The sequence below is a fragment of the Faecalibacterium sp. PGM34 genome, from assembly GCF_054456555.1.
This window is the reverse complement of sequence record NZ_CM136898.1, coordinates 1,599,407-2,510,801: the sequence shown is the minus strand read 5'-3', so window position 1 is coordinate 2,510,801 and position 911,395 is coordinate 1,599,407. Positions and strand designations below refer to the sequence as shown.

Sequence of the window (911,395 nt, the reverse complement as noted above, 5' to 3'; positions counted from 1 at the left end):
GAGGCCGGCTGTCATGTAGAGGAGCTGAACACCCTGCTCTTCGACACCAAGCCCCGTGCCCGCATGGAGGCCGAGCGCATCGCCCGCAACCATCTGGAGTACTATCTGGACGGCCGCTGCGCCCTGATCTACCTGACGAGGGACGAGATCCGGCAGAGCGGGGTAGATCCCGCAGATCTGGAGGAGCTGACCAGCCTGCCCATCAGCATCGAGGGGGTCAAGGTGGGTCTGACCCTGCGCCAGCAGCCCGGCGGCAGCTACCGCATCAGCGTGCGCACCGCAAAGGGCGTGGACGCCTGTGCCATCGCACGGCGGCTGGGCGGCGGCGGCCACACCCGCGCAGCGGGCTGTGAGCTGCTGGGCGACCTTGAAAACACCAAAAATGCGATCCTTGCAGAGGTGGAAGCCGAACTGGACGCACTGCAGGAGGAAGCATGATGCAGGGCATCCTGATCGTAGACAAGCCCATGGACTGGACCAGCTTTGACGTGGTGGCAAAGCTGCGCGGCGTGCTGGGTACCCGCAAGCTGGGGCACAGCGGTACGTTGGACCCCATGGCCACCGGCGTTCTGCCGGTGTTCTGCGGCGGTGCCAGCAAGGCGGTGGATCTGCAGCTGAACCACGACAAAGCTTACCGCGCCACCCTGCGCTTGGGTGCGCGCACGGATACCGGCGATAGCACCGGCACGGTGCTGGAAACAGCCCCCGTCACTGCCGGGGAAAAAGAGCTGCTGGCTGTGCTGCCGCAGTTCATCGGCCCGCAGATGCAGGTGCCGCCCATGTACTCGGCGGTCAAGATCAACGGCCAGCCGCTGTATAAGCTGGCGCGCGAGGGTGTGACCGTGGAGCGCAAGGCGCGCCCCATTGAAATCTACGGCATCGAGTACGGCGGCAGTCCGGCAGAGAACGAATATGTGCTTACGGTGCGCTGCTCTAAAGGCACCTATATCCGCACGCTGCTGGAGGATATCGCCGCCGCCATGGGGCAGAAGGGCACCATGAGCGCGCTGCGCCGCACTTCTGCCGGTCTGTACACCGAAGCGGACGCCCACACGCTGGAAGAGATCCTTGCCGCAAAGGAGCAGGGGAGCGCCGCGCTGGAAGCACTGATGCTGCCGGTGGAAAGCGTGTTCACCCCGCTGCCGCTGCTGGTGGTGGAGCCATGGGTGGAGCAGCACCTGTACAACGGCTGTCCCACCAGCCGCTACCCGGCGGCAGACGGACGCTACCGGGTGTGCAATGCCGCCGGGCAGTTCCTTGGCCTTGCCAACATCACCGGCGGGGTGCTCCGGGTGGAAAAACTGTTTGTGGAACGTAATTGAGCAATAAAGGAAACAAGACCCATGCAGATCATTTCTCAGTTTGCCCCGCTGCCGCTGGCACAGCCCGAAAAGGGCACCGCCGTGGCCATGGGCTACTTTGACGGCATCCATATCGGCCACCGGGCGGTGATCGAAGGGGCGGTGCAGTGGGCAAAGACCCATGATGCAGCTCCGGCGGTGTTCACCTTCCGCCTGCCGGTGGAAAATAAAATGAAGGGCAAGCGCCTGCTCTCCACCGAGGATAAGCACGCCTTGATCCACAGCCTTGGGGTGGAGTATTACCTCACCCCGGACTTTGAAGCGATCAAGGCACTGAGCCCGGAGGAGTTTGTGCGCGGCATCGTGGAAAACTGCCACGCCCGGGCGCTGTTCTGCGGCGAAAACTTCACCTTTGGCGCAAAGGCGGCCGGTACCCCGGAGCTGCTGCGCGCCCTCTGTGTCCCCCTTGGGGTAGAGGTAGTTGTGGTGCCCATGGCGCAGTTTGAGGAAAAGCCGGTGTCCTCTACCCGCATCCGCACTGCGCTGGAGGGCGGGGACATCCCGGCCGCCAACGCCATGCTGGGCATGCCCTACGCCATCCGCTTTGCGGTGCAGCACGGGGCAGGGCTGGGACACACCCTCGGGGTGCCCACCATCAACCAGCTGTACCCGCAGGGCTTCCAGATGCCCCGCAGCGGCATTTATATCACCCGCACCTGCATCAACGGGGGGTGGTATCCCTCGGCCACCGGTCTGGGCAGCCGCCCGACTGTGAACGATGACGCTACCAAGGTGACCTGCGAGACCTTTATCCCGGGCTTTTCCGGTGATCTGTACGGCACCGACCCGGTGGTGGAGTTCCACGCCTACCTGAGCCCCAGCAAAAAGTTTGATACACTGGATCAGCTGCGGGACTGCATCAACGATGCCGCCCGCCGCGCACAGGAATATTTTGCATAACGCATACGTACACCGGCCGCTGCACAGTATTTTGTGCGGCGGCCTTGTTTGATGCGGGACGATTTGAAATGCCCTCCGCTTGCCGGGTTGCGGCTCCCAGCATCCGCATCGTGCCTTGAGCGGCACGCGCGTCTTGCTGGCCGCTGCCCCAACAACTCCTCCCTGTTTCCGCCACTGGCGGCGGTCGTCGTCGTTGCACTCTGGGCATAATGCAAGGAATTATATTTTTGACTTGGGATTCGAAAACGTCTGCGGGTGTTTCCGAATCCCTTTTTCACAGGAAGGGGACGTGAGGATGCTACCCGTGTGAAATAACTCTTTTTTGACAGCAAACGCATTTTATACGGAAAATTTGCCTTTGAACGGCGGCATTTCCGGCGTCTGGGGGCAGAAAAAACCGAACTTCGGGCAAAATAGACACATTTCCGTGCAACAACGGCAAATGTTTGTTAAACAATTATCTATCTCTTATCCTTGCAATGCACACAGTTTTTGTTTATAATAGTAACTGTACGGGGCAACTCCCCGATTGTGAGCGAGACTCTGGTTCAGAATTATAATTTGAGAGGAGTTTTTACCATGGGTTTAGGTAAGAAGACGATCGACGATCAGAACTACTGCGGCAAGAAGGTGCTTGTCCGCTGCGATTTCAACGTCCCGATGAAGGACGGTGTCATCACCAACGAGAACCGCATCAATGCAGCACTGCCCACCATCCAGAAGCTGGTCAACGATGGCGCTAAGGTCATCCTGTGCAGCCATCTGGGCAAGCCCAAGAACGGCCCCGAGGCTAAGTTCAGCCTGGCTCCCGTTGCTGTGGCTCTGAGCGCAAAGCTGGGCAAGACCGTTGTGTTTGCCGACGACGACAACGTTGTGGGCGAGAACGCAAAGGCTGCTGTGGCTGCCATGAACAACGGCGACGTCGTTCTGCTGCAGAACACCCGTTTCCGCAAGGAAGAGACCAAGAATATGCCCGAGTTCAGCGAGGAGCTGGCTTCTCTGGCTGACGCTTATGTGGACGACGCCTTCGGCAGCTGCCACCGTGCACACTGCTCCACCGCAGGTGTCACCGACTACATCAAGGATACCGCTGTCGGTTACCTGATGGAGAAGGAGATCAAGTATCTGGGCAACGCCGTCAACGACCCCGTCCGTCCCTTCACCGCTATTCTGGGCGGCGCTAAGGTTGCTGATAAGCTGAACGTCATCTCCAACCTGCTGGAGAAGGTCGATACCCTGATCATCGGCGGCGGCATGGCTTACACCTTCGTCAAGGCTCAGGGCTACGAAGTGGGCAAGAGCCTGTGCGACGACACCAAGCTGGACTACTGCAAGGAAATGATGGCAAAGGCTCAGGAGAAGGGCGTCAAGCTGCTGCTGCCCGTGGATGCAGCCTGCATCAAGGACTTCCCCGATCCCATCGACGCTCCTGTGGACGTGACCGTGGTGCCTGTCACCGCAATCCCCGCTGACATGGAGGGCTGCGACATCGGCCCCGAGACCATGAAGCTGTTTGCTGACGCTGTCAAGGCTTCCAAGACTGTTGTCTGGAACGGCCCCATGGGCGTGTTCGAGAACCCCACTCTGGCAGCCGGTACCCTGGCTGTTGCCAAGGCTATGGCTGAGAGCGATGCTACCACCGTCATCGGCGGCGGCGACAGCGCAGCAGCTGTACAGCAGATGGGTCTGGGCGACAAGATGACCCACATCTCCACCGGCGGCGGCGCTTCTCTGGAGTATCTGGAGGGCAAGGAGCTGCCCGGCATCGCAGTCATCCAGAACGCATAATTTTTCCGGCATCACAATGGGTGCGGCGGCATTTACGCCGCCGCATCTTTTCTTTTTGTGCAGACAATTTGTAAATATTTACGAAGGTAAGGAGAAAATAACAATGGATAAGGCAAAGCGCAAGGCTATTATCGCTGGCAACTGGAAGATGAACAAGACCGCCTCCGAGGCTGCTGTTCTGGTGGACGAGCTGATCCCCGCCGTGAAGGACGCCACCTGCGAGGTCGTCATCTGCACCCCGTTTACCGATCTGGTCACTGCTGTGGCTAAGACCAAGGGCACCAACATCCATGTGGGCGCCGAGAACGTCCACTTTGAGAAGTCCGGTGCTTTCACCGGCGAGATCAGCGCCGATATGCTGGTGGATCTGGGCGTGGAGTACGTCATTGTTGGCCACTCTGAGCGCCGTCAGTACTTTGCAGAGACCGACCAGACCGTTAACAAGCGCACGCTGGCTGCCCTGAACGCCGGTCTGAAGGTCATCCTGTGCGTGGGCGAGAGCCTGCAGCAGCGCGAGGAGGGCGTTACCGAGGAGCTGGTCCGTATGCAGACCAAGATCGCCCTGCGTGACGTGACCGCCGAGCAGATGGCAAACGTTGTCATCGCCTACGAGCCTGTCTGGGCTATCGGCACCGGCAAGACCGCTACCTCTGATCAGGCACAGGAAGTCTGCGCTCAGATCCGCAAGGTGGTGGGCGAGCTGTACGGCGAGGCTGTGGCCGAGGCTACCACCGTGCAGTACGGCGGCAGCATGAACGCCAAGAACTGCGAGGAGCTGCTGAGCAAGAAGGACGTGGACGGCGGCCTGATCGGCGGCGCATCCCTGAAGGCTCCGGACTTTGCTGTCATCGTCAATGCAGCCACCAAGGGCTGAGCAACTGCCTTTTTCCCTAATTAGCTGTTTCAGCGCCCGGCTGCGCCGTTTTTTCAGCGCTGAGCCGGGCGCTGATCTGTTTTTACAGCAGCCGCTCGGATGTTATGCACCCGCAGGCTGCACCCGCAGGCAGGGCGCTTAGCCTTGCCTGCAACGCGTGATAAATTCAAAGGAGATTCAATTTTATGGCAAAGAAACCTGTTCTTCTGTGCATCATGGATGGCTTCGGCTGGGTGCCGAACGAGACCTTTGGCAACGCCGTGGTGGCTGCCAAGACCCCCCATCTGGATGCTCTGATGGCAAAGTACCCCATGACCACCATTGATGCTTCCGGCATGGCTGTCGGCCTGCCCGATGGCCAGATGGGCAACTCTGAGGTCGGCCACACCAACATGGGCGCAGGCCGCATCGTGTACCAGCAGCTGACCCTCATCACCAAGTCCATCCGTGACGGCGAGATGCTCAAGAACCCTGTGCTGGTCAAGAACATGAAGGCCGCCATCGAGGCCGGTAAGGCCATCCACCTGATGGGTCTGGTGGGCACCGGCGGTGTGCACAGCCATGCCGACCACTGGTTTGGCGTGCTGGAGATGGCAAAGCATCTGGGTGCAAAGGAAGTTTACCTGCACTGCATCACCGATGGCCGCGACACCGACCCCCACTCCGGCAAGGGCTTCCTGGCTGATCTGCAGGCCAAGCTGGACGAGCTGGGCGTGGGCAAGATCGCCAGCGTTTCCGGCCGTTACTACGCCATGGACCGCGATAACAACTGGGACCGCGAGGAGAAGGCTTACGCTGCCTTCGTCTACGGCGAGGGCGAGCACGCCGCCAACGCTGCCGAGGCCATCGAGGCTTCCTACGCCGCAGACAAGACCGATGAGTTCGTGCTGCCCTGTGTCACCTGCGAGGGTGGCCGCGTGCAGGACGGCGACACCGTTATCTTTATGAACTTCCGCCCCGACCGTGCCCGCCAGATGACCCGCATCTTCTGCGACGATGCCTTTACCGGCTTCGAGCGCCGCGGCGGCCGCAAGCAGGTGCACTACGTCTGCATGGCCGAGTACGATGCCACCATGCCCAACTGTGAAGTTGCTTATCCCCCGGTGGAGCTGAAGAACGTTCTGGGCGAGTATCTGTCTGCCCACGGCAAGACCCAGCTGCGCATCGCCGAGACCGAGAAGTACGCCCACGTCACCTTCTTCTTCAACGGCGGCGTGGAGGCACCCTACGAGGGCGAGGATCGCTGCGTCATCCCCAGCCCCAAGGTTGCCACCTACGACCTGCAGCCCGAGATGAGTGCCCCCGAAGTTGCTGCCGAGTGCGTCAAGCGCATTGAGAGCGGCAAGTATGATGTGGTGATCCTGAACTTCGCAAACTGCGATATGGTCGGCCACACCGGCGTGTTCGAGGCTGCTGTCAAGGCCGTTGAGGCTGTGGACACCTGCGTGGATCAGGTTGTCACCGCTGTGCTGAACGCCGGCGGCTGCGCCTTCATCACCGCCGACCACGGCAACGCTGAAAAGATGATGAACCCGGACGGCACCCCCTTCACCGCCCACACCACCAACGTTGTGCCCTTTGTGGCAGTTGGCTGCGGCGATGTGAAGCTGCGCGAGGGCGGCTGCCTGGCCGACATCGCACCCACCATGCTGCCCTATATCGGCCTGCCCGTCCCCGCCGAGATGACCGGCAAGAGCATCATCGTGGAGTGATGCCTGACGGGATAACCGGATAAACAAAAAAGGCTGCTGCACTTTTTGTGCGGCAGCCTTTTTGCGTAAGAAAAATTTCCGTGAAAAGGGAATAGCGGAGCGTCCGCAGACGATCCGCTATTCTGAAATTAAAAATAGTTCGCCTGCAAAAACGGCAGAACTTACTTTTTCAGGTGACTGTCCCAGCCGCTGGAGGTGGTGGCCTGCTTGTCAGGCGTGCACCACATGGCTTCTACGCCGTCCAGCGATTCCACCAGCTTCTGTCCCTCTTCCAGCGGCATACAGAACAGGGCAGTGGTCAGGCAGTCTGCCATGCCGGAGTCCGGGCACAGCACGGTGACGCCGTTGTAGTAGGCAGCGGGCCACAGGGTGTCCGGGTCGATGATGTGGTGGTAGCGCTTGCCGTCCACCACAAAGTAGCGCTGGTAGTCGCCGCTGGTCACCAGTGCAAGGTCGCTCATGTTGATGGGCGAGCCGAAAATGGAGTTGGTGTTGGTGTACACCTCCGAGGCGTTCCACGGGTTCTCCACGCCGCCCGTCCACTGGCTGCCGTCCGGCTTTGTGCCGATGGCGCGCAGGTTGCCGCCCACGCTTACCAGTGCGCTGGTCAGACCCCGGGCTTCGGCGGCGCGGCAGACCATCTCCACTGCGTAGCCCTTGCCCACGCTGCCCACGTCCAGCGACATCTCCGGGTCGGACAGATAGACCGTTTTGGCCTTCTCGTCGATGACAAGGTCGTTGATATCGCAGTGCCGGGCAGCGGCTTCCAGCTCCTCCTGTGTGGGCAGGGTGTTGTCGGTCTCGGAGGCGTTCTGTTCGGCAGCTTCGCGGTAATCGTGCCAGATGCCCAGCACGCTGCCCATGGCAATATTGATCTTGCCGCCGGTCAGGTCGTACATCTGCCGCGCCAGCTCCAGCATGGAGAGGATGCGGTCATCTACCTGCACCGGGGCTTTCCCGGCATTTTCGTTGATGGTCTTGACGTTCACAACGCCGTCATAGTCGTTGTAGATATCGTAGAGCTGGTTGTAGGCGACAAGATCCTGATGCAGCGCCTGCATTTGGGTGTTGAACTCTTCCTCGCTCTCGCAGTAGGCGATGACCTGCGTCACCGTGTCGAACACATCATAAAAGATGGTACTGTACCGGGTCAGCTCTTTTTTGGGCTTGCAGCCGACCAGCAGGCCAAGGCTCAGCACCGCCGCCAGCAGCGCAGCGGTCATGCGGGTGATGCGGTTCTTCATACGGTCTGGCTCTCCTTTGCGGCGGTAAAGGCGGTGTGCTCCTCCTGCAAATGTGCCAGCAGGTCTGCAAACATCCAGTTGCGGTTTGCGGGGGTGACCACCGCCTTGAGCGGGATAGTCACCTGTGCCTGCCGCATCAGGTCCAGCAGGGTGTCCACATCTTTATTGCGGAAGTTTGCAAGCACCAGCGCCGGGGGATAGGCACCCGGCTCCAGCACCAGCGTTCTGGGGGCTTTTACCTCCACCTCGCCCAGCAGCTGGGCAACGGTCTTGCCGGCATCGGCGGGGGAAACAAGCAGCAGCTTCATGCCAAAGGCGGGTGCCATGCCCTCCAGCTTGCCCCGGTCGGCGGGGGAAAGGTTCCAGCCCAGCGCCAGCGGCACCCCGGCGTTCTGATTGCGTGCAATGTGTGCTTTCATCTTTAAAACCTCTTTCGGCAGTGTTTTTTCAAAATACACTTTAGTATACCATAAAATCCGCAAAAAGAAAATGTGCTGCAACTTTGGTAAATAAAAAAAGGGCTGCCGTATAAAACGGCAGCCCCTTTTTGCATGAAAGAAATATTATTGACCAATCATCAGGCTATATGGAATGCATGGCTCCACACAGCGATGAAGATTACAGGCCGAAGAAGCCCAGAATCAGACCGCCCAGAATCAGCAGCCAGATGCCCAAGCCAATGGTAGTAGCCACAGGACCAACAGAAGAGCCGGGAGTGGGTTCCGGATCAGGAGTGGGTTCCGGATCGGGAGTGGGTTCCGGAGCGGGCTGTGTAGCGTCGCACTGCTGGCACTTGCCATCAACGTAGGTGCAGGGAACATTCTCGCTCACAACTGCATCGCAGTCAGCGCACAGAACATTGTGGGTGCCATTGTTGTTGGCAACAAACTTGAAGTGCTGACCCATGTGGTCGCAGGTAGCGTCGCACTGCTGGCACTTGCCATCAACGTAGGTGCAGGGAACATTCTCGCTCACAACTGTATCGCAGTCAGCGCACAGAACGTTGTGGGTGCCATTGTTGTTGGCAACAAACTTGAAGTGCTGACCCATGTGGTCGCAGGTAGCGCCGCACTGCTGGCACTTGCCATCAACGTAGGTGCAGGGAACATTCTCGCTCACAACTGTATCGCAGTCAGCGCACAGAACATGGTGGGTGCCATTGTTGTTGGCAACAAATTTGAAGTGCTGACCCATGTGGTCGCAGGTAGCGCCGCACTGCTGGCACTTGCCATCAACGTAGGTGCAGGGAACATTCTCGCTCACAACTGTATCGCAGTCAGCGCACAGAACATGGTGGGTGCCATTGTTGTTGGCAACAAACTTGAAGTGCTGACCCATGTGGTCGCAGGTAGCGCCGCACTGCTGGCACTTGCCATCAACGTAGGTGCAGGGAACATTCTCGCTCACAACTGTATCGCAGTCAGCGCACAGAACATGGTGGGTGCCATTGTTGTTGGCAACAAACTTGAAGTGCTGACCCATGTGGTCGCAGGTAGCGCCGCACTGCTGGCACTTGCCATCAACGTAGGTGCAGGGAACATTCTCGCTCACAACTGTATCGCAGTCAGCGCACAGAACATGGTGGGTGCCATTGTTGTTGGCAACAAACTTGAAGTGCTGACCCATGTGGTCGCAGGTAGCGCCGCACTGCTGGCACTTGCCATCAACGTAGGTGCAGGGAACATTCTCGCTCACAACTGCATCGCAGTCAGCGCACAGAACGTTGTGGGTGCCATTGTTGTTGGCATCAAACTTGAAGTGCTGACCCATGTGGTCGCAAGCAGGCTCCTCAGCGCCGCACTGCTGGCACTTGCCATCAACGTAGGTGCAGGGAACATTCTCGCTCACAACTGCATCGCAGTCAGCGCACAGAACGTTGTGGGTGCCATTGTTGTTGGCATCAAACTTGAAGTGCTGACCCATGTGGTTGCAGGTAGCACCACAAGCGCACTGGCCATTTTCGTTGTAGGAGTGCTTGGCAGTGTCCACAACTTTGTTGCAGGTGGGGCATACTACATTGTGAGTGCCGTCGCCATTATCAACAACATTCTGTGCGCCAACATGGCTGCAAGCGTTGCCGCAGATACATTTACCATCCTTGCCGAAAGAACAAGGGTGAATTCCGCAATCCTCGAATAAGCCATTGGGATTACGGAATATGACCTTATGGTGAGTAGAGTCAACCACATCATAGTCAAAATTGCCTACAGTGACCGCAAAGGCTGCAGGAGCCATAGCAAGCACCATAGCACCTGCTACAACAAGAGACAGCACACGGCTTACTTTTTTGAGTTTCATAAACCGAATCTCCTTTACAAAAACAATACAGTTTATTTTTCTATAAAACGTGGTGCTCTGCTGTGCCACCATGCATGGACGGCAGGGTACGTTGTTTCCAGAAACAGCGTAAACCCCTCTATTCCCTCAGGGGTGGAAAACACCACTTGCACACATATGCTTTACAGCATTCCATCCGCAAGCGACCGGTTCACGGAGTATTTCCTCCGGTGGAATACGACAGTGTGAACGGCGCTTGATACGCTGTAAAGAAACCTCCAACGGTGGGGAGATAGAAAGGCAATTCTTTTTACTGCAACGATCCATTTCCATAATACCTCCCAAAAATGTTGGTGTGGTGGTATGTTTTTTTGCTCAAATCTATTATAGTTATTCTGGAAACAACTGTCAAGGTTGAAAATTCTGTGTACGCTATTTTTTATAGACTTTACAAAATTGGTCAGCTCTTCTTTTTTGTTCCGGCACAGAGGTTGTACTATTAAAGGTGTAATAGGTCTCAGTTCATTTTTTTGCCGAAGAACTCCACCTCTTTGCCGATGAACTGCATCAGTTCATCGAACTGGTCGGGGGTCAGGCTCTGTGCGCCGTCGCACTTGGCCTTGGCGGGGTTGTTGTGCACCTCGATCATCAGACCGTCTGCACCGGCGGCGACCGCAGCTTTGGCCAGCTCCGGCACCATCCATGCGTGGCCGCAGGCATGGCTGGGGTCCACCACCACCGGCAGATGGGTCATCTTGTGCAGCATGACCACACCGGCAAGGTCCAGCGTGTTGCGCATACTGGTCTCAAAGGTGCGGATGCCGCGCTCGCACAGGATGACATTCTCGTTGCCCTCTGCCATGATGTACTCGGCGCTCATCACGAACTCTTCCAGCGTGTTGGCAAGGCCGCGCTTGAGCAGCACCGGCTTTTTCTGGCGGCCAACAGCCTTGAGCAGCTCAAAGTTCTGCATATTGCGGGCGCCTACCTGAATGAGGTCTACGTTTTCAAACAAGGGCAGGTGCTCGGTGTTCATGATCTCGGTCACAATGGGCGAACCGGTGGCGCGGCGCGCCAGCTTGAGCAGGTCCAGGCCCTCGCTGCGCATACCCTGAAAGGAGTAGGGGGAGGTGCGGGGCTTGAACGCACCGCCGCGCAGCAGGGAAGCGCCTGCCGCCTTTACCCGCTGCGCGCAGTAGGTGATCTGCTCCTCACTCTCAATGCTGCACGGCCCGGCGATGACTGCAAAGTTGCCGCCGCCGATCTTGACGCCCTCCACATCGATAACGCTGTCGTCCGGGTGGAACTTGCGGTTGGCCTTTTTGTAGGGCTCGGACACGCGGCGGCAGGTCTCTACCACCGGGTTTGCCAGCACCCAGCTTTCCGCAATGGCCTTGGTATCGCCGATCAGACCCAGAATATGGGTGTCGCTGCCCTTGGAATCGTTGATCTGCAAGCCCATATCTTCCAGCTCGTGGCAGAACTCGCGTACCTGTACGTCGGGTGCATCCTGTTTGAGTACGATGATCATAGTGTTTTGTCTCCTTTGCCTTTTCCTATCGTGTGAAACGGCGAGGGAGACCGGCTCCTTTGCCGCAGCTTGCAATGTCAAACTTCAGTACTCTGAAGTGCGTGACGCTATGATATCACTTCATGAAACTGAAGTCAAGAGAAATTTTGAATTTTTTCAGAAAAAGTGGTAGAATAGAAACAAAGCAAATGTAAAAGAGGGAATAACAATGGGAAAAGAAGCTAAAACCAACGCAATGCGCATTCTGGAACGGGAAAAGGTGGCCTACACCGCCCACGAGTACCCCCACGAGGAGGGGGTGGCGGTGGACGGTGTGACCGTAGCCGCCAGCATGGGCGAGGACCCCGCCTGCGTTTACAAGACGCTGGTAACGCAGGGCAGCAGCAAAAACTACTTTGTGTTCGTCATTCCGGTGGCGGCAGAGCTGGATTTAAAGGCCGCTGCCCGCAGCGTGGGCGAAAAGAGCGTGGCAATGATCCATGTGGCGGAGATCAACAAGGTGACCGGCTATGTGCGGGGCGGCTGCAGCCCGGTGGGCATGAAAAAGCAGTACCACACCGTCTTTGACGAAAGCGTGCTGACCCAGCAGAAGGTCTACGTTTCCGGTGGGCGCATCGGCACGCAGGTGTGCTGCGCCCCGGCAGATCTGATCCGCGCTGCCCGCGCTGCCACCGCAAAGATCATTTTTTAAAAATCCTGCTCCATATCTGGGATACATCAACACAGCCTTTACATAAAATATACTTGCTGCATAAGTCATACTTAAAAAGAAAAAGGATGGCGAAACTGCACAAAACTTTCAAAAGTTTTTTGACGGCATGGGAACACAAGGGAGAATTTACCCAAACGCTCTTTGCAAAGCGGTTTTTTTGCCGTAAACTGTATTTAGTACAGGGACGATGGCCCAAAAATCGGGCTTGCATCGCCGCCTGAAAAAACGCTTGCACAGGAAACTGCGGAGGGAAACTTCAATGATGCTGCTGGTGCCGGGTCGCATGGAATGGGGTCACATTCACTGCAATCAGGGGCATGGTGCAGCCTTGTGCAAAATGCGCGGACAGAAAAACCGGAAATAAAGGCCGTGGTACAGGTGTACCGCAGCCTTTTTTGTTTGTCGGTCTTGTTGGACAGTTGAGAAAGAGAGGCTTTGGAAAATGATTCGTAAAGTGGCAGTGATCATGGGTTCGGACAGCGATTGGCCGGTGGTCAAGGGTGCCTGCGCCCAGCTGAAGGCACTGGACATCCCCTTTGAGGCACACATCCTTTCGGCACACCGCACCCCCGCCGAGGCAGCAGCCTTTGCAAAAAGCGCAAAGGCCAACGGCTTTGGCGTCATCCTGTGCGCGGCAGGCATGGCAGCACATCTGGCAGGTGCTTTTGCCGCCAACACCACCCTGCCGGTCATCGGCATCCCCATGAAGGGCGGCGCGATGGATGGCTTGGACGCGCTGCTGGCTACCGTGCAGATGCCCAGCGGCATCCCGGTGGCGACTGTGGCGCTGAACGGTGCCAAGAACGCCGCATGGCTGGCTGCTGAGATCCTGGCACTGAGCGATGATGCACTGGCTGAAAAGCTGGAAGCCGAGCGCGTGGCCATGGCACAGCAGATCGCAGCCAAGGAAGAAAAGCTGCAGAACGAACTGAACGAGCTGTAAAGGAGAACCAATGTCTGATTTTGCATATCCGCTGCATGAGGAGTGCGGCGTTTTCGGCATCTACGACCGTGCCGGTACCGAGGATGTGGCCGCAGCGGCTTATTCGGCCCTGTATGCGCTGCAGCACCGCGGGCAGGAGAGCTGCGGCATCGCCGTCAACGATGACGGCGTGATCACCGGCCACCGGGATCTGGGCCTTGTGAACGAGGTGTTCACCCCGGAGGTGCTGGCAAGCCTGTCCACTACCACGGCACACATGGCCACCGGTCATGTGCGCTACGCCACTGCCGGCACCCGCGTCCGCGCCAACGCCCAGCCCATGATCGTCCGGCATGGCCGCGGCACCATGGCGCTGTGCCACAACGGCAACCTGACCAACGCCGTGGAGCTGCGCCGCCAGCTGGAAAACGAGGGCGCGATCTTCCACGGCTCCTCGGATACCGAGGTCATCTGCTACCTCATCACCCGCAACCGTCTGCGCATGGGCAGCATCGAGACTGCCATCAGCAAGACCATGGACGTGCTGGAGGGTGCATACAGCCTTGTGATCATGTCTGCCACCAAGCTCATCGCGGTGCGCGACCCCCGGGGCTACCGTCCCCTGTGCATCGGCACCCTGCCCGGCGGCGGCTACGTCTTTGCCAGCGAAAGCTGCGCACTGGATGCCACCGGCGCTTCTCTGCTGCGGGACGTGGAGCCCGGCGAGATCGTGGTAGTGGATACCAAGACCGGCGAGCTGCGCAGCATCAAGGATCACTGCGGCCGCCCGGACACCCAGATGTGCGTGTTCGAGTTCATCTACTTTGCCCGCCCGGACAGCGTCATCGAGGGCAGCTCGGTGCACGAGGCCCGCAAGCAGGCAGGCCGCTTCCTTGCACAGGAGCACCCGGTGGAGGCCGATGTGGTCATCGGCGTGCCGGATTCCGGTCTGGATGCCGCCCTGGGCTACTCGCAGGAGAGCGGCATCCCCTACGGCATCGGCTTCATCAAGAACAAATACATCGGCCGCACCTTTATTCAGGGCAGCCAGAAGCAGCGCGAGAACAGCGTGCGCATCAAGCTGAACGTGGTGTCCAGCACCGTCAAGGGTAAGCGCGTGGTGCTGGTGGATGACTCCATCGTACGCGGCACCACCTCTGCCCGCATCATCAAGCTGCTGCGGGATGCTGGTGCTGCCGAGGTGCACTTTATGGTCTCTGCACCTCCCTTTAAGTATCCGTGTTACTTCGGCACCGATATCCCGGATCAGAAGCTGCTGGTGGCCACCGGCCGCACGCTGGAGCAGATCAACGAGGTCATCGGCGCCGATACGCTGGGCTATTTGTCCAACGAGCACGTTGTCCAGCTTGCCAAAAACGCAAAATGCGGTTTCTGCACTGCCTGCTTTACCGGCGAGTATGCCGTAGAGCCGGAAAGTGTGCTTTCTACCGATATTCACGACCGTCACCTGAACGACCGTCCCAAGGACGCCAAAAAGTTAGGAGAGTAAGAACATGGAAAAGAGCTATTCTGAAAGCTACGCCGCAGCAGGCGTGGACATTACCGCCGGTTACCGCTCTGTGGAGCTGATGAAGCAGTATGTCGCCCGTACCATGAACGAGCACTGCATCGGCGGTCTGGGCGGCTTTGGCGGCCTGTTTGAGCTGGATTGCACCGGTTACAAGCACCCGGTGCTGATCTCCGGCACCGATGGTGTGGGCACCAAGCTGAAGGTGGCCATGATCATGGATAAGCACGACACCATCGGCATCGACTGCGTGGCCATGTGCGTCAACGATGTCATCTGCGCCGGTGCAAAGCCGCTGGTGTTCCTCGATTATATCGCCTGCGGCCGCAACGTGCCGGAAAAGATCGCCAACATCGTCAAGGGCGTGGCCGAGGGCTGCGTGCAGGCCGATTGTGCACTGGTAGGCGGCGAGACTGCCGAGCACCCGGGCATGATGCCGGAGGACGAGTACGATCTGGCCGGTTTCACCGTGGGCGTTGTGGACAAGGAAAAGATCCTGAACAACGAGACCATGGCGGCAGGTGACGTGATCATCGCTCTGCCCTCCACCGGTGTGCACTCCAACGGCTTCTCGCTGGTGCGCAAGGTGTTCAACATCGACGCCGACCCCGATGTGCTGCTCTCCACCCCCGCCGAGCTGGGCGGCAAGACCCTTGGCGAGGTGCTGCTGGCTCCCACCAAGATCTACGTCAAGCCTGTGCTGAAGGTGCTGGAAGAGGTGCAGGTCAAGGGCATCTCCCACATCACCGGCGGCGGCTTCTACGAGAATATCCCCCGCAGCCTGAAGAAGGGCTGCTGCGCCCGCATCAACAAGGCAGATGTGCGCACCCCCGCTCTGTTCCACCTGATGCAGAAGGTGGGCGGCATCTCCGAGCACGATATGTTCAACACCTTCAACATGGGCGTGGGCATGGTGCTCACTGTGCCCGCCGAGCAGGCCGACAAGGCACTGGAGATCCTGCACGCCAATGGCGAGCCGGAGGCCTACCGTCTGGGCGTCATCGCAGAAGGTGAGGGCGTGGAGCTGTGCTGAACATTGCCGTGTTAGTGTCCGGCGGCGGCACCAATCTGCAGGCGCTGCTGGACAGCGAGGCCCGGGGCGAGAACCCCAATGGTAAAATTACGCTGGTAGTGGCCTCCAAGCCCGGCGTCTTTGCGCTGGAACGCGCTGCAAAGGCCGGTGTGGAAGGCTGCGTGGTGCGCCGCAAGGACTACGCCACCAGCGAGGAATTTGACGCTGCGCTGCTGGAAACACTGCGGGCGCACAACATTGATCTGGTGGTGCTGGCGGGCTTTCTGTCCGTGCTGGGCCCCAGCGTCATCGCGGCCTATCCGCGCCGCATCCTGAACGTGCACCCCGCGCTGATCCCTTCCTTCTGCGGGCCGGGCATGTACGGCCTGCGTCCCCACGAGGCCGCACTGGCCCGGGGCTGCAAGGTGACCGGCGCTACCGTTCACTTTGTCAACGAGGAGTGCGACGGCGAGCCCATCCTGCTGCAGAAGGCCGTGGACATCCTGCCCGGCGATACCCCCGAGGTGCTGCAGAAGCGGGTGATGGAACAGGCTGAATGGAAGCTGCTGCCCAAGGCGGTGGCTATGGTGTGCAGCGGAGAGATCCGCTGAAAGCTTGCAGAGCGTTGTTCTTGCCTCTCCCTTTGGGAGAGGTGGCACGGCGTAAGCCGTGACGGAGAGGGCGGGGAAGTTGCCTCCGCAAAGAGGTTCGCCCTCTCAGGCGCTGACGCGCCAGCTCCCCCAAAGGGGGAGCCGAGAGTTGCTCTTTGAAAACAAAAATGCAAGGGAGAACAACAATGGAAAAGATCAACCTGAACGAGTATCTGGCCTCCAACGAGTACCCCGGCCGCGGCATTGCTGTGGCAATGGCACCGGACGGACGGCAGATGTTTATCGGCTACTTTATCATGGGCCGCAGCGAGAACAGCCGCAACCGCGTGTTTGACCCCGTGCCCGAGCGCGGCGGCATCTGCACCGTTGCAGCCGACCCCGCAAAGCTGGAGGACCCCAGCCTGATCATTTACAATCCGGTGCTGACCCTTGGCAAGACCCATATCGTGACCAACGGCGACCAGACCGATACCATCTACGACCTGATGAGTCAGGGCAAGAGCTTTGCCGATGCCCTGCGCACCCGCACCTTTGAGCCGGACGGCCCCAACTACACCCCCCGCATCTCCGCTGTGGTGTACGCCGACGGCAGCTACCAGATGAGCATCCTCAAGTCTGCCGACGGCAACGGCGACAGTGTGCAGCGCTATTTCTTTGATTATCCCCAGCCCGTTGCAGGCGAGGGTCACTTCATCAGCACCTACAAGCACAATGGCAACCCCATCCCCAGCTTTGAGGGCGAGCCGCTGCGCTTTGCCTGCCCCCGCACCATCGGCGATTTTGCCCACGATATGTGGAGCAGCCTGAATCTGGACAACAAGGTGAGCCTGTTTGCCCGCGTTATTGATCTGGACACCGGCGAGAGCGGCGATATGATCTTCAACAAGTACGACCCCGTTTGCAGCGACTTTGACGACCCCGAGGAGCCGGAGCTGCTGCCCGAGGAGCTGGAACTGCTCAAAAAGCTTGACGCCGAGGAAGAATAAGAGTAAACCTTAGGATATAAGGAGGATGCACCAATGAATGAACTCGCACTGAAGTACGGCTGCAACCCCAACCAGAAGCCCAGCCGCATTTATATGGAAAATGGCTCCGACCTGCCCGTTACCGTGCTGAACGGCAAGCCCGGCTACATCAACTTTCTGGATGCCCTCAACTCCATCCAGCTGGTCAAGGAACTGAAAAACGCCTGCGGTCTGCCCGCAGCGGCTTCCTTCAAGCATGTTTCCCCGGCGGGCGCAGCACTGGGTCTGCCCCTGACCGAGGTGGAGCGCCGGATGTACCACATTGCCCCGGAGACAGAGCTTTCTCCGCTGGCCTGTGCCTACGCCCGCGCCCGCGGCGCAGACCGCATGTCCTCCTTCGGCGATTGGATCGCCCTGTCTGACATCTGCGATGTGCCCACCGCAAAGCTGATCCAGCACGAAGTGTCCGACGGCATCATCGCCCCGGGCTACGAGCCGGAGGCACTGGCCATCCTGTCTGGCAAAAAGAAGGGCAACTACAACGTGGTCGCTATCGACCCCGCCTATCAGCCCGCTCCCATCGAGCACAAGCAGGTGTACGGCATCACCTTCGAGCAGGGCCGCAACGAGCTGGTCATCAACGCCGACACCATGCTGAACAACTGGGTCACCGAGAATAAGGACGTGACCGAGGAGCAGAAGCGTGACCTCATCATTGCCCTGATTACTTTGAAGTACACCCAGTCCAACAGCGTGTGCTACACCTACAACGGTCAGACCATCGGCGTGGGCGCAGGCCAGCAGAGCCGCATCCACTGCACCCGTCTGGCCGGTCAGAAGGCCGAAAACTGGCAGCTGCGCCACATGGACAAGGTGCTGAACCTGCCCTTCCGTGACGATGTGGCAAAGCCCAACCGCGACAACGCCATTGATGTTTACATCGGCGATACCCCGGAGGATGTCATTGGTGATGACGTCTGGGCCGAGACCTTCACCCGCCAGCCTGAGCCGTTGACCGCCGAGGAAAAGAAGGCTTACCTCAGCAAGGTGACCGGTGTGTGCCTTGGCTCGGACGCCTTCTTCCCCTTCGGTGACAACATCGAGCGCGCCCGCCGCTCCGGCGTGACTGCCATCGTGCAGCCCGGCGGCTCCATCCGCGACCAGCAGGTCATCGACACCTGCAACAAGTACGGCATCGCCATGGCCTTCTGCGGCCTGCGGCTGTTCCATCACTAAGGAAAAAGGAACGAACCCTCTCAGTCGCCTGACGGCGACAGCTCCCCCGAGGGGGGAGCTTTATGCGGGAAAACGGGCAGGAATGCTCCTTCCGCTGAACGCGGCACCTGCCGTCAGCGGAAAAAGCTCCCCCTTCGGGGGAGCTGGCATTGCGCAGCAATGACTGAGAGGGTCATTCAAAAACGGGAAGGTGAATGATATGGCTGAAAAAATTCTGGTAGTGGGCGGCGGCGGCCGCGAGCACGCCATCATCAAGGCACTGAAAAAGAGCCCTGACTGCGGCGAGATCTGGTGCGCACCGGGCAACGGCGGCATCAGCTATGACGCCAAGTGCAAAAACATCAAAGCTACCGATGTGGATACCATGGTAGGCTTTGCAGTGGAAGAAAAGTTCGATTACGTTGTGGTGGCGCAGGACGACCCCCTTGCACTGGGCATGGTGGACGCGCTGGCAAAGGTGGGCATCCCCGCCTTTGGCCCGGACAAGGCCGCTGCACGCATCGAGGCTTCCAAGGTGTTCTCCAAGGATCTGATGAAGAAATACGGCATCCCCACCGCAAAGTACGAGACCTTCGATGACCCCGCCAAGGTCATGGATTACATCCGCGCCGAGGGCAAGTACCCGGTGGTCATCAAGGCAGACGGCCTTGCACTGGGCAAGGGCGTGCTCATCTGCGAAAACGAGCAGCAGGCCGCTGAGGGTGTCAAGGAGATCATGCTGGACAAAAAGTTCGGCGCATCCGGCAATCATGTGGTGGTGGAAGAGTTCCTCACCGGGCCGGAGGTCAGCGTGCTGAGCTTTACGGACGGCAAGGTGGTCAAGCCCATGGTCTCCAGCATGAACCATAAGCGCGCCAACGACCACGATACCGGCCTGAACACCGGCGGCATGGGCACCATTGCCCCCAACCCCTACTACACCCCGGAAGTGGCTGCGGAGTGCATGGAAAAGATCTTCCTGCCCACCATCCGCGCTATGAACGCCGAGGGCTGCCCCTTCAAGGGCTGCCTGTACTTCGGCCTCATGCTCACCCCGGACGGTTCCAAGGTCATCGAGTATAACTGCCGCTTCGGCGACCCCGAAACGCAGGTGGTGCTGCCGCTGCTGGAAAGCGACCTGCTGCACATCATGCAGGCCTGTACCGACGGCACGCTGGCACAGCAGGAGGTCAAGTTCTCCGATGGCGCTGCGGCCTGCGTCATTCTGGCTTCCGGCGGTTACCCCGTGGCCTACGAGAAGGGCAAGCCCATCTCCGGCCTTGTGGACGGCCAGCTGCCCGGCGAGGAGAACGTGACGGTGTACCATTCCGGTACTGCCATCACCGAGGACGGACAGCTGGTGACCAACGGCGGCCGCGTGCTGGGCGTTACCGCCACCGGCCCGCGTCTGACCAACGCCCTGAGCCACGCCTACGAAGCAGCCGAAAAGATCAGCTTTGAAAAGCTGCATAAGCGCAGCGATATCGGACTGCGTGCCCTGAAAGCGCTGGCAGAGAAGCAGTAAGTAAGAGAACCCTCTCAGTCGCCTGACGGCGACAGCTCCCCCGAGGGGGGAGCTTTATGCGAGAAAATGGATAAGCCTATGCTTTCCATCGAACGCAGTCCTTTCCGTCAGCAGAAAAAGCTCCCCCTTTCGGGGGAGCTGGCACGGCGAAAGCCGTGACTGAGAGGGTCGGTTCAAAGAATACAAAGGGGGAACCTACCCAATGGTCTATCGTATTTATGTGGAAAAAAAGCCCGGCTTTGATGTCGAGGCAAACGGTCTGAAAAACGAGCTCACCAGCCTGCTGGGCATCAAGGACCTGACCGGTCTGCGCCTGCTGAACCGCTACGATGTGGAAGGCATCGACGAGGCACTGTTCAACCAGTGCGTCAGCACCGTGTTCAGCGAGCCGCCGGTAGATAACACCTACGCAGAGCTGCCCGCTGCCGAGGGCGTGTCCTTCGCGGTGGAGTATCTGCCCGGTCAGTTCGACCAGCGCGCAGCCTCTGCTGCCGAGTGCATCCAGCTCATCAGTCAGGGCGAGCGCCCGCTGGTGCGCTCTGCCCGCGTCTACCTGCTGGAGGGCGCTCTGACCCCCGAGCAGGTGGCCGAGATCAAGAAGTATGTCATCAACCCCGTGGAGGCTCGCGAGGCTTCTCTGGAGACCAAAGAGACCCTGAAGATGGATTACCCCGTGCCCGCTGCCGTGGCAGTGCTGGAGGGCTTCAACCAGCTGGATGAGGCTGGCCTTGCCAAGTTCATCGAGGAAAAGGGTCTGGCCATGGATCTGGGGGACATCAAGTTCTGTCAGGAGTACTTCCGCACCGAGCAGCGCGACCCCACCATCACCGAGATCAAGATGATCGACACCTACTGGTCCGATCACTGCCGCCACACCACCTTCGGCACCATTCTGGACGATGTGCAGATCGACGACGCCGTGGTGCAGGAAGCTTTTGACCGCTACATGGCCATGCGTACCGAGCTGGGTCGTGAGAACAAGCCCCGCTGCATGATGGACCTTGCCACCATTGGTGCCAAGGAGCTGAAGAAGCAGGGCATCCTGAAGAATCTGGACGAGTCTGAGGAGATCAACGCCTGCACCGTTAAGATCAAGTGCGATGTCAACGGCAAGGACGAGGACTGGCTGTTCCTGTTCAAGAACGAGACCCACAACCACCCCACCGAGATCGAGCCCTTCGGCGGCGCGGCTACCTGCATCGGCGGTGCCATCCGCGACCCGCTGTCCGGCCGCAGCTACGTCTATCAGGCTATGCGTGTCACCGGCGCAGGCGACCCGCTCAAGCCGGTCAGCGAGACCATGCCCGGCAAGCTGCCCCAGCGCAAGCTGGTCACCACCGCAGCCGCCGGTTACTCCTCCTACGGCAACCAGATCGGTCTGGCTACCGGTCAGGTGGACGAGATCTACCACCCCGGTTATGTGGCAAAGCGCATGGAGATCGGCGCTGTTGTGGGCGCTACCCCTGCTTCCCACGTCCGCCGCGAGTGCCCCGCTCCCGGCGATGTGATCGTGCTGCTGGGCGGCCGCACCGGCCGTGACGGCATCGGCGGCGCTACCGGCTCCTCCAAGGCACACAAGCTGGACAGCCTTGAGCACTGCGGTGCTGAGGTGCAGAAGGGCAATGCGCCCATCGAGCGCAAGCTGCAGCGCCTGTTCCGCCGCGAGGACGCCTGCAAGATGATCAAGCGCTGCAACGACTTTGGTGCCGGCGGCGTTTCCGTTGCCATCGGCGAGCTGGCCGATGGCCTGTACATCGACCTGAACAAAGTCACCAAGAAGTACGAGGGTCTGGACGGCACCGAGCTGGCCATCAGCGAGAGCCAGGAGCGCATGGCTGTGGCTCTTGCCCCGGAGGATGTGGACAAGTTCATCGCCATTGCCACCGAGGAGAACCTCGAGGCTACCCCTGTGGCGAAGGTTACCGAGGAAAAGCGCCTGAACATGGTGTGGAACGGCGTTTCCATCGTGAACATCAGCCGCGAGTTTTTGAACTCCAACGGTGCAGAGAAGCACCAGAACGTCCATGTGGAAAAGGGCAGCGTCTGGCAGCCCCAGTGGGCAGGCCTGACCTTCAGCCAGAAGATGAAGTCCATGGTGGGCGACCTGAACGTCTGCAGCAAGAAGGGCCTTTCCGAGCGGTTCGACTCCACCATCGGTGCAGCCACCGTGCTCATGCCCTTTGGCGGTGCATACCAGCTGACCCCCCAGAACGCCATGGTAGCAAAGCTGCCGGTGGACGGCGAGACCACCACCTGCTCCGGTATGGCATGGGGCTATAACCCCTACCTGATGAGCGCCAACCAGTATGTGGGCGCACGGCTGGCCGTTATTGAGAGCGTGACCAAGCTGGTCGCCACCGGCTTCCGCTACGAGGACGCTTACCTGACCTTCCAGGAGTACTTCGAGCGTCTGGGCAATAAGCCCGAGCGCTGGGGCAAGCCACTGGCTGCCCTGCTGGGCGCACTGGATGCGCAGATCGGTCTGGGCATTGCCTCCATCGGCGGCAAGGACAGTATGTCCGGCTCCTTTGAGCAGCTGGATGTGCCCCCCACGCTGGTGTCCTTTGCCACTGCCATCGGCAAGGCAAGCCGCGTAGTTTCTACCGAGTTCAAGAAGCCGGAGAGCACTGTGGTGCTCGTCCGTCCCATCATTGACCCGGAGACCGGCTGCCCCAACTTCTTCTCCCTGAAGGCCAACTACAAGATCGTGGAGAACATGATCGAAGAAGGCATGGTCGCTTCTGCCTGCTCCGTGGGCTACGGCGGCATTGCCGAGGCACTGTTCAAGATGGGTCTGGGCAACCGCATCGGCTTCAAGATGCGTGCCAACATGACCACCCACGAGATGTTTGAGCCTATGTACGGCTCCATCATTCTGGAAATGGTGTCCGATTCTCCCGCCGGTATGCTGCTGGGTGAGACCACCAAGGAGTACACCTTTGAGTCCTGCGGTGAAAAGCTGGATATGGCCGAGCTGCAGGAGATCTGGGAGAGCAAGCTGGAGCCTGTGTATCCCTACCGCAAGGCCGGTTCTGCCGTGGAGAAGATCAACGGCAGCCTGACCGCTCCCGCCGCACCCAAGATCGGTGTGGCAAAGCCCAAGGTCATCATCCCGGTGTTCCCCGGCACCAACTGCGAGTACGACACCGCCAAGGCCTTTGCCCGCGCCGGTGCCGACCCCGAGATTCTGGTGGTGCGCAACCTGACCCCCGCCGATGTTGCCGAGAGCTGCGAGGCACTGGTCAAGGCCATTGACGCAAGCCAGATCGTCATGCTGCCCGGCGGCTTCTCCGGCGGCGACGAGCCGGACGGCAGCGCCAAGTTCATCGCCTCCTTCTTCCGCAACCCTGCGGTCACCGAGGCTGTGCGCCGTCTGCTGCAGCAGCGCGACGGCTTGATGCTGGGCATCTGCAACGGCTTCCAGGCTTTGATCAAGCTGGGTCTGGTGCCCTACGGCGATATCCGTCCCATCACTGCCTGCGACCCCACCCTGACCTTCAACACCATCGGCCGTCACCAGAGCATGCTGGTGCACACCCGTGTGGCTTCCACTGGCAGCCCGTGGCTCAGCAAGTGTGAGGTGGGCGAGATGCACACCATTGCCATCAGCCACGGCGAGGGCCGCTTTGTGGCTCCGCAGGAGGTGCTGGACACCATGCTGCGCAACGGTCAGGTAGCTACCCAGTATGTGGATCTGACCGGTGTGCCCACCATGGATCAGCGCTTCAACCCCAACGGCTCTGTGCTGGCCATCGAGGGCATCACCAGCCCGGACGGCCGCGTGTTCGGCAAGATGGGTCACTCGGAGCGCAGCGGCGAGTACCTGTACAAGAACGTCACCGGCGATAAATACCAGCCGATCTTTGAGGGCGGCGTGGACTATTTCAAGGTTTGATGGTAGAATAGAGAAAAAGCTCCTTCCGTCATCGCTGGCGCGATGCCACCTCCCTCGGAGAGGGAGGCTGAAAGTCCCCCTCTTCGAGGGGGCTGTCGCCGGAAGGCGACTGGGGGAGTTACTTTCAGGAGGAAACAACCAATGTCACAGCATGATCGCTATATCAGCCCTTTTTCCACCCGCTACGCTTCCGATGAGATGCAGTACATCTTCTCGGACGACAACAAGTTCCGCACTTGGCGGCGGCTGTGGGTGGCGCTGGCTCGTGCCGAAATGAATCAGGGCCTGACCAACATCACCCCGGACATGGTAGCCGAGCTGGAAGCTCATGTGGACGATATCAACTACGAAGTGGCTATCGAGCGGGAAAAGCTGGTGCGCCACGACGTCATGAGCCACGTCTACGCCTACGGTCAGCAGTGCCCCAAGGCAGCAGGCATCATCCATCTGGGTGCCACCAGCTGCTATGTGGGCGATAACACCGACATCATCGTGATGCGGCAGGGCCTTGAGCTGGTGCGCAAAAAGCTGGTGGGTGTGCTGGCAAAGCTGGCACACTTTGCCAAGGAGTACAAGGATATGCCCTGCATGGCCTACACCCACTGCCAGCCTGCACAGCCCACCACCGTGGGCAAGCGTGCTACCCTGTGGGCCAACGAACTGGTGATGGATCTGGCCGAGATCGACCATCGTCTGGCTACCCTGCAGCTGCGCGGTGTCAAGGGCACCACCGGTACGCAGGCTTCCTTTATGGAGCTGTTCAAGGGCGATGCCGACAAGATCCGCGCTGTGGATGCTTCCATTGCAAAGGAGATGGGCTTTGACCCCAAGGCCGTTGTGCCGGTGTCCGGCCAGACCTACAGCCGCAAGGTGGATGCCTTTATCCTGAACGCGCTGGCCGGTATTGGCCAGAGCTGCATGAAGTTTGCCACCGACCTGCGCCTGCTGGCGAACTTCAAGGAGATGGAGGAACCCTTTGAGAAGAACCAGATCGGTTCCTCCGCTATGCCCTATAAGCGCAACCCCATGCGCTGCGAGCGCATCTGCGCCCTTGCCCGCTACCTGATGGTGGATGTGCTGAACCCCAGCTTTACCACCGGCAGCCAGTGGTTTGAGCGCACGCTGGACGACAGCGCCAACAAGCGCGTGGCTATGGCAGAGGGCTTCCTTGCCACTGACGCCATCCTGAACATCATGCTCAACGTCACGGATGGTCTGGTGGTGTACCCCAAGGTGGTGCGCAGCCGCCTGATGGCCGAGCTGCCCTTCATGGCCAGCGAGAACATCATGATGCAGGCTGTGGAAAAGGGCGGCAACCGTCAGGAGCTGCACGAGCGCCTGCGTCAGCACGCCATCGCCGCCGGTAAGCAGGTTAAGGAAGAGGGCCTGCCCAACGATATGGTGGACCGCATTGCCGCAGACCCGGCCTTTGGCCTGACCCGCGAGGAAATTGTGGCAAGGCTGGTGCCGGAGAACTTTGTGGGCCGTGCACCCCAGCAGGTGGAGGAGTTCATCGCCAACGTCCTGCAGCCCATCTTTGATGCTGACCCTGAGGATGTGGAGCAGCACGCCTCCCTGAGCGTCTGATAACAAGATCAATTGCAAAAAGGAGAAGCCCGCGGGCTTCTCCTTTTTGCGTTTGTGCCTTGCACGATCTTGTCTGTCATGTTACACTGAGGGCATCATTTACAAAGGAGAACCGCTTATGCGATTGGATAAATATCTGGCCGAAACTGCCCAGTGCACCCGCAGCGAGGCCAAAACTATGCTGGCAAAGGGGCGCGTGCAGGTAAACGGCACGGTGTGCAAAAAAGGGGACACCCAGCTGAAGGAGACCGACACCGTGGCAGTGGACGGCGCGCCGCTGCGCTATCAGAAATTCGTTTACCTCATGCTCAATAAGCCCGAGGGGGTGGTGAGCGCTTCTACCGATAAGCGGGACACCACTGTGGTGGACTTGATAGGGGACGCCTACCCCCGGCGGGAGCTGTTCCCGGCAGGCCGGCTGGATAAGACCAGCACCGGCTTTGTGCTGCTGACCGATGACGGCGGCTTTGCCCACGATATCCTGTCCCCCCGGCACCATGTTTCCAAGACCTACACTGTGACCATCGACACCCCGCTCACGCAGGAGATGCGCACCGGCTTTGCGGCGGGGGTCACGCTGGCGGACGGCACCGCCCTTTCGCCCGCCGAGGTGACCGCCCTTTCCCCGGATGGGTGCACCGTGCGGGTGGTGCTGCGGCAGGGGGTGTACCACCAGATCAAACGGATGTTCGGTGTGTACGGTGCTGGGGTGAATGCTTTGCACCGGGAGGCCATTGGCGGCCTTGCACTGGATGCGCAGCTTGCCCCGGGGCAGTGGCGGGAGCTTTCTGACGAAGAAGTGGCAAAAATTACCAGATAAAATGCTGCGCTTTTCACGCGGTTTTCAAAAATGTATCACAATTTATCGGTAAAATAACGGTAAGAACCACGCAAAAAGGCACTTTTTTGGCAAAAAATGGCCCCGAAAGATAATTTTAACAAGAAAGAATTATTTTTTTTGTTGAAATCTGTTGCAAAAGTAAATTCTTTTGTGTAAAATATAGATTGTAATGCGGCTAAATTGTTTAAAATCACAACCCATGCCGCCGCGGCTTGCACAAACGAGGAAAAGGGGTATCCATTTATGGCCAATAGAGTATTTCAAAGCGTGATCTACCAGATGAAGGACGCGATCAATCGGGTGGTCGGCGTTGTGGATGAGACCGGCGCTGTCATTTCCTGCTCGGAGCTGAACCTGATCGGCGAGGTGCGCGAGGGCTATATGGCCGAGCGCCTGAACGCAGGCGACCGCTTTGTGCGCGACGGCTATACTTATCAGCAGTTCTCCAACGCCAAGCATAACGATTATGCCGTGTTCGTGGAGGGTGCCGATGAGACTGCGGGGCAGTTTGCCGGTGTGCTGGCTATCAGCCTGCAGAGCATCAAGCAGTACCACGACGAAAAGTTCGATAAGTCCAACTTTATCAAGAACGTGGTGCTGGACAACATCCTGCCCGGCGATATCTACGCCAAGGCACGGGAGCTGCACTTTGCCACCGATGTCTCCCGCGTGGTGTTCATCGTGCGGGTGATCAGCGGCGGCGATATCTCTGCCTACGATGTGGTCAGCAGCCTGTTCCCCGATAAGCAGAAGGACTTTGTGTTCAATATCAGCGAGACCGACACCGTGCTGGTCAAGGAGATCCGCAAGGGCATCGACCGCACCGATATGGAAAAGCTGGCTGCCAGCATTGTGGATACCCTCTCCGGCGAGCACTACATCAAGGCCGTGGTCGGCATTGGCACCCCTATTGCCAATGTGAAGGATCTGGCTACCTCCTTTAAGGAAGCCCAGATCGCCATGGAAGTGAGCAAGGTGTTCGATACCGAAAAGCAGATCATCCGCTACGATAACCTGGGCATTGCTCGTCTGATCTACCAGCTGCCTACCACCGTGTGCGAGATGTTCCTGCGCGAGGTGTTCAAGCAGGGCAGCATTGAAAGCCTGGATCAGGAGACTTTGTTCACCATCCAGCGCTTCTTTGAGAACAACCTGAATGTGTCCGAGACCAGCCGCGGCCTGTTTGTGCACCGCAATACGCTGGTGTATCGTCTGGAAAAGATCAAAAAGCTGACCGGCCTGGATCTGCGTGAGTTCGACGATGCTATCGTCTTTAAGGTAGCGCTGATGGTCAAGAAGTACCTGTCCAACAACCCGGCCAAATACTGATATTCCGCTGTGCGGGCGTTGCCCCGCTGGCGCCGAACCGGCCGCTCGAAACCGATGCTGGCCGGTTCTTTTTGCAGTGTTGGCTGCGGACGGGTTGTCTTGACCGTCAAAAATCTTGATGTCAGGAGCTAATACGATTCCATGATCGATTTTGAACACGTTTCCAAAGAATATAAAAAGGGCGGACGCCTTGCACTGGAGGATATCAACCTCCATGTGGACGAAGGCGAGTTCGTCTTTCTGCTGGGGCACTCCGGCGCGGGCAAATCCACCCTGCTCAAGCTGATCCTGCGGGAGGCACTGCCTACCTCCGGCAAGGTGACCGTGCTGGGTAAGGATGTTGCCAAGCTGCGCCGCCATAAGATCCCTTACCTGCGCCGTCAGATGGGCATCATCTTTCAGGACTTCCGGCTGATCCCCAGCATGACCGTATACGAGAACGTGGCCTTTGCCATGCATGTGCTCAATGTGCCCCGCAAGGAGATCCGTCCCCGCGTGGAGTACATTCTGGAGCTGGTGCATCTGGAGGATAAGGCCAAGTGCTACCCGGATACCCTTTCCGGCGGCGAGCAGCAGCGTGTGGCTGTGGCGCGTGCGCTGGTACATAACCCCAAGCTGGTCATCGCGGACGAGCCCACCGGCAACATTGACCCGGAGCTGAGCCAGGAAATGATGCAGCTGCTGGAGCGGGTGAGCAAAATGGGCATTACGGTGCTGGTGGTCACCCATGAGCACGAGCTGGTGCACCGCTTCCATCAGCGTGTGGTCACCCTGAGTCATGGACGCATCATCTCGGACGTGCCCGCAGACCCTGTGGCTGCCGCCGAGGACGATCTTTCGCTGGATGTTGCCGCCTTTGATGCGGACGATGCGCCCGCTGCGAAAAAGGAGGTGGCTGTCGTATGATGCGTCCCTCTACCTTCTTCTTCCTCACCCGGCGCGGTGTGCGCAACCTGGGCAAGCACTGGGCCATGACCATTGCCTGCATCGCCTCTTTGAGCGTGTGTATGACCTTGAACATCTTTGCCAGCTTGGCCGAGGTGAACGTGGGCAGCATGGTAGCCTATCTGGGCAGCCAGAATGAGACTGTGGTCTATCTGGACCCCGCATGCGATGATGCCACCGCCGCGCAGGTAGGCGAGACCCTTTCGGCTATGCCGGGGGTCAGCGGGGTGCAGTACGTTTCCAAACAGGATGTGCTCGACACCTACCGCGGCTACATGCAGGATTATTCCTCCCTGTGGGATGAATTTGAGACCGACAACCCCTTTAAGGCCAACTACCGGGTCACCCTGAGCGACTTGACCCAAATGGAGAGCATGAGCGTGAAGATGCAGGCCATCCCGGGTGTTGTCAGCGTTACCGCCCCGGTGGAGATGACCAATATCTTTGTGGAGATCCAGAAAGCCGTCACCAAGGGCGGCCGCATGATCGTGCTGGTGCTGATGGTGGTCAGCATCATCACAGTGGGCAGTACCATCCGCCTGAGCGTTTTTGCCCGCCGCCGCGAGATCGAGATCATGAAGTATGTGGGTGCCACCAACCGCATGGTCACCCTGCCTTTCTTTGTGGAGGGTCTGACCATGGGTCTGATCTCCGGTATCCTGACCGCAGCGGTCAGCCTTGGCTGCTACACCTATGTGGTCAACGCCGCCGGTGGCTTGGGCGGCATCTGGCAGATGCTCATGGGTCGCGCACTGGTGCCGGTGGCAAACGTGCTGCCGACCATCGTGGTAACAAGCCTGCTCAGCGGTGCCATCGTAGGCGGCGTGGGCAGTATGTTCTCTATCCGCAAACATCTGAATGTGTGACCGAAAGGAGCCGCGTTTTATGAGTAAAGCAATGCACGCAAAGCCCTTCCGGCTCACAGGCCCTTATACCGGTCGGCATGCCCGGCCGGAAAGCCCCCGCAGCAAGCTGATCCGTGCGGTCAGCCTTGGGCTGGCCTGTGTCTGCCTGCTGCTGACAGCTACGGTGTACCCGGCCTCGGCAGCTACCAATAGCACCAGCATGGCCAGCTTGCAGAGCAAGCTGGATAAGCTTTCCCAGTCCATCAACCAGCACAAAAAGGAGCTGTCGGACGCCAAAAAGAAGGAATCTGCCGCAAAGGCGCTGGAAAGTGAGCTGAAGGAGCGGGTCACCGTTCTGCAGGATCAGATCAGTGTGCTCGGCGGTCAGATCGCCGCAGTGCAGAACAGCATCGGCGAAAAGGAACAGCAGATCGCTGTGATGCAGACCCAGATCACGGACAAGCAGACCCAGATCGAGCAAAAACAGACCGAGATCGACGACCAGTGGGACGATTTCAAAAAGCACATGGCTGCCATGCAGGAGCTGCGGGACGGCGGCAGCGTGGCCATGCTCAGCGCGGTGAACGACCTGTACGAGCTGCTTACCTTTAACGAGGTGATGCAGGATATCTCCATCAAGGACACCGAGATCATGAACAACATGAAGTCCGCCAAGCAGGGGCTGGAGGACGATAAGGCCGCGCTGGAAGAGCAGAAAGCCGGTCTGGAAGCCGAGAAGGCAGAGCTGCAAAGCCAGAAGAGCGAGCTGGACAGCCAGAACGCCCAGATGAAGGGTAAGCAGAGCGAGCTGAACAGCAGCATCTATGCGGCACAGCTTTCCGCTGCCGAGGCACAGGCGGCGCAGCAGAAGGCGCAGGCGGCCATCGAGTCCGACGAGATGAACTACGAGGCCGTGAAAAAGGAGATCCAAAAGCTGATCGCAGCAGCCTCTGCCAGCAAGCCGCAGCTGAGCTTTAGCGGCTTTGCCTGCCCGCTGAAGAGTTATAGCCGCATCTCCAGTGAGTACGGCTGGCGCAAGAACCCCGTTTCCGGCGTGAACAAACTCCATGCCGGCATCGACTTTGCGGCAGCCGGCGGCACGCCCATCTACGCAGCCGCCAGCGGCTATGTGCAGGTGGCAGGCTGGTTCACCGGCGGCTATGGCAACTACGTTATCATCTACCACGGCAAAATGTCCGATGGCAATACCTATACCACCCTGTACGCGCACATGCGCTCGGTGGCTACCAGTGCAGGCAAGTATGTGAAGCAGGGCGAATTGATCGGTTATGTGGGCAGCACCGGCAATTCTACCGGCAACCACCTGCATCTGGAGGTGTGGAAGGGCGGCTCCAAGGCCAACGCCGTGAACCCCCGCAGCTGCATCCCCATCCCGCACAACTAACAAGCAACGCAAGGAGTCTGGTTGATCTATGAACGAACAAAAACGCAAGCGCGTGCTGCGCATCGGCTGTCTGGTTCTGGCAGGGGTGTTTGTACTCTCGCTGCTGGGCAGCATCCTTATGATGCTGCTGCTCTGACCGGGAGGAAAAAACCATGAACCGTAAAATTTCTTTGGGTATGGCGGTCACTATCGTGATCCTTGCCATGACCGTGACCTTTTCCATCACGATGCTCATCGCCATGCGTCTGTTCGACAGCACGGTCAACAGCGTAAAAGAAAAGGAAAGTATGTACAACAAGATCGCTGAGGTGGACCGCTACGTCCGCAGCAACGATTACTACACCATCGACGAGACGATGCTGTACGACCGCCTGACCGCCGGTTATCTGCTGGGTACGGGCGACAAGTACGCCCGCTACTACACCGCCAACGCCTACACCGAGCTGATGAACATCCAGAGCGGCAAGATTTTGGGCATCGGTGTGGAGCTTGGCATCGACCAGACCGGCTACGCCAAGGTGACCCGTGTCTACGACGGCTCTCCCGCGCAGGAGGCGGGCATCGCCGTGGGTGACTATATCACCACTGTGGGCGATACCGATGTCAAGAGCCTGTCCGGCGCAGATGCCGTGTACAAGGCTCTGCAAGGCGAGGCTGGCACCACCGTTACCGTGACATGGCTGGATAGTTCTGCCGCCAGCAAAACGGCTGAGCTGACCCATTCTGGCTACACCAGCACTACCGTGGACTACCAGCTGCTGGACAATGTGGGCTACATCCGCATCCGTCAATTCGACGGCACCACCCCCAGCGAGCTGGACTACGCCCTGCGTACCCTGACCGCAAACGGCGCGGCCAGTCTGGTATTTGACCTGCGGGACAACGGCGGCGGCATTCTGGAAGATGCTGTAAATTGCATCGACCTGATCGCCCCGGAGGGTACGGTGGCCTACGCTGAGGATAAAAACGGCAATCGCACCGTCATCGGCAGCAGCGATGCCGAAAGCTCCATCAGCCTGCCGATGGTCTGTCTGGTCAACGGCAACACCGCCAGCGCAGCCGAGCTGTTCGCAGCCACCCTGCGCACCATGAATGGTGCCCGTCTGGTGGGTACCACCACCATGGGCAAGGGCACGATCCAGAGCAGCCCGCAGCGCCTGTCGGACGGCAGTGCCGTGGTCATCACCGTGGCAAAGCTGGTCTGCGGCGACGGCAGCTGCTTTGACGGCGCCGGTCTGACGGTGGACGTGGAGCGCGCCCTGAGCGCAGAGGAAGCTACGAACTTCTACGACTATACTCCCCAGACCGACCCGCAGGTGCAGCGCGCAGTCAGCGCTGCACAGCAGCTGAGCGGCACCACCACGCTGGCAGGCGCAAGCTCTGCCGCCGCAGCGGACAGTACCGCTGCGTCTGCGGCAGCAGACGATACCGCCCCCGCAGAGAATGCAGAAGGGGAGACTGCCGAAGCCGAGACTGCCGCGTCTGAGCCGGGAGCTGCTGCAAGCGCAGCGGAGTGAGCCCCAAGATTTGAACCATAACACCAAAAAGGCTGCTGCGTTCTGCAACAGCCTTTTTCTGAGAAAGGAATTGACCCTATGCCGGAGCTGACCGATCTTTCTGTGATCCGTGCCCTGTGCGAAAAATACGATTTTGCACTTTCCAAGGGCTTTGGGCAGAACTTTATCATCAACCCGGGCATCCCCACCAAGATCGTGGATGCCAGCGGGGTAGACAAGCGCTACGGTGTCATCGAGATCGGCCCCGGCATCGGTGTGCTGACCAAGGAGCTGGCAAAGCGCGCAGCCAAGGTGGTGTCCATCGAGGTGGACGAGCGTTTGCCGCCCTTGCTGGCCGAGACCATGGCCGGGGTGGACAACTTCAAGCTGGTGCTGCAGGACGTACTGAAGGTGGACCTGAAAGCCCTCATTGCCGAGGAGTTCCCGGGGATGCCGGTGGCAGTGTGCGCAAACCTGCCCTACTACATCACCAGCCCCATCGTGATGAAGCTGCTGGGCGACCGTCTGCCCATCGAGAGCCTGACCGTTATGGTGCAGAAGGAAGCCGCCGACCGTCTGGCCGCCGTGCCCGGCACCCGCGCTTCCAGCGCCATCAGCTGCGCGGTGAACTACTACGCCACCTCCAAGCTGATGTTCACCGCTGCACCGGGCAGCTTTTACCCCGCCCCCAAGGTGACCAGCGCCGTGGTGCGCATGGATATCCGGCCCACCCCCGCCGTGCAGGTGGAGGACGAGGCGGGCTACTTTGCGCTGGTGCGCGCCGCCTTTGGACAGCGCCGCAAGACTGCTGCCAACGCCATTGCAGGCGGGCTGAACCTGCCCAAGGAGAAGGTCATTGCAGCCATTGAGGCCGCAGGCTTTGATGCCCGCATTCGCCCGGAAGCCCTGACGCTGGAGGACTTTGCCAAGATCCAGCAGGCACTGGGCTGAGTAGAAAGCAGTATGGTCGGCGGGCAGTGGCTTACTGAAAAAATGACCGCAAAAAACCCGGAACCTTTTCGTAGCCGCAAGGGCTCAAAAGGTTCCGGGTTTTTGCGTTTAATGGCTATGTAGCAGCTTTTGCCTTACTCAGAAGGGGAAGATTGCAAATTGATATCTGTTCAACTCAACGTTGAGACTCCCTTCAACGCTTAGTATGTTCCAAATAAATTCTCTATTTGATATACTGAGGTCAAATATAGTGTAAAGGAGATTTGTTTTATGGATCAGAAAAAAATAGGTGCATTTATTGCACAGTGTAGAAAAGAAAAAAGTCTAACACAAATACAGCTTGCCGAACTATTAGATATTACCAATCAGGCGGTTTCTAAATGGGAAAATGGTAGAGGAATGCCCGATGTGTCGCTTTTACAACCTTTATGTGATGCTTTGGGCATCAGTTTGAACGAGCTTTTTTCTGGGGAACATATATCGGCAGAGGAATATAAAGGAAAGGCGGAAGAAAATATTTCCAAACTTTACAAAGAAAAGCAAATTGCCAATCTTAAACCAATAAAATACTTATTCTCTATATGTTCTAATGTAACATTGCTTGTAGCAGTGATTGAATTAGCTGTTGGTTTTATTGGGAATTTTTTTAATCCAACTATATTGAAGGACATGTTGCTCAATGCCGCTGTGTGGATAATGTTGTTTCTGATTTCAGTGGGTAAGCTGACATACGATAAGAGAAAATTGAAAAACCTGAAGCATTCAGGTACTTGCATAGACTCTGAAATCAAGGATATAATTCCAGTATCATGGATTGGGGTTAGAAATTACATCTGTTGCAGAATTGTATGTGGATTTATTTACGAGGGTAAGGAATACAAAGCAGTAAGTAATTACTATGTTTTGACACCATTTCACCGAAAGGAGGATTTATATGCGAATGTTTTTATCGAGCAAAACAATCCTACCAAATATAGTGTAGAACTTTTTCAAGAAAGTAGGTAATTCAGTCAAGAATTTCTCAAAAATCATATAAGCCTAGGCTGGCTGCTGCATGGCTCAGAGAGGGAATTGTTTTGTGAAATGCCGGGACGAATGTGCAGGCGTACCGGACTTTTTTTTGTGCCCTCGCGCGCCGGGCAAAAAAGAAATTTCTTTTCATAGCTCTGCGGTGGGTAGGACGAAACTTTGTCAAATGCGTGAAATATCGCAGAAAAAATTATGAAAAACAGCCAACGGATATCCCCTAAACGTGTTGATATTGAGAAAAAAGACGAAGGATTGTTTACAAAAGAATGACAGGCTGGTATACTTTGTAACGGTAGATCCCTATGAGATCCGCAAAGAAACAAGAAAGGAAATACCGAACCGTGAATACCACCGCACCGCACGCCCTGAAAAAACGATTGCTGACCCTGATCCTGAGCCTTGCTTTCCTGTTTACCTGTCTGCCCGCTGCACTGGCAGTGGACCTGAACGTGGACGCAGGTTTCTACTTCAAGCAGAGCCGGGGCGGCACCTGTACGCTGGCCTCTGCAGCAATGATGCTGCGCCGCCGTGCTTACTTTGACGGGCTGAGCGACTGGACGAACGTGACCGAGAACAGTGTGCGCTCCACGGCGTGGGCCAACGGCCTTGCACACAGCTTTACATATAAGGAGATGCAGGTGGGCTACGCCACCCTGCCCTCCGGGCTGCAAAGCAAAACGGCGGTGCTGATCTCCCTGTTGGAACAGCACCCGGAGGGCATCGTCCTCTACGACCGCACCCAGCCCCATGCGGTGCTGCTGACCGACTACACCAACGGTATTTTCTATTGCTCCGACCCGGCGGGGAACATCGGTTACGGACGCATCCCCATTACCAGCTCCAGCGTGTCCATCGCAAGATCTTCCTGTTACTGGTATGTCACCGCAGATCACAACAGTGTGGCGGCACAGGCCGACGGGCTGCGGCTAGAGGGCGTGCGCTACCCGGTGAATCTTCGCACCGGCAGCGGCATGGCACTGACCGGTACGGCCAACAGCGCCAGCGGCACCACCCTGACCAGTGTGCAGGTGGCTGTTCTGGATGCGGCAGACCAGACCGTGCAGAGCGCCGAGGCACAGGTGAATGCCGCCGCTTTCTCGCTGAACACGCTGGACAGCCAGATCCGTTTCGGAGAGCTGCCGGAGGGGAGCTACACCTATATGGTGCTGGTGACCGACTCTGCGGGCGAGAGCCTGTGCTTCGCTTCGGACTTCACGGTGTCCGGCAGTGCAAGCAGTACCCAAACGTATTGGTCGGTCAAGGATACTGAGGGCACTAAGCTGCAGCAGACGGTCCGGCAGATGGAGACCACGGTAGAGACTGCCGCCGAGACCACCGTAAGCTGGTTCGCACAGCTGTTCGGCTGATAAAAAGATATAATCTGGAGCCGCTGCACAAGGCAATGTGCAGCGGCCCTGTTTGCATTACAGCAACATCTGCTTTTGAACTCCATAAAATCAGAAAGTTACTGCTGCAGATGCCGCTTCTCGTTACGACCCCTTTCCGTGAAAAAGTGGTTCAGAACCGCCCGCAGGCGGTTCTGAACCACAAAATTAAAATATTTCTTACGCTGAATATGGTCAGAGCAGCGCGGAGACCATTCAAAATCGTCTTTGTTCTGCCGCTGTTACCCCCGCAGCTCCGTGCCGGGGTAATAGTGCGCCAGAATGGCACGGTAGTCTGCGCCCTGCTCGGCCAGTGCCTTTGCGCCCCACTGGCTCATACCTACGCCGTGTCCATAACCTTTTGTGGTAAAGGAAAAGGTTCCGCTCTGCCAGACCACCGTAAAGCAGGCGCTGCGCAGCCCCAGCGCCTTGCGCAGGGCGGTGCCCTGCACCATTTGTCCGCATACCGGCAGGCTGTCTACATAGCCGGAGGGGGTGAGCACCGGCGTGCCAAACCACTGCGCCTGTTGAGAGAGGTCGGCGGCAATGCCCAGCCGCTCCGCCAGCAGCTGCTGTAATTGGGCGGCGGAAAGGCTCAGGGTGTATTCGTAGTTGTCGGCGGCGGTGTCGGTGCTGCTGTCCACCGGTACAAGATAGGGCAGGGCAGTGCCCCACACCTTCTCGCTGGCTTCGGTGCGGCCATTGGACATGGCAAAGTAGCTTGTCCCGGCGGGGGCATCGCCATAATACAGCACCTGCGTCTGTACTGCGTCTATCAGCGCGGAAAGCCGGGCGTAGTTGGCTGCGTAGGCAGTGCCCCAGTAGCTGTGCAGCACTGCATCGGTCAGGCAGCCTTGCCGCCGGGCGGGGTCTGCGGTGAACCATGCGCCGTTTTCCTCGGTGCTGTGATCCCGGCGGTAGAGGGCATAGCTATGCGCCGCCACCGCCTGCGCCTTCAGCGCTTCGTCCGGCCAGCTGACCGGCATCTCGGCAGCAACTGCCCCGATCAGGTACTCCCGCAGCGGCAATTCTACCGCCTGCCCGGTGCACTGATCCGTAAAGCAGACGGTATCAGTCGTGTCAGCAGGGGAGGGGGACTGACTGCTGCTTTCCTCCGAGGCAGCAGAGGCCGCTTCTGCTGCGGACGGAGCAGCACCCTGCGCAAGGGTCGTGCGGGCAAGGCGGTAGGCAGCACACGGCAGTGCGCAGCCCAGCACCAGCAGAACGGCGCACAGCAGCAAAAAGGAACGTTTCATACGAGACCTCCTCCCGGAACGCAAGCTTTGGGAACATCATACGCCCGGCGGCGTGCAAACCGGCGGGAAATGCGCAGAGGAAAACCGGCATTTTTGCGCTTTGCGGTGAGAAGTGTACACTTAGCGCTTGAATTTACTGCACAAAAGCGATATTATAAAAGTATGTCCATCAGAGCGTAGGATGGATGGGATCGGAAAGTATAAAAAGTAAGAGACGGAAAGGAGCACTCCTATGAACTTTGCACACGCAGAAGTGGCAACGCTGGACTCAACGACCATGCGTACCCTGTGCGAGGAGTACATCGCAAACAACTACATTGACCCGGAGACCAGCGAGCGGCTGGGGGTCAAGCGCGGTCTGCGCAACCCGGATGGCACCGGCGTGCTGGCTGGTCTGACCAACGTCTGTGACGTTGTGGGCTACAAAAAGGATCAGGAGGGTCATGTGATCCCCACCCCCGGCAAGCTGATCTACCGGGGCGTCAACATCAACGAGATCGTGGACGAGGCTTACCGCAACGACCGCTTCGTGTTTGAGGAAGTGATCTGGCTGCTGTTGTTCGGCAGCCTGCCCACCCGGGAGCAGCTGGACGATTTCTGCGAGATCCTGGCAGAGTCCCGCGCCCTGCCGGACGGCTTCATGGACACCATGAATGCCCCCTCGCCCAATATCATGAACAAGATGCAGCGCTGTGTGCTGGGCCTGTACTCCTACGATGACCGAGCCGAGGATCTGAGCCTTGAGAACATCCTGAACCAGAGCATCAACCTGATCGCCAGTATGCCCACCATGATGGTGAACGCTTACCAGATGAAGCGCCGCTACTACGACAAGCAGAGCATGTTCTTCCACCTGCCCAAGCCCGGCCAGAGCACGGCAGAGCACATCCTCAGCACCTACCGCCCGGATCAGAAGTTCACCCACGAGGAGGCAAAGCTGCTGGATATGTGCCTGCTGGTGCACGCAGACCACGGCGGCGGCAACTGTTCCACCTTTACCACCCGTGTGCTGTCCTCCTCCGGCACGGACACCTACTCGGCTATCTCTGCGGCCATCGGTGCCCTGAAGGGCCCCAAGCACGGCGGCGCGAACCTGATGGTCAACCGCCAGCTGCAGGATATCCTCAAGCATGTTGAGAACCCGGAGGATGACGATGAGGTGCGCGAGTATCTTCGCCGCATCCTGCGCAAGCAGGCGGGCGACGGCTCCGGCCTGATCTACGGCATGGGTCATGCGGTTTACACCATCAGCGACCCCCGTGAGGTCATCCTGAAGCAGCGCGCAAAGCATCTGGCCTACGAAAAGGGCTTTGAGGAAGAGTACAACATGCTGTGCAGCATCGAGCGGCTGGCACCCGGCATCTTTGCCGAGGAAAAGGGCAGCTCCAAGCCGGTGTGTGCCAACGTGGACCTGTTCAGCGGCCTGATCTACAATATGCTGGGCATCTCGGAGGATCTGTACACCCCGCTGTTCGCCATCGCCCGTGTGCCGGGCTGGTGCGCACACCGGGTGGAAGAGGTGATCTTTGCCAACCGTATCATCCGCCCGGCCTACAAGTATCTGGGCGTGCGCCAGAAATATAAGCCCATCGAGGAACGTTAATGGAATCGTTAGAGTTCGTTGTTGTCCTACTCTGCGTGCTGCTTGGCATTGGCCGCGGCGCAGACCTTGCCTTTGCTACGGACGCCGCCACCGGTCTGTGCACCGCAGGTGCGGTGTGGTGGCGGTATCTTGCCTTGGGCGCTGTGGTGCTGGCCGCAGTGCTGGCCGGACGCAGCCGCCCGCTGCCTGAGACGCCGCTGCGCAGCCGCCGCCCGGCGGCAGGCGTACTGGCCTTTGCCGGGGCGGTGTGTATGCTGGCTGCCGGTGCAGCACAGTTCGTGCTTGCAGCCGGTACGGTAAGCACCTTTGTGCGCATTCTGCTGGAGGTAGCCTGTGCCGTGTGGCTGAGCAATCTCGGTCGCAGCTGGCTGCGCCGGGACGGCTGGAAAACGCCCGGCGGCGGTCTGCCGCTGGCCATAGCGGGCAGTGCACTGTTCTACTGGAACGTGCTGATGCGCTTTATGGAGAACAGCTCCAGCTGGCACCGGGTACAGCCTACGGCAGCGGTCTGGCAGGAGATGGCGGCGCTGCTGTTTCTGGCGGCGCTGGCGCGCACTCTATATCTGCCCCGGCCGGAAAACGGGCGCACCCTGCACGCAGCGGCGCTTGCAGCCTTTTGTCTGTGCCTGTGCTGGGAGCTGCCCCGGGTGCTCCTGCTGTTGGCAGCGGGTCTTAGCGGCGGTATGGCGGCAGCGCTGCCGGAGCTGCTTTCCGGTCTTGCGCTTTGCTGCATCGGCGGCATGGGGGCTGCCTGTACCGGGAAGGGAAAAGCTGGAAATAACTGACAAAAAACGGCAGTGCACCCTTGGTGCAATTGAACAAAAGCTTTGTGGCAGGGTGCATAAAATCGTACAAAAGCAAAAAAAGATAAAATTGTGTTGTTAATTTTTTAGCAGATACTTGAAAGTTTGCCAGTTTTGGTCTACAATAAAGATACCGTGATTTATCCGATTATGGGTAAAATAATTAGGAGGTACTATTACAATGGCTGTTAGAGTTGCTATCAATGGTTTCGGTCGTATTGGCCGTCTGGCTTTCCGTCAGATGTTTGATGCTGAGGGTTACGAGGTCGTTGCAATCAACGACCTGACCAGCCCCAAGATGCTGGCTCACCTGCTGAAGTACGATACTGCTCAGGGCTCTTTCTGCGGCAAGATCGGCGAGGGCAAGCACACTGTCGAGTCCACCGAGGATTCCATCATTGTTGACGGCAAGGAGATCAAGATCTACGCTGTTAAGGACGCAAAGGATGCTCCCTGGGGCGAGCTGAACGTTGACGTCGTTCTGGAGTGCACCGGCTTCTACACCAGCAAGGAGAAGAGCATGGCTCACATCCAGGCTGGCGCAAAGAAGGTTGTTATCTCTGCCCCCGCAGGCAACGACCTGAAGACCATCGTCTACTCCGTCAACGAGAAGACCCTGACCGCTGAGGATCAGGTCATCTCCGCTGCTTCCTGCACCACCAACTGCCTGGCTCCCATGGCTAACGCCCTGAACAAGACCTTCCCCATCGTTTCCGGTATCATGACCACCGTTCATGCTTACACCGGCGACCAGATGATCCTGGACGGTCCTCAGCGCAAGGGCGATCTGCGCCGTGCTCGTGCTGGCGCACAGAACATCGTTCCCAACTCCACCGGTGCTGCTAAGGCTATCGGTCTGGTCATCCCCGAGCTGAACGGCAAGCTGATCGGCTCTGCTCAGCGTGTGCCCGTTCCCACCGGCTCTACCACCCTGCTGGTTGCCGTTGTCAAGGGCAAGGATGTCACCAAGGAAGCTATCAACGCTGCCATGAAGGCTGCTTCTTCTGAGTCCTTCGGCTACAACGAGGATCAGATCGTTTCTTCCGACGTTATCGGCATGCGTTACGGCTCTCTGTTCGACGCTACCCAGACCATGGTCGCTAAGATCGACGACGACACCTATCAGGTTCAGGTCGTGTCTTGGTACGACAACGAGAACTCCTACACCTCTCAGATGGTCCGTACCATTAAGTACTTCGCTGAGAACTGCTAATCACAGCTCTACGCTCAAAAGTACTTGAGGTGCTATGCCGAATAACGGATGATACCGGCTTTGCCGGTACGAATATGCTGTGATCGGCACGACAACAGGATATTGAGTTCGACACCCTTCCTTTTGCGGGTTTCCGTGAGAGGAAGGGTGTTTTTATGTGATGGAAAGCTTACGATACGGGGCGGTTGTAAGATCAGATGCAGCCACCTTTTACCTATTTTCACGGGATCTTTTATCGATTTGGACTAAGCGATTTGTCTGACGAAACGAAGGAAAAGCTGATACGTTCGATAAATTGCAAAAAATAGGTTGCTACGCACAGAATGATAAGGTAATATCCGTTATGACTAATATTGACATTATTAAAAGACAGAAATATAACGACATTATAAGGCTGTGAAAAATTTAATCACGGAGGAATCAAGCAATGATGTCAGAATCGACGGTAAAAAGTTTTCACTGCAATAACTGCGGAGCGCCACTTGTTATACCTAAGGGATCGAAGGGAAAAGTTATTTGCCCTTCCTGCCGGACGGAATGCGTAATTGAGGGTCTGGTAAAAAATGCGGAAATTTAGGCAAAAGAAAACATTAACAGTGGTATGCCTCTTGTCGCAGATGTTGGGGCACTTCACGAACGAATCGTTAAAGTTTTAACAAACTCGCCCTGCATGCCGTTGGATTTGCTGGAACGCGTAGAGAATGTAAAAGAAGAGCATGTGTGTGTGCCTGCATATTTGTTTTATTGCGATGCCATGGGAAATTACACTTAAATGCCATGGGAAATTACACTTATGATGCGGGTAATATTCGTGAGCATAAGACTGCAATTGATCTGGGCGACAAGGTTCGTGTGGAAAAAGAACGCTATGTGGAATGGACACAAATGAGCGGTAGCGTGTCGTCTTCTGAAACGCTTGTTGCCAGTGGCAACAAGCAATTTGCGGATGTTGTAAAAAAGCTGTATATGAATTGCTCGCCTGACAGCTTGGTTGATATTGAAGAGCTGGAATATCCGGCTGATTTTAACACGTTTGATTACAATATACCTCAGGCATCGGCATTTAATCAATTGGTTCGTCCTGAAATTGAGAATCGCTTAAAGCAAAAGGCGTATGATCAGTTGGCGGGCAAGCGTGTAAGAGACCTCACGATTGGCAGTTCAAGTGTACAGAAAGATGAGATCGTGCGCATTTTTCTGGGCATTTATCATATTGTATACGTTTATGCAGACAAGGAGTATTCTCTCTATATTTCTTCGACTGGAAAGCGTAGTTTTTACACCGAGGTGCCTCTTGACCCCAAGAGAGTTCAGTTCTTGAGAGAAAAGACTGCTGCGATTAAAGCGTTGAAGAAACCTGAAATGAATGCTTTGAAAATTGCGGCAATTGTGGCGCTGATCTTGGCGGCACTTCAGTTTGTGGGAAACTCTAGGAGCTTCATTGTTGGAATTTTGTGCGCTGCCGGAGCGGGTGCAATCATTTATCTGCATAACAAGAAGTCTGCGGAATATAAGGCTGCTTATGGCGCTCTAAAGCATGAGCTGGATGCTTTCAACGCGCAGGCAGATGAGGCTGTGAAACACTTTGCTCAGAAGGATCGTGCCCTAAAGGGAATTTATTCTCCGTATGAGCAGATGGACGATTTGAGCGACAGTCAATATGCTACCGTTTAAAGCGCTTATCTTATAATAGCGCAATAGCATTATAAGATAAGGGACTTGAAGGCGGCTTTTCCGAACAGAAATAATTTGCTTGATTTGAAATGTGAATGTGGTTTCCATAAAACTGCATTCACATTTTTGGTATCCGATTTTTTCTGTGATTTTCAATGATTGATTTAATGGAAAACTATGGACAAAACAGAATTGATTCGCTTCAAAAGAATTGCAAGTGGCGAAATTGTTGGGGCAAAAGCAATTGAAATTGTGTCTGTGCCAGACTACTCTATTTTGGTGCCGCAATATTCAAATGAAATGGATGCCATGTAGAAGATAAGCGAACCCTGTCTACATACGAAGTGGTCGAAGATGGACTGGAAGTGGATCAGAGCGGCATTGCATATCAGCCGTGGCAGGACAAGACGGGCGATAATGGCAGCTTTCAGTATAATTTCCCTAAAATGGATGAATACGGGAAGCGCTTATACGGTGAGGATGGAAAGCCACTCTATATGAGCACAGAGGAATTGCTTGAAAGCGGAAAAATAAGAAAAGTGGAAAAGTAAAAAGTTGTCGGCTTGTTTTTCTCGTGCAAAACGATCGGTTCCGGTTTCTTGCAAGGTTTTTCTGAAGGTGTCTGTTTTTGAGCTGGTCTTAATAATCATTGCATTTGTGAAAATGATGCAGAGCTGATTTCAGCAGATAAAAGTAAAGGAGTATTGATATACCTATACAGCACAAGCCGCGGAACGGCATCAGGATGAAATGGTGTATATCCGTGGCTGCTCGATGAAATTGAAAGAACTGTTATCGGAAGTCAAAGGCAAAAATAATTATCGCAAAATTCAGAAGCTGTACGACTTGATCAGCACCAGTCCCGCAAGATCCTGTGCTACAACAAAGAGCCTTGAGAATCAGGTCGTGCGTGAGCTGGAATGTCTGGAAAATGCAGTCCGTAGCGAAAATGATGTTTTGATTGACGCAAGTGTGAATAAGATCGAGCGTCTGGCAAACGAGAGAAATCGAATCCTGCAAGTGAAAAATTAACATTTTGAAATGAGGCAGTTGCCCATACGCACCATTGCAATGTTGAAGATGCAAAGGCGAATCTTAAAAAATGAGCACAGAAAAAGCTGAGCATCTGCGTAAAGCAACCGCCCGGTGAATGCACAGTTCCACAAAGCAAAGAGGCACCCGATGTCAGAATCGGGTGCCTCTTTGCTTGTCTAAAGGGCGCTGTTTTGCGGTAACCCCGTGTTTATTTATCCACTTGCAGGGAGAAAATTTGCAGAATAGATGATTTGCTCCGAGAATTGTGCTATACTGAACTTACAGTGTCCCCGATTCGATGCACTTTACAGATGAAGTTATCTCTCTTTGCAGGGGCATCAGGCAACGGGGGAAAGCATATACACTACTAAAAGTTCGCTTTTGGGAACGAGGTAATCAAGAATGGGAAAATATTTTGGAACCGATGGCTTCCGTGGGGAAGCTGGCATTGATCTGACCGCTGACCACGCTTACAAGGTTGGCCGCTTCTTGGGATGGTACTACAACGCCTTGCGCGAGCGCAACGGCAACAACGAGCCCGCCCGCATCGTCATTGGCAAGGATACTCGCCGCAGCTCCTATATGTTCGAGTATAGCTTGGTTGCTGGTCTGACTGCCTCCGGCGCAGACGCCTATCTGCTGCACGTCACTACGACGCCCAGTGTGGCCTACATCGCCCGCGTGGACGACTTCGACTGTGGCATCATGATTTCTGCCAGCCACAACCCGTATTATGACAACGGCATCAAGCTGATTGACTGCTACGGTGAGAAAATGCCCGAGGAGACTCTGCTGCTGGTGGAGGACTACATCGACGGCAAGCTCTATGTGTTCGATAAGGACTGGCCGGAGCTGCCCTTTGCACACCGGGAGCACATCGGCTGCACCGTGGACTATGTGGCAGGCCGCAACCGCTACATGGGCTATCTGATCTCTCTGGGTATCTATTCCTTCAAGGGCATTAAGGTCGGTCTGGACTGCGCCAACGGTGCAAGCTGGAACATCGCTAAGAGTGTGTTTGACGCTCTCGGCGCAGATACCTACGTTATCAATAACAAGCCGAATGGTCTGAACATCAACAACAATGCCGGTTCTACCCATATCGAGGGTCTGCAGAAGTTTGTGGTGGAGAACGGTCTGGACGTTGGCTTTGCCTTCGATGGCGACGCCGACCGCTGCCTGTGTGTGGACGAGAAGGGCAACGTCATCACCGGTGACCACATCCTGTACATCTATGGCTGCTACATGAAGGAGCACGGCGAGCTGATGAACAACACGGTGGTCACCACGGTCATGTCCAACTTCGGTCTGTACAAGGCCTTTGACGAGCAGGGCATTGGCTACGCAAAGACCGCTGTGGGCGACAAGTACGTTTACGAATACATGTCTAAGAACAACTGCCGTATCGGCGGTGAGCAGAGCGGCCATATCATTTTCAGCAAGTACGCCAGCACCGGTGACGGCATCCTGACCAGCCTGAAGATGATGGAGGTCATGCTGGCAAAGAAGATGCCTATGAGCAAGCTGGCTGAGCCCCTGAAGATCTATCCGCAGGTACTGGAAAACGTCCGCGTGACCGATAAAAAGGCCGCGCAGAACGACCCGGCGGTGCAGGAGGCCGTCAAAGCTGTGGCAGAAGCACTGGGCGATACCGGCCGCATTCTGGTGCGCGAGTCCGGCACCGAGCCGCTTGTCCGCGTGATGGTGGAAGCCCCCGACCACGATACCTGCCAGAAGTACGTCTCTCAGGTCGTGGAAGTCATCAAGGATAAGGGCTACGCCGTCTGAGGTTGAACACGGCGGCAGATGTTGCCCGCGCACCAAAATGCGGGTAGCAGATGCGCTGCCCGGCGGGATTCTGCATCTTTTTGTTGACAAACCCGCACTTTTTGCGTATGATAGAAGCAACACTGAAAATTGTGTCAAATTGGCTGTGAAGAGAAGAGTACGCACCGTCTGCGCCTGACAGAAAGCCCGAAGGATGGAACCGGGCAGGCCGCGCGGTGCCGAAGATGGTCTTGGAGCCGCGCAGGTGAATAATGAGCCTGCGACGGGGTGCGCCCGTTACCGCGCAAAGGCCGGTTTTTGCCGGCTAAAGGCTGCGCCTGCAAGGGCGCGGCGAAGCAAGGTGGTACCACGAAGGTTCAGCGCTCTCGTCCTTGTCCGGTTATACCCGGCAGGGCGGGAGCGCTTTTTGCTTGCAGGAATAGCTGCAGAACTAAAAGAAAGGAAGATAGAACCCCATGAGCGAACACAAGACATTTTATATCACCACCCCCATCTACTACCCCAGCGATAAGCTGCACATCGGCCACAGCTACACCACCGTGGCCTGCGATGCGCTGGCCCGCTTCAAGCGGATGCAGGGTTACGACGTCATGTTCCTGACCGGTACCGATGAGCACGGTCAGAAGATCCAGGATAAGGCTGCCGATGCCGGCGTCACCCCCAAGGAGTATGTGGACAAGATCGTTGCCACCGTCAAGGATCTGTGGAAGCTGCTGGATGTCAGCTACGACCGCTTTATCCGCACCACCGATGACTACCACATGGAAAGCTGCCAGAAGATCTTCACCAAGCTGTACGAGCAGGGCGATATCTACAAGAGCGAGTACATCGGCCACTACTGCAAGCCCTGCGAGAGCTTCTGGACCGATAGCCAGCTGGTGGATGGTAAGTGCCCGGACTGCGGCCGCGAGGTCTACGATGCCCACGAGGAGGCCTACTTCTTCAAGACCAGCAAGTACGCCGACCGCCTGCTGAAGCTCTACGAGGAGAACCCCCAGTTCATCCAGCCCGAGAGCCGCAAGAACGAGATGATCGCCTTCATCAAGCAGGGCCTGCAGGATACCTGCGTGTCCCGTACCTCGGTCAAGTGGGGTATCCCCGTGCCCTTCGATCCCAAACACACCATGTATGTCTGGGTGGATGCCCTGAGCAACTATATCTCCGCACTGGGTTACGGCAACGAGACCTACCACGACTACGATAAGTTCTGGCCGGCAGACCTGCACATGGTGGGCAAGGAGATTTTGCGCTTCCACACCATCCTGTGGCCTGCCATGCTGATGGCACTGGATCTGCCCCTGCCCAAACGAGTGTTCGGCCACGGCTGGCTGCTGATGAACGGCGGCAAGATGTCTAAGTCTGTGGGCAACGTGGTGGACCCCGTCATCCTGTGCGACCGCTACGGCGTGGACGCCATCCGCTACTTCCTGCTGCGCGAGATCCCCTTCGGCAACGACGGTATGTTCACCAACGAGGCACTGATCAACCGCATCAACAGTGATCTGGCGAACGATCTGGGCAACCTGCTCAGCCGCACCGTGGCTATGTGCGAAAAGTATTTCGGCGGCACCGTGCATAATGTGGCCGGTACCGAGGCCATCGACACCGAGCTGGAGACCATGGTCAACGAGCTGACCGCCAAGGTCACCGCCGACATGGACGATCTGACCATCCCGCAGGCGCTGATGGAGATCTTTGCGGTCATCCAGCGCGCCAACAAGTATATCGACGAGACTGCACCTTGGGCACTGGCAAAGGACGAAGCCAACAAGCAGCGTCTGGAGAGCGTGCTGTACCACCTGTGCGAGGCACTGCGCGTGTGCGGCATCCTGCTGAACGCCTACCTGCCCACCACCGCCCCCAAGATGATGGAGCAGCTGGGTCTGGACGCTTCCGCACTGGATCTGACCAAGACCACCTACGGCGCACAGCAGACCTATACCGTGCACAAGGGCGAGGCATTGTTCCCCCGCATTGACGTGGCTAAGGAGATCGCCCACCTGAAGGAAGAGGACGAGAAGCGCAAAGCCGCTGCCGCTGCTGCCAACAAGGCCAAGGAGGAAGCCGAAAAGAAGGCTGCCGCCCCCGCAGAGGAGAGCACCGTGGACTTCACCCACGAGGAAGAGATCGACTTTGACACCTTCTGCAAGGTGGAGCTGCGCGTGGCCGAGGTGCGCGCCTGCGAGAACCTGAAGGAGAGCAAGAAGCTGCTGCACCTCACCGTTTTTGACGGCGAGCGGGAGCGCTGCATCCTGTCCGGCATTGCCAAGTGGTTCAAGCCCGAGGATCTCATCGGCAAAAAGCTGGGCATCGTGTGCAATCTGGCACCCCGTCCCATGCTCAAGGGTAAGTACGTCAGCGAGGGCATGATCTTCGCTGCCGACACCGCCGACGGCGGCTGCTCCATTGCTTTCTACGGCGACGATACCCCCGTGGGCAGCCGCATCCACTAAGTGAGGAGCATCATGTCTGATAATACAACCGTCCGTGCGGCAAAGCTGGATAAGATCTTCGGCACGCCGGTGTGCGCCGTGCTGCTGGCCATCTTCTGCAATGTCCTGTGGGGCTCTGCCTTTCCGTTCATCAAGCTGGGCTACCGCCTGTTCTCTATCGACTCCGGCAACACCGCCTCCATCTTCTGCTTTGCAGGGGTGCGGTTCATGCTGGGCAGCGTGCTGGTGCTGCTGGGCAGCATTCTGCTGCAGGGAAAAGCACCCCGCCTGCCCCGGGGCAGGGTAGCAGCCGAGTGCTGCGCGCTGGGCTTGTGGCAGACCACGGCACAGTATGCGTTCTACTACATCGCCGTGGCTATGCTCACCGGCGCGTTTGGCGGCATCCTGAACAGCACCCAGAGCTTTCTGGGCGTCATCTTTGCCCACTTTATCTACGGCAATGCGGATCGCATGACCCCGGCAAAAACGCTGGGCTGCGCTGTGGGCTTTGCGGGCGTGCTCATCGGCACTCTTGGCAACCACGGCAGCGGCAGCGGCTGGGGCGTGTTCTGTATGATGGCGGCGACCATTATCTTCACCCTGTCCGGCCCGTGGAACAAGTCGGTCACCAAAAAAGCTGACAGCTTTGCCGTCTGCTTCCTGAACCTGTTTGTGGGCGGGCTGGCACTGTTTGTGCTGGGTACCGTTATGGGCGGCCGTCTCCATGTGCAAAGTGCGCTGGCTGTGGTGGTCATGCTGTATCTGGCCTTCATCTGCGGCGCAGGCTATATCCTGTGGGCGCTGCTGATGAAAAACAATCCAGTCAGCCGCATCGCCATCTTTGGCTTTGTCAACCCGGTGGTCAACGTGCTGCTCAGCGCCGTGCTCAACGGCGAACCGCTGTTCCGCTGGCAGTATCTGGCGGCGCTGGTGTTCGTGTGTGTGGGCATCTGGCTGGTGAACAAAACCCCTGCCCAAAAGGAGAAGGTATGACCGGACCTATTTTTGATACCCATGCCCATTACAGTGCCCGCGCCTTTGACGCCGACCGCTTTGCGCTGCTGGACAGCCTGCCCGGCAAGGGTGTGGTAGGTGTGTGCGAGCAGGCCACCCACTCCGGGGATGCGCCCCGGGTGCTGGAGCTGGCGCACCGCTACCCATGGGTGGTGGCAGCTATTGGCATCCACCCGGAAAGCCTGCTGCCCGCCGCCGACTGCGGCGAGGAAGGCCCTGCGCCCACGGTGTCGGTGTACGGCGGCGATTGGGCCGCCGAGATGCAGGCCCTGATGCCCTACTACGACGACCCCAAGGTGGTGGCGGTAGGAGAGTGCGGGCTGGACTACCACTGGCCCGTGCCAAAGGACGCCCAGCTGGCGCTGTTTGAAGCCGAGATCCGGCTGGCGCTGGAGCTGGATAAACCCATCATCGTGCACGACCGGCAGGCGCACGCAAACGTCTACGCGCTGCTCAAAAAGTACCGTCCCAAGGGCATTGTGCACTGCTATTCCGGCAGCGCCGAGGATGCCGTACAGCTGGCGGCACAGGGGCTGTACATCGGCTTTGGCGGTGCCTGCACCTTCAATGGTGCCAAGCGCGCAGCCAAGGCTATTGACGCCCTGCCGCTGGACGCTATCGTGCTGGAGACCGACTGCCCCTACATGGCACCGGAGCCGGTACGCGGCACCCGCTGCGACAGTTCCCTTATCCGCTATGTGGGCGCGTACATCGCCCAGCGCAAAGCGCTTGCCCCGGAAGAGGTGTTTTGCGCCACCGCTGCAAACGCCCGCCGGGTGTTCGGGCTGTAACCGTTTTTCCGCAGGTCGCGGGGCAAAGCGCTCCGCTTCTGAATAAAAAGCTGATTTATTGAAAACGATAAGAATAAGGAGATCACTATTATGAAGGCACGCATTCCCAAACACCGCGAGTTCATCATCAACTTCCCCGACAGCATCGATCAGAACAAGGCCAACGAGGGCTGGGCAAAGCTGCAGCAGATCGTGGAGGACTACAAGAAGGCACACAATGGCGCTTCCGTTTACGCTCCCACCTTCATCGAGGACTGCGAGCCCGAGGTCAAGAAGCTGCAGGAAGAGTACGGCTTTGAGTACACCGTGGAGTTCGTTCAGTAAGTTCAGCATCGCCTGATAGCAAAAGGGTCATTGCACAAACCGTGCAATGACCCTTTTTTTGCGTAAGTCCATCTCGTAAAATAGCATCCCGGAGCGTCCGCAGATGTGCCGTATTATACCTCGTAGTCCAGACAGACGCGGTTTTTGTAGTAGGGGCGCACCTTGCTGTTTGCCACTGCCACATGCGCCGGGTGGGTGGAGTAGCCCTTGAGCGCCTCGGCGCTCTCAAAGGTGGTATCCAGCATCAGGTCGGCGTTAGAGGAGGGGAGCGCATCAATGTTGACATGGATGTCCACAAGCCCCGGAATCTTGCCGGAAAGGCTTTCCAGACCCTCTTTGATGCCAGCCTTGACGGCGGCCTTTTCCTCGGCGGACAGCTCGTCCTTCAGCTGCCAGAGAATAACATGCTTGACCATAACAAAAACCTCCTGCGTTTTTTCTCATTGTAACAGGACGAGAAAAAATCCGCAAGAGGGAAGCTGCAAAGTCTTATTTGGGTGCGAACAGCAGCACCACCAAAAGCACAGCACAGAGCACCGAAACTACGATGCCCTCCAGCCGGGTCAGCCGGATATACTCTTCCGTAGGCTCTGGCACCTGCGTGTACCGCCTGCGGGAACGCAGGGCAATGGCATCCTCCGGCTGCAGCGCCATAAAAATACCGAACCCGATGCCGAAAAGCGCGACTAAAATTGCGCAGATGACTTCCATAGCGTACCTCCTGGCGGCTCAATCCGCGCTGTGCTCCCAGATTTCATACAGGATCAGGTAGATCACATCAACGATGACTGTAATGGTGCGTACCCCGTTGCTCAGGGTAGGGAAGTTGCCCAGAAACTGCAGGGAAGCAAAAATAATGGCATTGCAGATCTCCCACACGCCGTTTTTCTTCTGCCACATGGCGCGGTATTCCGGGTCGCTGTCATATTTGTTGAAAAAGGTGTGGATCAGCGGGTCTTTGCCTTGCAGGTCGCGGATGCCCATCCACAGCGCCACAAGGCAGAACAAAAGCTCAAGGATATTATACCAGCCAAACGCCAGCTGCATAAAATGCACCTCCCATCTTTTACCATATTATAACATAGGGGGTGGAAAGACAAGGACGGCATTCAACCTTCCTGCGTAAATTCTACACAAATCGAGGGTGAGTTGATAGGGAAAACAGCACAAAAGAAAACCAGCCGGACGAGGCGGTTGCAAGCCCTCGTCCGGCTGGATACTTACTTCTTCGGAGTCATAAGCCTCTTCTCCTTGATGACCTCATTTTCGGAATACGGGTTTCATAGGGTGACTCTCCTTAGAAACGTTTCTTCAGAATTTAGGTGCTTTGCAAGGGGACGAAAATCAACTGTACATTGGACTGACCCTTTTCTCAACTGTTGGACTGCGGCAAACGGTTCATGAGGATGAATTTCATATTACCACATTCTTTCGAGTTAGATTTGCAAGGGAAGCGTCTTACTTAGTACATTGGTAGAACTCCTTTTCAGCTATTCAAATAAGGTTCTCCGGAACATTGATACTTTCATAAGAATCATCTCCAGCGGATCTATCTGAACGCTCTGGGGAAGAATTGAATCGACAGGTTGTCGTGTTATCGCATTATTGATGCTCAAGACCGGCTCTGTTTTTGTGTTTTTATACGGGGGAAACATCCCGTTTGTGGTGAGCCTCTATTTTGCTTCTCAGCGAACCCCGACAGCCTGTCCCTGCTGTGCGGGTTCCATATCAACCATCGGTCTTCGCTCCTTTCTTCTTAAAGTCAGCGGGAGTAACTCTCTTTTGAGCTTCTGCTGTACTTCTCTGGTTTCTGGCTTAATTATACAGGAAGATGCACGTTTTGTCTATTGGCAGACCGCACAAAGAATGAATTTTGTTTTTGTGCAATGTTGAAATCTGCGGCGGTGCGGAAAAATTGCCCAGAAGTTCCGGGTCGTTTGTGAAGGATTTTCCACAAAAGGGGAGAAAGTGCCCGCAAGGTATTATGCGCCGGTTCTATTTGTGCTAAAATAGCGCCAATGAATGGTAGTCGCTGCCGTCCCGCGAGATGAAAGTTTCGCGGGACGGCTTTTTTGCGGCGAAAATTTACATAAAAAGAAACGGAGAATCAATCAAAATGCCTAAAACTTTACCGGAACGTATTTTCTTTACCATCGTCATGGCCGCTATTATGGTCTATGGCATGATCGTTTACAATGTGGCGCTGAACACCGGCGGTGTGACCAACGCTACCTTTGTCATGGCTCTGCACGAAATGCCGATCATGGTGCCGGTGGCCTTTGTGCTGGAGTTTTTTGTGGTGGAAAAGCTGGCCACGAAGCTGGCATTCCTGTTTATGCGTCCCACAGACCGCCCGCAGTTCATCACCTACGCCATCTCGCTGATGATCGTGTGCATCATGTGCCCGGTGATGAGTCTGGTCGCAACGCTGCTGTTCAAAGAGCCGAGCTTTGGGATGTGGGTGCACACCTGGGGTTGCAATATGCCCATGGCGCTGTGCTGGCAGATGCTGTATTGCGGCCCGCTTGCCCGTGCCATCTTCCGGCTGGTGTTCCGCCGCGGCGCAAAACAGGCGGACTGACAGATTTTAGATATGCAGTTATAATAAATATGTATAGGAGCGGGTGTAATACCGGACAAGACGCCTATACGAATTTTATATATCGGGCATATAAAGTATGTACAATGGGGCATTTTTGATGGAAATATTTCCCGGAATGCCCTGAAAAAGCCATCGAAACCTAAGAATTAACTAAGAAATTTGTGGAAAAAGTACATGTGAAGGGTGCTTTATTAGACAAGATGCACAACTTTTTTTATATATCAATGCAGTAGAACCACCTAAAATGTAGAATGTGCACAAAGCCACTTGCCAATTTTCGTCAATCGTACTATCATACACAACGAAAAAAGACGAAGTGACCCGTTCAGGAGGGAGGGTGTGACCGGACAGAGCCGAACACCTTCCTTACTTTTTTCACAAAGCTGCGCCTTTCTTCGAGCGATAAGAAGGACGCTGTGCCGCACACCGGCATGGCACCTTGCCCCCAAAATCCCATTCTTCAGGAAGGAGGAAAAACAATTGAATAATCTGACCAAAGCATTGATGGAAGAGCTGACCGTCGAATACGTCAAGGTCGGCCCGCTGCAGATCCCGGAATCCGTGGTCATCAGCTGGGTGATCATGCTGATCGTCGTCATCGGCTCTATCCTGCTTACCCGGAACCTGAAGGTGGACCATATCAGCAAGCGTCAGGCTGTGCTGGAAATGGCCTACACCGCAGGCAACGATTTCTTTGTAGGTCTGCTGGGCGAAAAAAATAAGTGCTATGTGCCGTATCTGATGACTGTAGTCATCTACATCGCTTTCTCGAACCTGATCGGTGTGTTCGGTGTCAAGCCCCCCACGAAGGATTTGGACGTGACCGCAGCGCTGGCGCTGATGAGCATTGTGCTGATCGAGGGCGCCGGCATCCGTGCACGCGGCGGCGTTGGCTTCCTCAAGAGCCTTGCCGCTCCCACCCCGGTCATGACCCCCATGAACATCCTCGAGATCGCTATTCGCCCCACCAGTCTGTGTATGCGACTGTTCGGCAACGTGCTGGGCGCGTTCGTTATCATGGAACTGCTCAAGCTGGTGGTGCCGGTATTCGTCCCGGCGGTGTTCAGCCTGTATTTTGACCTGTTCGATGGTCTGATCCAGACCTACGTGTTCGTGTTCCTGACTTCGCTGTTCATGAAAGAGACCATCGGCGATGAAGAGGAATAAACCAAAACTTTTACTTATTTCAAATTAAAAAGGAGATTTAACTATGAGCGGATTGGTTGCTCTGGGCGCTGGCATTGCAGCGCTGACCGGCATTGGCGGTGGTATTGGTATTGGTATTGCAACTGGCAAGGCAGCTGAGGCTATCAGCCGTCAGCCGGAAGCTTCCAGCAAGATCCAGACGAACCTGCTGCTGGGCGCTGCTCTGGCAGAAGGTACTGCAATTTTCGGCTTCGTCGTTGCACTGCTGATCATCCTGTTCCTGGGTCAGTAACGGAGGCGCGTACGAATGCTGAAGTTGGATATGAACCTGCTGTGGACCGTTGTGAACGTCCTCATCATGTATGTGCTGCTGCGTAAGTTCCTGTTCAAGCCTGTTCAGGATGCGATCGCAAAGCGCCAGCAGATGGTGGATGCAAGCATGGCTGATGCGCAGGAAGCAAAGAACAAGGCACAGGCTGCCTTGAATGCAGCAGAAGACAAGCTGCACAATGTGGATGTGGAAGCTGCTGCCCGCCGCGAGGCAAGTGAGCAGCTGGCTGAGAAACAGAAAGAACAGCTGCTGGCCGATGCACAGCGTCAGGCCGATGCCATCGTGGCCGAGGGCAAGGCAGCTGCAGAGGCAGAGCGTGCCAGCAAGCTGCGTCAGGCCGATGCTCAGATCGCTGACCTGACCCGTACCGTGTGCGCCAAGGTGCTGGAACGCAACCTGACGCAGCAGGACGATGCCCGTTTGCTGGACGACCTGCTGCAGAAAGCGGGGGACAGCGATGGCAAGCGCAGCTGAGACCTTGAAAGCATATCTGCACTGCGCCCGCACTCCCTCTGAGGAGGCGCTGCAGCGCATCCGCACCCGGCTCAAAAAGCAGTACGGCGCTGAGGTGGTGATCACCGTCAGCGTGGAGCCGGAGCTGATCTCCGGCTATGTGCTGCAGGTGGGCGACCAGGTGATCGACAACTCCGCAAAGCATATGCTGGAGACCATCACCGCAGGCACCCCCGATCTTGCCACCATGCAGACCCGCGCAGAGGACTACAAGCCCGCTGCCGAGGCTTCTGAGGGCGGTACGGTCATTTCCGCCGCCGACGGCGTTGTGGATGTCAAGGGCATGGACAAGGCCGTTTACGGCGAGATCGTTACCTTTGACACCGGTGCAAAGGGCATGGTGGAAAGTGTGGAACCCGATCATCTGGGTGTCATGCTGTTCGACGATATCGAGAAGGTGGGCGTGGGTACTCTGGTGACCCGCAGCGGCAAGCGCGCCGGTATCCCGGTGGGCGATGCTTTTCTGGGTCGTGTCATCAGCCCGCTGGGCGAGCCCATTGACGGCAAAGGCCCTATCGAGGCCGAGGGCTACAACCCCATCGAGAAGCAGGCACCCAGTATTCTGGAGCGCCAGAGCGTGGACACCCCGCTGCACACCGGTATTCTGGCGATCGACTCCATGTTCCCCATAGGCCGCGGTCAGCGCGAGCTGATCATCGGCGACCGCCAGACCGGTAAAACCTCCATTGCTACCGATGCCATCCTGAACCAGAAGGACAAGGATGTGCTGTGCATCTATGTTGCCATCGGGCAGAAGGCTTCCTCCATCGCCCGCGTGGCCGAGGATCTGAAAAAGCACGGCGCTATGAGCTATACCACCATCGTGGCAGCTACCGCATCGGATTCTGCCCCGCTGCAGTACATCGCCCCCTATGCGGGCACTGCACTGGCCGAGTACTTCATGGCCAAGGGCAAGAGCGTGCTCATCGTCTATGATGACCTGTCCAAGCACGCAGTGGCCTACCGTGCCATCTCGCTGCTGCTGCGCCGCTCCCCGGGCCGTGAAGCTTACCCCGGCGATGTGTTCTACCTGCACTCCCGTCTGCTGGAGCGCTCCTGCCGTATGCGGGATGATCTGGGCGGCGGCTCTATCACCGCACTGCCTATCGTAGAGACGCAGGCCGGCGATGTTTCGGCCTATATCCCCACCAACGTCATCTCCATTACCGATGGTCAGATCTTCCTGGAGAGTGCCCTGTTCAACGCCGGCAACCGTCCGGCTGTCAACGTGGGTCTGTCGGTGTCCCGTGTGGGCGGCGCTGCCCAGACCAAGGCCATGAAAAAGGCCAACGCAAACCTGCGTATCGAGCTGGCACAGTATAAGGAGATGGAATCCTTTGCACAGTTCAGCTCCGATCTGGACGCCGAGACCCGCCGTCAGCTGGAGCACGGCAAGGCACTGATGGAAATGCTCAAGCAGCCGCTGTATCAGCCCAAGTCCGATGCCGAGCAGGTGGTCATTCTGGTGCTGGCCTCCCACGGCCTGCTGGACACCCTGCCCACCGCAGAGCAGCGAGAAAAGACCGCTGCCTTTGTGCGGCAGTTCCGTGCAGACGTCTCCGGCACCATGCAGAAGATCGATGCCGATGGCAAGCTGGAGCCCGACCGGGTGGATGCCATCCTGAACGCTTGGAAAGCTTATGCGGGAGGCAATGACCATGTCGTCCAGTAAGCTGCTGAAGGAGCGCATCGAGAGCATTCAGGATACCATGAAGATCACCAATGCCATGTACCTGATCTCTTCGTCCAAGCTGCGCAAGGCACGGCAGAACTACCAGAATGTGTCTCCCTACTTCAACCGTATGCGGGATACCATCTCCCGTGTTGTGCCGCATCTGCCGGAGGAGCCGGAGCACCCCTTCTTCCATGAGCGGAATCTGGAAAATCCCCGGCGGGCGTATTTGGTGCTTACTGCCGATAAGGGCATGGCAGGTGCTTATAACCAGAACCTGCTCAAGTTTCTGCGGGAGCACGCAGACCCCAACGACCGCTTTTATGTCATCGGTCAGGTGGGCTACCGCGCCCTGCGCCATCGGGACCCCCGCCTTGTGGAGGAGTTCCGTTATAGCGCAACCGCACCCACTTTGCAGCGTGCCCGCGACATCACGGTGGACGCCATTGACGATTTCAAGTCCGGCAAGCTGGATGAGATCTACATCGTCTACACCAAGATTCAGAACGCCCTTACCAGCGAGCCTGTCATGGAGCGTCTGCTGCCGCTGAACCGGCGGTTTTTGCAGCCTGCTCCCAAGGGTCTGGGTGACCCCAAGGGCGAGGTGGAACTGGTGCCGGACGCATGGACGGTGTTCGAGCAGATCGCACCCATCTATATGCACGGCATGATCTTTGGTGCCATGACCGAGAGCTTCTGCGCCGAGCAGAGCGCCCGCATGACCGCCATGGATTCCGCCACCAAGAGCGCCAATGATATGATCCGGGACCTGCAGCTGGAATACAACCGCACCCGTCAGGGCTCCATTACACAGGAGATCACCGAGATCATCGGCGGCGCGGCTGCTGTGCAGGACCGGACATAATAAAGGAAAATCCTCTCCGTCACGCCTGACGGCGTGCCACCTCCCCCGAAGGGGGGAGGTTTCAGGGCAACTGACGGTGACGCAGAATAAAAGCTCTCCCTTCGGGGGAGCTGGCATCACGCAGCGATGACGGAGAGGGTTCGTTGGACAAACAAGATTTGACAAGAGGCAATCCAAATGATACAGGGAACTATTATTCGCGTAGCAGGCCCCGTGGTGGATGTGCAGTTCACCGCCGGCAGGCTGCCTGCCCTGCAGGAGGCGCTTACCGTGACCGCAGAGGGCACCGAGCGCACCATGGAGGTGACGCAGCACGTCAACGAGACCACGGTACGCTGCATCATGCTTTCTGCCAGCGAGGGTCTGGGCAAGGGTATGCCGGTGGAAGCTACCGGCCACGGCCTGACCGCCCCTGTGGGCGAGGGCACACTGGGCCGCATGTTCGACCCGCTGGGCCGCCCCATTGACGGCAAGGGCGCTGTGGACGAGCTGCCGCACTGGCCCATCCACCGCAAGGCACCCGGCTTTGCAGAGCAGAAGCCCGCAACTGAGATCCTGGAGACCGGCATCAAGGTCATCGACCTGCTGGCTCCTTACGCCAAGGGCGGTAAGATCGGCCTGTTCGGCGGTGCCGGCGTGGGCAAGACCGTGCTGATCCAGGAGCTGATTCATAATGTGGCCACCGAGCACGGCGGCTACTCCATCTTTACCGGCGTGGGCGAGCGCTCCCGCGAGGGCTGCGACCTGTGGGGCGAGATGAACGCTTCCGGCGTGCTGGACAAGACCGCACTGGTCTTTGGTCAGATGAACGAGCCCCCGGGAGCCCGTATGCGTGTGGCCGAGACCGGCCTGACCATGGCAGAGTACTTCCGTGAGGAGACCCACAAGGACGTGCTGCTGTTCATTGATAACATCTTCCGCTTCGTGCAGGCCGGCAGTGAGGTCTCGGCTCTGATGGGCCGTATGCCCTCTGCCGTGGGCTACCAGCCCACGCTGGCTAACGAATTGGGCGCTCTGCAGGAGCGCATCACCTCCACCAAGGACGGCTCCATCACATCGGTGCAGGCTGTCTATGTGCCTGCCGACGACCTGACCGACCCCGCCCCCGCCACCACCTTTGCCCATCTGGACGCCACCACCGTGCTGTCCCGTAAGATCGTGGAGCAGGGCATCTACCCGGCTGTGGACCCGCTGGCTTCCACCTCCCGCATTCTGGAAGCGGACATCGTGGGCGAGGAGCACTACCGCGTAGCCCGCAAGGTGCAGTCCATTCTGCAGCGCTATCAGGAGCTGCAGGACATCATTGCCATTCTGGGTATGGACGAGCTGGACGAGAACGACAAGCTGACCGTCATGCGCGCCCGCAAGCTGCAAAAATTCCTGTCCCAGCCCTTTGCTGTGGCCGAGAACTTTACCGGCCTCAAGGGCAAGTATGTGCCCCTGAAGGACACCGTGCGCAGCTTTGCCGCCATTGTGGACGGCAAGGCCGATGATCTGCCGGAGTGGGCATTCTTCAACGTAGGTACGCTGGAGGAAGCACGCGAAAAGGCAGAAAAAAAGCTGGCTGAGGAAAAGGGCGGTGCCGTCTGATGAACAAGTTCATGCTGAGCATCACAGCGTCCAGCGGCGAGTTCTATCAGGGCGACTGCGAGGATCTCACCCTGCCCATCAGCGACGGCATTTACGGCGTGCAGGCCGGGCATAACCCGGTTCTGGTGGCGCTGCACATGGGCATCCTCCACTTTGTAGTGGACGGCAAGGCCCGGGATGTGCTGGTGGGCGATGGCATTGCCGAGGTGACCCCCGCCTATGTGATGGTGCTGGTGGACAGCGCCGAGAACCCGGAGGACATCGACAAGAACCGTGCCGAGGCCGCCCGCATCCGCGCCGAGGAACGCTTGCAGCATAAGCAGAGCATGCACGAATATTACCAGAGCAAGATCGCGCTGAATCGTGCCATGCAGCGTTTGCAGACCGCCGCAAAGTATAAGCGCTGAGGCAGCATCCCTATTCCCATATAACAAAACCTCCCCGTGCAGGGCAACTGCATGGGGAGGTTTTTCTGTCTGTCAACGATGCGAAAATTGTGTCACAGGGTCATTTTGGGGAATCGTCATGCGCGCTGCCGTGCCTTACGCCCGCACATCCTCCCGATGCAAAAGCAGCCATGCCAGAAGGAACATTGTCCCCAGCCAGAAGATGCAGCTGAAGGCAAACAGCCCGTAGCTGCCAGCCAGAGCATCCGCACTTTTGTTGGAGTTCATGCCCAGCTGCATCAGGGAATAGGGCCACAACAGCCCATGACCCTTGGAGCTGATAAAGATGCCGGTAATGCCGCCCAGCAGCCCCAGAAAAATGGGCACGGCAAAGCTGCGGATAATCATGGCCAGCACCAGCTGTGCGGCAATGACAGCCAACGCACCCAGCAGTCCCCGCAGTAAAAACAGCGGTAAGGTGACCGGCGGCAGCCCGGGCAGGTGGGCAAATACCTTGCCGCAGAACACGAACAGCGCAAACACAAAGCCGTGGGTCAGCAGCGCCAGCTTTGTTACTACCGCAAACTTTGCGGCAAACAGGTCCAGCGGCGGTACAGGGCTTGCCATGATAAGGTTCCAGTTGTGCCCCAGATGCTCCAGCCGCCACAAGTAGGCAGCATAGGTGGCTACCATGGCAGGGAAGAAGAGCATGGAATAAAACAGGGTGTGCTGGGTCCACAGACTATACCAGCCGTCGGTAAGGATCTCAAGATTTTGCAGATAATTGAAAGTGCCATAGGTGGCCGAAAGAATGGGCAGCACAAAGAACATTGCCCAGATGGGGGATGCGTGGAGTTTACGGTTCTCCGCAAGAATACAGCGTTTCAGCATGGTTTTATACCTCCTCGTCCTGTACCTTGCGCCACGCAAGGGCAAACAGCACAGCGCCCAGCGCAAGGGTGAAGGCCAGCAGTCCCCAGTTGAAGGAGCGGGTGCCGTAGGTGACGGTGTGGGTAGCCTTGTCCCAGTTCGCCACTTCGTAGGCGCTCAGAGGGATGTAGTACCCAAAGGGCACAAAGTAACTGGCAAGCGGCGGCATAAAAGCAGAAAACAGCCCCACCAGCGCCCCTACAATGCCCACGCAGAGCGCCGGCAGGGGGTTGCCCACCCACAGCATCAGCAGAAATTCACCAAAGAAGAGCATTGCGTCCACAGTCAGCGTGCAGACGAACAGATAGCATAGCTGCCCAGTGGGAAAGGCTTCGGTATAACCATGAACGCGCCCCAGCACCGGAACGCAGGCCAGCTCCAGCACCGTGACCAGCAGAACTTCCAGCACCCCAAAGACCGCTTTGCCTGCAAACAGGCTGCGGCGGCTCTGCAGGGTGTAGAGCAGCTTGGCGGTGTTGCCTTTGATCTCCATATCCCACAGCCGGGAGGCCAGCACTGCCATCATCACCGGCATCAGAATGGCCTCAATGACGGGCAGGCTGTAAAGCAGGGCGCTGTAACCGTTGGCAAGCTCCTCCGGGTCTGCCGGGGCAAGGCCGCCTACCCACAGCACGATAATGCCGGGGATAAGCAGGCAGAGGGCAAGGTCGTGCCGACGGTGGGCTTTTTGCAGTTCTGCATGGAAAGCTGCCATCTTACGCCACCTCCCCGCTGGTCTGAGTCAGACTGAGGAAGATGCCCTCAAGGCTCTTTGTCTGCGCAGTCAGTCCAACCACGCCCACGCCGCTTTCGGCAAGGGCACAGACCAGCGCCGCCAGCGCTTCGTCCGGCAGCGGGGGCAGCTGCAGGGTGTCCGGCTGGTCTGCCGGTGCAGCGGCTTTTACTCCCTGCTGCTGCAGGACGGCTGCGGCTTTGGGTGCGTCCAGCACCCGCAGCAGAATGCTGCCCCGGCTGTGCTTTTGCAGCTGCTGCAAGGAGCCCTCAAACAGCAGCCTGCCGTGGTTCAGGATACCCACCTGATCCACCATCTGCTCGATCTCGCCCAGCAGGTGGCTGGAGATCAGCACGGTGGCTCCAGTGGTCTGGGGCATGGAAGCGATCAGACTGCGCATCTCCTGAATGCCTGCCGGGTCCAGACCGTTGGTGGGTTCATCTAAAATCAGCAGTTTGGGGCTGCCCAGCAGCGCCATGGCAATGCCCAGCCGCTGCTTCATACCAAGGGAATACTGCCCCACCTTCCGGTCAGCGTCTTTTGTCAGGTGCACGATCTCCAGCACCCGGCTGATGTCCTTCCGGTTCACGTCCTTCAGGTCAGCCACGATGGAAAGGTTTTCCCGGGCAGTCAGGTGCAGGTAACCGGAGGGAGATTCGATCAGACTGCCGGTCTGCCGCAGCAGGGCAATGCGGTTTGCTTCGTTCAGGGTGTGCCCCAGCAGTTCCACGCTGCCACCGGTGGGGTGTACAAGCCCCAACAGCATCTTCATAGTGGTGGATTTGCCCGCACCGTTGGGGCCTAAAAAGCCGTAGACACAGCCCTCCGGGACAGTCAGATTCAAATGATCCACCACCGGACGGCCATGGTAGCTTTTGCAAAGGGCATGGGTCTCGATCACAGGTTTCATAAATGGTCTCCTTTCGCATTCATGGTTTTCGGAACGATGCCAGAATACACCCGCTGCCTTAAACTGACCGGAAACGCAGCTTAATTTACCCTTAAATTTGCAGGTGTTTTCTGCTGCGGCACAAAAAGTGTGGTATAGTAAAGGCGGGAAAGGAGAACTGCCCTTATGGATACCGTTTATGATGCAAAGCTCCTGCTTGTGGACGACAACGCCGAGCTGCTGGCACTGCTGTGTGAGCAGCTGCGGGGCGCAGGATATGGCCATATCAGAACCGCCCAAAGCTGCGCCGCTGCCCGCGCCTGCTTTGCGGCAGAACAGCCGGAGCTGATGATCCTGGATATCAATCTGCCGGATGGGGACGGCTTTTCGCTGTTCCGGGCGCTGCGGGCAAAAGCGGATGTTCCGGCGCTGTTCCTCTCCGCACGGGACGCGGATGCCGACCGTCTGTTCGGGCTGGGTCTTGGCGCAGACGACTACCTGACCAAGCCCTTTCTGATGCAGGAGCTGCTGCTGCGGGTGCAGCATATTTTGCGGCGGGCATACCGGGCAGAGCTGTCCCGTACAAAACCGGCACCTTTGCAGCTGGGGGAGCGGTGCGTAGACCTGAATGATGCCATTGTTACCCTGCCGGAGGGCAAAACACTGGCGCTGACCGCTACCGAGCTGGCGCTGCTGCGGAAATTGGCAGAAAATCGGGGACATATCGTTACCTACGATGCCCTTTGTGCGGCGGTCTGGGGCGCAGATTATTATGGCTACGAGAACAGTCTGGGTGTGCATATCCGGCATCTGCGGGAGAAGCTGGAAGCCGAACCCGGTGCGCCGCAGTTTCTGCGGACGGTGCGGGGCATCGGCTATAAGCTGACAAAGGGGGAAGAAGCATGAAAACCTTTGTGCGTCTGATCCGGCGGTATGTGCTGGCGGCGGTGGGCATTGTTCTGCTGCTGCTGTTTTCCGGTGTTGCGGTGCTGGGGTGGCTGGGCTGGCAGGAGAGCTGCCGCCGGCCGCAGCGGGAGTACTCCTCCAGCAAAATCGCAGATTCCATGGTGGAAACGGCAGAAGGGCTTGCCTTTGGGGCAGAGCGCACCCCGCAGGAGTGGATGAACGGCTACGAGTGGGCGATGGTGCTGGATGATGTGGGAAACATCCGCTGGAGCTACGGCCTGCCACAGGAACTGGATCACGCCTACACTCCCGGCGATATTGCCAAATTTGCCCGCTGGTATCTGGCAGATTACCCGGTGTTCTGCTGGACGGAACCCTACGGACTGTTCGTCATCGGGCTGCCAAAGGGGAGCCTGTGGAAGTACAGCATTTACAGCTCACCGGACTTTGCCCTGAGCATGGTGCGGGTGCTCCCGGCAGCAGCGCTGGGAATGCTGCTACTGGGTCTGGTTCTCTGCTTCTGGCTGAGCTGGCGGGGGGCAAAGCGGCTGGAGACCGTGGCAAACGGTCTGGAAGCACTGGCGCAGGGGCAGACCGTCCGGCTGCCTACCGATGGTTTTGCCGGGGAACTGGCAGAAAAGCTGAACCAGACCGGGGCGCAGCTGCAAGCCAAAAATGAGATGCTTTCCCGGCGGGACAACGCCCGCACCCAGTGGATCGCAGGGGTCAGCCATGACGTGCGCACCCCGCTGGCGCTGATTCTGGGCTGGGCGGAGCAGTTGGAACAGGATGCACTTTTGCCGGACAGCTCCCGGCAGAAAGCGACCGGCATCCGCGCCCAGTGCGAAAAGCTGCGCACCCTCATTGATGACCTGAACCTGACCAGTAAGCTGGAATACGGTGCCCAACCCCTGCGCCGGAAAGACCTCCGGGCAGGGCCGCTGTTCCGGCAGATGGTGGCGCAGTTTTGCGAAAGCCCGCTGGCAGAGCGCTGCGAGATCACGCTGGAACAGGAAGAACCGGCAGAGCAGACAGTGCTTTCGGTGGATGAGGCGCTGCTGGAACGGCTGCTGGAAAATCTGCTGAACAACAGCGTCCGGCATAACCCAAAGCCGGTGAACATTACCGTGCACACCCGGCAGGCAGGGGGGCGCTTCTGCCTGACCGTAGCGGATGACGGCATCGGCTATCCAGCTGCCGTTCTTGCGGCGCTGAACGCTGCGGAGCCTGCCGAAAATGCGCCTCATATCCTTGGCCTGTATGTAGTGCAGCAGATCGCCGCCGCCCATGGCGGCACGGCAGTGTTCGGGCAGAACACCCCCTGTGGAGCAAAAACAACGGTCTGGCTGCCCGGCCGGGCGTGAACAGGACAAAAAATGGCGCAAAAAACAGGCCGCTGCTTGCAGTTGTAGCAAACGGCGGTCTTATTGTTATGCTTCTTTGTTTTTGTCCAGCGCATCAAACTGCTGTAAGATCTGGGGGTCTTTCAGCTTGATGACCTTGCCGGAAAGGTAGTGCAGGGTGTTTTCCTCCGGCACATCCAGAAAGCTGATGCGCACAGCGCACAGCGCCTGTGTCTTGGTGCCGGTGCGCTCGTTCATCTTGCGGTTGCCGTATTTGATATCGCCCAGCACCGGCTTGCCCAGATAGGCCAGATGGGCGCGGATCTGATGGGTGCGCCCGGTGACAAGGCCGATCTTGCATAGGGCAAAGGGGCCTGCGGTGCGCAGCACGTCCACGTCCGTAATGATCTGCTTGCGGCGCTCGTCCTGCGATTGATGGGCGTGGATGCTGACCTTATTGTTCTTCTCGTCGTGCTCCCACCATGCGGTGAACCGCCCGGACTGGGGGATGCCCACCGTGATGGTGTAGTATTCCTTCTTCAACAGGTCGGTGCGGATGATCTCATTCATGTCCCGCAGGGCGGCGTAGTTCTTGGCAGCGATCACCAGCCCTTCGGTGCCGCGGTCCAGCCGGTTGCAGATGCCGGGCTTGAAGCGGTTCTCGCCGTGGGGGTCGTATTCGTCCTTCTGGGTCAGGTACTGGGTAAAGGCGTCCACCAGATTGGCATCGCCGGTGCGGTCGCTGTGGCACAGCAGGTGGGTAGGCTTGTACAGCACCGCAAGGTTTTCATCCTCGTAGATGACGGTCACCTTGGGCTGATTGGGCTGCTTTTTGGGGGCAGCCTTCTGTACCGGCTTTGCGCCCTCGGGCGGGAAAAACTCGTCGTTGATGTACAGCTCGATCAGGTCTCCCGCCTGCAAACGGTACTCCGGCGCGGCCTTTTTGCCGTTTACCTTCACCCGCTTGTTGCGGAAACTCTTGTACAGCAGGCTGGTGGGAAGATCGCGGGTCACACTCTGCACAAAGCGCGAAAGACGCACGCCGTCGTCGTTGGCGGTGGCAGTAAATTGTTTCATAAAGCTATCCTCATCGTTTTTGTCAGAATCATGCTTTTATAGTAATACAGTGCGGGCGGGAAGTCAACGCGCATTCCGGTGCAAAATCCGGGTTATTTTTGCAGAACGCTTGTGTTTGCGTCGCAAAATGGGTACTATAAGGAGAGAACATAGAAAAAAGGAGTACCGCCATGGCAGAGAATAAACGGCACAAGGGACATCGCCAGCGGATGCGGGAGCGGGTGCAGAGCTATGGGCTGGACAGTCTGGCCGAGCACGAGGCGCTGGAATATGTGCTTTACCTGACCAACGCCCAAAAGGACACCAACGGCATCGCCCATGACCTGATCGACCGGTTCGGGGATTTTGCGGCGGTGTTGGAAGCCAGCGAGGAAGAGCTGTGCACCGTAGAGGGCGTAGGCCCCTCTACCGCCCGGATGCTGCATCTGCTGCCGCAAATCAGCCGGTACTACGGCCGCAGCCGCACCAGCACCACCCGCTGCATCAAGACCACCGAGCAGATGGGCAGCTACCTGATGGCAAAGTTTGCGTGGTCGGACTACGAGCGCGCCATGCTGGTCAGTCTGGACAGCCGCAAGCGGGTGCGCGCCGCCGTCTGGCTGCGGGAGGGCACCTCCGACCGGGTAAATCTGGATATCAAGAACGTGGTGGCTGCCGCCATCAAGGGCGGCACGGATGCCGTGGTGCTCTGCCACAACCACCCCAACGGGGTGGCGCTGCCCTCGCTGGAGGACATGGACGCTACCGGCAGCATTGCCCGTGCGCTGGGGCTGGTAAATGTGCACCTGCTGGATCACTTCATCCTGACCGACACCGAGTATTTTTCCATGCGGGACGCCAACCGCCTGCCCATCTACGATTTCAAGACCGGTACGCTGTTCTGGCCGTAAAACAAAAAACTGTTTACATGATAAAATGTGCGTGCTATAATACAACTTGAAACAACAACAGATTGTGGTTATATGTACGGAAGGGAGAAAACGATGGCAGAGGAAAAATTTGAGCTGGTGTCGAACTATGCCCCCACTGGCGACCAGCCTCAGGCGATCGCGCAGCTGGTGGAGGGGGTGCAGCGGGGCGACCGCTGCCAGACTCTGCTGGGCGTGACCGGCAGCGGCAAGACCTTTACCATGGCCAACGTCATTGCCCAGTGCAACCGCCCCACGCTGGTGCTGGCGCACAACAAAACGCTGGCGGCGCAGCTGTGCACCGAGTTCCGCTCGTTTTTCCCCAACAACGCGGTGGAGTACTTCGTCAGCTACTACGACTACTACCAGCCGGAAGCCTACATCCCCAGCACCGATACCTATATTGAAAAGGACAGCGCCATCAACGATGAAATCGACCGTCTGCGCCACTCGGCTACGGCGGCGCTTTCCGAGCGGCGGGACGTTATTATTGTGGCCTCGGTGTCCTGCATCTACTCGCTGGGCGATCCCATCGACTACCGCAGCATGGTCATCAGTCTGCGCCCCGGAATGCAGATGGAGCGGGACAAGCTGTGCCAGAAGCTTGTGACGCTGCAATATGAACGCAATGATGTGAATTTTGTGCGCAATAAGTTCCGCGTCCACGGCGATATCGTGGACATCTACCTTGCCTATATGAGCGAGCTTGCCATCCGGGTGGAGTTTTTCGGAGATGAGATCGACCGCATCACCGAGTTCAATCCGCTTACCGGTGCCAAGCAGAATGTGGTCAAGCACGTGGCCATCTTCCCGGCCAGCCACTACATCGTCAGCGCCGAGAAGAAGGCCGCTGCGCTGGAAAAGATCCGCGCCGAGTGCGACGCGCAGGTCAAGCAGTTCACCGCCGAGGGCAAGCTCATCGAAGCACAGCGCATTGCCCAGCGCACCAACTACGATATCGAGATGCTGAACGAGGTGGGCATCTGCAAGGGCATCGAGAACTATTCGGCGGTGCTGTCCGGCCGCGCGCCGGGCAGTATGCCCACCACCTTGCTGGATTATTTCCCGGAGGACTTTCTGCTCTTCGTGGACGAGAGCCATGTCACCCTGCCGCAGGTGCGCGCCATGTACGGCGGCGACTACGCCCGCAAAAAAACGTTGGTGGAATACGGCTTCCGTCTGCCGTCCGCCTTTGATAACCGCCCCCTGAAATTTGAGGAGGTGGAGTCCAAGCTCAACCAGATGATCTTTGTCTCCGCCACCCCCGGCGAGTACGAGCGCCGGAACAGTTCGCAGGTGGCGCAGCAGGTCATCCGCCCCACCGGCCTTCTGGACCCGCTGATCTCGGTGCGCCCGGTGGAAGGGCAGGTGGTGGATCTGTTGGGCGAGATCAACACCCGCATCCAGCGGCAGGAGCGAGTACTGGTGACCACCTTGACCAAAAAGATGGCCGAGGATCTCACCGATTACCTTACCGAGCAGGGAATCAAGGTCAAGTATATGCACCACGAGGTGGATACCTTCGAGCGCATGGAGATCATCAAGGATCTGCGTCTGGGCAGCATCGACGTGGTGGTGGGCATCAACCTGCTGCGCGAGGGTCTGGATCTGCCGGAGGTGAGCCTTGTGGCCATTCTGGACGCCGACAAGGAGGGCTTTCTGCGCAGCGAGACCAGCCTGATCCAGACCATCGGTCGCGCCGCCCGCAACGCGGAGGGAATGGTCATCATGTACGCCGATGTGGTGACCGACAGCATGGAGCGTGCCATCACCGAAACCGAGCGCCGCCGCGCCATCCAGATGGCCTATAATGAGGAACACGGCATCGTGCCCAAGACCATCGTCAAGGCCATTGCAGACAGCATCGAGATCAGCGATAAGGCCGAAAACGCCAAGCGCAACACCCGCCGCATGGGCAAGATGGAGCGGGAAGCTGCCATCGAGCGCCTGACCCGGGAGATGAAGGAAGCTGCAAAGCTGCTGGAATTTGAGCACGCAGCCTTCCTGCGGGATCAGATCGACCGCCTGCGCCGGGGCGAGAACCCCACCGTGGATTCCGCCGCCGAGAACGAGCGCAAGCAGAACCATGCACAGACACAACGAAAAGGGAGAAAATACCTTGGCAAACGATAAGATCATCATCAAGGGTGCCCGTGAGCACAACCTGAAAAATATCAATCTGACCCTCCCGCGGGAAAAGCTGATCGTCATGACCGGCCTTTCCGGCTCGGGTAAGTCCAGTCTGGCCTTCGACACCATCTACGCGGACGGCCAGCGCCGCTATGTGGAAAGCCTTTCCAGCTACGCCCGGATGTTTCTGGGACGGATGGATAAGCCGGATGTGGACGAAATCACCGGCCTTTCACCGGCCATCTCTATCGACCAAAAGACCACCAGCCACAACCCCCGCTCCACCGTGGGCACCGTGACCGAGATCTACGATTATCTGCGCCTGCTGTACGCCCGCATCGGCGTGCCGCACTGTCCGGTTTGCGGGCGGGTCATCAGCCAGCAGACCGTGGACGAGATGGTGGACGCCGTCCTCAAGCTGGAGGAGGGCACAAAGTTCCAAATCTTAGCCCCGGTGGTGCGTCAGCGCAAGGGCACCCAGCAGAAGGAACTGGACGCTGCTCGCCGCGCCGGCTATGCCCGCGTGAAAATCGACGGAAATCTATATGATCTGGACGAGGAGATCAGTCTGGAAAAGAACATCAAGCATACGGTGGAGATCGTGGTGGACCGCCTTGCCCTGCGCAAGGGCATCCGCAGCCGTCTGGCGGATTCGCTGGAAACGGCGCTGGCGCTCACTGGCGGCGTAGCCGAGGTGGACGTCATCGGCGGCGAGTGCATGACCTTCAGCCAGAACTTTGCCTGCCCGGAGCACGGCATCTCCATCAGTGACCTGTCACCCCGGCTCTTCTCCTTCAATAACCCGCTGGGTGCCTGCGAAAAATGCACCGGCCTTGGCACCTTTATGCGGGTGGACGAGGATCGCATTCTGCCCAACCGCAGCCTTTCCATCCGGGAGGGAGCCATCAAGGCCAGCGGCTGGTACTACGCCGAGGGCTCTGTGAGCGAGATGTACTACCTTGGCCTTGGTAAAAAATACGGCTTTACGCTGGATACGCCCATCAAGGAGATGAGCACCGAGGCGGTGAACGCCCTGCTCTACGGCACCAACGGCGAAAAAATCGAGATGCACCGTACCAACGAGTTCGGCAGCGGAGTGTACTACAACAGCTTCGAGGGCATCGTAGAAAATCTGGAACGCCGCTTCCGCGAGACCAACAGCGAGTGGATGAAGGAAGAGATCGGCAGCTTTATGTCCGGCGTGGAATGCCCGGACTGCCACGGCCAGCGCCTGAAGCCGGTGGTGCTTGCCGTGACCATCGGGGACAAGAACATCAGCCAGTTCTGTGAGATGTCCATCCGGGACGAGCTGGAATTTATCAAACAAAACGAGCCAAACCTCACCGAAAAGCAGCAGCAGATCGGCGGTCAGATCATGAAGGAGATCAAGAACCGCCTGCAATTTTTGCAGAGCGTGGGTCTGGATTACCTTACACTTGCCCGGGCGGCAGGCACACTGTCCGGCGGCGAGAGCCAGCGCATCCGCCTGACCACCCAGATCGGCAGCGCCCTGTCCGGCGTGCTCTATGTGCTGGACGAGCCTTCCATCGGCCTGCATCAGCGGGACAACGATAAGCTCATCGCCACCCTGAAAAACCTGCGGGATCTGGGTAACACGGTCATCGTGGTCGAGCACGACGAGGACACCATGCGCAGCGCGGATTATATCGTGGACGTAGGCCCCGGTGCCGGTGTGCACGGCGGCGAGATCGTAGCCGCAGGCAGCGTAAAGGATATCTGCAAGGCCAAGCGCAGCATTACCGGCGACTACCTTTCCGGCCGCAAGCGCATTGCCGTGCCCCAGACCCGCCGCACCGGCAACGGCCACTGCCTGACTGTAAAGGGCGCGCGGGAAAATAACCTGCGCAACATCGACGTCAGCTTCCCGCTGGGGGAATTCATCTGTGTCACCGGTATTTCCGGCTCGGGTAAGTCCAGCCTCATCAACGAGATCCTGTACAAAACGCTGGCCAGCGAGCTGAACGGTGCCCGCTCCCGCGCCGGCAAGTGTGATGGGGTAGAGGGGCTGGAATTTGTGGATAAGGTCATCGGCATCGACCAGCAGCCCATCGGCCGCACCCCGCGCTCTAACCCCGCCACCTACACCGGCGTGTTCAACGATATCCGCACCGTGTTCTCCCAGACGCAGGACGCCAAGATGCGCGGCTACGGTCCGGGGCGGTTCAGCTTCAACGTTAAGGGCGGCCGCTGCGAAGCCTGCGAGGGCAACGGCATCTTGCAGATCGAAATGCACTTTTTGCCGGACGTCTATGTGCCCTGCGAGGTGTGCAAGGGCGCACGTTACAACCGCGAAACACTGGAAGTAAAGTATAAGGAAAAGACCATTGCGGACGTGCTGAACATGACCGTGGAGGAAGCGGTGGTGTTCTTTGCCAACCAGCCCAAGATCGCCCGCAAGCTGCAAACGCTGCTGGACGTGGGTCTTGGCTATGTCACCCTTGGGCAGAGCGCCACCACCCTGTCCGGCGGCGAGGCGCAGCGCGTAAAGCTGGCCAACGAGCTTGCCCGCCGCGGCACTGGCAAAACGGTGTATATTCTGGACGAGCCCACCACCGGCCTGCATATTGCAGACGTGCACCGCCTGATCGAGGTGCTGCAAAAGCTGGTGGACGTGGGCAATACGGTCATCGTCATCGAGCACAATCTGGATCTCATCAAGTGTGCCGACCATATCATCGACCTTGGCCCGGAGGGCGGCAGCGCCGGTGGCGAGATCGTGGCCGAGGGTACCCCGGAGCAGGTAGTCGCCGTGCCCGGCAGCTTTACCGGCCAGTACCTGCGCCCGCTGCTGGAACGCGACCGCGCGCAGTGCGCCGCAGAAGCGGAAAAGCACTGACAAAAACAGCAAAAACGAAAAAGCGCGTATCCGTGTAAAAATCAGACTTTTCTCAGAAAAAACCAAAAATAATTGAAAAATCTGTTGACAAAACGGCCTTGCCTGAGTATAATATCTCTTGTCGCCACGCTTCGGTAGGGAAGCGGCGGTCGATATCCGGGTGTAGCGCAGTTTTGGTAGCGCGCTTGAATGGGGTTCAAGAGGCCGTGAGTTCGATTCTCGCCACTCGGACCATTTGCTTCTCAGTCGAACAGCCTTCGGGCTGGCTCGACTGAGGAGCTTTTTTCATTTTTCCACAATCTTCTTCGGAAATGTTGAAATAGATGGTCAGTTCCGCGTTGCTCACCTCGATCTTGCTGACAAAGGTATCGATCAGGCGGCGGCGGTATGCCTTGGTTTTCTCGCTGGGGGCAATGAGAAACTGTTCCAACAGGTACAGAACTTCTTCCTTGGAGAAGACCGGGAACTTCGGTTCAGATTCCAGCGACGACAGCTGATAGGACAGCGTGTCTGCCTGCTGTTCCAGTTCGGCAAGGCGGTTGGTCAGCATAGCCCCGGCGGTGCCGTTCTCCAAAGCGGCCAGCAGATTCTTTGCCTTACGCTGCACATCGGCAAGCTCGTGCTGCAATGCTTCCTTCTCCGGGTTGGGCTGGTTCAGCTCGGCGGTCTGGGCTTCGATCACACTGTCTGCAATGCGATCCATCACGTCCGGCTGCAACACGTCGTTACAGACGGTGCGGATCACCAGACCTTCCAGCTCGTCCTTCGGAATGTTCCGGCGGTGGCAGTCCTTGCACGGACAGTTGTAGTAGAAGTACACCTCGCCGTTGCTGCTGTGGCCGGACACGCCCTTCATGGCAGTGCCGCACTCGCCGCAAAACAGCTTGCCGGACAGGATGTAGTCCGCGCGGTCATTGCGCGGGGAACGGCTCTGGCGGTTACGAATAAACATCTTCTGCGCCCTCTCCCATAGATCGTCGTCAATAATGGCCGGTACTGCGCCCTCAATGCGCACGTCAAACTTGGGGCTGACATACACGCCCCGATACACCTCGTTCTGGATGATGCGCACCACGCTGGATTTATTGAACGGGTTGCCCCGGCTGGTGCGCAAGCCCTGTTCATTCAGGTGTGCAACGATAGCAGAGGATGCAGCCCCGGCGGCGTACTGCTCAAAGATATACCGCACAGCGGCAGCCCCGGCGGGGTCGATGATATACTTCTTGTCCTTGTCCACGGTAAGGCCAAGGGGGCGGGAACTGCCAATAGCCTTGCCCTTCAAGGCGCTTTCCCGCATACCGCGCCGCACCTTCTCGGCCAGTTCGGCGGAGTAGTATTCCGCAAGGGCTTCCATCAAGCCCTCCACAATGATACCGCCGGAACCTTCAACGTTGGCTTCTGCGGCATAGAGCAGCTCCACGCCGTTGTCGCGGAGCTTCTTTTTATAGATGATGCTGTCATACCGGGAGCGGGCAATGCGGTCTGTTTTCCAGCAGATCACATAGTCGAACATCCCTTTCCCGGCATCGGCAATCATCTTCTGGAACTCCGGGCGGTCGTCCGTCTTGCCGGAGATATGCCGGTCAATGTATTCGTGCAGAATGACCATGCCGTGGATACGGGCGTAGGTCTCGCAGTCCCGGCGCTGGCCCTCAATGGACTGCTCCGTTTGATGACTGCCGCCGGAGTAGCGATAGTATGCCACCAGACGCCGACCGCCTACCTCTTGGGGTTTCTTTTTGTGAGGCATAAATACCACCTTTCAGAAAATTAGAATGTTTCCACAGCTGAAAAGTTGAATACCTGAGTATCGTCTAACAACCTGCGCTTTAGACGAAAGACGCAGGTTGTTAGACGAAAACAGAACGAAACGAAATATAAGCACTACTTACCAGAACGAAGTTTTTGTTTTTGGACGATCTCAATACAGGAAAAAACAGGAAGAATGCGAATGCCTGCATAAATCACTGCAAGCCAAAGGGGCTGTGCATAGAAAACAAGGTACAGAAAAACGAGAATGGGCAGAACGCCATAGCGAAGGCAGTAGCCAACAACACCAAACCATGTTTCAGGGACAAAATATTCAGGGTCGAACATTCTCTGAAAAAGGGTAGGCCCCGGATCAGGAGCAACAGAGAAACTATGATACGAAGAATAATCGGCGGAAGGTGAATCGACATCGTAATCTTCATAAGAATCATCGTAATCGTAATCCGTATACAAATAGTCAGATTTCTTCTTACTGGAACCGCCAATCTTACCGGTATAACTTAAACCGGTTCCAGGCGCAGAAACACGGTAGCTGGAACCGCGCTTGGAGTTGACCGTAACGCCGCCGTGTTTTCCGCCGAAGCTGATGCTTGTGCTTTTCTTGTTCAAGTTCAGTTTCACACCGGGAGCGATCTTAATACTTTTGCGAAAACGTAAACCCATAAAGACACCTCACATTCATTATATGCATACACGAAAAAGCCTACCGGGCCTGTCCCCCGGTGGGCTTTTTCTTTTTGCGCGGATTTACTGGTGATTCTTCAGCCACTCAGAAGCGGCACGTTGAAGAACTAACCGGCGGTAGTACACGATTCGCTCTCCGGCGGCTCGTTCTTTTCCCGAAGGGCTTTGAACTCGTCGCTCTCGGCAATGCGCCGGGCTTCCTTATCGGGTATTGCTGTGCTCTGGGATGCGGATTCTGCGGAACGGTCAAAAACGTTATGTACATACTTCAGGATCACGTCCCGTTCCTGCGGGTCCAGATCAAGGAACGCTTCAATTACGGAACGCTGCTCCCTGCTCAGATCGTATTCCGTGGACAGCCGATCCAGCACGCTTGCCTGGGTCTGCTCAAACATTTCGCCCTCACCAGTGCGGAGCCACTGTTCGTTTACACCGAACTCCCGGCAGATAAGAGTAATAGTCTGAACGGATGGATTGTTCTTACCGCTTTCCAAAAGACTAATGGACGCTTTGCCTATGCCAATGCGGGAACCAAACTTCTCCATACTAAGTCCAAAATGCTCTCGAACCTCCCGGATTCTATCTTTCATACTTTTGTTTCACCTCCTTTACCATAATAATAGCACGGTGCGTTAATTAAGTCAACGAAAAAAGAAGAAAAAGGGGTTGACAATGATAGTTTGATAAACTATAATGAACTCGTAAAGTTAACTTAACGAACACAAGAGCAACAGAAAGGGGGTGAACCGAATATGAAAGAACCGAAGACCAGACCGCAGCGCGACTTGGACGATGAAACCATGAAAGCCCTTGCCAATGACATTCTCGCAAAATGTCAGGAGCAAGAGCTTTCATACAATGAAATGCGGACGCTGATCTGTATGCTGTCCGGCAGGCTGGAAAGTGCCAGAATGGATTTGGAACAAGAAGCACTTTCAAAGCTGGTGGAGTTTACACCTTTTTAAGAGCGTCGAGAGCATCGTCAAGTTTACCGGAATCCATAGAGCTGTAAAGCCTGACATACCCGATAAAGGAATCCAGAAAACTTGCAGCGGGGTTTCCGGTGGATGGGAAGCCGTTCCTGAAATCCACCAAAGCACAATGCATGGACAGGTCGTAAACCAGTTTTTGACGGTCGGTCATATAGAACACCTCCTTCCTATTCTATATGAACCGATTATAGCACGGTGGGAAGGAGCGGACAACAAAGGAGCGTGAGAAAGAATGAGCGAGAAGGACAAGAGCCAGAGTAAGGAAATGGCCGAACTGCTGGCAGAGAACCCGGAAGCAGCAACCTATATCGCAGGCGTGGTTCAGGGCATGAAGCTGGCAAAGGCTGGTGCACAGGCACCGGAAGACAAGAAGGAGAGTGAACCGGCATGAGGAACTTTATTATGTGGTTATACGGCGTGGATGCCGCCCAGGCAGCCGCACGGGAACCGGTTGTATGGTTCGCACTGATCGTAACCATTGCCGCACTGCTGACATGGGGCTGGTGCAGCATCAGATACACCACGAAGCTGGAACAGAAGGTGAACCTGCTGGAAGAGCGTGTCCGGCGGTATCGCTGGGAGTGCGAACGCTTAGAGCTGGAAAAGCAGCTGAAGCGGGAGCGTGCAAGATGATGGGCGCGGCGGCGGTGGCGGTCGTGGTGGTGTGTGCGGCGATGTACACCATCTTTGAAGTGATAGAGCGCAGGAAGCGCAAAAAGTTTGCGGAGGATATCCGGCGCTACATCCAGAACCACAAGGGGGAATGGACTGGTGATAATCAAGACCTGCGTTGACTGCGGGGCGGTGATCCTTTCAAATAACGTCACCGCCCGGCGGTGCCCCGTTTGCGCAGAGCGATTTGCGGAACGGGTACGCAAGAAGTATAAGAACCCGCCCGCTGATCCACTGACCGCCGATGTGCGCAAGGCGGACGCGGCGGGCAAGTCATACGGGTACTGGCGATTGGATGAACTGCTGAAAGAGCAGAAGGCCCGGGAAGAGCTGGATAATCTGATCGAGAGGAACAGGGAGCGGAGGGAGCGGAAGGAACATGAACAACAGCAAGAAAAGGCATGACGGCGGGGCGTACCGCCGGTTCGACACGCTGACCACGCTGTACTGTCGCCCGTGCAAAGACCGCCGGAAGTCCCGGCAGACGCAGCAGCACAAGCAGAAGAAAGGGCGAAAAGCGAAATGAACCTGATTATTCTGGTGGCCGTTCTGGCGGGAACGCTGGTTCTGGCAGTCATCCTGACAGCACTGCTGTACTGGGTCAAAGTAATAACGGAGTTTGGCGTGGGTGTGGTGGCGTTGGTATGGCTGATCCTACTGCTGGGCGGCGTGCTGATCGGCGGCAGAGACCAACGAGATTAACCGCAAAGGTCTGGGCGCACCGGATCACGCCCACCATGCAGCCGGAAACGTGGGGACGCAGACGGCTGCCCCGGCTATTCCGACAGTCGGGGGTCCTACCTACTGAGGACTGAAAGAATACATAGGGCGGCCCGCATGGGTGGGCGGCAGCCTGTCAAGCCGCCCGTTTTATGGAGTATGCAGGCGCGTCCGGGGGTGTAGCCCCGGAACCGGTTCAACCCCGGAATGCTCCACCAGACCGAATAAAATATCAAAAAGGAGGTTAAAGACGTGAGAATTGACCGCGTGAAACTGATTGCCGAAATGGCAAAGCAGAACATCGGCGTTGCGGAATTGGCTGAAAAAGCAGGAGTTTCCCGTGTGACGGTGACTTCCCTGCGCGGTGGGAAAAGCTGTAGTGAAAATTCGGTTCGATGCATTGCGGCGGCGCTGGGCGTAACCGTGGAAGACCTGCAAGCGGGAGAAACACACGATGCGCCAAAAGCTGAATGCGGAAAGGAGCCGGAGGAACCGTGGGTTGAAGCGTGGTACACCGGCGAAAAGTGGGCTGATGGAACCGAAGTGGCGAGAGTAACAATACATGGAAACATCGCGCGGGTGATAAACTTGATCGCTACGCTTGCAACTGAGTTGATAGAAACGCACGCAAGCCAGAAAGCGGATAAGCAAGCCACAATTGACGACGATACGGAACGTTTAATAGCAGCAATCAGGAAAAATGCAAAAACCATTTCCGCAAAGTTCGCCACTGAAGGCAAAGATAAAACCAAAAGAATGGTTTCGTGAAAGGAGACTGTGTTATGAGCAAAGCAATTGCAAAACTGACCATCAAGATGATGTCTGCGGATGATGTTCACGTGACCCAGAGGGGCGAAGATGCAGAAGCACTTTTTATGGCGGCTACTGCGGTCGCAACCATCATCCTGAACTCTAGCAACGGTAGCCGCACAAAAGCGGATGTCTTTGCGAGGACGGCAAAGGTCGTAATTGACGGCTTAATCAATGATGCCTTTGAGCAGAATGATTTTGCCGCTGCACATTCTGATCCCGCCGCCCCGGCGGAAAAGCAGGACGACCCCGCCGCCGCCCGGACAGGTGACGTAGACAGCATGATGGAGAAAATTATTGCAGATGCAATGAAGCAGGCAAAGGAAAATCCGGGTCAGGCGCAGGGCGTGATGTTCAAGGTCCCGGCAGGTGATATGCCCATGGAAGAAGTGGTAAAGCACATCATCAGTGCGGTGGACAAGCAGGCACGGAAAGACAAGAACGGGGGCTGAACCTATGAGCGTGAAAGTAACCGGCGTTGTTGCTGTCCCTCTGCTGCATATCCTGCGGGAGTTTGCCGCAACGGCAGACCTGACCGGGAAGCCCACCAGATACCCGGAAGGCGCTGCACAGTTTGCGGCGCGGAAGGAACGGAAAGCCGATGACGACGATCGATCCTGAACACGGCACGCGGGAATGGTCAGAAGACCCGGTGGGCGACCTGATGAAAATGTATCAGACGATCAAAGATGCGTTTGAGAAAATCACAGAGGACGTCAAGCGATTCTATGAAAGACTGGACGACCTGACACATACGCTTTTACCGCCGGAAAAACCGGGATGGGCTGTTCACAACAAGCGACGTTACCGGACACGCAGGATTCAACCAAAGCTTCACTTGAACACAGTGCCGCTGGGTACTGATACTTATTTATATAAAGCAAAAGAAATGAAAAATCTTGCGAGGTCCACAAAGACCAATCCAGCCCCGAAGAAGGGCGAACAGAAGAGTGAACAGTGTCAACATACGTTCCGTATCACGTCGCAGCGGTGCGCGCCATGCGATGGGTACAACAAGGAATGCGAAGAATATAGTGTGACACACCAAAAAACAAACTGAATGCAACCGCCCGGCCAGAGTTTTCAGCAGATAAGAAGCAGTTGTCATGTGTGAAGACCGGGCGGTTTTTTATATGGCGCAGGGTGTGCCCGCAGCACGCTGGGAGCGGGGTCGAACCCCGCCTGCGCCGCTTTGCTCGCATATTCCATGGAAGCCGGTCAAGGTTTGTTCATCTTCCAAAACTGGCAGGGAAATACGGATGCCGAAAAAGCAACGCTAACCTTCCGTATAAGGCGGCGAAAATCCGACCTGTCCGTATTTCCTAAACCGTGCCCGCATGGCAGTCCAGCATAAGCTGAACGGCACGTCGCAGCGTGAGCGCAGAAACGCCCTGTCCAAATTGCCCAGGCAAAAGGCAGCAGACCCGACCGCAACGGGTCGCCCCACCGCGCCACCTCTCTTGCGCGGTGGGTTTTGATATGCGGGTGTAGAAAGGAAGTTGCCTGCCGTCCTGATCCCCAAGCGGCAGACAAGCCGGTTCGATTCCGGCCACCCGTGCAAGAGGATAAACACCGAATATAGAAAAGAGAAGAAATGAAAACCGTACAGGAGATTATGGCTGAAAATGGCTCTTTGGCAAACATAGAGCGTTTTCAGACGATGCAAAAGTGGGATTACAAGCGCAAGGTGGAGCACGCGCAGGAAATGGCCGAGGCATTCTACTACTGGGCAAAAGAGCACGACAAGGGCGTGCATCTGTCTGTTGGTGGTCTGGATTCCATCACGCTGCACTACTTTTTGGAGAGCATCGGACTTCCCGTTACATGCGTGTCCTGCTCATCTCTGGAAGGCAAGGGCGTGCAGCAGGTGCACAAGCAGATCGCGAAAGAGATGGAGACCGAATACAAAAACTGGATGGGCGAGGGCGAAGCGCCGTCCTTCGTGTTCCTGAAGCCGTTGAAAAGCAAGGTTCAGGTCTTGCAGGAATTTGGCTGGCCGGTCATCAGCAAAGAAAAGGCAGGCAAGATCATGCTGCTGCAAAACCCGACAGAGCAAAACGCAACCGTGCGGCATGCGATCATCACCGGGGAAACCGGCGAATACGGCGGATGGCAGAAAAACAGCCGGATGAAGCTGCCGCAAAAGTGGCTTGAGCTGTTCGGCGGTGCCGATGCAGAGGGAGCGGCGCTTGGGTATCAGGCGGCCCCGTTCAAAGTATCTGACCGCTGCTGCTACTACCTCAAGGAAAAGCCCTGCAACGACTGGGCGCGGGAACACAACAGCGTGCCTTACATGGGCCTTATGGCCAGCGAGGGCGGACGGCGCGAAAAGAGCCTGAAGATGCACGGCTGCAACTACTTCGGAAAGACCACCACCCGCAGCGCGCCCTTTGCCATCTTTGACCGACAAGACGTTTTGCAGCTTGCGCTGAACCTAGACGTGCCAATTCCAGCCGAATATGGTGAAATCGAGAAGGACAGAGACGGCAAGCTGTATACCACAAAGGCACAGCGCACCGGCTGCACCATGTGCGGCTTTGGAATCCACGTCGAGGGCAGGCCACATCGGTTTGACGTTCTTCGGGAGACAAATCCCAAAGAGTGGGAGTTCTGGATGAAGCACGTCTGCCGGGACGAAAACGGAAACTGGTACGGCTGGGGTCGTGTGCTGGACTACATCGGCATCGGATGGGAAGATACGCCGGAACAGGCTGTACAGATATGTATAGAAGATTTAATAGAAGGAACTAGAAATGAAAATGTCAACGGTCAATAAAGCAGTGCTTGCCGCACTTCTGACAGCAGCACTCATCGGCGGCGTAAGGGACGCGGCTTTGAGGAATCGGATCAACGATCTGGAAGGACAACGCATTATCTATGCCGCCCGTCTGGCAAACTGGCAGGATAGGGCGATTAAGGATGAAGAAGTTATCGACCAGTTACAGACTGCCGCCAATGAAAATGCCCTGCCGGATGGGCTGACAAAGGAATATGCCGGGAAATTTCTGTGCACGGCATACTGCACAGAAGAATACCAGCACATTTGCGGCACCGGCGACGGCATCACCGACAGCGGCGCACCGGTGACGGCGGGGCTGACTGTTGCAGCAGATGAAAGCCTGCCGTTTGGAACCGTTCTGTACATAGAAAACATTGGCGTGCGCGTTGTGCAGGATCGCGGTGTAGCCATTCAAGGCAATAAGCTGGACGTGGCTGTTTATGGCAGCCATGAGGATGCACTGAACTGGGAAGGATACGGCGAACACCGGGTGTGGATCATCCGCGAAGCAGAATGATTGGAGAAAAAGATGGAATTTCCGAGTAAAAAGTATTCCGTAATCTATGCTGACCCACCGTGGAGCTACCGCCAGCACGGAACTGGGCCAAAAAGCCGGGGAAATGCGGCGCAGCATTACCACACTATGACGACGGATGACATCTGTGCGTTACCTGTCCACCAGCTTGCGGGGGGGGGGCACGGCGTGCTTCATGTGGGCAACGTTCCCACAAATTGCCGATGCTCTGCGAGTTATGGAAGCGTGGGGATTTGAGTACAAGACCTGCGCCTTTGTCTGGATCAAGAAAAACCGCAAGAGCGACACGAACTTTTGGGGCATGGGAGCATACACAAGGGCGAATGCGGAAATTTGCCTGCTTGGCGTAACACCGGGATTCAAGGCCGCCGCTCAGATCAAGAGCCACGCTGTGCATCAAGTGATAGAATCACCGATACAGGAACACAGCGCAAAGCCGAATGAAGCAAGACGCAGAATCGTTGAACTGCTGGGAGATGTCCCTAGAATAGAACTTTTTGCACGTCAACGTGTACCAGGTTGGGATGCATGGGGCGACGAGATAGGAGAAATCGAATGAAAGAAGGCATAGAGTGCAAAGCCTGCCCTGTCTGTGGCGGACAAATTATCGTGTCGGATCATTGGATGTTTTCTTACGATCAGCTGCTTGGCAAGCGCGGAAAACTTCTAAAGAAAAGAACGAAAAGTCCAGCAGGCCCGGTTGAATGCCAGACGGCATATTGTCTGGATTGCAAAGAAGTGTGGAATGCCGACGAGTTTATGATAGACGAAGAAGATCGATTTGTAGACTTCAAAGATAGGGGAAATGGCTAAAAACATGGATCATAAAGTGAAAATTGGAAAGATAGAAGCGACCGGAATTTTCGCGGTACTGGTGATCGCGGCAGCAGTTCTCTGGTTGGTGGCGGATGTGCTTGTCCCGGCGGCGCTGGTAAAATTCTGCTGGATGTATTTGATGAGGTGAAAAATGAATTGCGATATTTGTAGAGCAAGGAAACGATGTGTACTGTATGTGCAGCCGGGATCGTTCATGTGCGCACTCTATCGGTTACAACAGAGTTTGGAGGGAAAAGAACCGGCTCTGCCGCAGCCGACATTCTGCCCATATTGTGGGAAACCGCTGAAAATCATTGAAACAGAACGATTTTGCACGAATATGGAGTGCGCAAATAGATATCAACCCATGGGAAGATAAGCATAGGTAAAGCGTGGAGCCGCCCGGCGCGGCGGCTTCTTTTTATATGAGCATGGGACAGGCCCCACCCGGTTCAAGCCCGGAAATGCCCACCGAAAGAAAAATAAACAGAAGGGAGCAGACGATGGCGAAGTTCAGCATCATGTTGTTTGGCATTGACAGCTATACGAAAGAAAATATGTATCTGCCGTATAAGCTGGAAGCAAAAAATGCGAATGCGGCAGTCCGCGAAGCGAGGAAACGCGCAAAGAGTGCCTATCCTGAGTTCATCGAAGACGGTGATCCTGACGTGGAGGTGGTGAGAAGATGAAACTTTCTGCACTGGCTGCCCAGATTAAGGGCTGCGGGCATTGTGAGGTAATCAACAACGGCGGCAGGATTTTCGTTGGCACGGGAAGTGCTTTTTACTGCATGGACGGCTATCCCAGAACACAGGACGCGGGAGAGCTGGGCGCTATGCTGGGAATTCCGCAGAAGAAGATGAAGAACATCTTATACCATGAAGAATACACCATCGACGGAAAACTGTACGGCGTGAGGTGGGATGACGAGCCGGAACATGAAGGAACCACCTCTGAAATCAAGACGCGGATCGTTATCAACGGAGAAGAACTTATCGCGTTGCGAAATCCTGACGGCAGCGTCGGGTTCATTCGGTCAGAACTGCTGAAACCGGTGGAAGGCGAGCTGAACAAGGAATTTGCGCAGATTTGTGTACGCCCCACCAATCAGGAGCAACGGTTCATCTATGCCGTGAAGGACGGCATGATCCTTCGGGCACTGATTGCGCCTATGAATATCAAGGACAACGTGGCGGATGATCTGGACGAAATCATAGCGGAGCTGATGTCCAGACGACAAAAACAAATCATCGAAAAGATGCACGATGACTTGCAGGGCTTGGCCGACCAGGAAGTGGCTGAGAAAACCGCACAAGTTGAAAATCGGGAGGAAAAATAATGGATGCTGTAGAAAAAGATGTCCGTTTGCTGGTCAAAAAGGAGCTGAGAGCCGCAAACCAGAATTTTCCGATGTTCCATAGCGCACATGAAGGGTGGGCAGTGGTCCGGGAGGAAATGAGCGAAGCGGAAACGGAACGCTATCTGCTGGACAGGTGGATTGAAGAACGCCTGTGGAACGAGGTCAAGGCAGACCTGCAAATCCCGAAAGAGGACCTGAAGGAAATGCAACACCGGGCTGTTCATATGGCGGTTGAAGCAATCCAGCTGGCAGCAATGATCTGCAAGCTGGAACGGAGCCAGCGCCGGTGGCCGAAAAAGATGGAACAACTTTTCTAAAGAAAGGAGGAAAACATCATGAATTTGACCAAAGAAACCATCGAAAAGGCAGTCAGCTGGTGGGCAGGAAAGCTGATTGACAGTCAGCCCCACAGCAACGGGGATGATAGCATCAATTCCGTTATGGCGTGTTTCATTGCAGACGCGAAACGGCAGGACGTTACGCTAGATCAGTTAAACGTGTTTAAAAAGGCTTTGAGCAAGCACATTAAAGAAGGCGCGACAGAGAGAATTTTTAATCTTTCCATCGTGTGCGACTATGGCCCGTGCAAGATGCTGGCGGATGCTGCGAATGAAGCAGGCATCAGCACAGCAAACTTCCCGTTCAAAACCATGATGTTTCTTTCCGAAAAAGAGGGTATTGTGGTGCGCGACGGATACGGCGCTCCACCCGTCAGGATTTGAGGTGACAGCATGGACAAGAAAAAAGATACCCCGGCGGAAGTTGAAACCGTCACGGTGACAATGAGCCGCCCGGTGGCGGAAGCTGTGCAGGCTGCTTGCGAGATGTATCTGCGCCTGCACATGGGGCAGTTTAATGATCTGGCAGAAGACCTCTGCATGGCGAAGCACTATGCCGATGTGGATGCAAAACGGTTCAGAGCGATAGAGGACGAAAACGACAGTCTTTTTCAAGCGCTGGACAGACGGAACGCGATGCAGGACGATATGGAAAGAACATATAAAATGTTTGCCTGCCACCCGCTCATCGAAGACGGTATGAGGGTTCCGTATCGCGCAGAAACGGTCTGGCTGGGCATTCGTCATGCGCTGGCGTGGCACGATAAGCCGGAGGGAGACCGGATGAACGTGTGCTTTGATAAGCCGCTGAACCGGTCGGATCAGCCGCAACCCACTGTGAAGCTGACAACCACCGAAGATCATGAGCCGAAGCATGATGAAAAGAAAGCAAAAGGCGGGAGAACAAAAAAGTGAGAAGAGATGTCGAGATAAGAATTTGCGATCGTTGCAAAAAAGAAATAATGCTGGATCGGTACAAAAGCGGCTATTCGGAAGCTCTCAGGGCGTGGAAAGAAGGGCCAATCAAAGACACTGACCTTTGCCCAGAGTGCTACAAGCTGTACTCCGAAACGATGACTAAATTTTGGAGGGCAGAAAACAATGGTTAAAGAAATCTGCGAAAGGTGCGGAAAGGTCTATGAAGCCGGTCCGCACACTCACTACTGCAAGGAATGCAGAAAAGAAATTCTCAGCGCAGCAGCAAAGAAAAGAAATCTTTCCACCTTGGGCAATAAAGCCAGAAAGGAAAAAGCAAATGAGCGAAAGAATGATAATTGATGCTCTGCCGGTCAGAAATAATATTCTGCTGGGAATCATGGAAACAAAAACGGGAAACGTGGTTGTGGATGCGATGATCCAGAGCGCATTTAGAGCTTGCATCGAAGAACTGGACGGCGCACCGGTAGTGGAAGTACCAGAATGGCGGCGGGCGAGTGATCCACCGCCCACCCACAATGAAACCTGGCATGATGGCGATGAAGTTTACTCCGGAGAAACCAGCATGAAGGTGTGGGCATACTGCGCAGATGGCACTCAGCACGATGCTCACTATGAAATACACGATGGCAACGGACAGTGGTTTGTTGAGGGGAAGGACGACAAGTTCAGTGAACACGGTAATGTGACACACTGGATGTACTACCCGGCGGCACCGAAAGACTAACTGCCAGAAAATGGCGAAAAGCATAACCTAAAGGGGCGAAAGTCCTCTTTGGGGAGCTTGTATACCCGTTATTTCTGTGACTGTGATGGTCCACAGAAGAAAAATAAACACAGGAAGTTGACCGGGGCAGGAGGTGATAGGGATGCGCAGAAACTATATCAGAGAAAAAAAGATTATCTGTGGTAATAGTTATATGGCTGTGTGTCTCTACGCCATTACCCCGCAGGAACGGAACACCAGAGGGAAGAAGCAGAAGAAGTCCGGCGAAAGACAGAAAGCCAGAAACAAAATGTCCTCTCTGAGGAAAAAGCAGAGGAAAGTTGTTACAAACTTCACAAAAGACGGGTTCTTCCTGTCTGGGACGTTTGAAGAAATCTTTCTGCCAGACGATTTTCTAGGATGCGTCCGGGAAGTAAAAAACTATAAGCGCCGTGTAATTGCTGCAATCTGCAAACGGTTCAAGATTGCCCGGGAGAAAATCAAAATGATGCTCTGGGCTGTGCGCAAGGGCAAAGATGGCCGTTTACATATGCACGGCTTTGTAGAGTGCATCGGGCTTGACCAGATCGACCGCCGCGAAGTGCGCGAAATGCTGGAAGACCTCTGGCGTCGCCGTATTCCCGGAACAAACGAGTATGAAAGTCTGGGAACCATGAATGCGGATCGCATTGACATGAAAAAAATTCTTGGAACAGACCAGACAACGCAAGGAAAGTACGGAACGGTCGGGTATATCTACAACCACACAGAGCGTGTATGCATCGAAACCAAAAACCTGATTTTGCCGGAAGAGCAGGCACCGAACGATACAAAGTGGAGCCGTCGTCAACTGAGGGACGCCTGCGGAGATATGCAGAACGATGAATACTGGTGGAGCCAGCGTTTCCCGGGATGGAAACTGGAAAAAAGCGTTGTTTACGATCCGGGAGAACTGCACAAGTCAGACCAAACCCGGGAAGATGGCTGGGAAGTGACGGAGCCACAGTGTTATGCAATTTTAAGCAGAAGGTGGTGAAAAGGTGAGCGCAAGACTAGAACTGGACGATCTGCCGCCGCGCTACCGGGCACAGGTAGAAGCCCAAATCGCCAGACGAACAAGGGAAAAGTGCATCCCGGTACAGCAGACGTTGGCGGATGCGGCAAAGTCTGCTGGGAAAATCGGGAGAACTTTCGAGAGCCGGGGAGAGTACGAGTATTACATATCCGTGGTGGTGCCGGGCATTGAATCCGGCAGGATCATCAAGGCAACGCCGCACGTTGCCTTTCCTCTGCTGCCTGCAAAGGAGTATGGCAATGTCAAACTGCCAGCGGCGCGATATACGGCAGACTATGTGTTGGTGTATGCTGATGGCGCGGTGGAAGTGGTAGAAATCAAGTCGAAATTCACCCGGCGGGCACAGCGGGACTACATTTACCGCCGCCGGTTGTTTATTGACCTGATCGCAGAGCCAAAAGGCTATAAGTTCACGGAAATCATCACGCCGGACAGCAAGGATGAAATCCGGGAGTGGAAACGCCTTGCAAAACAGGCAGGAAGGAGTGAAAAGCTGTGACAGATGAAGAAAAGGCAAGGTTTGAGACAAACGCGGTGTTTCTTTGCCGTGAAATCAGCAAAGAAACCGGTCAGATCGCGGTCTATGAGCTGGATGTGCCGGTAGATGGTCACATGATCTTCTGCCTGCGCATTCGGCAGCAGTTCAACCCGGAACTGCGGTATTTTGTGGTCGGAGAAAAATTCTACACGGCACACAAGCAAGAAATCATTGCCAGCTTGAAAAAGCGCCGGGTGCTGAAAGATAAAATTGAAATCATGGGGCCTATTGTCGAACTGGGAAGATAAACCGCAGAAAAGAGGTGCAGAACATGGGGAAGCCTAAGAAAAAGCCACTCCCGGCGTATTTCAAAAAGTCGCTGGGTTTACAGATCAGGCAAAAGCAGGCAGCCCGCCGAAAGGCGGAGTTGGAAGCCAAAAAGGCAGATACCACAAAAAAACAGTAACGGCAGAGCCGCAGGAGGGCGCAGAAGATGCGGATTGAAGATGCAAAAATGGTTTTGGACTACGCGGCGGATATCCAAAAGAAGCTGCGCACCATTGCGGCAGAAAAAGACCTGCTGGAAGGCGATCTGAACTGTCTGCGCGGCATTGAGTACGGCGGAATGCCGCACGGAAGCGGACACAGCGACAGCACGGCAGACATTGCCCAGAGAGCCGAAGAACTGGGGAGCATTGACCGTTTGCGGGAACTAGAAGTACAAGAAGTGGTGCTGCGTGGGGACTTTGCTGCGATCCGCGCACAAATCTGGTCACTAAAGACTGTGTACACAACAGTGATTTCGGAATTATGGCTGTGTGGCCACAGTTCGGAGGAAACGGCGCATAAAATCGGGTACAGCGTATCGCACACAAAGCGGATAAAAGCAGAAGCTTTGGTGCGGCTTGCTGAAAGCCTTGACGATATGCCGCAGGCGGAAGAAATCCGTGCGCGTGCGTATAATGCGCGTAAGTAAAGCGCACCAGCTTAGAGAATGCAAACGCTGCACCCTGGAAGGGTATACGAAAAACGTGAAAGCGTTTCACCTTCGCGCGTATGATATAAAGGCAAATTCGGCCGGAAACCATTACGCGTATGTGAAACATTTCAGCGAAACGCAAAAACGCCGCTGGGAAACAAACACGAATACCCGAAACAATGAAAAATGAGAAAAGAAATACCCGGCGGGCTGTATGGCCTACCGGGTATTTCTTTATTCGTCAATTTTCAAGAAGTGGATCGTGGGCGGATCTGGCGTGGTGCGATAATAACGTCCGTCCTCATAATTCAGGTCTGTCACATGATCCCACCACGAAATACAGCCGTGCTCGTGCTGGGCACTCTCCATTGCTGCTTTTGCCTGCTGTTCGGTCAAACCGTCGAATAACAAACGGCTGCCGTCTGCAAAGCTGGCAACAAGCCGCCAAGGGGCGAAGATTTCAGCGTTTTCCATGCGAACACCTCAAACGCGGTTAAGATAAATTTTTTTGTTAGTGAGCTGTTCTTCACGCTCAATGTTGATGGGGCAAATGGCTTGCAAGGTGGCACCGGGCGCAAGTTTCAGACCATCGAACAGAATGCGACCGGAGAAAAGACCGTTGACGGTATCAATCTGTTGATCGGTCGGGTGAAAGCGAAAATAGATGTCCTTGTCGGCGGTTTCGTCAGTGTGAAGGTAAGCATTACCGCGCTTTTCGCTCCAAGTCCAAGAACGGAAACCAATTCCGCCGCCCGGGTGGATAGCGATTTCAAGAAGCAATGGAATGCCGAAGAATGGACAGGTATAGCAGATGAGATCGCCAGGAACGTAGTTATCCATTTTGCGGTCGAAATCGACAACAAAATCATTCTTTCTGTACGGCGGATCAGCGTGAATTGTAATTTTCATTAATTCTTCTCCTTCTTCTTTGCTCTGCATTTGCGAATGCGGAGCGCGTTAATCGTGGGATGTTCGGCATTGCGCATACCAGAGGTGTACGGAATGTAGCTGTTGACTGCGGACTTGCTCAGCTTGAGCAGGTCGCAAATTTCATCCTGCGTCTTTCCATCCTTGTAAAGCTTGGAAATTTGCTGGAACCGTTCGCTGTCGTAGCCGCAAAGCGTGACAAGTATTTTTCGTACTTTCTGTTCACTGATACCAACGGAGCGGGCAATGCTTTTCAAAGAATACCCTTGTTCAGATAGCCGAAGAACGGCTGTAAATGTTGCGTCCATAGAAATCCTTTCAAATATTTCAATCCACGCGCTTGTGAGATAATAATAACGCAACGCGGATTGAAATGCAAGAAGATTATTCGTTTACTTGTTCAAAATGGGACATAGTGCGCCGGGAAAGCGCAAAAGCAATGGCGGGCACGTCGTCGTCCGTTTCGCTGACGGCCTTAATCGCTTCGGCGATGCGGGTCAGATCGTCAACCGTGATGCCGCCCGGTTTGCGGCTGGACGTGTCTGCGTCGGTCAGGATGCGGTCATATTCTTCACAGTCGCAGCGGGTGCAGTAGTCATTGGCGATGCAGGCGTAACGTGCGCCCTCAGCGTCAAGAATGCGGGTTTCCTTGAGTTTCATGTAAATACCTCCAAAGTGATGTGCATTTGCTCGTCCCGGTAGGGATTCGAGTTTTTAGATTTGCCGATCTGGGTATATAGATACCGGGGCCGGCGTCGGGTGCTGCCCTTGCGGGCTGGGATGGGGCTGCTTTACGGTGCAACCCCGTAAGAGTGTCCGTTTTACTGCTGACCGTCCAGAACCTCCATGACGCGGTGGGCGGCATACTTGCCATTGTCGTTAAGCTGGCGCTGCCAGACACCCAGAGACGGTGCCCACCTGAACCCGTTGCGCTTGAGAAGTGCCCTGGTTTCGTCGTCCGGCTTGCCGTCGAACTGGAATTGAACACGCATTGCTTCGGCGTTCTCTCGGTAGGTGTAGCCGTCGTGTTCATCTTCCACGGGCTGTGCGGCCTTGGCTGCTTCCAGCTTTGCGATACGGTCCTTTGCCCGCTTGATGCTGGCGTTGCTGTTTTGCAGTGCATAGGCGGGATAAGGGCAACCGTAGAGAGCCAGCGGAGAACCGCCGTTGAAAACGTGGTCATTTTCAAGCCATGCACGTTCCTTGGCGGTAACGCCGGGGCAGCCGTCAAGCGTTTTGTGCTTGCGATAGTAGGCGTTCGCGTCTTTCATGGTCTGGTGCGCGGTTTGGAGCTGGTCGAGTTTTGCGCGGAGATAGTCCAGCGCTTCGGGATCGTCGGACTTGACAGACAGCGTGTGCGCCCGCTTGAGCATCTGCAAATAGTGGTCAGCCTTGCGGAAGTTCTCGCGGTTCGCGTCCCACGCTGCTACCTGCTTCTCTTTCTTGCGAACAGGAAAGTTTGCGGGGCCGCAGATGAGCACAGACGGGCAGCGGCCCCGATCTCGTTTTCACGGTTGATCGCTTCGGCCAGAACGGCGCAATAGCGATTGTACAGCCATTCGGCCCGATCCCTCTGATCTGCGGTGGCGCACTTGGGCTTGACCTGATCAAGGATCGCGGCGGCTTCGGCGCACTGGGCGTTGTAGCTGGCCGTTGCGCTGCCCTCTACATAGTCAGAGAAAGAAGACAGCTGTTTTGCAATGCGGGCGTTCTCTTCGTTGATGATAGCCATTGTATAGACCTCCAAATATTCAGTTTTCAAAGTGTCCGGCGGGGTGCCGGATGGGATCAGGGCGCTTTGATCGGTGCGCCCTGTCAAGGTGTCCGGGTCAAGGGTGTTTCTTTTTCATGCGTTCAACTGCGGCGGATGCTTCCCGGCGGGTGTCGCAGTGGCAGCTTTCGTAAACGATGAAAGCGGGCATTGTTACGCCGGGGCCGCCGGTCGGGTTTAACTCGCCGCCCTTGTGGGTGTATCCGGCACGAACCGTGAAACCGCCGCGGCTGGATGGTGTGATTTTATATTCCATGCGTGACCTCCGATATTTGATTTTCAAAGCGTTCAGCTCGCCCTGGTAGGGCTTGCGGTTTTCGTGTGGCCCTTGCGGGCTGGGGCGGGTTCGCTTTACGGTGCGGCCCTGCTGAGGTGTCCGGCGCGGTGTCAGATGATCCATTCGGCGGCGGCATAGTCGGCGGAGTTGTGAACGATGAAGGCATACAAGGCGCGGGAAATAGCGGAAAGTGCTGCTAAAACTTCGCTGTCCCGGTTCACGTCTTCGCTACACTGGTAAATGAAACTGTCCAGAAGCTTGGTGAATGCGTAAAAATCGCGGTCAATAGTGAAGTGCTTGCTGTCCCAGGGGAGAAGGTGAAGCAGATGCGGGAAGTTCTGCGGCATTGCGGGAACGCCGTCGAGTTCGTCGGACGGGACTTGGTAGCGGTCTTGATAAGCGGTTTCGTTCAGCTTGTAAAGAACGGCATAGATTTTGCGGTCATCAAACAGGGAATCGTGCGGGTACATACAGGACTTGAACGACCGGCAGACCTGAGAGGTGATCGCGAAGCATGAAAGCTGATCCATACCACCGGCCCCGTTGAGGATGAACGCCAGACCGTGAGCAACGGCGGCGGTGTGTTGAGTGGAAAGATGAATGCAAGACATAGAAAAACTCCTTTCGTGGGTTATAACCCATGAGCGCCCGCCCCGGAGGGGCGGCTGAGCTTGCACCAGCGGCGGCGGTATGCCGTCGGCCTTGCGGGTCAGATTGTGCCGGTGAACGTTGTAACGTCCAGGATAGGACCGGAACGGAAATTTTTGATGTTCGTGAACGGGATGAAGATGCACGAACCGCTTTCAAGCCAGAAGTTCCACCCGGTAAAGGCTTCGTTATGTTCGTAGGATAAAACCGGCCCGGCGGGCTGGTCGTTGATAAAAAGAACGGGGCTATTGTCAATGCTGACGTGCAGCTTCTTGGCGGCGGAGTAAACGACGGATTCAAAGTTTTCGCCGTCGGCGGCGTTCCATTCGTCGATCATGTCGGCAGCTTCGCACAGCTCCGCGCAAAGTTCCGGGTTCCACCGGTCCGCGCTGCGGATGTCTGCGGCAATTTCTTTCGGGCTTCTCATGGTAAAACCTCCTGTTATTCTGTTATCGCCCGCCCCGGTAGGGGGTTAGGGCTTTCATTATGGCCTTTCGGCTGGGGCTGGGCCGCTTTGAATCGGGTGCGGCCCTGCTGGGGTGTCCCGGGGTTCAGAACATCGAAATTTGTTCGCAGGCGGCAGCGGGTGCGGGCAAGGCTTGCTTTGCATCTTCGCAGGCTTTGCGGGATTCGCGCCACTTTGCCAGCGCGGCAGCCTGGGCGGGGCGGTCGTCTTCGGAAACGGCCATAAATTCCCGCTTTGCCTTGTCTGCTGCCTTGCTCAGATCGGCGGCGCTGGGGGTGATGGTCTGCTGGGGCTTGTCCTGCTGGGCGGCGGCTGCCTTTGCGGCTTTGCGCTGGTCTGCAAGCATTTTGTTATAAGACCGGATATCGTCAAGGGACTTAAAGCGCTTTTCTGCGGGCTTCTTCGGGTCGCGCTTCTCGACCTGCCAGCGGCCGAACAGATAAGCCGTTGTCATGTAGTAGTCGCCGCCGCCATGCTCAGCGGACGCCCGGGTCAGCGGATCAGCATCGGCGGGCAGGTCTTCGGGCTTGGGGCTGTCCTTGTATTTCCAGAGCTTGCAGCGGATCGCAGCCTTTTCGCCGCGCTTAACGCTCAAGCCGCCGCGCTTCCAGCCGTCGAAGGTGTGGAAAAGAGCGGCACACAAGTCGCCTTCTGCAATCTCCACCGGATCGGGTGCGGTGCCGTCCTCGCCCGGCTCCACGATGATCTTCGCGGCAGCGTCGGCGATTTCGGCGGCGGTGTAGTAGTGAACGGCCAGCTTGTGCAGCTGTTCGGGGGTGTACTGGGCACACACGGCGGCTGCAATAAGATCATTATTTTTCATGGTGTAAAACCTCCTGTTATTTTGCTCTCATCATTCCCCGGCGGGGTGCCGGGTGTTGGGACCGGGTCGCTTTACGGTGCGGCCCGTCAAGGTGTCCGGCTGGGATCAAAGGTCGGTTTTCCGCGATCCGTTGGCGGTGTGCTGCCACACGTCCACGGAATAACCGGCGCGGCGGAGTTGGTCGGCCAACTGGCGAGCCCGGTCGGCGGTGTTGGCCCATGTGGTGAGCGGGAAACCATGCTTGCAATAAACGATCTGGTAACGCATTGTAAAATCCTCCTGCAATCGTTGGTTTTGTTAGGCTTGCGTTCGGCTGTCTGACGTGGCGCTTGCTGTGGAATTATCTTAGCATGACGGAATGCAATTGTCAAGCATGACGGAATGCAATCTACTTTTTGCACAAAAACATGACGGAATGCTTGTGCATTTTTGCATGGCGGAATGCAGGCCGATTTGCTATAATATAATAAACGCGCGCGAAAGGGATGATATAATGCCAATTTCAGAGAAAAAGAAAATCACAAATAGCCGATATATTGCAAAATGCGATTCAATCCAGATTCGCCCGACAAAAGATCGCGGCGGAGAAATCCGCGCCGCAGCTGCTGCCGCTGGGCAAAGCGTACAGGCCTATATTTTGCAGGCTTGCGCCGAAAGAATGGCCCGCGATGGATTCGCACCGGCGGAATCTGGGGAAGAAGGGGGACTATAGGGGGTTACTGGGGAGGCTATAGCTCACTAAGTTCTAGCCCTACACATAAAGCACTACCCGGTAAAGTGGAGAATCTGACCCCTCTGGCGCGGCACAAAGTACCGCCCCGGGAAAGCGTGAAAAGCACCCCGGCGGCATTCCGTGGAGCGGTGCCGGGGCGGGAAGATCGCAGCAGCACACAGCACAGCAGGCAGGAACACGCCACACACGGCGCGCCCTGCCTGCTTCTTTTTTTCCGATCCACGCCCGCCGCCCTGCCTGATCCGTAGCACATCGGGCACCAGCACGCCGCCCTGATCCGCCGCGCTGGCTGCTGATCTGCTGCACAGACTGCACCGGATCACGCCGTCCGCCTGCCTGATCCATAGCACAGCAGACCACGCCGCCCTGATCCACACCGGCAGAAGGTACCCGCCCGCCCTGCCTGCTCTCCTGCCCTGGCACACAGCACAGCGGCCAGCGCCGCCACCAGCCGACCGCCCTGACCAGCCCGCCAGCCGACCGCCCGACGAGGCCGCCACGCGCGGGCGCGAGGTACTGCGCGCGCGCCCGCGCTAATTAGCGGGTCCAACAGCGCAAAAGTTCGCTAGATTTTAATGCAAATTTTCCATTTCCGGCAGACCCCCGGAAAAAAGTTCCCCGGGGGTCAAAAAAGGCGGGAAGGCAAAAGATGATACTCTATGATACTGATTTTCTGCTATAATTGGTACAGTGGATTTTTGACAAAGCCCGGCGGCAGCGATGCCGTGGGGATTTTGTTATACAGAGCTGCTTACAATTCGTAAGCGACCCGCAAAATATAATGCTCTGCCGGGTGCGCCCGGTGGGGCATTTTTTATTGGAGGATGCACAATGCCCAGGCGGAGCGACAAGAAAGATGCCGCCCGCGAAGAATACCTACGCCGTATGCGAGAAGACGGCGCGGTGAATCTTGCGGCGTTGGCAGAAGATATCGGCGTGAACTATGACACGGTGCGCCGGTGGAAGTCCAAGGAAAAGTGGGACGAACTGGAAGTGCCGCCAAAAAAGAAACGTGGAGGCCAGCCTGGGAACCAGAACGCAGAGGGGAACCCAGGCGGCGGTGCCCCGCCCAGAAATAAGAACGCACAGAAACACGGCGGCTATGCAGCGGTGTTCTTCGATCAGCTGACGGATGATGAAAAGTTCATCATGGACAAAACGCCGAAGACCGCTGTTAAAGCCCTTCGGGAAGAACTGGGCATTCTGAAAGTTCAGGAAAAAAGAATTCTCAGCCAAATCACCGCGCTGGAAAACGCGGATCAAGATGAACTGTACATCAGCACGCTGCTTGATATGCGAGTGCCGGGAAAGGTAAACGGCGCGAAACAAGACGGTGCAAACCAGAACATGGGTATGTACTCGAAGGAGAGCGCATTCACCAGAAAGATGCATTTGCAGGAAGCCTTGAACAAGGTGGAGGGCAGAATCGCAACGATCATCGGAAAGCTACAGCAGGCAGAAGAAACCGAAGTCCGCATGAAGCTGGAACGTGAGCGGATAGAATTTGCAAAGGCCCGCGCAATTGGCGCGTTCGATGTGCCGGATGAAACGGAAGAGGATGCAGACAATGACCCTTTACACAAGTAAGGTTGTGGCGCAACACCTGAACCTCACGGAACGCCGTGTGCGGCAGTTGAGGGATGAAGGCGTGATCAGGGAAAAAAGACCGGGGCTGTATGACCTGGTGGACACCATGACACGCTACATCAAGTACATTGGCGCAGGGAGCAAAGCTGACCTGAACGATGAAAGAGCCAAGCTGACCAAAGAAAAAAGAATTGCGGCAGAAACGGAAAACCGGGTAAGGAAGGCTGAACTTCTGGAAGTGGGCGATGTGGAAAAAGCATACTCCGCTATGATGATGAACTTTCGTTCCCGCATTCTGGCGCTGCCGCAAAAACTGGCACCCGCAGTTGTGGCGCTGGAAGGCGACGAACAGCAGGTGCAAGACCTGATCCAAGCGGAGCTGGAAGAAGCTCTGGAAACTCTGAGCCACGCCGAAGAAGCATTGGCAGAACCGGAGGACGGGGCAAATGAAGAAGCGGAAGAAAAAGACACGGGATAAAAACCCGTGCGCTGGCTGTGAATGGGGGTACGAACTGAATGAGCAGCAGGTGTATTGCCCGCTGCCAAGGTGCGTGAACCATGACAAAGAAAAGGAAGACTGTAGAGGTAGCCCCGGAAGTGAAGGAACTGTTTGCCCGGGTGCTGCTGAAACTGAAACCGCCGCCGAAGCTGACGGTCAGCGAGTGGGCGGATAAATACAGGAGAATGTCCCCAGAAGCTAGCGCAGGAACGGGGCGGTGGCACACGGACAATGCGCCGTATCAGCGCGCCGTGATGGATGCCATTGGTGATCCACATATCCGCATGGTGGTGGTCAAGACATCATCCCAGATCGGGAAGACGGAAATCATCCTGAACACGCTGGGATATGCGATTGACTACACTCCGGCACCGACGCTGGTAATGCAGCCAACGGTAGAAATGGGACAAACATTTTCCAAAGACCGTCTGGCACCCATGATCCGCGACACACCAGAACTGCGAAAAAAGGTCGATGCCAAGAGCCGCTTCTCCGGGAATACGATTATGCAGAAAGCATTTCCGGGTGGACACGTCACCATCGTTGGAGCAAACAGCCCGGCGGGGCTTGCATCCCGACCGATCAAGTTTGTTCTGGCAGACGAGGTGGACCGATATCCGGCATCGGCTGGCACCGAGGGTGACCCGCTGACACTGGCAAGAACCCGCCAGACAACATACTGGGACAAGAAAACGGTGCTTGTCTCCACGCCAACCATCAAGGGCACCAGCAGGATTGAAAAAGCCTGGCTGGAAAGCACGATGGAAGAGTGGACGGTGCCGTGCCCGGAATGTGGCGAGTATCAACCGCTGGTCTGGGCAAATGTGGTTTTTGATCGGGAGAACTGGCCGCACGGTGGCGTGCAGTACCGGTGCGAATACTGCGGCTGCATTGCTGGTGAATATCGCTGGAAAGCACAGGGCAGGAAGGGAAGGTACGTTGCACTACACCCGGAACGGGAGGTGCGCGGCTTTCACCTGAATGTCCTTGCATCGTCGTTCTGTGCATGGTCCGGCATCGTTACGGAATTTCTTTCCGCAAAAGAAGCACTCGACCATGGCAACCCCGAGTTGATGAAGGCATGGGTCAACACCAAGTTGGGGGAAACGTGGGAAGAACGCGGCGAGAGTGCGGACGATATGGCACTGTACAGCCGCCGCGAAATGTACCCGGCGACTGTACCGGCTGGCGTGCTGGTGCTGACCTGCGGCATCGACGTTCAGGATGATCGCTTCGAGCTGGAACTTGTGGGCTGGGGAGTTGGCAAGGAAAGCTGGGGCATCCGATATCAGAAGATATACGGCGACCCACTTAAACCTCAGATTTGGGAAGACCTTGATAATTTCCTACAAAAACGATGGCGCAGAGAAGATGGAGCGGTGATGAATATTCTTGCGGCGGCAATGGACACCGGCGGACACCATACGGATGCGGTTTACCGCTTCTGTCTGGAACGCTGGCAGCGTCACCTATACGCTATCAAGGGACGCGGCGGCGTGGAAACGGTGTTCGTGTCGAAGCCGTCAACCGGCAACCGTGTGGGCGTACCGCTGTACACCATCGGCGTTGATAACGGCAAGACCATGGTATACCAACGTTTGAACGTTCAGACACCGGTTCCGAACTATTGTCACTTCCCATTGGATGAAGCAGCGGGATATGACGAAACCTACTTCAAGGGTTTAACAGCAGAAAAGCAGGTTGTGCGCTGGAAGAAGGGCAGACCCACGACGGCGTGGGAGTTGAAAGACCCGAACTACCACCGCAACGAGCCATTGGACTGCCGAGACTACGCGCTGGCCGCACTGGAAATTGCAAACCCGGTGCTGGAAAACCCGGACGCGGAAACGGAAATGCCGGTGGTTCAGCATCCGGCAGGACGAAGAATTGTATCGGGAGGTATTGGATAAATGGCAGGAATCACGCTGGAACAGGCAGAAGCGAAACTTCAAACCTGGATGGAAGCGGAAGAAAAGATTGCCAGTGGACAGGGTTACTCCATCGGCGACCGCCGCCTGACCCGTGCCGACCTTTACACGGTCCGTGGCGAGATCGAATACTGGAACAACAAAGTGAAAGAACTGGAAGCGGCGGCAACAGCAGGAAGAAACAAGATGTACCGGTTTGTGCCGCGTGATATTTGACGGAGGGCAGCATGGGAAAAATGAATCTCATGGATCGTGCGATTGCCGCTGTTGCCCCGGAACGCGCCTTACGCCGGGCGGCGGCGCGGGAAAGCCTGCGCTTCATCAACTCCGGCTATGGGAACTACGGCGCGAGTACGACCAAGAAATCCATGCGCGGCTGGCTGTTTGCTGGAGGAAGTGCGAAAGAGGATATCGAAGATAACCTCAAAACGCTGCGCGAAAGAAGCCGCGACGCTTACATGGGTGTGCCAATCGCAACCGGCGCACTGAAAACGATGCGCACGAATGTTGTTGCAAGCGGCCTGACACCATCACCGCAGATTGACGCGGACTTTCTGAACATGACACCGGAGCAGGCGAATGACCTGCAAACGCAGATCGTCCGGGAATTTTCACTGTGGGCAGACAGCCCGCTTTGCGATGCTGACCGGGTGGATAATTTCTACAAGCTGCAACAGCTGGCCTTCCTTGCCTACATGATGAACGGTGATGCTTTTGCTGTGCTGCCGATGCGGCACAGTGTTGGACAGCCGTATGACCTGCGTGTGCAGCTGATCGAAGCTGACCGGGTGTGCAGCCCGGATCAGGACGACAGACTGGCACCGTGCGTAGTGGATAATGTGGCCGTGCAAAGCATTGTGCAGGGTGTGGAAACGGACGGCAACGGAATGGTTGTCGCTTACTGGATTTGCAACCAGCACCCATTGGCGAGTTTGTACGCTCTGCCAGAACCGATGAAATGGCAGCGCGTGGAAGCCTACGGTGAAACCACCGGGCGCAGAAACATCCTGCACATCATGAACCGAGAGCGTTCCGGGCAGCGGCGCGGCGTGCCACTGCTTGCACCGGTGCTGGAAGCCCTGAAACAACTGGGCAGGTACACGGACGCTGAAATTACAGCAGCAGTCATTTCGGCGATGTTTACGGTGTTCATCACAAAAGACAACCCGTCCATTGGCCGTCCACTGGGCGAGGTGATCCCGCCGAACCAGCAGATCGATGCGGCAGACCGTGGCACAATTGAGCTGGGGTCTGGTGCAATCATCGACCTGAACCAAGGCGAGAAGGTGGAGTTTGCAGACCCGAAGCACCCGAACACGGGCTTTGATGCATTCTCTGCCGCTATCATCAAGCAAATTGCGGCGGCGATGGAAATCCCCAGTGAAGTGCTGATGAAGCAGTTCACGACAAGTTACAGCGCGGCGCGTGGTGCACTGAACGAATTTTGGCGCACCTGCGATATGCAAAGAAGCTGGTTTGTGGACGACTTCTGCCAGCCAATCTATGAAGAATGGCTAACGGAAGCTGTTGCGACCGGACGAGTAAAAGCACCGGGTTTCTTTGATGATCCGGCAATCCGAAAAGCGTATACGTCCTGCACTTGGAACGGACCGGCGCGAACCAATCTGAACCCGGTGCAGGAAGTGGACGCCGCTGTGAAGCGCGTTGCAGCGGGCTTCTCAACAGCGGATCAGGAAACTGCAACGATGAACGGCGGCAGCTATGCAGCGAATATCCGCCAGCGTGTCATTGAAGCAAGAATGAAAAAGGAGGTGGACGACATTGCGAATAAGGGAGACGTCCCGAAAGGGAACGAACCGAATAGTGAATCAGGCGGGAAACCCGCAGACACCCAAAACGAATAACTGTTTCTGGAAGTTCCGCAATCTGGCAGACGGTCAGAAAGCGGAACTTCTGCTTTACGGCAATATTTCCGAAAGTAGCTGGTGGGGCGATGAAGTTACGCCGAAGCAGTTTGCGGACGATCTTGCCGCGCTGGGCGATGTGCAGGAAATAACGGTGTACATCAACAGCGGTGGCGGCGACGTGTTCGCTGCGCAGGCCATCGGAAACCAGCTGGAACGGTCGAGCGCGACGGTGACGGTTCACATCGACGGCCTGTGCGCCAGCGCGGCCACGATCATTGCCTGCCATGCAGACAAGGTAATTGCGGCAGCGGATAGCTGCTACATGATCCATCCTGCCAGCATGGGCGTCTGCGACTACCTGACAGCAGAAGATATGCGCGACTGCCTGAAAGCGCTGGACACCATCCGCGAAAACATCGTTGCACTGTACGCCAAGAAGACCGGCAAGAGCACGGACCAGTGCGGCAAGTGGATGGATGAAACGAACTGGTGGACAGCCGCCGAAGCCAAGGAGAACGGTTTCATCGACGAAGTAGACAATGAAGAATCGGATGCAGTTGTCGAAAACAGAAACGGTGTGCTGTTCGTAAACAGCATCGGGATGGGACTGCCGTTTGATAAGGCCCCTGATTTCGTAAAAAGCCGCATGGGCAAACAGCCCGGCGGCTTTTCTAATTCCGCAAATAATCCGGGAAAGACCGGAACACAGGAGGAAAAAACAATGGCTATCGAAAACAAGAACGACCTGGTGAAGGCGTACCCGGATATGGTCAACGAGATCAAGAAGGACGCCGCCGTGGATGCCATCAACCGTGAGCGTGCCCGCATCAAGGACATTCAGGACATGACCATGCCTGGCATGGAAAAGATCATGCAGGATGCCCTGTACGGTGAGCATCCCATGGATGCCACCCAGTACGCCAAGGAAGTTGCCAAGTTTGCCCGCAAGCAGGCAGAGGACAAGACCAAAGGCCTGCATGACGACGCACAGATCGGTGGCGCAAACAGCGTGAACAGCGTTGACCCCGGCAACCAGCAGACAGACATCTACCTGGATGCCCTGCGTGCGGTCAGCAAGAAGCAGTAAGGAGGAAGAACCATGAGCATGGATTTGGAGGTCAAAAAGTTTTCCTACTCGCCGGAATACCTGCTGGCGGGCACCGACATCCGCGTTACCACGGCGGTGAAGAAGGCTGGCGCTGATCTGAAAGTGGGCGCACCGGTCAAGCTGGAAAGCAGCACTGGCAAGGTGTCGCCCGTCGGCAAGAGCGACGGTGTGTCCGCCCTGTACGGTATTGCCACCGAGGACTTCAAGGCTGACGAAGAAGCTGTGATCTATCTGACGGGTGAGTTCTTTGCTGACCGCCTGGCGCTGGAAACTGGCGTCACCGCCGCTTCTCTGGAAGTGGCATTCCGCAACATCGGCATTTTCCTGAAGTAAAGGAAGGAGGAAGAGAATATGCCTAATACGGTAAGCATTTATGATCCGCGCTATCTGGCAGAGGTTGTGAGACTGGCACCTCCGATCCACACTTTTATGCGCGACAGCTTCTTTACCAACAAGAAGACTTCTCCGACAGATCGAATCGACTTTGACCTGGTGAAGGGCGATCGTCGCATGGCTGCCTTCGTGCACCCCCGCAAGGGCGGCAAGGTTCTGTCCGCCAACGGATATGAAACCCTGAGCTACAAGCCGCCGATGATTAACCCCTACGACATCACAACGGCAGACCAGCTTATGAGCCGCCTGCCCGGTGAGGAGTTGTACAGCGGAATGACCCCTGCCCAGCGCGCCGCGCAGAAGCAGATCGAAGAGTACAACCGCCTGAATGACGCAGTTGTACGCCGTGAAGAGTGGATGTGCGCACAGGCCATCATGACCGGCCAGATTCCCATTGTCGGCGAAGGCGTGAACGAGATCATCGACTTCGGCTTTACCAACACGAAGAAGCTGACCGGTACCGCGATGTGGGGCGCTGACAAGGCGGAGATCGTGAAGAACCTGCGTGAGTGGAAACGCGAGGTTTCCAAGAACGGTTTCTCCAACGTGGATATGTGCATCATGGGCAGCAAGGCTCTGGACCTGTTCCTGGATGATCTGGACATCCGTAGCCGTCTGGACACCAAGAACTACGGCTTCGGCGTTATCAACGTGAAGGAGCTGCCCAATGGCCTGACCTACTACGGCCACCTGAACGACCCGTCCCTGGATATCTACTGCTACAATGAGTATTATCTGGACGACTGGACTGACCCGGAACACCCGGCCACGAAGCCTCTGGTGAACCACAACAAGATCATCCTCATTAACCATGCGCCCAATTTCCTGATGGGCTATGGTCTGTGTACTTACCTGGACGATGCATCCAAACAGTGGGTCAGCGCTCAGACCGACCGCCTGCTGCGCTCCTATGTTGAGCATCACCCTGACCGCCGCATGATGGAAGTTCAGGCACACCCGCTGCCCATCCCTGATAAGGTGGACAGCTGGATGGTTGTTGAGGTCTGCGCCGCAGACTAAAAGCGAAAATTCCCCGCCGCGCTGAACGGCGGGGAATGGCTTTTTTGAGGAAAGAAAATGTCCGACTTCAAGAAACTGCTGGAAGTGGATATTGATGCCGTATTTCTGGATGATGATATTTTCGCAGATGAACATACCATCAACGGACAGAAGATGAAGGCTGTAATCTCAAATGACACGCTGAAAGAATCCAGCGGACATTGGGAAGGCGGCGTGCGTCAAAGCTACGGAACATCCATCTACTCTACAAGCAAAAAGCTGTACGTCAAGGTACAGGACTTTGGCAAGAAACCAAAAATCGGAAACCCGATACAGGTTGACGGGATGGACTTGTTCATCAAGGACTTTGATGAACAGCAGGGTATGTATGTGATAACCATAGATCGGAAACGGCAATGAGCTATACGCGATACAACGCAAGTGACCTTTCAATTGAACTGATCGGCGAGAAGGATGTAGCAAGAGCGCTGGGGAATTGTGGGAAGAAAGCGCCGCTTGTGATCCGCAATGCGGTGAACGAAACGGCGAAGGATGCCCGCAAGGTCATGATCCGGGAAGCGAAGAAGCGGTACGCCGTCAACGGCGCTGGCCGACGTCATTTGAATGATTTGAAAATCAGAAAAAGAGCGAAGGTGTCAGACTTGGGCGCGGAACTGCATATCGGCGGACCGGGCCAGAAAGATGCCATGAAAAATGATCTGGGATATTTCAAAACCGTCCCGTCAAGACCTTACATCGGACAGGATGTTGCGAATGCGCCTGATCTTTTCAAGGCAAAGGTTCTGAAAAACAGCGGAATGAAACCGCTGCCCGGTCAAGGAAATCTGAGCAAAGGATTTTTGGTAGAGTTCGCAAGCGGACACGTTGGCATGGTTCAGCGTGTCATTGGCTCCAGCGGCCATAACACCGTCACAAAAAAGTCTGGCGTACCGCGCTGGCGGAACAAAGATGGCAACGTGGAAAAACTGCAAACAATGGGAAGCCCTTCGGCGGCAGCAATGCACCATGTGATCTGGGAACAGGTTGAGCCGGACGTGCAGGAAACGCTTGAGAGAAAACTTGAAGCATCCATCCAGAAAACGCTTGCCAGAGAAGCAGCGAGGAAGGGAAAACGGTAATGGCTGAGATGCTTGCAATGACCCCATACATGATGCAGATTGCATTGAACAAAGAGTTGAAGGAACGCTTTGCAGGGAAAACGTATTGTGGCCCCGGCGGAGATAAGGAGCTGAAATTCTTTGAACAGAATCTGCCGATTGATACGGAACGGGATGAAGCTGTTGATACCCCAGCAGCATTTGCGCCCTACATCATCACGGAAATTGGTGATATGGATTCGCCGGAAGGCGATAAGCCGATGGAAGTTAACGTGACGCTGTATATTTGTGCATATGACATGGGATTGAAACGGCAGGGATACCGCGATGTTCTGAACATCGTAACGGACATCATGAAAGGTTTCCGGGCGGTCCCGAGGTTCGGCAGGGCATGTACCGTGAAAGGAAACATCAAGGGGAAAATGTCGGAAGACGACTATCACCCGTATTACTTCGGTGCTGTGCAAATGACCTGCACTGTCGCGAATGCTGATCCGGCGACTGATCCAGAAATAGAGGAAATGGTATGACCAAGAAAGAAACGAGAACCCGCGTGTACTGCGGCCCATCCGTCCGTGGCGTGGCACGGCAGTACACATGCTTTACCGGTGAGCTGCCGGAGCAGATGAAAAAGTTTGTTGAGCAGCACCCGATGGCGGAAGGCCTTATCGTACCTTACGACAAGGTAGCACAGACCCGTGCCAACATGGAACAGCCTGCATTGCCGGGCAAGCCCAAAACGGCAGAGCGGATCATTTTTGAACAGCTCAGAGCAGAGCTGTAAGGAGGAAGAACAATGGCATATCGTCATGGCGTATATGTAAGCGAAGTCCCATCCAGCGTAAAGGCACCGCTGGAAAGCGATGCTGGCGTTCAGGTGGTTGTGGGTGTGGCTCCGGTCAATTTGGCGGATGATCCTTACAATGCATCCAACGTGCCGCTGCTGTGCCACACGATGGCAGAAGCTAAAAGCCTTGTTGGCTACAGCAGTGACTTCAAAAGCTACACGATCTGCGGCGCTCTGTCTGCATCCTTCCAGATCGTGAATGTGTCCCCTGTGATCGTAATCAACGTTCTGGACCCCACAAAAACGGAGCACACCGCTGATGTTGTGGAGCGCTCTTTTCAGGTGAACAGTGGTTCCGTTCAGCTTGATACCATCGGCCTGCTGCTGGATGAGCTGGTGGTCAAGGCTGATGATGTGGCGCTGAAAAGCGGCACCGACTACACCGCAGCATTCAACGATGATGGCACGGTTACACTGGTGATCCTGCCTTCCGGCAAGGGTTCCGGCAAATCGCAGGTCACGGTTTCCGGTAAGCGCATTGCCCCGGAAAAGGTGACGGGCGCAGACATCATTGGTGGCGTGAATGCGGCAGGCAAGGAAACTGGCATGGAAGTCCTGCGCCAGATTTTCCCGAAGCTGGGCATGGTGCCGGGCAATCTGCTGGCGCCCTGGTTCAGCAAGGACCCGACCGTGGCTGCTATTATGCAGGCGAAGACCACGATGCTCAACGGCATTTGGCGTATGTTCTGCTGGGTGGATATGGACACGACCTCCACCGGCGCACCGAAGTATTCTGACGTGCGCGCCCAGAAGACGAAACAGTCTCTTACCTCTCCAAACTGCGCAGCCGTGTGGGGCTGCCCGAAGGTGGGCGAGGTAATCTACAGCCCCAGCGCCTTTGCTGCTGCATATATCGCCCGGAAGGATGCGGAGAACGATGGTATTCCCATGCCACCGCAGTCCAACATTGCAGTTGCCGCAACGTCGATCTGCACCGAGGATGGAGAGGAAATTCTGCTGGACCTGGATCAGGCAAATGAGGTGAACGGAAACGGTGTCGTTACCTTCCTGAATTTCAACGGATTCCGTCTCTGGGGCAACAATACGGTTGCATATCCGTCCAACGCCGATCCGAAGGATCGTTTCATTTCCGCCCGCCGATTCCTGAGTTATGACGACAACAACTTCATCCTCACGAACTTTGGCAACGTGGATATGCGGGCGAATCCCCGCCTGCGCGAAGCGGTGATCGACCAGCAGAACACCATCGGCGCAAGCTACATTTCCGCCGAAATCTGCGCACGGTACGAAATGGAATTTCTGAGCAGCGAGAACACCAGCGAAACGCTGGCGGACGGTAAGATGTATTTCCACAAGCACGTTGCAATGTATCTCCCGGCGGAAGATATTGAGGAAATCGTGGAGTTCGACATCGACGCAATCACCGCCGCGATGAGCAAGTGAGGAAGGAGGATAGTACATGAGTAGCCTTTATATTCCCGACAAGGTTGCGAAGTTCAATGCATACTCCAACGGCATCAAGCTGGGTATTACCGGCAAGGTTGATACGCCGGAATTCAAGATGAAGACCAGCACCATGTCCGGCGCTGGCGTTGGCGGCGAGATCGACAGCCCGACGCCGGGTCAGTGGGAATCGACGGAGCATGAAATCCCGTTCGCGCTTTTCGACAATGACGTTGCATACCTGTTGCAGCAGGGGATGAATGTGAACATCACCTATCGCGGTGCAATGCAGGTGGCGCTTCGTTCTGGTGGCTATGCCATGCGCCAGCTGCGCATTGTGGAAGGCGGCATGGTCAAAGGCTTCAAGGGTGGTTCCCTGGAAGCAGGCAGCCAGATGGAAGCAAGCGTGACCATTGAGGTTGTGCGCTACAAGATGGAGTGTGGTGCCGAAGAGCTGATCGCTGTGGACAAGCTCAACGACGTTTACCGCGTGAACGGAAACGATATGCTGGCCGCAATTAACCTTATGACCTGATGAACAGCCACCCCGGAATGGTTCGGGGTGGCTGATTTTTTGAAAAGAAAGGGAATCCAAAATGGAAAAGATGATCGAACTGAAAAAGCCCTACGTCTTCGACAACGAGGAATACAAGAGTATCGACCTGTCCGGTCTGGAAAATCTGACCATGCAGGATGCAATCGACGCCCAGAAAGAAATCATCGGCACCGGTGACGACAAGATCATTCTGTACGCCCCGGAAGCATCGCAGGCGTTTATCGACGCTGTGGCTGCCCGGGCGACTGGCAAGCCTGTGGAGTTCTTCAACGGTATGCCGATCGCGCTCAGTGCAAAGGTTCGCGCTATGGTACAGACCGCGTTTGTGGCGGACGGAGAAGCGAAGAACGGCATCGTTGCCCTGGATAAACCTTACAACTATGATGGCGAAGCCGTCAGCAAGATCGATCTGTCCGGCGTGGAAGAGCTGACCAGCATTGACATTTCCAAAGCGGAAAACGAAGTGCTGAAGACCGGCATCTACTCCGTGGACATGAAGAACTTCTTCGCCTACTCCTGCGCACTGGCTGCCCGGGCGACCGGCAAGCCGATGAACTTCTTCACGGGTCTGCCCCTGCATGAAGCGGTGAAGGTGCGCGGCGCGGTGAACGCTGCAAGTTTTTTCGAGTAAACGCGGGCGCAAAGGAACTTCGCAAGCTGGCCATTGCAGCAGCCGGGGCAACACACACTGGGATGGATTTCTTCCTGGAAATGCCGGTGACAGAATTTCTTGAAACCTGCAAGGATATACAGGAGATGCAAGAGCAATGGCGAAAAGCAACGCACTAGAACTTAGCATCCGCATTGCCGGTAAAGTCGATAACTCGCTGACGGCGGCAATCAAGTCCGCACAGAAGCAGACATCCGACCTGGCGCGGGGAATCAGCACGTTTGCGAAAACGTCCGCCGCCGCACTGGTCGGAGTCACAACTGCCGTTGCGGGCGTGGCTGTCGCCTGCGGAAAGCAGGCAGCTGATCTGGAACAGGCAATGGCACAGACCAGAACCCTGTTGACCGGAACGGTGGACGAAACCAAAGCCCGCACGGCGGAGCTGACGCAGGATGTGATGCGCATTTCCCGTGAAACTGGTCGTGCATCTACGGAGATTGCAGCTGGCTCTTATCAGGTTATTTCGGCATTCCAGGATACGGCCGACACGGCAAGCATCCTGGAAACCGCAACGAAGGCGGCAATTGCAGGCCAGGCGGAAACCGTAGACGCGGTGAATGCGCTGGCCGCTGTCACGAAGGCATACGGAGACACCTCTGCGCAGGCTGTCACCCACGTTTCCGACCTGTCCTTTGAAACAATCCGCCTTGGACAAACGACCATGCCGGAACTGGCAAACGGCATCCAGAAAGCGTCTGGTTCTGCCGCCGCCCTGCACATTTCACAGGAAGAACTGTATGCTGGATTTGCAACGCTGACCGGCGTTATCGGCAATACCGATACCGCGGGCACCGCACTGAATACCCTGTACACAAAGATGCTGAAACCATCCAAAGCGCTGTCAGCAGCGGTTGAAAAACTAGGCTACAAGTCAGCATACGCGATGGTACAGCAGGAAGGCTTGGGAGGAACGATCAAGAAGTTGGGCCAGTATGCAGGCGGCGATGCGACGAAGTTCGCGGCGCTGTTCTCCATGCGCGACCTGAAAGCAGCACAAGGCATTCTGAACACCATGGATGTGTATGAGCAGAAACTTTCCGAGTTGCAGAACGTGGACGGAGCGACAGACCGGGCATTCGTGGCTAGCATTGACAACTGGAATGATATGTTCGGCATTGCTTCCAACAAGGTATCTGTCTTTGCACAGCAGGTCGGCATGAAACTGTTGCCCTACGCGAAAGATTTTTTATCGGACGCCATGCCAAAAATCGACAGCCTGATGGACACGGTGCTGTCAGGCATCGACAAAATCATGCCGAAAATTGAAGCACTGTTCAAGTACCTGTCCCAAAATGGGCCGCAGGTGGCGGGTGTCGCTTCGGCGGTGGCTGCCGCATGGGGCGGCATGATCGCTGCTCCAAAAATTGAAACAGGTATGAAGGGACTGGCTGGAATCTTGCCGTCTATCATTGGAAAGACAAAAGGCGGCGGATCAAAGCTGCTTGGAAAGGCAACGAGCTTTGGCGGGTCTGTTCTGGATAGCGTGAAGGATATTCGTGCAAATCCTGGGCTTATAAAGTCGCTGCCACTCTTTGGATGGGCGCATAATGTTAAAAACATTCCCGGAAATGCAAAAAAATCCATGTGGAATGAAATTAACAATTCGGGCAGTCTGCTGAAAGTTGCGGGCGCAGGGCTAAGTTCGGTTTTCGGAAAAGGCGGTCTCAATTCACTTGGGATGCTAAACGTGGCAACAAAACCGCTTCAACTGGCAGGGAAGATTTTTCTAAGTCCAATGGGCCAGTTTACAACAGCAATCGGCACCGTTATCGCGCTGGTAAGTATTCTGGGCGACCATCTGGGCGATATCCGGGGGCTGGTGCAGAGCGCCTTCGGCGAACAGGGCGTGGCTGTATTTGATGGCTTCGTTGGCGCAATCCAGAATGTTGGCACTACGATCCAGCAGGCTTTCTCGCCGGAAGGACTGGCTGGAATCAAGGATCTTATCACACAGACCTTCGGCGAAGGCGCGGGGAATGCTTTCGGCGTTTTCATCCCGCTGATCCAGTCGGTGGCTGGCATTGTAGGTCAGCTGGTAGACTTGGGCGTAAACTGCCTGAAACCGCTGATTCTGGAAGTCTTTAACTTCATGACGACGCAGGCACTTCCTGCACTGATTCCGCTGCTGGCATCGGTGGTGTCGTTGGTCGGCACAACACTGGTGAATGCGGTGAAAGTCGTGGTCGGCATCGTGCAAACGCTGCTGCCCATCGTGGAACCGGTCATCATGGGAATTATCAGTCTGATCCAGAGCATTGTTTCCGTGACGATCAAGGTCGTCAATGGAATCATCGGCGCACTAAACATGATAAGTTTTACGGTGCCGGATTGGTCGCCGGTGTTCGCGGGAAAAACTTTCGGCTTTAACTTGTCCGAAGTTGCCATGCCGCAGTTTGCACAGGGCGGCTTTACCAACGGACCGTCTATTGCGGGTGAAGCTGGAACCGAAGCAGTTATTTCCTTCCAGCGCGGTGTACGGCAGCAGAACATTGATATCTGGCGCATGGCAGGACAAATGCTGGGCGTGCAGGACAATGACGGCAGTATGCCGCAGATCGTGTTCTCGCCGAACATCACGTTCTCTAGTGATGTATCGCAGGAAGAAGCAGCCCGCAAGACGAAGGAACTGTTTGCCCTGTTCGAGCAATTCATGGATCAGTATTTCCAGAAACACCGCAGGACAGCGTATAAACCGGCGTGAGGTGATGAAGCGTGGCATACACAACTGTAAGCGGCGATACGTTTGACAAGATCGCCAAAAAAGTTTACGGCGATGAATACTGTGCTGATATCCTGATGCAGGCAAACCCGGAACAAATCATGACGTTTTGTTTTGATTCTGGGGTTGTCCTGAAGGTGCCGGAGCTGACCGAGGAGCAGAGCGGAAGCCTGCCGCCCTGGAAGGAGAACGAATGAAACCGAGAAGGGCAAGCGTCAAACTGATTTACAAAGAGAAAGACATCACGTCTGATATCAAAGCTGATATTGAAAGTATCTCCCACGAGGGGAACGCGGCAGACAGCAGCGACAGCCTGAACATCACTATCAATGCAATGGCAGACAAATGGCTGAACGAGTGGATGCCCACAAAAGGTACCACGCTTGACGGCACAATCTTTACCCATGACTGGCCTGAGGAGGGACAGGAAGGGCAGATGAACGGCGGCGTTATGACTGTGGACAATATCAACTACAGCGATGCACCCTGCACAATGACCATAAGTGCCACATCAAAGCCGAATGACACAAGCTTTTCAGAAGAAGACCGGGAATTTATCTGGAAGAACACCAGCATTCAGAAAATCGCCCAGACGATTGCCGGGCGGTACTCGCTTGAACTGGGGTTTGACGGAAAGGACGCAGAAATCGTAAAGCGAGAACAGAAGGCAACAGACAGTTCCTTCCTTGATGATCTATGCAAAGACTATGGCCTGATTCTGAAAGCGTACTCAAAGAAGCTGTGGATTTATGACCGCGAAGCCTACAAGAAAAAGAAGGTGGCAGCGACCATAGATCGGACGGACATTGTGCCGGGGTCATTCAATTTTAACGATGGGTTTGACGGAACCTATACGCACGGTATATGGGAGTATTCAAACCAGAAAAAGAAAATAAAAATCCGAGCGGAGATCGGAAAGAGTGGAAGGACGAAACGCATATCCAAGTATGCGTCCAGTCAGGCCGACGCAGAGCGTCGCCTGCAAGCAGCACTGGACAATGCGAACCATGGTTCAACCAAGATCAAGTTCAAGCTGGCGCTGGCCCAGATCGAGCTGTGCGAGAGCCAGAATGTCAACGTTACGGGCTATGGTAAACTGTCCGGCAAATACTTCATCGACAAGGTGACGTTGGAGTATAGCCGAAGCGGGCTTGAACAGACGCTTGAATGCAGCTGGGTTTCTGCTCTGGAAGAAAGTGAAAGTAACGGTAAAGCGGTGACGTTGCAAAACGCACCACTTTACTACACCAGCGTTGACAAAAAGCCGGTACGGACGGTAAGCGGAAAGTATTACCTCTACGACGGCGTGGCTGTGGCGGGAAGGTATAGGATCACGAACCTTGCTTCCCGTTGCGGCAAGACGCCTGTTGGAAAGAACGTGACCGGCTGGGTCGATGCGAAAGACGTTAGGAGCGTCACATGATGGCAGATTCAATACGGTTTGGCAAAGTATCAAACATTAACTACAAAACAGGCTGTATGGAAGTTACATACGAAGACCGGGAAGACAGTGTGACGGACATGATCCCGATGCTGGCGAATGCTGGGTACAAAATGCCGAAAGTCGGAGACACCGTTGTGGTGGCGCATAACTCCAACGGAGAAGAAGAAGGCGTAGTTTTGGGCACCACCTGGGGCGAAAATGAAAATCCCCCGGAGGGTGCCCAAAACCTTTACAGACAGGACTTCGATGACAAACCCGGGAAGTGCTATTTCCGCTATGACGGAAAGAAAGCCACCTTCCACAATGAGGGCGACACGAAGTCGGAAACCAAGAAGAACAAAACGGAAACCGTTGAAGGAAATGCTGAACTGGAAGTGAAAGGAAAGCTGACCGTGAAAGTGGGAAGCTGCACCGTCACGATCCAGGGCGGCACCGTTCAGATCGTGGGCGGTTCTCAAATCAGTATGAATGCACCCACCATCACCATTGACGGCGGAACAGTCAACATCAAAGGCGGCGGTGGCGATGCGGTAATCAGCGGAATCAGTATGGTAAACCACACGCACAAGTATACGCTGCCGCTCCATACCGCAGGCACGGGCGATACAGTAAAGCCGACGTAAATCGTAGGAGGGCACAGTATGCAGGTTGGATGTTTTGGAGGCCTTGTGTTTTCGGTAGACAGCAACAAGGTATTCACGATGCAGGATATCCAAGGCAGTACGGGCAGCGATTGGGCGAACCACAACACAATCAACGGAAAACCGAAAAGCGAGCTGACCGGCCAGAAGTTGAAGGCGTACAAGTTTACGGTCACGCTGGACGCACAGTACGGTGTGAAGCCGCGTGAAATGCTGGCGAACATCCAGCGGATGGCGGAGGAAGGCACGGTGGACTATCTAATTATCGGCAGCGACCCTGTGGGAATGTGCCTGTTTAAGCTGACGGATGCGTCCGACGCATGGGACTGCGTTGCTTCAGGTGGACGGCTTGTCCGCTGCAAAATCGATTTATCATTTGAGGAATACGCATGACTTTAGGAGAAGCAAAAATTCAGCTTGCATCCTCCGGCATGGAAGATGCAGAGGATATCTGCGAATGCCTGAAAGTACTGTACTCCGCACGAGCCGGGGAACAGGGTCTTGACCGGGACTTCGGCATTTCGCTGGATGCCGTGGACAAGCCGACCAGCGTTGCAAAAGCGCTACTGGCGGCAGAAATCGTCCGAAAAACAAAGAAGTACGAACCCCGCGTTGAAGTGGTCCGCATTGAGTGGGACACGTCGAAGGTGGGGCAGGGGGTATTGATTCCAAAGGTGGTGCTGCGAAGTGTCTGAAATTGCCCAGCTTAAAGACCTGCCGGATATCAGTTTTATCGACAACCTGACCATGAAGGAGGTTGAAGAACTGACAAAGAACGGATTCAGCCAATCCATGCAGGGCGCGACCGGGCAGACACCGGTTATTTATCCCGCGAGTGTCCCGGCACTGGTGCTGAAAGCTATGACGCTGCTTGGATATCAAATCCTGCAATACGTTGACGCTGGCCCGAAACGAATGCTGCTGAAATACTCCGCCCACGACGATCTAGACGACCTGGCTGGAAACTATGGCCTGACCCGTCGCCCTGCTGAAAAGGCGAAGGTGACGATCCGGTTTACTCTGGCTGATGCAAAACAGCCCGGCGCCGTAGGCATTCCGGCGCAGACCCGCGTTAGAACACAGGACGGCATTTATTTTGCCACGATGGACTACGCGGAAATCACGCCAGGTTCGCAGTATGTGGACGTAGAAGCAGAAGCGGCAGAAGAAGGCGCGGCGTCGTCCGGCATTGAGGAAGGGCAAATCAATCAGCTGGTGGACCCCATCCCCTATGTTGCATCGGCGGTAAACGTTACGTCCAGCAGCGGTGGTACGGATATTGAAAGCGACGATTCGCTGACGGAGAGAACCTACCTGGTGCCCTCTACATATTCCTGTGCTGGTCCACCGGACGCTTATGAGTATTTCGCTAAGGCATGGCGAAACGACGTGAAGGACGTTTCCGTACAAAGCCCGTCGCCCTGCGTGGTGGACATTTATTTTACGTTGCAGGATGGAACGCTGCCGAGCAAAAGTGATTGCGACAGCATGGAAGAAAATCTGCGCAATGATGCACGCAGACCCATGACGGACTATGTGAACTGCAAAGCCCCGACCGAGGTTGAGTACAGCATTGACGTGACCTATACCATTGCCCGCAGTAAATCCAAGATCGCCGTTACTGTGCAGAACGCAGTGAACGAAGCGGTTGAAGTCTACAAGGTGTGGCAGCGCACCATGGGCAGGGACATTGACCCGGCGGAACTGATTGCACAAATCAAGAATGCCGGGGCAAAGAAGGTGAAGATCACCGCGCCAACTGACGTTGTGGTGGGCAGCGCTGAGATTCCGAAGCTGACAACCTGCAATGTGGTGTACGGAGGACTGGAAGATGACTGATCTTCGCAATGCAAAGCTGACCGACCTGTTGCCGAAAAGCGTTGCAGACCAGCAATGGGTAAAGTCGATATCGGATGCATGGCATGAGCTGGCAATTCTGATTTTGGATTTTACCGACAATGCGAAAATCTACACGGGCATTGAACATGCATCGGATGAACTGATGGACATTCTGGCAGTTCAATTCCGTGCGCCGCGCTACCGGCAAGACTACGACATCGAAACAAAACGACGGCTTGTGAAAGCGTCCCTACCTTATTATATGACGGTGGGAACAAAAGCAGCTGTGGAAGATATGATGCGTGACCTGTACGGTGACGCGACTGTGCGAGAATGGTTCGAGTATGACGGAACGCCGGGCTGCTTCCGAATCAAGATTAAGGCAGAAGGCCCCATCGATATTGAGGAAATGCTGGACATCCTCAGCCATGTAAAGAGGGCCAGCGCCCACCTAGATATGTTGCAGCTTTCCACGGAGGAAATGCACAAGCTGTTCTTCGGCTTTGCGTCGGTCACTGTGGGCAAGTGGTCTGGCGTGACGGCAGACGGAGAGAGCGTATTCAGCTGGCTTGTAGATGCAGACGAAAACGCCCTTCTGGATGCAGACGGGAACATCCTGACAGATTAAAAGGGGGAAACGATGTTTTTTCCAAGTTTGATCCTGACCAATGCGGGCAGAGCTTTGATCGTGAAAGCTCTGAATGGCACCGCAATCAATTTCACGAAATTTGCGCTGGGCGATGGTGTTGCGCCGGAAAAACCGCGTGACCTGAAAAATCTTGTGCATCTGGTAGCCAATATGCAGATCAACAGCATTGAGCTGTCCGCAAACTGCGCCGTGCTGGAATCCACCTACACGAACAGCGGTCTGAAATCAAAGCTGATTGCCCGGGAAATTGGTATCTTCGCCAACGACCCGAACGATGGAGAAATCCTGTATGCGTATGCCAATGCAGGAAACGAAGCCGCCGTTGTGCCGCCGGAGAGTGGCGACATGACGGTACAGGAAACCTTCCACATGGTAGTTGCGGTTGGTGATGCAGAGCAGGTGACGGCAACGCTGGGCGAGTATTCCGGCTATGCCAGTAAGCAAGACCTGAAAAACCACATCGATGACCACAACAATCCGCACCATGTTACGGCAGAGCAGGTTGGTTTGGGCAATGTGCCCAATGTCACCCCGACGAACCAACAGCCGGTGTTCTCAAATGACTACATTACGAAGACGGATGGCTCCTACGATGTGCAGAATATCGCTTCCGGCGAAAAGCTGGGAAACATCCTGCGGAAAATCCGCACGGCAATCGCTGCCTTCATCGCACACCTTTCGGCAAAGAACCCGCACAACATTTCCGCTGCGGATATTTCAGCCGCAGCAAAGGACCACAAGCACAACGCGGATGATGTGACCAGCGGAACGTTCCCTATTTCTCGCGGAGGAACCGGCGCACAGACTGCAACACAGGCGCTGGTGAATCTGGGCGCAATGCCAACGTCTGGCGGCACCTTTACGGGTGCGGTGCGGTTCCAGCAGTCTACATACTTTGGCACCGACAACAGTTATTACGTCGGCAGCGATGGCACGGCGAACTTCCGCAAAGTGTATGGCGCGGTTTACAACGACTACGCCGAATGGTTTCCCCGCGGGTGCGATACCAAGCCGGGCGACATCATTGCGCTGGATGTGAGCAGTCAGACAGAACGGTATATCAAGGCGGTTGGAAAGATGGATCGCGTTGTGGGCGTGCACACGGACGAATATGCATATCTGATCGGCGGCGATACGCCGGACGAGAAAGACGACAACTTCAAAGCTAACATAGAAAAGTATATCCCCGTTTCCCTTGCAGGGCGCGTTAGAGTGCGCGTGACCGGCAGAGTGAAGACCGGGGATTTAATTTTGCCTTCGGGTACGCCGGGCATTGGCCGGGCGGCTTGCGCAGGGGAGTTTGCTCCGGCAGAATGCATTGTCGGCTATGCGGTGGAAGGCGACGACCGGACGGATGAACGCCGCATTCGTGTCCGGGTGAGGGGGTGAGAGAATGCCGGAGAGAGGACAGTTTATTTCCGACGAAGATTTTCTCGCCCTGAAAAGCCTGATAGACGCAGAGATCGGTCGGCGCGGCAAGACAGAAGGCACCGCACAGGGACAGTCCGTTGGCAGCATGGCGGCATATAGGGGAGCGGCGTACCAGTACAATGTGACCCCGGCGGATGGCGTGAGCGTGGACGCAGAACACATCCAGAAAATCACCCGTCTGGTGGATGCCGTTCAGGGCGGTGCAACGACACCGGCGCGGGGAGACAAAGTTGCAGCATCGGGGCTTGCGCAAGCGGCGGCAACGGTAAGCACACTGAGCAATATCCCGGAAACTGCAACGGCGACCGGGTGCAGCGGGAAATGCACGGGGCTTTGCTCCAATGGCTGCAACACGTCCTGTACCAGCTGCACCGGCAGCTGTGGCGGAGGGTGTGCAGGAACTTGCAGGGCAAATTGTGCGAATGACTGCACGGCTACTTGCAGGGGAACTTGTCAGGGGTCGTGCAGCAACACCTGTTTGGGAAACTGCACAAATACCTGCAACACGACCTGCACGGCAAGCTGTGCAAATGACTGCACCAATGGCTGCAAGACGGGCTGCAAGGGAGGATGCAAAGGCGGCTGTGACGGCTGCTCTGGCGGCTGTTCCGGTAGCTGTGATGCTACCTGCGCGGATGATTGTACGGGACGGTGCAACGATAGGTGCGATTCCTACTGTGCGTCCAGCTGCCAGGACAGTTGCAGAGGAAATGGCTGCTTTGCAAACTGTAAAAGCGGCTGTTCTGACAGCTGCGAAGGCGACTGCAATTCACATTGCGGAGCAACCTGCACAAGCAACTGTGATAGTAGTTGCGATGGATGCTCTGGAAGCTGTTCTGGCGGCTGTACATCTTGCTCTGGATTCCTGTGGTAACGAGAAAGGGAGAACAAAATGGACGTGGCATTTGAACCGAACAACGACGCAAGAAGCGAAAAGGCGTATACCAAAAATCTTCCGATGCTGAAAATCCAGACCCACGAAACGGTCAACCCGGAGGACTGGCAGGGACTTCTTGCTGATACTCCGCCCGGCATGGAGAAAGTTTTCTGGTGCATCGGATGTGCCGGTATGTTCATGGTGAACACGGAAGATAAGTTCGATGTGTGGTGCGCATACTGCATCACAGTTGCACAGTCTGTAGTGACAGCCTGCGGCGAAGACGCGGACGAAGACCGGGTTTACCTGATGGGCTTTGGTCTGGCAGCCCGGACGTTCAACTTTGCGGCACACCCTGTCCGAAGAGGTGAGTGTGATCCTGCACCGTTCATCAAGGCGGCTCAGTATGAATGCAAAGACGATGTGGAGTTTTTCTCTATGTGGCACCTGCTTGTTGTGTTGATCGAACTGCTGCGGTTGAGCGAAACAGAAGATATGCACGATATGGTTTCGGCCATGGTCAAGATGAATCGGGTCCGTGCAAGATACCGTCAGGCGGCGGACAAGCTGCCGAAACGGGATGCACAGTAAGGAGTACGGCATGAATAATATCAAGATCACCACACAGGAAAGTGAAGCAGTGGAACGTGCATACTACGAAGCGCAGTCCTACGAAGCGCTGATGGAGATTCTATCCCGCCAGCTGAACGCTGGCGCAAATACGATGATCGCTGATATGCTGCACTACTACGCAGGACTGTGCCGGAAAGCGCAGATGAAGCTGAAGATGGTGCAGGACAAGGTGTTGGAGCGGTACATCGACCCGGAAGAAAACACGAACCTGATCGTGCACTTCGACTTTGAGCGGGAGGAGGTACACCCCGTTGAGAACGAAAAAGTATGAGGACTACGGGAATACCGTCCAGCGCTTATATGGCAGAGACAGACAGGAGTGTGGAAGCATCTGCCGAAACATCACGTTCCAGATCACAAACGCCTGCAATCTGCGGTGTTCATACTGCTATGAGCACCACAAGTCTACCGAGAAAATGACGCTGGAAACCGGAAAGAAAATCGTGGACTACATCCTGAATCTGTACGAGGATAGCACATCCGATTTTGTGAACCGGGGCACCAAAGCCCTGATCCTGGACTTCATCGGCGGGGAACCGCTGCTGGAAGCTGAACTGATCGAGCATATCTGCGACTACTGGTTTTCGGAGTGCTACCGGAGGGAAATCCCGCTGGGACCGTTCACGCGCATTTCTTTTGCCACGAATGGCCGACTGTGGTTCTCCCCGGCGGCGCAACACCTGCTGGAAAAGTATCACGATCTCATGTCCGTTACGGTGTCCATTGATGGCGTGCAAGAGCTGCACGACAGATACCGCATCGATGAAGACGGAAACGGCAGCTTTTCTACTGCGTGGTCAGCATTCCAGGACGGCAAGCGGAAGTATGGCTGGCTCAACAGCAAAATGACCTTCGTGCCCGGCTCCATCCAGTACATTGCATCCAGTATGAAAATGATGCTGGATGCCGGGTGCAGGCACATTGCCGGGAACTGCGCCTACGAACCGATGTACACGGACGAGGACGGCAAGGCACTGTATAAACAGCTGAAAGAGGTTTCGCAGTACGTTATCAAGAACGGCTGGGACGTGGCGATTGCCATGCTGGATGAACAGATCGGCGATGCAGAACAGAACGACCGAAACTTCTGCGGCGGAACCGGCTCAATGCTGAGTTTTGCCCCGGACGGGTCCGCATATCCCTGCATCAGGTATGCGCCTATCTCTATTGGCAAAGAGAAGGCGGATCGGGTATGTCTGGGCAATGTGCAGGAGGGCGGTCTGTATGCCACGGATCAGCAGCGGCAGGTAAAGGAAGAACTGGATGCAATCACCATGAAATCACAGTCCACGGAAGAGTGCATCCAGTGCCCGGTATCTTCCGGGTGCGGCTGGTGCAGTGGTTTGAACTATGAAATGTTCGGAACTGCAAACCGTAGGTATACCGGAATCTGCAAAGTTCACAAGGCGCGTGTACTGGCTGTGTGCTGGTACTGCAATATGCGCAGCATAGCTCTAGGTGATACCGCACCGAAGAAGGTAAATCTTCCCTACGAGGAAGTGGCGCGTCTGATCGGTGAGGATGAAGCCGCAGAGCTGAAAGCCATTGAGAAGGAGGCGGCAGAGAAATGGGCATGGTAAGTCTGGCAGACAAAGCCCTGGCAGAAACGTTTGCAAGTGCAGATTATGTGATCGTGGTTCGGAAACGAGCAGACGGAAAGAATGATCTCTACCGCGCCACCCCGGCACAGATCGCAAAAGTGGTGGGCGAAACCTTGCAGGTGCCGGGCATCAAAGCGAACCTGAACGCCTTGAAGCTGACCGCTTCGGACGATGGGCGCGGTGTGGTGACGCTCTCTCTGGGAGGTAAGACGGAATGGCAAACGTAAAAATCGTAAGAGCGACCTACCTTGTCATTGACGGCACCACCTATAAGCTGATCGACGAAGACGTGCCGAACTGGGCAAAGGAACTACTGCCGGATAAGACACTGAAAAAGGAAGGCTCTGCCGCCGATGCGGCAGCCACCGGAAAAAGACTGGAAAAACTGGAAGGGCTTCCGTACTTCTTTTATGACGAAGCCGGTCGCTTGACCTTTGATGATGGACAGGAGGACTAAACATGGCAAGAACTCACATGGCATCCGATGAATCCTTGCAGCAGATTTTTGCTGCGGTGTCCGGTACCACCATGGCGGCGGCGGGCGATGGCCGTACCGCCGTTCTGGCAACCGGCAATGAAGATACCATCGACCGGTACTATAACGCGCTGGCTCAGAAAGTGACCACGGCACGGGAAATGAACGTGCTGTTCGTAGACTGGTGGACGGCGAACTGGAATCCGAACACCAGCACCTATAACCGGATGCTGGAACGTTGGTTCGGCAATGTGCTGGACGACAGCCGCGTGCATGGCGTAAAGTTCCCGCTATTCAGAACATCCAACACCGCAATCGGTGAGCTGACCGACGACAGCGTGGGCCTGTCCTGCACCCCGTCCACCGCCGCAGAATCCGGCAAGGATGATTTTGCCGGTCTGCCGCAGTTCTGGTGCGTGGAAGTGGCGGCAGAAAAGAACGAGGACGGCAGCCACACGATCTACGCTTGTCAGTACATCGACGATGACGACTTTGTGCGCAGCACCAATCATCTGGTCTGGGTGTTGCAGAAGAATACCTATGTGCGTGAGCGCAACGAGGGCGGCTACCGCATCCTGCGTATGCGCTGCCACCCGTCCGGCGGTTACGAGCAGTGGCCGCAGGGAACCGACCGCACCGGAAAGACATATCCGTACATTGCAAACCCGAAGTATTTCGCCGGTATGCAGGATGATGGTCGGATCGGCGGTCACACGGGTTTGGCACCGGTGAACTACAAGAGCCACACCCAGCTGGTGCAGCTGTGGCGTGCTCGCGGAAGCCAGTACGCCGGTGCATCCGGCAACCTGCTGAAATGGCAGGAGCGCATGATCCAGCTGAAGTATGCACGCAAGGGCAACAGCGGCACCATTGAGGGCTGCACTTCCTACAACTACCAGTACACTGCCGCCATTGATGCAGAGGGAGTGAACTACTTCCCGGTGACGACCGAGCAGGCCGCAAACCTGCTTATTGATTCCTACGTTGCCATTGGCACCCACACGAAGAGCACGACCGACCGTAACGATGCCACCCTGCATGACATCCAGACCGAAGCCCGCATTACCCGCATTGAAGACATCAACGTGGACGGAACGGGCTACAAAGCAGTCTACGTTGATACCGGCGATACCTGGAATGTGGTCAAGGGGCAGACGATGCTGTCCACTATGCCTTATGGCAGCGGTTATAACGACAGCGTACGCGGCAACGATGGCTCCCGCACCAACTACACCAACGGCAAGGAACCTGGCTTGATCCAGAAGACGGAGTTCCAGAACGGCGCATACCTGATCGTGGCGGACGAACTGTGGCAGTGGGGAAAGGATGACGACGGCAATTACACCTTTGACATCTACACCTGTCACGATCAGACGAAGGTGACGGCCGATGGTTCTATCTCTGCTGACTACACGAAGCAGGAAGACCTGACGCTGACCTTCCCGGAAGGCACAGCCAACGCATGGCAGTATATCGAAGATACGGCAATCAGCAATGACCCGGCGGTGCTGTGGCCTGCTGCCGTGTCTACCCGTGCGGGCAGCGGCACCGGCGTTAAGGCTGGCTTCTACGTCATTCCGGCAGCGTCCGGTGTCCGCGCGGCTTGGCGGTGCTGCGACTTGGACCTCGGCGGCAATGCGTCTTTGGCGGCGGCGATCTCGCTCTCCTGGGTCGGTAACGCGTCCTGGTACGGCGGCGCTGGCGTGCCTGGCCTTGCTGGGTAAAGCGGGGTGAATTGCCCGGCATCGTCCGGGCAAGAGGGGCAGCCAGCCCCTTTTGACGATAACGGGATTTGGGATGCATGGTGTCCACAGGCTGGCTTCTACGTCAATCCGGCAGCGTCCGGTGTCCGCGCGGCTTGGCGGTGCTGCAACTTGAACAACGGCGGCAATGCGTCTTTGGCGGCGGCGAACTCGAACAACTGGGTCGGTAACGCGAACTGGAACGGCGGCGCTGGCGTGCAACTGGTTCACCAAAAATCATCAATCATTGCATCATGCATTCCGCGCTTATGTGCGAAAATTTCTTGAAACCAGCATCACGGCGCTGCGTCCGCAGGAAAGGGCGGGTCCATCCGTGGCGGCAGGACAAGGAACCTGCTGGCGGCTAGTAGCATAGGGCAAAAGCCTGAACCCGAAAGTCGTTGAAGAACCAGATGATTTTTATATGAAAACATTTTGTAAACCAAAAGACGTTGACATTGAGGATGTCGATTTCAACCTGTCAGCGGTACATTGTGCGTTTGGAAACGGAAAACTCCGGCGCAGGGATTTTAGAACGGTTCTAACAAAGACCGGAAAAATCTCTGAACCGGAGCTGTTTCATGAACGAAAGAACCACGAGTGCAGAAAGATCGTTGATGCCATTGACGCAGTGGCCGAACAGGAAACACAGAAGATCAGGGACGAATGCCTTGACCTGAAACCTGTCCGGCAGTTCAAGCGGATCGATGGCATCAAGATGAAGGAACGGGACCTTTGCCAGGAATCACCGGAACAGCAGGTACATGAGTACATCCTTGTTCATGCGCTGCAACCGCTGCTCCATGCAAAGCTGCTGCCGATGCAGTTCGGGAGCATCCCGGGCAAAGGACAGGTGGCGGGAACGCGGCAGATTGAGCGGATCGTCCGAAAGAAAATCCTTGGCAAATTGGATGCAGTCAAGGGCGATGTGCACAAAGCATATCCGTCTACAACGATAGTCTGCGTGATAACGCTTTTGAAACGGGACATCAGAAAGAACAAAAAGCTGATCTGGTATGCCGGTGCCGTGACCGAAAACTACCCGGACGGCGTGCTGTTAATCGGCGGGTATTTCTCAACGTGGGCTTTCAACTACGTTATGAGCTATGTTCTCCGATACCTGCTATCCCTAAAGCAGGTCCGGCGCGGCACGGGGACACGGCTTGTCCGTGAGATCGTCTGCTATGCGGATGATTTTGTAATCATCGGGCACGCATCACAGCTGATGAAAGCGATGAAGAAGGCGACCCGCTGGGTAAAGTCTACGCTGGGCTTAGAGTTAAAGCGGGCATGGCAGCAGGTGCGCTTTGCATCCTTCGAGGAAGAAAAGCGCGTGAAAGCCGCCAGAGTGCAGGGCAGCAAACATCGCACACCGGCGCTGGACATGATGGGATTTGCGGTGCGCCGCACATATACCATCGTCCGCAAAGGCGTGTTCCGCCGCATCAGGCGGCAGCTGATCCGAGCAGGGCGTAACCTTGCAATGCTAGGCTATGTTCCGCATTGGCGTGCATCAAAGCTGACCGCATACAACGGATGGTTTACAAACAGCGATAGCGCAAACCTTGAAGAAAAATATCAGGTCGAAACGATCATGAAGGCGGCGCGGTGGAGCGTTGCCCGATGGTCGATGATCCAGAACAACAGGAGGAAAGCAGCATGAGTGAGATTTATCCCTTCCTGCCGGCCACCGTTGAGGTGTTCCGCGTTGGCAGCAAAACGGACATGATCCTGCGGAAGGATATCAAAAAGCAGGAACAGACCGATGACGAAGGCAAGAAGTATACCGTCTACGCCTGCGACGAACGACAGCAGCGTGTGGATGGCGTGCTGACCGCCGAGGAAGTTCAGGCGGACTTTGACAAATGGTGGGACTATGCGCCGCCTACACCCGTCCCGGTGCCGGAAGAAAAGAAGCTGGAAGACCGGGTGAAGGAGCTGGAAAACCAGAACGCCACCATGACAGACCAGCTCACTAGCACCCAGATGGCGCTTTGCGATGTGTACGAACAGGTGCTGAGTGTGACCAGCACCGCCACGGAATGAGCAGGGGGTGTGAACTATGAGCACTGACTACATGGCAACGGTCTACGCAGACCTGATTCGCAAAGGCAAGAAAACTTTGGCACAGGTGCCCAAGAGCTTGCAGAAAAAGGTGAAAGCCCTGCTGGCGGAGGACAACAAGTGAGTGTCCTTCGTGAGCTGATGCTTAAAATTTTGCTGAAAAAGGAGGTGGACGTAATGGCAGTTGTCTATGCTACCCTTATCATCAAGGGCAGGAAGACCATTGATCAGGTTCCTGCAATCCTGCGGGATGAGGTCAAGCAGATTCTGAAAGACCTGGAAATTGAGGTCTGAGGAAACGGCGGGGTGCGGCGGGAGCCGCGCCCCATTTTATTTGAAAGGGCGTGATCGTATGGCACTGAACGTGTATTCCCTTGAACGGGACGGCGAAAAAAGCCTGTCCAAGAATTTTAAGGTGAAGGAGTTTCGCTGCAAGGATGGGTCTGATCCTATCTTTATCGACAGCGAACTGGTGGAGATTTTGCAGAAGGTCCGTGACCACTTCGGCAAGCCGGTAATCATCAACTCGGCATACCGAACTGCCGCCTACAATCTGAGCAAGAAGGTGGGCGGTGCAAAATTCAGTCAGCACCAGTACGGAAAGGCAGCCGACATCTACATCCAAGGCATTCTTATCACGAAACTGGCTGAGTATGTGGAAACGCTGATGCCGAACAAGGGTGGCATTGGTATCTATCCCATCAAGACCGGCGTGCGAAACTGTGCCTTTGTTCATGTGGATGTTCGCGCCACGAAGGGCCGCTGGAAGGGCTGATCCAGCGGCAGAGTAGGAGGAAAACAATATGATGGATATTCTGAAATCGTTTCTTATGATCTTCCCGGAATGGCTGGCGGCTATTCTTGTGGCGGTCGGCGCAGTAGTTGCTGCGCTGGGGCTGGTCCGTCTGGGCTATGGCCTGTTCGTGGCAAGGACGGTTTATAAGTGGATCGTCAACGCAGAGGAGAAGTTCGGCAGCGGCATGGGTGCGGAAAAGAAAGCCCACGTTATTGCAGTGCTGCGCGGCTACACCCCGGACTGGCTGGACTGGGCAATCAATGAGAAGACGCTGGACTGGATCGTGCAGATGGTGTTCAATGTCACCAAAAACAAGCTGGAAGACTACATGGAAAAGAAATCCGCAGAAACCACCCAGACGGTGGCCCACTTCGGTAACGTGGGGGAGGGCAAGAACAGCCGCAAGGAGTAAACAATGCTGGAATTTATCATCAAGTATTGGATGGAATGGGTTTTCGGCATTGTTGCTGGAGGCCTGACGCTGGCGTACCGGAGACTTTCAAAGAAAGTCAAGGAACAGAAGAATGAAAACAAGGCCATGAAGGAAGGCTTGAAAGCAATCCTTCATGATCGCCTGTACCAATCGTGCAATTACTACATCGCAAGAGGTTGGATTGACACGGTGGGTCTGACGAATATTGGCTATCTTTACGACAGCTACCATGCGCTGGGAGGGAACGGAACGGGTACGGAATTGTATAACCGAGCCAAAGCACTGCCCATCAAGAACAGCTACACAGAAGAATAACAGACAAAATCCCCCGCTGGCAATCCGAAAGGAAAGCTGGCGGGGGATTTTTTGTTGCTGCAAATATTACAAATTGGTTACAGATTCAACAGAAATGCTCTTTCTCGCCTGAAAAACGGGAATTGCGATGTAAAAATAGGTCGGAAGGATAAAAATAGAAAAGTTCGACTGGGGAAGCAAAAGGTGGACCATTTGCTTCTCAGTCGAACAGTCTTTGGACTGGCTCGACTGGGGAGCTTTTTTCATTTTTCCATAATCTTCTTCGGAGATGTTGAAATAGATGGTCAGTTCCGTGTTGCTCACCTCGATCTTGCCACGAAGGTGTCGATGAGACGGCGACGGTATGCCTTGGTCTCCTCGGAGGGGGCAATGAGGAACTATTCCAGCAGGTCAGAACTTCTTCCTTGGAGAAGACCGGGAACTTCGGTTCAGATTCCAGCGACGACAGCTGATAGGACAGCATGTCTGCCTGCTGTTCCAGTTCGGCAAGGCGGTTGGTCAGCATAGCCCCGGCGGTGCCGTTCTCCAAAGCGGCCAGCAGATTCTTTGCCTTGCGCTGCACGTCGGCAAGCTCGTGCTGCAATGCTTCCTTCTCCGGGTTGGGCTGGTTCAGTTCGGCGGTCTGGGCTTCGATCACACTGTCTGCAATGCGATCCATTACGTCCGGCTGCAACACGTCGTTACAGACGGTGCGGATCACCAGACCTTCCAGCTCGTCCTTCGGGATGTTCCGGCGGTGGCAGTCCTTGCACGGGCAGCTGTAGTAGAAGTACACCTCACCGTTGCTGCTGTGACCAGACACGCCCTTCATGGCGGTGCCGCACTCGCCGCAAAACAGCTTGCCGGACAGGATGTAGTCCGCGCGGTCATTGCGCGGGGAACGGCTCTGGCGGTTACGAATAAACATCTTCTGCGCCCTCTCCCATAGATCGTCGTCAATAATGGCCGGTACTGCGCCCTCAATGCGCACGTCAAACTTGGGGCTGACATACACGCCCCGATACACCTCGTTTTGGATGATGCGCACCACGCTGGATTTATTGAACGGGTTGCCCCGGCTGGTGCACAAGCCCTGTTCATTCAGGTGTGCAACGATAGCAGAGGACGCAGCCCCGGCGGCGTACTGCTCAAAGATATACCGCACAGCGGCAGCCCCGGCAGGGTCGATGATATACTTCTTGTCCTTGTCCACGGTAAGGCCAAGGGGGCGGGAACTGCCAATAGCCTTGCCCTTCAAGGCGCTTTCCCGCATACCGCGCCGCACCTTCTCGGCCAGTTCGGCGGAGTAGTATTCGGCAAGGGCTTCCATCAAGCCCTCCACGATGATACCGCCGGAACCTTCAACGTTGGCTTCTGCAGCATAGAGCAGCTCCACGCCGTTGTCGCGGAGCTTCTTTTTATAGATGATGCTGTCATACCGGGAGCGGGCAATGCGGTCTGTTTTCCAGCAGATCACATAGTCGAACATCCCTTTCCCGGCATCGGCAATCATCTGCTGGAACTCCGGGCGGTCGTCCGTCTTGCCGGAGATATGCCGGTCAATATATTCATGCAGAATGACCATGCCGTGGATACGGGCGTAGGTCTCGCAGTCCCGGCGCTGGCCCTCAATAGACTGCTCCGTTTGATGGCTGCCGCCGGAGTAGCGATAGTATGCCATAAGACGCAGACCGCCTACCTCTTGCGGTTTCTTTTTGTGAGGCATAGAAGTTCGCCCTTAGTGACTTTGATGCGGTGGGCTAACCGGAAGCTATGGAAGGGAAAACTCTTTTGAGAAAGTTCTTGACTTTTACTCTTTAATGATATATTATATCAATAAAGAATTAATATAAATTAGGTGAGAGCTATGGCAAGACGGAATACTATCCAGCGTTCTTTAGTCTTGGAGGCAGTGAATAAATTGCATTGCCACGCCACAGCAGATGAGGTTTATGAAGAAATCATCAAGGAGCATCCGACGATCAGCAAAGCAACCGTCTATCGAAATCTGAATCTGTTATCTGAAATGGGCGAAATCCGCCGGCTTCAAATTCCAGGGAGCGCCGACCGTTACGACCATATCAGTCGCAACCACTGTCATGTAAAATGTAAAGTATGCGGGCGCGTCTTCGATGTGGACATGGATTTTGTCGGCGGCCTCGAAAGCGGGATCCGGGATACCCATGGATTTGACTTCACCGGTTATGACATCATTTTTCATGGTGTCTGCCCGGAATGCAAAAAGAAAAAGGATCACACTGAGGAATAGCCAATTTCGGAAAAGACGCGGGAATGAGCGTTTTTTATAAATCATTTTTCAAGGAGGAGTATCATGAGAAGCATTACAAAGTTAGACCTGCAGTACGCACACCGTTTTTATGGTTTCAAAGGAGAGGCCCAGTATCTGCATGGACATACCGGCGTTCTGACCATCGAAGTCGAGGACACTGTTGAACCGGGCGTGAATATGGTCTTCCCCTGCAACGAAATTCAGAAGACAGCATGGGAGGTACTGAAGAATTTTGACCATGCCCTGGTTCTGCGGGAAGATGATCCGCTGCTGCCTGCAATCCTGAAGGTCTACGAAGAGCAGGGTATCAAGGATGGCGCCCCCACCAACAAGATGAAGGGCCCCGCGTTCCAGACCGAGCTTGCCACCGCTTACCCTGAGTGCCGTCTGGTCGTAACGAAAGAGACCATGACCGTCGAGGGCATGATTAAGATCGTCTATGAACTCCTGAAGGACAAGCTGAATATCGCCAAGCTGACTTTCACCAGCGGCGTGAATGCTGCATCCCAGGAATACAAGCCGGAAGGCATGAAGGATCGCTGCCCCCTGTGCGGTATCGCTCTGAACGAAAAAGGCATATGCCCGAAGTGCGGGTACAAGAAGCAGTAACCTCTATAAGCAAAGGCAGAACGCCCGAAGAATCTGTGAATTCTTCGGGCGTTCTGCTTGTATTCAACCAGCAGCTTTGGAACCAAAATTCTGCAAAAATTACCCTTTATTCTCCATAATATTCAAGAAGCAAGCCTTATTTTGGGAGAGATGCAAAGTAAGGCTTGCTTTTTTGCTGGAAGTGATGGATATGGAACTGGACAAATCTGTACAGGTGGAGCTTCCGAAGCATGGGATCGCTTACAAAAAGGTATCAGGATAGACTTATGTGTATTATGTGACGGTGGCCTATCGGAACGAGCGGGGCAAGCCGACCTGTGACCGTATTTCGATAGGGCGTTTGGACGAGGAAACAGAAAAGCTAATGCCCAACCGAAATTATTATGAAGTGTACTTGAAAAAGCCCATGCCTGAGTGTATAGGATAATTTTGAGTAGAGTTTAGGTTGGAAGAACATATCCCAAACTGTTTTATACGCACCCGCATAATTTGCGGGGGTTTTTCTGTCAGGAAAACAATTCGCAGAAACAGTTACTTTTAAAGTGACTGACACATCTGTAGAAATCCAGAATCGGCGCGAAATAATCTGCCGGATGGGACATCATTTAATTTGCCGGACAACACTGAGGCAAGGCAGACGAGGAATATCTGTTGACCACCAAGCTGTTCTGCGGCAAATGCGGTGCGCTGATGTTTGGCGAAAGCGGAACTAGCGCCACCGGACGCACCTACTATTATTATAAATGCGCCAACGTCAAATGGCGCAAGGGCTGCAACAAAAAGACCGTGCAGAAGGACTGGCTGGAAGATCTGGTCGTCCGGGAGACCATGAAGCTGATTCAGGACGATGCGGTAATCGACAAGATCGTTCAATTGGTCATGGATGTCCAGAATCAGGAGAACACCACGATTCCGCTGCTGGAAAAGCAACTGCGAGAGGTCAACAAAAAGCTGGACAACCTGATGAAGGCTATCGAGGACGGCTTGTACACCCGGACAACAAAAGAGCGTCTGAAAGCGCTGGAAGCCCAAAAAGATGAACTGACTGCAAAAATCGCAGATGAAAAACTGAAGAAGCCCAGCTTCAATGAGGATTTCATCCGGTTCTGGCTGATGAAATTTAGAAAGTTCGATATTTCGCAGAAAAAGCAGCGGAAAGCGTTGATTGAAATTTTTGTCAATGCCATTTTCCTGTACGATGACCGGATGCTGATCACATTTAACTATAAGGATGGCACCCAAACTGTCCGATTTGAGGACACTTTGACCGCCGACTGCGGAGAAAATGCTTTATTTGTCCTGAAATCTGAAAGCCGCGTTACAGAATATACTCCATCTGCCGCTCCTTGGTTTTCATGCCCATTTTTTCATAAAAGTGCTCTGCCGAAGTGTTCCCCGCCCAGACGTTCAGGGTCACCTCGTAGCAGCCCAGCGCTTTTGCCTGCTGCTTTACATAGTCAAACAGGCTTTCCCCGATGTGCTGCCCGCGCGCCTGCTTATCAATGCACAGGTCGTCAATGAACAGCGACTTGAAGGGTACCATATTGGTGGAAAAAGGCTGCTCCTTCAATTGACAGAAGACATAGCCCATGCACACATCATCCTCGTCTGCGGCAACGTAGATGGGCTTGTCCTCCTGCTTCAAAAGTTCTGCCAGCTCACAGACGGTGTATTTTGTGGTGCCGGGAATAAAAATATCCGGGCGGATCTCTGCATGGATCTGCAATACCTGCCCCAGCAGCGCAAGCAGTCTGGGAATGTCTTTTTCCTCGGCTTTACGAATGTTCATTTTTTTGCTCCTTCCATTTTCTGGTTTTTGCATTTTCAGTATACCACACCGGGCGGCACCGGAAAAGAGAAAATGCAAACTGTCGATAGCAAACAAAAACGCGAGCGACCATTTTGGCTGCTCGCGTTTTTATATGTTGGACGGGCTGCTTACACAAGATACGGGTCCAGCAGAGCATCTACCTCTTTTTTGCGCTTGGGGGAGGGCTTTTTCACGGCACGGCCGCGGCAGACCACCAGCTCCAGATGCTGCAAGGCCCGCAGATCCTCCAGCGGGTTTTCGCGGGTCACGATAAAATCTGCGCTCTTGCCAGGCGCGATAGAGCCGGTCACATCGCCGATGCCCGCCAGCTGCGCGTTGCGCAGGGTGGCTGTGTAAAGGGCAAAACGGTTGCTCACACTGCAGTATTTGTGGAAGTAGCACAGCTCCCGCCAGAAATCGTACTGGGTGATGTAGGGGCAGCCCACATCGTTGCCCAAGCCCACCGGGATGCCGTTTGCCAGCGCGGTTTTTGCGCTTTCGATCACGCCGTCAAAGACGATCTTGCCGTTGTACTGGTCTTTTTCCGATGCGCCCGAAACGGCGGTGTCAAACAGGGCGTAGGGCAGTGCGGGGGAGATGGTCGTGCACAGGAAAGCGCCCCGCTCCTTGTACAGACGCACTGTCTCCTCGTCCATTTTTGCGCCGTGCTCAATGGAGTCTACGCCGTTCTCCAGCGCAGCCTTCACGCCCGCAGGGGATTCGGTATGGGCGGCAACGGTGTAGCCTTGCTTGTGGGCTGCATCGCAGACGGCCTTGATCATCTCCGGCGGCATCTTCATCTCGCCGGGGGTTCCCTTTTCGGTGGCGTCCAGCACGCCGCCGGTAATCATCAGCTTGACAAGGTCTACCTTCTGCACGCTGGCTTTTTTCAGCTGCGCCAGCGCTTCGGCGTTGTTGTGCGCCGCCACTGCTACCGAGCCTGCCATGTGCCCGCCCGGCACCGAGATACCCTCGTTGGCGGCCAGAATGCGGGGTGCCAGAACCTTCCCAGCGGCGCTGTCGTCCCGGCAGCGGGTGTCAAAGTCCGCAATGCCGCCCACGGTGCGCACGGTGGTCACGCCGCCCAGCAGTTCCAGCTTGGCATAGCTGCATACCAGCCGGTAGGCGATGGCACGGGTCAGCCCGTTGCTCAGGATCTTGCGTACCAGCGCTGCATTGTCCCGGGGCTTTGCGCTGGGCTTGCCGTTACCCGCCAGATGGACGTGCAGGTTGATGAGCCCCGGGCAGAGATACCCGCCGTGCAGGTCGATGACCTCGTAGCCGTCAAGGCTTGCGCCCGCATCCACGATGGCGGTGATCTTGTCGTTCTCGGTCAGCAGCGCTTTGCCCCGTACCGGCTCCATCTGCTCGGTGCCGTCCAGAAGAATGCAGTTTGTGTATGCGCGCTTCATGTGTTCCGTCCTCTTTCCGTTTTATTTTGAATTACCCGTCCAATTTTTCCTGTGCCCGGTATTGCAGCGCTTCCAGCAGGGAATCCTCGTCCAGCAGGGGCTTGCCCGCAAGGTCGGCTACGGTGCGGGCTACCCGCAAAATGCGGTCGTGCGCCCGGGCAGAAAGTCCCAGTGCATCGTAGGAGCTGCGCAGCAGCTGCTCGGCACCGGGGGTCATGCGGCAGATGCGCCGCACCTGCCCGGCGTCCAGCTGGGCGTTGCAGTGCACCCCTTTAAAGCCCGGCGCAGCGTAGCGCTTGGCCTGAATAGCGCGGGCGGCCAGCACCTGTTTGCGCAGCTCCGCGCTGCTCTCGGAGGGCGCGGCGGTGTGCAGCTCGTCAAAGGCGATGGGGTCCATCTCCACGCACAGGTCGATGCGGTCCAGAAACGGGCCGGACACCCGGCTGCGGTACTGCCGCACCGCACTGGGGGAGCAGGTGCAGGCGCGGGTGGGGTGGCCGTAGTAGCCGCATTTGCAGGGGTTCATAGCGGCTACCAGCTGGAAGTGGCTGGGGTAGGTGGCGCTTCCGGCGGCGCGGCTCACGGTGATCTGGCCGTCCTCCAGCGGCTGGCGCAGTACCTCTAAGCTTTCGCGGGAAAACTCCGGCAGCTCGTCTAAGAACAGCACCCCGCAGTTGGCAAGACTGCACTCGCCCGGGCGGAACTGCGCCCCGCCTCCGGCAAGGGCGGCAGAGCTTGCCGAGTGGTGCGGGCTGCGGAAGGGACGGGCAGAGATCAGCCCGCGCCCCTGCGGCAGCTGCCCGGCGATGGAGTAAATTTTGGTCGTTTCCACCGCTTCCTCCCGGGTCAGGGGCGGCAGAATGCCCGGCAGACGCTTTGCCAGCATGGATTTGCCGGTGCCGGGTGCGCCCGTTAAAAGCACGTTGTGCCCGCCTGCGGCTGCAATGACCATGGCGCGCCGCGCCAGCGACTGCCCCATCACGTCCGCAAAATCCGGCACCTGCTGCCATGCGTCCTCCGGGTCAAAGGGGATGGCGGCGGCAGGGGAGAGGGGACGGATGCCCTTCAGCGCCTCCACCACCTCCCGGGCGGTGTGGGCAGGGTAGACAGTCATGGTGTCGGCACAGGCTTCAGCTGCCTCGGCAGCGTTCTCTGCCGGGACGTACAGCGCCCGGATACCGTGCTCGGCGGCAGCCAGCGCCATGGGCAGCACGCCGGACACCGGGCGCAGGCTGCCGTCCAGTGCAAGCTCGCCCAGAAAGGCAGTGTCGGCGGGGATATCCTCCAGCTGCCCGCTGGCAGTCAGCAGTGCCAAAAGCAGCGGCAGATCGTACACCGGGCCGGTCTTGCGCACATCGGCGGGGGCAAGGTTGATGGTAATGCGCCGGTCCGGGAAGCGGAAGCCAAGGTTTTTGATGGCGGCGCGCACCCGGTCGGCGCTTTCCCGCACGGCAGAGTCCGGCAGGCCTACGATGGAAAACGCGGGCAGCCCGCCGGAAACATCGGCTTCCACCGCAACGGCAAAGCCGCGCAGTCCGTTCAGGCCAAAGCTGTTGGTCACAGAATACATGGTGTCCCTCCCTGCATGGCGCATGGTTTGTCAAAAATGCCAAAAGTGGAAAATAATGGATATATCTACTATGCTTCGACAATTTTTTCTGCTTGAAATCATTATAGTAAAGCACAGGAAAGTTGTCAATGCAGCAGAAAGGAGAACGAGAGAACATGACAAATGGGGAATGCTGCCGTTATATCCGAACCTACTCAGAGCTGGAGGGCTTGCAGCACGCCTGTACGCTGGTGTACTGCGCCGCTGCCACCCCGCAGGGGGTACTGGCACAGCTGCGCCGGGAGCAGGGCGGCAAGGTGCGCAGCAGCACAGTGCTTGCCCCGGCCGATAGCTTTAGCCGGGTGATGGTGCTGCTGCGCTACCTGTGCGAAAACGGCGTGGGGCCGGAGCAGTGGCTGGAGGTGCTGGAGGATGTACGCCAGCCCTACCAGCTGCTGGATACATCAAAAACGCAATGAATATGGCAGAAGAACCGTTTTTTTGTGGCATTTGTCGGTTTTAAGGGCACAAACTTCGGCCATTTTACGCAATTGACATAAGCGGAGCAAGAGTTTATAGTATAAGTAGGTTTATACAAACCATTTCGATCCGGGGAAAAAGATTTTAAACAAAGGTAAGGTGTACAAGATGTATCTGGATGAATACAAGCGCTGGATGGCAGCAGATCTGGAAGATGCAGACCTGAAGCCGGAGCTGGCTAAGGTCGAAGGCAATGACGATGAGATCAAGGATCGCTTTGCTGTGGCGCTGAAGTTTGGTACCGCAGGCCTGCGCGGCGTGCTGGGTGCCGGTACCAACCGCATGAACATCTACGTTGTCCGTCAGGCAACGCAGGGTCTGGCAAACTGGGTGCTGACCCAGGGCGGTACCCAGACCGTGGCCATCAGCTACGACAGCCGTCTGAAGAGTGATGTCTTTGCCAAGACCGCCGCAGGCGTTCTTGCAGCCAACGGCATCAAAGTGCGCATTTATGATGCCCTGATGCCCGTGCCTGCTTTGAGCTTTGCTACCCGCTACTATAACTGCAACGCCGGTATCATGGTTACTGCTTCCCACAACCCGGCCAAGTACAACGGCTACAAGGCCTACGGCCCGGACGGCTGCCAGATGACCGATGACGCCGCCGCCATCGTTTACGACGAGATCCAAAAGACCGATGTGCTCACCGGTGCAAAGTACGTCTCCTTTGCCGAGGGCGTGGAGAACGGCATGATCCGCTTTGTGGGCGATGACTGCAAAAAGGCCCTGTACGATGCCATTGAGGCACGTCAGGTGCGCCCGGGTCTGTGCAAGACTGCCGGTCTGAAGCTGGTGTACAGCCCGCTGAACGGCTCTGGCCTTGTGCCCGTGACCCATGTGCTCAACGATATGGGCATCACCGATATCACCATCGTGCCCGAGCAGGAGTACCCCAACGGCTACTTCACCACCTGCTCCTACCCTAACCCCGAGATCTTCGAGGCCCTGAAGCTGGGTCTGGAGCTGGCCACCAAGACCGGTGCCGACCTGATGCTGGCTACCGACCCCGACGCCGACCGCGTGGGCATTGCCATGAAGTGCCCGGACGGCAGCTATGAGCTGGTGTCCGGCAACGAGATGGGTGTTCTGCTGCTGGATTACATCTGCGCAGGCCGCATCGAGAAGGGCACCATGCCCAAGAACCCCGTGGCAGTCAAGTCCATCGTGTCCACCCCGCTGGCAGACGCTGTGGCAAAGCACTATGGCGTGGAGATGCGCAATGTGCTGACCGGCTTCAAGTGGATCGGCGACCAGATTGCAAATCTCGAAGCTGCCGGTGAAGTGGATCGCTTCATCTTCGGCTTTGAGGAGAGCTACGGCTATCTGGCTGGCCCCTACGTCCGCGATAAGGATGCCGTCATCGGTTCCATGCTCATCTGCGAGATGGCCGCTTACTACCGCAGCATCGGTTCCTCCATCAAGCAGCGTCTGGAAGAGATCTACGCTCAGTACGGCCGCTACCTGAATAAGGTGGACAGCTTCGAGTTCCCCGGCCTGACCGGCATGGAGAAGATGGCTTCCATCATGCAGAAGCTGCGTGACCAGCCCCCTGTGGAGCTGGCTGGCCATAAGGTGGTCAAGGTGACCGATTACAAGAAGCCGGAGGAGACCGGCCTGCCCGCTGCCAACGTGCTGATCTACACGCTGGAAAACGGCGCTACCGTGGTGGTGCGTCCCTCCGGCACCGAGCCGAAGATCAAGACCTACTTCACCACGCTGGGCAAGGATCTGGCCGAAGCACAGGCACAGAAGGACGCTCTGGCTGCTGCCATTGAGCCCATCCTGAAGTAAAACTATCCCAAAGCATTTGCAGGGCTGCTGCACGTTTTTGTGCAGCAGCCCTTTTTGCGTTCAGCAGACAGTTGACCGGAGCAAAAGCCTTATGGAGGTGCCACAAAGTTTACCGCCACCGCGAAAAGCCGTCCCCTTGGGGAAGGTGGCTGCGAACGTAGTAAGCAGACGGAAGGGGTCAGCGCCTGAGAGGGCGAAAGCGCACACTCTGGGTGACTGCTCTTTCAGGACAGACCGCAGGGCTTTATGCAGCACAGATGTACTTTTGCTGTGTAAAATCGGTTGAAGTTTGCGCTGTGATACGCTATAATAAAACATGGTTTATTATAGGCAGCTGTGGGTGCGCAGCGCGGCACAGCGGCAGGGTAGGTGGAAGAGATGGAAAAAACTGTATCGGCGGTATTGGTGGCGGCGGGCTCCTCGACCCGCATGGGTTTTGATAAGCTCAGCTTTGATCTGGGGGACGAAACGGTGCTGCACCGCAGCATCCGCGCCTTTGCCCAGTGCCCGCAGGTCACCGAGCTTGTGCTGGTGGCAGGCAAAAACCGGGATTTCGTGGCGCAGCAGGTGGCGGATTGCCCAAAGCCTGTGCAGATCATAGCGGGTGGAGCTACCCGTGCCGAGAGCGCAAAAAACGGTGTGCTGGCAGCACACGGAGAGCTGGTGGCAGTGCACGATGCCGCCCGCCCCTTTGTGAGCGCGGCGGTCATTACGGCAGCGCTGGCAGCCGCTGCCCGCTGCGGTGCGGCTGCCCCGGCGGTGCCGGTGAAGGATACCATCAAGGCCGCTGCCCGGGGCGATGGCAAGACCGTGCCCCCGGACTGCGCGGTGCACACCACCCCGGACCGCAGCACCCTGTATGCGGTGCAGACTCCCCAGTGCTTTGACCGTGCAGCGTACCTTGCGGCGCTGGAAGAACTGGATGAGACCCGCGCCCGCCTTGTTACCGATGATTGCAGCCTGTTTGAGCTGACCGGACGCCCGGTGCAGCTGACGCAGGGCGACTATGCAAACCTGAAGATCACCACCCGGGAGGATCTGCCCCGCCCGGCACAGAGGAAGGAAACCGAAATGCGTATTGGACACGGCTATGACGTACATCGTTTGGTAGAGCAGCGCAAGCTGATCCTTGGCGGGGTGGAGATCCCCTTTGAAAAAGGCCTGCTGGGGCACTCGGATGCAGATGTGCTGACCCATGCGGTGATGGATGCCGTGCTGGGCGCAGCGGCGCTGGGGGATATCGGCCAGCATTTCCCGGACAATGACCCGGAGTACGCCGGTGCCGACAGCTTGAAGCTGGCCTGCCGCGTGGCGCAGATCCTCAAAGAGCACGGCTGGCGCATCGAGAACATCGACGCCACCCTGCTGTGTCAGCGCCCCAAGCTTGCACCCCATATCCCGGCCATGCGTGCCAATCTGGCGGCGGCTTTCGGCCTGCCGGTAGAGGCGGTAAGCGTAAAGGCCACCACGGAGGAGCATCTGGGCTTTACCGGCGAGGGGCTGGGCATTGCCGCCCATGCAGTCGCCCTAATCGAAGCTGTGTAAGGGGGGCACACACGCATGACATTGAATGCGATCATCGCAAATTTTCAGACCTTTAAAATTGTCGATCTGCTGGATATCATCATCATCGCGTTCCTGATCTACCAGCTGCTGGGCATCATCAACCGCACCCGCGCCGGGCAGCTGGCCAAGGGCGCGCTGCTGGTCATGGTCGTGTATCTGGTAGCCAACACCCTGAATATGCGCACCGTTACATGGCTGCTCAACTCGCTGCTGCAAGTCGGTCTGCTCACCCTTGTGGTGCTGTTCCAGCCGGAGATCCGCCGTGCGCTGGAGCGCATGGGGCAGACCGACCAGTGGGCCTCCAAGCTGTTCAACGTAAAAGGGCGCTACAACGACCCCAGCCTCAAGGGCGCGTGGCGCAGCGCCATCATTGCCATCTGCGATGCAGCCGAGCGCTTTTCCGAGACCAAGACCGGTGCGCTCATCGTGCTGGAGCGCCACACCAACCTTTCCGAGATCGTGCGCACCGGCACCCCGGTGAACAGCGCGGTCAATCTGGAAGTGCTGGGCACCATCTTCTACGAGGGCACCCCCCTGCATGACGGCGCTGCCATCATCGAGAACGGCCGCATCAAGGCGGCGGGCTGCGTGCTGCCCCTTTCCAACAATCTGGATCTGGGCAAAGATATGGGCACCCGCCACCGCGCCTGCCTTGGCATTGCGGAAAACTCCGACGCCATTGCCATCGTGGTCAGCGAGGAGACCGGTATCATCTCTATGGCAAAAAATGGTGTGCTGATCCGTCATTTTGACCGCCAGAGCCTGTATACCCGCCTGATCGACGAAATGATCCCCAAGGAGTCTACGGTGGAAAAGAACACCGCAGACAGCTGGGTGGAACAGGCAAAGAAGCTGTGGAACTGGATCAGCCAGAAGGGGGAGGACGAGCAGCAATGAGCAACCAGCCGAATAAGCCGAACGACGTAAAGTCTGCCGTCCGCAAAAAAAAGAATCTTCTGGATGACCGCCGCATCCGGCTGGCACTGTCCGTGCTGGGTGCCATCGTTGCATGGATGGTGGTCACCATCATCGTCCAGCCCGGCACCACCAACACCATTTATAATGTGCCGGTGGATTACACCTACGACTCCGCTGCCTACACCTCCCGGGGCCTGAGCATCGTCAGTGCCGAGGATAAGACCGTGAACCTGAAGCTCTCCGGCGATGGCTACACCATCGGCGGGCTGAGGGCCTCGGATTTTGTGGTCTACCCGGACTGGTCCAGCGTGCGCGACAGCGGCGAAAAGACCCTGCGGCTGCTGGTGCGCGGCGCAAACGGTCTGCTCAACGGTGTGACCGTGACCATGGAGGGCAGCAACAACACGGTGGACGTGGTGTTTGACGTGGTGGAGGAAAAGACCCTGCCCGTTACCGTTACCACCAACTATCTGCGCGTTGCAGACGGCTATATCCTTTACAGCACTGAGGTCTCCAAGGAGAACGTCACCCTGTCCGGCCCCAGCAGCGAGCTGAGCAAGGTGGCTACCTGCACCGCTGAAGCGTCTTACAACAGCGAGCTGACCGAGTCGGTCACGCTGGACACCCCCCTGCGCTTCTACACCAGCGGCGGCAAGGAGGTCAAGTTCCAGTACACCACGCTGGAAGAGAGCAACGTGGACGTGACGCTGCAAGTGTACAAGATGGCGACCCTGCCGGTGAAGGTGAACTTTATCAACGCACCGCGCGGGTTCGATAACTCGGTGCTGAGCTATGCCCTCAGCTGCAAGCAGCTCAAGGTGGCGGGCCAGGCAGAAAAGATCGACGCCTTGTCCACCTTGTCCATCGGCACCATCGACCTTTCCACCTTCAGCCTGAACAAGGTGTACGAGATGCCCATTGAGCTGCCGACAGATATCTATCTGCTGGACAATATCTCCACCATTACAGTCAGCTTTGACTGCTCCGGGCTGGAGACCAAGACCATGAACCTGCCCGCCAGCTGCGTGCAGGTGGTCAACCTGCCCTCTACCTATCAGCTGACGGTGGAGACCGAGCGTCTGATGAACGTCATCCTCTGCGGTCCCAAGGGCGCTATGGAGACCCTGACCCCCGAGCAGGTGGTCATTGAGATCGACGCCGAGGACTTTGCCGTGGCCACCGGCCAGCAGAACATTGCCTGCCGGCTGTATGTGCCCTCCAACGGCAAGATCTTTGCGCTGGGCAGCTATGTGCTGCAATGCCGCATTGAAAGCAACTAAATTTAAAGGAAAACACAACAAATGATTCTGGTTCGCAACATCCGTCTGCCCCTCTCCGCAGGGGAGCCGCAGGCATTTGAAAAGGCGCTGCACACCCTGCGGGTGCCCCGCAGCAAGGTAGAGCACACCGGCGTGGCAAAGCTATCGGTGGATGCCCGCCACGGCCAGCCCAAGCTGGTGTATACCGTGGCGGTCACCCTCAGGCAGCCCGGGGAGGAAACCGCCCTTGCGGCGCGCTGCCCGGACGCCGCCCTGCACCGCCGGGCAGACTTTACCCTGCAACCCGGCACCCAGCCGCTTGCGCACCGCCCTGTGGTGTGCGGACTGGGCCCGGCGGGGCTGTTTGCCGCCCTACTGCTGGCACGGCAGGGGTACCGCCCCATCGTGCTGGAGCGCGGCCCTGCGCTGGATGCCCGTGTGCAGGCGGTGGAGCACTTTTCCGCCACCGGTCAGCTGGACCCCAACGCCAACATCCAGTTCGGCGAGGGCGGCGCGGGCACTTTCTCGGACGGCAAGCTGACTACCCGCATCGGGGATGAACTGTGTGATTTTGTCACCGAGGTGTTTTTGCAGCACGGTGCCCCGGCAGAGATCGCGTGGAAGCAAAAGCCCCATGTGGGCACCGACCTGCTGCGCGGCGTCATTACCTCCATCCGCAAGGAGATCGAGTCTCTGGGCGGCGAGGTGCACTTCAACACCGCCCTTACCGGGCTGGAACGCAAAAACGGTCAGCTGGTGGGCATCACTACTACAAATGGCAGCTTTGCCTGCGAGACACTGGTGTTTGCAGTGGGGCACTCGGCACGGGATACCTTCAGCATGCTGATGGACAGCGGCCTTGTGCTGGAATGTAAGCCCTTCAGCGTGGGTTTCCGCGCCGAGCACCTGCAAAGTGAGATCGAAAAAAGCCTGTACCACGAAGCCGCCGGGCATCCGGCGCTGCCCCGGGGCGAGTACCAGCTCTCCCAGCACGTCGGCGACCGGTGCGTGTACACCTTCTGTATGTGCCCCGGCGGTCAGGTGGTGGCTTCTGCCAGTGAGGAAGAGCGCGTTGTGACCAACGGCATGAGCTACCACGCCCGCAGCGGCAAAAACGCCAATGCGGCGGTGGTGGTCAGCGTAGGCGGGGCGGATTTTGCCAACGACCCCCGCCGCGCCATTGCCTTTCAGCGGGAGCTGGAGGCAAAGGCCTATGCAGCAGGCCGGGCAGCCGGGGCTTACGCCGCCCCGGCAGAAAACGTACAAAGCTTTCTGGAAGGGCGCGGGCAGCTGCGCATCGGCAGCGTACAGCCCACCTACGACCGCGGCGTGACCGCCGCAGACCTCGGCGCACTGCTGCCCGGAGAACTGGCGGACACCCTGCGGGCGGGTCTGCGCGCTTACGAGCGCAAGATCGCGGGCTACACTGCGCCGGACGCCATCCTGACCGGCCTCGAGACCCGCACCAGCAGCCCGGTGCGGCTCAAGCGGGAAGAGGACTTTGTGTGCACCCAGCTGGCAGGGCTTTACCCCTGCGGAGAGGGTGCGGGATATGCGGGCGGCATTATGAGCGCCGCCGTGGATGGTCTGCGGGTGGCCCGCGCCATCATCAGCCGGTATGCACCGGCAGAAGGGTGAGAAAATTTTGATGTACGATCGTGAAAACGATAACCGAAATAACGAAGGCCGACAGGTACAGCAGGAGCTGGAGGATCAGCTGCGCGCCTTTGGCGACACCATAACCGATGCTTTTGCCCACGGCTTTGAGGGCAGGGGCATGGACATCGGCGACCGGGCGTGGGATGTGGGCAAAGCCGCTGTCCATGCAGCCAACTACGGTATCGGAGAGGCCGCAAAGGCCTTCCGGCAGGGGCGCAGAGGCTATCCCTACGGGGATGCAAAGCAGACCTCCAACGAAGGTGCTGCGGATGCCGATGCCGCCGGGATGCCCGGCTGGTTCCGGCAGATCTTCGCGAAGCCGGAGCCGACCCCGGTGGAAAACATCCGCATCAGCGCAAAAAAGCGGCACAGCGCAGGCTGTACTTTGCTGGCTGTGGGCATCACCTTTGCGGCCACCTTTGGCATCGCTGGAATCAGCTGCCTTGGCGTGGCAGCAGCGGCTACCCCCATCTGGGTGCAGGACGTTGCCCAGTACGTTGTGGGCGGCGAGCTGCTTACCGAAGCGGCTATGACAGCCCTGGAATTCTGCGGCGGCATCTTTACCTTGCTGGCATGTGGCTTTGGTGCCATGATCGCCGCCGGTGTCTCCCGGCTGTCGGCCTCCAAAAAACTGGGGGCGTTGGCAGATGCAGCGGAAAAGCTGAACGCGCAGAAGGGGTTGGCGGTGGAGATGCTGGCAGACCTGACCCACCAGACGAAGAAAAAGGTGTTGAAAAAGCTGCGCAGCTACATCCATAAGGGCTGGCTGAACGCATGGCTGGACGATGATACCGAGACGCTCTACCTGACGGCAGAGGACTACCGCGCCGCCAAGGAAGCTGCCGCTGCCGCCGCGCAGCCGCAGCCGGAAAAGGAAGAAACCGGCGATGCTCCGCTCAGTCTCGATACCGCCCGCCGCTTTGCTGCCGTGCTGGAAAAAGAGCAGCAGCTTATGCAGGACGCGCAGGCGCGGGAAGAACTGGCCGCCATGCACAAGACCACTACCGCCATCTGCGACTGGCTGGAAGCACACCCGGAAAGCCAGCCCAAGACCCGCCGCTTTGCGGAATATTATATCCCCACCACCCTCAAGCTGCTGCACACCTATAACGATGTGCAGGGGCAGCAGGGCGAAAACGCCGAGACCATCCGCCGGGATATCGCGGGCATCCTGCATACCTTGAATCAGGCGTATGAGAACCTGTACAACAATCTGCTTTCGGACGTAGCCATGGATATTTCTTCCGAGATCGCCGCTTTGCAGGGAATGCTGGCCAACGATGGCCTGACCGGGAGGGAATTTGAATGACCTACCGTGCTTGGGAACAAAAACCGCTGGACCGCACCGCTGTGCGGGAGCTGACCGCCGCCATTGCCGAGCAGGCAGCGGCACAGCTGGAAGAGCAGGCCATGGACGAAGCGCCGTGGTCAGACGAAAAATATAAGGCTGTGCTGGCGGCGCAGCAGAAGGAAAACGCTCTGCTAGCGGGCATCCTTGCCGCCCGGGGCATCACCGACCCCGCCGAAGCGCTGACCTTACTGGCAGGGGAGGAGGAGCTTTCCGACCCCGCCCTGCTGACCGATATGGACGCCGCCTGTCAGCGCATCTGGCAGGCCATTGATAACGGCGAGACCATCGCGGTGTTCGGCGATTACGACGTGGACGGTGTGACTGCCACTGCCCTGCTGTATCAGCACCTCAAGGGCATGGGCGCAACCGTCAAGTGTATGCTGCCCAGCCGCGAGGGGGACGGTTACGGCCTGTCCAAAAACGCTATCCAGTCCATGCACAACAAGGGCTGCACCCTCATCGTGACGGTGGACAACGGCATCTCTGCCGTGGAGGAAGCCGAGTTTGCGGCTTCGCTGGGCATGGATTTGATCATTACCGACCACCATCTGCCGCCGGAGACTTTGCCCAAGGCGGTGGCCGTGGTGGACCCCCGCCGGAAGGACGACCACAGCCCCTTCAAGGGTCTGTGCGGCGCGGGCGTAGCGTTCAAGCTCTGCGCCGCGCTGGACGGCTGTCCGCCGGAGGAGATGCTGGATTACTGCGGCGACCTTGCCGCAGTGGGCACTGTGGCGGACGTGATGCCGCTGGTGGGGGAGAACCGCACCCTTGTCAAGGCCGGGCTGCGGCAGCTGCAACAGACCGACCGCCCTGGCTTTGGGGCACTTTTAGAGGAAGTCGGCCTTGCGGGCAAGCCTATCACTGCCGAGAATATCAGCTACGCCATCGCGCCCCGCATCAATGCGGCAGGCCGCATGGATAACGCCGTTACCGCTTTGCAGCTGGTGCTCTGCGAGGACCCGGACAGGGCTGAGGAGCTGGCGCACAAGCTTGGCGAGATCAACGCCCACCGGCAGGAGACCGAGCAGCAGATCTTCAAAGCCGCCGAGGAATTGCTGGAGCAGCAGCCCGAGCGGCTGGACGACCGCATCATGCTGCTGTGGGGACGGGACTGGCATCCCGGTGTCATTGGCATCGTGGCGTCCCGGCTGGTGGAGCGCACCGGCCGCCCGGTCATCGTGGTCACCATTGATGAGCACGGCGAGGGCAAGGGCAGCGGACGCAGCGTGCAGGGCTTTAACCTGCACGCCTGCATCGGCTCCTGTGCCGACCTTCTGGTGCGCTACGGCGGCCACGCCATGGCGGCGGGACTTTCCGTCCGGGAAGAAAACCTGCCCGAGCTACGCCGCCGCCTGAACGACTGGGCGGCCCGGGAGTGCCCGGTGCTGCACACCCCGCCGCTTACCTGTGACGTGACCATCCATCTGGACCGTATCACGGTGGAAAGCGTGCGGCACTTGGATCAGCTGGCACCCTACGGAGCCGAGAACCCCACCCCGGTTTTCCTGCTGCAAAGTGCCGTGGTGGACGGCGTATACCCGGTATCGGAGGGGCGGCACAGCCGCCTGCGGCTGCGGCAGGGCAATAGCTGCCTGTACGCCGTCTGGTTCGGGATGCCCGCCGAGCAGCTGCCCTATGCGCTGGGCGATGTGGTGGATGCGGCACTGAACCTTTCGGTGTACGAGTCTGCCCGGGGCGCGCAGCTCTCCGGCCGCATCATCGACCTGCACCCGGCAGGGCTGGGCGCAGAGCTGGCGCGGCAGGCTGCACTGGTGCAGGCGCTGCGCCGGGGCACCCCCCTGACCGAAGAACAAAAGAAACAGATCGCCCCTGCCCGCACGGATATCATTGCCGTGTACCGGGAACTGCAGTCCCGCCGCTGGCACGCCGAGGACTTGCAGCCCCTGTGCGCAAAGCTGGGCGAGGAGCAGACCGGCAAAACGCTGGTGGCAGTTACCGCCTTGGAACAGGTGGGGCTGATCACCGCAGCGGAAAAAGGCGGGGCAAAATTCTGGGAGCTGGTGCCGACAGCAGGTAAAAAGAACCTTGCCGATGCCCCCATCCTGAAATGTCTGGAGGAACTATAAATGCCTGAGGGAAAGAAAAATACTGCCCCGGTCCCGTCTCCGGTACGGGACGAGGACGGCTACTCTGCCAAGACCCATCTGCACCAGCCGGTGCAGGAGACCGCCACCGTAGCCGCTACGGCACTGCTGGCAGACGCACCGGAGGGGGCGCTGCCCTCTGAGGTACGCCCGGAGATCGTAACGTGGGAAAAGCTGTGCGAGGCCATTCAGGCCAGCGGCAAGGCCTACAATATGGAGATGATCCAAAAAGCCTACGAGCTGGCCAACAACGCCCACAACGGCGTGTGCCGCCGCAGCGGCGAGCCCTATATCTGCCACCCGCTGGCAGTCGCCCGGCTGGTGCTGGATCTGGGCATGGACTCCGAGAGCATCGCCGCCGCCCTGCTGCATGACGTAGTGGAGGATACCCCCACCACGCTGGACGACCTGAAGTCCTCCTTTGGCGAGGAAGTGGCGCTGCTGGTGGACGGCGTGACCAAGCTGACCAAGATCCAGTTCTCCAATATTGAAGAATTGCAGGCCGAGAACCTGCGCAAGATGCTGCTGGCTATGAGCCGCGATGTGCGTGTAATGATCATCAAGCTGTGCGACCGGCTGCACAATATGCGCACCGGCGACGCCTGGCCGGAGCAGAAACGCCGCGACAAGGCCCGCGAGACCATGGAGGTGTACGCTCCCATCGCCAACCGCCTTGGCATCCTGAACGTCAAGGAGGAGCTGGAGGATCGCAGCCTGCATTATCTGGACCCTGTGGGCTACTCCGAGATCAGCCGGATGCTCAGCGAGCGCTCCGGCGAGGAGTTCCTTATCAAAGTGTCCGGCGTCATCGAGCGCCGTCTGGTGGAAAGTGGCATCGAGGGTGCCACCATCAAACGCCGGGTCAAGAGCATCTACGGCATCTACCGCAAGACCATCATGCAGAACAAGTCCTTTGACGAGATCTACGATATCTACGCGGTCCGTGTCATTCTGGATTCTCTGGCCGAGTGTTACAGCACCCTTGGCCTCATCCACGATATGTACCATCCGCTGCCCAACCGCTTTAAGGACTATATCTCCACCCCCAAGCCCAATGGCTACCAGAGCCTGCATACCACCGTCATCGGGCACGAGGGCATCCCCTTTGAGGTACAGATCCGCACCCGCAAAATGGACGAGCAGGCCGAGTACGGCGTTGCCGCCCACTGGAAGTACAAGGAAGGCCGCGAAGGCCATGATAAGCTGGATGACCGTCTGGCGTGGGTCAGCCAGCTGCTGGAAAACCAGCGCCTGAGCGAGGATTCCGGCAACCTGCTCCACGATCTGAAGAGCGACCTGCTGCCGGAAGAAGTGTTCGCCTTTACCCCCAAGGGCGATGTCATCAACCTGCCCACCGGTGCTACCTGCATCGACTTTGCCTACGCCATCCATTCGGCGGTGGGCAACCGCATGGTGGGCTGTAAGGTGAACAACCGCATGGTGCCCATCGACCATGTAGTGTCTACCGGCGAGATCATTGAGGTGCTGCTGGGCCGGACAGATAAGAGCCCCAGCCGCGACTGGCTCAAGATCGTGCGCACCAGCGAGGCCAAGAGCAAGATCCGCAACTGGTTCAAGAAGATGCGCCGGGAAGAGAATATCCAGCAGGGACGGGACGCCTTGGCCAAGGAGCTGCGCCGCGAGATGATCCTCATCCCGGACGACCAGCTGGATGACTTTATCGACAGCTGCTCCCGCCGGATGCGCCAGAACAGCGCCGAGGAACTGTACGCCGCCATCGGTTACGGCGGCATGACCATTGCCAACTGCCTGCCCAAGCTCAAGGAAGAGTGGCAGAAACTCAAGGCTGCCGAGGCCGAAGAGAATAAGTCGGTGGAGGATCTGCCCAAGGTAGACCTGAGCCGCGTGCACGCCACCGACGGCGTGGTGGTGGAGGGCTTCGATAACACCCCCATCAAGTTTGCCAAGTGCTGCAGCCCGTTGCCCGGCGACCCTATCGTGGGCTTTATCACCCGCGGCTTCGGTGTTTCCATCCACAAGCAGACCTGCGCCAACGCCGTTGCCAGCATGAAGGACCCCTCCAACGCCCCCCGCTGGGTCAAGGCCTACTGGGCAGACAGCGTCAAGGACAGCTACAAGGCCGGGCTGGAAATCATTGCCCTGAACCGCAACGAGCTGCTGCAGGACGTGCTCAGCGCACTGGCGGATATCCGGGTGCCCATCTATGCCATGAACGCCCGTCAGGTAGAAAACAACTGCGCCGTGGTCAGCCTGACCATCGGCATCAACAATACCGAGCACCTCAACCGTGTGGTGGCGCGCCTTTCCAAGGTGCGGGACGTGCTCAAGGTGACAAGGAGTTAAAGCAATGCGAGCAGTCATTCAGGCCGTATCCTCCGCCAGTGTGCGGGTGGAAGGCGGCGAGCCCCGCGCCATCGGGCCGGGCATCATGATCCTGCTGGGGGTCAGGGACACCGACACACTGGACATCGTGCCAAAACTTGCCGATAAATGCGCGGGTCTGCGCATTTTCCCGGATGCGGAGGGCAAGCTGAACCTGAGCGCCCGGGATCTGGGCTATTCTGCGCTGGTGGTCAGCCAGTTCACCCTTTACGGCGACACCAAAAAAGGCTACCGTCCCAGCTTTATCAAGGCTGCAAAGCCGCCCCTCTCGGTGGATGCCTACGAGCTGTTCCTTGCCGAGATGGCTAAGCACGGCCTCAAGGACGTGCAGCACGGCGAGTTCGGCGCGCACATGCAGGTGTCGCTGGTGAACGAAGGCCCCTGCACCATCATCATTGATACCGACGAGTGGAAAAAGAAGGAGTAACGATGCAAGGCTTTCACATTCCTGCGGCACCGCCGCTGTATACCAACACCTTTCTGCTCATCTCCGATGCAGGCCATGCCGTGGTCATCGACCCGGCGGCAGAGGTGCACAGCTACGACGAAATTTTAAAGCAGCACAACGCCACCCTTACCACCATCCTGTGCACCCACGGCCACTACGACCATGTGGGCAGTGCGGCTGCGCTGAAAGCAGAGTGGAACGCCACCCTCTACTGTGAAAAGGCAGACCTTGCCGGCGACCGGATGTACCCGCTTTCCGCTGCGGACTGCGGCTACACGGAAGGCGAGCAGATCGCAGTGGACGAGCTGCGCTTTACCGCGTGGCACACCCCCGGCCACACCCCCGGCAGCGTGGTGCTGCTGTGCGGTGAACATCTGTTCTGCGGTGATACGCTGTTTGCCGGCAGCATCGGCCGCACCGACCTTGAGGGCGGCAGCAGCGCACAGATGGCAGACAGCTTGCGCAAGCTGGCACAGCTGCCCATCCCCCGCGAAACACAGGTGCTGCCCGGCCATGGCGAATTTTCCATCTTTGGTGCGGAGCTGGACAACAACTACTATATCCGCAGCGCCCTGCGCGGCGGCAACGACATTTTTTAAAGAGAGAACGACATGAAGATCTATATCACTGGGCTGCCCTCCGGGTACGAGGTGGAGCACCTTGCCCGCCTGTTTTACCCCATGGCACCCTTGACCCTGACCCCGCCGGAGCCTGCTGAGGACTGCCTGTGGGCAGAAAAGACCGATACCGGTCTGCGGGTGCTGGTGCGGCAGGGGGAAAAGAGCAAAACGCTGGAAGCCCCGCTGCCGCTGCCGGTGGAGCAGGGCGGCGAAACCCCGGAGTTTGCCCTTGCCAGCTTGACCTACGATTTGCTGCGCCAGTGGACGGGCATCCGCCCGCCCTGGGGCAAGATGACCGGTGTGCGCCCTGTGCGGCTTATCCATGATAAGCGCGCCGCCGGGTGGAGCGCAGAGCAGATCGACCGTTTCTTTTTGCAGCGGTTCGACTGCTCAGAGCAAAAATACGCAATGGCGAAGGAAATTGCCGACCTGCAGGAGCCGATCTTGCAGCTGGGCAGTGCGCCCAAGACGTACAGTCTGTATATCGGCATCCCGTTCTGCCCCTCCCGGTGCAGCTATTGCAGCTTTGTCAGCTGCAATCTGGACCGTGACCGCAAGCTGGTGCAGCCCTATGTGGACTGCCTGTGCAAGGAGGTAGAAGAAATCCGGGTGCAGGCCGAGCGTGCCGGGCTGACCTTGTGCAGCATCTACATCGGCGGCGGTACACCCACCAGCCTTTCCGCTGCCCAGCTGCGGCAGCTCATGGGCACTGTGCGGGAGAATTTTGACCTGAGCAAGGTCGTAGAATATACCGTGGAGGCGGGCCGCCCGGACTGCACCGACGCCGAAAAGCTGGCAGTCATCAAGGAATACGGCGCTACCCGCATCTCCATCAACCCCCAGACCTTCTCGGACGAGGTGCTGGCAAACATCGGCCGCAAGCACTCGGCGCAGGATATTCTGGCCTGCTACGCCGATGCCCGCCGCGCCGGACACGAGGACATCAACATGGACCTCATTGCCGGTCTGCCCGGAGATACGGTGGAGGGCTTTGAGCACAGCCTGCGGCAGGCCATTGCCTTGCAGCCGGAGAATATCACTGTCCACACCCTTACCCTCAAGCGGGCGTCCCGCATCGTCATCGAGGATCAGAAGGAGAACGACTACGCGGACGTAGCCGCCATGCTGGAAAAATGCCATCTGCTGGCCGAAGCGGGCTACCGTCCCTATTACCTCTACCGGCAGAAGAATACGCTGCAGAATCTGGAAAACGTGGGCTGGTGCAAGCCGGGTCACGAGGGCTACTATAATATTTATATCATGGAGGAAGTCCAGACCATCCTCTCGGCAGGTGCGGGCGGCAGCACCAAACTGGTGGCCGATGGGGGCAAACGGATGCAGCGCATTTTCAATTTTAAGTATCCGAACGAGTATATCCAGCGCTTTGCGGAGGTACTGGACCGGAAAAAAGGAGTGGCTGAGTTTTATGATCACGATCTGGGTACCGAAACGACTGGTTGAAGTAGACCTCTATAATATAGCAGCCCGCAGCCCGCAGGCGCTGGCCGAGCTGAGCGAGAACAGCTATGCCCGGCGGGTGCAGTATGCCGCCCAGAAGGTGCGCGGCTCCGGGGCAAAGATCGTTATGCTGACCGAACCTTCCGCCAGCGGCAAGACCACCAGCGCCCACTGTCTGGCAAAGGCTCTGGTGCAGCAGGGCACTCCGGCACAGGTAGTCAGTCTGGACAACTTTTTTAAAGGCGCTGCCTACTACCCCAAAATGCCGGACGGCACGCTGGACTACGAAAACCTTGAAACGCTGGATCTGCCTCTGATCAAGCAGTGCCTGCACCAGCTCAGCGAGACCGGCAGGACAGAGCTGCCCATCTACGATTTTGCCACCGAGCAGCGCTCTGCCGAGGTAGAGCACATTGATTTGCAGGGCGGTGTGTGCATCGTTGAGGGCATCCACGCCCTCAACCCGGAGCTGACCGGCCTTGTGCCGGACGACCAGATCTACCGCATCTACGCCGGTCTGCGGGAGGAATACTGCATTGACGGCCGCCGGGTCATCAATACGCAGGATATCCGCCTGTGCCGCCGCACTCTGCGGGATGCCGCAGCCCGCGGCCGCAGCCCCGCCAAGACCCTTTCCATGTGGGACAGGGTGCTGGATGGTGAGACCCGGTATATCAAGGGCTTCAAGACCACCGCAGACTTCCTGCTGGACACCTCCTTTACCTACGAGCTGGGACTGATCTCCCGGCTGCTGGGCGAGGTGCGCCGTCAGTTCACGCTGGAGGGCCATAACGCCGAGCTGTGGGACGAGACTGCCCGCCGGTTTGAGCAGGTGAATCCGCTGCCGCTGGAACTGCTGCCCGCCGACAGTATGCTGCGCGAGTTCTACGGCAGCCGCGCCTAACCGGTGAAAAATGCGTAAAATTTGTTTCCAAACCAGCACCAAACTGTAAAAATTGCGGGGCATTCGTTGCAATTGCCATAACGCTGCGCTATAATGGGAATACGACCCCGGTATGGCGCAGGACGCGCCGCTATCTGCAGAGAATATACTGCCAGAATAAGAGAGGTGTCTTTTATGGATTTTAATAAGATCAAAGCAATGGGTCTGGAATATGCCGAAAAGGGCAAGAACGCCGCCATGGATCTGGCCGAAAAGGGCAAGACACAGGCGCTGCTGGTCAACGAGCAGGGTAAGCTGCTCAAGGCACAGCGTCAGCTGGGTGCACTGGTGTACAGCCTTGCCAAGGGCAAGGAGGAAAACCAGCCGCTGGTGGATAAATACATCGAGATGATCGATACCATCGAGCAGGAGATCACCCGCCTGAAGGCTACCCTGACCCCGACCGAGGCTGCTGAGGTGGACTACGAAGCCCCCGTGGAGGAGGCAGAAGAAGCCGCCCCGGAGCAGCCTGCTCAGCCTGCCCGCAAGACCTGCCCGCAGTGCGGTGCGCCCGTCTCGGACGATGCACTGTTCTGCAATAAGTGCGGCGCACAGCTGTAAGCCGATAACCGGAAAACTTTGCAACAGGGCGGTATCCCCCACAGGATGCCGCCTGTTTTTGTGAAAAGCGCAGAAAACCATGAACAAAGCGGGAAAATTGCGGCTTTTTGCTTGAAAAACCGCAAGCATTGCGGTAGAATCTACAATATCTTTTTGAAAAGGAGATGGAACGTGTGCTGGACTGGAGCCCACAGCCGCCCTATACGGCGGAGCAGCTGCTGCAGGTGATCCGCATCCTGCGGGACCCGGAAAACGGCTGCCCGTGGGATAAGGTGCAGACCCATGCGTCCATCCGCAAAAATTTTCTGGAAGAAACCTGCGAAGCGCTGGAAGCCATTGACGCAGACGATGCCGTTCTGCTCCGGGAGGAGCTGGGAGACGTGCTGATGCAGGTGGTGTTCCACGCCGCCATGGAGGAAGAGCGGGGACGCTTTACCTTTGAGGATGTGTGCCGCAACGTCTGCGAAAAGCTGGTGTTCCGGCACCCCAACATCTTTGCATCCTCCGCAGCGGAAAACGCCGGTATAAATGGCTGGGATGCGCTCAAAAATAAGGAAAAGGGACGCACCACCCTTGCCGATGAGCTGGCCACCGTGCCCGCTACGCTGCCCGCGCTCATGCGGGCGCAAAAGCTGCAAAAGCGTGCCGCCGGGCGTGGCCTTGGGCAGCAGGATGCAGCCGCAGCGCAGCATCAGCTGGAAGCTGCCGTGCAGGACTTTGGCAAGGCAGACGCCGCCGCAAAGCAGGAAGCCGCAGGCCAGCTGCTGTTTGCAGCGGTGAACGCCGCCCGGCTTGCGGGGGTGGATGCAGAAGAAGCACTGACCTTTGCGTCCAAGCGCTTTGCACAGCAGTGTCTGGAACAGGAACAACGCGGTACTCAGGTCGAATGACCTGCTCCGATAGAATGAGAGAATTCAAGACAAACATCAGATGGAGGCAAATAATATGACCAAGACTGACTTGATCGCACAGGTTGCGGCAAACACCGAAATGAGCAAGAAGAGCGCAGAGCAGGCTGTCAACGCCGTTTTTGAGGCACTGGGCAAGGCCATGACCGAGGGCGAAAAGATCAGCATCTCAGGCTTTGGCACCTTTGAAGTGCGCGAGCGCGCCGAGCGTCAGGGCATCAACCCCCGCACCCGCGAGCCCATCACCATCGCTGCTTCCCGCAGCATCGTGTTCAAGCCCGGCAAGTCCCTGAAGGACACCCTGTAATCGGTTCTGTCACGCCGCCGCTGCCTGCACAAGGTGCGGCGGCTTTTTTGCTGAAAGGAAAGGAATAACACCAATGCGTCTGGATAAATATCTCAAGGTCTCCCGTCTCATCAAGCGCCGCACCGTGGCAAACGAGGTGGCGGATGCAGGCCGCATCCTCATCAACGGCAAGGTGGCAAAGGCTAGTCAGGCTGTCAACGCCGGGGACATCATCGAGGTCACCTTCGGCAACCGTCCCATCAAGGTGCGGGTACTCTCGGATGTGGAGCCCCGCACGAAAGACGTTGCCCGCGAGATGTACGAGGTGATCGCGGAATAACCGCCCTGCCTGCCCGCATACAATGCTGGCAGAGGGGGACTGCCTATGGAAAAAGCTGCCGCAAAGCCGCCGCTGCCCCATGATCTGATCTTGGAAAGCCGCAGCAGGCTGACCGTCACAGGAGTGCAAAAGGTGCTGCATTGCAGCGCCGAAAGCGCCGCGCTGGAGACCGGCAAGGGCATTCTGCATCTGTCCGGCGCGCAGATCAGTATGCAGACGCTGGACTTGGAAGCAGGGGAAGCGAAGCTGACCGGGCGGTTCGATGGGCTGGAATACACCGCCGCCCGCGCAGCCGGGGGCTTCTGGCACCGGCTGTTGCGCTGATGGTGCAGGTGCTGCTGCCCGCCCGGCTCTTGCAGGAAGCTGCCGCCTGTGCTGCGCTGGGCGCTGCCCTTGGCGTGGTACGGTCATTTTTGCCGGTGCGGGGCAGGGCGGTATTTGTGCCGGATGTGCTGCTTTCCGGCGCGGTACTGCTGGCGTGCCAGAGCTACGCCGCCGGGTACAGCACCGCCGGGGTGCTGCGGTGGTACATGGTGGCGGCAGCCTTTGCCGCCGCCCTTTGCGCTGCCGGGGTGCTGGGCGTCCCGCTGCGGGCGCTGGGGCAGGGGATAGGCGCTGTTTTGCGCCTGCCCGGCCATATTTTGCACCGTCTTGCGTTGCAGCCCTTGCGCCGCCGCCGCGCTGCGGCCAAAACTGCCCGCAAATTACGCCGGAACGCGGAAAGCACCGCAAAAAAATCCAAAAAGAACTTGCCAAACCAGCGGGCATTGTTGTATAATTCAAACGTATCAAAGTAAGAGAACAGACGCAGAAGGTCTGCTGTTCAGACAGGAGCGTAAGGCAATGACGAATACGGGACGCAAAAAGCGCAGAAAGAATGCAGTGGTCACCATGGCGTTCCGCCTGTTTTTCGTGCTGCTTTTGCTGAGTATGCTGGCGGCTTATATCTCCAATCAGGTCACCATCAGCTCCAAGCGGGCAGAACTGGAAACACTGAACGAACAGGTGGCGCAGCAACAGACGGAAAATCAGGAACTGCAGCGCGTACTGAGCGGCGATGCCGACCAGATCACCGAATGGGTCGCACGCGACTCTTACAACTACGCCGCACCCAACGAGCGCATCTTTGTGGATGTGACCGGTAACTGACCACGCGGCAGGTCGAGAGTATTTGGAAAGCAAGGAGTATTGAGTTTTGGCAATTGAGGTAGGGAACGTATTCGAAGGCCGCGTGACCGGTGTAAAGCCCTTTGGCGCATTTGTTGCGCTGCCGGAGGGGCGTGTCGGCATGGTCCACATTTCCGAGGTATCTAACGAGTTCGTGCAGGATATCAACACCGTGCTGCACGATGGCGACGAGGTTAAGGTGCAGGTCATCAACATTGCACCGGACGGCAAGATCGCGCTGTCCATCAAGCGGCTGCTGCCCCCGGCTCCGCGTCAGCCACGGGAAGGCCGCCCCGCAGGCCCCCGTCTGGGCGGTTTCCGCAATGGGCAGGAGGGTGGACGCTCCGGCGGTCGCGGCGCAGGCCGTGCCCCCCGTGAGGGCGGCAGAGGCTCTGCCCGGGAGGCTGCACCCCGCGTGTGGCAGCCCAAGGCACCTGCCCGCTCCGACAACCTGAGCTTTGAGGACATGATGAGCCGCTTCAAGAGCCAGAGCGAGGAGAAGATGGCGGATCTCGATCACGAGACCAACAACCGCCGGGGCGGTGGCTACGCGCCCCGCAGCCGCCGTGGCCGCTGAGCCATTGCATCAGCTGGGATCATAAGGAACACAGGCAGGCCTGTCCCCGGTCGGACAGGTCTGTTTTTTCGGTACAGAACAGAAAGGAACTACCATGCCCGCAAAATTTGAACTGATCGCGCCCTGCTTTTTCGGGTGCGAATCCACCGCTAAATTTGAGCTGACCCGCATCGGCGCAGAGAACATCCGGGTGGAGGATGGCCGTCTGAGCTTCTGCGGCGGGGCAGAGATGATCGCCGCCGCAAACCTCAACCTGCGCACCGTGGAGCGCGTGATGCTGCTGCTGGCACGTTACAAGGCCACCACCTTCGACGAGCTGTTCGACGGCGTGTATTCCATCCCGTGGGAGGAGTTCCTGCCCGCGGACGCTGCTTTCCCGGTCACCGGCTCTTCCCTGAGCAGCCAGTTGACCAGCATCCCCGCCTGCCAGAGCGTCATCAAAAAGGCAGTGGTCAAGCGCCTGATGAAAGGGCACCGCACCACCGTGCTGCCCGAGAGCGGCGTGGAGTACAAGGTGCGCTTTATGCTGCGCAAAAATGTGTGCGAGATCATGCTGGACACCACCGGCGAGGGTCTGCACAAGCGCGGCTACCGCCGCAATGCCATGGAAGCCCCCCTGCGTGAGACGCTGGCGGCTACCATCGCCGACCTTGGCCGCGTGCGCCGCGACAGCCTGGTGGAGGATCCTTTCTGCGGCAGCGGCACATTGCTGATCGAAGCCGCACAGAAGGCCATGAACATCGCCCCGGGTCTGAAGCGCCGCTTTGCCGCCGAGCGTTACAGCTTTGTGCCCGCTGCCCTGTGGGCAGAGCAGCGCCAGAAGGCACTGGCGGAGTCCAAGCTGGACGTGGGCTTTGAGGCCTTTGGCTACGATATCGACCCCGCCGCCGTGGCACAGGCCAACGTCAACGCCAAGCTGGCCGGTGTGGAAAATCGCTGCCACTTTGAGGTGGCCGATGTTGCCACCTTTGCCGCAAAGCCGGAAGCCATCGTGCTGACGAACCCTCCCTATGGCGAGCGTCTGGGCACCATTGAGGGCGCTGCCAAGCTGGCGCGCACGCTGGGACAGCAGATGGAAGCAAACCCCTGCGCCGGCCTGTACGCCATTACCGCCGATATGGACTTTGAACTGCACTACGGCAAGCGCGCCAACAAGCGCCGCAAGATGTACAATGGCATGATCCCCTGCCAGCTGTATATGTACTATAACGCCCCCAAGACCGAAAAGATGGCAAAGCCCATGCCCAAATCCGGCTTTGACGGCAAGCGCACCCATTTTGAAAAGAAGTAAGGGCATTTGATCGCCTGCCCCGGCAGATGTTACACCGGAAAAGTGTGTCTTTTACCGGGAAAATCCGACACAAACACCCACAGCCTGCCTTTTGCACAAAAGAGACGGTCTGCGGGTGTTTTTTTGTTGGAGAAAACGATTTCACAAAATTCGGCATAATGACAAATTACAGCAGTTTTTGCATCCGGTAGTTGCGTTGCCGAACAAAAAGGATTATACTAACCTTATTGACCGCAGGATACAAAAACTGTACAGAAAGGATGGCTGGCTCTTATGAAGGGACGGATGCGGCCCTATCTGCCGGAACTGACGATCCGGGACTACAACACCTATATGCGTTACCTCCGCGGGGTGCGGCGGCAGATGTATAAGTCTTACGGCTTCTACGCCTGCCATCTGCTGCGCACCAACGGGGTGCTGTTTGCCATCCTGTCCGACAGTCTGGCGGGGCGTATGCCTACCTGCAAACGGCAGCGGGTGCCCGGCACGCCGTTCCGGCGCAGCATGATGTGCCAGACGCTGGGCATCCGGCAGGCGGCGCAGACGGAGATCCTGATGGGCTGGCATAATTTGCAGGACCGCAGGTACAGCGAGCTGCGCCCGGTAAAGCGCGTGCGCCGCGCAGTGGACAAGCTGCTTCTGCGCCGCGCCTACGAGAAAGCGCGGCAGGAGAACCCGGCGCTGGAGCGGCTGTTTGTGCAGGAGCGGGAGCAGGCGGTGGTGCAGATGAACCTGAGCGCCAAAAACTATGCCCTTGCCGCTGAGCCCATGAGCAACATCTACGGCGCTTTGTACTCCACGCTGGCTACGGACGACCACAACCAGCGCAAGAGCATGCGGTACATCGGCAGCTGCATCGGCCGCATCTTCTATCTGCTGGATAAGGCCGAACGCTTTGAAGCAGACCGCCGCAACGGTCAGTACAACGTGTTTGTGGTCAATGAGCTCAACGGGCAGGCTGCCGCCATGGAGAACGCCCGGCGGCAGGCGCTGGCTGCGGTCAACGACCTGATGCGGGCTTACAAGATGCTGGATCTCAAGCTGAACGACACCCTGCTGAACAATATCATGATCCTGGGCCTGCAGCACGCGGTCTACCCGCTGGAACAGGATGCCGACACCGAAAAATGGGAGATCCCATGAAAAAACGAAAAAGCAAAAGCTGGGCCATGGCCTACTGCGGCATGGCGGCGGCACTGTGCGTGGCACTGATGCTGCTGGGCACCATCATCCCCATAGCCATGTTCATTGCACCGTCGGTGGCCAGCTTTCTCATCGCAACGGTATGCATGGAGTGCGGCATCACCATGGCATGGACGGCCTACGCCGCCGTCAGCCTGCTGGGGCTGCTCTTTGTGCCGGATAAGGAGATCGCTTTGATCTTCACGGTGCTGCTGGGCTATTACCCACTGATAAAGCCCAAGTTTGACCGCATCCGTCCCCGGGCTTTGCAGCTGGTGTGCAAGCTGCTGCTGTGCAACGCGGCGGTGCTGGCGATGTACAGTCTGCTGCTGGTGGTAGTACCGGCGGGCAGCGTCTCGCAGGAGCTGCGCACCACTGCGCTGGCAATGACCCTGCTCACGCTGGCTATGGGAAATGTAGCCTTTGCCCTGTACGACCGCGCACTGTGCAATCTGCTGCTGCTATATAAATTGAAGTGGCAGCCCAAGCTGCATAAAATGCTGGGGATGCACTGAATCCCCAAAAACCATTGAAAGAAGGAATGTGTACTACAAGCTGACGCAAAGCGCCGGGCCACACGGGTGACAGCCATGAGGGTGACGAGGAGAGGAATCATCGAAAGATTCGGCGGGTGTTTCTCCGGCTGAAGGCTATACCAGCCGCAGAACAGGGCAAAAACCGGCAGCAATACCGAAACAGAACCCTGCAAAGAAAGCCATACAAGAACATAGACTTTGATAGAGGAAACTGACTGTGCAGCAGCGCATTTCGGCGCGCCGCAGTCGGTCTGGAGGTATTTTGTATGTGTGGCATTGTAGGTTATGTTGGCACGCGCAGCGCCCAGCAGGTGCTGCTGGACGGCTTGGAAAAGCTGGAGTACCGCGGGTACGATTCTGCCGGTGTGGCGCTCACCCAGCGGGACGGCATCCGCGTGGTCAAAAGCAAGGGGAGGCTCGCCACCCTGCGCAGCAAGCTGGAAGAGCTGTCGCTGCCCCAGAGCGGCTGCGGCATCGGCCATACCCGCTGGGCGACTCACGGCGAGCCCAGCGATGTGAACAGCCACCCGCACTCCACGCCCCGGGTCAGCATCGTGCACAACGGCATTATTGAGAATTACGGCGCTTTAAAGGAGCGCCTGATTGCTAAAGGCTACACCTTTGCCAGCGAGACCGACACCGAGGTGCTTGTAAAACTCATCGACAGCTGCTATCATGGTGAGCCGTTGCAGGCATTGCAAGCTGCGCTTGCCAAGGTGCGGGGCAGCTACGCGCTGGCAGTGCTGTTCAAGGACTACCCGGACACCATCTTTGCGGTCAAGCGGGAAAGCCCGCTCATCGTGGGCTGGGGTGAGGACGAAAACTTTGTGGCGTCCGATATCCCGGCGCTGCTCAAGTATACCCGCCGGTACAGCGTGCTGGAAGAAGGGGACATGGCCGTGTGCACGGCACAGGGCATCCGCTTCTATAACGAGTTCGGCGAGGCGGTGGAGCGCGAAAAGCTGACCGCAGATTGGGACATGGAGGCCGCCGAAAAGGGCGGCTACCCCCACTTTATGCTCAAGGAGATCAACGAGGAGCCCGCCGCCATCACGGCTACGGTCAGCCCCCGGGTGGAGAACGGCCTGCCGGAGCTGCGCGTCCCGGAACTGACGGACGAAAAGCTGCGCAGCATCGGCACGGTGCATCTGGTGGGCTGCGGCACGGCAATGCACGCCGGTATGGTGGGCAAGACCGCCATTGAGACGCTGGCACGGGTGCCTGCAGAGGTGGATATCGCCAGCGAGTTCCGCTACCGCGACCCCATTCTGAAGCCGGAGGATCTGGTCATCATTATCAGCCAGTCCGGCGAGACCAGCGATACGCTGGCGGCTCTCAAGCTGGCTAAGAGCCGGGGCGTGCCGGTGCTTGCCATCGTGAACGTGGTGGGCAGCAGCATTGCCCGGGCAGCGGACTACGTCATGTACACCTACGCCGGGCCGGAGATCGCGGTAGCGTCCACCAAGGCCTATATGGTGCAGCTGTGCGTGCTGTACCTGTTTGCCCTGCGCTTGGCCTACGCGCGCGGGCAGCTGACCGAAGAAAAGACCAAGTACTACACCGCCCAGCTGCTCCACGCATCCGAAGTCATCAAGCCCCGCCTTGCCGATTGCGAGCAGATCAAGTACCTTGCCAGCCGCTATGTGAACACCCAGAGCTGCTTTTTCATCGGGCGCGGGTTCGACTACGCCCTCTCGCTGGAGGGCAGCCTGAAGCTGAAGGAAATCAGCTATGTGCATTCGGATGCTTACGCGGCAGGGGAGCTGAAGCACGGCACTATCAGTCTGGTCACGGACGGTGTGCCGGTCATTGCGCTGGCTACCCAGAAAAACGTCTACGAAAAGACCATCTCCAACGCCAAGGAGACCCGCAGCCGCGGCGCGCGGGTGCTGCTGTTCACCACCAAGGATGCGGAGGTGCCGGAGGGCGTTGCCACCGAGGTCATCCGCTTGGACGAGTACGACGACATCCTGATGCCGTTACAGCTTATTGTACCGCTGCAATTGTTTGCCTATTACATGGCTGTACTGCGCGGCTGCGACGTGGATAAGCCCCGCAACCTTGCCAAGAGCGTAACGGTGGAGTGACAGGCGAGAGGACGATTTGAAATGGCCGCTGCGCTGCTTTGGCCATATTCAGCGGAAAGATGATTAGAACTGTGGTTCAGAAACGCCTGCGGGCGTTTCTGAACCACTTTTTCACAAGAAGAGAGGCTCTTTAGGGGATGGCTTTTCCCGTGAAAAGTCAAGTCTGGAAAAATCTGCGGAGTCTCCAGACTTGTTTATAACTTATAACAAAAAACCGCCCGCTGCACAAAATGCTGTGCAGCGGGCGGTCGATTATGCAGGGGAGGGGGCGCTTACCAGAACCAGTAGCGCTTCTTGAGCACGATGTAGGCCACGGCGATGATGATAATCACCACGCCGCCTGCGATGAAGAAGGTCCAGTTGATATCACCGAACCGCAGGTTCTGGTTGGTCAGCAGGTAGCGTCCGGCAGTGTCGGCGGTGATCACACCGTCCTTGTAGCTGTTCAGGTACTGCCACTTGTTGCTGATGGTGTTGTACAGGTACAGGCGGGAGTAAGCGCTCACGTCCAGCTCCAGCTGCACCGCACAGGGAAGGGTGCGGCCGTTGTCCAGCTCAAACTCCAGCCCCTCTTCACTCTCGGTGAAGGTGATGGCGGTGTCGATCTCGCTGGTGGTGCTCTTCACGTCCTTACCGGAAACGTTCAGGGTGTAGCCGTCGCCCACCACGCACAGGGTCTTGCCGGTGGTGCGCAGGGCGTTCAGGATCTCGCCAGTCACGGTGGGCACCTCAGACTGGGCGAACACCACCTGATCCTCCGTGCTGTCCTGAATGGTCTGCACCACAGGATCCAGCGGGATGGAAGTACTGTCGTCCGGGGTGTCAGTGCTGTCATTGCCGCTGTCGCTGCCAGAGGAAGCAGCGGCCGAGCGGTTCACGATGACCGTGACCATGGCAGTGGCCTTGCCGTTGGAGATGGTAATGGAGGTAGAGCCAGTGCCTACCGCCGTGACCACGCCCGTGGGGCTGACCGTGGCAATGCTGCTGTTGCCGGACTTGAAGGTGAAGGACTGGGATGCACTGGCGGGGGTAGCCTTAGCTGTGATGGTGCGGGTGGCACCGGGCTTGAGCACGATGTAGTTGGTGCTGGGAGTGATCACCTGTCCGCTGTTGCTGGATGTAGTGCCGCTTGTGCCAGCGGAGGAATCTGTGGGCAGCGCAAGCACTGTAACGGTGGTGGTGGCTACCACCGAGCCGCAGGTGGCGGTAATGGTGGCTTTGCCGGGGGCTACGCCGGTCACGCGGCCAAAGCTGTTTACTGTGGCGATCTTCTCGTTAGAGGAGGTCAGGGTGACGGTGGCGTAGTTGGAGGCGGAGGTGGGGCGCACCTGCAGGGAAGCCGACACCGAGTTGCCCACATAGATGGTGTTGGAGGAGAGGGCAAGGTCCATCTCGGTCACGATCATGGAGGAGTCCATAGACACCACGATGGTGTAGGCGCAGATCTGGTTGCCGGCGGCTGCTGTAACGGTGGCGGTGCCAACGCCCACAGCCTGTACCACGCCGCTGCTGCTTACAGTAAGCACGCTGCTGTCATCGGTCAGAAAGACCACAGTGTCGGTGCTGTAACTGGGCTTGACCACGGGGGACAGCTGCTGGGAAGCGCCCAGCAGCATATTGGCAGAGTAGCTGCCGGTGGAAATGCTCTCGGCGGGCACATCCTTGAGCCAAGGCAGTGAAACGCCGTTCTGCTCTTCAACAGGCAGGCTGGCGGCGGCCGCGCTCAGTGCGGTGCCGCATAGCAGCACACCCAGCATCAGCACGCAGGCGGCCAGTTTCTTTGCGGTTCGAATCATGTTGTTTGTACCTCTTTGGGGTGTTGTAAAAGGGGACATCCTGCCGTGCTGTGCAGTCCGTATTAGCGGAACAGCACGCCCAGAGCCTCCATGGCATACTCAAAATAGGTGACCTGATCGTATTCCACGCGGGCGGTCACGCTCATACCGTTGGAAAGATCCACCTTGTCGCCGCTGCGGCTCACCACATAGGTGGCGTCGGGCTTGATGGTCATCTTGTAATAGGAAGCGCTGCTGCTGGCGGTCACGTCGCTGTCAATGGAGGTGACAGTGCCGGTCAGGGTGCCGTAGGAGTACTCCGACAGGCCGGTGATGGCGATCTTGCAGGGGTCGCCGACGTGCAGCAGGGGACGGTCGTTCACCGTCACCATGGCCATGATCTCCAGATCATCGTTCTCGCTGGCAACGGTAGCCAGCGCGGAACCGGCGCTCAGCACCATGCCCTCCTTGTAAGGGGTGTCCATATGGATCACACCGGAGGTGGGCGCATAGATGTAGTAATCGTTGGCGCCGGTGTTCAAAGAATCCAGCTGCGCCTGCAGGTTATCCACGTTGACCTGTGCGCTGGTAATGCTCTGGGAGATGGACTGCATGGTGGAGTAGTACAAAGACTCCAGCTCGCTCTGGTTCTGCTCCATCAAAGCCTTGATCTGGGTGTCGGAGTAACCGGCAGCCTGATAGGTGGTGGCGTCAAAGGTCTTTTGCGATACCTGACTTTTGTAGGTCTGGTACTGATAGTAGTAGGGCTGATCGTCGGCGGTGGTCTCGTCGAAGTAGTTGGTGTCGTCCTGAATGCACTTGAGCAGCTTGTTGTACTGGTCCAGCTGTTTCTGGTAGATATCAAGCTGGCTTTGCAGGTTGTCCTTCTGCATATCCAGATCAGTGCTCTTCAGCCGGGCGATCAGGTCACCCTCGTTCACATAGCTGCCCTCAGAGACATACAGCTCGGTGATGGAGCCGGAGTAGCTGGACATGATGTAGGTCTTATTGGCGGCCTGCACCACACCGCTGTTCTGGCTGACATAGATGCGGTTGGTCTGGGTGCTCCAGATCACCAGAAAGATCATGAACAGGCCGGTCAGAATGACAAAGGCGTACCCGTAAGGGGGCAGCTTTTTGTCCATCATGATCCGGCGGTCCTGTAGATCCGAAAGGTTCTGAATGGTTGTCGTCATAATTATTTGGTCTCCATAAATACGTCGATCACGGCATCGTCATCGTCCTGATTGACATAGATGGTATAGTTGTCGCCGGTCAGCTTGATGTCGTTTTCAAAGGCCATGATCTGCAGCTTTGCAGTGGCCAGCTGGTTGTGGCTCATCGGGCCGGTGTAGTGGGCGTACAGGCAGTTTTTCACCCGCAGCACAGCGTCCATGTGGTAGCCGGGCTCCATCTGGGTGATCATCTGGGTGGCCTGTTGCATCATGTACAGCTCCGGCATATGATCCGGGCCGGTACCCATCTTTACCGCCTGCACCAGCGGGCCGATAGGCTGTGCGCCGTTGCTCTTCATAAAGTTCTGCATCTGGGTCAGGATGACCGGCAGATTGGCAAGTTCCTCAGGGCGCACGAGGCGGGAGAGGACATTGGTCAGCTTGAGGGTCTTGTTTTCAGCAACTTTGATCTCATTCATGATAAATTACCCCTAATCCTGTTATATTTTTAATGTGAGCCGAAACAAAAAGGTGCCCGGAAGCGTCTGCCTCCGGGCACACCATAACGAGGCATTCTTCGGTTTCCCGCCGGGCGGGAAAAAGCTTATGCAGCATCCGGGCAAAGGCTGTGGATGCGGTGCGGTCAGTAGGTGATGGACTCGCCGTCATCGTCCTCTTCCAACGTAGCGCCGGGCAGCTGTTCAACAGGCTCGGGCTTGCGCTTGCGGAAGATGCCCTGCTGCATGTTCCACAGCTCGGCATAGCGGCCATCCTTTGCCAGCAGTTCATCATGGGTGCCGCGCTCCACGATCTTGCCGTGATCCATCACAAGGATCAGGTCACAGTCACGGATGGTGGAAAGGCGGTGCGCCACGATCAGCATGGAACGGTCTGCCAGCTGCTTGTAGATCATGTTGAAGATCAGCGTTTCGGTGGCGAAGTCCAGATTACTGGTAGACTCGTCCAGGATGTAGAGGTTAGAGTCCTTCAGGAAGGCGCGCGCCAGTGCGATACGCTGCTTCTCACCGCCGGACAGGCCGTTACCGGCTTCCTCCAGATAGGTGTTGTACTGCAGCGGCAGATGACGGATAAACTCGTGAGCATCGGCCTTCTTGGCAGCTTCCTTCACCTCGTCCAGCGTGGCATCCATGCGGGAGATGCGGATGTTGTCGTAGATGGTTTTACTGAACAGCTCGATGTTCTGGGGCACATAGGCAATGGCGCGGCGCACCGAACTGTTGGTGTACTCGGCCAGATTTACACCGTTAATGTCGATCTCGCCGTCCTCGGGGTCGTAATACTTCAGCAGCAGCTTGGTAATAGTGGATTTGCCGCTGCCGCTGCCGCCCACCAACGCCACCTTTTTACCGGCGGGAATGGTGAAGCTGACATGATCCAGCGCGGGGGCGCGGTTGCCGTAGCGGAAGGTGACGTCCTTGAACTCGATGTCGCCCTCCACTTTGTCCAGCTCGCTCTGCTCCACGCCGTCGGCGGTCTCGTACTCGGCGGGGTAGTCCATGATCTCGGTCAGACGTTTCATGGAGATGCTGGCCTCCTGGATCTGCATCTGCAGACCGATCAGGTTGCTCAGGGGAGAGGTGAAGTAGCCGGACAGGGTGCTGAAAGCCATAAAGCCGCCCAGCGTCATCTCGCCGTTCAGCACCTGACTGATGCCCACATAGGTGGTCAGCATACTGAAGCCGGTGGAGATGAAGGAGGAGATCAGACCCTGCGTGGTGCTGATGCGGCTGGAACGCAGGCTGATCTTCAGGCTCTTCATGTACTCGCGTTCCAGATTGTCCAGCTCGGTCTGCTCGTTGGCGTTGCACTTGACGGTCTCGATGCCGCGCAGGCTCTCGATCATCTGGCTGTTCAGCGCAGCAGACTGTGCCATGCTCTCTTCATTGATCTTTTTATAGGGCTGCTTGTACACCAGCACCAGCAAAATGCTGACCAGCGCCATGAACAGCGAGATGGAGAACAGCATGGCGTTCATGCGGAACAGGATGATGCCGGTGATGATGGCCATGGAGATATCCATCACAAGGCTCAGCGCAATGCTGGTAAAGATGGACTTGATGGTGTTTGCGTCCGAGTAACGGGTGGTGATATCACCGGTTTTGCGGGTGGCAAAGAACTTCATGGGCAGGTTGAAGATGTGCCCGAAGTAACCCAGCATCAGCGGGATATCGATCTTGATGGACAGATGGATCAGCACCCATTGGCGCACAAAGCCGATCAGGGTACTGGTAATGCTGACCACGCTGAACACTAAGATCAATGTTACCAGCAGGCTGTTCAGCCCATAGGGCAGCACCTCGTCCATCAGGATCTTATTGAACATGGAGGACGCGATGCCCAGGATGGTGGTGATGATCGAGCTGAGGATGGCGTAGAAGAACAGCTTTTTCTGGGGCAGCAGCAGGTTGATATACCGCTTCATCATGCCGCCCTTTTCGATCTTGCCGCCCTTGAATTCCGAGGTGGGGTTCAAAAGCAGCAGAACGCCGGTAAAGTTCTTGTAGAACTCATCCAGACTGATTTTTTTCAGCTCCGTGCCGGGGTCGCCGATGATGACGTAATCCTTGCACTTATGCTTTTTGCCTTTTTCCTCTTCTTCCTTGCGGGCTTCGGCGTCCTGCAGCATGTGCTTGCGGCGCGCGCCGTCATCCTTGATGGTGGTCTTTTTAAACACTACAACAAAGTGAGCCAAGCCCTGGTCGGTGATGACCTGTGCTATGCAGGGAAGCGAGAAATCACTCAGGAAGTTTTCGCGGTCCACGCGGACTGCGGCGGTGGTAAAACCAAGCTCATTGGCGGCTTTTTGCAGGCCTACAAGGTTGGTGCCTTTCAGGTCGGTGCCCATCATATCCCGCAGGCGGGTGATGGTAACTTCCTTTTTGTAGTGCAGGCACACCATGGCCAGACAGGCAGCCGCACAGTCGGTGGTATCGTGCTGCCGGACGTAGGTATAACGCATAGATGTTTCCTTTTACTCTTAAGATTTATTCAAACGACACAAAGCTGCCCAGCTGCCCTGTGTTTGCCGCACAAAGCCACCGGCCTGCCTGCTGATTTGACCAACGAAAAACTGCGCTCCTGCACGGCAGCCTTCTGACCGGGGGGAGCGCCTGTCTGTGGGGCAGAAAAAGCTGTGCGGGCTGCGCAGTGCCTTTTCCACGCCTATAAACTTATAAAAGTATACCACATCCACTAGGGTTCTTCAAGGCGATATTTTTTAAGAACCGTTAAGAATGGGTGAAAAAAGATACAGAAAAACAAAAAAAGCGATGGAAAATATCCATCGCTTTGCTGGCGCCTCTTGCCTGACTCGAACAGGCGACACCCTGATTAACAGTCAGGTGCTCTAACCGACTGAGCTAAAGAGGCATATCAGTGACTGCGAGAAATATTATACCGCAGTCACTGCACTTTTGCAAGCCTTTTTTGCAAAAATTCGGAAATCATTTTTTCTCTCAAGGCTTCCCCCGGAAGGGGGAAACTAGCAGAACCCCTTCCGTCTTGCCGCTGCGCGTCAAGCTACCTTCCCCAAGGGGACGGCTGGCAATTGCCGGGTACAAAAAAAGCAGCGCAGAAACGCCCGTAGATGCTTCTGCGCCGCCAATATGTTATTTAAGGATACTTTTGAAAAATTATTTCAGCTTGCTCTTGGCCTTCATGCGCTGCTCGTGGTTCAGGATCTGCTTGCGGATGCGCAGATTTTCAGGAGTGACCTCCAGCAGCTCGTCCTGTGCCAGGAATTCCAGGCAGCCTTCCAGGCTGAGCTTGCTAATGGGAATCAGGCGCAGAGCATCATCGGAGCCGGATGCACGGGTGTTGGTCAGGTGCTTGGTCTTGCAGACGTTGACATCCACATCCTCGCCGGAAGCGGTGTAGCCAATGACCATGCCCTCGTAGACCTTTTCACCAGCGCCCACCAGAAGGGTGCCGCGCTGCTGAGCATTGAACAGACCGTAGGTGACAGCCTCGCCGGTCTCAAAGCTGACCAGAGAACCGGTGGAGCGGTTGGCAATCATGCCAGCCCAGACATCGTAACCGTCGAAGATCTGGTTGATGATGCCTTCGCCGTGGGTATCGGTCAGGAACTGGTTGCGGTAGCCGAACAGGCCGCGGCTGGGCATACGGAACTCCAGACGCACGCGGTCGGTGCCCAGAGATTCCATCTGCTGCAGGATAGCCTTGCGCTGGCCCAGACCGGTCATGACAGCGCCCTGATACTGGGTGGGCACATCGATGACAACATGCTCCATGGGTTCGTAGGTCTTGCCGTCGATGACCTTGGTCAGAACGTGCGGGGGAGAGACCTGCAGCTCGTAGCCCTCGCGGCGCATGGTCTCGATCAGGATGGACAGGTGCATCTCACCACGGCCCATGACGCGGAAGGAATCAGTCGTGGGGGAGTCCTCCACCTTCAGAGCCACGTCCTTCAGCAGTTCCTTCTGCAGACGGTCACGGATCTGACGGCTGGTGACGTACTTGCCCTCGCGGCCTGCCAGCGGGCTGTCGTTGACGGAGAAGGTCATTTCAACAGTAGGATCGTTGATCTTCACGAAGGGCAACGGCTCCACATTGGAGGGGCTGCACAGGGTATTGCCGATGGTCACGTCGGGCAGGCCGGAGAATGCCACGATATCGCCGGCGGTGATGTTATCGCAGGGCTGACGGCCATTGGCCTGGAAGTCGTACAGCTTGGTCAGACGGCCGCGCATCTTCAGATCCTGATTGTGCCAGTCACAGACGACAACTTCCTCGCCCACCTTGGCAACGCCGTTCTGGATGCGGCCAATGCCGATGCGACCCACGAAGTCGTTATAATCCACAGAGGACACCAGCATCTGGAAGGGAGCCTCGGGGTCGCCCTCAGGGGGCTTGATGGTGCTCAGCAGAGTATCGAACAGGGGGATCAGGTCGGTGCCGGGCACATCCGGGTCCAGGCTTGCGGTGCCATCACGGCCGCAGCAGAACAGCATGGGGCACTCCAGCTGCTCGTCGGTAGCGCCCAGATCCATCAGCAGGTACAGCACCTCGTCGATGACTTCCTTGATGCGGGCATCGGGACGGTCGATCTTGTTGATAGCCACCACAAGGCTCAGGTTCTGCTGCAGAGCCTTCTGCAGCACAAAGCGGGTCTGGGGCATGCAGCCCTCGGCAGCGTCCACCAGCAGCAGCACGCCGTTGACCATCTTCAGCACGCGCTCCACCTCGCCGCCAAAGTCGGCGTGGCCCGGAGTATCGACGATGTTGATCTTAACGCCCTTGTAGGTGCAGGAGCAGTTCTTTGCCAGAATGGTGATGCCGCGCTCACGCTCGATATCGCCGCTGTCCATCACGCGCTCGGCCACGACCTGATTGTCGCGGAAAGCGCCGCTCTGACGCAGCAGGGCATCCACCAGGGTGGTCTTGCCGTGGTCAACGTGAGCGATAATGGCAACGTTGCGCAAATCGTTACGAACCATAAATTTCTACCTCTCTATTTGAAAAGACTCATAAAATACGAACGAACGTCATACAAGCCTAAGTTTATAACAGAACAGGGTGGTTTGTCAAGATTGTATAAAAATTTTTTCTGCAATTCAGCATTATGCCCGTAAACTTCCCGCAGATTTGTGCGGCGTGTACCTTAAAAATATGCTATACTAAAGCCATAAAACGAACCGGAGGTGTTTTGCATTGAAGCTGACATTTTTAGGCGCGAACCACGAGGTGACCGGCAGCTGCACCATGCTGGAGGCGGCAGGGCAGCGTTTCCTCATCGACTACGGCATGGAGCAGGGCAAGAATGTGTACGAAAACCAGCCCTTGCCCGTAGCCCCCGGCGAGATCGACTTTGTGCTCATCACCCATGCCCATATCGACCATACCGGCCTTTTGCCGCTGCTGGCGCACAACGGCTTCCGGGGCAGGATCTACGCCACCATCCCCACCGTGGAGCTGTGCGGCATCATGCTGCGGGACTCGGCGCATATTCAGGAGTTTGAAGCCGAGTGGAAAAACCGCAAGGGCAAGCGTTCCGGCGCAGAGCCGGTAGAACCTATGTACACCGTGCAGGATGCCGAGGCCGCCTGCCGCCTGTTCCGGGGCGTGGAGTACGGCAAGCGCATCCAGCTTGCTCCGGGCATTGAGGCGCGGTTCGTGGACGTGGGACACCTGCTGGGCTCTGCCAGCATTGAGCTGTGGATCACCGAGGGCAGCACCACCACAAAGCTGGTGTTCTCCGGCGATATCGGCAATCTGGATCAGCCCATCATAAAAGACCCTGCCTATATCCAACAGGCAGACTATGTGTTCATGGAGTCCACTTACGGCGACCGCAACCACGCCCCCCGGCCGGACTATGTGGCAGAACTGGCAAAAATTTTGCAGCGCACCTTTGACCGGGGCGGCAATGTGGTAGTGCCCAGCTTTGCCGTGGGGCGCACGCAGGAGATGCTGTATTTTTTGCGGGAGATCAAGGAAAAAGGGCTGGTCAAGGGGCACGGCAACTTCCCGGTCTACATCGACAGCCCGCTGGCCACCGAAGCCACCCGCATCTTCCGGGATACAGATCCCGATTGCTTTGATGCCCAGACCCGCGCTCTGCTGGAAAAGGGCATCGACCCCATCCACGTACCGGGGCTGCGCATCAGTGTGACCAGCGATGACTCCCGCATGATCAACACCGACTGCACGCCCAAGGTCATCCTGTCCGCCAGCGGCATGTGCGAAGCCGGGCGCATCCGCCACCACCTCAAGCATAACCTGTGGCGGCCGGAATGCACCATCCTGTTCGTGGGCTTTCAGGCCGTGGGCACCTTGGGACGTACCCTCATCGAAGGAGTGGACTCGGTCAAGTTGTTCGGCGAGCCGATTGAGGTAAAGGCGGAGATCTGTCAGCTGACCGGAATGTCCGGCCACGCGGACAAAGACGGTCTGCTGCGCTGGGTGAACGCCTTTACGGAAAAGCCCCGGCGGGTGTTCGTGATCCACGGCGAGGACGAGGTGGAGAACCGCTTTGTGGACACCCTGACCGAGCAGGGCTTTACCGCCTGTGCGCCTTACAACGGTGCGCAGTGGGCCATCGGTGCCGAGGGCGCAGTCTGCCTGCAGGAGGGCACGAAGATCCGCGTGGAGCAGAGGACAGGCGAGGGCGCAAGCCGCGCCGCTACCGTGTTCCAGCGGCTGGTCAGCGCCGGTAAGCGCCTGCTGCGGGTCATCGAGCACAACGAGGGTGGCGCAAATAAAGATCTTGCAAAATTTGCCGACCAGATCAACGCCCTGTGCGACAAATGGGACAGGTAATGCAGCAGCCTTTTGCGGCAGAGCAGCCCTGGGAAAAACGCAGCTGCGTCAAAAGCTCCCGGCTGCACTGCATCGCTGAAAAAAGAGAAGAGTTTTTTGTAAAAAACCGTTGACAAGCGCCCCTCCGGCTGGTATAATAACCCATGTCGTCAGGCACAAAGCCAAGCATCTGGGGGTTTAGCTCAGCTGGGAGAGCGCTTGCATGGCATGCAAGAGGTCACCGGTTCGATCCCGGTAATCTCCACCAGAAAGAAAAGCACTGCACAGAAATGTGCGGTGTTTTTTTGTTGTGCCCCCTTCCGGCAGTGCTCTTGGCTCTCCCTTTGGGAGAGCTGGATTTGCGAAGCAAAGACTGAGAGGGCGAGGACGGCAGGATGCGCAAATGCCGCTCCCGGTCGAAGCCCCTCCGGTGAAAAATGCGTTTGGAGCACTCCGCAGAGTGCGACAAACGCAAAATTATAAAGAATCTTTCCGCGGAATATGGTCGGAGCGCAGCGGAGACCATTTTAAATTGTCCCATTCGCAGGGGACAGACTGCACAGCGTTTACAGCTTTGCAGCCGCTAAATTCATGCTGGACATTTGCGGAAAGTTATGGTATAATTCTTTCTGCAATTGCGGGTATAGTACATCGGCTAGTATATCAGCCTTCCAAGCTGAGGAGGTGGGTTCGATTCCCATTACCCGCTCCACAAGACCTAAACCTTGAATGGTTTGGGTCTTTTCTTTTTGCCTTGCGCTGCACGGCCATCTTGCCAACCGGCGGCGGAAATGCTACAATAGAGCCATAAAAACGCTGAAAGGGGAACGCTGCTATGGAATTCCGCGATAAACCGATGGAGAACCTCATGCGCCTGCAGGAGAAGGATATCTGCAAAAATGTCAACGCCCTGCTGCTGGAGGGCGAGCAGATCGTGGGCGCGTACAAGACTGTGCGCGATCAGGTGGTGTTTACCAGCCACCGCATCATCATGGTGGATATGCAGGGGGTCACGGGCACGCGGCAGCAGCTTTTTGTGCTACCCTACCGCAAAGTGCTGCACTACGGTATCCAAACGGCGGGCTTTGGCGACCCGTTGCAGGCGTCCCAGCTGACGGTCTGCTTTGCGGACGGCCACGAGGCCAAGTTTGGCTTTATTGGGCAGAAGGACCTGTTTCAGGTGGCAAACGCCATCAGTGCCCGCATCCTGTAAGAAAAATTATGAACCGAAGCCGCTGCACAAGGGTTTGTGCGGCGGCTTTTTTTACGCATTTTTGCGGCTGGTTGTATACAAAACGCATGAAAATTTGAAACAAAACGTAAAACAATGTGCCAAAATAGGCGAAAAACTGAGAAATACAAAACTTTGTGCCACAAGACGAAAACATGATTGACATTTTGTTTCGTCTCGCGTACAATTCGGGGCATAAGGCAGTCCCGCTGCTGCGGGACAAAAAAGCACGAATACAGGCATATTGTCGCATTGCGGCAAAAAGAATGGGATGAACCTTACCATGTCAACCAAATTTTCCCGTAAAACGTTCCTGAAGGGCAGCGTTGCCGGTCTGGGCATGATGGCGCTCAACGTGTGCACCGCCGGGGCAGCCTCTGCTGCCGAGCCCGCAGCCGCCGCAGCGGAGGATACCAACTCCCTGAACCTCGTCCCTAAAAAGGCGGCCTCGGTCAAGGTGACCAGCCGCGGCAGCGTGAGCGGCGGCTGGCAGGGCGAGCCGGTGTTCCCCAACTGGAAGGGCTACGTCGACGATACGCTGGCCATGAACCACATGTACACCTTTGTGGGCTACGCAGGGCAGGGAACGCTGTGCGTGGAGCCCGAGGCGGGCGTGACCGGCTTTAACCTGTTCGTCAATAACCGCCAGATCAACACCGATGCCATGGCGGCAGGCGGCGTGTGGAACGTGGATATTTCCGGCCAGACCATCAACGGCCGCAACACCATTCAGGTGGGCGGCATCCGTCCCCGCGGCAAAAAGGTGACCGTGCGGGTGGGCTATCCCACCGTGCAGGAGGGCAGCCTGCAGGACGTGGGCATCGACCGCGATGCACTGGAGCTGTTGGAGCAGATCATTCAGGCAGACGTGGACAACGGCTTCCCCAGCGCACAGATGGCCATTGTGAAAAACGGCAAGCTGGTGTATCAGAACGCATGGGGCAAGGTGAACTCCTATAATCCGGACGGCACCCCCAAGACCGACAGCCCGGCTGTGACCAACGATACCCTGTACGATCTGGCCTCCAACACCAAGATGTACACTGCAAACTACGCATTACAGTACCTCGTCACGCAGGGCAAGGCCAATCTGGACAGCCGTTTGGTAGACCTGCTGGGCAGCGCCTTTGTGGAGGACACCATCGACATTACCTACAACGGCTACGAGAACCCGGGCCTGAAGGTCAACAAGCAGTGGAAAGCAGAACTGACCCTGCGCGATATCCTGCGCCATCAGGCAGGCTTCCCTGCAGACCCCCAGTACCACAACGATTCCTTTGACCAGTGCTCTCAAAAGACCGTTCCCGGTGCTACCAACGTGCTCTTCTCCGGCTGGGACGGCAGCGCTGCAACCCGCGCTGCGACCCTCAAGTCCATCTTCAAGACCCCGCTGATGTACAAGCCAGGCACCAAGACCGTTTACTCCGACGTGGACTATATGCTGCTGGCCTTCGCCATTGAAGCCATCACCGGCAAGGGTTTGGACGCCTTCCTGAAGGAGACCTTCTGGGACCCCATGGGTCTGACCCATACCACCTACAACCCCCTGCTGAACGGCTTTGCCGCCAACGATTGCGCCGCTACCGAGCTGAACGGCAACACCCGTGATGGTGCCATCTCCTTCACCGGCGTGCGCACCGCCACCATTCAGGGCCAGGTGCACGACGAGAAGTGCTACTACGCGATGGGCGGCATCTCCGGTCACGCAGGTCTGTTCTCCAACGCTACCGAGCTGGCAAAGCTGGCCTCTGTCATGCTCACCGGCGGCTACGGCGAGAACCGCTACTTCTCCCGCAACGTGATGGACGCCTTTACCGCACCCAAGAAGGAGGACGCTGCCAACTGGGGTCTGGGCTGGTGGCGTGAAGGTGACAACCAGCGCTGCTGGTATTTCGGTACCCAGGCACCCTCCAATACCATTGGCCATCAGGGCTGGACCGGTACGCTGACCATGATCGACCCTGTGGAGAATCTGGTGGTGGTGTACCTGACCAACAAGATCAACTCTCCGGTCACCGATAAGGCCGCGAACCCCAATAATTTCAACGGCAACTGGTATACGGCTTCTACGCTGGGCTTTGTGGCACAGCTACTGTATCAGGGTCTGCAGAACCACGGCACCGACCCCAACAACGCTTACAGTGCCCTGCTGGAGGATATGGCGGAAAGCAAGTTCGCACTGGTAGCCGAAGGCGGCAATGTGTCTGCTACCCACCCTCTGGTGCGCTCCGGTTATGCTGTGCTGGAGGCTATGGCTGCCCACGCAAACTCCACCCACTCCTACATGGACCGCAACTATTTCAACGATGCCCTCACCCTGCTGGATGATACCCGCGATGCAGAGGAACTGGCAAAGCTGAAAAAGATGCTCAATAAGTTCTGAACGCAGTTCTTTACAAATAACTGAATAAATAGCAAAGGGACTGCCGCACCAAATGAGGTACGGCAGTCCCTTTAACTTTAGCAGGCTGGAACCTTTCAGGTGTGCGCTGTTTTGCGCGCCAGCTGCCGGTGCATCAGCGCCATCAGCACCAGAAATACCAGCAGATAGAAGGGGAAGAGCGCCGGGGTGATGTTGTTGGCCAGCAGACCGAACAGCGGCGGCATGGCAAGATTGCCCACATAGGCGCTGCTCATCTGGATGCCGATGACGGCCTGAGAATTCTGTGCGCCGAAATGCGCCGGGGTGGAGTGGATGACGCTGGGGTAGATGGGCGCACAGCCCAGCCCTACCAGCACAAGCCCTGCCAGCGCAAAGACCTGCGCCCCGGGCAGCAGCAGGGCGGCAATGCCCACGCCCAGCACCGCAAACCCCAGACGGATCATCTGGTCGTCGCTCAGCTTTAAGGTCAGAAAGCCGCAGACGCCCCGTCCCACCGTGATGCCGATATAGAACAGGCTGGCAAAGCTGGCAGCCGTCTGGGCGGGCACCTGCCGCACAAGGGTCAGGTAGCTGCTGGCCCAAAGCCCGGCGGTGGTCTCCAGCGCACAGTAGCAGAAAAAGCAGAGCATCACTTCCTTCGCGCCCGGCAGCGCGAATACCTGCGGCAGGGTCAGCGCCTTGGGTACGGTGCCGTCCGGGGCGGCATCGGGGCGTTTATGCCACAAAGGTAGGCTGCAAAAAAGCACGGCAGAAAGCACGATCTGGAACAGAGCGATGTACCGGTAGCCACTGCTCCAGCCCAGCCCGCCGGAAAGCACCGCGCCCATTACCATAGGGCCGATGGTGGTGCCCACGCCCCACATACAGTGCAGCCAGCTCATGTGGCGGCTCTCGTAATGCAGGGCAACGTAGTTGTTCAGGGCGGCATCCACGCTGCCCGCGCCCAAGCCGTAGGGGACAGCCCACAGGCAGAGCATCCAGAACTGGCGGGAGACCGAGAAGCCGAACAGCGCCGCAGCGGTCATGCCTACGCTGAGGGCGGTCACTCTGCCCGTGCCCAGCGCCCGGGTGAGCCGGTCGCTGTTCAGGCTGGAAAAGATAGTGCCCAGCGAGATGATCATGGACAGGATGCCCGCGTAGGAGAAGGGAACGCCCAGCTGGGGATACATGGTGGGCCATGCAGACCCCAGCAGAGAATCCGGCAGACCAAGACTGATAAAGGCTAAGTAAATAATAGGCAGCAAAAGCTGTGTCATGGGAAAGATTCCTCCGCAGATGATTTGATGGCGTGTCCCGCAGTGTATGGGGGTGCGCTATAAGAATAACATGACAAGACAGGAAATTATAGGGCAAAAACGCCTGATTTTTACAATAAAACCGGCGTTTCGTTGCTTTGGCCCATGAAAATGCGTTTGCCGCAGCCCACAGGCCGCGGCAAACATGAAATATAAATAGACTTCCGCTTTTAGCTTTCGCTGTTCTTTTCCAGATACACAGTGGTAGAGGGGAAGGCGAAGTCCACGCCGTTTTTCTGCATCACGTCCATCAGGTCAAGGTTCAGATCGTTCTGCATCTGTAAAAAGCGGGTCATGTCGGCGGTGCGCAGGTAGGCAGAGACCAGCAAATCGATGCTGGAAGCGCCGAAGCAGTTCAGCTTGACCAGCACCGAGTCCTCGTAGGTGTAGGGGCTGGCCTTGAGCATGGCGGTCAGGTCGGCCATCAGCTGTTCCAGCTGAGGACGGGAGGTGTCGTAGGTGACCCCGAGGGTGAAGCGGTACAGCCGCTTGTTGCGCAGGGTGCCGTTGTTGATGGTGGCAGAACTGACCGTGCTGTTGGTCAGGATGTACACCGAGTTATCCAGTGCGCGGACCTTGGTGGAGCGGAAGTTGATGTCCACCACCTCGCCGGAAACGTCGCCTACGGTGATCCAGTCGCCGATGGAAAACGGCCGGTCCAGCAGGATGACCAGCCCGCTGAACAGGTTTTTGGCGCTGTCCTGCGCGGCCAGAGAGATGGTCAGACCGACAAGACCTGCACTGGCTACGATGCTGCCCACCGGCAGGCCGCTCTCCTGCGCCATGGTCATAACGCCCAGCACCACGATGAGAACTTTGTACACCTTGTTCAGCAGGGTGGTCAGGGTGCGGTTGGCGCGCACCTCCTCGCCGCAGTTCGCCAGCAAAAGGTCGGTGATATCGGCGGCGGCGTACAGTCCCTGACACACAAAAAAGGTGGCGGCCAGCTCAAAGGCTATGAGCAGAAATTTGCTCACGCCGGAAATCGCCCACGGCAGGCTGGCAGCTGCGGCATAGATGAACGCTGCAAGGGTGAGCCGCTGCACCGGCACAGCAAAGCTGCGCAGCAAAATAGGCGTACCGGTCAGACGCCAGTTACGGCGCAGCAGGGCAGGGCACACCTTACGGGATAAAAGCTGACGCGCCAGCCAGCCAAGCACCAGCAGCAGCGCTGCGCATACCACGCGGGCGGCAAAGGCTGCCCAGCCTTCCAGCAGCAGCGAGCCAAGCTCGAAGCCAAGGTTACGGATCGAGAAAATCATGGAAAACCTCCTGTTTTTTTTCACAACGCATATTATGATAGCATACTCTGCCGCCCGGGGCAAGGAAAGAAAGGTGAAAACACACTTTGATAAAAAATGCGCAAACTTTTCGAAAAGGGGACTTGACAGCTCCGCAGTACCGCGCTATACTCTAGGCCAGAAAGTTCGTTTCAGGGCGGGGTGCAATTCCCCACTGGCGGTAAAGTCCGCGACCACCCGCAAGGGTGCTGACCCGGTGCAACTCCGGGACCAACGGTATAGTCCGGATGCAAGAAACGGCAGGCAAATTGCGTCTGTGCGCCCTGTTGCAGTTTTTGGTTGCAGCAGGGCGCTTTTTGGTTTGTCTTTCCGGTTCGATCCAGCGCGAAAAGGGCTTTCCGAACAAATTTGAACGGGGAGTTACACCCCGGGGAGGACAACTACCATGAAAAAGAATACCACCCACAACCTGACCGTTGCCGCCATGCTCAGCGCGGTCGCCTTTATCCTGATGTTCATCGAGTTCCCGCTGCCGATGCTCATCCCATCCTTCGTCAAGATGGACTTCTCCGACCTGCCCGCCCTGCTGGGTGCCTTTGCACTGGGCCCGGTGTACGGTGTGGTCATCAGCTTTATGAAGAACCTGCTGCACATCATCATCAAGGGCACCTCCACCGCCTGCGTGGGCGAGCTGTGCAACTTTATGCTGGGTGCGGTATTCTCCGCTGTGGCGGGCTTTATCTATAAGCGCAACAAGAGCCGCAAGACCGCTATTCTGGGTGCCATTGCCGGTGCGGCCGCCATGGCAGTGTTCAGCGTGCCTTCCAACTACTTCATCACCTACCCGGCCTATGTGCAGTTCTACCATATGCCGCTGGAAGCTATTCTGGGCATGTATCAGGCCATCCTGCCCTCTGCCGACAGCCTGATCAAGTGCCTTGTGATCTTCAACATGCCCTTCACGCTGGTCAAGGGTCTGCTGGACGCCGTGCTGTGCGTGCTGATCTATAAGCCCCTGTCTCCCATTCTGCACGGCCGCAAGTAAGCTGCTGAGATAACAGAGAGCCGGAAAGTCCGCGGACTTTCCGGCTCTTTCTCTATTTAGAAGGAAAATCTGCCGCACAAACTCCCTCAGTCACGGCTTACGCTGTGACAGCTCCCTCGGAGATGGAGCCCTTGGCATAGCGATGATGTTTCCAGCTAAAGTGTAAAGTTTGCGGACGCGTCAGGAGCCCTCTCAGGCGCTCCCGCGCCAGATTCCCCCTTTTGTCCCCTATGGTGACATCTTCCCCCGGAGCGGGGGAGGTCTTTCCTCAAAGGGAGAGCCGAGCCGTAAAACCCATTGCTAAAGCATTAGGTGTAATGAGAAAGTTTCCGGCAACGCTCTTGGCTCTCCCTTTGGGAGAGCTGGCAAGCCCGACAGGGCTTGACTGAGAGGGCGAGGACGTCTTTACGCCAGCGCACCCTTATCCAGCCATTTGCCCCGCGCCATGCGCAGCAAAAACAGCGCGCCGCGGGTGCAAAGCTCGGCGCACATGGCTGCCCATACGCCCACCAGCCCAAAGCGGGGAGCCAGCAGCACAGCCAAGGTCAGCCGCACGCCCCACATACTGACAAGGTTCAGGATAAAGCAGCCGGTGCTGTCGCCCGCGCCCTGCATGGAGCCGCTGGCTACGATGCTTGCCCCGAACATCGGCTCGGCAAAGGCTTCGATGCGCAGCACCCGCGCACCCAGCGCAATGACGGCGGCGTCGGCGGTGAAGATACCCATCAGCTGCGGGGCAAACACATACAGCCCCACACCGGTCAGTGCCATGATGCCCATGCCCATGGCGGTGCACAGCCATGCAAAGCGCTTGGCCATGTCCCGGCGGTTTGCGCCCACGGCCTGTCCCACCAGCGCAAGAGCGGCGTCCTGAATGCCGTAGCCCGCCATGTAGCACAGGCTCTCGGCGCTGACACCCAGACTGTTGGCGGCAATGGCGGTAGTGCCCAGCCCGGACACGATGCGCACCAGCAGCACCTGTGCCGAGGACAGGGCGGCGCGCTCTGCCGCCAGCGGTGCACCCACCTTCCACACGTTATGCAGGCAGGCGCGGGTAATGCGCCACGAGCCGGGCTTGCGGATGCACAGCGAGCCGTCCCGCAGCAGCAGAACGCCCAGCGCCAGCGTGCCACCCACAGCGTTGGCAAGGGCTGTGCCCAGCGCCGCGCCCGGCACGCCCCAGCCCAGACCCCAGACTGTGAGGTCCTGACCGAGCACCGTCATTTCCCGGGTGGGGTTGATGAGGAAAAAGTTGAAGATGATGTCCAGCACGCAGGTGAACACGCTGATGAGGCCGGGGGTCAGGGCATCACCGGTGGAGCGCAGCATGGCGGCATAGGTACCCATGGCCATGATAAAGGGCAGGGAAGCCGACCATATTGCAAAATAGGCCGATGCATTTGCCTGCAGTGCCGTGTCTGCGCCCAGCCACCCGGGCAGAAACCGGCTGATGCCCACGCCAAAGGCCGCTGCGGCAAGACCTACTACCAGATTGAACAGCATGGACTGCCGCAAAACGCCCCGGGCATCCTGCTGGCGGTCTGCGCCCAGATACTGCGCCACCTGAATGGAAAACGCCATGCACAGCCCTGCCAGCATCCCGTGCAGCAGCCATGTGCTGGAACTGACGATGCCAATGGAAGCTGTTGCGGCGGCGCCGATATGCCCCACCATGGCCGCATCGATGTACTCCATAGCGGTAACTATGATCTGCTGCAAAATGGAAGGGATGCTCAGCGTCAGTGCCACCTGTGCGGTGTGGTGCAGAGGCACCTGCTCGCCCTGCCGCATCCGGGCGGAGAGCTGCTCAAGAGTAATGGACATGGAACCTCCTGCGTTGCGGGTGAAAAATACAGACTAATATATTATTATAAAGAGCAGCGGGTGAAAAGTCAATCCGCAGCGAATTTTGCCGCCGGGATTGATTTTTGGGCAAGGGCGTGATACACTCACAACGTACTATACAGAAAGAAAGAGGAATGTTATCTTATGATCCAAATGCTGACCTCTGTCATCGGGCAGCGGGGCGTGGATGCCATGGCATTTTTGCTGGCGTTCGCTCTGACCGCCCTGACGGATTCCATTTTCCGCGATAAACTGCCCCACGACCATGGCCGCGCTTTTGCGGTGAACGGCGAGCTTTCCAAGGGCAAGGCGCGTGGCTCCGGCCTGATTTTTGTGCTGTGCATCGCGCTGGTGTCGCTGGCGTTTCTGCCCTTCACCACCGAGTATGTAGTGTATAATGTGCTGCTCATCGCCTCTATGCTCTCCGGCTATCTGGACGATGCCGCCGAGACCGCTTGGAACGAGTACAAAAAGGGCATCATCGATTTTGTCATTGCGGTGCTGGCGGGTGTCACCTACCTGAACTTCAATGGCTGCGGGGTGCACTTTTTGCAGTGGAGCTTCACGCTGCCCTATGCGGTGTACCTGCTGCTCATCGTCATCCTCATCTGGGCAAGCATCAACGTGGTCAACTGCACCGATGGTGTGGACGGCCTTTCCGCCAGTCTGGCAGTGGTGACCATCGGCACCTATCTGCTGGCCTATAAGACCGAGCTGGGCACTTATGCCACCGCCGGTGTGGTATTCATCGGTGCGCTGCTGGCCTACCTGTGGCTCAACGCCAAACCCTCCAGCCTGTTGATGGGCGACGCCGGCAGCCGCGCCATGGGCTTTTTCATTGCCATGCTGTCGCTCAAGTGCGGCCATCCGTTCGCCTTCCTGCTGTCGGCTATCGTGTTCATTGCAGACGGCAGCTTGGGCATTTTGAAGATCAGCCTGAAGCGTTTTCTGCACATCTGGATCCTGAAAAACACTCTGACCCCCCTCCACGACCATGTGCGCAAGCGCAAGGGCTGGAGCGATGAGCAGGTGGTAGCCCGCTGGCTCATTCTGCAGTGCGTGGCCTCGGCTCTGCTGCTGCTCCTTGTGCGGGGCTGATGCACGCCGCACCTCTCCTGTGAAAAAGCAAGCCCGGAAAGTCCGCAGACTTTCCGGGCTTGTTCTATCCTAAAATGCTCAGCATTCCACCCCAGCCTTTTTGCACGCCGCCTGCACCACATGGCCTACCAGCACCGAGGTGGTCACGGTGCCTACGCCGCCGGGCACGGGGGTGATGGCGTCCACCACCGGCTCTGCGGCGGCAAACTGCACGTCACCGCAGAGCTTGCCCTCCTCGTCCACATGGATGCCTACGTCCACAACGGTCTGGCCTGCCCGCAAGCAGTCTGCGCCCACAGCGGCCATCTTGCCCATGGCCACCACCACGATGTCGGCCTGCTTGCACAGTTCCGGCAGGTTCCGGGTGCGGGAGTTGCACAGGGTGACGGTGGCGTTCTCCCGGTCCAGCATCATGGCGGCGGGCTTGCCCACCACAAGGCTGCGCCCTACCACAACGGCACGCTTGCCGGAAAGGGGAACATTATAATATTTCAGAATTTCCATGCAGGCCTGCGCGGTGCAGGGGGCATAGCCCAAATCGGTGTTGGTGAATACCCCGGCCAGTGAACCGTCCGTGATGCCGTCGATGTCCTTTTCCGAGCGCAGGGCGGCGCGGACGGTGCGGTCATCGAACTGCTTGGGCAGCGGGCGGAACAAAAGACAGCCGTGGATGCCGTCATCAGTGTTCACCTCGTTCAGCACCCGGAGCAGCTGCTCCTGCGTGGCGTCGGCGGGTAGCACGAACTGCTTGACGGCGACGCCCACCTTGCCGCAGCGGGTCATCACGCCCCGCTCGTAAGAGAGGTCATCCTCCCGCTCGCCCACTCGCACCACGGCCAACGTGGGGGTGATGCCCTTGGCTTTCAGCTGTTCGCAGAGCGCCGCGTTGCGCTCGTTCATGGTGGCCACCACCGGCGCGCCCTTTAAAATCGTTGCCATATACTTTCCCTCATTTATGATGTTATTTATTGCGGAGTTTCCCGCTGACGGCGTTGAATATTTCGTCTGCCCGGGGCACAAACTCTGCCAGCAATGCGTCTGCCCGGGCGTCCAGTGCAGCGGCGCGGGCGCGGTCTGCCATCAGTTTTGTATTGATGAACACATTCAGGCTTGCGGCCTGCAAGGCTGCCTTGCACAGCACAGCAGCGCAGCCTGCGTCCGATACCGCCAGCACGCTGCCCTTTGCGGCGTACTGCCCGGCCAATGCGATGCCCTCGGCGCACTTTTCCATGATCTGCAGCGGCACGGCACTTGCACCGTCCAGTGCGGCTTCCAGCACAGCGGCCTTGTGCGCGGCCTGCTCCGGGGTGTCCTTGGGTAAGCCGTAGGCCGCAGCCAGCGGCGCAAAGGCAGCGGCATCGGCCTGTACCAGTGCTTCCAGCTCCAGCCGCAGGGCTTCAGCCCGGGCGTTCAGTGCCTGAATATCCGCTTCCACGGCGGCGTATTTCTTTTTACCGGTGGTCAGGCAGCCCACCATGTTGCCCAGCGCCACACCGGCAGCGCCTACCAGCGCGGCCGTGCCGCCACCGCCCGGCGTGGGCGCTTTGCTGGCAAGCTGTGCCAGAAATTGCGCGCAGCTTAAATCGTTCATTTCCATGTGTAGATACCCCTCTCTGTTACAAAAGCGTCCAGCCGCTGGTCGTGAGCGTCCACGGCGGCGCAGGGGACGCGCTGAACTTCCAATGCAATGCCGATCTTCACCGCCTGGGTGCAGCGGGGCAGGTAGCGGTCGTAGTAGCCCTTGCCCATGCCCACTCGGTAGCAGTCTGCGTCAAAGGCGGTGCAGGGCACCAGCACCAGATCCAGCTGCTCCGGCTGCAAAAGGGTGGAGCGCTCCGGCACCGGTGCACGGATACCGTACTGTCCCACCGCCCAGCCGTCCGCGCCCGGCACAGCTGCGGTAAGGGTAAATCCCTCGCCGCACACCGGGTAGGCTACCGTCTTACCCTGCCGGACAGCTTCGGCAGCCACAGCGGTAAGGTCAGCTTCGCCCCCAAAGGCTGCGTAGAGCAAAAGGGTATGGGCAGTGCGGTAGGCATCCAGTTCCAGCACCCGGCGGCACAGCGCCGCGTTGGCGGCGGCGCGCTGCGGCGCAGCCAGCGCCTTGCGGGCGGCACGGCCGGCGGTACGCTGTGCCTGTTTTTCCTCGGCAATGCTCATACAAAACACCTCGCTTCACCTGTGGGGGAAGGAACTTGAAAAATATACAAAATCGACAGCGCATTTTTATACAAACATAATAAACACTTCAGACAAAAAAAGCAAGCCTTTTGGCGAAAAGAGGATTGAAGCCGCCGCCGCTTTCTGCTATGATTATCTTACAGCAGCAAGCGCCGTGCGAGTGCTGCGCTGAGAGAACCTACAACATTTTGTGGAGAGGGGCAAGTAAAATGTACAAGGATATGATGGACACCATCGGCATGGTCAACGCAGCCGACCCGGAACTGGGCGCAGCCATGGAGCGAGAGCTGACCCGTCAGCGCGAGAACATTGAGCTGATCGCCAGCGAGAATATCGTCTCGCCCGCCGTGATGGCAGCCATGGGCAGTGTGCTGACCAATAAGTACGCCGAGGGTCTGCCCGGCAAGCGCTACTACGGCGGCTGTGTCTATGTGGACGAGGTGGAGAATATTGCCATCCAGCGCGCCTGCCAGCTGTTCGGGGCAAAGTACGCCAACGTCCAGCCCCATTCCGGCGCACAGGCCAACCTTGCCGTGTATTTTGCCCTGCTGGAGCTGGGCGATACCGTCATGGGCATGGGCCTTTCGCAGGGCGGTCACCTGACCCATGGCTCCCCGGTGAATATGTCCGGTAAAAACTACCACTTCATCTCCTACGGCGTTGGCACAGACGGCGTGATCGACTACGCCGAGCTGGAAAAGCAGGTGCGCAAGGTGCGCCCCAAGATGCTGGTGGCGGGCGCTTCTGCCTACCCCCGCGCCATCGACTTTGAAAAACTGGCCGAGATCGCCCACGGCTACGGCGCATACCTGATGGTGGATATGGCGCACATCGCCGGTCTGGTGGCGGGCGGCCAGCACCAAAGCCCCGTGCCCTACGCCGACGTGGTGACCACCACCACCCACAAGACCCTGCGCGGCCCCCGCGGCGGCCTGATTTTGACCAACAACCCCATCATTGCCAAGCGCATCAACTCGGCAGTGTTCCCCGGCACGCAGGGCGGCCCGCTGGAGCACGTGATTGCAGCAAAAGCCGTCTGCTTTGGCGAGGCACTGAAGCCGGAGTTCAAGGAATATGCCCGCAAGATCGTGGAAAACGCACAGGCACTGGCTGCGGCCCTGCAGCAGCGCGGGGTAAAGCTGGTATCCGGCGGCACCGACAACCATCTGATGCTCATCGACCTGCGGGACGAGGAGTGCACCGGCAAGGACCTGGAGCAGCGCTTGGACAGCGTGCACATCACCGCCAACAAGAACACCGTCCCCGGCGAGACCCGCAGCCCCTTTGTGACCTCCGGCGTGCGTCTGGGCACCCCGGCTGTCACCACCCGCGGCATGGGCGCAGCCGAGATGCAGGTGATCGCAGACTGCATTGCAGACTGCATCTGGCACTATGAGGAAAAGAAGGACGAGATCAGCGCCCGCGTCCTGCGCCTGACCCGGGAGTTCCCGCTGTACCAGTAAAAGCAAGGTATAAATAACAAGGCATCCGCAGCCGTTCTGCTAAGTGCAGGGCTGCGGATGCCTTTTGCTACAAAAAAGGAGAAGAACGATGGAAAGCTTGGGACTTTTGCATCTGTATTATGGCGACGGCAAGGGCAAGACCACAGCCGCCATGGGGCTTGCCCTGCGGGCACTGGGCAGCGGAAAGCGTGTGGTCATCGTGCAGTTTTTAAAGGGCGGGCAGAGCGGGGAGATCCCGCTGCTGGAACAGCTGGGTGCCACCGTTTACCGGGGCAAGGCCGGGCAGAAATTCGTTTTTCAGATGAACGAAGCCGAAAAGGCCGCTACCCGCGCTTTGCAGAACCAAAACCTTGCGGCGGCGCTGGCGCAGCCCTGTGATCTGCTGGTGCTGGACGAGGCTGGCAGCGCGTGGGAACTGGACATGGTGGATAAAGCCCTGCTGCAGCAAGCGGTGCTGCACCGCCCCGCCGGGCAGGAGTGCGTCCTGACCGCCCATGCCGCCCCCGGGTGGATGCTGGACGCCGCAGACTACCTCACCGAGATGTGCTGCCGCCGCCACCCCTACCAGAAGGGCATCGCCGCACGGAAGGGCGTGGAGTATTGATGCAGCGAAAAGCCGGTCTGTTTTAGCTGCCGGTTTGCCAAAAAACAGTATCCTTCAGCTACGAACCTCAGAACTTGGCTCCCCCTTTGAGGAAAGACTTCCCCCGCTCCGGGGGAAGATGTCACCATAGGTGACAAAAAGGGGAATCTGGCGCGGGAGCGCCTGAGAGGGCGAAAATGTGCGGTTCTTTATGAATCCCAGAACGCTGCCAGCGCCGTTTCCAGCGCCGCTGTGCCGGGCAGATACCGGATATGCTGCCAGTGCGGCGGGAACAGGCGGGCGGTGTCGGGCTGCGCAAAGCGGTCGTCCAAAAGCAGCACCACGCCCTTGTCCTGCGGGGTGCGCACCACCCGCCCGGCGGCTTGCAGTACCTTGTTCATGCCCGGGTAGCGGTAGGCGTAGTCAAAGCCACAGCCGGACTGCTCTTCGTAATACCGGCGCAGCATCTCCTGCCGGGGGTTCACCTGCGGCAGACCCACCCCCACGATGGCGCAGCCGATGAGCCGGTCGCCCACTAAATCCACCCCCTCGCCGAAGATACCGCCCATCACGGCAAAGCCCAGCAGCGTCTCGGCAGGATGGGGTACGAACTGTGCCAGAAACTCCGCGCGTCCGGCATCGTCCAAGCTGCGCTGTTGCACAAGGGTGGGAATGTCCGGCCAGCGGGCGGCAAACGCTTCGTGCACCTGCCGCAAATAGGCGTAGCTGGGGAAAAACGCCAGATAGTTGCCGGTCTTGCCCCGGGCCAGCGCCGCCAGCGTATCGGCTACGGCGGGCACACTGACTTCCCGCTGGTGGTAGCGGGTGGAGATGCCCGGCAGGCAGAACAGCCCCAGATTTTCCGGCGGGAAAGGGCTTGGCAGCGCCACCGCCCGGGCATCGGCACAGCCCAGCACGTTGCGGTAAAAGGCAGGCGGGGTCAACGTGGCACTGAACAGCGCCGCGCTGCGCCCTGCCGCCAGACTGGCGTCCACAAAGGGGGCGGGGTCTAAGCAGAGCAGATGCAGCTCCAGCTCACTGCCCCGGGCGGTGAGCTGGGTGACAAAATGGCTGTCGTACCGGTCGGCCGCGCGGGCAATATCCTGCAAGGCAAAGTAAAGCTCCAGCAGCTGCGCGTGGGCGGGGTCCTCGGGGTTCTGTTCCAGCCAGTCCTGTAACGGGGTGTGCACGGCCCGCAGGGCGGCGGGCAAAGCGGCGGGCAGCTGCTGCAAAAAAACGGTGCCGTCCCGGGCGTACAGCGGCTGCGGCAGGGCAAAGTCCGGGGCAGCTTCGGCGGGCAAAAGGCTCACCTGTGCGGGTTCTGTCTCCCCGGCGGGATCTGCGCCTATACGGGGCGCAGCCTGTGCGCAGGCCTTGCGCGCCGCCAGAAAGACCTTATCTGCCTTGGTCAGTGCAGTCTTTAAGCTGCTTTTGCCCTTGCCCAGCGCCCGCTTTGCTTCGGTCAGGCTGCTTTTGGCAAACTGCGCCGAGTACATGGCGCGGGCTCTGTCCGGCAGGTTGTGCGCCTCGTCAATGAGGAACAGCCAGTCCCCGGCGGCATCAAAAAAGCGCTTGAGGTGCACCACCGGGTCAAACAGATAGTTGTAGTCCCCAATGACCACATCGCACCACTCGCTCAAATCCAGCCCCAGCTCAAAGGGGCATACCGAGAACTGCCGGGCGGTGTTTGCCAGCGCAGCGCGGCTGAAACTGCCGCTGCCGTCCAGCAGAGCCGCCAGCGCGTCCTTGCGGCGGTCGTAATAGCCGTTGGCGAAGGGACAGGCTTCCGGCAGGCAGGCGGGGTGCCCTTCGGCGTCCGGGTGCAGACAGGCCTTTTCCTTGGCGGTCAGGGTCACACTGCGCAGGGCAAGACCGGGCTGGGCGGCACGCAGCCGTGCCACCGCGTCCTCGGCGGCGGCTTGGGTGGTGTTGCGGGCGGTCAGGTAGAACAGCTTTGCGCCGCAGCCCTCGCCCATGGCTTTCAGGGCAGGGAAGAGCGCGCTCATGGTCTTGCCGATGCCGGTGGGCGCCTGACAAAAAACGCGGGTGCCGCCCTTGCGGTCAGCGCTTTTTCCGGCGCGGCAGGCGCGGTACACTTCGCCCGCCAGCGCCCGCTGCCCGGGGCGGTACTCCGCAAAGGGAAATTGCAACGCCGCAAGGCTCTGGCTGCGCCGGGTGTCCCAGTCCAGCTGCCGCTGCGCCCACGGGGCGTACTGCGTTAAAAGCTGCTGCAAAAACTGCTCCAGCTGCTGCCGGGAGAACTGCCGGGTAAAGCGCAGGATCTGGTCGGTGTCGACTTGGTAATAGGTCAGCCGCACCGCAAGCGTTCCCAGCCCCTGCTGGCTGCTGTAAATGGCGGCATACACCATGCCCTGCGCCCAGTGGCAGGGGTTCAGCTCCTCGGTGATCTCCTCGTAAGGGACAGTGGTGGTCTTGATCTCGTCGATGGTCACGGTGCCGTTTTCGTCGGTGAAAATGCCGTCTGCCCGGCCTTCCAGCGTAAAGGCGATGCCGCAGGCTTCCCACTCCGCGCTGAGGAATACCTCGGCCTGATAGCCCTCCCCGGCGGCTTTTTGCAGCTTGCGATGGATGCGTGCACCCTCGTTGGCGCGGTCAAAGCCGGTAAAGCGGCTGTCAATGCTGCCGGTGCGCAGCAAAAACTCCACCAACTGCCGGATGGGCAGATGAATGCTTGACAAGGCGTTTCACCTCCGTTGTATTTGTACATTATCCCACTCCGAACAGCTCCATGCACTGGGCGGCTGCGGCATCCACCTGTGCAAAGTCCACGGCGGTGCGGTAGTAGGTCTCCAGTTCATCGTGGCAGCTTTTTGCCTGCGCCATCAGGGCACAGGCCTGTTCCAGCAGCTCGGCGGCGGCGCGCTCGTTGAAGCGCAGCCGTGCCCGGCAGGCGGAAAGGTTTTCTCTGTCCACAAAGCGGCTGCACCGCACGGTCTGCGCCGCAGACAGCCGCACCGGATGCCAGCGGTTATCGGTCAGGAACGCCAGCCGCAGGGAGGGGATAAGGATGTGGTCGATCTTGTCCTCCGGGTGCATGGCGCAGGGGCAGGTGATGATGTGGTAGCCCCGCGCCAGCGCTTCGGCGCGGATGAGCTCCAGCAGCAGGCGGGACACTGCCCCGTAGTCGTCCCGGAAGAGGATGCATTTGTCTGCCAGTGCCTGCACCGTGCCCTGATAGAACACCTCGCCCTTGGGCGTGATGGCCGAGAGCAGCCGCAGTTCTTCAGAGCCCATCTCCTCGGTGCGGGGCAAAAGGCGGGTGCACAGCCGCTTGACGTAGCGGCGCACTTTTTCAAAGTTTGCGCTGCACGCTTCGGCGCGGCGGCTATCCAGCAGCAGGCTGCCCGCCGAGGCCACATACCGCGCTGCCCGGCTGCGCAGCAGCTGGTTGCGGGCAAACAGGGCGGTCACCTCGTCCTTGTGGGGGTGCAGGGCATCGGCATCAATGGTGTGGTACAAGCTCAGCACCCGCTCGTCTGCGCCGGGGGCTTCCGGCTCCACCACATGGGGCGCAGTGGCGTCGATGATGGCGCGTTTCTGCCGCAGGAACACCACTCCGTCCAGACTGTCGGGGTCGCTGGCGCAGTGGATGCGCTGGATGGGCTCGCCTTTGTCCTGTGCGGCGCGCGCCAGCCGCTTCATCAGGGTAGATTTGCCGCAGCCCGGCCCGCTTTTGAGCAGTACCAGCTGCATCCCGGGCTCCCGGCGCAGCGGCGCAAAGTAGCCCTTGAACCCGGCGGGCGTTGTAGCGCCCAAAAAGAAATCCACAGAAGGATGCACGGAACTTTCCATACAAAAACACCTCGCTTTTGCTTTACAGTATGCAAAAGCGGTGCGGTTGGTTCCTGTCCTTACCTATTATAGGTATGCTCGCACACAGCGGCAATGGTGTCCCGCAGCACGGTAAAGTCCGCAAAGGCTTCGGGCTTGTTCTGAGGCTGGCGCAGCAGGGCGGCGGGGTGGAAGGTGCCCATGAACAGGATGCCGCTTTTTTCAATGATCTGCCCGTGCTCCCGGGTGACGGAAAAATCCTGCCGGATCATCCGCTGGGCGGCAACGCGCCCAAGGCAGACCACGATCTTGGGCTGGATCAGCCGGAACTGTTCCCGCAGCCACGGCATACAGGCTTCGCTCTCGGCGGGCAGCGGGTCGCGGTTCTGGGGCGGGCGGCACTTGACGATGTTGGCGATATAGCAGTTTTTGCTGCGGTCAAGGTCGATGGCAAACAGGTATTTGTCCAGCAGCTGGCCGCTGCGCCCCACAAAAGGCAGACCCTGCTCGTCCTCGCTCTGGCCGGGCCCCTCGCCCACAAACAGTACCTCGGCGTCCGGCACACCCTGCCCGAACACCACATTCGTCCGGGTGGCGCATAGCTCGCAACGGGTGCAGGCAAGGCATTCGGCCTTTAAAGTATCCATATCCATGGAGAACATCTCCTTTAAAATCAGATTGGCGGTTTATTTGCAAATTACAACATTGTAAACTATAACACAGATTCAAGAGTACGGTAAATACCCAAAAGAGATTATCTTGGTTCCTTGAAAAAAACACCTGCGTATGATAAAATGAGCTTGAAGAAGGGAGTGGGTAAAATGCCGGTATTAAGCATATTTTATGGCATCATCGTCAGAATGTACCGAGAGCAGGGTGGAAAACACAATATGCCGCATATCCATGCGGAATATTCCGGGGAAGAGATCGTGATGACGCTGGATGGGACGATCTTGGAAGGCGGCTTTCCGAAAAACAAGCTGAAGCTGCTGGAAGCGTGGGTGGTAATACACCACGATGATCTGGAAGCGAATTGGAAGCTGTTGAGCAATGGTGAGCAGTTCTTCCGTATTGACCCTTTGAAATAAGGAGTGATTTTATGTTGCAGCCGAAATTGACCAAGGTGGAGACCATAAGCCCCTTGAAGCTTCGCCTGTTCTACGAAACGGGTGAGGTGAAGCTCTTTGATGTTGCGCCCTATGCAACGGGTCCGTGGTACGGACAGCTGAAAGACGAAAGCTATTTCAATGCGGTGCAGCTGCTGCCCGGCGGCGTGGGTATCGAATGGCCGGAGGGGCAGGACGTTGCGCCCCACGAGCTGTATGAGAACAGCATCCCCGTAAAGAAAACTGCATGATGGAGCATCTGCCCATAGAGCCTGTGAACGACACGGGTTCTTTTTTATATTTGCGGAGGAAAATATCCCTTGAAATCAGTATGATATTTTATTCACAAATCAAATGGCGGTTTCTCCCCTAAAATATAGCACAAAAACACGATTTTGTCTTGAACTTTTTGCCGCCTGTGCTAGAATAAAGAAGAAAGGCATCCTTGTGTCCAACAGATACGGGAAGCAAATTTTGGAAAGCATTTTCGGAGGTAATCACAATGGCTGATATGTTTGCACCGCTGGTAGCACAGCTGAAGGCAAATCCCAAGACGATCGTGTTCACCGAGGGCAATGACCCCCGCATTCTGGAGGCCGCAAGCAAGCTGCTGGCCGAGGGCGTGCTGAAGGTCGTTATGGTGGGCAACGAGGCAGAGTGCAAGGCTGCTGCCGCCGCCGGTAACTTTGATATTTCCGCTGCCGAGATCATCGACCCGGAGAACTACGCCGGCTTCGATGAGATGGTCAACACCATGGTGGAGCTGCGCAAGGGCAAGCAGTCCGCTGAGGAGTGCGCAGCTCTGCTGAAGAAGTCCAACTATTTCGGCACCATGCTGGTGAAGATGGGCAAGGCAGACTGCCTGCTGGGCGGCGCTACCTACTCCACCGCCGACACCATCCGTCCCGCTCTGCAGCTGGTCAAGACCAAGAAGGGCGCACATCTGGTGAGCTCCTGCTTTATTCTGGACCGCGACTGCGGCGAAGAGGGCCTGAAGCGCATTGCCATGGGCGACTGCGCTGTCAACATTGATTACACCGATACCGTCGATAAGGCTACCGGCGAGGTCAAGATCTCTGCCGCTTCCAAGCTGGCAGAGGTGGCTGTGGAAACTGCCCGCACCGCAAAGCTGTTCGGCATCGACCCGAAGGTGGCTGTGCTGAGCTTCTCCACCAAGGGCTCCGGCAAGGGCGGCACCGTGGCACTGAGCCACGACGCCACCATCAAGGCACAGGAGATGGATCCCGAGCTGGCAGTGGACGGCGAGCTGCAGTTTGACGCAGCCGTTGCTCCCGAGGTCGCACAGGTCAAGTGCAAGGGCAGCAAGGTGGCTGGTCAGGCCAACACCTTCATTTTCCCCTGCATCGAGGCCGGCAACATCGGCTATAAGATCGCACAGCGTCTGGGCGGCTACGCTGCTTACGGCCCCATCCTGCAGGGTCTGAACGCACCCATCAACGATCTGTCCCGCGGCTGCAACGCAGACGAGGTGTACAAGATGAGCCTGATCACCGCTTGCCAGTCTTAAACAATTTCGGCACAAACGAGGAGAAGCTTTCGGGCTTCTCCTTTTTATTTTGTCCCCTCTTGCAATCCGGCGGAGTTTATGGTACAATATTTTAGCATCCACAAGGATGTGTCGGACAGCGCCTGCTGCGTGGTTCGGCATACGGATGCGGGTCCTGTACGATGGGCTCGCTGTGAACCAGGTCAGGTGGGGAACCAAGCAGCCTTAAGCAGTGCGTTCGTGCGTTTCAGTAAGCCTGCATCCGTATGCCGAGTTACGCAAGGCGGGGACAAAACCCCGTCATGCGCTGTCCTTTTATTTTTGCCGCAAAGGCCGGGAAAGGGGAGACATCGCCGTGTATCGTGCGCTTTACCGCAAATGGAGACCCCAGCGGTTTGAGGATGTGGTGGGGCAGCGTGCCATCGTGACCGCCCTGAAAAACCAGATCACCGCAGGGCGTGTAGGCCATGCGTATCTGTTTACCGGCGTGCGCGGCACCGGCAAGACCACCTGCGCCAAAATTTTTGCCAAGGCGGTCAACTGCCTGCACCCGGAGGGCGGCGACCCCTGCGGGAAATGCGAGATCTGCAAGGGCATCGACAACGGCAGCCTGCTGGATGTGGTGGAGATGGACGCAGCCTCCAACAACGGCGTGGACGATATCCGCGACCTGCGGGACGAGACCGCTTACACCCCCAGCGCCTGCCAGTATAAGGTGTATATCATCGACGAGGTGCACATGCTGTCCACAGCGGCCTTCAATGCGCTGCTGAAAACACTGGAAGAGCCCCCCGCGCACATCATCTTCATTCTGGCGACCACCGAGATCCAGAAAGTGCCCGCCACCATCCTCTCCCGCTGTCAGCGTTACGATTTTACCCGCATCGGGCCGGAGGATATCGCACGGCGGGTGGAGTATATCGCCGGGGAGGAAAAACTGGAGCTGACCTCCGATGGCGCGGAGCTGATCGCCCGTCTGGCCGATGGTGCGCTGCGCGATGCGCTGTCCATTCTGGATACCTGCGCCGGTGTCACCGCAAAGATCGACGCGGACGTGGTGCGCCGCATGGCGGGCGTGACCGACCGCAGCTACCTGTTCCACATTTCTGACGCCTTGGAAGCGCAGGACGCCGCCGCCGCGCTGGCACAGCTGGCGCAGCTGCGGCAGCAGTCGGTGGACGTAAAACGTCTGACTGAGGAACTGATCGCCCACTACCGCGCCCTGATGCTGGCGGCGCTGCCCGGCGGGCAGGCGCTGCTGTCCGGTGTTTCGCCGGAGGAAGAGGCGCTGTACCTGCAAAAAGGCCCGGAGATGGGGCAGCGGGAAGCCATCCGCGCCATCCGCACTTTGGGCACGGCGCTGGAACACATGACCCGTGGCAGCGACCAGCGCATCGAGCTGGAACTGGCACTGTTCAGCCTGTCCGAGCCGCCCCAGCAGATGCAGGCGGTAACGGTACAGGCAGCCCCCGCCCGCGCGGCACAGCCGGAAGCACCCCGCCCCTTTGCGGCAGCGGTGCAGCCCTTTGCCAGCGCTCCGGTGCAGCCCGCACCGGCAGCAACTGCACCCCAGACCCCGGCAGCCGGAGCAGAGCCTGCCCCTGCCGTGCAGCAGACCCCTCCGCAGCCTGCCGCACCGGAAGCGCAGCCCGTCCCTGCGGACGAGCTGCCGCCCATGCCGGACGAACCGCCGGTACAGCAGAGCGATGCCGCCCTGCCGTGGGACGAGCCTGCCCCGCAGGCACCGCCGCCGGAGGAGCCGGAGCCGATCAGTCAGCCGGAGCAGCCCGCCCCCGCAGAACCCACACAACCCGCCCGGGCAGCGGAGGAACCGCCTGCCCAGGTGCAGGAGCACCCCGCCGACCCGGTGCTGTCCAAGCCCCGCAGTGTGGCGCAGAAGGGCACGAACCCCTTCCCGTACTGGGGGCAGATCGTGCAGAAGCTGGAAGGCATCGACCCCATGCTGTATATGTATCTGCGCAAGTCCAAAGCTTACTTTGACGGCACCCGCGTGCTGATCGACGGCGGCAAGACTTTCCGGGATTTTATTCGGGTGAACAAGGACAGCCAGAAGCTGATCAAAAAGCTGATCGCCGAGGTATCCGGCGTGCCGGTGCCCATCGGCCCCTACGAGCCAAAAACAGCCGGAAAGACCGCCTCCAACGCGGAGCAGTCCCTTCTGGCACTGGAAAAGCTGGGGTTAGAGGTCAGCATTGAGGATACCGCCCGCAAAAAGCGATAAAAATTGTTTATAATAAAGGAGAATGCCATTATGAAAGCAAGAATGCCCGCAGGTTACGGCCGCCCCGATATGAACGCCCTGATGCGTCAGGCTCAGAAGATGCAGGAGGACATGAAGAGCAAGCAGGCCGAGCTGGAAGCTGCCGAGTACACCGGCAGCGCCGCCGGTGAGATGGTGACTGTGAAGATGAATGGCAAGCACGAGGTGCTGTCCATCACCATCAAGCCCGAGGCTGTGGACCCGGACGACATTGAGATGCTGGAAGACATGGTGGCTGCTGCCATCAACGCCACCGTGAAGCAGGTGGATGAGACCGCCGAAGCCGAGATGGGCAAGCTGACCGGCGGCCTGAACATTCCGGGTCTCTGAGCCGGGAAGGGGAGATACCATGGACTACACTGCCGCACCGCTGGAAAAGCTGATCGAGGAGTTCGGCAAGTTTCAGGGCGTGGGCCGCAAGGGTGCTACCCGCATGGCCTATCAGGTGCTGAGTATGTCGGATAAGGACGCTGCGGCGCTGTCGGATGCCATCCGCGGCGCGCATACCCGGCTGCACCGGTGCCGCATCTGCCAGAACTTTACGGACGCTGATCTGTGCCCGGTATGCGCCAGCGCCAAGCGGGACACCTCGGTGATCTGCGTGGTGGAAAAGCCCCGGGATGTGCAGGCCTTTGAGCGCACCCGGGAGTATAACGGTCTGTACCATGTGCTGCACGGCCTGCTGGACCCGTTGGCCGGTGTGGGCGCAGAGCAGCTGACCGTCAAGGAGCTGCTGGCGCGGCTGAAGGACGACACGGTGAAGGAGGTCATCATGGCCATGAACCCCACCGTGGAGGGCGAAGCCACCGCCATGTATCTGGCAAAGCTCATCAAGCCGCTGGGTATCCGGGTCACCCGGCTTGCCTCCGGTCTGCCGGTGGGCGCCAGTCTGGAATACGCCGACGAGACTACCCTGTACCGGGCGCTTTCCGGCCGCGGAGAGCTGTAAACCTGTAAAAATTTACAATTCTGTCAGAAACAGCCCTTGCATTACCCTGAAAAAATGGTATACTGAAACAACGAACGGAACGGAGAAAGGAGGCGCGCAGCATGGCACCCACAAAGGAGCGCCCGGCGACCAAGACCATCGCCACCAACCGCGAAGCGCGCCACGAGTATTTTGTTCTGGAAGCGCTGGAGACCGGTGTGGAACTTAAGGGCACCGAGGTGAAAAGCCTGCGGGCCGGCGGGGTCAACCTGAAGGACAGCTGGGTGGATATTGAAAACGGCGAGCTGCTGGTAAAGGGGATGCACATCAGCCCCTACGACCACGGCAACCTGTTCAATCAGGATCCCATGCGCGTCCGGCGGCTTCTGGCGCACAAAAGTGAGATCCGGCGTCTGCACCAGCAGTGCAAGCTGCAGGGCTATACGCTGGTGCCGCTCTCGCTTTACTTCAAGCATGGCCGCGTAAAGATGGAAGTGGGCTTGTGCAAGGGCAAAAAGCTGTACGACAAGCGTGCCGATGCCGCCCAGCGCGATGCAAAGCGCTCCATTGACCGGGCTGTGAAGTCCAACGGCAAGTATTATTAAGCATTCCAATTGCAGACTGCGGCTCACCGCAGAAAACCAAGCTTTCCGCACATCGCAAGATGTGCTTTATATGGGGGCGTAAAGGTTTCGACGGGGGGAGCGAGGTCTGGGCAGCGGGTAGCAGCGGGGGAACTGCTCTATAACTCCTCCAAAACAATTAACTGACAACAATAATTATCAGTTGCTCGCAGCCTGAGTGCTGCGCGTTCCGCCCACTCTTGTGTCGTGTGGGGTCGGGGCGTCCTTTAGACACAGCACCTGAACGGACCTAAGCTTTGCGGACCGGCAGGAACTCATGAAGCTACCAAAGCGCTAGCCTGACGATCGGCGTGGCGCGGCGGGAATGTTGTAGATCGCCTGCACCCGGAGACACCTACACTGAGCTCTTTTCGGACATGGGTTCGACTCCCATCGCCTCCACCAGTAAAAAAGCCACCTGAAAACTTACGTTTTCAGGTGGCTTTTGCTATACGGAGCGATGTCGTATTATCACGCCAGATCCGGCAGGATATCCGACCACAGCGCCTGCTCCTGACGCAAGGCATCGAAGCAGCAGTCCAGATACATTTTGTTGACCGCAGCAAAAATGGTGCTGCGCAGCAGCAGACGCTCATCGTTGAGCGTAGTCTCCGGCTGGGCTGCCTTGCCGCCGAACACCACGGAAAGACTAGTCTCCAGTTCCTCGCAGAAGATATCGTAGGCTGTTCCGGCGGAGCAGTGCTCCCGCTGCATTTTAAACAGGGTGTCGATATTTTCGATCGAGAGCACCGTTTTGGAGACTGCAATGTACATCAGGGAGGCGATCTGGTCCCGGGTGTATTTTTTGCGAATGGGGTGATCCACCACCCCTTTTTTGACGTAGTTGCTCACCATAGAAGGCGTCAGCTCCACCCCGCAGAAGCTGCGGAAGTAGCCGTTGACGAACTGCACCGTCTGGTCCAGATACAGCCCTACCGAGGGGAGATCGTTGTACCGGGGCAGGGCAAAGCCCGCAGCACACGCCGCAACGCGGAGTCTGGTTTCAGCTTTCATAGTATCTTGTTCCGTTCATGCTCCTGCGCTTTTTTGCAAGCAGGAACGTTGTTTTTGTGCAAAGGCAGGGCAATTGCTTTCCGCAAAAGCACTTCTGCCTGTAAAATAGTATACCGCATTTTGGAAAATTGGTCAACGGGCAACGAAAACTTTTTAAAAGAATTTAAAAAAACAGTTGACAGGGTTTTGAAAAACTGCTATGATGGTCACGGACAAAGGAATGACTGCGGCGTGCGCCGCTTGAAAATGGAGAAAAATATGAAAAGCAAAATTGTTGTAGACTCCTCTGCAAATGTGTACGAGCTCCCCGATGTAGGGTTTGCCTGTGTGCCGCTGAAGATCCTGACCGACGAGCAGGAGTATGTGGACACCGCAGAGGTGGACGCTCCCGCACTGGCCGAGATGCTGCGCACCTATAAGGGACGCACCAGCACCTCCTGCCCCAACATCTCGGACTGGATGGCTGCCTACGAGGGCGCAGACGAGGTGTACGTTGTGACCATCACCGGCACGCTGTCCGGCGCTTACAACGCCGCGCTGCTGGCGGGCGAGGAGTACGAGCAGAGCCACGAGGGCGCGCGGGTCTTTGTGCTGGACAGTCTGTCCACCGGTGCGGAGTCCCGGCTGCTGGTGGAGCGTCTGGCGGCGCTGATCAAGGCAGGCAAGCCCTTTGATACCGTGTGTGAGGAGATTCGGGCGTACCATGAGCACACCCATCTGCTGTTTGCGCTGGAATCTCTTGCAAACCTTGCGCGCAATGGCCGCGTGAAGCCCGCTGTGGCTGCGGTGGCGCGGATGCTGGGCATCCGGGTCATCGGTCAGGCCAGCGACGCCGGTGATCTGGAGGTTCTGTGCAAGACCCGCGGCGAGCACGGCGCACTGGAGCGCATGGTGCTGGAAATGAAGGCGCACGGTCTGACCAACGGCCGGGTGCACATCGACCACTGCTGCAACGCTGCCGCTGCGGAGCGGCTGAAGCACATGGTCCATGCCGTGTTCCCGGAGGCCAAGGTGGAGGTGGGCACCTGCGGCGCTCTGTGCAGCTACTATGCAGAGTACGGCGGCCTGATAGTGGGCTACGAGGATAACGAAGCACCCACCGTCTGAGCGTAAAATAGGATACTATGATTTCGATTCATCGGGGCATCTGCGGACGCTCCGGTGAACTTTTTTATAAGGGACAATTCCGGTGCACCCGACAGCAAAAACTTGCAAAGGGTGAAAAACCGCGCTATACTTACTTACATTATAGAGGTAAGGAAACACGGGAAGGGGAGAGAATATGCTGTTCCGGTTGCCGATCATCAAGTTTTTCAACCGCATCCTCAACCGCATCACAGTCACGGTGGTGCTGGTGGCGTTGCAGCTTGCATGGCTGGCGTGGGTGTTTTTTGCCCTCACCACCGGTACGGCACGGGTGTGGGTCACAGGGACACTCAACGGGCTGAGCCTGCTGATCATTCTGTATCTGGTGCGCAAGGACGAAAACAGTGCCTATAAGGTGGGCTGGATCGCCCTCATCGGGCTGCTGCCGCTGCTGGGAGGGGCGCTGTATCTGGCTTTTGGCAACAAGCGCCCCTCCCAACGTCTGCGCAGCAAAATGCAGGCAGTGGAGCAGGCACACCGGACAGACTGCGCCCAGCAGCCCGGACAGACCGCCGGCCTGTGCGACGAAAACCGGGGAGTGAGCCGCTACCTGACCCAGTACGGCTGCTATCCCGCGTGGCAGAACACCACCGCCCGGTATTTCTCCTGCGGCGAAGCCATGTATCCGGCGCTGCTGGCCGATCTTGAAAAAGCGGAGAAGAGCATCTTTCTGGAGTTTTTCATTGTCAGTCAGGGCAAGATGTGGCAGGGCGTGGAGGACATCCTGCGCCGCAAGGCGGCACAAGGGGTGGACGTGCGGCTGATCTACGACGACTTCGGCAGCCTGCTGGGTCTGCCCAAGGACTTTGTGGTGCGCATGGAGCGAGCGCATATCCGCTGCATCCCCTTTAACCCGGTGGTACCGCTGCTTTCGCTGGTGATGAACCACCGCGACCACCGCAAGATCGTGGTGATAGACGGTAAGGTGGCCTACACCGGCGGCATCAATCTGGCAGACGAATATATCAACGCCATCACCCGCTTCGGTTACTGGAAGGACGCAGGCCTGCGCATCGAGGGCGCTGCGGTGTGGAACTTTACCGTAATGTTTCTGGATTTCTGGAACGCCTTCCGTCCCTTTGAGCAGGATTACAGCGCCTTCCGTCCGCAGTTTGCGGTGCTGCCTGCCAGCGATGGGGTAGTGCAGCCCTACGCGGACAGCCCGCTGGACGAAGAGCCGGTGGCAGAAACGGTCTATCTGGATATTCTGGCGCAAGCACAGCAGTACGTTTATTTTTATACACCCTATCTCGCCATCGGCGAGGAAATGCTGGACGCGCTGCGCAACGCCGCCAAGCGCGGGGTGGATGTGCGGCTGGTGCTGCCGGGCATCCCGGACAAAAAGCTAGTGTTCCGGCTGAGCCGCTCGTACTATCTGCCCCTGCTGCGGGCGGGGGTGCGCATCTACGAGTACACCCCGGGCTTCCTCCATGCCAAGTGCTGTGTCAGCGATGACCGTGCGGCGGTGGTGGGCAGCATCAATATGGACTACCGCAGTATGTTCCTGCACTTCGAGTGCGGGGTGCTGCTGCTGCAAAACAGTCAGGTGCTGGCTTTGCGGGACGATGTGCGCCGCACCCTGCCCCAGTGCCGGGAGGTGCAGTGCGCCGACTGCCGCACCGGTCTGGCCGGTACGGTGCTGGACAGCGTGCTGCGGCTGCTCAGTCCTCTAATGTAAGTGCCGCTCATAAAATCCCGCGCGGCGGGGTACACTAGCTCCAAAGCCTGCGTCTGCAATGCAGGCACGGAAAGGGAGCGTATGTGACGATATGAAACAGGCATCGCGATGGTTTTTGTGCTGCACGCTGGCGGCAGCACTGGCATTGACAGGCTGCGGCGGGGGAAGCTCCGGCAGCAGTTCCGGTCCTATGAGCGGCAGCACCTCTGCGGGCAGCAGCGCGGCGCAAAGCGCGGCGTGGCGCACCGGACTGGGGGTTCTGACCGAAGCGACCGGCACAGACCGTGCGGGCAGCATCCGCACCGTGGCGGCTGCCGTGCTGCTGGATGCAGACGGCAAGCTGGCAGGGGCAACACTGGACGAGCTGGAGCTTTCAGTCAGTGCGGACGGCACCGGCAAGGTGACCACCCCCACCGACACCCGCACCAAGCGTCAGAAGGGGAAGGATTACCCGCTGGCAGAGGTATCCGGCCTGAAAAAAGGCTGGGCAGAGCAGGCAGACGCCTTTGCCGATTGGCTTGAGGGCAAGACCCTGGAGGAAGTGAAAAAGCTGAAAACGGATGCAGACGGCAAGCCTACGGACGCAGACCTTTTGTCAGGTTGTACCATTGCGGTGAACCGTTACCGGGATGCCATCGTCCGCGCCTGCGAGAATGCGCAGGTGCTGGGCGCTGCCCGGGGCGATACGGTCAAGCTGGGCGTTGAGGTAGCCGAAATACCGCAGGGGCTTACGGGTATAGATGACAAGGACGCGCAGGTACAGGCAAAAATCACGCTGGCGGTGGTGACCATGGACGAGAACGCCCGTGTGACCAGTGCCATCGGGGATATGACCGAGCCGGAGCTGACCGTCAGCGCGGACGGTACAGTGTCTGCCCCGCGTGAGCCGGTCTACACCAAAAACGAGCTGGGCGACCGCTACGGAATGCGCAGCGCAAGCGCGTTAGGCAAGGAGTGGTACGAGCATAGCGCAGGCTGGTGCGGCTACCTGAAGGGCAAAAACGCCATGGAGATCGGCAAGCTCTCCGCAGACGGCACGGACGCTGACCTGAAGGCGCTGTGTACCATTTCTGTCACCGACCTGCAAAAGGCGGCGCTGAAAGCCATGGCGGAGCAGTAGGGGACGATTGAAAATACTATTATAATTTGTGGTTCAGAAACGCCCGCGGGCGTTTCTGAACCACTTTTTCATGCACACTTTCCCACAAAAAGCGGGCTTATGGGCGGGGCAAAGCAGTGCATTGTGCGAAAAAATGGGTTTGCCTCTTGCAAAACGGCGGCAAACGCGCTATTCTATAACCACAGTTTATCACTTTAGCATGGTAAAATGATAAATCGAGAAGGAAGCGGGACGGCGAACGTCCCCTATGGGAGGAAAAAGATATGAAACTCAAGCGTATTGCAAGTGCATTTCTGGCCGGTGCTCTGGCACTGAGCCTTGCAGCCTGCGGCGGCGGTGCATCCACCTCTGCGGCGGCGTCTGCGTCCGGCAGTGCAGCCGGTTCGGCTTCTGCCGCAGCAGGCAGCGATCTGGATTACATCAAGGGCAAGGGCAAAATGGTCATCGGCTATACCGTGTACGAGCCCATGAACTACACCGATGCCGACGGCAACTTTACCGGCTTTGATACCGAGCTTGCCACCGCTGTGTGCGCAAAACTGGGTGTAGAACCGGAGTTCGTGGAGATCAACTGGGACACCAAGGTGGTGGAGCTGGACGCCAAGAGCATCGACTGTATCTGGAACGGTATGACCCTGACCGAGGATATCATGGCCAACACCGCCACCACTAAGGCCTACGCCAAGAATGCACAGGTCGTGGTGGTAAAGGAGGGCACCGCCTACACCTCCACCGCCGACCTTGCCGGTAAGACCGTGGTGGCCGAGGCCGGTTCTGCCGGTGAAGCTGCCATTCAGGGCGATGAAAACCTTGCCAAGGCAGACTACGTTTCCAAGAGCGTGCAGACCGACTGCCTGATGGAAGTGGCTGCCGGTACGGCAGATGCCGCTGTGCTGGACCTGACCCTTGCCAACGCCATGATCGGTGAGGGCACCGACTACGCAAGCCTGAAAATTGTGGACGAGCTGAACGCCGAGGAGTACGGCGTGGCCTTCCGCAAGGGCAGCGATGCCGCCGCCGCAGTGGACACCGCCTTTGACGAGCTGAAGGCTGACGGCACCATGCAGGCACTGGCCGAGAAGTATGAGCTGGCGCTGGCCGACTGAGCCGGGCGTAAAACAAAACGATAGATGGGTGTGTTTTTGTGTCTGTGATCCTTGGGCGCCTTTCCGGCGCGTTCCTGCTCAACTGTGAGCTGTTTGCCCTTACGCTGCTGTTTGCGCTGCCGCTGGGGCTGGTGGTGGCCTTTGGCTCCATGAGCCGGTGCAGGCTGCTGTCCGGTGCGGTAAAGACCTTTGTCTGGGTCATCCGCGGTACGCCGCTGATGCTGCAGATCATCGTCATTTATCTTGGCCCCGGCCTGCTGGGTATGAATAACCCGTGGCCCTCCGGCTCCGGCGGGCGCATGGTGGCGGCGGTGGTGGCCTTTGCCATCAACTACGCCTGCTATTTTTCGGAGATCTATCGCGGTGGCATCGAGGCGGTGCCCAAGGGGCAGACCGAGGCCGGGCAGGTGCTGGGCATGACCCGCACGCAGATCTTTTTCAAGGTCACTCTGCTGCAGGTGGTCAAGCGCATTCTGCCGCCCATGGGAAACGAGATCATCACCCTTGTCAAGGATACCTCGCTGGCAAACACCATCGCCAACAAGGAGATCATCATGATGGCAAAGGAGTACAGTGCAAAGGGCCTGATCTGGCCGCTGTTCTCCACGGCGCTGTTCTTCCTTGTGTTCGTAGGCGCGCTCACCCTGTTGTTCGGCTGGGCTGAAAAGAAACTGGATTATTTCCGCTGCTGAGGGGGTTTTTAAGAATATGGCATTACTGGAAGCCTCCGGCATTGGCAAAAATTTCGGAGATACAAAGGTCTTAAAGGATATTTCCCTTACCTTGGAGCAGGGCGAGGCGCTGGCCATCATCGGCTCGTCCGGCTCCGGCAAGACCACCCTGCTGCGCTGCCTGAACTTTCTGGAGCGGCCGGACACCGGCTGCATCCGGGTGAACGGCGAGACCATGTGGGACGCCGCCGACCCCGCCACCCAGCGGGAAAGCGAGATCCGCAAAAAGCGGCTGCACTTCGGGCTGGTGTTCCAAAACTTCAACCTCTTCCCGCAGTATACTGCCTTGCAGAACGTGATGCTGGCAGGGGAGCTGCTGGCAAAGGAGCGCCCGGAATACCGCGCCAACAAAAAGGCAGTGCACGCCCAGCTGGAACAGCAGGCGCGGGAGTTGCTGGCGCAGATGGGACTTTCGGAGCGGGCAGACCACTACCCACACCAGCTTTCCGGCGGGCAGCAGCAGCGGGTAGCCATTGCCCGGGCGCTGGCGCTGCACCCGGACATCCTCTGTTTTGACGAGCCCACCAGCGCCCTTGACCCGGAACTGACCGGCGAGGTGCTGCGGGTGCTGCGGGAACTGGCTGACCGCAAGACCACCATGATCATCGTGACCCACGAGATGCACTTTGCCCGGGATGTGGCCGACCGCATCCTGTTTATGGACGGCGGCGTGGTGGTGGAGGAAGGCCCTGCAAAGCAGCTGATCGACCATCCCAGAGAACAGCGAACCAAACAGTTCTTAGCACACTATGCGGAGTGAGCAAAATCACCAATTCTTCGGGTAAAAAAATAGAAATGTTGATGCAAACCAAGTCTTGTAAAACCGGCGCTGCTCCGCTATAATACCACTCATGAATCCTTACAACGTCCTGCCGCTTTTCCGGCAGGGCGTTTTTCACGGCAAAAATGCGAACATCCATCCTTTTTATGTGGGCAGGAGGCATATTTCCATGACCAAAGATATGACGCAGGGCAGCCCGCTGAAGCTGCTGCTTGCCTTTGCTGTGCCGCTGATGCTGGGCAGCCTGTTCCAGCAGTTCTACAATCTGGCCGATACCATCATCGTGGGACGGTTCGTGGGCGTGGAAGCGCTGGCGGCGGTAGGCAGCGTGGGCGGCCTGAACTATCTGGTGCTGGGCTTTGTCAACGGCATTGCCTGCGGCTTTTCCATCCCCATCTCATGGACCTTCGGCGCGCACGACCACCACGAGATGCGCCGCTACACCGCCAATACCGTGTGGCTGTCCGTTGCCTTTGCCACGGTGCTCACCATCGTTACGGTGGCTATGACCCGTCTGGTGCTGGTGTGGACGAACACCCCGGCTGACATTATCGACCTTGCGGATGTGTATATCCGCACCATCTTTGCGGGCATCCCCTTCACCCTGCTCTATAATGTGACCAGCGCTTTGATGCGTGCATTGGGCGACAGCAAGCGCCCGCTGTATTTTCTGCTGGTGGCCAGTGCACTGAACATCGGGCTGGACCTTGCCTGCATCATTGTGTTCAACATGGGCGCGTTCGGCGCCGCCTTTGCCACCGTGTTCAGTCAGGCTGTGGCGGGCATCGGCAGCCTTCTTTATATCGTGCGTCACTACCCGGAGCTGCGCTGGAATAAGGAAGAAGGGCGCATCAGCGCTCCGCACTGCGCAAAGCTTTGCGCCATGGGCATTCCCATGGGCTTGCAGTGCAGCATTACCGCCATTGGCAGCGTGGTGCTGCAGGGCGCGGTGAACGGTCTGGGCAGCGGCATCGTGGCGGCGCAGACCGCCGGCGGCAAGGCAGCGCAGTTCCTCAGCGTGCCGCTGGAGAGCATCGGCACTGCCATGACCACCTACACCAGCCAGAATATGGGCGCGAAGGATCTGGACCGCGTGAACCGCGGCGTGAACACCGCACTGGGCATCGGCTGCGTGTACAGTGTGGCCTCCTTCCTCATCCTGCGCGTGCTGGACAAGCCCCTGATCGGCCTGTTTTTGGACGCAGGCGAGACCGCCATTATGGCCAATGCGCAGGACTTCATCTTCTGGAACAGCGTGTTCTACATCCCGCTGGCAGTGCTTATCATCTACCGCTACACCATTCAGGGTCTGGGTCACTCCGGCCTTGCCATGTTTGCCGGTGTGGCTGAAATGATCGCCCGCGCCATGGTGGGCTTCTGGTTCGTGCCGCTGTGGGGCTACTTTGCCGCCTGCATCGCAAGTCCGGTGGCATGGTTCTTTGCCTGCTTCTTCCTGATCCCGGCATATTTTGTGGTGTTCCGTAAACTGCAAAAGGAAAAGCAGCAGGAAAACGCCGCAAAGGTACAGTAAGGGTTCACAAAAAGTGCTTTTTCTTTTCGCCTTTTCATGCTATAATAACAGGTAAATACGGCTTTGCCGTAACAGGGCAGGGCAGGGGCAAACCTGCACTGCCGGGGCAATGCCCGCAATTGCGGCGGGCGGGAAAATACAAAAAGAGAGGCGAATCGAGATGTTGGATATGATCAAATGCAGCACCGGCGGTGCGTACTATGCGCGCGGAGAGTGGGGCCCCGCAGACGGCAACGCACCCGCAGCACTGGCTGCAAAGGGCTTTGATGCCGCTGCCGTTGCCACGGCTAAGACCGGTACCATGGCCTACAATATTATGCAGGCACACAACACCAGCGGCGATGCCGAGAACCTGAAGATCAAGTTTGATGCCATGGCAAGCCATGACATCACCTTTGTGGGCATTATCCAGACCGCCCGTGCTTCCGGGCTGGAAAAGTTCCCCATCCCTTATGTGCTCACCAACTGCCACAACAGCCTGTGCGCTGTGGGCGGCACCATCAACGAGGATGACCACCGCTTTGGCCTGTCCGCTGCCAAAAAGTATGGCGGCATCTTTGTGCCCCCGCACATGGCAGTCATTCACCAGTATATGCGCGAGCGCTTTGCCGGCTGCGGCAAAATGATCCTTGGCTCGGATTCCCACACCCGCTACGGCGCACTGGGTACCATGGCCATCGGTGAGGGCGGCGGCGAGCTGGCAAAGCAGCTGCTGGGCCGCACCTATGATGTTGCCCGCCCGGGCGTGGTGGCTATCTACCTGACCGGCAGCCTGCCGGCGGGCTGCGGCCCCCACGATGTAGCCATTGCCCTTGTGGGCAAGCTGTTCAAGAGCGGCTACGTCAAGAACAAGGTCATGGAATTTGTGGGCCCCGGCATTGCTTCCCTGCGGCAGGATACCCGCAACGCCATTGATGCTATGACCACCGAGACTACCTGTCTGTCCTCCATCTGGGAGACCGACGAAGTCACCCAGCGTTTTCTGGCAGTGCATGGCCGCGCAGCGGACTACAAAAAGCTGGCTCCGGCTGACCTTGCCTACTACGACGGCGTGGTGGAGGTGGATCTATCTGCCATCCGTCCCATGATCGCCCTGCCCATGCACCCCTCCAATGCCTTTACTATTGAGGAGCTGAACGCAAACCTGGAGGACATCCTCCACGCCTGCGAGCAGGATGTGCAGAAGCTGATCGGCCGCAAGGACGTGCGGCTGGATCTGTGCAGCAAGATCGAAAACGGCAAGCTGCGTGTGGATCAGGGCGTTATTGCAGGCTGCGCAGGCGGTCTGTACGACAGCATCTACGAGGCTGCTTCCATCCTCAAGGGTCATACCGGCGGCTGCGGCGACTACGCCCTGAGCGTTTACCCCGGCAGCCAGCCCATCATGATGGAGCTGGTGCGCACCGGCGTCATCGGCGAGCTGATGGCCAGCGGCGCTACCATCCGTACCGCCTTCTGCGGCCCCTGCTTCGGCGCAGGCGATGTGCCCGCCAACGGCGCACTGTCCATCCGTCATACCACCCGCAACTTCCCCAGCCGCGAGGGCTCTAAGCCCGGCAGTGGCCAGCTGTCCGGTGTGGCACTGATGGATGCCCGCAGCATTGCAGCCACTACCGCCAACGGCGGCATCCTGACCCCCGCCACCGACATTGATTATGATCCCACCGTGCCGGAGTACCAGTACGATGCTTCCAGCTACGACACCCGCGTGTATCAGGGCTTTGGCAAGGGCGATTACGACGCCCTGCTCAAGTTCGGCCCCAACATCAAGGACTGGCCGGAGATCGCACCGCTGGGCGACAACCTGCTGCTGAAGGTGGCATCCTATATCACCGACCCCGTTACCACCACCGACGAGCTGATCCCCTCCGGTGAGACTTCCTCTTACCGTTCCAATCCGCTGGGTCTGGCCGAGTTCACCCTCAGCCGCAAGGACCCGGAGTATGTGGGCCGCGCCAAGGCTGTGCAGGCCGAGGAGAACGCCCGCCGCGCCGGTGCAGGGGACGCCGCCCTGCTGGCAAAGGTGAACGCCGTGCCCGGTTGCGAGCAGCTGAACTGGAACGATATCCAGATCGCTTCCACTATCTTTGCGGTCAAGCCCGGTGACGGCTCTGCCCGCGAGCAGGCCGCCAGCTGTCAGCGTGTGCTGGGTGCCGGTGCCAATATCGTTACCGAGTACGCCACCAAGCGTTACCGCTCCAACCTGATCAACTGGGGCATGCTGCCCCTGCAGCTGGCAGGTGCCACCCCCTTTGGTCTGGGGGACTATGTGCTCATCCCCAATGTGCGGGAAGCACTCAAGGGCGATCTGCAGAGCATCAAGGCCTACGTTCTGGGCGATACCGTCAAGGAGTTTGAGCTGTATATGGCTCCGCTCACCACTGACGAGCGCCAGATCCTGGCTGACGGCTGCCTGATCAATTTCTATAAGCATTAAGGAAGTAACCCGCTATGTCCTGTGACCTGCATATCCATTCCACCTGCTCGGACGGTGCTGTGCCCATCGAGCGGCTGGCGTCCATCGCCGCCCGCACCGGGCTGCACGCCATCGCCCTTTCGGACCACGACACCCTGCTCAGCGCTCAGTACGCCTATGCCCACACCGGGCAGGACGGGGTAGAGCTGATCCCTGCCGTGGAACTGACCGGCTACGACTTTGAGCGGCAGCACCGGGTGCATCTGTTGTGCTACTACCCGGACGTGGACTGCCCGGCGCTGCGGGAGCACTGCGCCATCATGAAGGAGCGCCGCAACGCCTGCGCTTTGCAGAGCGCAAAGGAGCTGGAGCAGCTGTACCCGCAGTTTACCACCGACCTTGCGTGGGAGACCACCAAGGCCAGCGGGGTGCTGTTCAAAAGCGGGCTGATGCAGGCGCTGGAACTACTGGGTCTGACCGATGGCAGCATCTACGGCGAGACCTACCACAAGCTGTTCGGGTGGAACCCCCGGGGCATCGTGCTGCACTCGCCGGAGTATCTGCCGGTGCGGCAGGTGCTGGCTACCGCCAAGGCTTGCGGCGGCGCGGTGGTATTTGCCCACCCCACAGTCTATAAAAGTATGCCCCTGCTGCGTGAATTGGCGGCAGAGGGTGCGGTGGACGGCATAGAGGTGTACCACCCCAGCAACAGCCCGGAGGACAGTGCCGAGTGCCTTGCTTTGTGCAAACAGTACAGCCTTGTGGCGACTGCGGGCACGGACTTCCATGGCCGCAACCACAAGCACCCCCACCCCATCGGCACCTGTACCGCACCGGACGAAGCCGCAGCACAGCTGCGCGCCATCGCCGAAAAACGTAAAAGAGAGAGGACGTAAAGACCATGAGCAAGGAATTTTCCTTCCCGAACAAGGGAACCTGCTCCAAGCAGACCAACTTTGTGCTGAACGATGACCACACCATTGCATCCATCGAGGTCGTCGGCGGCTGCAACGGCAACCTGAAGGGCATCTGCCAGCTGCTTACCGGCATGAAGGCAGAGGACGCCATTGCCCGTCTGGATGGTACGCTGTGCGGCTTCCGCAGCACCAGCTGCCCGGACCAGATCGCCAAGAACCTGAAAAAGGCACTGGAACAGATGAACTAAATCCACCGGAGAGCCGCTGCACAGAACCCTGTGCGGCGGCTCTCTTTTTGCGCGGGGACGATTTTGAATGCCCGCCGCTATGCTCTGGGCATGAATAGCGGAAAATTATTTTAAATTAGTGCAATGCCGGGCAGCCTGCGGGCTGCCCGGCATTGCACTTTTGAGGGAGTGTTTTAAATGATTTTGCGCTGCGCTTTTATGTCACAATTTGTACGCAATTCCAGCAAATGAAGGAGGATGTAAAAAATCTATACACAGGGCAAAGTTTGTTTGTTGTTCCGGTTCATTTTGCAGGGTATACTGTTGCCATAGAGAACAGCACGATGAAGGCTGTGAAAAACAAAACGCTGAAGCAGGGAGGCTTTTTTATGTACTATTCCAGTGGCAACTACGAAGCTTTTGCACGCCCCAAAAAGCCGGAGGGCGTGGATCACAAATCCGCCTATATCATCGGCTCTGGTCTGGCGGCTTTGACCGCTGCCTGCTATCTGGTGCGCGACGGTCAGATGAAGGGCGAGCACGTCCATGTGTTTGAAAAGAACGCACTGGCGGGCGGCGCCTGCGATGGCTACAAGTACGATATCGGCTATGTGATGCGCGGCGGCCGCGAGATGGACAACCACTTCGAAGTTATGTGGGATCTGCTGCACTCCATCCCGTCTCTGGAGACCGAGGGCGCCAGCGTGCTGGACGAGTATTACTGGCTGAACAAAGAGGACCCCAACTTCTCCCTGTGCCGTGCCACCGTCAACCGCGGCGAGGATGCCCACACCGATGGCAAGTTCGGTCTGTCCGATAAGGGCGCTATGGAGATCATGAAGCTGTTCTTCACCCCGGACGAGCAGCTGCAGGATAAAAAGATCACCGATTTCTTCGATGACGAGGTGCTCAACACCAACTTCTGGATGTACTGGCGCACCATGTTCGCCTTCGAGAACTGGCACAGCGCACTGGAGATGAAGCTGTACCTCAAGCGATATATCCACCACATTGGCGGTCTGCCGGACTTTACCGCCCTGCGCTTTACCCGCTATAACCAGTACGAGTCCATCATCCTGCCCATGGTGCGCTATCTGGAAGGCTTTGGTGTGCAGTTCCACTACAACACCAAGGTCACCGATGTGAAGTTCGACATCCAGAAGGGCCGCAAGCTGGCAAGCTCTGTTACCGTGGAGCACGAGGGCGAGACCACCAACATCGACCTGACCGAGAACGATCTGCTGTTCATCACCAACGGCGGCTGCGTGGAAAGCTGCACCGTGGGTGCACAGGATAAGGCCACCGGCTTTGATCCCACCATCCAGCCCGGCAACGGCTGGGATCTGTGGAAGAAGATCGCCGCACAGGACCCCTCCTTCGGTCACCCGGAGAAGTTCTGCTCTGAGCCGGAACTGAGCAACTGGGAGAGCGCCACCATCACCACGCTGGACGACAAGATCCCTCAGTATATCCGCAAGATCTGCAAGCGCGACCCCTTCAGCGGCCATACCGTCACCGGCGGCATCGTCACCGTCAAGGACTCCAGCTGGCTGCTCAGCTGGACGCTGAACCGTCAGCAGCAGTTCAAGGACCAGCCCAAGAACCAGCTGTGCGTCTGGGTGTACGGTCTGTTCAGCGACAAGCCCGGCGATTACGTCAAGAAGCCCATGCGTGACTGCACCGGCCGCGAGATCTGCATGGAGTGGCTGTACCACATCGGTGTGCCCGAGGATCAGATCGCTGAGCTGGCAGAGCACAGCGCCAACACCGTGCCTGTGATGATGCCCTATATCGACGCCTTCTTCATGCCCCGTGCTATGGGCGACCGCCCCGATGTTGTGCCCGAGGGTGCTGTGAACTTTGCCTTCCTTGGCCAGTTTGCCGAAACCGCCCGCGACACCATCTTCACCACCGAGTACTCCATGCGCACCGGTATGGAGGCCGTGTACACCCTGCTGAACATCGACCGCGGCGTGCCTGAGGTCTGGGGCAGCACCTACGATGTGCGAGCCCTGATCGATGCCACCGTAAAGCTGCGCGATGGCAAAAAGATCACCGACATGGATCTGCCGCTGCTCCCGCGTCTGGCTCTGAAGGAAGCCTTGAAGAAGATCGAGGGCACCGACCTTGAGAAGTTCCTCAAGGAGTATCACGCCATCTGATATTTTCCTCTCCTCCGATAGACCCGGCAACGGGTCAACACCCCCTAAAAAAGACCTCTCCGCTGCTCTGCGACAGGGCACGGGGAGTTCTTTTTTGTGGGTTTGTGTAAAAATGGTACAATATATGTTAAAATAAAGCAGAACGTGAAAATTATTTGTGCCAAAAGAATGATTTTGGCTTGTTTGCGGCGGCGTTCTGTGCTATGCTAGAGCTATTGAAAGGGCAGGAGGGAAGAGCCTGCCTCAAATGCGATACGCCAAAAATAAAAGGAGGTCGTTTTCCTGTGAAACAACTTATTTCCCGTCGCAGCTTTTTAAAGGCTGCTGGTGTGACCGCTGCCGCTGCATCCATGGCCATCGGTGCGCCTGCCGCATCGGCCTGCTGGGTTGGTGACAAGTCTGACGTCACCATCCTGTACACCAACGATGTCCATACCTACATCGACAAGCAGAGCCCCAAGCTGACCTACGCTGCCATTGCCGACCTGAAGCAGAGCTATCAGAACGCCGGTAAGGACGTGCTGCTGGTGGACGCAGGCGACCATGTGCAGGGCACTGCCTACGGCTCCATGGACGAGGGCGCTTCCATCATCAAGCTGATGAACGCTGCCGGTTACGATGTTGCTACCCCCGGCAACCATGAGTTTGATTACGGCATGGACCGCGCTAAGGCCATCATGAAGGAAGCCGATTTCCCGTACCTGTCCTGTAACTGGGTAGACCTGCGTACTACGCTGCGGGTGCTGCCCTCCGTCAAGGTGTTCGTGCGCGGCGGCAGACGCATCGCCTTTGTGGGCGTGACCACCCCTGAGACCTTTACCAAGTCCACCCCGGCCTACTTTATGGATAAGGCACAGCGCAAGTACATCTACGACATTCAGGGCGGCGAGGACGGCAAAAAGCTCTACGATGCCGTGCAGAAGGCCATTGATAAGGCAAAGCTTCTGGCAGATGTGGTCATCGGTCTGGGCCATCTGGGCGTAGACCCCTCTTCCTCTCCGTGGACCAGTGAGGAGGTCATTGCCCATACCAGCGGCTTTGACGCTTTTATTGACGGCCACTCCCATACCGTAATGGAGAACAAGCAGGTGCAGGATGCCTCCGGCAAGGCTGTCACCCTGACCCAGACCGGTTCTTACTTTGCCAACGTTGGCGAGATGACCATTGCTGCGGACGGCACCATCACCACCAAGCTCATCCCCACCCACGAGGGTATGGACGCCACGATCGCCGCCATGCAGACCGGCTGGGTGAACACCGTGGACGATATGCTGGGCGAGAAGATCGCTGTGGGCGACAGCGATTTCTACGTCACTGATCCTGCCACCGGCAAGCGCCGCATCCGCTCTGCCGAGACCAACCTCGGCGACTTTGTGGCTGACGGCATCTACACCTACTTCAACGAGGTGGAAAAGCTGCACTGTGATGTGGCCATCATGAACGGCGGCGGCATCCGTGCCGATGTGCCCGCAGGCGATTGGACCTTCAAGACCTGCAAGCAGGTCAGTCCCTTTGGCAACGTGGCCTGCCTGATGTCGGTCACCGGCAAGCAGATCCAGGACGCATTGGAGTTTGCAGCCCGCTTTGCAGGCGAAGGTGGCAAAGAGAACGGCGGCTTCCTGCAGGTGGCCGGTGCTACCTACGAGATCCACACCGATATCCCCAACACTGTGCAGACCGACGAAAAGAACGTCTGGATCGGCAGCGCCACCGGCACTCCGCGTGTGCAGAACGTGAAGATCTACGATAAGGCTTCCGGCAGCTATCTGCCGCTGGATCCGAACAAGACCTACGCGCTTGCCGGCATGAACTACACCCTGCGCAATCTGGGCGACGGCTTTGCCATGTTTGACGGCGCAGAGCTGATCAAGGACTATGTGTCCGAGGATTATCTGGTGATGTCTACCTACGCTATGATCTTTGACGGTGCAGATGCTGCGGGTCTGCCGCACCTGTCCAGCGCCAACAGCCCGCTGGCCGCTTACCCCGGCTATCTGCTCAACTATGAGCAGCCCTACGGCGCAGGCCGCATTACCATTCTGTAAAAGAAAGCCCTATCAGGGCAGGTCAACTGTATAGCAAAAAACCGGGCAGTCTGCGGGCTGCCCGGTTTTTTGTGCAGTACGAATGATTGGAAATGCACTCCGCTATCCCATTTTCACGGGGTAATTATGCGCAGAGCGAACGCGGAGCGCATTTTAAATCGTCCCGCCCCCGGCAAGGGTGACTCTTCAAAAGTCTCCTATGACCCACAGGGGTTTTGAAGAGTCATGAACAAAAAGCAAAGAAAACTGCGTTTTCAGGCCATGACTCTTCATCTTGAAGAGTGAGCTTTCGAACATAGATACGCTTCTTTTTCGTCACTATTCAAAAATCCAAAGTAGTAATAGAGTTATGACTCTTCAAGTTTTGAAGAGTCACGGCCTTGCGGCTGCAGTTCGGAATGATATAAACAGAAAAGCCACCTGAGTTTCCTCAGATGGCTTTAGTCTGGTTGGGGATGAGAGAATCGAACTCCCACAAGTAGAGTCAGAGTCTACCGCACTACCACTATGCAAATCCCCAATATTCTGTTGTGTTTTGCGGGGTGAGCCGCTCAACGTGTGCTATTATACGGGAAAAGCCCGGAGTTGTCAAGCATATTTTTGAAAAAAGTTGTACTTTTTTGGAAAATGCCGCAGCAGCGCCGAACAATTTGCGCCGGAGCGCTGCCACGCTTCGGCAGATTCTGCATATCGCACCGCCTATACTGGAAGGTACAAAACCTTGCAAAGTACCAGAAGGAGGATGCCTATGCCGGAACGAACCACACAAAACGCCCAGACCCTGCTTTCACCCCGCGTCCCGCGGGACACCGAGCACGAGCGCTACCACCCGGAGCTGGAGGAGGAGCTGAAGGAATGCCTGTTCTGTTTGAAGCGCAACGAGATGATGTTTGATATGGAGGTGGACACCGACCTCATCGAGCAGCGCATCTACGAGCGGCAGGCGCTGCTGTGCCGCTACCGGTACTTACTGGCGCGCGCCCGTGAGCTGGGGCTGCATACGGTGCTTACCCGCTACCAGCCCATGGGCGGGTAAAAAACGGTCAGCGAAAAAATCTTGACAAAAGCCGCACTGCGTGATATCCTATTACAAGATAAAAGCGTACCGGAACGATGTCCGGCGCGATAAATTTTTGAGAGTTAGAGAGGTTTCTATCATGGAGCGTATCAAGACTATTGCTACTCGTGACCTGACCAAGAGCGTTAAGACCGGTGGCTGCGGCGAGTGCCAGACTTCCTGCCAGTCCGCCTGCAAGACCTCCTGCGGCGTGGCTAACCAGCAGTGCGAGAACAGCAACAAGTAATTTCTGCAAACCTTATGCCGCCTTTGCCGGGCGGCATTTTTTTGTGTAATCTGGAATGGAGTGTAAAATGGTACATCAGTATCAATTGAACGGTTATAACATCGTGCTGGACACCTGCAGCGGCTCGGTGCACGTTGTGGACGAGGTGGCCTACGATGTCATCGCCATGTACCCGGAGCATACCGCAGACGAGATCGTTGCCGCCATGCTGGCAAAGTACGGCAGCCGCCCGGACGTGACCGAGGAGGACCTGCGCCAGTGCATCGACGACGTGACCAGCCTAAAGGAAAACGGCAAGCTGTGGAGCCCGGATGTCTATAAGGACATGGCCTTTGACTTCAAGAACCGCAACACCGTGGTAAAGGCGCTGTGCCTGCACGTTGCCCACAGCTGCAACCTGAGCTGCTCTTACTGCTTTGCCTCGCAGGGCCGCTACCACGGCGACCGCGCCCTGATGAGCTTTGAGGTGGGCAAGCGCGCCATGGACTTCCTCATTGAGAACAGCGGCACCCGCCGCAATCTGGAAGTGGACTTCTTTGGCGGCGAGCCGCTGATGAACTTTGATATGGTCAAAAAGCTTGTGGCCTACTGCCGCGAGCAGGAAAAGATCCATAACAAGAACTTCCGCTTTACCATGACCACCAACGGCGTGCTGATCGATGATGATGTCATCGACTTCTGCAACAAGGAGTGCCACAACGTGGTGCTGAGTCTGGACGGCCGCAAGGAGGTCAACGACCGCTTCCGCGTGGACTGCGCTGGCAACGGCAGCTACGACCGCATCGTGCCCAAGTTTCAGGAGTTCGTCAAGAAACGCGGCGACAAGAACTACTATATGCGCGGCACCTATACCCACTTTAACACTGACTTTACCAACGATATCTTCCACATGGCAGACCTTGGCTTTACCGAGCTGAGCATGGAGCCGGTGGTCTGCGACCCCAGCGACCCCAGCGCCCTGACCGAGGCGGATCTGCCCATCCTGAAGGAGCAGTACGAGATCCTTGCCAAGGAGATGATCAAGCGCGACCGCGAGGGCAGAGGTTTTACCTTCTACCACTACATGATCGACCTGACCGGCGGCCCCTGCATCTATAAGCGCATCTCCGGCTGCGGCTCCGGCACCGAGTACATGGCCGTTACCCCTTGGGGCGATCTGTACCCCTGCCACCAGTTCGTGGGCGACCCCAAGTACCTGCTGGGCGATATCTGGAAGGGCGTTACCAACACCGCTGTGCGGGACGAGTTCAAGCACTGCAACGCCTACGCCCGCAAGGAGTGTCAGGATTGCTGGGCAAAGCTGTACTGCTCCGGCGGCTGCGCTGCAAACTCCTACCACGCCACCGGCAGCATTACCGGTGTGTACGAGTACGGCTGCGAGCTGTTCAAAAAGCGCATGGAGTGCGCCATCATGATCAAGGTTGCCGAGAATCAGGAGCTGGCAGCCAAGGGCATCGAAGTGCCCATTGAGCTGGGCTCCACCTGCAACGCTTGCGCTGACGGCGAAGCCTGCGAATGAGCATGACCACCCCCATCGTGGATTTTGTGCGCAGCTATGCACAGTCCGGCACCGCCCGGCTGCACATGCCCGGCCACAAGGGGCAGAGCCTCTTAGGCTTTGAGCCGCTGGACATCACCGAGATCCGCGGCGCAGACGAGCTTTACGCGCCGGAGGGCATCATTGCCGAGAGCGAGGCCAACGCCACCCGGCTGTTCGGCACGGCGCACAGCTATTACAGCACCGAGGGTTCGTCCCAGTGCATCCGTGCCATGCTGTTTCTGGCGCTGCAAGGCGCACCGCAAAGCGGCAAGCGCCCGGTGCTGCTGGCTGCCCGCAACGCCCACAAGGCGCTGCTGTACGCGGCGGCGCTGCTGGATTTTGATATCCGCTGGCTCTGGCCGTCTGCGCAGGCAGAGGGCGCACTGTGCAGTTGCCCCGTCACAGCCGAAGCGCTGACCGGGGCTCTGCACGCGCTGGCGCAGCAGGGGATAAGCCCCTTTGGCGTGTATGTCACCAGCCCGGATTATCTGGGCGGGGTTCAGGACATCCCGGCGCTGGCGGCAGTCTGCCGGGCGCAGGGCGTGCCTCTGCTGGTAGATAACGCCCACGGTGCCTATCTGCGCTTTCTGCCGCAGAACTGCCACCCCATCGCGCAGGGCGCGGCCATGTGCTGCGACTCTGCCCACAAGACCCTGCCGGTGGTCACCGGCGGTGCGTATCTGCATCTGGCGCACGATGCCCCTGTGCAGGATGAAGCCGCCGTGCGGGGCGCGCTGGCGCTGTTTGGCTCCACCAGCCCTTCTTACCTGATTTTGCAATCGCTGGATGCCTGCAACGCGGTGCTGGCAGGGGACTACCCCCAGCGGCTGGCGCAATGCTGTGCTGCGCTGGAAGGTCTGCGCCGCAGCCTGAACAAGGCCGCAGCGGTACGGCAGTGCCCGGTGCCGCTGGCAGTTGCCGGGACACAGCAGGAGCCGATGAAGCTTACGCTGGACGCCGCCGCCCTTGGCTGCACCGGCACGGTGCTGGCAGAAGCCCTGCGCTGCGCACAGATGGAGTGTGAATACGCCGACCCCCGCTACGTGGTGCTGATGTTCACCCCGGAGAACCCACCGCAGGACTTTGAACGCCTGCAAACGACGCTGGAACAGCTTCTGGCTGCTGTGCCTGCCGGGCTGCCCTGCCCCGAGAATCGGGCAGGGGAGTTTGCCGCCTTGCAGCAGCAGGCGGTGCAACGCTGCACTATCCGGCAGGCGGTGCTGGGCGCACAGGTGCGCGTTCCGGTGCACAAGGCACTGGGACGGGTATGTGCGATGCCTACGGTATCCTGCCCGCCCGCCATCCCTGTGGCGGTCAGCGGCGAGGAGATCACCTCGGCGGCCATCGCCCTGATGCAGCGCTATGGCATCGAGGAACTCTCGGTGCTGCGATAAAGATTTTATAAGAAGAGAACCCGGAAAGTCCGCAGACCTTCCGGGTTCTCTATATTTATTCCTAAATATCCGTCCGTGGTGTGGCGCACATCTCCCAGAAGTGCAGCTCGTGCTCCGAGCAGGCGCGGAAGATCGCGCGGCAGCGGGCGGCACGCTCCGGCGAAAGGCCGGTGCAGGCTGCTTCGGCGCGTTCTGCCCATGCGCGGCAGGCGGCATCGTAGCCGGGGCTTGCGTAGTCCAGCACCAGTGCGCCGTAGTAGGTGTCTTTCACGGCGGGGGAGCGCTGCAAAAGCTTCTGGAATAGCCACCCGTAGCTCAGCATACAGGGCAGGCAGGCCATCAGGCACTCGGCCTCACCCTCACCGTTGCGGGCGGCATCGATCATGCAGTCCAGATAAGCGCGGCTCTCCGGCCGCAGGGGCAGGGACTGGATATCCGCCTCCCGCAGACCGTACTGCTCCAGATACTGCAGCCGGGTCAGGTCCTCGTTCTCCTGCACGAAGGACAGCAGGGAATAGTAGGTGCGCATGGCCGCCATGGTGGTGGCCTTGGTCATGCCCCACGCAAAAATTTTGGCGTATTCCCGCAGATACAGGCTGTCCTCCACAAGGTAGCTTTTAAAGCAGTCCTCGCTCAGGGTGCCGTTTTCCATCTTTTGCAGAAACTCGGTCTGTAAGCACTGCTCCCACACGGGTAGGTCGGCCTGCACCAGCGCCGAAACAAAGGGCAGGTCAGTCACGGACAAAATCTCCCTTCAGGTTGAAGGTGTGGTCCATGGGGCCGGAGCCGTGCCCCAGATCCAGCATGGCAGACAGACAGCCGGAAATGTAGGCCTTGGCGCGCTCCACGGCGGTGTCAAGATCGTAGCCCTTTGCCAGATTGGAGGCGATGGCGCTGGACAGGGTGCAGCCGGTGCCGTGGGTGTTGGGGTTTGCAATGCGCTTGCCCTTGAACCACTTGCCGGTGCCGCCGCGCCACAAAAGGTCGTCGGCATCGTTGATCTGGTGGCCGCCCTTGCACAGCACGGCGCAGCCGTAGCGCTCGCTGATGGTGCGGGCAGCAGCTTTCATGTCGGCGGCGTTGGCAATGTGCATGCCGGACAAAATTTCAGCCTCCGGGATGTTGGGGGTGAGCACCTCGGCCAGCGGCAGCAGCTTTTCGGTCAGCGCCTGCACGGCGTCGTCCTGCAGCAGCTTTGCGCCGGAGGTAGCCACCATCACGGGGTCTACCACGATGTGCTTTGCGCCGTAGAAGTGCAGCCGCTCGGCAATGGTGTCGATGAGCGGGGCAGAGGATACCATGCCGATCTTCACCGCGTCCGGGTAGATATCGGTAAATACGGCATCGAGCTGCTGCGCCAGAAACTGCGGTGTGGTGTCAAAAATGGCGATCACACCGGTGGTGTTCTGTGCAGTCAGGGCGGTAATGGCGCTCATGGCAAACACGCCGTTGGCGGTCATGGTCTTGATATCGGCCTGGATCCCGGCGCCGCCGCTGGAATCACTGCCGGCAATGGTCAATGCAGTTTTCATAGTAAAATGCTCCTTGTTTTTTTATTCACCCAGTGCGGTGCGGATGTTGTCCAGCACCTTTTTGCTCAGCAGCACAAAGGCCTGCTTGGTGCGGCCGGCAGAAACGTTGGCGCAGCGCACGTTTTCCCGGGCAAAGAAGTCCTCGGCCACGGGGCCTGCGGCGGCGCGGGTATCGCAGAAGAAATGGGTGCCGGGCAGGTCAAGCCACTTTTCCAGCGCAGCGGAATCAAAGCCGGGGCCGATGGAAGTGTTGAACAGAACCTTGCCCGCACCCAGCTGGGCAAACTCATTTTCGCCCAGCAGCAGCACATTCTTGTTCAGGCAGGTGAACACCACCTCGCTGTCTGCCAGCAGCTGGGACAGGGGCTTAAAGGTCATACCGGCAGCCTCGGCGTCCGGCTTTGCGCTGCGGGCAAAGTAGCTGATCTCTGCGCCCAAAAATTGCAGCGCATCGGCGATCATCCGGCCGGAAACGCCCAGCCCCACGATGCCAACCTTCAGGCCGGTGATCTCCACCGGCGCGTCCCGCAGCATGGGCATCCCAAAGCCGTGCAGCAGGCCGGTCAGCTCGTGCAGAACGTACTCCACAACGCCGCGGTCGCCGTAGTCTCGGATGCCCAGCACCTGGATGCCCCGGGTGCGTGCGTAGGCGATATCCACGTTGGCGCTCTCCTCAGAGTACAGGCTGCAGCACATCCCGATATAGCGGATGTTGGGGCACTGCGCAATGACTTCCTTGCCCATGCGGGAGGTGTAGCTCAGCAGCACGGCATCGGCGTCCCCGATGCGGCGCACTATCTCGGCGTCGCTGCCGGGCACGTCCCGGTACAGCACCACCTCTTTGGCGTAGCGGTGCAGCTCCTCCTCGGCAGAGGGAATCAGGCTGACAGGCTCAATGGCAACAAGCTTTTCAAACATGACGGACTCCTCCTTATATTAGTAAAAGCAGACGGGCGAGGCCAGATTGCGCAGCAGGGAGACGGCGCTCCAGCCCGCAATGGCGCTGGTGGAAGAGCAGATATCCACCACAGCCTTCACACCCTCGATCTCGGCGGTGATGCAGTGGTCATCGCCCACCCAGCCGGGCACAGAGTGCATGGTCACACCGGTGATCTCCGGGCCGGTGGTAGCCAGAGAGGTAGCCACGGCCACGTTCACCCGGCGGGGGAAGGCAGCAATGGCCTGCTTTGCATTGCCGGTGAACACGGTGGTCTTTTCGGTGTCGGTCAGCAGATGCTCTGCCCACACCGGCGTATTGCGAAAGCCCTTTGCACCGGTATGGGTCTCGATGCCGGCAGTCTCCGGCAAGCCCTGTGCCTGTGCCATCAGGGTGACCGTTTGCAGCACGTCAAAGCCGCCGATGGCACCGCTGGCCAGATGCACCTTGGCACCGCCCTCCACGGCGGCTGCCTTGACCTGTGCGTAGAAATCCAGATCTGCAAAGGCACCGATGGACAGAATGACCAGATTGACGCCCCGTTTCAGCACCGGAATGGCCATGGCGCGCACCGACTCCACCGAGGCGGCCTCCACGATGTACTCCGGCTCAAGCGCCAGCAGCGCGTCCACGTCCTCGCAGACGGCGCAGCCAACGTTGGCTGCAGTCTTTTCAGCCGAGGCGCGGGTGCGGCTGGTCACGCCCACCAGCTCGTAGTCCGGCAGCAGACCCTTCTTCCACGCGTCAGCCACGATGTTGCCCAGAAAGCCGCAGCCCACAATACCCAATTTTGTTTTCATGCCCGTATCCTAAACTCCTTTTTTCTGCCTGTGGCAGCATATTCATAACCAGTATACCATACCGGGTACAAAAAGGGAAATAATGTTTACGGCAGCCCGGCGGGGCAGGACATAAAAAGTTAACAAAATAAATTACAAATAAATTACAAAACCCTATTGCAAAATGGTTTCAAAAGAGTTACAATATGGTTACAGCAAGGGCAAAGCCCCAAGGCTGTGTGTGAAATCTTTTTCTTCTTGTTTTTGGGATACTGGGCGCGGATCCTCCTCCTCCGGCTGTTCTCCTTCACAGCTATGATCCATGCGCCGCACAGGCAGTGTCCCGCTTCGTGTGCAAAAGGGCTCGTCCGGTATTCTGGACGAGCTTTTTTGCGTTCTGCAAGCTCTGTTTTGCCCGCAAAAGTGATACTTCAAAAATCAAAGTATGACCAATGCCCGAAAACGCTTGGCAATTTGTCTGTTTTTCCGCAAAGGGCAATTATAAAGTTTGGCGCGGCAGGGGTTTGTATTCTTGCGGGCTTTGTGGTAAAGTATATACAATCAATTTATAGGCAGCAAACATGAATGATTTTGATGCTGATTTGTATCGGATGCGTTAAGAGAAAAGGAGTTTGATTATGGCTTATTTCTACGAAGAACCCTCCCGCACCTTTGGCGAGTACCTGCTGGTCCCCGGCTATTCCTCTGCGGAGAATGTGCCCACGGCGGTCAGCCTGAAGACCCCGCTGGTCAAGTACCGCAAGGGGCAGGAGGAGTGCCCGCTGCAGATGAATATCCCCATGATCAGCGCCATCATGCAGTCGGTCTCCGGCGATAAGCTGGCCATTGCACTGGCTCGTCAGGGCGGCGTTTCCTTTATCTATGGCTCTCAGAGCATCGAGAGCGAGGCCGCCATGGTGCGCCGCGTCAAGAGCTTCAAGGCCGGTTATGTGGTGTCCGATTCCAATCTGGCTCCTACTGCCACCCTGCATGACGTGCTGGAGCTGAAGGCACGCACCGGCCACTCCACCATCGCCATCACTGCCGACGGCACTCCTAACGGCAAGTTGCTGGGCATTGTGGCCTCCCGCGATTACCGCATCAACCACACCCCGGACGATGCCTGTGTTACCACCTTTATGACCCCCATCGAAAAGCTGGTCACCGCTCCGGCCAACACCTCCCTGCACGACTGCAACAACATCATCTGGGATAACAAGATCAACACCCTGCCGCTGGTGGATGCCGAGGGCAACCTGGTGTATATGGTGTTCCGCAAGGACTACGATTCCCACAAGGCAAACGCCAACGAGCTGCTGGATAAGAACAAGAGCTATGTTGTAGGTGCCGGTATCAATACCCGCGACTACGCCCAGCGTGTGCCCGCACTGGTAGAGGCCGGTGTGGATGTGCTGTGCATCGACTCCTCCGAGGGCTATTCCGAGTGGCAGAGCCGCACCATCGGCTGGATCCGCGAGCACTACGGCGACACCGTCAAGGTGGGCGCCGGCAATGTGGTGGACGCCGAGGGCTTCCGCTTCCTCGCTGAGGCTGGCGCAGACTTCGTGAAGATCGGCATCGGCGGCGGCTCCATCTGCATCACCCGCGAGACCAAGGGCATCGGCCGCGGTCAGGCTACCGCTGTCATCGAGGTTGCCAAGGCTCGTGACGAGTACTACAAGGAGACCGGCATCTATGTGCCCATCTGCTCCGACGGCGGCATCGTTCACGACTACCACATCACCCTCGCACTGGCTATGGGCGCGGACTTTGTCATGCTGGGCCGCTACTTTGCCCGCTTTGACGAGAGCCCCACGAACAAGGTACGCATCAACGGCCAGTATATGAAGGAGTACTGGGGCGAAGGCTCCAACCGTGCCCGCAACTGGCAGCGCTATGACCTGGGCGGCTCCACCAAGCTGAGCTTTGAGGAGGGCGTGGACAGCTATGTGCCTTATGCCGGTCCTCTGGCAGACGGCGTGCAGACCACCCTGTACAAGGTGAAGAGCACCATGTGCAACTGCGGCGCTCTGTCCATCCCCGAGCTGCAGCAGAAGGCCAAGCTGACCGTTGTTTCCTCCACCTCCATCGTGGAGGGCGGCAGCCATGACGTTGTGCTGAAGAACGCCACCCCCAGCATCATGAACGGCTAAGCCTGTTCTGAAGCAAGCGATTGTTATAAACGCAGAGACCGCTGCACAGTGTTTGTGCAGCGGTCTTTTTGCGCGAAAATACTTGCACCGGCAGGGGAATCGTGCTATCATGATAGAAACGCTCTGTCATGACAGGACGGAGGATCCCCCTGCCGGGCAAGCGGCAGGCGGCGCGCAGTAGGGAAGAGCTGACGCCGGGTATAAATAGAGAGGAAAACATTCATGAACGAGATCAAGGTTGAGCCTTATATCCCCGATGAGGACTACGATAACCCCGCGATGGTGGTGGATTTTTACGAATTCACCATGGCAAACTGCCTGTTCCTGCATGGCTTTAAGAATACCACGCTGGTGTTTGATATGTTCTTCCGCAAAAACCCGGATAATCAGGGCTATTCCATCAGCGCAGGCCAGCGCAAGCTGACCCGCTTTTTGCTGGACTATCACTTCAACGAGCAGGATATCCACTGGCTGCGCACCAAGGGCATGAGCGAGGAGTTCTGCGAGTATCTGCGCACCTACAAGTGGAAGGGCGATATGTACGCCCTGCCCGAGGGCACGGTCTGCTACCCCCATGTGCAGATGGTGCGCATCGAGTGCGATCTGGTGGGCGCGATCCTTATCGAGACCTACCTGCTGCAGACCATGAACTTCCATAGCCTGATCGCCACTAAGGCCACCCGCGTTACCGGCCTGAACACCCACACCCCCCGCAACGTTATGGAGTTCGGCACCCGCCGTGCACAGGGCGAGAGCGCCGGAAACGATGGTGCTTACGCCGCAGTGCTGGGCGGCTGCATCGGCACGGCCAACTGTCTGGCCGAGATGAAGTTCGGCGCAGATGTCAAGGCTGTGGGCACCGTGGCACACAGCTTTATCGAGTTTTTCCCCACCGAATTTGATGCCTTCAAGGCCTTTGCCGATACCTACCCGGATTCGGTCAGCTTGCTGCTGGATACCTATAATATTATGGAGAGCGGCCTGCCCAACCTGATCAAGCTGGACGATTACCTTATTGAGAAATATCCCAACGACCCCAACCGCCGCGTCAAGAGCGCCCGCATCGACTCCGGCGACCTTGCCCGCGGCTCCAAGCGGCTGCGCAAGGCGCTGGATGCCGCTGGCAAGCCCTACATCAAGCTGGTGGCCTCCAACGGTCTGGATGAGAAGAAGATCGCCAACATGGAGCTGTACGAGCACGCACACTTCGACTCCTACGGCGTGGGCGAAAACCTGATCACCTCTGCCTCCGACCCCGTGTTCGGCGGTGTGTACAAGCTGGTGGCCGTGAAGAAGCCGGACGGCAGCTACACCCCCAAGATGAAGTGCTCGGACTCTGCCAGCAAGGCTATCATCCCGGGCAAGAAGATGCCGTGGCGTCTGTACGATGAAAACGGTCAGGCACAGTGCGACCTCATTGCCATGGACGGCGAGGTCATCGAGGCCGGTAAGCCGGTCACGATGGTCAATCTGGACTCGGATGCCATCGAGCGCACCATCACCTTTACCCCCACCGCTGTGCGCCCGCTGCTGGTGCCGCATATTCTGGGCGGTGAGCTGGCTATCGACCTGCCCTCCATTGCGGAGAAGAAGGCCTATATTGCAAAGCAGCTCACCGAGGAGACCTGGGAGAGCGAGCTGCGTCTGGAGTGCCCCCACAAGCACTACGTCAACATGACCCCCGCAGTGGCCGAGTGCCGCTCCCGGATGTACGCCGAGCTGCACGGCGGCAAGGTGTAAGCAGCACCGAATAAGCGGTTTTTCTTGACAAAACAGGGAAATTATTGTATCATAAAAGCCGCGATTTTAATAAAAATGTTAATACCACCAGATTGCGAATAGCAGGGTGGTTGTAATAATTTTTCCTCACACCTGTTATTCCCGGCTCCCTCTCAAGCCAGAGGGCAGCAGGGCTTTGTAAGCCGGGGCTGCGCCGCTGTGGTGAAATTGGCAGACACGAGGGACTTAAAATCCCTTTCTGGAGACAGAGTACGGGTTCGACCCCCGTCGGCGGCATGTAAAAGCCCAGAATCATTCGTTGATCCGAATGGTTCTGGGCTTTTCTTGCGCAGCTGCGGCTTTCTTACCGGGAACTGGAGCAGCTGGCCGCAAAAAAAGGCTGGACGCTGAAAAAGCTGTAAAAAACTTAAATTTCCCTCTTGCATTCTGGCCGATTCGTGCTATAATAGTAAGGCAATCGTTTCCAAGGCCGCTCGACGGGGTAGCCGATATTGAAGGTTGTGATGGGCACATACATTAAATATGGCCCCAATTTGTCAGAACCAGAATTGAGGTGAAAAGAATGAAACAGGGTATCCATCCGAACTACGTTGACTGCACCATTACCTGCGCTTGCGGTAATGTCATCAACACTCGTTCCACCAAGCCCGAGATCCACGTCGAAGTTTGCTCCAAGTGCCATCCTTTCTACACTGGCAAGCAGAAGCTGGTTGACACCGGCGGACGTGTTGAGCGCTTCAACAAGCGTTTCGGCCGTAAGTAATTATAGGCTATCTCATGCCGCTTCCTTCGGGAGGCGGCATTTTTGCGTTTTTCGCGGGCAAATATTTCGTTTTCCCACACAGGATTGTCTTAATTTAAACACATTTTCCATCTAAAATATAGCAGTTCCAAACCGGAAAGCGCTGGCTCTACGCCGCTTTCCGCAAAACAGCTTCTGAAACAAAGGAGAGTTTGCTGTGATCGAAGTTTCTCACCTGAGCAAGTCCTACGGCAGCCGCCCTGCCGTGCAGGATCTCTCGTTTACGGTGCCGGACGGCCAGATCTACGGCCTGCTGGGGCCCAACGGCGCGGGCAAATCCACCATTATGAATATCCTTACCGGCTATCTGGCACCCACCGAGGGCGAGGTAAAGGTGGCCGGGTTCCGTCTGCCGGAGCAGGCGCAGCGGGCCAAGGCCTGTGTGGGCTATCTGCCGGAGCAGCCGCCGCTCTACCCGGAAATGACCGTGCAGGAGTATCTGGACTTTGTGGCAGAGCTCAAGGGGGTAAAGCACGCGCAGCGCAAACAGCAGGTGCTGGCCGCTGCCCGCCGCACCGGGCTGGAAGAAGTGCTGCCCCGGGTCATCCGCAGCTTGTCCAAGGGCTACCGTCAGCGGGTGGGCATTGCACAGGCGCTGCTGGGCAGCCCGCAGCTTATTATTCTGGACGAACCCACCGTGGGTCTGGACCCCGCGCAGGTCATCGAGATCCGCAACCTCATCCGGGAACTGGGCAAGGCGCACACGGTCATCCTCTCCAGCCACATCCTCAGCGAGGTGCAGGCGGTGTGCCAGCAGGTGCTCATCCTTTCTAAAGGTCGTCTGGTGGCGGTGGGCAGCCCGGAGGAGCTGGGCGAGACCCTGAACCCGGGCAGCCGCCTGCGCGCTACCGCACAGGGCGAGACGGACACCGTGCTGGCCGCTGTGCGCAGCGTGCCGGGCATCTGCAAGGTAGAACTGGAAAGCGCCGCAGACGGTCAGGTCACCTTTACCGCCGAGAGCGAGGACGCCGCCGACCGCCGCGCTGCCGTGTCCCGGGCACTGACCGAGACCGGCTGCACCGTGCTGGCGCTTGCCGCCGAGAACCGCAGCCTTGAGGAGGTATTCCTTGCGCTGACCGAAAAAACGCCGGAGCAGGAAACCCCGGCAGAAGGGGAGGAAAACTGAGATGCTTGCCATCTTTAAACGAGAACTCCGCAGCTGCTTTCACGGCATGATCGGTGCGGTGCTTACCGCCTTTATGCTGGCGGCTACGGCTATCTACTTTGTGGCGCTGAATCTGGGCTACGGCCTGCCGGATTTTGGATACTATACGCTGTACCGCACCATTTTTGTGCTGCTGCTCTATATCCCGGTGCTCACCATGCGCTCCTTTGCGGAGGAACGCCACAGCCGCACCGACCAGCTGCTGCTCACAAGTCCGGTGTCAGTGGGCGGCATTGTGCTGGGCAAATACTTTGCTCTTTGCGTCATTTTTGCGTTGCCCTGCCTTGTGGATGCGGGCATGATCCTTGTGCTGAAGGTGCTGGGCGCTACCGGCACCAGCACGCTGGCCAACTTTTCCGCGCTGCTGTGCTATTACCTTATGGGCTGCGCCGCCATTGCCATCGGGGTGTTTCTTTCCAGCCTGACCGAAAACCAGATCATCGCCGCTGTGTCCGGTGTGGCGGCGCTGCTGCTGGCCTATATGATGCCCAGCCTGCGCACCATGTTCGCCACCGGCAGTGCGGTGGCGCTGGCGCTGTTCACCGCCGTTGCCGCTGTACTCAGTGTGGTGGCGGGGCTGCGCAGCAAAAGCTTTACGCTGGGCTGCCTTTCCTTTGCGGGGTGCTGCGTGGCACTTACGGCACTGTTTCTGCTCAAGAGCAGCTGGCTGACCGAGGCCTTCAGCGCCGTGCTCAGCGCGCTGTGCCTGTTTACCCCCTTTGAAGAATTTGTCAACAGCAGCTTTTCCATCCCCACGCTGGTCTACTATCTGACCGTGGCGGCGGTGTTCCTGTTTTTTACCGCACAGGGACTGGAAAAGCGCCGCTGGAACTGAGAGGAGGCCACAACGATGAAATGGAACAAGAACGCATCCTCTCAGAAAGGCAGGGTGTTCCGCAGCGGGCTGCTGTCCACCTCTATGCTGGCGGCAGTGCTGGTGCTGGCGGTGCTGCTCAACCTGCTGGTGCGGGCCATCCCTGCAAAATATACCGAGTTCGACCTCTCCGAGGCCAAAATGTACACCCTGAGCGACAGCACCAAAGCACTGGTGGAAGGGCTGGAAAAGGATGTGCACATCTATTACCTCTGTGAGACCGGCAGCGAGGATGCTATCATCACAAAGCTGCTGGATCATTACGCTGCCGAGAGCGGGCACCTGAGCTGGGAACAGAAGGACCCCACCCTGTACCCTACCTTTGCCGCAAAGTACGGTGCAGAGAATGTTTCCAGTGGCAGTCTGATCGTTACCTGCGGGGAGAACAGCACCGTGCTGGGTGCCGCCGACCTGTACGAGTATGACTATACCGATTACTACACCACCGGCTCTGCCAGCGTGACCTTTGGCGGCGAAAAGCAGATCACCTCTGCCATCTATAAGCTCACTGCAGCCGGGCAGAGCCACGCCTACTATACCACCAACCACGGCGAGCAGACCCTGACCGACTCCCTGACCGATGCGCTGGACGCCCAGAATATCGACGCTCAGCCGCTGGATCTGCTCACAAGCACCATCCCGGAGGACTGCGACCTGCTCATCATCAACGCACCCACCACCGATTTTACCGCAGGGGACGGCCTTGTGGATGAGGTGAGCCAGCTGCAAGATTATCTGGCGGCGGGCGGCAAGCTGCTGCTGACCAGCAGCGTCTACGCCCAGACCCCGCAGCTGGATGCCGTGCTGGCGCAGTTCGGCCTTGCCCGCGCAGAGGGCATGGTGGTGGAGGGCGACAGCAGCAAGGCACTGTATAACTCTGCATGGTCGCTGCTGCCGGACTACGGCACGCCCACCGAGAGCACCGCGCTGAACGGCGTGAATACCGGCACCCATGTCATGCTGTCGGTGGCGCAGGGCATCACGGTCACCGAGACCGAGGATGTTACCGCCGAGCCGCTGCTGAACAGTTCCTCCTCTGCCTATGCCAAGGCGGATATCAACGACCTTACCACCATGGAGCGGGAGGACGGAGACACAGACGGCCCCTTTGCACTGGCTGTCTGGGCACGGAACGAGGATACCGGCGCCGAGGTCCTCTGGATCGGCTGTCCCAACATGGATAACGAGCAGCTTTATCAGTCCATGCCCGGCAACCTGACCTTTTTGCAGGGCTGCGCTGCCTCGCTGGTAGGGCAGGATGTCCTTGTGGACACCAAGACGCTGGAAGCCGAGCCCATCACGGTGGCGGGCTCCGCTGCCGCAGCACTGGGGCTGACCTTCGTGTTCGTGCTTCCGGCGGCGGTGCTCATCGCCGGGGCAGTGGTGGTGCTGCTGCGCCGCCGCAGATAAGGAGACCGCCATGAAAACAAAACAGCGTGTCCTGCTGGCGTTGCTGGCAGCGGCAGTGCTGCTGGGCGCAGCGCTGTGGGCGGTGACCCGCAGCAACGCCAAGGCCGAGCAGGCCGCCAGTGCCGCCGCCGAGGGAAGCATCCCGCTTTCCGGCTTTGCCGCCGAGGACTTAGAGCAGATCGAGTACACCTATAACGGCGAGACCTACACCCTGCAATATTCTGGCGGCAGCTGGCAGTTGGCGCAGGACCCCGCCTATCATCTGGACGAGAGCGCCTGTAACACCATGCGTACCGCCCTGATGGCACTAGCTGCCAAGCGCAGCCTGACACCGCAGGCAGGGGAGGACTACGGTCTGGACAGCCCGCAGCTTACTGTTACGGTAACGGCGGCAGGGCAGAGCACCACCCTGACCTTCGGGGCAGAAAACCCGGTCACCGGGGATCTCTATGTGCAAAAAGCCGGGGACGATGCCATTTATACCGTCAGCGGCAACAAGGCCGCCTGTTTTCAGCTGGATAAGGCCGGGCTCTTCGGCAGCTTCTGCCCAACCGGACTCACGGCATCGGCCATCACACAGGTGGCCTATACGCTGGCCGACGGCAGCTCCGTCACCCTGAACGCCGTCAGCGAGCCGACCGACAGCATGGACGCGGACAGCGCTTCTTCCGCTGCCTACGAGACGGTGTGGCGACTGGCCTCTGACTCCGCCGCCAGCCTTGCGCAGGATAAGGTGCAAAGCCTGCTGTCTGCCTTGTGCACCTACGTTACCGCCCAAGCCACGGACGCCGACCTTGCTGCCTGCGGTTTTGATGCACCGGTGTTTACCGCCACGGTCACCAGCGAGGACGGCTCTGCCGTGCAGCTGGCCTACGCCTGCGGTACGGACGGGTGGCATCTGCAAGTTGGGGACGATACCTCGGTATACACAGTGGATACAAGCACTGTGCAGGCGCTTCTGCTGACGGAAAACGACTTGAAAACGCAGGAATAATTGCTTTTGTACGCTGTGCCGAAACCAAGGCGCAGCGTATATTTTTTTGCAGCTTTTTATAAAGTTTCGGCAAACATCGGTAGAGTGATTGACAATCCGACTGTGATTGTTTATTATAAACCGTGACAGGGTAAGTTCGCCGCGCAAAATCATGCTGCTGCGCGGGGCAGAACGCCCCTTATACGCAAAAAAGATGGGGCAGGTTCCCTGTCTTTTTTCGTATCTGAGAACAAGGAGGATAACATATAAAATGGACAACTCGGTGGTCGTTTCACTGCGGGATATCGTAGTGGAATTTGATGGACAGCGCATTCTGGATGGGCTGAATCTGGATATCCATGATAAGGAGTTCGTGACGCTGCTCGGTTCCTCCGGCTGCGGCAAAACCACCACCCTGCGCCTGATCGCAGGTTTTCTGGAGCCGAACGCCGGCAAGGTGCTGCTGAAAGGGGAGGACATTACCGGTGTGCCGCCCTACAAGCGCCCGGTGAATACCGTGTTCCAGAAATACGCGCTGTTCCCGCACCTGAATGTGTTCGAGAACGTGGCCTTTGGTTTGCGGCTCAAAAAGCTGGACGAGGACACCATCCGCCGCAAGGTGCGCGATATGCTGGAGGTCGTGGGCTTGAAGGGCTTCGAGCGCCGCAGCATCAGCCAGATGTCCGGCGGTCAGCAGCAGCGCGTGGCCATTGCCCGCAGTCTGGTCAACGAGCCGGAGATCCTGCTGCTGGACGAGCCGCTGGGCGCGCTGGATCTGAAGCTGCGCAAGGAGATGCAGCTGGAGCTCAAGCGGCTGCAGCGCGAGATGAACATCACCTTTATCTATGTCACCCACGATCAGGAGGAAGCACTTACCATGTCCGATACCGTCGTGGTCATGAACGGCGGCAAGGTGCAGCAGATCGGCACCCCGGAGGATATCTATAACGAACCGAAAAACGCCTTTGTGGCAGACTTTATCGGCGATTCCAACATCGTGGACGGCGTGATGCACAAGGACTTTCTGGTGTCCTTCTCCGGTGTGGACTTCCCCTGTGTGGACCGCGGCTTTGCCCGGGAGCAGAGCGTGCAGGTTGTGGTGCGCCCGGAGGATATCGAGGTGGTCTCCCCCGTGGAGGGCCAGCTTGTGGGCGTGGTGAACGATGTCATCTTCAAGGGCGTGCACTTTGAAATGCACGTCGAGTGCGAGGGCCGCGAGTGGCTGATCCACTCCACCCGCGCCTGCACCCCCGGCGAGACCATTGGTATGCGCGTCGGCCCCAACGAGATCCATATCATGGCGCGGAGCGAGGGGTGATGTGCCATGAAGATTTATGATAAAAAGCTGGCCTATCCGTACTTTGTATGGATGGTGCTGTTTACCGTTGTGCCCTTGTTCATTGTGGTGTACTACGCCATGACCGACGCCGATGGCAACTTTACCCTGAATAACCTCACCTCCATCAGCGGCTACGGCTCGGTGTTTGCCCGCAGCCTGCTGCTGGCGCTGATCGCTACGGTCATCTGCCTTGTCATCGCCTTCCCAGTGGGATATTTTTTGTCCCGTCTGCGGGTGAACAAGCAGCACATCATGCTTATGCTGGTCATGCTGCCCATGTGGATGAACTTTTTGCTGCGTACCTACGCATGGATGGGGCTGCTCAGCGTCAACGGCCCGGTGAACACCCTGCTGGGCTTTATCGGCCTTGGCCCCTATACTATGCTCAACACCTCCGGCGCGGTGGTGCTGGGCATGGTGTATAACTATGTGCCCTACATGATCCTGCCGCTGTACACCAGCATGACCAAGATCGACCAGAGCCTTGTGGAGGCTGCGCAGGACCTTGGCGCCAACACCACCAAGACCCTTGTGCGGGTGCTCATCCCCATGAGTGTGCCGGGCATCAGCACCGGCATTACCATGGTGTTCGTGCCGGCGGTGTCTACCTTTGTCATCAGCCGTATGCTGGGCGGCGGCTCCAACCTGCTGATCGGTGACCTGATCGAGATGCAGTTTTTGGGCAACAGCTACAACCTGAATGTCGGTTCTGCCATGAGCTTGGTGCTGATGATCATCGTGCTGCTGTGCATGAGCTTTACGTCCAGCTTTGACGAGGATGAAATGGAGGGCGTATCCTGATGAAAACAAAACATCTGCGCCTGATGCAGCGGGTCTACATCATCCTGTTCTTCTGCTTCATGTATCTGCCCATTGCCTACATGATCGTGTTCAGCTTCAACCAGAGCAAGGGCTATTCGCTGTTTACCGGCTTTACCCTCAAGTGGTACCGCAGTCTGTTCACGAATGCGTCCATCCTCCATGCGCTGTGGGTGTCCGTTGAGGTAGCAGTGCTGTCTGCCATCATCGCCACGGTGCTGGGTACGGCTGCCAGCCTTGGCATTGCCTCCATGAGCCGCAAAAGCCGCCTGCTGGTGACCAACATCACTTACATCCCGGTGGTCAACCCGGAGATCATCACCGGCATCTCCCTGATGCTGCTGTTCGTGGCCTACCAGCGCTTTGCCGCGCAGTCCGCATGGCTGCCGGACAACATCATGGGGCTGCCCACGCTGCTCATTGCGCATATCGCGTTCAACGTGCCCTACGTTATCTTTAACGTAAGCCCCAAGCTCAAGCAGCTGGATATCAAGCTGTACGAGGCAGCGCTGGATCTGGGCTGTGACCCCCGGCAGGCCTTCTTCAAGGTCATTCTGCCGGAGATCAGCCCCGCCATCCTCTCTGCCTTCCTCATCTGCCTGACCTATTCTATTGATGACTTCATGATCTCCTACTTCAACTGCGGCACGGTGGAGACCCTGCCCATTGCCATCTACTCCATGACCCGCAAAAAGGTCAGCCCGGAGATCTACGCGCTGTCCACCATCATGTTTGTGGTCATCCTCAGCGTCATTCTGGTGTCCAATGCCATGGAGAGCCGCAGCTACCGCAAGGATCAGAAAACGCTGCGAGAGGAGGGCGCATGATGAAACGCATTGCTGCATTGCTGCTGACGCTGGCTGTGGCGCTGTGCGCCGCATTGCCGGTGTTTGCCGCCGGTACGATCGAGGTGACCGAGGACGTGTCGGTGTCGGACGCTTACGACTGGACCCGCTTCAAGGGGCAGAACGTCACCCTGAACGTCTACAACTGGGGCGAGTACATCTCCAACGGCTCGGACGACAGCGTGGACGTGGTGGCCGCCTTTGAAAAGCTGACCGGCATCAAGGTGAACTACACCACCTTCGACTCCAACGAGTCCCTGTACGCCAAGCTCAAGTCCGGCGCGGCCAACTACGATGTGATCATCCCATCCGACTACATGGTGGCAAAGATGATCAACGAGGGGATGCTTGCACCCCTTGACTACGACAATATCCCCAATTTCCAAAAGATCGATGCGGGCTACCGCAACCCGGATTACGACCCGCAGAACGCCTACACCGTGCCCTATATGCTGTGCACCACCGGCATCATCTACAACACCACCATGGTAGACGAAGCCCCTACCTGCTGGGCAGACCTGTGGGACGAGCAGTACGCGGGCAACATCCTGATGTTCAACAACAGCCGCGATGCCTATGCCATCGCTGCATTTAAGAGCGGCCACAGCATCAACCCCGCCACCCCGGAAGAGGTGGACGAGGTGGTAGAAGAGCTCAAGGCACAGAAGCCACTGGTGCAGGCCTATGTCATGGACGAGATCTTTGATAAGATGATCGGCGGCGAGGCGGCCATCGGCGTGTACTACTCCGGCGATGCCATTACCATGATCGATGATAACCCGGATCTTGCGTGGGTGTTCCCGGAGGAGGGCAGTGTGCTTTCGGTGGACTGCATGGCTGTGCCCGCCGCCAGCGAGCACAAGGAAGCCGCTGAGATGTTCATCAACTTCATGTGCGAGACCGACATCGGCAAGGCCAACAGCGAGTACATCGGCTACACCACCCCCATGCACGATGTATGGGAGGTGCTGGACGAGGAGCTGAAAACCAGCGAAATCGCCTACCCGTCTGAGGAGGACGCCGCCCGCGAAAAGGTGTTCACCGCCCTGAGCGACGAGGTGAACAGTGAACTGGACCTGAAGTGGAGCGAGATGAAGAGCTACGATGAAGGCGGCGGCAGCTACCTGTTTTTGATGCTGCTGCTGGCTATGCTGGCACTTGCCTGCTTCAATATCTGGCGCAAAGTGCGCAGAAAGACCCGCAATCAGTATTGATCGTTTTGCCAAGGCTGCCGTCCCGGACGTGGTGCGGCGGCCTTTTTCCGATAGGAGGGAAAGACTATGGAACAGTTTTATTATCAAGGTACTGCCGTGGTAGAAAATGCCGATGCAGACTGCCACAGCCTGCTCAAGGCCAGTGCGCTGCTGCGCTATGTGGAGCAGATTTCTTCCATGCACGCCCGCCACTTTGGCATGGACGATAAGTTCTTTGAGGATCACGGCGTAGCGTTTCTGGTGGGCAAGCAGGCGCTGCGGTTCAGCCGCGTGCCCCGCCGTGGCGAGACTTTGAACCTTTGCTCCCGCTCAGAGAAGAGCCTCCGCGGCTCCATTAAGCGCGTCACCACCCTTACGGACGAAGCCGGGCAGGAAGTAGCCATGGTGGACAGCCGCTGGATCATGTCCAGCCTTGAGGATGGGCATATCCTGCGTCAGCCGGGCTGGACGGTAGAGGGATACTGGAACGAGACGGTGGAAGAAGAGCTGCCCCTTTTGCTGCATAAGCGCCGGGACAGCCTGACCAGCGCCGGTCTGGTTACGGCGCGCTACTCCCAGTGCGACCTGCACTACCACATCAACAACGCCTTTTATCTGGATATCGTCTGTGACGCACTGCCGCAGGAGATCATGCGCGATCATGTTGTGAAGTTTGCCTCCATCAATTACCACCGCGAAGTCCCCATGGGGCAGCAGGTGGAGGTGTTCTACACGCCTTCGGATGATGGCTGGTACTTTATTGCCAAGCACGCAGACAAAACGGCTTTCGAGTGCTATCTGGAACTGGAGCCGGTCAAACAGTAAGTGCCCGGAGGAAAAATGCCTATGTCCAAGACTAAGGAGCTGTTCGGCACCTTTTTTAAGATCGGTGCCTTTACCTTTGGCGGCGGCTATGCCATGGTGGCGCTGCTGGAGCACGAATTTGTAGAGGAAAAGCGCTGGCTCACCCGGGAGGAGTTTCTGGATATGGTCGCCATTGCCGAGTCCACTCCCGGCCCTGTGGCGGTGAACAGCGCCACCTACATCGGCTATAAGCTGGCTGGTGTTGCCGGTGCGGCGGCTTCTACTTTGGCGGTATGCCTGCCGTCCTTTACAGTCATCTACCTTATTTCGCTCTTCTTCGACCGCTTTTTGCAGCTGACAGTGGTAGCGAATGCCTTTAAGGGCATTCAGGCCTGTGTCATCTACCTGATTCTGTCCGCAGGGGTCAAGATGCTCAAAAACTTGCATCGCACCCCCTTCAACACGGCAGTGGTGGTGACGGTGCTGGCGGCCATGGTGGGCTGCTCTGTGCTGGCGGTAAAGTTTTCCTCCATCTGCTGCATCCTACTTTGCGGCACAGCCGGGGTGCTGGCCTATGCGGTAGGGCAGGGGAAGAAAGGCGGCACAAAATGATTTTGTTAGAGCTTTTGTGGAACTTTCTTGTCATCGGTGCGGTGTCCTTTGGCGGCGGCTACGGCATGATCTCGCTGGTGCGGGAAACGGTGCTGGGGCACGGCTGGCTGACCGAGAGCGAGTTTCTCAGCTTTATCGCGGTGTCAGAGTCTACGCCCGGCCCGCTGGCGGTGAACATGGCTACCTTTATCGGCGCTTCGCAGGCGGGGCTGGCAGGCTCCTTTGCGGCAACGGTGGGGGTGGTGCTGCCCTCCTTTGTCATCATCCTGCTCATTGCAGCGGCGCTGCACAGCCTGATGAAGTACGCCGGGGTCAACGCCTTTCTGGCCGGGGTGCGCCCCTGTGTGGTGGCTATGATCTTAGCCACCGCCTGCACCATGGGGCTTTCCACGCTGGGGGGCTTTACCGCCCTTTCCGGCGGCTTTGCCCCGGATGTGCGTGCGCTGGCAGTGTTTGCCCTTTTGGGCATCCTGCATTTTGCCTATAAAAAGAAAACGCAGAAAGCGCCGTCCCCCATCGGGATGATCCTGCTTTCTGCGGTGCTGGGCGCGGTGCTGTGGAGCATCTGACCCGGAAAGAGAGGTTGACACAATGAACATTACCGTGTATCTGGGCGCAAGCCTTGGCACCGACCCTGCATTGCCGCAGGCTGTGCAGCAGTTGGGGCGCTGGATCGGCGAAAGCGGCAACGCGCTGGTATACGGCGGCAGCAAAAGCGGACTGATGGGCCTTTTAGCCGACAGCGTACTGGCTGCAGGCGGCAAGGTGACCGGTGTAGAGCCCAAGTGCTTTCTGGACGCAGAGCTGCAGCACGAGGGGCTGACCGAGTTGATCGTGACCGAGGACATCCCCGCCCGCAAGACCAAAATGATCGAACTGGGCGATGCCTTTATCGCATTCCCCGGCGGCACAGGCACGCTGGAGGAGATCACCGAGGTCATCAGCAAGCTGTCGCTGGGACAGCTGGATGCACCCTGCATCCTCTACGACCTGAACGGCTACTACCAGCCCCTGCACCAGCTTTTGCAGCAGATGATCGCCATGGGGCTTTCCACCCCGGCGCGGCAGCGGAATGTCGCCTTTGCAGCTGATCTTGCCCAGATCCGCGCAATTCTTGAAAAATAGAAATAAGGATCCGGTTAAATGCAAAAAGCCCGTTGCACAAAACGATGTGCAATGGGCTTTTGCTATCCGGTTATGTACGCTGTGCGCGCTAAACTCAGGCGGCAGTGGTGGAAGCAGCCTCAGAAGAAGCAGCCTCGCTGACAGCGGCCTCAGAGGAAGCAGCCTCGGAAGATGCAGCCTCAGAGGAAGCGGCCTCGCTGGAAGCGGCCTCAGAAGAAGCAGCCTCGGAAACAGCGGTGGTGCTTGCGGAAGCAGCCTCAGAGGTGGAGGAAGCAGCAGCGGTAGAAGTACCACCGCAGGCGGTCATGCCAGCAGCCAGAGCCAAAGCGACAACAGCGATGCAAATATTCTTGAGTTTCATATCAATAATCTCCTTGTTTTTCCTATGTGTGTTTAGCAGCGGACACTCCGTAGCACCTCACTGCGATGCTATATTCTAGTCCGTTTTTGAAAAAAATCAAGAGGTTTTTGGTCGAAAGTTATAATCTATGTAAAGAATCCGCATAGTTGTCATAAAGTTTCGCCAAAAGTCAAAGACTTTTTGGTAAAAATAAAGCCCGGGATAGCGCCTATATCGCCGGGCGGGGAACACAAAAATAGAAAAACTTGAAATAATCTATCACAAATCCTTTTTATTGGACTGCAAATGTGGATAATAGAGGCATGGCGAGGGACGGACATCCCCCGAAAGGCTGAACAACAAAAACATTTGTGGAGGATAACACGATGAAAGACTTTGATTTTGGCTACTTTGGCACCGGCGACGAGGGCTATGCCCAGTACATGACCGCATTCGAACGCAATTTCAGCACGGACAGCACCGACAGCTTTGCGTCCGATGACGCAGACTGCGATGCAGACAGCTGCGACAGCAGCGAGGACGATTTCTAAGCTTGCACCTTTTTGCCCGTTTGTGCATACAACGGGCAAAGGGGGAATGCGGCTTGAACCGGATCGTTTTCACACTTGGGATCTGGCTGTTCCCGGCGGCGTGCACCGCGCTGGGAGCGGCAGGGGTGTTTTTGCTGCGCAGGCAGACAAGACCGGCTACCCGGCGCATCCTGTGCGGGATGGCGGCGGGCATCATGCTGGCGGCCAGCGTGTGGAGCCTGCTGCTTCCGGCCATTGCCCGGTTGCAGGGCGGGGCGGCATGGGTGCCCCCGGCGCTGGGGCTTATTTTAGGCGCTGTGGGGCTTTTGCGGCTGGAAGATGCCGCCGGGCAGCTGCTGGCTGGCGGTCCCGGGCATTGCGGGCGTATGGTGCTGGCGGTCACCCTGCACAACCTGCCGGAGGGCATGGTGGTGGGGCTGGCTGCGGCGCTGGCGCTGCACGGGGACGCGGATGCCGTAAGCGGCGCGCTGGCGCTGAGCCTTGGCATCGGCTTGCAGAACATCCCGGAGGGGGCGGCGGTCAGTCTGCCGCTGACCCAGAGCGGGCGCACCCGGGGGCAGTCCTTTGCCGCCGGTGCGGCCTCCGGTCTGGTGGAGCCCCTGGGCGCGGTGCTGGCCTTTGTGCTGGCCGAGTGGGTAGGCGCAGCGCTGCCGTGGCTTATGAGCGCGGCGGCGGGCTGTATGGTGTGTGTGACCGCACAGGAGATGATCCCTGAGGCGGTGGAACCGGATGAAGTGGCCGGTGTCATCAGCATCGTGCTGGGCTTTGCGCTGATGATGGCATTGGATGTGGCCCTGTGATATAGTAAAAGCAATGCCGGACAGACCTTTTGGCCTGCCCGGCATTGCTTTTATGCAAAAAGGATTTATATCGTCTGCGGCTGCTTCTGGCGCAGATGCCGCCGCACCACCAGCAGGCAGCCGAGATGCACCAGCGCGGTCAGTGCCCAGCTGATGGGGTAGCTGATGTACAGCATAAAGGGGGTGCGGTTCAGCTGGAAAATGGTAGCGATCCACACCAGCCGCAGCGCGCACACACCCACAAGGCTTACCACCATGGGCAGTACGCTGTACCCCAGCCCGCGCAGGCTGCTGGCCAGCACGTCCATAATGCCGCACAGCAGGTAAAAGCCGCAGATCAGGCGCAGCCGCTCAGCGCCGGTGGCGATGACCGCGGCGTCCGAGGAGTAGAAGCGCAGCAGCTGGTGTCCCGCCAGCGCTGCGCCGCCACCCAGTACAAGGCCGGTGACCACGGCACACAGCAGACAGTTGCGGATCACCCGGTCAAGGTTGTGGTACTTGCGTGCGCCGATGTTCTGGCTGGTAAAGGTGACCGCGGCCTGCGCAAAGGCGTTCATGGCAGTATACACAAAGCCCTCCAGATTGGAGGAGGCAGAGTTGCCCGCTACCACCATGGAGCCGAAGGAGTTGATGGAGGACTGGATGACCACGTTGGAAAGGCTGAACACCGTGCTTTGCAGCCCGGCAGGCAGGCCGATAAGCAAGATCTGCTTCAGCGTCCCGGCGTGGAAGGTAAGCCGCCGCAGGTCCAGCCGCAGTGCGCCCTCCTCCCGGACGAGCATCCCGGTCACCAGCAGCGCAGACACGGTCTGGCTGATAATGGTAGCCAGTGCCACGCCCGCCACACTCATGGAAAAGCCGATGACAAAGACCAGATTCAGCACCACGTTGATGACACCGGCAGCGGCCAGACAGTACAGCGGGCGCTTGGTGTCGCCCACGGCCCGCAGCAGCGCACTGCTGAAGTTGTACAGCATGGTCATGGGCATTCCGATAAAATAGATCTTCAGGTACAGGGTGGAAAGGCCGATCACGTCCTCCGGGCAGCTCATCAGCTCCAGCAGGCCGCGCGCGGCGCAAAAGCCCACCACCGCCAGCAATACGCCGCTGACTAAACCCAGCGCCACGGCGGTGTGCACCGTATCCTGTACGCCCTTTTCGTCCCGGGCGCCAAAGCACCGGGCTGCCACCACGTTGGCACCCAGCGAAAGCCCGACGAACAGATTGACCAGCAGATTGATCAACGCACCGTTGGAGCCGACGGCAGCCAGCGCCGTGCTGCCCGCAAAGCGCCCCACCACCACAACGTCGGCGGCATTGAACAGCAATTGCAGAATGCTGGATGCCGCCAGCGGCACGGAAAACAAGATGATTTTTTGCAGCATGGGCCCGCTGGTCAGGTCTGCGGAACGGCTGGTCGTAGCCATGAGTTATCTACCTCCTATAGTTAGAAGCCGTTTTCATAAGCGTTGCACACCGCTCGAACGGTCTTTTTGCTCGCATACTGCGTTGCTTTCCCTTGCAATCCACCAAGGATTGCTGCGGAAAATCGCCTTGTCTGCGGGCAAAAACTCCCGTCGTTCGGCACACCCCGCTTATGAAAACAGCTTCTAAGCCTTGTGTGAACATAGCAATTGTCTATTATAACGCGATATTAGGTAAAAAACAAGAGGTAAAGCGCCCTATTCTCTCCCAAAGCGGCAAATATCGCCCGCCGGGCGCAGCCTGCAATTGAAAAATGCTGCCCATACTGCTATAATAAGGCGGTACACCCGTAGAAAACGGAGGAAGTTCTATTTATGTATCGAAATCGGATCAAACGGCTGCTGGATATTTTTCTGTCGGCCTGCGGCATCCTGTGCCTTTCGTGGCTGCTGCTGCTTCTGGCTGTTGCCATCAAGCTGGACTCTCCAGGGCCAGTGTTTTTCCGGCAGAAGCGTGTGGGCATCGGCAAGCGGCATTTCCAGATCCTCAAGTTCCGCACCATGCGCATCGACACCCCGCACGATATGCCCACTCATCTGCTGCACGACCCGGAGCAGTATATCACCCGCATGGGGCGTTTTCTGCGCAAGACCAGTCTGGACGAGCTGCCCCAGCTGTGGAATATCCTTGTGGGGGATATGGCGGTCATCGGCCCGCGCCCGGCACTGTGGAACCAGTATGACCTGCTGGCCGAGCGGGATAAGTACGGCGCAAACGATGTGCGCCCGGGGCTGACCGGCTGGGCGCAGATCCATGGCCGGGACGAGCTGGAAATTGCCGAAAAGGCAAAGCTGGACGGCTGGTATGTGGAGCACATCAGCTTTGGGCTGGATGTGAAGTGCTTCTTTGGCACCATTACCGCCGTGCTCAAGCATGACGGCGTAGTGGAGGGCGGCACCGGCACCCTGCACGATGAAAAATGATCTATTATATGGAGACACCGGAGCTTCGGCCGAAGCTCCGGTGTCTCCATTTTTACACAAAGCACAGCACAGACCGGCTGAAATTGGCATATCTCTTGATTTATCCCCTGAAAAGCGTATAATAAAACAGTACACAAGACGTTAAAGGAGGATTCCTGTATTATGGAACGCACCTATATCAATGAGGCTCAAAAGGCCATCGGCGGCACGGTGAAGGTGCAGGGCTTTATCGAGAACCTGCGCAACAGCAAGTATATGGCATTTATCGTGCTGAAGGATATTACCGGCAAGCTGCAGATCACGGTGGAAAAGGCCGACCACCCTGAGCTGGTGGATACCATCGACCAGCTCACCCCGGACTCTGTCATCACCGTCACCGGCAAGGTGATGGAGAACGACTACGTCAAGATGGGCGGCGTGGAGATGATTCCCGAGAGCATCGAGGTGGAGAGCACCGCCAATGCACTGCCCATCGTCCGCAAGGAGATCGCAGCCACCAAGAAAAAGAAGGCTGTGGAGCGCTCCAGCATCGACCAGCGCATCGACTACCGCTGGATCGACCTGCGCACCGACGAGAACCAGCTGATGTTCAAGGCACAGAGCTGCTTCGTCAACGCCATGCGCAAGTTCCTGCTGGACCGCAACTTCATCGAGATCCACACCCCCAAGCTGATCGCTGCTGCCAGCGAGAGCGGCTCTGAGGTGTTCAAGGTGGACTACTTCGACCGCAATGCCTATCTGGCACAGAGCCCTCAGTTCTATAAGCAGATGGCTATGGCTGCCGGCTTTGAGCGTATCTTCGAGACCGGCCCCGTGTTCCGCGCCGAGAAGAGCTACACCAACAAGCACGCTACCGAGTTCTCCGGCTTCGATCTGGAGTTCAGCTACATCACCTCCTTCAAGGACGTGATGAAGATGGAAGAGGAGCTGCTGACCGCCGGTCTGCAGGCCGTTAAAGAGAACTACGGCGAGCAGATCAAGGAGCTGTTCGGGCAGGAAGTCATCGTGCCCACTACCCCGTTCCCGGTGGTCAAGCTGGCTGACCTGTACAAGGCTCTGGAGGAAGAGTTCGGCTATACCGTGGACGAGAGCGAGAAGGGCGATCTGACCACCGAGGCCGAGCGCCTGAGCTACGACTGGGTCAAGAAGCACTACGGCCACGAGTTCCTGTTCATCACCGATTACTCTGCCGAGAAGCGCGCTTTCTACCACATGCGTGATGAGAACGGCGTGCCGCAGGGCTACGACCTGATCTGGCGCGGTGTGGAGATCACCACCGGTGCCCAGCGTGAGCACCGCTACGAGGTGCTGAAGAAGCAGGCCGAGGAAAAGGGTCTGGCCGAGGACGTCAAGTTCTATCTGGAGTTCTTCCAGTACGGCTGCCCGCCCCATGGCGGCTTCGGTCTGGGCATCGACCGCCTGACCATGCTGCTGTGCGGCCTGAGCATCAAGGACGCCGAGTTCCTGTTCCGCGGCCCCAACCGCCTGACCCCGTGATTTTATAAAACTTTTCCGAGAGCTGCTGTGTTTTGCACGGCAGCTCTTTTTGTTGAACGATTAAAAAAACGCTCGCCCTCTCAGTCAAATCCGCAAGACTTGCGCTCTATTTGGAAACTGTACCGTTACTGCAAAAAAGCTCCCCCTCCGTGAAAAAGCAATTCAGGAAAATCCGCAGATTTTCCTGAATTGCAATTATAAAAATATTTTCCGCTAAAGATGCCCAGAGCAAAGCGGAGGGCATTCAAAACGGTTCCGGCATAATAAGCGCTCCCTTTTCATACGATACAACGAGCACACCCACCCCTACGGGCGCGGTGCGCAGCGCAACAGGAAGGGGAGAAGGACCTTGGAGAAACAGGAACAGAACAGCATCTGTCGCGAGATCGGCGCACGCACCGGCGGGGATATCTACATCGGTGTGGTGGGGCCGGTGCGCAGTGGCAAATCCACCTTTATCAAGCGGTTCATGGAGCAGCTGGTGCTGCCCGCCATGTCCGGCTCTGCCGCCGCCCGGGAGCGTGCCCGGGACGAGCTGCCGCAGTCGGCGGCGGGGCGCACCATCATGACCACCGAGCCGAAATTCATCCCGGAGACTGCCGTGCCCTTGCAGCTGGAGGGCGGCGGAGCGTGCCGGGTGCGGCTGATCGACTGCGTGGGCTACATGGTGGAAGGTGCCATGGGGCACGAGGAGGACGCAAAGCCCCGCATGGTCAAAAGCCCGTGGTTCGAGCAGGAGGTGCCCTTTGACCTTGCCGCAGAGACCGGCACCCGCAAGGTGATCTGCGAGCACTCCACCATCGGGGTGGTGGTAACTACGGACGGCTCAGTCAGCGATATCCCCCGGGCGGGCTACGCAGAAGCGGAAAGGAGGGTCATCACGGAGCTGGAAGCGCTGGGCAAGCCCTATATCATTCTGCTCAACAGCACCCACCCGGACGCGCCGGAGACCCGGCAGCTGGCCGAGGGCATGGCGCGGGACTACCGCCGCACCGTGCTGCCGGTAAGCTGCGTGGACTTGGATGCCGCCATGCTGGGGGAGATCCTGCGGCGGGTGCTGTACGAGTTCCCGGTGCAGGAGCTGGATTTTGCCCTGCCCCGTTGGGTGACCATGCTGGAGCCCGGGCACTGGCTGCAAACACAGGTATATGCAGCTGCCATGCAGCTGGCAGAGCGGGTGTCCCGCATGAAGGATCTGCCAGCCGGAACAGACGCACCTGCGCTGGAATGCGATGCTGTGCAGCGCTCGGCAGTGGCGGGGGCAGACCTTGCGGCCGGCAGTGTCCGGGTAAGCGTGGAGTTGAAGCCGGAGATTTTTTATCAGGTGCTCAGCGAGCAGACCGGGCTGGACATCGGGGACGAGGCGGGGCTGATGCCCTGCATCATGGAACTTGCCCGGGCAAAACGCGCCTACGAGAAGGTGCGCAGCGCCTTGGAGCAGGTGGAGGCCACCGGCTACGGCATCGTGATGCCCTCCATCGACGAGCTGCATCTGGAGCCGCCGGAGATCGTGCATCAAGACGGGCGCTGCGGCGTCCGGCTGCAAGCCTGTGCGCCCTCTATCCAGATGATGAAAGCCACCATCCACACCGAACTGAGCCCCATCGTGGGCACCGAGAAGCAGAGCGAGGACTTGGTGCAGAGCCTGCTGGCCGACTTTGCGGACGACCCGGTGCAGCTGTGGGAGTCCAACATCTTCGGCAAAAGCCTGCACGAGCTGGTGAACGACGGCTTGCAGAACAAGCTGCTCCACATCCCGCAGGAAGCCCGCACCCGCCTGCAGGAAACGCTGGAGCGGGTCATCAACGAGGGTTGCACCGGACTGATTTGTATCCTGATCTAGGGCGTATCTGAAAAAATCCCCGCCCGCCGTAAGGTTTGCTTACAGTGGGCGGGGATCGTTCTGCCTTATTTTTCTTCCTCGGTCAGCTTGTTGATCAGCAGCTGATAGATTTCGTTGCCCTTCAGGATGAACTGTTTCTTCACCAGCTCGGCGCTCAGCCGGTCGGGCGCACCCAGTTCCAGACAGAACAGCTCGCTGTCCAGCCCCTTTACGGTGCAGCGCACGGTGCAGTGGCCGTCCGCCTTTTCGGTAATGCGGGCGCTGTACTTGGCCTCCTTGCGGGCCCATGTCTGGCAGCGCAGCACAGCAGCCACCGCCCGCTCCCGCACGGTGCGGGGCAGGTCGTAGGCCAGCTCCTGCGCCACCTTGCGGCCCTTGTCGGTAATGGCGTAGCTGTCGCCGGTCAGGGTGACCAGTTCCTGTTTTGTGATATCGTCCAGACAGGAGCCGATCTCAAAATAGTTGACAAGGGCTTCCTCCATCAGGGCGTTCTCGATCTCTTGCCGGGTAATGGGACCGGCGTTTTTCACCAGATAGCACAATAGCAGCCGGATCTCGGTGCTGCTGGTCAGGCCGCCGGGACGGACACCGGCGGTAAAAGCATCATTGGCGCTCATCGTTCCTTACATCCCCCTTGCGCTTTCACATGGTATCAAAGGTCTGCGCCGCTGCCAAAAGGGCGGGCAGCGGGCAGACAAAAACTCTTTCTATTAGTATAAAGGCTTTCAGCCCGGATTGCAAGCCGCAACGGCAAAATCTGTCTCAATGCGCTTGGGGCATTCCGGTGTGGAGTACACCCACCGGTCCAGATGTCCCTCGGTGATGAAGTACCGCAGCTCAAACCGGTGGGGCTGGCTCAGGGCGTGGTTCACGATGACCAGCTTGATCTTCATCTTCTCCGGCAGAATATTTTTGATGTAGACGCTTACCGCCTGCCCGGGCGCAAGGCCGGAGCAGCTCTCCGCAAGCCCCGCAAGGTTCGGCGCAATTTCCACAAAGGTGCCGTATTCCTCCACGCTGCGCACGATGCCCACCACCGTTTCGCCCACGGTGAACCGGGCAGCGTTCTCTGCCCATGTGCCCAGCAGCTCCCGGATGGTCAGCACAAAGCGCCCCTGCGCGTCCCGGTTTTTGATGGCGCACAAGATCTGCTGCCCTACGCTTACCCGGTCGGCAGGGGAGGAGATGCGGCTTACCGACATACAGTCGATGGGCAGCAGGGCGCTGATGCCGCAGCCCACGTCACAAAACGCACCGAACGGTTCGATGTGGGTCACCGTGCAGGGCAGGATATCCCCGGGCGAGAGGGTGTCCAGATACTCTGCCTTGCACAGCTGTTGTGCTTTGGCGCGGGAAAGCCGGTAGCAGGGCGCGCCGTCCTCGTCCGTGTCCAGCCCCTCAATGACAAAGCAGGTGGGGCGTCCCACCCGGGTCAGCACCGCAATATCCCGCACGTTGCCGGTCTCGGCACCGTCTGCGCACTGGGCAAAGGGCATTACCGCCTTTACCCCGCCCAGCTCAAACCGCAGCTGCCGCCGGGTGTCAAAGGCAAGGGCGGTGGCTTGCAAAATCTCGCCGCTGGCCATGGCAGCCCGCAGCTCGGCAGGAGAAAGGCGGGCGGCAGAACGGTAACTGTTTTCAGTACGATAAGCTTGCATCATGTTTCATTCCTCTTTCTATATGGTTTTCGGGTCTCTGTGCGATGCTACAACGATATGCAGCAGTGTGCGCAGATATTTGCATTTTGTGCGGCTTTGCATTATACTATATCTGTATGCGCAGCACCCGCTGGGGCGGGCGGCGGCACACACTGGCTCTGCCGGGCGATTGCGCGGCAGAAAAGAAGGGAGAGGTCGGAAAAATATGGACATCGCTGTGGGAGATACCATCCTCACCCGCAAAAAGCACCCCTGCGGAGCATCCAGCTTCGAGGTGCTGCGGGTGGGCATGGATTTTAAGATCCGCTGCACCGGCTGCGGACGCGAGGTCATGCTGCCCCGCGCCAAAATTGAAAAGAACATCAAAAAGGTGGTAAAGCCCGGCAGCGCGCAGTAGCGCGGCCAACGCACCCGAACCGGAACGAATTTGTAAGGAGAACTGCAAGGATGCAAGATATTTCTTCCCGGATGGATGCGGTCTGCCGCCGCTTTGAGGAGCTTTCCATGCGGCTGAACCAGCCCGATACCGCCGCCGACCCGGCACGGTTCCGCAAACTGATGCGGGAGTACCACGACACCGAGCCGGTGGTGGAGGCTTACCGGGACTGGCAGACCGCGCTGGATCATCTGGCGCAGGCCAAAGCTCTGCTGGAGGAGCCCGGTTCGCTGGACCCGGACTTCAAGCAGATGATACAGCAGGAAATCAGCGAAAAAAGTCAAGATGTGGCAAAGCTGGAAAATAATCTCAAAATTTTGCTGTTGCCCAAGGACGTGAACGATGGCAAAAACGTCATCATGGAGATACGCGGCGGCGCCGGCGGCGAGGAAGCCGCCCTGTTTGCCCACAGTTTGCTGCGGATGTACACCATGTACGCCCAGAACCGTGGCTGGACGCTGGAGGTGCTCAACCTGAACGAGACCGAGCTTGGCGGCGTAAAGGAAGCCATCGTCTCAGTGGATGGCGCAGGTGCGTATAACCGGCTCAAGTACGAGAGCGGGGTGCACCGGGTGCAGCGGGTGCCGGAGACCGAAACGCAAGGCCGCATCCACACCTCTACCGCCACCGTGGCGGTAATGCCGCAGGCAGAGGAGGTGGACTTTGCGCTGGACATGAAGGACCTGCGCATTGATACTTTCCGATCCTCCGGTGCGGGCGGTCAGCACATCAACAAGACCTCCAGCGCCATCCGCGTGACCCATATCCCAACGGGTACGGTGGTGGAGTGCCAGAACGAGCGCAGCCAGTTCCAGAACAAGGATAAGGCCTTGGAAATCCTGCGCAGCCGCCTGCTTGCGCAAAAGCAGAAGGAGCAGCAGGATGCCATCAACGCCCAGCGTCAGGGGCAGGTGGGCACCGGCGACCGCAGCGAGAAGATCCGCACCTACAACTTCCCGCAGGATCGCTGCACCGACCACCGCATCGGGCTGACCGTCCACAATCTGGAAAAAATCATGGACGGCAATCTGGACGAGGTGATCGACGCCCTTGCCACCCGGGAACAGGCCGAAAAGCTGCAAAAGCTGGGTGGGTGACCCCTGTTTTTCGGGTGTAAAGCCATCTAAATAACTGACAAGCAAATATACTTTACAGATAGAAAGAACGATGATTCGTATGGAAATCAAAACCAGAGTTTTGCCTGCTGATGAAGCAGGCGTGGCCGAGGCCGCGCAGCTGCTGCGGCAGGGACAGCTTGTAGCCCTGCCCACCGAGACGGTCTACGGCATTGCCGCCGATGCCCGCAACGGCGCGGCGGTGCGCAATATCTTTGTAGCCAAGGGGCGCCCGCAGGATAACCCTCTTATCGTCCACGTCACCGGGCCGGAGATGCTGCCGGGTCTTGTCAGCGAGGTGCCGGAGCGTGCCCAGCTGTTGATGGCAGCCTTCTGCCCCGGGCCGTTGACCATCATCATGCCGCGCGGGCCGGAGGTGGCGGATGAATGCTGCGCCGGGCTGGATACCGTGGGCATCCGTATGCCCAGTCACCCGGTTGCGCGGGCGGTCATCCAGCAGAGCGGCTGCGCCTTTGCCGCCCCCAGCGCCAACCTTTCCGGCAAGCCCAGCCCCACCAACGCACAGGACGTGTTCACCGATATGGACGGTCGCCTGCCGCTGATCTTGGACGGCGGCGAGTGCGATGTGGGCGTGGAGAGCACCGTGGTGTCGGTGGTGGGAGAGAAGCCCACCCTGTTCCGCCCGGGGCACATCACGCTGGAGGACTTGGAGCGCGCCCTCGGCGAAGAGGTAGAGGTGTCCAAGGCCATTTTGGAAAAGCTGCCGGAGGGTGCTGTGGTGCGCAGCCCGGGCATGAAGTATAAGCACTACGCCCCCAAGGCCGATGTGACCTTGCTCAACGGCAGCTTTGAACAGTTCAAGGCCTATGTGGACGCCCATAAAGACGAGAACCCCAGCTGCCTGTGCTTTACCGGCGAAAGCGCAAAGCTGGATGTGCCCTGCGTGGAATACGGCCGCGAGGGGGACGGTGCCGATCAGGCAAAGCACATCTTCCGCTCCCTGCGGGCGCTGGATGAGCAGGGCGACAGCGTGGTCTACGCCCGCTGCCCGCAGAAGGACGGCCTGTCCATGGCGGTGTACAACCGCCTGATCCGCGCTGCAGCCTTCCGGGTGATCGATCTATGATAACTTTAGGCATCACGGGGCGCAGCGGCTGCGGCAAGTCCACGGTCACGGCGGTATTTGCCGCCCACGGCGTGCCGCTGGCGGACGCCGACCAGCTCAGCCGGGAAATTTTGCTGCCCGGCTCGCCGCTGCTGCCGCAGCTTGCGGCGCGGTTCGGCGGGGATATTTTAAAGCCGGACGGCACGCTGGATCGCCGTCTGTTGGCTGACCGCGCCTTTGCCACCCCGGAGGGCAAGGCCGCGCTGGACAGCCTGACCCACCCTGCCATCGTGGCACGCATCCGCGCTGCAAAGTGCGCGGCGCAGGCCGCCGGTGCACCCCTTTTTGTGCTGGACGGTGCGGTCATCGTGGGTACTGCGGCACAGGCTGAGTGCGACCGCCTGTGCGTGGTCACCGCACCCTTTGAAACCAGCGTGGCGCGTATCGTGGCGCGGGACGGCATCTCGCCGGAGATGGCCGCCCGCCGCCTGAACGCCCAAACCCCGGAAGAGACCTTGACCGCACAGGCAGACTACACCCTGCGCAATGACGCCGGGCTGGAGGCGCTGCAAGCCGCAGCTGCCCGCCTGTGTGAGCGGCTGCAGGCAGAAGGGGGCGTGACGGCAGCGCTTTGAACGAACAAAATTATGAAAAAGCCTACGACCCCATCGCCGCCCGGGAGCGCCGCGCCGCGCGGGAAAAACAGCGTATACGTAAACAGCAGCGCCGCCGACGGCGGCTGCTGCGGCTGGTTTCCCTGTTTCTGGTAGTGATCGTAGCAGTGTGTGCAGTGCCGCCTTTGTGTAACCGGGCAGAGCAATTTTTGTACCCCCGCAAGTACGAGCAGCTGGTGGAAAAATGGGCAACCGCCTACGAGCTGGACCCGCTGCTGGTCTACGCCTTTATCCGCACCGAAAGCGGCTTTGACCCGCAGGCCACCTCCAGTGTGGATGCCCGGGGCCTGATGCAGATGACCGAGGAGACCTTTCTCTGGATGCGCAGCAAGATCGCCCCGGAGGAGCCGCTGACCTTTGCCGACCTGTACGACCCCGACACTGCCATCCGCTTTGGGTGCTATTACCTGCACCTGTGCATGGCGCGCTACAAAGGGGATGTATCCACGGCGGCAGCGGCCTACCATAGCGGCTGGGGTACGGTGGATCAGCTGCTGCAAATGGAAGAACACTCGGCAGACGGGGAAACCCTGCAAGGCTTCCCCTATAACCAGATGCACCACTACGTCAACAAGATCACCGCCTGCTATCAGACCTATCAGCGTCTGTACGCAGGTCAATGATAAAAAGTTAAGGAGCGAAAAATCATGAGCGAAAAACTTAGTACAAAAGAGTACGCCGAAAAGCTGCTCTACACCCCTGAATACGCTGCCGACAAGCAGGCAGACGTAAAGGAAAAGGCTGCTGCCTTTGCCGAGGGCTACAAGAAATTTATGGACAGCGCCAAGACCGAGCGCGAGGCTGCCGTTGTCAGCGAGCAGATGCTGCTGGCTGCCGGCTACAAGGCCTTTGAACCCAAAAAGGCTTACGCCCCCGGCGAGAAGGTCTACTTCATTCAGGAGAACAAGGCCGTTGTGGCGGCTACCATCGGCCAGAAGCCCTATGAGGAGGGCTTCCGTCTGGTCATCGCCCACATCGATTGCCCCCGTCTGGATCTGCGTCCCAACCCGCTGTACGAGTCTGACCACATGAGCTACTTCCGCACCCACTACTACGGCGGCGTGCGCAAGTACCAGTGGGCTACCATCCCGCTGGCTATCCACGGCGTGTTCACCCGTGCCGACGGCTCCAGCGTCAACTTTGCCGTCGGTGAGGACGAGAACGATCCCGTGTTCTGCATCACCGACCTGCTGCCCCATCTGGGTGCCGAGCAGAATGAGCGCAAGCTCAGCGAGGGCATCAAGGGCGAGGAGCTGAACGTGCTTATCGGCTCTGACACCGTGGAGGAAGAGGACGTCAAGGAGGCTGTCAAGCTGAACACCCTCATCCTGCTGAACCAGAAGTACGGCATCACCGAGCGCGACTTCACCCGCGCCGAGATCGAAGTCGTGCCCGCTGCCAAGGCACGCGATGTGGGCTTTGACCGCTCCATGATCGGTGCCTACGGTCACGATGACCGCGTGGATGCTTACCCCGCACTGCTGGCCGAGATCGAGACCAAGGACCCCGTGCACACCACCATCTGCGTGCTGACCGATAAGGAAGAAATCGGCTCCGACGGCGTGACCGGTATGCAGAGCATGTATGTGTTCCACTTTATGCAGCTGCTCTGCCGTGCTGCCGGTCAGGACGACATTCTGGCCTTCCGCAACAGCGTGTGCCTGTCTGCGGACGTGACCGCCGCCTACGACCCCTCTTGGGCAAGCGCCTTTGAGAAGCAGAACGGCACCTACGCCGGCCGCGGCATTGCCATCTTCAAGTACACCGGCAGCCGCGGCAAGAGCTCTGCCAGCGATGCCAACGCCGAGCTGGTGGGCGACATCACCCGTATGCTGGATGCCAACAACGTGGCATGGCAGATCGGCGAGATGGGCCGTCTGGATCTGGGCGGCGGCGGCACCATTGCCAAGTATGTGGCAAACCGCGGCATCAAGGTGCTGGATCTGGGCGTGCCCGTGCTGTCCATGCACTCTCCCTTTGAGGTCATCCATAAGACCGACCTGTACATGGCTTACCGCGCCTTCAGCCTGTTCTGCCAGTCTGCGGACTAAAAAAATGCGTGCGCCGCAGCCTGCGGCATACACGCAATAAAAGCACCTTTTTACAGAGCCGTCTGCACATTTTTGTGCGGCGGCTCTGTTTTTTGCGCAAAACCCTTGACCTTCAACCGGCTTTAAGGTGTAATGTAAGGGCGGAGGTGAAGCAAATGAACATCAAACAGGCTTCCGAACAAAGCGGTGTGTCCGCCCCGAACATCCGCTTTTATGAAAAAGAAGGGCTCCTCACACCAGCGCGCAGGCAGGGCAACGACTACCGCGACTACACCGCCGGGGACGTCCGCACCCTCAAGCTCATCCGTATGCTGCGGATGCTGGATGTGCCGCTGCCCACCATCAGGGCGGTGCTGCATGGGGAACAGCCCCTGCAGCAGGCGCTGCAAGCCCAGCAGACCGTGTTGGAACAGCAGGCGGCGCAGCTGGCGGCAGCCATGCAATTTTGTGCCGACCTTGCCCGGCAGGCTCCGCAGACGGACACGCTGGACGTGGACGCCTGCCTGACCCGCATGGAAAGCCCCGCCCCGCAGCAGGGCTTCTTCTCCGGCTGGCTGCAGGATTACTGCACGCTGGCGCAGGTGCAGCATCAAAAGCACTTTTTCTTTATCCCGCAGGGCAGCATCAACACCCCGCAGGAGTTTACGGCGGCTTTGCAGGCCTATGCAGAGGAAAAGGAAATACAGTTCACCCTGACCAAAGAGGGAATGTACCCGGAGTTTTCGCTGGACGGCATCGCGTATAAAGCCTACCGCAACCCGGGCAAGTACCGGGACGAGATCTGCTGCGATGCCGTGCATCCCGAGCAGCTGGACGCAGGACTGCCTGCCCGGCGGGAGAAACTGCTGCGCATCCTGCGGATCGCTGTGCCGCCGGTGTGTACCTTTGCCGCCATTCTGGCGGCAGGGTGGGTGGTGACCGGTGGCGCAGGCTGGTTCTGGCTGGCGGCGCTGGTCTCTGCTGGGGTGCTGCTGGGACGCTGCCTTGAAAAGTGGCTGTAAGGCGCGTTACCCCAGCGGCAGCGCCTCGGCTACGGTCAAAAAAGTGTAGCCGTTATCCGTATACCATCGAATGATATCCGGCAGCGCCTCGGCGGTGGTGTGGGTGGTGGCAGAGTCGTGCATCAGCACCACGCAATGGGTCTGGTCGCCGGTCTCCCGCACCACGTTGCGGTAGATGGTATCCGCACTGGGGTGCCCGCCCACGGCGTCCTCGGCGCAGACGTTCCAGTCCACCCACTGCCAGCCGCGCTGCTCTACCTCGGTTTTCAGCTGCGGCATCAGCCCCTTGCCGCCGTAGCGGCGGCTCACGGTGTTGGTGCTGCCGCCGGGAAAGCGCAGGTACCGGATGTTCTCGGCGTCCACATAGGGGGAAATGCGCTCCTTCAGCAGGGCGATATCCTTCCAGTAGGCGGCGCTGCTGCGGTAGATGTCGCTGTATTCGTGGGAGGCAGAGTGCAGTGCAATTTGGTGCCCGGCGGCAGCAGCCTGCGTGAGCAGGGGCAGGTATTTCTCGTTGTAGCCGGTGGCTACCACAAAAAAGGTGCCGTGCACCCCGGCGGCGTCCAGCGCCGCCAGCACCTCCGGGGTGGTCTTGCTGGGGCCGTCATCAAAGGTCAGGCAGACCCATTTTTCCGGCAGGGAAGAGGCGGCGGGCGCACCGGCATCGGATGTAGCCACCGCCGGTGCGGCAGGGGAAAAGGGCGAAAAGTCCGGCGCGGCGGTCAGCTCGTTCAGCTTGCAGCCTACTGGTGCGCGTACCGGCATCAGCCACCCCGCCGCAAACGCTGCCAGTGCTGCTGCCAGCAGCCCGCCCCATAGTCCGATGCGCCCGCCGGTGCGCCGCACAAAAAGTTTCATATACAAACTCCTCCTTTGCTCTGGGCGCAGCGCCGCAGGCAGGCTTTCTACGCACAAATGACCTGTGCAATTGCCCGCAAGGCTGCTTTTGCGCGCGCTGCGCTGCTAATATAGATATGAAACTTAAAAAAACTTATGAGAAATAAAGAAACCACTTGACGAATTGCCGGAAATGTGTTACTATATGCAAGCAGTCCGCACCAACGGTTTTCTACCTCAAAAACCGGAGAACTGTACAACAGGTATGCGAGGGTGGCGGAACTGGCAGACGCGCACGTTTGAGGTGCGTGTGGTTTATCCTTGGGGGTTCGAGTCCCCTCCCTCGCACCAGAAGGCAAGTCGGTTTTTGACTTGCCTTTTTTCTATGAGCAGAAGTGGTGGAATGGCAGACACGCTGGTTTTAGGCACCAGTTCCTTGTGAGTGAGGGTTCAAGTCCCTTCTTCTGCATAACGTGAAAATCCGCATGAATACTGGAAGATTCAGTGTTCGTGCGGATTTTTTGTATTTGCGGCTTATCAAATACTATCGGATACTAACCGATATTTGCACTTACTTGCTATCCGAAAGTCTGCAAAAAGTCTGCAAGCTTTACAGGGCAAATCTGCGTGAATCGCCCTTAAAACGACACGAATCGCCCCGGGGATGTGTTGACAGGCTTTTTTGCGGAATGGTATAATGTTATTAGGGATAGTGTCGGTTTATACGGGAGCTGACACGCGGCACTTGTGCACTTTTGCGGAACTTTGTGCACAGCGCTTTGGCATAAAGCCTTTGGAAGAACGTATTGCGAAGGGGTCTGGCTGCGGGGCAACCGGGGGGGAGAAAACCTATGAAGCAGAAACAAAAAAATATACTGCTCATAGCAGGGATGCTGCTGGTGCTGCTGGTCGGCATCCTTGCTTACAGTGCCTATACCCAGAAGCAGATTTATCAGGAAAGCACGGAAAACCTGCTCTCCACCTATGGACAGTCTGCCAAGACCTTTACCATGTTTGCTCAGCGCAACTGGAACATCCTGACCGACTGGGACAGCTACTTGGGCGCCCTTGCCGAGCGGGGAGAACAGGAGGGACAGTGGCAGGAGTATATCGCCCAAAAGGCTACCTGGCAGTACACGGATTTTTACCTGTTCAACGAGCAGTGCGAGTTCTGGACCACCGCCGGGCGGCAGGGCACGGCAGAGCATATGAGGGCAACTTTTAAGGAGCTGTATACTGCAAATGCTCCAGTGATCACCAGCTCCACCTCCAGTCAGGGCATCCGTAAGATCATGTTTGCCATGCCTATGGAACAGCCCTTGCAGTTGGGTGACACCACCTATACGGCTCTGGCGGTCAGCTACGACAACGCCGTGCTGGAAAAGCTGCTGGGCAGCATGGTCTATGAGGGACAAAGCGATTGCTATATCGTGCGCTCAAACGGCGATGTGGTGCTTTCCACCGAGACAAAGACCGAGATCACCGAGCAGATGACCAACCTGTTTGATTATTTGCAGCAGAACGCCCGTGTGAATCAGCCCTACTATGACACCATGGTGCAGACCCTGCCGCAGGGCGGCGAGGGCTGCGTGCTGTACACGTTGAACCGGCAGAAATATTACCTGATCTATCAGCCGCTGGGGCTCATGGATTGGAGCATCATCGGTATCGTGCCCACGGGGGTGGTGGATGCCGGGATGCGCCGGGTGCAGATGGCTACCATCTTTGTCATTTTGCTGCTGGGGCTTCTGATCATGGCAGGCGTGATAAAGATCCTGCGTGACGCGGAGCGCAACCGCCGCCGGGAGCTGGAGCGCCGCCGGGAAAAGAGCGATATGATGTTCGCGGGCATGGCGCGCGTTGTGGAACGTTTTGTAGTGTGCGATCTGGATCACGACCGTTACCAGTACTACGAGCGGCGCGGAGAACCTGCGCAGGCTTATCAAAACGGACAACGACTCCCTCAAGCTGGAATATGCCGCCCGCGACAAGAGCGCGTTTTTCATGATGACGGTCGTTCCCATGGCGTGGAAGGAAAATCGCCTGACCCGCGTGATGATGATCGTGCAGGATATGGGCAAGCAGCATCTGCTGCAAAGCCTTGCCAACACCGATGGCCTGACCGGCCTGCTGAACAAGCGCTATTTTGACCGGGTGCTGACAGTGCTGGAGCAGCACAGTCAGCCCTTTGCACTGTTCTATATGGACTTGGATCGCTTCAAGCCTGTCAACGATACCTACGGCCATGATGTGGGCGACAAGCTGCTGAAGGGCGTTTCCCAGCGGCTGCAGGGCTGCATCCGCAGCCGGGACTACGCCTTCCGTCTGGGCGGTGACGAGTTCGCCCTGTTGTTGCTCGGCCCGATGGAGCCGGAGGCCTGCGCCAGCAAGATGAATATGATCTGTGAGATGGTCGCTGTGCCCTACGAGATCGACGGCAATACCGTGAGCGTGGGTGCCAGCTGCGGCTACGCCCTGTACCCCGCCGAAAGCGTGGATGCACAGCAGGTGCGCCATATCGCCGACCAGCGGATGTACGAGAACAAGCAGGCAAACCACGCCAGACAGGACGGCGCGGAAGGCATTTGAAATCGTTATACGTAAAGCAAGGCCGCAGCACGGTATTTTGTGCTGCGGCCTTGCCGTTATATTATGCTGTTACAGATGTAGCATATCCCGCTGGGCGGCAGCGCGGTAGCGCAGCGCAGCGGCGATAAAGCCCTTGAACAGGGGATGTGCACGGTTGGGGCGGCTCTTGAACTCCGGGTGGAACTGTGCACCCAGATGGAAGTCGCGGCCGGGCAGCTCCACAGTCTCCACCAGATGGCCGTCCGGGCTAGTGCCGGAGATGACCAGCCCGGCGTCCTGCATCTCCTGCCGGAAGTCGTTGTTGAACTCGTACCGGTGGCGGTGGCGCTCCCAGATCTCGCTCTCGCCGTAGCACTCGGCCATCTTGGTGCCGGGCACCACCGCGCAGGGGTACTTGCCCAGACGCATGGTGCCGCCCTTGGGGATGTTGCCCTGCTGGTCCGGCATCAGGGAGATGACGTTGTGGGCACCGTCCGGGGTGAACTCGCTGGAATTGGCGTCCTTGTAGCCCAGCACGTTGCGGGCAAACTCAATGACCATGATCTGCATACCAAGACAGATGCCGAAGCAGGGAACATGGTTCTCGCGGGCGTACTGGGCGGCTTGGATCATGCCCTCGATGCCGCGGTCGCCAAAGCCGCCGGGCACGATGATGCCGTCCACGTCCGCAAAGGCCTCCTTGCAGGCGGCCTGATCGGTCAGATCCTCACTTTCCACCCAGCGGATCTCCACCTGACTGTCGTTCTCAAACCCGGCGTGGTACAGGCTTTCCATCACCGAGAGGTAAGCGTCGTGCAGCTTGACGTACTTGCCCACCAGTGCAATGGTGCAGGTCTTGCTGCGGGTGGCAATGCGGGAGACCACCTGCTTCCACTCGGTCAGGTCGGCAGGGGGAACATCCAGATGCAGCTGCTGCACCACCACATCGTCCAGACCGTTGGTGTGCAGCATCAGCGGGCACTGGTAGAGGCTCGGCATGGTCAGGTTCTCAATGACACACTCCGGCTTGACATTGCAGAAGGTGCTGATCTTGCGGCGGATATCGCTGCCCACGCTGCCGTCTGCGCGCAGGATGATGATGTCGGGGCTTACGCCCATGCCCTGCAGCTCCTTGACCGAGTGCTGGGCAGGCTTGGATTTGTATTCGTCCGAGCCGGAGATGTAGGGCACCAGCACCACATGGATGAAGCAGCAATTGTCCCGTCCCTGCTCCAGACCAACCTGACGGATGGCTTCAAGGAAGGGCTGGCTCTCGATATCGCCGGTGGTGCCGCCGATCTCGGTAATGACAACATCGGCTTCGGTAGAGGAGGCCAGATTATAGATGTAGCTCTTGATCTCGTTGGTGATGTGGGGGATGATCTGCACCGTCTGTCCCAGATAAGCGCCCTGACGTTCCTTGTTCAGCACGTTCCAGTACACCTTGCCGGTGGTCAGGTTGGAGTATTTGTTCAGGTTTTCGTCGATAAAACGCTCATAGTGACCCAGATCCAAATCTGTCTCGGTGCCGTCATCTGTCACGAACACTTCGCCGTGCTGTAAGGGGCTCATGGTGCCCGGATCCACGTTTACATAGGGGTCCAGCTTCTGGCTGGCCACCTTCAGGCCGCGGCACTTCAAAAGCCGTCCCAGAGATGCAGCGGTAATGCCTTTGCCCAGACCGGAGACTACGCCGCCGGTCACAAAAATAAATTTTGCCATAAAATATACCTTCCTCTGTCGTAAAATAAAACTCTCCCATAAAAGGCCCGCTCCCAGCGCACACCTTTCCCTGCGGGTGCGGGGCGAAGCCCTGTTTCTCAGTCGCTTCTGTCAGCGTATTCCTCCAGCACCTCCTGCGCCACCTCGGCGCGGTCGCGGCGGGTGTCCATAGCCTGTTTTTCAAGGTAGCGGTGCGCCTCGGCCTCGGTCATGTGGGCGTGCTCTACCAGACAGCACTTTGCCCGGCTGATCAGCCGCAGCTGCCCGATCTTGTCCTGCAGGCGGGCGTTCTCCTGCCGCAGGCGCTGCAGGCGGTGGTTGCCCGCAGCCGCCATGTGCATGGCCTGCAAAAACAACGGGGTGGTGAAGGGCTTGCTCAGCAGCAGCACCCCCTGCTCGTTCAGGGGGGCAAGCAATTGCTCAGCCTGTGCGGCCTTTACCAGAAAGACCACACCGGCATCGGTCTGCTCCACAGCTGTAATGCACAATTCGTGCCCAAACTCATCGGGCAGGGGAGCATTGACCACGATCAACTCAAAATCAGATTCCGACATTCTGCGCCGCGCCTCGGCTCCGCTGGGAATGATCACCGGGCGGCTGTAACCCATCTCGGACAGCCGTGCGGCAATATATTCGTTGGAGTTGGCACCGGCGCTTACGATCAGTGCGCGTCCCATTTTCCGCACTCCTTTCTCCTGCGCAGGCAGGGATCAGATGGCGTTAAAATAGTAGACGCGCTCGTGCTCAGCTTGGTCGGGGGCACTCCGCAATGCGGCGCAGCGCTTGAGCTCCTCTGAGAAATAGCGCTTGGAAAGCCCCTCCGGCAGCACCTTGCGCAAGAACTCGCTCTCTTCGGCTACCTGCACCGCCTCCTCAAGGGTAGCGGGCAGGGTCTCAAGGCCAAGTCCCTCGGCCTCGGCAGCATCGAACAGGTTGCGGTTCACCGGCGGCTGCAAGACCATGCGCTGCTCAATGCCGTCCAGTCCGGCGGCAAGGATCAGACCAATGGCCAGATACGGGTTGCAGGCAGGGTCCGGGCTGCGCAGCTCCATGCGGCAGCTGTCGCCCTTGACCATGGGGATGCGCACCAGCTGGCTGCGGTTCTGGCGGCTCCAGCTCACATAGCGGGGCGCTTCGTCACAGCCAAAGCGCTGGTAGCTGTTGGGCAGGGGATTGGTGAATACGGTCAGTTCCCGGCTGTGTGCCAGCACACCGGCCATAAAGCTGCCTGCTATGCTGTCCGGGGCAATATCGCCCTCAAACAGGTTTTTGCCGTCCATGTAAAGCGAGAGGTTGATGTGCAGCCCGCTGCCGGCCTGCTGGGGCAGGGGTTTGGGCAGAAAGCTGGCATGCAGGCCGTTGCGCATGGCAATGGCACGGACGATCTGCTTAAAGGTCATCACGTTGTCGGCGGTTTTCAGCGGCCCGGCGTAGCGGCAGTCAATCTCGTTCTGGCCGTTGCCGCTTTCGTGGTGGCTATGCTGGGGTGCCATACCCATCTGCTCCATGGTCAGGCAGATATCCCGGCGCAGGTTTTCACCCGCATCCAGCGGCGCTACGTCAAAATATCCGCCGAAGTCAATGGGAATGCAGGTAGGGTGGCCACGGTCGTCCTTTTCAAATAGATAAAACTCGCACTCGGTACCCACGTTGCAGGTAAGCCCCAGCTTTTTGAATTTGCGGTTCACATCCCGCAAAAAGCCGCGGCAGTTGCCGCTGAAGGCTGCGCCGTCCGGCTTTTCCACATCGCAGAAGAACTGCATCACCCGCCCCTCGGTGGGACGCCACGGCAGGATGGTCACGGTGGAAAGATCCGGCCGCAGCACAAGGTCGCTTTCCTCAACGTGCATAAAGCCTGCAATGGAGCTGCCGTCAAAGCACACGCCCTCTTCCAGTGCCTTGGACAGGTTGCTGGCCAGCACGGCAATGTTCTTCTGGGTGCCAAAGATATCACAGAAGGCAAAGCGCACAAATTTGACGTTGTTGTCCTCCACGAAATCCAGAATATCCTGTTGGGTGGAATAGCTCATAAATAACCCCCCTTACAAAAACTGCATTTCAAATAAAACGCCCAAAGGCCTGCCCTCAAAAAGGGAGCAGGTCTTTGGGCTGGTGTAAGAAATAGGAAAAGGAGAATGGCTAATTGATCCGGCAGCCAGCGGATGCTTATTTTTTTACGCTGTCAGGAGATTATCAGACGTAGTAAAGCATCTTGCTGTAGCTGGGCAGAGGCCAGTAATCCTCGCCGCAGATGGTCTCGGCATCGTCGGCAGCGGCGCGCAGGGCGTCCATCACCGGGAGAACGTTATCGTGGAAGGCAACGGCCTTCTCGCTCTCGGTGGGCAGTACCTTGGCGGCATTCACGGCATCCTGCAGGGTGTCGATGGCATCGCTCATGGCATCGGCGTCAGAAGAAAGCTTTTCCAAAGTCTTGGTCTCGCTGCGCACGCTGATGTGCTCGCTGACAGCCAGCTTGGAGGCGGCGGTGTTGGCAACCTCGCTCATGTAGGCGTTGATGGCGGGCAGCAGCTGCTTGCGGGCCATCTCCAGCATGGTCAGAGCCTCGATGTTGATGATCTTGGAGTAGTGCTCCATCTCGACCTCATAGCGGCTCTCCATCTCCACCTTGGTCAGCACGCCGAACTCTTCCATCAGGGCGATGTTCTTGGGCTCGACCAGTGCGGGCAGAGCAGCGGGGGTGTTCTTCTTGTTGGGCAGGCCGCGCTTGGCTGCCTCGGCCTCCCACTCGGCGGTGTAGCCGTTGCCGTTGAAGATAACGCGGCGATGGTCGCGGATGGTGCGCTTGACCAGAGCGATAGCTGCGCTGGTAAAGTCCTCAGCGCCCTCCAGCTCGTCGGCGTAGCCCTTCAGCTCCTTGGCGACAGCGGTGTTCAGAATGGTGTTGCAGTCGCTCAGGTTCTCGGCAGAGCCGGGCATACGGAACTCGAACTTGTTGCCGGTGAAGGCGAAGGGGGAGGTACGGTTGCGGTCGGTGGTGTCCTTGCTGAACTTGGGCAGAACGTCCACGCCCAGATCCATCTTCATCTTGACGGGGCCGGCATAGGGAGAATCAGATGCAATAGCATCGATGACGGCTTCCAGCTCCTCGCCTACGAAGATAGAGATGATGGCCGGAGGTGCTTCGTTAGCGCCCAGACGGTGATCGTTGCCCGGGGTAGCCACAGAGGTGCGCAGCAGATCAGCGTACTCATCCACAGCCTTGATGACAGCGGCCAGGAAGATCAGAAACTGCAGGTTCTCCATGGGGGTGTCGCCGGGATCCAGCAGGTTCTCGTGGGTGGTGCTCATGGACCAGTTGTTGTGCTTGCCGCTGCCGTTCACACCTTCAAAGGGCTTCTCATGCTGCAGGCAGACCAGACCGTACTTGGGTGCGATCTTCTTCATCATCTCCATGGTCAGCAGGTTGTGGTCAATGGCCACGTTGGTGGTATCGAAGATGGGAGCAAGCTCGTGCTGGCAGGGAGCAACCTCGTTGTGCTTGGTCTTGGCGGGTATGCCCAGCTTCCACAGCTCCTCGTCCAGCTCCTTCATGAACTCGGAAACCTCGGGACGGATCACGCCGAAGTAGTGCTCTTCCAGCTCCTGACCCTTGGCAGAGGGAGCACCGAACAGGGTGCGGCCGGTGAGGATCAGATCCTGACGTGCCTCGTAGTCCTCCTTCTTGACAAGGAAGTACTCCTGCTCGGGGCCGACGGTGGTGGAAACGTAGTCCACATCCTTGCCGAACAGCTTCAGGATACGGACGGCCTGACCGGACAGTGCGTTCATAGAACGCAGCAGGGGAGTCTTTTTATCCAGAGCCTCGCCGGTGTAGCTGACGAATGCGGTGGGGATGCACAGCACATCATCCTTCACAAAGGCGTAGCTGGTGGGGTCCCATGCGGTGTAGCCGCGTGCTTCGCAGGTAGCGCGCAGACCGCCGGAAGGGAAGGAGGATGCATCGGGCTCGCCGCGTACCAGCTCCTTGCCGGAGAACTCCATGATGGCGGTGCCGTCGCCCACAGGGCTGACGAAGCCATCGTGCTTCTCGCTGGTGATGCCGGTCAAGGGCTGGAACCAGTGGGTGTAATGGGTGGCACCCAGCTCCATAGCCCAGCGCTTCATCACGCTGGCAACGACGTTTGCCACCTCAATATCCAGCGGAGCACCCTTGTGCAGGGTGTTCTTCAGGCTCTTGTAAGTAGCGCTGGGCAGGCGCTCCTTCATAACGTGCTCGTTAAAGACCTTGCTGCCGTAGATCTCCATAACATTTGCTGCCATAAATCCTACTCCTTACTTGATCTTATTTTTTTCTTTCGCCTTGGGTCTGCCGCAATGCAGAAACCCAAAGCTTGCTTACATCCTAGGGTGTATCTGAAAAGTCGAAAATTTAGTCTATTTCTACAAGCGCAGCCGGATTTTGCGTGAATCAGCCTTGAAATCCACAAAGGATTCCTGCGGCTATATGCCTTAAATCCCGCTTGTGCTTGCGAAATATTCGTCATTTTCTTTGTTTTCAGATACACCTTAACAAAAACGGCGCTGCGAGTCAGGAGGTGACCCACAGCGCCGTTGCTGTCTATGGCTAAGATTATAGTCTTTGCGGGCAAAAAAGGCAATTGACAAAACTGACGATTCTGCACAAACACGATCTCGGATTTTTGGAATAACCGCGATTGGTATGACTTTTGCATTGGAAAAGCCCCGTTCAGGACGGCTTTCTCCGGCTGAAAGGTGCGCAGCGCGCGGCAATTGTTCTTATTGTAAAAGCATCAGATGACCTGAAACAGGAAAAACTTGAGGTAGTTCGTTTCCGGCACGCCCCACAGAATGGGGTGATCCGGTGCCTGCTGCTTTACCTCGATCTGCCGCAGCTGCCGGTGAGCGTCCTTGGCGGCGGCGCGCAGCATCTTGATGAACAACTCCTCGGTGGCAAAGTGGGAGCAGCTGGCAGTAGCCAGATACCCGCCCCGGGGCAGCAGCTTCATGGCGCGGTAGTTGATCTCCTTGTAGCCACGCATGGCGTTCTCCACCGTGCGGCGCGCCTTGGTAAAGGCCGGGGGGTCCAGAATGATGAAGTCGTAGGGGCTGCCCTCTTTTTCCAGCCGGGGCAGCAGGGCAAAGGTGTCCTCGCAGAGGAAATCCATGTTGTCGAGACCGTTGCGCGCGGCGTTGCGCTTTGCCATGGCAATGGCTTCGGCGCTGATGTCGGCAGCAGTCACCCGGGCAGCCCCGCCCTTGGCCGCGTTCAAGGCAAAGCTGCCGGTATGGGTGAAACAGTCCAGCACGGTGTGCCCGGCGGCAAGGCGTGCCACCGCCCGACGATTATATTTCTGGTCAAGGAAAAAGCCGGTCTTTTGCCCGTTTTCAAAGTCCACATGGTAGTACACGCCGTTTTCACAGATCTCGGTCTGGGTGGTTTCCGGGTGGCTCTCGCCGGGCAGGGTGAACCAGCCCTTGTTTTGTTCCAGCCCTTCCTTGGCACGCAGGGCTTCATCGTTGCGCTCGTAGATGCCGTCAATGGTCTGGCCGTCCGCCCGCAGTACCTCAGCCAAAAGCGGGAAGAGCACCGGCTTCAGCTTCTCCATACCCACGCTCAAAGTCTGGGTGACCAGAACGTTGTTGAACCGGTCCACCGTCAGGCCGGGGAACTGGTCTGCCTCGCCAAAAATGAAGCGGCAGGCGGTAAGGTCGGCAGGTTCCAGCACGGTCTTGCGGTAAGCCCATGCGTACTCTACCCGGCGGCGCCAGAAGGCGGTATCAAAGGTATCGTTGGCATTGCGGGAAACAAGCCGCACCCGGATCTTGCTTTGCAGCGAGAGAAAACCGGTGCCGAGATAGGAACCCTTGGGGCTGACCACATCCACCAGCATGCCGTTTTCCGGCTCGGCGCCGGGGGCTTCCAGAATATCGTTCTCGTATACCCATGGATGCCCGCCCACCAAAAGACCTTCGGCGTGCTTGTTGACTTTATATACAGGATAAGTGCGTTCGCTTTTCATAAAATGCTCCTTCAACTAAGAATGCGCAAAATGATGCTTATTCTGCTCTTTATCATAACATAAAAATATGGTAGAATAAATACAAAATTTTGCGGAAGGAAGAGAACGCTATGGAGATCGAACGCAAATGGATGGTGACCGGCTGGCCGGAGGGGCTGCCTCTTGAGGAAGAATTCACCATGCGGCAGGGCTATATCAGTGTGCAGCCCACGGTGCGCATCCGGGAGGAGGCGCTGACCGGCGGCAGCACCGACTATATCCTCTGCTTCAAGTCCGCAGGGGGCTTGGCGCGGGAGGAGATCGAGCGCAGCATCGACAAAGACCTGTTTGCACAGCTGGAAGAGAAGATCATCGGCAAGCCCCTGATCAAAAAGGTGCGCCGGAGCTACCGCCTGCCGGACGGCGCGGTGCTGGAGGTGAACCATGTGGACGAGGGCCTGCCCACAGCGTTCTGGTACGCCGAGGTAGAGTACCCCACGGTGGAAGCTGCGCTCAGCTGGCAGCCTGCGGCCTGCGGCCTTGCGGCGTACCTCAACGATGAAGTAACGAACCAGCCCGGCCAGAGCATGGGCGCATACTGGGCACAAACCAGAGGGTAACGCCAAGAATACTGTGAAGGGAATGACTGCTTACGAAAAAGATCAAGCTGAAACTGGAACTCCAGTATAACTCGCCGGTGATCCTTACCTTTTTTCTTCTGTCCATGCTGGTACTGCTGGCAGACGGCTGGACGAACGGCTGGAGCACCATGAACCTGTTCTGCGTGTACCGCTCCTCGTGGCGGGACCCGCTGGGCTACATCCGGTTGTTCGGCCATGTGCTGGGCCATGCAAACTGGGAACATTTTCTCAACAATATGCTGCTGCTGTTGGTGGTGGGCCCGCCCATGGAGGAAAAATACGGCAGCATCCCGCTGCTCAAGGGCATTTTGTTCACCGCGCTGGTCACCGGCGTGCTGCAATGTGTCCTGTTTCCCCACACGGGGCTGCTGGGCGCGTCAGGTATCGTGTTCATGCTCATCATGCTGTCCTCGCTGGCGGGCTTTTCCGGCGGTATTCCGGTCACCATGCTGCTGGTGGCGGCGCTGTACTTCGGCCAGCAGGTATATGATATCATCTTTGTCCACGATAACGTAGCAAACTTTATGCACATCGTGGGCGGCTTGTGCGGCACGGCCTTCGGCTATTACTGCGCCCTCCACCGCCGCCCGGCGCGCAGCCGCAGATAAAAGAGAAGCATTATGGATAAAAACGGGATACCGGAGCGTCTGCGGACGCTCCGGTATCCCGTTTTTACAAGAAAAAAAATAATGAGTGCGACAAACTGGAAGTTGACATGCACTCCGTTAAGTAGACAATAAAAATAATATAAGATTTTATTCGCCGTTTCACCAAAGGAACGGTGAAATTTTTGTACAATCAGCCAGTTAAGCTACCCGATTCATGGCACTGACATGAGCCTGCATGGGAGTCTGGATGAACAGTCTGTGCTGGTAACGGCGGTTGTTGTAGTAGTCAATATAGTTTTCAATCGTGGAAATGAGCTGCTCTCGGCTTGTAAAAGTATGCCCATAATAGCACTCACGCTTCAGGATTCCCCAGAAGCCTTCCATCGGGCCGTTGTCAATGCAGCGGCCAACACGGGACATACTCTGTGTCATCCCGGCATCCAGCAGTTTCTTGTGGAAGGTTCTGCTGGTGTACTGGAATCCACGGTCGCTGTGGAACAGCGGGTGTGCATTCGGATTTTCCAGAACAGCTTTATCAAGCGTGTCAAAAACCAGCTTGTTGTCATTTCGGTCACGAATAACATAGCTGACGATTCTCCGGTCACACAAATCGAGAATCGCACTCAGATAGAGCTTGTGGATAATTGGACCTTCATGCCACTTGAACTCCGTTACATCGGTCAGCCACTTTTCGTTGGGATGCCCCGCCCAGAATTCCCGGTGCAGACGATTCTGTGCTGTTACCTGCGGGTCAGAAGCATTTCTGGTACAACCCTGTTTTCTGACCTTCATGATTGACTGGAGAAGTCTCTTGTGCGGTGGCTCTTTTTGTGTAGAACAATTTTAAATGGCGCCGCATTGCTGCTCTGGCCATATTCAGCGGAATTATGATTTGTTATCCCATTTTTACGGCAGAGGACGTAAGAGGTAACAGCTGCCGTTTCCAGTTACGACCCCTTCTGTGAAAAAGAGGTTCTGAAACGCCCGCAGGCGTTTCAGAACCTCAAATAGTAAAATATACTTTCCTAGAACAATGGCCAGAGCGGCAGCGGAGGCCATTCAAAATCGTGTTAGCATTAGTTTTTTCCTGTTTGTGTTTGGCAGCTGCTTGTGCTATCATAGAGAAAACAGGGCACAAAACGCCCCCAAAACAGGAGGGAGCCGTTATGGAAAAAATCAAGCTTGAGGTTGCAGGCATCCCGGCTGTCTTGTACGGCAAGCGCAGCCGCAAGGTCTATCTCTACGTCCACGGCAAAAACGGCAGCGCGGCCGAGGCTGCCCGCTTTGCCCGCACTGCCTGCCCGACAGGCTGGCAGGTGCTGGCTGTCGATCTGCCGGAGCACGGCACCCGGAAAAACAGCCCGGAAAAGCTGGTGCCATGGGTGGTCACCCGGGAATTGCAGGCGGTCTACGCCCGGATGCAGCCGGTGTGGAAGCATATCCGTGTGTACGGGGTCAGTATCGGGGCGTGGTTCGCCATGCAGGCGTTGCAGTCGCAGCAGCCGGAAAAGGCTCTGCTGGTGTCCCCGTTGGTGGATATGGAAAAGCTCATCCTTGACCTGATGCAGCAGGCAGGGGTGACAGAGGAGCAGCTGCGCACGGCAGGGGAGATCCCCACAGACTTTGGGGAGACGCTTTCGTGGCCGTATCTGTGCTGGGTGCGGGAACATCCGCTGCATTGGAAGGTGCCCACACAGGTGCTCTATGCCGATACAGACCCCCTTACCGGGCACACTGTCATGGAGCAGTTCCGGCAGCAGACCGGGGCGCATCTGACCATTCTGGAGGGCGGGGAACACTGGTTCCATACAGAGACCCAGCTCGCTGCTCTGCAAAGCTGGGAAAGCTATCATTTATAAAAAGCAGGCTCTCTTTGCATCTTGCCTGTGAGAACGTAAGCCCGGAAGATCCGCAGATCATCCGGGTTTACATGTAAATACTCTTCCATAACAAAACGCCGCTGACGGCTTTGTGCATCGTCAGCGGCGTTTTGTTTATTGAAAACAGGATTGTGAATGGCAGAATTAAAATCAGACGTTTGCTTCGCTGTTGTGCTCAGCCTTCTTATATGCGGAGAAGGAGTGGAACACAATGTTCAGGCCCAGCACGATCAGCAGCACGGCAAGGATCAGCTGCAGGCCGTTTGCGATGAACACAGCACCCCAGGTGGTCTCACCGGCAGGGATGGTAACAGAAGCGGCGGTGCTGATGGCCTTGACCATAGCGATCAGGCGCTGCACCAGTGCGGTAAAGGTGACGCACAGCATGATGATCAGCGGGGGGAACAGCATCTTGTTGCTGCGGCCGGTCACCTTCAGGAACACGCACAGGGTAGCCAGCACCAGTGCGCTCAGCAGCTGGTTGGCAGAACCGAACAGCGGCCAGATGTTGGCGTAGCCGATCTTGGTCAGGATGAAGCCGAACACCAGAGTGATGAAGGTGGAGAAGTACACATTGCAGAAGAGCTTGCGCCAGCCCTCAGCGTGCTCCATGTCGTCCACGCTGAACAGCTCCTGAAAGCTCATGCGGCCAATGCGGGCCACGGCATCCAGACTGGTCAGAGCCAGTGCGGAAACGCACATGGTCATGAACACGGTAGCAGCGTAAGCGGGCACGCCGAACATTTCAAAGAAACCGGCAACGCCGCGGCTGAAAATCTGGAACGGGGTGCCAGCGGCAGGGGTGCCGTCGGCAGCTGCGGCAGCACCGGCAACGCACAGAGCCAGAACAGCCAGCAGGCTTTCAAGGATCATGGCACCGTAGCCGACCTTCAGCATATCCTTCTCGTTCTCAACGGTCTTGGAGGAAGTACCGGAGGAAACAAGGCTGTGGAAGCCGGAAACTGCACCGCAAGCCACGGTGACGAACAGGATGGGGAACATGGTGCCCAGCTTTTCGTTGGTAAAGCCGGTGAACACAGGCAGGTTCATGGCGGGGTGTGCCACCAGCAGGCCAACCACAGCGCCCACGATCATGGCCACAAACATAAAGGTGGTCATGTGGTCACGGGGCTGCTTGAGCAGCCACATGGGCAGCACAGCAGCAAAGAAGATGTAAACAAAGGTGATGTAGCTCCAAGCGGCCTTGCCCAGGATCAGGGGCAGGTTTGCGCCGATGACAAAGGACAGCACGATGAACACGATGCTGATAACGCTTTCCTTCCAGCCGGAGAAGTTGAACTTCTTCTGCAGCAGGCCAAAGACAACGGCGAACACCATGAACATGATGGAAACCATACCGGCAGCGCCGTTGGTCTTGGCAGCCTCGACCATTGCGCCGTCTGCACCGAAGGCATTGAAGGTGCCGGCAACCATGTCCGCAAAGGCGGCGATGACGATGCCGCAGAACAGCCAGCAGAACAGCAGGAACAGCTTGCGGCCGGTCTTGCCGATGTACTTTTCAATCAGCATACCCATGCTCTTGCCGTCGTTCTTAACGGAAGCATACAGGGCGCCAAAGTCGGTAACAGCGCCGAAGAAGATGCCGCCCAGCAGCACCCACAGCAGCACTGGCAGCCAGCCGAAAGCGGCGGCCTGAATGGCACCGGTAACAGGGCCTGCACCGGCAATGGAGCTGAACTGGTGAGCAAACACCGTCCAGCCGTTGGTGGGCACATAGTCCCGGCCATCCTCGTGGACGACTGCCGGGGTCTTGGCTGCGGGGTCGATGCCCCATTTGTTAGCCAGCCAGCGGCCGTAAAGCACATAAGCGCCAAACAGGCACGCCGCTGCGATCAATACGATGACCAGCGTATTCATAGTTTTCTACCTCTTTCCTTTTTTCACTCCGCAACAGGTTCGGAACGATAGGCTGCCGTCCGGCAAAGTGTTGCCCCAGAGTGTAAAAAACCTTCGTCCTCAGCACATGACCGGTTTCCCGGTCACACTCCGAAGACGAAGGCTTCTGCTCCCGCCTGCCAGGGCAGGGGCATTACTCCGCGGTACCACTTCGCTTGCTGTGTTAAAACAGCCACTCTCCCACGCATGGTACGCTGACCATGCTGCCCGATAACGTGGGCTGGACGGCACCGTGCTACTAAGGGGCACAAAACCCGGTTCACACAGGCTGCTCGCAGGCGAGGGTCTTCTGCTCCTGACTGCCGCTTTTTCACCCGAGAAGCGGCTCGCTGAAAGAGGGTGATGCAGAAGATCATGTCCTGTTCCTTGCATTTGCTGAATGATTGTGTCCTACTTTATTCCCGTTTTCATCAATTGTCAATATTTTCGTCACAAGTTCAGAGGATGCGCCAATTCAAGCCATTTTCCGGGAATAATTTTTAGGTGATTTTCTTTCATGTGTGAAGAGAATAAAACTAAACACATCTATAATTGAAAACCATTCACCCGCAGGTCTTGACTTTCACACTTTGAAGTGCTAAAGTAATAGCGTGCAGAATATTCCGCGCGGCAGAACTGTCCGCTTTGCCCGCTGCCGCCGCTGTTATAATAAGGAGAAAAACAATGGCTGAAAAAAATTCCAGAAGAAACGAGACGACGGACGCGCTCTTTGATGCCATCCTCAGTCTGGAGAGCCGGGAAGAGTGCTACGCCTTTTTTGAGGATCTGTGCACCGTAAAGGAGATCTCGGATATGGCACAGCGCTTGCAGGCGGCAAAGCTGCTGCTGGATGGTGCCACCTACGAGCAGATCGTCAAGGCGGTGGAGATCAGCACCGCCACCATCAGCCGCATCAACCGCTGCATCCAGTACGGCTCCGGCGGCTACCGCGATACCATTGAGAAGGTGCGCGCACAGGCAGAAAAGCAGTAACGGCCGCACCCGCCGCAGCATAGGATAGGGCACACGACCGGAAAGGAAGGTTTTGCCCTATGATGATCGATACACCCTGCACCCGTTCTCAGTGCCCGGAGATGCCCAAGGTCAGCTTGGATCAGGCTGTTGTGGATCTGATGGAAAGCATTGCCCTGCAAGAAACGGCGCTCAGCCACATCCTGTGCGCCGAAAGCCGGAAGATGCAGAAAGCCATGGATCTGGACGGTCTGGATCTTTGCAAGCTGCTGGAGGTGAACGACTCTGCCACCAACATGGTGCACGCCGTCGCAAACCTTGAACTGGTGCTCAAGGATAAGCTGGAGTTCGTTTCCAACAACCTCTATGTCCCGGGGGACAGCAGCTGCCCGTCGCCTGCGCAGTAACGCTTTTGCAGGGGACGGTCTCTGCTGCAATTTGATCCGTGAAAATGCAAAGCCGGGCAGCCCGCGGGCTGCCCGGCTTTGTGCTGCCCCGCTCTGCCGCATGAAAGGCTGCTGCTCAAAATACGGTGCGGCAGCCTCCTTTTTTAGGAAAAATCTGCATAAGAGATAGAAAAATCTTTTGTTGGAATTGCTGATGTATCAAATCTGTGCTATACTATTGGATGTATCACCATGAAAGCGAGGAATATAACATTGCTGCATTATGATGCGATCCTATTTGATGTGGACGGGACGCTGATCGATTCAGCCCCCGGTATCATTCATACATTGCAAGAGGTTTTCTGTACCATGGGTGTGGATGTATCCGGCGTAAACCTGCGCCGGTATCTGGGCCCGCCCCTGCGCAAAAGCTTCGGTGAGCACTTCACCGACCCAGCGCTGATCGAAAAAGCCACCGACCTTTACCGCACGAGCTACGCGGTGAAGGGCAGTCACGAGTGTGCCGTGTTCCCGGGTGTTCCGCAGATGCTGCAACGCTTGAAGCAGGCCGGTTTTCTTCTGTGCACCGCTACCTCCAAGCCCACCAAGGTGGTCACCCCCATTCTGGAAGAGCAGGGGCTGGCACAGTATTTTGATTTTATCGGCGGTGCCTCTATGGACGAGAGCCGGGACACCAAGACCGAGGTCGTGCGTTATGTGCTCAGCCAGCCTGCTTTGCAGGGCAAGCGGGTGCTGATGGTGGGCGACCGCAACGATGATATGCGGGGTGCTGCCGACTGTGGTCTGGATGCTGCCGGTGTGCTGTACGGTTACGGCAGCCGGGAAGAGCTGGAGCCCTTCCATCCGGTGCTGCTGGCCGAAAGCTGCGCCGACCTTGCCGACCGGCTGCTGGCAGCCCGGGTATGACAGGATGTTTCATTCCTTCGGAAGGAGAATGGATAGAATATGAGAAGCAATAACCAAAAGGAGAATCATGTGCTGACCTCGATGCAGAAGCAGGCGGTTCTGGTGTGCATCGTGTGTGCACTGGCGGCGCTGCTGACCATCGGCATCACCCTTACCATGCTCAAGCGGGGCAAGAACCCGACAGAGCAGCCGGGGGATTCTTCCGTTATTACCCCCGCGCCCGCCCCGGAAGGGGAGGAGGATATCTCCGACCACTACCAGATCAACGAGACCTCCAGCGCACTGCTCACCGGGACTGCTGATGCTGGTGACGCCTATCAGGAGCAGACCCTTTTTATCGGCGATTCCAACACGGTGCGTTTGTACGCCAACGGTCTGATCTCGTTGCAGCAGTTCTGCGCAAAAGAGGGCATTGGCACCGGTGCCGCCCTGAACGAGGGCATCGTTACCTTCAAGCGGGACAATAACCGCTACACCATTGCGCAGGCAGTGGCAAAAATGAAGCCCCGCCGGGTGGTCATCATGCTGGGCACCAACGACAACGGCATGAATACCGAGGACTTTATCAGCAACTACACTGCGCTGGTGCAGGCCATTCAGGCCAGCTATCCCTATACCGATATCATCGTCAACACGGTGCCGCCGGTCCCGTCCAACCACTCCAACTACCCCAACATGGACCAGACCCGCATTGACGATTTCAATATGGCACTGCTGACCATGTGCGAGCAGCTGGACGTCAAGTTCCTCAACTCTGCTGAGGCACTCAAGGACGCCAACGGCTACGGCAATGTGGATTACTACCAGAGCGGGGATATCCACCTCAAGCCCGCAGGCCTGAAGGTGCTGCTGAAGTATCTGCGCACCCACGCCTATGAGACCGAGGATCGCCGCCCGGATACCAATAACATCCCCTCCCGTGCCGAGTATACCGCGAACCCCAGTTCTGCGGTGGAAGCACCCAGCAGTTCGGAGGTGGCTTCCTCCTCGGCCGTTGAGGAAAAAACGGAGTATCAGGCCGGTTACCGTGTGGATAAAACCGGCGGTGGCACCCTGACCTGCGGCAACGAGAGCGGCAAGTCCCTTACGGTCAAGGTGACCAGTGCCACCCAGAGCGTAACTGTTACCGCAGTGCCGGAGGACGGCTATGTGTTCGTCAAGTGGAGCGATGGCGTGACCAAGCGCACCCGCACGGATACCAATTTTGACCAGAACGTGGATGTGACCGCTGTGTTTGCGGCGGCCTCTATCCAAATCAGCAGCAGCGGTAAGGCTGGGCTGGGGGATTCCTATACCTTTAAAGCAACCCTCAAGGGCAAGTATCTGGATGCTTCCAGCATCCGCTGGTATGTCAACGGCACCGAGGTAACGCAGGCTGCCGGTAAGACCACCGTAAAGGGCGAGGTAGACCCCTCTATGGTGGGCGGCACCTTCCGGGTGTACGCCACCGCCAGTTATAACGATTGCACCGTGACCAGCAACAAGCTGGAGCTTGCGGTCAGCGGTGCAGCGTCCAGCTCCTCTAGCAGCACCAGCAGTTCCGATGCATCCTCTAAGGAGGATAAGCCTGCTTCTTCTAAGGATGAAACGTCCTCCTCTAAGGAAGATAAACCGGCCTCTTCCAAGGAAGAAAAGCCCGCTTCTTCCTCCTCGAACGGTACTTCCGAAAGCACCGGCAGCTCCTCCAAGGTGGAGAAGCCTGCATCTTCTGCGTCCTCTTCTAAGGAAGAAAAGCCCGCCTCTTCTTCGCAGAGCAGCTCCTCTTCCAAGGAGGAAAAACCTGCTTCCTCTAAGCAGGAGCACACGGCTTCCTCCAAGGAAGATGAACCGGCAACCTCTAAAGAGGAAAAGCCTGCTTCTTCCAAGACTGAGGCCAGCGCCAGCAAGGAAGCTGCCAACTGAGCGCACATTCCCTCGCTGCGCTGCATAGGCTGGCGGGAGAGGAAGGTGGAGCCCTATGTACTGGCAAGAAATGCGCACACCCTCCCTGCCCGGGGAGAATGATGTGACCAACGGCAGCGTGGATTACTACGACACCGACTGGGAAAACGTAGATAACAGCGCACTGGAGGAAGAAATGCAGAAATGCGGTCTGACGCCCTGCGAGGGAAAGACGCTGTGCCCGGACAACACCCCGGCACAAACAGACCTGTCTGCGTATGAAATCGTTTCTGAATAACGAGAAGCCAGCTCTGCCGGGGGTGGGGCTGGCTTCTCCCTGTTGATACACCAAAGTGGGAAATGCTGAAAAGAAAGTGAGATTCTATGGCAAAATATTATTGCATCTTGTTCGATGCGGACAATACGCTGCTCAACTTTGACGCAGCTGAAAACAAGGCGCTGGCCGAAACACTGGTGAACTTTGGCATCGAGCCGGACGCCGAGACCGTGCAGACCTACCGCACCATCAACGAGGAGCTGTGGCGGCAGCTGGAAAAAGGCCAGATCCGCCGCGAAAAGTTGTTCGGCGAGCGGTTCAGCCGCTTTTTAAAGGCCATCGATGCCGCCGGTGACGGCGTGGAGATGAACCGCTGCTATCTGGAGCAGCTGTCCACCCACCCGGACCTGATGAGCCCGGAGGTTCTGGATGTGCTGCGCGAACTTTCCGAGGTGGCAACGCTGGCCATCGTCAGCAACGGTGCCCAGAAGGTGCAGACCCGCCGTCTGGCTGAAAGCGGCGTGATGAACTTTATGGAGGACGTGTTCATCTCCGAGAAAATGGGCTGCGAAAAGCCCAATGCCCGCATCTTTGATGCCGCCCTGCGCGCGCTGGGCGTGGAGAACCGGGAGCACGTTCTGATGGTGGGCGACAGCCTGCCCAGTGATATTCAGGGCGGCAGCAACGCCGGGCTGGATACCTGCTGGTACAACCCCAACCACGCCGAGAACCCCGGCAAGGTGATCCCCACCTACGAGATCGCCAGTCTGGAGGAACTGTATCCGCTGGTGATGGAGCAGGAGGAGCTGGCCAATGTTGGCCTGAAGAACCGCCGCCACCAGTGCTGAGAGATGAAAAAGAACGGATAACGGATCAAAACTATGCTGATACATTTGGAAAAACTGGGTAAGACTTTTGGCGAAAAGGTGGTGCTGCACGATGTGACCGCCAGTGTCGAGCGGGAGGACCGCATCGGCATTGTGGGACAAAACGGTGCAGGCAAGACCACCCTGCTCAAGATCCTTACCGGCGAATATCAGGACTACGAGGGCGAGTTCAGCGTGACCCACGGGGTAACACTGGGCTATCTGGAGCAGAACGCAAAGCTGGACGCCACGCTGGATATCTACGGCGAGATGCGCGCCACCTTTGCTCCGGTGCTGGATGCCATGGCGCAGATGCAGATCTTGGAGCGCCGCATGGCTGCCCAGCCCGATAACGCCGACCTGCTGGCACAGCACGATGCCCTGCAAAACATTGTGGACGCTGCCGACGGCTACAACATGGACGTGAATATCAAAAAGGTGCTGTCCGGCATGGGCTTTGCGCAGGATACATGGCAAAAGAACATTGCGGTGCTCTCCGGCGGCGAGCTGACGCGGCTGCGCCTGGCAAAGCTGCTGCTGGAAAAGCCGGATGTCCTCATTCTGGACGAGCCCACCAACCACTTGGACTTTGCTACCATGGAATGGCTGGAAAATTATCTCAAGGGCTACTCCGGCGCGGTGCTGGTGGTCAGCCACGACCGCTATTTCCTCGATAATGTCTGTACAAAGATCTGGGAGGTGTCCTTCCAGACCATGACCACCTACAAGGGCAACTTCTCGGCCTATCTGCCCCAGAAGGAAGCTGCCGATGCCCTGCGCCAGAAGCAGCACGATGCCGATGTGGCACTGGCTGAAAAGCTGCAGGACTATGTGGACCGCAACCTTGTGCGCGCCTCCACCACCAAAATGGCGCAGAGCCGCCGCAAGCAGCTGGAAAAGCTGGAGATTACGGAGGCACCCAAGGACGAGACTAACCAGCTGAAATTCCGCTTTGAATATGACGTAGAACCGTGGAATGAGCTGGTGATGCTGAAAAATCTCAGCATCAAGATCGGGGAGCGCACCCTGCTGGAACCCTTTACCTATACGGTCTGCCGCGGGCAGCGGCTCATCATTGCCGGTCCCAACGGTGCGGGCAAATCCACTCTGATGCAGGTGCTGGACGGCAAGCGCCGCCCCTCCGGCGGCATGGTGCGGCTGGGTACCGGGGCGCGTCCCAGCATCTTTGCCCAGCAGCAGAACCGTCTGGGGCAGGGCAGGGTCATTGATGTCATTTGGAACAAGTACCCCCGCATGACCGAACTGGAGGTGCGCAGCCACCTTGCAAAGCTGGGCTTCCGGGGCGATACCGTGTTCAAGCCCTGCGAGGCATTGTCTGGCGGCGAGCTGGCGCGTCTGCGCTTTGCGGAGATTGTGCTGGAACGGCCGAACCTGCTGTTTCTGGACGAGCCCACCAACCACTTGGACATCTATACCCGCGAAAACCTGACCGAAGCGCTGATGGCCTATACCGGCACCCTGCTGTTGGTCACCCACGACCGTCACCTGATGAACAGTCTGGCCTGTCCCATCCTCTATCTTGAGGACGGCAAGGCCGTGCTCTACCCCAGCTACGATGCCCTGATGGGACGTGCCGCCCCGGTGCAGGCTGCCCAGAAGGCTGCCGAGCCCGCCAAGACCGGCTACGGCAAGGAGCAGCGCCGCCGCCGCGCCGAGCTGCGCGCCAAGATCAAAGCCTGTGAGGACGAGATGGAGGCCTGCGGCGCACGCGAGGTAGAGCTGGACAACGAGATCAACTCCCCGGAGGTGTACAACGACCCCGATCTGCTGCGCCAGAAAAGCGATGAACTGAGCGACCTGCGCTTCCATCAGGAGGAGCTTTTTGCCGCATGGGAAGCCGCCATGGAAGAGCAGGAAGCCTACGAGCAGACGCAGCAGCCCGAAGAATAAAGGAGCGTATCCTCTATGCCTAAAAATCACCGCAACTATCAAAAAACACGGCACATCGCCCTGTCTGGCCTGTTGTTTGCACTGGCCATGGCGCTTTCCTTCATCGAGGGAACGCTGGTCATCCCGGGGCTTTTGCCGGGCATGAAGCTGGGGCTTGCCAATATCGTGATCATGTACGCTTTGTTCTTTATGGGGCCCCGGCAGGCATTGGTGCTGGATGTGCTCAAGGCGCTGTTCGTCTTTCTGGTGTCCGGTTTCACGGCGGGCTTCCTCTCGCTGTGCGGCGGGCTTTTGTCCCTTGCGGTGATGTGGGTGCTGTACTATCTTCTGCCGGTGCGTCCTACATGGTTCATCCTGTCGGTCTGCGGCGCACTGGCGCATAACGTGGGGCAGCTGCTGGGCGCAGGGGTCATCATCTCCTCGTCCTTGTCGCTGTACTACGCGCCGGTCATGCTGGTGCTGGGGCTTGTCATGGGCGCGCTCACCTCGGTCACGCTGCGGGCGCTGCTGCCCGCGCTGGGCAAGATGGGCTTCAACACCCATGAAAACCGCCCCGAATGACCGACCATTCCGACTGGGCAGTTGCATTTTGGTCGGAAATCTGTATAATAAGGAAACAACTGTATTTTTATCAAAAAAGACCCCAAAAGATAGCACTGCCGCAGCATGGGAACTTGAGCGGCAGTCGGGAGGTGTTTGTATATGTCTGAAAAAGTTACCATCAAGGTCGAGCGGAAGGAACTCCATCTGCCCACCATCGCACTGCGCGGGCTGGTGGTGTTCCCCAACAACCTTGTTCATTTTGAAGTCGGGCGGGAAAAAAGCATTGCTGCCGTGGAGTGGGCCATGGCCAATAACTCCAATGTATTTCTGGTTGCCCAGAAGGAGATGGAGACCAGTGAACCCACCCAGCAAGACCTGTACACCTACGGCGTAGTAGCCGAGGTCAAGCAGGTGCTGCGCGTGTCGGATGAGCTGGTCAAGGTGCTGGTGGAGGGTAAGTACCGCGCCAAGCTGACCGAGCTGGATACCACCGGCGATTTTCTGCTGTCTGCTGTGCGCTCCGCTCCGGTGCGTGCCGCAAAGCCCGAAGAAGCTGTGGAGACCGAGGCGCTGCTCCGCGCCCTCAAGACCGGCTTTGACGAGTATCTGGGCATGAACCCGCGCCTTGCCAAGGACGTTGTGTTCACCATTGTTTCCAGCGATGACCCCATGTTCCTCACCGAATATATGCCGGCAAACCTCTTGTTCCGCTACGAGGACAAGCAGGCCGTGATGAACGAGAACACCCTCAACGGCCGTTTGCAGCGCCTTGTGGAGATGTTGCGTCGTGAATGTCAGGTGATGAAGATCGAAAAGGAGATCGCGGAAAAGGTCAACGAGTCCATGGACAAGAACCAGCGCGATTACTACCTGCACGAGCAGCTGCACATCATCAATGATGAACTGGGCGAGGGGGACGATACCCACGCCGAAGCCGATGATTACCGCCGCAAGATCCGGGAACTGCACCTTGCCGAGGACAGCGAGAAAAAGCTGCTCAAGGAGGTAGACCGCCTTTCCCGGATGCAGAGCAGCAATCAGGAAGCAACGGTCATCCGCACCTATCTGGATACCTGTCTGGATCTGCCGTGGAACACCATGACTGTGGATGATCTGGATATCCATCGCGCCCAGCAGATCTTAGACCGGGATCACTACGGCCTGAAAAAGGTCAAGGACCGCATTCTGGAAACGCTGGCCGTGCGCAAGCTGGCACCGGATGTGAAGGCACAGATCATCTGTCTGGTAGGCCCTCCGGGCGTGGGCAAAACCAGTATTGCACGCTCCATCGCAGAAAGCCTTGGCCGCAAGTATGTGCGCATCAGTCTTGGCGGCGTGCGGGACGAGGCCGAGATCCGCGGCCACCGCCGCACCTACATTGGTGCCATGCCCGGCAAAATCATCAGCGCCATGATCACCGCCAAGTCCTCCAACCCCCTGATGCTGCTGGACGAGATCGACAAGCTGGCAGGGGACTTCCGGGGCGACCCGGCGGCAGCTCTGCTGGAAGCGCTGGACCCGGAGCAGAACAGCACCTTCAACGATCATTTTATTGATATTCCGTTTGACCTGAGTCATGTGCTCTTTATTACCACCGCGAACGACTTGGGCAGCATCCCCGGCCCGCTGCGCGACCGCATGGACGTCATCGAGCTGCCCAGCTATACCCGCGTGGAAAAATACAATATTGCCCGCAAGCACCTGCTGCCCAAGCAGCTCAAGGCCTGTGGTCTGACCGGCAAGGTCACCATGAACCAGGGCGCACTCTACGGCATCATCGACGGCTACACCCGCGAGGCCGGTGTGCGTAATCTGGAGCGCACCATCACCAGTGTGCTGCGCAAGTGCGCCCGCAAGATCGCTTCCGGCGAGGTGGAAAGCGTAGCAGTGACCGCCGCCATGCTGGAGGAACTGCTGGGCCCCGCATCGTCAAGCCGGACTTCCTCAACCGCACCAACGCCGTGGGCATCGCCAACGGTCTGGCATGGACCAGCGTAGGTGGCGAGACCCTGCCCATCGAGGTGCAGGTCATGGACAACGGTACCGGCAAGATCACCGTTACCGGTTCGCTGGGCGATGTGATGAAGGAGAGCGCACAGCTGGCAGTCACTTGGGTGCGTGTCCACGCCGAGGAATACGGCATCGACCCCGAGCGGCTGAAGAAATGCGACCTGCACATCCACGCCCCCGAGGGCGCTGTGCCCAAGGACGGCCCCAGTGCGGGCGTCACCCTGACCACGGCATTGGTGTCCTGCCTGTCCGGCGTTCCGGTACGCGGCGATGTGGCAATGACCGGCGAGATCACCCTGCACGGCAATGTGCTGCCCATCGGCGGCCTGCGGGAAAAGAGCATGGCTGCCTACCGCGAGGGTATGAAGACCGTGCTCATCCCCAAGGACAACGAGCCTGACCTGTACGATGTCGACGAGGAAGTTAAGAAGAACCTGACCTTCCTGCCCATGCAGAACCTCTCGCAGGTGCTGGCTGCCGCTCTGCTCAAGCCGAAGGCTGCCAAGAGCACCGCAGGCCGTCCCCGCACCAAAAAGTCCAAGGCAGGGGAGAGCCGCATCCCTGCCGCGCCTGAGAAGAACCAGCCGGGCGTTGTCTGCTGAAAAACAGAAAGGAACACGCCATGATCTTCAATAAAGCTGATTTTATTGCCAGCTATGGCATTTCCAGCCAGCTGCCCGAGAGCGACCGCCCGGAGCTGAGCTTTTCGGGGCGCTCCAACGTGGGCAAATCCAGCCTGATCAACAAGCTGTGCAGCCGCAAAAATCTGGCGCGCGTGTCCAGTACGCCGGGCAAAACGGCTACCATCAACTTCTATTCGGTGGATGACTGCTATTTTGTGGACCTGCCGGGCTACGGCTACGCCAAGGTGAGCAATGCCGACCGCGAGCGCTGGGATGACCTCATCAACAGCTATTTCGAGGCACCCCGCCACCACACCCTGCTGGTGCAGCTGCTGGACTGCCGCCACGCCCCCAGCGCAGATGATTTGCAGATGCTGCGCTACCTGCACTACCACCGCATCCCCTATGTGGTGGCGCTGACCAAGGCAGATAAGCTGAAAAAAAGCCAGCTTGCCAAAACGCAGGAGGACTTTGAAAACATCTGCCGCCCCTACGGCTGCCAGAAGGTGGTGCTGACCAGCGGCGAAAACGGCTACGGCATCCCGGAGCTGCAAGCGGTGCTCAACGCCGCAGTGGCTGCGAAAAACGAGGAAGCGGAGTAACGCTATGGCTTACAACGAATTTGCCTATTTTTACGATGAATTCAACGGCGAAGCGGACTACGACGCCCTGTACAGCCAGATCCATGCAAAGCTGGAAGCCCACGGAATCCATGACGGCATTGTAGCCGACCTTGGCTGCGGCACCGGGGAACTGACCCTGATGCTGACGCAGGCGGGCTACGATATGATCGGCATCGACCAGTCGGAGGAGATGCTCTGCGTGGTGCGGGATAAGGCCGAGCAGCTGGGGCTTTCCGGCCGTTTGCTGCTGCTGAGGCAGGACTTGCTCAAGCTGGATCTCTACGGCACCATCCGGGCGGCGGTATCCACATTTGATACCTTCAACCACATCCCGGATCTGGATACCGCCATTGCCAACGCGGGCTTTTTTATGGAAAAAGGCGGCGTGTTCCTCTTTGATATGAACACCCCCTATAAGCACCGGAAGGTTCTGGGCGATAACGCATTCACCTTTGAGGAAGAGGATGCCGCCTGCGTGTGGCGCAACCACTATAACGCAGCTGACCGCAAGGTGGAGATCACGGTGGATATTGATTATCACGAGACCGGCGAGCATTTCCACGAGGAATTCTGCGAGTACACCTACGATCTGGACACCATCCGTGCATCGCTGGAAAAGCACGGTTTTGTGCTGGAAAGTGTCTGCGATGGCGAGACCTTTGGCCCGCTGAACAAGGAAAGCCAGCGCTACTTCTTCTGCGCAACAAAACAGTATACACAACTGGAGGAATAACCTATGGCAAACCTGATCCGCGGCCTGTCCGAGAACGGCGGTGTCGTGTTCTGCGGTGTGGATTCCACCGATATCGTCCGTAAAGCAGAAAAGCTTCACACCACAAGCGCCACCTGCAGCGCGGCACTGGGCCGTCTGCTCACGGGTGCTACCCTGATGGGCTCCATGCTCAAGGATGACCGCGACCGCATCACCCTGCGTGTGGCGGGCGGCGGCCCCGCCGGCGTGGTCATTGCCTGCACTGACGGCACCGGTAACGTGAAGGGCTGCATTGATAACCCGCTGGTGGAGCTGCCCGCCAAAGCCAACGGCCACTTGGACGTGGGTACTGCCGTGGGCAAGGACGGTGTGCTGACCGTCATCCGGGACAACCGCCTGCAAAAGGAGCCCACAGTCGGGCAGGTGCCGCTGGTATCCGGCGAGATCGCTGAGGATCTGACCAGCTACTATGCGTACAGTGAGCAGGTGCCTACCGTGATGGCGCTGGGCGTGCTGGTGGACAAAGACCTGTCAATCCTCTGCGCCGGTGGTTTTATGGTACAGCTGCTGCCCGGCGCTACTGATGCCGAAATCGACCAGCTGGAAAAGAACATCAACGCCATGCCCTCTGTCACCGAACTGCTCCATGCGGGCAAGACCCCCGAGGACATGATGCAGCTGGCGCTGGCCGGCTTCACCCCCAACGTGCTGGACGAGCGCACGGTGCAGTACCAGTGCGATTGCAGCGCCGAACGCACCAAGGAGATGCTGCTCAGCCTTGGCCGTGCCGAGCTTGAGCGGATGCGGGACGAGGATCCCACCTGTGAGGTGGTGTGCCACTTCTGCCACAGCAAGTACCAGTATGACCTGAACGCTCTGCTTGCCGAGTACGATGCACAGGCAGCACAGGCCACCGAAGCCGCTCAGCCCATCCAGTGAAATAAGAAAACACTTTTCAAAAGGCGGCTGCACATAACTGCGCAGCCGCCTTTTGCTATGTGCAGATATCTGCCGCCACGGTATACACCGCATTGTAATGCAACGTATCCTCCTGCACGGTGCACGCTTCCTGACGGGCGAAGATCTCAGCATCCGGGAAAGCTTCGTGCAGCGCCCGCAGTCCCTGTAACCGTGCCAGCGTAAGCGCCTGCGCCTCGGTGCGAAATATTGTTTCTTGTTGCTGCCCGTAATAGGTGGTCTCCTCCACCGCGCAGGGCAGGGGCAGACCGAAAACCTCTAATTGCAGATGCCGGGTGCGGCACAGCCCGTCCCTATCAGGTATGGAGGACGGGAACGCGGCAGAATGCCCGGCAAAAAATAGTCGGTAATTTGTTTTGTTTTCGCCGGTCAGCTGCGGCAGTGTCTCTGCCAGCGGAACGCTCTGGTTTGTCTCCCATTCTAGCTGCGCCACTACCGTGCCTGCCGCCGGGGCAAAGATAAGGCTGCCGTCCCGTTCAATACGCGCCGTACCGATCAGCCCCTGCCCGGCCTCCACAGTATGCCCGGGGGCTACCAGCATGGTGCCGCTGATAAGATTTGTACGCAGCACCGTTCCATTGCACCTTGCCCGTAGTCCGTGCAGGGTGCCTGCGGCGATCTCAGGCCGTGCGCATGCAGGGGCAGCCTCCACCGCAAGCCGTCCCTTTTCAAAATTCAGGCTTGCCCACGAGAACTCGCCGCTTTCCAGCAGGGCATACTCTCCGGTGCGCAGCAGCTCCTCGGTTACGGCAGTGCCGGGCTGCAAGCCGCAGCTGCGCAGCACTGCACCTGCCCGCGCCCGTTGCCCGGTGGTCAGGCTGCTGTCGTCCACTGCCCATATAAACCCTTGCAGCCAGACCAGTACCAGCCCCCAAGCGACAAGACCTACCCAAAGCCCCTTGCGCCGCAGCAGCGGACGCAGCAAAAAATAGAGCCCCTGCCGTTTTTCTATCCGCAGCCGCACCCGCCTATGCCGGGCAAAGGCGGCAAACCGCCGGTATTGCCATGCGGCGCAATGGCCGCAAAAGCCGCCGGGCAGGGAAGAAATGCCATACAAATGCAGCCCTTGCGCGGCGGCATCGGTCAAAAGCGCCTCGGGGCTGCCGTTCCGGGCGGTAAAGCGCACCCCGGCCCAAAGGCTTGCAGCTTCCATGACGGCCTCCTATTCATCGGAAAAATCGGTGCGCAAAAACTGCCCCTGTACCGTCAGCCGGGCGGCGGTCAGGGTGCAGATGCGCAGTCCGTTGCCGTATACCGTGAACCGCCCTTTTGCCAGCCGCAGGCACAGCTTGTTTTCATCAAAAAACAACACCGTGCAAAAATGCTCGATCTCCATCCGGTCGCCACTCAGGTATACGGCAGGGCGGCTGTAAAACCCGGGCGGCGGCTGTCGGAACAGCCCGCGCAGCCAGTCGCCCGGGTTGCGCCGGTCGTGGTGTGCTCTGGCCATCTTTGTCCCTCCCGTCCCGCGCTTTGTACATTGCACAGCCCATGCTTCCATATATATGGAGGGGGAGGGCGTTCTTATGAGTAAAAGCTGCAAACCGCTGTATCCGGGGCTTTTTTTGCTGGGTGCAGCCACGGCGGCGCTGGTATTTGCTGCGCCCCAGACCTGCGCGGATGCCTTGCGGCAGGGTCTTGCACTCTGCGGTGGGCCGCTGCTGGTGTCGTTGTTCCCTTTTCTGGTGGTGTCGGCGCTCATCATGCGCAGCGGCGCGGGCGAGGTACTTGGCGTGCTGCTCTGGCCGGTGGTGCGTTGTATCGGCTTGCGCAGCCGCAGCGCGGGCAGTGTGCTGCTTATCGGCCTTGTGGGCGGCTTTGCCCCTGCCGCCGCCGCTGCTGCCGAGGCAGTCCGCAGCAGAGAACTGACCCCGCAGGAGGCTTCGGCTCTGCTGCCTGCCTGCATATGCTCCGGGCCATCCTTTGTCATTCTGACGGTCGGGGAACAGCTGCTGGGCAGCCGCACGGCAGGGCTGTGCCTGTTTGCAGCACAGGTGCTGGCGGGCTGGCTGACGGCGGCGCTGCTCTGCCGTGTTTGCGGCAGACCAAAACCCTTGCCCGCACCGCTCGCTGCAACACAAACAGAACCGCCGCCGGCGCTGGATGCTATCCTTGCACAGGCAGCGGTGACCTACCTGAAATTATGCGGTTTTGTGCTATATTTCCGGCTGTTGGCGGCAGGCTGCGGGCTGCTGCTGCCGGCAGCGCTTGCGCCCTTTCCAGCCATGCTGCTGGAGGTGTGCTCCGGCTGCGACTACGCCGCCCGCACCGGTCTGTGGGCAAGCGGGCTGTGCTGCGCCGCGCTCAGCGTGCAGGGCGCTTCGGTGCTGCTGCAGGTGCGCACTCTCTGCCCGCCGGAGGTCTCGCTTCGCCCCTTGCTGTGGGGCAGGGTGCTGCATCTGCCGCTTTCGCTGGCGCTGTTTTATCTGGGCTTGCCGCAGAGCGCTGTGGAAAGCTTCAACACCCTGTGCGCCCGGGTGGTGCCCATGCAGCGGGTGCCCACAGACTGCGCCCTGCTGGTGTTTGCGGTGTGCTGCATCACGGCCTGCGAGGCCTGCCGCCTGACCGGGAGGAGGGCGCAAAATGCAGCTCCGGCAAATAAAAACCGCTCTGCGGCTTGCAAACCGCCGCAAAATGTGGTAACATAACTCTTGGTTATCATAATACCAAACGCAGCGACGGAGAGAGTAGGCGCTGTCTGCACGGCAAAGAGAGAAGCTTCACCGGCTGAAAGGGCTTCCATGTGCGGCAGGGGCTGAAGTTCGCTCCCGAGCGGTCTGTGCGAACGATGCAAAGCGCATCTATTAGCACAGGACGGTTGCGCCCCGTTACGGCGTTTGAGCGCCGTCTGCCTTTGCGCAGGCGGAAACCGGGTGGTACCGCGGAGCAGAAATGGTTACAGCTTCGTCCCTTTTGCCTGAGCAGTCGGGCAGGGGGCGGGGCTTTTTTGTTATACTCCGCTCCATGAACACAAAGAATAAAGGAGAGAAAATCCATGCAAGCAATGATCGATGAGCTGGCCAAGCAGGCCGCTGAAAGCCTTGGTCAGGTGTCCAGCAAGGAGACGCTGGCTTCCTTCTGGCAGGAATACCTCAGCAAAAACGGCAAGATCCCTGCCTTGATGAAGAATCTGCGCACCGTTGCGCCGGAAGAGCGCCCCGCCATGGGCAAGATCATCAACGAACTCAAGCAGAAGGTGCAGGCAGACTACGATGCCGCTGCCGAGACCGTGAAGCAGGCAGAACTTGCTGCCCGCAACGCCGCCGAAACGGTGGATATCACCCTGCCCGCCAAGACCCGCCCTGTGGGCGGTCTGCACCCGCTGACGCTGGTCACCAACCAGATCATCGACGTGTTCTCCGGTATGGGCTTTGCCGTGGCGGATGCCCCGGAGATCGAGGACGACGACCACAACTTCACCCGCCTGAACGTGCCCAAGGATCACCCCGCCCGCGATATGCAGGATACCTTCTATCTGTCCGATGAGTTCCTGCTGCGCACCCAGACCTCCGGTGGCCAGATCCGCACCATGGACAGCCAGAAGCCGCCCATCAAGGTGCTGATCCCCGGCCGCGTGTTCCGCTCTGACTCGGACGCTACCCATAGCCCTATGTTCCACCAGATGGAAGGTCTGGTCGTGGATAAGGGCATCACGCTGGGCGATCTGCAGGGCGCACTGAACACCTTCGTGCAGAAGCTGTTCGGTGCCGATACCCGCACCCGTCTGCGTCCCTCCTACTTCCCGTTCACCGAGCCCAGCGTGGAGGTGGACGTAAGCTGCTTCGAGTGCCACGGCAAGGGCTGCCCCCTGTGCAAGCACACCGGCTGGATCGAGGTGCTGGGCGGCGGCGTCGTCAACCGTAAGGTGCTGGAAAACTGCAACATTGACCCGGACGAGTACTCCGGCTTCGCCTTCGGCATCGGCATCGAGCGTATCGCCATGCTGAAATACGGCATCAACAACATTGGTCTGATGTTCGAGAACAATCTGCAGTTCCTCAAGCAGTTCCACGAATAAGAGGGGAGAGAACAAACAATGAAAGTACCTTTCAGCTGGTTAAAAGAATTCGTTGATATCGATGTCACCGCACAGGAGCTGGAGGAGAAGCTGTTCTCCTGCGGCTTCGAGGTGGAAGAGCTCATTCCGCTGGATGCCGGCATCAGCAAGGTGGTCGTCGGCAAGATCGTGGAGATGGAAAAGCAGGAGGGCACCCACCTGACCAAGTGTGTGGTGGACTGCGGTGCCTACGGCCACGAGATCCGCATCAGCACCGGTGCTGCCAACATGAAGCTGGGCGATTGCGTGCCTACCGCACTGGATGGCTCCACCCTGCCCGGCGGCATCACCATCAAGGCTCGCAAGATGCAGGGCGTGGAATCCAACGGTATGCTGTGCTCCGGCGCAGAGCTGGGTCTGAACGATGATCTGTTCCCGGGCTCTGAGGTCTACGGCCTGCTCATCCTGCCCGAGGACTCTGTTCCCGGCACCGATATTGCTCCGGTGGTGGGTCTGGATGACTACATCTTTGATATCTCCATCACCGCCAACCGCCCGGACTGCCAGTCCGTTCTGGGCATTGCCCGCGAGGTGGCTGCGGTTCTGGGCAAGCCCCTGCATATGCCTGCCATGGACTATAAGGCCGTCTGCGAGCCGGATGCTCCCATCACCGTGAAGGTGGAAGCACCAGAACTGTGCCCCCGCTACATGGCACACTATGTCCGCAACATCCGCATGGGTGAGTCTCCCCGCTGGATGAAGCGCCATCTGGCACTGTGCGGCCTGCGCTCCATCAGCAACGTGGTGGATATCACCAACCACACCCTGCTGGAGATGGGTCAGCCCATGCACGCCTTTGACCTGAACAAGGTCTCCGGCCGCACCATTGATGTGCGCCGCGCCCATGAGGGCGAAAAGATCGTTACGCTGGACGAGAAGGAATTTACCCTCAACCCCAACAATCTGGTCATCTGCGATGCCGAAAAGCCGGTGGCACTGGCCGGTATCATGGGCGGCGCAAACTCCGGTATGGACGATAACACCACCAGCCTGCTGTTCGAGTGCGCTACCTTTGCCCGCGACAGCGTGCGTAAAACCAGCCGTGCACTGGGTCAGAACAGCGATTCTTCTGCCCGCTACGAAAAGGGCGTGAACCGCTATTCTCCGCAGCTGGGTCTGGCACGCGCTCTGCACCTGATCCAGCAGCTGGATTGCGGTGATATCACCACGCTGGAATACGACCTGACCGATGGCCGCCCGCTGGAGCGCAAGCACATCGTCACCACCCCGGCTAAGATCTGCGGCGTGCTGGGCATCACCGTGCCCGACCAGACCATGATCGACATCCTGCAGCGTCTGGAGTTCACTGTGGACGTGCAGGCCGATGGCAGCTGGGATGTGTCCGCGCCCCTGTACCGTGATGACGTGGAAAGCTTCCCGGATCTGGCCGAGGAGGTCATCCGTGAGTACGGCTACGACCACATCGTGCCCACCTTCCTGAACACTGCCTCCGTCACCAACGGCGGCCTGAACTACGACCAGAAGCAGCAACTCAAGACCAAGCGTCTGCTGGCTGCACAGGGCTTCTACGAAGCCTCTACGCTGGCTTTCTACTCCAACGCTGAGCTGGATATGCTGCATATCCCCGCCGAGGATGCAGCCCGCAAGGCTATCCGTATCCTGAACCCCATTAGCGAGAACCTGTCCATCATGCGCACCCTGCTGACCCCCTCCATGCTGAACGTTATCGTAGATAACCTGAAAAAGGGCAACGCCGAGGGCCGTCTGTTCGAGATGGCACCGGTCTATCTGGCCAAGGAATTGCCCATCAATGAGCACCCCCACGAGCGTCAGACCCTCTGCATCGGTGCCTTCGGCCCCGAGGAGGACTTCTTCACCGTCAAGGGCGCACTGGAAGCACTGGCAGCCGGTTTTGGCCTGACCTTTGATTATCAACGCGAGACTGCCGCATGGCTGCACCCCGGCATCAGTGCCGCTGTGTATTGCAACGGCAAGCGGCTGGGCGTGTTCGGCAAGCTGGCCAACGAGATCAACGCCGAGCTGGAGATCGCCAAGGAGCAGAAGGACAGCCAGAACATCTATCTGGGCGAGCTGGACTACGAGGCTCTGATGTCCTGCGTAGAGGGCGAGCTGCGCTATAAGCCCCTCAGCCCCTATGCACCGGTCAAGCGCGATCTGGCTCTGGTCTGCAACGAGGCTGTGTCCTGCGGCGAGATCGAAGAGACCATCCGCAAGGCCAGCCCGCTGGTCAGGGAGGTCAAGCTGTTCGATATCTATCGTGGTGCAAACCTCGGCGAGGGCAAAAAGAGCATGGCCTTCAGCCTGTCCCTGTCCGACCCCAAGAAGGAAGTCTCCGCTGAGGAAGTGGAGCGCGTGGTCAAGAAGATCCTCGGCAACCTGAAGTTCAAGCTGGGTATCGAGATCCGTTGAGCACACATGATATAAGTAATAATATATAGACCCAAGGCCGTCTGTGCAGTGCATGGACGGCCTTTTTGCATGGGGGAGAGGGAGAAACCACAATATGGGTGAAGCAAACTCAATTTTCTTTTAAAAAAGATGTCAAAAAGTGTTGACAAGTGCAGCGGGGTGTGGTATTATATTTGAGCGCCAAGCGCTGAGGCAAAAGAATGACTTCCGTAGCCTCAGCAGGAAGCCTTTGAAAAGAACCAATAGACGCTGAAAAGCTTTGCGGTTGCGAAAGCAATGAATCGCCCCAGTGGGGCGTTCAAGCAAACAGAGCGGTCTTGCGAAAGCAAGATGGAGGGGTCTCACCCCGACAAGCTCACGGTTGACACTGAGATGTACGAAGTGCTCCAAGTTCAGAAAAGTTCAAAAGCTTCTCAAAAAAGTGCTTGACAAAAAACCGCTTCTGTGGTAAAATAATCAAGTCGTCAGCCGCTAAGGCTGAGGCGCACAGGACCTTGAAAATTGAACAATATCGAAAGAACTTGTAACGGAACCTATTTTCGTGTTGGAAAAACACGGTAAACAATTCCAAACAAAAGTAATTCACACAGGACGCAAGCGATTGCGTGCTGAGCGAAACAAGATTTAACACTTTTAAGTGATAAATATCATTTATAAAGAGTTTGATCCTGGCTCAGGACGAACGCTGGCGGCGCGCCTAACACATGCAAGTCGAACGAGCGAGAGAGAGCTTGCTTTCTCGAGCGAGTGGCGAACGGGTGAGTAACGCGTGAGGAACCTGCCTCAAAGAGGGGGACAACAGTTGGAAACGACTGCTAATACCGCATAAGCCCACAGCTCGGCATCGAGCAGAGGGAAAAGGAGCAATCCGCTTTGAGATGGCCTCGCGTCCGATTAGCTAGTTGGTGAGGTAACGGCCCACCAAGGCGACGATCGGTAGCCGGACTGAGAGGTTGAACGGCCACATTGGGACTGAGACACGGCCCAGACTCCTACGGGAGGCAGCAGTGGGGAATATTGCACAATGGGGGAAACCCTGATGCAGCGACGCCGCGTGGAGGAAGAAGGTCTTCGGATTGTAAACTCCTGTTGTTGAGGAAGATAATGACGGTACTCAACAAGGAAGTGACGGCTAACTACGTGCCAGCAGCCGCGGTAAAACGTAGGTCACAAGCGTTGTCCGGAATTACTGGGTGTAAAGGGAGCGCAGGCGGGAAGACAAGTTGGAAGTGAAATCCATGGGCTCAACCCATGAACTGCTTTCAAAACTGTTTTTCTTGAGTAGTGCAGAGGTAGGCGGAATTCCCGGTGTAGCGGTGGAATGCGTAGATATCGGGAGGAACACCAGTGGCGAAGGCGGCCTACTGGGCACCAACTGACGCTGAGGCTCGAAAGTGTGGGTAGCAAACAGGATTAGATACCCTGGTAGTCCACACTGTAAACGATGATTACTAGGTGTTGGAGGATTGACCCCTTCAGTGCCGCAGTTAACACAATAAGTAATCCACCTGGGGAGTACGACCGCAAGGTTGAAACTCAAAGGAATTGACGGGGGCCCGCACAAGCAGTGGAGTATGTGGTTTAATTCGACGCAACGCGAAGAACCTTACCAAGTCTTGACATCCTGCGACGCACATAGAAATATGTGTTTCCTTCGGGACGCAGAGACAGGTGGTGCATGGTTGTCGTCAGCTCGTGTCGTGAGATGTTGGGTTAAGTCCCGCAACGAGCGCAACCCTTATGGTCAGTTACTACGCAAGAGGACTCTGGCCAGACTGCCGTTGACAAAACGGAGGAAGGTGGGGATGACGTCAAATCATCATGCCCTTTATGACTTGGGCTACACACGTACTACAATGGCGTTAAACAAAGAGAAGCAAGACCGCGAGGTGGAGCAAAACTCAGAAACAACGTCCCAGTTCGGACTGCAGGCTGCAACTCGCCTGCACGAAGTCGGAATTGCTAGTAATCGCAGATCAGCATGCTGCGGTGAATACGTTCCCGGGCCTTGTACACACCGCCCGTCACACCATGAGAGCCGGGGGGACCCGAAGTCGGTAGTCTAACCGCAAGGAGGACGCCGCCGAAGGTAAAACTGGTGATTGGGGTGAAGTCGTAACAAGGTAGCCGTAGGAGAACCTGCGGCTGGATCACCTCCTTTCTAAGGAGTCAGGCAATGACAGAGCATCCAAGATGGCCGGTCATTGGAACAGGTGATACGTTAAGAGTTTAAGTAGATATTGTTCGATTTTGAGGGCCCTGAAAAGGACGCTCAAAGACGTACCTTGAAAACTGAATAATAACTGCGAAACAAAGATTATAGTAAGTTCTTTTTTAAGAAATATTACAATTTCAAAAGGAAGGGTAACAATAATCTTCGTTGGCAAGAGAGAATCAAGAGGATACCAAATGTTCTTAAAGAACGTTTGAAAGGGTCAAGCGAACAAGGGCGCAGGGCGAATGCCTTGGCACTGGGAGCCGATGAAAGACGTGATAAGCTGCGATAAGCTTCGGGGAGCTGCAAATAAGCATTGATCCGGAGATTTCTGAATGAGGAAACTCACCTGGGTTCATACTCAGGTACGTTATACTGAACTTAAAAATAGGTATATCGAGGGAACCGCCTGAACTGAAACATCTAAGTAGGGCGAGGAAGAGACATCAAACGAGATTCCGTAAGTAGTGGCGAGCGAACGCGGAAGAGGGCAAACCGGGAGTAGAAATACTTCCGGGGTACGGACTGCTTTTAGGACTTAATCTGTTAACCGAACGGCATGGGAAGGCCGGTCAGAGAGTGTGAGAACCACGTAGGTGAAAACGGAGAGAGCTGCGCAGGATCCAGAGTACGGCCAGACACGTGAAACCTGGTCGGAATACGGGGGGACCACCCTCTAACCCTAAATACTACCCAGTGACCGATAGCGTATAGTACTGTGAAGGAAAGGTGAAAAGCACCCCGGGAGGGGAGTGAAAAAGAACCTGAAACCCTGTGCCTACAAGCACCTAGAGCACGTCAAAGTGTGATAGGGTACTTTTTGTAGAACGGTCCGGCGAGCGATTGTATGCAGCAAGGTTAAGGACTTAAGGTCTGGAGCCGAAGCGAAAGCGAGTTTGAAAAGGGCGTTAAGTTGCATACAATGGGCCCGAAACCGGGTGACCTACCCATGGTCAGGTTGAAGTGGAAGTAAAATTCCATGGAGGACCGAACCGACCTCCGTTGAAAAGGCGGCGGATGAACTGTGGGTAGCGGAGAAATTCCAATCGAACCCGGAGATAGCTGGTTCTCCCGAAATAGTTTTAGGACTAGCCTCAAGTTAGATACCTGGAGGTAAAGCACTGAATAGCCTAGCGGCCGAGAGGTTAGCGAAGCTTATCAAACTCAGAATGCCAGAGTATTGATGCTTGGGAGTCAGACAGTGTCAGATAAATGTCATTGTCAAAAGGGAAACAGCCCAGATCTACAGCTAAGGTCCCAAAGTCAGGTTAAGTGGAAAACGATGTGAAGATACGTAGACAACCAGGATGTTGGCTCAGAAGCAGCCACACATTCAAAGAGTGCGTAATAGCTCACTGGTCGAGCGTCTTTGCGCGGAGAATTTAACGGGGCTAAACTTGACACCGAAGCTTAGGCAATGTACTTTGTACATTGGGTAGGGGAGCGTTGTATACGCGGTGAAACAGTAGCGCAAGCGGCTGTGGAGTGTATAGAAGTGAGAATGCCGGAATGAGTAGCGCGAATGCAGTGAGAATCTGCATGGCCGAAAGCCTCAGGTTTCTGGAGGAAGGTTCGTCCGCTCCAGGTTAGTCGGGAGCTAAGGTGAGGCCTGACGGCGTAGCCGATGCACAGACGGTAGAGATTCCGTCACCACCAAAAGAGTTAAACACAGGGACACATTTGAAGTCTCGGAGCCGGGTGTTGGTTCCGGTAGCGATCGAGGGAAATTAGTACCGAAGTCCGGGATGGAAGATGGCGAGAAAAGCTGTGTGAATTTCTGCGGTGCCCGTACCGCAAACCGACACAGGTAGGTAGGAAGAAGATTCTAAGGCCAACGGGAGAAGGGTTGTTAAGGAACTCGGCAAATTGACCCCGTAACTTCGGGAGAAGGGGTGCTCCAGAGATGGAGCCGCAGAGAATCGGCCCAAGCAACTGTTTACCAAAAACACAGGTTTGTGCTAAATCGAAAGATGACGTATACGAGCTGACGCCTGCCCGGTGCTGGAAGGTTAAGAGGAGATGTGCAAGCATTGAATCGAAGCCCCAGTGAACGGCGGCCGTAACTATAACGGTCCTAAGGTAGCGAAATTCCTTGTCAGGTAAGTTCTGACCCGCATGAAAGGCGTAATGATTTGGGCACTGTCTCAACAGCCCGCCCGGCGAAATTGTAGTACCGGTGAAGATGCCGGTTACCCGCGACAAGACGGAAAGACCCCATGGAGCTTTACTGTAGCCTAATATTGGGTTTCGATGTTGCATGCACAGGATAGATGGGACACTGGGAAGCAAGAGCTTTGGCTTTTGTGGAGTGGCCGTTGGGATACCATCCTTGCGATATTGGAATTCTAACCTGCGCCTTTGAATCAAGGCGGGGGACATTGTTAGGTGGGCAGTTTGACTGGGGCGGTCGCCTCCTAAAGAGTAACGGAGGCGTTCAAAGGTTCGCTCAGCTTGAACGGAAATCAAGCAAAAGAGTGCAAACGCAGAAGCGAGCCTAACTGCGAGACTGACGGGTCGAGCAGTAACGAAAGTTGGAGTTAGTGATCCGGTGGTATGTGAGTGGAAATGCCATCGCTCAACGGATAAAAGTTACCCTGGGGATAACAGGCTGATCTCCCCCAAGAGTCCACATCGACGGGGAGGTTTGGCACCTCGATGTCGGCTCATCGCATCCTGGGGCTGTATTCGGTCCCAAGGGTTTGGCTGTTCGCCAATTAAAGCGGTACGCGAGCTGGGTTCAGAACGTCGTGAGACAGTTCGGTCCCTATCTGTCGTGGGCGCAGGATATTTGATGGGAGCTGTTCCTAGTACGAGAGGACCGGAGCGGACGTACCTCTGGCGCACCAGTTGTTCTGCCAAGAGCATAGCTGGGCAACTATGTACGGATCGGATAAACGCTGAAAGCATCTAAGCGTGAAGCCGACCCAAAGATAAGATATCCCATTGTTTTAAACAAGTAAGACCCCTTGAAGACTACAAGGTTGATAGGCACGATGTGTAAGTGGAGTGATCCATTCAGCAAGCGTGTACTAATAGGTCGAGGGCTTGACCACAATTCGCTTGAGACTTTTAAGTCAACGAAAAAATGTCAGCAGTGATTATTCAGTTTTGAAGGCACGTCCTTCTAAAAAATACTGGACAGTAAAGCAGAAATGTGATATACTGATCCAGTCAGATCGGTCGGTGTCGATGACGGTAAGGTTCCACCTGTTCCCATTCCGAACACAGAAGTTAAGCTTACTTGTGCCGAAGATAGTTAGCTGGAAACGGCTTGTAAAAATAGGTAGTCGCCGACTTAACTGAAAGCTCTGAGATGAAAGTCTCAGGGCTTTTTTGTTGCGCTCGTATAAAAATACATGGCCGCAAAATTGCAGGAAAACGCGCTTTTGCCTCGTGTTAAGAGGTGAAAGCGCTTTATAATTTTGCAAAAAAGGATGCGATATAATCATGAAACGATTCCACCGCCGCTGTCGGCGGCTATGTATTCTGGCGGCACTGCTTGTACTGCTGGTGCTGTTTCTGCGGCAGAATGTCCTGCTGGATACAGCCAGCCGACACGCGATCTTACTGGACGCCCAAAGCGGGCGGGTACTGGCGCAGAAACGTGCTGATGAGCGTACTGCTCCGGCATCCCTGACAAAAATGATGACTGTGCTGCTAGCCATTGAGGCAGAGCCCGACTTGGATAAACAGGTGACACTGCCGGAGGACTTTTTTCCGGCCTTGCAGACTGAAAACGCCTCCATGGCGGGCTTTATGCCTGGGGAGACGGTCACGGTGCGGGACCTGCTCTACGGCGCGATGCTGCCCTCCGGCGCAGAATGCTGTGAGGCGCTGGCGCAGCTGGTAAGCGGCAGTGAAGAAAACTTTGCCGCGCTGATGAACCAAAAGGCCGCAGAGCTTGGCATGAAGAACACCCATTTTACAAATGCAACCGGTCTGACCGATACCGAGCACTATTCCAGCGCGGCAGATATGGCAAAGCTGTTGCAGGCAGCACTGCACAATACGACCTTCCGCACAATTTTTACAACCGAGCACTACACCACTAATGCGACTGCACAGCACCCGGAAGGCGTTTCGCTGACCAGCACACTGCTGGGCAAGCTGGACGGAACAGAGCTTCCGACGGGAACGCAGATCGAAGGCGGCAAAACAGGGTATACCGCCGCCGCAGGGCTGTGTCTGGCCAGCCTTGCCACCGTGAACGGAAAAGAGTACATCCTTGTTACGCTTGCCGCGCCCGGAGACCATGGAACGGAGCAGTACAATATCCGCGATGCAGTGCATGTGTACCGGAAACTGGCGGATAAAAAATAACCGCGCTACACAGGACTCGCCTTGCAAACCGGGTGCTCCGGCGGTACAATAGGGACATTCTATCATGGAAAAGGATGTTTGACTATGCGAGACGAAGCCATTGACCTGTGCGGACAGGTGGATTTTACCCGTACCGATGCCATGCCGCTGCTGGAGCGGGATACGCAGTTCCGCTTTGCCTGTGCAGGCTGCGGCAACTGCTGCCGCGGGCGGGAGGATATCGTGCTGTCCGGGTATGACTTGTGGCGTATTGCTGCCCGGCTGCGTCTGCCGCCGCAGATCGTAGCCCGGGGTTATTGCCGCGGCAGCATTGGCAGGGTGAGCCATTTACCGGTGCTGCGGCTTGCCCCGGTGAAGGAAAACCGCAACAACTGCCCCTTTCTGACCGAAAATCACTGCGCCATCCATGAGGCTGAGCCGCTGGTTTGCGCACTGTATCCGCTGGCGCAGGAGATCAGCCGGGCAGGGGAGGTACACTACTTTTTGCAGCCCACCGGCTGCGGCGGGCAGGTGATCGAGGCAAGGGTGCAGGATTACCTTGCCCGTTACGATGTGCCCGCCCGGGAAGCTATTGACGTGCGCTGGGCACAGACCTGTATGGCGCTGGAGGATACGGTGGAGCAGCTGGAGGCGGTACTCAGCCCGGTGTTGATACGTCGGATGCAGGCAAAGCTCTGGCAGGCGCTGTATTTTGGTTACGATTATGCGCAGGACTATCTGCCGCAGCTGGAAGCAAACCTGCGAACGCTGGACACGGAATTGCACAAACTGACGGAGTATCAGAAAAAGCGAAATGATCGTTCAAAATAATTGATAGATGACTTTACTTGAATCGATAATTAAGGCCGTTTTCAGGGGAAAGTGGATTGTTTTGCCAGCAATTCTGTGATATACTTCACGAGTGTAAAGCGAACCTTGTTTGATCCGCTTACAATATCGGCCCGGAGTGCGGCGTCCTGTTGGCTGCAAGGGCTGGAGATAGAGGAGATCATCAATATGCGTAAAATCACTCGTCGTTCCTTCCTGACTGCTGCAGCTGCCTGCGGTGCAGCAGCTGCTCTTTCTGCCTGCGGCGGTTCTTCCTCCGCATCTTCTGCGGCAGCATCCTCCACGGTTGCTTCTGCATCGGTCTCTGCGGCTTCCAACGGCGAAAAGTTCACCGTTGGCATCTGCCAGCTGGTGCAGCACGCTGCACTGGATGCCGCTACGCAGGGCTTTGAGGATGCGCTGACCGCTTCCTTTGGCGAGAACGTCACCTTCGACTTCCAGAATGCACAGGGCGATTCCGCTACCTGTGCCACCATTGCCAACGGCTTTGTTTCCTCCGGCGTGGCACTGATCATGGCAAATGCTACCCCTGCTCTGCAGGCTGCACAGGCCGCTACCAACACCATCCCCATTCTGGGCACCTCCGTTACCGAGTACGGCGTGGCACTGGGTCTGGATAACTTCTCCGGCACCGTGGGCGGCAACGTCTCCGGCACCTCCGATCTGGCACCGCTGGATCAGCAGGCAGACATGATCGTGGAGTGGATGCCCGAAGTCAAGAAGGTTGGCCTGCTGTACTGCTCTGCCGAGGCAAACAGCCAGTATCAGGTAGACGAAGTGCAGAAGTATCTGGAGGCCAAGGGCGTAACTGCTACCCAGTACGCTTTCTCGGATTCCAACGACCTGTCCTCCGTCTGCCAGAAGGCTGCGGACGAGAACGACGCGCTGTATGTGCCCACTGATAACACTGTTGCCGCCAATACCGGCATCGTGGACGGCATCTGCCGCCCGGCTAAGAAGCCTGTGTTCGCCGGTGAGGAGGGCATTTGCTCCGGCTGCGGCGTGGCTACCCTGTCCATCAGCTACTATGATCTGGGCTACACCACCGGTGAGATGGCAGTCAAGATCCTGAACGGTGAGAGCGACATCTCCACCATGCCCATCGAGTACACCGATGTGACCAAAAAGTACAACAAGGCTGTCTGCGATGACCTTGGCCTGACAGTACCGGAAGGCTATGTTGAGATCGAAGCCTGATAACAGCAAAACTGGAACAATAGAAAAATAGCGGAGAAGAGTGGATTCTTGCTCTTCTCCGCTTTCCCGTATCAAAGCGGGAGATAAAAAAGTGTAACGTTTAGGAGGAAATTGTTTTGGAGATCATTGCAAGACTTGCAAACCTGCCGGGCGCTTTACCGGGTGCCTGTGCGCAGGGGCTTATCTGGGGTATCATGGCCATTGGCGTGTACCTGACCTACCGTATTCTGGATGTAGCCGACCTGACCGTGGACGGCAGCTTTGGCACCGGCGGCGCGGTGTGCGTCATGTGCCTGCTTTCCGGTATGAACGTCTGGGCAGCATTGCTGGTGGCTGTGCTGGCCGGCCTTGCTACCGGCCTTGTCACTGGCCTGCTGCACACTTTTATGGGCATTCCCGCCATTCTGGCTGGCATCCTGACCCAGCTGGCGCTGTATTCCATCAACCTGAAGATCATGGGCAAGGCGAACCAGTCCATCAACGTGGATAAGTACGGCCTGCTCATCTCCCTGCGCTGGGTCAAGGAATTTGCCCTGCACAACCCCATCATCATGGTCATCCTTGCTACGGCGGTGGTCATCGGGGTGCTGTACTGGTTCTTCGGTACGGAGCTGGGCTGCGGCATCCGCGCTACCGGCTCTAACCCTGCCATGTCTCGCGCACAGGGCATCAACACAAACTTCAACATCGTGCTGGGACTGGCTGTCTCCAATGCGCTGGTGGCACTGTCCGGTGCGCTGCTCAGCCAGTATCAGGGCTTTGCAGATGTTGGTATGGGACGCGGTGCCATCGTCATCGGTCTGGCTGCCGTCATCATCGGCGAGGCCGTTTTTAGCCGCATTTTCCACAACTTTGCCCTCAAGCTGGCCTCTGTTTCCATCGGCGCGATCATCTACTATATCGTCATTCAGCTGGTACTGACGCTGGGCTTTGACGCAAATCTGCTCAAGCTGCTGAGTGCCTCTGTGGTGGCAGTGTTCCTTGCCGTGCCGTACTGGAAGGGCAAATACTTCTCGAAGCCGGTCAAAAAGGCAAAGGAGGACGCAAAAAATGCTTGAGATCCAAAATGTTTCCAAAACCTTCAATGCAGGCACGGTGAACCAGAAAACCGCCCTGAACGGTTTGAACCTGAAGCTGAACGAGGGTGATTTCGTCACCGTCATCGGCGGCAACGGTGCAGGCAAATCCACCATGCTGAATGCCGTTGCCGGTGTATGGCCGGTGGACGAGGGCAAGATTTTGATCGACGGCGTGGACGTCACCCGCCTGAGCGAGCATCAGCGCGCCGCTTACATTGGCCGCGTGTTCCAGGACCCCATGACCGGCACTGCCGCCACCATGCAGATCGAGGAAAATCTGGCGCTGGCAGCCCGGCGCGGCAAGCGCCGCACCCTGCGCATCGGCATCACCAAGGCCGAGCGGGAGCAATACCGTGAGCTGCTCAAGACTCTTGATCTTGGCCTTGAGGATCGCCTGACCGCCCGCGTGGGGCTGCTTTCCGGCGGTCAGCGGCAGGCACTGACCCTGCTGATGGCTACCATGAACAAGCCCAAACTCCTGCTGCTGGACGAGCACACCGCCGCACTGGATCCCAAAACGGCGCTGAAGGTGCTTACTCTTTCGGCCCGCATCGTGGAGGAGAACCATCTGACCACCATGATGATCACCCACAACATGAAGGATGCCATCAAGTACGGCAACCGCCTCATTATGATGCACGAGGGCCATATCATCTACGACGTGGCAGGGGAGGAAAAGCAGAAGCTGCACGTCTCTGACCTGCTGGCAAAGTTCCAGATCGCCAGCGGCGGCGAGTTTGCCAACGACCGCATGATCCTGTCCAACTAAGCCAGAACAAAAGGGTGTTCCATCCGCTTATGGTTGGAACGCCCTTTTTCTGTGTCCCGCGATTGCAATGCAAAAAACAGGCTCCCCGCCAAATGGCAGGGAGCCTGTTTTTGTATGCGGCTTACCGCTTGATATCGTAGTTCATGTTCATCAGGTTGCGGATGGTGCTCACATCATCGGTGATGTTGGCATCGCCGTGGATGGTGTGCTTGATGGCGCTGCTGGCCACCGCAAAGTTGATCATATCCATGGCCTTGTAGTTGTGCAGCATGGCGTAGATCAGGCCGCTGGCAAAGGCGTCGCCGCCACCCACGCGGTCCAGAATGTTAAAGGTGTACAGCTTGCTCTCGAAGGTGTGACCCTCGTACCACATAAAGGCCTTCAGGCTGTTTTCGCTGCCGCTGTGAGCGTAGCGCACATGGCGGGCGATGCACTTCAGGTTGGGGTAGCGCTCGATAAACCGCTGGAAGATCTCGTCCTGCTGCTCGTAGCTGGGCTGCAGGGGCACGCCGTCCTTCCAGTCGCCCTTGCTGTGGTCGTTTTCGTCCTTCCACAGGTGGTAGGGCTCAATGCCCAGCAGAACATCCACATAGGGCAGGCACTCGGTGCAGAAGTCCCGTGCTTCCTCCCAGGTCCACAGGGTGGAGCGGAAGTTGCCGTCAAAGCTCACGGTCAGGCCCTTCTTCTTGGCAACCTTCAGCATATCAAGGATCAGGCTGCGGCAGTTGGGTGCCAGTGCCGGGGTAATGCCGCTGAGGTGCAGCCAGTCGTAGCCGTCCAGCAGAGCGTCCAGATCTACCTGAGAAAAATCGTACTCGGTAATGGCGCTGTGCTTACGGTCGTAGATGACCTTGGAAGCGCGGATGCCGTAGCCGGTCTCCAGATAATAAGTACCCAGACGGTTAGAAGGGGTCTCGTCCGGCTCGGTCAGGATCATGGGGGTGCAGTGCACATCGTTGGAGCGCAGCCAGCGCACAGCGCTCTTGCCCAGACTGTTGTTGGGTACTACGCTGAAAAAGGTGCTGTCCACGCCAAGGTTTGCCAGTGCCAGCGCAATGTTGGCCTCGCTGCCGCCATAGCTGGCCTCAAAAGCGGATGCCATGCGGATCTTTTCGTAGTTCGGCGGGGTCAGGCGCAGCATGATCTCACCACAGGTGATGAACTTCTGGCCATTGGGTTCGCTGCCAAGGATCGGATTGAAATGTTCCATAACGCTCCTCCTGATAACATTGCGGACACTCGCAACTATTAACACATCGTTGTATCCATTATAGTGCGTTCCCGGACAGAATGCAAGGGTTTGCGCGCGCAAGCAAGAGAAAATAAAACCGAAAATTTGGTAAAGTTGCCGAAAAAGCTGTCCTGCCGCAGAATTACACCCCGGTCAGGTCAAAGCTGGGGGTGTATTCCTCCTTAGCGCTGCTCTTCTGCTGCATATAGCCCTGCACAAGCCCCTTGTCCATAGCGTAGTTCACCACCCGGCGATATTCGTAGGTGGTGATGCGCCGCCCGATGCCGTGCTCTGCGGCCTTGTAGAAGGGGGTATACTGGCTCATGACGCTGGGCAGAAAGCACCCGGGGTCGGCGTCGTTCCACGCAGCCATCTGGTCCAGCACGGCAAAGCTGTCCTCCACATGACCCGGCAGCGCCAGATGCCGCAGGATGACCCCCTTCTGCAGGACGCCGTCTGCATCGAACACCGGATGCCCGACCTGCGCCATCATGGCCTCGATGGCGGGCTTTGCCTCGGCAAAGTAGTCCGGCGCGGCAGAAAGCTCTGCGGAAAGGGCAGAGGACACATATTTTAAATCAGCCAGCCAGATGTCGATGTACCCGCGCCACGCCTCTACGCTTTCCAACGTCTCGTAGCCGCCGGTGTTGCACACGATGGGCAGCCGCAGCCCCTTGGCGCGGGCAAGATCCAGCGCGGCAATGATCCACGGCTGCCACTGCCCCGGGGTGACCAGATTGATGTTGTGCGCACCCTGCGCCTGTAAATTTAAAAAGATCTCAGCCAGATGATCCACGGTGATCTCTTTGCCCAGCCCCTCGGCACTGATGGGGTAGTTCTGGCAGAAGCAGCACTTGAGGGTGCAGCCGGAAAAGAACACCGTGCCGCTGCCCCTTGTGCCGCTGATGCAGGGCTCTTCCCAGTGGTGCAGGGCAGCACGGGCAACCTTTAAGGTAGCGCCCGCCCCGCAGAAGCCGGTGCGCCCGGCGGCACGGTTTGCACCGCAGCGGCGGGGGCAGAGGGTGCAGCGGGCGGGAACGAAAATGGTTTTCGGCATAATATCCAAAGTCCTTTGCGTAAATTTTTCGTATTCAGTATACCACTTTTGGTGCCATTCGTGCTATACTGAAATACATAGAAACGATAATACAAAAAACGCAACATCTTTGCAGGGCAAGGAATGCGTTATGATGGAGGAGACCATGCGCACCGAAACCGATGAGATCCGCGATAATCTGAAGTATCTGACCCTGCTGGCTAGAGATTACCCCTCGCAGGCGGCGGCTGCCAGCGAGATCATCAGCAATCAGGCGCTGCTCAAGCTGCCCAAGGGTACGGAGCATTTCATGAGTGACCTGCACGGTGAGAACGAAGCCTTTGTGCATATCCTGAACTCTGCCTCCGGTGTCATCCGGGAAAAGGTGGATGCCGTGCTGGGTGACACCATGCCGGAAGCAGCCCGTGCCGAGCTTGCCACCCTGATCTACTATCCCACCGAAAAACTGCCCCAGCTCAAGGCGCGCTGCACCACCGAGGATGCACTGGAGCAGTGGTACACCCAGACCCTTCTCCAGCTGATCGACATCTGCCGTCTGGTGTCCTCCAAGCACACCCGCGACCATGTGCGCGGCTGTCTGCCCTCCAGCTGCGGCTATATTCTGGACGAGCTGCTCCATGCCCACTTTGAGGATCACGATAAAGACCTGTACTACGGCCAGATCGTGGGCAGCATCATCGAGAACGGCCGCGCCGACCGCTTTATCGTGCGCCTGTGCGAGCTGATCAAGCATCTGGCGGTGGATAAGCTGCATATCGTGGGCGATTTGTTTGACCGCGGTCCCCGCCCGGACATTATTCTGGATCTGCTGATGCGCCACCACAATGTAGATATCCAGTGGGGCAACCATGACGTGGTGTGGATGGGTGCTGCCGCCGGAAGTCCTATCTGCATCTGCACCGTACTTAAGACCACGCTTGCCTACCACAACCACGGGATGCTGGAGGATTGCTACGGCATCAACCTGCGGCACTTGCAGCGCATGGCGGAGCAGTTCTACGGCGAAGATGATCTTTCTATCTGGATGCCCCACACGGACGCCGCCCGCGGCCCCTATACGGAGGGGATGCTTCACCGCTGCGCTGTGATGCACAAGGCCATCTCCATCCTCATGTTCAAACTGGAATGTCAGGTCATCGACCGCAACCCGGATTTCCAGATGCAGGGGCGGGATTATCTGCGCCGCATCGACTGGGACACCCACACCGTGCAGGTAGGGGAGAAGCGCTATCCTTTGCGGGACACCTCCTTTCCCACGGTAGACCCGGCAGACCCCGCAAAGCTGAACCCGGACGAGGAGCTGGTGCTGCACAAGCTGGTGCAGTCCTTCCGACAGAGCGAAAAATTGCAGCAGCACATTGAATTTTTGTATGCCAAGGGCAGCGTGTACCACATTGAAAACGGCAATCTGCTCTACCACGGCGCTGTGCCCATGAACACGAAGGGCGGCTTTGCGGTGGAGTACTTCGAGGGACGCCGCTACTCCGGCCGTGCCCTGATGGACTACTGCGACGCCCGCGCCCGCCGTGGCTACTACGGGGCGGAGGGCAGCGCCGCCCGCCAGAGCGGACAGGATTTTCTGTGGTATCTGTGGTGCGGCAAGCTTTCGCCGCTGTTCGGCCGCAGCGCCATGACCACCTTCGAGCGGCTGTATATCGCCGACCCCTCCACCCATACGGAGGTCAAGGACCCCTATTATAGCTGGTACAACGATGAAGCCGCCTGCCGCCGCATTCTGGCAGAGTTCGGCCTGCCGGGCACGAGCCATATCGTCAACGGCCATGTGCCGGTGCAGGAGAAAAACGGCGAGAGCCCCATCAAAGGCGGGGGACGGCTGGTGGTCATTGACGGCGGGTTCTGCCGCGCCTACCACGAAAAGACCGGCATTGCCGGGTATACGCTGGTGTATTCCAGCCGCACCATGTCCCTGCGCACCCATCAGCCCTTTGAAAGCGCGGAGAAGGCGGTGCGGGAAAACTTGGACATCCTGTCCCAGAAGAACATTCTGGAGACCGAAAATCATCGCATCCTTGTGGAAGACACGGACGAGGGCGAGGTGCTGCGGGAGCGCGTGCATGATCTTAAGCAGCTGGTAACTGCCTATCAGCTGGGCTGGATCCCGGAGGCGCGGTGCGAGGATCATGTTTGGTGATAGCGCGCAAAGGGTAAAATCCGGGTCAGCTTTGGTCAAAATTGATGAAAAACCCAATAAAATTTTGGGATATCTGCGTGTAATCTGGGCAAAACAGAAAATAATGAAACATGTATAAATCGGGCTTTGCTTTTTTGTGGAAGTAGTGTATAATAGGATAGTTATAAATCCGCCCCTGTGTTGGTGAATCTGTACACCTCGGCGGTACAAGTAACGAAATGGAATGCTTTCAGTAGCCTTAACAGGCCTGTGGCACAGGCCTTTGACAAGGAGATCATAAAAGTGGAGAAATTTGTTATTACCGGCGGTAAGCCCCTGCACGGAGAAGTGACCATTTCCGGCGCAAAAAATGCGGCTGTGGGTATTCTGCCTGCTACTATTCTGGCAGCGGATGTCTGCGTGATCGAAAATCTGCCCGATATCAGCGATGTGTCGGTCAGCCTCAAGATCCTGAGTACCCTTGGTGCACAGGTGAAGATGCTCAACCGCAACACCTACGAGATCGATACACGGCATCTGGTCACCACCAATGTCCCGGACGATCTGTCCCGTCAGATGCGCGCCAGCTACTACTTCCTCGGCGCGCTGCTCTCCCGTTTTGGCAAGGCACAGGTTGCCATGCCCGGCGGCTGCAATCTGGGTCCCCGCCCCATCGACCAGCACCTGAAGGTGTTCAGCGCGCTGGGCGCAGAGGACAGCGTGGACTACGGCATGATCACCGTGCGCTCCAAGCAGGAGCTGACCGGTGCCCATATCTTCTTTGATAAGGTCAGCGTGGGTGCTACCATGAACGGTATGCTCTCTGCGGTCATGGCCAAGGGTCAGACCATTCTGGAAAACTGCGCCAAGGAGCCCCATGTGGTGGATCTGGCAAACTTTTTGAATATGTGCGGCGCAGACGTGCGCGGTGCCGGTACGGATGTCATCAAGGTGCGCGGCGTGGAAAAGATGCACGGCTGCACTTACAGTATCATCCCGGATCAGATCGAAGCCGGCAGCTATATGGTGGCTGCTGCTGCCACCGGCGGCGATGTGCTCATCAAGAACGTCACCCCCAAGCACTTGGAGCCCATCACGGCCAAGCTGCGCCGTGCAGGGGTCACTGTGGAAGAATTCGACGATGCTGTGCGGGTGTCCCGTACCGGCGATATTCTGCCGCTGAAGATCAACACCATGCCGCACCCCGGCTTCCCCACCGATATGCAGCCCCTGATGGGCGTGCTGCTGAGCGTGGCCAAGGGCACCAGCACCATCACCGAGAGCGTGTGGGACAACCGCTTCCGCTATGTGGACGAGCTGCGCAAGATGGGTGCCAGCGTGCAGGTGGACGGTCAGGTGGCCGTGTTTGAGGGCGTGGAAAAGCTCAGCCCCGCCCCGCTGCGCGCCTCCGACCTGCGTGCCGGTGCTGCTATGGTGGTGGCCGCTCTGATGGCCGACGGCACCAGCGAGATCGAGGAGATCGGTCATATCGAGCGCGGCTACGAGAATATCGTGGAAAAGCTGCGCGGTCTGGGTGCAGAGATCAGCAAGGTGGAGCGGGTGCCCGCTGCACTGGAACAGGCCCTGTAACACAAACAAAAAACAAACAGCCTGCCGTAAGTTCTGTGCGGCGGGCTGTTTTCAGGTTTTAACATAAGAGGTTTTCATGGCAGAGTTCATTTCATTGTATTCCGGCTCCTCCGGCAACAGCAGCGTGGTGCGCTGCGGTGCACAGTACCTCATCGTGGATATGGGCAAGGGGGTGCGCACCACTACGGCGGCGCTCAAATCTCTGGGGCTTGCCATCAGCGATTGCGCAGGCATCCTTGTCACCCACGAGCACAGCGACCACGTCAAGGGGCTTTCCACCTTCCTGAAAAAGAACCCGCTGCCGGTGTACGGTGCAGCGGCTACGCTGGATTTTCTGGACGCCAACGATATCGTGCCCGCCAACTGTGAGCTGAACGCGCTGGAGGGCAGGGAAGAGGACATTGGCTGCTTTGGGGTGCAGTCTTTCCCCACCAGCCACGATGTACCCTGCGTGGGCTACCGCATCCACACCCCGGACGATAAGACCATGACCATCGCCACCGACCTTGGTACTCTGACCCCGCCGGTGCATGAAGCACTTTCCGGCTGCGACCTTGTGGCGCTGGAAAGCAACTACGACCTGCACATGCTGCGCAGCGGACCCTACCCCTACTATCTGCGCGCCCGCATCGAGAGCGTGCGGGGACATCTTTCCAACGATGAATGCTCCGCAAAGCTTCTGGAACTTATCCAGAGCGGCTGCAAAAAGTTTGCCCTGTGCCATCTCTCGCAGGAGAATAACACGCCGGCTCTTGCTTTGCAGACCGTGTTCACCACCTTGGGTGCAGCCGGTGTCGTGCCGGAAAAGGACTGCATCGTGCAGGCACAGCGCCGCAATGAGGTAAGCCCTGCATTGGAGTTCTGATTTGTCAAATAATAAAGCCATCTGAAACAGCTGATTCCAAGGGCTTTAAACCCCGGTCATGCTGCGGCAGATGGCTTTTCGTTTGCGCGGTGATTCGCACTTATTTTGCGATTGCTTCTCTCAAAAGATGTACAATTTCGGCAGAAATAAATCGACTTATTCTGCGGCCTTCTGTACCCGGATATCACTGCCTAAAAACTGGATCTGCACAAAGGCTGCAAGGCGGCTGGAGATCTTCTCTGTATACAGCTTTTCCAGCAGCGCACCGTCCGTGATGTTGGTGGTGACGATGGTGGGCAGCTTTGCGCCCAAGCGGTTATTCAGCAGGCTGTACAGATTCGTCAGGAAGAAGCTGGAGTTGAATTCCGTGCCCAGATCGTCCAAGATCAGCAGATCGGCGTTGCAGGCAGTCTGGAACAAGGTCTCCTCCTCGCCGCCGGGGTCTGTGCCGAAATGCAGCGCCTCCAGCTTGCCGAAAAAGTCCGGGCAGGAGACATAGATCACATCGTAGTTCTGCCGCAGCACCTCCCCGGCAATGGCAAGGGCGGCATGGGTCTTGCCCAGCCCTGCGTTGCCTACCAGCAGCAGACTTTCGCGGGTGGCAGGGGAGAAGTCCGCGGCGTAATCCCGCAGGTCGGCCAGAACCTCGGCCATGTAGCTGCGCACGCTCTCGCCCAGCGCCTTGTCCACCGTGTTGGGGTAGTAGTCCAGCTGCATGGTATCAAAGCTGGAGATGGACAGGCTGGACAGCTCCTCGATCTCCTTCCGGCGCAGCTGCTGCATCACCCGGCGCACACAGTCGCAGGTGTGGCCGTCCACCGCGCCGGTGTCCTCGCACCGCTTGCAGGCGAACTTCGGCTCCAGCGCGTCCGCAGGGCGCCCACTTGCGGCCAGCAGGGCGGTCAGCTTCTGCTTTGCCGCCGCAAGGGCAGCGGCGGTCTCGGTGCGGTCCTTGCCGGAAGCTCCGGCAATGGCGCAGTGGATGCCCCGTACCCGCACCTCCTCCTCGGCGTGGCGCAGCCCGGGGATGGCGGCCTCGGCTTCGGCTTGTGCATCCTGCGCCAGGGCGCGGGCGGTCTGCCGCCGCATGGCTACGGTGCGCAATGCCTGCTGATACAATTCGTTTTTGGTACGCATAAAGGCTCCTTACTCCGGTTTTTTGATCAGGGAACGGCGGCGGGTGGCGTTTTTCAGGATATCGTTTCCGCTGGGCGTGTTGCGGTCCACCCGGATATTCCGGCTGGCACCGGCTGCGGCCACAGGGCCGCGCACATCATGGATGTTGCGCAGACCCTTGGCGTTCCATGTTTTCAGGATGCTGTTCCAGTACCACAGATCCCGCTTGGAGCCGGCCTGTACGGCGGCTTCCTGTACCATGGCGTCATCGTAGCCGTACACCTCGTACCAGCGCGCAATGGCCTTGCGCCCGCCCAGCGTCAGCTCCTCGGGGGTGATCTGCAACAGGCTGCTGACGTATTCCTCGCGGCTCTGGCGCAGTGCCAGCAGCTTTAAGTGGGCATCGGCCTGCTCGCCGGTCTCCACGCCCTCAGCGCGCCAGACCTTCAGTTCGTGGGTCACGGCAGCCATGGTGCGCTTGCCCCGGCTGGCCACATAGGCTACGCACAGCATCACAGTCTCAGGCGCAAAGCCTTCCTGCACATACAGGTTCACCAGCTTTTCCATCTCGGTATGGGTCAGCGGACGGGCAAAGCTGGTCTGTGCGCAGTCGATCAGGCTGGAGATCATAGGGTCGGTGCGGCTGGCAGCGGCAATCTCCGCCCAGCGCATGGGGGCGGGGGCGCTGGGCTCTGCGCCCGGCGCGGCGTTCTCCTCGTAGCGCTCCAAAAGCCCCGCGCCCGCCCAGAACGCCAGCGCGCTCTCGGCGCTGATGCGGCTGCGCAGCTTGAGGTCGGCGCAGAGCTTGTCCGGGTCGGTCACGCCGGTAGCCAGCACATACAGCGCCACCCGCACATTGTATTCTTCGGCAATGCCCAGCTTGGAGAACACCAGCTGCGGCACGGCGATGGTATCGCCCTTCAGTTCTTTCAAACGGTAGATCATGGTTTCCTCGTTCGGTTTATTCGTTGGCAGGATCCGGCTCGGCGGGCGGCTCCCAGGGGTCGCAGTCCATCATGTCCGGGCAGTTGTTCCAGCGCTCCGGCGCGGCATCGTAGGCGTCTTTCAGATACTGCGCGGCGGCGGCACGCCCTTCATCGGTCAGCGGAAACACCTCCCGGCGGCGCAGGGCGGGGTCGGTCTTGTCGATCGTCCAAGGTGCAGGCCAGTAGTCCACGGTGAGAATTTTCTCCTCTTTGGTGGCATCCGCGCCGCCGTCCGGGTCCGGCACGGTGCGCTTGCCCGGCGTAAGCCGGTAGCGCAGCCCGGCTTCGTTGCCGCTGTAATCATTCTTGCACAAAAAGTAGTGCAGCAGGGGAACAAAGATCATGGTGCAGCTCGTCCTTTCCGGCAAAAGGCGCGGCCTTTTGCGCAATCAATTCTATTATAAAGCCGCTGGGCTAAAATGCAATAACTTTTTGTGAAACGCCCTGCAAAAGCTGCCCAGCTTACAGGAAATCCGGCCTTGACAGCACCGTAGAAATATGGTAAAATATTGCCTGTTGCAGCAGATGTGCAATGTGCTACTGTGGCTCAGCTGGTAGAGCAGCTCACTCGTAATGAGCAGGTCGCCTGTTCGAATCAGGTCAGTAGCTCCAAAGAGAAACCCCCGAAAGTTGGCTTGTGAAGCCGGTTTTCGGGGGTTTTTGTTTGTGCGGAAGGGGATGGGAAAGTGGGCGATTGTGCCTTGATTACCCCTGTTTATCTGGAAATTGCTTTATTTAGTGGCGCAATAATAGCACAGTGCATTTCTACATCGTGCTAAAAATGGGCAAACAAAAACCACGGTGCGCGTGCATCGTGGTTTAGATGTGAATGCTAATATATACTTGAGCCACTTTCCAGCAAAATGACAGCGAATATTTGAGCCACCTAATGGCATCCCGTATAATAGATGTAGACTACTATGCGGGAGGCGATAGAAAGGTGGTCACATCGGTGGATGTCTACAAATCAATCCGCGCGCTGCAACTTGAAGGAGTAACCAGTCAGCGTGCAGCAGCTAAAATTCTGGGAATTTCCAGAAACACAGTCAAGAAATATTGGATGGGCGACGCAGTTCCATGGGATCGGAAAGCCTACCAGCGAGAAGCCTCTGTCATAACGCCAGAAGTAAAGCAGTTCATTGAGCACTGCCTCGATACAGATGCTGCGGAGGGTGTAAAGAAGTAGCGTCACACAGCACGGCGGATTTACAACCGGCTCGTAGAAGAATTTGGTTACACGGGCAGCGAGTCTGCCATCCGAGCGGCAGTTCATGAAGCCAAGGCAGAGCGCAAGGAAAATGAAGTTTTTATTCCATTGAGGTTTGCTCCTGGTCAGGCACTCCAAATCGACTGGGGAGAAGCTACGGTAAAATTGGCCGGCGAGAAAGTAAAGGTAAATCTGTTTTGTGCGCGTATGAGTTATAGCTGCGCACCCTATGTTATTGCTTACTGGCGGCAAAACTTGGAAAGCTTTCTCGATGCCATTATCCATACGCTTAATTATTTTGGCGGCGTTCCTCGATCCATGATTTTTGACAACGCTCGTGTGGCTGTAAAGAGTGGTTTTGGTGTCCATGCAGCAGCACAGGACGATTATTCCAAACTGGCCGCACACTACGGATTCCAGCCTGTATTTTGTAATCCGGCATCCGGAAATGAAAAGGGTCTTGTAGAGAATCTGGTAGGATATATCCGGCGCAATGTATGTGTGCCGCTGCCTCAAGTGGATTCTTTGGAAGATCTCAATACAAAGCTGTTAGAGCAATGCGCCAAATACATGAACCACAAAATCGACGGACGTTCTCAGAAAGTGGGACAGATGCTGGCCGAAGACCAGGCGCATCTCCACCCGCTTCCCAAATATGTTCTCGATATTTCAAAGAAAGCCTACCCGAAAGGGTCTTTCCCAAATTTTGTGTAAAGTCCAGACAGCTATAAAACAAGAGCAATTTTAATATAAAGCGGCAGACGGCGAAACCGGCTGTCGCCTTAACAACAACATAACGCCGGCAAGGGGGAATGTCAAGGGCGGCGAAGCCGTTCATATACCCTTGACATTCCTCCGCAGCAGGTGTTAATCCGGCATACGCTCAGCGAAATAGATGGACAACTGTGCATGGATTCGGCTCCAGTCCTGCCGCCGACCCGTCCACTTTTTCGTAATATCCATCATCGCCAGATACAGCATTTTCAGCAGACTGTCGTCTGTCGGGAAAACGCTCTTGGATTTTGTGACCTTCCGCAGCTGCCGATTAAAGCCTTCGATCGTGTTCGTGGTATAGATCAGACGGCGGACTTCCTGAGGATATTTGAAGTAGGTGCTGAGGTTAGCCCAGTTTTCCCGCCACGACTTTGCGATCTTGGGATATTTGTTGTCCCAGTTCTGCGCGAAAGTCTCCAAAGCGTCCAGAGCAGCCTGCTCGTCCACTGCTGCATACACGGCTTTCAGATCGGACATGAGAGCCTTCAGGTCTTTGTAAGAAACGTATTTGCTGGAATTCCGCAGCTGGTGAATCATGCAGTTCTGAATCTCCGTTTCCGGGAACACTGCATGGATGGCTGTATCGAAACCAGTCAAATTGTCTGTACATGCGATAAAAATATCCTCTACGCCCCGATTCCTCAGACCATTCAGTACGGTCGCCCAGAACTTTGCGCTCTCATTCTCGCCGACCCACATCCCCAGAACATCTTTGCGGCCATCCAGATCAAGGCCGATGGCAATGTATACTGCTTTCTTTACGATCTGCCCTTCGCTGCGGACATGGTAGTGGATCGCATCCAGAAAAACTACGGCATAGATCGATTCCAGAGGCCGCTGCTGCCATTCTTTCGCCACAGGCAGAATCTTATCCGTGATCCGGCTCACCGTAGTGTCTGACACAGACAGCCCGTAGATATCCTGAATATGCGCCTCGATGTCGCCGGTCGTCATGCCTTTCGCATACATGGACAGGATCTTCTCTTCGATATCCTGACTGATGCTGGTCTGGTTCTTTTTCAGAAGCTGCGGTTCAAACTCACCTTTCCGGTCACGGGGAACAGAAACCTCGACTTCACCGAAACTGGTCCGCAGATTTTTGCTGCTGTGGCCGTTCCGGCTGTTGTCCGTAGCTTTGTTCTTGTAGTCGTATTTGCTGTAGCCAAGATCCTCATCCAGTTCGGCCTCTAAACCATTCTCCATGAATTCGGCAATGGTTTCCTTGAACAAGTCCTGGATGTCATCCATGCTGTCGATATTTGCCATCTGCAGCAGTTCACGGATCTTTGCTCTACGGGCTTTTTCTTCCGGACTTCGATTCTTTCGGGACATATCTTTTTCCTCCATCCTGATGCTTCTATTTTACACCTCTCCGGAGGTTTACACAATTATTGGGATGGTCTCACCCGAAAGTCAATCGCTATTCAACGGTTCTCTTTGATACCAATTACTATTCTGTTCCTTGCAAATACAGGGGAAAAGGCACCACTGTAAAGGCCTATCCCAATAGAGTTGAGATTTGGATCAAGGGCCTTCTGGTGGCCACCCATGACCGCTGCATGGGTCGAAAGCAGGAATCTCTGGATTTACGGCACTATTTGCCAATCTTAGAGAGGAAAGGGCGTGCAATTCGTTACGCTCGTCCGGTTTTGAATGCAGTGCCTGCTGAATTCCTGAATTGGATGGAAAAGCAGCATTTGAACTCCAAGCAGATGGTTGAATTGCTGGAGCAGTGTTTGACAGATGGCTACTTGGCTGTTATGCAACGTGATCTGCCGAACCCGGATACGTCGATTGCAAAAAACGATGTTCCGGTTTTGTCCGTTGATCTGAGCCAGTATGACAAGCTGTACGAGCGGAAAGGGGCGGCCTCATGATTGACGTAAAAGAAGAACAGATTCGACTTCTTGCAAAACAGCTGAAGATCCCCACTTTTGCTGAATACAAAAATGTTCTTAACAATTGCGCGCCGGATATGGATTTTAGTGATTTACTTCTGACGCTTATGGCATCTGAAACAGCGGCCAGACAGGAAAACCAAACCAGAAGAAGATTGAAAGCTGCCGGATTTCCTGTACAAAAATCACTGGACGATTTCGATACCAGCCAGCTGAATCCCTCTGTATCTCCGGTGTTCCTTAATGAACTTGCATCCTGCCAGTTCATTGAACAGAAGAAAAACATTGTTATGATTGGAAACCCGGGACGCGGAAAGACGCATATTGCAATTGCTCTTGGAATTAAAGCCTGCCTGCAAGGCTACCATGTTCTATTTAAAAATGCATCTACTCTCTCGACTGAACTTACTGAGGCACGAGATACATACCAGCTTGGCAAATTGGAACGGCAGCTGGCAAAAGCTGATCTTCTGATTTTAGACGAGCTCAGTTATTTGAGTTTTAACCGTTACGAATCCGATTTGCTATTCAAGGTCATTTCTGACCGCAGTGAGCAGTCCAGCACTATTGTGACAACCAATCTTCCTTTTGCAAGATGGACCGAATTATTCGAGAACACAACAATGGTTTCGGCTCTGGTGGATCGATTGACATACAAATCTGCCGTGCTGGATATGAATGGTCCGTCTTACAGACTGCTTAGTTCTCAGAGTAAAGTTGACACTGACAAGGAGAATGAAAATGACTAACATGCAGCCCAATTTTACAGTTGAGGAAGAAAACAAAGCCCTGATTAGCTTCCTTCGTGCTGATTACGATGACGCTCTTGAGCAGATTCGAGTCCTAAAAAGCGATGTAAACGAACTGATTGATATTTTGCGCAAGCATTCCATTGAGGTTCCGGTTCACATTCAGGAACGGATTCAACTGGACACTCCACTTGAATAAAGACATATCCACCAGGGCTATTTACTGGCCCTGGTATTAACAGACGAGCAGTGGCTCAAATATTCGATGTCACAAATGCTACAAATGGCTCAAGTATTCGTTAGCAAAAGTGGCTCAAATATTGGCTGTCACGTGGCTCAAATATTCATTGACATTCACAGTTTAGAAAATCAGATTCAGTCCAGCAGTTCCAATTCGGAGGCTGAACAGGTGTACAGTGGCCACCGCCCCGGATAGCCGCTGGTGTCACCCGGCTTGCGTTCCGCATCGACCTCTACTGTGAAAGGACCATTGAGGACATCAACAATAATGCCAGTAACGCCACTGGATTTGATTTTCACATGGTCAAACAGTTTCATTATCCTCTTTGGCTATTGGCTTCTCCTCATTCGGAAATTATTTCAAACAGTTGCGGTGGATAGGCGTATTCTTCATGTGTTTCATCTACGATGCCGTACCAATACGTCCCCTTTTTTGTGGGCTTTAATACGCGGGCATCGTAAATCTTCCCATTGCGTAATGCAATAGGAGCGTCTTTTCCGATAAATCTTACTTTAATCATATCGCCTGTGCACATAGTAGTTCGGTTTTTGATAAGGTGATATCACATTTTGGCTTGTTGCAAACTCATTTCGTTTGCACCGCCGGGAAGGTTGGGCTCGAAAAGCTGCACAGGGTCATTTTCCCAACCACAGACATCACAGATGTCATATTCTGCAACATGGGTCTTGCCGCATACTGGGCAAGGAATCGTTTCCGTCATGATAATGTCTCTCCGTTTTTATTATAAAAAAGATACTCCCACACTGCTCCCGAAGGCAGTGCGGTGTACCCTTGCGGATGCACAGGAAGTATCTTATGCAATGAGTATAGCGCCAGACGCTGTAAAATACAATGGAAAATTCGGAATGATCTTATTTTGTATGCGGTGGCATGACCGCCTTGATGTGGGGTTGCTTCTGCGGTATACTGGGGCAGAAGGAAGGCGATGAAAATGGATTTTTCTGAAATTGCAGCGATCGTGGCTATTATTGGAGCCGTTGTATCTCCGGTAGCAACGACATATCTGAACAACAAACACGCAGAAAAAATGAGACAACTGGAATACGAACATCAGGACAAGATAGAAAAACAGCAGCACGATCGTGAGATCTATGAAGGGTACATTCGTGCGGCGGGTGCTTGTGTTCAGGCTGCCAACACAGACGCTCTTCAAGAATTTGGAAAACATTCTGCGCTGGCAATGTACTATGTCGCAGAAGATGTTCGGCAAGATATGATGAGACTGGAAAAGATCAATCGGTACTCAGATGAACGGACACAGCGTGTTGAACTTTTGAATCAGATCATCGGTAAACTGCGGGAGTTGCGGACAGCAGATCTCGGATCAAAACAATGACAGTGTATATCCACGCCCTCCGCGAGGAGGGCGACCAGCTGATCCAGATCTGTGCTATACTCTGGTGGGAATTTCTATCCACGCCCTCCGCGAGGAGGGCGACAGCACAGACCACGGCCACTGCTGCTGTGCAGAAGATTTCTATCCACGCCCTCCGCGAGGAGGGCGACGTCTCGTCCAGCTCCTGCGCCTCGTCAAAGATCAATTTCTATCCACGCCCTCCGCGAGGAGGGCGACCGGATGTCCGCCTGATCGAAGCCGATCATCTCCAGATTTCTATCCACGCCCTCCGCGAGGAGGGCGACTGATGGAGCCGCTGATCTGGAACGCCACCAGTAACATTTCTATCCACGCCCTCCGCGAGGAGGGCGACTCTTTCTGCTCCGGTTCTTCCGGTGCAGCGCCCATAATTTCTATCCACGCCCTCCGCGAGGAGGGCGACCAACACCGGAAGCATCAAAACCCGGCAGGAAGAAATTTCTATCCACGCCCTCCGCGAGGAGGGCGACCCGGGCGCAGGCAGAAGCCCAGATTGCACGGTGCAATTTCTATCCACGCCCTCCGCGAGGAGGGCGACATTTTCGCCGCATGATGATGCTCCGTGAACACGACATTTCTATCCACGCCCTCCGCGAGGAGGGCGACTACGTCGACGCCCGCGACATCCAGCCCGATGAGGATTTCTATCCACGCCCTCCGCGAGGAGGGCGACAGAATGCAGTCTCTTGTAAGCGAAAGCCAAAAAATATTTCTATCCACGCCCTCCGCGAGGAGGGCGACACCGGCGTCTGTGACCAGCTTTAAGTGATCCTTATTTCTATCCACGCCCTCCGCGAGGAGGGCGACCGGCAGGGGCTTTTTGCATCAACGATGCAGAACGCATTTCTATCCACGCCCTCCGCGAGGAGGGCGACTTGGCGTCCATCCAGTAGCCCCCCTCGTTGGTATTTCTATCCACGCCCTCCGCGAGGAGGGCGACCCCGGAGTATTGCGAGCAGGTTACATCGGAACACATTTCTATCCACGCCCTCCGCGAGGAGGGCGACATTACCAGCAGCCCGGCTCTACCATTGACTTCATATTTCTATCCACGCCCTCCGCGAGGAGGGCGACCATGAAGAATGCAAGTCTTGACGGATATTCGCCATATTTCTATCCACGCCCTCCGCGAGGAGGGCGACGAAAAGGAGTAATCATCATGACAGAATTGAAAACATTTCTATCCACGCCCTCCGCGAGGAGGGCGACGGGCGCGGCGTCCGTCAGCTCCTGCAGCACCTTAATTTCTATCCACGCCCTCCGCGAGGAGGGCGACTTTGCCCGGTCATAAGCCCATCAGCTTGGTGAGAATTTCTATCCACGCCCTCCGCGAGGAGGGCGACCCCGGCGGATCACGAGGATATCCCGGCGGGGTGGTATTTCTATCCACGCCCTCCGCGAGGAGGGCGACTATAACCGGGCCAAGGCGCTGCCTATCCGCGATTATTTCTATCCACGCCCTCCGCGAGGAGGGCGACTATAACCGGGCCAAGGCGCTGCCTATCCGCGATTATTTCTATCCACGCCCTCCGCGAGGAGGGCGACTCAGTACCAGTGCGATGGGCGCGGGGATAAAGTTATTTCTATCCACGCCCTCCGCGAGGAGGGCGACCGCCCAAGGGCAGGGCCACATTTACGCTCACGGAATTTCTATCCACGCCCTCCGCGAGGAGGGCGACCCTTTGCGGCCTTGCTGTACTCTCCTGACAGCGAAATTTCTATCCACGCCCTCCGCGAGGAGGGCGACCCCAATCAATGAAATCATCACACCCGTAACAAACGATTTCTATCCACGCCCTCCGCGAGGAGGGCGACCACAATGGTACCAACTGGCAGACGCAATCGGAACACATTTCTATCCACGCCCTCCGCGAGGAGGGCGACGACAACACGCATAGAACTAGAAGCAAGAGGATACCCATTTCTATCCACGCCCTCCGCGAGGAGGGCGACGTGTTGCGGCGTTGTCTACGTTTTGATCTCGGAATTTCTATCCACGCCCTCCGCGAGGAGGGCGACCCTGTCATGTCGTACGCACATAACACCGATCACATTTCTATCCACGCCCTCCGCGAGGAGGGCGACGATACACAGAGGGCTTAACAACATGGCCAAGTCCATTTCTATCCACGCCCTCCGCGAGGAGGGCGACGATACACAGAGGGCTTAACAACATGGCCAAGTCCATTTCTATCCACGCCCTCCGCGAGGAGGGCGACGGCGAGAGTAGCCAAGTTACAACATAAGGGGGTCATTTCTATCCACGCCCTCCGCGAGGAGGGCGACCGGGACGGCCACGCCGGAGCTCATCTGTCAAGAGTATTTCTATCCACGCCCTCCGCGAGGAGGGCGACACGATGCAGACGCAAAAACGACAATGCCGGAGGTATTTCTATCCACGCCCTCCGCGAGGAGGGCGACTGACGGGTCAAGGGTCTAAGACCCTTGCGGGGTATTTCTATCCACGCCCTCCGCGAGGAGGGCGACCGGCAATATTAATACTGCAATCACCAAAATTAACGATTTCTATCCACGCCCTCCGCGAGGAGGGCGACGGTACGCAATTTTTCACCCCCTTTTGACAATCCAATTTCTATCCACGCCCTCCGCGAGGAGGGCGACCGGTCAAGCCCTTATAGACCGCAGTCCGAGTGGAATTTCTATCCACGCCCTCCGCGAGGAGGGCGACTTTGATTACAATTGGTGCAATATAGTGGTTTGGTATTTCTATCCACGCCCTCCGCGAGGAGGGCGACACATTTTTAATGTTGACGGTCTAATACATTCATTTATTTCTATCCACGCCCTCCGCGAGGAGGGCGACAGCAAAAACAGCGAGAAAACCCTCTGCTTTTGTCTCATTATACACCTCTCTGCACAAATTGCAAAGAGGTGCCTGTAAAACAAACCGCAAAATCACACCGTTACTTGTGCAAACGGCTGGTATTCCGGTGCGAAGCGTCCCGGAAAACCATGTGTGCTGCCGGTTCGCACTGGCGGGGCATCAAAAGATCAGCACACTATCCTGTGCAAACTCCGGGTGCAGCCCAACATGCTCGACCTTAGTCTGGTAATTGTTGCCCAACTGGTAGAACCGTAGACTGTCCAAGGCAGGGTCGATCAGGGCGGTCAGCTCTGCCTTGAGCACCGCGTACTGCGATGCGTTCAGCAGGCACTCGAACACGGAATTCTGCACCCGCTGCCCATGATCCACGCACTTCTTGGCAACCTTGCGCAGCCGCTTGCGTCCGGCGGAGGTCTCGGTGTTTACATCGTAGGTGATCAGTACCAGCATGATTGCACCTCATTTCCAAAAAAACGGAGGGTAGACCTCTAGATCGCCCCGCAGGGTGCGTACCAGCAGCAACGCCTGCACATAGGGCACAAGCCCCCAGCAGAGCTTTTCCTTTAAAAACGGGTGGGTGATGACTTCGCGTTTTTTCTGCTGCCATGCATTCAGGAACGCGCGGCGTCCTTCCTCGGTCAGCAGAACGGCACCATTTTCCTGCTTTTCAAAGTGCTTTGCGCTCAGCACTTTCTGGTTGATACAGGACAGTACGAAACGGTCAGCCAAAACGGCGCGCAGTTCCTCCATCAGATCCAGCGCAAGGCTGCGCCGCCCGGGGCGGGCACGGTGCAGAAAGCCCACATAGGGGTCCAGCCCGGTACCCTCCAGCGCGGCGGCACAATCGCTGGCCAGCAGGGAATAGGCAAAGGACAGCAGCGCGTTCACGTTGTCCAGCGGCGGTCTGCGGCTGCGGCTGGTGAACACAAAGGCATCGTTCTGCTGTAAGATCAGCGCGTTGAACCGGTCGAAATACCGCTGTGCGGCTTCGCCCTCCAGCCCGCGCAGCTGCTCCAGATCTTCGCAGCTTTCCACCAGCGGCAGGGCAGCCGCCAGCTGGGCGCTAGTCTGTTTCAATTCGTCCACGGGCACCCGCTGCGGGTGGTCCCGGGTGGCACGCTCCAGCACCCAGCGGGCATTGTACACCTTGCCCAGAATAAAGCTGCGGGCATAGCTGCAGCTGAGCGTCTCGCTGGCGGCAACGGCATACTGGGTCTGCCGCAGCAATACGTTGCCGCGCTCCTCGCCCACAGTGCGCGCTAAAAAGTGTCCGCGCGGGCTATAAAAACTCAGGTCGATGCCCATACGCCCGCATTTGCCCATCAGCGCAGGGCTGGCACCGGGGTAACTGAAGCAGAGGATGCTCTCCAGCGTGTGCAGCGGCACCCGCCCGACCTCGGTCTTTGCACGGCTGACCACAACGTTTTCGCCGTCCAGCGTGAGGTAAGCATCCTCGCTGAGGACGAACAGGGTGTTCAGGAATTGTCGCATGGTGTCACCTCCGTGGCCGCAGCCTCGTCCAGATAACGCCGCAGATAGTCTTTGGCGTCAGCCTTCTGGCAGAGCACCGGCAGGCAGAGCTCTTTCAGGGAGCAGGCGTTGCAGTGCTTGCCGGGCTTTACCTTTGGGGTGTAGCCGCGGGCAAAATACTGGTTCATCTCGTCTGCCATCTGCCGTGTAGTGCTGCGCAGTTCGTCGGTAAAAGGTACGGCTTCCCGCCGTTTGGTCTCGCAGTAATACAGCGCCCCTTCCGGGATATGGCACACCAGCATTTCTTCCAGCGCCATGGCCTGTGCGCATAATTGCAGCCGGTCAGCATCGGTTTCTTTTGCGTGGCCGTGTTTGTACTCCACCGGGTAGGGCTGCCAGCGCCCGGGGGTGCTTTGCAGCGGAATACCATCTGCGCAAGCCCGGAACTCCACCACGTCACAGTTGCCCGCCATCCGCAGCCGGTGGCTGACCACCCGCATGCCCCGGGTGATCAGCAAATCGCCCCGGCGCTCGGTGCGAGTGTCATCGTGGCAGCGGGCATGATCCAGATGCCCTTCGGTGGTGCGCAGATTTTCAGCCCATTGCTGCTCCAGATAGGCCAGTGCCCACTGACGGCGGCAGAAGGCAAAGTGCTGGATACCGGACATTTGCAGGTAGTCGTCCGGCGAGTCCATCAGTGGAACCTCTCGCAGTGCACACCCTCCGGCAGGGTGTCGGCCACCTTAACGGTGTAGTCCTGATAGCTGCGGGGTGCGACCACCTCGGCCTTGTGCGCCACGGTAACGGCGTCAAACAGCTTGTAGGCGGGCGCATTGCCCAGCTCGGAATCGTGCTTAAACACGATCAGCTCCCGCACGGCCATCTTGCCGCGTGCAGCACTATGGTCGTTCTCGAACATATTCAGGATAGCCTGCCACAGCAGCTGCAAGTCCTCCTCCGAGAAGCCGGTGGTCTTGCGGGCAAGATTGGCAGAAACGTAACCCTCGGCACGGTACAGGCCGTAGGGCACGATGTGCTTATTGCCCATTTCGCTGTTCTTCTTTTCAGCGTCTGCCTCGGTGGTGATGGCTACGCGGGTAATGGTCACCTCCTGTGGCACGATAGGGTCAACAGAGCGGGCAAAGCTCAGCTGCACCGGCCCGCGCACCTGGCCGCAGTTCAGCGCACCCTTGACAAAGGTAGTCATCACGGCACCGAAGGTGCGGATATCGTAGAAATGCTCGCACATATAATCCCGCAGTTTGCGGTCGATCTCCGGGTCGCTTTTCTTGGCCTTTTTCAGGTCGTCTTTGGGGGTCAGACCGTTGTGCTCCAGCGCCTCGGCATCGCTGCGGTTCAGGGGCACGCCCTCCTTGACATAGATGCGGTAATTGTCGGCATCGGGGGCGTCCTCTTTCAGCATCTCCACATAGTTGCGGATCTTGCGCTTCAGGCAGACATCGGTCACCAGCCCGTAGCCGGTCTCGGGGTCGATGCGGGGCATATTGCCGGCATCGGGGTCACCGTTGGGGTTGCCGTTCTCTACATCGAACAGAATGACAAAATCGTAGCGGTTTTTGATAGGTGCAGACATTTTTTATTCCTCCTCGTTCTTTTTGGTAAAGCGTTTCTGGGTCTGATGGTAGTAACCGATGGCAAATTTGCCCTGATCCGGCAGGCTGAGCCGAGCGGGGAAACCGCTTTCCGGCAGCTGCGCCATCAGTTCGGTGATCTGACTATCGTAGTAGGTGGCAAGGCCGTCGTTCAGCTTGTGCAGATGCTTCTGGCTCAGCCGCAGCAGGGTGGGGAAGGCCATGCCCGGCGTGGCACAGGCGGCATTGAAATACCGGTCCTTGATGGTGGTGTTGATGCCGGGGTTGGCAGATTTTTGCACAGCCTCCAGCACAGAGAACAGCCGCCCCAGAAGATAGGGGACATTGGTGGTTTCGTTCAGGCTCACAGTATAGACCTCCTTGTTCAGCTCGGTAGGGTAATTACGCAGGTAATATGCTTTGATCACAGCAGCCCGGCCGCGGGTCACGGCCTGCTCGGCACGGATGCGCAGGGTCACACCGTTCAATAGGGTAGCGGGGTAACGCCCGCCGGTCAGCACGGCGCGCAGCAGGTCGCCTGCCAGCTGCGGGGACGGCTTTGCGGGCTGTCCGGGCACGGTGCGGGTGGTCTCGTTTACCACAGCCCAGATGGGCAGGGTGCGGAACTTTTCTTTTTCCGAGCAGTCGATTGCCATTTCCTCGGCGTGCTTTTGCAGGTTTTGCGCAAAGCTGCCGAAGGTGTCCCGCAAAAAGAACCGCACCGACAGGCGGGAAGCGTTGGGTGCCAGTCCCAATAGATAAAAGTGCTGGTCGGGCGAAAGCTCTTTTTCCAGAAAAGGCACTGTCTGCCCGGCAGACAGACGTTTGAGCGCAGCCTGTACATCACTTTCCTGAATGCCTGCGGCTTCATCTGCGCCAAACAGGAACATACTCATGGCATCCTGATAGACCGGCTCTGCGTTTTCTGCCCAGCACAAAATGGTGGTATCGCCAACGTGCTTGCAGTGGTCGCGGTCAGCAAGCAGGCGGTTCAGCGCAGTGGTATAGGCAAAGGCTGCATACTCACTCATGGGGGCGTTCTCGCCCTGCTCGTGGCCGTAGGAGCAAAAGGCGGGCGCGTTGAAGGACACCAGTGCCGCGCCGGAACTCTGCGCACCCTGTACTCCCATGATGGACGGGTGCACCAGTGCAGCAGGCGCTTGCTTACCGGTGATCAGGCACTGTACCGTGTCTGCACCTGCAGAGCGGTCGTTGTAGTGCGCCTGCCATGCGTTCTGAATGGCAGGGTCGTCGTTGACGAAACTGTGGCTGTGGTCGGCGGCCTCGTAGCCGAAGATCAGGTTGGCGTTGCCTGTGATCTCCTTCCACTGCTCAGCCAATAGGGGATGCGTGGCAGCCTGCGCCGGATCCCAGCGGTCAAAATAAGCAAGGATCGCCCGGGCTGCGGGGCTATCGACATCGTCCAACAGCCTGTGGTGCAGCGCCGCACAGGCATCGAAGCACTGCTTTGCACGCTCCGGCTTGCCTTTTTCGTCTGCGCCCAACAGATAGGAGGAATTATCGCACAGCAGGTTTGCCGAAACACCGGCCGTGCGCTTGACGTGTGCCGGTACGCGCATTGCACGCGGGGCAAGGACTGTCTTTTTGCCCACGGTCTTTTCGGTGAGAAGGGGAACGACCCTAACCAGCTGCCCGGCATCGTTCAAACGCAGCTCGTAGCTCACCTTAAAGCTGTCGTCCCAGCCGGGGGCAGAAAGCTTGCCCTGCCGGACAAGCTGCTCGTAATAGGCGGTAAGTGCCTGTAAGATCATGTAAACACCTCCACATCCCGGCAGTCCAGCACGCCGTTTTCCAGCTTTGCCCGGAAAAACTGGGAGTGGATATTTTCCGGGTCGGAGTAGTCCAGATCATACAGCATAAAGCCCAGATCCTGCGTGAGCGGCAGTGCGGGGATCTCCTCGGCGCTGCCGTGCCATTCCCGGAAGTTTGCCGGAAACTCCCGGCAGCCGAAGCAGGGCTGGTGATAGCACTGCCCCTTCTTCAGCCGCCGCCGCAGGATATCCTGAAATTTGCCCGGGTTATCGCCGGGTGCGGCTTTTTCGGTCATGGTAAAATGGCATTCGATAACGTAGTGCACATCCTGCAGCACCAGCGCTGCCCGCTGCTGGATATTCTCTGCCGTGCACAGCATGGGCACCTCGCCGCCCTTGGCTGCACTGAGCGCCGCGGAGGACAGCAGGGTAGCCTTGACCTCATTGCGCCGGATGCTGGCAAACTGCACCGGCTTGAGCAGATAGATGCGGTCGATATGGTACTTCATGCCCGGGTGCCAGTAGATTGCCTCCACCAGCCCGCGCGCCGCCGAGGGCGTTATGATGTCGTAGGATACACGCTCGGTTTTCATCTCGGGTCTTGAAAAGCAGGCGTAGTCGCCCCAGACCTCGATCAACATGGACATGAACACCACCTCCTTTCAAATTTAGTCTGTATTTATAATACTGCTTCTAAAGTGTTATAAAAAGGACTTTTGCATATTTTCTTTGCCATTTTTCTGCTTTTTTGTCAGAAAAACAAGCCTTTTCCGGTCTCCACATCCATGGAAAGCCCGGTCTTGGCATCGTACAGGGTGCTGTCGGTCAGGATAGTGCTGCCGTTGGGCAGTGGAACCAGCGCCCCAGCGTCCCTCAATGCCTGAAACTGCTGGGCATAACAGGCTACGCTGTAAGCGCCCAGCTTACGGTAAAGTGCGCGGCTCACAGTTCCGCTGCGCAGCTGGTCGCAAAGGGCTTTGCCTTCGCCAACAGGCAGGTAAACGGTGCGGGTGGGGGCTTCGATCAGATGGAACTGCTCTGCCACCTGTGCAAACGGGAAAATGCAGCCCGAGATCCCCTTGCGCAGGGCATCCAGAATGCCGCTGGTGTCCAGTGCGGCCTCGCCCCGCGCAAAATACAGCTCCTTAAAATAAGCCCTGACCGCCTCCGGGCTGTCCAGCGCTGCGGTGCAGTCTGCTGCGTACTGCATGGCGTGTACGTTCTGGCGCAGCATCTGCGGGACGCCGCAGCCCTCCAGCTTAAAACGGTATACTAAGCTCTCTTCTGCGCTGCGGTGTCCCTCCCGGTTGCAGCGCCCGGCGGTCTGTAAAAGGGAATCCAGCCCGCACTGCTCCCGGTATGCGGCGGGGAAATCCACGTCCACACCGGCTTCGATCAGCGAGGTGGACACCACCCGGCAAGGCAGCCCCTCCCGCAGCCGCTGCCGGATCTCTGCCAGCTGACGGCGGCGGTCTGCGGCGCATAGCAGGGTGGTCAGGCAGTAGCTGCCCTCGGTGGGCAAGGCGGCGTACACTTCCTGCGCCGTTTTGCGCCGGTTCACCACGCACAGCACCTGCGGCAGTGCGCAAAGCTGCGCAGTCAGCGCCTCCTGCGTCAGCTCTCCGGCGTCGCAAAGGGTGGTGCGGCGCAGGGTAGTGTACAGCGCGGCAGTGTCCGACACGATCTCCTGCAAGGGCAGCTCCGGCGCAAACTGCCGGAAATAGGGCTCTAATGCGGGCTGGGTGGCGGTGCATAACACGGCGGTGGTGTGGTAATGCCGTACCAGCTGCGCAATAGCACTGACGCAGGGCAGCAGATAACTGGTGGGCAGGGTCTGCGCTTCGTCAAAGATGATCACGCTGTCCGCGATGTTGTGCAGCTTGCGGCAGCGGCTGCTGCGGTTGGCGTACAGCGATTCAAAAAACTGCACGGCGGTGGTCACCACAACAGGTGCATCCCAGTTTTCGCTGGCCAGCAGCTGGCGGTACTGTGCCGGGGCCAACTTTTCCTGTTCAAGGCTTTTGTAGTCCGCGCAGGAGTAATCCGCCAGTACATTTTCTGCGCCCAGAAGGTCTGCAAAAACAGCGGCAGTCTGGTCGATGATGGACATATACGGAATAACGTAGATCACTCGTTTCATGCCCTGCGCGGCGGCCTGTTCCAGCGCAAAGGCAAGGGAGGCAAAGGTCTTGCCGCCGCCGGTGGGCACGGTAAGAGTATACAGACCCGGTGCGCCGTGGGCACCTTTTTCCATGCAGGCCCGCAGCACAGCATTGCGCTGGCAGCTTACCGGCGCGGTGCTTTGCACCGCAAGATAGCCAGCCGCCTTGGCGCGCACCTTTTCCAGCAGAGAAGATAGCGCGGTGCTGTTACCCCGGGGCGCGGCCTGCCCGTTCATAAAAGTTTCGGTGTCGATAAAATCCGCGTCCACAAGACAGGAGTAGAGCATCCGGGTGAAGAATGCAAAATCCAGCGGGTCGCGGTTTGCCCAGTCCGGCGGGGCGCTCTGGGGCAAGGTGACCTCCCGCCAGCCATCGTAAGGCTCCACCGGCTTTTTCAGTCGCCCAAAGAGGGTAGCGTCAGCGGCATCGGCTGTCCTTCGGTTGCCGCCATCCGGCAGACCGGTGTGGTGCCCGGCTACGGCAAAGGCGGCCTGAATGTGGGGTGTACAGCCCTTCATCGCTTCCTGTGCACCGGCGGTCGAGTGGTCGGTTGCAGCACCGCCCGCCAGCCGCTGCTGGAAAGCTGCACTGTACTTGCCGATATCATGCAGCCATGCGGTGTATGCAGCCTCCTGCGCAGCGCCAAAGGGTGCGGCAAAAGCTCCGGCAAGGCGTGCTGTGCCGGAAAGATGCTCGTAGACGGTCTGGGTGCGGGTTCCGTCCTCGGAAATATGTGCAAGCGCTTTGTCCATGTTGAACCCTCCGTTTCTGGGTCAACGATACAACGGCAGGGAATGTCTGTCAAGAATTGGCAGAAAGTTTGGCGGTTTACACAGCTCGGGCGAGGGATTATCCGGCAGAACACCCATAAAAAAAGCCGCCGCACCCTGCCCGGAAACTCCGGCTGCAGAATGCGGCGGTATATTGCTATAAAACGATTACTTGGAGAGCTTCTGCCCGATCCAGATGCAGATGCAGGCACCAACTACCGAGATGGCAAAGGAAGAAAAGCTGCCGGAAGCATGGATGCCCAGCAGGCCGAACAAAAACTCGCCCACAAAGCTGCCCAGCACGCCCATCAGGATGTTGCGGCCAAGGGAGGTTTCTGTGCCCATGAAGCGCCCGGCCAGATATCCGGCCAGTGCACCCACCAGTACGCCCACAAAAAGGGAAGCCAGCACGCCTACCAGCGTCAGCAGGCCGGTCAGACAGCCCACCAGCACACACAGCAGGGCGACGATAAGCAAAACGGTTAAAGTGATCATAGGTTATACCTCCTAAAGTTACAGTTCTGCCTGCTGCCCGGCGGCTTCACGGGCGGCGCGGCAGATGTCCTTCAAACAGCATTTTTCGCATTCCGGCTTGCGGGCGTTGCACACCGCGCGGCCGTGCATCACAAAGCGGTGGCAAAGGTCGCTGCCTTCTTCCGGCGGGATGATCTTCCACAAGGCCATCTCCACCTTCTGCGGCTCCTTGATGCCGTCCACAAGGCCGATCTTATTGCACAGCCGGATGCAGTGGGTGTCGGTGACGATGGCGGGCTTGCCGAACACATCCCCCATGATCAGGTTTGCACTCTTGCGCCCCACGCCGGGCAGGGCAAGCAATTCGTCAAAAGTGTCGGGCACCCGGCAGTCGTACTTGTCCCGCAGCATCCGCATACAGGCCGAGATATCCCGCGCCTTGGAGTGCCCCAGCCCGCAGGGCTTGACGATGGCTTCAATGTCCTCCGGTTCGGCGGCAGCCAGCGCGGCTACGCTTGGGTATTTGGCAAACAACTCCTCCACCACAATGTTCACCCGGGCATCCGTGCACTGGGCGGCCAGCCGCACACTGACCAGCAGCTGCCACGCGTGGTCGTAGTCCAGCGTGCACCCTGCATCCGGGTATTCGGCCTTGAGACGCCGGATGACCTCCAGCGCCAGCTCCTTTTTTGCGGCAAGGTCCTCCGGTTCTTTTTTTCTTACCGGCATGGGACAAACCTCCTTTGAAAGGGAATACCTGAATCATACCATGTTTGACAGGATTTGTAAATGTTTGCAGGACATTATCTGAGAATGATTTTCAGAAAAGCCCTTGTTCTCCTTTTCTAAATGCGCTATACTATATAAAAAGTGCCTTGCAGGCAGGGAAGGAGAAACCACCATGAATGAACCACTTGCGCAGCGCCTGCGTCCCAAAACGCTGGCGGATGTGTGCGGGCAGCAGCATCTGCTGGCTCCGGGACAGGTGTTCCGCCGCACCATCGAGAGCGGGCGCATCCCTAACATGATCTTTTACGGCCCCTCCGGCACCGGAAAGACCACGGTGGCACGCATTATTGCCGAGAACAGCGGCATGACCCTGCACAAGCTCAACGGCACCTCCTGCGGTACCGGGGATATCAAGGCGGTGCTCAAGGATATCGGCACGCTGGCAGCGGCGGGCGGCATTCTGCTGTATCTGGACGAGATCCAGTACCTGAACAAAAAGCAGCAGCAGAGCCTTTTGGAGTGTATCGAGGACGGCAGCGTTACCCTGATCGCGTCCACCACCGAGAACCCCTATTTCTACATCTATAACGCCCTGCTTTCCCGCTGCACGGTGTTTGAGTTCAAGCCCCTTGCCGCAGCGGATGTGGAGCGCGGGGTGCGCAATGCCGTGCAGCGCCTTTCCGAAGGGGAACAGGTGCCGGTGTGCATGGACGAGAATGCCTGTGCCTATCTGGCCGAAAGCGCCGGCGGCGATCTGCGCAAGGCGCTGGGCTGTCTGGACTTTGCAGTCACGGCAGCGCCCGTGGAAAACGGAGAAAAGCGCATCACCTTGGATATGATCCGGCAGGTCACCCGCCGCACCGCCATGCGCTACGACCGGGAGGGCGATGACCACTACGACATCGTTTCTGCCTACCAGAAGTCCATGCGCGGCTCTGACCCGGACGCGGCGCTGCACTATCTGGCACGCCTGCTGGAAGCGGGAGACCTGCCCTCTGCTTGCCGCCGGTTGATGGTGTGTGCCTGCGAGGATGTGGGGCTTGCCTATCCGCAGATCATCCCCATCGTCAAGGCGGCGGTGGACGCCGCCAATATGGTGGGTCTGCCGGAGGCGCGTCTGCCGCTTGCGGATGCGGTGATTCTGGTGGCCACCAGCCCCAAATCCAACAGCGCCCACGATGCTATCAACGCAGCCATTGCGGACGTACAGGCCGGGCGCACCGGTCCCATCCCGCGCCAGCTGCAAAACAAGCACTTTGACGGCGAGGATGCGCTGGTAAAAGGGCAGAACTACAAATATGCCCACAGCTACGCAAACCACTGGGTACAGCAGCAGTATCTGCCGGATGTGCTGAAGGATACCAAATACTACACCTTTGGCGACAACAAGACCGAGCAGGCCGCCCGGGCGTACTGGGCAAAGATCAAAGGGGAAGAAAACGTCTGAACTGTGTGAAAAAGGAGGATGGATATGCGTTACTCAAAACAGCGGGAGCTTGTCATGCAGGCGGTGGAGCGGCTGTGCGACCACCCGACTGCGGAGGAAATCTACGATAAAGCCGCACAGGAGTGCCCGAACCTGAGCCTTGGCACCGTATACCGCAACCTGAACAGTCTGGTGGAGGCTGGGCGGGTGCGCCGGGTATCCATCCCCGGCAAGGCAGACCGCTTTGACCATACCCTGCTGTGGCACAGCCACCTGTACTGCACCGTCTGCGGCGGCGTGACCGATGCAGATGTGGACGGAAAACAGGTGATGGAACTGGTCAAAAACCAGAAGGGCAGGGTGCAGGACTGCGCCATGGTGCTGCTTGGCGTGTGCGAAGAGTGCTGCCGCAAGCAGGATGCAGAGGCGGCAGCGGTCAAACAGGCATAAAATTTGCGCGTTCCCTCTTGCCCGCAGCGGCCAAACAGGGTATACTAAAGAGTGTCTTTTATAAAATAGCAGAAAATAGAGTTTCGCCGCATGGGGCTACCCTGCCCGGCGGAGAAGGATGGTTTTTTTGGAATACATTAACTTTGAACATAATGCCGTTGCCGCCGAGCTGGTGCGGCAGACCTACGACACCCCGCCGCTGGCCTTTGTGCACAGCTACGGCTGTCAGCAGAACGTCAACGACGGCGAGCGCATCAAGGGCGTGCTGGTGGATATCGGCTACGGCCTGTGCGATAAACCCGAGGATGCCGACCTGATTTTGTTCAACACCTGCGCCGTGCGCGAGCACGCCGAGCAGCGGGTGTTCGGAAACGTGGGTGCGCTGAAGGGGCTCAAGGAGAAAAAGCCCGGCCTCATCATCGGCCTGTGCGGCTGTATGGCCAACCAGAAGCACGTTGTGGAAAAGCTGCGCAAGAGCTACCCCTATGTGGATCTGGTGTTCGGCGTGGACGGCATCGACACCCTGCCGCAGCTGGTGGCACAGAAGCTGCAAAAGCATAAGCGGGTGCTGCTGGACCCCGCACAGCGTCCGGTCATCGTGGAGAACATTCCCATCCGGCGCGAGAGCGAGTTCCGCGCATGGCTGCCCATCATGTACGGCTGCGACAACTTCTGCACCTACTGTATCGTGCCCTACGTCCGCGGCCGCGAGAAGAGCCGCAAGCCCGGTGATATCCTTGCCGAGTTCCGCAGCCTTGTGGAAGCGGGCTATAAGGAGATCACCCTGCTGGGTCAGAACGTGAACAGCTACGGCAAGGGGCTGGAAGAGCAGATCGATTTCTCCGATTTGCTCAACCTGCTGTGCACCGTGCCCGGCGATTATCACATCCGCTTTATGACCAGCCACCCCAAGGACGCCAGCCATAAGCTCATTGATACCATCGCCGCCCAGCCGAAGCTGTGCAAGCACCTGCATCTGCCGGTGCAGTGCGGCTCCGACCGGCTTTTGCAGCAGATGAACCGCCACTATACGGTGGAGCAGTATCTGGAGCTCATCGACTACGCCCGCAAGACCGTGCCCGGCATCACCTTCTCCAGCGATATCATCGTGGGCTTCCCCGGCGAGACCGAGGAGGACTTTGTAAAAACGCTGGAACTGGTGCGCAAGGTGGGCTATATGCAGCTGTTCACCTTTATCTACTCCAAGCGCACCGGCACCAAGGCTGCCGAAATGCCGGACCCCACCCCCCGCAAGGAAAAGACCGACCGCATGACCCGCCTGCTGGCTACGCAGGACGAGATCGCTATGGCACTGGTCAAGGCACAGGTAGGGCAGACCGTCCGGGTGCTGGTGGAGGGCTTTGGCCGCAACGAGGGCACCCTTTCCGGCCGGCTGGACAACAACCTGACCGTGGAGTTTGCCGCCGACCCGGCACTGCTGGGCAGCTACGCGACCGTACATCTTACCGGTGCCCGCGCCACTGTGCTGCTGGGCGAGGTGGAAGCATAAAAAAGTGATTCCGGGGCAAACTGCCCCAGAAAGAATAAAAACAACAAGGAGAACCCAATCATGGATTGCATTGATCTTTTCAAGCGTGCCGCTATGGCACTGCAGACCGACCCCCGCTACGTCATTCTGGATCAGGCCCGCAAAGCAAACGACAAGGATGAGGAGCTGCAGAACCTGATCGGCGAGTTCAATCTGGCCCGCATGGACCTGAACAACGAGATCGGCAAGAACGAGCGCAACGACGCCCGCATCGCTGAGCTGAACGAGAAGGTGAACAGCCTTTACGGCCAGATCATGGGCAACGAGGGCATGGTGGCTTACAACGAGGCCAAGCGCGAGTGCGAGAATCTGGTCAACTATATCGATGCCATCATCAACACCGCCATGAACGGCGGCGACCCCATGACCGTGCAGGAGCCTTCTGCCTCCTGCACCGGCAGCTGTTCTACCTGCGGCGGCTGCCACTGAGCAAACTTTTTTGACCGGAACGCGGCTGTGCAATACAGACCGCGTTTTGTTTGCACCGGCGGTTACAGCCCGCAAACCGGCTGACGGAACCATACAAGGGAAAGAGGAAAAACCATGGCAGAGCTTTCGCCCATGATGCAGCAGTATCTTGATATCAAAAACCAACATAAGGACGAAATTCTTTTTTACCGCATCGGCGATTTTTACGAGATGTTCTTCGAGGATGCCGTCACGGCCTCCCGGGAGCTGGATCTTACCCTTACCGGCAAGCAGTGCGGCCTTGCGGAGCGCGCCCCCATGTGCGGCGTGCCCTTCCACAGCTACGAGGGCTATGTGGCGCGCCTGATCGCTAAGGGCTATAAGGTGGCCATCTGCGAGCAGGTGGAGGACCCCGCCAAAGCCAAGGGGCTTGTCAAGCGGGATATCATCCGGGTCGTCACCCCCGGTACGGTCATTGAAAGCAGTATGCTGCAGGACGACCGCAACAACTACATTGCCAGCCTGTACCTCAAGGGTAAAAAGGCCGGCCTTTGCTTTGCGGATGTTTCCACCGGTACGGCGCATATCACCGAGCTGACGGCGGACAAGATCGCCCCGGCGGTCATTACCGAGCTATGCCGCTACCACCCCAGCGAGGTGCTGCTGAACCCCGGCCTGCTGGACTGCCGCGAGGTGACCGCGTACATCAAAAAGAACATGAGCTGCTCGGTGGAGCTGGTCGAGGACGAACGCTATGCGCCGGGGCTGGTGGCTTCTGCGCTGGAAGAGCAGTTTGGCCGGGACTGGCCGCAGACCACCGGCATAGCCGCCGAGGGTCTTGTGCGGTTTGCTATGGCTGCGTTGCTGGAATATCTGCACGATACCCAGATCAAGGGTGTGGAGCGGTTAAAGACCGTCATTACTTACAACGAGGCCCAGTTCATGCGGCTTTCGCCGGTCACCCGGGCAAACCTTGAGCTGACCGAGACCCTGCGCGGCCGCGAAAAGCGCGGCACCCTGCTGTGGGTGTTGGATAAGACCAGCACTGCCATGGGCAAACGTATGCTGCGCAGCTGGATCGAGCAGCCGCTCATTTCCAGCCAGCTCATCAACCACCGCCTGAACGCTGTGGAGGCGCTGGTGCGCCAGACCATGGTGCGCGGCGACCTGACCGAGGAATTGCACTACATCGCGGATCTGGAGCGCCTGATGACCCGCACGGTGTACGGCTCAGCCACTCCCAAGGAGATCTACACTCTCGCTCAGACTTGCGACCGTCTGCCCGGCCTGCGCAAGCAGGCAGAGGGCTGCAATTGCCCGGAACTTTCCGAACTTGCTGCCAGTATCGACCCGCTGGAGGATATCAAGGCGCGCATTTATGCCGCAGTAGACCCGGATGCACCCTCCACCCTCAAGGATGGCGGCGTTATCGCCAAGGGTTACCACGCCGAGGTGGACGAGCTGCGCTCCATCCGCGATAACACCAAGGGCGTGCTGGCGCAGCTGGAAGCTCGTCTGCGGCAGGAGACCGGCATTCCCAAGCTGAAGATCGGCTATAACCACGTGTTCGGCTACTTCATCGAGGTGAGCAACTCCTATAAAAACCTCGTGCCGGAGACCTATATCCGCAAGCAGACCCTCACCTCCGGCGAGCGGTACATCACGCAGGAACTGAAGGAACTGGAAAGCAAGATCCTTGGCGCACACGAGCGGCTCATTTCGCTGGAACGCCGCCTGTTTGATGAGCTGCTGGAAAGCATCGGTGCCCAGCTGGACCGCATCCAGCGCACCGCCAATGCCATTGCCCAGCTGGATGTGCTGGCGGCGCTGGCGCAGGTCGCTGCGGAAAACAACTACTGCCGCCCTGTGGTGGACGACAGCGATGTGCTGACCATCACCGAGGGACGTCACCCGGTGGTGGAGCAGGTGCTCAAGGGCAGTATGTTCGTGCCCAACGATACCACCCTCAACTGCACCACCGACCGCTGCCTCATCATCACCGGCCCCAACATGGCGGGTAAATCCACCTATATGCGTCAGAATGCCCTTATTGCCCTGATGGCGCAGATCGGCTCCTTTGTGCCGGCAGCCAGCTGTCATGTGGGTGTGGTGGACGCCATCTTCACCCGCATCGGCGCATCGGACGACCTTGCCGCAGGCCAGTCCACTTTTATGGTGGAGATGACCGAGGTGGCCGAAACTTTGAAAAACGCCACTGCCAAAAGCCTTGTGGTGCTGGACGAGATCGGCCGCGGCACCTCCACCTTTGACGGCATGAGCATTGCCCGCGCCGTGGTGGAGCATATCGCAGACCCCGCCAAAGGGCTGGGCTGCAAGACCTTGTTCGCCACCCACTACCACGAGCTGACCGAACTGGAAGGCACCGTGGAGGGTGTAAAAAACTACAATATTGCGGTCAAAAAGCGCGGCGAGGACATCACCTTTCTGCGGCGCATCGTGCGCGGCCCCGCCGATGACAGCTACGGCATCGAGGTGGCAAAGCTGGCCGGTCTGCCCGGCAGCGTGACCCGCCGTGCCCACGAGGTGCTGCGCGCACTGGAAGCCTCTGCTCCCAAAAACAAGGTGGAGCAGATGGATTTTGACGCTTTGCAGGCGTACAATTCCCCGGCAGTGCCCAGCGAGATGATGGAAAAGCTGGAAGCCGTGGATGTGGAAACGCTTACCCCCATTGAAGCGCTGAACTTCTTGTACGAGCTGAAAAAGACCCTCAAGGGCAGCCTGAACGGCTGACCATAAAAAATAGTAACCACAAGGGAGGGAAAGACCATGGCAGTCATCCATGTACTGGATAAGCATACTGCGGAGCTGATCGCCGCCGGTGAGGTGGTGGAGCGCCCGGCATCGGTGGTCAAGGAGCTTTTGGAAAACTCCATCGACGCCGGTGCGACGCAGGTCACCGTCAGCATCGAGTCCGGCGGCGTAAAACTGATCGAGATCAGCGATAACGGCACCGGCATTGATGCCGAGTATATCCCGACAGCCTTCATCCGCCATGCCACCAGCAAAATTGAAAAGCCGGATGACCTGAACAGCATCCATACGCTGGGCTTCCGTGGCGAGGCACTGGCTTCCATTGCCAGCGTAGCGCGGGTAGAACTGCTCACCCGCACCGAGGTGGACGAGTTTGCCACCTGCTACCGCATTGCCGGCGGCGAGGAGCAGGGCAGGGAGCCTGCTGCCCGCGCCGTGGGCACCACTATCCGGGTGCAGGATCTGTTCTACAACACCCCCGCCCGCATGAAGTTCCTCAAAAAGGACTCCAGTGAGGGCACCTTTGTGGCAGATAACGTAGGGCACGTGGCGCTCAGCCACCCGGAGGTCAGCGTCAAATTCATCCGGGAAGGCAAGCTGCAATACGTCACCCCCGGTGATGGTCAGCTGCGCAGCGCCGCCTACGCGGTGCTGGGGCGTGAGTTCAGCCGCGACCTCATCGAGGTGTATGCCGAGGAGGGAATGTACCGGGTCACCGGCCTGATCACCCCGCCCAAAAGCTGCCGCGCCAGCCGCAGTATGCAGCATTTCTACATCAACGGCCGCTATGTGCGCAACCGCACCATCATGGCGGGCATGGAAATGGCGTTCAAGGGCACGACCATGCAGGGCAAGTTCCCTGGCGGCATCCTGCTGCTGGAAATGCCCACCGACCTTGTGGACGTCAATGTCCACCCTGCAAAGATCGAAGCCCGCTTTGCCCGGGAAAATGACGTGTTCGATGTCGTTTACCACGCGGTCAAGCTGGCGCTGGCACAGCCCGGCACCGGGGAACACCGCTTCACCTTTGAAGCAGACGAAAAAGAGAAAACCGAAAAAGAAAACGATACACAAAGCGAAAATACTGTAAAGAGTAATCGCTTTACAGGACTTTCTGCCGTCATTCCAGAGCAGGCGAACCCCGGTACGCTGCCCGCGCAGCGCTGGCAAGCCCCGCAGCCGCAGCGCCCTGCCGCTGCCCCGGTGAAAACCCCGGCTTTTACGGCAGATACCTCGCCGATACAGCCCGCACAGCCTGTCCGCACGGCTGCTGCTGTGCCCTCGTGGCGGCAGTCTGGCCCTGCGGAGGACATTCTGGACCCGGTGGTCACCCTCCACAGCCCCGAAAAGCCGGACGCAACAAAAATCCATCCTGCGTCGCAGTCCTTCCGGGCAGCAGCCGGTGAGGCACAGTTGGACGTGCACCCGGAAACGGACACTGAAACCGACCCGCCGCTGGACCACATGGCGGCGTGGAACACCATGCCCGCCGCCCCGGAGATCGAAGCCGCAACGGTGCCCTATCAGCCGGAAGAACCCGCGCAGCCGGAACAGCTGGGCTTTGATGTGCCGCAGGGGGAAGAACCGCTGCGCTATGTGGGCGAGGTATTCCGCACCTATATTCTGGCAGAGCGGGGAGACGAGCTGTGTCTGATTGACAAGCATGCCGCCCACGAGCGCCAGCTGTATGAAAAGCTTGCCGCCAATTACGGCAACGTGCCCAGTCAGCTGCTGTTGCAGCCCGCTGCCATCGACCTTTCCGCAGAGGAAAAGCAGGCGCTGCTGGAAAACCAGCCCCTGCTGGAAAACGCCGGGCTGGATGTAGCGGACTTTGGCGGCAGCACCGTGCTGCTGCGCGCCGTGCCTGCGGACGTAGAGCCGCAGAACGCTGAGGACTTGCTGGTGGAGATCGCTGACCGCCTGCTCAAGGGCAGCCGGGACGCGCTGAACGAGCACACCGAGTGGGTGCTGCACTCCATCTCCTGCCGCGCCGCCATCAAGGCGGGGGACAAGTCCTCCCCGCAGGAACTGATGGCACTGGCTGAGAAGATCCTCTCCGGCGAGGTGCCGCCCTTCTGCCCGCATGGCCGTCCCTGCGTGCTCAAGCTTACCCGAAAGGAGTTGGAAAAGCAGTTTGGACGCATCGTGTAATACAAAACCCGCCGTGGTGGCTGTGGTGGCCCCACCGCCACCGGCAAAACTGCGCTGGGCGTTGCGCTGGCGCAGCAGTTCTCCGGCGAGGTCATCAGTGTCGACTCCATGCAGATCTATAAAGGTCTGGATGTGGGCACCGCCAAAGTCACCCCGCAGGAGACCTGCGGCATCCCACACCATGGCGTGGACATTCTCGCCCCGGAAAAAACCTTCAGCGTGGCAGATTTTACCGCGCTGGCAGGGGAGTATATTCAGGATATCACCGCCCGGGGGCATCTGCCGCTGCTGGTAGGCGGCACCGGACTGTATGTGCAGAGCCTTTTGTACGGGGTGCGCTTCACCGCCGAAAAAGCCCCAGACGGTCTGCGCGAGCAGCTGACCGCTGAACTGGAGGCCATCGGCCCGGAGGCCATGTACGCAAAACTGCAAGCCGTGGACCCGGAAGCCGCCGCTGCCATCCACCCCAATAATAAGGTGCGGGTGCTGCGGGCGCTGGAGCACTACCACGCCACCGGCAAGCGTCTCAGCGAACAAAAAGCCGATTCGCTGCCGCCGGAGCGTCCCTACCGCAGCCTTGTGCTGGGGCTGGATTTCCCGGACCGCGCAGCGCTGTACCGCCGCATTGACCTGCGGGTGGACAAAATGCTGGAGACCGGGCTTTTAGCCGAAGCGGAATACGTCTGGCGCAACCACGAAGCCTTCCGCACCGCTGCACAGGCCATCGGCTATAAAGAATTTTTCCCGTATTTCGAACAGACCGCCGCGCTGGATGCCTGTACTGAAAAACTCAAACAGGCTTCCCGCAACTATGCTAAGCGCCAGCTGACATGGTTCCGCCACATGGACGGGGTCACATGGCTGGACGCCGGGGCGGCAGACGTGCGGCAGACCGCCCTGCGTCTGACCCAAGACTTTTTATCGAAAGGATGATCCTTATGCCGGAAACCCCTCAGGAACCGCGCCACAAGCTCTCTGCGCTCACCACGCTGGCAGTGGTGCTGGCCACCTTTTTGCTGGTGGCGGCAGCGTATGTCTGCTGGCAGGCGGCGCACATCCTTTTCCCCCAGAACGTCTACGAAACGGCGCTGCCCATCACCATCTCCGATACCATTGAAGCGGATGGCGTGCTGCTGTTTGACGAGACCTGCATTTCCGGCAGCGGCAATCTGGGCTACCTTGTCTCGGACGGCGAGCGGGTGTCAGCGGGCACTGCCGTTGCGGAGCTGTATACCGATGCAAATCAGGCGGTGCTGCGCCAGCAGCTGACCCAGCTCACCAGCCAGATCGACCTTTTGCAGCGCTCTCAGAACACTGCAGCCACCCAGCTGGACGGCCTGCTCAAGGAGCGCTCCGGTGCACTGTACGACCTGCTGGATGCGCTGGATACCGCCCGTTACAGCGATGTGGACAGCAGTGCCGATACCTATTTGTTGGCACAGAACAAGCTGTGGATCACCACTGGAGATACCGCCGGTTTTGCGGATCAGATCGCGCTGCTTGCCCAGCAGGCACAGACCGTGCAGGCACAGCTGGGCAACCCCACCCAGATCCTCGCCCCCACCACCGGCTACTTTGTCCGGGCCGCCAGCAGCGGACGGCTGAACGCCGGAGCTGCGGACATTCTGGCGCAGAGCCCGGAGCAGCTCAAGGCCTATCTGGACTCTGGCCCCGAGATGCCGCTGGATGGCTGCGTAGGCAAGCTGGTGGCCGGGTTCAGCTGGCAGTACGCCGGGGTGTGCTCGGCAAAGCAGGCCGAAAAGCTGCTGGGCTCGGACGGCAAGCCCCTGCGCACGGCGGTGGAAATTAGCTTTCCCGGCCAGAGCGATGCCGCCTTGCGTGCCACCGTCACCGAGGTGACCATTGATGCAGAAAAGGATATTGCCCGCTTTGTGCTGCGCTGCAACTCCATCAACGGCGACGTGCTGTGCCTCAACCACGCCCGCGCCCGCATCAGCACCGGCGAGAACACCGGTCTGCGGGTGCCTGCCGCAGCGGTGCACTACCTCAAGGAGGACGGCACCGAGGCTGAGACGCAGGGCGAAAACTACATCCCCGGCGTGTATGTCAAATACGGCAACATCGCCCGCTTCTGCAAGATCGACCCCGTGGATGCCGACCATCCGCTGGTCAAAGAAGGGGATTACATCCTTGTTTTGCCCAAGGGAACAGACGGTTCTGTCAGTCAGGTAAGGCTTTATGACGAAATAATCGTCTCGGGACAAAATTTATATGACGGAAAACTTTTGTAGTTATTGACATCTGCTGCAAAAAATCAGATAATAGTAAAAGCTATTTGCATTCTTTTTGCAAAGAAGGCCAGGCAGCCGGGCGCTGCCCGAATGAAAGGAGCAGATAATTATGTCTTTGCTGGATAGCATTAAGAAGGGCCTGATGGGCGAAGGGGACGAGTACGAGGATCAGTACATCGATGACGGCCCCCAGATGGTGAACAACAACAGCGGCGTTGGCATCGGGATGGACGAAGAGACCGAGGAGCCTGCCGAGGGTGCCAGCAAGAAGAACAAGGTGGTCAACATCCATGCCACCACCCAGCTCAAGGTGGTTCTGGTCAAGCCCGAGCGGTTCGAGGATGCCAGCACCATTGCCGACCATCTGAACAACAAGCGTACCGTGGTGTTGAATCTGGAGTCCACCAACAAGGAGGTCTCCCGCCGTCTGGTAGACTTTTTGTCCGGCGTGGCCTATGCCAACAACGGCCAGATCAAGCGCGTAGCCAACAGTACCTTTATCATTACCCCGTACAACGTGGATATCATGGGCGACCTGCTGGACGAGCTGGAGAACAATGGCGCATTCTATTGATCCGGCAACCGGCGCGGTGCGGGGCTTTGTGCCCGCCCGCAATGATGAGGAACGCTATCTCATGCGGCATATCGAGGATCTTGCCGATGCGGCTTTTTCCCGCGGCATAGCCCGGTACTCTGCATTCCTCAGCGACCGGGAACAGGATCTTGCCCGGGCGGCACTGGGACGTGCCGGTGTGCGGGACGGCTGGCGTTTTGACGGCGGCTGGCCCGAGGCCGAGCGCCGGGTGCTCTGTCTGGAGCCAGAGTACAGCTACGGCGAGTGTCCGGTGCGCTGCGTACAGCTGCAATGCCGGGCACTGCCCGGTGCGGCGCTCCCTGTGCACAAGGACTATCTGGGCAGCCTGATGGGGCTTGCCCTCAAACGCGAGGCACTGGGCGATATCCTGCTGCCTGCCGATGCGCCGGGCACAGCCTATGTGTTCGCGCTGGAACCGGCGGCAAAGCTCATCTGCCGGGAGCTGTGTCAGGCGGGGCGCACCGAGGTGTCCACCCGCCTGCTGGAACCGGAAGAGATCCCGGCCTTTCCTGCACCGGAGCGGCAGCTGCTCACCGCCACCGTGTCCTCCCTGCGGCTGGACGCGGTGCTTTCTGCCATGCTGCACGTCAGCCGCGGCACTGCTGCGGAGCTGATCGAAGCGGGCAGGGTAGAGATCAACCATCTGCCGGTAGAAAAACCCCACGCCCCCGTATACGAGCAGGATGTGTTCACCGTGCGCGGCAAGGGCCGCTTCCGGCTGACTGCATTGCCCGGAAAAAGTAAAAAAGATCGTTCGATCATTGAGTTCTTTCAATATTAAAAGCTATGGGAGGAAATGACTATGCTGACTCCGCAGGATGTCCGCTCTGTACAATTTGAAAAAAACCTCCGCGGCTACCGTACAGAGGACGTGGACCGTTTTCTGGACAAGGTCGAGGAGCAGCTGCAGCAGAACGATGCGCAGGCAGAGCAGCTGCGCAAGCAGATCGCTGATCTGACCGCAGAGAACCAGAAGCTCAAGGGCGAGCTGCAAAGCTTTGAGGCTGACGGCGATATGCTCAAGAGCGCGCTGATCAACGCCCAGCGCATGGGCGAAAACGTGATCCGCGAAGCAAACCAGAAGGCCGAGGAGATTATCCACCGCGCAAACCTGCGGGGCGATGATATCATCCGCGACGCCAACGAGCTGCTGCAAAAGGCAAGCGACCGCGCAGACGAGATCGAGAACGAGGCCAACGAGAAGCGTCTGGCTGAGGAGCGGGAGTACGACCGCGTCCGTCTGGAGGTCACCCGCTTCAAGGCGGATGTGCTCAATTTGTACCGCAGCCACGTGGAGTCTTTGAGCCGTCTTCCGGAGTTCCAGAAGGAAACCAAGGACGCTGAAAAGGACGTCCCCACACAGGACGCAGAGCCTGCGCAGGAAGCTGCCGCAGAGCAGCCCGCCGCACAGCCCGAGACTGCCCCCGCAACCGATGCCGCAGCAGCCCCGGCCGAGCAGCCTGCCGCTAAGGCTGCAGAACCCACCGAAACCACCGAACCTGCCGCCCCTGCCGATGACGACAAGGCGGCTGACAGCAGCGAGGATTTCTGGGCAAAGGACGAAAGCCAGCTCAAGCTGGACCCGCCTCCTGCTGATATGAAGCCGGACGAGCCGGACTATGATGCTTTTCAGGGCGTCAAGTTCAGCGAGTAAGGCACCCAACGCAAAAATAGAGGAGAGTGTAAACCATTGGCTAAGAACAAATCGCAGTACGACAGTACGCTGAATCTGCCCAAGACCCTGTTTGAGATGCGCGCCGGTCTGCCCAAAAAGGAACCGGTCATGCTCAAGGATTGGGAAGACAACGACCTGTACAACCAGCTCATGAAGCACAACGAGGGCAAGCCCCAGTTCATTCTGCACGACGGCCCTCCGTATGCAAACGGCAACATCCACATGGGCACCGCCCTGAACAAGATCATCAAGGATATCATCATCCGCGAAAAGAACATGGAGGGCTATCAGGCTCCCTATGTGCCCGGCTTTGATACCCACGGCCTGCCCATTGAGTTGAAGGCTCTGTCCTCGGTCGGCGACAAGAAGAAGGACATCTCCAAGCTGGAGCTGCGCCAGATCTGTGAAAAGTTTGCCACCGAGCACATTGATATCATGAGCGACCAGTTCAAGCGTCTGGGCGTCATCGGTGACTTCGAGCACCCCTACCTGACCCTGAAGCCGGAGTTTGAGGCACGTCAGATCGAGATCTTCGGCGAGATGGCCAAGAAGGGCTACATCTACAAGGGCCTGAAGCCCGTGTACTGGTGCCCGGACTGCCGCACTGCACTGGCAGAAGCCGAGATCGAGTACGGCGAGGACGACTGCGATTCCATCTTTGTGCGTTTTCACGTCTCGCAGGATCCCAACGGTGTGCTGGCAAAGTACGGCATCCCCATGGATAAGACCTACTTCGTCATCTGGACCACCACCACCTGGACCCTGCCCGCCAACGAGGCAATCTGCCTGAACGGTCAGTTCGAGTACTCTTTCGTCAAGATCGGCGAGGAGTACCACATCATGGCTACCGATCTGGTCAAGAGCGTCATGGACGCCTGCCACATCGAGAACTACGAGATCGTGGGCGAGCCCGTTTCCGGTGCTGAGTTCGAGCTGATGCGCTACAACCACGTCTACCTGCCCAAGGAGGGCTGGGTCATTCTGGGTGACCACGTCACGCTGGAAAGCGGTTCCGGCTGCGTTCATACCGCAGGCGGCCACGGCGTGGACGACTTCAACGTCTGCCAGAAGTATCCGCAGGTGCCCATCACCGTGCCCGTGGATGACGGCGGTTACCTGACCGAGTTGGCCGGTAAGTACGCTGGGCAGCGCGTGTGGGCAGCCAACAAGACCATTCTGGCCGACCTGACTGCTTCCGGCGCTGTGATGGGTCAGGTGCACATCAAGCACCAGTACCCCCACTGCTGGCGCTGCCACAACCCCATCATCTTCCGCGCTACCGAGCAGTGGTTCTGCTCCATTGCCAAGTTCCGCGAGGACGTGTACAAGGCCATTGATACCGTCACCTGGATGCCGGATTGGGGTCATGACCGCATGACCGGCATGGTGCGTGACCGCAACGACTGGTGCATCAGCCGCCAGCGCACTTGGGGCGTGCCCATCCCCGCCTTCTACTGCAAGAAGTGCGGTACCTACCACATCACCGATGCTACCATCAAGGCTGTCAGCGCCCTGTTCCGTAAGGAAGGCTCTGACGCATGGTATAAGTACGATGCCAAGCAGATCATCCCCGCAGGCGAAGTGTGCGAAAAGTGCGGCGCTTCCGAGTGGGAGAAGGACTCCGACATCATGGATGTCTGGTTTGACTCCGGCTCTACCCACGCTGCCGTGCTGGACGAGCGTCCCGAGCTGCGTTTCCCCGCCGATATGTATATGGAAGGCGGCGACCAGTTCCGCGGCTGGTTCCAGTCCAGCCTGCTGACCAGCGTTGCAAGCAAGGGCTGCGCACCCTATAAGTCCGTGCTGTGCCACGGCTGGGTGGTGGACGAGCAGGGCAAGCAGATGCACAAGAGCGCCGGCAACGGCGTGGAGCCCAGCGAGATCATCAAGGACTACGGCGCTGATATCATCCGTCTGTGGGTGGCTTCTTCCGATTACACCGTGGACGTGCGTGCCGGTAAGAACATCTTTAAGCAGCTCAGCGAGGCTTACCGCAAGATCCGCAACACCGCCCGCTTCATTCTGGGCAATCTGGACGGCTTTGACCCCAACACCGATTGTGTGGCAGACGACCAGCTGCAGGATATCGACCGCTGGGCACTGGCTGCGCTGGATGACCTGATCGTCAACACCAACGCAGGCTACGCTGTGTACGACTTCAACAAGGTCTACCACGCCGTGTACAACTTCTGTGTGGTGGCCATGTCCAACTTCTATCTGGACGTCACCAAGGATCGCCTGTACTGCACCAATGGCGCAGCCCGCAAGGCAGCCCAGACCACCATGTACAAGATCCTTGTCGCTCTGGACAAGATCATTGCCCCCATCCTGTGCTTCACCAGCCAGGAGATCTGGGACTTCATGCCCAAGACCGAGGGTATGAACAAGTATGTGGTGTTCGAGCAGATGCCCAAGGCTGGCCAGTACGCCGCCGACGATGCCTTCAAGGCAAAGTGGGAACAGCTCATCGCCGTGCGCGACGAGGTCAAGAAGGTACTGGAGCAGGCCCGTGCTGAAAAGCTGATCGGTGCTTCTCTGGAAGCTTCCGTCATCCTGTACTGCAACGATGCCGTCTATGACCTGCTGAACAGCATCCCCATGGACGAGCTGGCCGACCTGATGATCGTCTCCCATGTGGAGCTGGTCAAGGGTGAGGGCGGCGCTGCCAGCGCTGTCGAGGGCTTGGGCGTTGCAGCTGCACACGCCACCGGCGACAAGTGCGAGCGCTGCTGGAAGTACTCTGCTTCCATCGGCAGCCACCCCGCACACCCCACCCTGTGCGCACGCTGCGCCAGCGTTGTGGAAGCATAAGCGTCCCGCATAAATACAAATCTGTTTTGTAAAAGGGCGGCGCTCCCTTGACCGGGGAGCGCCGTTTTTTATAACAGAAACGAGGTAGCCAATGGCATTTATTCTTTTTAATCTGGCGGCTGTGGCAGCTCTGGTTGGCATCGACCAGCTGATCAAGCTGTGGGCGGTGCAGGCGTTGCAGCCAGTAGGCGCTATGCCGTTCATTCCCCATGTAGTGGAGCTGCGGTTCGTGCTCAATCAGGGCATGGCTTTCAGCCTGCTCAGCGGCAAGCAGCTGTTCCTGATCATTGCCACAAGTGCAGCGCTGCTGGCGGTGGCCTACGGCCTGTTTTTCCGCAGCCGCGGCAAACGCTTGCAGCAGGCAGCGCTGGTGCTGGTGCTGGGCGGCGGCATCGGCAACCTGATCGACCGCGTGCTCAACGGTGAGGTAGTGGACTACATCAACCTGCTGTTCATGCGCTTTGCCGTGTTCAATTTTGCGGATATCTGCGTTTGCGTGGGCGTGGCACTGTGGGTGCTGGTGATCTTTCTGGACGAAGTCCACGCCGATGATGCCGCCAAGGAGCAGTAAACCATGGAACAGCGTGAATTTATCGTAGAGCAGGAGACTGCCGGCCAGCGCATCGACCGCTTTCTCAGCGGCGAGGACACCGGCCTGTCCCGCTCGGCGCTGCAGGCGCTGGTGGCCGAGGGGCATGTGCAGTGCAACGGCAAAACCGTTGCAAAAAGCCTGAAGCTCAAGGCAGGGGACACCGTGCTGCTGGAGATCCCGGACGCAAAGCCCATCGAGGCCGTGCCGCAGGATATCCCGCTGGACATCTTCTACGAGGACGCCCACCTGCTGGTGGTCAATAAACCCAAGGGCATGGTGGTACACCCTGCACCCGGTAACCCAGACGGCACGCTGGTCAATGCCCTGCTGTGGCACTGCAAGGGCAGTCTTTCCGGCATTGGCGGCGAGATCCGCCCCGGCATTGTCCACCGCATTGATAAGGATACCAGCGGCCTGCTTGTGGTGGCAAAGGACGACGCCACCCACATCGGGCTTTCCCAGCAGATGGCGGTGCACAGCGTAGAGCGCGCCTACCAGACGGTGGTCTACGGCGGCTTTGCGCAGGATGAGGGCTTTGTGGAAGCAAACCTTGGCCGCAGCAAGACCGACCGCAAAAAAATGGCAGTCTACCCGGCCACCGAGCCCCACACCAAGTATGCCTACACCGGCTATAAGGTGCTGGAGCGGCTGGGCGAGTTCACCCTGCTGGAGTGCCGCCTAAAGACCGGACGCACCCATCAGATCCGCGTGCACATGGCCTCTATCCACCATCCGGTGGCAGGGGATCCGGTGTACGGCCCCCACAACTGCATCACCAGCCTGCACGGCCAGTGCCTGCACGCCAAAACACTGGGCTTTATCCACCCCATCACCGGGGAGCAGCTGCGGTTCGATTCTGAGCTGCCGGACTACTTTACCCATTTTCTCGCAACTCTCAGGAGGAAAAACACATGAACGATTCTCTGGCATCCACTCTGGTGCTCTGTGATCTGGATAACCTGCTGCTGGGCGAGGATGGCAATCTGACCCAGGTGGTGCGGGATGTTTTGCAATTGTTCAGCAGCCGTGGCGGCAGACTTACCGTTTTTTCGCAGCGCTCTCCGCGCGCGGTGCGCTCCATTCTGGGCAGCGTGCGTCTGGCAGCGCCTGCGCTGGTGTGCGGCGGCACCATGGCCTACCACTATGCCGACGGCAACCGGGTGCCCCTGTGCAGTTTTGCCCAGCAGCAGGAACTTTTTGCCTGCCTGCCGGATACCCCCGGCGTTGGTGTTGCCGTGCAGATGCAGGACGGCACCACCCGGGTGCTGCGCATGAGCAATGCACTGGAACGCCATCTGCGGCAGGAGTGGACCCCCTATCTGCTGGCGAACGCCGCCGACATCCGCCCCGAGCAGGTGCTGCGGGTGCTGCTGTATCAGGACAGCAAGTCTGTGCCCCTGATCTCGCTGGCCGAAAAGGCCATCGGGGATCGTGTTGCCCTGCTGGGCGAGCGTATCGCCCCGGACACCCTTGTCCTCACCCCGAAGCGCATCTCCGGCCGGGAAATGCTGGACACCGTCTGCGCCATGGCACAGGTGGGTGCAGAGCAGGTCCTTGCGCTGGCAGGCGGTCAACCCATGCTGGAGCTGGTACAGGCTGTGGAGCACAGCGCAGTGGCAGCCGACGCCCCGGCAGAGCTGCGCCTTGCCGCCGAGCAGATCACCCTGACGGATGCCGCCGGTGGTGCTGCCGTGGAGGTTTTGTACCGCATGGTGCGTGCTGCTGAAAAATCCGTGTAAAATTTGTGCAAAGCCCTCTGCAATTTTCCCGCAGAGGGCTTTCTTTTTAACAAAGAATCAGGTAGAATGGGAGAAGAAGCCTATGCAAAACAAAAAGCGCCGCGAAGGGGTGTTCCTGCTGCTGTGCCTTGCCGCCGCAGGGGTCTGTGCAGGGCTGGCGTTCTGGTTTGCAGTGCCGCTGCAAGCGCAGACCCCGCAGACGCTGCCGGACACAAGGGAACTGGCAGCGTATACGCAGGTAGAGCTGAATACAGCCGATGCAGATGCCTTGTGCACCCTGCCCGGTGTTGGCCCCCGCAATGCACAGGCCATTCTGGACTACCGGGCGCAGCACGGCCCGTTTGCACAGGTGGAGGATGCCGCGCAGGTGCCGGGCATTACCCAGGCAATGGTGGATTCATGGGCAGGGCAGGCGTATGTCCGCTAAAAAGGGCGTAGCCCGCTTTCTGCCTTGGTCAAAGAGGAAATATGGAGATTTATTGTTATGAGTGACGAATCGATCTTTATCAACCGCGAACTGAGCTGGCTGGATTTCAACCGCCGCGTTCTGGCACTGGGCAAGGACAAGAACGTCCCGCTGGGCGAGCGGATCAAGTTTCTGGCAATTTACGGCTCCAATCTGGACGAGTTTTTCATGGTGCGCGTGGGCTCTTTGCAGGAGCGCGCAAACCTTGAGCAGAGCAAGACCAAAAAGGAAAAGCGGGAAAACAAGACCAACATGACCGCCGCTGAGCAGCTGTCCGCCATTATGCCCAAAACGGCGCAGCTGCAAGAGGAGTACGATAAATTCTACGCAAAGGCGCTGGAAAATCTGGCAGAGAATGGTTACCATAAGGTAGATTTCGATCACCTGACCAAGGAGGAGGAGCATCTCTGGAAAAAATACTTCCAGTCCGAGCTGTTCCCCATCCTCAGCCCGCAGATCGTGGATAACCGCCATCCGTTCCCGTTTTTGCGCAACAAAGAGATCTACCTTGGCGTGCTGCTCAAGGAAAAGCACACGCAGGAGCAGAGCCTTGGTATCGTGCCCATCTCCAGCCAGATGGAGCGGATGCACTTCATCAAAAAAGATGGTGCTGTGCAGTTTGCCCTCACCGAGGAATTGGTGCTGCACTATGCGTCCAGCATCTTCGGCAAGGATTCCATACAGGAAAAATGCCTGTTCCGGGTCACCCGCAACGCGGATATCGACGTAAAGGAGGGCATGATGGATCACGATATCGACTATCGTGAGATCATGACCGAGCTGCTCCGGCGCCGCCGCAAGCTGGCGGCTGTCCGTCTGCAGATCACCCCCGCCCCGGCACCGGAGGTGGAGCGGCTGCTGTGCAGCCGTCTGGAGCTGACCCGCAAGCGGGTATTTCTGCAAAAGAGCCCGCTGGATCTCAGCTTCTTCTTCAAGCTTTCCGGCCGCATGGAGACCGAGGGTCACCCGGCGCTCTTCTACACCCCTGCACGCCCCATGCTGCCGCCGCCGGATTATGATCTGGCCACCGAGGTACAGAAGCATGATGTGCTGCTCAGCTACCCGTACCAGTCCATTCGTCCCTTTATCACCATGCTCAAAAAGGCCGCACAGGACCCGGACGTCATCTCCATCAAGATGACCCTCTACCGCATGGCGCGGGAGTCCCAGATCGTGCAGGCACTGATGGAAGCCGCCGAAAACGGCAAGGAAGTGGTGGCGCTGGTGGAATTGCGCGCCCGCTTTGACGAGCAGAACAACATCGACTGGTCCAAGCAGCTGGAAAGCGCAGGCTGCACCGTCATCTACGGCTTTGAGGACTATAAGGTGCACTCCAAGCTGACCCTCATCACCCGCAAGGGCGCAGAGGGCTACTCCTACATCACCCAGATCGGCACCGGCAACTACAACGAAAAAACCAGCGAGCTGTATACCGATTATTCCTTCATCACCGCAGACGAGCGCATCGGCGAGGAAGCCTCCAAGGTGTTCCGCAATCTGGCTGTGCAGCAGCTCACCGAGGAAAGCGACAAGATGCTGGTTGCCCCGCTGCGCTTCAAGAGCGTGCTGCTGGACGAGATGGATCACGTTATCGCTGCCGCCCGCATGGGTCGCCCGGCTTCCATGATCCTGAAAAACAACTCCATCAGCGACCGGGACATCATCCTGAAATTGCAGGAAGCCAGCTGCGCCGGGGTGCGCATTGATATGATCGTACGCGGTATCTGCTGCGTGCGCGCAGAGGTGCCCGGTAAGACCGAGAATCTGCACATCCGCAGTCTGGTGGGACGGTATCTGGAGCATGGCCGCATTTACAGCTTCTTCGATGGCACCCACACCCGTATCTACATTGCCTCCGGCGACTTCCTCACCCGCAATACCGAGTGCCGCGTGGAGGTGGGCGTCCGGGTGGAGGACCCTGTTCTGGTGCAAAAACTCACCGATATCCTTCAGTTGCAGCTGCGGGATAACGTCAACGCCCGGGTCATGGAAGCTAACGGTAACTACCAGAAGGTGAAGCCCGCCGAGGGTGAACCGCCGGTCAACAGCCAGATGGGTATGTACGAGCTGCTGCGCAACGATTGGCAGCGCTCCGAACCGTGGAAGTGCACCACCGCCGCCCCGGAAACGGAAAAACCGGCGGCAGTCTGTCAGGAAGTTACCGTGGAACAGCTCAAACAGGAGCTGCCCCATGTGTTCCAGCCTGCACCGGAAAAGGCCGAGAAGGCCGCCCCGGCGGCACAGCAGCCTGACCACTACGAGGCGCTGGAGCAGATGCTGAACAATAAGCCCCGCGCTGCGCAGCCCGCACCCAAAGCTCCAGCTGCACCCCGCCCGGCTGTAAAGCCTGTTGTCATCGCACCCAAGAAAAAGAGCCTGCTGGAACGCATCGGAAGCTTTTTCCGGCGCTGATCGGTAAAATCATGTAAACCAAAGCCAGAGCCGCTGCACAAAAATTTGTGCGGCGGCTCTGTTTTTTTGTTTGTGTTCTCCCGACCGCCGCTTGTGCATACACTTTTCGGGATAGGAGGGCAGTGTTATGCGGGCAAAACGGAGCGGACAGGCAGCAAAACTATGCAGACGGCGGTGGGGCATCATGGCACTTGTGCTGGCGGGGCTGGCACTCTGTCTGCTGGCAGCTTTGCCGGTACAGGCCGCGTGGAACACGAAAAAATACTGCTTTCCGTTGGATACTGCGGCGTGGCGCATCTCGGATGCCTACGGCAAGCGGACAGACCCCTTTACCGGCAAGCCTGCGTTCCATCAGGGGCTTGACCTCGCCTGCGCAGCAGGTACGGCAGTGCGGGCGGTGCAGGAGGGCGTAGTGACTGCGGCGGCATACAGCCCAAGCTACGGCAACCATCTGCGCATCCTGCACCCGGACGGCTGCGAGACCCGCTATGCGCACCTGCAATACCTCTACGTCCGCCCGGGAGAGGTAGTACAGACCGGGCAGACGCTGGGTACGGTAGGGCAGACAGGCCGCGCCACCGGTGCGCACCTGCATCTGGAACTGTGGCGGCAGGGCACTGCCTGCGACCCAGCCGCCCTGCTGGAGAATGCCCCGTGAACCGGCTGCGGGTTGGGAAACTTGTATTCCGTGACCCGGTGCTGCTGTGCGGCGTGGTGTACCTGCTGCTCTACTTTGATGCCAGCGGCTTTCTGCGGCTGGGGCTGCTGGCGGCTGTTTTGCACGAGCTGGGGCATATTCTCGTTTACTCCATCCAGCAAAGGCGTCTGCCGGTCATCGAGGTGACCATGACTGGCTTTTGTATGCGCACGGCAGGGGAGAGGCTCTCCCCGCGCCAGCGCCTCGTGCTGGCTGCCGCCGGTCCTGCGGTCAATTTTGCCCTTGCCGGGGTATGGGCGGTGCGCCTTGCGCAAGCTGCCACCATCCGCGGCAGCGCGTTCTGGGCAGCGAATCTGCTGACGGGGCTGTTCAATCTGCTGCCGGTGCCGCCGCTGGATGGTGCACAGATGGCAGCGTGTATTCGGATGATCTGGCGGCAAAAATACGGAAAGTGCACACAAACCGCCGGAAACGATTGCAAAACCGGCACATTTGGGGTAAAATAAAAAGAACGCAAAAAACGGATTGTTTATGGAGGACCCGATGTTTGATCCCAAACTGAAAGAAGCACTGGGACGGGTGCAGAAGCCCGGCCGCTATACCGGCGGCGAGCCCGGCAGTATCTATAAAGAAAAGGACAAGGTGGATGTGCGCTTTGCCTTCTGCTTCCCGGATACCTACGAGGTGGGCATGTCCTTTCTGGGCGAAAAGATCCTGTACGAGCTGCTCAACAGCCACGAGAACTGGTGGTGCGAGCGCGCCTTTATGCCGTGGCTGGATATGAAGGCAGAGATGGAGCGCCTGCAGCTGCCGCTGTACACCATGGAGAGCAAAGACCCCCTTACGGCCTTTGACGCTGTGGGCTTTACCCTGCAGTACGAGCTTTCCTATACCAATATCCTTGCCATGCTGGACTTGGCAGGCATCCCGTTCTACTCCAAAGACCGTGACGACCGCTGGCCGCTGATCGTAGCGGGCGGCCCCTGCGCCTGCAACGCGGAGCCCATCGCGGATTTCTTTGATGTCATCCAGCTGGGCGAGGGCGAAAACCAGCTGCCCTCCATCTGCGCCGAGATCGAAAAGGCCAAAAAAGAGGGCATCTCCAAAAAGCAGCTGCTGCTCAACATTGCCAAGATCCCGGGCGTGTACATCCCGGCCTTCTACGATGTCACCTACCACGAGGACGGCAGAGTGAAGGCCATCACCCCCAACGAGCCGGGCATCCCCGCGCGCATCACGAAGGCCATCATCAAGGATCTGAACCAGTTCGCCCCGCCTACAAACTTTGTGGTGCCCATGGTGGGTGCCATTCAGGACCGCGCCAGCATCGAGGTGCTGCGCGGCTGCGTGCGCGGCTGCCGGTTCTGTCAGGCGGGCTTTTTGTACCGCCCCATGCGCCAGCGCGATGCCAGTCTGCTGAACAAGGCCGCGCAGGATCTGTGCGCCAACACCGGCTACGAGGAACTGAGCCTTTCCAGCCTTTCCACCTCCGACCACGGTCAGCTGGAAGAGCTGCTGGACGATCTGAATGAGTGGGCACCCAAGGAGCACGTCAGCCTGTCGCTGCCCTCCCTGCGCGTAGACAACTTCTCCCAGAGCCTCATTGAAAAAACCACTAAGGTGCGCAAGAGCGGACTGACCTTTGCCGCCGAAGCCGGTACCCAGCGCCTGCGCAACGTTATCAACAAAAACGTCACCTGGGACGAGATCGAAAAGACCTGCACCATCGCCTTCAACGCAGGCTACACCTCGGTCAAGCTCTACTTCATGATGGGTCTGCCCACCGAGACCATGGAGGATATCGAGGGCATTGCCGAGACCGCCCAGAAGGTGGTAGACCTCTACTACAAGAACACGAATCACGCCAAGGGACGCGGCGTGCAGGTGACCATCAGCTGCGCCTGCTTTGTGCCTAAGCCCCACACCCCCTTCCAGTTCGTGCCAATGGATACTGCCGAGACCCTGCAGGCCAAGCAGAAGCACCTGCTGGAAAGCGTGCACAGCCGCAAGATCAAGGTGAACTACCACGACAGCACCACCAGCTTCCTGGAGGGTGTGTTCGCCAAGGGCGACCGCCGCCTTGCACCGGTCATCGTGGAGGCGTATAAGCGCGGCTGCTACTTCGACGGCTGGGAAGAGTGCTTCAAGTACGATACATGGATGCAGACCTTTGCAGATATGGGCATCGACCCCGCCTTCTACTGCCAGCGTCCCATCGCGCTGGACGAGGTGACCCCGTGGTCTCACATGGACTACGGCATCACCCACGAGTATCTGGTGCGGGAGTACAACAAGGCTCTGGCCGCCCAGACCACCCCGCCCTGCAACCGTGCCTGCAATGCCTGCGGTGCCAACCATCTGTTAGGAGGTCCCTGCTTTGATTACAGTCAGAATCTCGTTTGAAAAGAAAAATGAAGCCTCCTATATCTCCCTGCTGGATCTGCAGCGGGTGATGCAGCGGGTGCTCAAGCGCAGCGGTCTGCCGGTGTGGCATACGCTGGGCTTCAATCCCCATATCTACATGACCTTTGCCTGCCCGCTCTCGCTGGGGCAGGAGAGCGAGTGCGAGTGCGTGGACGTCAAGACCGAGGCCGAAGCCCCGGATTTTGCCCAGTGGCAGACCGCCCTCAACGCCATTATGCCCGCCGGTATCCGCGTTACCCGGGTGGCTCCGGTGGAGATGAAGGCGGACAGCATCGCCTTTGCCTGCTACCGCATCAGCTACCCGGCGGCTGCCGCTGCGGTGCTGGAGCAGTACAATGCACTGGAGACAGCCCCTGTGGAAAAGCATAGCAAGCGCGGCAAAAAGATCGTGGACCTCAAAGAGCATATCCCGCAGCTGCGCTATACCGCACTGGGGGACACCGTGCAGATAGAACTGTGCCTGCCCGCCTCTCAGGAGCTGAACCTGAACCCCTCGCTGCTCACCGGCTTTCTGGAAGAAAAGTTCGGTCTGCCCGCCGCCAGTGCCAACATTCTGCGCACCGAATTTTTAACGGCAGACCGTCAGCTGTTTGCTTAAAGCGGCGCAAAAGTCTGTCTATCAGGCAAAACAGAAAATTTTTGCAAGATTTTTCGCTAAATTGCTTGCATTCAAGCCGGTTTTGTGCTATCCTATTAGGGCGTTAGTGTCCGCTGAGACCACAGCGGGGTTAATGACAAGTATTTATCATTAAACGGGCGGTCCTCTGACGGCTATGCCGTGCATGAACGTCTAAAAACAAATGGAGGATTCAAAAATGGACGCACTGAAGATTATTTCTGAAGGCAGCATCAAGGCTGAAAAGCCTCAGTTCAACGTTGGCGATACCGTCCGCGTTGATGTTCGTATCAAGGATGGCGACCGTGAGCGCATTCAGGCCTTCGAGGGCACTGTTATCGCTAAGAAGCACGGTGGCGTTGCAGAGACCTTCACCGTTCGCCGCGTGGCTTACGGTGTCGGCATCGAGCGTGTCTTCCCCATCAACAGCCCCTTCGTTGAGAAGGTCACTGTTGTCCGCAAGGGCAAGGTCCGCCGCGCAAAGCTGTTCTATCTGCGTGGCCGTACGGGCAAGGCTGCCAAGGTCAAGAACGATATTTGATCATCCCCGATTTGAAACCGGGAGAAAAGGGACAACTTGTTGTCCCTTTTTTCTTTTTCAAAGCCCGGGTGTGTGTATAAAATCAGGAAAGGCTGGTGGCTAAGCTATGGAAAAACAGCAGCAGTCTGCCCCCGCTGTGCGCGGGCAGGGCATACTGGAATGGTACGAGGCGCTCATCTCCGCAGCGCTGGTACTGGTGCTGATCTTTTCGTTTTTCTTCCGCATCATTCAGGTGGATGGGCGCTCTATGGTGCCTACCCTGACCCACGGCGATAAGCTCATCGTCTGGGCGGCGGGCTACACCCCCCAGCGGGGCGATGTGGTCATTGTGGATAGCTACACCGTTTATGGCAAGCCGCTGGTTAAGCGGATCATCGCCAAGGGCGGCGACACCATCAGCATCGACTACGACGCCGGTACAGTCACGGTGAACGGCGAGCTTTTGCAGGAGGACTACATTGCAGCGCCTACCTATCTGGGCTACGATGTGCAGTTCCCGTTCACGGTGCCGGAGGGCACCCTGTTTGTGATGGGGGACAACCGCAACGAATCGCTGGACAGCCGCTCCTCCTATGTCGGCTGCATTGATGAGCGTGATATTCTGGGCAAGGTGCTGCTGTGCTTTATGCCCTTTACAGATTTTGGGGTGGTAAAATGAACGAAATGGATACCCGCTTTGCAAACCAGTACAATATTCAGTGGTTCCCGGGCCACATGACCAAGACCCTGCGCATGATGGAGCAGGAGATCCAGCACGTTGATGCCAGCCTTGTGCTGCTGGATGCGCGCATCCCGCTTTCCAGCCTGAACCCGGAGATCGAGCGCATCACCGACCGCAAGCCCAAGCTCTATGCGCTGAACAAGGCTGACCTTGCCGACCCGGCTGTGACTGAGGAGTGGATCCGCTACTTCCACGCCGCAGATGCGGGCTGCGTGGCCATCAGCGCCAAGCAGAAGGGCGGCGCAAACGCCGTGAAGGTGGCTATTGAAAAGGAGCTTTCCGGCCTGCTGGAGCGCCGCCAGAACCGCGGCATGGGCGGCGCCAAAACGCAGGTGATGCTGTGCGGCATCCCCAACGTGGGCAAATCTACCTTTATCAACACCTTTGCCGGCTCTGCCCGCGCCAAGGCGGCAGACCGCCCCGGCGTGACCAAGGGCAAGCAGTGGGTCAGCACCGAAAAGTTCGATTTGCTGGATATGCCCGGCGTGCTGTGGAAAAAGTTCGATTCCAAGACCATCGCCTCCAATCTGGCCTTCATCGGCTCCATCAAGGACGATATTCTGGATGTGGAGGAACTGGCCATGAACCTGCTGGATGAGGTGCGCCGCAACTATCCCGACCTTGTGGCACAGCGCTACAAGCTGGATGCCGAAACGCTGGCGCTGCCGCCCTATGAGCTGATGGAAGCCATCGGCCGCAAGCGCGGCCTGCTGGTGCGCGGCGGCGAGGTGAACACTGAGCGCTGCGCCATCATGCTGGTGGACGAGTTCCGCGCCTGCAAGTGGGGACGCATCTCCTTGGAGCGCCCGCCGCAGCGGGATGATCTGGCAGACTTTGCCGAGGAGGACGAGGAATGAAGCGCCGCTCGGATGAGGAGATCTCCGCTCCGCTGTACGCCTTTGACGCCGAGGTGCGCAGTCAGTACGGCTGCTTTGCCGGTGTGGACGAGGCCGGGCGCGGCCCGCTTCGCGGCCCTGTGTGCGTGGCGGCCTGCATTCTGGACCCGGAAAACCCGGTGTACGGCATCAACGATTCCAAAAAGCTGACCGAGAAAAAGCGCGAAGCACTGTTTGACGAGATCTGCGAAAAAGCGCTGGCCTACCGCATCATCTTTGTGGGACCGGAGGTCATCGACCGGGAAAACATCCTGAACGCTACCATGGGCGGGATGCAGCAGGCGGTGGAAGAGCTGGACATCGTGCCCAATCTGGTGCTGGTGGACGGCAACCGCACCCCCGCAGGCTTGCAGATCCCGGCACAGCCGGTGGTCAAGGGCGATGCCACCAGTGCCAGTATCGGCGCAGCCTCGGTGCTGGCCAAGGTCAGCCGTGACCGCTATATGTTGGAGCTGGACAAGCAGCACCCGCAGTATCAGCTGGCAAAGCACAAGGGCTACCCCACAAAGCTGCATTACGAGCTGATCGCGCAGTATGGCATCCAGCCGTTCTACCGCCGCAGCTTCCTTAAAAAGCAGGGCTACTGGCCGGAGAGCGGCAAGTGAACCGCGCCGAGACCGGCCGCAGGGGAGAAGCTGCCGCTGCCCGCTGGTATCAGAAGCAGGGCGCGCAGCTGCTGGCGCATAACTATCATACCCGCATGGGAGAACTGGATCTTGTGCTGCGGGAGCCGGACGGCACCATCGTCATCTGCGAGGTAAAGACCCGCAGCCAAGGGATGCTGCAGCGCCCCGCTGCCGCCGTAGACCCGGCCAAGCAGCACCGGCTGATTTGCGCTGCACAAGGGTATTTGCAGCAGACCGGCCAAAGCGAAGAACCGGTGCGTTTTGACGTTGCAGAGGTAGTTCCTCTTGACAGCGGACGCTGGATGGTACATATTATAAAGGGTGCCTTTCTCTGCGAACCTTAGGCAGAAACCATGGCACCGGTGGGAAGTATGCGGCAAAACAAGGGTTTTGCCGTAAAACCGGGAACGTGCCCGGCACGTTCCGTGGCGAAAAGGAGCGATGACCATGCAGTTTTTCAGTACCAGAGATCAGAACCGCAAAGTAACTTCTTCTCAGGCGATCGCACAGGGACTGTCCGATGAGGGCGGCCTGTTTGTGCCGGAAAGTTTTCCGCAGGTGGATGTAAAGACTCTGTGCGGGCTGGATTATCCCGCGCTGGCAGCCGCCGTTGTGCGGGAGTACCTGACCGATTACGACCCCGCTTTCCTGACCGAAGCCACCCGCAGCACCTATGGCGCTGTTTTTGGTGGCAAGGCAGGCTATCTTGCCCCGGTGGAAGGGGATACCTATGCCCTGGAGCTGTGGCACGGCCCTACCTGTGCCTTTAAAGATTACGCCTTGCAGCTGATGCCCAAGCTGCTGGTGGAGGCCAAAAAGAATCTGGGCCGCACCGAAAAGACCCTGATCCTTGTGGCTACCAGCGGCGACACCGGCAAGGCTGCGCTGGACGGCTACCATGATATCCCCGGTGTGGAGATCGCTGTGTTCTATCCCACCGGCGGCACCAGCGAGATCCAGCGCTTGCAGATGGCAACGCAGGAGGGCGATAACGTTGCTGTGTACGCCGTGCGCGGCAACTTCGATGATGCCCAGACCGGCGTAAAGAAGGTGTTCGGCGATAAGGCCATCGCCGCCGAACTGGAAAAGCGCAATATCCGTCTTTCCAGCGCAAACTCCATCAACTGGGGCCGCCTTGTGCCGCAGATCGTCTACTACTTTGCCGCCTACGCTCAGCTGCTCAAGGCCGGTAAGATCGCCTTTGGCGACGAGGTGGATTTCTGCGTGCCCACCGGCAACTTCGGCGATATCCTCGCCGGTTATTACGCAAAGCAGATGGGTCTGCCCGTGGGCAAGCTGGTCTGCGCCTCCAACGAGAACAACGTGCTGACCGATTTCCTCACCACCGGTACTTACACCGCAAAGCGGGAGTTCTTCAAGACCACCTCGCCCAGCATGGACATTCTGGTATCCTCCAATCTGGAGCGCCTGCTGTACCATGTGACCGGCAGCGATGCCGAGGTGGCGGGCTTTATGCGGCAGCTGGCTGCCACCGGCAGCTACACCGTCCGTCCTGAGACGCTGGCAGCGATTCAGGAGAATTTCTCCTGCGGCTGGAGCAGCGAGGACGAGGTGGCAGGGGAGATCCGTTCCCGCTACGAAAAGGACGGCTACCTGTGCGATACCCACACCGCCGTGGCTTTCCATGTGGCTGCACAGAAAAAGCGGCAGGGCGTGCCCATGGTGGTGCTTTCCACCGCATCGCCCTTCAAGTTCCCCCGCAGCGTGCTGAGCGCACTGGGCAAAGCTGCCCCGGAAAACGATTTTGAAGCCATGCAGCAGCTGGAGGCTGCCACCGGTCACGCCGCACCGGCAAGCCTTGCCGCTCTGCGCAGCAAGCCGGAGCGCTTTGATACGGTCATTGCCCCGGCACAGATCGCTGAGGTGGCGCTGGGCTATCAGGCATAAGCTTCTGCGGACAGACAGAACAGGAGTAAACAGACTATGGCACTTTTTGTGCTTGGCGACCCCCATCTTTCTCTGGGCGCATCCAAGCCGATGGATATCTTCCCCGGCTGGAATGATTATGTGGACAGGCTGGAGAAAAACTGGCGCAAGCTCATCACCCCGCAGGACACCATCGTGCTGGCGGGGGATATCAGCTGGGCCATGCGCCTGACCGATACCCGCAAGGATTTCGCCTTTTTGCAGCAGCTGCCCGGGCAAAAGATCATCATGAAGGGCAACCACGATTACTGGTGGTCCACCGCCAACAAGATGAACGCCTACCTCAAGGCCGAGGGCTTTGACACCCTGCATATCCTGCACAACAATTCTTACAGCGTGGAGGGATACGCCATCTGCGGCACCCGCGGCTGGCTGTTCGATGTGGGGGAGCCCCATGATGAAAAGGTGATGAACCGCGAGATCGGCCGCCTGCGCATGAGTTTGGAGGCTGCGGAGCCCGGGCTGGAAAAGCTGGTGTTTCTGCACTACCCGCCAGTCTACACCGGCACCAGCGCCCCGGAGATCGTAGCCACCCTGAAGGAGTTCGGCATCAAGACCTGCTTCTACGGTCATCTGCACGGCAACGCCATCCGGTTTGCCGTGCAGGGCGAGGTGGACGGCATCCGGTACAAGCTGGTAAGCGCCGACGGCCTGCGTTTCTGCCCCTACCGCATCAATTAACGGCGGGATAAAAGGGCAAAAACGACAAAATTTAAAAATTTGGTATGGCAATTGTGTCCAGAGCGTGCTATAATAAGTTTTGACGCGATTGTTGCACCCAATTGAGCGCGCGCGTCCCCGCATTCCGTGTGCATACAGCAAGGACGTGGTGCGCGGTTGCCCCGGGCAAAAACTTCCTGCCCTGAGCAATAGAATATTTGAGTGGAGGATAAACAAATGAATCTCATCAAGTGTGAAAAGCTCGAGAAGAGCATGGCAGAACTGCAGTTCTCCATCGATGCAGAGGCTTTCAAGAAGGCTGTTGCCGATGTTTTCAAAAAAGAGGGTAAGAAGTACCCTGTGCAGGGCTTCCGCAAGGGCAAGGCTCCCAAGGCTCTGATCGAGAAGATGTACGGCGCAGACGTCTTTACCTACGACGCTATCAACGAGCTGTTCCCGGAGGCCTTCGAGGCCGCCGTTAAGGAAGCCGGCGTGGAGCCCGTGGGCCGTCCTGAGGTCACCGTGGATTCTGCCAGCGAGGCAGAGGGCGCTACCCTGACCGTTAAGGTCGCCGTCAAGCCCGAGGTCAAGGTTGGCAGCTACAACGGTCTGACCGTGGAAAAGACTGTCCATACTGTTACCGATGAGGCTGTGGACGCTGAGCTGAAGCGTGTGCAGGAGCGCAACGCCCGTGAGCTGACCCGTGAGGGCGCTGCTCAGAATGGCGATATCGCTGATATCGACTTCGAGGGCTTTGTGGACGGTGTCGCATTCGAGGGCGGCAAGGCTGAGCACTACAACCTGACTCTGGGCAGCGGCAGCTTCATCCCCGGCTTTGAGGAGCAGGTCGTTGGCCACTCCGCCGGTGAGGAGTTCGACGTGAACGTCACCTTCCCCACCGAGTATCAGGCTGCTGAGCTGGCTGGCAAGGCTGCTGTCTTTAAGATCAAGCTGCACGAGGTCAAGTACAAGGAGCTGCCCGCTCTGGATGACGAGCTGGCAAAGGATTGCTCCGAGTACGACACTCTGGACGAGTTCAAGGCTTCCATCCGCAAGAATAACCAGGAGCAGCTGGACAAGCAGGATGATCTGGCTGTCGAGAATGCTCTGGTCGATCAGGTCATCGAGAGCATGGAGGGCGAGATCCCTCAGGCAATGTACGATGTCCGCATGGACGAGATGGTCAACGACTTTGCTTTCCGTGTGGAGCAGCAGGGTCTGCGTCTGGAGGACTACCTGAAGTATATGGGCCAGTCCATGGAGCAGTTCCGCGCCGCTTTCATGCCGCAGGCTGAGAAGCAGGTCAAGATCGGTCTGGCTCTGGAGGCTGTTGCTGCTGCTGAGCACATCGAGGCTTCTGAGGACGAGATCAATGCCGAGATCAAGCGCATTGCTGACCAGTACAAGATGGAAGAGGACAAGGTTCGTGAGCTGATCAACCTTGAGGATCTGAAGCAGGATCTGGCTCGCACCAAGGCTATCGACTTCATCAAGAGCCACGCTAACATCGTGGAGAAGCCCGCAGAGGCTGAGAAGGCTGCTGACGCTGAGTAATCAGTGCCGGGCCCTGTAAAGCGCCGCAGGCGTTTTATCAAAGGTTGTTAAAATTGACCGGTACGGCTGAACTTTACAGGGGACCCGTATCGGTCAATTTTGCCAATAAACTTAAACCATTTCAGGAGGCGAACTTTATGAGTTTTGTTCCTTACGTTGTCGAGCAGTCGGCGCACGGGGAGCGTTCCTACGATATTTTCTCCCGTCTGCTGAACGATCGCATCATCGTGCTGAGCGAGGATGTCAACGATACCACCGCAAGCCTTGTGGTGGCACAGCTGCTGTATCTGGAAGGGCAGGACCCGGATAAGGACATCAGCCTGTATATCAACAGCCCCGGCGGTTCCATCAGTGCCGGTATGGCCATCCACGACACCATGCAGTATATCAAGTGCGATGTTTCCACCATCTGCATGGGCATGGCTGCCTCTATGGGCGCATTTCTGCTGGCAAGCGGCACCAAGGGCAAGCGCTTTGCCCTGCCCAACGCCGAGATCATGATCCACCAGCCGCTGATCGGCGGTCAGGGCGGCGGTCTTTCCGGCCAGACCACGGATATCAAGATCCATGCCGAGCACATGGTCTATATCCGCGATAAGATGAACCGGATGCTCAGCGAGTACACCGGTCAGCCGCTGGAAAAGATCCAGCAGGACACCGAGCGCGACAACTACCTTACCGCGCAGCAGGCAAAGGAATACGGCCTGATCGATGAGGTCATTGCCCACCGGTAAACCGCTATAATTTATCCAGGATAAGGAAAAACAGCTATGGCAAATAACAATTCCGGCAAAAACGATAAGGATCTGATTTGCAGCTTTTGCGGCAAACATCAGGACGAGGTTGAGCGCATGATCATTGGCCCCGGGGTCAATATCTGCAGCGAGTGCATCGGTCTGTGCCACGATCTGCTCTCTGACAAGCCGGATCAGCCCAAAAGTGCCCGTCCGGCTCGCGGCAGCGCAAGCCGCGCCCATGTCCAGCCCGCTGCTGCAGATCTGGATATCAACATCATGACCCCGGCCGAGATCAAGGAAGGTCTGGATCAGTATGTCATCGGTCAGGACGAGGCAAAGCGTGTGCTGTCCGTTTCGGTCTACAACCACTATAAGCGTATCCTCAGCGGTAAGGGCGGCGATGTGGAGCTGCAAAAGTCCAACGTGCTGCTGCTGGGTCCCTCTGGCGTGGGCAAGACCCTGCTGGCGCAGACACTGGCCAAGATGCTGGGCGTGCCCTTCGCCATTGCGGATGCTACCACCCTTACCGAGGCCGGTTATGTGGGTGAGGACGTGGAGAACATTCTGCTCAAGCTGATCCAGGCGGCAGATTTTGATGTGCAGAAGGCACAGATCGGCATCATCTACATTGATGAGATCGACAAGATCACCCGCAAGAGCGAAAACCCCTCCATCACCCGCGACGTGGGCGGCGAGGGCGTACAGCAGGCACTGCTGAAGATCTTGGAGGGCACTGTCAGCAACGTGCCGCCGCAGGGCGGGCGCAAGCATCCGCAGCAGGAGTTCATCCAAATCGACACCACCAACATCCTGTTCATCTGCGGCGGTGCCTTTGACGGTCTGGACAAGTATATCCTGCGCCGCACCGATAAGTCTGCGCTGGGCTTTGGCAGTGCGCTGAAGGATAACTCCACCGAGGCCGAGCGCGCTCTGCTGCGCAAGGTAGAACCCCACGATCTGGTCAAGTTCGGCTTGATCCCGGAGCTGATCGGCCGTCTGCCGGTCATCACCGTGCTGGATGATCTGGACGAGGATGCACTGGTGCGCGTGCTCAAGGAGCCCCGCAACAGTCTGGTCAAGCAGTATAAAGAGCTGCTGGGCATGGATAATGTGGAGCTTACCTTCACGGACGAAGCCCTGCACGCCATTGCCCGCAAGACCATCGAGCGCAAGACCGGTGCCCGCGGTCTGCGCAGCGTGATGGAAAGCATCCTGCTGCCTATCATGTACGAGGTGCCCAGCGATGCCACCATCATCCGCGTGACCGTGGACGAGGACACCGTGGAGGGCGGCGAGGCACATCTGGAATACGGTGCCGTGCGCAAGCGCTATAAAAATCAGGTCGCTCTGAGCTGACGGCGTTGCCGTACAGCAGGGGAGTGTACCTGCCTAAAAGCCCTGTTTCGAAAGCTTTTTGCTTTTGGCAGGGCTTTTTGCTTTCAAATTCTTGTTTCTGACAGGAAAATGTACTATAATAGTAAAGTGTGGATCGTGCGGCATGTGCTCTCTGGCAGGGGCATACCGCAAAAGACGAGCAATAGAATTGGGTAATAGGAAGTACTATAAAGGAGTGTGTATTCAATGGCAGATTATCACGAGATGGATCGCGCTGCGCTGACCGCTGAAAAGGCAGCGCTGGAACAGGCTTATAAACAGTTTCAGGCAAAGGGCCTGAAGCTGAACATGGCACGCGGCAAGCCCGGCCCCCACCAGATGGATCTGGCAATGGACCTGCTGAAGATGACCGACTACACCACGGATGCAGGCACCGATGCCCGCAACTACGGCGAGCTGGAGGGTCTGCACGAGGCTCGCGCCCTGTTTGCAGATGTGTTCGGCGTAAAGCCCAACGAGGTGTTCGTGGGCGGAAACTCCAGCCTGCAGCTGATGTATAACCTCATCAACATCGGTTATGTGTTCGGCTTCCCGGAGTCTCCCTGTCCGTGGTCTCAGGTGGAAAAGCGTAAGTTCCTCTGCCCGGTGCCCGGCTATGACCGTCACTTTGCCATTACTGAAGAGTTCGGCTTTGAGCTCATCAGCGTGCCCATGACCCCCAACGGCCCCGATATGGACGTTGTGGAAAAGCTCGTGGCAGAGGACGATACCATCAAGGGCATCTGGTGCGTGCCGCAGTACTCCAACCCCGATGGCTACACTTACAGCGATGAGACCATCGAGCGCTTTGCTAAGATGAAGACCGCCGCCCCGGATTTCAAGATCTTCTGGGATGAGGCCTACATCGTCCATCACCTGACCGAGGAGATCATCGAGACCCCCGTGCTGCTGAACGTGAGCAAGAAGTATGGCACGCAGGATCGCGTGTTCATGTTCACTTCTACCAGCAAGATCACCTTCCCGGGTGCCGGTGTTTCTGCCATTGCATGCAGTGACAACAGCATGAAGTATATGTGCAAGCGCTTTGCAGTGATGATCATCAGCTACGACAAGATGAACCAGCTGCGCCACGTCCGCTTCCTGAAGAACAAGGAGGGCGTTCTGGCACACATGGCAAAGCACCGCCGCCGTCTGGTGCCCTGCTTCGATGCCGTCAAGACTGCCTTTGCCGCCAACCTCACCCCCTGCGGCGATATTGCCCACTGGACCAACCCCAAGGGTGGCTACTTCATCAGCCTGTATGTCATGCCCGGTTGCGCAAAGCGCGTGGCAGACCTGTGCAAGGATGCAGGTCTGGTGCTGACTGGTGCAGGCTCTGCTTATCCGTACCACAAGGATCCGCAGGATTCCCATCTGCGCATTGCACCCACTTATCCCAGTCTGGACGAGGTGGAGACTGCTTCCGAGCTGCTATGCGTCTGTGTGCGTCTGGCTGTTGTGGAAAAGCTGCTGGCTGACATGGCCTAAGGCTTAAAATAATTTGCATATTCTCCTCTGCGGGGCTCTTTGCAGGGCTGGCAGGGGAGTTTTATCACAGAAAGGTCGGCACGACGGCTGCTCTGTGAGGAGAGGAACCGTCGGCAAAACTTGCGGTTCACAACAAAAACGGCTGCGGCTGCACAGCCGCCGCTTTTGGAGGTTCCCGACTTATGAAAACAAAAGGCAAAGCATGGCAGCTGGTCGTTACCGTGCTGCTGATCGTTGTGTTTGTCTACACCGCCTTTTTTGGCGTGGCGGCAAAATACGGCGATGTGACCACCACCTACATCAAGGGTGCAAAGGATATCCGCTTTGGTGTGGATATCAAGGGCGGCGTCAACGTCACCTTTGTACCCTCGGATGGCTACGATGCCACGGACGAGCAGCTGGATGCCGCCCGTCTGGTCATCGAGAACCGTCTGGTCGCGTTGAACGTGACCGACTACGAGCTGTATGTGGATAACAACTCCGACAGCCTGATTTTGGAGTTCCCGTGGCAGTCCGGCGAGACGGATTTTGACCCCGAGTCTGCCATTCAGGAGATCGGCACCACCGCCTACCTGACCTTCCGCGAGGGAGCCAGCAAGGACGGCGAGCTGATCCTTGACGGCTCCATGGTCGAAAGCGCTTCGGCGCAGTACGGCGCTGTGAGCAACGGCGGCAGTTCCGAGTATTACGTTGCCCTCAAGTTTACCACCGAGGGTGCCAAGGCTTTTGGCGATGCCACCACCAAGCTGGCCGCCGACAAGGGCAGCATCAGCATCTGGCTGGACGACGAGAACGTGAGCACCGCTACCGTCAACACCGCTATCACCGACGGACAGGCCATCATCACCAGTTCAGCCTCCAATCCCTTTACGCAGGATGCCGTGGTCAAGATGGCGCGCCAGATCAACTCCGGTGCACTGCCCTTTGCTCTGAGCGTGGACAGCTACTCCACCGTGAGCCCCAGTCTGGGTGAAAATAGCCTTGGTGCCATGGTGCTGGCAGGCCTGATCGCTTTTGCCCTCATCGTGGTGTTCATGACGGTGCTGTATCGTCTGCCGGGCTTTCTGGCCTGCATCGCGCTGGCCGGTCAGGTGGCGGCTACGCTGGCCTTTGTGTCCGGCTACTTCCCGGTGTTTGAAAGCTTTACTTTGACCCTGCCCGGCATCGCAGGTATCATTCTGGCCATCGGCATGGGCGTGGATGCCAACGTCATCACCGCCGAGCGCATCAAAGAGGAGCTGAAAAACGGCAAATCTCTGGATGGCGCACTGAAGAGCGGCTTTGCCCGCGGCCTGACCCCCATCATTGACGGCAATGTGACCATCGTCATCGTGGCCATCGTGCTCATGGGTGCCTTCGGCCCCTCAGATGGCCTGTTTGCCAAGGCAATGCACTTTGTGTTTTTCGCCTTCGGCCCCTCTACTGCAGGCACTATCTACGCCTTCGGCTATACGCTGCTCACCGGCGTGCTGCTGAACTTTGTGTTCGGTGTGTTCGCTACCCGTGTCATGATTCGCGGCGCAGCTGCCATCAAGGCACTGCGCAACCCGTGGCTGTACGGTGCTGCAAAGCCCGGGCAGGAAAAGACTGAAAAGAAGCCGGTGGATTTCGTATCCCTGCGCAAAAAGTTCCTGACCTTCTCTGCCTGCCTGATGGTGGTCATTCTGCTGTGCGCTGCAGTGTTCGGTGTGCATCTGGATACCGAGTTCACCGGCGGTGCCATGATCACTCTGTCCTACGAGGGCAGTTTTGATCAGTCCGCTGTGCAAAAGACCGCTGCTGCGGCGCTGGAAAACACCGGCCTGACTTTGCAGACCGGCGAGAACGTAGCCACCGGTGACCAGACCCTGAAGATCTCCATGCCCGGCACCGAGACCGTGACCACCGAGCAGGTGGAGAACCTGCTGGATTCCCTGAACGAGAACTACCCGGAAAACCAGTTTGCCCAGCTGTCCCTGAGCAACGTCAGCGCAGCCATGGGTACTAAGTTCCTGCAGAAGAGCTTGGTGGCTGTGGTGTTTGCACTGGTGCTCATTCTGCTGTATATCGCCCTGCGCTTCAGGAACATCGGCGGTCTGACCGGCGGTATGATGGCAGTGCTGGCGCTGGTCAACGACCTGATGGTGGTGTTCGGCACCTTTGTGCTGCTGCGCACCGCACTGGATGGCAACTTTATTGCCGCTATGCTCACCATCCTCGGCTACTCCATCAACGATACCGTTGTGGTGTACGACCGTATCCGCGAGAACCGTGCTCTCATGGGCAAAAAGGGCAGCTTTGAGGAACTGGTCAACCAGTCGGTCAACCAGTCTGCCCGCCGCACCCTGATCACCACCATCACCACCGTGATGGCACTGGGCGTGATGTGCATCGTGGCAAAGCTCTACGGTCTGGACAGCATCTTCACCTTTGCATTCCCGCTGATGATGGGTATGGTCAGCGGTGTGTACACCTCTCTGTGCGTTTCCACCTCGGCTTGGGTGCTGTGGAGCGAGCGCAGCAAAAAGAAAAACTGAGGCGGAGGAACAAAAGATGAAGTGCCCTTATTGCGGTGCGGAGGAATCCAAGGTGATTGACTCCCGCCCCACGGAAGATAACGAGCGCATCCGCCGCCGCCGCGAGTGCCTGAACTGCCACATGCGCTTTACCACCTACGAGGTGGTGGAAACAGTGCCGCTGGTGGTCATCAAAAAGGATAACTCCCGCGAACCCTTTGACCGGCAGAAGCTGTTCAACGCCATGCTGCGCGCCTGCGCCAAGCGCCCTGTCAGCTACGAAACGCTGGAGCACGCTGTCAGCAGCATCGAGCAGTCCCTGTTCAGCTCCTACGACCGCGAGATCCCCAGTGTGCGCATCGGTGAGCTGACTATGCAGGAACTGAAAAAGATCGACGAGGTGGCCTATATCCGCTTTGCTTCGGTCTACCGCCAGTTTGCGGATGTGGAAAGCTTCCTTGATGAACTGAAAAAGCTTGTGGGCGACCGTAAGGAAAATCAGTAAACTGTAATTTAAGACCGAGAGATGCTTTTGGGCGTCTCTCGGTCTGTTTTTGTTGTAAAAAATTGCTTGTCGCGGCCCGCAGGACGCGACAAGCGTGAAATATAATTTGCGCCGCTTACACCAGCCGCCGGGCGAGCCATTCCAGCCGCTCCACCTCCACTTGTGCGCGGCGCAGTTCGCCCAGTGCGTCCTCGGTGGCTTGCTGCTCAAGGTATCCGTCTGCCGCCCGCAGTGCAGCTTCCAGCTCCGTGTAGTCGGCCGTGCGCAGCAGATGGCTCATAGTTTCCCGCATGGTGTCGCACAACTCTGCGCCCTCGGCAAGCGCCTGCCGCGCAGTGGGAAAGTCCTTTTGCCGTACAGCCTCGAGGGCGCAGTCCAAGTCGGCTGAGATATCCTGCGCAAAGCCCTGCACCCGTCCGCTGCTGTAAAGGGATACCCCCAGCAGTGCGGCTACGATCAGGATACACGCATAGATCCGTTTCATTGTTTTCCTCCCGGCTGACGACCTTCCTTTTTCAGCAGAAAATAGTCCTCGGTCTCGTTGCCGATGAGCAGCAGGATCTCCTGCGGCAGAACGGTGTTTGCCGTGGCAGTGCGCTCCAGCCACGCACGGTCCTTGCCGCACCAGCGCAGATTATCCTCCAACACCTGCCCGTCCAGCACAAAGGGGATAGTGGCCTGTGTCTGCTGTACCTTCAACTGTAAATCGGCTAGGGTAGCCGCTTCCTGCTCCGGTCGCAGCGCTGCCGACAGCGTGCCGTTCGTTTCGATTACGGCGTAGGACACCCTGCGCGGGTCAAAGATATCCTTGCCGCGCAGTGCCTCCATCAGGTCGGCGGTGGTCAGCCGCAGCATCCGCAAAGCATTCTGGTCGATCTTTCCGTCCAGAATGACCGTTTTGGGACGCCCGGAGAGAAAATTGAAAAACTTCTGGCTGCGGAAGCTCACCACTGAACCCAACAGCTCCAGCGCCGCAATGAGAAACAGAGGAATCAGGCTGGCGGTGATGGGCACATCCTCGGATTCAATGGAGATGGACGCCAGATTGGAGATCAGGATGGTGGATACCAGCTCCTCCGGCTGCAATTCTCCCAGCTGGCGCTTGCCCATCAGCCGCATGGCAAACAAAACGCAGAGATACAGGATAATGGTGCGGCAAAGCAGCAGTTTCATGCACAAACCCTCCCGGTGCGGTGTGCGCGGCGTATTCCGCTGCGGCAAAGCGGGCATACTGCACACACAAAGGAGTGATGGATGTGCAGTTGCTTTCGCAAAGCCTTGCGGAAAACCTATCCGCGCTTGATGCTAGGTTTGGCAAATCGGCAGATTATTATGCGAAGAAGATCGTTTTGTACGGCTGTCCGGGGTGCATCGTAATGTTTGACGGTATGGCAAGCTTGGATTCGCTCTGGGAGCTGTTGCTGGACGCCGCCGGGCGGCAGTCTGCCTCTGTCCGGCTTACTGGTACGCAAACCTATGCGCATATCCTGCATGGCTCGGCGTTTCCGGCCGAAAGCACCCCAGTGCAGGATATGCCGCAGCTTGTAGCGCGGCTGACCGCCGGCATGGCAGTGCTGCTGTTAGAGGGGTGCAGCAGCGGCATTGCCTTCTCAGTGCAGGGGCTCAAATTCCGCTCGGTGGAAGAGCCCTCCGGCGAAGGCAACCTGCGCGGCAGCAGGGAAGGCTTTACCGATCTGCTGCGGGTAAATCTGAGCCTTCTGCGCCGTCTTGTCCGCACTGACACCCTTGTGCAGGAGGCCGCGCAGGCGCACACTTGCTGTAATACGGAGTACGCCCTTTGCTACTGCAAGGACCGTGCCGACCCCGCCATGGTACAGCGGGTGCGTGCCATTTTGCAAAGTGCAAGGCCGGAGCTGCTGCTGGATTCCAGCTATTTTGTGCCGTGGTTGCTGCCCGGCAAGGCACGGCTGTTCACCCCGGTGCACTACACCGAGCGCCCGGCGGTCGCCGCCGCGAAGCTCTGTGAGGGCAAGCTGGTAATTTTGGTCAACGGCAGCCCCTCGGCGCTGGTGCTGCCCGCACTGTTTAGCGAACAATTCGAGTGTCTGGATGATTACGCTTCCACGGCGGTATTTTCCTCTTTTTTGCGGGTGCTGAAGTATTTTTCTTTCTACCTTACGGTGTTCTTACCGGGGGTCTTTGTGTGCGTGGCGGTATATCTGCCGGAGCTGTTGCCCCCGCAGCTGCTGTATAAGATCGAAGCCGCCGAAAAGGCTACTCCGCTGCCCCTTTTTGCCGAGATGCTGCTGGTGATCCTGATCTTAGAGATCATCCGGGAAGCCGGGCTGAGGATGCCGCAGTCACTGGGACACTCGGTCAGTCTGGTGTCGGCGCTCATCATCGGCGATGCCGCCATTGCCACCGGGCTCATGAGCACGCCGGTCATCTTTGTGGCAAGCATCACGGCCATTGCAGTCTTTGTCACCCCGGCTCTGTACGAGCCTGCCACCCTGCTGCGCATCGGCGCGGTGCTGCTGGCGGGGCTTGCCGGGCCGGTAGGGCTGGCAGTGGCGTTTTTCGGCTTTCTGCTCAGCATCGTCAGCACCGAAGCACTGGGCGTGCCATACCTTGCGCCGCACCCGTTCCCGCAGCAGCCACTTTCCGAGGACGGTGTTCTGCGCCGCAACTACAGGCAGCTGTCCCGGCACTGGTTCAATATCTGGCAAAAGCGGGAGAGGAGGAAACGGCAGTCATGAAGCAGCACGCAGAACGTTTTACCCCGGCGGCGCTGACGCTGAGTATAGTCACAGCAGCGCTGGCAGACGGCATCCCGCAAAGCGTTCCGGTGCGCCGGGCGCTGTGGCTGGGCGCAGTCAGCACAGTGTGTCTGTGTGTCCTTTCTGCACTGGCAGCAGCGGCGCTGCAAAACAAAGCGCCCTCCTTTACGGTGCGGCTGGCGCTGACAGCCGGGCTTTTTATGGAGCTGGTGCACACTCTCGCGCAGGCACAAGGGCTGTGCACGGCAGAGTTTTCCTCCATGGCGCTGCTGGGCTTTCTGCCGCTGCTGCTCTGGGCAGGGTGGGGCGTCCGTCCCGCAAGCTGGAACGCCTCGGCGCGGGTGCTGTGGTGGTTTGCTGCTGTGGGCGGCTTGGTCTGCCTGTTGGGGCTTGCAGGGCAGCTGCACTGGTACCGGCTGTTTGCCCCGGCACAGCCGACTGGAGCAAACTGGAACGTACCGGTTTATGCAGAATATTTTGCCGGAGCCCTTCTGTGCAGTGCGCGGTCTGCCCACCGCACGGTCTGGCTGCCGGTATGGGGCTTTGCGGTGCAGGCTGTGGCTTTGCTGGGCGGTGCTTTACTGTTTGGCGGCAACGCATACCCGCGGCTGGAATTGCTGCGGGCGTGGAGCGGCGGCAGCTTTTCCCGCATGGATGCGCTGCTTTTGCTGCTGTGGCTGCTGTGCGCCGTCTATCGGGTGGCTATGCTGTGTACTGCTATCCGGTTGCTCTGGCAGCAGAAAATAGAGGTGCAGCCATGAGAAAACAGAAATCTTGCAAACTGCTGTATTTTCTGCTTGCAGGGTGGTGTCTTTTATTCCTGCGCTGCGAAAGCACGGAGAAAAGCATGGTGCGGGCGGTGTATCTGGCACAGACGGAGCAGGGGTATCAGACAGGGCTGCTCTATCAGGCACCGCAGGCCGCCGCCGATGCCGCCGATGCCTCTGCCGCATTGCAGTTTGTGCAGGCAGAGGGGCAAACGATGGAACGGGCGCTGGCCGCGGCAGAGCAGGCGCTGCCCCAAACCGCAAGCTACCGTCTGTGTGACTATCTGCTGCTGTCAAAAGCGGAAGAACCATTATTAACAGAGTACGAGCAGCTGGTGCTGCGGCGCGGCTGCGGACGCACGGCGGCAAGACTGCTTTGCGCAGAAGGAGAGGTGGACCACCTTGCCGCACAAACCGCTTTGCCGGATGCCCTGATGACACAAATAAAGGCCGCAGCGCCTACCGCGCCCCGGCTGTATGAGCACACAGAGCCGGGACTTCTGCCTATTTTACAATGGAATGCGGAAGAGGTGTCTTTGCAGGAGGGCGGTGTCCTGCATACCGTGGCGGGCAATACGCCCTTGTCCCCGGAGCGGGCCGAGATATACCGGCTTCTTACCGGTCAGGGCGGTACCCGGCAGCTCTGGCTGGAAGAGGAGCGCATCGGCATCCGGCGCTGCACCGTTTCGGTCACCCTGCAAAAGGCGCAGGTACTTGTGCGGCTGGATTGCCAGCGTGCCGCCTACAGCCCGCTGCCCACGCCGGCGCAGCAGCAACAGCTTGCAGCGCAGTGCACGGCGCTTTTGCAAGGCTGCTGGCAGGAGGGCGTGGATGTGCTGCACCTGCAAGCCCGAGAAGTGCTGCGGAGCGGCAATGGCGCAAGCTTTGACCCGACAAAAAACGCCTGCCCGCAATTGCGGACAGACGTGCATTTCATGCTGTATTAAGAGGCGGTGGGGAAGGTGACAGTAATAGTGGTGCCGACGTCCACCTGACTTTCCAGCTTGATGCGGGCGTTGTGGATGCGGGCAATGTGCTTGACGATGGCAAGCCCAAGCCCGGTGCCGCCGGTGGCCTTGCTGCGGCTCTTATCCACCCGGTAGAAGCGCTCGAACACACTGGCCTGTGCTTCCCGCGGGATGCCGATGCCGTTATCCGTTACGGTCAGGGAGCAGTGCCCGTCCCGGCTGCAGGCGGTAATGATCTGTACCTTGCCGCCCGGGCGGTTGTAGCGGATGGCATTGTCGCACAGGTTCTGGCACAGCTCATCCAGCAGCGCACGGCTGCCCAGCACCGGGGCGTTCTCGCCCAGATAGGTCAGGGAGATATACGCGCGGCGGGCGTTCAGTTTCTGGCGCTCCACGCACTCCTTGGCAACCTCCAAAAGGTCTACTGTTTCCATCACGGGGGCGTCCCCGGTCTCGCTTACGGTATCCAGCTTGGAAAGCTGCAAAATATCGTTGACCAGCTGGATCATGCGGGTGGCCTCGCTGTGGATCTTGCGGCCGAAATCCGGCACATCCTCCGGTTTTGCAATACCGGTCTCGATCAACTCCGCATAGCCGGAAATACTGGTCAGCGGGGTCTTGAGCTCGTGGCTGACATTGGCCGTAAACTCCTGCCGCATTTTCTCGTTGTTTTCCCGCAGAATACGGTCAGAATGGATGCTCTCCGCAAAGGGAATCAGTTCCCGGTAGGGCACATTTTCCTGAATATGATCCAGATCCTCGGTCATGTTCAGAACCGGCTGCACCAGTGCTTTGGTCAGCAGGGCAGCCAGCACCGCAGCGGCCAGCATCAGTGCCACACAGCTCAGCACGATGGCCGGAATGGTGGCATCATAGATGGACCACACGGTCTCGGCGTCCTGTGCCACGCGCAGCACATCCCCGCCGGAAAGCCGGAGCGCATAGTAATAGGTCTCGTAGCCCATAGTCTGAGAATCGCGGATGTCCCGGCCCTCGCCGTTTGCAATGGCATCACGGATCTCCGGGCGGGTCAGGTGGTTTTCCATGGGCTGGTCGGTGGCAGATTCAAACAGCACGCTGCCGTCCTGACTGATCAAGGTCACGCGCAGATCATCGGTCACAAAGGCACGCAGCTGTGTGGGGTCTCCGGTTTGCTCGTACCCGGCACACACAAGGTCGGTCTCGCGCTCCAAACCCGACCATGCCTGCGCCGTAAAGGCTTTATGGAATACAAAAATGCACAGCGCTGCGGTGAATATAAGCCCCAGAAAGCCCATCAGGAACAGCCGGTAGCTGATCTTTTCTTCCATGCTGTGCAGCTTCATTCTTCCTCGGCCTCCTCATCGGACAGCTTGTAGCCCACCTTGCGCACGGTACAGATGTAACGCCCCGCATCGCCCAGCTTTTTGCGCAGAGTGCGGATGTGCATATCCACGGTACGGCTCTCCACCGAGATATCAGTGCCCCACACCACCTGCAAAATGGTCTCGCGGGTCACCACCAGACTGGTGTTTTCCAGCAGCAGCCGCAGCAGGCAGTATTCCTTGTAGGTCAGCTCCACGGGGGTGCTGTTCACCGTAACGCTGTGGCGGGCGTTATCCAGCTGGATCTCGTGAAAAACCAGCACGTCCGGCCTTGTCTCCGGGGCAGAGCGCCGCAGTGCCACCCGCACCCGGCTGAGAAATTCCATGATGCCAAAGGGCTTTGCAATGTAGTCATCTGCACCGCAGTCCAGCCCGCGCACGGTGTCCAGTTCGCTGGATTTTGCCGTGACCATAATGATGGGCAGCTTGCGCAGCGAAGGAGTGTTGCGCAGCTTTTTCAGGATGGAAAAGCCGTCCTCGCCGGGCAGCATCACGTCCAGGATCACCAGCTCCGGCTCAGCGGCACGCATGGCCTGCCAGAAGGGCTCGGCGCTCTCAAAGCCCTGCACCTCGTAGCCGTTGGATTGCAGGGCGTACTGCTCCAGCTCCCGGATGGAAGCGTCATCCTCTACGATATAAATCATAACTCAGTTCTCCTCAGCAGTCTGTCCGTCCGGGAACAGATACCGCTCGCGGTAGCGGCCCAGACGGCGGTGGAATTCTTCGCTTTCCTTGGTGTCGTTGCCGTGGCGCAGGTCGTTCAGGTAGGCGTGGGTGTCAAAGCTGTCCTGTGCCACCTCGATCTGCGCAACTGCCACGTTGCTGCAATGGTCGCACACACGCTCGTAGTTGGTCAGCATATCGTCCAGCACAAAGCCGTACTCGATGGAGCAGCTGCCGGCCTGCAAGCGGGCGATGTGCCGCGCCTTGATGGCACGCACCAGCTCGTTGACCACAGCCTCCAGCGGCTCTACCTTGGAAGCAAGGTGCAGATCCCCCTTTCGGAAGGCATCGGTGGTGCGGCTCAGGGTATCCTGCACCGCATCCTCCAGCACCTGCAGTTCCTCCTGTGCATCCTTGGAGAAGTGAATCTCCTTCTGGTGCATCTCCTCGGCAGATTCCAACAAATTGACGGAATGGTCGCTGATGCGTTCAAAATCACTGATGGTGTGCAGCAGGGTGTTCACGCTCTGGCTGTCGGCGTGGTTCAGTTCCCGGCCGGACAACTTAACAAGATAGGTGCCCAGTGCGTCCTCGTACCGGTCTACCTTTTTTTCCTCGTCCCGCACCTTCTGGGCAAGTTCGTCGTTCCATTCGTGGGTCAGGCTCATGGCCTGCACCACACCCACACGGGCAAGCTCTGCCATTTCAGCGGTAGCGCCGCGGGCACGCTCCACAGCCACAGCGGGGGTGTTCAGCAGACGGTCATCCAGCAGAGCAAACTCCTCTTTTTCCGGGGAATCGGGAATGGTCAGGATGGCCAGCTTTTCCAGCCCGGTGGCAAAGGGCAGCAGAATGACGGTGGCCAGAATGTTGAACACCGAGTGCACCACTGCAATGCCCCAAGCCTCAATGGTGGTATTCACAAAGGCAAAGTGGCAGACTGCGTTGAGCCCGTAGAACCCAAACAGGAAGATGCTTACACCGATGATGTTGAAGTACAGGTGCACCATGGCAGCCCGGCGGGCGTTTTTATTTGCACCTACCGAGGACAGCAGCGCGGTTACGCAGGTGCCGATGTTCTGACCCATGATGATGGGGATGGCGCTGCCGTAGGTGATGACGCCGGTGGCGCTCAGCGCCTGCAAGATGCCCACGCTGGCGCTGGAGCTCTGGATGATGCCGGTGACCAGTGCGCCCACCAGAACGCCCAGCAGGGGGTTGGAGAAGCGGGTGAACAGGCTGGTGAACCATGCCTCGTTCTGCAGCGGCAGCACCGCGTTGGACATGGTGGTCATGCCGGTCATCAGCACGGCAAAGCCGATAAGGATGGTGCCCACGCCTTTTTTCTTCTCACTCTTACACATATACAGCAAAATGCCGATAAATGCAAGCACCGGACTAAAAGAAGTGGGCTTGAGCAGCTGGATGAACAGGCTGTCGCCCTGCAAACCGGAAAGGCTCAAGACCCAGCTGGTCACGGTGGTGCCCACATTGCTGCCCATGATCACGCCAATGGCCTGATGCAGCTCCATGATGCCGCTGTTGACAAAGCCCACCACCATAACGGTGGTAGCACTGGAACTCTGGATGACGGCGGTCACGCACAGACCCAGAAAAAAGCCCTTGAGGGGGTTATCGGTCAGTTTGCTGAGAATTTTCTGCAGCTGGCCGCCGGCCTGCTTTTCCAGTGCTTTGCCCATGATGTCCATACCGAACAAAAACAGGGCCAGACCTCCCAGCAGCGAAAAGACATTAAAAATGGTCATAAGTGTTTTCCTCACTTTATCTTGACGTGTTTTTCTCCTGTGCTTTAAGTATAGAAAAACAATGTAAAATCTGAAATCGACGAAATGTAAAACCCATGTAAAGTAAGAAAAATGTAAAAATCCTGTGCATGGGCTGCGATGCAGCGTCGGTTTCCCACCCACAGTACAAAAACAGCGCCCCGGGCGTTGTATTTGCCGCCGAATTTTATTATAATAGGAACAAGAGTGCCCGCAGCACAGCGCGGCAAGAGGATACAGGAGGAACCAGGATGGGTACGTTCAATGTTTCGCTTAAAACGCTGACCGACCGCGTTAGCATGGAAGTAGTATACACCCCCCGGGCGCTGGATGAGATCAGCGTGGAGATCGCCGAGGTCAACCGCCCGGGTCTGTTTCTGGCGGGCTACTATGATTACTTCGATAAGCTCCGTTTGCAGATCATGGGTCTGGCAGAAATGAACTTTCTGTCCGGTCTGACGGCAGAAAAGCGCTACGAGGCACTGGAACAGCTGTTCCGGCAGCAGCCCCCGGCGGTCATCGTCTGCCGCAGCGAGGAGCTGGAACCCTTCCCGGAAATGCAGGAGCTGGCGCAGAAGCACGCAGTTGCCTTGCTGCGCTCCAACGAGACTACCTGCACTTTGATGGGCAGCCTGATCAGCGTGCTGAACCTGGAGCTTGCGCCCCGCATCACCCGGCACGGCGTGCTGGTGGAGGTGTACGGCGAGGGCATCCTGATTTTGGGCGACAGCGGCATCGGCAAAAGCGAGCTGGCCATCGAGCTGGTCAAGCGCGGTCACCGTCTGGTGGCAGATGATGCCGTAGAGCTGCGCAAGGTGTCCAACCGCCAGATCATGGGCACTGCACCGGAAAACATCCGTCACTTTATCGAGCTGCGCGGCATCGGCATCGTCAACGTGGCCCGCGTGTACGGCGTGGGTGCCGTCAAGCTGAGCGAAAGTCTGGATCTTGTGGTGCAGCTGGAAGTATGGGACCCCACCAAGAACTACCAGCGCACCGGGCTGGAAAGCGAATACTACGACATTCTGGGTGTAAGCATTCCCAGCACCAGCATCCCGGTCTCTCCCGGCCGTAATCTGGCTGTGGTACTGGAGACCGCAGCCATCAATAACCGCCAGAAGAAGATGGGTTACAACGCGGCCAAGGAGCTGCTGATCCGGCTGGGGCTGGATGACAAAATGGACTGAACCTCTCTATAAAAAGGAGCCTGACCCTATGGAACAACTCAAGCAGCTGCTGACTGCAGCAGGCATTGCTTATAAAGAAAACGAGCCGCTGGCAGCGCATTGTACCTTTAAAATCGGCGGCCCGGCGCGGCTGTTCGTGCAGCCGGCAGATCGGGCACAGCTTTGCCGCGCCGTTGCCCTGTGCAAGGCGCAGGGCGTCCGGCATTATCTGCTGGGCAACGGCAGCAATATCCTGTTTGCCGACGAGGGCTACAACGGTGCGGTGCTGGATATCTCCTCCATGCAGGATACTGTGGAGGTGCACGGCTCGCAGCTCACCGCCGGGGCGGGCGTGCGGCTCTCGGCACTGTGCAAAACGGCGCTGGAGCACGGCCTGACCGGGTTGGAGTTTGCCTACGGCATCCCCGGTACGGTAGGCGGCGCAGTCTACATGAACGCCGGTGCCTATGGCGGCGAGATGAAGGATGTGCTGACCACGGTGCAGTACCTTACCGCCGAGGGCGAAATAAAAGAGGCAGCGGCATCGGAGCTTGACCTGCGCTACCGCCACAGCATTTTTGAAGAAAACGGCGGCTGCATCCTCTCGGCGCAGTTTACCCTGACCCCGGGCGAACCGGAGGCCATCCGCGCTAAAATGGACGAACTGATGGCGAAGCGGCTGGACAAGCAGCCGCTGGATAAGCCCAGTGCAGGCAGCACCTTCAAGCGCCCGGTGGGCGCTTTTGCTGCGGCTCTCATCGACCAGTGCGGTCTGCGGGGCTACCGGCACGGCGGTGCCGCCGTCAGCGAAAAACACTGCGGCTTTGTGGTGAACCTTGGCGGCGCAGCCTGCGCCGACGTGCTGGCGCTGTGCGAGGAAGTACGCACCATCGTAAAAGAAAAGACCGGCTACGATCTGGAAAAAGAGATCCGCGTAGTCCGCTGAACTGCGGGAATAGAGGGAGTGTGGAACACAGATGGAACTGTTGATCGTCAGCGGACTTTCCGGCGCAGGAAAGTCTGTGGCTATGAATGCGCTGGAGGATATCGGATATTTCTGCATCGATAACGTCCCGGCGGGGCTGCTGCCCAGCATTACGGCGTTTTCCAAGGCGGGCGACAACCAGCTGGAGCGGGTGGCGCTTTCCATGGACGTGCGAGGCTGCCGCAGCAGAGAGCAGATCGAAGCTGCCCTGCAGCAGTTGGACGAGCAGAAAACACCCTATAAGATCCTGTTTCTGGATGCGCCGGACGAGGTGCTGATGCGCCGTTACAGCGAGACCCGCCGCCGCCACCCTATCAGCATTGCAGAGGGTATCTCTACCCGGGATGCCTTTTTGAAGGAGCGGCAGATCCTGCAGCCCTTAAAGGAACGTGCAAACTATACCATCAATACCGGGCTGCTCTCCACCTCTCAGAATAAAGAGCGCATCTGCGATCTGTTCATGAAAAGCGGCGGGGCAAAAAACGCCATGCGGCTCACCATCATGTCCTTCGGGTTCAAGTTTGGTCTGCCGCCGGAAGCAGACCTTGTGCTGGATGTGCGCTGCCTGCCCAACCCTTTCTATGTGCCGGAACTGAAGCACAAAACCGGGCTGGATCAGGAGGTGGTGGATTTTGTCATGAGCCACCCCGAAGCACAGGAGCTGCTGCACCGGTACGAGAACTTTTTGCAGTACGCCCTGCCGCTTTATGTCAAGGAAGGCAAAAGCCAGCTGACCATCGCGGTGGGCTGCACAGGCGGCAAGCACCGCTCCATCACATTCGCACGCAAACTTGCGGAATACTGCACCTCTCTGGGCTACGAGCCCGGGGTGCAGCACCGGGACGCCGTGCGCTGAAAACAGAGGAACTACTATGAGTTTTGCATCCAGTGCGCGGGAGGAGATCGCGCAGCGCAGCCCCACCAAGGAATGCTGTGTGCGTGCAGCGGCCTATGGCATTGCCTGCTTTGCCAAATACTTTGATGCCCGCGGCCTTGTGCTGCAAACCGAGCAGCCCCACACGGTGCAGCTGGCACAGCAGCTGTTTGCCCGCTGCGGCATCCGAGGCGAGATATTGGAAAAACCCCGCGCCAGCGGTGTGCTGTATGAGTTCAATATCCGCGATGCGGAACAGGTCACCCGCCTGCATGAGCTGTTCGGCACTACCGGCAGGGAGACCAGCTTGCAGATCGACCCCGGGCTCATCCGCTGCCAGACCTGCGTCAGCGCCTATATTGCCATGGCTTTTTTGTGCAGCGGCACAGTCACCGACCCGCAAAAGGAATATAATCTGGAATTTCTCACCTCCCGGACGAACCTCGCCCGGGATTTTGAAGCGCTGCTGGCTGAGCACGAGTTTGCGCCTCACCGCACCCGCCGCAACGGTGTGAACCTGATCTACGTCAAGACCGGTGCCAACGTGGAGCGGCTGCTCCGTTTTATGGGCGCTGCGGATGCTGCGACCCAGATCAGCGTCCTCAAGGCGTTCAAGCAGGTGCGCAATCAGACCAACCGGCAGACCAACTGCGATACCGCAAACCTTGGCAAAACCGCGCGGGCGAATGCCCAGACCCTGAAGGCCATCCGCTATCTGCAGGAGCAGCACGCGCTGGAAACTTTGCCGGAGGTATTACAGCAGGCGGCAGCTAAGCGTCTGCAATACCCGGATCTTTCGCTTACCGCGCTGTGCGGCTGCTTTGACCCGGCGGTGAGCAAATCCGGCCTATCGCACCGGATGAAAAAGCTGGAGGCACTGGCAGAAAATCTGCGCCAGCGCCAGCAGGAGGGACAGGAGGCCGTACAATGAGTGAATCCACCGCAAATACCCGCCCCTTTGCCCACCTGCATATCCATACGGAATACAGCCTTCTGGACGGTGCCTGCCGCATCGACCAGCTGATGGAGCGGGTGAAGGAGTGCGGACAGACCGCCATTGCTTGCACCGACCACGGCGTGATGTACGGCTGTGTGCAGTTTTATAAAGCCGCCAAAAAGGCGGGCATCAAGCCCATCATCGGGTGTGAAGTGTATGTTGCCACCCGCACCCGCTTTGATAAGGTAAATAAAATAGACGGCAACAACCACCTGATCTTATTGTGCAAAAACGAGACCGGCTACAAGAACCTGATCAAAATGGTCTCGGCCGGTTTTGTGGAGGGCTTTTACTCTAAGCCCCGCGTGGATAAGCAGCTTTTGGAGCAATACCACGAGGGGCTTATCTGCCTTTCGGCCTGTCTTGCGGGCGAAATCCCGCAGGCCATTCTGGCAGGGGACTACGAGCGCGCAAAGGCGACTGCGCTGTGGTACCGGGACCTGTTCGGTGCGGAGAATTACTACATCGAATTGCAGGATCACGGCTTGAAAGAAGATACCACCGTTCTACCGCAGCTCATCAAGCTTTCCCGGGAGACGGACATCCCCATGGCAGCCACCAACGACGCCCATTATCTGCGCAAAGAGGACGCCAAGATGCAGAGCATCCTGCTGTGCATCCAGACCGGCAAGACCATTCAGGACGCCGACCGCATGGAGTTCCAGACCGATGAATTCTACGTCAAGACCACCGACGAGATGTACGAGCTGTTCTCCATGGTGCCGGAGGCCTGCGCCAATACGGCAAAGATCGCCGAACAGTGCAATTTTGACTTTGAGTTCGGCCACACCAAGATCCCTTACTACAAAGCCCCGGACGGCATGGATAATCAAGCCTACTTTGAAAAGCTCTGCTGGGATGGCTTGGAACGCCGCTACGGCCCGGACGTGCCGCAGGCCAACATCGACCGCCTGAAATACGAGATCGGCGTAGTCAAGACCATGGGGTATACCAATTACTACCTCATCGTGTGGGACTACATCAATTTTGCAAAAAGTCAGGGCATCCCGGTAGGGCCGGGACGCGGCTCCGGCGCGGGCAGTATTGCCGCTTACTGCGTGGGCATCACGGATATCGACCCCATCCGCTACAACCTGATTTTCGAGCGCTTTTTGAACCCCGAACGCGTCAGTATGCCGGATTTCGATGTGGACTTCTGCTACGAACGCCGACAGGAGGTCATCGACTACGTCAACCGCAAATACGGTGCGGACCATGTGGCGCAGATCGTCACCTTTGGTACTATGGCTGCCCGTAACGCCATCCGGGACGTGGGCCGCGTGATGGGCATCCCGTACCAGCAGGTGGACGTTGTGGCAAAGCTCGTGCCCATGGAGCTGAAAATGACCCTCAAGCGGGCGTTGGAAGTTTCCAGTGAGCTGAAAAAGCTCTACGATACCGACCCGCAGGTGACTGAGCTCATCGACACCGCATTAAAGGTGGAGGGAATGCCCCGGCACGCCTCCACCCACGCGGCGGGCGTGGTCATCACGCCGGAGCCGACCGATTATTATCTGCCGCTTGCCACTAACGACGGCCTGCCGGTGACCCAGTTCAATATGACCGAGATCGAGGAACTGGGTCTTTTGAAGATGGACTTTCTGGGGCTGCGCACCCTGACCGTTATCCGGGACGCAGAGGTGGCGGTGCAAAAGCAGCACCCGGAGTTCTCCATCCGTGATCTGGACTATGACGACCCGGATACCTACAAAATGCTGGGGCAGGGCGATACCGAGGGCGTGTTCCAGCTGGAATCCTCCGGCATGAAGCAGGTGCTTGTGGGGTTGCAGCCCCAGAACCTTGAAGACGTCATCGCTCTGATCAGTCTGTACCGCCCGGGCCCCATGGACTCCATTCCCACCTATCTGCGCAACCGGCACGAGCCGGATAAGATCAGCTACAAGACCCCGCAGTTGGCGCACATTCTGGATGTGACCAACGGCTGCATCGTCTATCAGGAGCAGGTCATGCAGATCTTCCGGGAACTGGCAGGCTTCTCCTTCGGGCAGGCAGATAACGTCCGCCGCGCCATGAGCAAAAAGAAGCATGCCGTCATGGAGGCAGAGCGGGAACATTTTGTGCACGGCTGCACCGAGCCCGGCCACGAATGCCCCGGTTGCGTAGCCAACGGCATCCCGGAGCAGGTGGCAAACCAGATCTACGACGAAATGTCCAGCTTTGCGTCCTACGCCTTCAACAAGAGCCATGCAGCCTGCTACGCCTATGTAGCTTTCCAGACCGCTTATCTCAAGTGCCATTACCCCAGCCAGTTCATGGCAGCATTGCTGACCAGTGTGCTGGATAATACGGATAAGGTCATTGAGTATTCCGGCGAGTGCGCCCGTCTGGGCATCAAAGTCCTGCCGCCGGATGTGAACATTTCCAACGGCGGCTTTACCGCCGATGATAACGGCCAGATCCGTTTTGGCCTGAACGCCGTAAAAAACGTAGGCCGCAACCTCATCGAGAACGCAGTCACCGAGCGCAGGGAAAAGCCCTACACCAGCCTTTACGATTTCTGCAAGCGGATGCACGGCAGCGAGCTGAACCGCCGCTCGGTGGAAAGCCTGATCAAAGCCGGTGCCTTTGACTGCTTCGGCTCCAACCGCCACAGCATGGTGGAGGCGGTAGAGGGCATCCTCAAGAGCATCGAGACCGACTCCCGCCGCAATCTGGAAGGGCAGCTGGATCTGTTCTCCGTAATGAGCGGGGAAGTGCAGGAAAGCCCGCAGGCGGACGTCTACGAGATCCGCCCCTTGGCAGAGTACACCCCTGCCGAGCTGCTGCAGCAGGAAAAAGAGGTCAGCGGCCTGTACCTGTCCGGCCATCCGCTGGACGCTTACCGGGAAAAGTCTGCCCGCATTGGCTCCCACACCATCAAAGCCCTCACCGGCGAGGATGCCCATGTGCAGGACGGCGAAAAGGTGCGCATTGTGTGTGCAGTGGTCAAAAACCGCATGATGACGACCAAATCCAACAGCATGATGGCCTTTACCAGCGTGGAGGATCTGACCGGCACCATGGAGGTGATCGTGTTCCCCAAGGTGCTGGACAGGTTCCGGGATGCCATTCAGGAAAACGCTGTTGTGGTCATCGACGGTCGGCTCTCCGTGCGGGAGGATGAAGCCTCCAAGCTGCTGGCAGACAGCATTCTGCCCATTGACAGCTACGACCCGACTCGCTTGGATAAAGGCCGCCCGGATCCTGTCAAAACAGCTGCCCGGCGGGTGTTCATCCGTCTGCCGTCCCGCAACTGTCCCCAGTACGATAAGGTGGTGAACCTGCTGGAGATTTTTGATGGTGATATCCCGGTGATTTTGTATCTGGAGGATACCAAGCAGAAGCTGGCCGCACCGCGCCGACTGTACACTTCCGGTCATCCGCTCTTCTTCAAAGAGCTGGAGCGTCTGCTGGGCGCGGAAAACGTTGCAACAAAATGACATATTTGTGCACGAATGGCACCGCATGGGACGATTTTAAATTTTCCAAGTGGCACAAAATGCAAAAATAGTACGATATATCGCTGCTATTTTGCACTGCATGGAATTGCATAAAGTCTCAAAACCCTATTGAAATTTGTCTGGATGGTGTGCTATAATCATTAAAGGCGAATCAAAGCTGTTGCAAAGCAACTGGCCTGTTTCTGGAAGAAGAGGGTACAGGCAAAAGGGTAAATGAAGAACTGAACTGTAAATTGGAGGGAATCTCTCATATGGAAAAGCAAATCAAAACGATTGGCGTGCTTACGAGCGGTGGTGATGCTCCCGGCATGAACGCTGCTGTGCGCGCTGTGGTACGCACCGGCCTGCATAAGGGCTTCCGTATGATCGGCATTCAGCGCGGCTATAACGGCCTGCTGAACGGCGAGTGCTTTGAAATGAACCTGCGCAGCGTTTCTAACATCATCTCTGCTGGCGGCACCATTCTGTATACGGCACGCTGCCTGGAGTTCAAGACCAAGGAAGGTCAGGATAAGGGCGCTGAAAAGTGCCGCGAGCTGGGCATTGATGCGCTGGTCGTTATCGGCGGCGACGGCTCCTACCGCGGTGCCCGCGCACTGGCACACCGCGGCATCCCCATGATCGGCCTGCCCGGTACCATTGATAACGATATCGGCTGCACCGATTACACCATCGGCTACGATACCGCCATGAACACCGCGCTGGAAATGATCGACAAACTGCGCGACACCACCCAGAGCCACGACCGCTGCAGTGTGGTCGAGGTCATGGGGCGCAACGCCGGTTACATCGCTCTGAACGTGGCCATCGCCTCCGGCGCTATGGCTGTGCTGCTGCCCGAGAAGGAATTCGATATGCAGCGCGACATTCTGGATAAGATCGCCGAGACCCAGAAGACCGGCAAGCGTCACTTTATCATCATTGTGGCCGAGGGCGTGGGTCATGCACAGGAGATCGCCAATGAAATTCAGGCCCGCACCGGTATCGATTCCCGCGCAACCATTCTGGGTCATGTGCAGCGCGGCGGTTCTCCCACCCTGCGCGACCGAGTGAATGCTTCTGCCATGGGCTATCAGGCCGTCTGCCTGCTGGAGCAGGGCAAGTATAACCGCATCGTCGGCATGAAGGGCGAGAAGCTGGTGGACTACCCCGTGGACGAGGCTTTGGAGATGACCAAGAGCCTTGACCCCGTGCTGGTGGATGTGTGCAACACTATTTCCATCTGATTTTAACGGCAAATACAAGAGCTATCCGTTCGGTTTTTCTGAGTGGATGGCTCTTTTTTACTGTCTTTTTTTCAGAAGTGACATATTACGAGTAATAATTAACAACTTTTTGTTTACAGACGCCTCTAAATCAGTTATACTGAGAAAAACGGAGGTGCTGCCATGAAATACAGCTGGATCGACTCGGATCTTCTGCAAAAGCCTGGTGTTACCAAAGACTTACAGGCAGAGTGGAACTGGATAAGATACCACATCGGCGGCAAAATGTTTGCAGCCGTCTGTCTGGATGATGCCACAGGAAAGCCGGTATATATTACCTGCAAGCTGGCCCCCGCCGAGGGTGATTTTTTGCGCCGACAGTATGAGGATATCATTCCGGGCTACTATATGAATAAGGTGCATTGGAACTCCGTAAAAGCAGATGGAAACGTGCCGGACGCATTGCTGCGGGAGATGCTGGAAAAATCCTATCGGCTGGTGCTGGGCGGCTTCAGCAAAAAGAAACAGCGTGCGCTGCTGGAAGGAGAAAAGAAGGATGCCATTTGACTATAAGAAAGAATATAAAGAGTTCTATCTCCCGCCGCAGAAATCGCAGATCATCACCGTCCCTGCGATGAATTTTGTGGCGGTACAGGGCAAAGGCGACCCCAACGACCCGGCAGGGGAATACAAGGCAGCGCTGGAGCTTCTGTACGGTATTGCATTTACCATTAAAATGAGCTACAAGGGCAGCCATAAGATGGACGGCTATTTTGAATATGTCGTTCCGCCGCTGGAAGGGCTGTGGCATCAGCCCGGGGTAGAGGGCGTGGATTTTTTCAACAAGGAGACCTTTATCTGGACCTCCATGATCCGTCTGCCGGAATTTGTCACCCGTGCCGAATTTGACTGGGCAGTGCAGGAGGCAACAACCAAAAAGAAAAAAGACTTTTCTAAGGTGGAATTTTTCACCTACGATGAAGGCCTGTGCGTACAATGTATGCACATCGGCTCCTATGACACCGAACCGGAGACCCTGCGGCAGCTGGATGCGTTTGCAGCGGAGCAGGGATATTGCCCGGATTTTTCAGACACACGCTTCCATCACGAGATCTATCTGGGCGACCCGCGCCGCACCGCACCGGAGAAGCTGAAAACCGTGCTGCGGCATCCGATCCGCAAAATAGAATAACAGAAAACTTCACAAAAACTGTCGCTTTTTATTGTAAGATGTGCTATACTAAAATTATCTGTAAAACACACTAAAAAATGGAGGAAAACATCATGCAGCATGAAACTGTCATCGTGCTGGACTTTGGCGGACAGTACAATCAGCTGATTGCCCGCCGCGTCCGAGAAAATAATGTCTACTGCGAGATCTATTCCTATAAAACCGATCTTTCGGTCATCAAGGCCAAGAATCCCAAGGGCATCATCTTCACCGGCGGCCCCAACAGCGTTTATCTGGAGGACTCTCCCACCATCGACCCCGAGATCTTCAGCTGGGGCGTGCCTGTGCTGGGCATCTGCTACGGCAGCCAGCTGATGATGCACCTGCTGGGCGGTCATGTCTGCCGTGCTCCCGAGCGTGAGTACGGCAAGACCGAGGTGTTCGTGAACACCGAGAGCAAGCTGTTTACCGATGTGCAGCCCTCTACCATCTGCTGGATGAGCCACAACGACTACATCGAGCAGGCGGCTCCCGGCTTTGAGATCACTGCCCACACCGCAAATTGCCCTGTTGCAGCTGTTGAAAATGCCGAAAAGGGTCTGTACGCTGTGCAGTTCCACCCGGAGGTGCTGCACACCGCCGAGGGCAAAAAGATGCTGCGCAACTTCGTGTACAATGTCTGCGGCTGCTCCGGCGACTGGAAGATGGATTCCTTTGTAGAGAATAATGTCAAGGCTCTGCGGGAGCGCATCGGCGAGGGCAAGGTGCTGTGTGCCCTGTCCGGCGGCGTGGATTCCTCCGTGCTGGCCGCTATGCTGGCCAAAGCCATCGGCAAGCAGCTGACCTGCGTGTTCGTGGATCACGGCCTGCTGCGCAAGAACGAAAAGGAAGAGGTCTGCTCTGTCTTTGGCCCGGGCAATGCTAACGGCTTTGACATCAACTTCATCTGCGTGGATGCCCGCGACCGCTACTTCAGCAAGCTGAAGGGCGTCACTGAGCCGGAGCGCAAGCGCAAGATCATCGGCGAAGAGTTCATCCGCGTGTTCGAGGAAGAGGCCAAGAAGATCGGCAAGGTGGACTTCCTTGCACAGGGCACCATCTACCCCGACGTGGTGGAGAGCGGTCTGGGCGGTGAGTCCACCGTCATCAAGAGCCACCACAACGTGGGCGGTCTGCCCGATACCGTGGACTTCAAGGAGCTGGTGGAGCCTCTGCGCAACCTGTTCAAGGACGAGGTCCGTCAGGCCGGCCGCGAACTGGGTCTGCCCGAGTATCTGGTCAGCCGTCAGCCGTTCCCCGGCCCCGGTCTGGGCATCCGCATCATCGGCGAGGTGACCCCCGAGAAGGTCACCATCGTGCAGGACGCTGACGCCATCTGGCGTGAGGAGATCGCCAAGGCCGGTCTGGATAAGGAGATCAGCCAGTATTACGCAGCTTTGACCAATATGCACAGCGTTGGCGTTATGGGTGATGAGCGCACCTACGATTACGCCGTTGCGCTGCGCGCCGTGACCACCACGGACTTCATGACCGCAGAAAGCTACGATATGCCGTGGGATGTTCTGGGAACTGTCACCAGCCGCATCGTCAACGAGGTCAAGCACGTCAACCGCGTGTTCTACGATTGCACCGGTAAGCCGCCTGCAACGATTGAGCTCGAATAATGGAATGACGCAAACTTTTAACGATGCTACGAGTATAGTCGAAAGAAAAAATGCGCCGTGACATTAGTTTGACATTAAGCCACGAAAAAACGGTCTGAATTATAATTCAACGAGCCTTCGCGGTTTAACATTTGAGAATAATTTGAAAGACCCCTGAAAGTGACGAGAAATCGAAACTTTCAGGGGTCTTTTTGACATTATTGACATTAAGAAACGACCGTGACATTATCGGAAATAGGGCATTGTTGCCTGACAGTGGGGTGATACTATAAGCTTCCCAAGTAACCGGAATCCTCATTTTCAGGGGCGGCAAGGTCCTCCAGCTTGGAGACAAGTTCGGCTTGCTTGTTTGGGTACAGGTGGGCGTATGTTTTCATAACTACCGGAACGGTGTCGCCCAAACGCTTGGCAACAAGCAGGGCAGAGTATCCAAGTTCGATGCAAAGGGAAGCGTGGCTGTGTCGCAGATCATGTACGCGAATGTCCGGCAAAGAGGCGATTCTGGTGCAGCGGGTCAACTCCTTGTTAAGTGATGTGCAGGTCATGTAAAACACTCGTTCATCGGGGGTTAGGCCGTACAGTTTGGAGCAGTAGGAACGGAATTCTTCTGCCAGCCAATGGGGGATGGGCACATTCCGGTTGCCTCCTTTTTTACTGTTCTTGGTGGGACCGAGAATATCTTGTCCGTTTTTTCTGCGATATGTTTTATAAATTTTTAGCTCATCGGTATCGGTCAAGTCTTTTGGCTGGAGCGCCAGCATTTCACCTTCACGGCACCCGGACCAAAATAATACATCGAAAGCCAACAAATATGCTTCGTTGCGAAAATGCTTCCGAAGAATATCGTACTGGTCTTTTGTGATAATCAGCATTTCTTCGGTGACAGATGAACCCATAGGCCCAGCAATGGAACAAGGATTTTTAGGAAGCTGGTACATTTTTTGTGCATAGCTGAAAAGCGCATTTAGCTGGGAGTGGATGGTCAATAGATATGTTTCAGCATACGGGAGGCCAGTGTCCTCGCCTGCCTTTTTTACAGTTTTTTGCCATTCACGAATATCCATGGCGGTGATTTCATCCATTTTTCGTTTCCCAAGATATGGAATGATTTTTGTGTCAAAAATTTGCCGCTTATTGTCAATCGTGGAATCGCGAAGTCTGCCTTTCATATCGGCAAAATATAAATCAACAAAACTGGACAATGTCATATCACAGTTCTTGGATTTTTTGAGTTGAAATTCTCGCTCCCATTCCAATGCTTCACGCCGGGTTTTGAAACCACGTTTACGCTTCTGTTTCTTAACTCCTGTGAAGTCTGTGTAATAGAATTGGCAGTACCAAGTGCCAAGCTTCTCGTCTTTATAGCAGGGCATCGAATATACCTCCTGAAGAGTTTATAAATCCCCGACCATTTTTATAATGGCCGGGGTGTTTTTTGTATAAAATAACGCATTCCGTTATTTTATCACAAAATTCGTTATAATCTTCCAAATGCTGGAAAATAAAAAGATTGAGATTTACTCTTTTTAGAGTGCACGGGTTGTGTGCCGGGAAGAGGTGAAAATTTAATGGCTTCTACAATGGAATACACAGAGTACAGAAAAGTTCTTGACGATGCCTTGAAGGATGAAATCAAGGATTTGACTGCTGACCAAATCCAGCAAGTGCTTGAATACATTAGCCAGCTGAAACAGCGCTAATCTCTGTGCAACAGCCATTCTCATACTATCAAGCGTGAGAATGGCTGTTTTATTTTTTGGAATGCCGAGCATCGAAGCGTTTGTTGTAGCCATCAACAACAGGGGCTAAAGCATCGTAATCTTCAGTCAAGTATCTTTTTAGCAAAGAAAAAGCCTCGGATTTTGAGCATATACAGTCCGGGAAATCATTCTCAAGAAAAGATTCATTATAAATTTCATCAAGTTCCGATGCACTAACAGAACCGTTCCCTATAAATTTTATTACATTACCTATGATTCTGGGAGCAATCATAGCCTGCGATTTAACAGGAAGGCCGCAGCGGCGAGAAGATAAATAGCTGTTATAGGCTTCCAACGTGGAAAAATAAAACAAATCGAAGCGGTAGAGCTTGATTGCTGTGCTAAGTGCTAAAGGCCACTGTTCCTCAGAATCATAAAGATCCATAACTTTCCACATACAACTGCGCCAGCAACTGTACTCCCCATGAATGCGATATGCGTACGCAGTGGACATATCTTTTTCAATTTGCTTTTGACGACTTTCATGAATCGCAAAATGACCGGCTTCAGTCACTAAATAGCGATTTCCAATAAGTCCTTCTTTTTTTAAGCTGGAAGTAGAAATGTTATCAATAATCCGCTGGATCAAAACGCTTTTAGTTCCATTAACAGGAAGATTGTGGGTAGACAGTATATTCTTTAGTTTGGGGACTTTAAATGCGGAGAGATCCATTGACGGGGAAACAGAAGAAATGTAGCCTGCACCCCATAGACGATGAAGGAGCGAATTAAAATCAATGCCCCGTTGCGTTGTCCAATATCTTCCTATGGAAGGAGAGTTGAATTTGATTCGCTCTATATCGGACAGGAACTCCAACTCCCAGAATGTAAACGTTCCAGCGTAGGCGGGAGAACTTTCGATATCTGATAGGTCGATTCTGTCCAAGTTTGCAGCATGATCGTCATTCATCTTTTGGATTTCTTCAGATGTTTTTGGCTTAAATTCGCTGAAAGGCACAACCTTCGGAACTGGAGGGCAAGCTGGAATGTCGGATTTCTTGCGATGGAAAAGTCTGTCAAAGAATCCCATGATTTATCTCCTTATTGCGGCAACTGCTCCCGTTCGCTGTACTTTAAAAAACGAATATAGCGCAGAACTTCTTGAACCTCAACAGTTGTTAGACCTTTTGCTGCATCCAATAGCAGTTGCTGATCTTTGGTCATGCTAGAAGAAGGTTCATAACTAACGCCGTCTAGCAACTCGTTCGTTGAAACACTAAGATATCTTGCTAGTTGAGCAACAACGTCAGCCTTGGGGGTGGTTCCGCGTCGCTTCCATCCGCTAGGTGCTGCATTGCTTAAACCGCAAGCAAGGGCAACTTTTGTTGGCGTAACACCACGAATATCACAGTATTTCTTGAAATTATCATAAAACATCAACAAATCCTCCATGAAAAATTTAGCAAAATAACAAAATAGCAAATGCTAGCGCCTATACGACTTGAAAACACTAGCGTTTGCTAGTATAATATCTAACAAATGAATCGTACACCTGTTAGATAAGGAGTGCATAGCATGAAATTTGCAGACATCAACAAAATGTTCACCACTGAAGTAAGCAAGTACTTGGCGCGTGGATATCACTTCAACACAGCAAGCATGAGCGGGAGCCAAGGTGAAATCACCAAGGTTGATTTGACCAACGGTACGGAGATAATTCGAGTTCTGCTTCGAACCTTTTCCAATGGCTGGGATAAGCAGGGAACGGAACTGTTTGTCGGCCGTGTGGCCGAGAAAGAGAACGTACGTCGGGATGTGGCCTACTGCGTCAACACGATTTGGAATAACCGTCTGGAGCCGGTCAGCAGCCAGCGCTTCTACGAAGTGAATGGATATGGAGATTCCAACAAGTTCTATGGCACAGAAGCGGATGCGGAAGCCGTTAGCAAGGTACGGATGCGCCGCTATGCACAGTGCCCGAGTCGCCAGAATAAGGACATGACCAACGCCCAAACCATCAAGATTGCCGTTCCGTTCATTCGCCGGAAACTGGGCATCAAGAACGTGGATAAGAGCCGCATTGAGGTATTCCGCACGCCGGATTACCGGTACATCATCAGCTATCGCGGCACTGGGTACCAGCTGAACAGAAAGGAGAACGAAAAATGACGGGAAACATACTTGCCTTTGAAAATGCAGAGTTCGGCATCATCCGAACGCAGAGCATTGATGGCAATCCATGGTTTGTGGGCAAGGATGTGGCCACAGCGCTGGGCTACACTGATTGTGACCAAGCAATCCGCAATCATGTTGACGTAGAGGATAAGCTGACCCGTTGTTTTGACGGGTCAGGCCAGAAAAGAACTATGACCATCATTAACGAATCTGGCCTATACAGTTTGATATTCTCCAGCAAGCTCGAATCGGCAAAGCGTTTCAAGCGGTGGGTGACGAGCACGGTGCTTCCATCTATCAGAAAGACCGGTGGATACCTTGCTGGACAAGAACAACTGACCAATAAAGAGATCATGGCACGTGCTTTGATTTTGGCACAAAAGCAGATCGAAAAAGCAAATGCAAGAATTGCAATTCTTGAGGAAAAAAATCGAAACTCATTCGGAGCCGAAATTATAAGAGAAGATAGCATCTCAGTGGGTGAATATGCAACTTTTCTACGTCAGAATGGCGTAAATATTGGTCGAAACCGTTTGTTTGCATATTTCTTTGAAAATGGATACATGACAAGAGGCTCTAGGTCAGAGGAACACTTCCCAACAAAAAAATCCATGGATTTGGGGCTGTTTGAGATGTCCGGGAGGACAATAAAGGTCTCCTTTCTAGGAAGAAAGTATTTTAACGAAATATTCCTTACGAATACGGAACAATCATCATGCTGTTTTACAAGGAGAATTAAGCCATGAAAGCACTGAAAATTGAGCCGGGCAAAGCCCCGGAACGCATTGACGTTGCCAACGAACTTGCAAGCCTGCAGAGCCTTGTAGGCGGCTATATTGAGGTAATTTACCCGGATGAACGCCGCCCGGTCGGCCTGATCTGCAATGAGGAGGGCAAGTGCTGCGGGCTTGAACTGAACCGGGCGTTGTACAAGAACGGTAAGCCCTACGACATCATTGCCGGCACGTTCTTGGTAGTTGGGCTCTCGGCAGAGGACTTCGCGGATCTGCGGGAAGAGGATGAGGCCTACTTCGAGAAGGTGTTCCACACGCCGGAGAAGTTTGGACGCTTCGCAGGGCGGCTCATTATCTCCAAGGTGGTTCCTGGCGGGGTGTAAACCCCGCCTTTCTCAAAAACCGAAAAAACCGAATGGGTTTTTTCGGTTACGTTCGCTTTTTTGGGTTTTGATGGGTTTTGAAAAACACGAACATAAAAGTGAAATTCAAGGTCGAAAATTCAAATTTGAAGGTCAAATATCAAAATTGAATGCGAGATAGTTCTTGATAAATCGATGGTTTTTCCAAATGTGCGTGAAATGTGAAAACCCATTGGGTTTTTTAAAAACCGAAAAAACCCATCTTCTTAAGAAAAGAAGAAGAAAAAGAATAAGAAGATATGAAGACTATCGTCTTCATCACGCGCGGGCGCGCGCGTTATATGGCTGATGACGAGGACGAATCCAATTGATGAAGAACAGGATCATCGGTGCGGCCAAGCAGGTAATCAACGGAACAATCCAGTTTGTCCGCAAGCAGCATGAGCGTTTTTCCAGACGGAGGATCTTCTGCATTCTTCCAGCGTGTGACGGCTCCAGATGAGATGCCAAGCTCTTTGGCAAGCGGATTTGGCTTTGTTCCGCGGATTTCGCACATCCGATAAAAACGTTCCCAAAACAACAAATAGAACACCACCTTTTTGTGCAAAAGCATGAATCTCACAAAAATGAGAATATCGTATTGATATCTCACTTTTGTGAGATTATAATATATCTAACAAATGATTCATTCACCTGTTAGACAGAAAGGAAAAACAACATGGAGAGATTTATAGCACCCATGGCTACATGGGAAATCGTGGGCGGCGACCTGCCGCCTGTCCGGGTCCGTGCCCGGACATTCGATGAAGCACTTGCAAAGGCAAGGCTTCGCGATCCCGGCTATTGTGCCGGATGGGTCGTTGAGGAGGGCTAAACGATGATGCTGAGCATGACAGAGACCGATTACGAGAACTGGCGCGATGGTCTCCGCTGCGGCGGACAGGAGGAGTACGGCACCCAGTACACAGCAGCTTCTCTCTATGAAGGGGGCTGGAGGGCAGATGCCCTTCCTGACCTGATCGAGCAGTTCAACCTGACTAGCGACGAGGCCGAAAGGATTTACAACGAACTGCTTGATCTCGAGCAGAAAGCCAAAAGCGAGGAGACCGAAGCATGAAAAACATCAAGGTTGAATGGTGTGAGAACTTCATCCGGGCGGCTTTTACAAAGCACATGCCGCCTCAGCTGAAGAATCCTGGCATTGAGGTGAACTACTTCTGGACGCTGGCAGAGAGGGCGGGCCTGTGGGTGCGTGGCACATACGGCTCGCCGATGAGCATTGCGCTCGACAACCTCTGCACGGTAGAAAGCGTCTGCGATGGGGAAGGCCATTGGATGTTCAATGCTTTCCGGCTGGATCCAAAGGAGGAATGAAGGATGTTCGACAAAGAACTTATGAAGCAGCTGACCACTATTCCGGTCCAAAATCGGGAGGAATGGTTTGCCGAGCGTGACAAGCTGGAAACGCTTGCCGTCGAAATGACCCGCATAAATGCAAAGGACATGGTGCAAAAGTACGGCATCGCACGGGTTCTGAGGGTGCTGGCGGCGACAATCAAACAAAATCCCAATGATTACGATGCGGATGTGGTGGAAATGGCCGGATGGATCCCGCCGGTTCGATCGGGTCGGAATGCAGAGATGTGGTTCAGCTCGACCATCCACAGAGCATACGTCCAAGACCTGTTTCGCCAGTATGCGAACCTGCGCAAGCTGTGAGAAAGGAGCCTAAACCATGAAGAATGTCATTTTCACCTACGACATCCGCGCGAAGGGCGAGGAAGGCGAAGCCAGCGTGACCATCCTGCTGGATGATGACCGAGCAGCGGTCGTTAAGGCTGCATACGATAACCGGCAGGGGAGCAGCGAGATTGAGGACATCCTCTTGCGGTGCAAGGTCGATGACCTGTGCGCCGCTTGCGAAGCACTCCGGGGGCGAAAGTACCTTCGCAACAGCATCAAGTGCGTGGAGATCGAGGGGGCTTGAGCCGTGAACATTGAAATTAAATATCAGGCCGAGGATGGCGAGATTCGGTATTACCACTTTGAGTCGTGGGAACTGGCTGAAGACGATGCCTTTCGGGAAGCGATGCAGGAGTTCCGCAGCACGCGCACAGGAAAGAACAAAATCCTCTCCATCCGGGATGCATCGATTGGTGCAGGCCGCAACTGGAAAGAATAACCCGCCTGATGATGGCCGCTGGTATCGGCCGAAACCATTTTCGTGGCATCACGAAGATGGTCGCGGGAACCAACACCGCAAACCAAGGAAAGGAAGATTCACATGAAGTATGAGATCTACCAGCTGAAAGAGGACATGGAGCAGGTAAAACTGTGGTTCATGGCATCCGATCAGGCCGCACAGCTGGGCGGCATCCACCGGGAGAACCACCGCCGGGTATACGGCGGTGAGATTCCGTCTGTCCCGGAAGTGGGCAGGATGCTTCTTCGACTGTTCGCACTCTTCAACGGGTCGAATCGACCCGTTGATTTCTCTGGCCACAGCATGAGCGTGTCCGATATCGTGCGGCTCACCGAGGATGGTGCATCCAGCTGGTGGTACTGCGACCCCTACGGCTGGATGGAACTGAATGAGGAAGAATGGGGGCAGACCTGATGCGTCACTACACAAAAGCGGAGTGGCGCAAGATCCCAGAGTCCTACAAGGGACGTTGGGAAGCATCTCCGTACAACCTTGAACGAGTGAAGCGGGGCGAACTGCCAGTTGAGTACATCGGCAAACGGACAACCATCGTCAATGACGAGCATCGCGGTACGGTGCTTATCACCGAGGGCGTGCACTTCGTCATTGATGGCTGATTTCACCAAATCGAACAAACGTCCACAGAGAAGCGATTTGAGCCGCATATCCTGCCGGACGGCAAATTCCATGCGGGAGAATAGAAAACGCAAAATAGAGCCATCGGAGCGGCTCTGAACATTATTTCCGCTGGCTCAGAATGAACTGCAGGAAATCCGTAACCTTTTGGCGTTCTTCATCTGTTAACTCCATACGCTGCACAGCGGGGTCAACGGTGCGCCCCATAAGGAAGTCCATGGAGCAGTCCAAGTAGTCAGCGATGCGCGCCAGACTGTCGGCGGCAATCATGCGACCGGTTCGCAAGTTGGAAAGAACGCCTTTGCTCATTCCGAGTTCAGCGTACATATCCTTCAGCTGGATATTGCGTGCCTTTGCCTGAATTTTGATGTTTTCCGCAAGGGCGATAGAATCATACAAATTTTCGGTTGTCATTTTGTGTATCCTCACAAAATCCATCAATTGATACTTAAACAGCTTGAAACATTGCAATTGATGGATTATAATACACTTGTACAGAACAAATGTTAAGTGAAAGGGTACAGCGCTTACCATTCAGCGCGTTCCCCCAGAACCTCTCAGCAAAGGGGTTCATTCGTACCACGCAATACGAACCATGAACGTTGACCTCCTAAAGACAAGCGCCGCTGCAAAGCATAGCGGACAACAGCCGCAAGTTGGATGCTGTGCAGTTATAGCGCCGCTCCCATGACAGCTTCGCTTAACGACAGGGGAACGCGTTGAATGGTGAGTACTGGCTCTTTCATTTTATCAGAAATCTAACAAGTGTTCAATACACTTGTTAGATAAATCTTTGTTAGGAAGGAGAAAAAGCATGAAAAAGACTACGATGCCGGATTGGTGCGTGGCTGTCAAGAAGGCCATGATCGACCATGACGATATGACCGTTACGGAACTGGCAAAGGAAACGGGCTTTTCTCGCTCGCATATCAGCCAAGTCGTCAATGGTGTGCTGGTGCCGTCCGAGAACGTCCAGGGCGCAATCGAAAAGTGCCTGAACATCAGCGGGGTGGCGTACCGGAGCTAACCTACATCTCAAGTATACCAGAAAGGACGGCGTGAAAAAATGGCGATTGAAAGCCAGAATATTTACAAAAATGCGCGGAAATCTGCTGGTTTTACGCAGGAAAAAGCATCGCAGCTTTTGAATGTGTCGGTTGACAGCCTGCGGGACTATGAGCAGAGCCAGCGTCCAGTGCCCAGCGATGTAGCGAGCGCCATGTGTGACGTGTATCAAGCCCCATATCTGGCCGTGCAGCATCTGCGGTTGACATCGGATCTCGGCAAACGGGTTGTGCCTGAGATCCAGTTGAAAGACCTGCCGGAAGCTGTGCTGGGCGTTCTGGCGGCGGTTCAGCGCTTCTGTGCAAAGCGGGAGGCAATGGTAGAAATCGCCGCAGATGGCCAGATCGCTGAGAGCGAGCAAGCCGAATGGGACGAAATCATGCGTTTGGCCAACGACCTGAATGTGGCAATGAACAATATGCGTTTTTCGAAAGGAGGACGGCAGTCGTGAGCAAAGAGTCGTATTTCATCGGTTGTGCAGAGGTTGCGGAACTGGTTGGCTGTGGCAAGTCCCGGGCATATAAGTACATCCAGCAGATGAATCAGGAACTGGAAGCAAGGGGAAACCTCACGTTTCCCGGCCGGGTGCCCCGGCGGTATGCGATGGAACGTTTTGGTCTTTTGGGGGAGGTGCAGGAGGATGAAAGCACAAACGCTCGTGCCGCTGGCAGCGGCGGCAGCGGCGCAGCTTCTGGTGGTCGGAAACATCGCCGCGGCGTTCGCTTTCCGACAGAAGCCGCCGGTTGAAACGCTGGTTACGGTACCGGTGGTGGCCGAGATCGAGCAGGTTGAATGCGTTCGTCAGGACCCGGTTCCGTATGAGCCGGTTACATATCAGGTGCCGCTGGATGCGGAACTACAGTCCTACACGGAGAAAATGTGCGACCTCTACGATGTGCCCTTGGAACTGGCTTATGCTGTCATGCAGGTCGAGAGCGGCTTTACCCCGGCGGCGCGCAGCTCTACCGGGGATTATGGCTTGATGCAGATAAACAGCATCAACGCCGGGTGGCTCAAAGATGAACTTGGCATAACGGATCTGCTGGATGCCCGCCAGAACATTCAGGCCGGGTGCTATATGCTGGGTATGTATCTCAGCGAGTACGAGGGCAATGTGAATTGCGCTCTGATGGCCTATAACCTTGGAGCAACCGGAGCCAAAAAGGCTTGGTATGCTGGCACGTATAGCACAGCCTACACGGACAAGGTGTGGAACGCAATGGTAGGGCTGCTGGAAGGAGAAAGGGATGTTTCATAAGATGGCGCAAATGATTCAGATGCACACCGAGAAGAAGCTGCTGGACGAAGTTTTTGCAACGTATCGGGATGTTCAGGATGCTGCCGCCGAAATGGCGCAGGTACTTCCGTGCCCTCGATGCGGAAAGCAGACCATGAAGATGCGCTTGCACAGCAATGCTCTTTCCCGTCAAGTTCCGGGCATCACGATTTGTGACCGCTGCGGAACCGAAGAAGCACTGGAAGATGCTATTCACCAGCCGATGGATGTTCGCAAGTGGGCGCTGATCGAAACCTACATGAAGGGGGCAAACCTGAAATGAAACGCAAAGAAAGGCATTTGACCGTGATGGGCTGGGTCGTTTTAGGACTGCTGGACACGCTGGCCGGCGTAATTTCCGGTGGGCTTATGGCCTTGTGGCAGCTGCCCAGTACATATCGCTGGCGCGGCTACTGGGCAATTGGCGGGGAGTGGATTCTCATTGTTGGTGCAATCATTATTGCATCCCGCCTGATGCACGAACTGCAGATGCAGGCGCTTTTTGGAGGAAAGAAGAAGAATGACAAGGTGCGCTCGGTGTCACAGGGTCATTACAGATCCGGCGGCAATCGAAGTGGGGTACGGCGCGAAGTGTTACGTCAAGGAGTTCGGAAAACGGCTCCGAGCACCCGCAAAGCCCCGCAGAATCAGGACTGTCACACAGCCTAAAATCACCGCTGAGCGCCAGATTGTAGGGCAGCTCTCGGTGTGGGATATACTCGCCGCACACGAAAAAAGCGCTGACCAGAACGGCCAGCGCGCTACAAATGGATAGAGACCCACACATTCCGTTGGCGCTTGATGCAGGAACATCAAGCCGGAAAATGCAGGTCTCCACCACACACAACCATATTGTAGCACAATCGGTTGATTTTTTCAACAGGTACGAAGCGGCGGTCAGGAGCGTTCCTACTGCCGTTTTTCTATACAGAGAATCAGGAGGTACACATGGAAAAGGAAATTACTACCACCAATCAGACCACGGCGTTGGCAGATAGTCTGATTGTGGTGCAGCAGCTTCCTATCATCAAGGAGCAGCTGCACAGCATCAAGGCACAGGCTCAGGAGTCCGTCAAGGAGGCGCTTTCGCTGGCCTGCACGGAAGAAACCCTCAAAGTTGTCAAGGAGCGCCGGGCGGCGCTGAACCGTGACCGCAAGGATCTGGATGCCAGGCGCATGGCCGTGAAGAAGCAGATCATGCAGCCGTTTGCGGACTTCGACGAGGTTTATAAAGAATGCGTTACGGACGTGTACGGCCCGGCAGATGAAGCACTGAAGGGCAAAATCACGGACGTGGAAGCCGGACTGAAAGCTGACAAGGAAAAAAAGGTCAAGGATTACTTTGCTGAGATGGTCAAGGCCAGCGGCGTTGAGTGGGTCACCTATGAGGATGTCGGCGTTGCAGTCACGTTGACCGCAAGCCTGAAATCCCTGAAAGCCAAGGTCAAGGAGTATGTGGAAAAGGTTGCGGCTGACGTAGCCTGCATCAACGGCATGGAAAATGCCCCGGAGATCATGGCCGAGTATAAGCTGTGCGGAAGTTTGGCTGTTGCCATTAACAGCGTGAGCCAGCGCAAAGACCGTATTGCCCGGGAAGAAGCCGAGCGCAAGCAGCGTCTGGAAGCCCAGCTTCGGGCACAAGAAGCAGAAAAGGCCGTTCTGGATGTGGCAGAGGAAGAACTGTCTGCGCCTCAGGTCATGGGCACCGAACCGCCCGTTATGGACGAGCAGGAGACTGAGGACTCCCAGAAGGAGAGCGCGGAACAGGTCGTGACCGCCAAGTTTACTTTCATGGCTAGCACGTTCCAGTGCCGTGGTACATTGGCTCAGCTTCGTGGCCTGAAAGCGTTCGTCAATAGCAAAATTACTGAAATTCAGGCATACATGACCGACAACAGCATTGAAAACAGGGAGGTAAGTGACAATGGCTAAAGCTATGCAGCCGCAGAAGATGCGTTTTTCGCAGGCAATCCAGACTCCGATGTACAAGAATCTCGTGAATAACACGCTGGGCGATCCGGCGCGCGGCGCTCGCTTCATTGCCAACATCACCAGCGCCGTTGCTGTCAATCCGGCCTTGCAGGAATGCAACCCGGGCACGATTTTGGCAGGTGCCCTTTTGGGCGAAAGTCTGCTCTTGCAGCCTTCGCCCCAATTGGGTCAGTTCTATCTGGTGCCCTTTAAGTCCAAGGCGAAGCGTGACCGGCAGGGCAATGTGATTGAGCCTGCAAGCGTGAAGGCACAGTTTATGCTTGGCTACAAAGGCTATATCCAGTTGGCGCTGCGGACTGGTCAATACAAGCGCCTGAATGTGCTGGAGGTCAAGGCCGGGGAACTGAGCGGATGGGACCCATTTGAAGAACGGTTCCATGAGATGCACTTTATCGAAGATTTTGAAAAGCGTGCAGCGATGCCGACGGTGGGCTACATTGCACACTTCGAGTATATCAACGGCTTTGAGAAAACGTTGTACTGGACTGCAGACCAGATGATGGCTCATGCGGACAAGTACAGTCAGGCGTTCAGTGCAGCAGCATATAAGAAGCTGCTGAACGGTGAAATCCCGCAGGACGAACTGTGGAAGTACTCCAGCTTTTGGTATAAGGACTTCGACGGGATGGCCAAAAAGACGATGCTGCGTCAGCTGATTTCCAAGTGGGGCATCATGACCGCCGAAATGACCACGGCTTATGAGCGGGACGGGCGCGTTATGATGCCGGACAGCACAGGCAGTGGCCTGCTGCCGGAAGCTGCGGAGTATGCAGATGCCGGCCAGAGCGAGCAGGAACCGCCTAAAATTGAGCGGACAGCCAAGACGATGGACCTGCCAGAGCCGGAAGCGGATGCCGTTGAGGAAGCCGTTGATTTGGCTGCACTCTGATGGTCAAGTACAACATTATCAGCACCGGCAGCGATGGCAACGCCACGATTCTGGAAGATTTTGTGCTGGTAGACTGCGGCGTGCCGTATAAGGCGTTGGAGCCGTATGTTCCGAAACTGAAGCTTGTGCTTCTGACGCATATCCACTCAGATCACTTCCAGAAGCGAACCATCAAGCGGCTTGCCAGTGAGCGGCCGACACTCCGCTTCGGGTGTTGCCGCTGGCTGGTGCCGCCGCTCATAGCTGCAGGGGTGCCGGAGCGTCAGATTGATGTACTGACCCCGCGAACGTTGTATGGGTACGGCCTGTGCAATGTGATTCCGGTAATGCTAGCCCATAACGTACCCAACTGTGGGTATAAGGTGCATTTTCCGTCTGGCAAGGTGATTTACGCCACTGATACTAACAATTTGGATGGCATTCAGGCAATCGGCTATGACCTTTATCTGATAGAATCGAACTACCGGGATGAAGATATACAAGCCAAAATCCAAGAGAAAAAGGTAGCTGGGCAGTATGCCTACGAACTGCAGGTGCTCAGAAATCACCTGTCAGAAGCGAAATGCAATGACTTTTTGGCACGGAATATGAAAGCAAACAGCGTTTATATTCCGATGCACGTCCATGTGGACAAGGAGAACGCGCATGATTGTGACAGCGAAAATTGAGAAGCTGGAGAACGGAAAGCTCGTCCTGAAACCCGACGTAGACATCAGCCGGTTTCTGGCGCAGAAGCGCCCACGGCGGGTAGAAGTCCGTCTGGATGATGGGCGAACCATTTCCGCAGACCAGCGCCGCAAGATTTTCGCTATTATCCGAGACATTTCTTTGTGGTCAGGGCAGGAGCCGGAAGAACTTCGGCTTTATCTGGAATGGGATTTCTGTTCCCGCTGCCTGCGGGAGTGGTTCTCCCTCTCGAATTGCGATATGACCACGGCCCGAGAGTTTATTACATATCTGATTCAGTTTTGCTTCCATTGGGGGGTGCCCACAAAGGACAGCCTGCTCACCCAGACGGACGATATTGGCAAGTACCTGTATCTCTGCCTTGAAAATCGCCGGTGTGCAATTTGCAACCAGCCTGCAGAGGTGCACCATGTTGACCGCGTGGGCATGGGGCGAGATAGAGAAGCTATCGTCCATGTCGGGCTGAACGCGATAGCCCTTTGTCGGCGGCACCATGAAGAAGCGCACCGCAGAGAAAAAGCCCTGTTTGCTGATTACCATATCTATGGCATCAAGCTGGATCGGCATCTATGTAAAGCGCTTTCGCTCAATCAAAAACCGAAAGGGGAGGTGGAGCGTGGCGAATGATTACATAAAACTGTGGGTGAAGGATTACAGAGCATTGCTAGAACCGTTCAATGAAGCGGAACGGGGCCGAATTCTATGGGCTATGATGGATTACAAGGAAACTGGTTCAGAACCGAAGTTTCTGGGGAATGAGCGCTTTGTTTGGGCAGCGATAAAAGCCAAAATCGATGCTTCCAATGAAGCATACGAGCGTCAGGCCGCTGCCAATAGGGCAAACGGTGCCAGAGGTGGCAGGCCTCGCAAATCAAAAGAAAATCAGGAAAACCCAGAAAACCGAATGGGTTTTGAAGAATCCACAACTGAGGAAAACCCAGAAAAATCAACCGGCCCGCCTGATGACACTCCGGAAAGCTACTGGGTCTGGGCTGGATGCGATAAGGTGCTCACGCCTTATATGGCCTCAGAATTCCGGGGCCTGCGGGAAGCAGGCGTAGAGGATGCCTTAGTGGTGGCCGCGCTGAAAGAAGCGATGCGCCATCAGGCGAAGTACCCTTGGGTCTATGCTAAGCGTCTGCTCGACCAAGCAGCAGCACAAAAAATCACAACGCTGGAAGCGTGGGAAAAAGTACATATCACATACAAAGGAAACCGGGTAGACCGGGAAACGCCGAGTGGAAATAGCTTCCTTGGCCTTGATAACAGCTTGGATCGCCTAAAAAGGAGACCTCTTAGAAAGCGGGTGGAGGAAGTTCCACCAGACTAAGGAGGTTTTCTAATGGGAAGCGATGTTCGCCATGTCCGGGGTGAAGCACAGAAAGAGCTTGTAAAAAAGTTTGAAGTGTTTTCGAGCAATGGTCGGTCACGCTGGCAGGTCTGGAGCGATTGGATCACCATGAGTGCTATTGCGGTGTCCAATGCGACAGATCAGAGCCACTTTGACGAACGCGAGAAGCAGTACTTATCAATCGCAGGAAAATACACGCGGCCGGAAATGGAAGCATTTACGGAAATGCTGGCCTTGTTGGTCGTGGCACTAGAGGACAACCCGGAACAGGATTTCCTTGGCGAGCTGTATATGTGCTTGGGGCTTGGAAACGACCATTCGGGACAATTCTTTACGCCATATCACATTTGCGAGGTCATGTCCGCTGTGACAACCCCGACAGAAGAATTCCAGCAGAAAATCGGAGATAGGGGATGGGTTGCGGTCTGTGATCCGACCTGCGGCGCTGGGGCCTTGCTGGTGGCGTTCGCAAACGAATGCAAAAAGAAAGGCATCAATTATCAGACGGATGTGCTGTTTGTAGCGCAGGACATTGACTACATCGTGGGCATGATGTGCTATCTGCAAATGAGTCTGCTTGGAATGCCGGGGTATGTCGTCATCGGTGATACGCTTGCAAGCCCGTCTGTGTCTTATGACAAAAGGGGGCTGCTTCCAGTTGACAAAGGGAACGTCTGGTATACGCCGATGATCAGGATCCCGGTTTGGCAATATCGAATCTTTATGGCGCAGATGGAACTGGTCACTCAACCGATAAGGAAAGAGCGTGTTGCAGATGCGCCAAAATCCGAACCACAAAAATCCCCTGAAGACCCTAAAAAACTCGAGAAACCAAAGAACACGGAAAAGCCAAAAGCCGCTAAAAAGCCGCAAAGAGCGCCGGAACAGGAACCGGTGTTCTCCGAGGGCAAGGGTGGGCAACTTAGCTTTTTCTGATAGGAGGACAATATGGATTCCACCACACACACCACAACCACAGTTGAGTTCGTCGATTGGCGAGCTAAAGCAAAAGCAAAGCTGGAAGCTGAGGACAAGCTGTTCAAGGGCGGTCATGCCGCAAAGAGCGTGCAGAGTTATGTTCTGCGGACACTGCTTGGCTTTGTAGACCAGGAGCCGCGGTTCGCAGAGGTCGTCTGCAACACGCAGCGCACGTTCTCCGAATGTTGCGCCGCTGTTGTCAACAACGCAGGCGAAGTTCTGTCCGACCTCGAAACCTACCGCCGCGCCGTGCAGTTTTACTTTCCGAATGCTGAGGTTTCGTTCAGCATGAACATCAAACTGACTGGCGCACCGCCTACGGAAGCCGAGATGCAGGCTCCAGCCACCGTCAAACCGGAAGATGCATCCCCTAATGTTCCGAAGCAGGCGGCACCAGCTCACACAACCAAGCCTGCGTCCAAAGCAGAAAAGAAAACGGATGCGAAAAAGCCGGCAAAAAAGAAGAAGGAAACGCCTGCGGAAGACGATATGCAGCTTTCCTTGGATGGGTGGCTCTGATGATTTTAGGATTCAAAGGATTCAAGCCGGGGCTGATTGCTACGCTCGGCGATGGCAGCTATCAGTACCAGCCGGGCGAAGTGAGCAAGACCGAAAAGGCAAAATGCGCCAATACGGGCTTCCATTACTGTCTGGATCCGCTGGACTGCCTTAACTGGTATGCTTGGGACGGGAAAAACGAGTTCTGGGCCATCGCAGCTGGCGGTGATATCGATGAGGATGACTACCGGACGCGGAGTAGCTGTACCGAAATTGTACCGCTTCGCAGGCTGAAAGAAGACGAGTTCCTTCTTATGCACGCAAATTATGTGTTTGAGCATCCGGCAGAAAAATTCGAAGATTGCTTCAAGAGACCGTTTCACATCGCGTATGGTCAGGGCAAGGAACTGGCTGGTGCACGTGGCGAGTGGCTCTGCTTTATCGTCCGGGAAGAAAACGAATTTACTTGCATTGCTCAACAGGTCGATGGAGTGAAGGTTTTGCCCGGGAAAAATTACACGTCGGAGAGTTTGGAGGCGGCACACGATGAAAAAGGCTGAAGAATTGAAACTTTATGCGCCGGAGCCGAAGCGGCCAGAGTTGGATGCGGCGCTGTGTATGTCAGTTGCCGAGGGGCAGGGCGTGGGTCGCTACATCAAGGGAAAGGTGCTGACGGTGGCCGTCTGGGACAAAAAGGAAAAGCCGCTGGTCGTGTGGCGCTTTTTCGGAGGTTACTGGACGGGGGAACTTCGCGGGAATAAGAATCCGAAAAAGAACGAGCTTTCGCCGCGTCAAATTGAGGTCAAGCCCTGCCGGTGTTTGACATGGAGAACCGAAGTGCCGGCAACAAAGGGAGAATCAGAACTCCTGCAAAACTATTTTGATGACCGCAGACCGGGCTATCTGATTGGCATTGTAGAAGATGCGCTGTCGGCTCATGCCAAGAAGAAACGCGAAGAGCGCAACGCCAGACAGGCGGCTGAGACCCAGAAGCTCTTTGAAAATCTGCCGGAGCCGCCGGAAGATTTCAGTAAACAAGTTTTGAAAGTGTGCAGTGATGCGGGCTTTCTCTGGGTCACCAATGACAGACAGGGCGCAATCGAACCCGGCGGCGTTGAGAAGAAAATCTTAATTCAGCGGGCAAGGTGCGATAGCTGCGGTGGTGAATACACGCTGTCGGAACTGCTCAAGCATAAGAGTACAGCGGTGTGCGAGTGCTGCGGGGAGAAAATGCAGGTTCGCAATACCCGCTATTCTGTCAAAAGACTGTGGGCCGCAAGGACATTCCTTTGGAGCAAACCGCAGGGAGATGGGGTCTGGATTCGCCGCTATCTGGTGTATTTCGATTTCAGCAATCATCGGGCAGAACTGGAATTTCATGGCCGGGGGATATGGTGGACGGACGGAAAGACCATCAAGCAGTGGAAACGCAGCTGGAGTGAAAAAGAGGAATATATTATGTGCCAGCGCCCGAAGCTATCCGCAATGCTGACGGCCCCTCTGGTCCGTATCAGCCGTATACATTGGCATCCCATACTGACCAATTTGAGAGTGATGTTCGGAAAGTGCTGAAATCTGAATGGATGTACCAGTACGACAATCATCTCAATTTTCCATGGGAGGTTCGTCAGTGGGAAATCGTGAATCGGTATCCGATGGCCGAAAGCCTTGTAAAAACGGGCTGGGCTGATGCACTGTGCTCTCAGGTATACGACGAATATGAACACAGCACCCGCATCAATCTTCGAGCAAAGACCTATTTCGGCGTATTTGGCTTAAATCGTCAGGAGCTGGCTGTGGTAGCACGAAGCAAAAAGTCGTTCCGCGAGGTGGATGATGCGCTGAGATGGAAAGAAGCCGGCCTTGCGATCAATGACAAGAACATGAAGATGACGGCTAACATCCGAAATCTCTCAGGAATGGCCAAGACCTTGCAGAAATACGGCATGACACGTAGTTTGAAGTACCTTCGCCAGCAGACTAGGCGCGTTACCGGGAAATACGATGGTCATATCGCACTTAGAGTTGCACAGGATTGGTCTGACTACTTGGACATGGCTGAGAAAGCTGGTATGAATATGCAGCTTGAGAGCGTAATGTTCCCGCTTGACCTGAAACGCCGACATGATGATCTCGTGCTGGAGCGTAATAAACAGCACCGGATGGAAGCCATGAAAGGCACGCAACACTCTATCAGAAGGGAAGCGGAACAGCTGGAAAAGCAGTTCCATATCGAAAATATCTACAAGAAGATCCGTAAAATCTACGAGTACGATGGAGCGGAGTACATTATCCGGGTGCCGGAGGGCGCAAAGGACATTTTGCAGGAGAGTAAGTTCCTTGACCACTGCATCCAGCGCGGAACCAGATACTTTGAGCGCATTTCTGTTCGGGAAAGCTACATTTTCTTCCTGCGAAAGAAGTCTGACCCCAATACGCCGTGGTACACCTTGGAGGTGGAGCCGGGCGGTACAGTTCGGCAGAAACGCAGTTATAGCAACGACCAGTATGCAGATCTGGAAGATGCCAAGCCGTTCATCGAGGAATGGCAGCAAGTGGTGCAAGGCCGAATGACAGCATCGGAAATTTCTTTTGCAAAGCAGTCCAAAGAAATCCGTGCACAGGAGTTTGCAGAGTTAAAGGAAAACGGAAACATTATTCGCACAGGCGCGAATGCCGGTAAGCTGCTGGTTGACGAGCTGATGCACGACCTGATGGAGGTAGAAAAGCGTGTTGGCTAAAATCGAACTTTCCCTTGCGCCGTCTAAGGCAAAAGGACTCTCGGAAGATGAACGCTTAGAGTTGGGACGGTTGCTCCTGAAGGCGGGGTATCGGATTGACATCGTGCGCCGCCGTCCAAACGCCAACCCGGGCACCCAGTACGAGTACTATATGATTCTGGACAAGGGGGATAGCAATGCCTGATACCCGCAAAGGACACAACCCCAGCGGTGCGCCGGACCCCACCCGGGCGAGTGCTGAAAATAACATCCAGAAGGACGAGAAACGGGTGCATGATCTTATTCACGTTCTGCGGTATGTGGCAGATGCCGCAGGGTTTGAGATTGCAGAGCGCATTGTCCTGATCGACAGTCAGTCGGGGAGGATCTATCGGTGAACAGAACAAAAAACGAATTGGCGGATTACGCATGGAATCCTGTAACAGGATGTCTGAAAGACTGCCGATATTGCTACGCAAAAAAGAGCGCTTTACGCTTTGCCAGCGATTGGAGACGAAATCTTGCAGAACGTCCGAAGGTTCAGCAGGTCGGAGTGAACCTCTTTGCGCTGGACGCTCCATGGGAAACCACGAATAACCGCTTTCTGAACAACCCAACCGGATTTATGCCCACGATACATAAGTATCGCATGGATTGGCCACAAAAGGTCAAGGTGGGCTCAACCATCATGGTATGCACGGACGGTGACCTGTTTGGTCCGTGGGTGCCGGAAGATTGGATTCTTCAGGTATTCGCTGCGGCCGAAATGGCACCCCAGCACCAGTACATTTTCTTGACGCAGTACCCGGTGAGGTATCAGAACCTTGCAAACCACGGGAAACTCCCGATGCGGGAAAATTTCTGGTACGGCACCACGGCAACGGTCAGGAAAGACGGCGTGTGGGCAAACAGTAAATACAATACATTTGTGGCCATAGAACCGTTACTGGGCCCGTTTGAGGGCGATGCAACCAAAGTTATCCGGGAACTAAAGTGGATCGTCATCGGGGCAGAAACGGGGCAGAATACAGGGAAGGTCACTCCGATAGCGGAGTGGATTCAAGACCTGCTGGCATCGGCAGATGCGACCGGAACGCCGGTTTTTATGCGGAGCAGCATGGAGCGAGTGGTTGGTTCCAAAGGTATGCGCCGGGATAAGCCGCCGGTGTTTCTTGAAAAGATTCCCACAAAAGCCCAAAAGGAACGTTTGTGGGAGACCTGCACAGTCTGTGGAGAATATCGTCCGATGAAAGATATGTACGCACTGCTCCTGCGCAGAAAGCGCGGAGAAAGTCCTAAGCGAGTGGCCTGTATGTGCCCGGGATGCTATGAACAATTCAGCAGGGATCATTTTGAGAGGAGAGAAAAAAGATGAAATTTGAACGGAGTGAACTTGGAACGCTGTTTTCCAAACTCAGAACGGCGGTGCCGGAGGTTCGCGCGGTGGGTACCAATGATGCGGGAATCTTGTTGAGCGGCTCCAACGCATTTGCCACCAATTTGGAACTGAGTGTCCGTGCCGGGTTGTCTAAACCGGTTGAGCAGGATGTGGTGGTTCCGCCTCGCGGAGTCGATTTCATCAGCGGCACGGTAGCACCGGAAATCAGCATCGAGGCAGAGAAAGGCATCCTTACTGTGAAGTCCGGCACAGCGAGGGCACGTCTGAACACTACGCCGGCAGAGAATTACCCGGAACTTTCAGGTCCCGGTAATGACGCAAGACGATGCGTTGTAGGAGCCAGCGATTTAAGCTGGGCTATTTCCAAAGTTATCTATGCGGTAGCAAAGGACGAAAAACACCCTGCTCACCGCGGATTGTGCTTCTCGCGCAAAGTCGAGGATGTTCTGGAAATCTGTGCACTGGATGGTTATCGGATGGCAATTGCAAGAATCAACTGCACAGCTGATGGCGATTTTCGCTTTACGCTCCCCGCCGCAACTGCAAAAGCAGTTGATACGATATCCATGGATGGTAACGTGGAGATTATTCGCGATCGCAAAAAGGCCGTTTTCAGTGACAACAACTTTGAGGTGAAGTCTCGCCTGATTGCGGAACCGTTTCTGGATTATAGCAAAATTGCAGCCCAAAAGAGCGAGGGAACCAGAATCATGCTTGACAGGAAAGAATTGCTGGGCGTTCTGGGGCGCGTCAAACTTGCTCGGTCTGCAGACGCAAAGGAAAAGAGCACCTTGGTAATGGATCTTGAACCCGGCGGTACGGGCAGAGCATCGATGCGTAGCACGATTGCACAGATGAATGAGGAGTTTTCCTTCAACGGAAAGCTGGAAGAACACCTGCGAATCGGCTTTAATCTGGAATTTTTGAGCGAAGCTTTGAAGTCGATGGAAGGAGACGAGGTCAGCGCATGGGTGGTCTGCCTCTGTCCCCCGTAAAGCTGATTGAGCCGCAGTATGAAGCGCTGGTGCTTCCTGTCAAGGTTAAGGGGGAAGCATGATGCAGGGTAGAACTTTTCGCGGGCAGTCCCCAGATGGCACTTGGCATGAAGGATTCCTGATTCGCTCCCCGGGCGTGAAGAACAGCCGCCCGGGTGAGGGCTGGTACATCAACTCAGAGAACGAGCCGGCATACGCCCATCTGGTCAAGCCTTTTACGATCGGTATGAACACAACTCTGACGGACGGAAACGGGGTACCTGTTTTTGAGGGGGACATTTTGGAAGACGATCGATGCGGAAAAGATGTGATTTTTGCCGTAAGATACGGCGAATACATCGACTACGGCGTAGGCCATATTGGTTTCTACGCGGAATTTTCGGAGAACCGAAAGGAGTTTGTCGAGCATGGTCTTGCAAGCCTGGTTCTGACCGCAAAGGTGGTTGGAAATGTAGTTGATACGCCGGAGCTGATGGGCATGAGCACTGGAAAGGAGTAGTAACATGAAGTGGATTGAGACGATTACCCCGAAACAGGCAGCTGAAGAGCTGGGAGTACCTTATCACGGCTGGATGAGGGAGATGGATCGGGCATGGATCAGCGAAGACCAGAAGTACAGCGTGATGTCTCGTTTGCTCCGCACGGAATGGGGCAAGGTCGAACACGTCACGATTACGGCGGCAGAGGGCGTTGGCCGGAGTGACGGCAGCGGGGATATCCCGTGGGCCGTCAAGATGGAAATTAAGAACGACCTGTTCGGCGAGAAGCGAGTTGCCGTCGAAGTGTTCCCAACGCAGGACCGGCTGGTGGACGTCTGCGACTGCTATCACCTCTGGGTGTTTGAGAAAGGTTTCCAGCTTCCGTTCGGCATCCACCCGCGCGATAAGAAAACGGTGACGGTCAATCGCGGCAGTACCAGAGTTCGGGCCATTGACGGCGCAGGACGCGAACACAGCATCAAAGAGCTGCTGGAAGAGAATGGTGCGGCGGACGTTCCTAAACAGGCATATGCACAGGCTATGGCCGGGTATATGATGAAAAATCTTCTGGGAGGGTGATGCAAAATGTGGCTTCGGATTGTGCTGGTGGTTCTGGCGGTGATGGCTGCACTTCTGATTTATGCGGCGTGCTGCGTGGATGGTGATATAGACCGCCAGAGCGAAGCACACCCGCCGAAATCGGAGAAAGGACGAGACGATGGCAAAGTATGAGATGCTTATCGCAGCATCCGGGAAACGCGGGTCTGCGCTCCTGCCGTGTGTGGTTATTGATGAAAAGGGCATCGCTGGTGCCGCTGTACGGGCTAAAGCAATGGCCAAGGCTTGCTACCCGGAGTATGAAAATTTCGACGTGGTGAAGATAAAGGTGGTTCCTAATGAGTGAAAATGGTCTGATGGACAGCGTAAATGACGTGGTCAAGGCTGCGTTTGAACTGTACGCAGCTGATGGCAAAAAACTGAACGATGGCGATAGTTTCACTGTGAAATTCAATAACGGCGCGCTCACTATCTCGGTAAAAGACAAGACGTTGAACGTAGAATTTGAGCCAGATAGAGAAGCCGCAGGGGATACGCCGTATGAACTGGATATGACGCTCGGCATTTATGAGGAGGAAGACGATGGATAAGAAGAAAATTCCCTATGCGGTTCGGGTTTCAGCTGCATTGCTGGCAGGAAAGACGGATGAATCATTCAACATCATTGGGGAAGCGCTCACCGATATTGTCGGTAAAATCAGCAAAATTTCCCAGAACTACTGCTACATTGACCTTCCCTTTGTAATTGCAGCCCTGCGGGTTACTGCCAATGCCTTTGAGAGCACTATTGACGATAAAGGCAAAGAACTGGCTCGCACTGTTTATGAGAAAACCGATGGCGTTGTTATCAATGCTGCAGAACTGATGAAACAGGTAAGGGAGGACGGCAACGATGACCGAGAAAAGGCCGATTGATGCCAATGAACTGATGGCAAGGTTCTTCCGCAAGGAATGTTTGATGCGGGGGCACAATGCTGCGGCAAGCGCTGCTTATAAAGATGCTCAGAAAACGGTAGTAGCTGCGCCTACGGTAAGTTTGTGGCCGGAATGGCGCGACCCCGACAAAGACCCGCCGAAGGTAGAAACGGAAGTGCTAGTTTTAGTTGACTGCGGCAAAGGCTATTGCATTACGACGGCTTTCTACGAGGATGGAACGGTGTCTCAGTATGAAAGCGTCTGGCAGTGGGAAGACGTCGATGATTATGGCATTTATGACGAAGAAGATGATTTGTATAGGCTTCCAAAAGGCTGGTGGGAATACCGTCACTTTACCCCGGAGGATGCGCTAGAATGCCCGATAGATAAGCCGGTTGTGGGCTGGATGCCTTTGCCGCCGAAGGAGGTAGTGAAAAAATGAGAACGCTTAACGCTGACCAGCTGAAAGCTGTGCTGAGCATGGAAAGTTCACTGGGACATATTCACACGCTGGCAGATGTCGAAAATACGATTGACTTTCTTGCCAAAGAAGAACAGAAAGTCACAAACGTTGTAGAAAAATTCAACATTTTCGATACCATGTGGTCAAGGAAAATTCAGGCGGCATTCCCGCAGTCGTTTGTGAATATGCAAAACGAACTCATTTTCAGCCAGAGAACCAATTCCTATTTCAGACTGGAAGATGTGACCGATGAAACCCAGCTGAAAGCAAAAATTCTGGAGTGGCTTACACGCACCGCAATCAAGGGCATTTCCCCGAAGGAAAGAAAACTTCACTTTGAGGGCATCAACAAACTGCTGGGCACGAACTTTACGATGCAGGAAATGACGGATATCTATACTTACCTCGGAAATGGAATCAAACATGATCTCTGCGTGAAGTTTGTGGAAAGCGGCTATGATATGACGCTCATTCCAAAGGAGGTATGAGCAATAGCAAGAAAAATGTTAAAACCTTGCCCGTTTTGTGGTGTGGAGCTCAAGTCTTTTATTAGCATCCACGAGGTTAAAACGGCCGATGGAAAGAAAATCGGCGAAATCGAGCGCGGCTATTGGGCGCACCCGAATGATTCCAAGTGTCCGCTTGGATTTGGGTTTTCTCTTGCGCTGGAGGAGGCTGATAGCTGGAACCATAGAAAAGAAGATAGCCTGCGCTGGCGTAAGACCGAAGAGGAACCACCTGTGGAAAAAGACGGGAACCAGTATGGTGATGTTCTTGTTTTGGATGCCGGCCTTGAAGGATTTGTTACAAACAAGGGATGGCCTTATGTAAAAGGGGCGCCGGACATATATCCTATTTGGATGCCGATTCCTAAACTGCCAAAGCCCTATTTGGAGGACGAACAATGAGCAAAGAAATCTTACTTATACGCAATGATGATGGCGAATTCGAGCTGTACGATGACACCTACGACGTAGTCATTCATTGCAAAAATCAGCAAGGCATGAAAGAGACCTGCGAGATTCTGCGCAATGTGGGTACCGATGAGAAAGCACCTAGCGTTTTATTGGTGGATCCCGTTGATATGGCAATCGCCATAAGGAACCATTGCAAATCTCGCACTGATGGCTGCGAGGGCTGCTGCTTTGATAGACCGACCAGTGATAACGGAGATGGCGAATGTGTTTTGGGCTGTCCTGAAGACTGGGAAGTGTGAGGCTAAGAGATGGCATATAAGAAAATCATGGTTGAGCATGAGGTTTCACCGGGGCGTGAAAAGTGTACCTTCGATGGTGACTTTTGGGGAAAAGAGGTGTGCAAATACCATGCACTCCGCACCCAAACTCACGGAAACAAGGCTCCACCCGAATACAGGAAGCCGAAGTGCCTGCTGTTCAACTGCTGGCTCGAAGAGCCGTACAAAAAGTGCGAACCCTGCCGCAGGGCGTGCGCGGAGGTTGATGGAAAGTGAAAGCAGTCCTTTTGAGCATTCGGCCAGAATGGTGTAAGAAAATTCTTGACGGAGAAAAGACAGTTGAGGTGCGCATGACTTGCCCTGTGCATGGGACGCCGTTTAAGGCGTACATCTACTGTACCCGGACAGCGAGTAAAGAGTTTATTTTGGACGACGACAACTGGGACGTTTCCGCTAAGAAACACGGTGGATGGCCAGGGAAAAGAGGGCGCGTCATTGGCGAGTTCACCTGTAAGAAAATTACCTTCCTAACCCATGTTGGAAAAACAGGAAGCTGGGAATCGGCAAGCCTGTACGTTATGGCACCCGGATCATATTACAAACCAGCCGATGAACTTCTTGAAACGGCCTGCATGAGCAAGGAAACCGCCGAAAAATATCTCAAAGGCCGTAACGGCTGCGGCTGGCACATTTCCGACCTGAAAATTTACGACCGCCCACGACCGTTGAGCGATTTTACAAGGCTGCGGGCAACGAAATTTGGCTATGAGCCTGTAGATATTGAGCGACCACCGCAATCCTGGTTTTATGTGGAGGATGCAGAATGTACGTCATGAACAAAAAATGGGACTCTATCACGAACATTGCCCAGTGCACCAGCGTGTATGTGAGCCCCGAACACGAAATCAAGGCGGTTCCTACGGGTGGCGGCGCGGTATATCGTCTGGGTCAGTACGAAACGGCAGAAATTGCCCGCGCTGTGCTGAATGATTTGTATATTCACGTTGCGACTGGTTGCACCTACCAGATGCCGAACGACCAGAGAGCACTGGTTCTGGCTCGCGGCATGAGTGATGAACGGCCTGAAAAGTTTGCTGGGAACGGCAAGAAGCCGGTGCGTAGGGGAGGATCCTGATGGAGAAAACAGGTACGGTTCTTCCGTGTCCTAAATGCGGGAGCGGCTTTTTGGCATGGGGAAAGCCGTTTAGAAGCACGACACCGAAACTTGTCGTACTGTTAGGGCGGCATCGCAGAATTGTCTGTTGCGTGATGTGCGGATACTATGCGCCCTTGAAAAAATGGAATAAAGAGGAACGGAAAAATGAAAGCACACATTGAACCTAAGAGCCGGGAGTGCCCTTTCTGCGGTGCACCGACCTATGAGGTTGTAAGCGTTACAGGCATGAAGTGCGTTCGATGCACCAACAAGAGAACCTGCGGTGCAATCGTCAGCTTCAACAACAAGGATTGCGATGAACGCGGCATTTCACCGGTGAGGTACTTCAATCGGCGGACGGAAAGGAAAGTCCTTCAATCGACGTGCGGAAAGGGAACGAAAAATGAATCTGATTCGTGAAATTTTCTTTAATCCGATGGTCGTGGATGCGGCCGGAATTATCCTGATTGTGGCTGCATTGCCTATGGTAGGTTGGTCTTGGGCTGTAAGCCACATGGCTGGACCGAAGGTCAAAAATGAAAAGGAGGGCACATGAAAGCACATCTGTCGTTCCTGTGCAATGGTCAGTGTCGGTGGTGCAAGAACTACTGGTATTGCAGTAAGCACAAAAAAATCCTGGAAAAAATTTTCGGATGCAAAGATTGGAGATGGCAAAACAGATGAAGGACATTCGCCAGCAGTGTGTCGATGAGCAGGACAAGGCCGCACAAATCTTTACTTGGTGCATGGTGGTGGCTATGCATCAGGAAGAAGGCATTGGAGCCACGCGCCTGACCCGGGCTTGTAATGAGATGCGGGCATTTCAAGCCCGCTACAAAAGTAAAATCGACTCTGGGAATCGGAGGAAGGCCACAGAAGCTATGCGGGACGTTTTAAGGGGAATCTGTGATTTCACGGTGCGTCTGCCACAGAATCGCGCTCCGCGTAATTATAGGGAAGAACGGCTTCGTATGGCACAGGACGAGGGCGCCGAAATCGCATGGCTGGTTATGGCCGCGACGGTGCATCTGACGTTTGGCTTTGGCAAGGAGCGCCTTGCACGGCTGAAGAAAGAAGCCATAGACGGCTATCAACAGTACATCGGATGGGTCAAGACAGACGGCGAGGACTGCGCCGAGGAATGGCTGAAGCGCTGTGTGGAACAGGCCTTGCAGGAAGAACTTGAAGTGAACGACATCCAGAGCGGGAGCCACCCGCCAAAGCTGTACTATTCGTCTGGAGTGAACGTGGAAGATATGATTCGCGTGATGAGTGCTGTGTCTGCGAAGATGGCGGCAGAGCGGGGCATCAAGCGTGTGCCGCTGGCTGTTTTGAGCCAGAGTGAAATTTCTCGTCGCATGAGTGCCATTTGAGTAAACAAAAAGAGGACTGCTTGCGCAATCCCCCGAGAAAAGCAACTCTATTATACCTAAATTGATGGATTTTGGCAACGTAGAACAGGAGGATGCGCAAAATGACTATCCCGGAAGATATGATGGCGTTCATCGAAGAAACTGCCCGCAAAGCTGCCCGCGAGGGTGCAAAGGAAGTTGTGGCCGAGCAGGCCCGTAAAGCCGTAGGCCGGTGTGACCGCCGGTTGCGGAACACGAAGTTGCTCCTGAAGAACTATCGGATGTTCAAAAAACATTGCACGGGTGCGGTCTATACGGACGAGGCTGGCGAACATGATGGTCAGGAGGAAGAAACCGCACTGGAACTGCTGGACATGATGCTCCAGCGGAACAATGCCATTACGGTTGAATCCATTCGCAACAGCTGCCGGCGCACTAAAATCATGATTCGCCATATCGATGCAATGCTTGGCCTGTACGAAACCTACTGCGCCCAGAGCGACAATGAAGCTCTGAAGCGGGGCCTGCGCATCATCAAGGCCATGTACATTGACGAGACCGCCAAGCCTGTGGAGCAGATTGCGATGCAGGAAAACGTGAGCGCCCGGCAGGTTTACCGTGACCATGATGCAGCAGTGGATAAAATCTCGATGCTGATGTTTGGCATCGACGCATTGGAAATGTCTTAGCTCGATGTCAAAAAGATGTCATGGACGCGTCACGGCAAAAGTGGTACAATAATACCGTAAAATTCTAATCATAGCGCATTGCCCGCCCGGTTTCGCCACCGGACGGGTGTTTTTATGCCCAGAAAGGAGGAAAGATACCGCCGCTCCCTAATTTGTTCCGCAACGCCAGCGGAAAAGCAAAGAAGGGAGAAAAAATGAATCAGCAAGTAGTGTATCAGGAGATTTCGCAGATCCATCCCTATGAGAACAACCCCAGAAACAACGAAGCAGCCGTTGGTCCGGTAGCCCAGAGCATCAAGGAATTTGGATTCCGGGTGCCCATCTTGATTGATGGAAAAGGCACGATCATTGCCGGACACACCCGCTATGAGGCCGCAAAACGGCTGGGCATGGACAAAGTGCCCTGCATCCGGGTCGATGACCTGACGGACGCGCAGATTAAGGCATACCGCATTGCAGACAACAAGGTGGCAGAGGCATCCTCTTGGAATGATGATGTGCTCCGCGCCGAAATGGATGCACTGCAGGCGCTGGATGTGGATCTGAGCAGCACCGGCTTCAGTGAAGTGGAACTTGATGGCCTGCTCCGGGATGTGGACGATTCCGATTTTGAGGAGTTCTTCACAGAGCCTGTCCAACAGCCGCCCAAAGCGGCCGATACAGACCCGGGCCCCGAAAGCCAGCAATCTGGACAGCCTGCACCCTTTCAGCCCGCTACGGCGCAACAGAGCGGCTCTAAGCTTATCCAATGCCCGCACTGCGGAGAATGGTTTGAAACATGAGGCTGTGTTTGGCGGGAACCTTCCCGTCGGAGAAGATTGTGCGGGAAAACAGGCCGGAGTACGTTCTGGAGAGCTTTTTCTATATCAAGCCGTGGCAGGTCGAGGAAATGCCAAAATGGAAGATGTTTCTGCTCGACAGCGGGGCATTCACGTTTATGCACGGGGTAGAGGCTTCGTCAAAGCCGGTGGATTGGGACGGGTACCTAAGCAGGTATATCGACTTCATCAACCGCCACGATGTGCAGCACTTCTTCGAGTTGGACGTAGATATCATCGTAGGCTATGATACCGTAAAGCGCATGAGAGCCCGACTTGAAGCCGAAACGGGCAAGCAGAGCATTCCCGTCTGGCACCGCTCCCGCGGCCTTGACGAGTTCAAGCGCCTGTGCAGGGACTATCCCTATATCGGCATCGGCGGCTTCGCAATCAAGCACATCCAGCCCAGCGAGTACGGCTACATCAAACGGCTGGTGCAGTATGCGAACGCCTGCGGGGTGCGGGTGCACGGCCTGGGCTACACCAAAAAGGATGCAGTTGACTTTGGATTTTATAGCGTGGACAGCACCACATGGACTACACAGGTCAATTTTGGCGGCTTGTCCTACTTCAACGGCTCAGAAATGGTTGTGGTCAGGCCCCCGAAGGGCATGATAGGCGCAGACTATCGGATTCGCCGAGAGTATGCACTGAAAGAATGGATCAAATACCAGAAGTACCTTGATACGAAAGGAAAATGGCGTGGATAAAGATATCGTATACCGCGTTGAGGATGGCATGGACAGAGAAAAAATCCTCTGCACCACCTACCAGATGCGAAATTTTTATATGCAGTTCAGGGATGGCTTTTTCACCAACCTGGACGTGATGAACTACATCCAGCACCTTGCTGCCGCCCACATGGCGAAAAAGGGGATGAACGTGCTGGATGTGTGCTGCGGCCGCTCTTTGATGCTCCCGTTGTTGCGCTACTATGCAAAGGACATCGCATCCTATACCGGCGTAGACATCAGCAAAGCGAACATCAAGGAAGCCATGCGCGGCGCGACCGCAAAAAATCTCGAACCCAAAGACCTGGCCTCCTACTATCCGTTCCGGGTGGGCTGGAAGCTGGGCAACGTTGCCGAGATGTCGAAAGTCATTCCGGCGGGGTTCGCCGATTTTGTAATTTACACCTCTGCCATTGAGCACATGCACCCCGTAGATGGCGCAAAAAGCCTTGCAGAATGCTACAAGGTGATGAAGCCGGGTGCAAAAATGTTTCTCTCCTGCCCGAATACCACGGGCAATGGGTATCAGACCCAGTACCGCGCCCACGTCTATGAGTGGGGTTACGATGAGCTGAAAAGTAAGCTGGCCGAAATCGGATTCAGCATTGTGCAGGAGGTTGGTCTGGTCACCAGCGTCCGGGAGATGGACGAGTTCTATTCCAAGCAGGAACCGGCGCTGCGGGACTTCTACACCCGCATGAAAGCCTATGTCCCATCTGCATTCCTCACAGCCTTTATGGCAATTCCGTTCCCGCGTGAGGCAAAAGAGCTGCTGTTCATCGTTCAGAAGCCGAAAGGAGAAGAAAACAATGGCTAAGTTTGAAAATCGCTACGGCGTGCGTAAAATCATCTATAAGCAGAAATGCCGGTGCTTCTGCCCCATCGGAAAGACAGACTACACCAATGAATTTACTGTGACCATGGAGCCAGCAGAGATTATCCCGGACTACTGCGAAATTGACAAGTTCATCCGCGAATGTCTGGAAGGTGAAAGCTTGGTCATCGAGGAAGCAGCCAGCAAGCTGAAGAAGAAGCTTGTTGAGGACGTGCACCCCAGTTGGATCATGGTCGAATCTGCGGTGAACGACGCATCCCATGGCAATGTGGTCGTTATGGTATGAGGGGGCATGGAATATGAGAAACACCAAAGCCCTATGCCAGACCGCAGTTGTCGCGGCTCTATATGTCGCATTAACCACCCTAAACCCGCTGTCATGGGGAGTCGTCCAGTTCCGGGTGGCTAATATGCTGTGCGCTCTCCCGTTCAAGGATAAGCGGTACGCCCCGGCGGTTCTGCTGGGGATTGCAATCGCAAATGCAACGAGTCCTTTCGGCCCGGTCGATGTGCTCTTTGGCCTGCTGGCTGAGGGGACTGCATACGAACTGGTGGTCTGGGGACCGTGGAAAAGGCTGGGGATTCTGTGGAAAGCGGTCATCCTCTCCCTGTCCGTGGCTCTGTTCATCGGCGTGGAACTGTCTATGATGGTCGGCGCACCGTTCTGGTTAACAAGCACTGGCCTGTTCGTGGGCACATTCCTGGCCGTGGAACTGGGAAACTTGATGATCTCCAAAACCGCTCTCGCAAAGGTCGTGTGAGAGAGGCGCGGCGCTGGCTCTGCAAAGGGCCGGCGCTTTTTCTTTGGAACAACACAACAGCCCGGGCAGATACCGGGACAGAAAATGAAGAAGGATAGTGGTGGCGATGTAGATGGAAACGCGAGATAAGGCGTTCACCCTTTATAAGAAAGGGATGGGATGCACCGAAATCGCAAAGAAGCTGGGCGTATCGCTGAACACTGTGAAATCGTGGAAGAAGCGCTATTGGGATACACAAAAGGGTGCACCCAAGAAACGCACCCCGCCGCACCCCAAGGGTGCATCTTCCAAGTGCACCCAGAAAGCCCCGCAGGATGGCAAGACAAAGTCGGGCGCACCGCTGGGTAATGTCAATGCAGTTGGCAACCATGGAGGCGCGCCGCCGGGTAACCAGAATGCCTTGAAACACGGTGGCTGGTCTGCGGTGATGTTTGGCTCTTTTTCAGAGGAAAACCAAAAAGCCATTCAGGACTGCACGAAGGATGTTGATGCAGAAGACCTGTTGATACAGGAACTCCAACTGCTGACCGCCCGGGAGGCTTTTCTACTTCAACGCATTTCCGCTGTTCAAGAGAAAAAACAGCACATTCAGTCGGTGCATACCTCCAAGTCTGGCAGATCGTTTACTCGTTTGGACGAGGACAAGGAAAAAGAAGCCCACGACAAGGAGGCTTACATTGAGCGGATAGATGCTAAAGTCGATCGGGAAGAAAGGCTCCCCGGCACCACCGTGGAAACATCAACCACCGTCGAATCAAGCTACCTTATCGTGGAACGCTTAGAGCGGCTATTGACCGATGTACAGCGCCAGAAGTCCAAGGTGATACAACAGCTTGCCGACCTACGCAGAATGAGCAACAGCGGCAAGAATGAGCTGGTAGACGATTGGGTCGCGGCGGTCGAGGCGGCAGACACGGAAGCGGAGGATGCGGACGATGGCACTGAGACAACGTGAAGTCTTTGCCAAGCGGATCCCGCTGTACCGTAAAGACCCTTGCCTGTTCTTCAAAGAGGTCACTGGCTTCAAGCCTGATCCGTGGCAAAAAGAAGCCGCCACAGCTATTGCACAACACCGCAAGGTTTCAATTCGCTCAGGACAGGGCGTTGGCAAGACTGCTTTTGAAGCGAACCTAGTCCTTTGGTTTCTGTCCTGCTTCCCGTATCCACGCGTGGTGTGCACGGCTCCGACTCGTCAGCAGTTAAATGACGTCCTCTGGGCTGAGATTGCCAAGTGGCAGGAACGCAGCCCTGTCTTGCAGGCTATGCTTGTATGGACAAAGACTCGTGTTTACATGAGAGGACATGAGAAACGCTGGTTCGCCGTGGCTCGAACAGCCACCAAGCCGGAGAATATGCAGGGCTTCCACGAAGACAATATGCTTTTCGTGGTGGATGAGGCATCTGGTGTTGCTGACCCCATCATGGAGGCTATACAGGGCACGCTTTCCGGCGATAACAACCGCTTACTGATGTGCGGAAACCCAACGCAGAACACTGGCACATTCCACGATTCGCATACCGTGGACGCCCAGTCCTACTACTGCATGAAGGTGTCCAGCAGGGACAGCCCCCGCACGAATAAGCAGAATATCGCTGACTTGGAGCGGAAGTTTGGCAAGAACAGCAATGTAGTCCGCGTCCGTGTTGACGGCGAGTTCCCGGAGAATGAGGACGATGTCTTTATTCCGATGGCACTCGCCACAAAGGCTGTCAATACTGAACCTCTGGAACATTGTTCTCCAGCCCGGATATCCATCGGGTGTGACGTTGCCCGCTTTGGCAACGATGATACGGCCATTGCACAGAACATTGATGGAGATATCCAAAAGCTGGTCACACGCCACGGTCAAGACCTGTACGCTACGGCAGACGATATCATTGCGATATATAAAACCCTGCGTGCAGCGTATCCGCAGTACCGCGGTCTTATTTATGCGGTCATTGATGATACCGGCGTTGGCGGAGGCGTGACCGACATACTCAACCGAGAAAAGATTCGGCAGAAGCTAACCAGACTGATGGTCGTGCCGGTAAACTTCTCCAGCGCTGTGCCGGACAAGGAAGCCGCCGGGCGCTATGCAGATATCGCAACGTGGATGTGGGCGGTCCTACGGGATATGGCCACGGCGGGCACCCTGCACATCCCAAATGATTCAACCCTGATAGGGCAGCTTACCACCCGTAAATATATCTTTAGCGGCGCTCCTGCAAAGTTGAAACTTGAAAGCAAGGATGCCTTGAAGAAGCGTGGCCTGACCAGCCCTGACCGCGCTGATGCGGTAGCCCTTGCGCTATACGAGGGCGGCATCTTTGATATACGCAGTCTGATATGATAGCCGGAAAGGAGAAAAAGGTGAAAAGAGTTATCCCCGGAAAAATCAAAACGCAGCTTCGCCTCGACGGCTATTACAACGTTCTGAATAAGTATGGTACCCAGCACGACAGCACCGAGTATTACCAGTGGGCAACCGGTGCAGCTGTGACGGATGCGGAATTGGCCGACCTTTATGCAGGAAACGGGCTATTCTCGACCATCATTGATGCCCCGGCAGACGATGCCACCAAGAATGGTATCGACCTTGGCATCAAGGATAAGGATTTGCAAAAGCGGCTGGATGACCACCTGCAGACCATTCACTACCAAAGCAAACTTGCAAAGGCGCTGAAATGGGCGCGTCTTTTCGGCGGCTCCGCTGTTGTTATGCTGGTGGACGATGGTAGACTTCTTCAGGACCCGCTGAACTGGCGGGATGTTCACGGCGTGGCAGAATTGCTGGTTTACGGCCGCAACGAGGTGTCCCCGCTGTGGATCAACGGCTACGAGAATAACCCTGACGATGAAAACTACCGCAAGGGCGGCACGGGCATCCCGGAGCTTTACCAGGTGAACAGCGTGTACGGCAGTTATGTGGTGCATTCTTCCCGCTGCCTGATATTCCATAACGGGGAGATCCCCGAAGGCTCCACGATGGCCAACCTCTACCGTACATGGGGCATTCCGGAGTATATGCGCATCCGTGAAGAACTGCGGAATGCCAGCATCGGCCCGGGCTACTCCATTCGACTGCTGGAACGGCTGTCGATGGTAACATACAAAATGAAGAACCTTGCCAACGTTCTGTCTACGGCAGACGGTGATGATACGGTGCTTCAGCGTATGGAAATGCTTGACCTTGCCCGCAATCTGCTGAACATGGTCTTTATTGATGCAGATGGCGAGGATGTGGGCATTCAATCCCTGTCGGTGGCTGGTGTTAAGGACATTCTGGACAATGCCTGCGCAATGCTGTCTGCTGTGAGCCATATCCCGCAGACTAGGCTCTTTGGCCGTTCCCCAGCGGGTGAAAATGCCACCGGCGAAGGGGACATGGAAAACTATAAGGAGGCTGTGTCCGGCATCCAGTCTGGCGACCTCCGGGACAATACTCGCACGCTGGTCGAACTGATTCTGCGCGGAATGGTGTGGAACGGCGAAATCAAAGAGGTGCCGGAGTACACCATCACATACAAGAGCGCATGGAGCCTGTCTGATGATGAAAAGGCTACGCAGGACCAGGCGAATGCCGCGGCCCAACTTACCAGAGCACAGACTGTGTCTACCTACGTTACAGCTGGCATTTTGGAAATTCCCGAGGTTCGTCAGTCCTTGGCGCAGGATGAACAGTTTGACCCTGAAAACATCATCACAGAAGCAGATGTTAATCAGGACTGGGGCTTGGGCGAGGCTGACGTTCCCCAGCCGACCAATCCGCAGAACCCGCCTGCGGCAGGCAACCTGGTTACGGATGAAGGTGACTGCGGTTACGTTGCCGGCTTCGTTCTGAATGATGGAAAAATCCTCTGCGGCCAACGCTCCGATGGGCAAGGCTGGTGCGGCCCCGGCGGTCACATCGAACCCGGGGAAACGCCGAGCGTGGCATTCCGCCGGGAAGCAAAGGAAGAGTTCAATATTGACGTGGGAGATATTACCTATCTCGGCAACTGCAAGGGCAAGCCGGATGAGGTGCTTCCCGTTCAGATCTATCTCGTCAATGGCTTCGATGGCGTTCCTCGGTGCGACCAAAAGGAGATGTTCACGGCTACATGGATGCCCCCTGAACAGATTTTGAAACAGGATGTGCCCGGTGGGCTGGTGTTTGAACCGTTTCTCAGAAGCGTGAAAGAATACCTTGAGCAGCTGGGCATTACGCTGGACGACTTTGACGAGAGCAAGCACAATCGCGACGAGAATGGAAAATTTTCCAGTTCTGGCGGCTCCACATCATTAAAAGATGTATCGAGCGAGGAAAATCCATCAAAAGACTTGAATGATTCTCAAAGTCATGCTAAAATAAATTCTAACGCAGTTTCGGCAAAAGTCGCGAACACTTTCAAGGTGAAAGGTTTCCCCAACAAGCAGAAGCTGAACAACCACTGGCAGAATGGAAGAACCCACGCCGCTGAGTACGATCCCGATGGCATTACGACAAAGGAGCAGTACGAAAAGCGGGCGGTTCAACTTTTGGAAAGCCCGTGCGGAAACGGCATAAAAGGCTACAAGACAAAAGATGGCCTTGTGTGCCGGTATGACGCGAAGAAAAATGACTTTGCAAAAGGTTCCCCAGAGAAGGGTGTAAGAACGATGTTCAAGCCTGACGATGGGGAAGATTACTATAAACGTCAGCTTGAATTGGAAGGAATCGAAGATGACTGAGAAAATCATCTGCCCGGTATGTGGGCAGCATAGCTTTGATGAAGACAACGATTTTGAGGAATGCCCCGTGTGCGGCTGGGTAAATGATGGCGTGCAGAGAGCGGATCCTGATTATCGCGGCGGTTATAACCGCATCAGCCTGAACGAAGCTAAAAAGAAGTTTGCTGAAGGCAAAAAGGTGTTTGACTAAAATATTGGCGTTGAGAGCCTTTGCAGGTGACGTGAAAGCGTCCCTCGCAAAGGCTCTTTTTGTTTGCAGTCATAGCTCAGTTGGTAGAGCGCCTGCCCTCCAAGCAGGATGCCGCGGGTTCAAGCCCCGTTGACTGCTCCATATCGAGGGTTGGCCAAGTTGGATAAGGCATGGGCCTTTGACTCCCAGACCGCCGGTTCGAGCCCGGTACCCTCGACTTTTATGCTGGTGTAGCTCAATAGGATAGAGCAGGCGACTTGTAAACGTCAGGCTGTGGGTTCAATCCCCACCCCCAGCACCACCCGCCGTACACCGTAATCGGCACCTCGATGGCATGAGGGAGCACTGACCCTGCTCCTAACAGACCGCTGCGAAGTGTTCTGGCCTGTTCCATGACAGAGCCAGCGCGGAGCCATAAACCGCGTTCCTTCCGCTTCGCGCTTGGACGGATGCGCGCTGTAAGCAAAAGGTCAAAATTCAAGTGCTGCATGCCATAAGAACAAAGACCCTGCATCAAGGTGGAGATGCAGGGTCTTTTTGATGCCTGCAAAGGGAAGATGGTTCCCAGAAAGATAAAGAGGTGGATATGCCTGTGAAGAATAATGGGCCCGGCATGACCGGGCGCTTTTCAATGACGAAAAAATCAAAGATCGAGCCGGAGTATCCGCAGTGGGCAGAAAGCAAGATGCGCGCAATCGAAAATCGGCGGTTGAAAGAACTGCAGAAGATTGTGCGAGAATCCATGCCTGAAATTCTGGCTATCGTTGCGGAAGAACAGAAAACCGGCTCCGACAGCATCAGACATGATGGATACAGCGACATGGTTCGCCGCATCCAGAACAGGTTCCGCATTATGCGTGACCGGCTCAGTCGGCGGCTGAAAACCGATCCGTTGGAACGAGATGTTCGCCGGTGCGCTGACTACACCGACCGGCGGCAACTCAAAGAATGGCAGCGCAGCGTGCGCGCCACGCTGGGAGTGGATATCCATGATGATTTCTTTCTCGGCGAAAGATACGACCTGATGCTTAAAAGATGGGTTGAGCAAAATGTCAGCTTCATTACCAGCATTGAAAGCGACTGCTTCGATGATATGGAGAACGTCATTATTGAGGGTTTTGCAAAAGGCCGCACCCCGGCGGCGATTTCCAATGAAATTCAACGCCGGTTTGATGTGACCAAGTCAAAAGCGAATCTTCTTGCGCGTGACCAGGTGGGCACCCTGAGCGCGAATCTGACCCGCACAAGGCAGGAATCCGCTGGGGTGGAGGAATATATCTGGAGCTCGTCAGGTGATGAACGTGTGCGCGAATGCCACCGTGAACTTGACGGTCAGAAATTCCGTTATGATGACCCGCCGGCCATGTGGTACATGACAAAGCACGGCAAAGTGTACAGCGGGCGGCATTGCAATCCCGGAGAGGACTACCAGTGCCGCTGTGTTGCAAAACCTGTCTTTAACTTCGATAGGCTGAATTCTGTAGCCTTTAAGGAGAAAAAACAATGAAACAGAATACCCCGCCGCTAGTCCTTCGGAGCGAAATGCGAACCGACAGTGTACCTGTCGATGAGCATTACAGCGCCGAGGGATATTTTTATGATAACCCCATTCTGACCCGCACGGGTATCTTCAAGTACACGCTGGAAGATGGCTCGGAGCGTCGAGAATTGCGTAGACCGGAAGATGTGTTTGACCCGGAAAGCCTTGCAAGCTATGAGGGAAAGCCCATCATCATAACCCACGATGCGCGGGTAATCAACAAGGACAATGCCCGCCGAGAGAGAGTGGGCACAATCCTGACCCCCGGACAGCAGGACGGAGAAACCGTCCGAGCAAGAATCGTAATTGATGATCCTGATGCCGTAAAGGCATCGGGTCTGCGGGAACTGTCTGTCGGGTACTATCAGGATCTTATCATGGAACCCGGAGAATGGAATGGAGAGCCGTATGATGCAATCCAGACCAATATCCGCGTGAATCACCTTGCGCTGGTCGCTGTCGCCCGCGCAGGTGATGATGCACACTTGAACATGGACAGCCAAGATAGCAATGGAGGTATGACCCCTATGGATGAGAACGAGAAGATGAACAACCCCACTCAGGACGATGATGCCACCGTGGACACTACGAAGCCTACCACAGATGATGGCGAGGGCGCGGGCAGTCCCCCTGTGACTCCCGGCCTTGACCCTGTTGGCGTTCAGGCAGCAATCAAGGCGTACCTGACGGCAACAACCGGCGGCGCTACTGCTGATGATGAGAATAACCCGGCGGCAGGCGGTGAGCCTGCAAAGCCCACCGAGGATGATGGTGAGGATGATCCCACCAAGCCTGATGCACTGGCAGAGATTACCGCCCGCCGTGACGCCATGGAGGACGGTCAGGCCAAAGCGGACATTAACACCCTGCTGTCCATGCTGGATGCCGCAAATGCCCGCGCTGATGCCGCAGAGGACGATACCAAGCCCACTGAGGACGAGGATGATAACCCGGATGGTTCCAACAGCCAGCTGAACCATGATAGCGCCAGCGCTATTGCGGCGCAGATCAGCCAGCGCGTTGAGTTGTGCCGTCTGGGAGACAAGCTGCATCTTGATGGCATGGAGACCATGCCGGTCATGCAGGCAAAGAAAAAGGTCGTGCACGCCGTTATCCCGGGTATGCGCTTGGACGGCAAGAGCAAATCCTACATCAACGCGGCTTTTGATATCGCAAAGGGTAAAATCAATGGTCGCAAGACTGTGGCAGACCAGCGTCGTCAGGTGTTCAATGCTGATTCCGCAAATGCGGCAGTCCGCAATGCGGGCAAGAAGAACGACCCTGATGCGGCCCGCGATCGTATGATCCAGCGTCATGCTGGCGAGAAGGAGGACTAAGCTATGAGCAATATGGCAGTACAGATGAACTACGGCGAGCCTAGCCGCGGTATGCCCGGCCTGCTTTATGACCGCGCGAATTACGATGCAGTCACCCGCCGGAACAGCGCAGAGGATGGCAAGCTGTTCTTTGGCTGCGGCGTTGTGCAGGGTGCGGAGCCCGGCAAGGACATCACTCTTCCTGCAACCGGCGTGACCGCCGAGAAGTTCGAGGGCGTTGTGATGTACAGCGCCAATACGGAGATGGACGATGATGGTGCTGTGCTCCTGCGCAAAGGCCAGATTCTGGATGTCTGCCAGACCGGCAAGATGTGGGTGCAGCTGGCCGATCAGGCGGAACCTGCTTACGGTCAGCCGGTTTATCTTGTGATTACCGGCGACGATGCAGGCAAGTTCACCCCGACCAAGGGCACCAATCTGGCGGTCAAGGCCCGCTTCATCGGTGCGGCCCAGAACGGCATTGCACCCGCCCAGTTCGCAGAGCAGATCTAAGGAGGTTCAATATGGCTAAGTACAATCCTTTCGACCCCGCCAACGGTTACAGCGAGGAAGACCGCCTTGCCCTGAACGGCAAGTGTGCCTCCCTGATTAACCAGGCATATAAGAACCCGTTCCCCGGCACGAAGATTCGTCTGGATGGAGCTGACAATGCAGGCATCTTCTTCGCCAAGCAGCTGGCGCATGTCAAGACCAAGGCGTACGATAAGGACTTCCCGGAGCTGTCCGGCCTGAAGATCTTCCCTCAGACCAGCGAAACCGATGAGGGAGCTGCGTATATCGAATACTACAGCTATGAGCCGGTTGGCTTTGCTGATGTTATCGCCAACTACGCCAGCGACCTACCCCGTGTCGATGTGAAGGGCACTCCCCATCGTGCGGAAATTGTCAACATCGGTGACAGCTACGGCTACAACGTGCAGGAACTGCGTGCCTGCCGCCGCAATGCGGTGCTGGGTATTATGAAGTCTCTGGACTCTGCGCGTGCTGAAGCGGCCCGCCGGGTGTACGATGTCAAGGTGAATCACCTGATTTGGCACGGCGACGAGAAGACGGGCATCATCGGCGTTCTGTCCTCCGGCAATAACATCCCCATCTATACACTGCAGAACGGCGCAGCCGGTAAGGCAGACTGGGCATCCAAGACCGCAGACGAGATTGCGGCCGACATTGCCGGCATCCTGAACTACATCGACACCCTGACCCAGAATGTGGAGCACCCGGACAGCTGGGTCATGCCCAACGACCTGTACACCAGCCTGAACCTGCGCCGCATCGATGGCACCGGCGAATCTGTTCTGTCCTACATCAAGGATCACACTCCCCAGATTAAGAACTGGGAAGTTGCCGGCGAACTGTCCAAGGGCAACAAGGACTATAACAGCACCGGCAAGAACATCGGCCTGCTGTATACCAAAGACCCGGACAAGATGTCCCACGAGGTTCCCATGGCTTTCCTTCAGCACGCGCCGCAGGATCGCAATCTGGAAATCGTTATCAACTGCGAGGGCCGCGATGCAGGCATGATGATTCCTTATCCGCTGTCTGCTTGCCTGGTCTACGGTCTGTAAGAAAGGAGAAACCGACTATGAAGGTCAAAAACATTTCGGTGAAGCCCATCTGCATCGGCTCCATCTCTCTGCTCCCCGGCGAAACTGCGCAGGTCGATGCAACCTATGATGATGCAATGGCATTTTACATCAGCATGGGCCTGCTTCAGGAGGTTCAGGAGAAAAAGGCGCGCGGAAAGAACGCAAAGGCCGATTCCGAAGCTGACGATCCTGCCGATGCTCCTGCGGGCGGTGAATCTTGATGGATTCTCCTGACGTGACCGCCATTACCAAAATTGTAAAGAAGGTTGGCACCGAGTTCAAATCCGCTTCGGACGAGGACATTTCTTTTTGGATCGACCTGCAAGCGCCGGTCATTTCCAAAAAGAAGTTCGGCGCAGATTACAATCTGGCGGTGGCGTTGCTGGTCTGCCATGCTATGAAAATGGCTGGCAATGGTGACAGTTCTCTCGGAACTATCGCAAACACCGGTCGCTTAGCCAGCGTTTCCGAAGGTGGCGTGAGCATTTCCTTTGCCACCAGCACCGCCGGGACCACCGGAGATGCTGAGTACCAGCTTACTTCCTACGGCTTGCAGTTTATTTCGATTCGGAACCGGCATATCGTGCCTATCATGATTCGATAAGGAGGCCTGCCCATGGCGATAGCCAATGACATCGGCCTTGATCTGACGCCAGAGGGCAGGGCGGCGATGGAGCGCCTGAACGAACTGTCCAGTGTGACCATAGAGGTTGGGTATCAGGCAGACCAAAAGGCGGCTGACGATGAAACATCGCTGGCCGAGGTCGCCTACTGGAACCACTACGGAACCCTCCACAAAGACGGTTCGGTGATGATTCCTGCCCGTCCTTTTATGGACACCATCAAAAAGCACTCGGAAGAACTGGCAGAGTTTTCGCAGCAGGCTCTGTCCTCATTGGAAACAGCCGATTCAGTTGTCAATGCGATTGGTTCGCAGGCAAAGTCTATGATTCAGGATGCAATCAAAGATGAGGAATGGGCACCCAATGCGCCCATCACCATCGAGGGCGGCTGGATGATGAACGAATATGGCAAGAAAGGCCCGGTGCCTGTGCATATTAAAGGGAAGAGTTCCACGAAGCCCCTGATTGATACAGGTGCCTTGCGTCAGAATTGCCAGTACGTTATCAAGAAAGGAAAGAAATGAACATCTTTAAGCAGATGTACACCGTGCGCCGCTACAAGGGTACCAGCTGGGATAGTGGTACGCCCGAAACAACTTACTCGGATATGCAGCTTCCACTTGATGTGCAGGCCAAAACGCGCCGCAATCAAGATGATGCTTCCGGCCGCTCTACGACCGGCGTTCTGACTGTGTATAGCGATGTCCAGCTTCTTCCTACGGAACCGGATAAACAGACAACTGGAGATCGTCTGCTTTACATGGGGCAGTGGTACGCCTGCAAATCGTCCATCTACTGGGGAAACACCATCCTGAAGCACTGGATATCAGAGTTTGAGGCTGTTGAGGGCGAGAAAGGGGAGAATGCCAATGACACCAGCTGAGTGCCGCGAGGCGGTTCGGCTCATGTTTGTGGAACTGTACCCCCATTGCACAGTGATTTACAGCTATCCCAATTCCGTTCGTCCACCGCTTCCGTATGTCGTTCTTGACTTTGAACGCATCGAGCTGGTGAACTCGTTTGAGTACGTCAAGAACGGAATTCTTTGGCAGGAAAAATGCAAGCGCATTCCGTTTTCTGCTGAACTGGTCACCGAGAGCAAGACGGAGCACGCTGCCGGGGTGAAAAAAGTTAGTTTGTCAACGGTCGTGGACGACCTTGAACAAGCTATTCAGTTCTTTGATAGCCAATACGCAGGTGACAAAATGCGCGCCATGAATATCACGGTATGCACGGAAGGGTCACCTGAACCAATCCATAACAGCGCGCCCGGCGTAGAGAGGGCGCGCTGTTCTTTTTATGTGGATTTTGTGCAGCGTACTAAGGAGTACGCCGCCTTGGCTCCGATTGACGGCGAGTATTCGGAAGACCATGCCAGTGCAGCATCCAAAAAAGTTGCAGACATGGAAGCCGGATGGTTTGACGAAGTCGAAGTCAAAAAAGAAATCCGAAATGAGTAAAGGAGCGAAACCACATGAATATCGACAAAATCGTTGAGGTCAATATCCAGATCTCCGAAGCGATGTCCATTGATGGTGGTTATGACACCATCCTCATTGTCGGCCCTCTGCCTAAAGCCCCTGGCGGTCGCGTTACACCTGATGTTGCCGGTTATGCGAGCTTGCAGGACCTCAAGAGCGCCGGATTCGCAGCGGACGACCCTGTGTACATTGGTGCCAGCAAGGTGTTTGGACAGTCCCCGAAGCCGCCCGCGGTAATGATTGCGGTGCAGAAGCTGTCCAGCGGCTCCACCGAAAAGGTGGATGTGACTCTTGACAGAGCCATTGGTATGCCGGGCTGGTACTGCATCTGCCCGGCGGGCATCAAGGAGGACTTTTACCAGAGCATCGCGGACTGGACAGAAGCAAATGAAAAACTCTGCGTCTGCGAAACTACTGGTATTTCGTCCTCTCCGGTATCGGATGCTATGCTGCGCACCGCAGTGATTCATGCGACCGCAGAGAATGACTGTGTGAATTGCGCCTACGCTGCCCGGTTCCTTTCCTATGACCCGGGCAGTGAGCAGTGGTGCTTCAAGTCGCTTTCCATGGTGTCTGCGCAGGGTCTGTCCACTACGGATATTGCAAGCCTGGAAGCACGCAATATTTCGTACTATACGACCGTTGGCAGCAAGGCCATGGTGCAGGGCGGCAAGGTGAGCGGCGGCGAATGGATTGACACCATCCGCTTCCGTGACTGGTTGAAGACCGAGATTCAGTCCAAGGTGCTGAACCTGCTCCTAGGACTTCCCAAGGTGCCCTACACCGACCAGGGCATCGCGCTGGTACAGAATGCTGTTATTGATGCCCTGGAAGAGGGCGTGCGTGCCGGCGGCATTGTACAGGATGCTTCTTCCGATGATGGGGAAGCGTCTCGTGCATATACCGTCACCGTGCCGCGTGCGGCCGATTTGGATGCAGCGACTCGTAAGAGCCGCCGTCTTACCGGTGTGACATGGACAGCACAGCTGGCAGGTGCCCTGATTGCCGCGAAAATTGGCGGCACACTGAATTACTGAGAAAGGAGAACCGCTAAATGCGTGGAGATGTAACCGTTTACTCCCCGAAAAACGTTTTGTGCACCATGGGCATTCACATCGCGTCTGGTTTTACGGAAGATGGTTTTATCACCATCACTCCGCAGGGCGATGGTGTGACCGACGAAGTCGGTGCAGATGGAGAGGTAGTTATCTCTATCCCTGACGATCCCCGCTTTGAGGTGAAGCTGGTTCTTCAGTATGGCTCCAAGACGAACCAGTGGCTTCTGAAGCAGTACAACAACAATAAGCAGACCCCGGGCAACGGACTTTTCAATATGCAGGTCAAGGATCTGGGGGCTAACCCGGATTTCACGGCATCCAAGGCATGGGTTTCCAAGCCTGCCCCGTGCGCTTACGGTAAGACCGGCCAGAGTCAGGAGTGGACGCTGCGGGCTGTTGGTAAGATGGAGCCGAAGAACTGAAAGGAGGAAACCTGATATGAAAATGAAACGCATGGAAATGCAGGACGTAACGGTTGGGAACTTCCAATTCAAAATTCGCCCTCTTGCGGCAATGAATGCAGCATACGTCTTTGGAGACGTTGCTGCAATTGTTCTGCCGATTATCGGAGTCGCAACAATGTCTGGCGGCGACAAAAAGGATCTTGACCTTGAAATTTTTGAAGGCGTAAATTTGGACGCAAAAGCCCTTACAGTTGCCCTCGGGAATGTCAACGGAAAGGCTCTGACAAAGCTTATCTCTGAACTTACGCTGAATTATAACAACGTCAGTTATTTCGATGATGAATCATCCAGTTGGAAACCGTTGGACGATGATGCGTTCGATGAAATTTTTTGCATGAACTTTGCTGGAGCAATCGCATTGTGCGTTGAAGTCGTCCGTCAGAATTATTCCGGTTTTTTCAGCGATATCGTCACCCTCTTTGGAAAGCTCATGACGAAATACAAAGTGGGGGACCAGAGGAGTATGGAGATTTTGACAGCGAGCAAATAACAGGGCTGGAATGGGTCATGTATACCCTGATTCGTGAGCGAGTTGCCACGATGACGGAACTGAAAGAAAAATATAATTTAGACGAGGCGCTGAAGTTATACGACATCGTTGTTATGCAACGCGATATTGAACGTATGATGACCAAACGTCAGAACGAGGAAAGGGGGTGAACTGTTATGGCAAGAGAAGCAATTATTGGAAAATTTATCAATCAGATTGGTTTTAAAATCGATGAGGGCACAGTTCAACAGGTGAAGGCCACGGTTGAAAATGTCAAAAAGGGCATAAAAACCGTCCAGAACGTTGCGGACGAGATGAAGAAAAAAGTCAAGTCAGGCATTGATGAAATCAAGAAGGAGGTAGAGAAAGCCCAAAAGGAAACGGGTGGACTTCCATCGAAAAAAGCTACGGACGATGGTGTGAAAGCGGCTAAATCTGGTATCGATGAAATCAAAAGCTACGCAAAAAAGCTGCTCGGCACTCTCGGGATTGGGTTTTCGCTCACACAAATCAACAATCTTGTAGAAGAATTCGGCGGTATCAATGATACCATTCGCGGAGCAACCCGTGAAATGGGGAATCAAGCGGATATCCAGCAGAAGATTCTGCAAGGGGCTCAGGATTGCCGTGAAGAATACGGTGTCATGGCCGGTGATGTGACAAAGCTGGTGCAGTTGAACAGTAAACTGTTCCCGGTTGATGATGCTGTAAAGTTTGTTTCGCTTGTCGAAAAGCTGGAAAAGGGCTCCGGCAGAGAAGCAAATCTTGACAACACCATGAGCGTGCTGCAAAAGGCTATGTCTTCGGGCAAGCTGGACAAATCTGGCTTTTCCAACTTAAAAACAGCTGCCCCGGAGGTCGTGAAAGCCATTTCGTCTGCAATGGGAGTGTCCGAGAAGCAGCTCCAAAATCTGGCAGAGAGTGGGAAACTTTCCGCAAAACAACTGAAAGAAGCGTTCTTTGCGGCAGAAAGCGACATTCAAAAGAACTTTGATGAACTCGGTTTCGGCATCGGGGACGCTCTTACTTACGTCAGAAATCAGTGGGGGCTTTGGCTTGCAGGCGCAGATGACATGCTTGGCATCACAACCAGTATTGGCAAAGTAATAAAAACCATAAGCGATTTCCTGATGGGAAAAGCACAACGGCTGACTTCGTGGCTGAAAAATATTGCCGAGAAACTTGGCGGCGTAGAACAGCTGCTGAAGCTGATTGTGATGGTCGCCACAGCTCTGTTCCTTGCAACCAACGGAAGCAAGATTCTGTCTTTCTTAGCGGGCGCAGTGAAACTCCTGCAAGGGTTTAATCTGCAAACTGCCCTTGCGGCCGCAAAATGGCTCTTGCTGTTCCTTGTGCTGGAAGATGTTTTTACTTTCCTGCAGGGCGGCGATAGCGTCTTTGGGCGGCTCCTGAGCGAGGCTGGTGTTGACGTTGACGCATTGAGAGAGAAAATCAGTGCGTTCTTCGAGGGGGCAAAGCAATTTGGCCGAGACGCTCTTGATTCGCTGGGGCAATTCTGGGAGGAGCACAAAGGCTCGATTTTAGTTGTTCTGCAAGCCCTTTGGCAAGGACTGGTTGACCTGACCGCAGACATCATTACACTGGGCGGGCACTTGTTCGACCTCCTGGCTGGCTTGATTACGGGATTTCAAACCCATGATTTCACCCAGTTTCTGAATGGATGTCGTGAACTGTGGCAAGATTTTCTCGATATTCTGAATGGTTTGGGACGCGCTGCTTTTGGTGAAACATGGGAACCGATGAAAGAAAGCGCACAGGCAATCTGGGACTGGCTGAAGGGATTCTTTGACTGGTTCGGAGAGAAAATTCAGTGGGCTAAGGGGCTATGGAACGGAATTGTGGATTTCTTCACTGGTGGAAACGACGATGATGATAAAGGCGGTTCTGGTGGCGGCAATCCCAAAGGCAAAACGTCTCTCCGCAGCACGGCTGGAGCACTTGCATCTGGCGGGCGTGCTGTTTCTGGGAGTGCTGTTATGTCCGCACCCCTCTCCAATACCACGAACACCAAAAACATCACTGTAAAACAGGAAAACCGACAAAGCTACACGTTCCAAGTGTCTGATCGCAATGCCGCATCCAAACTGCAGTCTACCGTGAGTTCGCAGTCCTCGCAATCTACGAAAGATTTGGCGCATGCGCTTAATTACGGGAGGTGATGCCTGATGGAAGCGACACAGCCCGCACGCTTGGGAGATTTTGAGTTCGATGCTATCATCAAACGCCCGGAGACATTGTCCAGCAAGATCCCGGACTACGCAACGGAAGAAGGATATAGCGCCAGTGACCACATCTGTCTGGAAGCGGTGACGCTTGATGTCACAGCTGTGATTTCTAACGCGCCGATTACATGGGCGGACCGGCACCCGGCATCATCGAGCCGGGTACAGAGTGCCGTCGAGGAGTTGCGGCAGTTGTGGGAGAAAAGAACACCGATGACCTTTACGGCCGGCGGTGATAGCTATGAGAATGTCTGTATCGAAAGCGTGACGTTTCCAAAAGAGGAAAGCAACAGCGAACGTATTGAACTGAAGTTGAAGCAGGTGTCTATCAATTCGACAGAAACTGCCAATATCAGCATAAAGTATGCTCGCGGAGGAACGTCTAAAAAGAATACTGGCGCGAGCCAGAAGAGCACCTCCACAGCAAAATCTTCCGATAGCGGAAAATCTTCTTCCCGCAGCAGCATTCTTTGTTCTGGGGCAAAAGCCATTGGATTGTTTAAGTGAGGTATAGATGATGGATTTGGAATACTATGAGATCTCTGTACCAGACCGAAACGATTCCATTATGCGCGTGAACCTTGACGAAGTATATTACAATCTTCGGCTGACATGGAACGCATACGGCGGTTTTTGGATGCTTAGCATCTACGATGCAGAAATGAATATTATCCTCGGCATGGCGCGGCTCGTGCCGGGGACGATTTGGAATTTCTACTATCAAACCCAAGGAGGTCCGCCGGGTGTCCTTGGCGTTGAAACGGAGCAGGAAACAATTGGTCGCAATGATTTTATGGACGGAAAGGCAAAATTGCTATACCTTCCTGCAAAACAGCTTGGAGTGTGACAGATGGATATCTGGGATAGACAGTACCGAGTAAGAATCGGAAAAAATAATTCTGTCGGCCGTGAAATCGGAAAGCCCAACGAAAAAACGAAAAGAGCTATCCGGTGCTCATTCTCCTGTGAAATTGGTGATAGTTCAAGTTCTAATACGGGAAAAATCACACTTTGGAATCTGGCAGATGAAACCTTGCGCCTTTTGGAGCAGGAAGATTGCCTGATTGAACTTCGTGCTGGATATGGCGATGACCTGCCCGTTATTATGGGCGGTTCTCTGACGTGTTTTGAAACCGAAACAAATAGCGCAGATCGGCAGACCACGATTGAGTTTGTGGATAGCTTTACGTCTGCGAGAGACACAACAGTGAGCCTGAGTTATTCGGGTGTTGTGAACGGAGAAAAAATCGTCAGGGATGTTGCTCAGGAAATGGGGTGCGAAGTTAAACTTTCTCCCAAGGCCAAAATGATCGACTTTAAGAATTTTGCTTTTGTTGGCACAGGAAAGACGCTTATCGGGCGGCTGTGCGATAGAAGCAAGCTTCGCTGGAGCGTTCAAAACGGAATTGTCCAAATATGCGCTCTGGATGAACCTCTAACGATGGCAGCTTATGTCCTTTCGGCTGATTCCGGCATGATTGGTTCACCGAAGCCTTTCTTTGAATCCGCATCGACCAGCAGCAAATCTGCGACGAGCAAGAACGCGAGTTCTAATACGACCAAAAGAAAGGCCAAGAAAGGCATTGAGGTCACGTATTGCCTGAATGGCCATATTCAAATTGACGATTATGTGAAAGTGGAATCCAGAGAGTACAAGGGGAACTACCGAGCGTCAAAAATCAGGTTCACCGGCGATACGGAGGGCGACGATTGGCAATGCGTTGGGCAGTTTGTGGAGGTGAAGTAGCGTGGATCAGGACTTCCGCGATGCAGTCGTGAGCATCATCGACCAGTACATGAGGGATAATATCCACACCTCGGCACCTGCTAAGGTCGGTAACGTGTCCGAAAACTTCACTGCTGAATTAACGCCGGATTTGAAAGTAACGACCGATGATGATAGGGAAGTACCCTACCCTAAAATTTCGGGCACGGCCATCCTGATGCCTACCGGAGCAGGCGGCACAATCGGGTTTGCATTTCCTGTGCATTCCGGGGATGGATGTGTGGCTATTTTCGGAGAGGGCGGCTCTGGAACAGACTTGAAGTGGGACTTATCCAATGCAACCTTGCTTCCGGGCTTGCCTGCATCGTCTAGCGAGCAGGTTAAGCGTGCCGGCAGTGAGGACGCAGCAGTTGTTTTTGCGCCGACTGCGACCATTACCGTCAAGAAAGACAGCATCGAACTAAAGAAGAAAGATACTGTTGTCACGATGAAAGATGACTCTGTCACTGTAAAAAGGGGAGCGTCGGAAATCAAGGTGACCAACGGGAGCATTAAGTCGAAAAACGGAGGCACTTCGGTTGAGAAACTTCCTGCAAGTGTGAAAATTACCACAGCGACCGTTGATGTGACTGGCAATGTGAAAATAAAAGGAAATGTTCAGGTTCAGGGCAATGTGGATATTTCTGGAACGCTGACACTTGGCGGCATCGTGATGAATACGCATACTCATGCGGGTGTGCACGGGTTGACAGGAGGGCCGCAGTAATGGCATTGAAAGACCTTGCGCTTGCGGCTGATGGAGATTTGTTCATCAACGAAACCGGCGATTTTGAAATCATCGATGCCGTTCGGCAGGGTGTGCAAATTCGTCTGCGCTGGATAAAAGGAGAATGGGTGTTCAATACCGCTATGGGCACGCCTTACTTTGAAACAATCCTTGTGAAGGTTCCGAATCGAGCCTTAATCGAGAAGGCCCTGCGAGACCAAATCCTCGCCGTTGATGGCGTAACAGGGGTGGGCACCATCAACCTTATAAAGGATGCAAAGGCTAGAACGCTCCGAGCGTCTTTTACCGCGACCACCACTGAAGGAGAAATAGAAAGCGAGGTGGAACTGTCCCATGTCGGACTACGGAGTGACAGATAAGGGCTTTCAAATGCGCCGACTGGATGAAATTTACACCGACATCTGCAAAAGGTTTAAAGACGAGGTTGGAGTTGACCCATCGGAGAACCCACAAAGCGTGATGAACGTCCTGTTTACAATTTTTGCGGATGCCCCGGCGGAACTCTGGGAGGCTTATGCTGCTGCATATCAGCAGCTTTTCCCCAATACGGCCTGCGGCGTTGCGTTAGATAACGTGATGCAGGTGGGCGGGGTGAGCCGCATTGGACAGGCCAAAACTAAGTATTTTATCTCTTGTACTGGCCAAGAGGGAACGGTCATTCCGGTTGGTGCTTTGATTCAGTCGAGCAGCCGACCGCAACGTACTTTTCAGGCGGTCAGCGCATCCATAATCTCCAGCGCAAACTGGAGAAAGCTGGCGATTCGTCCGATTGAAAGCATTGCAGGAACCTTTACGTTTGATTTTGGCGTTTCTCGCAATGCGACCAGTGGAGAAGTTGGAACCTATGCAGAAAGTTCCAGCATCACAAAGAAAATGACCGTGTCCTCGTATGACGATGCGTACTCGCAGATGCTTGCGGCCGTTCAGTCCTTTGATTCCTTGGGAAAGTTCGGCATCACTGTTTCGGACGAAACTGACGATCAAGGAGAGCATTCGATCGTTTTGACTGCATCGGGCGCTGCTGACAGCTTTTCGGCAACGTTGTGCAAGTACATTACGGTTACGGAAGTGACCAGCAATATCCAGTTTGAAAGCGCGGAATATGGTAGCTATGTGCTGGCTGATGGTGTTATCACACAGATTGTTACTACCGTGGACGGTTGGACAGCCTGCACCAATGATATCACGCCGATTAAGGGTCGGCTGACCCAGACGGATGCCGAAGCCAGAACAAGTTATACAAACCGAGTCGCAAGCCGCGGCACCGGCACGGTTGCGAGCATCGTTTCGCTTTTATACAGCGATGTGGAGGGCGTGACCTTTGCGGCTGGATACGAAAATTACAATGATACGACCGATGCGGCGGGCAGACCACCGCACAGCATTGAAATTGTGGTTCAGGGCGGCACTGACGAAGACGTGGCCAATATCATCTGGAAGAACAAGGCGGGTGGCATCCGTGCATACGGAAAGCATTATGCTTACGCTACCGATGTCAACGGCAATCGGCAGTATTTGGAATTCACTCGCGTGAATGACGTTTATCTACTGCTTTCTATTACTGTTACGAGTTCTGGCGGACTGGACGATGATTATGCAGCGAGAATCAAATCTTTGCTGATGGAGGAGAATCTTTCGGCGGGTGCAACGATTCGTTTGCAAAAATTCATTCGTCCCATTATGGAGAACGTGTCCGGTGTTGATTATATCGAAATCCGGGGCTTGCTGAGCGAAAAGCCTGAAATTGAGACGGTTGTCGATAGCTCTATGCTGACCGGCATAGTACCAGTTCAAATCAATCAGCAGCCCATCATTAGCATGAGCGGCATCCGGGTGGTGAAAGCATGATTGACGCTTACAAGGAAATGTTTGGTAAGCTGCCAATGCAGTTTCAGCTGGAATCCTTTGAAGAAAGCAAACTGGGTGATTATATCTGCGACACCGTAGACGATCTGAAGAATCTGCCTGAAGATTGTGAGATGGGTAGCATCGCCAGAATTATTGCCCCGCCTGCAATCTATCGAAAGAATTCGGACGGAAAATGGATTTTACAGTTTTCCAGCAAGGGGGTGTCCTGATGGGTTATGAAGTCCTAAAAGAAATGCCTCTCAGCGTTGAAAAAATGTCAAATCTGGACGGTATTATTTGGGCTGTTGCGCCGGAGTACGAGAATGCCTCTTTGTTCCTTGGGGGTCTGGAAAATCTGAACGATTTTGATAGGTGCACGGGCGTTTGGCTTGATCGGCTTGGACAACTAGTCTGTCTGACCCGTCAGCAGGCTGGAGCGATGATTGGAAGCCGAGAACTTGCAGACGATGATGATATTTATCGCGTCTGCCTGAAGTATAAGGCTTTTGTCAATTCCTGCCGCTGTACTCCGGATGAAATCATCGAAGCAACCAAAATTATTTTCGGTGCAACACAGGTGGTTTATAGCGAACGACGAGACACGCCGGCAACAATCTTTCTTTCGATTTCAGCACCGTTTTCCGATATGGTCATGTCTATTTTAGGAACGCATGACCTTATTGTGCGTCCTGCGGGCGTAAAGGTTCGCGTGGACTGCTCGACAGAGGATGCGGAAACCTTTGGCTTTGTGGATCTCAATCCGCGAGTTGCAGGTTTCGGCGAAGGAAAGTTTGCACAGTCCATCAATTAACTGGGGGTGATTTATTATGGCAGAAGGTCGCGCCGGGGCGCTTGAAGATTATGCAACTGTGGCGTTTTCGATGTCTGGCGTGAAGCAAGACATTTCGCTGGAGGATTGGAAGGGCGGCTGGGCTTCTATTGTCGGTAGTCTGAACGGAAAACCAACAAGCCAGCAGTTCAACATGGTCACGTATATTTTGAGTGCCTTGCTGAATCAGGCTGTTTCTGACCTGTCTACTGTCAAGAGAACGGCAAACAGTGCAATGCCTAAGAGCGATTTTACGGCGAAGCAGATTGTGTCCCTGCTGGCAGCATACGGGCTGATGAAAGGCTGCGATGCCGATACGGTTGATGGTAAGCACTCGAATGCTTTCGCACCATCTACGCATGAGCATTCGGCAAGCCAGATCACGAGCGGAAACCTTCCAATTGAACGCGGCGGTACGGGTTCTGGCACCGCCGCTGATGCCTGCAAAAACCTTGGCGCAATGCGCAATGCAGGCGGCACTTTCACCGGAACGGTATATTTTGCAAACGGCACGGCACATTATGTGACATCCGCAGGTGATGCACACTTTAAGTCTTTGGCGGTGTCGGGCGATATTTCCGCGCAGCGTGTCTACGATGCAGTCTACAACGACTATGCGGAGCTCATGCCGCGTGGCGAGCAGACCGAACCCGGCGATATTATCGCTCTGGATACTGGAAGCCAGACAGAACGGTATATCAAGGCAACGAACCTATCTGGCCGTATCGCAGGCATCCACACGGATGAGTACGCTATGCTCATTGGTGGAAATAAAGTGGCTGAAGGGCAGGATTTCCTTGAGGAAAACCTGCCCGATTTTATTCCGGTGTCCTTAGCAGGACGTGTTCACACGAAAGTGGTTGGACCTGTCCATACGGGCGATTACATCGTTCTGTCCAGCACGCCCGGCGTTGGACGAGCTATTGCTCCGTGTGAGTCTTACCCTGCAAACAAAATCGTTGGATACGCCTGCGAGGGCGATGACAGAACGGATCTGCGGCTTGTGAAGGTGAGAGTAGGTGGTGTGTGATGGCTCAAAGAAGCACAAAGGTTTACTCGGCCGACTACACAGAACTTAAAAAACAGCTGGACGCTGAACTTAACCGGCGCGGAAAAAGCGAGGGAACAGGGCAAGGCCAGAGCGTTGGAAGTATGGCAGCTTATATAAATTCTTTTTCTGTCACCCCTGCGGCTGGTAAGCAAATCGCCAATGAGCACATCCGGAAAATTACGCAGCCCATCTCTGCGATTACTGGAAGCGCCATCATGCCTGAAAATGGCTCCAAGGTTGCTGCAGATGCGCTTACTCGGGCAGCTGCGCTGCTTAGTCAACTGAGCGCAATTTCCGAAACTGCCACGTCCAGCGGATGCGCTGGAGCTTGCTCCGGGCTCTGCACAACGGGCTGCTACTCTGCTTGCTTCAGCTGTACCGGGTCGTGCTCTGGAGGCTGCACCGGCTCATGCACAAAGAGTTGTGCCAATGATTGCACCGGCTCTTGCACCGGCTCTTGCGTAAGCACTTGTACGGGATCCTGCGCTGGTTCCTGTGCAAAATCGTGTGCAGACGACTGTTCCAGCACTTGCAAAGGCAGTTGCACTGGTGGATGTACTGGCAGTTGCAAAACCACCTGCGTTCAGACGTGCGCAAACGACTGTGGCGGAAGCTGTACAGGAACGTGTACTGGAACGTGCACTGGAAGCTGCACAGGAGGATGCACAGGAGGATGCAACACAACGTGCACACAGTCCTGCGCAAATAGCTGTTCGTCCGGCTGTAAGGGGTCTTGCTCAGGAGGGTGCGAAGGGTCTTGTGATGGGTGTTCCTCAACCTGCTCCGGCGGATGCAGCGCAACTTGCAAAGATAACTGTGACTCGCAGTGCGTGTCGTCCTGCAAGGCGAACTGTGGAGGCAACTGCGGCGGAACGTGCCAGTTTTCCTGTGTCGTAAGTTGCGGAAAATCTTGTGATAACACATGCAACAGTACTTGCGGCACCACCTGCGGAGAATACTGCAAGACGTCTTGTGATACATCCTGTACCGGATGCACGGCAACGTGTGCGGACGATTGTACCGGAAGCTGCAAAAACGGGTGTGGAGGAAACTGCACCGGCGTTCTTTTGTGGTATTGATATACGAGGAGAAAAAATGGAAACTACAGTTCATTATGCAATAAACGCAGATTCAAGCACTGAAGCGTCGTACCTCCGCAATCTGCCACTTATCAAGCTGCTCCAGCAGGAGCCGGTAGATGTGGAAGACTGGGGAGTACTCCTTTCAGCGGCGCCAAACGGAGAAGACAAGCTGTTCTGGTGCCTTGGCTATATTGGCGCTCTTTGCGCCCTTGACGCTACCGACTTTGACAGCTGGTTCATCTACTGCCTTACGGTCGTGGAATCGGCCCTTAATGCTTGCGAAATCAAGAGCGCTCCTGACGAGCGCAAGAACTTGCTCGCACTTGGGCTGGCTGCAAGAACCTTCAATTTTTCGGCAAATCCTGTCACAAAGCAGATGAAGTGCGGGGACACGTTGCGCAGCGTCTCTGAGTATTCTTGCTCCGAGGATGCAGACATCTTCGCTATGTGGTACGTCCTGCGCACACTTACCGAATACTTGCGCTTGGACTTCAACAACAACCTTCGCGCTCTTACCTCTGCACTTGGAGCAATGAACAAAATCCGCGCACGCTACACTCAGATCGCAGAAAGACTTCCCAAGATGGACGCTTGCTGAGAAAGGAGCAAACTGTGAAAGTTATCGCGCTGAAACCAGAAGAAAGCGAAACCTTGGAAAGGGCTTTCTATGAAGCGGACTCTTACGAGAGGCTTATTTCCGTTCTTGGCCGGCATCTGAATGCAGAAGCGAGCGCCGACGCTAAAGATATCATCATGCACTATGCGGAACCGTGTCGCGCATCTCAGATGAAGCTTAAGATGGTGCAAGACGAGATCATTTCTCGCCATACAGAGCCTGACGATAACGTCAAAAGATTCTGGTTCGATATCGCCCGAGGGGAGGTACATCTCCTTGACCCGTAAAAGACATGAAGACTACTCTAACATGGTACAACGGTTATACGCGGGCGATGATATTTCTGTAAATCACGCGCTCTGCAGAAATATCACCTTTCAAGTAACAAGCGGATGCAATCTGCGGTGTTCGTACTGCTATGAGCACCACAAAGGCGCCGAGCGCATGAGTATCGAAACGGGTCGAAAGATCGTAGACTATCTGCTCGATCTGTATGAGCGGGATGATTCCGACTTCATCAACCACAACACCAGAGCCGTTGTTCTTGATTTCATCGGTGGTGAGCCCCTGCTCGAAGCTGAACTCATTGAGCACATCTGCGACTATTGGCTTTCGGAGTGCTACCGCAGGTCCATCCCGCTTGCCCCATTTACCAGAATATCCTTTGCAACCAACGGTAAGCTCTGGTTTAGTCCGGAAGCTCGGCACCTTTTTGATAAGTACCACGAAATGATGTCTGTGACCATCAGCATTGATGGCGTTCAAGAACTTCACGATAAGTACAGAGTGGACGAGCACGGAATCGGTAGTTTTTCTCTGGCATGGAGCGCTTTTCAGGATGCGAAGCACAGATTTGGCTGGCTGAACTCAAAAATGACCTTTGTACCCGGGTCTTTCCGGTATATCGCAGATAGCATCAAGTTGATGCTGGACGAAGGATGCACCGATATTGCGTGCAACTACGCATACGAGCCAGTCTATACGCCAGAGGACGGAAAGCTGCTTTACGAGCAGATGAAGACTGTTTCTGACTACATCGTTTCCAAGCAGCTTGACGTTTCCATCACCATGTTAGATAGCATCCTCGGTGGTAAAACCACAAGCGACACCAATTTTTGCGGCGGAACGGGAGCGATGATGTCATTCGCTCCTGATGGATCTGCGTATCCCTGCATCCGGTATGCACCTATCAGTATTGGCGAGGAAAAGTCGAAGAAAGTTCGCTTCGGCAGCGTCTATGACGGTCTGTATACCACTGATGCCCAACGCAAAGCAAAAGCAGAACTTGATGCGATCACCCTCACATCGCAGTCTGAGCAGAAGTGCATTGACTGCCCTGTATCTGCCGGCTGTGGCTGGTGCTCCGGCTTGAACTACGAGATGTACGGAACGGCAAACCGCCGATTTACGGGCATCTGCTGGGCTCATAAAGCCCGTGTGCTCGCAAGTGCATACTATCACAACCGACGGTACATTGAAATAGGGGATTGCCTTCCCATCAAGGCTGAACTGCCAAAAGATGACGCTCTCGAGATTCTTCCCGCTGCCGACTATGAAGAGTTTCTTAAAATCGAAAGAGCAGCCCTTCTGAAATTCGCTGATGAAAACGGAATCAGCTGAAAGGAGAATGTATGGCGATTCTGATTGCGAGTACCTTGCTGGAAACTGAGACCGAAGCGTGGTACTCATTCTATGTGGACACGATGGAAGATGTCAAAGGACTGCCTACGAGCAAAAGCACAGGTTCATCGTACAAGGTCAAGAAATTCGCAAAGCCGGCCAGTCAGGCATACTGCATCGAAATGGCAGCGCAGTACGTTTTGGATGGAGCTGATGAATGGCGGTTGCTCTACGCGATCCGCGATGATGTGGCAGATGCAATTTTGAAAAACGTCGAAGAAATCAAGCGGCTGGTAGCCAATACCAGCGCTTCAGAGCAGGCCGCAGCACAGAGTGCATCTGCCGCGAATGCCAGTGCAATCGCGGCCAGTAAGTCCGAAAGAATCTCCACGGAAAATGCGTCTTCTGCGGCGGCAAGCGAGCGTGCATCGAGGGATAGCGCGGCAGACGCTCGAACATCCGAAGGAAATGCGCTGAACTACATGAACCGGACAGCGGACATTGCCAATCAGGTGGCGGGATCGGCGGCGTCTATCAATTTTGCATTCGGACCGGATGCCGATGGCCGTTTCTCCTTTTTTGTCCGCAGGAGCAGTTAAAATCACGGATTCCGTGATTTTCTAACAAAAATCAGATTTACAGATGTTGCATGGCTATAATCTGGAAAGGAGTTTCTATGTTCAAAGTTATGCAGCAGTATGGCACCGCAGCCCAGCCGGCCACGGTGTACTACTGCGACGATGAAGCAGATCTGCAGAATATCAAATCTGCACCGATGGGGGCGCAAGCACTGGTTATCCACACAGGCAATATCTACATAGCCGATTCTACCGGGAAGTTCTACCCGATGTAAGGATGGTGGCGTATGATTGATATTTTGACCTACGCAATCGCTCGCAGGAAATCAGCAGCAAAATTGGATGAACTATATAGTCAGACAAAAGCTGTTGCGGATGCGGCGAAAGATAGTGCAGAGACCAGCAAGGCCGCTGCCGAGACATCGAAGGATCTGCTGAACAAGACGACAGCTGCGGCCCAGCAGGCTGCGGCAAGCGCTGCTTCTGCAAGCTATGCACTTGGCCCAGACGAGAGCGGCCGACTGTCGTTTTTCATCAAGAAAAGCACCTAAAAGGGGGTATAAGAAATGGGTGACACATGGGAACTTATCAATCATCCTATGAGCGATGAAACCGGTCTGGAACTGGCCGCTCAGATGAAACGCCAAAATGACATTTTGGCAGGCATTGCTGCCGGTACTGCCGGCGCAGAATTCGTGGATGCAACATTCCGCGGTCTGCTGGATGGCAAAAATACCACAGAAATCTTCTGGAGCTGGTGGCCGCTGTCTGCCGGTGATGGCGTGACGAAGTATCAGCGCCTGGAACGCTTTGCGAAAATGCTCGCAGAGAGCGCTCGCAGCAAAACCTACACCGTTCGCTTCTACAGTGATGATGTGAGTGGTGATTACACCGGCACCCCGCTGGATGATCTGGCAGACGGGCGTGAATCGGCTCCGCTTCTGACTGACACCAGCCCGGAAACCGCAGACTGGTCGGAAGAGGATCCTTTCACATGGTACATTCGCGCCAATGCGCTGTCCTTGGAAGATGGCACGATGAACGTGCTGGCAGTTGAGGGTGAAACCGGGTTTGATCTTTCCGGCGAAACCGCACCCGTTTACTGCTTCGCTCTGTCCTTGATGCTGAAGGAGTGGGAGGATGGCGCCTACATCTATAACAGCTGGCGCACCTTCTCCGGTGGCGGTTATGAACCTATGGCTGGTGATGTAGCCCCGGATAAGAGCCGCCGGTGGCTGACATGGCATCCTGCGTTCTACGGCGGAAAGAATTCGCGCGGCGGCATGACAAGCGGCGCTGGGCTTCCTCCGATGCCGTGGACAAGCGCTAATTCGGCTATTCCTATGGCCCGCAAGATCACAGCATATGATGCCCTGTGGACGGACTGCGACCAGCAGTATGTTCTGGCCCAATGGCGGTTGCGCCATTGGACGCTGAGCAACAGCGGCAAGCTGGAGGGCTGCACTGCCTATAATTACCAGTACAGCCCTGCTGTGGCGGAAACTGGAGTAAAGCGAGTGCTCGTGACGAAAGCGCAGGGGGCAAATTTCCTCGTGGGCTCTGCTGTTTGCATGGGTGAGCGTGGCGAGAATACGGGAACGGACCGCAACACGGACTATAATCACAATATTTTCAACTGGGCCAAGATTTCCAGCATTACCAATGTGACCGTGAACGATACCGAGTATGTGGCTCTGAACCTTGAGCTGGATGCTCCTATTGACACCACAACCACAATGCTGGTGTCTACTATGCCGTGGGAATCTGGTACAACGGAGTGCGTGCAGGGCCACAGCGATGGATGCCGCGGCAGCTTGACAAACGGAAAATATCCGTACCGCGTGGCCGGAATTGAGATGCAGATTGGTGCCTACATCGAACAGCTTGACCCCCTGTGGAGGGCCAGTATCTTGGATGATGACCACTGGCATTATGATGTGTTCTCCTGCCGCAGCGGAGAGAAGCAGATTGGCTCTATCTCCGGCGATTATGAGCAGGTCGGTTCCTTTGACCTGAACGACAAAGCCACCTGGTCATGGCATTTCGTTCGCAAGATGGGAAAGCTGGTCGCCGAAGCCATGATGTATGAGAAGTTCGGTGGTAGCGGCTCTACGTATGTCCGGGCTGCGTTTGGTTCGCCCGGTTCGGCTGGCCTGTGCGCCCCGTGGCGCGGTGGCAACCTTGGTGACGGTGCTGCCTGCGGCCTGCCTTGCGCGGGTGGCGGCGATTCCCCGGCGAGCTCGACCTGGCACGGCGTGCCCCGGCTTGCTGGCTCGGGCAAAAAGAGAGGGTGAATATGTGCCGTAGGCACATAGAGGGGGTGTAACCCCCTAATCCCCGTTCACGTTTCCCAGCTTGCGCCGATGGTTTACCATCGGCGCAAGCCGATTATTTTATGGAGCAATGAAGCGGCGTGTGGCTGCGTTTAATTCGCCCAGTTCGGCTGGCCTGTACGCCCCGTGGCGCGGTGGCAACCTTGATGACGGTGCTAACTGCGGCCTGCCTTGCGCGAATGGCAACAATTCCCCGGCGAACTCGAACTGGAACGGCGTGCCCCGGAATGCTGATGATAAATAGCCCTCAAAAGGGCATAAGCGTTTCATTGCGCCTGTGGCTTGACCACTAAGATCATGTTATACCGACACCATGCAGCTGAGCGTTTCGAGATATACGGACGCATTGGTGAGAGCGTGGCCGCAGTTTTTGGGACTGCGTGGCGGTGAGTAGTAGAAATCCGTTTTGCCTGATTTAAGGCCAGAAGCGGCAACCGAAATCCGTTGAACATCAGCAAGTTTGGAGGCTTTAAGGATATGAAAACAAAGAGGTACTTGTCGCTCAATCATGAAATGTGCGAGCGTGCTGTCCTTGAAGCTTTTGATAAGAAATGGTTCCGCCGGGATTACCTCGCTACGGTGGAAAAATATGGAGGTGTAAGCCGTTCACAACTATCGAGCGCCGCCCGCGTAAACGACTGGAACCCGCGTTTAGAAGCCGTAAATGGGATTGCTCTTGAAATGGAGCAACGGATAGAAGATTTGTTGGACGGAGAAACAGACGACCTTGATCTTGACCCTGTGAGCGTGTTCTACAGAATTGATGGAATCAGCATGAAACGGCGGGAACTGTCTAACTGCTGTCCAATGCACCAAGCTTTTGGGCATTTGGCGGTACTTGGACTTCGCCCGTTGCTTCAGGCAAAACTGTTGCCGTATCAATTTGCCAGCATTCCCGGCAAGGGACAAATCGCTTTGAAACGTCAAGTCGAGCGTTGGCTTCGCAGAAAAAGTCTTGGCATACAGTATGCAATAAAGCTGGATGTGCAGGGGGCATACGCCCACACAAAACAGGAACTTGTGATGAAGATCCTGCAGAAAGAAATCCCGGGAGCAACATGGCTTCTGGCTGTTGTCAAATGTCTTTTAGCAATGGCTCCGGGTGAGGGATTGCTTATCGGCGGCTATCTTGAAGCGTGGCTTTTTAACCTTGTTGCCAGCTATATGCTGGTCAAGGTCATGAGTTATGCTAAGGTTCGCCGTGGAGCATCCACGCGATTCGTGACCCGCAGCGGTAGCTATATGGATGACCTTGTTTTGTTTGGCCGACGATGGGCTGACATACAGAGTGCAGCCCGAAAATTGACTAAGTGGGCACTGACCGAACTGGGATTGACAATAAAAAACGAGTGGGTTCGTGTGGACTTTCTTAGCGCCGCCGAAGAGCATCAACGCAGACACCTAACGGGAGCGGCAAAAGGATGCCCGGGTTTGGATATGGCTGGCTATGTGATGCACCGTACCTACACCACGATACGCCCCAGAATTTTTCTGAGGGCTCGGCGGCAGTACATTCGAGCCAAGGCTGATGTTTCACGAAATGGATATGTGCCGGTCTGGCGGTCATACAAGCTGGTCAGCTATAACGGCTATTTTGACTGGACAAAATCTCGTGCAATCAGCGAAGCCCTAAAACAGAAAAAGCTGTTCACGGCCGCAAAAGTAGCAATCCGCGTAACGACACAAAGAAATGCAATGAAGAAAGTGAGGATAGCAGCATGATTTTTACCGAGAACCTTGACCATAATCCGCAGGCGGTAACACTGGAAAAACTGCCGGACGGTACGGCTTGGCTGTACCTGCGTAAGGATGCTCATGAGGTACGAACCGAGGCTCCCGAAGGAGAGCAGGGCGGTACTTCGTGGGAGTGCACCACGGCTCTTTGCAAGTTGGGTTCCGATTATGCAGAGGAAACCGTGGAAAGTATCACGGCGGCGGCTGATGATTGGTGGGTCTATGCAGAAGCATGGACGACCGCTGATGAAGCTGCGCCCTCTCTGGAAGAGCGTGTGAGCGTGCTGGAAACTCTGTTTATGGGAGGTGAGCTGTAATGGGCAAGGAACAGTTTTATCGCACTATGTACCGCATGAAGAAGATCACCGCTGCAGGCGTGTGGGAAAAGGTTGACGAGGGCGAGTTGACCAAGGCGCAGGCCTTGTGTATCTGCGGTCCGCGACCGAAGGAATCCTGATGGAAGGTGCTTTTATTTGAGCCGAGAACAAAAGCTCGAAGTTCTGTTAGCATCGGCGGTTCATCTTCTGGATTGCTGGGAGGACATTTCAGCTGAAACAGGAGAAGAGCCTGAAAATTATGGTGAGCAGAGAGCAATCCTGCAAGCCGAATACGATGCTATAAAGTGTTGAGAGAAGCCGTGCTGATGGTCAGCGCGGCTTTTTTTGTTTGGAATAGAGGTGGATTTTTTGATTTCTCCGTATAAGGGCACTTTCAGAGTGTCGCAGGCATACCGAAACCTGCGAGCAAACGGTACATATCACCAAGGATATGATCTCGTGGGCATTGGAGACAAAAGCATCTATTGCCCGGTTTACGGTACGGTTATTCGTGCTGGATGGGAGTGTGCGACGCTTCCGAAGAAAGGCTTTGGCCAGCGTGTTGTGGTTCGTATCGGCAGCACTGCCTACTATATGTATTTTGGGCATCTGTCCAAAATCAACGTGGCCGTCGGGCAGAAGCTGAAACCGGGAGATCTGATTGGTGTTGAGGGCAGCACCGGCCACAGCACCGGAAGCCACCTGCATTGGGAAATTCGCATCAACGATATTTCTACTGGGTATGTATCGGTGCATCAGTACGCAGGCATCCCGAATGTGGCAGGCTCTACTGCATACACGTCCAACTGGGTCGCAGAACTTTTCGGACCCAGCAACCTGAAAAAGTCCACCAGCGGCTTCCCGCAGCGCTTGTACAATTCGGTGCTGCAGGGTGCACTGGGAATCGACAAGGACGGTATCTTCGGGGCGAATACCGAAAAAACGGTCAAGGAGTTCCAGAGTGCTCACGGTCTGACAGTTGATGGCATTGCTGGAGCAAAGACAAAGGTGGCTCTCGCTAAGCAGCTTTGAGAGAAAGGGGTTATAATCTATGAGCGTTATGAATATTGTTACCGCCTGTATCGTGATTCTGATTATGGCAGTTCTGTCCGTCGTGGCGATTCGCTTCGGCTATAAGGCGCTTCTGATCGAGTGGGCAATCGATGCTATCTCCAAAGCGGAGAAGGAGTTCGTTGGTACCAAACTGGGCGAGGCACGCCTTGCGGTTGTTGTGTCTTGGCTGCGCGAAAAGGTGCCTGCACCGATTCGCTTCCTTGTGACGGACGACTTAATTCGCAAAGCAGTCCAGACATCGTTTAACGCTGCAAAGTCTGGGCTGGAGGTGCTGAAGAATGCTTAAGCGGCTTGTGGATTGGCTCTTGGATCGTCTTCCTGTAACGAGATGGATCGAATTGCTGACACAGCCGGAGGACTGAAAGGAGGATGTAGGTGCTTGCAGGGACAGCTGAAACAGTCACTGTCGCCGTTCCGGCGTGGCTTTTAGCGGTAGTTGCTTTTCTTGGAACACTTCTGGGTGGAGCGATTAGTTTTGCTGTGAATCAAATCCTTATTAAGGGAGCTGCTGATCGTGCCGCAAAGAAACGCGAAAAGGACGATGAACAGCGCCGAGAACGGTATATTTTGCAGATGGACAGCCGAAAGGCTACATTTGACCTGCTATCCTGCATTTGTGCCGGCATTGAGCGAATGGAGACCGAAACGGGTCAGATTTATTGGAATGGAGAACTGAAAAGAAGCCTTGCACATCTGGAAGGTGTGGATGAGCGATATAGGGAATCCGACCAACGCCAGCTTGCCGACCTGAATACTCGGAGCAAATGATTACACCCCCGTTACCCATCAGACTATAAGTCGAAGTGGGTAACGGGGGTGTTTTTTGCTTTTTTATGATAAAAAATAACAAGATTCGTGATAATCTAACATTTTCCTGACTTTTCCAGTGGAAAAAGTTATCTTTTATTGTAAGGAGCGAGCGAGAATATGATTAGAATTTTACTGTCCAAGAGGCTAGGCGAGCTGAAATGGACGCAAGCAGATCTGGCACGCGCCACGGGTATTCGCCCCACTACGATCAGCGATTACTACAACGAAATCGCCGAACGAATGAATCTGAATCACTTAGACCTCATTTGCGAAGCACTAGACTGTAGCCCAACTGAGATATTGGTTCGGGAGCCAAATCCTGAACCGCGTGTGCGAAACCGAACTGGCTTTGAGAAGCCTGTGGCAGACCAAAGGAAAGACGGCGAGTGAGAGAGGGGACAGCGTAAAGCTGCCCCCTTTTTCTATGCCATTGACCTTCCCTGTAAATGGGTGTATTATAATAATGTATCTAACACATGAACAAATCATTTGATAGATAGCTAAATCCTTATGACATCAAATTGACAGCAATCTATCGTGCACTCAAAAACACACAATGGAAATAGTGTGATTTTTGCACGCCGAAGCCGGGAAAATGGACTTGATATAACCAAAAACCAACTTTCCGGAATCGAGCTCGAGTAATCCCCAATAGCACCAACACCCCGGAGGGTTCCGTGAAAACGAAACCTCCCGGGGTGTTTTTATCTTCCGGCCCAATCAAATAAGCTGTAACTTTGAAAGTATCTCCTGTATCAGCGCAAACTCTATGCATTTTGACCACAGTATTTTACACAAAAAAGCCCGAAACCCCTTTCTTCTCTGCCCGCAGGGGAGTATAATAGATTCTGTTGTTTGCAAAATAGGAAAGGGGAAGTATCGACTATGGAATCGAAGCAGAGGCTTCTGGAGCCGCAGCTCGTCCAAACGGGAAGAGCGGATCAGTTCAGCCGTAAGGTGTTCTGCGATGGAATGCGGGATGGCGTGCCCATTGCGCTGGGCTACTTTGCGGTATCGTTTTCGCTGGGTATTGCGGCGCGCAAGGCAGGCTTTACGCCGTTTCAGGGGTTTCTCGTCAGCCTTCTGAACAATGCCTCCGCAGGAGAATACGCCGCATTTGCGCTGATCATGGCAAACGCCACCTATTTTGAGGTGGCAGTCATCACCCTGATTGCCAATGCGCGGTATCTTCTAATGAGCTGCGCACTGGCACAGCGCTTTGCGCCGGAAACGCCCTTCTGGCATCGGCTACTCATCGGCTACGATGTTACAGATGAACTGTTCGGCATTACCATCGCCCGCCCGGGCAGCCTGAACCCGTACTATACCTATGGCGCTATCCTGCTGGCGGCACCGGCTTGGGCTTGTGGTACGGCGCTGGGCATTATTGCGGGCAATCTGCTGCCGCTGCGGGTAGTCAGCGCCCTGAGCGTGGCGTTGTACGGAATGTTTTTGGCCATCATCATCCCGCCGGCTCGCAAAGATCGGATCGTTGCGGTGCTGGTCGTCATCAGCTTTGTACTGAGTTTTCTGTGCAGCTATCTGCCAGGCATCTCGGCGCTTTCCGAGGGCACCCGCACCATTCTTTTGACGGTAGCGATCTCCGGCGCAGCAGCAGTACTGTTCCCGGTCAGGCAGGAGGAAAATGAAAATGACGCATAACAATTATATCTATATTGCGGTCATGGCGCTGGTGTCCTATGCTATCCGCATCCTGCCGCTGACGTTGATTCGCAAGCCAATCAAAAACCGATTTATCCAGTCGTTTTTGTACTATGTGCCCTATGTAACGCTGGCTGTGATGACCTTTCCGGCCATCATTCAGGCAACGCAGAGCCCAGCAGCCGGTGCTGTTGCGTTGGTGGTTGGCATTGCCGCCGCATGGTTTGGCGCAAGCCTGTTTCAGGTGGCTGCAGGCTGCTGTGCCGTAGTGTTCGTGCTGGAATTTTTTATCTGAGACCTCATAACAGGAGAACAAAATGAAAAAGATCCTTGTGACCGGTGCAGGCGGCTTTGTAGGCTCCCGCGTGATGCAGCAATGGGCATGGCGGTATGACCTATGCAGCTTTCCCAAAGGCTTTCTGGCAACAGCAGGGGAGGACGCCGTGCGGCAGGCTGTTTTGCAGCAGCGCCCGGATGTCATTCTGCACACTGCAGCCATTTCGGATACCGGTTACTGCGCCGACCACCCGGAGCAGGCTTACCGCGCTAATGTGGAGCTGCCGGTCTGGCTTGCCCGTGCCGCAGCTGAGACTGGCGCAAAACTGGTGGCTTTCAGCTCGGATCAGGTCTATGCCGGTATAGAGCAGTCCGGCCCGCTGCCGGAAAGTATTCCGCTGCGGCCTGCCAATGTGTATGGGCGGGGCAAGCTGGAAATGGAGCAGCGGGTGCAGGCGCTCTGCCCGAGCGCCGTGTTGCTGCGCGCCACATGGATGTACGACCTGCCGGGCTACCGGCTGCCCATCCGTGTCAATCTGCCGTTGAATCTTTTGCGTGCAGCGCAGCGGGGAGAATCCGTCCACTTTTCTGTCCGGGATTTCCGGGGCATCACCTATGTCCGGCAGGCAGTGGCGCTGTTGGAGTCTGCCCTGACCCTGCCCGGCGGGGTCTACAACTTTGGCAGCGAAAATGCTGAAAACATGGTGCTGACCGCCCGGCAGTTCGCTGAGACACTGGGAATCACGGTCGATATTCAGGAAGCTGACTGGGCACGGAATCTTGCGATGGATTGCAGCAAGCTGCGGGCGCAGGGCATCGTATTTGACACCACACAGGAAGGGTTAACGCGCTGTTTGCGGGATTATGGACTGCGCTGACCACAGAAACGAAAATTTTTCTGTATCGCATAAAAAACAGAGAAAAGCACGAAAAAAGCAGGGGATTCTGTATGCTGCCCGCCCGACAGGGTGGGACAAATCATGCGGAAACCCTGCTTTTTTGCTTATCTACCGGAGAAAAGCTCACTTGTAGGATGCGACAATTTTTCATACAAAAGTCATACTTATTTTACATCTTATCTGCATTTTGCTATAATATTTTCGCTTTTTTTGCAAAGCATCCGAACCGCATAAACCTTTAAAACCTTGAGGAGAGTGGAATTTTTGAAGGAAGTCAAGCTTGAAGAAGCGGCTTATCAGTTTGAAGCCAAAATGTCCCTGCGTCAGGCCATCCCGCTGGGCTTGCAGCATGTCTGCGCCATGTTCGTGGGCAACCTGACCCCGCTGCTGATCATCACCAGCGCCTGCGGCATTGCAGGCGGCGAGTTCGCAGACCTGCAGGTCACCCTGCTGCAAAGCGCCATGTTCGTGGCAGGTATCGTCACGCTGGTGCAGCTGTTCACCATCGGACCCGTGGGCGGCGCAGTGCCTATTATCATGGGCACCAGCTCCGGCTTTATCGGCGTGTTCAACAGCGTTGTGGGCACGATGGGCGGCGGTGTGCTGGCCTATGGCGCGATCATGGGCGCATCCATCATCGGCGGTATTTTTGAAAGCATGCTGGGCTTCTTCCTGAAGCCGCTGCGCAGGTTCTTCCCGCCGGTGGTCACCGGTACAGTGGTGCTTTCCATCGGCCTTTCGCTGATTTCAGTGGGTATCAATTCCTTCGGCGGCGGCAACAAAGCCAAGGATTTCGGCTCTGTGGAAAACCTGCTGCTGGCACTGTTCGTGCTGGTGGTCATCCTGTTCTTCAAACACTGGACTACCGGTTTCCTCAGCTCTTCTGCCATCCTTATCGGCATTCTGGCTGGTTATGCGGCTGCTTTCATCATGGGTTTGGTGCTGCCCACCACTGGCGTGACTGCTGACGGCGTGGAATTCACCAAGGCATGGGTGCTCAACTGGAGCAAGGTGGCACAGGCATCTTGGTTTGCAGTGCCCAAGCTGATGCCGGTCAAGGTGGTATTTGATGCCCGTGCGATCCTGCCGGTGCTGATCATGTTCATCGTTACCGCAGTGGAGACTGTGGGAGACATCTCCGGCGTGATGGAGGGCGGCATGAACCGTGAGCCCTCTGATAAGGAACTGTCAGGCGGCGTCATCTGCGATGGCCTCGGCTCTACCTTTGCCGCACTGTTCGGCGTGCTGCCCAACACCTCTTTCAGCCAGAACGTGGGTCTGGTGGCCATGACCAAAGTGGTCAACCGCATAGCGCTGGCTTCCGGTGCTGTGTTCCTGATCCTCTGCGGCCTGATCCCCAAGCTGGGCGCGCTGATCTCCATCATGCCGCAGGCCGTTCTGGGCGGTGCTGCCGTTATGATGTTCTCTTCCATCGTGGTCAGCGGCATCCAGCTGATCACCAAGGAAAAGATGACCCCGCGCCACCTGACCATCGTGTCTGTGGCACTGGGTGTGGGCTACGGTATGGGCGCCAACAGCGGCATTCTGGCACAGGCTCCGCAGGCCCTCCAGTTGATCTGCGGCGAGTCCGGCATCGTTCCGGCTGCTTTTGTGGCAATTCTGCTGAACGTCCTGCTGCCCAAGAACGATATGGCAGAGTAAAACTTAGTTTTCTAGCCGGGCAAGGGCTTCCAACTGCTGCAACATCTGCGGGGTGTCTGCATCCAGCAGCTCTGCGCTATCTGCAATACAGACAGTGCGCACCTGCGAAGGGTACCTTTTAAGCAGCACGTTGCCGCCTTTGTTTTCCGGCAGGGTGAGCAGCTCCCGAAAGAAGCTGCTTCCAAACAGAACGGGACTTCCGACAAGCTGTGTCGGGTCGTTTTCGACCACGGCTCCCAGACGGAAGATCGCCCGTTCTGTTTCTTTTTGCCATTCTGCCGGGCACGGCTGCACCCGGCAGAAGCACTCTGTCATGGCTTCTACCGTTTCCCGGCGCAGCAGAGGCTGATCCCCGGGCAGAAACATACAGCCGTTAAGCTCCGGCAGCTGCTCCAGCAGCGCCGAAAGCCCCAGCCGAACGGTATCGTTGCGGCCGGGCAGGCAGTGCAGCAGCACCGGGACGCCCTGCGCCCTGCACAGTGCCTGCACTTCCTCCGAGCGGGTCACCACGATGCGGACAGCGATACCGGGTGTGGCGGTAGCCGCAAAAGCCCGGCAGAGCATGGGCTGGCCGCAAAAATCTGCCAGCAGCTTGTTCGCGCCAAACCGGCGGCTCAACCCAGAAGCCATGATCACACAGCCGACCGTAAGAGACTTCTTCATACAAAAACACTCCTTCAACAGCATTTTATAATAGTATTATACCGAAAGCTGTGCTAAAATAAAAGCAGAGATATCGCAGCGATAGAAAAGAGAGGTACTGCACATGATGACGATCCGAGAATACAAGCGGGCAGAAAGTCTGGAGGAAGCGTGGCAGCTGAACCAGAAAAAACCAAACCGCATTTTGGGCGGCATGATCTGGCTGAAGATGGAAACCATCAATGTCGGCACCGCCATCGACCTTTCCGGTCTGGGACTGGATACCATTGAGGAGACCGAGGGCAGCTTTTCCATCGGCGCTATGGTCACCCTGCGCCAGCTGGAACAGCACCCGGGGCTTGCCGCCTACACCCACGGCGCTATGCGCGAGGCTGTGCGCCATATCGTGGGTGTGCAGCTGCGCAATCTGGCGACCGTGGGCGGCAGCATTTACAGCAGGTTCGGCTTTTCGGATGTGCTGACCATGTTCCTTGCCATGGATTGTGATGTGGAACTGTACAAGGGTGGCATCCTGCCGCTGCAGGAATATGCACAGCGCCCCTACGACCGGGACATTCTGGTACGGTTGATCGTAAAAAAGACACCGATGCAGCTTTATTACCAGTCTGTGCGCAACAGTCAGACCGATATCCCGGTGCTGACCTGCGCTGCCGCCCGGATGAAGACCGGCGATTACCGCATCGTGATCGGTGCGCGTCCGCTGCGCGCCGTGCGGTTCGAGCTCCCGGCAGAACCCGCCCTTGCAGCAGAACAGCTTGCCGCGCAGTTTGCCGAAGGCGTAAAGGCGCAGATCGTTACCGGCTCTAATATGCGCGGTAGCGCCGAATACCGCAAGCATCTGGCAGGCGTGCTGACAAAGCGCGCGGTGCTGGAGCTGGAACAGCGTAAAATGCAGGAGGAAAAGTAAATGCAGATCACACTTACATTGAACGGCATCCGGGTGTCCGAGGAGATCGCCCCGGATATGCTTTTGATCGATTTTGTCCGTGCACACGGCTGCAAGAGCGTCAAGCGCGGCTGCGAAACTTCCAACTGCGGTCTGTGCACCGTGTTTATGGACGATAAGCCTGTGCTGTCCTGCTCCGTGCTGGCAGCCCGCGCCGATGGGCACAAGATCACCACGCTGGAGGGCCTGCAGAAGGAAGCTGCCGAGTTTGGTGCCTTTATCGCAGATCAGGGCGCAGAGCAGTGCGGCTTCTGCAATCCGGGCTTTATTATGAATGCGCTGGCTTTATTCCGGGAGCAGCCGTACCCCACTGAAGAGCAGGTGAAGGAATACCTTGCCGGAAACCTGTGCCGCTGCTCCGGTTACGAAGGTCAGTTGCGCGGCATCATGAGCTTTCTGGCATGGAAAAAGCAGAAGGAGGGTGTACAGTGAAAACAGTCAACAAACCGTTCCGCAAAAAAGACGCAATGCAGCTGGTCACCGGCCAGCCTGTCTATATGGATGACCTTATCCCGCAGGGCTGCCTGATCGTCAAGCTGCTGCGCTCGCCCCATGCAAACGCCATCGTCCGCACTATCAACACCGCCGTTGCCAAAAAAGTGCCCGGCATCGAGGCTATCTTCACTTGGGAGGATGTGCCGCAGGATGCCCGCCGCTACACACAGGCTGGTCAGACCTACCCGGAAGCCAGTCCCTACGACCGTCTGCTCATCGACCGCCATGTTCGTTTTGTGGGAGATGTGGTGGCCATCGTAGCAGGTAAAGATGAAAAGTGCGTGGACAAGGCGCTCAAGCTTATCAAGGTTGACTACGAGGTGCTGGAAGCTGTGCTGGATTTCCACACCGCCAAGGATAACCCCATCCTTGTGCACCCGGAGGATAACTGGGAAAGCCTTGCCCCCGTGGGTGCTGACAACAAGCGCAACCTCTGCGCCCATGATGAATGCGGCAACGGCGACATCGACGCTGTGTTGGCCGGATGTGATGTGGTCATTGACCATGTATACCACACCAAGGCCTGCCATCAGGCTATGATGGAGACTTTCCGCACCTATTGCTCCATTGATACTTACGGGCGGCTGAATGTGCTCAGCTCTACCCAGATCGTGTTCCATGCCCGTCGCAACATCGCCAATGCGCTGCACATCCCCAAATCTATGGTGCGTGTTTCCAAGCCCCGCATCGGCGGCGGCTTTGGTGCCAAGCAGACCGCCGTCAGCGAGGTATACCCGGCCTTTGTAACTTGGATGACCAAAAAGCCCTCCAAGCTCATCTTCAGCCGTGTGGAAAGCCAGACGGCTTCTTCGCCGCGCCACGAGATGGAGATGCACGTCCGTCTGGGCGCTACCAAAGACGGCATCGTGAAGGGCATCGACCTGTACACCCTATCCAACACCGGCGCTTACGGCGAGCATGGCCCCACTACTGTGGGTCTGTCCGGTCACAAGTCCATCCCGCTGTACGGCAAGGCCGAGGCTTTCCGCTTTGTCAGTGATGTGGTGTACACCAACCACATGTCTGCCGGTGCATACCGCGGCTATGGCGCTACGCAGGGTCTGTTTGCGGTGGAATCTGCCGTCAACGAGTTGGCGCACAAGCTGAACATGGATCCCATTGCACTGCGCCTGAAGAATACCGTGCAGGAGGGCGATGTGATGCCCGCCTATTACGGCGCTGTGAATACCAGCTGCGCACTGGACCGGTGCGTGCTCAAGGTGCGCGAGATGATCGACTGGGAGCACAAGTATCCCGCCCGGGATATGGGCAACGGCAAGATCCGCGCCGTTGGCATGGGTATGGCCATGCAGGGCTCCGGTATTTCCGGCATGGATGTAGGCAGCGCTACCCTCAAGCTGAACGATGACGGTTTCTATACCCTGATGATCGGCGCTGCCGATATGGGCACCGGCTGTGACACCACGCTGGCGCAGATCGCCGCCGAGGTGCTGGACTGCCCGCTGGATAATATTACAGTCTTTGGTGCGGATACGGATTCTTCCCCCTACGATTCCGGCTCCTATGCCTCCAGCACTACCTATGTCACCGGTAAGGCCACCGAGAAGTGCGCCCTGAAGCTGCGGGAACAGATCTGCAAGCTGGGCGCAGAGCTGCTGGAATGCCCGGCGGATGCCGTGGAGTTTGACGGCAAGGTCGTGTTTGAAAGCGCCGACCCCACCCGGCAAAAGACCCTGTCCGAGATCGCCTTTGCTTCCCAGTTTGGCCATAAGATCCCGCTGGAATTTACCGAGACTCACACCTCGCCCTTGTCGCCGCCGCCGTATATGGTGGGCGCTGCCGAGGTGGAGGTGGATACCGAGACCGGCGAGGTGAAGGTGCTGGAATTTGACGCCTGCGTGGACTGCGGCACCCCCATCAACCCCAACCTGACCCGTGTGCAGGCCGAAGGCGGTATTCTGCAAGGCATCGGCATGACCCTGACCGAGAACATCACCTACGACAAAAACGGCTACCCGGAGGAGAACTCTCTGTTCCAGTACAAGATCCCTGCCCGCAACGATATCGGCCACATCCATGTGGAGTTTGAGAACAGCTACGAGCCCAACGGCCCCTTTGGCGCAAAGTCCATCGGCGAGGTGGTCATCAATACGCCGCTGCCCGCCATCTCGGACGCCATCTACAACGCCATTGGCACCCGCTTCTATGAATTGCCCATCACCCCGGAGCAGATCGCCATGGCAGTTGCAGCAAAGCAGTAAAGGCAGATGCTGAACGAAAAAGAGTTTCCGTTTCTGGCAGAGAAAGGGCATACCGTTTCTCTGGTAGGCGGCGGGGGCAAAACAACTCTGCTGCATGCCATGGCAGACCACTGTGCCTGCAAAGGCTGGCGGGTGCTTGTGATGACGACCACTCGTATCCGTCAGCCTGCTGCCTGTTACGCACCGGACGATGCAGCGCTTACCGCCCTATGGCAAGCGGGTCACTATGCAGTAATCGGAACCCCGGCAGAAAACGGCAAGCTGACCCTGCCGCTGCCGCAGCTTTTGCGCCGGATGGCGCAGGCAGATGCGGTATTTATAGAAGCAGACGGCGCAAAGCGCCACCCCTGCAAGCTCCCGGCGGCGCACGAGCCGGTGCTGCTGCCCCAAAGCGATATCGTTTTGGCGGTGGCAGGGCTTTCGGCGTTGGGCAAGCCCTTGCGGGAGGGCTGCTTCCGTTATGATACCATCCGTCCGCAGTTTTTAGCGGCTGCGCCGGATGCGCCCCTTACGCCGCCCATGCTGGCGCAGCTGCTTGCAAGCACGCAGGGCGGCCGTAAGGCGGTGGGTGACCGGCAGTTTTACGCCGTACTCAATCAGGCTGATACGCCGGAATTGCAGCAGCAGGGCATACAAATACAACAGCTTTTGCGTCAGCAGGGCATACCGTGTGTGCTGACGCATTTTAAAGAGGAAGAACGTGCATGAGCAAGGAAGATAAAATCGTTTTCTGTACCGGCGGCGGCTGCACCGCAAAGCTGGGTGCCGGGGTGCTGAGCCGTATTCTGGAAAAGCTGCCCCGGGGCGAAAAAGACCCGGATCTTCTGGTCGGATATGACAGCCGGGATGATGCCGCAGTCTACCGCATTACGGACAACATTGCACTGGTGCAGACGGTGGACTTTTTTCCGCCGATGGTGGATGACCCCTATACCTTTGGGCAGATCGCTGCCACAAACGCCCTGAGCGATGTCTACGCCATGGGCGGCGAGGTAAAGACCGCCTTAAATCTGGTCTGCTTCCCGGAGGATATGGATCTAAACGTGCTGGGTGAGATTTTGCGCGGCGGTGCCGAAAAGGTGGCAGAAGCAGGCGGCAGTCTTGCAGGCGGGCATTCCATTGCAGACAGTGGGGTAAAATATGGTCTTTCCGTGACCGGCCTTGTAGACCCGCACCGGATGTACACGAACGACACCGGAGTGCCGGGCGATAAGCTGATATTGACCAAGGCTTTGGGTGTGGGGCTGCTGTGCACGGCAAACCGCGTGGGTGAGGCCGCCCCGGAGGAAATGGGAGCCGCCATCCGCTCCATGACCACTCTGAACAAAACGGCGGCAGAAATCAGCCGCAAGTACCGCGTCCACGCCGCTACGGATGTGACCGGCTTTAGCTTTCTGGGGCATCTGCACGAGATGATGGGCGGCAAGCTTTCCTGCGTCATCCATGCAAATGCCGTGCCGGTGCTGCCGGGCGCAGAAAAAGCAGCGGATGCGTTTTTGTACACCGCCGCCGGGCAGCGCAACCGCAACCACACCGGGCCGTTCGTCCGGTTCGAGAACGTAAGCTTTGCCATGGAGGAAGTCCTGTTCGACCCACAGACTTCCGGCGGGCTGCTGCTGGCGGTAGACCCGGCGGATGCCGCGGTACTGGAACAGGCGTTGCGCGCCGCAGGGCTGCCCGCAAGTATCGTGGGCGAGATCCTGCCGAAACAGGAAATTGAAATCACCGTAACAGACAAATGAGAGGAGTAATCAGAATGGCTGAATTTATCAAAGTGGATGCACTGGGCGATGCCTGCCCGTTGCCTGTTGTCAAGGCAAAAAAGGCGATTTCCGAGCTGCAGGGCGCAGGACAGGTGGAGGTTCTGGTGGACAACGAAATCGCTGTACAGAACCTGACCAAGATGGCACAGCAGAAGGGTTATCAGTACAGTGCCGAAAAACTGGAAGAGCGCAAATACCGTGTGCTGTTCACGCTGGGCGAAGCAGAAAGCGCACCGGCAGAGCAAGCCCCTGTCTGCGTACCGGACGCCCGCACGGATACGGTGGTGGCTATTTCCGCTGCCGTTATGGGCGAGGGCAGCGAGGAGCTGGGCAAGACCCTGCTCAAGGCCTTTGTATTTGCGCTGACCCAGCAGGACAAGCTGCCCAAGACCATTCTGTTCTATAACGGCGGTGCGGCGCTGACCTGTGAAGGCTCTGCCATGCTGGAAGATCTCAAGGCACTGGAAGCACAGGGCGTGGAGATCCTGACCTGCGGCACCTGCCTGAATTTCTACGGCCTTACCGAGAAGCTGGCGGTGGGCAGTGTGACCAACATGTATACCATTGCCGAAAAGCTGACGCAGGCCGGGAACGTGGTAAAGCCGTGATCTATCTGGACAACGCAGCCACCACCCTGCATAAACCGCCGCAGGTGGAGCAGGCTATTCTGGAGGCACTGCACACAGCAGGCAACCCCGGGCGCGGTGCACACGAACCCACCCTTCACGCTGCACGGATCGTGTTGGACACCCGTCTGGCGTTGGCAGAGCTTTTCCATGCGCCAGATCCTTCCTGCGTTGTTTTTGCCGCCAATGCGACCATGGCGCTGAACACAGTATTGAACGGCGTGCTGCATCCGGGCGACCATGTCATCACAACGGTATGCGAGCATAACTCCGTTCTGCGCCCGCTGTACCGGCTGCGGGCACAGGGGGTAGAGGTCTCTTTTACCGAAGTGGATACTGCTGCACGGCTGCGCTACGACCAGTGGGAAACCTTGCTGCGCCCCACGACCCGGGCACTGGTGGTGACGGGTGCTTCTAACGTGACCGGCAATGGCACCGACCTTGCCCGCGCAGCGGACTTTGCCCACCGGCATGGCCTGCTGTTCATCGTGGATGCCGCGCAGACTGCCGGTGCACAGCCCATTGATGTGCAGCAGCTTGGTATTGATGCACTCTGCTTTACCGGCCACAAGGCTCTTTTGGGGCCGCAGGGCACCGGCGGGGCTTATGTGTGCCCCGGCCTGCGCGTTGAGCCGCTCCTTGTGGGTGGCAGCGGTGTGCACAGCTTTGACGAAACGCACCCCTTGCAGATGCCCACCGCACTGGAGGCTGGAACACTGAATGTGCACGGCCTTGCAGGGCTGTGTGCCGGGGTGCGCTGGCTGCTGGAACGGGGCGTAGAAAGCCTTGCTGCCCGGGAAAACACCCTTGCCCGCCTGTTTTATGAGCAGGTGCGTACTGCGCCGGGCGTAACGGTATACGGTGATATGACCATGCAACCCCGTGCGCCCATTGTGGCGCTGAACATCGGACAGGAGGATTCTGCCCGGGTGGCAGATATCTTGTGGGAGGACTACGGCATCTGCGTGCGTGCCGGGGCACACTGCGCCCCGCTGATGCACAAGGCGCTTGGCACGACCGAGCAGGGCGTGGTACGGTTCAGCTTTTCCCATTTCAATACTGAGCAGGAGGTGCAGCAGGCAGCGCAGGCGGTTTGCGCACTTGCCCGGGAGCTTTTATGCGAGTAAAACGAAGCTATATCGTGCTTTCCTTCCGTACCACCTTAGAGGCGATGGAGTGGGAAAAGCAATGCCATGCCCGGCAGGTGCCCGGACGGCTGATCCCGCTGCCGCGTGAGATCTCGGCGGGGTGCGGGCTTGCATGGCGTATGCTGCCGGAGGACTGGCAAAGCTGGCAGGCAGCACTGGACCAAACAAGGTTTGATAAGGTAACGCCTGTGGAGCAATAACAGAGGGAGAGGGACACCAATGAACAGACAAACGCTTGCAGACGTTCTGCAAGATACAAACCAGACCGGCAGCTATACGCTGGCTACCGTGCTGGAAGGCGCAGAGACAGGCAGTCAGCTGCTGCTGCGGGACGGCAACGCCGTGTGGCAGACTCGAAATGCCGAACTTTTGCAGCGTCAGCTTGCCGTCCTGCAAGCCTGTACCGCTACGGGCTTTCTGACACTGGACGGGCAGCGAGTATTTGCCGAGCGCTTTGGTGCGGTGCCGCAGTTGGTAGTCTGCGGCGGCGGCCATGTGGCTGCTGCCCTTGTAAAACAGGCAAAGCTTCTTGGCTTGCCGGTGCTTGCCATAGACGACCGGGAAGAATTTGCCCAGCAGCTGCGCGCCGCCGGAGCAGACACCGTGCTTTGTGCCCCCTTTGCACAGGCGCTTCAAAATGTGCCAGGCGGGGCAGAGACCTATTTTGCGGTACTGACCCGCTCCCACGCTTTTGATCTGGATTGCCTTACCCAGATCCTGCAAAAGCCTGCGGCCTATGTGGGCATGATGGGCAGTCGTGGTCGTGCTGCATTGGTGCGCCGTCAGCTGTTGGAGAACAGTCTGGACAGTCAGCGGATCGATGCGCTCTGCGCCCCCATCGGCCTTGCCATCGGCGCGCAGACCGCTGCGGAGATCGCGCTTTCCATTCTGGCGCAGATCGTGCAGGTCAAGAATGCCCGCTCCCAGACCGAGGGCTATCCCATCGCATTGCTGGATGCAATGGTACAGGCAGAAAAAGCCCGCACTCCGGCGGTGCTGGCTACCATTGTTGCGCGGCACGGCTCCACTCCGCGGGATGTGGGCGCAAAAATGCTCATTCTGCCCGATGGCAATACCGTGGGCAGTGTGGGCGGCGGCATTATGGAGCATTACACGGTGCAGGCGGCATTAAAACTGTTGGCACAGGCTGCGCCCGCCCTGCAATGCTTACAGCTTTCGGCTGACGGCAAAAACGAGGACGCAGCCATTGCTGCCTGCGGCGGTTCCATGGAAGTGCTGTTGCAGACACTTTGCCCCGGGGAGGAAACGAAATGAAAAATGACGCTTTGATCATCGTGCGCGGCGGCGGCGACCTTGCCACCGGCACCATCCACCGGTTGTGGAGCGCCGGGCTGCGGGTGCTGGTATTGGAAACGACACAGCCCGCAGCCATCCGCCGTCAGGTGACCCTGTGCGAAGCAGTGTATGAAGGTGAAGCCACGGTCGAAGGACTGCGTGCTGTCCGCATTGAAGCATTAGAGCAGGCACAGTCCGTCTGGGCGCAGGGGGGCGTTCCAGTGCTCGTTGACCCGGAGGGCATCTGTATTGCCCGGGCAAAGCCAGAGGTCGTAGTGGACGCCATTCTGGCCAAGCGCAACCTTGGCACCCGCCGGGATATGGCACCGCTGACCATTGCCCTTGGCCCTGGCTTTGTTGCCGGGAAGGATGTAGATGCCGTGGTGGAGACCAAGCGCGGTCACCGGCTGGGCCGGATCATCCGAGAGGGGAGCGCTATCCCCAATACCGGCATCCCCGGCGTCATCGGCGGGTATGGTGCGGAGCGGGTGATCCATGCACAGACTGCCGGTGTCTTTATGAATGTGCGTAAAATCGGCGATTTGGTGGAGAAGGGCGAGACTATCGCTACTATCCGTACCCCGGAGGGGGAGGAGATCTCGGTTACAGCACAGATCCCCGGTATTCTGCGCGGATTGCTGCGCAGCGGCTATCCGGTCACGCAGGGCTTTAAGATCGCGGATATCGACCCCCGGCGGGAGGAACTTTCCAACTGCTTCCTGATCTCGGATAAATCCCGCTGTATTGCTGGTAGCGTGCTGGAACTTGTCTGTGCGCAGGTGTGGCAGTAAAATCTATATAAAAATAGCCCCTGCCGTTTTGCAAGAAGGTCTGCAAATACGGCAGGGGTTTTATGGTTCTATGTTAGTTGCGGTAGCAGCGATCCTGCCCTACAAGCCAGTTTTCGCACAGGCGTTGGGCTTCCTCAAGACTGCGGCTCTCGCAATCGAAGAAGGCACCGCGCATGGAGCAGTAGGAGTAGTGCACCTTGGGAACACCGTTGCCATCCTTGAAGCGCTCGTATCGTTCTTCACCGGGCATCAGAAAAAGCTGTTCCATGGTTCCTTCTCCTTTGTATTCAAGCAGTCCAAACGTCCGCCGGGCGGCGGCACACAACGCTTGTTATTGTATCACGATGGAGAAAGGTTTGCCATTGCCTTTTTATCCAAAGATACGTCGGCTTTTTCTCTGCGGTTGTGGCAAAGAAGGGCTTGACAAATCATTCATGCAAACTGCGCTCCTTTTCCAATGCTGCTTTCATGCCGTGGATGCGCCCCAGTGCATAGGAGAGCATTGCTGCGCACAACAGGTTCAGCCAGCCGTACCGGAACTGGTTCAGAGAGTTCGTTACGCCCATGATGAGGTTTGCCAAGCAGATCAGGGAAAGCATCCTGTCGATGCGGCTCAGATGCGTCAGATGGGAGTCAATATCCGAGAGCAGCTCAAAACTGCCAAGTTCTGCTTTCCGACGGAAGTACACCCAGTTGACACAACCGCCGATATATTCCGCACCCAGTTCCTTTACAAAGGCGCGGTAATCGCTGCTGGGGTTCATCTCCAAGCGGATGATATACTCGCCCGGTTCGCAGCGCACAAAGGTATAAAAGGAAAACCCGGTATTGTCCAGTACCCATCCCTCCTGCACCATCTCGTTCAGCCAGCGCTCCTCTTTTTCAAAATCCCACACAAAGAAAAGCTTGAAAACGGTTTTCTTTTCCCTCATAAGGCTTCCTCCTTCAGGATGCTCTCACCATTTGCCACAAGCTGCTGCAAGCGGGCAAGCTCGTGCTTTAAAACCTGTACGCCCTCTGCGGTAAGCTGATATTCCTTTTTTCGGCTGCCGCTTTCGGCGGGCAGGGGACGGATCCAGCCTTTTTCGCACAGAGAAGTCAATGCGCCGTACAGTGTCCCGGCGGCAAGATGGACTCTGCCGCCGGAAAGCTGCTCCGTCTGCTGCATAATGCCATAGCCGTGCTGCGGATGGTAAAGAGACAACAGAATATAATAGGTCGATTCGGTCAATGCAAGGCTTTCCATACTGAAATACTCCATGGATTCTATCGAGTGTCTTTATATCGTCAACCGATATATCGTACTTAAAGTATATCGTCTACCGATATACTTTGTCAAGTGTTTTCGGGAAAAAGCTATCAAAAAGCTTTAAAACACAGTTTGTATGGAAAAACCGATGGAACACGGGAAAATATTTTGTGCACTTTTCATAGTTTTCTTCTGAAGATTTTGGTGGTACAATATAGTTATCAAATTCTGCAATTCGGGAGGAGCTCCATGGCGGAAAAGTGTATTGAACTGGATAGTGTAGAGATCGCAGCGGCTGTTTTTGGCAACTGTGACCGGAATATTCGCTTATTGGAAAAAGAGTTTTCTGTTACCGCTGTTTGCCGCGGTACACAGCTGCGCATTTCCGGCGAGCCTGCCAATGTGGCGGCAGCGAACCGCGCTGTGGAGGGAATGCTTCTTCTGATCGAGAACCGAACACCGCTGGAGGATCAGACCGTGCACTACTGTATCAGTCTGGCGCACGATGGCGCGGAGAAGCGGGTAAAGGAGCTGACCGAGGATTTTGTCACTGTCACGGTCAAGGGACGCCCGATCCGCCCCAAAACACTGGGGCAGAAGGAATACCTGAATGCCATCCGCTCCAATGCCATTACTTTTGGTGTTGGCCCAGCGGGTACCGGCAAGACCTATCTGGCCGTAGCTATGGCGGTAAAGGCTTTCAAGGCCAAGGAGGTATCCCGTATCATCCTGACCCGCCCGGCGGTGGAGGCAGGCGAGAAGCTGGGCTTTCTTCCAGGCGACCTGCAGCAGAAGGTAGACCCCTATCTGCGGCCGCTGTACGATGGCCTGTTTGATATGCTGGGTGCAGAGACCTACGAGCGTCTGGTAGAAAAGCAGATCATTGAGGTTGCCCCGCTGGCCTATATGCGTGGACGTACACTGGATGATTCCTTTATCATTCTGGACGAGGCGCAGAACACCACCCCGGAGCAGATGAAAATGTTCCTTACCCGTATGGGTGTGGGCTCCAAGGTGGTCGTTACCGGCGATGTGACCCAGATCGATCTGCCGGGCAGCACCCGCAGCGGTCTGGTGGACGCGCTAAAGGTGTTGAAGGATGTGAACGGCATTGCACAGTGCTACTTTACTGATAAGGACGTTGTGCGTCACCGGTTGGTGCAGGAGATCGTAAAGGCTTACGAGCGCGCCGCGCATCCGGCTGCCGATGCGGAAAATAAAGAAAACAAAAAGAATTCTAAATAAACCCTTTGAAAGGAGTGGACCGATATGTCCAACAAAGTTTTGATCACCAACTCCCAGAAAGCTGTCAAGGTGCCCTCCGGGCTCCGTATCCTGATCCGGCGCGCTTGTAACGCAGTGCTGGAATATGAGCGTTTTGACCGTCCTGCCGAGATCAGCGTTACCTTTGTGGACAACGCTGCCATTGCCGAGCTGAACAACCAGTACCGCAACAAGCCCATGCCCACTGATGTGCTGAGCTTTCCTCTGGGTGAGAACGGCAAGTACGATATCGACGAGAACAACGGCTGCATGATGCTGGGCGATATCGTCATCAGCATGGAGCGCGCCATGGAGCAGGCCAATCTGTATGGACATCCGCTGCAGCGGGAGGTGGCCTTTCTGACTGTCCACTCCATGCTGCATCTGCTGGGCTACGACCACGAAAACGGCGGTCTAGAAGCCATGCGTATGCGCGAAAAAGAAGAGGCTGTGCTGCTGCAGCTGGGGCTGCCCCGCACGGTCAGCTACACGGAATGATATCCCTTCACTGCAACAGAACATAAAAACAAGACAGGAGTTCGCTTTGAGTACTACAACACCCGTTCAGGAGCATTACGACACCTCCTCTGTATTCGTTGCTGTCATCGGACGGCCGAACGTGGGCAAATCCAGCCTGACGAACCTCTTGGTCGGTGAAAAGGTGGCTATCGTCACCTCCAAGCCCCAGACCACCCGCACCCGCATCACCGGCGTGATCACCCGGGGGCCGCTGCAATATGTGCTGCTGGACACCCCCGGTGTGCACAAGGCGCACAACAAGCTGGGCAAGCGCATGGATAAGACCGCCAGCGATTCCATTGCGGATGTGGATGTTTCCATGATGTTGTTCGAGCCCTACGGCGCGCTGAACGAATCCGAGATGGCATTGGTAGAAGCGCTGCACCGCAGCGGCCCGGCCATTGCAGTCATCAACAAGACAGACCTTGTGAAAAATCCCGCCGACTTAGAGGCACGCAAGGCAGAGTTGAAGGCACTGGGTGTGTTTGACGAGATCTACACCATCAGTGTGCGCAACAAGGAGGGCAGCGAGGAGCTGTTCGATGCCTTGAGCCGCTACGCTGTGGAAGGCCCCCATTACTTTGATGATGACGCCTATACCGATATGCCGGAAAAGGAGCTTGTGGCCGAGGTCATCCGCGAAAAGGCATTGCTCTTTATGCGGGATGAGATCCCGCACGGCATTGCAGTGGTAGTGGAGCGCTTCAAGGAGCGCCCGGGCACAGACCTGATCGACATTGATGTGAACATCTACTGCGAGCGGGAGAGCCACAAGGGCATGGTCATCGGCAAGGGCGGTGCGATGCTTAAAAAGATCGCCAGCGCTGCCCGCGCCGACTGCGAGGAGTTCCTGGGCTGCCGGGTCAACCTGCAATGCTGGGTCAAGGTAAAATCCGACTGGCGGGACAACGAATTTTTACTGAATAACTTCGGCTTCAAGCAGAATCCATCCAACCGCTGAGCGCTGCCAAAGCAGGACAGTTTTCCCTTGTATGCTGTGCTAGAATCAGGCTGACACTATAACAAAAGCAGCCTGTGCACAGGAAAGGGAAGGAGTGCTGAAGATGGATGCTGCTGCAAGCTGGCAGGCCTTTGCCTGCACGGGGAACATTCTCCGTTATCTTGATTACAAACAACTGGTGCAGCTGCCCGCCGAGCATCCGGCAGGAGAAACGGATGATGGAACCATTTGTGACCATGGGTCTGGTACTGAAGGAGACCCGTTATAGAGAAGCCGACCGCATTCTGACGATCCTTACCCCGAAGCTGGGCGTGATCACGGCAATGGCTGCAAATAGTCTGCGGCTGAAAAGCAAGCTGTTCAGTGCCTGCGGGCTATTCTGCTATTCGGAGTTTACGCTGGTGCCCGGACGCAATATGTATACCGTGCGGGAAGCCGAGGTGCAGAATATCTTCCACGGCGTTTCCTCCTCCATTGAAGGGGTGAGCCTTGCCATGTATCTTACCGAGATGGCCGCTGCGCTTTCGCCTACCGGCGAGGAAGCAGCCCGGGAATTGCGTCTGGTGCTGAACAGCCTGTATATGATCAGTGAGCACCGCACCGACCTGCGGGTGATCAAGGCGGTATTTGAGTTGCGCACCATGAGCGAGTGCGGCTTTATGCCGCAGCTGGTCTGCTGCCGGGACTGCGGCACCTACGATGAAGGAGATGCCTTTTATCTGGACGCACAGGAAGGGCATCTGCTCTGTGCATCCTGTGCGGCAAAGGCGGGCAAGAACTGTAATCTGGACAAGGCTGCGCTGTTTGCACTGCGCCACATCTGCTTGGTAGAGGACAAAAAAATATTTGCATTCAAGATCTCTGTGGGCAGTCTGGCGAAGCTTTCCGCAGTGGCTGAAAACTATGCCCTGACGCATCTGGATAAGCCGCTGAAGAGCTATGCCTTTTTGAAAAGTGTGCTGCCCTGACCAAAAAGGAAAAGTATGGAAACAAGCTACTTAAAAACATTAGAACTGGATAAGATCATTTCCCGCGCAGCGGAGGGCTGCGTATGTAAGGAAGCTCGTGCCATGTTGCTGGCCATTGAGCCGCAATGTGACCCGGACGAGGTGCGCTACGCGCTGGAGCAGACGGATAGCATCAACACCTTGCTGATCAAAAACGGATCGCCACGCTTTGGCGGAGTGGAGGGGGTCAGTCAGCTTGCCGCCCGTGCCGTAAAAGGCGGTGTGCTTTCTATGGGCGAGCTGCTGATGGTGGCTGGTGCGCTGCGCAATTTTCAGCACCTGACCAGCTGGTATGGCTCCTCTGAGCATGACGCGCTGCCGACCGATGATCTGTTTTACGCGCTGGCACCGGAACCGGGCATTGAGCAGCAGATCTCCAGTGCCATTCTGGCACCGGACGCCATGGCAGATACAGCCTCCCGCACGCTGGCAGAGCTGCGCAAAAAGATCCGCGCCACCGAGAACAGCATTCGCGACCGGCTGGAAAGCATGGTGCGCAATATGGATACCTCTAAATACCTGCAGGAAAGCGTGGTTTCCATGCGCAACGGCCGGTATGTTGTGCCGGTCAAGAGCGAGTACCGCGGCGAGGTGAGCGGTATCATCCACGATGTATCCTCTACGGGCGCTACGGTGTTTGTGGAGCCGCAGGCAGTGGTGGAAGCCAATGCCCGCATCCTGCAGTACCGCGCACAGGAGGCGCAGGAGATCGAGCGCATTCTGGTGGCCTTTACCGCACAGGTGGCTGCCATTGAGCCGCAGTTCCAGTACAGCTACAAGGCTATGCTGGAGATCGACATCCTGCTGGCAAAGGCAAGGCTTGCGCTGGAGCTGAAGGCCTTTAAGCCCGCTGTGCGGACGAATTCTTCCTTTAAACTGATCCGCGCCCGCCATCCGCTGATTGACCCGCAGAAGTGCGTTCCTGTGGATATTGCACTGGGCGGGGAATATGATTCCCTTATCATCACCGGCCCGAACACCGGCGGTAAAACGGTCACTCTGAAAACCGCCGGTCTGCTGTGCGCTATGGCACAGTGCGGTTTTCTGATCCCGGCAGACGAGCGCAGCGAGATCTGCGTGTTTGATGAATTTCTGGTAGACATCGGCGATGAGCAGAGCATTGAGCAAAGCCTTTCCACCTTCTCCGGCCACATGAAAAAAATCACCGGCATTCTGGAACTGGCCATGCCGCACACCCTTGTGCTGCTGGACGAGCTGGGTGCCGGTACCGATCCCGCCGAGGGTGCCGCGCTGGCAGTTGCCATCATTGAGGAGCTACGCCGCCGTGGTGTGCTGCTGATGGCGACCACCCACTATGCAGAACTGAAGGTTTTTGCACTGGAGACCAAGGGCGTGGTCAACGCCAGCTGCGAGTTTGATCTGGAAACGCTGCGTCCCACCTATAAGCTGAGCGTGGGCGTTCCGGGCAAATCCAACGCATTCCTGATCAGCGAAAAGCTGGGCATCCCCAGCCGTGTCATCGAGGCGGCTCAGCAGCATTTGTCTGCCGAGGATAAGCGTCTGGATGCAGTTCTGGGTCAGCTGGATGATCTGAAGCTGCAGCTGAAGGAAAGCCAGAACGAGGTGGAGCAGCTGCGCAACGAAGCCTCCCATCAGCTGGAAGCCGCCCGCAAAAAGCGGGATGAGCTGATCCAGCAGGGCGAAAATGAATTGGAGGCTGCCCGTGCCAAGGCGCGCACGCTGGCACAGCAGGTGGAAACACAGGCCTACGCGCTGACCGATGAACTGCGCCAGCTGCAAAAGGACGAGCGTATGAGCGCCCAGCAGAAGGCACAGCGTGCCCGCGAAATTGCCAAAAAGGAGACCGAAAAGCTGTTTGCCGGCACAGAGGTGGTGCATAATCCCATTAAGGAGTTTGTGCCGCTGAAGGAGGTAAAGGTAGGGCAGGAGGTCTGCATTGCAGAACTGAACCAGCTGGCCACCGTTCTGGCGCTGCCGGACAAAAACGGCGATGTTCTGGTGCGTGCCGGTATCATCAAGACCAAGGTACCCCTCAAGGGCTTGAAGCAGCCGGAAAAGCTGGTAAAAGAGCCCGCCGCACCCAAGACCAAAGCGCAGCAGCGATATTCCCGCCTGACCGGCGATACCAACCGTCCCAACGGCAGGGTAGAGCGCGTACAGCGCACCGCCAAAATGGAGTGCAACCTGCTGGGGCTTACGGTGGACGAGGCGCTGTCCGAGGTGGATTCCTTTATTGACCGCGCTATCCTGAACGGACAGACGGTGGTCTACTTGATCCACGGCAACGGCACCGGTGCACTGCGCACCGCCATCCATAAGCATCTGCGCGGCAACCGCATGGTAAAAAGCTTCCGTCTTGGCCGTTACGGCGAAGGCGAAAGCGGCGTGACGGTTGTAGAATTGAAATAACCCAGTAAAGACTGCCTTTTGAAAAATTGGCAGTCTTTTTTTGTTGCAGTGCAGGGAAAAGGCGAGTATACTCGTATTATAAAAGGGAATGTAAAACGAACAGGAAGTAAAGCTTTATGCCAACTAGTCAGCGCAGACCAGTAAATAAACATAGCAAACGTAAAACGCACCACTGCAAAACGAGGAACCGGTTTTTACACGGTCTGCTGCTGGTTTTTGCGGTGCTGATGCTATGCTTCGGCCTGTTTTTATGGAAGGCGGCACTGGAACTGAACGCACCCGCAGAACCGACAGTCTTGGCCGCAGAGGATGATTTTCGTCCTGTGGTGGGCGACCCGCCGTACCGGGTGGCAATAGACGCCGGGCATGGCGGCAGCGACCCAGGCGCAAGGGGAGTGGTCGAGGAAAAACAGGTCACCGCAGCAACGGCTGCTGCGCTGCTTCAGTGGTTAGAGCAGGATTCCAATTACATTCCGTTGCAGACCCGGGAAGGCTTTGATGCAACCGCTACGCCTGCCCAGCGTGCAGCGGCTGCCAGTACCCAAAGCCCGCAGCTGCTGCTGTCCATCCACGGCAACTCCGCAGCCAACGGCTCTACGGCAGCCGGTTTTGAATGCTATCCGGCAGTGCCCGGGCGTACATGGCATCAGGAGAGCTTTTATTTTGCCCGACTGCTGGCCGGTGGAATGCAGAGCATCGGCGCAAAACTGCGCGGACGTGGGGGAGTGCGGTACATTTATTATCTGGAAAACGACCAGAAGCAGCTGGTGGAAAACACCTATACACAGGTGCGGCCTGAGCGCAGCTTTACGCTGCTGGAGGACGTGGATTGTCCGGCAGTGTTGGCGGAGCAGTGCTTTGTAACGAACACCGAAGATGTGAAGCGCTTTGGCAGCGAGGAGGGCTGCAAAGCTGTGGCACGCATTTATTATGAAGCCATCTGTGCATACTTCGGTACAGAACCGCTGCCGGTAAAATGAGTATCGCATCACCAAAGCAGAAGAAACGATACTCCTTATGTAACATGACCTGTAACGCACCTGAACAGCCACCGCAGGCAGAAGTCAAATACTTGAACATACTGGTAATGCGTCCAGCGGCGTAGAAGCGGGCGTGCGCAAACTGAAAAGCATCCACAGAAGCTGCCGGAAATCTAACAGAAAGAGAGAAGGGCGGCTTCTCTTTTTTGATTATAGTTGTTTCGTATAATGCACGTTATGCGAAACTTAGGGAAGTGAAAAAAGCCCATTTCCCGGATTTTTGGCGTTCCAGACCCGTCTGGCTCATTTTTGGGCTTGGTTCAACCGTTTTGCGCATTCTGCACTTTTTATCATATTTTATTGATTTCTCTGTCTCACGCTTACAGATTGTTCCTGCATTATGCGCTGCTTCATCGGTTCGATTGCGATTCATTTCATGCTGCGTTTTATAATTTACAGTTTGCTGCTATGGTTGTTCATTTGCTTTTGCGTAGGCATTACTTTGCGCGTTTCTACCAGATCGTTTCTATGGATGCTCCTGTATGTATGGATGCTGATTGCTTATACCGTTAAATTACAAAGACCCATGGCAGCATCCGGTCGAATCGGATGCTGCCATGGGTCTTTGCGTGTTTTCGGGCACTTTTCTGAATCAGATTATGTAAATCAAGTATCATTTGATGAATCGTCGGTTTCTTCGTTGGACATTGCCGAAATATTTGCCCGGAAGCCATCCTGCGCAGCACCCTCAAAGGCAGCCATAGGGCCAGACGGCTCAAAAGCATCCTCTCCCGCCGGGGCATTTACGGCAGATGTCTCCCCTGCTGTTTCTGTTGTATCCAAGCTTGCTTTTGCGGCTTTTATGGGCAATACCTTGCCCAGCGGATTTTCTTCAATGGCAGAGCGAACCTGAAATTCTTGCAGGTGCGTATAAATTTGTGTGGTTCCCACACTGCTGTGTCCCAGAAGCTGCTTGAGGGTAAGGATATCTACATTACCGGTCTGATACATCAAAGTTGCGGCTGTGTGGCGCAGCTTATGGGTGGAAAAGCCCTTCAGTCCGGCGGCCTTCATCGCACCGGAGATCAGCTGTTCTACCCTGCGGTTCGAGATACGCTCCTTGCGCATCCGCGTAATGAACACGGCTTTTTCCTTGGGTGAAAGCCCTTCCATGGTGTTACGCTTGCGCAGATACAGCTGAAGCGCCTCCACGCAGGCATCATTCAGGTAGACCATGCGTTCCTTATGGCCCTTGCCGAACAGGCGGATCTGCCGCTGCTCTAAGTCAATGTCTCCAAGGTCCATGCCCACCAACTCTGCAAGACGCATACCGCAGTTGAGAAACAGTACCACCATGCAATAATCCCGCTCCGGGAAGTCGCTCTGGGTCTGGGTACTCTCCAAAAGTGAGATAGACTGCTCTGCCGTCAGATATTTGGGCAAGACCTTATCCTGCTTGGGCGGGCGGATAGCCGCCGTAGGGTCCTCGGATAAGCGGTTGACCTGATTGACCAGATAATCATAAAAGCCGTGCAGGCTGGCCAGCCGACGGGCGGTAGAGGATTTTTTGTTGCCGCACTCCCCGTTCAGAAAATAGAGATATTCGTAGATATCCTCTTTTGTTATGCTGCCCCAGAAGGCCGTATCCAGCCCCTTGGGGTCGATTTCCTTGAATTCCGCATTTGCGGCCACAAGCCCGCGACGGCGCTTCATAAAACGGCTGAAGGAGCGCAGGTCACAGTAATAACTAAACGCCGTATTGGCGCTTTTGCCGGCGATCACCTCAAGGTACCGCACATATTCTACAATATCCGGGGCAGCATCCTCAAAGGGGGCGTGCTTGCCGGGGTTTCTTTCGTCCAGATAGATCGACATAGCTTCCTCGTTTCATCACAGGCGGTCGTTTTTCAGCGCATTGATGGCATCTGCGATATACGCCGCGCCGACCAGCTTCATGCCGGGATAATCTGCGGCATTTAGGTGTGCAAGGCTGTGCTTGGGGATGACCGCCCGCTCAAAGCCGATACGCTCTGCCTCGTGCAGACGCTGTTCCAGATTTGGCACGCTGCGCACTTCCCCGCCCAGACCTACCTCGCCAATGGCGATAAGCTTATCGCTGACAGGGCGGTCCAGCAGCGAGGAGACCATGCTCAGGCAGACTGCAAGGTCGCAGGCGGTATCCCGCAGCGCAATACCGCCCACAATGTTGACGTAAACGTCCAGATTGCCAAAGAAGTACCCTGCCCGCTTTTCCAACACGGCAATCAAAAGATTCATGCGGTTATAGTCGTATCCGCTGCAAGCGCGGCGGGGTGCAGGAAAATTCGTCTTGGTGGCAAGTGCCTGTATCTCGCTCAGGATAGGACGGCTGCCCTCCATGGTGCAGGCCACACAGTTGCCGGAAACGCCAAGAGGACGGCCTTCCAGCAGCATCTGGGAAGGGTTTTCGATCTCAGCAAGGCCCTGCCCCGTCATATCAAACATGCCCAGCTCATTGGTGGAGCCGTAGCGGTTTTTGGCCGCCCGCAGAATGCGGTACGGCAGCATCTTGTCGCCCTCAAAGTAGAGCACTGTATCCACGATATGCTCCATGACCTTGGGGCCTGCAATTGCGCCATCCTTGTTCACATGACCCACGATGAACATGGGAATCTCCTGCTTTTTGGCAACTGCCAGCAGACGCGCGGCGCTCTCCTTCACCTGACTGACCGTACCGGACGAGGACGAGATATCCATGCAGCGCATGGTCTGGATGGAGTCGATGACCACAAGGTCCGGCTTTTCCTTTTCAATCAAGCCGCAGATCTCGTCTACGTCATTTTCTGCCGCCAGAAAAATGTTGTCCTGCGGCACCTTCAGTCGCGCAGCGCGCAGCTTGACCTGCCGGACAGATTCCTCGCCGGTGATATACAGCACACTGTGCTGGTTAGAGATGGCACCGCACAGCTGTAACAGCATGGTGGATTTGCCCACGCCCGGCTCACCGCTCAAAAGCACCACACCGCCCAGTACGATACCACCGCCCAATACACGGTTCAGCTCCGAGATGCCGGTCAGGATGCGGCTCTTTTCCTCGGTGGTGCTGATTTCTGACAGCCGCCGGGCGGTCAGGGTGGTCACGCCCTCCTGACGAGCCGCAGCAGCCTGCCGGGCGGCAGGAGTCCCCGCCTTGGGGGCTTCGGCAACAACGTCCTCGTTCATGGTGTTCCAGCTGCCGCAGCTGGGGCAGCGCCCCATCCAGCGGGGGCTTGTCTCTCCGCAATTGGAGCATACATAGACGGATTTTAGTTTCATGTCTGTCCCTCATTTATAATGGTCTTTTGTTATTGTAACACACTGCGCCAAAACCCGCAAGAAAAGGATATTGTTTACAAGCGGCTGCCCAGATACGAAAGCCCTGCCGCCGCACCGCACAGCGGCAGCAACACCACCATGGTCAGCAGATATTGTCCCAGCAGCGCCTGCACCCCGGGGCGGGCTTGTCCGTCGGGATGCTTACGAAAAGAATAAGCGTGGATACGACTGCTGACCTGCAAAGCACAGGCTCCGAAAAAGCATAGACAGCCGCTTGCCGCTGCCGCGGGCAGGCCTGTCCAAAGTAAGGCCAGAAGTATCGTTTTCCACCCGCCTGCCGCACAAAGCTGTACCATAAGCAACCCGCTGCCCAAACCGTACAACATCATGCTGCCAAAGATCATCACTGGCCCAAGGGCAGAAAGCCCCAGTGCCAGAAAAAGGCTGACCACAAGGCCGAGAGCCAGATATTCCATGCCAAAAAGCTGTACTGCCCCTTGCAGACTGCCCGGCGCAAACAGCCCTTGCCACGCTTCCAGATAATACCGCAGCAGTTCTGCCTGCCGGGCATCGCATAGGGCCTGCAATACACCGGCTGCCGAACTCCCCAGCAGAAAGGCCGCAGCCAGCAGCCAGCAATCCCGGGTAGCGTGCCGCTTTGACGGGATGCAGGGCTCTTTTTGCGGCAATTGCTCTACGGGTTCCGGTGCAGTTTCCGGTACAGTCGGCAGAGCGGGCTCTGTTTTCTGCGCCGGAAAGCTGACCATCTGCGGCAGCAAAGACAGGTTTTCTCCCGTTTTTTCTTGTTCGTAGATCCACATACGCTGTTTTCCCCTCTGATGGATTCGTTTTATCAGAACTATCAACGAAGCGTGTGCCTGCGGCTGCGCAGGGTGACGCCAAGCAGCCCACCAATACCGCCGCAGAGCAGCACCGCCAGAATACGGCACACCACAGCAGGCTCGGCGGCGGTGCCGTTCCATACAGCAGAAAGCGCCAGCGGCAATGCCAGAAATGTACTTTGGAGCAATCCGGTCAAAAGACCGCGCACCTTCTTGCGGAACGCTGCCGCCAGTGCGCACAGCAGACTGCCCATGCACACAGCTGTTGTGGCAAGTATCGGCGCGACACTGCCGGAGCAGCCCTGTCCGGCCATCAGCTGCGCAAAACCAGCCAGAGCTGCCGCCGTTACGGCTACCCCCAGCACCCCGAAAAGCAGAAACGAAAGAAGCTCCGCCGGGAAACTACGAGATTCAGACATAACAAAACCGCCTCCCTGCACATAGTCTATGCAGGGAGGCGGTTCATGTATGCACGGTATAAATGCTTACTTCTTATCGGCAGGAGCCTTATCCATGTTCAGCTTTTCGACAGAAGAGATGGCAGACTTGGTAAAGCGGATCTTCACGCGGTCAGCGCCGGTCTCCAGAACAAAGGTGTCGTCCTTGATGGCGACAACGCGGCCAATAACACCGCCGATGGTGATGACCTGATCGCCGATCTCCAGACTGCTGCGCATAGCGGCATCCTTCTTTTCCTGCTTCTTCTGGGGACGGTAGATCATGAAGTACAGCAGGACCAGCATCAATGCCAGCGTGAAGAACAGGCTGATATAGCCTTCGGACGTGGTAGTCAGAAATTGCATGGGGCAAAATCTCCTCTCAAAAATTCAGATAATGCTATTATACCCTCTTATCAGCCTTGTTGCAAGGCTAAAGTTTAAATTCGGGTATCCAGAAGTTTCACATATCTGTCGTGGAAGGCGGTAAAGGTACCGGCATCCAGCTCATCCCGGATGCGCTCCATCAGGTGGTTGTAGAACCACAGGTTGTGCATCACGGTCAGGCGCATCCCCAGCATCTCGTCTGCCTTGAGCAGATGCCGGATATAGGCGCGGGAGTAGTTGCGGCACACCGGGCAGCCGCAGGCGGGGTCGATGGGACGCTCGTCCCGCTCGTACTTGGCATTTTTGATGTTGATGATGCCGCTCCATGTGTTCAGGTGGCCGTGGCGGGCATTGCGGCTGGGCATAACGCAGTCAAACAGGTCTACGCCGCGAGCCACAGCCTCAATGATATTGCCGGGAGTTCCAACGCCCATCAGGTAGCGGATCTTGTCCTTAGGCATGTGCGGCTCCACCTGACTGATCATCTCGTACATCACTTCGGTTGGCTCGCCCACAGCCAGACCGCCGATGGCGTAGCCGTCCAGCTCCAGCTCTGCGATCTGCTTCATATGCTCCACACGCAGGTCTGCATAGGTGCAACCCTGATTGATGCCGAACAGAAGCTGATCCGGGTTGACCGAGATGCCCTCGTGTTTCAGCCGTGCCATTTCGGCCTTGCAGCGTTTCAGCCAACGGGTGGTGCGCTCGCAGCTGTCCTTGGAATAATCGTGCTGGGCGGGGTTCTCCACGCATTCATCAAAAGCCATGGCGATGGTAGAGCCCAAGTTTGCCTGGATCTGCATGCTCTCCTCCGGGCCCATAAAGATGCGGTGACCGTCCAAATGAGAGGCGAAGGTCACGCCCTCCTCGGTGATCTTGCGCAGCTTTGCCAGACTGAACACCTGAAATCCGCCGCTGTCGGTCAGGATGGGGCCGTTCCAGCGGGTAAATTTGTGCAGACCGCCCATATCCGCTACCAGCTTATCGCCGGGACGCAGATGAAGGTGGTAGGTGTTGCACAGCATGACCTGTGCGCCGATATCCTTCAGATCCTGCGCCGACAGGCCGCCCTTGATGGCACCGGCGGTGGCAACATTCTGGAAGGCAGGGGTCTGTACCGTGCCGTGCACGGTTTTGAACTCGCCCCGCCGGGCGTTATGTTCCTGCTTGAGCAGGGTGTAGGTCGTCAAAGAAGGCATGGTCTTTTCCTTTCTGTGCACGGAAAACAGCCGTGCAGCCTCGATGCAGGCCGCAAGCCTGCAAGTTATCAGAACGATCATAGCAGCATTATGCCGCAATTACAAAAAATCACAAAATGAGCATCGCATCGCCAAAGGAGAAGAAGCGGTACTTCTCTGCCACAGCTACCTCATAGGCGTGCATAGTCTTTTCGTAGCCGTACAGGGCAGACACAAGCATGATCAAGGTGCTTTCCGGCAGATGGAAGTTGGTGATCAGCCCATCGATGCAGTTGAACTTCACCCCCGGGTACAGGAAGATGGAGGTGTTGCCGCTGCAAGCTTTGATCTCGCCGTACTTGGCAGCGGCAGCCTCCAGCGTGCGGCAGCTGGTAGTGCCCACGGCGATGACCCGGTGGCCTGCGGCCTTGGTCTCACGGATGCGCCGGGCGGTCTCTTCGCTGATGGAGTACCACTCGCTGTGCATCTTGTGGTCGGTGATCTCGTCCTCCTGCACAGGGCGGAAGGTGCCCAGACCAACATGCAGGGTAACCTCTGCAATGCCGACGCCCATGGCGCGGAGGGTGTCCATCAGCTCCGGAGTAAAGTGCAGCCCGGCGGTGGGAGCAGCTGCGCTGCCCAGCTCCTTGGCGTAGACGGTCTGATACTGGCTCTGATCCTCCAGCTGCTTTGTGATGTAGGGCGGCAGCGGCATCTTGCCAAATTCATCCAGCTTTTCATAAAGCGTTTCGGTATCATAATAGAATGTAACGTACTTGTTGCCGTCCTCCATGGTTTCGTCTACCACGGCGGTCAGACTGCCGTCGCCAAAGCTCACCTTTGTACCGGGCTGCATCCGCTTGCCGGGCTTTGCCAGGCACTCCCACTGGTCGCCCTTCACCTGCCGAAGCAGCAGCAGCTCGCATACGGCACCGGTAGGCTGCTTGACGCCCACGATGCGGGCGGGCAGAACCTTGGAATTGTTTACCACCAGAAGATCTCCCGGCTCCAGAAATTCCGGCAGGTCGCGGAATACCTTGTGCCGGATGCTGTCGTCCTTTTGGCTTAAAACCATCAGCCGCGCAGCATCCCGCGGGGCTACGGGCTCCTGTGCAATGAGCTCTTTGGGTAAATCATACCAAAAATCTTTTTTTAACATAGTGTGCATTTGCCTTTCCGATGATTGACACGGACAACGTATCAATGATATCATAGAATCTGTATAAACGGTATCTATTATATTGCATCGCTGTCCGGTTTGCAAGCCGTGTTCTTCGCAATGATAAGATTTGCTGTTTGTTTTTTTGAAAGGAAAGGTGCTGGAAATGGAAAGACAGTATAAAGTGGGTATCGTAGGCGCAACTGGCATGGTGGGTCAGCGTTTTGTGACTCTGCTGGAGAATCATCCCTGGTTCAAGCTGACCGTACTGGCCGCATCCGGCCGCAGTGCGGGCAAGAGCTATGAGGATGCAGTAGGCTCCCGCTGGGCCATGACCACTCCCATGCCGGAGAGCGTGAAGAAGATGACCGTTCTGGACGCTTCCAAGGTGGAAGAAGTGGCTTCGCAGGTGGATTTTGTTTTCTGCGCTGTCAATATGCCCAAGGACGAAATCAAAGCACTGGAGGAAGCATACGCCAAGGCTGAGTGCCCGGTGGTCTCCAACAACAGTGCCCATCGTTTTACCCCGGATGTTCCCATGGTGGTGCCCGAAATCAACGCCGACCATATCGAGATCATTCCCGCCCAGCGCAAGCGTCTGGGCACCAAGCGCGGTTTCATCGCGGTAAAGTCCAATTGCAGCCTGCAGAGCTATGTGCCTGCCCTGCATCCCCTGATGAAGGACTTTGGCGTGAGCAAGGCGCTGGTGTGCACCTATCAGGCCATTTCCGGTGCTGGCAAGACCTTTGACCGGATGCCTGAGATCGTGGACAACGTGATCCCCTACATCGGCGGCGAGGAGGAAAAGAGCGAGCGCGAGCCGCTGAAGCTGTGGGGCCACATTGAGGGTGACCAGATCGTCAATGCTGAGAAGCCGGTCATCACCGCACAGTGCTTCCGTGTGCCTGTCTCGGACGGCCACACCGCAGCCGTGTTCGTAAGCTTTGACAAAAAGCCCACCAAGGAGCAGATGCTGGAAGCATGGGCGAACTTCCGCGGCTCCGCACAGGAACTGAACCTGCCCAGCGCACCCAAACAGTTCCTGCACTACTTTACCGAGCCCGATCGTCCGCAGCCCAAGCTGAACCGCAACACCGAGAACGGCATGGCCGTGTGCATCGGCCGTCTGCGGGAGGATACCCTGTTTGACTACAAGTTTGCCTGCATGAGCCACAACACCCTGCGCGGTGCTGCTGGCGGTGCTGTGCTGCTGGCTGAGCTGCTGGCAGCAAAGGGCTATATGGACTAATCCCTGAATTTTTGCGCGATACACGCAGCAAAGGAGTATTTTACTATGAAGAAGCCTGTCTTTACCGGCGCGGGTGTGGCCATCATCACCCCGATGTACGAGGACGGAAGCATCAACTTTGACGAGCTGGGCCGCATTATCGAGGATCAGATCGCCCGCCACACCGATGCCATCATCATCTGCGGCACCACCGGCGAGTGCTCTACCATGACCGACGAGGAGCAGCTGGCCGCCATCAAGTTCACCGTGGATACGGTCAATCACCGTGTCCCGGTCATCGCCGGTGCCGGTTCGAACGATACCGACCACGGCTGCGCACTGGCAGCAAAGTCTGCTGCCTGCGGTGCCGATGCCCTGCTGATGGTCACCCCCTACTACAACAAGACCTCGCAGGCCGGTCTGGTGGCGCACTTTACCGCCATGGCTGAGGCTGGCGGCATCCCGGTCATCCTGTACAATGTGCCCTCCCGCACGGGTCTGAACATTGCACCCGAGACCGCTCTGGAGCTGAGCAAGCACCCGCTCATCAACGGCATCAAGGAGGCCTCCGGCAACATCTCTCAGGTGGCCAAGGTGGCTGCACTGTGCGGTGATGCGCTGAACATCTACTCCGGCAATGACGATCAGGTGGTTCCCCTGCTGGCACTGGGCGGCAAGGGCGTCATCAGCGTGGTGTCCAATGTTGCGCCGGAGCTGGTGCATAACTGCTGTCAGGCTTTCTTTGACGGCGACACCGCCAAGGCCTGCGCTTTGCAGCTGGAAATGCTGCCGCTGGAGGAGGCTCTGTTCTGTGAGGTGAACCCCATTCCGGTCAAGTACGCCATGAACGTGCTGGGCTGGAACGCAGGTGAGTGCCGTCTACCGCTGGTAGAGCCCAGCGATGCCCACAAGGCAAAGATCGAGCAGGCTTTGCAGGCTGCCGGTCTGATCAAGGAATAAAAAGCGTACAGAATGCCCGGGAATCTTCACCTTCCGGGCATTCTGCCATATTATAGAAACGAGGAAACAACAATGACAGAGATCGTGATTCAGGGCATTGGCGGCCGCATGGGCCATGTGCTGTGCGATATGATCGCACAGCGTGAGGATTGCTGCGTGGTGGCCGGTATCGATATGAAGGACGGCGAACAGAACGGTATCCCGGTCTATGACAGTCTGGAAAAGCTGAACGGTAAGGGCGATGTGATCATCGACTTCAGCTCCCCTGCCGCAGTGGAAAAGGCACTGCCCTACTGCCAGACCCACAAGCTGCCCATCGTGGTGTGCACCACCGGCCTTTCGGAGGAGCTGCAGCTGAAGGTAGTGCAGCTGTCCCGCAGCGTTCCGGTGTTCAAGAGCGCCAATATGTCCATGGGCATCAACGTACTGGCCGAGCTGTGCAAGCGCGCCTCTGCTGTGCTGGGCGTCAACTATGATATCGAGATCGTGGAGCAGCATCACCACAACAAGTTGGATGCTCCCAGCGGAACGGCGCTGATGCTGGCCGATGCCATCAACGAGGAAAATGACGGCGCGTACCATTATGTGTACGACCGCTCCTCTGTGCGCCAGAAGCGCAACCCGAAGGAGATTGGTATCAGTTCTGTGCGCGGCGGCAGCATCGTGGGCGACCATGAGGTGCTGTTCTGCGGCCCGGACGAGGTGATCACCCTGCGGCATACCGCCTACTCCCGCAGCATCTTCGCCAACGGCGCAGTGAATGCTGCGGTCTATCTGGCGAAAAAGGAGCCGGGTCTGTACGATATGGGCGATCTGATCGCTGCACTCTGAAAAACAAACTGTCCCGGCATACGCCGGGAGAAGAGGTGAACGATGAAGCAGGAGCCTTTAAAGCGGCGGCGTCTGGCTGCCCGTAAGCGCGGCCGAAAGCAAACGCTCCGGGCAGTGGTGCTGTCAGTTCTGGCTGCGAGCGTGATAGCACTGTGTCTTGGGATCTGGACAAAGCTGCCGGGAGAAGATGTACCGGTGGGCGGCATCGAGCCGCCGGAGGATGCACTATCCCCTGCTTCATCCGTTGCGACCCCGGAGCCGGAGCCCGAACCGCAGCCCGTGGTGGAAACCATCCGGTTTTCTGCAACAGGAGATAACCTGATCCATGCCCCTATCTATAAACAGGCTGCCCGCCGGGCAGGCGAAGAGGGAAAGTACAGCTTTGATTACTGCTATGAACACATTGCTCCTTTCTATGCCGAGCAGGATGTGAACTGGATCAATCAGGAGACCCTTTGCAGCGACACCCTTGCACCCTCCACCTACCCCAGTTTTTCCACCCCCGGTGACTGTGCGCGGGCACTGTACCGCGCCGGGGTGCGGGTGTTCAGCCTGTCCAATAACCACACCTACGATAAGGGTGCCTCCGGCATTGCGGCCACGCTGCAATTCTGGGAGTCCATGCCGGAGGATGTGGTCACCACCGGTCTGTGGCGCGGCGAAGAAGATTACGACCGTATCCCGCTGCAAACCGTCAACGGTGTGACCATCGCCTATCTCTCCTACACCGAGCACACCAACGGTATCCGCCAGAACAAGAATATGACGGCTAATATCATCTACACCAGCCAGACTGATGTGATCGAGCGGCAAGTACGCTTGGCGCGTCAGCAGGCAGATTTTGTGGTGGTTGGGGTGCACTGGGGTGTAGAGGACAGCCACGCCATCGTGGACAGCCAGCGCACGCTGGCACAGAATCTGGCAGACTGGGGCGCGGATGTCATTGTGGGCACCCACCCCCATGTATTGCAAGATGCCCAGTGGCTGACCGCAGCGGACGGACGGCGAAGCTTTGTTGCCTTCTCGCTGGGTAATTTTCTCAGCACCCAGAGCCGCCCGGATCAGCTGGTGGGCGCTATCCTGACCTTGCAGCTGCAAAAGACTACCCAGCCGAACGGCTCGGTACAGTGTGAAGTGCTTGAACCGCAGCTGCACCCCACCGTGACCCATTACGATGCCGGAAAGACCAATGTGCGAACCTATTTTTTAAGCGATTACACGCAGGAATTGGCGGCAGCGCATGGTGTGCGGGCAAATTATTCTGATTTCAGCCTTGACAGGATACAAAAAATCGCGCAAAATAATATCAGCGCATCCTTTTTAGTACTTACATAAAAATGTGAAATGATTGAGCGTTGTCCGGCAACCCGGGCAGAACGGAGGAATTTTTATGTACGGAGTATCGAAGATCAATATCGAGACTGATCTGATGATGATCAGTGTGCAGGACGTAGCGTTCCGGGGCAACAGTCTGTCCCGCTATCTGGATATCTTTGCAGAGACCGGCGTGGTGGTGGATATGATCAGCCAGAGCGCTCCCCACGGCACTACCATTGATTTCAGCTTTACTGCATCTAGCAGTGATCTTCCGCTGGTGATGAAAGCAATCTCGGCGGCAAATCTGGATAAGGACGCCAAGGCGTCTCCCTTGATCAGCGTGGGCTATTCCAAGCTGAATCTGTTCGGCGAGGATATGGTCACCAGCTGCGGCGTGGCTGCGCGGGCGCTGAATGCGCTGGCTATGGCCGGTATCGAGGTGTTGCTGATTACTACCAGCGATCTGGATATCTCTCTGCTCGTCCACGCGGAAAACGAGGACGCCGCCTACGAGGCACTGAAAAAGGCATACGAGCTGTAACAGCAATCAGTCGGGGCCGAGGGGGACAACTTTCCTTTCGGCCCTGTTTTTGCGAAACGCGCAGAAAAAGGTAAAGTACCACCATGGTAGTTTCCCTGCCGAAGGAAGGAACCCGGAATGAAAGACCCTGCTACTCTTATGTACAGCATCCGGCAGCGGCTGCTGGCACATTTTGAGAAAAACACGCCGCTACTTGCCCCGGAGGACACGGCAGCGGGAACCACTCCTGCGGACAGCGGGCAGCTGCTCTATGCGCCGGTCACAGGGCGTATCCGGGCACTGACCCGGATCAAGGACCCGGTATTCTCCAGCGAGGTGCTGGGCAAGGGCTGCGCCATCGAGCCCAGCTGCGGCGAGGTGGTAGCGCCCGCAGACGGCATCGTGAAAAAGATCGCCAAAACCTGCCATGCCGTCAGTCTGCTGTGTGATAACGGGTTGGAGGTGCTCATCCACGTTGGCATGGACACCGTGGAGCTAAAAGGCAAAGGCTATGAGCTGTTTGTACAGGCTGGCGACCATGTGCAGAAGGGACAGTTGCTTTTCCGGTTTGATCTGCAAGCCATTGCAGCGGCAGGCTACACGCTGACCACTCCGGTGATCGTGACCAACAGCAGTCGGTTTGCGCGGATAGAGCCTTTGCACTCCGGCCGGGTAACTGCCGGTCAGCAGCTGTTACGCGCCAAAATGTAAAAAATGGGCCAGAAACGCCTACGGACGTTTCTGGCCCATAAATTTTATATTGCTTTTTACAGCGTTACCTTGTGATAGATCTTTTTGCCCTTCTTGATGACGATACCCTTGGCAAGCTGCTCTGCGGTAAAGCTGACGGTGGGAGCAGCGACCTTTTCGCCGTCTGCCAGCACACCGCCCTGCACCACCAGACGGCGAGCCTCGCCGTTGGAAGCAGCCAGACCGGCCTTGACCATCAGGGTCAGGATGCCGATAGCACCGTCCGTCAGGTCAGCTTCGGTCAGCTGGGTGCTGGGCATGTGCTCGGTATCCATCGCGTTGCCGCTGAACAGTGCGCGGGCAGCATTCTGAGCTTTTTCGGCCTCTTCCTTGCCATGCACCATGCTGGTCATCTCGTAGGCAAGAATCTCCTTGGCCTCGTTCAGGCGCTGATCCTGCCAAGTGCTCATCTCTTCGATCTGCTCCAACGGCAGGAAGGTGAGCATACGGATGCACTTCATCACATCGGCATCGCCCACGTTGCGCCAGTACTGGTAGAACTCGAAGGGGCTGGTCTTGTTGGGATCCAGCCAGACAGCGTTGCCGGCAGTCTTGCCCATCTTCTTGCCCTGAGAGTCGGTCAGCAGGGTCACGGTCATAGCGTAGGCATCCTTGCCCAGCTTGCGGCGGATCAGCTCGGTGCCGCCCAGCATATTGCTCCACTGGTCATCGCCGCCGAACTGCATATTGCAGCCGTAGTGCTGGAACATGTAGTAGAAGTCGTAGCTCTGCATGATCATGTAGTTGAACTCTAAGAAGGACAGACCCTTCTCCATGCGCTGCTTGTAGCACTCGGCGCGCAGCATATTGTTCACGGAGAAACAGGCGCCCACCTCGCGCAGCAACTCAACGTAGTTCAGGTCCAACAGCCAGTCGGCGTTGTTCAGCATCAGCGCCTTGCCCTCGGAGAAATCAATGAACTTCTCCATCTGCTTTTTAAAGCAGGCAGCATTGTGGGCGATATCGTCCTTGGTCAGCATCTTGCGCATATCGGTGCGGCCGGAGGGGTCACCGATCATGGTAGTGCCGCCACCGATCAGGGCGATAGGCTTATTACCAGCCAGCTGCAGGCGCTTCATCAGGGTCAGTGCCAGAAAATGGCCGGCGGTCAGGCTGTCGGCAGTGCAGTCAAAGCCGATGTAAAAGGTAGCCTTGCCGTTATTGATCAGGTCGATGATCTCTTCATCGGTGATCTGCGCTACCAGACCGCGGGCTTTCAGTTCTTCGTACAGCGTCATGGGAAAAACCTCCTGTTTTTCGGGCAGAGGAAACAAAAAACGCCCTCTGCCAAAAAGAATTTGGCAGAGGGCGAGATAACTTCGCGGTACCACCTCTGTTTGCCGTTTCCTCACAGAAACGGCCTTACGAGTGCGCACCCCAGAGTAGAGTGACACTTCTGCGTCTTTAACGCTCGCACGCGGCACAGCCTACTAGCCTTACGCATTCAGCCTGCGGCTCCGGGAGGTATTTCCCCTGCTGTTCTGTGATCCCTTGCACCAACCGGGACTTCTCTGGACAGAATCCTTCAGGGTACTTGTTCCCTTCATCGCCATTAACAGTGTCTACTCTATCACAAGACCGCCGCTTTGTCAAGAGTTGGCCTTTCTGCAAAATCAGCCGCCGTGCTTGCGCTCCTGCAGCATTTCCCGGGCATTGGCGCGGGAAAGTTCGGTAACGTGGTCGCCGGAGATGAGATGTGCCAACGCCTCCACGCGGCCGTTTTCGTCCAGCGGATGGATCTCGGTATAGGTGCGCTCGTTGGACACATTTTTCTGGATAAGCAGATGACAATCGGCCAGCGCTGCGATCTGCGCCGTGTGGGTGATGCACAGGATCTGATGCCCCTGCGCGCTCTGACGCAGTACCTCGCCGATGCGTCCCGCAGCCTTGCCGGACACGCCGCTGTCGATCTCATCATAGATCACGGTAGGCACAGCATCCTTATCGGCCATTGCGTTCTTGATGGCAAGGGTGATACGGCTCAGCTCGCCGCCGGACGCGATCTTTGCCAGGGGCTTGGGTGCTTCACCGGGGTTTGTTGAGATGTAGAATTCAACGCTGTCCTGCCCGTGGCTGGCCAGCGGGCCGCGGGTGTGCCGCAAAGTCATACGCACACCCGGCATATTCAAAAAGTCCAGCGTGCCGGAAATGCGGGTGTTCAGCTCCTCAAAGGCTTTCAGCCGGGTCTGGGTCAGCACTTCGGCCTTTTCCCGCGCTTTTGCGTAAAGACGCAGCTTTTCTGCCTGCAAAGTATCATAGCGCTGCTGGGAATGCTGGATATTGTCCAGCTCTTCCCGGGCTTTCTGCCCGAAAGCGATCACATCTTCCACCGTGCTGCCGTACTTTCGCTTCAGCCGGTACAAAAGATCCAGCCGCTGCTCCACCTCGTCCAGCTCTGCATCGTTGGTGTCGTAGGCATCCAGCCGCCCAATCAAATCTGCGGCCACATCCTTGGCGTTATAGTATAAGTCCAGCAGCTGCCCGGCGGCGGCTGAAAGCGCGGGGTCTAACTGCGCGGCGGCATCCACTGCGTTGGAGGCTTCGCCCAGCAGATCCACCGCACCTGCGGCATCATCACTGCCGGAAAGCAGCGCATAGCTTTGTGCCAGACGGTCCCGGATGGCAGACGCATTGGACAGCACCTTCCGGCGGTTTTCCAGTGTCTGCTCCTCACCGGCAGTCAACCCGGCATCCTCAATCTCCTGCACCTGATACTGCAATAGGTCGATTTTGCGCTGTTTTTCAGCCTCATCGGTGATCAGGGCATCTAGTTCCCGCTTGACCTGCACCAGCTTCCGGTACAGGGTATAGTAATCCTGAAAAACAGTGCGGTTCTGCGCATAATCATCCAAAATGCCCAGATGATGCGCCGGATTGAGCAAGCCTACGGAATCGTGCTGGCCGTTGATGTTGATCAGCCCGCCGCACAAATCCCGCAGAACGGCTGCCGTGGCTGGCATCCCGTTGATGCGGCAGCTGCTTTTCCCCTCGGCGGTGATCTCGCGGCTGAGCAACAGTGCCTCCGAGCGCTCGTAGCCGGACTGTTCAAGCTTATCCAGCACCGCAGACGGCACCTGCTCAAAGGCAGCGCGGATCACCGCCTTTGTAGCCCCGGTGCGCACCAAGTCCTTAGAGGTGCGGTTGCCAAGGATCGCATTGATGGAATCGATCAGGATGGATTTACCCGCACCAGTTTCGCCGGTCAGTACATTCAGCCCCGGTTCAAAGTGCACCTCTGCTTTCTGGATCACGGCAACATTTTCAATTTGCAGGCTGCTCAGCATGGCTTCGTTCTCCTACCGTCATCTCTGCCCCACATAACGGGTCAGCTCCGAACAAATGGTCTTGGCATCGCGCTCCGAGCGCGCAACAATTAAAAAGGTATCATCACCGGAAAGGGTGCCGACAACATTTTTCCACTGTAAAGCGTCAAAAACCTCGCAGGCGGCATTGGCCATGCCGGAATAGCATTTTACCAGCACAACATGCCCGGCGTAATCCACCCCCAGAACAGACTCGTGGAAGATGGTCTCAAAACGCCCTTGGGTCTTGGGGTTGAAGCTTTCGTTCCGGCTGGAAACATAGCGGTAACCCTCGGTGGTAGCTGCCTTTACAAGGCACAGCTCTCGGATATCGCGGGAAACGGTGGCCTGCGTTACCTCAAAGCCTTCGTTCCGTAGGTGCTCCAGCAGCACCTCCTGCCGGCTGATGGGATGCTCCTGCACAAGACGCAGGATCGTCTGCAAGCGTTCCGCTTTTGTTTTTGTATCTTCTTTGCGGCTGCGTGCCATCTTAAAAATCGCCTCCCTTGTTATTGTCTTTTACGCAGTTTCTGGTCAATGGCCTGAAACTGGTCTGCCCGCCCAAAGGTGATAAGCTTGACGTTCTGATCGGACAGACGGATCTCTGCGGTAGCACCCGCCTTGAGGGGGTAGCCAATACCGCCATCACAGCTGATAAACACTTCATCGTCTGCTACCTGCCCCACACAGACGTTCAGCTTGCGCTCCTGCGCAAATACCATGGCCGGGCTGGCCAGACTGTGGGGGCAGATGGGGGTTACCACAACACCCTTGGTCTGAGAATCAAGGATCGGGCCGCCGGCTGCCAGCGAGTAGGCCGTAGAGCCGGTGGGTGTCGCCACAATAACGCCATCGCCCCGGTAGTGCTCTACCAGAATATCATCGCAGTAAATGCTGAAGTCGATGGCCTGCTGCAAGCGCCCTTTGGTCACAACTACATCGTTGAGGGCATGGCCTTCCCAGCCGTCCTGACCCAGCACCCGGGCATATAAAAGCATCCGGTTGTCCAGCTGGAACTCGCCCCGCGCCACAGCAGCCAGTTTTGTTTCCATTTCGCCGATCTCGCAGGTGGCCAGAAAGCCGCAGCGTCCCAGATTGATGCCGAGGATGGGTTTTGCGTACCGGAGCGAGAGATTCGCTTCGTGCAGGATGGTGCCGTCCCCGCCGATAGTCAGGATCACGTCAGCGCGCTCCAGACACTGCTCCAGCGGCAGATAAACGACCCCTGCCGTGCTGCTTTCTCGCAGAGCATCGCACATCAGCACAGCTGCGCCTTGGGTCAGCAGGATCTGCGCCGCACGCAGCGCGATCTCGCTGGCGGAGGTCTTGCCCGGGTTGGGCGAAATGTAGATCGTCATACCGGCTTCTCCTTTGCTGATGACTGGGTCTTAACGATCCAGCGTGGTGTGGCTTGCTGCCACAACCTGTGCGGCGGCTTCATCGTCCAGCACTGCGGGCTGGTCACTCTTTTGCACGAACATCAGGTACTCAATATTGCCCTCCGGCCCCTTGACCGGGCTGTAATCCAGCCCGCGCACCACAAAGCCGTTTTCCGCAGCATAAGACATGGCGTTGTGCAGCACCTCACGGTGCACGGCGGGGTCGCGCACCACACCGTTTTTGCCAACCTTCTCGCGGCCTGCCTCAAACTGCGGCTTCACCAGACAGACACCCATGGCATCCGGGGTGGTGATGTGCTGCGCCACCGGGAAAATGTGGTGCAGAGAAATAAAGGAAACATCCACACTGAAAAACTCAATGGGCTCTGCCAGATCTTCCGGCGTGACATAGCGGATGTTCGTGCGCTCCATGTTCACCACGCGCTCATCTGTTCGCAGGCTCCATGCCAGCTGACCATAGCCAACGTCTACGGCATACACCTTCACTGCACCATTTTGCAGCATACAGTCGGTAAAGCCACCGGTGGACGCACCGATGTCCATGCACACCTTACCGTTAGGGGTAAGCGGGAAACACTTCATAGCCTTTTCCAGCTTTAAGCCGCCGCGGCTGACGTAGCCGATATCGTGGCCGCGAACCTCGACCACAGCACCCTCCTTGATCATCTCGCCGGCCTTGTCCACCTTTTGCTGGTTGACAAAAACCACACCGGCCATGATCAGAGCTTTGGCGCGCTCCCGGCTCTGCACAAGACCGTTCTGCACAAGATATTGATCCAACCGAATTTTCACAGTTCGTTTTCTCCTTTCGTAAGGGCATCCCGGACTGCCTGCGCAAGATCCGTAGCATTCAGACCGGTGCACTGCTTGATCTGCGGAACAGTCGCGTGCGGCAGACAGGCCGTGTGAACAGCGCAGTGCAAAAAGCGACCGTTCCAGCCCTTTTGCTGCAGAGCACAGGCCAGATGCTCGCCAATGCCACCGGTTGCAACACATTCCTCTGCAAACAGCACAATTTTATATTTCAACACAGTATCGATAAGTTTATCTGTAAAGGGGTACAACTTTACAAGCTTCAGGATATCTACATCCTGCGATGTAGCGTTCAATTGTTCGGCAGCGTCCAGCAGATCCTCTAGCTCGTCTGCATAGCTGACCAGAAGGACCTCTGCCCCGGGCGTCTCGCGCAAAAAATCATATTCCCGCTTTGTGCAGGGATACTGCGCTAGCTTTGCACTCTCGCCGCCGCGGGGGTAACGGATGGCCCGCGGGCCGGAGACCGTATCCTGCAGCAAATAGTGCAGCCAGTATTGCAGCTCCTCGTAGTTAGAGGGCGCATAGACCGGGATGCCCATCTGGCTGAGGAAGGCTGCATCGTAGATGCCCTGATGGGTCTCGCCGTCTGCGGGAACAAAACCTGCGCGGTCGATGGCAAAGACCACATTCTCCTTTAAAAGGTTGACATCATGGATGATCTGGTCGTAGGAGCGCTGTAGGAAAGTGGAGTAGATGCACACCACCGGCAGCATTCCCTGACTGGCAAGACCTGCCGCAAAGGTGACAGCGTGCTGCTCTGCCATGCCCACATCAAAAAAACGCTGCGGGTGACGGTGGGCAAAAAATTGCAGTCCGGTGCCGTACTTCATGGCTGCGGTAATTGCGCAGAGCTTCGGGTTTTGCGTTCCTTCCTGCACCAGCAGCTTGCCGAAAACGGTGGAGAAGGACTCCTTCGGCGCAATCTCCGGGTCCGGCATTCCGTCCGGGTCAAAGGCAGATACACCGTGATAGTTGCCCGGGTTCATCTCTGCCGGCTGATAGCCCTTACCTTTTTTGGTCACAATATGCAAAAAGTGCGGACCAGGCCGCTGGTAGATCGAGCGCAGGGTGCGCTCCAGCTCCTCCACATTATGACCGTCCACCGGGCCGATGTAATCAAAGCCCATATCCTCAAACATGGTGGAGTGGTACATGGCACGGCGTACCAGCGTTTTTGCGCCGATCAGCGACTTTTTCATCGGCGTGCCGATCACCGGCACGCCGTCCAGAAAGCTGCGCACATTATCCTTGGCATCGTAATAGGCCGTAGTTGTGCGCAGATGGGTCAGATACCGTGCCAGCGCACCAACATTTTTAGAGATGGACATCTTGTTATCGTTCAGGATCACAAGCAGATTGTCCAGCCCGCCGATGTTGTTCATGCCCTCGTATACCATGCCGCCGGTAAAAGCACCATCACCGATCACCGCCACCACAAGCCCGGGCTCACGTTTGATCTTTTTTGCCCAAGCCATGCCAATGGCCAGCGAAAGCGCCGTATTGCCATGTCCGGCAATAAAGGCATCGTGCACACTTTCGTGGGGGTTCGGGAAGCCGGAAATGCCATCCAGCTGCCGCAAATGGTCAAACTGCTTCCGGCGTCCGGTGAGCAGCTTGTGGGTATAGCACTGATGCCCTACATCGAATACAATCTTATCCTTGGGCGTTTCCAGCACACGGTGCAGCGCCACGGTAAGCTCTACGGTGCCAAGATTAGAGGCCAGATGCCCACCGGTCTTGGAGATGTTTTCTAGCATAAAATGCCGTATCTCCGTGCAAAGCTTCTCCACCTGCTGTGCGTTCAGCTTTTTAAGATCGCTGGGCTGATCGATCTTGTCCAGCAACAACGATTCCATATTCACACGTCCTTTGTGCGTTTGTACTTTGGGCGTCTCTTCCGTTTTTTACACGACCGGAAACAAAAAACCCACCAGAGAGCCGAGCAGCACGCCTGCTACGACCTGCAGCGGCGTGTGGCCGACCATTTCCTTCAGGTGCATATTCTGCAAAAAGGGAGCGTTTTTCTCGCTTACATCGATCCATTGGGCAATCATCTGATTCAGCACCTTTGCCTGCTCGCCAGTCTCATGCCGGACGCCCATGGCATCGTGCATGGTAATAATTGCCACCACACAGGCCACCGCAAAAATCGGCGAGGAGACCCCGGCGCTGCGCCCGGTAACGATAGCCATGGCGCAGACGGTCGCGCTGTGTGCGCTGGGCATACCGCCATCGCCCCACATCCGCTCTAACTGGAACTTGCCCAGCAGAATGAAGTTGATGATGGTCTTTAGCACCTGCGCAACGAACCAGCTGAGGAGCGACGCGGTCAAGATCTGATTGACCGACAAAAGATTTTGAATATACTGCATAGTTGTGTTCCTTTTTCTTTAGTTTTTGCGCACCAGAAGCTGTTGTGCCAACTGCTGCAGGAAAGCTGCCTTTTCGCCAAAATGCTGTTGCAGATCATCACAGATCTGCTCGTTCAGCTTTTGCGCCAGCGCCATGGCACCGTCTGCCCCGTACAGGGTGACGAAGGTGGTCTTGCCGTTTTCGCTGTCGCTGCCGATAGGCTTGCCCAGCTGCTCCGGGGTGCTGGTAACGTCCAGCACGTCGTCCACGATCTGGAACACCAGCCCCAGCCCGTATGCGTAGGAGGCCAGTATCTCGCACTGCTGCGGCGTTGCACCGGCTGCGGCAGCGCCCATCTGAACGGCGGCGTTGATCAGTGCACCAGTCTTGTTTCGGTGGATGAGACGCAGTTGCTCCTCGGTGGCCGCCAGTGCTTCATATTTCAGATCCAACTCCTGCCCGTAGACCATGCCGCGGCTACCTGCACCTGCGCCCAGCGCACGGGCGGCTGCCACGCAGACCTGCGGCGCAGCGGGTGCGTTTGCAATCACCTCAAAAGCCTCGGTCAGCAGCACATCACCGGCCAGCATTGCCGTGGACTCGCTGAAAGCCTTGTGGCAGGAGGGACGCCCTCGGCGCAGATCATCATTGTCCATACAGGGCAGATCATCGTGGATCAGCGAGTAGCAATGCAGCATCTCCACAGCTGCAGCAAACTGTGCGGCAGCCTGCATCTCACCGCCCAGCATATCGCAAACGCTGAGCGTCAGAATTGCGCGGATGCGCTTTCCGCCGCCCAGCAAGCTGTAACGGGCGGCTCTGCACACCTCTGATCCCTCGGGCAGAAAACGGGCGCTGGCAGCATCCAGCGCAGCCGTGGCCTGCAGCAGATATTCCTGATATTGCGCCTTGTATTCCATTATTCTTCCTCCTGCGCCTGCGGGGCTTCTACGGTCTCGGCAATCTTTGCATTGATCTCCTCGATCTGCAGCGATGTTTTTTCCAGCGTTGCGTGACAGTACTGCATCAGGGAGGCCGCTTCCGCATACAGCTTGACGGAATCTGCCAGCGAGGTATCCTCCTGCTGCATCTGTGCAAGGATCGCGTTCAGCCGATCCATTCCTTCTTCAAAGCTTTTGGGTGCTCTCATTGATCTCCTCCACCGTTTCTACACGGCATCGTGCCTGATATTGCCGGCTGCGCACGCAGATGGGCTGCTCCGGCTGCAGCTGCTCCACGGTACAGACCTTCCCTTTTGTATCGGTCACAAGGGCATAGCCACGAGCCAGCACACGGTATGGATCCAGCGATGCCGCCAGTGCAGCCGCGTGTTGAAGCTGCATATTTTTGCCATTCATACGCGCTTTTTGCTGCATCTGAATGGCCTGCTGCATCTGTTGCAGACGACTTGAATACTGCTGTAAGATTTTGTCTGGCGCGTTCTGCTCCAACAAAAAGTTGTATTGCTCCAGACCATTATAGCACAATGCGAGCCGTTTTTGTATATTTTTGTGAATATTTTCTTCAATATTTTCAAAAATGCGCCGCTGCTCCTCCCGATCCGGCACTGCAAGCTCTGCGGCAGCGGACGGCGTGGGTGCACGCTGGTCGGCCACAAAGTCCAGAATAGTGTAGTCGATCTCGTGCCCGATGGCGCTGATCAGCGGCGTTTTGCAGCGAAATGCTGCCCGGGCGATCTCCTCGGCGTTGAACACCCACAGATCCTCCCTGCTGCCGCCGCCCCGGGCCACGATGATCTCGTCTACCCGCCCACTCTGATCCAGCGTGCGGATAGCAGCAGCGATCTGCCGGGCAGCCTCAAAGCCCTGCACCGTTACCGGGCACAGCAGCAGCCGGACGGATGGCCAGCGGCGGCTGATCACGTTGCGGATATCCTGCAATGCCGCCCCGGTTTTGCTGGTAACGACACCAATACATTTGGGGTATGCAGGCAGCGGCTGTTTGTGCGTGGGGTCAAACAGACCTTCCTTTTCCAGCCGGGCTTTCAGCTGCTCCAGTGCAAGCTGTGCCGCGCCCAGACCATCCGGGAACATCTCGTTCACATAGATCTGAAACGCACCGTCCCGCTCGTAAAGGGTAGCACGGCAGCGCACCACGACACGCATTCCCTCCTCCGGGCGAAATGCCAGACGGCGGGCATCGGTGCGAAACATCACTGCCTTTACGCTGCAAGCTTCATCCCGCAGAGAAAAATAGCAGTGTCCGCTGCGCGCGTTCTGCACAAAGTTTGCGATCTCACCGCGTAAGGCCAAATCAAACAGCCCATCGTTGACATCCAGCAGTGTTTTGACATAATGGTTCAGCTCTGATACCGAGATCACATCAGCCATAGCCCGGCCTCCCGCGCAGCAAGAATAGACACGCCGATAGCGTTATCACTGGAATACTGCCCCGGCACAAAATAGACCTGCGGCAGACGCTGCTGCACCCATGTGCGGATGATATCGCTGCTCATTACACCACCGGCGCAGACCACCGGCAAGCCGGGGTATTCCTTCTGCGCAGCCTTTGTCATGCGGACAACGGTATCTGCCACGCAGAGCAGGCAGTATTTGCAGACGTATTCCGGTGCTTTTCCGGCCGCAAGCAGGGCATTGCACTGGTTTTCCAGCCCGGAAAGGCTGCATTGCAGCCCCTTTACACTGGACTTGGGGCGAATTTCTTCCGTGCACTGCGCGGCAAGGCGGGAGACCTCGGCCCCGGCGGGGAAGCCAAAGCCCAGCCGCACGCCTACGCGATCCACCGCCTGACCGGCATACAGATCGGTACTGGTGCCAAGGGTGGTGATGGTACGCACCTGATCGCACAGCAAAAGATCCGTGGTGCCGCCGGAGATATGGAACAGCAGTACCTTTTGGGAGAACAGCGCCTCGCCCTTTGCAGCATACAGCGCTGCCGCAGCGTGCCCCTGCTGATGGGTGGTGTAGATCAGCGGAATGTCCCGCGCCGCCGCAAAGGCAGTCGCGGCACTGACACCAGCCAGAAAACAGGGCATATAGCTGCCCTCTACCGGGCGCGGCTTTTGCGAAACGCCTACGGCATCTATTTTGGTCAGGTCGAATTCCTGCGCCAGCTCCTGCAGCATCTCCGGCAGAGCTGCTGTGTGATGGAACAGCGCATCGCTCTGCCGCAGGCCAAGCTGCCCGGCCTTTACCGGCAAAAAACGCTTTTTTGCACAAACAACCTCCCCGGCTGTATCAAAAACTGCCAGAGAGGTTGCATAGTTGCTTGTATCGACCCCGAGCGTATAACGGCTCACTGTTCAGCCGACTCCGCGACGGCTTCATCACTCAGGCCATGGTCGCGTGCCACAGCACCCAGCAGGCCATTCACGAACTGGTAGTCCTCGCCCGCGCCGTACTTCTTGGTCAGTTCCACAGCCTCATTGATGGCAACGCCGGGCTTGTTCTCGCCGCCGAACAGCATCTCGGCCACGGCCAGACGCAGCACGGTCAGGCTGACGCGGGGCAGACGCTCCATGGTCCAGTTGCGCAGATGGACGCGGATCTCGTCATCCACCTCTGCGGAGTGATCGTAGTAGGCGTTCAGCAGCAGACGGCTGAAGGCATCCACAGGATGCTCCTCGTCGTTCTCGGCGTGGTTGGACAATGCCTCGGCCAGAGGAATGTCACCAAAGGTCTGCGAAAATGCCAGCAAAAAGGCGTTTTCACGGGCTTCTCTACGGGGCAGAATATTTTCCATAATGTTCCTTTCGCAATACAAACCCTCCCCGCCGGGTGTACTGGGAGGAGGATCGTTTCTGATATGATTTTTTGCTGAATTTGTTACTGCGCCTCGGCAAGGCCTGCAATGACCAGATCCACGCGACTGACCGTCACATTGGTCATGTTCTGTACGGCAGACTTGACGTTCTCCTGTACCTTTTCAGCCACAGAGGGGATCCGTGCGCCGAACTGCATCATCAGGTGCAGAGTAATGTTGGCCGTGCCGTCCCGCATCTCCACCACCACAGGCGGCTGGATGCTGGCAGATTCCAGCAGACTTTTCAGTTTTTTGTTCTGCACGCCGCAGGATACCTCGGCAACGCCGTCCACTTCCAGTGCGGCGCAGCGGGCGATCTTGCCCACGACCTCGGTCGAAATCTGAAGGCTGCCGCCCTGAAGATCCATGTTCTGTAAATCCATTGTGCTGTCCTCCATCCAAAGGCTGCTCCGGCGGCGATTCCAAAGCACTGAAACCGGTCTGCCGTACCTGCCTTTTGTGTTCAAACGCGCCCTTGTGCGGTGCATAAAGGCGCGCAGCATTCATTTTTGATAGAGTTATTATACCATCAATGCGGGGGCAATTTCAATACTTGTTTGGAAAAGAAAGATGGAAATCAGCACGGAATGGCATCCCGGCAGCGCATACAGCTTTCTGCCTGCAAGAAAAGCTGCACCTGCGCCGCCGGGGTGTCAGCATAAATAAAGAGCGCTTATTTTACCTCCACCACCGTGATATTCTGAGCAGTCACGCTGCTTTTGTTCATCACCACATCCCGAATCTGCGCCACCTGTGCCGCCGTGAGCGGCTCGCCTGCCGTCATCACGGTCAGGTCTGCCCGCCCTGCATGTAAAAAGCACAGACAGTCCGCAAAGCCCTTGGCACGCACCAGCGTCTCGATCTCATTTTCCGCATTCAGGTCTTCCAGCCCCGCCGCCATTTGTGCGGTGTACTCCTTTTTCTCCTCGGCTGTCAGGGAGGAGGATTTCAGGCTTTTTTGCAGGGTATCCATGGCTTCGTCATGTGCCTTTTCCCGCTTGAGACGAGCCTGCTCAAAAAAGCGGGTGCCACTATCGTTTGCCACGCTGACAAGCTGTGCTTCGCCATAGTTTTTGCTGGCACCGGAGGCAGCTTCCGCTTCTGTGGGCAGTGCATCCGTGATGCTAGTCTCTGCTTCTGCATCCACCGGTTCTGCCGAGACCATGAGGGTGTCGTCCTCTGTCTGCGGGGTGATGTCTGCGCGGGCATACTGCCAGTTTAAGTAGACGGCAATGACCAGCGCTGCCGCCAGTGTCAGGGCGGTGACCCTGCGGGTGTTTCTGGAAAGTGCTCTCATAAAACGGTTCCTCCTTTAGGTTTTCGGTAGGCGATTGCGGTACTTGACAAAAGCAGCGGCTCAGCGCTTTCGCTGCTCCACACAGATGCGGTTTGTGGGCAGATCCAACAGCGAATGCAGCAGCTCAGTGATACGGGCTGCCACCCGGACGTCTCCCCCGCCCTCACACAGCACGGCGACCCCGCAGACCTGCGGCAGATAGGTAGTCTCAGCCAGCGCAGAGCCATCCCGTAATAGGACATGGGTCTCCTGCTGCTGCAGATCCCCAGTCTGGGTGTCTACCGCATAGACGGTCTCCTCTCCGGTGGTCAGGGTGACCATGACTGTGGTGCGTCCAGCCCCTTGCAGCTGGCTGATAAGCCCTTCCAGCTGCTGCTCCAGCCGGGTCTGGTACTGGCTGACAGCAACGGTCTGGGTGGTGGATGCCACCGCTTTCTGCGTACCACCGCCGGGCAAAAGTTCCGACAGCAAAAGCAGCAGCATTGCCAGCACACCGACCGCCACTGCCAGCGAGGTGCGGCCTTTGCTGCTTTGCAGAGAGCGCAAGGTGGAAAGCAATTCGTTCTTTTTCATGGTGTGCTCTCCTCCGCTGCCGTGGGAGTGATGCCCAGCGCATGCTGTAAAAAACATAGTACTGCCTGTTTTTGCGCAGCAGTGCAGCCCGCCGGGAAAGCTGCAACAGCCTTTTTTACCACGACCTGCTGCCCGGCTTTTTCCAGCGTGACCGTCACGCTGACGTCCAACCCAAACTGTTGGCTGCACTGTGCAGTACAATACGTTTCCAGCTGGGCTTCGGTCTCGGTCAGGATCTCCGTTTCCAGCGTATCCGGTTGCGCAGCGGACGTAACCGCCGGGGCTGTATTTCCTGAAAAAGCGGTCATGGCCTTGCCCGGCAGTCGTGGCAGCTGCGCAAGAAGGACTGCTAAAATATATAGTCCGGCTACGGCTTTTATGCACCGGCCTGCCCAGCTTTGCCCGCCAAAAAGACTGACCAGTTCCGCCCCGATGCACGCCATGCAGAACACTGCCGCAGCCCGCTGAAATGCCTGCATCTAACCACCCCCTGTCAACATCAGCAGCGCGATGCCCACCACAAACAACATGAAAAACAAAGCTGTAACTGCCGCCATGCAGCGCACAGCCTCGGCAAAGCATTGCAGCAGCTTATGGCAATGCTCCAGCCCGCCGATCCCGGCAAGCCAGCCGCAGCAGGACAGAAAAAACAGATGTACCAGCAGCCCGAGATACAAGGGCGCAAACTCTGCCCCGATGCTGAGTAATGCGGCAATACCAAGGGTGCTTTTGAGCAGCTGCATCCCGGCCAGCACTGCGTCTGCCGCGCTGCTCAGTGCCTGCCCTACAATGGGCACGCTGCCGGTCAGCAGTTGTCCCAGACGGGAGGCCGAACGATCCAGCTGCACCGTGACTACGCGCTGAAGGCTCATCAGGGCGGCGAACGCTTTGCCCGCCCAGCCGATGGCCTGCCGCAGCAGCCGTCCGGTCAGGGTGCAGCCCTCGGACAGACTTTTGCGGGAACTGATGCCGCAGGCCATGCTGATGGCAAGGTAGCTGCGCAGCAGCGGCTGCAGCCAGAGAGTGACCGCCTGTGCAATAAAACATAGCACCGTGAGCAGAAAGCCGTTTGCGGCCGCTCCGGCGTTCCATTCGCCGCCCGCCGCCAGTACACCGCTGTACACCGGCAAAAAGCCCAGCAGATAGCTTTTCCACCCGGCCATCCGGGTGCACAAGGCAGCGGCAAGCTCGTCCAGTTCCTGCCACAATAGAACGCCGCAGCCGCCGGCAGCCGCCAGCTCCAGCAGGGCTCTGTCGGCAGTGTCCTGCAAGAGAAATGCAAGCCCAGCCGCCAGCGATAAAAACAGTAGAATATCGGCATATTGCTGCAGCACATCCCGCAGTAATTGCACCGGCTCGGCGGCAAATAAATGCAGCAAGGTGCCAAGCGGGTCTGCCGCAAACTGCTCGGCCTGTACAGGTGCTTTGTCAAGATAAGTCTGCCACGGTGCGGCTTCCGCAGCCACGGCTTTTAGAGAGGTTTTGCTGCACAGAAAGCCCAGCGCTGCCACGCAAATGATAAGGCTGCGTTTTTTCATCCCGCCAACCCCCAGATCGTCTGGAATATCTGTTCCAGCAGCGGCCATACTGCTGCCAGTACGAGACACCGCCCCGCCAGCCCGGCACACCATGCAAGAGTGTCTGCTCCGGCTTCCTCGCAGAGGGTGCGGACGTAATCTGCCAGCAGCATGATCCCCGCGCTGCGCAAAAGGCAGGAAAAAGCCTGTGCGTTGGTGTGCTGCCCCAGCTGCACGAATGCTTGCAGTACCCCGCGCAGCGGCTGTGCCAGACGGAGCAGCAGCCACACCGCAGCACCCAGCGAAAGCAGCAGTGCAAACGCCGGGGAATACCGTTGTAATAGAATACCGGCAAAGGCCGCCAGCAGCAGCGCCGCCAGCACCGGAACCGCCGCACTCATAGCGCAAACAGAGAGCGGATGGTGGCAAACAGGGCGCTGATCTGCTTGACGAGAATGGAGAGCACCACCACAAGCCCCGCCAGCGTGGTCATCATGGCCTGATCCTCCCGCCCGGAGCGGATGAGCAACTGATTGAGCACAGCAACGATGATGCCGATGGCCGCAATTTTGAACACAAGCTCGATATCCATCCGTTTCTCCTTTGTTCCCTACAGCCTTTACAAAAAGAGCAGTGCCAGCATCATGCCGCCTGCCAGCCCAAGACGGTGCGGCAGACCGGCCTGCCGCTGTGCCGTGCGGCGTGCCTGCTGCAAATAGTCCTCGAACCGCGCCGTATAGTAATCCAGCCGTTCGCATTCCTGTGCGGCCTCTGCGCGGCCAAGACCTCTAAAGCACTCTGTAAAACAGGCGTGCTCTGCCGCAGAGAGCCGTTCCGGTGCAGGCAACTGCTGCAATGTACCGCCGGGATTTTGTGGCAAAAGGCCCTCGCGGCAAAGCTGCCGGTAAAGGCTTTGCAGGTCTGCCCGGCGGTACTGGATCTCCTGCCGGATGCGCTGCAATAGCTCGATGGTGCGCTGCAAGGCGGCAAGATGCAGAGTGGTTTCAGCTTGTACTGCGTCCCCCGCCAGCCAGCCGCACAGCGGGAGCAAAAACAGACCAAACCCGCGCAGAAAGCCGCTCATACGGCGCATACTTCCCGGATGCAGCCCGGGGTCTCTCGCCCGGCAAGGACGACCAGCTGCCGCAGCATCCCGCGTTGCAGCAAAGCCTGTACCTGTGGGCGGCACTGGGCCTGTGCAGCATCCGGCGCGTGGATACTGGCAATAAAATCCACCCCGCTGAAAAAGCCTTGTTCCAGTGCTCTGGTCTCTTCCAAGCCGCCCAGCTCGTCCAGCAAGATCACTTGCGGTGCCAGCGTGCGCAGCGCCATCTGGACGGCGCGGGCTTTATCCACCCCGCCGATGCGCTCCAGCGGCGGCAGAGGTTGCTCCGGCGGGAAAAGCTCGCCCCGCTCGTCCACCACTGCTACCAAACGCTGCCGCTCAGCCAGCGTCCGGGCGATAGTGCGCAGCAGGGTGGTTTTGCCGCTGCCGGGATCTCCCACTATCAGCAGCCCGGTAAAGTGCTGCTCCAGCAGCTTGTCCAGCGCGGGCGGCAAAGAAATAATACAGCCGCGTGCGATCCGCAGGTTGAGCGAGGTGACCTTTTGCAGGGTGATGCTCTGCCCTTCCCGCTGCACGAACTGCCCCGCTACGCCCACACGGTTTCCGGCAGAAGTGGTCAGGTAACCCTCGGTAAGCTCCTTTTCGTGGGTGTGCACCGAGCCGTTGCAAAGGGTGTGGAAGATCTCCTCTATTTGCAGCGCATCCAGCCGCATTGCAGCCAGCCTTGGAGGGCAGCCCGGCAGTGCCGAAGCAGGGCATTGCCGTCCCTGTACGGTAAATGCGACCGCACAGCCTGTGCGCAGCCGCAGCTCCTGTACGCGTACTGCCGTTTGTGCGGGCAGCTGTGCCAGCGGCGCTGCCAACCAAGCGGGAAGGGCTTTGACAGTTCGGTAATACTCGTCCACTTTGGGTTCTCCTTCCACGAAAGCTTTGTGTTAGCATTGTATGCACTTTGTGCGTCATTAGAACCGGTAACCGGGAACGGGCAAACAAAAAAGCCTCTGCAACAGCGTTGCAGAAGCTTTTGAGATCATTTATATTTCGGCATTCGGAGAAGTTCTTCAAGTCGTTTCCGGTTCTGCCGGGGTATCCTGCAGCATGGCAAGGAACTCCTGTTCGGTCAGCACCGGCACGCCCAGCGCCTGTGCTTTAGTCAGCTTGGAGCCCGCCGCCGCACCGGCCACAACATAGGCCGTTTTTTTGGAGACAGAGCCGCTAGCCTTGCCGCCGTTTTTCACGATAAGCGCCTCGGCTTCGTTGCGGGAGAGGGTCTCCAGCGTACCGGTGACCACCAGCGTTTTGCCCGCCAGCTTGTCCCCCTTCGGCTCGCCCTTCCACTGCATATTGACCCCGGCATCTGCAAGGCGATGCACAAGGTCGGTGGTGCCTTCCTTGGCAAAGAACTCCACCACGCTTTGCGCCATCACACCGCCAAAGCCGTCGATCTGACTGATCTGCTCTGCGGTGGCTTCCCGGATGGCTTGCAGCGTGCCGAAATGCTCTGCCAACAGCGCAGCCGCCTTATCACCGATATTGCGGATGCCAAAACCAAAAAGAAGTTTATCCAGATTGTTCTGTTTGGAGGCGGTAATGGCCTGTAACAGATTGTCTGCGCTTTTTTCCTTGAATTTGTCCAGCTCCAGCAGCTGTTCCCGGGTCAACGTGTAGATATCTGCTGCGGAGTGCACCAGTTCCTTTTCCACCAATTGGGTGGCCACTGCCTCGCCCAGACCTTCGATATCCATGGCATCCCGGGATGCAAAATGGATGATATTGCGCAGTGCCTGTGCCGGGCACTCCGGGTTCACGCAGCGCAGAGCTGCTTCGTCCTCCAGATGCACCACCGGCGCACCGCAGGAGGGGCAGACCGCAGGCATGGTGTAGGGTTCAGCGTCCTCTGCATGATGGGTGACCCCGATGACCTCCGGGATGATATCGCCCGCCTTGCGCACCTGAATGGTATCTCCGATGCACAGCCCAAACTGCCGGATAAAATCCTCGTTATGGAGGGTGGCGCGGGCTACCGTGGTGCCCGCCAGAAACACCGGGTCAAAGCAGGCGGTAGGGGTAAGCACGCCGGTGCGACCCACAGCCACCTCGATGCTGCGCAGGGTAGTCTCTTTGACCTCCGGCGGGTACTTGAAGGCGATGGCCCAGCGCGGGAATTTGTTGGTGGAACCCATCAGTTCCCGCTGGGCAAAATCGTTCACCTTGATAACGGCACCGTCCATGTCAAAATCCAACTTTGCACGGTTCTGGCCGATATTCTCAATCTCAGAAATGGCGTCCTCGATATCATGCACTACATGGTAGCGAGGCGATACGGGCAGGCCAAGGCTCTTGAGGTAATCCAGGCTTTCGGAGTGCTTGGTCAGGGTCTTGCCCCGGATCTGCTGCACATTGAACACAAAGATGGAAAGTCCCCGGCTGCCGGTGATGCGGGCGTCCTTTTGCCGCAGAGATCCGGCTGCTGCATTGCGGGGATTTTTAAAAGGCGCAGCACCCTGCAATTCCTGCTCGGCACACAGGTGTTGAAAAGCCTTGTGAGGCATATACACCTCGCCGCGCACCTCCAGAAACTCCGGTGCATCTTTAAGGGTCTTGGGGATGCTGCGGATGGCACGCACGTTTGCGGTAACATCCTCACCCACCACGCCGTCACCGCGGGTGGAAGCGCGGACAAGCTGCCCGTTCTCATACTCTAAGCTGCAAGAAAGACCGTCGATTTTGATCTCCACGACATATTCCGGTGTGACCCCGGCCTCGCGGACACGGCGGTCAAAGTCCCGCAGTTCGTCAAAAGAAAACGCATCCAGCAGGCTTTCCATCTTGACAGCATGGGTCACCTTGGGCAGCTTGCTGCTGGCGGTGCCGCCCACCTTCTGGGTGGGCGATGTTGCTGTGACAAGCTGAGGAAACTGCGCTTCCAGTTCCTTCAGTTCCCGCGTCAGGGCATCGTATTCAAAATCCTCCAGCTCCGGCGCATCCTGATCGTAGTAAAGCCGGTTGTTTTTTTCGATCGTTGCGCGCAGCTCTTCCACGCGTTTTTTTGCCTGTTCCAGTTCCAAATATTCCACTCTCCCGCGATATTATTTTACCGCCCGCCGTGCTGCTTTCCCGGCAGAAACAGTGCTGTACACCGGACACAGCAGGTAAGCGGTAGTCGTTTGCATTTGCATCCTCCTTAGTATACCACATCCATAGACGCTCTGCAAAGCATTAAATACAAATCGTATTCTCAAGACGCTCTCATGCGTTGAAATCGATATCAGTGCAGCCCGTGCGTTGATTTATAATCACTTGTGAAAGATACTAAACGTATATTCTTTATATTTTACGTCGATGATTCGTTTTATTTCAAGCATCCTTTTACAGTGGCTTTTAGTAATTCTTTCCGTTGCATTTTCTACGCAGTACGGACAAAAAAACACCCCTTCCCCGGCGCGGCAGCTTGTGCCGTCCGGGAAAGAGGTACAGATTTTATTATGTTTGCAGCCTTACGGCTCAGGTGACCGGGATCAGCAGCCGCTGTGCCTGCGGCAGACTGGTAAGCTCCTCTTCCAGCTGATTCGCCGCAAGGATCTGCGCTGGAGCCACATGGAACCGCCGGGCCACTGCAAACAGCTCCTCCCCGGCCTGCGCGTAGTAGATTCGCAGAGCGATCTCGGGGTCGGTATCGGGCAGCGGGTCACCAAGAGTGATGCTGCCGATGACCGGGCTGGTGGTGCAGCCTAAAATCGCGCCCTCTGCCCGGACAGTAATCGTAGCTTCCAGTGTGCCGCCCGCACAGGTGCATTGCACGTTCTCGGTGCTCAGCCAGCATTCCGGCACAAGCACCGTTCCCTCCGGCAGCGTGATGGGCAGCGGGACAGTGACCTCCAAGGTTTTCTCGTAGCTTTCCAGTTCACCGAGGGTGTTCTCTGCAAGGGCTGTTACCACTGCCTTTGCGGCAAGCACCCAGCCCTCCCCTTTTTGGATGGTCTGCTGAGGGCCGTAGTGCACAAAGCAGGCCCGCAGCTGCGCCCCTGCATCCGGCAGTGGACCGGAGCCTGTGGCGGTAGCGGTATCGTTCAGGATGCAGAGCAGTTGCTCTGTAACGAGCGGCTGCGGCGTGAGCTCCGTTTCAAATCGGGTGGAAAAAGCATCCACTGCCACCTGCAGCTGGTAGCTGCGCCATGCCCGCAGGTGCAGCATGACATTTGCCGTCAGCTGGGCGGCGGCGCTTTCTGCCTGCGACAGGGTAAAGCCCACCGGCTCTGCCACGCACAGGCAGCAGCAGTCCTCGGTAATACCTTCTAAATCTATCACCTGCTGGAAGGGCAGCGCCGCCGCCTGACTTTGCAGGGCGGTGTCCCCTTCTGCCCGCCATGCACACTGCACCCGCAGCTCTCCCTTGACCACAGCCTTTCCGGCAAGAAGCTTTACCTCTGCCACACAGGCGTTGCCGGTAATATCCAGTACAGCCGCCGGGGGCTTTGCAAAGACAAGCTCTCCCTCTAAGGTAACCAGCTTATCCAGCACAGCCACGCTGCGCACACCTTGCAATGTACGCAGCTGCTGCTCAATGCCGCCATCTGCCAGTGCGGTGATGACCTCGGTCTTGCACTGGGTGTGCACCGTGACTACCAACCCGTAGGCGCCCCGCACCTCAATACGGCGCGGGTCTGCCGCGCGGGTGTTGAGGTACTCTGTCTGCCCTTCCACCACGGCTGTCCATGCCGTAAAGGCAAGCTCCGGCAGTTCCAGCTGCCGGGTGAAGGGCAGCTTTTGCTCGGTCTGGCACAGACCTTTTTCTGCTTCGCTCTGGTAAAACACCGTGCAGCGCAGATAGCCCTCTAGGGTAAGCCTGCCCGGCTGCAACTGCCGCTGCAGCACCACCGGGCGGACAAAGCACTTGACCAGCTTGCCCACCGGCGGCAGATCATCCGAGATGCGGATCTCGGTTTCCAGAGGAAGTTCTGCTTTTATGGTACAGCCCGCCCCGCCCTGCGGCAGTGTGTCCCGGAATATCTTCAGTTCCATGTGCAGTGCGCTCCTTTCCCTGTCCGTTTCCGTAAGAGTGTATGCAGCGGCAGGCGGCGGTATGCCGACAGCAAAAGGCCGGTGTGCAGCTGCTGCCACACACCGGCCTTTTATGGATTCAGTTCTCTTTGCGGATGCCGAACAGCTTGCGCAGAATGCCGCACAGCGCTTTCGGGCTGTGAATGACTACTACCTGCATCTCCACCCCGCCTTTCGCTCATGTTTACCCCATTATAGCGTCTGACAGGTAAAAATGTTCCGGGAAGGGTTCAATCTGCGATGGTCTCCACCACCACAAGCGCGCCTTGCCGGGTGCTGACGGTGATGCAGCTTGAACCTTCGGCGTACTCGTTGCTCACACCCAGCGGATAGCCTGCTGTGAGCACGGCATCTTCCAGCTCATAGAAGGAGCCTTTTTCGTACACACCCTCGGCGCGCCCCTCTATGGGGAAGGCCGAGAAGTAGAAAAACTCCTCCTTGGGGTAGCAGCGGCTTTCGCCCGGCAGCACAAAGGTGATGCGGGAGTGCTCGTCCTGCAAGGCGGCGCGGATGCCGCGCTGCTCCAGCCCAAGGCCGGTGCACAGGTTTGCAAGGGTGTGCTCCACCCGCTTGCCGCCCAGTGCACCCAGCAAAAGCACCTCGTCAAAGCCCTTTTGCGCCGCGAGCTTTGCGGCATACTCGGTATCGGTGTCGTCCTTGACGTGGGGCAGTACCACGATATCGTCCTGATCCTGCTGCGGACAAGGAGCAGAATCAAAATCGCCTACGATGATATCCGGCTTGCAGCCCAGCCGCGCGCAGTTGCGGTAGCCCGCATCGCAGGCAATGATAAAATCATCGCTGCGCAGCAGGCGCCTGAGCTCCGGCTGCACCGGGCAGGCGGAAAGGATCACACAACGGGACATTTTATTCTTCCTTCCGTATTACACTTTCGGGCGCTGCCAATCCTTGACATCCTTTACTTCGTCATACATGGCGCAATAACTGTCGTACCGTGTCTGGGAAAGCCTGCCCTCTGCCAGCGCCGCCCGCACAGCGCAGCCTTTTTCGCTGCGGTGGGAGCAGCCGGTAAACTGGCACTGACCCAGATAAGGGCCAAATTCCGGGAAGGCGTGCTCCAGATTCTCCTTGGGGATGAACCCTGCACGGTTCGCCTCCAGACTGGCAAAGCCCGGGGTGTCGGCAATGCGTCCGCCGTAAGCTTCAAAGATGGTCACCTCGCGGGTGGTGTGGCGGCCGCGCCCCAGCTTCTGGCTGATGGCGCTGGTCTCGCGGGCAGCGTCCGGCAGCAGCGCGTTCAGCAGGGTGGATTTCCCCACACCGGAGTTGCCGCAGAAGGCACACAGCCTGCCGTTGATCCACTGTTTTACTTCGTCCAGCCCTGCACCGCTTTCGTAGTCGATACGGATAAACGGCAGGGTGGATTTTGCGTAGGCATTTGCCAGAAAATCCGCCTCGGCAAGGTCGCTTTTGGTGCACACCACCACCGGCTGCACGCCCTTATCCACCGCAATGGCCGAAAGCTTATCCAGCACCAGCGTGCTGGGGGTAGGCTGGGTGGTGCTGGCCACAAGGAACAGCACATCCAGATTTGCCACCGGCGGGCGCACAAAAACGTTTTTGCGGGGGGCGATCTGCGCAATGACCGCTGCGCCATTCTCAGTTTCCAGCGTCACCTCATCCCCTGCCACAGGGGTGATCTTCTGTTTGCGGAAAATGCCGCGGGGTTTGCACTCCACGATGCCGTCCGGCGTTTTTACATAGTAAAAGCCGCCGATGCCTTTTACGATATAACCGTTCATGCACATCCTCCGTCAGCCCAGCAGCGAGGACCACCAGTCCAGAATACCGCCGCCGGTGGAACTGCTGCGGAGCTCGGCTCGCTGCTGCCGCCGGTGCTCTCGCCGCCGGTAGAGCCTTCACCCGTGGTGCCGGAAGTACCATCACCGCCCGGCTGCTCCGGTTCCTGTACCGGTGCAGCACCTGCGCTGACCACAACGTTTACGCGGCTGTTCAGCTTTGCGGTAGTACCTGCCGCAGGGCTCTGGCTAAGCACCGTACCTGCGGGCTGGTTGCTGTATTCTTCGCTCTGGCTGCCAAGACCCAGATGGTTCTGCACCAGCAGGGTGCGGGCGTCGTTCACGCTCATGCCGGTAAGCGAGGGCACCTTGGTGGTGGTGGACACCTGCGGACGGCTGATATAAAGGATGACCGTAGAGCCTGCTGCTACCTGCGTACCGGCGGCAGGGTCGGTGCGGATGACCGCACCGGAGGCCACGGTGGTATCCACAGCCTGCGTGACCAGCACCGAAACGCCCAGTGCCTTGAGCTGCTGCTCGGCATCGGACTGCACATAGTTGGTCAGATCCGGCACGGTGACATACTGGGTGCCCAGACTGACGGTCAGCGTTACGCTCTGACCCTCGCGGACGGTGCGGCCGGACACCGGCGACTGCTTATAGATATAACCGGCGGCATAGTTGCTGTTATACTCTTCTTCCCACTCCGGTGAGATCTGGCCGGATGCGATCTGATCCGTGGCCATGGCCTGATCCTTGGTCATGCCGATATAGTCCCCAAGGGTGACATCGGCCTTGTTGTTCATCAGGTTGGAGGAGTCGTTCAGGATCATCCAGCACAGCGCCATGCAGGCCAGTGCAAAGGCAATGGTGATACCGAACAATGCAGGCAAAAAGACGGTACGGCGCTTTTTACCCGGCTTGTTTTTGCCGCTTTTACGGGGGGCGGGCTGTTCGTTCTGACGGATCGCGCGGTTCTGATTCATGGTACGTTTCACCACCTTTTCGGGTGCTTCTTCTGTAATATACTGATATTCAAACAGCACGGAGGGGTTCTGCACATAGGTATCCAGTGCTTCCAGCATCGCCCGTGCCGAAGGGTAACGGTTCTGGGGGAGCTTCGCCATGGCCTTTTCCGTGATCTCCACCAGCGCATAGGGCACCTCCGGTGCCAGCTCGTGCAGCGAGCGGGGCTCGTCCGAGATCTGCTTGATGGCAACCTCTACCACGTCATCGGCGTCAAAGGGCAGATGACCGGAGAGCATCTCGTACATCATGACGCCTACCGAGTAGATGTCGCTGGTGCGGTCGGTCTCGTCCCCCTTGGCCTGTTCCGGGCTGATATAATGCACACTGCCCATCGCCTTGCCGGCCAGCATCTGGTTATCTGCCCGGGAAATGCGGGCAATGCCGAAGTCCATCATGCGCAGCTGGCCGTTATCCAGCAGCATAATGTTCTGGGGCTTGATATCCCGGTGCACGATGCCGTTGGCGTGGGCGTGTTCCAGCGCCTTGAGGATCTGAGAGATGAAGTGCACGGTCTCCCGGCTGGAAAGCTTCCCGCCCCGCTCGTTGAGGTATTCCCGCAGGGTCATGCCGTCCACATACTCCATAACGATATATTGCAGATGGTCGTTGACCGAAACATCGTACACCTTGACGATATTGGGGTGGTTCAGCAGAGAGATGGCCTTGGATTCGTTTTTAAAGCGGCGCACAAGATCCGGGTCGTGCATATATTCCTGCCGCAGCACCTTGACAGCCACCACAGTCCCGGCGGGCACGGGACCGTTCTGTCCCCGCATGACCGCCTTATACACGTTGGCCATGCCGCCGGAGCCGATCAGTTCCTGCACCTCGTACAGGCCGTCCAGTCTTTTACCGATCAGGTTATCCATGGCGCACCTCCATCGGCTCTACCCCCACCAGCAGGGCGGTGATGTTATCCGGGCCGCCGTTTTCGTTGGCGGTGCGGATCAGAACATCCGGCAGGTCGTAAAAAGACCCGCTGCGCAACAGCTGCTCCAGCTGCTCCGTGGGTACGGCATTGGTCAGGCCGTCCGTGCACAGCAGCAGAACATCCCCTGCCCGCAGCGCCACGGTGGTGAACTCCGGCTCCAGCCGGTAATCCACGCCCAGCGCCCGGGTGATGATGTTTTTCTGCGGGTGATGCTCTGCCTGCTCCTGTGTGATGGTGCCGCAGTCCACCAGCTCCTGCACATAGGAGTGGTCGTGAGTCAGCTGCGCCAGCTTACCGTCCCGGTAGAGGTAGGCGCGGGAATCGCCCGCGTGGCTCAGATAGGCTTTGCCGCCGCGCACCAGAGCGCAGACGGCGGTGGTACCCATACCTGCCAGAGACTCCTCCCGCAGTGCCTTCTGGAACACATAGCGGTTGGCGCTGAGCAGTGCTTTTTTTAAAAAAGTCTCCTCTTCGCCGGGGATGCACTGGCTGTACTGCTCCTGAAAGCAGCGCTCGATGACGCTGCACGCACACTGTGAGGCTTCCCGTCCGCCGCGTGCGCCGCCCATGCCATCGCATACCAGCGCCCATGCTGCATCGCCGGGCAGTTCCCCGGCACGGTAGTCATCCTGATTGTCCTGCCGGACGCGTCCTACATCCGTTTTTCCTGCAAGTTTCATAGGTTTCTCCCTCTATTTATGCCTTGCCGTTCATTTCGTCGCGGCGCAGCTGGCCGCAGGCGGCGCTGATTTCGCTGCCAAGGCGGCGGCGCACCGTGGCGTTTACGCCAAGGCTTTCGAGCTTTTGCTGAAATCTGCGCACATTGGCTGCATCCGTAGCGGAATATGGGCTGCCGTCCACCGGGTTGATGGGAATCAGATTTACATGAGCACCCATGCCCCGGATCAGGTCTGCCAGCTGCTTTGCGCAGACATCAGAATCATTGACACCGCGCACCATGGAATATTCAAAACTGACCCGGCGACCGGTGGTCTCCTGATACCGGCGCACGGTCTGGATCAGCTGCTCCACCGGGTAGGCATCGTTGACCGGCATCATGCTGCTGCGGATCTGGTTTGTGGGTGCGTGCAGCGAGATAGAAAGGGTGAGCTGCAGCTTTTTTTTCGCCAGCTGATCGATCTTGGGTACAAGGCCACAGGTGGAAAGGCTGATGTTGCGCATGCCGATATTGACGCCCTCGGGCGAGGTGATATTCTCCAAAAAGCGCATCACTTCGTCAAAGTTATCCAGTGGCTCGCCGATGCCCATGAGCACGATATGGGAGATGCGCTCGCCGATATCCTTCTGGGCAGTGTAGATCTCGGAGCAGATCTCGCCTGCTTCAAGGTTGCGCACCCGCCCTGCCTGCGTGGAAGCGCAGAACCGGCAGCCCATGCGGCAGCCCACCTGCGTGGACACGCACACGGTATTGCCGTAGTGGTAACGCATAACAACGGTCTCGATGCAGTTGCCGTCAGCCATGCGCAGCAGATACTTTACGGTACCGTCCTTGGCCTCCTGACGGCGCTCGATCTGCGGTGCAGCGATATAAAAGGTTTCTTCCAGCTTTGCCAGCAGGGTCTTGGGCTGGTCGGTCATGGCAGAAAACTCGGTGACCAGTTTCTGGTGCACCCAGTGGAAGATCTGCTTTGCCCGGAAACCCGGCTGTCCCAGCGCTTTCAGTTCGGCAGTCAATTCTGCCAGCGTCAGGGAAGAAATACAGCGTTTTTGTTCCATTCTGTTCTCCTATAAGAGGATACGACCCGCAAAGGTCGTGCTTATTGCGTTGCGGCGGCTTTTTGCAGCACGCACAGGAAAAAGCCGTCCATACCGGTGCGGGTGGGCACCGAAAGGCAGCCATGCTCCCCTGCCGTCATTCCGGCGGGCAGCGGTACCTCCGGTGCGCAGACCGCAAATTCCGGGTGGCGCTGCAAAAAGGCTGCGATCTGCTGCTGATTTTCTGCCGGGTCGATGGTGCAGGTGGAGTAGACCAGCCGCCCGCCCGCCTTGAGCAGCGCCGCAGCCGTATCCAAAATTGCCGCCTGCGTGGCAAGCAGTTCTGCCTGCCGGGTGGTTTCCAGCTTTTTATAGCGCAGATCCGGCTTTTTTGCCAGAATGCCCAAACCGCTGCAAGGCACGTCCGTCAGGATGCGGTCTGCCATGGGCAGTGCAGGGTTCGGCTTGGTGGCATCGTTGCACAGGGTGTGCACCCCGGTAAAGCCCATGCGTTCCACAGCGGTGCGGATCAACCCCACACGGTTCTCTGCTGCATCGCAGCTGTACAGCGTTCCTGTGCCCTGCATCTGCTCGGCCAGCAGAATGGTCTTGCCGCCGGGGGCAGCGCACAGATCCAGCACTGTCTCGCCGGGGGCTGCGCCCACGCAAAGGGCTGCCAGCTGGCTGGCCTGTCCCTCTACATGGTAGTAGCCCTGCCGGAACAGCTCATTGTCTGCTGGGCTGCCCGCAAACCGTGCCAGCACACTGCCGGGCACGATGCCCTGTCGCACCTCCGCTGCGCCCTGCTCTGTAAGCAGCGTGCACAGCTGTGCAGCGCTGGCCTTGAGGGGGTTTGCACGCAGGCTGGTCAAACCGCCATCGGCCTGATAGGTCAGGATGCCCAGTGCTTCGTCCGGGTAGTTTTTGTGGAGAAATTCCGCCACATCCCGCCCGGCAGAGCCTAAAACCATCAGGCGCTGGATCTCGTCTTTAAAGACGGCAGCGTCTAAATCATAACCGCAGGCCTTGCGCAGCACGGCGTTGACAAGGCCGGAGGCGCTGGATTTTTTAAAGGTGCGGGTCAGCTTGACCGCTTCGTTCACCGCAGCGGAGACAGGCACCTGCATATAGCGTGCCTGTGCCAGTGCAGCACGCAAAATTTCCCGCACGGGTGCATCCAGCTTCGTCAGACCCTTAGGCAGAAACTGCTCCAGAATATAGTCCAGCGTGCCGCGATGCTCCAGCACGGTGTAGAAGATGGCACTTGCAAAGGCCTTATCCCGACCCTCCAGCTTCTGGCGCTTGAGCTCTGCGTCCAGCACCAGATTGGAAAAGCCGTCCTGCTCCTGCCGTACCAGTGCGGCGACTGCCGCCGCACGCGGATTTGCGGCCATCAAAGGCTATCTCCCGTTTTCAGGCGCAGACCCGCTGCAAAGGCAGTGCCGTCCATGGGCTTTTTGCCCTCCGGCACGACCTCTAGCAGCTGGATAGCGCCCTCGCCGCAGGCTACGGTCAGAGGCTTTGTGGTCAGCACCGTGCCGGGGGCTTCGCCATTGGCGGCAGCCACGCGGCAGGACATCACCTTGAGCTTTTTGCCGCCGGAGGTGATGAACCACGCACCCGGCCAAGGATTCATGCCACGCACCCAGTTATGGATGTGGTCAGCAGTGTCGGTCAGGTGGAACTCTGCCATCTCCTTGTTCAGCATGGGGGCAAGGGTAGCATTCTCGTGCTGTTGCGGCACAGCGGTCAGAGTGCCTGCTGCGATTTGAGGGATGGTCTCACACAGGGCTTCGGCACCCACAGCGGTAACGCGGTCGAACAGTTCGCCGCTGGTCTCCTCTGGGTCGATGGCGATCTTTTTGCAGTACAGCACATCGCCGGCATCCAGCCCCTCGTCCATCTGCATGATGGAAACGCCGGTCTCGGCGTCACCGTTCAACACCGACCACTGCACCGGGGCGCTGCCGCGATACTTCGGCAGCAGCGAAACGTGCAGGTTGATGCAGCCGTAGCGGGGCAGTTCCAGCACGGACTTCGGCAGGATGCAGCCATAGGCCACCACCACGATCAGCTCCGGGGCAAGGGTGCGGATAGTGTCATCCTCGCTGCCGTCCCGCAGGGTGCGGGGCTGGAACACGGGCGTACTGTGTTCCTGTGCCACCTCCTTGACCGGCGGTGCGGTGAGCACCTGCTTGCGGCCGACGGGCTTATCCCGCCGGGTGTACACGGCACAGATATCATGCCCGGCGGCATACAGGGCTTTCAGGCACTCGGCAGCAATATCCGGCGTGCCCATGAACAAAATGCGCATCAGTTGTTTCCTTTCGCTTCGCGGGCGGCCTTTTTGCCTTCCTCGGTATCCTCGTAGAAATACTCGCTGGACTCCATAATGGTGATGCCGTCCAGATGGTCATTCTCGTGCTGGATGCAGCGCCCCAGCAGACCGTCGGCTTCCAGCTCGAACCATTCGCCGTTGCGGTCCTGTGCACGCACCTTGACAGCGACCGGGCGGGTCACAGCGCCGTTATGCCCCGGGAAGGACAGGCAGCCCTCGTAGGCGGTCTCCTCTTTCTCGGAAACGGCAAGGATTTCGGGGTTGACGAAATCAATGAACTTGTACTCGTAATCCTCGGGGATCTCCTCCGGGGCATCGGTGGTGTCCCACACCACGAATAGGCGGCGCATCATGCCCACCTGCGGGCCAGCCAGACCCACGCCATCGGCGGCGATCATGGTCTCGCGCATATCGTCCAGCAGGGTGGCCAGACGGTCGTCAAAATTGGTCACAGGGCGGCAGACCTTGTTCAGGATGGGGTCGCCTTCTTTAACAATATTACGGATAGCCATAATGGTACCTCCAGTTTTCAGATGTCACCATCCGAGTGCAGGTCTACCACGACCGATGCCTTGGACGGCAGTTTTTCTTTTTCGTACAGTGCCAGTGCCGCACGCACAAGATCGCGGAAACGGCGGTCGTTGCGGCACTTGACAGTAAGCTTATAGCGGTAGGTGTCGTTGATCTTTTCAATGCTGCCGGGCGTGGGCCCAGAATGCGCAGGGGCAGATCCGGCTGCTTGGCAGCCTGCTGCCCTAAAAGCACCGAGAACCGGGCAGCGGCGCGCGCCACCTCGTTCTCCTTTGCACCGGCAAAGCCGATGACGCACAGCCCGCAGAAGGGCGGATACAAGCCCAGCTTGCGGTAGGTGATCTCTTGCTCGTAGAAAGCATCGTAATCCTGTGCGGCGGCAAGGGTGAGCACCGGGTTGTCCGGGTCGCTGGTCTGGATGATTGCAAAGCCGGGCTCTTTTGCGCGGCCGCTGCGTCCCACCACCTGTGTGATCAGGCTGAACACGTTCTCGTATGCACGGAAGCCCTGCGCGAACAGCAGCGAATCAATGCCCAGAACACCCACAAGGGTCACGTCCTCGAAATCCAGACCTTTTGCCACCATCTGGGTGCCCACCATGATGTCGTATTCATGCGCTGCAAATTTGGCAAGCAGCTTTTCGTGGGCATCCTTGGCGGCGGTAGAGTCCTGATCCATGCGCAGCACCCGCGCCTCCGGGAAGAGCTTTGCCAGTTCCTCCTCGGCCTTCTGGGTGCCAAAGCCCCGGTACTGTAATTTACCGCCGCAGGCCGGGCAAAGGGTGGGCGGCGGCTCCTGCTGGGAGCCGCAGTAGTGGCACAGCACCTTGCGGGCAGATTTGTGGTACACCATGGGCACGCTGCACTTGGGGCACTTGAGCACCTCGCGGCAGTCCTCGCACTGGGCAATGGTCTGGTAGCCCCGGCGGTTGAGCAGAAGGATGGTCTGCTTTTCTGCATCCAGATTGCGGCGGATGGCATCCTCCAGCGCAAGGCTGATCTCCCGGGGGTTGCCCGCAGCCAGTTCTGCCCGCATATCCACGATCTGCACGCTGGGCAGCGGGTTGCCGCCGTAGCGCTTGGTCAGGCGCACCAGCTGGGTGCGGCCATTCTGCGCAGCGTAAAAGCTCTCGGTGCTGGGGGTGGCGCTGGCCAGAAGCAGCAGTGCGCCGTTTTCGGCAGCACGCTGCCGGGCGACCTCATGGGCGGAGTAGCGCGGTGCGGATTCCGACCGGTAGGTGTGCTCCTGCTCCTCGTCAATGATGATAAGGCCGATATTTTCCAGCGGCGAAAACACCGCGCTGCGGGTGCCAACCACGATATCTGCACCACCATCCTGGATCATCTGCCATTGCAGCAGACGCTCGGTGTGGTTGAGCGCAGAGTGCTGCACCGCCACGCGGCGGCCAAACTGCCCTTTTAACCGCAGGATCATTTGCGGGGTCAGGCTGATCTCCGGCACCAACACCAGCGCCTTGCGGCCAAGCTCCAGACAGCGGGAAATCAGCTTTAAAAACACAAGCGTCTTGCCGCTGCCGGTCACACCATACAGCAGCGCTGAATGAGGTGCTGCATCTTCTAACTTTGGCAATAGTGTATCGTAAGCGGCCTGCTGCTGTTCGGTGAGGGTGATGAGGTCGTTACGGAGCGGGATGGAAGCGTACAGGTCAATGGACTTATTCACCTTGCTGCATTCCAGAACACCCTTGGTGCACAGATTATCCAGCACCGCGCGGCTGATGCCCTTATCCTCCAACTCGTTCAGGGTGCGAGGGCCGCCGCTCAGCAATGCCACCGCCGCCAGCTGCTTTGCCGTAGGCTTTGGCTTTTGCGGCAGTACGCCCACCAGCTTATAGGCGTTTTCAGTGTGGCGGGTAAGCTGCTTTTGCAGCACCGGGGTCACACCGTCTGCCGCCACGGCGGGCTTATACTGCGCACCATACGGAATGACCGCCTTGACGGCCTCATAGTAGGTGCAGAAGGTACGCTCCTTTAAAAAATGCACCAGCCGCAGCAGCTCCGGGGTCAGGCAGGCCGAGGCCGGGGCTACATCGAACAGATATTTGAGCTTGGAGTGCTCCGGCTCGGCATCGCAGGCCAGCACCACGCCCATGCGGGCGCGGCTGCCCTTGCCAAAGGGTACCAGCACCATGCTGCCCAGACGCACCGCATTCTGGTGCTCCGGCAGAACGGCGTAGGTATACAGCTTATCAAAATGGAAGGTCGCATTGCTGACGGCAACGCCTACCGTCTTGGGCATTCGTCCAACTCCTTCAACGCTTGATTTTTCAGCCTTGCAGCCCGGCGCGCTGGCAGATGACCTGATACAGCTCTGCAGCGCAGGGCTCGATCTGATTATTGACCAGCTTTACAGTAAACTTATCCTGCTCGGCCAGCTCCTGCCGGGCGGTGGCGAGACGTTCCTGAATGCTTTCCTCGGTCTCGGTTCCGCGGCCGCGCAGACGGTGCTCCAGCTCCTCCACAGAGGGCGGCAGCAGGAATACGGTGGTAGCGCCCGGGAACATCCGGCGGATATTGGCAGCACCGTGCACGTCAATGACCAGCACGACCACCTTACCGGCCTCCAGCCGCTTTTCCACCTCAGACTTCAGGGTGCCGTAGTAGTTGCCGTTATAGAAGTTGTGCTCCACCACCTGATCGCTCTCCAGCAGCTGCTGGAACTGCTCACGGGTGCGGTAGTAGTAATCCACACCCTCCTGCTCGCCGGGGCGCGGGGCGCGGGTGGTGGCAGAGACGGTCTTTTCGATCTCGGGGTGTGCCTCGCGCAGCGCCTTGACCACGCTGTCCTTGCCGGTACCGGCTGCACCGGAAACTACAAACAGAAATTTATCATTCGCCATGAGATGCTTCTTCCTCCATTGATGTTCTGCCCTCCTGCCCTGCGGCGCGGCTTGCCACCGTTTCGGGCTGAAGAGCTGACAACACGACATGATCGGAGTCCATGATGAGCACCGCACGGGTGCTGCGGCCATAAGAGGCATCGATCAGCATCCCGCGCTCCCGCGCTTCCTTCACCAGACGCTTGACCGGTGCAGAGTCCGGGCTGACGACTGCCACCACGCGCCCCGCACTGACCATATTGCCAAAGCCGATGTTGATGAGTTTCATAGGCTCCTCCACAACATATTATTCCAGATTCTGGATCTGCTCACGGATCTTTTCGATCTCCGCCTTCATATCCACCACGATGCGGGTGATGTCCAGATCCTGACACTTTGAACCAATGGTATTGGTCTCGCGGTTCAGCTCCTGCGTCAGGAAATCCAGCTTACGGCCCACGGGCTCGTCCAGCTGCAGGATATCGCGGTACTGTGCGATGTGGCTGCGCAGACGGACAGTCTCCTCATCCACGGCGGTCTTATCGCCAAAGATGGCGGCCTCGGTCAGCACACGGGCATCATCAATGTCACGATCCTGCAGGATGACCTTGAGCTTTTCGTACAGGCGGTTAGTGTAGTTTTCCACACGGCCTGCGCTCAAAGCTTCCACCTTGCCGACGCACTCTTCCAGAAACACAAGGCGGCTTTCCACATCTGCCTTCATCTTGGCACCCTCGGCGGCGCGCATCTCCACAAAGCGATCCAGTGCCTGCGCGGTGACGGCAGACACATCCTGCCACAGCTGCTCCTCGTCCACATCGGCGTGGCGGGTGGTCAGCACATCCGGGAAGCGGGCCAGAACGGCGGTGGACACATCATTTTTGACCCCCAGCTGCTCGGACAAGTCCCGCATGGCCTGCTGATAGCTGCGGGCAAGCTCCATATTGACGGCGACCACGGTATCTGCTGCGTCCACGTTCTGCACGGTCATGCTAAGCTCCACCTTGCCACGGGAGATCCGCTGGTTGAGCTGTTTTTTCAGGCGGCTGTCCAGAGAACTGCAGGTGCGCGGGATGCGGGAGGAATACTCGAAATAGCGGGAGTTCACGCTGCGCAGCTCCACAGTGATCTCGCGGCCATTGAGCACGGCAGTCCCCCTGCCGAAACCGGTCATGCTTAAGATCATACTAGCTCCTATTCTTTTGTGGTTTAACTTCGGTTTTTCTGTATAGGTATCCGCTTTGGGCACACAAGCCCATGTTACGATACATATAGCATCATTTTACTATTCTTTTCTGAAAAATTCAAGGTGCAGACTACATCCGCGCAAAAAACACAGTGGCCATTTTTGCTGCTACATGTTTGGCAACAGCCAAAATAACATGGCAGCAGCAGATATCGTCTTTTCGTGCAATGTTTCCTATAAAAATTATAACCCCGCGTTTTCACGCAGGGTTATAATGTCAGTTCGTCTTATAAACGCAGGTCACACTGGTTTGCAGGATATCTGCATTGAGCAGCGTGCGCTCCACCCAATGGATGTTGTCAGCAATGGTATCCAGGGAGACCTCGTACTCCTTGGCAATGCTTTCCATCGTGCGGTACTCGTGGCGATAGATCAAGGTCAGGATGAGTTTATCCATCATAGAGATCTTAGTAAAGCGGGTCTTGCGCTTGTGCTCCTGACGGTAAGCCTCATGCAGAGCCTGGAGCATCCGGTCAAATTCCAGCTTCGAAATGCCAAAATACAGTTGATAGTCCTGCTCCTGAAACTCAGCAATGCGCTGCTCCGGGATGCTTCGCATAGCATTTTCCTCCACATCTTTTGTTGTATTGTACGGCTATACCAACCATTATAAAAGGTATTGGGCGGCAAGTCAATGCGTAAGCAGAAGTTTTTCCGGTACTACCCCCACAGAGTACGCCCTGCACCTTTGCCAGATGCACAAAAAAGGCTGCTGCACAGCATTTTGTGCAGCAGTCTTGAAAGGAACTTATTGATCAGACAGGATGGGACTGGTTGGTGTAGTCCACATGATCGCCGTCCACGCCCTGCTTTTTGGCATTGCGCTTATCAAAGAACTTGGGAGCGACCTGCGGGAACATGGCGTAGGTCAGCACGTCCTCTTCCTGCGTTGCCCACTTAGCAGCCTCGGCCTTCAGCTTGTCCATCTCGGGAGCCAGCGTGTCGGCAAAGCGGCAGGTAATGGGCTGCTCGTCGCCAAGGATCTTCTTGGTGAACTCGGGCTTGATGGGAGCGGGAGTTTTGCCGTAGTCGCCGTGGACCAGACCCTTGAACTCCTTGGTGACCATCTTGTAGCGCTCGCCCATGATCACGTTGAACACAGCCTGCGTGCCAACGATCTGGCTGGTGGGGGTGACCAGCGGCGGATAGCCTGCATCCTCACGGACGCGGGGGATCTCGGCCAGCACTTCGTCCAGCTTATCTTCCTTGCCAGCATCCTTCAGCTGCTTGAGCATGTTGGAGAACATGCCGCCCGGCACCTGATACAGCAGAGTGTTGGCATCCACGCCCAGGCTCTTGGGGCTGATCTGGCCGTTGGCGATGTACTTTTCGCGCAGCTTTGCAAAGTAAGCGCGCACGACATTCAGCTGCTTCAGATCCAGACCGGTGTCGTAGTCGGTGCCCTGCAGGGCAGCCACCAAGCTCTCGGTGGGCATGTGGCTGGTGCCAAGGCTCAGGGGGCTCATGGCGGTATCGACGATGTCTGCACCTGCCTCGATGCCCTTGAGGATGGACATGGAAGCCAGACCAGCAGTGTAGTGGCTGTGGACATCCACAGGGATGCTGACGGTCTCCTTCAGCTTCTTGACCAGATCATAGCAGGTATAGGGGGTGAGCAGACCGGCCATATCCTTGATGCAGATGGAGTTTGCGCCCATCTCCTCCAAAGTCTTGGCGTAGGCTGCAAAATACTCGTTGTTGTGCACGGGGCTCAGGGTGTAGCTGATGCAGCCCTGCACATGAGCGCCCTCCTTGTTGGCAGCCTTGATGGCAGTCTGCAGATTGCGGGGGTCGTTCAGAGCGTCGAAGATGCGGATGACGTCAATGCCGTTGGCAACGGACTTCTGTACAAAGTACTCCACCGCGTCATCTGCGTAGGGACGGTAGCCCAGCATATTCTGGCCGCGGAACAGCATCTGCAGCTTCTGGTGCGGCAGCTCCTTGCGCAGGATGCGCAGACGCTCCCAAGGATCCTCGTCCAGGAAGCGGATGCAGCTGTCGAATGTAGCGCCGCCCCAGCACTCCACGGAGAAGTAGTTGATCTTGTCCATTTCGGGCAGGATGGGGCGCATCTCGTCCATGGTCATACGGGTAGCCAGCAAAGACTGGTGCGCATCACGCAGGACGACCTCGGTCACCTTGATCGGCTTTTTTGCCATGGTTGTCACCTCTTCCTTAGTTCATGGAAACCAGAACGTCACCGGAGTTGACGGTATCGCCCTTGTTCACGTTGATGGAAGCCACAGTGCCATCCTGCGGAGCAACGATCTCGTTCTCCATCTTCATGGCCTCGAGGATGACCAGCACGTCGCCGGCCTTGACAGAAGCACCGGCAGCGACCTTGACATCCAGAATGTTGCCGGGCATGGGAGCCTTAACGGTAACAGCACCGGCGGCACCAGCGGCTGCCTTGGGAGCAGCTGCCGGTGCGGGAGCGGCCTTGGGTGCGGCGGGTGCTGCAACGGGAGCAGCAACAGGAGCAGCGCCTGCGGCAGTTTCCTCAACGGAAACGCTGTAAGCAACACCATTGACAGTAATATTGTAGTACTTCATGGAAGGATCCTCCAATTCAAAATCGAACTCAATTAACTTACATTCGGACGCTTACAGGGCCATATTGCCGTGCTTCTTGGGCAGGCGGGCGGCGCGCTTGGTGCTCAGCAGCTCCAGTGCAGCCACAACGCTGGCGCGCACATTGGCGGCATCGCAGCTCATATCGGCAGCACCGGCAGCCACTGCGCTGGCAGCGCTGCACACCTCAGCGGTGTAAGCAGCAGCCTTTGCCTTGGTGGCGGCAATGATGTTGTCGGAAGCATCGATCTCGTCCTTGTACAGCACGCTGACAGCAGCGCTGGGCTCCAGTGCGCTGACGGTGCAGCCGGTCACAGCAATGCGCAGGTCGGCAGCAGCCAGAGTGGTGTACACAGGGCCCACAGCCTTACCGGCCAGCACAGCCACCTTTGCGGTGGTAGCATCGGCATAGGTAGCGGCCAGACGGGCAGCCTCGCGGATGCCGCCAGCCACGTCATCGGTGACGCTGGGCACAAAGCCCTCGGTGTCCACGATGGTGACCACAGGCACGCTGAAGGCATCGCACAGACGCACAAAGCGGGAAGCCTTGGCTACGCAGTTGTGGCACAGCTGCTTGCCGGTTGCCACAACGCCCACGGCGTTGCCGCCGATGGTTGCAAATGCAGTGTAGACAGACTTGCCAAAGCCTGCGTACAGCTCCACAGCGCTGTCCTTATCGATCACAGCGGCAGAAGCCTTTGCGGGCTCGGCACCGGCAGCCAGAACAGCGGTGGGCTGCTCGAACTCGAAGATAGCCGGGCCGGTCAGGTTGTTGGCGGGCAGCAGACCCACGATGTGAGCAGCCTTTTCAGCAGCCTCTGCGGCATCGGCAGCCACGATGGAAGCCACGCCTGCCTTGGCGGCAGCAGCGGCGCTGCCTGCATCGGCGACCTTATCGCCCTTGGCAGCGGAGGTGAACGGAGCGGTGAAGAACAGCTCTGCGCCCTCGGTCATGATGCAGACGTCTGCGTTGGCAGCGCTCAGAGCGCTGGTGCCGCCGCAGACACCCAGAACAACGGCCACCTGCGGAACAACGCCGGAGACCTTTGCGATCTGTGCATTCAGCTTTGCACTGGCAGTCAGCACATCCAGACCCTCGGCCAGCTTTGCACCTACCGAGTTATAGAAGGTGACCACCGGGCAGCCGGTCTGTGCAGCCATTTCCAGAACCTTGATGTTCTTTTCAACATCCTTTACGGTGACAGCCTCGCCGTTCTGATAAACAGCGTAAGCCTGCTGACCTGCAGCATAGCCGCAGGCAGCGCTCACTGCACCATCAGCAAACAGCGCAGTGTATTCCCCGTCATCGAAGAACTTGGCGAGGATTTCTCCCTTATTGATCTTTGAAGCCATAATTAGACCTCCTGGTTGTCTGTGTGAGCTTTCAAAATTATATTCATTATACAGAAGATGGCAAAAAAATGCAAGAGATTCTATAAAAATCCATGCGATTCAACATTCATCTCTTATGGAAAGCCAAATTTTTAACGAATCATCGTTTTGCACGTTTTATCTGGGCAAAGGTTCCTGCGCGCCCTTTTTTGCGGATGTAGAAATTTTTCCTGTTTTTTTGGTGAAACTGCACCCGCCTGCTGCGTTTTCTTTCCCGTCTGTTTATGTTACACTATGGTTACAAAACATAGATTGCCGGTCAATCTGCCAAACTGTGCTTATACAGAGCATGAGAACTGCCCGGTAAAAACGAAAAAGAGGTTGAAGCTATTTTGAAGCGATTTTCCGCAAGGTTCCAGCAGCAGGAGCAGAGCTACCGTTCCCTGCACGATGCCGCCCGTTCCCTGCTTTCGCCAAAGGGGCGGGTGTTTCTGCTTTTTTTGTTGTTTTATAAGGTGCTGACGAACCTCCTGTTCGTACCGGCGTTGCAGCTGATTTGGGCGCTGACGCTGCGGTTTGCACCCATACAATACCTCAACAATAAGACCGCTTCCCGCATCTTTGCCTCCCCTGCCATTATCGGGTGTATCGCCGTACTGGCGGTGCTGGCAGCCTTCTGGAGCCTGTACGAGGTCGCCACGATGCTGCAGCTGTTGACTCGGGTGCGGCGCGGCGAGCCGCTGCGGGCGGGGGCGGTGTTCCGGGATGCCTTTTGCAACCTTGTGCGGGTGTTTTTGCCGCAGAATCTCCCGCTGCTGCTGTATGGTGCTGCTCTGATCCCGCTGACGAATTTTTTTCTGGCCGCAAACCATCTGACCCAGTTTGCCGTGCCGGAATATCTCTGGGGGCTGCTGAAAGCGCGCGCTGCCAATCGGTTTCTATTTGCCCTGGCGGTGCTCTGCGTGCTGGCGCTGCTGCTGGACGGACTTGTGGTGCTGCCAAAATTCCTGTTGGAACGCAAAAGCTTTGGCTGTGCGTTTGCGGAGAGCCTGCACATTTTGCGCAGCCGCGCCGGGCAGCTGCTTGCACTGGCACTGCGCTGGATGCTGGCCGCAGCTGCGCGCACCGGGCTGATGCTGCTGTGCGGAGCAGTGCTGTTCTATTGTATCATCCTTGGTGTCGGCTTTGCCAGCACCGCTGCCCTGCTGGCGCTTTCCCGTGCGGCGCTGCTGATCGAGCTACCGTTCCTTTGCCTGCTCATGGACTGTGCCATGACGGCAGCGCAGAGCACGCTTACGGACGCACTGTATGAAGTGATCCGACAGTCCGGTGCAGCGCAGCCGACCGTTTCCGGTGTGCTCCCTGCCCTGCACCGTGAGCAGACGGTACTGGCCGGGATGATGGCCTGCGCCGCACTGGTCACCTGCGGCGTGGCAGCGGTATATCTGCTGTCCCCGCAAACACAGCCGCTGCAAAGCGTGCTGGGCCTTGCCGACCCGGTGATCACCTACCATCGGGGCTACTCCTCCCGTGCGCCGGAAAATACCATGGCAGCCTTCGAGACGGCACTGGAGCACGGCAGCCCCCGCATTGAGCTGGACGTGCAGATGACCGCTGACGGCGTAGCCGTGGTGACCCACGATACCAGCCTGCGCCGGTGTACCGGCTGCAACGCCAACATCTATGACCTGCCCTATGCACAGGTGCAGCAGCTGGATGCCGGACGCTGGTTCCATCGGCAGTTCACGGGCTCCTATATCCCAATGCTGGAAGAGGTTCTGGCACTGTGCCAGGGCAAGGCTGAGCTGAACATTGAGATCAAGCCCAGTACCTCTACGCCAAACTTGGAGGCCGAAACAGTGCGGCTGATCCACGCATACGACTACGGCGCGGACTGCGTGGTCACCTCCCAGAGCTACGAGACCCTGTGCAAGGTGAAGGAACTGGACCCGGACATTACTACCGGGTATATTCTTGCGCTGGGCGTGGGCACCTACTATGACCTGCCCGCCGCAGACTTTTTCAGTGTGGAGTCTACCTTTATCACCGCCGGTATGGTGCAGCAGATCCATCTGCGCGGCAAGACCATCTCCGCATGGACCATCAACCGTCAGCAGGACGCCGAAAAGCTGCTGCAGCTGGGCGTGGATGACCTAATCACCGACAAGCCGGAGATCATTGCACCGCTGCTGGCACGGGACAAGGCACTGGATAACCGTCTGCTCTGGCTGCGGGATCAGATTCAGGAGTTGCTTGCCGCCCCGGACTCTGAAGAAGCGATGGAGGTGGAGGAAACCATCGAGGATGCCATTGAGGATCCCGAAGAGGTTTTGGACGAAGCGTAAGAAGATTTATACAGTAATACCGGGCAGGCTGCGGGCTGCCCGGTATTTGTATTTCACAAATGAAAAAAGGAACCGCAGCACCCTGTTACAGGTACTGCGGCTCCCCTTTTGTCTTTGGAAGTTTAAATTACTTCACCATGCTTGCAACTTCAGATGCGAAGTCGTCAGCACGCTTCTCCAGGCCCTCGCCCTTGACAAAACGGGCGAACTTGACGATCTTGATCTCGCCGCCCAGATCCTTAGCGACCTTAGCGGTGTACTGAGCAACGGTCAGGTCGCCGTCCTTGACGAACTCCTGATCGACCAGGCAGTTCTCCTTGAAGAACTTCTTGATCTTGCCCTCGATCATCTTCTCCTTCACAGCCTCAGGCTTGTTAGCGGTCTTGGGATCCTGAGCCATCTGAGCCAGCATGATCTCCTTCTCCTTAGCCACGACCTCGGCGGGGACAGAAGCCTCGTCGACGTAGCCGGGGTTAGCAGCAGCAACCTGCATAGCGATGTCCTTGCCGTAAACAACGAACTCGTCCTTAGCGTCGATGTCGTTGGTGGTCTCGAAGTTGACCAGAATGCCGTGGGTGCCGCCGCCGTGGACGTATGCAGAGCAGACGCCCTCGTAACGGGTGAAGCGGCGAACCTTGATGTTCTCCTTGATGACCAGAATCAGGTTCTTCAGAGCCTCGTCAACGGTCTCGCCAGACTCGGTCTTGCATGCCATCAGAGCCTCAACATCAGCGGGGTTCTGCTTCATGATAACCTTGGTGGCCTCCTTGACGAAGTCAACGAACTTGTCGTTCTTGGCAACGAAGTCAGTCTCAGCGTTGACCTCGATGACAGCACCGACCTTGCAGGCGGGGCAGTAGTCAGCGTAGACCATACCCTCGGCAGCAACGCGGCTTGCCTTCTTGGCGGCGGTAGCCAGACCACGCTCGCGCAGGATCTCAATTGCCTTCTCGAAGTTGCCGTCAGCCTCGGTCAGAGCCTTCTTGCACTCCATCATGCCGCAGTCGGTCTGCTTGCGCAGTTCCATAACGTCCTTTGCAGAAATAGCCATTTTTGTTTTCTCCCTTACACGTTATATGATTGGTTGCGGAATGGGAAATCAGGCGTTTGCTGCGTCCTCGGCGGGAGCGGCCTCCTGGTTGCCCTGCTTGCCTTCCAGCACAGCGTCAGCCATAGCGCCGGCGATCAGCTTGACAGCGCGGATAGCGTCGTCGTTGCCGGGGATCACATAGTCGATCTCATCGGGGTTGCAGTTGGTATCAACGATAGCAACGATGGGGATGTTCAGCTTGCGGGCCTCAGCAACAGCGATGCGCTCCTTGTGAGGATCGACGATGAACATAGCCTTCGGCAGGGTCTTCATGTTCTTGACGCCGCCCAGGTACTTGTCCAGCTTCTCCATCTCCAGCTCCAGCTTAGCCACTTCCTTCTTGGGCAGCAGCTCGAAGGTACCGTTCTCCTTCATCTTAGCCAGCTGATCCATACGGTCGATACGCTTACGGATGGTGCGGAAGTTGGTCATCATGCCGCCCAGCCAACGAGCGTTGACGTAGTGCATACCGCAGCGCAGAGCCTCGTCACGGATGGACTCCTGAGCCTGCTTCTTGGTGCCGACGAACAGGATGTCGCCGCCCTCAGCTGCAACTTCCTTAACGTAGTTGTAAGCCTCGTCCAGCTTCTTCACGGTCTTCTGCAGGTCAATGATATAGATACCATTGCGCTCGGTGAAGATGTACTTAGCCATCTTGGGGTTCCAGCGGCGGGTCTGGTGACCGAAGTGCACACCTGCCTCGAGAAGCTGCTTCATAGAAACGACTGCCATAATAAAATACCTCCAGATATTGTTTTGCCTCCGCACACCGTGATCTGCACAGTACATCGGGTACCGGCGGACTGCCCTCAACCCAAAAGGGCACAAAAGGGCATAGTGATGCGTGTGTAATGCTTTGTTATAATAGCACAAAAAGAATGCGGTTGCAAGTGGTTTTCTCTGTTTTGTATAAAGAAATGCGTACTTTTTCTCTTATTTGCCCGTATTCATCCCGCTCAAGCCCGCAACACCCATGCGGTTGAGGGCGTATCCCTTGCCGAACATCAGGTCGTATTGCAGCATCCAGTGCTCATTCGTCCAGCGCTGCTGGAACTCCGTGGGCTGCTGGGTGGTGGTGCCGTCCAAGTTCATGGTAGTGCCGCGGGTGCAGCTGCGGCTGGCTACCCGGAGCTGCCGGTTGAGGAACTGGAAGTACAGCGGCTGCTCCAGCCCGAACAGCTCCATCATCACCGGAGAGATATCATAAGCGGCAATGGTGCCCAGATCCACCTGCTGCTGGCTGTAATTCGACCACATCAGCAGCGTGGTCTGGTGCAGACGGGGGTCGGTGCTGGAGCCGCTTGCATAACCGGTGGTGGTGTAGACATCGTAGTTGGAATCGATGGGATTATAGTGGTCGCCCCAGAACACCAGAATGACCGGCTCGTCCACCTGAGAGAAATACGCCGTCAGCTTGCCCAGCATGGCGTCTGCATCCCGGATTCCGGTAGCGAAATCTTCCAGCGCGCCCACGGTGCTGCTCTTGAGCCCCACCGGATGGGATACAACGTGCACCCGCTCATCGTCCGGGTAGTTATCCCTATTATAATTGGTATGGTTCTGCATGGTGACCGCGTGCAGGAAGATGGGCTTATCAGAGGAAGTGCTCATCTTCTCGTACTGCTGAATGATCTGGTCGGCCATGGAGTCATCGGTCACAAGGCCGCTGGTCCAGTAGTGCTTGCGCACCTTGGTCACGCCGTGCATATCTTCCAGACTGATAAAATCGCTGAAGCCGAGGTTGGGGTAGGCCTTATCGCGGCTCCAGTATTTTGCCCAGAAACAGTGCACCGCAGCGGTCTGGTAGCCCTTGAGTTTGAGGTAATTGGGCAGGGCGAACATGGGCTTTGTGACGTGCTGCTGGTAGGGCTTGCTGCCGCTGGGCAGGAAGGACACCGAGTAGCCGGTCAGCGCTTCAAATTCCACGTCACAGGTGCCGCCGCCAAAGCTGGGGCTGTATGCCCTGCCGTAGGCGCTGGTCTGCTGCAGAGCGTGGAGGTTCTGCGATACATCGGTATCAAAGGTGATGCCGTGCTGTTCCAGCTCAGAAACATCCCAGTAGGACTCGTCCATCACATAAATAATGGTAGGCTGCTTTGCCTGCTCCTCTTTAGGCGTGGTGGCGGCATAGCTGCCCGCGTACATGGGGCCGGTGGAGAATTTTTCGCTCTCGGCTACGTTATCCAGAATATCATCCACTGCCTGCTCCGAGTAGCCCTCGGGCTTGTCGATCTCCAGATTGGTGAGGTTGGTCATAAAACCGGTAAGAACACCGTAGTAGCGGTAGTAGCGGTCCTGCATCCACGCATCCGGTGTGATGCCCAAAACCTGCGTGACGGCTGGCTGCAAGTAAACGCCGAAGATCAGCAGACACAGTGCCGCTGCTGAAGCGCCGCTGCCCGCAAGCCTTGGCAGCCAGCGCTGGCGCAGCCGCCCGCGGTAAATAAAGAAGCTTGCCACCGTCAGTGCCAGTACCAGCACAATAGAGACCACCATGCTGGTCTGCAGCTTGAGCCCGGCAGCAGAGGCCACACCGGCGGCCTCGGACACCTGCATCAGGTCCCACGGCAGAAAGGGCTCGCCCCGCAGCTGCATGGTATAGAAGTTTACCGCGCAGGGCGCACAGCCCAGAACGGCCATACCCAGCGTGGCAAGCGGCGGGATGCGCAGCACCCAGTCCAACAGCTCCCACACCAGAAACAACAGCAGCCATGCCAGCAGATACGCCCCGAAATGGGGAAAAATAAAGCTGATAAAGGTATCAGCGGTCAGCGACCCGCGCGCGATCCACTCGCCCAGCAGCAGTACGATAAAGGAAGCTGCCACCGGGAAGAGCATCCGCAGGGTCAACAGCGGTTTGGATGTTTTCATAGTCGATATCCCTTTCCACGTCCCGAACCCTATTTTCAAAGCGGCTGTGCTATTTGCACAATCCTTTCGTGCCTATTATAGTTACTTTGCCGAAAATGTCCATTCATGATTTTACAAAAATTACGGTTTTATTTTTCAAAATATTCCCCTATTTTTCACAGACCCAGCTTTGCCCGCAGCTGCTGCCAGAAACCGTGAGGTGCTGCCGGTGCTGCGGGCACGGCGGTATGCACCAGAATGGCGTCCGTGCCGATGGTCTCGATCTCCTGCCATGGGATGGTCAGGCTCTCGTCCCGGCCCAGCAGCCCCAGCAGCCGCGGCCTGCCCAGCAAAATCAGGCTTTGCAGCTGCGCCGTTGCGGGGTCAAATTCCAGATCATCCGCGCGGCCAAGGCACACCCCCTGCTCCAGCTGAATGACCTCCTTCTCGCAAAGTTCCCGGATCGTCACAGCGCTCTCCCCTTTCTGTCACAGCATACGCCGGGGCGGCATTTTCTATGCCAAAAGGGGGTGGAAAGCACCCACCCGGTTGTGGTATACTATGGAAAATATCTGAGAAAAACATCCAATACAAGCGAGGCAGCAGTTATGTATAAAAGCATTATTTTTGATATCGGCGGTGTGCTGGTGGATTTTGACCCCAAGGCGTACCTTGTAGACCGGCTGTGCAACACCGAAATGGAAGAAAAGGTCTACGACTTGACCTTTGGCAGCGAGGAGTGGCAGCTGCTGGATGCAGGCAAGCTTTCCCGCTACGATGGCAACCAGCGGATGCTGGAGCACGCCCGCGCCGAGGGCTGCGCCTTTGAGGTGCAGGGTGTGCTGGACGACTGGATGCACATTCTGCGCCCGCGTCTGCGGATGCTGGAACTGGTGCGGCGGCTGAAGAACCACGGCTATTGCGTGTATTACCTGAGCAACATTCCGCAGGATGTGCTGGAATTGCTGACCGAGCGCGGCGTACTGACCCAGTTTGACGGCGGCGTAGCCTCCTGTGAGGTACAAGTGAACAAGCCTGACCCACAGATCTACAAGGCTCTGCTGAAGAAATATCAGCTGAAGGCCAGTGAGTGCGTATTTATCGATGACAGGCTGGAAAACGTGCAGGCCGCCTTTGCGCTGGGATTTGCCGGTATCCAGATGAAGGACAGCGTAGGAACTCTGATCCGCAGCCTTGCCACCTGTAACGTGACGCTGCGCTGAGTATTGATACAGTAAAACGCAGCAGCCCCTGCCGGAAAGGTCTCTCCGGCAGGGGCTGCTTTGCGTTGGTGGGAACTTACTTTTCCTCGTAGCTCTGGCAGTAGTGCGGGGTCTCCACCTGCTGGGTGGTGCAGTTGCACTGCTCCGTCACCTTGATCTGCGGCAGATCACATTTGCAGCCGTCCACATTGTGGCAGCACGCGCAGACATCACAGGTCACGCCGATGTTTTCCATGCTTATCACCTCTTTGTCCATAGGTTACCCCGTGGACAAAGGGTTTATACATAGGTTTTACCAAGCAGCCAGATCTGCACCCAGCTTACGGCAGGCAGCCTGCACGTCATCATCGGGGGTTTCGTTGCAGATGAGACCTTCCTCGCTGAACAGCTGTGCGCCGTCATCCTGCGCGCGCTGCGCCCAGTCACGCATCCACTGGCCATCGCCCCAGCCGTAGGAGCCGAACAGTGCGATCTTTTTGCCGTTCAAGGAGCCTTCCAGTGCAGCAAACATGGGCTCGAACTCGCTCTCTTCCAGCTGCTCTGCACCCATAGCCGGGCAGCCAAAGGCCACCACGTCAAACTCTGCCAGCTTTGCGGGAGTCATCTCGGCGCAGGGCACGATGGTGCCGTTGGCGCCTGCGCCCTCGGCGATGCAGTTTGCCATGGTCTCGGTGTTGCCGGTTGCGCTCCAGAATACAATTGCTACTTTGCTCATAAAACTCTACCTCTTTCTCTGTGTAGTTAGTTCAGAATAACTTCATTTTCTGTAAAAATGCGTCCTTGTTTCATGACGCATTTTTACAGTTAGTATTTACTAACCATCAACAGGATACCACAGCCCTGCCCCGCTTGTCAAGGCATTGGCGCAATGTTTGCATAATGCAACAATCCTGCCTTTTCTAAAGCATGCAAAGGGGGTATTTCAGCTGCCCAATACGCGGAACGCCACCAGCAGCACCCCGTAGATGACCGGCTGGTGCAGCAGATACAGCAGCAGTGAATGCCGTCCAAGCCAGCCCAGCGGCTGGCAGACCGAGCGGCGCAAGAACTCCATACGCTGCCGCCCTACAACGCCGTAGAGAAAGTACCCCACCCAGAACAGAAACAGCCACGGCAGAAGGGCAAAATAATCCGTAGAATAGAACCACCACGGATAAAAGCCAAAGTACGCTGTAACGTAGTTTGCATACAGTGTCCGCGGCAGCCAGAGGCACAGACTGCCAAAGCCCAGATAGCCTGCCGAAACATTGCGGGTAAGGGCAAACAACACTGCGGAGATAGCAAACCCTGCTGCGGGTGGAATGCGCCGCAGCGGCTTTTCCAGCAGACCAGTCAGCAGCATGGCGCTGCCCAGCAGGGTCAGCACGCCAAAAACGACCCTGTCCTCCGGCATAAAAAGCAGCGTGACCGCCGTGACCAGCGCCCCTGCCCCGAACACCTGTGCGCCCCGGCGCAGGGTATGATGCCCCAGCTGCACACAGAAACCAGACAACAGAATAAATACCCAGCAGATGCTCTGCTGCCACAGATGCCCGGGCAAGCCATAATACCAGTCTGCCTGAATGCCGAACAGATAGACCAGATCCCAGCAGCCGTGATAGAGCATCATACTGACCAGATCCAGCCCGCGCAGCTCGTCCAGAAGGGCGTAGCGAGCAGAAGCGTTACTATCCTTCACGGCGTTTTCCTTCCTTTTTGTCACGCTGTTACACCGTTTTGCGGCGCAGCAGACTCATGGGCGGCAGCTCCGGTGTGGACATGGTGTATTTTTCCATAGCGTGAGGAGTACTTTCCACCCGCTCCCCTGCTTCGTTTTCGATCCATTCCGGGGTAAGCGGGATGCTGCGTCCGTCCGGGCACAGTGCCTCCAGCGTATCTCCAAGGCTCCATTTGCCACGCTGCTGGCAGTGGGCAATGCCGTTTTCCCAGCTGTCCACCGTGCCCACGAACTCCCACTCGCGGATGTAGGTAGCGCTGTCGGTGGCCTGTTTGGCCTGCTCGCGGCCAAAATAGAAGCCGGGAGAATAGTGACGGTGGCTGGTGCGGGTAAGCTCCGCGTACACCTCCGGCGGCAGTTCAAAGTTATCGTTTGCCGGGTCGGCCAGATAGGCGTCCAGTGCCTTGCGGTAGGCGGCGGTGACGCTGGCGACATAGTAGAAGGTCTTGGCGCGGCCTTCGATCTTCAGGCTGTCCACGCCTGCCTTGCAGATCAGGTCGATGAAGGGCGCGGTGCACATATCGTTGGCGTTGAGGATGTAGCTGCCATTCTCGTTTTCTCCGATCTCGTACAGCTGGCCGGGGCGGGTCTCCTCGCTCAGGTAGTACTTCCAGCGGCAGGGCTGGGCGCACTGACCGCGGTTGGCATCGCGGCCCGCCATGTAGTTGGACAGCAGGCACCGGCCGGACACGCTCATGCACATAGCACCGTGCACAAAGGCTTCGATCTCCAGCTCCGGCGGGGTCTTATCGCGCAGGATGGCGATATCCTGCAAGGTCATCTCTCGGGCCAGCACCACCCGCTTTGCGCCCATTTTGTAGGCGGCGCGGGCAGCTGCCCAGTTGGTAATGCCGGTCTGGGTGGAAAGATGCACGTCAATGTCCGGGGCAAAGGTCTTGCAGGCGTCCAGCACACCAAGGTCTGCCACGATAAAGGCATCCACACCGGCTTTGGCGGCTTCCTTGATGGCCTCCGGCAGGCGGTCGGCTTCCTCGTTGGTGGGGAGGGTGTTCATGGTCAGGTAGACCTTGCGGCCACGGGCATGGGCATAGATGACGCTTTCCGTCAGCTGCTCCGGGGTGAAGTTGGCCGGGGCAGAGCGCATACCAAACTCCGGCAGGCCGCAGTAAACGGCATCGGCACCGTAGTTGATGGCATAACGCAGACGTTCCGCATCGCCCGCCGGGGCAAGCAGTTCCGGGATCTGTAACATTTGTAGGTTCCTCTCTTATGTATCACAGTTTTTAACGGGAAAGGGGCCGCTGCACCGTGTTTTTTAGTGCAGCGGCCTTTCCTCAGTTTTTCAGGCTTTTGTTCACGGCTGCGGCAGTTTTGCAGTTAGCGTTATGCTCTGCCAGCGTATGGGCATAGTAGTAGTTGCCCTTGAGGTCGGTCACAAAGAAGTAAGCGTCCTTGGCGTCCTCACTGGGCTGCGGCTCCAATGCCGCCTTGATAGCGGCAAGACCGGGGTTCGAGATGGGGCCTGCGGGCAGGCCGGTGCAGCTGTAAGTGTCATAGGCTGCAAGAATATTTTCCGGGATATCGTCCCAGCCGCCGTAGTAGGGTGCGACCCAGTTCCAGAGATAGTTATTGTCGGCATCGCTCTGGATATGGCTGGAGGTATTGCTTTGCAGCATGGGGTAGGGCGAACCCTCCGCCAAGCGGTTGCGGAACACCTGCGCCACATTGGAGTCCTGACTGTTGCCCGCTTCCTCCTGCACAAAGGAGGCAAGGGTGACCAGCTCCGGCAGGGTCATTTCCTGCTTCTTGAGGGCTGCGTACATTTCCTCGGTGATCTGCGCGTCGAACTGAGCGTAGAAGGTGGCCACATAGTTATGCACCGTATCGTCCTTCAAAAACTCGTAGGTCTCCGGGAAAAGATAACCCTCGCACTTCATAAAGCGGTTCGGGGCATCTTTATCCTCCGGGACATACTGCCAGAAGGTATAAGTGCTGAAATCGCCCTCGTTGGCTTCCTTCAAAAACTCCTCGGCGGTGCACAGACCGGCGGCTTCCATCTTCTGGGCAATGGCAATGGCCGTGGTGCCCTCCGGGATAGTCACCCGCACCGTTTCTGCCTTGGCATACTGGGAAAGCGTGCTAATGAGTGCATCGTAGGAGCTGCCGGTGGTCAGCTCAAAATCGCCGTATTGCAGCTTTGCGGCAGCGCCCTTTTCCCCCACATACCAGCGGAACAGGTAGGCAGAGCGGATGACGCCTGCGTCCTTCAGCTTGTTGGCAATAGCAGCTACGCCGCTGCCCTGCTGGATGCTTACGGTGACCGCAGTGCCGGGCTTACTGCTGCCATAAATCTCGCTGCGGGCAAACAGCACCGCTGCGCCTGCCGCCAGAAGAAGCAACAGAAGCACTACCAGCAGAATTTTGCCTGCACCGCCCTTTTTGCGGGCTGCGTGTGTATCGTTGTGTGCCATACGCGCCTTCCTTTTTTCAGTTTTCCAGCATCAGACGCAGATAGCTTTCGCTCACGTCAAAAGGCTCTGCGTCAAAGCGGATCATGCCGTATTCCTGCCGGGTGCCCTCGCCCAGAAACAGCGGCTGGGCAGCGCCTACCGTGATGACTGCCTTTTCCACGATGACTTCCTTCTCGCGGGCGGCTTCCATCAGGATCTCGGCGGCGCGGTCGCTGTCGGCCATCATTTCCACAAAATACAGAGTATCCTCCTTGCGGAAGTAGATGCCGTAACCATGCTCGTTGGACACGATGGTAGCGCCCCGGGCGTACAGCTCCTGCAGCACCACCGCCATGCGCTCCGGGCTCAGCTGCACGGTATCCTTCCAGAACTGCTCCCGCAGTTCGCACAGCTTTTTGGCCGTAACAGTGTCAAATTCCGCTTGGCTCCACAGGTTGCGGCTCACCTCGCGGGGCAGGCAGCGCAGGGCAAAGGCCTGTGCAAAGCCTTTATCCTGCAGCAGAGCAGCCTGTGCTGCATCTGCCGGGACTGCCACGGTGAAGCCTGCGCCCCGCAGCTTTTGCTGGGCGCACAGGGTATCCAGCAGACCCGCCAGCAGCAGACTGCCCTCGCCGCACAGGCACAGGTAATTGCCCGTGCGCCCCTGCAGGGTGACCGGCACAGCCAACGCAGCCGCCACGATGGTGTCGTTTTCGTCGGCCACATAAATGTTCTGCACACCGGCAAAGCGTTCCAGTACCGTTTTTGCAAAATCTTCGGTATCATGATGCTGGCTCTGCCACAAAGCCAGCACTGCCGCCTCATCGGACGGCTGCATCAGACGATACATCGTTCAGGATGCCCCCTCTTATCATATTTTATCGTTCAGCCCAGTGTTTTCCGGGCAAGCTGCTGCACCTCTTGCTGGATCTCTTCAATACTGCGCATGGCGTCCCCGCTGGTGCAGTGCACGGTATCCCAGCCAAGATGCCGGGCGCAGAACTCGGCAGCGGCGCGGCTGCGCGCCAGATAGGCGGTATCTTTCTCGTGCACGTCCTTTTTGCTCTCGTCGCCGTGGTAGCGCTGGGTCATCAGCCGCTGGCTGACCGCCGGGTCCACCTGCAAATAAATAACCCTGTCCGGTGCGGGCAGACCCAGCAGACGGAACTCGTAGTCAAACAGCCAGCGCAGATATTCCTCCCAGTGCTCCTGCGAGAGCTTAGAGCACTGGTGCACCGCGTTGGAGGTGGTGTATCGATCGGCGATGATCACACCGCCCTGCTCGTAGAAGCTGCCCCAGCTGGTTTTATAGCTGGCATAGCGGTCCACCGCGTAAAAGCTGGAGGCCGCATAGGCATTTACATCGTCCGGGTGCTGGCCGAACTGCCCAGACAGATACATCTTGATCAGCGCGCTGGAATCGCTGGCATAATCCGGAAAGGTGATCTTTTGCACCGGCACGCCCTGCGCGGTGAGATGCTCTGCCAGTAGCTTTGCCTGTGTGGCCTTGCCGCTGCCGTCCAGCCCTTCCAGTACGATCAGTTTGCCTTTGCTCATACGGCGGCACCTTCTTTGATAGCGGCATATTTTGCGCGCACCTCGGTGGTCTTGCCACAGCACATCTTGCCCTCCGGGCAGGCGCCGCACAGGCAGGCGGGGCCAGCCTTGGCAAAGATATGGGGTGCCACCGGGTACACCAGCGCGAACATTTTTTCAGCCAGTTCCCGGATCTCCCACTGGGCGCGGTTGCAGCAGCGCAGCTGGAAGAAGTTCATCAGGCTGCGGGCGTTCATGGTGACCACCATTTTGGTCTCGCAGGCGTTGGGCAGCACAAAGCGGGCATCCTCGTTGGCCTGCTTGGAGGCCTTGGCGCGGGCCTGCTTTTCCGGCATTCCCTCGGCCATCAGGCGGGCGGTGTGCCCCTCCTCCAGCTTGTGGGCAAGGTCGAGGTAGCGCTGGGCGTCCTTCTCCATGCTGGCAAGGAAAGCCGCCTTTGCTTCCGGGATGGCTTCGATCTCCGGGGGCGTCACATAGCGGAAATCATCCAGACGCACATAGCGCTGGCTCTGCACGCTGAAGGACGCGATGCGGTGCCGGGTGATCTGAGCAAGCAGGGTGCGGCTGACCCCCTCGATGCCAAAGGTAAAGCTGGCGTGCTCAATGGGGCTGGCATGGCCAAGGTCGCTGAGCATAGTCAGAAATTTTGCAGTTTTTTCCTCGTCCAGCCCGTCCAGAAGGTCGGTGATGTGGGCATCGGAGTAGCAGAGCTTTGCGGCAGCCGCCACCACCTTTTCCGGTTCCGGGGTATGGGCGATCAAACGAACAGTCATCATAGGGTCATTCTTCCTCCGTAATCTTGGTCAGGGGCGCAAAATTGGCCATCGTTTTCTTGATGCCCACTTTTTCAAAGTTGATCTCTACGATCTGATCCCCGGCAGCGGGCTTTACCTTCAGCACCGTGCCGCGGCCAAATACTTTGTGCTCCACGATGTCGCCCGGTTCATAGTGATTTGCGCTGGAAGCCGCCGGTTTTGCAGCGGAATTCGCTGTAAAGTATACTTGCTTTGCAGCATTTTTCGTCGTGCTGCTGCCAGAATATGCAGAACCAAATCCGCCGCTTCTGGTGGTCGGCTGGGTAGAGCTGTTGCCATAGCGGCTGCCGAAGCCGGTGGAAGATGTGCTTCTTCCGCCGTAAGAAGAGCCAAAGCTACGGCTTTCACCGGCGTTATATTCCCGATTCAGGTAGCCGCTGCGGCTGCCTGAGCTGTAACCGCCGCCGTAGCTGCTGCGGCTGTAACCGGAGGGGCCAGAATAACCGGATGCACCGCCGGGCACGGTATCGCTGTAACTGCTGCCCCAGCCGCCCATGCGGGAGCGCTGCTCCAGCACAGGGCTGCGGGTCTCCTCGATGTATTCCGGCTCGATCTCCCGCAGAAAGCGGCTGGGCTCGTTGCGCTGGGTGCGGCCGTACAGCATGCGGGTGACGCTGTTGGAGATATACAGCTCCTTTTTGGCGCGGGTGATGCCAACGTAAGCAAGACGGCGTTCCTCTTCCAGATCTGCTTCGGAGTACTTGCTCATCTCGCTGGGGAAAACGCCCTCCTCCATGCCGATGAGGAACACATAGGGGAACTCCAAGCCCTTGGCAGAGTGGATGGTCATCAGCACCACCTGATCGCTGCTCTCGTTGTAACTGTCAATATCGCTGATAAGGGCGATATCTTCCAGATAGCCCTCCAGCGTGGCTTCCTCGCCGTGCTGGTCGCAGTAGTTTTTGACGTTGTTCACCAGCTGACCCAAGTTCTGCAGACGGTCGGCGGCATCCTCATGCCCCTTGGCGGCGTCTGCTTCCAGCATGGCCTTATAGCCGGTCAGCTCAATGACATCGGAAGCGAACTCGTCCAGCGTGCGGGTAGCAAGAGAATCCTGCAGGCGCTGGTAGATCTGCCAGAACTTGAGCAACGGCATGACCGCGCGGGAGAGCTTGGCGTACTGGTCCGCATGGCTAATGACATCCAGCATACTGACCCCCTGCTGCCCGGCAAGGTCCGCAATGACATCCACGGTGGTAGCGCCAATCTTACGGGAGGGCTCGTTGATGATGCGGCGCAGCCGCACATCGTCCCGGGGGTTGGCCACGATGGACATATAGGAGTGGATGTCCTTGACCTCCTTGCGGTCGTTGAAGCGCTGCCCGCCCACGATCTTATGCGGAATACCCGCGCGGGTGAAGTAGCTTTCGATGGGAGCCGACTGGGCGTTCATGCGGTAGAGGATGGCATGGTCTGCCAGATGCCCGCCCGCCTTCAGATGCTGACCGATGACATCCGCGATGTGGCTGGCTTCATCCTGCTCATTCTCGGCGGTGTACACCTGTACCTTATCACCCTCGCCGTTGTCCGTCCACAGGGTCTTGCCCTTGCGCTCGGTGTTGTGCTGGATGACACAGTTGGCTGCGTTAAGGATGTTGGAGGTAGAACGATAGTTCTGCTCCAAGCGAATCGTCTTGGTTCCGGGATAGAACTTTTCAAAGTTGAGGATATTTTCAATGGTAGCACCACGGAAGCGGTAGATACTCTGGTCGTCATCGCCCACTACGCAGATGTTGCGCTCCGGCCCGGTGAGCAGGCTGACCAGACGGAACTGCGCCACGCTGGTATCCTGATACTCGTCCACCAGCAGGTAGCGGTACTTATTCTGGTAGAATTCCCGCACGTCCGGATGGTCGGCCAGCAGCTGCACGGTCTGGTAGATGAGGTCGTCAAAATCAAACGCACCGGCCTCTTTCAGCTTTTTCTCGTAAGCTGCGTAGATGCGGGCGGTCTGGGTGCTCTTCACGTCTCTGGCGTGGTCTGCAAGCGCCTGCTCCGGGCTGACCAGCTGATCCTTCCAGCGGCTCATCTGGTTGATGGCGGCCTTGATAGGCAGAAATTTATCGTCGATGCTCAGTTCTTTATACACCGTTTTCATCACGCGCTGAGCATCCTCGGTATCGTAGATGGTAAAGCTGCGGGGGTAGCCGATCTCCTCTGCCCAGCGGCGCAGGATACGCACACAGGCCGAGTGGAAGGTGGAGGCGAACACCTCGTCTCCTTCCTCGCCGCCCAGCATCCGGCGCAGACGCTCTTTCAGCTCCCCCGCCGCCTTGTTGGTAAAGGTAATGGCCATCACATTCCAGCTGCGCACCGCGTTGTGGCGCAGCATCCCGTCCAGCCAGCTGGGAGCATCGGTACCGGTCATGATGGCGGTGCGCAAGGCCTTGACGTCCTCCTCGGTCACCGGGCGGGGCGTTTCCTTGGAGCCGTGCGCCGAGCCGAACCGGATAAGGTTTGCGATGCGGTTGACCAGCACAGTGGTCTTGCCGCTGCCCGCACCGGCAAGGATGAGCAGCGGGCCATCCGTGGTAAACACAGCCTGCCGCTGCATATCGTTCAGGCGGCCGAATTGCTTTTCAATGTAAGTATCACGCAGGGTGCAGAATTCCTGCCCGAGAGATGCTGCCATGGTTTCACCTGTTTCCTTCGCTGTTATTCATACCGTATAGTATAACACATTTCGAAAAAGTTGTACACCAAAACTGCATGGAGTTACAGCTGCTTTTCCAGCAGATAGCGATCGTAGCCGCCGTACATCTCCCGGCGGCAGCGAATAACGAAGCCACCAGCCTGTGCGTTGCGCAGGCTGTAACTGTTATCCGGGCTGACAGTAGCGCCCAGATGGGTGATCTGCGGCGGCAGCAGCGGCAGAGCCGCTTCCAGCATGGCGCGCTGCAGGCCGTTGCCCCGCCAGTCCGGGTGCACCACCGCGCTGTCTGCGTTGGCCCAGTGCTGCCACTGGCTTTGCGGCACGCCCAGAAAGGCAGCGTAGTTTTCATCGCTTTGCCCGCACAGGCGCAGGATGAGGTACGCACCCAGCCGCCCCTGCTGCCACGCACCGATACACACCCCGGTGCGCAGATAACCGGTAATGTTTTCCAGCGTATCCGGCACGAACTGCTCCGGGTGCGGCATGGCGGCGCGCACTTCGTTTTGCAGTGCGAACACTACCGGAGCCTCGGCGGGGGTGCAGCGCCGTAGGGTAACGGTCTGCCGGGCGGGCTGACCGCTTACTTTTTGCAGAAAATAGTCCATCTGTACTATGCCCTCCAAAATAAAATCGTACTTTTCAGCAGATTCCAGTATAAATGACGCTTTTCTAAATGTCAAATTATGCTATAATAGGAGAGAAGAGGCTGTGGAGGGATCCTCCCTGCCCGTTTGTATGAAGTTCGGGGCGGCTTGCCGCCCGGAAACGGAGGAACCATCCATGAAAGATCCCGCACTGGCATCGTCCAGCCGCTTGGGCGGCGCTGTGATCAGCGACCGCGTTGTTGCAAGCCTGCTGGAAGAGCTGACCAACGGGCGCTATGCCCAAGCCGACCGCCTGCCCGCCGAGGTAGACCTTGCCACCGAGTTGGGGGTGAGCCGCACCGTGATCCGTGACGCGCTGAGCGAGATGGAGCGCGCCGGTTATGTGGAGCGGGTGCGCGGCATTGGCACGGTGGTAAACCGTGCTGTGCTGGGGCTGCGCAGCCGCTTGGACCAGAAGCTGGAGTACTACCCGCTGATCCGCAGCTTTGGCAGCTATCCCCATGCCGACGGCATTCAGGTGATGCTTCTTCGTGCAGGCGAGGAGATGGCGCATTCGCTGGCGCTGGAGGTCGGCGATGAGGTGATCTGCATCAAAAAGCGCATCCTTGCCGATACGACCCCGGTGATCTATTCCATCGACTACCTGCCCCGCAGCCTGTTCGGCAACCGGGACTACACCCGCATCGACCTGACCGGTGACATCTTTGAAATTTTGGAGCAGGAGTGCCACCAGCAGATCTCTTCCAACGTGGCGCACCTGAAGGCCAGCTGCGGCGATGAGGCCATCCGTGCAGCCATGCGTCTTGCCCCGGGCGAGGCCATGCTGCTGTTGGACGAAGTGTGTTTCAATCGTTTGTGCAGGCCGGTGATGCGCTCGCTGAGCTACTACACAAACTTTTTTGATTTTTCCATTTTACGCAAACTGCTTTAAACGGAGGTATACTGTCCATGCGTCATCTGATCGATCCTTTGGATCTTACCCAGCAGGAGATCACACAGCTGCTTGATCTTGCCGACCGTATCTGTGCCGACCCCGCCGCCTATCAGGAGGTGGCCAACCACAAAAAGCTGGCTACTTTGTTCTACGAGCCCTCCACCCGCACCCGCCTGTCCTTTGAGGCTGCTATGCTGAACCTGGGCGGTCATGTGCTGGGCTTCCCCAGCGAGAACGTGTCCAGCGCCACCAAGGGCGAGAGCGTGGCCGACACCATCCGGGTAGTATCCTGCTATGCCGACATCGTTGCCATGCGCCACCCCAAGGAGGGCGCACCGCTGCGTGCCTCCCGCTATTCCCGCATTCCGGTGATCAACGCCGGTGACGGCGGCCACCAGCACCCCACCCAGACCCTGACCGACCTGATGACCATCCGCCGCCGCATGGGCAGGCTGGATGACCTGACCATTGGTCTGTGCGGCGACCTGAAGTTCGGCCGCACCGTCCACTCCCTGCTCAAGACCATGGCACGCTGCAAGAACGTCCGCTTTGTGCTGATCAGCCCGGAAGAACTGCGTGTGCCGGATTATATCATCAATGACGTGCTGGAGGCCAACAGCATCCCCTACAAGGAGACCCGCAGTCTGGAGGAATCCATGCCGGAGTTGGACATCCTGTATATGACCCGCGTGCAGAAGGAGCGCTTCTTCAACGAGGAGGACTACATCCGCCTGAAGAACAGCTATGTGCTGACCCGCGAAAAGATGGCGCAGGCCAAGCCCACCATGGCAGTGCTGCATCCCCTGCCCCGCGTGAACGAGATCGCGCTGGATGTGGACGACGACCCCCGCGCCGCCTATTTTGAGCAGGTGCAGAACGGCGTTTACGTCCGCATGGCACTGATTATGACCCTACTGGGGCTTGCAGACCCCAAAGCACCGAAGGAGGAGAACTGATATGTTGAATATTGACGAGATCCAGAACGGTATTGTCATCGACCACATCAAGGCAGGTACTGCCGTTGGTCTGATGGATCTGCTGGGCATTGCGGGCAACCGTACTGCCAGCGTGGCACTGATCCAGAACGCCCGCAGCAAAAAGACGGCAAGCGGCCGCAAGGACATCATCAAGGTAGAGGGCGACGCTTCCTGGCTGAACCTGGATGTGCTGGCTTATCTGGACCCGAACATCAGCGTGACCATTATTGAGAACGGCAAGGCTGTTCGCAAGGAGCAGCCCAAGCCCCCCAAGCGTCTGGTGAACATTGTGCGGTGCAAAAACCCCCGCTGCATCTCCAGCATTGAAGAGGAATGCGACCAGATTTTCGAACTGAGTTCCAACGGCAAGTACCGCTGCATCTACTGCGAGCAGGAGCTGCAGGTGAAGCCGGAGTAACTGCGCTTTTTACGATTTTAAATGCGCTCCGCTTCGCTCTGCGCATAGTTTAAGGAATTGCATTTTAGTTTTGCAGCTCAGCCAAGCCTGCGGGCTTGGCTGAGCTGCTTTTTCACGGGAGGGACGCAGAGGGAAACCGCAGCTGCCGCGCTGGTTTTCTACCGAAACAGTCGCACGGCGGGTCGATTTTCTGCTGACTGGAAGATACGATGATTTAATAGATAAAAAGGACTGCTCTACTGGGCAAAACCCATGTAGAGCAGTCCTTTTTGCACAAAAGAAAACTGACGGAACTCTTTGCAGCGCACGATACTCCGGTCTGCCTACGCCATTCCCATACAGCAAACAAAACCGGAATTGCGACGCATCGAGAAACTTTATCGACTGCAACCCCCCAAAAAGGCCCGCCACAGAAAATCCCGTCAGCAAGGTACTGTGCATTCCTGCATAGTCCAAAAAAGCAAAGGAAGACAGTCTGCTTACACGCACCGCAGACTGTTTTTCCATCCAGCAACAAAGCTTTTAAAAGGAGGGTGTAACCCTCCTACCGCAACGTGACCATGTCCGTACGGAAGGCTTCCTTTACTGACCACAGTATAGCAGAGTTACGCTTCTGTTGTACAAAAATTGTCATATTCTGACGGTGCAGATGTCATGAATTGTCGGTGGGCACCGCACAGGTAAAGCGGAACCAATTGTCCCGGCAGCTCAGGGTATACTCCGCACCATGGCGCAGCAGAACGTCCCGCACGTTGGAAAGCCCCATACCGTGGCCGGGCTCTTTGCGAGTGGTGCGGGGCAACTGCCCATCCGGTGGCAGCTCCACGTCCCGCTGCACCCGATTGCGCACCGAGAGAAGATATTCCTCCTCCGTTTTGCGCACCCGCACATAGACCTCCGGCGGGTACGCCTGCGCTGCGGCACAGATGGCGTTATCCAGCAGATTAGCTAAAACGGTGACCATATCCACCCCGCTCAAGGGGAAATCCCGCAGGTCACAAAGGTCAAAATACACGCTTACGCCCTGCCGGGCGGCTTCCTCGTACTTGCGGGTCAGGATGGAGTCCAGCAGCGGGTTGTGGGTGTCCATAATGGTGGTGCTGGCCGCCACAGCCTTATCCACACCGGCAATATAGTCCTGCGCACCGGCCACATCTCCCTGTGCCAGCAAGGCACGCAACGCACCGATATGGTTGGTGAATTCGTGGGTCAGGCGGCGCTGGGCGGTGTAGGAATCCAGCAGAGCCGAAGCCCGCTGCTGCTCCAGTTCGGCCTGAAAATGCAGGCTGCGCCGCTGCATGACCTGATCGTTGAACATAGCCACGATACACAGATGCACCATGACGGCCACTGTGAGACCCACTGTCATCCCCATTGTGGCCATGGTGGCCCTTTTGTTGTTATCTGTGAGCATGAGCAGGATGTTCAGCACCACGACCACGCCCGGAAAAAAGCTCATGATCAGCGTCTGCAAGGGCTCCAGTGCATTACGCCTGCGCCACTTTCCCACAAAGAAGGAAACGCCCGCGCTGACTACCAGATTTGTGAATGACATTATGACCAGACAATCTGCGCGCTGGATGACCTGCTGTAGCTCACACTTCAGTATCCACGATATGACATACCGCGCACTGTTTTCGACCAACAGGCACATGGTGCCGTTGATCAGACAGGCAGTAAATTTCTGCCCCGGCGTGCCGCCAAACAGCATAACGGTGATGAGCAGAAAAAGAAGCGTGCAAACCACTGCCATCGGCGTAAAAAAGCCATAGTTGCGCACGACCGAGAGGGTCATCGTAATCATGGTTATAACGCAGGACCACACCAGCGGGTGCTTTACCCTGCCTTTGCCAAGATAGGCGTACTCCACCATGATAAAGCCGAGCCATTGGGTCAGGCAGATCCAGTGGCCGTACGCATACCAGCGCCTGAATTCTTCATTCATCGCCGAACTGCCCCTTCCATTCCAGCCATGCGCTGCGGATAGCCGGAAAATCCTGTCGGCTTGCGTTCAGTTCTACCCCACTGCGCAGCTCCACCTTGTAATTGCGGATGGAGCGCACATACTGCAGATTGACTACATCGCTGCGCCCCACCTGCAAAAACCCGTTTTCGTACAGCATGGCAGGCAGATCAGCGATCTTGCCGTAAAAGGTGCAGATGGGCTGGTGCGGGATATCGCCGTAGACGTTGATCTGCCGCAGATCACTTTCCAGATAATAGATCTGATCCAGCGGGATCTCACTGGTGGTACGGTTGTGGTGCACCTCCAGCGTTTTTCGGGGGTCGGACATGCCGGAAAAAATATCCTCCAGACAGCTGGGCAGCTGGGCGGCAATATCCCGCTTGAGTAGGTAGCGGTAAGCGTTGACCGTGTAGCCCTTTGGGGCAAATTCCAAATAAGCCGAAATGTACACCAGCACGATATCCGGGGCAAGCTGCCGCAGCCTGCGCCCCAGCGCAATGCCATCGGTGGTTTTCAGGTCCACATCCAGAAACGCCAGCTGGTAGCGTTCCAGCTCCGGGGTAGCCAGCAGTTGCTCGCCGCTGGTGCAGACAGTGCACTGCACCTGAATTTCCCGGGCGCGGAACCATTCCGAGATATACTCGTCCATCCGCGCAGCGAAGGCTGCATCGTCGTCACAGACCAGAATGTGCATGTGTCGTTTCCTCCTTTTGAATACAAAAAAGCATATAGCGGTGTCTCCCGCCGGGAGAAGCACCCTATATGCTTTTATATTACACTTGTCCCGCCTGTTCGTCAATCAAAGACGGGGCGGATCTCTTATGCAAGGAATTTGTCGTAGAGGCCAAACGCAAAGATGAACACCACGATGAGCGGCAGCACATAGGTCAGGTAGCCGCGCATCCAGTCCTGCACCTTGAGTCCCTCACCGGTATTGACCTCTTTTTTGTAGTTCTGCCAGCCCCAGCCGTAACGGGTAACGCAGAACAGCAGATATACCAAGCTGCCCAGCGGCAGGAAGAGGTTGCTGACCAGAAAATCCTCTACATCCAGCACAGCACCGCCAAATACTGCAAAGCCATCCCATGCCCACAGGTTATAGCCCAGCACGCAGGGCATGGACAGCAGGATGATGAGCACAAGGTTCACCAGACTGGACTTTTTGCGGCTGCAGCCGGTCAGTTCCATGCCGCAGCAGATGATATTCTCGAACACTGCCAGCACCGTGGACATGGCGGCAAAGGCCATGAACAAAAAGAACAGGCTGCCCCACAGCCGACCCATGGACATATTGGCAAAGATGTTGGGCAGGGTAATAAAAATCAGACTGGGGCCGCTGGTCTGGTCTACATGGTAGGTAAAACAGGCCGGGAAGATGATCAGACCGGCGGTGATGGCTACAAAGGTGTCCAGCACCACGATGCGGACAGACTCGCCCAGCAGGGAGTGCTCCTTGCCAATATAGCTGCCGAAAATGGACATAGCACCGATACCAAGGCTCAGGGTGAAGAAGGCCTGATTCATAGCAGAGACCAGCGTGTTGACCACGCCCACCTCCTGCATGCGGGCAAAGTCCGGCACAAGGAAGAAGGTAAGCCCCTCCTTTGCCCCGGGCATAAACAGGCTGTTGACAGCCAGCACCACCATAATGAGAAGCAGAGCGATCATCATGCCCTTGGTCACGCGCTCCAGACCGCTTTGCAGACCCTTGGCACACACCAGAATGCCTACCACGACCACGAACACCATCCAGAAGGTCATGGTGGCGGGGCTGGCCAGCATTTCGGTAAACTTACCGGCCACCTGCTCGGCGTTGAGCCGCGCCAGTTTACCGGCGGCGGTCATGTAGAAATAGTGCAGCATCCAGCCCGCTACGGTGGTGTAGAACATCATCAGCAGGTAGCAGCCGATGAGGGTGAAGTAGCCGTGGATGTGCCACTTCTGCCCCGGCTTTTCCAGTGCCTGATACGCCCGCACCGGGCTTTTGCGGGAGGCACGTCCCACGGCAAATTCCATGGTCATGATGGGCAGACCCAGAATGACCAGAAAGATCAGGTAGAACAGTACAAAGGCACCGCCGCCGCCCTGCCCGGCAATATACGGGAACTTCCACACATTGCCGATGCCGATGGCGCAGCCTGCGGAAAGCAGAATAAAGCCCAGACGGGATTTCAGAATTTCTCGTTCCATGATTTGATTACTCCTTTTCCAGTTTGCCCGCCCGGCTTGGAGACCCTAGCAAAGCGTTGCTTTTGTATTATAGCACAAATCCTGTCGATGACCAGCGCTGTTTTACTGCAATGAACTTTTGTTGTCAGAAGTTCAGACTGTTTTTCAGACGGATACAGTCCGGCCAACTGCGCCGTTCTGTTCCATTTTTGCCGTTTTGCAGTTCTTTTTATCGGCGTATGTTCAAGAATGCAATTTTGTTCATTTTTCAGATGAAAACCTGATAGTTCTTCACCCTTGGAAACGCGCAAAAAAAGAAGCCGCCGCACAGGCTGCTATGCAACGGCTTCTGTACCATCTTACTTCTGCTTCCGGGGGACATTTTTGCCCACAGGGCCGCGGGGACGGCGCTCGGCAGCCTTGGTCTGCTGGGCAGCAGAGCGGGTCTGTGCACGACCCTTGACCGCTGCGGCGCGCAGACCGTTCACCTCGGCCTTGGTGAGCTCGCGGTAGGTGCCGGGCTTGAGCATACCCAGCTTGACCACACCCTCGGCGTTGCGCTTCAGGCGCACCACCTCAAGACCCACGCTCTCGCACATCCGGCGGATCTCGCGGTTCTTGCCCTCTTTCAAGGTCATTTCCATCACGGTGCGGCCGGGCTCGTCGGTGACCACATTGATGGCGCAGGGCATGGTCTTTGTGCCGTCGTCCAGCACAACGCCGCTGCTCAGCTTGAGGATGGTAGCCTCATCGGCGCGGGGCTGCACGGTAACGCGGTACAGCTTGGAGATGCCGCCGGAGGGATGGGTGACAGCCTGTGCAAAGGCACCATCGTTGGTCATCAGCAGCAGACCCTCGCTGTCCTTATCCAGACGCCCTACCGGGTACAGGCGGGCGGGGATGTCGCCGACCAAGTCCATCACGGTCTTGCGGCCAAGTTCATCGCTGGCAGTGGTCACATAGCCGCGGGGCTTGTACAGCGCCAGATAGTACAGCTGCTGGTTTTTCTGGATGTAAATACGCTCGTCATCCACATGGAGCACGTCACGGTTGGGGTCCATCTTGTCGCCCACCTTTACCGGGTGGCCGTTCACCTTGACGCGACCCTCGGCAATGATCTGCTCGGCGGCGCGGCGGGAGCACAGACCCTGCTCGGCCATGATCTTCTGAATACGTTCTTCTGCCATAATATTACTCCTTGTGCGCCTCACGGCGCTCAAAACGCGCACCGCTCCCCTGCTTTTGCGGGGCACGGTGCGCGGCTATATAGACCGCAGACCATAAAGGCCTGCGGCTGCGGCTTGGTTATTATAAAAAGTTACTCTGCCTTGGGTTCTTCTGCGGGTGCCTTATCGTCCTTTTTGACCAGCGTGGTGAGCTTTTCCACCAGCTCGGGCAGCATGGTCAGGGCGCGGTCGATACTGTTGGAGCTATCCGACAGCTGGATGGTGCGCACGCAGCCATCCTTGATGACCAGAAATGCCACCGGCTGGATGTTGACACCGGCACCGGAGCCGCCGCCGAACAGATCCTTGTTGGCAGCGTTCTTGCCGTTAAAATCGGTACCGCCGGAGGCGAAACCGAAGCTCACCTTGGACACCGGCAGGATGGTGATGCCGTCCTCGGTGGTGATGGGCTTGCCGATGATGGTGTTGGAGTCCACCATCTGGTGAATTTTCTCCATCGTAACGTTCATCAGACCCTGAATAGGATGCTCTGCCATAAAACAACTCTCCTTTATTCATCCGTGCAGACGTTCGCCCGCCGGAAAGCATTCTGATATAGATTTAGTGTATCATCTTCAAATAAAAATGTCCAATACTTTTTTACGCCAGAACTCGTACAGCACCCGCACGGCGGCAATGACGATGAACAGCGCCTGCGCACCGACCCGGAAGGATACCCTGTCCTGCACAGTAGGCTGAGCACTGCCGAAATCCGGCAGAACGCGCAGCTGGTCAAATTCCAGAAAGAAAAAGCGATCCAGCACGCCAAAGGTCGGGTACAGCCATGCTTGCAGCTTGCCGTAATTGCGGGCAGCTGCGGCGGGGTCGTCCCCGCGCACGCCAAGGCAGACCGAAATCCTTGTAAAGCGGATGGCGCCAAACACTGCCCGCAGCAGCGTACCCACGCCCCGCAGCATGGTGCAGATCGCATCCAGCGTGATCTTTGCCTTTTGGCGGGGCGGCTTTTCAGCTTTAGGCTTTGCGGGCTGCGCAGCCTTTTTTTCAGCCTTTTTGCGCTTGCGCTCCGCACGCCATGCGCGGAATTTTGCTTTCAGCCTGCCGGTAAAGCCCTTGGGTTCCTCCGGCTGGGCGGGAGGTTCCGGCTTTGGGTATTGGAACACTGGAAAGGTGATGCCCAGTGCCCCGGCTTTTACGGTAAGGGTATCGTTTTGCCAGCAGACATCCGCGCAGAAGGGGCACAGCAGCAACAGCGCCGCCAGCACCAACAAAATCAGCAGCAGGATGCCCACCACCTTTAGGATGAACAGCAGACAAGCGCCCACTGCGGAAAGAACCATGCCCATGGGTCAACCCTCACTTTCGGTCGGATCATCTACCGGTGCGTCACTATGCACCGGCGGCAGGTCTGCCAGACTGGACAGACCGAACACACGCAAAAAGGTATCGGTGGTGCGAAAGCTGACCGGACGACCCGGCAGATCCAGACGTCCGGCTTCTTCGATCAGCCCCTTTTCCAGCAGACCGGACACGCTGGACGAGGAGTCCACGCCGCGCACCTGCTCGATAAAGGCGCGGGACACCGGCTGGTTATAGGCGATGACGGTCAGGGTCTCCATGGCCGCAGGGCCAAGCGGTACGGCGCGGCGGCTGTCCAGCACGCGGCGCACACAGTCCGCCCACTGGGTCTTAGTGGCCAGCTGCCACCGGGTATTCAGATGCAGCAGACACAGGCCGCTGTCCTCCCGCTGGTAGCGGGTGTGCAGGGTCTCCAGCGCAGCATCCACGCTGGACTGGGGCAGCTGCACCGCCTGTGCCAGCTTATCGGCACCTATGGGGTCGCCGCAGGCAAAAAGCATGGCCTCCACGGCGGCAAGGATTTGTTTCTGGTTCATGGGTTCTCCTTATTGCGTTCCGGGCGGGTGCGGCGCATGGTCAACGCTCCCCGGTCGTCCAGTGCGACACGTCCGCCGCGCACCAGCTCCAGCAGCGCCAGAAAGGTAGCTACGTTGGTGCTGCGGCTCTGGCTGCGGGAAAACAGCTGTTCCATCTTTGCCACGGTGCCGCCCAGCATCCGGCGCAGGATGTACACCACCCGGCTGGTGACCGATACCATGGGCGCGGTGACCAGCGGCTCAAACTGCTGCTGGGTGGGCACGCGGCGGGTCTTGGTGCGGCCCGCCAACGCCTGCCAGTAGTCCGCCAAAATCTGCGGGGCGTGGTGCAGCGCGTAGGTGTTGTCCCACTCCATCTCCATGGGGCGGCGCACGAACACCGGGGCAGCCTCCCCTTTTGCGCGCAGCAACTCTGCCATGCGGCGGCACTGGTCGTACTCGATGAGCTGGCCGGTGAGCTCCTGCTTCATGCGCTCGCCCTCTTCGCTGCGGGGCAGCAGCAGAAAGCTTTTCATCTCCACCAGATGCGCTGCCATTTCAATGAAAGCACTGGCAGTCTCGGGGTCAGGGTCGGCCTGCTCCACGGTACGGGTGTACTGGTCGATAAGCTGCAAAATGGGAATGTTGTGCAGGTCCATCTTATGTTTTGCCACCAGCGCCAGCAATAATTCCAGCGGGCCTTCAAAATCCTCCAGATGGAAGGTCAATTCCTCTGCCACTCAGATCACCGCCCCAAGGCTGCTGGCATAAACGGCGTAGGCGATCTTATCGATATACCCGGTGCCCGCGCCCAAAAGCGACCACACCACGTTGTTCAGGTAATACAGCGGCACATCCAGAAAGCCGCCCCAAACCGCTGCCAGCATAATGATCATGATATATTTTTCGTACCGCATCAGGCCAAAGTAGATGCGCTGCGGCAGCGCAACCAGCAGAATGCGGCTGCCGTCCAGCGGCGGCACGGGGATCAGGTTGAACACCGCAAGGCTCACGTTCATCAGCACCAGATACCGCAAAAACATGGCAATGTAAATGGTGGCATTATTGACCGGTGCCCAGTAGTACATCACCTTCCACGCCACCATGCCAAGGTAAGCCAGCACAAGGTTTGTCACAGGGCCTGCCAGTGCAGTGAGCGCCATGCCCCACTTAGGGTTTTTGAAGTTGCGGGGGTTGGTGGACACAGGCTTTGCCCAGCCCACGCCCGCGAACACCATGCACAGCGTGCCCAGCAGGTCAAAGTGGGCAAAGGGATTCAGCGAAAGACGCCCCTCGCGTTTGGCGGTGGCATCGCCCAGCAGCCATGCTGCCAGTGCATGGCCGGCCTCGTGGAACGGGATGGCCACCAGCGCCACCAGTGCGCGGATAATATAATAGGTTGCCTGTGCGGTCATGTAAATCTCCTGTCAAAACGAATTTCTTCCTTTATAATACTATTTTTTTGTGCCCTGCACAAGCCCCACAGCGCCGGGAATACAAAAAGCTGCAAGAAATTTAAAAAAGGGCTTGCTTTTTCTTTGTATCTCTGGTAAAATGGTCAAGCTGATTATTTTGATTCCATACTTCACTGTAGGAGGTGCAATTACCATGGCTAAGTGTGAATGCTGCGGCAAGGGTGTTACCTTTGGTATCAAGGTCTCTCACTCTCATCGCCGTTCCAACCGTACCTGGAAGCCGAATGTCCGTCGTGTCAAGGCGGTCGTGGAGGGCTCTCCCAAGTATGTCTACGCATGCTCCCGTTGCCTGCGCGCTGGCAAAGTTACCCGCGCTGTCTAATTTGGCGTATGTGGCCGGTCACTTTGTCGAGTGGCCGGCTTTTTTATTTGCCGCAAGGAGAGGAATAAAATGTCTTTGCCTGTTGATCCCATCATGCTGCTGAGCGTGGTGAATCTGAAACTGCGGGATCAGTATAAGGATCTCGATGCGCTGTGCGAGGATCTGGAGGCCGATAAGGCCGGTTTGTGCGCAAAGCTGCACGCTGTGGGCTACGATTATGACCCGAAGCGCAACCAGTTTGTCTGATTATAGCTTCCAAATCCGGCACCGGTGCGCAGCGACTGTGCCCGGGCCGGTGAATGATAAAATAAGGAGTGCTTGATTTATGATCCAGGGTATCTATTACAAAGAGTGGAGCACGGTTCTTGGCCGTGAGATGGAGTTCAAGGTGTACGGCCATGCCGGTGTGCCGGTGCTGGCACTGCCCGCCCGCGGTGGCCGTTTTTATGACTGGGAGAACAACGGAATGCCCGACGCCATTGCCCAGCTGCTGAACGAGGGCAAGTTGCAGCTGTTCTGCGCAGATGCCGTGGACGGCGAGGGCCTGTTGAACGGTGATCTGCCCCAGCGCCGCCGCGCCGAGCTGCAGGAGAAGTATTTCGTCTACCTGAGCGCTGAGCTGGCACCCCGCATTCTGACCCTGAACAACGCCAAAAAGGGCGCCCGGATCTGGACTGCCGGTGTAGACTTGGGCGCTTACCACGCCGTCCACTGCCGTCTGCGCCGCCCCACCCTGTTTGCCGGTGCTGTGGGCATGGGCGGCATCTACGACTTGACCCGCTTCTGGGGCACCGACAGCGACGACATGGTGCTGCGCTGCTCTCCCCTTGCTTACCTGCAAGAGAACGGCATTGCCAACAAGCTGGCACTGACCAAGGCAGAAGAGAACAATCTGATCCTCTGCGCCGGTCAGGGCGCTTACGAGGGCGACGCACTGGACGACACACAGGCACTGGCTGATCTGCTGAAGGATCAGGGAATGCCCGCACATCTGGAGATCTGGGGCGGCGACGTTTCCCACGACTGGTACTGGTGGGGCAAAATGTGGAGCCTGTTTGCACCGCGCATTCTGGAAGTAAAGTAAGAGCTTACAACGAGGGAAAGCCTGCGGGGCTTCCCTCGTTTTCTTATGTGCAGCGGTTTTGAGTGACCCTCGCGTGCGCTCCGGCCATGTTCAGCGGAATTTTATCTTTTGATTTATGGTTCAGAAACATCTGTGGCGTTTCTGAACCATTTTTGTCTGCTGCATTATTTAAATTTCATTTCCTACTTGAATTGTCGGATATTGTGTGCTATACTGCTGTTGCAAGAAAATATACCCCATGGGGGTTTATGAAAGGAGTGTTTCCCGTATGGAAGAGAGCAAAAAGCACTGTTGTTGCTGCGATGATGCGCCGGAAGCGGACATTGTGGCAGATACTGCTGTCCCCTGCTGCTGCCGCCACAAAGAGCGCAGCCCGGAGGAATACAAAGCCCTGCTCAACCGACTGAACCGCATTGAAGGGCAGGTGCGGGGCATCCGTGGGATGCTGGAAAAGGATGCCTACTGTGTGGACATTTTGGTACAGGTGGCCGCAGCCAATGCGGCGCTGAACAGTTTTTCCCGGGAATTGCTGGCGCAGCACATCGGCAGCTGCGTGGCGGATGACCTGCGTGCCGGCAGCAACGAAAAGCTGGAAGAACTGCTCCGGCTGCTGCCCAAGCTAATGAAATGACCGCCTGCCGGGCAGACTGACCACAAGGAGAAAAAACAATGGAACAATTCAATGTTACCGGCATGAGCTGCGCGGCCTGCTCTGCCCGGGTGGAAAAGGCCGTAAAGAGCGTGCCGGGCGTCACCGGCTGTTCGGTAAGCCTGCTGACCAACTCCATGGGGGTGGAGGGCACCGCAGAGGATGCTGCCATTATCCACGCCGTGGAGCAGGCCGGTTACGGTGCAAGCCTCAAAAAGGCCGCCGCAGCCGCCAGTACCAGCGCAGAGCTGGACGCATTGGCTGACCACGAAACGCCCAAGCTGAAACGGCGGCTCATCGCCTCGCTGGGCTTTTTGCTGGTATTGATGTATTTTTCCATGGGACACATGATGTGGGGCTGGCCGCTGCCCCGCTGGTTTGACGGCAATCACATTGCCATGGGGCTGGTACAGTTGCTGCTGGCGGGCATCGTGATGGTAATCAACCAGAAGTTTTTCATCAACGGCTTCAAGGGGCTGGTGCACCGCTCCCCTAACATGGATACGCTGGTGGCTATGGGCTCGATGGCAAGCTTTGTGTGGAGCACCTACGCCCTGTTTGCCATGACCGATGCGCAGCTGCACGGCAACGAGGAACTGGTCATGCACTACATGATGGAGTTCTATTTTGAGTCTGCCGCCATGATTTTGACCCTCATCACGGTGGGCAAGATGCTGGAAGCGCGCTCCAAGGGCAAGACCACCGATGCGCTCAAAAGCCTGATGAAGCTTGCCCCCAAGACCGCCACCCTGCTGCGGGACGGCATCGAAGTGACCGTGCCCATTGAGCAGGTGCAGAAGGAAGATGTCTTTGTGGTGCGTCCGGGCGAGAACATCCCGGTGGATGGTATTGTGCTGGAGGGCAGCAGCGCCGTGAACGAGAGTGCCCTGACCGGCGAGAGCATCCCGGTGGACAAGGCCGTGGGCGATAAGGTAAGCGCTGCCACCACCAACCAGTCCGGCTATTTGCAGTGCCGCGCTACCCGTGTGGGCGAGGACACCACGCTGGCACAGATCATCCGCATGGTCAGCGATGCCGCTGCCACAAAAGCCCCCATTGCTAAGATCGCAGATACCGTATCCGGCTTTTTCGTGCCTGCGGTCATCAGCATTGCGGTAGTTACCACCCTTGTCTGGCTGCTGCTGGGGCGGGATGTAGGCTACGCGCTGGCGCGGGGCATCTCAGTGCTGGTCATCAGCTGCCCCTGTGCGCTGGGACTTGCAACGCCGGTGGCTATTATGGTAGGCAACGGCTTGGGCGCGAAAAACGGCATCCTGTTCAAGACCGCTGCGGCGTTGGAGGAGGCCGGGCGTACCCGCATCGTGGCGCTGGACAAGACCGGCACCATTACCTGCGGTGAACCTACTGTCACCGACCTTCTGCCCGCTGTGGGCGTGACCGAGACCGAGCTGCTCACGCTGGCAGCCGCGCTGGAGGGTCGCAGTGAGCACCCGCTGGCGCGGGCAGTGCTGGCCTATGCGGAGGAAAAGCAACTGGAGCTGCCCTCTGTTACCGATTTTACTGCCCTGCCGGGCAACGGCCTTATCGCCAAGCTGGAGGGTAAGGAGATCTTTGGCGGCAACGCTGCTTTTATTAGCACAAAGGTCGCTATCTCTGCTGCGCTGCAAACGCAGGCTGCTGCACTGGCTGCGCAGGGTAAAACGCCCCTCTTCTTTGGCGGCGCTGGCCGTCTGCTGGGCGTTATCGCGGTAGCTGATACTATCAAAGAGGACAGCCCGCAGGCCATCCGGGAGCTGCGGAACATGGGCATCCGGGTAGTGATGCTGACCGGCGACAACCAGCGCACCGCTGAAGCCATCGGCCGGCAGGCCGGTGTGGACGAGGTGATCGCCGGGGTGCTGCCGGAGGGCAAGGAGGCCGTTATCCGGCAGCTCCAAAAGTACGGCAAGGTGGCTATGGTGGGCGACGGCATCAACGACGCCCCTGCCCTGACCCGCGCTGACACCGGCATTGCCATCGGTGCAGGCACGGACGTAGCCATTGACGCTGCGGACGTGGTACTGATGAACTCCAAGCTGTCGGACGTGCCCGCCGCCATCCGGCTGAGCCGCGCTTCTCTGCGTAACATCCACGAAAACCTGTTCTGGGCGTTCATCTATAACATCATCGGCATTCCGCTGGCAGCCGGTGTGTTCATTCCCTTGGGGCTGACGCTGAACCCCATGTTCGGTGCAGCTGCCATGAGCCTTTCCAGCTTCTGCGTAGTGAGCAACGCCTTGCGGCTGAACCTGTTCGACCTGCACACCGCAAAGCGTGACCACCCGCCCAAACACGTCCCTGCCCTGCCCGCCGCCCTTGTGCAGCCCGCAGCGGAGGAAGATACAACTCAAAAGGAGGAGACTGCTATGAAAAAGACCCTGACCGTAGAAGGCATGATGTGCCCCCACTGTGAAGCCCGCGTCAAGAAGGCGCTGGAGGCTCTGCCGCAGGTGGACGAGGCTGTTGTCAGCCACGAAGCTGGTACTGCCATCGTCACCCTGAACGCTGAAGTAGACGATGAGGTACTGAAGAAGGCCGTAGAGGCGCAGGACTACCCTGTTACCGGCATCCAGTAAGGCGAAAAAGCAAAGGGCAGCTGCGCGGATTTCTGCGCAGCTGCCTTTTTTGTAGCGGGACGATTTTGAATGCACGCCGCGTTCGCTTTGCGCACCTTCAGAGCAAGGATTCTTTTTTATTTTGGAGCACCGAAGCGTCCACAGACACTCCGGTGCTCCATTTGTACGGAAGAAGTTGTCCCCGGCTGGGACGCAAAAAGCCCGCTGCAAGGCGGAATGTCCTTGCAGCGGGCAACATAGATAACCGGGGAACCCTTATCAAACTTCGGTGTTGAAGTAGCGCTTCAGCAGGCCCTCGAAGCCGCGGCCGTGACGAGCCTCGTCCTTTGCCATCTCATGGACGGTGTCGTGGATAGCGTCCAGATTCAGCGCCTTAGCCTTCTTGGCCAGATCCATCTTACCGGCGCAGGCGCCGCACTCGGCCTCAGCACGCATCATCAGGTTCTTCTTGGTGCTGTCGGTCACGACCTCGCCCAGCAGCTCTGCAAAGCGGGATGCGTGGTCAGCCTCTTCGTAAGCATAGCGCTTGTAGGCCTCGGCGATTTCAGGGTAGCCCTCACGCTCTGCCACGCGAGACATAGCCAGATACATACCGACCTCGCTGCACTCGCCCTCGAAGTTTGCGCGCAGACCATCAACGATCTCCTGCGGCACGCCCTCTGCCTTGCCGATGCCAACAACATGCTCGGTGACATAGGTGTTGCCCTTCTTCTCCACAAAAGCGGAAGCGGGAGCCTTGCAAACGGGGCACTGAGCGGGAATCTCACCCTCAGCGATATAACCACAAACGGTGCAAACGTATTTCTTCATAAGAACTTACCTCCATTCGATCTGTTAAAAACGATACAGGACGGAAACCACCCGCCTGTTGCTTCTATGCTGGGCAGCCGCGCTGCCGGGTATAGAAAGAGCCATGGAGAGGAGCTTTGTGTACTTCCCTTTCCATGGCTCTATTATAGCGAATAATTCCTAGCTAGTCAAGTATATTTTTAAGAATTATTCCTATTTATTGAAATCTGGCATGATGTCCAAATTTCCTTACAGAAAACTGGATGCATTCCCGAGGATCAGACCTGCAGGTTGCCGCTGGTAGCAGCATCAGAACCGGCAGTGGCGTCAAACTCGTAGTCGTTGCCGGGCAGGATGGCGTTGAGCAGGATACCTGCAATCGCAGCCACAGCCAGACCGGACAGGTTGATGGTGACGCTGCCAACGGTAAAGCCAACGCCGCCCACAGAGTTGAAGCCCAGTGCGCACACCAGAATGACGGCGGCAACGATCAGGTTGCGGCTGTTGGTGAAGTCCACGCGGTTCTCCACCACGTTGCGCACACCGATGGCAGAGATCATGCCATACAGCACGAAGCTGATACCGCCAATGATGCCGGTAGGGATGGTGTTGATGACGGCCTCAAACTTGGGGCTGAAGCTCAGGATGATAGCCAGCACAGCGGCAATGCGGATGACCAGCGGGTCGTAGATTTTGCTCAGTGCCAGCACGCCGGTATTCTCGCCGTAGGTGGTGTTGGCGGGGCCGCCCAGCAGACCGGCCATGGTGGTAGCCAAACCATCGCCCATCAGGGTGCGGTTCAGGCCGGGGTCATTGATATAGTTGTGGCCAACGGTGGCGCTGATGGCGGCAATATCGCCGACGTGCTCCATCATGGTAGCCAGTGCAATGGGAATGATGGTGAACAGAGCACTGATGAACTCCGGGCTGCCATCAATGGCAAACAGACCCATAGCCTCCTTGTGCAGAGGGATGCCCAGCCAGGCGGCCTCGGAGATCTTCTGGAAATCCACTGCGCCGGTGACCAGTGCCACAGCGTAGGCGACCAGCACACCGATGAGAATGGGCAGGATCTTGACCATGCCCTTGCCCCAAATGTTGCACACGATGACAGTGCCCAGCGCCACAAAGGCCAACAGCCAGTTGGACTGGCAGTTGGTGATGGCAGAGGGGGCAAGGATCAGGCCGATGGAGATGATGATGGGGCCGGTGACCACCGGCGGGAAGAACTTCATGATGCGGCGGATGCCAAAGGTGGAGATCAGCAGGCTGGCCACCAGATAGACCAGACCCGAGAACGCAATGGCAGCGCAGGCATACGGCAGCATCTTGGTGTTGGCAACGGTCAGGTTGCCGTCGGCATCAGCCAGCATGGGAGCCACAATGGAAAAGCCGCCCAGATACGCAAAGGAGGAGCCGAGGAATGCCGGGACCTTCTTTTTGGTAATGAGGTGGAACAGCAGCGTGCCCAGACCGGCACACAGCAGAGTGGTGGAAACGCTCAGGCCGGTGAGCAGCGGCACCAGAACCGTTGCGCCAAACATGGCAAACATATGCTGCACACCCAGAATAAACATTCTGCCAGTGCCCAACTTTTTGGCGTCGTATATGCCCTTGGAGTAATCGATCTTTTCGCTCATAGAAAACCTCCTGTACTGTTATTCCCAAAAAAAGAGGCATTGCCGTTAAAACAGCAGTGCCTCTGAATTTCAGGAACAAGACCTCCACACAAAAATGGGAAAGAAGCAGCTATGCAGTCGCTCGCGCTTGAACATTGTGCTCCTCCCCTTCTTTTTGTGTTCCTTCCAACAACCGGAACCGCTCCGGCAAGGCAGCAGCAGCGCTGCGGCCTTTTTAATAAGTATAGCAGATTTTAGGATTTCCAGCAAGGTGTTGACAGCTTTTTCTTGCCGGTTACACTGTGCCGTGGGCTGCGGGGGTTGCGCTTTTGGACGGAATGCCCTATAATAGAGCCTGTTCTTATTTCCTACCATTATAATGTGTTGATATTACAGGAGGCTTTATGCTCTATCTGGATTACTCTGCCAACACCCCTGTGGACGAGGAGGTGCTACATTGCTTCTGCGAAGCTGAGCGGCGCTACCCGGGCAATGCCAATGCCCACCATCAGGCAGGCGCTGCCGCAAAGGCTGCTATAAACGAGGCGACCCGCAGCATTGCCCGCTGTCTGGGCGCACCGCCTGCGGGCATCATCTATACCTCCGGTGCAAGCGAAGCCAACAACCTTGCCGTGAAGGGGCTGGCAGCGCTGGGAGGTACAGCGGGCAGGCATATCCTCTCTACCCCGCTGGAGCATTCGTCCGTCAGCGGCAGTCTGGAGGCGCTCCAAAAGAAGGGATATGAGGTGGAACTGCTGGACATCCTGTCGGACGGTACAGTGGACCTTGCAGACCTGAAAAAGCGGCTGCGACCGGACACTGTGCTGGTTGCTGTGACCGCTGTGGACAGCGAGTTGGGCGTAGTGCAGCCCATTGCGGAGATTGCAGAGCTTTTAAAGGCGTATCCCAACTGCCATTTCCATGTGGACGCCACGCAGGCTGTGGGGAAAATTCCTGTGCAGTTTGAGGGCATGGACACCATGAGCCTGACAGCACATAAGTTTTACGGGCTCAACGGCATCGGTGTGCTGATAAAACGGCTGGGGCTGGCACTGCCGCCCCTTATCCACGGCGGAGAGAGCACTACTCCCTACCGCAGCGGTACGCCTACCGTAGCGCTTGCCTGCTCACTGGCGCAGGCCTTGGAAAAAGCTACTGCGGAGCTGCCCGCCCGCGTCGCAACTGTGCGCAGCCTGAACGACCGGCTGCGCACAGAGCTTTCCCGCTATCCAAAAGTGCGCATCAACAGCCCGGCAAACGCTGTACCGCACATCTTGAACCTGAGCGTGCAGGGCGTAAAGGGTAGTGTATTCCAGCGGGAGCTGGACGCACGCGGGGTGTGCGTCTCAGTCAAATCCGCCTGTTCGTCCGATGGACTGCCCTCCCGCGCGGTGCTGGCGGTCAGTCAGGATCGGCGCAATGCCCTTTCCTCTTGGCGCATCAGCCTGAGCCACCTTACCACAGAGGAGGAAGTGACCGGCTTTCTGCACGCCTTTGCAGACTGCTACAACACCCTGACCCGGTAAAGGAGCTGTGAAACAAAGCCGTTTGTAGCTGCCATAAACAAACAAAAAGACCTTCCCGCTCTCCGGAACGGGAAGGTCTTTATAAATTGCTAATTAGCCTTGGAACTTACGTTTAAGGACAAAATCACTCAATGATCTTGCCAACAACGCCGGAACCAACGGTACGGCCACCCTCACGGATAGCGAAACGCAGGCCCTCTTCCATAGCAACGGGGGTCAGCAGCTCAACGTGCATCATGACGTTATCGCCGGGCATGCACATCTCGGTGCCTTCGGGCAGGGTGATGATGCCGGTCACGTCAGTGGTACGGAAGTAGAACTGAGGACGATAGTTGGAGAAGAAGGGAGTGTGACGGCCGCCTTCGTCCTTGGTCAGGACGTAAACCTGAGCCTCAAAGACGTTGTGGGGATGCACAGAACCGGGCTTAGCCAGAACCTGACCACGCTCGACCTGGGAACGATCAACACCACGCAGCAGAGCGCCGATGTTATCGCCAGCCTCAGCGAAGTCCAGAGACTTACGGAACATCTCCAGACCGGTGATGGTGGTGTTCAGACGGTCGGGCTTGATGCCGACGATCTCCATAGCGTCGCCAACCTTGGCCATACCACGCTCAACACGACCGGTAGCAACGGTACCACGGCCAGAAATGGTCATGACATCCTCGATGGGCATCAGGAAGGGCTTGTCCTCCTCACGATCCGGGTTGGGGATGTAGGAGTCAACAGCGTCCATCAGCTCCTTGATGCATGCGTAAGCGGGATCCTCGGGATCGTTGGGAGCCTCCAGAGCCTTCAGAGCGGAACCACGAATGATCGGGGTGTCATCGCCCGGGAAGTCGTACTCGCTCAGCAGCTCACGGATCTCCATCTCGACCAGATCCAGCAGCTCTTCGTCGTCGACCATATCGCACTTGTTCATGAACACGACGATATAGGGCACGCCGACCTGACGAGCCAGCAGGATGTGCTCACGGGTCTGGGGCATGGGACCATCGGTAGCAGCAACGACCAGGATAGCGCCGTCCATCTGAGCAGCACCGGTGATCATATTCTTAACGTAGTCAGCATGGCCCGGGCAGTCAACGTGAGCGTAGTGACGAGCCTCGGTCTGGTACTCGACGTGAGCGGAGTTGATCGTGATACCACGAGCGCGCTCCTCGGGAGCCTTATCGATGTTAGCGTAGTCCATGAACTCTGCATCACCCTTCAGAGCCAGGTACTTGGTGATAGCAGCGGTCAGAGTGGTCTTGCCGTGGTCAACGTGACCGATGGTGCCGATGTTAACATGCGGCTTAGAACGGTCGAACTTTGCCTTTTCAGCCATTGGAATATCCTCCCTTAATTTAGGTTTTGATATTGGTTACAACAACCCTGCAAAATGCAGACATTGCACTGCAAGGCTATTCTACTAAATTTGTCCTGTAAAATCAAGTGCTTTTACAGGAAATTTTGCCGGAGTTACACTACCCCGGCAAAATTCTTATGCTTTACAGCGCTTAGCCCTTGGTACGGCCAGCAATGATCTGGTCAGCAATGTTCTTGGGAACCGGCTCATAGTGAGAGGGCTCCATAACATACTGGCCACGACCCTGAGTCTTGGAACGCAGGTCGGTAGCGTAGCCGAACATCTGAGCCAGAGGCACAAATGCGTTGACACGCTGGGTACCAGCCATAGCTTCCATGCCCTGGATCTGACCACGGCGAGCGTTCAGATCGCCGATAACATCGCCCAGATACTCATCGGGAACGATAACAGCAACCTTCATGATGGGCTCGGTGATGATAGGATCAGCCTTGCGCATAGCATCCTTGAATGCCATAGAACCAGCGATGGAGAAGGCCATTTCAGAGGAGTCTACCTCATGATAAGAACCATCCCACAGGGTGACCTTGACATCAACAACAGGATAGCCTGCCAGAACGCCAGCCTTCATAGCCCCCTGAATACCGTTGTCGATAGCAGGGATGTATTCCTTCGGGATAGCGCCGCCAACGATAGCATTGACGAACTCGTAACCCTTGCCGGCCTCGTTGGGCTCGATCTTGATCTTGACGTGACCGTACTGGCCCTTACCACCGGACTGACGTGCGTACTTGGTCTCCTGGTTGGCCTCCTTGCGGATGGTCTCACGGTAAGCAACCTGGGGTGCACCCACGTTTGCCTCAACCTTGAACTCACGCAGCAGACGGTCAACGATGATCTCCAGATGCAGCTCGCCCATACCAGCAATGATGGTCTGGCCGGTCTCTTCATCGGTGTAGGTCTTGAAGGTCGGATCCTCTTCGGCCAGCTTTGCCAGCGCAATGCCCATCTTCTCGTTACCAGCCTTGGTCTTAGGCTCGATGGCAACGCGGATAACGGGCTCGGGGAACTTCATGGACTCCAGAATGATGGGATGATTCTCATCACACAGAGTATCACCAGTGGTGGTGTTCTTCAGACCGACAACAGCAGCAATATCACCTGCATAGCAGCAGTCGATATCCTTGCGGTGGTTGGAGTGCATCTGCAGGATGCGGCCCATACGTTCCTTGTTGTCCTTCACGGAGTTGTAAACAGTAGTACCTGCCTCAACCTTACCGGAGTACACACGGAAGTATGCCAGCTTGCCAACGAACGGGTCAGTAGCGATCTTGAAGGCCAAAGCTGCGAAGGGAGCATCGTCGGAAGACGGACGAGTCTCCTGCTCTTCAGTCTCAGGATTTACGCCCTTGATGTCCTCAACATCGGTAGGAGCGGGCATATAGTCAACGATAGCGTCCAGCAGCTTCTGCACGCCGCGGTTCTTGTAGGAAGAGCCGCAGACGACGGGAACCAGAGTATTTGCAATGGTTTCCTTGCGGATAGCAGCCTTCAGTTCCTCACGGGTGATTTCCTCGCCCTCAAGGTACTTCTCCATCAGCTCTTCGTCGTTCTCGGCAACAGCCTCGACCAGAATGTTATGATACTCTTCAGCCTGCTCGACCATATCCTCGGGGATGGGCTCGGTGCGCATGTCGTTGCCCATGTCATCGTAGTAGACCTCAGCGTTCATATCGACCAGGTCAACGATACCACGGAAGGTATCCTCCTGACCGATCGGCAGCTGGATGGCCACGCCGTTGGCGTGCAGACGATCATGCAGCATCTTGATGCAGCGGAAGAAGTCAGCACCCATGGTGTCCATCTTGTTGACGTACACCATACGGGGGACTTTGTATTCATCAGCCTGACGCCAAACGGTCTCAGACTGAGGCTCGACACCACCCTTTGCGGCCAGAACGGTCACAGAACCGTCCAGAACGCGCAGAGAACGCTGAACCTCAACAGTGAAGTCCACGTGGCCCGGAGTGTCGATAATGTTGATGCGGTGACGATTCTTCTTGAACGCGACCGGATCCTTCTGGGTCTCGGAGTGAGACCAGTAGCAGGTGGTAGCAGCGGAAGTGATGGTGATACCACGCTCCTGCTCCTGAACCATCCAGTCCATGGTGGCACCGCCATCGTGAACCTCACCAATCTTATGGTTGATACCGGTGTAGTACAGGATACGCTCGGTAGTGGTCGTCTTGCCGGCATCGATATGAGCCATAATGCCGATATTTCTCGTCATCTGAAGAGAAACTTCTCTGGGTGTAGCCATGAAATTAACCTCCTACAGAATAGATCAATAACGGAAATGTGCGAAAGCCTTGTTAGCTTCTGCCATCTTGTGAGTGTCCTCACGCTTCTTCACGGCGTTACCAGTGTTGTTGGCAGCATCCATGATCTCAGCAGCCAGACGCTGTGCCATGGTCTTCTCACCACGGGTGCGGCTGTAGGCAGTCAGCCAGCGCAGACCCAAAGTCTCGCGGCGGGCGGGGCTGACCTCCAGGGGAACCTGGTAGTTAGCGCCACCAACACGGCGGGTCTTGCACTCGAGGCTGGGCATGATGTTCTCCATCGCCTTCTCGAAAGTCTCCAGAGGATCGTTGCCGGTCTTTTCCTGAATCATGGAGAAAGCTTCATAAACGATCTTCTGAGCGACGCCCTTCTTGCCATCCAGCATGACGCTGTTGACCAGGCGGGTGACCATCTTGGAATTGTAAATAGGATCAGCTAAGACATCGCGCTTAGCAATGTTACCTCTTCTAGGCATCTTTCTTCCCTCCTTCACAGAATGATATCATCGGTACTCGAAAGTAATAAAACTCCCGTTGTGTCACAAAGAGCTGACCTTACATAAACCGTTACCCTCCGCTTTTAAGCGGACTTGTTATTTATATAAAGGAAAGCCGTTTATGGCGGTTGTCCTCAATTACTTCTTTGCAGCACCGGCCTTAGGACGCTTTGCGCCGTACTTGGAGCGGGCCTGATTACGGCCTGCCACACCCTGAGTATCCAGGGTACCACGGATGATGTGGTAACGCACACCGGGCAGGTCCTTAACACGACCGCCACGGATCAGCACGACGGAGTGCTCCTGCAGGTTATGGCCGATACCGGGAATGTAAGAGGTGACCTCGATACCATTCGTGAGGCGGACACGAGCAACCTTACGCAGAGCAGAGTTAGGCTTCTTGGGGGTCATGGTACGAACTGCAGTGCAGACACCACGCTTCTGGGGGCTGCTCAGATCAGAGTACTGCTTCTTCTGAGAGTTATAAGTCTTCTGCAGAGCGGGAGCGGTGCTCTTGGTAGTCAGAACCTCACGGCCTTTGCGTACAAGCTGGTTAAAAGTAGGCATTTTGTTTCTCCTTTCTTAATGATGAACATCGGAAGCATTTTCCGACTTTTTTGCCGCACTATCCCCATGAGGGACGCGCAACAGTTATATAATACCTGCTTTGCAGCCGGATGTCAACAGTTTTTGCAAATTTTTTTGTATTTATTCCAGATTTTTTCTTTCGGGCAGTTTTTGGCAGAAAAAATGCCTTTTCCCTCCCCTGCTGCGACGTTTTTGCACGCAAAAACCGCCCCGCAGGCTTTCGCCCACGGAGCGGTTTTATTTAACTGATCAGATCCTGACGGATGCTGCGCTTACTGTGCGGCGGCAGCCAGCTCGGCTGCGACCTCGGCGTCGCGCTCAGCCTCACGGTTCTTCAGATCCTCACGCACCTCCGGCAGACCGGTACCGGCGGGGATCAGCTTACCGATGATAACGTTCTCCTTCAGGCCGGACAGCGGGTCGACCTTGCCCTTGATGGCGGCCTCGGTCAGCACGCGGGTGGTCTCCTGGAAGGAAGCGGCAGACAGGAAGGAATCGTTGGCCAGAGCAGCTTTGGTGATGCCCAGCAGCACCTGCTGGTACTCCACCAGCTTCAGGCCCTCTTCGCCTGCATCAATGCGCTTCTGCAGATCGGCATTGATGTTCTCCACCTCCAGACGGCTTGCCAAAGCACCGCCGATCAGGTTGGAGGAACCGGAGTCGGTCACGCGCACCTTGCGGCACATCTGACGGACGATGACCTCGATATGCTTATCGTTGATCTCAACGCCCTGCAGACGGTAGACCTTCTGGACCTCGTTGATCAGGTAGTTCTGCACGTCCTCCAGACCCTTGATGGCCAGAATATCCTGCGGGTACAGCACGCCCTCGCGGGTGATGATGTCGCCCTTCTCCACACGGTCGCCGGGCATCACGCGGGAATGCTGGGTGAACGGGATGGAGTAGCTCTTGACTTCCTCTGCGCCGTTCTCGTCCTTGCCGGTGACCTTGATGACCACGTTCTTCTTGGTGTCGTCCTGAGAGACCACACCGGAGATCTCACTCATGATGGCCATGCTCTTGGGACGGCGGCTCTCGAACAGCTCCTCAACACGGGGCAGACCCTGTGTAATATCCTCGGCAGATGCGATACCGCCGGTATGGAAGGTACGCATGGTCAGCTGAGTACCGGGCTCGCCGATGGACTCTGCGGCGATAACACCGACAGACTCGCCCAGACGGACCGGCTCGCCATTGGCCATATCGGAGCCGTAGCAGCGTGCGCAGACACCGGTCTTAGCACGGCAAGTCAGCAGGCTGCGGATCTTCAGGCGGGTGATGCCTGCGGCCTCGATCTCGTTGGCGTCATACAGGTCGATCATCTTGCCCTCGGGCACGATGACCTTTCCGGTGATGGGGTTGACCACATCGCCCACGGCAAAGCGGCCGATCAGACGCTCGCGGAAGCTCTCGATCTTCTCCTTGCCCTCGTGGATCTCAGAGACCCACAGGCCATCGGTGGTGCCGCAATCGATCTCGCGGACGATGACGTCCTGAGAAACATCGACCATGCGGCGGGTCAGGTAACCGGAGTCAGCGGTACGCAGAGCGGTATCGGCCAGACCCTTACGAGCACCACGGGCAGAAACGAAATATTCCAGAATGTTCAGACCTTCGCGGTAGTTAGCACGAATGGGCATCTCGATGGTGTGACCGGCGGTGTTTGCCAGCAGGCCGCGCATACCGGCCAGCTGCTTGATCTGGTTCATGGAACCACGAGCACCGGAGTCTGCCATCATATAGATCTCGTTGTCCTTGGGCAGGTTGTCTGCCAGAGCCTTGGAGACCTTATCGGTGGTAGCCTGCCAGATGGCGATGGTCTTGTTGTAGCGCTCGTTATCCGAGATCAGACCACGGTTGAACAGCTTGCCGACCTTAGCGATCTCCTTGTCGGCCTCGGCGATCAGCTCCTGCTTCTGGGGCGGGATCACAGCGTCGCACACAGCCACGGAGATAGCGGACAGGGTGGAATACTTGTAGCCCTGCGCCTTGATGGCATCCAGCATCTTAGCACACTTGCGGGTGCCGTTGCGGGTCATGCAGCGGGAGATGATCTCGGGCAGGGTCTTTTTGGTCACGCGGAAGCTGACCTCATACTCCAGCCAGTGCTCGGGGTCGGTACGATCCACATAGCCCAGATTCTGGGGGATGGGATTGTTGAAGATGATGCGGCCTGCGGTGGCATCCACCAGACCGGTGCGCTCCACGCCGTCAATGGTCATGGTGCGGCGCACCTTGATGGGGGCGTGCAGGGTGATAACGTGCTCGGCGTAAGCCATCAGAACCTCGTTCTCATCACGGAACACCTTGCCTGCGCCCTCGTCGTTCTCGCGAACGGTGGTCAGGTAGTAGCTGCCCAGGATCATATCCTGCGTAGGCACGGTAACAGGTGCGCCGTCAGAAGGCTTCAGCAGGTTGCCGGAAGCCAGCATCAGCATCTTGGCCTCACGGCAGGCATCCTCGCTCAGGGGCAGATGGACTGCCATCTGGTCGCCGTCGAAGTCGGCGTTGAATGCGGTACAAGCCAGCGGGTGCAGCTTGACTGCACGGCCTTCCACCAGCACGGGGTTGAAGGCCTGAATGCCCAGACGGTGCAGGGTAGGTGCACGGTTCAGCAGCACGGGATGACCCTTGATGACGGTCTCGAGGCTGTCCCAGACTTCGGGCTTTGCACGCTCGACCATCTTACGGGCGGACTTGATGTTGTTGGCAATGCCCTTTTCCACCAGATCCTTCATGACAAAGGGCTTGAACAGCTCCAGAGCCATCTCCTTGGGCAGACCGCACTGATCCATCTTCAGCTCGGGGCCGACAACGATAACGGAACGGCCGGAGTAGTCAACACGCTTGCCCAGCAGGTTCTGACGGAAGCGGCCCTGCTTGCCCTTCAGCAGATCGGAAAGGCTCTTCAGTGCACGGTTGTTGGGGCCGGTGACCGGACGGCCACGGCGGCCGTTGTCGATCAGGCTGTCCACAGCCTCCTGCAGCATACGCTTCTCGTTGCGCACAATGATGTCGGGAGCGCCCAGCTCCAGCAGACGGCGCAGACGGTTGTTGCGGTTGATGACGCGGCGGTACAGATCGTTCAGGTCGGAAGTGGCGAAGCGGCCGCCGTCCAGCTGGACCATGGGGCGCAGGTCAGGCGGCAGCACGGGCAGCACATCCATGACCATCCACTCGGGGCGGTTGCCGGAGATGCGGAAAGCCTCGACAACTTCCAGACGCTTGAGGATGCGCACGCGCTTCTGGCCAGAGGACTTCTCCACCTCGGCGGTCAGCTCAGCGCTCAGCTGATCCAGATCGATTTCCTTCAGCAGGGTCTGGACAGCCTCGGCGCCCATGGCAGCCTCGAACTCGTCGCCGTAGCGGTCGCACATCTCGCGGTATTCCTTCTCGGTCAGCAGCTGCTTCTTATCCAGCGGGGTCAGACCGGGATCGGTGACGATATAACTTGCAAAGTACAGCACCTTTTCCAGCAGGCGGGGGCTGATGTCCAGCATCAGGCCGATGCGGCTGGGGATGCCCTTGAAGTACCAGATGTGGCTCACAGGAGCGGCCAGCTCGATGTGACCCATACGCTCGCGGCGAACCTTGGCCTTGGTGACCTCGACGCCGCAGCGATCACACACCTTGCCCTTGTAACGGATGCGCTTGTACTTGCCGCAGTGGCACTCCCAGTCCTTGGTAGGTCCAAAAATGCGCTCGCAGTACAGGCCGTCACGCTCCGGCTTCAGGGTGCGGTAGTTGATGGTTTCGGGCTTTTTGACCTCGCCGTAGCTCCAAGCGCGGATCTGCTCCGGGGAGGCAAGGCCGATTTTAATGGAATCGAAAACGTTGTTTTCCATGAAACGAACCCTTTCTTAATCTCTAGTTGTTTCGATGATGACAGGCGGCATTTCTGTTATAGGATCACAGACGCTTCTCCCCTGCCGCAGCACGCGGCTAAGGGGTGAAGGCTGTATTATGAATCCAGATCAGAAATCTACTTCGTCAGAAGCAGCCGGAGCCTCGGCACCGGAGTTATCGTCCTCCAGCACAGAAGGATCATCGAAACCTGCATCGGCGTCCTTGATGTTGTAGTCAGTCAGCTCACTCTCCTGCACCACAGTCTCGGTGCCGGCAACATCACGCATATCAAAGCCGGTCTCTTCGTCGTCGAAGTTCTGGCGCATGTCGATCTCGTTGCCGTCCTTATCCTGCACGATCACGTCCATGCCCAGAGACTGCAGTTCCTTCAGCATAACGCGGAAGGACTCGGGGATGCCGGGCTGCGGGATGGGCTCACCCTTGACGATGGCTTCGTAGGTCTTGACACGACCCTCCACGTCATCGGACTTGACAGTCAGGATCTCCTGCAGGGTGTAAGCGGCACCGTAAGCTTCCAGTGCCCAGACCTCCATCTCGCCGAAGCGCTGACCGCCGAACTGAGCCTTGCCGCCCAGAGGCTGCTGGGTGACCAGAGAGTAGGGGCCGGTGGAACGGGCGTGGATCTTATCATCGACCAGGTGATGCAGCTTGAGGTAGTACATATAACCAACGGTAACGCGGTTATCGAACTTTTCGCCGGTACGACCATCGTAAACGGTGGTCTTGCCGTCACGATCCAGCTCGATCTTGGAGAAGTCGATGATGTGGCCCTTCTCACCCATGATCTTGGGGAGCTTGGTGGGATATGCAGGTGCATTCTCGCCGTGCCACATCTCGCGGGCGGTATCAAAGGTATCGCCGATGTCGTTCTCACGGGCAGAGTCAAAGACGGGGGTCATGACCTTGATGCCGCAGGCCTTGGCAGCGTAGCCAAGGTTGACCTCCAGCACCTGACCGATGTTCATACGGGAAGGCACGCCCAGCGGGTTCAGCACGATGTCCAGCGGAGTGCCGTCGGGCAGGTAGGGCATATCCTCCTGCGGCAGGATGCGGGAAACGACACCCTTGTTACCGTGACGGCCTGCCATCTTATCGCCGACGCTGATCTTACGCTTCTGGGCGATATAGCAACGGACGACCTCACGCACACCGGGCTGCAGCTCATCGCTGTTCTCCGGGGTAAAGACCTTGACATCCACAATGATGCCGTATGCGCCGTGGGGCACACGCAGAGAGGTATCGCGCACCTCGCGGGCCTTCTCGCCGAAGATGGCGCGCAGCAGGCGCTCCTCGGCAGTCAGCTCGGTCTCGCCCTTCGGGGTGACCTTACCGACCAGAATATCGCCGCTCTTGACCTCGGCGCCGATGCGGATGATGCCGCGCTCGTCCAGATCCTTCAGGGCATCCTCAGAAACGTTGGGGATGTCGCGGGTGATCTCCTCGGGTCCCAGCTTGGTATCGCGGCTCTCGGTCTCGTACTCCTCGATGTGGATGGAGGTGTACACATCCTCGCGCACGATCTTCTCGTTCAGCAGAACGGCGTCCTCGTAGTTGTAGCCCTCCCAGGTCATGAAGCCGATCAGGGCATTCTTACCCAGAGAGATCTCGCCGTTGCGCATTGCGGGGCCATCGGCCAGTACCTGACCGGCGGTGACGGTCTCGCCCACTTCCACAATGGGGCGCTGGTTGATGCAGGTGCCTGCGTTGGAGCGGGCAAACTTGATCAGAGAGTAATCCTCCAGAGCACCCTGCTCGTTGCGCACCACAACGTGGTCGGCATCGACCTTTTCCACAACGCCGTTGCTCTTGGCCAGCACAGCGGTGCCGGAGTCGGTAGCAGCCTTGTACTCCATACCGGTAGCAACAATGGGCTGCTGGGTGACCATCAGAGGCACTGCCTGACGCTGCATGTTAGAACCCATCAGAGCACGGTTACAGTCGTCGTTCTCCAGGAAGGGGATGCAGGCGGTAGCAACAGAGACCATCATGCGCGGAGAGACGTCCATGTAATCGACCTTCTCTGCGTCGATTTCCAGGATCTCGTCGCGGCGGCGGGCAGACACACGAGGACGGACGAAGTGCTTGCCTTCGTCCAGCGGCTCGTTGGCCTGTGCCACAACGTACTCGTCCTCCACATCGGCGGTCATATACTCCACCTCGTCGGTGACGACCTGCTCAATGAGGTTGTTGTTCTCGTCGTAGACCTTTTTGACCTTGCGGTAGGGGGCCTCCACGAAGCCGTACTCGTTGATCTTGGCGTAGGATGCCAGATAGGAGATCAGACCGATGTTGGGGCCTTCAGGGGTCTCGATGGGGCACATACGGCCGTAGTGGCTGTAATGGACGTCGCGGACTTCGAAGCCTGCGCGGTCACGGCTCAGACCGCCGGGGCCCAGAGCAGACAGACGGCGCTTGTGGGTCAGCTCAGCCAGAGGGTTGTTCTGATCCATGAACTGAGACAGCGGAGAGGAGCCGAAGAACTCCTTGATAGCCGCCACCACAGGACGGATGTTGATCAGTGCCTGCGGAGTGATGACGCTCTGATCCTGGCTCTGCAGGGTCATGCGCTCACGGATAACGCGCTCCATACGGGAGAAGCCGATGCGGAACTGGTTCTGCAGCAGTTCGCCCACGCTGCGGATACGGCGGTTGCCCAGATGGTCGATATCATCGGTGGTGCCGATGCCGTAGCCCAGACCGTTCAGGTAGTTGATGGAGGACAGGATATCGTCAATGGTGACGGTACGGCCGATGAGCAGGTCGTGATCCTTCTTCAGGCTCTCCATGACCTCCTCGGCGCTGGAAGCGTTATCAAGGATCTTGCGCAGTTCCTTGAGGCAGCAGCGCTCGTTGATGCCGCACTCCTTGACATTCACGCCCTTGAATGCGGGGTAGTAGTTGTCAATGATGGCCTGTGCGTCCACGCAGCCATTGGTGATGACCTTGACCTTGTGGGGCTGATCCTTCATGGGATCATCGATCTTCAGCACGACCAGATCCACGCCGGCGGCATCGATCTGCTCGGCCAGCTTGCGGTCGATCTTCTTGTCGGCCTCGATCAGGATCTCGCCGGTGAAGGGATCCACCACGTTCTCTGCCGCCACATGGTTCATGATGCGGCGTGCCAGAGACAGCTTTTTGTTCATCTTATAGCGGCCGAAACGGGACAGGTCGTACCGGCGCGGATCGAAGAACAGCATATCGATCTGGCTGGTAGCGGACTCCACCGTGGGGGGCTCGCCGGGGCGCAGCTTGCGGTAGACCTCCAGCAGGCCCTCCTCGCGGTTCTTGGTGGTATCCTTTTCCAGCGTGGCCAGAATGCGCTCGTCCTCGCCGAAATAGTTCAGGATATCCTCGTTAGAGGACAGGCCCAGTGCACGGCACAGCACGGTGACAGGCAGCTTGCGGTTCTTGTCGATACGGACATAGAACACGTTGGCGGCATCGGTCTCGTACTCCAGCCATGCACCGCGGTTGGGGTTCATGGTGGCACTATACAGGTCGTTACCGACTTTATCCTTGGCATGGCCGTAGAACACACCGGGAGAGCGGACCAGCTGGCTGACGATCGCGCGCTCGGCACCGTTGATGACAAAGGTGCCTGCGTCGGTCATCAGGGGGAAGTCGCCCATGAAGATCTCCTGATCCTTCACCTCGCCGGTCTCCTTGTTCAGCAGACGGGCGGTGACGCGCAGGGGGGCTGCATAGGTAACGTCGCGCTCCTTGCACTCCTTGATGCTATACTTCGGCTCCTTATCCAGCCGGAAGTCCACAAAGCTCAGTGCCAGATTGCCGGTGTAGTCCTCAATGGTGCCGATATCGTGAAAGACCTCCTTCAGGCCTTCGTCCAAAAACCACTGATACGAGTTCTTCTGCACCTCGATCAGGTTCGGCATACTGATGACTTCGTCGATGTGGGAGAAGCTCATGCGCTCGGTTTTGCCGAGCTTAACGGGCTTGACTTTCATCATAAAATCAACCACTCCTTACTTTTATATTCTACGGGATGTCGTATACGCGGGTCAAATTTGAGCAGACACACATAATTCGACCCGCGTCTTGTGGAACGTTCCGGCATTTTGCACAAACTTTTCGGGGCAAGCCCTCAAGCGACAGCCATTGAAGTTCCTTTTTTGGCGCACTAGTCCATTATGTGATACTAATGCAGTATACACCCGAAAACCCCTGTTGTCAAGCCATTTTTCAGTTTTTTGCCGAAATAAATTTAATTTTCGATTCATTTTAGAACGCCCGGCAGCGTGTAGTCGTTTGCTTGCCAAGTACTTGATTTTTTTATTTTGCACGTTCCTGTTCATAACACCCTTGTGCAATTTGTCTATCTTTACTCTTGTGCCCGGAAGTGTGACTTTTGCACTTCCCTGCCGCAAAAAAAGGCCGCTGCACAGAATGCCGTGCAGCGGCCTTGTCCTCTTATATGGAATGCTCACTCATCCAGATAATCCCGCAGCAGCTTTGCACGGCTGGGGTGACGCAGCTTGCGCAGTGCCTTTGCTTCGATCTGCCGCACCCGCTCCCGGGTCACGTTGAACTCCTTGCCCAGCTCTTCCAGCGTGCGGGCACGGCCATCCTCCAGACCAAAGCGCAGGGTGATGACCCGTTCCTCCCGGGGTGTCAGGCTTTTGAGGACGTGCAGCAGCTCCCTCCGCAGCAGCTGACGCCCGGCTTCGTCTACCGGGACACCGGCATCCTCGTCCTGAATGAAGTCCTCCAGATGGGCGTCCTCTTCCTCCCCCACCGGTGTTTCCAGACTGATGGGCTCCTGCGACAATTGCAGCAGCTCCCGCACCTTGTCCGGCTCCATATCCAGTGCGGCGGCGATTTCCTCCACGGTGGGCTCCCGCCCATTCTTGTGCAGCAGGTCACCTGCCGTTTTCTTGACCCGGTTGATGCTCTCCACCAGATGCACCGGGATGCGGATGGTTCGTCCCTGATCTGCAATGGCGCGGGTGATAGACTGACGGATCCACCAGGTTGCATAGGTAGAGAACTTGAAGCCCCGCTCCGGCTCAAACTTTTCCGCCGCTTTCATCAGGCCGAGGTTGCCCTCCTGAATGAGATCCAGAAAAGGCAGTCCCCGCCCGGCGTAGCGCTTGGCTACCGATACAACCAGCCGCAGATTTGCTTCGCTCAGGGAGCGGCGCGCATCCGCATCCCCTGCCCGGGCAGCCTTTGCCAGCGCCATCTCCTGCCCGGTGGTCAGCAGCGGCACCCGGCCGATCTCCTTTAAATAGGTCTTGACCGGGTCATCCAGCGCCACACCCTCCGAGGACAGCTCATTCTCCAACCTGCCGATCTGGGCATCATCCAGTACAGGCAGTTCGGCAGGCTCTTCTTCTGCCAGATGGACGCCCCGCTGTTCCAACGCCGCGTAAAGCTCGTCCAGCTGGGCAACATCAAAATCCACTTCCTCCATGGCACGGCTGATCTGCTCCGGGGTCAGGGTGTGACGGTGAGCCTTTGCGGCAAGGCTGCGGGCAAGTTCTTCCGTTTGCGACAATTTCTGCATGATTCCGGCTCCTTTTCTCTCCATCTCCAGCCGGAGGGAAAACAGGGCTCAGTCTTGTTCGGGCAGCGACCCCTGCTTTTTTTCGCGCATCGACTGAAGATACTGTGTAATCTCATCGCCGGACATTGCAGCAGCTTTGCTTGCAACCGGCATTCCCCGGGCGATTCTGTCCAGATACAAATGGATATCCTCCGGGGTGCAGTTCACATCGCTGTATTGTGCCGCAAGTCGGCTCAGTTCATTCAATGCTTCTTCGCTTGCAAATGCCCGCAGTGCCGTCAGGCTGAGCTCTACACCCTCCCGGCTGCAATTGAGCATTGCTTCGTATAGTTCCTTCTGCTGCGGCTGGATGAATTGCTCCGCCGTCAGCTGCTGTTTGGCCAGTTCCAGATAGCGCGGCTCCCGCAGGATGGCTGCCAGCAGCCGCTGCTGGGCGCTGGCAATGCCCAGCGCCTGACTGCCGCCTGCGCTGTACGGCACCTTGATCTGATCCATTTCACCGGAGCGCAGCAGCTCGCGGTTTTTCTCCCGGCGGTACTTGCCGCCCGCCCGCTTTGCTGCGGTGCCCAGCTGCGCCAGAATGGCGGTTTTGGAGATGTTAGTTTCCTCTGCCAGCCGTCCGGCGTACACCTCCTGCTCGGTGGGGTTAGAGCGCTCGGCCAGCATCTCCACAGCATCCTTTATATATTGCAGACGCTGCGCGTCCTGCGAGAGATCATACTGATCCCGCAGGCGCTTGAGCCGGAAGTCCAGCGCGTTGCCCACTCCATCCAGAAGCGCCTGAAAGCGCTCCGGACCGTATTTTTTGATATACTCGTCCGGGTCTTTTGCACCGGGGATCTGCAACACGCCCACCTTTACCGGACTGTTGCGGAACAGTTCCAGCGAGCGCAGGGTCGCCTTCTGGCCGGCCTCGTCCGAGTCGTAGCTCAGAATGACCTCATCGGCATACTCGCTGATGATGCGCACCTGCCCGGGGGTCAGGGCGGTGCCGCAGGCGCAGACGGCGGTGTCGATACCCGCCTGCTGCATGCTGATGACATCCATATAGCCCTCACACAACACGAACCGCCGGGAAGCGCTGCGTTTTGCAATTTGCATGGCAAACACCGTCTCGGATTTGTGGTAGACCAGCGTTTCCGGGCTGTTGACGTATTTGGGCTTGGAGTCGTCCATCACGCGCCCGCCAAAGGCTATGACATTACCGCGCAGGTCAAAGATGGGGGTCATGACGCGCTTCCAGAACAGACAGTAGATGCGCCCGGAGGGGCTGCGCTTGAACAGACCGCTGGCATCCAGCTCCTGCTGGTTGTAGCCCTTATCCCGCAGGTACTGGTACAGCGCCTGTCCATCGTTGGGAGCATAGCCCAGCCCGAACCGGACGATGGTCTTGTCGTCCAGCCCGCGCCGCCGCCAGTAGGCGCGCGCCTGCCGCGCTTCCTCCACGGTAGAGTTCAGGCATGCGTGGAAGAAGCGGGCGGCTTCCTTGTTCATGGAAAGCACCCGGCTGCGCAGACGGCCGGTCTTGTCGTCCTCCTGCGGCTCCGGCATCCCGGCGCGGGAGGCCAGCATCTTGATGGCCTCCCCGCTGCTGATATTGTTGATCTTCTTGACAAAGCTGATGGCATCTCCGGCTGCCTGACAGCCGAAGCAATAAAAGCTTTGGGTATCCGGGTACACATAGAAGGACGGCGTTTTTTCGCTGTGAAAAGGGCACAGACCGCCGTACAGCCGTCCCTTGCGCTTGAGCTGCACATAGCTGCCCACCAGTTCCACAATGTCGGTGCGGCGGGTGAGCTCCTCGATGTATTCGTGTGGGATCATGTTGTTTTAAACGACCTCTCCAGTTTTAAAGGACGTGCCATTTTTGGGGCACGAACAGTTCTTCAAAGGTGCGGATGGCAAACTCATCGCTCATACCGCTGATGTAGTCGGTGACGGCACGCTCCCGCCCCTCCTGATAAGCCAGCTGCACATAAAAGTTAGACATCTGATCCACATGGGTCAGGTAGTACTCGTACAGCTCGGCAATGAGCTTGTCCACCTTCTGCTCCTCGCGCTTGGCGTTTTTATCCACATACACGGTGGCGTACATGAAATCCCGCAGGGCGAGAAATGCCTCGTATTCCTCCGTGCCCATGCGGACATCTCCCTCGCTGTGGGTGAGAATGCTGTTGATCATGGTAGTGATGCGGGCAGATTTGTTCTGCCCCAGCACCGCCGTGCAGTCCTTGGGCAGGGTGGCAGCGTCCAGCACACCGGCGCGCACGGCGTCCTCGATATCATGGTTGACAAAGGCGATCTGATCTGCCAAGCGCACGATGCGCCCCTCCGGGGTAGCCGCCCATGTACCCTTGGTGTGGGTCACGATGCCGTTGCGCACTTCCCATGTCAGGTTAAGCCCCTCGCCGTCCTTTTCCAGCCGGTCCACCACACGCAAGCTCTGCATATAATGGTGAAAGCCGCCCGGGCAAAGGGTATTCAGCGCCTTTTCGCCCGCATGGCCAAAGGGGGTGTGCCCCAGATCGTGCGCAAGGCTGATAGCCTCCGTCAGATCCTCGTTCAGGCGCAGTCCCCGGGCGATGGTGCGGGCGATCTGCGATACTTCCAGCGTATGGGTCAGCCGGGTGCGGTACAGGTCACCTTCCGGCGAAAGGAACACCTGCGTTTTCTGCTTGAGACGCCGGAAGGCCTTGCAGTGCAGCACCCGGTCGCGGTCCCGCTGAAACACCGGGCGCAGCGGGTCCTGCGGCTCCGGCACGACTCTGCCGCGGCTTGTATCGCTGAAGGTCGCCCAAGGCGCAAAGGTGAGGTGCTCGATCTCTTCGGTTCTCCGGCGCACATCCATACAGATCCTCCTTTTGTTTTTTGGGCTTCTCCCCTCCCCTCTGCGCGCAGCCGATCCGAATTGCTGCGCTGCGGCAATTGTAGCACATCGGCCGTGTCGAAGGGGAAAGTTCGGTGTCGGTTTGCAAAAAAGACTTTGTTTTTCAAAACGGTGCGTAGAACGGGTCAGACACCGTTACCTGAGCGCTGCCCCGGGTCAGCTCCCGCAGCTGCTCCAGCAGCGGGGCTTCGGTGCGCTCCGGCATCTGCCAGCGCAGGGTGACGCGATCCGTAAACTCCGGCGGCGCCTGCTTTGCCCCGGCGGCATCAATGAGCAGGGACGCACGTTCGTAGAGGGCGTAGTCCACAGTCACCTGTAATTCCACCACGCTGCGCACCGTGACGACCTCGGCGTTTTCCAGTGCGCGGGCGGTGGCGGTAGTGTAAGCACGCACCAAGCCGCCGGTGCCCAGCAGCACCCCGCCAAAGTAGCGGGTGATCACCACGATCAGGTCAGTCAGGCCGCTGTGCTGCAGCACTTCCAGCGCAGGCGTACCGGCGGTCTTGGCCGGCTCGCCGTCATCGGAATAGCGTTCGCGGTTGCCCGCGCGCAGGCGGTAGGCATAGACGTTGTGCCGTGCGGTGCGGTTGGCCGCCCGCACCTGCTCCAGAAAGGCAACGGCGGCTTCCTCGCTGTCGGCAAAGGAGAGCTGTGCAATAAAGCGGCTCTTTTTCTCTTCATATTCGCCGGTGGCCGTGCCCCGGACGGTGCGGTAATCCTCCACGTTAGATCCTCCTGATAATAAGTCAAAATAAGTATAACACAAACGGGCACAAATAAAAAGACTGACGAAGCCTTGCAGCCCCGCCAGTCTTTTATAAGAAGAAAGCAGTTGATCACTTGGTAAAGATCTGGATCCACTGATGACCCCAAGTGCTGTTGCTGTTGTAGTAGTAGCCAACACTCATCTTGCGAGCCTCAGGATTCAGGATGTTAGCGCGATGGCCTTCGGAGTTCATCCATGCATTGACGACCTCTTCAGGAGAGACGCTGCCCCATGCGTCATTCTCGCCGGTGGGGGTATCGGTGACACCGTAGTCCTTCAGGACGGTGAAGCACTTGGAACCGTCAGGACGGACGTGGGAGTTCACAACGGCGATCTCCTCGGCACGGGTCTGTGCAGCGGCGGTCAGGTCGTCATTGCCCATTTCCAGAGCAGTCAGACCGTACTTTGCGCGTTGGGCATTGACCAGATCCAGAACTTCCTGACGGTAGTCCTCAGTGTGAGAATTTTCAGGGTAAGAGAAGATCAGCACCCAGTAGTTATTGTAGATGCCGCCCTCGTAGTAGCCCACGCTCACGGTGGTAGCATCGGCGTTCAGGATACGCTCGCGGGTAAAATCGGTAGCCATCCACTGATCCATTGCAGCGTCGGGAGTGGAGCAGCCAGCCATATAGTTCTCGCCGATGGAGACATCGCTGATGCCGTTCTCTGCCAGAACGGTGAAATCGCGCTGACCGTTGGGGCGGACGTAGGAGTAAGAAACTGCCAGCTCCTCGGCACGTTCCATCGCAACAGCGTTATGGCTGCTGTCGCCCAGAGCAACGGGAGCCAAACCAGCCTGTGCACGCTCGTTATTGACCAGTGTCAGGAAGCTGCGCTGGTAAGCGTCTTCTTCAAAGTAAGAGTTCTCTTCTTCCACAGAAGCGGTAGCAGGCACGGTGGCCTGTGCGGCATTTGCGGTGACGGGCTTGAAGCCTGCAAAGCCAAAAACCACAGCCAGCGTCATAGCAGCTGCTGCGATATTCTTTACGGTACTCATTGCACGCTTCATAAGATTGCCTCCGGTCTGTTGCCTTATGCAGTGTGATGTTGGATTTTACAACTTGTTTGCAACTCTGTTGTATCACATCTGCAACTCTTGTGTCACAAGAATATCACAAAAACGTACAGACGTCAAGAGGTCCAGAGGCCATTTTGCAGAAAAAATACAGATATTTTAAAATTTCCCTGCACTTTTATCGCAACCCAAGCGTAACAAACAGTCCGAAAACGTTACAGTTATGTTGCGTTTCTCCCCAAAATCAGCCGAGTGCAACAGACTCTGCACACTTTTTGGGGCATTCGAGTGCGTTTTGTTTTGTATATTTCTGTATTTATATGCACTTATTTGCATAATAGAGTTTCTGTGTACGCTTTTGTGGCGCCACTCCGTATTCCCTTCTCTGCTCCTATCCCACGGAAAGCAAATTGGAGCCGCTGTGCAGTATCCGGCACAACAGCTCCATCATTAAAAAGCATAAAAAGAGGCCGCCGCACAAGCTTGTGCAACGGCCTCTCACAATTCAGGCTATGTTATTGAACGATGCTCAGGGGCAGGCGATCACAGAGCAGCCTTTGCTGCCTCGATCTGCTTGATGAGCTCGGGCACGACCTTGAACAGATCGCCCACGATGCCGTAGTCAGCAACACCGAAGATGGGAGCACCCTCGTTCTTGTTGACAGCGATGATGCACTCAGAATCCTGCATACCGGCGGTGTGCTGGATGGCACCGGAGATGCCCAGAGCAACATAGATCTTGGGGTGCACGGTCTTGCCGGTCTGACCGACCTGATGGTCAGCGGTCATCCAGCCTGCATCGGTGACGGCACGGGATGCGCCCACAACGCCGCCGCCCAGAGCGGCTGCCAGCTGCTCGGCCAGCTCGATGCCCTTGTTGACATCCTTGCTGATGCCGCGGCCAACGGAGACGATGACGTCTGCGCCGATCAGGTCAACCAGCTTCTCAGCGGCCTTCTCCACGCTCAGAACTTCGGTCTTGATGTCCTCAGCGGTCAGGCTGAAGGCGGGCTTGACGATCTGGCAGGCATCAGCCTTGGCCTGATCGAAGGGAGCCTTCTTCATAACGCCGGGACGCACGGTGGACATCTGCGGGCGGAAGCGGGGGCAGATGATGGTAGCCATCAGATGGCCGCCGAATGCGGGACGGGTCATCTTCAGGTTGCGGTCTTCCATATCGAACTTCTGCTTGGACAGGTCGATGGTGGAGCTCTCCTTCAGGAAGTCGATGTACTTTGCAGTATCGATATCCAGATGGGTAGCGTCAGCGGTCAGGCCGGTGTGCAGACGGGCTGCGCAGCGGGGGCCGAGGTCGCGGCCAATGTTGGTAGCGCCGATCAGCAGCACCTCAGGCTTGTACTCGTTGACCATATCGCACACGACCTTTGCGTATGCGTCGGTGGTGTAATCCTTCAGCAGGGGGCTCTCACAGACCAGAACCTTGTCGGCACCGTAGCCGCCCAGCTCCTTGGCAATGCCCTCCACGTTGTCGCCCAGCAGCAGGCCGGTGACTTCGCAGCCCAGCTCGTCGGCCAGCTTACGGGCCTCGCTTACCAGCTCGAAGTCAGTGGACATCAGTGCGCCCTGGCGCTGCTCGCAAAAGACCCATACGCCCTTATATTCGTTAAAATCAGCCATTGTAATCCTATGCTCCTTTCATCAGATCAGGTGCTTCTTGGCCAGGATGCCAGCCAGCTGGGCAGCAACATCGTCGCCCTGCAGCATGGTGCCTGCGCCCTTCTGCGGAGGAGTGAAGGACTTAAAGACGTTCGTCGGAGAACCCTTCAGGCCAATGGTGTCCACCTCGATCAGCGGATCGTCCTTCAGTGCGTTGTAGTCGAACACTTCCATGGGCTTGTCGTAGCAGGTAAAGATGCCGTTCACGCTCATGTAGCGGGGGTCGTTCAGCTCCTTGATGCAGGTCAGCAGGCAGGGAGTCTGCACCTTGACCATCATGTAGCCGTCCTCCAGCATACGCTTCACAGTCAGGGTATTGCCGTCCTTCTGGATGTCGGCAACGTAGGTGACCTGCGGCAGATGCAGCTTTTCAGCGATCTGGGGGCCGACCTGCGCGGTATCGCCATCAATTGCCTGACGGCCGCAGAACACAACGTCCTCGGGGCCAACACCGATCTTGTTGACGGCAGCAGCCAGGATCTGGCTGGTTGCAAAGGTATCGGAACCGCCGAACTCACGGCCAGAGACCAGAACGGCCTTATCAGCGCCGCGGGCCAGCAGCTCACGCAGCATGCCCTCTGCCGGCGGGGGACCCATGGTGACAACAACGACCTCACAGCCGGTGGCGTCCTTCAGCTTCAGGGCGGCCTCCAGGGCGTTCAGGTCATCGGGGTTGGTGATGGTTGCCATGGATGCACGATCCAGAGTGCCATCGGGCTTGACGGACACCTTGCCGGAGGTATCAGGAACCTGCTTTACACAAACAATTGCTTTCATTGTAACTCTTGCCTCCCTTACTTCAGCAGCGCGCCGGAAATGACCATCATCTGCACTTCGCTGGTGCCCTCGTAGATCTCGGTGATCTTGGCATCACGCATCATGCGCTCGATGGGGTAGTCACGGGTGTAGCCGTAGCCACCGAACAGCTGCAGGCAGCGGCGGGTCACATCGCTTGCGGTGCGGGCTGCGATCAGCTTAGCCTGTGCAGCCTCGACGCTGTAACGAACCTTTGCGCCATCCATAGCCTGCTGCTTCTTCAGAGCGGCAGCATAAACCAGATACTTCGCAGCCTCAACACGAGCCTTCATCTCAGCCAGCTCAAACTGGGTGTTCTGGAAAGCAGCGATGGCACGACCGAACTGCTTGCGCTCCTTGACGTAAGCAATGGTCTCCTCCAGAGCGCCCTCGGCGATGCCCAGAGCCTGAGAAGCAATGCCGATACGGCCGCCATCCAGCGTAGCCATAGCCAGCTGGAAGCCCTTGCCGCGCACGCCCAGCATACGATCCTTCGGGATGCGGCAATCCTCAAAGATCAGCTCGCAGGTAGAAGAACCGCGGATACCCATCTTGTCCTCTGCCTTACCAACAGAGAAGCCCGGGTCGGTGCGCTCCACGATGAAAGCGGAGCACAGCTTGGTGGGACGGCCGCGCTTATCCAGCACGTTATCGGTAACGGCGATGACGATGAACACATCGGCAAAGCCTGCGTTGGTGATGAAGATCTTGGAGCCGTTCAGCACCCAGCAGTCATCCTCTTCCTTGGCAATGGTCTGCTGACCCTGTGCATCGGTACCTGCGCCCGGCTCGGTCAGGCCGAAAGCGCCCAGCCACTCGCCGCTGCACAGCTTGGGCAGGTACTTAGCCTTCTGCTCGGGGGTGCCGTTCTCGTAAATAGGAGCAGCGCACAGGCTGGTGTGAGCAGAGACGATGACACCGGTGGTGCCACAGACCTTGCTCAGCTCCTCCACGGCCATGACGTAGGACAGCACATCGCCGCCTGCACCGCCGACCTCAGTCGGGAAATAGATGCCCATCATGCCCAGCTTGCCCATCTTTTCGACGGTCTCCTTGGGGAAGTATTCCTCTGCGTCAACCTTCTTTGCCAGAGGCTTGACTTCGTTCTCAGCAAACTCGCGGTACATTTTCTGCACCATCTGCTGCTGCTTGGACAGAGTAAAATCCATCGCTATATCCTCCTAACAGGTCTTTTTTCATTTACCGGAATAGCCCGGTGCAAACAAATTCCTCCCGGCCGCTTTCCCCGCAGCCGGGAGAAATGTTTATCAGAACTTACAGCTGGTCAACAGGGGTCTTGGTGCGGTCTGCGTTGTAAACGTAGAAGCCCTTACCGGTCTTGCAGCCCAGATTGCCGCCGCGCACCATCTTGCGAATCAGCGGGCAGGCACGGTACTTGCTGTCGCCGGTCTCGTTGTACAGCACGTCCATGATGGCCAGGCAGATGTCCAGACCAATGAAGTCGCCCAGTTCCAGGGGTCCCATGGGGTGGTTAGCACCCAGCTTCATGGCGGTGTCGATGCCGGCGATATCGGAAACACCCTCCATCTTGATGAAGGCAGCCTCGTTGATCATGGGGATCAGGATGCGGTTGACCACAAAGCCGGCAGCCTCGTTGACCTGAACAGGGCTCTTGCCGATGGCAACGGAGATCTCCTTGATCTTCTCAACGGTCTCGGCGGGGGTGTTGCAGCCGGCGATGACCTCGATCAGCTTCATGCGGTCTGCGGGGTTGAAGAAGTGCATACCGATCAGGGGACGGGTCAGACCCTTGCCGATCTCGGTGATGGACAGAGAAGAAGTGTTGGAAGCGAAGATGCACTCGGGCTTGCAGATCTTATCCAGCTCGCCGAAGGTGGTCTGCTTGACCTTCATATCCTCGAAAGCAGCCTCAACGACCAGATCGCAGTCTGCGCACAGATCTTCCTTCAGGCCCGGGGTGATGGCGGCGACGATCGCGTCAGCCTTTTCCTGAGTCATCTTTCCCTTTGCAACCAGCTTCTCGTAGCCCTTCTTGATCTTTGCCAGACCATTCTCGGCCCACTCCTGCTTGATGTCGCACAGAGCAACGGTGTTGCCCTCAACCTGTGCAAATGCCTTTGCGATGCCCTGACCCATAGTGCCAGCGCCGATAACACCGATCTTCATAGGAAATCTCTCCTTTAATATCAAAAATTATGTAATGGATTAGTTGTTGGTGAACACTGCCTTGGGCTTCGGCTTCTCACGGGACAGGAAGCAAGCCATGCCCTCCTGCTGATCGTGGGTCTCGAAGCAATCGCCGAACAGCTTCTCCTCGACCTCAACAGCCTTCTCGATGGGCAGGCTGATGCCGTCGTTCATTGCCTTCTTACAGTTTCGCACAGCAATGGGAGCGTTCTTTGCGATCTTGCCTGCCAGCTTCAGGACGTTCTCCATCAGCTCAGCCTGCGGATACACGGCGTTGACCAGACCGATGCGGTAAGCCTCGTCAGCCTTGATGTTCAACGCAGAGTAGACCAGCTGCTTTGCCATGCCCATACCGACCAGACGAGCCAGACGCTGGGTGCCGCCGAAGCCCGGGGTGATGCCCAGACCCACTTCCGGCTGGCCGAACACAGCGTTGTCAGAGCAGATGCGGATGTCGCAGCTCATTGCCAGCTCGTTGCCGCCGCCCAGTGCAAAGCCGTTCACGGCTGCAATGACGGGGATGGGGAAGCTCTCGATCATCAGGAACACATCATTGCCCAGCTTGCCGAAGGCCTCGCCCTCTGCCTTGGTCATGGTGCTCATGGAACCGATATCAGCGCCTGCCACGAAGCTCTTGTCGCCTTCGCCGGTCAGAACGATGCAGCGGACAGTCTCCTGATCCACAGCCTCAAATGCAGCCTTCAGGTCAGCCAGAACCTCGGGGTTCAGGGCATTCAGTGCCTTGGGACGGTCGATGGTGATGATCTCAACTGCGCCCTGCACCTCGGTTTTTACAAATGCCATTGTGAAAACCTCCTATTCAAATCTTATCAGTTATCATAAACAGCCCCCGGGCCAGAGCAGGCTCTCCGGTTCCTCCCCTGCCCGGGTCTGTCATTCAGTCAGGATCTCCAGTAATGGAGCTTAGTCCATCTCAACGATGGTAGCGCAGCCCATGCCGCCGCCGATGCACAGGGTAGCCAGGCCCTTGTGAGCACCACGGTGCTTCATAGCATACAGCAGGGTGACCAGGATACGAGCACCGGAAGCGCCGACCGGATGGCCCAGAGCGATGGCGCCGCCGTTGACATTCAGCTTATCCTTATCGAAGCCCAGAGCCTCGCCGACAGCGATGGACTGTGCTGCAAAGGCCTCGTTTGCCTCGACCAGATCCATATCAGCAACGCTCATGCCGGTCTTAGCCATGACCTTCTTGGTAGCAGCGATGGGGCCCAGACCCATGACCTCGGGCTCAACACCTGCCAGAGCACCTGCGACCCAGGTAGCCAGAGGCTTCACGCCCAGCTCCTTGGCCTTCTCCTCGCTCATGATGACCAGAGCAGCAGCGCCGTCGTTGATGGCAGAGGAGTTTCCAGCGGTCACGATGCCGTCCTTGGTGAAAGCGGGCTTCAGCTTTGCCAGCACTTCGGGAGCGCTCAGACGGGGGCCTTCATCGGTATCAAACACGGTGTCACCCTTCTTGCCCTTGATCACAACGGGAACGATCTCGTCCTTGAAAGCGCCGTCCTTGATGGCCTTGTCAGCCTTCAGCTGGCTGTTGTATGCGAACTCGTCCAGCATCTCACGGGTGATGGGGCTGTAGCCGTACTTCTTCTGATAGGTCTCGTTGGTGCAGACGTTCTCAGCGGTCATGCCCATGTGCTTGTTGAAGCCGCAGGCATCCCACAGGGCATCGTTGACCATGGTATCCACGATCTCGCTCTTGCCCATAGGAGCGCCCATGCGGTAGCCGTAACGAGCCTTCTGCAGTGCGAAGGGAGCCATGTCCATGTTCTCCATGCCGCCTGCGACCACGATGTCAGCATCGCCTGCCTCGATCATCTGAGCAGCCATGTTCACGCAGTTCAAACCGGAGCCGCAGACCACGTTGACGGTAACAGCGGGGGTCTCGATGGGCAGGCCAGCCTTCAGGGCAGCCTGACGAGCGACGTTCTGGCCCAGACCAGCCTGAATGACGCAGCCCATGTAAACATGATCGACCTGCTCGGGCTTGACGTTTGCACGGTCCAGAGCCTCCTTGATGACGATGGAGCCCAGCTCAGCAGCGGGAACGTTGGCCAGAGTGCCACCGAACTTGCCGATAGCGGTGCGGCATGCAGATGCGATAACGATCTTTTTCATGTGAATAGCCTCCTGAATTGTGTATGTGTGTTACTTATCGGTTACCCATTTATCAAAACGCCCTGCGGCATTTTTGCGGTATCAGGTCTCTTCCCTCTCCCGGAGTTGGGCGTATTTTTCGTTGACGGCTTTTTCCACATTGGGTGTAACGAACTTGCTGATGTCACTGCCGTAATACGCTGCTTCCTTTACAATGGTGGAGGAAAGATAACTCCATTTGATGCTGGTGGCCAGAAACATGGTCTCGATGCCGGGCATCAGTGCGTGGTTGGTTTGCGCAAGCTGGATCTCGTTTTCAAAGTCCGTTACCGCCCGCAGCCCGCGCACCATGACGGATGCGTGGCGCTTTTTTGCGAACTCCACGGTCAGGCCGTCGAAGCCTTCCACAGTCACGTTGGGGATGTTCTTGCAGCATTCCTGCAGCATAGCCACCCGCTCCTCCACTGTGAACAGCGGATGCTTGGCGCTGTTGATCAGCACCGCCACAATGAGGTGGTCGTTGATCTTTGCTGCGCGCTTGATGATATCAAGATGTCCCTTGGTGACCGGATCGAACGACCCGGGATAAACTGCTGTTGCCATCGGTCAGTGTCCTCCTTGTGCGCTGTAATTACTAAGCGCGATGTGGTTCTGCCATGATAGCACTTTCCAGCTTTGGGTGCAACCTGTAACTGCTGCGGTGCGTTTTATCGTTAAATTTTAAACGAATCATCCCGCACTGCTCCGCAGTTGCTTCCCACGCTATTAGTAAAGCACATCGTCAAAATTTTATCAAGACTTTTTCTCAAATTTTTTGTTTTTTACGTACCAAACAATCCCCACATAAAGCTCCAAAAACTGTTCATTATGCCATACCGGCTGTTTTTTAGCCAAAACTATTGATTCTGCACTTTGTTAATGTTATAACTAAGTTGAGCTGTTCTGCGCAGGGCACAGCACACACTGCTGCCTTGTTTATAAGGTTACCACACAGATGTGGCAAAACGGTGTGCATTCCGCAAAACAGGCGTAAAACAGCTGCATAATTTGTCCGCACAGAATTGTTTACAATTCTTTTATGTATTTTAAGAGAGGATGGTTTATAATGGATTGCAAGGAACTGTACGCACAGAAGCTTATGACTGCTGCGCAGGCTGCCGCTCTGGTCAAAAGCGGCGACTGGGTGGACTACGGCTGGGCTGTGAACACCCCTGTGGCCGTGGATGCCGAGCTGGCAAAGCGTCTGCCGGAGCTGGAAGGGGTCAACTTCCGGGGCGGCATCCTGATGTGGGTGCCGGAGATCTTCCAGATCGACGACCCTGCTGCCCACATGACCTGGAACAGCTGGCACATGGGCGGCATTGAGCGCAAGGCCATTGCGCAGGGCTTCTCCTTCTACTCCCCCATCCGCTACTCCGAGCTGCCCCGCTACTACCGCGAGAGCAGCGACCCCGTGGATGTGGCAGTATTTCAGGTGACCCCTATGGACGAGCACGGCTACTTCAACTTCGGCCTCAGCGCTTCGCATCTGGGTGCCGTGTGCGAAAAGGCCAAGAAGATCATCGTGGAGGTCAACGCCAATATGCCGCGTTGCCTTGGCGGCATGGAGAACTGCGTACACGTTTCTCAGGTAAGCGGCATTGTGGAGGGCGCAAATCCCCCCATCGGCCAGATGGCAGCTGCCGGTGCCGCTACTGAGGTTGACCTGAAGGTAGCCAACCTCATCGTGCCGCAGATCCCCAATGGTGCCTGCCTGCAGCTGGGCATCGGCGGTATGCCCAACGCCATCGGCGGGCTGATCGCACAGAGCGACCTGAAGGATCTGGGCGTGCACACCGAGATGTATGTGGATGCCTTTGTGGATATTGCCAAGGCCGGCAAGATCAACGGCAGCCGCAAGCAGTTGGACAAGGGTCGTCAGGTCTATGCCTTCGGTGCCGGCACTCAGAAGATGTACGATTACCTGAACGATAACCCGGAGTGTATGTCTGCCCCGGTGGACTACACCAACGACATCCGCAGCATTTCCGCACTGGACAACTTTATTTCCATCAACAATGCCGTGGATATCGACCTGTTTGGTCAGGTGAACGCCGAGAGCGCCGGTGTGAAGCACATTTCCGGCGCAGGCGGTCAGCTGGACTTCGTGCTGGGCGCATACCTTTCCAAGGGCGGCAAGAGCTTTATCTGCCTGTCCTCCACCTTCTTTAATAAAAAGACCGGCCAGCTGGAAAGCCGCATCCGTCCCACGCTGGAGAATGGCAGCATTATTACCGACACCCGCGCCAACGTGCACTACCTGTGCACCGAATATGGCTGCGTGAACCTGAAGGGCCTGACCTCCTGGGAAAAGGCTGAGGCTCTGATCAGCGTGGCACACCCGGACTTCCGTGAAGAGCTGATCCGCGAGGCTGAAAAGCTGCACATCTGGCGCAGAAGCAACAAAATTTAATAAGCGCTGCGGGTATTCCCGCTGCCCGCAGCAGGAATGGAGTTTGTCATGATGGACAAAAAGCCGCACATCAAACCGTATCTCTATGGGATGCTCGCAGGGTTTGGTGCCATTGCACTGAGCATCATCTTCTTTTTCCTCATTTACCGCTTTGACGGCTTTGGCTCGGCTATCTCTACCCTGACCGGCATCCTGATGCCCTTTATCTACGGTGCTGTCATTGCCTATCTGCTCAAGCCTGTGTGCAATAGCATCGAAAACTTTCTGCGCCGGTTTATCCCGGAAAAGATGAACGGTCTGATCAATGCGCTGTCCGTGGCGCTTACCATCCTGTTCGGGCTTTTGCTGGTGTATGCGCTGGTCATGATGATCGTACCGCAGCTCATTACCAGCGTGACTACCCTGTATTACACCGCGCAGGCCAACATTACAAAGTTCATGAACTGGGCAAACCATCTGGAGTTTATTGAGAATAACGAGCAGATCATGGAGCTGCTCAACTCGGCCTACGCCGCCCTGAATACCAATCTGGACACATGGAACACATGGCTCAAGAACACCCTGCTGCCCTCCATGCAGAACATTGTGAGCGGCGCAGCCATCGGTGTGCTGAACGTGGTGACGGTGGCCAAGAACCTGATCATCGGCATCATCGTGGCGGTGTATATGCTGGCCAGCCGCAAGCGGTTCGTGCAGCAGGGCAAGCTGGTGCTGCACAGCATCGTCCGCCCCCGCTGGGCGCAGCTGATCACCGAGGAAGTGAAGTACGCAGACAAAATGTTCGGCGGTTTCATCAACGGCAAGATCATGGATTCTGCCATCATCGGCGTGCTGTGCTATATCGGCTGTCTGGTCTTTAAGTTCCCCAGTGCGCTGCTGGTGTCGGTGATCATCGGTGTGACCAACGTGATCCCCTTCTTCGGCCCCTTCATCGGTGCCATTCCCGCCACGCTGCTCATTCTCATCCAGAACCCCATCAAGGCGCTGTGGTTCGTGCTGTTCGTGCTGGTTTTGCAGCAGCTGGACGGCAACATCATCGGACCCAAAATTCTGGGCAACACCACCGGCCTTTCCAGCTTCTGGGTGCTGTTCGCCATCCTGCTGTTTGGCGGCCTGTGGGGCTTTGTAGGCATGATCGTGGGTGTGCCGCTGTTCGCCGTTATCTACGACGTCATCAAAAAGCTGGTCATCCACGGCTTGCAGCGCCATCAGGAGCTGACCCTGCTGAACAGCTATCACGACCAGTTCGGCGACCCTGCAGACGATGCAGCCGCACAGCCTGCTGCACCGCAACCTGCTGAAAACCAGTAAACCTTCCCTGCCCCGCACCAGAACACTTCCGATGCGGGGTATTTTTTAATCATATTACAAATTATAAATCGGAATTTGTGAAGGAGGAACATACTATGAATATAGGGTTTTGGCTATGTGGAGTTTTGGTTATTCCATTTGTGATTATAGGAGTGTTATTTGCAATATTTAAAGAAAAGGCGGCTAAATTTGTTTCGGGATTTAATTCATTACCGAAAGAAGAACAGGCATTGTATGATAAAGCTCATATTTCTCGTGATATAAAAAATCAGTGTTTTACATGGGCTGGCATAATGTTAGTAGGAGCAGTGTTGTCTTATTTTTTAACACCATATATGGCTATTCCGGCTTTTATTATTTGGCTCGTTTTATTTTTCAAAGAGGTTCACTTTGACACGCACAAAGCATTTGAAAAATATTTATTAAAATAAATTCCAGTTTATACAGCAAGACCCCCGCCTTATGTTCCGGGAAGGGACACAGGGCGGGGGTCGTTTATTGCTTTGATTCAGATTTCAGCTCAGTCCAGCGGCTGAGAGGGCTTCCAATCCTTATAGTTCTCGTACCGGCTCTCGCGGACCTTGTGGTGAGACCACACTTCGTCAGCGGTGGGCTGCCAGTCGGCAGCGTAAGCCTTGCACTTCTCGGACAGGTGCTCGACGCTTTCCGGGGACTGCAGGTCGGTGCTGTGGGCACCGGTCTCGTGCACCATCTTTTCCAGCAGCTCCGGGTTTTCCAGCATCGGGCAGGGACGCAGATGGTTCTTGTTGAAGGGCTGACCGTTGTGGTAAGCCATGAACAGCGGGCTGTGCAGAATTTCCAGAATAGACTGGTCGTGGATATTGGCGTTGGAGTAGTGGATGAACACGCAGGGCTCGGCGTCACCGGCAGAGTTGATGTGGAAGTAGTTGCGGCCGCCGGCGATGCAGCCGCCCACGAACTCGCCATCGTTCTGGAAGTCCATGGGGTAGAACGGGATATCGCACGCAGAAGAACGCAGATAGCGGATACGGTCGATCATATACTTGCGCTGCTCCGGGGTGGGCATCAGCTCCGGGGCGGCCTCGTTGCCCACGGGCATATAGTGGAAGTAGAAGCCGAAGTGTGCCCCCTTCTCGCAAAGGAACCGCATGAACGCGTCGTTGGTAACGGCTTCAATGTTCTGGCGGGTGTAGCAGATAGAAGTACCAAAGATAATGCCGTACTTTTTGAGCAGGTCCATGGCGTGCATCACAGCGGCATAGTGGCCTTCGCCGCGGCGGGCATCGTTGGTCTCCGGGGTGCCCTCGATGGACAGCATAAAGGCGATATTGCCCAGACGCCGCACTTCTTCACAGAAGGGCTCATCGATGAGGGTGGAGTTGGTGTAGATGGCAAACTGCACATCGTTGTGCTTTTCCGCCAGCTTGAGCACATCCTTCTTGCGCACCAGCGGCTCGCCGCCGGTCAACATATACAGGTACACGCCCAGCTCCTTGCCCTGCGTGACGATCTTGTCCATGTCCTCAAAGCTGAGGTTGTTCTTGTGGCCGTACTCGCCTGCCCAGCAGCCCACGCAGTGCATATTGCAGGCAGAGGTGGGGTCGAACAGGATCAGCCAGGGGATGTTGCACTGGTACTTGACGCGGTTCTCGCGGATGGTCTTGGTGCCGCGGAAGAAGGCTTCGTAGCCCAGATTCAGCGCGGTGGTACGCGCCACATGGGGGTCGGTCTGATCCAGCACGCAGTTGATAAGTTTCGTCCATTTGCTGTCGGGGTCGGTCAGTACCTTTTTGGCGTTCTCGTAGGTCTCATCGCTGAAGCCGCTGCCGTAGAACTGCTTTGCAACATCTACCAGCTGGGTCATCGTCTTTTCACGGTCTTGCTCGGCGTGGGAAAGCGCCACGTCCACTATTTTACCAAGCGCAGCACGCTGCATCTTGTGGGTCAGATTCTCAAGAGATGTATTCATAGCTTTTTCCTCCCGAAATGATTCCTTTGGAAATTCTTATTTTGCTTGACCACATCCTACCACTTTGCGTGTTTTTCTACCATAAACAGAAAATACGCCGTGATGGAAAACCCATCACGGCGTACCCTTTGATAAAATTTTATTGAAGCCACTCGGATAAAAAGCGCTTCATTCCTCTATTTTCAGGCTGCCGGTGCTCAGGCGGCACAGTGCCCGGCGGAAATCTCCGTGGATCATGGTGCTCACGCGCTCCACCATCTTCTTGGGGTCGCCTTTCATATCCCGGCGGATCCATTCCAGCGTCATGCCCACCAGTGCATACTTGTAAAAATCGACAACAAACTGTTTATCCTCATCCTGCACGGTAATATCGTGGCACTCGCGGTCTGCAAAGTCCTTCAGGATGGGGTCCAGCAATCTATAAAGGTACTGCTCCACCTGTTCCCTGCCCACCGAGCGGTAAACGTTGAGCACAAGGGTCTTGTTATCCTGCAGCTGGTGCAGAACGTCCAGATAGGCTTCGCTCCATGTACCAAAGCCCCGGCGGCCTTCCATCGCCTTGGCGGCATCCTCTGCAAGGATCCAGTCCACCAGATCGTAAATATCCTTGAAATGGTAATAAAAGGTCATGCGGTTGACCCCGCAGTCCTCGGTGATATCGTTGATCGTGATCTTGTTCAGGGGCTTTTCCAGCAGCAGCTTCTTCAAAGATGCCTCCAGTGCCCGTTTTGTCGTTTGTGACACAAAAACCCATCCTTTCCTGGCAGACGCCTCTGCCGTTTACAGTAGATCTGTGAATGATACCCCATGATTTATTTTACCGCAAAATACGACCTTATTTCAAGTAAAGATTCTTACCTTTTTATGAAGTTTGTGTGTGCGCTGCCCGCCCCGAAAGTGCTGTTTTTGCATTATATCTGCCCAAAATAAGACAAAAGTCTTGATTTTCTCACAGCGGTTGCTTAGAATGAATAAGAAGCAGAATTTTATGCAGTGCATACCTGCCGAGGGAGGGTTATTATTATGATGAAAACCATTGGGTTTTTAGGCTGTGGAAACATGGGCGGTGCCATTGCCCGCGCTGTGTGCAAGGCTACTGATCCTGAGAATGTATTTCTGGCCAACCGCACGGCGGCGAAAGCCGAGGCGCTGGCTGCTGAACTGGGCTGCCAGACGGCCACCAACGCCGAGGTGGCCGGTGACTGTGACCTGATCTTTCTGGCGGTGAAGCCCCAGATGATGGAAGCCATGCTGGAACCGCTGCGGTTTATCCTTGCCGAGCGCACCAAGCGGTTCGTGCTGTGCACCATGGCCGCCGGTCTGCCGATGGCACGCATTCAGGAGATGGCGGGCGGCGACTACCCTGTCATCCGCATCATGCCCAATACCCCGGCATCGGTGGGCGAAGGTATGATCCAGTATTGCTCTGCCAACGTGACCGCCGAGGAGGAGGCCGCATTCTGTCAGCTGATGGCTCCCGCCGGGCGTCTGGACGCCGTAGCCGAGGGCATGATCGATGCCGCAAGCTGCGTTTCCGGCTGCGGCCCGGCATGGGTGTACCAGTTTATTGAAGCGTTGGCTGACGGCGGCGTGGCCTGCGGTCTGCCCCGGGCAAAGGCACAGGAGTACGCCGCACAGATGGTGCTGGGCAGCGCAAAGCTGGTGCTGGAAAGCGGCAAGCACCCCGGTGCGCTGAAGGACGCTGTGTGCAGCCCCGGCGGCAGCACCATTCAGGGCGTGCGGGTACTGGAAGAACACGGGCTGCGCGGTGCGGTGATGGATGCCGTGCTGGCCGCTTACGACAAAACAAAGGAAATGGGAAAGGGTTAATGGAATCATGCGCATCGTTGTGAAAGTGGGCACCTCCACATTGGCATACCCCACTGGGCGGCTGAACATCCGCCATGCAGAGGAACTGGTCAAGGTATTGAGCGATTTAAAGAATGAGGGACACGAGGTCATTCTGGTGTCCTCCGGCGCTATCGGCATGGGTGTGGGCAAGCTTTCGCTGCCTACACGTCCCAAGGATACCACCACCAAGCAGGCCTGCGCCGCCGTGGGGCAGTGCGAGCTGATGTACACCTACGACCGGCTGTTCAGTGCCTACGATCACACGGTAGCGCAGATCTTGCTTACCGGCGTGGACGTGGAGCACACCGAACGCCGGGTGAACATCCAGAACACCCTGACCCGTCTGCTGGAGCTGGGCGCACTGCCCATCATCAATGAAAACGACAGTGTTGCCACCGATGAGATCACCTCCATTGGCGACAACGACACACTGGCCGCTATTGTGGCCTGCTGCTGCAAGGCCGACTTGCTGGTGCTGCTGAGCGACATTGACGGCCTGTACACTGCGAACCCCCACACCCACCCGGATGCGGCGCTCATCCCACTGGTGGAGGAGATCACCTCCGATGTGATGGCGCTGGCAGACGGTGCAGGCTCGGCGCTGGGCACCGGCGGCATGGCAACCAAGCTGCGGGCCGCCCGCATGGTGACCGGCAGCGGTGCAGATATGGTCATCGCCAACGGCGCACATCCGGAGCTGCTGTATGATATCGCTGCGGGCAAGCCCATCGGCACCCGCTTTGCCGGGCACAAGCAGCCCGCACTGTCCACACAGGAGGTTTGAGCTATGACCACACAGGAAATTCTGGAAGCCGCCCGCGGGGCAAAGGCTGCGTTGGCACTGGCTGATGGCGCCAGCCGCGCACAGGCACTGCGCAGTATGGCTGCGCAGCTGTGCAGCCCGGCAAACATGACGGCTATCCTTGCCGCAAACGCCGACGATATGGCCGCCGCAAAGGGACATATCAGCGAGGTGATGCTGGATCGTCTTGCCCTGACCGAGGAGCGCATCCGCGCCATGGCAAAGGGCATTGAAGAGGTTGCCGCCCTGCCCGATCCGGTGGGCCGGGTGCTGAAGCGGGTGGAACGCCCCAACGGGCTGGTAATCGAAAAGACCGCCGTGCCCATGGGCGTGATCGCCATCATCTACGAGAGCCGTCCCAACGTGACCAGCGATGCCGCCGCCCTTGCCATCAAGAGCGGCAACGCCTGCATCCTGCGCTGCGGCAAGGAGGCATGGCGCAGCGCCAACGCCATTGTGCAGGCTCTGCGGCAGGGGCTGCGGGAGAACAGCCTGCCGGAAAACGCGGTCTGCCTGATCGAGGATACCACCCACGCTTCTGCCAATGCCCTGATGACCGCCGTGGGCTATGTGGATCTGCTGATCCCCCGGGGCGGCGCAGGGCTGATCCGCGCCTGCGTGGAAAACGCCAAGGTGCCCTGCATCCAGACCGGTACCGGTATCTGCCACATTTTTGTGGACGACACCGCCGATCAGGCCAAGGCGCTGGACATTATTGAAAACGCCAAGGCCAGCCGCCCCAGCGTGTGCAACGCCGAGGAGGTTTGTCTGGTGCACTCTGCCATTGCACAGGAGTTTCTGCCCAAGCTCGCGCAACGTCTTGGCCCCGCCCGCGTAGCTGCGGGCAAGCTGCCGGTAGAACTGCGGCTGGATGCACGCGCTGCTGCCATCATTCCCGGTACACCTGCCGGTCCTGCGGACTTTGACACCGAGTTTCTGGACTATATTCTTGCCGTCAAGGTGGTGGACAGCGTGGACGAAGCCATTGCCCACATTGCACAGCATTCCACCGGCCACAGTGAAGCCATTCTGACCCGGACGCAGGCAGACGCCGACCGCTTTACCGCTGCGGTAGACAGTGCTGCCGTGTATGTAAACTGCTCCACCCGCTTTACCGACGGCGGCGAGTTTGGTCTGGGCTGCGAGATGGGTATTTCTACCCAGAAGCTGCACGCCCGGGGTCCCATGGGGCTGGAGGAGCTTTGCAGCTATAAATACGTTATCCACGGTGACGGGCAGATCCGGTGATCTCCCCTGCCCTCCAACCATCGCTTTTGAATCGTTTCTCATAACAAAAGGCTTCCGAACTGTCTGTGAGCATTCCTGAAGCCTTTTGTGCAGTTAGGGTCATATAGGCAAACGGCATCTGTAATCCGAATTTTCTATGATCCCATTTTTACGAACAAAAATTTTTATACTGAAAACCGTTGCCCTACTACCGCACCGCAAGTTTTTGATAGTTGAAAAAAATTTCCTGTACAGGCCGATGCAAGCTGCTTTGGCCTGTATTTTTGTTTTATCGGGATGGACTGTGTTTCAAAACAAGCACAAAAAGTGAAAAATATTTCACTTTTCCCAGAAAACGGATGCTCTTGGATAGTGGTATGTATCCAAGATTTTGCTGTTTCTCACAATGTTAAAGTATTGCTTTTATGTTTTTATAGGTGAAAAAAACAAAATTTTCTCTTGACAGAGCGTTTTTGATGCGGTAAAACTATATTGTAAGATTTGATATCGATTTCACTCCCGTTTCACAGGATTTCAAAATTCGTACATCATAACTGGTACTATGTAAAAATAAGTAAAGGAGAGAGCATCCTATGACGATCGCAATTCTTGCCCACGATTCCCGCAAAGAACTGGCCTTGCAGTTCTGTACCGCTTACAGTGCCATCCTTTCCCGCAATAATGTTATTGCCACCGGTACCACCGGCCGGATGCTTGCGCAGACCACTGGTCTGCCGGTGCATTGTTACCTCTCGGGTAAGCTGGGCGGTGTGCAGCAGATCACCTCCCGCGTTGCCTGCGATGAAGTGGATCTGGTGCTGTTCTTCCGCGACCCGCTGAAGGCCGATGCCGCCAGTCTGACCGAGCAGAATCTGCTGCGCCTGTGCGATATGCACAGCGTACCCATTGCCACCAACATTGCTACCGCAGAGGTGCTGCTGCGTGGTCTGGATCAGGGAGATCTGGACTACCGCGAGGGGATTCACCCGGCCTTGATCGAGCCGATCCCCGTGGTGCAGGCCCGTGCCGTGTAAGCGTTTATTTGTGTGTTATATTGTGTATAGAGGGAAAAAGGAGCTATCGCAGCGTGTTGTGCGATAGCTCCTTTTTGTTATAACGATGTCCTGCCCGCAGGGCAAACATTACTCCTTAAAATAAGCTTTCTGGACAGCCAGCAGCACACCGGCGCGGCTGGCTGCAAAGTTCAGGCCGCCCTGCAAATAGCAGGTATAGGGAGCGCGCAGAGGGCCATCGCAGGAAAGCTCAATGGTGCTGCCCTGCGTAAAGCTGCCGCTGGCCATGACCACCTCGTCGGTGTAGCCCGGCTCCGGGCTGGGTTCCGGGGCGGCATAGCTGTCCACGGGACTGGCGGCCTGAATGCCCTGACAGAAGCCGATGAGCGCTTCTGCCGTACCGGCATCAAAGCAGGTGACGATATCGTTGTGATCCTCGCAGTAGCGCGGGATGGGCTTTTTGCCCAGCAGCTCCAGCATGCACTGAGCGTAGATGGCGGTCTTGATAGCCTCGCACACCACGCCGGGGGCGTAGTAGAAGCCCAGATACATATCCCGGGGCGTCTCCAGCGTGCAACCCAGCTCCTTGCCAAGGCCGGGGGCGTTCAGGCGGTAAGCGCACAGCTCCACCAGATCCCTGCGTCCTACGATGTAGCCGCCGGTGGGTGCAATGCCGCCGCCGGGGTTTTTGATCAAGCTGCCCACGGCGATATCTGCGCCCACCTGACAGGGCTCCTGCGTCTGGGTGAACTCGCCGTAGCAGTTGTCCACAAAGATGATGATCTCCGGGTTTGCGGCACGGGCGGTATCGGCAATTTTGCGGATGGTGGCCAGATCAAAGGCGTTGCGCTGTAAATAGCCGCGGCTGCGCTGGATGTGACACACCTTAGCGTCGGGAGCCTTTTGGGCGATCAGCTCGTAGTCCGGGGTGAAGTCGGCCTTGAGGGGAGCTTCGTCGTAGTTTACGCCGTAGTCCATCAGGGTACCGGTGCCCTTGCCCTTGCCGTCCAGACCGATGACGCCCTCCAGCGTATCGTAGGGGCGGCCGGTGGCAGCCAGCAGGGTGTCCCCTGCCCGCAGCAGACCAAACAGTGCCACCGCCAGCGTGTGGGTACCGCTCTGGAACTGGCTGCGCACCAGCGCATCCTCTGCGCCCATGACCTGTGCAAAGATCTGCTCCAGCTTGGCGCGGCCGGTATCCCACAGGCCGTAGCCGGTGGTGCCCAGCATATCGGTGGAGGACATCTGGGTATCTGCAAAGGCCTTGAGCATCTTCAGCTGGTTGAAATCCCGGATCTCCTCCATCTGGCGGAAATAGGGCTGGCACAGCTCCATGGCCTTTTCGTCCAGCGCCAGCACCTCGGGCTTGTAATTAAAAAAGTGGTTCAGAATCGACATTATAACGTGATAGTTCCTTCCTGTTATTTTTGGCTCTCTGAGCCTTTGTGTTGCAATGCCAGTTCTTCCTTTCGGGAGAACTGGCATTTTTTGCAAAAAGCTTTATTATTTTTCGGGCACATAGCGGGCGTACTCTGCCAGCTTTACAAAGCCAAGGCGTGTATAAAACCGCACCCGCTCCGGTGCGCAGAGGAATACCGGGCGCAGGCCTTCAGCGGCAAGGCTGTTTGCCATTTCCACAATGAGCCGCCCGCCGATGCCTCTGCCCCGCAGCGGCTCTGCGGTCTGCCCGCAGGCCATGTAGGCCTGCCCATTGCACAGGGCATAAGCACCCACGGTGCAGACGACCGTGCTTCCCTGTTCCAATGTCCACGCCATTGCCCTGCCCCGGCTGCGCTTTGTACACAGCTCCGAGTAAAAATCCGCCTGCCGGGCGGGGTCTGCGGGGTAAAGTGCTGCTGCCACCCGGGCGGCGGGCGCTTCCCGACAGAGGGTCAGCTGCGTCCACAAAGCTTCGTCCACGGCGGGCAGGGGCAGTGACCCAGTCTGCGGCAGACCAAACACGGTCAGCGTTTCTGCCTTGTGCCAGCCGTCCGGCGGCGGGCAGACAGTCTCGTCCAGAATGGCACTCTCGCACCCGCAGAAGGACAAAAAGCTTGCCAGCTCTGCGGGGTTTGCGTGCCCGGCCAGCCATGCCGTGCTGCCGGAAAGCTCCAGCGCCAGCGTGGGGCCCGCATAGAATCGCCACGGCTGGCTTTTGCGAAAGAGCGCACAGTCCAGCGGCAGCAGAGCGTCCAGCACCGGCAGACCCCGGCAGGCATTTGCGAACCGGGTGCGGCGCTTTGCATCCTTTACCTGTGCGATCACTTGAGCGCGTTGACGATCTTTTTGAACTCGCGGCCGCGCACCTCAAAGTTGGGGTACAGGTCAAAAGAAGCACTTGCCGGGGACAGGATGATGATATCCCCGGGCTTCGCGGCGGCACGCGCCAGCTCTACGGCGTGCTGCATGTTATCTGCGTGCTGAATGGGCAGCGCAGTCTCGTCAAAGCCGGGGCACTCCCGCACAGCCTGCTCGATGCGGGGGCCGGTAGCACCCATCAGCACCAGATTTTTGACGTGGGCGATGACCTCCGGCGCCAGCGGCTCGTAAGGGATGTGCTTATCGTAGCCGCCCGCGATGAGGATGACCTTCTGGCCAAAGCTGCGCAGACCGGCAATGGTACGGGTGGGGCTGGTGCCGATAGAATCGTTATAGTACAGCACGCCGTCCAAGGTGCGCACCGGCTCGATGCGGTGCTCCACACCGGTGAAGGTGCCGCCCACCTGACGGATAGCTTCTACGGGCACCTCGCCCCACACGGCAGCGGCAGCAGCCAGCAGATTTTCGATGTTGTGCAGGCCGCGCAGCTTGATGTCCTTTTGGGCAAGGAAAGGGGTCACAACGCCATCCTCGGCCATGCAGAGCATGCCGTCCTCCTTGCGCAGGAAAGCACCGTTGTCGGTATCGTGCAGGCGGGTGAACCACACCTGCTTGCCCTTACAGTCTGCCTGCATGGAGCGGCTGATCTCGTTCTCATAGCCCAGCACGGCGCGGCAGGGCTGCTTCTGGTACAGCAGGATATTGCGCTTGGCATCGATGTATTCCTGCATGTCCTTGTGGTGGTCCAGATGGTTCGGGGTCACGTTGGTGACCACCGCAATGTTGGGGCTTGCGTGCATGCTGATCAGCTGGAAGCTGGAAAGCTCCACCACAGCCACATCCTCCGGGGAAACCTCCGGCAGCATGGGCAGCAGCGCTGCGCCGATGTTGCCGCCCAGATGCACCTTGCGGCCTGCGGCCTCGTAGAACTTGGAGATGAGGGTGGTGGTGGTGGTCTTGCCGTCCGAGCCGGTCACTGCAACGATCTCGCAGGGGCAGAAGTCGAAGAACAGTTCCACCTCACTGGTGACCATAGTGCCGGCAGCCATGGCATCCTGCAGGGGCTTTTCAAAGTAGCCCACAAAGCCCGGGGTGCGCATGATGATGTCCTGTCCCTTGAAGCCGTCCAGATAGTTTTCGCCAAGGCTCAGGTCAATACCCAGCTCCCGGATGGTGGCGGCGTAATCGCCAAAATCCTCCACGCTCTTTTTCTGGTCGCACAGGGTCACATGAGCGCCCAGTTCCACAAACTCCTTGATGAGGGTCTTGTGGCTGACGCCTGCGCCGATAAAGGCGACCTTTTTGCCCTGGATAAGCTGGGCAAGCTTCTGCTGATCTTTCTGCATAAAAACAGTTCCTCCTCTATAGGATCATGGTATAGCACCGCGCCGCACGGGCAGCGCGGGAATCACTTTGCTGTACCATTATAGTCCATTTGCGCGCAATTGGCAACGGAAAACCGCACAGTCTGCTTCAAAAAGCCCGATAAATTCACAAAAAGACAATTGTTTTTTCCGCTGCTTTCTGCTACACTTGTCGTTGCAGAGCGTTTTTTGCCGTTTCTGCGCGAAGATGAACGGAATGAGGTTATTCTTTTTGAAACGATGGTTGCGTTTTACCGCAGCGGTGCTGGCTGCTGCGTTTCTTTTTGCCCTGACCGGCTGCGGCAGCTCCACAAACTCTGCCAGCTTTACATGGTTCGTGGACAGCATCCCCGCAAATCTGGATCCACAGGTGGCTTCCGCTGCGTCGGATGTCATCGCCTGTGAAAACCTGTACGGCACGCTGGTGCGCAAAGACCCGGACGGTGAACTTGTGCCGGGGCTGTGCGAAAAATGGACGGTGTCCCCGGACGGGCTGACCTACACCTTTACCCTGAAGGACGGCCTGACCTACGCAGCCGCCAAGGGTACTGCCACAGAGTACGGTATTACCGCCGAGGATTTTGTGTTTGCATTCCGGCGCATTTTCCGCGCCGATACCGCCTCGCCCTATGCGGTGGAGTTTTCCGCCATCCAGAACAGCGCCGCCGTGCTGATGGGGCTGGCAGACGAAAGCAGTCTGGGCGTTTCGGCCAATGGGGCGCTGACGTTGGTGTTCCGGCTGAGCGAGCGGGACGATAATTTTTTAGCAAAGCTGGCCATGCCCGGTGCAGCCCCCTGTGACGAGGTCTTTTTTGAGAGCACCCGGGGCACCTACGGGCTGACCGCCAAGACTACGCTTTCCAGCGGCAGCTTTTACCTGTATAACTGGACGGCAAACGGCCTGTTTTTGCGGCGTACTGTGGAGAGCCCGCTGGTCGGAAGTCTGCGTCTGGTGCAGGACACCAGCGGCAGCGGCAAAAGCGCAGCCCAGCTCATTGCCGACGGCAAATGCTCTGCCGCGCTGGACGAGAGCGGCGAAGCCACCAGCTTGCAGACCGTAAGCTATTCCGACACCACATGGGCGCTGCTGTTCAACGCGGCGGAGGGGACGGTGTTCCAGAACCAGCAGCTGCGGCAGGCGCTGGCCGGTATTGCCCGGGAAAACGCCGATGTGCCCTCCAGCGGCCTGTACGCCGCTGCAAAGGGGCTTGTGCCGGAGGGACTGACCGTGGACGGTCTGGACTACCGCAAAGCTGCCGGGAATCCCCTGCCCACCATCCCAGAGCCGAAGGCCCTGTATCTGGCTGCGCGGCAGGGCATGGCGACCTCGGATTTTTCCGGCGTGACCCTGCTGCTGCCCAAGAACGCCGGGCTGGGCGAACTGGCCGACCAGATCAACAGCGCATGGCAGAAGGAGTGTTCCCTGTTCTTCTCGGTGGAAGAGGTGGAGCAGGACGAGTTTGATACCCGCATTGCCGCCGGGAAATACACCATTGCCCTTGCGCCCATCCGTGCCGAGGGCGGCAGCGTGTACCAGATGCTGCAGCAGTTCACCACTGAGGGAGGTAGCCTGACCGGCTACGCCGATACTGTTTATGCCGACCGTCTGGCCCTGAGCGCACAGCAGACCGGCAAAGCCCGCTGTGCCCTGCTGGCGCAGTGCGAGCAGCAGCTGCTGGAAGGCTGCACCGTAGTGCCCCTGATGGCACAGCAGAAGCGTCTGCTGCTGGCGAACGGCGTGCGCGACTTGGTATTCGACCCGTTTTTCCCTGTGCTGGACCTGACTTGGGCTAAAATGAGCTGACCGCAAATTTCGTGCAGAAAAGCCTTGACATTCCCGCCCTGCTTTGTTACAATAATGGAGCACTTGCAGGGTTAGCTCATCCGGTAGAGCGACTGCTTCCCAAGCAGTAGGCGGCGGGTTCGAGTCCCGTATCCTGCTCCAAAATATAGCGGTGAAACGTTCAAAGTTTGTTCGTTTTACCGCTTTTTTGTTTGCGTCCATTTCAAAAAATGACGTAAAAATTCGTGATAAGTCCTCGTAAACTCCCCAATAAGCTCCCCAAAACACGACACTCCCAAGGGATTTTTCTTTCCCTCAGGAGTGTCGTTTTGTCCATATTTATTTTCTTCTCCCTCCCCCACCCCAAAAGCAAAGCGGCAGGCTCTGGAACAGCCTGCCGCTTTAATCGTGCAACGAAAATTCTACCTCAGACAAATAAGATATAATTCTATCAGCACTTAACCCGTGCCGCTATTATACCACGCCCTCAGCGTTTCATCAACACTTCTTCATCCTCTCCAGCGTCTCGTCCGCCTTGATGGCCTCCGGCGTGAAAGAGTTATTCTTCCACCACGCCACCAGCGCCGCAATGCTTGTGATCCCCGCCGTCACCAGCTGCTCCACCGTCTCGCTCTCGATGGGCAGCACCGGCTTGCCTAGGGCGCTCAGCACCTGATTGGTCAGCGCCAGCAGCAGGCAGGCGGTGCGTGCCACGGTGCCCGCAGATATGGTCGGTTCGTTGTAAGTAGAGATGTGTGCTTTCATGTTCAGCTTCCTTTCTGCTCTTCTTCCGAGCGCTGCTTCAAAATATCCACGGCTCTTGCCAGCACCTTCGGGATCGGTACGCCCATCAGCCCCGCGTTCTCGATGATGCTCAAGGTCTCATTTGCAATAAATCCGATCACCACCGCATCCCGCACAAAGCTGGAGCCCATCACGGCATCCAGCCGGCACGCCACCAGTACGATCAGCAGGCTCATGCCCTTGCGGCACAGGCCCTTCCACCCCGCTCTGCTCTCCAGCGTGCCGGTCTTGGTCTTAGGGCTTGCATGGAACACCCCCGCCACGATCAGACCGGTGATGTAGTCCACCGCCATGCAGATGATCAACGTCTGCAGCGCCGCGTCCCAGCCGCCGTACAGGCTGGCAATGGCACCGCCGATCAGCCCCACGGCAGTGCAAAAATACTCCTTCATCTTCACGTCCTCCTCGTCCTTTTTACTGCTGCTTGACGCAGCGGTTGGTCAGTTTGCCGTACACGTCCTCGTACAGCTCCTGCTTATCGCCGTTGTAGGTGTACTCGGCATAGATGCCGTCACCGCTCACGGTGGTAGACAGCAGCGCCTTGTAGTTCTGAAGCGTCTTACAAGCCCATACCACAAAGACGTTTTCGAGGGTGATTTTGGTCTCGCGGTGCGCATTGTACCACTCAACCAGTGCGTTCTTGCACACGCTTTCGTATTCTGCCATACCGGTAATGATCATAGTATGTATCCTCCTTCATAACGTCCATCTGCTCTTTGTCGCCCGGGTATCCACGTGCACCCAGCCGGTGGCTCTGCCCGCCTTGACGGGGTAGCGTCCCACGCCTCCCCAGTCCGGCATCAGGCTTTCGGCGTAGGCGGCTACGTCCTCCACGCTTACGCCCTGCACCCGGATGTCTGCCGCCCGGCCCAGCAGGTGCTGGCTGCTCTTTGCGCCGCCCACGGCCGCATTGTGCGCCGCCGTCCGGTAGCCGCTGGTGATTGTCACCGGCTTCCCAAAGTGCTCCCGGATGCACTGCAGCACCACGGTCAGCGCCTCGTCCACCATAACGGTGTCGCTGCCATCTTTGCAGCGCAGCTCCCGCACCTTAAAGTCCGGTGCAAGGCGGCGGTTGCCGTCTTTGGTAAGGCTGTATTGTTTGATTGCCATAGTTCACATCCTTTCCTTAACCGTTGTATTCCTTGATATAAGCGCTATGGAAGATAGTGCCTGCGGGGCAGAAATTCAGGGTCGCACGGTTGCCCAGCAGGATCGCGTCACAGGCGCTCTTGAAGGTCTTGAAGCCGGGGTACTTGTTCTCTGCGCCGCCATGGGCAGGCATTGTCCAGGTGCACCAGTTTTCGCCGTTTGTATTTGCCTGCATCGCAAACTCACCGCCGCCGGAGGTGTTCAGCCGCAGCCGCAGATGATGGTGCAGGGACTGGTCACCCCACCACATATAGGTGTTTCCCAGTGAAGTGCCACCGGCGTCTGTCGCCCAGCGCCATGCGCAGTCTGCTTCTGCCGTTTTTCCTTCCGCAATGCCATAGATCGAAGGCCACGCATAGCTGTACTGCTCACTGCCGAAGGCGAGCACATTCGCAGTGCCCTTTGCCAGCGAAATAAAGCCCTTATTGCTCAGGCCATCTCCGTACAGGCTTGCAGGGAGCGTGAAGTCCATGTAGATCTCGATGTCGTCCGGCATCCCGCTTACCACGGGGATCTTCACGGCACTGTTTGCAGCCAGCGTCAGGCCGTCCCCGGTCAGATAGCCGCTTTCAGTGCCATCCCGGTGTCTGCGGTACATGGTGGCGAAGTGGTTCACCGCCGCCACGATGGGGGATTCAAAGCCCACGTTCTTGCAGGGGTTCAGGCCGGTGGTGGTGGCAGCCTGATACCAGTGCGCGCTGCTGCCCACCATGTACACACCGTCCAGTGCCGTATCGGTCAGTGCGATCTGGCTCTCGGTGCCGGAGGCAAGGCTCTGGCCGTAGATGATGATCTGCGCATAGTCTCAGCCAGCCACGTCCGCATAGTTCACGCAGCCCCTGCGGCTGGGCGTGTAGACAGGTGCTGCGGTCGCCGTACCCAGAGTGCCGGGGTCGCCCTTGTCGCCTTTCGGGCCAGCCGGGCCTGCCGGTGAGCAGCTTCTTGAAATAGGCCAGCTCCTTGTCGGCCTGCTCCCGATCGACTGCCTTGAAATAGCCATACACGCCGCATGGGATGCCCATCCGCTTGCATTCTGCGTAGTTGCGGGCAAACTGCGGGTCGGTGTAGGGCTTGCTTGGCAGACCCTCGGCGCTGTTGCCCATGGCGCGAATCATCACGCCGTCCACCTTGCCGCTTGCCTTGACCTTCTCCCAGTCAATCGTGCCCTGATACCGGGATACGTCCATGATTTAAGCCATAGCGTCCTCCTTACTGTACGATTTCCTCAAAGCCGCTCTTGATAAGAATTGCCTTGACCTTCTCCTTCAACAGGCGGGGGCAGCGCTCATACAGAGCCTTTGCCTCTTCCATAGTCTCAGCAGACATAATTTCCTGTGCCCACAACATCACCATCATAAATACAGTCCTTTCCAGTTTCTGTTTAACACGCTCAAGCATATACGATCTCGCTCATTTCAAGCAAGCATTGCTTGAGCATCGCATTTTCTTCTTTCAGCGTCTTGTTATCTTCCTGCAGTGCCGCCACTGTCTCCGGCAGCTTGTCCTTTGCTTCCTGCTTTTTGCGTGCTTCTTCCTGCGCGGCCAGCTCTTCGGCGGTGTAGCGGATGTACCTCTGGATAGGCACCTGCTCCACCCATTCCTCCTGCGCGGTCACACCGGGACGGTCAACGATCTTCTGCACGTCCCTGCCACCGTTCGGATACTCGGTCACGGTCTCCCAGTGCCACTGCTCCTCCACGCCTTCCACGGCGGGGTGCTCCACTGGCTCGGTGCCGCCCACCAGATACCCAAGCGTCAGGTCGGGGTTTTCCACGACCGCGCCGTTCTCGTCAATGATTTTCATAAGTCAAAGCCTCCTTTCTCAGGCCACGCGCCGCCAGATGTGCACATAGTAGGCGGCGGGCTGCACGGTGCTGCTTGCGCCGTAGATGGCATTGGAATTGGATGCATCCAGACTGAACTTATACACCTGAGCATCGCTGTTGTCTGCACCCGTCGATGTGCTCAGGTTTTTGGCAGTGAATGCGCCGGATACATTATGAGAACGACTGCGTACATTTGCAACAAAAGAACCTGTGATGTTCGGCAGACCGGCCTCCACGGTAGTGCCCGCTGCGTGGGTTCTGGACGCACCCATCAGCACCCGCTCGGACGCGATCTCCTCCCAGCTGCCGCCGAACAGCGCGGCAGGGCTGGTGGGGTCGGCGCTCTGGTAGATGCTGCCAACGGGGTAGGCCGCCAAAGCACTGTCCGCAGAAAGCCTTCCGTCCGAATCGACCGTCAGACCGCTGCCCACCTTCACGCCGCCCAGCACGTCTGCGGTGGCACACGGCAGCACCGTCTCTGTGATGCTCTTTCCGTTGCCCATGGTCAGGACAAGGCTCTGACCATGCATCCGCACGTCCCTCAGGTAGTCCCCGCTGCCTTTTCCCACGGCCCCCACGTCTGCCGCTGTCAGCGCCCGGCCAAGCCCCGTGCCGCCGTGTGCTGTGCTCAGCACCCCGGTCATTGCCGTAAGCTCTGTGGTGTCCTGCGTGGTGTAGGTCTGCTGCGTGCCGTCCGCAAACGTTACAGTCAGTGTTCGGCCCTCCAGCGCCACCTGCTGCACAAGGTCTCCCCTGTCCGCATCCATCGCCCCTACGTCCTCGGCGTTCAGCTGTACCGCGCCGCCCTTGCCGTTCACGCTCAGCACAGTGCCGTCCTTGGGTGCATATTCCTCTGCCCGCGCCGCCGCTTCGCCCGCCTGCTGCGCCGCCGTCCGTGCGTTTTCCGCCTCGCTCTTTGCCCGCTGCTCACTGCCCGCTGCGGCGGTCTGTGCATCCTGTGCCGCCCCGGCTGCACTTTCCGCCCTGTCCGCCGCGCTCTGCGCCTCCTTCGCCTTCTGGCTTGCCGTGTTCGCTGCCCCCAGTACCTGCGCCACAAAGGCCTCGTACTGGCTCGGGGTGATCTCGGCATCTCCGTCTGTGGCAAAGGTCTCGTAGCACTCGTACCGCGCGGGTCTCGTCATGGCGCAGTATCCGTTGCCGTCCATTGCCCGCAGCATCCACAGTCCCTTTTCGCTGGCGGTAAACATCCTGTCCACCTCCAGGCACCTGTCCTCTCCCAGTATCACCGGCTGCGGCAGCGTGCCGTCAAGCTGCTGCACATGTACCGTCACCGTCATGCCGTCCCATTCCTCCGGCAGCTCAAATTCCAGTGTCTCCACCCCGGTGCTGCCCTCGCCGCCCAGCTTCAGCACCTTCTGCTCCGGGCAGTACTCTGCCCCGCCAAAGGTGCGCTTTAAAATTCTTACCAGCATCTCCCGGCCTCCTTTCCTGTGTCCAGTCTACCGCATCCCGCTTTGCAAAACACCTGCGGACATTCTCGCATAAAAATAGCAAGGCTCAGGCGTAACCCTTCACGCCTGAGCCTTGCTCTGTCTTATTCTGTTTAGAATCTGTTCAGGATATCATGGTGCCCGATGTCCAGCAGCAGAATAAGGGTGTCCCCCTCGTACTGCCAGATCACCCGCACATCCATGTTTACGCTGAACTCAAATAGATCCGCCGTTCCCTGTATCCGCTTCGTCCGCAAAGACGGGTACAGCGGGTCCATCATCAGGATCTCCAGCTTCTTTTTCAGCTGCGCCCTTTCCGTGGCGGTCAGCTTTTTCAGGTTCTTTTCAAACCGTTTTGTATAGGTGATCCTGTACGTCATTTCTCTGCACCGTCCAATGCCTCAAACAGTGCATCCACCGTGTCAAACACCGGCTGCTCTCCCGCCGCCAGCTTTGCCTTTGCCTCGTCGATCTCGCTGCGCAGCTCCTCCAGATACTTCTTCGGGTACACCGCCACCGGCATCAGCTCGATCACCCCGTCCTTCTCCACGATCTCCAGCTTGTCGCCTTCCCGCAGCCCCATCTTCAGCACGATGTCCTTCGGGATCGTGATCTGCGATTTTGTTCTCAGTTCCGTCAGCATAGCGTTGCGCTCCTTTCTTCTTGTAAGATTTTCTTACTTTCTTACCCTCATTATACACCCTCCCGCCCAAAAAGCAACACCCCGGCAGCCTTTCCGCCGCCGGGGTGTGCGTCTTTGTTTGTTATTGTTTGTCTTTACCGCAGGTCTGCCCACGGGTCGCTGGTCTGTGCTTTGCTCTTCTTTTCGGCATCGCTCACCCAGCCGTCCAGCGTTTTCTGGGTGTACAGCGGGTTATTATCCGCATCCCGCAGCGCCAGCAGCATCTCGTACAGCTGTGTCCGGTCGTATTCGCTGCCCGCCACATACTCCGGCTTGCATACTGCGGTGATCTTTCTCTTCACGCTGCCAAGGCTCTTGCCAGCCCGCAGCAGCCTGTCCAGTTCCTCCTGTGCATCCTTTGCCCGCATGCTCTCCAGCGCCTGCTCCAGTGCATCGGTCACGCTCTCGCTGTCGCCCTTCAAAAGGGTGTCGCCCTTCTGCTCCACCGCGCCGGTCACCATGTCGATCACCGCCTCGCGCTTCGCTGCGTCCACCTTTGCCCTCTGGTCAATGCCCATGGTCTCGTACATTTCCCGGATGACCTGCCGCGTCAGCTGCTCCCGCCGCGCATTATTTCCGTTGTTCCGCGCCTGCGCTGCTTCCAGCACATCCGGGTCGTACTGCACAAGCCGCCTTTTCAGCTGGCTGTACACTTCGCTCTCCTTGCCCATGGCCCTCAGCTTCTCCATGGCCGCCTGCGCCTCGCCGGTGTCGCCGTTTGTGTAGGCTTCATACAGCCGGTCGTACTGTCCGGTGGCACTCTCCGGCAGGGCGTTAAAGCTGAACTTTCCGCCCCGCGCCACGGTCTGGATGTCGTCCCAGTACCCCTGCACCGCGTCCACCAGTTTCCGCCCGTTGCCGTAGGGTACGCCCGCGATCTCCATCCCGTCCTCGATCAGGTTAAATGTCCGGGTGTGCAGTCTGTCCTCGTGGGCTGCCAGCTGCGCCTCGGTCATCCCTCTTGTATCCCTGCGCCACTCTGCAAACCATTTTGTCACATCGCCCATCAGGTCGTTCACCGCGCTGATGTTCGTAGCGCTCACCACGTCGTAGTCCTTGCCGCTTATGGCATTGTCCACCGCGCTGTACAGCTCGCTGCCAAACAAAAAGTTGCCCGCCGCGCTCTCGGTGAATAGCGCCGTGAACCGCTTCAGCATGCTTTCCAGCGTCACGTCTCCGTTTTCGTCCTGCTCCCGTTCCCACCGGTGCAGCAAAAAGTCCGCGCCGATCTTCATCAGTGCAAACACCGCCGTCTGCGTCACCTGACTCACCACCGCCCGGTTCAGCTGCTTGCCTGCCCGCTGCACCTGCTCTCGGTTCTCCGCGCTCTGCTGCGCCTTGTACCGCGCGCTCTGGGTCTTGTAGTCCATCACCGCATCGGCTAAAATGCCGTAGTTCTGGAAGCGCTGGGTCGTAAACATGGTAAACGCTTTCACAAACTCGTCTGGGTTGCGCTGGATGCCCGCCCGCTGCATCACCGTGTAGTTGGGCTGTGTGCGCTCGATCACCTTCTGGTAGGTCTCGTTCACCGCCTTCCAGTATTCCTCGCTCCCCGCCTTGGCTGCTTCTGCGCTGAACTCCGCCGGGTGGTTCTTTACATAGGCCTTGCTGCCCTCCCACAGCGCCGCCACCGTGATCTCGTCCATCCCGTTGATCCACCCGGTCAGCGCCTTTGGCAGCCTGTCCATGGCCTTCTCTGCAAGGCTTCCGTCCTTGCCAATGCTCGCCAGCTCTCCGCGCTGGCTGCCCCGCTTGCGCCATTCCAGCAGCGCGTCCCCGTGCTGGGTGATCTCCTCCTCCAGCGCCGCCCTCTGCTTTGCCGAAAGGTTCTTCACAAAGGGCACCACCGCCGCCATGGTATCCATGCCCAGCACTGCGCCCGCCGTTGGTAAACTCGCCGCCTGCGCAATGGCAACTCCCGGGTTCAAGGTCAGCACCGCGCCCGCGTAGTTGCCCCGCAGCCGCGCCGCCATCCGGCTCACGCCGTTGTCCCGCCTGCGCTGGGTGGTCTGCAGGTCGGTCAGCAGGTCGTTGATGTAGTCCACCGTGCCCTTGCCCCACTGCTCCTTGATGATCTTGTTCTTCAGGTTTCCCAGCCCGTCTGCGGTCTCCACGTTGCTGTTCAGCACCTTCTGTACATCCCGGATCGGCAGCGCCAAGCCCGCATACGCCGCCGTGTCCCGCAGGCTGCGCTGCACCACGCTACTGCACTCCTCCAGCAAGATGGGCTTGCTGCTCTTTACACGGTTCTTCAAAAAGCCCCGTCCCTCAATGGTTGCGTCAAGGTTCAGTCCCTCGATCTGGGTCGCCAGCACGCCCTTGTCCACCGCAATGGGGTAGTAGTTCTTCACCTGCGCCCGGTTGTACCCCAGCAGCTGCATGCTGGTCTCGTTGATCAGGTTCGTGGTGTAGCTGCCAAAAAACTCCTTCATGTCCTCGATCCACGCCCGGTCGTAGTCGGTCAGCGCCGCCTCTACCGTGTTCAGTACGCTGTCCGGCATGGGGTTGCCCTGTGCGTCCTTCAGCATACCCAGCTGTACGGTCTGCCCCTTCTGGTACGCCTGCTCAATGTCCCCCGCACTGTACAGCTTTGCATCCGGCAGCACCATGCCGCCGGTCATCAGGTGCTCCACACTGTCCTTGTTCTGTAAGTGCATGTACAGACTGCACAGCTGTGCATGGGTCAGCGGCACCGCCTCGCCCTTGCTGTCTACAAGGCCAATGTCCACAAGCTTCGCTCCCGGGCCTGCAAACTCTGCCATCTCCTTCAGGTGCTCCTTACCGGTCACGTTGCTGAACTTTTTCTCGCCCTCAATGGTGATCTCGGTCTGCCGCCGCTGTCCGTCGTTCAGCATCCGCGCCAATTTCTCCATCTGTCCGTCCTTGGCATACCCGCCGATCATGCGGAACACTCGCTCCGCGCCCAGCATGTCAAGGTTGTACTTCGTCAGCAGGTTGTGCAGCCCGTCCAGCGCCCCGCCGGGGTGGTTGCCCTTGCTGGCCTGCACCTCTCCCGCCGCCGTCACGGCGATCTTGTCCACCTCTTCCGCCTTTGCAAGGCTCAGCGTCTTGTTCGCGGTGCGGATCACATGCAGCGTGCTGCTGGTAATGGCATTCAGCATCCGCATCTGCTCCAGCGTCAGGGGCAGGTAGGTGCGGTTCTCGGTGTCCCGGATCCGTGCTTTCAGCCGGTCGCGCAGCATCTCTGCCTTCTCGCCCTCCGGCAGCGACTCAGCCTCCGCCAGTTGCTCGCGCAGCTTTGCAAGCCGTGCCTCTTTCGCAGCGGTCATATCCTCCCGCAGCGTCTGGATCAGCACCGGCACCCCGCTCTTCTTCCAGTCCTCGGTCATGGCCGTTGGTGCGCTGTCCGTGCCCATCGAGCGGTTGATGCTGTCCTGCAGCGCCGTCAGCCGGTTCACCGTCCGGTCGTTCAGCACTGCCTGATTTGCCAGCTTCGCCACCTCGGCTGCCTGCACGATCAGGCTCTGCTGCACATACTTGCCCGGGCTCGGCCGCAGCACCAGCTGGTTCAGCGCCGCTGCGTTGCGCTGTACGCTCCGCCGCACCTTGTCCATCTCCCGGCCTTCCCGCGCCTTCTTCACCCGCTTTTCCGCCAGCGCTTTCGCCACCGCAATGTCCTCGTCCCGCTGCTGCTGCGCCGCCTCAATGGCAAGGGCATTCCGCTGCGCCTGCTTTTCGGCAAAAGACTCCCGCTTGCGTTCGCTCTCTGCCTCCCACTCGGCGATCTCGTTCTCCTGCACGATCAGCGAATACTCCGCCGTGTCCGCGCGCCGGGTCTCCTGCCGCAGCTGCCATGCCAGCTCGTTCTTTTCGCTGCGTAGCCGCTTTACTTCCAGCTTCGCCTCGTCCAGCATCTCCTGCCGTTCCGCCTTCAGCCGTTTCTTTTCCTCCTTCCACTGCCGTTCATAGCTCTCCCGCAACACCGTCATCTTCTCATTCAGGTCGCCAAGGTTCGTAATGTCCACGCCCTGCGTCTCCAAAATGTCGTTCAGCTGCTTTTCAGCCTTCGCGTTCGCCTTGGCCTTCTGCACCTCTGCGTGCTGCGCTGCATCCCGCCGGTTCTGCGCCAGCTTCTCCCGGAACAGCGCCTTCTGCCCCTTCTGGATACCCTTCAGCTCCCGGCTCACCTCGGCAGCCCGCTCCTCGGTGCCCGCTGCGGCTCTGGCCACCTGCATATTGTGCTGCATGATGCCCTCAAAAATGGCCTCCGCGTCGGTCATCTCCGGCACGTTCATCACGTCGCCCAGCATCCGGCCCGCCAGCTCCACCCGGGCATCCTCGTACTCTGCCACGTCCGCAAACCGGCTCATCATCTTCGGCTTAATGGCATCATGCAGGTTCATCAGCACGTCCAGCCACTCGGTGCTCTCCATGCTCAGCGCACCGTCCACACCGGCCTGCTCCGCAGCGCTTTTCCACAGCGCCCGCGCGCCGTCCCGCACATACCCCGCCGCACTCACATCGTTCACAATGCTCTCGTACTGCTCCGCCGGGTTGCCGTCCCGCACGCCCTCGGCCTGCCGCAGGGTCACGCCGTGCCGCCGTGCCTCGGCCACCGCCTCGCTCCAGCTGCCGTACCGGCGCACCAGCTCTGCCTTCGCCGCGCCGGTCTTGTTCACCGTGTACTCCAGCTTGTGCAGCTCCGGGTATTCGTCCCACAGCTCGCTGTTGCGGTAGGTCGCCCCGTCCAGCACCTCGCCCGCCAGCGTTTCCGCCAGCGCCTGCGCCTTGCTCATGTCTGCGCCCTCAGCCTTCAGGTACTCCACCAGCACCTGCGCCTCGTTTGCCAGCTTCGTCCGGTCAGCCCTGCTTCCGTTGGTGCGGGTCCACCGCACCGCCAGCCCCTCCAAGCTGTCCCGGCTTACCTTCACACCCCGGGTCAACCCAAAGAACTGTCCCAGCGTGTCCAGCGCTGCCGCCTTGTCCGCAATGGCTCTGCTGGCCTGCCGCTGGTCGCTGCCCTTTGCCTCCCGGTCTGCCTGCTGCGCCAGCGCAAAGCGCACATTCGGCACCTTGTTAAGCAGCGCCGTCCGCGCCTCATCGTCCCCGGCCTTGTACAGCTGCACCGGCACCCCGGCATCCTTCAGCTGCTGCACCAGTTCTTCGCTTGCATTGTCCGGCAGTATCGCCGCCCGCACCTCGTCAAAGCCCACCGCACGCTGCGGCTTTGCCTCAAAGTACCCGGTCGGTATCTTCGCCACATCCTTGTACAACGCAAGGATCCTCTGTGCCGCGTCCTTGCTGATGATGTAACCCTCTTTTGCAAACGCCTTGCCGATGGCTGCGGCCGTGTGCTTTCCCTGCGCCGCCCGCAGCAAGATCTCGCCCAGCACTTCCCGCTCTGTATAGCCGCCGTTGCGCCGCAGCATCTGCACGATCTTCTCGATCTGTCCGTCCGCATCCTCCAGCAGCTTCTCGTACTCCGCCTCCGGCATCTGCTGCAGCCGGTCCTTGTCCGCCCGCACCTCGTCCAGTGTTTTGTACTCTGCCGCCGCCGTGCTCAGCAGCGTCCTTGCCGAAAGCCCCCATGCGCCCTTGCCCCTGGCCTGCTCCTGATTCATGGCATTCACCAGATTCTCCAGCGTGTAGGGGTTGTGCAGTTGCGCAAAGCTTCTCCGGTTTCCGTTCCGGGTGTAGATCTCCTTTCCGTTGTAGATGCCCTTTCTGCCCAAGGTCTTCTCCACCTGCGGCAGCAGCCACTGTTCCACCTTTGCATCCGGAGCTTTTTGCTGCAAAGCCTGTCGCATGGCATCCGTGTCCTTTACCATCTTTGCAGGCTCATTTCCGGCATCCAGATACTCGTACGCCCTCTTTAACCACAGGTACAGTTTCGGCGGGATCAGGCGGTTCACTTCTTCTGCCTCCTTCACCGCCTGCAGCACAGCATTTGCTTTGTCGTGGTTGCCGTTCTTGGCATCCGTCTCCACAATATCCCGCAGCACATCTTCTCCGCCTACCGCCTCGATGATCCGTTCGCTTCTGGCTTTCTGTTCTTCCGTAAACCGCTGCTCCTGCTTCGTCACAACATCCACGTCTTCACCCTGCGCTGCCAGATACGCAGCCTTCACCGCATCGCTGTGTGCCAGCTCCTCCGCGATCTGCTGCGGGCTCTTTCTGGACACTTCCATGTCCATCGTTCCGGTTATGACATTGCCCCGGGCAAATTCTCCCCCAGCGGTCTGGCGGCTCAGCTGTGCAAGCGTAGCGTTCAGCGCTCTTGCCTTGTCCGCGTGCACCTCGTACTCCACGCCCGGCCTTGTCGGGGTCCACGCATCCGCGCCGTACACCCGGTTTGCCTTATCCACCATGGGGTCAATAGTGTCGCTGCCAAATACCAGCGATACCGGCCCGTACTTTGTGTGCCCCTCCCGGGCTTTCACCACCGCAATGGACGGCGACGGCATCCCGCCCAGCTGCAACGCCTCGCGCAGGTTCTGCTCGGTCAGGTTGTGCACCGCCACCAGCTCCTTCTGGCCGTCCACCTCCACCGGCGCACTAAGCGCAAACCGCACTGTTTTCTGCACCGCTGCATTGTTTCCCTTGCTTTCGGCAGCATCCTGTGCTATACTCTTGTTAGAGACTTCCGGCAATCTACTCCTTGAATCCTCGGATTCTACGTGGGTACCACCGGAAGTCTCCATAAAGCTCTCTGGCTGTCTACTCCTTGAATCTTCGGATTCTACGTGGGTTTCGCCAGAGGGCTTTATTTTTGTGGGCTCAATATTTACAATATCATAAAAGATCTCCCGCGTGTCTGTCTTGATGGCGGTCAGCACATCCGCCTCGTATGCGTTTGCCCCCACGCGGATCTTAATTTTCCCACGGTTGAATGCCTCTGCGTTTTTGTGGTTAGCCGGTTCGCGGTAAACCTCGTCTGCCGTTGCAATGATCTCGTCCAGATTTGCCGCCATCCGCATTTTGTCTGCATAGGCTGCCGGGTTTTCCCACTGCAACGCCTTCGAGGACTTAGACCGTACAAATTCATTGCGCCCATCTTTGTGGTTCAGGATCTTCCATCCGTTCCGCATAAAGCCATCCGGGAATCGTTCCTTGATTGCCTGCTTCACCACAGACTTCCAGTTTTCCTGCGGAACACCTTTCAGAATATCCTCGTCGATCTGGATGTACGTTTCTCCCGCCGAATCCTTTCTGATCTCAAACCGCACCCCCTTCGCCGCGCCGCTGCTTTCAATGGCAGCGGCGTTTTCTTTTGCCGCCCGCAGGTTGTCCATCGCCTTTTCTGCGTGTGCAAAATAGGCATCCTGCAAAGCCTTCTTCTGCGCCTGGGCAAGGTTCTTTGCGTGCAGCGCCGCCGGGTTCTCCGGGTCTTTGTTCAAAATCTCCTTTGCCTTGCTGATGATGCTGCTCAAAAGCTCCTTCACCGCGTTCACGGCCTTGGTAATGGTGCCCGCCTTGCCCGCGTTTTTGTCCGCTTGCTCCCGCTGGAACTGTGCCCACCGGGTCACGTCCTCCACGGTCTCAAAAATGCCGCTCCAGCTTTCCGCCACCAGCTCTTCCGCCGCCTGTTCATAGGTCAGGTTCTGGGCTGCATAATCCTGCATCTTGTCCCGGATCATGCCGTCCACCTTCTCATAGCCCGCGCTCTCTGCCATGTACTCCAGCGCCATGTCCATCAGCGCCTTTGCGCCCTCTGCGTCCAAAGCGTTGTACCAGTGAAAGTCCTCGTGCAGGATCGTGCCGAACACATCCTCGCTCCGGTCTCCAAAATAGATCTGTGCCGTTTCGGTGTCAACGCACGCCTTTGCCAGCTTGCTGGGTGCGCCGTCCGGTCCCCGCAGCACGCTCTGCAAAATGGCATCCGTGCCGGTGCCCGCCGCGTTCAGCCGGATCAGCTGGGTTGCCATCTCGTCCGCCGTCCGCAGGCTTCCTTTCCAGATCACCCGGCCTTCGCCGCTGGTGCTCTGGCTGCTAAGCGCACCGCCCAGCCCGCCTGCCGCTTCGGTCTCGCCCTGCCCCTGCGTCCACGCCGCCCGCAAAGCCTCTTTGCCGCCGGGCTGCTGCATAACGTAGTTTGTAAAGGCCGCCAGTCCGCTGGTGCTGCCCGCCAGCTCCAGCGCCTTGTCAAAGGTCTTTACCCCCTCCATCTGTCCAAGCCGGTACATGCAGCTCGCCGCCGAGGTATACCGGTCAAGGTCTGTAATGCTGTCCGGCACCATCCGGCTGATGGTCTCGCTCGCGCCCCGGCTCACCTTCCACCGGCTCAGCTCCCGCTGTACGCTGCGCTGCTTTTCGGTCAGGCTCTGCTGCCGCAGTCCGTAGGTTTCCCGCAGCGCGCCGCTCTGGGTCGTGTCTGCTTCCCCGGCCTGTACCGGCTGCACAGTTTCCACACTTTCCCCGGCCTTTTCCACGTTGACTTGTCCATCCCGCTGTGGTACAGTAGTACCAGCGGAAGGATCTGCAGCTACGTTTCGGACGTGCGCCTCAGGGTCGGCAACGGCACTCACGGGGGACTGCACAGCTTCTGCCATCGGAATAGCGGAAGTAACTGCGTTTAACGTTTCGGACGTATGTCTGGGGTCGCTTTCGGCGGCATCCATAGGGGGGCGCAGAGCTTTCGCTATTTCTTTTTCCGGCACTCCCACGGATGACAAATATTCCGAAACAATATAATTTCTGCTCTTTTTCGTATCTGTAACGGCTTCCACGATCACGTGGGAGCCGTCTATTTTTTTCTCAAAGATTACAATGGGTGCACGCTTGCCCTTGCTGTCAAAATAGCCCTCTGCTCTTCTGTTGGAAAGATACGCATTGTCAAAGTTGTCAAGCACATACCCGGCCCGCGCCACGTCCGCGCTTTCCTTCATGGTGGCATCTGCGCTGCCGTCCCCGCCTCCGTGCCGGTTCGTGATGTGCCGCACCGCATTGGCATCCATCATCGTCACGCTGCCAACCTTGTCCAGCCCTGTCAGCTGCTGCATGGCATCCCGCATCCGGTCGCTGGTTTCCGTCACCATGTAGGGTGCCGGCTGTTCGCCTGCCCGCACCCTGTCCACATATTCTGCCAGCTTTAAGTCTGCGCTGTCCTTGTATTCTGCAATTCTGGCATTCTGTGCCGTGGTATGCTTTGCCGGGTCATCATCCACCGCAGTCTCATTCCTCTGGGAAAGGCTCCCCCCTTCGGGGAGCTCCGTTCCCGCGCCGCCGACTGGCGGACGGGAACGGTGAGAGGGTCTTGCTGCTCGCCAGCGGGCACTGGTGCGGAAGTTTCCGTCCCCTGCACCGGCGCAGCGGCATCCGCTCCGTTCTCCTTGTACTCAAGCCGCTTGCTCATCGCGCCCAGCCCCGTGCCCACGGCACCGCCCAGCGCACCGGACGCGCCGCCGGTCAGGCCGCTCTGCAAGGCGGTCACAAAGGTCTCCGGCTTCAACAGCGCCTCGGCCGCTTCCGTGTCCCCGCCCAGTACGGCATCAATGGCGGTGTCTGCATAGGTCTCCACAAAGGCCTGCACCGCGTTGTCCACACCGCCGGAAAGTGCAGCCGCCACCGCCGGGTAATTCCGCTTGAATGCGCTGTCCCCTCCAAGGCCGCGCACCCAGTCCGCGATCTGCCCCGCCAGCGTGTCCTTTGCATAGTCCGCGCCCATGCTCCGTGCAAGGTCTGCCGCGCCCACACTGTTGATGGCCCATCCCGCGCCAAACTTTGCAAGTCCGGTGGCAAGCGTTCTGCCTGCGCTCTCGTTCTTCTCCACGCTCTGTCCCATGCTCTCTGCCGCGCCCTGCGCGCTCAGCACCGGCAGCACCAGATACGGGCTTACGCCCGCCGCCGCAAGGTTCTCCGCCGCGCTGCTCACAACGCCCATGGCAGTCCGCGCCGCCGGGGTCATGCCCGCTTGCGCCGCCGCCGTGTGCCGCTGGCCATAGTCATACAGCTTGTACCCAAGGGTGTCCTTGTCCACGCTGTCCGCCACCTTTGTCCCCGCAATACGGCTGCGCATGGTGTCGATCTCCGCCTGCGTGTATCCCTTTTCCAAAAGTTCTGCGTCGGTGTACGGCTGCATGCTCGTTGCCGTGCTGCCCTGCTGGGCGTAGGTGGTCTTGCCGCCGGTCAGCATTCCCAGCAGCTTCTCCTGCCGTGTATCCCCCCGCACTTCTTCCCGCAGCGCCTTCCAGTTTTTCCGGGTCTCCATCTCGTTCCAGATGCTCACCCCAAGGTTCTCACCCACCAGAAGCGGCGCTGCCGCCACCGTTGCCGCAATGCCCTTTGCCGTGTCCGCGCCGCGCCGCACAAACACCTCCGCCGGGTTGTAGGCCGTGTACTCGGTCAAGTACTGCCGCGCCTTGTCGATCTCCTGCTGGCTGTACCCCATCCCCCGCAGCTGCGCGTCCGTGTACTTTGCCTTCGTCTCCTTCTCCCTGCCCGCGCTGCGGCTCGTGCCGCTCTGGGCATAGCTGGTGTATGCGCCGCCGCCCGCGCCCACCGTGGGCGCTCTGGCACTGGTTCCCTGCTGGGCGTAGCTGGTGTAGTCCTGCTTTTTCTGCCGCATCAGGTCCACCAGCTCCCGGTGCCGCTCGTCCGCGTCCATCCACAGGTTCCACCGGTCAAAGTCGTCCCGCTTTACGGCATTGGCTGCCTGTGCCCGCTGCTGCGGGGTGTTGTCCCCGCCCGCATAGTTCCAGTCCGGTTCGTAGTCCTCCTGCCGGTCGGTCTTTACCGGGCTGCCAGTGGGCGTGCCCAGTACGCTGTCCAGCACCTCGTCCGCCAGCTTCTTGCTGTCCAGCGTCCCCAACTGCCGCGTGCCGCCGCTCATCCAGCGGGTATCCGTGCTGCCCTGCGGCGGCTGCACCCGGGTCTGTAAGGGGCTTTCCACAGCCGTCCGCACCCCGCTGCCGCTCCGGCTCTGCGCCATCCGGTTGCTTACCCTGTTTTCCTCGTTCTGCTTTTTCTGGTAGTTTTCCTCCCACCGGTTCATCTGTTCTTTGGTAGCCGGTTCTGTCTGCGCCGGGTGGTAGCTGTCCTCGTTCTTCTTATCCTTGTACTTTCCCTCGTAATTGCGGCTCCACTGCGCCATCTGTGCTTTTGTCACTGCCATAGCGTTCTCCTTTATTTCAGCGTACCCATCGCGTATGCGATCTCGTCCTCAGAGTATCCTTGCAACCGCAGGCTGTTGTAAATGGTCTGTTCGTCCGAGCCTCTGCTCTGCTGTCCCTGCGCCGCATTTGCCGCCACCTGCATCCGTTTCGTCGTGATGCCGGTGCCCAGTTCGCCGTCCACATCCACCCCGGCTTTGCGCAGTTCACCCAGAATTATGCTGTACATCGGGTCGTTCTGGCTCATGCCCGCAAGCTTATTCATCATGCTTGTCACGTTGCTGGAGCTGTACTGCAGCCCGCCATACCCGCTGCTGCCGGAAGAGCTGCTTCCGCTGCTTCTTCCGCTTCTCCCGCTGCTGCCATACTGGTTTTTCATCTGGTACTGTTGCTTCTGGTACTGCAGGTTCGCGTTGTTCAGTGCCTGCTGCAACTGCACCTGCCATCCGATGTCCTTCTGCTTCAGCGTGTCAGAGTAGTCCATGCTCCCCGTGTCGATGCCCGCCATCTGCAAAAGGCTCTGTACGCCCGTGTCGTTGCCGTACTTGTCCTCGGCATCCATCGCCGACAGTAGATAGTCCAGCTTTTCCTTGTCCACATCGCTCAGTCCCTGCCAGTTGTCCACAATAGCGGTATCCATGCCCGCCTGCGTCAGGGTCGTCCGTGCCGCGTCCGGGCTGCCCGCCTTCAGGAAGGTCACTGCCTGATTCATCGTATTCACCCGGTTCTGCTGGGCTGTGTAGTTTTCCTTCCAGGTGTCCACCATGCTTTCGTCCAGATCGTATGTTTTCAGGATCTGTCTTGCACGCTCCGGGTCTCCCGCATCAAAGGCTTCCCACGCCTGCTGCTGCCCTGCCACCTCGTTGGCAAGTTTGATCTGCGTGTACCCCATGTACCCGTCATACCCGGCCTTCGCCACGCTGCCAATGCCCTTGATGATGTTCCACGCATTGCTCAAAAAGTCGCTGTTCTCCTGCCGCGCCTGTCCCAGCCGTCCGTACAGGTAGTTGCGCCAGCTCTGGGCGTTGGCGGTGTCCTGCGCCGCCGCACTGCGCTCCATGCTGTCCTGCCCCAGCAGGGTGCTTACCATGTCGGTGTTTCCCGCAAGCTCGTTCTGCCACTGCTGCAGTGCCTTGCTGCGCAGCTCGGCCAGCGTCGTGCCCGCGCTGGCGGTCTGGTCTTGCGCCGTCTGGTTCACCACGCTCTTCGTCCAGTCCGTGCCGTACCCGCCGCTAAGGCCTTGCGCCGTGCCCAGCGCTGCCGCTGCACTGTCCGCTGCGTTCCCCGCCACCTTGTCCCGGTAACTCTGGAACGCCTCGCTCAGCGCCGCGTCGGTCACGCCGGTGTCGTTCATTCCGCCGATCTTATCAAGCCTATCGTTCACCTGCCCGGTGTACGCGCTCTCGTATGCGCCGGGCACTTCCTGCTCGGCCTGTGCCAGCCTGTCCTTTGCGTTCTTCAGCTTCTTCATCGTGCTCATGCTCCACCCTTCCTTTCTTACAGCAGCGCCAGAATGGCCTTAATGATCCACGGCGCAGCGGTCGCGATCATCTGTCCCACATTCGTTGCGGTCTGGATGCCGTTTGCCGTTTTTTGCTGCTGTTCATTGTAGGCGCTGTCGTACTCGTTCTGCCGGTACGCAAGCCCCTCGTTCCAGTTGTCAAGGTTCTGCTGGTAGGTCTGTCTTGCGCTGCTTTCTGCCCTTTGCAGCCCCGCCAGCTCCGTCTCCAGTCCGCTCTTCTTGGCGTTGTACGCCCCAAGGCTCTGGTTATACAGCCCGTCCAGCACGTCGTCTAAGTTCGCCATGGTGGCCTCGTAGGCGTTCTGCCCCGCCTGCGTGCCGTAGCTGCTGGCATACCCTCCGGTCAGCGCCGCCGCATTGGCCTGCGCGTTCCGGTTCGCCTTCTGGGCGTTGCGGCTGTACTGGTCCTTATACTGCTTGTAGGCCGTGTCCGCATCCGGGTCATAGTCAAACTCGCCCAGTCCCTCCAGCTTCCCGGTCACATCGTTGATCTTCTGCTGGTACTGGCTCTGGTATGCTCCGGGCTTTGTCTGCTCGTACCGTTCCAGCTCCGTCTTGGCCTCGCTCAGTCTGCTCATTTCTCCACCTTCTTCAAAAATTCCTCGTTCATGTTCTCCCCGCTCAGGTTCGTCAGCACATATTCCAGCTGTTCGGTCAGCTGGTATAAATAGTTCTTCAGTGCCCTTGCATCCTCCGGGTCCATCTTGTCCCCGAACTGCGGCATCGCTATGCCGCTCAGCCCCGCTAAACTTGCCATAGCTTCTCCTCCCTATTTTCTCGGCCTTGCCCCCTGCACCCGTGCGCCGCTGCTGTCTGCCAGCGTCAGCGCAAGGCTGCGCAGGGTCATCTGTCCCTTGCCCGTCAGACGGATGCGCATGGTGTCAAACCGTCTTGGCTCAAACGGCAGGTTCAGCCTCTCGTGGCTGCCCTTCGCCGCGCACGTTGCCACCTTCTCAAAGGGTGCCCCATCATAGCTCACCGCCAGCGTCACGACCCCCGTGCCCTCTGCGTCCATCCGCAGCGTCACCCGGCTCACATACTTGTCGTCCGGCACACTCATGCCAATGTCGCCGCTCACCGCCTCAAACTGCACCACGTCCAGCGCCGCCGGGTCGCTGTCCGCCTCCCGGTCAGGTTCTGCCGCCCACAGGCTGCTTCCGTCCCACAGGTACAGCTGCCGTCCGCTGCTTGCCATCTCCCGGCCTACCGCGCCCTCTTCGTGCCACATTCCCTTTTCGGTGTCGTACACCAATAGCCGCCCCGCCGGGTCGTTCTTCTGCCGCAGGTACAGGTAGTACCGCGTGTCCAGATATCCCGCCGCCGTCCAGTCCACGCTCTGCATCCGCTCCGGGTCCAGCGCCGCCGAGACCTTTACCGGCAAACTGCCGTCCCACGCCATCACCCCGTCGGTCGAAAGGTAATACAGCGTCTCCGCGATCACGCACAGGCTGTGCCCCGCGTTCGCCGCCACGCCCCGGCACCGCACGCTGGAAAGCCGGTACTCGCTGGGCTTTGTGCCGTACAGCCGGTGGATGCAGTTTTCTTTAAAAAACAGCACATACCCAAGGCAGCTTGCCGCCGCCGTAAACGGCCCGTCGCTGCCCACGGTCACCGCGTAGCTGTCCGCTGCCGTGCCCTGATAGCTGTACCAGTTGGTGGGGTCGCCCAGTGCACAGCCGTAGATCACGTTCTCCTTTTTGCTGCACCCCCACACCCGGTTGTCGCACTCGGTCACAAAATCCAGCTCCGGCACCCGCCGCTCCAGCGTCATGTTCTCCCCGGTGCTCTCGTTTTCGGTGCGCAGCATATCTTCGCTGCGCCATGTGCACTGCCCGCGCCGCAGCACCCAGCTGCCGTAAAACTGCTCGGTCACCCCAGTGCGCTCCATGGCCATCACAAGGGCAAAAGGTTCTGCGTCCTTGTCCACCGCCGTCAGCACCACCTTGTCCCCTATAAGCCCGCCCAGCGCTTCCCGCACCTGTGCTGGAACGCCCTGCACCGTCACCGTGTCCCCGGTGCGGATCACACCCTTCAGCTCCGGCACCACGATCTTCACATATTCCAGCAGGATCTGCACCCACTTCCCGGCCTTCTCGCTGTACCTTTTCAGCACGCCGTCGCTTGCATACACCTTCCCGCTCTCGCCGGTCTTTAAAAACAGCTGCCCGTCCTTGGGGCTCTCCGGCTCTGTCTCCCCGGTAGGTACGCCCTCGTAGGTACCGCCCTCCGCATCGCAGGGGTACACATACACCTCGCTGTCCCCCAGCGCCCATGCTGCGCCCAGTGCGCTCAGTTCTCCTGTCTCGGTGTCAAAGCTCATCTTGTCCGGCCAGATCAGCACCCGCGTGCCCATGCCCACCAGTTCCTTCCGGTCATCGGTCAGCACGTTCTCCAGCACCACGGTCTCCTTGCCATCGTCCGGCGTGTACTCCAGCCCCGTGCCGCAGCACAGCAGCATTCCGTTCAAATGGTATGCTCCGTTCATCCGCTGCATCTGCCGCACCCGCCGCCGTGGCTTCCGCGTCTGTAATGCCGGGTATCCCCGGCTGGAAAAATTCATGCCCTCGCTCAGCTCCGCCTCGCTGCACCCGTAGGTCTCGTTTAAGCCCCCGAACGCCCGCAGCAGTTGCCTTGCGCCCGAAAGCACATTCAACTTCGTCCCGTCCAGCATCTCAGTACCTCCACTGCGCCCCGCCCGCCGGTGCGTAGGTGCGCCGCATCCACGCCGCAAACTCCTGCACCGCGTCCGCATAAAGCTGCATCTCGTTGGCAGCCCGCGCCGTCTCGCCCAGTGCCAGATCCATCTGTGCGCACAGCCAGTGCGGGTAAATGCTCCCCGCAAAGGCCTCCGGCACCATCAGTTCTGTGTCGTACTCCAGCCCGTCCCACCAGCTCACGTCCGCGCCCATTGCGTCAAAGTCCCCGCACTGGCTGCGCTCCACCACCGTTTTGCGCATCCTCGCATCACATTCCCGCAGCCAGTTCTGTTTCAGCTGGTCGTCAAAGTCGTTATTCGGCCGCATCCCGTCGGCCATTTCTACCGCCATCCCCGCCGTCATATCATTTCTCCTTTCTACCAAAAACACCCGGCACAGCATGTGCCTGCCGTACCGGGTGTCTATCCGTTTTAACTTGCCGGTAACTTGCCAGCAAGCTGCGGCACAATGCCGCCGGGCGGTCTTACAGCCGCTGCAATGCAGGTACGTCCTGCGCTTTTGCAACCGCCGCCGCGATCTTCTCATTTGCTGCGTTGTCCATCTCCTCGCTGTGGCGCAGCACCTCGGCCACCGCCGCAGGCACTTCCACGTCCACACCGCGCTGGATCAGATACGCCTCGCCGTTCACGCTCACAAAGCGTGCGCCGGAATACCGGCCGTTGTCCTTGAACAGATGGATGATCTCCGTCTTGGGCTTTTCCGCCTGCACCGCCTCGGTGCCCACGTCCTCCACAGGCTTTTCCGCCTGCACCGCTGCCTTCTTCTCTGCCATCTTCATTCTCCTTTCTCAGTTCGCCTGCGCCTTTGCGCTGTACCGCTCAGAGCAGCTCTCAATGCGCACCATGTACTGTTCGCTCAGGCGCTCTGCGGTCTTTACGGCCTTCCAGCCCACGGACGCGCGCTGGTTCAGCGGGTCGTCGCCGTAGCCCAGCTGCTTCACGATGTGCTGCAGGCCGCCGCCCTCCAGCTCGGTGGTGGCGTAGGCGTGTGCGCCCAGCACCAGCGTGCCGAACACCGCAAGGCCCTCCGGGCAGCCGGCGCCCTTCCAGATCTTTGCTTCGCTGGTCTCCACAAACCGCACATTGTTGATCTTGCCGATCTCGCCCTCAAAGATCTCATCGGGGCTTGCGTACTTGTGGGCCTCCACCCAGTTGGGGTCGCGCTTGATGTCATAGGCGGCATACGGATGGATGATGCACACATAGCTGCCGCCCGCGTTGCCCACAGGGTCAGCGTTCTGCACCTTCAGCTGCGCTACTGCCTGATCGATCAGATCCACGGTCAGCTGCGCGGTCTTGTCCAGACCTGCACGGCTGGTCACCGCCGTCTCCGCGCCGCCTGCGCCGATCTTGGGTGCATAGATCACATTGGTGCCGCCGCACAGGATATCCCGCACAATGGTGTCCATGGTTCTGCCGGACTGGCTCGCCAGCACGCTGGTGGCCTGCACCACGTTGTTGTCGATGGTGGTCATCTGCACCATGTCGGTCAGGGGCACCCAGCCGCCGTACTGGTGCACCTCAGCGGTCACCGTGCTCACGGTCAGTGCCTGACCTTCCGGGGTCACGCCCTCGGTCAGCGGGGTGGTCGCTTTCGGCAGCGCCTCATACTTGCGAAACTCAATGGTCTTGCCATTGTTCGCAGGGATGGGGTAGCTGTCGCCAAACTGGTCATGCACCAGCGCCGGCAGTGCCTGATCGATCAGGCGCTTCTCGTAAAAGGTCTTCATCTCCGCGGTCATACCGCTGGAGCCGGTGGTGTTCTGCAGCTGCTCGTGGGCATCCGCAAACTGCTGCAGGTTCATCTTCTTCCACTTCATTCTTGTGTCCTCCTTCAAAGGATTATCTCTCTCACGTCCTCGCGTGGGAAATCACAGTACAATTTTCTCTCCCCGCCGTGCCCTGCGTTCCAGCTCTTCCCGCTGTCGGCGGGTGGTGTTGCTGATGTCAAACTTCGTGGTCACCGCGCCGCCGGGGCGGGTGCCGTTCTCGCCGGGTCTCGCCGCCCTCTGCTGGATCCGCGCCGTCACGCCCTGCTCCACGGTCTGGGCGGTGCGTGCAGTAGCCTGCTCCATAATGTGGTCAAAGTAGGCCGCCCGGTATGCGTCCGGCAAGCTCACGCCCCGCCGCATCAGCTCGCCCACCTGCTCGTTCGCCAGCACCTCGCCCAGATCAAAGTCCGGGTACTGGGCTTTCAGCTGCGCCGCCTGGGCATCCCACTGCGCCCGGATCTGTGCCGCCCGCCGCTGCCGCGCCGCCTCCTGCTGTGCCGCCTGCAGCTTTTCGTTCTGTTCGTTGGCTCTGCGCAGGTCGCTCTCCATCTTGTCCAGCTCCCGCGCCGTCTTCACGCTCACGCCCCGCTGCTGCGCCAGCTCCTCGTAGTAGGCGTCGTCCTTCACCTTGCCGTTCTTCACGGCCTCGATCAGTCCGTCCACGTCCTCGCCGTCCACGCCGTATGCCTCGCTCAGCGCCTGCCGCAGGGCAGCCGCCTTGGGGTCCGCGTGCACCGCCTCGCCCGCCTTGATGATGGCCTGCTGCATCACCTCGTTGAAAATGTCGCTGTACTCGCCCCGCACCAGCTCCCCAAATGCCTTGCGCTTTTCCTCCGGGGTCTTCTCCGCCTTCTGCTCCTGCGACTTCTCCTCGGTCGGCTTCTCACCTTCCTGCGGCTGCGTCTCCGGCTGGCCGCTCATCTGAGGGGGCTGTTCCGCCGGCTTTCCCCGCAGCGCACCGCTGCGCCGCGCCAGCCGCTCCTGTGCCGGACGCAGCGCAGGCTCCTGCACCGCCGGGGCCGCCTCTGCGCCGCCCTCTCCGGCATCGCCACCGTCGCCGCCCTCAGCGAAATACTGCAGGTTCATCTTCCCGTCCACCATGTCCGGCAGTTGCGCCGGGTCCGGTGCCTTGCCGTCCGCAAACACCATGTTCACCTCAAGCTCCACGTTCTCCGGGAAACTCTCGGCCAGCGCGTCCAGTCCGTCCTGTACCAGCTCCACCCATGCTTCCACCATTTCGCAGCTCTCATGTGTCGGGGTCACCTCCACTCGCATCCAGCCCTCACCGTGTGCCACAGCACCCAGCGCCACAAGGCCTGCCCGCGCAGCCTCCTCCACCTCATTGGCAAGGGTCTGCATCAGGCAGCTCACCGCTGCGCACACAATGTCCTGCCCGTACTTTCCCGCGCCCGCATGGCCCTTTGCCTTCACCTCGTAGCCGGTCTTGCCGTCGTTCCATACCGTGCGCATCACACTTGCTTCGATCATGCCTTTTCCTCCTTCAGCGCAACCTCTTCGATCACTGCCCGGATCTCCATCATTTTCAGGTACAGCCCCATGTATTTCTGCTGCTCCCGCAGCAGGTCAAGCGGGCAGCGGTGTTCCGGCGGTTCCGTGCCGGTCCTCTCTGCCGCCTCGATCCGGTTGCAAAAGTCCTTCAGCTTCTCGTACCGGATCTTCGTCTGCCGGTACTCCGCTTTGAAGCGTTCCCGGTAGTCGGTGCTGGTCATGCCCTCAATGGTCTCGTACAGTTCCATGTTCTTTCTCCTTTACTTGTTCGGGTTGTTCACGTCCATCGCCCGCCGGGCTGCCTGCGTGGAAAGGCTGTTGTCGCTGCCTCCCACCGCACCGCCCAGGCTGTTGGTGCTGGTCTTTGCGTCTGTGCTGCCACCACTCCCGCCGCCTGCAGCACCCGCTGCCTGTCTGGCTGCACTTGCCGCTGCGGCAACGTTCGTCCCGTTTTGGCTGTCGATGATGGCGGCCATCTTCTGCAGCTGTGCTGCCATCTGCTGCAGCTGCTGGTACAGCGTGCCGTTCTTGCTCACTCGCTCCCGCACCTTCTCAATGCCTTCAAAGTCCATCATCTCCAGCGCAGCCAGCGCCGCATCCGCGTTCGCCGGTGCAAAAAATCCCAACTGGTAGCACTCCTTCGCCGTCTCGTTCTGGGAAAGCCGGCTGAAGGTGCTTTTCTTCGCCGCGCTCACTGTAATGTCGAACACCGGTTCGTGGTCGCCCAGCTGCACCCCGCCCACAACGCCGCCGGGCACCCCGCGCAGCATCTGTGCGCTGAAGGTGGCATACTCCACCCCGCCGCTCTCGCCGGTAATGCGGTATACCCGCTGCTCGTCGTAGAACTGCCGCATCAACTCAATGATCAGGTAGCACTCCTTCGCAAACGCCCGGTACGCGCTCTTCAGCATGTCCCGGCTCAGCTTGCTGCCCGCCTCCTGCAGCGCTGCAATGGCGCTGGCAGCGGTCAGGCCGCTGGTGGTGCCGCCCTGGCTCACGTCCCGGTTGCCGCTCACTTCCTTCAGCTCGTTCACCCGGGCATCCCGGTAGTTCATGCAGTTGCCGCTCAACACGTTCGTCTGCAGCGGCATAAAGCTGTCGCTGTTCAGCCGCCCCACCACGTGCACAATGTCCTTGGAAAAGTCCGCCAGCTCTTTCTCATTCACCCCCGCCGTGTCGCTCAGCACAAAGCGCTGCTTTGCCGCCAGCTTCACGTTCTCGTCCATGGCGTGGTTCATCTCGTCAATGGCGGTCTGGGTGTCCTTCATCACGTCGATGTACCCAAACCCCGCCGGGGAATCCTCTTCCATGAACAGCGGGTCAAACACAAAGGGGTACTTTCCATGGTCGTAAAATCCCCGCTGCGCCAGCTGCGGGTCGTTCTCGCTGGCATACAGCACCACGCCGTTGCAGTACTTGCAGTAGTGCAGCACCGTCTGTCCGCCGGGCTGCGCCTTCTTGTAGTACCAGTCCACCACCACGCTCTTATCGGTGGTGTCAATGCTGTCATCGTGGATGTACTGCCCCACGTCCAGTCCCTTGCCGGTGTGCCCCTCCATCTGCGGGAAGCGCCCCACCAGCTGCTCGTTGTCCTCAAGGCTCAGACTGAACAGGTGCGGCGACTGCTGAATATCCTCCACCCCCGGCGCCCAGTACAGCATCAGCAAATTCACGCTCTGGATGCTGATGTCTCCCAGCCCGCCCCGCAGCACCGGATCCCAGAAGATGCCCTTCACGCCGGTGCCGGTCTTGAGCTTGCGCCACCATGTGTCGCTGTACACCTGCTCGTAGTTGCACTGCTCCAGCACCGCCGGGATCACCTTGGAAAGGGCCCTTGCCGTCTCCTCGTCGTCCGCCGCTCGCGGCAGCACGTTCGGCTCCGGGTAGTTGTCCATGGCGTCCGCGTGCTTGTTGGCAATGCTGTTGAACAGCCACCCGCTGGAAGGCTGCGGCTTTCCCTCCATCATCTTGTTCTGGTAGTTCTTCCAGTGCCCCATCCGGAACCACAGCTCGTTTTCAATGATCCGCTTGTCCAGCGCCGCCTTGCCGGTCTTGTACCGCTGCAAAATTTCTCCCGCCTTTGCGATCTCCTCCGGCCCGATCACCGTCTCCGCTGCCGCACTCACCGGTGCGCTCCCGCCCGCATCGCCCAAAAAGCTCTGCATGGCATCATCCCGCCCGGTGCCGGGTCTCGCGGTGCTCACCATCCGGTCTTCCTCGCTCATGCCGCCTGGGTTCGCTTCTGCGGGTCTTTTGTCCGCCGGTCTCTGCTGCGTCCCGGCCGCCTGCGCGGCCATTGCCATGATCCGCAGCAGCTTTTCCCCGTCCTGTTCGGTGCTCGGCTGCTGTCCATCGTATCTTCCTGTCATCGCTTCTCCTTCTGCTTATACCCGCATCACCCGGATGGGGCTGCGGTGTGCGTCCATGTCCAGCGGGTCATCCCGCATCACCACCTCTTTGCGTACCTGCCGGGGACTGATGGGGTTTTCCATCAGCACATACCGGCACTCGTCGTAGATGTGGTCCTCCTGCGTGGTGTCAATGTCCTCCACGTTGCTCTCATCGTACACAAGGTTCGGGATAGTGCGGATAAAATGCCGGCAGGTGTCAAACACCTGAAACATCGGCCGCCCCTCCGCGTCAAATGCCAGCCGGTAGTGCAGCTGCATCTTGCCCGCAATGCGGGTGTGGTCGCCCGGCCGCCACGTCACAAAGTACGGGTACTTCTCCTGCATCTCGGCAATGCTCTCGCCCTGGCTCTCGTTGAAGATGGCCGGGTCTGCCACTCCCTGGATCACCCTGTCCTTCAGCATCGGGTCGTTCTGCTCTGCCTCCCGGATGCGCCTTGCCTGCTCCACCGGGTCGATGCGCAGCCCCTCGTTGGGCGTACCGGTGCAGCCGTATAATTCCTTGATGCGGTAAAGCCGCCCCTCCTCGTCCGCTGCATACCACCCCACCGAGAAGGGCTTCGAGTAACCAAAGTCGTATCCGCGCCAGATGTGCCAGTGCGCCGGAATGCGGAAGGGCTTGATCACATGGGTCCACCGCTGATCCTCGTAGTGCGCCGGGTCGTTGCGCCACTCGGTAAATACCTGTCCGTTAAAGCTGTCCCAGTCCCCGTACAGCAGCGCCTGCTTTTCCGCCTCCGGCAAGCTTGCCAGCGTGCCCAGATACCCCGGGTCGTTCTCCAGCAGCTTTTTGTTGTCGAACACCGTAGACGGGATAAACACCCGCGTGCGCCGCAGCTTTGCAACGCTGCCGTCCGGCTTTTTCACGTCCACCAGCTGCACCATCCGGGTGCCGGGCGGGGCAGGCGTGATGAACCGCGCCTTCACCCAGCCGTGCCCGATGCCGCCGGGGTTTGCCGTTGCCCGCATGTACACCACTGTGCCCGGCCCTGTGGGTCGGTTGCGGCTCATCAGGTAGCTGTACTCCTCCCATGTGAAGTGTGTCAGCTCGTCCACCCCGATAAAATCAAAGGCTTTGCCTTGGTAGTTGTACTTGTCCTGCGTGCGGAACATGGACCCGAAATAGATCTTCGCCCCGCTGGGGAAGGTCAGCACATGGCTGGAAGCGTTGTACCGCGCCTTCGGGAAGACCGGCCTGTAATACTGCATCGTCTTGTCGATCAGCTCGGAAAGCTGCGGGTAGGTCTTCCGCACGATCAACCCACGATAGTGCGGCACGTCCACCTGCCGCAGCGCCTCGATCACCAGTGCGTCGCTCTTGCCGCCGCCAGCGGCCCCGCCGTATAGCGCCTCGTCCTCGCACCGCCGCATAAAGGCAGCCTGTTTCGGCTGCGGCTTCCACACGATGCTTCTCTTATACCGTCCCGCTGCCATCCAGTACCACCTCCGGCCTTTCGTCCTCGCTCTGCGGCTCCATCAGCACCGTCGGCACGCTCTGGCCGCTGTCCCGGTCCGTGTCCGGCACCAGCGCCGCCGCGTTTGCCGCCGCCGTCAGCAGCACCGCCGCCACGTTGGCTGCATCCTTGTCGCTCATGGTCATGCTGTCGTACCGCGCCAGCTGCTGTACCAGCGCCTTGCGCGCATCCTCGTCCAGCTCCCGGTCGTAGCTGCCCGGGCTTGCGTATACCACAAGCCCCGTTTCGGTTGCGTCCGCCAGCACCTCGTCCTCGCTTTTCAAGCGGCTGCCCAGCGCAAAGTCCCGTGCCCGCACATCCTCGTCCAGTCTCTGGTGCAGCTTTGCCCGCACCTCGGCAGCCCTCTGGTTCTCGGCCACCCGCTGCTGTAAGTATCCGATCTGCGCCTTCGCCCCCAGCGCCGCCCGCGCCGCGATCTCCCGTGCCGCCTCCGCTCTGGCTTTGGCAAATACGCTGTCCGGCTTCCCGGCCTCTTCTGCCATCCAGCTGCGGATGGTGCTCTCCGGCACGCCGTACTTGCGCGCCACCGCACAGATGGAGTTTGAGCCGATCATGGCCATCACCACCGCTGCCCGCACCGCCGCCGGATACTTTTTCCCCGGCCCTGCCTGCCGGGCACTGTGTTTCTGCAATACTTCCGCCCCGCCATGCCGGTTCTGTCCTCCTTTGCCCTATGCTTTCAGTCTACCGCATCCCGCCGGGCAAAATAACTACGGACATTTTCATGTCCTCCGTTTCATCGGAACCCGGGTTGCGGCACCCAGCGTCTGCTTTGTGCCTTGGGCGGCACGCGCAGCCTGCTGGCCGCTGCCCCAACAGCTCCTCCCTGTTTCTGCCGCTGGCAGCGGTCGTCGCCGTTGCAGACATTTTAGCGGAACCCGGGTTGGGGCAGCGGTCTTCGCCGTTGCAGACATTTTCGTAGCACAAAAAGACCGCGCACAACCGTGCCCAGTCTCTCCCGTCCCTCCGGGGTCACTCCTCCCGCAGCAGCCCTGCCTGCGCTGCATAGATCCCCACCGTGCTCAACACCTCCAGCTCCTTGGTGTAGTAGGTGGTGCGCCCGATGTACAGCGCCTTGATCACCGCGTCCTCCCGCATCCCCTCCATGTACCGCAGCCGCAGCAACTCCCAGCACACCGGGTCTGTGTGGGCATAGTACGCCCGCGCCTTTTCCAGTACGCCGTTCCATCCCGCCGCCCGGCTTCCCGGCTCCCGCAGCGCCCTGCGCACCGCCTTCCGCTGCTTTTTCGTCACTGTCCGCCCTGCCTTTCCCGCCGATCAGCGCCAGCTTTTCCAAATTCCGGCCGAGTTTTCTCTCTTTCCGCGCGCCCGCGTTAAAAAGCGCGCGAAAATTTAATTTTATCTGTCATGTGCGAGCTTTCGCAAACCCTCTCCGCCGCAGGATCAGATACGCCTGCGGCTCTGTGGCTTCCCATCCACCCGGCCTTGCGTCCTCGCTTTCGTGCAGCTGTCCCGGGTCGTAGATCATCACCTTCACGCATTCCCAGCCCGGGTACCGCTGCTCCCACCAGTAGGCGCAGTCCGCACAGTCGGTGCAGCCCTTGTGCAGCTGCTTGCGGCTCCACCGGCTGTCGTTGGGCCGCTGTTCCTCGGGCAATATCAGGTTGCGTGTCTCTAAGCACCGCCGCCAGCTGTGGCCGTAGATGTACCCCAGCGTACCGTTTTTGCCCTCGCCGGAAAGCCCCAGCAGCTTCTTCATGTCCATCCGGTCCACGTTCATGGTGCCCAGCGGCTCAAACTCCCGCGTCCCGGGGATGCGCCGCCGCCATAGATCCTCCAGCATCTCCCGCCACTCCCGCCGGTCTGTCTCACCCATGCCCACGCATTGGGCAAAGCCGTGCATGTGCAGCCGTCCGGTCTCGCCCTTGCGCACTGCCCACAGCATCAGCCGGATCTTCTCCCTCTCCACCCCGAACCGCTTGCAGGTGGCGTACTTTACCCGCCGCGCGTAGTTCTCCACGTCCTTCCAGCAAGCAGCCTCGTCATCCGGCAGGTAGCAGTCCTCGTATGTACCGGTCAGGAAAAACCCCCGCTTGTCAAAATTCGCCAGCACCTTCCGCTGCTTCCTGCGCATGCTGGCGGCTTTGTTCCGGCTCTTCTGCCCCTTGTCGCTCTCCTTGCGCTTCTTTCCCCGCTTGCGGTGCTCCTGATCCGTCACGGCATACACTCCAACGGCCATGTACTCGTCCCCGCACCGGATCTTCTTTTCCCGGATGTAGCTTTTCCGCATAGGCTGCTCCTGTAATTCTCTCTTTTGTGACCCACACAGTCACAGAAATAACGGGTATACTAGCTCCCCAAAGCGCCCACCCGGACGCTTTTTATAAAAAGGTATCAGACAAAACGCCTGCCGCCGAGCCTTCTCTCAGCAGCACCCGTTCCTACCTGATGCTTTTGTGGTCGCCAAAGCCCCCGGCCACGCGCTCACCGCGCCGCCGGGGGCTGATTTCGGGTTCTTCCGCCCCTCGTACTCTCCTTGTGAATCTTTTATCCTCGCAGCCCGCAGGCTGCGAGGATAACCAAACACAAAACCTCTTTCCTCTGTCCATGGTCAGAGCACACGCGGCGGCCATTCTTATCTCTGCCGTTTCCCGATCCAGAACTCCTCGTCAAAGTCGTTCTTGTGGATGCTTCCCGCGTAGGTCTCGTTTCTGGTGTGCAGCCTTTCCTTTGCCAGCTCCTTCTTCCACGCCTTGTACTTTTCGCAGTAGTCGGAGCAGGCGGGCCGCCGCTCCGGGCAGTCCTTCGTGCAGCACCGCTTTACCATACCGGGGCCTCCGGCTTGCCCGCTGCTGCCCAGTAGCCGTATTGCAGCTCCTTCTTTCCAGCTTTCAGTGCTGCCTCGTTGTATAGGCACATCCGGTGTACATCCCGCTGCAAGGGGGTCTCGTCCTTTCCTTCCGGCTTTGCTTTCGGCTGCGGCTTCTTGGGCTGTGGCTTCTCCTGGGGCTTGTGGTGACGTGCAGCTGCTGCCTCTGCGTCCGCCCTCTCCCTTTCTATCCGGTAGCGCCGGGGTCTTGCCCCCTCCACCTGCACCCGGTAGGCAGCGCTCACCGCGTTCTTGCGCTTGTATAGCCCCGCCTTTACCAGCTGCTCCGGGGTGCCACGGTATAACAGCTTGTTCGTCTGCGGGTCGTACAGGCTGTAAATGTACTCCATCAGCTCCTGCCTCCGTTCCCGTACAGCTCCACCTCTGCACCGTCCTCCGCGATCAGGATCCCGCCGTCCAGCGCCTGCGCCAGCTGCTGCAGCCGCGCAGCGCTCAGCTTCAGCAGCCCGCCGGGCTTGCACCATCGCCGGACGTAGCCCTCCTGCACCGCCAGCTTGTCGCTCAGCGTCGCCGGGTTCTCGCCCCGGTAGTTCATTGCCTCCTGTAAGGTCATTTTCCTCTTCTCCTTTCCCAGCTCGTGGGCACCTGCTGCTCCATCACAGCCCGGATGCGCCTGTCCATCTCGTCCTTTGCCAGTGGCAGGGTGCAGGGCACCCGCATCCGGCTCACCTGCGCCCGGATCTGTGTTTTCTGCATCTCTGTCAGTACCTCCGCCGTGTGCTGGCGGTAAGCTTCCAGCTCTCGCTCCTCCGGCACCTCCAGCACCTCCACCTCGGTGCCGTAGCTCTGCGCCGCCGCCCGCCGGAACCATTCCAGCGCCACGTCCACGCCCTCTTCCAGCACCCACTGGTTCAGCTGCCGGTAGTTGTCCATCGTAGCATCATACAGCCGGATCAGCCGCTCCGTACTAAATCCCAGCACCTCGGCGCACGCCACGGCATACACCCGCCACTCCAGCGTGGCAGCCTCGTCCACCGCGCCCTTGATCTTCAGCTCCGTGTGCGTCTTGGCCACGCCCTTGGCGTTCGGGATCAGCAGCTCCCACGGCGTACCCTTCGGCAGCCGACTGCGCAGCCACGCCTCCGCGTTCCGCCTTGCCTCATGTGCTCTGCCGCCCGCCGCCATGATCCGCAGCACCTCGCCGTTCACCTCGCTCCGGCGCTTGTCCACCTTCTCCAGCCGTTTCCTTCCAAGACCAAACACCTCATGCAGCGCAATGGTCACGCAGGCGTGGGTAAAGTCGATGGCATTGTTCTGCGCCAGCGTGATCCGGTTTTCAAGGCTCATTTTTTTCATTGCGCCGTCCTCCTGTAAAATTCCTCGTTCAGCTTTCCCCACTCGTCCAGCGTCAGTCTTTTGTCCGCCGCTGCCCGCGCGATCACCCTGTATGCCGGACCGTTGCGGTCACGCGGGTGCATCCAGTCCACCTCTTCCAGCGCCTTGTCCAGCTGTGCCCGGTATTCCTCGTAGGTCATCAGCCCTGCACCTCCCCCTGCCGCTTCATCAGCTCTGCCATAAGCGCTGCCTCCTTGCCTTTAAAAGTCTGCGTGTGCACCTCACAGCTCCTGCCCTCCATCACGTCCAGCAGCTCCTCTTCCATCATCTTTCCAAAGTTAGCAGCGCACTCTATCTTTTCATCGTGGGTCAGTTCCTTCTTCAGCAGGCTTACCACAAAGGCAAGGTACGCCTGATGCATGGCATCCAGCGTCTTTTCGTTGCTGGTGCCCTTGCCGTGGCACTGCATCACCACTCTTTTGCCGTCGCTCTTGATTATGATCTCAATGTTGTTTTCCATGTCTGCATTCCTTTCTCATTTCAGCTTTTCCGTATGGTACGGCGTAAAGCTGTCGTACTCCACATAATGCTGCTTTGCCATCTCCACGGCCTTTGCCCGGGCAATGCCCTCGGTGGGCGCGCCCACCACATAGCTCAGGCACTGGACGTACTGGCTGTTCGTCTCCGGCAGGGTCTTTGCGCACTCCACCTGCACCCGGTACTTGCTCATCAGCCTGCCCTCCTGCTGCGCTGCACGGTGTTCCCCGGCTGCTGGTGGATCTTCTTCGTCTGCTGCTCCCGGTCCTGCGCGGCAAAGCCCAGCCGCATAAATACCACCGCTGCCGCCAGCAGGCCGAGCGCCGTGCAAACCTCTCCGTCCGTGATCACGCCGCCCAGCTGCGCACCGCCCTCGATGCCCATTCCTACCAGCAGCCCGGTCAAACCGCACCCTGCCGCCAGCCAGTGCCATAACCCTGATTTGATCCTCATTGCAAAATCCTCCGTTTCGTGTTAAACTTCTGGTGATAAGTCGTCACATCTATCACCTTGCAGGGCTCGTCGGTGCTGTCACACCGCCGGGCTCTCTTTTTTTGTTGTGCCGGTTCAGCTGCGCCAGCTCTTCCGCCGTCAGCTCCTCCACCAGAAAATCATATTTCCGCAGCGGCTTCTGCCCGCCAGCACCCTTCCGGTGGTGGCTCAGCACGCTGTAAAAGCTGTTCCGGCTCGCGTAACCCAGCCGCCTTGCGCACTCCGTGCCCGTGCCGCTCGCCACCAGCTCCCCTGTCTTGCGCAGCCAAATGGTGTACCAGTTCATAACCGCCCCACCTTCTGCCGGAAAAAGCTGTCCAGCCACGCATAAAAGCCCGCCCGGCTGATCAGAAACTCGTCCTGCTTCATCGGGATCGGCACGCACCAGTCAAACCGGTTTGCCATGCACATGGCCTTAAACTTCGTCGGGCTCATCTGGATCGGTTCAAACCCGTCCGGCACCACATGGAACGCCTCGCAGCACTCCATCGGGCTCATGGTCAGCTTCTCTGCCATCCTTCTTCGCCTCCTTTAATCCAGTTCCAGCTCCTCCGTCTCCGCGATCACCTGCATCACCTTCAAAAGCCGCTGCCCGGCGTGCTTTGCTTCCAGCGCTAAGTACTCCGCGTCATCGTCCGGCCGCTGGTCCATGGTGTTCTTCAGCCGATCCAGCTTGTCCAGCATGTCGCAGCAGATTGCGATCCCGCCCTCCAGCAGCCACCTGCTGGCCGTCTGCATGGGTTCTGTCGCCTTCGGGCTCACCAGCTTGCCCGCCGGGGCCGTCCTCCGCACCTCATCGCACTCGTTCTTCATCATACGCCCGTGCCCTCCTGCGTCAGGCCCGCTTTTTCTGCGTCCTCAATGCTCACGCCGTCAAAGCTCAGCTCCAGCTCCCGCAGCACTTTTTCCTGCGTTTTCACATCCACCCCTGCCCGCCTCATGGCGATCAGACAGTAACCCATGCACGCCGTATTTCTCCACGGCCCGTTCAGGTTCATCAACAAACTCTTGTCCATCATGGTTCGTACCTCCTGTTGCATTCTCTTTCCTTCCCGTGCTATCCCATCTGCAAGACCCACTCTGCCACAATAAGCGTCATATACATTCCGCTCACAAGCATTGAGTAAAAAATGTACCCCTGCCGCTCACCGCCCAGCCACCGTCTGGTCACCCATAGCGCCGTCAGGTTCAGTGCCCAGCAAAGCACCAGCATCCATATCTGCATGGTTCACCTCCTCGTACGTTCCGTTAAACGCCCTGTCCTGTCTGCCATTGCGCAGCGCCATCCTCTGTGCCCGCTTCATGCGGGCTTTTTTGTTGCCGTCCATCCATTCACCGCCTTCTGCTTACGCGCTCTTGCCATCCCGGGCAGGATGGAACAGGTACTCCATCCGCATCCCGGGAAACAGGCTGTTGCGTACTTTTTCCGCTTCCGGGTAGGTAAAGTCCGTTTCGCCGTTGATTTTGTTTCTTGCAGTCTTCTCTGAGCAGCCAATGGTTTCCATAATGTCCTTGACCGTCAGGCCGTTGCGTTGCATCTCTGCTTTCAGATTGTCCATTCAACATCCTCCATTCCTTTTCGTTTTACCGTTTACGGTAATCCGTGATTTGATTCTACATCCTCAAAAGGTAAAAGTCAACCCTGTTTTGGAAGATTTTTATATTATTCGGTAATAAATTATTGACTTGTCGCCCGCGCTTCCTTATAATAGAGAAAAAAGAGAAAGGAGAATCTTACCGTGTGGCTCGAAAAACTCAATCACCTAAAAAAGCTCAGTGGTATGACCATTGAACAGATTTCGGCGGCGTCCGGTGTTCCAAAAGGGACCCTGAACAAGTTGTTCGCCGGTCAGACGAAAGATCCCCAGCTATCTACCGTTTCCGCCGTTGTGCATTGCATGGGGTATACGCTGGACGATCTGTCCGATAATACCGTAAACGGTAAAGTCGCCCTCACCCCGCATCAGTCCGCCCTGCTTTCCTCTTTTGATCTGCTCAACGAGGAAGGCCAGCAGAAAGCTCTGGACTATGTGGACGATCTGGTGCTCACCGGGCGCTATAAAAAATGTGCTTCGCTGGGCGTGGATAGAAATGAAGCGTAAATAAAAAAACCGTCCCGGTGCTGTCCGGAACGGTTCAATTTGCATGAAAAGGTGTGATTTTTATGATGGTTTCCCCTGAATACCCTTATTACAAACACATCCTCCTCTACTCAAACAGGATTCTTGCGTCATCTTCTTATCCGCTTCAACTTTCCCCCACTCCCGCACTTGCTCGTATTTATGCCTTTTTCCTTGCCGTCTGCACCGATATGCTTGCCCTTGATCTCGACACTGCACTTTTATGCACCATTAAACTCTCCAGCAATAACGATGCCTTTGCTAATGACATCGTTTCTTTTCTCGCTCGCTATCGTGCGCGTTGGCAGGACGCCCGTATTCATCTTCCAGATAGTGAGACAGACCTTGCACAAACCGAAGATCTTCCCATTCTATTTGACATCGTAATGCGCGATCTGCAAGATATTAATGCCAACGTTTCTTTTTCCACCCTTGCCTCTGAGCTTTCCAGCTTCTTAAAAGATCTTTCTGCCTCTCTTCATCCTGTTGAATTTCCTGCCGAACTTCTGAAGCCGCGTCCCTCGTTATCCTCCCGCGCCCTTCCGTGGCTCGTTGGCATCCTGATCCTCTCCATTGCATTTCTTTTGTATGCAGTCACCCGCTGACCGTGCACAAAGCAAAACCCCCTCAGCCGTAAAGCCAAGGGAGGGTGAAAATCATCCAGTTTATAACTAAAAGCAATTTTTTCAAATGTGATTTTCACTTTGTCAAGGTCAAATCCACATTTTCTTTGTTGCGTTTGCAACATTTCACTTTTTTTTCGTATACAATCGGGGTCCGTTCTAGTATAATAACAGTAACGGAACCCGCTAAGCCTCTGGATGCGTCAGCATCTATGCGTATCATGGCGGGTCTTTTTTTATCCACTTTTGCGAGGACATCTAAAATGGCAGGAATCAAAGCCTTTTGTACTTATGATCAGCAGCTGCAGATCCTAAAGGATCGTGGGTTGCTTATTCCAGACGAATCTCTGGCGCTTCAATGGCTCAAAGAAAAAAACTATTATCGCCTCAGCGCTTACTCCCTTACGCTGCGGCAGAAAGATCCCACTACCGGAAATGATAGGTTTAACGAGCATGCATCATTTTCCACCATCATCGATCTGTATCAATTTGACGACCAGTTCCGGGCTGCTGTTTCCCATGCAACATCCATTGTAGAAACAAATCTCAAAGCCTATATAGCGTATTATCACTCCGCCCGTTACGGCCCTGTTGGTTATATGGACGGCAAAAACTTTGAAGACCCATGGAAGCATGCTAAGTTGTTAACCGGCCTTTCCAAATCCCTCGGCCTTCGTAAAGACGAACCGTTTGTATTGCATCATCACAAAGATCTTAATGATATCTATCCTGTTTGGGTCATCGTCGAGGTTCTGTCTTTCGATCAGATTTCTATGATGTATCGCAACCTTTTGCCAGAAGATCGTGCTGCAATCGCGCGCGAGTTCTATTCTATTTCCTCGCGCGAATACATCGAAAACTGGACGCATTGCGCTGTTGTAGCTCGAAACATTGCTGCCCATGGCTCTCGTTTTTATCACCGTCAGCGCGTCAACCCACCTGTTAAGATGCCAAAGGATATTAATTTGTATGGAACAAAGCCCTTTGGCTATATCTATGCAATTTATCATCTGTTGCCTCGTTCCGAACGTTCTTTCTTTATTACCGCCCTTGAATCTTGTTTTTCTCTGCATCCTTCCGCACAACTGTCTGAGCTGGGCTTTCCAAAAGAGTGGGTCTCCCTTCTAACCTCTTACTAATCAAAAGCAAAACCCCCTCAGCCGTAAAGCCAAGGGGGTCATGCCTGTCAAACAGGGGATCCAAAAAGTAGGAGGTAATTGTTATGCCTATCAACCCGTGCATCTCTTCCCTTTTATGGTAGCACCGGCAGCTGTGCGGGTCAAGCGTTCAAAACGCATTACACAAAATAAAATGTCCGGGTGCTGGTACGAACAGCCCCCGGACGGAATGCAACACATTAAAACCGATAATGTGCCTGCCGTGGATAGTATACCACACTCCCGGCAGCCGCGCAACCGAAAGGAGTGTGATCTCATGGATTGCATCCGCTGCAGCCGTCCCCTGCCGGAGGGTGCCCTGTTCTGTCCGTGGTGCGGCAAGCACCAGACCGCCGCAGCACCCCCGCCGCAGCGCCGCACCCGCCGCCGTCCCAGAGGCAGCGGCACTGTCTATCTGAAAAAGGATCATCTCCGCGCAAATCCATGGGTCGCCAAGACCGGACGCGGCGAAATCCTTGGCAATTACGCCAGCTCCGCCGAGGCTACGCTTGCGCTGGACGATTATAATGCCAGGCACACCAGTGCCGCCCGGCTGCGCTATACCTTTGCCGATGTTTACGCAAAATGGAAGGCTGTCCACTTTCAGGATGTCGGCCCCAAAGGTCAGTACAGCTACGAGCAGGCCTACGCCAAAGCCGCGCCCCTGTATGATCGAGAAATGCGGGAACTTAAAACCGAGGACTACCAGCAGGTCATCACCTCTCTGGCCGAGAACGGTCTTTCCCGCAGCAGCTGCGAAAAGCAGCGGCAGCTGTTCAGCCAGCTGTGCAAGTGGGCCATGCAGAACGATATCATTTCCATCAACTACACCGAGGGCTTGCGTCTGCCCTCTGCCTCCCCCAAAAAAGAGCGCACCCTCACCCGCGCCGAGATCCAGCGCATCCAGACCGTCGCCGACAATGCCGACCCGGCCAACCGCCTGCGGCTCACCGCCCAGATCGCGCTGGTGCTGGTGTACACCGGCATGCGTATCGACGAGCTGCTCTCCATGCGCCGGGACGATGTGCATCTGGATCAGGGTTATCTTGTCGGCGGCGAAAAGACCGAAGCCGGCCGTCAGCGTATCATCCCCATCCTGCCGCAGATCAAAAAGATCATTGCGGGCTGGATGCTGGACAGCATTGACCACACCTACCTGCTTCCCACTACCACCGGACGCAAAAAGGATATCAACGCCGTCGAGCACTCCTTCCGCCGCCTGATGGACAGCTGCGGCATCAACCAGCCCAACACCCCCAAAGCGCAGCGCGTCACGCCCCACTCTTTGCGCCGCACAGCTGCCACGCGCCTCGTGGAAGGCAAAGCCGACCCTACCGCTGTGCAGGCCATTCTCGGCCACGCCGACTTCACCACCACGGCAAATTATTACACGGTGCACGATGCAGCCTATCTCGCCGAGGAAATGCAGAAGTTCAAAACATAGGCTCCCATTAAGCTCCCCAAACAACTTTTTATTTCGTTCCTACGTTAGTTTGTTTTGCTTCCCAAGCAGTAGGCGGCGGGTTCGAGTCCCGTATCCTGCTCCAAAACATAGCGGTGAAACGTTCAAAATTTGTTCGTTTTGCCGCTTTTTATTTTGTTTTGCTTGCCTTTGATTGCAAATCATGCTATACTCCTATCAGCAGAAATGCCCGGGCGTTTAACGCCCTCCTCGGTTTTGAAGACCGTGCCAGCGCATTTCTGCTTTTTTATTGCCTTTGGCAGCATCCTGTGCTATGATAAAATGCAGAAAGCAGCTTAGGGGCGTTACTGCCCTGCTCGGTCTTGAATACCGTGGTAAGGCTGCTTTTATTTTTGTTTGCTTTCAACGGCAGACCGTGCTATACTTTGAGCAGAGACCTTCGACCCGCTGCTCCTCGAATCCTCGGATTCCATGTGGGCTTTGCCGGAGGTCTCTTGGAAGCGCTCCGGCAATCTACTTCTAGAATCTACGGATTCTGCACGGGTACCACCGGAGGGTTTCTGTAAAGCCTTCCGGCTGTCTACTCCTTGAATCCTCGGATTCTACGTGGGTTTCGCCGGAGGCTTTATTTTTGCCGTAAAAAACACTCCCGGGCTTTTTGTAGGAAGACCCGGGAGTGTTTGCGTTTAACTGATCTTATATCGTGTTACTTTGCCACGAGTTCTGCGGCAAGGGCGTCCATCTGTGCCTCGGCAGCAGCGTTGGCGGCAGAACGGATGGTGACCACGTTCTCGCAGAGGGTGATGTTCTTCATGCTCTCCAGCTCGGCGCGCATAAGCTTTGCAGCCATGGGTGCCCAAGTGCCGTTTTCCATCAGGCCGATGGTGCGGTTCTGGAAGCTCTTAGTCTTGAGGTGAGCCAGCAGGTTCTCCATCGGCGGGAAGAGGAAGCCATCGTAGGTAGCGCAGGCCAGCACGATCTTGCCGCAGCGGAAAGCCTCGGTGACGGCGTAGGACACATCGGTGCGGGTCAGGTCCATCTCCACCACCTTTGCGCCCTGTGCGCGCAGCTTTTCGGCCATGGTGTGGGCGGCGGCGCGGGTGTGGCCGTGGATGGATGCGCTGGCTACCAGAACCTTTTCCGGCTCCTCGGCCTTGTAGCTGGACCAGAGATCATAGTAGTTCAGGTACTTGCCCAGATCACCGGTAAGCACCGGGCCGTGCAGCGGGCAGATTGTCTTGATATCCAGTGCAGCAGCCTTTTTGAGCAGTGCCTGCACCTGCGGGCCGTACTTGCCCACGATGTTCAGGTAGTAGCGGCGGGCTTCGCTGGCCCAGTCGGCGTTTTCGTCAAACTTTGCCACAGCACCAAAGCGGCCAAAGCCATCGGCGGAGAACAGCACCTTCTCGCTGCTCTCGTAGCTGACCATGACCTCCGGCCAGTGCACCATGGGGGCAAACATAAAGGTGAGGGTGTGGGCGCCAAGGATCAGGCTCTCGCCGTCCTTCACCACCACGCGGCGCGCCGGAGCAATGGCATCTGCGCCAAAGAACTGCTCCATATACTGGAAGGTCTTGGCGTTGCCTACCACCTGCATTTCCGGGTAGAGCGCAGCCAGCTTTGCCACGTTGGCACCGTGGTCCGGCTCCATGTGGGAGACCACCAGATAGGCTGGCTTGCAGCCGCCCAGTGCCTCGGCAAGGTTTTCCAGCCAAGGCTCAGTGGCGCGGGCGTCCACCGTATCCAGAATGGTGGTCTTTTCGTCCAGAATGACATAGGAATTATAGCTGACCCCGGTGGGCACCGGATACTGGCTCTCGAACAGGTCGATTGTGGTATCGTCCACGCCCACACCAAGGATGGCTTCGCTGATTTTTTTCATGCTCATACCATTCAGACTCCTTTTGGGTTTATCTTGTACCGTAAATTGGCAAATACTTCTGAGAACAATTCCTATTGTAGCACATCGTCGGAAATTTCGCAAGGGATAATGCGGGGAGCTTCTGCGCATCAACGCTTTTCCCCGCTCTCCGGCAGACGTGCCGTTACCGGTCCGCCCGGCTCGGTGTCCAGTTCCAGCAGGGTGGCGGCGGTGTTTTCGTCCAACGTCTGCACCGCACGCAGCTTGCGGCTGATGGCGCGGCTGCGCACCCCGATGAGGTTGTCCAGCTCTTCATCGGTCTGGCGCAGGCGCTGCTGCATCTTGGAAAGCCCCTGCCCGAACTTGTCGAACTCGGTTTTGACCGCCCCCAGCAGCTGCCACACCTCGCCGGAGCGTTTCTGGATGGCAAGGGTCTTGAAGCCCATCTGCAGGCTGTTGAGCAGCGCCGCCATGGTGCTGGGGCCGGCTACGTTCACCTGATAATCCCGCTGCAAAACCTCCAACAGCCCGGCATTTACCACCTCGGCGTACAGCCCCTCAAAGGGCAGAAACAGGATGCCGAAAGCTGTGGTGTAGGGCGGCTCCACATATTTTTCCCGGATATCCTTTGCCTCGCTGCGCAGCACCAGTTCCAGCGCGTGGCGGGCGTTTTCCACAGCCTGCGCATCGCCGGAGGCCTGTGCATCCTGCAGGTGGGCGTAGGTATCGCCGGGAAACTTGGAATCGATGGGCAGCCAGACGCTGCCGCCGTCCACGCCGGGCATACGGATGGCGTACTCCACCCGCTGGGTGCTGCCGGGGATGGTGGCTACGTTGGTGTCGTACTGCTCCGGTGCAAGGATCTCTTCCAGAATTGCACCCAGCTGGATCTCGCCCAGAATGCCGCGGGTCTTGACGCCGGAAAGCACCTGCTTCAGCCCGCCCACATCGGCGGCAAGGCTCTGCATCTCGCCCAAGCCCTTGTACACCTGTTCCAGCTGGTCGTTGACCGCCTTAAAGCTTTCGGTCACCCGCTTTTGCAGTGCATCCTGCAATTGCTCATCCACGGTGTGGCGGATCTCGTCCAGCTTCTGGGCATTCTGTGCCTGCATGGCGGCAAGACCGTCTGCCAGCGTTTTGCGCATCTCCTCCAGCTTGCGGGCGTTGGAGGCTTCCAAACCCTGCAGCCGCTGTTCCATGGTCTGCTGCTGGGTGCTCTGCCCTGCCGTCAGGGTGCTGCTCATGCCCTGCACTGCGGTTTGGAGGGTATCGCTGATGTGCGCCATCGCGGTCAGATTCTGCTGTGCCTGCTGCGCCTGCTTTTCTTCCAGCACCCGCGCCTGTGCTTCCAGCTGCTGACGCAGCCATTCCTTTAGTTCCGCGTCATCCTGCCGGGCGGCGGGCTTGCCGGTGCGGTACAGCAAAAGCGCCTGTAACAGGCAGATGGCCACCAGCAAAAGCGTATACAGTCCTGCCAAAAATCCCATAGACATTCTCCTTTAACTCAAAAATCCGGGTCTTGCGGTAATGGCAGACCCGGATGTGCTTATACTTCCTGATGCTTTACGATCTCCTGCGTGGTCTCTACCTGCTGGCCGTACAGACCCACGCCGTCTACCTCCATCTCGCCTATCTGATTATCACAGGGGTCGGCGCGGAAGGAACACATGGGCGGGTCGAAGGGGGCGCAGATGTCGCTGTTGGCTACCATGCGGTCGGTGTCCAGATTGCCGAAGTAGTGCAGGCGCATCTTCTCATTGCCCGCACGCGCCATGGACGCACCGGCAGAGCAATCGGCGTACATCCAGCCCTTAGGGGCAATATAGAACATGGCCCAGTCGTGGCAGCCTGCGGTCTCCGGCCGTGCCACCATGCCGCTCTGCCACTTTGCCGGGATGCCTGCAATGCGGCAAAGGGTGATAAAGGTAGCTGCCATTACGCCGCAATCTCCCCGGCGGCTGCGGGCGCAGTTATCGGTGATGTTCTCGTGCACAAAATACATGGGCTGGAAGTGATAGTGCACGTTCAGGGTGACAAAATCGTAAATGCGCTTTGCCTTCTGCACCGGGTCGGTGATACCCTCGGTCAGCTGGGCAGCCAGTGCCTTCATATAAGGGGTAAAGGCGATGTGGGGCAGCTGCTCGGCGGTGTCAAAATCCGGCTGCACGGGGTCGGCGTGCAATTCCAGCGGGGCAGCGTAGTGCGCGGTGCTGCGGTAGCTGTACTGTGCGCCAAAACGGCAATTCTCGGCAAGGTCTGCCTCCCAGTACGCGGTACGCTGGGGTGCAGTCTCCGGGGCGATATAGGTGGGCGGCGCGGTAAAGCTGTCCAGCGTGATATTGCTCTGTGCCGGGCAGGCAGCAGGCAGCGGCAGCCATACCTTGACGTGCACGGTATCTCTTCCCTCAGCCTTTGCAGCGGCAAGGGCGCGGGCAAAGGTCTCGTCAGTCATGCCGATGCTGGTGCGCAGGGTGATGTCTGCGCTGACTGCGCCGGTGCGCACCATCTGGTCGTGCTGAGGCTCAAAACGGTCCCAGCTGCGCTCCGGGACGGGCGCGTCCAGCTGACGGGCGGCAAGGTCGGGATGGGTAGCAACCAGCGTTTCGGCGGCGCGGTAGATATAGCGCTTCTGCCCTTCCACAAAGCGCCAGTCCATCTGCCCGGCAGCGTCCAGCGCAGCGAACTCCTCGGCGGTAAAGTCCCGCAGGGTGGCCTGCAGCTGGTTCAGCAGCTGGTCGGCGGTGAGAGTGTAATCCCGCGGCAGACGGCGCAAAATTTCCCGGTGCGCCAGCAGACCCTGCCGCCACGCATCCACGCCGTGGGGGGTGGGGTTTACCGGCAGCGCACCCTGCGGGTGCAGGGGCTGGTTCTGGCTGGCAGTCCAGTCCTCGGCCAGACAGGCGTCGATACGCGCAATGGCGGCATCGTAATAGCCCGCCTCCTTCAGGCGGCGGATATCGTCCGGCAGCTCCATATTCAGGTATGCAAAACAAGTATTCTGATCCATCATGTTCTACTCCTTTTTATTTATGGTCAGGCGGCAGTCTGCTGCTCCCAGAAAGCTACTGCTTCCGTCAGCCAGCCCTCGGCATCAGTGTTATCGCCTATCCCGATGCAATGGGGTGCAGACTCAAACACTTTTACAACATAAGGCACCTTATGAGCTTCCAGCGCTGCTTGCAGCGCCGGACCCTGCACCTGATTGATCATCCATGGCAGCACCTTGTCATCCTTCCCGTACCAGAAAAATACCGGCGGATAATCATCCGTGATAAGATCTGCCACACTGGAGCAGTAATAATGCCACCCATAGTTGCCGGTATCCATAAATACCTGATACGCGATCTTCACCTCTGAAAAGTTCACAACTGAATAACCCAGCAGCAATGCGCCGGGTCTTGCAACGCCGTAATGACCGTAGCCACGCTCCTTGTTCGCAAACACACCCGCAAGCTGACCACCGGAGGAGTAGCCTACCAGCGCATAGTCCTGCGTCTGGATGGAAAGCTCCTCGTCAAGGCTCGTCACCAGCTGCACCGCCCGTGCCAGATCCTGAAGCGGGGCGTTGTTGCCCAGATCCAAAAAGGTGCGGTAGCGCAGCACGAACACAGCATAGCCCAGTTTATGCAGCTCGTAGGCGGTGGAGCCGCCCTCACCCATCTCTGAGGTTATGGTCAGGGCGTTGCCGGGGATTACGATAGCCGTTTTTGCGTTGGGCATCTCTGCCGGATAATAGAACAGCTGCACACAGCCCAGACTGGAATTCTGTTCGATCTCCTCCGGGGTGTAGACCTGATAGGTAACCTTGACGCCCTTGTTATAGTTATCAATGATAAAGTTTAGTGCAGCAATGCCGGATTCCCGGTCGGTGTCGCCAAAATAGTCGTGCAGGGTCTTGTTTTTCCAGCGTGCCACCATCAGCGGCGTCATCTCGCGGCAATATGTATAATAGCCGGTTCCTTGAATCGCCGGGTTTGCGCGCAGCTGTGCCATCGTAGTTTCCGCAGTAACATGGGGTGCGATTTCTGCGCCAAAGGCAGGCAGCGCCGCGCAAAGAACAAACCATACCATACACAGCAGCGCATGTACAGTTTTTCTCATAGTTCCTCCACAGCTGGCAATGTGCCTGATGCACCGCCAATTTCTTACCATTGATCAGGCGGCAGTCTGCTGCTCCCAGAATTCAATTGCCTGCTGCACCCACCCTTCTGCATCGGTGCCGCGGGCAGTACCGATGGCATGCGGTGCATTTTCAAACACAAGGCATTTATAGGTAACGCCAGAAGCTTCCAGCGCCCGTTGCAGTGCTGGCCCCTGCAAAGAAAATCCCATTCGCTTCATATATACGTCGTTTTTTCCATACCAGAAAAAGACGGGCGTGTAATTTTCATTTACCACATCTGAAATATTAGTCCAATAATAGCGCCAGCTCAGTGCCGCAGGGTCAATTACCAGATGGTACACTGGTTTGACCTCTGCAAAATTATTAATGGGATAGCCCAAAAGCAATGCTGCCGGCTGCGGGACACCAAATGCCTGGTAACCAAATTCGGGGGAATCCGAACCGATCAACCCCACGATCTGCCCTCCGGAAGAAAACCCGACCAGTGCATAATCATCTGGCTGCACATCAAACTGCGCAGCATGATCGATCACATAACGCACTGCATTTCCGACATCCCACACTGGCGCATTATCCGTTGCTTCCATAAAGGAACGGTAGCGTAACACAAACACGGCATAGCCCGCTTCATGCAGCTGCCACGCCATAGAGCCGCCCTCTCCCAATTCCGAGGTCGTAGGCCCGCCGTTGCCCGGCACAACAATTGCAAACCTGGCATTACTCGTATCCGCCGGAAAGTAGTACAACTGCACCATGCCCAGCTGCACATTTTCTGCGATTTCTTCTGGGCTGTACACCTGCCATGTGACCTGCACGCCCTTGTTATAGTTTTCAATTACAAGGTTCATCGCGCTTACTACATCCTGCGCTTCCGGCGCACCCACATACGACTCGATCGTAGTGTCCATCCAGCGGGTATCCTTTTCTGACCATTCATTGCAGTATGTATAGTATCCCGACCCCTTGATGCTTGAATGCTCACGCAGTTCCCTCATCGTAGTCTGCACAGTGATATTCGGCTCACCCAATTCTGCACCAAAAGCAGGCATTGTCATTCCAAACAACAGGCATCCCATGCACAGCAGCATACAAATTGCTTTCTTCATACGTCCTCCGTCCGGGCATATAACGTTCATCTCTGCATCCCGATGCTTTTATTGTATCACAAATGGGTGAGATGTCAAAGCAATTTCTGTGCAGTCCGCTTCTTGTACCGCCCGGCAAATTCTGCTATACTGGAATTTATCCGGGAGTGGAAAGAGAATGCGGGCAATTTTCGGCCCGCCGAGGATGAAAGTATGGACAAGATCATCATCCGGCCTATGACGCCGGAGGACTGGAGCGCGGTCTCCAGAATCTATGTTGAGGGCATCGCTACGGAATACGCCACTTTCCAGACCGAATGCCCACCCTATACCGCGTGGGACGCTTCCCACACAAAGGAGTGCCGCTTGGTCATCCTTTCCGGCGGGGTGCTGGCGGGGTGGTGCGCCTTGCACCGGGTAGACCCCCGCTGGTGCTACCGTGGCGTAGCCGAGGTAAGCATCTATGTAGGCGAACAGTTCCGGGGGCACGGGCTGGGCTTTCGGCTTTTGAGCGCCCTGTGTGCTGCTGCCGAAAAGGCCGGGTACTGGACGCTGCAATCCACCGTTTTACAGGATAACGCCGCCAGCCGTGCCCTGCACGCCAAGTGCGGTTTCCGGCTGGTGGGACGCCGGGAACGCATTGCACGGGACTGCCACGGCCGCTGGCTGGACACCTACCTGATGGAGCGCCGCGCTGCCGCAGACGAACCGGAGGGGTTCAAAAAGCTATAACCAGCCGCTTGGTGCAGGCTAACGATTGGATATGGTCTCCGCTGCGCTCTGACCATTTTTAGCGGAATGATTATTTTATTTGTAGGCCGGGAAAATCTGCGGATTTTCCCGGCCTACCTCTTCACGAAGCAGGAGCGTAAAGCAGAAGGAGCCGCTGCACTTTTTGGGTGCAGCGGCTCCTGTTATTTGCAATGATTCGATTTTACCACTCGTCGTATTCGCCGTCGGCGTTTTTGGCGGCAGCCACACGGCTGCGCTTGAACATGCTTTCCACCACAGCGCAGTATTTATCGGCAAGGCAGACGATGATCGCCTCGCGGCAGCTGGGCACATGACGGAAGGTCAGCGGCCACATGTGACTGGAAATGATGCTCTGTTCCTTTTTGGTGATATGGAACACTTTTTCTGCATTGACGCAGGCGCAGCCTGGGTGAGAGAAGCCGTGCATCTCGAACAGGCGGCGGATGCCGTGGAAGGTACCCTTTTTGTGCCAGTCATACAGGTAAAAATCGTGAAGGAAAGCACCGACAGCCAGCGAGGTCTCGTCTGCACCCAGATGCAGGCGGTGATTCAGCCAGCAGCTGACCAGCACCACATTCTTGCAGTGCTGATAGGTGGTAACGTCCCCATGCTGGATGAACTCCCGCATCTGCTGCACCTTGGGGTTTTGATCGTATTTTTCCAAAATGGCATAAAGCTGTTCACGTTCCGTAACAGAAAGCTGCATGAGCAAAATTTCCTTTCAACTCAATACGTTAACGTTTGTTTCAGGAGCGGAGCTGCACCGGGTTGGAATTGCCGAAGTTTTCGGCCTTGGACGGGTTTGCCCGCTTGAGGGTCAGGTCTACCAGATACTGCTTGCCATCGCCCAGTTCTTCCAGCTGGGCAAGCTTTGCATTGGCAGAAGCTTCGTCCGGGTACCACTGGATGAGGAAGAAGTTTTCCGCTTCCACTCCGTAGTACAGCCAGAAGCCGTCTGCCCGCAGCAGATCGTCCAGATGATCCACCTCTTCGCCGTCCGGCAGGCCAAGACCTTCCTCTGCATAGAGATTTTCCGGCTCTACCTGCAGCATCTCAATGACCTGAATGGAGCTTTGCAGATACTCGTCCTGCGAGGTGCTCTTATCCGAGCGCTCCCAGCCGGTGAGAAATGCCTGCATAAGCAGATCGCGCACCTTGATGCGCGGCAGTGTGGGATCCATAACCATTTTTGTTTCCTTCTTTCGTGGTTTTTATCCCCGTTGGACAGTATACGGCATACACCTGTGCAAGTCAACGGTTTATTTGTGAATTTTTTGTAGGTATGACTAAAATTTACACACGCTTTTCCTGTTTCAGTCGGTTATCTCAAGCGTGGAAGGAAAAGGTATCGTTCAGCCATTCCACCGCAAGCTGCACCCAGCAGTGGCGGTGGGCACTGTCGGCGTCCACCTCCGGGGTGGAGATGCTGGTGCCGTGGCAGCCCTTTTCAAACAGGTGCGCTTCACACGGCACGCCTGCCTTGTGCAGGGCGCTGAGCAGCAGCAGGGTGTTTTCCACCGGGACAGTTTCGTCCTCCATGGTATGCCAGACGAACACCGGTGGTGTGGCGGGGGTGATCTTATCCTCCAGCGTAAAGCGCTGGTGGGCGGCAACATCCTGCGTGCCTGTCAGCTGCACAAAGCTGTCCCTGTGGGCGTATTCTCCGGCGGTGACCACCGGGTAGGCCAGCAGCAGGGCGTTGGGCCGCGGCTGGTCTGCCATGTCGGGGATCTCCCACACTGCACCGGACAGTGCCAGATGCCCGCCGGCAGAAAAGCCGCACAAAGCGATCTGATCCGGCAAAATATTCCACTGTTCTGCGTGCTGCCGCACAAGGCCGATGGCCTGTGCCAGCTGCCGCATGGGCAGCGCATCCCGGGCGCTGTCCCCTACTGCGTAGTGCAGTACCGCCGTGTGGTAGCCAGCTGCCGCAAATTGCAGCGCTACGGGGTCGCCCTCGCGGGGGCTGACGTGGGTATAGCCGCCGCCGGGCACCACCAGCACCAGCGGGCGCTGCCGGAAATGCGGCATAGCCTCCACGCTCTCCCGCAGGTAGAGCGTCAGCGTACCGCCGCCAGTCAGTTTCAGTTGCTCAAGTTGCATTTACGTATCCTCCTTATAAAAGCCGTGCCGCCCCTCCGGGTGGGCTGCTATAAATTCTGCGCACAAGTCGGCGCATAGACGGCACAGTTCCGGGCAGGGGCGCTTTTTATAATAGTCTGCGGTGCGTTCCTCTGCTGCCGTGCCTCCGGTAGGGGCAGCGCCCGCCTTTGCCAGCAGTTCCCGGCATATAATGCTGCCGCCGCCATTGCGGGTGCGGTACTGCTCTGCTGCCTGCTGCACCAGTGCATACATCCGGGATTTATCCTTGGGGTCGGCGGGGTCGGCATAGACCATGCTCAGCACGGTCACCACGCCGCAGAACGCCCCGCACACCTCCCGCATCCGGCCAATACCTGCGCCAAACCCTGCGGAAAGGCGCAGCGCCATCTCCTCGGTCAGGCCAAGCTGGGGTGCAAACGCCGCCACTACGCTCTGACTGCAATTGTAGCCCTTTAAGAACCATGCGTAGGCGGCATCGCCCTGTTTTGACATTTTCTCACATCCTTCCGGCATACTCACTCCATTATAGCACAGTCTGCGCAAAAGTGAGAACGCTTTTCAGGAAAAATTTCGCCCTTTATATAAGATACGATCCCGGCGCGCCGTTTCGTGCACCGGGGCAGCAAATCTTTTTACTTTTTTAACTTTTTATGAAAAGCCTTGATTTTCCCTGCAAGTCGTTGTATATTAGCACTCAGAAGTTATGAGTGCTAAGCATTCCGGTGGTTTGCCGGGCGCGGCGCACCAAATATGTGATAAAAGAGGTTTTGTATTATGGCCAAGAAAGAATTTCAGGCAGAGAGCAAAAAACTGATGGACATGATGATCAACTCCATTTATACCAATAAGGAAATCTTCCTGCGCGAGCTGATCTCCAACGCTTCGGACGCCATCGACAAGCTGTACTATAAGAGCCTGACCGACACCTCCGTGGGCATGAACAAGGGCGATTTCCGTATCCTCATCACCCGTGATAAGGAAAACCGCATCCTGACCGTGGAGGATAACGGCATCGGTATGACCAAGGAAGAGCTGGAGCAGAATCTGGGCACCATTGCCCACTCCGGTTCTCTGGATTTCAAGAAGGACAACAAGGACGAGAACATTGATATCATCGGCCAGTTCGGCGTGGGCTTCTACTCCGCCTTTATGGTGGCCGATAAACTGACCGTTATCTCCAAGGCTTATGGCTCGGACGAGGCGTGGCAGTGGGAGTCCTCCGGTGTGGATGGCTACGAGATGACCCCTGCTCAGAAGGACACTGTGGGCACCCAGATCATTCTGCACATCAAGCCGGATACTGACACCGAGAAATACGATAACTTCTTGGATGAATATGGCATTGTGGCTATCGTGAAGAAGTACAGCGATTATGTGCGCTACCCCATCCAGATGGAGCGTGAAAAGAGCCGTCAGAAGCCGGAACCGGACCCCAAGCCCGAGGACTATAAGCCGGAGTGGGAGACCTACACCGAGCTGGAGACCCTGAACAGCATGATCCCCATCTGGAAAAAGCAGAAGAGCGAAGTGACCGATGAGGAGTACAACAGCTTCTACAAGGATAAGTTCGGCGATTATGCCGACCCCGCCCGGGTCATCGTGAGCCGCACCGAGGGCACTGCCAACTACAACGCCCTGCTGTTCGTGCCCAGCCACCGCCCCTACGATTTCTACACCAAGGACTACGAGAAGGGTCTGGCTCTGTACGCTTCCGGCGTGCTCATTATGGAAAAGTGCGCCGACCTGCTGCCGGATTACTTCAGCTTTGTCAAGGGTATCGTGGACAGTCAGGATCTGAGCCTGAACATCAGCCGTGAGATGCTGCAGAAGGACAGCCAGCTGAAGCTGATCCACAACGCACTGGAAAAGAAGATCAAGAACGAGCTGCACGCCATGCTGAACAACGACCGTGCAAAGTACGAGGAGTTCTGGAAGGAGTTCGGCCGTCAGATCAAGTTCGGTGCTTACTCTGACTACGGCATGCACGCCGAGCTGCTGCGCGACCTGCTGCTGTTCTGGTCTGCTAAGGAGCAGAAGATGGTCACTCTGCAGGAGTACATCGACAAGATGCCCGCCGAGCAGAAGTACATCTACTTCGCCGCAGGCGATTCCACCGACCGTCTGGCAAAGCTGCCCTCCGCAGAGCTGGTGCTGGACAAGGGCTTTGACGTGCTGCTGCTGACCGAGGACGTGGACGAGTTCTGCCTGCAGATCCTGCACAGCTACCCCCGCAAGGATGCTGAGGGCAAGGACGCCACTGTGGAGTTCAAGAACGTGAACAGCGGCGATCTGGGTCTGGAATCCGAAGAGGAGAAGAAGGCCGCCGAGGATGCCACTGCCGAGAACAAGGCTCTGTTCGATGCCATGAAGGACGCGCTGAACGGCAAGGTGAAGGAAGTCAAGGTCTCTACCCGCCTGAAGGATCACCCCGTCTGCCTGAGCGCTGACGGCCCGCTGTCCATTGAGATGGAAAAGGTGCTGTCCAAGCAGCCCGGCAGCGAGGACGTGAAGAGCGACAAGGTACTGGAACTGAACGTGAACCACCCCGTGTTTGCTGCCCTGAAGGCCGCACAGGAGGCCGGTGACACCGAGAAGCTGAACAAGTACAGTGCTCTGCTGTACGCACAGGCACAGCTGATCGAGGGTCTGCCCGTGGATGACCCCGCCGCTTACGCCGAGGCCGTTTGCAGCCTGATGAAGTAAGCTTTTATGGAGAAGCCGCTGTTGCATTTGCACAGCGGCTTCTTTTTTGCGTCAACGATTTTTAATTTTGCGTTTGTCACGGTCTGCGAACCGCTCCAAGCGCATTTTCACGAGAACATAAATAACCCCTTAACAAAAAGGCCGCGCTCCGCTATAATAGAGTGGAACACGGTCTTATTTTTATCTTTCTGTGAAAGGAATTCTGTTTCATGGAGCCGAGAAAACATTATTTTGCAAAGATCCCCACCATTGCCATCTTTATCGTCATGGCGATGTCCGGGCCGTTAGGGGTGCTGTTGTTTATCCTGAAGGGCATCGACCAGAAGGTGCAGAAGGAAGAGCAGGAAGCTGCCCGTGCCCGGGGCGACTACCGCTCCGACCTTGGGCCGGAGCCTGACCGGAAGAGCGCACCCGTCTACGGCCACGATGTCCCCACGGCAGAGCAGAAAAGCGCCAAACAGTGGCACAAGAATATTGCCGCCATCTGCACCATCATGGGTGCCATTTTCCTGTTTGCCGGGGTGACGGATGCGGTGGATATCATCGGTGCATGGCGGATTCTGCCCGACCCCGGGGAGCTGTTTTCCGATATCATCATGGCCATTGGCGGCGGCGGTGCGCTGCTGACCGGCCTGCGGATGAACCGCACCCACAAGCTGGAGCGGCTGCTGGATAAAGTGGTGGGCGAACGGGATAACATCTCTTTGCCGGAGTTGTTTGCCGCCGCCGGGGTGGACGCTGCCCGGGGACGTGCTGCCGTGAAAAGCGCCATCGAGCACGGATACTTCGGCGCGGATGCTTACATTGACAACCGCACCGACACGCTGGTGGTGCGGGGTGCGGCACCGCAGCCGAAAAAGCCCGCGCCCGCTCCAGTACCTAAAGCTCATCCTGCCGCAGAGGACGAGTACGCCTCCCTGCTGCGCCAGCTGCGGGAGGTGAACGATGCCATCCCAGACCCGGTGATGAGCCAGAAGATCTCCCGGCTGGAAGAAGTCAGCGGGCGCATCTTTGCACTGGCGCAGAAGGACCCGGATAAAAAAGCGCAGCTGCAAAAATTTATGAGCTACTATCTGCCCACCGCGCTCAAGCTGCTGAACACCTACGCCAGCCTTTCCGGGCAGGCGGTGGAGGGCACGAACATTACCGAGGCAAAACACAGCATCGAGCGCAGCATGGACCTGCTGGTGACCGCCTTTGAAAACCAGTTGGACAAGCTGTTCCAAGCCGACGCGCTGGACGTGAACGCCGACATTGCTGCACTGGAGGGAATGCTGAACCTTGACGGACTGACCGGCAGCGAATTTACCCGCTAAGCCCCACCCCCGCACCCGATGGCTGCATCGGTGCGGGGGTGCTTTTTTGTGCAAAGTGCAATTTTCCATCCCATCTTTTTTGGGCGCTGCGCTCAAAATTTTGGGATTTGTGTGCATTTATGCCAAGCATTTTGATTTGCCGAAAAATTTTTTATTTTATTTGTTCAGCAGCAGCCGATCGGGCTGTGCAGGCACTTTTTGCAACTTTTCATCGAGATGCAACAATAACACATGGTTTTTTGCGTTGCGTTTGACTATTATAGAAGCAGCTACGGCAGCTGCGAACGGCTGCATCGACTTTTCCGATCATAATAGTAGGAGGAAATTTCTATGATGAAGTCCATTTCCACCTGGAAGCAGGAGCTGACCGAGGGCGCACACGCTGCGCGTCTGGCTGCGCTGTACTGCTGCACCCCCGACAAGACCCCTGCACAGGCAGCCCGCTATGCGGCTGTTCTGGACGGGCTGGAGACCACCTTTGGCGCACACACCGAGGCCGGTCTGTATAGTGCCCCCGGCCGCACCGAGATCGGCGGCAACCACACCGACCACCAGCACGGCCGTGTGCTGGCAGGCAGCGTGAACATTGATATGATCGCTGCTGCCGCTCCCAACAGCCTGAACCAGCTGCGCGTGCAGAGCGAGGGGTATGACCTGTGCGTCATCGACCTTGACGACCTGACCGCCCGCAAGGAGGAAGAGAACACCACCGCTTCCCTGCTGCGCGGCGAGTGCGAGGCTTTCCGTCAGCGCGGCGCAACGCTGTCCGGTCTAGACGTGTACATTTCCTCTAACGTGCCCAAGGGCAGCGGCGTTTCTTCCTCTGCCGCTTTTGAGGTGCTGGTCGGCGTGATTCTGAACGACTGCTTCATGGCAGAAAAGGTCTCCCCCATCGCCATTGCGCAGATCGGCCAGTGGGCAGAGAACGTCTACTTTGGCAAGCCCTGCGGCCTGATGGATCAGATGGCTTCCAGCATGGGCAACATTATCACCATCGACTTTGCCGACAAGGCAAACCCCGACGTGGAGCCGGTGCAGGTGGACTTTTCCAAGGCCGGTCTGGCGCTGTGCATTCTGGATTCCGGCGCAGACCATGCCGACCTGACCGATGAGTACGCCGCCATCCCCAATGAGTGCCGCGCTGTGGCCGCTGTGTGCGGCGGCGAGGTGCTGCGGGACGTGCCCTTTGAGACTTTCCTTGCAAATATCCCTGCCTGCCGCAAGCAGTGCGGCGACCGCGCTGTGCTGCGTGCCTTCCACTTCTACGCCGACAACGACCGCGTACCCCAGCAGGTAGCTGCCCTGCGCGAGGGCGACTTTGACGCCTTTTTGCAGATGGTGACTGCCTCCGGCGACAGCAGCTGGGAGTATTTGCAGAACGTGATCCCCGCCGGTTACAAGGAGCATCAGGAGGTGGCTGTGACCATCGCCGCTGCCAAGCACTATCTGGGCGGCAAGGGCGCTGTGCGCGTGCACGGCGGCGGTTTTGCCGGTACGGTGCAGGCCTTTGTGCCGTTGGAGATGCTGGCAGACTTTAAGGCAAACATGGAAAAGATCCTCGGCGCTGGCCGCTGCCATGTGCTGAACATCCGTCCTGAGGGAGGTGCTGTGCTGTGATCTCCACCGCCATCCAGCAGCTCGTGAACTACGGGCTGGACACCGGGCTGATCCTGCCCGATGACGAGATTTATATCCGCAACCAGCTGCTGATGACCATGCAGCTGGACGACTTTAGCGCCCCGGAGGGCGAGGTGTGCTATACCGATCTGGAAAGCATCCTTAAGACTCTCGTGGATGATGCCGTTGCCCGCGGCGTGTGCGCGGACAACTCCACCGCACGCGACCTGTTCGATACCAAGCTGATGGGCGTGCTGACCCCGCGCCCCAGCATCGTGCGCGCTAACTTTGAGGAGCGCTACGAAAACGAGGGCCCGCAGGCTGCCACCGACTGGTTCTACAAGTTCAGTCAGGACACCGACTACATCCGCCGCTACCGCATCAAGCGCGACCTGAAATGGGTCACCAAGACCGAATACGGTGACTTGGATATCACTATCAATCTGTCCAAGCCGGAAAAAGATCCCAAGGCCATTGCCGCCGCAAAGCTTGCGCCCCAGAGCGCCTACCCCAAGTGCCAGCTGTGCGTGGAGAACGAGGGCTACGCCGGCCGCATGAACCACCCTGCGCGCGAAAATCATCGCATCATCCCGCTGACCATCAACGACAGCGCGTGGAATTTGCAGTACAGTCCCTACGTTTACTATAACGAGCATTGCATCGTATTCAACAACCAGCATACCCCCATGAAAATTGAGCGGGCGACCTTCCGCAAGCTGCTGGATTTTGTGGGCCTGTTCCCCCACTACTTTGTGGGCAGCAACGCCGATTTGCCCATCGTGGGCGGCAGTATCCTGAGCCATGACCACTTTCAGGGCGGTCATTACGAGTTTGCCATGGCCAAAGCACCTATTGAAAAGCCTTGGGTGTTCCCCGGCTTTGAGGATGTGGAGGCCGGTATCGTGCACTGGCCCATGAGCTGCATCCGTCTGACCTGTGCGGATGATGCACGCCTTGTAGAGCTGGCCGATAAGCTTCTGACCGCTTGGCGCGGCTACACCGACGAGAGCTGCTTTATCTTTGCCGAGACCGACGGCGAACCCCACAACACCATCACCCCCATTGCCCGGATGCGGGACGGCAAATATCAGCTGGATTTGGTGCTGCGCAACAACATCACCACCCCGGAGCATCCGCTGGGCGTGTACCACCCCCATGCCAAGCTGCACCACATCAAAAAGGAGAACATCGGCCTTATCGAGGTGATGGGTCTGGCCGTGCTGCCCAGCCGCCTGAAGCAGGAGTTGTTCGACCTTGCCGATGTGCTGGTGGCACACCTGCCCACCGCAGAGTACCCCGAAGCCCTGCAAAAGCACGCCGAGTGGGCCGAGGAGATCCTTGCAAAGCACCCGAGCCTGAACGCCGACAATGTGCACCTGATCTTGCAGGACGAGGTAGGCTATGTGTTCGCACAGGTGCTGGCCGATGCCGGTGTGTACAAGCTGGATGAAGCAGGCCGCGCCGGTTTTGTCCGCTTCCTTGAAAGCGTAAAATAAACCACAACTCACAAAGGCTGTTGCACATATCATAGCGCAACAGCCTTTTTTAGAACACAGCATCGCGCAAAAGCGTTCTTCCTTCACTCTCCCCCTGTGAAAAAGTCAGCCGGGAAGATCTGCGGATTTCCCCGGTTGACAAATTAAAGTTTTCATTTCGCATCGTTATTTTGACGGAGGTATCCGCTTATGCACTACACCTTGGAAGTTTGCGTAGACAGCACCGCCAGCGCGCTGGCGGCAAAACGCGGCGGCGCTGACCGACTGGAACTGTGCGCCGACCTTATTATCGGCGGCACCACCCCTTCCCCTGCCCTGCTGCGTCAGGTCAAGGCCGAGACCGGCCTGCCGGTGCGGGCGTTGCTGCGTCCCCGTTTTGGTGATTTTTGCTACGACCGCTACGAGCTGGCACAGATGGCTGAGTGCGCCGCCGAGCTGGTCTCTGCCGGTGCCGATGGTATCGTTACCGGCGTGCTGACCCCGGCGGGCACGCTGGACACAGATGCCCTGCGCCCCATCTACGCCGCAGCCCGGCAGGCGGCAGAAAAAGCCCACCGCACCGTGGACTGCACCCTGCACCGCGCCTTTGATGTCTGCTGCGACCCCTTTGCCGCACTAGAAGCCGCAAAGCAGATGGGGCTTGCCACCATCCTGACCAGCGGACAGGCCGCAAGCGCCCCGCAGGGTGCTGCCCTGCTGCGGCAGCTGGTGGAAGCTGCCGGGCAGGAAGTGGAAATATTGGTGGGCGCAGGCGTATCTGCCGCCAACATCCCCGCCCTTGCTGCCCAGACCGGTGCCCGGGCGTTTCACCTTTCCGGCAAGCAGGTGCTGGACAGCCGCATGACTTTCCGGCGGGAGGGTGTGCCCATGGGTCTGCCCGGCTTTTCGGAGTTTGAGATTTGGCAGACCAGCGAAGCAAACATCCGCGCCGCCCGCACCGCACTGGATGCGCTGTAACGGGCAAATAGTTTTTTATACCCTGTCCCGGTGTAATTGAGAAAGGATTGGTCTGCCCGCAGTGCCGCTGTTTCCGCAGGAAACAGGCACTGCATTCTGCCGTTTTCCATTACGCCCCCTCCTGTGAAAATGCAAAATCGGGCAGCCCGCAGGCTGCCCGATTTTTCTCTAATAAAGTTCTCCCCCTCAGTGCAGGGCAGCAAACCGGGCTGCGCCGCGGGTGCACAGCCAGCGGTGCAGCAGCAGGTCCAGCCCCAGCAGCACCGCCAGACAAACAGCCTGTGCGGCCAGCGGCGGCACGGCATAGTCCAGCAGGCTCAGGGGCAAAAACAGCACCCCGCCCGCCAGCAGCCACCCGCCGAACATGGCCAGCATACTGGCGGCGCTCCGCTTGACCACGGCGGCCTCGCTGACCCAGTGGAGGTTGGGCAGGCACAGCCCCAAAACAAGCCCGAACTGCGCTGTCAGCCACACAAAGGCTGCCAGCACCGCCAGCACAAGCAGCCCCTGCCCTGCCGGAATACGCAGCGCTGCCATGGCGCACCCGGCGCACAGCCACGCCCCCGGCAGCGTGAGCAGCAACTGCAGCTCCACCTTTACCCGCAGAACCTGCTGCGGGGCAACCGGCAGGCTTTGCAGCAGCCAGAGGGTGCCGCCCTCCAGCGACACCGAGGGCGCTGTGATAAAGTTCATGGCGGCTGCGGTGCACACCATCCCGCACACCAGCATGGGCAGGGTCTCGGGCGGGTAAGCAGCGGTAAAGGCGCGCAGGGCAGCAGCCTTCCACAGCGCTGCCACGCCCAGCACCGGCAGCAGCAGACTGCTTAATGCGCAGTTGAGCAGCCACATGGGGCAAGCACCCAGATGCAGCAGTTCCCGCCGCAGCAATGCCCGGTGCGGGGGCTGCTTTTTTTGCGCCTTTGCGCGGTATACCGCTTTGGCTCTGCCCGGTTCAAGGGTCAACAGCCGCAGATACGGCTTTGCCAGCACCTTGCCGCAGAGCAGCACACAGGCCGCAGCCAGCGCCAGAAAGAGCAGCAGTGCCGGAATATCGCCCACTGCGGCCAAGCCCAGCAGACGCAGCGGTGCAGCGGCACGGCTTGCCGCAGCGCCCGCCTGTACGGCGTCCAGCGCAAGGGCATCCACCGCGTCGCCCACCCATTGGAACGCTGCATAGTAGGCCACCAGAAAGAGCAACGTACCCACCACCGTAACAAGGCTTTTGTGCCGGGCGCGGCGGTTGAGCAGCGCCACCGCCCAGCCCAGCAGAACGGCCAGCACCATGGAGACCCCCGCCAGTGCCAACGCCACCGGCAGCGCCGCCAGCAGGGCTCCGCCGGGGCGGGGTGCCGCCAGCGCATAGCAGACCACCGAGGGCACCCACGCCAGCAGCAGATAAATAAGCCCGGTCAGGTACACCCCGCCGCAGCGTACCGCAAAAATAGCGCCCGGCGGGATGGGCAGTGCCAGCAGCTGCTGGTTATCCCTGCAGCGGAACAAATGCCCGTAGCTGGTAAAGGTGCTGGCCAGCACACTGACCGTCAGCGCCGAAAGCTCCATCAGCACAAAATAGAGCCAGTTCAGCCCCTGCGGCACCAGCGTCACTGCCAGCGGCAGCGCCATTGAGCCAAAACTGAGCATGACCAGCAGCATCAGCACCGTAAACAGCAGTGCGTAGCCAAGGGCTTCTACCCGGGAGCGCCGCTTACCAGTTTTGCTGCTGCGCACAAAGGCCGCACCCAGTTCCAAAAGCTGTTTTTTGAGCAATGCACGGATCATAGCGCTTCCTCCGTATCCTCCAGCTCCAGAAAGATCTCTTCCAACGTGTCATCGCCACGCACCTGCTCCATAGCACCCTCGCGCACCAGCTGACCTTTGCGCAGAATGGCTACCCGGTCGCAGAGCTTTTCGGCCACCTCCAGCACATGGGTGGAGAAGAAGATCGCCCCGCCCTGCGCACAGAAGGCTTTCATCTGGGTCTTGAGTTGATGAGAGGCCAGCGGGTCCAGCCCGACAAAGGGTTCGTCCATTAAAATCAGTTTCGGCTCGTGCAGCAGCGCCGCAATGATGGCCAGTTTCTGCTTCATGCCGTGGGAGTACGCCCCGATGGACTGTGCCAAGTCCTGCGTCAAGCCAAAGGCATCGCCGTACTGCCGGATGCGCTGCGTCCGCTGTGCCGCGCTTACGTCAAAAATGTCTGCAATAAAATCAAGGTACTGGATGCCGGTCATATAATCGTAAAGCTGCGGGTCGTCCGGCAGGTAGGCTAAGCGCTGCTTACATTCCAGCGGGTCGTCCCGCACGGAAATGCCGTCCACATAAATTTCGCCGGCATCGAATTGCTGGATGCCGCAGCAGCATTTTAAGGTAGTGGTCTTGCCCGCGCCGTTGTGGCCGATAAAGGCGCACAGTTCCCCCGGGCGGATGTGCAGACAAAGATCCTGTACGGCGGGCTTGCCGCCGTAGGTTTTGGTCAGATGCTCTATTTTTAACATGGGCTGCCTCCTTGCTTTCGGTTTCGAGCCAAGTATACACCCTCCGGCGGGGGGAAGGTCAAGCATTTCTCCGTTTTTTCTTGCGTTTTGTATGGGGCTGTGCTATACTTTTTGACGAACTGAACAGAAAACAGCAGGTGCGTTCCGTCACTTTGCCCCACCGGGCGGCGGCAGGAACGTTAAAAGGGAAGCGGGTGCAGATCCCGCACGATCTCGTCACTGTGATAAGGGAGTCCACTGTCAGGGTGCTTTTGCACCGGTCACTGAGCCATCCGGCTTGGGAAGGCGGCAGCGGGCGTTGAGCTTTCAGTCAGGAAACCTGCCCGCTGTTGGTACCGGGGCTTTGCCGCCCCAGATCACGAGGAATTGGTTGTACCAAAAAGCCTGTAAGAAACGGGGTCTTTTTGCTTTGCCATTTCGCAAGCAGAAGACCCCGTTTTTTGCAACTTCTCTTTCCTGTACCCTTCTGTTCGGCGCCGTATTTTACCCATATCAGGAAAGGAAAACAAAATGAGAAAACGCAACATCCGCAAAACGGCGGCCGCTCTGACCGCTCTGGCTCTGTGCGCCGGTGTACTGACCGGCTGCGGCGGGGCTGTCTCCAGCACGGCTTCCTCTGTTGCTGCCAGTTCTGCCGCCAGCAGCGAAGCTTCCGGCGCAGACGCTGACGAACTGGCTGCACAGAACGTGGCAGACCTGATCGATGCCATCTATGTGCAGCAGCGCACCGGCGACACCGACGCCCAGTGCGAAGCCGCAAAGGCCGCTTGGGACGCTTTGACCGATGCCCAGAAGGAGCTGGTGGAGGGCGAAAACGCCGACCCCGACTACTTTGGCCGCGACACCGGCGATGCTTCCAAGGACGATGCCCGCAACGCCGATGAGATCGGCGAGAACGAGCTGCTGGTGGTCTCCTTCGGCACCTCCTTCAACGACAGCCGCGCTGCTGACATCAAGGGCATCGAGGACGCTTTGCAGGCTGCTTACCCCGACTGGAGCGTGCGCCGCGCCTTTACCGCACAGATCATCATCAACCATGTGCAGGCCCGCGATGGCGAGAAGATCGACAATATGCAGCAGGCACTGGATCGTGCTGTGGCAAACGGCGTGAAGAACCTGATCGTGCAGCCCACCCATCTGATGCACGGTGCAGAGTACGACGAGATGAACGAGATGCTGGACCAGTACCGCGATAAGTTTGAGAGCATCGCTGTGGCCGAGCCCCTGCTGGGCGAGGTCGGCGCGGACGCATCCGTCATCAATGCAGACAAGGAAGCTGTTGCCAAGGCCGTTACCGCTGCCGCTGTGAAGGAAGCCGGTTACGACAGCGCCGCTGCTGCCGCTGCCGATAAGACTGCTTTCGTCTTTATGGGTCACGGCACTAGCCACACCGCCAAGGTGAGTTACAGCCAGATGCAGACCACCATGCAGACCTTGGGCTACGACAACGTATTCATCGGCACGGTGGAGGGCGAGCCCGAGGACACCTCCTGCGAGGCCGTCATCGAGGCTGTGAAAGCTGCCGGTTACACCAAGGTCATCCTGCGCCCGCTGATGGTGGTGGCAGGCGACCACGCCAACAACGATATGGCTGGTGAGGACGCCGACAGCTGGCTGAGCCAGTTTACCGCCGCAGGCTGCTTTGAAAATGTGGACTGCCAGATCTCCGGTCTGGGCCGCATTGCGGATATCCAGCAGCTGTACATTGCACATGCCAAGGCCGCTATGGATCTTCTGAACGCCTAATGGATTCAGAAGCCCTCTCCGGCGCTGCCAAGCATACGGAGAGGGCTTTCTTTTATGGGTGCATTCCCCGCACGAGGAGAACGTGCCCCTGCCCCGGCAGCTTAGACGCTGGGTAAAAATTCAGGATACTGAGGTATTTATTTTATGCGCTGCAAACAGTTTATCATCTTTTCTCTGGCCGGTGTGGTGCTGGCTGCTTCTCTGGCAGGCTGCGGCGGGGCTGCTCCCGCCTCCTCCGCTGCGGCAAGCTCTGTTGCTTCTTCCGTAGCGGTTTCCTCTGCTGTGGCAGAGGCTGCCCTGCCGGATGGCGTATACACCGCTGATTTTGAGACCGACAGCAGTATGTTCCACACCAGCGAGGCCTGCAACGGCAAGGGTACTTTGACCGTGGAAAACGGCGTGATGACCTTCCACGTCAGTCTGGCTTCCAAAAAGATCGTGAACCTCTACCCCGGCCTTGCCGCCGATGCCGAGTCCAACAAGACTGCATGGCTCATCCCCACCGTGGACACTGTTACCTACGCAGACGGCACCACCGAGGAGGTGTACGGCTACGACATCCCGGTGGAAGCGCTGGACACTGACTTCCAGCTGGCATTGCTGGGCACCAAGGGCAAGTGGTACGACCATATCGTCAGCGTGCGCAACGCCGAGCCTAAGACGGAACAGGCCGCCGAGACCCCCGCAGATGGTGCATACACCGCCGCCGTGGTGCTGGAGGGTGGCTCCGGCCGCGCTACCGTGGAAAGCCCTGCTGCTCTGACCGTGACAGACGGTAAGATGACCGCTACCATCGTGTGGAGCAGCCCCAACTACGACTACATGATCGTGGACGGCGAGAAGTATCTGCCCACTAACACCGAGGGCAACTCTACCTTTGAAATTCCTGTGACTGCACTGGGCACCCCGCTGGCTGTTACCGCCGACACTGTTGCCATGAGCAAGCCCCACGAGATTGAATATACCCTGACCTTTACCTTGGAGTAACCTTCCATGAAGCTGACCCGCGCTCTATTTTTAAAGGCTCTGCCTGCCGCCGCGCTGGTGCTTGCAGGCTGCACGGCCGCGCCCACCGCACCCGCCGATACGGACGAGTTGGTGTTCGACCACGCCTACCCGCTGGACTACGCCACCCAGTTCACCGCCGACTGCTATGCAGACGGCTCTACCCTGCTGACCATCCCGGACGCACAGGCAAAGTTTCTTGTCCGGCCGGAGGGCGCCGCCACTCTGCGCACCGTACCAGAGGGCGTGACTGTTTTGCAGCAGCCGGTGCAGAACATCTATCTGGTGTCCACCTCTGCCATGGACTTGTTCCTTCATCTGGACGCGCTGGACAGCATTGCCCTTTCCGGCACACGCGCCGAGGGCTGGTATCTGGACGAGGCGAAACAAGCCATGCAGTCCGGGCGCATTGCCTACGCGGGCAAGTACAGCGCCCCGGACTATGAGTGCATCCTGACCGCAGAATGCGGCCTTGCGGTGGAAAATACCATGATCTACCACACCCCGGAAGTGAAGGAGCAGCTGGAACGGTTCGGCATTCCGGTGCTGGTGGAGCGCTCCAGCTACGAGAGCAGCCCGCTGGCGCGGATGGAATGGATCAAGCTGTACGGCATTTTGCTGGGCAAAGAAGCCCTTGCCGAGGAGGTATTCGCCCGGCAGGCGCAGCGCATTGCGCCGCTGCTGGAACAGCCCTCCACCGGCAAACGCTGCGCGTTTTTCTCCATTACTTCCAGCGGCCTTGCCACCGTGCGCAAAAGTGGAGACTATGTAGCGCAGATGATCGGCATGGCCGGGGGCGAATATGTTTTTGCAGACCTTGCCGACAGCGGCAATAGTCTTTCTACGATGAATATCCCGCTGGAGGATCTTTACGCCGGGGTCAAGGATGCCGATGTGCTCATTTACAATGGCACCATCGAGGGCACTATCTCCACCAAGGAAGAGCTGCTTGCCCGCTGCGCATTGCTGACAGAGTGCAAGGCGGTACGCAGCGGGGACATTTGGTGCACGACGCCCAACTTTTTTCAGCAGAGCATGGCGCTGGCAGATTTTATGCTGGATCTCCATGCCGTTTTTACCGGAGAGACTGCCGACCCCGACACCCTGCATTTTTTGACCAAGATCACCTGAGGAGCCGCTTATGACCAGCCGCAAACGCCTTGTTTTATCTTACTGCTGCCTTGCCCTGCTGCTGGCGGTGCTGTTTGCTGTGAGCCTGTTCTGGGGCAGCGTTGCACTTACCCCGCAGGCCGTGCTTGCCGCCCTGACCGGCCGCGGACAGGACGCGCTGAGCGTAGGCATCATCACCCAGCTGCGCCTGCCCCGCGCAGTAATGGCCGCATTGCTGGGCGCTGCGCTTTCGGCGGCAGGCTACTTGTTGCAGACCTTTTTTGCCAACCCCATTGCCGGCCCCTTTGTGATGGGCATTTCCAGCGGGGCAAAGCTGGCGGTGGCGCTAGTAATGGTGCTGTTTTTGAACTACGGTCTGCTGACCAGCTCTGCCGTGCTGATCCTTGCAGCCTTTGTGGGCGCTATGGCAGCTATGGCCTTTGTGCTGGCCGCTGCCCGCCGGGTGCAGCGCATGAGCATCCTTGTAATATGCGGCGTGATGATCGGTTACATCTGCTCTGCCATCACCGAGTTTGTGGTGGCCTTTGCGCAAGACAGCAGCATCGTCAACCTGCACAACTGGTCGCAGGGCAGCTTTTCCGGCATGACATGGGGCAACGTGCGCACGGCGGCGCTGGTGGTGCTGCCCGCGCTGGCGGCAGCTTTCTGTCTTGCAAAGCCCATGGCCGCTTACCAGATGGGCGAGGCCTACGCCCGCAGTGTGGGCGTGGACGTGCGGCGGTTTTCCCGGCTGCTGGTGCTGCTTTCCAGCCTGCTGGCCGCCTGCGTTACCGCCTTTGCGGGGCCCATCTCCTTTGTGGGCATCGCGGTGCCGCACCTTGTCAAGCAGCTGTTGGGCAGCGCCCGCCCGCTGTATGTGCTGCCCGGGTGCTGCTTGGGCGGGGCGGCGTTCTGCCTGCTGTGTGATCTGATCGCCCGCAGCCTGTTTGCGCCCATGGAGCTTTCCATCAGCGCAGTCACCGCTGTATTCGGCGCACCGGTGGTCATTGGGCTGCTGCTGCGCCGCAGCCGGGAGGATGCGCGATGAAAAACTCCGTTGAAACCAATGCCCTTGCCATCGGCTACGGCAAAGCTGCCCTTGCGCGTGATATCGCGCTGGGCGCTGCAAAAGGGCAGGTGCTGGCGCTCATCGGCCCGAACGGCGCGGGCAAATCCACCCTGCTCAAAACGCTAGCCGGACAGCTTGCCCCTTTAGGCGGCGCGGTGCTGCTGGACGGGCAGGAGCTTGCCCGCATCTCCGGCAACGCACGGGCGCAAAAACTGGCGCTGATGCTGCCCCACACCCGCCGCACCGAGCTGACAACCTGCTTTGAGTTTGCGGCGGCAGGGCGCATTCCCTACACCGGGCGGCTGGGCATCCTTTCTGCCGAGGACAAAAAACAGGTACAGAGCGCGCTGGAGCTGGTGGGCGCGGCGCATCTGGCCGACCGCGACTTCAACTGCGTCAGCGACGGGCAGCGGCAGCGCATTCTACTGGCGCGGGCGGTCTGTCAGCAGCCGCAGGTGCTTTTGCTGGATGAGCCCACATCCTTCTTGGACATCAAGGGCAAGATCGAACTGCTGACCATCCTGCAAAAACTGGCACATGAGCAGCAGCTTGCGGTCATCGTCACCCTGCACGAGCTGGATATGGCACAGAAGATCGCGGACGCGGTGGTCTGCGTTTCGCCGCACGGCGTCTCTGCCCCCATGCCCCCGGCGCAGGCCTTTGCCCGGGAAAATATCAAAGCGCTCTATGCCCTGACGGAAGCACAGTACAGCGCCGTTTTTGACCCACCGAAGCCGGAAAAGCCTCAATTCGAACACTATGTGCGCAGCGGGCAGAAGCTGCTGCGCTGCGGCTACACCACCGGCACCTGCGCGGCGCTGGCCGCTGCCGGGGCTGCACGGCTGCTATTGACCGGGACAGCGCCGGAAACGGTCGTCCTGCGAACGCCCAAGGGAATCGTGGTGGAGGTTGCTCCCCTGTTCTGCCGCACCGCTGCCGATGGCGCGGAATGCGCCATTGAAAAGGACGGCGGCGACGACGTGGACGTGACCACCGGTCTGCCGGTGACTGCCACGGTGATGTTGCTGCCCGGCACGCCGGAGGTGCGTATTACCGGCGGCGCAGGGGTTGGCCGGGTGACAAAGCCCGGGCTGGATCAGCCGGTCGGACAAGCCGCCATCAACCATGTACCCCGGCAGATGATCACCGAGGCGCTGCGCCGGGAGGCGGAAGCCGCCTGTTACCCCGGCGGCTTTGCCGTGACCATCTCCATCCCCGGCGGCGAGGAGATAGCCCGGCGCACCTTCAACCCCCATATCGGGGTAGAGGGCGGGCTGTCGGTGCTGGGCACCAGCGGCATTGTGGAGCCCATGAGCCAACAAGCCATTCTGGACACCATCCAGCTGGAGATGAATCAGGCGGCGCTGCGGACAAAAGACCACCGGCTCATCCTTGCCCCGGGCAACTACGGGCTGGATTATCTGCACGAAGCGTATCCGCAGTTTGCTGATATCCCGGTGGTCAAGACGTCCAACTTTATCGGAGATACGCTGGATATGGCAGCAGCGGCACACTTTGAACAGGTGCTGCTGGTGGGACATATCGGCAAGCTGTGCAAGCTGGCAGGCGGCATTATGAACACCCACTCCCACACGGCAGACTGCCGCACGGAGCTGTTCTGCACCCACGCCGCCCTGTGCGGTGCTGACCGGGAGGTTTGCACCGCGCTGTACAATGCAGCTACCACGGATGCCTGTCTGGAAATTCTGGATGCTGCCGGGCTGCGGGAGCCGGTGCTGCAAAGCCTGCTTGCCGCCATCCAGCTGCATCTTGACCGCCGCGCTGGCGGGGCGGTCCGGGTGGGCGCGGTGCTGTTTTCAAACCAGCACGGCCCGCTGGGACAGACCGAAACTGCCGCCCGCCTGTTAGACGAATGGAAGGAGTAATGCACATGGTACATTTTGTGGGCGCCGGGCCCGGCGCACCGGATCTGATCACCCAGCGCGGTGCAGCATTTTTACAGGCCGCAGACTGCATTATTTATGCGGGCAGTCTGGTCAACCCGGCGCTGCTGGGGCTGGCAAAGCCGGGTTGTGCTATCTATAACAGCGCCGAGATGACGCTGGAACAGGTGCTGGATGTGATGCGCCGGATGGAAGCTGACGGCAAAACCACCGTGCGCCTGCACACCGGAGACCCCTGCCTGTACGGTGCGATCCGGGAACAGATGGATGCGCTGGATGCAGACGGTATTTGTTACGATGATACCCCCGGTGTTTCCAGTTTTTGCGGCGCTGCCGCCGCGCTGAACGCCGAGTACACCCTGCCAACGGTCAGCCAGACGGTCATCATCACCCGCATGGAGGGACGCACCCCCGTGCCGGAGCGGGAAAAGCTGGCAAGCCTTGCCGCACACGGCGCGACCATGGTGATTTTCCTGTCCATCGGACTGATCGATAAGGTGCAGGCAGCGCTTTTGCAGGGTGCGTACACACCGGACACCCCCGCCGCCGTGGTGTATAAGGCCAGCTGGCCGGAAGAGAAAATCGTGCGGTGCACGGTCGGTTCTTTAGCTGAGAGCACCCGTGCAGCGGGCATTACCAAGACGGCGCTTATCGTGGTGGGAGATTTTCTCGGCACGCAGTACGAGCGCAGCAAGCTGTATGACCCTGCCTTTACCACCGAGTTCCGCAAAGGAGAGCCGGTATGACCCGCGCCTACCTTGCCTTTACGGATACCGGTCTTGCGCTGGCAAAACGCCTTGCCGATGCCCTGCCCGGCAGCGTTGCCCGGTGCGGGCAGGATGGCGCTTCTCTTGCCGAATGGACAAGCACGCAGTTTGTGCAGTCGGATGCACTGATATTTGTAGGCGCAGCGGGCATTGCAGTGCGGGCTATCGCGCCCCACTGCAAGAGCAAGACCACCGACCCGGCTGTGGTGGTGGTGGATGAATGCGGGCGGTTTGCCGTGCCCATTTTGTCCGGGCATCTGGGCGGCGCGAACGATCTGGCGCGGGCCATTGCTGCTGTATGCGGTGCTGTGCCGGTGATCACCACCGCCACCGATGCCCACGGCATTTTTGCGGTGGACGAGTGGGCAAAGCACCAAAACTGCATGGTGCTGGAACCGGAGCGCATCAAGCTGATCAGCGGCAAATTACTGGCCGGACAGCCGGTATATTACTGGACTGATATCCCGGTAACAGGCACTGCGCCCGCCGGGTTATTCCCGGCAGAAGTCCCGAAAAAGACCGACCTTGCACTCACCCTCTGCCCCACCGGGCAGGCGCTGCATCTTGTGCCGCGCATCGGGGTGCTGGGCATCGGCTGCAAGCGGGGCACAAGCGCCGACACGCTGGAAGCTGCTTTTGCCGCTTTCTGCGCCCGGCATGGTCTTGCTGTGCAGGCAGTTACCGCCGCCGCAAGCATCGACCTGAAGAAGAACGAACCGGGCTTGCTGGCCTTTTGTCAGGCGCACGGCTGGCCGGTGCGTTTTTACTCTGCCGCACAGCTGCGCAGCGCGCCCGGGCAGTTCACTCCCTCCCCTTTTGTACAGAGCGTGACCGGAGTGGACAATGTCTGCGAACGGGCGGCGGTACTGGACGCAGACGGCAGCTTATTTTACCCGAAATTTGCCTGCAACGGCGTGACCTTTGCGCTGGCATGCAGGCCCTTTGCCCCGGACTGGAGGTGGCAGAATGATTGACGTGATGGAAATTGACATCGACCGTCCCGAGAAGATAGTCTATGTCGTGGGGCTTGGCCCCGGCGAGCCTTTTTATATGACCCAGCAGGCTGCAAACACGCTGGAAAGCGTTGACGCGATTTGTGGATACAAGGTCTATCTTGACCTTATCCGCGATGAATTTCCCTGCGAGGAATACTATGCCACCGGCATGACGCAGGAGCTTGACCGCTGCCGCTGGGCGCTGGAAAAAGCACGCACCGGCAAGCGGGTGGCGCTGGTCTGCTCCGGCGATGCCGGGGTGTACGGCATGGCAAGTCCCCTGCTGGAGCTTGCCACGGATTACCCGGACGTTGCCGTGGAAGTCGTGCCCGGACTGACCGCTGCCCTCAGCGGCGGGGCGGTACTGGGCGCGCCGCTGGCGCACGATTTCTGCGTCATTTCCCTTTCCGACCGGCTGACCCCGTGGGAGGTCATCGAGAAGCGGTTGGCCTGCGCCGCTATGGGGGATTTCTGCGTTGCACTGTACAACCCATCCTCTAAGGGCAGGCCGGACTATCTGGCAAAAGCGGTGCACATTCTGCTGGAAAACGGCAAAAGCGCCGATACCGTCTGCGGCATCGTGCGCAACATCGGCCGGGAGGGGCAGACCGCCCGCGTCCTGACCCTTGCGCAGCTGGAACGCACTGCGGTAGATATGTTTACCACCGTGTACATCGGCAACGCCGCTACAAAGCAGCTGGGCGGCAGAATGGTCACCCCGCGGGGGTACCGCAGATGAAGGCAGTGGTTTTCAGCGGCACAACCGAGGGACGGGTGTTCTCCCGGCAGCTGGCGGCGCTGGGCGCAGAGGTGCTGGTCAGCGTAGCCACCCCGCTGGGTGCGGAGGAGCAGGGCGAAGCGGAGGGCATCTCCGTGCACTGCGGGCGGCTGACCACCGAAGAAATGACCGCCCTTTTGCAGGGCGCTGCCTTGTGCGTGGACGCCACCCACCCCTACGCGGTGGACGCCACCAAAAACATCCGGGCAGCGTGTGCAGCAGCCAGAGTGGAATACCACCGACTACTGCGGGCAGAAAGCCCGCTGCCTGCCGGGAGCATGGTGTTTGCCACCGCCGCCCACGCCGCTGCGTTTCTGGCCGAGTGCAGCGGCAATGTGCTGCTGGCTACCGGCGCAAAAGAACTTGCCGCCTTTGCGGCGCTCAACCCGGAGCGGCTGTTCCCCCGGGTGCTGCCCACGCGGGAGGGCATTGCCGCCTGCGAAGCTGCCAGTATCCCGCACAAGAACATCATTGCTATGCAGGGGCCATTCAGCTATGCGCTGAACTGCGCCCTGATGAAGCAATTTTCCATTCGGTATCTGGTTACAAAGGACGGCGGCGCTGTGGGCGGCTTTGCCGAAAAGGCACAGGCCGCGCAGGACACCGGTGCACAGCTGATCGTGGTGCGCCGCCCGGCTGAAAACGGACAAACTGCCGCACAAATTCTGGCACGCTGCAAGGAGGTTCTGGTATGATCTCTCTGATCGGAATGGGCTCCGGCTGCCCGGAAAACCTGACCACACAGGGGCTTGCTGCGCTGCAAGGCGCAGGGCTCATCCTTGGGGCAAAGCGCCTGCTGGAGCATTTACCGGTGGGGTGCACTGATAACTGCAAAGCCGTGTATAAATCCGAGGAAATCCTTGCGTGTCTTGCCGCACAGCCGGATACAGACACTGCTGTTTTGTACAGCGGCGACACCGGGTTTTACTCCGGTGCGGCAAAGCTGTTACCCCTGCTGCGGGCTATGGGATACTCTGTCCGGGTGCTGCCCGGGCTTTCCAGTGTGCAGCTTTTAGCCGCCGCTGTGGGACGCCCTTGGCAGGACTGGAAACTGGTGTCGGCGCATGGCCGCGCCTGCGACCCGGTGGCTGAGGTTTTGGCGCATCCACAGGTGTTTTTCCTCACCGGCGGCGGGGACACCCCTGCCACCCTTTGCGCCAAACTGACCGCCGCCGGGCTGGGCGCTGCTCACGCCCTTGTGGGCGAAAACCTTGACACCCCGGCAGAAGCCATCCGCTTTGGCCTTGCCCGGGAACTGGCAGAGCAAACCTTTGCACCGCTGAGCGTATTGCTCATCGAACGGGAGGCCTTGCCGCCCCGCCGCACCCCCGGTTTGCCGGACGATGCTTTTATCCGGGGCGCTGTGCCTATGACAAAACAGGAGGTGCGCGCCGCCGCACTGGCAAAGCTGGCTGTCACCCCCACGGATACCCTGTGGGACGTGGGTGCAGGCACCGGCAGCGTGAGCGTGGAGCTGGCGCTTGCTGCACCTGCCGGGCAGGTATATGCCGTGGAGTGTGACCCGGAAGCCTGTGCACTGATCCAGCAAAACCGGGAGAAATTTGCTGCATACAACTTGACCCTGGTCGAGGGCAAAGCACCCGAAGCATTGGACGCGCTGCCCGCCCCGGATGCTGTATTCATCGGCGGTACAAAGGGCAATATGGACGCCGTTATAGACGTTGTGCTGCACAAAAATCCAGACGCGCGGCTGTGCATCGCCGCCATTGCGCTGGAAACGCTCAGTGCCGCCGTAGCTGCCCTGACCGCTCACGGTCTTGCCGCCGAGGTGACACAGATCGCCGTCAACCGCACAAAAGCGGCGGGCAGTCTGCATTTGCTGATGGCCAACAACCCGGTGTTTCTCATTACGGGGGCACGGACATGATGCAGTTTCTCATCGCCGCGCCGCGCTCCGGCAGCGGCAAGACCACCGTTACCTGTGCAGTGCTTACCGCATTGCAGCGGCGCGGGGCTGACCCCTGCGCCTTCAAATGCGGGCCGGACTACATCGACCCCATGTTCCACCGCAGCGCGCTAGGGGTAGAAAGCCACAACTTAGACCTCTACCTCTCTGCCCCGGATACGGTGCGCACACTTTACGCCCGCTATGCCGCCGGGCATGGCGCTGCCGTATGTGAGGGTGCCATGGGTTATTACGATGGGCAGGGGCTGACCACACGCGCAAGTGCATGGGAACTGGCCGACACGCTTGCTCTGCCGGTGCTGCTGGTGGTGCAGCCCAAAGGGGCAAGCATCACCCTTGCCGCCGAGCTGCGGGGGCTTTTGCAGTTCCGCACGCCCAGCCATATCGTGGGCATTCTGCTCAATGCTTGCTCCGAAGATTTATACAAAACGCTGCGTCCAATGCTGGAAGCCGAGACCGGGCTGCCGGTGGTGGGGTATCTGCCCCATCTGCCGGGATGTACCATTGAGAGCCGTCACCTCGGGCTGAAAACCGCCGGGGAGGTTGCGGACTTACAGCAAAAGCTGGGTCAACTGGCCGATGCCCTTGTACTGGACTGGGCACAGCTGGCGGCACTGACCGACCGCCCTACCCCGGCTGCGCCGCAGCTTGCCGCACCGTGCGCACCCGCCGTCCGCATTGCCGTGGCGCAGGATGAAGTCTTCTGCTTTGCCTACGCCGAAACGCTGGACGCCTTGCGGGACGCGGGTGCGGAACTTGTATTTTTCAGTCCGCTGCGGGACGCAGCCCTGCCGGAAAATATCGGCGGGCTGTACCTGCCCGGGGGCTACCCGGAGCTGTACGCCCGGCAGCTGAGCGAGAGCTGCGCCCTGCGTGCTGCCATCCGGGACGCTGTGCAAGAGGGTCTGCCCACCGCTGCCGAGTGCGGCGGCTTTCTGTACCTAGGGCAGGCGCTGGAGGGCACGGACGGCAAGGTTTACCCCATGGCGGGTGCGCTGCCGGGCAGTGGGCACAATGCCGGGCGGCTGGTGCGCTTTGGCTATGCCGCCATGACGGCAAAGGCCGACAGTATGCTTTTCCGCACCGGAGAAGCGTTGCCTATCCACGAATTCCACCACTGGGATTCCTCCGAGAATGGCACAGACTTTTCTGTGCGCAAAGCCGAAAAAATGCAGTGGGAATGCGGCTTTGCCAACGCGCATTTGTACGCCGGTTTCCCGCATCTTTACTGGGCGGGCACTGTCCTGCCCCGCCGCTTTGTACAAGCAGCGCAGCACTTTTTAAAACACAAAGGATGACGAAAATGACCGAAGCTAAACTGATGCAGCTGCTTGCTGCCATCACCCCGCCGGACGAAGCCGCCCGCGCCGCCGCCCATGCCCACTGGGCAAGCCTTGCCAAGCCCTTGGGCGGGCTGGGTGCGCTGGAGACCCTGCTGGAGGATGCCGCCGCGCTTACCGGCACGGCGCAGTTTGATTTTTCCCGCCGGGCGGTGGCGGTGCTCTGCGCGGACAATGGCGTGGTGGCGCAGGGCGTAAGCCAGACCGACCAGAGCGTGACCCGCACCGTAGCCGAAAACCTTGCCGCGCGGCGCACCAGCGTATGCCGGATGGCGCAGGCGGCGCACTGCGATGTGCTGCCGGTGGATATGGGCATCGCCGGTGCGCCGGTGTCCGGCGTGCGGGACTGCCGCATTGCCGCCGGAACTGCGGACTTCGCCAAAGGCCCCGCCATGACACGCGCCGAGGCAGTGGAGGCCATTGGCCGGGGCATCGCCCTGACCCGGCAGCTTGCCGCCGAGGGTTACGGGCTGGTGGCTACCGGCGAAATGGGCATTGGCAACACCACCACCTCCAGCGCCGTGGCTGCCGTGCTGCTGGCACAGCCGGTGCAGACCATGACCGGGCGTGGTGCGGGGCTTTCCGATGCAGGGCTTGCCCGCAAGGTGGAGGCCATCCGGCGGGGCATCGCCTGCAATGCCCCCGACCCCGATGACGCCTTGGACGTACTGAGCAAGCTGGGCGGCTTTGATATCGCCGGGCTGTGCGGGATGTTTTTGGGCGGGGCACTGGCGGGTGTACCCGTGCTGATGGACGGTTTCATCAGCGGGGTGGCAGCGCTGTGCGCCGTGCGGCTGTGCCCGGCAGCATCCAAGGCTGTGTTTGCCAGCCACTGTTCCACCGAGCCTGCCGCCCGGCTGGTACTGGAAGCATTAGGCAAAACGCCCCTGCTCACCGCCGGGCTGCATCTGGGCGAGGGCACCGGCGCAGTGGCCAGCATCCCGCTGTGGGACATGGCGCTGGCGGTGTATGAGGGGTGCTATTCCTTTGCGGAGGGCGGCATTGCGCCGTATACGCCCCAATGCTGACGCTGGTGCTGGGCGGCGCTGCCAGCGGAAAAAGCGAATATGCCGAAGCCCTTGTGCTGCGCAGCGCTTTGCCGCGGTACTATCTGGCCACCATGCAGGTATGGGATGCCGAGTGCGCCGCCCGGGTGGAAAAGCACCGCAAAATGCGCGCTGCGAAGCAGTTTGAGACCATCGAATGTCCGCTGCATTTAGAGACAGTGCGTCTGCCCCGCAAGGGGACGGCACTGCTGGAGGACTTAGGCAACCTGACCGCCAACGAGCTGTACGACCCCGCCGGTGCGGGCGATGCCGCCGCCGCGCACATTTTGCAGGGGCTGGATGCCCTTGCCGCGCAGTGTGAAAATTTGATCGTTGTTTCCAACGAGGTGTTCAGCGGCGGCGCGGACTATGCCGGGGATACAGACCGCTATCTGCTGGCGCTGGCGCGGGTGAACAACGCCCTTGCCGCCCGGGCAGACGCCGTGGTGCGGGTGGTGTGCGGCATTCCTGTCTATTATAAAGGAGTGGAAAAATGATCGTTTTGCAGACCATTGCGGTGGCCTTTGCCATGTTTTCGGCGGTGCCGGTGCCGCAGTTTGGGTGGAACGAAAAGAATATGCGATATGCGCTGTGCGCCTTCCCGCTGGTAGGGCTTTTATGCGGGGCGCTGTGGTGCGTGTGCGGGGTGCTGCCCCTGCCCGCCCCGGCGCAGACGGCAGGGTTCTGCCTTGTGCCGGTTTGGGTGACCGGCGGCATCCATCTGGACGGCTATGCCGACACCTGCGACGCCCTTGCCAGCTACGGCGACCGGGAAAAGAAGCTGGAAATTTTAAAGGATCCGCACTGCGGTGCCTTTGCGGTCATCCGGCTGTGCAGCTATTTTGCGGCTTATCTCTGCCTTGCCGCCTGCGTGCAGTTCACCCCCCTGGTGGGCGCGCTGTGGACGCTGGCGCTGGTGCTGGAGCGGGCACTTTCCGGCCTTGCGGTGGCAGCCTTTCCCATGGCCAAAAACACCGGCCTTGCCCACACTTTTGCAACTGCCGCCGACCGCACCGCCGTGCGCAATGTGCTGGCAGTGCTGGCAGCGCTGCTTTGCGGTGCGCTGCTGGTTTTAGGCGGCGGGGCGCTGGCAGCAGTTGCAATTTTTCTGTTTTTGTGGTATCACCATGTAGCCGTACAGCAGCTGGGCGGCATTACCGGCGATTTAGCCGGGTGGTTTTTGCAAAAGACTGAGCTGTGGATGCTGGCGGCGCTGTGCGCCTGCCAGTGGGGAGGGCTGATATGATCTTGATCACTGGGCCGTTTTACAGCGGCAAGCGCACCTTTGCCCGCACCCTGCCCGGCCGCTGCATTGCGGATGTGCAGCAGCTTGCCGCCGGGTGCAAAGACAGCGCCGAACTTGAGAAACTTGCGGACAAATTATCCGCTTATGATATCGTTCTGTCCACTGAGGTGGGCGGCGGTGTGGTACCCATAGACCCCGTAGAGCGTGCCGCGCGGGAAAACGCCGGGCGGCTGGCCTGTATGCTGGCCGCGCGCGCTGCGTGCGTGGTGCAGATGTTCTGCGGCATCCCCACCGTTTTGAAAGGAGAATTGCCGGAATGCTGATCTATTTATTACGTCACGGACTGACCGAATACAACGCCGAAAAGCGCTATCAGGGGCAGCGGGATATCCCCCTTTCTGCCGCCGGGCGCGCTATGCTGTGCCGGGCAGACATTTCCCCCAAGACCGTATACATTACTCCTCTTTGCCGCACCCGGCAGACCGCCGAGGTGCTGTTCCCGGGCGCAAAGCTTATAGAAATAGACGGGCTGAAGGAGATGTGCTTTGGCAGCTTTGAGGGGAGAAATTATATCGAGATGGAGCACGACCCGGACTATCTTGCATGGGTAGCCGCCAATTGCGAAAGTCCCTGCCCGGACGGCGAGACCAAAGCCGCGTTTTGCGAGCGTATCTGCGCGGCCTTTTCTGCACTGGTGGATAAAGCCCTTGCGGACGGCGAGGAGATGCTGGTCATTTTAGCCCACGGCGGCACCCAGATGGCTGCCATGGAACGCTATGCCCTGCCCCACAGGGATTATTACGAATGGTGTGCCCCCAACGCGGGCGGCTTTGTGCTGGATGCCCGGGACTGGGCGGCAAAACGGGTGCTGCATCTGGTAAAGACCGTACAGTACACAACGGAGGCGCAGGCATGATCGGCTACGCGGTACTGGGCGGTTTTGTGCTGGACGCCATTTTCGGCGACCCCGCGTGGCTGCCGCACCCGGTAGTGTACATGGGCAAGGCCATCTCCGCGCTGGAAAAAAGGCTGCGTGCCCGCCTGCCCAAAACGCCGGAGGGTGAGCTTTGGGGCGGGCGCATTTTAGCTTTTTGCCTACCGGTGGGCACCTTTGTGCTTACAAGCCTTGTCTGTATGGGTGCCGCTGCCCTGCACCCGCTGCTGGGGCTGGCGGTGCAGATGTTCTGGTGCGGACAGGCACTGGCGGCAAAGGGGCTGGTGCAGGAGAGCATGAACGTCTACCGGGAGCTGACAAAGCCCGACCTACCCGCCGCCCGCATTGCCGTGAGCCGCATCGTGGGACGGGATACCGAGGCGCTGACCGCTGAGGGCGTGACCAAGGCCGCTGTGGAAACGGTTGCCGAAAACGCCAGCGACGGCGTGATTGCACCGCTTTTCTATATGCTGCTGGGCGGTGCACCGCTGGCGCTTACTTATAAAGCCATCAACACCATGGACAGCATGGTGGGCTACAAAAACACGCAGTATCTTTATTTTGGCCGTGCGGCGGCAAAGCTGGACGATGTTGCCAACTACCTGCCCAGCCGCATTGCCGCTTTGCTGTGGGTGGCTGCTGCCGCCCTGACCGGCAACGATGCCCGCAGTGCGTGGCGTATCTGGCGGCGGGACAGGCGCAACCATGCCAGCCCCAACAGCGCCCAGACCGAGAGCGCCTGCGCCGGTGCACTGAACGTGCAGCTGGCCGGGCCTGCCTATTATTTTGGTGAATACTATCCCAAGCCCACCATCGGCGATTCCGTGCGTCCCATTGAGCCGGAGGATATCCGCCGCGCGGACCGCATGATGTACGCCGAAAGCCTGCTGGCGCTGGCGCTTGGGCTGGTGATACGAGGTATTTTATGATGCAGTTGGTACATGGCGGCGACTGGGCAGGTTACCGGGCGCAGTACGGACAGGACGCGCTGGATCTTTCCGCAAACGTGAGCCCGCTGGGACTGCCGGAAGGGGTGGCAAAGGCCATCACTGCTGCGCTTACCACCGCAGACCGCTACCCTGACCCCCTCTGCCGCGCCCTGCGGGCAAAGCTGGCAGTGCACGAGAAGATGCCCGCAGAGCAGATTCTTTGCGGCAACGGCGCGGCAGACCTTGTCTTCCGGCTGGTGTGGGCGGCAAAGCCCCGCACCGCCCTGCTGCCCGCCCCTACCTTTGCGGAGTATGCCGCCGCGCTGGAAACGGCCAGCTGCACCATCCGGCGGCATTTTCTGCGCGAGGACGAAGATTTTGCAGTGACCGAAGCGTTTATTTCCGCTGTGGACGAGGACGCCGACATGGTATTCCTCTGCCAGCCCAATAACCCTACCGGGCAGCTGACCCCGCTGCCGCTGGTGGAAGCCCTGCTGCACCGGTGCGAGGCTTGCGGTGCGCTGCTGGTGGTGGACGATTGCTTTCTGGACTTTCTGCCGGAAAGCGAAGCGCTGTCTGCCAAAAAGCTTCTGGCAAGCCCGAACCTCATCATCCTGAAAGCCTTTACAAAGCTGTACGGCATGGCCGGGGTGCGGCTGGGCTACTGCCTGTGCAGCAACACCGCCCTGCTGGATAAGATGCAGGCCGCCGGGCAGCCGTGGGCAGTCTCCAGCCTTGCACAGGCGGCAGGGCTGGCGGCACTGGATGAGACTGCCTATGTGGCACGGGTGCAAGAATTGATTACACAGCAGCGTCCCATTTTGCGGGACGGCTTGCGCGCACTGGGGCTGCGGGTGCTGGATGGCAGCGCGAATTATCTGCTGTTTCAGGCATCAGAAACACTGGGCGACAGCCTGCGGCAGCGCGGCATCGTGCTGCGCAGCTGCGGCAATTACCCCGGGTTAGACAGCAGCTGGTACCGCACCGCCGTGCGCACCGCGCCGGAAAACCAGCAGCTGTTAAAAGCCTTACAGGAGGTGCTTGCATGAGCCGGGCAAAATGCATTATGGTACAGGGCACGATGAGCGGTGCGGGCAAAAGTCTGCTGTGCACCGCGCTGTGCCGTATTTTTGCGCAGGACGGCTACCGGGTAGCCCCCTTTAAAAGCCAGAACATGGCGCTGAACAGCTTTGTCACCCGGGACGGGCTGGAAATGGGCCGCGCACAGGTGGTGCAGGCACAGGCCGCCGGCATGGAGCCGGATGTGCGCATGAACCCCATTCTGCTCAAACCCAGCAGCGATGTGGGCAGTCAGGTCATCGTAAACGGCGAGGTGCGCGGACAGATGCCCGCAGCCGCCTACTTCAAACTGAAAAAAAGCCTCATCCCGGACATTTTAGCCGCCTACGACAGCCTTGCCGAAGAGGTGGACATCATCGTCATTGAGGGCGCGGGCAGCCCGGCAGAGATCAACTTAAAGGCGGACGATATCGTCAACATGGGGCTGGCAAAGCTGGTGGATGCACCGGTGCTGCTGGCGGGTGATATCGACCGGGGCGGCGTGTTTGCGCAGCTATACGGCACGGTAGAGCTGCTGGAGCCCGCCGAGCGGGCACGCATCAAAGGGCTGGTCATCAACAAGTTCCGGGGCGATGCCGCCATCCTGAAGCCCGGCCTTACCATGCTGGAAGAAAAGACCCATCTGCCGGTGCTGGGCGTTGTGCCCTACCTGCGGGTGGATATCGAGGACGAGGACTCCCTCTCCTCCCGGCTGGAAAGCAGCAGCGCCGTTAAGCCGCTGGATGCTGCCATTCTGCGGCTGCCGCATATCTCCAATTTTACGGATTTTATGCCACTGGAACAGCACCCGCTGCTGAGCGTGCGGTATGTGCAAAGCCCCCGGCAGCTGGGCGCACCGGATGTGGTCATTCTGCCGGGCACTAAAAACACCATAGACGACCTGCTCTGGCTGCGGCAGTGCGGGCTGGAAGCTGCGGTGCAGAAACTGGCAGCCTCCGGCACGCCGGTGCTGGGTGTGTGCGGCGGCTACCAGATGCTGGGCGAGACCCTTGCCGACCCGGAGGGCACCGAGAGCGGACGCAGCCAAACTGTGCGCGGGCTGGGGCTTCTGCCCACCCGGACCGTGTTCACGGATGCAAAGCACCGCACGCAGGATACCGCCACCGTCACCGCGCCGCAGCTGATGGGGGCAGCGCTGACCGGCTACCAGATCCATACCGGGCGTACTGCTGTGCAGGGCGTACCCTTCTGCCGCCTTGCGGACGGCAGCGCCGAGGGCTGCGTGCAGGGCAACGTGGCGGGCACTTATCTGCACGGGCTGTTCGACACCGGAGAACTGACCGAAAAGCTGGTGCAGCTGCTGTGCAGCCGCAAGGGCATCTCCCCTGCCGAGGCGCCGCTGCTCTCCATGCAGGAGTACCGGCAGCAGCAGTTTGACCTGCTGGCCGACGGCGTGCGCCGGGCGCTGGACATGGACGCCCTGTACGCCGCCATGGGACTGGAAAGGGGGAACGCCCTATGACCCCGCAGCACCATCTGCCCGCCGACATTGAGCGGACGAGCCTTTCCATCATCACCGCGGAGCTGGACACACTGGGTCTGACCCCGCCGCCGGAGACTGCCGCTGTGGTCAAGCGGGTCATCCACACCACCGCAGATTTCGACTACGCCCGCAACCTGCGCTTCACCCCCGGCGCGGTGGCGGCGGGCGTGGCGGCGCTGCAAGCCGCCGCACCCATCGTTACCGACACCAACATGGCGCTTTCCGGCATTACAAAGCCGGGCCTTGCGCGGCTGGGCGGCATGGCGCTGTGCTACATGGCCGACCCGGAGGTGGCCGCACTGGCAAAGGCCAACGGCACCACCCGGGCGGTAGCCTCCATGCAAAGAGCCGCCGCCGAGCACCCCGGTGCCATTCTTGCGGTGGGCAACGCCCCTACGGCCTTATTGACCATTGCCGACCTGATTGAAGCCGCCGGGCTGCGCCCTGCGCTGGTCATTGGCGTACCGGTGGGCTTTGTGAACGTGGTGGAGAGCAAGGAGCGGCTGTTTGCCGTCTGCGCTGCCCACGGTGTGCCCGCCATCGTTGCCATGGGGCGCAAGGGCGGCAGCAACGTTGCCGCTGCCATCTGCAACGCGCTGGTGTATTCCGCCGCCGGGATGCTGGACCCCACCGACCGGGGATGGAAATAAGAAGCTGTACCAATAATCAAAAATGTGGTATAATGTGGCTATGATTATCAAAAACGAAAGAAAGCATTACGCCAGCGATTTGGCGGACAGCCAGTGGGCTATGATTGCCCCTCTCTTTCCCCCTGCAGGGCATAAAAGCAAGTGGGAAAAACGGGAACTTGTGGATGCAGTCTTATACCTTGTAGAGAATGGCTGTAAATGGCGTAATCTTCCCCACGACTTTCCGCCGTATACCACGGTGTCCAACTTTTATCATGCAGCTGTCAAAAGCGGGCTATGGGAGAAGCTCCTGGCAGCACTGGTTGCCCAGACAAGGGAACAGGCAGACAAGAAAGCGCAGCCGACTTATGGAATCATTGATTCCCAAAGTGTAAAAACAACTGGTCCGGCTCAGGAGCGTGGAATTGACGGTGGAAAAAACGAAAGGACGAAAAAGACACATTGTAGTTGATACAATGGGCAACCTGCTCGCTGTCGTAGTACATGCTGCCAATATTCATGATACGAAAGCCGGGATTCTTGCTGCAAAACGGGCGGTCGAGAAATATCCCTCCATCCGGCGCTTTTGCGCAGATGCCGGTTACCGCAAGACTTTTGAGAAGGATGTCAAAGAGACTCTGGGGCTGGAGGTTGACATTTCTGCGAGAATCAAGCCCGAGTGGACGATCCTTCCGAAGAGATGGATCGTAGAACGTACCCTGGCATGGATCAACTATTCCAGACGCCTTTCCAAAGACTATGAGATTACAGTTGTATCAGCTCAGGCTATGTGCATGATCGCCGCTCTACGAACTCTTATTGCTCGGTTTTGAACTTATTGGTACGGGTTCTTAGACGAACTGCAACGAATCTTAACATGAACCGAATGCTTTTGCCAAGGAAAGTTGGTCGCAAAGAAAAAGACTTTGTGCTATACTGTGTTAAAAATCATTGCAAAGGTGGGAATATCATGACCCCTGCAAGAAAGCTGTATCTGGATAATATTCGCTGGATGACGGTGGTTTTGGTGGTGATCTACCATGTGGTCTATATGTACAATGGCGTACAGCCTTTTGGTGTGATTGGCCCCTTCCGGGAGCATCAGTTACAGGATTGCTTTCAATATCTGGTTTACCCTTGGTTCATGGCATTGCTGTTTGTCGTGTCGGGTATGAGTGCACGGTACTATCTGCAAAGCCATATCGCAAAACAATTTGTGAAAGATAAAACCCGCAAGCTGCTGGTTCCGTCCACGATTGGCTTGTTCGTGTTCCAGTGGCTTCTTGGTATCTACAACCTGAAAATTGGCGGCGGACTGAACATTGCGGACCTTCCGATGCCTATAGTATATCTGATCACCGTGCTGTCCGGTGTAGGACCTCTGTGGTACATCCAGATGCTCTGGCTGTTCTCCATGCTTTTGCTTGTGGTTCGGAAAATTGAAAAAGACCGGGTCTGGAACTTCTGTTCCAAAGCACCGGTCTGGAGCATTCTGATGTTGACGATTGTTGTTTATGGTTCGGCACAGGTGCTGAACACCCAGGTCGTCACCGTTTATCGGTTTGGTATTTATGGATTCTGCTTCTTTGCAGGCTATTTTCTGTTTTCCCACGAGGAAGTAATGGAATGGCTGTGCAAGTGGTGGTGGATGCTTGACGCAGTCTCGGCTGTGCTTGGCATCTCGTACACCGTGCGCTATTTTGGTGAAAATTACGCCATTGCACCGGTTCTGAACAACATCCATGCCTGCGTTTACTGCTGGTTTGCCATTCTTGGAATCCTTACAACGATGAAAAAATATGCCGATATCTCAACCGCATTCACACGCTGGATGGCGAAGAAGTCATGGGGGTTGTACATTTTTCATTATCTTCCCATTGCTGTGATCTCGTATGAACTGCACGAACACGCCCCTAACACGCCGGAAGTGCTGGTCTATCTGCTGGTGGGCACCGGAGCCTTTGTGGGCGCATTCCTGCTGGATGAACTCATCAGCCGGATCCCGATTCTGCGCTGGTGCGTCCTTGGAATCAAAAAGGAGAAAAACCATGTTTCAAGATAATCTGATTTCCCTGCGGAAGCTCCACGGCTTTTCACAGGACGAACTGGCGGAAAAAATCGGCGTGACACGCCAGACCTTATCCAAGTACGAAACAGGGGTATCACTTAGATAAAGATACCACACCATTCCCACGCTGACTTTTGCTCAACCGATACAGCCGGAGGGCTGGATAACAAGAAAAGGCGGTATGCGCCCCGTGGAGGGGTAGCGTACCGCCTTTTCTTGTGGGGGTTTCCAAAGGGGGCAACGCCCCCATTTGGCACACGACTTTGCGAAGCAAAGTGTAGTGTGTTATACGCTCTGTCGGCGTTGCCGTGAAAATGCCGTTGCCGCCGGGGAGGGCAAGGGCATTTGAAGCGGCAGGAAAACAGGGCTGTGCTTGCGTGGCGTAGAGCCGTAAGCACAGGTCTGGTTTCAACAGCAGACTGGGCGTATATGAAAGCCCCCGTCCCTCGTCCTACGCTCCGACTTGTGGACAAAGTGTCCCGAAGTTGTGGCTACACTCCCGGAAAAGTAACAGGACAGCGGGCAACCGTCAAGGCTGAAATGAACGGGTTTACACTCGGCCTTGACCGCCACCCGCCGTCCCGCTGAATGGGTGGACAAGGCGGCCAATCCCTCAAAGTGCTTGGCCGCTCTCGTTCTGATTTTGGAGCGTTTCTTTTCTCATAATGAAATGGGCGGGAAGCCATTTTAGGGCTTTCCCTCCTTGATTGCCCATCTGCAAAGACGGGCGGGACTGTCAACGGCGGCGCATGAAATGCGCCGTTCATTTTGACCGTTGACTGGCTTGGCTGCCTTTGCTATTTCTCTGATAAATGAAATTTCGATTTTTAGAAATCGTTTAAGATAGCAATGCGGCTCCACTTGAAATTTTTTCTTTTACTGCAAAAACAGCCTCTTGGATAGAATAGGTTGTCGTTTCTATAACATTCGATTCATATATCCCCAAATTACAAAATTGCTCCCACATTGTTTCTACTAATTCAACATTTGTTTTTCTGTCTAATTTTGAGCGTTCCACAGCTCGTTTCATAGTTTCTTCTTTACTGGCTCTTAAAACAATATAGTGTACTTCATAATCTTCTCGAACAAGGGCTCTCCATGGTTCTAAAAACCACGGCCCGACAATTCCATCTACAATTACATCATATCCGCCGCGGGCATAGCGCTTTGCAGCTTCTAAAAAGGCTTCAATGACAACTAAATTTTGTTCGTTGGACTCTGGTAAATGCGGCGGTATTGCTCCTTTGCTTAAATAATGAAAAAAGTCGTCTGTGTGCATATGCACAGATTTATCCATGTTCGATTCTTTTGCGACAATCGACGCAGTTGTTGTCTTTCCTGTTCCCGGCGAACCTGTAATCACAATAATTCTTCCTTGATTCATCTACATTCTCCCTCGCAATTCAGATTTACCGCTCTCTTTCTGGTTTTGGAGCGTTTCTTCTCTCAAGATTGAAATGGGCGGGAAGCCATTTTAGGGCTTTCCCGCCTTGATTGCCCATCAGCAAAGACGGGCGGGACTGTCAACGGCGGCGCATTTATGCGCCGTTCATCTTGACCGTTGATTGGCCCCGCTAACTTTGCTACTCTGTTCTAAGTAATTCCTCAATTTGTTTTTTCATATATTCTACAAGTGCCATCGCTTCCTTTTCTACTGTCTCCCATTCATCAGACAAATTTCCCAAATAAGCTTCCTTTGCCGTTGTTAGCAGGGGGGAGAATCTCTCCGGCAATTTTAAAATTACCCATTTTGCGGCAACATCTTTTGTCGTGATTTCTTCTGTTACTAAAGTAAACCACATTCGTGATAAGGTTAATAACACATTTCTTTCATCACCCTTAAAGCTGGAAATCAAACCAGGTAAAGAAAACCGAATTGCTTTTTTAATTTCGTGAAATGGGATAGCGGGAATAAGCTCTTTGCTTTCCGCCCCCTTCAAAGTTATGCTATTTTTTCTTGCTTGCCATAATAAAATCATTATATCTGGGTCATTGCAGGCTTGCGGATATTCTCCTGCTTCCATCTCTCCCCTTAGCCATTCACCATACATATACTGACATTTTGGCGGAAATTGCAACGGAACAATATCAGATTGATTGATAATAGTTACCTCTAAAGGTCTTTTTTCAATACAGCCTACGGAGCCAGAAATTTTCAATAATTGCTTTGTTAGATCTGCTCTGATTGAATTACTCAATTCTTGTTTAGTAATTATCAGTATATCTATATCACTATCTGGACGCAGCCCATTCATTGTTGCTGAACCATATAAATATATCCCCAATATTTGACCTTGTAATATGGTTTCTGCTATTGAAATAACTTGATTTACTTGTTGTGGAAATTCATTTATATTCATTGTAACTCCTATATGTATTTATTTTTACTCCTCAACAACTGATAAAACAGCGTCTAAGGCTAATTCTAAGGCTATGGATATACTTGTTTTTCCCCATTCTCTTTCTTGGTATTTATGAGGGTCTGCAAGAGTATCGGCTGAAAAAAGCAGCATAGCCCATGTAACTTTTCTAAATTTTGCACACGCCGCCAATGCGGAACATTCCATTTCTACTACTTGACATCCCTCTTCTTTCCGATACTGAACCATTTCTACTGTTTCTCGATAAAAACCGTCTGTTGTCCATGTTTTAACTTCCCAATATGGTATATTCTTTTGGCTTAAAGCAGATTCAATCGCATTTATACCAGCCTTTGAAATCTCTACTTCTCGGGAGGGAGGAAGATAATGGTAAGATGTTCCCTCATCTCTCAATGCAGAAACAGGTATCAAAAATCTATTTTCCGGGATGTCTTCCAATACGCCGCAGGAGCCGACGGAAATAATCTTTGTTACACCCGCTGCAATTAAATATTCTAAAACTTGGACGGCAGCAGCACTTCCCACAGGAGCCGGACATAGACATATTTTCTCCTGATTATAAAGACATTCATAAATAGGATATCGTCTTGTTGCACTTTCAAATTCATCTATCTGTATTCCATCATGGGTATGTGCATAATTTTCAACCTCGTCTCCTAAAAAAGCAAACACTGCTTTTGCAGGAAAACATTTTTTCCCATTTCCCGGCTGAAAAACAGCTTTTGATGCGGTATCGTACTCTAAAACAGGGTAGTCATGCTTTACTAATGGCATATTATTATCTCGAATAACAGGCTATTATTCTATTCCTTTCATCATCTTTTTTGCCAACTGCTTGAACAGGTCGGCAGTTTCTTCATCCATCGGCGTAAGCTGTCCGATCTGTCCGGCAACCATCGCCGCTACATCGTCAATGGAAAGCGGGTTTTGCTTCTGTTCCGCCAATGCGTCCCGCATGGCTTGGAACATCGCGGCGGTCACAGCTTCTCCCGGCTGTTCCCCGTTGTCAATGGCTTTCTTAATATCCCGCAGGATAGCAAGGAACACATTTTTGATTTTCTCAATCTCCGCCTCATGTTCCCCCATCTTCTGGGCGTTCAAAAGCTGTAAATCCTGCTTTGCTTCCGCCCGGTGTTCCGGGTGTTCTTTCATCAGGTCGGACAGGGAAGCCGTTGCTATCTCGATAAGCTGGTTTCTTGCTGTTATGCCTTTTGCCGCTGTGTCCTGAAAATAAATCCGTATCAAATCTATCAGCTTAGGAAAATTCCTGTGTTCCAACAGGCGGTTGAGGATTTGCACATCAACAGCACCCGTCACGAGCCCCCTCACGGCTCCCTCGGACAAGCCTAATTCAGAAATATCGTAGCTTTTACGGACGCTCACGGTGGATAAGCCCAGTATGTAGTCTGTCGATACCTTAAATTCCTTTGCCACGCCTATGAGAATATCACTGCTGACCGTTCTCGTTTCGCCGCTGACAATGCGGCTCTACTGGGAAGCGGAAACCCCTATCTTCTCCGCAAGTTCCTTTTGTGTGATGTGGTTCCCGTTGCATAAATCGGAAATCCGCTGTCCGGGCGTTCCGGGTAAAGCCATAGATACGCACCTCCTCCGCATACTTCCATTATACAGAATGATTGCAAAAATGCAATATCCAAAGTGTAAACTTCATCAAAATGCAATTCTCGCAATATTCCGGGAATTGCATTTTTTTCGTGTAGACTTAGGGTAGTTCATCGATGGACGGCACCTTGAAAACAGAATGACCGTCCGAAAAGGAATACCCCGGCTGGGGAAGCACCGCAAGGAGTCGGACTTCGGGACAAAATGTCCCGAAGTTGCGAGGAGCGTGCCAACGCCGGAACACGCCGCAGGAATGGGGCAGGAAACCTTTTCGGGGAGAACGGCAACGGAAAGCAAAATGGAGGGAACGCATGAGAGATAACCCCTATAAAGACTTGCCGCCGCTGGAACGCAGGCCGGACGGTTCCCTTTACCGCATGACCCCGGCGCAGAGAAAACAGGCGGCCAGCCTGATACGCCGGGAGTGCTGTTGCTGTGAGGACGGCAACTGCATTGTCCTTGACGATGGGGACACCTGCACCTGTCCGCAGACGATTTCTTTCTCGGTCTGCTGTAAGTGGTTCCGCTGGGCGGTCTTGCCGCTGGACGGGACGCTGGAAGCGGAGATTTTCCGGGATAAGGACTTGAAACGCTGTGAGGTCTGCGGCGGTGTGTTCGTCCCCAAATCCAACCGGGCAAAATACTGCCCCGGCTGTGCCGCCAGAGTTCACAGGCGGCAGAAAACAGAAAGTGAACGGAAAAGGAGGTCTGCTGTGGACAGTTAGGAGCGAAAAAAGCCTTGATTTATCAGGCTTCGCAAGCCCCAAACCGGGGCTGGTGGTATAAAGTATCGCCCGCCCCGGAAAACGGGCTTCTAACCGTCCACAAAACGCACTATGACAAATACCATCTATATCCATCAGCCGGAAAAGGCGTTCAGCTTCACCCGGCTCCCCAATTTCCTCTTTGAAGCACCTACATTCAAGCCCCTGTCCAATGAGACAAAGCTGCTGTATGCCTTTATCCTGCGCCGGACGGAGTTATCCCGGGAAAATGGGTGGGCGGACGAGTATGGGCGGATTTATCTGTATTATCCCATTTGCGAGGTGGTTGACCTGCTCCGCTGTGGGCGGCAAAAGGCGGTGAATACCCTGCGGGAACTGCAATACGCCGGGCTGATAGAGATCCAGAAGCAGGGCTGTGGAAAACCCAACCGCATTTTCCCAAAATCCTATGAAGCGGTTCCAAACACCGACTTCAAGAAATCCGGTTCTGGTACGCCGGAGGGCTGAAAACCGTACTTATGAAGTGAGGAAATCACTCCCCGGAAGTACGAAAACCGGACGGTATATAGAAATACAAAGATTAAAAAGATTTATTTATATTCTATCCATTCCAATCCTATCCGAGCTAATTTCTGCGGGATTTTCCCTGTGGAAAACCCCGGATAGGAAAGGAATGGGGAAAGGAGCAGAATGGCACAACACGCAATTTTGCGGTTTGAGAAGCACAAGGGCAACCCGGCAAGGCCGCTGGAAGCCCATCACGAAAGACAGAAAGAACAATACGCCGGCAACCCCGACATTGACACAAGCCGGAGCAAGTACAACTTTCATATCGTCAAGCCAGAGGGCAGGTACTATCATTTCATTCAAAACCGCATTGAACAGGCCGGGTGCCGAACCCGCAAGGACAGCACACGGTTTGTCGATACGCTGGTAACTGCCAGCCCGGAGTTTTTCAAGGGGAAATCCCCAAAGGAGATACAGGCGTTTTTCCAGAGGGCGGCGGACTTCCTCATTGGCCGGGTAGGACGGGAAAATATCGTGTCGGCGGTGGTACACATGGACGAGAAAACGCCCCACCTGCATTTGACCTTTGTTCCGCTGACAAAGGACAACCGCCTGTGTGCAAAGGAGATTATCGGCAACCGGGCAAACCTGACGAAGTGGCAGGACGATTTTCACGCCTATATGGTGGAGAAATATCCTGACTTGGAGCGTGGGGAGAGCGCCAGCAGGACAGGCCGGAAGCATATCCCCACCCGGCTTTTCAAACAGGCGGTTTCCCTCTCCCGGCAGGCAAGAGCCATTGAAGCCACACTGGACGGCATTAACCCGCTGAACGCCGGAAAGAAAAAAGAGGAAGCCCTCTCCATGCTGAAAAAGTGGTTCCCGCAGATGGAGAATTTCTCCGGGCAGTTGAAAAAGTACAAGGTCACAATCAATGACCTGCTGGCGGAGAATGAGAAGTTGGAAGCAAGGGCAAAGGCCAGCGAAAAAGGAAAGATGAAAGATACGATGGAACGGGCAAAGCTGAAAAGCGAACTGGACAATTTACAGTGGCTGGTTGACCGTATCCCGCCGGATATACTGGCGGAACTGAAACGTCAGCAGCGGCACACGGTAAAGGAAAGGTGATAGATATAAGCAGAAATTTTCGCCGCCTCTGTGCGGCATTGTACCTTGAAAACTGAATATGGAGGACACTGGATGGCAAAAAGTGAAAGCGATATTTTTACACCCCGAACAGGGCAGGTTATACAAGCAGAGAACGGCACGCAGTATTTTGTATGTGGGAACAACCGTATAAAAATCTCCGAACACTTCGCCGCAGGCGGGAAGCCCCTCGGTGATCTGATTGTAGATGTGGTGCGGCATACCGCAGAAAAAGCCGCTTCAACCTGATAGCCCATCATTGATAACACGCCCACGCTTATGATATAATTGCCATAGAGCAAAAGTATTGTAAGCGTGGGTTGTTTCTTTAGAAGGAGGATTTTTACGGTGAAACAACCTTACAATACTACGATTTACAACACGGCGCTTTATATGAGATTGAGCCGGGACGATGAACTGCAAGGAGAAAGCGGGAGTATTCAGACACAACGCATGATGCTCCGGCAATATGCCGCCGAGCATGGCCTGAATGTCATAGATGAATATATCGACGATGGATGGTCTGGAACGAACTTTGACAGGCCGGATTTTCAGAGAATGATTGATGACATTGAGGACGGGAAAATCAACTGCGTTGTTACGAAGGATTTATCCCGCTTAGGCAGAAACTACATTCTGACCGGCCAGTACACGGAAATCTACTTTCCCAGCAAAGGCGTCCGCTATATCGCTGTCAATGACAATGTGGACACCATCAACGGAGAGAATGAGCTTGCCCCATTCCTCAACATTCTGAATGAAATGCACGCCCGCCAGACCAGCAAAAAGGTAAAGGCGGCCATGCGGACACGGTTCGCAAATGGCGCACACTATGGAGCCTATGCTCCGCTTGGCTATGTCAAAGACCCAGATAAGAAAGGCCATCTTCTGATTGACCCGGAAACAAGGTGGATTATCGAAAAGATTTTTGACCTTGCCGTTCATGGCCGGGGAGCCGCCAGCATTACACGGATTTTGGTCGAAGAAAAAGTACCTACTCCCGGCTGGCTGAATTTCCAGAGATACGGCACTTTCGCAAATATCTATGCCGGAGCGCCGGAGGAAAAAGCCTATGCGTGGACGATAGCGCAGGTGAAAAGTATTCTGAAAGAGGAAACCTATATCGGACACAGCGTCCACAATAAGCAGACCAACATTTCATTCAAAAACAAGAAGAAAGTACGCAAGCCAAAAGAGGAATGGTATCGTGTGGAGAACACCCACGAAGCGATTATTTCCGAAGATGTGTTCCGTCAAGTACAGGAGCAGATTTGCAACAGGCGCAGACGGCAGAAGAACAGCACAACACAGATATTTTCCGGGCTGGTAAAATGTGCGGACTGCGGCTGGTCGCTGGCCTATGGTATGAACAGCCAGAACAAAAATCCCTATGCCCACTACCATTGTAGCAAGTACGGGCAAGGATTGCACCAGTGTTCCATGCACTATATCCGCTATGATGTGCTTTACGCCTATGTCCTTTCCCGTCTGCAATACTGGTCTGTGCTGGCACAGCAGGATGGGGACAAACTTCTGAAACGGCTACTTAACGCCAGCGACAAGGAACGCAATACTGCAAGGAAGCGGCAGACAGCCGAACTGAAAAAGGCGGAAAAGCGCAAAGCAGAAGTAGACACCCTGTTTGCAAAAATGTATGAGGACTGGTCTGCCGGACGCATTACAGAATACAATTTCAATATGCTGTCCGAAAAGTATCAGGGCGAACAGCGAGAATTGGACGTAAAAATTGAACGGCTTCACGAAGCGATGGAGACCGCCGCCCAGACAGCGGTTGACGCTGAAAAGTGGATAGGTCTGATGAAACAGTATGTCAATCCCACAGAATTGACGGCTGAACTTCTGAATACGCTGATTGAAAAAATCCTTGTCCATGAAGCGGTCAAAAGTGAGGACGGAAGCCGGGAACAGGAAGTGGAAATCTTCTACCGCTTTATCGGCAAAATCGAATGACACATCTTGAGATACCCAACAATATCTTTAACTAAGGGAAACGGGTGAATCTCTGCCGGATATTGAACGGTGCAAGCGGTTGGCAGATATTTTCGGTGTTTCCATGGATGACCTCGTGAACTACGAGAAATGCGACCGGGAAAACTTAGGGCTGGAAGTGCCGCCCAAAGGAAAACACGTTTTCGGCATGGTAAAAGTGGGAGATAAAGGACAGATCGTCATCCCCGCAAATGCACGGAAGATATTTGACATACAACCGGGGGATAATCTGCTGATTCTTGGGGACGAGGAACAAGGCATCGCCATCCTCAAGGAGAAAAGTTTTCTGGAACATCTGCGTCTGATGGAACGTATGCGGCACATGGAATCTGGCGAATGATCAAACCCTGCGGAAAACGCCCTCCCTGCATCGAATACTGCGAAGCTGAGTATGATTTATCCCCAGCAGTGCATCCATCTCCTGCGCCGTATTCTTATAGCGGCTGTTCTGGTGATGTACCAGAAGGTAGTCCACTTCCTTGATTTTCCCGGAGGCCTGTTGGCAGAAGCTGCGTACAGGAGCAGCCAGTGCAAAGACCCAAATGGGGGAACAGATCGTCACATGGTCATACTGCGTCAAGTCGATGCTCAAGGGAGCAATAGGCATCGCCCAGCGGTGCATTTCATAGCGTCCGCACCACCAAAAGCCCAGTGTTCCCTCTGTGTGCTCCGTAGAGCGAATTTCATAGAGAGCGACACCTGTCCGATCCGCTTCTTCCATCGCCTGTTTTTTCACATAGCCCATTCGTGAAAAATAAACCACCAGCCGTTTGATATGCTACCCCTAGAGTAGACAGAGTAAAAACAAAACTCTGAATACTTTGGGGGTATTTTCATGTCAAGGAAGAATAAAAGCTATCCAGCAGAATTGAAATATCAGGCAGTAGCAGATTATCTGAGCGGTGCAGGTTCGCTTCGGGCTATCTGTAAAAAGTACAAAATCGGGAACAAAAAGCGACTTCAAGACTGGATAAAGTTGTATAATAGTCATACGGAACTGAAATGTTACACAGGAGGCAGCCGTATGACCAAAGGAAGAGTGTGAATGTCAATGAATATTTGAGCCACGTGACAGCCAATATTTGAGCCACTTTTGCTAACGAATACTTGAGCCATTTGTAGCATTTGTGACATCGAATATTTGAGCCACTGCTCGTCTGTTAATACCAGGGCCAGTAAATAGCCCTGGTGGATATGTCTTTATTCAAGTGGAGTGTCCAGTTGAATCCGTTCCTGAATGTGAACCGGAACCTCAATGGAATGCTTGCGCAAAATATCAATCAGTTCGTTTACATCGCTTTTTAGGACTCGAATCTGCTCAAGAGCGTCATCGTAATCAGCACGAAGGAAGCTAATCAGGGCTTTGTTTTCTTCCTCAACTGTAAAATTGGGCTGCATGTTAGTCATTTTCATTCTCCTTGTCAGTGTCAACTTTACTCTGAGAACTAAGCAGTCTGTAAGACGGACCATTCATATCCAGCACGGCAGATTTGTATGTCAATCGATCCACCAGAGCCGAAACCATTGTTGTGTTCTCGAATAATTCGGTCCATCTTGCAAAAGGAAGATTGGTTGTCACAATAGTGCTGGACTGCTCACTGCGGTCAGAAATGACCTTGAATAGCAAATCGGATTCGTAACGGTTAAAACTCAAATAACTGAGCTCGTCTAAAATCAGAAGATCAGCTTTTGCCAGCTGCCGTTCCAATTTGCCAAGCTGGTATGTATCTCGTGCCTCAGTAAGTTCAGTCGAGAGAGTAGATGCATTTTTAAATAGAACATGGTAGCCTTGCAGGCAGGCTTTAATTCCAAGAGCAATTGCAATATGCGTCTTTCCGCGTCCCGGGTTTCCAATCATAACAATGTTTTTCTTCTGTTCAATGAACTGGCAGGATGCAAGTTCATTAAGGAACACCGGAGATACAGAGGGATTCAGCTGGCTGGTATCGAAATCGTCCAGTGATTTTTGTACAGGAAATCCGGCAGCTTTCAATCTTCTTCTGGTTTGGTTTTCCTGTCTGGCCGCTGTTTCAGATGCCATAAGCGTCAGAAGTAAATCACTAAAATCCATATCCGGCGCGCAATTGTTAAGAACATTTTTGTATTCAGCAAAAGTGGGGATCTTCAGCTGTTTTGCAAGAAGTCGAATCTGTTCTTCTTTTACGTCAATCATGAGGCCGCCCCTTTCCGCTCGTACAGCTTGTCATACTGGCTCAGATCAACGGACAAAACCGGAACATCGTTTTTTGCAATCGACGTATCCGGGTTCGGCAGATCACGTTGCATAACAGCCAAGTAGCCATCTGTCAAACACTGCTCCAGCAATTCAACCATCTGCTTGGAGTTCAAATGCTGCTTTTCCATCCAATTCAGGAATTCAGCAGGCACTGCATTCAAAACCGGACGAGCGTAACGAATTGCACGCCCTTTCCTCTCTAAGATTGGCAAATAGTGCCGTAAATCCAGAGATTCTTGCTTTCGACCCATGCAGCGGTCATGGGTGGCCACCAGAAGGCCATTGATCCAAATCTCAACTCTATTGGGATAGGCCTTTACAGTGGTGCCTTTTCCCCTGTATTTGCAAGGAACAGAATAGTAATTGGTATCAAAGAGAACCGTTGAATAGCGATTGACTTTCGGGTAGGCTTTCTTTGAAATATCGAGAACATATTTGGGAAGCGGGTGGAGATGCGCCTGGTCTTCGGCCAGCATCTGTCCCACTTTCTGAGAACGTCCGTCGATTTTGTGGTTCATGTATTTGGCGCATTGCTCTAACAGCTTTGTATTGAGATCTTCCAAAGAATCCACTTGAGGCAGCGGCACACATACATTGCGCCGGATATATCCTACCAGATTCTCTACAAGACCCTTTTCATTTCCGGATGCCGGATTACAAAATACAGGCTGGAATCCGTAGTGTGCGGCCAGTTTGGAATAATCGTCCTGTGCTGCTGCATGGACACCAAAACCACTCTTTACAGCCACACGAGCGTTGTCAAAAATCATGGATCGAGGAACGCCGCCAAAATAATTAAGCGTATGGATAATGGCATCGAGAAAGCTTTCCAAGTTTTGCCGCCAGTAAGCAATAACATAGGGCGCGCAGCTATAACTCATACGCGCACAAAACAGATTTACCTTTACTTTCTTGCCGGCCAGTTTTACCGTAGCTTCTCCCCAGTCGATTTGGAGTGCCTGACCAGGAGCAAACCTCAATGGAATAAAAACTTCATTTTCCTTGCGCTCTGCCTTGGCTTCATGAACTGCCGCTCGGATGGCAGACTCGCTGCCCGTGTAACCAAATTCTTCTACGAGCCGGTTGTAAATCCGCCGTGCTGTGTGACGCTACTTCTTTACACCCTCCGCAGCATCTGTATCGAGGCAGTGCTCAATGAACTGCTTTACTTCTGGCGTTATGACAGAGGCTTCTCGCTGGTAGGCTTTCCGATCCCATGGAACTGCGTCGCCCATCCAATATTTCTTGACTGTGTTTCTGGAAATTCCCAGAATTTTAGCTGCTGCACGCTGACTGGTTACTCCTTCAAGTTGCAGCGCGCGGATTGATTTGTAGACATCCACCGATGTGACCACCTTTCTATCGCCTCCCGCATAGTAGTCTACATCTATTATACGGGAAGCCATTAGGTGGCTCAAATATTCGCTGTCATTTTACTGGAAAGCGGCTCAAGTATATATTAGCATTCACAGAAGAGATACAACTTACGAGGAACGAATCGCATTTGTGAAAGAGTGCATCGAGAACGGATACAACTACACCGAGATTTCTGAAAAGTACAAAGTTGGTTATCAGCAGATCTACACATGGGTGCAGAAGTACAAGAAGGATGGAGAAGAGGGGTTGAAAGACCGGCGAGGACGGCACAAGAAAGATTACAAGCCGCAGACGGAAGAGGAACGGTTGAAGCTGGAAGTAGCAACTTTGAAGCGGCAGCTTTATCTGTCACAAATGGAGATCGACGTGCTAAAAAAATTACAGGAGCTGGAGAGTGGGAATCGCTGAGCCTGACCAGACTGCTGCTTCGTTATCGGACGGTAAAGGAACTGCATGAGGAAAAAGGCTATACTGTCCGTGACCTCTGCCCACTGGTACATATTGCTCGTTCATCTTATTACAAATGGCTAAAGCATCCCAAAAGCAGCCATGAACTCGAAAACGAGAAGATTTCAACGGCAATTCAAAAGATTTATAAAGAGCATCCAGACAAAGGGCACCGCCGCATCCGGGATGATCTGGAAAAGGACTATGATATACGAACCAGCAACAAACGTGTTCTGAATCTCTGCCGTGTGCTCCATATCCAGTCAACCGTGAAGCTCAGAAAACAGGGTTGTACCAGAAATGCTTCTGACCCGCAGGTAACAGCACAGAATCGTCTGCACCGGGAATTCTGGGCGGGGCATCCCAATGAAAAGTGGCTGACCGATGTAACGGAGTTCAAGTGGTATGAAGGTCCAATTATCCACAAGCTCCATCTGAGTGCGATTCTCGATTTGTGTGACCGGAGAATCGTCAGCTATGTTATTCGTGACCGAAATGACAACAAGCTGGTTTTTGACACGCTTGATAAAGCTGTTCTGGAAAATCCGAATGCACACCCGCTGTTCCACAGCGACCGTGGATTCCAGTACACCAGCAGAACCTTCCACAAGAAACTGCTGGATGCCGGGATGACACAGAGTATGTCCCATGTTGGCCGCTGCATTGAAAACGGCCCGATGGAAGGCTTCTGGGGAATCCTGAAGCGTGAGTGCTATTATGGGCATACTTTTACAAACCGAGAACAGCTCATTTCCACGATTGAAAACTATATTGACTACTACAACAACCGCCGTTACCAGCACAGACTGTTCATCCAGACTCCCATGCAGGCTCATGTCAGTGCCATGAATCGGGTAGCTTAACTGGCTGGTTATACAAAAAATTCGCCGTTCCTTTGGTGAAACGGCGAATAAAATCTTATATTATTTTTATTGTCTACTTGACAGAGTGCACGTCACTGTGCGATGGCTCTTGGGGTAGTGCTTTAGGTTTTGCTTAGCCGAAGATGTTGATCAGGATACCAGCAGCAACGGCAGAACCGATAACGCCGGCCACGTTGGGGCCCATGGCGTGCATCAGCAGGAAGTTGGAGGGGTTCTCGCTCTGGCCGACCTTCTGGGAAACACGAGCGGCCATAGGCACAGCGGAAACGCCGGCAGAACCGATCAGGGGGTTCACCTGACCGCCGGTCAGCTTGTACATGACCTTGCCGCACAGCACACCGGCTGCGGTGCCGAAGGAGAAGGCGATCAGACCCAGCACGATGATGAACAGGGTGCGGGTGTTCAGGAAGGTGTTTGCACTGGTGGTGCAGCCAACAGACAGAGCCAGGAAGATGGTGATGATGTTCATCAGCTCATTACCGGCAGTCTTCTGGATACGATCCACAACGCCGCACTCCTTCATCAGGTTGCCCAGCATCAGCATACCGACCAGAACGGCGGCATCCGGAACGATGAGGGAAACGATGATAGTGACCATGATGGGGAAGATGATCTTCTCAGTCTTGGAGACGGTGCGCAGCTGCTTCATGACCACAGAGCGCTCCTTGGAGGTGGTCAGCGCCTTCATGATGGGCGGCTGAATGACGGGCACCAGTGCCATGTAGCTGTACGCTGCCACGGCGATGCTGCCCAGCAGCTCAGGTGCCAGACGGGAGGTAACGAAGATAGCGGTGGGGCCGTCAGCACCGCCGATAATGGCAATGGCAGCGGACTGCTTCTGGGTGAAGTCCACCAGACCGGTAGCGGCCAGCAGACGGGCACCCATGTAAGTACCGAAGATACCGAACTGTGCGGCAGCGCCCAGCAGCAGGCTCTTGGGGTTGGAGATCAGGGGTGCAAAGTCGGTCATAGTGCCGATGCCAAGGAAGATCAGCGGCGGGTAGATGCCCAGCTTAACGCCCATGTAGAGCATATCGGCCAGACCGCCGTTGTTCAGGATCTCGACCCACATGGGGTGCTCCAGACCGTCACCGACAAAGTACTGCATGTGGATGATGCCGCTGCCGGGCAGGTTGGCAAGGATCATGCCAAAAGCCATGGGCAGCAGGATCAGGGGTTCGAACTCCTTGACGATAGCGAGGTACAGCAGAAAACAGCCCACGCAGATCATCACGGCGTACAGCCAGCCGCCGGGCTGGCCAAACTGTGCAAAGCCGGAACTTTGGAAAATACCGACCAGAGTATCAATAAACTGTGTCATGCTCTTCCTCCTGTGTTAAAACGGGGCTGTGGTATCGTTCACGCCGGCATTGCCCCAGCCATTTTTGCCACGACGCACTGCTTTAAGGGTGTACTTGCCGTTGCCCATTGCATGGATAGCAGCCATAATGGCAGCCACCACGTCACCGGGGATGCCTTCCTCTACCTGAGGAGCGGGCGCAGCCTGCTGTACCGGAGCGGCAGCGGGCTTTGCGGCGGGTGCCTGCGCAGCAGTCTTGGCGGCCTTCTTCTTGGCATTCATCGAGTCGAAGATCTTGCCCTCCAGCGTGATGATCGTCATCAGCAGCACGAGGATCAGGAACACCAGCACGATACCAGTAATGGTAACGACCACATCGAAACCTAAGTCCATGGTTTTTCCTCCTGTTTGTTGGATACTGCAAGCGATACAACATCGTTAGCAGAAAATCAATTTGGATATAGTATACCGTATTTTGCCATTCATTTCAACAAAAATTAACAAATTTTATTTTTGCTGCTTTGTGATATGACATGGACAAAACGAACAAAGCTTAGCGGCGGCCGATGCGCGGGGTAGCGTCCGTAAAGCCGGTTTCCAGCTTATCGCCGATGGAAAGGCTCTGCGCTGTGCCCAGTGCAACGCAGTTTACCGGGTCCGGCGAGACAGTGACCTCCACCTTCAGTTCCTGGCTCAGATATTCGGTCAGGCCGTGCAGCTGGGCACCGCCGCCGGTCAGCATGACGCCGTTGCGGTAGATATCACCCGCCAGCTCCGGCGGGGTCTTTTCCAGCACTTGATGGGCTGCGGTGCCGATCTGCTCGCTGAGCATCATCACCGGCTCGTACAGATCATCGGTGGAAACGGTCACGCGCACCGGCAGACCGGTAAGCAGGCTGCGGCCCTTGATCTCCATGCTCTCGTGGAAATCAGTTTTCTGGGGGCAGCAGGCAACGTGCTTTTTCAGCTCCTCGGCGGTGCGCTGGCCGATGGCAATGCTGTATTTGCTGCGGACGTGCTTGAGGATCTCTTCATCGTAGTGGTTACCGGCTACGCGCACACTGGTAGCCTTGACCTTGCCGCCAAGGCTCAGCACAGCGATATCCGTGGTGCCGCCGCCGATATCAATGATCATCCGGCCGTCCGGCAGGGTGATGTCGATGCCGGAGCCGAGGGCGGCGGCAATAGGCTCGTCGATCAGGTATACCTGACGGGCACCGGCTGCCACCACAGCCTCCACCACGGCGTCGCTCTCGATGCCGGTAATGGCGGCGGGCACACATACTGCCACCCGGGGCTTGACCATGTGGGAACTGTACACCTGCTTGACAAAGCGGCAGATCAGCTCCCGGGTCATGGTGTGGTCGCTGATGACGCCATCCTTCAGCGGGAAAATAGCGGAGATGTAGTTGGGCGTGCGTCCCACCATGGCCAGTGCCTTGTCGCCGGCCTCCAGCACGGTGTTCTTGCGGGTGTCCATTGCCACGACGCTGGGCTGGTTGAGCACTACGCCCTTGCCCTCCTGCGCGATGATGATGGTAGTAGTACCAAGGTCGATGCCGATATCATTCTGTGCCATAATTACCTGATTCCTTTCTCTGCGTTCCTCTATCATGTATGTAACGCCCGCAGCTGCGGGCAAAAAACAAAGACTGCTTTAGTATAACATAGTTGCGGCAAAAAGTATACAAGCTTTGCCGCTGTTCTGTACGGTTTTATCAGGAGCTCTCCCCTTCTGTGCTGAGCTGCTCCGGCGGTTGTCCGGCCTGCAGCAGGGCGCACAGGCCGCTGTAACGCAGGTTCTGCCGGATGTTGCTCATCATACTGTTCACTACGTCCCTGCGGCCCGCCACAACGCACAGCCTGCGGGCGCGGGTGACACCGGTGTAGAACAGGTTGCGGTAACACAGCCTTGGCGGCACCTGCGCCACCGGCAGGATCACCGCCGGAAACTCGCTGCCCTGACTTTTGTGCACTGTGATGGCGTAGGCGATCTCCAATTCGTTCAGGTTTTCCGCCGGGTAGAGCAGCCGCCGGTCGTCCATGCGCACCACCATGGAGCGCTCCCGCAGGTTGATGCTTTCCACGATGCCGATATCGCCGTTGTAGGCACCCACGCCCTGTTCTCCGCCGATGCGGTTCCAGACGATCTCGTAGTTGTTGCGCACCTGCATCACCTTGTCCCCCACCCGGAACACCCGGGCGGCGCTTTGCAGCTGGGGCTTGCCCTTCTGGGGCGGGTTGAGCAGGTTTTGCAGTTCCACGTTCAGCGCCTGCGTGCCGGTGGGGCCAAGCTTTGTGGGACACAGCACCTGAATATCCCGGATGGGGTCAAAGCCGTAGCTCCGGGGCAGCCGTGTGGTGACAAGGTCGCACACCAGACGCTGCGCAGCCTCGCCGTCTGCTTCCAAAAAGAAGAAGTCGTCGGTCTTGCTGCCCTTTTGCAGCGGCTCACCGGAAATGATATGGTGGGCGTTTTCCACAATGAGGCTGCGCTTTGCCTGCCGGAAGATCTCGTTCAGGCAGACGGTGGGCACGCAGCCAGAGCGGATGACCTCGCTGAGGATGTTGCCCGCGCCTACGCTGGGCAGCTGGTCGGCATCGCCTACCATAATAATACGGCAGGTGTAGCGCAGCGCCGCAATGAGCGCCTGAAACAGCTTGACGTCCACCATGCTCATCTCGTCCAGAATGACCACGTCACACTTGAGCAGGTTTTTGTCGTTGTGGATAAAGCTGACCACGCCGCCGGTGTAGTCCACCTCCAGCAGGCGGTGGATGGTGCTGGCCTTGCGGCCGGTCAGCTCGCTGAGCCGCTTGGCGGCACGTCCGGTGGGGGCACACAGGGCTACCCGCTCGGCCTGATTTTCCAGCAGCTGCAAGATGGCGTTGACCGTGGTGGTCTTGCCGGTGCCGGGGCCGCCGGTAAGCACAAGGCAGTTCTCGGTCATGGCCTTGCGGATGGCTTCCCGTTGCAGGGGAGCGTAGGCAAAGCCCTGCGTCAGTTCTAAGATCTGGATGTTTTTATCCAGATCCCGGGCAGTATTCTTGCCGCGCTTTGCCAGCAGGTTCAGCCGGTCGGCAATGTCCTGCTCCGCAGCCAGCAGATCCGGCAAGTAGATATAGGGCACGGCATCGAACATTTTCACGCACAGTTCTTCCGTCTCGATGCACCGGCTCAACGCCCGGGCCAGCTTTTCCGGCGGCTGGTGGATAAAGTTGGAGGCGGTCGCCAGCAGCTGTGCCCGGGGCAGACAGGTGTGGCCGTTGCCCGCGTTGTGGCGCAAAGTGCGCAGCAGGGCAGCTTCCAGCCGCTGGGCACAGTCTCCTTCCATGTGGTAATACTGGGCGATGCTGTCCGCGTGACGGAAGTCCAGCTGCAACGGCTCGCCGCACAGCAGATAAGGGTTTGACGCAATGGCCTGCATCGCCCCCACACCAAAGGCTTTGAATACCTCCATGGCCTTGCGGGGGCTGATCTCGAACTGTGCCAGATAGGCGATGAGCTCCCGCATGCCGAACATCCGCTTGAATTCCTGCTGAATGCGGTCGGCTTTATCCGGCGAGATGCCGGGGATCTTGGTCAGCCGGGCGGGGTCGTTGGCGATGACCTCCAGTGCCTCAACGCCAAACATATCAATGATCTTATCCGCAGTCCTTGCGCCGATATACGGCAGGGAGCGGCTGGCCAGAAAGGCATATACCGCTTCCAGATCCTTGGGCATATCGGTCTCGCATTCCTGCGCGTGGAACTGGCGGCCATAGGTGGCGTGGTTTTCGTACCGGCCGCGGCAGATGACGCTTTCGCCTGCGTGCAGCTCGCCTACGATGCCGCAGACCACCGTGAGCACTCCGCCGCCGGAGATCTCGAACACCGTATAGCCGTTATCCTCGTTCTCGTAGATAATATCCTCCACAACGCCTTCGATTTGTTCCAGCTGCTGCTCGTCCACCAGCTCCACCTCCTTTTGCATAGATATTACAAGTATAGCCCTTTTGGCGGGATTTGTAAATTGTAGAATCCGCAAAATCCCCGGGCGGCTCTCGCCTTTTTCCGGCGGTTGTGCTATACTGGGCGCAAACACTACGTCACGAAATGAGGAGCAACAATGGAGATCATCATTCATCAGGCCATTCTGCACGTTCTGGATACCACCATGGATGCGCCGGTGCTCAGCGGCGGGTCCATGGAACTGACCGCCGAAAAGAACGCCTACCTGCAGAACCACATTGAAAAGCTGCTGGCCAGCGACGATATCCGCCAGTGCCGCCCGCTGCCGGACTCGGCCTTTAAAAATGAGCTGGAGCACAATCAGGACTTTGTGGATCTTTCCTGCCGCATTGCCGGGGTACTGTTCGACTATATGCACGCCCACACCACTATCCCAGGGGCAGACCTTGCCGTGGTGGATTTTACCCGGGACGGCGCGCCGTGGCTGGGCATCCTGAAGCTGAACTACAAAAACGGCTACACCCACTACACAGAGACCGTGGAGGGTGCGCCGGTGAACTCCATCATCCAGCAACGCGCCTGCCTGCCCACCCAGAGCGGCAAAGTGGAGGAGGGCGCACTGGTAGACCTGACCGATTACTCCATGCGTCTGCTGGAAAAGAAGTACGATATTGACGGCCACAAGGAGTTTTACCTCTCCACCGTGGTGTTCCAGTACACTACTGCCCAGCCGGAAAAGAAAAAGCTGCAGGCCATTCAGGAAGCCGCCGTGCAGGCTGTGCAGGAAAACTACGCCGAAACGCCCCATGTGGAGGCGCAGGTGGCTATGATGATCGCCAATCAGGCTGCTGACAACGACAATCAGGTATCCATCCAGCAGGTGCGCCAGCAGCTGGAAGAGGAATATCCTCTCGCCGCCGTGCCCTTTGACGACTATGTAGAAAAGAGCGATGTCATCGACAGCGCCGCCCAGCCGGTGACCGTGACCCCCGCCCGCATCCGCCGGATGGAGAGCCGCAGCCTGCGCACCGCCAACGGCATCGAGGTAAAGATCCCCACTGAGCTCTTGAACGCCGAATCCGAGGTAGAGTTCCTGCACGCCGATGACGGCAGCATTTCCCTGCTGATCAAAAATGTCATTTTGTAAGCTGTAACAGCAAAATCTTGCAAAACCCTGCGTTTAGCCTTGCTATCCGCAGGGTTTTGTGCTATACCTGTGTTGTATCTTTCGTGGTATACGCGTTACGACCTTAGAGGAGGAGAATTTTATGGAACTGGCTCTCATCACCGCGCAGCAGGTCGTGGTCTTGTTCCTGCTGATCGGCACAGGCATGGTGGCGATCAAAACCGGCGTGCTCAAGCTGGAAAACAAACAGGCGCTTTCCAATCTGCTGGTGTATATCATCGTACCGGCCATGGTGGTAAACTCTTACCGCATGGAGTTCAGCATCCAGATCCTGCGTAATCTGCTGGCGGCTTTCGGCATGAGTGTCCTGTCTGTGCTGCTGGGCACCGTGATCACCCTGCTGCTCACGGCACGCAAGACCGGCAGCCGGATGCCCATTTTCCGGTTTGCCTGCATTTTTTCCAACGCGGCATACATGGGTTTCCCGCTTATTTCGGCGCTGTTCGGCTCTGAGGGTCTTTTGTATGCCAGCGCCTACGTTACCGTGTTCAACATTCTGCTGTGGACGCTGGGCTACGGCCTTGTCAGCGGCGGCTCCAGCGTAAAGGCGGTCGCCCGCAGTCTGGTGCGCACCCCGGTGCTATACGCCATTGTGGTGGGTCTTGGCATCTATCTGCTGCAGATCCCGCTGCCTGCCCTGATCACCCAGCCGCTGGAGCTGCTGGCCGGGGTGAACACGCCGCTGTCCATGCTCATCACCGGTATGCTGATCGCCGCCGGTGACGTGCGCAGCATCGTGACCGACAAGCACATCTGGAAACTTGCCTCTGTGCGTATGCTGCTGATCCCGGCGGCTACGCTGGCACTGTTCGGGGTGCTGGACTTCCACGGCACTGCCGCACAGGTGGTCACGCTGCTGGAATGCTGCCCGGCGGCCGCCATCACCTCGGTATTTGCGGTGCAGTTCGGTCACGATGAGCACTTTGCCGCCGGAAGCGTGGTGCTGACCACCCTGCTCAGCATCGTCATCCTGCCGCTGTGTGCGCTGATCATCACCATGGTGATGTAAGCAGAGCCGCCGCCCAGTAGCAGTATATTTATGCGGAAATAGTATTTTAGATTTCGGAGCAGCGGAACGCCTGCGGGCGTTCCGCTGCTCCTTTTCACAGGCGGGGTCGTGATGGGAAACGGCAGGTGCAGCGCCGCTTTCTGCGAAAGCGCGGGGCTGCGGATATTCCTGGCAATCGCCACACAAAACAAAAAAGCCATCGCTTTTGCATTTCTGCATCAACGATGGCTTCGTATTGGAGCGGCCGACGAGGCTCGAACTCGCTACCTCCACCTTGGCAAGGTGGCGCTCTACCAGATGAGCTACGGCCGCATATCCGGTGCATTTATCCCTGCACCCTCCCGAGCGATTCTTGCAAATTTCGGGACCCCCGCGAAAGCTTGCGGAGCAAGATTTTGTGGGGAAAAGGAGAAAATCTGGTATTCATCACAGAAGTCTTGCTTGCAAGACTTCCCGATGAATGACAGGATTTTCGACGTGGTGCCTCCGATCGGAATCGAACCAATGACACGGGGATTTTCAGTCCCCTGCTCTACCGACTGAGCTACAGAGGCAAATACGACCCGGATCGGGCTCGAACCGACGACCCCCAGCGTGACAGGCTGGTGCTCTAACCAACTGAGCTACCGGGCCATATGGTGGAAGTTAACGGGCTCGAACCGCTGACCCTCTGCTTGTAAGGCAGATGCTCTCCCAGCTGAGCTAAACTTCCACATATGGAGCGGCCGACGAGGCTCGAACTCGCTACCTCCACCTTGGCAAGGTGGCGCTCTACCAGATGAGCTACGGCCGCACATTCCATTTGTCTTTGCCGGTCTGTTGTCCGGCGACGTTGGTTATTATACCGCACACTCCGGCAGTTGTCAACCACAAATTTACATTTTTTTGAAAAAGAATGTCTTTTAACTCTGGTACGTTTTTTTATTTTTCATACGGCGATTGCACTCCCCCCTTTTCGCTCTATTTCGCGCGGCTGTGTGTACGGGCAAAATACAGTTGCTTTCTATTTCACAAACTATTATAATAAAGAGGACGCTTTGTCAAACGGAAAATGCACCCGCGCGGATGCAGCTTCCATTTATAGAAAAGAAAAAGGAATTGCCAGCAAAAAGGAGCTAACGCAATGTATAAGATCACTGAAAAGGTCGCGCTGAACCCCACCGTGACAAAGATGGTCATCGAAGCCCCACTGATCGCCAAAAAGGCAAAGCCGGGTCAGTTCATCATTGTACGTCCGTTTGAGGACAGCGAGCGTATCCCCCTGACCGTGGCCGGTTACGACCGCGAAAAGGGCACTGTGGATATCATTTTCCAGATCGTGGGTGGCACCACCATGGAGCTGAACAGCCTGAATGCAGGCGATTGTGTCCACGACTTTGTCGGCCCGCTGGGCCGCGCCACCGAGACCGAGGGTCTGAAGAAGGTGTGTGTTGTGGGCGGCGGCGTGGGCTGCGCCATTGCACTGCCCATCGCCAAGGAGCTGCACGATCAGGGCTGTGTGGTGCATAGTGTGGTCGGCTTCCGCAATAAGGATCTGCTGATCCTTGAGGACGAGTTCAACGCCTGCAGCGACGAGCTGCGCATCATGACCGATGACGGCAGCTACGGCACCAAGGGCGTGGTCACCGCTGCGCTGGACGAGCTGGTGGCTGCCGGCAACCAGTACGATCTGGTCATTACCATCGGCCCGCTGATCATGATGAAGTTTGTGGTCAAGACCTGCCAGAAGCACGGCCTGAAGAGCATCGTTTCTATGAACCCCATCATGATCGATGGCACCGGCATGTGCGGCGGCTGCCGCCTGACCGTGGGCGGTCAGACCAAGTTTGCCTGCGTGGACGGCCCCGACTTTGACGGTGATCTGGTGGATTTTGACGAGGCAATGGCACGCGGCACCATGTACCGCCCGTTTGAGGCACACGCCCGTGAGGCAGCCTGCAACCTGTTCAAGACTCAGGAGGGAATGTAAAATGGCTTTCAATATGGACCCTAAAAAGTGCCCCATGCCCACGCAGGACCCCAACGTCCGCAACAAGAACTTTAAGGAAGTGGCTTTGGGCTACACCGCTGAGATGGCTGTGAACGAAGCCAAGCGCTGCATCGGCTGCAAGAACAAGCCCTGCCAGTCCGGCTGCCCCGTGGGCATCGACATCCCGGAGTTTATCGCGCATGTTGCAGAGGGCGACTTTGAGGCCGCCTATCAGGTGATCAACCGCTCCTCTTCCCTGCCTGCTGTCTGCGGCCGTGTCTGCCCGCAGGAGAGCCAGTGCGAGGGCAAGTGCACCCGCGGCATCAAGAACGAGCCGGTGGCTATTGGCCGTCTGGAGCGCTTTGTAGCTGACTGGCACCGCGAGAACGTGCACACCGCACCCATCGTACCGGAGTGGAACGGCCATAAGGTGGCCATCATCGGCGCAGGCCCTGCCGGTCTGACCGCCGCCGGTGATCTGGCAAAGCTGGGCTACAAGGTGACCGTTTACGAAGCGCTGCACGTTGCAGGCGGTGTGCTGATGTACGGCATCCCCGAGTTCCGTCTGCCCAAGGCCATCGTCCAGCAGGAGATCGACGGCCTGAAGAAGATGGGCGTGGATTTTGAGTGCAATATGGTCATCGGCAAGGTGCTGACCATTGACGAGTTGATGGGCGAATACGGCTACGAGGCCGTGTTCGTAGGCTCCGGCGCCGGTCTGCCCCGCTTCATGAACATCCCCGGCGAGAGCCTGAAGGGCGTGTACTCTGCCAACGAGTTCCTGACCCGCTCCAACCTGATGAAGGCTTATCTGCCCACCAGCAAGACCCCCATCCGCACCGGCAAGAAGGTTGCCGTTGTGGGCGGCGGCAACGTGGCTATGGATGCTGCCCGCAGCGCCCTGCGTCTGGGTGCCGAGAGCGTGTACATCGTCTACCGCCGCGGCATGGCTGAGCTGCCCGCCCGTAAGGAAGAGGTGGAGCACGCCGAGGAAGAGGGCATCATCTTCAAGACCCTGTGCAACCCCGTTGCCATCCACCCGGACGAGGACGGCTTTGTACACTCCATGACCTGCATCGAGATGGAACTGGGTGAGCCGGACGCTTCCGGCCGCCGCCGTCCCATTGAAAAGCAGGGCAGCGAGTTTGAGCTGGAAGTGGATACCGTGATCATGAGCCTGGGCACCAGCCCCAACCCGCTGATCCGCTCTACCACCCCGGGCTTGGAGACCAACAAGCACGGCTGCATCGTGACCGAGGGCGACGAGGGCAAGACCAGCCGCGACGGCGTGTACGCCGGTGGTGACGCTGTGACCGGCGCTGCTACCGTCATCAAGGCCATGGGTGCCGGTAAGGCAGCCGCAAAGGCCATGGATGAGTACATCCGCAATAAGTAAGCCAATAGCGAGGGCGTTGCACGGCAAATGTGCAGCGCCCTCGCTCCGTATAAAACGATTTCAAATGCCCTCCGCTTACGCTCTGGGCATAACTAGCGGAAATCTTGTTTTGAATAGAGTAGACCCGGAAAGTCTACGGACTTTCCGGGTCTACATTTTTACAGGATGGACACAGACGAAAACGGCATCTGTTTTAATGTACGCCAGCCAGCTCCTTTACGGGGCGGCCGGTACGGGTCATTTCGATCTTGCGGGATTTATCGTAGCAGTAACGGATGATGGCCTGCCGCCGTACAATGCCGATGAAAATGCCCCGGTCATCCACCACCGGGACGAAATTCTGGCTCATGGCGGCTTCCACCAGCTCATCCATGCTGGTGGTCACCGTGACGGCCTTGTAGTCCCGCTTATGGGAAAACTCAGAAATGGGGATGTCCTCGGCGGCTTCCAGATCCAGACCATGGTATTTTTTCAGTCCCCACAGGATATCGCCCTCGGTCAGCGTGCCCACATATTCGCCCTTGCGGTTCAGTACCGGAATGGAGGCGTAGCGGTTATTTTCCCACTTTTCCAGCGTCTGCCGGAGGGTGAAATCATCGTAAACGTACATCAGATCCTGCTTTGGGGAAAGAAAAAAGAGAATGTTCATGCCAACAACTCCTATCGCATTTTTTGCAGGCAATACCTGTTGGAAGGGTCTGCCTGCGCTATGTAATGTGCCGTGCGTCCGGCGTATTCCGGGAAGTATCATGGAAAAAGGGGGCTGACCGCTCCTTTCCCTTTTCATTTATATTTTAGCACTTTTTCATAGACAAAGAAAGCCAGACAAGGAAGCTTTTATAATTTATTCACAGATTGTTTTTCTTTATTTGTCATACTTTCCGTTTTGAGGGGTTCCGCACAGCCTGCCTTCAGCATACCACGTCCGCTGCGCAAAGCGGCGCGAGGGCTGTCGAAGGAATTTGCTCTTTTTTCTTTACAAAAACCATGCAAAAAGAGCGCAAAAAGCAGTAAATCCAACAATTTGAACTGTACAACCACGGTGCAAAGTTGTATAATAGAGTGGGCATTTATCTGAGGCAAGTTTCGTTTTGCACAGCCAATGCCCCCGACCCTTGCGTGTATTTTTATGAAAAATAACATAAAGGAGCAGAGCGACTATGATCACTTCCCGTTTCCCACTTGGGAATGTCAGCTTTACTGATGGGTATTTTTCCACCCTGGTGGGTGAAGCCACCAAACAGTGCTACGGCGTTGCTGCCATGGCTCCCCGTGATATGACTGACGCTGTGAAAAGCATGGTATACGGTTCCGATTACCCGGAAAAGGGTGTGCGTGTGACCCAGCAGAATGGGCGTCTGGTCATCGAGCTGCACATTGCCGTCAGCTACGGTCTGAACATTTCCACCGCCGCCCGCAGCATCTCTCACCGCGTCAAGGACGAGGTGGAGCAGGCCACCGGACTGAAGGTCGCCCGTGTGGTGGTGTCCGTGGACGACGTCATCGCCTGATTTGTCTGCAAACCCGAGCCGGGCTTTTCCGGCCAGTTACTAAGGAGTAAAAACAATGATTTCTGGTAAGATCCTGCGCGACGCCATCATTTCCGGCGCCAACAACATCAACAACCAGCGTTCCCGCGTGGACGAACTGAACGTTTTCCCCGTGCCGGATGGCGACACCGGCACCAACATGGGCATGACCGTGGGCGCTGCCGTGCGTGAGCTGGAAGCTCTGGACGACAGCTGCACCGTGGGCGAGGCTGCCAAGACTGCCGCTTCTGCCATGCTGCGCGGTGCGCGCGGCAACTCCGGCGTTATCACCAGCCTGCTGTTCCGCGGCTTCTCCAAGGCGCTGGAAGGCAAAAAAGAGGCTGACGTTGCCGACATCGTGGCTGCCCTGCAGAAGGGCGTCGAGGGTGCCTACAAGGCCGTGATGAAGCCCACCGAGGGCACCATTCTGACCGTTGCCCGCGTTGCTTCTGAGGAAGCTGCTGCCAGCGATGCCGCCGATGTGCCCGCCCTGTGGGATGTGGTGCTGACTGCCGGTCAGAAGGCTCTGGAGGATACCCCCAACCTGCTGCCCGTGCTGAAGAAGGCCGGTGTTGTGGACGCAGGCGGTCAGGGCATCATGGTCATTTTTGAGGGCATGGGCAAGGTGTTCCACGGCGAGGGCATGATTGCCGGCGGCGAGGCCGCCCCCAACAAGGCAAAGCTGTCCACCGAAAATGCCGGTAAGGGCGTGTTCACCGACGACCTGATGAAGGTGGAGGACATTACCAACGGCTACTGCACCCAGTTCCTCATCAACAAGTACGAGGGTGCCAGCGCCGCCAAGATGCGCGCTTTTGCAGAGTCCAACGGTGACAGCGTGGTCTGCATTGAGGATGACGACGTCATCAACCTGCACGTTCACACCGCCGACCCCGGCAAGATCCTGAGCGAGGCCATCAAGTACGGCTACCTGACCAACTTCAAGATCGAGAATATGCACGAGCAGTTCCTTGCCCGCCAGAAGCAGGGCAAGAGCCTTGAAAAGCAGGCTTCTGCCGAGAAGGCTCCCTCTCAGGCCAGCGAGTTCATCTATGCTGCCGTGGACCCCAGCCGCGACTACGGCTTTGTGGCTGTTGCCGCCGGTGAGGGCCTGAAGGCTGTGTTCACCGATCTGGCAGCAGACGCTGTGGTGTCCGGCGGCCAGACCATGAACCCCTCTACCGAAGACATTCTGGCAGCTATCCAGAGCGTGCCCGCCAAGACCGTGTTCGTGCTGCCCAACAACAAGAACATCATCATGGCTGCGGAGCAGGCGCAGAAGCTGGCCGACCGTCAGGTAGTTGTGCTGCCCACCCGCACCGTGCCCATGGGCATTACCGCACTGCTGAACTTTGACCCCTCTGTGAACGCCGAGACCAACACCATCAACATGATGGCTGCTGCCGACAAGGTGTCCACCGGTCTGATCACCTACGCCGCCCGCGACAGCGAGTACGACGGCAAGCGCATCCGCAAGGGCGAGATCATGGCACTGGAGAACGGCAAGATCGTTTCCACCTCCACCGATATCACCAAGGCCACCTACCGTCTGGCACGCAATATGTGCAAGAAGGATTCCAGCTTTGTCACCATTATTTCCGGCTGTGACGTGAGCGACGAGGATGCCGAAAAGGTTACCGAGATCGTAAAGGCAAAGTGCCCCAACCATGTGGAAGTAAGCCACATCCGCGGCGGCCAGCCCGTTTACTACTATATGATCAGCGTGGAGTAAGCACTCCCCTGCTCTGATCTGTATCACTGCAAACAAAAATCTCCGCATTGAGTATCGCACCCAATGCGGAGATTTTATGCTTTATGAATATTTCAGAAAAAGCTCACCTGGCTGCTCTCGGGCAGGTCACCCAGTGCGCCCACCTGACGCAGACGGTCCAGAATGCTGCTGCCCACGCCGGAGGCCTGCTGCAATTCCTCCACCGAGATATATTCCTCTCCGTGGATGGTCACCCGTTCCAGAGCCTCGGCGGCGGCACCGCCTAATCCCTTCAGGGCGCTGAAGGGCAGACGCACCTTGTCGTCCTCCACCACATACTTGGAGCCGCGGCTCTTGCCCAGCTCGATGGGCAAAAACTCGTACCCACGGCTCAGCATCTCGTTGACCAGCTGCAAGCTGACCAACACGTCCTCGTCCTTGGCGTTCTTTTCCTCTTTCAGGCGGCGCTTGACCGCCTCCATGTGGGCGCGCGCCACGGCAGCGCCGCCAATTGCGGCTTCATAGTCGATATCATCGCCGCGCACGGTAAAGTACACTGCATAGAACGCCTGCGGCTTGTAGATCTTGTACCACATCAGCCGGATGGCGCTCATCAGATAGGCCACAGCATGGGCCTTGGGGAACATATACTTGATCTTGCGGCAGCTCTCGATGTACCAGTCCGGTACCTCGTGCTCCCGCATGGCTTCCTCCCAGCCCGGCTGGAAGCCGCCCTTGGCCACCTTGCCCTTACGCACAGCCTCCATGATATCAAAGGCCATCTTAGGTTCCAGCCCCTTGCGCAGCAGGTACAGCATGATACTGTCACGGCAGCCGATGACCTCTGCAATGGTGCAGGTGCCGCTGCGGATCAGCTCGTCCGCGTTGCCCGTCCACACGTCCGTGCCGTGGGACAGACCGGAAATCTGGATCAGCTCGGAGAAATTTTTAGGCCGTGCTTCCACCAGCATTCCGCGCACAAAGTTCGTGCCCATTTCCGGGATGCCGAAGGTGCCGGTCTGGCTGTCGATCTGCTCCGGGGTCACGCCAAGCGCTTCCGGACTAGTCAGCAGGCTGTACACCTTGGGGTCGTTCATGGGGATGCTGTCCACCGGGATGCCGGTATACTCCTCAAAATACTTGTAGAAGGTGGGCATATCGTGGCCCAGTTCGTCCAGCTTGAGCAGGGTGTCGTGCAGATACTTAAACTCGAAATGGGTGGTCAGCAGACCGCCCGCCACGTCATCCGCCGGGTGCTGGATGGGGCAGAAATCGTAGATCTCGTAGGTATCCGGCACGACCACCATGCCGCCGGGGTGCTGGCCGGTGGTGCGCTTGACGCCGGTGCAGCCCAGCGTCAGGCGGTTTTCCTCGGCGTGGTTGACGGTGCGCTGCCGCTCGTCCAGATACTTTTTTACGTAGCCGTAGGCAGTTTTATCCTGAATGCCGGACACCGTACCGGCCTTGAACACGTTGGCCTTGCCGAACAGCTCCTCGGTGTAGCGGTGCACGTTGGACTGGTACTCGCCAGAGAAGTTCAGGTCGATATCCGGTTCCTTATCGCCGTAGAAGCCGAGGAAGGTCTCAAAGGGGATATCGTGGCCGTCCACCAGCATCCGGGTGCCGCACTGGGGGCAGTTTTTGTCCGGCAGATCAAAGCCGTCGTCCACGCTGCCGTCGGTGATGAACTCGCTGTGCTTGCACTTGGGGCAGCGGTAGTGAGGCGGCAGGCTGTTTACCTCCGAGATGCCGGAGAAGTGCGCCACAGCGGAGGAGCCGACCGAGCCACGGCTGCCCACCTGATAACCGCCCGCATTGGAGTAGGCCACCAGCTTGACCGCAATGACGTACAGCACCGCGTAACCGTGGCCGCAGATGGAGTCCAGCTCCTTTTGCAGCCGCTTTTCCACGATCTCGGGCAAGGGGTCGCCGTAATCCCGCTTGGCGTGCTCCCATGTGGCATCGCGCAGCTGCTGCTCTGCACCCTCGATGCTGGGCGGGTAGGTGCCCCGGGGGATGGCGCGCACATTGTTGTCGATCATAGCGGCGATCTTGCGAGGGTTCTTTACTACCACCTCGTAGGCCTTTTCCTTGGGCAGATAGTAGAACTGTGCCAGCATATCCTGCGTGGTGCGGAAGAACAGCGGCGGCTGGTTGTCGGCATCCTTAAAGCCGTTGCCCGCCTGCAATACAGCGCGATAGATCGCATCCTCCGGCTCGGTAAAGTGCACGTCGCCGGTGGCGATGACCGGCTTGTGCAGATCCTCGCCCAGCTTGATGACGGTGCGGTTGAACTCCTTGATTCGCTCCTCGCTGTCCACCTTGCCGTCCCGCACCATATAGGCGTTGTTGCCCAGCGGCTGGATCTCAAGGATATCGTAGTAGGCGGCGATCTTTTTCAGCTCCTCGTAGCTGGTGCCGTCCACGATGGCGCGGTACAGCTCGCCTGCTTCACAGGCGCTGGTAAGCAGCAGGCCGTCCCGGTACTTGTTCAGCAAACTGCGGGGCACGCGGGGCTTTTTGAAGAAGTAGTTGACGTGCGCCTCGCTGACGATTTTATACAGATTTTTCAGACCCATCTGGTTTTTGACCAGAATGATCAGGTGGTAGTATTTCTTTTTCAGTACCTCGCGGTTGCCGCCAAGACCGGTGTTGATCTCGCTGACCTTCGTTACCTCTTTTTCCGCAAGGTCGTTCAGCATCACGCAGAAGATGCGTCCCAGTGCAGCGGAGTCCTCGCAGGCGCGGTGCGCCTCATAGGTGGGCAGCTCCAGATGCTTGTTGATAGTGCCCTGTTTATAGTTGTGCAGACCGGGGTACATGGTCTGCGCCATGGTCAGGGTGTCGATATAGGTAGGCTCCAGCTTGATGCCGCTGCGCTTGGCAGCTGCCCGCAGAAAGCGCATATCAAAGGCGTGGACATTGTGCCCCACCAGAATGCGGTCACCCGCAAAGGCAAGAAAGGCTTCCAGCGCTTCCTTTTCGCTGGGGGCATCCGCTACCATCTCGTTGGTGATGCCGGTCAGCTCGGTGATCTTGGGGGTGATGGGCTTGCCGGGCTTGACAAAGGTGTCGAACTCCTCTACCACCTCGCCGTTGCGGATGATGACCGCGCCGATCTCGGTAAGGTACTCCACCCCGGGGTCAAGACCGGTGGTCTCGGTGTCGAACACGCAGAACTCGCCGTCCAGCGGCTGATCCTTTACGCCGTAGACGCAGGGCACCATGTCATCCACAAAATAGGCTTCGCACCCGTAGATGAGTTTGAAGTCCGGGTCTTTTTTGTGGATGTCATCGGCTGCCAGCATGGCTTCGGGGTAGCCCTGACACACGCCGTGGTCGGTGATGGCAATGGCGGGGTGTCCCATGCGGTGCGCCAGCTTGACGATGCCGCCGGGGTCGCAAAAGCCGTCCATGCTGGAAAGCTTGGTGTGCAGATGCAGCTCCACCCGCTTTTCCGGGGCGGTATCCTCCCGCTTTTTGCGCTCCACGATCAGCACATCGTAGGGGTACACGATGTAGTCGTGCTCGTATTTATCGTAGGAGCAGTCGCCACGCACGATGACCGTGCTGCCCTTGCCGATGCTCTCCCACTTGGAGCAGTCCTCCCCTTCCTGTGCGCGGACCTTCAGGTTGATTGAGCCGGTATAGTCGGTGATGGACACGGTGTAGATCTTTCGGTAGTTGCCCTTGACCTCGGTAAAGAACACATCGCCCCAGATCATGCACTTTCCGCCCTCGCCGCCCAAGTCCTTGAGGGGCGTGAGGTTTTTGGGGGTGAACATTTTGCCGTGGAAGATGGTGACCGGCTTGTCAGTAAGGTTGAGTCCCTCCACCTTGATGGACGGTGCGGTGTTCTTTTTCTCAAACTTGACCACCGGCGGTGCGATCTTGCGCTCCAGCTTTTCCTCCATCTGCTGCTGCTCGGCCGCAGTCACTGCGCTTTGCAGCGTCACCTTGGGGGTAACGCCGGTATGCTCGGCAATGCGCTTGGCAAGCAGTTCCTCAAAGCCCATCTCCTGCAAAAACTTTGTGCCGTGGCACACCCCCACTGTGATATTTTGTCCGGTGATGGAAATACTGCTCCTGTCCAGAAAGCCGTTGATGGGCACGCCATCCCGCTTCATGTCCTCCAGCAGGGTGCGCAGGGCGTGCTCGTCCAGCATGGCATAGCCGAACAGGTTTTTGATCTTCAGCTCAAAGCCCTCGTAGTCCGGCTGCAGGGAAGCCAGCAGCCGGGCGCATAGGTTCTGATCCAGCGGGGCGGCGCTGCGCAGGGTAAACTCGACCTGCCGGTCCTGCCGCAGCATCCGGGCGTGCTCCACGATCACCTGCCCGAAGCAGGCCGCAAAATCCGGGTCCGCCATAAACTGCGGCCACAGCTGGGAAACAAGTGGTTTCACAAATGGTACTCCTTTTTGGTGGGTTCTTTACAGCACAAACTGCCGCACCCGTTTTTGCGGGTGTGGCAGTAGGGAAAAGAATGCTTACAATTTATAGATCTCGTCCATGAACTGATCCAGAATGTTATCGCCGGTCAGCTTTTTGATGGGCTTGCCATGGATGAACAGCACGGCCTCGCCCTTGCCGCCCGCAATGCCGATATCGGCTTCACGGGCTTCGCCGGGGCCGTTGACAACGCAGCCCATCACGGCCACCTTGATGGACTTTTTGTAGCCCTGCAGCCGTTTTTCCACCTCGTTGGCGATCTCAGTGCAGGGGTACTGGGTGCGTCCGCAGGTGGGACAGGTGATGACCTCCGGCCCGGTGACCGGGAAGCCCACGGCGCGCAGGATGTTGAAGCCCGCTTCCACCTCTTTTTCCGGCTCGGCAGCCAGCGACACGCGGATGGTGTCGCCGATGCCCTCCAGCAGCATCCCGCCGATGCCCATGCCGCTTTTCAGCAGACCCATCTGGTAGGTACCGGCTTCGGTGACGCCCACATGGAGCGGGTAGTCGGTGACGGCGCTGAGCTGGCGGTAGGCCTCCATCATGCGGGGCACGTTGGAGTTTTTGATGGAGATGACGATGTTGTTAAAATCGAACTTTTCCAGCAGGCGCACATGGTACAAAGCGCTTTCCACCATGGCTTCCGGGGTGGGTGCGCCGTAACGAGCCAGAATGTGCTTTTCCAGACTGCCGCCGTTGACGCCGATGCGGATGGGGATGTTCTTCTGCTGGCAGGCGTCCACCACCGCCTTTACCCGGTCGTCGTCGCCGATGTTGCCCGGGTTGATGCGGATCTTATCAACACCTACGTTGGCGCAGGCCAGCGCTGCCTTGTAGTCAAAGTGGATATCTGCCACGATGGGGATATTCACCGCGTTCTTGACAGCCTCGATGCACTTGGCATCCGCCGGGCTGGGGCAGGTGACCCGCAAGATCTGGCAACCTGCGGCCTCGCACCGCTTGGCCTGCGCCACATTGCCCTCGATGTCCTCCACCGGCACATTGAGCATGGTCTGCACCGCAATGGGGTTGCTGCCGCCGATGGTCACATTACCGATCTTCACTTCGCGTTTTTTCTGCCGCATAAGGGTTCCTCTTTCTTATACTGTCCCGGTGATAAGCCGGAGAATATCGTTGTAGGTCGCAAAGAGCATCAGCCCGAACAGCAGCCCAAAGGTTGCAAGGGTGAGCACGCTTTGCAGCTTTTCCGGCACTGCATGGCCGGTGACGCCTTCAATGACCAAAAATACCACCTTGCCGCCGTCCAGCGCCGGGAAGGGCAGCAGGTTGAGGATGCCAAGGTTGACGGTGATGAGCGCCAACAGCTCCAGCAGGTCCTGCCAGCCGTAGCTGGCAGCCTGCCCGATGGCCGACACGATGCCCACCGGGCCGGAGAGGTTGTTGATGCTCTCCCGCCCGCGCACTAAGTCCACAAGGGAGGTGAACACGATGCGCCCATAGTACAACACGCTGTTGCCCGCCTCCCGCAGCACGTTGCCGGGGGTCTTTTCCAGCCCGTAGACAGAAAAGCCGATGCTCATGTGGGTCTCGCCCTTCTCGTCCTGCCATGTGTCGAACTGCACCCCCGGCAGTTGCACCTTTTGGCCGTCCCGCAGTACGGTAAAATCCGCACTATAAGACTGGGTGCGCACCAGCTCGTACAGGATATCGTTGGCCACAAAGCAGCGGCGGCCGTTCACCGCCAGAACCTTGTCCCCCGCCTGCAGGCCGGTCTGCCCGCAGAGGGCACCGTCCTGAATGGCGTAGATGGTCTTGCTGGTGATGGGCTCGTTCTGGGCGGCGATGAGGATCACCAGCACCACAAAGCCCAGCACAAAGTTCATGACCGCACCGGCTACCATGACCAGTGCCCGCTGCCAAACCGGCGCTTCATTCAGGGGGACGCCGGTGGGCTGCACAGATGCTTCCGTCTCCGAGGCGGGCTGCTCCTGCGCAGCGTGAGCAGCTTCTGCCTGCTGGCTTTCGGGGCTTTCCTCCCCTTCCAGCGCTACAAAGCCACCCACAGGCAGGGCGCGCAGGCTGTACTGGGTGCCTTTATGATTCTTTTTCCAGAGCACCGGCCCCATGCCGATGGAAAACTCGTTGACCTGAATGCCGCAGAGTTTTGCCACTGCAAAATGCCCGAACTCGTGGATAGCGATCACCGCACTGAACACAAGCAGCGCGGCAAGAATGGTGATAATAAATGACATTCGTTCTCCCACAGCGTCCCGGAGCCATTACAAAAACAGCGCCGGGGCGTATATTGCTGATAAAGCGTTACAGGTGTGCCCGCACGAATGCGCGCGCCATGCGGTCGCACTCGTATACGTCTGCCAGCGTATAATCGCCGCCAAAGCTGTCGCTGTCCACAACAGCCTCCACCAAGCGGCCGATATCCAAAAAGCCGATTTTATCCTCAAGGAACAGCTTAACAGCTTCCTCGTTGGCACCGTTGGCGGCGCAGGGACCAAGACCGCCCTTGCGGATGGCCTTTTTGCAGGCGGCAAGGCAGCGGAAGGTCTCTTCGTTGGCCACATCAAAGGTGAGCAGCTTCAGGGTGGTAAAGTCCAGCTCCGGTACTACGCCCGGCAAGCGCTTAGGGTAGGTCAGGGCGTACTGGATGGGGATGCGCATATCCGGCACACCCAGCTGGGCAATGATCGAATTATCGCTGAACTGCACCGCAGAGTGGACGATACTCTGGCGCTGCACCACGATTTGGATTTTTTCCGGCGGCAGGCCAAAGAGCCATACGGCCTCGATGAGTTCCAGACCCTTGTTCATCAGGGTGGCGGAGTCGATGGTGATCTTCGCGCCCATGTTCCAGTTGGGGTGTTTAAGGGCGTCTGCACGGGTCTTGCCGCGCAGCTGCTCGGTAGTCATGCCGAAGAAGGGGCCGCCGGAGGCCGTGAGCAGAATCTTGGTCAGGCTGGGGGCGCTCTCCTTATCCTGCAGGCACTGGAAGATGGCAGAGTGCTCGCTGTCCACGGGCAGCAGCTGCACGCCGTGCTTTTCCACAGCCTGCGTGACCAGATGTCCGCCGGTGACAAGGCTCTCCTTGTTGGCCAGCGCCAAGTCGTGGCCGCTCTCGATGGCGCACAGGCTGGCACCAAGGCCGGCAATGCCCACCACACTGTTCAGCACCACGTCCGGGCCGTCCAGCGCAGCCAGCTCCTTCAGCCCCTCCGGGCCGGTGAGCAGCTTGGGCGCATTTGCCCGGCCTGCCAGCGCAGCGTCCAGCTTTGCGGCGGCGTCCGGGTCGGTCATGCAGACATATTTCGGGTGGAACTCCTCGATCTGCTGTAAGATCTTTTCCACATGGCTGTGGGCAGAAAGGCCGTACACCTCGTACCCTTGGGCGCGGATGACATCCAGACTTTGGGTGCCGATAGAGCCGGTAGAGCCCAGCAGCGTAATTTTTTTAGACATAACAGCTTCCTCCCCTGTATCAGGCGTAGAACACGGCGGTAATGACCATGGTCACGAAGGGCGCAATGAACATCACGCTGTCGAAGCGGTCCAGAATGCCGCCGTGACCCGGGAAGATGGTGCCGTAATCCTTGATGCCGCACTGGCGCTTGACCACGCTGGCAAACAGGTCGCCGTAGATGCCCAGCACCGCAGCAATGCAGCCCAGCAGCGCAATGATCACATACATGGAAACACCGATATTAGAGCGGGTAAAGGCCTCCATGCGATTTGCCGCTATGGAGTAGATGAGGGTAGCGACCACGCCGAACACCATGGTGCCCAGCACACCGCCGATGGCACCCTCCACCGTCTTTTTGGGACTGACCACCGGGCACAGCTTATGCTTGCCGAAAGCGCGGCCTGCAAAGTAGGCGCAGGTGTCGCCGCCCCATGCAAAGCAGAGGATGAGCAGGATGAAGAAAACCGCATCATAGCCGAATTTTTCCACCGGCAGACGCTCCTTGAGCAGGATAAAAGAGTAGAAGCAGAAGATCACGATGCCCGAAAACACCAAAAGACCGCTGGCCTTCTGGTAGCTGATGGTACCGTTGCGCACCACCAGATAGATGGCAAAAAAGGTGACCAGCACAAAGGACACGGGCATGACCAGCTTGCGCATGGCGCTGTAACTGGAAAGCATGACCAGCAATGTGTAGGGTACCAGCACTGCGTACATGAGCCAGTCCTTTTTTTCAAAGCCGATGGCGCTGTAAATTTCGTGGACGGCGATCAGGGTGATGGCTGCGATCACCAGATTGAACACCATGGTGTTGAAGGTAAACATCACGCCAATGAGCACAAGAATGCCCACGATCGCAGTAATAATGCGTGTTTTCATAGGTTTCGATCTCCTTTGTTCTTCCGGCAGCAGCCCCTTGCAGGGCAACGCATTCCGACCCGAGGAAGTACCGGGTCTGTCGGGTCTGCACCTTAAGGTGTATCTGAAAACAAAGAAAATGACGAATATTTCGCAAGCACAAGCAGGATTTAAGGCAAATAGCCGCAGGAATCCTTTGTGGATTTCAAGGCTGATTCACGCAAAATCCGGCTGCGCTTGTAGAAATAGACTAAATTTTCGACTTTTCAGATACACCCTAGGTGCAGGGTTTGCAATACGGTTACTGAACCGCTCAGATGCCGCCAAACCGGCGGCTGCGGTGGTTGAACTCCTCAATGGCGGTGTCCAGATCGGCGCGGGTAAAGTCCGGCCAGAGCACATCCATCTCCACCAGTTCCGAATAGGCGGCCTGCCAGAGCATAAAGTTGGACAGCCGCTTTTCTCCGCTGGGACGCAGGATAAAGTCCGGGTCCTTCTGTCCGGCGGTATACATGGCATCGCTCATCATCTGCTCGTTGATGTCCTCGGGGCGGATCTCGCCTGCCACAGCCTTTGCGGCCAGCTGCTGCGCCGCCCGCACGATCTCCGGGCGGCCGCCGTAGTTGATAGCGATGTTCAGGGTCATGCCGGTCTTGCAGGCAGAGTCCCCTTCCAGCTCGTTCATCATCTTTTGCAGCTTGGGGTCCAGCGCGGTGCGGTCGCCCAAGAACTTGATGCGGATATTGCGGTTCTTGTAATCAAAGCCCTCGATGAGGTACTGGGCGAACAGCTTCATGATGGCATCCACCTCTTCCAGCGGGCGCTTCCAGTTCTCGGTAGAGAAAGCATAGAAATACACTGATGCTACGCCAAGCTCATCGCAGTAGTTGGCAATATCCTTGAACACCGCCGCACCTTTTTTGTGTCCTGCGGTGCGGGGCAGACCGCGGTTTTTCGCCCAGCGGCCATTGCCGTCCATGATGATGCCGATGGAAAGTCCCTCGGCAAATTCTTTGGGGTGTTCCATTTATACCTCCCGGCAGCAGGGCTGCCCTGCAAAAAGTGCCGCGCACCTTTCACCAGCGCACGGCACCTCCCAATTGTTATTGTGTGCTGCGGATCAGACGGCCATGATCTCCTTCTGCTTTTCTTCCACGGCAGCATCAATATTCTTGATATACTTATCGGTCAGCTTCTGGACATTCTCTTCCATGGTCTTCTGGGTGTCCTCGGTCAGCTCACCGGCCTTCTTCATGGCCTTGGCCTTATCCATAGCATCGCGGCGCACGTTGCGCACAGCAACCTTGGCGTCTTCGCCCAGCTTGGAGACTTCCTTGGCCAGCTGCTTGCGGCGCTCCTCGTTGGGTGCGGGGAAGTTCAAGCGGATGGTAACGCCGTCATCAATGGGGGTGATGCCCACATCGCTGGCCATGATCGCCTTGCTGATGGGGCGCAGCAGGGTGCGATCCCAAGGGGTGATGGTGAGGGTGCGTGCCTCAGAGACGGCCACAGCGGCCAACTGCTGGATGGGGGTGGGAGCACCGTAGTAGTCCACGACCACCTTATCCAGCACGGCGGGGTTTGCACGGCCTGCGCGCACAGCGGCCAGCTCGCGGCTCAGGTGCTCCACAGAGCTCTTCATCTTATCTTCGTAAACCTTGGTGTTGCTGCTCATTGTCGTTGTTCTCCTGTTTCTTTATTCTATTGATCCATGCAGGCAGCGCACTGCGCCGCTGCTGCTCTATCCAATCGTATGCAGTTGCACCGGGGCGCTATGCTCAGCCCTCGTAGACCAGCGTGCCCACGTTCTCGCCCTGCACAGCCCGTGCGATGTTGTCCGGGTCGGCCAGATCAAACACCAGAATGGGCAGCTTGTTGTCGCGGCACATGGTAGCTGCGGTGCCGTCCATAACGGCCAGCTGATCCTCCAGCACCTTGGTAAAGGTAAGGGTATCGTACTTTTTGGCATCCGGGTACTTGTGGGGATCCTTATCGTAAACGCCGTCCACCATGGTTGCCTTGAACATCACATCGGCGCTTACCTCCACGGCGCGCAGCGCGGTAGCCGTATCGGTAGAGAAGAAGGGGTTGCCGGTGCCGCCGCCGAACACAGCGATCTTGCCCTCATCCATGGCGCGCAGGGCATCCTTGCGGGTAAAGGCAGGGGCCACCTGCGGCATGGTGATCGAGGTGAACACCTCGGTGGGCACACCCAGCTGCTCCAGCTTATCGGAAACAGCCAGTGCGTTCATCACCGTAGCCAGCATACCGATCTTATCGGCCAGCGTGCGCTCCATCTTACCACTGGAGCGGCCGCGCCAGAAGTTGCCGCCGCCTACCACGATGCCGATCTGCACGCCAAGCTCATGAGCCTTTTTCACGCCGCCGCAAATAGCGTCCATGGTGGGCTCGTCAAAGCCCATGCCCTTTTCGCCGCCCAGCGCCTCGCCGCTGATCTTCAAAAGGATACGCTTATATTTCAATGCCATAATCCAAACACCACCTGTTTTATCTTTCGCCGGACAGACCCGGCATTTTTGCTATACTCTATTTTACAATAAATTCGCCACATTGTAAACAGTCAAACGCACCGTTCTTCGCAAAGCTTTTGTGAACGAATGCGCAGTGCCCGCAAAGCCTGCTTTTGCTCCGGGGGGATGCGGCGGCTTTCTACTGCTTTCTGGATGGTCTTGTTGTGCGTCCACACGTCCAGCCGCTTTTCGGTCAGCCACGGCAGTGCCGCTGCGGGCTGCTTTGCCAGTGCAGTGGCAAAATACCACGCTCGCATCATATTGACATAGTATTCCTCGCTGTGCACCGCCGCCACCCAAGCCAGATATTCCGGCCGGAAGGCATCGTCTAGATAATACCGCATCAGCATCCCAATTCCGTAGCGCACGGTATACGTCCGGTCAGAGCCCAGCCAGCGCCGGATAGCACACAGCAGTTCCGGCTTGTGCTGCGCAAACACCTTGGGGCTGAAGCTGTCGCACACTGCCCAGTTATCCACATAGGGCAAAAAGCGCTCGGTGGCCGCCAGCGCTGTGCCGTAATCCCGGATAGGCTCCAGCAGAAAGGTGTGGAGGGCGTTTTCTTCATAATAAAAATGCGGCAGTTTTTGCAGAAACATCTCCGCTTCCGGGGTGTCTGCCAGTTGCTTTGCCAGCCTGCGCAGCAGCGGCACCCGCACCCCGATCACCGTTTCCGGTGGCAGAGTGGGCATCAGGCGGCTGTAAAAGATCTGATATTCCTTATCTTGCAGCGCAAACAGCTGCGCACGGATCACATCCACTTCCGGCATTTTGTCACTTCCCTTCTGCATCATTGTACCAGATGGGAGGGGAAATGCAAAGAGAAAAGGCTCCACCTTTCTCAGATGAAGCCTTCGGATTATCCCATGCTTTTATAAATGTATGTCCATCCCTTTTTTTATTGGCTTTTCACCCCACCCGCTGCCGTTTATCCAGCCGCATCTTGTCGGCTATCATCGCAATAAATTCACTGTTGGTGGGTTTGCCGCGCAGGTTATGGATGGTATAGCCAAAGTAGCTGTTGAGGGTGTCCACGTCTCCCCTGTCCCATGCCACCTCGATGGCGTGGCGGATGGCGCGCTCCACGCGGCTGGCGGTAGTGCCGTTTTTCTTGGCAATTTCCGGGTACAGGCGCTTGGTCACGGCGTTGATGTACTCCGGCTCGTTCATGGTGAGCAGGATGGCATCCCGCAGGAACTGGTAACCCTTGATGTGAGCGGGCACGCCGATCTGGTGCAATATTTCGGTGACGGTCAGCTCGTCACTGTCCACACTGGTGTGGAGCAGGTGCTTTTCCTGTCCGCTGGCTGCCTTGAGCACCCGGGCTGCAAGGACGTTTTCGTCAAAGGGCTTGACGAAATAGTAGGCAAAGCCCTCGTCCAGCAGCTCCTGTACCATTTCCTCGCTCTGGAACGCGCCGGTGACAAAAAACGAGGTGTGGCGCTCGCCTGCGGCATTGTAGCGCTGCTTGACTGCCAGCGCATCCAGCCCGGGCATAAAGGCGTCCAGCAGCACTACCTGCGGGTGAACGGCCAGCATCTTCTGCAAAACTTTATTTCCATCCTTTTCCACAATGGTTACTTCCACGCCCTTTTGCTCCAGCGCCTCGCGGCAGGCTTCTGTGATCTGAGCACCGGTATCCGACATCAAGAATCTCACTTTATCCATGGTTGTTTCCTCCAATGTGTGCAGTTCCCTTAACACCATGGATTTTACCATAATTTTCCAGGAAGTTCAACGGTTTATTTTGGGAAATTATGGAAATTCAGCTCGAATGTCATACTTTTTTATGCTGCCACGTCCGTTCCGGCCACGGAATGTGCCTGTTCCAGCATGGTTTGCGCAAAAATACCGTAGCCGCGTGTCGGGTCATTGACCAGCACATGGGTCACCGCGCCCACCAGCCGCCCGTTTTGCAGGATAGGGCTGCCGCTCATTCCCTGCACGATGCCGCCGGTCTGCGCCAGCAGTGCCGGGTCGGTGACGCGCAGCACCATATTGCGGCGCGGGTCGGCATCGTTCACCTTTTCAATATAGACACGGTAGCTGCGGGGTGTTTCGCCGCTGGTAGTGGTCAGGATCTCTGCCGCGCCGGGCAGCACCTCCTGCGCAAAAGCAAGTTCCGTCTGCTGCCCGGCAATGGCGGTGCTCACCGTACCGTAGACGCCGTTTTCGCCGTTGATGCAGATCCTGCCAAGGGCGTGGTCGCTGAGGAATTTGCCCTTCAGCTCCCCGGGGCTTCCGGCGGTGCCGCTGGTGCAGCCCACGATCTGGCAGGCCACGATCTCGCCGCTGCGCAGGGCGACCTGCTCGCCGGTGTCGCTGTCGCTGATGGGGTGTCCCAGCCCGGCAAACACCCCAGCCTGCGCATCCATAAAGGTCAGGGTGCCCACCCCGGCGGAAGAATCCCGCACCCACATCCCTGCCCGCCATTGGGCGTTCTGCGTATCCCACACCGGCAAAAGGGTGGTCTGCCGCTGCTCCCCCTTGCGGACGTAGACCACATCCACCGCCGCACCGGCAGCGGCTTCCAGCGCAGCATGGACCTGCTCGTTGGTCTCGGTGACGGTGTTCCCCATGCGGATGACCCGGTCACCCAGCCGCAGTCCCGCCTGCTTTGCAGGGTTCACCGTACCGGCGGCAGTGTGCACCTCGGAAAAGCCCACCACAAGCGCCCCCTCCGAGAACATCTTCACCCCAAAGGGCGTGCCGCATACCGTGACCGTGGGGCGTTGCATCACGGTGGCGCGGATGGTCTTGACCGGTAGCCAGCCGCCCAGCGCCAGCGTAGTCTGATAGCTGCCCGCTGCCCGGGTGCTGGCTACATTACGGCTGCCGTGTCCGCGCAGCGGCTCCACCCAGCAAAAGCGCGGCAACGTAAGCTGCTGCTCCGGTTCCAGATAGACCTCCTCCGGCAGGGCGCACCACAGCCAGCCCAGCGCCGCCACGGCGGCCACCAGCAGATAGGCACCCATGATCTTACCCCACCGGACGATGCTGTGCTTGGACATTTTACGGCCTCCCTGCGCATTTTTCGGGGTTAGTATGCGCAGAAAGGGACGAAAAAACCGCACCCGCATCCAAAAATGGACACAGGTGCGGTTATGGTTTTTACAGGGACAGGCGCTTATGCGTCCTGCAGCTCGCCGCGGCTGGCGGCCTTGAGGTAGGCGAAGATAAACTCATCGATATCGCCATCCATCACGGCATCCACATTGCCGGTCTCGTAGTTGGTGCGGTGATCCTTGACCATGGTGTAGGGCATGAACACATAGCTGCGGATCTGGTGACCCCATGCGATCTCGTTCTGCACGCCCTTGATGTCGTCGATCTTATCCATGTGCTGCTGCTTAGCGATCTGGTAGAGTTTTGCTTTCAGCATTTCCATGGCGTAGTCACGGTTCTGGAACTGGCTGCGCTGGGTCTGGCAGCTGACCACGATGCCGGTAGGCTTGTGGATCAGACGGACAGCGGAAGAGGTCTTGTTGATGTGCTGGCCGCCGGCACCGGAGGAGCGGTACACCTGCATCTCGATATCCTCGGGGCGGATGTCCACCTGAATGGTGTTGTCCAGCTCGGGCATAACCTCCAGAGAGGCAAAGCTGGTCTGGCGGCGGGCGTTGGCGTCAAAGGGAGAGACACGCACCAGACGGTGCACGCCGTTCTCGCTCTTGAGCAGGCCGTAAGCGTTAGCACCCTTGACCATCATGGAAGCGCTCTTCAGACCGGCTTCATCGCCGTCCTGATAGTCCAGCACCTCCACGGTCATACCGTGTGCCTGTGCCCACTTATTATACATACGATACAGCATCTCGGCCCAGTCCTGTGCCTCGGTGCCGCCGGTGCCCGCGTGGAAGGTAAGGATGGCGTTGCTGTGGTCGTACTCGCCGTTCAGCATGGTCATCAGCTGCAGTTCCTCCACAGCCTTGCCCACGGTGTTCACGGCCTCTTCGGCCTCGGGGATCATGGCGGGGTCGTACTCCTCATCCAGCATCTCCAGCATGGTCTCGGCGTCATCGTACAGACCCTGCAGCTTTTCAAAGCGGTTCAGCTTGCCCTTCAGGTCGCCGACTTCGTCAAACACCTTTTTGCTCAGCTCTGCATCATCGTAAAAACCGGGGCGGGACATGGTGTGCTCCAGCTCCTGCACGCGCTTGCGGCTTGCTTCAATGGCCAGTGCTTCCTCCAGGTCCTTGACGGCCTTGGCGTGCTCGGCCAGCTGCACTTTCAGTTCATCAGTCGTGATCATTCTCTAAGTTCCTCTCGTTCAAGGGTTTCCATCATAGCAGATAACGTCCCCGGCAGGGTGCAAAACGCACGCACAGCGCGTATTTTCTGCCCTGCCAAAAGACACAGTTTATACACAGATACTTCATTAGTATACCGAGAATCTGTGATAAAGTAAAGAGGAAAAATACTATCTTGCCGGATTTTTAAAGATTTTCACCTTTTCTTTTCATTCCCGGGGGAGTATAATACCAGTATGATCGATTTCACAGGAGGATATCATGCCGAAATATTATGGCTGTCCCTGTGAGGGCTGCGGCAAGCCGCTGACCCTTCAGGACGACATCGTGGTCTGCCCGGACTGCGGAGCACCCTACCACCGCACCTGTTACGAGAAGATGGGTCTGTGCATCCACGCCCCCGCCCATGGCGCAGGCTATGAATGGAAGTTTCCTTATCAGGATGCGCAGCTGCGCACCTGCCCCACCTGCGGGGAGCGCACCCTGCGCAGCGAAAGCGTCTGCCGCTGCTGCGGCGCTGCCCTGCCCCCTGAGAGTGCAGAACAGCCCAACGACCGCGCTGCCGCCAGCGCCGAGCAGAACCGGGATTTTGATTACAGCGGGATGTACCGGGACGAAATGTACCGGAACTTCACCGAAAAGGTCGTTGACCCGGTGCACCGCAACGTGCGCGCCGCCTTTGGCAAGGATGAACTGATTGACGGCGTACCCTATCAGGACTGGGTGGATTTTATCGGCACGGCCGCGCCGGTCTATCTGAACGATTACAGCCAGATGCAGCTGCGCCACTCCAAGATCTCCATGAGTTTTTCAGCGCTGCTGTTTGGTCCGTTCTACTTTTTCTACCGTAAGGCGTGGAAGCCCGCCTTCGGCTTTCTGGCCGCAGAACTGCTGCTGTTCATTCCTACCTTGATCAGTATGATGCAGACCACCGGCAGCCCCCTGACCGCCGGGATCAGCGCCGCTACGCTGGTAGTGCTGAGCCGCATCATGTCCCTTCTCAGCTTTGCACTGATGCTGGTACGGGGGCTGTACGGCAAGTGGCTCTACCGCCGCAGCGCAGCAGCACGCATCCGCCGCATCCGTGCCGAGTTCCCGGACCCGGAGCAGCGCCGCGCCGTGCTGAACGCACAGGGCGGTGTCAGCTTTGCAGCCTGCATCGGAGCGTTCATCCTGCTGATGATCGTGGGCAGCCTTTGCTCCATGCTGCTGGGGCCGGACCTGAACGCACTGGTAGGCACCTTTATTTGATTCTGTTTCACGCAGGATGGGGATCCTGCCGAAAAGCGCGGTTCGCCGTGCATAAAATGAGAACATGGGAGAATCATTATGAAAAAAGTCACCAAAGCCGTTATTCCGGCTGCGGGTCTTGGTACCCGCGTACTGCCTGCTACCAAGGCAATGCCCAAGGGTATGCTGCCCCTCGTGGACAAGCCCGCCATCCAGTATCTGGTGGAGGAGGCCGTCCGCTCCGGCATTACCGATATTTTGATCATTCTGGGCCGCAACCAGAGCATTATTGAGGATCATTTTGACCGCAGCCCTGAGCTGGAGGAAAAGCTGGCCAAGCCCGGCAAGGAAAAGATGCTGGAAGAGTGTCTGGGCATTGCCAATCTGGCCAACATCCTGTTTGTGCGCCAGAAGGAGACGCTGGGTCTGGGCCATGCAGTCAACACCGCCAAGGCCTTTACTGGTGATGATCCCTTTGTGGTCATCTACGGCGATGATGTGATCTGGGGTGAGGATCCGGTCTGCGCCCAGCTGATCCGTGCCTACGAGGAGTTTGGCCGTCCGGCTGCCGGTGTATCTGCTGTGCCTTGGGAGGACGTGAGCCGCTATTGCAGCTTGAAGACTACTCCCCTCCACGACAACTACTTCTTTGTGGATGATATGATCGAGAAGCCCAAGAAGGGGCAGGAGTTCAGCAACTATTCCATTCTGGGCCGTGTGCTGCTGACCCCGGAGATCTACGAGATTCTTGCCCACACCAAGCCCGGTGCCGGCGGCGAGATCCAGCTGACCGATGCCATGGCAGAGTATGCCCGCACCCGCGGCGGCATGACCGCTGTGGAGTTTAGCGGCAAGCACTACGATATGGGCAACAAGCTCAAGGTCGTGGAGGCGCAGGTGGAGCTGGCATTGCAGCATCCCGAGATCGGCGAGGAGTTCCGCGCCTACCTGAAGGAGTTCTGCAAGACGCTGTAATGTAAAATAATTGCTGCGCAAATAAAAGCGGGGCGGCTGCACATGGTTTCGTGCAGCCGCCCCGCTTTTGCAAATATAGATGAAAAAGGGTTTCCGAAACGCCCGCAGGCGTTTCGGAAACCCAAATACAAACCTGATTTATTTTGCCTGACTGGGATGCGGCACGGGCGGGTGCTTGGTGAACATCGCTTTGAGTGCCAGCGGGGTGGTCACGCTGGACACCACGATCAGCAGGATCACTGCGGTGAAGTAGACCGGATCTACCACGCCGATGGCCAAGCCCTTCTGTGCCACGATCAGCGCCACCTCGCCGCGGGTCATCATACCGACACCGACCTTCAGGGAATCGTCCCAGTTGAAGCGGCAGACCTTTGCAGCCAGACCGCAGCCGATGATCTTGGTGATCAGTGCCACCACCACAAAGCAGACGCAGAAGAGTAAAATCTCCGGGGTCAGGCCGCTGATATCGGTCTTGAGGCCGATGGAGGCAAAGAAGATGGGCGCAAAGATGACGTAGTTGCTGATATCCACCCGGCGCTCCACATAGGGTGCGTCATCCATGGTGCACAGCACGATGCCTGCAATGTAAGCACCAGTGATATCGGCGATGCCGAAGTACTCCTCTGCAATGTAGGCCATGGCAAAGCAGAACGCCATGCTTACAATAGTGATACGCTGGGTGTGAGGATTGCGCTGATCCAGCCACTTCATGGCGTAGTGCACCACAAGGCCAACGCCCAGTGCGGTGGCAAAGAACAGCAGGGTGTTGAACAGCACCTTACCCAGACCCGTACCGGTGCCGCTGCTGGCGCCCAGCACACAGGTGAGCACCACGATGCCGATGACGTCATCAATGACAGCGGCGCTGACGATGGTCGTGCCCAGGAAGCTCTTCAGGTGACCAAGCTCCTGCAAGGTAGCCACCGTGATGGACACACTGGTAGCGGTCATAATGGTACCGATGAACAGCGCCCGGTAGAACTCCGGGCTGCCAACTGCGGCAAATCCATAGAACGCACCATATAATAAGGTGCCGCCCACCAGAGGCACAGCCACGCCAACCGTGGCGATCAGGGTGGCGATGGGGCCTGCCTTGATCAGCTCTTTCAGGTTGGTGCCGAGGCCGGTGGTGAACATGAGCATCACAACGCCGATCTCTGCAAAGATGGAGATGGAGTCGCTGATCTGCACCAGATTCAGCAAACAGGGGCCGATGAGCAGGCCGGCGATGATCTCGCCCACCACCTGCGGAGCCTTGCATTTGCGTGCCAGCAGACCAAAGAATTTCGCGCTTAAGATGATAATTGCCAGATCTCGAAACAACGAATACATGGATTACCCTCCTTTGATTTTTCCCACTTCCCTGCCACTGCCGGAGCCTTGACCCTGCCTTAATACAGGGAAATCGTCTACATTATAGTCCTTTTTACCAAAAAATGCAAAACATTTTTTATCGTTCTTTTTGCCGAAATAGCTTGACAGAAGCAAAGAAGCTTGCTATAATAAATTGCTGTCTGAACAGACACGCCGCACAGGCCGCGATGCCGCAGCCTGTGTACCCTTGGCCTTGCAGATCCGCAGGGCCCTCAAGTCCAAAAGGAGGTGCTACAAAAATGGCAAAGTACGAAACCATGCTGATTACCAGCGCCGCTCTCGATGAGGAGGCTTCCGCCGCTCTGGTGGGTAAGTTCAAGTCCCTGATCGAGGCTAACGGTACGATCGATTCTATCGACGAGTGGGGCAAGCGCCGTCTGGCCTACCCCATCAACGACGAGGAAGAGGGCGTCTACACCGTGATCAACTTCACCAGCGAGCCCAGCTTCCCCGCTGAGCTGGACCGTGTGTACAAGATCACTGAAGGCGTTATGCGCAGCCTGATCATTGCTCACGAGGAGTAATTCTTCTGTGACAGAAAGGGAAACCGTATTATGTTGAATGTTGTTGCTATCATGGGTCGCCTTGCGCGTGACCCTGAAATGCGTCAGACCACTACCGGCAAGAACGTTGCTTCGTTCCGCATTGCCTGCGACCGTGGGCGCCGCGATGCCAATGGGCAGAGCGTGGCGGACTGGATCGATGTGGTTGCATGGGATCGGCAGGCCGAGTTTGTCTGCCGCTATTTCCAGAAAGGTTCCCTGATCGTTGTGGACGGCCGTTTGCAGTCCCGTCAGTATCAGGATAAGACCGGCGCAAACCGCACTGCCGTTGAAGTGGTTGCCAGCAACATCAACTTTGCAGGCCCCAAGAGCAGCAATGCAGGTGACGGAAACGGCTATCAGAATGCCGCTCCGTCCTACCAGAACGCAGCGCCTGCCCGCCCGGCTGCTGTGGAGGCAGCTCCCAGCTACTCTGCCGGTAATGCAGACGACTTCGCCGTCATTGATGACAGCGATGACCTGCCGTTCTGACACGAAACGGTCCATCCGTTAAAAATCCAATAGGAGGTAATAAGCAATGGCTTTTGAAAAAACCGAAGGCTCTCGCCCCGCACGCCCCATGCGTCGCGGCCGCAAGAAGGTTTGCAGCTTCTGTGTCGATCGCATCGACACCATCGATTACAAGGACGTGCCCCGTCTGCGTAAGTACGTCTCTGAGCGTGCTAAGATCATTCCCCGCCGCGTGACCGGCACCTGCGCTTACCATCAGCGCGCACTGACCATCGCCATCAAGCGTGCTCGTCACGTTGCTCTGATGCCCTACGTCAGCGACTAATCTTTAAAGAACCAACCCGATCAAAATAATCAGCAATCAGCAAGGCGCTCTCACCGATGACAAGGTGAGAGCGTTTTTTGTTGTCCTTTCCCAGGTGGCACTTTCCCTGCCCCACTGCCTTGATCCGCCAGCGCGGTGCGCTGCCTGCTTTCCTGTTTTGTGTACGCAGCTCCCGCACCAAGGCTGACCAGAATACAGTGCCGGAGCATTTCTCGGGAACGTTTCCGCTGCTTTGTTCTTGTATACAATTCACAAATTCTCCACTAGCGGCGTATAAAAAGTTACAAACCGGTACGATAATTCCCGGTCGGTTTTGACTTATACCGGGAATTCCCGGCATTTTCAGATCTACTGCTTTGTGTGCAAATCAAACTGCACAAACGTGCAGGAACCAGTTGAACACTTTGTACAAAGTTGCATTCACCTTATTGATTTTTTGTACAAAATGTGCCATACTAATGTCACTGGGAACGTTCCCGACAACGTTCCCGAAATATTTTCAGAAAGTGAGGCTCTCCGACATGGCAAACCTGACCATCAAGGATATCGCACGGATCAGCGGCTGCTCCGTCAGCACCATCTCCCGTGTGATCAACGATAGGCCGGATGTCCGTCCGGAGACCAAGGAGCATGTTCTGAAAGTGATGCGGGAGGCCGGGTTCGTGCCCAACACCAACGCCAGACAGCTGAAGATCCAGCAGTCCCGCAGCCTTGTGTTTGTGGTAAAGGGCACCCGGAACATCTTTTTTTCCGATTTTCTGGTGCAACTCCAGCGCGCCGCTACCCTGTACGGGTACAACGGCATCGTCTCTTATCTGGACGAGAACGCCAACGAGATCGACGCCGCCGAAAAGATCCTGCGGGAGATCAAGCCCAAGGGCATCATTTTCCTAGGCGGCAGCGTGGCCAACTTTCAGCGGGGCTTCGACCGTATCAATGTTCCCTCGGTGCTCACCACGCTGGTCACGGACGAGTTGGACTTTCCCAATCTTTCCATGGTGGGCGTGGATGACCGGGCAGCGGCCTATACCGCTGTGGACTACCTCATCCGGCAGGGACACCGCAAGATCGCCGTTTTGGGCGGTCCGGTGACCAGCTACCCCAGTCTGATGCGCCGTCAGGGCGCACAGCAGGCCATGGAGGATGCGGGCATCCTGTTCAACGACAAGCTGTACGGCCTGTCCAACTACGATTTTGAATCCGCCTACCACGCCATGAACAGTCTACTGGCCCGCCGGGCAGAGTTCACTGCCCTGTTCGCCATGAGCGATGTCATCGCCTTTGGCGCCATCCGGGCGCTGGTGAGCGCCGGGTTCCGAGTGCCGGAGGATGTTTCGGTGATCGGCTTTGACGGCATCACGATGTCCCGCTACTGCGTGCCGGTCATGACCACCATCGTCCAGCCCAGCGAGCAGATCGCACTGCAAAGCATCGAGTTGCTGGTGCGGCAGATCGAGCACGGCTCCCCTGCCCAGACCGTGACTCTGCAGCCGGAATTGCAGCAGGGCGAAAGCGTAAGGGCAATTTAAATTTTGTATTCCCTCCGTCGAAGGACGGAGAGTATATAGTTGATCTGTAATTTTAATAAGAAGGAGAACTTATTATGAAAAAGATGATCACTCGTCGTAACTTCCTGAAGGCCGCTGGCGTTTCTGCCGCTGCTCTGGGTCTGGCTGCCTGCGGCGGCTCCTCCAGCAGCACCGCTTCCTCTGCTGCCAGTTCTACCGCTGCTTCCAGCACCGCTGCAAAGGCAGACGGCAAGGTCTACTACCTGAACTTCAAGCCCGAGCAGGATCAGGCTTGGCAGGATCTGGCTAAGGCTTACACCGAGGAAACCGGCGTGCCTGTGACCGTTGTGACCGCTGCTTCCGGCCAGTACGAGACCACCCTGATGAGCGAGATGGAAAAGAGCGAGGCTCCCACCCTGTTCCAGGTCAACGGCCCTGTGGGTCTGGCCAACTGGAAGGATTACTGCTACGACCTGTCCGGCAGCCCGCTGTATGGCGAGCTGACCAGCGATTCCTTCGCCCTGAAGGACGGCGACGCTGTTACCAGCATTGCATACGTTATTGAGACCTACGGCATCATCTACAACAAGGAGCTGCTGACCGCCGCTGGTTACAAGCAGGAGGACATCAAGAGCTTTGCCGATCTGAAGAAGGTTGCTGACGACATTCAGGCTCGCAAGGCTGAGCTGGGCGTGGACGGTGCTTTCACCTCTGCCGGCATGGACGGTTCTTCTGACTGGCGCTTCAAGACCCATCTGGCAAACCTGCCCATCTACTACGAGTACAAGGCAGACGGCATTGGCTCCACCGACGCCATCAAGGGCACCTATCTGGACAACTACAAGCAGATCTGGGATCTGTACATCACCGATTCCACCTGCGACCCCAAGCTGCTGGCTTCCAAGACCGGCAACGATGCTGTTGCTGAGTTTGTGGGCAAGAAGGCTGTGTTCTACCAGAACGGCACCTGGGCTTACGGCGATGTGAAGGATCTGGGCGACGACAATCTGGGTATGCTGCCCATCTACATCGGCGTGGACGGCGAGGAGAATCAGGGTCTGTGCACCGGTTCCGAGAACTTCTGGTGTGTCAACAACACCTCTTCCGAGGCTGACATTCAGGCAACTCTGGACTTCCTGTACTGGTGTGTCACTTCCGACAAGGGCACCTCTGCCATGGCAAACGACATGGGCTTCGTGATCCCCTTCAAGAAGGCAAAGGATTCCACCAACCCCCTGATCACCATTGCAAACCAGTATGTGGCCGATGGCAAGACCAGTGTTGACTGGTGCTTCTCCACCATGCCTTCCGAGGAGTGGAAGAATGGCGTGGGCAGCGCTTTGACTGCATACGCAGCAGGCACCGGTAAGTGGGACGACGTTGTCACCGCATTTGTGGACGGCTGGGCCAAGGAGTACAAGCTGGCCAACGGCTAAGCCTTTGACCGGATATCTCCCTAGAAATTAAACGGGAGGCGGGCGAAAAGTTCGCCCGCCTCCTTTCTTTTTTATCAGACAGTTCCCTCAGGAGGTATATCATGCAAAAAGCCATCAGTAAATACTGGCCGATATTTGTGCTGCCTACTCTGGTCGCCTTTATCATCGGCTTTATCTGGCCCTTTATCTGGGGCGTTTACCTGTCCTTCCAGCGGTTCACTACCGTTTCCAAGACCACCTTTGTGGGCATCCAGAACTACATCTCGGTATTTCAGGATTCCACCTTTCTGCACGCCTTTGGCTTTACGGCGGCGTTTACCGTGGTAAGCACTGTGCTTATCAATGTGTGCGCTTTTGCCATTGCACTGGTGCTGACCCGCGGCATCAAGGGCACCAACATCTTCCGTACCGTGTTCTTTATGCCCAACCTGATCGGCGGCATCCTGCTGGGCTACATCTGGCAGATCCTGCTCAACGGCGTGCTGGCCAACCTGCAGAAGCCCCTGCTGGCACTGGATGCCAAGGCCGGTTTTGTCGGTCTGGTCATCCTGATGTGCTGGCAGCAGATCGGCTACATGATGATCATTTATGTGGCTGGCCTGCAGAGCGTGCCCGGCGACCTGATTGAGGCCGCTAAGATCGACGGTGCCAACGACCGCGAGATCCTGTTCAAGATCAAGGTCCCCATGGTCATGCCCAGTGTGACCATCTGCACCTTCCTGACCCTGACCAACAGCTTCAAGCTGTTCGACCAGAACGTGGCCCTGACCGCAGGCGAGCCCGCCAACGCAAGTGAAATGCTGGCACTGAACATCTACAACACCTTCTACGGCCGCTCCGGCGCACAGTGGAAGGGCATTGGTCAGGCAAAGGCTGTTGTGTTCTTCCTGATCGTTGTGGTCATCTCGCTGATCCAGCTCCACTTTACCCGCTCTAAGGAGGTGCAGCAGTAATGTCGAAACAGAAAAAAGCCTGGGATGTCATCCTTGCTGTTGTAATGGTGCTTCTCTGCCTGCTGTGGATCTACCCCATCGTACTGATCCTGCTGAACAGCTTAAAGATCGAAGGCAGCTTTACCACCTCTACGGTGTTTCGTCTGCCCACCGCCGAAACCTTTGCCGGACTGCGCAACTACGTTTACGGCGTGACCAAGATGGACTTTCTCTCCAGCATGGGTTACAGCCTTCTGATCACCATCAGCAGTGTGGTGCTGATCCTGCTGTGCTGCTCCATGACTGGTTGGTACCTGACCCGCGTGAACAACAAGCTGAGCAAGTTCATGAACCTGCTGATCGTGTTCTCCATGGTCGTACCCTTCCAGATGGTCATGTTCACCCTGTCCAAGACTGCTGACCGGCTGAAGCTGAACACCCCGTGGAACATCTGCATCATCTATCTGGGCTTCGGCGCCGGTCTGGCCGTGTTCATGTTCACCGGCTTTATGAAGAGCGTGCCCATGGAGATTGAGGAAGCTGCCATGATCGATGGCTGCAATCCCATCCAGATCTTCTTCAAGATTGTGTTCCCCATCCTGAAGCCTACCATGATCTCCACTGCTATTCTGGAGACCATGTGGGTGTGGAACGACTATCTGCTGCCCACGCTGGTGCTGGACATCAAGAAATACCGCACCATCCCCATGGCCATCCAGTATTTCCGCGGCGGTTACGGCCGCGTGGAGCTGGCTCCCATGATGGCCTGCATCATCATTGCGATCATCCCCATTATTATCCTCTACATGACCTGCCAGAAGTACATCATCGAGGGTGTCGTGGCTGGTGCTGTAAAGGGCTAAGGAGGTGCACGGTATGCGTGCAAGCGGCATTCTGATGCCGGTGTTCAGTCTGCCGGGGCCTTTTGGCATCGGTACGCTGGGCAGTGAAGCGACCGCATTTGTTGATTTTCTGGCCGAGGCAAAGCAGACCTACTGGCAGATCTTGCCCATCGGCCCTACCGGCTATGGTGACAGCCCCTACCAGAGTTTTTCCGCCTTTGCCGGAAATCCCTACTTTATTGATTTCCGGCTGCTGGCGGCAGATGGCTACCTAACCGCCGAAGAGATCCCCGCCGCACAGCCGGTGGACACCGTTGACTACGGTGCGCTGTACAACCAGCGCCCGGTGCTGCTGAAAAAGGCCGCTGACCGGCTGCTGGCTGCCCCCTCCCCTGCCTACGAAGCCTTCTGCGCAGCGCAGAGCTTCTGGCTGGAGGACTACGCCCTGTTCATGGCGGTAAAGGCCGAGCAGGGGCAGGCTGGCCTTGCCGACTGGCCGGACACCCTGCGCTGCCGGGAGCCGGAAGCCATTGCCGCCGCAAAGGTACGGCTGGCCGACCAGATCTGCTACCACAAGGCGGTACAGTTCTTCTTCTACACCCAGTGGAACGCACTGAAAGCCTATGCCAACCGCAAGGGTGTCCTGCTGGTGGGCGATATCCCCATCTACGTCAGCCCGGATTCCAGCGACCTGTGGACCCACCCGGAGCTGTTCCAGACCGATGGACAGATGCATCTGACCCATGTAGCAGGCTGCCCGCCGGACGCCTTTGCGGCAGACGGCCAGCTGTGGGGCAACCCGCTGTACGACTGGCCCGCCCACAAGGCTACCAGTTTTGACTGGTGGAAGCGGCGCATGAAGCACGCCACCTCCATCTACGATGTGGTGCGCATCGACCACTTCCGCGGCTTCGAGAGCTACTATTCCATCCCTGCCGGAAGCACCACGGCTGCAGGCGGTCACTGGGAAAAAGGCCCCGACCGGGACTTTATCCACGCCATGCAGCAGACGCTGGGCGGCGGCAATATCATCGCCGAAGATCTGGGCTACTTGACCCCGGAGGTGAAGGCCATGCTGGCCGAAAGCGGTTACCCGGGCATGAAGATCATGCAGTTCGCCTTCGACAGCCGGGAGTCGGGCAACTACCTGCCCCACACCTACCCCCGCAACAGCGTGGTGTACACCGGCACCCACGACAACGTGACCACCGAGGGCTGGCGCAGCAACGCCAGTGCTGAGGACGTAGCTTACGCCTGCCGGTACCTGCGCTGCACACCGGAGACCCTGACCGAAGGCATGATCTGCGCATGCCTTGCCAGTGTTTCGGATACCGCCATTATCCCGCTGGCTGACTGGCTGCATCTGGGCAGCGAGGCCCGCATCAATACCCCCAGCACACAGGGCGCAAACTGGCACTGGCGGCTGACGCAGCCTCTGCCCGCCGCATTGGCCGGGCACATCGCCGAACTGACCACGCTGTATGAGCGCGTGCCGAAAGTGCTGTGACCCCGCTTTCCTTTCGCTTGGCATCCTGTAAAACACACAAGGCATCTGCTTTGCCCGCTGCTGCGTCCCGCGCAGCGGGTACGGGCAGATGCCTTTGTTATTGGCGTTTTTCAGCACGTTTTTGCTACAACATTTTTTCGCCGTGAAAAAGCAGGCATTTTGCGCATTTACAGCGTATTCAAGTCATTTTCTCGAAACAGCATCACAATATATTCACAAATGTATCATGGTTTTTAAACCCGCGCTCTCTTGTCATTTTTGTGCAGATATGCTACAATTCAGTTACTAGATGAACTGCCCCTTGGGGAGTTCTGTGTACGAAAGGAGTTTTCCATCATGGATCATACATATCAGCGCTCGTTACAGCTGCCTGCCGGCTACTCTGTGCTCTCTGCCGAGGAGATGACCTATACCGAGGGCGGTGCCCTTTCCATCAACATTACCCCCGAGCAGGTCATGGCCTTTGGCATCAATGTTACGGTAAACCTGCTGGGCATGATGGGTCGCTATGCGTTTCAGGCTGCAGTCTCCGGTATGCAGAATGCCCTGAACGATGGTTTGGGCGTCGGTGATGCCATTGGGCATTTCTGGGGCAAGCTGAACACCTGGAGCAAGGTTGCCACGGTCGGTCTGGCCGGTCTGGGCGGCTACTACGCCTATATTCAGGCACGCAGCATTTATCTTACCCTCAAGGGTTTTGTGACCGAGCTCAAGGATGCCGTTGACCAGTACAAGGCCGACAAACAGGCCGCTCAGGAGGCCGATCAGCAGAATTGTCTGCCTACTCTGGTAGCTCTGTGCTGATTTTTCATCGACCCGGAAAGGAGTGTTCTTATTTATGAAAAAGCTTCAGCTGCCCTCTTCCTACGCAGCCCTCTCCCCCGAGGAGCAGCGCGCCGCCTTTGGTGGCGGCGAATTCGGCGATGCCGTCGGCAGCTTTTTTGACAGTCTGCACTTCAATGATTTCTTCTGGGACGGCGGGCTGATCTCGTTTTCCTTCACCTTCGTGCCCATGCTGCTTTTCCGCATGATCAAGGCGGGTGTACAGACCGGGATCAAGATCTCTCAGCAGCTCGGCCGCTTGCTCGGCATCACCCGCGAGGCTACTGTCACTGCCGTCCAGTATCTGGATCATGCGCAGCGGAAGGACGCCCAGCCGGTCGAGAACTCTCTTCCTCAGCTTTTTTCGCTGCAACAGTAAGCCATAAAATAAGCCGTGCATCCCGGAGCATTCCGGCCATGCACGGCTTTTTGTTTTATTCAGATCAACCGGACTGCGCCCTGCTCCCGCAGGCGCAGCACATAGCAGCTGCCCTGCCCGAATACCCGCTCAATGGCTTCATGATACCGCCCGAGCAGCCGTCCGGGCACATAGGCTTGTATGGTGCCTGCAAAGCCGCCGCCCTGCATCCTCCACGCGCCCTCGGTGCCTTCCAGAATGCTCTGGCTCAGGACCAATGCCACCGACAGTCCCTGATGCCGCACATCCGCTGTACAGTACACGTTCTGGCACAGCGCAAAGGAAGCCTGTCCGCTCTGCTTCACCAGCCTTGCAAACACCGGGAACTGCTTTGCATAAAGTGCATCCCGCTGCGCCAGTGTGCGGGCGTTCTCCTCAAAATAATGGATCGCACGCAGCACCGCACGGTCTCCGCAGCGGCTGCGCAGGGCAGGCAGCGCCGCCCAGAACGCGCCCTCCTCCACCTGACCCAGCAGCGGCTTGCCGAAGCAGGCAGCCACCTGCTCCATTTCCTGCCGGATGGCTGCAAACTCGCCGGTCAGCTCACTGTGGCTGCCCCGGGTATCCGTGACGCAGAGGAACATTCCCTCCGGCAGCAGACCGTCCGCGTGGAGTTTCTCGATCTTTGGGGTGCGCGGAGCGGCAAAATCCGCAAAGATAATGCCGCCCACCGCACTGGTCAGCTGATCCAGCAGGCCGCTGGGCTTGCCGAAATAGGTATTTTCCGCATACTGGCAGATGCCAGCCAGCTCCGCCGGGGTCAGCCCGGTGCTGTATTCCTCGTTCCAGATGGATGCCATGCCCATCTCGAACGCCGCTGAGCTGGACAGCCCGGAGCCGCGCAGCACATCGCTGGCAGTATACGCGTCAAAGCCGCCTATTTGCTTACCCACCGCGCGGAACCCCTCGGCAATACCGCGGATCAGGCTGGCCGAGTGGGTGCTCTCCCCTGCCTGCGGCTCTGCGGCAGCAAGATCAATGACATCCAGCTTGTTGAACCCCCGGGACTTGACCCGCACATAGCCGTCCGTATTGCGGGCTGCCACTGCCACCAGATCCAGCGTGACCGCCGCCGCAAGACCGTAGCCGCCCTGATGATCCGTGTGGTTGCCGCCCAGCTCTGCACGCCCGGGTGCAGAGTACACTTGCACCTGCCGTCCGGGACCAAAATAGAGCTCGAACTGCTCCAGCGCAGCCGCATAGCGCCCGCGCTGCCGCTGCAGCACCGCCGGGTCTGCCCCATAAAGTGCAGCAAGTGCGGCATCCCAGCTGCCTTGCAGGATCTGTTCTCTGAGTTGTGCACTGGTGGCCATGACAGTTCCTCCCTCCAGAATAAACGATTCTGCTCTTTTTTGCCTATTGTAATTCATTTCGAGCGATTTTTCAATTTATTTGCCCTAAAAATCCAAATTTCGGCGTCAGGTGCAAAGAATAAGATGTACTTTTGTTGAATTTGCAGGGCGTTCTATGGTATACTGGATGCAGAATGTGACAGGACGGAGGTAAAGCTGCCATGCCAGACGTTTATAAGCAATCCTTTAAGCAGAACTATACCAACAACATTGAATTGTCCATCTTCAACTGCGGCTTGGAGCGCTGCGCTCCGGGTCAGACATGGGGTCCCGGCATCCGTGACCACTACCTGATCCATCTAGTGGTATCCGGCAAGGGCATCTTTGAGGTGGGCGGCCGCACCTGGGAGGTGAGCGAGGGCGATCTGTTCTTCGCCCGTCCCAGCCAGCTGATCCGCTATACTGCCGACGAGCAGCAGCCGTGGGAGTACAGCTGGGTGGGCTTTAACGGTGCCTGCGCCCACAAGCTTGCTGCGCAGCTGCCCTTTACGGACGATGCCCCCGTGCACCACACCAGCGACCCGGACGGGATGCGGGCAGCCCTGAACAACATCTACTCCTCCCGCGGATTGCAACCGCAGGACGAAGCTGCTATGGTGGGTTACCTGTATCTGTTCATCGCCGCTTTGATGCGGGAGACCAGCGCAGGCAAGCCCCACACGGCCTCCTCCTCCAGCCAGTATGTGCTGAACGCCATCAAGTACATCCAGTTCAACTACTCCCACGACATCTCCATTGACGATGTAGCCAAGAGCGTGGGAGTTTCCCGCAGCCACCTGTACCGGGTGTTCATGCTGAACGTGGGCAAAAGCCCCATCGACTACCTGACCGAGTACCGCATCAACGAAGCCTGCAAGCTGCTGCGCGCCGGCAGCCTTTCCATTGCAGAGGTGGCGGTGTCGGTAGGCTTTTTCGACCAATTCTATTTCTCGCGGGTGTTCAAACGCGCCAAGGGCGTGCCGCCCAGCAAGTATTTTGCCGCCCAGCAGGACGCCGACCCGGCAAGCCCTGCTCATCTGTAATCAGAGCCCATCATACAAGGAGAAACCATGCCTTTACAGAAAAACCAGATCCTGACCCTGCGCATCGAACGCCTTTCCAGCGACGGCAGCGGCGTTGCCCATAGTGCCGATGGCGAGGCTGTATTCGTGCCCGGCACTGCCCCGGGAGACGAAGCCCGGGTGCGTATCGTGAAGGACTGCGGCCGGTATGCCTTTGGCATTCTGGACGAGCTGCTCACCCCCTCGCCGGACCGCGTCCCGGTGGACTGCCCGGTGGCAGGTCCCTGCGGTGGATGCAGCCTGCGGCATCTGGACTACGCCGCTGAGCTGCGCGCCAAACAGGAAAGCGTACTGGACGCCTTCCGCCGCATCGGCGGGCTGGAGGTGCCGGTGCTGGACATTCTGCCCTCCCCGGAGGTAGACCGCTACCGCAATAAGGTGCAGTTCCCTGTTGGCGTGGACAAAAACGGCGCGCCCTGCATCGGTTTCTACGCCGGGCGCACCCACCGCATCGTCCCCTGCCCGGACTGCAAGCTGCAGCCCGGCGTGCTGAACGAGATCGGCAACGCGCTGTGCGCCTTTTTTGCGCAGCAAGGCATTCGCCCCTACGACGAGCAGATTGGCAAGGGGCTTGTGCGGCACATCTTTCTGCGGCGCGGTGCGCACAGCGGGCAGATCATGGTGTGTCTGGTATGCACCCGGGCAAAGCTGCCCCACGCAGAGCAGCTTTGCACCGCGCTGCGGGAGCAGTTCCCGGCCATCAGCACCATTTTGCTCAACGTCAACGCCAAAAACACCAATGTCATTCTGGGTAGTGAGAACCACATCCTGTACGGCCCGGGCTACATTGAGGACTCCCTTTGCGGCGTACCGGTGCGTCTGGGGCCGCTGTCCTTCTATCAGGTCAACACGCTTGCCGCCGAGCGGCTGTACGGGGTCGCCGCGCAGTACGCGCAGCTGGCCCCGGATGACACGCTGCTGGATCTCTACTGCGGTATGGGCACCATCGGCCTTTCCATGGCCGATCAATGCCGGGAGCTGATCGGCGTAGAGATTGTGCCGGAGGCCATCGAGAGCGCCAAGGCCAATGCTGCCCGCATGGGCGAGGCCGTGGCCGCTAAGAGCCGCTTCTTCTGCGCCGACGCCGGGCAGGCCGCCACCCAGCTTGCCACCGAGGGCCTGCACCCGGACATCGTAATGCTGGACCCGCCCCGCAAGGGCTGCGACGAAGCCACCCTCTCTGCCGTGGTGCGCATGGCACCCCGCCGAGTGGTATATGTCAGCTGCAACCCCGCCACCGCCGCCCGAGACGCCGCATGGCTAGAAAAGAACGGCTATCATGCAGAGAAGGTGCAGCCAGTAGATCTGTTCCCGAGGACGAAGCATGTGGAATGTGTCATTGCACTTTCCAAGGGCACCGGTACTGCCAGCATATAAACGCAACTGGTGGTCATTAAGAAAGCCGCAAAACTCATTATCAGTCACCCGCCCGTCTGATTTTCAGACGGGCATTTTCTTTTGCCGGAATATGGTGTTTCCACTTTTATCGTGGTATAATGTGGCTATGATTATCAAAAACGAAAGAAAGCATTACGCCAGTGATTTGACGGACAGCCAGTGGGCTATGATTGCCCCTCTCTTTCCCCCTGCAGGGCATAAAAGCAAGTGGGAAAAACGGGAACTTGTGGATGCAGTCTTATACCTTGTAGAGAATGGCTGTAAATGGCGTAATCTTCCCCATGACTTTCCGCCGTATACCACGGTGTCCAACTTTTATCATGCAGCTGTCAAAAGCGGGCTATGGGAGAAGCTCCTGGCAGCACTGGTTGCCCAGACAAGGGAACAGGCAGACAAGAAAGCGCAGCCGACTTATGGAATCATTGATTCCCAAAGTGTAAAAACAACTGGTCCGGCTCAGGAGCGTGGAATTGACGGTGGAAAAAACGAAAGGACGAAAAAGACACATTGTAGTTGATACAATGGGCAACCTGCTCGCTGTCGTAGTACATGCTGCCAATATTCATGATACGAAAGCCGGGATTCTTGCTGCAAAACGGGCGGTCGAGAAATATCCCTCCATCCGGCGCTTTTGTGCAGATGCCGGTTACCGCAAGACTTTTGAGCAGGATGTCAAAGAGACTCTGGGGCTGGAGGTTGACATTTCTGCGAGAATCAAGCCCGAGTGGACGATCCATCCGAAGAGATGGATCGTAGAACGTACCCTGGCATGGATCAACTATTCCAGACGCCTTTCCAAAGACTATGAGATTACAGTTGTATCAGCTCAGGCTATGTGCATGATCGCCGCTCTACGAACTCTTATTGCTCGGTTTTGAACTTATTGGTACGGGCTCTTAGTTTCTGAACTGCTTCCCGCGCAGATTCCATGGAAGCAGCTGCATTACCAGCGGAGTAACCAGAATTACGAGATGCTGCTGAATCTCTGCTATTTCGTGCTGCACGATATGCTGCAGACCACCGAAAACGGTAGCTATAAAATGACAGCATTTTCGGGTGAACGCATGGCAAAGCTGTACGAACGCTTTATTCTGGAATATTACCGAAAGCATCACACCTACCTTACCGAGGTCAAAGCGGCACAGGTCAAATGGACTCTGGTGGGAAAGCACGATGCTGCCATGCTGCGGTTTCTCCCTGCCATGCAAACCGATATTTTTCTGCGTTTCCGTGAAAAAATCCTGATTCTGGATGCTAAATATTACAGCCACACCATGCAGCAGCAATTTAACAAAGAAACTCTGCATTCTGCCAACCTCTACCAGATCTACACCTACGTTAAAAATCAGGATGCTGCCCATACCGGAAATGTTTCCGGGCTGCTGGTCTACGCCAAAATGCAGAAAGCCATCACCCCGGATTGCCTGTTCAACTTAGACGGCAATCTGATTGGTGCCCGCACCTTGGATCTGAATCAGGATTTCCGGCAGATCACCGCACAACTGGATGAAATTGCTGAGCAATTTTTCGGAAGGCATCCGGTCTGATCTTTCCCGCATCGATTTCCTCGCCTGTCTGGTCTTCAGGCAAGCATTTTCTTTTGCAGAGATCCTGAAAATTGCGAAAAACTGCCCCCGAAGCAGCGCGTTCCTGCGCGGTCTGCTTCGGGGGCAGTCTGTTTTTGTTTTATGATACGGTCACTGCTTTGCGCTTTCCGGGGCGACCTCAAAGTCGATCTTGCCCAGATTGACGTCTGCGCGCACGATGGTGATCATCATGGTATCGCCCAGATTCCAGTTCTTGCCGGAAACGGGGTCGGAAAGGCGCACACCCTCGGTGAGCATGGTGCCGGTGGCGGTCAGGCTGGAAGCGGGCACAAAGCCCTCCACGCCGTTTTCCAGTTCGATGAACAGGCCGCGCTGGGTCACGCCGGAGATGCGGCCCTCGTAGCACTCGCCCAGATGGCGGCGGGCATACTCGGCCTTATAGCAGTCCTCGGCCTTGCGCTCGATCTGCATGGCGATCACCTCGCGCTCGCTGGCCTGCTTGCTGACATCCTCGGCAAACTCGCTGTAACGCAGGATCATGGTGTCCTTATCGGTACCCTTGAGCTGAGCGGTCATGATACGGTGGATGGCCAAGTCCGGGTAGCGGCGGATGGGGCTGGTGAAGTGCGCATAGTCCTGCAGCACCAGACCATAGTGTCCCTTGGGCTTTTCCTCGTACACAGCCTTGGACATGCAGCGCAGCATACCGGTGTTGATGATCTGCTCGTAGGCAGTGCCGCGCACGCCCTCCAGAATGGCGCTCAGCTCCTTGGGGGTGGGCACATCCTTGGCAAAGTGGTCGTTGACACCGCAGGCCTGCAGCAGACCGTGCAGACGCTCCAGCTTTTCGGCGTTGGGCTCCTCGTGCACACGGTACACAAAGGGGATCTGCTTTACCCGGGCAAAGTGGGCGGCGCACTGGTTTGCCAGCAGCATGAACTCCTCGATCATGGCCTCGCTCTCACCGGAGGTGCGCTTTTTCACGTCGATGCAGTGGCCGTCCTCATCGAGGATCAGCTTCACCTCGCCACTCTCGATGTCCATGCAGCCGCGCTCCTTGCGCAGGCGGGCACGGTGGCCGTACAGCTCCTTCATAGCGGGCAGCTGCGCCAGTACCTCGTGGTACTTGCCGGTCAGCTCGTCATCGGCGTTACCGGCCAGCAGGGCGTTGATTTCGGAATACACGCCCTTGACCCGGCTGCGGATGACGGACTTGACAAAGCGGTAATCGGTCAGGTTGCCGTCCTTGTCCAGCCGCATCAGGCAGGAGAAAGCCAGACGCAGTACACCCTCGTTCAGGCTGCAAATGCCGTTAGACAGCTGCTTGGGCAGCATGGGCACCACCTGATCGGCGTAGTAGACGCTGGTAGCACGGTTAAAGGCTTCGTTGTCCAGCTCGGTGCCGGGCTTGACGTAGTTGGAAACATCCGCGATATGCACGCCCAGCTCAAAGCCGCCGTCCGGGGTCTTGGTCAGGCTGATGGCATCGTCGATATCCTTGGTCTCGGCGCTGTCGATGGTAAAGATGGGCAGGGCGCGCAGATCCATGCGGCCCTCGCAGTCCGCATCAGACACCTCGGCGTTGTCCAGCTTTTTGGCCTCGTCCCGCACCTTGTCCGGGAAGCGGCTGCGGATATCCTGCGCGTAGAGCAGCGCCTTTGCGCAGCGCTTGGCCTCATCACAGCTGCCAAAGCGCATCGCCACGCCCACGCGGTGATCCTCCTGACGGTTACCGCGCAGCAGAATCTCCACTGCCACCTTGTCGCCGTCCTTGGCGCTGCCTTCGCAGTCCCGCATGACCTGCATGGAGATGGCGGGGCAATCGTCCGGCACAAACTTCAGGCGACCCTCCATGCGGTGCATCGTGCCCACCAGAGCGTTCTTCTCTTCCAGAACAGCAAGGATCTCACCCTCATCGCTGCCCTCTACCCGGGGGTGTGCAAACTTTTCCACCAGCACCATGTCGCCGGGCATTGCGCCGCGGGTGAACCGGCCGGGGATGAAGATATCGCTGGTGCCGTCCTCCAGCATGACAAAGGCAAAGTTCTTGCCCAGCTTTACCACCTTGCACAGCAGTGCCTTGTCGGCACGGCCGCTGCGCACGGTGAAGAACACGCCCTGCCGCTGGCAGATGACGGCCTCGTGCACCAGCTGATCCACAGCCTCCATCACCTTGCGGTCTGCGCCGCGATCCCCGCCGAACTTATTTTTCAGATCCTTTACGGTGCACGGCTGATTCTGGATCGCGTGCTCAATTTTATCGCGCATTGCCATAAAATATTATCTCCTTCACTTCCGTGGCCGTGCATCTCCTGCGGAGCACAGCCCTGCCTTGGGACGGGCGCTTTCCCCTGTCCCCTCTTTGCGGCAGCCCGCAGAACCGGCTGCCCGCACTTTTTTGCACAGAAAAACAGCCCCGTCCGTTCACGGGGCTGCAACGCCTTCTCAGCCTGCCAGACGGCCTGCAAACAGGCAGGCCAGAATAGCAACCACAAAGAACACCACGCCTGCAATGCGGGTGACCTTAGCCAGCATCTGGTCTGCCGGGGTCAGACGTGCATTGTTGGCACCACCCACGCTGCCGTTGATGGCACCGGACAGGCCCTGACCGTGGGTGTGCTGCATGAGGGTGAGGAAAACGATGACCAGCGAAGCCACCAGCAGAATGGCACCGCCAACAATTTCGATAACAGACATGAATCGTAACGCTCCTTTTATTTATAAATACGGAAAACCACGCAAAAATACAACTATATAGTAACATAACAAAGCCAGAATTGCAAGTAGAATCCGCGCGTTTATCCCGCTGCTTCCAGCGCAGCGCAGACCTGCGCAAAGATAGCCGCGCCGGAGTACGCGGTGTGCACTGCACCGTCCTGCAATACCACAATGGTATAGCGGGGCTTTTCTGCCGGCCAGAACCCCGCAAACCACAGGTTGCAGCGCTCAGTGCCCTCCGGGGTGAACTGCCCTGTCTGGGCAGTTCCGGTCTTGCCGCCCGCCCCGCCGGGAAGCCCGGCGGCATCCTGCGCGGTGCCCTGTTTCACCACCTGTACCAGCATGGCGCGCAAAAGCGCTGCGCTCTGCGCCGGGAGCACTCGCCGTCCCCGGGGGTGGCTGAGTGTCTCCAACGGCTGCCCGGTGGTCTCGTCCAGCGTGGCTTGCAGCACATAGGGGGCGCGGTATACGCCGTCTGCTGCAATGGTGTTGAACAGCGCCGCTACCTGCAAAGGTGTGGCCAGCAGACTGCCCTGCCCAAAGCTGAAATTGGCCAGCTGCCCGCTTTGCGCCAGCTCCTGCGGGGTGGGCAGCTGCCCGGCCTCGGCGGCAAGCCCCTCTGCCAGCGGCAGACTCTGTCCAAAGCCGAAGGCCTTGGCGGTGTCCAGCAGTTTTTCTGCGCCCAGCTGCTGTCCCAGACGGATAAAATAGCCGTTGCAGCTTTTTTCCAGCGCAGCGGCAAGGTCTACCTGCCCGTGCGGCACCCCGCCCGCGCAGCGGAAGATCTGCCCATCCACTACCACCACGCCGGTGCACTCGAAAACCGGCTGCAAGCCCGCTTCCAGTGCAGCCGCCGCCAGCACCGGCTTGAACACCGAGCCCACCGCATAGCTTTGCATTGCCCGGTTCAGGAAGGGACTGTTCGCCGCCTGCAAACTATCAACAAGGTGCTCCGGGTCGTAGCCCGGCACGCTGACAATGGCGCGCACCGCCGCTGTGGCAGTATCCAGCACCAGAATGCAGCCACTTTGCATAGTGGTGGACGCCACCGCTTCCACTGCCCGCTGCACTGGGCGGGAGATGGTCAGCTGCACCCCAAGCGCCCCGCTGTCTGCTTGCAAAAGTTTGGGCGTCTCGCCGGTGCGCAGCGTACCCTGCGCCGTCACGGCGCAGACAAGACTGTTGTGCTCTCCTGTACCGGAAAGCACAGCGTCCAGCGCCTTTTCCAGACCGGCAGCCCCGTGACCTGTGCTATCCAGATAGCCCAGCAGATGCTGGCACAGCGGCACTGCCGCATACCGTCGGGCGGTGGGATAACTGGTCAGCCCAAGGCGGGCGGGGTCGCAGTTCACCTCCAGCAAAAACGGCGCAGCGCGGCTGCGGCTGCGGTATAAAAGTGCCTGCCCGGCGGCATCAGTGCAGGCATACAGGCGGTCGTAATTGCCCTGCCCGGGAAAACACACCACCTGCCAGCGTTCCTCCAGCCCGGTGAGCAGCCGCCCCTGCACATCGTAAAAGTTGCCCCGCCGGGCGGGCAGTTGCAGGGTAACCGTGCTTTGCGCCGCCGCACGCGCGGCATAGGCGGGGTGCTGCGCCAGCAGATACAACCGGCACAGCACCACCATAAACCCCAGCAGCAAGGCGGCATACACCGCCAGTACCCGTTTGCCGGACATTCCCGCGCCCCCTTTCCCTATGGTTAGGGTGGGCAGCGGAGGTGCGGGGTATACATAAAAAGAGGCGGAACCTCTCCGAAGAGATGTTCCGCCTCTCTGGCGTATCTTATTAGGATAGGTACGGCTTAGTACATGCCGCCCTTCCAAACCACACTTTTGGAGCCGAATCACGAATATCGGGAAACGTAGACTTTTGTAGAATTATCAAGGCCACAAGCCGATTTTTCCAGATTCTCCGTTTTTGCACGATCCACACTTTTCTACACAAATCTACGCCACTTACCGGGTGATTGGCGTAAGTTTTGGCGTAAGTTTCGGCGTAAGCAATTCCGCTTCATGCGTCGAAAATCACAGGTTGCCGGCGATCTGTTCAAAGGCTCTTTCAACCGATTCAAAGCTGCTGTGCGTGTAGACATCCAGCGTCACACTGGCATTGGAGTGCCCCATCAGGTATTGCAGGCTCTTCACATCCAACCCGGCCTGCTGGACATTGGTGCAGAAGGTGTGTCGCAGCACGTGAGGTGTAATGCGCGGAACAGGTTTGCTGTACGCCTTCTCAAACTTTCCCTGCACGCCACGCATATAGTTTTCCAAGTGCATTGCCACCTTCGGCATTCCGGACTTGTCCAGAAAGAGAAATCCGCTGCAACCATCCACCAGCGCTTCCACTTTCGTGGACGCTCTGGCTTTTACCACACGCAACAGCGCTGCTCGAACAGTATCCGTCATGGGAACATTGCGGATACCGCTTTTTGTTTTCGGCGGTGTGACAAAGTAGGGCTTTTCAGCCGTCCGGCAAAGCTGCCGCCGGACATGGATACAGTGCCGCTCAAAGTCGATATCTGCTCGTGTCAGGCCGTACAGCTCGCTCACACGCAAGCCGGTTCCCATAAGAATGACGATATCATCATAATAGTTGCCACCGTAGTCCTGAACGAATTGCAGATATTTCATCTGCTGCTCTCTGGTCAGAGCATCACGCACATAAGCGTCCTTTGGCACAACGTCCGACAGCTTGAACTTGAACGGATTCTTGCGGATAATGTCATCCTCTACCGCCATCTCAAACGCCGGTCTGACAACGCTTTGCAGGATTCCTATGGTGTTTTGCTTGAAACCGCTGTCATGCAGAAACACGAACCAGCCTTTCGCATCGGACAATTTTACCGTTTTGATGGCTTTTTGCCCGAAAGGGTCAGCATGAATCCGCTTGACCGCTGTGTTGTACGACCGAAGTGAATTGGGTTTCAACCCACGTTTCAGGTTCATATAGCGGTCAACCAGATCAGCCACTGTCATCTCTCCGGCGGCGTAGTCGATGCCGTCTGCCAGATCGCGCCACAGTTCTTCCTCTTTTTTCCGCAGCTCTGTCAGGGATTTAGCGTAAATACAACGCCGTTTCTTGTGGATATCGGTATAACGATAGTCGTAGGTGCCGTTTGCTCTCTGGCTTTCGCCATCCTTCAAAACACGGCCCTTGCTATCTTTGCGCTTTTCAGACATTTAGAAACTCCTTTCTGTGAAAAGCGCATCTATAAGGTCAGTGTCAGTATAACACATCAACCATGCGATTTCCACCCGCAGCGAATGAGAAAAGGACGGTTTCACATTTGCAGCCTTTGGCAGCCTCTCAAATAGAATATGCTTGCTCGACAAAGCAATCGAACAAGCGACGTTTAATCAGACGCTTGTTTCCCACCCAAAGGACGAATTTGCATTTATCTTCATTCGTAATTTCACGCAGTTTGTTGATGCCAATGCCGGAGTAAGCCGCAGCTTCTTCCAGCGTCAGATTGCTCTTTTCCCAAATCGGGACATCCTTCATAGGCAGACCTCCATATCCTTGTAACCGAACGCCTGTAACCGGGCAGGAAAACTCCCTTTTTCTGCACACGGGGCATTCGGTGGGCTTTATACTTTTTCTTATTCTTTTAAGGTTACATGGTTACAGAAAGAGGAAAACGCAGCAGTCATGCGGCTTTTCCGCCGTAACTAAGGTGTAACCGAACCTGTAACCAGACGTGTAGCCGCCATTCATCAGAAGGGAAAGCCCAGCTGCTTAGCTTCTGCATCCGTTATTTCGGAGAAATCTTCAGCCCCGGTTTCGGGGCTGGTTACGCGCTCCCAGCCTTTCTGAACACCGTACTTCGGGTAACGCTTGGCGGTCTTGTGCGCCTGCCAGCCTTGGATATCGCCGCGCGAAATTCCCGTGTTCATGATCTCACAGATAGCGCGGGTCTCCCACTCTGCCGGGATGTTGGTGTTGCCCAGCGCTTCCGCATAAAGCTGCTTGGAACACACACGGTCACCCGCGTAGTCCTCCAGAAAGGCATAGATCATACCAGCCTGTGCATCCTCCTGCATGAAGTCCTGCTGATGGGCTAGCAGCGTTTCCTGCATGGCAAGGCTGAACGCCAGCTTATAGTTGCCGCTGTTGTAGATGGTCATGGCTTCCGCCCAAAGCTGGTCGATATAGGCACGGGATTCGGCTTCATCGTCCAGAATGTGGACTTCGGCCAGTTCCGCATCCACCGGAACAGGGATGAAGCGTCGGTTGCCTGTGCGGTCACGGGGCAAAAAATCCTGCCGGTTGGTCGTGCCAGCAAAGACGCACTGGCGCAGACGGTCAGCAGGATGTGTCTCGTAGGGAACTTTATAGGTTTCCTTCTGCTTACTGAGGAAACTCTTGATTTCCTCGATGCTTTTGGCATTGGCGGTGGCGATCATCTCCGACATTTCGATGATCCAGTGACCTTGCAGCTTGCGGTACACGTTGTCATCGTCCAGCCGCCGCAGGTCATCCGAGAACCACTCGTCCTTGACGGCCAATAGCCGGAAAAAGCTGGACTTACCCGCGCCCTGACCGCCCACCAGACAGAGCATAGTTTCAAATTTGCATCCCGGCTGGAACACGCGCTTAATGGCTCCCAGCAAGAAAATCTTCATGGCTTCGCAAGTGTACTCGTCCTCCGCAGCACCGAGAAAATGGTGCAAGACGTGGGCTATCCGTTCTGTTCCATCCCATTTTAGGCCGTTCAGGTAGTCCCGGATGGGATGATAGCGGTTCTCGTTGGCAACGATGCGGATGGCAGATTCAATCTTCTTTTCGCTGGAGATGCCGTATTTCTCCATTCGGCGCAGGATATACTTCATGTCGGTATCGTTCAGGGTCTTGCCGGAGCGAGGCCACCCCACAGGCTTTACAATGTCGATGCGCTCACTCAACAGGTTCAGCCGGATGGCATCGGCAAGCACATGGTCATTCTGCAGAATCGTGATGCAGTTCTGGATCGTCCGCTGGATTTCGCCGTTGGAGTGCTTGGACAGCATTTCCTTTACATCTTCAACGGTTCGGGGAGCACGTTCTTCGTTGACTTCTTTGCTCAATAAACATCACCTCGTACTATTATTGAAAACGATTTTTTGACTTCTCGGCGGTAGGCGGTGCAGATGGATTCCGCTGCGCCTGTTCTGCCTGCAAGCGGTTCAGCAGTTGCAGAACGGAATCCCGTGCTTTCTCCTTGACCTGCTCCTTGCCCTTCTGCCGGACTTCCGGCTTCAGCAGCTTCTCTTGCAGACGTGTAGCGGTGGTCTGCATAGTCTTGAGGAACTTGTCCAGCACGGTGTCCAAACGGTGAGCGGCGTACTCTCTCGTGGCCTGCGGAGCCTTGCGTTCCGGGGACAACACCCACTTCTTCGTATCCTCGATCATCCGCATATCTTCCTTCCGGGTTTCGGTGCGTACTACATCCGTCACGACCTCCACCGCCTTGTCGTAGGCCGCAGCCGAAACATCTTCCAGCAGGGTCTCCATATCCGAAACTTTCAGGGTCAGTTCGTCCAGCCTGTTCTGCTGGGCGGAAAGCTGCTCCTTCTGCTTGGCAAGGATAAAGTCCTGCTTTTCCAGATATTTGCGGCTGCCGTACTCCGCTTCTTCCTCCAATTCCAGCCCATGCCGCTTGGCGATCTCAAACAACATTTCCCGGCAGGCGGCATCGAAAGTGATCTTGCGGTTGTTGCGGCGACTGAGGGATTTAGCCGGGTCGGGCAGATCAAAACCCAACGCTTCCAGTGCCTTTTCCTGCTGGGGAGCCACCTCGCCATATTTGTTCTCGCAGTCGAACACATGACGTTCGTGGATATGGGGTGTGCTTTCGTCCAGATGCAGTGCCCAGTCCAGCACATGAACATGGTCGCCATACTTGGCTTTGAACTCCTCGATGAACTCGGTGACGATGTTCAGCAAGTCCTCTGCCGAAGCGTGTTCATCCAGCGTTCCAAGCTGATAGATGGTTTCTTCCGGGCAGGTCTTGCGGCTGGACAGCAGGTCGGGAATGGAGCGGTTGCGCTCTGTGTGCCGGATCTTGGCGTTGCGCTCGTTCTGGCTTTTGATGAAGGCCGTGTAGTGGGTCTCGTAGAATTGCCGTTCTACGTCCGAGAAGGTTGCCGCCAGATCGTCCGGGTCGGGTGGAGCGAGAGCCGAACGGAAACCGTGGAAGCAGTCCCAGTAGATGTTGCCCTTGGCTCGTTCCGGGTCGATGTGCTCACTGTTGGCAAGGTTGAAACTGCGGTCGTTGTGCTTGGGGTTGTAAGTGCCGTGGGTTCCGGCTCGTCCGTTGTGTCGTGTTAATTTCAGATAGACATCCCTCTTTTCCTGTATTTTTTGTGTACGGCCACTCGTGCGATCAAATCACAGGAGTGATACAATTCTTCTAAGCAACGGGTCTCGCATTTCAAGACCGTGTCTTGAAATCTTCTCTCGGAATCGAGAGGTAATCCTTTCGGAAAAGGATTTATGTGTTTGTTATACTGCAAAGAAAGTGACCTACCGCTCCTTCCCTCAGTGGGAGATCATGGCGTTTGTCGCTTTCCGCTTAGAAGAGTTTGCTTTCGCTCTGCAAGAAAAGTATAGCAAAGAAACTCAGAAGCTGTACCAATAATCAAAAATGTGGTATAATGTGGCTATGATTATCAAAAACGAAAGAAAGCATTACGCCAGCGATTTGACGGACAGCCAGTGGGCTATGATTGCCCCTCTCTTTCCCCCTGCAGGGCATAAAAGCAAGTGGGAAAAACGGGAACTTGTGGATGCAGTCTTATACCTTGTAGAGAATGGCTGTAAATGGCGTAATCTTCCCCATGACTTTCCGCCGTATACCACGGTGTCCAACTTTTATCATGCAGCTGTCAAAAGCGGGCTATGGGAGAAGCTCCTGGCAGCACTGGTTGCCCAGACAAGGGAACAGGCAGACAAGAAAGCGCAGCCGACTTATGGAATCATTGATTCACAAAGTGTAAAAACAACTGGTCCGGCTCAGGAGCGTGGAATTGACGGTGGAAAAAAACGAAAGGACGAAAAAGACACATTGTAGTTGATACAATGGGCAACCTGCTCGCTGTCGTAGTACATGCTGCCAATATTCATGATACGAAAGCCGGGATTCTTGCTGCAAAACGGGCGGTCGAGAAATATCCCTCCATCCGGCGCTTTTGTGCAGATGCCGGTTACCGCAAGACTTTTGAGCAGGATGTCAAAGAGACTCTGGGGCTGGAGGTTGACATTTCTGCGAGAATCAAGCCCGAGTGGACGATCCTTCCGAAGAGATGGATCGTAGAACGTACCCTGGCATGGATTAACTATTCCAGACGCCTTTCCAAAGACTATGAGATTACAGTTGAATCAGCTCAGGCTATGTGCATGATCGCCGCTCTACGAACTCTTATTGCTCGGTTTTGAACTTATTGGTACGGGTTCTCATACTCGAACAGGAACCGAGAGTTCCTAATTTTCGGTGAAAGTAGGAAGCATCGTTCCCATTTCTTGTTGCATCGTTATTCTTTCTTTGCAGAAAATCACTAAGATGCTGCATCTCTGCAATTATTATAGCACCTGAAATCACTAAATTCGTGGGCCTCGTAGGCCTATTATTGGCTTCCTAAGTGAACCTGTTTTGGTTACTTTTTCCTGATTTTGGTATAAGGTTTAGCGGAGGCTTCTTTCATTTCAACAGCTTGCCGGGAGAGTGCGCAGCAGCGGAGCTGCTGGATCTGCCGCCATTTTGCGTCAGATAATACCCAGTAGGATATGACGCACAGCATCATATCACTGGGGCAAAGGACTGCGTCCTCTGCACTCCTGCACCGGGCAAGCTGTCCAGAAGAACAGCTCGTCCGGCTCAATGTAACGAGAGCCGGAAATTGTTCCGGCTCCCCCATCGCAGATAGACTTACAGTCCATCTGCGTCAATATGATATAGGTCTCCCATATTCGCCCTCGGCACCCTAGGAGTGGGGAATCATCCGGCGGCGGGCTTGCACCGCACCATTGGCATTTCAGCCACCCCGCCTTCGTTATGGCCGGGCTGCGAATTACAGAAGTACCTTTTGTGAAGTACCGGAAGATTGAACTATTCTGTTTTCAAGGAGCAGATTTTTATAGAAAATCCTCGGAATTTAGGGCTTCCGAAAAATCATCCCTCTAATTGGTAGGCATTGAAAACGGCTAAAATATAACCCGAAAAAGAAATTTGCTGAAAAGTTCTTAGAAAATATAGTTGAAGCAAGCGCCGAGTTAAAATATCGTCGGTTTGTCGAGCAACCATTGCAAACCGGCAATTCGCTACAACGGAAGTATTCAAGGCTGAATCAACCTTGAAAAAGATGCTCTCACTTGGTAGGCATCGAGAAAGGTCATTTGACACCCATTGACAGCTCTTTGTAATAAAGTTGTCATAAGTACCCACTTTGAAAAAGTCCTCTCAATAGGTAGCCGACGAGAAAGGCCAAAAAGTAACCATTTCAACAAATTTCCATAAAAGTTGCGCGTATAGCACAAAAAAAGGCGGCCATCTGCACCCATGCAGACAGCCGCCTTTGGTTTTATGCCGTATTCTATTTGTCAGTCTCTGAAAATCTTATCCAGTTCCCTTTCCATGGTGCCCGCCTTGGCAAATTCCAGCGTATCCGCCTGACGGATATGGTGGGCGGTGATGCCGTGACCCTTTGCAAAACCCAAAATGTAGCTGATGGCAATGCGGTAGATGATCTCGGTGGGCGCAAGCCCATAGACCTGCTTGGCAAAGATATGTTCCAGCCGGGCGTTATCGTCCGGGAAGGCTTGCCGCATCTTCTCGCTGCGGTAAAGGCGCTTGACGATTTCCGTAATGTACAGACCGGACTTCATGTAGGGATCCAGGAAGGTCTTGCCGGGGTCATCGAAGCAGCCGGGGTTTTCCTGTTCCAGCAGGTCTACCATCTTTTTCACCACCCACTTAGGGGTGAAGATCTGGTTGGTTTTCTGGGGCGGGATGTAATCGAAGATATCCTCTGTGCGGCTCTCGTCAAAGTAATCCGCCAGCTTGACCTTCAGGTTCAGGAACTCCTTCACCGAATCGTCAAACACCACCGGGTCGAACAGGTGGCCTGCAAAGTGTTCCTCCTGTCCGGTGGCTTGGTTGATGTACGGTTCACCATCCCGCAAAAAGCGGAACTGCTCCAGCGTGATGCTGGTGACCTCCTGAAAGACCTTGTCCGGGATGATCCGGTCAAAATTCGCCAGCGTCACGGTCTCGTCGCCGTAGGCCATGAGGAAGGACGGGATGGTGCGGGAAAAGCCCCGGAGATGGTCACGGACGGTGTCTTCGTAGCCCTTTTTCTCCTGCTCCTTCTGGTTGGTCTCCACAGTGCGCACGATGGTCTGCTGCATTTCCTGCGCCGTCTGCTGGATGGCGGTTTGCAGCTTCTCCATCAGGGCGGCGGTGCTCTGCTGCTGCTTTGCGTCAAACTCCCGGTTCACCTGCTGGCGCTGCTGGGCAGTGGTGCAGCTTTGCAGCTGCTGGGTGCGCTGGGTCTCCAGCTGGCTCTGGTTGATGCGGTAGTTGTCCACCACCTTGTTCACCGCCACGTCCATCTTGGCCTTGGCGGTGCTCTCAAACCGCTTCTGGTCGGACAGCTTCAGGTCCCGACCATACTCCTGCTTTGCCTGCTCCACCATAGGGGTGATGACCTCCTTGGTGATGCTCTTTTTCAGAGGTTCCAGATGCTCTTCTTTGGCAGGAGCCGGAGCATCGGTCAGGTCTTGCAGAGCGGTGTCCAGCGCCGGGGTACTCTCGTAGATTTTCGCTCCGAACACATCCGCCGCCTTGCCGATGACGTAGCCCTCGTCCAAATCCACCTCGCCCTTGTCGTTCAGGGAGAGGTCTGCGCCGGTGTCCGGGGTGATCTGGATGGGCTTTGCCTTGGCTTCGCTGATGGGCTGGAAGTTTTGCAGAATGTCCAGCACCTCCTGCGGCGCACTGAACACGTTGGAAATGTTCTGGAACAGGAAGTTGCTCTGGAAGCCCATCCGCACCACTTCCTTGGACTTGATCTTCCGGGGGATGCTGAGGACTTTTTCTGCATCCAGCGGGATCATCTCCCCTTCCTCATCCTCGCCGATGACCGGGAAGAAGTTGAGCAGATTCTGGATGTGCGCCTTGCGCTCCCCGGTGTCGCCCTTGCCGCTGGCGGTGTCCTGTGAAAGGTCGTTGGCGAACTGCTCATAGATCAGCAGGGTGCGGGCGGGGTCAAAATCGAACACATAGGCGTTCTCTTTGCGGCGGAAGGTGCCGTTTTCGTGGAAAAGACAGGGGTTCTGGGCACGGAACGCCGCCTGCATATACAGCGCCGGGCTTTTCAGGTTGGAGAGCATCAGCACCGCCGACCACTCCGGGATGGTGACACCGGTGGTCAGCTGCCCCACCGACAGGGTGATGGTCTTTTCGTGGTGGGCGATGGCGGCTTTTACCCGGTCAAAGCTCTTCTGGTTCTCGTCCGTGTCGTCCAGCTTGCCGTCACCGGCGGCAAGGATCACCTCATAGTCCCGGAATACCGGGTGCGCCTGCAGCTTTTTCGCCAGCGCTCTGGCGCTGTCCACCCGGTTCAGCAGCCAGAAGGTGTGCTTCAGTTCGGCACGCAGCTCCGGGGTGGAAAACGGAAATTTGTTCTGAGTGGTCATGGCATCCAGAAAGCGGTCCACCTCAGCTTCGTGCTCAAAGCTGCCGCCCGACTTCACCTTGAAGAACTCGTTCAGGTCAAAGGCAAATTCCTGCGTTTCGCCGTCGATCTCCACGCCCTGCTGGATCTCGTCCCGGATGATCTCGGACATCTGGTAGGTGTAGAGGTTGAGCATGGGGAGGTTTGCGTAGGGGTTCTGCTGCCCCGGTGCGCCCTGCCAGTTCCGCTTGGCGGCCTGCTCGTCGGCGTAGGTCCAGTTGAAGATGGCATCCCCGGCAAACTTGTCGTTCGCCAGCGCCTTGAAGGGCGTGCCGGACAGGTGCAGCGTGAAGCGGCGGCGGATGCGGTCAAAGGCAAGGTCGGTCTTGTAGGTGTCCACGCCCTCGTGGGCTTCGTCGATGACCAGCACATCCCAGTTCAACTCGGTCAGGTGGCGCAGCTTGTCGTACTCGCCGCCGAAATACTTGGAGCCTTTCATGTCCTGCAGGCTGACGAACTCAATGCGCTTATACAGTTCCTCGCCCTGCGCGGCGGCATCCAGATAGCCCTGCTCGTCCAGCACATGGGGCTGCCCGGCAAGGGCATCCACATGGCTGACAAACAGATAGCCGGACTCCCTGCCCAGAAAGCGCACATAGTCGCTGTACCAGCTATTGGCGATGGCAGGGCGGTTGGTGACGATGAGCACCGTCTGTGCATCGACCTGCTTGCAGAAGTCGTAGACGGAAAGGGTCTTGCCAAAGCGGGGCTTGGCGTTCCAGAGGTATTCCCCGCCGGGGTGGCTCTGGTAATAGGTCTTGGTGTCGCGGACAGCCCTTGCCTGCTCCTCCCGCAGGGTGTAGGCGATGGCGGCATCCAGCTGCACCCGGCCCCGGTTCATGCGGAAATCCTGAAAATACCGCCGGGACTGCTGCCCATCCAGATGGAACCACTCATTTTTGCGGTCGTTCTCCACGTTCAGCTTGCGGAGGTAGGCGTGGAAATCGTGGTCGGTGAACACCTCGCCGCTGCCGTCATCGTAGACGGCATTGCCCCGCCACTCCTCATGGTACAGCACATCGGCGGTGTGGGTCTGCTGTTTCAGGCGTTTGTCCACCGATTGCTCAGTGTAGCCGATCTTCGTCCAGCCGTTGTGCCGGGCAATTTCCGGGGTGGTATAGGCGTAGATCATAGGCACCACCTGCCGGGCAGTGCGCAGGGTTATGCCAGCCATTATGCCATCTCCTTTTTCTTTCTAAGATTATTTATTGTATCTTCAATATGCTTAATTTCTGCTGGCTTCAACCCTACTAATTGATAGAGCTGATTATCCAATGGCGCAGAAAAATCTATAATAGGATTATTTTCCGTATAATCCATCAAATCTGGAACACGCTTTCCCAACGATGTTAGTGCTTCATCCGTCATCAGGAACATAAATCTGACCAAATATGTCCGTGCATAGTTATAAAAGTCAACTGCTTCCTGTTTTGTTGTAAAAGAACTCAACGCAACTCTAGCACGCCCAAAAGCTGAATGGTTATCTATAATTTCGATTTGGTTATCTCGTTTTTGACCTCCCGCATTGGCACTTGAAACTACAACTTGCCACTCATCAATATACTTCACACTAGTCGAAACAACATTTCTATCTGCAACAAACCATTTTGCTCGACCTTTCTTTCCGGCTTTGTCATTTGTGAACAGTTTAATCTCATGCGAAAAATCAACATCAGCATCCGAAACATATTCTCGAACCTTATTCGGATTACTCTCGACAAAATCGCTTTCTATTCCAAAAAGCTTCTGTGACAGAATTTTACCGTGTAAGTAATCCAGCTTATTATCATTTACAAATTGCTCAACCTTATTTACAATAACCGCATCACTTGGATTCAAAGGAATCAGTGTTTCTCCCGGGTTATCCATTTCAAGGCTGACACACTCACCATTGTTATGATATACATAATCAAATCTAGGTGTTTGTTTTTCCTTTTCTTTCAGAACAATAGAAACGCCATCAGCAATTGCGACTGGTCCCGGAAACACTTCTTTTGAATTTGGATAAAAGTCTATTCGCCGCAATGTTACATCGTTGATTTGTTTCAATCCAAAATCTGCCATACCTTTTCCCGAACGGTGAATCCATCGAGAACCCGGATAGATTAACACACTTGCTTTAGTGGCTATTTTATCAGCTTCAATCTGAAAGTATTGAAAAATACTTTTTGAACGAACCTGTCCGTTTGTTTTTGGAACAACAGATGTTGTTTGCTCTTGATACGGCGGGTTTCCGATGACATAATCAAACTTCATGCTGGTACTCCCTTCCTGAATGGTTTCAAAGTTCTGGGCGGTTCCATGGCTGCCCTTGCGCCAGTTTTTCACTTTACAGGATACCGTAGGCGGCTGCAGCTCTGCCGCCCCGAACATAGAAAAGAGGTCAAGCTGTTCTGTCTCCGGCTGGGGCTTGCCACCGGGCACAGACAGGTGCAAGCCGTCCATTTGCCACAGGTTCCAGCTGATGATGGTGGCAATAGGCTGTAACTCTTCTTTTGTGGGTTTGCGCTGCCAGCGAGCTTGCAGATGCTCTGCATAGGTCAGCAGCAGGTTGACCCGTGCCAGCAAAAGGTTATCGCCCTGATACTCGTAGCCGTAGGTGGACTGCACCGCATGGGTGGCATATTTACGCCACTCGTCCTCTGTGGCGGCGTTCTCGCTTACCACCCGCAGCTTGCGGTCCAGAATGCCAATGCGCCGGGCTACCGGGATCATCTCGCCGGTGGCGGCATCGTAGCGGGACGCCAGAAAGGGGGCTTCGCCGCAGGTCACCTCCAAGCGGCGGCTCTGCACATACTGCACCCATGCCGGGATCCTGCCCTTGCAAACCGGGAACTGCACCGGCGTTTCCACCGTATTCCAGCCTTGGGGCAACTCCACCGTGAACTGCCCGGCGCTCTCCTCTGCCCCAAGCCCACGGAACCAGTCGGCATCCAGTGCGTTGTTCATCTTGTTGCAGACCCATGCGGGGCTGAACACCTCGCCTTTTTTGCGGGTGCGCTGCTGCTGGGTGTCGGTCTGCTTCATCATCCGGGGCAGCACCACCTCGTAGTGGGTCAGCCCAAGCTGCTGGGTGGTGATCTGAGATCTATCCGTCACCGGCTCGTACATCACCGTTTGCAGTTCCTCCGGCGGGTCGGTGGCCCAGATGATGTTTTTACCGGTGGATTTATCTTTTAGTAGCGTATCCAGCACCGCCTGCACTTCCGGTGCGTGAAAGTCGATCAGTTGTTCCAACGGGGATTTCCTCGCTTTGCCTTAGCGTTGCGGCGGAAGTAGTATTTTTGTACTAGTTCCGCCTTATACTAGCATTATAGCTACTTGTTTGCATCGTGTCCAGCATTTTAAGTGCGTCTTTCGTCAAAAACTAGTAGAATTCCCTATACTAGTAACAGGAAAGGTGGTATTGATAATGCTTGGAGAGCGACTGGCAGAGATTCGAAAGAACTATCATGACACCCAAAAGAGCCTTGCGGACAAGCTGGGGCTTACCGTTTGGGCTGTCAGCGCTTGGGAGCAGGGACGCAATTCGCCGCCCAGCGATGTGTTGCTTGCCATCTGCAAGCTCTACGGCACCTCCGCCGACTACCTGCTGGGCCTGACCGACATCGACCCCTCAGACGAGGCCCGCAAACAGCGCCAGCGCCTGACCGAAGAAGAACAGAACGAGATGCACCGCTACGAAGAATATCTGTTGTGGAAACGCAAAAAATAAGCCGCCCAGCGAGACCGTAAGGTCGCTGGGCGGCTGTTGTTTTGTTATGGAATTATTTTGCGGCATCCTTAAAATTATTCATCAACTTTGAAAAATAATCCATTTCTTCCTCAAAGTGAGGATTACTATCAATAGCGAGATCCTTATAGATGGCAGGAATATTTTTTCGAGAGTTTTCTGCTCTGCTGGACTTGAGAATCTCGTCCAGAATCTGCTGTTCCGTTTCTTTATTATGTTGGTGAAGGTACAGAAGTATCTCGAATTCACGAATTGTCATAATAAAACAGGAAGAATCCGAACCTAATATTTTGTGCGCAGCTTCTTCTACTATGGCCGAATTAGAAAACTGGTCATACAAGAGAATAATTTTTATAATAGGATTCTTGCTCGAAACTGATAATCGAACATAACTACTATTTAATTGCTTATACGCTTTTGAGATTGTGCGTTCAAAGAAAATATCGGCATTGTGTAAATTGGGAATCTGCTGCTTTACATCAAGACCAATCAGAGCAGATTTGGATTCTACAAGAAGCGTTAAGCTTCCTAGATCGAATGTGAAATCTGCTGACTTTCGGGAACCAGTAGACAGTGTAGTCCATTCAGATGGTTTACAATATTTTGAGGCAATATCTTTTATATAATCCTCAAAAAGGCATCCGAAGGTATTTACAAAGACTTGTGTTCCTTGCTTGCAGTAATAATTGCGCACAAGCCAATAAAGACCATTTCCAAGCAGCATTGCCACAGGAAAAATACTTGAAGCAAAATATTCTCCCGTCCTTTGGGTTTTAATGAATGGTTTTGAATACAAGAGCTGCTTTTTTAGAGAAGAAGTACGCAAATTTTGATAGGTGCACGAATAATATTTAATAAAATTGGAAAGATTCTCAACAGTAAGGACTGCACTGTTCACATTACTATATAATTCTTCCGGAGCAGACAAAGGATCCGGATGCTGACAGCACAACCAAAAAACAGTTACCAGAATTAAAACATAATCATTGACAGGAATTCCAAAAATCTCGCGCACAATAGCGTCAGTATCAATTATAGACCGATGTTCAAAATTTTCCGCCGCAAAAAGAATATAATAATCACGGCTGAATTTTTCAAATAGCCAATATAGATTTTCATATGCAAATTGTTCAGCTGTCATTCCCATCAAGGTACGAAATACGCCATCGGCATCTACATTTTGAAAAATCCCCTCTTTTGCAGAGCGCTCGTTGTCATAGTCGCGATATAAGTCGACTAGAACTTCAATTGGGACTTTTTTTGAGGAACGACGATAATCGTTGCTTTCTTTTATAGATAGAAACTCCATGTCAAGAATATCCCAAGCAGTCAATGTAACGGTTAGAATCTTTCTCTGACCATTGTGTATAACTGGAATAGTTACAGGCATTAAACACTCATTTTTTCTAAACATATCTATAGATTTTTCCGAAAGACAATAAATAAGTCCATCCGTTGGAATTTTCTTGATTTCAGAAATAAAATCCTTCATAAGGCACTCCATATTATTAAGCGATTTTCTTCTAATACAAAGTTTATAGCGGTCATTTCCATAAACATCACTCAATCTTTCTGTTTGCTTCCTCTTCCACCATCATAAATCGATCAAAATCGCTCTCATACAAACGGTCCTGCACGACACGATACTTCTCATATTCCGTTTCCGCATGAAGCTTCGCCTGTTCTGCGCTGATTTTTCCGGGACCGGTCATCAGCTCGTTGCCGTTGAACTCCAAAAAGCCGTCCAGACGCTTTGCCCAGTCCTCCATGCTCATGGGGATTTTCCGTTCTGCCTGCAATTCGGCATAATCCAGATAGAGCGACACGATGCGTTCCAGATAGTTCATTTCCTCTTTGCTCAGGTAGTTTTTGGCCACCGTCACATCTGCTTTCAGGATTTTTCCGTCCGGGGCATTCTCCCAAGTGGTAAGCCCCATGTGTTCCTTGTTGGCATCGGCCCGCTCATAGATCAGCTCTGCCGCCGTGTGGCGATGCACGGCATAGTGCATCTTGTTCTGGACGGTCTGGAAGAACAGCCGGGTCGTCTTGGCATCCTTGTCGTAATCGAACGCCGTAGCATACAGGTCTGTCACCTTCTGGTAGAACTTGCGCTCCGACAGGTGAATCTCCCGGATCTGCTGCAGTTGCCGCTCGAAGAATCCACCAGCGGGTTCATCATTTTTTAATTCTCCCGGACACAAAAATCGGCACCCGCTTTTCAGCGAGTGCCGATTTTGTTACCCTATAGTGCGCTTTGATTTTTGGCGTAAGTGGCGTAAGTTTGGCGTAAATCCGCTTTTGCGCGCTCCAAAAATCAAGGATTCATGCGGTTTTTGGGCAGTTATTAGTACATGCCGCCCATGTCACCGCCGGCAGGTGCGGCGGGAGCCGGGGGTTCCGGCAGGTCAGCCACAAGGCTCTCGGTGGTCAGCACCATCTCAGCGACGGAAGCTGCATTCTCCAGAGCGGAACGGGTGACCTTGGTCGGGTCCACGATGCCAGCGGCGATCATATCCTCGACAAAGACCTCGTTCTGGGCATCGAAGCCGTAGTTGGGCTTGTTGGCAGAGATGATCTTGTCGATGATGACACTGCCCTCCAGACCGGCGTTCTTGGCGATCTGGCGCAGAGGAGCCTCCAGAGCCTTCAGCACGATCTTGGCACCGGTGCGCTCGTCACCCTCCAGCGTGTCGCACAGAGCGCGCACAGCGGGGATAGCATTGATGGGAGCGGTACCGCCGCCGGCCACAACACCTTCCTGCACAGCTGCCTTAGTAGCGTTCAGGGCATCCTCAATGCGCAGCTTCTTATCCTTCATCTCGACTTCGGTAGCAGCACCGACCTTGATGACAGCCACGCCGCCGGCCAACTTAGCCAGACGCTCCTGCAGCTTCTCGCGGTCAAAGTCGCTGGTAGCGGCCTCGATCTGGCTGCGGATCTGGGCAATGCGGGCTGCAATAGCGTCCTTGTCGCCAGCGCCGCCCACGATGGTGGTGTTCTCCTTGGTCACCTTCACCTGACGGGCATGACCCAGCATCTGGACGGTTGCGTCCTTCAGCTCATAGCCCAGATCAGAGGAGATCACGGTGCCGCCGGTCAGGGTAGCGATATCCTGCAGCATCTCCTTGCGGCGGTCGCCGAAGCCGGGAGCCTTGACAGCCACGACGTTCAGGGTGCCGCGCAGACGGTTGACGATCAGGGTGGACAAAGCCTCGCCCTCGATATCCTCAGCCACGATCAGCAGCTTCATGCCATTCTGCATCACCTGCTCCAGCAGGGGCACCAGATCCTGAATGACGCTGATCTTCTTATCGGTGATCAGGATAGCAGCGTTGTCCAGATCAGCCACCATCTTGTCAGTATCGGTGACCATATAGGGGGTCAGGTAGCCGCGGTCGAACTGCATACCTTCCACGATCTCGTTGTAGGTCTCAGCGGTGGTCTTGTTCTCCTCGATGGTGATAACGCCGTCAGAGGTGACCTTCTCCATAGCCTCAGCGATCAGACGGCCGATCTCGGGATCACCGGCAGAGATGGTGCCGACGCGGGCGATATCGTTGCTGTCCTTCACCTTCTGGCTGTGTGCCTTGATGGTCTCCACAGCGGTGGTAACGGCCTTGCTCATGCCGCGGCGGATATCCATGGGATTTGCACCGGCGGTAACGTTCTTCATGCCCTCGTTGACCATGGCCTGTGCCAGCACGGTAGCGGTGGTGGTGCCATCGCCTGCGGCATCGTTGGTCTTGGTTGCGACCTCACGCACCAGCTGTGCGCCCATGTTCTCGAACTCGTCCTTCAGTTCGATCTCCTTTGCGATGGTCACGCCATCGTTAGTGATGACCGGTGCGCCGAACTTTTTGCCCAGCACCACGTTGCGGCCCTTGGGGCCGAGGGTGATCTTAACGGTGTTAGCCAGGGTATCAATACCGGCACACAGTGCCTTACGGGCGTCCTCGCCCTGCTTGATCTGCTTTGCCATAATACATCGCTCCTTTATAATATAAGCTCAATTGAAAAGGGAAAATCAGTTTCAGTCTTCCACAACAGCCAGAATGTCGCTCTGGCGCACGATGGTGCACTCTTCACCGTCCACCTTGACCTCGGTGCCGGAGTACTTGCTGGTGAGAACCTTGTCTCCGACCTTAACGGTCATCTTGACGTCCTTGCCGTCCACGACACCGCCGGGGCCAACTGCGATGACCTGTGCCACCTGCGGCTTCTCTTTTGCGCTGCCGGTCAGGATCAGGCCGCCCTTGGTGGTCTCCTCGACTTCAACAGTCTTAATGACAACACGGTCTGCAAGAGGAATAATTTTCATAATTCTTGCCCTCCAATTATATTGAATTTATTTGAAACTTTGTCGCGTCCTGCGGGGGCTTCGTGTGTGCTCCGCAGTGGTTTAGCACTCCTTTTCTCTGAGTGCTAAGTGTATTGTACTCATCTTGCCCTGAAAAATCAAGGGGTTTTGCAATTTTTCTTTGTTAAGAATTTATGACGGCCGCATATCACACCTTGCTACGCAAAAAAGACGCAGCCGCTGCACAATTTTTGCACAGCGGCTGCGTTCTGTTCCGATGGTAGGATCCACGGCAGCGCTCTTTACCTTACGCCTGCTTTTTTGGCGGTAAAGCGCTGGTAAGCGGGCTGCGGCAGCAGCACGCGGCCCGCCAGCGGCTGCACCTGTACCGACACCTGCTTGCAGGGGGCGCACTCGCCATCCACGGTGGCAATGATGGGTCCACGGCCATCTGCTGCCCGCAGACTGACCGATTTTGCGCGGCGGTAGATAAAGTAGGGCTTTGCAGCCTCGGTGAGCTGACCGTTTTGAAAGTGCTGGCCGTTTTTGTACAGCATCAGCAGCTTTGCAATGACCCGGCGGCTGACCTTGCGCACGATGAACACATCCAGCCAGCCATCATTCGGTCGTGCCTCCGGCCCAGCCATAAAGCCGCCGCCGTAGGCGCGGCCGTTGCACACTGCGCACATCAGGCAATCCACGGTCAGCACCTCGCCGTCAATGACGTACTCCACCCTGCGGCCGATATGCCCGCACAGCTGCTGGACGATGGACAGCGCATAGGCTGCTTCGCCGCCGCACAGCGGAATGCGCCGGAACTTGGGGATACCGTAGGCCACCTGTGCGTCCAGACCGGCGGCGCAGATGGTGGCAGAAAGCCCCAGACTGGTGCGCATCAGGTCGATGGGCACTACCCCACCGGCCAGCTGGGCGTCCAGATCCAGAAACTCTTCTTTTGTACCGTAGGTGCGCAGAAAGTCGTTACCGCTGCCATAGGGCAGGCAGCCCACGGCGGTCTTATCAAAGCCGTGCGCGCCGGTGAGCGCCTCGTTGAAGGTGCCGTCACCACCGGCGGTAAAAATGCGCAGCTCCACCCCCGCCTTCTGAGCGGCAGCGGCGGCAGCGCGGGACAGTTCCCGGGCGTGGCCTGCGTGGGTGGTGACGCGGATGGTGTAATCCTCCGGGGCAAGCCCGGCACCGGCAGCAGCCGCCGCGATCTGCTGCGGCAGGGTGCGGGTACAGTCGGCCTTTCCGGCTGCGGGGTTCAGAAGAAACAGCGTGTGCATCGGGGTCCTCCCTGTTATAACTCTATTTCCTCTATAATAGTCGAAAACCGTTCCGGTTGCAAGCAAAAACGCTATTTTGCTATTTTCTTATAGGGTTACGGTCTCATCCTCTCGCAAAACGATGCTGCCATCGGCGGCGCAGTCTGCCGTCCAGTGCTGCCCTACGCAGGCAGTTCCGGCGGCAATACGGTTTGCAAGCGCCTGCTCCACTGCCCTGTCCACCTGACGGCGCAGCTCCCGCGCACCGTAGGCCGATTGCGCCCGGGCAGCCAGTGCCGCACCCACCTGCGGGGTGTGGCGCAGACGGTAGCCGCTGCGGGCGGCGCGCTGCTCCAGCTGGCAGAGCATTTTTTCTGCAATGGCGCAAAGGTTTTCCTCTGCCAATGGACGGAACACGATCACTTCGTCCAGCCGCCCCAGCAGCTCTGGCCGGAACCACTTTTTGGCCTCCTCCACGGCCTGTGCGGACTGCTTTTCAAACACTGCCTCTGCCCCGGCGGCAAAGCCCAGCGGCGCGTTCTGCCCCGCCAAAAACCGTGCGCCCAAGTTGGAGGTGAGCAGCACGATGGTGTTGCGGAAATCTGCCTTGCGCCCCATGGCATCGGTCAGCTGGCCGTCCTCCAAAATTTGCAACAGAATATTCTGGATATCCGGGTGTGCCTTTTCGATCTCGTCAAACAGCACCACGCTGTACGGGCGGCGGCGCACAGCCTCGGTCAGCTGCCCGCCCTCGTCGTGGCCAAGGTAGCCCGGCGGCGCACCCAGCAGCCGGGCGGCGGTGTGCTGCTCCTGATACTCCGACATATCAAATTTGAGCAGCGCCTTCTCGCTGCCGAACCAGCTGACCGCCAGTGCCCGCGCCAGTGCAGTCTTGCCCACGCCGGTAGGGCCTAAAAACAACATGGCACCGATGGGACGCCCCGGCTCGCCCAGACCGGTGCGGCTGCGCCGGATAGCTCCCGCCACCGCAGCCACTGCCCGTTGCTGGCCGACGATCTCCGCGTTCAGGCGGCTTTCCAGCTTGTCCAGACGCTCCCGCTCCTGCTCGCCCACCCGCTGGGCGGGCACGCCGCTGGCCGCTGCCACCACCCGGGCGATATCCTCCGGGCTGAGCACCGGCTGGGTGCGCTGCTCCTTTTCGGCTAGGATGCGCGCCGCCGCACAGGCTTCGTCCACAAGGTCGATGGCCTTGTCCGGCAGGCAGCGCCCGGGCAGATACCGCACCGAAAGCTCCACCGCCGCCTGCAAAGTCTGGGGCGGCAGGCGCACGTTATGGTATCGCTCGTAGCGGGGCGCAAGGCCGTTGAGGATCTCCACCGCCTGTGCGGGGGTAGGCTCCTCCACCTGCACCCTGCCAAAGCGGCGTTCCAGCGCGGCATCCTTCTGGATATGGGTGCGGAACTCCTGATTGGTGGTGGCGCCGATGAGTTGCAGCTCGCCCCGGGCAAGCACCGGCTTTAAGATGCTGGCGGCGTCGATAGCGCCCTCGGCGGCACCGGCACCCACGATGGTGTGGAACTCGTCGATGAACAGGATGGCGGTGCCGTCCCGCACCAGCTCTTCCAGCAGGTTTTTCAGTCGCTCCTCAAAATCGCCCCGGTACTTGGTGCCCGCCACCAAGCTTGCCATGTCCAGCGCCAGCAGCCGCCGCCCTTGCAGCGCTCTGGGCACCTGCCCGGCGGCAATGCGCAGCGCCAGACCCTCAGCCAGCGCCGTTTTTCCCACGCCCGGCTCGCCGATCAGACAGGGGTCGTTTTTCTGGCGGCGGCACAGGATCTCCACCATGCGGTCCAGCTCTGCTTCCCGGCAGAATACCGGGTCCAGCTCCCCTTCGGCGGCGCGGCGGGTCAAATCGCGGCAATATTTATCGCTGGCGCGGCTGCCCCGGGGAATGCTTGCCGACACCCGGGGCTGGGCGGGCAGCACGAACTGTCCGCTCAACTGGCGGCACTCCCGCACCGCCTCGGTGAGCGAAAGCCCCATCTCCGCCAGCAGCAGCCCGGCGGCGCAGCCGTCATCTTCCAGCATGGCGCAGAGCAGGTGCTCCGGCTCTGCCCGGCTGACGTGGGCGTTCTGCGCCCCAATGAGTGCGTAGTCCATGGTGCGGCGCAGGTCCGGTGCCATGGCCTGCCGGTTCAGCCGCTGTGCCGGGGCGCTGCGGCGCTGCGCCAGTTGGCGGCGCACCTCCGGCTCGGTGATGTTTTTCCGGGTGAGGAACTGCGCCGCAGCGCCCTGCTGCCGCAGCATTGCCAGCAAAAGGTGGCTGGTATCCGCCTGCTCACAGCCCAGATCCCCCGCCAGCTGCACCGCCTGCTGCAACAGCCGCGCCGCCGGGCGCGAAAAGCCCCGGTAGCCGCCCATACCCAGATTTTCCCAAATGCCCATGTGTCTGCTCCTTGCTGCATATAAAATCGTCTGCACTGGAAGTATAGCCCCAAAGGCGCAGAAAAAATCAGTCGTTTGTGTCGGGCGGCAGAAAAGTAAAAACCGATCCGCAGCGGTTGCCGGGGCGCGGGTGCGTCCGGCTGCTGCGGATCAGTTTTTGAGATTTTATCTTGCGGGGAACGTTATCAGAACGAACCGCCACCGCCGCCGTGGGTAGTGCCGCTGGAGGAGGTGTGGGTGGAGCTGCCGCCGGAATCGTTGGAGCTGGACTCCTTCGGCCGCTCGGTGCGGTGCACGTCACGGTACAGATACAGATCCCGCTGGTTGGTCAGCTTCATGCTGCCCTGCCGCACATAGCTGGTTGCATCCTGCTGCGGTGCTACGCTCTTGAGCTGACTCTTCATCACGCCGGTCACGATGAGTGCTGTCACCAGACCAATGACCAGTGCCAGACCCAGATACATAATAGAGAGGGGCTCATGCGGCATATTGTCTACATCGTAGGGGTGGCCTTCGCGGGCAGCGGTAACGTATGTGTCCGTCCACTGGATAAAGGTGCGGAAGGCAGCGGCATAATCGCCGTCTGCCATGTCGGGGGTCATCTGCTCGCCAAGGTACTGGATACCGGCATCCGTAAAGGCGGTAATGCCGTAGCCGCGGGTGGAGATATGCCATTTGCGGTCGCCTATGCTTACCAGCAGCAGCACGCCGTCCCGGTTTTCACCGTAGCCGAACTGGCAGTAGTCATAGGTGTCATCGGCGTATTTCTCCATGCTGGTGTAGCCCTCGTCTTCCAGCGAGTCGATGGTGGCAACGACCACATCAAAGCTCTGACGGACGCTCAGTTCCTCCAGCGAAGCTTCCAGCTCGTTGTCCTCATCCTCGGTCAGGACTTCTGCGCTGTCGTTCATACGGTAATACAGGTCAGCAAAGCCGTCTGCGGCAAAGGCCGGTACAGCCAGCGCCAGCAAAAGCACCAGTGCGGCCAGCGCAGCACAGAGGGAGCGCAGTCGGGTAGCAGTGTTTTTCATCTTCCGTCCCTCCTTTACAGAATCCCGGCCAGCCACAGCAGCCACATCACCGCATAGGATGCGGCACCAACGGCTGCGGTAAGGCCCAGCGTCCACTTGCGGGCGGCGGCCTTATCTACCGGCAGGTCACCCACGAACTTACCCGTCTGGCCATTCATGGCAAAAATGTAGTTGTTGCCGCGCCAGCTGGTGCTCAGCAGCCAGACCGGGAACAGGGCATATTTTGCCTTGCCGCCGTGCAGCTGGATGCTGCTGTTCTCCATTTTCACGGAGTCGTAGCCGGTAACGGTCTGGGTAAAGGCGTCCTCGGTGGACTGACGAACGCGCTCGTTGGCGCGCTGGATGCTCTTTTGGGCATCTACATCGTACTTATCGGCCACATAGCCCGCCAGATACGCCGTATTGAAGGGCACGGCGTCCTGCATGGCAAAGGGCTCGATAGATTCCATCAGGTCATCTGCCATCTTGGAGGAGCCGTCCACCGGAACTGCGTCAAAGCCCAGCACGCCGTCCCGGCGCACAGAGTAGTAGCTGGTCTCGGTATAATCGTAGTCGTCATCCGACCAAAAGCGGGTGCGGGTGGCGGTAAAGCGCAGCTGGGCGTCGGCATCGCTGTCGTACAGCCAGAAAGGCACATACACGCCCTTGATCTCGTCGATATGGTTCTGGCTGCGGAACACCTTGGGCAGCAGGGTCTTGCCCTTGAGGTGCTCCTGCAATTTGGCCTTGGCGGCCTTTTTGTCCAGCTTGAAGGGGATGATGAGGTCGGGGCGCAGGTCTCCGGCAAACTGTCCGGTCAGAACGATGGGGTTGCCGCAGAAGGGGCAGGCGGAGGCAGCCATGGTGTCGTCGCCCACGATCTCGCCGCCGCAGCTCTTACAGACGTAAGTATGCAGACCGGCGGTCTCGCCCTCTGCCCAGCTGCCGCCGGGGGTGGCCCAGTTCATCTCGCTGGGCTTTTGGTCTTTCAGGTCCTCATCGTAGCCCTTCAGCGTGTCCACCTCAAACTCGGTGTCGCAGTAGGGGCATTTCATCTTCTGGGTGGTGCTGTCAAATTTGATGGCACCATCACAGCAGGGGCACTTATATTCCAGCATTCCTGCCATAGCGTTTCCTCCTATTATAACTGCGGGGCAGGAGCGGCTTTTTTCTTTCCTGCCCCGCAGTGTGTTCAGTTATTGTGCAGCGGGCTGTGCGCCGGGCTTAGCTGCGGTCATTGTCGTCAAAGGGGTCGCCGCACTCCGGGCAGAACTTGGGCGGGTGTGCGGGGTCGGCCGGTTCCCAGCCGCACTTGTCGCACTTATACTTGGGGGTACCGGCGGGCTTGGGTTTGCCGCACTCGGAGCAGAACTTGCCCTTGTTCACTGCACCGCAGCTGCAAATCCAGCCTTCTGCTGCCGCCGGGCGGGGCTTGCCGCACTCCGGGCAGAATTTGCCGGTAACGGTAGCACCGCAGCTGCAAGTCCAGCTGTCGGCAGCGGGCTTCGGCTCCGGCTTTTTGCTGCCGCATTCCGGGCAGAACTTGCCGGTAACGGTAGCGCCGCAGCTGCACTTCCAGCTGTCGGCGGCAGAAGTCTGCTGCTGAGGTGCTGCGGGCTGCTGACCCATGGCAAACAGGTTCTGGGCGTTCATGCCGCCCATGCCGCCTGCACCGGCTGCCATGCCCATGCCCATAAAGCCGGTCATAGCACCGGCGGTGTTCCCGGCGGCGGTCTTCATGGCATCGATCTGGCCGCCCACCAGACGAGCTGCGGCGGTGGTGGGGTCGGTGGTCATGGCGTTCTCTTCCCACTCGGTGATCTTCTTCTGCTGCTCCTCCGGGATGGACAGAGAATTGATGTTGAAGGAGAATACCTCAATGCCGCGCTTCTTGCGCCAGACATTGGACAGCTGCTCGTTCAGGGCGTCCGAGATCTCCAGCGTGTGGGCAGGGATCTCGTAATACTGCACCTTGTTGGCGGAAAGAGTGGCCAGAGCAGGCTGCAAAGCGTTCATCAGCTCGCTCTTCAGGCGGGGAGCCAGCTCCGAGGCATCGTACTGGTTGGAGACGTTGCTGCACACGTTGGTGTAGAACAGCAGCGGGTCGCAGATGCGGTAGGTAAAGCTGCCGTTGCAGCGCAGATTGACCGAGAGCTTATAGCCCCGCTCCTCGCTGACCACCACCCGGAACGGGATGGGCGTTGCGGTGCCGTACAGGATCTCGCCCAGCTCCTTGGTGTTGATGTAGTACACGCGCTGATCCTTGCCGGTGTCGCCGCCGTAGGTAAAGCGCTTGGCTACGGTCTGGAAGGTAGCAGCCAGACTATCGCCGAAGTTGCCGGTGAACACGCTGGGCTCGGTGGATGCGTCAAAGGTGAATTCGCCCGGCTCGGCGCACACCTCCACCACCTTGCCCTGCTCCACGATGAGCATACACTGACCGTCTGCCACGGCGATGCCGCTGCCGTTGGTGATAATGTTGTCCTCGCCGTTGTTGGAGCTGCGGCGGGAGGTGCGCTTCTGACCCTTGACCATCAGCACGTCTTTGTCCAGAGAATCGCAATAGAAAAATTCCTTCCACTGGTCTGCAAGCGTTCCACCCAGTGCGCCCATACCTGCTTTGATCAAACCCATAGTAATTTCCTCCTGTACATTTTATTGTTTTGCTTTCTTCTTTTTTATCAAGCAGAACGATTTCATTCGCGAAAAGCTTCTGCCTGCTCAGGGGTAAGGGTAAGACAATTGATACCATAATCATACAGCAATAAAGCGCTGAGCGCAAGGTATTTCTAACCGTTGCCGCCTGCCTTTGCAGCTTCTTTCACAAAAAAGAACACCGGAGCGTCCATAGAAGCTCCGGTGTTCCGAAATCATTATTTGCCTGTCCCCTGCCGCAAACGGCTCAGAACCGCCGCCATGTATCCGGCATGAACAGCACCAGCATGGGGAAGATCTCCAGACGACCGGCCAGCATATCGAAAATCAGCACCAGCTTTGCGGGGTCTGCAAAGCAGCCGAAGTTCTGCATAGGGCCTACCTTGACAAGACCCGGGCCGATGTTGTTCAGGGTAGCCGCCACGGCGGTAAAGTTCGTTGCCATATCAAAGCCGTTCAGGCTGATAAGGAAGAAGGAGCCCGCAAAAATAAAGATATACGCCGCCACAAACACATTAGTGGTGCGGATGGTCTCGTGGTTGATGAGTTTGCCGTCCATGCGGGCGGGCGCTACCACCTGCGGGTGCAGGGCGGTCTTGAGCTCCTTGGCCAGGGTCTTACCCAGAATGAGGAAACGGCTCACCTTGATGCCGCCGCCGGTGCTGCCCGCACAGGCACCAATAAACATGAGCATGACCAGAATCTCTTTGGAGAGGGTCGGCCACAGGTCAAAGTCACAGCTGGAGAAGCCGGTGGTGGTGATGATGGAGCCCACCTGAAAAGCGGCCTGCCGCAGCGCCTCGCCAAAGCTGTTGTACATACTATAAATATTGGCAGTGATAATGCCCACTGCCACTGCGATGACCACAAAGTAGCCCCGCACCTCCTCGCTGGCAGCAGCGCGGCGGAACTTGCGCATGAGCAGCAGGAAGTAGGCGTTGAAGTTGACGCCGAACAGGATCATTAAGATGGTCACGACCCACTGGATGTAGGGCGAAAAGCTGGCAAAGCTGTCGTTGCGGAAGCCGAAACCGCCGGTGCCCGCCGTACCAAAGGCGGTGAGCATGGCTTCGAACAGGGGCATTCCGCCAAGCAGCAGGAACACCAGTTCCAGCATGGTAAGGGCAAAGTAGATGCCGTACAGAATTTTAGCGGTGGACTGCACCTTGGGCACCAGCTTGTCCACCTGCGGGCCGGGGCTTTCCGCCTTCATCAGGTTGACGTGAGAGCCGCCGGTCAGCGGCAGCAGCGAGAGCAGAAACACCAGGACACCCATGCCGCCGATCCAGTGGGTAAAACTGCGCCAGAACAGAATACCGTTGGGCAGCCCCTCCACGGCAGGCAGGATGCTGGCACCGGTGGTGGTAAAGCCGGAGACCGTCTCAAACAGGGCATCCACAGGGTTCGGGATGCAGCCGGTGAGCACAAAGGGCACCGCGCCCATCACCGAGATGAACACCCAGCACAGCGAGGTAGCCGCAAAGCCTTCGCGCATATAGAACACCTTACTGCGGGGCTTGATGGTGTGCAGGGCGTAGCCGATGCCGGCGCTGACGGCAGCTGTGAGCAGAAACACACCCAGCACCATCCACTCGCCATACACTAAGCTGGCGGCGGCGGGCAGCAGCAGCAGTGCGCCCTCGATCATCAGCACATAGCCCAGCAGACGGAAAACGATCGCATAATTCATAGTCCGCCTCCGTCAGTGCTCCACGATATCGCGCAGGTCGTGCAGACCATGCTCCAGCGTGACCACGATGACGTTGTCGCCCACCTGGATCTGGTCGCCGCCGCGGGGGATCAAAATCTTGCTGCCGCGGGTAATGCAGCACAGCAGCAGGTTCTTTTTCAGGTGCAGCTGGCTCAGGGGCACACCGGTAGCAGCGCTCTCCTCGTGCACTGTAAATTCCAGCGCCTCCACGCGGTCGTCAAGAATGCGGTACAGGGTCTTGATGTTGCTGCCCGCCTCGTTTTGCAGGGCACGGACGTACTGCACGATGTAGTCACAGGTCATGTACTTGGGGTAGACCACGCTGCCCAGATCCAGCCCGGCCAGAATATCGTCAAATTCCAGACGGTTGACCTTGGTCACCAGCTTGCCGTTGGAGTGCTTTTTGGCAAACAGGGTCAGCAGCACGTTCTCTTCGTCGATGTTGGTCAGCGCCACAAAGGCCTCGGTAGATTCCAGACCCTCGGAAAGCAGAAACTCGCGGTTGGAGCCGTCCTCATTTAAAATCTGCGCACCGGGCAGCTGCTCTGCCAGTTCTACGCAGCGGGCTGCATCCCGCTCCACGATACGCACCCGCACATGGTTTTCCAGCAGCTCCTGACTGAGGTAGTAGGCAATGGCACCGCCGCCCACGATCAGGGCGTTGCGCACCGGCTGCACCGGCAGATGCAGCTGCTGGAAGAAGGCGTGCGCCTTTTCCTGCGTGGCAAGGAAGGTGACCTGATCGCCCTTTTGCAGCACGAAGTTACCGTTGGGGATGATGACCCCTCCCTCACGCTCCACCGCGCACACCAGAATATCGCTCTTGAGCCGGGTGGGAATCTCGCGAATGGCTATGCCGTCCAGTGCATCGGGCAGCGCAAACTTGATCAGCCGCACACGGCCGTCCGCAAAGGTATCGATCTTGCTGGCACCGGGGAACCGCAGCAGATGGGAGATCTCCTTTGCCGCTGCCATTTCCGGGTTGATGATGGCGGAAATGCCGATCTGCTTCTTGATAAAGTCCAGCTCATGGCTGTAAGACGGGTTGCGCACACGGGCAATGCCGTGGCAGTGACCCGCCTTTTTGGCAAACATGCAGCAAAGCAGGTTCAGTTCGTCCGAGCCGGTGACCGCGATGAACACGTCCGCATCCTCAATGCCCGCCTCGGACAGGGTGGTGATGGACGAGCCATTGCCCACGATGCCCAGCACGTCGTAGCTTTCGGTCAGGTGCTCCACGCGCGCTTTGTTGGTGTCCACCACAGTCACGTTGTGGCCTTCCTCGCTGAGCTGGCGTGCCAGAGCCGTACCTACCTTGCCGCCGCCCACCAGAATGATCTTCATAACAAGTCCTTTCTCCTTTGGCAGCCCCTTTTCCCGGGGCATACAAGTACAGTATAGTATACCATATCCCGCCGCAAAGTTCTACCGTTTGTCCCGCAAATACAGCGATTTGCTTAAAAAGCGGCAGTTCCTTTGCGCAAAGGGCCAATTTGCAGCGTGGAAACGCAAAAAGGGGCTGCCGCACAGCTTTTGTGCAGCAACCCCTTGGAGGTTCTATAAGATTCAGTACCGCTCTACGCCGTCCTTGGTGACAAGGGCGTACACCAGCGGGGCTTCCTCCGGCTTTTCCGCGCCGTACACAAGGCCGCTGCGGTACTCGGCGGCGGCAGCTTCAAACTTGTCCGCTGCGCCGTAAAAAGTAGCAAGGCTTTCGCCCTTATGGACATAGTCGCCGCGCTTTTTGTGCAGGGTGATACCGGCGGCAAAGTCCAGCGGGTCACCCTTTTTCTGGCGGCCTGCGCCCAGCAGCACACTGGCAGAGCCGATCTTTTCGGCATCGTTTGCCACAATGTAGCCGTCCTGCTCGGCCAGCAGCTCATAGCTGGCGGCGGGCTGTGCAAACAGGCTGTAATCATCCAGTACCCGGATGTCGCCGCCCTGTGCGGCAAACATTTCCTTGCACTTGGCAAAGGCAGAACCGTCCGCAATTGCAGCCTCGGCCATAGCGCGGCAGTGGGCGGCATCGCCCTTGCCTGCCAGCACCAGCATGTTGGCTGCCAATTGCAGGCACACCTCGGTCAGGTCTGCCGGGCCGTGGCCTTTGAGCACGTCCATGCTCTCCATCACTTCCAGACTGTTGCCGATGTTGTGCCCCAACGGGGTGTCCATATCGGTGATCATGGCGGCTACCCGGCGGCCATGGTGGGTACCGATGGCAACCATCAGCTGCGCCAGCTCAATGCTCTGGTCCACGGTTTTCATAAAGGCACCGGTGCCGGTGGTGACGTCCAGCAGAATGGCGTCTGAGCCGGAGGCCAGCTTTTTGGACATGATGCTGGAGGCAATCAGCGGAATACAGCTGACGGTGGCGGTAACGTCCCGCAGGGCGTACATTCTTTTATCTGCCACCGCAATGCCCTCGCTCTGACCGATGACCGACAGGCCGATCCGGTTCACCTGTGCAAAAAATTCCTCCTGAGAGAGGGCGGTCTTTGTGCCGGGCACGCTCTCCATCTTATCAATGGTGCCGCCGGTGTGTCCCAGACCCCGGCCGCTCATTTTGGCGATCTTCACCCCGCAGGCCGCCACGATGGGCGCGATGACCAGCGTGGTCTTATCGCCCACACCGCCGGTGGAGTGCTTGTCCACCTTGATGCCCGGAATGGGCGAAAGGTCTACCATCACGCCGCTGTGCGCCATTACATCGGTCAGCTCGGCGGTCTCCTCGTTGGTCATGCCGCGCAGGTACACGGCCATCATCCATGCGGCCATCTGGTAGTCGGTCACATCCCCGCAGACAAAGCCGTTGACAATGGCCTCCAGTTCCTCCCGGGTGTGGGTGCCGCCATCCCGCTTTTTTGCGATCAGATCATAAATACGCATCGTTTTACGCTCCTGTTCTTATTGCTTTTGGGGCGTTTTATGCCCGGATCTCCTGCCATACGCTCTGGCCGTCCAGCGTGGAAGCGTCCACATCCAGATACTCGCAGATGGTCTTTGCGATGGTTCCGAAGCACAGCTTTGTGCCCAGATCCGTACCCGCCTTTACGCCCTTGCCGCAGACCAGATACGGCACATACTCGCGGGTATGGTCGGTGGTCTTGGTGTAGGAGGGGTCACAGCCGTGGTCGGCGGTGATCATGAGCAGGTCGCCCTCCCGCATCCCCGGCAGGAAGTCGTCCAGAAAACGGTCGAACTCCGTAGCGGCGGCAGCGTAGCCTGCCACGTCACGGCGGTGGCCGTAGAGCATATCAAAATCCACCAGATTCACGAAGGCAAGGCCTTCAAAATCCCGGGTCTGCAAAGCCTTGGTAAAGGCGATGCCATTGGTGTTGCCGGTGGTCTTGATCTTCTCAGTCACACCCTCGCCGTCAAAGATATCGTAGATCTTGCCCACGGCGATCACGTCCTTACCGGCATCCTTCAGCAGATCCAGCATAGTAGCGCGGGGCGGCTTCAGGCTCAGGTCGTGGCGGTTGGTGGTGCGGTAGAAGGTATCCGCGCTGTTGCCAAGGAAGGGGCGGGCGATCACACGTCCCACGCCGTATTTGCCCTTGAGCATTTCCCGGGCGATCTCGCAGTAACGGTACAGCTCCTGCACCGGCACAAGCTCCTCGTTGGCAGCGACCTGAAAAACACTGTCGGCGCTGGTGTAGACGATGAGGGCGTTTTCCCGCATGGCCTGCTCGCCGTAGTCCTTCAGTACCTGCGTGCCGGAATAGGGCTTGTTGCATAGCACCTTGTGGCCGGTCTTTTGCTCATACTCCCGGATCAGCTCCTCCGGGAAGCCCTCGGGGAAGGTGGGCAGCGGCTCCGGGCTGACCACACCGGCGATCTCCCAGTGGCCGATGGTGGTATCCTTGCCCATGCTCTGCTCCTGCAGGCGGGCAAAGGCCGCCGCCGGGACATCCGTCTTTTCCCCTGCGGTCACGCCGTCAATGTTGAACAAACCCAGCTTGCGCAGATTGGGACAGTTGAAATTGGGGTGGTTCGCAATGGCACCCAAGGTGTTGGTGCCTGCATCGCCGAAGGCGGCGGCGTCCGGCTCTGCGCCGATGCCAAAGCTGTCCAGCACGATCAGAAAAACACGTTTTTCCATAGTGGTCACTCCATTTCTCCGGGACGCGTCCCGGAACAGTACTACTTTATTATTCTTATTATAAGCAAAAAACCCCTCGGATGCAAGAGGAAGCGGCCTTGTGCGCTCTAATCAGTTTTTACGTTTTGCAGCAGTTTTCCCCTGTCAGACAGCACGCAGAAAGCTGCGCCGTATCGTTAAGTTTTCCACAATCCCTCTTACAAACATAAACAGATGTAAAAACTTGTATTCAAGCAAAAATCCCTCTTGCTCTCTTGCACCGGAATGATTATAATAATAGGTGGTAGAGTTTTGGGTTTTCCCGCTCTGCCACATAAATCGACCCGCTGTACCGGGAGTTTTTGCTCCCCTTTGTCATACACAGCAGCCTGCAGGGATGCTGTGCCGGATATAGGTAAGAGAGAGTTGACGGAGGTATATTGCATGAGAAAGACGAAAATTATTTGCACCCTTGGCCCTTCCACCGATAAGGAAGGCGTGCTGCGCGATCTGATCGCCAACGGCATGAACGTGGCCCGCTTCAATTTTTCCCACGGTTCCCACGAGGAGCATCTGGGTCGCCTTGAAAAGCTGAAGGCTCTGCGCGAGGAGCTGGGTAAGCCCGTGGCCGCACTGCTGGACACCAAGGGTCCCGAGATCCGCCTGAAGGACTTCAAGAACGGCGTTGAGAATCTGGTTGCAGGCCAGACCTTTACCTTGACTACCCGCGATGTGGAGGGCACCAACGAGATCTGCTCCATCACCTACAAGGATCTGCCCATGGACGTGGAGCCGAACGGCATCATCATGCTGGACGACGGTCTGATCAAGCTGCAGATCCAGACCGTGAACGACACCGACATCGTCTGCACCGTGCTGAACAACGGCAAGATCAAGAACAAGAAGGGCGTCAACGTGCCCGGCGTGCATCTGTCCATGCCGTATATGAGCCAGCGCGATAAGGACGATATCATCTTCGGCATCGAGCAGGGCTACGATTTCATCGCCGCCTCCTTTGTGCGCACCGCACAGGACGTGTACGATATCCGCAACCTGCTGAACCAGTACGATTCTAATATCCGCATCATTGCAAAGATCGAGAACCGCGAGGGCGTGAACAACATTGACAGCATTCTGGCTGCTGCCGACGCTGTGATGGTCGCCCGTGGCGATCTGGGCGTGGAGATCGACTTCACCGAGCTGCCCGGCATCCAGAAGACCATCATCGACCGCTCCTTCTCCTTCGGCAAACCCATCGTCACCGCTACCCAGATGCTGGACAGCATGATAGTGAACCCCCGCCCCACCCGCGCCGAGATCTCGGACGTGGCAAACGCCATTTACGATGGCACCTCTGCCATTATGCTGTCCGGTGAGACCGCTGCCGGTGCCTACCCCGTGGAGGCGCTCAAGACCATGTCCGCCATTGCTGAGCGCACCGAGCAGGAGGGCTTCCATCTGCGCGGCCGCACGATGGATTTCAACCCCGGCAAGATCAGCGTCTCTGACGCTACCGCCCATGCCGCCTGCCTGACCGCACGGGACGTGAACGCCGCCGCCATCGTGACCGTGTCCGAGTCCGGCACCACCGCCCGCCTGCTGAGCAAGTACCGCCCGCAGCAGCCCATCATTGCCTGCGTCATGCGCGAGCAGGTGCAGCGTCAGCTGTCCCTGAGCTGGGGCATCACCCCGCTGATGATGTCTCTGGCACACAGCACCGATGAGCTGATCGAGATGTCCACCGCTCTGGCCAAGGAGAACGGCTACCTGCACAACGGCGAGCTGGCTGTTGTGACCGCAGGCGTGCCCGTGGGCGTTTCCGGCACCACCAACATGATCAAGATCCACATGGTGGGCAACTGTCTGGCTACCGGCGTAGGCGTCGGCCCCGAGAACAACGATGTTGCCCGCGGCAAGGCCTGTGTCTGCCGCACCATGGACGAGGTGCGCGCCAAGTTCAAGCCCGGCATGGTGCTGGTGGTTCCCTCCACCAGCAACGAGATGCTGAGCTTTGTGCGCGACGCTGCCGCTCTGGTGGTAGAGGAGCCCGGCCTGAACAGTCACGCCGCCATTGCCGGCAAGGCACTGCTGAAGCCCACCGTTGTGGGTGCCGCCGGTGCTACCAGCCACATCCGCGATGGCCTGATGGTGGCTGTGGACTGCGCACACGGCAGTGTGCAGCGCCTGCAGGGCTGATAAAGGAGAACCGTAGTATGGAACGTATCGCAAGCTTTTGCGTGGATCACACCCGGCTGGAGCGCGGAATGTACTTGAGCCGTCAGGACGGCGATGTGCTCACCTGGGACATCCGCATGAAGAAGCCCAATCAGGGCGATTACCTGACCACCGCTGCCGCCCACACGCTGGAGCACCTGTTTGCCACCTACGCGCGCAACAGCGCTGTGAAGGACGGGGTGATCTATGTTGGCCCCATGGGCTGCCGCACCGGCTTTTATCTGCTTACCCGGGGTCTGACCCCGGCGCAGGCATTGCAGCTGACGGTGGATGCCTACCGCTTTATGGCCGACTTTGAGGGCGCTGTGCCCGGTGCCAGTGAGGTGGAGTGCGGCAACTACCGTGATATGGATCTGCCCGCCGCCAAGGCCGAAGCTGCTGCCATGCTGCCTGTGCTGGAAGCATTGACCGCAGAGGATCTGCACTACTGATTTGTCAATATAAAGAGAGCGCCGCACAAAATACCGTGCAGCGCTCTTTTTGTCACAAAATGATGCGAAAGTATTATTTATAATTTTAGGGCAGGGGAACGTCTGCGGACGTTCCCCTGCCCTGTTTTTACTAAAAGAAATCTCAAATCAGCCCCAAGGCGGCAAACTCCTTGGCGATGCCGTCCTCGTACACCGAGGGGGCAATGCGGTCGCAGCGCTGCTTCAGGCTTGCAGAGCCGTTGGCCATACAAACGCTGATGCCGACCACGTCGGTCATTTGCAGGTCGTTGTCGCTGTCGCCAAAGCCGATGCTGTCCTGCAGGGGCACGCCCAAATAATCGCAGACGGCCTTGATGCCGCGTCCCTTATCAAACCTGCGGTTGATGAGTTCGCCGTTCACATAGCCGCCGTCCAGACCATCCAGCTTGCTCTCGCAGAACACGAACCTGTCCTCGTACAGGCGCTTCGCTTCGTCCAAGTCCTTGCTGCGCTCCGCGATATACACGATCTTATACAGCGGCTCGCCCTTGTAATCAGCCAGCGGGCTGATGGTCATGCCGTCCTCCATAGCTTTGCGCCAGCGGGCGGCTTCGCTATTCAGGGGGCCTGCATCCCGGTGGGTGAAGCTCCAGCGCTCGATCATCTTCAGGCTGCCGTAGGTGGCATCCCGCGCTTCCAGCGTGCACTCCACGCCGTGGCGCTCCATGGCGCTGCGCACATCCTGTGCCAGCTGCGGTTCCATGGGCAGGTCTACCAGCACCTTGTCCCCGCAGAACACATAGCCGCCGGCGCTGCACACTGCGCCGTCAAAGCCGTAGTCCAGCAAAGGCTGGGTCATACGCAGGTTGCGCCCGGTGCACAAAAACAGCTTGTGGCCGTTGGCGTGTGCCTTGCGCAGCGCCTTGACCGTGCTTTGGGGGATCAGCATCTCGCCCGGGGGCAGCAGAGTGCCGTCGATATCTAAAAAAATCAGTTTTTGTTTCATTCGTTCCTCTTTTTTACAGTGAGCCGCGCTCTACCAATGTATAGCCCAGCGTGGTCTGGCGCACCGGCGCAGCGTCCGGCCCGGTGTGTTCCAAGCTTTGCAGCAGCATCCGGGCGGCCTCCTGCCCTACCTGCTTTTGGTAGAAGCGGATGGTGGTCAAACCGGGCTGCACTACCTTGCCCGCCCAGTTATCTCCGATACCGGCAAGGCCGACGTCCTCTCCTACTTTGCGTCCGGCAGCGCGCAGCACCTGCAACGCACCAAAGGCCACAGTGTCGGTCACGCAGACCACACCGTCCAGCTGCGGGCAGCGCGCCAGCAGCTCCTCCATGCAGCGGTGCCCCTCTTCCATGGAAAAGGCGGCGCAGCAGGCGCGGGGCAGACCGTCCGCATTTAGTCCCACCTCCCGCAGCGCGTCCTGCACACCCTGACGGCGGGCAATGCCGGTGGCAGGGTCCTGCTCGCTGCCGCCGATGTACACGATATTTTTGCGGCCATGCTCCAGCATCTTCCGGGTCAGGTCGTGGGCGGCAGAGCGGTCATCGTTATAAACGCAGGGCAGGTCTGCAAAGCGCTGCCCTGTTACCACCACAGGCACGCGGCAGTCTTTCAATGCCATGCACAACTGCGGGCTGGAATCATAGCCCAGCAGAATGATCCCGGCCACATGGTTGCGCTGCAACGCCGCAAGATATTCCAGTTCCATCTGCTCGTCCAGTTCGGTGTCTGCCAGCAGCATCAGGTAGCGGCTTGCGCCCAGCTCGGCTGCAATGCCGCTGATGATCTGCCCCACCGACTGGGAGCTGATACTGGGCACAATGACCCCCACCTGACGCACCTTGCCGGTGCGCAGGGTCTGGGCGGCAGTGTCCGGGCTGTAACCGGTCTGCTCCACTACGGCTTGTATCACGGCACGCTTCTGCTCGCTGAGAGGCCCGCCGTTCAAATAGCGGCTGACCGCAGCGCTGGAAACACCTGCCAGCTTTGCAATATCACTGATGGTCATGGGATTTTCTCCGTTCCCTCTCCGGTAGCAATGTGTAAACGTTTTCATGCTTATTATAAATCTGTTCCACATTTCCCGCAAGAGGTGCAATGACCGTTTTTCTGCGGGGCTGTCCGCCGCTTTTTTGGTGATTTTACACAACCCAAACGATATCGCTTTTCAATTTACCACCAGAATTGCGAACACTGTTGCGCTTACACAAGTCCCATGCTGATAGCGCGTGCGATAAGCCCCAGCACCAGCGCCGCCAGAATAATGCCCAGTGCCACCTTGCTCTCGCCGCCGGTCTGCTGCTTTTTACCACGGGACGCCGTGCTGCGGCTCTGTTTTGTACCGGTGCTGCGGCTGCGGGCAGAGGTGTTCTGCCGCCCTGCAGTGCTTTTTGTGCTGCGGGGCTGCTGTGCGCTGCGGGGCTTGCTGCGGGCGGCTGTTTTCCCCTGCTGCGCGTTCTGCGGGCTGCTCTGGCGTGCCTTAAGTGGCTTGCCCTCGCTGCACCGGCTCAGGTAATCCTCGGCTTCGCGGTAATACTGCGCCAGCTCGTTTTCCTTAAAGGCGGTACCGGCGTAGCCCTCTTCCAAAGCCTCGATGGCTTCATTGAACAGCAGGGCTGCCTGTGCGCCGTCCGCTGCAACTGCCGCGTGGGCAGCTTCGTTGCGGGCGGTGCGGATGGCGTTGCAGGCATGGCGGGCGGCAGAGGGATGCACCGTGTTGCCCAGCAGGTCCAGCGGGCGGGCGGCATCGGTCTCCGGGTCCAGCAGCACCCGCATACACAGGGTAGTATCCAGCTGCTGCCAGCTGGTCTTGCCGGAAAGGTCTGGCATACGGTCGTAGTAATCCGGGCTTTCCTGCTTGCGGGCGGCGATATGTTCCAGCAGCGCATCCAGACTGTGCGCCCCGGGCTTGCGCTCCCAGTGCCAGCGCAGCAGGCGGCGGCTGATCTCATCGCAGGCGGTCTTGATCTCAAAAGCCACCTGTAAGGCTTGTTCCGGCATGGCATTTCCTTTCTGTGCAATGCACACAAAAGGCGGAGAAGGCACGCTGCCCCCTCCGCCGGGATGAACTTATATTACAGCACGAACTGGTAGTACACAAAGCCGCACAGCGCGATGGCTGCGCACAGGATGGCCGTAATGGGCGGCACCCAGCGGATCAGCGCTTCTGCCACGCTGTCCCGGCTGTCCTCGTACTCCTCGTACTCCTCCTCCATGGGCTCGGGCTGACGCACCGGAGCCGGTGCCGGACGGCGGGCGGCGGCAGGCATCACACGGGTGCCCTCGTCTGCCGCAGCAGCGCCGGAATACGGTGTGCGGACAGAGGCATCCAGCACCCGGGTAGGCTCCGAGATGGGCTGGACGGGGGCAGCCTTCGGCTGGTAAGCCGCTGCGCCCATGACCCGGGTGGGCTCCTCTGCGGGCGCTGCCGGGGCGGCAGGGGCGGCACCCACGATGCGGGTAGGCTCCTCCACCGCAGCGGGCGCTGCGGGAACCGCCGGGGCGCTGAGGGGCATTTCCATCTCGTCTGCCGGGGCGGCGGGCTGCAACAGGGTGTTCAGCGCGTTCTGCAGCAGAATGCGGTCACAGCCGCACTCCGAGCAGTACACGGTGTCCTCCTCGGTGGGGTGGAAGGCACCGCAGGCGCAGTACCAGCCGTTTTCGAACACCTGCGGCTGATACTTGAGCCCGCTGCGGTTCATGCGGGCTTCCAGCGCCTTTTGCAGCTCCGGTGCCAGACGGCGGGGTGCGGGCAGGCGCACACGCTTGATGCCGTCCAGATGCACCACGCGCTTGCCGTTGTACACATTGCACAGCGAAACATCCACGCTGGTGATGGCTTTTGCCGTGATGAACACGGCATCGTCCTGCCCGAACAGCTCGCCGGGCTTTACCTGAAGATCCCGGTACTCGAACTTATCCTCGCACAGGATCACACCGTCCACGCCCTTGCACTTGAAGTGGATCTCCAGTGCGGTCAGGGTCACGCGGGAAATATTCTTGAAGGTCAGGCAGACAGCGTGCTCGCCGCTGACGTCCCCCTTGAGCAGCTCCACGCATACGAACTGCACCGGGCTGCCGGGAGTATAATAGTTTGCACGGGTCTGGGCGACCGGGTTAAAATTTTCCTCCACGATGTTCGCTCCTTTTCTTAAAAAAGCTTAGTCCTGCTGCTCCGGGGCATCCGGCTGCGGCACTTCCGGCTGGGCAGGCTCAGCCTGCTCGGCGGGTTCGGCACGCTCAGCGGTCTCCGCAGGCTCTGCGGGCTGCACCGGGGCAGGCTGCACGGTCTGGTCGGGCTGCGCCTGCTCGGGCTTTGCGTCCTCACAGGGGGGCAGGGTGCCGCCGGCCATAATGGTGTTGAACTGCTCCTCGTTGAGCTTTTCGCGCTCCATCAGAGCCTTGGCCAGCGCATGGAGCTGGTCGATGTGCTCGGTCAGGGTGCGGCGGCAGGTCTCGTAGGCTTCATCGATGATATCACGGGTCTCGCTGTCGATCTCAGCAGCGGTGGTCTCGCTGTAACCCTTGCCCTGACCAAAATCGCGGCCAAGGAAGGTCTCCTCCTGCGAGGTACCGTAGACCACAGGGCCCAGACGCTCGGAGAAGCCGTAGCGGGTGATCATCTGGCGGGCGATATTGGTAGCCTGCTGCAGATCGTTGGAAGCACCGGTGGAGATGTCCTCCAAGATCAGCTGCTCGGCCACGCGGCCGCCCAGACTGGACACGATGTCCTCAAACATCTCGCCCTTGGTCACATAGCTGCGGTCCTTCTCAGGCAGATACATGGTGTAGCCGCCAGCCTGACCGCGCGGGATGATGGTGATCTCGTGCACACGGGGATGATGCTTGCAGTAAAAACCTGCCACTGCGTGACCGGCCTCGTGGTAGGCGGTGAGCTTTTTCTCCTCCGGGGTGACCACGCGGCTCTTCTTCTCGGGGCCAGCCATCACCTTCATGGAAGCTTCCTCGATATCCTCCATGGTAATGGCCTTGCGGTTGCGGCGGGCTGCCAGCAGCGCGGCCTCATTGACAAGGTTCTCAAGGTCTGCACCGGCAAAACCGGCGGTACGCTGGGCGATGACCTTCAGGGAGACGTCCGGTGCAAGGGGCTTATTGCGGGTATGCACCTTCAAAATCTCCTCGCGGCCCTTGACATCCGGCAGGCCCACATAGACCTGACGGTCGAAGCGGCCGGGGCGCAGCAGCGCCTTATCCAGAATGTCGGCACGGTTGGTGGCGGCCATGACGATGATGCCGTCGTTGGCTTCAAAGCCGTCCATCTCCACCAGCAGCTGGTTCAAAGTCTGCTCGCGCTCATCGTGACCGCCGCCCAGACCTGCGCCGCGCTGACGACCCACGGCATCGATCTCATCAATGAAAATGATGCAGGGCATGGTCTTTTTGGCCTTATCGAACAGGTCGCGCACGCGGGATGCGCCCACGCCGACGTACATCTCTACAAAGTCAGAGCCGGAGATGGAATAGAAGGGCACCCCGGCCTCGCCAGCACAGGCACGCGCCAGCAGGGTCTTACCGGTACCCGGAGGGCCCACCAGCAGCACACCGTGGGGGATGCGGGCACCCAGCGTATTGAACTTATCCGGGCTCTTGAGGAATTCCACAACTTCCTTGAGTTCCTCTTTTTCCTCGTCCTCACCGGCCACATCGGCAAAGGTGGCAGTCTTTTTGTTCTCGTGCTCGTCCTTTACCTTGGCCTTGCCCACATTCATGATGCCGCCGCCACCGGCACCGCCGCGCATCATGGAGAACAGCAAAAAGCCGGTGCAGCCCAGCATAGCCAGATAGAACAGGATCTCCATCCAGGGGATGGTCTCCTTGGCGGGCACATAGTCGTACACCATGGGCGCGTCGGGGTTGGCTGCATCGTACTGGGCGATGTAGTCCGACACATGATCCACGAACATCCGGGCGTAAGGCAGCTTATAGCTGACCGTCTCGGTGCCGTCCTCGTTCTTCTTTACCCCGGTGGGGGCAGAGGAAGAGGAGGACAACAGGCCGGAAAGCAGCCCGCCCGTGGACTGGGCAGTGCTCTGCTCGGCAGCGTTGGGCAGCTCCTGTGCGCCTTCCTTCAGGGTCATGGTGATCACGCCGGTATTCAGATCCAGCGAGAATTTGGTGACCTGATTGCTCTCAAAATAGTGTACCACCGTGGAATACGCCATGGAGGAGCCGCTGGCGCTGCCGCCGGTGCCGCCCAGCACCGACCACACCATCAGCACGGCTGCCAGCACAATGGCGATCACCAGCGGATTAAAACGGGGTTTCTTCGGTTGCAAAAAAATCAACTCCAGTTCTGGATTTTTATAATGGACACGTTACTTCGTGTAGACCTCGGGCTTCAGCACGCCGACATAGGGCAGGTTGCGGTATTTTTCATCGTAGTCCAGACCATAGCCCACCACAAACTCGTCCGGCACCTGAAAACCCTCGTAATCCGGCTGGATATCGGCCTTGCGGCGGCTGGGCTTATCAAGGATGGTGCAGATCTTAACGGAGTTCGGGTTGCGCATCTTGAGCATGGGCACAAGGTTGGACAGGGTGACACCGGTGTCCAGAATGTCCTCCACGATCAGCACATCCTTGCCGGACAGATCGCCGTCCAGATCCTTGATGATCTTGACCAGACCGCTGGTGGTGGTGTTGCTGCCGCCGTAGCTGGAGACCACCATAAAGTCGATATTGCAGGGGATGCTCACAGCCCGCATCAGGTCGGCCATAAAGACCACCGAGCCCTTGAGGATGGACACCAGCACCAGATTTTTACCGGCATAGTCCCGGCTGATCTGAGCGCCCAGCTCTGCCACCTTGGCCTTCAGCTGCTCTTCGCTGACCAGAACGGTCTTGATATCATCGTGCATACTCATTTGTTTTTTCCTCCTGTGTTTCGATCTCTGCATCCAAGTGCAGGATCCATCTGCTTTCCGTGTCCGGTGCAAGGCCATCGGCAAAGCCTTCCCCACACACCCATAAAATTTCGCTTCCGCTGGCAAGCAGCGGCAGCGTATCCCGCAGTTCGTTCGGGACACCGGCCTCGTTCATCCACTTGCGCAGCGGCTTGCTCAAGCCCCGCCCCGCAGGCCGGAAGCGGTCTCCCGGCTGTCGGGCACGCAGAACAAGACTAGTGTACAACGTAGTTATTCTAGCATAATCCGCCCGATTTTTTAAGTCTTTTTTATGAACGACTTGTATTTTTTCTTCAAAATCGGCTTTTAACAGCTCTGCTTTCCCTTTCCAGCCCCCGCGCAGCCGGAATTCCGGCTGTTTTTCGGGCAAAAAAGGCACCTGCTGCGGCGCTCTCTCCGGCTGCCGGGGCAGGGCTTGCGGCAGCGTTTCCTGCCGCAGACAACCGTTCCCGGCGCAAAAGCGTACCTGTCCGGTCAGCTGTACTGCGCCGCTGCCCTGCCGCACCACGGCGCACAGCAGCTGCACATATTTTTCCTCTGCGTCCCGCACCGGAGCCACAAGGCTGTGCAGCGCAGTTTCCAGCAGCAGCGGGTCTGCCGCCTGCAAGGGCAGCAGCTGCCACATTGGTTCTGCGCCGGGCAGGCGCGCCGCTGCCAGAAGCTTTGCAGCTTCGGCGGCAAGGTAGGCATCCGCCCGGGCGGCCTTTTCACAGAACCGTGCCAGATTCTGCACCGCTGCTGCGTTGGTGCTTTCCATCGCAGGCAGGGCGCTGTGGCGCAGCCGGTTGCGGGCGTAGGCATCGGTGTCGTTGGTCTCGTCGGTGACCCATGGCTGCCCCGCTGCCCGGCAGACAGCCTCGGTCTCGGCGCGGCTCAGGCAGAGCAGCGGGCGCAGGTAGCACCCGCGCCTCGGCCGGATGCCGCCCGCGCCATGCAGCCCGGTGCCGCGCGCCAGCCGCAGCAGCAGCGTTTCGGCTTGGTCATTTGCAGTATGGGCCGTGGCGATGGCATCTATCCCCTGCCCTTGCAGCTGCGCAAAGGCTGTGTAGCGCAGACGGCGCGCCCAGTCCTCCCCGGCGTGCGCCGGGAGCGGGGCAAGCTCTGCCGCATGGAACACCCGCAGCGGCACGCCCAAGCGGGCGCATTCTGCCCGCACAAAGGCTTCGTCACGGTCGGCGCTCTGCCCGCGCAGACCGTGGTTCACATGGCAGGCAGAAAGCGTATAGCCGAACCTCGACTGCAGCTGCCGCAGCAAAAGCAGCAGCGCCATGCTGTCTGCCCCGCCGGAGACTGCCGCCGCCAGATGCAGCGGTGCGCCGGGCTGCAAAAGCCCCTCCCGGGTGCAGAAATCCGCCACCCGGGCAAGAATCTCTGTATCCATCAGCGCTTGAAGTCCACATCCATAAAGCGGGTGTGGGCACCATCCCAGCCCAGCGGCACGGTGCTGGTCTCGCCGTGACGGTTCTTTGCCACGATGCACTCGGCGGTATCGGCATCCACCTCGGCACCGTCCGGGTTCTGGCTGGCGTAGTAGGAATCGCGGTACAAAAACAGCACGCAGTCTGCGTCCTGTTCGATGGAGCCGGAGTCGCGCAGGTCCGAAAGCTGCGGGCGGTGGCTGGAGTTGTTGCCCTGCTTTTCCACCGCACGGGACAGCTGGCTCAGCGCGATGATAGGCACATTCATCTCCTTCGCCATGATCTTGAGGTTTCGGGTGATGGAGCTGATCTCCTGCACGCGGTTCTCGCTGCGCTGGCCGGTGGTCATCAGCTGCAAGTAGTCGATGACGATCAGGCCCACGTTGGGGCGGGCAGGGTCCTGATTCACCCGGCGGATCTTTGCCTTCATCTCGGTGATGGTGATACCGGAGGTATCGTCCATATAGATCGGTGCGTCGTGCAGTTTTTCAGTCGCCAGCGCCAGATACTCCCAGTCCTCAGCGCGCAGCGCACCGGTACGGAAGGCCTGACTGTCGATACCGGCCTCCGACGAGAGGATACGGTTGGTCAGCTGCTCCTTGGTCATTTCCAAGCTGAAGATAGCCACCGGCACCTTTTGCTGCATGGCCACGCGGGTGGCGATATTCAGCGCAAAGCTGGTCTTACCCATACCGGGACGGGCCGCAAGAATGATCAGATCTCCGCGGCCAAGGCCGGTAAGCACGGTATCCAGCAGACGGAAACCGGTGGGAATGCCCTTGTACTTATCCGCATCCGGGCCGCTGATCTTTTGCAGGTTGGTCAGCGTTTCCACCATGCTGGACGAAAGCGGGGTCAGGGCGCTGGAATCGCGGCCGGAGCGGATCTCGTAGATGCGCTGCTCGGCGTTTTCCAGCAGAAGGTCGGCGTCCGGCTCATCTCCGGCGTCCTGCAAGATGTCCTTGGCAACGCCCATCAGCTGGCGCACCAGATATTTTTCCTGCACGATCTGGGCGTAGGCCTTTACGTTGGAGATGCTGGGCACTGTTTCCGCCAGACCGGTCAGGTAGATCTTGGCCTCGTCTGCGCTGGGGAACACACCATCGGACACCACTGCATCCAGCAGGGTGACAAAATCAATGGTCTGGTCGTTGGTGAACAGGCGCAGCATCTCGGTCCAGATCTGGGCGTTCTGCCGGGTGTAGAACATTTCCGGCTTGAGGATCTCCACAAGATCGGTCAGAGTGTCGGGCTTGAGCAGCACCGCGCCCAGCACGCTCTGCTCTGCCTGCATATTGTAGGGCAGATTGATGCCCACGCTCTCCAGATTCAGTTCATTGGAATAACGTCGTTCGTTCGGCATAGTAGTTTGTCCTTATCCAAAATCCAAAGCATCCTGTAAAGCCAAAAAGCGCCCCCTGCTGTGAGGGGGCGCAAACGGCACACAGATCAGGCCTGTTCCACTTCCACCTGGATCTTGAAGGAAGCCACGACGCCAACGTACAGACGGACCTTGCCGTTGAACACACCGGCATCCTTGATGTCCTTGGTCTCCAGCTCGATCTTCTTTTTGTCGATGGGTGCACCTGCCAGCGCAGCCAGTGCCTCGGCAACTTCCTTGCCGGTCACCTTGCCGTGCAGACGGCCGGATGCGCCGCCCTTGGCCTTGATGGTCACGGTCTTGCCTTCGATCTTAGCAGCCAGAGCCTTGGCGGCTGCCACATTCTCAGCCTCGTGGAAATCGGCCGCGGCCTCCTTGCCGCGGGCCATGTTCACAGCGCTGGCATCTGCCACAGCGGCCAGCTTGCGCGGGAACAGGTAGTTGCGGGCGTAGCCGTCGGAGACCTCGTGGATCTCGTCCTTCTTACCAATGCCCTTGATATCCTGCTTCAGAATCACTTTCATGATAGTATCCCTCACTTCTCACCGGAAAACCGGTGCAGTCTTATGGTAATAGTATAGCGCATTTGTCGTTTTTGGGCAAGAGGAAGCGGGGCAGCATTTCAAATGTCCTCCGCTGCGCTCTGGACATTCTGCAAGGAATTTTTTCTTTTTTCGTGTTTATGGCGGCCTGCAGGCCGCGATAAACACATTTTTACCAAAAGATTTTTCCTCTGAAGATGGCCAAAGCGAACGCGTCGGCCATTAAAAACCGCTTAAGTCAGCTCCTTTGCGGCCACGTCCAGCGCTACCTCGATGACCTTGTCCATGTCGTAGTACTTATACTCGCCCAGACGGCCGCCGAAGATCACGCCCGGCTCGGCATCAGCCAGTGCCTTGTACTCTGCATACAGCGTGCCGTTCTTCTCATCGTTGACGGGATAATAAGGCTCATCGCCCTTTTTCCACTCGGCGCTGTACTCCCGGCTGATGACGGTCTTGGGCTGGGTGCCGAACTCGAAATGCTTGTGCTCGATGATGCGGGTATAGGGGGTCTCGGCATCGGTGTAGTTGACCACCGCGTTGCCCTGATAGTTATCGGTGTCCAGCACCTCGGTCTCAAAGCGGACGCTGCGGTACTGCAAAGCACCCAGACGGTAGCCGAAGTAGGCATCCACCGGGCCGGTGTAGACCACCTTCTCAGCCAGTGCGTCCAGCGCAGCCTTGTCGGCCAGATAATCCACGTTCAGGCGCACCTCGGTATCGGCCAGCATCTTTTCCACCATGGCAGTATAGCCGCCATTGGGGATGCCCTGATACAGGGCGTTGAAGTAGTTGTCGTCGTAGGTAAAGCGCACCGGCAGGCGCTTGATGATAAAAGCGGGCAGCTCGGTGCAGGGGCGTCCCCACTGCTTGCCGGTGTAGCCCTTGATGAGCTTTTCGTAGATATCGGTGCCCACAAGGCTGATGGCCTGCTCTTCGAGGTTCTGCGGGTCGGTGATGCCCGCGGCAGCCTTCTGTTCTTCGATCTTAGCCTTGGCCTCGGCAGGGGTCACCACACCCCACATCTTGTTGAAGGTGTTCATATTGAAGGGCAGGTTGTAGATCTGGCCATGGTAGTTGGCCACCGGGCTGTTGGTGTAGCGGTTGAACTCTGCAAATTGGTTCACATACTGCCACACGGCTTTGTTGTTGGTGTGGAAGATATGCGCGCCGTAGCGGTGCACGTTGATGCCCTCCACATTCTCGGTGTAGATATTGCCCGCGATATGGTCGCGCTTATCGATGACCAGACACTTTTTGCCTGCTTTTTTTGCCTCGTGGGCAAACACGGCACCGAACAGACCGGCACCAACGATGAGATAATCGTACTGTTTCATGTTTTATTCCCCTTTTGCCGGTCGTGCTTCCGGCGTAGTCTTTTTCTGGGAGAGATAATATTGGTCGATGGCGTCCTGAATGCGGCTGCGTGCCGCCTGCGGGGTGATATGCTTCAGCTGCGCTGCTGCCATGGTCTGATGACCGCCGCCGCCCAGCGACTCCATGATCACCTGCACATTCACGGCACCCATGCTGCGGGCAGAGACGTTTACGCCGTTGCCCACCTGCACCGCCACAAAGCTGGCGTCCACGCCCTGAATGCGCAGCAGGTCGTTGGCGGCCTGCGCAATGGCGACCCGGGCTTCCGGGGCGACCTCGCCGCCAATGGAGATGGCACAGTTTTTGTACATCTGCGCCTTTTCCACCAGATCAGCCTTGGCGTTGTATTCCACCATGGTCACATCGAACAGCCTGCGCACCCGCTCGGTCTCTGCGCCGTAGCGGCGCAGGGCAGCTGCGGCTTCAAAGGTGCGCACACCGGTGTGCAGGGTAAAGTCCTGCGTATCCAACAGGATACCGGCAAGCAGACCTTCGGCTTCCACGCGGTTGGGCTTGTCGTCCCGCTCGCCCACATACTGCAACAGCTCGGTGACCAGCTCGCTGGCCGAGGAGGAATAGGGTTCGTGGCAGACCAGCGCCGGGTTCTCAATGTAGCCCACGCCCTTGCGGTGGTGGTCGATGACAGCCACCTTGCCGCATTTTTCCAGAATGTCCTTGCTCTCCACAAGGCCAACCTGATATGTATCCACCACGATACACAGGGTACGCTTAGAAATGATGGGCAGGGCGTCCTTGGGGTCAATGAAGTCATCCTTCTGCCCCGCCTTGCATAGCGCATCGATCAGGCTGGCCGCCAGCGTGGCGTCCCGCCGGACGGCGATGACCGCCGGCACATCGCAGATCTTGCAAATGCGCAGCACGCCTTCGGCTGCGCCGATAGCATCCAGATCGCTCATGCGGTGACCCATGATGACCACATGGTCAGCCTCTTTGATCAGCTTGACCAGCTGGTCAGCCACAAGGCGGCTGCGCACCTTACTGCGCTTTTCCACGCCGTGGCTCACGCCGCCGTAGAAGGTAAAGCCGTCCAGCGTCATCTCAGCGGCCTGATCGCCGCCGCGTCCCTGCGCCATATCCAGCGCGTGCTCGGCCATGTCCTGCGCTTCCCGCAGGGTGCGTGCGCCGCGTCCGATGCCAATGGACAGCGAAAGGCTCACGCCGGGGTCCAGTGCGCGGATCTTATCCAGCACATCGTAGCCGCGATTGGCGAACTGCTCCAGCTGGCGCTCCTCCACCACGGCGATGTAGCGGCCGCCGCTGCCTACCCGGCGCAGAAAGCCGCTGCCGCGCCCGATCATATCCTCCAGAATGCGGTTGACGCCCTCCAGCAGGCGGGCGCGCTCGCTGTCCATCAGATCCCCGAACACATCATCGTAGCCGTCCAGCTGAAAGGCAAGATACCCCGGACGGCTGGCCTTGTACTCTGCCTCGATGCGGCGCAGCTCGGTCTCCTCGTTCAGCACCAGCAGGGTCATGCTTTCGGCTTCGCCGGGCACGGTGGAGCTGTGCACGCTCCAGTAGCCGTCGGCAAGGGTCAGCAGCTGCCCTTCACGCTTGCGGCACAGCTGCAGATCCAGCCCGGGCAGCAGCTTCTGCACCCGGCTGGCCAGCACATCCTGCCCGCCCAGCAGGCGGGTGCGGAACTGGCTGTTGTACCACAGCACCGTCTCGCCGGAAAGCAGCGCCGCAGGCTGGGAAAGGGGCTCCAGACTGAACTGCACCTTGGATTTTTCAAACGTGGTGCCGCTTGTCCAGCGCACCACCCAGCTGCGCAGCTTGCAGCGGAACAAGGTTGCCCCTATGCCCCACAGCACCACCAGCACGGCCAGCAGCGGCCATGCCGTAGGGCGCTGCACCAGCAGCACCAGCAGCAAAAGGCCGCACAGCACCGCCAGACTGGCCGTGAGCATTTCCAGTGTCCATCTTGGTTTACGTTTCATTGGTTTTTTGCCTCCTCAGACGCTGCACCGCTTTGCGGTGCGCCCGGATCAGACCTCCATCAGGATCGGCAGGATCATCGGGCTGCGCTTGGTGCGCCGGTAGATATAGCTGCTCAGTGCCTCACGCACACGGGTCTTTACGCTGTTCCAATCCCGGACGTGCTCATCCACACAGCGCTCCAGTGCATTTTCCACAATGCTCTGGGCACCGTCCATCAGGCTCTCGTTCTCGCGCACATACACAAAGCCCCGGCTTACCAGATCCGGTCCGGCAAGCACCTTGCCGGTCTTGCTGTCCACGGTGGCCACGATGATGACAAGGCCATCCTCGGAGAGGTGCTTGCGGTCCCGCAGCACCACGTTGCCCACATCGCCCACGCCAAGGCCGTCCACCATGACGGCACCGGCGGTCACCGGCTCGCCCAGCTTCATCTCGTCCTGCGAGAGGATGACGTTGGAGCCGTTTTCCGCAATGAGGATATTGCTGGTTGGAATGCCCAGACTTGCAGCGGTGAGGGCGTGCTTTTTCAGCTGCTTATACTCGCCGTGCACGGGCAGGAAGTACTTGGGCTTGGTCAGGGTGAGCATCAGCTTTTGCTCCTCCTGACAGGCGTGACCGGAAACGTGTACATCATACATGCTCTCGTAGATGACCTCTGCGCCCAGCAGCAGCAGACCGTTGACGATCTTGGTCACGCTCTTTTCGTTGCCGGGGATGGGGTTGGCGGAGATGATGATGAAGTCGCCGGGGCCCACACGCACCTGACGGTGGCTGCAGGAGGCCATGCGGCTCAGCGCGCTCAGGGGCTCGCCCTGACTGCCGGTGGTCACCAGCACCACCTGCTCCGGCGGGTACTGGTTCAGTTCGTCCACGCTGATCAGGGTGTCCTCCGGGATGTGCATATAGCCCAGCTCCTGCGCCATAGCGGTGTTGTTGACCATGCTGCGTCCGCTGAAAGCCACCTTGCGGCCATCCTCCACGGCCAGATCAATGATCTGCTGCACGCGGTAGATGTTGGACGCAAAGGTTGCAATGATAATGCGCTTATTGCGGGCGCGGGCAAACAGACTGCGCACACCGGCGGCCACCTTCTGCTCGGTAGCGGTAAAGCCCGGGCGCTCCGCGTTGGTGGAATCGCTCAGCAAAGCCAGCACACCGCGCTGCCCGTACTCGGACAGAGTGGACAGGTCGGTCACACCGCAGGCCAGCGGGGTGTAATCAATTTTAAAGTCGCCGGTCTGGATGATGGTACCGGCGGGGCTGTCGATGGCAAAGGCCACGGCATCCGGGATGGAGTGGTTGACGTGGATAGGTTCCACGGTAAAGCAGCCCAACTTGATCTTCTGACGGGGCACGATCTCCACAAACTTGGTCTTGCCGGCAAGGCCGAACTCCTCCAGCTTGTTCTTGATCAGGCCGCAGGTCAGGCGGGTGCCGTACACCGGCAGGCTGATCTTTTGCAGCAGATAGGGGATGCTGCCAATGTGATCCTCGTGACCGTGGGTGATGAGCAGGCCCTTGATCTTATCCTTGTTCTGCACCACAAAGGTGAAGTCCGGGATGACCATGTCCACGCCGAACATCTCGCTGTCCGGGAACACCAAGCCGCAGTCCACGATGATCATATCGCCGTTGCACTCGTAGACGGTCATGTTCTTGCCGACCTCGCCCAAACCGCCCAGCGGATAGATATGGATGGGGATCGCTGCTTCCTTGGGCTGCTGCGCACGGCGCGGGCGGCGGTTATAATAGGGGCGGCGGGTGGTGGGACGGGTGCGCTTTTCCCCTGCGGGAGCAGTACCATTTGCGGCGGCTGCCTTGGGCGCTGCCGGGGCTTTTGCGCGGGGTGCGGTGTTATTTTCTTTTGCTTGAGCCATTCTTTACCTCCAGATTCAATTGCAAGCCAGACCGCGCCCCGCCGGGGAGAGCAGCCGCATCTTGCACAGGGGAAGCACCTGAAACTGCATCGGCTTCCGGTTGATGCATCGTATAGAATTTATCGTTCAGCGTGCTTTTTGCAGCAGCGCTGTTGGTTCCGCAAGAGGTTCTTGGCCAGGTAAGTCCATCTGTTCGATGCGACCGTGGCGTTTCTGCCGGAACAGCCGGGCGCACGCCTTTGGTGCACCCCTATACGCATTTTGTTACGCTAAGTATAGTATCTCGCACCGGTTTTGTCAATTCCAAGGTTTGGCAAAACTGGGTCGGTGTATACATTGGCTCTTGACATCCCGGGCAAAATAGCGCTAAATAAAGGTATTCTATTCTATAAGGAGAACCCCATGAAACAGGTAGAGGTGTACACAGACGGCGCTTGCAGCGGCAACCCCGGCCCGGGCGGCTGGGGTGCGGTGCTGCGCTACCGCTTTGACGGCAAGGTGTACGAAAAGGAACTGAGCGGCGGCGACGCCAGCACCACCAACAACCGCATGGAGCTGACAGCCTTTATCGAGGCGCTGCGCCAGCTCAAGGAGCCCTGCGAGGTGCGGCTGTGCTCTGACAGCCAGTATGTGATCAACGGGCTGGAAAAGGGCTGGGCCAAGGGCTGGAAGCGCCGGGGCTGGAAAAAAGCCGACGGCTCCCCTGCCCTGAACCCGGACTTATGGGCACAGGCGCTGGAGCAGGAGGCACGGCACAAGATCACCTACGTCTGGGTAAAGGGCCACGCAGGCCACCCGGAAAACGAACGCTGCGACCAGCTGGCCGTAGCACAAAGCAAAGCACATGGCGGGAGGCAAGGAACATGAGCGACGCATTTTTGCCCGGCAACGGGTTCGACACCTACGAAACACAGGACAAGGTGCTTGTCAGCATGGACGGCACCGTAGATTGCGGCGTTGTGGTGCGCATTTTGCAGCAGCAGGGCTTTGGCGTGGCCGGGGCTGTGGTGCAGCTGGCCGCTGAGCAGAGCGCTTGGGCCGCAGCCGCACGGCAGGCTGCTGAGGCTCTTGGCATCGAGTGCATCGTACTGAAGGCAGAAGCACTGGCAGACCAGCCCGCCGCAGTACTGGGCAGCGGCAACGACGCCCGGTTTGCCGCCCTGCTGACCGCTGCCGACAAGCTGGGCATCCAGTACATTGCCACCGGGCACCACGCCCGGGTGGAGCTGGGCAGCGACGGCGTGCACGCGGTCTGCCCCGCTGTGGACACCGCACTGGACGAGAGTGCCGCGCTGGCGGCGCTGCCGCAGGACACCCTTGCCCGGCTGCTGCTGCCCTTGGGCGAGTTTACCGCCGCCGATGTGCAGGAGATGGCACAGGATTTTAAGGTAAACGGCACGGTCTGACCCAGCGGAAAATCCGCATTGCATTTCACCTGAGAAGCAAAAAAGCGCCGCATCTGTACGATGCAGCGCTTCTTTTTTGCATATTTCAGTTCTGCGGGTGCACGATATCGCGCCAGTCCAGATCTCCGCGCTCCAGGCCATGGATCAGCACCTCGGCGGTGGCAATGTTGGTGGCCATGGGGATGTTGTGCACATCGCACAGGCGCAGCAAGGTCATCTCATTCGGCTCGCTGGGCTTTGCATTGATAGGGTCGCGGAAGAACAGCAGCAGGTCGATCTCGTTGCAGGCAATGCGGGACGCGATCTGCTGGCCGCCGCCCTGCACCCCGGCCAAAAAGCGCTGTACCTGCAGGCCGGTGGCCTCGGAAATCATTTTGCCGGTCGTGCCGGTCGCCACCAATTTATGCTGGCTCAGAATACGGCAGTACGCCGTGCAGAACTGAACCATCAGCTCCTTTTTGGAGTCATGCGCGATCAGGGCAATCGTCATCTGTAGATCTCTCCTCTATTGAAACATTTGTATATAAAAGCTTGATAAATTTCCTTTGTTATACATGATATCACAAACGCAACTCATTTACAACAGGTTTTTGGACACAATATTCAAGTTTTCGTTCAAGTTCAGCACTTTGCACGCAGCTGCGCTTTACTGCGCAAGCATTGCATCGTTGTTTTCTTCCTCTGTCACCCCTGCGGGCACGGTCGTCTGCTGCGGTTCTGCGGCGGCGGCAGCGGTCTGTGCATCATTCGCAGCATCCGGGGCGGTCTGGGCAGCGGTATCCGATGCTGCGGCATCCTCCTGCGCCACGGTGCGCGGATCCACATAGGGGTCAACCTCCAGCGTGCCGTCCTTCATGGCAAAGTAGGCGTTGGCGATATCCACCACCAGATCGCCGGTGCGGGCGCCGTAGCCGCCGTACTCTACCGCGATGCCGATGGCGATCTCCGGGTCGTCTGCCGGGAGGTAGGCGATCATCATAGCATTCAGGTAGTGCTTGCCCGAAGCGTAGGTCTCGCTGCGCTGGGGGGTGCCGGTCTTGCAGGCGATGGCAATGGGGTAGCTGGAGATCTTACCGCTGATGGTGCTGGGCACCAGTGTCATGCCCTGCCGCACAAGATCAAAGGTGTTGCCGTTGCCCTCGATGATATCCATCACCTCCGGCTGGGTCTCGCTGAGCACCTCGCCGGTGTTGGTATCCAGAATGGCCTTGACAAAGTGGGTGCGGTAGCGCACGCCGTTATTGGCCAGCGTGGCGGCGTAGGTAGCCAGCTGGATGGGGCTTACCACCGTGTTGCCCTGCCCGATAGCGGCCTGAATATCCAGCGAGGAGGTGTAGTTTTTATCCGTCTTTTTGGTCAGACGTCCCACGACCTCGTTTACCTCCACGCCGGTGCGCTGGCCAAGACCCAGCTTGTAGGCGTAGGCATCGTAGACGTCACTGGTCAGGCGGCGTCCCACATCGTAGAAGAAGATGTTACAACTCCACTTGATGGCGGTTACCACATCAATGTTGCCGCTGTGGCCGTGGCGGGTGCAGCGGGGGTGGTAGTCCTTATAATAGGTATACACGCCGGTGCAGTTGACGGTGGAGTACTGGTTGATGAGGCCGCTGTCCAGCGCCGCCACCGCCACTGCCGGTTTAAAGGTAGAGCCGGGAGTGTACAGGCCTTGCAGCGCCCGGTTGAACAGGGGCAGGCTGGGGTCGGCGCTGTACTCAGAATAGTTTGTGGCGTACAGATTCTGGTCAAAGCTGGGGTAGTTCGCAGCCGCCAGCACGCTGCCGTCCTTCACATCCAGCACCACCGCAGCACAGGCGGCAGCTTTCATATCGCCGGTGTTGTACACCCGGTTGATCATATCAATGTTGTTGGCAAGGGCCTTGTCCACCGCACGCTGAAAGTCGCTGTTGATGGTCAGCTGCACGGTATGCCCCGGCTTCGGCACGGTGGTGATCTTGGTATCCACGATCACACCGTCCGAATTGCGGGTGATGGTCTCCACGCCGTCCTTGCCGCGCAGTTCGTCCTCGTACACGGACTCCAGGCCGGAGATGCCGATCACATCGTTCATGTTATAGCCTTTTTCCTTGAGCGGATAGGTCACCTGACCGTTCTCGTCGGTCACCTTCCACTTTTCGGCGGTGATCTTGCCCACGCGCCCCAACACAGCGGGGAGGATATCTCCCTGCTCGTAGCTGCGGGTGCTGGTCTCCACGATCTCCACGCCCGGCAGGGTGAGGGAATGCTCCTTGATGGCAGCCACTGTCACCTGACTGACGTTTTCCGCCATGATGAAGTTATTCATGTTGGAAAAGGCCTGCCGGTCCATCTCGTAATGGATGCCCGCCAGCACCCGCTGCCACGGCAGGGAGAAGCTTTCCAGATGGTTCTTCTCCACCAGCATCTCCATCACATCGTTGGCGGTGGCGTACTGCTGCAAGCCCAGCGTCTCCTTCATGTCTGCCAGCGTTTTCTGGTCGCTGGTGCTGTCGGCGCTGTCCGTAAAGGTATAGTTCCCGGCGGCATCCGGCTCGCTGATGAGCAGGGTATCCAGCCATTTTTCATCGTTCTGGCGCAAAAGCTCCACGATCTGCTGCAGCATGGTGTCCAGATCCTGATCCCCCATCTGCAGCTTGTTCAGCACCACATTATAGCCGGTGCTGGTGGTGGCGATGCGCTTGCCGGTGCTGTCCACGATATTGCCGCGCGCGGCGGTGACCGTGAACTTATAATCCGTGGTGTTGGTGGCTTTTGCCTTGAAGCTGTCCCCATTGACCAGCTGCAAAAAGATCAGCCGGAAGGTATACAGTCCCATGATGATGCAGGCCACTGCGATGAGCAGCAGCATCCGCCGCACCACGACCTTGCGTTCATTTTCGTTCATCTGGTTCTCCTCTTACGGGTCAGACCACACCGTTGTCGATCCGGAACCCGTCATGGATGCGCTGCACCAGCCAGAAAGCCAGCAGCGCCGCCGGGATGGTCAGCACCGCACTGGGCAGTACAAAGGTGACATACCGCAGCGCAGCGCCGGTATAACCCGGCATATAGTAGAAAAACAGCCAGTCCAGCGAGAGCACCAGCAGCGCCGTTACGGTGCTTACGGCGGCAAAATTGCCGGGGTTCACCTGCAAATACAGCTGCACCAGCACCGATACCCCAAAGCAGAGCAGCAGCAGCTCCAGCGCCAGCATACCCACCGTGCGCCCGGCGGCGTAGTCCCACAAAAGGCCGCCTACCGTGCCCAGCAGTGCTCCGGCAAACTCTCCTTCAAATACTGCCACCGCCAGACACAGCGGCAGCACCAGCAGCGGCTTTGCCTCCCCCAGCTGGAACAGCCCGGGCGTGGTCTGCAAAGCGGCGCACACAAACAGCGCCAGCACATAGCAGCCCCACTTCAGCAGCTGGCTGCGGCTGCGCCTGCGGCGAGATTCCATAGCAGTGTGCCCTCCTTAGTACGCAGTAATGATAAAAACGTGCTTGGCGGTGCGGGGGTCGGCACCGGGGCGCACCACCGCAATGGAGGATTTGCCGCTGGCTTCAGGCACCACGTCCTGCACCGTGCCCACCAGCAGATCCGGCGGGAACACCCCGCCCAGACCGGTGGTAATGACCTGATCGCCCGCGCGGGTCTCGGTGCTGCGCTCCAGATTGGTCAGGGTGCACAGACCGTCCGCTGCATAGGTGGTGTTGCCGTTCAGGATGCCGTTTTCCCGGGTGCGGGAGACCACCCCCGCCGCATTGAAGCTGGGGTGCAGGATGGTCATCACCTTGCAGCTGGTCGGGTCGGCTTCCACCACCATACCCAGCAGATAGCCCCGGTCGCTGATGACAGCATCGTTCACCGCTACGCCGTCTGCGGTGCCCTTGTCCAATGTGAAACCGCCAAACTCGTCCAGCGGGTCGCGTCCAATGACAAAGCCGGACACATAGGTGGCGTTGCTGTTCTTTTCCTGAATATTAGCCAGTGCCTTGTAGGCTTCGTTTTCGGCCTTGAGGCGGTCGTAGTCCACCATCTGCTGGCGCAGCTCAGCGTTTTCCGCTTCCAGCTGCTCGTTCTGCTCCACGACCTCGTCAATGCTGGTGTATTTTTCCCACACCGCACCCACGCCGCCGCTGACCACAGCCGCCGCCTTCTGGAAAGGGGTCAGGATCACGCCCAGCAGCTCCTGCGGGGCGGCGGTCAGGCGTCCGTTGGCACCGGCATAGGCCATGATGCCCACCAGAAATACTGCCACGGCCACAAGGATCTTGAATTTCCAGGTATCAAAAAAATCTTTCAAAGGGTCCTTCCCTCCTGTCGGGATGCCCGCGCCCTACCGCAGGCCTTTGCATGAAAAAAGCGCGGACAGCCGTGCCATCCGCGCAAGATGCAGTGTTTGCAGCGGAAAAACGCACAGCTGCTGTGTCTGAAACTTTTCCGCATTTTAAGCAACTCTCTCCGCAGAGAGCCGCTCTTACATATGTCCTCCATCGGTGTCCAGCACATCGTGCAGCACATCCACATGATCCAGCACCGCACCGGCACCCTTGGCCACGCAGTCCAGCGGGTCCTCCGCAATATGCACATCAATGCCGGTCTCGCTCTGGATCAGCTGATCCAGACCGCGCAGCAGAGCGCCGCCGCCGGTCAGGGTGATGCCGCGGTCGATGATATCTGCGCTCAACTCCGGCGGGGTGCGCTCCAGCGTCTCCTTGATGGCAGTGGTGATCTTGACCAGACACTCCAGCAGAGCGCCGCGCACATCCTCAGAGTGCACCACGATGTTCTTGGGCAGGCCGTCCACAAGGTTGCGGCCCTTGATCTCCATGGTCAGCTCCGGGTCCAGCACATAGGCAGAGCCGATCTCGATCTTGATCTGCTCGGCGGTACGCTCACCGATGAGTAGGTTGTACTTGCGCTTGATGAAGGCGATGATGGCCTGATCGAACATATCACCGGCCATGCGCACGCTGCGGGAGGCCACTATGCCGCCCAGAGAGATGACGGCGATCTCGGCCGTGCCGCCGCCGATATCCACGATCATACTGCCGGTAGGCTCGCTGATGGGCAGGCCTGCGCCGATGGCAGCAGCCATGGGCTCCTCAATGACAGACACCTGACGGGCACCGGCCTTCAGGGTAGCCTCGCGCACTGCGCGGCGCTCCACCTCGGTAACACCGGAGGGAATGCAGATGACCACCCGGGGACGGGAGAACATGCTGTTGCCGCAGGCCTTTTTGAGGAAGTTCTCCAGCATATTTGCGGTGATGTCGAAATCAGCGATGACGCCGTCCTTCAGGGGACGCACTGCCACGATGCTGCCGGGGGTACGACCGATGACAGCCTTTGCCTCGCCGCCCACGCAGCGCACCTCGTCGGTCTTGGTATCCACCGCCACGACCGAGGGCTCGCGCATGATGATGCCCTTGCCCTTCATGTAGACCAGAGTATTGGCAGTACCCAGATCAATGCCAACGTCCTTTGACAGAAAACTCATTGTTCCAAATCTCCTTACGATCGTTCCTTAAATCTATCCCAGAATGCCGGACAGTCTGCAGCAAACAGACCCTCCTGCGCAGAATAACACGGTTCTATTATAGCCGCAAGTACTTCATTTCTCAAGCGTTTCGGCAAGTTTTCTATCATTTTTCCATTTTTCTCACAAAAAATGCGTCAGCAGCTGTACGGTGCGGCTGACCGGCAGCCCCATAATGGTGTAGTAGTCGCCCTCGATGCGGTCCAGCCACAGGGCTGCGCGTCCCTGAATGGCATAGGCACCGGCCTTATCGTAGGGTTCCGGGGTTGCGGTGTAGAACGCGATCTCCTCCTCCCCCAGCGGGAAAAAGGTCACCCTGCAGCTGTCCACAAAATGCTCTGCCCTGTCCCCTTTTGCAATGCACACGCCGGTGTGCACCTGATGGGTCTTGCCGGAGAGGGCGCGCAGCATCCGCTTGGCGTCCTCTGCGTCATGGGGCTTGCCGAACACGGTGCCGTCCACGTCCACCACGGTGTCACAGCCAATGACCACGGCATCCGGGTGCTGCTTTGCCACTGCAAGGCATTTGCCGATGGCCAGCTGCTCCACCAGCTGCGCCGGGGTGGGCGCAGTGACGGCGCTCTCGTCAAAATCGCTGACGCAGACCGTGAAATCGGTGGTATACAGGGAAAGCAGTTCCCGTCTGCGGGGGCTGCCGGAGGCTAAGATCAGGTCGTTTTCCTTCATTTTTGCCGCGTCCCTTCCTTATCGGCCGGTAGAGCCAAAGCCGCCCGCACCGCGTTGAGTGTCGCCCAGTTCCTCGGCGGGCACAAAGGCAGCGGTATACACCGGGGCGATGCACAGCTGCGCCACCCGCTCGCCGGGCTGGATGGTATAAGCCTCGGCACCCAGATTGACCATGGGCACCTTCAGCTCGCCGCGGTAATCGCTGTCCACCACGCCTACGCCGTTGGCCATGCACAGGCCGTGCTTGATGGACAGGCCGCTGCGGGCGTACACCAGCGCCACGCTGTGGGCACCGGGCAGCTCGATGGCAAGGCCGGTGGGCACCAGCACCCGCTGCATGGGGGCAACGGTCAGCGGCGCATCCAGCACAGCGCACAGGTCGGCGGCAGCTGCGCCGGGGGTGGCATAAGCGGGCACCTTTGCCCGGGCATCCAGTACCTTATATTTTACAGTGATGGATTCCATCGTATGACCTCGTTTCGTTTTTCTGTTTTTTCACAGGCAAAGCTTGGGGCAATGCCGGTGGTTTCTTATCAGTTGGTTCCTTTAAAATACAAACCGCGGGTAAACTCCCCCTCAAAGGGGGCGTGGGTGCGAATCATTTCCAAAATCTGCGCTGCTTCCTCGCGGGATTCCAGCGTAAAGTAGGCCACGCCGTAGTCCACCGCCAGTGCGCCGGGCTTATCGCCCATATAGATGGGCACCGGGTTATAGATGGTGCGCACCCCAAGGCCGCAACGTACCGGGAACTTTTTGGCCTTGCGGTCGGTCAGCACGCCGGTCTTATCGCAGTGGGCACAGTCGTGGATATTTTGCAGCGGGCAGGCGCGGGTGAGCATCAGCGGCATGTGGCCGTAGATCATCACGCCCGTAGGCACAGGCTTACCGTTGCAGGCAGGCGCAATGGACGCAATATCGCTGTCTTTCACCTCCGGCAGGATGAGCAGACTGAAAACCCCCTGCTCTGCATAGAACTGCGCAGCCACATTGTTGGTGATGTTCAGCCCGAAGCCGCCGGTCATGGGCAGCCCACGGCACAGCCGCAGATGGGCGATGTTGCTGACCTCGTACCCGGCAAAGCCCGCATCCTGCGTAGCTGCGATGCGGCGGGCAGTATCCTGCTCCAGCGCACCGAACATGACCCGGGGCAGCTCCAGAAGGGTCTTTGCCCGCCACTCCCGGGGCACACGGTCGGCCTGCGCAATGGGCAGGATGAGGTACTCCACCCCGTCAAGTGCCCGCTCCGGCACCTGATCCCAGCGCTCGAACCGGGCGCGCAGGGTGCGGCGGGGCGGCAGGGTGCGCTGCGGCAGGGCGGCGACGTGCTCCTCGGTGGTAGGCCAAGGACGCAGCACCTCCCGCTTTTTGAGCAGGGCATCCAGTGCCTCCCTGCGCAGCTCATTTACGGCGCTGCCGGGGATGAACCACGGCCCGCCGTCCATTTCCACCGTGATCTTCTCTGCCGTAAAGGGGGTGCCGCCAGTCTTTGCCAAGCTGCGGTTCAGGCTCTCGGTGGGGTCGGTGCGGGCGGGCTGCGGCTCGGCATCCCCGTAGGCAAAGGCCTTGTTGCCGTCGGCATCGGTGACGGTCAGTTTTTCGCCGCCTTCTTCAATTTCCAGCTTCATCTGCACCGGCACGCGGGAGCGCTCGCGGCGGTAAAGCTCGCGCAGCATCGGCAGGGTCTTTTTGGTCAGCTCAGCATCGGCTTCGCTGCGCACACCGAACATGGTACCGTCGATTTTTCCATCCAGATAGCCGGAGCTGAAACCGGAGCGGCTGAAGGCGTTCTTCAGCAGGTCACGGTCATAGGCGCGGCCCTCGCGGCCCGCCAGACAGGCGCTGACCGCCGCCGCCACATACTCCGGTGTGCGCAGACGGCCTTCGATTTTGGCCGATGCTACGCCAAGCGCCTGAAGCTTGTCCAACTTGTCGATGGCAGAGTTATCCTTGAGGGAGAGGTGATGCAGCCGCCCGGGCTTGCCCTCCGGCAGGGCGTTGGCTTCAAAAGGCAGGCGGCAGGGGCCCGCACAGGAGCCGCGATTGCCGCTGCGCCCGCCCAGAAAGGCGGACATATAGCACTGGCCGCTCACGCTCATGCACAGCGCACCGTGAATGAAGCACTCGGTCTCGATGCCGCAGTGCTTTGTGATGTGCTCCACCTCGGGCAGGCTCAGCTCACGCGCCAGCACCACCCGGGTAAAGCCCAGCTCCTTCAGTTCCAGTGCGCCTTGCAGGGTGTGGACGCTCATCTGGGTAGAGCCGTGCCGGGGCAGCTGCGGGGCGATTTTACCAATTAAGGTAGCCACTGCCAGATCCTGACAGATGACTGCATCCGCTCCGCTAGCTGCCACCGCCCGGATAGCCTGTTCCAGCGCTGACAGCTCGGTGCCGTACACGGTCGTATTCAGTGCAACGTGCACCGCCACGCCCCGGGCATGGCAAAAGCGCACGGCCTCCTTTAGACTGTCTGCGTCAAAGTTGCCTGCGCCTGTGCGGGCGTTGAAGCCCGAAAAGCCCAGATATACTGCGTCCGCCCCGCTGAACACCGCCGCGCGGAGCATTTCTTCACTGCCCACCGGGGCTAAGATCTCGATCCTTGCCATAGTTCTCCTTTTGATTTCTATTTATATATGGTACATTCAGTTGGTTTCGTCTGCCTGTGCACCGTCTGCCGCCGGGGTCTCCGGGGCGGCGGGCCGCTCCTGCGCCGTCTCTGCCGCAGCGCGGGCGGCGCGCTCCTCCCGGCGGGTCTCACGCTGGCGTTCCTTGGCAAGCTGCTCCCGCAGGGCAGCAGCCTCCCGGCGCAGCACGGCATTCTCGGCCAGTGCCTTGTCCTCGGCCAGCTTTGCCCGGGCTGCATCTGCAATGTAGTCCTGGATCTGGCTGCGCATATTCTCGGCGCTGCCGGTGCTCTTGCGGTATTCGTCCAGATAATCCATCGCGCAGAACACCGCCGCCTTGGTTACCGAGAGGTTATCGTTGGTGTCCAGCAGCTTTGTGATGTCCTCGTCCAGCTTTTTTGCAAGCTCGAGGATGTATTTTTCCGAATCTGTGGTTGCGATGGCATACGGAGTGCCCGCGATGTTGACCCTTACCTTATTTACCATGGTGTTTTCCCCTTTTTTATCCTGTATCTGTACGGCGCAAAGCCGTTTGTTCTGCATCTTACCGGGATTTGACACCGTTCCCGGTAACGTTTCGGTTTCCGAAAACGTTTCGGCGGAGTTTCCCGCCCCATTTCTGCCGGAATTACTCCCCGAAAAACGTTTCGCAGCTCAGTTCTACCCTCTATTATAATATAAATACGCCGCAAGAAAAAGTGGAATTTTTGAAATTTCGGCATATTTGTCAGAAAGTGGCCTGAAAAAATAGCAGTTACGGAAAAAAAGCGCCTGTTTCCTTGCATTTGCAAATCGTTCATATTATAATAACGGTGTTATGTTGGCAGCCGGGCGAAAGAGGGAACGTTTCTGCTGCTATTATCTACTCAATTATTTTAGCAAAGCAAACGCTTATGCGGATAGGAGCACACTATGACATCAAAAGAATTTGGCAAAATTCTTCAGGACAAGCTCACCAGTGAGTATGGTGTGGAGCTGAATGTTGCCTCCAACCAGCAGATCTACCGCTCTCTGGCTCTGATCTGCCGTCAGATGATGAGCGAGAACCACAAAAAATTCCAGTCCAAGGCCATCGGCACCGGCACCAAGCAGGTCTACTACCTCTGCATGGAGTTTTTGATGGGCCGCAGCCTGAAGATGAGCCTGTTCAATCTGGGTCTGGATGAGGTCGCCAAGAAGGCACTGGCTGACGCCGAGATCAATCTGGACAGCATTTTTGAGGAAGAGCCCGATGCAGGTCTGGGCAACGGCGGCTTGGGCCGTCTGGCTGCCTGCTATCTGGACGGCATGGCCACCACCGATATCTGCGGCACCGGCTACTCCATCTTGTACGAGTACGGCATCTTCAAGCAGAAGATCGTGGACGGCTGGCAGCAGGAGCGCGCTGACAACTGGCTGCCCGGCGGTCAGGTGTGGCTGAAGAGCCACCCGGATCAGGCTGTGGAGATCCGCTTTGACGGCGAGATCCACGAGAACTGGGACAACGGCTTCCACTACATCCAGCACACCAACTACAACAGCGTCATGGCCATCCCCTCCGATATGTATGTGCAGGGCTACGATGGAAAGGGCGTTGCAAAGCTGCGCCTGTGGCAGGCAAAGGCCCCGGACTTTGATATGTCCAGCTTCTCTCTGGGCAACTACAACACCGCTATGAGCAAGAACGCCAACGCTGAGCTCATTTCCAAGGTGCTGTACCCCAACGATAACCACGTTGAGGGCAAGATCCTGCGCCTGCGTCAGCAGTATTTCCTGTCCGCTGCTTCTATCGGCGATATCGTGCAGAACCACCTGTCCAGCTACGCTACGCTGGAGAACCTGCCCGACAAGGTCGCCATCCAGCTGAACGATACCCACCCCACCCTGGCCATCCCCGAGATGATGCGCATCCTGCTGGACGAGTGCGGCTTTGGCTGGGACAAGGCTTTCAGCATCTGCCAGAAGGTGTTCTCCTACACCAACCACACCGTTATGGCCGAGGCTCTGGAGAAGTGGAACGTGGACATCTTCAAGATGACCCTGCCCCGCATCTACCAGATCGTGGTGGAGATGGACCGCCGTGCCCGCGAGGAGCTGGCAAAGGCCTTCCCCGGCGATCAGGGCAAGATCAACTACATGGCACTGATCGGCGACAATCAGGTGCGCATGGCCAACATCTGCGCCTACACCGCCAACAGCATCAACGGCGTTTCCAAGCTGCACAGCGAGATCATCAAGGAGAGCGTTTTCCACGATTACTACCTGTTCAAGCCCAACGCCTTCAAGAACGTGACCAACGGCATTGCATACCGCCGCTGGCTGCTGGCTTCCAACCCCGGCCTGTGCAAGCTGCTGGACGAGACCATCGGCGACGGCTACAAGCACGATGCTTCTGATCTGACCAAGCTGAACAAGTACGCCGACGACAAGACCGTGCTGAAGAAGCTGAACGAGATCAAGCTGGCCAACAAGAAGGACTTTGCAAGCTATCTGGCAAAGAGCACCGGTCAGGTCATCGACCCCAATTCCATCTTTGACTGCCAGGTCAAGCGTATGCACGAGTACAAGCGTCAGCACCTGAATGCGCTGAACATCGCCGCACAGTACCTGTACCTGAAGGAGAACCCCAACGCCGACTTTATCCCCAAGACCTACATCTTCGGCGCAAAGGCTGCTCCCGGCTACTACATGGCAAAGCAGATGATCCGCATGATCTGCAAGCTGGGCGATCTGATCAACAACGACCCCGCCGTGCGCGACAAGCTGCGCGTGGTCTATCTGGAGGAGTACTGCGTCTCCCTGAGCGAGCACCTGATGCCCGCTGCCGAGGTCTCTGAGCAGATCTCTCTGGCAGGCACCGAGGCTTCCGGTACCGGCAACATGAAGTTCATGCTGAACGGTGCCATCACGCTGGGCACGCTGGACGGTGCAAACGTGGAAATCGCCGATGCTGCCGGTAAGGAGAACGAGCTGATCTTCGGTATGCTGACCCCCGAGGTGAATAACCTCAAGCAGGTGGGCTACCACCCCAACGCCTTTATCATGGGCGACGACGTGGCCAACAGCGCCCTGAACTTCCTGGAGCGCGGCTGGAACGGCGAGAACTTCCACGAGGTCACCGAGAACCTGCGCAGCAGCGACCCGTACATGGTCATGGCCGACTTCAAGGACTACCGCCGTGCACAGGCCGACCTGCAGAAGCTGTATGCTGACCGCGAGACCTGGGCCCGCATGAGCCTGAAGAACATCGCCAACAGCGGTATCTTCAGCGCAGACCGCGCCGTGCTGGACTACGCCCGCGATATCTGGTACGCTTCCCCCGTGCCCATGGGCAAGTAATTTTCCCCTGTAAAACCGCAAAGCCCCGGTGGCGTTTCGCCCGCCGGGGCTTTTTTGAGAAAGGACGATCTTTTTTGTCTTGTCTGTTCAACAGCTACGACCCCTACTTTAAACAGCCCTTTGGTGCCGTGCGCGCCGGGCAGACTGTGCACCTGACCCTGTGCATCCCCGAGGAGCTGGGCTATGTGGATCCGCACCTTGTACTGCAAAAAGAGGGCAAATACGATGTGCCCGTGCACTACCGCATGAAATTTGACGGTCAGACCCCCCACCAGAACCATTTTTCGGTGGACGTCGTGCTGGGCGACCCGGGCTTATACTTCTATTACTTTGATCTGTATACCGACTTCCGCCGCATCGTGCGCGGGGCCGACAACTGCGGCGTGGTCAGCTGGCAGCAGGGCGAAAGCTGGCAGATCACGGTCTACGAGCCGGATTTCCAGACGCCGGAGTGCATCAAGGGCAAGGTGTTCTACCAGATCTTCCCGGACCGGTTCTGTGAGGGCATTGAGAACAAGCCTATGCCCTTCCCGGACCGGCTGTATCAGGCCGACAAGCACGCCGAACCCTTCTGGCAGCCCAACGAGACCGGCGGCCACCTGAACGAGGACTATTTCGGCGGTGATTTAGAAGGCATCCGCATCAAGCTCCCCTACCTGCGGGAGATGGGCGTGGATTACCTGTACCTGAACCCCATCTTTGAGGCACACTCCAACCACCGCTACAACACCGCCGACTACCTGAACGTGGATCCGCTGCTGGGCACTAACGAAGAGTTTGAGGTGCTCTGCCGCGAGGCCGCCAAGTACGGCATCGGCATCGTGCTGGACGGCGTGTTCAGCCATACCGGCTCCGACAGCCGGTACTTCAACCGCGAGGGACGCTACGGCGAGGGCGGCGCTTACCGCGACCCCAACTCCCCTTACCGCAGCTGGTACGATTTTGACCCCAAATACAAGGGCGGCTACCGCAGCTGGTGGGGCTTCGAGACCCTGCCGGAGGTCAACGAGGAGACCCCCTCCTTTGTGGAGTTCATCACCGGCGAGGGCGGCGTCATCGACACATGGCTGCGCCGTGGTGCTGCCGGTTTCCGGCTGGATGTGGCCGACGAGCTGCCGGACGCGTTCATTGAGAAGATCCGCACCGCCGTTAAGCGGGTAAGCCCGGAGAAGTTTTTGCTGGGCGAGGTGTGGGAGGACGCCACCACCAAGTTTGGCTTCAATCGCCGCCGCACCTACCTGCTGGGCAAGGGGCTGGACAGCGTGATGAACTACCCCTTCAAGAACTCCGTGCTGGATTTTGTCAAGGGCAAGCCCGCCCAGCAGGCCGCCAATGAGATCCTTTCCATCTGCGAGCACTACCCTGCCCCGGCCATCAACACGGCGCTGAATTTCCTGTCCACCCACGACACCGAGCGTGCTCTGACCGTGATCGCGGACGAGCCCGCCAACGGACGCGGCCGGGAGTGGCAGAGCGGCCGCAGCGTGACCGGCGAGGCCTACGAGGAAGGGATGCTGCGCCTGCGCATGGCTTATGCCATCATCTACACGCTGCCCGGCGTGCCCTGCCTGTATTACGGCGACGAGATCGGGATGCAGGGCTACCGCGACCCCTTCAACCGCGCCTTCTTCTGCTGGGACAGCCACGAGGAGCGTCTGCGCCCGGTGCTGGCACAGCTGGCGCAGCTGCGCCACAGCTGCGAAGCCTTCCGCACCGGCGAGCTGCGGGTGCTGCGGGCTGAGGACGGCATCCTGCACTACCAGCGCATCGGCAAGGCTGAAACTGCGGAGATCATCGTGAACCGTTCTGAGCACATCATCGTGGAGCCGCTGGCTTCCGGCAAGCACACCGAGGTAAACCCCATGGGCTTCACCATCGTGGTGGAGGAAAACGGCCATAACCCCAACCACAGCTACTACGATATCCAGTGATGCCTGCGAGGCTGTAACCATTTAAATGCTCTCCGCTTGCGCTCTGAGCATCCACAGCGGAATTCGACTTTTTTTGCAAGTCGGGAGGCTCTGCGGAGCCTCCCGACTTACTTTTTTCACAGGGTGGGACGCAGTGATTTACGGGCTTTTTTTCTATTTTTGTCTATATTTTGTTTTCTGTGCAACGTTCCAGTAAAAAGCCCTTGACCTTCCCCCAAGGGGATGCCGTATAATAGCAGCATAAGGAGGTAACATACCATGCAGATCTCCCCCATTCTCTGGCTAGCTGCAGCCGTGGGCTTTCTGGCACTGGAGGCCAGCACCTTTAATATGACCTCCATCTGGTTTGCCATCGGCTCTGCCGCCGCATTGCTGTGCTGCGTGTTCACCGGGTCGTTCCGGGTGCAGGCGGTGGTCTTTCTGGTGGTAAGCATCCTGTGTCTGGCAGCCTTCCGCCCGTTGGCGGCAAAGCTGCGGCTCCAGCACACCGCCACCAACGGCGACCGCAATCTGGGACGGGAAGCCATCGTGCTTTCCCCTGTCACCGCCGAAGTCCCCGGCCGGGTGCGGCTGGACGGCGTGGACTGGAACGCCCGCTGCGCCACCCCCGGCGACACCCTTGAGCTCGGTGCGCTCTGCCGCGTTACCGAGATCCACAGCACCCTGCTCATCGTAGAGCCTGTTCTGACCGAAAGCCGCAACCCCCACACAACGACCTGACAAAGGAGATGTATTATGGTTCTATTTTTTGTCATCCTTGCGCTTGTTTTTGTTCTGGTGCTGGTCATTGTTTCCAACATCGTCATCGTGCCGCAGTCCAAGGTATATGTCATCGAGCGGCTGGGCAGCTACTCCGATACATGGTCTGCCGGCCTGCATGTCAAGATCCCCTTTATTGAGCGCATTGCCAAAAAGGTAAGCCTGAAGGAACAGGTGGCAGACTTTCCCCCTCAGCCCGTGATCACCCGCGATAACGTGACCATGCAGATCGACACGGTGGTGTTCTTTCAGGTCATGGACGCAAAGCTGTACACCTACGGTGTCAATCAGCCCATTGCCGCTATCGAGAGCCTTTCTGCCACTACCCTGCGCAACATCATTGGTGAGATGGAGCTGGATCACACCCTGACCAGCCGCGACGTCATCAACGGCAAGATCACCGCCATCCTTGACGAAGCCACCGACAAGTGGGGCATCAAGGTGAACCGCGTGGAGGTGAAGAACATCATCCCGCCGCGGGAAATTCAGGAAGCCATGGAAAAGCAGATGAAGGCTGAGCGCGAGAAGCGCGCTGTCATCCTGAAGGCAGACGGTGAAAAGCAGGCAGCCATCACCGCCGCCGAGGGCGAAAAGGAATCCGCCATCCTGCGCGCCGATGCCGTGAAGCAGCAGCGCATTCTGGAGGCCGAGGGCGAAGCACAGGCCATTCTGGCTGTGCAGAAAGCCAACGCCGATGCCATCCGTCTGCTGAACGAGGCCATGCCCAGCGACAAAGTGCTGGCTATCCGCAGCCTTGAGGCGCTGGCAAAGGTAGCCAATGGCAAGGCCACCAAGATCATCATCCCCTCTGAGCTGCAGAATCTGGGCGGCGTTGTGCCCAGCATCAAGGAGCTGATGACCGACCCGAAGGACGCTGAGTAAGCGTCCGCTTATCCAGTAAACTAAAACAGCTCCCGGTCACGTTAAGCGGCGTGACCGGGAGCTGTTCTTTTGCTATTTATGCTTTATCCGGGGGATCACTTTTCCCCTTTTTCCTCGTTCTCCTGTGCCTGCTGTTCGCGGCGCAGCTCTTTAATGCGCTTTTTCTCGCTCTGGACGTGGGGCCACGGCCAGGAAAAGCCCTCGTTCTGCTTGCACCAGCGGGTAAGGGGGTAGAAGGCAAAGGCCAAGCCAAAAATGTACAGCAGAGCGTACAGCAGGGCATCCAGCGTGATCAGGGCATCCAGTGCACCGATCACCGCCACAACGCAGCCTGCCTTTAAAAAGAACTGGCCGTTCTGGCGGCAGTATTCCTCAAAGTTTTCGGCCTTGACCGCCCTGCGCCCCTGATCGCCCCACACGCGGGGATTTTTCATCACCGAAAAACCGTAAAAGGCCATCATCAGGCCAAGGGTAAGCTGAAAGCCAAAAAACATGGGTCATACCTCTTTTTTATCAGGATAAAGGGGGTCAGTCCTCAAACAGGGGCTTCATAAAGGGCAAAAAGTCCAGCGTTGCAAAGTAATCGCGGGGGGTCTGGGCGCGGCGGATCAGCCGGTGAGAGCCATCCTCGCACAGCAGCACCTCGGCGCAGTGCAGCTTGCCGTTGTAGTTGTAGCCCATAGCGGAGCCGTGGGCACCGGTATCGTGGATGTAAAGGATGTCCCCGATGTCGATCTTGGGCAGCATCCGGTCGATGGCAAACTTGTCGTTGTTCTCGCACAGGCCGCCCACCACGTCGTACTTGTGGTCGCAGGGCTCGTTCTCCTTGCCCAGCACGGTGATGTGGTGGTAAGCGCCGTACATGGCGGGGCGCATCAGGTTTGCGGCGCAGGCGTCCAGACCGATGTACTCCTTATAGATGTGCTTTTCGTGGATGACGGTGGACACCAGTGCGCCGTAGGGGCCGGTGGTAAAGCGGCCCATCTCGCTGAAGATGGCTACATCGCCCATACCGGCAGGCACAAGGATCTCCTCAAACTTCTGGCGCACACCCTCGCCGATGGCCATGATGTCGTTCTCGGTCTGCTCCGGGCGGTACGGGATGCCCACGCCGCCGGACAGGTTGATGTAGCTGATATGCGCACCGGTAGCCTGCTGCACCCGGACAGCCAGCCGGAACAGGATGCCTGCCAGCTCCGGGTAGTAGGCGTCCGAGATGGTGTTGGAGGCAAGGAAGGCATGGATGCCGAACTGTTTTGCGCCCTTCTGCATCAGCTTTTTGTAGCTGTCGATCATCTGCTGCTCGGTCATGCCGTACTTGGCATCGCCGGGCTTGTCCATGACCTGAAAGCCCTCTTCGCTCTCGCCCAGCTGGAAGGTTCCGCCGGGGTTATAGCGGCAGAAGATCTCCTGCGGCACACCGGCCACCCGCTCCAGAAACTCCACCATAGTGGCGTCGTCCAGATTGATGTAGGCGCCCAGCTCGTAGGCCTTCTGCATATCCTCCACGGGGGTCTGGTTGGAGGAGAACATAATGTCGTGGCCGGTAAAGCCGCAGGCCTCGCTGAGCATCAGCTCGGTCAGGGAGGAGCAGTCCACGCCGCAGCCCTCCTCCTTGAGGATCTGCAGGATAACGGGATTCGGCAGTGCCTTGACCGCAAAATACTCCTTGAATCCCTTGTTCCAGCTGAAGGCCTTGTTGATGCGGCGGACATTCTCCCGGATGCCCTTTTCGTCGTAGACGTGGAACGGCGTGGGCACATCCTCGATGATCTGCTGTGCCATCGCCTCGGTCAGAAACGGTTTCTTTTCCATAATAACATCCCTCTCGTTTTGCACAGGCCGGCATGTTCCGGTCTGCGGTCTATTCCATGCGGCCCAGTGCCGCAGTTCAAGCTGTTACAGTTTCAGGTTCTCCCGGGTGGGGGTAAAGGTGGGGATCATAGCCGCCAGCTGGCGCACCACGCCCTCATCGTTGTGGGCAGCAGCGGCTTCCAGCGCCTGCAGCTGCCCGTAAAACTCGGCCAGATCAATGGTGCGGGGGCTTGCCACAAAGATCTTGTTGTGCTGGGTGCGGCGCATCTTGTCCTGCTCCTCGTCCATCATCAGCTCTTCGTAAAGCTTTTCGCCGGGGCGCAGACCCACGATCTTGATCTCCATATTCACGCCCGGCTCGTAGCCGTAAAAGCGGATGAGCTGCTTGGCAAGGTCCATAATGCGCACCGGCTCGCCCATATCCAGCACATAGATATTGCCGCTTTCTGCCAATGCACCCGCCTGCAGCACCAGCTGGGCTGCCTCCGGGATGGTCATAAAATAGCGCACGATGTTGGGGTCGGTCAGGGTGACCTGCCCGCCCTTTTTGATCTGGGCTTCAAACAGCGGGATGACGCTGCCGTGGCTGCCCAGCACGTTGCCGAACCGCACCGCCACGCACTTCATATCCGTGTTGCCCGCAAAGGTCTGGATAAGCATCTCGCAGATGCGCTTGGTGCAGCCCATGACGCTGGTGGGGTTCACGGCCTTATCGGTGGAAAGCTGCACAAAACGCTCCACCCCGTGCTCGCTGGCGCTGACCAGCAGATTTTTGGTGCCCAGCACGTTGTTCTTTACGGCTTCGGCGGGGCTTACCTCCATCAGCGGAACGTGCTTGTGCGCCGCTGCGTGGAACACCACCGTGGGGTGATAGGTATCAAAAACCTCGTCCAAGCGCTTTTTATCCCGGATAGAGCCGATGAGCACCGTGACCGGGATATCGCGGCCGTACTTCTGCTGCAGTTCCATCTGCAGCTCGTAGGCGCAGTTTTCGTAGATATCAAAGATGAGCAGCTTGCCGGGCTTGAAGCGCATGACCTGACGGCACAGCTCACTGCCGATGGAGCCGCCGCCGCCCGTTACCAGCACCGTTTTGCCGGTAAGGTAGCCGGAAATTTTATCGGTATCCAGCGTGACCTCCTCACGGGAGAGGAAGTCGGCGGGGTTCAGCTCGCGGAACACCTCCTGCTGGGGTGCACCGCTGCCCACCAGCTGCGGGTCGCTGAGCACCTGTACCGCGCAGTGGGTGCTGACGCACAGGTCGATGACGTGGCTCAGGCGGCTGCCCTTTAAGGTAGGGATGGCAATGATGATGCTGTGGATGCCATAGCGATTGCACAGCTCCGGGATATCCTCCAGCGTGCCCTTGACCGGTACGCCGTGGATGGTCTGGTTCAGCTTTGCGGGGTCATCGTCCACCGCAACCACGGCGTGGCCGTATTCCTTGTTGGATTTGCACACGTTGATGGCCCACGCACCGGCTTCGCCCGCGCCCACGATCATCACCGGGCGGTTGGGGTCCTTGGCGGGCACGCGGCGCAGCCGCTCACCAAGCGGGTGGTTCAAAAACAGCCGCCATGCCAAGCGGCTGCCGCCGATGAGCAAAAGGATGAGCACGGCGGCCATGCAGTTGGCGGAATTAAACAGCACACCGTGGATAAAGCAGCGGTTTACCACATACACCACGGCGGTGGGCACGGCGATCATCCCGGCAAGACGGATCAGATCCCGCTCGCCGGCGTACTTCCACAGCACCGAGTACAGCCCGCCCGCCAGAAAGCAGACGATATACACCGCCACGATCCACGGCAGATTTTCGTACAACAGGGCGCGGTTATGGGGCCACCACACGGCCTCTACGGCACCGTCTGCCCGCAGCAGCAGGGCAAAATAAAAGCTGAATGCCACAATGGCTGCATCCAGCAGCACCAGCAGCGCACGGCGCAGCAGCACCTGCGGGGTATTCTTGGTTCTATCTTTCACTTACGATCCTCTTTTTCCCTCTCAGCGCCGGACGTTTTGCTCCCTGCGCTGCTTTTTCGACAGTGTTCCCCGGCTGTACCGGAAGGATACAGCTACACGTTTGTATTATACTCACAATCCCCGCCTGTGTCCAGAAAATTTACGTTTTTATCACTTTCCCTTGTTTTTCCCGGTCTTTGCCTGCCGCAGCAGTGCCCGCACTTCCTCCCAAAGCCCCAGCGGCAGCGCCGCCAGCAAAAACACGGCAGCAGTCACCATGCCGCCCGCCGTCAGCACTGCAAGCTGTTCCCACAGCCCCTGTGCCGGAAAACCCGCCAGCGCCCGGCGCACGCTCCGCCCTGCCGCACCGGCTGCGACAGCGGCCAGCAGCGGCGCACCCAGCCAGCGGCGGAAGGCGTGCCCTGTGCCGCTGGAAAGCAGCAGACGCCCGGTGTTGGCTGCGCAGGTGTACAGGCTGGAAAGCAAGATCACCGCCAGAAAGCCCCGCATCCCGTACCGGGGCAGCAGCACCGCCACCCCGCCAATGCGCAGCACGGCGTCCCACACACTGTACCGGAAAGCGGCCTTTTGCTCCCCGATGCCCTTCATTGCCCCGTCCACCATGCTTTCCAGGTACATCAGCGGCATGGCCGGAGCAAGGGTCTCCAGATAGAACCCCGCCTCCGGGCTATGGTAGAGCAGCTGTGCCAGCGGCCTGCCCCACACCCAGAACAGCGTGCCCGCCAGCGCGGAGAAATATCCCGTGAGCCGCAGCATCCGGTCCAGCAGGGCGTTCAGCCGGGCGGTCTGCCCCTCGATATGCGCCTGCGTGATCTCCGGCATCAGCAAAACTGCCAGACTGCCCAGCAGCCCGAAGGGGAAATTGAGCAGCGGCAGCGCCATGCCCTTTAAGGTGCCGTACTGCTCCAGCGCGGCGGTGCGCCCGCCGGAGGCCGCCAGATATACCGCAAGGCAGGCGGGCACCAGCATATTCTCGGCGGTGTGCAGCGCGCTGGAAAGCGCCCTGCCGCCCTCCACCGGCCACAGGATGTCCCACAGCCGCCGGGACGCCTCCCTTGGCGGGCGCGGCGCTGTGCTGCCGAAGCAGCGTGCCGCCTCCCGCCGGTAAAACAGCGCCATCAGGGCGGTGGATACGGCCTCGCTCAGGGCGGTAGCCGCCAGTACCAGTGCGCAGCGGCTGCCGTCCGGCCAGCCCTGCGTGCGGGATAGCGCCCACACCACCGCAGCAATGCGCACCGTCTGCTCTGCCAGCTGGCTGAGCACGTTGGGCTCTACCCGCCGCCGCGCCAGAAAAAAGCCGCGCAGCACCGCAGAGATAGCCATCCATGGCAGTCCCAGCGCCGAGGTGCGTAGCGCGGCAGCGGCGCGGATATCCCCCAGCCACCACTTTGCCGCAAGGCCTGCGGTGGCAAGCTGGGCGGCCATGGCAAGCCCGCCCAGCCCAAGCCCTGCCAGCACCAGCCGCACCAGCATCCCGCGCGCAGCGGCCTTGTCCCGGCTGAGCTCCTCGGTCAGCAGCCGGGTAGCCGCCACCGAGATGCCCGCCGTGGCCAGCGTGACGAACAGCCCGTACACCGCCAGCACCAGCTGGTATAATCCCATGCCCGCCCCGCCCAAGGCGTTTGCCAGCCAGATGCGCAGCCCCATGCCTGCCAGCCGCAGCATGACGTCCGAGCCGGTAAGCAGCACCGCATTTTTAAAGTAGTTCTGCCGCACCCTGCACCTCCCCCTGCCCCGGAACGGGCGTTCACGGTTCAGCCTATGCAGCGGCTTTGCAAAACATGAGCGGTGCTATGGGTTGTTTCTGCGCACTTTTTATGGTATAGTTAACAGTGGTCAGGCAGGGCGCAAGCCCCCGCCTGTATTTTGAGCAAGGAGGAAGCGCACCGCCCGGGTCCTGCCCCTGCCGTGCGCGACAAAGAGAATGAGTGAAGAATGTACCCATGACTGCTCTAATTGCAGTGCAGCCTGTTCTTCCCGCGATGCCGCTCCGCAGCACGATGCCCCCAACCCCAACAGCAGTGTAAAAAAGGTCATCGGCGTTGTTTCCGGCAAGGGCGGCGTGGGCAAGAGCATGACCAGCGCCCTGCTGGCCTGTGCCATGGCTCGCCGCGGCTACCACTGCGGCATTCTGGATGCCGATATCACCGGCCCGTCCATCCCCAAGCTGTTCGGCATTCACGGCCGTGCCATGGCGGACGACAAAGGCTGCTGGCCTATCCAGAGCCGCATGGGCATTGATGTGATGAGCATCAACCTGCTGGTGGAGAACGAGGAGGACCCCGTTGTGTGGCGCGGCCCGGTCATTGCCGGTGCGGTCAAGCAGTTCTGGACCGATGTGGTCTGGAAGGACGTGGATTTCCTGTTCGTGGATATGCCCCCGGGCACCGGTGATGTGCCCCTGACCGTGTTCCAGAGCCTGCCGGTGGACGGCATCGTTGTGGTGGCAAGCCCGCAGGAGCTGGTAAGCATGATCGTGGCAAAGGCCGTGAACATGGCCGAGATGATGAAGGTGCCCATGCTGGGCATCGTGGAGAACATGAGCTACATCGTCTGCCCGGACTGCGGCAAGCACATCAACGTGTTTGGCAACAGCCATGTGGACGAGGTTGCCGCAAAGCATCATCTGCCCGTGCTGGCCAAATGCCCCATCGACCCCAAGCTGGCCGAGCTTTCCGATGCCGGTATGATCGAGACCTACGGCGGCGAGTTTTTGGAAGGCGCAGCAGACGCCTGCGAAAAGCTGCTGAAGAAGTAATGCACCCTGCCCTGTGCCCGCTGTGACACAGGGCTTTTTGCTTACCAAAGCCCGCTGCCGCGCAAAAGGCATTCTTTTCCGTACAGCTTTGGGGCGGCAGCGCACTTTAAAAAACAAGGTTCACGGCGCATTCCGGCTTTTAATTTTCGTTTTGTGAAGCAGCTGTGACTTTTTATCTGTTTTTTTAAACAAATTCTGCTTTTTGCTATTGTAAAACCCACCGCAAAGCTTTATAATAGTAAAGTAAGCATTGCCCGCTTGTGCGGGCGTGCCGTGCAAGCATGGAGAACCGGAAGCGCCCGGCATCTGCAAGGATATGCCCGTTGTGCGGCGGGCAAAGGCATTTCCGCTTTTTCAAATTTATAGAGTAATTGGGAAAAGGAGTATTCTATTATGCTGACGAATGAATACCTGAAGCGTGTTTACGAGGGTCTGGAAAAGCGCAACGCCAACGAGCCCGAGTTTTTGCAGGCTGTGCGCGAGGTGCTGGAGAGCATCCAGCCCGTTGTGGAAAAGCACCCCGAGTACGAGAAGGCCGGTCTGATCGAGCGCATGGTGGAGCCGGAGCGCATCATCACCTTCCGTGTGCCTTGGGTGGACGATGCCGGTAAGGTGCAGGTGAACCGCGGCTACCGCGTGCAGTTCAACAGCGCCATCGGCCCCTACAAGGGCGGCCTGCGCTTCCATCCCTCTGTCAATCAGGGCATCCTGAAGTTCCTGGGCTTTGAGCAGATCTTCAAGAACAGCCTGACCACCCTGCCCATGGGCGGCGGCAAGGGCGGCTCTGACTTTGACCCCCACGGCAAGAGCGACATGGAAGTGATGCGCTTCTGCCAGAGCTTTATGACCGAGCTGTACCGCCACATCGGCCAGTTCGTGGACTGCCCCGCCGGTGATATCGGTGTCGGCGGCCGCGAGGTCGGCTATATGTTCGGCCAGTACAAGCGCCTGACCAACAGCTTCCAGGGCGGCATGCTCACCGGCAAGGGCCTGACCTTCGGCGGTTCTCTGGCTCGTACCGAGGCTACCGGCTACGGCCTGTGCTACTTCACCGCTGAGGCTCTGAAGTGCATGCGCAACGACAGCTTCGAGGGCAAGACCGTGGTCATCTCCGGCTCCGGCAACGTGGCTATCTATGCCTGCGAGAAGGCAACCCAGCTGGGTGCCAAGGTGGTCACCATGTCCGACTCCAACGGCTACGTCTACGACCCCAACGGCATCGATCTGGCTTACGTCAAGGATCTGAAGGAAGTGCGCCGCGGCCGTATCAAGGAGTACGCCGAGACCCACGCCGGTGCAACCTATGTGGCTGATTGCAGCAAGGTCTGGACTGTCCCCTGTGACATCGCCCTGCCCTGCGCTACCCAGAACGAGATCAACAAGGAGTCTGCCGAGGCTCTGGTAAAGGGCGGCTGCACCGTGGTTTGCGAGGGCGCTAACATGCCCAGCACCCCGGAGGCTATCGAGGTCTACCTGTCCAACGGCATCCTGTACGGACCCGCCAAGGCTTCCAACGCAGGCGGCGTGGCTACCTCCGGTCTGGAGATGAGCCAGAACTCCGAGCGCCTGAGCTGGAGCTTTGAGGAAGTGGATGCCAAGCTGAAGGGCATCATGGAGGGCATCTTCCACGCTTCCTACGACGCTTCTGTGGCTGCCGGTTCTGAGGGCAACCTGATGGTCGGTGCAAACTGCGCCGGCTTCCTGAAGGTTGCTACCGCCATGATGGCACAGGGCATCACCTACTAAGTCATACTGCATCGTCCAAGAGCCGCGCCCGCAGGGGTGCGGCTCTTTTTGGGTATAACCCCGCCCCGCTCTGCCCACACTGGCAGTATCTTATGGCAGAAAGGGAGCTTTGTATGGACGAGCAGATGTTTTGTTTTCAGTGTGAGCAGGCGGCGGGCTGCACCGCCTGCACCGGCGCAGCGGGGGTGTGCGGCAAGTCGGCCGAGACAGCCGCCGCACAGGACCGGCTCACCGGGGCGCTCATCGCGTTTGCCGGGCAGCTCATCGCGGCGGGGCGCGGCCCGGCCCCGGAACAGGCCCGGCTGCTGATGCAGGGGCTGTTCACCACCATTACCAACGTGAACTTTGACCCCGCCGCCGTGGACGCGCTGACCCGCCGGGTGCACGACGCCAGCCCCGGCACCGGCCCGGACTACGACATGCAGGCCCTCTGGCGGGAACCGGACGCCGACCGGCGCAGCCTGAAATGCTTTGTACTGTTCAGCCTGCGGGGCATGGCCGCCTACAACTACCACGCCCGGGTGCTGGGCCGCATCGACCCGGAGCTGGACCGGTTCTTCTGTACCGCCCTGCAGGCCGTGGGCGACCCCGGCCAGACCACCGACGCCCTGTGGCAGCTGGTGCAGGCCACAGGAGAAGCCAGCTACCGCTGCATGGAGCTGCTGGACGCGGCCAACACCGGCGCGTTTGGCGATCCGGAACCGGTGCAGGTGCCCCTGACCATTGAAAAGGGGCCGTTCATCGTGATTTCCGGCCACGACCTCTACGACGCACAGCAGCTGCTGGAGCAAACCGCAGGCCGGGGCGTCAACGTCTACACCCACTCGGAGATGCTGCCCGCCCACGGCTACCCGGAGCTGAAGCGCCGCTACCCCCACCTCAAGGGCAACTTTGGCACCGCATGGCAGAACCAGCAGCGGGAGTTCGAGGACATCCCTGCGCCCATCCTGTTCACCACCAACTGCATCATGCCCCTGCGCGCCAGCTACGCCGACCGGGTGTTCACCACCTCGGTGGTGGCTTACCCCGGCGTGCCCCACATCGATGAAGGGCGCGACTTTTCCCCGGTGATCGAAAAGGCGCTGGAGCTGGGCGGCTACGCGCAGGACACCCTGCTGCCCGGCCTGAACGGCGGCTCCACGGTGACCACCGGTTTTGCCCGCACCGCCGTGCTGCAGCACGCGGACGAGATCGTGCAGGCGGTGCGGGACGGTAAGCTGCGGCACTTCTTTCTGGTGGGCGGCTGCGACGGCACCCGGCCCAGCCGCCGCTACTACACCGAGTTTGCCCGCCTTACCCCGCCCGACACCATCCTGCTGACCCTGGCCTGCGGCAAGTTCCGCCTGAACGACCTGCCCCTTGGCACCGTGCCGGGCACCGGCCTGCCCCGCATCCTGGACGTGGGCCAGTGCAACGACGCCTACAGCGCCATCCGCATCGCATTGGCGCTGGCCGACGCCTTTGGCTGCGGCGTCAACGACCTGCCCCTCTCGCTGGTGCTGTGCTGGTTTGAGCAGAAGGCCGTGTGCATCCTCATCGCGCTGCTGGCGCTGGGCATCCGGAACATCCGGCTGGGGCCTACCCTGCCCCCGTTCCTCTCGCCGGGGGTGGTGCGCACTCTGCAGGAACGGTACGGCCTCAAGCCCATTGCCACCCCGGAAGCCGACCTGCGGGCCATTCTGGGCGGGTGAGGTTTCGTTTGGTTATTTTGCAACAAACCCGCAATTCAAAATTAGCGATTCTGCCCAAGGAATTTTTCCGGTTTTTATTCACTCCACCAAAAAATGGCGGTGGGGCTTGCATTCCATCCCCGCCATGCATGTTATAATAGTATGAATTCTTATGAAAGGGGGACAAGGCTATGAAGTGCAGAATGTTTGCGCTCTCGCTGGCACTGGGTGCCCTGCTTTGTCTCGCCCCGTCGGCCGCCGCGCTGGAACCCCAGCCGGAGGTCCCCGCCCCGGACACTGCTGCCGCATCGCAGACCGACACCCCCGCCGCTCCCGCTGAGGAAGCCGCGCCGGACGCCGCTGAGCCCGCCGGGCAGGCCCTGACCGAAGAAGTAACCAAAGAAGTGACTGTGACCGTGGAGGTGCCCATCCTGCCGGAGAAGCCGCCCATCCAGATCAGCTACACCACCCCGGAAGAGATCGGGTTTGCCTGGGAGGAGGATGGCCTGGAGCTGGAAGTGGCCGAGGTACTGCCGGTGGAAGAGATCTCTCTGGCCCCGGACCCCGACGCAGACGCCTCCGCCCCGGAAGCCCCGGCTGACTCTGACGACACCAACGGCACCGAAGCTGCCGCCGCATCCGACGCCCCGGCTCAGGCTCCCCACACGGAAGCGCCCGCCGCCGCACAGCCCGCTGCCCCGGCAGTGCCCACCCTGCCCCAGACCGGCACCACCGGCTGGGCCGCCGCCGTACTGGCTGCCTTTGGCACCGGCCTGCTGGCCGCCGGGCAGCGCCTGACCCGCAAAGCGTTCCTGAGTTCTGAGTGTTCCGCATCACTCAGGGCATATTCCTCCAAACCGCCGTACCCGCGTGCACAACGCCGGGTGCGGCGGTTTTGGTTGTGCGGGACCCTCTCCGTCATTGCAGCCCCCACTGAGTGGGACCGTTTGGCAGTGCGGCAAGGTTTTTCATAGTTCCGGGGTGGGGAACTGCGGCGGGCCATTCGTCCGCTTTTTTGTGTTTGCAGTGCAACAAAAACGTTCCCGTCCGCAACAAATGTGCAATTCAAAAACTGTGAAAATCGTTCTTTTTTTCGTGCAATTTTGACGTTTTGGGGCCGATCTGTCCGTCAATCAGCCAAAATTTCCGTGCAGGCTTTTTTTCGTGCAATTTACCCCCTTGAAATTTTTGGAAAACGTATATAATATAGGATTATAAGGACTGCCCAGCGGGCGTCTATTTTGTGGCTGTAGGTTTCTGAAAAGTTGTGCGAGGAACACAGTCTCTAGTGAAGTGAGGATGACGATTATGAGAAAAAAGTCCAAGAAAAAGCAGATCGTTGCGATGACGCTGGCCCTTTCGGTGCTCAGCAGCTCGGTTGGCATGTGCGGTGCCTCCGCAGCCGAAGCCCTGCCCGACACGGATGACTCCGGCCTGCAGGTGACCGTTGTCCCGCTGGCCGACAGCAATGCGGACACCGACACCCCTGCGGATGACACCACGCCCAAAGAACAGCCTGTCGCTTCCACCGGTGACAACACCGACCAGCCCACCGATGGCGAGGGCGATGGTGACAATACCTCTTCTGACGATAAACCCACCATTGAGCGCCCGGAGCAGTCCGAGACCGTCGAGACCCTGCCCGGCACCGCCGAGGACAACAAGGACCACATCAAGGGCGAGGACAAGGACGACACCGAAGATAAGGGCGAGACCGGCGAGGAGACCCCCGGCACCGGCGATACTGACACCGGCGACACTGAGGAAAAGGGCGAGACCGGCGAGGAGACCCCCGACACCGGCGATACTGACACCGGCGACACGGAGGAAAAGGGCGAGGAAGGTTCCGGCTCTGAGGAGACCCCGGAGGAAAAGCCCGAAGAGACCCCCAAAGAGGATGACACCGACTGCAGCTGTGCCTATGACCCGGACACCGGTCACTTCAAGATCACCTTCAACATCAAAGAGGACGCTGAGGGTGACCAGACCGTTGAGCTGAGCAAGGTGCAGGAAGTCGTGGATAAATACGGCGAGAAGCAGTTCGACGAGTGGCTTCAGACTGATAAGGGTGCCAAGTGGATGGATGAAGCCCTGTGGTACGCACAGTACGGCGAGTCCAGCAAAAAGACCGTTGATTTTAACGGTGCATCTTACACGCTCTATGTCTACTACGATGAGAAAACGGATTCGGTCTGCCAGCGTGTTGCTTTCGCCAACGAGCCCGGTTGCACGACCATGTTTGATATTTCCCTGTCCAACGGCTCCAAGCATACTTATGTGTACAAGGACAACAGCCTGACTGTTGCCACCCCTGACGTGAGCAATACCGACAAAACTGGTGTCACTGGCTTTGATGGACAGGAACTGCCGAACGATTACGTTGGCAACACCAAGCTGCAGCTGAAATACAGCAAGACCGGTGAAGCCGGTTGTATGGAAAAGCTCGTGGAGGATGCCCTTCGAGAGTTCGACGATGATCACTATCTGAATCAGTATCTCGATACCGACGGCAATCCCACCACGAAGATTCAGGGTAAAGCCACTCTTGCTGCTGGCTCCGAGGTTATCACCAACAAAAAAGGCAGTTTTGTAAAAGTCACCTCCGCATCCGGAAAGGAATACTATTATAAGCTCGATTATGCAAACACTTCTCTGGTAAAAGAGGTCGACGGCAAAAAAGTTCTAGCTGATACTGTTCAAAACACTTCCATTCTTTATACAGAAAAGGGCACCAAAGATTCTGCCTTTGGTCACTATGACCGTGAGACTACGGATCTGATTGCTCTCCGCCCTGCTATTAAAAAGTATATGGAAGCCTATGGCTACGCTTCTTACGATGATTACATCCTCGACTACTACAAGAAGCCCAATGGCACAAAGTACGATAGCGTGGAAGAGCTGCTGCGGAACAACAAGGATGCACAGGCTTCCCTGCTCCACTCCGGCACTGCAATGCCCGGCAACAGCTACAAGGATCCCAATGGCCCTCTGGGCGATGCATCCAGCACCATGGATCCCGCCACCCTCTATGATAACTTCTACAAGAACATCCTGAGCTTCAAGGTGGGTGACCCGAAAAAGGTCGATACCGAGGCTGGCGGTAATGTTGACCACAATCACAGCCACGGCCAGTGGGCTGCCGACGGCACTCAGGAAACCATCGGCGATTACATGGCCGGCAAACTGAACGAGACCCCCGGTGCATGGGCAAAGGCCAACAGCTACTTCAATACCCTGCTGGCCAGCGGCCTGACCGCTGACGAAGCCACCTGGGCTGCATTCGCCATGGCCACCAACATCGACTTCCAGAACGCAGGCGACGACTACCAGAACACCGCATGGAACTGGTACGCCTCCATGGTGCTGAAGCAGGCCGATGGTACCCTGGACCTGACCAAGACCGACAAGGACACCGGCAAGACCATCGGTGACGAGGAGGGCGAGGGCCAGACCAGCTTCTACCTGTGGAAGTACGAGACCGACAAGGAAACCGGTGAAAAGGACACCATGTACTGCACCTATGTGGAGCCTACCTACACCACCAATGAGGATGGCGAACAGGTGCTGGAGAAGGACGGCTTCTACTGCTGGGTCAAGTACGACCCCACCAAGGACAAGCTGACCTACACCGTCACCACCACCAACGGCAAGCTGAACATCGACTATGCCCTGCTGGAAAACGTGGTGTACTACCTGCAGGAGGCCATCGCCCCCGACGGCTACGACATCGACCCGGAGATCTACGTCATCTGCGATGAGGAGTCCTACAAAGAGCTGGATGGCACCGAGGTGACCAACCCCGCTACCGGCGCTACCAGCAAGGTGACCGCAGACAGCTGGCTCGGCTCCATCCTCGGCGGCAAGACCCTGTCCATCAACTTCGTCAACACGGCCACCGTGCCCGATCCGGAACCCACGCCGGATCCGGACCCCGTGCCGCCCGTTGATCCGGATATCCCCGTGGACCCCGCCAACCCGGACAATCCCCCGGTGAAGGACGCTGACCCGGATGAGACCCCTGTGACCCCGGAGAACCCCGCCGTGCAGGACGCTGCCCCGGACGCCGCCGCCCTGCCCCAGACCGGCACTACCAGCTGGATGGCCGGTGTGCTGGCAAGCCTGGGCTCCCTGCTGCTGGCCTGCGGATGGTTCTTCACCCGCAAACAGTATTCCCCCAAGCACTGAGCAGCCCTGAACCGCAGGAATCTCCGCACTGACGCATAAGAACCGCCGCATCCTGTGCCTTGCAAAAGGCCGCCGGGTGCGGCGGTTTTGGTTGTGTGCCGCGCACAGCTGCGGGGGTTCGCGGCGTTTCGCACAAGAAGCGGTGCAAGTGTAGCATATTTGGTGCAGCTGTCACTTGAAGATTTTTCAGGAATCTGTATAATATCAGGTATCGGAACAAAGGCGTTCCGCAGGGGCATCCTATGCCCTTGCGGGGCGCTTTTTCTTTTTTGCAGGGGATCAAAAGCTGCGGAGGGTGCCGCAGCCCCCGGTAAGCAAACAAGTAAAAAGGATGGGAAAGACTATGGAAAACTTTACAGAGCAGAAAACCACCCTTGGTCTGTACGACCCACAGTTCGAGCACGATGCCTGCGGCATCGGCGCTGTGGTGGACATCAAGGGACGTAAAAGCCACCAGACGGTGGACGATGCACTGTCCATCGTGGAACGGCTGGAGCACCGTGCCGGTAAGGACGCCGAGGGCAAGACCGGCGACGGCGTGGGCATCCTGCTGCAGATCAGCCACAAGTTCTTCTCCAAGGTCGCCGAGGAGCTGAACATCCGGCTGGGCAACGAGCGGGAGTACGGCGTGGGTATGTTCTTCTTCCCCCAGAGCGAGCACCTGCGGGCACAGGCCATGAAGCTGTTCGAGGTGGTCACCCGCAAGGAGGGGCTGGAGTTTCTGGCATGGCGCGAAGTGCCCGTAGACCCCGATGCCGTGGGTCAGAAGGCGCGGGACTGCATGCCCGCCATCTGGCAGTGCTTCATCAAAAAGCCCGCCAAGGTAAGCAAGGGCATCGAGTTTGACCGCCGCCTGTACATCGTGCGCCGCGTGTTCGAGCAGGCCAGCAACGGCACCTATGTGCCCAGCCTGTCCAGCCGCACCATCGTGTACAAGGGTATGTTCCTTGTGCACGACCTGCGCCGCTTCTACGCCGACCTGCAGGACCCGGATTATGAATCCGCCATCGGCATGGTGCACAGCCGCTTTTCTACCAACACCAACCCCAGCTGGATGCGTGCACACCCCAACCGCTTCATCCTGCACAACGGCGAGATCAATACCATCAAGGGCAACACCGACGCCATGCTGGCGCGTGAGGAGAGCATCTCCAGCCCCATTTTGCAGGACGATATGAACAAGATCCTGCCCATCATCAACACCTCCGGTTCGGACTCCGCCATGCTGGATAACACTCTGGAGTTTATGGTGATGAACGGCATGGACCTGCCGCTGGCTGTGATGATCACCATCCCCGAGCCGTGGGAGAACAACAAGAACATCAGCCAGAAAAAGCGGGATTTCTACCAGTACTACGCCACCATGCTGGAGCCTTGGGACGGCCCCGCCGCCATCCTGTTCTCGGACGGCGACGTGATGGGCGCGGTGCTGGACCGCAACGGTCTGCGCCCCAGCCGCTATTACATCACCAAGGACGGCCGCATGATCCTGTCCTCTGAGGTGGGCGTGCTGGAATGCGACCCGGAGAATATTCTGGTCAAGGAGCGTCTGCGCCCCGGCAAGATGCTGCTGGTGGATACCGTCAAGGGCGAAGTGGTGGACGATGAGAAGCTGAAAGAGTTTTACGCCAGCCGCGAGCCCTACGGCGAGTGGATCGACCGCAATCTGGTGCAGCTGAGCGGGCTGAAGATCCCCAACGTGAAGGTGGAAAGCTACACCGGCGAGCAGCTGACCCGGCTGCAGAAGGTCTTCGGCTACAAGTACGAGGACGTGAACACCATGATCCTTGCCATGGCGCGGGCGGGCGCAGAGCCTTCCGGTGCCATGGGTACCGACACCCCGCTGGCTGTGCTCAGCAGCCAGCATCCCCCGCTGTTCAACTACTTCAAGCAGCGGTTTGCGCAGGTGACGAACCCGCCCATTGACGCCATCCGGGAAAAGGTGGTCACCTCCACCAGCGTTTACATCGGTGCCCACGGCAATCTGCTGGAGGATAAGCCCGAGAACTGCAAGGTGCTCAAGGTGCACAACCCCATCCTGACCAACACCGACCTTTTGAAGATCAAGTACATGAACGTGCCGGGCTTCAAGGTGGCTACGGTGTCCATCAATTACTATAAGAACACCAGTCTGGAAAAGGCCATCGACCGGGTATTTCTGGAGGTTGACCGCGCCTACAAGGAGGGTGCGAACATCATCATCCTGTCCGACCGTGATGTGGATGAATACCATGTGACCATCCCCAGCCTGCTGGCTGTTTCGGCAGTGTCCCAGTACCTCATCCGCACCAAAAAGAGCACCGCACTGGCACTGATTTTGGAGAGCGCCGAGCCCCGGGAGGTGCACCACTTTGCCACCCTGCTGGGCTACGGTGCCTGCGCCATCAACCCCTATCTGGCACACGAGACCATCGGACAGCTCATCGACGAAGGTCTGCTGGACAAGGACTACTACGCCGCTGTGCAGGACTACGACAACGCCATCCTCAGCGGCATCGTAAAAATTGCCTCCAAGATGGGCATTTCCACCATCCAGAGCTACCAGAGCAGCCAGATCTTTGAGGCTGTGGGCATCTCGAAGGAGGTCATCGACAAATACTTCACCGGCACGGTGAGCCGCGTGGGCGGCATCAGCATGGCAGACATTCAGGCCGATGTGGAGGCGCTGCACAACGCCGCCTTTGACCCGCTGGGACTGGATATCAACATGGAGCTGGCCGACAGCGGTGCCCACAAGTTCCGCAGCGGCAAGGAAGAGCACCTGTTCAACCCCCAGACCATCCACCTGTTCCAGAAGGCCTGCCGCACCGGCGATTACGCCACCTTCAAGCAGTTCACCCAGACGGTGGACAACATGGGTGCCGAGGGCGTGCATCTGCGCAGCCTGCTGGACTTCAACTACGCCGCAGATGGCGGCATCCCGCTGGAAGAGGTAGAGCCGGTCTCCAGCATCGTCAAGCGGTTCAAGGGCGCTGCCATGAGCTACGGCGCACTGAGCAGCGAAGCACACGAGACCATTGCCATCGCCCTGAACCGTCTGGGCGGCCGCAGCAATACCGGTGAGGGCGGCGAGCCCGAGGAGCGCTACCACAGCGAGAGCAATTCCAAGATCAAGCAGGTAGCTTCTGCCCGCTTTGGCGTGACCAGCAAGTATCTGGTCAGCGCCGAGGAGATCCAGATCAAGCTGGCGCAGGGCGCAAAGCCCGGCGAGGGCGGCAACCTGCCCGGCGCTAAGGTGTACCCGTGGATCGCCAAGACCCGCCACAGCACCACCGGCGTGGGTCTGATCTCTCCCCCGCCCCATCACGATATCTACTCCATCGAGGATCTGGCAGAGCTGATCTACGACCTGAAAAATGCCAACCGCAACGCCAACATCAACGTCAAGCTGGTCAGCGAGGCGGGTGTGGGCACCATTGCCGCCGGTGTTGCCAAGGGCGGTGCACAGGTCATTCTGGTGTCCGGCTATGACGGCGGCACCGGTGCTGCACCCCGCACCTCCATCAAGCACGCCGGTCTGCCTTGGGAGCTGGGCATCGCCGAGACCCACCAGACCCTGATCCTGAACGGTCTGCGCACCCGCGTGCGCATCGAGAGCGACTCCAAGCTGCTGTCCGGCCGGGATGTGGCCATCAGCTGCATGCTGGGCGCAGAGGAGTTCGGCTTCGGCACTACCCTGCTGATGGCTGAGGGCTGCGTGATGATGCGTGTGTGCAATCTGGACACCTGCCCCATGGGCATCTGCACCCAGAACCCCGAGCTGCGCAAGAACTTCAAGGGCAAGCCGGAGTACATCATCAACTACCTTACCTTTGTGGCCGAGGAGCTGCGGGAGTACATGGCAAAGCTGGGCGTGCGCACCGTGGACGAGCTGGTAGGCCGCACCGACCTGCTGCGGGTCAAGCCCGCTGCCCCCGGCAGCCGTGCAGCGGAGCTGGATCTGGACTGCATCCTGCACAACCCCGCCATTGCAAACAGCAACGTCCACTTTATCAAGGAGGACAGCTACGACTTCCATCTGGAAAACACGCTGGACATGAAGGTGCTGATGAAGAAGTTCAAGCTGGGCAGCAAGGCTCCCCAGAGCGTCAGCCTGAATGTTTCCAACGTGGATCGCGCCTTTGGTGCCATCTTTGGCAGCGAGATCACCCGCAAATACGGCAACGACCTGCCGGACGATGTGTATACCGTGCACTGCAACGGTGCAGGCGGCCAGAGCTTTGGTGCCTTTATCCCAAACGGCCTGACGCTGGAGCTGGTGGGCGACTGCAACGACTACATGGGCAAGGGTCTTTCCGGCGGCAAGATCATCGTGCGCCCGCCGCAGGGCATCGGCTTTAAGCCGGAAGAGAATATCATCACCGGCAACGTGGCGCTGTACGGCGCTACCAGCGGCAAGGCGTTCATCTCCGGCGTGGCCGGTGAGCGCTTCTGTGTGCGCAACAGCGGCGCTACCGCTGTTGTGGAGGGCGTAGGCGACCACGGCTGTGAGTACATGACCGGCGGCACTGTGGTGGTGCTGGGCCAGACCGGCAAGAACTTTGCAGCCGGTATGACCGGCGGCATTGCCTATGTGCTGGACGAAAACTGGGACTTCTACCAGCGGGTGAACAAGGAGACCGTCAGCCTTGAGCCGGTGGAGCACAAGTACGATGTTGCCACCCTGAAGGAGCTGATCCGCGCCCATGTGGAGGCCACCGGCTCTCCGCGCGGCAAGGAAATTTTGGATAATTTCAGTGCGTTCCTGCCCAAATTCAAAAAGGTGCTGCCTTACGATTACGACCGTATGCTGCGGGTCATCGCCTCGGTAGAGGAGCGTGGTCTGGACGGCGAGCAGGCACAGATCGAAGCATTCTATGCAGTGCAGAAGCATAAGTAAGGAGGGGCAGCAGCATGGGTAAGACAACAGGATTTATGGATTATGAGCGCAAGACCAGCACGGACGTTGCGCCGCTGGAGCGCCTTGAAAATTTTAACGAGTTCCACATCTGGCTCTCGCGGGAGCAGCAGCAGACGCAGGCCGCCCGCTGCATGGATTGCGGCGTGCCCTTCTGTCAGGCGGGCATGATGATCGGCGGCATGGCCTCCGGCTGTCCGCTGAACAACCTCATCCCGGAGTGGAACGATCTGGTGTACCACGGCAAGTGGGAGCTGGCGCTCCACCGCCTGATGGCCACCAACCGCTTCCCGGAGTTTACCAGCCGGGTGTGCCCCGCCCTGTGTGAGGCCGCCTGCACCTGCGGGGATGTGACCGGCAGCAGCGTCACCGTGCGCGAAAACGAGCACGCTATCATCGAGACGGCCTACGCCAAGAACTGGCTGACCGCTACCCCGCCGCCGACCCGCACCGGCAAGAGCGTTGCCGTGGTGGGCAGCGGCCCTGCGGGACTTTCGGTGGCAGAGTACCTGAACAAGCGTGGCCACGCCGTTACGGTGTTTGAGCGTGCCGACCGTGTGGGCGGTCTGCTGATGTACGGCATCCCCAACATGAAGCTGGATAAGGTGGTCATCGAGCGCCGGGTCAAGCTGATGCAGACCGAGGGTGTTGAGTTCCGCACCGGCATGGACGTGGGCGGTGCCGTGCCCGCCAAGCAGCTGCTGGCTGATTTTGATGCCGTGGTGCTGTGCTGCGGTGCCAAAAAGCCCCGCGATTTGAACGTGCCCGGCCGGGACGCCAAGGGCGTGCACTTTGCGGTGGACTACCTGACCAGCGTGACCAAGAGCCTGCTGGACTCAGGTTTTGCAGACGGCAAGGCCATCAATGCAGCCGGTAAAAACGTGCTGGTCATCGGCGGCGGCGACACCGGCAACGACTGTCAGGGCACTGCCCTGCGGCAGGGCTGCACCGACCTGATGGCGCTGGAAATGATGCCCCAGCCCCCTGTCGAGCGCACCGCCGCAAACCCGTGGCCGGAGTGGCCCCGGGTGCTGAAGGTGGACTACGGCCAGACCGAGTGCATCGCCAAGTTCGGCAAGGACCCGCGCGTGTACCAGACTACCGTCAAGGAGTTTTTGAAGGATGAGGCCGGCAACCTGACCGGTGCTGTCATCAGCTGCCTGAAGCCGGAGCGCGACCCCGAGACCGGCCGCACCAGCATGGTACCCACCGGCAAGGAATTCACCTACGACTGCCAGCTGGCGTTTATCGCCGCAGGCTTTACCGGCTGCGAAAACTACACAGCCGATGCCTTTGGGGTGGAGCTGACCGCCCGGGGCAATGTAGCCGACCACAGCTTTAAGACCAATGTGGACAAGGTATTCGTCTGCGGCGATATGCGCCGCGGCCAGAGCCTTGTGGTGTGGGGTCTGCGCGAAGGCCGCGATTGCGCCGCCGAAGTAGACCGCTGCCTGATGGGCTACACCAACCTTTAATTTGCCATTCTCTTTCCTATCCTAAACAAGCAGAAGCGGGAGCCCGTTATAAGGCTCCCGCTTCTGCTTTTATTGCTTAATCGGTATCGTATTCCGGCTCTGTGCTGCCCTCTGTGGGCGTTTCCGGGGTGGTAGGCTCGGTAGCGGCAGGCTCCTCCGGGGTGGCAGTGATCTGCACACTGGGGTCTGCGGCGATATACACGGTGATCACCGTGCCCACCGTGACCATTGCGCCCTCTTCCTCGCTGGCAGAGACCACGCAGCCCGTGGCGTAGGAGCCATCATTCACCACCATAAAGCAGCTGGCCACAAGCCCCCGGCTGCTCAGGATCTCAATGGCCTTATCCTGCGATGCACCGACGATCTTGGGCATCTCCACCTTCTCCGGGCCCTGACTGACCACGATCTGGATCACCTCGCCGTTCTCCATCACCTCGCCGGCCTCCGGCTCCTGCCGGATGACCTGCCCGGAGGGCACGGTATCGCTGTACTCCAGCACCGCCCGGAACAGGTACATACTGGTGTACTCGCGGTTATTCTTGATCTGCTCGTAGTCGATGCCCACAAAGTTGGGTACAAGGTTCTGGGGGGGCATTGCTTCGCTGCTGGCTGCTTCCGAGCTCGGCTCCGAAGAGGGCGTCTGCTCCTCTTTGCTGCTCACGATGCCCCACAGGGTGAGCAGGATCAAAATGGAAAGCAGGATCAGGATGCCCGCCAGCAGCGCCTTCAGGCTGAGCAGGTGTTCCCTGCCCTGCGGGCTCTGCTCTGCCCGCGCCGGATGCATCGGGGTCTCCGGCTTCATGGTGCGGGTCAACTCGGCGGTATATTCCTTGGAAGAAAGCGCCTGATACAACTGCGGCACGGTCTGGATGCGCTCCATGACCTTGAGCCGCAGCCCCAGCTGCAATACATCGGAGACATAGGCCGGTACGGCAGGCTCTACGGTGCGTGCCCGAGGGTTGGAGTCCGACACCACGCGCTGGGCGGCGGGCATGGGCGCCTGTCCGCACACCATGCGGTAAAAGACGGCGGCAAGGCTGTATTCGTCGGTGTAGCGCCCCTCAAACTCGGCGGTGGTGTACTGCTCCGGCGCAGAGTAGCCCTCGTACAGCTGCTCGTGCAGGCCGCTGCCTGCGGTGCGCAGACCCACGGTGGCGTACCCGGCCAGACGGCAGCGGCCATCCGCCATCACCCGGATATTCTCCGGGCAGATGCCGCGGTGCACCAGCCCCGCCTTGTGCATGGCCGCCACGCCCTCAAACACCGGGCGCAGCATGGCGCAGGCCTCCTCTGCCTGCACCGGGGCGGGGCGGTTTTCCAGCCATTGCTCCAGCGGTGTGCCGCCTAGGTTTTCCAGCACTGCATACACGGTGTTGTTGGCTTCCACCACATCCAGCACGGCTTCCAGACCGCTGGCGGGGGTAACGCGCTGGATGGCGCGGTACAGGTCTGCAAAATCCATGCGGGTGGTCTTGAACAGCACTTCGCTCCCCTGCTTGGGGCGCAGGATGCAGTCCGCCCCCCGCTCCGCAGAAAGGGTGACAGGCAGGTACTCCTTGATGGTCACCCGGAAGCCGCCCAGATTCTCCACGCCGCTGTACAGCACACCCTCGCCGTCCAGACTGCGCATCTCGCCCACGGTGTAGCGCCCGGCCAGCACCGTGCCCACCGGCAGGCAGCCCGCCGGGTTGCATCCCTCTAAAATCTTCCCGCAATGGGGGCAAACGGTCGCCGCAGGCGGCAGCTCCCCCATGCAGAACGGACACAGGCGTTTTTGCTCCATAGTGTTCTCTCCCCTTCCCAGCTTCTATACGCTTTATTGTATCATAGTGTTCCCCGCCGTGCAAGCTGTCCGCATTTTGGTGCAAGCGCAAAAAAGACCGGAGCCAGCAGCCCAAAGGGCTGACAGGCTCCGGTCTTATAGGGTGCAAGGGGTTTCCCCTTATGCTGCGCTTAGTGGATGAACACAGGACCCAGCGGGTTTGCGATGGGGCTTACATAGCCGCCCAGCAGCTTGGGGATAGCAAGGCTGATGTCGGGGACGTAAGTCAGCAGCAGCAGTGCAACGAACATGCACAGGTAGAACGGCAGGGTCGCCTTGACCACCTTCTCCATGGGGCGCTTTGCAACGGCAGAGCCGATGAACAGAACGGAGCCAACAGGAGGAGTGAGCAGACCAATGCCGCAGTTCAGAACCACAATGATGCCGAACTGGATGGGATCGATGCCGATGGAGGTGGCGATGGGCAGCAGGATGGGGGTAGCGATCAGGATGATGGGAGCCATATCCATGATCATGCCCAGCACCAGCAGGATCAGGTCGACGAGCAGTGCAATCAGGTAGGGGTTATCGGTCAGGTCGGTGATGGCGGTTGCTGCCAGATCAGGCACATGCAGCATGGTCAGGCAGTTGCCGAACACTGCAGAGGTAGCGATCAGGATCAGCACGATGGACAGGGTGTTGACGCACTCGTCCAGAGCGTGCCACACGCCCTTCCAGTCCAGACCCTTATAGACGAACACGGAAACGAGCAGAGAGTAGACAACGGCGATAGCAGCGGACTCGGTAGCGGTAAACACACCGCCGACAACGCCGAACACCACGATGATAACAGCGGCCAGTGCCCAGATAGAGGTGCCCAGCTGCTTGACAAAAGCCTTGATGCTGAAGGGATTGCCCTTGGGATAGTTGCGCTTGACCGAGATGATGTAGGAGCCGATCATCAGCACGATGGCCAGCAGAGCGCCGGGCAGGTAACCGGCCAGGAACAGGCTGCCCACGGAGATACCACCGGCGGTGGTAGCGTAGATGACCATGTTATGGCTGGGAGGAACCAGCAGACCCTCGCAGGAGGAGGTGATGGTAACAGCGGTGGAGAAGTCTGCGCCGTAGCCCTGATCCACCATCATGGGGATCATGATGGAACCGATGGAAGCGGTATCGGCGGAGGCGGAACCGGAAATGCCGCCGAAGAAGTAGGAAGCCACGATATTGACCATGGCCATGCCGCCGCGCATCCAGCCCACGCAGGCGTCAGCCAGTGCGATCAGCTTTTCAGAAATGCCGCCGGAGCCCATGAGCACACCCATGGTGATAAAGAACGGCACAGCCATCAGGCTGAAGGAAGAAATGCCCTTGACCATCAGGCGGCAGACGTCGGTCAGTGCCTGACCCTGCACCAGCATGCACAGCACACTGGACAGACCAACGGCGTATGCAATGGGGAAGCGCAGGAAGATCATAACAAAGAAGCTGACAAGAAGGACAATGATCGCCAGTGTCTGAACTGTCATATTACATTTCCTCCTTTACAAAAAAGCTCTTGATGTGGTTGTACAGAGACTCGATCTCAAAGATGACCATGGCAACACCTGCCAGCGGCACCGGGAAGTACATCCAGAAGCGGCTCAGCCAAGGCATGGAAACATAGAAGCCACGGCCGCCCAGCGTGGTGGCGTAGTTCCAGCCGACCGCCATCATCACCACACCAAGGACCATCACAGCCAGATCGGCCAGAATGTCCAGCGCCTTGACCACTTTCTTGGGCAGGTACATATCAAAGGCAGTCATGCGGATGTGTGCGCCGCGGCGGATGGCCAGCGCAGCGCTCAGCACAGCCATGTAACTCATGCAGGTCAGAACGAGCTCCTCAGACCAGGAGGGGTCTGGGATAAAGGGGACGTAACGGCCAATGACCGACATCGTGGTAATGAGGATATCTGCGATCAACAGGATCTTGCAGATGAACAGAACCACCTTGTAGGTAATGTCGTACGCCGGTCTGATCTTATCCAGAGTGGTAAAGATTTTCGGCATAGAAATTCCTCCATATAAAAGCCCGGCGAAGCCTGCGGGCGTATTCCCGTGGGCCTCCGCCGGGCAATGTACTACTTAGATCGGATGGAAATCCAGCTTATGCCTTCATGTCCAGCAGCTTCTGGTACAGCTCAGCCTGATCAGAGGTGTTGTCCTTGATGACCTTAGCGCAAGCTTCCTGCCAAGGAGTCTTATCGTCCACATCCACAACGTTGCAGCCGGAGGAGCGCAGCTCGTCCAGAACCTTGTTCTCAGCGGTCTCAGACAGATCAGCGTTGAACTTCTGGGTGTCGGCAGCAGCAGCCATAACAGCAGCCTGCTGGTTAGCGGTCAGCTTGCCCCATGCGTTGTCGGTGATGACAGCCTGCACAGCGCCCAGAGTGTGGCCGTCCAGGATCAGGTTGTTCGCAACCTCGGGGAAGGCGTTGGACTTGTAGTTTGCGATGGGCTGCTCAGCGCCATCCACAACGCCGGTCTGCAGTGCGCTGTACAGCTCGCCGAAAGCAACGACGGTGGGGTTAGCGCCCAGACCCTCGACCATGCCGTTCATAACGGGGTCGTTGGACACACGCAGCTTCATGCCCTTCAGGTCAGCAATGGTTGCAACGGGCTTGACGGTGAAGAAGTGACGGAAGCCCTCCTCGCCGTAGAACAGGCCGCGAACAGGCAGGCCCAGCTCCTGGGGCTCGCTCAGGAACTCAGGAGCCAGATCGCTGTTGGCAAAGTTCCAGAAGTGAGCACGGTTGTTGAAGGTGAAGGGGATGGACAGCAGCTTGGACTTGTTGCAGCCGTAGCTGGTCAGAGCGAAAGCAGAGATACGGCTGATGTCGATGGAGGTAGAGCCGCCCAGAATAGCGTCCAGAACGTCGTTCTCAGAGCCCAGAACACCGGAAGCCTGCACATCGACGACCACAGAACCGCCGCTCAGCTCCTCGACCTTCTCCTTGAAGTGAGTACCGGTCTGGCCAACGATGGTATCCAGCGGGTTGACCTCGGCGTAGACCAGAGTCACCTTGGGATCGCTGGCGGCAGCAGCTGCATCACCGGCAGCAGCAGAAGAAGCTGCGGTAGAGGTAGCGGTAGAGGTAGCGGTAGAAGCAGCGGTAGAAGTGGAGCCGCTCTTGGAACCACCGCAGGCGGTCAGAGCAACAGCAGCGGTAGCTGCACCGGCAACGGCCATAAAGCTACGACGAGAGATCATTTTCATAGGAATCGTCCTCCTTAAATAATTGTGAACTTCTCCGGGCGCACAGGTGCCGGAGCTTTCGTTCATTGACTGTACACACTTTAGCAAATTTTCCGAAATGAAACAAGAGCTTTCAAAAAATGTCCTGTTTTTCGAAAGAATGTCAAGATTGTTTTTGTTATAATGCACAAAGACTTCAAACTGCATTTGTGCAACTCTAACGTACAGATGGATACAACTTGCGGTCCAAGCGGCTTCGGAACTGCTCTAGCCCCGGCCGGTCTGCTGTAGGAGAAACCAGCCGGGGCCTATGAGCAGGCAGAAAACCGACAGGATCACGCCACGGTGATCTTAACGGTCTTTCTTACGGGGATGACGCCATCGTCCAAGGTAAAGGTGACCTTGTAGGTGCCCTTGGCCTTGGGGGTAAAGGTGAGGGTGTGAGAACCGGCGTCAAAGGATGCGCCCAGAGGCAGCAGACCGGCGGTGCCGTAGGTCAGGCCGCCGTCCAGAGCCTCGATGACGGCAGCAGGCTTGGGCTGAGTGGTGCGGACGCCGTTGGCCGGGTTCCGGCCCGAGACCGTCAGGGTCAGGGTCTGGCCCAGCTGGAGGGTCTGGTCCCCGATGTGGCTGAAGTAGGGGCGGTGCACCGTCAGAGGCAGGGGATAGTCCTGGGTTTTAATAGCGAACTGATAGCCGTTTTCCGGGATGGGCAGGCGGATGTCGCCATAGAGGCTGTCTGCCGGGGTGCCGGGTGCCGGGGTATCCACGGTGACCTGTTCACGGCTCAGCAGACCCAGCTTCAGGTTCTCGCAGGTGGTGGTGAAATAAGGCTCATCAGGCACATACTCGTTGCCCACATGACGCTTGTAGTGGTTGGTCACGGTGACTACAGCCTTGACGCCCAGAGCGGTCTTGGCGGCCACGGTACGCAGGTCGGCGTTGGAAACGTCATCCAGCACGATAGCCGGACGCTTATCCTGGATCACATAGTTCAGGGCCACATTCTGCAGCACCAGACCATCTACGTGACGAGCGTAGATGCCGTAGGCCGGCAGGATGCCCAAGATGGAGGGCTCCGGGTACTCGGCTACCATCTCCGGTACGTTGTAGGGGTCGTCTACCCAGGTGCCGTTCTTCCAGGCCACACGGGGCAGCAGGCCCTCGCACTTGCTGAAGAAGGTGTTCACCAGCCAGGGCAGTTTCTGCACGGTGGGGGCAGAGCCGCTCTGGGAGTAGACCCAGTAGGTGCCCAGCTGCCGCTGTTCCACAGCCTCCTGGAGGGACAGGCCGCCCCGGTACTGCACCGAGATGTTCCGCAGGATCACGTTCTTCACCTTGCTGTCCACCAGGCCCTCCAGCAGGATGGGGTACCGGGGATCTACGTTGGTGATGCGGATGTTGCTGATTTCCACATTGCTGACGCTGGCCAGGTCCTTGGCAGCGGTGGCGTTGGCGTAGTAGACAGCGTCTTTCCGGCTGATCTCCCGGGTCATATCCGGCACATACTGGTGCTGGGCATCATCCCAGCGGTAAAGGTACAGCTTGCCGTCGATCTCTGCTAGGTTGGCGTTGTTGATCCGGGTGGGGTTGGCAGGGTCTACCACCTTAAAGGAGGAGACGCCGTCGATGGAGACGGTCTTGCTCTTATTATAAGAGGGGCTGTAGCGGGCCACGGGGTACAGCTGATACTCGGCACGGTTGGGCAGCACCCAGCCGGAATTGTCCAGACGCACATCGTTGGCGGCGTTGATAGCCTGCTCAGTGGTGTGGCCGGTGACGGGGTACCGGGCACGATCGCCTACCCGAATAAAGATGGGAGAGGAGGAAACGGTGTCCATGGTGCAGTCGGTCATCACGATGTTGGTGAGGGAGCTGCCGTCAACGGCCTCCATGCAGAAGCCACGGGAACGCTCGAACCGGACCCGGGTGATGGTGACGGTGTGGTAGCCGCAGGTGGACTCGGTGCCAAACTTGACACGGGCGGTGGGACCGCAGGCGTCGGTGGCCACGATCTTATCGGTGGTGCAGGCTCCGGTAATCACAGAACCGGCATCGTAGCCGCTGACCACACAGTCCTCGATCAAGACGTTCTGGGTGGGCATGAACACGCCGGCACCGTAGGAAGCCTTCATGACGATGGCGTCGTCCGTAAGGGAGTTGAAGTGGCTGTTGCTGACGGTAACGTCCTGGCTGCAGTCGATATTGTAGGCGTCCCGGTTGGTGTCCACAATCAGGTCGTTGACCGTCATGTTCCGGGTGCCCTCGGCAATAATGGCAAAGTGGCCGCCGTTCAGGATGCGGATGCCGTCCAGCACCACGTTTTCGCAGCGCACCAGTGCAATGGCCTTGTTGCCGTACCAGGTGGAGCTGTAGCCCCGGTCGGTGCGGTTTTTGGGGTTGGAGGGGTCGCTGCCGGACAGCACATTGATGAGGGTACCGGTGTCGTCCATGTAGCTGCCGTCGATGAGACCCTCGCCGTAGATCATGATATCGTGCTTGTCAGCGGCGTAGAACAGGCTGTTGGCAAAGTAGGTGTGGCCGTGGTCCTGGAGCCCGGCATAGAGGTTCACTTCCGGCTCATCGTAGTTTCCGCCCTCGCCCACCATGGTCTGGTTGCCATACCAGTCGTACAGGTCTGCCCGGGCAGCCCGGATGATGCCGTTGGCGTCGATGCGGAGGTTGACGCCGCTCTGGAGACGGATGGTGTAGCTCTTAAAGTCACCTGCCGGCACCACCACGGTGCCGCCGCCAGCCTTGCTGGCTGCCTGGATGGCATCGTTGATGGCCTTGGTGTTCTGGAGGGGGCCTCCCTCCGAAACAGCCCCAAAATCCGTGATGAGGTACAGGCGGCTCTCGTTCAGCAGGACGCTTTTGTCCACGGTGCTGCCGGTGGCCCGGGGGATGTTCAGGGTCTGGAAGCAGTTCTCCTCTGCCGTGTCCTCTGCGGCAAAGGCAGGCAGGCCCATGGCGGCCATGGCGGTGGTCACAGCACTGACCTTCAGAAAGCTGCGGCGCGAGATCTTTTTGGAAAACATAACCAAATTTCCTCCTTTTTTGCATTGCACAATCTGAATCTTGATAGGGTACATTTAGGCGTTTTTGCATGGCCTGATTGCTCGGTGACCTCATTCTAACGCAAAAGATTTTAGCTATCAAGAGGACTGATAAAATATCCTGTTTTTTGCAAAAAAGTGAAAATATATCTATGCATATTCAACAAGTATCCCTGGGAGATATTGTCGAGCTTGCCGAAAAATGTTCGCAAAAAAACTCGTCCCCAAACTGATATATCACATAGAGACGAGTTATTTCGTATATTTTGCTCTTCAGCTCTCCCGGATCCGCTGGATGAGTTTGGCGTGGCTGCGGAACCGGTCGTACATGGGCTGCACCGCTGCGCGGAAGCGGGCTTTTTCGGCCTCGTCCAGCTCGGTGACGCAGATGCCCCGCTTGCGCATATTCTGCTCTGCGTTCGCCTCCCGCCGCGCCCAGAGCTCCCGCTCTGTCTGTGCGCTCTCCCGGGCGCAGGCGCGGATCACCTCCGGGAAGCTTTCGTCCAGCGCGGCAAGCTTTTCCATTACCGCCGGGCTGGCCAACTGCACCTCCGGCACACGGGTGTGCTCATCCTTCAGGAAAAAGGGCGCTACCTCGTAGTGTCCCATCACCTCGTAGCTGGGCCAGTTGTTCTCTGCCCCGTCGATCTCGGCATTATGCAGGGCGGCATATACCTTGCTGTACACCACCTGCGCCGGTTTTGCACCCAGTGCGGTGATCATGTCGCTCATCATGTCTGATTCCTGCACCCGGATGGTCAATCCCTGCAAATCGTCCAGCCCGGTCACCTTTTCCCGGGTATAGAAGCTGCGCACACCGGCGTCAAACCACGAAAGCCCCACTAAGTCCATCCCGTCCAGCATGGCCAGAAACTCGTCCCCGATGCTGCCGTCCAGCACCCGCCACATCTGCTGGGCATCGCTGTACAGATAAGGCAGCTGCAATACGCTGAGCTCCGGCTCGTACTCTGCCAGCTGGCTCAGGGACACGCGGGAAAAATCCACCCCGCCAAACTGCATCTGCTGGATGACGCTCTGCTCCGCGCCCAGCTCCGCCCCGCTGTATACCAACACCTTTACCCGGCCATCCGTGCGCTGTGCCACAAGCTCCGCAAAGACCTTTGCGGCCTTGCTGGTGGGGTAATCCTCCGGCTGGTTCTCCGCGTAGCGCAGAATGAGCGGCTTCTCCTGCTGTGAAGAAGCAGACTGCGCCGTACAGCCTGTAACTGCCAGTGCCGGGGCTGCCGTCAGCAGATGCAGCAGCTGACGGCGGGTCACAGCTGCGCCTCCCGGGCTGCCTTTGCCGCTTCCTTCCGGTACTGGGTGGGGGTCATGCCGGTGCGCTTTTTAAAGGCACGGGCAAAGTAGCTGGCGTCCTCGTAGCCCACCATGGAGGCCACCTCCGCTGCGGAGCGGAAGGGGTCGGCCAGCAGCTCCTTGGCGGCGTTGATGCGCAGCTCAGTCAGGCAGTCCAGAAAGTTCATCTTCTGGTACTTTTTGAACTGTGCCGAAAGATACGCCGGGCTGATGTGCAAAATTTCGCTCACGCTGTCCAGCGAGAGGTCGGCCATATAGTTATCCTCCATATACTTGCGCACATGATCCATCACCAGTGCGTTGCGGTCGCTCTCCCCTTCCCCGGCGGGGTCGGTCTCCTGTTCCGGGGCAGTTTCCGGCTCCGGCGAAGCCAGCTCGGCCAGACGGCGTCCGGCTTCAATTTGCCGGATGGCGCGGCGGATGGCGGCCTCGGTCTCGTCCGGGTCCACCGGCTTCAGCAGATAGTCGCAGGCACCCAGATGCACCGCCTCGTGGGCGTACTGGAACAGGCTGTATGCCGTGATAAAGATCACCTTGCACTCCGGGCGCTGTTCCAGCACCGCGCGGGCGGCATCCAAGCCGTTCATGCCCGGCATCTCGATGTCCATCAAAATCAGGTCTGCTTCCCAGAGCACAGCGGTATCGGCGGCTTTGCGGCCGTTTTCTGCCATCTCCACCGTCACTTCATGCTCGAACCGGCGCATGACGATATCCGCCAGCGCCTCCCGCTCCATTCTCTCATCATCCGCGATCAACAGACGAATCATTCCTCAAATTCCTCCTCATTTTCCACCAGCGGCAGATACAGGATCACCGCAGTTCCCCGCCCCGGCCGGGAGCGCACCACCACCCGGCAGCGGGCATCCAGCAGCCGCAGGCGGGCGGCCACGTTATAAATACCGATATGCTCCCAGCGGGGCGCGGGCTGTTCCAGTGCCGTGCGCAGCTGCTGTAATTGCTCCGGCTCAATGCCCACACCGTTGTCCAGCACCCGGATGCACAGCAGACCTTTTTCCCGCAGAGGGATCATACGGATGCGCACCACACCGCCTTCTTCCTTGGGGCAGATGCCGTGCTTGAAAGCGTTTTCCACGATAGGCTGCAAGATAAAGGATGGCACCATGGTCTCGGTGAGGTCCAGCGAATCCGAGAACGCCCACTGCATCTGCACCCGGTCGCCAAAGCGCACATGGTAGATGGAATAGTACTCGTCCACAACGCGCACCTCCCGGGAGAGGGGCACCTGTTCATCGTTGCTCATCAGGCTGTAACGCAGCAGATGGGAAAGCGCCATGATGAGCGCCTGCGTGCGGTAGGCGGACTCTGTGCCGGCCATCTGCTGGATGACGTTCAGGGTGTTGAACAGAAAATGCGGGTCGATCTGGCTGCGCAGCTGCTGTAACCGGCTGCGCTCCATGCGGTTCTGCAGTTCCAGCGCCTCGGTCTTTTGACGATGCAATTCTCGCTCGATCTCGTTTTTCTCCTGCAGGGTATTCACCTGCTGCGCCATGGAGTGTTTCATGCGATTGAAGGACTCCGCCAGCTGTCCAATCTCCGGCTGCTTGGGCAGCGGGATGTCCGGGGTGTCGAACTGGCTGCGGCTGATGGCGCGGGAGGCCTCGATCATCTGAGACACCGGGGTCAGCAGCTGCATGACCATCAGACCGGAGGCGCAGCCCAGCGCCACGCACAGCGCCACCACCACGATCTGCATCAGGGCGATCCGCTCGCCCAGCTCCGAGATCTCGGTATAAGTAGTCTGGGCGTCCAGGATCGAGGCTTTCAGCAGCTGCATGGTGTACTGGCTCAGATACCCGCCGCAGACCGAAACCTTGTTATAGTACAGCTGGGACGCCTTTGCCTCCTGCCCGCTGGAAAGGTAGCTCTCCAGCTCCTCCAGCAGGGTGTTGTAGCTGCCGTAGGTAGTCTCCACCGCGCCGTACAGCACCCACTGCTCCTCGCTGACGTTCTGCAAGCCGTCCATGTTAGATCGGATGCGCCACAGCCACGCGTTGCTGGTGGAGCAGGCTGCCCGGAGCTTTTCCAGCATTTCCTCGGTCTCGCCGTTCTCCCAGCGGTATGCTTCCAGAATGCTGATGGAGCTTTCTACACCGCCCTGAAAGCGGCTGATGGCGTTAAAGTTGCCCATCTGGTCGTCCTGCACCTGCTGCACCGCCTGTGCCTGATAGCCGTTCAGGGCAAGCTGTAATGCAAAGGCCGCAAAAAAAGCTGCCAGACACAGCACCATGCGCTGCTTGAGCGTAACGCTGTGCTTCCAGTTGCGCTTTTCCATGCAAAACCTCTCCCCCTTCCCCTTTGGATAATATCTTATTTTACCACGCCTTGCGGGCGGTTTGCAAGCTGGATGCACAGCCGCCGGTGCATCTTTTGCTTGCTTCTTGCCGGTAAATGTGGTACTATGCCCAAAAAGGAGAGTGACTTTATGACCCAGAATGTTTGCGTTTCCGTTCAGATGGACGAAAAAAGCTTTCACGATTTTGCAGCCTTTGACCTGCTGCGCCACAACAAGGGCTGGCAGCGTCCGGCGGTGTTCACCGCCATTCTGCTGGTGTGTGCCGGTATCTGCCTGAGCCAGATCGGCAAGCGGGAGGGTGCCGGGCTTTTGACCGCCGTGCTGGCCATCGTAGCCATCGGTCTGCCCGCCGTATACTTCGGCACCTTTTTTTCGAACCTCTCCAAGCAGATCAAAAAGCTGGGTCTGCCCCGCCCCTTCTACCGGCTGGAACTGGACGCCGCCGGGCTTTCGGTCTGGATGGCCGGTGAGCAGAACAAGACCGAGCCCACCAACCGCTACACCTGGAACACCGTGTACTGCGCCTACCGCACCAAAGAGGCGATGTACATCTACGTCCAGAAGAATCAGGCCTATCTGCTGAACGAGAGCATGGATGCCGCATGGAGCCTGCTGGGCAGCGCCCTGCCCGCCGCCAGCCTGCACGACTGCCGGAAATAAGGGCACCGGAACGATTTTAATGCGCTCCGCTTTGCTCTGCGCATGAATCGCGGAACAATTATGTTTCTTTCGAAATCCCGGAGCGTCTGCGGACGCTCCGGGATTTCATTTCACATAACAATTTTTACAAAACAAAAACCCACGCTGCGGCAAAGCAAAAGCGCAGCGTGGGTCACGGAAATAGCGTTATAAAGTTTTAGCGAGCGAGGGTGTACTTGTGCAGGGTCTTGCGCACTGCACCGTTACCGGCGTACAGCTCCTTGACCATGCCCTCGATCTTTTCGCCCAGACCAACAGCGTACAGATCCACACCGAACACGTCGGCACGGCTGTACAGAGCCTTCAGGCAGCTGAAGTCCTGCTCGCCTTCCTTGACCTCCAAGGGGTTGACGATGGCCTGCAGCTCAGCCAGCAGCGGATCGGAAGAGATCTCGAAGGGCTGTCCGTTGTCGTCGATGCCCTTCAGGTAGCGGGCATAGCCTGCCAGCACCAGCGGGATCAGCACGAGGTTGGACTTGTCCAGACCGCGCTTCTCGTAAGCCTTGATGGTCTCGCCGAAGCGGATAGCCAGCTTCTGGGAGGTATCGGTAGCGATACGCTGGGGAGCATCGGGCATGAAGGGGTTGGGCAGACGGCGGTTGATGACAGCGCCAATGAACTCGTAGGGGTTCAGCACGCCGGGATCAACCACAACGGGCATCGCCTCGATATAGCCGATTTTCTGGATAAAGGAGCGCAGATCCTCGTCTGCCATCTCGGCAGAGATGAGGGTGTAGCCCAGCATGCAGCCATAGATGGACATGGCAGTGTGCAGGGGGTTCAGGCAGGTGCAGACCTTCATCTTCTCGATCTTGTCCACGGTCTCGCGGTCACAGTACAGCACACCGCCCAGTTCCAGCGGAGGACGACCGTTGGTGTAGTGGTCCTCGATGCACAGGTACTGGGTCTCCTCGGCGTTGACGAAGGGAGCGGTGAAGGTGTGCTTCTCGGTCACGATGGTGTAGTTATCCTCAAAGCCATCCTTTGCCAGCATCTCCTGCACCTTTGCGTCCGGGCGCGGGGTGATCTTGTCGATCATGCTCCAGGGGAAGGTGATCTTGGTCTCGTCCTGCACATAGGCCAGGAACTCGGCAGGCACCAGACCCTGCTCCACCCACTTGGATGCGTAGGCGTGGACAGCGGTCTTGACCTTATCGCCGTTGTGAGAGCAGTTATCCATGCTCTGCACGGTCAGGGGCAGCTTACCGGCCTTGAAGCGTTCGTACAGCAGAGCGGTGACCTTGCCCATAGCCAGCACGGGGGTCAGACCGCGCTCCAGATCAGCGGGAGCAACGCCGTAGCCCTTCTCGGTGATGGTGAAGGAGATCATCTGCAGGCTGGGGTTCTGGAAGATCTCCACCAGACGTGCCCAGTCGGCACCGAAGGAGTAGTCAGCCTTCAGGCTCTCGGTGACGGAGGCGATGACCTTCTTCTCGATCTCGCCGGTGGACTTCAGGCAGACCAGCAGGCTCAGGTTATCGTAGGGCTGGTAAGCCTTGTCGATGATCTCGTAGTCAAAGCTCTCGGCCACGATGACACCGCGGTCATACTTACCGCTGTTCAGTGCATCGTTCAGCACGGCAGCGGGGAAAGCACGGAAGATGTTGCCGGCACCGAAGTGCACCCAAGTGGGCTCGGCGTGGGTCTTGGCCTTGACGGCCTCGATGTCGAATTTAGGCAGCTCGTAGCCCTTTTCTGCCCACTCGGCGGACAGATTGCCGTTTTTGATATCAGACAGCTTCATAATAATCAGCCCTTCTTTTCTTCATCCAGACGGTCCAGCAGATCCCAGATACCCAGCATATACTGGATGCCCAGAGCACGGTCATACTTGCCATAGCCGGGGCGGCAGACGCCGGGGCCTTCCTCCCACAGCTGACGGCCGTGGTCGGGGCGGATGTAGCCCTCAAAGCCGCAGTCATGGTAAGCGCGCATCACCTCAATGATGCCGGTCTCGCCGCAGCAGTCGCGGTGCGCAGCCTCAGAGAAGTCGCCGTTGGGGAAGTGGTGGATGTTGCGGACGTGGCCGAAGGCGATGCGGTCGCAGTGCTTGCGGATGATCTCGGCACAGTTGTTGTTGGGGTTTGCGTTCAGGCTGCCGGTGCACAGGGTCAGGCAGTTGTACGGATCGTCCACCATCTTCAGGAAGCGGTCGATGCTGGGCTCGTCCACCAGCAGACGGGGCAGGCCGAAGATATCCCAAGGGGGATCATCCATGTGGATGGCCATCTTAATATCGCACTCGTGGCAGGTGGGCATCAGAGCCTCGAGGAAGTACTTCAGGTTCTCCCACAGCTTCTCCTTGGTGACAGGGGCGTAGGCCTTGAACAGCTCATCCAGCTTTGCCATACGCTCCGGCTCCCAGCCGGGGAAGGTCATGTTGTACTTCTCGGTAAAGGACATGATATACTCAGCCATGGCCTTGTAATCGCCCTTGATCTTATCCTTCTCGTAGAACAGTGCGGTGGAGCCGTCGCCTACCGGGTGGAACAGGTCGGTGCGGGTCCAGTCGAAGATGGGCATGAAGTTGTAGCAGATGACCTTGACGCCGAACTTGGACAGGTTGCGGATGCACTGCTTGTAGTTCTCGATATACTGGTCGCGGGTGGGCAGACCGATCTTGATATCGTCGTGCACGTTGACGGACTCAACAACATCCATATCAAAGCCGTAGGCGTGGATCTGGTCTGCAACCTTCTGGATCTCGTCGATTTCCCAGATCTCGCCGGGCATCTTGTTGTGCAGTGCCCAGACGATGCTGGTCACGCCGGGGATCTGCTTGATGTCGCTCAGGGTGACGGGGTCGTTGCCCTCGCCATACCAGCGCCAACCCATTTTCATAGGCATAGAGAAGTTCCTCCTGTCGTTTTTTATCATGTGACACGCGCAGTACGCCTGCACGCTCTTCTTGCTTATATTCTAATATATCAGTTACAAAATAGCAATACGCGCAATGCCAATTTTTTGTGTTTATTCTTGTATACTTTACACAAAAACGGCAAAATGCCAGTTTTTTAACAAGGTTTTTGGGCAGTGTGCTGCTCCCTTTCCAAGCTTTTCCTGTTCCTTCGGCTGGTGCGGCTTTTTGACCGGTTTGCGCAAAAATATGTCCTGCTTCCGTTAAAAGTCCGTTCTGTGGGACATTTACCCTGTTATACTGCAATTACACCGAGGGACGGCAGCCCCTCCCCATCAACCGGAAAAAGAGAGGCACACTATGAACGAAAGCAACTTTGTGGTAAGGACCATCTTCCACGCCCGCGGCAGTTCCGAGGTACTTACCGAGAACTATTTTGTCACCCGGAAGGAGGCTGAGGAATTCTGCGCCCTGACCGACTACGCCATGAAGCTGAACTACGGTGCAGAGCAGCAGCTGGTGACCACTGAGATCGTGGCGCTCTGACCCGCCCGGCGCAAAGCGCGGCCAGTTGACAATTCCTGTAAAAACCTTTATATTCAAGACACGAAGCGCTCTGCGAAAACCGCCGGGGCGCATCATCTGGTCCTATATATAAGGGAGGATCCGCTATGGTTTCACCTGCCAAGTGCATTGCCGGGCGTTCCGTTGCCGATTGGATCGCGGCATACCCCGTGGTCTCCGACCTCTGCGCCCTGAAGGAAACTGCATGGGTAAACCCGGACAAGCTGCCTTTTGCACAGGCTGCGGCTGCCTGCCCGCTGACCCTTGCCGATATCGAGGACGCCGCCGCACGGCTGGAGCGGTTTGCGCCCTACCTTGCCGCCGTCTTTCCCGAGACCGCTGCGACCGGCGGAATCATCGAATCTCCTGTTCAGCCTATCCCCCGGATGCAGCAAGTGTTGGAAGAGCGCAGCGGCACCCGCATCGCCGGGCAGGTATGGATCAAGCTGGACAGCCACCTGCCCATCTCCGGCTCCATCAAAGCCCGGGGCGGCATTTACGAAGTGCTGAAAACCGCCGAGGACATTGCCCTGCACAGCGGGATGCTGCACCTGACCGACAACTACGCTGTTCTGGCTGAAGAGCGCTTCCGCAAGCTGTTCTCGCAGTATTCCATCGCGGTAGGCTCTACCGGCAATCTGGGGCTGTCCATCGGTATCATGAGCGCGAAGCTGGGCTTTCAGGTCACTGTGCACATGTCCGCTGACGCGCGGCAGTGGAAAAAAGACCTGCTCCGCAGCCGGGGCGTCAAGGTGGTAGAGTACGCCTCTGATTACAGCATCGCCGTGACCGAGGGGCGCAAGCTGGCGGCGGGCGACCCCTACTGCCATTTTGTGGATGACGAAAACTCCAAGACTCTCTTTCTGGGCTATGCCGTGGCTGCGCTGCGGCTGAAAAAGCAGCTGGACGCGCAGGGCGTCACCGTGGATGCGGAGCACCCCCTCTTCGCCTATCTGCCCTGCGGCGTGGGCGGCGGCCCCGGCGGCGTGGCCTTTGGCCTGAAGATGCTGTTCGGCGATGCCGCACATTGCTTTTTTGCCGAGCCCACCCACTCCCCCTGTATGCTGCTGGGCATGGCTACCGGCGAAAACAGCAGCGTCTGCGTGCAGGATTTTGGCATCGACAACCGCACCGCCGCCGATGGTCTTGCCGTGGGGCGCGCCTCCGGCTTTGTGGGCGGGCTGATGCGTCCCTTTATGAGCGGCTACTACACCTTGCAGGACGAGCGGATGTATACCCTTCTGGCACAGCTGGCTGACGCCGAGGCTCTGTACCTTGAACCCAGCGCTCTGGCGGGAATGTACGGCCCGGTGCTCACCCAGCCCGGGCAGCTGCTTGGCGCTTACACCGAAACCTCCCTGCCCGCCGGTGCGCTGGCAAACGCCACCCATCTTGTCTGGGCCACCGGCGGAAACATGGTTCCCGGGGAAGAAATGCAGCGCTACTACGCAAAAGGTAAGGCGCTGGCACAGGGGTGACCGTGTGTCATGTTTCGATTGCCGAACGCATATTGACATTCTTACAAGCGTACGCTATACTGTACATGAAAGGAGTGATTCTACGATGACCACTACAAATATCACGAATTTCCGTAAAAATGCCTTTGACTATGTAGAGCAGACCATTAAATACAACCAGCCCGTCAACATCACCACCAAGGACGGCAATGCCGTGCTGCTGTCTGAAGAAGATTACAGCGGCATCATGGAAACGCTGTATCTGGTCTCTGCACCGGGTATGCGCGAAAAGATCATGGATGGAATCGCCACTCCCCTCGCAGACTGCGTAGACGAAACGGCGGTGGAGTGGTAAATGTACAAAATCCTTTATACCAAAACCGCTGCAAAGGACGTACCAAAACTGAAGTCTGCTCATCTGGACGAAAAGGCAAAGGCACTCATTGAAATCATCCGTGTTGATCCGTTCCAAACCCCTCCCCCGTACGAAAAGCTGGTGGGTGATCTGAACGGTGCATACAGCCGCCGCATCAACGTCCAGCACCGCCTTGTTTATCAGGTCTATGAAAAAGAGCAGACTGTTAAGATCCTCAGTCTGTGGACGCACTATGAACGATAGAGCCACTGTCACTCCTTCGGAAGATCCATTCTCCGATGAGGATATGCGTGCAGAGTACGATTTTTCTGATGCCAGAAGGAACCCTTATCCACACGCCATGCAAGAATAGCAGACAAAAGCCGCCTTTCGTGCCAACCAGCACAAAAAGCGGCTTTTTATCGTCTTATTTCAGGAGCAAAGAGCCTTGCGGAAGCTTATTCCGGCAGGTCCTCTTCGTTCTCGAGAGAGTGCCAGACGTTCTGGACGTCATCGTTATCCTCCAGAGAATCCAGCAGCTTGCCCATCAGCTTCAGCTGATCGGGGTCGGTCAGGCGGGTGGTGGTCATGGGCACCATGGCCAGATCGTCGGACAGGATCTCGTAGCCCTTCTCTTCCAGAGCCTTGACCACAGCGGAGTAGTTCTCCGGGTCGGTGGTGACCTCGGCTGCATCCTCGCTGGCATCAAAGTCCTCGGCACCGGCATCCAGAGCATCCATCATGGCCTCGTCGGCGTCCTTATCCTCCAGAGAGATGTCGATGACACCCTTCTGGTTGAACAGGAAAGCCACACAGCCCATAGCGCCCAGATTGCCGCCGTTCTTATCAAAGTAGTGGCGCAGGTCAGCAGCGGTACGGTTGCGGTTGTCGGTCAGGGTCTCCACCATGACTGCCACACCGCCGGGGCCGTAGCCCTCGTAGGTGATAGCCTCGAACTCGGTCTTGTCGCCGCCTTCGGCCTTCTTGATGATACGCTGGATGTTATCGTTGGGCACGCTCATGCGCTTTGCCTTGGCGATCAGGTCTGCCAGCTTGCTGTTGGAAGCCGGGTTGGGGCCGCCGTCACGGACGGCAACGCTGATCTCGCGGCCGATCTTGGTAAAGACCTTGGCGCGGGCGCCGTCAGTCTTTTCCTTCTTGCGCTTAATGTTGTTCCATTTGCTATGTCCAGACATGGGAAAGAGCCTCCTAAATTTATCGGTATCTCCGCCTGCGGGCAGACGGGCTGTGGTCGCCCGCTTGTGGCAGCACACAAAATCTAACTCTATTATTTTAGCACAATCCACCGGCGCGTTCAAGCCTGAAAAGCCCGATTTTCGCCCGGATGCGTGTAAATATGCGGTTTACAGCAGCCGCAGCGCCTTAGGGTAATGGTTTTTCACCCGCCCGCCGGACACCTTGCCGCCGCCCAGCGGCCAGCCGTCCACGGTCACGCAGCACCAGCCGTCCGCTGCCGTGCGGGCTTCCACCTCGCGGCCGGAAAGGTACTCGGTGCAGCGGCAGTCGGCAAGGGTCAGCTGCTCGCAGTTCGTGCACAGGCTGCCAAAGGCCGTAAACAGATGATGCTCCGGCACAAAGCGTCCCTTCTGCACACTGCCTACGAACACCCCTGCCCGCAGCACATGGAGCCCCGTCTGCGGAAAGGCCACCGGCAGCAGCACACCGCCGCCGTGCACCACAGCCGGGCGCTGCGCCAACGCAGGGAAATACTGCCGGGCAAACTCCTGCCATGCGGCAAGGCTCTGCGCCGGGGTGGCCTCCCCTGCCCCGGTGTCCCGGGTGCGGCGGCTCGTGCCCTGCACGGCATCCCGGCAGGCGCGGCTGTCTGCGCGGCGGGCGCTGCGGGCATCTGTGGCCTTGGCGGGCTTTGCCTTGCCTTTGCCCTTTTTGCCCGCCTCGGCAGCGGCGGCAAGCCAGAGCTGCTCCTCCGGGGTGTATTCCCCCTCCGGCGGCAGGGTGCGGGGCGTGCCGGCCTTGACCAGCCGGGCCATAAAATGCCCCTCGCCGCCCTGACAGGGCCAGATGCGGCGCACCTTGCTCACGTCCAGCGGCAGACCGCCGGTGCGGTTCTCCTCGCCTGCGCTGCCAAAGGTGTAATCCACGTTGCTCAGCACATCGGCCAGGGCAAACTCCGGGTGGCGCTGCAAAAAGGCCGCTACCTGCCCTTCGTCCTCCTCCGGCGCAAAGGTACAGGTGGAGTACACCAGCTGCCCGCCGGGTGCCAGTGCCGCCGCGGCGCAGTCCAGAATCTGTGCGCCCAGCTCTGCACACTGCTTTACCAGTGCTTCGCAGTGCTGCTGCAGCGCTACCGGCTCCTTGCGGAACATCCCCTCGCCGGAGCAGGGCGCGTCCACCAGCACCCGGTCGAAAAACTCCGGCAGTGCCTCGGCAATGCGGGCGGGGGTCTCGTTGAGCACTACGGCGTTGGAAACGCCCATGCGCTCAAGGTTGCTTTTTAAAATTTCGGCGCGCGCAGCCACATACTCGTTGCTCACCAGCACACCGCGTCCCTGCAGTGCCGCCGCCAGCTGACTGCTTTTGCCGCCGGGCGCGGCGCACAGGTCCAGCACCCGCATCCCCGGCTGTGCCCCCAGCAGCGGCGCTGCCGAAGAGGCCGAGGGCTCCTGCGAGTAGAACACACCCGCATGGTGGTACGGATGCCGCCCGGGCTTAAAATCCGGCTGATGCACCACAAAAGCCGCTTTGCAGAAGGGCGAAGGTTCCAGCTGAAAATCCGCTCTCTGCGCAAACTGCTCCGGCGTGGTGCGCAGCGCCGACACGGTAACGCCGCGCTCTGCCGTCTGCTGCGGGGCGGCATACAGCTGCTCGTACCGCTGCCCCAGCAGGGCACGCTCCCGCTGCTCAAAATATTCCGTAGGCATATTCTTTTCCTCCCATGGGATGTATAAAGCCGCCGACTGCGGCCACACTATGGACTGTGAGGGCGGCCCCGCCCCCACAGCAACGACCGAAAGGAGCATTCACACCATGGAAAACCGCAGTGAGAACCGCAATACCAATTGCAAGAACCAGACCTCCAACCGCACCAGCAGCAAGACCACCAACAGCGCCACCAACGAGCACAAGCACCCCAACCAGTACACCAAGGGTGCCGATGACGAGAGCGCCAAGAACTCCACCAACAGCCGTTCCACCAACGCCAAAAACAGCCGCTGATGGCGTAAGCAGCATCTGACGGACCACAGATGCCGACAAGCAAAGCCCGCTGCCCTCCACCACTGGTTTCCAGTGCGGAAAGCAGCGGGCTTTCGCATTCTTATTTCTGGTCAGGGTCAAACTGCTGCCACAGCACCTCAAACAGCTGGTGCACGCGCTCCAGCTGTCCGTTCAGGTACAGCCAGCCCAGCAGGCACTCGAAGCCGGTGGAAGCACGGTATTCCTCCGGGGAGGCGTGCTTGGCAACGCTGGCCTTGCTGGCGTTGCGGCCGCGCTTGAACACGGCCAGCTCATCCTCGGTGAACAGCGGCTCCAGCAGCTGCTGTTCCCGGAACTGCGCCTTGGCAGAGACATACTTGACCTTTTCAGCGTTCAGCTTTCCGGCTGAAAGGCGGTGGTGCTCCACCAGACGCTGACGCACCAGCAGCTCCAGCACGCTGTCCCCTACAAAGGCCAGCGCCAGCGGGCTGAGCTCCCGCGGATCGATCTTTTCTGATTCGTTCATGATGCTTTATCCTTAGAAGATATAGTCGAACTGATACTCGCCGATGAGGATGGTATCGTTCTCTTCCACGCCCTTCTGCACCAGCGCGTCCAGAATGCCGCTCTCGCCCAGCTGGCGCTGGAAGAACTGCAGGCTCTCGTAGTCGTCCACGTTGCTGCCGGCCAGAATATACTCCAGCCACGGGGCATCCACGCTCCACACATGGGCTTCCATGCGCTGGATGGTGAAGTCGCGGCCGTTCTTCTTGGGCTCCGGCTTTTTGTACTCGGGGGTGAACACCGGCACCTGCGGGATATCCTTGAGGCGGTTGTACACGAGCCCCGGCAGCTGCTTGACGCCCTGCATGGTGGCGGCAGAGATGGCCACGAAGGTCAGACCCTTGCCCTCCACATACTGGCGGAAGGTCTCGATCTGCTCCTCGGTGGCAAGGTCGCACTTGTTGCCCACCACGATCTGCGGGCGCTCGGCCAGCACGGGGCTGAACTTTGCCAGCTCCTCGTTGATCTTCTCAAAGTCCTCGATGGGGTCGCGGCACTCGCTGCCGGAAACGTCAACAACGTGCAGCAGCAGGCGGCAGCGCTCCACATGGCGCAGGAAATCGTGGCCCAGACCAATGCCCTCGCTGGCACCCTCGATCAGGCCGGGGATGTCGGCGCAGACAAAGCTTGCGCCCTCGCCCACCGACACAACGCCCAGCGTGGGCACAAGGGTGGTAAAGTGGTAGTTGGCGATCTTGGGCTTGGCGGCGCTGATGGTGGAAATGAGGGTAGATTTGCCCACGTTGGGGAAGCCGATCAGACCCACGTCTGCGATCAGCTTCAGTTCCAAGGTCACCTGCAGATCCTCGCCGGGCATACCGGGCTTTGCAAACTTGGGGATCTGGCGGGTGGGGGTGGCAAAGTGTGCGTTGCCGTAGCCGCCGCGGCCACCCTTTGCAATGGTGACCGGGGTATGGTCGGACAGGTCTGCGATAACAAGGCCGCTCTCTGCGTCCTTGATCACGGTGCCCAGCGGCACCTTGATGACCAGATCCTCGGCGTTTTTGCCGTGGCACAGGCTTGCGCCGCCCTTGCCGCCTTCCGGGGCCACATACTTGCGCTTATAGCGGAAATCCATCAGGGTGGACAGGTGGTCGTCCGCCACAAAGATGATGTCGCCGCCCCGTCCGCCGTCACCGCCGTCCGGGCCGCCCGCGGCCACAAATTTTTCGCGGTGGAAGCTCACCGCACCATCGCCGCCCTTGCCCGCATGGAGCCATATCGTGGCGATGTCGATAAAGTTAGTCTGTGCTGCCATACAGCCCCTCCTTAGCTTTATAGGCCTTTGCGTTTCAGCGCCCTCATCCGAGACGGCGCTACCCGAACGCATAGCCTTATTTCATCAAAAAGAGCCGGGCCACGAGGGTCCGGCTCTACGATTGCAGTTATTCAGAAAGAAGTTACTGCTTAACGCTGCACTTCTTGCCGTTCTTGCCCACGCGCTCGAAGCGGACGGTGCCGTCTACCAGAGCAAACAGGGTGTCATCGCTGCCCTTGCCAACGTTCTCACCCGGCATGATGTGGGTGCCACGCTGACGAACCAGGATATTGCCGGCCAGAACGAACTGACCGTCTGCACGCTTGGTGCCCAGACGCTGTGCTGCGGAATCGCGGCCGTTCTTGGTGCTGCCTACGCCCTTTTTATGTGCCATTGTAATTTACCTCCTTAGCCGTTGATCGCAGTGATCTCAACCTTGGTGTAGGGCTGACGATGGCCCATACGGCGAGCACTGTGCTTCTTTGCGCGATAGGTGATGATGTTCAGCTTCTTGCCCTTGCCATTCTTGATGACCTTGGCAGAAACGGTAGCACCCTCAACAACAGGAGCGCCAACCTTCACAGAACCCTCCTCGCCAATAGCGAGAACCTGATCAAACTTCACTTCGGAGTCGGCCTCAACGTCCAGCTTTTCGATGTAGACGATGTCGCCCTGCTCCACGCGGTACTGCTTACCGCCGGTAACAATGATTGCGTACATTTTGTTCATTCCTTTTCGTTGTACTCGCTGGTCGTAAAGGCAGACCCTTACAGCGGGCCATTTCAGGCGCCCACACCATGCGGCTAGAATATTATAGCAAAAAGCAAACCGGATTGCAAGAGGAAATTTCCCCTTTTGCGCAGATTTTTACGCTTTTTTCTGCCCGGCCTGCTCTATGGCGGCTTTCACCTGTGCATTATAGGCCTCGGTCTTTTCCAAAAACAGCTTGCGCGGGCTGGAGGCCAGCAGCTGGGTGTCCTTACCCGCAAAGGAGATGGGGCCATCCAGCTTCTTTTTGGCTGCCTTGTTCTCTGCGTTCAGCGCCAGCGGCACAAACAGGGGCTTGCCCTTGAATTTCCGGGTAAAGTACACCTCTGCCGCAATGCCCACCACCACAGCGATGCCTGCCACCAGCTGGGAAGCCCGCAACCCGATGGAGGGTACCAGCATCAGGCTGTCGGTGCGCAGACCCTCGATCCAGAAACGGCCCGCACCGTACCACACCAGATACCGCAGGGTGATGTCGCCGTTGAACTTGCGCTTTTTAATGTAGCGGAACAGCAGGAAGAAGCCCACAAAGCACCAGATGCTCTCGTACAAAAAGGTGGGATGCACCGGCAGGTTGGGGTCGATGACCACGCCCTTGGGTACCGTGACCGTGCTGCCCATCAGGTAAGCACGGGTGGCCTCGCTGTACATACCCCACGGCAGGGTGGTGTTGCAGCCAAAGGCCTCCTGATTGAAGAAGTTGCCCCAGCGGCCGCAGCCCTGCCCGAGGAGAAAGCCCATGGCAGTCAGGTCGAACATGGGCAGTACTGGCACGCCCCGCCACTTGCAGGCCAGACCACCGAACAAAAAGCCGCCGATGATGCCGCCATAGATGGCAAGGCCGCCATCGCGGATGGCGATCATCTCCCAGATGCTCTCGTATTTGAAAGGTGCCATGGCCACATAGTAGGCGCGGGCGCTGATAATGCCCAGCACCACGCCGATGAGGATGACGTCCACCATGCTGTCCGGGTCTACGCCAAATTCCAGACTGTGCCGGAAGGCAAAGACCAGTGCCAGACACAGACCCACCGCGATGCACACGCCGTACCAGTAGATGCTGACCCCGCCGATGGTAAAGGCCACGCGGTTCAGGTGAAAACTCAGTCCCAAACCCGGGAACTGTACCAGATTTGTCATTCTTCTTCCTCCTCGTCCTCTTCTGCCGCCTGCGCCGTGCCATCCGGCAGGATGTACATGGTAGCCATGCGGTCAGTGCACAGGATGTGCTGCAAAGCAGCGTCCGCATCCTCTGCGGTCAGCCCTGCCAGCATGGAGATCTGCTGCGCCACCGTCTGGCCGCTGAGGGCAAAGTCTGCCATCTGGCTGGCCGAGTCCTCCACGTTTTCCAGATTTTCGATCAGCTGACCGTATTTTTCGTTCTTGCACAGGGTAAACACTTCCCTGTCCACACCGGCGGCGCGCACCCGGGCGATCTCGTCCAGCAGCAGCTGGCGCACGGTGTCCGGCACATCGCTCTCGCCGGTGAACAGGATGCAGCAGCAGCCGTCCACCCGCAGCACCTCGCCGCCAAAGCCGGGGTTCACAAGGCCTTCGTCATACAGGCGGCGGTACAGGGGCGACATCCCGCCCACGATGCAGCTGAGCACAAGGTCGTACAGTGCCTCGGTGCGCAGATCGCCCGCAGGCAGCGGCTCTTCCTTAAAGCCCACGCCGAAGCAGGGCTTGGAAACCGGCATGGTCAGCGTTTTTTCCGTAGCGGCAAGGGTCATAGGCTCCGGGGTCCACAGCCGCTGCACCCTCTGTGCTGGGCGAGGCTCCATCAGGCCGTGCCGTTCACAGGCGGCAAGGATCTGCTCCATGGTGGTGTTGCCGGCAGCAGCCAGCACCATATTGCCCGGGGCATAAAAGGCCTTGCAGCTGTTGTACAGCATGGCGGGCGTGATCTCGGCAATACTTTCTACCGTGCCCGCGATATCGCTGCGGATGGGGTGGCTGTGGTACAGGCACTCGAACAGGCCGGTGATGAGCCGCCAGTCCGGGCTGTCATCGTACATTTTGATTTCCTGCCCGATGATGCCCTGTTCCTTGGCGATGGTCTGCTCGGTAAAATAGGGGTGACCCACCATGCCCAGCAGCACATCCAGACTTTCGTCCAGCTGCTGGGTGGCCGTGAACAGGTAGCAGGTGCGGTCAAAGCTGGTAAAGGCGTTGGCGTTGGCGCCCGTCTTTGCGTACTTGGCAAAGGCGTCGCCGTCCTCGTCCTCGAACATCTTGTGCTCCAGAAAATGCGCCACACCCGCCGGCAGATGCACCGTTTGCCCGTTCAGGCAGAAATCCCGGTCGATGGAGCCGAACTTGGTGGCATAGATCACATGGGTGCTGGAATAGCCCGGCATGGGGCGCACCAGCACCGTCAGGCCGGAGGGCAGGGTCTGCCACTGGTCGGCCACGGTCTTTTCCAGCAGGGTCTGGTTATTCTGCGGCATGGGCAGTATCCTCCTTTGTAAGCAGATAGCTGACCGAAAGGGTCAGGCGGCGCAGGATATCCCGCACCTCGTCTTTGGTCACGGCACGCAGGGCATTCCGTGCCTGCTCCGGGCTCTGGATGGGCGCAGCGCTGTTGGCACCGGCGCGCAGCACTTCGATGTAGTACCAGCTTTCAATGCCGCCAAGGCTGTCCTCTACCCCGTTCATGCCGCTGAGCAAGCCCCGGCGGCAGTCCTCGAATTCCTCGTCGGTAATGGGGCCGGTGCACAGGTCGGCAAGTTCCTTCAAAATTGCCTGCTCTGCGCGGGCGGCATCAGCGTGCTCCACACCGCTGTTCACCGCCATGCTGCCGGTAAAGCTCTGGAATGAGGAGGAGCAGTAGTAGCACAGATGGTCCCGCTCCCGCACATTGAGGAACAGGCGGCTGGTCACGCTGCCGCCGTACAGCGCCATGGCAAGGCGCACGGCAGCCAGCTGCTGCGGCCGCATAGGCTGTCCCAGCGTGAACAGCATACACAGTTTTGCCTGCACCATATCGTAGGTTTCGGTCTTGTGCACCGGTGCAATGGCGGGCATGGCCATGTTTTCCACCAGCGGCAGCGGGGCGCGGTCGATGCAGGCAAGCTCTGCCAGCAAAGCGTCCCGGATGGCAGCGGTCTGGGCGGCATCGCAGCCCAGCACCAGCAGCTCGATGTTGGCGGTGCGCAGCATCTGCCGGTAGACATCGGTCAGCATAGCCGGGGTAAGGCCGTCCACCTCTTCCAGATAGCCCTCCTGCCGCACACCCGCCGGGCTGTCACCAAAGAACTCCCGGTTGGCCTGATGCAGGCAGTAGATGCGTTTATCGTTGATTTCGTCCTCAAGACCCTTTTTCAGCATCTGCTTTTCAATGCTGACCGCCTGCGGGTCGAAGCAGCCGTCCACAAGATAGGGATGGAAGGCCGCACCCAGCGCGATTTTGGTATACTCGGCGGTCAGTGCCTCGCCCTCCAGCGCAAAGGCATCCTTGATGCCGGTCACGCTGACGCAGAGGTTGTGGTTGCAGCCCATGGGGCGGGCGTCCACAGTCAGGTCCGCGCCGTAGAGCTTTGCCAGCTTTTTGGTCAGCCGTGTCATATCCGGGCAGTCCGCATAGCCGCGCTCCATCACCAGCGGCAAAAGCGCGTGGGCAGTGGCCGTTTTACGCTGAGCCGGAAAAGCAAAGTGGATGCTGATGCGGCAGCGGTTGAATTTAGAAGCCGGGTCGCAGGAAAGATGCACGCCCGGTGCAATGAGAGTACGTTCCAATGGTTATTCCCTTCTCTCTGTGCCGCAGCACAGAGCATTTGATTCAGTCTGCTCGCTGCAGGGCGATGAACTCTTCCAAACTCAGACCGCTGGCACGGATGGCAAGGGCGTTTTCCACCCCTACATAGCGCCAGTGCCACGGCTCGAACACGATGCCGGTGGCGGCCTGCCGGTCCTGCGGGTAGCGCAGGATAAAGCCGTATTCCGCTGCGTAGGCCGTAAGCCACTCGTAGGCGCGGGTCTCGGCAAAACCGGTATCCTGCTGCGGGTCGTCCGCGCTGAGGATATCCGCCGCGTAGCCGGTGCCGTGCTCGTTGGCATTGGCGGCGGGCTGGATGGTAGCCGCCAGACGGGCGGCGTCCTCCTCGCTCTTGCGCTTATCGCGGTAGGTCTGCACCCGGGCCTCGTAGGCGGCCTGCCGGGTGTCGGCGTCCTGATAACCCGTCACAAGGGTCAGGCTGACCCCATCTGCCTGCGCGGCGGCTGCCATACTGCGATACTGCATGGCGGCTTCGGCCTCCAACTGCTGACCGGTGGTTTCATCGGCGGTGTCCAGCAGCGGGGCGGGCTCGGCGGTATAGGGCAGGTTGGCATTCACCAGCGTAAGCCGGGCATCTGCGGCGTTGAATACATAGTCTGTGCCGTCGTACACACTGGCTGCAAACACTTTAGGCCCGGCCAGCAGACCGTGCACCTTGGGCAGCAGCCACAGGATGCCGCCGGTCAGCAGCGCCACCACCGCAGCGCAGCCGGCCAGAAACAGCACCCAGTTGCGGGCCAGCCGCAGCATTTTGCGGCGCTTCCATTGTTGATAGGTCAGGCGCTTATCGGCAGGCGCTCTGGTGGTACGGGTGGGTTCACTCATGCGGCGGGGCTCCTTTTCGGCGTTGTTGCAGCGCCGGTGCGCCGCACAGATTCAAACTATATTATACACCCCTTTGCAATTTGTGTAAACGCCGCCGTGTGTAAAAAAATTATGACCCGCCCGCCCCCGGCAGGGAGCAGACAGGCCATAAGCAAAAATTTTACGCAGATCAGTCAAACAGCATATCGTGGATGGCACCGACAGCCTTGTCGGCGTCTGCACGGTCGATGATGCAGGAGATCTTGATCTCGCTGGTGGAGATCATCTTGATGTTGATATTGTTGTTGGACAGTGCCTCGAACATCTTGGAAGCAACGCCGCTGTGGCTCTGCATACCGGCACCCACGATGGAGACCTTGGCGCAGGTGGTGTCCACGCTGACATTGCTGAAGTGTGCGCTGTCCTTCAGCGCACGCATGGCCACCTCGGCTTCGCCCTCGGCGCAGGTAAAGCTGATGTCCTTCTTGCCGTCGCGGCCGGTGGACTGCAGGATGATGTCCACATTGATGTTCTTCTGTGCCAGCAGGCCGAAGATCTTAAAGCTCATGCCCGGCTCATCGGGAACGTTGAAAATCGTGATAACAGCAACATCGGTGTCCTTGGCAACACCCTTGATCAGCATACCTTCCATGTCCTTTGTAACCTCCTTAACCACCGTACCCGGGATGGGGTTCAGGCTGGAGAGCACCTCCAGCTCCACATTGTACTTTTTGGCCAGCTCCACACTGCGGTTGTTCAGCACCTGTGCGCCCAGAGATGCCAGCTCCAGCATCTCGTCAAAGGTGATCTCTTCCAGCTTGCGGGTGTTGCGCACCTTGCGCGGGTCGGCGGTATAAACGCCCTCCACATCCGTGTAGATCTGGCAGCGGTCAGCGTGCAGGGCAGCGGCAATGGCCACAGCACTGGTATCGGAGCCGCCGCGTCCCAGCGTGGTGATATCGTCCAGCTTGTTCAAGCCCTGGAAGCCTGCCACCACCACCACGCGGTTGCGCTCCAGCTCGGAGGAGATCCGCTCGGTCTCCAGCCGGGTGATGCGCGCCTTGGTGTAGGCACGGTCGGTGCGGAAGCCCGCCTGCCAGCCGGTCAGGCTGATGGCATGGCAGCCCAGCTCGTTCAGCGCCATGGCCAGCAGTGCGATGCTGATCTGCTCGCCGGAGGCCAGCAGCATATCCATCTCACGCGCCGAGGGGTTATGGGTGATTTCCCCTGCCTTGGCGATCAGGTCATCGGTTGTGTCGCCCTGTGCGGAGACCACCACCACTACGTCATTGCCCGCGTTGTGGGTGTTGGCCACGATCCGCGCAACGTTGAAGATACGGTCACGGTCCTTTACGGAAGAACCGCCGAATTTCTGTACGATCAACGCCATATCTTGTCACTCTCCTCTTTACGCCCCGCGTCTGCGGGGGCTTGCCGGGCGGAAGCGTTCTTGCACTTCCCTTACCCGTTTATCATTCCACAGTCGCGCCGGTGTTATCGGCATCCAGCTGCAACAGTGTAAATGCTTCACATCCGTCCAGACCTTCCAGCAGTTCCAGACCTTTTTCCAGCTTGGAATAGAACTTTTCGGCCTCGGCCTTTTCTGCCACTGCCATGACCGTGCTGCCTGCGCCGGACACATACACGGCCTTTGCGCCGCACAGCCGCGCCATATCGAACACCTCGCGGGAGCCGGGCATCAGGGGCATCCGGTACTGCTGGTGCAGCTTATCCTCGGTGGCAATGGCCAGCAGGTCGTGCCGACCCTCGCAGAAGGCTGCGGGCACCAGCGCCGCACGGGACAGGTTATACACCGCATCCTTATGGGATACCTCTTTGGGCAGGGCTGCGCGGGCTGCCTCGGTCAGCAGCTTGTAGTCCGGCACGATGGCGGCAAAGCAGAGACTTTCGTCCACGTTCCGCTTGACCGAATACACCTTGCCGTCCTCGAACACGCTGCTGGTCAGGCCGCCCAGCAGTGCCGGAGCCACGTTATCGGGGTGTCCCTCGATGGCAGTTGCCAGCGTGAGCAGCTCCTGCGTGTTGAGCACATCGCCCAGCATCCGGTTTGCGCCCAGCAGACCCGCGATGATGCAGGCCGAAGAGGAGCCCAGACCCCGTGCCATAGGGATGGGGTTCGTCTGGGTGATCTTGAGGGGCGGGATCTGCTTGCCTACTTTTTCAAACAGACCCTTGGCGGAGCGGTACACGAGATTCGACTCGCCCCGGGGGATGCGGGTGCCGTCCGATGCCGAGATCTCCAGTACCTCGCTGTCCTCAAAGGTGACCGTGTTGTACAGGGTAACCGCCAGACCCAGCGCATCGAAGCCGGAGCCCACGTTGGCGCTGGTGGCAGGGACTGAAACCTTGATCTTCATTGCCGCAGTTCCTTTCCGTTACACTTCCTCGGGCAGACGCTTAAGCACCAGCTTCACGCTGCCGCCCACGGCCTCCACCTTGCGCGCGGCTTCTGCCAGCGCACGCTCGTCGGCGCGCTCCACAAAGTAGGCGCAGCCCTCGTACCGCTCATCCACCACCTTGCCGTAGCCGTAGATGGCTTCCACCACAGCAGGTGCAATGCCCGCCACACGCACATAATATGCAGCGGGAGCCGGGTCGGTGAGCATGCCGTCCACCGGGTCTGCGGGCTGCCAGAACAGGCTGTCGTGCACCTGTGCACCGTTTTTCAGGGCATCCACCACGTCTGCCACCACAGCGCTGGCGGTGGGCAGCTTGCCTGCGCCCTTGCCGTAGAACACCACATCGCCCAGCATATCGCCCTTGACCAGCACCGCGTTGAACACGTCGTCCACGCTGGCCAGCTGGTTTGCCTTGGGCACCAGACACGGCTCTACCCCGGCAGCCACGCTGCCGTCCTTGCCAAGCTTCATCCATGCGATCAGCTTGATGACGCAGCCCAGCTTTTCGGCGCTGGCCACATCGGCGGCGGTAATGGCGCGGATGCCCCGGGTGGGAATGTTCTGGGGGTAGATCTGGTGGCCGCACACCATGGAGGACAGGATGGCGATCTTGCGGCAGGCATCGCGGCCGTCCACGTCATCGCTGGGATCCTTGGTCTCGGCGTAGCCCAGCTCCTGCGCAATGTGCAGCGCATCCTCAAAGCCGAGGCTCTCCCGCACCATTTTGGTGAGCATGAAGTTGGTGGTGCCGTTCACGATGCCCTCCACCTCGGTGATGACGTTAGCCGCCAGGCACTGGTGCATGGGGGTGATGATGGGCGTACCGCCGCCCACAGAGGCCTCGAACAGAAAGGCACAGTCGTGCTCCTTGGCCAGTGCCAGCAGCTCTGCGCCGTAGGTGGCCACCATCTCCTTGTTGGAGGTGCACACGCTGCGGCCGCTTTCCAGACACGCCTTGACGTAGGGGTAAGCAAAACGAGTGCCGCCGATGGTCTCCACCACCACCCGGATCTCCGGGTCCTGCAGGATCACATCAATGCTCTTCACCACCAAAGGCTCCACCGGGTTGCCGGTAAAATCCTTCGGGTCCAGAATGTACTTTACCTCCACCGGTTCACCAGCCCGGCGGGAGACACTTGCAGCATTGCGGCGCAGCACCTCGTATACGCCGCTGCCCACCGTGCCAAAGCCCAGAATTGCAATTTTAGCCATACTCTCTTTCCCTCGTTTCCTGTTTTGTTACAGGTTATACCCACAGCGCACACCCACGACCATGCGCTGGCGCGAAAGCTTTTCGGTCAGTTCCTCCGGGGACATCTGCATGGTATCAGTGCGGATGGTGACCGCCACCAGCGCAGCTCCGTTTTCCGGGGTGGACTGGTTGATGGTCACAATGCTGGCACCTGCGGCGCTGATGCCCGCCAGAAGGCTTTGCAGCGCACCGGTCTCGTCCCGCAGGGTGGCCATGACCGTAATGACCTCACGGCCGTTCTCGGAATCAAAGATACAATCCTTATACTTATAAAATGCACTGCGCGAAAGCTCTACGGCGCGGGTCGCAGCCGAAATGCTGCGGGCTTCTCCGCTGGCCAGCAGCTCCTTGGCGCGTACCACCTTGAGAAAGACCTCCGGCAGCACCTGCGCATCCACCAGATAAAAACGGCGTTCCAACTTGTTCACCTCTCAAACACAAGTGTTCTTGTAGAAAATATAATAGCATCCGAACCCCTGCAATGCAAGAGCCCGGATGCTATTTTGTCACTTTATCCAGTTTTGTCTTGTAAAGTGCGCCCTGTCCTTGCCGGATTTTTCAGCAAAGGGGCGAAAAAGTACGATTTTCCCCTTATTCCGTATCCAGCGCGCTGGTATCGGTGGGAATGACCGGCTGGGTGGGCACAGCGCTGTCTGTATTCCCGGTAGAGGCAGCAGCCTGCGGGGCTGCGTGGGAGTAGGTGCAGGTATCGGGCAGGTCATCGGCACGGTAGTAGCCCACGGCCGTGCTCGGGCAGCCTGCACCGGCCAGAAGGCCGCTCTGGGTGCAGTAGCGGCGCTCCACCACGCCTGCGGAGGCAGGGAATGCCTTATAGGGCAGGTCTGCCTGTGCCTGCTCCATCAGTGCCTTCCACGCGGTCACACAGGTGCGGGTCTTGGCCTGCTGCTTGGACAGGGTCTTGGTCATATCGTAAGGTGCATCGTAGCCCCACCACACAGCGGTGACATAGTAGGGCGTGCCGCCCACGAACCACAAGTCCTTTTCGTCGCTGGCAGTACCGGTCTTACCAAAGGCTTCCATGCCGTTGGAGTTGGGGTAACGGCCGCTGGCAGTACCCACACTGGAGAACAGAACGTTCTTCAGCAGGCGGTTCATGACATAGGCAGTATCGGGGGTCAGTGCCTGATAGCTGGTGGCGTTGTTTTCCAGATAGATGTTGCCGTCCCGGTCCAGCACACGGGTGTACAGGTGCGGGGTGGTGTACTCGCCATCATAGAAGATCTGGAAGGCTGCGGCCAGCGCCATGGGAGTAACGCCCTTGGTCTGGCTGCCCATGACCAGCTGCGCCAGACCCACATCGTTGGTGGGATCCAGCGTATTCAGCTGTAAGGTGTTGTAGACGAAGTTGAAGATATTGCTTGCGCCCACAAGGTCGCCCACGCGCACTGCGATGGTGTTCAGCGAGCGGGCAAGGCCGTTCCACAGCGGGAGATCGCTGCCATCGCCGTAGTTGCCACCGTAGTTGCGCGGCCAGCTGCGCCATGCGTTGGGGTAAGCGCGGAGCTGCTTATCGGAGAGGCCCATCAAGCCGTTCTTGCGGCAGTAGTCCTCGTCCCGGATGATCATATCCTGCTTCTGGTACAGGGGGGAGTTGTTGAGCATGGTGGACCAGTTGACCAGACCGTACTCGATGCCCAGTGCATAGGCACCGATGGGCTTGATGGTAGAGCCGGTCTGCCGCTCCACGTTGTAGGCGCGGTTCAGGGAAAGGCTCTTGGTCTTTTCGCCCAGGCCGCCCACAATAGCCAGCACGTTGCCGTCATAATCCAGCGTGACCATGGCAGCCTGCGTGCGCACGTTGCGGTAATAGTAGACGGTGCCGTTCTCGCCGGTGCGGGTCTTGGGGGTGCCGTCCTCATTGAACACCTGCACATCATCGTCCGAGATGGAGGTGACCTCTTCCTCATGCCAGCCCGCCGGGAAGTAGGCATCATCGGTGTTCAGCATCAGGTTTTCCATCTGGGACTGCAATTTGGTATTGACAGTTGCCTCGATGGTAAAGCCGCCGGTGTAGAGCAGCTTCTGCGCCTCGGACTCAGAGATGCCCTCCTTGGCCATGATATCCTGCACGACCTCGTTGAACAGCGCATCGGTAAAGTAGGAGGTGACGGTGCTGGGCTTTTTGCCGCTGTCCTCTTCGGCCAGCACAAGGGGCTGCGCAGCACCGTTGCGATACTCCTCCTCGCTGATCACACCCTGCTGCCACATATTGTACATGATGAAGTTGCGGCGGTTGATCAGATTTTCGGGGTTCGTGTAGGGGTTATAGTTGGTGGGGTTTTTGGTAATAGAGGCGATGGTGGCGCACTCCCACAGGCTCAGCTGGCTGACGTCCTTGTTGAAGTACTCGTTGGCCGCCGTCTGCACACCCTGAATGGTGCCGGTAAAGCTGATGGTGTTCAGATAAGCCTCCAGAATGGTCTCCTTGGAGTAGCTGCGGCTCAGGCAGAGCGCGCGGTAGATCTCGCGCACCTTGCGCAGTGCACCGTCGATGCCGCTGGCGCTGTTGTCATCGGTCAGGTTCTTGATGAGCTGCTGCTCCAGCGTGGATGCGCCCTGCTTGGAGCTGTAAATGGGCAGCAGATACTCATTGATCATTGCGCCGATGGTACGCTTGAAGTTAACGCCGGGCTCTGAGTAGAAATCCTTATCCTCGGTGCAGATGAACGCATACTGCAAGTTGGAAGGGATCTGCTCAAGGTCTGCCCACACGCGGTGGCTGTTGGAGGAGCGCAGGGTGGCATACTCCACCTGTGCACCGGTATCCGGGTCGGTGGCAACCACCATACTGGACTGGCTCAGCTGGATGTCGTCCAGATCCAGCAGGTCGCCGTCGTTGGCAGTAACCTGTACCACATAGTACACCATGCCCACAGCCACCACGCTGCCCAGCATGATGCCAAGGCAGAGCACCGTAGCGATGGTACGTCCGATGAACCGCAGGATGGGGTGCTTGCTCTTTTCCTTCGGCGGCTTGGGGCTTTTGGGTGCTTTGGGTGTGCGGGTACGGTTTTCCGCTGCGGGGCGTGCCTCGCGGCGGCTCTGGGAAACATTGACCTTACGTCCCACCGGGCGGGCAGGCTGCTCCTCGCCGCTCCGATGGATCTTTCTCATCTCATTGTTGGAGATAGGGATCGCCTCCTGACATTTCAAGACTGCTTCCGGGCATTGCTGCGCCGGGTTTTATCCACATCGTTTGTGACACGAAACTTCAAACTGCAATACCATATTATAGCACGCACATCCCAGCCGGGCAAGAACCAATCTTTGCGCGCTGAGCAGATATAAATAGTATAACACACTCCGTTGCAGAAAGTACAGTGCCCGCGTGTGAAAATTGTCTGCCATCCGCAAAAACGGGGCATACTTACGGGGGAAGGGAGTGTTTTTTATGCGCAAGCTGTCTGTCTGCCTGTTCTACGGGCTTTGCGTATTCACCATTGTATTCAGTCTGTTCTGGATGGCGCTGCCAAAGCTGCCGCTGTCCCAAAGCCCCGCCGGATCCGAGACCGATCCCGCTTCTCCCCTGAGCCTTGCCGCGCAGGCAGTGCCGCAGCCGGACGCCGCCCGCTACTGCCTGCGGGACAGCGGCGGGCGGGTGGCGGTGTACACCTGCCGCGCCGACGGCACCCCGGGCACGTTGATCCGTGTGACCGGCATCTACACCAATCTTCTGCCGGAAAATGATGCCCTGCGCATCAAGCGCGGGATCGTGGTCAACAGCCCCCGGGAGCTGGACCTGCTGCTGGAGGATCTGGGAGAATAAGTATAAGAGGCCGCTGCACATCGTTTGCAGCGGCCTCTGTTATAAATATGACTTACGCTTCCATTTCTTCCAGCGGCACAAGGTATTCCTTGCGGCACTGCTCGTATTCCAGCATATAGTCCTTGCTGGGGCTGTGGTGCATAATGTTTTTCAGGGTGTGGGAGTCGTAATCGTCGCCGGCCTCCATGCCCACCATGCGCACTGCGATGTTGGAGCAGTGGTCGGAGATACGCTCAGCGTTGTTCAGCACATCAAGGAACACCACGCCGGTGTCGATGGAGCAGACGCCGTCCTTCAGGCGGCGGATGTGCTGGTCGCGCAGGCGTTCCACCATCACATCAATGATCTCCTCCAGCGGCTCCACCTGTGCAGCCTTCTGGGTATCGTCGTTTTCAAAAGCCTCGTCCGTCAGAGCCAGAATGCGCTCCAGTGCGTCGTCCAGCAGCTGCAGCTCCTTTTTGGCGCTCTCGCTGAAGCTGGCTTCCTTGTCGTACAGCTCCTCGGCCTTTTCCATAATGTTCACGGCATAGTCGCCGATACGCTCGAACTCGGTGACAAAATTCAGCAGCTCGGTCACTGCGTGGCTCTCGTCATCGCCCAGCTCCTGATCGGTCAGCTTGATCAGATAGTTGGTGATTTCCACCTCCATGCGGTCGATCAGGTTCTCGCGCACCTTGATGGCGCTCACGGTCTCCTCGTCCATTTTCAGCAGCAGCGGCGCGGCCAGACCCACGTTGCGGGCAGCGCGGCGGGACATCTTGATCACCGCATTCTTTGCCTGCTGCAAAGCCACAGCCGGGCTCTTGTACAGACGCTCGTCCAGCACCGGCATACTCAGCTCCTGTGCTTCTTCCACACTGCTGGGCACCGTGAGCATCGCCAAGCGGCTCAGCACTCCGCTGCAAGGCAGGAACAGCAGCATGGCGCACACGCTGGACATGGTATGGATGTTTGCAATGGAGCTCTTGTTCATCACATCGCCCCACATGGGGATGCCGATGGTGAACTGCACTGCATAGATCAGCGCCAGCAGGATCACGCTGCCGATGACGTTGAAGTACAGGTGGATGAGCGCCGCCCGCTTGCCATCCTTGGAGGAGCCGCCGATGGTGAGCAGCGGGGTGAACGCTGTACCGATATGCGCGCCCAGAATGATGGGGATGGCAGAGCTGAAGGTGACAAGCCCTGTGCTGGACAGTGCCTGCAAAATGCCCACGGAGGCAGAAGAGGACTGGATGATCACGGTGACCACCACGCCCACCAGAACACCCAGAATGGGGTTGGTCATGGTGACGAACAGATCCTGAAAGACTGCGCTCTCCCGCAGGGGTGCCACGCCGGTATCCATCAGGCTCATGCCGGTAAACAGAATGCCGAAGCCCAGCATGATCTGGCCGATATTTTTCTTTTTGGCATTGCGCAGGAACACATAAAAAATGCAGCCAATAAACGCCACCACAGGGGCAAAGGTCTTGGGCTGGATCAAAGTCAGCCACAGGCTGTCGCCTGAGATATCCGCCATGCGGATCAACTGACCTGTTACCGTAGTACCAATATTTGCACCCATGATCACGCCTACCGACTGCGTCAGTGTCATGATACCAGAGTTGACAAGGCCGACACAAATAACCACCGTACCAGCCGACGACTGGATAACGCCGGTGATCAGTGTGCCAAAGATCACGCCTTTGATGGTAGAGGAGGTAAGCTTTTGCAATACGCCCTGCATCTTGCCGCCTGCCAGCTTTTCCAGTCCGGCACCCATGATGGACATACCGTACAAGAACAGCGCAACGCCGCCCAGCAGAGAGGTAATGTGTGTGATATCCATAACGATACTCCTAATATGAAACTTCCCTTTTAATCCTTTACAGCACGCAGCCGCCGGAGCCCTGCACACGCACAACGCTGCCCTGTCCCGGAAGCCGCTTATTTTTATTATACCATCAAAGGGGGCGTCTCAACAAGGTTTATTTTACAGGAAAGTTACTTTTTCCACACATTTCGCAACATATTTCCGGGTGTAAAGCAAAAAGCTTTCTTTTATTTTACATACATTTTACATTGTACCTTCTCGGGACGCAGGATATCCCCGCTTACCCGGCCAGCTCTTCCATGGCCTCCCGCACCGTATCGGCTGAAAACAGGAACACACCACTGCCGGTGTATACCTCCACATGACTGCCCACATAACGCAACTCAAAATCCTTCATGGTGTTTCCCTCCTGTGTGTCTGTTTTGTTCCCGGGGCTTCCCCGGTGAACACAGTATCGCACAATTCAGATACCATAAAAAGGACTTTCAAATGTTTTCTGTGGGTTTTTGCGTAAAAATCGGATGATGCTCCTGTGAAAAAATGGCTCAGAAACGCCCGCAGGCGTTTCTGAGCCACTTTTATAATAATATTCTTTCTCATCTCGTCCCGCTGCGCAAAGATGGCATTACTCTGCCGCGTCCGTCACACGGACAGGGTAGCCTGTCCGCACACAGCGCACCGCATAGCGGGCATTGCCGCCGGAGGTGCAGGTGAACAGGGTCAGATTCCAGCTGTCCGTCTCGGTGGCGGTGGTCATCTCCTCGATCTGGGTGGGCTGCAAAATCTCCACGCTCTCCACCTCGTAGTTCCAGCGCAGACCGTCCGCATCTGTAAAATACACCGGGCTGCCGATGGCCAGCCACTTGATAGGGCTGAAGTGCTTTGCGTAGTTGTGGCCGCAAATTACCAGGTCATCGGCATAGGTGGTGCCGCTGTACCGTCCGGGGGCGACCTTCAGCCCGGCGTAGCTCCACTGCACCATCACCGGCAGTTCCAGCCCTGCTGCCGGGATGGAAAGTACCCCGATGTAGTCGTACCCCTCCACCTCCACGGTGGTCATCTCCTGCGTCGGGTCCAGCACCGGCTGCGGGGCTACAGTCTCGTTTTCCTGCCGGTGCTCCGTAATGGTCTTTTGCATGGTCTGCTCCAGCTCGCCCAATACTTCCTGCGAAGCCTTTTCTGCCCGGGCGGCATCCCACCGGTTGTAGCCCAGCAGCCCGGCGGCGCATAAGATCAGCACCGCGCCCAGCACCATGCACAACCTGCCGATTTTCCGTTTCATTGCATTCCATCCTTTATATATAATAGTATCATCTGCTTCAGTATACCATTCCCCGCTCCGATTTACAACCGTTCCTTCAGGCGATTTTTATCAGGCAGCAGCGCGCAGACCAGCCGCACCATCTGCCCGGTCAGGGGCAGCCATACCAGCGCACACAGCCCGTTGAACAGGGTGTGCGCGTTGGCGATCTGCCGGGCGATCACGGTGCACTCTGCCCCTGTGGGCGAGCACAGCCGCACCAGCGCCGCAAAGGGCTGCAGCAGTGCGCAGCACACCGCCGCGCCGCTCAGATTAAAAATAGCGTGGGCTGCCGCCACCCGCTTGGCGTCTCTTCCCTGCCCGATGGCGGCAAGCACCGCTGTAATGGTGGTGCCGATGTTATCCCCCAGCAGAATGGGAATAGCCGCGGTCAGCCCCAGCAGACTGTGTACGCCGTCCGCCCCGGGCTGCGCCGCCATGCTTTGCAGCAGCGCCACCGTGGCAGAGCTGCTTTGCACCGTTAAGGTCATGCAGACGCCCGCCAGCAGCCCATGCAAAGGGCTTTGCTGCACCCGGGCAAGCTCCAGCCGGAGCAGCGGGCTTTGCAGCAGCGGCTCCATGGCGCTGCGCATTACCGTGACGCCCTCGAATAGCAGCCCAAAGCCGAGCACCGCTTCGCCCACGCAGCGGCCCCGCCAGTTTTTGCAGGCCAGACAAAGCAATACCCCGCAAAACAGCAGCAGATACCGCCAGCTTTCCACCCGGAACGCCAGCAGCTGCGCCGTGACCGTCGTGCCGATATTTGCCCCGAACACCACCGGCACCGCCTGCCGCAGCTGCAACAGCCCCGCCGCCAGAAAGGCAATGACCATGACCGTGACCGCCGAGCTGCTTTGCAGCACCGCTGTGACCGCCGCCCCGGTCAGCAGCCCTGCCGCCGGGTTTGCGGTGCACCGCGCCAGCAGGCTGCGCAGACGCCTGCCCGCCCCCTGCTGCACTGCCCTGCACAGGCTGTCCGTCCCATATAAAAACAGCGCCAATCCGCCGAATACCTGTAACAACACCTGTAACCCCTGCTCCATCCGCACCCTCCGTTTCTGCCTGTCCTTTATTTCTATGCGGCAAAAGCCGGATTCTGTCCTGACAAAGCTTACAAGTTTTTTGTGAATTTTTGTTTAATATTTCCCCATCCCCTTGCAATCCGGCTATAAAAGGGATATGATTATCAAACGTTAATACTTAACAGCTGTTAAGTATTAAAAATGCAAACGAGGAGGGACTGTTGTGTCCGAGCCAAGCACCCCCAGCTTTCAGGGGATGTGCCACTATATCGGGCAGCTGAGCAAGGCATCCAAGGCCGGGATGCGGGCGGCGCTGGCCGATTGCCCCAAATGCCACTTTAATATGCTGGAAGGCCTGCTGCATTCCATCAACTGCCATGGCAAGGACGGTGCCATTTATGTCTCCGACCTTGCCCGGGAGATCCGCCAGCCGCTGCCGGCGGTCTCGCGCGGGCTGCGGCTGATGGAGCAGGACGGCACCGTGGTGCGGGAGCCGGACCCCGCCGACCGCCGCAAAACGCTGGTGCGCATCACCCCCAAAGGGTATGAGCTGTGCCGTCAGTGTGAGCAGGCGTTGAGCAACTACTTTGCCAGCGTGCTGGCACGGTTAGAGCCGGAGCAGGTTGCCCAGATGGACGCGCTGCGCGGCGCGCTGATGGATGCTATTCTTGCGGAAAATGCCGCGCGCAACATTGACCCGAAGGGAGAAACGAACCATGACAAAGATCTTTAAGCAGCTGGCCCGGCACTGGGCGGTCTGCCTTGTGGTGTTCGCGCTGCTGTTCGTGCAGGCGTACTGCGACCTTGCATTGCCGGACTACACCAGCAAGATCGTGGACACCGGCATCCAGCAGGGCGGCGTTGAAAGCCCCCTGCCCCAGACGGTGCGCAAGAGTACGCTGGACGCATTGAGTCTGCTGATGAACGAGGAGGACGCGCAGAAGCTGCAAAACGCCTATCAGTACTATCTGCAGGACGATGGCGTATTGCAGCTGCGCTCCGACCTGACCGAGGACGAGCGCACCGCACTGGAAGATGCCGTGACCACCCCGGACATCGTGCTGTATATGGCTGCCGCACAGGCTGCCAACACCCCCGCCGGGCAAAGCAGTATGGGCATGACCGGCCTTGCCGAGATGCCCACTGCCGCTGCGGACACCGAGGCCGTCACCCCCACGGCAGCAGATCTGGATACGGTATGCAGCCAGTTTGCCGCCATGAGCCAGCTGCCCGGCTTTGACCGCAGTATGCTGCAAACGCAGCTGGACGGTGCCATGAGCCAGCTGGACAGTACCATGCTGGAAAACCTGAAAAGCCAGTCTTTGCTGCTGGTGCAGCTGGAATACGAGGCACAGGGCGTTGCACAGGATGTGCAGATGCGTTACCTCTTCCGGGTGGGCGGCCAGATGCTGGCACTCACCCTGCTGATGGTGGCCGTGGCTGTGGCTGTGGGCTTCCTTGCCTCCCGGGTATCTGCCGCCATCGGCCGTGACCTGCGCCGGGAGACCTTCTCCAGTGTCATCGGCTTTTCCAACGCGGAGATCGAAAACTTCTCCACCGCCTCCCTCATCACCCGCACCACCAACGATATCCAACAGGTGCAGTTCGTCTGCGTCATCCTGCTGCGCATGGTGGCCTACGCGCCCATTCTGGGCATTGGCGGCGTGCTGCACGTTGTAGGCAGCAGCAGCGGCCTTTCTTGGATCGTGGTGCTGGACGTGGCACTGCTTTTGCTGCTGATGCTCTTCCTGATGAGCGTTGCCATGCCCAAATTCAAGGTGATGCAGCAGCTGGTGGACCGGCTGAATCTGGTCAGCCGCGAGATCCTGACCGGCATTATGCCGGTGCGCGCCTTCAGCCGCGAAAAGTTTGAAGAGCAGCGCTTTGATAAGGCCAACCGGGAGCTGATGGGCACCCAGCTGTTCACCAACCGCGCCATGGTGGCCATGATGCCCTTTATGACCCTGATCATGAACGGCACCAGCCTGCTCATCGTCTGGTTCGGCGGCAAGGCTATGGATGCCGGCACCATGCAGGTGGGCGAGATGATCGCCTTTATCACCTACACCATGCAGATCGTCATGTCCTTCCTGATGCTGGCCATGGTGGCCGTCATGCTGCCCCGCGCCGGTGTGGCTGCGGACCGTATCGATGAGGTCCTCCGCACCAAAGCCACCATCCACGACCCGGACGAATCCACCGCAAAGGCCGCACAGGCGCACACCGACTGGCAGGGCGTGGTACAGTTTGAGGATGTGAGCTTCCGCTACCCCGGTGCGGACAGCGATGCACTGGAGCACATCAGCTTTACCGCAAAGCCCGGCGAGACTACCGCCATCATCGGCTCCACCGGCTGCGGCAAGTCCACCCTGCTCAACCTGATCCCCCGCTTTTACGATGTGACCGGCGGCAAGGTGACCGTGGACGGTATTGACGTGCGCGAAATGCCGCAGGCACAGCTGCACGACCTGCTGGGCTATGTGCCCCAGAAGGGCGTGCTGTTCAGCGGCACCATTGACAGCAACCTGAAATTCGGCGGCGAGGATATCACCGATGCGCAGGTGCACAAGGCCGCCGCCATTGCGCAGGCCACTGATTTTATCGAGGCAAAGCCCGAGGGCTACCAAAGCCCCATTGCACAGGGCGGTTCCAACGTATCCGGCGGCCAGAAGCAGCGGCTTTCCATTGCCCGGGCAATTGCCAAGAACCCCAAGGTCTATCTGTTTGACGACAGCTTCTCGGCACTGGACTACAAGACTGATGTAACGCTGCGCCGCGCTTTGAAGGCACAGACCGACAACGCCACCGTGATCATTGTGGCGCAGCGCATCTCCACCGTGCTGCACGCAAACCAGATCCTTGTACTGGACGAGGGCAGACTGGTGGGCAAGGGTACCCACGCCCAGCTGATGGTCAATTGCCCGGAATATCAGGAGATCGCCCGCAGCCAGCTGAGCCAGAAGGAGCTGGCGCTGGATACCCTGAATACAGAAAAGGAGGGTGAGTGATATGCCCAGACCCGGACGTCCCACCACCGAGCGCGCCAAGGACTTTAAAGGCACGCTGCGGCAGCTCATCCGCACCATGAGCCACTACAAGCTGCCCCTTGCGGCAGCCATGCTGTTTGCTGTTCTGTCCACCATCTTCAACATTGCAGGCCCCAAGGTGCTGGCAAAAGCCACCACCGCCCTTGCCACCGGCTGGATCGCCCGGCTGCGCGGCACCGGCAGCATCGATTTTGTGCATATCGGCCGCATCCTGCTGTTTTTGCTGGGAATGTACCTGCTGAGCAGCGCCTTCAGCTTTATTCAGGGCTGGCTGATGACCGGCCTTTCCCAGAAGGTCTGCTACGACTTCCGCCGCCAGATCAGCGAAAAGATCAACCGCCTGCCGCTGGCGTACTTTGAAAAGCGCACCGTGGGCGAGGTGCTCTCCCGCATCACCAACGATGTGGATACGCTGGGCCAGAGCCTGAACCAGAGCATCACCCAGCTGATCACCAGCGTGACCACCATGATCGGTGTGCTGGTGATGATGCTTTCCATCAGTCCCCACATGACCCTGATTGCCCTGCTGATCCTGCCGGTGTCGCTGGCGCTGGTGCTGGTGGTGGTCAAGTTCAGCCAGAAGTACTTCAAGACACAGCAGGCCACGCTGGGCGTGGTCAACGGTCAGGTAGAGGAGGTCTACGCCGGTCACAATGTGGTCAAGGCCTTCAACCGCGAAGCCGTGGTGCTGGCAGACTTCAACGCCGCTAACAATAAGCTGTACGAATCCGCATGGAAGAGCCAGTTTCTCTCCGGCCTGATGATGCCCATCATGAACTTTGTGGGCAACCTGGGCTATGTGGCGGTGGCCATTGTTGGCAGCATTTTTGCCGCAAACGGGGTCATCACCATCGGTGATATTCAGGCCTTTATCCAGTACGTCAAAAACTTCACCCAGCCCATCCAGCAGCTTTCGCAGGTGTCCAATATGCTGCAAAGCATGGCCGCTGCCGCCGAGCGGGTGTTCGAGTTTTTGAACGAGCCGGAGGAGGAGCAGCTGGCAGACCCCGCCCGCCGCGCCGACCCCGCCGACATTGACGGACAGGTCACCTTTGACCATGTGCGCTTCGGCTACACCCCGGACAAGACCGTCATCCACGACTTCAGCTGCACGGTGCAGCCCGGCCAAAAGGTAGCCATCGTAGGCCCCACCGGCGCAGGCAAGACCACCATGGTCAAGTTGCTGATGCGCTTTTACGATGTGGACGCCGGTTCCATCACCCTGAACGGCCACGATGTGCGGGACTTTGACCGCAGCGCCCTGCGCGAAGGCTTTGGCATGGTGCTGCAGGACACATGGCTGTTCAAGGGCACCATCATGGAGAACATCCGCTACGGCCGACTGGACGCCACCGATGAAGAGGTGATCGCCGCCGCAAAGGCCGCCAACGCCGACCACTTTATCCGCACCCTGCCCGGCGGCTACCAGATGGAACTGAACGAGGACGCCTCCAACGTCAGTCAGGGGCAGAAGCAGCTGCTCACCATCGCCCGTACCATTCTGGCAGATAACCGCATCCTGATCCTTGACGAGGCTACCAGCAGCGTGGATACCCGCACCGAGCAGCGCATCCAGACCGCCATGGACCGCCTGATGGAAGGCCGCACCAGCTTTGTCATCGCCCACCGCCTTTCCACCATCCGCGATGCCGACCTCATCCTTGTAATGCGGGACGGCGACATTGTGGAGCAGGGCACCCACGACCAGCTGATCGAAGCCGGCGGCTTCTACGCCGACCTGTACAACAGCCAGTTCGAGGACGTGGTGGATTAAAGCACCTGTCATCGCAATATAACTGTCAAAAGAGCACCTGCCGCCTTCTCTTCCGAGGGCAGCAGGTGCTCTTTTGGTTTACCCTCTCAGTCATCGCTGCGCGATGCCAGCTTCCCCGAGAGGGGGAGCTTTTCAACAGCTGCCGGTCAGCTGCAATAGAGCTCTCCCTTCGGGAGAGCTGGCGCGGAAGCGCCTGAGAGGGTTTCCGTTTTTTCTTTATTCCTCCACCGCTTCCAGCTTCAGGCCGAACAGCCTTTCTGAGAGGGACGGCAGCTGTTGCTGCAAGGCGCGGACATAGGCCATTACTACCGGGTCCGGCTCCGCTTTCGTAACAATACCAAACCGCATTCCCTTGTTCCAATCCAGAATAAACACCTGTGAAGGATCCGGTCTGCGGTAGTACACTGCCGGGGTCAGCATCAGGCTGGGCAGTTCATACTGTACACTTTTTACGCTGCGAATGATTTCTGCCTGCCGTCTCGTAGCCTCGTGCAGCAATGCGGTCTCATACAGTGACTGCTCTGGTGTTTCTGCAAACATCCACCGATACTGCACCGCCTGTTCCAGCGTAATATATCCACGGGGCACCTCCGGCGGCGTATGAAATGGGACGCCGATCTCCGGCATATACACTGCCGGATAAAAGTGCAAGCCTCGCGCCGCGATCTCTGCACACTCGATCTGCAATGAAAGATCGATCTCATCATTCAGCAACGCCCTCCAGACATCCTTTATGCTGGCACAGCGATGCATTATAGGAGAAAAGCGGTTGCTCAACTCCCCTGTAGCGGCAAACAGGTCAAAGCCCAGCATTTGCAGCGGCATATTCTGATGTCCGATCAGTAGATGCCGTTTAGGTGGATTTGCATTCAGCTTTACTGCCTGCGCATGATGCACCGCCTCATTGTACAATTTCAGCAGCTGCTTTGCCTTGGGGTAAAAATCCCATCCCGCCGGGGTCAGCACCACACGGCGCGGCACATGCTGGAACAGTTCAAATTGCAATTGCCCTTCCAGCGTGCGGATCTGCTGCGAAAGTGCCGACTGTGAAAGATACAGCGCCTCTGCCGCCGCAGAAAAGCTGTTCAGCTCCACGATTTTTACAAAGCCCTCCAGTGCGCTCTCGTTCATGCCTTTCTCCCTCCCGCAATACATTAGGATTTCCTAAATTATAATATAAAAAATATGAATTGTAAACAGCACCCTTCTACGCTACAATTGTTAAGGATTCAGCAAAGTGGCCTTCACCTTGCTGCACAATAAGAAGGAACAAAAAGAAAGAGAGCGTACCTATGAACAAGATTTCCCGTAAGGGCTTCATCAAGATCGCCGCTGCCGCCGCTATGAGCGGTGTGACCGCCGGTGCTTTGGCTGCCTGCAATGCTGCCTCCGGCTCTGCTTCCGCTTCCACTTCCGGTGCTGCCGGCCAGTACATCCCCGGCACCTATGAGGGCACTGCCGAGGGCATCTCCTCCACCGTCAAGGTCACCATGACCTTCTCTGACAGCGCTGTCACCGACGTGGTTGTGGACACCTCCGGCGAGACCGCTTCCTACGGCGCTGCCGCTGCCGATGAGCTGCGCGAGCAGCTGATGGCCGCCGGCTCTGCCGAAATCGACGGTGTTTCCGGTTCCACCGTCACCTCCAAGGCTGTCATGAAAGCTGCCCAGAATTGCTATGCACAGGCAAAGGGCGAGGCTGTTGTCACCAGCGTACAGCTGCCCACCGGTGATGACACCGATTGGCTCGGCAAGGAACCTGACATCGACGAAGCTGCCATCACAGAGACCTGGGACACCGACATCGTCATTGTTGGCGCAGGCAACGGCGGCATGTGTGCCGCTGCTTTTGCCGCCAAGAACGGCCTGAATTTCCGCATCATCGAGCAGAATGCCGCCGTCATGGACACCCGCCACTGGTACGGCGCCATCGACAGCAGCGAAGCACAGAAGCAGGGCGTTCCCCCGGTGACCCGTGCCGAGCTGCTGAGCGAGATCTCCCGTTCTATGGGCGGCCGCTGCGACCAGCGTGTGGTCAAGACCTGGATCAACGAGTCTGCCGCCATGCATGACTTCGTTGCCAGCATCCTGGAAAACGAACCTTATAACTATGTGTGCAACCTGACCTCCGGCGATGAAGCCAAGTGGCCGGATGACACCCAGGTGAGCCAGACCAAATTTATGTTCCCCGTGCAGCAGGTAGACTACCGCGCCGGTGAAAAGCCCCGCAACGTGGTGTTCCAGGAGTACATTGAGAGCAAGGGCTACGGCGTGGACTTCAACACCGGTCTGGCTAAGCTGGAAAAGGACGCAGACGGCCGCATTACCGGTGTGATCGCCCAGAACACCGAGGACGGTCACTTCATCCGCATCCATGCAGCCAAGGGCGTTCTGCTGGCCTGCGGCGGCTATGCCGGCAACCCCTACATGATGGAGCAGCTGGACCCGCTGGGCACCAGTGTGACCACTGCCTGCTCCTATACGCCTGCCGACAAGGGTTACGGCATCCGTGCCGCGATCTGGGCAGGTGCACATCTGGATGCAGAGCCCGCTCCCGTCCTGTTCGACCGTGGTCTGGTGGCCCCCGGCGTGGATGCCGGCTATGTGGATGCCCCCTCTGCCTTTGGCGGCAAGGCCTTCCCCGGCACTGTGGGTCAGTACAACCCCGGCAGCCAGCCCTTCCTGAAGGTCAACCGCCATGGCGAACGCTTTATGAATGAGAGTCAGGAGTACGACAACGCTTCTCACGCTTCCTTCCAGCAGCCGGGTCATGTTTACGCCATGATCCACGATGCAAACTACTTTGAGGATGTTACCCGCTTCCACACCATCGGCTGCTCTGCCGTCACCCGTCTGGTTCCCGGCGGCATGGAAAAGAAGCTGGAACAGTACGCCGAAGAAGGCCTGATCATGAAGGCGGACACCATTGAAGAGCTTGCCGACAAGATGGGCTTTACCGGTGCCGACAAGGACAACTTTGTAGCCACCGTTGCCCGCTACAACGAGCTGTATGACAAACAGAACGATGAGGACTTCGGCAAGCCTGCAAGCCGTTTGAGCGCCATCCGCACCGCTCCCTTCTACGGCTGCTGGCTGGGTGCCTCTCTGCTGTGCAGTATGCAGGGTATTTCCATCACTGAAAACTGCCAGGCGAAGGATAGCAACAACGAGCCCATTCCCGGCCTGTACATTACCGGCGATATGTCCGGCAGCTTCTTCCAGAACAACTACCCCTGCGTCATGGGCGGCACCGCTTGTGGCCGCACCCTGACCTTTGCCATCAAATCCGTCAAGCAGATGGCCGGTCTGGAAAACGCCTGATAAAGCGCAGTTCTCCGGCATATTCTAAGCGTTTCTTCTTTTCTTCTTTTTCATGTGAAGAGGGCCGCCCTATTTGGGGCTGCCCCTCTTTGCGTTTTTGCCCCCCACGCCCCCTACACAAATGGCCGCGATTGTGCTATGATAAGGCTGAAAACCGGGCAGTTCATTCCCGCCCTGTCAAAGATCGAGGTGTTTGTACAAATGTCGGATATTCTGGATACCTTACGGCAGGAAGGGGTGAACCCCGCCCTGCTTACGGCGGTGCAGGAATACCGCGCCGCTCATCCGCTGGAGCAGGCGCTGCGCCCGCGTATCCCCGCCCCTGCCTTTACCTACTACGGCAAAGAGGTGTGGGAGCAGGCGCTGGCGGCCATCCTCTGCGGTGAAAACCTGCTGCTGGCCGGCGGAAAGGCCACCGGAAAAAATGTGCTGGCAGAAAATCTTGCCGCTGCCTTTGGCCGCCCCGCGTGGGACATCTCCTTTCATGTGAACATGGACGCCGCCTCCCTCATCGGCATGGATACTTTTGCGGGCGGGCAGGTAGTGTTCCGTCCCGGGCCGGTGTACCGCTGCGCACAGTGCGGCGGCTTTGGCGTGCTGGACGAGATCAACATGGCAAAAAACGAGGCGCTGGCGGTGCTGCACGCGGTGCTGGACTTCCGCCGCGCCATCGACGTGCCCGGGTACGACCGCATCCCGCTGGCTGAGGAGACCCGCTTTATCGCCACCATGAACTACGGCTACGCAGGCACCCGGGAGCTGAATGAAGCGCTCACCTCCCGCTTTGCGGTGGTGCAGATGCCCACCATCACGCAGGATAATCTGGAAAAGCTGCTGCGGGCGCAGTTCCCGGAACTTACCGCAAAATATGTGCATCAGTTCGCACTGCTGTTTCTGGACCTGCAGAAAAAGTGCGACAGTGCCGAGATCTCCACCAAGGCGCTGGATCTGCGCGGTATGCTGGACGCGCTGCGGCTGATCCGCAGGGGCATCCCTGCCGGGGCTGCGCTGGATATGGGCATCACCAATAAAGCCTTTGACTCCTACGAGCAGGGGCTGATCCGGGACGTGATCGCCGCGCGCATCCCGGCCAAGCTGGATGCCGGAAAGCTGTTTGCCTGATGGACGCCCAAAGCTACACCGCGCAGGAGCGGCGTGCGGCCAATCAGGTCTGGGCCGCTGCCGGTGCTTACGGCTTCGAGCCGCTGTTTCTGGCCCGCAATACGGACGGCACCATTGATTTTTACATGAACTGCATCGTCGGGCTGGTGCACAAATACTACGGTGACGCGCTGATCCGGGACATTTTTTCCGCTTGGGAGGGTGACACCCGCCAGCCCATGCTGGACGATATGGCGTGGCTGTACTTAGAAAACGCCGCCTACCGGCTGGAGCTGCCCCGCCGCCCGGTGCTGGAGGCGCTGCGGTTTGCCCATGCGGACTACTTTTTTGCCATCCAGTACAAGCTTTCGCGGCAGGAGTGGATGGCGAAAAACCAGCTGGTATACACCATGCAGGCCGCGCGCTGGCGCAAGGTGCTGGGACGCACCGCCCCGGTCATGACCCCTTACGAGAGCAGCCTTGCCGCCGCGCTGGAGCCGGAGAACGCACCAGAACCGGCACAGATCAAAAATGACCTGCTGGCGTTGTTTGCAAAATTTGCCCTGTTTGACGGCAAGGTGCGCCAGAAGCCCACGCTGCATCTTCGGCTGCAGGGCTTTTGGGCAAAGCTGGCCACCAGAACTATGCCCACCCAGATGATCAAGACTGATCGGGTGACGGTGGAGCATTCCGGCGCGGTGGATGCCGCAGGCAGCGGGCTGGCGGTGGACAAGCGCCGGGCAAATATCACCCTGAAGCAGCGCGCAGCGCAGGATCGCGCCTATATTGAAAGCTGCTTCGGGCGCTGCTTTTACCCGCCGGAACAGCTGCGCAAGGCCGAGCAGGAACTGTGCACCGGGGTGCATCTGGGCTGTCATTTGTGGTTCAGCGCCGGGGTGCCCAGCCCGGAGCAGGCGCCCACCCCGGAAGCGCGGCAACTGGCACAGCAGGCCGAATTGCAGGCCGAGCGCAACCGCGCTTACTACGCCAAAAATCAGGAGCTGCACCGCAGCGTGGTGCTGCGCCTTACGGAGCAGATCCGCAACTGCATTCTGGTGCATCAGCAGCCCGACCAGCGGGTGGCGCGCAGCGGTGATTTGTGTGCCGGGCGGGTGTGGCGCGCCCCTTACCTGAACGATGACCGGGTGTTTTTGTGCCCGGAGGAGGAAAACTGCCCCGCCTTTACGGTGGATCTGCTGCTGGACGCCTCGGCCTCCCGCCTGCACTGTCAGGAGGTGATCGCGGCGCAGGGTGTCATTCTGGCCGAAAGTCTGGCCAACTGCGGCATTCCGGTGCGGGTAAGCGCCTTTAGCAGCCTGCGGGGCTACACAGTGCTGCGGGTGCTGAAAGGCTTTGCGGACAAGAACCGGCAGAACATTTTCCGCTACTTCGCATCGGGCTGGAACCGGGACGGTCTGGCGCTGCGGGCGGCGGGCGATCTGATCCGGTACGCCCCCGGCCCTGCCCCGCGCCACCTGATGATCCTGCTGACCGACGCCAGCCCCAACGACAGCCGCCGCATCCCGCCCACAGCACAGAACCCACTGGGCTGTGCCTACGAGGACGCCGCCGGTGTGGCCGATACCGCCGCGCAGGTGCGCACCTTGCAGCGGCAAGGCGTGCGGGTGTCTGCCGTTTTTATGGGCGAGGACAGCAGCGCCGGTGCCGCCGCGCAGATCTACGGCAAAAATATGGCGCGCATCCGCGGCATGGATCAGCTTGCCCGCGCTGCCGGACGGCTGATCCAGAACGAGATCCGGGAACTTGGCGATTAAAGAAGCAAAACAACCCCTGCGGGAGCAGATTCGGCCTTTGTCGGCACCTCCCACAGGGGTCGTTTTTACAACCACGCATCTCAAGGCACAACCATATTTTGAACTTCCGCTTGCTTTGTACCGTAGATTTTTTGCAAAAATTTGTTGTTTTAAAAAACTTACAGTTGTTTTTCGCCCGAAAGTATGCTATACTACGTTCAGAGAAGTTTTATGCAGCCTGTCGGCCTGATCACCCGGCTGGCGTTTTTACAACGTTTCGCTGTTTGTTTTCAGGAAGGAGATCAACCATGGATGCTTCCCGTTATTTTGACGCCATGCACAACGCCATGTCTACCCTGCACACTGGTGCACAGCTGCTGCTCACCGTCCGTTTGCAGGACACCTGCGGCAACGATGCCTATCTTGAAGTAAAACAGCTGCCCGGGGAGCAGAGCGCCCTTGTGTGTTATTCCACCATGGGACGGCGCTGCCTGAATTTCCAGCTGTTCCGCAAGGGCTGGCAGCTGTGCCACAATGCGGAGGGGCAGCTGACCGGGCGTTTTCCGTCCAGTGCCGATAGCCTGCTGAGCCAGACCGACTTCCGCGCCTACTGCCGTGAGGACCGTCTGGATGCTGCCCGCACCCAGCGCCTTATAGAGGAACTGGGACAGCGTGCCGGGGCCAACTATGTTGGTACCATCCCGCAGAATGCCCGCACCGGCGCACAAATCACGGTGGAAAGTTACCTTGGCTGCGGTGCACGCTGGAGTTACTGGAATCAGGACGCTTCCCCCTGCCTGCCGCTTGCTGCCATTTTGTACTGGCTGGCAGATTTTCTGGCCGGGAACGAGCGCCGCGCCCTCCAGTCTGACCCGCAGGCTGCCGCACTGGCTGCGCAGTGGCTGGCAAAGGACACTGCTGTGTTCTTCTGCTCCTCCCCTGCCCTGACGGTATCCTCTGCGGCCTGCCATACTGCCCCTGCTGCACGACGCACCCGCCCCGCCCCGGTGCCTGCTGCACGCAGCAAGAGCTGGCAGAGCGTTCTGGCTGCTATGGCTGCGGTGTAAGCAGCGTCTGCTTTTATAGCTATTCTTGCATAACTGTACGGCTTGCTCTAAAGGCTTCCCCCGACCGGGGGAAGCCTTTAGTACAAACCACACGGTTATGCTTCAATCCCCTCATCCGGCGCGGCGCGCCCCCTTCCCCCAAAGGGGGAAGGCTTTTTTGCTCCGACAAACATTCAAACAAATCAAAAGCGGCTGTTGCACCAAATGCTGTGCAGCAGCCGCTTTGTTTGTTTTTCCGTACCTCGACAAACGCAAAAAAGCACCCCGCCAACCGTTTCCGGTCAGCGGGGCGCTTAGTGCTTATAGTTTACAGCTCAGCTTACGCTACACAGCACACGGAGGAGATCACTCCTCGATGTAGCCGTACTGGAGGTACCAGTAGCCGTACGGGCTGTGCCAGATGCCCTTCAGAGAAGAGCTCTGCAGCCAGAAGTCGTTGTAGTAAGCAACGGGGATGCAACCCATATCCTCCATCAGGATGTCCTCAGCCTTGTGCAGCTGTGCAAAGTGCTCGGCGACATCAGCAACGCGGGAAGCCTCGACAGCAGCATCGTAGTCAGCGTTGGAGTACTTACCATCGTTGTTGCCGTTGCCGGTGCAGAACAACTCGATCATGTTGGAAGGATCGTTGTAGTCCATGACCCAGCCGTTACGGGCAACATCGTACTCGCCTGCACGACGAGCGGGGGTGAAGGAGGACCACTCCATCTTGTTGATGGTCAGGGTAATGCCCAGATCGCCCCAAGTCTGCTGCAGGTACTCTGCCAGAGGCACATGGTAGCCGGCATCGTTGGTGCTGTACTCGATGGTGGGGTAGCCCTCGCCATTGGGGTAGCCAGCCTCTTCCAGCAGCTTCTTAGCCTCGGCCATATTTGCCTCGTAGTCAGCTGCAATGTAGGGAGAACCGCCGTTCGCGTTGTCGTAGAAGTAGCCCTGCTCGTCCACGATGCCAGGGCCGACCACGTTGGAAGCGGCAGAGTAGGTGCCCTGCATGATGGTGTTGGCAACGTAGTCGCGGTCGATGGCCAGAGCCAGAGCCTTGCGAACCTTGGCATTCTGGAAAGCATCGCGCTGCAGGTTCAGGCTGACGTAGTAGGTGCCCAGAATGGTGTCAACATAGAAGTCGCCGCCGTCCTCTGCCTTGGTCAGGCTGGGGATCTCGTCGGTGGGCACATCCTTGATCAGGACAGCCTCGCCGCTGTTGTAAGCAGCGAAGGCAGCGGAAGAGTCCTCCAGCAGCAGCAGGGTGATGCTGTCAGAAACGATCTTGGAGTTATCCCAGCCGCCGACGTAGTTGGGGTTCTTGGACAGAACGATACGCTCGGAGGGAGTCCACTCGGTGATCATGTAGGGGCCGTTGGAGACGAAGGTCTCAGCGGAGGTGCACCATGCATCGCCGTTGGCCTCAACGGTAGCCTGCTGCACAGGACTCATGGATGCAAATGCGGCCATCTTGTCGAAGTAGGAGCAGGGGTAAGCCAGAACGATGGTCAGGGTCTTGCCGTCATCGCTTGCCTTGACGTTCAGAGCATCGGTATCACCAGCCTGTGCTGCGTCAAAACCATCGATCATGCCCAGGCAGGTCGCTGCATAGGGAGCAGCGGTAGCAGGATCAGCCATACGCTTGAAGCTGTACTCGAAGTCCTTAGCGGTCAGGTCGGTGCCATCGCTCCACTTCAGACCGTCACGCATGGTGAAGGTCCAGGTCAGGCCGTCCTCACTGGTAGTCCAGCTCTCAGCCTGGCCACCAATAACTTCGTTGTTCTCGTTGATGATCAGCAGGGGCTCGAAGATGGTGATGATGGTGTTGGCGCCATCAATAGCGCTGTTCAAAGCGGGATCCAGAGTCTCGGGGTTGGGGCCGTACTGGACGGTGAAGCCAGCGGTGTTAACACTGCCGGTAGAAGAACCAGCAGCGGAAGAAGCAGTGCCGGAGGTTGCGGTAGAACCGGACTTGCTGCCGCCACAGGCTGCCAGACCCAGAGCAGCGGCACCCACGCCTGCAACCTTGAGGAAATTACGACGAGAAATGCGTTTCATAATAATATCCTTCCCTTATATCAAATTTGAGTGTGCCAGGTTCCCCCAGCCGCCTCTATATTCGATCCGGTGCAAATTGTACATCGGAGGAACACGAATGATTATAATGCGTTCTCACGCCGGTTACAAGCCCAAAACTTGGACTGTAACCATTTTGTGACAACATTTCAGTGCTAAGTTGAATTGTTTTCACCTCTTGCCGGTGTGAGATGTTCTTACTTCACGCGGTCAAGGTGATGGCAGGCAGCCCAGTGGCCGGTGGAGACCTCCTTGAACTCAGGCACCTCGTTGGCGCACTGCTCGTCTGCATAGGGGCAGCGGGTGCGGAAACGGCAGCCGGACGGCGGGTTCAGGGGGCTGGGCACATCGCCCTGCAGCACGATACGCTTGGACTGGCGGGCCGTAATGGGGTCTGCCACCGGAATTGCGGAGATCAGGCTGCGGGTGTAGGGGTGGATGCTGTGAGTGATCAGCTCGTAGCTGTCGGCCAGCTCCACCATCTTGCCCAGATACATCACGCCGATGCGGTTGGAGATGTGCTTCACAACACTCAGGTCATGGGCGATAAACAGATAGGTCAGACCCATCTCCTGCTGCAGATCCTCGAACATATTGACGACCTGTGCCTGAATGGAAACGTCCAGTGCGGAAACAGGCTCGTCACAAACGATGAACTCGGGGTTCACAGCCAGTGCACGGGCAATGCCCACGCGCTGACGCTGACCGCCGGAGAACTCGTGGCAGTAGCGGTTTGCGTGCTCGCTGTTCAGACCAACGCGCTCCAGCAGAGCGATGATCTTATCGTGGCGGTCCTTTTCGTTCTCGGCCAGATGATGGATATCAATGCCCTCACCCACGATGTCGCCGATGGTCATGCGGGGATCCAGACTTGCGTAGGGATCCTGAAAAACGATCTGCATCCGGCGGCGGTAGGGCAGCATATCCACTGCGATCTTGTTTTCCTTATCAAACAGCAGGTTGCCGTCGTAGTAGATCTTGCCGCCGGTGGGCTCGTACAGGCGCAACAGGGTGCGGCCGGTGGTGGTCTTGCCACAGCCGGACTCGCCTACCAGACCAAGGGTCTCGCCCTTGCGGATGGCAAAGCTTACGTCATCCACAGCCTGAACGTACTTGCGGTTCTTGCCCACACCGCCGGCGGGGAAATACTGCTGCAGGTGCTGGACTTCGACCAGCGTCTTGTTTTCACTCATTCTGCCTTTTCCCCTTTCTCAAATGCAGCCTTCTGCTGCAGCCAGCAGTAGGTATAGTGGGTATCGCTGAGCTCGGTGCGCGGGGGCATCTTGCTCAGACAAATCTTCATGCAGTTCTTGCAGCGGGGCGCAAAGGGGCAGCCTGCCGGCGGATTCAGCAGGTCCACAGGGGTACCCTCGATGGGCACAAGGCGCTCGTGCTCTGCGGTGTTCAGCTTGGGGATGGAGTTGATCAGACCCTTGGTGTACTCGTGACCCGGCTGGTAGAAGATCTCGTCGGTGGTGCCGTACTCCACAATGTGACCGGCGTACATCACGGCGATCTTCTCGCACATGGAAGCCACGACACCCAGATCGTGGGTGATCATGATGATGCTCATGCCCAGCTTCTTGCGCAGATCCTGCATCAGCTCAAGGATCTGTGCCTGAATGGTCACGTCCAGTGCGGTGGTGGGCTCGTCGGCGATCAGCAGTTTGGGCTCACAAGCCAGTGCAGTCGCGATCATCACGCGCTGGCGCATACCGCCGGACAGCTCGTGGGGGTACTGCTTCAGGCGCTTTTCGGGCTCATTGATGCCGACCAATTCCAGCAGCTCCTTAGCGCGTGCCCATGCCTCGGTCTTGTTCTTATCGGTGTGCAGACGGATGACCTCCACGATCTGGTTGCCGATGGTGTACACCGGGTTCAGGCTGGTCATGGGATCCTGGAAGATGATGGAGACCTCGTTGCCGCGGATCTTGCGGAAGTCCTTCTCCTTCATGTTCTCGATCTCGTGGCCGTTGAACCACACCTTGCCGCCCACCAGCTTGCCGGGGTAAGCGGTCAGACCCATAACGGAGTAGGCGGTGACCGACTTACCGGAGCCGGACTCGCCCACAACGCCCAAAACATCGCCCTGATTCATGGTAAAGGAAACGCCGTTCAGTGCCTTTACTTCGCCCGCAGGGGTGAAAAAAGAAAGGCGTTCATCTTTGATATCAAGAATTTTCTCGCTCATTTCTGTTCACCTCATCAATTCTTCAGCTTCGGGTCAAAGGCATCGCGCAGGCCATCGCCGAACAGGTTGAACACAAGGATCATCACGCTGATCATCAGTGCGGGTGCGATCAGCAGATGGGGGTAGGTGTTCATGCCCTTGACGGCATCGGTAGCCAGAGAACCCAGAGAGGGCAGCGGAGCTGCAACGCCCAGACCGATGAAGCTCAGGTAGCTCTCGGTAAAGATGGAGGCCGGGATCTGCAGAGTGGTGGTAACGATCAGGGTACCGATGCAGTTGGTGAGCAGATGCTTTTTGATGATACGGCCGCTGGAAGCGCCCAGTGCGCGGGCAGCGGTAACATACTCGCTCTCCTTCAGGATCAGGATCTGGCTGCGGACGATACGCGCCATGCCGACCCAGTACAGCAGAGCAAAGATGATGAAGATGGAGATCATGTTGGGACCCAGCGTCTGCATCCATTTGAAGCCGGGCTGGGTGGACAGCTTGTCCAGCGGGTCCTTCAGCGCCATGCCCAGCAGGATGATCAGCAGAATATCGGGGATGGTGTACAGAATATCGGTGATACGCATCATGATATTATCCACCCATCCGCCGGCAAAGGCTGCAACCGCACCGTAGGTGGCACCGATGATCAGCACCAGCACAGAGGCGATCAGACCAACGGACAGACTGACGCGGGTGCCCATCATGATACGCACAGCGAAGTCACGACCCATACGGTCGGTGCCCAGAATGTGCGGGAACACCTTTTCGCCTGCGTCGATACGCGCCTGCTCGGAGGCGGAGTACTCAAACGGCTTCAGGTTGTTGCTGCCCTTCATCTGCTCGGAGTAGCTGTAAGGCCAGACGGCGGGCAGCAGGTAGGCAAAGATGGCAATGGCAATGATGAACACAAAGCTGACCATGGCGATCTTGTTCTTCTTCAGGCGACGGATACCGTCCTTCCAGAAGTTGACGCTTTCGCGCATGACCACCAAGCTCTGCTTTTCCTCATTGCTGGCGGGCAGAAAATCCTCCGCGTTGAGCTGCAGGCTGAGCGGATTCTTTTTAATGTTTTCCATGAAAATCGCTCCTTTCTCTTACTGCAGCTTGATGCGCGGGTCGATGATCTTATAAAGGATATCCACGATCACGTTTGCAATGATGACCATGCTGGACAGCAGGATGGTGGTGCCCATGATCATAGTGTAGTCACGGTTGGTGATGGCGGACACGAAGTCACGGCCCAGACCGGGCACGGAGAAGATCTTTTCCACCACGAAAGAACCGGTCATCAGGCTTGCCAGCATGGGGCCAACGTAGGTGATGACAGGCAGGATGGCGTTGCGCAGTGCGTGCTTGAACAGGATCATGAACTGGGACACGCCCTTTGCGCGGGCGGTGCGCATATAGTCCTGACCCATAACATCCAGCAGGCTGGAGCGCATCAGACGGGTGATATAAGCCGAGGGATAGATGGCCAGTGCGGTGACCGGCATGATGTAGGCGGCTGCACTGTTCAGACCAACCGTAGGCAGCACCTTCATGTTCATACCAAACTGGTATAGCAGCAGCACGCTGGAGATAAAGCTGGGGATCGCGATGCCACAGGTTGCAAACACGATAATAATGTTATCCAGCCACTTACCGCGGTTGTAAGCGGAAATGCAGCCCAGCGGGATGCCCACGCACAGAGCCACCAGAACCGCAATGCCCGCCAGACGGCAGGACACCGGCAGCTTGCTGGCGATGATCTGGTTCACGGTACGGCCGCGCTGACGCAGGCTCAGACCCAGATCGCCGTGCAAAAGGCTCTTCATGTAGTTGACGTACTGCACACCCAGCGGCTTATCCAGGCCGTACTTTTCGGCCAGAGCCTGCTGAGCAGCGGCGCTGATGGACTTTTCTGCCACGAACGGGCCACCGGGAACCAGGTTCATGACAAAAAAGGTAACCGTAGCCACAATGAAGATACTGAAGATACCCATTGCGACACGCTTGATGATGTACTTTGCCATCGTTTGATGCCACTCCAATCCTATCAATGAATTACTGTATTTGCTCTCAGGCCGAGCCACACTTTCCCGCAGTCCACCAGCCTCACACATAGCGGACGTCTGTCCTTGGCGCGCGGACAGAAAAAGCGAATAATAAAACGATGGCATCTTGCGGTTGCACAAACACCATCGTCCATACCCGAGAAACACTCTGTTTATTATAAGGATAACCACGATTTTTGTCAATTTACATGAAAAAGATTCACTTTATTGTATCAAAGCATGAGTGAAATCTTATACTTTATACAAATCCTCTGTATATTTGTAGGTAAAAGTGCTGCTTTTCCGGCCTTTTGGACGATTGTTCCGTTGGCGCGTACAATCTACCCTCCCCTGTCGGCGTAAAAGGCAGCATCTCCACCACAGAGCCATCCCTCCATGTTATTGACATTTTTCTCCATATTACAGCAAAAAGGCAAAACAAATCCACCCGCAGCCCCTTCTCCCGCACAGTCAGTGCCCGGGAGATGTGCCGCGGGTGGTCATAGGTCGTTTTGCGGGTCAGGAGTACAGCTTTGCAGTCAGCTGGGAATACATGGCGCTCTTCTGTGCCTTATAGGAGGCCATCGCCTGATCGGCCAATGCGGTGCTCTGACCGTTGGCGGTCAGAATGGCGCGCATCTGGCTGACGATGCTCTCCACTTCCTTATCATAAGATGCCTGCATCGCATACAGTCTGCCGCTTCTGGCCAGCACGATGGAGATCTTGCGCGCCTGTGTCTGCTGGGACTCCGGCAGCGACTTGAACTCTGCCTTTGCCCCGGCAATGCAGCTGTTCAGTTCTGCCTCGGCACGCGCCTTGACGCTGTACAGCTGTTTCAACAGTGCCTTGACCTCAGCTTCGTAGGAAGCCTCCTGTTTGCCGGACGAGGACGCCGGTTTTTCTGTGGCAGATGCTGTGCTGGAGCTGGCTGTGCCGGTGGTGTTCTCCTGCTTGCCGGAGGAAGCGGTACTGCCGCTCTCCGTCCGGGAGGCAGAGCCTGCCGAAGAAGCAGAAGAACCTGCCGGAGCGGATGCCGAATCCTCTCCCTCCTGCGGAGCACTGGCTGATGCTTCCTGTTCCCCACTGTTGGACGCAGCGGTTTCGTCGGTCAGTTCTTCCAGCGTGATATCGCCGCTGAGCAGCTTATCCAGATCCTCATCCGTCAGGGTGAGCTCTGTGCTGTCCGCCGGGGCATCCGGCAATGTTTCGGGAATACCGTCTGCCAGACCGCGGAGGTAGAACAACACCCCAAGGACTGCTGCTGCCAGCAGAACCACCAGCGCGCCCAGCACGATCATTACGATTTTCAGGACCTTGTTTTTCTTCATACTAAAATCCGCTGCCCGGGCAGAGTACACCTCCACCCGGGCAGTTTTCTCCTTACTTATAGGATCAGACCCACATGCCCAAAAACTTTTTGGGCTGATGCAGGGTCGCAGCGTCCAACTCCTGATCGTGGAACAGTTCATCGCCGTTGCGCACGATGCGGGCAGCAGTTTCCTTGCCCAGCAGCTTTTCCAGCTGCTGCACGACCTGTGCCATGCGGGGCGGGCGCTTGTCCGGGGAATGGGTATCGGTGGAGATGACATGAACCAGTCCCCACTGGATGAACTTACACAACTTTTTGCAGAGCTTAGGCTCCAGCAGGGCTCCGGCGTTGATCTGCGCATAGGCACCGGCGGCTACCCAGTCGTACAGCAGGGTGGGATCCTCCAGCACATAGGGGTAGCGCTCGATATGCGCGATCAACGGCACGATACCCTGCTGCTGCAAATTGTACAGGGTCTGCCGGATAAAATGCGGCTTGTGGGTGGTGGGGAATTCCAGCAGCAGATAGGCGGTATCTCCCATGCACAGCGCCCAGGTGTCCAGCTCGCACAGACCGGGCGAGAAGAACACCTCTGCCCCCAGCTTGAAGTCGAACTGCATAGGCTGCCCTTCCAGCGCGGCAGTCAGCTGTTCAAAGGCAGCCTGACGCTTTGCCGTAAAGGCTTCCACCGTGGTGCGCTCGCTGTTGAAGTGGCTGGTGAACGCAATATTGCGCACACCGTCCTCGTATTCCCTGCGCAGCAGCTCCAGCGAGACCGCCGTATCCTTTGCGCCGTCATCGATGCCGGGCAGAATGTGACAATGCAGATCGGTCATAACCGTGCTTCCTTATTATTTACCGGCAGCGGCTTCCTGCTTGCCGTAGGCATAGTTATAATTGTAGGCATAGCTGTATGCGTAACTGAAGCCCTTGAGCGCCCTCTTCATGTCGTAGCGGGTCAGCACGCTGCCCAGCACTTTGACACCGGCGTCCTGCAGCTTCTTCACCGCGCCGCGCACCGCATCGGTGGGGGCGTAATCGGAGCGCACTGCAAAGATGGCACCGTCCACATAGCGGCCGATGACGGCTGCATCGGTGACCACAGACACCGGAGGTGCGTCCATGATGACAAAATTGAACTCCTGACGCAGAGTCTCCACCATAGCCTTCATCTGCGGCTGGCTCAGCATCTCGGAGGGGTTCGGCGGCGGGGTACCTGCAGGTAGGAAGGTCAGGTTCATTTCCTGAATCTCCTGCAAAGCCTCTTCCAGCGTGCACTGGTTGGACAGCACGTTGGAAACGCCTTTTACGTTGTGACCGGCCTTCAGGTAGCGGTGCAGCACCGGCTTGCGCAGGTCGCAGTCCACCAGCGCCACCTTTTTGCCGCTTTCTGCCAGCGTCAGCGCCAGATTGATTGCCACATTGCTCTTGGACTCTTCCGGCACAGTACTGGTGATAACCAGTGTGTGCACGTCCATGGAGCCTGCCATAAAGTCCAGATTGGTGCGCAGAGACTTGTAGGCTTCCACATAGCCAAAGGGCATCCCCTTATCGGTGATCAGCTGCAGAGCGTGGTGTTCATTCCTTTTGTCGTGAATACCACCCTTTTTCTTTTTACCAAACATCGTCTTACACCTCCGGGATCAGGCCCAGCACGGGCAGACCGAGCTTCTTCTGAACGTCTTCGTCATCCACAATGGTATCGTGCAGCAGATGTGCCAGCACCAGAACGCCGCACACCAGAACAGCGCCCAGCAGACCGGCCATTACAACGTACTTCTTGGTCTGGGGGAACACCTTGTTGGGGTTGATGGCCACATCGCTCACCGTCTTGCAGGAGCCGGCTTCCACCTTTTCCACCAGCACGTCGGGTACGATGTCCGCAATGGTCTGGACGATCTCGCCCGCGCGCTCTGCATCGGTATCGGTGACCGTGATCTTCATGATCTGGGTGGAGTCCACATCGGCAACCTCCACCATCTTATACAGCTCGCCGTAGGTCATGTCCAGTTCCAGCTCATCAATGACCTCGTTCAGCACAGTGTTGCCCTTGATAATGACCGCATAGGTGCTGATCAGGTTCTTGGCAGAGTTGAAGTTATCACTGGTGAAGGTGGTGGTCGTGTCCTGCCGGGTGTTCACGATCATGTTGATGGAAGCCTGATACTTGGGTGTAAGCGCAAACATACACACCAGCAGGCAGATCAGCGCTGCCGCAACAGCTGCTGCCACGATCTGCACAATATGCGCCCACAGCAGGCGCGCCAGTTCCATCAGATCAATGGTCTCTTCGTCCTCCGCGCTCCGGAGAGACTGTCCCATAGTTGCTTTTTCGTCCATAATAGCGAGACTCACCTTTCTTGTTGTTCCGCAGTGCAAGAAATGTACACCGGGTTCCTATAGATACACATTCATTCTATAATGATAGCACATCTTGTTGTATTTTACAAGTAAAAATGCCATTTTCTGCCGGTAAACAGATGGACAAAATATGCCATGCCCCGTACAAAAAAGGCATCCGCAGCACATGGATGACTGCGAATGCCTTCATTTTACGGATTTTTAGCGAATGCGCTCAACGGGAGCCCTTGTCGTAGGGGATACCCTCGGCCTTGGGTGCCATGCTGTTCTTGGAGGTGAAGGCCAGAATGACCATGGAGGCCACGAAGGGCATCATATTATAGATATTGCTGGACCAGTGCAGCTGCGCGAGGAAGGTAGAGTCTGCGATGTTGGCAAGGCTCTTGAACACGGCAAAGAACATGGCCGCACCAAAGATGTGGAAAGGCTTCCACTGGCCAAAGATCATAACCGCCAGTGCCAGAAAGCCTGCACCGGCCACGCCGACTTCAAAGTTCCAGGTCTGCACCGGGGGCACGATATACGCCAGACCGCCGATGGCGCCCAGCGCACCGGAAAGGATGACACCGGCGTAACGCATTTTGTAAACATTGATGCCCACCGAGTCCGCAGCCTGCGGATGCTCGCCGCAGGCACGCAGACGCAGACCGAAGCGGGTCTTATACAGCACGATGTAGCTGACTACCAGCAAGATCAGCCCCAGCGGCACGAACACGCTGAGCTCCAGCCCACCGATGCTGAACAGGAAGGGCTTGTTGGAGTAGTTCAGCTTGGCGCTGCCGCTCTCGCTGAAGTACTTGGAAATGACCACTGCAATGGCGGTGGCCAGCAGGTTTAGCGCCGTGCCGCCGATGGTCTGGTCGGCCTTCAGGTTGATGGAGGCAAAAGCCAGCAGCAGACTGTAAACCACGCCCGCCAGCGCTGCCACCAGAATGGAGATGAGCACCACAAGGAAGGGCGACAGGCTTGCAGGCAGCATGGTCAGGGTAAGCACACCGGCCACGCCGCCGATGACCATGATGCCCTCCAGCGCAATGTTGATGATGCCGGAATGTTCGCTGAACATACCGCCCAGTGCCACCAGCATCAGCACGATGCCGTACAGCAGGGTATATTTGATCAGAAGCAGCATATTACTTGCCCTCCTTTTTGGTCTTTTCTGCGGCAGGCGCAGGCTCTGCATTCACGTTGGTCTTTTCGGCATTTCGGAACAACAGGCTCTGGATCTTGCCCCGGAACAGCATGGAGAATGCGCACAGGTAGATGATGATGCCGCTGATCAGATCCGAGATCTCAGTGGGGTAATACTTGGTGGACAGGAAGGAGCCGCCGACCGAGATATGGGAGATGAACAGTGCAGAGAACACGGTGCCGATGGGGTTCGAGCTGGCCAGCAGTGCCACCGAGATGCCGTTGAAGCCCATGCCCGGCAGGCTGGTAGAGTTCAGCGGGTTCCACTGGGACACGTTGGACAGATAGAACAGACCCGCGCCGAAGCCTGCCAGTGCACCGGCAATGGCCATGGAGAGGATGATGTTCTTCTTCTCGTTGATACCGGCATAACGGGCGGCGTTCTTGTTCAGGCCAACGGCCTTGAGCTCGTAGCCAAAGGTGGTCTTGTTCAGCACCACCCAGATCAGCACGGCCACCGCTGCCGCTAGGAAGATGGCAATGGTGGTGCTGTTGGTCTGGAACAGCTTGTTCAGGCCGAAGTCCGGGATCAGGGACTGGGCAAAATCAGCGTTCTTGCTCAGGTTCAGGGTACGGGTGTTGCGCACATCGTACATGGGGCCGGTACCGTTCTGGTAGATGAGCTCATTTACCAGATACAGGCCGATCCAGTTGAACATGATGGAGGTAATGACCTCGTTGATGTTGAAGTAGGCCTTGAAGAAACCGGGGATCGCGCCCCACAGGCCGCCCAACACGGCTGCTGCCAGCAGACAGACGAACCAGGGCAGCTTGAGCATGATGGCGCAGTACAGCGCACCGTAAGCGCCCAGCGTATACTGACCGGCTGCGCCGATGTTGAACAGGCCGGTCTTGAAGGCAAAGGCCACGGACAGACCGGTCATGATCAGGGGTGCGGCATTGGCCAGTTCCTTGCCCACGCCGTAGGGGGCATCGTGGAAGCCGCCCTTGATGATGCGCACAAAACCATCGCCCCATGCGTGTGCGGGGTTGATGGCCACCAGCACCAGAAAGCCCACCAGCAAACCGATCAGGATGCACAGCAGTGCAGCCAGCACGCTGGTAACAGAGCTTTGCAGACTGCCGCTGCGGGAAAGTTTTTTCTTATTCATGTGTTACTGCTCCTCCTTTCCCTGCTTGCGGGCACCTGCCATATACAGACCCAGCTCCTGCACGGTGGTGGTCTTGGGGTCAAACTCGCCCACGATCTCGCCCTCATACATTACAAGGATGCGGTCAGAAAGGTTCATCACCTCGTCCAGCTCAAGGCTGACCAGCAGCACGGCCTTGCCCTTGTCGCGCTCGGCTACGATCTGGCGGTGGATGTACTCAATGGCACCCACGTCCAGACCACGGGTGGGCTGCACTGCCACCAGCAGCTTGGGGTCGCGGTCGATCTCGCGGGCAATGATGGCCTTCTGCTGGTTGCCGCCGGACATGCTGCGCACGGTGGTCACACTACCCTGACCGCTGCGCACGTCGTACTGCTCGATCAGCCGGTCAGAGTACTCGCGCACCTTATCAGCACGGATAAAGCCACCCTTCTGGAACTCCGGCTGCCAGTAGCGCTGCAATACGATGTTGTTTTCCAGACTGAAATCCAGCACCAGACCGTGCTTGTGGCGGTCCTCCGGGATGTGACCCATGCCGTCCTTGGAGCGCTGTCGGATGCTCTCATGGGTGATGTCCTTGCCGTCCAGCGTAAGCTTGCCGCCAGACAGCTTGCTCAGACCGGTCAGACCGTAGATGAACTCGGTCTGGCCGTTGCCCTCGATGCCCGCCAGACAGACGATCTCGCCTGCGTGCACCTTGAAGGACACGTCTTTTACCACATCCTTCTTGCGCTGGTCGTTGTGGATGGTAACGTTTTTTACGTCCAGCACGGCCTCGCCGGGGTGTGCAGGCTGCTTTTCCACCTGCAGCTGCACGTCACGGCCCACCATGCGGCGGGAAAGCTCTTCCTTGGTGGTGCCCTTGATATCCACCGTGCCCATATACTTGCCCTTGCGCAGCACGGTGCAGCGGTCAGCCACAGCCATGATCTCGTTCAGCTTATGGGTGATGAACAGGATGGACTTGCCCTCCTTCTTGAACCCGCGCATGATCTCCATCAGTTCGTCGATCTCCTGCGGGGTCAGCACAGCGGTAGGCTCGTCAAAGATCAGGATCTCGTTGTCGCGGTACAGCATCTTCAGGATCTCCACGCGCTGCTGCATACCAACCGAGATATCGCTGATCAGGGCGTCTGGGTCCACCCGCAGGCCGTACTTTTCGCTCAGCGCCATCACCTTTTTGCGTGCCTCGACCTTCTGCAAAAAGCCCATCTTGTTGGGTTCCACGCCCAGGATGATGTTGTCCAGCACGCTGAAGCATTCCACCAGCTTGAAGTGCTGGTGCACCATGCCGATGCCCAGTGCGTTGGCATCATTGGGGTTGCGGATGGCGACCTCCTTGCCGTTTTTCAGGATCTTGCCCTGTTCCGGCTGATACAGGCCGAACAGCACGCTCATCAGCGTACTTTTGCCCGCACCGTTCTCGCCCAGAAGGGCGTGTACTTCGCCCTTGCGCAGCTGCAGGGTGATATCATCGTTTGCCTTGATACCGGGGAATTCCTTGGTAATGTGGAGCATCTCGATCACATAATCCTCTGCCAATCTGCTCACTCTCCTTTCGTGCCGTAACGACACCTTTTCTATTCTACAAACCATTATACCTGATTTTTTGCGGTTTGCACACGGCTTTTTGATTTTTTGTCAAAAAGCACAAGTAAAAGTATTACTTTTGTACGGTCTGCATGATTTCCTACCTGTTTTTCCTACATAGGCATACAAAAAGGGCGGGGTGCCCCTGCATGAGCACCCCGCCCCTATTACGGGAGTAATTCCGGGAAATCGATTACTGGATGTAGTTGACCTTGGTGAACTCGCTGACGGTGGGCTTGGTAGCGTCATCGGAGCTGTTGTCCACAACGAGCTCGCCGGAAGCGATCTTGTCCTTCAGGGTCTCGTACTCGTCCTTGGTAAAGGTCTTGAAGTTCCAGCTGTCATCAGCAGTGGGCAGACCAACATAGTCGCCCTCCTCCAGACCGAAGTTACCGTTGGTAGCAGCGATGTTGCTCCACTCGCCGGCCTCGATGTCGCCCAGAGCGGTGCTGACAGACTCAGACAGACCCTTCATGGCAGAGGTGATGAACGGGTTGTAAGCGTAGCCGTCCTTTTCCACGCCGTTCGCGCCGATGTAGTTCTGGTCAACGTCAACGCCCACAACGTAGCCATTGTTCTTCAGGGCAGCCTCGACAGCGGAGGTGTAGATGCCGCCGCCGCAGGCAAAGACGATCTCGGTGCCGTTGGCATACCAGCCCTCCATACGAGAGGTGATGTTGGCATCGCCGTAGAACTGGCCGCCGTAGAAGTAGTTAATATCAATGTTGGTGCCCAGCTCCTTTGCAGCAGCGTCAGCGCCCTGCACATAGCCGTAGCCGTAACGGATAACGGCGGGCACAGCCATGCCGCCCAGGAAGCCCAGCTTGGTGTAGCCATCCTTGACAACGGCGTAACCTGCCAGATAGCCTGCCTGCTCCTCCTTGAAGGTGATGCAGTAGCAGTTGGCGGGGATGCTGTCGGTGCCGATATCGCCCTGGGTCACGTCGATAGCGATGAACTTGATGTCGGGATACTGCTCAGCAGCCCATGCCAGAGATGCGCCGTACAGGTAGCCCACGCAGACGATAACGTCAGCGCCGTCGTTGACAGCCTGACGGATCATGGTCTCGCGGTCCTCATCGGAAGCATCAGACTCAGGGATATAGTACTGGCAGTTGTCGCCCATGTAGCTGGAGACAGCAGTCCAGCAAGCCTGGTTGAAGCTCTCATCATCGATCGTGCCGGTATCACAGGTCAGAGCGACCTTGGCGATCTTCTCAGCGCCGTCTGCTGCACCGGAAGCGGCGGAAGAGCTGGCAGCTGCGGAAGAAGCAGTGCTGGTGGAGGAAGCGGAAGAACCGCCGCAGGCGGTCAGAGCAGCGGCAGCGGCAGCAGCACCGGCCACGGCCAGAAAGTTACGACGAGAAATCTTCATAAGAAACTCTCCTTTTATTTTAAAAAATTGCGTCAAATGAATGAAATGTGCGCTCTGGCACATTTGCTGGCTCAAGTATAGCGGGTGGAAGTGACAGATGCAAGCAATTTCCGATTACAAATTCTTTACAAATCCCTTGTATAATTTATAAAAAAGTAATACTTATTCACTAATTTTCCCCTGCTTGCGCTGTTTTTCGCAGAAAGACAGTTACTTTCCTTCCACGGCGCTGTTGCCCGCCACGTTGGAGGGGCCAAAGCCGAAGGGCAGCAGCTCATCCATGCTGCGCTCGATGAAATCCTCCGGGGTCTTTGCCATAATGACGTTCAGCTCCGGCCCGCCGAACTCGAACAGCGCCTGACGGCATACCCCGCAAGGCGAGGTGATCTGCCGGTTCACTTCACCCCGGCGGCTGCCCACCACGGCGATGTCGGTAAACGCGGTCACGCCCTCTGCCACTGCCTTGAACAAAGCAGTGCGCTCGGCGCAGCTGGTGGGGGTAAAGGCGGCGTTCTCCACGTTGCAGCCGGTAAAGATGCGGCCGTCCGCAGCGCGCAGCGCAGCGCCTACCATAAAATCGCTGTAGGGTGCATAGGCCTTTTCCCGCGCGGCCAGCGCCATGCGGATCAATTCCTGCTTTTCTTCCATGGTCAGTTTTGTCATGCTGCTCCCTCCTTTTACGGGCAAAAACAGCGCGGCTGAGCCTTGGGGCGGCAGCCGCGCTGGAAAAGTATGCGATCAGTACTCTGCACCCAGAGCGACCTTCATCATGTCGGTAAAGCTCTTCTGGCGCTCCTCGGCGGTGGTAATGCCGGGGGCCACAAAGCTGTCCGAGATGGTCAGCAGGCAGGCGGCGTTCTTGCCCAGCACCTGTGCGTTGGCAAACAGGGCAAAACTTTCCATCTCCACGCACAGGCAGCCGTCCTCGTCCCGCAGCTTTTCCCAGTAGGTGGGCTTTGCGTCCGAGGGCTGGCGGTAGAACACGTCCGAGGAGTGGATGTTGCCCTCGATCAGGGGGATGCCCTGCTTTGCAGCGGAGGCACGCAGCTTTTCGTTCAAAGCTGCGCTGGGCAGGGTGACGTTGCCGGTAAAGCCGCTCTGCACCCGGGCGTAGTTGCTCTCGCTCACAGCACCGGTGGCCAGCACGGTATCGAACAGCTTGGCCTTCTCGGTGTAGCTGCCGGCAGAGCCGATGCGGATGATGTTCTCCACGCCGTAGAAACTGAACAGCTCGTAGGAGTAGATGCCGATGGAGGGCATACCCATACCGCTGCCCATCACACTGATGGGGCGGCCTTCGTAGGTGCCGGTAAAGCCCAGCATCCCGCGCACACCGGTCACCTGCCGGACATCCTGCAAAAAGGTGTCGGCAATAAACTTGGCACGCAGGGGGTCACCCGGCATAAGGACTGTCTTGGCGAAATCGCCCATTTCTGCGCTGATGTGAGGGGTAGACATAGATGATCTCTCCTTTTTATTCATGATACAGCAGAGGGGCTTTCCCCTGTGGAAAAGCCCTCGCTGCTTTTTACCGATATTTATTGCGGTTGAACACGGTCTGCGGCGAAACATAAGCGCCGTTGCGCCGGATCTCGAAGTGGCAGTGGTTGCCGCTGGAACGTCCGGTACTGCCCACATAGCCGATGAGCTGACCCTGCTTGACCGACTGACCGGCATGCACCACCAGCGACAGGCAGTGGGCATACACGGTGGTGTAGCCGTTGCCGTGGTTGATGATGATAGAGTTGCCGTAGCCTGTGCCCGCACCGGCGCGGTTGTAGCCAGATTTGGTCACCGTACCCGCTGCCGAAGCGTAAATGGGCGTACCGGCGGCGGCGCAGATATCCACGCCCTTGTGGCTGCCGCCGTACCAGCGGGAGCAGTACCGGTAGCCGGGCACCGGCCAGATGAACTGTCCACTGCCGGTGATATAGGATGCACCGGAGGACACCTTTTTGGTACCCACCGTAACTTTTTCAGTCACAGGCTCCTTGGTCACCACGGTGCTCAGGATCTGCTGGGAAAGCTGGTTGCCGTTTGTATCGTACACCCGCTGTGCCGTCACAGTGCGGACGCCGTTTTCACCCTTCTGGGTAACGCGCTTGGTACCGGAGTTCAGCTCTTTGGACTTGGTGGTCTCGGTGGTGTAGGCGATCTCTTCCTCCCAGCTTTCCACCTTGGTGATGCGCACCTCCAGCGTCTCCTCCTCCCGCACCACAGTCAGTGCATCGCCGGGCAGGATCTTGGAGTTCTGGGTCAGACCGTTTTCACCATTGGCGGTAAAGCCGGTGTTCATTTCACACAGTTCCTTCACGGTCAGGCCGTTTTTCTGGGCAATGGACCAGATGGTATCGCCGCTTTGGACCGTATAGGATTTTTCTGCCTGCTGTACGCCGGAGAGCAGCTGCTCCACCTCGGCTTCATCCTGGAAGCTCTTGTTGAAGTAGATGCCGTTTTCCAGTGTGACATCCTTGTTGAAGCCCACGGTGGTGTTGGGGTCATCGGGGTTCTCGTAGGGTTCCAGCAGGCTGCTGATGTATCGTTGCAGGCTGGTGCCGTCCGCGCACACGGCGGTCAGCTCACCGTCCAGATACAAAGCTGTGCCCTCGCTGATCTGGTCGCTGGAATTTTTGAGGATGGCGTCAGCCACGTCATTTTCGTCCATCACGTCATGGGCGACGGTCACGGAATAAGTAGGCTCCACGGTAAAACGTGCCTGCTCTGCGCCGGAATAATTGATACGCTGCTGCACAGCTTCCAGCGCAGAGTTGAACACCTCTTCGTTGGCCACATAGCCCACGGTCTTGTCGTCCACCTGCACCTGCAAGGCGTAGGGCTGGCGGATGGTGGTCTGGAACACAGTCACCATAACAGCCAGCGCTGCCACCGGCAGCACATACATAGCCATACGGGGCACAAGGCGGATGTTATCGGCGATGCCATGGGTAAGGAAGTGTCCGCTTGCGCGCAGCGCAGCGCCAAAGCCTTTCTCCTTGCGCACCTGATGTGCGTGGCGCAGCAGCGCCCAAGTACCCCGCAGGGCAAGCACCACCGGACCAAACAGATCCCGCAGCAGCTGCGCCGCCCCGGGGAACGCCATGGATGCGATATTTTTCAGCAGTTCTCTGACCGTCTGCAGCAGACGCTGCAAGCCGTGCTGTAAGCGGCGCCCAGTGCGGATGACCGCATACTCGGCAGAAAAACCCACGGCATACAGTCCCTCGCCCACAACAGGGGCTACGGGGTTGTGCAGCAGCTTATGCAGCCACTTTTCCCGGCGGTGCTGACGCTTGCGGTGCAGCCTGTGCCGCCGCAGCACACCCCGGCACTGGAGCTGTGCCCACAGTGAACGCAGCTTCTGGCGGCGGGGATGCCGTACCGGCTGCGCAGCGGGCTGCTGCTCCTTTGTTTTATCTTCAATCAACGGGATTTTCTCCTTCCTGCGCTGCTGCAGGGCATTTTTTCGGCCCGGAACACAACAGCTAGATGGTGTACGTCCCCCTGTTCAAAAGGCCAACAGGGCCTGTACACAATACGCTCTTTTTTTATTATACACTTTGCATGATTTGAAACAAGCGCTTACATAAAATTTGGCTACTTTTTTCACGCAGTTTTCACGAAAAAAGCGCTTCCATATCCGGCGGCAGCGGGCTTTCCACCGTGACTGTGCGCAGCCGCAAGGGCATTTCCACCCGGATACCGTCCGGCAGTGGGGTGTATACAGGCACTGCAAAGCTTTGCTTCGCGCAGTGCAGTGCCTGTCGGCCAATGTGCTCCCGACTGCCGCCGTAAAGGTCGTCCCCCGCAAGCGGATGTCCGATGGATGCAAAATGCACCCGGATCTGGTGGGTGCGGCCGGTCACCGGCACACAGGCCGCAAGGCTAAGGCCGTTTTCTTCCTTTATAATAGTATACTCCGTGCGGCTGGACTTGCCCTCGGGGGTAACGCAGCGCCCGATGATGCTGTCGCCCCGGCGGCCGATAGGTGCATCGATGACCCCTTCCCCCAGCGGCAGTGTACCCTGCGCAACGGCATAGTACAGCTTTGCCACCCCGCCCGCCAATAGCGGCGCGGCGTAGGCGTTTTTCGCCGCCAGCACAAGGCCGCTGGTGTCCTTATCAATGCGGTTCACCGGACGGAACACCGGGCTGTGGCCGTGGGCCGCCGCCCACGCCGCGTAGCCGTTGGCCAGCGTGCCACCGGGGTAGTTCAGGGTGGGGTGCACCGCCAGCTGCGGCGGCTTTTCCAGCACCACGGCAAAGGCGTCCTCGTAGACCACCTTGACCGGAATTTCCGGCTGCGGGGTCACGCCGTCCCCCTCCGGCGGCAGGGCAAAAGAGAGCACCTGCCCGGGAAAGATGCGCCGGTTTGCCAGAATAGGCACGCCGTCCGCAAAAAAGCCGCCGCCCCGGAACTTGACCGCCCGGGCAAGGTCGGTAGAGACGGCACACTGGCGCAGAAAGCTGCGCACCAGCACCCCATCGTGGGTAGCAGCCGTATCCGGCACGGCAAAATACAGCTGCATGGCCTGTCCCTCCCCTGCAAAATTTACAAAAACACAAATGATATTATAACAAAAATCCGTTTCACTTGCAAATCTTACTTTTTTATGGTATCATGAGGAACGGAAAACGAGTGGAACATACGGCGGCGGGGCGGCTTTGACCGCTCTGAGGAAAGTCCGGGCCTCACAGAGCACGGTAACTGCTAACGGCAGCCGAGGGTGACCTTAGGGAAAGTGCAGCAGAAAACAAACCGCCGCAGCAATGCGGTAAGGATGAAACGGCGAGGTAAGAGCTCACCAGCGCATGGGTGACCATGCGGCTTTGTAAACCCTACCGGAAGCAACGCCTATATGGGACGTACAGCGCTGCTCGCGTGTCCCGAAGGCGGCACGAGCCTGTCAGCAATGGCAGGCCTAGACAGATCGTCGTTTAATACAGAACCCGGCTTACGGTCTATCTCGTTTTCCCTTTTGTGGTTTTGCGCTGTCTGCGGTTGCAGGCAGCGTTTTTTATTGCAGCAACGTAAAAAGAGGTCACCGCACAGGATTTGTGCAGTGACCTCTTTGTTGTTAGCAAGACCATTGAAAATGCCCGCCGCGTGCGCTTTGGGCATTTTCAGCGGAATGATCATTTTTAATTGCATTTCACGCAAAAGGGTTGCTCAGTTCCCGCCTGCGCCAAGGATGGCATCCAGCACGGTGGAGGCGGCGCTGTACAGCGAGCCGGCGGCCTGTTCTACCTGCTCCTGCGTGGGCAGGCTGACGGCAGGCGTCTCGGTGCTGCCGCCCTCGGCGGGGGTGGTCTCCGGCTGGGGCGTCTCGGTAGCAGCGGGCTGCTCGGCGGGCGTCTCTGCGGGCTGCTCGGTGGGCTGCTCTGCCGGTTGTTCGGCGGGCTGCTCCGGCACGCTCTCCGCAGGCTCTTCCACGATCACGCTGTCGGCAGGCGTTTCGGGCACTGAGACAGCGGCATCGGGGTCGGTAGTGGGGGTGTGCACGTCCGTCTTTTCCGGGGTCTGGGTGGTGGAGCTTACCGTACCCTCGCCGCCCAGCACCGCCGCGATCATCTCTTTGGCCTTTGCCACAGAGCTTTCGTCCGGCTTCATGACGTAGAGCTTCTGCCCCTTGGCAGAATAGCACTTGGTGCTGCTGCCGGAGGAGCCGGTAACGGTGTAGCTTTCAATATTCCACTCCGCAAAATCGCTCAGCTGCATCCGCACCAGTGCGCTGATCTGGTTCTGGGAAAGGCTGGTGACGAAGCAATCGGCAGCAGAATCCATGATCTTGGAAAATCCCATCAGCAGCGCCGGGGACTTGATCTTGTTCAGCATGGCATCGATCACCTTCATCTGGTTGATGCCGCGCTGCACATCGCCGGTTTTAAAGGCGTGGCGCTCGCGGGCAAAGGCCAGCGCAGCCTTGCCATCCAGATGGTTCCAGCCCTCGGCAAAGGTGGTGGGGTCGTAGTAGCCGGGGCTGCCCACCGAGGTGAACGCCTGATCGGAGTACACATCCACGCCGCCCAGCGCATCAACAATGTTGATAAACCCTGCAAAATTGATGCGGATGTAGTGCTGCACGTCCACCCCATACAGGTTGCCAAGGGTGTCCATGCTGGTCTGCACACCGTAAAGCCCGGCGTGGGTCAGCTTATCCTTGCTGTTCGTTCCGGCAAGGTCCACATAGTAATCGCGCGGGGTGTTGATCAGCACCACCTGCTTGGTAACGGGGTTCACTGCGGCAATGATATTCACATCACTGCGTGCTTTTTCCGTCAGATCACCGCGGGTATCCACACCGCTCAGGTACACCACAAAAGGCTCTTTGGTGATCTTTTTCGCCTCGGCGTTGCTCAAAAAACCGGTGGTCATATCGCCCAGCGCAGCAAGGCCCTGCTGCGCCCACACGCAGCCCAGTGCCATGGCGGCGCACAGCACCACCGAGAACACCCGGGACACCGTGCCTGCAGTTTTGTACTCCTGACAGCGCTTGACCAGCAGCCACAGCAGCGCCAGCAGCGCCGCCAGCACCACCAGATACAGCACCGGCAGCATTTGGGTGCGCCAGAGCTGCACCAGCGCCAGAACGCTTAAAATTGCCTGTACGACCAGCAAGATCTTCCCTCGTTTCGGGGGCAGGTACGCCCCATTTGCCCCGCCAGCAGTGCTGCGGGGGGTGTTTTGCTGCGGGCGGCGGGGCGGCGGAGCGGATTGCTCCGGCGGCAGCTCCGAGAAAAACGCGGCGCTGTCCACCTCTACGGTGGCGTCCTGCTGCTCAGCCTTGTGCAAAAGACGGTGCAGGGAACGCCCGTCCTCCTTGCGGGAATGCTCGTTTTCGTCCAACATGAGAATACTCCTTTTTCAGCCCACCGGAACGATGGTCAGCACGGCGCGGGCAGGCAGGCAGGTGGCAGTTTGATCCTCCGCCGACAGCCAGCCAAAGCCCTCGCAGATGTGATCCGGGCAGGGCGATTCAATAAACCGCGCTCTGCCGTCCTTTACCTCTATATGCACCGTATAATAACCGGTGTTCACACTGTAAGTTTCATCTTTGTCCAGCGGAATGTCCAGCACGGCGTTGTCGTCGCCGTAGATCAGCTGGGCAGCCAGTTTTCCGCCCGTAGCGTTGTGGCTGCGCACAGCCAGCAGCACCGCTGCGATGGCCAGCACCACCACTGCAAACAGGATATTGGTCAAAAGCTTTTTGTTCTTCATGGCTTACTGCTCCCCGGGCTTGAGCTGCTCCAGCTCTGCCAGCCAGAGGGTGGCACAGGCATCGCTGGGCATCCGCCAGTCGCCCCGGGGCGAAAGGGTCACGCTGCCCACCTTGGGGCCGTCCGGCAGGCAGCTGCGCTTGAACTGCTGGGCAAAAAAGCGCCAATAGAAGTTGCGCAGCCACTTGTACAGCACGGCATCCGTGTACTCTGCCCTGCCCGCGAAAGCAGCCTTTGCCAGCCGGTAAATTTTAGCTGGGCCAAAGCCGCAGCGCAGCACATAATACAGGTAAAAATCGTGCAGCTCGTAGGGGCCCACCAAATCCTCGGTGATCTGTGCAATTTCGCCGTCCTTGGCGGGCAGCAGCTCCGGCGAGACCGGGGTAGCCAGAATATCCAGCAGCACATCGTGCAAGGCGGCGGTGGCGGCGGCTTCGGCTTCGTACTGCACCAGATAGCGCACCAGCGTTTTGGGCACACCGGCGTTTACGCCGTACATGCTCATGTGGTCGCCGTTGTAGGTCGCCCAGCCCAGCGCCAGCTCCGAAAGGTCGCCCGTGCCCACCACAAGGCCGCCGGTGCGGTTGGCAAGGTCCATCAGCTCCAGCGTGCGCACACGCGCCTGCCCGTTTTCAAAGGTGACGTCCAGCACGGTCTCATCCTGCCCGATGTCCGCAAAGTGGCTGCGCACGGTGTTGGCAATGCGGATCTCCTGAAAGCTCACGCCCAACTCCCCGCACAAAATCTCGGCGTTGCTGCGGGTGCGCTTGGTGGTGCCAAAGCAGGGCATGGTCACTGCCAGCACATCGGCGGCGGGGCGGTGCAGCTGCTTCATGGCGCGCACCGCCACCAGCAGAGCAAGGCAGCTGTCCAAGCCGCCGGAAATACCAATGACCGCCGTTTTTGCGTGGGCGTGTTCCAGCCGCTTGGCAAGGCCATCGGCCTGCATCTTCAAAATCAGCTCGCACCGGGCGGCGCGGCGCTGCGGGTCGCCGGGCACAAAGGGGGCGGGGTCAATGCGGCGGGTGAGCACCGTTTCCTCCGGTGATAGGTCAAATTCCACCGTGACATAGCCCTCGGCGCTGTGCTCAAAGCTGGTGTTGCGGGCACGCTCGGCCTCCATGCGCTGGCAGTCCAGCTCGGTCTCGGCGTGGTCGCCCGCAAAGGGTGCAGTCTCGGCAAGGATGCTGCCGTCCTCGGCGATGAGGTCATGCCCGGCAAACACCATATCGGTGGTGCTTTCGCCGTGCCCTGCCGAGGCGTACAGGTAGCCGCACAGCAGCCGGGCAGACTGGTTTGCCACCAGTGCGCGGCGGTACTCCGCCTTGCCCACGGTCTCATCGCTGGCAGAAAGGTTTGCGATCACGGTCGCGCCCGCCAGCGCGTGGAAGGTGGAGGGCGGCAGCGCGCTCCACAAATCCTCGCACAGCTCCACACCCAGCACAAAGCTGGGCATCTGGCGGCAGCGGAACAGCAGCGATGTGCCAAAGGGCACCTGCTGCCCGCAGACGGTCACCGTCTGCACCTCGGTGCTGCCGGGGGTGAACTGCCGCTTTTCGTAAAACTCGCCGTAGTTGGGCAGGTAGGTCTTGGGCACGATGCCCAGCAGCTGCCCCCGGCACAGCACGGCGGCGCAGTTGTACAGCTTGCCGTGCACCAAAAGCGGCAAGCCCACCAGCGTCACGGTGTCCAGCGTGCGGGTCTGCGCAAGCAGCCATTCCAGCGCATCCAGTGCGCCCTGCTGCAAAGTGCGCTGCAAAAACAAATCGCCGCAGGTGTAGCCGGTAAGGCAGAACTCCGGGAAAACCGCCAGCTTTACCCCCCGCTGCGCGGCAGCTTGCAGTTGCTCTAGCACCTGCTGTGCGTTATAGGTGCAGTCTGCCACCCGCAGCGCGGGCGAAAAGGCAGCTGCCTTTAAAAAACCATCTTTCATAAGAGGATTTCACATCCTGTCTGTTTCAATGTTGCCATGGCGACCCATGTTGACCATAGTATACCACAAACCGCCTAAAACGGAAAGTAACAGACTGGTAAAAGAAGTGTGAACGTACCCCTTCCGTCTTGCCGCTGCGCGTCAAGCCACCTTCCCCAAGGGGACGGCTTTTTGCGGCAGCGGGAAACTTTGCGGCAAAACCGCAAGGTGTCCGGCAGTACAAAAGACGCCCTCTCAGGCGCTCCCGCGCCAGCTCCCCCAAGGGGGGAGCCAAGATTTAAAGTCCGTTGCTAAAGTATCAGGTGCAATGACAAAGTATATGGGCGTGCTCTTGGCTCTCCCTTTGAGGAAAGACTTCCCCCGCTCCGGGGGAAGATGTCACCGTAGGTGAAAAAAGGGGGAATCTGTCACCGCAGGTGACTGAGAGGGCGCACGCCGTTTGGCTCGTTGCTAAAGTATTAGGCATAATGAGGAAGTTTCCGGCAGCGCTCTTGCCTCTCCCTTTGGGAGAGGTGGCATCGCCACAGGCGATGACGGAGAGGGCGCACGCTGTCTGCCCCATTACTAAAGCATCAGGTGCAAAGAGAAAGTTTCCGGCATTGCCAAAAGCCGCCCCCTTGGGGGAGCTGGCGAGCGAAGCGAGACAGAAGGGGTAAAAAAACACCCCCGCAGGCATAAGCCCACGGGGGTGTTATTATGCTAGTATGTTCCCTGCACCCCTAAGGGTACAGTCACGCAAGCATTAATCAATCAAGCTGATTACTTTTCAACGGCACCAAACACACCGATAGCAGCGTCCTTAGCCTTGTTGGTAACAGTGCCGAAGCCCAGGTTGTAGATAGCAGCCAGGTTGCCAACGATGTTCAGGCCAACGTTCAGAACGCCCTTCATGCCAGTCAGGATCTGCTCCTTCGTGGAAGCGTTATTGCCAGCGTAGTTACCATTCCAAATGCCAACGATGTCGCCGCCGAAAGAGCCCAGAACATCGCCGGGTACGTAGCCGCCGCTGAAGACGTTGCCCAGAGTGTTAGCAACGAAGTTGTTCAGGTAGCTGTTACCAATGATGGTCACCAGGTTCTTGCTGAAGTTGCTCCACTCCTTCTTGCCCATGACAGGAGCCAGGTACTCAGCAATGCTACCACCCATAACGTAGGTCATCTCGTTCTCAGACACAGCAGAGAAATTTGCAGGCATCATCATAATGAATTACTCCCTTCAAAAATAGAAAAAATTATTTTCGAACCGGTGTTTCCGGCTCAATCCTTACTAGGATGGCAATAATATACCACACTTTCCAGAAATGTTCAAGTACTTTTTTGAAAAAAGTGTAAAAACTGTGAAACCTCGTCCCGTCTTTTGTAGCAAAACCGCACTGTTCATGCGGGTTTTTCTGGTGTGACAAGTTTTTTCGCAAATTTGTGAAAAATAGACTACCAGAACCATAAGGCGGTGCTTTGCAATGAAAACAGTTGTTTTTGTGGACGAATTACTGCTGGTAAACTTTGCCGCGGCCGCCGCGCTGCTGCTGGGCGCGGGGCTGTTGTGCGGGCGCAGCTGCACCGGGCTGCGGCTGTGCGCGGGCAGCGCGGCGGCTGCGGCAAGCACCCTTGCCCTGCTGGCTCCGCCGTGGCCCGCCCCGCTGGCGGTACTATATAAAATAGCCAGCTGCTGCGGGGTGGTGGCGGTGTGCTACGGCGTGCCCGGGACGCGCAGCTTTGCCCGACTGTGCGGGTGGTATGCGGCGCTCAACGGCCTGTTGTGCGGCGCGGTGGTGCTGCCCGGGGTACAGGCCAACAACCTGAATGTGCTGTTGCCGGTGCGGCCGGGGCGGCTTTTGCTCTGCTGCGCCGGGGTGTATGCGCTGCTGCGCGGGCTGCTGGCAGTGTTTGGCCGCCCGCAGCGGGGCTGCTTTGCCGCCGTGCTGCATATAGCGGGCGCGGCTGTGCCCGTACAGGCCTACCACGACACCGGCTTTACCCTGCAAGACCCCCTTGCCGGGCGGCGGGTGGTGCTGGTGCAGTACCCGCCGGTGCGCAGCCGGCTGCCCGCGCCGCTGCGTACCTACTTAGACAGCTGGTTTGCCGCCGGTGCTGCCCCGCCCCCGGGGCTGGGGGTGCAGTTTGTGCCCTGCGCCGCCGTTACCGGCCACTGTCTGCTGCCCGCCGTGCCCGCCGCGCTGTGCCGTGGGCAGCGCCGCGTGCCCGGCCTGCTGGCGGCTTTTTGCGCCCCGGACGCCCCCACCGGCCCATGGACGCTGCTGCTGGGGGATGACGTAGCGGAGGAGGTTGGGGTGTAGGAGTTTTCCGCCCTCTCAGGCGCTTCCGCGCCAGCTCTCCCGGAGGGAGAGCCAAGTTTTAAAGTCCGTTACTAAAGCTTTAGGCGCAATGAAAAAGTTTCCGGCAGCGTCAGAGGCTCCCTCCCCGAGGGAGCTGGCAAAGCCGCCAGGCTTTGACTGAGGGAGTTCTCTTATATTACATATAATAAAAGGTGCACAGGAGGGATATCCATGTTGCAGTTTTTCCGCAAGGTCTGGCAGCGGCTATGGGGGCGTTTGCGCTACTGCGGCGCGGTGCATTATCTGGCGGGCGGGCCCAGCCTGCCTCCGCCACTGACCCCCGAGCAGGAAAAAGCCCTGCTTGACTGCATGGCCGCCGGGGATGCCGCCGCCCGGGAGGAACTGATCACCCACAACCTGCGGCTGGTGGTATATCTGGCCAAAAAGTACGAGAACAGCGGTGTGCCCGCCGAGGACTTGGTAAGCATTGGCACCATCGGGCTGATCAAGGCGGTAAACACCTTCACTCCTGCCCGCAGCATCAAGCTTGCCACCTACGCCAGCCGCTGCATCGGCAACGAGATCCTGATGTATCTGCGCAAAAGCTCCAACCGCCGGCAAGAGGCCAGCATCGACGAGCCTTTGAACGTGGACGGCGACGGCAACGAGCTGCTGCTCTCGGACATCCTTGGCAGTGATGCCAACGCGGTAAGCCAGCAGCTGGAGCAGGACGCCGAGCGCGCCGTGCTGCGCAGCGCCGTGGCGGCGCTCTCGGCACGGGAGCGGCAGATCATGGAGCTGCGCTTTGGCCTTACCGACGGCGTGGAGCGCACCCAGAAGGAAGCCGCCGATGCCCTTGGCATCAGCCAGAGTTATATTTCCCGGCTGGAAAAGCGCATCATCCACACCCTGAAAGCCCGCCTTGAAAGCGAGTAGCCACACTTGACATTCCGCGTGGGAACGTGTATAATGAAACTACAAGAGGCGCTGGCCTTACAAACGGCTAACTCCTTACCATACTAGATCAAAAGAAAAATGACCGTTCAGGATTGGGGAATCATGAAGGCGGTCATTTTTTCTTTTTATCATCACTGTGTGATACAGTCCATGTGATCTGAAAGGTGATGTAGATTGCTCCGCCGAGCAGCGTGAGCAGCAATACGACCTGTTCAAATGTCATGACGCATCCCCCCTTCCCGCCCTTAAGCGTCCGGGGAGAATCGAGATTTCAAAGAAAAAAATTCGCTCTTACCCGGCACTCAGGTACCGGTAAGGAGCTAGCCGCCTGCGTTTGTGGGCACAGCGCCTGATGGACGGCTTGCACCGCCAGTCACAGCATACCATAAAATTACAGGTTTGTCTATAATGCGCCCCTCTTTTGCGGAGGGGCGCTCAATTTTTTCCACGCATAGCGCCCGGCGCACAGAGCCATACTTCCGGTAAAGCTAAAAGACCGGGGGCGTTTGGATGTACAACAAGGTGGAGCTATGCGGTGTGAACACAGGGCAGCTGCCCGTGCTGACCGAAGCGGAAAAGCGGCAGCTGCTCACCCTTGCCCACGCCGGGGATAAGGCTGCCCGGGCGCGGATGGTGGAAGGCAATCTGCGGCTGGTGCTCAGCGTGGTGCAGCGGTTTGCCCAGCGGGGCGAGAATCTGGACGATCTGTTTCAGGTGGGGTGCATCGGGCTGATCAAAGCCATCGACAACTTTGACCCCGCGCAGCCGGTGCGGTTCTCCACCTACGGCGTGCCCATGATCATTGGGGAGATCCGGCGGTTCCTGCGGGACAACAATGCCTTGCGGGTAAGCCGCACCCTGCGCGACACCGCCTACCGCGCCATGCAGGCGCGGGAAACGCTGGAAAAGCAGCTGGGGCGCGAGCCCACCATGGACGAAATTGCCGCCGCAGCGGGCCTTGCCCGGCGCGATGTGACCGCCGCGCTGGAATCGGTAGTGGAGCCGCTCAGCCTTGACGAGCCGGTGTACACCGACGGCGGCGATGCGATGTATGTGATCGATCAGGTGCGCGACCCGGACAGCGAGGAAAGCTGGATCAGCGGGTTGCAGTTCCGCGATACGGTAGCCGCCCTTTCGCCCCGGGAAAAGCGCATTATGGAGCTGCGGTATCTGCGCGGCAAGACCCAGATGGAGGTGGCGCAGGAGATCGGCATCAGTCAGGCACAGGTAAGCCGGTTGGAAAAAGGTGCCTTGCAGCAGTTCCACACCGGGGGATAAAATAGCTGTTTTTTGCGTCCCCTATGAAAAAGTGGTTCAAAAACGTCCGCAGACGTTTTTGAACCACAAATTATAATTATGTTTTCCGCCGAATATGGCCAAAGCAGCGCGGCGGCCATTCAAGAACGTCCCAGCCAAAAAAGACCGCTGCACGGCGCAGCGGTCTTTTTTGGCTTTAGCGGCGGCTGTATCTGCGCCGGGTGGCAGCCCCGCCCCGCAGATGGCGCTCGGCCTTGTTGCGGGCCAGCACGGCACGCACCTGCCCGTACAGCGCAGGGCTGATGCTGCGCAGCCGCACGGCAACGTCCTTGTGCACGGTGGACTTGCTGCACCCGAACGCAGCCGCCGCTGCCCGCACCGTGGCGTTGTGGGCGGCAATATATTCGCCCAGCTGCACGGCACGCTGTTCCGGATCGGCTTTCATATCCCGCCTCCCTGCGTTCCAGCTTTGCAATGGTATAACATACGCACCGCCGGGGCGGATTATGTCTGCGGGCTTGACTTTTTGTCCCCCGGCGCGTATACTGTGGGCGGACATAAAAACAGGGGCGCCGTAAGGCTGAGATCCGCATCGCGCGGAGTACCCTTTACCTGATCCGGGCAATGCCGGCGTAGGGAGTTTGCGGAACTGTCCGGTACGTTCAACAAACCTCCATGCGTCTGCTGTCGGCAGGCGCATTTTGTTTTTGTGTACTACTATGAGAGAGGAATCTTTTCATCATGTCCAAAACCTATTCCAAGACCCGTATTCTGGTGGAATGCGCCCTGATGATCGCCATTGGCACGGTGCTTTCCAACATCAAGTTCTTCACCATGCCCAACGGCGGCAGCATTACCCTGCTGAGCATGCTGCCCTTTGTGCTGGTGTCCTTCCGCCACGGCGCAAAGTGGGGTCTGTTCACCGGTTTCGTGAACTCCTGCCTGCAGATGATCATGGGCTTCTACCCTCCTCCCGCCTCCACCTTCCTCTACTTCCTCGGTGAGGTGCTGCTGGACTATGTGCTGGCCTTTATGGCACTGGGTCTGGCCGAGCTGTTCGCCCGCCCCTTCAAGAACCGCACCGTGGGCGTGGCCGTGGGCACCTTTGCTGCCGGTTTCCTGCGCTTTATGTGCAGCTTTTTGTCCGGCGTGCTGGTCTGGGGTAACCTGAGCGATGGTCTGGCCGCATGGACTTACAGCCTGACCTACAACGGCAGCTATATGCTGCCCGAGACCCTGCTCACCATGGTGGCAGCTGTGCTGCTGTGCCGTGTGGCCCCGCAGATCTTCGACCGTCAGGCACGCTAAGGCGTAGTTTTTCTAAAAAGAGCTTTCCCCCGCTTCCCGATCCCCGCCGGGCACACGCCCTGCGGGGATCTTTTGCCGCAAAAATTTTTCAAAAAACTGTTGACAAGCGCCCCTACGGCTGGTATAATTACACACGTCGTCAGGCACAAGGCAAGACATCTGGGGGTTTAGCTCAGCTGGGAGAGCGCTTGCATGGCATGCAAGAGGTCACCGGTTCGATCCCGGTAATCTCCACCAGAAAAAAGCACTACACAGAAATGTGTGGTGCTTTTCTTTTTGCTGAAGCTGGCTTTTTGGGGGCTGCATTGCTTCGCCTGCACCGTTTTCAGGCTTTTGCAGGCGGTTCCTATATAACCTCCAATTTTTGACTTTACACCGTTTTCAAAAAGGAATGTTTGCCGCTCGGTTTTTCAGCAGGCTGCTGCATCTTTGGCTTTTTTCACAGAGAACACCTCATTTGCGGGCAATCATCAGATGCCACGGAACGTAAAGGTGAACTCCACAGGCTTGGTCACATCAGGAATATACTCCGGGTGGACATTGGCACCCCAGCTGTCATCGCCGCCAACGCCCATCTGCTCGCCGATGGCACGAATCACCGTGTAATGGACCGGGGGCAGCTCGTAGGGGTGCTTGGCACTCTCCATTTCATGGGGGGTGTAGGGCAGCGCAGAGAAGAACATGGGCTTTGCGGCCTCTGCGGTAAACAGCAGCCCGCGACCCTTGCGGTCCACTACCTTTGCCCAGCGCACAGCGGTCTTTGCACCGCACTCCTGCGGCACAAGGTACTGTGCCATGTTGTCTGCGACCTTGTTCTGGTAAATGCCCAGCTTTGCACCATGCTGACGATCCCAGTAGGTCTCCGCAGGGCCGTTTCCGTACCACTCCACCGTGTCGTAGTCAGCGTCGATCTTGAACAGTACGCCGAACTCCGGCATTGCTGCAAGTCCTTCCACCGGGTCATAGTGCAGGGTGGTCTGGATGCGGCCATCACCGAACACACGGTACTGCAGGCTGCACGCTGCTGCGGGGCTGGTCTGGAGGTTGTAGAGATAGGTCACGACCACGCTGTCGGCTTCCACCTCGCAGGTGGGGTTCTGGAGGATGGTGCCGCCATGAACAGACGGGATCTCCTTGCCGATGCCCTTGGCGGTAGCGTACAGACTTGCCAGCTTCCACTGACCGCGAACGCCGCCCATGTTGTTGCCGCAGTCGTTGTCGGTGGGGGCGCGCCAGAAGTTGGGTCGGGGGATCTCCTGAATCATCTCCTTGCCGGCATAGCGGTAGGAAGTCAGACCGCCGTTCAGATCGGAGAACAAAACATCGAAATTCTCACCACGGACACCGATGTTGTGTGTACCGTGCGTAACGGTAAACGGCGTGACCTTCTTGCTGGGAATGGAACGAACCACAGCGATCACACCCTGTCCAAAGGCGACTTCATGACCTTTCTTTGCCCAGCTGGTGTCCTCCTTCAAACGGAAGCTGATGGTCACTGCATATTCACCGGGGAGCGCAGGGACCATAAACGGCAGCGGGAAGCTGGAACGCTCTTCGGGAGCAACATCAATATTGGTCAGTTTCTGCTGCTGATACAGCTTTCCATCACGGTGCAGCAGAGCAACGCAGTCGAAAGCACCCGTAGAGGTGAACAGGTTCTTATTCCAGACTTCAAATCCAGAATTGTCGATGGAAACGGCGATGTTCTGATAGCAGAACTTGACCTCCTGCATCTTGGGAGAAGGAGCACGGTCACCACCGTAGGCAATGCCGTTTCCGCTGAAATTATAGTCGGTAGGACGCTCGCCGAAGTCGCCGCCGTAGGCTTGGAACCACTTGCCGTAGCGGTCTTTTTTCCAGATGGACTGGTCGATGTAATCCCAGATAAAGCCGCCCTGATAGCCGCAGTCCTTCTGGTCGGCAAGTTCCGTGTACTTGTGCAAAGCACCGTTGGAGTTGCCCATAGCATGAGAATATTCGCACTCGATATAAGGCCGCTTATCGCCCTGTGCCAGATACTCTTTAATGTCCTTCACCGTGCTGTACATATGGCTCTCGATATCGGTGGTTTCGAGGAAGCGGGGATCATTGACCACACCTTCGTAATGCACCAGACGGGTGTCATCAAAGCGGCGGACCATCTCTGCCATCTGGAGCAGGGTCTCACCACCAAACGATTCGTTGCCCAGAGACCAGATCAGAACAGCAGGATGGTTTTTGTCACGCTGGTAAGTGGAATTCATGCGGTCAAACAAGACAGCTTTCCACTCCGGCTTATCATTGGGCAAAACGCCCTCGATGCCGCGAATGCCCGCCTGATGGATGTCCCATGTGCCATGGGATTCCAGATTGTTCTCTGCGATCAGATACAGACCATACTCGTCGCACAGGTCATACAGTGCATCCTGATTCTGGTAATGGCTGGTACGGATGGCATTGATGTTGTTCTGCTTCATGGTGATGATATCCCGAAGCAGTTCCTCATGGGTGTGTACGCCCACAGCACGACCCGTAATGGAGCTGAACTCATGACGGTTGGCACCCTTGAACACGATGCGCTTGCCATTGAGCAGCATCCGATTGTTCTTCAGCTCGAACTTGCGGAAACCGACTTTCTGCCCGGTCACCTCTACCAGATGGCCTGCATCGTCCAGCAGCTCGATTTCCAGTTCATACAGAGCCGGGTCCTCTGCACTCCACAGGTGGGGGTTCTCCACCGCATGGCTGAACAGAACAGAGCCGCCGTTCAGTGCGATTTTTTCGGAGAACACTTCCAGCTCACTGCGGCGCAGGGTCAGACGGGCTGCGCCCTTGCCCTCCACCTGCAGTGCAACTTCCAGCGTGGAATGAGTAAAATCATCCCCGGCAAACAGCGTTTTGACGGATATATCTTCCAGATGCACGGTGGGGATGGCGTACAGCCACACGCTGCGGAAGATGCCGGAGAAGCGGAAGAAGTCCTGATCTTCGCACCAGCTGGAGGAAGTCCACTTGAACACCTGCACGGCAAGTTTGTTCACGCCCGGCTGGAGATAGGGAGTCAGATCGAATGCGTGTGCGGAGAAGCTGTCCTCGGTGTAACCCACATAGGACCCGTTCAGCCAAAGAGCCATGCCGCTTTCCACACCCTCGAACTCGATGTGGACGGGCTTGCCCTGCATGGAGTCCGGCAGCTCGAAGTATTTTACATAGCTTGCCACCGGATTGAACCGCTGCGGGATCTCGCCCGGCTGTACTTCTTCACGGCCATCCCACGGGTACTGAACATTCGCGTACTGGGGAATGTCGTAGCCCTCCATCTGGATGTGTGCCGGAACATGAATGTCATCCCAGCCGCTGCAATCGTAATCTGTCTTTTCAAAGCCGGGGATGGCACTGGTGTAGTTCTTTGCGTAGGCGAATTTCCAGATACCGTCCAGCTTCAGCGCCAAAGAAGAAGAGCCTGTCCGATATTCTTCGCGGGAAGCGTAAGTACGGAAACTTGCATGAGCATTCAGCACGTTTTCCTTGAAAAAGGTGGGGTCTTTTACTTTTGCAAAATCAAATGCAGCCATATTGTTCCTCATTTACCTTATTATGTGATTGAAAAAAATTCCTTCATCGTCCCCCAGAGGAGATGGGAATTCCTCTGGGGGAACAGCAGATGAAGGAGAAAAAGTGGGTAGCGAAAAGATAGAGAATTACTTCACCGCACCGGTAATGCCCTCTGCGAACTGCTTCTGCAGAACGAAGAACACGATCATGGTAGGGATGGAGCAGAACAGAACGCCCATCATCAACATACCGTAGTCGATGGAGTAGCCGGCCGCAATGTTGGCGATCAGCATCGGCATGGTCTGTGCACGGTTATCGGTCATAACGACCTTCGGCCACAGATAAGCGTTCCATGCGTTCATGAACGTGATGACCGCAGCCGCCGCATAGGTGGATTTCATGATGGGAACATACATCCGGAAGAAGATGCCCGTTTCACTCAGGCCATCAATGCGCGCT

General features: G+C 57.5%; 887 protein-coding genes, 20 tRNA genes, 3 rRNA genes, 3 other RNA genes, 7 pseudogenes, 1 CRISPR repeat array, 3 riboswitches and 1 other annotated feature (2 of these 925 cut by a window edge). Of the genes and pseudogenes, 538 read left to right on the top strand and 382 right to left on the bottom strand.

Going from position 1 to position 911,395, the window contains the following annotated elements; all coding sequences use genetic code 11:
* The 6 genes from ACXPUX_RS12125 to gpmI all read left to right on the top strand — a co-directional run.
* Positions 1-438 carry the 3' end of a DHH family phosphoesterase gene (locus ACXPUX_RS12125; protein ID WP_458828522.1) on the top strand. The gene continues 552 nt to the left of window position 1, outside the view, so the window shows 438 of its 990 coding nt (coding positions 553-990); its start codon lies off the left edge, out of view; its stop codon occupies positions 436-438.
* Positions 438-1,322, top strand: coding sequence for a tRNA pseudouridine(55) synthase TruB (gene truB, locus ACXPUX_RS12120; RefSeq protein WP_458831240.1), 885 nt, complete (start codon positions 438-440; stop codon positions 1,320-1,322). Before ACXPUX_RS12125 ends, truB begins: the two co-directional genes overlap by 1 nt.
* Before the next feature lie 21 nt (positions 1,323-1,343).
* Complete coding sequence (gene ribF / locus ACXPUX_RS12115) at positions 1,344-2,261, top strand: bifunctional riboflavin kinase/FMN adenylyltransferase (RefSeq protein WP_458828521.1); 918 nt, start codon at positions 1,344-1,346, stop codon at positions 2,259-2,261.
* Between the two features lie 579 nt (positions 2,262-2,840).
* On the top strand, positions 2,841-4,049 hold the full coding sequence (locus ACXPUX_RS12110) for a phosphoglycerate kinase (protein ID WP_308562415.1): 1,209 nt from the start codon (positions 2,841-2,843) through the stop codon (positions 4,047-4,049).
* A 103-nt stretch (positions 4,050-4,152) separates the two neighbouring features.
* Positions 4,153-4,923, top strand: coding sequence for a triose-phosphate isomerase (gene tpiA / locus ACXPUX_RS12105; protein ID WP_458828519.1), 771 nt, complete (start codon positions 4,153-4,155; stop codon positions 4,921-4,923).
* A gap of 185 nt (positions 4,924-5,108) precedes the next feature.
* Entirely contained in the window at positions 5,109-6,635 is a 1,527-nt protein-coding gene (gene gpmI, locus ACXPUX_RS12100; protein ID WP_458828518.1) for a 2,3-bisphosphoglycerate-independent phosphoglycerate mutase, read from the top strand.
* Positions 6,636-6,796: 161 nt separating this feature from the next.
* Here gpmI and ACXPUX_RS12095 read toward each other — a convergent pair whose 3' ends face one another.
* The 4 genes from ACXPUX_RS12095 to aroF form a co-directional block, all read right to left on the bottom strand.
* On the bottom strand, positions 6,797-7,879 hold the full coding sequence (locus tag ACXPUX_RS12095; RefSeq protein ID WP_458828517.1) for an FAD:protein FMN transferase: 1,083 nt from the start codon (positions 7,877-7,879) through the stop codon (positions 6,797-6,799).
* Positions 7,876-8,298, bottom strand: a complete 423-nt coding sequence (locus tag ACXPUX_RS12090; protein ID WP_458828516.1) for a DUF3783 domain-containing protein — start codon at positions 8,296-8,298, stop codon at positions 7,876-7,878. Before ACXPUX_RS12090 ends, ACXPUX_RS12095 begins: the two co-directional genes overlap by 4 nt.
* Before the next feature lie 199 nt (positions 8,299-8,497).
* On the bottom strand, positions 8,498-10,177 hold the full coding sequence (locus tag ACXPUX_RS12085; protein WP_458828515.1) for a hypothetical protein: 1,680 nt from the start codon (positions 10,175-10,177) through the stop codon (positions 8,498-8,500).
* 496 nt (positions 10,178-10,673) lie between these two features.
* Positions 10,674-11,687, bottom strand: coding sequence for a 3-deoxy-7-phosphoheptulonate synthase (aroF, locus tag ACXPUX_RS12080; RefSeq protein ID WP_005922307.1), 1,014 nt, complete (start codon positions 11,685-11,687; stop codon positions 10,674-10,676).
* 208 nt (positions 11,688-11,895) lie between these two features.
* Here aroF and ybaK point away from each other — a divergent pair, with 208 nt between their 5' ends.
* From ybaK to ACXPUX_RS12025, 11 genes are all read left to right on the top strand, one after another.
* A complete protein-coding gene (gene ybaK, locus ACXPUX_RS12075; protein ID WP_458828514.1) occupies positions 11,896-12,378 on the top strand; it encodes a Cys-tRNA(Pro) deacylase in 483 nt (160 codons plus the stop codon).
* 463 nt (positions 12,379-12,841) lie between these two features.
* Positions 12,842-13,342, top strand: coding sequence for a 5-(carboxyamino)imidazole ribonucleotide mutase (gene purE, locus ACXPUX_RS12070; protein ID WP_458828513.1), 501 nt, complete (start codon positions 12,842-12,844; stop codon positions 13,340-13,342).
* A gap of 10 nt (positions 13,343-13,352) precedes the next feature.
* Entirely contained in the window at positions 13,353-14,831 is a 1,479-nt protein-coding gene (purF, locus tag ACXPUX_RS12065) for an amidophosphoribosyltransferase (protein WP_005922299.1), read from the top strand.
* A 4-nt stretch (positions 14,832-14,835) separates the two neighbouring features.
* Positions 14,836-15,882, top strand: coding sequence for a phosphoribosylformylglycinamidine cyclo-ligase (purM, locus tag ACXPUX_RS12060; RefSeq protein WP_458828512.1), 1,047 nt, complete (start codon positions 14,836-14,838; stop codon positions 15,880-15,882).
* On the top strand, positions 15,876-16,472 hold the full coding sequence (gene purN / locus ACXPUX_RS12055; protein WP_458828511.1) for a phosphoribosylglycinamide formyltransferase: 597 nt from the start codon (positions 15,876-15,878) through the stop codon (positions 16,470-16,472). Before purM ends, purN begins: the two co-directional genes overlap by 7 nt.
* A 185-nt stretch (positions 16,473-16,657) precedes the next feature.
* Positions 16,658-17,458, top strand: coding sequence for an IMP cyclohydrolase (locus tag ACXPUX_RS12050; RefSeq protein ID WP_005922296.1), 801 nt, complete (start codon positions 16,658-16,660; stop codon positions 17,456-17,458).
* Positions 17,459-17,491: 33 nt separating this feature from the next.
* A complete protein-coding gene (locus tag ACXPUX_RS12045) occupies positions 17,492-18,673 on the top strand; it encodes a phosphoribosylaminoimidazolecarboxamide formyltransferase (RefSeq protein ID WP_458828510.1) in 1,182 nt (393 codons plus the stop codon).
* A 199-nt stretch (positions 18,674-18,872) separates the two neighbouring features.
* On the top strand, positions 18,873-20,177 hold the full coding sequence (gene purD, locus ACXPUX_RS12040; protein WP_458828509.1) for a phosphoribosylamine--glycine ligase: 1,305 nt from the start codon (positions 18,873-18,875) through the stop codon (positions 20,175-20,177).
* 202 nt (positions 20,178-20,379) lie between these two features.
* Positions 20,380-24,072 carry a phosphoribosylformylglycinamidine synthase gene (locus ACXPUX_RS12035; RefSeq protein ID WP_458828508.1) on the top strand — a complete coding sequence of 1,231 codons (3,693 nt, stop codon included), beginning with the start codon at positions 20,380-20,382 and terminating at the stop codon, positions 24,070-24,072.
* A gap of 141 nt (positions 24,073-24,213) precedes the next feature.
* Positions 24,214-25,659 (top strand): adenylosuccinate lyase, encoded by a 1,446-nt coding sequence (gene purB, locus ACXPUX_RS12030; protein WP_458828507.1) that lies wholly within the window; start codon positions 24,214-24,216, stop codon positions 25,657-25,659.
* A 118-nt stretch (positions 25,660-25,777) separates the two neighbouring features.
* The gene (locus ACXPUX_RS12025) at positions 25,778-26,479 is read left to right on the top strand and encodes a pseudouridine synthase (protein WP_458828506.1); all 702 of its coding nucleotides are present in this window, start codon (positions 25,778-25,780) and stop codon (positions 26,477-26,479) included.
* Between the two features lie 35 nt (positions 26,480-26,514).
* Here ACXPUX_RS12025 and ACXPUX_RS12020 read toward each other — a convergent pair whose 3' ends face one another.
* Positions 26,515-26,694 carry a hypothetical protein gene (locus ACXPUX_RS12020; protein ID WP_458828505.1) on the bottom strand — a complete coding sequence of 60 codons (180 nt, stop codon included), beginning with the start codon at positions 26,692-26,694 and terminating at the stop codon, positions 26,515-26,517.
* Between the two features lie 49 nt (positions 26,695-26,743).
* Between ACXPUX_RS12020 and ACXPUX_RS12015 the strand changes: the two genes are divergently transcribed.
* The 8 genes from ACXPUX_RS12015 (at position 26,744) to ACXPUX_RS11980 (ending at position 35,867) form a co-directional block, all read left to right on the top strand.
* Positions 26,744-27,829, top strand: a complete 1,086-nt coding sequence (locus tag ACXPUX_RS12015; protein ID WP_055185345.1) for a PucR family transcriptional regulator — start codon at positions 26,744-26,746, stop codon at positions 27,827-27,829.
* Between the two features lie 141 nt (positions 27,830-27,970).
* A complete protein-coding gene (ftsE, locus tag ACXPUX_RS12010) occupies positions 27,971-28,735 on the top strand; it encodes a cell division ATP-binding protein FtsE (protein WP_458828504.1) in 765 nt (254 codons plus the stop codon).
* Entirely contained in the window at positions 28,732-29,640 is a 909-nt protein-coding gene (locus tag ACXPUX_RS12005) for a cell division protein FtsX (RefSeq protein WP_458828503.1), read from the top strand. The genes ftsE and ACXPUX_RS12005 overlap by 4 nt, the downstream gene beginning before the upstream one ends.
* Before the next feature lie 19 nt (positions 29,641-29,659).
* Entirely contained in the window at positions 29,660-31,024 is a 1,365-nt protein-coding gene (locus tag ACXPUX_RS12000; RefSeq protein WP_458828502.1) for a murein hydrolase activator EnvC family protein, read from the top strand.
* 152 nt (positions 31,025-31,176) lie between these two features.
* Positions 31,177-32,541 (top strand): S41 family peptidase, encoded by a 1,365-nt coding sequence (locus ACXPUX_RS11995; RefSeq protein WP_458828501.1) that lies wholly within the window; start codon positions 31,177-31,179, stop codon positions 32,539-32,541.
* Positions 32,542-32,619: 78 nt separating this feature from the next.
* Positions 32,620-33,471 carry a 16S rRNA (adenine(1518)-N(6)/adenine(1519)-N(6))-dimethyltransferase RsmA gene (gene rsmA / locus ACXPUX_RS11990; protein ID WP_112121500.1) on the top strand — a complete coding sequence of 284 codons (852 nt, stop codon included), beginning with the start codon at positions 32,620-32,622 and terminating at the stop codon, positions 33,469-33,471.
* Between the two features lie 270 nt (positions 33,472-33,741).
* Positions 33,742-34,476, top strand: coding sequence for a helix-turn-helix domain-containing protein (locus ACXPUX_RS11985; RefSeq protein WP_458828500.1), 735 nt, complete (start codon positions 33,742-33,744; stop codon positions 34,474-34,476).
* A gap of 365 nt (positions 34,477-34,841) precedes the next feature.
* Positions 34,842-35,867 (top strand): cysteine peptidase family C39 domain-containing protein, encoded by a 1,026-nt coding sequence (locus ACXPUX_RS11980; RefSeq protein ID WP_458828499.1) that lies wholly within the window; start codon positions 34,842-34,844, stop codon positions 35,865-35,867.
* 260 nt (positions 35,868-36,127) lie between these two features.
* On the opposite strand, the gene ACXPUX_RS11975 is transcribed toward ACXPUX_RS11980, so the two are convergent.
* Positions 36,128-37,141 (bottom strand): SpoIID/LytB domain-containing protein, encoded by a 1,014-nt coding sequence (locus tag ACXPUX_RS11975; protein ID WP_458828498.1) that lies wholly within the window; start codon positions 37,139-37,141, stop codon positions 36,128-36,130.
* 232 nt (positions 37,142-37,373) lie between these two features.
* Between ACXPUX_RS11975 and ACXPUX_RS11970 the strand changes: the two genes are divergently transcribed.
* The 12 genes from ACXPUX_RS11970 (at position 37,374) to ACXPUX_RS11915 (ending at position 49,818) form a co-directional block, all read left to right on the top strand.
* Entirely contained in the window at positions 37,374-38,744 is a 1,371-nt protein-coding gene (locus ACXPUX_RS11970; protein ID WP_458828497.1) for a citrate synthase, read from the top strand.
* Positions 38,744-39,529, top strand: coding sequence for a hypothetical protein (locus ACXPUX_RS11965; protein WP_458828496.1), 786 nt, complete (start codon positions 38,744-38,746; stop codon positions 39,527-39,529). Before ACXPUX_RS11970 ends, ACXPUX_RS11965 begins: the two co-directional genes overlap by 1 nt.
* Before the next feature lie 199 nt (positions 39,530-39,728).
* Positions 39,729-40,760, top strand: coding sequence for a type I glyceraldehyde-3-phosphate dehydrogenase (gene gap / locus ACXPUX_RS11960; protein ID WP_458828495.1), 1,032 nt, complete (start codon positions 39,729-39,731; stop codon positions 40,758-40,760).
* 427 nt (positions 40,761-41,187) lie between these two features.
* Entirely contained in the window at positions 41,188-41,337 is a 150-nt protein-coding gene (locus ACXPUX_RS11955) for an Sjogren's syndrome/scleroderma autoantigen 1 family protein (protein ID WP_458828494.1), read from the top strand.
* 200 nt (positions 41,338-41,537) lie between these two features.
* A complete protein-coding gene (locus ACXPUX_RS11950; protein WP_458828493.1) occupies positions 41,538-42,434 on the top strand; it encodes a hypothetical protein in 897 nt (298 codons plus the stop codon).
* 365 nt (positions 42,435-42,799) lie between these two features.
* A complete protein-coding gene (locus tag ACXPUX_RS11945) occupies positions 42,800-42,985 on the top strand; it encodes a hypothetical protein (RefSeq protein WP_458828492.1) in 186 nt (61 codons plus the stop codon).
* Positions 42,986-43,184: 199 nt separating this feature from the next.
* A complete protein-coding gene (locus ACXPUX_RS11940; protein ID WP_458828491.1) occupies positions 43,185-43,466 on the top strand; it encodes a hypothetical protein in 282 nt (93 codons plus the stop codon).
* 405 nt (positions 43,467-43,871) lie between these two features.
* On the top strand, positions 43,872-45,257 hold the full coding sequence (gene glmM / locus ACXPUX_RS11935) for a phosphoglucosamine mutase (RefSeq protein ID WP_458828489.1): 1,386 nt from the start codon (positions 43,872-43,874) through the stop codon (positions 45,255-45,257).
* 455 nt (positions 45,258-45,712) lie between these two features.
* A complete protein-coding gene (gene metG, locus ACXPUX_RS11930) occupies positions 45,713-47,710 on the top strand; it encodes a methionine--tRNA ligase (RefSeq protein ID WP_458828487.1) in 1,998 nt (665 codons plus the stop codon).
* 12 nt (positions 47,711-47,722) lie between these two features.
* Complete coding sequence (locus tag ACXPUX_RS11925; protein ID WP_458828486.1) at positions 47,723-48,682, top strand: DMT family transporter; 960 nt, start codon at positions 47,723-47,725, stop codon at positions 48,680-48,682.
* Entirely contained in the window at positions 48,679-49,494 is an 816-nt protein-coding gene (locus ACXPUX_RS11920; RefSeq protein ID WP_458828485.1) for a TatD family hydrolase, read from the top strand. Before ACXPUX_RS11925 ends, ACXPUX_RS11920 begins: the two co-directional genes overlap by 4 nt.
* A 90-nt stretch (positions 49,495-49,584) precedes the next feature.
* Positions 49,585-49,818, top strand: a complete 234-nt coding sequence (locus ACXPUX_RS11915) for a hypothetical protein (RefSeq protein WP_005922262.1) — start codon at positions 49,585-49,587, stop codon at positions 49,816-49,818.
* Between the two features lie 113 nt (positions 49,819-49,931).
* Here ACXPUX_RS11915 and ACXPUX_RS11910 read toward each other — a convergent pair whose 3' ends face one another.
* From ACXPUX_RS11910 to ACXPUX_RS11900, 3 genes are all read right to left on the bottom strand, one after another.
* Positions 49,932-50,234 carry a Dabb family protein gene (locus ACXPUX_RS11910; protein WP_015538216.1) on the bottom strand — a complete coding sequence of 101 codons (303 nt, stop codon included), beginning with the start codon at positions 50,232-50,234 and terminating at the stop codon, positions 49,932-49,934.
* Between the two features lie 73 nt (positions 50,235-50,307).
* A complete protein-coding gene (locus tag ACXPUX_RS11905; RefSeq protein WP_458828484.1) occupies positions 50,308-50,529 on the bottom strand; it encodes a hypothetical protein in 222 nt (73 codons plus the stop codon).
* Positions 50,530-50,547: 18 nt separating this feature from the next.
* Positions 50,548-50,865, bottom strand: a complete 318-nt coding sequence (locus ACXPUX_RS11900) for a hypothetical protein (RefSeq protein ID WP_458828483.1) — start codon at positions 50,863-50,865, stop codon at positions 50,548-50,550.
* A 1,069-nt stretch (positions 50,866-51,934) separates the two neighbouring features.
* Here ACXPUX_RS11900 and ACXPUX_RS11895 point away from each other — a divergent pair.
* The 8 genes from ACXPUX_RS11895 to atpC all read left to right on the top strand — a co-directional run bounded on the left by ACXPUX_RS11895 (position 51,935) and on the right by atpC (position 58,944).
* Positions 51,935-52,399, top strand: coding sequence for a DUF2798 domain-containing protein (locus ACXPUX_RS11895; RefSeq protein ID WP_458828482.1), 465 nt, complete (start codon positions 51,935-51,937; stop codon positions 52,397-52,399).
* A 525-nt stretch (positions 52,400-52,924) separates the two neighbouring features.
* Positions 52,925-53,587, top strand: coding sequence for a F0F1 ATP synthase subunit A (locus ACXPUX_RS11890; RefSeq protein ID WP_458831238.1), 663 nt, complete (start codon positions 52,925-52,927; stop codon positions 53,585-53,587).
* 43 nt (positions 53,588-53,630) lie between these two features.
* Positions 53,631-53,858 (top strand): ATP synthase F0 subunit C, encoded by a 228-nt coding sequence (gene atpE, locus ACXPUX_RS11885; RefSeq protein WP_118526424.1) that lies wholly within the window; start codon positions 53,631-53,633, stop codon positions 53,856-53,858.
* A 15-nt stretch (positions 53,859-53,873) separates the two neighbouring features.
* Positions 53,874-54,371 (top strand): ATP synthase F0 subunit B, encoded by a 498-nt coding sequence (locus tag ACXPUX_RS11880; protein WP_458828481.1) that lies wholly within the window; start codon positions 53,874-53,876, stop codon positions 54,369-54,371.
* A complete protein-coding gene (gene atpA, locus ACXPUX_RS11875; protein ID WP_458828480.1) occupies positions 54,355-56,082 on the top strand; it encodes a F0F1 ATP synthase subunit alpha in 1,728 nt (575 codons plus the stop codon). Before ACXPUX_RS11880 ends, atpA begins: the two co-directional genes overlap by 17 nt.
* Complete coding sequence (gene atpG / locus ACXPUX_RS11870) at positions 56,069-56,947, top strand: ATP synthase F1 subunit gamma (RefSeq protein WP_113621250.1); 879 nt, start codon at positions 56,069-56,071, stop codon at positions 56,945-56,947. Before atpA ends, atpG begins: the two co-directional genes overlap by 14 nt.
* Positions 56,948-57,124: 177 nt before the next feature.
* A complete protein-coding gene (atpD, locus tag ACXPUX_RS11865) occupies positions 57,125-58,537 on the top strand; it encodes a F0F1 ATP synthase subunit beta (protein ID WP_005922238.1) in 1,413 nt (470 codons plus the stop codon).
* Positions 58,537-58,944: an ATP synthase F1 subunit epsilon gene (gene atpC, locus ACXPUX_RS11860; RefSeq protein WP_458828479.1), complete on the top strand. Its 408-nt coding sequence runs from the start codon at positions 58,537-58,539 to the stop codon at positions 58,942-58,944. The genes atpD and atpC overlap by 1 nt, the downstream gene beginning before the upstream one ends.
* 135 nt (positions 58,945-59,079) lie before the next feature.
* Here the strand turns inward: atpC and ACXPUX_RS11855 are convergent, their stop codons facing one another.
* The 3 genes from ACXPUX_RS11855 to ACXPUX_RS11845 are packed head-to-tail and all read right to left on the bottom strand — an operon-like array spanning position 59,080 to position 61,496.
* Positions 59,080-59,814: an ABC transporter permease gene (locus ACXPUX_RS11855; protein ID WP_458828478.1), complete on the bottom strand. Its 735-nt coding sequence runs from the start codon at positions 59,812-59,814 to the stop codon at positions 59,080-59,082.
* Positions 59,815-59,818: 4 nt separating this feature from the next.
* Positions 59,819-60,568 carry an ABC transporter permease gene (locus tag ACXPUX_RS11850; RefSeq protein WP_458828477.1) on the bottom strand — a complete coding sequence of 250 codons (750 nt, stop codon included), beginning with the start codon at positions 60,566-60,568 and terminating at the stop codon, positions 59,819-59,821.
* Position 60,569: 1 nt separating this feature from the next.
* Entirely contained in the window at positions 60,570-61,496 is a 927-nt protein-coding gene (locus ACXPUX_RS11845) for an ABC transporter ATP-binding protein (protein ID WP_458828476.1), read from the bottom strand.
* Positions 61,497-61,661: 165 nt separating this feature from the next.
* Here ACXPUX_RS11845 and ACXPUX_RS11840 point away from each other — a divergent pair, with 165 nt between their 5' ends.
* Together ACXPUX_RS11840 and ACXPUX_RS11835 are read left to right on the top strand one after the other, a co-directional pair.
* On the top strand, positions 61,662-62,381 hold the full coding sequence (locus ACXPUX_RS11840) for a response regulator transcription factor (protein WP_458828475.1): 720 nt from the start codon (positions 61,662-61,664) through the stop codon (positions 62,379-62,381).
* The gene (locus tag ACXPUX_RS11835) at positions 62,378-63,745 is read left to right on the top strand and encodes a sensor histidine kinase (protein WP_458828474.1); all 1,368 of its coding nucleotides are present in this window, start codon (positions 62,378-62,380) and stop codon (positions 63,743-63,745) included. Before ACXPUX_RS11840 ends, ACXPUX_RS11835 begins: the two co-directional genes overlap by 4 nt.
* Before the next feature lie 66 nt (positions 63,746-63,811).
* On the opposite strand, the gene ACXPUX_RS11830 is transcribed toward ACXPUX_RS11835, so the two are convergent.
* Positions 63,812-64,801, bottom strand: coding sequence for a pseudouridine synthase (locus tag ACXPUX_RS11830; RefSeq protein WP_458828472.1), 990 nt, complete (start codon positions 64,799-64,801; stop codon positions 63,812-63,814).
* A 170-nt stretch (positions 64,802-64,971) separates the two neighbouring features.
* Between ACXPUX_RS11830 and ACXPUX_RS11825 the strand changes: the two genes are divergently transcribed.
* From ACXPUX_RS11825 to ACXPUX_RS11810, 4 genes are all read left to right on the top strand, one after another.
* Positions 64,972-65,691 carry a JAB domain-containing protein gene (locus ACXPUX_RS11825; protein WP_458828471.1) on the top strand — a complete coding sequence of 240 codons (720 nt, stop codon included), beginning with the start codon at positions 64,972-64,974 and terminating at the stop codon, positions 65,689-65,691.
* Positions 65,692-65,784: 93 nt separating this feature from the next.
* Positions 65,785-67,842 (top strand): excinuclease ABC subunit UvrB, encoded by a 2,058-nt coding sequence (gene uvrB / locus ACXPUX_RS11820; RefSeq protein ID WP_458828470.1) that lies wholly within the window; start codon positions 65,785-65,787, stop codon positions 67,840-67,842.
* Positions 67,829-70,696, top strand: coding sequence for an excinuclease ABC subunit UvrA (gene uvrA / locus ACXPUX_RS11815; protein WP_458828469.1), 2,868 nt, complete (start codon positions 67,829-67,831; stop codon positions 70,694-70,696). Before uvrB ends, uvrA begins: the two co-directional genes overlap by 14 nt.
* Before the next feature lie 156 nt (positions 70,697-70,852).
* Positions 70,853-70,930 (top strand) — tRNA-Pro (locus ACXPUX_RS11810).
* On the opposite strand, the gene ACXPUX_RS11805 is transcribed toward ACXPUX_RS11810, so the two are convergent.
* The 3 genes from ACXPUX_RS11805 to ACXPUX_RS11795 form a co-directional block, all read right to left on the bottom strand.
* The gene (locus ACXPUX_RS11805) at positions 70,893-72,401 is read right to left on the bottom strand and encodes a recombinase family protein (RefSeq protein WP_458828468.1); all 1,509 of its coding nucleotides are present in this window, start codon (positions 72,399-72,401) and stop codon (positions 70,893-70,895) included. The genes ACXPUX_RS11810 and ACXPUX_RS11805 overlap by 38 nt on opposite strands.
* A gap of 179 nt (positions 72,402-72,580) precedes the next feature.
* A complete protein-coding gene (locus tag ACXPUX_RS11800) occupies positions 72,581-73,129 on the bottom strand; it encodes a DUF4236 domain-containing protein (protein ID WP_458828467.1) in 549 nt (182 codons plus the stop codon).
* A 128-nt stretch (positions 73,130-73,257) separates the two neighbouring features.
* A complete protein-coding gene (locus ACXPUX_RS11795; RefSeq protein ID WP_458828466.1) occupies positions 73,258-73,740 on the bottom strand; it encodes a helix-turn-helix domain-containing protein in 483 nt (160 codons plus the stop codon).
* 162 nt (positions 73,741-73,902) lie between these two features.
* On the opposite strand from ACXPUX_RS11795, the gene ACXPUX_RS11790 reads away from it, so the two are divergent.
* Entirely contained in the window at positions 73,903-74,115 is a 213-nt protein-coding gene (locus ACXPUX_RS11790; protein ID WP_458828465.1) for a hypothetical protein, read from the top strand.
* Here ACXPUX_RS11790 and ACXPUX_RS11785 read toward each other — a convergent pair.
* Positions 74,102-74,293: a hypothetical protein gene (locus tag ACXPUX_RS11785; RefSeq protein WP_458828464.1), complete on the bottom strand. Its 192-nt coding sequence runs from the start codon at positions 74,291-74,293 to the stop codon at positions 74,102-74,104. The two genes, ACXPUX_RS11790 and ACXPUX_RS11785, sit on opposite strands and share 14 nt — an antisense overlap.
* Before the next feature lie 81 nt (positions 74,294-74,374).
* Between ACXPUX_RS11785 and ACXPUX_RS11780 the strand changes: the two genes are divergently transcribed.
* The 26 genes and pseudogenes from ACXPUX_RS11780 to ACXPUX_RS11655 all read left to right on the top strand — a co-directional run bounded on the left by ACXPUX_RS11780 (position 74,375) and on the right by ACXPUX_RS11655 (position 86,343).
* Complete coding sequence (locus tag ACXPUX_RS11780) at positions 74,375-74,533, top strand: hypothetical protein (protein WP_015538234.1); 159 nt, start codon at positions 74,375-74,377, stop codon at positions 74,531-74,533.
* A gap of 11 nt (positions 74,534-74,544) precedes the next feature.
* Positions 74,545-74,775: a hypothetical protein gene (locus tag ACXPUX_RS11775; protein WP_458828463.1), complete on the top strand. Its 231-nt coding sequence runs from the start codon at positions 74,545-74,547 to the stop codon at positions 74,773-74,775.
* A complete protein-coding gene (locus ACXPUX_RS11770; protein ID WP_154251985.1) occupies positions 74,772-74,936 on the top strand; it encodes a hypothetical protein in 165 nt (54 codons plus the stop codon). Before ACXPUX_RS11775 ends, ACXPUX_RS11770 begins: the two co-directional genes overlap by 4 nt.
* Entirely contained in the window at positions 74,914-75,219 is a 306-nt protein-coding gene (locus tag ACXPUX_RS11765) for a hypothetical protein (RefSeq protein WP_458828462.1), read from the top strand. The genes ACXPUX_RS11770 and ACXPUX_RS11765 overlap by 23 nt, the downstream gene beginning before the upstream one ends.
* Before the next feature lie 117 nt (positions 75,220-75,336).
* Positions 75,337-75,516, top strand: coding sequence for a hypothetical protein (locus ACXPUX_RS11760; RefSeq protein WP_458828461.1), 180 nt, complete (start codon positions 75,337-75,339; stop codon positions 75,514-75,516).
* 270 nt (positions 75,517-75,786) lie between these two features.
* Positions 75,787-76,302: a helix-turn-helix domain-containing protein gene (locus ACXPUX_RS11755; protein ID WP_458828460.1), complete on the top strand. Its 516-nt coding sequence runs from the start codon at positions 75,787-75,789 to the stop codon at positions 76,300-76,302.
* A gap of 14 nt (positions 76,303-76,316) precedes the next feature.
* Positions 76,317-76,796 (top strand): hypothetical protein, encoded by a 480-nt coding sequence (locus ACXPUX_RS11750; RefSeq protein ID WP_458828459.1) that lies wholly within the window; start codon positions 76,317-76,319, stop codon positions 76,794-76,796.
* A gap of 4 nt (positions 76,797-76,800) precedes the next feature.
* A complete protein-coding gene (locus ACXPUX_RS11745) occupies positions 76,801-76,965 on the top strand; it encodes a hypothetical protein (RefSeq protein ID WP_458828458.1) in 165 nt (54 codons plus the stop codon).
* Positions 76,946-77,404 carry a hypothetical protein gene (locus ACXPUX_RS11740; protein ID WP_458828457.1) on the top strand — a complete coding sequence of 153 codons (459 nt, stop codon included), beginning with the start codon at positions 76,946-76,948 and terminating at the stop codon, positions 77,402-77,404. The genes ACXPUX_RS11745 and ACXPUX_RS11740 overlap by 20 nt, the downstream gene beginning before the upstream one ends.
* Positions 77,405-77,825: 421 nt before the next feature.
* Positions 77,826-77,902: transfer RNA gene (locus ACXPUX_RS11735), tRNA-OTHER, on the top strand.
* A gap of 36 nt (positions 77,903-77,938) precedes the next feature.
* Entirely contained in the window at positions 77,939-79,120 is a 1,182-nt protein-coding gene (locus ACXPUX_RS11730) for a hypothetical protein (protein WP_458828456.1), read from the top strand.
* Positions 79,098-79,640: a 3D domain-containing protein gene (locus tag ACXPUX_RS11725; RefSeq protein WP_458828455.1), complete on the top strand. Its 543-nt coding sequence runs from the start codon at positions 79,098-79,100 to the stop codon at positions 79,638-79,640. The genes ACXPUX_RS11730 and ACXPUX_RS11725 overlap by 23 nt, the downstream gene beginning before the upstream one ends.
* Positions 79,641-79,652: 12 nt before the next feature.
* Positions 79,653-80,217, top strand: a pseudogene (locus ACXPUX_RS11720) (MT-A70 family methyltransferase).
* The gene (locus ACXPUX_RS11715) at positions 80,214-80,471 is read left to right on the top strand and encodes a hypothetical protein (protein ID WP_458828454.1); all 258 of its coding nucleotides are present in this window, start codon (positions 80,214-80,216) and stop codon (positions 80,469-80,471) included. The pseudogene ACXPUX_RS11720 and the gene ACXPUX_RS11715 overlap by 4 nt, the downstream one beginning before the upstream one ends.
* Positions 80,464-80,622: a hypothetical protein gene (locus tag ACXPUX_RS11710; protein WP_458828453.1), complete on the top strand. Its 159-nt coding sequence runs from the start codon at positions 80,464-80,466 to the stop codon at positions 80,620-80,622. The genes ACXPUX_RS11715 and ACXPUX_RS11710 overlap by 8 nt, the downstream gene beginning before the upstream one ends.
* A 277-nt stretch (positions 80,623-80,899) precedes the next feature.
* Complete coding sequence (locus ACXPUX_RS11705; RefSeq protein WP_458828452.1) at positions 80,900-81,163, top strand: hypothetical protein; 264 nt, start codon at positions 80,900-80,902, stop codon at positions 81,161-81,163.
* A complete protein-coding gene (locus ACXPUX_RS11700; protein ID WP_458828451.1) occupies positions 81,160-81,813 on the top strand; it encodes a hypothetical protein in 654 nt (217 codons plus the stop codon). The genes ACXPUX_RS11705 and ACXPUX_RS11700 overlap by 4 nt, the downstream gene beginning before the upstream one ends.
* Positions 81,813-82,151: a hypothetical protein gene (locus tag ACXPUX_RS11695; protein ID WP_458828450.1), complete on the top strand. Its 339-nt coding sequence runs from the start codon at positions 81,813-81,815 to the stop codon at positions 82,149-82,151. Before ACXPUX_RS11700 ends, ACXPUX_RS11695 begins: the two co-directional genes overlap by 1 nt.
* Positions 82,152-82,169: 18 nt before the next feature.
* Positions 82,170-82,556, top strand: a complete 387-nt coding sequence (locus tag ACXPUX_RS11690) for a hypothetical protein (protein ID WP_458828449.1) — start codon at positions 82,170-82,172, stop codon at positions 82,554-82,556.
* A 9-nt stretch (positions 82,557-82,565) separates the two neighbouring features.
* Entirely contained in the window at positions 82,566-83,087 is a 522-nt protein-coding gene (locus ACXPUX_RS11685; RefSeq protein ID WP_458828447.1) for a hypothetical protein, read from the top strand.
* A gap of 186 nt (positions 83,088-83,273) precedes the next feature.
* Positions 83,274-83,450 carry a hypothetical protein gene (locus ACXPUX_RS11680; protein WP_458828446.1) on the top strand — a complete coding sequence of 59 codons (177 nt, stop codon included), beginning with the start codon at positions 83,274-83,276 and terminating at the stop codon, positions 83,448-83,450.
* Positions 83,428-83,835 carry a hypothetical protein gene (locus ACXPUX_RS11675; protein ID WP_458828445.1) on the top strand — a complete coding sequence of 136 codons (408 nt, stop codon included), beginning with the start codon at positions 83,428-83,430 and terminating at the stop codon, positions 83,833-83,835. The genes ACXPUX_RS11680 and ACXPUX_RS11675 overlap by 23 nt, the downstream gene beginning before the upstream one ends.
* 142 nt (positions 83,836-83,977) lie before the next feature.
* The gene (locus ACXPUX_RS11670; protein WP_458828443.1) at positions 83,978-84,850 is read left to right on the top strand and encodes a hypothetical protein; all 873 of its coding nucleotides are present in this window, start codon (positions 83,978-83,980) and stop codon (positions 84,848-84,850) included.
* Between the two features lie 4 nt (positions 84,851-84,854).
* The gene (locus tag ACXPUX_RS11665; protein WP_458828442.1) at positions 84,855-85,388 is read left to right on the top strand and encodes a DUF1064 domain-containing protein; all 534 of its coding nucleotides are present in this window, start codon (positions 84,855-84,857) and stop codon (positions 85,386-85,388) included.
* Positions 85,385-85,675, top strand: a complete 291-nt coding sequence (locus ACXPUX_RS11660; protein ID WP_458828441.1) for a hypothetical protein — start codon at positions 85,385-85,387, stop codon at positions 85,673-85,675. Before ACXPUX_RS11665 ends, ACXPUX_RS11660 begins: the two co-directional genes overlap by 4 nt.
* A 185-nt stretch (positions 85,676-85,860) precedes the next feature.
* Positions 85,861-86,343, top strand: a complete 483-nt coding sequence (locus ACXPUX_RS11655) for a hypothetical protein (protein WP_458828440.1) — start codon at positions 85,861-85,863, stop codon at positions 86,341-86,343.
* 237 nt (positions 86,344-86,580) lie between these two features.
* Here ACXPUX_RS11655 and ACXPUX_RS11650 read toward each other — a convergent pair whose 3' ends face one another.
* From ACXPUX_RS11650 to ACXPUX_RS11600, 11 genes are all read right to left on the bottom strand, one after another.
* Entirely contained in the window at positions 86,581-86,820 is a 240-nt protein-coding gene (locus ACXPUX_RS11650) for a hypothetical protein (protein WP_458828439.1), read from the bottom strand.
* Positions 86,821-86,829: 9 nt separating this feature from the next.
* On the bottom strand, positions 86,830-87,255 hold the full coding sequence (locus ACXPUX_RS11645) for a hypothetical protein (RefSeq protein WP_458828438.1): 426 nt from the start codon (positions 87,253-87,255) through the stop codon (positions 86,830-86,832).
* Positions 87,255-87,581, bottom strand: a complete 327-nt coding sequence (locus ACXPUX_RS11640; RefSeq protein ID WP_458828436.1) for a hypothetical protein — start codon at positions 87,579-87,581, stop codon at positions 87,255-87,257. Before ACXPUX_RS11640 ends, ACXPUX_RS11645 begins: the two co-directional genes overlap by 1 nt.
* Before the next feature lie 76 nt (positions 87,582-87,657).
* The gene (locus ACXPUX_RS11635) at positions 87,658-87,933 is read right to left on the bottom strand and encodes a hypothetical protein (protein ID WP_458828435.1); all 276 of its coding nucleotides are present in this window, start codon (positions 87,931-87,933) and stop codon (positions 87,658-87,660) included.
* Positions 87,934-88,094: 161 nt separating this feature from the next.
* Positions 88,095-88,754, bottom strand: coding sequence for a hypothetical protein (locus tag ACXPUX_RS11630; RefSeq protein ID WP_458828433.1), 660 nt, complete (start codon positions 88,752-88,754; stop codon positions 88,095-88,097).
* Complete coding sequence (locus ACXPUX_RS11625; RefSeq protein ID WP_458828432.1) at positions 88,700-89,005, bottom strand: hypothetical protein; 306 nt, start codon at positions 89,003-89,005, stop codon at positions 88,700-88,702. Before ACXPUX_RS11625 ends, ACXPUX_RS11630 begins: the two co-directional genes overlap by 55 nt.
* 97 nt (positions 89,006-89,102) lie before the next feature.
* Positions 89,103-89,300 (bottom strand): hypothetical protein, encoded by a 198-nt coding sequence (locus ACXPUX_RS11620; RefSeq protein WP_458828431.1) that lies wholly within the window; start codon positions 89,298-89,300, stop codon positions 89,103-89,105.
* Between the two features lie 131 nt (positions 89,301-89,431).
* Positions 89,432-89,932 carry a hypothetical protein gene (locus tag ACXPUX_RS11615; protein ID WP_458828430.1) on the bottom strand — a complete coding sequence of 167 codons (501 nt, stop codon included), beginning with the start codon at positions 89,930-89,932 and terminating at the stop codon, positions 89,432-89,434.
* Between the two features lie 98 nt (positions 89,933-90,030).
* A complete protein-coding gene (locus ACXPUX_RS11610) occupies positions 90,031-90,396 on the bottom strand; it encodes a hypothetical protein (protein ID WP_458828429.1) in 366 nt (121 codons plus the stop codon).
* Positions 90,397-90,520: 124 nt separating this feature from the next.
* Entirely contained in the window at positions 90,521-91,258 is a 738-nt protein-coding gene (locus ACXPUX_RS11605) for a hypothetical protein (RefSeq protein ID WP_458828428.1), read from the bottom strand.
* Positions 91,259-91,363: 105 nt separating this feature from the next.
* Positions 91,364-91,525, bottom strand: coding sequence for a hypothetical protein (locus tag ACXPUX_RS11600; protein WP_458828427.1), 162 nt, complete (start codon positions 91,523-91,525; stop codon positions 91,364-91,366).
* A 97-nt stretch (positions 91,526-91,622) separates the two neighbouring features.
* On the opposite strand from ACXPUX_RS11600, the gene ACXPUX_RS11595 reads away from it, so the two are divergent.
* The 38 genes from ACXPUX_RS11595 to ACXPUX_RS11410 all read left to right on the top strand — a co-directional run bounded on the left by ACXPUX_RS11595 (position 91,623) and on the right by ACXPUX_RS11410 (position 122,627).
* On the top strand, positions 91,623-91,970 hold the full coding sequence (locus ACXPUX_RS11595) for a hypothetical protein (protein ID WP_458828426.1): 348 nt from the start codon (positions 91,623-91,625) through the stop codon (positions 91,968-91,970).
* 741 nt (positions 91,971-92,711) lie between these two features.
* Positions 92,712-93,578: a phage terminase small subunit gene (gene terS / locus ACXPUX_RS11590; protein ID WP_458828425.1), complete on the top strand. Its 867-nt coding sequence runs from the start codon at positions 92,712-92,714 to the stop codon at positions 93,576-93,578.
* Positions 93,559-94,056, top strand: a complete 498-nt coding sequence (locus ACXPUX_RS11585) for a hypothetical protein (RefSeq protein ID WP_015538266.1) — start codon at positions 93,559-93,561, stop codon at positions 94,054-94,056. Before terS ends, ACXPUX_RS11585 begins: the two co-directional genes overlap by 20 nt.
* Positions 94,057-94,136: 80 nt before the next feature.
* Positions 94,137-95,987, top strand: a complete 1,851-nt coding sequence (locus ACXPUX_RS11580; RefSeq protein WP_458828424.1) for a phage terminase large subunit family protein — start codon at positions 94,137-94,139, stop codon at positions 95,985-95,987.
* Positions 95,988-96,221, top strand: a complete 234-nt coding sequence (locus ACXPUX_RS11575; RefSeq protein WP_458828423.1) for a DUF6148 family protein — start codon at positions 95,988-95,990, stop codon at positions 96,219-96,221.
* 11 nt (positions 96,222-96,232) lie between these two features.
* Positions 96,233-97,870, top strand: a complete 1,638-nt coding sequence (locus tag ACXPUX_RS11570; RefSeq protein ID WP_458828422.1) for a phage portal protein — start codon at positions 96,233-96,235, stop codon at positions 97,868-97,870.
* Positions 97,830-98,960, top strand: coding sequence for a head maturation protease, ClpP-related (locus tag ACXPUX_RS11565; protein ID WP_458828420.1), 1,131 nt, complete (start codon positions 97,830-97,832; stop codon positions 98,958-98,960). Before ACXPUX_RS11570 ends, ACXPUX_RS11565 begins: the two co-directional genes overlap by 41 nt.
* 12 nt (positions 98,961-98,972) lie before the next feature.
* On the top strand, positions 98,973-99,314 hold the full coding sequence (locus tag ACXPUX_RS11560; RefSeq protein ID WP_458828419.1) for a hypothetical protein: 342 nt from the start codon (positions 98,973-98,975) through the stop codon (positions 99,312-99,314).
* Between the two features lie 18 nt (positions 99,315-99,332).
* Positions 99,333-100,394, top strand: a complete 1,062-nt coding sequence (locus ACXPUX_RS11555; RefSeq protein WP_458828418.1) for a major capsid protein — start codon at positions 99,333-99,335, stop codon at positions 100,392-100,394.
* 57 nt (positions 100,395-100,451) lie between these two features.
* A complete protein-coding gene (locus ACXPUX_RS11550; RefSeq protein ID WP_458828417.1) occupies positions 100,452-100,793 on the top strand; it encodes a hypothetical protein in 342 nt (113 codons plus the stop codon).
* Positions 100,790-101,512 (top strand): hypothetical protein, encoded by a 723-nt coding sequence (locus ACXPUX_RS11545; RefSeq protein WP_458828416.1) that lies wholly within the window; start codon positions 100,790-100,792, stop codon positions 101,510-101,512. The genes ACXPUX_RS11550 and ACXPUX_RS11545 overlap by 4 nt, the downstream gene beginning before the upstream one ends.
* Positions 101,512-102,021 carry a hypothetical protein gene (locus ACXPUX_RS11540; RefSeq protein WP_458828415.1) on the top strand — a complete coding sequence of 170 codons (510 nt, stop codon included), beginning with the start codon at positions 101,512-101,514 and terminating at the stop codon, positions 102,019-102,021. The genes ACXPUX_RS11545 and ACXPUX_RS11540 overlap by 1 nt, the downstream gene beginning before the upstream one ends.
* Positions 102,018-102,275, top strand: a complete 258-nt coding sequence (locus ACXPUX_RS11535) for a hypothetical protein (protein WP_458828414.1) — start codon at positions 102,018-102,020, stop codon at positions 102,273-102,275. The genes ACXPUX_RS11540 and ACXPUX_RS11535 overlap by 4 nt, the downstream gene beginning before the upstream one ends.
* 12 nt (positions 102,276-102,287) lie before the next feature.
* A complete protein-coding gene (locus tag ACXPUX_RS11530) occupies positions 102,288-103,742 on the top strand; it encodes a phage tail sheath family protein (protein WP_458828413.1) in 1,455 nt (484 codons plus the stop codon).
* A 16-nt stretch (positions 103,743-103,758) separates the two neighbouring features.
* The gene (locus tag ACXPUX_RS11525) at positions 103,759-104,277 is read left to right on the top strand and encodes a phage major tail tube protein (protein ID WP_015538277.1); all 519 of its coding nucleotides are present in this window, start codon (positions 103,759-103,761) and stop codon (positions 104,275-104,277) included.
* A 61-nt stretch (positions 104,278-104,338) separates the two neighbouring features.
* Positions 104,339-104,929 carry a hypothetical protein gene (locus tag ACXPUX_RS11520; RefSeq protein ID WP_458828412.1) on the top strand — a complete coding sequence of 197 codons (591 nt, stop codon included), beginning with the start codon at positions 104,339-104,341 and terminating at the stop codon, positions 104,927-104,929.
* 136 nt (positions 104,930-105,065) lie between these two features.
* Positions 105,066-107,669: a phage tail tape measure protein gene (locus tag ACXPUX_RS11515; RefSeq protein WP_458828411.1), complete on the top strand. Its 2,604-nt coding sequence runs from the start codon at positions 105,066-105,068 to the stop codon at positions 107,667-107,669.
* An 11-nt stretch (positions 107,670-107,680) separates the two neighbouring features.
* The gene (locus ACXPUX_RS11510; protein WP_458828410.1) at positions 107,681-107,884 is read left to right on the top strand and encodes a tail protein X; all 204 of its coding nucleotides are present in this window, start codon (positions 107,681-107,683) and stop codon (positions 107,882-107,884) included.
* Positions 107,881-109,110 (top strand): phage late control D family protein, encoded by a 1,230-nt coding sequence (locus ACXPUX_RS11505; RefSeq protein ID WP_458828409.1) that lies wholly within the window; start codon positions 107,881-107,883, stop codon positions 109,108-109,110. Before ACXPUX_RS11510 ends, ACXPUX_RS11505 begins: the two co-directional genes overlap by 4 nt.
* On the top strand, positions 109,107-109,754 hold the full coding sequence (locus tag ACXPUX_RS11500; RefSeq protein ID WP_458828408.1) for a hypothetical protein: 648 nt from the start codon (positions 109,107-109,109) through the stop codon (positions 109,752-109,754). Before ACXPUX_RS11505 ends, ACXPUX_RS11500 begins: the two co-directional genes overlap by 4 nt.
* Before the next feature lie 18 nt (positions 109,755-109,772).
* Complete coding sequence (locus tag ACXPUX_RS11495; RefSeq protein ID WP_458828407.1) at positions 109,773-110,165, top strand: phage tail protein; 393 nt, start codon at positions 109,773-109,775, stop codon at positions 110,163-110,165.
* The gene (locus tag ACXPUX_RS11490) at positions 110,162-110,467 is read left to right on the top strand and encodes a GPW/gp25 family protein (RefSeq protein WP_154252029.1); all 306 of its coding nucleotides are present in this window, start codon (positions 110,162-110,164) and stop codon (positions 110,465-110,467) included. The genes ACXPUX_RS11495 and ACXPUX_RS11490 overlap by 4 nt, the downstream gene beginning before the upstream one ends.
* The gene (locus ACXPUX_RS11485; protein ID WP_458828406.1) at positions 110,460-111,611 is read left to right on the top strand and encodes a baseplate J/gp47 family protein; all 1,152 of its coding nucleotides are present in this window, start codon (positions 110,460-110,462) and stop codon (positions 111,609-111,611) included. Before ACXPUX_RS11490 ends, ACXPUX_RS11485 begins: the two co-directional genes overlap by 8 nt.
* Positions 111,604-112,239 carry a phage tail protein gene (locus ACXPUX_RS11480; RefSeq protein WP_458828405.1) on the top strand — a complete coding sequence of 212 codons (636 nt, stop codon included), beginning with the start codon at positions 111,604-111,606 and terminating at the stop codon, positions 112,237-112,239. Before ACXPUX_RS11485 ends, ACXPUX_RS11480 begins: the two co-directional genes overlap by 8 nt.
* Before the next feature lie 12 nt (positions 112,240-112,251).
* A complete protein-coding gene (locus ACXPUX_RS11475) occupies positions 112,252-113,649 on the top strand; it encodes a hypothetical protein (RefSeq protein WP_458828404.1) in 1,398 nt (465 codons plus the stop codon).
* Positions 113,650-114,583: 934 nt separating this feature from the next.
* The gene (locus ACXPUX_RS11470) at positions 114,584-115,159 is read left to right on the top strand and encodes a hypothetical protein (RefSeq protein WP_458828403.1); all 576 of its coding nucleotides are present in this window, start codon (positions 114,584-114,586) and stop codon (positions 115,157-115,159) included.
* 10 nt (positions 115,160-115,169) lie between these two features.
* Entirely contained in the window at positions 115,170-115,472 is a 303-nt protein-coding gene (locus tag ACXPUX_RS11465; protein ID WP_458828402.1) for a hypothetical protein, read from the top strand.
* Entirely contained in the window at positions 115,453-116,781 is a 1,329-nt protein-coding gene (locus ACXPUX_RS11460; protein WP_458828401.1) for a radical SAM protein, read from the top strand. Before ACXPUX_RS11465 ends, ACXPUX_RS11460 begins: the two co-directional genes overlap by 20 nt.
* Positions 116,769-117,029 (top strand): hypothetical protein, encoded by a 261-nt coding sequence (locus tag ACXPUX_RS11455; RefSeq protein ID WP_458828400.1) that lies wholly within the window; start codon positions 116,769-116,771, stop codon positions 117,027-117,029. The genes ACXPUX_RS11460 and ACXPUX_RS11455 overlap by 13 nt, the downstream gene beginning before the upstream one ends.
* A complete protein-coding gene (locus ACXPUX_RS11450) occupies positions 117,017-117,259 on the top strand; it encodes a hypothetical protein (protein ID WP_015538288.1) in 243 nt (80 codons plus the stop codon). Before ACXPUX_RS11455 ends, ACXPUX_RS11450 begins: the two co-directional genes overlap by 13 nt.
* A gap of 2 nt (positions 117,260-117,261) precedes the next feature.
* Positions 117,262-119,001, top strand: a complete 1,740-nt coding sequence (locus ACXPUX_RS11445; RefSeq protein WP_458828399.1) for a hypothetical protein — start codon at positions 117,262-117,264, stop codon at positions 118,999-119,001.
* A gap of 442 nt (positions 119,002-119,443) precedes the next feature.
* Complete coding sequence (locus ACXPUX_RS11440; RefSeq protein WP_458828398.1) at positions 119,444-120,682, top strand: RNA-dependent RNA polymerase family protein; 1,239 nt, start codon at positions 119,444-119,446, stop codon at positions 120,680-120,682.
* On the top strand, positions 120,679-121,065 hold the full coding sequence (locus ACXPUX_RS11435; RefSeq protein ID WP_458828397.1) for a hypothetical protein: 387 nt from the start codon (positions 120,679-120,681) through the stop codon (positions 121,063-121,065). The genes ACXPUX_RS11440 and ACXPUX_RS11435 overlap by 4 nt, the downstream gene beginning before the upstream one ends.
* Before the next feature lie 16 nt (positions 121,066-121,081).
* Positions 121,082-121,207 (top strand): CD1375 family protein, encoded by a 126-nt coding sequence (locus ACXPUX_RS11430; protein WP_279237200.1) that lies wholly within the window; start codon positions 121,082-121,084, stop codon positions 121,205-121,207.
* Positions 121,204-121,377 carry a CD1375 family protein gene (locus ACXPUX_RS11425; protein ID WP_458828396.1) on the top strand — a complete coding sequence of 58 codons (174 nt, stop codon included), beginning with the start codon at positions 121,204-121,206 and terminating at the stop codon, positions 121,375-121,377. The genes ACXPUX_RS11430 and ACXPUX_RS11425 overlap by 4 nt, the downstream gene beginning before the upstream one ends.
* 58 nt (positions 121,378-121,435) lie before the next feature.
* A complete protein-coding gene (locus ACXPUX_RS11420; protein ID WP_444865871.1) occupies positions 121,436-121,858 on the top strand; it encodes a YcbK family protein in 423 nt (140 codons plus the stop codon).
* A 28-nt stretch (positions 121,859-121,886) separates the two neighbouring features.
* On the top strand, positions 121,887-122,291 hold the full coding sequence (locus ACXPUX_RS11415; RefSeq protein WP_458828395.1) for a hypothetical protein: 405 nt from the start codon (positions 121,887-121,889) through the stop codon (positions 122,289-122,291).
* Positions 122,292-122,294: 3 nt separating this feature from the next.
* Entirely contained in the window at positions 122,295-122,627 is a 333-nt protein-coding gene (locus ACXPUX_RS11410) for a hypothetical protein (protein WP_458828393.1), read from the top strand.
* A 199-nt stretch (positions 122,628-122,826) separates the two neighbouring features.
* Here ACXPUX_RS11410 and ACXPUX_RS11405 read toward each other — a convergent pair whose 3' ends face one another.
* The gene (locus tag ACXPUX_RS11405) at positions 122,827-124,287 is read right to left on the bottom strand and encodes a recombinase family protein (protein ID WP_458828392.1); all 1,461 of its coding nucleotides are present in this window, start codon (positions 124,285-124,287) and stop codon (positions 122,827-122,829) included.
* 186 nt (positions 124,288-124,473) lie between these two features.
* On the opposite strand from ACXPUX_RS11405, the gene ACXPUX_RS11400 reads away from it, so the two are divergent.
* The 3 genes and pseudogenes from ACXPUX_RS11400 to ACXPUX_RS11390 all read left to right on the top strand — a co-directional run.
* Entirely contained in the window at positions 124,474-124,875 is a 402-nt protein-coding gene (locus ACXPUX_RS11400; RefSeq protein WP_458828391.1) for a Fur family transcriptional regulator, read from the top strand.
* Between the two features lie 63 nt (positions 124,876-124,938).
* A complete protein-coding gene (locus tag ACXPUX_RS11395; protein ID WP_458828390.1) occupies positions 124,939-125,505 on the top strand; it encodes a 6-pyruvoyl trahydropterin synthase family protein in 567 nt (188 codons plus the stop codon).
* A 690-nt stretch (positions 125,506-126,195) separates the two neighbouring features.
* Positions 126,196-126,267, top strand: a pseudogene (locus ACXPUX_RS11390) (hypothetical protein); the annotation flags it as partial.
* A 556-nt stretch (positions 126,268-126,823) separates the two neighbouring features.
* Here the strand turns inward: ACXPUX_RS11390 and ACXPUX_RS11385 are convergent.
* The 3 genes from ACXPUX_RS11385 to ACXPUX_RS11375 all read right to left on the bottom strand — a co-directional run bounded on the left by ACXPUX_RS11385 (position 126,824) and on the right by ACXPUX_RS11375 (position 130,297).
* Entirely contained in the window at positions 126,824-127,294 is a 471-nt protein-coding gene (locus tag ACXPUX_RS11385) for an N-acetyltransferase family protein (protein WP_458828388.1), read from the bottom strand.
* 149 nt (positions 127,295-127,443) lie between these two features.
* Entirely contained in the window at positions 127,444-128,727 is a 1,284-nt protein-coding gene (locus ACXPUX_RS11380) for an amidohydrolase family protein (RefSeq protein WP_458828387.1), read from the bottom strand.
* Between the two features lie 31 nt (positions 128,728-128,758).
* Positions 128,759-130,297: a YifB family Mg chelatase-like AAA ATPase gene (locus ACXPUX_RS11375; protein ID WP_458828386.1), complete on the bottom strand. Its 1,539-nt coding sequence runs from the start codon at positions 130,295-130,297 to the stop codon at positions 128,759-128,761.
* A 155-nt stretch (positions 130,298-130,452) separates the two neighbouring features.
* Between ACXPUX_RS11375 and ACXPUX_RS11370 the strand changes: the two genes are divergently transcribed.
* From ACXPUX_RS11370 to glmS, 25 genes are all read left to right on the top strand, one after another.
* A complete protein-coding gene (locus ACXPUX_RS11370; RefSeq protein ID WP_458828385.1) occupies positions 130,453-130,755 on the top strand; it encodes a hypothetical protein in 303 nt (100 codons plus the stop codon).
* 169 nt (positions 130,756-130,924) lie between these two features.
* A complete protein-coding gene (locus ACXPUX_RS11365) occupies positions 130,925-132,607 on the top strand; it encodes a phospho-sugar mutase (RefSeq protein ID WP_458828384.1) in 1,683 nt (560 codons plus the stop codon).
* A 378-nt stretch (positions 132,608-132,985) separates the two neighbouring features.
* Positions 132,986-134,152, top strand: a complete 1,167-nt coding sequence (ispF, locus tag ACXPUX_RS11360) for a 2-C-methyl-D-erythritol 2,4-cyclodiphosphate synthase (protein ID WP_458828383.1) — start codon at positions 132,986-132,988, stop codon at positions 134,150-134,152.
* A 15-nt stretch (positions 134,153-134,167) separates the two neighbouring features.
* Positions 134,168-135,070, top strand: a complete 903-nt coding sequence (gene cdaA, locus ACXPUX_RS11355) for a diadenylate cyclase CdaA (protein WP_005926885.1) — start codon at positions 134,168-134,170, stop codon at positions 135,068-135,070.
* Positions 135,067-136,371 (top strand): CdaR family protein, encoded by a 1,305-nt coding sequence (locus ACXPUX_RS11350; protein ID WP_458828382.1) that lies wholly within the window; start codon positions 135,067-135,069, stop codon positions 136,369-136,371. The genes cdaA and ACXPUX_RS11350 overlap by 4 nt, the downstream gene beginning before the upstream one ends.
* 21 nt (positions 136,372-136,392) lie before the next feature.
* Positions 136,393-137,988: an NAD(P)/FAD-dependent oxidoreductase gene (locus ACXPUX_RS11345; RefSeq protein ID WP_458828381.1), complete on the top strand. Its 1,596-nt coding sequence runs from the start codon at positions 136,393-136,395 to the stop codon at positions 137,986-137,988.
* Positions 137,989-137,998: 10 nt separating this feature from the next.
* Positions 137,999-139,318, top strand: coding sequence for a 5-bromo-4-chloroindolyl phosphate hydrolysis family protein (locus tag ACXPUX_RS11340; protein ID WP_458828380.1), 1,320 nt, complete (start codon positions 137,999-138,001; stop codon positions 139,316-139,318).
* On the top strand, positions 139,315-141,447 hold the full coding sequence (recJ, locus tag ACXPUX_RS11335; RefSeq protein WP_458828379.1) for a single-stranded-DNA-specific exonuclease RecJ: 2,133 nt from the start codon (positions 139,315-139,317) through the stop codon (positions 141,445-141,447). Before ACXPUX_RS11340 ends, recJ begins: the two co-directional genes overlap by 4 nt.
* Entirely contained in the window at positions 141,448-143,790 is a 2,343-nt protein-coding gene (locus ACXPUX_RS11330) for a RelA/SpoT family protein (RefSeq protein WP_458828378.1), read from the top strand.
* 4 nt (positions 143,791-143,794) lie between these two features.
* On the top strand, positions 143,795-144,256 hold the full coding sequence (dtd, locus tag ACXPUX_RS11325; protein WP_055184830.1) for a D-aminoacyl-tRNA deacylase: 462 nt from the start codon (positions 143,795-143,797) through the stop codon (positions 144,254-144,256).
* A gap of 2 nt (positions 144,257-144,258) precedes the next feature.
* Positions 144,259-144,876 carry an MBL fold metallo-hydrolase gene (locus ACXPUX_RS11320; RefSeq protein WP_458828377.1) on the top strand — a complete coding sequence of 206 codons (618 nt, stop codon included), beginning with the start codon at positions 144,259-144,261 and terminating at the stop codon, positions 144,874-144,876.
* A 12-nt stretch (positions 144,877-144,888) separates the two neighbouring features.
* Entirely contained in the window at positions 144,889-146,358 is a 1,470-nt protein-coding gene (hemZ, locus tag ACXPUX_RS11315) for a coproporphyrinogen dehydrogenase HemZ (RefSeq protein ID WP_458828376.1), read from the top strand.
* Positions 146,324-147,259 carry a uridine kinase family protein gene (locus ACXPUX_RS11310; RefSeq protein WP_458828375.1) on the top strand — a complete coding sequence of 312 codons (936 nt, stop codon included), beginning with the start codon at positions 146,324-146,326 and terminating at the stop codon, positions 147,257-147,259. The genes hemZ and ACXPUX_RS11310 overlap by 35 nt, the downstream gene beginning before the upstream one ends.
* Positions 147,260-147,433: 174 nt before the next feature.
* On the top strand, positions 147,434-147,859 hold the full coding sequence (locus ACXPUX_RS11305; protein ID WP_458828373.1) for a zinc ribbon domain-containing protein: 426 nt from the start codon (positions 147,434-147,436) through the stop codon (positions 147,857-147,859).
* 164 nt (positions 147,860-148,023) lie between these two features.
* Complete coding sequence (gene mazG / locus ACXPUX_RS11300; protein WP_458828372.1) at positions 148,024-148,749, top strand: nucleoside triphosphate pyrophosphohydrolase; 726 nt, start codon at positions 148,024-148,026, stop codon at positions 148,747-148,749.
* Positions 148,750-148,804: 55 nt separating this feature from the next.
* Complete coding sequence (locus tag ACXPUX_RS11295) at positions 148,805-149,074, top strand: HU family DNA-binding protein (protein ID WP_055184818.1); 270 nt, start codon at positions 148,805-148,807, stop codon at positions 149,072-149,074.
* 73 nt (positions 149,075-149,147) lie between these two features.
* Entirely contained in the window at positions 149,148-149,393 is a 246-nt protein-coding gene (locus ACXPUX_RS11290; protein WP_005926856.1) for an RNA-binding S4 domain-containing protein, read from the top strand.
* A gap of 45 nt (positions 149,394-149,438) precedes the next feature.
* Positions 149,439-149,717 carry a YabP/YqfC family sporulation protein gene (locus ACXPUX_RS11285; protein ID WP_458828371.1) on the top strand — a complete coding sequence of 93 codons (279 nt, stop codon included), beginning with the start codon at positions 149,439-149,441 and terminating at the stop codon, positions 149,715-149,717.
* Positions 149,717-150,190, top strand: coding sequence for a hypothetical protein (locus tag ACXPUX_RS11280; protein ID WP_458828370.1), 474 nt, complete (start codon positions 149,717-149,719; stop codon positions 150,188-150,190). Before ACXPUX_RS11285 ends, ACXPUX_RS11280 begins: the two co-directional genes overlap by 1 nt.
* Positions 150,191-150,236: 46 nt before the next feature.
* Positions 150,237-150,542, top strand: a complete 306-nt coding sequence (locus ACXPUX_RS11275; RefSeq protein WP_005926847.1) for a septum formation initiator family protein — start codon at positions 150,237-150,239, stop codon at positions 150,540-150,542.
* Positions 150,543-150,588: 46 nt separating this feature from the next.
* Complete coding sequence (locus ACXPUX_RS11270; RefSeq protein WP_458828369.1) at positions 150,589-151,137, top strand: S1 RNA-binding domain-containing protein; 549 nt, start codon at positions 150,589-150,591, stop codon at positions 151,135-151,137.
* Between the two features lie 94 nt (positions 151,138-151,231).
* Positions 151,232-152,428, top strand: coding sequence for a THUMP domain-containing class I SAM-dependent RNA methyltransferase (locus tag ACXPUX_RS11265; protein ID WP_458828368.1), 1,197 nt, complete (start codon positions 151,232-151,234; stop codon positions 152,426-152,428).
* Between the two features lie 273 nt (positions 152,429-152,701).
* Positions 152,702-153,571, top strand: a complete 870-nt coding sequence (locus ACXPUX_RS11260) for a DUF5685 family protein (RefSeq protein ID WP_458828366.1) — start codon at positions 152,702-152,704, stop codon at positions 153,569-153,571.
* The gene (locus ACXPUX_RS11255) at positions 153,568-154,125 is read left to right on the top strand and encodes a hypothetical protein (protein WP_458828365.1); all 558 of its coding nucleotides are present in this window, start codon (positions 153,568-153,570) and stop codon (positions 154,123-154,125) included. The genes ACXPUX_RS11260 and ACXPUX_RS11255 overlap by 4 nt, the downstream gene beginning before the upstream one ends.
* Before the next feature lie 287 nt (positions 154,126-154,412).
* Positions 154,413-156,233 (top strand): glutamine--fructose-6-phosphate transaminase (isomerizing), encoded by a 1,821-nt coding sequence (gene glmS / locus ACXPUX_RS11250; protein WP_458828364.1) that lies wholly within the window; start codon positions 154,413-154,415, stop codon positions 156,231-156,233.
* 272 nt (positions 156,234-156,505) lie between these two features.
* Here glmS and ACXPUX_RS11245 read toward each other — a convergent pair whose 3' ends face one another.
* The 6 genes from ACXPUX_RS11245 to typA all read right to left on the bottom strand — a co-directional run bounded on the left by ACXPUX_RS11245 (position 156,506) and on the right by typA (position 164,660).
* Positions 156,506-158,029: an Ig-like domain-containing protein gene (locus tag ACXPUX_RS11245; RefSeq protein ID WP_458828363.1), complete on the bottom strand. Its 1,524-nt coding sequence runs from the start codon at positions 158,027-158,029 to the stop codon at positions 156,506-156,508.
* 62 nt (positions 158,030-158,091) lie between these two features.
* Positions 158,092-159,204 (bottom strand): HlyD family secretion protein, encoded by a 1,113-nt coding sequence (locus tag ACXPUX_RS11240; RefSeq protein ID WP_458828362.1) that lies wholly within the window; start codon positions 159,202-159,204, stop codon positions 158,092-158,094.
* Positions 159,205-159,206: 2 nt separating this feature from the next.
* Positions 159,207-159,662, bottom strand: coding sequence for a hypothetical protein (locus ACXPUX_RS11235; protein ID WP_458828361.1), 456 nt, complete (start codon positions 159,660-159,662; stop codon positions 159,207-159,209).
* A 164-nt stretch (positions 159,663-159,826) separates the two neighbouring features.
* On the bottom strand, positions 159,827-162,163 hold the full coding sequence (locus ACXPUX_RS11230; protein ID WP_458828360.1) for a peptidase domain-containing ABC transporter: 2,337 nt from the start codon (positions 162,161-162,163) through the stop codon (positions 159,827-159,829).
* Between the two features lie 333 nt (positions 162,164-162,496).
* Positions 162,497-162,573: transfer RNA gene (locus ACXPUX_RS11225), tRNA-Asn, on the bottom strand.
* 263 nt (positions 162,574-162,836) lie between these two features.
* A complete protein-coding gene (gene typA / locus ACXPUX_RS11220) occupies positions 162,837-164,660 on the bottom strand; it encodes a translational GTPase TypA (protein ID WP_458828359.1) in 1,824 nt (607 codons plus the stop codon).
* A 214-nt stretch (positions 164,661-164,874) separates the two neighbouring features.
* On the opposite strand from typA, the gene ACXPUX_RS11215 reads away from it, so the two are divergent.
* The 5 genes from ACXPUX_RS11215 to pbp4b all read left to right on the top strand — a co-directional run bounded on the left by ACXPUX_RS11215 (position 164,875) and on the right by pbp4b (position 170,075).
* The gene (locus ACXPUX_RS11215; RefSeq protein ID WP_458828358.1) at positions 164,875-166,482 is read left to right on the top strand and encodes an MBL fold metallo-hydrolase RNA specificity domain-containing protein; all 1,608 of its coding nucleotides are present in this window, start codon (positions 164,875-164,877) and stop codon (positions 166,480-166,482) included.
* Positions 166,483-166,653: 171 nt separating this feature from the next.
* Positions 166,654-166,729, top strand: a tRNA-Ala gene (locus ACXPUX_RS11210).
* Between the two features lie 369 nt (positions 166,730-167,098).
* Positions 167,099-167,173, top strand: a tRNA-Gly gene (locus ACXPUX_RS11205).
* 123 nt (positions 167,174-167,296) lie between these two features.
* The gene (locus ACXPUX_RS11200) at positions 167,297-167,674 is read left to right on the top strand and encodes a PH domain-containing protein (RefSeq protein ID WP_005926807.1); all 378 of its coding nucleotides are present in this window, start codon (positions 167,297-167,299) and stop codon (positions 167,672-167,674) included.
* Between the two features lie 301 nt (positions 167,675-167,975).
* Positions 167,976-170,075: a penicillin binding protein PBP4B gene (gene pbp4b / locus ACXPUX_RS11195; RefSeq protein ID WP_458828357.1), complete on the top strand. Its 2,100-nt coding sequence runs from the start codon at positions 167,976-167,978 to the stop codon at positions 170,073-170,075.
* A 95-nt stretch (positions 170,076-170,170) separates the two neighbouring features.
* Here the strand turns inward: pbp4b and ACXPUX_RS11190 are convergent, their stop codons facing one another.
* Together ACXPUX_RS11190 and ACXPUX_RS11185 are read right to left on the bottom strand one after the other, a co-directional pair.
* Entirely contained in the window at positions 170,171-171,331 is a 1,161-nt protein-coding gene (locus tag ACXPUX_RS11190; protein WP_458828356.1) for an MFS transporter, read from the bottom strand.
* Between the two features lie 209 nt (positions 171,332-171,540).
* Positions 171,541-172,632: a mechanosensitive ion channel family protein gene (locus ACXPUX_RS11185; RefSeq protein WP_458828355.1), complete on the bottom strand. Its 1,092-nt coding sequence runs from the start codon at positions 172,630-172,632 to the stop codon at positions 171,541-171,543.
* A 162-nt stretch (positions 172,633-172,794) separates the two neighbouring features.
* Positions 172,795-172,914, top strand: a riboswitch (FMN riboswitch).
* 142 nt (positions 172,915-173,056) lie between these two features.
* Here ACXPUX_RS11185 and ACXPUX_RS11180 point away from each other — a divergent pair.
* Positions 173,057-173,656 (top strand): ECF transporter S component, encoded by a 600-nt coding sequence (locus tag ACXPUX_RS11180; protein WP_458828354.1) that lies wholly within the window; start codon positions 173,057-173,059, stop codon positions 173,654-173,656.
* Positions 173,657-174,061: 405 nt separating this feature from the next.
* On the opposite strand, the gene ACXPUX_RS11175 is transcribed toward ACXPUX_RS11180, so the two are convergent.
* Positions 174,062-175,480 carry an MATE family efflux transporter gene (locus ACXPUX_RS11175; protein WP_458828353.1) on the bottom strand — a complete coding sequence of 473 codons (1,419 nt, stop codon included), beginning with the start codon at positions 175,478-175,480 and terminating at the stop codon, positions 174,062-174,064.
* 165 nt (positions 175,481-175,645) lie between these two features.
* Here ACXPUX_RS11175 and ACXPUX_RS11170 point away from each other — a divergent pair, with 165 nt between their 5' ends.
* Entirely contained in the window at positions 175,646-176,599 is a 954-nt protein-coding gene (locus ACXPUX_RS11170) for a phospho-N-acetylmuramoyl-pentapeptide-transferase (protein ID WP_458828352.1), read from the top strand.
* 78 nt (positions 176,600-176,677) lie between these two features.
* On the opposite strand, the gene ACXPUX_RS11165 is transcribed toward ACXPUX_RS11170, so the two are convergent.
* From ACXPUX_RS11165 to ACXPUX_RS11155, 3 genes are read right to left on the bottom strand one after another with little or no spacing between them, the layout of a single operon-like run.
* Complete coding sequence (locus ACXPUX_RS11165; RefSeq protein ID WP_458828351.1) at positions 176,678-177,538, bottom strand: bifunctional 5,10-methylenetetrahydrofolate dehydrogenase/5,10-methenyltetrahydrofolate cyclohydrolase; 861 nt, start codon at positions 177,536-177,538, stop codon at positions 176,678-176,680.
* Positions 177,539-177,560: 22 nt separating this feature from the next.
* Positions 177,561-178,196, bottom strand: a complete 636-nt coding sequence (locus tag ACXPUX_RS11160) for a cyclodeaminase/cyclohydrolase family protein (RefSeq protein WP_458828350.1) — start codon at positions 178,194-178,196, stop codon at positions 177,561-177,563.
* Complete coding sequence (locus ACXPUX_RS11155; RefSeq protein ID WP_458828349.1) at positions 178,187-178,759, bottom strand: 5-formyltetrahydrofolate cyclo-ligase; 573 nt, start codon at positions 178,757-178,759, stop codon at positions 178,187-178,189. The genes ACXPUX_RS11160 and ACXPUX_RS11155 overlap by 10 nt, the downstream gene beginning before the upstream one ends.
* Positions 178,760-178,989: 230 nt before the next feature.
* On the opposite strand from ACXPUX_RS11155, the gene glyA reads away from it, so the two are divergent.
* Together glyA and ACXPUX_RS11145 are read left to right on the top strand one after the other, a co-directional pair.
* Entirely contained in the window at positions 178,990-180,243 is a 1,254-nt protein-coding gene (glyA, locus tag ACXPUX_RS11150) for a serine hydroxymethyltransferase (protein WP_458828348.1), read from the top strand.
* Between the two features lie 88 nt (positions 180,244-180,331).
* Entirely contained in the window at positions 180,332-180,847 is a 516-nt protein-coding gene (locus ACXPUX_RS11145; protein ID WP_458828347.1) for a cob(I)yrinic acid a,c-diamide adenosyltransferase, read from the top strand.
* Between the two features lie 188 nt (positions 180,848-181,035).
* On the opposite strand, the gene ACXPUX_RS11140 is transcribed toward ACXPUX_RS11145, so the two are convergent.
* From ACXPUX_RS11140 to ACXPUX_RS11130, 3 genes are read right to left on the bottom strand one after another with little or no spacing between them, the layout of a single operon-like run.
* Positions 181,036-183,525, bottom strand: coding sequence for an ATP-dependent DNA helicase (locus tag ACXPUX_RS11140; RefSeq protein ID WP_458828346.1), 2,490 nt, complete (start codon positions 183,523-183,525; stop codon positions 181,036-181,038).
* Between the two features lie 28 nt (positions 183,526-183,553).
* Positions 183,554-184,639 (bottom strand): hypothetical protein, encoded by a 1,086-nt coding sequence (locus ACXPUX_RS11135; RefSeq protein WP_458828344.1) that lies wholly within the window; start codon positions 184,637-184,639, stop codon positions 183,554-183,556.
* A 59-nt stretch (positions 184,640-184,698) separates the two neighbouring features.
* Positions 184,699-185,271: a uracil-DNA glycosylase gene (locus ACXPUX_RS11130; RefSeq protein ID WP_458828343.1), complete on the bottom strand. Its 573-nt coding sequence runs from the start codon at positions 185,269-185,271 to the stop codon at positions 184,699-184,701.
* A gap of 114 nt (positions 185,272-185,385) precedes the next feature.
* On the opposite strand from ACXPUX_RS11130, the gene ACXPUX_RS11125 reads away from it, so the two are divergent.
* The 9 genes from ACXPUX_RS11125 (at position 185,386) to ssrA (ending at position 191,468) form a co-directional block, all read left to right on the top strand.
* Positions 185,386-185,706, top strand: coding sequence for a DUF4160 domain-containing protein (locus tag ACXPUX_RS11125; protein ID WP_242958658.1), 321 nt, complete (start codon positions 185,386-185,388; stop codon positions 185,704-185,706).
* A gap of 11 nt (positions 185,707-185,717) precedes the next feature.
* Positions 185,718-185,975 carry a DUF2442 domain-containing protein gene (locus ACXPUX_RS11120; RefSeq protein WP_458828342.1) on the top strand — a complete coding sequence of 86 codons (258 nt, stop codon included), beginning with the start codon at positions 185,718-185,720 and terminating at the stop codon, positions 185,973-185,975.
* A gap of 251 nt (positions 185,976-186,226) precedes the next feature.
* Positions 186,227-187,252, top strand: a complete 1,026-nt coding sequence (gene pta, locus ACXPUX_RS11115; RefSeq protein ID WP_458828341.1) for a phosphate acetyltransferase — start codon at positions 186,227-186,229, stop codon at positions 187,250-187,252.
* Positions 187,253-187,397: 145 nt separating this feature from the next.
* An RNA gene (ffs, locus tag ACXPUX_RS11110) (signal recognition particle sRNA small type) lies at positions 187,398-187,496 on the top strand.
* A 90-nt stretch (positions 187,497-187,586) separates the two neighbouring features.
* Entirely contained in the window at positions 187,587-189,473 is a 1,887-nt protein-coding gene (dnaX, locus tag ACXPUX_RS11105; RefSeq protein WP_458828340.1) for a DNA polymerase III subunit gamma/tau, read from the top strand.
* A 30-nt stretch (positions 189,474-189,503) separates the two neighbouring features.
* Positions 189,504-189,842, top strand: a complete 339-nt coding sequence (locus tag ACXPUX_RS11100; RefSeq protein WP_015538350.1) for a YbaB/EbfC family nucleoid-associated protein — start codon at positions 189,504-189,506, stop codon at positions 189,840-189,842.
* A 19-nt stretch (positions 189,843-189,861) separates the two neighbouring features.
* On the top strand, positions 189,862-190,461 hold the full coding sequence (gene recR, locus ACXPUX_RS11095; protein WP_458828339.1) for a recombination mediator RecR: 600 nt from the start codon (positions 189,862-189,864) through the stop codon (positions 190,459-190,461).
* Positions 190,462-190,562: 101 nt separating this feature from the next.
* Positions 190,563-191,045, top strand: coding sequence for an SsrA-binding protein SmpB (gene smpB / locus ACXPUX_RS11090; protein ID WP_112091044.1), 483 nt, complete (start codon positions 190,563-190,565; stop codon positions 191,043-191,045).
* Positions 191,046-191,117: 72 nt separating this feature from the next.
* Positions 191,118-191,468, top strand: a transfer-messenger RNA (tmRNA) gene (ssrA, locus tag ACXPUX_RS11085).
* Between the two features lie 66 nt (positions 191,469-191,534).
* On the opposite strand, the gene ACXPUX_RS11080 is transcribed toward ssrA, so the two are convergent.
* Positions 191,535-192,077 (bottom strand): DUF1836 domain-containing protein, encoded by a 543-nt coding sequence (locus ACXPUX_RS11080; protein WP_458828338.1) that lies wholly within the window; start codon positions 192,075-192,077, stop codon positions 191,535-191,537.
* Between the two features lie 258 nt (positions 192,078-192,335).
* Between ACXPUX_RS11080 and ACXPUX_RS11075 the strand changes: the two genes are divergently transcribed.
* The 12 genes from ACXPUX_RS11075 to ACXPUX_RS11020 all read left to right on the top strand — a co-directional run bounded on the left by ACXPUX_RS11075 (position 192,336) and on the right by ACXPUX_RS11020 (position 207,937).
* Positions 192,336-193,184, top strand: coding sequence for a DegV family protein (locus tag ACXPUX_RS11075; RefSeq protein ID WP_458828337.1), 849 nt, complete (start codon positions 192,336-192,338; stop codon positions 193,182-193,184).
* 175 nt (positions 193,185-193,359) lie between these two features.
* Entirely contained in the window at positions 193,360-194,901 is a 1,542-nt protein-coding gene (gene cls, locus ACXPUX_RS11070; protein WP_458828336.1) for a cardiolipin synthase, read from the top strand.
* Positions 194,902-194,992: 91 nt separating this feature from the next.
* On the top strand, positions 194,993-196,021 hold the full coding sequence (locus ACXPUX_RS11065; RefSeq protein ID WP_458828335.1) for a hypothetical protein: 1,029 nt from the start codon (positions 194,993-194,995) through the stop codon (positions 196,019-196,021).
* 263 nt (positions 196,022-196,284) lie between these two features.
* The gene (locus ACXPUX_RS11060) at positions 196,285-197,127 is read left to right on the top strand and encodes a transporter substrate-binding domain-containing protein (protein ID WP_458828334.1); all 843 of its coding nucleotides are present in this window, start codon (positions 196,285-196,287) and stop codon (positions 197,125-197,127) included.
* Positions 197,128-197,171: 44 nt separating this feature from the next.
* The gene (locus ACXPUX_RS11055; protein WP_349151601.1) at positions 197,172-197,819 is read left to right on the top strand and encodes an amino acid ABC transporter permease; all 648 of its coding nucleotides are present in this window, start codon (positions 197,172-197,174) and stop codon (positions 197,817-197,819) included.
* Between the two features lie 16 nt (positions 197,820-197,835).
* The gene (locus ACXPUX_RS11050) at positions 197,836-198,618 is read left to right on the top strand and encodes an amino acid ABC transporter ATP-binding protein (protein ID WP_458828333.1); all 783 of its coding nucleotides are present in this window, start codon (positions 197,836-197,838) and stop codon (positions 198,616-198,618) included.
* 190 nt (positions 198,619-198,808) lie between these two features.
* On the top strand, positions 198,809-200,170 hold the full coding sequence (locus ACXPUX_RS11045) for an MATE family efflux transporter (RefSeq protein WP_458828331.1): 1,362 nt from the start codon (positions 198,809-198,811) through the stop codon (positions 200,168-200,170).
* A gap of 169 nt (positions 200,171-200,339) precedes the next feature.
* A complete protein-coding gene (locus ACXPUX_RS11040; protein WP_458831236.1) occupies positions 200,340-202,607 on the top strand; it encodes a hydratase in 2,268 nt (755 codons plus the stop codon).
* A gap of 14 nt (positions 202,608-202,621) precedes the next feature.
* Positions 202,622-203,482, top strand: a complete 861-nt coding sequence (locus tag ACXPUX_RS11035; RefSeq protein WP_458828330.1) for a PHP domain-containing protein — start codon at positions 202,622-202,624, stop codon at positions 203,480-203,482.
* A 5-nt stretch (positions 203,483-203,487) separates the two neighbouring features.
* Positions 203,488-203,751 (top strand): TIGR03905 family TSCPD domain-containing protein, encoded by a 264-nt coding sequence (locus tag ACXPUX_RS11030; RefSeq protein ID WP_015538361.1) that lies wholly within the window; start codon positions 203,488-203,490, stop codon positions 203,749-203,751.
* Between the two features lie 368 nt (positions 203,752-204,119).
* Positions 204,120-205,892: an oleate hydratase gene (locus tag ACXPUX_RS11025; protein ID WP_458828329.1), complete on the top strand. Its 1,773-nt coding sequence runs from the start codon at positions 204,120-204,122 to the stop codon at positions 205,890-205,892.
* A gap of 284 nt (positions 205,893-206,176) precedes the next feature.
* Entirely contained in the window at positions 206,177-207,937 is a 1,761-nt protein-coding gene (locus tag ACXPUX_RS11020; protein ID WP_458828328.1) for a bifunctional metallophosphatase/5'-nucleotidase, read from the top strand.
* Positions 207,938-208,383: 446 nt separating this feature from the next.
* On the opposite strand, the gene ACXPUX_RS11015 is transcribed toward ACXPUX_RS11020, so the two are convergent.
* A tRNA-Gln gene (locus ACXPUX_RS11015) sits at positions 208,384-208,457 on the bottom strand.
* Between the two features lie 228 nt (positions 208,458-208,685).
* Here ACXPUX_RS11015 and ACXPUX_RS11010 point away from each other — a divergent pair.
* The 4 genes from ACXPUX_RS11010 (at position 208,686) to ACXPUX_RS10995 (ending at position 212,175) form a co-directional block, all read left to right on the top strand.
* Positions 208,686-208,973 carry a hypothetical protein gene (locus ACXPUX_RS11010; RefSeq protein WP_015538363.1) on the top strand — a complete coding sequence of 96 codons (288 nt, stop codon included), beginning with the start codon at positions 208,686-208,688 and terminating at the stop codon, positions 208,971-208,973.
* Between the two features lie 121 nt (positions 208,974-209,094).
* Positions 209,095-209,241: a six-cysteine ranthipeptide SCIFF gene (gene scfA, locus ACXPUX_RS11005; RefSeq protein WP_005926683.1), complete on the top strand. Its 147-nt coding sequence runs from the start codon at positions 209,095-209,097 to the stop codon at positions 209,239-209,241.
* Between the two features lie 67 nt (positions 209,242-209,308).
* A complete protein-coding gene (scfB, locus tag ACXPUX_RS11000) occupies positions 209,309-210,760 on the top strand; it encodes a thioether cross-link-forming SCIFF peptide maturase (RefSeq protein ID WP_044960665.1) in 1,452 nt (483 codons plus the stop codon).
* Complete coding sequence (locus ACXPUX_RS10995) at positions 210,757-212,175, top strand: aminotransferase class I/II-fold pyridoxal phosphate-dependent enzyme (protein WP_458828327.1); 1,419 nt, start codon at positions 210,757-210,759, stop codon at positions 212,173-212,175. Before scfB ends, ACXPUX_RS10995 begins: the two co-directional genes overlap by 4 nt.
* 61 nt (positions 212,176-212,236) lie before the next feature.
* On the opposite strand, the gene ACXPUX_RS10990 is transcribed toward ACXPUX_RS10995, so the two are convergent.
* From ACXPUX_RS10990 to ACXPUX_RS10975, 4 genes are read right to left on the bottom strand one after another with little or no spacing between them, the layout of a single operon-like run.
* Positions 212,237-212,914 carry a thiaminase II/PqqC family protein gene (locus tag ACXPUX_RS10990; RefSeq protein WP_458828326.1) on the bottom strand — a complete coding sequence of 226 codons (678 nt, stop codon included), beginning with the start codon at positions 212,912-212,914 and terminating at the stop codon, positions 212,237-212,239.
* Positions 212,907-213,707 (bottom strand): bifunctional hydroxymethylpyrimidine kinase/phosphomethylpyrimidine kinase, encoded by an 801-nt coding sequence (gene thiD / locus ACXPUX_RS10985; RefSeq protein ID WP_458828325.1) that lies wholly within the window; start codon positions 213,705-213,707, stop codon positions 212,907-212,909. The genes ACXPUX_RS10990 and thiD overlap by 8 nt, the downstream gene beginning before the upstream one ends.
* A 21-nt stretch (positions 213,708-213,728) precedes the next feature.
* The gene (locus ACXPUX_RS10980) at positions 213,729-214,625 is read right to left on the bottom strand and encodes an NAD(P)-dependent oxidoreductase (protein WP_458828324.1); all 897 of its coding nucleotides are present in this window, start codon (positions 214,623-214,625) and stop codon (positions 213,729-213,731) included.
* A gap of 18 nt (positions 214,626-214,643) precedes the next feature.
* On the bottom strand, positions 214,644-215,444 hold the full coding sequence (locus tag ACXPUX_RS10975; RefSeq protein WP_458828323.1) for an aspartate dehydrogenase domain-containing protein: 801 nt from the start codon (positions 215,442-215,444) through the stop codon (positions 214,644-214,646).
* 617 nt (positions 215,445-216,061) lie between these two features.
* Between ACXPUX_RS10975 and ACXPUX_RS10970 the strand changes: the two genes are divergently transcribed.
* From ACXPUX_RS10970 to ACXPUX_RS10895, 16 genes are all read left to right on the top strand, one after another.
* Positions 216,062-217,576 carry an IMP dehydrogenase gene (locus tag ACXPUX_RS10970; RefSeq protein ID WP_458828322.1) on the top strand — a complete coding sequence of 505 codons (1,515 nt, stop codon included), beginning with the start codon at positions 216,062-216,064 and terminating at the stop codon, positions 217,574-217,576.
* A 222-nt stretch (positions 217,577-217,798) separates the two neighbouring features.
* Positions 217,799-219,316, top strand: coding sequence for a nicotinate phosphoribosyltransferase (locus ACXPUX_RS10965; protein WP_249241933.1), 1,518 nt, complete (start codon positions 217,799-217,801; stop codon positions 219,314-219,316).
* A gap of 192 nt (positions 219,317-219,508) precedes the next feature.
* A tRNA-Leu gene (locus tag ACXPUX_RS10960) sits at positions 219,509-219,592 on the top strand.
* Between the two features lie 286 nt (positions 219,593-219,878).
* Complete coding sequence (gene rpmE / locus ACXPUX_RS10955; RefSeq protein WP_112091087.1) at positions 219,879-220,079, top strand: 50S ribosomal protein L31; 201 nt, start codon at positions 219,879-219,881, stop codon at positions 220,077-220,079.
* Between the two features lie 196 nt (positions 220,080-220,275).
* Positions 220,276-221,244 (top strand): ABC transporter ATP-binding protein, encoded by a 969-nt coding sequence (locus tag ACXPUX_RS10950; RefSeq protein ID WP_458828321.1) that lies wholly within the window; start codon positions 220,276-220,278, stop codon positions 221,242-221,244.
* A gap of 1 nt (position 221,245) precedes the next feature.
* On the top strand, positions 221,246-222,118 hold the full coding sequence (locus ACXPUX_RS10945) for an ABC transporter permease (RefSeq protein WP_458828320.1): 873 nt from the start codon (positions 221,246-221,248) through the stop codon (positions 222,116-222,118).
* A 15-nt stretch (positions 222,119-222,133) separates the two neighbouring features.
* Entirely contained in the window at positions 222,134-223,567 is a 1,434-nt protein-coding gene (locus ACXPUX_RS10940; RefSeq protein WP_458828319.1) for a Gldg family protein, read from the top strand.
* A 10-nt stretch (positions 223,568-223,577) separates the two neighbouring features.
* A complete protein-coding gene (locus ACXPUX_RS10935) occupies positions 223,578-224,561 on the top strand; it encodes a DUF4340 domain-containing protein (protein WP_458828318.1) in 984 nt (327 codons plus the stop codon).
* Between the two features lie 250 nt (positions 224,562-224,811).
* Positions 224,812-225,858 carry a spermidine/putrescine ABC transporter ATP-binding protein gene (gene potA / locus ACXPUX_RS10930; protein ID WP_458828317.1) on the top strand — a complete coding sequence of 349 codons (1,047 nt, stop codon included), beginning with the start codon at positions 224,812-224,814 and terminating at the stop codon, positions 225,856-225,858.
* A gap of 6 nt (positions 225,859-225,864) precedes the next feature.
* Positions 225,865-226,680 (top strand): ABC transporter permease, encoded by an 816-nt coding sequence (locus tag ACXPUX_RS10925; protein ID WP_458828316.1) that lies wholly within the window; start codon positions 225,865-225,867, stop codon positions 226,678-226,680.
* A complete protein-coding gene (locus ACXPUX_RS10920) occupies positions 226,680-227,525 on the top strand; it encodes an ABC transporter permease (RefSeq protein ID WP_249248648.1) in 846 nt (281 codons plus the stop codon). Before ACXPUX_RS10925 ends, ACXPUX_RS10920 begins: the two co-directional genes overlap by 1 nt.
* Positions 227,525-228,757, top strand: coding sequence for an ABC transporter substrate-binding protein (locus tag ACXPUX_RS10915; protein ID WP_458831234.1), 1,233 nt, complete (start codon positions 227,525-227,527; stop codon positions 228,755-228,757). The genes ACXPUX_RS10920 and ACXPUX_RS10915 overlap by 1 nt, the downstream gene beginning before the upstream one ends.
* A 66-nt stretch (positions 228,758-228,823) precedes the next feature.
* Complete coding sequence (locus ACXPUX_RS10910) at positions 228,824-229,561, top strand: acyl-[acyl-carrier-protein] thioesterase (protein ID WP_458828315.1); 738 nt, start codon at positions 228,824-228,826, stop codon at positions 229,559-229,561.
* 21 nt (positions 229,562-229,582) lie between these two features.
* On the top strand, positions 229,583-230,152 hold the full coding sequence (locus ACXPUX_RS10905; RefSeq protein ID WP_458828314.1) for a chromate transporter: 570 nt from the start codon (positions 229,583-229,585) through the stop codon (positions 230,150-230,152).
* Entirely contained in the window at positions 230,149-230,721 is a 573-nt protein-coding gene (locus ACXPUX_RS10900) for a chromate transporter (protein WP_458828313.1), read from the top strand. Before ACXPUX_RS10905 ends, ACXPUX_RS10900 begins: the two co-directional genes overlap by 4 nt.
* A gap of 22 nt (positions 230,722-230,743) precedes the next feature.
* Positions 230,744-231,277: an LOG family protein gene (locus ACXPUX_RS10895; protein WP_458828312.1), complete on the top strand. Its 534-nt coding sequence runs from the start codon at positions 230,744-230,746 to the stop codon at positions 231,275-231,277.
* Between the two features lie 94 nt (positions 231,278-231,371).
* On the opposite strand, the gene ACXPUX_RS10890 is transcribed toward ACXPUX_RS10895, so the two are convergent.
* Entirely contained in the window at positions 231,372-231,638 is a 267-nt protein-coding gene (locus ACXPUX_RS10890; protein ID WP_458828311.1) for a hypothetical protein, read from the bottom strand.
* A 365-nt stretch (positions 231,639-232,003) separates the two neighbouring features.
* Between ACXPUX_RS10890 and ACXPUX_RS10885 the strand changes: the two genes are divergently transcribed.
* Positions 232,004-232,168, top strand: coding sequence for a hypothetical protein (locus ACXPUX_RS10885; protein WP_179859788.1), 165 nt, complete (start codon positions 232,004-232,006; stop codon positions 232,166-232,168).
* 179 nt (positions 232,169-232,347) lie between these two features.
* A complete protein-coding gene (locus tag ACXPUX_RS10880) occupies positions 232,348-232,968 on the top strand; it encodes a ZIP family metal transporter (RefSeq protein WP_458831232.1) in 621 nt (206 codons plus the stop codon).
* A 65-nt stretch (positions 232,969-233,033) separates the two neighbouring features.
* On the opposite strand, the gene ACXPUX_RS10875 is transcribed toward ACXPUX_RS10880, so the two are convergent.
* A complete protein-coding gene (locus tag ACXPUX_RS10875) occupies positions 233,034-234,395 on the bottom strand; it encodes an MATE family efflux transporter (protein ID WP_458828310.1) in 1,362 nt (453 codons plus the stop codon).
* 372 nt (positions 234,396-234,767) lie between these two features.
* On the opposite strand from ACXPUX_RS10875, the gene ACXPUX_RS10870 reads away from it, so the two are divergent.
* From ACXPUX_RS10870 to spoIVA, 3 genes are all read left to right on the top strand, one after another.
* Complete coding sequence (locus ACXPUX_RS10870) at positions 234,768-235,376, top strand: sugar transferase (RefSeq protein WP_055184686.1); 609 nt, start codon at positions 234,768-234,770, stop codon at positions 235,374-235,376.
* Between the two features lie 162 nt (positions 235,377-235,538).
* Positions 235,539-236,873, top strand: coding sequence for an aspartate--tRNA(Asn) ligase (aspS, locus tag ACXPUX_RS10865; RefSeq protein ID WP_458828308.1), 1,335 nt, complete (start codon positions 235,539-235,541; stop codon positions 236,871-236,873).
* A gap of 349 nt (positions 236,874-237,222) precedes the next feature.
* Positions 237,223-238,716 carry a stage IV sporulation protein A gene (gene spoIVA / locus ACXPUX_RS10860; protein ID WP_458828307.1) on the top strand — a complete coding sequence of 498 codons (1,494 nt, stop codon included), beginning with the start codon at positions 237,223-237,225 and terminating at the stop codon, positions 238,714-238,716.
* A gap of 65 nt (positions 238,717-238,781) precedes the next feature.
* On the opposite strand, the gene ACXPUX_RS10855 is transcribed toward spoIVA, so the two are convergent.
* Entirely contained in the window at positions 238,782-239,333 is a 552-nt protein-coding gene (locus ACXPUX_RS10855; protein WP_112090083.1) for a DUF4364 family protein, read from the bottom strand.
* A 108-nt stretch (positions 239,334-239,441) separates the two neighbouring features.
* Entirely contained in the window at positions 239,442-240,377 is a 936-nt protein-coding gene (locus ACXPUX_RS10850) for a S1 RNA-binding domain-containing protein (RefSeq protein WP_458828306.1), read from the bottom strand.
* A 202-nt stretch (positions 240,378-240,579) separates the two neighbouring features.
* Here ACXPUX_RS10850 and ACXPUX_RS10845 point away from each other — a divergent pair, with 202 nt between their 5' ends.
* The 7 genes from ACXPUX_RS10845 to ACXPUX_RS10815 all read left to right on the top strand — a co-directional run bounded on the left by ACXPUX_RS10845 (position 240,580) and on the right by ACXPUX_RS10815 (position 246,717).
* A complete protein-coding gene (locus tag ACXPUX_RS10845) occupies positions 240,580-240,771 on the top strand; it encodes a DUF951 domain-containing protein (RefSeq protein ID WP_005926458.1) in 192 nt (63 codons plus the stop codon).
* 50 nt (positions 240,772-240,821) lie between these two features.
* Positions 240,822-241,907 (top strand): peptide chain release factor 1, encoded by a 1,086-nt coding sequence (gene prfA / locus ACXPUX_RS10840; RefSeq protein ID WP_458828305.1) that lies wholly within the window; start codon positions 240,822-240,824, stop codon positions 241,905-241,907.
* A 79-nt stretch (positions 241,908-241,986) separates the two neighbouring features.
* On the top strand, positions 241,987-243,012 hold the full coding sequence (locus ACXPUX_RS10835; protein ID WP_458828304.1) for an L-threonylcarbamoyladenylate synthase: 1,026 nt from the start codon (positions 241,987-241,989) through the stop codon (positions 243,010-243,012).
* On the top strand, positions 243,009-243,626 hold the full coding sequence (coaE, locus tag ACXPUX_RS10830) for a dephospho-CoA kinase (RefSeq protein ID WP_458828303.1): 618 nt from the start codon (positions 243,009-243,011) through the stop codon (positions 243,624-243,626). Before ACXPUX_RS10835 ends, coaE begins: the two co-directional genes overlap by 4 nt.
* The gene (locus tag ACXPUX_RS10825; protein ID WP_458828302.1) at positions 243,623-244,288 is read left to right on the top strand and encodes a lytic transglycosylase domain-containing protein; all 666 of its coding nucleotides are present in this window, start codon (positions 243,623-243,625) and stop codon (positions 244,286-244,288) included. The genes coaE and ACXPUX_RS10825 overlap by 4 nt, the downstream gene beginning before the upstream one ends.
* A gap of 24 nt (positions 244,289-244,312) precedes the next feature.
* Positions 244,313-245,716 (top strand): aminopeptidase, encoded by a 1,404-nt coding sequence (locus tag ACXPUX_RS10820; protein WP_458828301.1) that lies wholly within the window; start codon positions 244,313-244,315, stop codon positions 245,714-245,716.
* Positions 245,717-245,871: 155 nt separating this feature from the next.
* Positions 245,872-246,717 (top strand): MerR family transcriptional regulator, encoded by an 846-nt coding sequence (locus ACXPUX_RS10815; protein ID WP_458828300.1) that lies wholly within the window; start codon positions 245,872-245,874, stop codon positions 246,715-246,717.
* Between the two features lie 6 nt (positions 246,718-246,723).
* On the opposite strand, the gene ACXPUX_RS10810 is transcribed toward ACXPUX_RS10815, so the two are convergent.
* Positions 246,724-247,575 (bottom strand): polysaccharide deacetylase family protein, encoded by an 852-nt coding sequence (locus tag ACXPUX_RS10810; protein ID WP_458828299.1) that lies wholly within the window; start codon positions 247,573-247,575, stop codon positions 246,724-246,726.
* Positions 247,576-247,821: 246 nt separating this feature from the next.
* Here ACXPUX_RS10810 and ACXPUX_RS10805 point away from each other — a divergent pair.
* The 4 genes from ACXPUX_RS10805 (at position 247,822) to ACXPUX_RS10790 (ending at position 250,143) form a co-directional block, all read left to right on the top strand.
* Positions 247,822-247,905 (top strand) — tRNA-Leu (locus ACXPUX_RS10805).
* Positions 247,906-247,943: 38 nt separating this feature from the next.
* Positions 247,944-248,023 (top strand) — tRNA-Leu (locus tag ACXPUX_RS10800).
* Positions 248,024-248,405: 382 nt separating this feature from the next.
* On the top strand, positions 248,406-249,704 hold the full coding sequence (locus tag ACXPUX_RS10795) for a PDC sensor domain-containing protein (protein ID WP_458828298.1): 1,299 nt from the start codon (positions 248,406-248,408) through the stop codon (positions 249,702-249,704).
* Complete coding sequence (locus tag ACXPUX_RS10790) at positions 249,610-250,143, top strand: GGDEF domain-containing protein (RefSeq protein ID WP_458831229.1); 534 nt, start codon at positions 249,610-249,612, stop codon at positions 250,141-250,143. The genes ACXPUX_RS10795 and ACXPUX_RS10790 overlap by 95 nt, the downstream gene beginning before the upstream one ends.
* A gap of 69 nt (positions 250,144-250,212) precedes the next feature.
* Here the strand turns inward: ACXPUX_RS10790 and ACXPUX_RS10785 are convergent, their stop codons facing one another.
* The 5 genes from ACXPUX_RS10785 to ACXPUX_RS10765 form a co-directional block, all read right to left on the bottom strand.
* Entirely contained in the window at positions 250,213-251,844 is a 1,632-nt protein-coding gene (locus ACXPUX_RS10785; RefSeq protein WP_458828297.1) for a CTP synthase, read from the bottom strand.
* Between the two features lie 98 nt (positions 251,845-251,942).
* Positions 251,943-252,521, bottom strand: coding sequence for an ANTAR domain-containing response regulator (locus tag ACXPUX_RS10780; RefSeq protein ID WP_458828296.1), 579 nt, complete (start codon positions 252,519-252,521; stop codon positions 251,943-251,945).
* Between the two features lie 33 nt (positions 252,522-252,554).
* Complete coding sequence (locus ACXPUX_RS10775) at positions 252,555-253,874, bottom strand: glutamine synthetase family protein (RefSeq protein ID WP_458828295.1); 1,320 nt, start codon at positions 253,872-253,874, stop codon at positions 252,555-252,557.
* Positions 253,875-254,037: 163 nt separating this feature from the next.
* Positions 254,038-256,125 (bottom strand): glutamine synthetase III family protein, encoded by a 2,088-nt coding sequence (locus ACXPUX_RS10770; protein ID WP_458828294.1) that lies wholly within the window; start codon positions 256,123-256,125, stop codon positions 254,038-254,040.
* A gap of 491 nt (positions 256,126-256,616) precedes the next feature.
* Positions 256,617-257,846: a class I SAM-dependent rRNA methyltransferase gene (locus tag ACXPUX_RS10765; RefSeq protein WP_458828293.1), complete on the bottom strand. Its 1,230-nt coding sequence runs from the start codon at positions 257,844-257,846 to the stop codon at positions 256,617-256,619.
* 110 nt (positions 257,847-257,956) lie between these two features.
* Here ACXPUX_RS10765 and ACXPUX_RS10760 point away from each other — a divergent pair, with 110 nt between their 5' ends.
* Together ACXPUX_RS10760 and ACXPUX_RS10755 are read left to right on the top strand one after the other, a co-directional pair.
* Positions 257,957-258,445 carry a CYTH domain-containing protein gene (locus ACXPUX_RS10760; protein WP_458828291.1) on the top strand — a complete coding sequence of 163 codons (489 nt, stop codon included), beginning with the start codon at positions 257,957-257,959 and terminating at the stop codon, positions 258,443-258,445.
* Positions 258,446-258,522: 77 nt separating this feature from the next.
* Positions 258,523-259,074, top strand: coding sequence for a rhomboid family intramembrane serine protease (locus ACXPUX_RS10755; protein WP_458828290.1), 552 nt, complete (start codon positions 258,523-258,525; stop codon positions 259,072-259,074).
* Between the two features lie 198 nt (positions 259,075-259,272).
* Here the strand turns inward: ACXPUX_RS10755 and ACXPUX_RS10750 are convergent, their stop codons facing one another.
* On the bottom strand, positions 259,273-259,866 hold the full coding sequence (locus ACXPUX_RS10750; protein ID WP_458828288.1) for an IS3 family transposase: 594 nt from the start codon (positions 259,864-259,866) through the stop codon (positions 259,273-259,275).
* A 374-nt stretch (positions 259,867-260,240) separates the two neighbouring features.
* Between ACXPUX_RS10750 and ACXPUX_RS10745 the strand changes: the two genes are divergently transcribed.
* Positions 260,241-260,933, top strand: coding sequence for an alpha/beta hydrolase (locus tag ACXPUX_RS10745; RefSeq protein ID WP_458828287.1), 693 nt, complete (start codon positions 260,241-260,243; stop codon positions 260,931-260,933).
* 171 nt (positions 260,934-261,104) lie between these two features.
* Here the strand turns inward: ACXPUX_RS10745 and ACXPUX_RS10740 are convergent, their stop codons facing one another.
* Positions 261,105-262,832 carry a carbon starvation CstA family protein gene (locus tag ACXPUX_RS10740; RefSeq protein ID WP_458828286.1) on the bottom strand — a complete coding sequence of 576 codons (1,728 nt, stop codon included), beginning with the start codon at positions 262,830-262,832 and terminating at the stop codon, positions 261,105-261,107.
* Between the two features lie 702 nt (positions 262,833-263,534).
* Here ACXPUX_RS10740 and ACXPUX_RS10735 point away from each other — a divergent pair.
* The 12 genes and pseudogenes from ACXPUX_RS10735 (at position 263,535) to hslO (ending at position 275,520) form a co-directional block, all read left to right on the top strand.
* Positions 263,535-263,843 (top strand): YerC/YecD family TrpR-related protein, encoded by a 309-nt coding sequence (locus ACXPUX_RS10735; RefSeq protein WP_005923988.1) that lies wholly within the window; start codon positions 263,535-263,537, stop codon positions 263,841-263,843.
* A gap of 59 nt (positions 263,844-263,902) precedes the next feature.
* Positions 263,903-264,229, top strand: a complete 327-nt coding sequence (locus ACXPUX_RS10730) for a hypothetical protein (protein WP_249240152.1) — start codon at positions 263,903-263,905, stop codon at positions 264,227-264,229.
* 231 nt (positions 264,230-264,460) lie between these two features.
* On the top strand, positions 264,461-265,135 hold the full coding sequence (locus ACXPUX_RS10725) for an HAD hydrolase-like protein (protein WP_458828285.1): 675 nt from the start codon (positions 264,461-264,463) through the stop codon (positions 265,133-265,135).
* Positions 265,136-265,174: 39 nt separating this feature from the next.
* Positions 265,175-267,037 carry an SGNH/GDSL hydrolase family protein gene (locus ACXPUX_RS10720; protein ID WP_458828284.1) on the top strand — a complete coding sequence of 621 codons (1,863 nt, stop codon included), beginning with the start codon at positions 265,175-265,177 and terminating at the stop codon, positions 267,035-267,037.
* Between the two features lie 55 nt (positions 267,038-267,092).
* A complete protein-coding gene (locus ACXPUX_RS10715) occupies positions 267,093-267,314 on the top strand; it encodes a hypothetical protein (protein WP_097779778.1) in 222 nt (73 codons plus the stop codon).
* Positions 267,315-267,400: 86 nt separating this feature from the next.
* Positions 267,401-268,141 (top strand): YjjG family noncanonical pyrimidine nucleotidase, encoded by a 741-nt coding sequence (locus ACXPUX_RS10710; protein WP_458828283.1) that lies wholly within the window; start codon positions 267,401-267,403, stop codon positions 268,139-268,141.
* Positions 268,142-268,174: 33 nt separating this feature from the next.
* A complete protein-coding gene (locus ACXPUX_RS10705; protein ID WP_005924008.1) occupies positions 268,175-270,070 on the top strand; it encodes an ABC-F family ATP-binding cassette domain-containing protein in 1,896 nt (631 codons plus the stop codon).
* Positions 270,071-270,085: 15 nt separating this feature from the next.
* On the top strand, positions 270,086-270,631 hold the full coding sequence (locus ACXPUX_RS10700) for a Gx transporter family protein (RefSeq protein WP_458828282.1): 546 nt from the start codon (positions 270,086-270,088) through the stop codon (positions 270,629-270,631).
* Between the two features lie 141 nt (positions 270,632-270,772).
* A pseudogene (gene lon, locus ACXPUX_RS10695) lies at positions 270,773-273,225 on the top strand (endopeptidase La).
* Positions 273,226-273,245: 20 nt separating this feature from the next.
* A complete protein-coding gene (gene yihA, locus ACXPUX_RS10690) occupies positions 273,246-273,848 on the top strand; it encodes a ribosome biogenesis GTP-binding protein YihA/YsxC (protein WP_458828281.1) in 603 nt (200 codons plus the stop codon).
* Positions 273,849-273,852: 4 nt separating this feature from the next.
* Positions 273,853-274,602 carry a class I SAM-dependent DNA methyltransferase gene (locus tag ACXPUX_RS10685; protein WP_458828280.1) on the top strand — a complete coding sequence of 250 codons (750 nt, stop codon included), beginning with the start codon at positions 273,853-273,855 and terminating at the stop codon, positions 274,600-274,602.
* Positions 274,603-274,605: 3 nt separating this feature from the next.
* The gene (gene hslO / locus ACXPUX_RS10680; protein ID WP_458828279.1) at positions 274,606-275,520 is read left to right on the top strand and encodes an Hsp33 family molecular chaperone HslO; all 915 of its coding nucleotides are present in this window, start codon (positions 274,606-274,608) and stop codon (positions 275,518-275,520) included.
* 55 nt (positions 275,521-275,575) lie between these two features.
* Here hslO and ACXPUX_RS10675 read toward each other — a convergent pair whose 3' ends face one another.
* Positions 275,576-276,712, bottom strand: a complete 1,137-nt coding sequence (locus ACXPUX_RS10675; RefSeq protein WP_458828278.1) for a sporulation protein YqfD — start codon at positions 276,710-276,712, stop codon at positions 275,576-275,578.
* A gap of 9 nt (positions 276,713-276,721) precedes the next feature.
* Positions 276,722-277,009 carry a YabP/YqfC family sporulation protein gene (locus ACXPUX_RS10670; protein WP_458828277.1) on the bottom strand — a complete coding sequence of 96 codons (288 nt, stop codon included), beginning with the start codon at positions 277,007-277,009 and terminating at the stop codon, positions 276,722-276,724.
* 76 nt (positions 277,010-277,085) lie between these two features.
* On the opposite strand from ACXPUX_RS10670, the gene ACXPUX_RS10665 reads away from it, so the two are divergent.
* The 11 genes from ACXPUX_RS10665 (at position 277,086) to ACXPUX_RS10615 (ending at position 292,415) form a co-directional block, all read left to right on the top strand.
* On the top strand, positions 277,086-278,207 hold the full coding sequence (locus tag ACXPUX_RS10665) for a hypothetical protein (RefSeq protein WP_458828276.1): 1,122 nt from the start codon (positions 277,086-277,088) through the stop codon (positions 278,205-278,207).
* Between the two features lie 347 nt (positions 278,208-278,554).
* Complete coding sequence (gene pheS, locus ACXPUX_RS10660) at positions 278,555-279,577, top strand: phenylalanine--tRNA ligase subunit alpha (RefSeq protein WP_097783653.1); 1,023 nt, start codon at positions 278,555-278,557, stop codon at positions 279,575-279,577.
* A gap of 18 nt (positions 279,578-279,595) precedes the next feature.
* Positions 279,596-282,007 (top strand): phenylalanine--tRNA ligase subunit beta, encoded by a 2,412-nt coding sequence (gene pheT / locus ACXPUX_RS10655; protein ID WP_458828275.1) that lies wholly within the window; start codon positions 279,596-279,598, stop codon positions 282,005-282,007.
* Positions 282,008-282,657: 650 nt separating this feature from the next.
* A 16S ribosomal RNA gene (locus tag ACXPUX_RS10650) occupies positions 282,658-284,168 on the top strand.
* 272 nt (positions 284,169-284,440) lie between these two features.
* Positions 284,441-287,275, top strand: a 23S ribosomal RNA gene (locus tag ACXPUX_RS10645).
* Positions 287,276-287,401: 126 nt separating this feature from the next.
* Positions 287,402-287,518, top strand: a 5S ribosomal RNA gene (gene rrf / locus ACXPUX_RS10640).
* The 16S, 23S and 5S rRNA genes sit together here, the layout of an rRNA operon.
* A gap of 151 nt (positions 287,519-287,669) precedes the next feature.
* Positions 287,670-288,542, top strand: a complete 873-nt coding sequence (locus ACXPUX_RS10635) for a D-alanyl-D-alanine carboxypeptidase family protein (RefSeq protein ID WP_458828274.1) — start codon at positions 287,670-287,672, stop codon at positions 288,540-288,542.
* 84 nt (positions 288,543-288,626) lie between these two features.
* Positions 288,627-289,352: a YkgJ family cysteine cluster protein gene (locus ACXPUX_RS10630; RefSeq protein WP_458828273.1), complete on the top strand. Its 726-nt coding sequence runs from the start codon at positions 288,627-288,629 to the stop codon at positions 289,350-289,352.
* Positions 289,353-289,538: 186 nt separating this feature from the next.
* Positions 289,539-290,567, top strand: a complete 1,029-nt coding sequence (locus ACXPUX_RS10625; RefSeq protein WP_458828272.1) for an ABC transporter substrate-binding protein — start codon at positions 289,539-289,541, stop codon at positions 290,565-290,567.
* A 116-nt stretch (positions 290,568-290,683) separates the two neighbouring features.
* Complete coding sequence (locus ACXPUX_RS10620) at positions 290,684-291,625, top strand: ABC transporter permease (protein WP_097780424.1); 942 nt, start codon at positions 290,684-290,686, stop codon at positions 291,623-291,625.
* Positions 291,618-292,415 carry an ABC transporter ATP-binding protein gene (locus ACXPUX_RS10615; RefSeq protein ID WP_005925547.1) on the top strand — a complete coding sequence of 266 codons (798 nt, stop codon included), beginning with the start codon at positions 291,618-291,620 and terminating at the stop codon, positions 292,413-292,415. Before ACXPUX_RS10620 ends, ACXPUX_RS10615 begins: the two co-directional genes overlap by 8 nt.
* 121 nt (positions 292,416-292,536) lie before the next feature.
* Here the strand turns inward: ACXPUX_RS10615 and ACXPUX_RS10610 are convergent, their stop codons facing one another.
* Both ACXPUX_RS10610 and ACXPUX_RS10605 read right to left on the bottom strand, forming a co-directional pair.
* Entirely contained in the window at positions 292,537-293,625 is a 1,089-nt protein-coding gene (locus ACXPUX_RS10610; protein ID WP_097780422.1) for a sugar kinase, read from the bottom strand.
* Positions 293,626-293,788: 163 nt separating this feature from the next.
* Positions 293,789-294,703, bottom strand: a complete 915-nt coding sequence (locus tag ACXPUX_RS10605) for a radical SAM protein (protein ID WP_458828271.1) — start codon at positions 294,701-294,703, stop codon at positions 293,789-293,791.
* Between the two features lie 133 nt (positions 294,704-294,836).
* On the opposite strand from ACXPUX_RS10605, the gene ACXPUX_RS10600 reads away from it, so the two are divergent.
* The 3 genes from ACXPUX_RS10600 (at position 294,837) to ACXPUX_RS10590 (ending at position 299,289) form a co-directional block, all read left to right on the top strand.
* Positions 294,837-296,855 (top strand): fructose-bisphosphatase class III, encoded by a 2,019-nt coding sequence (locus ACXPUX_RS10600; protein ID WP_458831227.1) that lies wholly within the window; start codon positions 294,837-294,839, stop codon positions 296,853-296,855.
* A gap of 282 nt (positions 296,856-297,137) precedes the next feature.
* Positions 297,138-298,424: a UDP-N-acetylglucosamine 1-carboxyvinyltransferase gene (locus tag ACXPUX_RS10595; protein ID WP_458828270.1), complete on the top strand. Its 1,287-nt coding sequence runs from the start codon at positions 297,138-297,140 to the stop codon at positions 298,422-298,424.
* Between the two features lie 76 nt (positions 298,425-298,500).
* Positions 298,501-299,289 carry an MBL fold metallo-hydrolase gene (locus ACXPUX_RS10590; RefSeq protein WP_249240126.1) on the top strand — a complete coding sequence of 263 codons (789 nt, stop codon included), beginning with the start codon at positions 298,501-298,503 and terminating at the stop codon, positions 299,287-299,289.
* A 156-nt stretch (positions 299,290-299,445) separates the two neighbouring features.
* Here ACXPUX_RS10590 and ACXPUX_RS10585 read toward each other — a convergent pair whose 3' ends face one another.
* The 3 genes from ACXPUX_RS10585 to ACXPUX_RS10575 are packed head-to-tail and all read right to left on the bottom strand — an operon-like array spanning position 299,446 to position 301,735.
* Complete coding sequence (locus tag ACXPUX_RS10585; RefSeq protein ID WP_458828269.1) at positions 299,446-300,426, bottom strand: ATP-binding protein; 981 nt, start codon at positions 300,424-300,426, stop codon at positions 299,446-299,448.
* Between the two features lie 9 nt (positions 300,427-300,435).
* Positions 300,436-301,350 (bottom strand): DnaD domain-containing protein, encoded by a 915-nt coding sequence (locus ACXPUX_RS10580; RefSeq protein ID WP_458828268.1) that lies wholly within the window; start codon positions 301,348-301,350, stop codon positions 300,436-300,438.
* Between the two features lie 16 nt (positions 301,351-301,366).
* Positions 301,367-301,735, bottom strand: coding sequence for a hypothetical protein (locus ACXPUX_RS10575; protein ID WP_249240123.1), 369 nt, complete (start codon positions 301,733-301,735; stop codon positions 301,367-301,369).
* 192 nt (positions 301,736-301,927) lie between these two features.
* On the opposite strand from ACXPUX_RS10575, the gene ACXPUX_RS10570 reads away from it, so the two are divergent.
* The 3 genes and pseudogenes from ACXPUX_RS10570 to istA (ACXPUX_RS10560) form a co-directional block, all read left to right on the top strand.
* A tRNA-Thr gene (locus tag ACXPUX_RS10570) sits at positions 301,928-302,003 on the top strand.
* A 340-nt stretch (positions 302,004-302,343) separates the two neighbouring features.
* Positions 302,344-302,577 (top strand): NUMOD1 domain-containing DNA-binding protein, encoded by a 234-nt coding sequence (locus ACXPUX_RS10565; RefSeq protein WP_458827910.1) that lies wholly within the window; start codon positions 302,344-302,346, stop codon positions 302,575-302,577.
* 12 nt (positions 302,578-302,589) lie between these two features.
* A pseudogene (istA, locus tag ACXPUX_RS10560) lies at positions 302,590-303,312 on the top strand (IS21 family transposase); the annotation flags it as partial.
* A gap of 153 nt (positions 303,313-303,465) precedes the next feature.
* On the opposite strand, the gene ACXPUX_RS10555 reads toward istA (ACXPUX_RS10560), so the two are convergent.
* On the bottom strand, positions 303,466-304,704 hold the full coding sequence (locus ACXPUX_RS10555) for an IS256 family transposase (protein WP_458828267.1): 1,239 nt from the start codon (positions 304,702-304,704) through the stop codon (positions 303,466-303,468).
* Positions 304,705-304,763: 59 nt separating this feature from the next.
* On the opposite strand from ACXPUX_RS10555, the gene ACXPUX_RS10550 reads away from it, so the two are divergent.
* Genes ACXPUX_RS10550 through ACXPUX_RS10540 form a run of 3 tightly spaced genes read left to right on the top strand, consistent with a single transcriptional unit; the run spans position 304,764 to position 306,218 of the window.
* On the top strand, positions 304,764-305,249 hold the full coding sequence (locus ACXPUX_RS10550) for a Mu transposase domain-containing protein (RefSeq protein ID WP_458828266.1): 486 nt from the start codon (positions 304,764-304,766) through the stop codon (positions 305,247-305,249).
* Entirely contained in the window at positions 305,246-306,019 is a 774-nt protein-coding gene (gene istB / locus ACXPUX_RS10545) for an IS21-like element helper ATPase IstB (RefSeq protein ID WP_458827911.1), read from the top strand. Before ACXPUX_RS10550 ends, istB (ACXPUX_RS10545) begins: the two co-directional genes overlap by 4 nt.
* Positions 306,012-306,218, top strand: a complete 207-nt coding sequence (locus ACXPUX_RS10540) for a hypothetical protein (RefSeq protein WP_458827912.1) — start codon at positions 306,012-306,014, stop codon at positions 306,216-306,218. The genes istB (ACXPUX_RS10545) and ACXPUX_RS10540 overlap by 8 nt, the downstream gene beginning before the upstream one ends.
* Positions 306,219-306,394: 176 nt before the next feature.
* Here ACXPUX_RS10540 and ACXPUX_RS10535 read toward each other — a convergent pair whose 3' ends face one another.
* Genes ACXPUX_RS10535 through ACXPUX_RS10525 form a run of 3 tightly spaced genes read right to left on the bottom strand, consistent with a single transcriptional unit; the run spans position 306,395 to position 306,981 of the window.
* Positions 306,395-306,577 carry a hypothetical protein gene (locus ACXPUX_RS10535; protein ID WP_458828265.1) on the bottom strand — a complete coding sequence of 61 codons (183 nt, stop codon included), beginning with the start codon at positions 306,575-306,577 and terminating at the stop codon, positions 306,395-306,397.
* A 26-nt stretch (positions 306,578-306,603) separates the two neighbouring features.
* Complete coding sequence (locus ACXPUX_RS10530) at positions 306,604-306,780, bottom strand: hypothetical protein (protein ID WP_458828264.1); 177 nt, start codon at positions 306,778-306,780, stop codon at positions 306,604-306,606.
* 42 nt (positions 306,781-306,822) lie between these two features.
* Positions 306,823-306,981 (bottom strand): CPCC family cysteine-rich protein, encoded by a 159-nt coding sequence (locus ACXPUX_RS10525; protein WP_458828263.1) that lies wholly within the window; start codon positions 306,979-306,981, stop codon positions 306,823-306,825.
* Between the two features lie 231 nt (positions 306,982-307,212).
* On the opposite strand from ACXPUX_RS10525, the gene ACXPUX_RS10520 reads away from it, so the two are divergent.
* Positions 307,213-307,617 carry a hypothetical protein gene (locus tag ACXPUX_RS10520; RefSeq protein WP_458828262.1) on the top strand — a complete coding sequence of 135 codons (405 nt, stop codon included), beginning with the start codon at positions 307,213-307,215 and terminating at the stop codon, positions 307,615-307,617.
* 2 nt (positions 307,618-307,619) lie between these two features.
* Positions 307,620-310,480: a CRISPR direct-repeat array (repeat unit 33 nt; unit sequence ATTTCTATCCACGCCCTCCGCGAGGAGGGCGAC).
* Between the two features lie 180 nt (positions 310,481-310,660).
* On the opposite strand, the gene cas2 is transcribed toward ACXPUX_RS10520, so the two are convergent.
* From cas2 to ACXPUX_RS10475, 9 genes are all read right to left on the bottom strand, one after another.
* A complete protein-coding gene (gene cas2 / locus ACXPUX_RS10515) occupies positions 310,661-310,951 on the bottom strand; it encodes a CRISPR-associated endonuclease Cas2 (protein ID WP_055184225.1) in 291 nt (96 codons plus the stop codon).
* Positions 310,952-310,960: 9 nt separating this feature from the next.
* Positions 310,961-311,992, bottom strand: a complete 1,032-nt coding sequence (cas1c, locus tag ACXPUX_RS10510; RefSeq protein ID WP_458828260.1) for a type I-C CRISPR-associated endonuclease Cas1c — start codon at positions 311,990-311,992, stop codon at positions 310,961-310,963.
* Positions 311,977-312,666: a CRISPR-associated protein Cas4 gene (cas4, locus tag ACXPUX_RS10505; RefSeq protein ID WP_458828259.1), complete on the bottom strand. Its 690-nt coding sequence runs from the start codon at positions 312,664-312,666 to the stop codon at positions 311,977-311,979. Before cas4 ends, cas1c begins: the two co-directional genes overlap by 16 nt.
* Positions 312,666-313,565: a type I-C CRISPR-associated protein Cas7/Csd2 gene (cas7c, locus tag ACXPUX_RS10500; protein WP_458828258.1), complete on the bottom strand. Its 900-nt coding sequence runs from the start codon at positions 313,563-313,565 to the stop codon at positions 312,666-312,668. Before cas7c ends, cas4 begins: the two co-directional genes overlap by 1 nt.
* 3 nt (positions 313,566-313,568) lie before the next feature.
* A complete protein-coding gene (gene cas8c / locus ACXPUX_RS10495) occupies positions 313,569-315,335 on the bottom strand; it encodes a type I-C CRISPR-associated protein Cas8c/Csd1 (RefSeq protein WP_458828257.1) in 1,767 nt (588 codons plus the stop codon).
* Positions 315,332-315,982, bottom strand: coding sequence for a type I-C CRISPR-associated protein Cas5c (gene cas5c / locus ACXPUX_RS10490; protein WP_458828256.1), 651 nt, complete (start codon positions 315,980-315,982; stop codon positions 315,332-315,334). The genes cas8c and cas5c overlap by 4 nt, the downstream gene beginning before the upstream one ends.
* A 104-nt stretch (positions 315,983-316,086) precedes the next feature.
* A complete protein-coding gene (cas3, locus tag ACXPUX_RS10485) occupies positions 316,087-318,249 on the bottom strand; it encodes a CRISPR-associated helicase Cas3' (protein WP_458828255.1) in 2,163 nt (720 codons plus the stop codon).
* 186 nt (positions 318,250-318,435) lie between these two features.
* On the bottom strand, positions 318,436-318,762 hold the full coding sequence (locus ACXPUX_RS10480) for a GlsB/YeaQ/YmgE family stress response membrane protein (RefSeq protein ID WP_458828254.1): 327 nt from the start codon (positions 318,760-318,762) through the stop codon (positions 318,436-318,438).
* A gap of 18 nt (positions 318,763-318,780) precedes the next feature.
* Positions 318,781-319,470, bottom strand: coding sequence for an endonuclease III domain-containing protein (locus tag ACXPUX_RS10475; RefSeq protein ID WP_458828253.1), 690 nt, complete (start codon positions 319,468-319,470; stop codon positions 318,781-318,783).
* 172 nt (positions 319,471-319,642) lie between these two features.
* Here ACXPUX_RS10475 and ACXPUX_RS10470 point away from each other — a divergent pair, with 172 nt between their 5' ends.
* The 34 genes from ACXPUX_RS10470 (at position 319,643) to nrdR (ending at position 358,010) form a co-directional block, all read left to right on the top strand.
* Positions 319,643-320,917 carry a replication-associated recombination protein A gene (locus ACXPUX_RS10470; protein WP_458828252.1) on the top strand — a complete coding sequence of 425 codons (1,275 nt, stop codon included), beginning with the start codon at positions 319,643-319,645 and terminating at the stop codon, positions 320,915-320,917.
* Positions 320,918-320,941: 24 nt separating this feature from the next.
* Positions 320,942-321,346: a Fur family transcriptional regulator gene (locus ACXPUX_RS10465; protein WP_458828251.1), complete on the top strand. Its 405-nt coding sequence runs from the start codon at positions 320,942-320,944 to the stop codon at positions 321,344-321,346.
* Between the two features lie 118 nt (positions 321,347-321,464).
* Complete coding sequence (gene miaB / locus ACXPUX_RS10460) at positions 321,465-322,856, top strand: tRNA (N6-isopentenyl adenosine(37)-C2)-methylthiotransferase MiaB (protein ID WP_458828249.1); 1,392 nt, start codon at positions 321,465-321,467, stop codon at positions 322,854-322,856.
* Between the two features lie 60 nt (positions 322,857-322,916).
* Positions 322,917-323,324 (top strand): YlbF family regulator, encoded by a 408-nt coding sequence (locus tag ACXPUX_RS10455; RefSeq protein WP_458828248.1) that lies wholly within the window; start codon positions 322,917-322,919, stop codon positions 323,322-323,324.
* Positions 323,325-323,438: 114 nt separating this feature from the next.
* Positions 323,439-326,054 carry a DNA mismatch repair protein MutS gene (gene mutS, locus ACXPUX_RS10450; protein WP_458828247.1) on the top strand — a complete coding sequence of 872 codons (2,616 nt, stop codon included), beginning with the start codon at positions 323,439-323,441 and terminating at the stop codon, positions 326,052-326,054.
* A 36-nt stretch (positions 326,055-326,090) separates the two neighbouring features.
* Positions 326,091-328,226 (top strand): DNA mismatch repair endonuclease MutL, encoded by a 2,136-nt coding sequence (gene mutL / locus ACXPUX_RS10445; protein ID WP_458828246.1) that lies wholly within the window; start codon positions 326,091-326,093, stop codon positions 328,224-328,226.
* A 54-nt stretch (positions 328,227-328,280) separates the two neighbouring features.
* Positions 328,281-329,159, top strand: coding sequence for a tRNA (adenosine(37)-N6)-dimethylallyltransferase MiaA (gene miaA, locus ACXPUX_RS10440; RefSeq protein ID WP_458831225.1), 879 nt, complete (start codon positions 328,281-328,283; stop codon positions 329,157-329,159).
* Between the two features lie 5 nt (positions 329,160-329,164).
* Positions 329,165-330,478, top strand: coding sequence for an HlyD family efflux transporter periplasmic adaptor subunit (locus ACXPUX_RS10435; RefSeq protein ID WP_458828244.1), 1,314 nt, complete (start codon positions 329,165-329,167; stop codon positions 330,476-330,478).
* Positions 330,479-330,587: 109 nt separating this feature from the next.
* Positions 330,588-331,052, top strand: coding sequence for a cell division protein SepF (locus ACXPUX_RS10430; protein ID WP_458828243.1), 465 nt, complete (start codon positions 330,588-330,590; stop codon positions 331,050-331,052).
* Positions 331,036-331,854: a YlmH family RNA-binding protein gene (locus ACXPUX_RS10425; RefSeq protein WP_458828242.1), complete on the top strand. Its 819-nt coding sequence runs from the start codon at positions 331,036-331,038 to the stop codon at positions 331,852-331,854. The genes ACXPUX_RS10430 and ACXPUX_RS10425 overlap by 17 nt, the downstream gene beginning before the upstream one ends.
* A gap of 21 nt (positions 331,855-331,875) precedes the next feature.
* On the top strand, positions 331,876-332,727 hold the full coding sequence (locus ACXPUX_RS10420) for a DivIVA domain-containing protein (protein ID WP_458828241.1): 852 nt from the start codon (positions 331,876-331,878) through the stop codon (positions 332,725-332,727).
* A 36-nt stretch (positions 332,728-332,763) separates the two neighbouring features.
* A complete protein-coding gene (gene ileS / locus ACXPUX_RS10415; RefSeq protein ID WP_458828240.1) occupies positions 332,764-335,559 on the top strand; it encodes an isoleucine--tRNA ligase in 2,796 nt (931 codons plus the stop codon).
* Positions 335,560-335,650: 91 nt separating this feature from the next.
* Entirely contained in the window at positions 335,651-336,130 is a 480-nt protein-coding gene (lspA, locus tag ACXPUX_RS10410) for a signal peptidase II (RefSeq protein ID WP_458828239.1), read from the top strand.
* 3 nt (positions 336,131-336,133) lie between these two features.
* Entirely contained in the window at positions 336,134-337,066 is a 933-nt protein-coding gene (locus tag ACXPUX_RS10405; protein WP_458828238.1) for an RluA family pseudouridine synthase, read from the top strand.
* The gene (locus ACXPUX_RS10400) at positions 337,063-337,890 is read left to right on the top strand and encodes an HAD hydrolase family protein (RefSeq protein ID WP_458828237.1); all 828 of its coding nucleotides are present in this window, start codon (positions 337,063-337,065) and stop codon (positions 337,888-337,890) included. The genes ACXPUX_RS10405 and ACXPUX_RS10400 overlap by 4 nt, the downstream gene beginning before the upstream one ends.
* Before the next feature lie 82 nt (positions 337,891-337,972).
* Positions 337,973-338,317, top strand: a complete 345-nt coding sequence (locus ACXPUX_RS10395) for a ComEA family DNA-binding protein (protein ID WP_458828236.1) — start codon at positions 337,973-337,975, stop codon at positions 338,315-338,317.
* A 57-nt stretch (positions 338,318-338,374) separates the two neighbouring features.
* A complete protein-coding gene (gene ppk1, locus ACXPUX_RS10390) occupies positions 338,375-340,768 on the top strand; it encodes a polyphosphate kinase 1 (protein WP_458828235.1) in 2,394 nt (797 codons plus the stop codon).
* Positions 340,769-340,895: 127 nt separating this feature from the next.
* Positions 340,896-341,426, top strand: a complete 531-nt coding sequence (locus tag ACXPUX_RS10385) for a M23 family metallopeptidase (protein WP_458828234.1) — start codon at positions 340,896-340,898, stop codon at positions 341,424-341,426.
* Positions 341,423-341,932: a metalloprotease gene (locus tag ACXPUX_RS10380; protein ID WP_458828233.1), complete on the top strand. Its 510-nt coding sequence runs from the start codon at positions 341,423-341,425 to the stop codon at positions 341,930-341,932. The genes ACXPUX_RS10385 and ACXPUX_RS10380 overlap by 4 nt, the downstream gene beginning before the upstream one ends.
* A gap of 37 nt (positions 341,933-341,969) precedes the next feature.
* Entirely contained in the window at positions 341,970-343,829 is a 1,860-nt protein-coding gene (locus tag ACXPUX_RS10375; protein ID WP_458828232.1) for a TIGR03960 family B12-binding radical SAM protein, read from the top strand.
* The gene (locus ACXPUX_RS10370; protein ID WP_458828231.1) at positions 343,804-344,448 is read left to right on the top strand and encodes a TIGR03936 family radical SAM-associated protein; all 645 of its coding nucleotides are present in this window, start codon (positions 343,804-343,806) and stop codon (positions 344,446-344,448) included. The genes ACXPUX_RS10375 and ACXPUX_RS10370 overlap by 26 nt, the downstream gene beginning before the upstream one ends.
* Positions 344,449-344,665: 217 nt before the next feature.
* Positions 344,666-345,007: a 50S ribosomal protein L19 gene (rplS, locus tag ACXPUX_RS10365; protein WP_458828230.1), complete on the top strand. Its 342-nt coding sequence runs from the start codon at positions 344,666-344,668 to the stop codon at positions 345,005-345,007.
* Between the two features lie 106 nt (positions 345,008-345,113).
* On the top strand, positions 345,114-345,665 hold the full coding sequence (gene lepB, locus ACXPUX_RS10360; RefSeq protein WP_055184269.1) for a signal peptidase I: 552 nt from the start codon (positions 345,114-345,116) through the stop codon (positions 345,663-345,665).
* A complete protein-coding gene (gene ylqF / locus ACXPUX_RS10355; protein WP_458828229.1) occupies positions 345,662-346,585 on the top strand; it encodes a ribosome biogenesis GTPase YlqF in 924 nt (307 codons plus the stop codon). Before lepB ends, ylqF begins: the two co-directional genes overlap by 4 nt.
* Entirely contained in the window at positions 346,582-347,229 is a 648-nt protein-coding gene (locus tag ACXPUX_RS10350) for a ribonuclease HII (RefSeq protein ID WP_458828228.1), read from the top strand. Before ylqF ends, ACXPUX_RS10350 begins: the two co-directional genes overlap by 4 nt.
* Positions 347,226-347,594 (top strand): YraN family protein, encoded by a 369-nt coding sequence (locus ACXPUX_RS10345; protein WP_117929290.1) that lies wholly within the window; start codon positions 347,226-347,228, stop codon positions 347,592-347,594. Before ACXPUX_RS10350 ends, ACXPUX_RS10345 begins: the two co-directional genes overlap by 4 nt.
* A 97-nt stretch (positions 347,595-347,691) precedes the next feature.
* Positions 347,692-349,158 carry a threonine synthase gene (gene thrC / locus ACXPUX_RS10340; RefSeq protein WP_458828227.1) on the top strand — a complete coding sequence of 489 codons (1,467 nt, stop codon included), beginning with the start codon at positions 347,692-347,694 and terminating at the stop codon, positions 349,156-349,158.
* A 36-nt stretch (positions 349,159-349,194) separates the two neighbouring features.
* Positions 349,195-349,878 carry a metallophosphoesterase gene (locus ACXPUX_RS10335; RefSeq protein WP_458828226.1) on the top strand — a complete coding sequence of 228 codons (684 nt, stop codon included), beginning with the start codon at positions 349,195-349,197 and terminating at the stop codon, positions 349,876-349,878.
* A 216-nt stretch (positions 349,879-350,094) separates the two neighbouring features.
* On the top strand, positions 350,095-351,411 hold the full coding sequence (gene tig / locus ACXPUX_RS10330; protein ID WP_118657574.1) for a trigger factor: 1,317 nt from the start codon (positions 350,095-350,097) through the stop codon (positions 351,409-351,411).
* Positions 351,412-351,548: 137 nt separating this feature from the next.
* The gene (gene clpP / locus ACXPUX_RS10325; RefSeq protein ID WP_015538544.1) at positions 351,549-352,145 is read left to right on the top strand and encodes an ATP-dependent Clp endopeptidase proteolytic subunit ClpP; all 597 of its coding nucleotides are present in this window, start codon (positions 351,549-351,551) and stop codon (positions 352,143-352,145) included.
* A 36-nt stretch (positions 352,146-352,181) separates the two neighbouring features.
* Positions 352,182-353,504 carry an ATP-dependent Clp protease ATP-binding subunit ClpX gene (clpX, locus tag ACXPUX_RS10320; protein WP_458828224.1) on the top strand — a complete coding sequence of 441 codons (1,323 nt, stop codon included), beginning with the start codon at positions 352,182-352,184 and terminating at the stop codon, positions 353,502-353,504.
* A 225-nt stretch (positions 353,505-353,729) separates the two neighbouring features.
* Positions 353,730-355,010: an aminotransferase class I/II-fold pyridoxal phosphate-dependent enzyme gene (locus ACXPUX_RS10315; RefSeq protein ID WP_458828223.1), complete on the top strand. Its 1,281-nt coding sequence runs from the start codon at positions 353,730-353,732 to the stop codon at positions 355,008-355,010.
* Positions 355,011-355,192: 182 nt separating this feature from the next.
* Complete coding sequence (secF, locus tag ACXPUX_RS10310) at positions 355,193-357,526, top strand: protein translocase subunit SecF (RefSeq protein ID WP_458828222.1); 2,334 nt, start codon at positions 355,193-355,195, stop codon at positions 357,524-357,526.
* Positions 357,527-357,542: 16 nt separating this feature from the next.
* Positions 357,543-358,010: a transcriptional regulator NrdR gene (gene nrdR, locus ACXPUX_RS10305; protein WP_458828221.1), complete on the top strand. Its 468-nt coding sequence runs from the start codon at positions 357,543-357,545 to the stop codon at positions 358,008-358,010.
* A 115-nt stretch (positions 358,011-358,125) separates the two neighbouring features.
* Here nrdR and ACXPUX_RS10300 read toward each other — a convergent pair whose 3' ends face one another.
* Together ACXPUX_RS10300 and ACXPUX_RS10295 are read right to left on the bottom strand one after the other, a co-directional pair.
* On the bottom strand, positions 358,126-358,494 hold the full coding sequence (locus tag ACXPUX_RS10300) for a DUF4363 family protein (RefSeq protein WP_458828219.1): 369 nt from the start codon (positions 358,492-358,494) through the stop codon (positions 358,126-358,128).
* Complete coding sequence (locus ACXPUX_RS10295) at positions 358,491-359,183, bottom strand: DUF421 domain-containing protein (protein ID WP_458828218.1); 693 nt, start codon at positions 359,181-359,183, stop codon at positions 358,491-358,493. Before ACXPUX_RS10295 ends, ACXPUX_RS10300 begins: the two co-directional genes overlap by 4 nt.
* 77 nt (positions 359,184-359,260) lie before the next feature.
* Here ACXPUX_RS10295 and ACXPUX_RS10290 point away from each other — a divergent pair, with 77 nt between their 5' ends.
* The 3 genes from ACXPUX_RS10290 to ACXPUX_RS10280 are packed head-to-tail and all read left to right on the top strand — an operon-like array spanning position 359,261 to position 362,462.
* Positions 359,261-360,727 carry a spore germination protein gene (locus tag ACXPUX_RS10290; RefSeq protein ID WP_458828217.1) on the top strand — a complete coding sequence of 489 codons (1,467 nt, stop codon included), beginning with the start codon at positions 359,261-359,263 and terminating at the stop codon, positions 360,725-360,727.
* Positions 360,724-361,509, top strand: coding sequence for a hypothetical protein (locus ACXPUX_RS10285; protein WP_458828216.1), 786 nt, complete (start codon positions 360,724-360,726; stop codon positions 361,507-361,509). Before ACXPUX_RS10290 ends, ACXPUX_RS10285 begins: the two co-directional genes overlap by 4 nt.
* Positions 361,506-362,462 (top strand): hypothetical protein, encoded by a 957-nt coding sequence (locus tag ACXPUX_RS10280; protein WP_458828215.1) that lies wholly within the window; start codon positions 361,506-361,508, stop codon positions 362,460-362,462. Before ACXPUX_RS10285 ends, ACXPUX_RS10280 begins: the two co-directional genes overlap by 4 nt.
* Here the strand turns inward: ACXPUX_RS10280 and ACXPUX_RS10275 are convergent.
* The 3 genes from ACXPUX_RS10275 to ACXPUX_RS10265 are packed head-to-tail and all read right to left on the bottom strand — an operon-like array spanning position 362,459 to position 366,276.
* Positions 362,459-363,808: a sensor histidine kinase gene (locus ACXPUX_RS10275; RefSeq protein WP_458828214.1), complete on the bottom strand. Its 1,350-nt coding sequence runs from the start codon at positions 363,806-363,808 to the stop codon at positions 362,459-362,461. The two genes, ACXPUX_RS10280 and ACXPUX_RS10275, sit on opposite strands and share 4 nt — an antisense overlap.
* A complete protein-coding gene (locus ACXPUX_RS10270) occupies positions 363,805-364,491 on the bottom strand; it encodes a response regulator transcription factor (RefSeq protein ID WP_249240080.1) in 687 nt (228 codons plus the stop codon). The genes ACXPUX_RS10275 and ACXPUX_RS10270 overlap by 4 nt, the downstream gene beginning before the upstream one ends.
* Before the next feature lie 3 nt (positions 364,492-364,494).
* Positions 364,495-366,276, bottom strand: a complete 1,782-nt coding sequence (locus ACXPUX_RS10265; RefSeq protein WP_458828213.1) for a Na/Pi cotransporter family protein — start codon at positions 366,274-366,276, stop codon at positions 364,495-364,497.
* Positions 366,277-366,545: 269 nt separating this feature from the next.
* Between ACXPUX_RS10265 and hprK the strand changes: the two genes are divergently transcribed.
* The 9 genes from hprK to guaA all read left to right on the top strand — a co-directional run bounded on the left by hprK (position 366,546) and on the right by guaA (position 377,817).
* Positions 366,546-367,481: an HPr(Ser) kinase/phosphatase gene (gene hprK, locus ACXPUX_RS10260; RefSeq protein WP_458828212.1), complete on the top strand. Its 936-nt coding sequence runs from the start codon at positions 366,546-366,548 to the stop codon at positions 367,479-367,481.
* A gap of 28 nt (positions 367,482-367,509) precedes the next feature.
* Positions 367,510-368,406 carry a UDP-N-acetylmuramate dehydrogenase gene (murB, locus tag ACXPUX_RS10255; protein ID WP_458828211.1) on the top strand — a complete coding sequence of 299 codons (897 nt, stop codon included), beginning with the start codon at positions 367,510-367,512 and terminating at the stop codon, positions 368,404-368,406.
* 31 nt (positions 368,407-368,437) lie between these two features.
* Positions 368,438-369,301, top strand: a complete 864-nt coding sequence (gene rapZ / locus ACXPUX_RS10250) for an RNase adapter RapZ (RefSeq protein ID WP_458828210.1) — start codon at positions 368,438-368,440, stop codon at positions 369,299-369,301.
* Between the two features lie 16 nt (positions 369,302-369,317).
* A complete protein-coding gene (gene whiA, locus ACXPUX_RS10245) occupies positions 369,318-370,250 on the top strand; it encodes a DNA-binding protein WhiA (RefSeq protein ID WP_118657586.1) in 933 nt (310 codons plus the stop codon).
* Positions 370,247-373,756: a DNA polymerase III subunit alpha gene (locus tag ACXPUX_RS10240; protein WP_458828209.1), complete on the top strand. Its 3,510-nt coding sequence runs from the start codon at positions 370,247-370,249 to the stop codon at positions 373,754-373,756. Before whiA ends, ACXPUX_RS10240 begins: the two co-directional genes overlap by 4 nt.
* 272 nt (positions 373,757-374,028) lie before the next feature.
* Positions 374,029-375,003 (top strand): 6-phosphofructokinase, encoded by a 975-nt coding sequence (pfkA, locus tag ACXPUX_RS10235; RefSeq protein ID WP_005925738.1) that lies wholly within the window; start codon positions 374,029-374,031, stop codon positions 375,001-375,003.
* A 162-nt stretch (positions 375,004-375,165) separates the two neighbouring features.
* Positions 375,166-375,549 (top strand): MmcQ/YjbR family DNA-binding protein, encoded by a 384-nt coding sequence (locus ACXPUX_RS10230; protein WP_458828208.1) that lies wholly within the window; start codon positions 375,166-375,168, stop codon positions 375,547-375,549.
* On the top strand, positions 375,539-376,174 hold the full coding sequence (locus ACXPUX_RS10225; RefSeq protein ID WP_458828207.1) for a GyrI-like domain-containing protein: 636 nt from the start codon (positions 375,539-375,541) through the stop codon (positions 376,172-376,174). The genes ACXPUX_RS10230 and ACXPUX_RS10225 overlap by 11 nt, the downstream gene beginning before the upstream one ends.
* Positions 376,175-376,266: 92 nt before the next feature.
* The gene (gene guaA, locus ACXPUX_RS10220; RefSeq protein WP_349185558.1) at positions 376,267-377,817 is read left to right on the top strand and encodes a glutamine-hydrolyzing GMP synthase; all 1,551 of its coding nucleotides are present in this window, start codon (positions 376,267-376,269) and stop codon (positions 377,815-377,817) included.
* A gap of 266 nt (positions 377,818-378,083) precedes the next feature.
* On the opposite strand, the gene ACXPUX_RS10215 is transcribed toward guaA, so the two are convergent.
* Complete coding sequence (locus tag ACXPUX_RS10215; RefSeq protein ID WP_458828206.1) at positions 378,084-379,190, bottom strand: tyrosine-type recombinase/integrase; 1,107 nt, start codon at positions 379,188-379,190, stop codon at positions 378,084-378,086.
* Positions 379,191-379,385: 195 nt separating this feature from the next.
* Here ACXPUX_RS10215 and ACXPUX_RS10210 point away from each other — a divergent pair, with 195 nt between their 5' ends.
* Positions 379,386-379,517, top strand: a complete 132-nt coding sequence (locus tag ACXPUX_RS10210) for a hypothetical protein (protein ID WP_458828204.1) — start codon at positions 379,386-379,388, stop codon at positions 379,515-379,517.
* A 49-nt stretch (positions 379,518-379,566) separates the two neighbouring features.
* Here the strand turns inward: ACXPUX_RS10210 and ACXPUX_RS10205 are convergent, their stop codons facing one another.
* A complete protein-coding gene (locus tag ACXPUX_RS10205) occupies positions 379,567-380,607 on the bottom strand; it encodes an SAP domain-containing protein (RefSeq protein ID WP_458828203.1) in 1,041 nt (346 codons plus the stop codon).
* An 11-nt stretch (positions 380,608-380,618) separates the two neighbouring features.
* A complete protein-coding gene (locus tag ACXPUX_RS10200; protein ID WP_458828202.1) occupies positions 380,619-380,954 on the bottom strand; it encodes a hypothetical protein in 336 nt (111 codons plus the stop codon).
* A gap of 138 nt (positions 380,955-381,092) precedes the next feature.
* Here ACXPUX_RS10200 and ACXPUX_RS10195 point away from each other — a divergent pair, with 138 nt between their 5' ends.
* From ACXPUX_RS10195 to ACXPUX_RS10185, 3 genes are read left to right on the top strand one after another with little or no spacing between them, the layout of a single operon-like run.
* Positions 381,093-381,686 (top strand): hypothetical protein, encoded by a 594-nt coding sequence (locus ACXPUX_RS10195; protein WP_458828201.1) that lies wholly within the window; start codon positions 381,093-381,095, stop codon positions 381,684-381,686.
* Positions 381,683-382,438: a BRO family protein gene (locus tag ACXPUX_RS10190; RefSeq protein WP_458828200.1), complete on the top strand. Its 756-nt coding sequence runs from the start codon at positions 381,683-381,685 to the stop codon at positions 382,436-382,438. The genes ACXPUX_RS10195 and ACXPUX_RS10190 overlap by 4 nt, the downstream gene beginning before the upstream one ends.
* The gene (locus ACXPUX_RS10185; protein ID WP_458828199.1) at positions 382,435-382,809 is read left to right on the top strand and encodes a DUF3846 domain-containing protein; all 375 of its coding nucleotides are present in this window, start codon (positions 382,435-382,437) and stop codon (positions 382,807-382,809) included. Before ACXPUX_RS10190 ends, ACXPUX_RS10185 begins: the two co-directional genes overlap by 4 nt.
* Positions 382,810-383,125: 316 nt before the next feature.
* On the opposite strand, the gene ACXPUX_RS10180 is transcribed toward ACXPUX_RS10185, so the two are convergent.
* Positions 383,126-383,395, bottom strand: coding sequence for a helix-turn-helix domain-containing protein (locus ACXPUX_RS10180; protein WP_223451421.1), 270 nt, complete (start codon positions 383,393-383,395; stop codon positions 383,126-383,128).
* A 132-nt stretch (positions 383,396-383,527) separates the two neighbouring features.
* Here ACXPUX_RS10180 and ACXPUX_RS10175 point away from each other — a divergent pair, with 132 nt between their 5' ends.
* The 8 genes from ACXPUX_RS10175 (at position 383,528) to ACXPUX_RS10140 (ending at position 385,608) form a co-directional block, all read left to right on the top strand.
* A complete protein-coding gene (locus ACXPUX_RS10175) occupies positions 383,528-383,662 on the top strand; it encodes a hypothetical protein (protein ID WP_278320435.1) in 135 nt (44 codons plus the stop codon).
* Between the two features lie 6 nt (positions 383,663-383,668).
* Positions 383,669-383,905 (top strand): hypothetical protein, encoded by a 237-nt coding sequence (locus ACXPUX_RS10170; RefSeq protein ID WP_349150456.1) that lies wholly within the window; start codon positions 383,669-383,671, stop codon positions 383,903-383,905.
* Complete coding sequence (locus ACXPUX_RS10165) at positions 383,902-384,162, top strand: hypothetical protein (RefSeq protein ID WP_349150457.1); 261 nt, start codon at positions 383,902-383,904, stop codon at positions 384,160-384,162. Before ACXPUX_RS10170 ends, ACXPUX_RS10165 begins: the two co-directional genes overlap by 4 nt.
* A 3-nt stretch (positions 384,163-384,165) precedes the next feature.
* Entirely contained in the window at positions 384,166-384,507 is a 342-nt protein-coding gene (locus ACXPUX_RS10160; protein WP_349150458.1) for a hypothetical protein, read from the top strand.
* A 16-nt stretch (positions 384,508-384,523) separates the two neighbouring features.
* Positions 384,524-384,775, top strand: coding sequence for a hypothetical protein (locus ACXPUX_RS10155; protein WP_458828198.1), 252 nt, complete (start codon positions 384,524-384,526; stop codon positions 384,773-384,775).
* A 3-nt stretch (positions 384,776-384,778) separates the two neighbouring features.
* Entirely contained in the window at positions 384,779-384,970 is a 192-nt protein-coding gene (locus ACXPUX_RS10150; RefSeq protein WP_158401673.1) for a hypothetical protein, read from the top strand.
* Between the two features lie 102 nt (positions 384,971-385,072).
* Positions 385,073-385,405, top strand: coding sequence for a YodL domain-containing protein (locus ACXPUX_RS10145; protein WP_458828197.1), 333 nt, complete (start codon positions 385,073-385,075; stop codon positions 385,403-385,405).
* Positions 385,405-385,608 carry a hypothetical protein gene (locus ACXPUX_RS10140; protein WP_458828195.1) on the top strand — a complete coding sequence of 68 codons (204 nt, stop codon included), beginning with the start codon at positions 385,405-385,407 and terminating at the stop codon, positions 385,606-385,608. Before ACXPUX_RS10145 ends, ACXPUX_RS10140 begins: the two co-directional genes overlap by 1 nt.
* Positions 385,609-385,729: 121 nt before the next feature.
* On the opposite strand, the gene ACXPUX_RS10135 is transcribed toward ACXPUX_RS10140, so the two are convergent.
* A complete protein-coding gene (locus ACXPUX_RS10135; RefSeq protein ID WP_181573026.1) occupies positions 385,730-386,041 on the bottom strand; it encodes a helix-turn-helix domain-containing protein in 312 nt (103 codons plus the stop codon).
* 400 nt (positions 386,042-386,441) lie between these two features.
* Here ACXPUX_RS10135 and ACXPUX_RS10130 point away from each other — a divergent pair, with 400 nt between their 5' ends.
* The 88 genes from ACXPUX_RS10130 to ACXPUX_RS09695 all read left to right on the top strand — a co-directional run bounded on the left by ACXPUX_RS10130 (position 386,442) and on the right by ACXPUX_RS09695 (position 446,041).
* Entirely contained in the window at positions 386,442-386,654 is a 213-nt protein-coding gene (locus tag ACXPUX_RS10130; RefSeq protein WP_112089987.1) for a helix-turn-helix domain-containing protein, read from the top strand.
* Between the two features lie 39 nt (positions 386,655-386,693).
* Complete coding sequence (locus ACXPUX_RS10125; RefSeq protein WP_458828194.1) at positions 386,694-387,143, top strand: helix-turn-helix domain-containing protein; 450 nt, start codon at positions 386,694-386,696, stop codon at positions 387,141-387,143.
* Positions 387,144-387,332: 189 nt separating this feature from the next.
* Positions 387,333-387,950 (top strand): lytic transglycosylase domain-containing protein, encoded by a 618-nt coding sequence (locus tag ACXPUX_RS10120; protein WP_458828193.1) that lies wholly within the window; start codon positions 387,333-387,335, stop codon positions 387,948-387,950.
* Between the two features lies 1 nt (position 387,951).
* Positions 387,952-388,251: a hypothetical protein gene (locus ACXPUX_RS10115; RefSeq protein ID WP_458828192.1), complete on the top strand. Its 300-nt coding sequence runs from the start codon at positions 387,952-387,954 to the stop codon at positions 388,249-388,251.
* A 237-nt stretch (positions 388,252-388,488) separates the two neighbouring features.
* Positions 388,489-388,743 carry a DUF6011 domain-containing protein gene (locus ACXPUX_RS10110; protein WP_223452438.1) on the top strand — a complete coding sequence of 85 codons (255 nt, stop codon included), beginning with the start codon at positions 388,489-388,491 and terminating at the stop codon, positions 388,741-388,743.
* Between the two features lie 173 nt (positions 388,744-388,916).
* Positions 388,917-389,900, top strand: a complete 984-nt coding sequence (locus ACXPUX_RS10105; protein ID WP_458828191.1) for a DUF1351 domain-containing protein — start codon at positions 388,917-388,919, stop codon at positions 389,898-389,900.
* Positions 389,893-390,849, top strand: coding sequence for a recombinase RecT (locus ACXPUX_RS10100; RefSeq protein ID WP_458828190.1), 957 nt, complete (start codon positions 389,893-389,895; stop codon positions 390,847-390,849). The genes ACXPUX_RS10105 and ACXPUX_RS10100 overlap by 8 nt, the downstream gene beginning before the upstream one ends.
* Positions 390,849-391,517, top strand: coding sequence for an MBL fold metallo-hydrolase (locus tag ACXPUX_RS10095; RefSeq protein ID WP_223451442.1), 669 nt, complete (start codon positions 390,849-390,851; stop codon positions 391,515-391,517). The genes ACXPUX_RS10100 and ACXPUX_RS10095 overlap by 1 nt, the downstream gene beginning before the upstream one ends.
* Positions 391,495-392,163 (top strand): putative HNHc nuclease, encoded by a 669-nt coding sequence (locus tag ACXPUX_RS10090; RefSeq protein ID WP_458828189.1) that lies wholly within the window; start codon positions 391,495-391,497, stop codon positions 392,161-392,163. The genes ACXPUX_RS10095 and ACXPUX_RS10090 overlap by 23 nt, the downstream gene beginning before the upstream one ends.
* A complete protein-coding gene (locus ACXPUX_RS10085; RefSeq protein ID WP_458828188.1) occupies positions 392,153-392,866 on the top strand; it encodes a DUF6291 domain-containing protein in 714 nt (237 codons plus the stop codon). The genes ACXPUX_RS10090 and ACXPUX_RS10085 overlap by 11 nt, the downstream gene beginning before the upstream one ends.
* Before the next feature lie 12 nt (positions 392,867-392,878).
* On the top strand, positions 392,879-393,823 hold the full coding sequence (locus ACXPUX_RS10080; RefSeq protein WP_458828187.1) for an N-6 DNA methylase: 945 nt from the start codon (positions 392,879-392,881) through the stop codon (positions 393,821-393,823).
* A gap of 12 nt (positions 393,824-393,835) precedes the next feature.
* The gene (locus ACXPUX_RS10075; RefSeq protein WP_458828186.1) at positions 393,836-394,384 is read left to right on the top strand and encodes a hypothetical protein; all 549 of its coding nucleotides are present in this window, start codon (positions 393,836-393,838) and stop codon (positions 394,382-394,384) included.
* Positions 394,384-394,923, top strand: coding sequence for a DUF7666 domain-containing protein (locus tag ACXPUX_RS10070; RefSeq protein WP_112089975.1), 540 nt, complete (start codon positions 394,384-394,386; stop codon positions 394,921-394,923). The genes ACXPUX_RS10075 and ACXPUX_RS10070 overlap by 1 nt, the downstream gene beginning before the upstream one ends.
* Entirely contained in the window at positions 394,910-395,935 is a 1,026-nt protein-coding gene (locus ACXPUX_RS10065; RefSeq protein ID WP_458828185.1) for a hypothetical protein, read from the top strand. Before ACXPUX_RS10070 ends, ACXPUX_RS10065 begins: the two co-directional genes overlap by 14 nt.
* Positions 395,929-397,104, top strand: a complete 1,176-nt coding sequence (locus ACXPUX_RS10060) for a PcfJ domain-containing protein (protein WP_458828184.1) — start codon at positions 395,929-395,931, stop codon at positions 397,102-397,104. Before ACXPUX_RS10065 ends, ACXPUX_RS10060 begins: the two co-directional genes overlap by 7 nt.
* Positions 397,094-397,288 carry a hypothetical protein gene (locus ACXPUX_RS10055; RefSeq protein ID WP_458828183.1) on the top strand — a complete coding sequence of 65 codons (195 nt, stop codon included), beginning with the start codon at positions 397,094-397,096 and terminating at the stop codon, positions 397,286-397,288. The genes ACXPUX_RS10060 and ACXPUX_RS10055 overlap by 11 nt, the downstream gene beginning before the upstream one ends.
* Positions 397,281-397,481, top strand: coding sequence for a hypothetical protein (locus tag ACXPUX_RS10050; protein WP_458828182.1), 201 nt, complete (start codon positions 397,281-397,283; stop codon positions 397,479-397,481). Before ACXPUX_RS10055 ends, ACXPUX_RS10050 begins: the two co-directional genes overlap by 8 nt.
* On the top strand, positions 397,478-398,458 hold the full coding sequence (locus ACXPUX_RS10045; RefSeq protein ID WP_458828181.1) for a DUF5131 family protein: 981 nt from the start codon (positions 397,478-397,480) through the stop codon (positions 398,456-398,458). Before ACXPUX_RS10050 ends, ACXPUX_RS10045 begins: the two co-directional genes overlap by 4 nt.
* On the top strand, positions 398,455-399,477 hold the full coding sequence (locus ACXPUX_RS10040) for a DNA polymerase III subunit beta family protein (RefSeq protein ID WP_458828180.1): 1,023 nt from the start codon (positions 398,455-398,457) through the stop codon (positions 399,475-399,477). The genes ACXPUX_RS10045 and ACXPUX_RS10040 overlap by 4 nt, the downstream gene beginning before the upstream one ends.
* 58 nt (positions 399,478-399,535) lie before the next feature.
* Entirely contained in the window at positions 399,536-399,976 is a 441-nt protein-coding gene (locus tag ACXPUX_RS10035) for a YopX family protein (protein ID WP_458828179.1), read from the top strand.
* A 4-nt stretch (positions 399,977-399,980) separates the two neighbouring features.
* On the top strand, positions 399,981-400,535 hold the full coding sequence (locus ACXPUX_RS10030; protein WP_458828178.1) for a DUF7694 domain-containing protein: 555 nt from the start codon (positions 399,981-399,983) through the stop codon (positions 400,533-400,535).
* A gap of 6 nt (positions 400,536-400,541) precedes the next feature.
* Positions 400,542-400,688: a hypothetical protein gene (locus ACXPUX_RS10025; RefSeq protein ID WP_458828177.1), complete on the top strand. Its 147-nt coding sequence runs from the start codon at positions 400,542-400,544 to the stop codon at positions 400,686-400,688.
* Positions 400,675-400,860: a hypothetical protein gene (locus ACXPUX_RS10020; protein WP_458828176.1), complete on the top strand. Its 186-nt coding sequence runs from the start codon at positions 400,675-400,677 to the stop codon at positions 400,858-400,860. Before ACXPUX_RS10025 ends, ACXPUX_RS10020 begins: the two co-directional genes overlap by 14 nt.
* Positions 400,853-401,104 (top strand): hypothetical protein, encoded by a 252-nt coding sequence (locus ACXPUX_RS10015; RefSeq protein ID WP_458828175.1) that lies wholly within the window; start codon positions 400,853-400,855, stop codon positions 401,102-401,104. Before ACXPUX_RS10020 ends, ACXPUX_RS10015 begins: the two co-directional genes overlap by 8 nt.
* The gene (locus ACXPUX_RS10010; RefSeq protein ID WP_458828174.1) at positions 401,097-401,429 is read left to right on the top strand and encodes a hypothetical protein; all 333 of its coding nucleotides are present in this window, start codon (positions 401,097-401,099) and stop codon (positions 401,427-401,429) included. Before ACXPUX_RS10015 ends, ACXPUX_RS10010 begins: the two co-directional genes overlap by 8 nt.
* Complete coding sequence (locus ACXPUX_RS10005) at positions 401,407-401,871, top strand: hypothetical protein (protein ID WP_458828173.1); 465 nt, start codon at positions 401,407-401,409, stop codon at positions 401,869-401,871. Before ACXPUX_RS10010 ends, ACXPUX_RS10005 begins: the two co-directional genes overlap by 23 nt.
* Entirely contained in the window at positions 401,868-402,380 is a 513-nt protein-coding gene (locus ACXPUX_RS10000; RefSeq protein ID WP_458828171.1) for a hypothetical protein, read from the top strand. Before ACXPUX_RS10005 ends, ACXPUX_RS10000 begins: the two co-directional genes overlap by 4 nt.
* A 15-nt stretch (positions 402,381-402,395) precedes the next feature.
* On the top strand, positions 402,396-402,800 hold the full coding sequence (locus tag ACXPUX_RS09995) for a hypothetical protein (RefSeq protein ID WP_458828170.1): 405 nt from the start codon (positions 402,396-402,398) through the stop codon (positions 402,798-402,800).
* Positions 402,797-403,108, top strand: coding sequence for a hypothetical protein (locus tag ACXPUX_RS09990; protein WP_458828169.1), 312 nt, complete (start codon positions 402,797-402,799; stop codon positions 403,106-403,108). Before ACXPUX_RS09995 ends, ACXPUX_RS09990 begins: the two co-directional genes overlap by 4 nt.
* A 9-nt stretch (positions 403,109-403,117) precedes the next feature.
* The gene (locus tag ACXPUX_RS09985; protein WP_458828168.1) at positions 403,118-403,363 is read left to right on the top strand and encodes a hypothetical protein; all 246 of its coding nucleotides are present in this window, start codon (positions 403,118-403,120) and stop codon (positions 403,361-403,363) included.
* Positions 403,360-403,923 (top strand): hypothetical protein, encoded by a 564-nt coding sequence (locus ACXPUX_RS09980; protein WP_458828167.1) that lies wholly within the window; start codon positions 403,360-403,362, stop codon positions 403,921-403,923. The genes ACXPUX_RS09985 and ACXPUX_RS09980 overlap by 4 nt, the downstream gene beginning before the upstream one ends.
* Positions 403,911-404,222: a hypothetical protein gene (locus ACXPUX_RS09975; protein ID WP_349150485.1), complete on the top strand. Its 312-nt coding sequence runs from the start codon at positions 403,911-403,913 to the stop codon at positions 404,220-404,222. The genes ACXPUX_RS09980 and ACXPUX_RS09975 overlap by 13 nt, the downstream gene beginning before the upstream one ends.
* Before the next feature lie 424 nt (positions 404,223-404,646).
* Positions 404,647-404,799 (top strand): hypothetical protein, encoded by a 153-nt coding sequence (locus tag ACXPUX_RS09970; protein WP_458828166.1) that lies wholly within the window; start codon positions 404,647-404,649, stop codon positions 404,797-404,799.
* Between the two features lie 124 nt (positions 404,800-404,923).
* The gene (locus tag ACXPUX_RS09965) at positions 404,924-405,616 is read left to right on the top strand and encodes a hypothetical protein (protein ID WP_223451475.1); all 693 of its coding nucleotides are present in this window, start codon (positions 404,924-404,926) and stop codon (positions 405,614-405,616) included.
* Between the two features lie 101 nt (positions 405,617-405,717).
* On the top strand, positions 405,718-406,284 hold the full coding sequence (locus tag ACXPUX_RS09960; RefSeq protein ID WP_458828165.1) for a hypothetical protein: 567 nt from the start codon (positions 405,718-405,720) through the stop codon (positions 406,282-406,284).
* Positions 406,285-406,478: 194 nt separating this feature from the next.
* On the top strand, positions 406,479-407,066 hold the full coding sequence (locus ACXPUX_RS09955) for a ParB N-terminal domain-containing protein (RefSeq protein ID WP_458828164.1): 588 nt from the start codon (positions 406,479-406,481) through the stop codon (positions 407,064-407,066).
* Positions 407,067-407,104: 38 nt separating this feature from the next.
* Positions 407,105-407,812: a hypothetical protein gene (locus ACXPUX_RS09950; RefSeq protein WP_458828163.1), complete on the top strand. Its 708-nt coding sequence runs from the start codon at positions 407,105-407,107 to the stop codon at positions 407,810-407,812.
* Positions 407,805-408,650: a class I SAM-dependent methyltransferase gene (locus tag ACXPUX_RS09945; RefSeq protein WP_458828162.1), complete on the top strand. Its 846-nt coding sequence runs from the start codon at positions 407,805-407,807 to the stop codon at positions 408,648-408,650. The genes ACXPUX_RS09950 and ACXPUX_RS09945 overlap by 8 nt, the downstream gene beginning before the upstream one ends.
* Positions 408,643-408,954 (top strand): hypothetical protein, encoded by a 312-nt coding sequence (locus tag ACXPUX_RS09940; RefSeq protein WP_458828161.1) that lies wholly within the window; start codon positions 408,643-408,645, stop codon positions 408,952-408,954. Before ACXPUX_RS09945 ends, ACXPUX_RS09940 begins: the two co-directional genes overlap by 8 nt.
* A gap of 13 nt (positions 408,955-408,967) precedes the next feature.
* The gene (locus ACXPUX_RS09935; protein ID WP_458828160.1) at positions 408,968-409,429 is read left to right on the top strand and encodes a QueT transporter family protein; all 462 of its coding nucleotides are present in this window, start codon (positions 408,968-408,970) and stop codon (positions 409,427-409,429) included.
* Positions 409,430-409,541: 112 nt separating this feature from the next.
* Positions 409,542-410,384, top strand: a complete 843-nt coding sequence (locus tag ACXPUX_RS09930) for a helix-turn-helix domain-containing protein (RefSeq protein ID WP_458828159.1) — start codon at positions 409,542-409,544, stop codon at positions 410,382-410,384.
* Positions 410,365-411,762, top strand: a complete 1,398-nt coding sequence (locus tag ACXPUX_RS09925) for a DEAD/DEAH box helicase family protein (RefSeq protein WP_458828158.1) — start codon at positions 410,365-410,367, stop codon at positions 411,760-411,762. Before ACXPUX_RS09930 ends, ACXPUX_RS09925 begins: the two co-directional genes overlap by 20 nt.
* A 20-nt stretch (positions 411,763-411,782) precedes the next feature.
* Positions 411,783-414,122 carry an anti-CBASS protein Acb1 family protein gene (locus ACXPUX_RS09920; RefSeq protein WP_458828157.1) on the top strand — a complete coding sequence of 780 codons (2,340 nt, stop codon included), beginning with the start codon at positions 411,783-411,785 and terminating at the stop codon, positions 414,120-414,122.
* On the top strand, positions 414,115-414,312 hold the full coding sequence (locus ACXPUX_RS09915) for a CPCC family cysteine-rich protein (protein WP_112089951.1): 198 nt from the start codon (positions 414,115-414,117) through the stop codon (positions 414,310-414,312). The genes ACXPUX_RS09920 and ACXPUX_RS09915 overlap by 8 nt, the downstream gene beginning before the upstream one ends.
* 65 nt (positions 414,313-414,377) lie before the next feature.
* A tRNA-Gly gene (locus tag ACXPUX_RS09910) sits at positions 414,378-414,453 on the top strand.
* A 3-nt stretch (positions 414,454-414,456) separates the two neighbouring features.
* Positions 414,457-414,529, top strand: a tRNA-Gln gene (locus tag ACXPUX_RS09905).
* Positions 414,530-414,536: 7 nt separating this feature from the next.
* Positions 414,537-414,613 (top strand) — tRNA-Thr (locus ACXPUX_RS09900).
* Between the two features lie 285 nt (positions 414,614-414,898).
* Positions 414,899-415,819: a phage head morphogenesis protein gene (locus ACXPUX_RS09895; protein WP_349150497.1), complete on the top strand. Its 921-nt coding sequence runs from the start codon at positions 414,899-414,901 to the stop codon at positions 415,817-415,819.
* The gene (locus ACXPUX_RS09890) at positions 415,816-417,189 is read left to right on the top strand and encodes a DUF2213 domain-containing protein (RefSeq protein ID WP_458828156.1); all 1,374 of its coding nucleotides are present in this window, start codon (positions 415,816-415,818) and stop codon (positions 417,187-417,189) included. Before ACXPUX_RS09895 ends, ACXPUX_RS09890 begins: the two co-directional genes overlap by 4 nt.
* A 3-nt stretch (positions 417,190-417,192) precedes the next feature.
* Positions 417,193-417,681, top strand: coding sequence for a structural cement protein Gp24 (locus ACXPUX_RS09885; RefSeq protein ID WP_458828155.1), 489 nt, complete (start codon positions 417,193-417,195; stop codon positions 417,679-417,681).
* 11 nt (positions 417,682-417,692) lie between these two features.
* A complete protein-coding gene (locus tag ACXPUX_RS09880) occupies positions 417,693-418,757 on the top strand; it encodes a DUF2184 domain-containing protein (RefSeq protein WP_112089947.1) in 1,065 nt (354 codons plus the stop codon).
* Between the two features lie 17 nt (positions 418,758-418,774).
* Positions 418,775-418,999, top strand: a complete 225-nt coding sequence (locus tag ACXPUX_RS09875) for a hypothetical protein (protein ID WP_458828154.1) — start codon at positions 418,775-418,777, stop codon at positions 418,997-418,999.
* Positions 418,999-419,382 carry a DUF4054 domain-containing protein gene (locus ACXPUX_RS09870; RefSeq protein WP_417946888.1) on the top strand — a complete coding sequence of 128 codons (384 nt, stop codon included), beginning with the start codon at positions 418,999-419,001 and terminating at the stop codon, positions 419,380-419,382. Before ACXPUX_RS09875 ends, ACXPUX_RS09870 begins: the two co-directional genes overlap by 1 nt.
* A 12-nt stretch (positions 419,383-419,394) precedes the next feature.
* A complete protein-coding gene (locus ACXPUX_RS09865; RefSeq protein WP_223451489.1) occupies positions 419,395-419,925 on the top strand; it encodes a hypothetical protein in 531 nt (176 codons plus the stop codon).
* Positions 419,922-420,284, top strand: coding sequence for a hypothetical protein (locus tag ACXPUX_RS09860; protein ID WP_458828153.1), 363 nt, complete (start codon positions 419,922-419,924; stop codon positions 420,282-420,284). Before ACXPUX_RS09865 ends, ACXPUX_RS09860 begins: the two co-directional genes overlap by 4 nt.
* A 22-nt stretch (positions 420,285-420,306) precedes the next feature.
* Positions 420,307-420,861, top strand: a complete 555-nt coding sequence (locus tag ACXPUX_RS09855; protein ID WP_458828152.1) for a hypothetical protein — start codon at positions 420,307-420,309, stop codon at positions 420,859-420,861.
* 14 nt (positions 420,862-420,875) lie between these two features.
* Complete coding sequence (locus tag ACXPUX_RS09850) at positions 420,876-421,919, top strand: DUF3383 family protein (protein WP_458828151.1); 1,044 nt, start codon at positions 420,876-420,878, stop codon at positions 421,917-421,919.
* 17 nt (positions 421,920-421,936) lie between these two features.
* Positions 421,937-422,362, top strand: a complete 426-nt coding sequence (locus ACXPUX_RS09845) for a phage structural protein (RefSeq protein WP_458828150.1) — start codon at positions 421,937-421,939, stop codon at positions 422,360-422,362.
* 16 nt (positions 422,363-422,378) lie between these two features.
* Positions 422,379-422,894 (top strand): phage tail assembly chaperone, encoded by a 516-nt coding sequence (locus ACXPUX_RS09840; protein WP_458828149.1) that lies wholly within the window; start codon positions 422,379-422,381, stop codon positions 422,892-422,894.
* Between the two features lie 17 nt (positions 422,895-422,911).
* Positions 422,912-423,064: a hypothetical protein gene (locus ACXPUX_RS09835; protein WP_458828148.1), complete on the top strand. Its 153-nt coding sequence runs from the start codon at positions 422,912-422,914 to the stop codon at positions 423,062-423,064.
* Between the two features lie 6 nt (positions 423,065-423,070).
* On the top strand, positions 423,071-425,074 hold the full coding sequence (locus ACXPUX_RS09830; protein WP_458828147.1) for a tape measure protein: 2,004 nt from the start codon (positions 423,071-423,073) through the stop codon (positions 425,072-425,074).
* 6 nt (positions 425,075-425,080) lie between these two features.
* On the top strand, positions 425,081-425,644 hold the full coding sequence (locus tag ACXPUX_RS09825) for a phage baseplate protein (protein WP_458828146.1): 564 nt from the start codon (positions 425,081-425,083) through the stop codon (positions 425,642-425,644).
* A 7-nt stretch (positions 425,645-425,651) separates the two neighbouring features.
* Positions 425,652-425,984: a phage baseplate plug family protein gene (locus tag ACXPUX_RS09820; protein ID WP_458828145.1), complete on the top strand. Its 333-nt coding sequence runs from the start codon at positions 425,652-425,654 to the stop codon at positions 425,982-425,984.
* Between the two features lie 3 nt (positions 425,985-425,987).
* Positions 425,988-426,884, top strand: coding sequence for a hypothetical protein (locus tag ACXPUX_RS09815; protein WP_458828144.1), 897 nt, complete (start codon positions 425,988-425,990; stop codon positions 426,882-426,884).
* A 1-nt stretch (position 426,885) separates the two neighbouring features.
* On the top strand, positions 426,886-427,629 hold the full coding sequence (locus ACXPUX_RS09810) for a Gp138 family membrane-puncturing spike protein (protein ID WP_458828143.1): 744 nt from the start codon (positions 426,886-426,888) through the stop codon (positions 427,627-427,629).
* Positions 427,629-428,009: a hypothetical protein gene (locus ACXPUX_RS09805; protein WP_458828142.1), complete on the top strand. Its 381-nt coding sequence runs from the start codon at positions 427,629-427,631 to the stop codon at positions 428,007-428,009. The genes ACXPUX_RS09810 and ACXPUX_RS09805 overlap by 1 nt, the downstream gene beginning before the upstream one ends.
* Positions 427,984-429,498: a hypothetical protein gene (locus ACXPUX_RS09800; protein ID WP_458828141.1), complete on the top strand. Its 1,515-nt coding sequence runs from the start codon at positions 427,984-427,986 to the stop codon at positions 429,496-429,498. The genes ACXPUX_RS09805 and ACXPUX_RS09800 overlap by 26 nt, the downstream gene beginning before the upstream one ends.
* Positions 429,495-429,728 carry a C1 domain-containing protein gene (locus ACXPUX_RS09795; protein WP_458828140.1) on the top strand — a complete coding sequence of 78 codons (234 nt, stop codon included), beginning with the start codon at positions 429,495-429,497 and terminating at the stop codon, positions 429,726-429,728. Before ACXPUX_RS09800 ends, ACXPUX_RS09795 begins: the two co-directional genes overlap by 4 nt.
* Positions 429,728-430,309, top strand: coding sequence for a DUF2612 domain-containing protein (locus ACXPUX_RS09790; RefSeq protein WP_458828138.1), 582 nt, complete (start codon positions 429,728-429,730; stop codon positions 430,307-430,309). Before ACXPUX_RS09795 ends, ACXPUX_RS09790 begins: the two co-directional genes overlap by 1 nt.
* 16 nt (positions 430,310-430,325) lie before the next feature.
* Entirely contained in the window at positions 430,326-431,357 is a 1,032-nt protein-coding gene (locus tag ACXPUX_RS09785; protein WP_458828137.1) for a hypothetical protein, read from the top strand.
* A gap of 1,116 nt (positions 431,358-432,473) precedes the next feature.
* Complete coding sequence (locus ACXPUX_RS09780; protein WP_458828136.1) at positions 432,474-433,058, top strand: hypothetical protein; 585 nt, start codon at positions 432,474-432,476, stop codon at positions 433,056-433,058.
* 14 nt (positions 433,059-433,072) lie between these two features.
* Positions 433,073-433,363, top strand: a complete 291-nt coding sequence (locus ACXPUX_RS09775) for a hypothetical protein (protein WP_458828135.1) — start codon at positions 433,073-433,075, stop codon at positions 433,361-433,363.
* A gap of 22 nt (positions 433,364-433,385) precedes the next feature.
* A complete protein-coding gene (locus ACXPUX_RS09770) occupies positions 433,386-434,696 on the top strand; it encodes a radical SAM protein (protein ID WP_458831222.1) in 1,311 nt (436 codons plus the stop codon).
* An 11-nt stretch (positions 434,697-434,707) separates the two neighbouring features.
* Positions 434,708-435,295, top strand: a complete 588-nt coding sequence (locus ACXPUX_RS09765) for a hypothetical protein (protein ID WP_349150511.1) — start codon at positions 434,708-434,710, stop codon at positions 435,293-435,295.
* A gap of 77 nt (positions 435,296-435,372) precedes the next feature.
* Positions 435,373-435,549 carry a hypothetical protein gene (locus tag ACXPUX_RS09760; RefSeq protein WP_022257309.1) on the top strand — a complete coding sequence of 59 codons (177 nt, stop codon included), beginning with the start codon at positions 435,373-435,375 and terminating at the stop codon, positions 435,547-435,549.
* Between the two features lie 12 nt (positions 435,550-435,561).
* On the top strand, positions 435,562-435,825 hold the full coding sequence (locus tag ACXPUX_RS09755; RefSeq protein WP_022257308.1) for a hypothetical protein: 264 nt from the start codon (positions 435,562-435,564) through the stop codon (positions 435,823-435,825).
* 15 nt (positions 435,826-435,840) lie between these two features.
* On the top strand, positions 435,841-437,568 hold the full coding sequence (locus ACXPUX_RS09750; protein ID WP_458828134.1) for a hypothetical protein: 1,728 nt from the start codon (positions 435,841-435,843) through the stop codon (positions 437,566-437,568).
* 516 nt (positions 437,569-438,084) lie between these two features.
* Complete coding sequence (locus tag ACXPUX_RS09745; protein WP_458828133.1) at positions 438,085-439,329, top strand: RNA-dependent RNA polymerase family protein; 1,245 nt, start codon at positions 438,085-438,087, stop codon at positions 439,327-439,329.
* A complete protein-coding gene (locus ACXPUX_RS09740) occupies positions 439,326-439,658 on the top strand; it encodes a hypothetical protein (protein WP_022257305.1) in 333 nt (110 codons plus the stop codon). Before ACXPUX_RS09745 ends, ACXPUX_RS09740 begins: the two co-directional genes overlap by 4 nt.
* Positions 439,658-439,798: a hypothetical protein gene (locus tag ACXPUX_RS09735; RefSeq protein ID WP_458828132.1), complete on the top strand. Its 141-nt coding sequence runs from the start codon at positions 439,658-439,660 to the stop codon at positions 439,796-439,798. Before ACXPUX_RS09740 ends, ACXPUX_RS09735 begins: the two co-directional genes overlap by 1 nt.
* Before the next feature lie 220 nt (positions 439,799-440,018).
* Positions 440,019-440,690, top strand: a complete 672-nt coding sequence (locus ACXPUX_RS09730; RefSeq protein ID WP_458828131.1) for a peptidoglycan DD-metalloendopeptidase family protein — start codon at positions 440,019-440,021, stop codon at positions 440,688-440,690.
* Between the two features lie 19 nt (positions 440,691-440,709).
* Complete coding sequence (locus ACXPUX_RS09725) at positions 440,710-441,018, top strand: hypothetical protein (RefSeq protein WP_112089921.1); 309 nt, start codon at positions 440,710-440,712, stop codon at positions 441,016-441,018.
* Positions 441,019-441,107: 89 nt separating this feature from the next.
* Positions 441,108-441,500 (top strand): hypothetical protein, encoded by a 393-nt coding sequence (locus ACXPUX_RS09720; protein WP_458828130.1) that lies wholly within the window; start codon positions 441,108-441,110, stop codon positions 441,498-441,500.
* A gap of 159 nt (positions 441,501-441,659) precedes the next feature.
* Positions 441,660-441,932, top strand: coding sequence for a helix-turn-helix domain-containing protein (locus ACXPUX_RS09715; protein ID WP_112089919.1), 273 nt, complete (start codon positions 441,660-441,662; stop codon positions 441,930-441,932).
* Positions 441,933-442,427: 495 nt separating this feature from the next.
* Positions 442,428-443,204, top strand: a complete 777-nt coding sequence (locus tag ACXPUX_RS09710) for an AzlC family ABC transporter permease (protein WP_458828129.1) — start codon at positions 442,428-442,430, stop codon at positions 443,202-443,204.
* On the top strand, positions 443,194-443,499 hold the full coding sequence (locus ACXPUX_RS09705) for an AzlD domain-containing protein (protein ID WP_005925791.1): 306 nt from the start codon (positions 443,194-443,196) through the stop codon (positions 443,497-443,499). The genes ACXPUX_RS09710 and ACXPUX_RS09705 overlap by 11 nt, the downstream gene beginning before the upstream one ends.
* A 22-nt stretch (positions 443,500-443,521) precedes the next feature.
* Positions 443,522-444,358, top strand: coding sequence for an SDR family oxidoreductase (locus ACXPUX_RS09700; RefSeq protein ID WP_458828128.1), 837 nt, complete (start codon positions 443,522-443,524; stop codon positions 444,356-444,358).
* A 333-nt stretch (positions 444,359-444,691) separates the two neighbouring features.
* Positions 444,692-446,041, top strand: a complete 1,350-nt coding sequence (locus ACXPUX_RS09695) for a uracil-xanthine permease family protein (protein WP_458831220.1) — start codon at positions 444,692-444,694, stop codon at positions 446,039-446,041.
* Between the two features lie 3 nt (positions 446,042-446,044).
* Here ACXPUX_RS09695 and ACXPUX_RS09690 read toward each other — a convergent pair whose 3' ends face one another.
* Positions 446,045-446,704 carry a nucleotidyltransferase family protein gene (locus ACXPUX_RS09690; RefSeq protein WP_458828127.1) on the bottom strand — a complete coding sequence of 220 codons (660 nt, stop codon included), beginning with the start codon at positions 446,702-446,704 and terminating at the stop codon, positions 446,045-446,047.
* Between the two features lie 103 nt (positions 446,705-446,807).
* On the opposite strand from ACXPUX_RS09690, the gene ACXPUX_RS09685 reads away from it, so the two are divergent.
* From ACXPUX_RS09685 to yqeB, 10 genes are read left to right on the top strand one after another with little or no spacing between them, the layout of a single operon-like run.
* Entirely contained in the window at positions 446,808-447,611 is an 804-nt protein-coding gene (locus ACXPUX_RS09685; protein ID WP_458828126.1) for an FAD binding domain-containing protein, read from the top strand.
* The gene (locus ACXPUX_RS09680) at positions 447,612-448,082 is read left to right on the top strand and encodes a (2Fe-2S)-binding protein (RefSeq protein WP_458828125.1); all 471 of its coding nucleotides are present in this window, start codon (positions 447,612-447,614) and stop codon (positions 448,080-448,082) included.
* Positions 448,079-450,367 (top strand): xanthine dehydrogenase family protein molybdopterin-binding subunit, encoded by a 2,289-nt coding sequence (locus ACXPUX_RS09675; protein WP_458828124.1) that lies wholly within the window; start codon positions 448,079-448,081, stop codon positions 450,365-450,367. Before ACXPUX_RS09680 ends, ACXPUX_RS09675 begins: the two co-directional genes overlap by 4 nt.
* A gap of 6 nt (positions 450,368-450,373) precedes the next feature.
* A complete protein-coding gene (gene yqeC, locus ACXPUX_RS09670; RefSeq protein ID WP_458828123.1) occupies positions 450,374-451,075 on the top strand; it encodes a selenium cofactor biosynthesis protein YqeC in 702 nt (233 codons plus the stop codon).
* Positions 451,072-452,109, top strand: coding sequence for a selenide, water dikinase SelD (selD, locus tag ACXPUX_RS09665; RefSeq protein ID WP_458828122.1), 1,038 nt, complete (start codon positions 451,072-451,074; stop codon positions 452,107-452,109). The genes yqeC and selD overlap by 4 nt, the downstream gene beginning before the upstream one ends.
* A gap of 14 nt (positions 452,110-452,123) precedes the next feature.
* The gene (gene yedF, locus ACXPUX_RS09660; protein ID WP_249247615.1) at positions 452,124-452,738 is read left to right on the top strand and encodes a sulfurtransferase-like selenium metabolism protein YedF; all 615 of its coding nucleotides are present in this window, start codon (positions 452,124-452,126) and stop codon (positions 452,736-452,738) included.
* Positions 452,735-453,883, top strand: a complete 1,149-nt coding sequence (locus ACXPUX_RS09655; protein ID WP_458828121.1) for an aminotransferase class V-fold PLP-dependent enzyme — start codon at positions 452,735-452,737, stop codon at positions 453,881-453,883. The genes yedF and ACXPUX_RS09655 overlap by 4 nt, the downstream gene beginning before the upstream one ends.
* Positions 453,874-454,104 (top strand): DUF3343 domain-containing protein, encoded by a 231-nt coding sequence (locus tag ACXPUX_RS09650; protein ID WP_458828120.1) that lies wholly within the window; start codon positions 453,874-453,876, stop codon positions 454,102-454,104. The genes ACXPUX_RS09655 and ACXPUX_RS09650 overlap by 10 nt, the downstream gene beginning before the upstream one ends.
* A gap of 19 nt (positions 454,105-454,123) precedes the next feature.
* A complete protein-coding gene (locus tag ACXPUX_RS09645; RefSeq protein WP_458828119.1) occupies positions 454,124-455,179 on the top strand; it encodes an XdhC family protein in 1,056 nt (351 codons plus the stop codon).
* Positions 455,176-455,991 carry a selenium-dependent molybdenum cofactor biosynthesis protein YqeB gene (yqeB, locus tag ACXPUX_RS09640; protein WP_458828118.1) on the top strand — a complete coding sequence of 272 codons (816 nt, stop codon included), beginning with the start codon at positions 455,176-455,178 and terminating at the stop codon, positions 455,989-455,991. The genes ACXPUX_RS09645 and yqeB overlap by 4 nt, the downstream gene beginning before the upstream one ends.
* A 73-nt stretch (positions 455,992-456,064) precedes the next feature.
* Here the strand turns inward: yqeB and ACXPUX_RS09635 are convergent, their stop codons facing one another.
* The 3 genes from ACXPUX_RS09635 to ACXPUX_RS09625 all read right to left on the bottom strand — a co-directional run bounded on the left by ACXPUX_RS09635 (position 456,065) and on the right by ACXPUX_RS09625 (position 457,237).
* Positions 456,065-456,259 carry a DUF3873 family protein gene (locus tag ACXPUX_RS09635; protein WP_015538508.1) on the bottom strand — a complete coding sequence of 65 codons (195 nt, stop codon included), beginning with the start codon at positions 456,257-456,259 and terminating at the stop codon, positions 456,065-456,067.
* A gap of 160 nt (positions 456,260-456,419) precedes the next feature.
* Positions 456,420-456,923, bottom strand: coding sequence for a DUF2812 domain-containing protein (locus ACXPUX_RS09630; protein ID WP_458828117.1), 504 nt, complete (start codon positions 456,921-456,923; stop codon positions 456,420-456,422).
* Positions 456,920-457,237 carry a PadR family transcriptional regulator gene (locus ACXPUX_RS09625; RefSeq protein WP_458828116.1) on the bottom strand — a complete coding sequence of 106 codons (318 nt, stop codon included), beginning with the start codon at positions 457,235-457,237 and terminating at the stop codon, positions 456,920-456,922. The genes ACXPUX_RS09630 and ACXPUX_RS09625 overlap by 4 nt, the downstream gene beginning before the upstream one ends.
* A 252-nt stretch (positions 457,238-457,489) precedes the next feature.
* On the opposite strand from ACXPUX_RS09625, the gene ACXPUX_RS09620 reads away from it, so the two are divergent.
* The 6 genes from ACXPUX_RS09620 to ACXPUX_RS09595 all read left to right on the top strand — a co-directional run bounded on the left by ACXPUX_RS09620 (position 457,490) and on the right by ACXPUX_RS09595 (position 464,361).
* A complete protein-coding gene (locus ACXPUX_RS09620; RefSeq protein ID WP_458828115.1) occupies positions 457,490-458,485 on the top strand; it encodes a PhoH family protein in 996 nt (331 codons plus the stop codon).
* 24 nt (positions 458,486-458,509) lie between these two features.
* A complete protein-coding gene (gene ybeY / locus ACXPUX_RS09615; RefSeq protein ID WP_458828114.1) occupies positions 458,510-459,001 on the top strand; it encodes an rRNA maturation RNase YbeY in 492 nt (163 codons plus the stop codon).
* A gap of 46 nt (positions 459,002-459,047) precedes the next feature.
* Positions 459,048-459,983: a GTPase Era gene (gene era, locus ACXPUX_RS09610; protein ID WP_458828113.1), complete on the top strand. Its 936-nt coding sequence runs from the start codon at positions 459,048-459,050 to the stop codon at positions 459,981-459,983.
* 218 nt (positions 459,984-460,201) lie between these two features.
* The gene (recO, locus tag ACXPUX_RS09605; protein WP_458831218.1) at positions 460,202-460,951 is read left to right on the top strand and encodes a DNA repair protein RecO; all 750 of its coding nucleotides are present in this window, start codon (positions 460,202-460,204) and stop codon (positions 460,949-460,951) included.
* Between the two features lie 15 nt (positions 460,952-460,966).
* The gene (locus ACXPUX_RS09600; protein ID WP_458828112.1) at positions 460,967-463,381 is read left to right on the top strand and encodes an endonuclease MutS2; all 2,415 of its coding nucleotides are present in this window, start codon (positions 460,967-460,969) and stop codon (positions 463,379-463,381) included.
* 116 nt (positions 463,382-463,497) lie between these two features.
* A complete protein-coding gene (locus ACXPUX_RS09595) occupies positions 463,498-464,361 on the top strand; it encodes an N-acetylmuramoyl-L-alanine amidase family protein (RefSeq protein ID WP_458828110.1) in 864 nt (287 codons plus the stop codon).
* Positions 464,362-465,027: 666 nt separating this feature from the next.
* Here the strand turns inward: ACXPUX_RS09595 and ACXPUX_RS09590 are convergent.
* The 7 genes from ACXPUX_RS09590 to queA form a co-directional block, all read right to left on the bottom strand.
* Entirely contained in the window at positions 465,028-466,236 is a 1,209-nt protein-coding gene (locus ACXPUX_RS09590; protein ID WP_458828109.1) for a tyrosine-type recombinase/integrase, read from the bottom strand.
* Positions 466,237-466,251: 15 nt separating this feature from the next.
* Positions 466,252-467,598 carry a DNA repair protein RadA gene (gene radA / locus ACXPUX_RS09585; RefSeq protein ID WP_458831216.1) on the bottom strand — a complete coding sequence of 449 codons (1,347 nt, stop codon included), beginning with the start codon at positions 467,596-467,598 and terminating at the stop codon, positions 466,252-466,254.
* A 131-nt stretch (positions 467,599-467,729) separates the two neighbouring features.
* The gene (locus ACXPUX_RS09580) at positions 467,730-468,476 is read right to left on the bottom strand and encodes a hypothetical protein (RefSeq protein WP_458828108.1); all 747 of its coding nucleotides are present in this window, start codon (positions 468,474-468,476) and stop codon (positions 467,730-467,732) included.
* A 41-nt stretch (positions 468,477-468,517) separates the two neighbouring features.
* Positions 468,518-468,916: a TIGR04086 family membrane protein gene (locus ACXPUX_RS09575; RefSeq protein WP_458828107.1), complete on the bottom strand. Its 399-nt coding sequence runs from the start codon at positions 468,914-468,916 to the stop codon at positions 468,518-468,520.
* A gap of 66 nt (positions 468,917-468,982) precedes the next feature.
* The gene (yajC, locus tag ACXPUX_RS09570) at positions 468,983-469,300 is read right to left on the bottom strand and encodes a preprotein translocase subunit YajC (RefSeq protein WP_458828106.1); all 318 of its coding nucleotides are present in this window, start codon (positions 469,298-469,300) and stop codon (positions 468,983-468,985) included.
* A gap of 74 nt (positions 469,301-469,374) precedes the next feature.
* The gene (gene tgt / locus ACXPUX_RS09565; RefSeq protein WP_055184384.1) at positions 469,375-470,520 is read right to left on the bottom strand and encodes a tRNA guanosine(34) transglycosylase Tgt; all 1,146 of its coding nucleotides are present in this window, start codon (positions 470,518-470,520) and stop codon (positions 469,375-469,377) included.
* 109 nt (positions 470,521-470,629) lie between these two features.
* Entirely contained in the window at positions 470,630-471,658 is a 1,029-nt protein-coding gene (gene queA, locus ACXPUX_RS09560; RefSeq protein ID WP_458828105.1) for a tRNA preQ1(34) S-adenosylmethionine ribosyltransferase-isomerase QueA, read from the bottom strand.
* Between the two features lie 166 nt (positions 471,659-471,824).
* Between queA and asd the strand changes: the two genes are divergently transcribed.
* The 6 genes from asd (at position 471,825) to ACXPUX_RS09530 (ending at position 477,225) form a co-directional block, all read left to right on the top strand.
* Entirely contained in the window at positions 471,825-472,907 is a 1,083-nt protein-coding gene (gene asd, locus ACXPUX_RS09555) for an aspartate-semialdehyde dehydrogenase (protein ID WP_458828103.1), read from the top strand.
* A gap of 45 nt (positions 472,908-472,952) precedes the next feature.
* On the top strand, positions 472,953-473,846 hold the full coding sequence (dapA, locus tag ACXPUX_RS09550; protein ID WP_308562614.1) for a 4-hydroxy-tetrahydrodipicolinate synthase: 894 nt from the start codon (positions 472,953-472,955) through the stop codon (positions 473,844-473,846).
* Between the two features lie 72 nt (positions 473,847-473,918).
* Positions 473,919-474,677, top strand: coding sequence for a 4-hydroxy-tetrahydrodipicolinate reductase (gene dapB / locus ACXPUX_RS09545; protein WP_458828102.1), 759 nt, complete (start codon positions 473,919-473,921; stop codon positions 474,675-474,677).
* A gap of 42 nt (positions 474,678-474,719) precedes the next feature.
* Entirely contained in the window at positions 474,720-476,012 is a 1,293-nt protein-coding gene (locus ACXPUX_RS09540) for a CapA family protein (RefSeq protein ID WP_458828101.1), read from the top strand.
* A 55-nt stretch (positions 476,013-476,067) separates the two neighbouring features.
* The gene (locus ACXPUX_RS09535) at positions 476,068-476,535 is read left to right on the top strand and encodes an ACT domain-containing protein (protein ID WP_112089888.1); all 468 of its coding nucleotides are present in this window, start codon (positions 476,068-476,070) and stop codon (positions 476,533-476,535) included.
* Positions 476,536-476,652: 117 nt separating this feature from the next.
* Entirely contained in the window at positions 476,653-477,225 is a 573-nt protein-coding gene (locus ACXPUX_RS09530; protein ID WP_458828100.1) for a PTS sugar transporter subunit IIA, read from the top strand.
* Positions 477,226-477,281: 56 nt separating this feature from the next.
* On the opposite strand, the gene tyrS is transcribed toward ACXPUX_RS09530, so the two are convergent.
* The 41 genes and pseudogenes from tyrS to ACXPUX_RS09325 all read right to left on the bottom strand — a co-directional run bounded on the left by tyrS (position 477,282) and on the right by ACXPUX_RS09325 (position 514,745).
* Positions 477,282-478,502 carry a tyrosine--tRNA ligase gene (gene tyrS / locus ACXPUX_RS09525; RefSeq protein WP_249240042.1) on the bottom strand — a complete coding sequence of 407 codons (1,221 nt, stop codon included), beginning with the start codon at positions 478,500-478,502 and terminating at the stop codon, positions 477,282-477,284.
* A 63-nt stretch (positions 478,503-478,565) separates the two neighbouring features.
* Positions 478,566-478,820: a binding site (T-box leader), on the bottom strand.
* A gap of 57 nt (positions 478,821-478,877) precedes the next feature.
* Positions 478,878-480,548, bottom strand: a complete 1,671-nt coding sequence (recN, locus tag ACXPUX_RS09520; protein ID WP_458828099.1) for a DNA repair protein RecN — start codon at positions 480,546-480,548, stop codon at positions 478,878-478,880.
* A gap of 18 nt (positions 480,549-480,566) precedes the next feature.
* Positions 480,567-481,055, bottom strand: a complete 489-nt coding sequence (locus tag ACXPUX_RS09515) for an arginine repressor (protein ID WP_005925916.1) — start codon at positions 481,053-481,055, stop codon at positions 480,567-480,569.
* Positions 481,056-481,075: 20 nt separating this feature from the next.
* Complete coding sequence (locus ACXPUX_RS09510; protein ID WP_458828098.1) at positions 481,076-481,924, bottom strand: NAD(+)/NADH kinase; 849 nt, start codon at positions 481,922-481,924, stop codon at positions 481,076-481,078.
* Between the two features lie 30 nt (positions 481,925-481,954).
* The gene (locus ACXPUX_RS09505; RefSeq protein WP_458828097.1) at positions 481,955-482,758 is read right to left on the bottom strand and encodes a TlyA family RNA methyltransferase; all 804 of its coding nucleotides are present in this window, start codon (positions 482,756-482,758) and stop codon (positions 481,955-481,957) included.
* Positions 482,755-484,638 carry a 1-deoxy-D-xylulose-5-phosphate synthase gene (dxs, locus tag ACXPUX_RS09500; RefSeq protein ID WP_458828096.1) on the bottom strand — a complete coding sequence of 628 codons (1,884 nt, stop codon included), beginning with the start codon at positions 484,636-484,638 and terminating at the stop codon, positions 482,755-482,757. The genes ACXPUX_RS09505 and dxs overlap by 4 nt, the downstream gene beginning before the upstream one ends.
* Before the next feature lie 48 nt (positions 484,639-484,686).
* On the bottom strand, positions 484,687-485,154 hold the full coding sequence (locus ACXPUX_RS09495) for a divergent PAP2 family protein (RefSeq protein WP_458828095.1): 468 nt from the start codon (positions 485,152-485,154) through the stop codon (positions 484,687-484,689).
* Between the two features lie 18 nt (positions 485,155-485,172).
* Positions 485,173-486,054, bottom strand: coding sequence for a polyprenyl synthetase family protein (locus ACXPUX_RS09490; RefSeq protein ID WP_458828094.1), 882 nt, complete (start codon positions 486,052-486,054; stop codon positions 485,173-485,175).
* Positions 486,054-486,284, bottom strand: a complete 231-nt coding sequence (gene xseB, locus ACXPUX_RS09485; protein ID WP_458828093.1) for an exodeoxyribonuclease VII small subunit — start codon at positions 486,282-486,284, stop codon at positions 486,054-486,056. Before xseB ends, ACXPUX_RS09490 begins: the two co-directional genes overlap by 1 nt.
* Entirely contained in the window at positions 486,262-487,485 is a 1,224-nt protein-coding gene (xseA, locus tag ACXPUX_RS09480) for an exodeoxyribonuclease VII large subunit (RefSeq protein WP_458828092.1), read from the bottom strand. Before xseA ends, xseB begins: the two co-directional genes overlap by 23 nt.
* Positions 487,473-488,414, bottom strand: coding sequence for a glycoprotease (locus ACXPUX_RS09475; protein WP_458828091.1), 942 nt, complete (start codon positions 488,412-488,414; stop codon positions 487,473-487,475). The genes xseA and ACXPUX_RS09475 overlap by 13 nt, the downstream gene beginning before the upstream one ends.
* Positions 488,411-488,857: a transcription antitermination factor NusB gene (gene nusB / locus ACXPUX_RS09470; RefSeq protein ID WP_458828090.1), complete on the bottom strand. Its 447-nt coding sequence runs from the start codon at positions 488,855-488,857 to the stop codon at positions 488,411-488,413. The genes ACXPUX_RS09475 and nusB overlap by 4 nt, the downstream gene beginning before the upstream one ends.
* 83 nt (positions 488,858-488,940) lie before the next feature.
* Positions 488,941-489,315, bottom strand: a complete 375-nt coding sequence (locus tag ACXPUX_RS09465) for an Asp23/Gls24 family envelope stress response protein (RefSeq protein WP_117948093.1) — start codon at positions 489,313-489,315, stop codon at positions 488,941-488,943.
* Positions 489,316-489,590: 275 nt separating this feature from the next.
* Positions 489,591-490,214 (bottom strand): SpoIIIAH-like family protein, encoded by a 624-nt coding sequence (locus ACXPUX_RS09460; RefSeq protein WP_249240032.1) that lies wholly within the window; start codon positions 490,212-490,214, stop codon positions 489,591-489,593.
* Positions 490,215-490,274: 60 nt separating this feature from the next.
* Positions 490,275-490,787, bottom strand: a complete 513-nt coding sequence (locus ACXPUX_RS09455; RefSeq protein ID WP_458828089.1) for a stage III sporulation protein AG — start codon at positions 490,785-490,787, stop codon at positions 490,275-490,277.
* The gene (locus ACXPUX_RS09450) at positions 490,784-491,266 is read right to left on the bottom strand and encodes a hypothetical protein (RefSeq protein WP_458828088.1); all 483 of its coding nucleotides are present in this window, start codon (positions 491,264-491,266) and stop codon (positions 490,784-490,786) included. The genes ACXPUX_RS09455 and ACXPUX_RS09450 overlap by 4 nt, the downstream gene beginning before the upstream one ends.
* Positions 491,267-492,325: a stage III sporulation protein AE gene (locus ACXPUX_RS09445; RefSeq protein ID WP_458828087.1), complete on the bottom strand. Its 1,059-nt coding sequence runs from the start codon at positions 492,323-492,325 to the stop codon at positions 491,267-491,269.
* Positions 492,322-492,705 carry a SpoIIIAC/SpoIIIAD family protein gene (locus tag ACXPUX_RS09440; RefSeq protein ID WP_458828086.1) on the bottom strand — a complete coding sequence of 128 codons (384 nt, stop codon included), beginning with the start codon at positions 492,703-492,705 and terminating at the stop codon, positions 492,322-492,324. The genes ACXPUX_RS09445 and ACXPUX_RS09440 overlap by 4 nt, the downstream gene beginning before the upstream one ends.
* Complete coding sequence (gene spoIIIAC, locus ACXPUX_RS09435; protein ID WP_055184433.1) at positions 492,702-492,896, bottom strand: stage III sporulation protein AC; 195 nt, start codon at positions 492,894-492,896, stop codon at positions 492,702-492,704. The genes ACXPUX_RS09440 and spoIIIAC overlap by 4 nt, the downstream gene beginning before the upstream one ends.
* Before the next feature lie 27 nt (positions 492,897-492,923).
* A complete protein-coding gene (locus ACXPUX_RS09430; protein WP_458828085.1) occupies positions 492,924-493,388 on the bottom strand; it encodes a hypothetical protein in 465 nt (154 codons plus the stop codon).
* Positions 493,385-494,275 (bottom strand): ATPase, T2SS/T4P/T4SS family, encoded by an 891-nt coding sequence (locus ACXPUX_RS09425; protein ID WP_458828084.1) that lies wholly within the window; start codon positions 494,273-494,275, stop codon positions 493,385-493,387. Before ACXPUX_RS09425 ends, ACXPUX_RS09430 begins: the two co-directional genes overlap by 4 nt.
* 156 nt (positions 494,276-494,431) lie before the next feature.
* Entirely contained in the window at positions 494,432-496,447 is a 2,016-nt protein-coding gene (ligA, locus tag ACXPUX_RS09420; protein ID WP_458828083.1) for an NAD-dependent DNA ligase LigA, read from the bottom strand.
* A 427-nt stretch (positions 496,448-496,874) separates the two neighbouring features.
* Positions 496,875-498,392, bottom strand: coding sequence for a DUF3794 domain-containing protein (locus ACXPUX_RS09415; RefSeq protein ID WP_458828082.1), 1,518 nt, complete (start codon positions 498,390-498,392; stop codon positions 496,875-496,877).
* A 118-nt stretch (positions 498,393-498,510) separates the two neighbouring features.
* Positions 498,511-498,591 carry a stage V sporulation protein SpoVM gene (gene spoVM, locus ACXPUX_RS09410; RefSeq protein ID WP_458831214.1) on the bottom strand — a complete coding sequence of 27 codons (81 nt, stop codon included), beginning with the start codon at positions 498,589-498,591 and terminating at the stop codon, positions 498,511-498,513.
* A gap of 70 nt (positions 498,592-498,661) precedes the next feature.
* Positions 498,662-499,297, bottom strand: coding sequence for a thiamine diphosphokinase (locus tag ACXPUX_RS09405; RefSeq protein WP_458828081.1), 636 nt, complete (start codon positions 499,295-499,297; stop codon positions 498,662-498,664).
* Between the two features lie 18 nt (positions 499,298-499,315).
* On the bottom strand, positions 499,316-500,194 hold the full coding sequence (rsgA, locus tag ACXPUX_RS09400) for a ribosome small subunit-dependent GTPase A (RefSeq protein ID WP_458828080.1): 879 nt from the start codon (positions 500,192-500,194) through the stop codon (positions 499,316-499,318).
* A complete protein-coding gene (gene pknB, locus ACXPUX_RS09395) occupies positions 500,191-502,089 on the bottom strand; it encodes a Stk1 family PASTA domain-containing Ser/Thr kinase (protein WP_458828079.1) in 1,899 nt (632 codons plus the stop codon). The genes rsgA and pknB overlap by 4 nt, the downstream gene beginning before the upstream one ends.
* Entirely contained in the window at positions 502,082-502,831 is a 750-nt protein-coding gene (locus tag ACXPUX_RS09390; protein ID WP_458828078.1) for a Stp1/IreP family PP2C-type Ser/Thr phosphatase, read from the bottom strand. The genes pknB and ACXPUX_RS09390 overlap by 8 nt, the downstream gene beginning before the upstream one ends.
* A gap of 16 nt (positions 502,832-502,847) precedes the next feature.
* A complete protein-coding gene (gene rlmN, locus ACXPUX_RS09385) occupies positions 502,848-503,888 on the bottom strand; it encodes a 23S rRNA (adenine(2503)-C(2))-methyltransferase RlmN (protein ID WP_458828077.1) in 1,041 nt (346 codons plus the stop codon).
* A 41-nt stretch (positions 503,889-503,929) separates the two neighbouring features.
* Positions 503,930-505,261, bottom strand: coding sequence for a 16S rRNA (cytosine(967)-C(5))-methyltransferase RsmB (gene rsmB / locus ACXPUX_RS09380; RefSeq protein WP_458828076.1), 1,332 nt, complete (start codon positions 505,259-505,261; stop codon positions 503,930-503,932).
* Complete coding sequence (gene fmt, locus ACXPUX_RS09375) at positions 505,261-506,181, bottom strand: methionyl-tRNA formyltransferase (RefSeq protein WP_458828075.1); 921 nt, start codon at positions 506,179-506,181, stop codon at positions 505,261-505,263. Before fmt ends, rsmB begins: the two co-directional genes overlap by 1 nt.
* Complete coding sequence (gene def, locus ACXPUX_RS09370; protein WP_458828074.1) at positions 506,181-506,717, bottom strand: peptide deformylase; 537 nt, start codon at positions 506,715-506,717, stop codon at positions 506,181-506,183. The genes fmt and def overlap by 1 nt, the downstream gene beginning before the upstream one ends.
* A 17-nt stretch (positions 506,718-506,734) precedes the next feature.
* Positions 506,735-506,890 (bottom strand): hypothetical protein, encoded by a 156-nt coding sequence (locus ACXPUX_RS09365; RefSeq protein WP_458831212.1) that lies wholly within the window; start codon positions 506,888-506,890, stop codon positions 506,735-506,737.
* Positions 506,869-508,995: pseudogene (gene priA, locus ACXPUX_RS09360) on the bottom strand (replication restart helicase PriA); the annotation flags it as partial. The pseudogene priA and the gene ACXPUX_RS09365, both read right to left, overlap by 22 nt.
* A gap of 28 nt (positions 508,996-509,023) precedes the next feature.
* Positions 509,024-509,596 (bottom strand): guanylate kinase, encoded by a 573-nt coding sequence (gene gmk / locus ACXPUX_RS09355; RefSeq protein WP_249240015.1) that lies wholly within the window; start codon positions 509,594-509,596, stop codon positions 509,024-509,026.
* Positions 509,586-509,864 (bottom strand): DUF370 domain-containing protein, encoded by a 279-nt coding sequence (locus tag ACXPUX_RS09350; RefSeq protein ID WP_055184460.1) that lies wholly within the window; start codon positions 509,862-509,864, stop codon positions 509,586-509,588. The genes gmk and ACXPUX_RS09350 overlap by 11 nt, the downstream gene beginning before the upstream one ends.
* 18 nt (positions 509,865-509,882) lie before the next feature.
* Positions 509,883-510,761, bottom strand: coding sequence for a YicC/YloC family endoribonuclease (locus tag ACXPUX_RS09345; RefSeq protein ID WP_458828073.1), 879 nt, complete (start codon positions 510,759-510,761; stop codon positions 509,883-509,885).
* Positions 510,762-511,038: 277 nt separating this feature from the next.
* Positions 511,039-511,380, bottom strand: coding sequence for a transposase family protein (locus ACXPUX_RS09340; RefSeq protein ID WP_458828072.1), 342 nt, complete (start codon positions 511,378-511,380; stop codon positions 511,039-511,041).
* Between the two features lie 196 nt (positions 511,381-511,576).
* Positions 511,577-512,980 (bottom strand): oxaloacetate decarboxylase subunit alpha, encoded by a 1,404-nt coding sequence (locus ACXPUX_RS09335; protein ID WP_458828070.1) that lies wholly within the window; start codon positions 512,978-512,980, stop codon positions 511,577-511,579.
* A gap of 16 nt (positions 512,981-512,996) precedes the next feature.
* On the bottom strand, positions 512,997-513,374 hold the full coding sequence (locus ACXPUX_RS09330) for a biotin/lipoyl-containing protein (protein WP_458828069.1): 378 nt from the start codon (positions 513,372-513,374) through the stop codon (positions 512,997-512,999).
* A gap of 51 nt (positions 513,375-513,425) precedes the next feature.
* Positions 513,426-514,745, bottom strand: a complete 1,320-nt coding sequence (locus ACXPUX_RS09325; protein ID WP_458828068.1) for a carboxyl transferase domain-containing protein — start codon at positions 514,743-514,745, stop codon at positions 513,426-513,428.
* Between the two features lie 371 nt (positions 514,746-515,116).
* Here ACXPUX_RS09325 and ACXPUX_RS09320 point away from each other — a divergent pair, with 371 nt between their 5' ends.
* Positions 515,117-517,069 (top strand): glycerophosphodiester phosphodiesterase family protein, encoded by a 1,953-nt coding sequence (locus ACXPUX_RS09320; RefSeq protein WP_458828067.1) that lies wholly within the window; start codon positions 515,117-515,119, stop codon positions 517,067-517,069.
* A gap of 127 nt (positions 517,070-517,196) precedes the next feature.
* Here ACXPUX_RS09320 and tsf read toward each other — a convergent pair whose 3' ends face one another.
* The 4 genes from tsf to ACXPUX_RS09300 all read right to left on the bottom strand — a co-directional run bounded on the left by tsf (position 517,197) and on the right by ACXPUX_RS09300 (position 521,479).
* A complete protein-coding gene (tsf, locus tag ACXPUX_RS09315; protein ID WP_458828066.1) occupies positions 517,197-518,120 on the bottom strand; it encodes a translation elongation factor Ts in 924 nt (307 codons plus the stop codon).
* A 48-nt stretch (positions 518,121-518,168) separates the two neighbouring features.
* Positions 518,169-518,891, bottom strand: a complete 723-nt coding sequence (gene rpsB, locus ACXPUX_RS09310) for a 30S ribosomal protein S2 (RefSeq protein WP_015538473.1) — start codon at positions 518,889-518,891, stop codon at positions 518,169-518,171.
* A gap of 201 nt (positions 518,892-519,092) precedes the next feature.
* Positions 519,093-521,030 carry an LTA synthase family protein gene (locus ACXPUX_RS09305; RefSeq protein WP_458828065.1) on the bottom strand — a complete coding sequence of 646 codons (1,938 nt, stop codon included), beginning with the start codon at positions 521,028-521,030 and terminating at the stop codon, positions 519,093-519,095.
* A 155-nt stretch (positions 521,031-521,185) separates the two neighbouring features.
* Positions 521,186-521,479, bottom strand: a complete 294-nt coding sequence (locus tag ACXPUX_RS09300) for a PRC-barrel domain-containing protein (RefSeq protein ID WP_458828064.1) — start codon at positions 521,477-521,479, stop codon at positions 521,186-521,188.
* A 138-nt stretch (positions 521,480-521,617) separates the two neighbouring features.
* Here ACXPUX_RS09300 and ACXPUX_RS09295 point away from each other — a divergent pair, with 138 nt between their 5' ends.
* Positions 521,618-522,232: an HAD family hydrolase gene (locus ACXPUX_RS09295; RefSeq protein ID WP_458828063.1), complete on the top strand. Its 615-nt coding sequence runs from the start codon at positions 521,618-521,620 to the stop codon at positions 522,230-522,232.
* Positions 522,233-522,308: 76 nt separating this feature from the next.
* Here the strand turns inward: ACXPUX_RS09295 and ACXPUX_RS09290 are convergent, their stop codons facing one another.
* The 10 genes from ACXPUX_RS09290 to ACXPUX_RS09245 form a co-directional block, all read right to left on the bottom strand.
* On the bottom strand, positions 522,309-522,467 hold the full coding sequence (locus ACXPUX_RS09290; protein WP_097780206.1) for a DUF1540 domain-containing protein: 159 nt from the start codon (positions 522,465-522,467) through the stop codon (positions 522,309-522,311).
* Between the two features lie 57 nt (positions 522,468-522,524).
* Positions 522,525-522,947 carry a flavodoxin gene (locus ACXPUX_RS09285; protein ID WP_015538469.1) on the bottom strand — a complete coding sequence of 141 codons (423 nt, stop codon included), beginning with the start codon at positions 522,945-522,947 and terminating at the stop codon, positions 522,525-522,527.
* Positions 522,948-523,154: 207 nt separating this feature from the next.
* Complete coding sequence (locus ACXPUX_RS09280) at positions 523,155-523,910, bottom strand: heparan-alpha-glucosaminide N-acetyltransferase (protein ID WP_458828062.1); 756 nt, start codon at positions 523,908-523,910, stop codon at positions 523,155-523,157.
* Positions 523,911-523,938: 28 nt separating this feature from the next.
* Positions 523,939-525,162, bottom strand: a complete 1,224-nt coding sequence (locus ACXPUX_RS09275; RefSeq protein ID WP_458828061.1) for a peptidase U32 family protein — start codon at positions 525,160-525,162, stop codon at positions 523,939-523,941.
* A gap of 82 nt (positions 525,163-525,244) precedes the next feature.
* Positions 525,245-526,381, bottom strand: coding sequence for an endolytic transglycosylase MltG (gene mltG, locus ACXPUX_RS09270; RefSeq protein WP_458828060.1), 1,137 nt, complete (start codon positions 526,379-526,381; stop codon positions 525,245-525,247).
* Between the two features lie 16 nt (positions 526,382-526,397).
* Complete coding sequence (locus tag ACXPUX_RS09265) at positions 526,398-527,210, bottom strand: hypothetical protein (RefSeq protein WP_458828059.1); 813 nt, start codon at positions 527,208-527,210, stop codon at positions 526,398-526,400.
* A 35-nt stretch (positions 527,211-527,245) separates the two neighbouring features.
* Positions 527,246-527,917: a dTMP kinase gene (locus ACXPUX_RS09260; protein ID WP_458828058.1), complete on the bottom strand. Its 672-nt coding sequence runs from the start codon at positions 527,915-527,917 to the stop codon at positions 527,246-527,248.
* A complete protein-coding gene (gene thyX, locus ACXPUX_RS09255; protein WP_458828057.1) occupies positions 527,914-528,693 on the bottom strand; it encodes an FAD-dependent thymidylate synthase in 780 nt (259 codons plus the stop codon). Before thyX ends, ACXPUX_RS09260 begins: the two co-directional genes overlap by 4 nt.
* Positions 528,694-528,697: 4 nt before the next feature.
* Positions 528,698-531,364 carry an ATP-dependent helicase gene (locus ACXPUX_RS09250; RefSeq protein WP_458828056.1) on the bottom strand — a complete coding sequence of 889 codons (2,667 nt, stop codon included), beginning with the start codon at positions 531,362-531,364 and terminating at the stop codon, positions 528,698-528,700.
* Between the two features lie 83 nt (positions 531,365-531,447).
* Complete coding sequence (locus ACXPUX_RS09245) at positions 531,448-531,990, bottom strand: GNAT family N-acetyltransferase (protein ID WP_249239997.1); 543 nt, start codon at positions 531,988-531,990, stop codon at positions 531,448-531,450.
* Between the two features lie 175 nt (positions 531,991-532,165).
* Between ACXPUX_RS09245 and ACXPUX_RS09240 the strand changes: the two genes are divergently transcribed.
* The 3 genes from ACXPUX_RS09240 to ACXPUX_RS09230 are packed head-to-tail and all read left to right on the top strand — an operon-like array spanning position 532,166 to position 534,319.
* Complete coding sequence (locus tag ACXPUX_RS09240) at positions 532,166-532,921, top strand: GntR family transcriptional regulator (RefSeq protein ID WP_458828055.1); 756 nt, start codon at positions 532,166-532,168, stop codon at positions 532,919-532,921.
* Between the two features lie 17 nt (positions 532,922-532,938).
* Positions 532,939-533,880, top strand: coding sequence for an aspartate carbamoyltransferase (gene pyrB / locus ACXPUX_RS09235; protein ID WP_458828053.1), 942 nt, complete (start codon positions 532,939-532,941; stop codon positions 533,878-533,880).
* 1 nt (position 533,881) lies between these two features.
* Positions 533,882-534,319, top strand: a complete 438-nt coding sequence (locus ACXPUX_RS09230) for an aspartate carbamoyltransferase regulatory subunit (RefSeq protein ID WP_005926098.1) — start codon at positions 533,882-533,884, stop codon at positions 534,317-534,319.
* Between the two features lie 652 nt (positions 534,320-534,971).
* Here ACXPUX_RS09230 and ACXPUX_RS09225 read toward each other — a convergent pair.
* The 10 genes from ACXPUX_RS09225 to ACXPUX_RS09180 form a co-directional block, all read right to left on the bottom strand.
* A complete protein-coding gene (locus ACXPUX_RS09225; protein ID WP_458828052.1) occupies positions 534,972-536,264 on the bottom strand; it encodes a sensor histidine kinase in 1,293 nt (430 codons plus the stop codon).
* Complete coding sequence (locus ACXPUX_RS09220; protein WP_458828051.1) at positions 536,257-536,979, bottom strand: LytR/AlgR family response regulator transcription factor; 723 nt, start codon at positions 536,977-536,979, stop codon at positions 536,257-536,259. Before ACXPUX_RS09220 ends, ACXPUX_RS09225 begins: the two co-directional genes overlap by 8 nt.
* Positions 536,980-537,104: 125 nt before the next feature.
* Positions 537,105-538,475 carry a sodium-dependent transporter gene (locus ACXPUX_RS09215; protein ID WP_458828050.1) on the bottom strand — a complete coding sequence of 457 codons (1,371 nt, stop codon included), beginning with the start codon at positions 538,473-538,475 and terminating at the stop codon, positions 537,105-537,107.
* Positions 538,457-538,765, bottom strand: a complete 309-nt coding sequence (locus tag ACXPUX_RS09210) for a hypothetical protein (protein WP_458828049.1) — start codon at positions 538,763-538,765, stop codon at positions 538,457-538,459. Before ACXPUX_RS09210 ends, ACXPUX_RS09215 begins: the two co-directional genes overlap by 19 nt.
* A gap of 48 nt (positions 538,766-538,813) precedes the next feature.
* Entirely contained in the window at positions 538,814-539,641 is an 828-nt protein-coding gene (locus ACXPUX_RS09205; protein WP_458828048.1) for a pseudouridine synthase, read from the bottom strand.
* A gap of 131 nt (positions 539,642-539,772) precedes the next feature.
* Positions 539,773-540,177, bottom strand: a complete 405-nt coding sequence (ytfJ, locus tag ACXPUX_RS09200; protein ID WP_015538459.1) for a GerW family sporulation protein — start codon at positions 540,175-540,177, stop codon at positions 539,773-539,775.
* A gap of 78 nt (positions 540,178-540,255) precedes the next feature.
* Entirely contained in the window at positions 540,256-540,984 is a 729-nt protein-coding gene (locus tag ACXPUX_RS09195; protein ID WP_458828047.1) for a DUF2953 domain-containing protein, read from the bottom strand.
* Positions 540,985-540,987: 3 nt separating this feature from the next.
* Positions 540,988-541,533: an SMC-Scp complex subunit ScpB gene (gene scpB / locus ACXPUX_RS09190; RefSeq protein ID WP_458828046.1), complete on the bottom strand. Its 546-nt coding sequence runs from the start codon at positions 541,531-541,533 to the stop codon at positions 540,988-540,990.
* Entirely contained in the window at positions 541,530-542,252 is a 723-nt protein-coding gene (locus tag ACXPUX_RS09185; protein WP_458828045.1) for a segregation and condensation protein A, read from the bottom strand. The genes scpB and ACXPUX_RS09185 overlap by 4 nt, the downstream gene beginning before the upstream one ends.
* Positions 542,253-542,927 carry a site-2 protease family protein gene (locus ACXPUX_RS09180; protein ID WP_458828044.1) on the bottom strand — a complete coding sequence of 225 codons (675 nt, stop codon included), beginning with the start codon at positions 542,925-542,927 and terminating at the stop codon, positions 542,253-542,255. It lies immediately after the preceding gene.
* A gap of 193 nt (positions 542,928-543,120) precedes the next feature.
* Here ACXPUX_RS09180 and rpmB point away from each other — a divergent pair, with 193 nt between their 5' ends.
* The 5 genes from rpmB (at position 543,121) to ACXPUX_RS09155 (ending at position 547,618) form a co-directional block, all read left to right on the top strand.
* Entirely contained in the window at positions 543,121-543,309 is a 189-nt protein-coding gene (gene rpmB / locus ACXPUX_RS09175; RefSeq protein ID WP_080545321.1) for a 50S ribosomal protein L28, read from the top strand.
* 69 nt (positions 543,310-543,378) lie between these two features.
* The gene (locus ACXPUX_RS09170; protein ID WP_458828043.1) at positions 543,379-543,555 is read left to right on the top strand and encodes a DUF4250 domain-containing protein; all 177 of its coding nucleotides are present in this window, start codon (positions 543,379-543,381) and stop codon (positions 543,553-543,555) included.
* Positions 543,556-543,634: 79 nt separating this feature from the next.
* On the top strand, positions 543,635-544,393 hold the full coding sequence (locus ACXPUX_RS09165) for an esterase family protein (RefSeq protein WP_458828042.1): 759 nt from the start codon (positions 543,635-543,637) through the stop codon (positions 544,391-544,393).
* A gap of 268 nt (positions 544,394-544,661) precedes the next feature.
* Complete coding sequence (locus ACXPUX_RS09160) at positions 544,662-545,024, top strand: metal-sensing transcriptional repressor (RefSeq protein WP_458828041.1); 363 nt, start codon at positions 544,662-544,664, stop codon at positions 545,022-545,024.
* A 38-nt stretch (positions 545,025-545,062) separates the two neighbouring features.
* Positions 545,063-547,618: a heavy metal translocating P-type ATPase gene (locus ACXPUX_RS09155; RefSeq protein ID WP_458828040.1), complete on the top strand. Its 2,556-nt coding sequence runs from the start codon at positions 545,063-545,065 to the stop codon at positions 547,616-547,618.
* Positions 547,619-547,876: 258 nt separating this feature from the next.
* Here ACXPUX_RS09155 and ACXPUX_RS09150 read toward each other — a convergent pair whose 3' ends face one another.
* Both ACXPUX_RS09150 and ACXPUX_RS09145 read right to left on the bottom strand, forming a co-directional pair.
* Positions 547,877-548,428 (bottom strand): ferritin family protein, encoded by a 552-nt coding sequence (locus ACXPUX_RS09150; protein WP_458828039.1) that lies wholly within the window; start codon positions 548,426-548,428, stop codon positions 547,877-547,879.
* A gap of 257 nt (positions 548,429-548,685) precedes the next feature.
* Positions 548,686-550,047 carry a uracil-xanthine permease family protein gene (locus ACXPUX_RS09145; protein ID WP_458828038.1) on the bottom strand — a complete coding sequence of 454 codons (1,362 nt, stop codon included), beginning with the start codon at positions 550,045-550,047 and terminating at the stop codon, positions 548,686-548,688.
* A gap of 383 nt (positions 550,048-550,430) precedes the next feature.
* On the opposite strand from ACXPUX_RS09145, the gene ACXPUX_RS09140 reads away from it, so the two are divergent.
* Positions 550,431-551,552, top strand: a complete 1,122-nt coding sequence (locus ACXPUX_RS09140) for a cysteine desulfurase family protein (protein ID WP_458828037.1) — start codon at positions 550,431-550,433, stop codon at positions 551,550-551,552.
* A gap of 124 nt (positions 551,553-551,676) precedes the next feature.
* Here the strand turns inward: ACXPUX_RS09140 and tuf are convergent, their stop codons facing one another.
* The 18 genes from tuf to coaD all read right to left on the bottom strand — a co-directional run bounded on the left by tuf (position 551,677) and on the right by coaD (position 577,709).
* Positions 551,677-552,879: an elongation factor Tu gene (gene tuf / locus ACXPUX_RS09135; RefSeq protein WP_458828036.1), complete on the bottom strand. Its 1,203-nt coding sequence runs from the start codon at positions 552,877-552,879 to the stop codon at positions 551,677-551,679.
* Positions 552,880-553,051: 172 nt separating this feature from the next.
* Complete coding sequence (gene fusA / locus ACXPUX_RS09130; RefSeq protein ID WP_458828035.1) at positions 553,052-555,178, bottom strand: elongation factor G; 2,127 nt, start codon at positions 555,176-555,178, stop codon at positions 553,052-553,054.
* Positions 555,179-555,202: 24 nt separating this feature from the next.
* Entirely contained in the window at positions 555,203-555,673 is a 471-nt protein-coding gene (rpsG, locus tag ACXPUX_RS09125) for a 30S ribosomal protein S7 (RefSeq protein WP_005926179.1), read from the bottom strand.
* A gap of 159 nt (positions 555,674-555,832) precedes the next feature.
* Positions 555,833-556,261 (bottom strand): 30S ribosomal protein S12, encoded by a 429-nt coding sequence (gene rpsL / locus ACXPUX_RS09120; protein WP_005926182.1) that lies wholly within the window; start codon positions 556,259-556,261, stop codon positions 555,833-555,835.
* Between the two features lie 293 nt (positions 556,262-556,554).
* A complete protein-coding gene (gene rpoC, locus ACXPUX_RS09115; RefSeq protein WP_249242026.1) occupies positions 556,555-560,127 on the bottom strand; it encodes a DNA-directed RNA polymerase subunit beta' in 3,573 nt (1,190 codons plus the stop codon).
* A 129-nt stretch (positions 560,128-560,256) separates the two neighbouring features.
* Positions 560,257-564,120, bottom strand: coding sequence for a DNA-directed RNA polymerase subunit beta (gene rpoB, locus ACXPUX_RS09110; RefSeq protein WP_458828034.1), 3,864 nt, complete (start codon positions 564,118-564,120; stop codon positions 560,257-560,259).
* Positions 564,121-564,593: 473 nt separating this feature from the next.
* A complete protein-coding gene (gene rpoD, locus ACXPUX_RS09105) occupies positions 564,594-565,676 on the bottom strand; it encodes an RNA polymerase sigma factor RpoD (RefSeq protein ID WP_458828033.1) in 1,083 nt (360 codons plus the stop codon).
* A gap of 48 nt (positions 565,677-565,724) precedes the next feature.
* Positions 565,725-567,500, bottom strand: a complete 1,776-nt coding sequence (gene dnaG / locus ACXPUX_RS09100; protein ID WP_458828032.1) for a DNA primase — start codon at positions 567,498-567,500, stop codon at positions 565,725-565,727.
* 25 nt (positions 567,501-567,525) lie between these two features.
* Positions 567,526-568,524 (bottom strand): deoxyguanosinetriphosphate triphosphohydrolase, encoded by a 999-nt coding sequence (locus tag ACXPUX_RS09095; protein WP_458828031.1) that lies wholly within the window; start codon positions 568,522-568,524, stop codon positions 567,526-567,528.
* 142 nt (positions 568,525-568,666) lie between these two features.
* The gene (locus tag ACXPUX_RS09090) at positions 568,667-569,287 is read right to left on the bottom strand and encodes an IMPACT family protein (protein WP_458828030.1); all 621 of its coding nucleotides are present in this window, start codon (positions 569,285-569,287) and stop codon (positions 568,667-568,669) included.
* A gap of 112 nt (positions 569,288-569,399) precedes the next feature.
* Positions 569,400-570,338, bottom strand: a complete 939-nt coding sequence (locus tag ACXPUX_RS09085) for a CAP domain-containing protein (RefSeq protein WP_458828029.1) — start codon at positions 570,336-570,338, stop codon at positions 569,400-569,402.
* Positions 570,339-570,887: 549 nt separating this feature from the next.
* Positions 570,888-571,982, bottom strand: a complete 1,095-nt coding sequence (gene acrA, locus ACXPUX_RS09080) for an acryloyl-CoA reductase electron transfer subunit beta (protein WP_458828028.1) — start codon at positions 571,980-571,982, stop codon at positions 570,888-570,890.
* A 21-nt stretch (positions 571,983-572,003) separates the two neighbouring features.
* Positions 572,004-572,798, bottom strand: coding sequence for an acryloyl-CoA reductase electron transfer subunit gamma (gene acrB, locus ACXPUX_RS09075; protein ID WP_005926210.1), 795 nt, complete (start codon positions 572,796-572,798; stop codon positions 572,004-572,006).
* 17 nt (positions 572,799-572,815) lie between these two features.
* Positions 572,816-573,985 carry an acyl-CoA dehydrogenase gene (locus tag ACXPUX_RS09070; protein WP_458828027.1) on the bottom strand — a complete coding sequence of 390 codons (1,170 nt, stop codon included), beginning with the start codon at positions 573,983-573,985 and terminating at the stop codon, positions 572,816-572,818.
* 106 nt (positions 573,986-574,091) lie between these two features.
* Entirely contained in the window at positions 574,092-574,964 is an 873-nt protein-coding gene (locus ACXPUX_RS09065) for a 3-hydroxyacyl-CoA dehydrogenase family protein (RefSeq protein ID WP_458828026.1), read from the bottom strand.
* A gap of 39 nt (positions 574,965-575,003) precedes the next feature.
* Positions 575,004-575,789: an enoyl-CoA hydratase-related protein gene (locus ACXPUX_RS09060; protein WP_458828024.1), complete on the bottom strand. Its 786-nt coding sequence runs from the start codon at positions 575,787-575,789 to the stop codon at positions 575,004-575,006.
* A gap of 120 nt (positions 575,790-575,909) precedes the next feature.
* Positions 575,910-577,127 carry an acetyl-CoA C-acetyltransferase gene (locus ACXPUX_RS09055; RefSeq protein ID WP_458828023.1) on the bottom strand — a complete coding sequence of 406 codons (1,218 nt, stop codon included), beginning with the start codon at positions 577,125-577,127 and terminating at the stop codon, positions 575,910-575,912.
* An 81-nt stretch (positions 577,128-577,208) separates the two neighbouring features.
* On the bottom strand, positions 577,209-577,709 hold the full coding sequence (gene coaD / locus ACXPUX_RS09050) for a pantetheine-phosphate adenylyltransferase (RefSeq protein WP_249242015.1): 501 nt from the start codon (positions 577,707-577,709) through the stop codon (positions 577,209-577,211).
* Positions 577,710-578,211: 502 nt separating this feature from the next.
* Here coaD and ACXPUX_RS09045 point away from each other — a divergent pair.
* From ACXPUX_RS09045 to ACXPUX_RS09035, 3 genes are all read left to right on the top strand, one after another.
* Positions 578,212-579,558, top strand: a complete 1,347-nt coding sequence (locus ACXPUX_RS09045) for a butyryl-CoA:acetate CoA-transferase (RefSeq protein ID WP_458828022.1) — start codon at positions 578,212-578,214, stop codon at positions 579,556-579,558.
* A gap of 48 nt (positions 579,559-579,606) precedes the next feature.
* Positions 579,607-580,869 (top strand): AI-2E family transporter, encoded by a 1,263-nt coding sequence (locus tag ACXPUX_RS09040; RefSeq protein WP_458828021.1) that lies wholly within the window; start codon positions 579,607-579,609, stop codon positions 580,867-580,869.
* Positions 580,870-580,964: 95 nt separating this feature from the next.
* Complete coding sequence (locus ACXPUX_RS09035) at positions 580,965-581,300, top strand: DUF3784 domain-containing protein (RefSeq protein WP_040646272.1); 336 nt, start codon at positions 580,965-580,967, stop codon at positions 581,298-581,300.
* A gap of 89 nt (positions 581,301-581,389) precedes the next feature.
* Here ACXPUX_RS09035 and ACXPUX_RS09030 read toward each other — a convergent pair whose 3' ends face one another.
* Positions 581,390-582,820 (bottom strand): radical SAM protein, encoded by a 1,431-nt coding sequence (locus tag ACXPUX_RS09030; protein ID WP_458828020.1) that lies wholly within the window; start codon positions 582,818-582,820, stop codon positions 581,390-581,392.
* 168 nt (positions 582,821-582,988) lie between these two features.
* A complete protein-coding gene (locus ACXPUX_RS09025) occupies positions 582,989-583,564 on the bottom strand; it encodes a TetR-like C-terminal domain-containing protein (protein ID WP_458828019.1) in 576 nt (191 codons plus the stop codon).
* Between the two features lie 279 nt (positions 583,565-583,843).
* Here ACXPUX_RS09025 and proC point away from each other — a divergent pair, with 279 nt between their 5' ends.
* From proC to ACXPUX_RS09005, 4 genes are all read left to right on the top strand, one after another.
* Positions 583,844-584,650 carry a pyrroline-5-carboxylate reductase gene (proC, locus tag ACXPUX_RS09020; protein ID WP_458828018.1) on the top strand — a complete coding sequence of 269 codons (807 nt, stop codon included), beginning with the start codon at positions 583,844-583,846 and terminating at the stop codon, positions 584,648-584,650.
* Between the two features lie 7 nt (positions 584,651-584,657).
* The gene (proB, locus tag ACXPUX_RS09015) at positions 584,658-585,455 is read left to right on the top strand and encodes a glutamate 5-kinase (RefSeq protein WP_458828017.1); all 798 of its coding nucleotides are present in this window, start codon (positions 584,658-584,660) and stop codon (positions 585,453-585,455) included.
* A gap of 3 nt (positions 585,456-585,458) precedes the next feature.
* Positions 585,459-586,721: a glutamate-5-semialdehyde dehydrogenase gene (locus tag ACXPUX_RS09010; protein WP_458828016.1), complete on the top strand. Its 1,263-nt coding sequence runs from the start codon at positions 585,459-585,461 to the stop codon at positions 586,719-586,721.
* A 572-nt stretch (positions 586,722-587,293) separates the two neighbouring features.
* Positions 587,294-587,734, top strand: a complete 441-nt coding sequence (locus ACXPUX_RS09005) for a methylglyoxal synthase (RefSeq protein ID WP_458828015.1) — start codon at positions 587,294-587,296, stop codon at positions 587,732-587,734.
* A gap of 108 nt (positions 587,735-587,842) precedes the next feature.
* Here the strand turns inward: ACXPUX_RS09005 and ACXPUX_RS09000 are convergent, their stop codons facing one another.
* From ACXPUX_RS09000 to murD, 3 genes are all read right to left on the bottom strand, one after another.
* On the bottom strand, positions 587,843-589,111 hold the full coding sequence (locus tag ACXPUX_RS09000; RefSeq protein ID WP_458828014.1) for a methionine gamma-lyase family protein: 1,269 nt from the start codon (positions 589,109-589,111) through the stop codon (positions 587,843-587,845).
* Positions 589,112-589,216: 105 nt separating this feature from the next.
* On the bottom strand, positions 589,217-589,978 hold the full coding sequence (locus tag ACXPUX_RS08995) for a GNAT family N-acetyltransferase (RefSeq protein WP_458828013.1): 762 nt from the start codon (positions 589,976-589,978) through the stop codon (positions 589,217-589,219).
* Positions 589,975-591,378 (bottom strand): UDP-N-acetylmuramoyl-L-alanine--D-glutamate ligase, encoded by a 1,404-nt coding sequence (murD, locus tag ACXPUX_RS08990; protein ID WP_458828012.1) that lies wholly within the window; start codon positions 591,376-591,378, stop codon positions 589,975-589,977. Before murD ends, ACXPUX_RS08995 begins: the two co-directional genes overlap by 4 nt.
* A gap of 250 nt (positions 591,379-591,628) precedes the next feature.
* On the opposite strand from murD, the gene ACXPUX_RS08985 reads away from it, so the two are divergent.
* Positions 591,629-593,200, top strand: a complete 1,572-nt coding sequence (locus ACXPUX_RS08985; protein WP_458828011.1) for an ABC transporter substrate-binding protein — start codon at positions 591,629-591,631, stop codon at positions 593,198-593,200.
* 65 nt (positions 593,201-593,265) lie between these two features.
* Positions 593,266-593,341: transfer RNA gene (locus ACXPUX_RS08980), tRNA-Gly, on the top strand.
* 336 nt (positions 593,342-593,677) lie between these two features.
* Here the strand turns inward: ACXPUX_RS08980 and ACXPUX_RS08975 are convergent.
* From ACXPUX_RS08975 to ACXPUX_RS08775, 41 genes are all read right to left on the bottom strand, one after another.
* On the bottom strand, positions 593,678-593,944 hold the full coding sequence (locus ACXPUX_RS08975) for a phage holin (protein ID WP_458828010.1): 267 nt from the start codon (positions 593,942-593,944) through the stop codon (positions 593,678-593,680).
* Positions 593,945-593,946: 2 nt separating this feature from the next.
* A complete protein-coding gene (locus ACXPUX_RS08970) occupies positions 593,947-594,375 on the bottom strand; it encodes a phage holin family protein (protein WP_458828009.1) in 429 nt (142 codons plus the stop codon).
* A gap of 22 nt (positions 594,376-594,397) precedes the next feature.
* Positions 594,398-594,664 carry a DUF6275 family protein gene (locus tag ACXPUX_RS08965; RefSeq protein WP_458828008.1) on the bottom strand — a complete coding sequence of 89 codons (267 nt, stop codon included), beginning with the start codon at positions 594,662-594,664 and terminating at the stop codon, positions 594,398-594,400.
* Between the two features lie 15 nt (positions 594,665-594,679).
* Positions 594,680-595,093, bottom strand: coding sequence for a YcbK family protein (locus ACXPUX_RS08960; RefSeq protein ID WP_458828007.1), 414 nt, complete (start codon positions 595,091-595,093; stop codon positions 594,680-594,682).
* A gap of 16 nt (positions 595,094-595,109) precedes the next feature.
* Positions 595,110-595,844, bottom strand: coding sequence for a hypothetical protein (locus ACXPUX_RS08955; RefSeq protein ID WP_458828006.1), 735 nt, complete (start codon positions 595,842-595,844; stop codon positions 595,110-595,112).
* Positions 595,768-596,319 (bottom strand): GH25 family lysozyme, encoded by a 552-nt coding sequence (locus tag ACXPUX_RS08950; protein ID WP_458828005.1) that lies wholly within the window; start codon positions 596,317-596,319, stop codon positions 595,768-595,770. Before ACXPUX_RS08950 ends, ACXPUX_RS08955 begins: the two co-directional genes overlap by 77 nt.
* 22 nt (positions 596,320-596,341) lie before the next feature.
* The gene (locus tag ACXPUX_RS08945) at positions 596,342-596,488 is read right to left on the bottom strand and encodes a hypothetical protein (protein ID WP_458828004.1); all 147 of its coding nucleotides are present in this window, start codon (positions 596,486-596,488) and stop codon (positions 596,342-596,344) included.
* Between the two features lie 34 nt (positions 596,489-596,522).
* A complete protein-coding gene (locus ACXPUX_RS08940) occupies positions 596,523-596,936 on the bottom strand; it encodes a hypothetical protein (protein WP_458828003.1) in 414 nt (137 codons plus the stop codon).
* Between the two features lie 18 nt (positions 596,937-596,954).
* The gene (locus ACXPUX_RS08935) at positions 596,955-598,391 is read right to left on the bottom strand and encodes a phage baseplate protein (RefSeq protein ID WP_458828002.1); all 1,437 of its coding nucleotides are present in this window, start codon (positions 598,389-598,391) and stop codon (positions 596,955-596,957) included.
* 131 nt (positions 598,392-598,522) lie between these two features.
* On the bottom strand, positions 598,523-598,789 hold the full coding sequence (locus tag ACXPUX_RS08930) for a type II toxin-antitoxin system RelE/ParE family toxin (protein WP_458828001.1): 267 nt from the start codon (positions 598,787-598,789) through the stop codon (positions 598,523-598,525).
* Positions 598,786-599,052, bottom strand: a complete 267-nt coding sequence (locus ACXPUX_RS08925) for an AbrB/MazE/SpoVT family DNA-binding domain-containing protein (protein WP_458828000.1) — start codon at positions 599,050-599,052, stop codon at positions 598,786-598,788. Before ACXPUX_RS08925 ends, ACXPUX_RS08930 begins: the two co-directional genes overlap by 4 nt.
* A gap of 134 nt (positions 599,053-599,186) precedes the next feature.
* Positions 599,187-608,216 (bottom strand): PBECR3 domain-containing polyvalent protein, encoded by a 9,030-nt coding sequence (locus ACXPUX_RS08920; RefSeq protein WP_458827999.1) that lies wholly within the window; start codon positions 608,214-608,216, stop codon positions 599,187-599,189.
* The gene (locus ACXPUX_RS08915) at positions 608,141-610,162 is read right to left on the bottom strand and encodes an ATP synthase subunit C (protein ID WP_458827998.1); all 2,022 of its coding nucleotides are present in this window, start codon (positions 610,160-610,162) and stop codon (positions 608,141-608,143) included. The genes ACXPUX_RS08920 and ACXPUX_RS08915 overlap by 76 nt, the downstream gene beginning before the upstream one ends.
* An 11-nt stretch (positions 610,163-610,173) precedes the next feature.
* A complete protein-coding gene (locus ACXPUX_RS08910) occupies positions 610,174-611,640 on the bottom strand; it encodes a hypothetical protein (RefSeq protein ID WP_458827997.1) in 1,467 nt (488 codons plus the stop codon).
* Between the two features lie 17 nt (positions 611,641-611,657).
* Positions 611,658-612,260 (bottom strand): hypothetical protein, encoded by a 603-nt coding sequence (locus tag ACXPUX_RS08905; RefSeq protein WP_458827996.1) that lies wholly within the window; start codon positions 612,258-612,260, stop codon positions 611,658-611,660.
* Positions 612,257-612,439: a c-type cytochrome gene (locus tag ACXPUX_RS08900; RefSeq protein WP_458827994.1), complete on the bottom strand. Its 183-nt coding sequence runs from the start codon at positions 612,437-612,439 to the stop codon at positions 612,257-612,259. The genes ACXPUX_RS08905 and ACXPUX_RS08900 overlap by 4 nt, the downstream gene beginning before the upstream one ends.
* Before the next feature lie 12 nt (positions 612,440-612,451).
* A complete protein-coding gene (locus ACXPUX_RS08895) occupies positions 612,452-614,353 on the bottom strand; it encodes a hypothetical protein (RefSeq protein ID WP_458827993.1) in 1,902 nt (633 codons plus the stop codon).
* Between the two features lies 1 nt (position 614,354).
* Complete coding sequence (locus ACXPUX_RS08890) at positions 614,355-614,741, bottom strand: hypothetical protein (protein ID WP_458827992.1); 387 nt, start codon at positions 614,739-614,741, stop codon at positions 614,355-614,357.
* 121 nt (positions 614,742-614,862) lie between these two features.
* A complete protein-coding gene (locus tag ACXPUX_RS08885) occupies positions 614,863-615,171 on the bottom strand; it encodes a hypothetical protein (protein WP_458827991.1) in 309 nt (102 codons plus the stop codon).
* A gap of 15 nt (positions 615,172-615,186) precedes the next feature.
* Complete coding sequence (locus ACXPUX_RS08880) at positions 615,187-616,218, bottom strand: N4-gp56 family major capsid protein (RefSeq protein WP_458827990.1); 1,032 nt, start codon at positions 616,216-616,218, stop codon at positions 615,187-615,189.
* Positions 616,219-616,269: 51 nt separating this feature from the next.
* Positions 616,270-617,658, bottom strand: a complete 1,389-nt coding sequence (locus tag ACXPUX_RS08875; RefSeq protein ID WP_458827989.1) for a ribosomal-processing cysteine protease Prp — start codon at positions 617,656-617,658, stop codon at positions 616,270-616,272.
* Positions 617,655-617,927, bottom strand: coding sequence for a crAss001_48 related protein (locus ACXPUX_RS08870; RefSeq protein ID WP_458827988.1), 273 nt, complete (start codon positions 617,925-617,927; stop codon positions 617,655-617,657). The genes ACXPUX_RS08875 and ACXPUX_RS08870 overlap by 4 nt, the downstream gene beginning before the upstream one ends.
* Positions 617,928-617,939: 12 nt before the next feature.
* A complete protein-coding gene (locus ACXPUX_RS08865) occupies positions 617,940-620,048 on the bottom strand; it encodes a portal protein (RefSeq protein ID WP_458827987.1) in 2,109 nt (702 codons plus the stop codon).
* Between the two features lie 15 nt (positions 620,049-620,063).
* Positions 620,064-621,521 (bottom strand): terminase large subunit domain-containing protein, encoded by a 1,458-nt coding sequence (locus tag ACXPUX_RS08860; protein WP_458827986.1) that lies wholly within the window; start codon positions 621,519-621,521, stop codon positions 620,064-620,066.
* Entirely contained in the window at positions 621,502-622,194 is a 693-nt protein-coding gene (locus ACXPUX_RS08855) for a hypothetical protein (RefSeq protein WP_458827985.1), read from the bottom strand. The genes ACXPUX_RS08860 and ACXPUX_RS08855 overlap by 20 nt, the downstream gene beginning before the upstream one ends.
* A 340-nt stretch (positions 622,195-622,534) precedes the next feature.
* Complete coding sequence (locus tag ACXPUX_RS08850; protein WP_458827984.1) at positions 622,535-622,816, bottom strand: SqdX protein; 282 nt, start codon at positions 622,814-622,816, stop codon at positions 622,535-622,537.
* A 112-nt stretch (positions 622,817-622,928) separates the two neighbouring features.
* Entirely contained in the window at positions 622,929-623,813 is an 885-nt protein-coding gene (locus ACXPUX_RS08845) for a hypothetical protein (RefSeq protein ID WP_458827983.1), read from the bottom strand.
* A 345-nt stretch (positions 623,814-624,158) separates the two neighbouring features.
* Positions 624,159-624,350 (bottom strand): hypothetical protein, encoded by a 192-nt coding sequence (locus ACXPUX_RS08840; protein WP_458827982.1) that lies wholly within the window; start codon positions 624,348-624,350, stop codon positions 624,159-624,161.
* Complete coding sequence (locus ACXPUX_RS08835; RefSeq protein WP_458827981.1) at positions 624,344-624,742, bottom strand: hypothetical protein; 399 nt, start codon at positions 624,740-624,742, stop codon at positions 624,344-624,346. The genes ACXPUX_RS08840 and ACXPUX_RS08835 overlap by 7 nt, the downstream gene beginning before the upstream one ends.
* Positions 624,742-624,966, bottom strand: coding sequence for a hypothetical protein (locus tag ACXPUX_RS08830; protein WP_458827979.1), 225 nt, complete (start codon positions 624,964-624,966; stop codon positions 624,742-624,744). Before ACXPUX_RS08830 ends, ACXPUX_RS08835 begins: the two co-directional genes overlap by 1 nt.
* On the bottom strand, positions 624,963-625,709 hold the full coding sequence (locus tag ACXPUX_RS08825; protein WP_458827978.1) for a hypothetical protein: 747 nt from the start codon (positions 625,707-625,709) through the stop codon (positions 624,963-624,965). The genes ACXPUX_RS08830 and ACXPUX_RS08825 overlap by 4 nt, the downstream gene beginning before the upstream one ends.
* On the bottom strand, positions 625,706-625,888 hold the full coding sequence (locus ACXPUX_RS08820; RefSeq protein WP_458827977.1) for a hypothetical protein: 183 nt from the start codon (positions 625,886-625,888) through the stop codon (positions 625,706-625,708). The genes ACXPUX_RS08825 and ACXPUX_RS08820 overlap by 4 nt, the downstream gene beginning before the upstream one ends.
* Positions 625,888-626,208 carry a hypothetical protein gene (locus ACXPUX_RS08815; protein WP_458827976.1) on the bottom strand — a complete coding sequence of 107 codons (321 nt, stop codon included), beginning with the start codon at positions 626,206-626,208 and terminating at the stop codon, positions 625,888-625,890. The genes ACXPUX_RS08820 and ACXPUX_RS08815 overlap by 1 nt, the downstream gene beginning before the upstream one ends.
* A gap of 15 nt (positions 626,209-626,223) precedes the next feature.
* Positions 626,224-626,418 carry a hypothetical protein gene (locus ACXPUX_RS08810; RefSeq protein ID WP_458827975.1) on the bottom strand — a complete coding sequence of 65 codons (195 nt, stop codon included), beginning with the start codon at positions 626,416-626,418 and terminating at the stop codon, positions 626,224-626,226.
* Entirely contained in the window at positions 626,418-626,678 is a 261-nt protein-coding gene (locus ACXPUX_RS08805) for a hypothetical protein (protein ID WP_458827974.1), read from the bottom strand. Before ACXPUX_RS08805 ends, ACXPUX_RS08810 begins: the two co-directional genes overlap by 1 nt.
* 52 nt (positions 626,679-626,730) lie before the next feature.
* Positions 626,731-627,003, bottom strand: coding sequence for a hypothetical protein (locus ACXPUX_RS08800; protein WP_458827973.1), 273 nt, complete (start codon positions 627,001-627,003; stop codon positions 626,731-626,733).
* Entirely contained in the window at positions 627,000-627,233 is a 234-nt protein-coding gene (locus tag ACXPUX_RS08795) for a hypothetical protein (protein WP_458827972.1), read from the bottom strand. Before ACXPUX_RS08795 ends, ACXPUX_RS08800 begins: the two co-directional genes overlap by 4 nt.
* 15 nt (positions 627,234-627,248) lie before the next feature.
* On the bottom strand, positions 627,249-627,533 hold the full coding sequence (locus ACXPUX_RS08790; protein WP_458827971.1) for a hypothetical protein: 285 nt from the start codon (positions 627,531-627,533) through the stop codon (positions 627,249-627,251).
* Positions 627,530-627,736, bottom strand: coding sequence for a hypothetical protein (locus ACXPUX_RS08785; RefSeq protein ID WP_458827970.1), 207 nt, complete (start codon positions 627,734-627,736; stop codon positions 627,530-627,532). Before ACXPUX_RS08785 ends, ACXPUX_RS08790 begins: the two co-directional genes overlap by 4 nt.
* Positions 627,737-627,862: 126 nt before the next feature.
* Positions 627,863-628,045: a hypothetical protein gene (locus tag ACXPUX_RS08780; RefSeq protein WP_458827969.1), complete on the bottom strand. Its 183-nt coding sequence runs from the start codon at positions 628,043-628,045 to the stop codon at positions 627,863-627,865.
* 18 nt (positions 628,046-628,063) lie between these two features.
* Positions 628,064-628,276 carry a hypothetical protein gene (locus ACXPUX_RS08775; RefSeq protein ID WP_458827968.1) on the bottom strand — a complete coding sequence of 71 codons (213 nt, stop codon included), beginning with the start codon at positions 628,274-628,276 and terminating at the stop codon, positions 628,064-628,066.
* Between the two features lie 180 nt (positions 628,277-628,456).
* On the opposite strand from ACXPUX_RS08775, the gene ACXPUX_RS08770 reads away from it, so the two are divergent.
* The 4 genes from ACXPUX_RS08770 (at position 628,457) to ACXPUX_RS08755 (ending at position 632,061) form a co-directional block, all read left to right on the top strand.
* On the top strand, positions 628,457-628,819 hold the full coding sequence (locus ACXPUX_RS08770) for a helix-turn-helix domain-containing protein (protein ID WP_458827967.1): 363 nt from the start codon (positions 628,457-628,459) through the stop codon (positions 628,817-628,819).
* Positions 628,820-628,881: 62 nt separating this feature from the next.
* Positions 628,882-629,442, top strand: coding sequence for a hypothetical protein (locus ACXPUX_RS08765; RefSeq protein ID WP_458827966.1), 561 nt, complete (start codon positions 628,882-628,884; stop codon positions 629,440-629,442).
* 281 nt (positions 629,443-629,723) lie between these two features.
* On the top strand, positions 629,724-630,599 hold the full coding sequence (locus tag ACXPUX_RS08760; protein WP_458827965.1) for an Abi family protein: 876 nt from the start codon (positions 629,724-629,726) through the stop codon (positions 630,597-630,599).
* A gap of 295 nt (positions 630,600-630,894) precedes the next feature.
* Positions 630,895-632,061, top strand: a complete 1,167-nt coding sequence (locus ACXPUX_RS08755; protein WP_458827963.1) for a tyrosine-type recombinase/integrase — start codon at positions 630,895-630,897, stop codon at positions 632,059-632,061.
* Between the two features lie 685 nt (positions 632,062-632,746).
* Here the strand turns inward: ACXPUX_RS08755 and ACXPUX_RS08750 are convergent.
* The 5 genes from ACXPUX_RS08750 to ACXPUX_RS08730 form a co-directional block, all read right to left on the bottom strand.
* Positions 632,747-633,928: an FprA family A-type flavoprotein gene (locus tag ACXPUX_RS08750; RefSeq protein ID WP_458827962.1), complete on the bottom strand. Its 1,182-nt coding sequence runs from the start codon at positions 633,926-633,928 to the stop codon at positions 632,747-632,749.
* Between the two features lie 122 nt (positions 633,929-634,050).
* Positions 634,051-635,388 (bottom strand): DNA recombination protein RmuC, encoded by a 1,338-nt coding sequence (locus ACXPUX_RS08745; protein WP_458827961.1) that lies wholly within the window; start codon positions 635,386-635,388, stop codon positions 634,051-634,053.
* Positions 635,389-635,447: 59 nt separating this feature from the next.
* Entirely contained in the window at positions 635,448-636,911 is a 1,464-nt protein-coding gene (locus tag ACXPUX_RS08740; protein WP_458827960.1) for a transglutaminase-like domain-containing protein, read from the bottom strand.
* A 23-nt stretch (positions 636,912-636,934) separates the two neighbouring features.
* Entirely contained in the window at positions 636,935-638,002 is a 1,068-nt protein-coding gene (locus ACXPUX_RS08735) for an alpha/beta hydrolase (protein ID WP_458827959.1), read from the bottom strand.
* Positions 638,003-638,056: 54 nt separating this feature from the next.
* On the bottom strand, positions 638,057-639,130 hold the full coding sequence (locus tag ACXPUX_RS08730) for an alpha/beta hydrolase (RefSeq protein ID WP_458827958.1): 1,074 nt from the start codon (positions 639,128-639,130) through the stop codon (positions 638,057-638,059).
* Positions 639,131-639,322: 192 nt separating this feature from the next.
* On the opposite strand from ACXPUX_RS08730, the gene ACXPUX_RS08725 reads away from it, so the two are divergent.
* Positions 639,323-639,841, top strand: coding sequence for a GNAT family N-acetyltransferase (locus ACXPUX_RS08725; protein ID WP_249241999.1), 519 nt, complete (start codon positions 639,323-639,325; stop codon positions 639,839-639,841).
* Positions 639,842-640,043: 202 nt separating this feature from the next.
* Here the strand turns inward: ACXPUX_RS08725 and ACXPUX_RS08720 are convergent, their stop codons facing one another.
* The 4 genes from ACXPUX_RS08720 to ACXPUX_RS08705 all read right to left on the bottom strand — a co-directional run bounded on the left by ACXPUX_RS08720 (position 640,044) and on the right by ACXPUX_RS08705 (position 642,457).
* Positions 640,044-640,568, bottom strand: a complete 525-nt coding sequence (locus tag ACXPUX_RS08720) for an HD domain-containing protein (RefSeq protein ID WP_458827957.1) — start codon at positions 640,566-640,568, stop codon at positions 640,044-640,046.
* Positions 640,569-640,608: 40 nt separating this feature from the next.
* Positions 640,609-641,049: a hypothetical protein gene (locus ACXPUX_RS08715; RefSeq protein ID WP_458827956.1), complete on the bottom strand. Its 441-nt coding sequence runs from the start codon at positions 641,047-641,049 to the stop codon at positions 640,609-640,611.
* Between the two features lie 139 nt (positions 641,050-641,188).
* Positions 641,189-641,965: an alpha/beta hydrolase gene (locus tag ACXPUX_RS08710; RefSeq protein ID WP_458827955.1), complete on the bottom strand. Its 777-nt coding sequence runs from the start codon at positions 641,963-641,965 to the stop codon at positions 641,189-641,191.
* Positions 641,966-642,457 (bottom strand): C-GCAxxG-C-C family protein, encoded by a 492-nt coding sequence (locus ACXPUX_RS08705; protein ID WP_458827954.1) that lies wholly within the window; start codon positions 642,455-642,457, stop codon positions 641,966-641,968.
* 282 nt (positions 642,458-642,739) lie between these two features.
* On the opposite strand from ACXPUX_RS08705, the gene htpG reads away from it, so the two are divergent.
* The 5 genes from htpG to ACXPUX_RS08680 all read left to right on the top strand — a co-directional run bounded on the left by htpG (position 642,740) and on the right by ACXPUX_RS08680 (position 650,054).
* A complete protein-coding gene (htpG, locus tag ACXPUX_RS08700) occupies positions 642,740-644,668 on the top strand; it encodes a molecular chaperone HtpG (protein WP_458827953.1) in 1,929 nt (642 codons plus the stop codon).
* Positions 644,669-644,877: 209 nt separating this feature from the next.
* Complete coding sequence (locus ACXPUX_RS08695; protein WP_458827952.1) at positions 644,878-645,984, top strand: 5-bromo-4-chloroindolyl phosphate hydrolysis family protein; 1,107 nt, start codon at positions 644,878-644,880, stop codon at positions 645,982-645,984.
* A 330-nt stretch (positions 645,985-646,314) separates the two neighbouring features.
* Positions 646,315-647,601, top strand: a complete 1,287-nt coding sequence (locus ACXPUX_RS08690) for a galactokinase (RefSeq protein ID WP_458827950.1) — start codon at positions 646,315-646,317, stop codon at positions 647,599-647,601.
* Positions 647,598-649,097, top strand: coding sequence for a UDP-glucose--hexose-1-phosphate uridylyltransferase (galT, locus tag ACXPUX_RS08685; protein ID WP_458827949.1), 1,500 nt, complete (start codon positions 647,598-647,600; stop codon positions 649,095-649,097). The genes ACXPUX_RS08690 and galT overlap by 4 nt, the downstream gene beginning before the upstream one ends.
* Before the next feature lie 189 nt (positions 649,098-649,286).
* Positions 649,287-650,054: a copper homeostasis protein CutC gene (locus ACXPUX_RS08680; RefSeq protein ID WP_458827947.1), complete on the top strand. Its 768-nt coding sequence runs from the start codon at positions 649,287-649,289 to the stop codon at positions 650,052-650,054.
* Positions 650,055-650,240: 186 nt separating this feature from the next.
* On the opposite strand, the gene ACXPUX_RS08675 is transcribed toward ACXPUX_RS08680, so the two are convergent.
* Both ACXPUX_RS08675 and ACXPUX_RS08670 read right to left on the bottom strand, forming a co-directional pair.
* Positions 650,241-651,833 carry a hypothetical protein gene (locus ACXPUX_RS08675; RefSeq protein ID WP_458827946.1) on the bottom strand — a complete coding sequence of 531 codons (1,593 nt, stop codon included), beginning with the start codon at positions 651,831-651,833 and terminating at the stop codon, positions 650,241-650,243.
* The gene (locus tag ACXPUX_RS08670; protein ID WP_458827945.1) at positions 651,830-652,549 is read right to left on the bottom strand and encodes an ABC transporter ATP-binding protein; all 720 of its coding nucleotides are present in this window, start codon (positions 652,547-652,549) and stop codon (positions 651,830-651,832) included. Before ACXPUX_RS08670 ends, ACXPUX_RS08675 begins: the two co-directional genes overlap by 4 nt.
* Before the next feature lie 118 nt (positions 652,550-652,667).
* Positions 652,668-652,890, top strand: a riboswitch (cobalamin riboswitch).
* 169 nt (positions 652,891-653,059) lie between these two features.
* Between ACXPUX_RS08670 and ACXPUX_RS08665 the strand changes: the two genes are divergently transcribed.
* The 24 genes from ACXPUX_RS08665 to ACXPUX_RS08550 all read left to right on the top strand — a co-directional run bounded on the left by ACXPUX_RS08665 (position 653,060) and on the right by ACXPUX_RS08550 (position 674,711).
* On the top strand, positions 653,060-654,295 hold the full coding sequence (locus ACXPUX_RS08665; RefSeq protein ID WP_458827944.1) for a sirohydrochlorin cobaltochelatase: 1,236 nt from the start codon (positions 653,060-653,062) through the stop codon (positions 654,293-654,295).
* 144 nt (positions 654,296-654,439) lie between these two features.
* Positions 654,440-655,282, top strand: coding sequence for an iron transporter (locus ACXPUX_RS08660; protein WP_458827943.1), 843 nt, complete (start codon positions 654,440-654,442; stop codon positions 655,280-655,282).
* Between the two features lie 6 nt (positions 655,283-655,288).
* Entirely contained in the window at positions 655,289-656,431 is a 1,143-nt protein-coding gene (locus ACXPUX_RS08655; RefSeq protein WP_458827942.1) for an ABC transporter substrate-binding protein, read from the top strand.
* A 10-nt stretch (positions 656,432-656,441) separates the two neighbouring features.
* Positions 656,442-657,458, top strand: coding sequence for a FecCD family ABC transporter permease (locus ACXPUX_RS08650; protein WP_458827941.1), 1,017 nt, complete (start codon positions 656,442-656,444; stop codon positions 657,456-657,458).
* The gene (cbiD, locus tag ACXPUX_RS08645; protein WP_458827939.1) at positions 657,455-659,365 is read left to right on the top strand and encodes a cobalt-precorrin-5B (C(1))-methyltransferase CbiD; all 1,911 of its coding nucleotides are present in this window, start codon (positions 657,455-657,457) and stop codon (positions 659,363-659,365) included. The genes ACXPUX_RS08650 and cbiD overlap by 4 nt, the downstream gene beginning before the upstream one ends.
* A gap of 5 nt (positions 659,366-659,370) precedes the next feature.
* The gene (gene cobM / locus ACXPUX_RS08640) at positions 659,371-660,129 is read left to right on the top strand and encodes a precorrin-4 C(11)-methyltransferase (RefSeq protein ID WP_458827938.1); all 759 of its coding nucleotides are present in this window, start codon (positions 659,371-659,373) and stop codon (positions 660,127-660,129) included.
* Positions 660,126-661,124 carry a cobalt-precorrin 5A hydrolase gene (locus tag ACXPUX_RS08635; RefSeq protein WP_458827937.1) on the top strand — a complete coding sequence of 333 codons (999 nt, stop codon included), beginning with the start codon at positions 660,126-660,128 and terminating at the stop codon, positions 661,122-661,124. Before cobM ends, ACXPUX_RS08635 begins: the two co-directional genes overlap by 4 nt.
* On the top strand, positions 661,117-661,884 hold the full coding sequence (cobJ, locus tag ACXPUX_RS08630; RefSeq protein WP_458827936.1) for a precorrin-3B C(17)-methyltransferase: 768 nt from the start codon (positions 661,117-661,119) through the stop codon (positions 661,882-661,884). The genes ACXPUX_RS08635 and cobJ overlap by 8 nt, the downstream gene beginning before the upstream one ends.
* Positions 661,881-662,618 (top strand): precorrin-6A reductase, encoded by a 738-nt coding sequence (gene cobK, locus ACXPUX_RS08625; RefSeq protein ID WP_458827935.1) that lies wholly within the window; start codon positions 661,881-661,883, stop codon positions 662,616-662,618. Before cobJ ends, cobK begins: the two co-directional genes overlap by 4 nt.
* The gene (gene cbiE, locus ACXPUX_RS08620) at positions 662,615-663,811 is read left to right on the top strand and encodes a precorrin-6y C5,15-methyltransferase (decarboxylating) subunit CbiE (protein ID WP_458827934.1); all 1,197 of its coding nucleotides are present in this window, start codon (positions 662,615-662,617) and stop codon (positions 663,809-663,811) included. The genes cobK and cbiE overlap by 4 nt, the downstream gene beginning before the upstream one ends.
* Positions 663,808-665,148, top strand: a complete 1,341-nt coding sequence (locus tag ACXPUX_RS08615) for a cobyrinate a,c-diamide synthase (protein ID WP_458827933.1) — start codon at positions 663,808-663,810, stop codon at positions 665,146-665,148. The genes cbiE and ACXPUX_RS08615 overlap by 4 nt, the downstream gene beginning before the upstream one ends.
* A 5-nt stretch (positions 665,149-665,153) precedes the next feature.
* Positions 665,154-666,218 carry a nicotinate-nucleotide--dimethylbenzimidazole phosphoribosyltransferase gene (cobT, locus tag ACXPUX_RS08610; RefSeq protein ID WP_458827932.1) on the top strand — a complete coding sequence of 355 codons (1,065 nt, stop codon included), beginning with the start codon at positions 665,154-665,156 and terminating at the stop codon, positions 666,216-666,218.
* Positions 666,212-666,733, top strand: coding sequence for a bifunctional adenosylcobinamide kinase/adenosylcobinamide-phosphate guanylyltransferase (locus tag ACXPUX_RS08605; protein ID WP_458827931.1), 522 nt, complete (start codon positions 666,212-666,214; stop codon positions 666,731-666,733). Before cobT ends, ACXPUX_RS08605 begins: the two co-directional genes overlap by 7 nt.
* Positions 666,730-667,482, top strand: coding sequence for an adenosylcobinamide-GDP ribazoletransferase (locus ACXPUX_RS08600; protein ID WP_458827930.1), 753 nt, complete (start codon positions 666,730-666,732; stop codon positions 667,480-667,482). Before ACXPUX_RS08605 ends, ACXPUX_RS08600 begins: the two co-directional genes overlap by 4 nt.
* Positions 667,479-667,805: a bifunctional adenosylcobinamide kinase/adenosylcobinamide-phosphate guanylyltransferase gene (locus ACXPUX_RS08595; RefSeq protein WP_458827929.1), complete on the top strand. Its 327-nt coding sequence runs from the start codon at positions 667,479-667,481 to the stop codon at positions 667,803-667,805. Before ACXPUX_RS08600 ends, ACXPUX_RS08595 begins: the two co-directional genes overlap by 4 nt.
* A complete protein-coding gene (locus ACXPUX_RS08590; protein ID WP_458827928.1) occupies positions 667,799-668,398 on the top strand; it encodes a histidine phosphatase family protein in 600 nt (199 codons plus the stop codon). The genes ACXPUX_RS08595 and ACXPUX_RS08590 overlap by 7 nt, the downstream gene beginning before the upstream one ends.
* Positions 668,395-669,345 (top strand): adenosylcobinamide-phosphate synthase CbiB, encoded by a 951-nt coding sequence (gene cbiB, locus ACXPUX_RS08585; protein WP_458827927.1) that lies wholly within the window; start codon positions 668,395-668,397, stop codon positions 669,343-669,345. The genes ACXPUX_RS08590 and cbiB overlap by 4 nt, the downstream gene beginning before the upstream one ends.
* The gene (locus tag ACXPUX_RS08580) at positions 669,345-670,394 is read left to right on the top strand and encodes a pyridoxal phosphate-dependent aminotransferase (protein ID WP_458831210.1); all 1,050 of its coding nucleotides are present in this window, start codon (positions 669,345-669,347) and stop codon (positions 670,392-670,394) included. The genes cbiB and ACXPUX_RS08580 overlap by 1 nt, the downstream gene beginning before the upstream one ends.
* Positions 670,391-671,887 carry a cobyric acid synthase gene (locus tag ACXPUX_RS08575; protein WP_458827926.1) on the top strand — a complete coding sequence of 499 codons (1,497 nt, stop codon included), beginning with the start codon at positions 670,391-670,393 and terminating at the stop codon, positions 671,885-671,887. The genes ACXPUX_RS08580 and ACXPUX_RS08575 overlap by 4 nt, the downstream gene beginning before the upstream one ends.
* Positions 671,884-672,558 carry a precorrin-8X methylmutase gene (locus ACXPUX_RS08570; RefSeq protein WP_458827925.1) on the top strand — a complete coding sequence of 225 codons (675 nt, stop codon included), beginning with the start codon at positions 671,884-671,886 and terminating at the stop codon, positions 672,556-672,558. The genes ACXPUX_RS08575 and ACXPUX_RS08570 overlap by 4 nt, the downstream gene beginning before the upstream one ends.
* Positions 672,559-672,598: 40 nt before the next feature.
* The gene (locus ACXPUX_RS08565) at positions 672,599-673,009 is read left to right on the top strand and encodes a transposase (protein WP_458831208.1); all 411 of its coding nucleotides are present in this window, start codon (positions 672,599-672,601) and stop codon (positions 673,007-673,009) included.
* Positions 672,969-673,370: a transposase gene (locus ACXPUX_RS08560; RefSeq protein WP_458831206.1), complete on the top strand. Its 402-nt coding sequence runs from the start codon at positions 672,969-672,971 to the stop codon at positions 673,368-673,370. The genes ACXPUX_RS08565 and ACXPUX_RS08560 overlap by 41 nt, the downstream gene beginning before the upstream one ends.
* Before the next feature lie 137 nt (positions 673,371-673,507).
* Complete coding sequence (locus tag ACXPUX_RS08555) at positions 673,508-674,599, top strand: acyltransferase family protein (protein WP_458827924.1); 1,092 nt, start codon at positions 673,508-673,510, stop codon at positions 674,597-674,599.
* Complete coding sequence (locus ACXPUX_RS08550; RefSeq protein ID WP_458827923.1) at positions 674,586-674,711, top strand: helix-turn-helix transcriptional regulator; 126 nt, start codon at positions 674,586-674,588, stop codon at positions 674,709-674,711. The genes ACXPUX_RS08555 and ACXPUX_RS08550 overlap by 14 nt, the downstream gene beginning before the upstream one ends.
* Positions 674,712-675,443: 732 nt before the next feature.
* On the opposite strand, the gene ACXPUX_RS08545 is transcribed toward ACXPUX_RS08550, so the two are convergent.
* From ACXPUX_RS08545 to ACXPUX_RS08530, 4 genes are all read right to left on the bottom strand, one after another.
* A complete protein-coding gene (locus ACXPUX_RS08545; RefSeq protein ID WP_002578721.1) occupies positions 675,444-675,989 on the bottom strand; it encodes an AAA family ATPase in 546 nt (181 codons plus the stop codon).
* A gap of 199 nt (positions 675,990-676,188) precedes the next feature.
* A complete protein-coding gene (ant(9), locus tag ACXPUX_RS08540; protein ID WP_052084611.1) occupies positions 676,189-676,965 on the bottom strand; it encodes an aminoglycoside nucleotidyltransferase ANT(9) in 777 nt (258 codons plus the stop codon).
* Between the two features lie 24 nt (positions 676,966-676,989).
* Entirely contained in the window at positions 676,990-677,760 is a 771-nt protein-coding gene (locus ACXPUX_RS08535) for a nucleoside phosphorylase (protein WP_052802846.1), read from the bottom strand.
* A 24-nt stretch (positions 677,761-677,784) separates the two neighbouring features.
* Positions 677,785-678,420 carry a hypothetical protein gene (locus ACXPUX_RS08530; RefSeq protein ID WP_458827921.1) on the bottom strand — a complete coding sequence of 212 codons (636 nt, stop codon included), beginning with the start codon at positions 678,418-678,420 and terminating at the stop codon, positions 677,785-677,787.
* Positions 678,421-678,920: 500 nt separating this feature from the next.
* On the opposite strand from ACXPUX_RS08530, the gene ACXPUX_RS08525 reads away from it, so the two are divergent.
* From ACXPUX_RS08525 to ACXPUX_RS08500, 6 genes are all read left to right on the top strand, one after another.
* The gene (locus ACXPUX_RS08525; protein ID WP_002588751.1) at positions 678,921-679,334 is read left to right on the top strand and encodes a cysteine-rich VLP domain-containing protein; all 414 of its coding nucleotides are present in this window, start codon (positions 678,921-678,923) and stop codon (positions 679,332-679,334) included.
* A 111-nt stretch (positions 679,335-679,445) separates the two neighbouring features.
* Positions 679,446-679,841 (top strand): replication initiator protein A, encoded by a 396-nt coding sequence (locus ACXPUX_RS08520; protein WP_458827920.1) that lies wholly within the window; start codon positions 679,446-679,448, stop codon positions 679,839-679,841.
* 183 nt (positions 679,842-680,024) lie between these two features.
* The gene (gene mobV, locus ACXPUX_RS08515) at positions 680,025-680,969 is read left to right on the top strand and encodes a MobV family relaxase (RefSeq protein ID WP_458827919.1); all 945 of its coding nucleotides are present in this window, start codon (positions 680,025-680,027) and stop codon (positions 680,967-680,969) included.
* Between the two features lie 72 nt (positions 680,970-681,041).
* Positions 681,042-681,236: a hypothetical protein gene (locus ACXPUX_RS08510; protein ID WP_002334813.1), complete on the top strand. Its 195-nt coding sequence runs from the start codon at positions 681,042-681,044 to the stop codon at positions 681,234-681,236.
* A gap of 99 nt (positions 681,237-681,335) precedes the next feature.
* Complete coding sequence (locus ACXPUX_RS08505; protein ID WP_458827918.1) at positions 681,336-682,958, top strand: recombinase family protein; 1,623 nt, start codon at positions 681,336-681,338, stop codon at positions 682,956-682,958.
* Between the two features lie 115 nt (positions 682,959-683,073).
* On the top strand, positions 683,074-683,337 hold the full coding sequence (locus ACXPUX_RS08500) for an AbrB/MazE/SpoVT family DNA-binding domain-containing protein (protein WP_458827917.1): 264 nt from the start codon (positions 683,074-683,076) through the stop codon (positions 683,335-683,337).
* Here the strand turns inward: ACXPUX_RS08500 and ACXPUX_RS08495 are convergent, their stop codons facing one another.
* Positions 683,338-683,742 (bottom strand): hypothetical protein, encoded by a 405-nt coding sequence (locus ACXPUX_RS08495; protein WP_458827915.1) that lies wholly within the window; start codon positions 683,740-683,742, stop codon positions 683,338-683,340.
* Positions 683,743-683,832: 90 nt separating this feature from the next.
* On the opposite strand from ACXPUX_RS08495, the gene ACXPUX_RS08490 reads away from it, so the two are divergent.
* A complete protein-coding gene (locus tag ACXPUX_RS08490) occupies positions 683,833-684,042 on the top strand; it encodes a transposase (protein WP_458827914.1) in 210 nt (69 codons plus the stop codon).
* Between the two features lie 155 nt (positions 684,043-684,197).
* Here ACXPUX_RS08490 and ACXPUX_RS08485 read toward each other — a convergent pair whose 3' ends face one another.
* The 5 genes and pseudogenes from ACXPUX_RS08485 to ACXPUX_RS08465 form a co-directional block, all read right to left on the bottom strand.
* Entirely contained in the window at positions 684,198-684,404 is a 207-nt protein-coding gene (locus tag ACXPUX_RS08485) for a hypothetical protein (protein WP_458827912.1), read from the bottom strand.
* On the bottom strand, positions 684,397-685,170 hold the full coding sequence (gene istB / locus ACXPUX_RS08480; RefSeq protein ID WP_458827911.1) for an IS21-like element helper ATPase IstB: 774 nt from the start codon (positions 685,168-685,170) through the stop codon (positions 684,397-684,399). The genes ACXPUX_RS08485 and istB (ACXPUX_RS08480) overlap by 8 nt, the downstream gene beginning before the upstream one ends.
* Positions 685,167-685,706: a Mu transposase domain-containing protein gene (locus tag ACXPUX_RS08475; RefSeq protein WP_458831204.1), complete on the bottom strand. Its 540-nt coding sequence runs from the start codon at positions 685,704-685,706 to the stop codon at positions 685,167-685,169. Before ACXPUX_RS08475 ends, istB (ACXPUX_RS08480) begins: the two co-directional genes overlap by 4 nt.
* Positions 685,680-686,330: pseudogene (gene istA / locus ACXPUX_RS08470) on the bottom strand (IS21 family transposase); the annotation flags it as partial. The gene ACXPUX_RS08475 and the pseudogene istA (ACXPUX_RS08470), both read right to left, overlap by 27 nt.
* A gap of 12 nt (positions 686,331-686,342) precedes the next feature.
* Positions 686,343-686,576: an NUMOD1 domain-containing DNA-binding protein gene (locus ACXPUX_RS08465; protein ID WP_458827910.1), complete on the bottom strand. Its 234-nt coding sequence runs from the start codon at positions 686,574-686,576 to the stop codon at positions 686,343-686,345.
* A gap of 163 nt (positions 686,577-686,739) precedes the next feature.
* Here ACXPUX_RS08465 and ACXPUX_RS08460 point away from each other — a divergent pair, with 163 nt between their 5' ends.
* Positions 686,740-687,018, top strand: coding sequence for a transposase (locus ACXPUX_RS08460; protein ID WP_458827909.1), 279 nt, complete (start codon positions 686,740-686,742; stop codon positions 687,016-687,018).
* The gene (locus ACXPUX_RS08455) at positions 686,988-687,920 is read left to right on the top strand and encodes an IS3 family transposase (RefSeq protein ID WP_458831202.1); all 933 of its coding nucleotides are present in this window, start codon (positions 686,988-686,990) and stop codon (positions 687,918-687,920) included. Before ACXPUX_RS08460 ends, ACXPUX_RS08455 begins: the two co-directional genes overlap by 31 nt.
* Before the next feature lie 133 nt (positions 687,921-688,053).
* On the opposite strand, the gene ACXPUX_RS08450 is transcribed toward ACXPUX_RS08455, so the two are convergent.
* The 4 genes from ACXPUX_RS08450 to recD2 form a co-directional block, all read right to left on the bottom strand.
* Positions 688,054-689,262 (bottom strand): sodium ion-translocating decarboxylase subunit beta, encoded by a 1,209-nt coding sequence (locus ACXPUX_RS08450; protein ID WP_458827908.1) that lies wholly within the window; start codon positions 689,260-689,262, stop codon positions 688,054-688,056.
* A 15-nt stretch (positions 689,263-689,277) separates the two neighbouring features.
* Positions 689,278-689,634 (bottom strand): OadG family transporter subunit, encoded by a 357-nt coding sequence (locus ACXPUX_RS08445; RefSeq protein ID WP_458827907.1) that lies wholly within the window; start codon positions 689,632-689,634, stop codon positions 689,278-689,280.
* A gap of 160 nt (positions 689,635-689,794) precedes the next feature.
* Positions 689,795-690,820 carry a rod shape-determining protein MreB gene (mreB, locus tag ACXPUX_RS08440; RefSeq protein WP_458827906.1) on the bottom strand — a complete coding sequence of 342 codons (1,026 nt, stop codon included), beginning with the start codon at positions 690,818-690,820 and terminating at the stop codon, positions 689,795-689,797.
* Positions 690,821-690,959: 139 nt separating this feature from the next.
* A complete protein-coding gene (gene recD2, locus ACXPUX_RS08435) occupies positions 690,960-693,194 on the bottom strand; it encodes an SF1B family DNA helicase RecD2 (protein WP_458827905.1) in 2,235 nt (744 codons plus the stop codon).
* Positions 693,195-693,350: 156 nt separating this feature from the next.
* On the opposite strand from recD2, the gene ACXPUX_RS08430 reads away from it, so the two are divergent.
* Together ACXPUX_RS08430 and ACXPUX_RS08425 are read left to right on the top strand one after the other, a co-directional pair.
* Complete coding sequence (locus ACXPUX_RS08430) at positions 693,351-694,340, top strand: nucleoid-associated protein (protein WP_458827904.1); 990 nt, start codon at positions 693,351-693,353, stop codon at positions 694,338-694,340.
* A 121-nt stretch (positions 694,341-694,461) separates the two neighbouring features.
* Positions 694,462-695,388 carry an AEC family transporter gene (locus tag ACXPUX_RS08425; RefSeq protein ID WP_458827903.1) on the top strand — a complete coding sequence of 309 codons (927 nt, stop codon included), beginning with the start codon at positions 694,462-694,464 and terminating at the stop codon, positions 695,386-695,388.
* Between the two features lie 236 nt (positions 695,389-695,624).
* On the opposite strand, the gene ACXPUX_RS08420 is transcribed toward ACXPUX_RS08425, so the two are convergent.
* The 5 genes from ACXPUX_RS08420 to ACXPUX_RS08400 form a co-directional block, all read right to left on the bottom strand.
* Positions 695,625-695,700 (bottom strand) — tRNA-Gly (locus ACXPUX_RS08420).
* Positions 695,701-695,866: 166 nt separating this feature from the next.
* Positions 695,867-695,942: transfer RNA gene (locus ACXPUX_RS08415), tRNA-Phe, on the bottom strand.
* 5 nt (positions 695,943-695,947) lie between these two features.
* Positions 695,948-696,021 (bottom strand) — tRNA-Asp (locus tag ACXPUX_RS08410).
* A 3-nt stretch (positions 696,022-696,024) separates the two neighbouring features.
* Positions 696,025-696,100 (bottom strand) — tRNA-Val (locus ACXPUX_RS08405).
* 5 nt (positions 696,101-696,105) lie between these two features.
* Positions 696,106-696,181, bottom strand: a tRNA-Gly gene (locus ACXPUX_RS08400).
* A gap of 330 nt (positions 696,182-696,511) precedes the next feature.
* Between ACXPUX_RS08400 and ACXPUX_RS08395 the strand changes: the two genes are divergently transcribed.
* Together ACXPUX_RS08395 and gltA are read left to right on the top strand one after the other, a co-directional pair.
* The gene (locus tag ACXPUX_RS08395; RefSeq protein WP_005923953.1) at positions 696,512-697,357 is read left to right on the top strand and encodes a sulfide/dihydroorotate dehydrogenase-like FAD/NAD-binding protein; all 846 of its coding nucleotides are present in this window, start codon (positions 696,512-696,514) and stop codon (positions 697,355-697,357) included.
* A gap of 1 nt (position 697,358) precedes the next feature.
* The gene (gene gltA / locus ACXPUX_RS08390) at positions 697,359-698,753 is read left to right on the top strand and encodes an NADPH-dependent glutamate synthase (RefSeq protein WP_117930158.1); all 1,395 of its coding nucleotides are present in this window, start codon (positions 697,359-697,361) and stop codon (positions 698,751-698,753) included.
* Between the two features lie 193 nt (positions 698,754-698,946).
* Here gltA and ACXPUX_RS08385 read toward each other — a convergent pair whose 3' ends face one another.
* Entirely contained in the window at positions 698,947-699,402 is a 456-nt protein-coding gene (locus ACXPUX_RS08385) for a CBS domain-containing protein (RefSeq protein ID WP_458827902.1), read from the bottom strand.
* Between the two features lie 511 nt (positions 699,403-699,913).
* On the opposite strand from ACXPUX_RS08385, the gene ACXPUX_RS08380 reads away from it, so the two are divergent.
* Together ACXPUX_RS08380 and ACXPUX_RS08375 are read left to right on the top strand one after the other, a co-directional pair.
* On the top strand, positions 699,914-700,264 hold the full coding sequence (locus ACXPUX_RS08380; RefSeq protein WP_005923940.1) for an Asp23/Gls24 family envelope stress response protein: 351 nt from the start codon (positions 699,914-699,916) through the stop codon (positions 700,262-700,264).
* Positions 700,265-700,319: 55 nt separating this feature from the next.
* Positions 700,320-702,014: a DAK2 domain-containing protein gene (locus ACXPUX_RS08375; protein ID WP_458827901.1), complete on the top strand. Its 1,695-nt coding sequence runs from the start codon at positions 700,320-700,322 to the stop codon at positions 702,012-702,014.
* A gap of 92 nt (positions 702,015-702,106) precedes the next feature.
* Here ACXPUX_RS08375 and ACXPUX_RS08370 read toward each other — a convergent pair whose 3' ends face one another.
* The 12 genes from ACXPUX_RS08370 to prfB all read right to left on the bottom strand — a co-directional run bounded on the left by ACXPUX_RS08370 (position 702,107) and on the right by prfB (position 717,513).
* Positions 702,107-706,360, bottom strand: coding sequence for a PolC-type DNA polymerase III (locus tag ACXPUX_RS08370; protein ID WP_458831200.1), 4,254 nt, complete (start codon positions 706,358-706,360; stop codon positions 702,107-702,109).
* A 120-nt stretch (positions 706,361-706,480) separates the two neighbouring features.
* Positions 706,481-707,527, bottom strand: a complete 1,047-nt coding sequence (gene ispG / locus ACXPUX_RS08365; RefSeq protein ID WP_458827900.1) for a flavodoxin-dependent (E)-4-hydroxy-3-methylbut-2-enyl-diphosphate synthase — start codon at positions 707,525-707,527, stop codon at positions 706,481-706,483.
* Between the two features lie 15 nt (positions 707,528-707,542).
* On the bottom strand, positions 707,543-708,655 hold the full coding sequence (locus tag ACXPUX_RS08360; protein WP_458827899.1) for a M50 family metallopeptidase: 1,113 nt from the start codon (positions 708,653-708,655) through the stop codon (positions 707,543-707,545).
* A gap of 67 nt (positions 708,656-708,722) precedes the next feature.
* Positions 708,723-709,874, bottom strand: coding sequence for a 1-deoxy-D-xylulose-5-phosphate reductoisomerase (gene dxr, locus ACXPUX_RS08355; RefSeq protein WP_458827898.1), 1,152 nt, complete (start codon positions 709,872-709,874; stop codon positions 708,723-708,725).
* A 19-nt stretch (positions 709,875-709,893) separates the two neighbouring features.
* On the bottom strand, positions 709,894-710,754 hold the full coding sequence (locus tag ACXPUX_RS08350) for a phosphatidate cytidylyltransferase (protein ID WP_458827897.1): 861 nt from the start codon (positions 710,752-710,754) through the stop codon (positions 709,894-709,896).
* A 292-nt stretch (positions 710,755-711,046) separates the two neighbouring features.
* Positions 711,047-711,760 (bottom strand): polyprenyl diphosphate synthase, encoded by a 714-nt coding sequence (gene uppS, locus ACXPUX_RS08345; protein ID WP_458827896.1) that lies wholly within the window; start codon positions 711,758-711,760, stop codon positions 711,047-711,049.
* Between the two features lie 93 nt (positions 711,761-711,853).
* Positions 711,854-712,408: a ribosome recycling factor gene (gene frr / locus ACXPUX_RS08340; RefSeq protein ID WP_458827895.1), complete on the bottom strand. Its 555-nt coding sequence runs from the start codon at positions 712,406-712,408 to the stop codon at positions 711,854-711,856.
* Positions 712,409-712,511: 103 nt separating this feature from the next.
* Positions 712,512-713,222 carry a UMP kinase gene (pyrH, locus tag ACXPUX_RS08335; RefSeq protein ID WP_097779758.1) on the bottom strand — a complete coding sequence of 237 codons (711 nt, stop codon included), beginning with the start codon at positions 713,220-713,222 and terminating at the stop codon, positions 712,512-712,514.
* Between the two features lie 92 nt (positions 713,223-713,314).
* Positions 713,315-714,034 carry a DNA alkylation repair protein gene (locus tag ACXPUX_RS08330; protein WP_458827894.1) on the bottom strand — a complete coding sequence of 240 codons (720 nt, stop codon included), beginning with the start codon at positions 714,032-714,034 and terminating at the stop codon, positions 713,315-713,317.
* Between the two features lie 139 nt (positions 714,035-714,173).
* Positions 714,174-714,932, bottom strand: a complete 759-nt coding sequence (gene spo0A / locus ACXPUX_RS08325; protein ID WP_458827893.1) for a sporulation transcription factor Spo0A — start codon at positions 714,930-714,932, stop codon at positions 714,174-714,176.
* A 119-nt stretch (positions 714,933-715,051) separates the two neighbouring features.
* Positions 715,052-716,275, bottom strand: coding sequence for a SpoIVB peptidase (spoIVB, locus tag ACXPUX_RS08320; RefSeq protein ID WP_458827892.1), 1,224 nt, complete (start codon positions 716,273-716,275; stop codon positions 715,052-715,054).
* Positions 716,276-716,391: 116 nt separating this feature from the next.
* Positions 716,392-717,513 carry a peptide chain release factor 2 gene (prfB, locus tag ACXPUX_RS08315; RefSeq protein WP_458827891.1) on the bottom strand — a complete coding sequence of 374 codons (1,122 nt, stop codon included), beginning with the start codon at positions 717,511-717,513 and terminating at the stop codon, positions 716,392-716,394.
* Between the two features lie 259 nt (positions 717,514-717,772).
* Here prfB and ACXPUX_RS08310 point away from each other — a divergent pair, with 259 nt between their 5' ends.
* A complete protein-coding gene (locus ACXPUX_RS08310; RefSeq protein ID WP_458827890.1) occupies positions 717,773-718,762 on the top strand; it encodes an RING finger protein in 990 nt (329 codons plus the stop codon).
* Between the two features lie 78 nt (positions 718,763-718,840).
* Positions 718,841-719,716 carry a UTP--glucose-1-phosphate uridylyltransferase gene (locus ACXPUX_RS08305; RefSeq protein ID WP_458827889.1) on the top strand — a complete coding sequence of 292 codons (876 nt, stop codon included), beginning with the start codon at positions 718,841-718,843 and terminating at the stop codon, positions 719,714-719,716.
* A gap of 138 nt (positions 719,717-719,854) precedes the next feature.
* Here the strand turns inward: ACXPUX_RS08305 and ACXPUX_RS08300 are convergent, their stop codons facing one another.
* Positions 719,855-721,048: a cation:proton antiporter gene (locus ACXPUX_RS08300; RefSeq protein ID WP_458827888.1), complete on the bottom strand. Its 1,194-nt coding sequence runs from the start codon at positions 721,046-721,048 to the stop codon at positions 719,855-719,857.
* Between the two features lie 281 nt (positions 721,049-721,329).
* On the opposite strand from ACXPUX_RS08300, the gene rpsF reads away from it, so the two are divergent.
* The 10 genes from rpsF to ACXPUX_RS08250 all read left to right on the top strand — a co-directional run bounded on the left by rpsF (position 721,330) and on the right by ACXPUX_RS08250 (position 729,854).
* Positions 721,330-721,614 (top strand): 30S ribosomal protein S6, encoded by a 285-nt coding sequence (gene rpsF / locus ACXPUX_RS08295; protein WP_005923879.1) that lies wholly within the window; start codon positions 721,330-721,332, stop codon positions 721,612-721,614.
* Positions 721,615-721,644: 30 nt separating this feature from the next.
* Positions 721,645-722,124 carry a single-stranded DNA-binding protein gene (locus tag ACXPUX_RS08290; RefSeq protein WP_055185153.1) on the top strand — a complete coding sequence of 160 codons (480 nt, stop codon included), beginning with the start codon at positions 721,645-721,647 and terminating at the stop codon, positions 722,122-722,124.
* A gap of 46 nt (positions 722,125-722,170) precedes the next feature.
* Positions 722,171-722,428: a 30S ribosomal protein S18 gene (gene rpsR, locus ACXPUX_RS08285; protein WP_371287734.1), complete on the top strand. Its 258-nt coding sequence runs from the start codon at positions 722,171-722,173 to the stop codon at positions 722,426-722,428.
* A gap of 521 nt (positions 722,429-722,949) precedes the next feature.
* Entirely contained in the window at positions 722,950-723,957 is a 1,008-nt protein-coding gene (locus ACXPUX_RS08280; protein ID WP_458827886.1) for a LacI family DNA-binding transcriptional regulator, read from the top strand.
* 74 nt (positions 723,958-724,031) lie between these two features.
* Positions 724,032-725,372 (top strand): ABC transporter substrate-binding protein, encoded by a 1,341-nt coding sequence (locus ACXPUX_RS08275; protein WP_458827885.1) that lies wholly within the window; start codon positions 724,032-724,034, stop codon positions 725,370-725,372.
* A gap of 101 nt (positions 725,373-725,473) precedes the next feature.
* A complete protein-coding gene (locus ACXPUX_RS08270; RefSeq protein WP_458827884.1) occupies positions 725,474-726,325 on the top strand; it encodes a carbohydrate ABC transporter permease in 852 nt (283 codons plus the stop codon).
* Positions 726,325-727,167: a carbohydrate ABC transporter permease gene (locus ACXPUX_RS08265; RefSeq protein ID WP_458827883.1), complete on the top strand. Its 843-nt coding sequence runs from the start codon at positions 726,325-726,327 to the stop codon at positions 727,165-727,167. Before ACXPUX_RS08270 ends, ACXPUX_RS08265 begins: the two co-directional genes overlap by 1 nt.
* A 13-nt stretch (positions 727,168-727,180) precedes the next feature.
* Positions 727,181-728,653, top strand: coding sequence for a 4-alpha-glucanotransferase (gene malQ, locus ACXPUX_RS08260; protein ID WP_458827882.1), 1,473 nt, complete (start codon positions 727,181-727,183; stop codon positions 728,651-728,653).
* 336 nt (positions 728,654-728,989) lie between these two features.
* Positions 728,990-729,457 (top strand): hypothetical protein, encoded by a 468-nt coding sequence (locus ACXPUX_RS08255; protein ID WP_458827881.1) that lies wholly within the window; start codon positions 728,990-728,992, stop codon positions 729,455-729,457.
* A gap of 34 nt (positions 729,458-729,491) precedes the next feature.
* Positions 729,492-729,854 (top strand): hypothetical protein, encoded by a 363-nt coding sequence (locus ACXPUX_RS08250; RefSeq protein ID WP_458827880.1) that lies wholly within the window; start codon positions 729,492-729,494, stop codon positions 729,852-729,854.
* A 59-nt stretch (positions 729,855-729,913) separates the two neighbouring features.
* On the opposite strand, the gene ACXPUX_RS08245 is transcribed toward ACXPUX_RS08250, so the two are convergent.
* Entirely contained in the window at positions 729,914-731,206 is a 1,293-nt protein-coding gene (locus ACXPUX_RS08245; protein WP_458827879.1) for a galactokinase, read from the bottom strand.
* Between the two features lie 200 nt (positions 731,207-731,406).
* On the opposite strand from ACXPUX_RS08245, the gene ACXPUX_RS08240 reads away from it, so the two are divergent.
* From ACXPUX_RS08240 to ACXPUX_RS08220, 5 genes are all read left to right on the top strand, one after another.
* Complete coding sequence (locus tag ACXPUX_RS08240) at positions 731,407-732,267, top strand: AraC family transcriptional regulator (RefSeq protein WP_458827878.1); 861 nt, start codon at positions 731,407-731,409, stop codon at positions 732,265-732,267.
* Positions 732,268-732,294: 27 nt separating this feature from the next.
* On the top strand, positions 732,295-733,683 hold the full coding sequence (gene rlmD, locus ACXPUX_RS08235) for a 23S rRNA (uracil(1939)-C(5))-methyltransferase RlmD (protein ID WP_458827877.1): 1,389 nt from the start codon (positions 732,295-732,297) through the stop codon (positions 733,681-733,683).
* Between the two features lie 127 nt (positions 733,684-733,810).
* On the top strand, positions 733,811-734,221 hold the full coding sequence (locus ACXPUX_RS08230) for a transposase (protein ID WP_458827876.1): 411 nt from the start codon (positions 733,811-733,813) through the stop codon (positions 734,219-734,221).
* Positions 734,181-734,582 carry a transposase gene (locus ACXPUX_RS08225; RefSeq protein ID WP_458831198.1) on the top strand — a complete coding sequence of 134 codons (402 nt, stop codon included), beginning with the start codon at positions 734,181-734,183 and terminating at the stop codon, positions 734,580-734,582. The genes ACXPUX_RS08230 and ACXPUX_RS08225 overlap by 41 nt, the downstream gene beginning before the upstream one ends.
* 30 nt (positions 734,583-734,612) lie before the next feature.
* The gene (locus tag ACXPUX_RS08220; RefSeq protein ID WP_458831196.1) at positions 734,613-735,251 is read left to right on the top strand and encodes a 5-methylcytosine restriction system specificity protein McrC; all 639 of its coding nucleotides are present in this window, start codon (positions 734,613-734,615) and stop codon (positions 735,249-735,251) included.
* 150 nt (positions 735,252-735,401) lie between these two features.
* On the opposite strand, the gene rnr is transcribed toward ACXPUX_RS08220, so the two are convergent.
* From rnr to ACXPUX_RS08185, 7 genes are all read right to left on the bottom strand, one after another.
* On the bottom strand, positions 735,402-737,525 hold the full coding sequence (gene rnr, locus ACXPUX_RS08215) for a ribonuclease R (RefSeq protein WP_458827875.1): 2,124 nt from the start codon (positions 737,523-737,525) through the stop codon (positions 735,402-735,404).
* Between the two features lie 171 nt (positions 737,526-737,696).
* Entirely contained in the window at positions 737,697-737,948 is a 252-nt protein-coding gene (gene secG, locus ACXPUX_RS08210; RefSeq protein ID WP_005923602.1) for a preprotein translocase subunit SecG, read from the bottom strand.
* A gap of 101 nt (positions 737,949-738,049) precedes the next feature.
* Positions 738,050-739,645 carry a peptidoglycan D,D-transpeptidase FtsI family protein gene (locus ACXPUX_RS08205; protein WP_458827873.1) on the bottom strand — a complete coding sequence of 532 codons (1,596 nt, stop codon included), beginning with the start codon at positions 739,643-739,645 and terminating at the stop codon, positions 738,050-738,052.
* A gap of 348 nt (positions 739,646-739,993) precedes the next feature.
* Positions 739,994-741,148 (bottom strand): tyrosine-type recombinase/integrase, encoded by a 1,155-nt coding sequence (locus ACXPUX_RS08200; protein ID WP_458827872.1) that lies wholly within the window; start codon positions 741,146-741,148, stop codon positions 739,994-739,996.
* A gap of 127 nt (positions 741,149-741,275) precedes the next feature.
* A complete protein-coding gene (locus ACXPUX_RS08195) occupies positions 741,276-741,470 on the bottom strand; it encodes an excisionase (protein ID WP_055185100.1) in 195 nt (64 codons plus the stop codon).
* A gap of 212 nt (positions 741,471-741,682) precedes the next feature.
* Entirely contained in the window at positions 741,683-742,975 is a 1,293-nt protein-coding gene (locus tag ACXPUX_RS08190) for a virulence-associated E family protein (protein ID WP_458831194.1), read from the bottom strand.
* 76 nt (positions 742,976-743,051) lie between these two features.
* A complete protein-coding gene (locus ACXPUX_RS08185; protein ID WP_458827871.1) occupies positions 743,052-743,891 on the bottom strand; it encodes a hypothetical protein in 840 nt (279 codons plus the stop codon).
* Between the two features lie 718 nt (positions 743,892-744,609).
* Between ACXPUX_RS08185 and ACXPUX_RS08180 the strand changes: the two genes are divergently transcribed.
* Together ACXPUX_RS08180 and ACXPUX_RS08175 are read left to right on the top strand one after the other, a co-directional pair.
* On the top strand, positions 744,610-745,017 hold the full coding sequence (locus tag ACXPUX_RS08180; protein ID WP_437446789.1) for a transposase: 408 nt from the start codon (positions 744,610-744,612) through the stop codon (positions 745,015-745,017).
* A gap of 8 nt (positions 745,018-745,025) precedes the next feature.
* The gene (locus ACXPUX_RS08175) at positions 745,026-745,382 is read left to right on the top strand and encodes a transposase (RefSeq protein ID WP_458827870.1); all 357 of its coding nucleotides are present in this window, start codon (positions 745,026-745,028) and stop codon (positions 745,380-745,382) included.
* 1,161 nt (positions 745,383-746,543) lie between these two features.
* Here ACXPUX_RS08175 and ACXPUX_RS08170 read toward each other — a convergent pair.
* A complete protein-coding gene (locus ACXPUX_RS08170) occupies positions 746,544-749,852 on the bottom strand; it encodes a DEAD/DEAH box helicase family protein (RefSeq protein ID WP_458827869.1) in 3,309 nt (1,102 codons plus the stop codon).
* Positions 749,852-751,915 (bottom strand): Eco57I restriction-modification methylase domain-containing protein, encoded by a 2,064-nt coding sequence (locus ACXPUX_RS08165; protein ID WP_458827868.1) that lies wholly within the window; start codon positions 751,913-751,915, stop codon positions 749,852-749,854. Before ACXPUX_RS08165 ends, ACXPUX_RS08170 begins: the two co-directional genes overlap by 1 nt.
* A 175-nt stretch (positions 751,916-752,090) precedes the next feature.
* On the opposite strand from ACXPUX_RS08165, the gene ACXPUX_RS08160 reads away from it, so the two are divergent.
* A complete protein-coding gene (locus ACXPUX_RS08160; protein ID WP_015538063.1) occupies positions 752,091-752,393 on the top strand; it encodes a helix-turn-helix domain-containing protein in 303 nt (100 codons plus the stop codon).
* 52 nt (positions 752,394-752,445) lie between these two features.
* Here ACXPUX_RS08160 and ACXPUX_RS08155 read toward each other — a convergent pair whose 3' ends face one another.
* The 13 genes and pseudogenes from ACXPUX_RS08155 to ACXPUX_RS08095 all read right to left on the bottom strand — a co-directional run bounded on the left by ACXPUX_RS08155 (position 752,446) and on the right by ACXPUX_RS08095 (position 769,857).
* Positions 752,446-753,903 (bottom strand): hypothetical protein, encoded by a 1,458-nt coding sequence (locus tag ACXPUX_RS08155; protein ID WP_156182243.1) that lies wholly within the window; start codon positions 753,901-753,903, stop codon positions 752,446-752,448.
* Between the two features lie 67 nt (positions 753,904-753,970).
* Positions 753,971-754,603: pseudogene (gene rhuM, locus ACXPUX_RS08150) on the bottom strand (RhuM family protein); the annotation flags it as partial.
* 152 nt (positions 754,604-754,755) lie between these two features.
* Positions 754,756-756,390 carry a chaperonin GroEL gene (groL, locus tag ACXPUX_RS08145; protein WP_015538060.1) on the bottom strand — a complete coding sequence of 545 codons (1,635 nt, stop codon included), beginning with the start codon at positions 756,388-756,390 and terminating at the stop codon, positions 754,756-754,758.
* 51 nt (positions 756,391-756,441) lie between these two features.
* Complete coding sequence (locus ACXPUX_RS08140; protein WP_458827867.1) at positions 756,442-756,729, bottom strand: co-chaperone GroES; 288 nt, start codon at positions 756,727-756,729, stop codon at positions 756,442-756,444.
* Positions 756,730-757,010: 281 nt separating this feature from the next.
* The gene (locus tag ACXPUX_RS08135; RefSeq protein WP_458827866.1) at positions 757,011-757,994 is read right to left on the bottom strand and encodes a diacylglycerol/lipid kinase family protein; all 984 of its coding nucleotides are present in this window, start codon (positions 757,992-757,994) and stop codon (positions 757,011-757,013) included.
* An 87-nt stretch (positions 757,995-758,081) separates the two neighbouring features.
* Positions 758,082-760,379 (bottom strand): ATP-dependent Clp protease ATP-binding subunit, encoded by a 2,298-nt coding sequence (locus ACXPUX_RS08130; protein WP_458827865.1) that lies wholly within the window; start codon positions 760,377-760,379, stop codon positions 758,082-758,084.
* Between the two features lie 185 nt (positions 760,380-760,564).
* On the bottom strand, positions 760,565-761,410 hold the full coding sequence (locus tag ACXPUX_RS08125) for a TPM domain-containing protein (RefSeq protein WP_458827864.1): 846 nt from the start codon (positions 761,408-761,410) through the stop codon (positions 760,565-760,567).
* A 14-nt stretch (positions 761,411-761,424) separates the two neighbouring features.
* Complete coding sequence (locus ACXPUX_RS08120) at positions 761,425-762,516, bottom strand: TFIIB-type zinc ribbon-containing protein (protein ID WP_458827863.1); 1,092 nt, start codon at positions 762,514-762,516, stop codon at positions 761,425-761,427.
* A 97-nt stretch (positions 762,517-762,613) separates the two neighbouring features.
* Positions 762,614-764,023, bottom strand: coding sequence for an SPFH domain-containing protein (locus ACXPUX_RS08115; RefSeq protein ID WP_458827861.1), 1,410 nt, complete (start codon positions 764,021-764,023; stop codon positions 762,614-762,616).
* Positions 764,024-764,291: 268 nt separating this feature from the next.
* Positions 764,292-765,734, bottom strand: coding sequence for a TrkH family potassium uptake protein (locus ACXPUX_RS08110; RefSeq protein ID WP_458827860.1), 1,443 nt, complete (start codon positions 765,732-765,734; stop codon positions 764,292-764,294).
* Between the two features lie 12 nt (positions 765,735-765,746).
* Complete coding sequence (gene trkA / locus ACXPUX_RS08105; protein WP_458827859.1) at positions 765,747-767,099, bottom strand: Trk system potassium transporter TrkA; 1,353 nt, start codon at positions 767,097-767,099, stop codon at positions 765,747-765,749.
* Between the two features lie 222 nt (positions 767,100-767,321).
* Complete coding sequence (locus ACXPUX_RS08100; protein ID WP_458827858.1) at positions 767,322-768,641, bottom strand: thymidine phosphorylase; 1,320 nt, start codon at positions 768,639-768,641, stop codon at positions 767,322-767,324.
* Positions 768,642-768,678: 37 nt separating this feature from the next.
* Positions 768,679-769,857 (bottom strand): phosphopentomutase, encoded by a 1,179-nt coding sequence (locus ACXPUX_RS08095; protein WP_458827857.1) that lies wholly within the window; start codon positions 769,855-769,857, stop codon positions 768,679-768,681.
* A gap of 423 nt (positions 769,858-770,280) precedes the next feature.
* On the opposite strand from ACXPUX_RS08095, the gene pyk reads away from it, so the two are divergent.
* Both pyk and ACXPUX_RS08085 read left to right on the top strand, forming a co-directional pair.
* Positions 770,281-772,032 carry a pyruvate kinase gene (gene pyk, locus ACXPUX_RS08090; protein ID WP_458827856.1) on the top strand — a complete coding sequence of 584 codons (1,752 nt, stop codon included), beginning with the start codon at positions 770,281-770,283 and terminating at the stop codon, positions 772,030-772,032.
* Between the two features lie 17 nt (positions 772,033-772,049).
* Positions 772,050-772,502, top strand: coding sequence for an S-ribosylhomocysteine lyase (locus ACXPUX_RS08085; RefSeq protein ID WP_256266180.1), 453 nt, complete (start codon positions 772,050-772,052; stop codon positions 772,500-772,502).
* Between the two features lie 142 nt (positions 772,503-772,644).
* Here the strand turns inward: ACXPUX_RS08085 and ACXPUX_RS08080 are convergent, their stop codons facing one another.
* The 12 genes from ACXPUX_RS08080 to ACXPUX_RS08025 form a co-directional block, all read right to left on the bottom strand.
* A complete protein-coding gene (locus ACXPUX_RS08080; protein WP_458827855.1) occupies positions 772,645-773,487 on the bottom strand; it encodes an HAD family hydrolase in 843 nt (280 codons plus the stop codon).
* Positions 773,488-773,500: 13 nt separating this feature from the next.
* Positions 773,501-774,493 carry a LacI family DNA-binding transcriptional regulator gene (locus ACXPUX_RS08075; RefSeq protein ID WP_458827854.1) on the bottom strand — a complete coding sequence of 331 codons (993 nt, stop codon included), beginning with the start codon at positions 774,491-774,493 and terminating at the stop codon, positions 773,501-773,503.
* Between the two features lie 194 nt (positions 774,494-774,687).
* Entirely contained in the window at positions 774,688-775,485 is a 798-nt protein-coding gene (locus ACXPUX_RS08070) for a hypothetical protein (RefSeq protein ID WP_458827853.1), read from the bottom strand.
* Positions 775,486-775,559: 74 nt separating this feature from the next.
* The gene (locus tag ACXPUX_RS08065; RefSeq protein WP_458827852.1) at positions 775,560-776,618 is read right to left on the bottom strand and encodes a hypothetical protein; all 1,059 of its coding nucleotides are present in this window, start codon (positions 776,616-776,618) and stop codon (positions 775,560-775,562) included.
* Positions 776,619-776,645: 27 nt separating this feature from the next.
* Positions 776,646-778,790: an ATP-dependent zinc metalloprotease FtsH gene (gene ftsH / locus ACXPUX_RS08060; RefSeq protein WP_458827851.1), complete on the bottom strand. Its 2,145-nt coding sequence runs from the start codon at positions 778,788-778,790 to the stop codon at positions 776,646-776,648.
* A 30-nt stretch (positions 778,791-778,820) separates the two neighbouring features.
* The gene (gene hpt, locus ACXPUX_RS08055) at positions 778,821-779,369 is read right to left on the bottom strand and encodes a hypoxanthine phosphoribosyltransferase (RefSeq protein WP_044960265.1); all 549 of its coding nucleotides are present in this window, start codon (positions 779,367-779,369) and stop codon (positions 778,821-778,823) included.
* Positions 779,353-780,789, bottom strand: coding sequence for a tRNA lysidine(34) synthetase TilS (gene tilS, locus ACXPUX_RS08050; RefSeq protein WP_458827850.1), 1,437 nt, complete (start codon positions 780,787-780,789; stop codon positions 779,353-779,355). Before tilS ends, hpt begins: the two co-directional genes overlap by 17 nt.
* Positions 780,789-782,189 carry a replicative DNA helicase gene (dnaB, locus tag ACXPUX_RS08045; protein ID WP_458827849.1) on the bottom strand — a complete coding sequence of 467 codons (1,401 nt, stop codon included), beginning with the start codon at positions 782,187-782,189 and terminating at the stop codon, positions 780,789-780,791. The genes tilS and dnaB overlap by 1 nt, the downstream gene beginning before the upstream one ends.
* Before the next feature lie 86 nt (positions 782,190-782,275).
* Positions 782,276-782,731 (bottom strand): 50S ribosomal protein L9, encoded by a 456-nt coding sequence (rplI, locus tag ACXPUX_RS08040; RefSeq protein ID WP_005923531.1) that lies wholly within the window; start codon positions 782,729-782,731, stop codon positions 782,276-782,278.
* A gap of 251 nt (positions 782,732-782,982) precedes the next feature.
* Positions 782,983-784,086: a UDP-galactopyranose mutase gene (glf, locus tag ACXPUX_RS08035; RefSeq protein ID WP_458827848.1), complete on the bottom strand. Its 1,104-nt coding sequence runs from the start codon at positions 784,084-784,086 to the stop codon at positions 782,983-782,985.
* Positions 784,087-784,089: 3 nt separating this feature from the next.
* On the bottom strand, positions 784,090-786,087 hold the full coding sequence (locus ACXPUX_RS08030) for a DHH family phosphoesterase (protein WP_458827847.1): 1,998 nt from the start codon (positions 786,085-786,087) through the stop codon (positions 784,090-784,092).
* 48 nt (positions 786,088-786,135) lie between these two features.
* Positions 786,136-787,965 (bottom strand): ribonuclease J, encoded by a 1,830-nt coding sequence (locus tag ACXPUX_RS08025; protein WP_458827846.1) that lies wholly within the window; start codon positions 787,963-787,965, stop codon positions 786,136-786,138.
* Between the two features lie 402 nt (positions 787,966-788,367).
* Here ACXPUX_RS08025 and rnhA point away from each other — a divergent pair, with 402 nt between their 5' ends.
* The gene (gene rnhA / locus ACXPUX_RS08020; protein WP_015537876.1) at positions 788,368-788,832 is read left to right on the top strand and encodes a ribonuclease HI; all 465 of its coding nucleotides are present in this window, start codon (positions 788,368-788,370) and stop codon (positions 788,830-788,832) included.
* Complete coding sequence (locus tag ACXPUX_RS08015) at positions 788,829-789,371, top strand: hypothetical protein (RefSeq protein WP_458827845.1); 543 nt, start codon at positions 788,829-788,831, stop codon at positions 789,369-789,371. Before rnhA ends, ACXPUX_RS08015 begins: the two co-directional genes overlap by 4 nt.
* A gap of 85 nt (positions 789,372-789,456) precedes the next feature.
* On the opposite strand, the gene mgsA is transcribed toward ACXPUX_RS08015, so the two are convergent.
* The 9 genes from mgsA to ACXPUX_RS07970 form a co-directional block, all read right to left on the bottom strand.
* Positions 789,457-789,861 carry a methylglyoxal synthase gene (gene mgsA / locus ACXPUX_RS08010; protein WP_458827844.1) on the bottom strand — a complete coding sequence of 135 codons (405 nt, stop codon included), beginning with the start codon at positions 789,859-789,861 and terminating at the stop codon, positions 789,457-789,459.
* 156 nt (positions 789,862-790,017) lie between these two features.
* A complete protein-coding gene (locus ACXPUX_RS08005) occupies positions 790,018-792,255 on the bottom strand; it encodes a peptidoglycan D,D-transpeptidase FtsI family protein (RefSeq protein ID WP_458827843.1) in 2,238 nt (745 codons plus the stop codon).
* Between the two features lie 19 nt (positions 792,256-792,274).
* Positions 792,275-792,808, bottom strand: a complete 534-nt coding sequence (mreD, locus tag ACXPUX_RS08000) for a rod shape-determining protein MreD (RefSeq protein ID WP_458827842.1) — start codon at positions 792,806-792,808, stop codon at positions 792,275-792,277.
* A 15-nt stretch (positions 792,809-792,823) separates the two neighbouring features.
* Positions 792,824-793,654, bottom strand: coding sequence for a rod shape-determining protein MreC (mreC, locus tag ACXPUX_RS07995; RefSeq protein WP_458827841.1), 831 nt, complete (start codon positions 793,652-793,654; stop codon positions 792,824-792,826).
* Positions 793,655-793,828: 174 nt separating this feature from the next.
* The gene (gene mreB, locus ACXPUX_RS07990; protein WP_112090338.1) at positions 793,829-794,851 is read right to left on the bottom strand and encodes a rod shape-determining protein; all 1,023 of its coding nucleotides are present in this window, start codon (positions 794,849-794,851) and stop codon (positions 793,829-793,831) included.
* A gap of 162 nt (positions 794,852-795,013) precedes the next feature.
* Positions 795,014-795,577 carry a Maf family protein gene (locus tag ACXPUX_RS07985; RefSeq protein ID WP_458827840.1) on the bottom strand — a complete coding sequence of 188 codons (564 nt, stop codon included), beginning with the start codon at positions 795,575-795,577 and terminating at the stop codon, positions 795,014-795,016.
* An 18-nt stretch (positions 795,578-795,595) separates the two neighbouring features.
* A complete protein-coding gene (gene dut, locus ACXPUX_RS07980) occupies positions 795,596-796,042 on the bottom strand; it encodes a dUTP diphosphatase (protein WP_458827839.1) in 447 nt (148 codons plus the stop codon).
* A gap of 68 nt (positions 796,043-796,110) precedes the next feature.
* Complete coding sequence (locus tag ACXPUX_RS07975) at positions 796,111-798,180, bottom strand: U32 family peptidase (protein WP_458827837.1); 2,070 nt, start codon at positions 798,178-798,180, stop codon at positions 796,111-796,113.
* Between the two features lie 36 nt (positions 798,181-798,216).
* Entirely contained in the window at positions 798,217-798,684 is a 468-nt protein-coding gene (locus ACXPUX_RS07970; RefSeq protein WP_458827836.1) for a cell division protein ZapA, read from the bottom strand.
* A 426-nt stretch (positions 798,685-799,110) separates the two neighbouring features.
* Here ACXPUX_RS07970 and ACXPUX_RS07965 point away from each other — a divergent pair, with 426 nt between their 5' ends.
* The 4 genes from ACXPUX_RS07965 (at position 799,111) to ACXPUX_RS07950 (ending at position 805,088) form a co-directional block, all read left to right on the top strand.
* Complete coding sequence (locus ACXPUX_RS07965) at positions 799,111-801,516, top strand: glycogen/starch/alpha-glucan phosphorylase (protein WP_458827835.1); 2,406 nt, start codon at positions 799,111-799,113, stop codon at positions 801,514-801,516.
* Positions 801,517-801,590: 74 nt separating this feature from the next.
* Positions 801,591-803,447 (top strand): glycoside hydrolase family 13 protein, encoded by a 1,857-nt coding sequence (locus ACXPUX_RS07960; RefSeq protein WP_458827834.1) that lies wholly within the window; start codon positions 801,591-801,593, stop codon positions 803,445-803,447.
* A 258-nt stretch (positions 803,448-803,705) separates the two neighbouring features.
* The gene (locus ACXPUX_RS07955; RefSeq protein ID WP_458827833.1) at positions 803,706-804,167 is read left to right on the top strand and encodes an NfeD family protein; all 462 of its coding nucleotides are present in this window, start codon (positions 803,706-803,708) and stop codon (positions 804,165-804,167) included.
* A 15-nt stretch (positions 804,168-804,182) separates the two neighbouring features.
* A complete protein-coding gene (locus ACXPUX_RS07950) occupies positions 804,183-805,088 on the top strand; it encodes an SPFH domain-containing protein (protein WP_458827832.1) in 906 nt (301 codons plus the stop codon).
* Positions 805,089-805,183: 95 nt separating this feature from the next.
* Here the strand turns inward: ACXPUX_RS07950 and ACXPUX_RS07945 are convergent, their stop codons facing one another.
* The 4 genes from ACXPUX_RS07945 to ACXPUX_RS07930 form a co-directional block, all read right to left on the bottom strand.
* Complete coding sequence (locus ACXPUX_RS07945; protein WP_005923466.1) at positions 805,184-805,582, bottom strand: hypothetical protein; 399 nt, start codon at positions 805,580-805,582, stop codon at positions 805,184-805,186.
* Between the two features lie 34 nt (positions 805,583-805,616).
* Complete coding sequence (locus tag ACXPUX_RS07940) at positions 805,617-806,903, bottom strand: diaminopimelate decarboxylase (protein WP_458827831.1); 1,287 nt, start codon at positions 806,901-806,903, stop codon at positions 805,617-805,619.
* An 84-nt stretch (positions 806,904-806,987) separates the two neighbouring features.
* Entirely contained in the window at positions 806,988-808,886 is a 1,899-nt protein-coding gene (locus tag ACXPUX_RS07935) for a polysaccharide biosynthesis protein (RefSeq protein WP_458827830.1), read from the bottom strand.
* 150 nt (positions 808,887-809,036) lie between these two features.
* A complete protein-coding gene (locus ACXPUX_RS07930) occupies positions 809,037-810,602 on the bottom strand; it encodes an oligosaccharide flippase family protein (RefSeq protein WP_458827829.1) in 1,566 nt (521 codons plus the stop codon).
* Between the two features lie 208 nt (positions 810,603-810,810).
* Here ACXPUX_RS07930 and ACXPUX_RS07925 point away from each other — a divergent pair, with 208 nt between their 5' ends.
* The 7 genes from ACXPUX_RS07925 (at position 810,811) to ACXPUX_RS07895 (ending at position 825,617) form a co-directional block, all read left to right on the top strand.
* Positions 810,811-811,644 carry an Mrp/NBP35 family ATP-binding protein gene (locus ACXPUX_RS07925; RefSeq protein ID WP_015537868.1) on the top strand — a complete coding sequence of 278 codons (834 nt, stop codon included), beginning with the start codon at positions 810,811-810,813 and terminating at the stop codon, positions 811,642-811,644.
* Positions 811,645-812,037: 393 nt separating this feature from the next.
* Positions 812,038-813,390: an NADP-specific glutamate dehydrogenase gene (gdhA, locus tag ACXPUX_RS07920; RefSeq protein ID WP_458827828.1), complete on the top strand. Its 1,353-nt coding sequence runs from the start codon at positions 812,038-812,040 to the stop codon at positions 813,388-813,390.
* A 113-nt stretch (positions 813,391-813,503) separates the two neighbouring features.
* Positions 813,504-815,081 (top strand): hydroxylamine reductase, encoded by a 1,578-nt coding sequence (gene hcp / locus ACXPUX_RS07915; RefSeq protein ID WP_303111918.1) that lies wholly within the window; start codon positions 813,504-813,506, stop codon positions 815,079-815,081.
* Positions 815,082-815,251: 170 nt separating this feature from the next.
* Entirely contained in the window at positions 815,252-816,034 is a 783-nt protein-coding gene (locus ACXPUX_RS07910) for a hypothetical protein (protein ID WP_458827827.1), read from the top strand.
* Positions 816,035-816,368: 334 nt separating this feature from the next.
* Positions 816,369-819,245, top strand: coding sequence for an LPXTG cell wall anchor domain-containing protein (locus ACXPUX_RS07905; RefSeq protein WP_458827825.1), 2,877 nt, complete (start codon positions 816,369-816,371; stop codon positions 819,243-819,245).
* A 343-nt stretch (positions 819,246-819,588) separates the two neighbouring features.
* Positions 819,589-824,124, top strand: coding sequence for a glutamate synthase large subunit (gltB, locus tag ACXPUX_RS07900; protein WP_458827824.1), 4,536 nt, complete (start codon positions 819,589-819,591; stop codon positions 824,122-824,124).
* Between the two features lie 14 nt (positions 824,125-824,138).
* A complete protein-coding gene (locus ACXPUX_RS07895; protein ID WP_458827823.1) occupies positions 824,139-825,617 on the top strand; it encodes a glutamate synthase subunit beta in 1,479 nt (492 codons plus the stop codon).
* Positions 825,618-825,693: 76 nt separating this feature from the next.
* On the opposite strand, the gene ACXPUX_RS07890 is transcribed toward ACXPUX_RS07895, so the two are convergent.
* From ACXPUX_RS07890 to ACXPUX_RS07855, 8 genes are all read right to left on the bottom strand, one after another.
* The gene (locus ACXPUX_RS07890) at positions 825,694-827,400 is read right to left on the bottom strand and encodes a PASTA domain-containing protein (RefSeq protein ID WP_458827822.1); all 1,707 of its coding nucleotides are present in this window, start codon (positions 827,398-827,400) and stop codon (positions 825,694-825,696) included.
* Positions 827,401-827,570: 170 nt separating this feature from the next.
* On the bottom strand, positions 827,571-828,911 hold the full coding sequence (locus ACXPUX_RS07885; protein WP_458827821.1) for a TRAP transporter large permease: 1,341 nt from the start codon (positions 828,909-828,911) through the stop codon (positions 827,571-827,573).
* Position 828,912: 1 nt separating this feature from the next.
* Entirely contained in the window at positions 828,913-829,434 is a 522-nt protein-coding gene (locus ACXPUX_RS07880) for a TRAP transporter small permease (protein WP_458827820.1), read from the bottom strand.
* Positions 829,435-829,531: 97 nt separating this feature from the next.
* Positions 829,532-830,641, bottom strand: a complete 1,110-nt coding sequence (locus ACXPUX_RS07875) for a TRAP transporter substrate-binding protein (RefSeq protein WP_458827819.1) — start codon at positions 830,639-830,641, stop codon at positions 829,532-829,534.
* Between the two features lie 314 nt (positions 830,642-830,955).
* The gene (locus ACXPUX_RS07870) at positions 830,956-833,658 is read right to left on the bottom strand and encodes a right-handed parallel beta-helix repeat-containing protein (protein ID WP_458827818.1); all 2,703 of its coding nucleotides are present in this window, start codon (positions 833,656-833,658) and stop codon (positions 830,956-830,958) included.
* A gap of 291 nt (positions 833,659-833,949) precedes the next feature.
* Positions 833,950-834,954, bottom strand: a complete 1,005-nt coding sequence (locus tag ACXPUX_RS07865) for a TRAP transporter substrate-binding protein (RefSeq protein ID WP_458827817.1) — start codon at positions 834,952-834,954, stop codon at positions 833,950-833,952.
* A complete protein-coding gene (locus ACXPUX_RS07860) occupies positions 834,951-835,760 on the bottom strand; it encodes a response regulator transcription factor (protein ID WP_458827816.1) in 810 nt (269 codons plus the stop codon). Before ACXPUX_RS07860 ends, ACXPUX_RS07865 begins: the two co-directional genes overlap by 4 nt.
* Complete coding sequence (locus ACXPUX_RS07855; protein ID WP_458827815.1) at positions 835,757-837,286, bottom strand: sensor histidine kinase; 1,530 nt, start codon at positions 837,284-837,286, stop codon at positions 835,757-835,759. The genes ACXPUX_RS07860 and ACXPUX_RS07855 overlap by 4 nt, the downstream gene beginning before the upstream one ends.
* A gap of 150 nt (positions 837,287-837,436) precedes the next feature.
* On the opposite strand from ACXPUX_RS07855, the gene ACXPUX_RS07850 reads away from it, so the two are divergent.
* Positions 837,437-837,967, top strand: a complete 531-nt coding sequence (locus ACXPUX_RS07850) for a YcxB family protein (RefSeq protein ID WP_458827814.1) — start codon at positions 837,437-837,439, stop codon at positions 837,965-837,967.
* A gap of 196 nt (positions 837,968-838,163) precedes the next feature.
* Here ACXPUX_RS07850 and ACXPUX_RS07845 read toward each other — a convergent pair whose 3' ends face one another.
* Both ACXPUX_RS07845 and uxuA read right to left on the bottom strand, forming a co-directional pair.
* Positions 838,164-839,750 (bottom strand): mannitol dehydrogenase family protein, encoded by a 1,587-nt coding sequence (locus ACXPUX_RS07845; protein ID WP_458827813.1) that lies wholly within the window; start codon positions 839,748-839,750, stop codon positions 838,164-838,166.
* Positions 839,751-839,755: 5 nt separating this feature from the next.
* Entirely contained in the window at positions 839,756-840,853 is a 1,098-nt protein-coding gene (gene uxuA, locus ACXPUX_RS07840) for a mannonate dehydratase (protein ID WP_015537860.1), read from the bottom strand.
* A gap of 370 nt (positions 840,854-841,223) precedes the next feature.
* Between uxuA and ACXPUX_RS07835 the strand changes: the two genes are divergently transcribed.
* The 4 genes from ACXPUX_RS07835 to ACXPUX_RS07820 all read left to right on the top strand — a co-directional run bounded on the left by ACXPUX_RS07835 (position 841,224) and on the right by ACXPUX_RS07820 (position 843,503).
* A complete protein-coding gene (locus ACXPUX_RS07835; RefSeq protein ID WP_458827812.1) occupies positions 841,224-841,409 on the top strand; it encodes a hypothetical protein in 186 nt (61 codons plus the stop codon).
* A 125-nt stretch (positions 841,410-841,534) separates the two neighbouring features.
* Positions 841,535-842,905, top strand: a complete 1,371-nt coding sequence (locus ACXPUX_RS07830) for a D-serine ammonia-lyase (RefSeq protein ID WP_458827811.1) — start codon at positions 841,535-841,537, stop codon at positions 842,903-842,905.
* 85 nt (positions 842,906-842,990) lie between these two features.
* Positions 842,991-843,239, top strand: a complete 249-nt coding sequence (locus ACXPUX_RS07825) for a type II toxin-antitoxin system Phd/YefM family antitoxin (protein ID WP_249240260.1) — start codon at positions 842,991-842,993, stop codon at positions 843,237-843,239.
* Positions 843,240-843,503 carry a Txe/YoeB family addiction module toxin gene (locus ACXPUX_RS07820; protein WP_458827810.1) on the top strand — a complete coding sequence of 88 codons (264 nt, stop codon included), beginning with the start codon at positions 843,240-843,242 and terminating at the stop codon, positions 843,501-843,503.
* Between the two features lie 194 nt (positions 843,504-843,697).
* Here the strand turns inward: ACXPUX_RS07820 and ACXPUX_RS07815 are convergent, their stop codons facing one another.
* Complete coding sequence (locus ACXPUX_RS07815; protein WP_097779637.1) at positions 843,698-844,435, bottom strand: YebC/PmpR family DNA-binding transcriptional regulator; 738 nt, start codon at positions 844,433-844,435, stop codon at positions 843,698-843,700.
* Between the two features lie 168 nt (positions 844,436-844,603).
* Entirely contained in the window at positions 844,604-846,142 is a 1,539-nt protein-coding gene (locus tag ACXPUX_RS07810) for an RsmB/NOP family class I SAM-dependent RNA methyltransferase (protein ID WP_458827809.1), read from the bottom strand.
* A 106-nt stretch (positions 846,143-846,248) separates the two neighbouring features.
* On the opposite strand from ACXPUX_RS07810, the gene ACXPUX_RS07805 reads away from it, so the two are divergent.
* Positions 846,249-846,437, top strand: coding sequence for a hypothetical protein (locus tag ACXPUX_RS07805; RefSeq protein ID WP_458827808.1), 189 nt, complete (start codon positions 846,249-846,251; stop codon positions 846,435-846,437).
* Positions 846,438-846,537: 100 nt separating this feature from the next.
* Here ACXPUX_RS07805 and ACXPUX_RS07800 read toward each other — a convergent pair whose 3' ends face one another.
* The 13 genes from ACXPUX_RS07800 to ACXPUX_RS07740 form a co-directional block, all read right to left on the bottom strand.
* A complete protein-coding gene (locus ACXPUX_RS07800; protein ID WP_112121190.1) occupies positions 846,538-846,942 on the bottom strand; it encodes a Mini-ribonuclease 3 in 405 nt (134 codons plus the stop codon).
* 12 nt (positions 846,943-846,954) lie between these two features.
* A complete protein-coding gene (gene obgE / locus ACXPUX_RS07795; RefSeq protein WP_458827807.1) occupies positions 846,955-848,238 on the bottom strand; it encodes a GTPase ObgE in 1,284 nt (427 codons plus the stop codon).
* 142 nt (positions 848,239-848,380) lie between these two features.
* Positions 848,381-848,632, bottom strand: coding sequence for a 50S ribosomal protein L27 (gene rpmA, locus ACXPUX_RS07790; protein WP_097800350.1), 252 nt, complete (start codon positions 848,630-848,632; stop codon positions 848,381-848,383).
* A gap of 14 nt (positions 848,633-848,646) precedes the next feature.
* The gene (gene rplU, locus ACXPUX_RS07785; RefSeq protein ID WP_015537858.1) at positions 848,647-848,958 is read right to left on the bottom strand and encodes a 50S ribosomal protein L21; all 312 of its coding nucleotides are present in this window, start codon (positions 848,956-848,958) and stop codon (positions 848,647-848,649) included.
* 147 nt (positions 848,959-849,105) lie between these two features.
* Positions 849,106-850,146, bottom strand: coding sequence for a prolipoprotein diacylglyceryl transferase (gene lgt, locus ACXPUX_RS07780; protein ID WP_458827806.1), 1,041 nt, complete (start codon positions 850,144-850,146; stop codon positions 849,106-849,108).
* A complete protein-coding gene (gene yfmH, locus ACXPUX_RS07775) occupies positions 850,143-851,456 on the bottom strand; it encodes an EF-P 5-aminopentanol modification-associated protein YfmH (RefSeq protein ID WP_458827805.1) in 1,314 nt (437 codons plus the stop codon). The genes lgt and yfmH overlap by 4 nt, the downstream gene beginning before the upstream one ends.
* Positions 851,443-852,744: a M16 family metallopeptidase gene (locus ACXPUX_RS07770; protein WP_458827804.1), complete on the bottom strand. Its 1,302-nt coding sequence runs from the start codon at positions 852,742-852,744 to the stop codon at positions 851,443-851,445. The genes yfmH and ACXPUX_RS07770 overlap by 14 nt, the downstream gene beginning before the upstream one ends.
* A 43-nt stretch (positions 852,745-852,787) precedes the next feature.
* Positions 852,788-853,609, bottom strand: coding sequence for a M15 family metallopeptidase (locus ACXPUX_RS07765; protein WP_458827803.1), 822 nt, complete (start codon positions 853,607-853,609; stop codon positions 852,788-852,790).
* 169 nt (positions 853,610-853,778) lie between these two features.
* Positions 853,779-854,978: an aspartate kinase gene (locus ACXPUX_RS07760; protein WP_458827802.1), complete on the bottom strand. Its 1,200-nt coding sequence runs from the start codon at positions 854,976-854,978 to the stop codon at positions 853,779-853,781.
* Between the two features lie 82 nt (positions 854,979-855,060).
* Positions 855,061-855,966, bottom strand: a complete 906-nt coding sequence (thrB, locus tag ACXPUX_RS07755) for a homoserine kinase (RefSeq protein ID WP_005923334.1) — start codon at positions 855,964-855,966, stop codon at positions 855,061-855,063.
* An 18-nt stretch (positions 855,967-855,984) separates the two neighbouring features.
* Complete coding sequence (locus ACXPUX_RS07750; protein WP_458827801.1) at positions 855,985-857,220, bottom strand: homoserine dehydrogenase; 1,236 nt, start codon at positions 857,218-857,220, stop codon at positions 855,985-855,987.
* A gap of 27 nt (positions 857,221-857,247) precedes the next feature.
* Positions 857,248-857,688 (bottom strand): ACT domain-containing protein, encoded by a 441-nt coding sequence (locus tag ACXPUX_RS07745; protein WP_005923329.1) that lies wholly within the window; start codon positions 857,686-857,688, stop codon positions 857,248-857,250.
* Between the two features lie 163 nt (positions 857,689-857,851).
* Positions 857,852-860,434, bottom strand: a complete 2,583-nt coding sequence (locus ACXPUX_RS07740; RefSeq protein ID WP_458827800.1) for a transglycosylase domain-containing protein — start codon at positions 860,432-860,434, stop codon at positions 857,852-857,854.
* 238 nt (positions 860,435-860,672) lie between these two features.
* Here ACXPUX_RS07740 and ACXPUX_RS07735 point away from each other — a divergent pair, with 238 nt between their 5' ends.
* The gene (locus tag ACXPUX_RS07735; RefSeq protein ID WP_458827799.1) at positions 860,673-861,047 is read left to right on the top strand and encodes a hypothetical protein; all 375 of its coding nucleotides are present in this window, start codon (positions 860,673-860,675) and stop codon (positions 861,045-861,047) included.
* 52 nt (positions 861,048-861,099) lie between these two features.
* Here ACXPUX_RS07735 and ACXPUX_RS07730 read toward each other — a convergent pair whose 3' ends face one another.
* The 3 genes from ACXPUX_RS07730 to ACXPUX_RS07720 form a co-directional block, all read right to left on the bottom strand.
* Positions 861,100-862,878, bottom strand: a complete 1,779-nt coding sequence (locus ACXPUX_RS07730) for a Na/Pi cotransporter family protein (protein ID WP_458827798.1) — start codon at positions 862,876-862,878, stop codon at positions 861,100-861,102.
* A gap of 610 nt (positions 862,879-863,488) precedes the next feature.
* Positions 863,489-864,145 (bottom strand): sortase, encoded by a 657-nt coding sequence (locus tag ACXPUX_RS07725; protein ID WP_458827797.1) that lies wholly within the window; start codon positions 864,143-864,145, stop codon positions 863,489-863,491.
* A gap of 62 nt (positions 864,146-864,207) precedes the next feature.
* On the bottom strand, positions 864,208-865,206 hold the full coding sequence (locus ACXPUX_RS07720) for a Na/Pi cotransporter family protein (protein ID WP_458827796.1): 999 nt from the start codon (positions 865,204-865,206) through the stop codon (positions 864,208-864,210).
* A 202-nt stretch (positions 865,207-865,408) separates the two neighbouring features.
* Between ACXPUX_RS07720 and ACXPUX_RS07715 the strand changes: the two genes are divergently transcribed.
* The 3 genes from ACXPUX_RS07715 to ACXPUX_RS07705 are packed head-to-tail and all read left to right on the top strand — an operon-like array spanning position 865,409 to position 870,006.
* Positions 865,409-865,918, top strand: a complete 510-nt coding sequence (locus ACXPUX_RS07715) for a MarR family winged helix-turn-helix transcriptional regulator (RefSeq protein ID WP_458827795.1) — start codon at positions 865,409-865,411, stop codon at positions 865,916-865,918.
* Positions 865,902-868,193 carry an ABC transporter ATP-binding protein gene (locus ACXPUX_RS07710; RefSeq protein WP_458827794.1) on the top strand — a complete coding sequence of 764 codons (2,292 nt, stop codon included), beginning with the start codon at positions 865,902-865,904 and terminating at the stop codon, positions 868,191-868,193. The genes ACXPUX_RS07715 and ACXPUX_RS07710 overlap by 17 nt, the downstream gene beginning before the upstream one ends.
* Position 868,194: 1 nt before the next feature.
* Entirely contained in the window at positions 868,195-870,006 is a 1,812-nt protein-coding gene (locus tag ACXPUX_RS07705; RefSeq protein ID WP_458827793.1) for an ABC transporter ATP-binding protein, read from the top strand.
* A 216-nt stretch (positions 870,007-870,222) separates the two neighbouring features.
* Here the strand turns inward: ACXPUX_RS07705 and ACXPUX_RS07700 are convergent, their stop codons facing one another.
* Complete coding sequence (locus ACXPUX_RS07700) at positions 870,223-871,137, bottom strand: LysR family transcriptional regulator (protein ID WP_458827792.1); 915 nt, start codon at positions 871,135-871,137, stop codon at positions 870,223-870,225.
* Between the two features lie 161 nt (positions 871,138-871,298).
* Between ACXPUX_RS07700 and ACXPUX_RS07695 the strand changes: the two genes are divergently transcribed.
* From ACXPUX_RS07695 to ACXPUX_RS07680, 4 genes are all read left to right on the top strand, one after another.
* Entirely contained in the window at positions 871,299-873,326 is a 2,028-nt protein-coding gene (locus ACXPUX_RS07695) for an FAD-binding protein (RefSeq protein WP_458827791.1), read from the top strand.
* 201 nt (positions 873,327-873,527) lie between these two features.
* The gene (locus ACXPUX_RS07690; protein ID WP_458831192.1) at positions 873,528-874,448 is read left to right on the top strand and encodes an AAA family ATPase; all 921 of its coding nucleotides are present in this window, start codon (positions 873,528-873,530) and stop codon (positions 874,446-874,448) included.
* The gene (locus tag ACXPUX_RS07685; RefSeq protein WP_458827790.1) at positions 874,448-876,202 is read left to right on the top strand and encodes a vWA domain-containing protein; all 1,755 of its coding nucleotides are present in this window, start codon (positions 874,448-874,450) and stop codon (positions 876,200-876,202) included. The genes ACXPUX_RS07690 and ACXPUX_RS07685 overlap by 1 nt, the downstream gene beginning before the upstream one ends.
* Positions 876,203-876,489: 287 nt before the next feature.
* A complete protein-coding gene (locus ACXPUX_RS07680) occupies positions 876,490-877,248 on the top strand; it encodes a hypothetical protein (RefSeq protein ID WP_458827789.1) in 759 nt (252 codons plus the stop codon).
* 345 nt (positions 877,249-877,593) lie between these two features.
* On the opposite strand, the gene ACXPUX_RS07675 is transcribed toward ACXPUX_RS07680, so the two are convergent.
* From ACXPUX_RS07675 to ACXPUX_RS07595, 17 genes are all read right to left on the bottom strand, one after another.
* Positions 877,594-879,288, bottom strand: a complete 1,695-nt coding sequence (locus ACXPUX_RS07675) for a peptide ABC transporter substrate-binding protein (RefSeq protein ID WP_458827788.1) — start codon at positions 879,286-879,288, stop codon at positions 877,594-877,596.
* 215 nt (positions 879,289-879,503) lie between these two features.
* Positions 879,504-880,499 (bottom strand): ABC transporter ATP-binding protein, encoded by a 996-nt coding sequence (locus ACXPUX_RS07670; protein ID WP_458827787.1) that lies wholly within the window; start codon positions 880,497-880,499, stop codon positions 879,504-879,506.
* Positions 880,496-881,497, bottom strand: coding sequence for an ABC transporter ATP-binding protein (locus tag ACXPUX_RS07665; RefSeq protein ID WP_458827786.1), 1,002 nt, complete (start codon positions 881,495-881,497; stop codon positions 880,496-880,498). Before ACXPUX_RS07665 ends, ACXPUX_RS07670 begins: the two co-directional genes overlap by 4 nt.
* A 14-nt stretch (positions 881,498-881,511) precedes the next feature.
* Positions 881,512-882,561, bottom strand: a complete 1,050-nt coding sequence (locus ACXPUX_RS07660) for an ABC transporter permease (protein WP_005923262.1) — start codon at positions 882,559-882,561, stop codon at positions 881,512-881,514.
* Positions 882,562-882,579: 18 nt separating this feature from the next.
* On the bottom strand, positions 882,580-883,497 hold the full coding sequence (locus tag ACXPUX_RS07655; protein ID WP_458827785.1) for an ABC transporter permease: 918 nt from the start codon (positions 883,495-883,497) through the stop codon (positions 882,580-882,582).
* Between the two features lie 540 nt (positions 883,498-884,037).
* The gene (locus ACXPUX_RS07650) at positions 884,038-884,883 is read right to left on the bottom strand and encodes a hypothetical protein (RefSeq protein ID WP_458827784.1); all 846 of its coding nucleotides are present in this window, start codon (positions 884,881-884,883) and stop codon (positions 884,038-884,040) included.
* Positions 884,884-884,911: 28 nt separating this feature from the next.
* On the bottom strand, positions 884,912-885,664 hold the full coding sequence (locus ACXPUX_RS07645) for a tyrosine-protein phosphatase (protein ID WP_458827783.1): 753 nt from the start codon (positions 885,662-885,664) through the stop codon (positions 884,912-884,914).
* Between the two features lie 15 nt (positions 885,665-885,679).
* Positions 885,680-886,453: a CpsD/CapB family tyrosine-protein kinase gene (locus tag ACXPUX_RS07640; RefSeq protein WP_458827782.1), complete on the bottom strand. Its 774-nt coding sequence runs from the start codon at positions 886,451-886,453 to the stop codon at positions 885,680-885,682.
* A gap of 4 nt (positions 886,454-886,457) precedes the next feature.
* Positions 886,458-887,168: a YveK family protein gene (locus tag ACXPUX_RS07635; protein WP_458827781.1), complete on the bottom strand. Its 711-nt coding sequence runs from the start codon at positions 887,166-887,168 to the stop codon at positions 886,458-886,460.
* A 235-nt stretch (positions 887,169-887,403) separates the two neighbouring features.
* Positions 887,404-888,321 (bottom strand): ABC transporter permease, encoded by a 918-nt coding sequence (locus tag ACXPUX_RS07630; protein ID WP_097779607.1) that lies wholly within the window; start codon positions 888,319-888,321, stop codon positions 887,404-887,406.
* 1 nt (position 888,322) lies between these two features.
* A complete protein-coding gene (locus tag ACXPUX_RS07625; RefSeq protein WP_458827780.1) occupies positions 888,323-889,492 on the bottom strand; it encodes an ABC transporter permease in 1,170 nt (389 codons plus the stop codon).
* Between the two features lie 3 nt (positions 889,493-889,495).
* The gene (locus ACXPUX_RS07620; RefSeq protein ID WP_458831190.1) at positions 889,496-891,010 is read right to left on the bottom strand and encodes an ABC transporter ATP-binding protein; all 1,515 of its coding nucleotides are present in this window, start codon (positions 891,008-891,010) and stop codon (positions 889,496-889,498) included.
* A 265-nt stretch (positions 891,011-891,275) separates the two neighbouring features.
* On the bottom strand, positions 891,276-892,457 hold the full coding sequence (locus ACXPUX_RS07615; protein WP_458827779.1) for a BMP family lipoprotein: 1,182 nt from the start codon (positions 892,455-892,457) through the stop codon (positions 891,276-891,278).
* A 210-nt stretch (positions 892,458-892,667) separates the two neighbouring features.
* The gene (gene cdd, locus ACXPUX_RS07610) at positions 892,668-893,120 is read right to left on the bottom strand and encodes a cytidine deaminase (RefSeq protein WP_458827778.1); all 453 of its coding nucleotides are present in this window, start codon (positions 893,118-893,120) and stop codon (positions 892,668-892,670) included.
* 75 nt (positions 893,121-893,195) lie between these two features.
* On the bottom strand, positions 893,196-893,915 hold the full coding sequence (deoD, locus tag ACXPUX_RS07605) for a purine-nucleoside phosphorylase (protein WP_458827777.1): 720 nt from the start codon (positions 893,913-893,915) through the stop codon (positions 893,196-893,198).
* Between the two features lie 70 nt (positions 893,916-893,985).
* Positions 893,986-895,881 carry a LysM peptidoglycan-binding domain-containing M23 family metallopeptidase gene (locus tag ACXPUX_RS07600; RefSeq protein ID WP_458827776.1) on the bottom strand — a complete coding sequence of 632 codons (1,896 nt, stop codon included), beginning with the start codon at positions 895,879-895,881 and terminating at the stop codon, positions 893,986-893,988.
* Between the two features lie 190 nt (positions 895,882-896,071).
* A complete protein-coding gene (locus ACXPUX_RS07595) occupies positions 896,072-896,983 on the bottom strand; it encodes an RluA family pseudouridine synthase (protein WP_458827775.1) in 912 nt (303 codons plus the stop codon).
* A gap of 107 nt (positions 896,984-897,090) precedes the next feature.
* Between ACXPUX_RS07595 and rnpB the strand changes: the two genes are divergently transcribed.
* Positions 897,091-897,428, top strand: an RNA gene (gene rnpB, locus ACXPUX_RS07590) — RNase P RNA component class A.
* Positions 897,429-897,624: 196 nt separating this feature from the next.
* Here rnpB and ACXPUX_RS07585 read toward each other — a convergent pair.
* The 4 genes from ACXPUX_RS07585 to ACXPUX_RS07570 all read right to left on the bottom strand — a co-directional run bounded on the left by ACXPUX_RS07585 (position 897,625) and on the right by ACXPUX_RS07570 (position 902,805).
* Positions 897,625-899,304: an LCP family glycopolymer transferase gene (locus tag ACXPUX_RS07585; protein ID WP_458827774.1), complete on the bottom strand. Its 1,680-nt coding sequence runs from the start codon at positions 899,302-899,304 to the stop codon at positions 897,625-897,627.
* Between the two features lie 15 nt (positions 899,305-899,319).
* Complete coding sequence (locus ACXPUX_RS07580; protein WP_458827773.1) at positions 899,320-899,673, bottom strand: NusG domain II-containing protein; 354 nt, start codon at positions 899,671-899,673, stop codon at positions 899,320-899,322.
* A gap of 3 nt (positions 899,674-899,676) precedes the next feature.
* Positions 899,677-901,605 (bottom strand): NAD(+) synthase, encoded by a 1,929-nt coding sequence (locus ACXPUX_RS07575; protein ID WP_458827772.1) that lies wholly within the window; start codon positions 901,603-901,605, stop codon positions 899,677-899,679.
* Between the two features lie 759 nt (positions 901,606-902,364).
* The gene (locus ACXPUX_RS07570; protein WP_458827771.1) at positions 902,365-902,805 is read right to left on the bottom strand and encodes a hypothetical protein; all 441 of its coding nucleotides are present in this window, start codon (positions 902,803-902,805) and stop codon (positions 902,365-902,367) included.
* Between the two features lie 259 nt (positions 902,806-903,064).
* Between ACXPUX_RS07570 and ACXPUX_RS07565 the strand changes: the two genes are divergently transcribed.
* The 3 genes from ACXPUX_RS07565 (at position 903,065) to sigG (ending at position 906,115) form a co-directional block, all read left to right on the top strand.
* Positions 903,065-903,901 carry a sigma-E processing peptidase SpoIIGA gene (locus tag ACXPUX_RS07565; protein WP_458827770.1) on the top strand — a complete coding sequence of 279 codons (837 nt, stop codon included), beginning with the start codon at positions 903,065-903,067 and terminating at the stop codon, positions 903,899-903,901.
* A gap of 210 nt (positions 903,902-904,111) precedes the next feature.
* Positions 904,112-904,816, top strand: a complete 705-nt coding sequence (locus ACXPUX_RS07560; RefSeq protein ID WP_249240300.1) for a sigma-70 family RNA polymerase sigma factor — start codon at positions 904,112-904,114, stop codon at positions 904,814-904,816.
* A gap of 531 nt (positions 904,817-905,347) precedes the next feature.
* Positions 905,348-906,115 (top strand): RNA polymerase sporulation sigma factor SigG, encoded by a 768-nt coding sequence (sigG, locus tag ACXPUX_RS07555; protein ID WP_458827769.1) that lies wholly within the window; start codon positions 905,348-905,350, stop codon positions 906,113-906,115.
* Positions 906,116-906,290: 175 nt separating this feature from the next.
* Here the strand turns inward: sigG and ACXPUX_RS07550 are convergent, their stop codons facing one another.
* The gene (locus ACXPUX_RS07550; protein WP_015537824.1) at positions 906,291-906,539 is read right to left on the bottom strand and encodes a sporulation transcriptional regulator SpoIIID; all 249 of its coding nucleotides are present in this window, start codon (positions 906,537-906,539) and stop codon (positions 906,291-906,293) included.
* Between the two features lie 110 nt (positions 906,540-906,649).
* Positions 906,650-906,750: riboswitch (TPP riboswitch) on the top strand.
* 85 nt (positions 906,751-906,835) lie between these two features.
* Between ACXPUX_RS07550 and thiT the strand changes: the two genes are divergently transcribed.
* Complete coding sequence (gene thiT, locus ACXPUX_RS07545; protein ID WP_117929824.1) at positions 906,836-907,402, top strand: energy-coupled thiamine transporter ThiT; 567 nt, start codon at positions 906,836-906,838, stop codon at positions 907,400-907,402.
* Between the two features lie 161 nt (positions 907,403-907,563).
* A tRNA-Ala gene (locus ACXPUX_RS07540) sits at positions 907,564-907,639 on the top strand.
* Between the two features lie 233 nt (positions 907,640-907,872).
* On the opposite strand, the gene lacZ is transcribed toward ACXPUX_RS07540, so the two are convergent.
* Together lacZ and ACXPUX_RS07530 are read right to left on the bottom strand one after the other, a co-directional pair.
* Positions 907,873-910,956 carry a beta-galactosidase, LacZ type gene (lacZ, locus tag ACXPUX_RS07535; protein WP_458827768.1) on the bottom strand — a complete coding sequence of 1,028 codons (3,084 nt, stop codon included), beginning with the start codon at positions 910,954-910,956 and terminating at the stop codon, positions 907,873-907,875.
* 126 nt (positions 910,957-911,082) lie between these two features.
* Positions 911,083-911,395: the 3' end of a carbohydrate ABC transporter permease gene (locus ACXPUX_RS07530; RefSeq protein ID WP_458827767.1), read on the bottom strand. Its footprint extends 551 nt past the window's final position; the window shows 313 of its 864 coding nt (coding positions 552-864); its start codon lies off the right edge, out of view — the gene reads right to left on this strand; it ends in the stop codon at positions 911,083-911,085.

Coding starts and splice junctions, on each gene's coding strand:
- truB (WP_458831240.1), top strand. CDS start 438: ATGCAGGGCATCCTGATCGTAGACAAGCCCATGGACTGGACCAGCTTT.
- ribF (WP_458828521.1), top strand. CDS start 1,344: ATGCAGATCATTTCTCAGTTTGCCCCGCTGCCGCTGGCACAGCCCGAA.
- ACXPUX_RS12110 (WP_308562415.1), top strand. CDS start 2,841: ATGGGTTTAGGTAAGAAGACGATCGACGATCAGAACTACTGCGGCAAG.
- tpiA (WP_458828519.1), top strand. CDS start 4,153: ATGGATAAGGCAAAGCGCAAGGCTATTATCGCTGGCAACTGGAAGATG.
- gpmI (WP_458828518.1), top strand. CDS start 5,109: ATGGCAAAGAAACCTGTTCTTCTGTGCATCATGGATGGCTTCGGCTGG.
- ACXPUX_RS12095 (WP_458828517.1), bottom strand. CDS start 7,879: ATGAAGAACCGCATCACCCGCATGACCGCTGCGCTGCTGGCGGCGGTG.
- ACXPUX_RS12090 (WP_458828516.1), bottom strand. CDS start 8,298: ATGAAAGCACACATTGCACGCAATCAGAACGCCGGGGTGCCGCTGGCG.
- ACXPUX_RS12085 (WP_458828515.1), bottom strand. CDS start 10,177: ATGAAACTCAAAAAAGTAAGCCGTGTGCTGTCTCTTGTTGTAGCAGGT.
- aroF (WP_005922307.1), bottom strand. CDS start 11,687: ATGATCATCGTACTCAAACAGGATGCACCCGACGTACAGGTACGCGAG.
- ybaK (WP_458828514.1), top strand. CDS start 11,896: ATGGGAAAAGAAGCTAAAACCAACGCAATGCGCATTCTGGAACGGGAA.
- purE (WP_458828513.1), top strand. CDS start 12,842: ATGATTCGTAAAGTGGCAGTGATCATGGGTTCGGACAGCGATTGGCCG.
- purF (WP_005922299.1), top strand. CDS start 13,353: ATGTCTGATTTTGCATATCCGCTGCATGAGGAGTGCGGCGTTTTCGGC.
- purM (WP_458828512.1), top strand. CDS start 14,836: ATGGAAAAGAGCTATTCTGAAAGCTACGCCGCAGCAGGCGTGGACATT.
- ACXPUX_RS12050 (WP_005922296.1), top strand. CDS start 16,658: ATGGAAAAGATCAACCTGAACGAGTATCTGGCCTCCAACGAGTACCCC.
- ACXPUX_RS12045 (WP_458828510.1), top strand. CDS start 17,492: ATGAATGAACTCGCACTGAAGTACGGCTGCAACCCCAACCAGAAGCCC.
- purD (WP_458828509.1), top strand. CDS start 18,873: ATGGCTGAAAAAATTCTGGTAGTGGGCGGCGGCGGCCGCGAGCACGCC.
- ACXPUX_RS12035 (WP_458828508.1), top strand. CDS start 20,380: ATGGTCTATCGTATTTATGTGGAAAAAAAGCCCGGCTTTGATGTCGAG.
- purB (WP_458828507.1), top strand. CDS start 24,214: ATGTCACAGCATGATCGCTATATCAGCCCTTTTTCCACCCGCTACGCT.
- ACXPUX_RS12025 (WP_458828506.1), top strand. CDS start 25,778: ATGCGATTGGATAAATATCTGGCCGAAACTGCCCAGTGCACCCGCAGC.
- ACXPUX_RS12015 (WP_055185345.1), top strand. CDS start 26,744: ATGGCCAATAGAGTATTTCAAAGCGTGATCTACCAGATGAAGGACGCG.
- ftsE (WP_458828504.1), top strand. CDS start 27,971: ATGATCGATTTTGAACACGTTTCCAAAGAATATAAAAAGGGCGGACGC.
- ACXPUX_RS12005 (WP_458828503.1), top strand. CDS start 28,732: ATGATGCGTCCCTCTACCTTCTTCTTCCTCACCCGGCGCGGTGTGCGC.
- ACXPUX_RS12000 (WP_458828502.1), top strand. CDS start 29,660: ATGAGTAAAGCAATGCACGCAAAGCCCTTCCGGCTCACAGGCCCTTAT.
- ACXPUX_RS11995 (WP_458828501.1), top strand. CDS start 31,177: ATGAACCGTAAAATTTCTTTGGGTATGGCGGTCACTATCGTGATCCTT.
- rsmA (WP_112121500.1), top strand. CDS start 32,620: ATGCCGGAGCTGACCGATCTTTCTGTGATCCGTGCCCTGTGCGAAAAA.
- ACXPUX_RS11985 (WP_458828500.1), top strand. CDS start 33,742: ATGGATCAGAAAAAAATAGGTGCATTTATTGCACAGTGTAGAAAAGAA.
- ACXPUX_RS11975 (WP_458828498.1), bottom strand. CDS start 37,141: ATGAAACGTTCCTTTTTGCTGCTGTGCGCCGTTCTGCTGGTGCTGGGC.
- ACXPUX_RS11970 (WP_458828497.1), top strand. CDS start 37,374: ATGAACTTTGCACACGCAGAAGTGGCAACGCTGGACTCAACGACCATG.
- ACXPUX_RS11965 (WP_458828496.1), top strand. CDS start 38,744: ATGGAATCGTTAGAGTTCGTTGTTGTCCTACTCTGCGTGCTGCTTGGC.
- gap (WP_458828495.1), top strand. CDS start 39,729: ATGGCTGTTAGAGTTGCTATCAATGGTTTCGGTCGTATTGGCCGTCTG.
- ACXPUX_RS11955 (WP_458828494.1), top strand. CDS start 41,188: ATGATGTCAGAATCGACGGTAAAAAGTTTTCACTGCAATAACTGCGGA.
- ACXPUX_RS11950 (WP_458828493.1), top strand. CDS start 41,538: ATGGGAAATTACACTTATGATGCGGGTAATATTCGTGAGCATAAGACT.
- ACXPUX_RS11940 (WP_458828491.1), top strand. CDS start 43,185: ATGGTGTATATCCGTGGCTGCTCGATGAAATTGAAAGAACTGTTATCG.
- glmM (WP_458828489.1), top strand. CDS start 43,872: ATGGGAAAATATTTTGGAACCGATGGCTTCCGTGGGGAAGCTGGCATT.
- metG (WP_458828487.1), top strand. CDS start 45,713: ATGAGCGAACACAAGACATTTTATATCACCACCCCCATCTACTACCCC.
- ACXPUX_RS11925 (WP_458828486.1), top strand. CDS start 47,723: ATGTCTGATAATACAACCGTCCGTGCGGCAAAGCTGGATAAGATCTTC.
- ACXPUX_RS11920 (WP_458828485.1), top strand. CDS start 48,679: ATGACCGGACCTATTTTTGATACCCATGCCCATTACAGTGCCCGCGCC.
- ACXPUX_RS11915 (WP_005922262.1), top strand. CDS start 49,585: ATGAAGGCACGCATTCCCAAACACCGCGAGTTCATCATCAACTTCCCC.
- ACXPUX_RS11910 (WP_015538216.1), bottom strand. CDS start 50,234: ATGGTCAAGCATGTTATTCTCTGGCAGCTGAAGGACGAGCTGTCCGCC.
- ACXPUX_RS11905 (WP_458828484.1), bottom strand. CDS start 50,529: ATGGAAGTCATCTGCGCAATTTTAGTCGCGCTTTTCGGCATCGGGTTC.
- ACXPUX_RS11900 (WP_458828483.1), bottom strand. CDS start 50,865: ATGCAGCTGGCGTTTGGCTGGTATAATATCCTTGAGCTTTTGTTCTGC.
- ACXPUX_RS11895 (WP_458828482.1), top strand. CDS start 51,935: ATGCCTAAAACTTTACCGGAACGTATTTTCTTTACCATCGTCATGGCC.
- ACXPUX_RS11890 (WP_458831238.1), top strand. CDS start 52,925: ATGGAAGAGCTGACCGTCGAATACGTCAAGGTCGGCCCGCTGCAGATC.
- atpE (WP_118526424.1), top strand. CDS start 53,631: ATGAGCGGATTGGTTGCTCTGGGCGCTGGCATTGCAGCGCTGACCGGC.
- ACXPUX_RS11880 (WP_458828481.1), top strand. CDS start 53,874: ATGCTGAAGTTGGATATGAACCTGCTGTGGACCGTTGTGAACGTCCTC.
- atpA (WP_458828480.1), top strand. CDS start 54,355: ATGGCAAGCGCAGCTGAGACCTTGAAAGCATATCTGCACTGCGCCCGC.
- atpG (WP_113621250.1), top strand. CDS start 56,069: ATGTCGTCCAGTAAGCTGCTGAAGGAGCGCATCGAGAGCATTCAGGAT.
- atpD (WP_005922238.1), top strand. CDS start 57,125: ATGATACAGGGAACTATTATTCGCGTAGCAGGCCCCGTGGTGGATGTG.
- atpC (WP_458828479.1), top strand. CDS start 58,537: ATGAACAAGTTCATGCTGAGCATCACAGCGTCCAGCGGCGAGTTCTAT.
- ACXPUX_RS11855 (WP_458828478.1), bottom strand. CDS start 59,814: ATGCTGAAACGCTGTATTCTTGCGGAGAACCGTAAACTCCACGCATCC.
- ACXPUX_RS11850 (WP_458828477.1), bottom strand. CDS start 60,568: ATGGCAGCTTTCCATGCAGAACTGCAAAAAGCCCACCGTCGGCACGAC.
- ACXPUX_RS11845 (WP_458828476.1), bottom strand. CDS start 61,496: ATGAAACCTGTGATCGAGACCCATGCCCTTTGCAAAAGCTACCATGGC.
- ACXPUX_RS11840 (WP_458828475.1), top strand. CDS start 61,662: ATGGATACCGTTTATGATGCAAAGCTCCTGCTTGTGGACGACAACGCC.
- ACXPUX_RS11835 (WP_458828474.1), top strand. CDS start 62,378: ATGAAAACCTTTGTGCGTCTGATCCGGCGGTATGTGCTGGCGGCGGTG.
- ACXPUX_RS11830 (WP_458828472.1), bottom strand. CDS start 64,801: ATGAAACAATTTACTGCCACCGCCAACGACGACGGCGTGCGTCTTTCG.
- ACXPUX_RS11825 (WP_458828471.1), top strand. CDS start 64,972: ATGGCAGAGAATAAACGGCACAAGGGACATCGCCAGCGGATGCGGGAG.
- uvrB (WP_458828470.1), top strand. CDS start 65,785: ATGGCAGAGGAAAAATTTGAGCTGGTGTCGAACTATGCCCCCACTGGC.
- ACXPUX_RS11800 (WP_458828467.1), bottom strand. CDS start 73,129: ATGGGTTTACGTTTTCGCAAAAGTATTAAGATCGCTCCCGGTGTGAAA.
- ACXPUX_RS11795 (WP_458828466.1), bottom strand. CDS start 73,740: ATGAAAGATAGAATCCGGGAGGTTCGAGAGCATTTTGGACTTAGTATG.
- ACXPUX_RS11790 (WP_458828465.1), top strand. CDS start 73,903: ATGAAAGAACCGAAGACCAGACCGCAGCGCGACTTGGACGATGAAACC.
- ACXPUX_RS11785 (WP_458828464.1), bottom strand. CDS start 74,293: ATGACCGACCGTCAAAAACTGGTTTACGACCTGTCCATGCATTGTGCT.
- ACXPUX_RS11780 (WP_015538234.1), top strand. CDS start 74,375: ATGAGCGAGAAGGACAAGAGCCAGAGTAAGGAAATGGCCGAACTGCTG.
- ACXPUX_RS11775 (WP_458828463.1), top strand. CDS start 74,545: ATGTGGTTATACGGCGTGGATGCCGCCCAGGCAGCCGCACGGGAACCG.
- ACXPUX_RS11770 (WP_154251985.1), top strand. CDS start 74,772: ATGATGGGCGCGGCGGCGGTGGCGGTCGTGGTGGTGTGTGCGGCGATG.
- ACXPUX_RS11760 (WP_458828461.1), top strand. CDS start 75,337: ATGAACCTGATTATTCTGGTGGCCGTTCTGGCGGGAACGCTGGTTCTG.
- ACXPUX_RS11750 (WP_458828459.1), top strand. CDS start 76,317: ATGAGCAAAGCAATTGCAAAACTGACCATCAAGATGATGTCTGCGGAT.
- ACXPUX_RS11745 (WP_458828458.1), top strand. CDS start 76,801: ATGAGCGTGAAAGTAACCGGCGTTGTTGCTGTCCCTCTGCTGCATATC.
- ACXPUX_RS11740 (WP_458828457.1), top strand. CDS start 76,946: ATGACGACGATCGATCCTGAACACGGCACGCGGGAATGGTCAGAAGAC.
- ACXPUX_RS11730 (WP_458828456.1), top strand. CDS start 77,939: ATGAAAACCGTACAGGAGATTATGGCTGAAAATGGCTCTTTGGCAAAC.
- ACXPUX_RS11725 (WP_458828455.1), top strand. CDS start 79,098: ATGAAAATGTCAACGGTCAATAAAGCAGTGCTTGCCGCACTTCTGACA.
- ACXPUX_RS11715 (WP_458828454.1), top strand. CDS start 80,214: ATGAAAGAAGGCATAGAGTGCAAAGCCTGCCCTGTCTGTGGCGGACAA.
- ACXPUX_RS11710 (WP_458828453.1), top strand. CDS start 80,464: ATGGCTAAAAACATGGATCATAAAGTGAAAATTGGAAAGATAGAAGCG.
- ACXPUX_RS11705 (WP_458828452.1), top strand. CDS start 80,900: ATGAGCATGGGACAGGCCCCACCCGGTTCAAGCCCGGAAATGCCCACC.
- ACXPUX_RS11700 (WP_458828451.1), top strand. CDS start 81,160: ATGAAACTTTCTGCACTGGCTGCCCAGATTAAGGGCTGCGGGCATTGT.
- ACXPUX_RS11695 (WP_458828450.1), top strand. CDS start 81,813: ATGGATGCTGTAGAAAAAGATGTCCGTTTGCTGGTCAAAAAGGAGCTG.
- ACXPUX_RS11690 (WP_458828449.1), top strand. CDS start 82,170: ATGAATTTGACCAAAGAAACCATCGAAAAGGCAGTCAGCTGGTGGGCA.
- ACXPUX_RS11685 (WP_458828447.1), top strand. CDS start 82,566: ATGGACAAGAAAAAAGATACCCCGGCGGAAGTTGAAACCGTCACGGTG.
- ACXPUX_RS11680 (WP_458828446.1), top strand. CDS start 83,274: ATGGTTAAAGAAATCTGCGAAAGGTGCGGAAAGGTCTATGAAGCCGGT.
- ACXPUX_RS11675 (WP_458828445.1), top strand. CDS start 83,428: ATGAGCGAAAGAATGATAATTGATGCTCTGCCGGTCAGAAATAATATT.
- ACXPUX_RS11670 (WP_458828443.1), top strand. CDS start 83,978: ATGCGCAGAAACTATATCAGAGAAAAAAAGATTATCTGTGGTAATAGT.
- ACXPUX_RS11655 (WP_458828440.1), top strand. CDS start 85,861: ATGCGGATTGAAGATGCAAAAATGGTTTTGGACTACGCGGCGGATATC.
- ACXPUX_RS11650 (WP_458828439.1), bottom strand. CDS start 86,820: ATGGAAAACGCTGAAATCTTCGCCCCTTGGCGGCTTGTTGCCAGCTTT.
- ACXPUX_RS11645 (WP_458828438.1), bottom strand. CDS start 87,255: ATGAAAATTACAATTCACGCTGATCCGCCGTACAGAAAGAATGATTTT.
- ACXPUX_RS11640 (WP_458828436.1), bottom strand. CDS start 87,581: ATGGACGCAACATTTACAGCCGTTCTTCGGCTATCTGAACAAGGGTAT.
- ACXPUX_RS11635 (WP_458828435.1), bottom strand. CDS start 87,933: ATGAAACTCAAGGAAACCCGCATTCTTGACGCTGAGGGCGCACGTTAC.
- ACXPUX_RS11625 (WP_458828432.1), bottom strand. CDS start 89,005: ATGGCTATCATCAACGAAGAGAACGCCCGCATTGCAAAACAGCTGTCT.
- ACXPUX_RS11620 (WP_458828431.1), bottom strand. CDS start 89,300: ATGGAATATAAAATCACACCATCCAGCCGCGGCGGTTTCACGGTTCGT.
- ACXPUX_RS11615 (WP_458828430.1), bottom strand. CDS start 89,932: ATGTCTTGCATTCATCTTTCCACTCAACACACCGCCGCCGTTGCTCAC.
- ACXPUX_RS11610 (WP_458828429.1), bottom strand. CDS start 90,396: ATGAGAAGCCCGAAAGAAATTGCCGCAGACATCCGCAGCGCGGACCGG.
- ACXPUX_RS11605 (WP_458828428.1), bottom strand. CDS start 91,258: ATGAAAAATAATGATCTTATTGCAGCCGCCGTGTGTGCCCAGTACACC.
- ACXPUX_RS11600 (WP_458828427.1), bottom strand. CDS start 91,525: ATGCGTTACCAGATCGTTTATTGCAAGCATGGTTTCCCGCTCACCACA.
- terS (WP_458828425.1), top strand. CDS start 92,712: ATGCCGTGGGGATTTTGTTATACAGAGCTGCTTACAATTCGTAAGCGA.
- ACXPUX_RS11585 (WP_015538266.1), top strand. CDS start 93,559: ATGACCCTTTACACAAGTAAGGTTGTGGCGCAACACCTGAACCTCACG.
- ACXPUX_RS11580 (WP_458828424.1), top strand. CDS start 94,137: ATGACAAAGAAAAGGAAGACTGTAGAGGTAGCCCCGGAAGTGAAGGAA.
- ACXPUX_RS11575 (WP_458828423.1), top strand. CDS start 95,988: ATGGCAGGAATCACGCTGGAACAGGCAGAAGCGAAACTTCAAACCTGG.
- ACXPUX_RS11570 (WP_458828422.1), top strand. CDS start 96,233: ATGGGAAAAATGAATCTCATGGATCGTGCGATTGCCGCTGTTGCCCCG.
- ACXPUX_RS11560 (WP_458828419.1), top strand. CDS start 98,973: ATGAGCATGGATTTGGAGGTCAAAAAGTTTTCCTACTCGCCGGAATAC.
- ACXPUX_RS11555 (WP_458828418.1), top strand. CDS start 99,333: ATGCCTAATACGGTAAGCATTTATGATCCGCGCTATCTGGCAGAGGTT.
- ACXPUX_RS11550 (WP_458828417.1), top strand. CDS start 100,452: ATGTCCGACTTCAAGAAACTGCTGGAAGTGGATATTGATGCCGTATTT.
- ACXPUX_RS11545 (WP_458828416.1), top strand. CDS start 100,790: ATGAGCTATACGCGATACAACGCAAGTGACCTTTCAATTGAACTGATC.
- ACXPUX_RS11540 (WP_458828415.1), top strand. CDS start 101,512: ATGGCTGAGATGCTTGCAATGACCCCATACATGATGCAGATTGCATTG.
- ACXPUX_RS11535 (WP_458828414.1), top strand. CDS start 102,018: ATGACCAAGAAAGAAACGAGAACCCGCGTGTACTGCGGCCCATCCGTC.
- ACXPUX_RS11530 (WP_458828413.1), top strand. CDS start 102,288: ATGGCATATCGTCATGGCGTATATGTAAGCGAAGTCCCATCCAGCGTA.
- ACXPUX_RS11525 (WP_015538277.1), top strand. CDS start 103,759: ATGAGTAGCCTTTATATTCCCGACAAGGTTGCGAAGTTCAATGCATAC.
- ACXPUX_RS11520 (WP_458828412.1), top strand. CDS start 104,339: ATGGAAAAGATGATCGAACTGAAAAAGCCCTACGTCTTCGACAACGAG.
- ACXPUX_RS11515 (WP_458828411.1), top strand. CDS start 105,066: ATGGCGAAAAGCAACGCACTAGAACTTAGCATCCGCATTGCCGGTAAA.
- ACXPUX_RS11505 (WP_458828409.1), top strand. CDS start 107,881: ATGAAACCGAGAAGGGCAAGCGTCAAACTGATTTACAAAGAGAAAGAC.
- ACXPUX_RS11500 (WP_458828408.1), top strand. CDS start 109,107: ATGATGGCAGATTCAATACGGTTTGGCAAAGTATCAAACATTAACTAC.
- ACXPUX_RS11495 (WP_458828407.1), top strand. CDS start 109,773: ATGCAGGTTGGATGTTTTGGAGGCCTTGTGTTTTCGGTAGACAGCAAC.
- ACXPUX_RS11490 (WP_154252029.1), top strand. CDS start 110,162: ATGACTTTAGGAGAAGCAAAAATTCAGCTTGCATCCTCCGGCATGGAA.
- ACXPUX_RS11480 (WP_458828405.1), top strand. CDS start 111,604: ATGACTGATCTTCGCAATGCAAAGCTGACCGACCTGTTGCCGAAAAGC.
- ACXPUX_RS11475 (WP_458828404.1), top strand. CDS start 112,252: ATGTTTTTTCCAAGTTTGATCCTGACCAATGCGGGCAGAGCTTTGATC.
- ACXPUX_RS11470 (WP_458828403.1), top strand. CDS start 114,584: ATGGACGTGGCATTTGAACCGAACAACGACGCAAGAAGCGAAAAGGCG.
- ACXPUX_RS11465 (WP_458828402.1), top strand. CDS start 115,170: ATGAATAATATCAAGATCACCACACAGGAAAGTGAAGCAGTGGAACGT.
- ACXPUX_RS11455 (WP_458828400.1), top strand. CDS start 116,769: ATGGGCATGGTAAGTCTGGCAGACAAAGCCCTGGCAGAAACGTTTGCA.
- ACXPUX_RS11450 (WP_015538288.1), top strand. CDS start 117,017: ATGGCAAACGTAAAAATCGTAAGAGCGACCTACCTTGTCATTGACGGC.
- ACXPUX_RS11445 (WP_458828399.1), top strand. CDS start 117,262: ATGGCAAGAACTCACATGGCATCCGATGAATCCTTGCAGCAGATTTTT.
- ACXPUX_RS11440 (WP_458828398.1), top strand. CDS start 119,444: ATGAAAACATTTTGTAAACCAAAAGACGTTGACATTGAGGATGTCGAT.
- ACXPUX_RS11435 (WP_458828397.1), top strand. CDS start 120,679: ATGAGTGAGATTTATCCCTTCCTGCCGGCCACCGTTGAGGTGTTCCGC.
- ACXPUX_RS11430 (WP_279237200.1), top strand. CDS start 121,082: ATGAGCACTGACTACATGGCAACGGTCTACGCAGACCTGATTCGCAAA.
- ACXPUX_RS11420 (WP_444865871.1), top strand. CDS start 121,436: ATGGCACTGAACGTGTATTCCCTTGAACGGGACGGCGAAAAAAGCCTG.
- ACXPUX_RS11415 (WP_458828395.1), top strand. CDS start 121,887: ATGATGGATATTCTGAAATCGTTTCTTATGATCTTCCCGGAATGGCTG.
- ACXPUX_RS11410 (WP_458828393.1), top strand. CDS start 122,295: ATGCTGGAATTTATCATCAAGTATTGGATGGAATGGGTTTTCGGCATT.
- ACXPUX_RS11405 (WP_458828392.1), bottom strand. CDS start 124,287: ATGGCATACTATCGCTACTCCGGCGGCAGCCATCAAACGGAGCAGTCT.
- ACXPUX_RS11400 (WP_458828391.1), top strand. CDS start 124,474: ATGGCAAGACGGAATACTATCCAGCGTTCTTTAGTCTTGGAGGCAGTG.
- ACXPUX_RS11395 (WP_458828390.1), top strand. CDS start 124,939: ATGAGAAGCATTACAAAGTTAGACCTGCAGTACGCACACCGTTTTTAT.
- ACXPUX_RS11385 (WP_458828388.1), bottom strand. CDS start 127,294: ATGAACATTCGTAAAGCCGAGGAAAAAGACATTCCCAGACTGCTTGCG.
- ACXPUX_RS11380 (WP_458828387.1), bottom strand. CDS start 128,727: ATGAAGCGCGCATACACAAACTGCATTCTTCTGGACGGCACCGAGCAG.
- ACXPUX_RS11375 (WP_458828386.1), bottom strand. CDS start 130,297: ATGTATTCTGTGACCAACAGCTTTGGCCTGAACGGACTGCGCGGCTTT.
- ACXPUX_RS11370 (WP_458828385.1), top strand. CDS start 130,453: ATGACAAATGGGGAATGCTGCCGTTATATCCGAACCTACTCAGAGCTG.
- ACXPUX_RS11365 (WP_458828384.1), top strand. CDS start 130,925: ATGTATCTGGATGAATACAAGCGCTGGATGGCAGCAGATCTGGAAGAT.
- ispF (WP_458828383.1), top strand. CDS start 132,986: ATGGAAAAAACTGTATCGGCGGTATTGGTGGCGGCGGGCTCCTCGACC.
- cdaA (WP_005926885.1), top strand. CDS start 134,168: ATGACATTGAATGCGATCATCGCAAATTTTCAGACCTTTAAAATTGTC.
- ACXPUX_RS11350 (WP_458828382.1), top strand. CDS start 135,067: ATGAGCAACCAGCCGAATAAGCCGAACGACGTAAAGTCTGCCGTCCGC.
- ACXPUX_RS11345 (WP_458828381.1), top strand. CDS start 136,393: ATGATTCTGGTTCGCAACATCCGTCTGCCCCTCTCCGCAGGGGAGCCG.
- ACXPUX_RS11340 (WP_458828380.1), top strand. CDS start 137,999: ATGTACGATCGTGAAAACGATAACCGAAATAACGAAGGCCGACAGGTA.
- recJ (WP_458828379.1), top strand. CDS start 139,315: ATGACCTACCGTGCTTGGGAACAAAAACCGCTGGACCGCACCGCTGTG.
- ACXPUX_RS11330 (WP_458828378.1), top strand. CDS start 141,448: ATGCCTGAGGGAAAGAAAAATACTGCCCCGGTCCCGTCTCCGGTACGG.
- dtd (WP_055184830.1), top strand. CDS start 143,795: ATGCGAGCAGTCATTCAGGCCGTATCCTCCGCCAGTGTGCGGGTGGAA.
- ACXPUX_RS11320 (WP_458828377.1), top strand. CDS start 144,259: ATGCAAGGCTTTCACATTCCTGCGGCACCGCCGCTGTATACCAACACC.
- hemZ (WP_458828376.1), top strand. CDS start 144,889: ATGAAGATCTATATCACTGGGCTGCCCTCCGGGTACGAGGTGGAGCAC.
- ACXPUX_RS11310 (WP_458828375.1), top strand. CDS start 146,324: ATGATCACGATCTGGGTACCGAAACGACTGGTTGAAGTAGACCTCTAT.
- ACXPUX_RS11305 (WP_458828373.1), top strand. CDS start 147,434: ATGGATTTTAATAAGATCAAAGCAATGGGTCTGGAATATGCCGAAAAG.
- mazG (WP_458828372.1), top strand. CDS start 148,024: ATGGAACGTGTGCTGGACTGGAGCCCACAGCCGCCCTATACGGCGGAG.
- ACXPUX_RS11295 (WP_055184818.1), top strand. CDS start 148,805: ATGACCAAGACTGACTTGATCGCACAGGTTGCGGCAAACACCGAAATG.
- ACXPUX_RS11290 (WP_005926856.1), top strand. CDS start 149,148: ATGCGTCTGGATAAATATCTCAAGGTCTCCCGTCTCATCAAGCGCCGC.
- ACXPUX_RS11285 (WP_458828371.1), top strand. CDS start 149,439: ATGGAAAAAGCTGCCGCAAAGCCGCCGCTGCCCCATGATCTGATCTTG.
- ACXPUX_RS11280 (WP_458828370.1), top strand. CDS start 149,717: ATGGTGCAGGTGCTGCTGCCCGCCCGGCTCTTGCAGGAAGCTGCCGCC.
- ACXPUX_RS11275 (WP_005926847.1), top strand. CDS start 150,237: ATGACGAATACGGGACGCAAAAAGCGCAGAAAGAATGCAGTGGTCACC.
- ACXPUX_RS11265 (WP_458828368.1), top strand. CDS start 151,232: ATGCCCGCAAAATTTGAACTGATCGCGCCCTGCTTTTTCGGGTGCGAA.
- ACXPUX_RS11260 (WP_458828366.1), top strand. CDS start 152,702: ATGAAGGGACGGATGCGGCCCTATCTGCCGGAACTGACGATCCGGGAC.
- ACXPUX_RS11255 (WP_458828365.1), top strand. CDS start 153,568: ATGAAAAAACGAAAAAGCAAAAGCTGGGCCATGGCCTACTGCGGCATG.
- glmS (WP_458828364.1), top strand. CDS start 154,413: ATGTGTGGCATTGTAGGTTATGTTGGCACGCGCAGCGCCCAGCAGGTG.
- ACXPUX_RS11245 (WP_458828363.1), bottom strand. CDS start 158,029: ATGATTCGAACCGCAAAGAAACTGGCCGCCTGCGTGCTGATGCTGGGT.
- ACXPUX_RS11240 (WP_458828362.1), bottom strand. CDS start 159,204: ATGACGACAACCATTCAGAACCTTTCGGATCTACAGGACCGCCGGATC.
- ACXPUX_RS11235 (WP_458828361.1), bottom strand. CDS start 159,662: ATGAATGAGATCAAAGTTGCTGAAAACAAGACCCTCAAGCTGACCAAT.
- ACXPUX_RS11230 (WP_458828360.1), bottom strand. CDS start 162,163: ATGCGTTATACCTACGTCCGGCAGCACGATACCACCGACTGTGCGGCT.
- typA (WP_458828359.1), bottom strand. CDS start 164,660: ATGGTTCGTAACGATTTGCGCAACGTTGCCATTATCGCTCACGTTGAC.
- ACXPUX_RS11200 (WP_005926807.1), top strand. CDS start 167,297: ATGGAATTCCGCGATAAACCGATGGAGAACCTCATGCGCCTGCAGGAG.
- pbp4b (WP_458828357.1), top strand. CDS start 167,976: ATGTCAACCAAATTTTCCCGTAAAACGTTCCTGAAGGGCAGCGTTGCC.
- ACXPUX_RS11190 (WP_458828356.1), bottom strand. CDS start 171,331: ATGACACAGCTTTTGCTGCCTATTATTTACTTAGCCTTTATCAGTCTT.
- ACXPUX_RS11185 (WP_458828355.1), bottom strand. CDS start 172,632: ATGATTTTCTCGATCCGTAACCTTGGCTTCGAGCTTGGCTCGCTGCTG.
- ACXPUX_RS11180 (WP_458828354.1), top strand. CDS start 173,057: ATGAAAAAGAATACCACCCACAACCTGACCGTTGCCGCCATGCTCAGC.
- ACXPUX_RS11175 (WP_458828353.1), bottom strand. CDS start 175,480: ATGTCCATTACTCTTGAGCAGCTCTCCGCCCGGATGCGGCAGGGCGAG.
- ACXPUX_RS11170 (WP_458828352.1), top strand. CDS start 175,646: ATGATCCAAATGCTGACCTCTGTCATCGGGCAGCGGGGCGTGGATGCC.
- ACXPUX_RS11165 (WP_458828351.1), bottom strand. CDS start 177,538: ATGGCAACGATTTTAAAGGGCGCGCCGGTGGTGGCCACCATGAACGAG.
- ACXPUX_RS11160 (WP_458828350.1), bottom strand. CDS start 178,196: ATGGAAATGAACGATTTAAGCTGCGCGCAATTTCTGGCACAGCTTGCC.
- ACXPUX_RS11155 (WP_458828349.1), bottom strand. CDS start 178,759: ATGAGCATTGCCGAGGAAAAACAGGCACAGCGTACCGCCGGCCGTGCC.
- glyA (WP_458828348.1), top strand. CDS start 178,990: ATGTACAAGGATATGATGGACACCATCGGCATGGTCAACGCAGCCGAC.
- ACXPUX_RS11145 (WP_458828347.1), top strand. CDS start 180,332: ATGGAAAGCTTGGGACTTTTGCATCTGTATTATGGCGACGGCAAGGGC.
- ACXPUX_RS11135 (WP_458828344.1), bottom strand. CDS start 184,639: ATGGAAAGTTCCGTGCATCCTTCTGTGGATTTCTTTTTGGGCGCTACA.
- ACXPUX_RS11130 (WP_458828343.1), bottom strand. CDS start 185,271: ATGGATATGGATACTTTAAAGGCCGAATGCCTTGCCTGCACCCGTTGC.
- ACXPUX_RS11120 (WP_458828342.1), top strand. CDS start 185,718: ATGTTGCAGCCGAAATTGACCAAGGTGGAGACCATAAGCCCCTTGAAG.
- pta (WP_458828341.1), top strand. CDS start 186,227: ATGGCTGATATGTTTGCACCGCTGGTAGCACAGCTGAAGGCAAATCCC.
- ACXPUX_RS11100 (WP_015538350.1), top strand. CDS start 189,504: ATGAAAGCAAGAATGCCCGCAGGTTACGGCCGCCCCGATATGAACGCC.
- recR (WP_458828339.1), top strand. CDS start 189,862: ATGGACTACACTGCCGCACCGCTGGAAAAGCTGATCGAGGAGTTCGGC.
- smpB (WP_112091044.1), top strand. CDS start 190,563: ATGGCACCCACAAAGGAGCGCCCGGCGACCAAGACCATCGCCACCAAC.
- ACXPUX_RS11080 (WP_458828338.1), bottom strand. CDS start 192,077: ATGAAAGCTGAAACCAGACTCCGCGTTGCGGCGTGTGCTGCGGGCTTT.
- ACXPUX_RS11075 (WP_458828337.1), top strand. CDS start 192,336: ATGAAAAGCAAAATTGTTGTAGACTCCTCTGCAAATGTGTACGAGCTC.
- cls (WP_458828336.1), top strand. CDS start 193,360: ATGCTGTTCCGGTTGCCGATCATCAAGTTTTTCAACCGCATCCTCAAC.
- ACXPUX_RS11065 (WP_458828335.1), top strand. CDS start 194,993: ATGAAACAGGCATCGCGATGGTTTTTGTGCTGCACGCTGGCGGCAGCA.
- ACXPUX_RS11060 (WP_458828334.1), top strand. CDS start 196,285: ATGAAACTCAAGCGTATTGCAAGTGCATTTCTGGCCGGTGCTCTGGCA.
- ACXPUX_RS11050 (WP_458828333.1), top strand. CDS start 197,836: ATGGCATTACTGGAAGCCTCCGGCATTGGCAAAAATTTCGGAGATACA.
- ACXPUX_RS11045 (WP_458828331.1), top strand. CDS start 198,809: ATGACCAAAGATATGACGCAGGGCAGCCCGCTGAAGCTGCTGCTTGCC.
- ACXPUX_RS11040 (WP_458831236.1), top strand. CDS start 200,340: ATGATCAAATGCAGCACCGGCGGTGCGTACTATGCGCGCGGAGAGTGG.
- ACXPUX_RS11035 (WP_458828330.1), top strand. CDS start 202,622: ATGTCCTGTGACCTGCATATCCATTCCACCTGCTCGGACGGTGCTGTG.
- ACXPUX_RS11030 (WP_015538361.1), top strand. CDS start 203,488: ATGAGCAAGGAATTTTCCTTCCCGAACAAGGGAACCTGCTCCAAGCAG.
- ACXPUX_RS11025 (WP_458828329.1), top strand. CDS start 204,120: ATGTACTATTCCAGTGGCAACTACGAAGCTTTTGCACGCCCCAAAAAG.
- ACXPUX_RS11010 (WP_015538363.1), top strand. CDS start 208,686: ATGCCGGAACGAACCACACAAAACGCCCAGACCCTGCTTTCACCCCGC.
- scfA (WP_005926683.1), top strand. CDS start 209,095: ATGGAGCGTATCAAGACTATTGCTACTCGTGACCTGACCAAGAGCGTT.
- scfB (WP_044960665.1), top strand. CDS start 209,309: ATGGTACATCAGTATCAATTGAACGGTTATAACATCGTGCTGGACACC.
- ACXPUX_RS10995 (WP_458828327.1), top strand. CDS start 210,757: ATGAGCATGACCACCCCCATCGTGGATTTTGTGCGCAGCTATGCACAG.
- thiD (WP_458828325.1), bottom strand. CDS start 213,707: ATGAAAACTGCATTGACCATTGCCGGCAGTGATTCCAGCGGCGGCGCC.
- ACXPUX_RS10980 (WP_458828324.1), bottom strand. CDS start 214,625: ATGTTTGAAAAGCTTGTTGCCATTGAGCCTGTCAGCCTGATTCCCTCT.
- ACXPUX_RS10975 (WP_458828323.1), bottom strand. CDS start 215,444: ATGAAAACAAAATTGGGTATTGTGGGCTGCGGCTTTCTGGGCAACATC.
- ACXPUX_RS10970 (WP_458828322.1), top strand. CDS start 216,062: ATGGCTTATTTCTACGAAGAACCCTCCCGCACCTTTGGCGAGTACCTG.
- ACXPUX_RS10965 (WP_249241933.1), top strand. CDS start 217,799: ATGAACGAGATCAAGGTTGAGCCTTATATCCCCGATGAGGACTACGAT.
- rpmE (WP_112091087.1), top strand. CDS start 219,879: ATGAAACAGGGTATCCATCCGAACTACGTTGACTGCACCATTACCTGC.
- ACXPUX_RS10945 (WP_458828320.1), top strand. CDS start 221,246: ATGCTTGCCATCTTTAAACGAGAACTCCGCAGCTGCTTTCACGGCATG.
- ACXPUX_RS10940 (WP_458828319.1), top strand. CDS start 222,134: ATGAAATGGAACAAGAACGCATCCTCTCAGAAAGGCAGGGTGTTCCGC.
- ACXPUX_RS10935 (WP_458828318.1), top strand. CDS start 223,578: ATGAAAACAAAACAGCGTGTCCTGCTGGCGTTGCTGGCAGCGGCAGTG.
- potA (WP_458828317.1), top strand. CDS start 224,812: ATGGACAACTCGGTGGTCGTTTCACTGCGGGATATCGTAGTGGAATTT.
- ACXPUX_RS10925 (WP_458828316.1), top strand. CDS start 225,865: ATGAAGATTTATGATAAAAAGCTGGCCTATCCGTACTTTGTATGGATG.
- ACXPUX_RS10920 (WP_249248648.1), top strand. CDS start 226,680: ATGAAAACAAAACATCTGCGCCTGATGCAGCGGGTCTACATCATCCTG.
- ACXPUX_RS10915 (WP_458831234.1), top strand. CDS start 227,525: ATGAAACGCATTGCTGCATTGCTGCTGACGCTGGCTGTGGCGCTGTGC.
- ACXPUX_RS10910 (WP_458828315.1), top strand. CDS start 228,824: ATGGAACAGTTTTATTATCAAGGTACTGCCGTGGTAGAAAATGCCGAT.
- ACXPUX_RS10905 (WP_458828314.1), top strand. CDS start 229,583: ATGTCCAAGACTAAGGAGCTGTTCGGCACCTTTTTTAAGATCGGTGCC.
- ACXPUX_RS10900 (WP_458828313.1), top strand. CDS start 230,149: ATGATTTTGTTAGAGCTTTTGTGGAACTTTCTTGTCATCGGTGCGGTG.
- ACXPUX_RS10895 (WP_458828312.1), top strand. CDS start 230,744: ATGAACATTACCGTGTATCTGGGCGCAAGCCTTGGCACCGACCCTGCA.
- ACXPUX_RS10890 (WP_458828311.1), bottom strand. CDS start 231,638: ATGAAACTCAAGAATATTTGCATCGCTGTTGTCGCTTTGGCTCTGGCT.
- ACXPUX_RS10885 (WP_179859788.1), top strand. CDS start 232,004: ATGAAAGACTTTGATTTTGGCTACTTTGGCACCGGCGACGAGGGCTAT.
- ACXPUX_RS10880 (WP_458831232.1), top strand. CDS start 232,348: ATGGCGGCGGGCATCATGCTGGCGGCCAGCGTGTGGAGCCTGCTGCTT.
- ACXPUX_RS10875 (WP_458828310.1), bottom strand. CDS start 234,395: ATGGCTACGACCAGCCGTTCCGCAGACCTGACCAGCGGGCCCATGCTG.
- ACXPUX_RS10870 (WP_055184686.1), top strand. CDS start 234,768: ATGTATCGAAATCGGATCAAACGGCTGCTGGATATTTTTCTGTCGGCC.
- aspS (WP_458828308.1), top strand. CDS start 235,539: ATGGAACGCACCTATATCAATGAGGCTCAAAAGGCCATCGGCGGCACG.
- ACXPUX_RS10855 (WP_112090083.1), bottom strand. CDS start 239,333: ATGAGCGCCAATGATGCTTTTACCGCCGGTGTCCGTCCCGGCGGCCTG.
- ACXPUX_RS10850 (WP_458828306.1), bottom strand. CDS start 240,377: ATGATGCAAGCTTATCGTACTGAAAACAGTTACCGTTCTGCCGCCCGC.
- ACXPUX_RS10845 (WP_005926458.1), top strand. CDS start 240,580: ATGGACATCGCTGTGGGAGATACCATCCTCACCCGCAAAAAGCACCCC.
- prfA (WP_458828305.1), top strand. CDS start 240,822: ATGCAAGATATTTCTTCCCGGATGGATGCGGTCTGCCGCCGCTTTGAG.
- ACXPUX_RS10835 (WP_458828304.1), top strand. CDS start 241,987: ATGGAAATCAAAACCAGAGTTTTGCCTGCTGATGAAGCAGGCGTGGCC.
- coaE (WP_458828303.1), top strand. CDS start 243,009: ATGATAACTTTAGGCATCACGGGGCGCAGCGGCTGCGGCAAGTCCACG.
- ACXPUX_RS10820 (WP_458828301.1), top strand. CDS start 244,313: ATGAGCGAAAAACTTAGTACAAAAGAGTACGCCGAAAAGCTGCTCTAC.
- ACXPUX_RS10815 (WP_458828300.1), top strand. CDS start 245,872: ATGAACATCAAACAGGCTTCCGAACAAAGCGGTGTGTCCGCCCCGAAC.
- ACXPUX_RS10810 (WP_458828299.1), bottom strand. CDS start 247,575: ATGAAACTTTTTGTGCGGCGCACCGGCGGGCGCATCGGACTATGGGGC.
- ACXPUX_RS10795 (WP_458828298.1), top strand. CDS start 248,406: ATGAAGCAGAAACAAAAAAATATACTGCTCATAGCAGGGATGCTGCTG.
- ACXPUX_RS10790 (WP_458831229.1), top strand. CDS start 249,610: ATGATGATCGTGCAGGATATGGGCAAGCAGCATCTGCTGCAAAGCCTT.
- ACXPUX_RS10785 (WP_458828297.1), bottom strand. CDS start 251,844: ATGGCAAAATTTATTTTTGTGACCGGCGGCGTAGTCTCCGGTCTGGGC.
- ACXPUX_RS10780 (WP_458828296.1), bottom strand. CDS start 252,521: ATGGGACGCGCACTGATCGTAAGCGCCGGTGCCAACTCCAACGAATAT.
- ACXPUX_RS10775 (WP_458828295.1), bottom strand. CDS start 253,874: ATGAGCTATTCCACCCAACAGGATATTCTGGATTTCGTGGAGGACAAC.
- ACXPUX_RS10770 (WP_458828294.1), bottom strand. CDS start 256,125: ATGGCAGCAAATGTTATGGAGATCTACGGCAGCAAGGTCTTTAACGAG.
- ACXPUX_RS10765 (WP_458828293.1), bottom strand. CDS start 257,846: ATGAAAAGCGAACGCACTTATCCTGTATATAAAGTCAACAAGCACGCC.
- ACXPUX_RS10760 (WP_458828291.1), top strand. CDS start 257,957: ATGGAGATCGAACGCAAATGGATGGTGACCGGCTGGCCGGAGGGGCTG.
- ACXPUX_RS10750 (WP_458828288.1), bottom strand. CDS start 259,866: ATGAAGGTCAGAAAACAGGGTTGTACCAGAAATGCTTCTGACCCGCAG.
- ACXPUX_RS10745 (WP_458828287.1), top strand. CDS start 260,241: ATGGAAAAAATCAAGCTTGAGGTTGCAGGCATCCCGGCTGTCTTGTAC.
- ACXPUX_RS10740 (WP_458828286.1), bottom strand. CDS start 262,832: ATGAATACGCTGGTCATCGTATTGATCGCAGCGGCGTGCCTGTTTGGC.
- ACXPUX_RS10735 (WP_005923988.1), top strand. CDS start 263,535: ATGGCTGAAAAAAATTCCAGAAGAAACGAGACGACGGACGCGCTCTTT.
- ACXPUX_RS10730 (WP_249240152.1), top strand. CDS start 263,903: ATGATGATCGATACACCCTGCACCCGTTCTCAGTGCCCGGAGATGCCC.
- ACXPUX_RS10725 (WP_458828285.1), top strand. CDS start 264,461: ATGAAAGCGAGGAATATAACATTGCTGCATTATGATGCGATCCTATTT.
- ACXPUX_RS10720 (WP_458828284.1), top strand. CDS start 265,175: ATGAGAAGCAATAACCAAAAGGAGAATCATGTGCTGACCTCGATGCAG.
- ACXPUX_RS10715 (WP_097779778.1), top strand. CDS start 267,093: ATGTACTGGCAAGAAATGCGCACACCCTCCCTGCCCGGGGAGAATGAT.
- ACXPUX_RS10710 (WP_458828283.1), top strand. CDS start 267,401: ATGGCAAAATATTATTGCATCTTGTTCGATGCGGACAATACGCTGCTC.
- ACXPUX_RS10705 (WP_005924008.1), top strand. CDS start 268,175: ATGCTGATACATTTGGAAAAACTGGGTAAGACTTTTGGCGAAAAGGTG.
- ACXPUX_RS10700 (WP_458828282.1), top strand. CDS start 270,086: ATGCCTAAAAATCACCGCAACTATCAAAAAACACGGCACATCGCCCTG.
- yihA (WP_458828281.1), top strand. CDS start 273,246: ATGATCTTCAATAAAGCTGATTTTATTGCCAGCTATGGCATTTCCAGC.
- ACXPUX_RS10685 (WP_458828280.1), top strand. CDS start 273,853: ATGGCTTACAACGAATTTGCCTATTTTTACGATGAATTCAACGGCGAA.
- hslO (WP_458828279.1), top strand. CDS start 274,606: ATGGCAAACCTGATCCGCGGCCTGTCCGAGAACGGCGGTGTCGTGTTC.
- ACXPUX_RS10675 (WP_458828278.1), bottom strand. CDS start 276,712: ATGGAAGCTGCAAGCCTTTGGGCCGGGGTGCGCTTTACCGCCCGGAAC.
- ACXPUX_RS10670 (WP_458828277.1), bottom strand. CDS start 277,009: ATGGCCAGAGCACACCACGACCGGCGCAACCCGGGCGACTGGCTGCGC.
- ACXPUX_RS10665 (WP_458828276.1), top strand. CDS start 277,086: ATGAGTAAAAGCTGCAAACCGCTGTATCCGGGGCTTTTTTTGCTGGGT.
- pheS (WP_097783653.1), top strand. CDS start 278,555: ATGCAAGCAATGATCGATGAGCTGGCCAAGCAGGCCGCTGAAAGCCTT.
- pheT (WP_458828275.1), top strand. CDS start 279,596: ATGAAAGTACCTTTCAGCTGGTTAAAAGAATTCGTTGATATCGATGTC.
- ACXPUX_RS10635 (WP_458828274.1), top strand. CDS start 287,670: ATGAAACGATTCCACCGCCGCTGTCGGCGGCTATGTATTCTGGCGGCA.
- ACXPUX_RS10630 (WP_458828273.1), top strand. CDS start 288,627: ATGCGAGACGAAGCCATTGACCTGTGCGGACAGGTGGATTTTACCCGT.
- ACXPUX_RS10625 (WP_458828272.1), top strand. CDS start 289,539: ATGCGTAAAATCACTCGTCGTTCCTTCCTGACTGCTGCAGCTGCCTGC.
- ACXPUX_RS10615 (WP_005925547.1), top strand. CDS start 291,618: ATGCTTGAGATCCAAAATGTTTCCAAAACCTTCAATGCAGGCACGGTG.
- ACXPUX_RS10610 (WP_097780422.1), bottom strand. CDS start 293,625: ATGGAACATTTCAATCCGATCCTTGGCAGCGAACCCAATGGCCAGAAG.
- ACXPUX_RS10605 (WP_458828271.1), bottom strand. CDS start 294,703: ATGCCGAAAACCATTTTCGTTCCCGCCCGCTGCACCCTCTGCCCCCGC.
- ACXPUX_RS10600 (WP_458831227.1), top strand. CDS start 294,837: ATGGAGGAGACCATGCGCACCGAAACCGATGAGATCCGCGATAATCTG.
- ACXPUX_RS10590 (WP_249240126.1), top strand. CDS start 298,501: ATGGCAGAGTTCATTTCATTGTATTCCGGCTCCTCCGGCAACAGCAGC.
- ACXPUX_RS10585 (WP_458828269.1), bottom strand. CDS start 300,426: ATGCGTACCAAAAACGAATTGTATCAGCAGGCATTGCGCACCGTAGCC.
- ACXPUX_RS10580 (WP_458828268.1), bottom strand. CDS start 301,350: ATGATCTACCGTTTGAAAGAACTGAAGGGCGATACCATCGCCGTGCCG.
- ACXPUX_RS10575 (WP_249240123.1), bottom strand. CDS start 301,735: ATGATCTTTGTTCCCCTGCTGCACTACTTTTTGTGCAAGAATGATTAC.
- ACXPUX_RS10555 (WP_458828267.1), bottom strand. CDS start 304,704: ATGTCCCGAAAGAATCGAAGTCCGGAAGAAAAAGCCCGTAGAGCAAAG.
- istB (WP_458827911.1), top strand. CDS start 305,246: ATGATTGACGTAAAAGAAGAACAGATTCGACTTCTTGCAAAACAGCTG.
- ACXPUX_RS10540 (WP_458827912.1), top strand. CDS start 306,012: ATGACTAACATGCAGCCCAATTTTACAGTTGAGGAAGAAAACAAAGCC.
- ACXPUX_RS10535 (WP_458828265.1), bottom strand. CDS start 306,577: ATGAAACTGTTTGACCATGTGAAAATCAAATCCAGTGGCGTTACTGGC.
- ACXPUX_RS10530 (WP_458828264.1), bottom strand. CDS start 306,780: ATGATTAAAGTAAGATTTATCGGAAAAGACGCTCCTATTGCATTACGC.
- ACXPUX_RS10525 (WP_458828263.1), bottom strand. CDS start 306,981: ATGACGGAAACGATTCCTTGCCCAGTATGCGGCAAGACCCATGTTGCA.
- ACXPUX_RS10520 (WP_458828262.1), top strand. CDS start 307,213: ATGGATTTTTCTGAAATTGCAGCGATCGTGGCTATTATTGGAGCCGTT.
- cas2 (WP_055184225.1), bottom strand. CDS start 310,951: ATGCTGGTACTGATCACCTACGATGTAAACACCGAGACCTCCGCCGGA.
- cas1c (WP_458828260.1), bottom strand. CDS start 311,992: ATGCGACAATTCCTGAACACCCTGTTCGTCCTCAGCGAGGATGCTTAC.
- cas4 (WP_458828259.1), bottom strand. CDS start 312,666: ATGGACTCGCCGGACGACTACCTGCAAATGTCCGGTATCCAGCACTTT.
- cas7c (WP_458828258.1), bottom strand. CDS start 313,565: ATGTCTGCACCTATCAAAAACCGCTACGATTTTGTCATTCTGTTCGAT.
- cas8c (WP_458828257.1), bottom strand. CDS start 315,335: ATGATCTTACAGGCACTTACCGCCTATTACGAGCAGCTTGTCCGGCAG.
- cas5c (WP_458828256.1), bottom strand. CDS start 315,982: ATGTCCATGTTGATCGAGGTCTGGGGCGACTACGCCTGCTTTTCAAGA.
- cas3 (WP_458828255.1), bottom strand. CDS start 318,249: ATGGACAAAGCGCTTGCACATATTTCCGAGGACGGAACCCGCACCCAG.
- ACXPUX_RS10480 (WP_458828254.1), bottom strand. CDS start 318,762: ATGATCACTTTAACCGTTTTGCTTATCGTCGCCCTGCTGTGTGTGCTG.
- ACXPUX_RS10475 (WP_458828253.1), bottom strand. CDS start 319,470: ATGCCGGTAAGAAAAAAAGAACCGGAGGACCTTGCCGCAAAAAAGGAG.
- ACXPUX_RS10470 (WP_458828252.1), top strand. CDS start 319,643: ATGAATGAACCACTTGCGCAGCGCCTGCGTCCCAAAACGCTGGCGGAT.
- ACXPUX_RS10465 (WP_458828251.1), top strand. CDS start 320,942: ATGCGTTACTCAAAACAGCGGGAGCTTGTCATGCAGGCGGTGGAGCGG.
- miaB (WP_458828249.1), top strand. CDS start 321,465: ATGGTTTTTTTGGAATACATTAACTTTGAACATAATGCCGTTGCCGCC.
- ACXPUX_RS10455 (WP_458828248.1), top strand. CDS start 322,917: ATGGATTGCATTGATCTTTTCAAGCGTGCCGCTATGGCACTGCAGACC.
- mutS (WP_458828247.1), top strand. CDS start 323,439: ATGGCAGAGCTTTCGCCCATGATGCAGCAGTATCTTGATATCAAAAAC.
- mutL (WP_458828246.1), top strand. CDS start 326,091: ATGGCAGTCATCCATGTACTGGATAAGCATACTGCGGAGCTGATCGCC.
- ACXPUX_RS10435 (WP_458828244.1), top strand. CDS start 329,165: ATGCCGGAAACCCCTCAGGAACCGCGCCACAAGCTCTCTGCGCTCACC.
- ACXPUX_RS10430 (WP_458828243.1), top strand. CDS start 330,588: ATGTCTTTGCTGGATAGCATTAAGAAGGGCCTGATGGGCGAAGGGGAC.
- ACXPUX_RS10425 (WP_458828242.1), top strand. CDS start 331,036: ATGGCGCATTCTATTGATCCGGCAACCGGCGCGGTGCGGGGCTTTGTG.
- ACXPUX_RS10420 (WP_458828241.1), top strand. CDS start 331,876: ATGCTGACTCCGCAGGATGTCCGCTCTGTACAATTTGAAAAAAACCTC.
- lspA (WP_458828239.1), top strand. CDS start 335,651: ATGGCATTTATTCTTTTTAATCTGGCGGCTGTGGCAGCTCTGGTTGGC.
- ACXPUX_RS10405 (WP_458828238.1), top strand. CDS start 336,134: ATGGAACAGCGTGAATTTATCGTAGAGCAGGAGACTGCCGGCCAGCGC.
- ACXPUX_RS10400 (WP_458828237.1), top strand. CDS start 337,063: ATGAACGATTCTCTGGCATCCACTCTGGTGCTCTGTGATCTGGATAAC.
- ACXPUX_RS10395 (WP_458828236.1), top strand. CDS start 337,973: ATGCAAAACAAAAAGCGCCGCGAAGGGGTGTTCCTGCTGCTGTGCCTT.
- ppk1 (WP_458828235.1), top strand. CDS start 338,375: ATGAGTGACGAATCGATCTTTATCAACCGCGAACTGAGCTGGCTGGAT.
- ACXPUX_RS10385 (WP_458828234.1), top strand. CDS start 340,896: ATGCGGGCAAAACGGAGCGGACAGGCAGCAAAACTATGCAGACGGCGG.
- ACXPUX_RS10375 (WP_458828232.1), top strand. CDS start 341,970: ATGTTTGATCCCAAACTGAAAGAAGCACTGGGACGGGTGCAGAAGCCC.
- rplS (WP_458828230.1), top strand. CDS start 344,666: ATGGACGCACTGAAGATTATTTCTGAAGGCAGCATCAAGGCTGAAAAG.
- lepB (WP_055184269.1), top strand. CDS start 345,114: ATGGAAAAACAGCAGCAGTCTGCCCCCGCTGTGCGCGGGCAGGGCATA.
- ylqF (WP_458828229.1), top strand. CDS start 345,662: ATGAACGAAATGGATACCCGCTTTGCAAACCAGTACAATATTCAGTGG.
- ACXPUX_RS10350 (WP_458828228.1), top strand. CDS start 346,582: ATGAAGCGCCGCTCGGATGAGGAGATCTCCGCTCCGCTGTACGCCTTT.
- thrC (WP_458828227.1), top strand. CDS start 347,692: ATGACCATGCAGTTTTTCAGTACCAGAGATCAGAACCGCAAAGTAACT.
- ACXPUX_RS10335 (WP_458828226.1), top strand. CDS start 349,195: ATGGCACTTTTTGTGCTTGGCGACCCCCATCTTTCTCTGGGCGCATCC.
- tig (WP_118657574.1), top strand. CDS start 350,095: ATGAATCTCATCAAGTGTGAAAAGCTCGAGAAGAGCATGGCAGAACTG.
- clpP (WP_015538544.1), top strand. CDS start 351,549: ATGAGTTTTGTTCCTTACGTTGTCGAGCAGTCGGCGCACGGGGAGCGT.
- clpX (WP_458828224.1), top strand. CDS start 352,182: ATGGCAAATAACAATTCCGGCAAAAACGATAAGGATCTGATTTGCAGC.
- ACXPUX_RS10315 (WP_458828223.1), top strand. CDS start 353,730: ATGGCAGATTATCACGAGATGGATCGCGCTGCGCTGACCGCTGAAAAG.
- secF (WP_458828222.1), top strand. CDS start 355,193: ATGAAAACAAAAGGCAAAGCATGGCAGCTGGTCGTTACCGTGCTGCTG.
- nrdR (WP_458828221.1), top strand. CDS start 357,543: ATGAAGTGCCCTTATTGCGGTGCGGAGGAATCCAAGGTGATTGACTCC.
- ACXPUX_RS10300 (WP_458828219.1), bottom strand. CDS start 358,494: ATGAAACGGATCTATGCGTGTATCCTGATCGTAGCCGCACTGCTGGGG.
- ACXPUX_RS10295 (WP_458828218.1), bottom strand. CDS start 359,183: ATGAAACTGCTGCTTTGCCGCACCATTATCCTGTATCTCTGCGTTTTG.
- ACXPUX_RS10290 (WP_458828217.1), top strand. CDS start 359,261: ATGGATGTGCAGTTGCTTTCGCAAAGCCTTGCGGAAAACCTATCCGCG.
- ACXPUX_RS10285 (WP_458828216.1), top strand. CDS start 360,724: ATGAAGCAGCACGCAGAACGTTTTACCCCGGCGGCGCTGACGCTGAGT.
- ACXPUX_RS10280 (WP_458828215.1), top strand. CDS start 361,506: ATGAGAAAACAGAAATCTTGCAAACTGCTGTATTTTCTGCTTGCAGGG.
- ACXPUX_RS10275 (WP_458828214.1), bottom strand. CDS start 363,808: ATGAAGCTGCACAGCATGGAAGAAAAGATCAGCTACCGGCTGTTCCTG.
- ACXPUX_RS10270 (WP_249240080.1), bottom strand. CDS start 364,491: ATGATTTATATCGTAGAGGATGACGCTTCCATCCGGGAGCTGGAGCAG.
- ACXPUX_RS10265 (WP_458828213.1), bottom strand. CDS start 366,276: ATGACCATTTTTAATGTCTTTTCGCTGCTGGGAGGTCTGGCCCTGTTT.
- hprK (WP_458828212.1), top strand. CDS start 366,546: ATGGGTACGTTCAATGTTTCGCTTAAAACGCTGACCGACCGCGTTAGC.
- murB (WP_458828211.1), top strand. CDS start 367,510: ATGGAACAACTCAAGCAGCTGCTGACTGCAGCAGGCATTGCTTATAAA.
- rapZ (WP_458828210.1), top strand. CDS start 368,438: ATGGAACTGTTGATCGTCAGCGGACTTTCCGGCGCAGGAAAGTCTGTG.
- whiA (WP_118657586.1), top strand. CDS start 369,318: ATGAGTTTTGCATCCAGTGCGCGGGAGGAGATCGCGCAGCGCAGCCCC.
- ACXPUX_RS10240 (WP_458828209.1), top strand. CDS start 370,247: ATGAGTGAATCCACCGCAAATACCCGCCCCTTTGCCCACCTGCATATC.
- pfkA (WP_005925738.1), top strand. CDS start 374,029: ATGGAAAAGCAAATCAAAACGATTGGCGTGCTTACGAGCGGTGGTGAT.
- ACXPUX_RS10230 (WP_458828208.1), top strand. CDS start 375,166: ATGAAATACAGCTGGATCGACTCGGATCTTCTGCAAAAGCCTGGTGTT.
- ACXPUX_RS10225 (WP_458828207.1), top strand. CDS start 375,539: ATGCCATTTGACTATAAGAAAGAATATAAAGAGTTCTATCTCCCGCCG.
- guaA (WP_349185558.1), top strand. CDS start 376,267: ATGCAGCATGAAACTGTCATCGTGCTGGACTTTGGCGGACAGTACAAT.
- ACXPUX_RS10215 (WP_458828206.1), bottom strand. CDS start 379,190: ATGCCCTGCTATAAAGACGAGAAGCTTGGCACTTGGTACTGCCAATTC.
- ACXPUX_RS10210 (WP_458828204.1), top strand. CDS start 379,386: ATGGCTTCTACAATGGAATACACAGAGTACAGAAAAGTTCTTGACGAT.
- ACXPUX_RS10205 (WP_458828203.1), bottom strand. CDS start 380,607: ATGGGATTCTTTGACAGACTTTTCCATCGCAAGAAATCCGACATTCCA.
- ACXPUX_RS10200 (WP_458828202.1), bottom strand. CDS start 380,954: ATGTTTTATGATAATTTCAAGAAATACTGTGATATTCGTGGTGTTACG.
- ACXPUX_RS10195 (WP_458828201.1), top strand. CDS start 381,093: ATGAAATTTGCAGACATCAACAAAATGTTCACCACTGAAGTAAGCAAG.
- ACXPUX_RS10190 (WP_458828200.1), top strand. CDS start 381,683: ATGACGGGAAACATACTTGCCTTTGAAAATGCAGAGTTCGGCATCATC.
- ACXPUX_RS10185 (WP_458828199.1), top strand. CDS start 382,435: ATGAAAGCACTGAAAATTGAGCCGGGCAAAGCCCCGGAACGCATTGAC.
- ACXPUX_RS10175 (WP_278320435.1), top strand. CDS start 383,528: ATGGCTACATGGGAAATCGTGGGCGGCGACCTGCCGCCTGTCCGGGTC.
- ACXPUX_RS10170 (WP_349150456.1), top strand. CDS start 383,669: ATGCTGAGCATGACAGAGACCGATTACGAGAACTGGCGCGATGGTCTC.
- ACXPUX_RS10165 (WP_349150457.1), top strand. CDS start 383,902: ATGAAAAACATCAAGGTTGAATGGTGTGAGAACTTCATCCGGGCGGCT.
- ACXPUX_RS10160 (WP_349150458.1), top strand. CDS start 384,166: ATGTTCGACAAAGAACTTATGAAGCAGCTGACCACTATTCCGGTCCAA.
- ACXPUX_RS10155 (WP_458828198.1), top strand. CDS start 384,524: ATGAAGAATGTCATTTTCACCTACGACATCCGCGCGAAGGGCGAGGAA.
- ACXPUX_RS10145 (WP_458828197.1), top strand. CDS start 385,073: ATGAAGTATGAGATCTACCAGCTGAAAGAGGACATGGAGCAGGTAAAA.
- ACXPUX_RS10140 (WP_458828195.1), top strand. CDS start 385,405: ATGCGTCACTACACAAAAGCGGAGTGGCGCAAGATCCCAGAGTCCTAC.
- ACXPUX_RS10135 (WP_181573026.1), bottom strand. CDS start 386,041: ATGACAACCGAAAATTTGTATGATTCTATCGCCCTTGCGGAAAACATC.
- ACXPUX_RS10130 (WP_112089987.1), top strand. CDS start 386,442: ATGAAAAAGACTACGATGCCGGATTGGTGCGTGGCTGTCAAGAAGGCC.
- ACXPUX_RS10125 (WP_458828194.1), top strand. CDS start 386,694: ATGGCGATTGAAAGCCAGAATATTTACAAAAATGCGCGGAAATCTGCT.
- ACXPUX_RS10120 (WP_458828193.1), top strand. CDS start 387,333: ATGAAAGCACAAACGCTCGTGCCGCTGGCAGCGGCGGCAGCGGCGCAG.
- ACXPUX_RS10115 (WP_458828192.1), top strand. CDS start 387,952: ATGGCGCAAATGATTCAGATGCACACCGAGAAGAAGCTGCTGGACGAA.
- ACXPUX_RS10110 (WP_223452438.1), top strand. CDS start 388,489: ATGACAAGGTGCGCTCGGTGTCACAGGGTCATTACAGATCCGGCGGCA.
- ACXPUX_RS10105 (WP_458828191.1), top strand. CDS start 388,917: ATGGAAAAGGAAATTACTACCACCAATCAGACCACGGCGTTGGCAGAT.
- ACXPUX_RS10100 (WP_458828190.1), top strand. CDS start 389,893: ATGGCTAAAGCTATGCAGCCGCAGAAGATGCGTTTTTCGCAGGCAATC.
- ACXPUX_RS10095 (WP_223451442.1), top strand. CDS start 390,849: ATGGTCAAGTACAACATTATCAGCACCGGCAGCGATGGCAACGCCACG.
- ACXPUX_RS10090 (WP_458828189.1), top strand. CDS start 391,495: ATGATTGTGACAGCGAAAATTGAGAAGCTGGAGAACGGAAAGCTCGTC.
- ACXPUX_RS10080 (WP_458828187.1), top strand. CDS start 392,879: ATGGGAAGCGATGTTCGCCATGTCCGGGGTGAAGCACAGAAAGAGCTT.
- ACXPUX_RS10075 (WP_458828186.1), top strand. CDS start 393,836: ATGGATTCCACCACACACACCACAACCACAGTTGAGTTCGTCGATTGG.
- ACXPUX_RS10070 (WP_112089975.1), top strand. CDS start 394,384: ATGATTTTAGGATTCAAAGGATTCAAGCCGGGGCTGATTGCTACGCTC.
- ACXPUX_RS10065 (WP_458828185.1), top strand. CDS start 394,910: ATGAAAAAGGCTGAAGAATTGAAACTTTATGCGCCGGAGCCGAAGCGG.
- ACXPUX_RS10050 (WP_458828182.1), top strand. CDS start 397,281: ATGCCTGATACCCGCAAAGGACACAACCCCAGCGGTGCGCCGGACCCC.
- ACXPUX_RS10040 (WP_458828180.1), top strand. CDS start 398,455: ATGAAATTTGAACGGAGTGAACTTGGAACGCTGTTTTCCAAACTCAGA.
- ACXPUX_RS10035 (WP_458828179.1), top strand. CDS start 399,536: ATGATGCAGGGTAGAACTTTTCGCGGGCAGTCCCCAGATGGCACTTGG.
- ACXPUX_RS10030 (WP_458828178.1), top strand. CDS start 399,981: ATGAAGTGGATTGAGACGATTACCCCGAAACAGGCAGCTGAAGAGCTG.
- ACXPUX_RS10025 (WP_458828177.1), top strand. CDS start 400,542: ATGTGGCTTCGGATTGTGCTGGTGGTTCTGGCGGTGATGGCTGCACTT.
- ACXPUX_RS10020 (WP_458828176.1), top strand. CDS start 400,675: ATGGCAAAGTATGAGATGCTTATCGCAGCATCCGGGAAACGCGGGTCT.
- ACXPUX_RS10015 (WP_458828175.1), top strand. CDS start 400,853: ATGAGTGAAAATGGTCTGATGGACAGCGTAAATGACGTGGTCAAGGCT.
- ACXPUX_RS10010 (WP_458828174.1), top strand. CDS start 401,097: ATGGATAAGAAGAAAATTCCCTATGCGGTTCGGGTTTCAGCTGCATTG.
- ACXPUX_RS10005 (WP_458828173.1), top strand. CDS start 401,407: ATGACCGAGAAAAGGCCGATTGATGCCAATGAACTGATGGCAAGGTTC.
- ACXPUX_RS10000 (WP_458828171.1), top strand. CDS start 401,868: ATGAGAACGCTTAACGCTGACCAGCTGAAAGCTGTGCTGAGCATGGAA.
- ACXPUX_RS09995 (WP_458828170.1), top strand. CDS start 402,396: ATGTTAAAACCTTGCCCGTTTTGTGGTGTGGAGCTCAAGTCTTTTATT.
- ACXPUX_RS09990 (WP_458828169.1), top strand. CDS start 402,797: ATGAGCAAAGAAATCTTACTTATACGCAATGATGATGGCGAATTCGAG.
- ACXPUX_RS09985 (WP_458828168.1), top strand. CDS start 403,118: ATGGCATATAAGAAAATCATGGTTGAGCATGAGGTTTCACCGGGGCGT.
- ACXPUX_RS09975 (WP_349150485.1), top strand. CDS start 403,911: ATGTACGTCATGAACAAAAAATGGGACTCTATCACGAACATTGCCCAG.
- ACXPUX_RS09970 (WP_458828166.1), top strand. CDS start 404,647: ATGAATCTGATTCGTGAAATTTTCTTTAATCCGATGGTCGTGGATGCG.
- ACXPUX_RS09965 (WP_223451475.1), top strand. CDS start 404,924: ATGAAGGACATTCGCCAGCAGTGTGTCGATGAGCAGGACAAGGCCGCA.
- ACXPUX_RS09960 (WP_458828165.1), top strand. CDS start 405,718: ATGACTATCCCGGAAGATATGATGGCGTTCATCGAAGAAACTGCCCGC.
- ACXPUX_RS09955 (WP_458828164.1), top strand. CDS start 406,479: ATGAATCAGCAAGTAGTGTATCAGGAGATTTCGCAGATCCATCCCTAT.
- ACXPUX_RS09940 (WP_458828161.1), top strand. CDS start 408,643: ATGGCTAAGTTTGAAAATCGCTACGGCGTGCGTAAAATCATCTATAAG.
- ACXPUX_RS09935 (WP_458828160.1), top strand. CDS start 408,968: ATGAGAAACACCAAAGCCCTATGCCAGACCGCAGTTGTCGCGGCTCTA.
- ACXPUX_RS09930 (WP_458828159.1), top strand. CDS start 409,542: ATGGAAACGCGAGATAAGGCGTTCACCCTTTATAAGAAAGGGATGGGA.
- ACXPUX_RS09925 (WP_458828158.1), top strand. CDS start 410,365: ATGGCACTGAGACAACGTGAAGTCTTTGCCAAGCGGATCCCGCTGTAC.
- ACXPUX_RS09915 (WP_112089951.1), top strand. CDS start 414,115: ATGACTGAGAAAATCATCTGCCCGGTATGTGGGCAGCATAGCTTTGAT.
- ACXPUX_RS09895 (WP_349150497.1), top strand. CDS start 414,899: ATGCCTGTGAAGAATAATGGGCCCGGCATGACCGGGCGCTTTTCAATG.
- ACXPUX_RS09890 (WP_458828156.1), top strand. CDS start 415,816: ATGAAACAGAATACCCCGCCGCTAGTCCTTCGGAGCGAAATGCGAACC.
- ACXPUX_RS09885 (WP_458828155.1), top strand. CDS start 417,193: ATGAGCAATATGGCAGTACAGATGAACTACGGCGAGCCTAGCCGCGGT.
- ACXPUX_RS09880 (WP_112089947.1), top strand. CDS start 417,693: ATGGCTAAGTACAATCCTTTCGACCCCGCCAACGGTTACAGCGAGGAA.
- ACXPUX_RS09875 (WP_458828154.1), top strand. CDS start 418,775: ATGAAGGTCAAAAACATTTCGGTGAAGCCCATCTGCATCGGCTCCATC.
- ACXPUX_RS09870 (WP_417946888.1), top strand. CDS start 418,999: ATGGATTCTCCTGACGTGACCGCCATTACCAAAATTGTAAAGAAGGTT.
- ACXPUX_RS09865 (WP_223451489.1), top strand. CDS start 419,395: ATGGCGATAGCCAATGACATCGGCCTTGATCTGACGCCAGAGGGCAGG.
- ACXPUX_RS09860 (WP_458828153.1), top strand. CDS start 419,922: ATGAACATCTTTAAGCAGATGTACACCGTGCGCCGCTACAAGGGTACC.
- ACXPUX_RS09855 (WP_458828152.1), top strand. CDS start 420,307: ATGTTTGTGGAACTGTACCCCCATTGCACAGTGATTTACAGCTATCCC.
- ACXPUX_RS09850 (WP_458828151.1), top strand. CDS start 420,876: ATGAATATCGACAAAATCGTTGAGGTCAATATCCAGATCTCCGAAGCG.
- ACXPUX_RS09845 (WP_458828150.1), top strand. CDS start 421,937: ATGCGTGGAGATGTAACCGTTTACTCCCCGAAAAACGTTTTGTGCACC.
- ACXPUX_RS09840 (WP_458828149.1), top strand. CDS start 422,379: ATGAAAATGAAACGCATGGAAATGCAGGACGTAACGGTTGGGAACTTC.
- ACXPUX_RS09835 (WP_458828148.1), top strand. CDS start 422,912: ATGTATACCCTGATTCGTGAGCGAGTTGCCACGATGACGGAACTGAAA.
- ACXPUX_RS09830 (WP_458828147.1), top strand. CDS start 423,071: ATGGCAAGAGAAGCAATTATTGGAAAATTTATCAATCAGATTGGTTTT.
- ACXPUX_RS09825 (WP_458828146.1), top strand. CDS start 425,081: ATGGAAGCGACACAGCCCGCACGCTTGGGAGATTTTGAGTTCGATGCT.
- ACXPUX_RS09820 (WP_458828145.1), top strand. CDS start 425,652: ATGATGGATTTGGAATACTATGAGATCTCTGTACCAGACCGAAACGAT.
- ACXPUX_RS09815 (WP_458828144.1), top strand. CDS start 425,988: ATGGATATCTGGGATAGACAGTACCGAGTAAGAATCGGAAAAAATAAT.
- ACXPUX_RS09805 (WP_458828142.1), top strand. CDS start 427,629: ATGGCATTGAAAGACCTTGCGCTTGCGGCTGATGGAGATTTGTTCATC.
- ACXPUX_RS09800 (WP_458828141.1), top strand. CDS start 427,984: ATGTCGGACTACGGAGTGACAGATAAGGGCTTTCAAATGCGCCGACTG.
- ACXPUX_RS09795 (WP_458828140.1), top strand. CDS start 429,495: ATGATTGACGCTTACAAGGAAATGTTTGGTAAGCTGCCAATGCAGTTT.
- ACXPUX_RS09790 (WP_458828138.1), top strand. CDS start 429,728: ATGGGTTATGAAGTCCTAAAAGAAATGCCTCTCAGCGTTGAAAAAATG.
- ACXPUX_RS09785 (WP_458828137.1), top strand. CDS start 430,326: ATGGCAGAAGGTCGCGCCGGGGCGCTTGAAGATTATGCAACTGTGGCG.
- ACXPUX_RS09780 (WP_458828136.1), top strand. CDS start 432,474: ATGGAAACTACAGTTCATTATGCAATAAACGCAGATTCAAGCACTGAA.
- ACXPUX_RS09770 (WP_458831222.1), top strand. CDS start 433,386: ATGGTACAACGGTTATACGCGGGCGATGATATTTCTGTAAATCACGCG.
- ACXPUX_RS09765 (WP_349150511.1), top strand. CDS start 434,708: ATGGCGATTCTGATTGCGAGTACCTTGCTGGAAACTGAGACCGAAGCG.
- ACXPUX_RS09760 (WP_022257309.1), top strand. CDS start 435,373: ATGTTCAAAGTTATGCAGCAGTATGGCACCGCAGCCCAGCCGGCCACG.
- ACXPUX_RS09755 (WP_022257308.1), top strand. CDS start 435,562: ATGATTGATATTTTGACCTACGCAATCGCTCGCAGGAAATCAGCAGCA.
- ACXPUX_RS09750 (WP_458828134.1), top strand. CDS start 435,841: ATGGGTGACACATGGGAACTTATCAATCATCCTATGAGCGATGAAACC.
- ACXPUX_RS09745 (WP_458828133.1), top strand. CDS start 438,085: ATGAAAACAAAGAGGTACTTGTCGCTCAATCATGAAATGTGCGAGCGT.
- ACXPUX_RS09740 (WP_022257305.1), top strand. CDS start 439,326: ATGATTTTTACCGAGAACCTTGACCATAATCCGCAGGCGGTAACACTG.
- ACXPUX_RS09735 (WP_458828132.1), top strand. CDS start 439,658: ATGGGCAAGGAACAGTTTTATCGCACTATGTACCGCATGAAGAAGATC.
- ACXPUX_RS09725 (WP_112089921.1), top strand. CDS start 440,710: ATGAGCGTTATGAATATTGTTACCGCCTGTATCGTGATTCTGATTATG.
- ACXPUX_RS09715 (WP_112089919.1), top strand. CDS start 441,660: ATGATTAGAATTTTACTGTCCAAGAGGCTAGGCGAGCTGAAATGGACG.
- ACXPUX_RS09710 (WP_458828129.1), top strand. CDS start 442,428: ATGGAATCGAAGCAGAGGCTTCTGGAGCCGCAGCTCGTCCAAACGGGA.
- ACXPUX_RS09705 (WP_005925791.1), top strand. CDS start 443,194: ATGACGCATAACAATTATATCTATATTGCGGTCATGGCGCTGGTGTCC.
- ACXPUX_RS09700 (WP_458828128.1), top strand. CDS start 443,522: ATGAAAAAGATCCTTGTGACCGGTGCAGGCGGCTTTGTAGGCTCCCGC.
- ACXPUX_RS09695 (WP_458831220.1), top strand. CDS start 444,692: ATGTCCCTGCGTCAGGCCATCCCGCTGGGCTTGCAGCATGTCTGCGCC.
- ACXPUX_RS09690 (WP_458828127.1), bottom strand. CDS start 446,704: ATGAAGAAGTCTCTTACGGTCGGCTGTGTGATCATGGCTTCTGGGTTG.
- ACXPUX_RS09685 (WP_458828126.1), top strand. CDS start 446,808: ATGATGACGATCCGAGAATACAAGCGGGCAGAAAGTCTGGAGGAAGCG.
- ACXPUX_RS09680 (WP_458828125.1), top strand. CDS start 447,612: ATGCAGATCACACTTACATTGAACGGCATCCGGGTGTCCGAGGAGATC.
- yqeC (WP_458828123.1), top strand. CDS start 450,374: ATGCTGAACGAAAAAGAGTTTCCGTTTCTGGCAGAGAAAGGGCATACC.
- selD (WP_458828122.1), top strand. CDS start 451,072: ATGAGCAAGGAAGATAAAATCGTTTTCTGTACCGGCGGCGGCTGCACC.
- yedF (WP_249247615.1), top strand. CDS start 452,124: ATGGCTGAATTTATCAAAGTGGATGCACTGGGCGATGCCTGCCCGTTG.
- ACXPUX_RS09650 (WP_458828120.1), top strand. CDS start 453,874: ATGCGAGTAAAACGAAGCTATATCGTGCTTTCCTTCCGTACCACCTTA.
- ACXPUX_RS09645 (WP_458828119.1), top strand. CDS start 454,124: ATGAACAGACAAACGCTTGCAGACGTTCTGCAAGATACAAACCAGACC.
- yqeB (WP_458828118.1), top strand. CDS start 455,176: ATGAAAAATGACGCTTTGATCATCGTGCGCGGCGGCGGCGACCTTGCC.
- ACXPUX_RS09635 (WP_015538508.1), bottom strand. CDS start 456,259: ATGGAACAGCTTTTTCTGATGCCCGGTGAAGAACGATACGAGCGCTTC.
- ACXPUX_RS09630 (WP_458828117.1), bottom strand. CDS start 456,923: ATGAGGGAAAAGAAAACCGTTTTCAAGCTTTTCTTTGTGTGGGATTTT.
- ACXPUX_RS09625 (WP_458828116.1), bottom strand. CDS start 457,237: ATGGAAAGCCTTGCATTGACCGAATCGACCTATTATATTCTGTTGTCT.
- ACXPUX_RS09620 (WP_458828115.1), top strand. CDS start 457,490: ATGGCGGAAAAGTGTATTGAACTGGATAGTGTAGAGATCGCAGCGGCT.
- ybeY (WP_458828114.1), top strand. CDS start 458,510: ATGTCCAACAAAGTTTTGATCACCAACTCCCAGAAAGCTGTCAAGGTG.
- recO (WP_458831218.1), top strand. CDS start 460,202: ATGGAACCATTTGTGACCATGGGTCTGGTACTGAAGGAGACCCGTTAT.
- ACXPUX_RS09600 (WP_458828112.1), top strand. CDS start 460,967: ATGGAAACAAGCTACTTAAAAACATTAGAACTGGATAAGATCATTTCC.
- ACXPUX_RS09595 (WP_458828110.1), top strand. CDS start 463,498: ATGCCAACTAGTCAGCGCAGACCAGTAAATAAACATAGCAAACGTAAA.
- ACXPUX_RS09590 (WP_458828109.1), bottom strand. CDS start 466,236: ATGTCGATCTATCTGGACGAAAGAAACCCCGGCAAGCACGCCCCCTTT.
- radA (WP_458831216.1), bottom strand. CDS start 467,598: ATGGGGCGCTGCCCCAGCTGCGGCAGCTGGAACACCATGAACGAGGAC.
- ACXPUX_RS09580 (WP_458828108.1), bottom strand. CDS start 468,476: ATGTGGATCTACGAACAAGAAAAAACGGGAGAAAACCTGTCTTTGCTG.
- ACXPUX_RS09575 (WP_458828107.1), bottom strand. CDS start 468,916: ATGTCTGAATCTCGTAGTTTCCCGGCGGAGCTTCTTTCGTTTCTGCTT.
- yajC (WP_458828106.1), bottom strand. CDS start 469,300: ATGCAATTTCTGACTACCACGTCCGAAGGCTATATCAGCCTGTTCTTC.
- tgt (WP_055184384.1), bottom strand. CDS start 470,520: ATGCCTTCTTTGACGACCTACACCCTGCTCAAGCAGGAACATAACGCC.
- queA (WP_458828105.1), bottom strand. CDS start 471,658: ATGTTAAAAAAAGATTTTTGGTATGATTTACCCAAAGAGCTCATTGCA.
- asd (WP_458828103.1), top strand. CDS start 471,825: ATGGAAAGACAGTATAAAGTGGGTATCGTAGGCGCAACTGGCATGGTG.
- dapA (WP_308562614.1), top strand. CDS start 472,953: ATGAAGAAGCCTGTCTTTACCGGCGCGGGTGTGGCCATCATCACCCCG.
- dapB (WP_458828102.1), top strand. CDS start 473,919: ATGACAGAGATCGTGATTCAGGGCATTGGCGGCCGCATGGGCCATGTG.
- ACXPUX_RS09540 (WP_458828101.1), top strand. CDS start 474,720: ATGAAGCAGGAGCCTTTAAAGCGGCGGCGTCTGGCTGCCCGTAAGCGC.
- ACXPUX_RS09535 (WP_112089888.1), top strand. CDS start 476,068: ATGTACGGAGTATCGAAGATCAATATCGAGACTGATCTGATGATGATC.
- ACXPUX_RS09530 (WP_458828100.1), top strand. CDS start 476,653: ATGAAAGACCCTGCTACTCTTATGTACAGCATCCGGCAGCGGCTGCTG.
- tyrS (WP_249240042.1), bottom strand. CDS start 478,502: ATGACGCTGTACGAAGAACTGAAAGCCCGCGGTCTGGTAGCGCAGATC.
- recN (WP_458828099.1), bottom strand. CDS start 480,548: ATGCTGAGCAGCCTGCAAATTGAAAATGTTGCCGTGATCCAGAAAGCA.
- ACXPUX_RS09515 (WP_005925916.1), bottom strand. CDS start 481,055: ATGGCACGCAGCCGCAAAGAAGATACAAAAACAAAAGCGGAACGCTTG.
- ACXPUX_RS09510 (WP_458828098.1), bottom strand. CDS start 481,924: ATGACGATCTACATTTCGCCCAACCCGGGCAAGACCTCCGCCAGCGAG.
- dxs (WP_458828096.1), bottom strand. CDS start 484,638: ATGGAATCGTTGTTGCTGGACAAGATCGATCAGCCCAGCGATCTTAAA.
- ACXPUX_RS09495 (WP_458828095.1), bottom strand. CDS start 485,154: ATGCAGTATATTCAAAATCTTTTGTCGGTCAATCAGATCTTGACCGCG.
- ACXPUX_RS09490 (WP_458828094.1), bottom strand. CDS start 486,054: ATGGAATACAAGGCGCAATATCAGGAATATCTGCTGCAGGCCACGGCT.
- xseB (WP_458828093.1), bottom strand. CDS start 486,284: ATGAGAGCACCCAAAAGCTTTGAAGAAGGAATGGATCGGCTGAACGCG.
- xseA (WP_458828092.1), bottom strand. CDS start 487,485: ATGGCTGATGTGATCTCGGTATCAGAGCTGAACCATTATGTCAAAACA.
- nusB (WP_458828090.1), bottom strand. CDS start 488,857: ATGGAAAATATTCTGCCCCGTAGAGAAGCCCGTGAAAACGCCTTTTTG.
- ACXPUX_RS09465 (WP_117948093.1), bottom strand. CDS start 489,315: ATGGAGGACAGCACAATGGATTTACAGAACATGGATCTTCAGGGCGGC.
- ACXPUX_RS09460 (WP_249240032.1), bottom strand. CDS start 490,214: ATGAGAGCACTTTCCAGAAACACCCGCAGGGTCACCGCCCTGACACTG.
- ACXPUX_RS09455 (WP_458828089.1), bottom strand. CDS start 490,787: ATGAAAAAGAACGAATTGCTTTCCACCTTGCGCTCTCTGCAAAGCAGC.
- ACXPUX_RS09450 (WP_458828088.1), bottom strand. CDS start 491,266: ATGCAGGCATTTCAGCGGGCTGCGGCAGTGTTCTGCATGGCGTGCATC.
- ACXPUX_RS09445 (WP_458828087.1), bottom strand. CDS start 492,325: ATGAAAAAACGCAGCCTTATCATTTGCGTGGCAGCGCTGGGCTTTCTG.
- ACXPUX_RS09440 (WP_458828086.1), bottom strand. CDS start 492,705: ATGAGTGCGGCGGTTCCGGTGCTGGCGGCGCTGCTGCTGGCGGCCTTT.
- spoIIIAC (WP_055184433.1), bottom strand. CDS start 492,896: ATGGATATCGAGCTTGTGTTCAAAATTGCGGCCATCGGCATCATCGTT.
- ACXPUX_RS09430 (WP_458828085.1), bottom strand. CDS start 493,388: ATGAGCGGCTTTCTGCGCGGGTTTGGTCTGTTTTTGCTCCCGCTGTGC.
- ACXPUX_RS09415 (WP_458828082.1), bottom strand. CDS start 498,392: ATGGAACTGAAGATATTCCGGGACACACTGCCGCAGGGCGGGGCGGGC.
- spoVM (WP_458831214.1), bottom strand. CDS start 498,591: ATGCAGGTAGTAGTCATTCACAGCCCGAAAGCGCTGTGCGGCATTCTG.
- ACXPUX_RS09405 (WP_458828081.1), bottom strand. CDS start 499,297: ATGTCCCGTTGTGTGATCCTTTCCGCCTGCCCGGTGCAGCCGGAGCTC.
- rsgA (WP_458828080.1), bottom strand. CDS start 500,194: ATGAACGGTTATATCGTAAAAGGCATCGGCGGCTTTTACTATGTAAAA.
- pknB (WP_458828079.1), bottom strand. CDS start 502,089: ATGGATAACCTGATCGGTAAAAGACTGGACGGCCTGTACGAGGTGCAG.
- ACXPUX_RS09390 (WP_458828078.1), bottom strand. CDS start 502,831: ATGAAACTTGCAGGAAAAACGGATGTAGGACGCGTCCGGCAGGACAAT.
- rlmN (WP_458828077.1), bottom strand. CDS start 503,888: ATGGAACAAAAACGCTGTATTTCTTCCCTGACGCTGGCAGAATTGACT.
- rsmB (WP_458828076.1), bottom strand. CDS start 505,261: ATGGCCGCAAATCCGCGTGCGGCGGCAGTCGCCGCACTGGTACGGCAG.
- fmt (WP_458828075.1), bottom strand. CDS start 506,181: ATGCGCATTTTGTTCATGGGCACGCCGGATATTGCTGCCGAGTGCCTG.
- def (WP_458828074.1), bottom strand. CDS start 506,717: ATGGCTATCCGTAATATTGTTAAAGAAGGCGACCCCATCCTGAACAAG.
- gmk (WP_249240015.1), bottom strand. CDS start 509,596: ATGGCGAATGATAAATTTCTGTTTGTAGTTTCCGGTGCAGCCGGTACC.
- ACXPUX_RS09350 (WP_055184460.1), bottom strand. CDS start 509,864: ATGAAACTCATCAACATCGGCTTTGGCAATATGGTCAGTGCGGGGCGC.
- ACXPUX_RS09345 (WP_458828073.1), bottom strand. CDS start 510,761: ATGATCTTAAGCATGACCGGTTTCGGCAGGGGGACTGCCGTGCTCAAT.
- ACXPUX_RS09340 (WP_458828072.1), bottom strand. CDS start 511,380: ATGCGAAGCATCCCGGAGCAGCGCATTGCTGAGTTTCAGGAGCAGGAC.
- ACXPUX_RS09335 (WP_458828070.1), bottom strand. CDS start 512,980: ATGGCAAAAAAGCCGATCAAGGTGACCGAGGTCGTCCTGCGTGATGCG.
- ACXPUX_RS09330 (WP_458828069.1), bottom strand. CDS start 513,374: ATGAAGTACTACAATATTACTGTCAATGGTGTTGCTTACAGCGTTTCC.
- ACXPUX_RS09325 (WP_458828068.1), bottom strand. CDS start 514,745: ATGGCTTCAAAGATCAATAAGGGAGAAATCCTCGCCAAGTTCTTCGAT.
- tsf (WP_458828066.1), bottom strand. CDS start 518,120: ATGGCTATTTCTGCAAAGGACGTTATGGAACTGCGCAAGCAGACCGAC.
- rpsB (WP_015538473.1), bottom strand. CDS start 518,891: ATGGCAGTCGTTTCTATGAAGCAGCTTCTCGAGGCAGGTGTGCACTTC.
- ACXPUX_RS09305 (WP_458828065.1), bottom strand. CDS start 521,030: ATGAAAACATCCAAACCGCTGTTGACCCTGCGGATGCTCTTCCCGGTG.
- ACXPUX_RS09295 (WP_458828063.1), top strand. CDS start 521,618: ATGTATAAAAGCATTATTTTTGATATCGGCGGTGTGCTGGTGGATTTT.
- ACXPUX_RS09290 (WP_097780206.1), bottom strand. CDS start 522,467: ATGGAAAACATCGGCGTGACCTGTGATGTCTGCGCGTGCTGCCACAAT.
- ACXPUX_RS09285 (WP_015538469.1), bottom strand. CDS start 522,947: ATGAGCAAAGTAGCAATTGTATTCTGGAGCGCAACCGGCAACACCGAG.
- ACXPUX_RS09275 (WP_458828061.1), bottom strand. CDS start 525,162: ATGTTACAGATCCCGGAACTGCTTGCCCCGGCGGGCGATGCGGAACGT.
- mltG (WP_458828060.1), bottom strand. CDS start 526,381: ATGGCACACAACGATACACACGCAGCCCGCAAAAAGGGCGGTGCAGGC.
- ACXPUX_RS09265 (WP_458828059.1), bottom strand. CDS start 527,210: ATGTATCGTCTGATGCAGCCGTCCGATGAGGCGGCAGTGCTGGCTTTG.
- ACXPUX_RS09260 (WP_458828058.1), bottom strand. CDS start 527,917: ATGAGCAAAGGCAAACTGATCGTACTGGAAGGGCTGGACGGCAGCGGC.
- thyX (WP_458828057.1), bottom strand. CDS start 528,693: ATGATGACTGTTCGTTTGATCGCCCATACCCCGGAACCGGAAAAGGTG.
- ACXPUX_RS09250 (WP_458828056.1), bottom strand. CDS start 531,364: ATGGCAGCATCTCTCGGGCAGGAATTCTGCACCCTGCGTGATACTTAC.
- ACXPUX_RS09245 (WP_249239997.1), bottom strand. CDS start 531,990: ATGGACTATTTTCTGCAAAAAGTAAGCGGTCAGCCCGCCCGGCAGACC.
- ACXPUX_RS09240 (WP_458828055.1), top strand. CDS start 532,166: ATGAAAGATCCCGCACTGGCATCGTCCAGCCGCTTGGGCGGCGCTGTG.
- pyrB (WP_458828053.1), top strand. CDS start 532,939: ATGCGTCATCTGATCGATCCTTTGGATCTTACCCAGCAGGAGATCACA.
- ACXPUX_RS09230 (WP_005926098.1), top strand. CDS start 533,882: ATGTTGAATATTGACGAGATCCAGAACGGTATTGTCATCGACCACATC.
- ACXPUX_RS09225 (WP_458828052.1), bottom strand. CDS start 536,264: ATGAATGAAGAATTCAGGCGCTGGTATGCGTACGGCCACTGGATCTGC.
- ACXPUX_RS09220 (WP_458828051.1), bottom strand. CDS start 536,979: ATGCACATTCTGGTCTGTGACGACGATGCAGCCTTCGCTGCGCGGATG.
- ACXPUX_RS09215 (WP_458828050.1), bottom strand. CDS start 538,475: ATGGAACGAGAAATTCTGAAATCCCGTCTGGGCTTTATTCTGCTTTCC.
- ACXPUX_RS09205 (WP_458828048.1), bottom strand. CDS start 539,641: ATGGCAGAAGAACGTATTCAGAAGATCATGGCCGAGCAGGGTCTGTGC.
- ytfJ (WP_015538459.1), bottom strand. CDS start 540,177: ATGGCAGAGCATCCTATTCAGGGTCTGATGAACGTTACGATGGAGAAA.
- ACXPUX_RS09195 (WP_458828047.1), bottom strand. CDS start 540,984: ATGGGCATGGTTCTTTCCGCAGTGGGCGCTTGTCTGCTGTTCATCCTA.
- scpB (WP_458828046.1), bottom strand. CDS start 541,533: ATGAACCAGAAACAAATCCTTGCCGCCGTGGAGGCCATGCTTTTTGCC.
- ACXPUX_RS09180 (WP_458828044.1), bottom strand. CDS start 542,927: ATGACCGCACAGGCAACCTATTATATTATCCGCGCACTGGTGGCGCTG.
- rpmB (WP_080545321.1), top strand. CDS start 543,121: ATGGCTAAGTGTGAATGCTGCGGCAAGGGTGTTACCTTTGGTATCAAG.
- ACXPUX_RS09170 (WP_458828043.1), top strand. CDS start 543,379: ATGTCTTTGCCTGTTGATCCCATCATGCTGCTGAGCGTGGTGAATCTG.
- ACXPUX_RS09165 (WP_458828042.1), top strand. CDS start 543,635: ATGATCCAGGGTATCTATTACAAAGAGTGGAGCACGGTTCTTGGCCGT.
- ACXPUX_RS09160 (WP_458828041.1), top strand. CDS start 544,662: ATGGAAGAGAGCAAAAAGCACTGTTGTTGCTGCGATGATGCGCCGGAA.
- ACXPUX_RS09155 (WP_458828040.1), top strand. CDS start 545,063: ATGGAACAATTCAATGTTACCGGCATGAGCTGCGCGGCCTGCTCTGCC.
- ACXPUX_RS09150 (WP_458828039.1), bottom strand. CDS start 548,428: ATGAAGAAATACGTTTGCACCGTTTGTGGTTATATCGCTGAGGGTGAG.
- ACXPUX_RS09145 (WP_458828038.1), bottom strand. CDS start 550,047: ATGAGCGAAAAGATCGATTACTCCAAGGGCATATACGACGCCAAAAAG.
- ACXPUX_RS09140 (WP_458828037.1), top strand. CDS start 550,431: ATGCTCTATCTGGATTACTCTGCCAACACCCCTGTGGACGAGGAGGTG.
- tuf (WP_458828036.1), bottom strand. CDS start 552,879: ATGGCTGAAAAGGCAAAGTTCGACCGTTCTAAGCCGCATGTTAACATC.
- fusA (WP_458828035.1), bottom strand. CDS start 555,178: ATGGCTACACCCAGAGAAGTTTCTCTTCAGATGACGAGAAATATCGGC.
- rpsG (WP_005926179.1), bottom strand. CDS start 555,673: ATGCCTAGAAGAGGTAACATTGCTAAGCGCGATGTCTTAGCTGATCCT.
- rpsL (WP_005926182.1), bottom strand. CDS start 556,261: ATGCCTACTTTTAACCAGCTTGTACGCAAAGGCCGTGAGGTTCTGACT.
- rpoC (WP_249242026.1), bottom strand. CDS start 560,127: ATGGAAAACAACGTTTTCGATTCCATTAAAATCGGCCTTGCCTCCCCG.
- rpoB (WP_458828034.1), bottom strand. CDS start 564,120: ATGATGAAAGTCAAGCCCGTTAAGCTCGGCAAAACCGAGCGCATGAGC.
- rpoD (WP_458828033.1), bottom strand. CDS start 565,676: ATGCAGAAATTGTCGCAAACGGAAGAACTTGCCCGCAGCCTTGCCGCA.
- dnaG (WP_458828032.1), bottom strand. CDS start 567,500: ATGATCCCACACGAATACATCGAGGAGCTCACCCGCCGCACCGACATT.
- ACXPUX_RS09095 (WP_458828031.1), bottom strand. CDS start 568,524: ATGGATGTGCGCCGGAGAACCGAAGAGATCGAGCACCTCACCTTTGCG.
- ACXPUX_RS09085 (WP_458828029.1), bottom strand. CDS start 570,338: ATGAAGCGTGCAATGAGTACCGTAAAGAATATCGCAGCAGCTGCTATG.
- acrA (WP_458828028.1), bottom strand. CDS start 571,982: ATGGCTGATTTTAACGAATATAAGGGCGTATGGGTCTTTTGCGAGCAG.
- acrB (WP_005926210.1), bottom strand. CDS start 572,798: ATGAAAGCAATTGTTTGTGTAAAGCAGGTTCCTGATACCTCCGGCAAG.
- ACXPUX_RS09070 (WP_458828027.1), bottom strand. CDS start 573,985: ATGGATTTTACTCTGTCCAAGCAGCAGCAGATGGTGCAGAAAATGTAC.
- ACXPUX_RS09065 (WP_458828026.1), bottom strand. CDS start 574,964: ATGAAGATCGGTGTTATCGGCGCTGGCACTATGGGTCAGGGCATCGCA.
- ACXPUX_RS09060 (WP_458828024.1), bottom strand. CDS start 575,789: ATGGCATTTGTAAAAACCGAGGTGCAGGGCGCAGTTGAGATCATCACC.
- ACXPUX_RS09055 (WP_458828023.1), bottom strand. CDS start 577,127: ATGAAAAAGATCGTTATCGCATCTGCATGCCGCACCGCTATCGGCAAG.
- coaD (WP_249242015.1), bottom strand. CDS start 577,709: ATGGCAACAGCAGTTTATCCCGGGTCGTTCGATCCGGTCACCAAGGGA.
- ACXPUX_RS09045 (WP_458828022.1), top strand. CDS start 578,212: ATGGATTGCAAGGAACTGTACGCACAGAAGCTTATGACTGCTGCGCAG.
- ACXPUX_RS09040 (WP_458828021.1), top strand. CDS start 579,607: ATGATGGACAAAAAGCCGCACATCAAACCGTATCTCTATGGGATGCTC.
- ACXPUX_RS09035 (WP_040646272.1), top strand. CDS start 580,965: ATGAATATAGGGTTTTGGCTATGTGGAGTTTTGGTTATTCCATTTGTG.
- ACXPUX_RS09030 (WP_458828020.1), bottom strand. CDS start 582,820: ATGAATACATCTCTTGAGAATCTGACCCACAAGATGCAGCGTGCTGCG.
- proC (WP_458828018.1), top strand. CDS start 583,844: ATGATGAAAACCATTGGGTTTTTAGGCTGTGGAAACATGGGCGGTGCC.
- proB (WP_458828017.1), top strand. CDS start 584,658: ATGCGCATCGTTGTGAAAGTGGGCACCTCCACATTGGCATACCCCACT.
- ACXPUX_RS09010 (WP_458828016.1), top strand. CDS start 585,459: ATGACCACACAGGAAATTCTGGAAGCCGCCCGCGGGGCAAAGGCTGCG.
- ACXPUX_RS09005 (WP_458828015.1), top strand. CDS start 587,294: ATGACGATCGCAATTCTTGCCCACGATTCCCGCAAAGAACTGGCCTTG.
- ACXPUX_RS09000 (WP_458828014.1), bottom strand. CDS start 589,111: ATGTCGATTCTGAACCACTTTTTTAATTACAAGCCCGAGGTGCTGGCG.
- murD (WP_458828012.1), bottom strand. CDS start 591,378: ATGCAGAAAGATCAGCAGAAGCTTGCCCAGCTTATCCAGGGCAAAAAG.
- ACXPUX_RS08975 (WP_458828010.1), bottom strand. CDS start 593,944: ATGAAAGCACACATCTCTACTTACAACGAACCGACCATATCTGCGGGC.
- ACXPUX_RS08970 (WP_458828009.1), bottom strand. CDS start 594,375: ATGAAGGAGTATTTTTGCACTGCCGTGGGGCTGATCGGCGGTGCCATT.
- ACXPUX_RS08965 (WP_458828008.1), bottom strand. CDS start 594,664: ATGATCATTACCGGTATGGCAGAATACGAAAGCGTGTGCAAGAACGCA.
- ACXPUX_RS08960 (WP_458828007.1), bottom strand. CDS start 595,093: ATGGCAATCAAACAATACAGCCTTACCAAAGACGGCAACCGCCGCCTT.
- ACXPUX_RS08955 (WP_458828006.1), bottom strand. CDS start 595,844: ATGGTGGGCAGCAGCGCGCACTGGTATCAGGCTGCCACCACCACCGGC.
- ACXPUX_RS08950 (WP_458828005.1), bottom strand. CDS start 596,319: ATGGACGTATCCCGGTATCAGGGCACGATTGACTGGGAGAAGGTCAAG.
- ACXPUX_RS08945 (WP_458828004.1), bottom strand. CDS start 596,488: ATGATGGTGATGTTGTGGGCACAGGAAATTATGTCTGCTGAGACTATG.
- ACXPUX_RS08940 (WP_458828003.1), bottom strand. CDS start 596,936: ATGAAAATCATTGACGAGAACGGCGCGGTCGTGGAAAACCCCGACCTG.
- ACXPUX_RS08935 (WP_458828002.1), bottom strand. CDS start 598,391: ATGCTGGTAAGAATTTTAAAGCGCACCTTTGGCGGGGCAGAGTACTGC.
- ACXPUX_RS08930 (WP_458828001.1), bottom strand. CDS start 598,789: ATGACGTACAGGATCACCTATACAAAACGGTTTGAAAAGAACCTGAAA.
- ACXPUX_RS08925 (WP_458828000.1), bottom strand. CDS start 599,052: ATGCTGACGGAACTGAGAACAAAATCGCAGATCACGATCCCGAAGGAC.
- ACXPUX_RS08915 (WP_458827998.1), bottom strand. CDS start 610,162: ATGGCAGTGACAAAAGCACAGATGGCGCAGTGGAGCCGCAATTACGAG.
- ACXPUX_RS08910 (WP_458827997.1), bottom strand. CDS start 611,640: ATGAGCACGATGAAGAAGCTGAAGAACGCAAAGGACAGGCTGGCACAG.
- ACXPUX_RS08905 (WP_458827996.1), bottom strand. CDS start 612,260: ATGAGCAGACTGAGCGAGGCCAAGACGGAGCTGGAACGGTACGAGCAG.
- ACXPUX_RS08900 (WP_458827994.1), bottom strand. CDS start 612,439: ATGGCAAGTTTAGCGGGGCTGAGCGGCATAGCGATGCCGCAGTTCGGG.
- ACXPUX_RS08895 (WP_458827993.1), bottom strand. CDS start 614,353: ATGCTGGACGGGACGAAGTTGAATGTGCTTTCGGGCGCAAGGCAACTG.
- ACXPUX_RS08890 (WP_458827992.1), bottom strand. CDS start 614,741: ATGACGGCGGGGATGGCGGTAGAAATGGCCGACGGGATGCGGCCGAAT.
- ACXPUX_RS08885 (WP_458827991.1), bottom strand. CDS start 615,171: ATGGCAGAGAAGAAGGCAGCGGTGCAGGCGGAAAAGCCTGTGGAGGAC.
- ACXPUX_RS08880 (WP_458827990.1), bottom strand. CDS start 616,218: ATGAAGTGGAAGAAGATGAACCTGCAGCAGTTTGCGGATGCCCACGAG.
- ACXPUX_RS08875 (WP_458827989.1), bottom strand. CDS start 617,658: ATGATCGAAGCAAGTGTGATGCGCACGGTATGGAACGACGGCAAGACC.
- ACXPUX_RS08870 (WP_458827988.1), bottom strand. CDS start 617,927: ATGGAACTGTACGAGACCATTGAGGGCATGACCAGCACCGACTACCGG.
- ACXPUX_RS08865 (WP_458827987.1), bottom strand. CDS start 620,048: ATGACAGGAAGATACGATGGACAGCAGCCGAGCACCGAACAGGACGGG.
- ACXPUX_RS08860 (WP_458827986.1), bottom strand. CDS start 621,521: ATGGCAGCGGGACGGTATAAGAGAAGCATCGTGTGGAAGCCGCAGCCG.
- ACXPUX_RS08845 (WP_458827983.1), bottom strand. CDS start 623,813: ATGCGGAAAAGCTACATCCGGGAAAAGAAGATCCGGTGCGGGGACGAG.
- ACXPUX_RS08840 (WP_458827982.1), bottom strand. CDS start 624,350: ATGGTAAAGCGGTGCTGCACGAAGGACTGCCCGGAGCGGCGGCCCGCC.
- ACXPUX_RS08835 (WP_458827981.1), bottom strand. CDS start 624,742: ATGGAGTACATTTACAGCCTGTACGACCCGCAGACGAACAAGCTGTTA.
- ACXPUX_RS08830 (WP_458827979.1), bottom strand. CDS start 624,966: ATGACCTTACAGGAGGCAATGAACTACCGGGGCGAGAACCCGGCGACG.
- ACXPUX_RS08825 (WP_458827978.1), bottom strand. CDS start 625,709: ATGAAAAAAATGAGCCTTGAAAACCGGATCACGCTGGCGCAGAACAAT.
- ACXPUX_RS08820 (WP_458827977.1), bottom strand. CDS start 625,888: ATGACCTACGAGGAATACCGGGCACAGCTGGACAAGGCGCTGGAAGAG.
- ACXPUX_RS08815 (WP_458827976.1), bottom strand. CDS start 626,208: ATGGAAAACAACATTGAGATCATAATCAAGAGCGACGGCAAAAGAGTG.
- ACXPUX_RS08810 (WP_458827975.1), bottom strand. CDS start 626,418: ATGAGCAAGTACCGGGTGCAGGTGGAGTGCGCAAAGACCCTGCCGGAG.
- ACXPUX_RS08805 (WP_458827974.1), bottom strand. CDS start 626,678: ATGAGGATCAAATCAGGGTTATGGCACTGGCTGGCGGCAGGGTGCGGT.
- ACXPUX_RS08800 (WP_458827973.1), bottom strand. CDS start 627,003: ATGAACTGGTACACCATTTGGCTGCGCAAGACAGGGGAGCTGGTGGCG.
- ACXPUX_RS08795 (WP_458827972.1), bottom strand. CDS start 627,233: ATGGCAGAGAAGCTGACCATGAGCCCGATGGAGTGCTGCGAGGCGTTC.
- ACXPUX_RS08790 (WP_458827971.1), bottom strand. CDS start 627,533: ATGATGAAGAACGAGTGCGATGAGGTGCGGAGGACGGCCCCGGCGGGC.
- ACXPUX_RS08785 (WP_458827970.1), bottom strand. CDS start 627,736: ATGATGGACAAGAGTTTGTTGATGAACCTGAACGGGCCGTGGAGAAAT.
- ACXPUX_RS08780 (WP_458827969.1), bottom strand. CDS start 628,045: ATGGACGGCAACAAAAAAGCCCGCATGAAGCGGGCACAGAGGATGGCG.
- ACXPUX_RS08775 (WP_458827968.1), bottom strand. CDS start 628,276: ATGGACAATCTGAAAGCAGAGATGCAACGCAACGGCCTGACGGTCAAG.
- ACXPUX_RS08765 (WP_458827966.1), top strand. CDS start 628,882: ATGATGGTTTCCCCTGAATACCCTTATTACAAACACATCCTCCTCTAC.
- ACXPUX_RS08760 (WP_458827965.1), top strand. CDS start 629,724: ATGGCAGGAATCAAAGCCTTTTGTACTTATGATCAGCAGCTGCAGATC.
- ACXPUX_RS08755 (WP_458827963.1), top strand. CDS start 630,895: ATGGATTGCATCCGCTGCAGCCGTCCCCTGCCGGAGGGTGCCCTGTTC.
- ACXPUX_RS08750 (WP_458827962.1), bottom strand. CDS start 633,928: ATGAGCATGAAAAAAATCAGCGAAGCCATCCTTGGTGTGGGCGTGGAC.
- ACXPUX_RS08745 (WP_458827961.1), bottom strand. CDS start 635,388: ATGGGATTTTTGGCAGGACTGTATACGCTTTTGCTGGTGGCCATCTGC.
- ACXPUX_RS08740 (WP_458827960.1), bottom strand. CDS start 636,911: ATGATGGATCAGAATACTTGTTTTGCATACCTGAATATGGAGCTGCCG.
- ACXPUX_RS08735 (WP_458827959.1), bottom strand. CDS start 638,002: ATGAGAAAAACTGTACATGCGCTGCTGTGTATGGTATGGTTTGTTCTT.
- ACXPUX_RS08730 (WP_458827958.1), bottom strand. CDS start 639,130: ATGAAGAAAGCAATTTGTATGCTGCTGTGCATGGGATGCCTGTTGTTT.
- ACXPUX_RS08725 (WP_249241999.1), top strand. CDS start 639,323: ATGGACAAGATCATCATCCGGCCTATGACGCCGGAGGACTGGAGCGCG.
- ACXPUX_RS08720 (WP_458827957.1), bottom strand. CDS start 640,568: ATGCAGCTTTCTGTTACGGAACGTGAACAGCTTTATGCCATTTTGGAA.
- ACXPUX_RS08715 (WP_458827956.1), bottom strand. CDS start 641,049: ATGGTTATGGATCCCACACTGCCGCGCATCAAGGTGCGCGATCTGCTT.
- ACXPUX_RS08710 (WP_458827955.1), bottom strand. CDS start 641,965: ATGCAACTTGAGCAACTGAAACTGACTGGCGGCGGTACGCTGACGCTC.
- ACXPUX_RS08705 (WP_458827954.1), bottom strand. CDS start 642,457: ATGTCAAAACAGGGCGATGCCGCCTACGCATGGTTCTTAAAGGGCTAC.
- htpG (WP_458827953.1), top strand. CDS start 642,740: ATGGCCAAGAAAGAATTTCAGGCAGAGAGCAAAAAACTGATGGACATG.
- ACXPUX_RS08695 (WP_458827952.1), top strand. CDS start 644,878: ATGGAGCCGAGAAAACATTATTTTGCAAAGATCCCCACCATTGCCATC.
- ACXPUX_RS08690 (WP_458827950.1), top strand. CDS start 646,315: ATGATGAAGTCCATTTCCACCTGGAAGCAGGAGCTGACCGAGGGCGCA.
- ACXPUX_RS08680 (WP_458827947.1), top strand. CDS start 649,287: ATGCACTACACCTTGGAAGTTTGCGTAGACAGCACCGCCAGCGCGCTG.
- ACXPUX_RS08675 (WP_458827946.1), bottom strand. CDS start 651,833: ATGATCCGTGCATTGCTCAAAAAACAGCTTTTGGAACTGGGTGCGGCC.
- ACXPUX_RS08670 (WP_458827945.1), bottom strand. CDS start 652,549: ATGTTAAAAATAGAGCATCTGACCAAAACCTACGGCGGCAAGCCCGCC.
- ACXPUX_RS08665 (WP_458827944.1), top strand. CDS start 653,060: ATGAGAAAACGCAACATCCGCAAAACGGCGGCCGCTCTGACCGCTCTG.
- ACXPUX_RS08660 (WP_458827943.1), top strand. CDS start 654,440: ATGCGCTGCAAACAGTTTATCATCTTTTCTCTGGCCGGTGTGGTGCTG.
- ACXPUX_RS08655 (WP_458827942.1), top strand. CDS start 655,289: ATGAAGCTGACCCGCGCTCTATTTTTAAAGGCTCTGCCTGCCGCCGCG.
- ACXPUX_RS08650 (WP_458827941.1), top strand. CDS start 656,442: ATGACCAGCCGCAAACGCCTTGTTTTATCTTACTGCTGCCTTGCCCTG.
- cbiD (WP_458827939.1), top strand. CDS start 657,455: ATGAAAAACTCCGTTGAAACCAATGCCCTTGCCATCGGCTACGGCAAA.
- cobM (WP_458827938.1), top strand. CDS start 659,371: ATGGTACATTTTGTGGGCGCCGGGCCCGGCGCACCGGATCTGATCACC.
- ACXPUX_RS08635 (WP_458827937.1), top strand. CDS start 660,126: ATGACCCGCGCCTACCTTGCCTTTACGGATACCGGTCTTGCGCTGGCA.
- cobJ (WP_458827936.1), top strand. CDS start 661,117: ATGATTGACGTGATGGAAATTGACATCGACCGTCCCGAGAAGATAGTC.
- cobK (WP_458827935.1), top strand. CDS start 661,881: ATGAAGGCAGTGGTTTTCAGCGGCACAACCGAGGGACGGGTGTTCTCC.
- cbiE (WP_458827934.1), top strand. CDS start 662,615: ATGATCTCTCTGATCGGAATGGGCTCCGGCTGCCCGGAAAACCTGACC.
- ACXPUX_RS08615 (WP_458827933.1), top strand. CDS start 663,808: ATGATGCAGTTTCTCATCGCCGCGCCGCGCTCCGGCAGCGGCAAGACC.
- cobT (WP_458827932.1), top strand. CDS start 665,154: ATGACCGAAGCTAAACTGATGCAGCTGCTTGCTGCCATCACCCCGCCG.
- ACXPUX_RS08605 (WP_458827931.1), top strand. CDS start 666,212: ATGCTGACGCTGGTGCTGGGCGGCGCTGCCAGCGGAAAAAGCGAATAT.
- ACXPUX_RS08600 (WP_458827930.1), top strand. CDS start 666,730: ATGATCGTTTTGCAGACCATTGCGGTGGCCTTTGCCATGTTTTCGGCG.
- ACXPUX_RS08595 (WP_458827929.1), top strand. CDS start 667,479: ATGATCTTGATCACTGGGCCGTTTTACAGCGGCAAGCGCACCTTTGCC.
- ACXPUX_RS08590 (WP_458827928.1), top strand. CDS start 667,799: ATGCTGATCTATTTATTACGTCACGGACTGACCGAATACAACGCCGAA.
- cbiB (WP_458827927.1), top strand. CDS start 668,395: ATGATCGGCTACGCGGTACTGGGCGGTTTTGTGCTGGACGCCATTTTC.
- ACXPUX_RS08580 (WP_458831210.1), top strand. CDS start 669,345: ATGCAGTTGGTACATGGCGGCGACTGGGCAGGTTACCGGGCGCAGTAC.
- ACXPUX_RS08575 (WP_458827926.1), top strand. CDS start 670,391: ATGAGCCGGGCAAAATGCATTATGGTACAGGGCACGATGAGCGGTGCG.
- ACXPUX_RS08570 (WP_458827925.1), top strand. CDS start 671,884: ATGACCCCGCAGCACCATCTGCCCGCCGACATTGAGCGGACGAGCCTT.
- ACXPUX_RS08565 (WP_458831208.1), top strand. CDS start 672,599: ATGATTATCAAAAACGAAAGAAAGCATTACGCCAGCGATTTGGCGGAC.
- ACXPUX_RS08555 (WP_458827924.1), top strand. CDS start 673,508: ATGACCCCTGCAAGAAAGCTGTATCTGGATAATATTCGCTGGATGACG.
- ACXPUX_RS08550 (WP_458827923.1), top strand. CDS start 674,586: ATGTTTCAAGATAATCTGATTTCCCTGCGGAAGCTCCACGGCTTTTCA.
- ACXPUX_RS08545 (WP_002578721.1), bottom strand. CDS start 675,989: ATGAATCAAGGAAGAATTATTGTGATTACAGGTTCGCCGGGAACAGGA.
- ACXPUX_RS08535 (WP_052802846.1), bottom strand. CDS start 677,760: ATGCCATTAGTAAAGCATGACTACCCTGTTTTAGAGTACGATACCGCA.
- ACXPUX_RS08525 (WP_002588751.1), top strand. CDS start 678,921: ATGAGAGATAACCCCTATAAAGACTTGCCGCCGCTGGAACGCAGGCCG.
- ACXPUX_RS08520 (WP_458827920.1), top strand. CDS start 679,446: ATGACAAATACCATCTATATCCATCAGCCGGAAAAGGCGTTCAGCTTC.
- mobV (WP_458827919.1), top strand. CDS start 680,025: ATGGCACAACACGCAATTTTGCGGTTTGAGAAGCACAAGGGCAACCCG.
- ACXPUX_RS08510 (WP_002334813.1), top strand. CDS start 681,042: ATGGCAAAAAGTGAAAGCGATATTTTTACACCCCGAACAGGGCAGGTT.
- ACXPUX_RS08495 (WP_458827915.1), bottom strand. CDS start 683,742: ATGGGCTATGTGAAAAAACAGGCGATGGAAGAAGCGGATCGGACAGGT.
- ACXPUX_RS08490 (WP_458827914.1), top strand. CDS start 683,833: ATGTCAAGGAAGAATAAAAGCTATCCAGCAGAATTGAAATATCAGGCA.
- ACXPUX_RS08485 (WP_458827912.1), bottom strand. CDS start 684,404: ATGACTAACATGCAGCCCAATTTTACAGTTGAGGAAGAAAACAAAGCC.
- istB (WP_458827911.1), bottom strand. CDS start 685,170: ATGATTGACGTAAAAGAAGAACAGATTCGACTTCTTGCAAAACAGCTG.
- ACXPUX_RS08450 (WP_458827908.1), bottom strand. CDS start 689,262: ATGACACAGTTTATTGATACTCTGGTCGGTATTTTCCAAAGTTCCGGC.
- ACXPUX_RS08445 (WP_458827907.1), bottom strand. CDS start 689,634: ATGGACTTAGGTTTCGATGTGGTCGTTACCATTACTGGTATCGTGCTG.
- mreB (WP_458827906.1), bottom strand. CDS start 690,820: ATGGCACAGAATGATATCGGCATCGACCTTGGTACTACTACCATCATC.
- ACXPUX_RS08430 (WP_458827904.1), top strand. CDS start 693,351: ATGGAGATCATCATTCATCAGGCCATTCTGCACGTTCTGGATACCACC.
- ACXPUX_RS08425 (WP_458827903.1), top strand. CDS start 694,462: ATGGAACTGGCTCTCATCACCGCGCAGCAGGTCGTGGTCTTGTTCCTG.
- ACXPUX_RS08395 (WP_005923953.1), top strand. CDS start 696,512: ATGTATAAGATCACTGAAAAGGTCGCGCTGAACCCCACCGTGACAAAG.
- gltA (WP_117930158.1), top strand. CDS start 697,359: ATGGCTTTCAATATGGACCCTAAAAAGTGCCCCATGCCCACGCAGGAC.
- ACXPUX_RS08385 (WP_458827902.1), bottom strand. CDS start 699,402: ATGAACATTCTCTTTTTTCTTTCCCCAAAGCAGGATCTGATGTACGTT.
- ACXPUX_RS08380 (WP_005923940.1), top strand. CDS start 699,914: ATGATCACTTCCCGTTTCCCACTTGGGAATGTCAGCTTTACTGATGGG.
- ACXPUX_RS08375 (WP_458827901.1), top strand. CDS start 700,320: ATGATTTCTGGTAAGATCCTGCGCGACGCCATCATTTCCGGCGCCAAC.
- ACXPUX_RS08370 (WP_458831200.1), bottom strand. CDS start 706,360: ATGGCGGACCCGGATTTTGCGGCCTGCTTCGGGCAGGTGATCGTGGAG.
- ispG (WP_458827900.1), bottom strand. CDS start 707,527: ATGCGGCAGAAAAAACGCGAAGTGAAGATCGGTAATGTGACCATCGGC.
- ACXPUX_RS08360 (WP_458827899.1), bottom strand. CDS start 708,655: ATGTCATTTATTATCACCATTCTTGCCGCGCTGCTTGTGTTCAGTGCG.
- dxr (WP_458827898.1), bottom strand. CDS start 709,874: ATGTCTAAAAAAATTACGCTGCTGGGCTCTACCGGCTCTATCGGCACC.
- ACXPUX_RS08350 (WP_458827897.1), bottom strand. CDS start 710,754: ATGAAAACACGCATTATTACTGCGATCGTGGGCATTCTTGTGCTCATT.
- uppS (WP_458827896.1), bottom strand. CDS start 711,760: ATGGAACACCCCAAAGAATTTGCCGAGGGACTTTCCATCGGCATCATC.
- frr (WP_458827895.1), bottom strand. CDS start 712,408: ATGAGCAGCAACACCAAGGTTTACGAAGATAAGATGAAGAGCTCTGTG.
- pyrH (WP_097779758.1), bottom strand. CDS start 713,222: ATGGCATTGAAATATAAGCGTATCCTTTTGAAGATCAGCGGCGAGGCG.
- ACXPUX_RS08330 (WP_458827894.1), bottom strand. CDS start 714,034: ATGCCGGAAGTGGATGTGATCCGTGCGCAGCTGTTTGCGCTGCAAGAT.
- spo0A (WP_458827893.1), bottom strand. CDS start 714,932: ATGGATAAAGTGAGATTCTTGATGTCGGATACCGGTGCTCAGATCACA.
- spoIVB (WP_458827892.1), bottom strand. CDS start 716,275: ATGTCCAAGCACAGCATCGTCCGGTGGGGTAAGATCATGGGTGCCTAT.
- prfB (WP_458827891.1), bottom strand. CDS start 717,513: ATGATCACGACTGATGAACTGAAAGTGCAGCTGGCCGAGCACGCCAAG.
- ACXPUX_RS08310 (WP_458827890.1), top strand. CDS start 717,773: ATGCCGAAATATTATGGCTGTCCCTGTGAGGGCTGCGGCAAGCCGCTG.
- ACXPUX_RS08305 (WP_458827889.1), top strand. CDS start 718,841: ATGAAAAAAGTCACCAAAGCCGTTATTCCGGCTGCGGGTCTTGGTACC.
- ACXPUX_RS08300 (WP_458827888.1), bottom strand. CDS start 721,048: ATGTATTCGTTGTTTCGAGATCTGGCAATTATCATCTTAAGCGCGAAA.
- rpsF (WP_005923879.1), top strand. CDS start 721,330: ATGGCAAAGTACGAAACCATGCTGATTACCAGCGCCGCTCTCGATGAG.
- ACXPUX_RS08290 (WP_055185153.1), top strand. CDS start 721,645: ATGTTGAATGTTGTTGCTATCATGGGTCGCCTTGCGCGTGACCCTGAA.
- rpsR (WP_371287734.1), top strand. CDS start 722,171: ATGGCTTTTGAAAAAACCGAAGGCTCTCGCCCCGCACGCCCCATGCGT.
- ACXPUX_RS08280 (WP_458827886.1), top strand. CDS start 722,950: ATGGCAAACCTGACCATCAAGGATATCGCACGGATCAGCGGCTGCTCC.
- ACXPUX_RS08275 (WP_458827885.1), top strand. CDS start 724,032: ATGAAAAAGATGATCACTCGTCGTAACTTCCTGAAGGCCGCTGGCGTT.
- ACXPUX_RS08270 (WP_458827884.1), top strand. CDS start 725,474: ATGCAAAAAGCCATCAGTAAATACTGGCCGATATTTGTGCTGCCTACT.
- ACXPUX_RS08265 (WP_458827883.1), top strand. CDS start 726,325: ATGTCGAAACAGAAAAAAGCCTGGGATGTCATCCTTGCTGTTGTAATG.
- malQ (WP_458827882.1), top strand. CDS start 727,181: ATGCGTGCAAGCGGCATTCTGATGCCGGTGTTCAGTCTGCCGGGGCCT.
- ACXPUX_RS08255 (WP_458827881.1), top strand. CDS start 728,990: ATGGATCATACATATCAGCGCTCGTTACAGCTGCCTGCCGGCTACTCT.
- ACXPUX_RS08250 (WP_458827880.1), top strand. CDS start 729,492: ATGAAAAAGCTTCAGCTGCCCTCTTCCTACGCAGCCCTCTCCCCCGAG.
- ACXPUX_RS08245 (WP_458827879.1), bottom strand. CDS start 731,206: ATGGCCACCAGTGCACAACTCAGAGAACAGATCCTGCAAGGCAGCTGG.
- ACXPUX_RS08240 (WP_458827878.1), top strand. CDS start 731,407: ATGCCAGACGTTTATAAGCAATCCTTTAAGCAGAACTATACCAACAAC.
- rlmD (WP_458827877.1), top strand. CDS start 732,295: ATGCCTTTACAGAAAAACCAGATCCTGACCCTGCGCATCGAACGCCTT.
- ACXPUX_RS08230 (WP_458827876.1), top strand. CDS start 733,811: ATGATTATCAAAAACGAAAGAAAGCATTACGCCAGTGATTTGACGGAC.
- rnr (WP_458827875.1), bottom strand. CDS start 737,525: ATGGCAATGCGCGATAAAATTGAGCACGCGATCCAGAATCAGCCGTGC.
- secG (WP_005923602.1), bottom strand. CDS start 737,948: ATGTCTGTTATCGAAATTGTTGGCGGTGCCATTCTGCTGGTGGCTTCG.
- ACXPUX_RS08205 (WP_458827873.1), bottom strand. CDS start 739,645: ATGTCCGGCAAACGGGTACTGGCGGTGTATGCCGCCTTGCTGCTGGGG.
- ACXPUX_RS08200 (WP_458827872.1), bottom strand. CDS start 741,148: ATGTCTGAAAAGCGCAAAGATAGCAAGGGCCGTGTTTTGAAGGATGGC.
- ACXPUX_RS08195 (WP_055185100.1), bottom strand. CDS start 741,470: ATGAAGGATGTCCCGATTTGGGAAAAGAGCAATCTGACGCTGGAAGAA.
- ACXPUX_RS08190 (WP_458831194.1), bottom strand. CDS start 742,975: ATGCTGTCCAAGCACTCCAACGGCGAAATCCAGCGGACGATCCAGAAC.
- ACXPUX_RS08180 (WP_437446789.1), top strand. CDS start 744,610: ATGATTATCAAAAACGAAAGAAAGCATTACGCCAGCGATTTGACGGAC.
- ACXPUX_RS08175 (WP_458827870.1), top strand. CDS start 745,026: ATGGGCAACCTGCTCGCTGTCGTAGTACATGCTGCCAATATTCATGAT.
- ACXPUX_RS08170 (WP_458827869.1), bottom strand. CDS start 749,852: ATGGCTGGCATAACCCTGCGCACTGCCCGGCAGGTGGTGCCTATGATC.
- ACXPUX_RS08160 (WP_015538063.1), top strand. CDS start 752,091: ATGCTTGGAGAGCGACTGGCAGAGATTCGAAAGAACTATCATGACACC.
- ACXPUX_RS08155 (WP_156182243.1), bottom strand. CDS start 753,903: ATGAAGGATTTTATTTCTGAAATCAAGAAAATTCCAACGGATGGACTT.
- groL (WP_015538060.1), bottom strand. CDS start 756,390: ATGGCAAAGCAGATCAAGCAGGGCGAGGACGCCCGTAAGGCACTGTGT.
- ACXPUX_RS08140 (WP_458827867.1), bottom strand. CDS start 756,729: ATGAAAATTATTCCTCTTGCAGACCGTGTTGTCATTAAGACTGTTGAA.
- ACXPUX_RS08135 (WP_458827866.1), bottom strand. CDS start 757,994: ATGCACACGCTGTTTCTTCTGAACCCCGCAGCCGGAAAGGCCGACTGT.
- ACXPUX_RS08130 (WP_458827865.1), bottom strand. CDS start 760,379: ATGGGCATTTGGGAAAATCTGGGTATGGGCGGCTACCGGGGCTTTTCG.
- ACXPUX_RS08125 (WP_458827864.1), bottom strand. CDS start 761,410: ATGAAAAACACTGCTACCCGACTGCGCTCCCTCTGTGCTGCGCTGGCC.
- ACXPUX_RS08120 (WP_458827863.1), bottom strand. CDS start 762,516: ATGGCAGGAATGCTGGAATATAAGTGCCCCTGCTGTGATGGTGCCATC.
- ACXPUX_RS08115 (WP_458827861.1), bottom strand. CDS start 764,023: ATGGGTTTGATCAAAGCAGGTATGGGCGCACTGGGTGGAACGCTTGCA.
- ACXPUX_RS08110 (WP_458827860.1), bottom strand. CDS start 765,734: ATGAATTATGCGATCGTTTTCCGTCTGCTGGGCTATGTGCTGATGATC.
- trkA (WP_458827859.1), bottom strand. CDS start 767,099: ATGAAGATCATTCTGGTGGGCGGCGGCAAGGTAGGTACGGCTCTGGCA.
- ACXPUX_RS08100 (WP_458827858.1), bottom strand. CDS start 768,641: ATGCGTATTTATGATCTGATCGCAAAAAAGCGGGATGGCGGCACCCAC.
- ACXPUX_RS08095 (WP_458827857.1), bottom strand. CDS start 769,857: ATGGAAAAACGTGTTTTTCTGATCGTGCTGGACAGCTTTGGCATCGGC.
- pyk (WP_458827856.1), top strand. CDS start 770,281: ATGAGAAAGACGAAAATTATTTGCACCCTTGGCCCTTCCACCGATAAG.
- ACXPUX_RS08085 (WP_256266180.1), top strand. CDS start 772,050: ATGGAACGTATCGCAAGCTTTTGCGTGGATCACACCCGGCTGGAGCGC.
- ACXPUX_RS08080 (WP_458827855.1), bottom strand. CDS start 773,487: ATGAAACAAAAACTGATTTTTTTAGATATCGACGGCACTCTGCTGCCC.
- ACXPUX_RS08075 (WP_458827854.1), bottom strand. CDS start 774,493: ATGACCATCAGTGATATTGCAAAGCTGGCAGGTGTTTCCAGCGCTGCG.
- ACXPUX_RS08070 (WP_458827853.1), bottom strand. CDS start 775,485: ATGCCGGAACAAGCCTTACAGGTGGCTTTTGAGATCAAGACCGCCTGC.
- hpt (WP_044960265.1), bottom strand. CDS start 779,369: ATGAGTATGCACGATGATATCAAGACCGTTCTGGTCAGCGAAGAGCAG.
- tilS (WP_458827850.1), bottom strand. CDS start 780,789: ATGGATACAGAGATTCTTGCCCGGGTGGCGGATTTCTGCACCCGGGAG.
- dnaB (WP_458827849.1), bottom strand. CDS start 782,189: ATGCCGAACGAACGACGTTATTCCAATGAACTGAATCTGGAGAGCGTG.
- rplI (WP_005923531.1), bottom strand. CDS start 782,731: ATGAAAGTGATTCTGAAGCAGGATATCAAGGGCATTGGTAAGAAGGAC.
- glf (WP_458827848.1), bottom strand. CDS start 784,086: ATGAAACAGTACGATTATCTCATCGTTGGTGCCGGTCTGTTCGGTGCC.
- ACXPUX_RS08030 (WP_458827847.1), bottom strand. CDS start 786,087: ATGAAACGTAAACCAAGATGGACACTGGAAATGCTCACGGCCAGTCTG.
- ACXPUX_RS08025 (WP_458827846.1), bottom strand. CDS start 787,965: ATGGCTCAAGCAAAAGAAAATAACACCGCACCCCGCGCAAAAGCCCCG.
- rnhA (WP_015537876.1), top strand. CDS start 788,368: ATGAAACAGGTAGAGGTGTACACAGACGGCGCTTGCAGCGGCAACCCC.
- ACXPUX_RS08015 (WP_458827845.1), top strand. CDS start 788,829: ATGAGCGACGCATTTTTGCCCGGCAACGGGTTCGACACCTACGAAACA.
- mgsA (WP_458827844.1), bottom strand. CDS start 789,861: ATGACGATTGCCCTGATCGCGCATGACTCCAAAAAGGAGCTGATGGTT.
- ACXPUX_RS08005 (WP_458827843.1), bottom strand. CDS start 792,255: ATGAACGAAAATGAACGCAAGGTCGTGGTGCGGCGGATGCTGCTGCTC.
- mreD (WP_458827842.1), bottom strand. CDS start 792,808: ATGGAATCTCGCCGCAGGCGCAGCCGCAGCCAGCTGCTGAAGTGGGGC.
- mreB (WP_112090338.1), bottom strand. CDS start 794,851: ATGAGTTTTCTGTCAAAGGACGTTGGCATTGATCTGGGTACTGCCAAT.
- ACXPUX_RS07985 (WP_458827840.1), bottom strand. CDS start 795,577: ATGAAGGAAAACGACCTGATCTTAGCCTCCGGCAGCCCCCGCAGACGG.
- dut (WP_458827839.1), bottom strand. CDS start 796,042: ATGGAATCCATCACTGTAAAATATAAGGTACTGGATGCCCGGGCAAAG.
- ACXPUX_RS07975 (WP_458827837.1), bottom strand. CDS start 798,180: ATGGCAAGGATCGAGATCTTAGCCCCGGTGGGCAGTGAAGAAATGCTC.
- ACXPUX_RS07970 (WP_458827836.1), bottom strand. CDS start 798,684: ATGGTAAATAAGGTAAGGGTCAACATCGCGGGCACTCCGTATGCCATC.
- ACXPUX_RS07965 (WP_458827835.1), top strand. CDS start 799,111: ATGACATCAAAAGAATTTGGCAAAATTCTTCAGGACAAGCTCACCAGT.
- ACXPUX_RS07955 (WP_458827833.1), top strand. CDS start 803,706: ATGCAGATCTCCCCCATTCTCTGGCTAGCTGCAGCCGTGGGCTTTCTG.
- ACXPUX_RS07950 (WP_458827832.1), top strand. CDS start 804,183: ATGGTTCTATTTTTTGTCATCCTTGCGCTTGTTTTTGTTCTGGTGCTG.
- ACXPUX_RS07945 (WP_005923466.1), bottom strand. CDS start 805,582: ATGTTTTTTGGCTTTCAGCTTACCCTTGGCCTGATGATGGCCTTTTAC.
- ACXPUX_RS07940 (WP_458827831.1), bottom strand. CDS start 806,903: ATGGAAAAGAAACCGTTTCTGACCGAGGCGATGGCACAGCAGATCATC.
- ACXPUX_RS07925 (WP_015537868.1), top strand. CDS start 810,811: ATGAGTGAAGAATGTACCCATGACTGCTCTAATTGCAGTGCAGCCTGT.
- gdhA (WP_458827828.1), top strand. CDS start 812,038: ATGCTGACGAATGAATACCTGAAGCGTGTTTACGAGGGTCTGGAAAAG.
- hcp (WP_303111918.1), top strand. CDS start 813,504: ATGGACGAGCAGATGTTTTGTTTTCAGTGTGAGCAGGCGGCGGGCTGC.
- ACXPUX_RS07910 (WP_458827827.1), top strand. CDS start 815,252: ATGAAGTGCAGAATGTTTGCGCTCTCGCTGGCACTGGGTGCCCTGCTT.
- ACXPUX_RS07905 (WP_458827825.1), top strand. CDS start 816,369: ATGAGAAAAAAGTCCAAGAAAAAGCAGATCGTTGCGATGACGCTGGCC.
- gltB (WP_458827824.1), top strand. CDS start 819,589: ATGGAAAACTTTACAGAGCAGAAAACCACCCTTGGTCTGTACGACCCA.
- ACXPUX_RS07895 (WP_458827823.1), top strand. CDS start 824,139: ATGGGTAAGACAACAGGATTTATGGATTATGAGCGCAAGACCAGCACG.
- ACXPUX_RS07890 (WP_458827822.1), bottom strand. CDS start 827,400: ATGGAGCAAAAACGCCTGTGTCCGTTCTGCATGGGGGAGCTGCCGCCT.
- ACXPUX_RS07885 (WP_458827821.1), bottom strand. CDS start 828,911: ATGACAGTTCAGACACTGGCGATCATTGTCCTTCTTGTCAGCTTCTTT.
- ACXPUX_RS07880 (WP_458827820.1), bottom strand. CDS start 829,434: ATGCCGAAAATCTTTACCACTCTGGATAAGATCAGACCGGCGTACGAC.
- ACXPUX_RS07875 (WP_458827819.1), bottom strand. CDS start 830,641: ATGAAAATGATCTCTCGTCGTAGCTTTATGGCCGTTGCCGGTGCAGCT.
- ACXPUX_RS07870 (WP_458827818.1), bottom strand. CDS start 833,658: ATGTTTTCCAAAAAGATCTCGCGCCGCAGCTTTCTGAAGGTCAGTGCT.
- ACXPUX_RS07860 (WP_458827816.1), bottom strand. CDS start 835,760: ATGATTCGTCTGTTGATCGCGGATGATGAGAGAATGGAGCGGGAGGCG.
- ACXPUX_RS07855 (WP_458827815.1), bottom strand. CDS start 837,286: ATGGAAAAGCGCAACTGGAAGCACAGCGTTACGCTCAAGCAGCGCATG.
- ACXPUX_RS07850 (WP_458827814.1), top strand. CDS start 837,437: ATGACCCAGAATGTTTGCGTTTCCGTTCAGATGGACGAAAAAAGCTTT.
- ACXPUX_RS07845 (WP_458827813.1), bottom strand. CDS start 839,750: ATGAAGCTGTCTGATATCAAAAACGGCAATCTGTCCGCCGAGTGGGCA.
- uxuA (WP_015537860.1), bottom strand. CDS start 840,853: ATGCCTATGAAAATGGGTTGGCGCTGGTATGGCGAGGGCAACGACCCC.
- ACXPUX_RS07835 (WP_458827812.1), top strand. CDS start 841,224: ATGAACGAAAGCAACTTTGTGGTAAGGACCATCTTCCACGCCCGCGGC.
- ACXPUX_RS07830 (WP_458827811.1), top strand. CDS start 841,535: ATGGTTTCACCTGCCAAGTGCATTGCCGGGCGTTCCGTTGCCGATTGG.
- ACXPUX_RS07825 (WP_249240260.1), top strand. CDS start 842,991: ATGACCACTACAAATATCACGAATTTCCGTAAAAATGCCTTTGACTAT.
- ACXPUX_RS07820 (WP_458827810.1), top strand. CDS start 843,240: ATGTACAAAATCCTTTATACCAAAACCGCTGCAAAGGACGTACCAAAA.
- ACXPUX_RS07815 (WP_097779637.1), bottom strand. CDS start 844,435: ATGTCTGGACATAGCAAATGGAACAACATTAAGCGCAAGAAGGAAAAG.
- ACXPUX_RS07810 (WP_458827809.1), bottom strand. CDS start 846,142: ATGCCTACGGAATATTTTGAGCAGCGGGAGCGTGCCCTGCTGGGGCAG.
- ACXPUX_RS07805 (WP_458827808.1), top strand. CDS start 846,249: ATGGAAAACCGCAGTGAGAACCGCAATACCAATTGCAAGAACCAGACC.
- ACXPUX_RS07800 (WP_112121190.1), bottom strand. CDS start 846,942: ATGAACGAATCAGAAAAGATCGATCCGCGGGAGCTCAGCCCGCTGGCG.
- obgE (WP_458827807.1), bottom strand. CDS start 848,238: ATGGCAGCACAGACTAACTTTATCGACATCGCCACGATATGGCTCCAT.
- rpmA (WP_097800350.1), bottom strand. CDS start 848,632: ATGGCACATAAAAAGGGCGTAGGCAGCACCAAGAACGGCCGCGATTCC.
- rplU (WP_015537858.1), bottom strand. CDS start 848,958: ATGTACGCAATCATTGTTACCGGCGGTAAGCAGTACCGCGTGGAGCAG.
- lgt (WP_458827806.1), bottom strand. CDS start 850,146: ATGACAAATCTGGTACAGTTCCCGGGTTTGGGACTGAGTTTTCACCTG.
- yfmH (WP_458827805.1), bottom strand. CDS start 851,456: ATGCCGCAGAATAACCAGACCCTGCTGGAAAAGACCGTGGCCGACCAG.
- ACXPUX_RS07765 (WP_458827803.1), bottom strand. CDS start 853,609: ATGAGTGAACCCACCCGTACCACCAGAGCGCCTGCCGATAAGCGCCTG.
- ACXPUX_RS07760 (WP_458827802.1), bottom strand. CDS start 854,978: ATGGCGTTGATCGTACAGAAATTCGGCGGTTCTTCCGTAAAGGACCGT.
- thrB (WP_005923334.1), bottom strand. CDS start 855,966: ATGAAGATCAAGGTTTCAGTCCCTGCCACCAGCGCCAACGTGGGCTCC.
- ACXPUX_RS07750 (WP_458827801.1), bottom strand. CDS start 857,220: ATGGCTAAAATTGCAATTCTGGGCTTTGGCACGGTGGGCAGCGGCGTA.
- ACXPUX_RS07735 (WP_458827799.1), top strand. CDS start 860,673: ATGCGCAAGCTGTCTGTCTGCCTGTTCTACGGGCTTTGCGTATTCACC.
- ACXPUX_RS07730 (WP_458827798.1), bottom strand. CDS start 862,878: ATGGATATCACACACATTACCTCTCTGCTGGGCGGCGTTGCGCTGTTC.
- ACXPUX_RS07725 (WP_458827797.1), bottom strand. CDS start 864,145: ATGAAACGGAAAATCGGCAGGTTGTGCATGGTGCTGGGCGCGGTGCTG.
- ACXPUX_RS07720 (WP_458827796.1), bottom strand. CDS start 865,206: ATGGAGCAGGGGTTACAGGTGTTGTTACAGGTATTCGGCGGATTGGCG.
- ACXPUX_RS07710 (WP_458827794.1), top strand. CDS start 865,902: ATGACAAAGATCTTTAAGCAGCTGGCCCGGCACTGGGCGGTCTGCCTT.
- ACXPUX_RS07705 (WP_458827793.1), top strand. CDS start 868,195: ATGCCCAGACCCGGACGTCCCACCACCGAGCGCGCCAAGGACTTTAAA.
- ACXPUX_RS07700 (WP_458827792.1), bottom strand. CDS start 871,137: ATGAACGAGAGCGCACTGGAGGGCTTTGTAAAAATCGTGGAGCTGAAC.
- ACXPUX_RS07695 (WP_458827791.1), top strand. CDS start 871,299: ATGAACAAGATTTCCCGTAAGGGCTTCATCAAGATCGCCGCTGCCGCC.
- ACXPUX_RS07690 (WP_458831192.1), top strand. CDS start 873,528: ATGTCGGATATTCTGGATACCTTACGGCAGGAAGGGGTGAACCCCGCC.
- ACXPUX_RS07685 (WP_458827790.1), top strand. CDS start 874,448: ATGGACGCCCAAAGCTACACCGCGCAGGAGCGGCGTGCGGCCAATCAG.
- ACXPUX_RS07680 (WP_458827789.1), top strand. CDS start 876,490: ATGGATGCTTCCCGTTATTTTGACGCCATGCACAACGCCATGTCTACC.
- ACXPUX_RS07675 (WP_458827788.1), bottom strand. CDS start 879,288: ATGAAACGCATTTCTCGTCGTAATTTCCTCAAGGTTGCAGGCGTGGGT.
- ACXPUX_RS07670 (WP_458827787.1), bottom strand. CDS start 880,499: ATGAGTGAAAACAAGACGCTGGTCGAAGTCCAGCACCTGCAGCAGTAT.
- ACXPUX_RS07665 (WP_458827786.1), bottom strand. CDS start 881,497: ATGAGCGAGAAAATTCTTGATATCAAAGATGAACGCCTTTCTTTTTTC.
- ACXPUX_RS07660 (WP_005923262.1), bottom strand. CDS start 882,561: ATGGAAAACATTAAAAAGAATCCGCTCAGCCTGCAGCTCAACGCGGAG.
- ACXPUX_RS07655 (WP_458827785.1), bottom strand. CDS start 883,497: ATGGCAAAGTACATCATCAAGCGTGTCGCAATGGGTATCTTCAGTATC.
- ACXPUX_RS07645 (WP_458827783.1), bottom strand. CDS start 885,664: ATGACCGATCTGCATTGTCACATTCTGCCCGGCATCGATGACGGCGCA.
- ACXPUX_RS07640 (WP_458827782.1), bottom strand. CDS start 886,453: ATGTTTGGTAAAAAGAAAAAGGGTGGTATTCACGACAAAAGGAATGAA.
- ACXPUX_RS07635 (WP_458827781.1), bottom strand. CDS start 887,168: ATGGACGAAAAAGCAACTATGGGACAGTCTCTCCGGAGCGCGGAGGAC.
- ACXPUX_RS07630 (WP_097779607.1), bottom strand. CDS start 888,321: ATGCTGCTTCTGATCAAATATACCCTGCTGTACGGCATCGTGCTGATG.
- ACXPUX_RS07625 (WP_458827780.1), bottom strand. CDS start 889,492: ATGAATAAGAAAAAACTTTCCCGCAGCGGCAGTCTGCAAAGCTCTGTT.
- ACXPUX_RS07620 (WP_458831190.1), bottom strand. CDS start 891,010: ATGCTCCACATTACCAAGGAATTCCCCGGTATCAAGGCAAACGATGAT.
- ACXPUX_RS07615 (WP_458827779.1), bottom strand. CDS start 892,457: ATGAAGATTTCTCGTCGTAACTTTCTGGCCGTGGCCGGTGCTGCTGCC.
- cdd (WP_458827778.1), bottom strand. CDS start 893,120: ATGACAAAACTGACCATGGAAGAAAAGCAGGAATTGATCCGCATGGCG.
- deoD (WP_458827777.1), bottom strand. CDS start 893,915: ATGTCTACCCCTCACATCAGCGCAGAAATGGGCGATTTCGCCAAGACA.
- ACXPUX_RS07595 (WP_458827775.1), bottom strand. CDS start 896,983: ATGCAGCTGTATTTTGCCGTGCCGGATACGGCTGCTACCCACGATGGG.
- ACXPUX_RS07585 (WP_458827774.1), bottom strand. CDS start 899,304: ATGTTGGACGAAAACGAGCATTCCCGCAAGGAGGACGGGCGTTCCCTG.
- ACXPUX_RS07580 (WP_458827773.1), bottom strand. CDS start 899,673: ATGAAGAACAAAAAGCTTTTGACCAATATCCTGTTTGCAGTGGTGGTG.
- ACXPUX_RS07575 (WP_458827772.1), bottom strand. CDS start 901,605: ATGAAAGATGGTTTTTTAAAGGCAGCTGCCTTTTCGCCCGCGCTGCGG.
- ACXPUX_RS07570 (WP_458827771.1), bottom strand. CDS start 902,805: ATGATGATGCCTGCAAATTTCTCTGCTGTGTCTGAGAACGAGATGACC.
- ACXPUX_RS07565 (WP_458827770.1), top strand. CDS start 903,065: ATGAAAACAGTTGTTTTTGTGGACGAATTACTGCTGGTAAACTTTGCC.
- ACXPUX_RS07560 (WP_249240300.1), top strand. CDS start 904,112: ATGTTGCAGTTTTTCCGCAAGGTCTGGCAGCGGCTATGGGGGCGTTTG.
- sigG (WP_458827769.1), top strand. CDS start 905,348: ATGTACAACAAGGTGGAGCTATGCGGTGTGAACACAGGGCAGCTGCCC.
- ACXPUX_RS07550 (WP_015537824.1), bottom strand. CDS start 906,539: ATGAAAGCCGATCCGGAACAGCGTGCCGTGCAGCTGGGCGAATATATT.
- thiT (WP_117929824.1), top strand. CDS start 906,836: ATGTCCAAAACCTATTCCAAGACCCGTATTCTGGTGGAATGCGCCCTG.
- lacZ (WP_458827768.1), bottom strand. CDS start 910,956: ATGGCTGCATTTGATTTTGCAAAAGTAAAAGACCCCACCTTTTTCAAG.